The 660,747-nt window shown below is 48.0% G+C and carries 632 protein-coding genes, 1 rRNA gene, 10 pseudogenes, 6 riboswitches and 1 other annotated feature; of the genes and pseudogenes, 170 read left to right on the top strand and 473 right to left on the bottom strand.

What is annotated here, in order from left to right; all coding sequences use genetic code 11:
* Positions 1 to 169 precede the first annotated feature (169 nt).
* Positions 170 to 1,789 (bottom strand): peptide ABC transporter substrate-binding protein, encoded by a 1,620-nt coding sequence (locus C3B52_RS03185; RefSeq protein ID WP_373419705.1) that lies wholly within the window; start codon positions 1,787 to 1,789, stop codon positions 170 to 172.
* A 101-nt stretch (positions 1,790 to 1,890) separates the two neighbouring features.
* A complete protein-coding gene (locus C3B52_RS03180) occupies positions 1,891 to 2,310 on the bottom strand; it encodes a GNAT family N-acetyltransferase (protein ID WP_103104621.1) in 420 nt (139 codons plus the stop codon).
* A 134-nt stretch (positions 2,311 to 2,444) separates the two neighbouring features.
* On the opposite strand from C3B52_RS03180, the gene C3B52_RS03175 reads away from it, so the two are divergent.
* The gene (locus C3B52_RS03175) at positions 2,445 to 2,645 is read left to right on the top strand and encodes a hypothetical protein (protein ID WP_103104620.1); all 201 of its coding nucleotides are present in this window, start codon (positions 2,445 to 2,447) and stop codon (positions 2,643 to 2,645) included.
* 77 nt (positions 2,646 to 2,722) lie between these two features.
* On the opposite strand, the gene C3B52_RS03170 is transcribed toward C3B52_RS03175, so the two are convergent.
* Positions 2,723 to 4,498, bottom strand: a complete 1,776-nt coding sequence (locus tag C3B52_RS03170) for a HAMP domain-containing sensor histidine kinase (protein WP_103104619.1) — start codon at positions 4,496 to 4,498, stop codon at positions 2,723 to 2,725.
* Positions 4,495 to 5,175, bottom strand: coding sequence for a response regulator transcription factor (locus C3B52_RS38385; protein WP_103104618.1), 681 nt, complete (start codon positions 5,173 to 5,175; stop codon positions 4,495 to 4,497). The genes C3B52_RS03170 and C3B52_RS38385 overlap by 4 nt, the downstream gene beginning before the upstream one ends.
* A gap of 206 nt (positions 5,176 to 5,381) precedes the next feature.
* On the opposite strand from C3B52_RS38385, the gene C3B52_RS03160 reads away from it, so the two are divergent.
* Positions 5,382 to 6,410, top strand: a complete 1,029-nt coding sequence (locus C3B52_RS03160) for an AI-2E family transporter (protein WP_103104617.1) — start codon at positions 5,382 to 5,384, stop codon at positions 6,408 to 6,410.
* 174 nt (positions 6,411 to 6,584) lie between these two features.
* Here the strand turns inward: C3B52_RS03160 and C3B52_RS03155 are convergent, their stop codons facing one another.
* The 20 genes from C3B52_RS03155 to C3B52_RS03065 form a co-directional block, all read right to left on the bottom strand.
* Positions 6,585 to 8,138 (bottom strand): hydantoinase/oxoprolinase N-terminal domain-containing protein, encoded by a 1,554-nt coding sequence (locus C3B52_RS03155; protein ID WP_103104616.1) that lies wholly within the window; start codon positions 8,136 to 8,138, stop codon positions 6,585 to 6,587.
* On the bottom strand, positions 8,135 to 9,232 hold the full coding sequence (locus tag C3B52_RS03150) for a DUF917 domain-containing protein (protein ID WP_103104615.1): 1,098 nt from the start codon (positions 9,230 to 9,232) through the stop codon (positions 8,135 to 8,137). The genes C3B52_RS03155 and C3B52_RS03150 overlap by 4 nt, the downstream gene beginning before the upstream one ends.
* Positions 9,233 to 9,266: 34 nt before the next feature.
* Positions 9,267 to 10,574 (bottom strand): cytosine permease, encoded by a 1,308-nt coding sequence (locus C3B52_RS03145; protein ID WP_103104614.1) that lies wholly within the window; start codon positions 10,572 to 10,574, stop codon positions 9,267 to 9,269.
* A 93-nt stretch (positions 10,575 to 10,667) separates the two neighbouring features.
* Positions 10,668 to 11,252, bottom strand: a complete 585-nt coding sequence (locus tag C3B52_RS03140) for a TetR/AcrR family transcriptional regulator (RefSeq protein ID WP_103104613.1) — start codon at positions 11,250 to 11,252, stop codon at positions 10,668 to 10,670.
* Positions 11,253 to 11,404: 152 nt separating this feature from the next.
* Positions 11,405 to 12,331, bottom strand: a complete 927-nt coding sequence (locus tag C3B52_RS03135) for an NAD(P)-dependent oxidoreductase (RefSeq protein ID WP_235615581.1) — start codon at positions 12,329 to 12,331, stop codon at positions 11,405 to 11,407.
* Between the two features lie 71 nt (positions 12,332 to 12,402).
* Complete coding sequence (locus tag C3B52_RS03130) at positions 12,403 to 14,085, bottom strand: sigma-54 interaction domain-containing protein (RefSeq protein ID WP_103104612.1); 1,683 nt, start codon at positions 14,083 to 14,085, stop codon at positions 12,403 to 12,405.
* A 155-nt stretch (positions 14,086 to 14,240) separates the two neighbouring features.
* Positions 14,241 to 15,455 carry a M20 family metallopeptidase gene (locus tag C3B52_RS03125; protein ID WP_103104611.1) on the bottom strand — a complete coding sequence of 405 codons (1,215 nt, stop codon included), beginning with the start codon at positions 15,453 to 15,455 and terminating at the stop codon, positions 14,241 to 14,243.
* Between the two features lie 37 nt (positions 15,456 to 15,492).
* Positions 15,493 to 16,836, bottom strand: coding sequence for an MFS transporter (locus C3B52_RS03120; protein ID WP_103104610.1), 1,344 nt, complete (start codon positions 16,834 to 16,836; stop codon positions 15,493 to 15,495).
* Positions 16,837 to 17,276: 440 nt separating this feature from the next.
* A complete protein-coding gene (locus C3B52_RS03115) occupies positions 17,277 to 18,389 on the bottom strand; it encodes an aminopeptidase (protein WP_103104609.1) in 1,113 nt (370 codons plus the stop codon).
* Positions 18,390 to 18,500: 111 nt separating this feature from the next.
* Positions 18,501 to 19,037 carry a response regulator transcription factor gene (locus C3B52_RS03110; protein WP_103104608.1) on the bottom strand — a complete coding sequence of 179 codons (537 nt, stop codon included), beginning with the start codon at positions 19,035 to 19,037 and terminating at the stop codon, positions 18,501 to 18,503.
* On the bottom strand, positions 19,018 to 19,119 hold the full coding sequence (locus tag C3B52_RS36205) for a response regulator transcription factor (RefSeq protein WP_123058841.1): 102 nt from the start codon (positions 19,117 to 19,119) through the stop codon (positions 19,018 to 19,020). The genes C3B52_RS03110 and C3B52_RS36205 overlap by 20 nt, the downstream gene beginning before the upstream one ends.
* The gene (locus C3B52_RS03105; RefSeq protein ID WP_164684682.1) at positions 19,120 to 21,237 is read right to left on the bottom strand and encodes a sensor histidine kinase; all 2,118 of its coding nucleotides are present in this window, start codon (positions 21,235 to 21,237) and stop codon (positions 19,120 to 19,122) included.
* A 159-nt stretch (positions 21,238 to 21,396) separates the two neighbouring features.
* Positions 21,397 to 22,230 (bottom strand): phosphoenolpyruvate hydrolase family protein, encoded by an 834-nt coding sequence (locus tag C3B52_RS03100; RefSeq protein ID WP_103104606.1) that lies wholly within the window; start codon positions 22,228 to 22,230, stop codon positions 21,397 to 21,399.
* Positions 22,217 to 23,464 carry a Tm-1-like ATP-binding domain-containing protein gene (locus tag C3B52_RS03095; RefSeq protein ID WP_103104605.1) on the bottom strand — a complete coding sequence of 416 codons (1,248 nt, stop codon included), beginning with the start codon at positions 23,462 to 23,464 and terminating at the stop codon, positions 22,217 to 22,219. The genes C3B52_RS03100 and C3B52_RS03095 overlap by 14 nt, the downstream gene beginning before the upstream one ends.
* Positions 23,461 to 24,372: a sugar phosphate isomerase/epimerase family protein gene (locus tag C3B52_RS03090; protein ID WP_164684681.1), complete on the bottom strand. Its 912-nt coding sequence runs from the start codon at positions 24,370 to 24,372 to the stop codon at positions 23,461 to 23,463. The genes C3B52_RS03095 and C3B52_RS03090 overlap by 4 nt, the downstream gene beginning before the upstream one ends.
* 28 nt (positions 24,373 to 24,400) lie before the next feature.
* Positions 24,401 to 25,483, bottom strand: coding sequence for a Gfo/Idh/MocA family protein (locus tag C3B52_RS03085; RefSeq protein WP_103104603.1), 1,083 nt, complete (start codon positions 25,481 to 25,483; stop codon positions 24,401 to 24,403).
* An 18-nt stretch (positions 25,484 to 25,501) separates the two neighbouring features.
* Positions 25,502 to 25,858 (bottom strand): cupin domain-containing protein, encoded by a 357-nt coding sequence (locus C3B52_RS03080; protein ID WP_103104602.1) that lies wholly within the window; start codon positions 25,856 to 25,858, stop codon positions 25,502 to 25,504.
* A gap of 24 nt (positions 25,859 to 25,882) precedes the next feature.
* Positions 25,883 to 26,719, bottom strand: a complete 837-nt coding sequence (locus C3B52_RS03075; RefSeq protein ID WP_103104601.1) for a carbohydrate ABC transporter permease — start codon at positions 26,717 to 26,719, stop codon at positions 25,883 to 25,885.
* Positions 26,720 to 26,722: 3 nt separating this feature from the next.
* On the bottom strand, positions 26,723 to 27,667 hold the full coding sequence (locus tag C3B52_RS03070) for a carbohydrate ABC transporter permease (protein ID WP_103104600.1): 945 nt from the start codon (positions 27,665 to 27,667) through the stop codon (positions 26,723 to 26,725).
* 24 nt (positions 27,668 to 27,691) lie between these two features.
* Positions 27,692 to 29,056, bottom strand: coding sequence for an ABC transporter substrate-binding protein (locus tag C3B52_RS03065; RefSeq protein ID WP_103104599.1), 1,365 nt, complete (start codon positions 29,054 to 29,056; stop codon positions 27,692 to 27,694).
* Positions 29,057 to 29,183: 127 nt separating this feature from the next.
* On the opposite strand from C3B52_RS03065, the gene C3B52_RS03060 reads away from it, so the two are divergent.
* Complete coding sequence (locus C3B52_RS03060; RefSeq protein WP_103104598.1) at positions 29,184 to 30,968, top strand: cache domain-containing sensor histidine kinase; 1,785 nt, start codon at positions 29,184 to 29,186, stop codon at positions 30,966 to 30,968.
* Positions 30,937 to 31,701: a response regulator transcription factor gene (locus C3B52_RS03055; protein WP_103104597.1), complete on the top strand. Its 765-nt coding sequence runs from the start codon at positions 30,937 to 30,939 to the stop codon at positions 31,699 to 31,701. Before C3B52_RS03060 ends, C3B52_RS03055 begins: the two co-directional genes overlap by 32 nt.
* A gap of 27 nt (positions 31,702 to 31,728) precedes the next feature.
* Here the strand turns inward: C3B52_RS03055 and C3B52_RS03050 are convergent, their stop codons facing one another.
* A complete protein-coding gene (locus C3B52_RS03050) occupies positions 31,729 to 32,250 on the bottom strand; it encodes an MgtC/SapB family protein (protein WP_103104596.1) in 522 nt (173 codons plus the stop codon).
* Positions 32,251 to 32,662: 412 nt separating this feature from the next.
* Here C3B52_RS03050 and C3B52_RS03045 point away from each other — a divergent pair, with 412 nt between their 5' ends.
* Positions 32,663 to 33,856: a saccharopine dehydrogenase family protein gene (locus C3B52_RS03045; RefSeq protein ID WP_103104595.1), complete on the top strand. Its 1,194-nt coding sequence runs from the start codon at positions 32,663 to 32,665 to the stop codon at positions 33,854 to 33,856.
* Between the two features lie 501 nt (positions 33,857 to 34,357).
* Here C3B52_RS03045 and C3B52_RS03040 read toward each other — a convergent pair.
* The 4 genes and pseudogenes from C3B52_RS03040 to C3B52_RS03025 all read right to left on the bottom strand — a co-directional run.
* A pseudogene (locus C3B52_RS03040) lies at positions 34,358 to 34,648 on the bottom strand (AraC family ligand binding domain-containing protein); the annotation flags it as partial.
* Positions 34,649 to 34,868: 220 nt separating this feature from the next.
* Positions 34,869 to 36,071 carry an MFS transporter gene (locus tag C3B52_RS03035; protein ID WP_103104593.1) on the bottom strand — a complete coding sequence of 401 codons (1,203 nt, stop codon included), beginning with the start codon at positions 36,069 to 36,071 and terminating at the stop codon, positions 34,869 to 34,871.
* Positions 36,071 to 36,895 (bottom strand): MerR family transcriptional regulator, encoded by an 825-nt coding sequence (locus C3B52_RS03030; RefSeq protein ID WP_103104592.1) that lies wholly within the window; start codon positions 36,893 to 36,895, stop codon positions 36,071 to 36,073. Before C3B52_RS03030 ends, C3B52_RS03035 begins: the two co-directional genes overlap by 1 nt.
* Before the next feature lie 173 nt (positions 36,896 to 37,068).
* Complete coding sequence (locus C3B52_RS03025) at positions 37,069 to 37,857, bottom strand: GNAT family N-acetyltransferase (RefSeq protein ID WP_235615580.1); 789 nt, start codon at positions 37,855 to 37,857, stop codon at positions 37,069 to 37,071.
* Between the two features lie 206 nt (positions 37,858 to 38,063).
* Here C3B52_RS03025 and C3B52_RS03020 point away from each other — a divergent pair, with 206 nt between their 5' ends.
* The gene (locus C3B52_RS03020) at positions 38,064 to 38,897 is read left to right on the top strand and encodes a DUF92 domain-containing protein (RefSeq protein WP_103104591.1); all 834 of its coding nucleotides are present in this window, start codon (positions 38,064 to 38,066) and stop codon (positions 38,895 to 38,897) included.
* A gap of 81 nt (positions 38,898 to 38,978) precedes the next feature.
* Here the strand turns inward: C3B52_RS03020 and C3B52_RS03015 are convergent.
* The 15 genes and pseudogenes from C3B52_RS03015 to C3B52_RS02945 all read right to left on the bottom strand — a co-directional run.
* Positions 38,979 to 39,353: pseudogene (locus tag C3B52_RS03015) on the bottom strand (DUF1259 domain-containing protein); the annotation flags it as partial.
* A gap of 160 nt (positions 39,354 to 39,513) precedes the next feature.
* The gene (locus C3B52_RS03010) at positions 39,514 to 40,380 is read right to left on the bottom strand and encodes a DMT family transporter (protein WP_103104589.1); all 867 of its coding nucleotides are present in this window, start codon (positions 40,378 to 40,380) and stop codon (positions 39,514 to 39,516) included.
* A gap of 67 nt (positions 40,381 to 40,447) precedes the next feature.
* Positions 40,448 to 40,723 (bottom strand): EutN/CcmL family microcompartment protein, encoded by a 276-nt coding sequence (locus C3B52_RS03005; RefSeq protein ID WP_103104588.1) that lies wholly within the window; start codon positions 40,721 to 40,723, stop codon positions 40,448 to 40,450.
* 12 nt (positions 40,724 to 40,735) lie between these two features.
* On the bottom strand, positions 40,736 to 41,539 hold the full coding sequence (locus tag C3B52_RS03000; protein WP_103104587.1) for a hypothetical protein: 804 nt from the start codon (positions 41,537 to 41,539) through the stop codon (positions 40,736 to 40,738).
* 4 nt (positions 41,540 to 41,543) lie between these two features.
* A complete protein-coding gene (gene pduL / locus C3B52_RS02995; protein WP_103104586.1) occupies positions 41,544 to 42,329 on the bottom strand; it encodes a phosphate propanoyltransferase in 786 nt (261 codons plus the stop codon).
* An 11-nt stretch (positions 42,330 to 42,340) separates the two neighbouring features.
* Entirely contained in the window at positions 42,341 to 42,628 is a 288-nt protein-coding gene (locus C3B52_RS02990) for a BMC domain-containing protein (RefSeq protein ID WP_049741197.1), read from the bottom strand.
* Positions 42,629 to 42,641: 13 nt separating this feature from the next.
* Positions 42,642 to 44,120, bottom strand: a complete 1,479-nt coding sequence (locus C3B52_RS02985) for an acetaldehyde dehydrogenase (acetylating) (protein WP_103104585.1) — start codon at positions 44,118 to 44,120, stop codon at positions 42,642 to 42,644.
* A gap of 67 nt (positions 44,121 to 44,187) precedes the next feature.
* Positions 44,188 to 44,463 carry a BMC domain-containing protein gene (locus C3B52_RS02980; protein WP_049741198.1) on the bottom strand — a complete coding sequence of 92 codons (276 nt, stop codon included), beginning with the start codon at positions 44,461 to 44,463 and terminating at the stop codon, positions 44,188 to 44,190.
* A gap of 2 nt (positions 44,464 to 44,465) precedes the next feature.
* Positions 44,466 to 44,864, bottom strand: a complete 399-nt coding sequence (locus tag C3B52_RS02975; RefSeq protein WP_164684680.1) for a BMC domain-containing protein — start codon at positions 44,862 to 44,864, stop codon at positions 44,466 to 44,468.
* A gap of 179 nt (positions 44,865 to 45,043) precedes the next feature.
* Positions 45,044 to 45,829 (bottom strand): DeoR/GlpR family DNA-binding transcription regulator, encoded by a 786-nt coding sequence (locus tag C3B52_RS02970; protein WP_103104584.1) that lies wholly within the window; start codon positions 45,827 to 45,829, stop codon positions 45,044 to 45,046.
* A gap of 21 nt (positions 45,830 to 45,850) precedes the next feature.
* Positions 45,851 to 46,963 carry a 2-aminoethylphosphonate--pyruvate transaminase gene (gene phnW, locus C3B52_RS02965; RefSeq protein WP_103104583.1) on the bottom strand — a complete coding sequence of 371 codons (1,113 nt, stop codon included), beginning with the start codon at positions 46,961 to 46,963 and terminating at the stop codon, positions 45,851 to 45,853.
* Between the two features lie 2 nt (positions 46,964 to 46,965).
* Positions 46,966 to 47,760, bottom strand: a complete 795-nt coding sequence (gene phnX, locus C3B52_RS02960) for a phosphonoacetaldehyde hydrolase (protein ID WP_103104656.1) — start codon at positions 47,758 to 47,760, stop codon at positions 46,966 to 46,968.
* 29 nt (positions 47,761 to 47,789) lie between these two features.
* Positions 47,790 to 49,490, bottom strand: coding sequence for a putative 2-aminoethylphosphonate ABC transporter permease subunit (locus C3B52_RS02955; protein ID WP_103104582.1), 1,701 nt, complete (start codon positions 49,488 to 49,490; stop codon positions 47,790 to 47,792).
* A 1-nt stretch (position 49,491) separates the two neighbouring features.
* Positions 49,492 to 50,550 (bottom strand): putative 2-aminoethylphosphonate ABC transporter ATP-binding protein, encoded by a 1,059-nt coding sequence (locus tag C3B52_RS02950; RefSeq protein WP_103104581.1) that lies wholly within the window; start codon positions 50,548 to 50,550, stop codon positions 49,492 to 49,494.
* 54 nt (positions 50,551 to 50,604) lie between these two features.
* Positions 50,605 to 51,660 carry a putative 2-aminoethylphosphonate ABC transporter substrate-binding protein gene (locus tag C3B52_RS02945; protein ID WP_103104580.1) on the bottom strand — a complete coding sequence of 352 codons (1,056 nt, stop codon included), beginning with the start codon at positions 51,658 to 51,660 and terminating at the stop codon, positions 50,605 to 50,607.
* 247 nt (positions 51,661 to 51,907) lie between these two features.
* Here C3B52_RS02945 and sigY point away from each other — a divergent pair, with 247 nt between their 5' ends.
* The 4 genes from sigY to C3B52_RS02925 are packed head-to-tail and all read left to right on the top strand — an operon-like array spanning position 51,908 to position 53,698.
* Positions 51,908 to 52,444 (top strand): RNA polymerase sigma factor SigY, encoded by a 537-nt coding sequence (gene sigY, locus C3B52_RS02940; protein ID WP_103104579.1) that lies wholly within the window; start codon positions 51,908 to 51,910, stop codon positions 52,442 to 52,444.
* Positions 52,425 to 52,751, top strand: a complete 327-nt coding sequence (locus C3B52_RS36310) for a YxlC family protein (RefSeq protein WP_164684679.1) — start codon at positions 52,425 to 52,427, stop codon at positions 52,749 to 52,751. Before sigY ends, C3B52_RS36310 begins: the two co-directional genes overlap by 20 nt.
* Positions 52,735 to 52,941 (top strand): sigmaY antisigma factor component, encoded by a 207-nt coding sequence (locus tag C3B52_RS02930; RefSeq protein ID WP_103104577.1) that lies wholly within the window; start codon positions 52,735 to 52,737, stop codon positions 52,939 to 52,941. Before C3B52_RS36310 ends, C3B52_RS02930 begins: the two co-directional genes overlap by 17 nt.
* 1 nt (position 52,942) lies before the next feature.
* Positions 52,943 to 53,698, top strand: coding sequence for a CPBP family intramembrane glutamic endopeptidase (locus tag C3B52_RS02925; RefSeq protein WP_103104576.1), 756 nt, complete (start codon positions 52,943 to 52,945; stop codon positions 53,696 to 53,698).
* Positions 53,699 to 53,744: 46 nt separating this feature from the next.
* Here C3B52_RS02925 and C3B52_RS02920 read toward each other — a convergent pair whose 3' ends face one another.
* The 12 genes from C3B52_RS02920 to C3B52_RS02865 form a co-directional block, all read right to left on the bottom strand.
* Complete coding sequence (locus tag C3B52_RS02920) at positions 53,745 to 54,752, bottom strand: histidinol phosphate phosphatase domain-containing protein (protein WP_103104575.1); 1,008 nt, start codon at positions 54,750 to 54,752, stop codon at positions 53,745 to 53,747.
* The gene (locus tag C3B52_RS02915; RefSeq protein WP_103104574.1) at positions 54,749 to 55,552 is read right to left on the bottom strand and encodes a DeoR/GlpR family DNA-binding transcription regulator; all 804 of its coding nucleotides are present in this window, start codon (positions 55,550 to 55,552) and stop codon (positions 54,749 to 54,751) included. The genes C3B52_RS02920 and C3B52_RS02915 overlap by 4 nt, the downstream gene beginning before the upstream one ends.
* 13 nt (positions 55,553 to 55,565) lie before the next feature.
* Positions 55,566 to 56,597, bottom strand: a complete 1,032-nt coding sequence (locus C3B52_RS02910; RefSeq protein ID WP_103104573.1) for an ABC transporter ATP-binding protein — start codon at positions 56,595 to 56,597, stop codon at positions 55,566 to 55,568.
* Complete coding sequence (locus C3B52_RS02905) at positions 56,594 to 57,391, bottom strand: ABC transporter permease (protein WP_103104572.1); 798 nt, start codon at positions 57,389 to 57,391, stop codon at positions 56,594 to 56,596. The genes C3B52_RS02910 and C3B52_RS02905 overlap by 4 nt, the downstream gene beginning before the upstream one ends.
* Positions 57,388 to 58,206, bottom strand: coding sequence for an ABC transporter permease (locus tag C3B52_RS02900; RefSeq protein WP_235615579.1), 819 nt, complete (start codon positions 58,204 to 58,206; stop codon positions 57,388 to 57,390). The genes C3B52_RS02905 and C3B52_RS02900 overlap by 4 nt, the downstream gene beginning before the upstream one ends.
* Before the next feature lie 52 nt (positions 58,207 to 58,258).
* Positions 58,259 to 59,083, bottom strand: a complete 825-nt coding sequence (locus C3B52_RS02895; protein ID WP_164684678.1) for an alkaline phosphatase family protein — start codon at positions 59,081 to 59,083, stop codon at positions 58,259 to 58,261.
* Between the two features lie 15 nt (positions 59,084 to 59,098).
* Positions 59,099 to 60,178, bottom strand: a complete 1,080-nt coding sequence (locus C3B52_RS02890; RefSeq protein ID WP_103104653.1) for an ABC transporter substrate-binding protein — start codon at positions 60,176 to 60,178, stop codon at positions 59,099 to 59,101.
* An 819-nt stretch (positions 60,179 to 60,997) separates the two neighbouring features.
* Positions 60,998 to 61,639: a VOC family protein gene (locus C3B52_RS02885; RefSeq protein ID WP_164684677.1), complete on the bottom strand. Its 642-nt coding sequence runs from the start codon at positions 61,637 to 61,639 to the stop codon at positions 60,998 to 61,000.
* Between the two features lie 190 nt (positions 61,640 to 61,829).
* The gene (locus C3B52_RS02880) at positions 61,830 to 62,522 is read right to left on the bottom strand and encodes a DUF2306 domain-containing protein (protein WP_103104570.1); all 693 of its coding nucleotides are present in this window, start codon (positions 62,520 to 62,522) and stop codon (positions 61,830 to 61,832) included.
* 19 nt (positions 62,523 to 62,541) lie between these two features.
* Positions 62,542 to 63,132 carry a TetR/AcrR family transcriptional regulator gene (locus tag C3B52_RS02875; protein WP_103104569.1) on the bottom strand — a complete coding sequence of 197 codons (591 nt, stop codon included), beginning with the start codon at positions 63,130 to 63,132 and terminating at the stop codon, positions 62,542 to 62,544.
* Between the two features lie 131 nt (positions 63,133 to 63,263).
* The gene (locus C3B52_RS02870; RefSeq protein ID WP_373419708.1) at positions 63,264 to 63,776 is read right to left on the bottom strand and encodes a GNAT family N-acetyltransferase; all 513 of its coding nucleotides are present in this window, start codon (positions 63,774 to 63,776) and stop codon (positions 63,264 to 63,266) included.
* A 144-nt stretch (positions 63,777 to 63,920) separates the two neighbouring features.
* Entirely contained in the window at positions 63,921 to 64,313 is a 393-nt protein-coding gene (locus tag C3B52_RS02865) for a hypothetical protein (protein WP_103104567.1), read from the bottom strand.
* A gap of 154 nt (positions 64,314 to 64,467) precedes the next feature.
* Between C3B52_RS02865 and C3B52_RS02860 the strand changes: the two genes are divergently transcribed.
* Positions 64,468 to 65,436, top strand: coding sequence for an MraY family glycosyltransferase (locus tag C3B52_RS02860; protein ID WP_103104566.1), 969 nt, complete (start codon positions 64,468 to 64,470; stop codon positions 65,434 to 65,436).
* A gap of 62 nt (positions 65,437 to 65,498) precedes the next feature.
* Here C3B52_RS02860 and C3B52_RS02855 read toward each other — a convergent pair whose 3' ends face one another.
* The 13 genes from C3B52_RS02855 to C3B52_RS02795 all read right to left on the bottom strand — a co-directional run bounded on the left by C3B52_RS02855 (position 65,499) and on the right by C3B52_RS02795 (position 79,605).
* Positions 65,499 to 66,356: a GNAT family N-acetyltransferase gene (locus C3B52_RS02855; protein ID WP_103104565.1), complete on the bottom strand. Its 858-nt coding sequence runs from the start codon at positions 66,354 to 66,356 to the stop codon at positions 65,499 to 65,501.
* A gap of 45 nt (positions 66,357 to 66,401) precedes the next feature.
* On the bottom strand, positions 66,402 to 67,127 hold the full coding sequence (locus tag C3B52_RS02850) for a 3'-5' exonuclease (RefSeq protein WP_103104564.1): 726 nt from the start codon (positions 67,125 to 67,127) through the stop codon (positions 66,402 to 66,404).
* Positions 67,128 to 67,268: 141 nt separating this feature from the next.
* The gene (locus C3B52_RS02845) at positions 67,269 to 69,425 is read right to left on the bottom strand and encodes a CocE/NonD family hydrolase (protein ID WP_103104563.1); all 2,157 of its coding nucleotides are present in this window, start codon (positions 69,423 to 69,425) and stop codon (positions 67,269 to 67,271) included.
* Positions 69,426 to 69,452: 27 nt separating this feature from the next.
* The gene (locus tag C3B52_RS02840; protein WP_103104562.1) at positions 69,453 to 70,496 is read right to left on the bottom strand and encodes a dipeptidase; all 1,044 of its coding nucleotides are present in this window, start codon (positions 70,494 to 70,496) and stop codon (positions 69,453 to 69,455) included.
* Positions 70,497 to 70,511: 15 nt separating this feature from the next.
* A complete protein-coding gene (locus tag C3B52_RS02835; protein ID WP_103104561.1) occupies positions 70,512 to 71,156 on the bottom strand; it encodes a helix-turn-helix transcriptional regulator in 645 nt (214 codons plus the stop codon).
* 19 nt (positions 71,157 to 71,175) lie between these two features.
* Positions 71,176 to 71,649 carry a RidA family protein gene (locus C3B52_RS02830; RefSeq protein ID WP_103104560.1) on the bottom strand — a complete coding sequence of 158 codons (474 nt, stop codon included), beginning with the start codon at positions 71,647 to 71,649 and terminating at the stop codon, positions 71,176 to 71,178.
* 167 nt (positions 71,650 to 71,816) lie between these two features.
* Positions 71,817 to 73,019: a sensor histidine kinase gene (locus C3B52_RS02825; RefSeq protein WP_103104559.1), complete on the bottom strand. Its 1,203-nt coding sequence runs from the start codon at positions 73,017 to 73,019 to the stop codon at positions 71,817 to 71,819.
* A gap of 103 nt (positions 73,020 to 73,122) precedes the next feature.
* Entirely contained in the window at positions 73,123 to 74,562 is a 1,440-nt protein-coding gene (locus C3B52_RS02820; protein WP_103104558.1) for a serine hydrolase, read from the bottom strand.
* On the bottom strand, positions 74,555 to 75,448 hold the full coding sequence (locus C3B52_RS02815; protein WP_103104557.1) for a serine hydrolase: 894 nt from the start codon (positions 75,446 to 75,448) through the stop codon (positions 74,555 to 74,557). The genes C3B52_RS02820 and C3B52_RS02815 overlap by 8 nt, the downstream gene beginning before the upstream one ends.
* A 67-nt stretch (positions 75,449 to 75,515) precedes the next feature.
* Positions 75,516 to 77,150 (bottom strand): peptide ABC transporter substrate-binding protein, encoded by a 1,635-nt coding sequence (locus C3B52_RS02810; protein WP_103104556.1) that lies wholly within the window; start codon positions 77,148 to 77,150, stop codon positions 75,516 to 75,518.
* 243 nt (positions 77,151 to 77,393) lie between these two features.
* Entirely contained in the window at positions 77,394 to 77,675 is a 282-nt protein-coding gene (locus tag C3B52_RS02805) for a DUF2325 domain-containing protein (RefSeq protein ID WP_103104555.1), read from the bottom strand.
* 70 nt (positions 77,676 to 77,745) lie between these two features.
* Positions 77,746 to 77,940: a YezD family protein gene (locus C3B52_RS02800; protein ID WP_103104554.1), complete on the bottom strand. Its 195-nt coding sequence runs from the start codon at positions 77,938 to 77,940 to the stop codon at positions 77,746 to 77,748.
* Positions 77,941 to 78,222: 282 nt separating this feature from the next.
* Positions 78,223 to 79,605: an aminotransferase-like domain-containing protein gene (locus tag C3B52_RS02795; protein ID WP_103104553.1), complete on the bottom strand. Its 1,383-nt coding sequence runs from the start codon at positions 79,603 to 79,605 to the stop codon at positions 78,223 to 78,225.
* Between the two features lie 121 nt (positions 79,606 to 79,726).
* On the opposite strand from C3B52_RS02795, the gene C3B52_RS02790 reads away from it, so the two are divergent.
* Positions 79,727 to 80,140, top strand: coding sequence for a GNAT family N-acetyltransferase (locus C3B52_RS02790; protein WP_103104552.1), 414 nt, complete (start codon positions 79,727 to 79,729; stop codon positions 80,138 to 80,140).
* Positions 80,141 to 80,221: 81 nt separating this feature from the next.
* Here C3B52_RS02790 and C3B52_RS02785 read toward each other — a convergent pair whose 3' ends face one another.
* Entirely contained in the window at positions 80,222 to 80,764 is a 543-nt protein-coding gene (locus C3B52_RS02785; RefSeq protein ID WP_103104551.1) for an AAA family ATPase, read from the bottom strand.
* A gap of 30 nt (positions 80,765 to 80,794) precedes the next feature.
* Positions 80,795 to 81,820: a CapA family protein gene (locus tag C3B52_RS02780; RefSeq protein WP_103104550.1), complete on the bottom strand. Its 1,026-nt coding sequence runs from the start codon at positions 81,818 to 81,820 to the stop codon at positions 80,795 to 80,797.
* Between the two features lie 312 nt (positions 81,821 to 82,132).
* Between C3B52_RS02780 and C3B52_RS02775 the strand changes: the two genes are divergently transcribed.
* The gene (locus tag C3B52_RS02775; protein ID WP_235615577.1) at positions 82,133 to 84,751 is read left to right on the top strand and encodes a LuxR C-terminal-related transcriptional regulator; all 2,619 of its coding nucleotides are present in this window, start codon (positions 82,133 to 82,135) and stop codon (positions 84,749 to 84,751) included.
* Positions 84,752 to 84,831: 80 nt separating this feature from the next.
* On the opposite strand, the gene C3B52_RS02770 is transcribed toward C3B52_RS02775, so the two are convergent.
* The gene (locus C3B52_RS02770) at positions 84,832 to 85,602 is read right to left on the bottom strand and encodes a 3-hydroxyacyl-CoA dehydrogenase (protein WP_103104549.1); all 771 of its coding nucleotides are present in this window, start codon (positions 85,600 to 85,602) and stop codon (positions 84,832 to 84,834) included.
* Between the two features lie 221 nt (positions 85,603 to 85,823).
* Positions 85,824 to 87,059: a MerR family transcriptional regulator gene (locus C3B52_RS02765; protein ID WP_103104548.1), complete on the bottom strand. Its 1,236-nt coding sequence runs from the start codon at positions 87,057 to 87,059 to the stop codon at positions 85,824 to 85,826.
* A gap of 197 nt (positions 87,060 to 87,256) precedes the next feature.
* Here C3B52_RS02765 and C3B52_RS02760 point away from each other — a divergent pair, with 197 nt between their 5' ends.
* The 5 genes from C3B52_RS02760 to C3B52_RS02740 all read left to right on the top strand — a co-directional run bounded on the left by C3B52_RS02760 (position 87,257) and on the right by C3B52_RS02740 (position 91,055).
* Positions 87,257 to 88,411, top strand: a complete 1,155-nt coding sequence (locus C3B52_RS02760) for a M20 metallopeptidase family protein (protein ID WP_103104547.1) — start codon at positions 87,257 to 87,259, stop codon at positions 88,409 to 88,411.
* A 12-nt stretch (positions 88,412 to 88,423) separates the two neighbouring features.
* The gene (locus C3B52_RS02755) at positions 88,424 to 88,618 is read left to right on the top strand and encodes a DUF3311 domain-containing protein (RefSeq protein WP_103104546.1); all 195 of its coding nucleotides are present in this window, start codon (positions 88,424 to 88,426) and stop codon (positions 88,616 to 88,618) included.
* A complete protein-coding gene (locus C3B52_RS02750; RefSeq protein ID WP_103104545.1) occupies positions 88,615 to 90,087 on the top strand; it encodes a sodium:solute symporter family protein in 1,473 nt (490 codons plus the stop codon). Before C3B52_RS02755 ends, C3B52_RS02750 begins: the two co-directional genes overlap by 4 nt.
* 141 nt (positions 90,088 to 90,228) lie before the next feature.
* Positions 90,229 to 90,534, top strand: coding sequence for a hypothetical protein (locus C3B52_RS02745; RefSeq protein ID WP_164684676.1), 306 nt, complete (start codon positions 90,229 to 90,231; stop codon positions 90,532 to 90,534).
* Between the two features lie 20 nt (positions 90,535 to 90,554).
* Complete coding sequence (locus C3B52_RS02740) at positions 90,555 to 91,055, top strand: DUF6843 domain-containing protein (protein WP_103104543.1); 501 nt, start codon at positions 90,555 to 90,557, stop codon at positions 91,053 to 91,055.
* Positions 91,056 to 91,120: 65 nt separating this feature from the next.
* Here C3B52_RS02740 and C3B52_RS02735 read toward each other — a convergent pair whose 3' ends face one another.
* From C3B52_RS02735 to adhP, 3 genes are all read right to left on the bottom strand, one after another.
* Positions 91,121 to 92,230 (bottom strand): mandelate racemase/muconate lactonizing enzyme family protein, encoded by a 1,110-nt coding sequence (locus C3B52_RS02735; protein WP_103104542.1) that lies wholly within the window; start codon positions 92,228 to 92,230, stop codon positions 91,121 to 91,123.
* 157 nt (positions 92,231 to 92,387) lie between these two features.
* Complete coding sequence (locus C3B52_RS02730; protein WP_103104541.1) at positions 92,388 to 93,704, bottom strand: helix-turn-helix domain-containing protein; 1,317 nt, start codon at positions 93,702 to 93,704, stop codon at positions 92,388 to 92,390.
* Between the two features lie 307 nt (positions 93,705 to 94,011).
* The gene (gene adhP, locus C3B52_RS02725) at positions 94,012 to 95,025 is read right to left on the bottom strand and encodes an alcohol dehydrogenase AdhP (RefSeq protein ID WP_103104540.1); all 1,014 of its coding nucleotides are present in this window, start codon (positions 95,023 to 95,025) and stop codon (positions 94,012 to 94,014) included.
* Between the two features lie 240 nt (positions 95,026 to 95,265).
* On the opposite strand from adhP, the gene C3B52_RS02720 reads away from it, so the two are divergent.
* Genes C3B52_RS02720 through C3B52_RS02705 form a run of 4 tightly spaced genes read left to right on the top strand, consistent with a single transcriptional unit; the run spans position 95,266 to position 100,450 of the window.
* Entirely contained in the window at positions 95,266 to 96,414 is a 1,149-nt protein-coding gene (locus tag C3B52_RS02720; RefSeq protein ID WP_103104539.1) for an iron-containing alcohol dehydrogenase, read from the top strand.
* Between the two features lie 26 nt (positions 96,415 to 96,440).
* Positions 96,441 to 97,751 (top strand): sensor histidine kinase, encoded by a 1,311-nt coding sequence (locus C3B52_RS02715; protein ID WP_103104538.1) that lies wholly within the window; start codon positions 96,441 to 96,443, stop codon positions 97,749 to 97,751.
* Positions 97,723 to 99,168 carry a sigma-54-dependent transcriptional regulator gene (locus C3B52_RS02710; protein ID WP_103104537.1) on the top strand — a complete coding sequence of 482 codons (1,446 nt, stop codon included), beginning with the start codon at positions 97,723 to 97,725 and terminating at the stop codon, positions 99,166 to 99,168. Before C3B52_RS02715 ends, C3B52_RS02710 begins: the two co-directional genes overlap by 29 nt.
* A gap of 31 nt (positions 99,169 to 99,199) precedes the next feature.
* Positions 99,200 to 100,450, top strand: a complete 1,251-nt coding sequence (locus C3B52_RS02705; RefSeq protein WP_103104536.1) for a benzoate/H(+) symporter BenE family transporter — start codon at positions 99,200 to 99,202, stop codon at positions 100,448 to 100,450.
* Here C3B52_RS02705 and C3B52_RS02700 read toward each other — a convergent pair.
* Positions 100,429 to 101,316, bottom strand: coding sequence for an SDR family oxidoreductase (locus C3B52_RS02700; RefSeq protein WP_103104535.1), 888 nt, complete (start codon positions 101,314 to 101,316; stop codon positions 100,429 to 100,431). The two genes, C3B52_RS02705 and C3B52_RS02700, sit on opposite strands and share 22 nt — an antisense overlap.
* Before the next feature lie 139 nt (positions 101,317 to 101,455).
* Here C3B52_RS02700 and C3B52_RS02695 point away from each other — a divergent pair, with 139 nt between their 5' ends.
* A complete protein-coding gene (locus tag C3B52_RS02695; RefSeq protein ID WP_103104534.1) occupies positions 101,456 to 102,403 on the top strand; it encodes a helix-turn-helix transcriptional regulator in 948 nt (315 codons plus the stop codon).
* Here C3B52_RS02695 and C3B52_RS02690 read toward each other — a convergent pair.
* On the bottom strand, positions 102,400 to 103,581 hold the full coding sequence (locus C3B52_RS02690; protein ID WP_103104533.1) for an MFS transporter: 1,182 nt from the start codon (positions 103,579 to 103,581) through the stop codon (positions 102,400 to 102,402). The two genes, C3B52_RS02695 and C3B52_RS02690, sit on opposite strands and share 4 nt — an antisense overlap.
* A gap of 230 nt (positions 103,582 to 103,811) precedes the next feature.
* Here C3B52_RS02690 and C3B52_RS02685 point away from each other — a divergent pair, with 230 nt between their 5' ends.
* Positions 103,812 to 104,051: a hypothetical protein gene (locus C3B52_RS02685; RefSeq protein WP_103104532.1), complete on the top strand. Its 240-nt coding sequence runs from the start codon at positions 103,812 to 103,814 to the stop codon at positions 104,049 to 104,051.
* Positions 104,052 to 104,134: 83 nt separating this feature from the next.
* Here the strand turns inward: C3B52_RS02685 and ssuE are convergent, their stop codons facing one another.
* Positions 104,135 to 104,689 carry an NADPH-dependent FMN reductase gene (gene ssuE / locus C3B52_RS02680; RefSeq protein WP_103104531.1) on the bottom strand — a complete coding sequence of 185 codons (555 nt, stop codon included), beginning with the start codon at positions 104,687 to 104,689 and terminating at the stop codon, positions 104,135 to 104,137.
* A gap of 221 nt (positions 104,690 to 104,910) precedes the next feature.
* On the bottom strand, positions 104,911 to 105,900 hold the full coding sequence (locus C3B52_RS02675; protein ID WP_103104530.1) for a lipoate--protein ligase: 990 nt from the start codon (positions 105,898 to 105,900) through the stop codon (positions 104,911 to 104,913).
* Positions 105,901 to 106,086: 186 nt separating this feature from the next.
* Between C3B52_RS02675 and C3B52_RS02670 the strand changes: the two genes are divergently transcribed.
* Positions 106,087 to 107,844, top strand: coding sequence for a methyl-accepting chemotaxis protein (locus tag C3B52_RS02670; protein ID WP_103104529.1), 1,758 nt, complete (start codon positions 106,087 to 106,089; stop codon positions 107,842 to 107,844).
* Between the two features lie 18 nt (positions 107,845 to 107,862).
* Here C3B52_RS02670 and C3B52_RS02665 read toward each other — a convergent pair whose 3' ends face one another.
* The 3 genes from C3B52_RS02665 to C3B52_RS02655 form a co-directional block, all read right to left on the bottom strand.
* Positions 107,863 to 108,456 (bottom strand): YdeI/OmpD-associated family protein, encoded by a 594-nt coding sequence (locus C3B52_RS02665; protein WP_103104528.1) that lies wholly within the window; start codon positions 108,454 to 108,456, stop codon positions 107,863 to 107,865.
* A gap of 147 nt (positions 108,457 to 108,603) precedes the next feature.
* Entirely contained in the window at positions 108,604 to 110,382 is a 1,779-nt protein-coding gene (locus C3B52_RS02660) for a sensor histidine kinase (protein WP_103104527.1), read from the bottom strand.
* On the bottom strand, positions 110,372 to 111,094 hold the full coding sequence (locus tag C3B52_RS02655; RefSeq protein WP_103104526.1) for a response regulator transcription factor: 723 nt from the start codon (positions 111,092 to 111,094) through the stop codon (positions 110,372 to 110,374). The genes C3B52_RS02660 and C3B52_RS02655 overlap by 11 nt, the downstream gene beginning before the upstream one ends.
* Positions 111,095 to 111,288: 194 nt before the next feature.
* Between C3B52_RS02655 and C3B52_RS02650 the strand changes: the two genes are divergently transcribed.
* Positions 111,289 to 112,275, top strand: coding sequence for a peptidoglycan DD-metalloendopeptidase family protein (locus C3B52_RS02650; RefSeq protein ID WP_103104525.1), 987 nt, complete (start codon positions 111,289 to 111,291; stop codon positions 112,273 to 112,275).
* A gap of 120 nt (positions 112,276 to 112,395) precedes the next feature.
* Here the strand turns inward: C3B52_RS02650 and ppsA are convergent, their stop codons facing one another.
* On the bottom strand, positions 112,396 to 115,011 hold the full coding sequence (gene ppsA, locus C3B52_RS02645; RefSeq protein ID WP_103104524.1) for a phosphoenolpyruvate synthase: 2,616 nt from the start codon (positions 115,009 to 115,011) through the stop codon (positions 112,396 to 112,398).
* A gap of 396 nt (positions 115,012 to 115,407) precedes the next feature.
* On the opposite strand from ppsA, the gene brnQ reads away from it, so the two are divergent.
* Entirely contained in the window at positions 115,408 to 116,775 is a 1,368-nt protein-coding gene (gene brnQ, locus C3B52_RS02640) for a branched-chain amino acid transport system II carrier protein (RefSeq protein WP_103104523.1), read from the top strand.
* Between the two features lie 50 nt (positions 116,776 to 116,825).
* On the opposite strand, the gene ant(9) is transcribed toward brnQ, so the two are convergent.
* From ant(9) to C3B52_RS02625, 3 genes are all read right to left on the bottom strand, one after another.
* Positions 116,826 to 117,614, bottom strand: coding sequence for an aminoglycoside nucleotidyltransferase ANT(9) (gene ant(9) / locus C3B52_RS02635; protein WP_103104522.1), 789 nt, complete (start codon positions 117,612 to 117,614; stop codon positions 116,826 to 116,828).
* A gap of 99 nt (positions 117,615 to 117,713) precedes the next feature.
* Complete coding sequence (locus tag C3B52_RS02630; protein WP_103104521.1) at positions 117,714 to 122,687, bottom strand: DUF4132 domain-containing protein; 4,974 nt, start codon at positions 122,685 to 122,687, stop codon at positions 117,714 to 117,716.
* 13 nt (positions 122,688 to 122,700) lie between these two features.
* Entirely contained in the window at positions 122,701 to 123,120 is a 420-nt protein-coding gene (locus tag C3B52_RS02625; RefSeq protein WP_103104520.1) for a hypothetical protein, read from the bottom strand.
* A 214-nt stretch (positions 123,121 to 123,334) separates the two neighbouring features.
* Between C3B52_RS02625 and C3B52_RS02620 the strand changes: the two genes are divergently transcribed.
* On the top strand, positions 123,335 to 124,042 hold the full coding sequence (locus C3B52_RS02620; protein ID WP_103104651.1) for an ArsR/SmtB family transcription factor: 708 nt from the start codon (positions 123,335 to 123,337) through the stop codon (positions 124,040 to 124,042).
* Positions 124,043 to 124,062: 20 nt separating this feature from the next.
* On the opposite strand, the gene C3B52_RS02615 is transcribed toward C3B52_RS02620, so the two are convergent.
* From C3B52_RS02615 to C3B52_RS02565, 11 genes are all read right to left on the bottom strand, one after another.
* Positions 124,063 to 124,950 carry a DMT family transporter gene (locus C3B52_RS02615; RefSeq protein ID WP_103104519.1) on the bottom strand — a complete coding sequence of 296 codons (888 nt, stop codon included), beginning with the start codon at positions 124,948 to 124,950 and terminating at the stop codon, positions 124,063 to 124,065.
* Positions 124,951 to 125,038: 88 nt separating this feature from the next.
* The gene (locus C3B52_RS02610; RefSeq protein ID WP_103104518.1) at positions 125,039 to 126,199 is read right to left on the bottom strand and encodes a GNAT family N-acetyltransferase; all 1,161 of its coding nucleotides are present in this window, start codon (positions 126,197 to 126,199) and stop codon (positions 125,039 to 125,041) included.
* A complete protein-coding gene (locus C3B52_RS02605; protein ID WP_103104517.1) occupies positions 126,168 to 127,514 on the bottom strand; it encodes a F390 synthetase-related protein in 1,347 nt (448 codons plus the stop codon). Before C3B52_RS02605 ends, C3B52_RS02610 begins: the two co-directional genes overlap by 32 nt.
* Positions 127,502 to 128,353: an MBL fold metallo-hydrolase gene (locus tag C3B52_RS02600; protein WP_103104516.1), complete on the bottom strand. Its 852-nt coding sequence runs from the start codon at positions 128,351 to 128,353 to the stop codon at positions 127,502 to 127,504. The genes C3B52_RS02605 and C3B52_RS02600 overlap by 13 nt, the downstream gene beginning before the upstream one ends.
* Positions 128,343 to 129,344, bottom strand: a complete 1,002-nt coding sequence (locus C3B52_RS02595; protein ID WP_103104515.1) for an NAD-dependent epimerase/dehydratase family protein — start codon at positions 129,342 to 129,344, stop codon at positions 128,343 to 128,345. Before C3B52_RS02595 ends, C3B52_RS02600 begins: the two co-directional genes overlap by 11 nt.
* Before the next feature lie 7 nt (positions 129,345 to 129,351).
* A complete protein-coding gene (locus C3B52_RS02590; protein WP_103104514.1) occupies positions 129,352 to 130,563 on the bottom strand; it encodes an ATP-grasp domain-containing protein in 1,212 nt (403 codons plus the stop codon).
* Positions 130,553 to 131,548: a beta-ketoacyl-ACP synthase III gene (locus C3B52_RS02585; protein WP_103104513.1), complete on the bottom strand. Its 996-nt coding sequence runs from the start codon at positions 131,546 to 131,548 to the stop codon at positions 130,553 to 130,555. The genes C3B52_RS02590 and C3B52_RS02585 overlap by 11 nt, the downstream gene beginning before the upstream one ends.
* Positions 131,549 to 131,711: 163 nt before the next feature.
* Positions 131,712 to 132,212, bottom strand: a complete 501-nt coding sequence (locus C3B52_RS02580; RefSeq protein WP_103104512.1) for a hypothetical protein — start codon at positions 132,210 to 132,212, stop codon at positions 131,712 to 131,714.
* Positions 132,213 to 132,247: 35 nt separating this feature from the next.
* Positions 132,248 to 132,943 carry a response regulator transcription factor gene (locus C3B52_RS02575; protein ID WP_103104511.1) on the bottom strand — a complete coding sequence of 232 codons (696 nt, stop codon included), beginning with the start codon at positions 132,941 to 132,943 and terminating at the stop codon, positions 132,248 to 132,250.
* A complete protein-coding gene (locus C3B52_RS02570) occupies positions 132,940 to 134,412 on the bottom strand; it encodes a sensor histidine kinase (RefSeq protein WP_164684675.1) in 1,473 nt (490 codons plus the stop codon). The genes C3B52_RS02575 and C3B52_RS02570 overlap by 4 nt, the downstream gene beginning before the upstream one ends.
* Positions 134,413 to 134,473: 61 nt before the next feature.
* Positions 134,474 to 135,385, bottom strand: a complete 912-nt coding sequence (locus C3B52_RS02565; RefSeq protein WP_103104510.1) for a hypothetical protein — start codon at positions 135,383 to 135,385, stop codon at positions 134,474 to 134,476.
* A gap of 480 nt (positions 135,386 to 135,865) precedes the next feature.
* Here C3B52_RS02565 and C3B52_RS02555 point away from each other — a divergent pair, with 480 nt between their 5' ends.
* Entirely contained in the window at positions 135,866 to 136,744 is an 879-nt protein-coding gene (locus tag C3B52_RS02555) for a proline iminopeptidase-family hydrolase (protein WP_103104508.1), read from the top strand.
* A gap of 155 nt (positions 136,745 to 136,899) precedes the next feature.
* On the opposite strand, the gene C3B52_RS02550 is transcribed toward C3B52_RS02555, so the two are convergent.
* Positions 136,900 to 138,210, bottom strand: a complete 1,311-nt coding sequence (locus C3B52_RS02550) for a hemolysin family protein (RefSeq protein WP_201264838.1) — start codon at positions 138,208 to 138,210, stop codon at positions 136,900 to 136,902.
* 281 nt (positions 138,211 to 138,491) lie between these two features.
* A complete protein-coding gene (locus C3B52_RS02545; RefSeq protein WP_103104506.1) occupies positions 138,492 to 139,052 on the bottom strand; it encodes a GNAT family N-acetyltransferase in 561 nt (186 codons plus the stop codon).
* Positions 139,053 to 139,479: 427 nt separating this feature from the next.
* On the opposite strand from C3B52_RS02545, the gene C3B52_RS37735 reads away from it, so the two are divergent.
* Together C3B52_RS37735 and C3B52_RS02535 are read left to right on the top strand one after the other, a co-directional pair.
* A complete protein-coding gene (locus C3B52_RS37735) occupies positions 139,480 to 139,572 on the top strand; it encodes a YjcZ family sporulation protein (RefSeq protein ID WP_103104505.1) in 93 nt (30 codons plus the stop codon).
* A gap of 98 nt (positions 139,573 to 139,670) precedes the next feature.
* Entirely contained in the window at positions 139,671 to 139,961 is a 291-nt protein-coding gene (locus C3B52_RS02535; RefSeq protein ID WP_235615576.1) for a hypothetical protein, read from the top strand.
* A gap of 304 nt (positions 139,962 to 140,265) precedes the next feature.
* Here the strand turns inward: C3B52_RS02535 and C3B52_RS02530 are convergent, their stop codons facing one another.
* From C3B52_RS02530 to C3B52_RS02515, 4 genes are all read right to left on the bottom strand, one after another.
* Complete coding sequence (locus C3B52_RS02530; RefSeq protein WP_103104504.1) at positions 140,266 to 140,826, bottom strand: dihydrofolate reductase family protein; 561 nt, start codon at positions 140,824 to 140,826, stop codon at positions 140,266 to 140,268.
* Positions 140,827 to 141,267: 441 nt separating this feature from the next.
* Positions 141,268 to 141,846, bottom strand: a complete 579-nt coding sequence (locus tag C3B52_RS02525) for a hypothetical protein (RefSeq protein WP_103104503.1) — start codon at positions 141,844 to 141,846, stop codon at positions 141,268 to 141,270.
* 486 nt (positions 141,847 to 142,332) lie between these two features.
* Entirely contained in the window at positions 142,333 to 142,950 is a 618-nt protein-coding gene (gene wrbA / locus C3B52_RS02520) for an NAD(P)H:quinone oxidoreductase (protein WP_103104502.1), read from the bottom strand.
* A 315-nt stretch (positions 142,951 to 143,265) separates the two neighbouring features.
* Entirely contained in the window at positions 143,266 to 144,150 is an 885-nt protein-coding gene (locus tag C3B52_RS02515) for a cation diffusion facilitator family transporter (protein WP_103104501.1), read from the bottom strand.
* Between the two features lie 310 nt (positions 144,151 to 144,460).
* Here C3B52_RS02515 and C3B52_RS02510 point away from each other — a divergent pair, with 310 nt between their 5' ends.
* The gene (locus tag C3B52_RS02510) at positions 144,461 to 146,527 is read left to right on the top strand and encodes a peptidoglycan D,D-transpeptidase FtsI family protein (RefSeq protein WP_235615575.1); all 2,067 of its coding nucleotides are present in this window, start codon (positions 144,461 to 144,463) and stop codon (positions 146,525 to 146,527) included.
* Between the two features lie 268 nt (positions 146,528 to 146,795).
* On the opposite strand, the gene C3B52_RS02505 is transcribed toward C3B52_RS02510, so the two are convergent.
* The 13 genes from C3B52_RS02505 to C3B52_RS02445 all read right to left on the bottom strand — a co-directional run bounded on the left by C3B52_RS02505 (position 146,796) and on the right by C3B52_RS02445 (position 161,906).
* Positions 146,796 to 147,026, bottom strand: coding sequence for a hypothetical protein (locus tag C3B52_RS02505; RefSeq protein WP_103104500.1), 231 nt, complete (start codon positions 147,024 to 147,026; stop codon positions 146,796 to 146,798).
* Between the two features lie 403 nt (positions 147,027 to 147,429).
* Positions 147,430 to 148,422: an NAD(P)-dependent alcohol dehydrogenase gene (locus C3B52_RS02500; RefSeq protein WP_103104499.1), complete on the bottom strand. Its 993-nt coding sequence runs from the start codon at positions 148,420 to 148,422 to the stop codon at positions 147,430 to 147,432.
* Between the two features lie 1,365 nt (positions 148,423 to 149,787).
* On the bottom strand, positions 149,788 to 150,657 hold the full coding sequence (locus C3B52_RS02495) for an SDR family oxidoreductase (RefSeq protein WP_103104648.1): 870 nt from the start codon (positions 150,655 to 150,657) through the stop codon (positions 149,788 to 149,790).
* Positions 150,658 to 150,691: 34 nt separating this feature from the next.
* A complete protein-coding gene (locus C3B52_RS02490; protein WP_103104498.1) occupies positions 150,692 to 151,846 on the bottom strand; it encodes a GNAT family N-acetyltransferase in 1,155 nt (384 codons plus the stop codon).
* Positions 151,821 to 153,167 (bottom strand): F390 synthetase-related protein, encoded by a 1,347-nt coding sequence (locus C3B52_RS02485; RefSeq protein WP_103104497.1) that lies wholly within the window; start codon positions 153,165 to 153,167, stop codon positions 151,821 to 151,823. The genes C3B52_RS02490 and C3B52_RS02485 overlap by 26 nt, the downstream gene beginning before the upstream one ends.
* Positions 153,164 to 153,484 (bottom strand): hypothetical protein, encoded by a 321-nt coding sequence (locus tag C3B52_RS02480; RefSeq protein WP_164684674.1) that lies wholly within the window; start codon positions 153,482 to 153,484, stop codon positions 153,164 to 153,166. The genes C3B52_RS02485 and C3B52_RS02480 overlap by 4 nt, the downstream gene beginning before the upstream one ends.
* A complete protein-coding gene (locus C3B52_RS02475) occupies positions 153,481 to 154,113 on the bottom strand; it encodes an MBL fold metallo-hydrolase (protein ID WP_103104495.1) in 633 nt (210 codons plus the stop codon). Before C3B52_RS02475 ends, C3B52_RS02480 begins: the two co-directional genes overlap by 4 nt.
* A complete protein-coding gene (locus C3B52_RS02470) occupies positions 154,110 to 155,339 on the bottom strand; it encodes an ATP-grasp domain-containing protein (RefSeq protein WP_103104494.1) in 1,230 nt (409 codons plus the stop codon). The genes C3B52_RS02475 and C3B52_RS02470 overlap by 4 nt, the downstream gene beginning before the upstream one ends.
* A complete protein-coding gene (locus C3B52_RS02465) occupies positions 155,329 to 156,330 on the bottom strand; it encodes a beta-ketoacyl-ACP synthase III (RefSeq protein ID WP_103104493.1) in 1,002 nt (333 codons plus the stop codon). Before C3B52_RS02465 ends, C3B52_RS02470 begins: the two co-directional genes overlap by 11 nt.
* 1,033 nt (positions 156,331 to 157,363) lie before the next feature.
* On the bottom strand, positions 157,364 to 158,113 hold the full coding sequence (locus tag C3B52_RS02460) for an SDR family oxidoreductase (protein WP_103104492.1): 750 nt from the start codon (positions 158,111 to 158,113) through the stop codon (positions 157,364 to 157,366).
* A 349-nt stretch (positions 158,114 to 158,462) separates the two neighbouring features.
* Positions 158,463 to 159,512, bottom strand: coding sequence for a hypothetical protein (locus C3B52_RS02455; RefSeq protein WP_103104491.1), 1,050 nt, complete (start codon positions 159,510 to 159,512; stop codon positions 158,463 to 158,465).
* A gap of 176 nt (positions 159,513 to 159,688) precedes the next feature.
* The gene (locus tag C3B52_RS02450; protein ID WP_103104490.1) at positions 159,689 to 160,453 is read right to left on the bottom strand and encodes a class I SAM-dependent methyltransferase; all 765 of its coding nucleotides are present in this window, start codon (positions 160,451 to 160,453) and stop codon (positions 159,689 to 159,691) included.
* A gap of 862 nt (positions 160,454 to 161,315) precedes the next feature.
* On the bottom strand, positions 161,316 to 161,906 hold the full coding sequence (locus C3B52_RS02445; protein ID WP_103104489.1) for a TetR/AcrR family transcriptional regulator: 591 nt from the start codon (positions 161,904 to 161,906) through the stop codon (positions 161,316 to 161,318).
* A 167-nt stretch (positions 161,907 to 162,073) separates the two neighbouring features.
* On the opposite strand from C3B52_RS02445, the gene C3B52_RS02440 reads away from it, so the two are divergent.
* Positions 162,074 to 163,237, top strand: coding sequence for an MFS transporter (locus C3B52_RS02440; protein WP_103104488.1), 1,164 nt, complete (start codon positions 162,074 to 162,076; stop codon positions 163,235 to 163,237).
* A gap of 162 nt (positions 163,238 to 163,399) precedes the next feature.
* On the opposite strand, the gene C3B52_RS02435 is transcribed toward C3B52_RS02440, so the two are convergent.
* On the bottom strand, positions 163,400 to 163,933 hold the full coding sequence (locus tag C3B52_RS02435) for a hypothetical protein (RefSeq protein ID WP_103104487.1): 534 nt from the start codon (positions 163,931 to 163,933) through the stop codon (positions 163,400 to 163,402).
* Positions 163,934 to 164,138: 205 nt separating this feature from the next.
* On the opposite strand from C3B52_RS02435, the gene C3B52_RS02430 reads away from it, so the two are divergent.
* Positions 164,139 to 165,068, top strand: a complete 930-nt coding sequence (locus C3B52_RS02430; protein ID WP_103104486.1) for an acetamidase/formamidase family protein — start codon at positions 164,139 to 164,141, stop codon at positions 165,066 to 165,068.
* 132 nt (positions 165,069 to 165,200) lie between these two features.
* Here C3B52_RS02430 and C3B52_RS02425 read toward each other — a convergent pair whose 3' ends face one another.
* The 3 genes from C3B52_RS02425 to C3B52_RS02415 form a co-directional block, all read right to left on the bottom strand.
* On the bottom strand, positions 165,201 to 165,458 hold the full coding sequence (locus C3B52_RS02425) for a CPCC family cysteine-rich protein (protein ID WP_235615586.1): 258 nt from the start codon (positions 165,456 to 165,458) through the stop codon (positions 165,201 to 165,203).
* A gap of 39 nt (positions 165,459 to 165,497) precedes the next feature.
* Positions 165,498 to 166,298, bottom strand: coding sequence for a GNAT family N-acetyltransferase (locus C3B52_RS02420; RefSeq protein WP_164684673.1), 801 nt, complete (start codon positions 166,296 to 166,298; stop codon positions 165,498 to 165,500).
* A gap of 355 nt (positions 166,299 to 166,653) precedes the next feature.
* The gene (locus C3B52_RS02415) at positions 166,654 to 167,370 is read right to left on the bottom strand and encodes a 3-ketoacyl-ACP reductase (RefSeq protein WP_103104483.1); all 717 of its coding nucleotides are present in this window, start codon (positions 167,368 to 167,370) and stop codon (positions 166,654 to 166,656) included.
* 512 nt (positions 167,371 to 167,882) lie between these two features.
* On the opposite strand from C3B52_RS02415, the gene C3B52_RS02410 reads away from it, so the two are divergent.
* Both C3B52_RS02410 and C3B52_RS02405 read left to right on the top strand, forming a co-directional pair.
* On the top strand, positions 167,883 to 168,455 hold the full coding sequence (locus C3B52_RS02410) for a PadR family transcriptional regulator (protein WP_103104482.1): 573 nt from the start codon (positions 167,883 to 167,885) through the stop codon (positions 168,453 to 168,455).
* Positions 168,439 to 169,419: a BtrH N-terminal domain-containing protein gene (locus C3B52_RS02405; protein ID WP_103104481.1), complete on the top strand. Its 981-nt coding sequence runs from the start codon at positions 168,439 to 168,441 to the stop codon at positions 169,417 to 169,419. The genes C3B52_RS02410 and C3B52_RS02405 overlap by 17 nt, the downstream gene beginning before the upstream one ends.
* Positions 169,420 to 169,853: 434 nt before the next feature.
* Here C3B52_RS02405 and C3B52_RS02395 read toward each other — a convergent pair whose 3' ends face one another.
* Both C3B52_RS02395 and C3B52_RS02390 read right to left on the bottom strand, forming a co-directional pair.
* Positions 169,854 to 170,750, bottom strand: a complete 897-nt coding sequence (locus C3B52_RS02395) for a DUF4652 domain-containing protein (protein ID WP_103104480.1) — start codon at positions 170,748 to 170,750, stop codon at positions 169,854 to 169,856.
* A 157-nt stretch (positions 170,751 to 170,907) separates the two neighbouring features.
* The gene (locus C3B52_RS02390; protein ID WP_103104479.1) at positions 170,908 to 171,372 is read right to left on the bottom strand and encodes a GNAT family N-acetyltransferase; all 465 of its coding nucleotides are present in this window, start codon (positions 171,370 to 171,372) and stop codon (positions 170,908 to 170,910) included.
* Between the two features lie 225 nt (positions 171,373 to 171,597).
* Here C3B52_RS02390 and C3B52_RS02385 point away from each other — a divergent pair, with 225 nt between their 5' ends.
* Positions 171,598 to 172,530 (top strand): aldo/keto reductase, encoded by a 933-nt coding sequence (locus tag C3B52_RS02385; RefSeq protein ID WP_103104478.1) that lies wholly within the window; start codon positions 171,598 to 171,600, stop codon positions 172,528 to 172,530.
* A 17-nt stretch (positions 172,531 to 172,547) separates the two neighbouring features.
* Here the strand turns inward: C3B52_RS02385 and C3B52_RS02380 are convergent, their stop codons facing one another.
* Complete coding sequence (locus C3B52_RS02380; RefSeq protein WP_103104477.1) at positions 172,548 to 173,489, bottom strand: hypothetical protein; 942 nt, start codon at positions 173,487 to 173,489, stop codon at positions 172,548 to 172,550.
* 381 nt (positions 173,490 to 173,870) lie between these two features.
* On the bottom strand, positions 173,871 to 174,779 hold the full coding sequence (locus C3B52_RS02375; RefSeq protein ID WP_103104476.1) for a LysR family transcriptional regulator: 909 nt from the start codon (positions 174,777 to 174,779) through the stop codon (positions 173,871 to 173,873).
* A gap of 143 nt (positions 174,780 to 174,922) precedes the next feature.
* Here C3B52_RS02375 and C3B52_RS02370 point away from each other — a divergent pair, with 143 nt between their 5' ends.
* The gene (locus C3B52_RS02370; RefSeq protein ID WP_103104475.1) at positions 174,923 to 175,942 is read left to right on the top strand and encodes an alpha/beta fold hydrolase; all 1,020 of its coding nucleotides are present in this window, start codon (positions 174,923 to 174,925) and stop codon (positions 175,940 to 175,942) included.
* Between the two features lie 66 nt (positions 175,943 to 176,008).
* Here the strand turns inward: C3B52_RS02370 and C3B52_RS02365 are convergent, their stop codons facing one another.
* Positions 176,009 to 176,332: a MazG nucleotide pyrophosphohydrolase domain-containing protein gene (locus C3B52_RS02365; protein ID WP_103104474.1), complete on the bottom strand. Its 324-nt coding sequence runs from the start codon at positions 176,330 to 176,332 to the stop codon at positions 176,009 to 176,011.
* Positions 176,333 to 176,420: 88 nt separating this feature from the next.
* Positions 176,421 to 177,368 carry a hypothetical protein gene (locus C3B52_RS02360; protein WP_103104473.1) on the bottom strand — a complete coding sequence of 316 codons (948 nt, stop codon included), beginning with the start codon at positions 177,366 to 177,368 and terminating at the stop codon, positions 176,421 to 176,423.
* A gap of 228 nt (positions 177,369 to 177,596) precedes the next feature.
* Here C3B52_RS02360 and C3B52_RS02355 point away from each other — a divergent pair, with 228 nt between their 5' ends.
* Positions 177,597 to 177,959, top strand: coding sequence for a VOC family protein (locus C3B52_RS02355; protein ID WP_103104472.1), 363 nt, complete (start codon positions 177,597 to 177,599; stop codon positions 177,957 to 177,959).
* On the opposite strand, the gene C3B52_RS02350 is transcribed toward C3B52_RS02355, so the two are convergent.
* Positions 177,951 to 178,538 carry a LysE family transporter gene (locus tag C3B52_RS02350; RefSeq protein WP_103104471.1) on the bottom strand — a complete coding sequence of 196 codons (588 nt, stop codon included), beginning with the start codon at positions 178,536 to 178,538 and terminating at the stop codon, positions 177,951 to 177,953. The two genes, C3B52_RS02355 and C3B52_RS02350, sit on opposite strands and share 9 nt — an antisense overlap.
* Before the next feature lie 112 nt (positions 178,539 to 178,650).
* Between C3B52_RS02350 and C3B52_RS02345 the strand changes: the two genes are divergently transcribed.
* A complete protein-coding gene (locus C3B52_RS02345; RefSeq protein ID WP_103104470.1) occupies positions 178,651 to 179,205 on the top strand; it encodes a helix-turn-helix domain-containing protein in 555 nt (184 codons plus the stop codon).
* 61 nt (positions 179,206 to 179,266) lie between these two features.
* On the opposite strand, the gene C3B52_RS02340 is transcribed toward C3B52_RS02345, so the two are convergent.
* Positions 179,267 to 181,336, bottom strand: a complete 2,070-nt coding sequence (locus tag C3B52_RS02340; protein WP_103104469.1) for a penicillin-binding transpeptidase domain-containing protein — start codon at positions 181,334 to 181,336, stop codon at positions 179,267 to 179,269.
* Positions 181,337 to 181,562: 226 nt separating this feature from the next.
* Between C3B52_RS02340 and C3B52_RS38075 the strand changes: the two genes are divergently transcribed.
* A complete protein-coding gene (locus C3B52_RS38075; protein WP_306418806.1) occupies positions 181,563 to 182,663 on the top strand; it encodes an ATP-binding protein in 1,101 nt (366 codons plus the stop codon).
* A gap of 82 nt (positions 182,664 to 182,745) precedes the next feature.
* Positions 182,746 to 183,114, top strand: coding sequence for an STAS domain-containing protein (locus C3B52_RS38065; protein WP_306418805.1), 369 nt, complete (start codon positions 182,746 to 182,748; stop codon positions 183,112 to 183,114).
* A gap of 99 nt (positions 183,115 to 183,213) precedes the next feature.
* Here the strand turns inward: C3B52_RS38065 and C3B52_RS02330 are convergent, their stop codons facing one another.
* Complete coding sequence (locus tag C3B52_RS02330; RefSeq protein ID WP_103104468.1) at positions 183,214 to 183,909, bottom strand: FHA domain-containing protein; 696 nt, start codon at positions 183,907 to 183,909, stop codon at positions 183,214 to 183,216.
* Between the two features lie 186 nt (positions 183,910 to 184,095).
* Positions 184,096 to 184,425, bottom strand: a complete 330-nt coding sequence (locus tag C3B52_RS02325; protein ID WP_103104467.1) for a cupin domain-containing protein — start codon at positions 184,423 to 184,425, stop codon at positions 184,096 to 184,098.
* Positions 184,426 to 184,616: 191 nt separating this feature from the next.
* Here C3B52_RS02325 and C3B52_RS02320 point away from each other — a divergent pair, with 191 nt between their 5' ends.
* Entirely contained in the window at positions 184,617 to 185,240 is a 624-nt protein-coding gene (locus C3B52_RS02320) for a TVP38/TMEM64 family protein (protein WP_103104466.1), read from the top strand.
* Positions 185,241 to 185,330: 90 nt separating this feature from the next.
* Here C3B52_RS02320 and C3B52_RS02315 read toward each other — a convergent pair whose 3' ends face one another.
* The 6 genes from C3B52_RS02315 to C3B52_RS02290 all read right to left on the bottom strand — a co-directional run bounded on the left by C3B52_RS02315 (position 185,331) and on the right by C3B52_RS02290 (position 193,131).
* Positions 185,331 to 186,974 carry a peptide ABC transporter substrate-binding protein gene (locus C3B52_RS02315; protein WP_103104465.1) on the bottom strand — a complete coding sequence of 548 codons (1,644 nt, stop codon included), beginning with the start codon at positions 186,972 to 186,974 and terminating at the stop codon, positions 185,331 to 185,333.
* A gap of 20 nt (positions 186,975 to 186,994) precedes the next feature.
* Positions 186,995 to 188,812, bottom strand: coding sequence for a gamma-glutamyltransferase (ggt, locus tag C3B52_RS02310; RefSeq protein WP_103104464.1), 1,818 nt, complete (start codon positions 188,810 to 188,812; stop codon positions 186,995 to 186,997).
* On the bottom strand, positions 188,809 to 190,020 hold the full coding sequence (locus C3B52_RS02305; protein WP_103104463.1) for a M20 metallopeptidase family protein: 1,212 nt from the start codon (positions 190,018 to 190,020) through the stop codon (positions 188,809 to 188,811). The genes ggt and C3B52_RS02305 overlap by 4 nt, the downstream gene beginning before the upstream one ends.
* A 214-nt stretch (positions 190,021 to 190,234) precedes the next feature.
* Positions 190,235 to 191,140 carry an alpha/beta fold hydrolase gene (locus C3B52_RS02300; protein ID WP_103104462.1) on the bottom strand — a complete coding sequence of 302 codons (906 nt, stop codon included), beginning with the start codon at positions 191,138 to 191,140 and terminating at the stop codon, positions 190,235 to 190,237.
* A gap of 15 nt (positions 191,141 to 191,155) precedes the next feature.
* Entirely contained in the window at positions 191,156 to 192,118 is a 963-nt protein-coding gene (locus C3B52_RS02295) for an ABC transporter ATP-binding protein (RefSeq protein WP_103104461.1), read from the bottom strand.
* Complete coding sequence (locus tag C3B52_RS02290; RefSeq protein WP_103104460.1) at positions 192,115 to 193,131, bottom strand: ABC transporter ATP-binding protein; 1,017 nt, start codon at positions 193,129 to 193,131, stop codon at positions 192,115 to 192,117. The genes C3B52_RS02295 and C3B52_RS02290 overlap by 4 nt, the downstream gene beginning before the upstream one ends.
* Positions 193,132 to 193,223: 92 nt before the next feature.
* Between C3B52_RS02290 and C3B52_RS02285 the strand changes: the two genes are divergently transcribed.
* Entirely contained in the window at positions 193,224 to 194,132 is a 909-nt protein-coding gene (locus C3B52_RS02285) for a LysR family transcriptional regulator (RefSeq protein ID WP_164684672.1), read from the top strand.
* Here C3B52_RS02285 and C3B52_RS02280 read toward each other — a convergent pair.
* The 13 genes and pseudogenes from C3B52_RS02280 to C3B52_RS02220 form a co-directional block, all read right to left on the bottom strand.
* Complete coding sequence (locus tag C3B52_RS02280) at positions 194,129 to 195,037, bottom strand: ABC transporter permease (protein ID WP_103104458.1); 909 nt, start codon at positions 195,035 to 195,037, stop codon at positions 194,129 to 194,131. The genes C3B52_RS02285 and C3B52_RS02280 overlap by 4 nt on opposite strands.
* Before the next feature lies 1 nt (position 195,038).
* Positions 195,039 to 195,977, bottom strand: coding sequence for a nickel ABC transporter permease (gene nikB, locus C3B52_RS02275; RefSeq protein ID WP_103104457.1), 939 nt, complete (start codon positions 195,975 to 195,977; stop codon positions 195,039 to 195,041).
* A complete protein-coding gene (locus C3B52_RS02270; RefSeq protein ID WP_103104456.1) occupies positions 195,977 to 197,653 on the bottom strand; it encodes an ABC transporter substrate-binding protein in 1,677 nt (558 codons plus the stop codon). The genes nikB (C3B52_RS02275) and C3B52_RS02270 overlap by 1 nt, the downstream gene beginning before the upstream one ends.
* A 324-nt stretch (positions 197,654 to 197,977) precedes the next feature.
* Entirely contained in the window at positions 197,978 to 199,477 is a 1,500-nt protein-coding gene (locus C3B52_RS02265; protein ID WP_103104455.1) for a hypothetical protein, read from the bottom strand.
* A 283-nt stretch (positions 199,478 to 199,760) separates the two neighbouring features.
* Positions 199,761 to 200,522, bottom strand: a complete 762-nt coding sequence (locus tag C3B52_RS02260) for an SDR family oxidoreductase (RefSeq protein ID WP_103104454.1) — start codon at positions 200,520 to 200,522, stop codon at positions 199,761 to 199,763.
* 304 nt (positions 200,523 to 200,826) lie between these two features.
* Positions 200,827 to 201,438, bottom strand: a complete 612-nt coding sequence (locus C3B52_RS02255; protein WP_235615574.1) for a GDSL-type esterase/lipase family protein — start codon at positions 201,436 to 201,438, stop codon at positions 200,827 to 200,829.
* Between the two features lie 50 nt (positions 201,439 to 201,488).
* Positions 201,489 to 202,148 (bottom strand): ABC transporter permease, encoded by a 660-nt coding sequence (locus C3B52_RS02250; RefSeq protein ID WP_235615573.1) that lies wholly within the window; start codon positions 202,146 to 202,148, stop codon positions 201,489 to 201,491.
* A gap of 14 nt (positions 202,149 to 202,162) precedes the next feature.
* Positions 202,163 to 203,050: an osmoprotectant ABC transporter substrate-binding protein gene (locus C3B52_RS02245; RefSeq protein ID WP_235615572.1), complete on the bottom strand. Its 888-nt coding sequence runs from the start codon at positions 203,048 to 203,050 to the stop codon at positions 202,163 to 202,165.
* 31 nt (positions 203,051 to 203,081) lie between these two features.
* On the bottom strand, positions 203,082 to 203,732 hold the full coding sequence (locus C3B52_RS02240) for an ABC transporter permease (RefSeq protein WP_103104452.1): 651 nt from the start codon (positions 203,730 to 203,732) through the stop codon (positions 203,082 to 203,084).
* Positions 203,733 to 203,816: 84 nt separating this feature from the next.
* A pseudogene (locus C3B52_RS02235) lies at positions 203,817 to 204,542 on the bottom strand (ABC transporter ATP-binding protein); the annotation flags it as partial.
* Positions 204,543 to 205,075: 533 nt separating this feature from the next.
* Positions 205,076 to 205,969, bottom strand: coding sequence for an AEC family transporter (locus tag C3B52_RS02230; RefSeq protein ID WP_103104450.1), 894 nt, complete (start codon positions 205,967 to 205,969; stop codon positions 205,076 to 205,078).
* A gap of 153 nt (positions 205,970 to 206,122) precedes the next feature.
* A complete protein-coding gene (locus C3B52_RS02225; protein WP_103104449.1) occupies positions 206,123 to 207,088 on the bottom strand; it encodes a carbohydrate kinase family protein in 966 nt (321 codons plus the stop codon).
* Positions 207,089 to 207,157: 69 nt separating this feature from the next.
* On the bottom strand, positions 207,158 to 207,853 hold the full coding sequence (locus C3B52_RS02220) for a Crp/Fnr family transcriptional regulator (RefSeq protein ID WP_164684670.1): 696 nt from the start codon (positions 207,851 to 207,853) through the stop codon (positions 207,158 to 207,160).
* A 116-nt stretch (positions 207,854 to 207,969) separates the two neighbouring features.
* Between C3B52_RS02220 and C3B52_RS02215 the strand changes: the two genes are divergently transcribed.
* Entirely contained in the window at positions 207,970 to 208,311 is a 342-nt protein-coding gene (locus tag C3B52_RS02215) for a DoxX family protein (RefSeq protein WP_235615571.1), read from the top strand.
* A gap of 66 nt (positions 208,312 to 208,377) precedes the next feature.
* On the opposite strand, the gene C3B52_RS02210 is transcribed toward C3B52_RS02215, so the two are convergent.
* From C3B52_RS02210 to C3B52_RS02190, 5 genes and pseudogenes are all read right to left on the bottom strand, one after another.
* On the bottom strand, positions 208,378 to 209,385 hold the full coding sequence (locus C3B52_RS02210) for a glutaminase (protein WP_103104644.1): 1,008 nt from the start codon (positions 209,383 to 209,385) through the stop codon (positions 208,378 to 208,380).
* A 75-nt stretch (positions 209,386 to 209,460) separates the two neighbouring features.
* Positions 209,461 to 210,882: a M20 family metallopeptidase gene (locus tag C3B52_RS02205; RefSeq protein WP_103104447.1), complete on the bottom strand. Its 1,422-nt coding sequence runs from the start codon at positions 210,880 to 210,882 to the stop codon at positions 209,461 to 209,463.
* Positions 210,879 to 212,111 (bottom strand): MFS transporter, encoded by a 1,233-nt coding sequence (locus C3B52_RS02200; RefSeq protein ID WP_103104446.1) that lies wholly within the window; start codon positions 212,109 to 212,111, stop codon positions 210,879 to 210,881. The genes C3B52_RS02205 and C3B52_RS02200 overlap by 4 nt, the downstream gene beginning before the upstream one ends.
* A 247-nt stretch (positions 212,112 to 212,358) precedes the next feature.
* Complete coding sequence (locus C3B52_RS02195; protein WP_103104445.1) at positions 212,359 to 213,657, bottom strand: hypothetical protein; 1,299 nt, start codon at positions 213,655 to 213,657, stop codon at positions 212,359 to 212,361.
* A gap of 142 nt (positions 213,658 to 213,799) precedes the next feature.
* Positions 213,800 to 213,958 (bottom strand): annotated as a pseudogene (locus C3B52_RS02190) (alkaline phosphatase); the annotation flags it as partial.
* A gap of 144 nt (positions 213,959 to 214,102) precedes the next feature.
* Here C3B52_RS02190 and C3B52_RS02185 point away from each other — a divergent pair.
* Complete coding sequence (locus C3B52_RS02185; RefSeq protein ID WP_103104444.1) at positions 214,103 to 214,894, top strand: DUF2935 domain-containing protein; 792 nt, start codon at positions 214,103 to 214,105, stop codon at positions 214,892 to 214,894.
* Between the two features lie 160 nt (positions 214,895 to 215,054).
* Here the strand turns inward: C3B52_RS02185 and C3B52_RS02180 are convergent, their stop codons facing one another.
* Positions 215,055 to 216,059 (bottom strand): D-cysteine desulfhydrase, encoded by a 1,005-nt coding sequence (locus tag C3B52_RS02180; RefSeq protein WP_103104443.1) that lies wholly within the window; start codon positions 216,057 to 216,059, stop codon positions 215,055 to 215,057.
* Between the two features lie 494 nt (positions 216,060 to 216,553).
* On the opposite strand from C3B52_RS02180, the gene C3B52_RS02175 reads away from it, so the two are divergent.
* On the top strand, positions 216,554 to 217,438 hold the full coding sequence (locus tag C3B52_RS02175; protein ID WP_103104442.1) for a GNAT family N-acetyltransferase: 885 nt from the start codon (positions 216,554 to 216,556) through the stop codon (positions 217,436 to 217,438).
* Positions 217,439 to 217,449: 11 nt separating this feature from the next.
* The gene (locus C3B52_RS02170) at positions 217,450 to 218,646 is read left to right on the top strand and encodes an MFS transporter (protein WP_103104441.1); all 1,197 of its coding nucleotides are present in this window, start codon (positions 217,450 to 217,452) and stop codon (positions 218,644 to 218,646) included.
* A 99-nt stretch (positions 218,647 to 218,745) separates the two neighbouring features.
* Here the strand turns inward: C3B52_RS02170 and C3B52_RS02165 are convergent, their stop codons facing one another.
* From C3B52_RS02165 to C3B52_RS02030, 28 genes are all read right to left on the bottom strand, one after another.
* Complete coding sequence (locus C3B52_RS02165; RefSeq protein ID WP_103104440.1) at positions 218,746 to 219,876, bottom strand: aminotransferase class V-fold PLP-dependent enzyme; 1,131 nt, start codon at positions 219,874 to 219,876, stop codon at positions 218,746 to 218,748.
* 23 nt (positions 219,877 to 219,899) lie between these two features.
* Positions 219,900 to 220,670: an HpcH/HpaI aldolase family protein gene (locus C3B52_RS02160; protein ID WP_103104439.1), complete on the bottom strand. Its 771-nt coding sequence runs from the start codon at positions 220,668 to 220,670 to the stop codon at positions 219,900 to 219,902.
* Between the two features lie 95 nt (positions 220,671 to 220,765).
* The gene (locus C3B52_RS02155; RefSeq protein ID WP_103104438.1) at positions 220,766 to 221,428 is read right to left on the bottom strand and encodes a bifunctional 4-hydroxy-2-oxoglutarate aldolase/2-dehydro-3-deoxy-phosphogluconate aldolase; all 663 of its coding nucleotides are present in this window, start codon (positions 221,426 to 221,428) and stop codon (positions 220,766 to 220,768) included.
* A 28-nt stretch (positions 221,429 to 221,456) separates the two neighbouring features.
* Positions 221,457 to 222,401 carry a sugar kinase gene (locus C3B52_RS02150; RefSeq protein WP_103104437.1) on the bottom strand — a complete coding sequence of 315 codons (945 nt, stop codon included), beginning with the start codon at positions 222,399 to 222,401 and terminating at the stop codon, positions 221,457 to 221,459.
* Between the two features lie 35 nt (positions 222,402 to 222,436).
* Positions 222,437 to 223,192: a 2-dehydro-3-deoxy-D-gluconate 5-dehydrogenase KduD gene (gene kduD, locus C3B52_RS02145; RefSeq protein ID WP_103104436.1), complete on the bottom strand. Its 756-nt coding sequence runs from the start codon at positions 223,190 to 223,192 to the stop codon at positions 222,437 to 222,439.
* On the bottom strand, positions 223,189 to 224,241 hold the full coding sequence (locus C3B52_RS02140) for a zinc-dependent alcohol dehydrogenase (RefSeq protein ID WP_103104643.1): 1,053 nt from the start codon (positions 224,239 to 224,241) through the stop codon (positions 223,189 to 223,191). Before C3B52_RS02140 ends, kduD begins: the two co-directional genes overlap by 4 nt.
* A gap of 35 nt (positions 224,242 to 224,276) precedes the next feature.
* On the bottom strand, positions 224,277 to 225,236 hold the full coding sequence (locus C3B52_RS02135) for a C-terminal binding protein (protein WP_103104435.1): 960 nt from the start codon (positions 225,234 to 225,236) through the stop codon (positions 224,277 to 224,279).
* Between the two features lie 15 nt (positions 225,237 to 225,251).
* Entirely contained in the window at positions 225,252 to 226,433 is a 1,182-nt protein-coding gene (gene thrC / locus C3B52_RS02130) for a threonine synthase (RefSeq protein WP_103104434.1), read from the bottom strand.
* 21 nt (positions 226,434 to 226,454) lie between these two features.
* Positions 226,455 to 227,180, bottom strand: a complete 726-nt coding sequence (locus tag C3B52_RS02125; protein WP_103104433.1) for an amino acid ABC transporter ATP-binding protein — start codon at positions 227,178 to 227,180, stop codon at positions 226,455 to 226,457.
* A gap of 53 nt (positions 227,181 to 227,233) precedes the next feature.
* On the bottom strand, positions 227,234 to 227,890 hold the full coding sequence (locus C3B52_RS02120) for an amino acid ABC transporter permease (RefSeq protein ID WP_103104432.1): 657 nt from the start codon (positions 227,888 to 227,890) through the stop codon (positions 227,234 to 227,236).
* Positions 227,891 to 227,903: 13 nt separating this feature from the next.
* Positions 227,904 to 228,557: an amino acid ABC transporter permease gene (locus C3B52_RS02115; RefSeq protein ID WP_103104431.1), complete on the bottom strand. Its 654-nt coding sequence runs from the start codon at positions 228,555 to 228,557 to the stop codon at positions 227,904 to 227,906.
* 81 nt (positions 228,558 to 228,638) lie between these two features.
* On the bottom strand, positions 228,639 to 229,460 hold the full coding sequence (locus C3B52_RS02110; protein ID WP_103104430.1) for a transporter substrate-binding domain-containing protein: 822 nt from the start codon (positions 229,458 to 229,460) through the stop codon (positions 228,639 to 228,641).
* 22 nt (positions 229,461 to 229,482) lie between these two features.
* Positions 229,483 to 230,640, bottom strand: coding sequence for a pyridoxal phosphate-dependent aminotransferase (locus tag C3B52_RS02105; RefSeq protein WP_103104429.1), 1,158 nt, complete (start codon positions 230,638 to 230,640; stop codon positions 229,483 to 229,485).
* Between the two features lie 48 nt (positions 230,641 to 230,688).
* Positions 230,689 to 231,588, bottom strand: coding sequence for a fumarylacetoacetate hydrolase family protein (locus tag C3B52_RS02100; RefSeq protein ID WP_103104428.1), 900 nt, complete (start codon positions 231,586 to 231,588; stop codon positions 230,689 to 230,691).
* Positions 231,589 to 231,740: 152 nt separating this feature from the next.
* Positions 231,741 to 232,205, bottom strand: a complete 465-nt coding sequence (locus C3B52_RS02095; protein WP_103104427.1) for a RidA family protein — start codon at positions 232,203 to 232,205, stop codon at positions 231,741 to 231,743.
* A gap of 38 nt (positions 232,206 to 232,243) precedes the next feature.
* Complete coding sequence (locus C3B52_RS02090; protein ID WP_235615570.1) at positions 232,244 to 233,335, bottom strand: alanine racemase; 1,092 nt, start codon at positions 233,333 to 233,335, stop codon at positions 232,244 to 232,246.
* Between the two features lie 63 nt (positions 233,336 to 233,398).
* Entirely contained in the window at positions 233,399 to 234,421 is a 1,023-nt protein-coding gene (locus C3B52_RS02085) for a LacI family DNA-binding transcriptional regulator (RefSeq protein ID WP_103104426.1), read from the bottom strand.
* Positions 234,422 to 234,853: 432 nt separating this feature from the next.
* Entirely contained in the window at positions 234,854 to 235,321 is a 468-nt protein-coding gene (locus C3B52_RS02080; protein ID WP_103104425.1) for a hypothetical protein, read from the bottom strand.
* Positions 235,322 to 235,827: 506 nt separating this feature from the next.
* On the bottom strand, positions 235,828 to 236,532 hold the full coding sequence (locus C3B52_RS02075; protein ID WP_103104424.1) for an ABC transporter ATP-binding protein: 705 nt from the start codon (positions 236,530 to 236,532) through the stop codon (positions 235,828 to 235,830).
* The gene (locus tag C3B52_RS02070) at positions 236,519 to 237,313 is read right to left on the bottom strand and encodes an ABC transporter ATP-binding protein (protein ID WP_306418804.1); all 795 of its coding nucleotides are present in this window, start codon (positions 237,311 to 237,313) and stop codon (positions 236,519 to 236,521) included. The genes C3B52_RS02075 and C3B52_RS02070 overlap by 14 nt, the downstream gene beginning before the upstream one ends.
* The gene (locus C3B52_RS02065) at positions 237,297 to 238,244 is read right to left on the bottom strand and encodes a branched-chain amino acid ABC transporter permease (RefSeq protein WP_103104422.1); all 948 of its coding nucleotides are present in this window, start codon (positions 238,242 to 238,244) and stop codon (positions 237,297 to 237,299) included. Before C3B52_RS02065 ends, C3B52_RS02070 begins: the two co-directional genes overlap by 17 nt.
* A gap of 12 nt (positions 238,245 to 238,256) precedes the next feature.
* On the bottom strand, positions 238,257 to 239,138 hold the full coding sequence (locus C3B52_RS02060) for a branched-chain amino acid ABC transporter permease (protein WP_103104421.1): 882 nt from the start codon (positions 239,136 to 239,138) through the stop codon (positions 238,257 to 238,259).
* A gap of 105 nt (positions 239,139 to 239,243) precedes the next feature.
* Positions 239,244 to 240,395: an ABC transporter substrate-binding protein gene (locus tag C3B52_RS02055; RefSeq protein WP_373419703.1), complete on the bottom strand. Its 1,152-nt coding sequence runs from the start codon at positions 240,393 to 240,395 to the stop codon at positions 239,244 to 239,246.
* 48 nt (positions 240,396 to 240,443) lie between these two features.
* Positions 240,444 to 241,955: a histidine ammonia-lyase gene (gene hutH, locus C3B52_RS02050; protein ID WP_235615568.1), complete on the bottom strand. Its 1,512-nt coding sequence runs from the start codon at positions 241,953 to 241,955 to the stop codon at positions 240,444 to 240,446.
* Between the two features lie 31 nt (positions 241,956 to 241,986).
* A complete protein-coding gene (locus C3B52_RS02045) occupies positions 241,987 to 243,225 on the bottom strand; it encodes a branched-chain amino acid ABC transporter substrate-binding protein (RefSeq protein ID WP_103104418.1) in 1,239 nt (412 codons plus the stop codon).
* Positions 243,226 to 243,252: 27 nt separating this feature from the next.
* A complete protein-coding gene (locus tag C3B52_RS02040; RefSeq protein WP_235615567.1) occupies positions 243,253 to 244,413 on the bottom strand; it encodes a M20/M25/M40 family metallo-hydrolase in 1,161 nt (386 codons plus the stop codon).
* Positions 244,414 to 244,433: 20 nt separating this feature from the next.
* On the bottom strand, positions 244,434 to 245,720 hold the full coding sequence (gene hutI / locus C3B52_RS02035; protein WP_235615566.1) for an imidazolonepropionase: 1,287 nt from the start codon (positions 245,718 to 245,720) through the stop codon (positions 244,434 to 244,436).
* Positions 245,721 to 245,810: 90 nt separating this feature from the next.
* Positions 245,811 to 247,547, bottom strand: a complete 1,737-nt coding sequence (locus C3B52_RS02030; protein WP_103104416.1) for a urocanate hydratase — start codon at positions 247,545 to 247,547, stop codon at positions 245,811 to 245,813.
* Between the two features lie 367 nt (positions 247,548 to 247,914).
* Between C3B52_RS02030 and C3B52_RS02025 the strand changes: the two genes are divergently transcribed.
* From C3B52_RS02025 to glyA, 9 genes are all read left to right on the top strand, one after another.
* Positions 247,915 to 249,333, top strand: a complete 1,419-nt coding sequence (locus C3B52_RS02025) for a sigma-54 interaction domain-containing protein (RefSeq protein ID WP_103104415.1) — start codon at positions 247,915 to 247,917, stop codon at positions 249,331 to 249,333.
* A 113-nt stretch (positions 249,334 to 249,446) separates the two neighbouring features.
* Positions 249,447 to 252,068, top strand: a complete 2,622-nt coding sequence (locus C3B52_RS02020) for an SLC13 family permease (RefSeq protein WP_103104414.1) — start codon at positions 249,447 to 249,449, stop codon at positions 252,066 to 252,068.
* 173 nt (positions 252,069 to 252,241) lie between these two features.
* Positions 252,242 to 252,601: a DUF3307 domain-containing protein gene (locus C3B52_RS02015; RefSeq protein ID WP_235615565.1), complete on the top strand. Its 360-nt coding sequence runs from the start codon at positions 252,242 to 252,244 to the stop codon at positions 252,599 to 252,601.
* 25 nt (positions 252,602 to 252,626) lie between these two features.
* Positions 252,627 to 253,313: a Crp/Fnr family transcriptional regulator gene (locus C3B52_RS02010; protein ID WP_103104413.1), complete on the top strand. Its 687-nt coding sequence runs from the start codon at positions 252,627 to 252,629 to the stop codon at positions 253,311 to 253,313.
* On the top strand, positions 253,310 to 255,103 hold the full coding sequence (locus C3B52_RS02005; protein ID WP_103104412.1) for a CHASE2 domain-containing protein: 1,794 nt from the start codon (positions 253,310 to 253,312) through the stop codon (positions 255,101 to 255,103). Before C3B52_RS02010 ends, C3B52_RS02005 begins: the two co-directional genes overlap by 4 nt.
* A gap of 27 nt (positions 255,104 to 255,130) precedes the next feature.
* On the top strand, positions 255,131 to 259,285 hold the full coding sequence (locus tag C3B52_RS02000) for a fibronectin type III domain-containing protein (RefSeq protein ID WP_103104411.1): 4,155 nt from the start codon (positions 255,131 to 255,133) through the stop codon (positions 259,283 to 259,285).
* Between the two features lie 51 nt (positions 259,286 to 259,336).
* Positions 259,337 to 260,530 carry a copper amine oxidase gene (locus tag C3B52_RS01995; protein ID WP_103104410.1) on the top strand — a complete coding sequence of 398 codons (1,194 nt, stop codon included), beginning with the start codon at positions 259,337 to 259,339 and terminating at the stop codon, positions 260,528 to 260,530.
* Between the two features lie 168 nt (positions 260,531 to 260,698).
* Complete coding sequence (locus C3B52_RS01990; protein ID WP_103104639.1) at positions 260,699 to 261,352, top strand: GntR family transcriptional regulator; 654 nt, start codon at positions 260,699 to 260,701, stop codon at positions 261,350 to 261,352.
* A gap of 28 nt (positions 261,353 to 261,380) precedes the next feature.
* A complete protein-coding gene (gene glyA / locus C3B52_RS01985) occupies positions 261,381 to 262,724 on the top strand; it encodes a serine hydroxymethyltransferase (RefSeq protein ID WP_103104409.1) in 1,344 nt (447 codons plus the stop codon).
* An 88-nt stretch (positions 262,725 to 262,812) separates the two neighbouring features.
* Here the strand turns inward: glyA and C3B52_RS01980 are convergent, their stop codons facing one another.
* From C3B52_RS01980 to C3B52_RS01955, 6 genes are read right to left on the bottom strand one after another with little or no spacing between them, the layout of a single operon-like run.
* Positions 262,813 to 264,189: a M20/M25/M40 family metallo-hydrolase gene (locus tag C3B52_RS01980; protein ID WP_306418803.1), complete on the bottom strand. Its 1,377-nt coding sequence runs from the start codon at positions 264,187 to 264,189 to the stop codon at positions 262,813 to 262,815.
* Positions 264,190 to 264,207: 18 nt separating this feature from the next.
* Positions 264,208 to 265,200, bottom strand: coding sequence for an ABC transporter ATP-binding protein (locus C3B52_RS01975; RefSeq protein WP_103104408.1), 993 nt, complete (start codon positions 265,198 to 265,200; stop codon positions 264,208 to 264,210).
* Positions 265,193 to 266,161 carry an ABC transporter ATP-binding protein gene (locus C3B52_RS01970; RefSeq protein ID WP_103104407.1) on the bottom strand — a complete coding sequence of 323 codons (969 nt, stop codon included), beginning with the start codon at positions 266,159 to 266,161 and terminating at the stop codon, positions 265,193 to 265,195. The genes C3B52_RS01975 and C3B52_RS01970 overlap by 8 nt, the downstream gene beginning before the upstream one ends.
* 7 nt (positions 266,162 to 266,168) lie before the next feature.
* Positions 266,169 to 267,704 carry an ABC transporter permease subunit gene (locus C3B52_RS01965; protein ID WP_103104406.1) on the bottom strand — a complete coding sequence of 512 codons (1,536 nt, stop codon included), beginning with the start codon at positions 267,702 to 267,704 and terminating at the stop codon, positions 266,169 to 266,171.
* Positions 267,705 to 267,721: 17 nt separating this feature from the next.
* Positions 267,722 to 268,642: a nickel ABC transporter permease gene (nikB, locus tag C3B52_RS01960; protein ID WP_103104405.1), complete on the bottom strand. Its 921-nt coding sequence runs from the start codon at positions 268,640 to 268,642 to the stop codon at positions 267,722 to 267,724.
* Positions 268,643 to 268,686: 44 nt separating this feature from the next.
* Complete coding sequence (locus tag C3B52_RS01955) at positions 268,687 to 270,300, bottom strand: glutathione ABC transporter substrate-binding protein (RefSeq protein WP_103104404.1); 1,614 nt, start codon at positions 270,298 to 270,300, stop codon at positions 268,687 to 268,689.
* A 244-nt stretch (positions 270,301 to 270,544) separates the two neighbouring features.
* Here C3B52_RS01955 and C3B52_RS01950 point away from each other — a divergent pair, with 244 nt between their 5' ends.
* Positions 270,545 to 272,587 (top strand): sigma-54 interaction domain-containing protein, encoded by a 2,043-nt coding sequence (locus C3B52_RS01950; RefSeq protein WP_103104403.1) that lies wholly within the window; start codon positions 270,545 to 270,547, stop codon positions 272,585 to 272,587.
* A gap of 80 nt (positions 272,588 to 272,667) precedes the next feature.
* Here C3B52_RS01950 and C3B52_RS01945 read toward each other — a convergent pair whose 3' ends face one another.
* The 8 genes from C3B52_RS01945 to C3B52_RS01910 form a co-directional block, all read right to left on the bottom strand.
* Positions 272,668 to 273,447: an IclR family transcriptional regulator gene (locus C3B52_RS01945; RefSeq protein ID WP_103104402.1), complete on the bottom strand. Its 780-nt coding sequence runs from the start codon at positions 273,445 to 273,447 to the stop codon at positions 272,668 to 272,670.
* Positions 273,448 to 273,496: 49 nt separating this feature from the next.
* Positions 273,497 to 274,777: a M20 family metallopeptidase gene (locus tag C3B52_RS01940; protein WP_103104401.1), complete on the bottom strand. Its 1,281-nt coding sequence runs from the start codon at positions 274,775 to 274,777 to the stop codon at positions 273,497 to 273,499.
* Complete coding sequence (locus tag C3B52_RS01935) at positions 274,774 to 275,721, bottom strand: DUF1177 domain-containing protein (protein ID WP_103104400.1); 948 nt, start codon at positions 275,719 to 275,721, stop codon at positions 274,774 to 274,776. The genes C3B52_RS01940 and C3B52_RS01935 overlap by 4 nt, the downstream gene beginning before the upstream one ends.
* A gap of 20 nt (positions 275,722 to 275,741) precedes the next feature.
* Positions 275,742 to 276,722 (bottom strand): ABC transporter ATP-binding protein, encoded by a 981-nt coding sequence (locus tag C3B52_RS01930; protein ID WP_103104399.1) that lies wholly within the window; start codon positions 276,720 to 276,722, stop codon positions 275,742 to 275,744.
* Positions 276,715 to 277,725, bottom strand: a complete 1,011-nt coding sequence (locus tag C3B52_RS01925; RefSeq protein WP_164684669.1) for an ABC transporter ATP-binding protein — start codon at positions 277,723 to 277,725, stop codon at positions 276,715 to 276,717. The genes C3B52_RS01930 and C3B52_RS01925 overlap by 8 nt, the downstream gene beginning before the upstream one ends.
* A gap of 58 nt (positions 277,726 to 277,783) precedes the next feature.
* Complete coding sequence (locus C3B52_RS01920) at positions 277,784 to 278,683, bottom strand: ABC transporter permease (RefSeq protein WP_103104398.1); 900 nt, start codon at positions 278,681 to 278,683, stop codon at positions 277,784 to 277,786.
* Positions 278,684 to 278,689: 6 nt separating this feature from the next.
* Positions 278,690 to 279,649, bottom strand: a complete 960-nt coding sequence (locus C3B52_RS01915) for an ABC transporter permease (protein WP_103104397.1) — start codon at positions 279,647 to 279,649, stop codon at positions 278,690 to 278,692.
* Between the two features lie 95 nt (positions 279,650 to 279,744).
* The gene (locus C3B52_RS01910; RefSeq protein ID WP_103104396.1) at positions 279,745 to 281,364 is read right to left on the bottom strand and encodes an ABC transporter substrate-binding protein; all 1,620 of its coding nucleotides are present in this window, start codon (positions 281,362 to 281,364) and stop codon (positions 279,745 to 279,747) included.
* A 196-nt stretch (positions 281,365 to 281,560) separates the two neighbouring features.
* On the opposite strand from C3B52_RS01910, the gene C3B52_RS01905 reads away from it, so the two are divergent.
* The 4 genes from C3B52_RS01905 to C3B52_RS01890 all read left to right on the top strand — a co-directional run bounded on the left by C3B52_RS01905 (position 281,561) and on the right by C3B52_RS01890 (position 285,463).
* Entirely contained in the window at positions 281,561 to 282,511 is a 951-nt protein-coding gene (locus tag C3B52_RS01905) for an aminopeptidase (protein WP_103104395.1), read from the top strand.
* 296 nt (positions 282,512 to 282,807) lie between these two features.
* The gene (locus C3B52_RS01900; RefSeq protein ID WP_103104394.1) at positions 282,808 to 283,401 is read left to right on the top strand and encodes a sigma-70 family RNA polymerase sigma factor; all 594 of its coding nucleotides are present in this window, start codon (positions 282,808 to 282,810) and stop codon (positions 283,399 to 283,401) included.
* Positions 283,388 to 284,263: a DUF4367 domain-containing protein gene (locus tag C3B52_RS01895; protein ID WP_103104393.1), complete on the top strand. Its 876-nt coding sequence runs from the start codon at positions 283,388 to 283,390 to the stop codon at positions 284,261 to 284,263. The genes C3B52_RS01900 and C3B52_RS01895 overlap by 14 nt, the downstream gene beginning before the upstream one ends.
* A 231-nt stretch (positions 284,264 to 284,494) precedes the next feature.
* Positions 284,495 to 285,463 (top strand): globin-coupled sensor protein, encoded by a 969-nt coding sequence (locus C3B52_RS01890; RefSeq protein ID WP_103104392.1) that lies wholly within the window; start codon positions 284,495 to 284,497, stop codon positions 285,461 to 285,463.
* Positions 285,464 to 285,571: 108 nt separating this feature from the next.
* Here the strand turns inward: C3B52_RS01890 and C3B52_RS01885 are convergent, their stop codons facing one another.
* From C3B52_RS01885 to C3B52_RS36305, 12 genes are all read right to left on the bottom strand, one after another.
* The gene (locus C3B52_RS01885; RefSeq protein WP_103104391.1) at positions 285,572 to 286,189 is read right to left on the bottom strand and encodes a nitrite reductase; all 618 of its coding nucleotides are present in this window, start codon (positions 286,187 to 286,189) and stop codon (positions 285,572 to 285,574) included.
* A 26-nt stretch (positions 286,190 to 286,215) separates the two neighbouring features.
* Positions 286,216 to 288,642: a heavy metal translocating P-type ATPase gene (locus tag C3B52_RS01880; protein ID WP_103104390.1), complete on the bottom strand. Its 2,427-nt coding sequence runs from the start codon at positions 288,640 to 288,642 to the stop codon at positions 286,216 to 286,218.
* Positions 288,643 to 288,674: 32 nt separating this feature from the next.
* Positions 288,675 to 288,884, bottom strand: a complete 210-nt coding sequence (locus C3B52_RS01875) for a cation transporter (RefSeq protein WP_103104389.1) — start codon at positions 288,882 to 288,884, stop codon at positions 288,675 to 288,677.
* Between the two features lie 27 nt (positions 288,885 to 288,911).
* Positions 288,912 to 289,241 (bottom strand): metal-sensitive transcriptional regulator, encoded by a 330-nt coding sequence (locus C3B52_RS01870; RefSeq protein WP_103104388.1) that lies wholly within the window; start codon positions 289,239 to 289,241, stop codon positions 288,912 to 288,914.
* A 157-nt stretch (positions 289,242 to 289,398) separates the two neighbouring features.
* Positions 289,399 to 291,006 carry a glycoside hydrolase family 3 protein gene (locus tag C3B52_RS01865; RefSeq protein ID WP_103104387.1) on the bottom strand — a complete coding sequence of 536 codons (1,608 nt, stop codon included), beginning with the start codon at positions 291,004 to 291,006 and terminating at the stop codon, positions 289,399 to 289,401.
* A 12-nt stretch (positions 291,007 to 291,018) separates the two neighbouring features.
* The gene (locus C3B52_RS01860; RefSeq protein WP_103104386.1) at positions 291,019 to 291,981 is read right to left on the bottom strand and encodes a GNAT family N-acetyltransferase; all 963 of its coding nucleotides are present in this window, start codon (positions 291,979 to 291,981) and stop codon (positions 291,019 to 291,021) included.
* 23 nt (positions 291,982 to 292,004) lie between these two features.
* The gene (locus C3B52_RS01855) at positions 292,005 to 292,832 is read right to left on the bottom strand and encodes a carbohydrate ABC transporter permease (protein WP_103104385.1); all 828 of its coding nucleotides are present in this window, start codon (positions 292,830 to 292,832) and stop codon (positions 292,005 to 292,007) included.
* Positions 292,833 to 292,868: 36 nt separating this feature from the next.
* Positions 292,869 to 293,816, bottom strand: coding sequence for a carbohydrate ABC transporter permease (locus C3B52_RS01850; protein WP_103104384.1), 948 nt, complete (start codon positions 293,814 to 293,816; stop codon positions 292,869 to 292,871).
* Between the two features lie 34 nt (positions 293,817 to 293,850).
* Complete coding sequence (locus C3B52_RS01845) at positions 293,851 to 295,179, bottom strand: ABC transporter substrate-binding protein (protein WP_103104383.1); 1,329 nt, start codon at positions 295,177 to 295,179, stop codon at positions 293,851 to 293,853.
* A 37-nt stretch (positions 295,180 to 295,216) separates the two neighbouring features.
* Entirely contained in the window at positions 295,217 to 296,065 is an 849-nt protein-coding gene (locus tag C3B52_RS01840) for a MurR/RpiR family transcriptional regulator (protein WP_103104382.1), read from the bottom strand.
* A gap of 213 nt (positions 296,066 to 296,278) precedes the next feature.
* Positions 296,279 to 297,151: a hypothetical protein gene (locus tag C3B52_RS01835; protein WP_103104381.1), complete on the bottom strand. Its 873-nt coding sequence runs from the start codon at positions 297,149 to 297,151 to the stop codon at positions 296,279 to 296,281.
* 104 nt (positions 297,152 to 297,255) lie between these two features.
* Positions 297,256 to 297,711, bottom strand: a complete 456-nt coding sequence (locus C3B52_RS36305; protein ID WP_235615563.1) for a hypothetical protein — start codon at positions 297,709 to 297,711, stop codon at positions 297,256 to 297,258.
* A gap of 350 nt (positions 297,712 to 298,061) precedes the next feature.
* Between C3B52_RS36305 and C3B52_RS01825 the strand changes: the two genes are divergently transcribed.
* The 7 genes from C3B52_RS01825 (at position 298,062) to C3B52_RS01795 (ending at position 301,803) form a co-directional block, all read left to right on the top strand.
* A complete protein-coding gene (locus C3B52_RS01825; protein ID WP_103104379.1) occupies positions 298,062 to 298,661 on the top strand; it encodes an undecaprenyl-diphosphatase in 600 nt (199 codons plus the stop codon).
* Positions 298,662 to 298,783: 122 nt separating this feature from the next.
* Positions 298,784 to 299,020: a hypothetical protein gene (locus C3B52_RS01820; protein WP_103104378.1), complete on the top strand. Its 237-nt coding sequence runs from the start codon at positions 298,784 to 298,786 to the stop codon at positions 299,018 to 299,020.
* 93 nt (positions 299,021 to 299,113) lie between these two features.
* On the top strand, positions 299,114 to 299,602 hold the full coding sequence (locus C3B52_RS01815; protein ID WP_235615562.1) for a GNAT family N-acetyltransferase: 489 nt from the start codon (positions 299,114 to 299,116) through the stop codon (positions 299,600 to 299,602).
* Between the two features lie 109 nt (positions 299,603 to 299,711).
* Complete coding sequence (locus C3B52_RS01810) at positions 299,712 to 299,792, top strand: YjcZ family sporulation protein (protein WP_103104377.1); 81 nt, start codon at positions 299,712 to 299,714, stop codon at positions 299,790 to 299,792.
* 181 nt (positions 299,793 to 299,973) lie between these two features.
* Positions 299,974 to 300,312, top strand: a complete 339-nt coding sequence (locus C3B52_RS01805) for a hypothetical protein (RefSeq protein ID WP_103104376.1) — start codon at positions 299,974 to 299,976, stop codon at positions 300,310 to 300,312.
* 176 nt (positions 300,313 to 300,488) lie between these two features.
* Positions 300,489 to 301,013, top strand: a complete 525-nt coding sequence (locus tag C3B52_RS01800) for a GNAT family N-acetyltransferase (RefSeq protein ID WP_103104375.1) — start codon at positions 300,489 to 300,491, stop codon at positions 301,011 to 301,013.
* Between the two features lie 106 nt (positions 301,014 to 301,119).
* On the top strand, positions 301,120 to 301,803 hold the full coding sequence (locus tag C3B52_RS01795; RefSeq protein ID WP_103104374.1) for a 5'-methylthioadenosine/adenosylhomocysteine nucleosidase: 684 nt from the start codon (positions 301,120 to 301,122) through the stop codon (positions 301,801 to 301,803).
* Here C3B52_RS01795 and C3B52_RS01790 read toward each other — a convergent pair.
* The 6 genes from C3B52_RS01790 to C3B52_RS01765 form a co-directional block, all read right to left on the bottom strand.
* The gene (locus C3B52_RS01790) at positions 301,798 to 302,484 is read right to left on the bottom strand and encodes an SOS response-associated peptidase (protein WP_103104373.1); all 687 of its coding nucleotides are present in this window, start codon (positions 302,482 to 302,484) and stop codon (positions 301,798 to 301,800) included. The two genes, C3B52_RS01795 and C3B52_RS01790, sit on opposite strands and share 6 nt — an antisense overlap.
* Before the next feature lie 175 nt (positions 302,485 to 302,659).
* Positions 302,660 to 303,901 carry a DUF4073 domain-containing protein gene (locus C3B52_RS01785; protein WP_103104372.1) on the bottom strand — a complete coding sequence of 414 codons (1,242 nt, stop codon included), beginning with the start codon at positions 303,899 to 303,901 and terminating at the stop codon, positions 302,660 to 302,662.
* A gap of 310 nt (positions 303,902 to 304,211) precedes the next feature.
* Positions 304,212 to 304,505: an RNA polymerase alpha subunit C-terminal domain-containing protein gene (locus tag C3B52_RS01780; RefSeq protein WP_103104371.1), complete on the bottom strand. Its 294-nt coding sequence runs from the start codon at positions 304,503 to 304,505 to the stop codon at positions 304,212 to 304,214.
* 45 nt (positions 304,506 to 304,550) lie between these two features.
* Positions 304,551 to 304,850 carry a hypothetical protein gene (locus C3B52_RS01775; RefSeq protein WP_164684667.1) on the bottom strand — a complete coding sequence of 100 codons (300 nt, stop codon included), beginning with the start codon at positions 304,848 to 304,850 and terminating at the stop codon, positions 304,551 to 304,553.
* 59 nt (positions 304,851 to 304,909) lie between these two features.
* Positions 304,910 to 305,737, bottom strand: coding sequence for a lipase family protein (locus C3B52_RS01770; protein WP_103104369.1), 828 nt, complete (start codon positions 305,735 to 305,737; stop codon positions 304,910 to 304,912).
* 28 nt (positions 305,738 to 305,765) lie between these two features.
* Positions 305,766 to 306,593, bottom strand: coding sequence for a lipase family protein (locus C3B52_RS01765; RefSeq protein WP_103104635.1), 828 nt, complete (start codon positions 306,591 to 306,593; stop codon positions 305,766 to 305,768).
* 253 nt (positions 306,594 to 306,846) lie between these two features.
* On the opposite strand from C3B52_RS01765, the gene C3B52_RS01760 reads away from it, so the two are divergent.
* Entirely contained in the window at positions 306,847 to 307,344 is a 498-nt protein-coding gene (locus C3B52_RS01760; RefSeq protein ID WP_103104368.1) for a DinB family protein, read from the top strand.
* A 99-nt stretch (positions 307,345 to 307,443) separates the two neighbouring features.
* On the opposite strand, the pseudogene C3B52_RS01755 reads toward C3B52_RS01760, so the two are convergent.
* Positions 307,444 to 307,908, bottom strand: a pseudogene (locus C3B52_RS01755) (AraC family transcriptional regulator); the annotation flags it as partial.
* A 324-nt stretch (positions 307,909 to 308,232) separates the two neighbouring features.
* Complete coding sequence (locus C3B52_RS01750; protein WP_268811872.1) at positions 308,233 to 309,444, bottom strand: cystathionine gamma-synthase family protein; 1,212 nt, start codon at positions 309,442 to 309,444, stop codon at positions 308,233 to 308,235.
* Positions 309,445 to 309,645: 201 nt separating this feature from the next.
* Here C3B52_RS01750 and C3B52_RS01745 point away from each other — a divergent pair, with 201 nt between their 5' ends.
* Positions 309,646 to 311,241, top strand: coding sequence for a PucR family transcriptional regulator (locus tag C3B52_RS01745; protein WP_103104366.1), 1,596 nt, complete (start codon positions 309,646 to 309,648; stop codon positions 311,239 to 311,241).
* A 101-nt stretch (positions 311,242 to 311,342) separates the two neighbouring features.
* Here the strand turns inward: C3B52_RS01745 and C3B52_RS01740 are convergent, their stop codons facing one another.
* Positions 311,343 to 311,900, bottom strand: a complete 558-nt coding sequence (locus tag C3B52_RS01740; protein ID WP_235615561.1) for an SMI1/KNR4 family protein — start codon at positions 311,898 to 311,900, stop codon at positions 311,343 to 311,345.
* 542 nt (positions 311,901 to 312,442) lie between these two features.
* Here C3B52_RS01740 and C3B52_RS36300 point away from each other — a divergent pair.
* On the top strand, positions 312,443 to 312,697 hold the full coding sequence (locus C3B52_RS36300) for a hypothetical protein (protein WP_164684666.1): 255 nt from the start codon (positions 312,443 to 312,445) through the stop codon (positions 312,695 to 312,697).
* A gap of 100 nt (positions 312,698 to 312,797) precedes the next feature.
* Here the strand turns inward: C3B52_RS36300 and C3B52_RS01735 are convergent, their stop codons facing one another.
* Positions 312,798 to 314,177 carry a YcdB/YcdC domain-containing protein gene (locus tag C3B52_RS01735; protein WP_103104364.1) on the bottom strand — a complete coding sequence of 460 codons (1,380 nt, stop codon included), beginning with the start codon at positions 314,175 to 314,177 and terminating at the stop codon, positions 312,798 to 312,800.
* 502 nt (positions 314,178 to 314,679) lie between these two features.
* On the opposite strand from C3B52_RS01735, the gene C3B52_RS01730 reads away from it, so the two are divergent.
* The 4 genes from C3B52_RS01730 (at position 314,680) to C3B52_RS01715 (ending at position 317,584) form a co-directional block, all read left to right on the top strand.
* Complete coding sequence (locus C3B52_RS01730) at positions 314,680 to 315,216, top strand: GNAT family N-acetyltransferase (RefSeq protein ID WP_103104363.1); 537 nt, start codon at positions 314,680 to 314,682, stop codon at positions 315,214 to 315,216.
* Positions 315,217 to 315,435: 219 nt separating this feature from the next.
* Positions 315,436 to 315,876 carry a GNAT family N-acetyltransferase gene (locus C3B52_RS01725; protein ID WP_103104362.1) on the top strand — a complete coding sequence of 147 codons (441 nt, stop codon included), beginning with the start codon at positions 315,436 to 315,438 and terminating at the stop codon, positions 315,874 to 315,876.
* 66 nt (positions 315,877 to 315,942) lie between these two features.
* The gene (locus tag C3B52_RS01720) at positions 315,943 to 316,251 is read left to right on the top strand and encodes an ArsR/SmtB family transcription factor (RefSeq protein WP_103104361.1); all 309 of its coding nucleotides are present in this window, start codon (positions 315,943 to 315,945) and stop codon (positions 316,249 to 316,251) included.
* A 142-nt stretch (positions 316,252 to 316,393) separates the two neighbouring features.
* Positions 316,394 to 317,584: an MFS transporter gene (locus C3B52_RS01715; RefSeq protein WP_103104360.1), complete on the top strand. Its 1,191-nt coding sequence runs from the start codon at positions 316,394 to 316,396 to the stop codon at positions 317,582 to 317,584.
* A 79-nt stretch (positions 317,585 to 317,663) separates the two neighbouring features.
* Here the strand turns inward: C3B52_RS01715 and C3B52_RS01710 are convergent, their stop codons facing one another.
* From C3B52_RS01710 to C3B52_RS01700, 3 genes are all read right to left on the bottom strand, one after another.
* Positions 317,664 to 317,972: a hypothetical protein gene (locus C3B52_RS01710; RefSeq protein WP_164684665.1), complete on the bottom strand. Its 309-nt coding sequence runs from the start codon at positions 317,970 to 317,972 to the stop codon at positions 317,664 to 317,666.
* A gap of 257 nt (positions 317,973 to 318,229) precedes the next feature.
* On the bottom strand, positions 318,230 to 318,721 hold the full coding sequence (locus tag C3B52_RS01705) for an SMI1/KNR4 family protein (protein ID WP_103104358.1): 492 nt from the start codon (positions 318,719 to 318,721) through the stop codon (positions 318,230 to 318,232).
* Positions 318,722 to 318,898: 177 nt separating this feature from the next.
* Positions 318,899 to 319,114 carry a hypothetical protein gene (locus tag C3B52_RS01700; RefSeq protein WP_103104357.1) on the bottom strand — a complete coding sequence of 72 codons (216 nt, stop codon included), beginning with the start codon at positions 319,112 to 319,114 and terminating at the stop codon, positions 318,899 to 318,901.
* Positions 319,115 to 319,190: 76 nt separating this feature from the next.
* Here C3B52_RS01700 and C3B52_RS01695 point away from each other — a divergent pair, with 76 nt between their 5' ends.
* The 3 genes from C3B52_RS01695 to C3B52_RS01685 all read left to right on the top strand — a co-directional run bounded on the left by C3B52_RS01695 (position 319,191) and on the right by C3B52_RS01685 (position 320,169).
* Positions 319,191 to 319,415 carry a hypothetical protein gene (locus tag C3B52_RS01695; RefSeq protein WP_103104356.1) on the top strand — a complete coding sequence of 75 codons (225 nt, stop codon included), beginning with the start codon at positions 319,191 to 319,193 and terminating at the stop codon, positions 319,413 to 319,415.
* A complete protein-coding gene (locus C3B52_RS01690) occupies positions 319,399 to 319,758 on the top strand; it encodes a hypothetical protein (RefSeq protein WP_164684664.1) in 360 nt (119 codons plus the stop codon). Before C3B52_RS01695 ends, C3B52_RS01690 begins: the two co-directional genes overlap by 17 nt.
* A gap of 132 nt (positions 319,759 to 319,890) precedes the next feature.
* Positions 319,891 to 320,169, top strand: coding sequence for a hypothetical protein (locus tag C3B52_RS01685; protein ID WP_103104354.1), 279 nt, complete (start codon positions 319,891 to 319,893; stop codon positions 320,167 to 320,169).
* Positions 320,170 to 321,026: 857 nt separating this feature from the next.
* Here the strand turns inward: C3B52_RS01685 and C3B52_RS37730 are convergent.
* Positions 321,027 to 321,200 carry a recombinase zinc beta ribbon domain-containing protein gene (locus C3B52_RS37730; protein WP_123058840.1) on the bottom strand — a complete coding sequence of 58 codons (174 nt, stop codon included), beginning with the start codon at positions 321,198 to 321,200 and terminating at the stop codon, positions 321,027 to 321,029.
* Positions 321,201 to 321,227: 27 nt separating this feature from the next.
* On the opposite strand from C3B52_RS37730, the gene C3B52_RS01680 reads away from it, so the two are divergent.
* Complete coding sequence (locus C3B52_RS01680) at positions 321,228 to 321,575, top strand: hypothetical protein (RefSeq protein ID WP_103104353.1); 348 nt, start codon at positions 321,228 to 321,230, stop codon at positions 321,573 to 321,575.
* Between the two features lie 179 nt (positions 321,576 to 321,754).
* Here the strand turns inward: C3B52_RS01680 and C3B52_RS01675 are convergent, their stop codons facing one another.
* The 4 genes and pseudogenes from C3B52_RS01675 to C3B52_RS01660 all read right to left on the bottom strand — a co-directional run bounded on the left by C3B52_RS01675 (position 321,755) and on the right by C3B52_RS01660 (position 324,756).
* Positions 321,755 to 322,351: a sulfite oxidase-like oxidoreductase gene (locus C3B52_RS01675; protein WP_103104352.1), complete on the bottom strand. Its 597-nt coding sequence runs from the start codon at positions 322,349 to 322,351 to the stop codon at positions 321,755 to 321,757.
* Positions 322,352 to 322,377: 26 nt separating this feature from the next.
* Positions 322,378 to 322,809, bottom strand: coding sequence for a CoA-binding protein (locus tag C3B52_RS01670; RefSeq protein WP_103104351.1), 432 nt, complete (start codon positions 322,807 to 322,809; stop codon positions 322,378 to 322,380).
* Between the two features lie 21 nt (positions 322,810 to 322,830).
* A pseudogene (locus tag C3B52_RS01665) lies at positions 322,831 to 324,329 on the bottom strand (leucyl aminopeptidase).
* A gap of 52 nt (positions 324,330 to 324,381) precedes the next feature.
* On the bottom strand, positions 324,382 to 324,756 hold the full coding sequence (locus C3B52_RS01660) for a DUF309 domain-containing protein (protein WP_103104350.1): 375 nt from the start codon (positions 324,754 to 324,756) through the stop codon (positions 324,382 to 324,384).
* 150 nt (positions 324,757 to 324,906) lie between these two features.
* Here C3B52_RS01660 and C3B52_RS01655 point away from each other — a divergent pair, with 150 nt between their 5' ends.
* The gene (locus C3B52_RS01655; RefSeq protein WP_103104349.1) at positions 324,907 to 325,383 is read left to right on the top strand and encodes a divergent PAP2 family protein; all 477 of its coding nucleotides are present in this window, start codon (positions 324,907 to 324,909) and stop codon (positions 325,381 to 325,383) included.
* Between the two features lie 47 nt (positions 325,384 to 325,430).
* A complete protein-coding gene (locus tag C3B52_RS01650; RefSeq protein ID WP_103104348.1) occupies positions 325,431 to 326,198 on the top strand; it encodes a cobalamin-binding protein in 768 nt (255 codons plus the stop codon).
* Between the two features lie 84 nt (positions 326,199 to 326,282).
* On the opposite strand, the gene C3B52_RS01645 is transcribed toward C3B52_RS01650, so the two are convergent.
* From C3B52_RS01645 to C3B52_RS01620, 6 genes are all read right to left on the bottom strand, one after another.
* Positions 326,283 to 326,900 (bottom strand): 3D domain-containing protein, encoded by a 618-nt coding sequence (locus C3B52_RS01645; protein WP_103104347.1) that lies wholly within the window; start codon positions 326,898 to 326,900, stop codon positions 326,283 to 326,285.
* Between the two features lie 157 nt (positions 326,901 to 327,057).
* On the bottom strand, positions 327,058 to 327,318 hold the full coding sequence (locus C3B52_RS01640; RefSeq protein ID WP_103104346.1) for a YuiB family protein: 261 nt from the start codon (positions 327,316 to 327,318) through the stop codon (positions 327,058 to 327,060).
* Positions 327,319 to 327,498: 180 nt separating this feature from the next.
* On the bottom strand, positions 327,499 to 329,502 hold the full coding sequence (locus C3B52_RS38010) for an ABC transporter ATP-binding protein (protein WP_103104345.1): 2,004 nt from the start codon (positions 329,500 to 329,502) through the stop codon (positions 327,499 to 327,501).
* 16 nt (positions 329,503 to 329,518) lie between these two features.
* Positions 329,519 to 330,544, bottom strand: coding sequence for an oligopeptide ABC transporter permease (opp3C, locus tag C3B52_RS01630; RefSeq protein ID WP_103104344.1), 1,026 nt, complete (start codon positions 330,542 to 330,544; stop codon positions 329,519 to 329,521).
* On the bottom strand, positions 330,544 to 331,470 hold the full coding sequence (gene opp3b / locus C3B52_RS01625; protein WP_103104343.1) for an oligopeptide ABC transporter permease: 927 nt from the start codon (positions 331,468 to 331,470) through the stop codon (positions 330,544 to 330,546). The genes opp3C and opp3b overlap by 1 nt, the downstream gene beginning before the upstream one ends.
* Positions 331,471 to 331,709: 239 nt before the next feature.
* On the bottom strand, positions 331,710 to 332,789 hold the full coding sequence (locus C3B52_RS01620; protein ID WP_103104342.1) for a M24 family metallopeptidase: 1,080 nt from the start codon (positions 332,787 to 332,789) through the stop codon (positions 331,710 to 331,712).
* Between the two features lie 138 nt (positions 332,790 to 332,927).
* On the opposite strand from C3B52_RS01620, the gene C3B52_RS01615 reads away from it, so the two are divergent.
* Positions 332,928 to 334,643, top strand: a complete 1,716-nt coding sequence (locus tag C3B52_RS01615) for a peptide ABC transporter substrate-binding protein (RefSeq protein WP_103104341.1) — start codon at positions 332,928 to 332,930, stop codon at positions 334,641 to 334,643.
* A 73-nt stretch (positions 334,644 to 334,716) separates the two neighbouring features.
* On the opposite strand, the gene C3B52_RS36295 is transcribed toward C3B52_RS01615, so the two are convergent.
* The 4 genes from C3B52_RS36295 to C3B52_RS01600 all read right to left on the bottom strand — a co-directional run bounded on the left by C3B52_RS36295 (position 334,717) and on the right by C3B52_RS01600 (position 337,049).
* Positions 334,717 to 334,857 carry a YuiA family protein gene (locus C3B52_RS36295; RefSeq protein WP_201264837.1) on the bottom strand — a complete coding sequence of 47 codons (141 nt, stop codon included), beginning with the start codon at positions 334,855 to 334,857 and terminating at the stop codon, positions 334,717 to 334,719.
* A gap of 202 nt (positions 334,858 to 335,059) precedes the next feature.
* A complete protein-coding gene (locus C3B52_RS01610; RefSeq protein WP_103104340.1) occupies positions 335,060 to 335,536 on the bottom strand; it encodes an NUDIX domain-containing protein in 477 nt (158 codons plus the stop codon).
* Between the two features lie 66 nt (positions 335,537 to 335,602).
* Positions 335,603 to 335,854 carry a hypothetical protein gene (locus tag C3B52_RS01605; RefSeq protein WP_049741570.1) on the bottom strand — a complete coding sequence of 84 codons (252 nt, stop codon included), beginning with the start codon at positions 335,852 to 335,854 and terminating at the stop codon, positions 335,603 to 335,605.
* Between the two features lie 4 nt (positions 335,855 to 335,858).
* On the bottom strand, positions 335,859 to 337,049 hold the full coding sequence (locus C3B52_RS01600; RefSeq protein ID WP_103104339.1) for an NAD(P)/FAD-dependent oxidoreductase: 1,191 nt from the start codon (positions 337,047 to 337,049) through the stop codon (positions 335,859 to 335,861).
* A gap of 358 nt (positions 337,050 to 337,407) precedes the next feature.
* Here C3B52_RS01600 and C3B52_RS01590 point away from each other — a divergent pair, with 358 nt between their 5' ends.
* On the top strand, positions 337,408 to 338,409 hold the full coding sequence (locus C3B52_RS01590) for an NAD(P)/FAD-dependent oxidoreductase (RefSeq protein WP_201264839.1): 1,002 nt from the start codon (positions 337,408 to 337,410) through the stop codon (positions 338,407 to 338,409).
* Positions 338,410 to 338,548: 139 nt separating this feature from the next.
* Complete coding sequence (locus tag C3B52_RS01585; RefSeq protein WP_103104336.1) at positions 338,549 to 338,824, top strand: hypothetical protein; 276 nt, start codon at positions 338,549 to 338,551, stop codon at positions 338,822 to 338,824.
* Between the two features lie 42 nt (positions 338,825 to 338,866).
* On the opposite strand, the gene C3B52_RS01580 is transcribed toward C3B52_RS01585, so the two are convergent.
* From C3B52_RS01580 to C3B52_RS01570, 3 genes are all read right to left on the bottom strand, one after another.
* Positions 338,867 to 339,394: a hypothetical protein gene (locus C3B52_RS01580; RefSeq protein WP_103104335.1), complete on the bottom strand. Its 528-nt coding sequence runs from the start codon at positions 339,392 to 339,394 to the stop codon at positions 338,867 to 338,869.
* 402 nt (positions 339,395 to 339,796) lie between these two features.
* Positions 339,797 to 340,183: a cupredoxin domain-containing protein gene (locus C3B52_RS01575; protein WP_103104334.1), complete on the bottom strand. Its 387-nt coding sequence runs from the start codon at positions 340,181 to 340,183 to the stop codon at positions 339,797 to 339,799.
* A 132-nt stretch (positions 340,184 to 340,315) separates the two neighbouring features.
* Positions 340,316 to 341,629: an HTH domain-containing protein gene (locus C3B52_RS01570; RefSeq protein ID WP_103104333.1), complete on the bottom strand. Its 1,314-nt coding sequence runs from the start codon at positions 341,627 to 341,629 to the stop codon at positions 340,316 to 340,318.
* A 246-nt stretch (positions 341,630 to 341,875) separates the two neighbouring features.
* Here C3B52_RS01570 and C3B52_RS01565 point away from each other — a divergent pair, with 246 nt between their 5' ends.
* Both C3B52_RS01565 and C3B52_RS01560 read left to right on the top strand, forming a co-directional pair.
* A complete protein-coding gene (locus tag C3B52_RS01565) occupies positions 341,876 to 343,114 on the top strand; it encodes an MFS transporter (protein ID WP_103104332.1) in 1,239 nt (412 codons plus the stop codon).
* A 53-nt stretch (positions 343,115 to 343,167) separates the two neighbouring features.
* Positions 343,168 to 344,610: a M20 family metallopeptidase gene (locus C3B52_RS01560; RefSeq protein ID WP_103104331.1), complete on the top strand. Its 1,443-nt coding sequence runs from the start codon at positions 343,168 to 343,170 to the stop codon at positions 344,608 to 344,610.
* A gap of 57 nt (positions 344,611 to 344,667) precedes the next feature.
* Here the strand turns inward: C3B52_RS01560 and C3B52_RS01555 are convergent, their stop codons facing one another.
* Positions 344,668 to 345,483 (bottom strand): metallophosphoesterase, encoded by an 816-nt coding sequence (locus C3B52_RS01555; protein WP_235615560.1) that lies wholly within the window; start codon positions 345,481 to 345,483, stop codon positions 344,668 to 344,670.
* 56 nt (positions 345,484 to 345,539) lie between these two features.
* Between C3B52_RS01555 and C3B52_RS01550 the strand changes: the two genes are divergently transcribed.
* Entirely contained in the window at positions 345,540 to 346,118 is a 579-nt protein-coding gene (locus tag C3B52_RS01550; RefSeq protein ID WP_103104329.1) for a hypothetical protein, read from the top strand.
* 22 nt (positions 346,119 to 346,140) lie between these two features.
* Here C3B52_RS01550 and C3B52_RS01545 read toward each other — a convergent pair whose 3' ends face one another.
* The 4 genes from C3B52_RS01545 to C3B52_RS37210 form a co-directional block, all read right to left on the bottom strand.
* Positions 346,141 to 347,628: a DUF4153 domain-containing protein gene (locus C3B52_RS01545; protein WP_103104328.1), complete on the bottom strand. Its 1,488-nt coding sequence runs from the start codon at positions 347,626 to 347,628 to the stop codon at positions 346,141 to 346,143.
* A 101-nt stretch (positions 347,629 to 347,729) separates the two neighbouring features.
* Positions 347,730 to 349,076: an RNA polymerase sigma factor gene (locus C3B52_RS01540; protein WP_103104327.1), complete on the bottom strand. Its 1,347-nt coding sequence runs from the start codon at positions 349,074 to 349,076 to the stop codon at positions 347,730 to 347,732.
* Positions 349,077 to 349,232: 156 nt separating this feature from the next.
* Positions 349,233 to 349,592 (bottom strand): iron-sulfur cluster insertion protein ErpA, encoded by a 360-nt coding sequence (gene erpA / locus C3B52_RS01535; protein WP_103104326.1) that lies wholly within the window; start codon positions 349,590 to 349,592, stop codon positions 349,233 to 349,235.
* Positions 349,593 to 349,615: 23 nt separating this feature from the next.
* Complete coding sequence (locus tag C3B52_RS37210; protein WP_235615559.1) at positions 349,616 to 349,966, bottom strand: aspartyl-phosphate phosphatase Spo0E family protein; 351 nt, start codon at positions 349,964 to 349,966, stop codon at positions 349,616 to 349,618.
* A 325-nt stretch (positions 349,967 to 350,291) separates the two neighbouring features.
* On the opposite strand from C3B52_RS37210, the gene mqnE reads away from it, so the two are divergent.
* Complete coding sequence (mqnE, locus tag C3B52_RS01525) at positions 350,292 to 351,395, top strand: aminofutalosine synthase MqnE (protein WP_103104325.1); 1,104 nt, start codon at positions 350,292 to 350,294, stop codon at positions 351,393 to 351,395.
* Between the two features lie 116 nt (positions 351,396 to 351,511).
* On the opposite strand, the gene C3B52_RS01520 is transcribed toward mqnE, so the two are convergent.
* A complete protein-coding gene (locus C3B52_RS01520) occupies positions 351,512 to 351,772 on the bottom strand; it encodes a DUF1450 domain-containing protein (RefSeq protein WP_103104324.1) in 261 nt (86 codons plus the stop codon).
* Positions 351,773 to 352,032: 260 nt separating this feature from the next.
* Here C3B52_RS01520 and C3B52_RS01515 point away from each other — a divergent pair, with 260 nt between their 5' ends.
* Together C3B52_RS01515 and C3B52_RS01510 are read left to right on the top strand one after the other, a co-directional pair.
* Positions 352,033 to 353,100, top strand: coding sequence for an NAD(P)/FAD-dependent oxidoreductase (locus C3B52_RS01515; RefSeq protein WP_103104323.1), 1,068 nt, complete (start codon positions 352,033 to 352,035; stop codon positions 353,098 to 353,100).
* Between the two features lie 85 nt (positions 353,101 to 353,185).
* A complete protein-coding gene (locus C3B52_RS01510; protein WP_103104322.1) occupies positions 353,186 to 353,656 on the top strand; it encodes an NUDIX hydrolase in 471 nt (156 codons plus the stop codon).
* Between the two features lie 65 nt (positions 353,657 to 353,721).
* On the opposite strand, the gene C3B52_RS01505 is transcribed toward C3B52_RS01510, so the two are convergent.
* The 18 genes from C3B52_RS01505 to cysK all read right to left on the bottom strand — a co-directional run bounded on the left by C3B52_RS01505 (position 353,722) and on the right by cysK (position 371,865).
* Positions 353,722 to 354,519 (bottom strand): M55 family metallopeptidase, encoded by a 798-nt coding sequence (locus C3B52_RS01505; RefSeq protein WP_103104321.1) that lies wholly within the window; start codon positions 354,517 to 354,519, stop codon positions 353,722 to 353,724.
* Positions 354,516 to 355,247, bottom strand: coding sequence for a gamma-glutamyl-gamma-aminobutyrate hydrolase family protein (locus tag C3B52_RS01500; RefSeq protein ID WP_103104320.1), 732 nt, complete (start codon positions 355,245 to 355,247; stop codon positions 354,516 to 354,518). Before C3B52_RS01500 ends, C3B52_RS01505 begins: the two co-directional genes overlap by 4 nt.
* 68 nt (positions 355,248 to 355,315) lie before the next feature.
* Complete coding sequence (locus C3B52_RS01495) at positions 355,316 to 356,974, bottom strand: peptide ABC transporter substrate-binding protein (RefSeq protein ID WP_103104319.1); 1,659 nt, start codon at positions 356,972 to 356,974, stop codon at positions 355,316 to 355,318.
* Positions 356,975 to 357,058: 84 nt separating this feature from the next.
* Entirely contained in the window at positions 357,059 to 358,042 is a 984-nt protein-coding gene (locus C3B52_RS01490) for an ABC transporter ATP-binding protein (RefSeq protein ID WP_103104318.1), read from the bottom strand.
* A complete protein-coding gene (locus C3B52_RS01485) occupies positions 358,042 to 359,040 on the bottom strand; it encodes an ABC transporter ATP-binding protein (protein ID WP_103104317.1) in 999 nt (332 codons plus the stop codon). Before C3B52_RS01485 ends, C3B52_RS01490 begins: the two co-directional genes overlap by 1 nt.
* Before the next feature lie 13 nt (positions 359,041 to 359,053).
* Positions 359,054 to 360,031: an ABC transporter permease gene (locus C3B52_RS01480; RefSeq protein ID WP_103104316.1), complete on the bottom strand. Its 978-nt coding sequence runs from the start codon at positions 360,029 to 360,031 to the stop codon at positions 359,054 to 359,056.
* 11 nt (positions 360,032 to 360,042) lie between these two features.
* Positions 360,043 to 360,969 (bottom strand): ABC transporter permease, encoded by a 927-nt coding sequence (locus C3B52_RS01475; RefSeq protein WP_103104315.1) that lies wholly within the window; start codon positions 360,967 to 360,969, stop codon positions 360,043 to 360,045.
* A 19-nt stretch (positions 360,970 to 360,988) separates the two neighbouring features.
* Complete coding sequence (locus C3B52_RS01470) at positions 360,989 to 362,254, bottom strand: hypothetical protein (RefSeq protein ID WP_103104314.1); 1,266 nt, start codon at positions 362,252 to 362,254, stop codon at positions 360,989 to 360,991.
* Positions 362,255 to 362,545: 291 nt separating this feature from the next.
* Positions 362,546 to 363,790 carry an AAA family ATPase gene (locus tag C3B52_RS01465; protein ID WP_103104313.1) on the bottom strand — a complete coding sequence of 415 codons (1,245 nt, stop codon included), beginning with the start codon at positions 363,788 to 363,790 and terminating at the stop codon, positions 362,546 to 362,548.
* The gene (locus tag C3B52_RS01460; protein WP_103104312.1) at positions 363,790 to 364,671 is read right to left on the bottom strand and encodes a tetratricopeptide repeat protein; all 882 of its coding nucleotides are present in this window, start codon (positions 364,669 to 364,671) and stop codon (positions 363,790 to 363,792) included. Before C3B52_RS01460 ends, C3B52_RS01465 begins: the two co-directional genes overlap by 1 nt.
* The gene (locus C3B52_RS01455) at positions 364,661 to 365,074 is read right to left on the bottom strand and encodes a hypothetical protein (RefSeq protein ID WP_103104311.1); all 414 of its coding nucleotides are present in this window, start codon (positions 365,072 to 365,074) and stop codon (positions 364,661 to 364,663) included. The genes C3B52_RS01460 and C3B52_RS01455 overlap by 11 nt, the downstream gene beginning before the upstream one ends.
* 118 nt (positions 365,075 to 365,192) lie before the next feature.
* Positions 365,193 to 366,254: a suppressor of fused domain protein gene (locus C3B52_RS01450; protein ID WP_103104310.1), complete on the bottom strand. Its 1,062-nt coding sequence runs from the start codon at positions 366,252 to 366,254 to the stop codon at positions 365,193 to 365,195.
* A gap of 280 nt (positions 366,255 to 366,534) precedes the next feature.
* Positions 366,535 to 366,876, bottom strand: a complete 342-nt coding sequence (locus C3B52_RS01445) for a hypothetical protein (RefSeq protein ID WP_103104309.1) — start codon at positions 366,874 to 366,876, stop codon at positions 366,535 to 366,537.
* Between the two features lie 77 nt (positions 366,877 to 366,953).
* Positions 366,954 to 367,847: a hypothetical protein gene (locus C3B52_RS01440; RefSeq protein ID WP_103104308.1), complete on the bottom strand. Its 894-nt coding sequence runs from the start codon at positions 367,845 to 367,847 to the stop codon at positions 366,954 to 366,956.
* 132 nt (positions 367,848 to 367,979) lie between these two features.
* Entirely contained in the window at positions 367,980 to 369,200 is a 1,221-nt protein-coding gene (locus C3B52_RS01435) for a hypothetical protein (RefSeq protein WP_103104307.1), read from the bottom strand.
* Positions 369,201 to 369,423: 223 nt separating this feature from the next.
* Positions 369,424 to 369,759, bottom strand: a complete 336-nt coding sequence (locus tag C3B52_RS01430) for a YuzD family protein (protein WP_103104306.1) — start codon at positions 369,757 to 369,759, stop codon at positions 369,424 to 369,426.
* 47 nt (positions 369,760 to 369,806) lie between these two features.
* Entirely contained in the window at positions 369,807 to 370,940 is a 1,134-nt protein-coding gene (locus C3B52_RS01425; protein ID WP_103104305.1) for a bifunctional cystathionine gamma-lyase/homocysteine desulfhydrase, read from the bottom strand.
* A 1-nt stretch (position 370,941) separates the two neighbouring features.
* Positions 370,942 to 371,865: a cysteine synthase A gene (gene cysK, locus C3B52_RS01420; RefSeq protein ID WP_103104304.1), complete on the bottom strand. Its 924-nt coding sequence runs from the start codon at positions 371,863 to 371,865 to the stop codon at positions 370,942 to 370,944.
* A 188-nt stretch (positions 371,866 to 372,053) separates the two neighbouring features.
* Between cysK and C3B52_RS01415 the strand changes: the two genes are divergently transcribed.
* Positions 372,054 to 372,281, top strand: a complete 228-nt coding sequence (locus tag C3B52_RS01415; protein WP_103104634.1) for a NifU family protein — start codon at positions 372,054 to 372,056, stop codon at positions 372,279 to 372,281.
* A gap of 65 nt (positions 372,282 to 372,346) precedes the next feature.
* On the opposite strand, the gene C3B52_RS01410 is transcribed toward C3B52_RS01415, so the two are convergent.
* The 3 genes from C3B52_RS01410 to C3B52_RS01400 are packed head-to-tail and all read right to left on the bottom strand — an operon-like array spanning position 372,347 to position 375,262.
* A complete protein-coding gene (locus C3B52_RS01410) occupies positions 372,347 to 373,264 on the bottom strand; it encodes an alpha/beta hydrolase (RefSeq protein WP_103104303.1) in 918 nt (305 codons plus the stop codon).
* Positions 373,261 to 374,220, bottom strand: coding sequence for a 2-hydroxyacid dehydrogenase (locus C3B52_RS01405; protein ID WP_103104302.1), 960 nt, complete (start codon positions 374,218 to 374,220; stop codon positions 373,261 to 373,263). The genes C3B52_RS01410 and C3B52_RS01405 overlap by 4 nt, the downstream gene beginning before the upstream one ends.
* Positions 374,177 to 375,262 (bottom strand): hypothetical protein, encoded by a 1,086-nt coding sequence (locus C3B52_RS01400; protein ID WP_103104301.1) that lies wholly within the window; start codon positions 375,260 to 375,262, stop codon positions 374,177 to 374,179. Before C3B52_RS01400 ends, C3B52_RS01405 begins: the two co-directional genes overlap by 44 nt.
* A gap of 155 nt (positions 375,263 to 375,417) precedes the next feature.
* Here C3B52_RS01400 and C3B52_RS01395 point away from each other — a divergent pair, with 155 nt between their 5' ends.
* Positions 375,418 to 375,939 (top strand): phosphatidylglycerophosphatase A family protein, encoded by a 522-nt coding sequence (locus C3B52_RS01395; RefSeq protein ID WP_103104300.1) that lies wholly within the window; start codon positions 375,418 to 375,420, stop codon positions 375,937 to 375,939.
* Here C3B52_RS01395 and C3B52_RS01390 read toward each other — a convergent pair.
* The 4 genes from C3B52_RS01390 to C3B52_RS01375 all read right to left on the bottom strand — a co-directional run bounded on the left by C3B52_RS01390 (position 375,922) and on the right by C3B52_RS01375 (position 378,144).
* A complete protein-coding gene (locus C3B52_RS01390) occupies positions 375,922 to 376,701 on the bottom strand; it encodes a TIGR01457 family HAD-type hydrolase (RefSeq protein ID WP_103104299.1) in 780 nt (259 codons plus the stop codon). The genes C3B52_RS01395 and C3B52_RS01390 overlap by 18 nt on opposite strands.
* Positions 376,702 to 376,866: 165 nt before the next feature.
* Complete coding sequence (locus C3B52_RS01385; RefSeq protein WP_103104298.1) at positions 376,867 to 377,496, bottom strand: helix-turn-helix transcriptional regulator; 630 nt, start codon at positions 377,494 to 377,496, stop codon at positions 376,867 to 376,869.
* Between the two features lie 95 nt (positions 377,497 to 377,591).
* Positions 377,592 to 378,026, bottom strand: a complete 435-nt coding sequence (locus C3B52_RS01380) for a DUF86 domain-containing protein (protein ID WP_103104297.1) — start codon at positions 378,024 to 378,026, stop codon at positions 377,592 to 377,594.
* 10 nt (positions 378,027 to 378,036) lie between these two features.
* Positions 378,037 to 378,144, bottom strand: a complete 108-nt coding sequence (locus C3B52_RS01375; protein WP_049741614.1) for a hypothetical protein — start codon at positions 378,142 to 378,144, stop codon at positions 378,037 to 378,039.
* A 120-nt stretch (positions 378,145 to 378,264) separates the two neighbouring features.
* On the opposite strand from C3B52_RS01375, the gene glpX reads away from it, so the two are divergent.
* From glpX to C3B52_RS01360, 3 genes are all read left to right on the top strand, one after another.
* Complete coding sequence (gene glpX / locus C3B52_RS01370; RefSeq protein WP_103104296.1) at positions 378,265 to 379,239, top strand: class II fructose-bisphosphatase; 975 nt, start codon at positions 378,265 to 378,267, stop codon at positions 379,237 to 379,239.
* A 10-nt stretch (positions 379,240 to 379,249) separates the two neighbouring features.
* Positions 379,250 to 379,519, top strand: coding sequence for a DUF3055 domain-containing protein (locus tag C3B52_RS01365; protein ID WP_103104295.1), 270 nt, complete (start codon positions 379,250 to 379,252; stop codon positions 379,517 to 379,519).
* A gap of 153 nt (positions 379,520 to 379,672) precedes the next feature.
* Positions 379,673 to 379,978 carry a hypothetical protein gene (locus tag C3B52_RS01360; protein WP_103104294.1) on the top strand — a complete coding sequence of 102 codons (306 nt, stop codon included), beginning with the start codon at positions 379,673 to 379,675 and terminating at the stop codon, positions 379,976 to 379,978.
* A 180-nt stretch (positions 379,979 to 380,158) separates the two neighbouring features.
* Here C3B52_RS01360 and C3B52_RS01355 read toward each other — a convergent pair whose 3' ends face one another.
* A complete protein-coding gene (locus C3B52_RS01355) occupies positions 380,159 to 380,794 on the bottom strand; it encodes a YutD family protein (RefSeq protein WP_164684663.1) in 636 nt (211 codons plus the stop codon).
* Between the two features lie 115 nt (positions 380,795 to 380,909).
* Here C3B52_RS01355 and C3B52_RS01350 point away from each other — a divergent pair, with 115 nt between their 5' ends.
* A complete protein-coding gene (locus C3B52_RS01350) occupies positions 380,910 to 381,950 on the top strand; it encodes a YhcN/YlaJ family sporulation lipoprotein (protein ID WP_235615558.1) in 1,041 nt (346 codons plus the stop codon).
* Positions 381,951 to 382,027: 77 nt separating this feature from the next.
* Here the strand turns inward: C3B52_RS01350 and lipA are convergent, their stop codons facing one another.
* From lipA to C3B52_RS01335, 3 genes are all read right to left on the bottom strand, one after another.
* Positions 382,028 to 382,930, bottom strand: coding sequence for a lipoyl synthase (lipA, locus tag C3B52_RS01345; protein ID WP_103104292.1), 903 nt, complete (start codon positions 382,928 to 382,930; stop codon positions 382,028 to 382,030).
* Between the two features lie 112 nt (positions 382,931 to 383,042).
* On the bottom strand, positions 383,043 to 385,268 hold the full coding sequence (locus C3B52_RS01340; RefSeq protein WP_103104291.1) for an ATP-binding protein: 2,226 nt from the start codon (positions 385,266 to 385,268) through the stop codon (positions 383,043 to 383,045).
* A complete protein-coding gene (locus tag C3B52_RS01335) occupies positions 385,265 to 386,392 on the bottom strand; it encodes a metallophosphoesterase family protein (protein WP_103104290.1) in 1,128 nt (375 codons plus the stop codon). The genes C3B52_RS01340 and C3B52_RS01335 overlap by 4 nt, the downstream gene beginning before the upstream one ends.
* A gap of 128 nt (positions 386,393 to 386,520) precedes the next feature.
* Between C3B52_RS01335 and larC (C3B52_RS01330) the strand changes: the two genes are divergently transcribed.
* Together larC (C3B52_RS01330) and C3B52_RS01325 are read left to right on the top strand one after the other, a co-directional pair.
* Positions 386,521 to 387,285, top strand: coding sequence for a nickel pincer cofactor biosynthesis protein LarC (gene larC / locus C3B52_RS01330; RefSeq protein WP_103104289.1), 765 nt, complete (start codon positions 386,521 to 386,523; stop codon positions 387,283 to 387,285).
* Between the two features lie 52 nt (positions 387,286 to 387,337).
* Positions 387,338 to 388,063, top strand: coding sequence for a DUF421 domain-containing protein (locus tag C3B52_RS01325; protein ID WP_103104288.1), 726 nt, complete (start codon positions 387,338 to 387,340; stop codon positions 388,061 to 388,063).
* Positions 388,064 to 388,070: 7 nt separating this feature from the next.
* Here C3B52_RS01325 and C3B52_RS01320 read toward each other — a convergent pair whose 3' ends face one another.
* Complete coding sequence (locus C3B52_RS01320) at positions 388,071 to 388,622, bottom strand: DJ-1/PfpI family protein (RefSeq protein WP_103104287.1); 552 nt, start codon at positions 388,620 to 388,622, stop codon at positions 388,071 to 388,073.
* Between the two features lie 148 nt (positions 388,623 to 388,770).
* Positions 388,771 to 389,706, bottom strand: a complete 936-nt coding sequence (gene larC / locus C3B52_RS01315) for a nickel insertion protein (RefSeq protein ID WP_235615557.1) — start codon at positions 389,704 to 389,706, stop codon at positions 388,771 to 388,773.
* A gap of 159 nt (positions 389,707 to 389,865) precedes the next feature.
* Between larC (C3B52_RS01315) and C3B52_RS01310 the strand changes: the two genes are divergently transcribed.
* The 3 genes from C3B52_RS01310 (at position 389,866) to C3B52_RS01300 (ending at position 393,423) form a co-directional block, all read left to right on the top strand.
* Positions 389,866 to 390,876, top strand: coding sequence for a M23 family metallopeptidase (locus C3B52_RS01310; RefSeq protein WP_103104286.1), 1,011 nt, complete (start codon positions 389,866 to 389,868; stop codon positions 390,874 to 390,876).
* Between the two features lie 364 nt (positions 390,877 to 391,240).
* Positions 391,241 to 391,882, top strand: coding sequence for a TetR/AcrR family transcriptional regulator (locus C3B52_RS01305; RefSeq protein WP_103104285.1), 642 nt, complete (start codon positions 391,241 to 391,243; stop codon positions 391,880 to 391,882).
* Between the two features lie 11 nt (positions 391,883 to 391,893).
* On the top strand, positions 391,894 to 393,423 hold the full coding sequence (locus tag C3B52_RS01300) for an aldehyde dehydrogenase family protein (RefSeq protein WP_103104284.1): 1,530 nt from the start codon (positions 391,894 to 391,896) through the stop codon (positions 393,421 to 393,423).
* A 4-nt stretch (positions 393,424 to 393,427) separates the two neighbouring features.
* Here the strand turns inward: C3B52_RS01300 and C3B52_RS01295 are convergent, their stop codons facing one another.
* From C3B52_RS01295 to ribD, 7 genes are all read right to left on the bottom strand, one after another.
* On the bottom strand, positions 393,428 to 394,549 hold the full coding sequence (locus C3B52_RS01295) for a Ger(x)C family spore germination protein (protein WP_103104283.1): 1,122 nt from the start codon (positions 394,547 to 394,549) through the stop codon (positions 393,428 to 393,430).
* Positions 394,546 to 395,634 (bottom strand): GerAB/ArcD/ProY family transporter, encoded by a 1,089-nt coding sequence (locus C3B52_RS01290; RefSeq protein WP_103104282.1) that lies wholly within the window; start codon positions 395,632 to 395,634, stop codon positions 394,546 to 394,548. The genes C3B52_RS01295 and C3B52_RS01290 overlap by 4 nt, the downstream gene beginning before the upstream one ends.
* Before the next feature lie 5 nt (positions 395,635 to 395,639).
* Positions 395,640 to 397,145, bottom strand: coding sequence for a spore germination protein (locus C3B52_RS01285; RefSeq protein ID WP_103104281.1), 1,506 nt, complete (start codon positions 397,143 to 397,145; stop codon positions 395,640 to 395,642).
* A gap of 134 nt (positions 397,146 to 397,279) precedes the next feature.
* The gene (gene ribH, locus C3B52_RS01280) at positions 397,280 to 397,744 is read right to left on the bottom strand and encodes a 6,7-dimethyl-8-ribityllumazine synthase (protein ID WP_103104280.1); all 465 of its coding nucleotides are present in this window, start codon (positions 397,742 to 397,744) and stop codon (positions 397,280 to 397,282) included.
* 15 nt (positions 397,745 to 397,759) lie between these two features.
* Positions 397,760 to 398,959 carry a bifunctional 3,4-dihydroxy-2-butanone-4-phosphate synthase/GTP cyclohydrolase II gene (locus C3B52_RS01275; RefSeq protein ID WP_103104279.1) on the bottom strand — a complete coding sequence of 400 codons (1,200 nt, stop codon included), beginning with the start codon at positions 398,957 to 398,959 and terminating at the stop codon, positions 397,760 to 397,762.
* 17 nt (positions 398,960 to 398,976) lie between these two features.
* Positions 398,977 to 399,642: a riboflavin synthase gene (locus C3B52_RS01270; protein ID WP_103104278.1), complete on the bottom strand. Its 666-nt coding sequence runs from the start codon at positions 399,640 to 399,642 to the stop codon at positions 398,977 to 398,979.
* Between the two features lie 22 nt (positions 399,643 to 399,664).
* Entirely contained in the window at positions 399,665 to 400,765 is a 1,101-nt protein-coding gene (ribD, locus tag C3B52_RS01265) for a bifunctional diaminohydroxyphosphoribosylaminopyrimidine deaminase/5-amino-6-(5-phosphoribosylamino)uracil reductase RibD (RefSeq protein ID WP_103104632.1), read from the bottom strand.
* 126 nt (positions 400,766 to 400,891) lie between these two features.
* A riboswitch (FMN riboswitch) is annotated at positions 400,892 to 401,038 on the bottom strand.
* A 106-nt stretch (positions 401,039 to 401,144) separates the two neighbouring features.
* Positions 401,145 to 401,292, bottom strand: a riboswitch (FMN riboswitch).
* 234 nt (positions 401,293 to 401,526) lie between these two features.
* On the opposite strand from ribD, the gene C3B52_RS01260 reads away from it, so the two are divergent.
* A complete protein-coding gene (locus C3B52_RS01260) occupies positions 401,527 to 402,270 on the top strand; it encodes a hypothetical protein (RefSeq protein WP_164684662.1) in 744 nt (247 codons plus the stop codon).
* Between the two features lie 65 nt (positions 402,271 to 402,335).
* Here the strand turns inward: C3B52_RS01260 and C3B52_RS01255 are convergent, their stop codons facing one another.
* The 3 genes from C3B52_RS01255 to C3B52_RS01245 form a co-directional block, all read right to left on the bottom strand.
* Entirely contained in the window at positions 402,336 to 402,917 is a 582-nt protein-coding gene (locus C3B52_RS01255) for a hypothetical protein (RefSeq protein ID WP_103104276.1), read from the bottom strand.
* On the bottom strand, positions 402,883 to 403,488 hold the full coding sequence (locus C3B52_RS01250; RefSeq protein ID WP_103104275.1) for an RNA polymerase sigma factor: 606 nt from the start codon (positions 403,486 to 403,488) through the stop codon (positions 402,883 to 402,885). The genes C3B52_RS01255 and C3B52_RS01250 overlap by 35 nt, the downstream gene beginning before the upstream one ends.
* A 137-nt stretch (positions 403,489 to 403,625) precedes the next feature.
* The gene (locus C3B52_RS01245; protein WP_103104274.1) at positions 403,626 to 404,285 is read right to left on the bottom strand and encodes an HAD family hydrolase; all 660 of its coding nucleotides are present in this window, start codon (positions 404,283 to 404,285) and stop codon (positions 403,626 to 403,628) included.
* 214 nt (positions 404,286 to 404,499) lie between these two features.
* Between C3B52_RS01245 and C3B52_RS01240 the strand changes: the two genes are divergently transcribed.
* Complete coding sequence (locus C3B52_RS01240) at positions 404,500 to 405,180, top strand: hypothetical protein (RefSeq protein WP_164684661.1); 681 nt, start codon at positions 404,500 to 404,502, stop codon at positions 405,178 to 405,180.
* 23 nt (positions 405,181 to 405,203) lie between these two features.
* Entirely contained in the window at positions 405,204 to 405,935 is a 732-nt protein-coding gene (locus tag C3B52_RS01235; protein ID WP_103104272.1) for a hypothetical protein, read from the top strand.
* A 33-nt stretch (positions 405,936 to 405,968) separates the two neighbouring features.
* On the opposite strand, the gene yunB is transcribed toward C3B52_RS01235, so the two are convergent.
* Both yunB and C3B52_RS01225 read right to left on the bottom strand, forming a co-directional pair.
* Positions 405,969 to 406,700 (bottom strand): sporulation protein YunB, encoded by a 732-nt coding sequence (gene yunB / locus C3B52_RS01230; RefSeq protein WP_235615556.1) that lies wholly within the window; start codon positions 406,698 to 406,700, stop codon positions 405,969 to 405,971.
* Positions 406,701 to 406,742: 42 nt separating this feature from the next.
* Positions 406,743 to 407,912, bottom strand: coding sequence for an MFS transporter (locus C3B52_RS01225; protein WP_103104270.1), 1,170 nt, complete (start codon positions 407,910 to 407,912; stop codon positions 406,743 to 406,745).
* A gap of 341 nt (positions 407,913 to 408,253) precedes the next feature.
* On the opposite strand from C3B52_RS01225, the gene C3B52_RS01220 reads away from it, so the two are divergent.
* Complete coding sequence (locus tag C3B52_RS01220) at positions 408,254 to 408,730, top strand: cysteine dioxygenase (RefSeq protein ID WP_103104269.1); 477 nt, start codon at positions 408,254 to 408,256, stop codon at positions 408,728 to 408,730.
* Positions 408,731 to 408,962: 232 nt separating this feature from the next.
* On the opposite strand, the gene C3B52_RS01215 is transcribed toward C3B52_RS01220, so the two are convergent.
* Positions 408,963 to 410,279, bottom strand: coding sequence for a globin-coupled sensor protein (locus C3B52_RS01215; RefSeq protein ID WP_103104268.1), 1,317 nt, complete (start codon positions 410,277 to 410,279; stop codon positions 408,963 to 408,965).
* Positions 410,280 to 410,493: 214 nt separating this feature from the next.
* Positions 410,494 to 411,285: a hypothetical protein gene (locus C3B52_RS01210; RefSeq protein ID WP_103104267.1), complete on the bottom strand. Its 792-nt coding sequence runs from the start codon at positions 411,283 to 411,285 to the stop codon at positions 410,494 to 410,496.
* Between the two features lie 245 nt (positions 411,286 to 411,530).
* On the opposite strand from C3B52_RS01210, the gene C3B52_RS36290 reads away from it, so the two are divergent.
* Both C3B52_RS36290 and corA read left to right on the top strand, forming a co-directional pair.
* Positions 411,531 to 411,722 (top strand): hypothetical protein, encoded by a 192-nt coding sequence (locus C3B52_RS36290; RefSeq protein WP_164684660.1) that lies wholly within the window; start codon positions 411,531 to 411,533, stop codon positions 411,720 to 411,722.
* A complete protein-coding gene (gene corA / locus C3B52_RS01205) occupies positions 411,676 to 412,611 on the top strand; it encodes a magnesium/cobalt transporter CorA (RefSeq protein WP_103104266.1) in 936 nt (311 codons plus the stop codon). Before C3B52_RS36290 ends, corA begins: the two co-directional genes overlap by 47 nt.
* Before the next feature lie 55 nt (positions 412,612 to 412,666).
* Here corA and C3B52_RS01200 read toward each other — a convergent pair whose 3' ends face one another.
* From C3B52_RS01200 to C3B52_RS01175, 6 genes are all read right to left on the bottom strand, one after another.
* The gene (locus tag C3B52_RS01200; protein ID WP_103104265.1) at positions 412,667 to 413,761 is read right to left on the bottom strand and encodes an HD-GYP domain-containing protein; all 1,095 of its coding nucleotides are present in this window, start codon (positions 413,759 to 413,761) and stop codon (positions 412,667 to 412,669) included.
* A 153-nt stretch (positions 413,762 to 413,914) separates the two neighbouring features.
* Positions 413,915 to 414,217 (bottom strand): YunC family protein, encoded by a 303-nt coding sequence (locus C3B52_RS01195; RefSeq protein WP_103104264.1) that lies wholly within the window; start codon positions 414,215 to 414,217, stop codon positions 413,915 to 413,917.
* Positions 414,218 to 414,299: 82 nt separating this feature from the next.
* Positions 414,300 to 414,539 carry a DUF6154 family protein gene (locus tag C3B52_RS01190; RefSeq protein ID WP_049741654.1) on the bottom strand — a complete coding sequence of 80 codons (240 nt, stop codon included), beginning with the start codon at positions 414,537 to 414,539 and terminating at the stop codon, positions 414,300 to 414,302.
* Positions 414,540 to 414,621: 82 nt separating this feature from the next.
* Complete coding sequence (locus C3B52_RS01185) at positions 414,622 to 416,061, bottom strand: bifunctional metallophosphatase/5'-nucleotidase (RefSeq protein WP_103104263.1); 1,440 nt, start codon at positions 416,059 to 416,061, stop codon at positions 414,622 to 414,624.
* A 24-nt stretch (positions 416,062 to 416,085) separates the two neighbouring features.
* On the bottom strand, positions 416,086 to 416,910 hold the full coding sequence (locus C3B52_RS01180; RefSeq protein ID WP_103104262.1) for a sulfite exporter TauE/SafE family protein: 825 nt from the start codon (positions 416,908 to 416,910) through the stop codon (positions 416,086 to 416,088).
* Positions 416,911 to 416,930: 20 nt separating this feature from the next.
* Positions 416,931 to 417,782: a DUF72 domain-containing protein gene (locus C3B52_RS01175; RefSeq protein ID WP_103104261.1), complete on the bottom strand. Its 852-nt coding sequence runs from the start codon at positions 417,780 to 417,782 to the stop codon at positions 416,931 to 416,933.
* 58 nt (positions 417,783 to 417,840) lie between these two features.
* Here C3B52_RS01175 and C3B52_RS01170 point away from each other — a divergent pair, with 58 nt between their 5' ends.
* Complete coding sequence (locus tag C3B52_RS01170) at positions 417,841 to 418,332, top strand: M67 family metallopeptidase (protein ID WP_103104260.1); 492 nt, start codon at positions 417,841 to 417,843, stop codon at positions 418,330 to 418,332.
* On the opposite strand, the gene C3B52_RS01165 is transcribed toward C3B52_RS01170, so the two are convergent.
* Positions 418,263 to 419,666 carry an aspartate kinase gene (locus C3B52_RS01165; protein ID WP_103104259.1) on the bottom strand — a complete coding sequence of 468 codons (1,404 nt, stop codon included), beginning with the start codon at positions 419,664 to 419,666 and terminating at the stop codon, positions 418,263 to 418,265. The genes C3B52_RS01170 and C3B52_RS01165 overlap by 70 nt on opposite strands.
* A gap of 194 nt (positions 419,667 to 419,860) precedes the next feature.
* Here C3B52_RS01165 and C3B52_RS01160 point away from each other — a divergent pair.
* Positions 419,861 to 420,609, top strand: a pseudogene (locus C3B52_RS01160) (polysaccharide deacetylase family protein).
* Between the two features lie 54 nt (positions 420,610 to 420,663).
* Here the strand turns inward: C3B52_RS01160 and C3B52_RS01155 are convergent.
* The 3 genes from C3B52_RS01155 to C3B52_RS01145 all read right to left on the bottom strand — a co-directional run bounded on the left by C3B52_RS01155 (position 420,664) and on the right by C3B52_RS01145 (position 424,267).
* Positions 420,664 to 422,265, bottom strand: a complete 1,602-nt coding sequence (locus C3B52_RS01155) for a flotillin family protein (protein WP_103104258.1) — start codon at positions 422,263 to 422,265, stop codon at positions 420,664 to 420,666.
* Positions 422,258 to 422,803, bottom strand: coding sequence for an NfeD family protein (locus tag C3B52_RS01150; RefSeq protein ID WP_103104257.1), 546 nt, complete (start codon positions 422,801 to 422,803; stop codon positions 422,258 to 422,260). Before C3B52_RS01150 ends, C3B52_RS01155 begins: the two co-directional genes overlap by 8 nt.
* Positions 422,804 to 422,914: 111 nt before the next feature.
* Positions 422,915 to 424,267 (bottom strand): Nramp family divalent metal transporter, encoded by a 1,353-nt coding sequence (locus tag C3B52_RS01145; protein WP_373419702.1) that lies wholly within the window; start codon positions 424,265 to 424,267, stop codon positions 422,915 to 422,917.
* A 251-nt stretch (positions 424,268 to 424,518) separates the two neighbouring features.
* Here C3B52_RS01145 and C3B52_RS01140 point away from each other — a divergent pair, with 251 nt between their 5' ends.
* From C3B52_RS01140 to C3B52_RS01130, 3 genes are read left to right on the top strand one after another with little or no spacing between them, the layout of a single operon-like run.
* Positions 424,519 to 424,725, top strand: a complete 207-nt coding sequence (locus C3B52_RS01140) for a hypothetical protein (protein ID WP_103104256.1) — start codon at positions 424,519 to 424,521, stop codon at positions 424,723 to 424,725.
* Positions 424,722 to 425,492 carry a GerAB/ArcD/ProY family transporter gene (locus tag C3B52_RS01135; RefSeq protein ID WP_103104255.1) on the top strand — a complete coding sequence of 257 codons (771 nt, stop codon included), beginning with the start codon at positions 424,722 to 424,724 and terminating at the stop codon, positions 425,490 to 425,492. The genes C3B52_RS01140 and C3B52_RS01135 overlap by 4 nt, the downstream gene beginning before the upstream one ends.
* Positions 425,390 to 426,649, top strand: coding sequence for a Ger(x)C family spore germination protein (locus C3B52_RS01130; RefSeq protein ID WP_103104254.1), 1,260 nt, complete (start codon positions 425,390 to 425,392; stop codon positions 426,647 to 426,649). The genes C3B52_RS01135 and C3B52_RS01130 overlap by 103 nt, the downstream gene beginning before the upstream one ends.
* On the opposite strand, the gene C3B52_RS01125 is transcribed toward C3B52_RS01130, so the two are convergent.
* Both C3B52_RS01125 and C3B52_RS01120 read right to left on the bottom strand, forming a co-directional pair.
* Positions 426,642 to 426,857 (bottom strand): CLC_0170 family protein, encoded by a 216-nt coding sequence (locus C3B52_RS01125; RefSeq protein ID WP_103104253.1) that lies wholly within the window; start codon positions 426,855 to 426,857, stop codon positions 426,642 to 426,644. The two genes, C3B52_RS01130 and C3B52_RS01125, sit on opposite strands and share 8 nt — an antisense overlap.
* Before the next feature lie 66 nt (positions 426,858 to 426,923).
* The gene (locus C3B52_RS01120) at positions 426,924 to 428,354 is read right to left on the bottom strand and encodes an aminotransferase-like domain-containing protein (protein ID WP_103104252.1); all 1,431 of its coding nucleotides are present in this window, start codon (positions 428,352 to 428,354) and stop codon (positions 426,924 to 426,926) included.
* Between the two features lie 230 nt (positions 428,355 to 428,584).
* On the opposite strand from C3B52_RS01120, the gene C3B52_RS01115 reads away from it, so the two are divergent.
* Positions 428,585 to 429,445 carry a DMT family transporter gene (locus C3B52_RS01115; protein WP_373419707.1) on the top strand — a complete coding sequence of 287 codons (861 nt, stop codon included), beginning with the start codon at positions 428,585 to 428,587 and terminating at the stop codon, positions 429,443 to 429,445.
* Between the two features lie 101 nt (positions 429,446 to 429,546).
* On the opposite strand, the gene C3B52_RS01110 is transcribed toward C3B52_RS01115, so the two are convergent.
* On the bottom strand, positions 429,547 to 430,014 hold the full coding sequence (locus C3B52_RS01110; RefSeq protein WP_103104250.1) for an NUDIX domain-containing protein: 468 nt from the start codon (positions 430,012 to 430,014) through the stop codon (positions 429,547 to 429,549).
* Positions 430,015 to 430,030: 16 nt separating this feature from the next.
* Complete coding sequence (locus C3B52_RS01105) at positions 430,031 to 430,567, bottom strand: suppressor of fused domain protein (protein ID WP_103104249.1); 537 nt, start codon at positions 430,565 to 430,567, stop codon at positions 430,031 to 430,033.
* Positions 430,568 to 430,904: 337 nt separating this feature from the next.
* On the opposite strand from C3B52_RS01105, the gene C3B52_RS01100 reads away from it, so the two are divergent.
* The 3 genes from C3B52_RS01100 to C3B52_RS37200 are packed head-to-tail and all read left to right on the top strand — an operon-like array spanning position 430,905 to position 432,933.
* Entirely contained in the window at positions 430,905 to 432,245 is a 1,341-nt protein-coding gene (locus tag C3B52_RS01100) for an ArsB/NhaD family transporter (RefSeq protein ID WP_103104248.1), read from the top strand.
* A gap of 21 nt (positions 432,246 to 432,266) precedes the next feature.
* Positions 432,267 to 432,686, top strand: a complete 420-nt coding sequence (locus tag C3B52_RS37205) for a DUF2642 domain-containing protein (protein ID WP_235615555.1) — start codon at positions 432,267 to 432,269, stop codon at positions 432,684 to 432,686.
* Positions 432,687 to 432,744: 58 nt separating this feature from the next.
* A complete protein-coding gene (locus tag C3B52_RS37200) occupies positions 432,745 to 432,933 on the top strand; it encodes a hypothetical protein (RefSeq protein ID WP_235615554.1) in 189 nt (62 codons plus the stop codon).
* A 139-nt stretch (positions 432,934 to 433,072) separates the two neighbouring features.
* Here the strand turns inward: C3B52_RS37200 and C3B52_RS01090 are convergent, their stop codons facing one another.
* The 5 genes from C3B52_RS01090 to C3B52_RS01070 form a co-directional block, all read right to left on the bottom strand.
* Complete coding sequence (locus C3B52_RS01090) at positions 433,073 to 433,933, bottom strand: hypothetical protein (protein ID WP_103104247.1); 861 nt, start codon at positions 433,931 to 433,933, stop codon at positions 433,073 to 433,075.
* The gene (locus C3B52_RS01085) at positions 433,923 to 434,507 is read right to left on the bottom strand and encodes a sigma-70 family RNA polymerase sigma factor (protein ID WP_103104246.1); all 585 of its coding nucleotides are present in this window, start codon (positions 434,505 to 434,507) and stop codon (positions 433,923 to 433,925) included. Before C3B52_RS01085 ends, C3B52_RS01090 begins: the two co-directional genes overlap by 11 nt.
* Before the next feature lie 256 nt (positions 434,508 to 434,763).
* On the bottom strand, positions 434,764 to 435,270 hold the full coding sequence (locus C3B52_RS01080) for a hypothetical protein (RefSeq protein WP_103104245.1): 507 nt from the start codon (positions 435,268 to 435,270) through the stop codon (positions 434,764 to 434,766).
* A gap of 298 nt (positions 435,271 to 435,568) precedes the next feature.
* A complete protein-coding gene (locus C3B52_RS01075; protein WP_103104244.1) occupies positions 435,569 to 436,273 on the bottom strand; it encodes a YqeB family protein in 705 nt (234 codons plus the stop codon).
* A gap of 5 nt (positions 436,274 to 436,278) precedes the next feature.
* Positions 436,279 to 436,932, bottom strand: a complete 654-nt coding sequence (locus C3B52_RS01070) for a TetR/AcrR family transcriptional regulator (RefSeq protein WP_103104243.1) — start codon at positions 436,930 to 436,932, stop codon at positions 436,279 to 436,281.
* Positions 436,933 to 437,770: 838 nt separating this feature from the next.
* Between C3B52_RS01070 and C3B52_RS01060 the strand changes: the two genes are divergently transcribed.
* On the top strand, positions 437,771 to 438,136 hold the full coding sequence (locus tag C3B52_RS01060; RefSeq protein WP_103104241.1) for an HsmA family protein: 366 nt from the start codon (positions 437,771 to 437,773) through the stop codon (positions 438,134 to 438,136).
* Positions 438,137 to 438,425: 289 nt separating this feature from the next.
* On the opposite strand, the gene C3B52_RS01055 is transcribed toward C3B52_RS01060, so the two are convergent.
* From C3B52_RS01055 to C3B52_RS00945, 23 genes are all read right to left on the bottom strand, one after another.
* Positions 438,426 to 439,610, bottom strand: coding sequence for an ABC transporter substrate-binding protein (locus C3B52_RS01055; protein WP_103104240.1), 1,185 nt, complete (start codon positions 439,608 to 439,610; stop codon positions 438,426 to 438,428).
* 13 nt (positions 439,611 to 439,623) lie between these two features.
* Positions 439,624 to 441,069 carry an aldehyde dehydrogenase family protein gene (locus C3B52_RS01050; protein WP_103104630.1) on the bottom strand — a complete coding sequence of 482 codons (1,446 nt, stop codon included), beginning with the start codon at positions 441,067 to 441,069 and terminating at the stop codon, positions 439,624 to 439,626.
* A 101-nt stretch (positions 441,070 to 441,170) separates the two neighbouring features.
* Positions 441,171 to 442,352 (bottom strand): ABC transporter substrate-binding protein, encoded by a 1,182-nt coding sequence (locus tag C3B52_RS01045; RefSeq protein ID WP_103104239.1) that lies wholly within the window; start codon positions 442,350 to 442,352, stop codon positions 441,171 to 441,173.
* 157 nt (positions 442,353 to 442,509) lie between these two features.
* Complete coding sequence (locus tag C3B52_RS01040; protein ID WP_103104629.1) at positions 442,510 to 444,204, bottom strand: thiamine pyrophosphate-binding protein; 1,695 nt, start codon at positions 444,202 to 444,204, stop codon at positions 442,510 to 442,512.
* A gap of 13 nt (positions 444,205 to 444,217) precedes the next feature.
* Positions 444,218 to 445,957, bottom strand: coding sequence for a thiamine pyrophosphate-binding protein (locus tag C3B52_RS01035; RefSeq protein ID WP_235615553.1), 1,740 nt, complete (start codon positions 445,955 to 445,957; stop codon positions 444,218 to 444,220).
* Positions 445,958 to 447,160, bottom strand: a complete 1,203-nt coding sequence (locus tag C3B52_RS01030; RefSeq protein ID WP_103104238.1) for an amidohydrolase family protein — start codon at positions 447,158 to 447,160, stop codon at positions 445,958 to 445,960.
* A gap of 2 nt (positions 447,161 to 447,162) precedes the next feature.
* Positions 447,163 to 448,365: an amidohydrolase family protein gene (locus tag C3B52_RS01025; protein WP_164684659.1), complete on the bottom strand. Its 1,203-nt coding sequence runs from the start codon at positions 448,363 to 448,365 to the stop codon at positions 447,163 to 447,165.
* A 65-nt stretch (positions 448,366 to 448,430) separates the two neighbouring features.
* Positions 448,431 to 448,793 (bottom strand): Rieske (2Fe-2S) protein, encoded by a 363-nt coding sequence (locus C3B52_RS01020; RefSeq protein WP_164684658.1) that lies wholly within the window; start codon positions 448,791 to 448,793, stop codon positions 448,431 to 448,433.
* 53 nt (positions 448,794 to 448,846) lie between these two features.
* Positions 448,847 to 449,170, bottom strand: coding sequence for a hypothetical protein (locus tag C3B52_RS01015; protein WP_103104235.1), 324 nt, complete (start codon positions 449,168 to 449,170; stop codon positions 448,847 to 448,849).
* A gap of 17 nt (positions 449,171 to 449,187) precedes the next feature.
* Positions 449,188 to 450,462 (bottom strand): Rieske 2Fe-2S domain-containing protein, encoded by a 1,275-nt coding sequence (locus C3B52_RS01010; RefSeq protein ID WP_103104234.1) that lies wholly within the window; start codon positions 450,460 to 450,462, stop codon positions 449,188 to 449,190.
* A gap of 151 nt (positions 450,463 to 450,613) precedes the next feature.
* Positions 450,614 to 451,306 carry a 4-carboxy-4-hydroxy-2-oxoadipate aldolase/oxaloacetate decarboxylase gene (locus C3B52_RS01005; RefSeq protein ID WP_201264836.1) on the bottom strand — a complete coding sequence of 231 codons (693 nt, stop codon included), beginning with the start codon at positions 451,304 to 451,306 and terminating at the stop codon, positions 450,614 to 450,616.
* 51 nt (positions 451,307 to 451,357) lie between these two features.
* Positions 451,358 to 452,008 (bottom strand): RraA family protein, encoded by a 651-nt coding sequence (locus C3B52_RS01000; RefSeq protein WP_103104233.1) that lies wholly within the window; start codon positions 452,006 to 452,008, stop codon positions 451,358 to 451,360.
* Positions 452,009 to 452,010: 2 nt separating this feature from the next.
* Entirely contained in the window at positions 452,011 to 452,685 is a 675-nt protein-coding gene (locus tag C3B52_RS00995) for an RraA family protein (protein ID WP_103104232.1), read from the bottom strand.
* Between the two features lie 26 nt (positions 452,686 to 452,711).
* Positions 452,712 to 454,487 carry an ABC transporter permease gene (locus C3B52_RS00990; RefSeq protein ID WP_103104231.1) on the bottom strand — a complete coding sequence of 592 codons (1,776 nt, stop codon included), beginning with the start codon at positions 454,485 to 454,487 and terminating at the stop codon, positions 452,712 to 452,714.
* The gene (locus C3B52_RS00985; RefSeq protein WP_103104230.1) at positions 454,475 to 455,599 is read right to left on the bottom strand and encodes an ABC transporter ATP-binding protein; all 1,125 of its coding nucleotides are present in this window, start codon (positions 455,597 to 455,599) and stop codon (positions 454,475 to 454,477) included. The genes C3B52_RS00990 and C3B52_RS00985 overlap by 13 nt, the downstream gene beginning before the upstream one ends.
* 15 nt (positions 455,600 to 455,614) lie before the next feature.
* Positions 455,615 to 456,886 carry a Rieske 2Fe-2S domain-containing protein gene (locus tag C3B52_RS00980; protein ID WP_103104229.1) on the bottom strand — a complete coding sequence of 424 codons (1,272 nt, stop codon included), beginning with the start codon at positions 456,884 to 456,886 and terminating at the stop codon, positions 455,615 to 455,617.
* A gap of 150 nt (positions 456,887 to 457,036) precedes the next feature.
* Complete coding sequence (locus C3B52_RS00975; protein WP_164684657.1) at positions 457,037 to 457,978, bottom strand: LysR family transcriptional regulator; 942 nt, start codon at positions 457,976 to 457,978, stop codon at positions 457,037 to 457,039.
* A gap of 414 nt (positions 457,979 to 458,392) precedes the next feature.
* Positions 458,393 to 459,847 (bottom strand): aldehyde dehydrogenase family protein, encoded by a 1,455-nt coding sequence (locus C3B52_RS00970; RefSeq protein ID WP_103104227.1) that lies wholly within the window; start codon positions 459,845 to 459,847, stop codon positions 458,393 to 458,395.
* A 64-nt stretch (positions 459,848 to 459,911) separates the two neighbouring features.
* Positions 459,912 to 460,151 carry a hypothetical protein gene (locus tag C3B52_RS00965; protein ID WP_164684656.1) on the bottom strand — a complete coding sequence of 80 codons (240 nt, stop codon included), beginning with the start codon at positions 460,149 to 460,151 and terminating at the stop codon, positions 459,912 to 459,914.
* 18 nt (positions 460,152 to 460,169) lie between these two features.
* Positions 460,170 to 461,150, bottom strand: coding sequence for a protocatechuate 3,4-dioxygenase (locus C3B52_RS00960; protein WP_103104225.1), 981 nt, complete (start codon positions 461,148 to 461,150; stop codon positions 460,170 to 460,172).
* Between the two features lie 6 nt (positions 461,151 to 461,156).
* A complete protein-coding gene (locus tag C3B52_RS00955) occupies positions 461,157 to 462,173 on the bottom strand; it encodes an amidohydrolase family protein (RefSeq protein WP_103104224.1) in 1,017 nt (338 codons plus the stop codon).
* A 151-nt stretch (positions 462,174 to 462,324) separates the two neighbouring features.
* Positions 462,325 to 463,431 (bottom strand): histidinol-phosphate transaminase, encoded by a 1,107-nt coding sequence (gene hisC, locus C3B52_RS00950; RefSeq protein ID WP_103104223.1) that lies wholly within the window; start codon positions 463,429 to 463,431, stop codon positions 462,325 to 462,327.
* Positions 463,432 to 463,517: 86 nt separating this feature from the next.
* Positions 463,518 to 464,729: an FAD-dependent oxidoreductase gene (locus C3B52_RS00945; protein WP_103104222.1), complete on the bottom strand. Its 1,212-nt coding sequence runs from the start codon at positions 464,727 to 464,729 to the stop codon at positions 463,518 to 463,520.
* Between the two features lie 196 nt (positions 464,730 to 464,925).
* Between C3B52_RS00945 and C3B52_RS37195 the strand changes: the two are divergent.
* The 3 genes and pseudogenes from C3B52_RS37195 to C3B52_RS00935 form a co-directional block, all read left to right on the top strand.
* Positions 464,926 to 465,849, top strand: a pseudogene (locus C3B52_RS37195) (fumarylacetoacetate hydrolase family protein); the annotation flags it as partial.
* On the top strand, positions 465,847 to 466,377 hold the full coding sequence (locus C3B52_RS37190; RefSeq protein WP_235615582.1) for a DinB family protein: 531 nt from the start codon (positions 465,847 to 465,849) through the stop codon (positions 466,375 to 466,377). The pseudogene C3B52_RS37195 and the gene C3B52_RS37190, both read left to right, overlap by 3 nt.
* 1 nt (position 466,378) lies before the next feature.
* Positions 466,379 to 467,500: a cupin domain-containing protein gene (locus tag C3B52_RS00935; RefSeq protein WP_103104220.1), complete on the top strand. Its 1,122-nt coding sequence runs from the start codon at positions 466,379 to 466,381 to the stop codon at positions 467,498 to 467,500.
* A 171-nt stretch (positions 467,501 to 467,671) separates the two neighbouring features.
* On the opposite strand, the gene sufB is transcribed toward C3B52_RS00935, so the two are convergent.
* The 5 genes from sufB to sufC are packed head-to-tail and all read right to left on the bottom strand — an operon-like array spanning position 467,672 to position 472,868.
* Positions 467,672 to 469,069: a Fe-S cluster assembly protein SufB gene (gene sufB / locus C3B52_RS00930; RefSeq protein ID WP_103104219.1), complete on the bottom strand. Its 1,398-nt coding sequence runs from the start codon at positions 469,067 to 469,069 to the stop codon at positions 467,672 to 467,674.
* 40 nt (positions 469,070 to 469,109) lie between these two features.
* Complete coding sequence (gene sufU / locus C3B52_RS00925; protein ID WP_103104218.1) at positions 469,110 to 469,547, bottom strand: Fe-S cluster assembly sulfur transfer protein SufU; 438 nt, start codon at positions 469,545 to 469,547, stop codon at positions 469,110 to 469,112.
* A complete protein-coding gene (locus tag C3B52_RS00920) occupies positions 469,534 to 470,760 on the bottom strand; it encodes a cysteine desulfurase (RefSeq protein WP_103104217.1) in 1,227 nt (408 codons plus the stop codon). The genes sufU and C3B52_RS00920 overlap by 14 nt, the downstream gene beginning before the upstream one ends.
* Positions 470,760 to 472,058 (bottom strand): Fe-S cluster assembly protein SufD, encoded by a 1,299-nt coding sequence (sufD, locus tag C3B52_RS00915; protein ID WP_103104216.1) that lies wholly within the window; start codon positions 472,056 to 472,058, stop codon positions 470,760 to 470,762. The genes C3B52_RS00920 and sufD overlap by 1 nt, the downstream gene beginning before the upstream one ends.
* 21 nt (positions 472,059 to 472,079) lie before the next feature.
* Complete coding sequence (gene sufC / locus C3B52_RS00910; RefSeq protein WP_049741723.1) at positions 472,080 to 472,868, bottom strand: Fe-S cluster assembly ATPase SufC; 789 nt, start codon at positions 472,866 to 472,868, stop codon at positions 472,080 to 472,082.
* Positions 472,869 to 473,148: 280 nt separating this feature from the next.
* Here sufC and C3B52_RS00905 point away from each other — a divergent pair, with 280 nt between their 5' ends.
* Positions 473,149 to 473,898: a stalk domain-containing protein gene (locus tag C3B52_RS00905; RefSeq protein WP_103104215.1), complete on the top strand. Its 750-nt coding sequence runs from the start codon at positions 473,149 to 473,151 to the stop codon at positions 473,896 to 473,898.
* 143 nt (positions 473,899 to 474,041) lie between these two features.
* Here the strand turns inward: C3B52_RS00905 and pckA are convergent, their stop codons facing one another.
* The 9 genes from pckA to C3B52_RS00860 all read right to left on the bottom strand — a co-directional run bounded on the left by pckA (position 474,042) and on the right by C3B52_RS00860 (position 482,865).
* Positions 474,042 to 475,625 carry a phosphoenolpyruvate carboxykinase (ATP) gene (gene pckA, locus C3B52_RS00900; RefSeq protein WP_103104214.1) on the bottom strand — a complete coding sequence of 528 codons (1,584 nt, stop codon included), beginning with the start codon at positions 475,623 to 475,625 and terminating at the stop codon, positions 474,042 to 474,044.
* 358 nt (positions 475,626 to 475,983) lie between these two features.
* Positions 475,984 to 477,066 carry a LolA family protein gene (locus tag C3B52_RS00895; RefSeq protein ID WP_103104213.1) on the bottom strand — a complete coding sequence of 361 codons (1,083 nt, stop codon included), beginning with the start codon at positions 477,064 to 477,066 and terminating at the stop codon, positions 475,984 to 475,986.
* The gene (locus C3B52_RS00890) at positions 477,053 to 478,546 is read right to left on the bottom strand and encodes a HAMP domain-containing sensor histidine kinase (RefSeq protein WP_103104212.1); all 1,494 of its coding nucleotides are present in this window, start codon (positions 478,544 to 478,546) and stop codon (positions 477,053 to 477,055) included. The genes C3B52_RS00895 and C3B52_RS00890 overlap by 14 nt, the downstream gene beginning before the upstream one ends.
* Positions 478,543 to 479,265: a response regulator transcription factor gene (locus tag C3B52_RS00885; protein WP_103104211.1), complete on the bottom strand. Its 723-nt coding sequence runs from the start codon at positions 479,263 to 479,265 to the stop codon at positions 478,543 to 478,545. Before C3B52_RS00885 ends, C3B52_RS00890 begins: the two co-directional genes overlap by 4 nt.
* 142 nt (positions 479,266 to 479,407) lie before the next feature.
* Entirely contained in the window at positions 479,408 to 479,926 is a 519-nt protein-coding gene (locus tag C3B52_RS00880) for a GNAT family N-acetyltransferase (RefSeq protein WP_103104210.1), read from the bottom strand.
* Positions 479,907 to 481,061 carry a M20 peptidase aminoacylase family protein gene (locus tag C3B52_RS00875; RefSeq protein WP_103104209.1) on the bottom strand — a complete coding sequence of 385 codons (1,155 nt, stop codon included), beginning with the start codon at positions 481,059 to 481,061 and terminating at the stop codon, positions 479,907 to 479,909. Before C3B52_RS00875 ends, C3B52_RS00880 begins: the two co-directional genes overlap by 20 nt.
* Before the next feature lie 66 nt (positions 481,062 to 481,127).
* The gene (locus C3B52_RS00870; protein WP_235615552.1) at positions 481,128 to 481,460 is read right to left on the bottom strand and encodes an SCP-2 sterol transfer family protein; all 333 of its coding nucleotides are present in this window, start codon (positions 481,458 to 481,460) and stop codon (positions 481,128 to 481,130) included.
* A gap of 550 nt (positions 481,461 to 482,010) precedes the next feature.
* The gene (locus C3B52_RS00865) at positions 482,011 to 482,403 is read right to left on the bottom strand and encodes a VOC family protein (RefSeq protein WP_049741732.1); all 393 of its coding nucleotides are present in this window, start codon (positions 482,401 to 482,403) and stop codon (positions 482,011 to 482,013) included.
* Between the two features lie 27 nt (positions 482,404 to 482,430).
* Entirely contained in the window at positions 482,431 to 482,865 is a 435-nt protein-coding gene (locus tag C3B52_RS00860) for a hypothetical protein (protein ID WP_103104207.1), read from the bottom strand.
* 298 nt (positions 482,866 to 483,163) lie between these two features.
* On the opposite strand from C3B52_RS00860, the gene C3B52_RS00855 reads away from it, so the two are divergent.
* Positions 483,164 to 485,218 carry a methyl-accepting chemotaxis protein gene (locus tag C3B52_RS00855; RefSeq protein WP_103104206.1) on the top strand — a complete coding sequence of 685 codons (2,055 nt, stop codon included), beginning with the start codon at positions 483,164 to 483,166 and terminating at the stop codon, positions 485,216 to 485,218.
* Between the two features lie 73 nt (positions 485,219 to 485,291).
* Here C3B52_RS00855 and C3B52_RS00850 read toward each other — a convergent pair whose 3' ends face one another.
* Genes C3B52_RS00850 through C3B52_RS00835 form a run of 4 tightly spaced genes read right to left on the bottom strand, consistent with a single transcriptional unit; the run spans position 485,292 to position 488,055 of the window.
* Complete coding sequence (locus C3B52_RS00850; RefSeq protein WP_103104205.1) at positions 485,292 to 486,476, bottom strand: amidohydrolase; 1,185 nt, start codon at positions 486,474 to 486,476, stop codon at positions 485,292 to 485,294.
* Between the two features lie 43 nt (positions 486,477 to 486,519).
* A complete protein-coding gene (locus C3B52_RS00845) occupies positions 486,520 to 486,999 on the bottom strand; it encodes a DinB family protein (RefSeq protein WP_103104204.1) in 480 nt (159 codons plus the stop codon).
* A gap of 44 nt (positions 487,000 to 487,043) precedes the next feature.
* Complete coding sequence (locus C3B52_RS00840) at positions 487,044 to 487,823, bottom strand: aliphatic sulfonate ABC transporter substrate-binding protein (RefSeq protein WP_164684655.1); 780 nt, start codon at positions 487,821 to 487,823, stop codon at positions 487,044 to 487,046.
* The gene (locus tag C3B52_RS00835) at positions 487,777 to 488,055 is read right to left on the bottom strand and encodes a hypothetical protein (RefSeq protein WP_103104202.1); all 279 of its coding nucleotides are present in this window, start codon (positions 488,053 to 488,055) and stop codon (positions 487,777 to 487,779) included. The genes C3B52_RS00840 and C3B52_RS00835 overlap by 47 nt, the downstream gene beginning before the upstream one ends.
* 128 nt (positions 488,056 to 488,183) lie before the next feature.
* On the opposite strand from C3B52_RS00835, the gene C3B52_RS00830 reads away from it, so the two are divergent.
* The 3 genes from C3B52_RS00830 to C3B52_RS00820 all read left to right on the top strand — a co-directional run bounded on the left by C3B52_RS00830 (position 488,184) and on the right by C3B52_RS00820 (position 490,815).
* Positions 488,184 to 489,089, top strand: a complete 906-nt coding sequence (locus tag C3B52_RS00830; protein WP_103104201.1) for a LysR family transcriptional regulator — start codon at positions 488,184 to 488,186, stop codon at positions 489,087 to 489,089.
* Positions 489,090 to 489,224: 135 nt separating this feature from the next.
* Positions 489,225 to 489,998, top strand: coding sequence for an ABC transporter ATP-binding protein (locus C3B52_RS00825; protein WP_103104200.1), 774 nt, complete (start codon positions 489,225 to 489,227; stop codon positions 489,996 to 489,998).
* 13 nt (positions 489,999 to 490,011) lie between these two features.
* The gene (locus tag C3B52_RS00820) at positions 490,012 to 490,815 is read left to right on the top strand and encodes an ABC transporter permease (RefSeq protein WP_103104199.1); all 804 of its coding nucleotides are present in this window, start codon (positions 490,012 to 490,014) and stop codon (positions 490,813 to 490,815) included.
* 57 nt (positions 490,816 to 490,872) lie between these two features.
* Here C3B52_RS00820 and gcvH read toward each other — a convergent pair whose 3' ends face one another.
* The 8 genes from gcvH to C3B52_RS00780 form a co-directional block, all read right to left on the bottom strand.
* Positions 490,873 to 491,253, bottom strand: a complete 381-nt coding sequence (gene gcvH, locus C3B52_RS00815) for a glycine cleavage system protein GcvH (protein WP_103104198.1) — start codon at positions 491,251 to 491,253, stop codon at positions 490,873 to 490,875.
* A gap of 59 nt (positions 491,254 to 491,312) precedes the next feature.
* Positions 491,313 to 491,765, bottom strand: coding sequence for a redoxin domain-containing protein (locus tag C3B52_RS00810; protein WP_103104197.1), 453 nt, complete (start codon positions 491,763 to 491,765; stop codon positions 491,313 to 491,315).
* A gap of 98 nt (positions 491,766 to 491,863) precedes the next feature.
* Positions 491,864 to 492,412 (bottom strand): peroxiredoxin, encoded by a 549-nt coding sequence (locus C3B52_RS00805; RefSeq protein WP_103104196.1) that lies wholly within the window; start codon positions 492,410 to 492,412, stop codon positions 491,864 to 491,866.
* A 185-nt stretch (positions 492,413 to 492,597) separates the two neighbouring features.
* Positions 492,598 to 493,785 carry an aminotransferase class I/II-fold pyridoxal phosphate-dependent enzyme gene (locus C3B52_RS00800; RefSeq protein ID WP_103104626.1) on the bottom strand — a complete coding sequence of 396 codons (1,188 nt, stop codon included), beginning with the start codon at positions 493,783 to 493,785 and terminating at the stop codon, positions 492,598 to 492,600.
* Between the two features lie 2 nt (positions 493,786 to 493,787).
* Positions 493,788 to 494,150, bottom strand: coding sequence for an arsenate reductase family protein (locus C3B52_RS00795; RefSeq protein WP_103104195.1), 363 nt, complete (start codon positions 494,148 to 494,150; stop codon positions 493,788 to 493,790).
* A 62-nt stretch (positions 494,151 to 494,212) separates the two neighbouring features.
* On the bottom strand, positions 494,213 to 495,112 hold the full coding sequence (locus tag C3B52_RS00790; RefSeq protein WP_164684654.1) for a hypothetical protein: 900 nt from the start codon (positions 495,110 to 495,112) through the stop codon (positions 494,213 to 494,215).
* Between the two features lie 93 nt (positions 495,113 to 495,205).
* Positions 495,206 to 495,391 carry a hypothetical protein gene (locus tag C3B52_RS00785; RefSeq protein ID WP_103104193.1) on the bottom strand — a complete coding sequence of 62 codons (186 nt, stop codon included), beginning with the start codon at positions 495,389 to 495,391 and terminating at the stop codon, positions 495,206 to 495,208.
* Between the two features lie 56 nt (positions 495,392 to 495,447).
* Positions 495,448 to 496,260 (bottom strand): DUF2797 domain-containing protein, encoded by an 813-nt coding sequence (locus C3B52_RS00780; RefSeq protein ID WP_103104192.1) that lies wholly within the window; start codon positions 496,258 to 496,260, stop codon positions 495,448 to 495,450.
* A 143-nt stretch (positions 496,261 to 496,403) separates the two neighbouring features.
* Between C3B52_RS00780 and C3B52_RS00775 the strand changes: the two genes are divergently transcribed.
* Complete coding sequence (locus tag C3B52_RS00775; RefSeq protein WP_103104191.1) at positions 496,404 to 497,105, top strand: polysaccharide deacetylase family protein; 702 nt, start codon at positions 496,404 to 496,406, stop codon at positions 497,103 to 497,105.
* Positions 497,106 to 497,187: 82 nt separating this feature from the next.
* Here the strand turns inward: C3B52_RS00775 and C3B52_RS00770 are convergent, their stop codons facing one another.
* The 3 genes from C3B52_RS00770 to C3B52_RS00760 form a co-directional block, all read right to left on the bottom strand.
* Positions 497,188 to 497,649 carry a cupin domain-containing protein gene (locus tag C3B52_RS00770; RefSeq protein WP_103104190.1) on the bottom strand — a complete coding sequence of 154 codons (462 nt, stop codon included), beginning with the start codon at positions 497,647 to 497,649 and terminating at the stop codon, positions 497,188 to 497,190.
* Positions 497,650 to 498,378, bottom strand: coding sequence for an amino acid ABC transporter ATP-binding protein (locus C3B52_RS00765; RefSeq protein WP_103104189.1), 729 nt, complete (start codon positions 498,376 to 498,378; stop codon positions 497,650 to 497,652). It abuts the gene before it with no gap.
* A gap of 489 nt (positions 498,379 to 498,867) precedes the next feature.
* The gene (locus C3B52_RS00760) at positions 498,868 to 500,793 is read right to left on the bottom strand and encodes a heavy metal translocating P-type ATPase (RefSeq protein ID WP_103104188.1); all 1,926 of its coding nucleotides are present in this window, start codon (positions 500,791 to 500,793) and stop codon (positions 498,868 to 498,870) included.
* Between the two features lie 298 nt (positions 500,794 to 501,091).
* On the opposite strand from C3B52_RS00760, the gene sppA reads away from it, so the two are divergent.
* The 3 genes from sppA to C3B52_RS00745 all read left to right on the top strand — a co-directional run bounded on the left by sppA (position 501,092) and on the right by C3B52_RS00745 (position 503,843).
* Positions 501,092 to 502,057: a signal peptide peptidase SppA gene (gene sppA / locus C3B52_RS00755; RefSeq protein WP_103104187.1), complete on the top strand. Its 966-nt coding sequence runs from the start codon at positions 501,092 to 501,094 to the stop codon at positions 502,055 to 502,057.
* 15 nt (positions 502,058 to 502,072) lie between these two features.
* Positions 502,073 to 502,570: an RDD family protein gene (locus C3B52_RS00750; RefSeq protein WP_103104186.1), complete on the top strand. Its 498-nt coding sequence runs from the start codon at positions 502,073 to 502,075 to the stop codon at positions 502,568 to 502,570.
* Positions 502,571 to 502,829: 259 nt separating this feature from the next.
* A complete protein-coding gene (locus C3B52_RS00745; RefSeq protein ID WP_103104185.1) occupies positions 502,830 to 503,843 on the top strand; it encodes a CAP domain-containing protein in 1,014 nt (337 codons plus the stop codon).
* A 79-nt stretch (positions 503,844 to 503,922) separates the two neighbouring features.
* Here C3B52_RS00745 and C3B52_RS00740 read toward each other — a convergent pair whose 3' ends face one another.
* The 9 genes from C3B52_RS00740 to C3B52_RS00700 form a co-directional block, all read right to left on the bottom strand.
* The gene (locus C3B52_RS00740) at positions 503,923 to 504,141 is read right to left on the bottom strand and encodes a hypothetical protein (protein WP_103104184.1); all 219 of its coding nucleotides are present in this window, start codon (positions 504,139 to 504,141) and stop codon (positions 503,923 to 503,925) included.
* Between the two features lie 41 nt (positions 504,142 to 504,182).
* Positions 504,183 to 505,361, bottom strand: coding sequence for an MFS transporter (locus C3B52_RS00735; protein WP_103104183.1), 1,179 nt, complete (start codon positions 505,359 to 505,361; stop codon positions 504,183 to 504,185).
* Positions 505,362 to 505,398: 37 nt separating this feature from the next.
* Entirely contained in the window at positions 505,399 to 507,489 is a 2,091-nt protein-coding gene (locus C3B52_RS00730; protein ID WP_103104182.1) for an ABC transporter ATP-binding protein, read from the bottom strand.
* A gap of 21 nt (positions 507,490 to 507,510) precedes the next feature.
* Positions 507,511 to 509,253: an ABC transporter ATP-binding protein gene (locus C3B52_RS00725; RefSeq protein WP_103104181.1), complete on the bottom strand. Its 1,743-nt coding sequence runs from the start codon at positions 509,251 to 509,253 to the stop codon at positions 507,511 to 507,513.
* 114 nt (positions 509,254 to 509,367) lie between these two features.
* Positions 509,368 to 509,937, bottom strand: a complete 570-nt coding sequence (locus tag C3B52_RS00720) for a GNAT family N-acetyltransferase (RefSeq protein ID WP_103104180.1) — start codon at positions 509,935 to 509,937, stop codon at positions 509,368 to 509,370.
* A 145-nt stretch (positions 509,938 to 510,082) separates the two neighbouring features.
* Complete coding sequence (gene mtnA / locus C3B52_RS00715; RefSeq protein WP_103104179.1) at positions 510,083 to 511,123, bottom strand: S-methyl-5-thioribose-1-phosphate isomerase; 1,041 nt, start codon at positions 511,121 to 511,123, stop codon at positions 510,083 to 510,085.
* Positions 511,120 to 512,349 (bottom strand): S-methyl-5-thioribose kinase, encoded by a 1,230-nt coding sequence (mtnK, locus tag C3B52_RS00710; protein WP_103104178.1) that lies wholly within the window; start codon positions 512,347 to 512,349, stop codon positions 511,120 to 511,122. The genes mtnA and mtnK overlap by 4 nt, the downstream gene beginning before the upstream one ends.
* A gap of 165 nt (positions 512,350 to 512,514) precedes the next feature.
* Positions 512,515 to 512,662: riboswitch (SAM riboswitch) on the bottom strand.
* Between the two features lie 92 nt (positions 512,663 to 512,754).
* Positions 512,755 to 513,966 carry an anti-sigma factor gene (locus tag C3B52_RS00705; RefSeq protein WP_235615551.1) on the bottom strand — a complete coding sequence of 404 codons (1,212 nt, stop codon included), beginning with the start codon at positions 513,964 to 513,966 and terminating at the stop codon, positions 512,755 to 512,757.
* Positions 513,947 to 514,429, bottom strand: coding sequence for a sigma-70 family RNA polymerase sigma factor (locus C3B52_RS00700; RefSeq protein WP_103104625.1), 483 nt, complete (start codon positions 514,427 to 514,429; stop codon positions 513,947 to 513,949). Before C3B52_RS00700 ends, C3B52_RS00705 begins: the two co-directional genes overlap by 20 nt.
* A 196-nt stretch (positions 514,430 to 514,625) precedes the next feature.
* Positions 514,626 to 514,735, top strand: a riboswitch (SAM riboswitch).
* A 162-nt stretch (positions 514,736 to 514,897) separates the two neighbouring features.
* Between C3B52_RS00700 and C3B52_RS00695 the strand changes: the two genes are divergently transcribed.
* From C3B52_RS00695 to C3B52_RS00680, 4 genes are read left to right on the top strand one after another with little or no spacing between them, the layout of a single operon-like run.
* Positions 514,898 to 516,112, top strand: a complete 1,215-nt coding sequence (locus C3B52_RS00695) for a 2,3-diketo-5-methylthiopentyl-1-phosphate enolase (protein WP_103104176.1) — start codon at positions 514,898 to 514,900, stop codon at positions 516,110 to 516,112.
* Positions 516,109 to 516,783, top strand: a complete 675-nt coding sequence (locus tag C3B52_RS00690) for a 2-hydroxy-3-keto-5-methylthiopentenyl-1-phosphate phosphatase (RefSeq protein ID WP_103104175.1) — start codon at positions 516,109 to 516,111, stop codon at positions 516,781 to 516,783. The genes C3B52_RS00695 and C3B52_RS00690 overlap by 4 nt, the downstream gene beginning before the upstream one ends.
* Positions 516,784 to 516,786: 3 nt before the next feature.
* A complete protein-coding gene (locus tag C3B52_RS00685) occupies positions 516,787 to 517,443 on the top strand; it encodes a methylthioribulose 1-phosphate dehydratase (protein ID WP_103104174.1) in 657 nt (218 codons plus the stop codon).
* Positions 517,444 to 517,456: 13 nt separating this feature from the next.
* A complete protein-coding gene (locus C3B52_RS00680; RefSeq protein ID WP_103104173.1) occupies positions 517,457 to 517,969 on the top strand; it encodes a 1,2-dihydroxy-3-keto-5-methylthiopentene dioxygenase in 513 nt (170 codons plus the stop codon).
* A gap of 66 nt (positions 517,970 to 518,035) precedes the next feature.
* Here C3B52_RS00680 and C3B52_RS00675 read toward each other — a convergent pair whose 3' ends face one another.
* The 10 genes from C3B52_RS00675 to C3B52_RS00630 form a co-directional block, all read right to left on the bottom strand.
* Complete coding sequence (locus tag C3B52_RS00675; RefSeq protein ID WP_103104172.1) at positions 518,036 to 519,160, bottom strand: Ger(x)C family spore germination protein; 1,125 nt, start codon at positions 519,158 to 519,160, stop codon at positions 518,036 to 518,038.
* A complete protein-coding gene (locus tag C3B52_RS00670; protein ID WP_103104171.1) occupies positions 519,157 to 520,257 on the bottom strand; it encodes a GerAB/ArcD/ProY family transporter in 1,101 nt (366 codons plus the stop codon). Before C3B52_RS00670 ends, C3B52_RS00675 begins: the two co-directional genes overlap by 4 nt.
* Positions 520,254 to 521,810: a spore germination protein gene (locus tag C3B52_RS00665; protein ID WP_103104170.1), complete on the bottom strand. Its 1,557-nt coding sequence runs from the start codon at positions 521,808 to 521,810 to the stop codon at positions 520,254 to 520,256. Before C3B52_RS00665 ends, C3B52_RS00670 begins: the two co-directional genes overlap by 4 nt.
* 210 nt (positions 521,811 to 522,020) lie before the next feature.
* Complete coding sequence (locus C3B52_RS00660; RefSeq protein ID WP_103104169.1) at positions 522,021 to 523,799, bottom strand: acyl-CoA dehydrogenase family protein; 1,779 nt, start codon at positions 523,797 to 523,799, stop codon at positions 522,021 to 522,023.
* 37 nt (positions 523,800 to 523,836) lie between these two features.
* Positions 523,837 to 525,015: an acetyl-CoA C-acetyltransferase gene (locus C3B52_RS00655; protein WP_103104168.1), complete on the bottom strand. Its 1,179-nt coding sequence runs from the start codon at positions 525,013 to 525,015 to the stop codon at positions 523,837 to 523,839.
* Between the two features lie 19 nt (positions 525,016 to 525,034).
* Entirely contained in the window at positions 525,035 to 527,443 is a 2,409-nt protein-coding gene (locus C3B52_RS00650) for a 3-hydroxyacyl-CoA dehydrogenase/enoyl-CoA hydratase family protein (protein WP_103104167.1), read from the bottom strand.
* Between the two features lie 384 nt (positions 527,444 to 527,827).
* Entirely contained in the window at positions 527,828 to 528,943 is a 1,116-nt protein-coding gene (locus tag C3B52_RS00645) for an S-layer homology domain-containing protein (protein WP_103104166.1), read from the bottom strand.
* Between the two features lie 257 nt (positions 528,944 to 529,200).
* Complete coding sequence (locus C3B52_RS00640; protein ID WP_103104165.1) at positions 529,201 to 530,868, bottom strand: putative ABC transporter permease subunit; 1,668 nt, start codon at positions 530,866 to 530,868, stop codon at positions 529,201 to 529,203.
* Complete coding sequence (locus tag C3B52_RS00635; RefSeq protein WP_103104164.1) at positions 530,861 to 531,586, bottom strand: ABC transporter ATP-binding protein; 726 nt, start codon at positions 531,584 to 531,586, stop codon at positions 530,861 to 530,863. Before C3B52_RS00635 ends, C3B52_RS00640 begins: the two co-directional genes overlap by 8 nt.
* A gap of 135 nt (positions 531,587 to 531,721) precedes the next feature.
* Entirely contained in the window at positions 531,722 to 532,138 is a 417-nt protein-coding gene (locus C3B52_RS00630; RefSeq protein ID WP_103104163.1) for a hypothetical protein, read from the bottom strand.
* Between the two features lie 201 nt (positions 532,139 to 532,339).
* On the opposite strand from C3B52_RS00630, the gene C3B52_RS00625 reads away from it, so the two are divergent.
* From C3B52_RS00625 to C3B52_RS00595, 7 genes are all read left to right on the top strand, one after another.
* Positions 532,340 to 532,960: a hypothetical protein gene (locus C3B52_RS00625; protein WP_103104162.1), complete on the top strand. Its 621-nt coding sequence runs from the start codon at positions 532,340 to 532,342 to the stop codon at positions 532,958 to 532,960.
* 56 nt (positions 532,961 to 533,016) lie between these two features.
* Positions 533,017 to 533,255 (top strand) — a binding site (T-box leader).
* A gap of 72 nt (positions 533,256 to 533,327) precedes the next feature.
* A complete protein-coding gene (proB, locus tag C3B52_RS00620) occupies positions 533,328 to 534,428 on the top strand; it encodes a glutamate 5-kinase (RefSeq protein WP_103104161.1) in 1,101 nt (366 codons plus the stop codon).
* Positions 534,429 to 534,490: 62 nt separating this feature from the next.
* Complete coding sequence (locus tag C3B52_RS00615; RefSeq protein ID WP_103104160.1) at positions 534,491 to 535,759, top strand: glutamate-5-semialdehyde dehydrogenase; 1,269 nt, start codon at positions 534,491 to 534,493, stop codon at positions 535,757 to 535,759.
* Between the two features lie 20 nt (positions 535,760 to 535,779).
* Positions 535,780 to 536,622, top strand: coding sequence for a pyrroline-5-carboxylate reductase (gene proC / locus C3B52_RS00610; protein WP_103104159.1), 843 nt, complete (start codon positions 535,780 to 535,782; stop codon positions 536,620 to 536,622).
* Between the two features lie 59 nt (positions 536,623 to 536,681).
* Positions 536,682 to 537,533, top strand: a complete 852-nt coding sequence (locus C3B52_RS00605) for a hypothetical protein (protein ID WP_103104158.1) — start codon at positions 536,682 to 536,684, stop codon at positions 537,531 to 537,533.
* A gap of 98 nt (positions 537,534 to 537,631) precedes the next feature.
* Positions 537,632 to 537,943 (top strand): ferritin-like domain-containing protein, encoded by a 312-nt coding sequence (locus tag C3B52_RS00600; RefSeq protein WP_103104157.1) that lies wholly within the window; start codon positions 537,632 to 537,634, stop codon positions 537,941 to 537,943.
* Positions 537,944 to 537,957: 14 nt separating this feature from the next.
* Positions 537,958 to 538,290 (top strand): spore coat protein, encoded by a 333-nt coding sequence (locus C3B52_RS00595; protein WP_103104156.1) that lies wholly within the window; start codon positions 537,958 to 537,960, stop codon positions 538,288 to 538,290.
* 56 nt (positions 538,291 to 538,346) lie between these two features.
* Here the strand turns inward: C3B52_RS00595 and ybaK are convergent, their stop codons facing one another.
* The 3 genes from ybaK to C3B52_RS00580 are packed head-to-tail and all read right to left on the bottom strand — an operon-like array spanning position 538,347 to position 540,483.
* Entirely contained in the window at positions 538,347 to 538,829 is a 483-nt protein-coding gene (ybaK, locus tag C3B52_RS00590; protein WP_103104155.1) for a Cys-tRNA(Pro) deacylase, read from the bottom strand.
* Between the two features lie 59 nt (positions 538,830 to 538,888).
* On the bottom strand, positions 538,889 to 539,467 hold the full coding sequence (locus tag C3B52_RS00585; protein WP_306418801.1) for a GNAT family N-acetyltransferase: 579 nt from the start codon (positions 539,465 to 539,467) through the stop codon (positions 538,889 to 538,891).
* Positions 539,468 to 539,469: 2 nt separating this feature from the next.
* Entirely contained in the window at positions 539,470 to 540,483 is a 1,014-nt protein-coding gene (locus tag C3B52_RS00580; RefSeq protein WP_164684653.1) for a phosphotransferase enzyme family protein, read from the bottom strand.
* A 262-nt stretch (positions 540,484 to 540,745) separates the two neighbouring features.
* Between C3B52_RS00580 and C3B52_RS00575 the strand changes: the two genes are divergently transcribed.
* Positions 540,746 to 541,810, top strand: a complete 1,065-nt coding sequence (locus C3B52_RS00575; RefSeq protein ID WP_164684652.1) for an alpha/beta fold hydrolase — start codon at positions 540,746 to 540,748, stop codon at positions 541,808 to 541,810.
* Positions 541,811 to 541,836: 26 nt separating this feature from the next.
* On the opposite strand, the gene C3B52_RS00570 is transcribed toward C3B52_RS00575, so the two are convergent.
* Together C3B52_RS00570 and C3B52_RS00565 are read right to left on the bottom strand one after the other, a co-directional pair.
* Complete coding sequence (locus C3B52_RS00570) at positions 541,837 to 542,772, bottom strand: cation diffusion facilitator family transporter (RefSeq protein WP_103104151.1); 936 nt, start codon at positions 542,770 to 542,772, stop codon at positions 541,837 to 541,839.
* Between the two features lie 255 nt (positions 542,773 to 543,027).
* Positions 543,028 to 544,473, bottom strand: a complete 1,446-nt coding sequence (locus C3B52_RS00565) for an aminotransferase-like domain-containing protein (RefSeq protein ID WP_103104624.1) — start codon at positions 544,471 to 544,473, stop codon at positions 543,028 to 543,030.
* A gap of 141 nt (positions 544,474 to 544,614) precedes the next feature.
* Here C3B52_RS00565 and C3B52_RS00560 point away from each other — a divergent pair, with 141 nt between their 5' ends.
* The 3 genes from C3B52_RS00560 (at position 544,615) to C3B52_RS00550 (ending at position 547,056) form a co-directional block, all read left to right on the top strand.
* Positions 544,615 to 545,235 carry a LysE/ArgO family amino acid transporter gene (locus C3B52_RS00560; protein ID WP_103104150.1) on the top strand — a complete coding sequence of 207 codons (621 nt, stop codon included), beginning with the start codon at positions 544,615 to 544,617 and terminating at the stop codon, positions 545,233 to 545,235.
* Positions 545,236 to 545,303: 68 nt separating this feature from the next.
* Complete coding sequence (locus tag C3B52_RS00555; protein WP_103104149.1) at positions 545,304 to 545,921, top strand: DUF47 domain-containing protein; 618 nt, start codon at positions 545,304 to 545,306, stop codon at positions 545,919 to 545,921.
* Between the two features lie 127 nt (positions 545,922 to 546,048).
* Entirely contained in the window at positions 546,049 to 547,056 is a 1,008-nt protein-coding gene (locus tag C3B52_RS00550) for an inorganic phosphate transporter (RefSeq protein ID WP_103104148.1), read from the top strand.
* A gap of 113 nt (positions 547,057 to 547,169) precedes the next feature.
* On the opposite strand, the gene C3B52_RS00545 is transcribed toward C3B52_RS00550, so the two are convergent.
* Genes C3B52_RS00545 through C3B52_RS00535 form a run of 3 tightly spaced genes read right to left on the bottom strand, consistent with a single transcriptional unit; the run spans position 547,170 to position 548,744 of the window.
* On the bottom strand, positions 547,170 to 547,724 hold the full coding sequence (locus C3B52_RS00545) for a DUF4825 domain-containing protein (protein WP_164684651.1): 555 nt from the start codon (positions 547,722 to 547,724) through the stop codon (positions 547,170 to 547,172).
* A complete protein-coding gene (locus tag C3B52_RS00540; protein ID WP_103104146.1) occupies positions 547,708 to 548,397 on the bottom strand; it encodes a permease prefix domain 1-containing protein in 690 nt (229 codons plus the stop codon). The genes C3B52_RS00545 and C3B52_RS00540 overlap by 17 nt, the downstream gene beginning before the upstream one ends.
* Positions 548,397 to 548,744, bottom strand: coding sequence for a PadR family transcriptional regulator (locus C3B52_RS00535; RefSeq protein WP_103104145.1), 348 nt, complete (start codon positions 548,742 to 548,744; stop codon positions 548,397 to 548,399). Before C3B52_RS00535 ends, C3B52_RS00540 begins: the two co-directional genes overlap by 1 nt.
* 199 nt (positions 548,745 to 548,943) lie before the next feature.
* Here C3B52_RS00535 and C3B52_RS00530 point away from each other — a divergent pair, with 199 nt between their 5' ends.
* Positions 548,944 to 549,333: a cupredoxin domain-containing protein gene (locus C3B52_RS00530; protein WP_103104144.1), complete on the top strand. Its 390-nt coding sequence runs from the start codon at positions 548,944 to 548,946 to the stop codon at positions 549,331 to 549,333.
* On the opposite strand, the gene C3B52_RS00525 is transcribed toward C3B52_RS00530, so the two are convergent.
* From C3B52_RS00525 to panE, 3 genes are read right to left on the bottom strand one after another with little or no spacing between them, the layout of a single operon-like run.
* On the bottom strand, positions 549,323 to 550,546 hold the full coding sequence (locus C3B52_RS00525) for an MFS transporter (protein WP_103104143.1): 1,224 nt from the start codon (positions 550,544 to 550,546) through the stop codon (positions 549,323 to 549,325). The genes C3B52_RS00530 and C3B52_RS00525 overlap by 11 nt on opposite strands.
* Positions 550,547 to 550,555: 9 nt before the next feature.
* Positions 550,556 to 551,491 carry a 4-hydroxy-3-methylbut-2-enyl diphosphate reductase gene (locus tag C3B52_RS00520; RefSeq protein WP_103104142.1) on the bottom strand — a complete coding sequence of 312 codons (936 nt, stop codon included), beginning with the start codon at positions 551,489 to 551,491 and terminating at the stop codon, positions 550,556 to 550,558.
* Between the two features lie 45 nt (positions 551,492 to 551,536).
* Entirely contained in the window at positions 551,537 to 552,466 is a 930-nt protein-coding gene (panE, locus tag C3B52_RS00515) for a 2-dehydropantoate 2-reductase (RefSeq protein WP_103104141.1), read from the bottom strand.
* Between the two features lie 228 nt (positions 552,467 to 552,694).
* On the opposite strand from panE, the gene glnA reads away from it, so the two are divergent.
* Positions 552,695 to 554,113, top strand: a complete 1,419-nt coding sequence (gene glnA / locus C3B52_RS00510; RefSeq protein WP_103104140.1) for a type I glutamate--ammonia ligase — start codon at positions 552,695 to 552,697, stop codon at positions 554,111 to 554,113.
* A gap of 72 nt (positions 554,114 to 554,185) precedes the next feature.
* On the opposite strand, the gene C3B52_RS00505 is transcribed toward glnA, so the two are convergent.
* Complete coding sequence (locus tag C3B52_RS00505) at positions 554,186 to 554,917, bottom strand: helix-turn-helix transcriptional regulator (RefSeq protein ID WP_103104139.1); 732 nt, start codon at positions 554,915 to 554,917, stop codon at positions 554,186 to 554,188.
* 139 nt (positions 554,918 to 555,056) lie between these two features.
* Between C3B52_RS00505 and C3B52_RS00500 the strand changes: the two genes are divergently transcribed.
* Positions 555,057 to 556,013 carry a carbon-nitrogen hydrolase family protein gene (locus C3B52_RS00500; RefSeq protein WP_103104138.1) on the top strand — a complete coding sequence of 319 codons (957 nt, stop codon included), beginning with the start codon at positions 555,057 to 555,059 and terminating at the stop codon, positions 556,011 to 556,013.
* 84 nt (positions 556,014 to 556,097) lie between these two features.
* Here C3B52_RS00500 and C3B52_RS00495 read toward each other — a convergent pair whose 3' ends face one another.
* A complete protein-coding gene (locus C3B52_RS00495) occupies positions 556,098 to 556,868 on the bottom strand; it encodes an ANT(4')-I family aminoglycoside nucleotidyltransferase (RefSeq protein ID WP_103104137.1) in 771 nt (256 codons plus the stop codon).
* A gap of 262 nt (positions 556,869 to 557,130) precedes the next feature.
* On the opposite strand from C3B52_RS00495, the gene C3B52_RS00490 reads away from it, so the two are divergent.
* Together C3B52_RS00490 and C3B52_RS00485 are read left to right on the top strand one after the other, a co-directional pair.
* Positions 557,131 to 557,448 (top strand): MazG nucleotide pyrophosphohydrolase domain-containing protein, encoded by a 318-nt coding sequence (locus tag C3B52_RS00490; RefSeq protein WP_103104136.1) that lies wholly within the window; start codon positions 557,131 to 557,133, stop codon positions 557,446 to 557,448.
* A gap of 4 nt (positions 557,449 to 557,452) precedes the next feature.
* Positions 557,453 to 558,106 (top strand): hypothetical protein, encoded by a 654-nt coding sequence (locus tag C3B52_RS00485; RefSeq protein ID WP_103104135.1) that lies wholly within the window; start codon positions 557,453 to 557,455, stop codon positions 558,104 to 558,106.
* Between the two features lie 63 nt (positions 558,107 to 558,169).
* On the opposite strand, the gene C3B52_RS00480 is transcribed toward C3B52_RS00485, so the two are convergent.
* Together C3B52_RS00480 and C3B52_RS36285 are read right to left on the bottom strand one after the other, a co-directional pair.
* Complete coding sequence (locus tag C3B52_RS00480; protein WP_103104134.1) at positions 558,170 to 559,906, bottom strand: methyl-accepting chemotaxis protein; 1,737 nt, start codon at positions 559,904 to 559,906, stop codon at positions 558,170 to 558,172.
* A 205-nt stretch (positions 559,907 to 560,111) separates the two neighbouring features.
* Entirely contained in the window at positions 560,112 to 560,279 is a 168-nt protein-coding gene (locus tag C3B52_RS36285; RefSeq protein ID WP_164684650.1) for a hypothetical protein, read from the bottom strand.
* Positions 560,280 to 560,432: 153 nt separating this feature from the next.
* On the opposite strand from C3B52_RS36285, the gene C3B52_RS38125 reads away from it, so the two are divergent.
* On the top strand, positions 560,433 to 560,516 hold the full coding sequence (locus C3B52_RS38125) for a putative holin-like toxin (protein ID WP_373419706.1): 84 nt from the start codon (positions 560,433 to 560,435) through the stop codon (positions 560,514 to 560,516).
* A gap of 249 nt (positions 560,517 to 560,765) precedes the next feature.
* Here the strand turns inward: C3B52_RS38125 and C3B52_RS00475 are convergent, their stop codons facing one another.
* The 5 genes from C3B52_RS00475 to C3B52_RS00455 form a co-directional block, all read right to left on the bottom strand.
* A complete protein-coding gene (locus C3B52_RS00475) occupies positions 560,766 to 561,614 on the bottom strand; it encodes an energy-coupling factor ABC transporter ATP-binding protein (RefSeq protein ID WP_373419701.1) in 849 nt (282 codons plus the stop codon).
* Positions 561,611 to 562,414 (bottom strand): cobalt ECF transporter T component CbiQ, encoded by an 804-nt coding sequence (cbiQ, locus tag C3B52_RS00470; RefSeq protein ID WP_103104132.1) that lies wholly within the window; start codon positions 562,412 to 562,414, stop codon positions 561,611 to 561,613. Before cbiQ ends, C3B52_RS00475 begins: the two co-directional genes overlap by 4 nt.
* The gene (locus C3B52_RS00465; protein WP_103104131.1) at positions 562,411 to 562,695 is read right to left on the bottom strand and encodes an energy-coupling factor ABC transporter substrate-binding protein; all 285 of its coding nucleotides are present in this window, start codon (positions 562,693 to 562,695) and stop codon (positions 562,411 to 562,413) included. Before C3B52_RS00465 ends, cbiQ begins: the two co-directional genes overlap by 4 nt.
* Entirely contained in the window at positions 562,692 to 563,456 is a 765-nt protein-coding gene (locus C3B52_RS00460) for an energy-coupling factor ABC transporter permease (RefSeq protein WP_103104130.1), read from the bottom strand. The genes C3B52_RS00465 and C3B52_RS00460 overlap by 4 nt, the downstream gene beginning before the upstream one ends.
* Positions 563,457 to 563,607: 151 nt before the next feature.
* A riboswitch (cobalamin riboswitch) is annotated at positions 563,608 to 563,806 on the bottom strand.
* A gap of 132 nt (positions 563,807 to 563,938) precedes the next feature.
* Entirely contained in the window at positions 563,939 to 565,030 is a 1,092-nt protein-coding gene (locus C3B52_RS00455) for a quinone-dependent dihydroorotate dehydrogenase (protein WP_103104129.1), read from the bottom strand.
* A gap of 146 nt (positions 565,031 to 565,176) precedes the next feature.
* Here C3B52_RS00455 and C3B52_RS00450 point away from each other — a divergent pair, with 146 nt between their 5' ends.
* The 3 genes from C3B52_RS00450 to C3B52_RS00440 are packed head-to-tail and all read left to right on the top strand — an operon-like array spanning position 565,177 to position 568,812.
* On the top strand, positions 565,177 to 566,277 hold the full coding sequence (locus tag C3B52_RS00450; RefSeq protein ID WP_103104128.1) for an endospore germination permease: 1,101 nt from the start codon (positions 565,177 to 565,179) through the stop codon (positions 566,275 to 566,277).
* The gene (locus tag C3B52_RS00445) at positions 566,267 to 567,646 is read left to right on the top strand and encodes a spore germination protein (protein WP_103104127.1); all 1,380 of its coding nucleotides are present in this window, start codon (positions 566,267 to 566,269) and stop codon (positions 567,644 to 567,646) included. The genes C3B52_RS00450 and C3B52_RS00445 overlap by 11 nt, the downstream gene beginning before the upstream one ends.
* Positions 567,643 to 568,812 carry a Ger(x)C family spore germination protein gene (locus tag C3B52_RS00440; protein WP_103104126.1) on the top strand — a complete coding sequence of 390 codons (1,170 nt, stop codon included), beginning with the start codon at positions 567,643 to 567,645 and terminating at the stop codon, positions 568,810 to 568,812. Before C3B52_RS00445 ends, C3B52_RS00440 begins: the two co-directional genes overlap by 4 nt.
* Before the next feature lie 54 nt (positions 568,813 to 568,866).
* Here the strand turns inward: C3B52_RS00440 and ald are convergent, their stop codons facing one another.
* From ald to C3B52_RS00425, 3 genes are all read right to left on the bottom strand, one after another.
* Positions 568,867 to 569,991: an alanine dehydrogenase gene (gene ald, locus C3B52_RS00435; RefSeq protein ID WP_103104125.1), complete on the bottom strand. Its 1,125-nt coding sequence runs from the start codon at positions 569,989 to 569,991 to the stop codon at positions 568,867 to 568,869.
* Between the two features lie 130 nt (positions 569,992 to 570,121).
* Entirely contained in the window at positions 570,122 to 571,357 is a 1,236-nt protein-coding gene (locus C3B52_RS00430) for a PucR family transcriptional regulator (protein WP_103104124.1), read from the bottom strand.
* A 60-nt stretch (positions 571,358 to 571,417) separates the two neighbouring features.
* On the bottom strand, positions 571,418 to 571,966 hold the full coding sequence (locus C3B52_RS00425) for a helix-turn-helix domain-containing protein (RefSeq protein WP_103104123.1): 549 nt from the start codon (positions 571,964 to 571,966) through the stop codon (positions 571,418 to 571,420).
* Positions 571,967 to 572,312: 346 nt separating this feature from the next.
* On the opposite strand from C3B52_RS00425, the gene C3B52_RS00420 reads away from it, so the two are divergent.
* Positions 572,313 to 573,302: an ornithine cyclodeaminase family protein gene (locus C3B52_RS00420; RefSeq protein ID WP_103104122.1), complete on the top strand. Its 990-nt coding sequence runs from the start codon at positions 572,313 to 572,315 to the stop codon at positions 573,300 to 573,302.
* A gap of 52 nt (positions 573,303 to 573,354) precedes the next feature.
* Here C3B52_RS00420 and C3B52_RS00415 read toward each other — a convergent pair whose 3' ends face one another.
* On the bottom strand, positions 573,355 to 573,708 hold the full coding sequence (locus C3B52_RS00415; protein ID WP_103104121.1) for a response regulator: 354 nt from the start codon (positions 573,706 to 573,708) through the stop codon (positions 573,355 to 573,357).
* Positions 573,709 to 573,813: 105 nt separating this feature from the next.
* Positions 573,814 to 574,002, bottom strand: a complete 189-nt coding sequence (locus tag C3B52_RS00410) for a hypothetical protein (protein WP_103104120.1) — start codon at positions 574,000 to 574,002, stop codon at positions 573,814 to 573,816.
* Between the two features lie 205 nt (positions 574,003 to 574,207).
* Between C3B52_RS00410 and C3B52_RS00405 the strand changes: the two genes are divergently transcribed.
* Both C3B52_RS00405 and C3B52_RS00400 read left to right on the top strand, forming a co-directional pair.
* Positions 574,208 to 575,215, top strand: coding sequence for a BMP family ABC transporter substrate-binding protein (locus C3B52_RS00405; RefSeq protein WP_103104119.1), 1,008 nt, complete (start codon positions 574,208 to 574,210; stop codon positions 575,213 to 575,215).
* Between the two features lie 5 nt (positions 575,216 to 575,220).
* Positions 575,221 to 577,041, top strand: coding sequence for a sensor histidine kinase (locus C3B52_RS00400; RefSeq protein ID WP_103104118.1), 1,821 nt, complete (start codon positions 575,221 to 575,223; stop codon positions 577,039 to 577,041).
* On the opposite strand, the gene C3B52_RS00395 is transcribed toward C3B52_RS00400, so the two are convergent.
* Together C3B52_RS00395 and C3B52_RS00390 are read right to left on the bottom strand one after the other, a co-directional pair.
* Positions 577,038 to 577,856, bottom strand: a complete 819-nt coding sequence (locus tag C3B52_RS00395) for an alpha/beta hydrolase family protein (RefSeq protein WP_103104117.1) — start codon at positions 577,854 to 577,856, stop codon at positions 577,038 to 577,040. The two genes, C3B52_RS00400 and C3B52_RS00395, sit on opposite strands and share 4 nt — an antisense overlap.
* A gap of 4 nt (positions 577,857 to 577,860) precedes the next feature.
* Positions 577,861 to 578,754: a LysR family transcriptional regulator gene (locus C3B52_RS00390; RefSeq protein ID WP_103104116.1), complete on the bottom strand. Its 894-nt coding sequence runs from the start codon at positions 578,752 to 578,754 to the stop codon at positions 577,861 to 577,863.
* A gap of 113 nt (positions 578,755 to 578,867) precedes the next feature.
* Here C3B52_RS00390 and C3B52_RS00385 point away from each other — a divergent pair, with 113 nt between their 5' ends.
* Positions 578,868 to 579,269, top strand: coding sequence for a rhodanese-like domain-containing protein (locus C3B52_RS00385; protein WP_103104115.1), 402 nt, complete (start codon positions 578,868 to 578,870; stop codon positions 579,267 to 579,269).
* A 55-nt stretch (positions 579,270 to 579,324) separates the two neighbouring features.
* Here the strand turns inward: C3B52_RS00385 and C3B52_RS00380 are convergent, their stop codons facing one another.
* From C3B52_RS00380 to C3B52_RS00360, 5 genes are all read right to left on the bottom strand, one after another.
* Entirely contained in the window at positions 579,325 to 579,738 is a 414-nt protein-coding gene (locus tag C3B52_RS00380; protein ID WP_103104114.1) for a S1 RNA-binding domain-containing protein, read from the bottom strand.
* A gap of 106 nt (positions 579,739 to 579,844) precedes the next feature.
* Positions 579,845 to 580,981: an acetate/propionate family kinase gene (locus tag C3B52_RS00375; protein ID WP_103104623.1), complete on the bottom strand. Its 1,137-nt coding sequence runs from the start codon at positions 580,979 to 580,981 to the stop codon at positions 579,845 to 579,847.
* Positions 580,982 to 581,056: 75 nt separating this feature from the next.
* Complete coding sequence (locus C3B52_RS00370) at positions 581,057 to 581,545, bottom strand: VanZ family protein (protein ID WP_103104113.1); 489 nt, start codon at positions 581,543 to 581,545, stop codon at positions 581,057 to 581,059.
* 66 nt (positions 581,546 to 581,611) lie between these two features.
* A complete protein-coding gene (locus tag C3B52_RS00365; protein WP_103104112.1) occupies positions 581,612 to 584,863 on the bottom strand; it encodes an efflux RND transporter permease subunit in 3,252 nt (1,083 codons plus the stop codon).
* Positions 584,856 to 586,094: an efflux RND transporter periplasmic adaptor subunit gene (locus tag C3B52_RS00360; RefSeq protein ID WP_103104111.1), complete on the bottom strand. Its 1,239-nt coding sequence runs from the start codon at positions 586,092 to 586,094 to the stop codon at positions 584,856 to 584,858. The genes C3B52_RS00365 and C3B52_RS00360 overlap by 8 nt, the downstream gene beginning before the upstream one ends.
* A 295-nt stretch (positions 586,095 to 586,389) precedes the next feature.
* Between C3B52_RS00360 and C3B52_RS00355 the strand changes: the two genes are divergently transcribed.
* The gene (locus C3B52_RS00355; RefSeq protein WP_103104110.1) at positions 586,390 to 587,082 is read left to right on the top strand and encodes a CoA transferase subunit A; all 693 of its coding nucleotides are present in this window, start codon (positions 586,390 to 586,392) and stop codon (positions 587,080 to 587,082) included.
* 39 nt (positions 587,083 to 587,121) lie between these two features.
* A complete protein-coding gene (locus C3B52_RS00350) occupies positions 587,122 to 587,778 on the top strand; it encodes a CoA transferase subunit B (RefSeq protein ID WP_103104109.1) in 657 nt (218 codons plus the stop codon).
* A gap of 68 nt (positions 587,779 to 587,846) precedes the next feature.
* On the opposite strand, the gene C3B52_RS00345 is transcribed toward C3B52_RS00350, so the two are convergent.
* Positions 587,847 to 589,073 (bottom strand): hypothetical protein, encoded by a 1,227-nt coding sequence (locus tag C3B52_RS00345; RefSeq protein WP_103104108.1) that lies wholly within the window; start codon positions 589,071 to 589,073, stop codon positions 587,847 to 587,849.
* A gap of 698 nt (positions 589,074 to 589,771) precedes the next feature.
* On the opposite strand from C3B52_RS00345, the gene C3B52_RS00340 reads away from it, so the two are divergent.
* Positions 589,772 to 590,452, top strand: coding sequence for an alpha/beta hydrolase (locus tag C3B52_RS00340; protein ID WP_103104107.1), 681 nt, complete (start codon positions 589,772 to 589,774; stop codon positions 590,450 to 590,452).
* Here C3B52_RS00340 and C3B52_RS00335 read toward each other — a convergent pair.
* The gene (locus C3B52_RS00335) at positions 590,430 to 591,641 is read right to left on the bottom strand and encodes an MFS transporter (RefSeq protein ID WP_103104106.1); all 1,212 of its coding nucleotides are present in this window, start codon (positions 591,639 to 591,641) and stop codon (positions 590,430 to 590,432) included. The genes C3B52_RS00340 and C3B52_RS00335 overlap by 23 nt on opposite strands.
* A 117-nt stretch (positions 591,642 to 591,758) precedes the next feature.
* On the opposite strand from C3B52_RS00335, the gene C3B52_RS00330 reads away from it, so the two are divergent.
* Entirely contained in the window at positions 591,759 to 592,658 is a 900-nt protein-coding gene (locus C3B52_RS00330) for a LysR family transcriptional regulator (RefSeq protein ID WP_103104105.1), read from the top strand.
* Between the two features lie 331 nt (positions 592,659 to 592,989).
* Here C3B52_RS00330 and purU read toward each other — a convergent pair whose 3' ends face one another.
* The 17 genes and pseudogenes from purU to C3B52_RS00245 form a co-directional block, all read right to left on the bottom strand.
* Entirely contained in the window at positions 592,990 to 593,886 is an 897-nt protein-coding gene (purU, locus tag C3B52_RS00325) for a formyltetrahydrofolate deformylase (RefSeq protein WP_103104104.1), read from the bottom strand.
* Between the two features lie 129 nt (positions 593,887 to 594,015).
* Positions 594,016 to 594,690 (bottom strand): TetR/AcrR family transcriptional regulator, encoded by a 675-nt coding sequence (locus C3B52_RS00320; RefSeq protein WP_103104103.1) that lies wholly within the window; start codon positions 594,688 to 594,690, stop codon positions 594,016 to 594,018.
* An 18-nt stretch (positions 594,691 to 594,708) separates the two neighbouring features.
* Positions 594,709 to 595,848, bottom strand: a complete 1,140-nt coding sequence (locus tag C3B52_RS00315; RefSeq protein WP_103104102.1) for an ABC transporter permease — start codon at positions 595,846 to 595,848, stop codon at positions 594,709 to 594,711.
* Positions 595,848 to 596,600 carry an ABC transporter ATP-binding protein gene (locus C3B52_RS00310; RefSeq protein ID WP_103104101.1) on the bottom strand — a complete coding sequence of 251 codons (753 nt, stop codon included), beginning with the start codon at positions 596,598 to 596,600 and terminating at the stop codon, positions 595,848 to 595,850. The genes C3B52_RS00315 and C3B52_RS00310 overlap by 1 nt, the downstream gene beginning before the upstream one ends.
* Positions 596,597 to 597,787: an HlyD family secretion protein gene (locus C3B52_RS00305; protein ID WP_103104100.1), complete on the bottom strand. Its 1,191-nt coding sequence runs from the start codon at positions 597,785 to 597,787 to the stop codon at positions 596,597 to 596,599. The genes C3B52_RS00310 and C3B52_RS00305 overlap by 4 nt, the downstream gene beginning before the upstream one ends.
* 217 nt (positions 597,788 to 598,004) lie before the next feature.
* Entirely contained in the window at positions 598,005 to 598,739 is a 735-nt protein-coding gene (pyrH, locus tag C3B52_RS00300; RefSeq protein WP_103104099.1) for a UMP kinase, read from the bottom strand.
* A 202-nt stretch (positions 598,740 to 598,941) separates the two neighbouring features.
* On the bottom strand, positions 598,942 to 599,460 hold the full coding sequence (locus C3B52_RS00295) for a DUF402 domain-containing protein (protein WP_103104098.1): 519 nt from the start codon (positions 599,458 to 599,460) through the stop codon (positions 598,942 to 598,944).
* 227 nt (positions 599,461 to 599,687) lie between these two features.
* A pseudogene (locus tag C3B52_RS00290) lies at positions 599,688 to 599,888 on the bottom strand (amino acid permease); the annotation flags it as partial.
* A gap of 88 nt (positions 599,889 to 599,976) precedes the next feature.
* Complete coding sequence (gene tnpB, locus C3B52_RS00285) at positions 599,977 to 601,068, bottom strand: IS200/IS605 family element RNA-guided endonuclease TnpB (RefSeq protein ID WP_103104097.1); 1,092 nt, start codon at positions 601,066 to 601,068, stop codon at positions 599,977 to 599,979.
* A gap of 2 nt (positions 601,069 to 601,070) precedes the next feature.
* Positions 601,071 to 601,229: pseudogene (locus C3B52_RS00280) on the bottom strand (transposase); the annotation flags it as partial.
* Positions 601,230 to 601,338: 109 nt separating this feature from the next.
* Positions 601,339 to 601,488: a hypothetical protein gene (locus tag C3B52_RS36280; RefSeq protein WP_164684649.1), complete on the bottom strand. Its 150-nt coding sequence runs from the start codon at positions 601,486 to 601,488 to the stop codon at positions 601,339 to 601,341.
* A gap of 121 nt (positions 601,489 to 601,609) precedes the next feature.
* The gene (locus tag C3B52_RS00275) at positions 601,610 to 602,074 is read right to left on the bottom strand and encodes a DinB family protein (protein WP_103104096.1); all 465 of its coding nucleotides are present in this window, start codon (positions 602,072 to 602,074) and stop codon (positions 601,610 to 601,612) included.
* Positions 602,075 to 602,212: 138 nt separating this feature from the next.
* Positions 602,213 to 606,055: a helicase-exonuclease AddAB subunit AddA gene (gene addA / locus C3B52_RS00270; protein WP_103104095.1), complete on the bottom strand. Its 3,843-nt coding sequence runs from the start codon at positions 606,053 to 606,055 to the stop codon at positions 602,213 to 602,215.
* On the bottom strand, positions 606,033 to 609,518 hold the full coding sequence (gene addB, locus C3B52_RS00265; protein ID WP_103104094.1) for a helicase-exonuclease AddAB subunit AddB: 3,486 nt from the start codon (positions 609,516 to 609,518) through the stop codon (positions 606,033 to 606,035). Before addB ends, addA begins: the two co-directional genes overlap by 23 nt.
* 15 nt (positions 609,519 to 609,533) lie before the next feature.
* Positions 609,534 to 613,181 carry an AAA family ATPase gene (locus C3B52_RS00260; RefSeq protein WP_103104093.1) on the bottom strand — a complete coding sequence of 1,216 codons (3,648 nt, stop codon included), beginning with the start codon at positions 613,179 to 613,181 and terminating at the stop codon, positions 609,534 to 609,536.
* Positions 613,178 to 614,425, bottom strand: coding sequence for an exonuclease SbcCD subunit D (locus tag C3B52_RS00255; protein ID WP_103104092.1), 1,248 nt, complete (start codon positions 614,423 to 614,425; stop codon positions 613,178 to 613,180). The genes C3B52_RS00260 and C3B52_RS00255 overlap by 4 nt, the downstream gene beginning before the upstream one ends.
* Positions 614,426 to 614,810: 385 nt before the next feature.
* A complete protein-coding gene (locus tag C3B52_RS00245; protein ID WP_103104090.1) occupies positions 614,811 to 615,437 on the bottom strand; it encodes a LysE family translocator in 627 nt (208 codons plus the stop codon).
* 77 nt (positions 615,438 to 615,514) lie between these two features.
* Here C3B52_RS00245 and C3B52_RS00240 point away from each other — a divergent pair, with 77 nt between their 5' ends.
* Positions 615,515 to 616,033, top strand: coding sequence for a hypothetical protein (locus C3B52_RS00240; RefSeq protein WP_164684648.1), 519 nt, complete (start codon positions 615,515 to 615,517; stop codon positions 616,031 to 616,033).
* Positions 616,034 to 616,106: 73 nt separating this feature from the next.
* Here the strand turns inward: C3B52_RS00240 and C3B52_RS00235 are convergent, their stop codons facing one another.
* The 31 genes from C3B52_RS00235 to coxB all read right to left on the bottom strand — a co-directional run bounded on the left by C3B52_RS00235 (position 616,107) and on the right by coxB (position 644,379).
* The gene (locus C3B52_RS00235; RefSeq protein WP_103104088.1) at positions 616,107 to 617,021 is read right to left on the bottom strand and encodes a COX15/CtaA family protein; all 915 of its coding nucleotides are present in this window, start codon (positions 617,019 to 617,021) and stop codon (positions 616,107 to 616,109) included.
* A 139-nt stretch (positions 617,022 to 617,160) separates the two neighbouring features.
* A complete protein-coding gene (gene cyoE, locus C3B52_RS00230) occupies positions 617,161 to 618,096 on the bottom strand; it encodes a heme o synthase (RefSeq protein ID WP_103104087.1) in 936 nt (311 codons plus the stop codon).
* Positions 618,097 to 618,158: 62 nt separating this feature from the next.
* Complete coding sequence (locus C3B52_RS00225) at positions 618,159 to 618,617, bottom strand: DUF420 domain-containing protein (RefSeq protein WP_103104086.1); 459 nt, start codon at positions 618,615 to 618,617, stop codon at positions 618,159 to 618,161.
* 38 nt (positions 618,618 to 618,655) lie between these two features.
* A complete protein-coding gene (locus tag C3B52_RS00220) occupies positions 618,656 to 619,555 on the bottom strand; it encodes a cytochrome c oxidase assembly protein (protein WP_103104085.1) in 900 nt (299 codons plus the stop codon).
* A gap of 457 nt (positions 619,556 to 620,012) precedes the next feature.
* Positions 620,013 to 621,455: an NAD-dependent succinate-semialdehyde dehydrogenase gene (locus tag C3B52_RS00215; RefSeq protein ID WP_103104084.1), complete on the bottom strand. Its 1,443-nt coding sequence runs from the start codon at positions 621,453 to 621,455 to the stop codon at positions 620,013 to 620,015.
* 23 nt (positions 621,456 to 621,478) lie between these two features.
* A complete protein-coding gene (gene paaD / locus C3B52_RS00210) occupies positions 621,479 to 621,982 on the bottom strand; it encodes a 1,2-phenylacetyl-CoA epoxidase subunit PaaD (protein WP_103104083.1) in 504 nt (167 codons plus the stop codon).
* A 14-nt stretch (positions 621,983 to 621,996) separates the two neighbouring features.
* Positions 621,997 to 622,830 (bottom strand): 1,2-phenylacetyl-CoA epoxidase subunit PaaC, encoded by an 834-nt coding sequence (paaC, locus tag C3B52_RS00205; protein WP_103104082.1) that lies wholly within the window; start codon positions 622,828 to 622,830, stop codon positions 621,997 to 621,999.
* Positions 622,831 to 622,847: 17 nt separating this feature from the next.
* Positions 622,848 to 623,189: a 1,2-phenylacetyl-CoA epoxidase subunit PaaB gene (paaB, locus tag C3B52_RS00200; RefSeq protein ID WP_373419700.1), complete on the bottom strand. Its 342-nt coding sequence runs from the start codon at positions 623,187 to 623,189 to the stop codon at positions 622,848 to 622,850.
* An 11-nt stretch (positions 623,190 to 623,200) separates the two neighbouring features.
* Positions 623,201 to 624,169: a 1,2-phenylacetyl-CoA epoxidase subunit PaaA gene (gene paaA / locus C3B52_RS00195; RefSeq protein ID WP_103104080.1), complete on the bottom strand. Its 969-nt coding sequence runs from the start codon at positions 624,167 to 624,169 to the stop codon at positions 623,201 to 623,203.
* A 114-nt stretch (positions 624,170 to 624,283) separates the two neighbouring features.
* Positions 624,284 to 625,111, bottom strand: a complete 828-nt coding sequence (locus C3B52_RS00190; RefSeq protein WP_103104079.1) for a methyl-accepting chemotaxis protein — start codon at positions 625,109 to 625,111, stop codon at positions 624,284 to 624,286.
* 92 nt (positions 625,112 to 625,203) lie between these two features.
* Positions 625,204 to 626,418, bottom strand: a complete 1,215-nt coding sequence (locus C3B52_RS00185) for an ABC transporter substrate-binding protein (RefSeq protein WP_103104078.1) — start codon at positions 626,416 to 626,418, stop codon at positions 625,204 to 625,206.
* 39 nt (positions 626,419 to 626,457) lie between these two features.
* Positions 626,458 to 627,201: an ABC transporter ATP-binding protein gene (locus tag C3B52_RS00180; protein WP_103104077.1), complete on the bottom strand. Its 744-nt coding sequence runs from the start codon at positions 627,199 to 627,201 to the stop codon at positions 626,458 to 626,460.
* 18 nt (positions 627,202 to 627,219) lie between these two features.
* A complete protein-coding gene (locus tag C3B52_RS00175) occupies positions 627,220 to 627,987 on the bottom strand; it encodes an ABC transporter ATP-binding protein (protein WP_103104076.1) in 768 nt (255 codons plus the stop codon).
* A complete protein-coding gene (locus C3B52_RS00170; RefSeq protein WP_103104075.1) occupies positions 627,984 to 629,003 on the bottom strand; it encodes a branched-chain amino acid ABC transporter permease in 1,020 nt (339 codons plus the stop codon). Before C3B52_RS00170 ends, C3B52_RS00175 begins: the two co-directional genes overlap by 4 nt.
* A complete protein-coding gene (locus C3B52_RS00165; protein ID WP_103104074.1) occupies positions 629,003 to 629,881 on the bottom strand; it encodes a branched-chain amino acid ABC transporter permease in 879 nt (292 codons plus the stop codon). Before C3B52_RS00165 ends, C3B52_RS00170 begins: the two co-directional genes overlap by 1 nt.
* Before the next feature lie 132 nt (positions 629,882 to 630,013).
* Complete coding sequence (gene paaX / locus C3B52_RS00160; protein ID WP_103104073.1) at positions 630,014 to 630,838, bottom strand: phenylacetic acid degradation operon negative regulatory protein PaaX; 825 nt, start codon at positions 630,836 to 630,838, stop codon at positions 630,014 to 630,016.
* Between the two features lie 282 nt (positions 630,839 to 631,120).
* Complete coding sequence (locus tag C3B52_RS00155; protein ID WP_103104072.1) at positions 631,121 to 632,320, bottom strand: thiolase family protein; 1,200 nt, start codon at positions 632,318 to 632,320, stop codon at positions 631,121 to 631,123.
* 43 nt (positions 632,321 to 632,363) lie between these two features.
* Complete coding sequence (locus C3B52_RS00150; RefSeq protein ID WP_103104071.1) at positions 632,364 to 633,560, bottom strand: thiolase family protein; 1,197 nt, start codon at positions 633,558 to 633,560, stop codon at positions 632,364 to 632,366.
* A complete protein-coding gene (locus C3B52_RS00145) occupies positions 633,560 to 634,315 on the bottom strand; it encodes a 3-hydroxyacyl-CoA dehydrogenase family protein (protein ID WP_103104070.1) in 756 nt (251 codons plus the stop codon). The genes C3B52_RS00150 and C3B52_RS00145 overlap by 1 nt, the downstream gene beginning before the upstream one ends.
* Positions 634,299 to 635,156, bottom strand: coding sequence for a 3-hydroxyacyl-CoA dehydrogenase family protein (locus tag C3B52_RS00140; protein WP_103104069.1), 858 nt, complete (start codon positions 635,154 to 635,156; stop codon positions 634,299 to 634,301). The genes C3B52_RS00145 and C3B52_RS00140 overlap by 17 nt, the downstream gene beginning before the upstream one ends.
* A 55-nt stretch (positions 635,157 to 635,211) precedes the next feature.
* Positions 635,212 to 635,988: an enoyl-CoA hydratase-related protein gene (locus tag C3B52_RS00135; RefSeq protein ID WP_103104068.1), complete on the bottom strand. Its 777-nt coding sequence runs from the start codon at positions 635,986 to 635,988 to the stop codon at positions 635,212 to 635,214.
* A 9-nt stretch (positions 635,989 to 635,997) separates the two neighbouring features.
* Positions 635,998 to 636,771 (bottom strand): enoyl-CoA hydratase-related protein, encoded by a 774-nt coding sequence (locus C3B52_RS00130; RefSeq protein WP_103104067.1) that lies wholly within the window; start codon positions 636,769 to 636,771, stop codon positions 635,998 to 636,000.
* A 36-nt stretch (positions 636,772 to 636,807) separates the two neighbouring features.
* On the bottom strand, positions 636,808 to 638,136 hold the full coding sequence (locus tag C3B52_RS00125) for a phenylacetate--CoA ligase family protein (RefSeq protein WP_103104066.1): 1,329 nt from the start codon (positions 638,134 to 638,136) through the stop codon (positions 636,808 to 636,810).
* Between the two features lie 51 nt (positions 638,137 to 638,187).
* Positions 638,188 to 638,973 carry an enoyl-CoA hydratase-related protein gene (locus C3B52_RS00120; protein ID WP_103104065.1) on the bottom strand — a complete coding sequence of 262 codons (786 nt, stop codon included), beginning with the start codon at positions 638,971 to 638,973 and terminating at the stop codon, positions 638,188 to 638,190.
* A gap of 33 nt (positions 638,974 to 639,006) precedes the next feature.
* Positions 639,007 to 639,393: a PaaI family thioesterase gene (locus C3B52_RS00115; RefSeq protein ID WP_103104064.1), complete on the bottom strand. Its 387-nt coding sequence runs from the start codon at positions 639,391 to 639,393 to the stop codon at positions 639,007 to 639,009.
* 97 nt (positions 639,394 to 639,490) lie between these two features.
* Positions 639,491 to 639,949, bottom strand: coding sequence for a PaaI family thioesterase (locus tag C3B52_RS00110; protein WP_103104063.1), 459 nt, complete (start codon positions 639,947 to 639,949; stop codon positions 639,491 to 639,493).
* Positions 639,950 to 639,951: 2 nt separating this feature from the next.
* A complete protein-coding gene (locus C3B52_RS00105; RefSeq protein ID WP_103104062.1) occupies positions 639,952 to 640,251 on the bottom strand; it encodes an EthD family reductase in 300 nt (99 codons plus the stop codon).
* A gap of 250 nt (positions 640,252 to 640,501) precedes the next feature.
* A complete protein-coding gene (locus tag C3B52_RS00100; protein ID WP_103104061.1) occupies positions 640,502 to 640,819 on the bottom strand; it encodes a cytochrome C oxidase subunit IV family protein in 318 nt (105 codons plus the stop codon).
* A 4-nt stretch (positions 640,820 to 640,823) separates the two neighbouring features.
* A complete protein-coding gene (locus C3B52_RS00095) occupies positions 640,824 to 641,450 on the bottom strand; it encodes a cytochrome (ubi)quinol oxidase subunit III (protein ID WP_103104060.1) in 627 nt (208 codons plus the stop codon).
* Entirely contained in the window at positions 641,450 to 643,300 is a 1,851-nt protein-coding gene (gene ctaD, locus C3B52_RS00090) for a cytochrome c oxidase subunit I (RefSeq protein ID WP_103104059.1), read from the bottom strand. Before ctaD ends, C3B52_RS00095 begins: the two co-directional genes overlap by 1 nt.
* Before the next feature lie 59 nt (positions 643,301 to 643,359).
* The gene (coxB, locus tag C3B52_RS00085; protein ID WP_103104058.1) at positions 643,360 to 644,379 is read right to left on the bottom strand and encodes a cytochrome c oxidase subunit II; all 1,020 of its coding nucleotides are present in this window, start codon (positions 644,377 to 644,379) and stop codon (positions 643,360 to 643,362) included.
* 330 nt (positions 644,380 to 644,709) lie between these two features.
* On the opposite strand from coxB, the gene C3B52_RS00080 reads away from it, so the two are divergent.
* Positions 644,710 to 645,207 carry an SDR family NAD(P)-dependent oxidoreductase gene (locus tag C3B52_RS00080; RefSeq protein WP_103104057.1) on the top strand — a complete coding sequence of 166 codons (498 nt, stop codon included), beginning with the start codon at positions 644,710 to 644,712 and terminating at the stop codon, positions 645,205 to 645,207.
* A 77-nt stretch (positions 645,208 to 645,284) separates the two neighbouring features.
* Here C3B52_RS00080 and C3B52_RS00075 read toward each other — a convergent pair whose 3' ends face one another.
* The 3 genes from C3B52_RS00075 to C3B52_RS00065 form a co-directional block, all read right to left on the bottom strand.
* Positions 645,285 to 645,635 (bottom strand): hypothetical protein, encoded by a 351-nt coding sequence (locus C3B52_RS00075; RefSeq protein ID WP_103104056.1) that lies wholly within the window; start codon positions 645,633 to 645,635, stop codon positions 645,285 to 645,287.
* A gap of 128 nt (positions 645,636 to 645,763) precedes the next feature.
* The gene (locus C3B52_RS00070) at positions 645,764 to 646,399 is read right to left on the bottom strand and encodes a SurA N-terminal domain-containing protein (protein WP_103104055.1); all 636 of its coding nucleotides are present in this window, start codon (positions 646,397 to 646,399) and stop codon (positions 645,764 to 645,766) included.
* A gap of 108 nt (positions 646,400 to 646,507) precedes the next feature.
* Positions 646,508 to 646,927 carry a hypothetical protein gene (locus tag C3B52_RS00065; protein ID WP_103104054.1) on the bottom strand — a complete coding sequence of 140 codons (420 nt, stop codon included), beginning with the start codon at positions 646,925 to 646,927 and terminating at the stop codon, positions 646,508 to 646,510.
* A 352-nt stretch (positions 646,928 to 647,279) separates the two neighbouring features.
* Here C3B52_RS00065 and C3B52_RS00060 point away from each other — a divergent pair, with 352 nt between their 5' ends.
* The 4 genes from C3B52_RS00060 (at position 647,280) to C3B52_RS00045 (ending at position 650,179) form a co-directional block, all read left to right on the top strand.
* The gene (locus tag C3B52_RS00060; RefSeq protein WP_103104053.1) at positions 647,280 to 647,825 is read left to right on the top strand and encodes a hypothetical protein; all 546 of its coding nucleotides are present in this window, start codon (positions 647,280 to 647,282) and stop codon (positions 647,823 to 647,825) included.
* Between the two features lie 118 nt (positions 647,826 to 647,943).
* On the top strand, positions 647,944 to 648,180 hold the full coding sequence (locus C3B52_RS00055) for a hypothetical protein (protein ID WP_103104052.1): 237 nt from the start codon (positions 647,944 to 647,946) through the stop codon (positions 648,178 to 648,180).
* A gap of 116 nt (positions 648,181 to 648,296) precedes the next feature.
* Positions 648,297 to 649,040: an ABC transporter ATP-binding protein gene (locus tag C3B52_RS00050; RefSeq protein ID WP_103104051.1), complete on the top strand. Its 744-nt coding sequence runs from the start codon at positions 648,297 to 648,299 to the stop codon at positions 649,038 to 649,040.
* Positions 649,037 to 650,179, top strand: coding sequence for an ABC transporter permease (locus tag C3B52_RS00045; protein WP_103104050.1), 1,143 nt, complete (start codon positions 649,037 to 649,039; stop codon positions 650,177 to 650,179). The genes C3B52_RS00050 and C3B52_RS00045 overlap by 4 nt, the downstream gene beginning before the upstream one ends.
* Positions 650,180 to 650,263: 84 nt before the next feature.
* Here C3B52_RS00045 and C3B52_RS00040 read toward each other — a convergent pair whose 3' ends face one another.
* The 4 genes from C3B52_RS00040 to C3B52_RS00025 all read right to left on the bottom strand — a co-directional run bounded on the left by C3B52_RS00040 (position 650,264) and on the right by C3B52_RS00025 (position 656,681).
* The gene (locus tag C3B52_RS00040) at positions 650,264 to 651,988 is read right to left on the bottom strand and encodes a methyl-accepting chemotaxis protein (RefSeq protein WP_103104049.1); all 1,725 of its coding nucleotides are present in this window, start codon (positions 651,986 to 651,988) and stop codon (positions 650,264 to 650,266) included.
* A gap of 148 nt (positions 651,989 to 652,136) precedes the next feature.
* Positions 652,137 to 652,907, bottom strand: coding sequence for a class I SAM-dependent methyltransferase (locus C3B52_RS00035; protein ID WP_103104048.1), 771 nt, complete (start codon positions 652,905 to 652,907; stop codon positions 652,137 to 652,139).
* Positions 652,908 to 653,046: 139 nt separating this feature from the next.
* Positions 653,047 to 654,846, bottom strand: coding sequence for an ABC transporter ATP-binding protein (locus C3B52_RS00030; RefSeq protein WP_103104047.1), 1,800 nt, complete (start codon positions 654,844 to 654,846; stop codon positions 653,047 to 653,049).
* On the bottom strand, positions 654,843 to 656,681 hold the full coding sequence (locus C3B52_RS00025; protein ID WP_235615550.1) for an ABC transporter ATP-binding protein: 1,839 nt from the start codon (positions 656,679 to 656,681) through the stop codon (positions 654,843 to 654,845). Before C3B52_RS00025 ends, C3B52_RS00030 begins: the two co-directional genes overlap by 4 nt.
* Before the next feature lie 122 nt (positions 656,682 to 656,803).
* On the opposite strand from C3B52_RS00025, the gene C3B52_RS00020 reads away from it, so the two are divergent.
* Both C3B52_RS00020 and C3B52_RS00015 read left to right on the top strand, forming a co-directional pair.
* Complete coding sequence (locus C3B52_RS00020) at positions 656,804 to 659,065, top strand: multicopper oxidase family protein (RefSeq protein WP_103104046.1); 2,262 nt, start codon at positions 656,804 to 656,806, stop codon at positions 659,063 to 659,065.
* 123 nt (positions 659,066 to 659,188) lie between these two features.
* Positions 659,189 to 659,346: riboswitch (cyclic di-AMP (ydaO/yuaA leader) on the top strand.
* Between the two features lie 7 nt (positions 659,347 to 659,353).
* Positions 659,354 to 659,929, top strand: coding sequence for a CAP domain-containing protein (locus tag C3B52_RS00015; protein ID WP_103104045.1), 576 nt, complete (start codon positions 659,354 to 659,356; stop codon positions 659,927 to 659,929).
* An 82-nt stretch (positions 659,930 to 660,011) separates the two neighbouring features.
* Here C3B52_RS00015 and C3B52_RS00010 read toward each other — a convergent pair whose 3' ends face one another.
* Together C3B52_RS00010 and C3B52_RS00005 are read right to left on the bottom strand one after the other, a co-directional pair.
* The gene (locus C3B52_RS00010; protein ID WP_103104044.1) at positions 660,012 to 660,374 is read right to left on the bottom strand and encodes a hypothetical protein; all 363 of its coding nucleotides are present in this window, start codon (positions 660,372 to 660,374) and stop codon (positions 660,012 to 660,014) included.
* Between the two features lie 142 nt (positions 660,375 to 660,516).
* Positions 660,517 to 660,747 (bottom strand): 23S ribosomal RNA (locus C3B52_RS00005); the annotation flags it as partial.

The following is a 660,747-nucleotide window of genomic DNA, read 5'->3' as shown; positions in this document are numbered from 1 at the left end:
GAGGTTTGCCGCCAACTTCCTTCAGATTCCACCTCACGGTGGACACCCTTGTCTTAGGCTAATGGTTACTACTGCCTTCACCATTCGGGACTTTAACCCTAGAGATAACGCCCATGCTGGGCGCACACGCAAGAGAAGCCCCTTCTTTGATCAGAAGGAGCTTCTCTTTTTATTCTTTATGAGCCCATTTGTAGTCGATATTCCCGAGGCCGTCCATTACTACGCCTTTTAGCTCTTTCTTTTGTACCCACTGATTGGTAAAGAAATAGATTGGAACCACTGGCATTTCATCCATGATGATGGCTTCTGCAGCTGCCAGCAATTGCTTGCGTTTTTCAGGGTCTTTTTCTGTTGCTGATTGGTTCAGCAGCTCCTGATACTTGCTGTTGGCCCAGTAGGTATCATTTAAATCTCCATACTTGTCCTTGAATAGCTCCAAGTAATTGATCGGATCATTAAGATCGCCTACCCAGCCCATACGACCGATTTGGTAATGTCCATCGCGCATATCGTCTAAATGGACCTTCCACTCTTTGTCCTCCAAAGCCACATCTACGCCAAGAGAGTCTTTCCATTGCTTTTGGATCGTTTCCGCAATGACTCGATGGGCATCCGATTGGTTAAAGGAAAGAGAAATGGGTGGTAGCTTTGTCAGACCCAGCTCCTTCATCCCTTCTGCAAGCAGCTTTTTGGCCGTCTCTTTGTCATTGTCTTTGAAGTATCCTTCCTTTTTAAGCGACGTTGTTAACGGAACGAGTCCCATTGCCGGATATTGAACCGAATCTAGCACGCTGTCTACCAGCTCCTGCCGATTGATGGCATAAGCAAAAGCCCTCCGAATCTTTACATTGGTAAATGGCTGCTGCTCCGTATTAAATTTGTACCAATATACGCCTGCAATCGGTTGTTTCTGCAGTAAGCCTTTTTGCTTCAACGCTGACTTTGCTTCCACTGGCAAAGCATTGAGAGGAGCTCCCGCCCAATCCAGCTTGCCCTCCTCAAACAGAGTAAGCTCCTCATTCTCACCGCGAATCATGGTGAATTCCAGCTTATCCAGCTTGACTGCCGCATGATCCCAATAATGCTTGTTTTTTACTAGGACTAGTTTTTCCTGTCGTGTCCACGACTCAATCGTAAAAGGTCCATTTCCTACATGTGTAGAAGCGTTTTCTGCCCATAACGGGTTTGCCTCTACTACTTTTTTGTTCACAGGATAGTAGCTAGGAAGTGTTAGCAATTCCGTAAAAAAAGGGGCAGGCTGCTCCAAGGTTACTTTCAACGTTTTCGCATCGACCGCAGTGACGCCGACCTTGTCCAAGCCGAGTGTTCCAAAGTTCGCTTTTTCAGCATTTTGAAGGTAATACAGCATGTAGGCATAATTACTCCCCTTTTCGGGATCAAGCATTCGCTTCCAAGCGTATTCGAAATCACCAGCGGTAACAGGATCACCATTGCTCCATTTTGTATCCCGCAAGTAAATCGTGTACGTTTTCAGATCATCGGATACATCTATCTTTTGCGCCACAGAGAGCTGGATTTTTCCATCGGGTCCCACTCGCGTCAAGCCATCAAAGGTCGCTCTTACAAGAGCGATCGAGCTTGCGTCCTCCGCCAGTGCAGGATCAGCCGTATATATACCATCTGGCATATTTAGCCGGAGCAGGCGTTTTTCAGATGCTGTTGTGGAAGTCTGCGGCTTTACTTCTGCCGCATGAACAATACCCGCAGAAGATGCCAGCACACCAGCCGCGAGGAAAAGATTCGTTGCCACTTTCATTTTCTTTTCCAATTGATTTCCCCTCTATCCCTAATTATCCAATATTTACTATTTTATCAAATCATGTAGGCGGCAACAATTTATATTTGTCTCCTTCAGACGTTTCGCTTCCTCTACAGATTCTTCTTCAAATAATAGTGCGTGTGCCCACCTGCGTTTTCAATCACACCGTATACTTCGTAAGCATGCTTTTTATAAAAATCGATCGCCTGAAAGCTAAGCGTATCCAGCTTGATAAAATCGCAGCCTTTTTCTCTCGCGATGTCTTCTGCCGCCGCGAGCAGCTTTTTGCCGTAGCCTTGTCCTCGCACGCTTTCATCAACAATCAAATAGTGAACCTCCAGCCAGTTCCAGCATATCTCGCCTACAAGCCCGCCATAGGTTTGACCCGCTGCATCTTTTACAAAAAGGTTTACTTCTTCATACATGTCTTTTAGTTCAGCGGGAAAGTTCGCGTAATTATACGCAATCAATTTGTTACGGACATACTGCTTGTCTTCTGTCTTTGCTACATTTGATATGGTTAACCCCATGCTTATCTCTCTCCTTCTCTTACATACGGTCTTTGCAAAAATGGTTCACTCTCGTTTAACTTACCATATTTTAACTGATTTTCTATAGCATTCTTCTCTAGCAAATCTTTTGATCTTGCAGGCAGAAATCGGCTATGATAGATGGCGAGGTGACAAATGTGGCTTATTTAGAAGAAACTACGCTTATTGCCTATATTGCGTTTACGATTTTTTTCCTGGTAGCTTACAAGCTTAGCCAAATCTCGTTGGTTACGCTCATTCTATGTCTAGTCTCTACAGCAGTTTTGGCTGTCGTCTTCTATCTTTTGGTACAGCAATACTGGCCCGTCCACTAGAAGATCGTACACAAAAGGCGTAACCCCCCAGTCATGTGCAGTGGTGTTACGCCTGGTTTGGCTGTTTCCAGCGCTATTTACGTTTGCATGTGACATGGCAGCACAAAGAAAAAAGTAACCCCTCGCTCTGTATTGCGCACACCGTACGTACCCTCGTGCAATTCTACGATATGCTTGACGATGGCAAGTCCGAGACCCGTTCCCCCAGTCTTGCGGTTGCGTGAGCGCTCGATCCGATAAAAGCGATCCCAAATATGGTCAAGCTGATCCTCAGGAATATGCTCTCCTTCATTTTCAATCGCCACGGATAAATCGCGATTATCTCTTCCTTCGATGCGTACCGTAATCTCACTGCCGACACGCGCATGCCGAATCGCGTTGACCAAAATATTAAACAGAATCTGCTCAATTTTGACCTGATCGGCGTAGAGAGCCTCCTCATTCGCCAAAATCGTAACAACCTGCAAATTCTTTTCATTAAAATGGAGCAGCAGCTTATCTACGACTTCTTCCATCAGCTCACTGACAAAGAAAGAGCTTTTTTTCAGCTTGATCGTTTTCGATTCCAGCTTCGTCAGCTCCAGCATATCTCTGACGAGGTCTTCCATCTTCTCGGTTTCATCCAAAATAACCTCGATATATCGATCGTGCTTGTTCTCCCCGACGCCATCCTTTAATCCTTCGGCAAAGCTTTTGACGATGCTAATCGGTGTTTTCAGTTCATGCGAAACATTGGATACAAACTCCTTCTGAATCAGCTCCATCCGCTTTTTCTGGTCCATTTCTGCGCGGAGCTGCTCATTTGCTTGCTGCAATTCCTTCAAGGTCATATCGAGCTTTTCCGCCATCGTATTTAAGCTTCTCGCCAGACTGCCGAATTCATCGTTTCTCATAATCGGCGATTTTACGGAAAAGTCCAGCTTGGCCATCTGCAAAGCGCTTTTGTTCAAAGAAAGCAGCGGCTTCGAAACCACTTTGGAAAAGATGAGAGACAGCAAGAGAATCAGAGCAAATCCTCCGATTCCAATATAGATGTAAAACAAGCGCAGGGCGTCGTTTGCCTCACTAATTTGCTGAAGCGATGTCGATGCGATAATGAGATCCGTTACGTGGCCATCCTTCATCGCTGGTTGAATCACGACGAGGCTGCGGACTCCGCTCCACGGCTCTACCCATTCCTCCTCAATCACTTTGCCGCTCTCCAGATTTGCTTTGCGTGCTTCCGTTAGTGGGAACCAGTCTTTGATCACGAGAAACAGGATTCCTTGACGTGAGTTCCATTGATTTGGCGAAGGTAGCAGCATTCCTGTTATTTCGCCAGATAACCGCTCCAGCGGCTCTGCCGTTCCACCCGATTTCAAGCTGCCGATTGGCTTTTCACCTGACTTGTGGATTACCAAGGGATAAAACAGGGTCTGTGGAATGCCTTCCTCAAAGACGCCCACCGCCTCGATGTGATCACCTATATGCAAATTCGCATTAATTAAATCCTTTCGATAGACATCAGGAAACATAGACAGGGAGATTTTCACTTTTTCCCCCGCTTTATTGCGGATGACGATGCCAAATGGGTTATCGACCTTAACCTTCCCGTCTGTGCTGACGATGGCAATTTGCGCTTTATTGCGGCTGATAAACAAAGACACTTCGTTTGCCATGCTTTCGTCATCCCATTGCTTCGAGACGTAGTGCTCCGAAAACGTCTTTAGCTTTTTTTCCAGATCTCCCAATTTCTTCGATTGATAAAATTGTTCAAAAAAAAGTAACTGACCGAGCATAATGATCGTATATAACAACAGGAAAAGCGATGAGGTGATAGCGAACAGCTTGACTGTTACCCCCCGCCGCTTCATCGTTCTTCCTCGAAGGTATAGCCAGCCTTAATTACCGTTCGGATGTGACGTGCTTCGCCGCCTAGCTTGCTGCGAAGCTTCTTGATATGGGTATCAACGACCCTCAAATCACCAAAGTAATCGAAGCCCCACACGTGATCCATAATCGTTTCACGAGAAAGCACGATTCCGGCGTTTTTGATCAGGTATACAAGCAGTTCATATTCTTTAGGGGTGAGATCAATTTCTTCTCCCATGATTTCCATACGGCGTGCCCGTTTGTTGATCACCACGTGGCCAAAGCACAGCAGATGATCGGCTTTGCCCACAGTTCCCTCCACCCGCTTCATGAGGGTGTTGGCTCGGGCAACGAGCACTTTCGGGCTGAATGGCTTGGTGACATAATCATCTGCCCCTAGCTCAAAGCCGAGCATTTTATCGTCATCCTCTGATTTCGCAGTCAGCATGATGATGGGCACATCGGATCTGGCGCGGACGTACTTGCACACAGCCCAGCCGTCCATTTCCGGCATGAGGATGTCGAGGATAATCAGATCGACCCTTAGCGATTCTAGCATCTCGATTGCTTGTCTACCATTTTCAGCTTCATATACGATCCATTGCTCCCGCTCGAAATAGTCAGCAACGATTTCGCGAATGCGGCTTTCATCTTCAATCAGGAGCACTTGTCGTTTCATCTGTTGATGTCCCCCTTCGGCTCAACTTTCTCACTCAGGAGAAAATCCTGCGCCATCAGTATAGATGATCGCTGTGTCTTTTGTGTGTTTTGCCCATTTTTTGGATTAAAAGATGGGGAATGCGGGAAAAGGACACAAGAAGTACACAAGAGTATTGTAATCTGTTTTAATAGAATAGAACGTTTTAAATTGGAAAGGATGTTCCCATGAATCTGCTCACCTTCCTGAAAAAACCAGATGTCAGACGCTTTGGGATTCTAGCATTATTCTGCTTGCTGCTCTATTCTCTGGGAAGCATGATAAATGTCGTACTTTTGACCTTCCTGGTTACCTTTTTAATGGATCGGTTGCATTTTCATGTCACCAAGCTGATTCATAAAGTTGTTCCAATCAGTCCAAAGCTTGTTCTCGTCACGCAATATGTTGTGCTTACAGCCTTGCTGGTTGTAGGAGGGGCAAAAGTATTCCCTTCCCTCATCCATCAGAGCGCCCAACTGATTCATGTCATTGAGCACGTCTTTCGGAATCAGCAGGATAATGAGTTTATGCAGTACTTGATGCCTGCATTGGAAAAACTGGATATGCAAGGTCTCGTGAAAAGCAGTCTTGATTTTCTGACGGTCGTAAAGAATTGGGGATTCAATCTGTTTTTAGCCCTAATTCTAAGCCTGTTCTTCCTTTTAGGAAAGGACAATGTCATCGCATTCACTGCTCAGTTCCGGGGAAGCAAGCTCTCCTGGCTGTATACAGAGATTGAGTACTTCAGCAAAAAGTTTATCACGACGTTTGGAAAAGTGATTGAAACTCAATTACTGATTGCGTTGATTAACTCGATACTCACGACCATCGCCCTCTGGATCATGGGCTTCCCGAATCTGATCGGTCTGGCTCTCTTGATTTTCGTACTGGGTCTCATCCCTGTCGCTGGTGTGGTGATCTCGCTGATTCCACTCAGTGCCATCGCATTTAGTATCGGTGGACTGCATACGGTTGTGTACCTGCTCATCTTCATTGCTCTGATTCACGCACTAGAGGCGTACGTACTCAATCCGAGACTGATGGCATCCAAAACACATCTGCCGATCTTCTATACGTTCGTGGTTCTAATCTTCTCCGAGCATTTCTTTGGGGTCTGGGGTCTGATCGTCGGAATCCCTTCGTTCGTCTTCCTGTTGGACATTCTTGAAGTGAAAAAGATGGGGCAGCCTCTTCCGAAAGCAGTAACTACGCAATAAGTCAGGCTTTTACGTATATACAAGCTTTTCTGGTACAGCGAGCATGAAATGATGCCGCTGCCAGAAAAGCTTTTTTGCTTTCATATGCTTCCCAGTGCCGGAGATCGCAAAAAAGGCTGTCGACTAATCGACAACCTTTTTCTCATTTCCTATATCCAGCAGCATAAAAGGACTTTATGCCGCAAGCACTCCTGCCGCCTTGACTCGAATCAAAATCGCATTTCCAGGCAAATACGCCAGGGGGATGTCCTCCAGATGGACAATCTCAATGGAATCCGCATCTGCTCCTGCTGCAATTGCCTCGCGAACGGCTCCGTTCCTTGCGTCTTCGAGCGCTTCTTCGCGCGTCATCTCGTCCAGAGCATAAATCTTTTCAAGCTGACCGCTCACTTGTCCAAGCGCAGCACCAATCGCGTTTGCCGCTCCAAAATGCTCGGGGCGGATTACCTCAGATACCCCTTTCATTTGATCGGGAAGCAGTACACTTCCGCCGCCTACGAGAATGACGGGAACGGGAGTAGGACTCGTTTTCATCCGGTCGATGGCATCCTCCACATCCGCAACCAGCTTTTCATCGACTTTTTCGCAGAACGCGCGATCGAGCCCGTCCAGTTTTGCTCCTGACCACTGGAATCGCCCTATCATGACCGCTACGTCTGTCGCTGTCATCGTGTCTCCACCGACGATCAGGGCACGGTTATGCAATTGGTAGCCAACGCTGTCAGGTCCGAGCTTGATGGTATCTCCTTCATGGCGGACGATTGTACCTCCCCCGATCGCTACCGAGAGAATGTCAGGCATCCGGAAGTTGGTACGGATTCCTCCAATATCAACAGCGAGAGAAGATTGGCGCGGAAAGCCATTCACCAGAACACCGATATCTGTAGTCGTTCCTCCCACATCTACGACCAGCCCATCTTTACGTCCTGACAGGTGTGCCGCTCCGCGTATGGAATTCGTAGGACCGCAAGCAATGGTCAAGATCGGATAGCGCATGGCGTATTCCAGAGACATCAAGGTTCCATCATTTTGACCAAAGTAAATGCCAGCATTTTCAATTCCGTTATTACGCAGTGCTTCTCTGAAGCCTTCTGCAACCATTTTTGCCGTTTGAATGAGAGCGGCATTCAGAATCGTCGCGTTTTCCCGCTCCAACAGCCCGATGCTGCCGATTTCATGCGATAAAGAGATGGAGATTGCGTCCCCCAGCTCCTCGCGTACAATTTCTGCTGTTCGCTTTTCTTGGTCGGCGTTTGCCGGAGAGAAAACACCTGAGATCGCCACTGTTTCGATAGTGCCCTTCATGCCTCGGCATATTTGTCGGATCTCCTCTTCGTCTAGCGGTACGATCGTGCGTCCATCATACTCATACCCGCCAGAGACGATATGCCAGTTTTCCCCTACCGCTGCTCGCAGGTCTTCGGGCCAGCCCATCATCGGACGAACCGCAGTCGTCGCCGGTTTTCCTACGCGGATCATGCCTACCCGATTCAGCCGCTTTCGCTCAACAATTGCATTGGTGCAATGTGTCGTACCGAGCATGGCGTAACGCACTTCTCCCGGATTTACGCCGCTGTCCTGCACAACCCGTCTGAGGGCTTCATAAATGCCAGAGCTGACATCTGCTGTCGTTGGCGACTTCACCTCGTATACAACTTTTAACTGTTCATCCAGCAGGACAGCATCCGTATTGGTGCCTCCTACGTCAATCCCGATCCGGTAGCTCATGCCTGTTCCCCTCTCTTTCTCACTAGCTGCTCAACAGGCACATAATCAAAATCGTACCCGAAATAACGAGGTCCTACCGTCTCGATGCCTTTTTCCGTGCGCCATTTGGGATGGCACGGGATAGCCACAACAGATACACGCGTACCGTATTTCAAGCCTTCTGTCGTAATCGGCATGCCCGTCTCCTTGTCCAGAACAGCGAGCAGGTCAGGTGTTGTAGCGAGCGGCTGGCCATTTTCCAATGCGACCAGATGCTCGTTTTGAAAGCCTAGCGTCATTCTGCGCTCCCGATAGTCATCGATTCCATCAAAGGTAGCCTGGCCCTTCGTAAAGCCGCTTTCCGTGCGGCGGCTAATATCAACGGTCTTGCCTGTAAACAGCTCGAAGCCACCTAGCTTGTCCATGAGCATCCGCACCGGGCTTGTTTCCTGACTGCGTGCGGTGCGAAGCAGGGCACCAATCTCCTGCGCCAGTGTCAGTGTACCGGGAATCGCACTTTGCTTTACTTGCTTGCCTGAAAGCGGATAGTCGCACATGGAAGCAGAGCCACCCATCTGAATCGTTACGCTGCGTGCCAATCGCTCTGACATGACTCCGTCTACCGGATACATGACTACACCGTTGCCTCGTTCATCGGTCATCGCTGTAGGTGCAGCCGGGAGTCCATCGAGGTAAAAGGTGACCATTTGCGCCTCAGGAAAAGCTCTGCCCATCGCGTCCGCGTCAATGACAGGTATGCCTTTTTCTGCTGCGACCACGAGAGGAATAATCGAATTCACTCCTCCTACCTCGATCGGCATCGTCGCCGCTACCTTTTTGCCCAATGCCTGCTCAATCAGATTAAGCGCCTGGGTAACCATTCCCTCGGCTGGAACCTTTTCAACCATGACAGTCGGTGCGCCAATCATGCTGGAAGGCACGACCAGAACGTCATCCTCCAGCTCATCGAGCGTCAAGAGCGGGATTGGACCGTATTTTTCAATCGCCTGCAAGGCCATCATCTTGCCGATATACGGGTCTCCCCCTCCTCCAGTACCGAGGACGGCAGCACCCGCTGCAATATCTTCAATCGCTTGTGCGTCAATATATCTCATCGATTCGAATCTTCCTTTCTACTCAAAATGTCGCCTACGCTGCCTGATTTGCTGCTTCCCTTTTAGCAAGGACCTTGCCGAGTACGATCTGGAACAGTACACCACTCAAAAAGCCATCCAGAGCAGGAACGGTAGTCAAATGGAACAAGCTGAGACCATCAGGAGCTGCTGTGGTGCAATACGCAATGAAGGAGGCAAGAAGCCATGATACCAGGGAACGGGCGATAAGCTGCTTGTGTCCTTTTTCAAAAGCAAAGGCCGCGCGGTTGACTACGTAATACTCCGCGATGCAAATTCCCCCAACCGGCGCAATCAGCATCGTGATGAACGACAGGAAGGTAATAAAGCGGTCATAAATTCCCATATACGCCAGAGCAGTCGCAAGCAGCCCTGCTACCACGGTAATCAGTGTCTTTGGAACCTTGCTGAAAACGACAGCAAAGCCAAGCGAGGAGGAGTACAAATTACTCGTATTGGTCGTCCACTGTGCCAGCGTGATGACGAGAATTGCCGGAATCCCCAGACCGAGCGCGAGAAAAATCGTCGTCAGATCACTGGTTCCCATCGCTTTGGACAAGATGATAGCCACTACGATCATGAAGCTGTTACCGATAAAAAAACCAAAGAACGAAGCGAGAACCGCATCCTTTCGCGTCCGTGCCCATCTGGAAACGTCAGGAGTAATGATCGTCCCGACAACAAAAATACCGATGACCAGAGACACCGCCATCCCAAAGGACATGGGCTCCCCATTTACGCCCATCTGGGATATTTCTGCGAGCGGATGCGCACGAAGGGTCAAGAAGATGGAAACTCCGATCAGCAGCACCATGAGTGGAACAGCCCAGGAGCTGAGTCTCTCCAGAGCCCGGTAACCATAAATGGCGGTAGACATCATCAGCAATCCACCAATGACCGAAAGTATGGAATCATCCAGCTTGATGCCTAGTACCGAATCCAGAGCAGTCTGAACATTCTGAGCAAAGAAGCCTGCCTGCACACCGAACCACCCTAAAAGAGAGAGGCCGATGATCGCAGAAATCAATCTTGCTCCATATTCACCAAACGCATAACGCGTAATCATTGCTGTTGATAACCCAGTGGCAGCCCCGATATACGCGCAGATTGCCCCCATTATCCCTAGAAGCAGTGAGCCGAGCATGACAGCCCCAATCGCATCCCCAAAATCCATGCCGCCGCCAAGCTGTGCTCCCAGTAGCATCGAGGAAATATCAATGCCGATCGCAATCCAGACGAGACTGAGCGGAATCCACCCTTTGCGCAGAGAGAGCGGGACCGGTTCGCGTTCGTAGTCATTTTTCGTGTTGTTCGCCTCTTCCATGCTAATAACCCCCTGAGTTGTATCTGTCTTTTTTTCTGAATCGCGTACGGCTATATCGCGGTCGCTCTTTTTCATTACGATGTAAGGAGCTTTTTACGATCCTGCGATCCCACTCCAGAACAGCTTCCATATATTGTGCAGCTTTTGTTCGTACTTTTTCTCGTCATAGTAGAACATTTGTAAAAACAATCCGTCCATCAGACACAAAAATCCATCCAGCAAGTCTTCGATGGGGCGATCATCGATAACACCTGTTTCTATGCCCTCGGTCAGCAACGTGAGGATCTCGCCTGTCAGCATCCCCTCTGTTTCACCAAATCGTTCCTTGAGCTTGTCCTCCAGAGGAGCTGGGGGAAACATCATGGCACGCTTGTAAAAAATGGTTTCCTCTTCGTGGCTCACGTGGTAGGTGAAGGCCCCCCGCAATATTTGGTACAGCCTTTGCTCCACCGTACCGCTTTTCGCTTCCTCAATTGCTTCTTTGACAGAGTGATAGTGATTCTTCAAAACGTCCTCGAAAATCGATAAAAACAGCTCTTCCTTGCTGCCAAAGAAGGCATAAACCGCCGGGGTCGTAACCCCCACTTCTTTTGTGATAGCTGACAAAGGTGTGCCCTCATACCCTCCTTTTGCAAAATGGGTCATGGCGACTGCCTTGATTTTGTCTCTCGTGGTCATAGATACCCCCTTTATCTGCTAGCGCCCATTTACTTAATGAGCGTTAATTAAGTGAAATTCTATAGCGAATTAACTGACAAGTCAATCCTTTTTGAAATCCGCAAATAAAAAGCCTCCTCTATCGAATGTACCGATAAAGGAGGCCAATTTCCTTATTGTTCCAATGTTCCCTCGAACCATTTGATCAGCGCTTGCGTACCGCTGTCTTGCTCGCCTTTGTCAGCGAGCTCCTCATACAGTGATTTGGACAGCTCCAGCCCTGGAGTCAAAAGGCCCATTTCTTTCGCTGCTTCCAAAGCAATGCCCATGTCCTTGATAAAATGCTTGATATAAAAGCCTGGAGCGTAATTACCAGCAATCATGCGCGGCGCCAGATTGGATAAAGACCAGCTGCCTGCTGCTCCTGCCTCGATGCTTGTCAGCACTCTGGTAGGATCTAGCCCAGCTTTTTTCGCATAGGCAATGGCTTCACACACACCGATCATATTCGTTGCAATACAGATCTGATTGCACATTTTGGTATGCTGCCCCGCTCCTGGACCACCTTGGAGAACGACGTTTTTTCCCATAATTTGCAGCAGTGGCTCTACGCTGTCAAACGCTTCCTGATCGCCACCTACCATGATGGTCAGCCTGGCCTCGCGCGCTCCTACATCGCCACCGGAAACTGGCGCATCCAGCGAATACAACGATTTGTTCTTTGCTTCCTCGTAAATCTTTTTCGCAAGGGACGGCTTGGATGTGGTCATATCTAATAAGAAAGTACCTGGCTTTGCATGGGATACGATTCCCTCTGCTCCTAGGTACACCTCTTCTACATCACTTGGATAGCCGACCATCGTAATGATGACATTCGATGACGCTGCCAGATCGGAAATACGCTCTTTCCAAACCGCACCGCGTGCGAGCAAGTCTTCGGCCTTTTCCTTTGTACGCGTATATACCAGCACCTGGTAACCAGCATTCAGAAAATGGGACGCCATGCTTTTTCCCATAACGCCAGTTCCAACAAATCCGATGACTGTATTTTCTGCCTTCAATGACAAGATAACCACTCCAATCATTTCACTCTTTTTCATCCGTCATATACTTCTCGTTAGTGTATCTAAATTCCTCCCCGCTCATTCTCGCACAATTGGAAAGATTTATGCTACTTGATCCTCCCTAGCTTTCGGCTGATAGTCGATTGATCTACTTTCAATACCTCTGCCATTCTCGTCGTCGTTTTGTATTTATCCCGTGCCATCGTCAGCAATTGATTTTCCAGCATGGAAATAGCCTCTTTTAACGGAATGATTTCCGTGACACTCAGCCTGGAGTGAGCATGCTGCATTGGATGCACGATTTCTGGCAAATGAGCGACCTCTATCACATCCTGATCCGTAATGACGATTAATCGCTCGACGATGTTTTGCAGCTCACGTACATTTCCTGGCCATTTGTACGCCTGCAAGCATTCCAATGCTTCCTGTGAAAAGGTTTTTGTCTTTTTATACTTTCGATTGAACTTGTCTTTGAAAAATAACAGCAAGGGCAATATATCATCGGTTCGCTCGCGCAAAGGAGGGATATTGACTGGTACGACATTCAGCCGATAATACAAATCCTCACGGAAGCGTCCGAGTCTCGTCTCCTCCTGGAGATTTCGGTTGGTTGCCGCGATGATCCGCACATCAATCTTGATCGGTTTGGTCCCTCCGATTCGGACAAATTCGTGTTCCTGCAGTACACGCAATAGTTTTACTTGCAAACTCAAGGGCAGCTCGCCAATTTCGTCAAGAACCAGCGTGCCTTCATTCGCCAGCTCAAAAAGCCCTGGCTTACCCTCCTTGGTCGCTCCTGTAAATGCACCTTTTTCATAACCGAACAGCTCTGACTCTAGCAAATGCTCGGGAATGGCCGAGCAGTTGATTTTGATGAACGGCTTTTCCTTGCGCTGACTGTTGTTGTGAATATATGAAGCGACTACCTCTTTTCCTACCCCTGATTCTCCCAAAATCAGGACAGTAGAGTCGACTTCTGCCAGCTTTCCTGCCAGGATGACTACTTGCCTGATTTGTTCGCTTTTGGTGATAAAGGCTCCATCCTGCTCCGTCAGCTGACTCCATTTGCGCAGCTCCTGCCGGTAGCCCTCCAGAAGCCCGCGCGCGTTTTCCAGCTCCTCCTGCAGTCGTTTTTCCTCCGTAATGTCACGACTGAAGTTGATAACGCGCACGATGTTGCCATGCTCGTCCTTCACCGGAGTTCCCATCACCATCAATCTGCCACCCATCCGCGTGGATTGAATCACCTGTACTTTTTCATTTCGCTCTAGCACGAGCCTTGTAATGGACGGCTGAAACACACCAGAGCGTTCCAAATCATAAATGCTTTTGCCGACCAAATCTTCGGGACTGTAGCCGTAAAGTCGCTCGGACGATCTGCTAACCCGTTGCGTAATTCCTTCTCCATCCGAAATGTAAAACATATCATAGCTCGTATTAAAAACAGCCTCCAGCTCCAGTGAATAGTTAGCCTGTTTTTCTTTGTATATACGAAAGAAATGGCGGTACAGCTCTGTTGTTTTGACCCAGCCCACTATCTGTCCCTGGGAATTTACCAATGCCCACTGATCGTATCGATCCCACTCCGCTTCTCGTATCTCGATCTCTTCTAAGGCACACACTCCCACTGACCGCAGATCCTCGGGACACTCCCGCATAACGACGCCAGTAACAGACTGGTTTTTGTCCATGATAAAAAGCGCATCCGTGCTCATCTGGCGTGCCGCTTCTTCCCAATCTGACTGTAAGCAGAAGGCAAAAGATTCATTCAAGAAATCCAAAGATGTCATAGGCTCCACCCTCTCTTGGTCTATACGTTGAAAATCCCCCCATAACGTCTTGCTGCCTGTTACGGGAGGAACCTATTTTTTTAGATAAAATGCGATTGTATTGGATTCATTATAGAGGCAATGTCTATTTTTTTCAATTTTCTTTCTGTTTCAAACTACTGTTCCTCTACACCTAAATAAGCAGCAGCCAGTGTGAGATAGAAGCGAATCGAATCCAGATAACGCTCAGTGTCAATCCATTCATCCGGCTGGTGCGCAAGTGTCGGTTCTCCCGGTCCACATATGAGAATCGGCACTTGTAAATGCGGCCCGTAGATAGATCCATCTGTATAATAGTTCACACCACTAACCGGCTCCTCGGTTCCCCACAGATGCTGCATCGTCTCCTGTGAAAGGGCGATGAAGGGGTCCTGTGCGTCCGTCGTTACTGCCGGCAAATCATTGGTCACCCGAATCTCGCATTGTGCTCCAAGCGGCTCGCAGACGCTCGCCAGAAGCTGCTTCAATTCATCCAGTATCGTTGCGTGCACTTGCCCGGGAACGGTACGAATATCAAGCATCAATGTGCATTGATCAGGAACCACGTTCGTTTTGACTCCGCCCTGGATGACCCCGACATTCATCGTCGGACTTCCTAGCAAAGCGTGATGCTCATATGTGAACGAATAGGAATCCAGCTCATGGATAAATCGAGCCATCGCTGTAATCGCATTTACGCCTTGCTCCGGCATAGAGCCATGTGCCGTCTTGCCATAGGTGACGATATCCAGCCAAAGTGCCCCCTTGTGAGCGATGAAGGGACGATTGGAGCTAGGCTCTGAGATGACCATTGCGGTGGCATCATCTACTTGTCCTCTGGCAGCAACCGCTTTTGCCCCCAAACAATCCACTTCTTCTCCTGCGGTTCCTGCAAACCGAAGCGTTCCCTGCAGCTTGATCCCCGCACGATGCAAATACTCCATCGCGAGCACCATCGCTGCTACGCCGCCCTTCATATCGGTCGTTCCTCTGCCGTACAGCTTGTTTCCCACACGCTCGCCGCCGAATGGATCGTGCTTCCATGGGATATTGCCTGTCGGTACCGTATCCAGATGCCCGCTAAAAACGAGCACACGCTGGTCTTTCTTTTCAGCAGCCACGCCTGTCAGCTCCGCCAAAACATTGCTACGCCCTGGTAGCACCTCATCTACCTCTGCTCTCAATCCAGCACGCGCCAAATGGCTTTGAATCGCCTCCGCCACTGCCGCTTCTGCTCCCGGAGGATTGACGCTATTGATCGCAATCAAGTCACGCAAAAAATCGATTGCCTCCTGTTCGTGAATGAGCTCCATCGCTTTTTGCACTCTCGGGTTTGTCATAACTGCTTTCATGATTATCCACTCTCTTTCTGTCTGCACGTTTCTTTTGTTAGATCACTGCCTGCTTGTCATCTGCTAGGGCCTCGGCACTCCCCTTCACCTTTTGCTCTTTTAAAATGATAGCGCACAGTGCTGCGACTGCGGCTGCAATAGCAAAAAAGACAAACACATTGCTAAAGTCCTGGGAGCCGTCTGCCCCTACCTTAACCAAGTATCCAGCAACGAGCGGAGAGACGAATGATCCCATCTGACCGATCCCGTTGGACAGTCCTGTAGCACTTCCCACTACCTCTTGCGGATAACGCTTTTGAACGTACGCATACACTGTCCCGAAATTCAGATTGATGAAGAAACCGACCAACAACAAGGCTGTCAAAAGCATGCCAGTCTGTCCCTTTTCCACTGCTCCCAGCATCCAGAGAACCGGGATACATCCCAAATAGGCGATAATCGCGACCGGCTTCATCCGATGCATGACTTTATCCATGAGCCAGCCACCCATCATCATGGCAAAAAAGGCTACGATATACGGAACGGAGGCGAAAAAACCCATTTGCTTCAAATCAAGTCCATGCTGCTTCACCAGGAAAGTCGTGAGCCAAGTCGTCGTTCCCCAATACACAGCCAGTTGACAGAACAGAAGCAGGGTGTACACGTAGAAGTATCCGTCCTTCAAAAAGATGCCGATGTTTTTCTTTTTCGCTCCCTTGTCAGAAGCAGCTTCTGCGGCTTGCTCGGCAGCTTCTCCGCTCGTGATGTGTTCATACTCCGTTTGGTCAAGGCGTCCTTTATCCAGCATTTCTTTTGGCGTATTCGTGATGAAATACCAGAGAGCAAAAATCCCGATGACCCCAGGTACCGCGAGTACGTAAAAGACCGGTCTCCACTCTCCACCGAAAAAATAAAAGGACAGCGAAGTGACGAGTACAGGTACGATTGCCGGTGCAACTGCCCAGGAGGTTGCAAAAAACGATACAGACCGCCCACGCTCAGCCATAGGAAACCAGTTGTTGATTGTCCGGCATGCAGGGGCAAAATGATGACCTTCTCCAAGTCCTAAGCCGATACGCAGCGCCAGGAATTGACCGAATGTTTTGACCACTCCAGTCAGAGCTGTTATCGCCGTAAAGACGATGATGGCAATGTTCATGACTTTCTTCGGACCAATCTTATCCGCGAGAAATCCTGCCGTCACTTGTGCCAAGGAATAAGCGAAGAAAAAGACAGAAGCAAGCTGTCCGAGCTCAACCGGAGTCAAATCCAGATCTTTCTGAATAAACGGAAGAAACGTCAAGACTGCCATCCGATCAAAATAATTGATGATGTACAACAGCCACAAAACGACTAAAACAACATGGCGATAACCCCATACTTTTTTTACAACGGCATTCATCCATCTGCCCCCTATATCCTATGTTGGCCATTCCCTCTATATCAAAGCGCTTTCATGAACGCTGCCTATCACTAGAGCACATACCGTGCCAGCTTGTCCTCCAACCTGTTTGTTTTCATTGAATTCCCGTATTTTCCGGCTGTTACGGGTTCTTCCGGGAACAATAATCGCCTTTGGCAAGTCGAGCAAATTATGCATTCTTACATAAGCAACTCCCCAAACTTGGCTACTTAGCTATACCATTTAAAGACACATATCACGAGAGAATAACATCTATGCAATTTCGCATAGTCATTTTGCACAAATGCATAGAATTCGCGATAGCGGCTGGCAATAGTTAGGGAAATGAACAAGGTAATGGGCATTTTATCATAACCGCGGGTGTTTTCGTGTTCAAATAAAAATAAGGGAGGGCACTTTTGCCCTCCCCTGCTCCTTTTTTAGCGAAGAAGCTGCTGCGGATTTAATCCCAGAAGCGCCGGATGAACAAACAATCCGTCCTTTCTGATCAGCACATCATCGAACCAAATTTCACCGCCGCCATAATCGGGCCGCTGAATATTGATCAAATCCCAATGAATCGTACTTCGATTTCCATTATCTGCTCTGTTATAAGCTTGACCCGGTGTGAGATGGAAGCTGCCAGCAATTTTTTCATCAAACAAAGTGTCGCCCATCGGATGCAAAATAGATGGATGAAATGCAATTGCAAATTCACCGATGTAGCGTGCCCCCTCGTCCGTATCCAATATCTCATTTAATTTGGCTGTATGATTAGCCGTCGCTTCCACAATCTTCCCTTCACGGAAAGTGAGCTTAATATTATCAAACGTCGTGCCTTTATACTGACTGGCGACGTTATAGCTGATCGTCCCATTGATTGAATCTCGTACTGGGGACGTATACACTTCACCATCAGGCATATTCCGCTTGCCGACTGCTAATTGTGTACCGATTCCTTTGATGGAAAACTGAAGCTCTGTACCCGGACCTGTGATACGTACATGTTCTGTTTGGTCCATGAGCTGATAAAGTGGTTCACATGCGATCGACATTTTGCGATAATCGAGCGAGCAAACCTCGAAATAAAAGTCCTCAAACTCCTCTGTAGGCATTTTCGCCTTTTGGGCTAATGCTGCCGTGGGATAATTGATACGAATCCCTTTTATGTCGTTGTCCACACGCCGAGCGATCGAGTGGAAATACTGCGCATACAGGCGATTCTTTTCTTCCGGCACATCTTTCATCTCGCTGTCGTTCGTCTCCCCATGAATGCCGATATACCCGTGGATGCCGTTCCACATCTCTTGCTCCCACTGAACCATTTGGGCAAGCTGGTCATCTGACAGCCCCTTCATCCATTCACGCTGTACCTTTGGCCTTACAAAACGAAGATGAGGAAATGCCCCTTTGGCGTACAGCTTTTTTACTAATTCTGCAGCCAGCAGCTCCCCTTCGTCCACCACCATGATCATGATATGCTCGCCTGCTTGAACATCCAAGCTGTACGAGACCAAATTGTCAGCAATCTTTCCGAGCCGCTCATCTCTCATGTCCATTCGCTCCTTTTATACGTTTGTATACAGCTTAGCTTTTGATTGTCAGAGGATTATCAAAGGAGCGAATCGAATGAAGCTTTTTTGCAAGGTCGCATGGAAATGGCATCAGGAGCCGCGCAATAGGCCAATTTCACTGGCGAGCATGATCGCGTGGGTGCGATTTTTTGCCCCTAGCTTTCCGAATAGCTGATTATTATAGCCTTTGACTGTGCCGATGGAGATTTGAAAGTGCAGAGCGATTTCCTGGTTTGTATACCCCGCCTTGATCAGCGTCAGCATTTCAATTTCCCGTTTTGTAAGCCGCTCAATCAGCTCCTCCCGTGTACTCTTGGCACTGTCCTTTTTATCCTGAACACCTTGTCTGCGCAAAATTGCCTTGATTCGGGAAACCAAGATATTCGGATCAAAGGGCTTGGTCATATAATCATCCCCACCCAAATCCAGCCCGGCAATCATATCTTCTGAATCATCCTTGCAGGTCAAAAAAAGAACGGGGATTTCACTGCCTGATTCTCGCAAGGACTGGCACAGCTCCAGACCAGAGCCGTCCGGCAATAAAATATCAAGAACAATCAGATCGGGCTGCTTTTGATGTAGAGTAGCTATGGCCTCGCGAATACTCTCAGCCTCCCCACACCCCAAAATGATTCGCTTCCAAATAAAGCCGCACCAGCTCCCTGATCATCTCGTCATCCTCTACCAGTAATATCATAGCGGTTTCCATTTACCGTACCCTCCCTTCCTCTATGGGCTCTGTAGTTGTTTGCATTCGCTTGACTGGCAAAGAAAACGAAAATGTACTTCCTGCTCCTAAAGTGCTTTCTACCCAAATGTCTCCCTGATGATATTGGATGATTTCTTTAGAAATAGTCAGTCCGAGCCCAACTCCGCCTCCTGCTCTAGCTTTACGTGCATCGCTTACTTTGAAAAATCGTTCGAAGATAAAAGGAAGATTTTCCGCGTCGATTCCCAGTCCCGTGTCCCTTACTTCCACGAAGGCTCTTCCAGTCCCATCTGGTCCCAGCTCCGAGTCTATCCTCAGACTGATCGTTCCTCCCGTAGGCGTATATCGTTGCGCGTTCGTCAGCAGGTTGACCACTACCTGCTCGACACGAAGCGGATCAGCAATGATACATAGCCTATCATCAGGAACGATCCTCGTGCCCAGCTCCCAGACAAAATGCAGGTCCTTTTTTTCCATATCTAGCAGATGCTTTTCATACAGATTGTGAAAATAGGAGATGAGCGGAATCGGCTGAAAATGGAAATGAATTTGTCGTGATTCTATTTTGGAGAGCTCGAACAAGTCCTTGATAATCTGATGCAAATATATTGTTTTTTCATAGAGAATGTTCAGGTACTTCGGATCATTCGGCTTCACGACACCATCGATCATTGCCTTTATAAAGCCCTGGATCGAAGTGAGCGGAGTCCCCAGCTCATGGGCAATATTGGAAAGCAGTCTGCGCCGCGACTCCTGCATCATTTGCAGCTCCTTGTTTTTTCCTTCCAGTGCTTGTGTTCGCTGTTGTACTTTTTGCTCCAGTGATTCGTTGGTCTTTCGCAGTTCTTCCGACAGCCTCTCAACCTGATCGAATGATCTGGCAAACGCCATAGACAGATTGATCATTTGGGTAAACAAAAAGACGAGTACACTAAATGCTACGCCATTTTCAAAGGTAGACAAGTTTGCGTAGAACAAAATTTCGTTTATCGAGGCAACAAAAAGGAGCATCAAGCCGAACCCGTTTAGCAGGGAGCCATGCCTTTTTCGAATCACTGCGTGCACATAGACGTACAGCACATAGCAATAGCAGAGCAATAAGTAGATTTCTTTAATCAGAATCGCTTCGGTGAATATCCAGGCAGGAGTAACCGTGACAAAGAGAACGAGCACACTACCGAGCTTAATTAGCCAGTTACGGATCGTTCGATTGAACTCAAGAGGGTATTGTGAATGAACGAACAAAGAGAGAAACATCATACATGCCGAGGCGCAAAGGTACTCCAGCTTGACCCCGATCTCCCACGGAATTTGCGGGAAATAGCGTACAGCGAGTGTCTCGCCCAAAAAAAGAAGCCGGATACTGATACCGATACTCATACCAGAAAAGTAGAGACTTGATTTCTCTCTTTTTCTCGCCAAGTACAATACAAAATGATAGATTCCCATCAGAAACAAGCAGCTGGCAATCAAACTTTCATAGAGAACCTTTGTATCGCGCTCCAGCATGATTTCTTCAACGGGTCCGAGTGTGATAGACTCCCACAAGCCTCCTTTTCGCTGAACGAAATTCGAGACTTGGACAACCAACTCTACTTGGGATCGATCAGATTGAAAAGGGATGAGCTTGGTATAATTTTTGGGGACCATCTGCTCTCTGCTCGTGCCAACAACGCCGTTCTTCTCCATCAGCTCGCCATTGATCCATAATTGATAGGCAGTAGCGACACTCGGCATGTAGATCGCAAAGCGTTTATGTACATCTTCCTCTCGCAGTTGAAGCAGGAGACGATAGGTAGCGTAGCCATGATTGGGGTAAGATTGATAAATGACCGCCCCGTCCTTCCAGGTAGACGGGACTTGCTTGTAGCTAGACTGAGCGGATGGTGCCTGTTCTCGTATGGTGGCAGGGGTCTGCAGCTGGTTCCAATAAAAAGTCCACTCGCCATTTAAAGATACGGACTGCTGCTCGTCCCAGTTCACCGCGCGCAAATCGATAACGCCTTGCCTGGCGACTGGCTGCTCGACGTAAGCCATTGCCCTGGCAACAAAGGTTAGCATGTAGGCTATCAGAAAGGCGAAAATGATTGTTTGCTTGATCATTGGCTGCTGCTGCATTTCCGCCTGCCCCTCCCTGTTTGAACGATGATTTGCTCTCTTTAGCATAGTTCTAAAAGACTACGGAATAAAGACCCATTGAGGAAATTGCTGCAAAATAAAAAAGATGCGAGATCAAATGACCTCGCATCTTGCGTCCTTTATGAACATCGTAAGGCATCACACCTCTGACTTTACGCCTTTGAAAGAACGAACCTGCTCTGTAATCGCTTTTTCTGTAGGCAATCGCTCGATACTCGAAGCACCGAAGAACCCTACGACTCCTTTTGTTTTGGAAAGGACGTACTCGACATCCTCTGATTCTGAGATGGGACCGCCGTGGCAAATGACCAAAATGTCCGGGTTTACAGACTTTCCTGCATCATGAATGCGCTGTACCAGATCGACTGATTCTTCCAGTGTGAGTGCAGTCTGGGCTCCAATCGTTCCTTTTGTCGTCAAGCCAACGTGCGCAACCAGCACATCCGCGCCTGCATCAGCCATCTTCATCGCATCTTCTTCATTAAATACGTAAGGAGTAGTCAAAAGATCCAGCTCATGGGCTTTGCGAATCATTTCCACTTCTAAATCATATCCCATCCCCGTCTCTTCCAGGTTCTGTCTGAACATGCCATCACACAGCCCCACCGTTGGGAAGTTTTGTACGCCGGAAAAGCCCATTTCCTTGAGCTGCTTCAAATACACAGGCATAAGCCGAAACGGGTCTGTCCCGCACACACCGGCGAGTACAGGAGTGTCCTTCACGATCGGCAGCACCTCTCCTCCCATTTCCACCACGATCTGATTCGCATCTCCATACGGCATCAGACCAGCCAATGAGCCTCTTCCTGCCATTCGATATCTTCCTGAATTGTAAATGATGATCAAATCGGCTCCGCCTTCTTCTGCACATTTGGCAGACAGGCCGGTTCCAGCTCCTGCACCTACGATAATTCGATTATCAGCTACCTGATTACGCAGTCTTTGCAAAATTTCGCTTCTACGGATGGACATGATCCACTCCTCCTTTTTCTTTGGTAACGAAGGCAAGCAGCTGGTTCCCGATCATTTCTGAAACTGCCGGATCATTAATATCCTCGTCTGTCTCCAAAAACGGAATGTCCTTGCGCAGGTGCAGCTTGATCGCATCGTACAACGCTTTTCGTTCCTCTATTCCTTCAAAAGCTTGCGAAGCCTTGTCGAGAAGGGAGACGCCGCCTTTTGGGAAGACCAAGACAGTCGGTGCTTTGCTTTGGTTGAGTCTCTCAGCCAATATTTTCCCAAGCTGCCGGTTTTCCTCCACGGTCGTCCTCATGAGCGTGGTGGTCGGATTGTGCTGGTAAAACCGACGATCCGCAAATTGCGGTGGCACTGTTTCTGGCGGGCCAAAATTCACCATGTCCAACGCGCCAACCGATATGACTTGCGGAATTCCAGCAAGACCAGCAGCCTGCAAACGATTTGGGCCCGCACTAAAAATGCCGCCCACAAGCTCATCTGCCAATTCGGTAGTCGTAATGTCAGCGACTGCCACGAAAAAGCCAGCTCGGACCAGCTCCTCCATCGCCATGCCACCTGTGCCAGTGGCGTGAAAGACGAGGACATCATAGCCTTCTTGTTCAAGCATCTCTCTTACTTTTGTCACGCATGGAGTTGTTACTCCAAACATCGTGGCTGCGATCATCGGTTTTTCTTCGTGCTGGGTCTTTTCCTGACTCGTTCCGTCAACCATTCCCGCAATCGCATAAGCGGCATTGCGCAAAATACGCGACGAGAGCTTATTTAACCCGGCGATGTCAACGACTGAGTACATCATCATGACATCCTTTTCGCCCACATACGGTCTCGTATTTCCTGAAGCTACCGTCGATACAAGCAATTTCGGAATTCCGATCGGCACTGCTCTCATCGCTGCCGCCCCTACCGTTGTTCCAGCTGTTCCCCCCATCCCGAAAATTGCTCCGACGATACCTTCGTCAACCAGACGGCGCACTACCTCCTCCGCCCCTTTTGTCATAATCCTGACGGCAGTACCCCGATCACGCTGTTCCTGCAATTCTTCAATCGTCATCCCGCCCGCGAGCGCCACCTCATCCCGTGTAATGTCTGGGGCGAAAACAGGCTCATCCAAAACACCAGTGTCAATGACGAGCGTCTGCACGCCGAGAGATTCCACCGCATCCCTCACAAATCGAAATTCAGCACCTTTTGTATCCAACGATCCAATCAGTACCGCTTTTTTAGTCATGAGCAGCCCCCTTTTGGTATCAAAGACTCGAAAAATGCTTTCGTACGTCTAACCGCTTCCACCTCACCGATCTGATCCTGCTTATAAAAGGACGGATAATGGGTGTCGATCGTCATTACCGCCTGGGGATCGTATTTGGCAATCGCCTGGATGACTGGCTTGTGGTCATAATCATCTTGTCCGGCAATTGCGAAATTTCCAAAACTTCCATGCGGATTATGCTCCGAAATCGAGTTGGAGAGACGGGAAGCACCCTTGAGATGTGTTTGCCACACATGCCCTTTCACATGCTTATACGATTCCACCGTTGGATATTCTTGGGCACGCCATCCGTTGATGATATCCCAATTGATCTTGAGCTGCGGATGGTTGGCGTATGCAACCAGCTTGCCTAATTCCTCCGCATTGCTGGTCAAGGTCGGCGGCTCATTTTCCACGACTATATATTTATTTCGCTGCAAGGCGTGTTCAGCGTGTCTCCGCATAATGCTCGCATTATGGCGATATTGCTCTTCTCGCTCTTCTTCGCTTAGTGTGTGGAAGTCTTCCTGTCGATAAAGGGAGTAGACTCGCACATAAGGGGCATCGAAAATATCTGCTAGATCGAACAATCGCCCAAGCACCTCATGCATCGCAGTATGATGGGCCTCGTCGTAATTGTCGTACTTCGGCGGACCGGAGAATGTGCATGTATTCACTGCCCATGAGCTCACACTGGCCACCTGGAGCTTGTATTGATCCAGCTTTTGCTTGCACGCCTGTGCCTTTTCCATACTGATCGTATCGATCGTATCCCCGTCCAGCTTGGCTCTGACATCCACATAGGAAAATCCCAGCTCCACCGCCAATTGCAGTGACTCCTCAAACGACTCCGTGCCCAACATGTCGGTAAAGACGCTGAATTTCATGCGAAGATCCCCTTTCGTTAAAGCCTGATTATTGGATGGAAATCCATTGTCCAGAACGCTTTTTGAAGGCATCAAAAATTTTGGTCAAATGCCAGGAATCATGCAGAGTGGAGCGCTCGATCTTTTTGCCTTCCAGCACTGCGTTGGCGAAGTGGTTCACACTCTGGACCATTCCCTGCAGGAACAGATTTTTATTGTAAACCTGCCCGAGTGAAAACTCCGGCTCCCACAGGATTGGTCCTTCCGTTGGGTCGTCTCCTATGTAGATAGGCGTCTTTCCGTATTCGCCGCTGCCTTTGGAGCCCTTGTAGTAAATGAGCCGCATCGCGTTGTCGATGACGAGGTTGTGCTTGTTGCCAATCACTTCAAAGCGCTCCAGCGGACTCGTATCTGCCTGTGTTGAGGATAGCTGCAAATTGCCGATTGCACCCGATTTGAATTGCAATAGCGCCTGTACGTTTCCACTGGGCTGATGATCGATGAAGCACATTTCTTTGACCTCGCCCATTAAGAAATGAATGCCTGACATCGGATGGCAAATGTCTAAAAACCAGTGCAGTCCTGTCCGTGTGGCGATGTCCTCCTGGTACGGACTAAGCGTAAGCTGATAACGGCCATTGATGGAAACCGGCTGTCCAAAAGCTTCCCGCTCAATGATTTGCTTTGCCCGCACAAAGGTCGGATAAAAATAGCGCTTGTTTGCCACGAGGACGAATTGACCCGATTTGGCTTCCACCTCCAGCATTTGCTCGACCTCTTCGGCTGTATAGGCAGCCGGCTTTTCCATCCAGACAGGCAACCCGGCCCGCAACAGATCAGGCACGATTTTGGGATACAGGGGACGTCCTTCCTTGTCAAAATTCAATACGACGAAGACGGCATCCAGCTTTTCCCGCTGAATCATTTCCCGATAATCGGTATACATATGCTCTGCCCCAAAGCGCTGGCGATAAATTTCCGCACGCTCGGCATTTAAATCACATACAGCGACCAAATCAATGGGCGCATAATCGAAGGTAGGATACACGTTCCGAAAAGCATGGGCACCACATCCGATAAAGCCTGCTCTAATTTTTCGGTCATACTCATAATTGAATTTGATTGCGCTCATCACACTGCCCCCCTTTCTTTATTCTCCGATCGTCTGCCGATCCGGTGCGGAATACGCGATAATCATGCGGCACGGCTCCCAGCTCGTCACTGTCGCGTTATGCGGTACATTTCTCGGAATTCGCAGCATCATCCCTGGCTTCAAATGAAAGGTTTCATCGCCGAGTGTATGATCACACTCACCTGACAAAACGAAGATCACTTCCTCGCAATTCGGGTGTACATGCCGGGGATTGGACTCTCCCGCATTGATATACACCATTCCAAACGTCATCTCCGCCTGCGGATCAATCTCTTGTCCGCACAGCCATTGAATCGCTCCCCATTCCATCGGTAAAAGGTGCTTCTCCTGATTCAGGTCTGTAATCGTTGCCATTTTCATGCACTCCTTCTTTTTGGGTTATTTATCCGAGCCCGCTGACATTCCCTCAACGAACTGGCGTTGGAAAATCACATAAACAGCAATACTGGGAACCATGCTGATTAACGTGCCGGCAAAAATGAGTCCGTAGTTGGCCCCGCTGTCTCCCTGAAAAGCCAAGAGGCCAAGCGGAATTGTGTAGTTGTGATCCGAGATCAAGAGGACAAGCGGCAATAAAAAATCATTCCAAATGTTCATGAACGTGAAGACCAAGAGCGCAACCACACCCGGTTTTGCGAGCGGCAGCATGATGCGCAAATACGTTTTCCATTCTCCTGCACCGTCCACGAAGGCCGACTCACGCAGCTCCTTCGGGATGTCCTTGAACGTGTTGCGCATCAAAAAAATCGAGAACGGCAGCGCCAAGCTGACTGATACGAGCGTGACACCTGACAAAGTATCCACTAATCCAAGCGATTTCAGCTGATAAAACACCGGGATAATAATGGCTTGAACCGGTAATGCCATCCCTAGCAAAAAGAGATAGAACAAGAACTGACTGCCGCGAAAATTCATGTGGGCAAAAGCGTAGCCCGCAGGACATGCGACCAGAAATACAATGATCATCCCGACAATCGTAATAAAGGCGCTGTTCCAAAAATACGTCTGGAAATTGCCGAGCTGCCAGGCCGAAATGAGATTGTCAAAGCTCCATGAAGTCGGCAGAGCAAACGGTGAGTTGGCAATTTCGAATGCTGTTTTGAAGCTTCCGAGAATTACCCACAGTATCGGTGTGACGATGATCGTAAGCAGGAGAAGCAGGAAGACCCAGAGCATCATCTGCGATTTTCCTATTGAATTGGTCTGTGCTCGCATCGATTACTCCCTCCGATCTCGCCAATAGTTGAACAGAAGCGTCAGTGAGATGACAATCACTCCCAACACGACACCGCCTGCTGTAGCGTAGCTGACCTTGTTCATACTGAATGCCGATTTGTATACATAGGTCGATACCACTTCACTCTTGTAAAACGGTCCGCCCTGAGTCATGACCCAGATCAGGGCAAAGCCTTTGAAAGCGTGGACGACTACCATGCTAATCACGACGTTCATCGTGTTGCGAAGACTCGGTACAGTAATGGACCAAAATTTGCGGATCGGCCCTGCACCATCTATGTCCGCAGCCTCGTAGACGGTGTAATCGATATTTTGCAGGCCAGCCAAGTACAGAACCATGTAAAATCCGTAAAAGGCCCATGTACCTGTAATGACGAGAGCTGGCAGCACTGTCCATTCTTCTCCCAGCCAGTTATGCGCGAGCGAGGTCCAACCGATTTTTTCTAGAAACACATTGATTGGACCCATGACCGGATCGTAGATTTTCGCCCACAGTACACCGACTACCGCTAGTGACAATACAGACGGGAGATAAAAGCCTGCGCGAAAAAAGAGCTTTCCTTTTTTCACCTGTCCAATCAATATAGCGAGCACCAGCGTAGGTACGACGACCAACAGAAGACTGAGCACCACCCACAAAATGTTGTGTCCGAGTGAAGCGAGAAAGACCGTGTCACCCGCCAGATTTACGTAATTGTCCATGCCGACAAAATTCATCGTCAGTGCTGAGCCGTTCCAGTCAAAGAAGCTGAGGAGGATCGCATTGAACATCGGGTAGAGCATGAACATTCCGTATAAAATCAGCGCGGGAGAAAGAAATGAGAGGATGACGATCCATCGCTTCAGTGTTTGCTTCCACCGCTCGATAGAATAGGTCCTTCTTACTTCCAACACACTTTCCAGTGGTGATGGGTTTACTGCGTTCATTCCAACCCCCTCCTTCCAAGAAAGCTAATTGGATTTCCTCGACAGCTTGTATCCGGCAGCAACGTCCTTTTCCGCCGCCGCCGCGATATTGTCCATCGCGTCCTTGGGCTTCACAAGACCGCCAATCAAGCCTGTCAGGTTTTGATAATACGCCTGCTTTGCCTCGCTGCCGATGAACACACTGGGATTGTAGCCTGATTCCTTCTCGATGGAGCTCATTGCTTCTGCCAGCAAGCTTCCTGCCGGTTTAATACTCATCGCCGCTTTGGAAGCAAGGATCAGGTTATACGTCGGATCGCCTAGCACGACTTTGGCATAGTCTTCGGATACGATGTAATTCATCCACTTTTCTACCAGCTCAGTTTGCGTTGTCTTCGCTGGAACTACCCATGTGTAACCAAGTCCGCCTGTCGGGTTTGTTTTACTCGTATCGATTAAAGAAGGAATCGTGAATGAACCGACGCTTCCCTCCAGCTTTTGGTCCACTACATCCGAGATGATGTGTGTCGTGGAAATGAACATGCCTGCCTTTTTATTGAGCATCGCGAATTTGGCGTCTGTGAGATTGAGCGAAACGGACTCTTTTCCGATATATCCTTGATTCGCCCAGTCAGCCATGGTCTCTGCCGCCTTCACGTACTTGGGATCATTCCACTTTGCCTCGCTGTAGATCAGATCGGCTACCGCATCCTTGCCCGCACTGGATTGCAGGATGAGCGAGAACAGGGTTCCTACTGTGATCGGCGTTCGCCCCCCAACGATGATCGGTGTAATCTGTTTGCCGTGCAGCTTTTTCATGGCATTTACAAACTCTTCTGCTGTAGTCGGAACCCCGATTCCATTTTGCTCAAACAAGTCCTTGTTGTAATAAACCGAGACTGCGTCCATCGTATGAGGCAGCTCATACAAATTGTCATTTCCGGAGATCAGGTCGTAGGCAAAGGGACGAAGCTTGTCTTTCCATCCGTTTTGCGTGTACCAGTCATTCAACGGCTTGATCAGATCCACATCGGACAAAATACGAACACGTCCGGGGCCGGCGTTCATCAAAATCGCAGCTGGCGGCGTTACACCCGATTGCAGCATGGTGGTCAGCTTGCCTGATTCCGTATTCGTGTCACCCGTTGCCAGATCAATTTTCACGCCAGGATTCATTTCCTCAAATTTCTTTACGACCTTGTCCCACTGACGCTTCTCCGTCTCATTGTTAAAGCTCGGAATCAGCAGCTTGAGTACATCGCCTTGCTTGTTTTCAGAGGCAGCTGGCTTCTCTTTGACTGGTTCACTGCTTGCACTACCTCCGGAGCCGGCAGGAGACTGACAGCCTGCGATAAAAAGCGCAAGCATCGTCACCCATAGCATGAAGCGTACAACGTTTGTTCTGTGCATCCCTATACCCCCTTACGAAGTTTGTACGTTCCTGTTGACTTAAAATTTAGATGATTTATAGTATTTAGACAATGAGACAAAACGTAGGAAAAGGTGAAAAAAAAGTGGATCAAAGGAGGTGTCATCTGTGGGTTTTGTGCACTCCATTTTTTTCAAGCTGTTCCTTTCCTTCTTGCTGTTGTCCATTCTTCCGCTCTCTATGGCAGGAATCCTCACCAACTATAATGTCTCCTCTCTTTTGAACAAGCAGCTGAGTCAGGATACCTCATCCATCCTGGAACAGAACGCAAAGGTGCTCGGCATTTTTTTCAATGATTTGAATCGCATGGGCGAAATCGTTTCTCGCAGCTCAGCCGTATCCCAATTTTTAAAAAGCAAGGATGACAATGAGTTCCTCCGCTCTTTTCTCCCTCTGGATCAATCCTTTGACAGCATCCAGCTGATCCGACCCGAAAACGTCGGGATGACACTGATCAGTGATCGCAGCTATGTCTATCACTACGGTTATGGCATCAATCGAGAGAATCTCCAGTTTTATACAGCGGATTGGATGCCAAAGCTAAACAAGCTCTCTGAAAAGCCGCTCCTGACTTCCCTGCACCAGCGCCCCTACAGCTACCTGGACGCAGACTCCTTCGTTTTTTCTTATGTAAAAAGAATTTCGAGCATAGATGCCAAGGCAAAAGGCGTGCTCATGATCGATTTCAAGCAAAGTATTTTGGCCGATTTGTTTCCGAGCAATTATTTTAAAAAGGATTCTTCTTCCAATCTCGAAGCAGGACTATTAATTACGAACGACAAAGGACAAGTGTTGTATCCGGATACGCAGACTCCTTTCACTCAGGCTGAAATTCCGACCGTCACACACTCTGACCGCATCGTAACGCCAAATGACGAAAGCTACCAGCTCGTCACTTTGTTTAATCAGGAAACAGGCTGGACACTGACTGGCTATTTCGAGGAAAAAAAGCTCTACCAGCCGATCCAATACATACACGACTCTATTTACTGGATAGTCGTTCCAAGCATTGTGTTTTGTTTGCTAGCCTCATTGTTCATCTCGCATCGCATCTCCACTCCTGTCCGTTCCTTGCAGCGATTGATGAAAAAAGCAGGACGTGGTGACTTTCAGCAAATTGCGATTACGAGCAAGGATGAAATCGGTGAGCTGAGCAGAGGCTTTAATCAGATGGTGCATAAAATCGAGGAGCTCCTGCGGCAGATTTATGAGGAGCAAAATCAAAAGCGGCGAGCCGAGATGGCCGCCCTGCAATCCCAAATCAATCCCCATTTTCTGTTCAACACACTTGAATCTATCAACAGCCTTGCCCGCAAGCATAAAGAATCGCAAATCAGCAAAATGATCGTTCATCTCGGAAGGTTGATGCGTCTATCGATCAGTACGTTTGACGAAATGATCCCGATTAACCAGGAGCTGGATTATGTCGGACATTATATCGAGCTTCACAAACATCGCTTCCCCCGATCACTCACCTACTCGATTGAAATCGACGAAGAAATCCGGCGGCTCTATACAGTGAAATGGATCTTGCAGCCGATTGTAGAAAATGCGATCTTGCACGGGCTGGAATCTCGCAGCGCAGAAGGGAATATCGCGATAACTGGATGGCTTGCGGGAGAGGATGTCTATTTGCAGGTAAGTGACAACGGCACGGGAATGGAGCCACAAGCCCTGCAAGAGCTGCGCGAGCACGTGGAGCATCAAGCCGAACAGCTGACCAAGTACGGCAAAAAAGTCGGGATGTGCAATGTACAGTCACGGCTTCGCTATCATTTTGGCACCGCCTATGGCATTCAGCTGTCAAGTGAGCCTGGTCAGGGTATGACCGTCACCTTTAAACTTCCAAGGAGGGAACAAAATGCAGAAGAGAAAGCTGCTGATTGTGGATGATGAGTGGTTGATTACCGATAGTCTCAGCTCCTTGGAGGAATGGTCCGACAGAAATATCGAAGTGATTGGAACCGCTTCGAACGGAAGAGAAGCACTTGCGTGGCTGGACAAAACGGAGGTGGATTTAGTCATCACCGACATTCGCATGCCTGATATGGACGGACTGGAGCTGCTGCGTCAAATCCATCAACGCTCCTCGCAAATCGATGTCATCATCATCAGTGGCTACGAGGAGTTTGCCTATGCCAAGACAGCTCTCTCCTATCAGGCAAAAGGCTACATTCTAAAGCCGATTGATACTGACGAGCTATTCGCCACGGTAGACCAGCTTGTCCCGCAGCCTCAGGAGCCTGTAGAAGAAATGCCCAAAACCTACCATGAGACAATCGTCGAGCGCGCCATATCTTATATTTCTGCCAATCTGGGCAGACCAATCTCCTTGAAAGACGTAGCTGACCAGGTTCACTTGACCTCCCATTACTTTGGACAGATTTTCAAGTCGGTAATCGGTGATACGTTCGTCAATCATTTGACGCGGCTGCGCATGGAACGAGCTTGTGAATTGTTGAAAAACACGGAGCTAAAACAATATGAGGTCGGCTACCAAATCGGGTATACCGACCCGAAGTATTTTGCCAAGGTCTTTTTGCAAAGCTATGGCGTTACACCTAAAGAGTACAGACAACGGCTTTGCTCTCCAGCACAGCCAATCGAACAAAAAAAGCGGCGCTGAGCCTATGCTCACACCGCTTTTTCCCTGCTATCCAACCTCTTGTTTTTTGACCGCACTCGTTTTTTCACTACTGTCTGACCGCCTCTGCTGGACATCCTCGAAGCGCTGACTGACGCGGGCCAGCGCAAATGCCACGATCACAGAGAAAATGACGATACCATAAAATCCCGCCCCGATCCCAATCCCGATGCCCCCAGCGAAAAAGATCATAGCAGCAGACGTCAGCCCTTTTACCTGCAAGCCATCCTTCAGAATGACCCCTGCTCCCAAAAAGCCCAGGCCTGTAACAATCTGTGCAGCCAAACGCATCGGGTCCATCATCGTCCCGCTATTCGGGGAGCTGTACAGCTTTGTGCTGTATATCGAAACAAGCGTAATCAACGTGCAAGCCACTGAGACATACATATATGTCTTTAACCCGGCTGGCTTGTTTCTGTGTGAGCGGTCCCAGCCAATGAACATCCCTAATACTGCGCTAATGACCACGCGCAAATACATCTCCAGATTCATGATGACATGCTGTTCATAAAGTAACTGCAGAGATTCCATGTGATTCACCCTCTTTTAGCGATAGAGAAATGATATGTGCGAATGCGTAAAATAGACCTGTTGTACGGGTGAAGCTACTACCCTCCAAAGGCCGAAACAAGGACACTTTCACTACGTTGAATGTTTGATAGGCGCTTTATTTCCGACCACCCCTTTAAAAATTAAAATATTCATAATTTTATATCTATTATACCACCTTTCGTATTGTTTATATTGTTTTAATTTGTTATGAGTTTATTTTGTTGTTATTTTTGTGTGTTTCTTTGTTAATAAAACAAAAGAAATGATAAACAAATAAAACACACAAAAAACATCAAACAAAAACAACACAAAACACAAGCGCTATGTTATACTCAAAATCGTACAGAGCAAATATTCAGAAAATAAAACTCTATTCTCAGGAGGAATACGTATGAAAGTTCTTTGCTTGGGCGGTGCAGGTAGAATTTGCCGGGAGTCTATTCTTGATTTGGTGCAGTACTCCAGCTTTGAAAAGATTACGGTAGCTGATTTTAATGAGGAGGAAGGCAGAAAAATCGTCGAAGCGCTGAACGATCCGCGTGTTGATTTCGTCCAGATAAACGTGCGTGACCACGAGGATACGGTAAACAAAATGCGTGGCTATGATATTGTCATGGATGGAACGACTATTACGTTAAACGGACTTTCTACGGCTTGCATCGCGGAAGCAGGCTGCCACGGAATCAACTTAAACGGCTTTGGTGCTGAAGAAGCATCTGACGAGATTTTCAAGAAAAACGGCAAGACCTGCGTCCCCGGCTTTGGTATGACTCCTGGAGTAACACAAATGATGGCTATGCATGCCGCCAATCAACTGGATACAGTCGAGTCCGTTCGCGTCAGCCACGGCGCTTTTCGTCCGATCGCTTTTTCCCGTTCCATTACGGAAACAACTACGTATGAATATGATCCCCTCCTGCCTGGTCGTGTCGTTTATGAAAACGGTGAGTTCGTTCAGGTTCCTCCTTTTGCCAGACCGCGTGAAATCCAATTGCCAGAACCATACGGAAAAACAATCCAATACATTATTCCGCACGCAGAAACGAAAACGTTGGCGACAGCGCTCGCTGACAAAGGCGTTGGGCTGATTGAGGTGCGCGGAACGTGGCCAGCCAAAAACATGCAGCTCGTACGTGCCCTCTACGATTGGGGCTTCATGCGAAATAACAAAATTACTGTGAATGACAAAGAGATTGGTGTGCTAGATTGCATCAGTGAATACTTATTCCATTCAACTGAGGGACAGGAAACGGAGCTGTATGGCTATTCCTTGCATGTCGAGGTGATCGGTACCAAGGACGGCCGACGCGTACAGCATGTCCTCTATCATACTCACCCAGCGTCTGATGGATCGGTGGAAGGCTGGGAAAAGCTGCGGGCGTACACACGAAATGTAGGGATTCCGATGGCTGTCGCGACAGAGATGATCGCCAAAGGCATGGTGAAAAAGACGGGAGTGCTCATTCCTGAGGAAGCATTCGAACCGGCAGAGGTGTTTGCGGAACTGGAAAAACGAGGAATTTTCATGCATGAGGAAATTACGCTGCTCGATACGGAGGATGAATCGGTGCAAGTGGCTAGATAAATAGCTTTACACTTGTCATAAGACAGAAGAAAAAGTCGTTTTCCGCATGCAGGGAAAACGACTTTTTCTATGCGACCGAATGGCTAGCTTAACGTTCTTTACTAAATGGCGATCAATATCTTCCTTCTTATCTCATTGAAACACATGCACTAGATGTTTCTATTATCCCCGCCTTTTCGGCAGGTAATATACTGCCCAAAAAACTAATATGACAAGAACTGCAATCGGTTTTAGCTTAGGTGGTAACCAAATTGCCAATATTATTGCAATTACCAAAAAAGGAGGGAGTAAACGCCAATATTTTTTATTACGGAACATAAAAAACCTCCTCACATACATCACATAAAAAGCTGCTGCAATAGATGTCCTTCACAAATAATAGTATCATAGGTAAACACTGGTCTTAAAACCCGCATTTACATGTAACATATATTCAAATGCCGTTGTTCCATATACTCTTTTAAAGTGTTTATTCAAATGGGTTAAATCACTAAAACCACATTCTTTTTGCTCACTAATCTCTAAAAACAATTGTGGATCAATATATACCATAACATAATCAAGACCTGTCTCATCATGCGCCATTCCGTCATGAGTCTGCTCTGGATTAAAAAGCATAACCCCATTTTGATAAGATAGCTGTAAACTACCATCCAGGTTATACTCTTGAATACCACGAAGCGTAACACCTAATGCATACTCTTTATGAGAGTGCTTTTTATACGTAAAATCAGTCATACTCGCTGATAGCGCAGTAACACCTGCAGACTTTTTATAGATAAACTTGTCCATCTCTCTCACCTCCTCATTAACTATCTTACATCCAAATCATTATTGCATGATGCTTCTATAGGGCTCACGTTACAAATTCAGGTGATTTAGGTTTAGGGTGTAAGTTCCACGCAATTCTTGAGGCTATTGCAGCAGTCTAGAAAGAGTAAATAAAGCTCTAGACTGCCGCATTCCTGAAAAGGGGTATTGGACGCTTACCGAGAGAGTTATTGGAGAATTATTAATCGGTACAGAATTTTCGGTTTTCGCTGTCTTTGTTACTCGCTGTGTGTCCAGTTTTTTTATCGTAAGCGAACAACCACGCTGCTAGTAGTAGCGCCAGCACAACCAAGGAAAATCCTGCCCAGCCGAGATTGTCTATTGATGAGCTGCTGATCATCAATCCCCCTATTCCCGAGCCAATGGCGAAGCCAAATTGGATAAACGAAGTATTCACGCTTAAAGCAATATCCGGTGACTGGGGCACCAAGGTAACCAAATATAACTGCTGTGCCGGGGAGGTTATCCATGTGGCCGCCATCCATATCATGATTAACGGAATAACAGCGTAGATCAAGCCGCCTAACCAGGTCAGCAGCAACAGGGTTCCAGCTTGGAGGGACAGTCCGGCATAGATTGTGAACTTGGGCCCTTTCGTATCCGCTGCGACTCCCCCGATTTTGGAGCCGGCAAAACTGCAAATTCCTGAAAGCAGCAGAATGCCGGAAAGCGCCGCCGCAGACAGTTCGGCATTTGATTGCAAGAATGGCGAAATATACGTAAACAGTGCAGAGTATCCTCCTATATAGAAAAGCGTAATGCCAACCGCCAGCATAATCTTTTTATCTTTCAATATCGACAGCTGCATTCCGAGCGTAATAGCTCTCTGCTCAGTAATAGAAGGGACTCTGAAGTAGACCACAAGCAGCGGGATTACCGTCAGCAATCCAACGATAACAAATAAGGTTCTCCACCCTAGCGCTTCGCTTAATAATGTGCCGACTGGTACGCCTAGAACAAGTGAACTGCTTAATCCCATTAAAATAGTGCCGATCGCACGACCTCGACTCCGTTCTTCGACCAAACGCGTTGCGACGGCCATTGCAATGACCGTGGCTGCCCCTCCGCTGAGCCCCTGGATAATTCGAGCCATAAGCATCATCTCAAACGTGGGACTAAAATAGACCAGGATGCTGCTTAAAATAAAAATACCGAGCATGATAAACAGTATTTTTCTTCGGTCCACCTGGATGGTTGTGGCGACCACAATGGGGGAGCCAATCGCTGCGGCAAGTGCAAACGCCGTGACGAGCGTCCCGGCAGTAGATGTCGTAATCCCAAGATCTGCTGCTGCGATAGGAAGAATTCCGCTTATGATATATTCAATCGTCCCAATTAAAAACACTGCCAGTGCAAGCGAATACACGACCCATTTATTGTTCATCATTCTTCCTCATTATCTTCAATTGGAATTTGGATTTCGATGAGATTAACACCCGGATTTCCAGGTAGCGGAACATAGAATTCTCTATTGGAATGGTCGCCCCGTATTCGTAAACCTTGCTGCTCAATCCATTCAGCAAGGTTTACGCATGCCGTCTCTGAATATATCGAATCCGAACGGAATAACATCGTGGCCATCGTCACCGAGGGCAGAGTACGAAAATGAAGATGCTCTGGCAGCCTGAGGGCTTCTGATTTCACGACATAACCGGCCTCAAGCTCAAACTCATTGGCCGAGCTGCCGGATACGTTCCATAACACCGTTCGCGGACCGGATAAGGCAGATCGGATTCGGCTATCAAGCAGACAATCGAAGATATCGAAAAGCTTTGGGATATCATCAACCGTGCCCGTTGAAGCGTAAGTAACCATGTGCATGACTTCAACGCGCTTCACAACGATTTCTTGTTCTTTATCCATCTTCCCCTCACTTTCCACCAGCTGCATTCGTTCTTTTATCCGGGAAAGCTTTGCGAGTTCGGTATTTAGCTGACGCTCGATCTCACTCTCTTTGAGCTTCAGCATACCGCGAATCTGTTCAGCTGATATATCTTCTTGAAATAGCTCCGAGATTTGCTGCAATGTGAATCCCAATTCCTTAAAAATCACAATTCGATTGATCTTGAGCAGTTGTTCCGCAGAGTAGTACCGATAACCGCTCGATTCGTCGGTCTTGGCCGGCTTTAAGAGTCCGATCTGATCGTAGTAACGTAGAGTTTGCAGTGGAATACGGCTCAGCTTGGAGAATTCGCTGATTTTAAACATTGTTTTTACCTTCCCTTCTGATTTTGTCGTTTAGATTGTACACTCTCCAGTTAAGTGTAAAGTCAAGAGCTCTATTTCTCGAAGGTACAGGCATCCTGTATTCAAACCGATAATAATAGGCGCTAGTCAAGCAATCCAAGTGATTGCAGACTAGCGCCCTACTGATCTTCTAATTAAATGAAATGCTGTATCCAAACATTGGGTTCAACATAACGCCCTTCATTCTTCTCCACATCGATGGTAACGGGAACCAGTGCACCTGGCACAATATAAGTCCCTGACTCAGGAAACTTCATATTTGTCCAGCTTTCCCAGTCTGCAACCGTTCCGTTAATTTTCATAGATTCTGGAGCAAGCTTGACTATTCTAGCCCCAGCTCGCAAGTGAGTCCGTATCCATGGATCAAATGAATCTCCTTTGTCATTTTCCCAATGCACGTATTTGTCCATGGGAATCAACGGGTATTGCGATTTCGAAGAAGGTCTTACCGGTGCAACCAGCTGTTCGATCGAGTGACTTTTCACTAAACCTTTTAATGCGTCTAGCATAATTCCGCTGATTCCCTTCCCACGATAAGAGGGATGAATCACGATAGCAAGAGCTGATACCGTGTTTGGCACTCGGCCCTGATGATAATCCTCTATGCTCTTCATAAATACATGATCCCAACCGGCTGGCAGTCCCTCCGCTGTACCATCCCAATAAAACGGTACAGAATTGCAGCAAGCCATTACAGTCCCGTTTTCATCTGCGATACAAAATTGGAATTGTGGGAAGATCTCTACCACCTGAGAATAATACTGGATCGCCACTTCATCATATAGCATAAACGTTGGCCAGCCCGCCTCATTCATTGCGTCAAAATCACTAGCCATTTCAGGATGCTCTTTCAATGTAAAAAGGTTATATTCCATACCTTTGTCGCCAGAATGCTTTGGGGACAGTGTACTTAGCTGTGTCATAGATAGTCATTTCCTTTCCTCTAGAAGTGAACAATTTTCCAAAAGTTTCATTTCATTTTCAATTGTATCACAAAAATCCATAATTATACTTTCATCATTTTCATAGAAGCTCAGATAAGCCAACATCCTATTGAGCACAGCTTAATCTTTTTCGAAAGCCTATTTAATTGCGATATAATAGGTCCAAGTAAAGGGGGCAAAGCACGGTGGAGTGGTTAATAGGTCTTGCCTGCAGTACCGGTATTGCCGGGGCGGCATATATAAAGCGGTCGCTGTCCGGCTCCGGTTTTTTAGCGGCGATGATACTGGGCACAGTGATGTACGCGCTCGGAAGCGCGGTCTGGTTTGGCTCCCTCATCGCCTTTTTTATCTCGTCGAGTCTATTGTCCAAGTGGAAAAAGCATGCAAAGGAAGAGGCAGAGAGTGGTTATGAGAAAACCGGGAGGCGCGATGCAGGCCAGGTTCTCGCGAACGGTGGACTGGGACTGCTGTTATGTACGATAAATTGGGCGTTTCCATATCCGCTTTGGTGGTACGCCTTCCTCGGTGTTATGGCCGCAGTCACAGCCGATACCTGGGCAACGGAAATCGGCGGCTTGAGTCGGACTCCGCCGAGATCAATCAAAACGGGTCAGCGCGTTCAGCCTGGCACGTCCGGAGGAGTCTCTGGTCTCGGAATGGGCGCATCGCTGGCAGGGGGCCTTTTTATCGGTGCCGTAGCGTGGCTGCTGCTCTCGGTGTCCAACCACTCAGCACCAGATGCGGTCGCGACGTCACTCAGACCAGCAGCATGGATTGGAATAGCGGGAATGGCAGGCATTATTGGGTCGCTTGCCGATTCCTGGATCGGTGCGACTTGGCAGCAAATGTACCGCTGTGGTATCTGCGGGCGTGAAATCGAGCAAGCCCGTCATTGTGGAATGCCAGCCATGCGGATACGTGGCCGCTCCGGCTGGAACAACGATGCCGTCAATGTTACAGGCTCACTTGCAGGAGGCGTATCAGCAGTCTTGCTGGCACTGGTACTCGGTCTATCCTGACATGCAAAAAAACCGGAAGAACTCGTAATGCTGTACGCTTACGGGTCCTTCCGGTTTATAAGCGAAGCGGCCTATCGCATCCAAAGCTCGCCTGACTTTTCTGGCAAAAGCGAGAGGTCGATCAACAGCTTCTATATTTATATAGATCAATCGCGGTTGATCCAAGAGCCATTCGTTACGAACAGAGGACACCTTTATCCCTTGTTTTCTTATTACCGAAATAAATCGATTCACTTCTTTTTGCAAGAATGCTGCTCGCGCCAGACAAAGTTCTCTGCCTGTTTTCCTATTTACGGATTCGAATGAAAAAGAAGACGTTACTCGAAATCTTTTCCCTAAAATAATTGCTTTTATTTCATCTCGGCTTATGGTTGCTACGCATTTTCCGCCAGCAAAACTTGGCCTGCCCCTTAGTATCTTTGAAAATTGCTCACAAAGCGTTCGGTTATTTGCCATAGAAGCTCACCTCCCCTGTATTCTTGTATCGTATGAGAAACGAAACAGGGTTGAAACGGCTTTCCGCCTAGTAAACAGCGGTAACCTAGGACGAAAAATAATGTCCTAGACTACCGCTTCTTATTGGGGCTATCAAATCCCATTTGCTGATCTTCCTCGACTAACTCAGTTTATTAATCACGACCCCACACAAAATCATCCCGATCGACACCCATTTGACGACCCCGACCTTTTCCTTGAGCCAGATTACCCCAATAATGGTCGCAAACACGATGCTGATTTCTCGCACAGAGGCGACATAGGTAACCGGCGTTGTTTGCATGGCGTACACAGCCAGAGAATTGGAAACGAAGACGAAGAGTCCCCCCGCCAATGTATGCCACGGATAGCGTTTGAGCAGCGCAACGTAAGATACCTTTATCTCTGCTCTGCGGTCAATCATCCACTTTCCTGCAAACATTCCGAAGAACACGAAATATTTGAACAGCAGACCCGACATCATGGATGCTCCCATGCCATCGACTATGCTGCTGCACGCTGAGAAGCTCCCCGCTAAAAACACCCACTTCATATTGCCCCAATCCTTGACGATATGACTGAGCTCTCGAAACGAAAAGGTGCGCTGATTCATGAAGACAACACCCGCTACAATGACTAAAATGCCAACAAATCCAGTCCAGGCAATCGCCGTGCCGATGAACAGTGTGCTTATAATTGTAGTCACAATAGGAGCTGTACCGCGCAAAATCGGATACGCATAGCTCAAATTATTCGTCTGATAAGCCTTACCCAAAGCTACAAAATACAAAACCTCCGAGCAAGTGCTAAGCAACAGCCATTTGATCGCACCCGGCGGAAACGAGGAGGTCTGCCACAGGTACACGGCAAGTGGAAAGTACAAAATGACTGATGCCCCTAAAATCAGGGTAAAAAAGGCGTCTCGCTCCTCGATCTTCTTGGACAGGGCATTCCAAATCGCATGGCATACCGCTGCAAATAACAGAATCAGTAAAATGGTGGTGGACATACTCTCCCAGCTCTCTTTTTATAAATGGCAAAAGGTGCAGTCTAAATCGACCACACCTACAGCCTGTCTATTCTTCTTGAGTTACTTCATAAGAATCCACGATCCCAACGATGACGGCGTCGATGGGGACCATCTTGTTGTGAAAAATGATCCGCGCAGGAGTGCCGCTCGAAACGATGACCTTTTCGCCAAAGCCCGCCCCGATGCGGTCTGCTGCAATCACCGTGTGTCCACCTTCCTTTTCGTTCCAGTCAATCGGCTGGACAACCAACAGCTTTAGATTCTCCATGCCATCCTCTTTTTGTGTGGACCAGACACTGCCGATCACTTTTCCCAAAAACATGGCGCTCCCCCTTTACCGTTCGTAGTGGATCGCGATTCCTTTTTCCTTCAGCATATCCTTTGCCAGCGGAGAGAGAATGGTTCCCTGTCGCAGGACAAGCCCCGCATCCGGGAATTCTGCTTGCGCTTTGACCCACTCAGCAGTCAGAAGCTTGGCTGTTTGGGCTGGTTGCGCCCCCACGACTCCACCCGACGAGCCCGTTGTCTCTTGCTGCTTTTTTGCCCTGCTCTTGCGTATGACAGCATCAGCAAGCTCTTTTTGCGGGTAGAACTCTACTCCCAGCTCCTTCATGACTTGAACATGCTGCAAGAAGAGCTGCTGATACGGCTTCGGAAGTGTTAATTTTTTTAGCGTTCGCCGGTCGGCTCGCTTGATTCCCGGTACATCCCTACTTACGAGGACAGGTTTTCCTAGCACAAGTGCTGAAAAGACGATCTCCGCCTTGATTGTACCTTTCAGACCTGCTGCTATGCGGGCTGCGTTATCCAAATCGATTTCCGGAATGATGACGCCGTCATACTCTTTGGGCGCCTCCAAAGGAACAGGAGCGTATTCATCCGCAGTGATGATCTTGCCAGCCCCTCCACATTCGATGCGATGCATCCCGAGCCACGAGGACGTTTCCCCGTCCAGAAATAAAAGGTCATGGCAGATCCCGTTATTTTGCAAGGCAATAAACTGGTCCTCAAACGATTCATGCGCCTTGCTGTCACAAAAGATATACAACCATTTTTCCTGTTTATCCTGCACCGCGTCTGGCTTCATCGACTGCAAAATTTCCCGCGTAATCGATTCTATCATTTGCCTGACGTCCATTCTATCACCTCCCTGCCGAGGAAATAGGCATGCCATTTTTCCCAAACAAGCGTACCTGGTCACCTGTTTTGAGACTTGCCGCATTGGCCTCATCGAGATCCATATGAAAATCCAGCGCATACCGCGGGCTGACCCGCACAGTCACATCCGGGAAAATAATGGTCCTTTCCCCGATGGATTGCAGCATCAGGCTGTCGCCCTCCTGGACGTGAAAGGCCCTGGCATCCGCATCAGACATGTGCACATGGCTTTTGGCCACGATGACACCTGCCTCCAGAACGACGCATCCGTCTGGACCAATCAGCGTAATACCTGGGGTCCCCTCCAAAGAGCCCGACATCCTGACTGGCGGATGAATCCCGAGCGAGAAGCCATCCGACCTGGAGATCTCCACCTGGCTTACTCCCCGTGCCGGACCCAAAATCCGCACACCTTTTATCAAGCCTTTTGGTCCTAGCAAGGTGACTGTTTCTGTCGCGGCAAACTGCCCAGGCTGGGAGAGTGGACGCAGTGGAGTCAGATTGTAGCCTGCGCCAAACAGCTTTTCTACATCCTCTGGCGCCAAATGGATATGGCGATTAGAAACCCCTACCGGAATGGTCTGCCCAGCCCCATCCTCTTCTCCGTCAGAAAAAACACCGTCCGCTTCCAACACTTCTATGCGAATCCCTCTCCCCTTTAAAAAATCGGTTGCAGCCGGGGTAAATTTGTCCTCTGCACGAACCAGAAAGGGATTGGGGACCCCTGTTCGCAGCATGGCCCGCAATGCGGTTTCTGTAATGACGGCCATAAGCTAGTGTTTTACCCTTCCAACTTCGGAAGGATCAGCTCGATATCAGAATGGGGTCGCGGAATGACATGCACAGATTTCAGCTCCCCCACCTTTTGCGCTGCTTCTGCGCCTGCATCCGTCGATGCTTTGACCGCACCAACGTCACCGCGGACCATGACGGTCACGAGCCCGCCGCCTACATGTACCTTCCCGATCAGCTTGACGTTTGCTGCTTTTACCATAGCGTCAGCTGCTTCCACTGCACCGATCAAGCCCTTTGTTTCCACCATGCCGAGTGCTGCCCATTCTCCTGCCATCCTTTATGCCTCCTTAGCGATTGGAAGTTTGCAGTTCCAAAAGCACGCTTTTAATAATTTCTGCGATTTCATCTCTGCTGATTGCAGGAGCTGCTGGAGCAGTTGTCACAACCGGAGCCGTATGATCTGCCGCCTCCAGCTTCATTTCTCGCAGCCCAAAGGCGACACGCTTGATATTCATCAAGTGCTGTGGCCCGATATTATCTGAAGTCACATTGTTGCCAAACGAGCCACACCCAAGCGTAAGCGACGGCAAGATGCCGGTAGTTGCTCCGATTCCGCCAAAAGTCGTCCCTGTGTTGACCACAATCCGCGAGGCCGGCTTGTCAACAACGAACGATTCGATCATCTGTGCATCCTGACAATGAATGCCGAGTGTATGACCCAGGCCGCCAAATTCCAGCAGCTTGTTGCAAATATGGCTCGCCTCCTGGCTATCGGTGACTGTATAGAGCGTCAAGATTGGAGCCAGCTTTTCAATCGAAAACGGGAAATCTCGTCCGATACCGGTTTCCTCTGCCATCAAAAGCTTGGCGTCCTCTGGCACCAGGATGCCCGCCTGCTCAGCAATCGCTTGTGGTGATTTCCCGACGATAGCGGGATTCAGTCCGCCATTCTTCATGATGATGGCAGCCACACGTTTTGTCTCATGATCGTCCAGGAAGTAGGCTCCTTGACGTTTCAGCTCAGCCACAACCTTGCGTTTGATCGTCTTATCGACGACAAGTGCCTGCTCAGAAGCACAGATCGTTCCATAATCAAACGTTTTGCTTTGCATAATTTGGCGTATCGCTGTTGGAATATCTGCACTGGCATGCATGTAAACGGGGACATTGCCCGGACCTACGCCAAAAGCGGGCTTGCCACTGCTGTAGGCTGCTTTTACCATCGCGGTTCCGCCAGTTGCCAGAATCACATCCGTGCACCCGTGTCCCATCAGCTCTTTGGAGGCTTCGACCGTCGGCTGCGTAATGCAAGAGATCAGTCCTGCCGGAGCACCTGCGCGCTCTGCGGCTGTCTGCATGATTTTGGCTGCTTCTTTTGTACACCTCGCCGCTTGCGGATGTGGACTGAAAACAATGGCATTCCCCGCTTTTACACTAATCAACGCCTTGAAAATAACCGTTGAGGTAGGATTGGTTGATGGCACAATTCCCGCAATGACACCTACCGGCTGTGCAACCTCCCACACCTTGTTTTGTTCGTCTCGGCGAATGATCCCCACCGTCTTCAGCTCTTTTATTGCCTGATACACATCGTGTGCTGCAAACAGATTCTTTACGGTTTTATCAGCTACCCTCCCGTAGCCTGTTTCTTCAACGGCCAATGCTGCCAAGCGACCTGCCTCTGCTTTTGCCGCCTCGGCCATGCTTTGCACGATTTGATCGATTTGACTTTGCGACATGCCTTGCAGTCGTTTCTGCGCTTCCTTGGCAGTGAGCACATATTGTCTTGCTTCCTGGACAGATTGCAAATCTACGTCTAGCATCACGATATACCGTCACCTCTCTTCAGCCGTTTACGGATCCGTTTCATGTGAGAAGGCAAATTCACTCTAACTACTCCAGCTTAGGCAAAATCAGCTCAATATCGGAATGCGGACGTGGAATGACATGGACAGAAACCAGCTCTCCCACCTTTTCCGCTGCAGCGGCTCCTGCATCTGTAGATGCCTTCACCGCTCCTACATCTCCTCGAACCATGACCGTTACCAGACCGCCCCCTACATGCACCTTGCCGACCAGCTTTACATTCGCTGCCTTGACCATCGCATCGGCAGCCTCTACAGCACCGATCAGTCCTTTTGTTTCGACCATTCCGAGTGCATCACCCATGACTACTCCTCCTTGATTGCTTGTGTTGTGGTTGTTGGTGTACTCTGCGCATTTTTCTGCTTATCTCCTGCTGCTTTGCCGACTGGCTTGGAAGAAGCCTGCTTGGACTTTTCTTTTTCCAACTGCTGCAAAACCATCTGCATCACACTTCGATCAGGACGGGGAATGACTCTGGAGTGACGAAGCTGACCCACTCGCCTTGCTTCCGCCTCTCCTACCGCTACTGCTGCTGTAACTGAGGCAACATCTCCTACGATGTAGATGGTGACAATCCCCGCATCCGCTCCCTGGTAGGTCACGCAGCGGACATCGGCGGCTTTGGCTGCCGCGTCTGTCGCTGCAACAAGGGCGGGAAAGCCCACAGTTTCAATCATCCCCAAGGCGTATCCGTTTTCTAGCATCTGGATTTCACCCTTTCCTCGCATTCGCATTTCGATCTGCTAAAAATAGATTCGATAATCAGAAAATACTGCTAACGACAACTAATTTCAAGTTAATTATTTGTTTTTAATTTTTTTTAGTTGATATTGGTTGTGTTTTGGTTCAAAAAATGAAGAGCATCTGCTTCCTGCCCCTGCTTTTAGTCCGCTACTAACCAATTAACGCCCTTGGCTTCCAGCTCACTTTCCCATTCCTTCGGCGCAGCCACATCGCTGATTACGGTATCGATCTCTTTTAAATCAGCCACCTTGTAAAAGGTGCTGATACCTATTTTGGAGTGATCCGTCAAAACGATGTTTTCCTTGGAATTTTCAATGATTCGTTTCGCGATCATCGCTTTTTCGCAATCGTAGCTGGAAATACCGTGCTGAGCTAAGATGCCGTCAATCGAAATGAACGCCTTGTCGACAAAAAAGCTTTGCATCATGTTTTCAGCCAGCGTACCTGCCGTGCGAAAATGCTTGGATTGAACCTTCCCTCCAATGAAATATATCTCCCCTGTAAAAAGCTCCTTGTTGTGGTACTCCATCAATAAATTCAGCGCAGGCACTGAGATGGTGATGAGCTTTAAATTTTTGCGATTCATCAAAAATGGGAGCATGTGCAGAGTCGTTGTTCCATCGTCGATGACCAAGACATCGTTGTCCTGTACGAGACTAGCAGCAGCACGCCCAATTCGCTTCTTCTCCTCTGCGTGGGAAACCTCTCGCATCAGATGAGAGGGCTCCTCCCTTTCGTAATTGATCTTGATAGCACCGCCATATACACGCTTGAGCTGATTTTCATTTTCCAGCTCCTCCAAATATCGTCTGATTGTCTCCGAGGACACCTGCAATTTTTCTACCAGCTCGTTGGTCCTGACTTTACCGGCGTAATTCAGCAGGTTCATAATCGCGTCTTTGCGTTCTTCCCCCACTAATGACATAACTGAAGTCCTCCTGCCGCTTTACCAGAAAATATTTTTCTCAATGGCCTGCACCAGATTTTTCATATCATGCGGGTAGACCTCCCCGATATTGCCGATTCGAAATGTGTCTGCGTGTGAAATTTTCCCCGGATACAGCACGAAGCCTTCTTTTTTCAGCCGCTCGTAAAACGCTGCAAACGTAAACTGTGGGCTTTCTGGAAAGTAAAAGGACGTAATGATCGGGGACTGCCATTCCTTCGGCAGCAGTGCGCGAAAACCGATCGCTTCCATGCCCTCTACCAATATGCGCTGATTCTCGCGGTAGCGAACCTGCCGTTTTTCGATGCCGCCTTCTTCTTCAAGCTCCAGCATGGCTTGGTAAAATGCACGCACTACATGGGTTGGAGAGGTGAAGCGCCACTTTCCGTTATGCTTCTCCATCGTTTCCCATTGGTCGTACAAGTCGAGCGAGAGCGAGCGTGCTTGCCCTTTGCATTTTTTTAGCTCCTCAGTTTTAGCGAGAATGAAGCCAAAGCCCGGAACGCCCTGGATGCATTTATTCGCGCTGCTGACCAAATAGTCAATCTGCAAATCGGCCACATCAATCGCGACGCCCCCGAAGCTGCTCATCGCATCCACGATGTATACCTTGCCAAACGATTTGACTACTTTTCCGATCTTTTCGATAGGATTGAGCATCCCTGTGGTCGTCTCGCAGTGAACGACAGCAACATGCGTAATCTCCGGGTCGCCCTCCAGCACCTCGCGCAGCTTTTCTGATTCCGCCTGTCCGACTTCCCCGAAGTCAACCACTACCGTATTGACCTTGAGCACCTTAGCGATTTGGGCGATACGATTTCCATAGGCACCGTTCGTCAATACAACCAGCTTGCCGTCTTCTGGTACGACCGAGCCGATGACAGACTCTACAGAGAATGTACCGCTTCCTTGCATGAGTACGGTCGTATAATCATCATGGTTGCGCCCACCCAGACTGACCAGCTTTGCGCGAAGACTTTGAACCAAATCGTTATATTCGTTATCCCATGTGCACCAGTCGCGCAGCATGGCGGCCTTTACTCCTTTTGATGTCGACAGTGGGCCAGGAGTCAAGAGCAAGTACGGATTATCAGGCAATTGTGTGAGGTTCATGGTTATCTCTCCTTTTGCGCGAGGCGCAGGTTGATTTTGGGAATCAGTGAATCCAGCTCACCAATCGTATCGATCACATAATCGGCTCCTGCCGCTTTGAATCGTTTTGTTACGACCTCCATTCGATCTGCCAGCTCGTCAGGATCACACTCCAGCACCTCTTTCTCGGTCATACCCAGCTCACTGCCACCTTTGATTACGCCGACTGCCCATGTGCCTGCTGCTACCCCTTCTTTTACATCGCTTGTCGTATCCCCTACTTTAATGATGTGCTTCATCGGATGAACATCCAGATTGATCGCATTTTGGTAGCACATCCACGGCAGGGGACGGCCTGCGGGCATTTCGCTCGGAGTTACCAGCGAATCAGGCCAATAGCCGAGCTTCTTGGCAGCGGGAGCCACGACGGCCATCATCTCCGCCGTGTACCCCGTTGTCGAGCCAATCTTGATTCCGGCAGCTCGCAGCCGCGCCACCAGCTCCAGCACACCAGGAATCGGTGTCACGTAGTTTTTCAAAATGGAGAACAGCATCGGCTCGAAGTCGGCGTACAGCATATCGACGTCCTTTTTCTCCGGGAGCCTGCCGTATTTAGCTCTCCACAGCTCTTGGATGCGCTCCATTTTCAGCATCGTGTCGATGTGATCCCACTTGAGCATCCCCATCGGCTCACGTGCTTCTGCGTGGGTAACCTCGATCCCCCGCTTTTTGAATACCTCCAAAAACACATCCAGTGGCGCAAAGCATCCATAGTCAACGGTTGTGCCGGCCCAGTCAAAAATCACTGCTTGAATCATGCTCTCTCCCACCTTTTTCTTCATGCTTATCATCGTTTTTGCCATCTCTGTGTTTTTGTCCTCAGCTTATTCGTTCCGACTTCATAGAAGATCCGTACCAGCACGTTGGTCAAAACGATCAGGACGGACATCGCTGCAGCTGGTGCGACATCTCCTGCATCATCCATATTGACGATTGATACGGATGCTAGCTTGAAGTCGGCTGAATAGAGGAAGACGACAGCAGAGATGGTTACCATGGAGTTAATGAAGTAATAGACGGCAATTTCCAAGATCGCCGGCAGTGACATCGGTACCGTCACCTTCCAAAAGGTGATGTAGAACGGAACACCCATCGACTCCGAAGCAAGCTCGAATTCCTTGTCCAGTTTTTTCAGCGCAGTAGTAGCGGTAATAAACGGAACGGCGTAAAAATGGATCAGGTTAGCCAGAATCAGGATGAGAATCGTCCCGTACATCCAGTTCAACGGGTTGTCAGGATGATTGAAGAAAAAGATGTAGGCAAGACCGATTACCAATCCCGGCAGAGCGAGCGGCAGGATGGAGAGAAAATAGCCGATTTGCCGCAGCCCTTTCATAAACCTTGTTTTCTCAAGCAAATACGCATTGATGAACGTCACAATCGTTCCAACCACCGCACTGTAAAAGGCGACGAGCAAGCTGTTCCAGAATGGCTGCATCCCTTCGCCGGCTACCTTGGAAAAGTCGTAATGCGTGAATGATATCGTCAAATCATACGGCCAAACCTTGACCAGAGACGCGAAGATCACTGTCCCCAGCATCAAAAAGATCGAGACGGTAATGAGCGAGCAGTAGATAAAGAAGGAAACATCCCGTCCGCGCTGTGGTGTAATTTTGTACGGCGTCGATTTGGCATTCACCGAGGAGTTTTGCTTCCTCTCTACAATTCGATCCACAATGAAGGCGAGGATCGCCGGAATAATCAGGATGATCCCGACAGTCGCTCCCATCGTCGTGTTTTGCTGCCCGATCACCTGCTTGTAAATATCGGTCGCAAGTACGTTGAATTGTCCACCTACTACCTTTGGTGCTCCGAAGTCGGTAAAGCTCAACGTAAAGCAGACAAAAATCGCGCTGATCAGACCGTATTTCACATTAGGCAGCGTCACTGTCAAAAACTTTCGAAGCTTGCCTGCCCCCATGGTTTCTGCTGCTTCGTACAGATTGTAGTCAGCAAACGCGAGGGATACTGCCATGATGAGATACGCCTGTGGAAACGTATAAAACATCTCGGAGAGGATAATCCCCAGTGGACCGTAAAGCTCCATGTCAAAACTGGGGAAAAGTCCAAAAAATCCGGTCGTGATAATTCCTTGATTACCAAACAAGTACGTCAGTGCAATCCCGTGCATCATCGTAGGTGCAAACAGCGGCAACAGGGCTACATAGCGGAAAAATACTTTCCCTCGCATATCCGTCCGCGTCAGAGCAAAAGCGTATAGAAAGGCCAGTGTCACGGAAAGAATCGTCGTCACTCCTGATACGTACATCGTGTTGGAGAACGATTGGACCAGAGCAGGAGTAGCGAAATATTTGACGAAATTGGCTAGGCCGATATACTCGCCCATCTCATTGATAAAAGCTTTGCTGAATAAATCCCCCAGCGGCAAAAGAACACTTACAAACAGGACAATCACAATACTTGCAATCAAGATCTTTTGCAGCCACTCGTCCTTGCCCATCTTTTGTCGAACGGTTCGAGTGCTCATCTTAACCACTCCCCGTCTTCTTCGTCACGGCAGCCTGGTCAAACGAGATCAGGTTTTCGAGTGGCATTTCAAAAGCAACCTGCTTCTCACGTGCAAGACCCAACCGATGTGTTTGCTGTACAGACAGATCAATGGTAACGAATTGGGGCAAAAGTCCTTTATTCTGATTGAGGAGCTGCAAGCTCACGCGATAAAACGATCCGCGAAACTCCATGTCCTGTACGACTGCCTTCATGCTGTATTCTGCCGCCGGGTCCATCAGATGAATATTTTCCGGGCGAATGGCATACAACCGATCCTGACCTACTTTGTTTCCCGTAAACACAGATTCTTCCAAAAAGTTGATCGCTCCGATAAAGTCGGCAACAAACGGACTGTTCGGCTTTTCATAAATCTCCTGCGGAGTGCCTACCTGCACCACCTCCGCATTGTTCATGACAACGATGCGGTCTGCCATCGTCAGCGCTTCTTCCTGATCGTGGGTTACCATAATGGTCGTAATCCCGATTTTCTCGTGCAAAATTCGCAGCTCCCGGCGCAGCTTGAGTCGCACTTTGGCATCCAGAGCAGATAAAGGCTCATCCAAAAGCAGGAAGTCTGGCGACAGAGCGATGGCACGCGCCAAGGCAACACGCTGCTGCTGCCCTCCTGACAGCTGAGATGGGTATTTATCGCGGATGTGCTCCAGGTCAATCAGCACCAGTACCTCCCGCACTTTCTCCTCAATTTCTTTTTTGGACATCTTTTTGGATTGCAGGCCATATGCGATATTTTGCGCTGCCGTCAAATTAGGGAAAAGGGCGTACGACTGAAACATCATCCCAAAATTACGTTTGGCTGGCGGAAGAACCGTAATGTCCCGATCATTCACTAAAATTTTTCCGCTCGATGGCTGTTCCAATCCCGCTAGGATTCGAAGCAATGTCGTTTTTCCGCATCCGCTTGGTCCTAAGAGGCAAATGAATTCATTCTTTTGGATATCGATATCGATTGATGTGAGGGCAACAAACTTGCCAAATGTTTTTCGCACACCTTGGATGCTCAGATATGGCTTTGTCATACGCTCCTCCCTTCTCCCTTTTTCGTGTAGTTTGCTTTGGATCGTCACCCGCATCTAGCTCTTCGGCTCACTTTTCGTACTGTAGCGTTTGTCCCACTCAGCCAAGATTCCCGGGCGATCTTTTGCTGTTTGGGTCAAGTCATTGTGGATGAGCTGCGATCTGGGGTCCTTCGTATAACCTTCAGGGAGTGTGGCACTCTTGCTGTCTACGGTAATAATGGCAAAGTTTTTGTTGTATTCCTTCATCGCCTCGTCCGAGATGGCCAAATCAAGGAATACTTTTGCTTCCGGCTTGATCTGCGCTTTTTTCACGAGGGCATTTGCTTCTACATCCCAGCCTGCGCCTTCGGGAGGGAAGATGACTTCAAGTGGAGCACCCTTTTTCTTTTCCGTAATGCCCCGGTAGCCGAATGAGATGCCGATTGGATATTCGCCAGCCGCTGCCATTTTTGCCGGCTTGGAACCGGAGTGCGTATAAAGCGCAATATTTTCATGAAGCTTATCCATGTAATTCCACGCTTCCTGATCACCGTACAGCTCTTTCCATGCTGCGACTGTGAAGAAGCCTGTTCCAGATGAAGAAGGATTCGGCATGACGATCAGCCCTTTATACTCAGGCTTGATCAAATCAGCGTAAGATTGCGGGATAGGAAGATTGCGTTTTTCCAACTCCTTCGTATTCACGACAAATGCGGTCTCAAAAGCATCAATGCCCACCCAATGTGCCGGGTCCTTGGAGTCCTTGAATTCAGGCGAGATTCGTTCAATTCCTTTGGGCGTATAGCCTTCCAGCACACCTTGGAACTCTGCTCCCAATAGCTCAGTTGCCGCTGTTCCCCACACTACATCTGCTTGTGGATTGTCTTTTTCAGCAATAAGCTTGGCTACGATAACACCTGTTGAATCCCTGACGATGTTCAGCTTGATCTCGGGATGCGCTTGGTTAAAAGCTCCCACATACGCCTTGAGCTGATCATCCTCCAAAGCTGTGTATACTGTCAGTTCGGACGAGCCTGCCTTACCGCCTGTGGAGCCAGATGATTGTCCACATCCTGCTAAAAGCCCTACTGACAGTACACCCACTACGATCGTGCTAACCCATTTTTTCATCCAGAACCCTCCCCCTTTTGTTTCTAATCCATTCTCCCCTTCCAAGCTGCCTTCCGGTTAAGACAACACCAATTCCACATCAATTAGTTTGTTTTCCCGTTTTTTAGTTGTTTTTTGTTTTTATTATATATTCAATTGTCTAAACATTTCAAATCTTTTTTCGTAAAAAATATTACAAGCCTAAGTGAACGATTGAGGTAAGCTAATCGTAATAAGGTTGAATGCGTCGAGAGGAGCTCCATCGTCTATGGATGAACGCGACCTGATCAAACAAGCCCAAAAAGGAAACCAGCAGGCATTGTCTGAGCTATTGCAAAAGCATTACGCCTTTTTAAAAAGCTATCTGCTTAAAATCACGGTAAATCCGTACTTGGCCGAGGATTTGACACAAGAGGCCTTGATCAAAGCGATCGAGAAAATCACTTCTTATGATGGCCGATCTGCTTTTTCCAGCTGGCTCATTACAATCGGTTCCCGCCTTTATATCGATTTTCTACGTAAGAAAGACACGGAAAAAAGATGGACTGAAAAACAAAAAGCCCTATCCAAAATGAAATGGGCCGCGGGCAATATGAATCGAGACTGGCCTGAGTTCCTTGAGGTTCTCCTGACATTATCGGAGGAGTATCGCATTCCGCTTATTTTGAAGCATTATTACGGTTACACCTATACGGAGATCGCGGACATTCTGCATATTCGCGAAGGAACGGTCAAGTCCCGCGTGCATCATGCCAGCAATCAATTGAGAAAGGAATGGTTGGACGATGAACAAACATCTGGATGAAGACAACGACCAGTTGTATCAGAAGATGCGAGAGGGTCTAGATGAGCTGGATGAGCTCTTTCCATCCGCCACTCCCGACCCTGCTTTTTTCCAGAGCATCGTTTCGGAAACAACCAAACGCACAAAAAAACGCATTCGCTATGAGCTGCTCGCTTTTTGGTCTGTTGCTCTTGTCGTGCTCTCCATGTTTTACTTCATCCAATCTCAAGCGCTGATTATTTACTTCCTTGTTCAAGGACTGTCCTTTCTCGCATTTGTTTTCATCCTTGCTAAAAGGTGGGTAGGTAACCATGACACAACCCCATGATGTTCCACTGTGGCTGCTTTTCACTTTATTGAGTCTTGCTGCCATTCAAGGTACCTGGCTGTTTTTGGATGCGAAAAAAAGAAGCCGTTTTCCGTGGCTTTGGGGGTTATGGGGATTAACGAGTATCCCGACTCCACTGCTCGTATATTTGCTAGTCGTACGAAAAGTATGGAAAAAGGGGGGAGTATGAGATGAAAGAAAGACCTTTTCGCCTGGCATTCATTTTCGCCGTGATTTCCTTTCTGGCTAGCTTGATCATGATTCCATATCAGCTGCAAATCATACCGCTTCCTGAAGCGGCTCCCGTCCATCCAGCCGTTCTTTTTCTTAGCTCAGCCATTCAAACAGCGCTCATCACCTTGCTTTTGAGCTATCTTGGGATTCGCCTATCCTCCTCAGTCGGTTTGCAGCTAAATCTCTGGAAAGGCTGGGCATACCGCCAAAAGCACGAAGGCTTTGCAAAGCGTACTGTGATCCTTGCCATTTTGGGAGGCATCATCGTCTCCTTGGCTATCTCTTCTCTCGATCGGCTTTTCTTTGTACCAAGCATCCCTCAGCTTGCACAGCTTCAGGCTCAGGCTCCTGTGTCTTCTCGCTGGCTCGGACTTACGACCATTTTTTATGGGGGCATTGTGGAAGAATTGCTGCTGCGTTTGGGGCTTATGACCTTGTTCGTTTGGTTATTTTATCGCCTGTTTGGCAAAAAAACGAGCAGCTGGATGTTCATCGTAGCGATTATACTCACGAGCGTGCTCTTCGGCTTGGGCCATCTCCCTGCAACGATCCAGGCTTTTGGCGAGCTGACGTCGCTGCTTGTCATTCGCGCAATTCTTTTGAATTCACTTGCTGGTATTCTGTTTGGTTGGCTTTATTGGAAAAAAGGGCTTGAATACGCAATGATCGCTCATATGACAGGAGACCTGATGCTTCACGCGATCCTTTCGTAAACCAAAAAACTGCCGAGTCTTCATCAATCAGACTCAGGCAGTTTTTTTATTTTCTGTCCAACAGCTCGACGGATATTCGCTTTCGTTTTTCAAATGTTGCGATTTCATGGTAGCCTGCTTGAAGCAGGGTTTCTCGTGCCTCGTCCAAGTAGCTGCCTAAATCGTCGGGAAAATGTGAGTCAGAGGAAGTGGTGATTGGCACGTCATACTCGCGCAAAATTTGCAGGAAGCTGTAGCTCGGGCACATTTCCTTGACGGGATAACGATAATACAGTCCCGTATTAATTTCTGTTGCTATCCCATGCTGTTTTAACAGCTGGGCGATACGCTGGTAATGCGGAAAAAGCTCTTGTTCAGAAGGACGGTAGCCAAACACCTTCAAATTGTCCAAGTGTGCCACGAAGTTAAACAATCCAGATGCAATTGCTTCCTCCACCACTTGAAATTTCTGTTCGTATAGGGCAAGCAAATCAATGCCCTCAAACCGCTCTTTTGTTTCGGGATTGTCAAAACCCCAGCCGTTTACAAAATGGACGGAACCAATCACATGGTCCCACGGGTAGCGATCAATCATGGGGGCAAGCACTTCCTTGCCACCCGAAAAATAATCAGCCTCCATCCCCAGTTTTAGTGCAACTCCATCTGCTTCCCAGATCGGCTGCTGCTTCAAAATAAAGTCGACAAACTCTTCAATCGAGTCGGTGCAAACCTGATCCAGCCAGATGCGCTGCATGCGTCCCAGCTCATCGTCCTCTAGATGCATATGCTGTTCGAAGTAAGGCTTGAATTCCTTAAAGCGGTAGAGATGATCCACAATTCCCACATGGGAGAGCCCCAGCTCTTTGGCGCGAGCACGATACAGATCGAGCCATTCACGTGAGTATGCTCCTCGGTTGATCCGCTCATGCATCCAGGATGCGAGCTCTTCCATCCACTCTCGTGTGTGTCTGTCCCGTGCAGGCTGGCGAAAACGAAGCAGTGCATCTGCCGTGCGATTCCACCAGCGCAAGGAATACGGGCCTTCCTCCAGATGTACGTGATAATCTACTTTCACGCTTTCCCCTCCCTTGTGTCAACCGTCATCCAGGTTACTCCTTTTCTCTCCAATTCGCTTTCCCAGGACGCTGGCTTTTCATGGTCGGAAATAATGACATCGACTGCATCCAGCGAAATGATTTTGCAAAAAGCCTGCACGCCGATTTTGCTCTGGTCCGCCAAGACAAAAACAGCTTTGGATACCCGTGCCATCGTTTTGGAGATCATGGACTCATTAATGTCATAATCACTGATCCCGGATGATAGGGAGATCCCACCTACTGAAATAAATGCCTTGTCAACATGGAAGGTTTCCAGCATTTTCTCGCACAACGGGCCACTGATCGATTGCTGCTCGGTGTTCACTTCTCCCCCGAGCAGGATGACTTTGCCTGTGAATACATGCTGATTGAGTGCTTCCGAAAGCAGTGAGGCTACGGGCAGTGAATTCGTCAGCACAGTAAGACGCTTGCGCCCCTGAATCATGCGGGCAAATTCCAGCATGGTCGTCCCTGTGTCAATCACGACGGTCTCCCCATCAGCTAACAGCTCAGCAGCATGCTGTCCAATCGCCCGCTTGGCTGCAAGATTGATGTCCTGTCTTTGATGATAGGGCGGCTCTCCTTCTGCGTAATTCTCCTTTACTGCTCCACCGTAAACTCGCTTTAATCTGCCTACCTGCTCTAATGCATCCAGATCGCGGCGAATCGTTTCACTCGATACTTCCAGCCGCTCAGCGAGAGAGAGCACCTTTACCTTTCCATACAGATTCAGTTCCTCGATGATGGCTTTTTTTCTTTCTTCAGCCGAGATGGACATTCCATACGCTCCCTTATTGTAACGGGATGCACTCTTCAGCCGGAATCCGCATAAACACCGGTGTACCTAAGCGAATCCAGTGATTGTCAGACGTATTGAGCACATCCACTTGCATTTTTTGATGCTTTGCCTCTACTTCATAACGAATGACGTTTCCTTTTAACGTCATGCTGCGAACAACACTCTCAATAGACCAGCCGTTTTTTGACTGTGCGGATGCCTCATTGCCAGGTGGTACGAGAGAAATGACCTCAGGTCGAATGGCAAAAGCGTCACCCGCCATCGCTATTTCTCCAACCAGCTGTACCATCTCCGCTCGCTTCAGTACATTGTAGTTGCCGATAAAGCGGGCAACAAACTCACTTGCAGGATGAGCGTAAATCTCTTTCGGAGTACCGATCTGTACGATGTTGCCATGATCCATTACGAAAATGCGGTCAGATACGGTCAACGCCTCTTCCTGGTCATGAGTAACGAATACCGTTGTGATCGAGAGCTCCTGCTGAATCCGCCTGATTTCGGTTTGCAGGCTCTTGCGAATTTTGGCATCCAGCGCACTAAGCGGCTCGTCCAGCAGCAGGATTTTGGGCTCGACGACAAGCGAACGCGCCAAAGCTACGCGCTGCTGCTGACCACCTGAGAGCTGATGTGGATACGAATTCTCACGACCGCGCAGATCAACCAGATCAATAATTCGCTCCACTCGCTCCTTGTATTCCTCTTTCTTCACGCCTTTCATTTTCAGCCCAAAACAAATGTTGCCGTATACATTCATATTGGGGAACAACGCATAGGATTGAAACACCATGCCGACTTCCCTGTCCTTTGGCGCAAGCTGCGTGATGTTTGTGTCCCCTACGACGATTTTGCCCCCGTCCTCTACCTCTGTCAAACCGGCGATACAGCGAAGAAGCGTGCTTTTGCCGCATCCGCTCGGACCGAGCAGCGTAATCAATTCGCCCTTTTCAATCGAGAGGGAAACCTGGTTCAACACAGTGGTCTCCTTGAACCGTTTACTCAAGCGATCAATCTGTACATAGCTCATCTGCTTCCCTCCTTGGACGACGATTTGCCGATTCGCATCACTATACCTGACAAAGCAAACAGCAGGATAAAGTAGGTGACGACAATGGCACTAGTGAGATGTCCGCTCTCCGACATCCGGCGAATCAAGTAGATCTGCATCGTTTCGTAATGCCCTCCGACTAACAGGTTTGCGAGCACAAACTCGCCAAACAGCGTGGAGAATGACAGCAGCGTCGAAACGATAATCCCTGTCAAAATGTTGGGAAAGATAACCTTCCAAAACGCCTGCATCCGGCTTGCACCCAATAGCTCTGCTGCCTCCACGAGCTTGATCGCATCGATGGTGCGCATGCTGTTGCGAATTCCCTGGTACATGTAAGGAAGCACGATAACAAAGTAGGCACCGATCAATATCCAAATGCTGCCCGACAGCACAATCGGTCCAGACGAGTACAGTTTGATCAATCCGACTGCTGCTACGACTCCAGGTATCGCATATGGAAGCATGACCAAGCCTTGTAGTGTCCGCTCCCAGCGCGAGAAGTACACCGTCACGATAAAAATGGTCGGCACCATCACAGTCACGCTAATGCAAATCGCGAAAAAGCAAACCAACAGCGTTCGCTGCATCGCGTCTAAAAAGCGTGGATCGGTAAACAGCTCCTTGTACCACGAAAGCGTATAGCCCTCTGGCAAAATCGTCCGATACCAGTCCGTCGATATCGAATACAAGAAAGTCGCGACCAGAGGGATAAACAAGTAGATCATGACGATTGTGATCAGAGAAGCATGGAATACTTTGTTAAGCTTCATCCGAGCTCCCTCCTGACACGTCGCATCATCCATTCATTGATCAGCATAGCCGTCACCATCGTGATCGCCAAAATGACGGCCAGAGCGCCTGCGAGCTCTGGTCTGGCAGCGACGTCACCTGCTACGAGTGAACCGATCCGAATGGCAATCAGGTTGTAGTTGCCTCCGACCAGGGCATAGGCTGTCGCATAAGCTCCCATCGCGTTGGCAAACAATATACTGAACGTTCCTACGACTCCTGGCAGAATAACCGGAAGCCCAATGTAGCGCCAAAACTGGACCGTGGATGCTCCGAGCAGGGCAGCTGATTCTCTCCATTGCTGATGAATTCCGTAATAAGTCGGATACAAGAGCAAAATCGCCAGTGGAATTTGAAAGTAAACGTAGACACATACCAGCCCAAACCAGCTGAATAAGTCAATGGAGGCCAGCGTCGTCCAGCCCAATTGCTTGAACAAAAGTGTGAACAATCCGTTGCTCCCCAAAATGATGATGTAGGCAAAAGCAAGCGGAACCCCCGAAAAGTTCGAGGTCATATTGGACAGCATTAACAAAAAATCACGTGCGCGCTGGGAAAAGCGTGTAATCGAGTAAGCTGCAAACAGGGCAACCACAATTCCCACCGCACTCGCACACAACGAAATGAAAAAGCTGTTTTTAAGGCCAAGCAAATAGTATTTGCTCGTCAGCGCCTTGGTGTATTGATCAAGGCCCCAGCCTACTCCACCATCACCCCGGAAGCTTTCTAGAACCATGACGAGAAGCGGCAATAATTCAAAACAGAGGACAAGAAAGGCAAACGGCAGCAAGGACAACAACAGCCACTTGTGGCTTTTTCGAATATTCAGGTGAACCCCTCCAATTCGTCTAGCCTTGAACGCCTGGGAACGAGTGCTTGATCATCGCTTCAGACGCTGGAATTCCGAGTAGCTGGCAAATAAGTGGAGCTACCGACAATTGCGGTATAGCCTCACCGTATACACCTGGGGTGAACGCAGAGCCAATGCCATAAAGTGGCACGTTGCGCTCATCATCTCCTGTTCCGCCGTGGTTGCCATCGGGATTCATGCCATGATCCGAGGTCACGATGATCTGGTAGCCTTCGTCCATCCAGACTGGCAAAAGCTGTGCCAAAATCGTATCTACGGCAATGACTGAGCCTCGGTATTGCTTGGAGTCAGAGCCAAACAAATGCCCTGCATTGTCTACGCCCATCGAATGAATGTAGAGGAAATCAGGGTCTACCTTGCGTCGCAGCGACTCCCCATCGAGCAAGAGGTGGGAATCAGGATAGCTGTCTTCAAAGTAGAAGCAGCCATGCTGAATGGCTTTCTCCTCGTCATTTTGGAAGCGATCCTCGACATAATGAAACGGTGCGCGATTGTACAGCTCGCTTACCCAGTAATAAGCCGCTGCTGCATTGCGGAGTCCATGCTCCTTGGTCAAATGAAAGATGCTTTTTTGATGGGAAAGGCGAACGACTTGATTCGATGTAATCCCGTTTACAGAGCTAGGCGTACCCGTTAACAAGACTTCATACAAAGGACGGGAGAGACTCGGCAGCTCGGATTTAACCAAGTACCGAGCTGCCCTGCCTACTTCTACGAGATGATTGATATACCCCATTTGGGTGACTGCCGCCTGATACTGCATACCGTCTACAACGACCACGATTACCTTGTTCATTGCCATGCTGAGTACCCCCTATTATTTGGCATGGATCAGGACTTGCTCTTCCCACATTTGCGGAATTTTTTTGGCGGTTTCATCCCACGCCTTTTGATCCTTGATTGGCTTTGCATCCTTGTATTGATCAGCAGGAATCATCTTTTTTGCTACTTCTTCTGGCAGCTTCACACTTTCGCGAATCGGACGAGCATAGCCTTTCGCCAAATTGATTTGACCAGCGTCACTCAAGATGTATTCACGCGCCAGCATAGCCGCATGAGGATGCGGAGCGTATTTATTAATGATCGTCGCATATCCGCTGACAACGGTACCGCCACTTGGAATATTTACTTCAAAACGGGAGGCGTCAATCTGGTCGCGGTAAGACAGCGCATTAAAGTCCCACAGCATCGCAACAGTGACTTCCCCTTTTTCAATCGTCGCCAGGTTCATTTCCCCCAGGGAAAGGCGTCCTTGTTTCGCCAGGTCTGCGAAAAAGTCGATTCCTGGCTGGATGTTGGTTTCATCGCCACCGTGAGCCAGTGCAGCAGCCAAAACCGTCATTTGTGATTGCGCTGCTTTCGTCACATCCCCGATTGCTACTTTGTAGTCGCCATTTTTAATATCGTCCCACGATTTTGGCGGGTTTTTCACCAGCTGCTTGTTTGCCATGACAGAGATTGCTCCCTGATAGCCTACGATCCAGTGTCCATCCTTGTCTTTTGCCCATTCAGGAATCTCGTCCCAATACGACGTTTTATAAGGCTGAGTTACTCCTTTTTCTACAGCAATCGGTCCAAAGGAGATTCCAACGTCACCAATATCTGCGGTCGGATTGTTTTTCTCCGCTTCAAACTTGGCAATTTCCTCGGAGCTGCTCATATCTGTGTCCGTATGCTTCAGGCCGTATTTCGTTTCTAAATCCTTCCACGTGCCCAACCAGTTCGCCCAGGAATCTGGCATCCCTACACTGACGACTGTTCCTTCTTCTTTTGCTTTCTTCTCGATATCAGCCAAAGTTAGTTCTGGTGCAGGTGTCGATGGAGCTGCTTGTTGGTTGTTGGTTTCTTGTGGTTTTTCACTGCCTGTTCCTGTTGAATTGCTTGAACATCCTGCCATCACACTAGCTACGAGCAATACTCCTGTTGTTGCTGCAAATAAAGAGCGTTTCTCTAACCATTTCTTTTTGTTCACGCTGAGCACCTCCCAAAAATTTGTGGTTTCTTTTTTTCTAAACAAGATTTCTTCTCCACTTCTTGTTGTTTGTTGACCGTTGTTACTTTATTATATTTTGTAAAAACATAGGCATACAACTATTTTTGTTTAAATATTTCGTTAATGAATTGTGAAGGGAGGGGGGAACAAGACCGTAGGTCGGGATTATTGTGGAGGAGAGGAAACCGGAGAAAACGCTCCAGATTCTTGGGTCGCCTGCTTGGAGGTGTCACTGTCCGGCTTCATGGAAAAAGGGAAACCGCGTCCAAAAGTAGTAGTTTCGTGAAGTCTCTCATGGGTGGACGCTTAAAATCGTGTTTCCCTTTTTCCATTACACCTCGGTTGACGCCCCAAAGATCTTCGCTTTTTTCCCCGGTTTCCTCTCACTAGCTTCGGGCTGTCGGTCTATCTTTTTTAAGGGATGACATGAAGACAAAGGAACGAAAAACAAAGATCAATAAACAAAAGTACAGAAAAATGCTAACTACTTCATTACGGAAACAACACCTTTTTCTACAAAACAATAAAAGCCGAAGCCCTTTTATGGACTCCAGCCCTATCACGATTTTACTGCTCTTATTTCCTCGACTACTGCCATTCATCTGACACCACATCTTCGCTTTCTAGCGGATGAAGCGCCTTTCCACTGATCGAGCAACATTCGAAAGGAGTTGCCATACAGGGTACCACACGAAACGGACAATATCGTCACGCTCACACCCCTTAGAAAACGATTCGATAAGGAAGCTGCTCTACTGCAAAATCAATTACCCTGCCAGTTGCGGAAACCAGCTCTACATCAATCGAATGGAGAGAGGCTCCCCGATCCGTTGGATACCAGGGACGTTGTTCTTTCACGAGCACAAGCACGCCTTCTTGATCGCCGTAAAAGCGGAAGCTGGCTGACTCGGGAGAGAATTCATTTTCAAGCATAGACAGACGCTCAGCAAATGCAGCTACCTCCCGAACAGGCATTCCGACCTCTTGAACGCACAGCCAAGTTGCAGCTGGATGGGTAGGGAACGCAAGGATTTCCAAAATGTTCTGATCCGGATCTTCGAAATACAGCTGCTTTCCTTTCCATGTAACAGAGCGCATGATCTCTTCCCCATCCTTGCTTGGCAGGATCGTTGCACGCTCCTTGATCACCCCGGCATACTCATCAAACACCGATTCCGCAATACCCAGTGCAAAGTGATAAAAAGGCTTCTCGCTCGAATGCTCAAAAGTAAGCAGCGTCCTCCCGACGACAACGGTAAAGGAGTGCTGTGTCCGCTCTCGAAGAGGCATGTTCAGGACATGCTGATAAAACGAAATCATTTCTTCCAGCACGCTTGTTTGGAGCGTTACTTTTGCAAAGTTCACAGCATTCACTTCCTTTTTACAGAGAATCACAACCCAAATCCTTCCAACTCCATCATCCTTTAGCTAAACGAAAAAAGCAAGCCATCCTTTAAGACAGCTTGCACCTCTGCTTCATCAAACAGATGTACTTTCAGAAGCTACGAGCCACCTCCGAGTTACCTGCCGGAACAAAAATGGCCACAGTCACTCCTCACAGGCTTTTCGAAATCGCAAACTTTTTGCGGTAGTATCGAGAAAAACCAACAATCACTGGCACAAGCACGATTGTCGGAATAAACCAGACAAGCGGATGAACCGAGCTGATGCTGAGCAGACGTGGAGCTCCAAAAACGGTAAAAGCCGTAATCGTTGCAATACAGCACCCGAGCATGCCGCCCATGTGTTCAAACCACCAGTGCATTCTAGATCGCGGGGCTCGCAGCCAATAGATCAGCTGACTGCCTCCCAGAAAAATGCCAACCAGCGGAAACCACGTAAGCAGAGGAAACTGAGTCACAGCACCGTAAACCGACATTGCTACTCCCGAGCCGACCAGCAGCGCAGGAAACATCACATCTACGATCTGACGATGGGCTGCCTTGCGGTTTTTAAACCGCAGCACCCGGACTCCATACCACGCCGTTGCCGCGCTTAAAATAGAGATGAAAATCAAGAACCAGGCAAAGGCTTCAGAATCCGCTGTTTTAGCAGGATCAAAACCAATTCGCCAGATTCCCATAAACAAAGCAGAAACCGCTACAGCGCCCATCGCTATGACGTACACCCAGCCCGAGCGCAGATGAGCTTTTCCTCCCTTTTTCGTGACGATTGGAATCCAAAAAACAAGCAAGGCCGTGAATCCCGCAACAATGTGCACAATCTTAAAGAGCGAAAAAAAGAACATGCTCCCATCATTCCTTCCCTTAGCCTCTGGATAGGATTTCAAACATCATTTTGTATACCTCTTCTACGGAAAGGATTTTGGAATCTGGCGCGATCTGCGTATTGACGCGAATTCCGTAGGTGATGACGGAAAACAATATCGCTGTTTTTTCGGCATCGAGACTCTCCGGGATCACGCCCGCTTTTTGCCCCACCTGAATCCATTCCACGGATGCCTTGATGCTCTCTTCATGCAGCCTGGCCAGCATGGCGCCAATAATCGGATCTTCTCGTTTGCTTAGCAAATAAATCAGGATGAGATTCGTAACATCACGTGAATCGTGAATATGGCTCAGCCCTTTAGAAATGGCCTCCAGACCGGACGAAAGCTCCTGCCCCCCTTCTCTCACCGTCTGATAAAAACGCTGGCCGATACTTTCAAAGCGTTTCTGCAGTAAAAGGCCCATCAGCTCATCTTTACTTTTTACATAATGGTAAATGGCGCCTTTGGACAAGCCAGAACGCTTCATAATATCTTGCAGTGTCGTTTGTTGGCACCCCTTTTCCAGAATGAGCTCCTCTGTTGAAGCTAGGAGCAGCTGAAAGCTGGGGTTTTGGTGGATGGCTTGCATAGTCTCCTCCTATAAACACGGGTCGAATTTGGTATTATCACCACTATACAAACCGTCAGTCGGTATGTCAAGAAACAAAGAAGAAGCGGATATTTTCCAGATGACTTTTCTCCGCCTCTTTACCCGTAACGCTAGTGCAATATTTTGTAGTAAATAACCGTGGTATGCAGACTGCCGTCTGCCGATGTGACATACTGCGGGATTCGTCCCGCTTCCTGATAGCCCATTGATTGATACAGTCGATTGGAATGATCGCCCTCACGTGTATCCAAAATGAGCAGACTGCGATCTTCTACACGCGCCCGAGCCTCCGCCATGAGCAGCAAAGCACGCCCGATCCCTTGGCGACCCACAGATGGATGCACCATCAGCTTTGCAATTTCTGCCCGGTGCAAGCTGTTCGGTTTGGTCGCCAGATGCAGCTGGATTGTACCTACGATCACGCCATCACGCTCGGCAACCCACATTTTCACATTTTTCTCCAAGACTTTTGTCCAGTACGCCCGCGCTTCTGCGTACGGCAATGGCGGAAGAAAACCAATGGAAGCTCCTTCGCCTACAACATCCACCAGAAGCTGCGAGAGCTGATCCAGTTCATCCGCACCAAGCTGTGCTACTTCCCGATAAAGAAACGATGTTCCCATGATCATATCCCTCTCCTCCAGCCTGCACAAATATTCTTGCTCTTCTTTTCACTATAAAGGAGATGAGGAAAAAGCGCACGCACTTTGTGTTAGGTTTTATAACATCATATGTAAAATTTATCTCACGTAATTATTCTTCGTCTTTTAAGGGCGATATCCGTACATGCCAAAAATGATGACCATACAGAAATACACGATACCAGCAGGCATAATGGTCAGTGCGACCCAGAATTTTCGCTTGATTCCCTCTGCCTTTTTGAACCATTGATAATAGTTGATTAGTAGAATGAAAAGGAAAGGCACAAAATAAAAGCCAAGCATAAACCATACCCACTCATAATTTGTATCCCAATATTGCTCGGGTACAGGCAGTGTGTGGTAAGCCTGATAGATTTCTTCTTTCCGCGAAATAAAAATATAAGAAAGCACGAGATAATAACAAATTACGACTGCTTTCATCCATAATCTGAATCCAGACGTGATCAAAGTAATCATAAAAATAATGCCCAAGATAAACCATAAAGCCATATACTCCATCACGATCCCCCCTAGAAGGGATTATATTTTTTTGTCTCGCGTGCCATAAGTACCAATTTTTTCTGGTACCTCCCTTGACTGATTACAAGAGTCGACAAAATTTGGAATACTGCCTATAATAGACTTGTGAAATACAGCTCTCTCATTCTAGGAGATGGTTACGATTACATATGCTCTATCTTTTTTGCTGTCGTTTTGCATTGTTCTCGTGTTGATCCCGCCGCTTGGCAAGCTGGCATTTCGACTTGATTTTGTGGACAAGCCTCGTAAAGACGTAGAACGAAAAATACATCGGGAGCCCATCCCGTTAACGGCTAGCTATGCGATATTCATTGGATTTGCAGCGTCGTTTCTGCTCTTTTCCAAAGAATCGCCTGGGCAAACCGTTGCCGTTTTGGTAGGCTCTCTGCTCCTGCTCATCATTGGGACGATTGATGACTGGTACAAGACGCAGGGCAAGGATTTTTCTGCGCTCCCCAAGCTGATTGTTCACATATCGGCTGCGATCATCGTCTATATGTCGGGAATTACCTTTTCGGGCTTTTACAACCCACTCAGCGGCGAGTACATTCTGCTTCCAGTATGGCTGCAATTCATCCTGACGATCCTGTGGATCTTCGGAGTCACAACCGTCATCAATTTCTCTGATGGCATGGATGGATTGGCTGGTGGATTGTCCGCTATCTCAGCAGGAACGCTGTTTGTTGTGGCACTTGCCAAAGGGCAGAGCACTTCTGCCATCATGGCCATTAGTCTGATCGGTGTAGCGCTGGCTTACCTGCGCTATAATAAACCGCCCGCCAAGATTTTCATGGGAGATGCCGGAGCGACCTTTCTCGGCTTTATTCTCGCGGTTATCGCGCTGGACGGGGCTTTCAAGCAGGCAACGGTTCTATCCTTGTTCATCCCGATTTTGGCTTTGGGAGTGCCGATCTTTGATAACCTGTTTGTCGTAACAAAACGCGCAATGCAAGGAAAACCAATCTATCAAGCTGATGCCAGCCAGGTTCACTACCGTTTGCTGCGGATGGGACTCAACCAAAAGCAAGTCGTTGCGTTTCTCTGTCTGATCAGTGTCTGCTTCAGTCTGACATCGATTATCTTGCTATTACTTGGTGTCTAATATGAAAAATGCCGCTTGGGTCATGTGCCCGCGGCATTTTTTTGTTTGGGTATTTCTCCCTCTTATGCAAGAACTCGTTTGCCTGTCTCAGTCGTCTGGTAAATATGAAAGCCTGTCCCTTCATACAAGCTGATCGCAGGTTGATTGTGCGTGCCTGTAATCAGATGCGGCTGCAAGCCTTTTTCCAGCGTACGGTTCACGAAAAAGTGGATGAGTTGTTTGCCAAAGCCTTTTCCCTGATGCCGGGGGTCGACAAACACATCATACACTTCTCCATGAGGCGTCAAAATCAAAGACCCGACAAATTCGTCTTGATGATAGAACATATAAATATCTTCGCGCATGTCGTTTAAAATCCATTGCTTCCAGGAAGCCATCGTTGCCTCTTGGTATTCTGTCAACCGGTATGGCTTTAGGTCTATGCCTTTTCGCACCTCATAATAGGCGTCACTTTGAGACTGGATGTACAATTCCAGGTCCTGTTCGGTAAATTTGCGTACGACAAGCTGAGGCTCTGGACCGATGCTGCCATTATGCTTCATGTAATGATGGCCCCAGATCGAAGCAAATCCGCGCTTAGTAAAAAAATCGCAGCTACTCTGTTCATCAATTCGATAGGTAGTCGCAGCTGCTGCTGGTTTTTTGTCCAGCAAATCACCCCAGAGCTTATCAAACAACTGAGAACCGATGCCCTGCTTGCGGCTGTCTGGATGTGTGTACAGATGGATTTCTGCCGTTCCCTCTTCTCCGAACGACGTCAGATCATATATGGCACAAGCCTGAAGTTGTCCCGCCTTTTCATAAACGTAGCCCTTCGCATTTTTCAGCATCGCAGCAATTTCCTCTGCTCTCCACGCGATGCCGTTGCCAATCATTTTTACTAGCGGCTCCGTATCTGAAGCCTGCATTTCCCGAATCATGGTGCGCCCCCTTTTTCTCTCTCCCATCCTGATTAGATGCTTTCTTTACTGGCTTTGCTCGGCAGCAGCTGCCTCCAACGCCTTTTGCTCCATTTGCTTGCGATGTGCAAGGCACGCTTCGCATCTTCTGCTTTTTCTGCCAAAAGCGGTATAGTATTTGCTTTTTTTACAAGAACGGCAAGTAATATAAAGCGAGCTGGACATGTTGTAGTTCTCTTCCGGTGTATTAGAGACGAGATGGACAGTCTTATTGAATTTGATCAGCAAATGTGCTGTATGAATGGCGTCAACTAACGCCGAGTGCAGTCTGCCCTCCTGAACGATTCCTGCTGTATCGATCGCTTCCTTTAAGCTCATCTGCTTGCGGTCTGCGAGCAGCATGCTGATCGGCGGCTGGATATCGTTATAATTGCGTAGCCAGGAAAAATCGAGTCCAAAGCGCGCGCAATGCTCGATCATCAAGCGCTTGTCGTCTTTTCCCCACGTGCACAAATAGTAATCCGGGTCTTCTCCAATCCACTCCATAAACGAAGCGAATGCTTTGCGAAATGGGATAAAGGTAGGCATGTTTTCTTTATCCAGCCCGATAAACTTGCGCGTACGCTCTGTGATCCGGCGCTCAATAGCAGGAAACGTATAGCGCTGAAAGGTGTCAACCTCGACGCCATTTTTTCCTGGCATGACCTTCGCCGCTCCAATTTCAATAATTTCCGGTATTTTATCTTTTTGATGAGTCAATGTCGTCTCAAGGTCAAATACGATGATTTGCAATGTCTAATCACATCCTGAACGTAATAGCTCTATTATGCCGGGAGTGGCTGTGGAAATCAAAATAAAGAGGAAAACAAAACCAAAAAATGGCTGCAAGCAAGAGCAGCCATTTCTTCGTCCTGATCAATCAGGCAGTTGTATTCAATCTTTTTTAAGCAGTAAAGGAAGTCTGATATGACTCGGGTACTGCTCATCATGGTAGACCGTTTGTTGGGCAACCACCAATTCTGTATCCGTCGCCAAATCATTGCCCGTGTTTGGATTCGGGAAACAGAAGTTCTCCGCTCCTGATGTGATGCAGACGCGAATGCGATGCCCTTTTTGAAAGACGTTGGCGATTTTGGTCATGCGGATTTCGTAGCGCTCGATTTGGCCTGGCTCAAGAAGCTGTGGCTCGCTAAAAGAATGCCGGTAGCGAGCGCAAATGATGCCATCTGACAGGCGAATGGAGTTGCCCTCCTCGTCTACATCGCTGAGCCGCACCAGCCAGTCAGTGTCTCTTGCCGAGCTTGCCGCATACAGGACGGCGGATATTTCACCCGCAATCACTACTTCTTCTTCCAAAGGCTCGGAGGTGTACACGAGTATATCAGTGCGCTTTTCTACTTCAGAGTAATTTTCTGGCACGCTGTTTTCATTTTCAGACAGATCGAGCAGATAAGGCGCTGCATCCTGCGGATCGAATACATACGAATCCGTCGGTTGTTCCTGCGGTACGGCAGTGGTCAAAACACCGTCTCCCGAGCTCGTATTTGCCGTGCCATTGCTGCTCAAATAAAAGTTGGTATAAACCGCATCCTGTGGCGGCCAGGAAGGTGATGTTTTCCACTCGTTTTGTCCAACCATGTAATATTCGACCCGCGGCTTTTGATCGATGCCGTTTTCGATCCCTTTGAGATAACGGTCAAACCAGCGCAGCTGTGTCACGTCGAGGTCATAGCGGATCGCATTGTTGCCAAACGGAACATGGTGAATCTCTCTCGTCGTATTCGCTTTGTGATACCAGGGTCCGAGAATCATATGCGCATGGTCAGGGAGCTGCTTGGATATGACCTCCCACGACTCACTGGTACCCATGCCGTTGTCATCATACCAGCCAGAGACTAAAAAGGACGGAACCTTCACCTGATCGGCGTGCCTTTTCCAATCGGATTGTGCCCAGAAATCGTCTCCATCCGGATGCTCCATCCACTTCGTCCAGAACGGAATTTCTTTGCCAAGGACCTTTTGCGGGATTTCTTTGATTGGACGCACTTTTAACACCTCGCTCCAATCGTCACGGCTCAATGCAGATACGTCGCGGCGCTTCTCTGCCATCATGAAAATCCAGGACAGTCCGGTGAGGATCGTGCCACCTTTTCGCGGAATGTCTACGTTTGGAGTCCCGACAGTCACGTAGCTGAAAATCGCCTTCAGATGCGGATTACCGCTCGCTGCCGCTGCCCACTGGACATAGCCGACGTATGAGCCACCGAGCATACCGACTGCGCCGTCTGACCATTCCTGGCTGGCGATCCATGTCAGTGTGTCATCCCCATCGCTGCGCTCATGTACGAGTGGAATCCATTCGCCCTCAGAGTCTTCACGCCCGCGTGTATCCTGCATGATTAGCGCATAGCCACGGGCTACAAAAGGCAGTCGCCGAAAAATCGCATCCATCCGGCCATACGGCGTGCGCATCAAGATAGCTGGTACCTTCTCCCCTGGCTGCAAGCCTGCCGGTATCCATACCTCTGTCGCAAGCTTGACGCCATCTTTCATCGCGACGTCGTGTCTGCCCAAATGCTTGATTCCATAACGAGCCTGTGACAAGAGCGGGTCCTGCCACAGCTTCAGCGGAGTCAGGTCTTCCCAGCCTGACTTGACCAGAATCGCACTGTCCCCTCTTCCCGTCAGTACAAAGGCGATGACCTCATTCTCGCAGATGACCAAATCGATCGGTTGGGCTGACTCGCGTACTGCAAACACCCACGCCTCTTTCGGCTCTGTCTCGCCATCGACGAAGCCCTCTATACGCTCATGCCGCTGATAATGCCCGCCACCCGGTGGAAAGATGACGTCCGCAGTTGACCAACTGAGACCATTCCATTCTGCCAAGCGGTCATTGAACTCGTTGACAGGCAGCTCATAGCCCGTATTCCCCGCCAAAAGCTGAGTGAAGTCACTTGTCAGCTTTTCCCCTGCTTCCCATCCTGTAGGGCGATGCCATACTCCTGTGTCCGAGAAGCGAATGTCCGCAATATGAATACCCGATTGATAATAGCCAAAAATTGATCCGTTCTGTTGTCTGTGATCCATCTATGTACATCCCCCTGTCTATTTGGACTATTTCCATACTTCCTCATACACCCGCAAATAGTTTTTGCCGAGGATGCCCTCGATTTCGTCGTCTTTGTATCCCCGCTTCATCAGCTCATGGGTAATCTGTGGGAGTGCACCGTGTCCTTTTACCACATCAAAAGGTATTTCCTTCGCCCTGGCGAGCTTGTCTGGCGAAAGGTACTTGGTCAAGTCATCGCACAGATCGAGCCCGATCCCGATGTAGCGCGTGCCTACGAGCTTTTTCATGTGATCGACATGATCAATCAAGCGCTCGAGAGTTGCTTCAGCTGATGTAGCAGCAGTAAACATACTGAATGAATTCAATCCGATTAAACCATCCTGATTTGCAATCGCCTTGATCTGCTCATCTGTCAGATTGCGCATCGTCGGCACCAGGCTGCGGCAATTCGAATGCGAGGCGATCACTGGTTTTTTAGCGAGCTCCATCACATCCCAGAAGCCCTCATCATTCAAATGACTGACGTCGATGACGATCCCTAAGCCCTCCGCTTCTTCGATGAGCCGCACGCCAAAGTCTGTAATTCCGCCCTTTTTGCCTTCACGTACGGGAGCAAAGAAGCTGCCATCCCCCACAAAATTGCGCCGGCTCCAGACCAGACCCATCATTCGCACACCCAGTTCATAAAAGATGCGTAGCAGACTGAGGTCGTTGTAGAGCGGCTCCGCGCCTTCCAGAGAAAGAATGAACGAAACCTTCTTTCCTTGCTTGGCCCGGTGAATGTCTTCGAGACTTTTGGCAATCATGATATGCTCTGGTGACTCCGCCGCTTCTGCGTGCAGTGCACTTACCTGATTCAGCGCTTTACGCAAGCCCATTTCCGGGATATACGCATCATCGACAAAAACAGCCGCTACGAGGGAATGGACTCCACCTTCTTTAAAGCGGGGCAAGTACTCGGTTTCTATCATTTTTGTTTTGCCATAGCCGCGCTGAATTTCTACGTCTGTCAGCAGATCAAAGTGCCCGTCCAATACATGAATACCGTCATGAAAGGCTCGCGCCTGCTCTCTGGTCACTTCTGCCACACTCGCCCAACTCCCTTATTTTTTATCCAGATAGTTGTAGATGGTGAATTTGGTTACATCGAGGAGGTCTGCCACATGCTGCACAGCGCCTTTAATCAAAAAGAGCCCCATTTCATCAAGCTCATGAATGAACTGAATTTTTTCTTCCTTTTGCATGAGCGCAATCGGCTTTCCTGTTTTGCGCAGGCAATCTTCTACCATCTGCTCCATCAGGTCGGACACGGTAGGTGGAAAGCTTTCTTCTGTTTTATCAGATTCACGCTTGTCCGAAATGGCCAGCATGTCGCTTAAAACAGATTGCGCAATCGCCAAATGAGTCATGTCAATATTGACGCACAGACTGCCGATCACTTGCCCGTGTTCGTCCTTGATATAAATTGAGCTGGATTTGATCTGTTTTCCTTTGATCGTATCGTTGCGATAGTTGAGGTCATAGTCTTCCTTGGTAACCATGGCTGTTCGCAGTGCTTTCAGTGCCCGATTGGTAACAGGAGACCCGATCTCTCTGCCGCTTATGTGTCCGTTGTGTATGGCAATGATCGAGGAAGTAATATCCCTCAGATCGTGCAGAACGATTTCACAATGGCTGCCAAATGTTTTCGCCAATCCCTCTACCACCGGAATGTAGCTCGCCAGGATGGGGTGAATAGTTCTCTCCATGAATAAGCCTCGCTTTTCTCTAGTTGGTTGCTGCGCTGATTTCTACGACTAACTCAATTTCAATCGGATTGTTAAAAGGCAGTACGGAGGTGCCAGCTGCTGCTCGCGCATGCTTGCCAGCCTCGCCGAATATTTCGATCAGAAAGTCAGATGCTCCGTTGATGACGGTGGGCTGCTCATAAAAGTCCGGTTCGCTACTCACTAGGGCAAACAGCTTGACAATGCGTGTAATTCTGTCCAAATCGCCGATCTCGTTCTTCAAAATTGCCAGCAAATTGAGGACCGTCACTTTGGCGGCCTCATAGCCTTGCTCGATGGTCACATCAGATCCTAGTCTTCCCACATACATCGGACTGCCATTGACGTAACAGCCTGCTCCTGATGTGTATAGGACGTTACCTGTTTGAACACATGGCACGTAGCTAGCCATCGTTGGCGGTGCAGGCGGCAGTGTATAGCCCAATTCTGCCAAACGCTTTTCGACTCTGGACATCAGATCACCTCGTTGATCATTTCTGATTTTCTTTCGCTATCATCACCATACTACTTTTGAAATTGTTTCTTCAACAATTTTTTTGAACACAATTAATTTTTTTGAAATTATGACTACACCCTGCCTTTTGCTCAAGCAGTGGTTATAAATAAAAAATCCGGACATGCTCAGCCTGGGGCATGTCCGGATTCTGGATTAGGTGCGGTAAATGTAACGGCGGTCAAGCGAATTTCCACCTTGGTTCCAATTCCTTCTTTGGATTCCACGATAATTTTTCCGTCCATCTCCTCAATCAGCTTTTTGCAGACGGATAGCCCGATTCCCGTACCTTTTTCCTTGGTTGTGTAAAACGGTTCAAACAGATGCTTCAATCGCTGCTGGGAGATGCCACAGCCGTTATCTTCAATCGTCACGGTCACATGCGATTCCTGTGGCTGAAAGCCTGTAGAAACCACCACCCTCCCATACGTACCGACTGCATCCAGCGCATTTTTTATCAAATTCAAACAAATTTGCTCTACATGTGACGGAATCGCCCATACCAGATTCGTCCCCTCATCATAGTGAAAGGTGAGAAATACATCCTTTTCTATCACATAGTGCCTGGCCAGAACGTGAACATGCTCGAGAAGCGGTCTGAGCGCAACCGCCTCGTTTCGTTTCTGTAGATGTTCGTTTTTTCGTGCGAGAATCAAAAAGCTGGTAACAAGCTTTTCCAGAGACTGCACCTCATGCTGGCAAATTTGAATATACTTCGCAAACTGCTCTCGATTCATCTCTTCGGAGGTGTTTTCTACACTTTGATTCATCAATTGCAAAAAGCCGTGAAAAGCAGCAAGCGGATTGCGAATCTCATGTGCCATTCCGGCGGCCATTTGTCCCATGACGCCCATTTTTTGCTGGTGTAAATGACTGATCATTTGATCCTTGCTCGCCAGGTACCCGCGAATTGTATGATGATAGCGTACGTTCAAAATATGGTACAACCGGGAAAGCAGCGCTTCCTTAACCTGACTCGCCTCACAGCAGCGGCTGACCTCATTGAATGCATTTTCTCGGAGATTGAACAAGACCTCCAGCAGCACTTCCTTGGGGATATTTTCATGCGCCCATCTCTCGCCCCAGATGTACGCTTCGGCAGATAGCGCCTGCACATACTGCTCATATTCTTTTTCTGCGGAAAAAAGCTGTTGAAATGCTTCCGTCAGCATACCTTGAATCCCCATTTGCTGCTGCCTTTGATACTTCCGGTAATAGCGTGAAATCGGCTCGCCAAACTCCAGCATTTCTCTCATATGCAATTCCACGATCTTTTCCTTCACCGAGAGCAGCGTACTTAACCACTCGCGTTTACATGCTTCCCAATCCATCTTTTTCGTCTCCCATTTTACCTTCTATCTCGCCAGTTTTTGCCAACAAACAAAAGAACAATTCGCTAGAAAAACGAATTGTCCTTTTTGCAAAATGGCGTGATTATTTCGAAGACTCTTCGAATGGCTCCTGTTTGGTTAATTGTCGCAGGGCATAGCTCATTCGCTCAATCTGACCTTCCGGCGAACGGAAAAAATCAATCCAGACATGAGAGTCTCTTCTTTTGAACAGAAAGCTATCTGGAGCGACAGGGATAAGCGGATAAGAGAGACCATCCACTTCGATCTGCAGTGCGCCCTCGCGCCTTTCAATCACTGCTTTCATCCATTCACTAGATTCATAGCGTCCTTCGTACTCGGTCAGCTGCTCGTCCGCTAGCTCGTACTGTGGCACAGGGTAAGGCGGGACTGCTACTGGTCTCGAAGCTATCGTATTGAGCAAGCCTGCGATCAGCTCACGTACTGCTACGCCGTCAAGGTTAATCAAAACAACCCCAGTCAAGCCGGTCTCCGGAATCGCAAAGAGATGAGAGCTGATCCCTTTTAACGAACCGCCATGCTCGATCAGCTTTCCATCCGGGAAAGCGGGAGACACCATCAAGCCGTAACCGTACGAGCGATAGCCGTCACATCTGGCGAAGGGGGTGAGCATTTGACTGACGCTCGCTTTTGACAAGATGGGCGCCTCGCTGTTTTCTCCTCCTGTCCGAAATACTTCCAGGTAAGCGAGTAAATCATGGACGGTCGATTTAAGAAAGCCTGCGGCCCGCATCGCAGGAGCATCATGCCAGAAGGGGGCAGCGATCACTTGATTTTCGCCATCGGTTTTTTTGTTTGTATACAGCACGGTAACGTCTTCCTGATCATCCAGATCGGCTATGTCAAACACGGTCCGACTCATGCCGAGCGGCTGCAAAATATGCTCCGTCACATAAGACTCATACGACTGCCCGCTTACTCGCTCGATGATGGTGCCCAGAAGTCCATAAGCGTCATTGTTGTAGCTAAAGGCAGTTCCCGGAGCACCGAGCGGTTTGCCCTCATACCCTGCAATTGCCTCCATGACCTGTTCGTAAGTGTCCAGATACGGGAGACCTTGCAATTCTGCTTCTGCCTCTGTTCCGACAATCGCAGGGTCTTGTTCCATACTGCGCTTCATCGCCCCGTCCAAAAACGGCATTGGTGCCATTCCCGGGGTATGCGTCATGAAGTGATGAATCGTCATTTGACTTGTCAGCTCTGCCCCGCCTGCTTGAAACTCTGGCAAATACTTCGTGACGGGATCATGAACCGACAGCTTCCCTGCCTCTTGCAGCTGCATAATCGCCACGCAGGTAAACGACTTGGTGAGAGACGCAATGCCAAACACCGTATCCATCGAAATTGGCAGCTCCTGTTCCTGATCGCGATAGCCGAACGTCTTGCTGTACAGCATTTTCCCGTCACGGGCGACGCCAATCGCTGCACCAGGCGCTTTTGCCTCGTCTAGCAGCTTTTCCGCATAGGCTTCAAACTCCTGAATCCATGCCTCCACCTTATTCATCCCCCATCGCCTGATCGTAGATCGCTCTTGCCACACGTGCTATTGTCAATTCTGCGGCACTCTTCTCGGTAATACCCCGTGATAAAACGGTGATGGCTATCATGCCCTTTCCGTTAGGCAAATAGATGATCCCTGCATCGTTTACCACTGCATTGACTGTCCCTGTTTTATGCGCGACCTTGGTTCCTTCCGGCAGGAGGAATGGCAAACGGCTGTTGTATTGCTGACGGCGCAAAATATCGAGCATCAAATCACAGGAAGCAGGAGTGAGAATTTCTTTTTGGGCGATCATGATGAGCAAACGGTTCAGATCAGCAGGCGTGGCTACGTTGTTTTCCAGAGTCGGCTGTGATACATCGAGAATGATTTCATACTCACCTGTGTCTTCTCTGCGCTCGTACTCATCAAAGCCTGCTGCAGACGGTGCTGGCTCGTTCATGCCGACACAGTGATTGAGCAGCTGCCAGCATGTGTGGCGCAAATGAATGTCTTTTAGTCCCAGCTCGTGCATATGTGCCGTTACCTGCTCGATGCCGCCAATCAGCTCAAGCACGAGGTCTGTCGCATAGTTGTCGCTGACAATGGTCATCAGCGTCGCCAGGTCCTTTACCGTCAATGTGGCGCCTGCATCCAGCTCCTGCAGTACTCCCGAGCCTGGCACCCGCTCGTCGCGTTTTAACGTAACGCGCTGATCCAAGCGCAGCTTGCCAGCTTCCACTTCGCGCATCAGCGTAACCATGATCGGAATCTTGAATGCGCTTGCTAATTGAAACAGCTGATCATCCAAATTGCCTGCAGATTTCCCTGTCTCCAAGTGTGCAGCCGCTACTCCGAATACACCCGGCGAATCTGTCAGCACTTCCTCCAACGCCTGTTGCCATCCCATGCCAAATGCCTCCTTTTTTAGTCGCGAAACGGCCAACACGAAAAAGTGTCGGCCATTTCGGTCTACTCTATTGTTCTATGTACCCCCATTTGAAGTCGATATAGCCCAGAGGGTCCACAGTGATGCCTTTTACCTTGTCATTTTGTACCCATGAATTGACGCTGCTGTATACGCCTGTTACCGGCATTTCCTCCATCAGGATTTCTTCCGCGTCCATCAGATACTGATTGCGCTTTGCTTCATCTGGCTCGGCATACGCTTTTTTCACCAGCTCTACATACTTCTCGTTGCCCCAGAAGGTCGAGTTTTTCGAGCTGTATTTCTCCATCATCAGCTCCAGGAAATTGACGGAATCGTTGTAATCGCCTGTCCAGCCTGTCCGGGAAATCATGTACTTGCCGTGCTCCTGATCGTCAAACATGACCTTCAATTCCTTGTTCGTCAGCTTGACGTCTACACCCAATGCCTGTTTCCATTGTGCTTGCAGAGCTTCGGCGATCTTTTTGTTGAGATCGGAGGTGTTGAAAAGATACGTGATTTCCGGCAATTGGGTAATTCCCAATTCCTTCATGCCTTCTTCCAATAATTGTTTCGCCGCCAGAGTATCATTATCCTTGAAGTATCCATCCGGTTTTAAGGAAGCGGAGAGCGGCACAAAGCCCATCAGCGGTGTTTGACCCGCCTGTCCGATATTTTCAGCGATGTCTTTGCGATTGATCGCGTACGCAAATGCTTTGCGAATCTTGGCATTCGTAAATGGCGGTTTTTCTGTCTGGAACAGCAGGTAGTAGCTGGTTGCACGCTCCATGGTCTTCAGCTTGCCTTCATCCCGCAATGGTCCGATCGCATCTGCGGGCAAGCCGCTGATCGGTCCACCTGCCCAATCCAGCTCACCGCTGTTGAACAGTTCAAGCTCCGTATTGGTATCCTCAATCATGGAAAACTGGATTTCACTCAGCTTGACTACTTCTTGATCCCAATAGTTCTCATTTTTCGCCAGCTCAATCTTGTTTTTATGCTCCCATTTCACAATCTTGAACGGTCCGTTCGTGACGATCGTCTCCGGTTTTTTCGCCCAATCAGGATTTGACTCTACCACTTTTTGATTGACCGGATAGTAGAAGGTTGCGAGCGTGAGGAAATACGGAGTCGGATTTTCCAGTGTGACCTCCAGTGTTTTGTCATCCACTACCTTGATTCCGACATCCTGTGCCTGTGCCTTTCCCTCGAAGTACGATCTCGCATTTTTAATCGCATAGTATTTGTATGCCGAGCCGCTCGCTGTTTTTGGATCGAGCGCGCGCATCCAGGCGAAGGCAAAGTCACCTGCTGTAACGGGATCACCGTTGCTCCATTTGCTATCTCGCAATTTGAACGTATACACGAGCTTGTCCTCTGAGATTTGAATATCGGATGCTACGGAGTTTACGGGCTTGCCGTCCTTATCCAGTCGGACGAGAGAATCGTAAAGCGAACGAATGAAAGCACCAGAAATAACGTCATTGGACAATCCCGAATCGAGCGTTTCCGGTTCAGCTGCATTCATACGCAAGACTTGATTTGTTGCAGGTGCGGATTCCGTTGATGACTGCTCTGGCGTTTGTGTTGGTGCTGCCTGATTTGCCTGATTGCCGTTGCTACAGCCGGCAAACAAGCCCGTAAGCAGAACAAACGTACTCATAATGGCAATTCGTCGTTTCATGATGGACCCCCTACATCCACAATTTCTGATTCAGTAAAATATTCTGCAAATTTCGTGCCATCCATATCTATCAACACTTATCTCTCATCACCTATTCACCGATGAATAGTTTTCCTCGAGCTTATCCGACATTTTTCTACTGATTGCTTTGGAAACAGCAAATAGAGGTATTCTCCATTGAATACCTCTATTCATTCAAGAATATGCTGGGGAGCCTTTTGCAACAGCGAAAGCCCCTTTCTTTTAGCTAATGGCTGGTTCGGACATAGCGATAGCATCACAGGAACGTCTGCAAAAAACAATCGGGACATGCTGCTGTTTCGCCAGCTTCTTAATGTTTTTGCTCAAGCTATGGCTGACAAAGTTGATAAAGACGAGAACAAGCTCTGTGTCCGAAGGGATGGTCGCCTTTACATCGGATTTTTTCCGTCCGGATACGTGGTAGACATTGCGATATCCTTTATCCTGCAGCATGCTTTCAATATCCCCTAATCGATCTCCTCCAACTACTAAAACGCCTGCCATTATTAAATCCTCCTCTCTTCTTATCCCAGCGATTGTTTTTTGCTTGATCTTTTCCTTTTGATTTCTATGCTTATTTGCTAGCGCGAAGCTGGTTGTACTTGGTCTCTACCTTTTCAGCAGGGAGTCTGTATTTTTCTGTCCGCTCAATCTGGACCACCTGTGAATCGTGCACCACGATATGTATGGAGCCATATTCCAAGGTTTCCAAAGCCCTTGCGATTCGTTCCAAAAGCAAATCATCTACTACCTCTGGTTTCTTTGGCATAAGGTCCAGCCTCCCTTTCACATAATAAAAGCAATCTATATTATTCCTACCCGCTTAGTATGTTTTGTTTTTCTAATAATACCTCCTGAAATCCCAGTTTGTCAATGAAAACACTTGGGATGATTCAATCAAAAAGGCTCCTGTGAAAAAGACTTGGTTGTCTTTTTCACAGGAGCCTTCGGTGGTCCGATCAGCTTATTGCATAAATTCCGATTAACTTACTTTGATATATACAAATTACCATACTCTTCCACTCGTCGTCAATGCCTGGCGTGCAGTTTTTCACGTCCAATCGATCACGCGCCAATAGCCGTCTTTCTTCTGCTTGTCTTCAATCGAAGCAGCAGTCTCTGACAATAGGCGAATGCCTTTTTCGATCTGATCTTCATCGGTCTGTATAATGCTGACACGCACACCATTGTCCCGAGTAAACGTACGCAGGTAGTTTTGATCAGTCGAAGTAATCCGTACATTTTGGTGGTGAAGCCCAGCTATTAGGTCATTTGGATTGATCGAGTCCGGGAGTAGGATTCTGGAGAAAATGCCCCCTTTGACGATTTCAGTTCGAAACGCCGGAGACAGGTGGCGCTTGCAGGCATCACTCAAGGCTTGCATCCGTGCCTGATAGTGGTCGCGTACCATCGCAGAATGATGCTCATACATGCCACACTTCAGATATAGCTCAAGAGCCGCCTGTGACAAAACCGACGTGCTGGAATCACACGATGCTTTAAACATACGAAAGGTCTCCATTAAAGAAGCGGGCAAAACAACTGTGGCCAGTCGAAGTCCTGGGAGCATGATTTTGGAAAAGCTTTTGACGTAAATCACATGACCTGACTGATCGTAGCTGTAGATCGGATCGGCCTTTGCAGTGACCTCCATATCGGCCAAGTAATCGTCCTCCAAAATATACACATCATAGCGCTCCGCAAGTCTCGCTATTTCCCTTTTTTGCGTCTGGGTAAAGGAAACTCCGAGCGGATTATGAAAACGTGGAATCGTATAAAAGAATTTAATCTGGTTGTTGCGAAAGTGCCGCTCCAATTCATCCAAGTCGATTCCGTCTGCCCCTCGCTCAATGCCGAGCGTCGTCACTCCGAACAGCTCCAGGCAGCGGAGCATTCCATGAAAGGTAGGCTGCTCTACCAAAACTGCATTTTTTCCATTTGGAAATGGCATTGCGGCAAGCAGATGGAGAGCTTGCTGCCCACCAGAAACAACGCTTATTTGTGATGGCGAGGCAAATACTTGAGAGCTCGCCAAATGACTTTCCAGCTCCCTGCGCAGCGAGAAAAAGCCCTGCGGATCGGAGTAGCTGAACAGCTGGTCTTCATACAATTCAATCGCTCGGTTGAGACAATGCTGAAAATCTTTGTACGGCATGACCTGCGGATCTGGACTCGCGGCAGAAAAGTCAATCCGCTCCACCGTCGACTGCATGCTGCTTGCCGAACGCAGCACGGCGTAGTACCCGCTTTTGGGCACCGAGTATATCAAATGCTCTTTTTCCAGCTCCTGGTAAGCACGTATTGCTGTATTGACACTGCATGCCCATTGCTCTGAGGCTGCTCGTATCGACGGCAGCTTCTCGCCCGGCTTTATTTTGTTTGCAAGCAGCTGCTCTTTGATGCGGCTTTTCACGACTTCGTATTTGTTTTCCATCGCTCTCACCAGCCTTCCATCTGTGTGGGTACAGATGTTCTTTTTCTCCGTTTATCTCTGACTGTGCCTTCAGTATAGTGAATCATAAGCATAGGAGTAAAGAGAAAACGGAGGGATACAGATGGAATGGAAGCACGCTTCATTACCTTATTTCATTCGTGATGACAAGCAGCTGCTCGACAAAGAACAGATTTGTAAATGGCTGCAAACGACCTATTGGGCTGCCGAACGCTCCAAAGAGATGATTCTCAAAGGAATCGAAAACTCTTTGTGCTTTGGACTGTATGCCGAAAACGGACAAGCGGGCTTCGTCCGGGTAGTAAGTGATTACGCTACCTTTTCCTGGGTATGTGACGTGTACATCGATCCTGCCCATCGGGGGATTGGACTTGGTAAGTGGCTGATGGAGATTGTTGTGGATCATCCGTCGATAAGCCGTACCAACATGACGCTCGCAACACGGGATGCACATGGTCTTTACGAGCAATATGGCTTTATACGGAGAGAAATGATGCGCAGAATGGCTGGCAGCTGAACAGGCATCCTGATAAGAATAAAAAACCTGACTTCGCCATGTCCTTTGGCGGAGCCAGGTTTAAACACACAGTCAGCACCATCAAACGCGAGCATTTGTCCATGCGCTCTGCCAAATCTGCTCCACTGTTTCTGCTGCGGAGTCGGCGGTTGTATCCAGCCACATGCCCAGCTTTGGCGTTTCTTCTCGCAACTGACGGTCGAGCTCGGCTATCGTCCACAATCCATAGCCCTTTTTGGGTCTGGCAGCTTCTCTGTTTGCTACAGCCTCTTGTGACGGCGTCAGCACGATCACATGCAATGGTCGGCTGCGAATTAATTCAACTATTTCCTGAAGCATAGGACCGAGAATAACGTCCTGCAACACCACGTTGAACCCTGCCTCAAAGTAAGCGTCTGCGGTTTGTGCCGCTATTTGGTAGCGCAATCGCAGCTGTCTGATTGCTTCTTCGTTAGAATCCGGCAGCATTTCTTCTCGTCCGCTTACAATCATTCTCCTAAAAATGTCTCCCCTGACGTGTACACCCTTTTCAAATTTTTCGGCCAGAAGCTGCGCAACTGTAGACTTCCCGGAAGCCATGACGCCTGTAATTAAAAAAATGCCTCTTTTTTCGCCTGTGACCATGTTTTTCCACCTTTCATTCGATGATGGCATTCATTCTTTTTTCTTTGGAGTAACCTGTCCTGTCAGATCTACAACCGCTTCATATGAGATTCGGTTCAGCTTGTCGATGATCCTCTGTTTATTGGTTGCATCCATCGGGGTCGGCTGACCATTGGCAATTTTGACTGGAATCACTCGACTTTTGGTTCCCTCTTTGGTAAATGTCAATCCTACCATCATCGCTTCCCTCCCCTTTGGATTGTAAGAGGTCGTGAAGACGAAATTGCCAACACTATAGTAGATGGGGACATTCTTGTAAAATTCGACACCCATGATTGAGTGGCTGTGCGAGCCTATGATCGCGTCTACTCCATTGTCGATTAGCTTTCGTGCCAGCTCGCGGGCATAGGCTTCCGGCATATCCTTGTATTCCAAATTCCAGTGCATGACTGCTATCGTAATGTCTGACTGCTCCACCGCTTTCTTTACATAGGTCAGCATCGGCTCGTATGAGTAGGCGTGGGCCAAGCCAGGCTTGTCTTTGCCCGCAAACCACTGGCGATTGGGCAGGACATGGCTGAGGCCAATGACAGCAACACGCTTGCCCTTGATCGTTTGCAGGTAAGGAGCGAATGCCTCTGCTTCGTTTCTTCCTGCCCCGACATAACCGATCTTCTCATTTCGCAAATGCTGCATCGTGTCAAACAAAGCGTCCATCCCGTAGTCGAGGCTATGGTTGTTTGCGAGATTGACGACATCGAAGCCTGCATTCACCAGCCCTTTTAACGTCTCGGGCCTCGCACGGTACGTAAACTCTTTTTTCTCAGGCTTGCCTCTCGTGCTGACAGGCGTTTCCAGATTGCCGATAGTCAAGTCAGCCTGCTTGAGAAATTCCTTGGTCCTTGCAAACGGATAATCCACACCGTTTTTCGCGATTTGTACCCCCACGCTTTTATCCAAGATCATATCGCCTACAAACGCTACCTCTATCGCCTCATCTCCCTCTGCCTTTTCTCCTTGTGTACCGCTGTCTGCCCGAACCGATATAGGGGCTGTGCTCATCGCAACCAAAAGCATGCTTACTGTCACATTGATTACTATCCGGTGAATGCGTCCGATTTTCCTGCACCTCTCTCGTTCCCTCTAGTTAGCCATCATTCTAGTGGGCAACGAGCGTAAAGCCTGTTGAAGCCTGTCTTTTACGCAAAGGAAATTTTACGCGTTAAACCGACGGCTAAAAGAAAAATAGCGGAATTTGCGCAAGGATCGCCAAACATCAAAAATATAGTCTCAATTTTTTATATTTCTGCCTTTCATATGTCGAACGTTGCAAGAAAACAAGTATAATGGGGTCATATGACTGAAGATGCATAAGCGAAAGGAGGAACCATGGATCGCTTTGAGCATTCCATTATGCTAAGGACAAAAACGGCCTTGCCGTCGTTCCAATCCCATCGAATTGCCAGGGAGAAGCTGCTTGAACTACTGGAGCGTGGATTGGAAGGCAGACTGACCACTTTGCTTGCACCCGCTGGATACGGAAAAACAACCCTGCTCACTCAGTGGGCACATCGGCACAGATCCATTGCCTCATGGTTGTCTCTCGACGAGATGGATAATGACTTAATTCGTTTTTGGCGATATATCGTCTTTTCATTATCAGGCTCCGTACATCCCCAGCTTGCAGAACGGATGGAGCCTTCCATAAAAGCTACCTCGCACACCTCTATCTACACTTTCATTGACTCCCTCCTCAATGAGTTGTCTTCCATCGACCAGCATGTAGTCATCATTCTCGACGATTATCATACGCTGACCGAAGACATGGTTCATGCGAGTCTTAGCTATTTTATCGAATACGCGCCAAGTAACGTTCATCTCTATATCGCCAGTCGCAGCAAGCTCCCATTTTCCACCTCAAAATGGAGCTTGCGTCACGAAGCATACCTGCTGGACGCAACGCAGCTCCTTTTTACGCAGGAGGAGACAAATTCCTTTTATCGTGAGGTCCATAAGCTCCCCCTGTCCTCACAGCAAATGGATCAGCTGCAGACGCGTACAGAAGGATGGGTAGCAGGACTACAACTGGCTGCCATCTCGCTTGCCAATACAGCACAACCAGATCAGTTTTTCCAAAGCTTTACCGGTTCTCATCGCAACATTTCGGAGTATTTGCTGCATGAGGTATGGCTGAGACTCCCACTCGATACACAGCGCTTTTTGCTGCAAACGTGCATTTTGTCGCGGATGGATGCACAAGTTTGCGATGCACTCACCGGGCAACCGAATAGTCAGCAAATGCTGAACCAGCTGCACGCCCAAAATATTTTCCTGGTTCCACTGGATGATTATCAAAGCTGGTATCGGTATCATCATTTGTTTACAGACTTCCTGCGCAACCAGCTATACCAGCTTGATTCGAAAAAATCGCTGGAGCTTCACCGGGTCGCAAGCGAGTCCTTTGCTGGACGAGGCTTGTATGAAGAGGCGATCGATCATGCACTTGCAGCAACGGATTACCAGCTTGCTGCACACTTCCTGGAGCAGCATATCTCTACACTGATCCAGCTTGGGGAGTTTGCCACACTCTTGCGCTGGTTGGACAGCTTTCCCCAGCCGAGTGACATGCTGCCCCCGGTTCTTTCATTACTTCACGCCTTTATTTTGATTACGTGCGGAAAAACCAATCGGGCAAAAGAAGCGCTCATCCGTCTGGACAAGCAATGTGCAGCCATGGACGTTTCCGAAGAACAGCTCAAGTTTTTCAGCGGCCTGTTATTCGTCAAAGCCAATCTCGCTTTTGCCACAGGCGACTTCGATAGCTGGGTGGCCAGCTCCTCTCAGCTGGATCAAACCTTGCCAGAGGACCCGCTATTTTATCACTTTAATTTCAATACGACGGAGCCATTTATCAGACGCACCTCATTTGGTCTAAAAGGGATGATTTCCGCTCAAACGGAGAGTGTCGGCAAGCGTTTCAGCGAGATCATTTCCGCTCAAGGCTGGCAGGAATCGTTGATCAATCTGTACGTCATCCAGGCGATGGCAGAAGGGTACTACGAGCGCAATCAACTAGAGGACAGCCTCAAGCTGTTAGGTCAGGTAGAGCCGACCTCTCGCCGCGAGCGAATTGCTGGACTTTTCGTGCCTTATTCGTTGACACTGGCAAAAATCAAGCTCGTCCAGAGAAATACGCAAGCTGCGCGCGCCATCATCGAAGATGCTCTCGATACAATCCAGCACTGGTCTGCCTCCCACTGGCTTTCCTCGTTGCGCGCCTTTCTTGTGCGGATTGCTTTGCAGGAAGGGGATATTTCACAGGCTGAGTCGGAGCTCGCAGCACTGCCTCTTTCTTTTTTAGAACAACCCACGATCCACAAAGAGCTGGAGCTGCTTACCTACGTTCATTTGCAGCTTCAAAAAAATCAGGAGCACGAAGCCCTGCAAATTTTGAATAAGCTGAGACCTGCTGCAAAACGAGAAGGACTGCTGACCAGCCAGGTGGACATTGCGGTCATGCAAGCACTGGCATTGCAGCAGCTTGGAAAAAAGCCAGAGGCACTGCTGTCTTTGCATGAGGCGCTCGTAATCGGGGAAGCGAACCAATATACGCGCAGCTTTATCGACCATGGAGTTGCCATGTCTCACTTGCTCACAGCCTACAAGGAACGCAGTAAGAGAAGGGTAAACAAGCTCACACCGATTGTTTCGCCAGCCTATGTGAAGAAATTGCTTTCCTTATGTCCCAAAAAAGAACCAAGCAAAGTGATCGAGATCCCTTCCCCTTTAATCGAACCTTTGACAGGGAAGGAAATGCTCATCTTGTCTATGCTGGCCCAAGGTGCATCCAACAAGCAAATTGCTGAGGAGCTGCGAAATACAGTCGGGACAGTCAAGGTTTACCTGCATCGAATATACGGGAAGCTTGGGGTGACCAATCGTACACAGGCTGTGTTAAAAGCCCAGGATATCGCTTTGGTTGAAAAGGAAGTACTTCCTGATCACTAGAATCGCTAAAAAAAGAGTCCGCTAAAAAAGCAGGACTCTTTTTCTATCACTCGCAAATATGATCCATCTATGATCTATGGTTATTTCGGCTGCATCCGAATCGCTCCGTCCAGCCGGATTGTTTCCCCATTCAGCATCGAATTTTGGATGATCGTAGTGACGAGCATTGCGAATTCTCGCGGATCACCTAGCCGTGGCGGAAAAGGAACCGTTGCTCCCAGTGACTCTTTTACCGAGCGAGGAAGCTTATCAAATAACGGAGTATCAAACAATCCCGGCGCAATCGTCATAACCCTGATGCCATAAGGAGCCAAATCGCGAGCCAAAGGAAGTGTCATACCGACAATCCCGCCCTTTGATGCGCTATAAGCTGTCTGACCGACCTGGCCGTCAAATGCAGCTACCGAAGCTGTGTTGATGACAACGCCTCGCTCTCCGTTTTTGGTAGGCTCATTCCCTGCCATCTGCTCCACTGCTAAACGAATCACGTTGAACGTACCAATCAGATTGACTGAAATTACTTTCGTGAAGGCATCCAAATGATGCGGACCGTTTCTTGAAAGTGTCTTTTGCGCAAGATCGACCCCTGCACAGTTGATCGCGGCATGAATCGTTCCGAATGCTCCGGTTGCTCGATCAATCGCTTCCCGGACGCTCGCTTCACTCGTTACATCTGTCTGGATAAACAGCGCATGATCACGTCCCAGCTCCTGCGCCAATCCCCTGCCAGCTTCCTCCGCCAGATCAAGAATGGCTACTCTTCCTCCATGCTCTACCACATTTCTCGCAGTGGCGGCTCCCAATCCGGAGGCTCCACCAGTCACAATGGCAACTACATCCCGAATGTCCATGCCATTCTCTCCTTTCGGTAAAATCCTCATCAACCAAGCCGTTAGCGGTGCTTCTTGGATTGGCGAACACGATTTCATGATGCAATTCGGATACCAGCCTACAGACCCCTTGTTATCTATGGCTTTGGCAAGAAACGAGGTGTCTATTTTTTCTTGTATAAAGACAGTTCGCAAACATTAACTGTCCGGGCCGTGGACACTTTTTCTTCTTTGTGGTTTGCTCAGCCTCGCTCCTTATAAGCGTATTGGTAAGCGTACAAATGAGCCATTTCCTGCTCTACATGATAGATGAAATAGCTGCCAGGGTTATCCGTTTGCCCAACATGTTCTTTTTGAAAACGCTTGGCATCCAGGCCATCCATATTTTCCTCCAAATAACCTAGCGCGTAAGCTTTCGGATGTGGATCAGGATACATCTCTTTAATCTTTTTCAACGACTTGGAGGCGGGTGCAAAGAACATATACGTTCCCAAAATCCTGGAATCTCCATGCAGGTATGGCGCGAGAATCTCGCACGGCAGTCTTTTGTTCAAGAGTGAAAATTGATTGAAGGAAAAGCTGTCTACGAAATAATCAATAGATTGCGGACGAAGCGGCAGCTGCAGATCGCTGTTTACGATATACAGAACAGTCGCATTCGGGCAGGAATACTCGACCCGTTTTTTCAGCCGTTTCATCATTTCTAATGAATGTCCGCAAAATACATAGTTTACTTCCTCGCCGAGCAGCGGCAAATACTTGGTCATGGAAACGAAAATATCCACATTCGTTTCCACAATCAGCTTGTGTTTCAAATCGTGCCTGGACAATTCTTTATACGTGGACAGACAGCTTTTTTCCGTCAAGCTGATAAAATTCGGACTCCATTCTTTGATGATCTCCTCATCATAAATGCAAGAGTGGTAAGGAGAGGTAGTGACGTTGTCCGTAATCAAAATGCCTTCGAATAGCTCTGCCTGATAGCCGCAAGGACATGTGAGCACTCCATCGTACACACTGGTCTGTTGAATGGAAGCATCCGTCATCTTGAGCGGCACCCGGCAGCTCGGACAGTATAGATACGACATAAACGACAGCGGCATCCCTTTTCCCGCTTCCTGCACCTGTGATTTCGAGGTTTCTTCGATGAGCTGGTCAATTCGCTGGATGGTTTGGGCGATCTGGTTTAGCTCTTCCGCCAGCTTGGCTTTTTTCTCTGTCAGCAGGTTTACAAAATAATGAATGTCGTTTTCTTCGCGAAAATGAGTGATTCGCTTGTAGGACAGAATTTTGTGAATTTCCTGCAAGGAAAAATGCAGCTTCTTCAGCTCTGTAATAAAGGTCATATCCTCTACGCATGTCTGGTCCATTTCATATTGTGTCTTTTGTTTCACCGGTACGAGGAGCCCCAAATCAATATAGTAACGAACGGTATCAATCGAGACATCAAACTGCTTCGCAAACGCCCCTATTTTCATGCTGATATCCTCCATCTGTCATCTCAATCAAAAAACTGGAGCTAACTCTATGTTTTTGAAAAAATACACCAGAATCGTCTATTGACCTCAAGTTACCTCTACTGTTTACACTAAAGCACATCAAGAACAGAAAAATGAAAATAATATTATTTGTCAAAATATTCCATCTGGTTTTCTTCAGCACAGGAGGCTTAGCTATGCAAACGATTGTATCACAGGATTTAACGAATTGGGCCATTGCCCATCGGCGTCATCTGCACCAATATCCGGAATTATCCGGTCAGGAATTCGAAACGTGCGCGTACATCAAACGCTGCCTCGAGGAGCTTCACATTGACGTACTGAACTACCAGCCCCCAAACATTGTCGGTTATTTAAAAGGGACGTGTGGGGCAAAAACAATCGCGCTGCGTGCCGATATAGATGCCCTCCCCATCATGGAGCAAGGAGAAAAAAGCTATCAGTCCAAGGTCCCTGGCGTTGCCCATATGTGTGGCCATGATGGACATACTGCGGTTCTTCTCGCTGTCGCCAAATGGCTTTCCGAGCATCGTCATTTATGCAAGCATAACATCCTCTTTCTTTTTCAATCATCAGAGGAAGCGTTGCCGAGCGGCGCTCAAGCACTCGTCCAGCAAGGAGCTGTCGACACTGCAGATGTCGTTTTTGGGTTACATCTTATGCAAACCCTTCCACTTGGAAAGATCGGCGTTTGTGAAGGCGCTACCATGTCCGCCGCTGATGATTTTACGATCCGGATTGAAGGAAAGGGCGGCCATGGCTCCATGCCGCACGAAACGGTCGATCCTACCTATATTGCGAGCCATATTATTTTTGCCCTTCAATCAATCGTAAGCAGACGGCTAGATCCTCTCGAACCAGCTGTCATCTCAGTGGGCAAAATGGAGGCAGGCATAGCCTACAATGTCATCCCTCATGAAGCAACGATTGGCGGAACGATCCGAACGTTGTCCCATGAAACGCGAGCCATGATCGTAAAAGAAATGACCCGCATGGTAGAGGGAATCTGTGCCAGTTATTTAGCCAAAGGCTCAGTAGAATTCGGCTGGGGTGCCCCGCCTGTCATCAACGACAAACAGCTCGCCAGGTACGCCAGTCAGGTCATCACGAGCAGCTTTGGTTCAGAAATGCTTTTACCGATCGGGCCGATGATGGGCTCCGAAGACTTCTCATATTACTTGGAGAAAAAGCCTGGCGTCTATCTTTTCGTCGGGATGGGGGGAGAAAAAAGCATGTATCCTCATCATCATCCCCAATTTGATATCGATGAAGAGGCAATCCCGACCGCCATCCGCTTATTTCTTGAATTGATACAGCAGTTTGAAACATAAGGAGGGCTTTTCATGAAAAAATGGCTGTATCTGCTCAGCATCATTCCTGTCTTTTTCTCCCTTCTCGTCATCAACAAGGTCGAGCCGTATGTTCTCGGTATGCCGTTCATCCTGTTCTGGATGGTGCTCTGGCTTGTTTTAACTTCGGTTTTCATGTGGATTGTCTACAAGCTCGACCCTGCCAACCAAGGAGGCGATGACGAATGAACTCTGCTCTGCTCATCATTACCGCATTTATGGCTTTATCGATTTATTTGGCACTCCGCGCTCGAAAAGGAAAGGAAATGACACTGGAGCAATGGTCTGTAGGAAACCGTGGTCTAGGCTCCATGCTCGTCTTTCTCTTAATGGCTGGTGAGGCGTTTACTACTTTTACCTTCCTTGGTGCAAGCGGTTTCACGTATGCCGCCGGTGCGCCTGCCTTCTATATCTTCAATGCCGCCTACTTCGTCTTGTCCTATTGGCTCCTGCCTCCCATCTGGAAGTATGCCAAAGAGAAAAATCTGCTCTCTCAATCTGACTTTTTTGCAAGCAAATACAATAGTACTGCTTTAGGCGTTTTAGTAGCGATCGTCGGGGTCATCTCCATGATTCCTTATCTCGTCCTTCAGCTGAAAGGGCTGGGAATCATCGTTTCCGAAGCATCGTACGGGACAATCTCTCCCTCTGCTGCGATCTGGATCGGTGTGCTTACGGTCACCGTCTACGTCATGCTCTCCGGAATTCACGGCGCCGCCTGGACTGCGGTACTCAAGGATTTTCTGATTCTCGGTGTCGTCATCTTCATGGGCTTTTATTTGCCGCTACACTATCACGGCGGTTTCGTGGAAATGTTCAAGTCGATTGATCAAGCGAATCCTGGTTTTCTGGTTCTTCCTGAAAGCGGTCTCTCGACGTACTGGTTTGTGTCTACTCTCATTTTGTGGTCGCTCGGGTCCTATATGTGGCCGCATACGTTTAGTGCCGCATACGCTGCCAAAAGCGGCAGGGCGCTGCGCCGCAATGCGATTTTGATGCCGATGTATCAAATCGTTCTCGTCTTCGTTATCTTCATCGGCTTTGCTGCAATCTTCCAGGTGCCAGGACTCAAAGGCTCAGATACTGATTTGGCGATGTTCAAGCTCTCCAAGGCTACATTTGATCCGTGGTTTGTCGGTGTGATTGGTGCAGCCGGTATCCTCGCTGCTCTCGTACCGAGCTCGATGATGCTCAACGTAGCGGCAACGATCCTGTCCAAAAACGTCTATAAAATATGGAGGCCGGAAACAACAGATGCCAGTCTAGCCCGCTTGACACGTTATCTGGTTCCGGTTGTCGCAATCGCTGCCCTCTACTTTACCTTTAATGGCGGAAATACGATTGTCACACTCCTGATCATGGGCTACAGTTTGGTGACACAGCTCTTCCCTGCTCTCTTTTTCAGCCTGTGGAAGAAAAATCCGGTCACGGTTCAAGGTGCATTCTGCGGAATTATCGCGGGTCTTGCTGCCGTCCTGTATACAACGCTGAGCAATGCCTCGATGGCTGATCTTTTTCCAGCGATGCCGCAAGCCTTTAAGGATTTTGATATCGGAATCATCGCCTTTACGATCAATGTGATTGTGACACTAACGGTAAGTGCTTTTACGAGAAAGGCTGTTAAAAGCGATGCAGAGCCTACACACTCGGTTGCTTGAGGTCTTGATTTGATAAAAATGGGGTTGTACAGAAAAAACGCGGCAGCACCCGCGTTTTTTTGTCGTCGGCTTCAGCTATTTTTCCCCGCATCCTTTTTATGGTACCATCAGAGACAATGCTACAGAAAGGCTGGTAAAAACATGAAATGGAAAGAAAAGATTCAAACGATTCTACTTGCTGGGATTCTTCTCTGTTTATTCTTTATTGCCAACAAACCAGCAGCAAGCCTCAACGCTCCCCCGATCAATATGCCATCGTTTCCCACGATTCCGGTTCCCTCGAATTCTTCTGTGACGCAGATAGATAAAAATCGCTTTGCTATAGTAGAGAAGCGAGATGACGCTGAAACGAGAGTCGTTATTATGGAATATGATGAGAATACAAACCAAGTCACACAAGTGAACAAGACCTCGTTTAACTTTGATTTGAATTTTATTACGAATTAGTAGATGAGGAGAAACGAAGAATGCTGGAAGTAAAACAACGATCAACTGGAGTAGTAACCCTTCTACTTTTATCAGCTAGTTTGCTAGCTGTCAGTGGATGCACCCAGCAAGGTCCTACGAATGACATCTATCTCATTCCCGAAGGCTACGAAGGGACCGTCTATGCCTACTATAATGTAAAAAATGCCCCGCCACTGACCAAGGAAGGCGACTTTGACCTGCATATCATCAATGACAAGGGCTACTTCGCCACTTCTACACCTGAGATGGATTACGGGTTGGTGACTGACAAGTATTACTATGTCGATCAAAAGGGGCAACGCACGCAGATTCCAAGTGAATGTCTGCGGATCAATGGCACGGGGGGTTACTCCACAAACATAGGCACGCCTGATGAAATCAATATTAGCTACACCAGCCTGAAGGTTACCACTAGCAAATGTGGCCCAGATTTTCAGGAAACAGGAACGGATGAAAACAGCGAGGCACTCCCTCATCTATTAAACGAGTACTACAAATGAATTATTCGCTCAAAAAAGGTAAAGCGCCCGCCGTCGACGCTTTACCTTTTCTATGATTTCGTTTCTTATACAATCACTGTCGACATCTGTGCAAGCTCTGCGACTACCTGTTCATCTACTTCCAAACCAAGTCCAGGACGCTCTGTCAGCTTGATGACCTTTTCTTCAAACGGCATGACCGCTACATCACGAGAGAACATAAGCGGTCCGACGAGCTCGTTGGAGATGATCGCTTTTTTGGCGGTACACAGATGTGCACCTGCCGCTGTTGCGATCGCTGATTCTACCATTGACCCTACTTGGCACTGCATGCCCGCCATTTCTGCTTGTGCTACCAGTCTTGTCGCCGGGTAAATCCCGCCGCATTTCATCAGCTTGATGTTCAGCTTGTCTGCAGCCTGCTTGACGATGGTTTCCCGAATTTCACGATCACCATGCACGCCTTCGTCAATCATCACCGGAATCGTGGTTTGACGCCGTACCTCCGCAAGTGCGGTAATATCATCCGCGACGACAGGCTGCTCAATCCAGTCGATGTTGCAATCCTTCACCTGATCAAGTACCCACATGCTCGTAGCGCGATTGCGCCAGCCCTGGTTGGCATCCACCCGCAATTGGACTAGGCTGCCAATCGCTTTTCGCACGGCACGGATACGCTCTACATCGATGATCGGATCGGTTCCAACCTTGATTTTAATTGTATGGTAGCCTTGGGCGAGCGCATCTGCTGCCTCTTTGGCCATAGCCTCTGGCTCCAGTATGCTCACTACGTACGGTGCAGACAGCTCTTCATGGTAGCGACCACCGATCAGATTATAAATCGGCTGACCAGCTACCTTGCCCATGATGTCATAGCAAGCGATGTCAATTCCAGCTTTAGCAGAAGGAGAACCGTACACCAGCTCCGCCATTTTTTCATGGATTCGTTCGATATGAAAAGGGTTCTCTCCGATCACACTCGGTGCCAGATGATGGACGAGCATACTGTATGTGCTCTCCCACGTTTCCCCTGTTACATGCTGATCCGGTGTAGCTTCCCCGTACCCTGTAATACCAGCATCCGTTTCGATTTTGATCAAAAGAGTTGGCATATCGTAGTAGGTTTCATAAGCGACGATGAATGGACGAATGAGTGGAAGCTTGATCCCCGTTACGGTTACTGACGTAATTTTCACTACCCTATCCCCTTGCTGTTTATTGATAGCTGAAAAACGTGAGGCACTCTAGAAGCCATGGCAAACCATCCTTTTTTTATTACCGACAATAGTCGTTATCACGTCGTTAATTGTGAATAAATATACAAAGATTCAGAGTTTTAGTCAAGGGAATATTCTAAAAATTGATGCGATAAACGGCACGAGGTCTTCCCTGCTGATAAGGCTGCTCTTCCCCTACCGTCTCGACAAAGCCTTTTTCCATCAATTTTTTTAGCATGCGCTCTGCGCTTCTTCTGCTGAACTGTAAGTATTCAGCCAGATCAGTCGCCGTAAAGCGATTGTCACGGCGCAGATTAATAAACGAAGAAAGCTTGGTAATCGTGGCGACACTGAGTCCTGTCTGGTCTGCCACCTGCAAAATGTCGCGATTGTCGCTTTTCAAATGGAAGGCTCGTGAGTTAGCATCTAGTGGTCCAATTACTTCTTTTTCATTGGTCACCAAAAAAGCGCTGCTGCTTGCAGGCTTTTTGCGGGCATGGAATAATCCGATCCTTGCGTTTGCCTCGGCTTCTTTTGCCGTCAAACCGAATCCGAATCCCATGCTGATCGTGACATTGAATAATTGCTCCATATTACCGATCGCGGGCATGTGGGTAAAGTCACCAGTCATTTGTTCGATACTGCCTCTGGTCCCGTAAATAATAAACTGGTCCAAGCCCAACTGCTGAATAGACGCATCTGTTTCCTTGCCCAGCTCTAACAGCATTTGCTGGAGCATAATTCCTGCATCTGGTTTTATACCGGTTCCAGAGTCATCAGTGACTTGATTAATCGCTGCCAGCCCCACAGCAATTTGTGCATTTTCGCTAATCATAAGCTGACCGAGATGTGCAGCCTTCGCCACTGTTTCTCTGATGCTTTTCTTTGGCACAATCAGATTGACACACGGAATCCCGGCGTCACGCAATTGCGTATGAACATAATCCACACTGGTTAAGACGAGATTTGCACGTCCGCTTTCATAATTTTCCCGGTGAAATGAAATCAGCTCTTCTGGGTCAAAGCTTGTTCCTTCGCCATCTATAATTTGGCTATAGTCCCTCACGAACCAGCCCGAAGCGTCTAATTGCCATTCATCCACTGCCTGCTGCAAATACGCCAGCTTCGGGATATCTACGGAGAGAGATTTCAGCCCTTCCTCTCTGTTTAACAAAATAAGCCCAAGATTTAACGTGAGCGTGTACTCATCAGATGGAATGTAGACAGCTGGAATCTTCTTTTGACTCGTGGCGCGCTTGGCAAAGAAATAATACGGCAGCGGTCCTGCAAACAGCAAAACATCGCAATCCTGGATCTGCTCTATCAGTTGATCGCATTCCATCGGGTTACCGTAGTAATAGGTCGTATACAGGATATTGGTAAGCTCCTCTGCACACTCCGTAATTAGCGGTGCAAAATCCTCTGGAGTGATGACGGCTAAGCGAATCAACATGTTATTTTCCTTCCTTCCATGCATTTTTTTCACTTACGGAGCATTATAGGCAAGATTGCGACAAAACGCTATAAAAAAACTTTCATCGAGGATTTTTCAAGGAGGAGCGACCGCGTTTTAGCGGTTTGTTTTATGCGTTCCAGAAAATTTAAGCAATGATGCTTTCGCACGGCGTGGCACTTAAATTTTCTTACACGTTAAAAAAGTTTGATTGTTCTAGCGATTCGTTTATTTTCATTGAACTAGACCTATGTGAAAGAAAAAAGCTGCCGATTTGATCGACAGCCTCTTGCTACTTATAACTCTACTATTCCATGGTCAAAACGACACGACCGTTGATTTGACCTTTTTCCAAACGCTCCAATACCTCGTTGATCTGATCCAGCGGCTGTGTTTCGATGATCGCACGCACTTTGCCGCGAGCAGCAAATTCCAGTGCTTCCTGCATGTCCTTGCGTGTACCTACGATGGAGCCTTTTACTGTTACGCCGTTCAATACGGTATCAAAAATCGGAATAGGCAGCTCAGCATTTGGCAGTCCGACGACCACGAGCGAACCGCCGCGTCTTACTGACTTGTACGCCTGCTCAAACGCTTTTTTAGTGACGGCAACACTGATTGCCCCATGTACACCACCCACCTGCTCTTCGATCGCTTGCACTGGGTCTACCTCGCTGCCATTGATCGTTACGTCTGCTCCCAGCTCTTTTGCCAGCTCCAGTTTTTCCTGGTGAATGTCGACAGCTACTACGTTGTAGCCCATCGCCTTGGCATATTGCAGCGCTACGTGACCCAGACCACCGATTCCATAAATAGCTACCCATTCGCCCGGCTTTACATTCGCTACCTTCAGTGCCTTGTAAGTCGTTACCCCTGCGCAAAGGATCGGAGCCGCTTCCACATCTCCGAGCTCATCTGGAATTCGTGCCACATATGCTGCCGGAGCCACGCAGTATTCCGCATAGGCACCATCTGCGGAGTACCCTCCGTTCAGCTGCTGCTTGCACAGCGTTTCCCAGCCAGTCAAGCAATAATCACACTCTCCGCAAGCTGAGAACAGCCATGGAATCCCTACGCGGTCGCCCAGCTTCAGAGAGGTTACGCCTTTCCCCAGCTTTTCAACCACACCTACACCTTCATGACCAGGAATGAGCGGGAGCTTTGGCTTCACAGGCCAGTCCCCATGTGCTGCATGCAGATCCGTATGGCAGACACCGCAAGTTTTGATTTTCACGAGAACCTCACCGTGTCCGACCTCAGGAACGGCTACTTCCTTTACCTCAAGCTTTTGATGGAACTCGTTAACAATCGCTGCTTTCATTTTACTCTTCCTCCTCTTTTCACTCATGGATAGGTAATCTGTCTCTTTCTAGTAGCAAGCAGCGTGCCAACTGTAAGCGCTTTATTTAGCAAGGCTTTCTCTCCAAAGCAGGTCTTTACCTGGCCAAACTTTCGGCCTAATGAGCCAAAAAAACGGCCCGTTTGCCGACCTTTTGGCTGAAAAAGGGAAATTCCTCTACTCTGCGGTATTATTTTAATAGCGGAAAAAGGGGGAAGAAGCATGCAAATATCCAAATTCATGACACCGGAAATCATTTTTGGAAACCAGTCTATTGCCCAAATCGGGGAAAGTCTGCGCAGATTGGGTGCGACCCGTGTCTTTCTCGTCAGTGATCTTGGGGTCGTAAACGCTGGCTGGACAGAGCGCATTATTTCCTATTTGAAGCAGCAAAACCTGGAGTATCATCTGTGGACAAACGTAACCGCGAATCCGAAAGACTACGAAATTCACGCCGGGATTGCAGAATATCGAGCTATGGAATGCAACGCAATTCTCGGTGTTGGCGGAGGCAGCTCGATCGATGCTGCAAAAGCGATTGCTCTCCTCGCAACGAATGAAGGAAGCATCGTGCAGTACGAAGGCGTCGACAACATCATTCATCCTCTCCCCCCTATGGTGATGGTGCCGACCACCGCCGGCTCCGGCTCCGAGGTCTCGCAGTTTTCGATCATTGTAGACAGCGCCCGCAAAGTAAAAATGGCGATTATCTCCAAGTCGCTCATTCCTGATATCGCCATCATCGACCCGCAAACACTCATGACAAAAGATAAAGAACTGACAGCCAATACTGGCATGGATGTCCTGACACATGCTATTGAATCGTATATTTCGCTCGCTGCGACACCGCTGACGGAGGTGCACTCACTTCAGGCCATGCGGCTCATTGCCAAGCATCTGCGCCCCTCGGCTGCCAGTCAATATAACGCAGAAGCGAAGCAAGCGATGGCCATGGCCAGTCTTCAGGCAGGCATCGCCTTTTCCAATGCGATTCTCGGTGCTGTGCACGCCATGTCCCACCAGCTTGGCGGCTTCCTCGACGCCCCGCACGGAGAGGTCAACGCCATCCTGCTTCCTTATGTACTCGAATACAACTACATCGCTACACCCGAAAAATATCGTCAAATCGCCGAATGTCTGGGCGAAAACACGTCAGGGCTGAGCGCACACGACGCATCACGCTTGACGCTAAAGGCTGTAAAGGAACTGGCGAGAGATCTGGGTGTTCCCGAAACCCTGTCGGCCATCGGACTCCACCCCGAGCAGATTGATTTACTGAGTGCTCATGCCTTACATGATGTGTGCATGGCAACCAATCCGCGCGATATGAGTGTGCAGGATGTCGCCGCTCTCTTCCGCCAAGCCCTGTAGGAGTTGTTCTTTAGAGGAGGTCAATCATGCAAAACAAACAGGAGCTTCTGGAAAAGCTGACGGGTATCCAATCCTCCCGAAAAAGCTACTACAGCGAGCTGATCTATCTAGTCGAGGAGATGAAAAAGAAGAACAAGCAGCTTGCCGTCATCAACCAATTAACCCAAATCCAAATCAATGCGACCTGGCCACAAACCAGTATTTATATTGCAGCACAGCTCTCCCGAATTTTGTTGTTTGAGCACTTCGCCCTTACCATCGTCAAAGGGGGCATCCTGTCCTCATATTTGGCCAAACGGACGGGAGATAGCTGGCAGTGCCATACCTTGACCAAATCTGTGCTGGGAGAGGCCCCTCTCCTGATTGAGCAATACCATCTCGATCTGCGGGAAGTGCTGCCAGAGCATTATGCTACCTCCGTTCCGCTGCGCAGCCAGTTGAACCAGACATTCGGCTTTTTGACCCTTTTTCATCGGGAGGAGCGGCAAACAGACCGGGATGAGACTGATTTGTTCCAGCTTATTGCCAGCCACGTAGGTGTAGCTGTGGAGAACAGCCTGCTGTTTCAGGATGTGAGTGAAAAGATCAAGATCGAGGCCCAGCTCATTCAGTCTGCTAAAATGGCGGCGATTGGCGAAATGGCAGCAGGAATCGCGCATGAGCTAAACAGTCCGTTAACCGCGATTTTGGGCAATGCGCAATTGCTCATGCGCGAAATGACTGCTACTCCCTCCGCTCCTTTGATGAAGGACATTTACCAGTGCGGGGTCCGCTGCAAAAAGATCATCCAGAACTTGCTCACCTTTTCCAGACAGGAAGAGTACTTATTCGCTACCATCTCCATTGACGAGGTGGTTGAGGACGTGCTGGGTCTGATCGGCTACCAGCTGTCTGTATCTGGACTCACCGTCAATCGGGAAATGGCACATCCTCCCCTGCTCTTTCACGGGAGCCGTCATCAAATCGAGCAGATTGTGATCAATCTGCTGCTCAATGCCAGAGACGCTCTCGCTGAAAAGGAGGACCCGCAAATTACAATCCGCTCTTTCCAGCTGGAGGAAGAGGGACGTCTTTATGTGGGGCTGTCTGTGCACGATAATGGATCGGGAATTGCGCCTGAGCTGCTCCAGCAAATATTCCAACCCTTTTATTCCACCAAGGAGCAGACAAAGGGAACAGGACTTGGGCTCTCCGTCAGCCTGGGAATCGCGGAAGCCCACGGAGGGAGGCTTTTTGCCGATAGTGTCGAGGGGTCCTACAGCCTGTTTACACTGCTTTTGCCACAATTAGCAGAGGAGGAGGGTATCCATGGAAAAGAAACGGATGCTGATCATTGATGACGAAACAGAGGTCACCACTTTTTTTACCTATTTCCTACGGCAAAAAAACTGCGACGTCATCGTAGCCAATTCAGGCAAGGACGTGGAGCGCCTCTTGCAAAATCAGCGCGAGCCCTTTCATGCTGCACTCGTCGATCTGAAATTGCCCGATTCAAACGGACTTGAGCTGCTCAAGCGAATCAAAGCGGTGTTTCCTTCCTGCGAGGTGCTGATCATGACGGGCTACAGCACGATCAAGTCAGCAGTAACGGCGATGCAATGGGGAGCCAGGGACTATTTGGAAAAGCCATTTGACGATCTCGATAGTCTGGAGCAGGTCATCGACGCTGTACTGGAGTCTTCTTTCCAGAAAGCAGATGAACTATCCCAAGAAGCTGCACAATATGGTATTGTGTATTCACCAGAGAGTCCGATGGCCAAAGTAACCGTAATCGCCAAAAAATTGGCAAAAAAGGCAATACACGTACTCGTAGAAGGCGAAACAGGAACAGGCAAGGAGCTGATGGCGCGGTTTTTGCACGGCGCAAGCAATCGCTCACAGCAGCCTTTTGTCGCGTTTAACTGTGGAGCTGTCCCGGAATCTCTTTTGGAAAGTGAGCTGTTCGGCTACGAAAAAGGAGCCTTCACCGGAGCGATCAAGGCACGCAAAGGCTTGTTCGAGCTGGCCCACAATGGCACGCTGTTTCTCGACGAAATTGGCGAAGCCCCCCATACGATTCAGGTCAAGCTGCTGCGTACGCTGGAAACGGGAGAATTCATGCGGGTGGGCGGTGAGCAGGTCGGACAAAGCAATATCCGTTTTATTTCTGCCACTAACCGTGACCTTGAGCACGAGGTGGAAATGAATCGTTTTCGCAGTGATTTGTTGTACCGCCTGGAAGGAATCAAGCTGTCTATCCCTCCGTTGCGGGAGCGGGCCATGGATATCCCTGCCATTGCCCATACTTATTTGGAAAAACGCAGTGGTACGCCATGCGAAATCACTTCAGAGGCGATGGAGCTGCTCCAGTCCTACCACTGGCCGGGCAACGTTCGCCAGCTCATCAACGTGCTCAATCAGACTCTCGCCCTGCACGAATGCCAAGTGCTGCGCTCGGAGCATTTGCCGGCAACCATTCGCGAAAAAGGAAAACGACAAACAAGCCACTCTGCTACTTATAGTGGTGTGGAGAACGCCATTGATCAGGAGTGTGCGCGGTTTGTAGAGTCGATTACACGCAACGTGAAATCGATTGAAGGTTTTGACTTTGAGTATTTAATCAAGCGCATCAAAATGCTCGAAGGCGAAATCGGACGATCGATTATCGAGCAGGGCTTGACCGAGACAAAGGGAGACAGACAGCTACTGAGCAAAAAGCTGAACATCACGAAACGAACCATCCGCTACATTTTAAACGAAAAAGGGGGAGGCTGACGCTGCCCTCAGGTAGGAGGCTTTACGCATTGTGGCACCACAAAAACATCATTGGTCGATCTCATCATTAAAAAGCATTCCAGCTGATGCATCTGTTTCAGCTATTATCGTCGGACTTATTGCTACCATGGTTTCTTATGCCGGTCCATTACTGATCGTATTCCAGGCAGCCAAAGGAGCTGGACTAAGCGATGGCTTGCTTTCCTCCTGGATATGGGCGATTTCAATCGGGAGTGGACTGACTGCCATTATTTTAAGCATTTGGTTCAAAACGCCTGTAATCACGGCTTGGTCTACACCAGGTGCTGTGCTGCTTGTCTCCAGTCTGACCGTCTACCCGTACGCAGATGCGATTGGCGCCTATATTTTTTCTGCGGTTGTCATTACGGTGCTAGGAGTTTCCGGACTCTTTTCTACGCTTATGAAGTACGTGCCACAATCGATTACAACCGCCATGCTGGCAGGTATTTTGCTTTCTTTTGGTGTCGAGGTGTTCGTCTCGATGCAGCATCTCCCCGCCTTGGCATTGCCGATGATTTTTTGCTATTTATTTGCCAAGCGCTGGTCTCCGCGTTATGCGGTTGTGCTGACGCTTCTGGTAGGTTTGGTCGTCGCCTTTGGACTCGGCCGTTTGCATCTGGATGGGGTGCACATCGCTTTGGTCAATCCGATTTTCACGATGCCCAGCTTTTCACTCGATGCCATTATTGGATTAGGGATTCCTCTGTGCATCGTTACGATGGCTTCACAAAATGCTCCTGGTATCGGGGTGCTGAAAGCAGACGGCTATGATACGCCAGCCAGTCCGCTTGTCGCAACCACCGGTCTTGCTTCGTTGCTGCTCGCACCCTTTGGCGCACACGGCATCAATCTGGCCGCAATTACCGCTGCGATCTGCACGGGCAAGGAAGCGCATCCTGATCACACCAAACGGTATATTTCAGGAATTGCTTGTGGCGCCTTTTATCTCGTATTCGGAATGTTCGGCGTCACGATTGCCTCTGTTTTCTCTGCAATGCCAAAAGAGCTGATTGCGGTCATTGCCGGTCTGGCATTGTTTGCTTCCCTCAGCTCCAGTCTAGCGCAGGCGATGACGGAGCCGAGAGATCGGGAAAGTGCGCTCGTCACCTTCCTCGTCACGATCTCTGGCATCTCCATCGGCGGAATCGGCGCTGCCTTTTGGGGACTGATTGCCGGTGTTGTCACAAATATGATTTTGAATGGCGATCTGCGCAAATGGCTTGCCAAAAAAGGAGTTTCTCAAGCTTCGTCCGAGCGATAGAAGCCTTGCTCCTCAGCATAGCGACCCCAATGCGGTCTGCTTCCATCTCGGTCCGTAAAGCCGTATTCGTCAGAAAGCCCCCATGTGCTCAGCGTCTTTCCTGACTTGTCTGGAATCGCAGGATCTGTTGCGAGAGCCACGACAGCCTGACCGATGTAATAAGGAGTTTCCGATACGATAAAGTTCGGATCGATCCCCACCGCATCTCTCCACGTAGATTCGGTCACGCCAAAATGATCGAGCATCGCTTCGGAGCGAAGGAAGCCTGGAGTCAAAGCTACGGCTGTAATGCCATGCGGACGCAACTCTTGTGCCATCGCCTGTGCAAGATGGATTGTCGAGATTTTTGCGAGACTGTAGTAGAGATTGCCTCGGTACCGATAATCAATGCCGTCGGTGATCTCTATGATCAGTCCTTTTTTTCTCTCCAGCATGAGCGGCACGCCGTAATGACTCGTAATCAAATGCGTATGCACCGCTCTCTCCTGCATCAATATGCCCGAAGCCAGATCTTGCTCCCAAAATGGTTTCTCCCATTCCATCAACCCATCTCCGCCCCAAATATCATTGACCAGTAAATCCAGCTGCCCGTTCTGTTCCTGCTTCACTCGCTCAAACAGCGCTTTCACTTCTTCCGGCTGTGTATGGTCGACGCGAACCGCAATCCCGTGTCCACCTGCTGCTGTAACCAGCTCGGCTGTTTCCTCAATCGTTTCCTTACGTGCCATGTCGGACATTTGCCCTCTTGTGCTTCGTCCAGTTACGTACACAGTCGCTCCCGCTTCTCCAAGTCCTACCGCGATTCCTCGTCCAGCTCCTCGCGTACCGCCTGCAACCAGCGCTACTTTTCCTTGCAATGGCTTCATAAAAAAGCACCTCTTTCTCTTTGATTACTAGCCCTGGATTCAGTCTACAAAAGTAAATATGACAACTGTTGTCATATTCGGTACGATAGGATAAATAAAGAAAGCAATGGTCGGCATTTTTTTATAAGGAGGGAGTCTATTGCGGGCAGATCGGCTGCTATCTATTTTGCTGCTTTTGCAAAATCATGAACGTCTGACATCAAAAGAGCTTGCAGAGAAGCTGGAGGTATCGGAGCGAACGATTCATCGCGATATGGAGGCTTTGAGCGGGGCAGGAGTACCTGTTTATGCGGAGCGAGGTGCAGGTGGGGGATGGTCGTTGTCCCATGGCTATAGAAGCAACCTGACTGGCTTGAAAACGGATGAGCTGTTGTCGCTGCTGCTTGCCTCTCCTACTACGCTGCTGCGCGATCTGGGGATGGATGAGAGCTTTGACGATGCCTTGTCGAAGCTGGAATCTGCCTTGCCAAAAACGGTTCAGCAAAGCGCAGATAACGTCCGGGAGCGGCTCCATATTGACGGGGCTGGCTGGCACCAATCAGATGAAACCTTTCCTTATTTGACTTTGATCCAAGAAGCGGTCTGGCAGGAACGAAAGCTGCTTATTCGCTACAATCGCAGCGGTACGGAAGTGGAGCGGCTGATTCACCCACTTGGACTGGTTGCCAAGAGGAGTATCTGGTATTTGGTCGCACAAGTCGAGGAGGATTTGCGCACGTACCGCATCTCACGCTTCATCTCTGTGCAGATGCTGGAGGAGTCGTTTGTCAGGCCCGAGAGCTTTGAGCTTGCTTCCTTTTGGGAGCAGTCAACACAGGACTTCAAAGCAGCTCTCCCCCGCTACCCTGCTCGCATTTGGGTACGTGAGCAGGCCATGGATCGTCTCGCAGCTGAACGTTATGTAAAAATAGCTTCGACCCAATCTATCGAAAACGACTGGATCGAAGCTGAGGTAGAATTCCATACGCTTGAATCAGCGTGTGAGCTTGTGCTTGGCTATGGCGCACAAATCAAGGTGATAGAGCCTGCCCCGCTGCGGGATAAAATCATTGAGGTCGCCTCGGCTACCATCAGTCTTTACCTTTAGCTGGCAGTGGTGACCTCTACCCCTTTTGTTTCTTTTCCGATTACTAAAAGCACGATGGTGCCCGTAATAAGAACAACGGTAAACATGCCAAAAATGAACGTGTAGCTGTAGTGAAGGGCTGAGAAGTAGCCGACGAGATAAGGCGCGATAATACTGCCAATGCGCCCCACTCCGGAGGCGAAGCCTGAGCCTGTAGCCCGAAGCGGTGTCGGATAGTTTTCCGGCGTATAGGCGTAGAGTGCTCCCCAAGCTCCCAGATTAAAGAAGGATAGCAGGGCTCCTGTGACCAAAAGCCCAGTTGTTCCACTACTTTGACCAAATGCATACGCCATAATCCCGGTCATGAATAAAAATGTCGCCAGCGTACTTTTCCTTCCCCACTTTTCTACGAGGTAGGCAGCAGCGAAATACCCGGGAAGCTGTGCTAAGGTCATGATCAAAACGTACTGAAAGCTTTTGATCATCGTAAACCCTTTGTCGACAAGTACAGATGGCATCCACAGAAACATGCCGTAGTAGGAAAAGGTAATCGCAAACCAAACCACCCACAGCGTCAATGTTTCCTTTTGATGAGCGGTCCAGATTTTTTTCAGTGGAACCCTCTCTGCTCTTGGTTGAAACTTCGGCGACTCCGGTATGCTTTTGCGCGCAAACAGTGCGTACACGATAGGCAAAGCCCCGATGATCACGGCAATGCGCCAGCCGTAGTCCGGAATGATAAAGTAGGAAATGACTGCTGCCGCAATCCATCCCACTGCCCAAAAGCTTTCCAGAAGCACGACGGTACGGCCCCGCTTTTCTGGTGGTGCAAATTCATTGACCAGCGTCGAAGCCACTGGCAGCTCTGCCCCGAGTCCGAGCCCCATCAAGAACCGGAATAGTAACATGGACAAAAAGCCGGTAGCAAAAGCGCTGGCGAGACTCGCAGCCCCAAACAGCAAAAGCGTGAGTAAGAAGATCGGCTTGCGTCCAATCCGGTCCGCCAAAAACCCGCCAATAAACGCCCCTAGCGCCATTCCAACCAGATTTCCTGTCCCGAGTAACCCTGCTTCTTCCCCCGACAATCCCCATTCCTGTCTGAGTGCTACCATAATAAATGATAAAAGTGCAACATCCATGGCATCAAACATCCAGCCGAAGCCGGCTGCCCAAAAAACTTTTTTGTACGGTGCTGACATTTGCTGTTCCCTGCTTTCTTCTCGATTGCTTTCACTTGACTTCCTGTACTCATTTCGCTTCTGGCTTCATTTTCCTGCCAAGCGAGCACATTTACTGGATCATCTTTTTCCCTAGTACCATAGTGACCCAGGCGCTTTCCCTGCATACTTCATGGAAATGATGCTGCTTTTTTCGCATGCCTATCTATGTTACGCTTTGTTGTATACATTTGGAAATGGAGTGTTATCAAATGAAATCGAGCCTCTATCTCATTTTGGCCGTCGTTATGTTCCTTGCGAGCGGAATCATCTATACGGCAGAGAGAGCGATTGCATACTATTCCTGGATCGGTCAGATGCAAGCAAAAACAGGAAGCTTTCCGTCTGAGCCAGAGCTACCCTCCCTCGTGACAAATGGGTATGTTGTTTTTTTCCTTGCCCTCAGTATTTTTCTCTTTGTTCTCCTGTTTCTTGATCGAAAAAAAGAATGAAGGCCAAAAGGATGAGCTGGCGGGTACAAGTACCTGCTGTCAACGCATCCTTTTTCACATCTCTATTTTACAATCTGCTTTTGCTAATTGCCTTGTTTCTTCGTCACTTGCCAGTTTAGCTCTTGTATGAACTGCCCTGTCGATTCCTGCACGCGGCGTGCTGCTTCGGCATCGAGCTCACCTGAGCCGTCCTCGTTCTTTTTCACCTGTGTATCCTGTACAAATGCGCCGGCGAGTATGTGTCTTACACCAAGCGCCGTCAGTAACGGCTTCAGCGCGTAATCGATTGCCAGCAGGTGCGCAATCGTTCCCCCGATCGCCAGCGGCAGGACCAGCTTGCCTTCCAGACCTTTTTGTGGGAGCAGGTCTAAATAGGCTTTGAGTACACCCGTATACGATGCTTTATAGACAGGAGTAGCGATCACGACTCCGTCGGCTTGCTCAATAAGTGCATTTGCTCGGATGATCGGCTCACTGTCAAATTTCGCATGAAGCAAATCCTCTGCTGGCAAATCGCGCACGCGAATCCACTCTATCTCTACGTTTGCGTCTTTCAACTGCTTTTCTACTACTCCAAGTATGATGTCAAGTCTGGACGTCTTGGTTGGATTCCCTGAAACAATCACAATTTTAGCCATGATGAATGAATCTCCCTTCGTTTGTAGTTCTATTTTTTTCTGCCTATCGAAAACAAAAGAGGCACAGTCGTATCATAAGACAAAACCGTGCCTCCAGTTATCCGGTCGGCGACCAAATCATTTAATTCACACCAATTTACTCGGCAATTAAATGTATCGTAGCACCACCAATCATTGGCTGTCAATCGCTTTCCATTCGGATCAACTCGTATTTATCCGATTTATCCAATCAACAGGGTGACAAACGACTCTCGATCCAGGTTTCCGAAAAACTCCTGAATATTTACATCGGCTAAAAGTGCGCTGACAGATGACCGATCATACGGCGTATCTTTCAGCAGCTCCTCCAGCTCGGCTACATCTCTTACCCCAAAGAAGTCCCCGTAAATCTTGGCTTCCTTGATTCTTCCTTTTTCAATATCCAATTGGACTTCGACCGTACCAATATCAAAGCGTTTGGACTGACGGTAATTGCTTTTCGGCGATTTGCCGTAGTTCCAATCCCAGCTCTGATAACGGGAACGGGATAGCTCGTGAATGTTGTCCCAATCGCTGGCTGTGAGCTTGTACTCCTCGACTTCCCCGCCATCAAAAATGGAGTGAAGAATCGCCAAACGGAATTCCTCAATGGTCATCTCTTGCTCCAAAAACTCCGCGATGTTGGCAACTCGGCTGCGAATCGACTTGATTCCTTTGGACTGGATTTTTTCTGCGTTTACTTTGAGAGCAGATACCACATTTTCCATTTCCGAGTTGAACAGCAGTGTACCATGGCTAAACATGCGGCCCTTGGTCGAATACTGAGCGTTACCGGAAATTTTGCGTTCGCCTACTTGAATGTCGTTGCGGCCTGTCAGCTCTGCCTCTACGCCTAATTTTTTCAAGGCTTGGACAACTGGCTCGGTAAACTTGCGGAAGTTATGAAAGGACTGGCCATCGTCATTCGTAATAAAGCTGAAGTTGAGATTCCCTAGATCGTGATAAACAGCCCCGCCACCGGAAAGTCTGCGAACGATGTGAATGTTGTTTTCCTCCACATAGCTGGCATTAATCTCTTCAATCGTATTTTGGTTTTTCCCTATGATAATGGACGGTTCATTAATATAAAACAGCAAGTAATCATCGTGATCAGGCAAATTTTTGAGAGCGTACTCTTCGATTGCCAGATTGATGCGCGGATCGGTAATTCCTTGATTGTCGATGAATTTCATCGGTCAGCCTCCATCCGAAAATACTCTTTTCTCCCCTATCATACCATGTATTTCCTTCGAAGACTTGGCTTTCCCTATGCCGACTGCACCCGAAGTGTCGAGCGTTTCTCTCTATTTTTGCCTCCTTTTTTTGTCGATATATAAAAAGAAACATGTATAGATACAGAGATAAGGGGTGGTTTTATCGTGAAAAAAACAAAGTACACAGGACTGCGGTCTGTGCGCTCAAAGCTGGTCATCATTTGCTTACTCTTATTGGTACTTCCCAGTCTGATCGTTGGATTTCAGGGCTATTATTCATCCAGTACAAACTTAAATGATTTGGGTGCACGGGCTTTAAAGAACAATGTAAACATGACGATTGAAATGATTGATACTTTGCAGCGATATGTAACAGAAGGAAGGATAACCAAGGATGAGGCAGAGGAGCAAATCAAGAGCCATATTCTCGGCCCCAAGCAAGCTGATGGTTCCCGGCCGATAAACAAAAACATTGATAATGGCGAAAGTGGCTATATGTTCGTCATGGATGAAAAAGGAAACATCCTTGCTTCCCCTGACAGCGAAGGCAAGAACCAATGGGAAAATAAAGATGCAGACGGTGTCTTCTTTAATCAAGAAATAATTAAAGCGGGGAGGAGCGGTGGGGGCTTTACATACTATCAATGGGAAAAGGTCGGCATCCCGGACCAGATGTTTCCCAAGGTCGCATACTCTGAGCAAGACCCGCACTGGGGCTGGATCATTGTCGCAAGCAGCTACATGGAGGATTTTAACAAGCCGGCTGAAAGCGTATTGCAGGACCTGCTTATCGTTTTAAGTATTTTTTTAGTTTGCGGCTTTATCCTCACCTGGTTTGCCTCCGGGTATATTTCCAAACCGTTAGTGTCCATGGCTGCCCTCGTGAAAAAGGTTGCTGCTGGTGATTTGACCGGAGAAAAAATCGTCTGGAAAAGCCGCGACGAGATCGGTCAGCTCGGTGAAAATGTGAACATGATGACAGACAGTTTGCGCCAGCTTCTCACTCGCGTCAGCGTAAGCTCGGAGCATGTAGCATCCACTGCGGAGCAATTGACGGCAAGCTCGGAGCAAACGAGCAAAGCGACAGAGCAAATTGCGGTAACGATTCAAGAGGTCGCGATTGGAACCGAAGAACAATCACGCTCGGTCGTCGAGACCTCCCGCACGATGAACGACATGTCCGCTCGCTTGCAGCAGATTGCTGTAAGCACTGAGCAGGTATCTCTGTCTGTCGAAAATGCCTCGCAAAGTATTACAGGCGGAAATGAAGCCGTCACAACTGCTATTGCACAAATGCAGTCGATCAGCAGTACCGTCCACGGACTCGCGGATTCCATCAAGTCACTTGGCAAGCGTTCTGCAGACATTAGCAAAATCGTCGAGGTCATCACCTCGATTGCAGAGCAGACGAATCTTCTCGCGCTAAATGCAGCTATCGAGGCAGCCAGAGCAGGGGAGCATGGCAGAGGTTTTGCCGTAGTCGCCAATGAGGTTCGCATTTTGGCAGAGCAATCCGCTCAATCAACACAGCAGATCAAAGAGTTGATTGCTGCTATCCAGCTCGACACCAGCTCTGCTATCCGCGCCATGGAGACGACAACTTCGGAGGTGGCCGAAGGTATCGAGGTAGTCAATCTTGCAGGACAATCCTTCCATGAGATTTTAGCAGGCACGCGGAACGTGAAGAGCCAGATTCAAGAGGTGACACTCTCCACGCAGCATATGACCGTTGGTGCAGAACAGGTTGTCCAATCCATTGAAGTCATTGCCAAAACAGCCGAAGCATCTGCTTTTGGTTCGCAGAATGTATCTGCTGCCGCCGAGCAGCAGCTTGCGTCGATGGAAGAAATCTCGTCCTCTGCTGCCTCCTTGTCACAAATGGCAGAAGAGCTGCAAGACTTGATCAAGCAATTTAAGATCTAGGCGATAGACAGCCTGCTCTTACTCATTTAATCCCTTGCCATTGAGAATTTGCTGCATACTTTTTTCAATCCTTGACTCTCGTGTTTTGGATTGCTTGGGTGCAGAAAAATGAAGAAGGTACGCTCTTTGTCGCCCCGGCGTCAATGCTTCAAAGGCAGTTTTCAATGCAGGGATTTCATCAAATTTATTTTGCAGCTCTTCCGGAATTGTGTATTCCGTCGTCTTCTTAAAATCCACTTCCGTACCAGCTTTTTCAACTTCAATGGCCTCATGAATATAGGCTTTCAAGATGGCTTCCATTTCCACTATTTCCTGAACATTGGTGAACCGAATCTGGCGCCCCGCCTGTACGTTCTCCGTTTGTTGAATGAGGATTCCATGGGCGTCCTTTAACAAGGCGCCCTTGTGAAATAGAAGCGCACAATACTCTTTAAATCCATGAATTAAAACGATGTTCTTTTGCTCATATGTGTAGCAAGGATGCATCCATTTGAATTCTTCAGTCAGATCACAGTCAAGAACAATACTTCTCAGCTTTTCAAATTCCTCCTTCCACTTTTTCGCTTTACTTAAAAATTCATCAACCTTGGGATTCAGTTCACTTTTTGCCATCAGGGAACACTCCTCTTCCATTTTTCGATCAGGTGACAGTCTTTTTCGACATTATGGTTTCTTACTCCTTGCTATATGATTAGCCAAAATCTAAAAAAAGAAAACCTTTATCGTAGCCTGAAAAAATCGAGCCTCAATAAAGGTTTTTCATTGGTTTGGTTGTGGCAGCTTCGGCAAAGGAGCCTCCTCCCATATGAGAGAAATAGTCGTCCCTTGCCCTAGTGAACTACTGACGGTGATCTGTCCACCAAGTGCCTCGACTAACGCTTTAGTCACCGCCATGCCGAGCCCCGATCCTTCTGTACGCATCTCCGTATTCGTTCCGCGGAAATACCGTTCAAAGAGGCGGGCTGTTGTTTCCTCGGACATCCCTTTTCCGTTATCCGCAAACGTAAGAATAATAGTCGATGGCTTCACTGCCTGTACCGTAACAGTGATGGTCGTCCCGTTTTCATTGTGAAGCAGTGCATTGGCGATGAGGTTGTCCACGATTCGCTGGAACCACGGCTTGTAGATGAGTAAATGTACGGAGCAATCAGCCGGAACAAAACGGATACACTCTTCGGGGTACATCGGATGATTCGCTGCCTCAGCAATCGCTTCGGCTACATACTCATTCAACTCCACCCGCTCTACAGAAGGAGCAACTTGACCGTTTCGCAGCAGATACGTCAAGGTAAGATCGTTGATGAGGTCGTCCATATAAGACGATTTTTCCAAAATGATTTTCGCAAAGGATCGCACTTCCTCAGAAGTCCAATTGTAGTCTTTGTTGTCCAAAATATGTGCATAGCCTTTTATGGAGGACAAAGGCGTTTTCAGATCGTGAGACACTCCCGCAATCCATTCTTCTCTCATCCGCTCCGTTTCCTCCTGCAGCCGTTCATTGAGATGCAAGGTCTGTGATAAGGATTCCATGGAATCGATCACATCTTGGTAGATGCGGTACTTGCTTCTTCTATTGCCCTTGTGATCCCTGCTGCGTGGAAGACCACTCGAATCGGTAGGCTCCTCATACCTTCCCAACCGTAAAAATCGTAACCATTTCAATATGTGTGCGATCGGCGCTCCTAATCGTTGACCGAACCAATAAGAAGTTATGACAAACACAAGCATAGCCACCAGCATCAACATTCCTATGCCAATCGCCAGCACCTCGATTTCAGGTGTCCACCACGGCGAGGCACCAGGTCTTGCTCCCGACATCGGATAGCTGAGCAGCCACGTCTGCTTTGTCTCTTCATCATAATGAGAGATCAATCTCGTAGCGTACCGATCCGGGTAAACAGAGCGAAGCGCCAAATCCTGCACAGAGTAATCCGTAATGGCGCCAGCCGGTTTATTGAATGTTGCCAGCTCTTTCCCTTTTTCGTCCAAAAGCTGCATCCAGGCATTATTTTCTTTTAGCTGTTGATTCATCTCTTCTGTCAGGATAATTTCCTTGTCTTTTACCGTTGCCTGATTGATCAGCTTCTGAATGGATTCGTCGTCACGGTTTTCAAGTCCGTAGATCAAGGTGTGCAATACGCCGTTCTTCTCTTGAATCCACAAATACATGTGGTAAGGAAAGGGCGTTTTGCCCAGCCAATACGCGGTTAACTCGCCTGGCCCGTACTGAAGCGGCACATCCTCGGGAGTATAGAACGAGTCTGTCACACGCCCCTTTTCATCAATCCGCTGCAGCCACCCTCCATTTTCACGAACTAAAGCGAGCAGCTCAGGATCGAATTCCAGAGAATCTCCTTTTGCCTGGATGGTTTGAATCAATTGATATAAGCCTGCGCTCTCAAATTGTCGTGTTGCTTCGATTCGCGTCAATTGGTTCATGGTCCAAACGAGTGTTATACCCGCAAGAAGTGACAGGATGAGTCCAACGATGACGAGCCAGGCAATCAGGTGCAGGGCAAGCCTGCTTTTAATATTCATGCATATATTCCTTCTTCACCAGCTTGTATCCGAGTCCCCTCACGTTCACCAAATACTCGGGCTGTGCCGGATCAGGCTCAATACGCTCGCGAATCCGGTGAATATGGACCATGATCGTATTGTCGTCCCGAAGGCTATGCTCACCCCATACTCTTTCGTACAGCTCACTTTTGGAAAAAATCCGATTCGGGTTTTTACAAAAAAATAGCAGCAGCGAAAAGACAAGCGAAGGGCACGGGACAGGCACCCCCTCCACATAAAGCTCAGCAGCCGCTTCGTTGATCTGAAAACGGCCAAAATTCAGGATGCCATAGGATGGGGTTGGTAAAGGCATGGTCGATTTCTGTGAACGCCTGAGCAAGGATTTGATTCGGGCGACGATTTCCATCGGGTTAAACGGTTTGGTGACATAGTCATCTCCGCCTACCGCAAATCCCGTCAGCTTGTCAAAGTCAGTCGTCCTCGCACTCAAAAAAAGAATGGGGGCATCCGTTAGCCTGCGGATAAATGGACAAGCCTCTATACCGCTCATGACAGGCAGGGTGACATCGAGAACAATCAGGTCATAGGCATTTTGTTCACAGGCAATGAGCGCCTCTTCGGACGATGTCACTTTGTCGATGTATTGAAAACCTTCTTTACGCAGTACGGTCTCCAGCAAGTGAAGAATCGCTTGTTCATCGTCCACGAGAAGGATCGAGGCATCATTCACGACAGGTTCTCCTCTCTACGTTTAGCAGTCTCCCTTTATTTTACCATTCTCCTCCCTCTTCGGATCATCATGAACCTTAACGGAGTCTTAATTCTTCCTCTTTATATTTAAGACGAGAGTAAGGCCGCGTTTCAGATGCCATAAGACTGGTACTTTATGATAAAGGTATATTGCGGAAAGGATGATAGCGACTTATGAAAAAAACCTGGATCATAATGAGTGCCTTCACATTGCTATTGGCGGGCTGCTGGAATAACTACGAGCAAACAAGCGTCACTACTACCTCTACAGGATCGCAAACAACATCAGGAGCGAGTACGGAGAAAGTCAAATCCGAGGAAATCGGGCAGACTTTGCTTGCTGGAGAATACGACCGAATCTACGATCAGACAAGCGCTGATTTTAAAAAGGAATTATCAAAGAAACAATTCCATGATGCCGTAAAAAACTCACAGGCTAGAGTCAAGTCATGGAATCCGAATTCAAAGCTCTACTTAAATGGCAGCACCTATGAAACATGGGTCGATCAAGACGGTAAGTTTGGGCTGGTAGCCATGATGAACGAGAAGGGCGAGATTACTGGCCTTCGCTTCAATCCGCTTGAGAGCTTTGTTGAACAGGACAAAGCTTTAACCAAGCTTACCTACCGTGCTCCTTTCAAAGGAGACTGGCACGTCTTTTGGGGAGGTCAAAATGTTTTCGCAAACTATCATTACGCAATCCAAAGTCAGCGCTACGCGTATGATCTGATTCAGATAAAGGACGGTTACTCCTACAAGGGTGATTCCAAGAAAAACGAGAGCTATTACATGTTTGGGCAAGAAATTCTTGCACCTGAAGCAGGGACAGTCGTCCATACCATAAACGACGTGAAGGACAACGTACCAGTCGGGGTTATGAACGAAGCTCAACCCACTGGCAATCTCGTTGTCATCGATCATGGAAACGGGGAATTCAGTTATTTGGCTCATTTAAAGGAAGGGTCCGTTACCGTCAAGACTGGTGATCGCGTCGCCAAAGGGGATAAGATTGGTCTGGGCGGCAACTCGGGCAATTCAAGTGAACCGCATCTTCATTATCAAGTCTCTGATGGCAGTGATTTGTTCACTAGCAAATCCATTCGTGTGCAATGGGAAAATAATTTGAATCCGGTCCAAGGAGACGTTGTTACAGGCAACTAAATCGGACTGCTTCAAGTAAAAAAGCAGTAGTATAAGACTTTAATCATACAGTCTTAGACTACTGCTGCTGTTGTTCAACTTCTGCTCCCATTCATCAATGGGAATTTATTCTTTCTGCGCTCAAAGTATTTCGATATACCCTTCTGTTCCATGCACGCGAATTCGCTGCCCATCTTTTATCAGCTTGGTAGCATTCTCCACCCCGACAACTGCTGGCAAGCCATATTCACGTGCGATAACTGCTCCATGGGTCATCAGTCCACCAACCTCGGTGATCAGTCCTTTTATGGATACAAACAATGGTGTCCAGCTAGGGTCAGTAAAGGTGGTAACTAATATATCTCCGTCTTCGAGATCAGCATCTACCATGTTTAAGATGACGCGTGCACGCCCCTCAACAACTCCGGAAGAAACTGCTAGACCTACAATCGCATCGGCAGGCAGATTTTCTCGTTTGTACTCACCTGCAATGATTTCACCATCAGACGTAATTACGCGTGGTGGCGTTAGTTTCTCAAAAAACTTATAATCGTCCTTCCGTTTGTTAATAATCTGATAATCAAGTTTGTTTGTGCGTACGACTTCGTGAAGCTCGTCAAAATTGAGATAGTATACATCTTCTTTTTCATGGATAACGCCCGCTTGAACGAGTCGATCGGCTTCTTTCAGCAAAGCCTGCTTATAAACGAAGTAGCGACTAATCATGCCGTATTTCGGATATTCCCTAAAGCCGCTGAAATTCCGGATCAGGTCGATCATTCGTTTTGTTTCTTTGGCTTTTTGTTCACCATCGGGTAATTGCTTCAATCGCTCTAATAGCTCTTGTTCTTTATTCAATGCTTCCTGTCGCCCTTGCTCAAATTTCCACTTGCTGGCATAAGTCTCAAAGTTTTTGATATTACCAAGAATTATGGGGACCAGTGTAATTGGTTTTTCGCTCCAACGCGTTCTTGTTATATCGATTTCTCCAGTACATCTCATTCCGTATTTTCCCAAATAATCACAAATAGCGTCCCTAGCTTCCTGTCCACCCTCAAACTTGATCAGTTCATCTAAAAAGTTATCATCTTTTACGTGTTGTAAATAATCAATTACCTGTGGATATGGGCGAATCACATCTGCGACATCCAATAGCGCTAGTCCCATCTCTGAAGTAATATTGTTTGGCACAGATTGCGAAAGCGTATCTGCTGCATTTTTTTCACCCAACCACTTCATCATGTTTTCATTGATCCATGATGAAGCATCCATAGCTGCCATAATCACACTCGAGCTTTGTGGGTCAAATAATATCTTCTTTAATTGCTGAATATCTTCCAGGATAAAATCAAACAAATCCAATCCAGATTTCGTTACAATGTTATGCTTTACCTCGTCGACAGAAGTTTGAGTCCTCTTTATCAAATCAGAAACGATTGTCGGATCGCTTTCGATTTGTGCTTGCAATCCCGCAAAAGGCATACCTTTACTGCTTTTACCAGGACTCGGTGTATTTTTATCATTGGATAACGGTTGTATAAAATTTCCACGCCCGATTACAGTCATGAGTGCATCTTTCATGAGCGGCTCGGATTGCCCGAGCATATTGACTATCGCTTCTCTGCTGTCAGGTGAAGCAAGCATAGGTGTGACATCAACAAACAACCTTCCACCAGCCCTGCGCATGGGTGCGGGAGTTACTAACAGGAAAAAAGACAATCCCAGTGGTTTTATCGGATCAGTCATCATTTGTTGGTGACCAACAGAAATGTAAACGTGATTTTCCTGATCATTCGCTTCAGGGATGGGGTATAAAGTCGTGATTGGACGACTCTGGACAATATAAAAAGTATCATGGTCCAAACACCATTCGATATCTTGCGGGCAACCAAAATAAGCTTCGATCTGTCTTCCGATACGTTCTAGTTGTAGGATTTGTTGTTCCGTGAGGGTTTGTGTCTTTTGCTGATCAGGATCGAGCTGCTGTGTCTTCGTTCCGCCTTCCTTTCCTCCATAAATAGCCAGCTTTTTGGTTGCTACCCTCTTCTCGACGATTTGCCCTTCCTGTACTTTATAAGTATCAGGAGATACCAACCCAGAAACCAGTGCTTCTCCAAGTCCAAAACTGGCGTCGATGGATAGCAGCTTCCGGTTGGAGGTAATGGGATCAGCTGTAAATAAAATTCCTGAGGCTTGTGGGAAAACCATTCTTTGCACGATAACAGATAGATAAACATGTCTGTGGTCAAATCCATTTTGCATACGGTAAATTACCGCTCGATCCGTAAATAGAGAAGCCCAGCATTTGCTGATATGCTGCAGGATTGCTTCTTTGCCAATGATATTTAAATAGGTGTCTTGCTGACCTGCAAATGAGGCATGTGGCAAATCTTCAGCAGTCGCACTAGAACGCACTGCATAAGCATGTTCCTCTCCAAACTGGGAGAGATAGTGAGTAACTGCGCGCGCAACATCAGAAGGAATTTCTGCTTCGATAATGTTTTGCCGAATCTTCCTGCTGATTTCAGCAATTTGATCTCGATCTTCTACTTTTAGTGTGGTGAGTCGCTCCACTAAAGAGTGGTACGTTTCGTTTTGTTCGATGGCTTTTTGATATCCCGTTGTTGTAACACAAAATCCTTCTGGTACTTGTATCCCTTCCATTTTTGATAATTCCCCTAGATTTAACCCTTTTCCGCCTACAAGCGAAAGCTGTGTTTTTTCCATTTCATGAAAACCGAGTACCAAAGAACCCACTCAACATCTCTCCTAACCATTAAATTGAGAAATAACATTTGACATGAGGTTACCGGCATGGTACACTTAAAGTGTAAGATGCAATACTTATGACCGTGTAATTAAGAACAGTCGTAAATTGATTGTATCATTGTGTCTTTTTATGTGCAATATCGAAGAACCTGGTGAATTTGTCCAGGTTCTTTTTTGATTTTCCACTACCTGCTTTTGATCCACTTGGTTCCCTAGAAGTGGTCTGTCTCCTAAATACTGAAATTGTAATCTTTCAATAAAGGAACTATAATGAGTGTCGTTGTTCTGAACGCAGTATGTTCATTGACAGTAAAATTTGAATTTTTTGCAGTTAGCCGAACAGTATCTCATGACTTCGAGGTTTAGGCTGATAGGGGGATTTTTATGTCACAAAAAACGCCGTTTTCTTTTGTCGTCATTATAGGATTCATGTTGTTTGCATTGTTTTTTGGAGCCGGTAATCTGATTTTTCCACCTATGCTGGGTCAGTTGGCAGGAACCAATGTATGGCTAGCCAATGCAGGCTTTTTAGTTACCGGCGTGGGATTGCCACTTTTAGCGATCACCGCTTTTGTTTTTTCTGGCAAAGACGACTTACGATCGTTAGCTAATCGTGTTCACCCTTTATTTGGTATGGTATTCACGGTTGTTCTTTATTTGGCGATCGGTCCATTTTTTGCTATCCCTAGGTCCGGCAATGTATCTTTTGAGATTGGGGTCAAGCCATTCCTATCTGGCGAGACAGGCTCCATCCCACTCATTCTTTTCACTATCCTGTTTTTTGCCACTGCATGTCTCTTATCTCTCAATCCTGTAAAAATCATCAATGTGGTCGGAAAAATCCTCACCCCAATCAAATTGACTTTTATCGGATTTATTGTCCTAACAGCAGTGATTCGTCCCATTGGAGCTTTCCAACCCCCGACTGAGGATTACATGCAACATGTATTTTTCAAAGGCTTTCAAGAAGGTTATTTAACTCTGGATGCTCTCGTAGCTTTTGTTTTCGGAATCATTATCGTGAATGCCATCAAAGAAAAAGGAATTACGACCAAAAAACAGATTTTGGCCACATGTGCAAAGGCGACGATGATCGCCGGCACGCTCCTCGTTCTTTTTTATTCGGCTCTTTCTTATATGGGTGCTTCAAGTGTGGAGAAATTGGGCCATTTAGAAAATGGAGCCGAGGTTTTAGCGAAGGTTTCGAATTATTATTTCGGTTCCTATGGTGCCATTTTATTAGGCTTTATGATTACAGTGGCGTGTTTGACCACAAGTGTAGGGCTCATAACAGCTTGCTCTTCCTTCTTCCATTTATTGTTTCCGGCTATTTCTTACAAAAAATTTGCCGTTATTTTATCGGTTTTCAGTACACTTGTTGCAAATATCGGATTAACGCAGCTGATCAAGGTTTCCGTTCCTATCTTAATGACGATGTACCCCATTGCTATATCACTACTATTCTTAACATTTCTACACAAAGCATTTCGTGGTTGGCCCGAGGTGTACCAAGGAAGCTTGCTTTTCACCTTTATCATCAGTTTGTTTGATGGACTGAAGGCGGCTGAAGTGCACATCGCTGTCATAGAAAATTATTTCACGCAGTACCTTCCCTTGTACGATGTAGGCTTAGGCTGGCTGCTCCCCGCTTTCATAGGCGGTTTGTGCGGATACATTTTCCGTCTTTTCCGCAAGACAAGCCCCCAGCGTTCTCGTGCAATCCATTTACATGATGGAAATACCAACAGTTAGTGAATTCATCCCCCTAGACAAACACATCTAGGGGATTCCTTTTATCTAAGTTATTGATCACCAAAATAAGACTCTATTGCGTTTTTCATATGGTTGACGAGTGCTGTCACCTCGGGCTCCTTTCCTTCCCAGTTATCAACACACTCTCCTCGATAGGCTCTTCTAGCTATGTCGAGTAAAGCCGCATGCTCAGCAGGTAACTGAGGGATAGCCCATTTTGCAGCCACATCTTTTGGAGCGATCTCACCAACCGCCACCGTTAACCACATTCGGGCAAGAGTTAAAATCACGTTACGTTCATCTCCATGAGTACCCTCTATTAATCCTGGCAAAGACTCCATAATCGCTCTGCGAATATCTGTCATCGGTACGGGGTCAAGTAAAGCAGAAGCGTGCGGGCCAAAAAGAGAAATGCTATTCTTTCTGACTTGTGCTAAAACAATTGCCAAATCAGGATCATAGGCTGGTTCCGGAACTCGTCCTTTCTCAAAATCATCCCTCAGCCACTCACCATAGATATATTCATTTTTGGGAGGAAAACACCAAGGGACAACATCCCCATGGTTTATCACCGTGAATTCAAGTGGTCGCACAGAAGCTGTATTCCCTATCTTTCCTGATATAGCCATTAGTCGATCTGTTAGTTTTCTTCGGGTTCCTTCAGATAAACGATGATTCACAACCACCAGAACATCTACATCACTGTTAATACGCAAGCCACCCGCTACTGTAGAGCCGAATAAGTATACGCCCACTGCCGTTCTATCAAGTAACTCTTCTACAACTTTTACTGCTTGAATCGCTTCTTTCGGTATATTTACGTGATTTATATCTTTCATCAACTACAAGCTCCTTTCGTCTAATAAAAAATCCCCTCTATCGTCTTGGAAAAATGTTTTCCTTCCCAAACGCAGAGGGGATTCGTTTATCCAGCTACTCTAGCTTTGCAGCTGCATCAATATTTGTGGGTCCTTGATTTTCGTATCCTCCGCCAGCATGACGATTTTGGATAAAATCTCTGCGGTTTTCGGATCTTCGTCGAGGAACGGCAGGAAGATGCGTCCCCGATGCTGCGAATGAACCGGAATAATATGCAGAGCACCCGTTGCCTGCTTATAAACCATTCCGCTACCCAAATGCACGGCAAACTCTCCAAGGCTTCCATCTACACGCGCGTAATTTCCGTCCAGTCTTACATTTTTCAGCTTCAACAGACGCAGCGATTCTTGAACGATCGCATGACGCATCTCGATCGTCGTCAAGCTCGCCTCTGGGTCTACCCCACCGACATGAGCAACGCTCACGACAAGATCTACGTCTCTCATCACCTCGGAGAACAAGACGGGTGGCACTTGATCCAGTCCTACGCTTTGGTAGGTCGTACGATCCTTGAACGAAATGACCTCAAGGGTAGGCGCTTCCGTATCAGACGGAGAGAACCAATCGGCCATAGCATACAGACTCGCAATCAGATTTTCTGCATAAAACACTTTTTGCAAGCCTTCCTCATAGCTGACGGTCCATTGTCTGCCTTTCAGGAGAGCCACTGTCTTTTTCGGTTGAACCTGATAACCCGCATAGCGGCGGGAATGGGTCGCATGTGCAAGCTCATCAGCATTTGGTACGTACAGCTCGCGAAACACCTGCTTGAATGGCTGGCGCAGCTCTCTGTCGAACAGGTCACGCTGGAACGTACTCCACTGCCCACTCTTGTACAGATGCACGGGATGGGCAATCTGCACCTCATCCTCGTCCGTCAAACCGACAAGCTTGCCTGATGAGTCACGGAGCGATTCGATTTCTCCCTCATAGTACCCCAAATGATCCCCAAACTTGAAGACCAGAGAACGGAGCATCGGACGAATGACCGGATTGCCGTCCAAGCCTGCCAATTCCTTGCCGGTAAAAGAATTGCCTGTTGTCATGGAGCGCTCCAGCTCTTGGCGCGCCCTGCGGTACTGCTCGGTAAGCTCCGACTTCATTTCTTTTAATGAAAGGATATACTCATCCTTTTTGTACTTCGCTGGAACAGACTTGAGCTCTTTGCCCTTGCGGCTTATCTTGATCTCCGCTTGCCCCTCATCGTCAACAACTAGCTGCACAGTCGTCTCTTCGTCCAGCAAATGCGGCTCGAAGTATGCTTTCATCTCATCTACCTTGCGTGCTTCCATATCCCATTTCAGACGCGTGACATCTCTGTACCCGGCATTGCGTGCCAGATTGTCCAAGGCGATATGCGAAGCGATGCCTTCACTTGCTCTGCGCTGCGCACCAAATTTCTTGCTTTGTAAAAGGAACTGCTGAATAAAATCGTAGCGCGTCCGTAGATCCTGTTCCCGCTCTTTGCTCAGCGGAATCAAGCTATAGCTAAGCAAATGATCCTTGTTTCGCTTCTCAGCGGCAGACGTCCTCATTTCTTCCAGCTCCAGCTTACCCAGTGTCGCATCCGCAAACAGCTGCGAACGGCGATGGTTGGCACCTGCGGAAATGTACTTGGCACACTCATACAGCAGCTTGAAGCGTTTTTCCCCGAGGGTCTGATACGCCTCCTGGAACCAGCCGATATCAAATGCTCCATCGTTGAAATCATTCGGTGTGATAGGAGAATAGTGAGCGACGACTGTCTCTTTTTCGGCAGAGAAGCTCTCGTTAATATGGGCGTGGAAATACCAGGCTGCACTGCGCAAGCCTTCCCAGCCCAAATGCTCTGCAACAATTTCGATCCACTGAGGTGCGTACATCGCAGCCTCAAGCAGGCGCTTCTCCGTGATTCCTTTATGCTCCTTGAGCAGCTTGCTCAGCATTGCGGCATCTTCGCCAGCACGTGGATGGCAATTTTTCAGCAGATGACTGAAGGCTTCCTTTTTCGTCAGGTTTTCATCGTAGCTGGATATGTATCCGCGTACGAATGCATCCCGGTCAAGCCCCGCCAAAATACGCACCCAATATTCCATTCCTTCAATACGCAGGACCCTGGTCACAAACGTTGTCACTTCTGTAGGCAGATCCCCTCGAGTCAGCTCGATGCTGACGATGCGATCCACTACAGTATTCCGAATCGCGATTACCTTTGGACTCTCCTGTAGCTTGCCATTGTGTCCAGAGGTCAGACTCCACAAATAGCTACGGCTGTCAAAGCTGCCAAGCAGCGCTTTATACAGCTCGTTATCTCCGATGATGCCATTTTCAAAGGCACGCAATCTTTCCTCCAGCGAAATCGATGAGCTTTGGCGCGTTGTATCGATCATCTGATCAAAGGCAAAGGCTGTGTGATAATAGGCTTGGAATGACTCATCATCATGGACACGGTTACGCGTCATACCAAGCCAAGGCCGTGTCACCAGCTCAAATACGCCCCTCCTTTGCTTGGCATCCCATGCTTCCGTTTCCTGAATCAGCTTGATTGTTGCCATATTCGTAATCGCAAACGTTTCTTTTTTATCACTGTCCAAGTAGAAGGCCCGAACTAATTGACTAACCTGATCAGTGTAGGTCAATTCCTTGAACACGTCCTGAATTTCTACAAGCACCGAAAGCGGATATACCTTTTCGATATACGCTTTGCGCGTGCCTTCCAAAAGCTTGTGCTTTCGGAGTTCAGAGTAATCCATTTCATCCGAGAAGGCACTATAAAAATGGTCGAGCGTATAATCGAATGATTTCAGTACCGTGTAAAAGTACAGCTGCATCAGTTCATGAGACGTAGGCTGGTTCTGCTCCAAATACGCACGCCACTCTTCGTGCAACGGGAAGCGCTCCAAATAGGGGACTGCTTCCTCCTCATCTTCCCCGTTATAAAAGTTCCTTGTCTCTCTCAGATTCACGCCAATCAGAAGCGTATCCTTGTAACCGGAGTAGTATTCGGATACATATTCCACATCGCGATGCTTATGGACGAGCTCATCCAAGCCCTGTAAAAATTTCTTCGCCCTCTCCGGCGTAAGGGTAAACACGTCCTTTTGCAGCGAAAACTCCCCGACATCCTTCTTTTCCAACAGCCATGGTTCTGTAGCCGCAGGATCAAACAGGCCGAAGCCCTCTTCTTTGCTTGTCCCGCTCTTTTGCCCCAGACTGTCCAGGATTGCCTGTTCTTTGGCTGTCGGTTTCTTGATCAACGCTGTCAAAGGCTGCAAGCGAGTCAATTGCTCTTGGCGCTCAGTGTCTTTCCCGATCTCAACCAGCACTTCTAGTCCACCTAGCCGTTGCAGCTCATTTCCTGCCTGAAGCAATCGTGTTAGGGAAGCCGCCACACTCTCTTCCGGCTGCAGCAGCAAGACTCCGATCGTGCTCTGACGCAGCGATCCGGTCTTCAGCTTCAGCAATTCCTCCATTTGGCTTAGCTCGTCATCAGCGAGCACTGTTTCCTTTAATTGCTCCAGCGCATGCTCACGGTTTTTCATACTTTTATCTGTCAGGCTCTCCAGAATAAATGCGCGTAGCACCGGATTGTTCTTGTTAGTCATAAAGTGGGACAATAAAGCTCCGCGTTGGTCAGGGCTTAGCCTTTCCTTGCGGGAGATCAGCTGTTCAATGAAGCCCTCGTCCATATCGTAGGCTGTCAAATAAAGCATCTTTTGGACAGGCAAATCAGAGGTGTACTGGACATGGACAAAATCGAGCGCTTTTGATGGGGAAGAGTACTCTTTAGCCATATTGTCAAACATCGCGAGCAACTTCTGGAAGTCTTGGATACGCGCGTTCTTGTCCTCCAGCGCTTCCATACGGTCGAACCGAATCGTCGGTTCGTCCGCTGCCGCTCCAGGCCTACGCCAGATCGGAAAGTAGTTGTAGCAGTAATTGGTCAGCACCCAAAATTGCAGCTCCGGATCGGTCACATCGAGCTGCTCTCTGGCAAGACGCATCCGCAGCTCGCGGTTTTGGCTGTTGACAAGTACGTATTGGGCAACGATTTTCTGGTGACGCTGTCCTTGTTTCATCAAACGTTCGATGCTCTCGTACAAGTCTCTTTCCTCATAGACGGCACTTGCCCAGAGTGCGATAAAGATCTCATTGGCATTACTGCTGTCCTGCCATTGCACGCGCAGCTCATCCTCTGTCAATGCCCGATACACCTGCTCGATCAACAGACCGGCCACACGCTGATTGGCTGCCTCCAGATTCATACCTGTCCAGACGCCCAATGCGCGCACCACGGAGCTGTAGCGAATATACCCTTCATCGATGATCAGCTTGAGGATATGCAGATTTGCCGATAGCGTCCCCTCGTCCATCCGCTCTACGATGCTCTGACGCAGGCCCTCTTGCAGCCTGGCAGCTTTAAGCAGCTCCCCAACCATCTGGTACATGTCTTCCTGATGGCTTAGGAAAATACCCTTGATCATCTCGTGGGATAAGAGTGCAGTCTGATTGTCTCCGTAAATGATGTTCGTCAGGGCTGTCCGTACCTGCTCATTGCCACGGTCCAGCTCATAGCCGATGAGGTCTCCGATTGCCACCTTGAGGTAATATTCCCTCCCTGGGGCATAATCTGCTTCGCTTAAATAGTCCACCAGCTTGAATTGCTTTCTGTCCATAAGCAGTAGAGCCGCTGTTCTTTGGATGATCCGTTCCATATGCAGGGCAGCCTCTGTCGTTCGGAACGGTCGTCGGTAGTATCCCTGCGCGTATGGATACTCCGTGGCATGCTTGATGATGTAGCGAAGCACATCTGCCTGTTCTTTGTTTGCCAGTTGCTCCAGTAAATAAACGAGTGGCTCAAATAAACGGTCTTTCTCACCAGCCGCCATTTCTATGAGGGCATGTTTACACTGCTCCATCACTTCGGCATCGATGTGCCCCGTTTCACTCATTCCGATCAACAAATGCGCAAGAGGCTGAAGCTCTTTTGCCATGCCCTCTGCTTTTTCCTGCAGAATTTCCCGACTTTGCTTAGTTTGATCCTCTTTATTCATCTCATTGCTCCTCTCACCATAAGCCTCCAGCCAGCATTGTGAAACGAATCAATACGACCTCATCCTCGTCCTTCAACAAGAGCGGAGTCTCTAATGCTTCTGCTTCCTCGTCTGAAATAAATACGCGGTATAATCCGTCTTCAAAAGCCTGAATTGCCGTGTCTAGCGATTTTTGAACATCAGGAATAGTGTCGTTGTAAACCGCGTCGAAGCCTACTTTTCCATTCTCCGCCCGCTCTTTGACCTCTCCCTCTGTCAAATACGGTACAATCGAGATGTTTTGCTGCTTTTCTACTAATCCACGAATGTTCCACTCTACTAACACTTCTATCAATTCCCTCAGTGTCTGAGGTGTTTGTGCAAGCTCAACAGGAATGCGGCTTAAAGCATTCTTGCGTTTACCAATACTTTTGACGGTTACTGCGATTCTCATCTATAGGACCTCTTCCTTTCAGTAGATAGAGATTCACCCTTCCTGAACTTATTCTACTAGACTATGGTTGGTTTTTCCAAAATGGTAGAGCATTTCCATAATGATTCGTCAGATGTACCTATTTATGTATGAATGACGCCAGAACGATAGACCTACTACTGATTTTTGTAAGTGGTATATAATGAGTGAGAGAGCAAAAAAGGGGGACAAGCGGTTGAATACCAGTCCAAATATCGTGGAGATCGCCTCTTTAATCGGAGAGCCGTCTCGCGTCTCGATCCTCGTCAGCCTGTTAAGCGGAAAAGCCTTGCCTGCCAGCGAATTGGCACGTGCAGCCCGTGTGACACCACAAACAGCAAGCACTCATCTGTCCAAGCTCGTCGAGGGCGGTCTGCTCGTCAGCGAATCTCACGGCCGACACCGTTATTATCGACTGGCTAGTGCTGAAGTCGCTCATGCATTAGAGGCTTTGCTCACGATTGCTACCCCAAAGCCCGTTCGTTCCTTGCGGGAATCCGATCAATTACGGGCTATGCGCTTCGCCAGAACGTGCTATGACCATCTGGCGGGTGTAATCGGCGTTGCGTTGACGCAAAAAATGATTGAACTGCAGCTGATCGAGGCATCCGGACAGGATTATGTACTGAACGAATCAGGCAAGCAAAAGCTGCTGGCACTCGGCGTAGAGGTTGAGGGCAAGCCCAAAAGCAAACGACGTTTTGCAAGACAATGTCTGGACTGGAGCGAGCGGCGTCACCATCTCGCGGGAAGTCTCGGAGCCGCGTTGACCAAACGGTTGTTTGAGTTAGGCTGGATCGAGCGTCTGCCAGGCGGTAGGGCGGTTCGGATCACACCAGACGGCTCAACCGGACTTTTCAACGAATTCGGCCTGCAAATAGAAGACGGGAAGCAGCTCTTATAAAAGAGTCACTTCCCGTTGTCCTATGCGCTCTCTCTTTTTGACTGCTGCAATCTCCCACTTGGGGCAAACGTCCAGTTGACGAGGAAAATTCCTGCGAAAATAAGCAATCCTCCCGCATACACATGCCATTTGACAACCTCATACAGAAGCACCCAGCCTGACAGTACCCCAAAAAACGGAGCCAGGAACAAAAAGGCACTCGTCCTGCCTGGATCGCCTTGATTGAGTAAAAAGAACCAGGTGGCAAATTGCACGATTGACGCCATGACAGCAAGCCATAGCACGATGACGATAGATGTAGGCGTAATGATCAGCTTTGGTGTCTCCAAGGTCACGCCCATCAGGAGCAACAGGATGCCCCCAAACAGCATTTGATACGCTGTCATCACCCACACATTGAAGCGGACTCCCCACTTTTTGATCAAAACCGTAGCGATCGACCACGATACAGCAGACCCTATGCCAAAAAGCGTCCCTGTCTCCCATTGCAGATGAAAGCCAAGCGTAATAAAGACTCCGAAGATTCCAATCAGCACGCCCGCCCATTGTGAGAAACGATAAGATACACCCAAAAACAGCGTTCCCCAGATAACCACCAGCAGCGGGTTCATAAAGGTCAAAATGGATGACTCCCCTGCCGTAATCGTACGTAGGCTCAAAAAGATACAGCCCATCACCGCTGCGGTCTGCAAAAATCCGATCAGACCTATTTTGCCCCAATCCTGGAGCGATTTTGGCAACGGCTTTTTCCATACCCAGATGGCCATCAACAAACCTGCTAGGGTAAAACGAAGTCCCACCAGGAGCAGCGGCGAGAAGTAAGTCAGCCCGATTTTTCCGACAGCAAAGGATGAGCCCATCAGCGAAGTCGTAATGACGACCAAAATACCGAATAAAACCGGATTCATGTTGTTGCTTCCCCCATTTCTAGCGACTAGATGCTACACGTAGTGTACATGAGAGATATTTCGACAGTAACCGAAGTGTGGGAAATCGCTATAATTTGTACTTCTCTACCATCCTGATGCCGATTTTCTCCAGCAGGAAAGTCATGACCTGCCATATTCCACGACGATACTTAGGCAAATGGTTGACGTACACAGCCGTATATTCCGGCTCGCCAACCGCTCCTCTGTCGGCTTTGAAGGCACCGACACCAGCACTCTGATGAAGCAGGATTCCTTGGCGCTCCGCTTCCCTGACGAGGAGACTGGACAGCATCCGATACAAGCCTGTCTGTTTGGGCAAGGACGTATCGTAGCCAAAAAGGGGCGTAGTCATCACACCATTTCGCTGAAAATAGCCGAGTATGCCGTCCATGCTCCCCTCCTTTTCCAATCCGATGAGGGTCAGCGTCTTTTTTTTCATCGCCAGCCGGATGAACTCCGTCGTAAACTGCGGGTTATGCTGCGAATATTTATCCAGGTACAAAGCGTTGTACAACGCAACGATTCGCTCGGCGTGCTCTTCGCCCAGCTCTTCGTGAGACAGGATGCGATATCCCGAGCGCGCAAGCAATTGCCGATCTCGCCCCAGCGTATTGCGGACGCGCCACTTTCCTTGGGCAGGCCAATCGGGATGAAACAAATACACGTAACGACTGGGAATCAGGATGTAGCCTGCCCGGCGCAGACCAGCGTAGAAATCAGGACAAAGCTTGCGGCAAACAGAGCGAAACGCAATAATATGATCTGGAAAACGCTCCACACAATACTCGGTAATCTGCTCTGCATCCTCTGCTGTCATCTCATGGTATAAATTCGTCGACAGGAGCCAGTTGTTGACGATGACCATCCGATTGCTTTGGCTCGCTTTCATCCACCCTCCCAGCCCTGACAGGAGCGGTAAAAACAAGCCCTTCCATATAGGGGAGCCGAGCATATCCAGCTCCTCCTTGGCATAGGTCACATAATGCGTATATGGAGAGCAAACATAGGAGTTGTCATACTCCCCCTCATTTATGGTCAGCGGCATGATTCGAGCATCAATGGCTAGTGCCAGCACCCGTGTCTGGACATTTTGGACATAGCGCTTTGGGTCAGAAGTCATCAACGGCTCTAAATAGCTGCGTGCGTACTCTCCGTCCCGCAGCTGTTCCCAGCGAATGTCGCCTAGCGTGGTATGATCATGGACAGCGATCGTCTTCCTGCTGCTCATCTGGCGTAAACATCCTCTCAACCCGTCTTAATTTTTTCGTGCCTAGCTGCAGCTCATATGGCGTAAAGGTGATCACCGGCACTTCTCCCTGATGCTCCCGGATGATTGCCTCAAGACTGCTGCGCACCTGCTCCTCAATGAATGGCGAGTCGCCATCCCTCAGCCGAAGCGCTACCTCCAGCTTGCACGGACTGAGCTGTCGCACGGTATATTCCTCAATCGCATCAGATGTAGAAATGACAGCCCGGCGGATGAAATCGGGAAACACCGATACGAGGAGCTCTCCCTTTTCCCCTCGAAACCAAAAGAGATCATCGGCTCTGCCCTCGATCTTTTCCAATGCCGTAAAGACAGAGCCACATGGACAGGGCGAGTGCTTCTCGGTCAAAATATCATTAAGCCTGTAGCGGATGATCGGCTGCGTCACACGTGAAAAATCCGTCAAAATTGGGAAAAAGCGTTCTTTTTGCTCATCCAGATACTCTTTTTCCATGACAATCAAATCTTCGTTCACATGCAGGGTGCCATGGGCGCAGGTGACAGCCAGCAAGCCTTCTGTGCATTGGTAAATTTGATGAATAAGCTGTTCAAACGTATCTCGTATGTACGCTTCGTCTAATGGGTCCAATACCTCGGCAACCGAAATGATTTTGGCAGGTGCAATCCGCAGTGCTCCCTTTCTTTGCTCCGCCGCCAACAGCCTCAGCATAGAAGCTGGAGCAACAAGCACCGTCGGCTGGTACTCATTCAAGGTAAGCAGATGCTCCTGTAGCGGCTTTTGCAGATCAAAAAAAGAGAAGCGGATGCGCCGCCTGTTTACTGCTGTATACAAATTGCTGTTTGCCCGCAGGAAAAAAGCGATGCGATGCTCGGACCACAGCGGTCCCGGAAGTGCTTTGGCGAGGATCGTTCCCGCCCATTTTGCCTGCTCCTCTCGTCCCACCAAAAACAAACCGCGATTGCCAGATGTCCCCGATGACAAGCCAACAGTAACCCCTTCGAGCTGTGGAGCAAAATCACGTGTCACCTCTGCTTTTAGGGCAACCCGGAACGCATCTTCCTTTTTGATCCCGCGTGTATTCAGCTCATCAAAATGCGCCATCATCAGCTTTTTATCAATCGGCTCCATGCTGCGCCAGTCCGCAGTGTCAAGATCGCCCAATCGCTCGCGATAAAAAGGAGAGTCGGGTAAAATGCGTCGCAGCATCGCCTGCACTTGTGCTGACTGCCAGCTCTCCAGCTGCTCCCGCGTGGAAAATCGTCTGGCAAGCCACTTGGTCCGGATATATTGCCTAAGCAATGCTACGATCTCCATGAAAAATCTCCTTTGCACGTCTGCCATACCTCTTCGCAATGAGTCGGCATAATCCGCAAATCGCTCCGATTACGGGACAGCACATGCAGCTTGTATAAGTTCTCGCGATACGTCTTTTGATCCGCCATGATGAGTCTCGCCAATGGATGAGGCAGCAAATGATCACGGTAAGCTACGCTAGACCACGCGGCATCTGCACAAAGAAACACCTCTCCATGATCATGGTCGCACAGGAGCAGCCCGAACTGCCCTTGTGCATGTCCACTCAGATCAACGAGCAGCAAGCTTTGATCACCAAACAGATCGTACGCCTCCGTATAAGGCTGATACGCTTTCGATAATGGCACAGGCGAATTCCGGTCAACAAAAGTCACACGCTCTTCGAAATCGTCTGGTATCAAGTCCGGCAAGAATCCTTCGCGAAGCGCGGCCAGCCCCGTCTTTCCCCGGACTCGCTCATACGCCTTTTCGAAGCAGTAGAGCTTCGCCTGCGGAAAATCGCGCAAGCCGCCGATATGATCGCCATGAAAATGGGAGATGAGGATGCCTTTTACCAAATCAGGGTCGATTCCGCGCGCGACGAGCTGAGCCCGAACACCCTGAGCTTCATCCGTTACAACAGGTGTGAGCTTGCCATAGATTGAGTACGGAAATGTACGTGTCGCCTCAAAAAAACGCGGAGAATAGCCTGTATCAAAAAGCAGAAGACCGTGGACAGGATGCTCGATCAGTCCTGCGAGGGCGTGAAACGGAACGTTTTTCAGCCGCCCTCCCTTTCGCGAAAACAGCTCCAGCTGACGGCAAAACCCTGTGTCCAACAGCGTCAATTTAACGTTCATGCTGCAACCTCCACCACTGTGTAAACGCCTCGATTCCCTCTGCGATACTGACGCGCGGATAATAACCCAATGCTTCGCGGGCTTTTGTGATGTCAAGCGTCTGCGATTTCGCCAGTACTCCGACCGAATAACGGGTCAAAACTGGCTCGCGATTGCCAAGCAGAGTACGTGAGAGAGTCTCCAGCACCCATGCTGCGGAGTATGCCTGCCAATAGGGCAGCTCTTTTGCACGCAGCGGCATTTCCAATCGTCTGAACACCTCTGACAAGACATCGATGAGCGTGACTGGCTCACCGTTTGTTATATTGTAGGCTTGGCCCAGCGTGCTTGCTGGCGAATCCATGCAGAGCAGCTGAGCGTCCACGACATTTTCAATGTAGGTCAAATCCATGACGGCACGTCCGCCGCCAATCAGCGGAACGAATTTTTTCTCATTGGCACGAATCAGCCGAGGCAGGATGGCATTGTCTCCCGGACCAAACAGTGCCCGCGGACGAATCGTTATCGCTCCTAGCCCTGCTTGAAAAGCCTCATCCACCTTACGCTCCGCCAAATATTTTGTATGCGTATATGTATTAGCAAATCGCTTTGGCAGCGGATCATTTTCTCGAATCCCCACTCGGTCGTCAAAAGCAAAATAAATGCTTGGGGTCGATACATGGACCAGCCGCTCGATTCCATACTTCATGCAGCCGTCTATAATATGGCTGGTTCCGTCAACATTGGTCGCATACATGTCACGGTAAGTCCCCCATGGGGAGGAAAATGCCGCCACATGATGCACAACATCCTGATTCCGGCACGCCTCAATCATCGCTTCTTTATCTCTTATATCGCTCTGGACAAAGCGAATTCCTTTTTGCTGCAGCTCGCTTCCGATCCGCTGATCGCGTCCCAAGGCCGTTACTTCATAGCCCTCTTCATGCAGCCGATGCACCAGCTTTTGCCCGAGAAAGCCCGTTCCACCCGTGACGAGTACACGCTTGCTCATGGTTTCTTCACATCCTTTTTCGGGAGCGGCTTCCTTCGACTACGGATGGCGCTTCCCCATTCCATTCAATATCCTCTGTACTGCATTCGATCATGCTCTTCCCTGTCCGGATGCTGCTCCAGGCCAAATCGGCAAGCATCCCAAACTGTGCTGCATATGGCCACGGATCACCGGGCATATACAGCGCATCTCTTGCGGAAAAAAAGTCGCTTCCCCACTGCTTCAGATCGCTCCAATCCCGGATGCCGCCAAGTCCATAGGTCAGCATCGCCATTGCCAGCATGGATGGGGGCGCTGTTTCCCGAGGGACGATCACCTCACTGCCCTGCTGCAAAAAGGCATTTGCCGCTTCCTTTTGCCCTCTGAACAGATGTATTCCGCTTGTCAGCCGAGGATTGCACTCAATGACATACAGCTCTCCCTGCCTGCTTTCAATCAGGTCAAAGGCGATCTGTCCGCTAAAACGATGGCGCTCCACAAACCTGCTGACAAAGTCCTTTACTCGCGGATGATTCGCATAGGCAAAATAGATAGAAGCCCCTTGCCCTGCTGTATATGTTGTTGCATAGTCCGCATATAGAGACAACCGTCCTTCGTGAGCGACGGCATAGCTGCATAGCTGACGACCATCTATAAACTCTTGGACGAGCCAGGGCTGCTCTGTACTAGGCTCAGGAAGTGGGTTCATGGCTGCTGCAAGCGGATCTGCTATGATGCGGACATGTGCTGCAAAACGTGAGTAGACTGGCTTTAGCACGACAGGTCCACTCGCCTCTCGCAAGGCCTGCTTCAGCTCTTCCTGCGAGCAGCTCAATACGGTATTCGGGACAGTGGCGCCTGCTTCCCGCGCCAGCTTTCCAAACAGCCATTTATCATGCAGCGACCCCAAGACATCCGGTCCTTCTGTCAACACCGCTCCATAGGATTGCAAACGATCACGGCCCTGTGCGACATAAAAAATTTCCTCACAGGTCGGAATCAACAGATGCACCTGCTCCTGCTCCATAATCCTGCACAGGGCTGAAATATAGTCTGTTGGTTGCTCGCGCGGGGAAGGTACCCGATACGCCCGCTCGACGAAGCGAGAGCGACTGCAAAGATGCAGCCGCGCGCTTTCTGCCACGATGACCCGATGTCCCGCTGCACCGAGCAATCGCGCCAGCTCCAGCGTACCGGGAGCTCTTCCTCCCGTAAGCAAAATCGTCTTGCTAGTACTCAAGGACAACTCCTCCGAGCGACAAGCCTGCAGATGTTCCCAGGAGCAGCACACGGTCTCCTCTTTCAATACGCCTATGGACAATCGCCTCATGCAGTGCCAGTGGGATAGACGCCGCAATCATGTTTCCGTGATGAGCGAGAATATTGACCATCTGCTGATCGGAGAAACCGAGCTTGCTTGCCATAATCCGCATCGCCATTCCGCTCGCTTGATGGGGAATGACAGCCTTGAGCTGCTCCTTTTTCAAAGACACCGCCGCAAGCAATTGCTCGACGAAGCCTGTAATTCGCTGAGATGTCAGTCGAAATATTTTCCGCCCGTCCATATCAAATGTAAAATCTGCTTCTCTTCCTTGGGCGTATTGACTCGGGTGAAGCATGGTTCCGCCTCCCCTGATTTCTGAATAATGCGCCCCTTCACTGTATGTTTTCATCGCCGATCCAAAGATGCGCGCTGTCTCTGTGTCCGGGGTACGACCAATGACAACCGCTGCTGCTCCATCACCAAACAAAACACAGCTCTCTTTTTGCTCCCAGTTCAGTCCGACCGAAGCAATTTCCGTAGAAATGATCAGGACACGCTCGTATATACCGAGTGCCATGGAGCAAGATAGCACATCCAGTGCTGTCACGAAGCTTAGACATGTGGAATTGATATCGAAGCAGGGAATGCCTGAACGAGAAAGCTGTAGCTCCTCCTGGATCAATGCAGCCGTACATGGAATCTCCTGCTGAGCGGTACCGCTTGCACATACCAGACAATCGATGTCATGCATCGTCAGCCCTGCCGCTTCGAGTGCTTGCAGGGCAGCAATCGCCCCCATCTGTGCGGCCGTTTCGTCCGTCACATAATGCCTCACACTCACTCCTGACTTCTTCTCCACCCAGCCCGCTGGAACTCCTAGTCGTGCATCCAGCTCGGCGGCGGTTACTTGTCGCTTCGGCAAATATTTCCCCGTTCCGAGTACTTTTATTTTTCTTTCCATCTGTTGCTTCTCCTTTAGCAGTGCGTTTCTCCTACGTTATTTCTGTTTCTGCCATTCATTGTACCTAGAAATGCCCTTGTATGGGGATAGGGATTATGGACGAAAAAAACTACCTCCTGCACGATGGCAAAAGATAGTTGTTCGTTATGTGTATGACGTTTTTTTACGCTTTTCGTTTCCCCCACGGCTTGAACACCGACAGCCAGAAGATGATCGCAAGGGACAAAATCTGCAGGATGATGCCAGTCCATAGCTGTCCGCTGTTTAGGAGAATAGCCGAATTTTCCATCGCTCCGATCCCTTCAGGCAAGGCGGAACTGCTGGCTGGCAATGTCCAAAAGTACATCCCGATCGGCCCCAGCACAATGGCAAATACGGTCAGAATTTCCTTTGCGATGAGCCAATAATAGCGAAACAGCCCCCAGTGCGTCCAGACAGAGAGCAGCACTCCCGTCACAATCGTCCCGATCGTAGAGGCGCGTACGCTCGTTTTGGAAAGGGCATGCATGGCTTGGTAACAGGCAGAAATAATACTGGCATCTGTGGAGGTCGCCGCAACGATGCTCAGTACCAGAAAGATGACGGCACCGCCCAACATGATGGAAGAAAAAATCAAATGAGCGAGCAGGAGCCATTTTTTCTGATTCATGCTGAGCTTGATCATGATGGCTTCACCTCATCTATTTTGTTTTTCAAAAGCTAAAGTACAAATCGGTACCCGACACCCCAAACCGTTTCAATGTACTGCGGCTTGGACGGGTCCTTTTCTATTTTCTCTCGCAGCTTGCTGATATGAACGGTCACTGTCGCAATATCTCCGAGTGAGTCCAACCCCCAAATCTTTTCGAACAGCTCCGTTTTACTAAACACCCAATTCGGATGGGTCGCCAAAAACAACAGCAGGTCGTATTCTTTTGAGGTGAACATTACTTCTTCTCCGTTGATGTGCACTTTTCTCGCCAGCTTGTCGATTTGAATCCCACGAATGCGGATTTCATCTTTAGGCATTCGCGGCTGACTATCTGCGACTAGCCGATCGTAGCGTGCCAAATGAGCCTTGACCCTCGCAACTAGTTCACCCAGACTAAACGGTTTGCTGATATGATCATCCGCTCCGAGCCCCAGTCCGCGAATTTTGTCCACGTCCTCTTTTTTGGCAGAGACGAGCAGGATCGGGATGTTTTTGGCCTCACGTACTTGCTTGCATATGGCAAAGCCATCTATCTCAGGCAGCATCAGGTCTAAAATCAGGAGATCATACTCCTCCTGCAATGCCTTTTTCAAGCCTGTATCTCCGGAAAAAGCGACATCGACCACATAGCCGCTCGCTTCCAAATAGTCTTTTTCTACCTCAGCAATAACGGCATCGTCTTCAATGATCAGAATACGCTTCATCGCGAATCACCTCCGGCCATCTCCTCATAGGGCAACGTAAAGCTGATGCGCGTCCCGCTCCCCCGTTCACTCTCCGCCCAGATCATGCCACCCTGACCTTCAATCATTTGCTTGGCAATCGCAAGTCCCAAGCCTCCGCCTCCCATGGACGTATTGCGTGACGGGTCAGCACGGTAAAAACGGTCAAAAATGTGCGGCAGCGCTTCTTGATCTATGCCTGCGCCGTTATCTATCAGTGAAATGGTCGCTGCCTGCTCGCCCGTCCATACTTCCATCCGTATCCACTTCTCTTCCTTATCCAAGTACTTGAGGCTGTTGTCGACGATATTCATCAGCACTCTATGGAGCTTTTCCCTGTCTGCCTTGACCAGGATGGATGTATTGCCGGAATAGGCAACGGGCAACTGCACGCCCTCCAACCGCGGATCGAGACGCAGCTCTTCCATAAATGAGGAAAGGTAGCTTGTGAGCTCAACTTGCTCCATTTGAAAGGGCAGCTTATTCAAATCGAGGCGAGAGAATAAAAACAGCTCATCGATCAGGCGATCCATCTGCTCGGATTTGATAGCAATCATGCTCATATATTTTTCCCGCTTGGCCTCGGTATCCGTTATTCCAGCCTGCATCGCCTCGACGCACGCTTTGATTCCTGTTATCGGCGTTTTCAAATCATGAGAGATGCTGGAGATCAGCTCTTTGCGATTGTCTTCATATTGAAGCTGCCGGCGGATTGATTCATACAATCTGACTCGCATTTCTTCAAAGGCAGCCCCCACCTCTCCCAGCTCATCGTTTCGTTTCAGCAAAACGGGGCGATCCAGATTGCCTTCCTTGATTTCGTTTGCTGCTTGCTTGAGTGCGTACAGCGGCTTGATAATGCTCCGTGAAACCAGGTAGGTCAGCAGCCCATTGGTCAGTGCCACGATGACAAGCAAAGTCAGCATCATAGTTGCGAAAAAGTACATACCGGTTACAAACATCGAACGGGAATCAGACAGGAAATACAACGTCCCCCTGCTTCTATCTCCAAAAGTAAAGTCATGGCTCTCGACGGAGTAGCCCTCTTTATTTAACTGTTGCCATCCGTTCCTGCCGCGCTCCTCCATTGCTGCCTTCATATAAGCAGGCACGTCAACACTCTCAATCGTAGGGGAAGCAAACAGCACACTACCGTTTTTTGCCACGATCAATGCACCCCCGAGCAAACGAAGCTGCTCGTCTGTTTCATTCAAAATGTCAGGTTTCAAAAGTCTGTCTGCGTCGTAGCTGGCAATGAAGGTAATGCCCGCGAACAGCTCATCTCGCTTGGTCAATGTTTCCCGGAAGACGGGCTTTCGCGATTCTTTTCCAGAAGGAAATTGATCTCCCCAAAAAGAAGGAGCCAGCCATGCTGCCACCAACCCGAAGCAGACGACGGGAACGACAATCATGGCGATATAGGATAGCAAGAGCCTGGTTTTAATCGACATGGGTAATCCTCCCGTCGCTGTCTATGGATGGTGATATTATACTACAGGGAACCTAGCAGACCTATTGAGAGACATGGTCTCCCCAGCCTTTTTTGCCCCATCTGCCTTTCATATCCTCACGCGAAATCTTTTCTACCTGCTTGTCTGCGAGATCGATATGATCAGGTGTCGTGGCAGCAAGATCAGACAAGCGAACATCCAGAGATAGGAGAAGCTTGTGCGCTTCACCGGATGCGTCTACACCAGATACGTGTATTTCAGCAGTTTGCTCTTCAATCAAATTATTTTTATCGATTGTAGCATGCAGGGTAATCTCATCTACCTGAACATCCTTTTGCAGATTCGGGAGTTTTACCACCATGCCCTGTTCCGCAGAAGATTTCTCCTTCTCCTCGCTGCGTTCTAAGACTTTTGCGTAGACAGTCGGTGCGATTGCTTTTACAAACGCAGGCATCTCCTGCTCAGACAGCTCAAGCGCAACCTGCTTGCCGCCATCCGGCAGCTCCTCGACTGTCGTCCATTTATTCATATCCCCAAGCAGCGCTGGAAATAGCTGCTTCACAAAGGCTGGAGGTCCGTCCTCTGTGCGCTTATCAGATTTGTGTCCCCAAGCAGCTGTCTCCATGACGCGATAAACGTCACTATCCCCTTTCTTAAAAATAACCTGATCCTGTTCACGAAAGGCTTGAAAGCTGCCTGTCCTGGCTGCATCTGTGTAGGTAGCATCCACACTAGCCGCATTCCCATCGTGATTGACCTTGGCAACGCCTTCGACCGTGAGCAGCTTCGTGCCGTTATCTGTCAGCTCTACCTTTGTATGAGCGGTCAAGCTCTGCGCTTCCTTCGTTTGACCCAGCGCTGATTTATACACATCAAGTCCTCTGTTTTCCGCACTTGCGGATATTCCCATACCCCAAACCAAAGCGCCACTCAGTCCTACTGCAAGTGCAACAGCGAGCCATTTTTTTCGCATATTTTATCCCTCCTGTTTGTTGGAAAGTGACTGCTTTCACTTTCTCTATAAACAATGGTAGAGGGGAGGTGTAAACACGCTCTAAACCAATTCTAAAAAAAGTGTAAAATTGGAGGGGGCGCTGCGAGTGGTTTGTGGTGGAGAGGAAAAAGGAGAAAAAGCGGCAGGTTCTTGGGCCCCCTGCTGGATGCGTGTGGTGCCCGTCTCCATGAAAAAAGCGAAAACCGCGTCCAAAGTGGCCCAATCAGGATGTGGTTCAGAGTGGACGCTTAAAAGCTTGTTTTCGCTTTTTTCATTACGACTCGGTTGATGTCCCAAAGACCTTTGCTTTTTCTCCTTTTTCCTCTCGCAAGCTGTTGGCATCACTCGCGCTTTTTTAGAGCATAAAAATCAAGAGAAAGTGCAAATTTACCAGAAATGGTATAGTGTAAGGAATCAAAAATTTTTTAATGTAAAAATTACGAAGTGGAGGCGACGGGCATGAAGCAAACGGATGGGTACATAGAGGTTCCTGGAGGCAGAGTTTGGTACAGTCGTGTCGGCGATGGGGAAAAGACACCGTTGATCGTGCTTCATGGGGGGCCTGGGAATACGCATGATCCGCTAAAGGAAGCGCTCCATGTACTGGGTGAGGACAGACCTGTCATTTTTTACGATCAGCTCGGGTCGGGGAATTCGGAGCGGCCGACTGATGCTTCCTTGTGGAAAACGGAGCGCTTTGTTGAAGAATTGGCCTCTGTGAGAAAGGCTCTCGACCTAGATGAGGTTCACATCCTCGGTCATTCGTGGGGAACGATGCTTGCCGCTGCTTATTTGATTGACACCAAGCCTGCTGGTGTACAAAGCGTCATCTTCTCCAGCCCATGCCTAAGTAGCAAGCTATGGAAAAAAGACGCCGATGAGCTGATCGCAAAATTGCCTGAAGCTGTTCAACAAACGATCGAGCATCATGAGAAGCAAGGTACTACCGATTCCAAAGAGTATCAGGACGCCATGAAGGAATACTACAGCCGGCATGTGTGCCGTCTCGATCCGCTGCCAGCGATCATGACCGAAAGCCGGAAAAAAGCAAACAAGGATGTTTACATGACGATGTGGGGACCTTCGGAGTTTTGCCCGACTGGCAATCTCAAGACCTTTGATTACACACCAAAGCTGAATCAGATTGATATTCCTTCGCTCTTTGTCTGTGGCCGCTATGACGAAGCCGCTCCCGACTCGACTAGCTATTACCAGTCACTAGTGCCAGGCGCCAAGCTTCATATATTCGAAAAAAGCTCCCATCTCGGCTATTTGGAAGAGACGGATGAGTATGTAAAAGTGGTTCGGGACTTCCTGCAAGCTGTGGACAGCAAGTAAATTATCTCGATTCCGGCGATACGAATGGCAATGAGGCATTTGAGCGTCTGACTGCTCTAGCCTTTTGACGGAGCCGAGATTGCAAGAAAAAAACGTGTCGGGTTCAACAGAGCTTACCGGCCGAAGAACCCGCACACGTTTGGACATTGCTTTGTTTAGTTTACTTGCAGCAGCTCCTGTTCTGGCTGATGCTCGATTTTCTTAATTTCTATTTTACGTATGCGATGCTTATCTTTCTTACGAATGGTGAACACGAGGCTTTCGTGACGCCACCCAATCCCTTCCTTGAGGGATGGATTTTGACTGTACAGCCAGCCCCCGATCGTATCCAGCTGTTCTTCATCGATACTCGCATCAAGCAAATCATTTACTTCCGAAAGCAGTACCTTTCCGTCCACAATCACATGGCTGTTTTCTTCCATAATCTCGATCTCCGCTTTTTCATCCGCATCAAATTCATCACGGATTTCACCTACAATTTCCTCCAAAATATCCTCTATGGTTACCAACCCGGAAGTACCGCCATACTCATCCAGCAAAATCGCAATATGTGTTCCTTGCTTTTGCATTTTCTTCAGCAGATCCTTAACAGGTGTCGCCTCTGAAACCGTCAGAAACGGTCGAATGAGCTGGGAAAGCTCTAAATTCGGATCGTCGGCATACTTCAAAAAGAACTCTTTGGTATGAATCATCCCAACAATATGGTCTTTGTTTTGTGAAACGATGGGGAAACGTGTATACTGCTCCTCTTTTATAATCCGCATATTTTGCTCCAAGGAAAATTCCTGATGCAAACAGACCATATCGGTTCGCGGCACCATAATTTCGCGAGCGAGCAGCTCATCAAAGGCAAAAATATTGCTCACATATCCGTATTCCGATTTATTGATTTTACCGCTCTCATAGCTTTCCGCCAGAATGATGCGCAGCTCTTCCTCCGAGTGGCTTTCCTCATGCTCTTTTGTCGGCTTCATCCCAAAAGAACGGACTAGCAGAGCAGCAGAGCCGTTAAGCAGCCAGATCCCGGGGTACATCAATTTATAAAACCAGATAATCGGTTTCGCACAAAGCAAGCTGACGCCTTCTGCTTTTTGAATCGCTACTGTTTTCGGAGCCAGCTCGCCCACGACCACATGCAAAAAGGTCACGATCGAGTACGCAATCAGAAATGACAAAATGGCGACGACTTGTTCAGGCAAAAATGGTTCCAGCACAGGGGTCAGAATCGTTTCAATTGTAGGTTTACCCAATACACCGAGGCCAATAGCGGTCAAGGTGATCCCCAATTGACATGCGGACAAGTAGCCATCCAAGTTACTAATTACTTTCTGAACAGCCAGAGCGTTTTTTCTTCCTTCCATGACCATCTGGTCTACACGACTCGGCCGGAGTTTGACAATTGCAAATTCAGTTGCCACAAAAAAAGCAGTGGCTAAAATCAGAAAAGCAATCAGCAACAAATTCATGGTTAACAATATCCTATCCCCTCTTCATTTTGAGTCTTACGTATTTATTTTTATTGTACGAAACTTCGCGAAACCATATCAACATTCGCTTATATCCATTTTCGTCGGCATTGCGCTATTTCTGACTGTTTTACCACTTCACGTCGCTCAATCCTACGCTTGCTCTCTTGGCTTCTCTTTCTTGGGTCTCCAGTTATTACAATGATCATGTTTAAACAAAAAAAGTGGCAGCTTGGGAACATGAATCATGCCGTTCCAAACTGCCACTTTTCATTAGCAACTCATATTGTGTTAGCTTGCAGGTTCTTTTCATAATCAGCTCTGGTTATTCCATAGAACTCTATATCTTCAAAGCTTCCCCACTTCAGTACATGCTGTGGGAAGGTACCCTCATGTTTCATCCCGACTTTTCTCATGACCTTATAAGAGGCTGTATTTTTTGTCATCGCCATTGCGAATATACGATTTAATCCCAGCTCTTCAAATCCAAATGCAACGATTCTCCGAGCAGCTTCTGTTGCGAATCCCTTCCCCCAATAAGGATGACCAAACCAATAACCAAGCTCAGCACGCTTATGACTTTTTGAAACAAGTAAGCTCATGCATCCCATCAGTTCTTCGGCTTCTTTTTTCACAATAGCAAACGTATAGCTTTCTCCCTTTTCGGTAGCGCGAAGAGTGGATTCAATCCATTCCTCTGCCGCTCCCTCTGGATAAGGGTGAGGAATGGAAAGAGTTGTGCGTGCTACTTCCTCGCTCCCTGCTAATCCATGAACCATTTTGGCATCAGATTGTTCAAAGTGTCGGATTACTAATCGATCTGTTTCCAATCTAAGGCTCATCTTCTTTCCTCCATTTTTTCATCGTTCTCTATTGTTATTTCGAAAATGGAATTACATGCCACTAGCTGTGATGAATACGCAGCAGCGCATAGGCTTGGCTGAACTCCTCGATCAACTTTTCCATCCGCTACTCTCCTTCGTCGTTATTCTTGGGAAATTTATTCTTCATAGCAGAACAAATACCTTCTTGCTTTTAACCAATTATCAGTCACCTAGACAACCTTGGAATCAGGTGTAGGATGTGGGGAAAAGCCCCTTGAACTTTCCGTGAAACAAAAAGGGTACAGGCAATGCTTGAGTCCTTTTTATTTTTTCCGACATTTCCAAAGGAGTCCAACTTTAATTCCTTTTTATCTTTTTACTTTTTGGGTGATGATACAGGCAAAAATGAGTAAAGCACATATTGTAAGACTATGGAAAGGGGGGATTGGAATTGGGTATCTTTAATGGCTTTGATGACTTTGCTCTGATCCTAGTGCTTTTCGTTTTGTTGGTAATTGTCGGATGTGATTGTGATTAATTAATAGAGAGTTTGTGAGGAGAAAAAATGCAAAGGGAGATTGAGTAGATTTTCCCCCTTTGCATTTTTCATTTACGAATTGAGGTGAGGTTGAAATTTTGGGTAAACAATCAATTAAAAAAAGTAACCATTATACACCTGAATTTATGGATTGGCTCAAGATAAAAAAGATCTCAATAAAAAGATTGCAAAAAAATCCTGTAAAGTTGGACCAGTATTATCAAGAATGGGCAAAAACACAAGGTAGACCAAAGAAAAAGTCACTTTTGTCGCTCCCTAACATAAACATTGATTTTGATGCAATTGTAAACGGTATACGGATAGCAAATGAGGTTTTGAGAAGATTTCAAGGTCCTGACGGGCTTACTCCACCATCCAAAATTAATTAATAGGCTAAATGATTACCTTTCATGATCAGAGACAATTGGGCAAATTAAACCACTTAATAAGAATCACTATTATTCAAGTAGGCCACTCAAATATCTATTGCTTGAAATAGCTAACCCGTCCCTGTTTTAATAGGAGACGGGTTTTCATCATTATTAAAAAGTTGTAGACTGTTCTTTATCTTATTGGGCTATCGTACCTGTTAGTTTAAAAATGGAAGACGCTCATAACTTCCGGCTTTCATAATTTCACTTGATTTTAGTAAGCTCAAAAGCGTATCTCCTGAATTTCACTCTAGTTTCGCGGTCAGACGATCACGCGGTAGTGAAGATGAACAACGCCGCTTCGGAAGCAGCGTTCACCGATCAGCTCGAGCCGCATGCGGAGGTTGTCCTGCAATGCTCGCTTGCCTCCACCCAAGACGATCGGATTAACAAGCAAATGACACTCGTCGATCAGTCCCGCGCTCATTGCCTGCCCAGCAAGCTCGGGGCCGCCAATCGTAATGTCGGCTTCTGAAGACTCTTTCAGCCTACGAATCGCATCAGGATCGAATTCGCGTTCGATCCTAGTCCTGGCGCTTGAAGCATGAAGCGTCCGGGAATACACGATCTTTTCAGCATCTCGCCAGATCTGCGCGAATTCCCGCATTACCTCTGGATGATCGCCTTTTTTGGCGCTCGCCGTTTCCCAGTACACCATCGACTCGTACATTCCACGCCCGTATAGGTAGGTGCCAATCGGCCGCTGGAATTCAGTCCAGAACGCAAACACCTCGTCATCGGAGATCGACCACTCGATATTGCCGCTCTCGTCCTCCATGTAACCGTCCAAAGATACGTTAATAGGGTAGATCAGTTTAGCCATTTCAATAACGCCCTCCAATTTCCGGTTTCCAACGTAACCAAGGCCTGCCCCTTCTGAAGTTGAACGAAGAAATGTCCATTTTTATTTTAACACAATATTAGAAGTATTCTGCCCACTGATTAAAAGGCCCCAATCTAAAACTTTGTTATCTCTATACAGCATGATGTTTCCTTGGCCTTCACGTATCCTTTTATCACTCCTCCTGGTGACACCATGACCTCGGGAAGGGAGAAAACAGACCTGAGGGGTATGGTCCGGTGATAACAAAAAAAGCCTGATTATCTCAGGCTTTCTTGCCCCAGCGTCAATTACGAGGCATGTCCAAACTAGATAAACCTAACAATTTGATGATACCGCATTTACTGGAGCTCACACGCCAAAGTTGAATAATGAGTAGGGTCTTTGAATGCCACCTGCCATCCGACCACCTTTGTCTTACAATCAACGAATATACATTCTTAATCTTGATAATAACCGTAGGATAATTTCCGTCCATATTCCGCTATAAAGCAAACAAAAAATAAATATATACATGATCGTGTCGATATGAAAGGTTTCTGTAACCGACGGACCGAGCAGACGAAAGCGGAAGACGTATAACACCAGTGCTATCCCAGCCCATAACGCGGCAGTGGAAAACAAGACAACCTGAATCCGATTTTTGAAGTGCACAATGCTGAAGCCCAATGCAAGCCCAAGCGGTCCTGTTGTAAACGGAAAGACGAATAGTTCACTCGGTTGAATGAGTAGCAATAACATGATGGCAAGTGCATATGCGGTTGCACCCGAGCGTAAAGAAATGAGAGTCGCTACTACAATCGGGGCCGTAGAAAGAGGACTGATCAAGTATCCTGGTCCCGGTATAAAGCCTCCCGCTAGTTGGAATAGAGTCGCTAGAGTACTGAGTAAGGCAATGGTGGTGAGCGTTATGGTATGGTTTCCGCTAAGACGCGCTAATAATGATGTGAATTCCATTTTTGGCAGTGGTTTTACCCAATAGTTGAGGAACTGTTCACGCATTGTTCAGAAGCCTCCTTAGATGGTTTCTCAGAAACATGGTCCCGTTCTTTGATTTTGATGAAAGCCATTTTCCCGAAACGCATCCGTCAGGGCTGATACCCATACTCCCGTATTTCTACTGAATTTAAATCGTTGATACCCCACTCACTGTCTCTGTGCTCCAAACAGCGAAAGGCACGTCATCAACAACGATTAATGGTGAATTGGTGTCTTTAGACATTCCGTTTTCCTATTCAAAATACGTTACCACTTTATTCGACTAAACATTCGATCATTCTTTTAAGCCATTGCATTAAAGAAAGTATTATCACAAAAAGAGCTTCCAGATTTGCTGGCATGGCTGAGGGCTCATTATAAATATGATTGCAAATTATTTCTGGTGAGGGGCATAATTTGTCCAGTTGACCTTCAACAGTGGTAGTGTTGGTATTTCCTTATAAGGAAAACCACAGTAAAAACTGTGGTTTTCCAACAATGCATAAAAATTTATTGCATTCCTTTTTTAACCCATTCAGCTACCGTAACCACACGCTTGGCTTGATGTTTAACAGCATTTTGATAAGCTTCCTTATCTCCAACAATTTGATTGTTTTGATCAACAGATACACTTGTACCATACGGATTCCCTCCGGCAGCAAACAAGGAAGCATCAGTATATCCTGGAGCAACCACGATTGCCCCCCAGTGATACATAGAGGTGTATAAGTTAAGGATAGTCGCTTCTTGACCACCGTGAGCGTTTTGAGCAGAGGTCATTGCACTTACCACTTTATTAACCGTCTTTCCATGGAACCAGATTCCACCTGTTGTATCTAAAAATTGTTTCATTTGGGCGGCAATGTTTCCGAAACGTGTAGGCGTACTGAAAATAATGGCATCAGCTTCAACGATGTCATCCGGTGTAATAACCGGAATATCGTTTGTGGCTTCCACATGGGCTTTCCAAGCTGGATTCTTATCAATCACTGCTTGAGATGCCAATTCTTGCACCTTAAAGATTTTCACTTCCGCGCCGGCTTCCTTTGCCCCTTCCGCAGCCCATTGAGCTAATTGATAGTTAGTTCCGGTGGAGCTGTAATACACAATTGCAAGTTTGACACTCATGTAAAAAACCTCCTTGAATGATTCGTTAGATAACACACTCTACGATAACCATCTCGTTCAAGTGGTAAACCTGTTTCGCCATAAAAACATAGGGTAGTTGTTACCTCTTAAGCCCTTCTTGAGGTCCCAGCGTCACTATGTGTGCTCTGAAAATATGAAGAGCCCGCTTCTCGCCTCCGGACTCCCTTCCTGACGCCATTGATTTATTCAAAAAGGCAGCAAAATAGCAAACCCTAAGAAGAGTCAAAAAGGCTGAGACACATGTCTCAGCCTAAAAACAAATGAAAGTTCTCGCTTTCAAACAATACCCACAATTTACGATTCATACCAAGGATTTAAATGAATCAATACCTCTTCAACCTCTTTCATTTCACTCATAATAGAGCCCTTTATAATTCTGCTAATATCGTGACCCTCTTTAATCGTTAAATCATTTGAAATGCTAACTCTTACGTCCACGATCACATAATGCCCATGTTCTCTTGCTCGAATCCGGTCAATTCTTTTTACTTGTGGAATTGCCCGGACAATGTTCTCAAGCTGATTCAACTTCTCAGCAGGTAAGCTTTTCTCCATTAATACTCCAATCGACTCCTCCCCCATTTCATAGGCCAACTTCATAACGAAATAGGAAACGATCAATCCGGCTAAAGGATCTCCGTATTGGGTATATGGTAAATCGTAGCGATCCCCAATTAATGCTACTCCAATCCCTATTACAGCAGCAATAGAAGCGTACACATCCGCTAGGTGATCGTTTGCGGTTGCTATCAGGCATTTACTATTTTGTTCTCTACCAAGCCTTATACAATAGACGTACAGGCCTTGTTTCCATATTAAAGATATAATTGCAGCTGCCAATGCTATGATACTAGCTTCCACTGCTGGTTCGAATAAGGCTTCTATCGACTTATAGACCATAAATAATGCGGCTAAGGCTAATATAATCGCCACAATACCAGAAGCAATAACCTCTGCTTTACCGTGACCATATGGATGGTCTTTATCCGCCGGCTTTTTGGAAACCATAGACGATGTCAAAGCAGCAAATGTAGCAATCACATCGCCAGCATTATGAATACCATCAGCAATGAGGACTTGACTATTGAATAAAAATCCAACAACAACCTTTATCACAGTCAATACCACATTACTTATTAAACTAATCCATAATGCGAGCAATGATGATGAGTATTGCATATGACCTTTCCTCCCTACTTACGAAACAACACGCTGACATATTGTACTGGATGAAATTTGAGTGAGTCTAGAGAAACAGTGTTTACTTGATTCATGCATGTAGCAGAAACGAAAATAAGTTGGATCGCCCCAATAATTTATTTCGTGAAATCGGAAGAATCACTGGACAAAAATGTAAGCATAAGATTACGCGAATAACTATTTCAATAAAACATAATGTTGTATACAGTAAATAGCGGTAGTTTTCGATGCATCACTCAAAAGAGAATGAACTATAAGATGAGATTGAGAGAAAGGAGAAGGGGCGTTAATGAGGAAGAAAATCGTTGTCATGAATCAAGCAGAGGAACAGCAGCAACCTAAGAACGTGAAGCGTTTGAACATCATATTTATACTCGTCTTCCTGATATTTTCCGCCATGGTCCTTCGCCTAGCACACATTCAAATTGCTGATGGACAAAACTATGTGAAATTGGCCAGCAAACAAAATTACAAAGAGACACCAATCACTGCTATTCGTGGAAATATCTACGACAAGAACGGAAAAATGATTGTGAACAACCGTGCTTCCTTCACAGCCGTCTTTCATGAGCTCGATGACATGACGGGTAACGATTATTTAAATCTGGCAACGAAATTGGAAAAGGCACTAGCAGGAACTACTAAAGCCTCTTTGTTAAAAAAAATGGATGTTGGTTATGAGCTGAAGAACGGGAAAATGGAAAGAACGATGCGTCTTTCTCCAAAGTTAACTGAAAAAGATCTCAAATATGATCTGTCTCAAAAGGAAATCGCCTATCTAGAGGAGCATTTGAGTGATTTGCCTGGCGTTTCAGTCATAACAAAACCTATACGCGTCTATGATCCAAAAGAAGTCGCTGTTCAAGCCATCGGCTATGTTCGCCCCTATCATGTGGCGGAGAATCTGGGTTCGGATTTTTATCTTCAACAGAAGGACCACTATCTGCCCAATCAAATGGTTGGACTTGACGGTGTAGAAAGAAGCTATGAAGAACAGTTACGGGGAGAGAACGGATACCAAAAATATGAAGTTACGTCTGACCAGACCATCATCAAAATGGTAGAAGAGAAGGCCCCTACAAAAGGAAACGATCTGTACCTCACTATCGATGAAGATGTCCAACTGGAGATTCGCGATTTCATCAAGAATTTCATGCCAAGTTTGAGGCAAAAGGTAGACAAGGCATCACATGCAAAAGGCGCTTATGTCGTTGCAATGGAAGTGAAAACAGGGAAAATTGTAGCGATGGTTAGCTATCCAGAATACGATCCCAATGTATGGTCGAAAGGTCTTGATAGCGACACCTATGATCAAATCAAATACTCAGTAACAAACGGCACGATAAAAGAAGCCCCGTATGATGTTAGACCGAAGACAGGGAAAGAAGCCGAAGCAGAGAATTACAAACATCCTCAATCGATCGTACCGGCAGGATCTGTCGTAAAGCCCATTACAGTGCTTATGGGCATGGCTGAGAATGTTATTAGCCCATATGATAGTTGGAATGATCCTGGAGCCTACCACTACGGTCGGGGAACTGACACTATCAATAACGACCAGCATCATAACTATGGAGTACTCACTCCACAAAAGTCTTTGCAAAAGTCTTCTAACACCTACATGGCTCGAATTGGGGAGTTAATGTCAAGCAAATACGGCAAAGAAGCAGTAAATATCATGCAAAACTACTACCACGCTTTTGGCTTAGGCGTCCAAACAGGTATAGATTTGCCGAGTGAGAATAAAGGCAAGGAAGACTACCTTGTGATGAATAAAGATTATGGCCCACTTGCTGCGATGGTCCAGTCATCTTTCGGCCAGCAAGTCCGTTTAACTACCATGCAGCTTGCTCAATATGCAGCCACTTTAGCGAACAAAGGCGTAAGGATGCAACCGCAAATCGTGGAACAAATTAAGGACAGCAAAGGAAATGTGGTACAAGCCTATACTCCAAAGGTAATGAATACGATCGATCTTCCGGACCTTTATTGGAACATCGTCCATAACGGAATGTATCTAGTAACACAACCAGGTGGAACAGCCATTAACGCGTTTGCAGGATTTCCGTACAAAATCGCAGCGAAAACAGGAACCTCGGAGCAAGATATTTATACACCAACCCCTTACGTTGACAAAAAGACAGGGGAAACGAAGGAAAAATGGTCAAGGTATGCCCGCATCACAAATGGCGTGCTGATTTCTTTCGCACCTTTGGAAAATCCGAAGTTGGCTGTCGCCGTTGTCGTTCCTGAAGGTGGCTATGGTGGCCGATCGGCTGCCAATATTGCTAGGGCTGTTTATGACATTTACGATCAGCATGTCGGATTAGGGACGCCAGTAAAAACTAACAAGTGAAACAAAATGTACTTAGAAATCTAACAAGAAAATCAAAGAGGTATTTAGGAACAAAAAACCGTTCCTGAATACCTCTTTTTACTAAACTATCGAACCTGTTAGCGTAACAAAATACTGCCGATTGCGGAGCAACAATGATACCTGTCGTTCCCAACGTTCTAGACTCAAGTAAAAATATTTTTGCGTATCTCTTAAATTCGGGTTCCGTCTCGAGGGAAAATGGGTTAGAGCATAGTTTAACATGAAAGTTATTTCAGAAGCATTTCTACTAGTCATATTGTGAGTACAGCGCAAGCATATCATCAGCACAGCCGGCTACGATAGTATTTGCTTGTTCAGCATGTTTTACTGCCTCGGCGTAAAGTTGTAAATTAAAACTAACCGAAGCCATTATTAAATGCCATTCAGCGTCCGTAATTCCCTTATCAGAAACAGCTTGCAGCAGCTTCATTACATCCATCTCTGCCTCAAGATCGTATATATACTGCATGTCAACCATCCAACTTCACCTTTGGCTACACATACTAAACTGCATTCCGTTCTCTTTACTGGTTTTTAATGAACCCCGAAGACGTACAAGCATCATGCTACTCTCTTGCTATTTCATATGCCAATTTTACCAATTATTGATACATGACGTAAAAGAGGATTTCGTCCTATTTTTTGCGTTATTGAACTCCGTAAGTTCAATCGTAAATTTTTCTGAGCTGAGAGATATATATGGTATTCTCAAAAGTCATTGGCGGAATCTTTTCAAGCCAATCAACAGTGGTACCAACTGCTGTTAGCGGAATAAATAATAAAACGGCTGCCGAAGCAACCGCTTATCGCTATCGATCCCGTTAGCTAAACGCACAAGGAGTCTTCGTCTTTCGATTTCGAAACGTATTAATTCTAACTTTTCAAGGATAAAGAAGCGAATCCGATAAACCTTGTTGGACGGTTAACACCACGTTGCCTTTCTTGTGGCCCTGCTCCACATAGTGGTGGGCCTCCGCCGCTTGCTCCAGCGGATAAACGCGGTCGATGATCGAACGCAGCTTGCCGGCCTCGATCAGCTCCTTAAGATACCTCAAGTCTTCCGCGTTTTCCCTCATTGTTCCACCGATCACCTTCTTACCGCTCGTCAAGTTGACCCATAACCCGAGAACGACCGGCAGAGGGCTAAAATGGACTGCTCGCAGGTATAAGCCGTTCGGTGTCAGACGCTCGACGCAAGCCATGAACGGACTCTTTCCAACCGTATCGAAAATGATATCGTAGATCGTACCGTCATCCGCGAAGTTCTCTTCTGAATAATCGATGACTCGGTCGGCGCCCAGCGATCTTACCAAATCCAGATTCGATGTGCTGCATACCCCGGTCACTTCCGCTCCGAAATGCTTGGCGAGCTGCACCGCATACGTCCCAACACTGCCGGATGCTCCGTAGACGAGTACGCGTTTGTTGCGCTCGATATTGCCCTTTCGGAGAAATTGCAAGGCAGTATAGGCACCGACCGGAACCGCTGCCGCCTCCTCGAACGTCATGTTTGTCGGCTTCAGCGTGACGCTGCCGTTCTCAGGTAGGCATCTGTATTCGGCATACGCGCCGAAGCCCATTCCGCTGGCAGCATAGACGGCATCCCCCGGTTTAAACCGAGTAACGCCACTGCCCGTTGATTCGACCACGCCCGCTAATTCGAATCCGAGAATCTTGATTCGCTTCGGCCTCCACAGACCATTGAACAGCCGCGCCAGGAAGGGGTCTGCCTTTCGTAAGCGCCAATCTCCCGCGGCGACAGTTGCAGCATAGACTTTAATCAATATCTCGTCGTCCTTCGGTACCGGCTTGGCGACATCCCGAAGCTGCAGTACATTTGGCGGCCCGTACCGCTCATATACGATCGCTTTCATCCCTTCCCCTCCAGTCAACCTTCGCTATTTTCCCATTTTATTCGCTGTAATTAGATTAAAGTTCTGCTGAATACGCTAATTCAAGTATATGGGTGGAGTGCAGCGACGAGCTACTACTAAAATAAGATGTTAACGGCTCCGTATAGAATAACTCGGTCTATGGAGTGAACACGCTTCCTCAAACAAGTAAAGACAAAATCACGATATGGAGTTCCTATCCAGATCGTGATTTTGAGCTATCGATCCCGTTAGCACAACAAAGTTCCGCTCACTTCGGCGGTTGCTCCAACACGAACGGACGCGTCCGCGTCACGAACTGAAACCCTTGTTTGCGCAGGATCGGCGCGGAAGTCGGCAGCGCGTCGACGAAAGCATGCGTCCGACCGCGGTCACGGGCTTCCAGCAACCTCGAGGCGACCAGCGCGGTAAAATGCTGTATCGGCATTTGTAACGCTCAGGAATGTCCGGTTTCCCATTTAAAATCTTTTCCTCCTACCTTTGTTTCATATCCAATAATGGAATCAAAAAGCGATTCTAACAGTTCATGGTTTTTTTGTGGGAAATTAAGTTTCTGAATCGAGATGTTGATCCGACGCGGTCGAATATTGCCGCCTTTCTTGTCACATCGGATTGCCGTTGGGTAACCGGTCATTGATTTCGAACCGTGTGTTCGTTTACACTACTTTTCACTTCTTCGCTAGTTTAATCAATAATATTAATTTCTGCTTGAAACAAATAATAAAAAGTAGTTACCATTATTCCTTTTCTCCAAAGTACTCTTCAAAGAGAGTAATAATTGGCTTCCAACAGGTGTATCATTTGATTCACCGTTCTTCTTTAGATCGAAGCTCTTTCGTGTTCAATCTGCAGCGAGAGCACTTAATCCGCTCCTTCTATGGCTAATATCTCCATCCATCAAAACAGAGCCAACCAAAATCATAGGAAAGGCTTGCTCTAAACTCGCACCTTCCAACGTGTTTAGTGCCTCGCTGTCGCACTTAAATGATGAAACCTTTTCTCGTACATCTTCTCACTCACTTTGTATTTCATAACTTGTAACCCATAAATTAGGACGTTACAAATTATAGAATGTTGCAGTAAACTACCCGTTAACTTAATAAAACGAATAAGCCGCCGCGACGCATAATAGCCAGCCTTTTACCCGATTCAGCGGACATGACTCTTCGTACACCGGGCTGTCTCTTATCAATAGTTGAATAAAGGCAGTTGCAGTCTAAGACTTTATTTTCGGGTCTGACACTGTCACTGGTAAATATTCCCAGTCTATTACATTATTTTCATCCAAAAGTAAGTATAATAAAAGTCCGCTGAAGCAAACTTTCTTTGGTGTGTTTGAAAGAATGATCAACGCGTTCCCCGCTCAATCAGGTGCTCGAACCACTTCCAGGGAAGCAATGCCTTTCCCCATATCGCGAGAAGCGATCCTTGCCCAATTGGGTAGCGCAGACGTGGCGATGGCGTGCTTGCGATTCTCCCGATCAGCTCTGCTACTTGCTGCGGATCGGGGGCATGTTCAGACGCACGGCGCGAATATCGCATAATCGCCTCGAGTCTGTGTTTGTAGGGGGAGTCTGCGTCGCAAGGAATATTTGCTAACCCTTTTTGCCAGATTGGTGTCCGATAGGCGCCAGGTTCTACTAGCACGACGCGGATGCCAAACGGAGCCAGTTCATGACGCAGACTCTCGCTAAACCCTTCTATAGCAAACTTGGAGGCGGCGTACGGCGCGTAGCCGGGAAACCCGATTCGTCCGCTGATGCTGCCGATATTCACGATCAGACCACTTTGTTGTTTCCGCATGACAGGAATGACGCTTCGGGTCATCGCAACGAGTCCGAAAAAGTTCGTCTCCATCTGCCGCCTCCAATCTTCCATCGGTACCTCCTCGACGAACCCGCCAACAGCGAACCCGGCATTATTGATAAGCACATCGATATGGCCATGCATGCGAAGCGTCTCCGCAACGACCTGCTCGATGTCTCGAGTAGATGTCACGTCCAAGCTGAGATAGTCCAGTCGCTCCGATACCCCTGCTTGTTCGGCTCGTTTGCGCAGCTCGATGGCCCGTTCCGTATCCCGCATCGTCGCAACGACGCGGTATTGCTTACGCGCCAGCTCGACAGCTGACAGCATGCCGAAACCGCTTGATGTGCCCGTAATGAGGGCGATCCTCTCTCCTGAAGGAGATGGTAGTTGTTGCTCTCTTCGCGACATGATCCGCACCCTTTCCTCCTTTTAATCTATCTGTTTATAGCTTGTATTTGCGCATGATCGGAACGCCAATACCGTTCAGCAGATGCTCCAAAAGCGTCCAACACCATCTTCTTCCAAGCGGCAAATGACTGTCAAATACCGCGGAATATTCGATATCGGCAATCGCTCCGCGGTTTCGTTTGAATTGGGCAGCTCCTGCGCTCTCATGGAGTAAATCTCCCATCTCACGGGCTTGCCGGATCAGGCAAGCAGACAGCATACGGTACAGCCCAACCGAAGCCGGCTGCGACGTATCATAGCCGAAAAGCGGAGTCGTCATGACCCCATTGCGGTTGAAAAAACCCATAACAGCATCCAATCGCCCCTCTTTGCGCAGCCCGTACAAGGTCAGCACGCCGGTTTGCTTGGCTAAGCGGATAAACGCTGTATCGAACTGTGGGTTGTCGTAGGAGTACTTATCCAAATAGAGCATCGCGTACAATTCTGCTATTCGGGGCACGTCCGTGTCTGTTATGTCCGACGGCGAAACAAACTCATACCCGTTCTTCGCCAGCAGCTCGTAATCCCGCTTCAATAGCCAGCGCGATTTTGCGTTTCCGAAAGCTGGATCATTCGATTGGTATAAATATATCTGCCGGCTTGGCACCAGTTTGCAGCCATTCGCTTGCAAGGTTGCAATCATTGCCGGATGAAGAGAAGAACTAAGGGAACGCAGCACGATTGCATGCTCGGGAAATGCTTCCCGCACCGTATTCACAATGGCCGCAAGCTGTCCTTCCGATAATCGGGGGTACAGGTTCGTTGACAATAGCCAATTGTTTACATGGACAACCTGATTGAGTTGCGAACTTTTCATAAAATAGCCAAGGACATCCAGAATTGCAGACAAGCTTTTCTCCATTAGCGGGCGGTTCAATAACTCCAATTCCCGTTTGGCATAGCGAATATAATGCGTATAGGGAGAACAAACATACGAATTGTCGTAATCATCATCGTTTACAGTAACAGGAAGAACCAGATCCTCCGTCCGCAAAACGAGCATCCTCGTTCTCACGTTGCGCATGAATCTGTCGGTCCCTTCGCGCAGAAGCGGCTCCAAATAAGCTTTCGCGTACCGGCCGTCCTCGGTATCCGGCCAATCGATGCGCTCGAGATTACTTTGATCATAGAGGGAGATGTGATTGCTCAATCTGCCATCTCCTTTCTACGCGTCGAAGCTTGCGAAGTCCCGGTTGAAACGAATAAGGAGCAAATGTGAGATTCGGGATGCGGCAGTGTAACCTGCGCATCAGCAACTCCATCGATGTCGATACTTGCCACTCGACCTCTTCCCGAGCGAAACCGGCGGCGACTTGAAGCTCAATCACTACTTTCTCCACATCGATCTGAAGGGCCCGGTACTCTTCAATCACAGGGGAAGCGGCAAGGATGGCGCGTGTAATATAATCCGGGAAAACCGGAGTAAGTCCCCCATCCGTTTCGCTCAACATATAAAAGATATCGTCGCAACGGCCCTCGATCTGCTTGATCGCGGTAAAGACAGAGCCGCACGGACAGGCCGACTCGGCTTCCGTTAGTAGATCGTTCAATCGATAACGAATAATCGGCTGCGTAGAGCGAGAGAAATCGGTCACGATTGGTACGAATTTGCGTTTGCCATTCTCCCCTTGAACGTATTCCTTTTCAATATGAACCACATCCTCATTCAAATGCAGTGTTCCGTGCCGACATGTGCTAGCGAGAAAGCCTTCCGTACATTGGTATACTTGGTGAAGCGGCAAGCCGAACGTCTCTTGAATTATACGAGCATCGAGCGGCTCCAGTACTTCCGCAACAGAAATGATTCGATGCGGGAACGCTCTCAACCGACCTACCCGTTTTTCCTCGGCCAGCAGACGGAGTAAAGATGGAGGCGCGGCCCATATGCCAGGCTGATAAACTTCCAGCCGCTCCACATGCCTCTCGATCGGTTCTAGTAGATCGAAATATTCGAACTGCAGCTTACCGCTGCGCACGGATTCGTACAGATTGCTGTTCGCCCTCAGAAAAAAGGCTACCTTCTCCGGTCTCCACAGTGGTCCAGGCAACAGCTTCGCCAGCATCGTGCCAGCCCAGGCTGCTTGCTCGCGATCGCTGACGAGAAATAGACCGCGGTTACCGGACGTTCCTGACGACAGGCCGACGCTTATGTTTCCGATTCGCGGCTGGAAATTGCGCGTATTCTCCGCTTCAAGCGCGACCGCTATCGCCTCGTCTTTTCGGATACCTGCTGTATTTAGGTGATCAAAGTGATCCATCATAACTTTTTTGTCGATAATCGGGAACCGTCTCCATTGCTCCAGCGGGATATCCCCCCATAGCTCCCGATAAAAGGGAGAATGAGTCATGACGAATCGAAGCTGGCGGAGTACCTGGCGTTCCTGCCAGCGCTCGAACGCCGTACGATCGGCCCATCTTCCCCCGAACCTGGTCTGTATGTAATGCTTTAGGAGTATGATAAGTCCGTTCATGATTCCTTCTCTCCTATCTCCTGTAAGAGTTCTTCCTTACAATGACTCGGTATGATTCGAATCTGAGGATATTGCTGATGCAGAAAGCACAACCGTTCAAAAGTATCAGCATACTGACCACGATCATCCATGATCAGCACGGCTGCCGCGTGCGGCTTGCGCCGTTCTCGATAAGCGCGGCTTGACCAGACCGCATCCGCGCATAAGAAGTACTCGCCTGTAGCCGACATCAAAAACAATCCGATCTGCCCCGCAGCATGCCCTGACAGGTCAACCGCGATCAAGCTACCGTCTCCCAACAGATCATAACCCATCACGAACGGAAAATCCCAGGTAGCCTGCGCATTGGAGTCTCATCAATGAATGCGGATCGTTCCTCGAAATCGTCCGGCAGCAGACCAGGCAGACAGCCAGCTTTGACTGAGGCAAGCAAACCAAGATCTTTGATCGCTGTATGCGCATCCCGCTTATACAGGATGCGAGCATTAGGAAAGTCGCGCAGCCCCGCCGGATGATCGGCATGAAAATGCGATAGCACCACATACCTAACCTCCTCTTCTCCAATACCTGGTTGCCGCAGCTCCAGCAACTTGGTTGCGGCATAAGCGATAACCTGCTTTACTGGAAGCGGTTCCGATTCGCTGATACCTCCCCGGTCTCGATAGTCGAAATAGATGCTCGGCGTTGAAATATGAATGAGCCTCAGCACATTTTGCTTTCGGCACCCGTCGACGACGTGTCTTGTACCTTCAACGTCCACAGCATGATGGGACGAAGCGAGTCGATCCGCTCCGTGCTTCAGGAGCAAGGCATCCGATTCGTCCAAACGGATTTGCGCGAGGAGGAATCCGTACGCATGCCGCCTACGTTCCATCCCATTTGACTTAATCGCAAGAAGGCATGTTGTCCAAAACCTGGTAGCTCCTGTTACCAATGCGTTGGTCATGCATCACCATTCCATTCGATATCGATCGTTGTTGCTTCAACAAGTGAAATGCCATGCTTTCTGCTTGTCCGCCATGCTTCGGCCAGAACCCGCAGTTGCTCAGCAACAGGTCGCATGTCCATCGGGTTATACACGACGTCACGGGCTATACGAAAAGCTCGGCTCCAAGCGCCAAGCTCGCGAAAGTTGCGAATGCTTCGAAAACCTGCCGCAAACATTGGTGCAGCCAACATGGCCCTGCTTGACATCTTGGGGGTCAGAACGGTGCCTGATTTTTGCAGCGCGTTCGGTTGCAGAAACGCTTGCACTAGGCCGCCACTCGCACCAAACAAATGTACACCGCTCGTTGCCCTCGGATTGCACTCCAGGGCAAACAGTCCGCCACCTTCCTCTTCGATAAAATCGAATGCGATTTGTCCAGTGAATTGCGTCGCCTTGACAAACTTGCGGACCCACTCTCGAGAGCTCTCGTGTTCGATAGGCTCAAAATAAACGGAAGCGCCCTGACCGATCCGGTAACGGCTCGGATAAGCTGTATGTGCGATCAATTCTCCTTCAAAAGCGACGCTATAGGTACAAATATCTCGACCATAAATGCGTTGTTGCGCTACCCACGGCGTCTGTGGTGTCACAGCATTCATGTTATTTGCCAAAAACCGCCTTCTTTTATCCGGGTGATCCTCTCGGGACAGAAACAGAACACGCGATGCAAATCGCGAATACGCTGGCTTCAATACGAGGCATTCGCCCAGTCGTTCCTTCGCTGCAAGCGTTAGCCACTCCTCATGCGTGGAAATGAGCTCAGATCGCGGCACCGTCAATCCGTGCCGTCTCGCTAACAAAACAAACCTCCACTTGTCATGCAGCTCTCCTAACTGTTCGATGGGAGGCGTCCATACTTTGCAGTGCCGGCGTAACCGATCCAGCCCTTTGGCTACAAAAAAAATTTCCTCGCAAGTCGGAATGAGAACATCGACCTGCTCGCTCGTCACGATCGATTCCAGGTCTTGCAAAAAAGCCTCTGTATCTGTATTCGGAGCGGGAACGAGGAAATTTCGCTCTACCGCCCGTGAAACGCGGCAAACGTGATAGCGCGCACTCTCTGCAACGAGTACCCGGTGACCGGCGTTATGAAAGGAACGCGCCAGGTCGAGAGTGACAGGTGCCCTTCCCCCCGTGAGCATGATCGTTGATCGCCTCTTAGCAATGGCGTCTTCAATAATCAAGGATCATCCCTCCGAGCGATAATCCGGCCGCCGTACCGATCAGCAGTACCCTGTCCCCGCGCTGCACCTTTCTCTGGCGTACCGCCTCATGAAGTCCCATTGGAATCGATGCGGCAATCGTGTTGCCATGATTCGGGGTAATATATATCAGCTGCTCTTCGGATATTCCGAGCTTTTTCCGCAGGAGCCGCATGGCCATTGCGCTTCCTTGATGCGGTATGACCGCTTTAAAATCGCCCATTCGAGTTCCAGTCGGTGCCAGCAGTTCTTCCACAAAGCCAGGAAGAAGCTTCGAAGCCATTTTGAAAATCGCCTGCCCATCCATATGAAATAAAAAATCTGTTTCCGTCTGCGCATTATGCTCGCGCGGATGTATGCGCGTGCCGCCGCCGCGTATTTCCGACAGCCTCGCCCCTTTGCTGTATGTTCGAATCAAAGCGCCTATGATATGAGAAGCGTCTTCTCTCTCGGACGGGCCAATGACGACGGCAGCCGCACCGTCTCCAAACAATCCGGCGCTTTCTTTCTCATTCCAGTTCAGTCCGACTGAAGCGATCTCGGTCGACACAAGCAGCACATAACGGTAACGCCCTGCATCTACCATATAAGACATCACATCTAGACCGGTGAGGAAGCTGAGACATGTCGCATCAATATCAAATGAAGGAACACCAGACATCTCTTCCCCGAGCGCTTTCTGGATGAAGGAGGCCGTGCTGGGCAGTGCCTGTTCTTTCGTCCCGCTCGTACATACGATACAATCGATGTCCGAGGTACGTATTCCCGCTGCTGCAAGAGCATCTGCCGCTGCTCGCGCTCCCATATACGATGCGGTCTCCCCATCCCCTGCAAAATGGCGCGCGACAACATCCGTCGTTTTGCGGACCCAGCCAGGCGGTGTCCCTAGGCGCGCATCCATTTCTTCATCCGTCACGATTCGACGGGGCACATATTTTCCGGTGCCGAGTATTTTGACACGTCGCGTTTGCATGACGATCCCCCGCTTTTTCCATTGTTCGATATAATCCCATTCTAGTGGTGCGGAAGTGACCGTAACAGTACTACATTTTTGTGGTACCCCCTTTCGACATTCGACAAAAAAAGTCGACCCCCTTTTTTTTGGAGTCGACAACCCTATTTTACCATTTTACCTTATATATGGTTGATACCACTTAAACTCCCAATCCCATTCGATCATCTTCGATAAATTGAAAACTGGTTGAAAACAAGTTGGAAACCAAGTACACATTTCAAAGTAGGGTGCTCCGTTTCCGGGTAGTAATAGCTATTGCCGACAGGGAATTACATAGTTCCGGGGAATGTATTACCAACCTAGAAAATCTCCTAGGTGGAAACTATGACCATCATTCGTGTTATATCCCCTATTCCCCTTGAAGAAGAGGAGAGGATGCTTAATGTTTCGTTTCAGATTACATGTGACCTTGATCGCGAAACCAATTGCAGGAATGGTTAGATTCCTATGCCGATTATTCATATTACAAGCTTTCCGTCCCTTATAAGCGGCAAGAAGGAAGCGCTTGGACTCTTCATTGTTCCGAAGAGTGCACAAACTGTCTATGTCGACAAAAAACGGTGAATGCGTCCACTTTACCTCCGTCGATCCCAGCCCGCCCCGGTCTTAGCCTTCCGGCTCGTCCACTTCAACAAAACGGACAGATGGCAGCTGTTCTGCGAAAAGGCAGTCTCATAAAATACAAAAAGGCCAGTCAAAACACAAAAATAAAGTGTTAGATTGGCCTAGTTTATTCAGCTATCGACCCCGTTAGCGTAATGACTCTCATTGATTTAAAATCTTTCCCCTTAACCCCAAGATTGAAGCTATCAACAAGACCAGTCCACTTATTAAAACAATGCCCATGAGTCGAAAGCAATTATTCGAACAAGTTCCCATGCATTCAAAGGACCAGAATTCGGACCATCACTATATGGATAGGAAAAGACAAACGGAATAGTAGCAATAAAACAAGTATTACTCCAAACTATATGTCTACCAGATATTGCAATCAGGAGCGTGCGAGCCAATCCGCCAAACGGGTCGGCGCAATACGCGCGTTGCTGTCGTCCGCAGGAACGAGCGCGTTATCGTCCACTTGCCCGCCGAAGTAGCCTGCTTCGTTGTCCGTGACGACCTCGCGATTATCCCCAGCCGCCTTCAAGGATTGACGGACGAACTCATCCATCCCGATCTTCTCGGGTCCGGCCAGGTCGACAATTCCGTTCACAGGCTCCGCCAGCACGTAATCGGACAAAGCCGCGCTCACATCTGTGGCCGCGATCGGCTGCATGGCGGTGGACGGCAAACGGACGGTTTGGCCTTCCGTCGCCGTATAGGCGATAGTGCCGGCAAATTCGAAGAACTGCGTCGCTCTGACGATCGTATAAGGAATCGATGACGCTTGGATCAGCTTCTCTTGGGCGACCTTGGCGTTGAAATAAGCGTTTCCGGGCGGCCGGTCCGTGCCGACAATCGACAGGGCAATGTAGTGCTGCACGCCCGCGTTTGCCGCCTCGGCCAGCAGATTCTTGGTCGACGTCTCGAAGAATGTCAGCACCGCTTGCTCTTCGAACGAAGGAGAGTTGGTGACGTCGACGACGACTTGCGAACCGGCCAGCGCCCCAGCCAGCCCTTCGCCCGTTACCGAGTTCACGCCCAGGGACGGGGAAGCCGCCACCACTTCATGACCGAGATTGTTCAGGTTCTGTACGAGTCCTTTGCCGATAAGTCCGCTGCCGCCGATCACTACAATTTTCATGAGTTTCCTCCTGGATTTTAGCCCGTATCTGCTGGGCGAATAGATATAAATGAAGCCTGTTGTTTTATCCAACATACTTATAACGACCGAGCCAAAGATTCTGTGACACGGAACGGCGAAGATTTTCGCTTGAACAAAAAAAGTAAGCGCCCGGATGTCTGATGATAATAATGTTTTAGACTGTTCCTATAAAAGAAAAAGCGGTAGTTTAAGACCTTGATAATAAAAGTCTTAGACTGCCGCTATTGTATTCAACTAACGAACCCGTTACTTTAATGCAACTCCAACACATCATCTAACAGATCCAACCGTTCCCCGAAGTTGAATATTAACCACCGCCGATTCGGATTCAGTCGAGTACGGACAATATTTTTTCCCGCTCACTCTCCACTTTTCGCTGATATCTTCCTTTATGGAAAAATGATTGCTCTTCTCTGCCTAACCTGCTGTTTTCGTAATCGGCTTTCGTAATATCATATTTCCTTATGAACTCGGAGGGCATGGGATTAATATTTTGATACTTACAGTTAAAGGAATATACGATCATTTCTTTTAAAAAATTGATCTGATCATCTGTTTGAATCCAATCTACATGAACAAAAGATTCATTCGCCATGTTATCATGACGTGTCTGCATATTTCTGCCGAATAATTTCGCGACCAAAAGATCAATATGTAAACCATAAGGTCCCTTTGGCTTGAAAATCACCCTTTTCGTTTTGTGGCATATCGCAAAAAATGGAAAGGCGTCTGCAGGATACTTATACTCTAGAGCAAAAGAAACATGCGGGGTTACCCCATTCATTAGAGACAATGCATAATTGCTTAAGGTATTTACTACCTCAAAGGTTCTTCCGCTAAAAAGTGCAAGATGCCTGTCATAAGGAACCTCAGTTGTATTCTCACCCACCATATATATCTTGCAAAACTCTAAAAAAGAGTCCAGCAACAATGCGTTCCGATGTATATCATCATACTTCTTTCTCTGCTCGGTAAAGAAACCTAAAACAGATTTCCAAGTGACAAGCTCTTCTCTTACACCCCCCGAATAAACTCCCAGAAACTTCTTCTTATGAGCCTCCAATTGTGGGCGGTACAACTTCCCTCCACCACGCTTCATCTCAAACAGGACGGACAGGGAGCCGTTACGAGCATAAAGGAACCCGTCAGGTATACCCTCCCTCTCTTCATCCTCATTGTCATCAGCTACCTCTTGCTGACCTCTCTCAACAACCACTGTCGACTCTGCAATCCCAACCAATACTGCGACATCTGTACTTAACTGGATATCGCTTGTTGTCTGAAATTCGATAATATAATCACTAAATGTGCCTTTAATATGTATAAACTTAAGAAATGCATCGATTAGATCAGGAGTAGCATGTTTCAACACCTTCAAAAATGCCTCTGTAATCCTGTTTTCAAGCTAACTATAGTGTTCCTCGAACAAATTTCCTTTCATCTTCACGCTTCCTTTCAGTAGACGAGTTAGTATTCTACCGCTTTTCTTATAAAAGTAGAATTCTACAAGTTGCTACATCATCCTGCCCGTTAGTTTAGCGAAGGCTACCGTTGTTAATACTGGCAGCCTCTATTTGTGCTTGTTCCACTATCGAACCCGTTAGCGCAACGAATCATTTTTTTAAACAGACCTGTCAATAACCCTGAGGTACCGAAAACTGAATTTGGTTGTTCAATATCAAGCATATCACGAAGTTCAATGACGCTGTACTCACCGAAATTACACGATAATCTATCGTTTGTATAACCCAAACCGCCCTTAAGAGTCTTCTGTCTATAAACCTCCCAGTCGGACAAGTCAGAGCCACCGACTTTTCCACCAACTTTAAAACAAGTAATGGCAAAGGCACCATTTGGCTTTAACGCATGGTTCAATATTTCTAGGTAGGTCATTCTTCGATGTGGTGGTACATAATGAAAACAACCTGAATCATAAACCAAATCGTATGCTGATTCTTTGATATCTAATTCAAATAAGTCATTTAGAATAAATTTGACTTTAATATTTACTTCGTCAGCACGTTCTCGTGCCCATTTAATTGCTTCGGGGGAAATATCTACTGCATCGACTTCCCAGCCTTGCTTTGCGAGATAAATCGCATTTCGTCCAGGGCCGCACCCCAAGTCGAGCGCTTTTCCGGGTTGCAAGATTTTGTTATCTAAATATTCAACTAAATTTTCATCAGGAACATTTAAGAAAAAGGGAACTTGCCTCACTCTGTCAGAATAAAATGCGTACCAACTAAAATGAGATTGCTCCTTCAGTAATTCGTCAAGCATGATAAGCACATCATTAAAATTCTCAATTGATTCTCTCACGGTTCTCCCCCCTACTGTTATCTATCTGTAATATTTTACCACATCAGATAATTTCCCCCTCACATAATTCCCAAATAAAGATTGCGCTAAACTGCCCGTTAGCGTAGAAAAGGCAGCCGGTTGTTAACGGCTTTCGCATTAAATACCTTTCCTAGTTTTTTTACTATTGTTTTCCTTTAATAAAACGCATTTGTACTTCTGCTTCATGACTTAAACATATACGTTATCATTGGAAAAATGAATGACTGCTCTTTTACAATACGGAATGTAATCTTATTAAATCGTAAAATAGCAACACGTTTATGTTCTACCCTTCATCAAGAACACTGGAGTAAAAAATGTACAATCACCTATGGATAAAAATGTTTTCATCATAAGAACGACTCCTTGTTATAAAAAAGATGACCCCTGATGAAATTCAGAAGTCATCTTTATGCCCATAATGCAAACTAGCCTTTATTCAAATCGTCACATTACAGGGAGAGTTTGGTATTTGCGCGAAGCTACTCTATCGAAACAGTTACTATTTCTTTTCTATGATATCCTGGATCTTTCTTTTCGCTCTACGATACGGCTGAAGGTCAGAAATCCTGATAATTATTATTCATTCTGAAGAATCTTTCTGTATTCAACACCGTGAATATGCATAAGTATTTTTCTCTTTTCTAATTCCTCAAAAAAATTCAACATATCACCAAATGGATTTTCAAAATGTTGAATTAAGTGTTTAAAATATCTTGCCCGTTATTTCAATAAAACAAGGAGCAGCTGCGGTAGCATCTTGCTCTCTGGGTATTCCACTAACGATACCGGGAAGGATGATCATGAGATTTGGGGCAGGGCAGAGCAATAGCGACAGGTCCTATTCCAGCAGTTCTTTGGCTCCGTTCATCACTAAGGGCATAGTCTGTTTAACGAATGATTCCGCACTTATTAGACGCCCCTCATTGTTCCAAACGTAAGCCGCCCCATAAATCCCCCAACTTAACATGATAGAAGCAGTATTTATTAAGAATTGCGCGTTTGGAGTCGCTAGCCTCTTGTCTTTGTCTATAAAGGAAAGAAGTATCGCTTGAATTTTTCCCTTTATTTGAATTTCGAATACAGGTACAAGCGATGTATTTCTTCTTTTGCACATAGTGCTTAGACCCTCGTGAAATTCGCATACCCCCAGAAAAATACTCTGAATTGTTTCTTCATTTAATACTTCGTGACTGCTTATTCTACGATTTATGATTGTCATAAATGATTCCATTAGTCTGGCCTCAAGAATTTCAAATTTATCTACAAAGTGCGCATAAAAAGTCGCCCTGTTAACAGTAGCCCTCTCTGCAATATCCCTAACGGTTATCGATTCAAAGTCTTTTTCTTGAATTAATGAAGCAAAAGCGTCTTGAAGGAGTCGCCGTGTACGTATCACGCGAGGGTCAGCTTCATTCTTTTTAATTGTCATGGTTAAGATCTCCCCTGTAAAACGACATTATAGAAATGGTGTTGTCTATACAACGGTTTATGCTTATTGATGATTGTTTACCATTCGGTTGTTATTGTAGCATACAAATACAACACGCGTTGTTCAAGCAACAGGTGTTGCATTGAAACAAAACAGGAGAGTGAATTATGAAGAAAGTATACGTTCTAGCCTTGATCAGCTTTTTAGTTGGAACATCCAATTACATCATTTCCGGGATATTAGACCGAATCGCAGAAACGTTGGGAACAAGCGTTGCGGCAGCCGGCCAGCTCATTACGGTTTATTCACTGGCCTATGCGGTCGGCACGCCTATTTTGATGGCACTAACGGCCAAGATGGACAGACGTAAGCTCCTACTTTATTCGCTGGGCCTCTTTATTGCCGCAAATCTGCTCACATTTATATTGTCCGGCTTCGGTTTCTTCATTGCCGCTAGAATCGTTACGGCGTTAGGCGCCGGGGTGGTCACAGTTAACTCGCTCAGCATCGCTGCCAAAATCGCTCCGCCAGGTAAGCAGGCCAGCGCCATTGCCAACGTCACCATGGGCATTACCGCATCGCTCATCATCGGCGTCCCGCTCGGCAGAATGGTAGCCTCCGCTTTTGGCTGGGAAGCGGTATTTCTGGCAATCGCAATTGTCGGGGGCCTGGCCATGCTTGTCATTGCTGCGGTTATACCCCGCATGCAAGGCGACAAGCCTGTCCCTTTGATCAAACAATTTGCGCTGTTAAAAAAGCCTCAGGTTTTGGTTGCTTTAGCGATTACTTTTTTCTGGCTAGGAGGATATTCCCTCGCCTATACTTACTTATCTCCTTTTCTGTTAGAGGTGACTCATTTAAATGAATCATTGATTAGCGCAGCTCTTTTCGTATTCGGCGTTGCTAGTTTGATTGGCTCGAAAGTCGGCGGCTACAATGCGGATAAACGGGGCATCAAATACACGCTCGTATCAGGGATGGTGCTTCACGTCATTTCGTTAATTTTGCTATCCTTAGTCGGACAGTCGGTTATTGCTGTATTCGCCATTTTGATCCTCTGGTCTTTTTCCGCTTGGTCATCCGCTCCCGCGCAGCAATTTAACCTGGTTTCGCTTGTTCCTGAATCATCGGGCGTCATGCTGAGCTTGAACAGTTCCATGATGCAGCTTGCCATGGCTGTCGGCGCAGGAATCGGTGGGCTGATCGTTAACCGTATTTCTTTGGCATCCATTACCTGGTTCGGGGTACTCGGCGTACTCATCGCCATCATTACCGTGTTTGTATTGTCTAGTATGGCACCACGGCATTCGGTGGTTCAATCAGCGGATTAAGAGTAGGCTAACCATGGAATATTTAATAAAGGTGTTCTGTGAAAATAAAGTTTTAGACTGGGTCCAATAAATAATGCAGCGACAGAACAAGACTTGATAAATAAAGTCTTAGACTGCCGCTGTTGTTGTTCAATTATCGTTTCCCGTTAGTGCAGTAATGATCTACACCAGTTTTCTTTTTTTACTCCTCTGTTTAACACCAACAATTATCAATAGAGTTACAGAGACTATCAAGATGATCGTAGATATTAATTTTGATAATGATTTCCACGCTTTTAATTCGTAAAGATCATAGATTGCTGTATATATGTTAGTCGTTCCCAAACAAGAACTGGCTTTTAGATATTCCTTAGTTTGTTCAATGTCGGTTCCATAGTTAGCATAAACAATATAAGTTGATCCCTCTTTAAATTGAATGCCACAAGAACCAAGATCATCTTTTAGAGTCAGAACCTCTGTATCAACATTTTTTAAAGCATCTTGCACTTTAAACTGGATGTTCGTATGAAAAGCATCTGTCGTTCGCTCTTGCTGAATACTAATAACCTTACCAACAAATGCATGATCTGATAACTGAACACTTTCTTGCGCAGTATCAGGAATGTCACAAGAACATGCAAACCCATCATTCGGGAGAGAAAAAACAAAAGTAAACAAAATAAACCATATCGTTAAGGACTTCCAGATATTCGACACCCTCTTTTTTTACTTTTAATAACAATTGATCTTCTCCGTTAAACTGCCCTTTCGCGGAGCAAAAAGGACTGCCGGATGCAGCCCACCTTATTTCACTATCGATACCCGTTAGCTCAATATTTCGAAAAGTAATCACAACCTCAGCGCGTTTACCATAAATACCCTGTTATATAATAATATAGGATACAAATTAGGAGGTGTCTATATGGCTGAGTTTTTTATTCACCCAGATCGTTCAACTCTCCACGGTTCTTTTTCAAAGGAGTTCACCCCAATACTATCAATCAATTCGGGTGACACCGTTCGCTTTGAGACTATTGACGCCGGGTGGAATACTGGTCCATTTCAATTAGACGGTGTAAGAGAGAAATTTTGTGAAAGAGATCATCCACAAGACAGCGGCCATGCCTTGATCGGTCCTATCTACATTAATGGAGCAAAAGAAGGAAAAACCTTGGCTATTCATATTAACGATATTAAGACCGGCAATTGGGGCTGGAGTAGCGGAGGTGGATTCCCGAATACTATTAACAAAAGATTGGGTCTTCACGAGGGACCAGAGTATTTTTTGATGTGGGAGCTAGATTCTTCTAACCATTTAGGGATTAGTAACAAAGGGCATAAAATACAGCTCAAGCCCTTTATGGGTATTATGGGCATGCCTCCAAATGAGGAAGGGATACACTCCACTTACCCTCCGCGGTTCTGTGGAGGGAATATTGATTGTAAAGAACTTGTACCTGGCAGTATTTTATACTTACCCATAGCAGTAGAAGGTGGCCTTTTTTCAGTTGGTGACGGTCATGCTGTTCAAGGTGATGGAGAGGTATCCAGTCCAGCTCTCGAATGCCCAATGCAGTTAGTCGATCTAACCTTCTCTGTCATAGATCAATGTTTATCATTCCCAAGAGCAGAAACTCCCCTAAAGAGAATTACCTTTGGATTCCATGAAGATGTACATGAAGCAGCGATGATTGCCTTAGAGGGAATGCTTGATTGGATGCAGGAATTGTATGCTTTTGAGCGTAAAGAGGCGTTAAATTTGTCAAGCCTTCTTGTTGATTTGCGTATAACGCAGCTAGTCAATGGTATAAACGGGGTACATGCCTCATTATCCAAAGAGGCCATACTATAGAAAATAAGCTAAAGATTCTTATAGGTAAACTGCCCTTTAGTTTGGCAAAAGGCTGCCGGTATTAACACCAGCAGCCTCTATTTATGGTTGCACCACTATCGAACCCGTCAGTGCAACACAGTCGTTACTCTTTTACTCCCGAGGTAAATTATTTTCGGGATACTCTTCTTTGTACGGTTCTCTAACCGAATCTTTAAAATTTCTCTCACATGCCCCGAAATCCCTGTAATTCTCCCTTGCTTGGTTCAACGATATATGGTTTGCGCCGATGTTTATTTCAGGCATATCATGAGCCACTTCGTCATACTGCCAAAAACATACTTCACAGATTTCAAAAAGAGCCTCTTCTTTGCTACCGAAAGTAAAATAGCCGCAACAAGGACAGTGCACTCTCACTATTTTATTAAGCCCCCTTATCAGTTACCTGGCTTATACTGAAAAGCTATTGCACTTGTATTGATGAACCTGCTGGAATCCCAGTCGTTGTGCCAATTTTTTTGACGCTTTATTATCCAATGAACAATCCCAGTAAGGAGTAAAGCTATTTGTAAGTATATCCTCCACTAGTAAAGTTGCTAGATGAGTTCCTACTCCCTTATTCTGATAATGAGGGAGGGTTTCAATTCCGATTGCATGCGTGTCCTCTGTAACAAAACTAGAATAACTCAGACCAATGATTTCCAATCCTTCCACTGCAGCAAAGCCGTATCCCCTTTGCAAAAAGTCATCTTTCGTTGACCAAAATAGATGAATATGCTCTTTCAAAAATTCTAAATTAATTAACTCTTGATTCTCCCATTCATCTAATTTTAGATTGATTATTTTTAACCCCTTAGCGCTTGACACAAAAGGCTTATGAAATAACTTGAATACCATTTGTTCAAATTGATGAAGGTTCCTAGAGGCGAAAATTGATTCCATATCCCAATTATTGTGGTGACCTGAAACTTCAAAATGGTCCAAACTAAGCTCTCTCATCCGCGGTGCAATGCTACTGGAAATAAAACCATCCAACGTATTGATAAATTCTTGATTGGTATGGTCACCAATTAGATAAAAGCCTTGAATGCCTTTACTCCATACTAAAGCGCTCCTTGGTTGTGCACTTTGATCAGCAAATATCCAACCAGGATTATTACCTTCGATAATTGAAAGAATTTCTGGATGTAGATAACCACCGTCAAGTAGTGGTTTTACTTTATAAAAAGCCTCCTGTTGCAATTCGTACATATAATGCTCCCCCTTATTTCCCGTGCCGTTACAAAGTTCTTTAATGGCAATTTTATACGAAAACGATGTCCAAATAAGTGTAAAATGCATACCCATAAATTGGTAGGTATAGTTCTTGCGTATCGAAAGGTTACTGTCCATTAGTTTAGCGAAGGCTGCCGGTGTTAATACCGGCAGCCTCTATTTGTGCTTGTTCCTCTATCGAACCCATATTTGAAGAGAAAGTGATATCTCATGATAGCTTAGTTTAATCTGTTCAGTTGGTTGCACCCCCATTAGAGCTTTTTTATTCTATAAAAAGGAAGACGCCATCCAAAATACATAGGATAGCGTCTTGATGTTTCAAATATTTTTATTAAGGGTTGGTTGACCAAAGTCCAGCATGTTTTAATAAAACACGCGGATGAAGTTTTAGTCCTGCAACCATTAAGTCAGCTAAATCCTCTGCTTGCATCACTTTATCCGGATTACCGTCTGTTAAGTTGAGTTCAACAGCCATATCTGTTGCAACCGTACTTGGCGTTAATGTTGTAACACGAATATTTTGCTTCCGCACTTCAAGCATTAATGACTCACTTAATCCGATAACTGCAGCTTTTGAAGCCGAGTATGCACTTGTAACTGGTGCACCTTTTTGACCAGCTGTTGATGAGATATTAATGATGTCACCTGTTTTGCGCTCTATCATTTCCGGTAATACCGCACGTGTTGTGTAGTACACACCTTTTACATTGACATCGATAATATTTGTCCATTCTTCAGGCGTTAAGTCCATGAAGTTGCCGAATTTTGAAATGCCGGCATTGTTTACTAAAATATCGATTGCACCCAGTTGTCCACGAATTGATTCAACCGCTGTAGTGATAGAGTCTAAATCCGATACATTTGCCGCAGCGATTGCTACCTTCACATCATACTGTTTAAGTTCCTCTGCTACTCGTTGTAAATTTTCAAGCGTACGTCCAACGAGACCTACGTGAATACCTTCTCGTGCAAAAGCTGCTGCTGTTGCACGTCCAATTCCACGTCCTGCTCCTGTAATTAACGCCACTTTACCTTTGATTGTTTGCATGGTGTTCACTCCTTGTTGAAATAGATTTACTTTAGCCGAAAGGATTGATGGATATGATTTTTCCCAGTTCTTTATCTATCCCTTCCCCGTTTTATCACGGCTTTATTCGGTTTTTTGCACAATTTTTATTATACCACTGGTTTATCGAGGGATTACATCATCCCACGCGTGCCCGATTATAACGATATTGCCATGCTGGTTACCTTATTTGAAACATTTCTTCAAGGAATTTCGACACAAGCCCGCGAAACTATCTACAGCATAACATACAATTTCCCTTTGCCTTATCAATTGTTAAGGTAGTGTTGATCACCTAGGTACAAAAAAAGATCGGCATGATCGGTCGATGCCGCGATCTCAAGTGCCGCCTCAAGACCCGTACACTCGGTAGTTCGTCTGTTCCTGATTTGAACATTCTCAAGCTGTAGTTTTCTAGCAGATTCGGTGATCGTATTTTTATTACACCTATGTTATATTTCATATATGAAATATTCAAGATAAGGAGTCTCTCTATGCGTACATTATCGAATGTCGAATTCATGCTCCTGCAAATGATCGCGGAACATAATCAAGCTTCCGGATACGATATTATGAAGTTAGTCGAGCAGCGAAGTTATAAAGAATGGGCGAATATCGGTACAACTTCGATATATGCAGGATTGAAGAAACTTAGCGATAAAGGATGGATCTCACCTGAGACATCTGACGATAAATCCGGCAAGGGGCCAACGCCGACCCGGTTTGCCCTCACCGAAGTGGGTATACGCAAGCTGAAAAATGAAATTCTCGATAGTCTGTCGTCTACACGGGAACGTGACAACCGCTTCGATCTCGGTTTGGCCGCTTTGCCCCATATCGGGAAGGAGGAGGCCGTCATTGCTTTACGGAAACGACTGGATTTTCTTGGACAAGCCTCGATAAAAATAAGACAGAAGTACGAATCACAAGGCGGAGCTAGCTTGCCGCTGAACGTAAGGGCGTTGTTCTTGCATCCATTCAGCTTAATCGAGAGCGAGCAAGCGTTCGTTAGCCGGTTAATACATGAATTATTGGAGGAGGAAACTAGACATGGCCAAATTTATTGAAGGTTTCATTCCTTATCAAGGCGACCATTGCGAAACAACCGCCATGGGCAATTTAATGCAATATGCGGGAGTCCGCCTGTCTGAGCCGATGTTGTTCGGACTCGGGCAAGGGCTTGGATTCATATACTGGGATTCGAAGGGAATGGACTTCCCCTTCATCGGAGGAAGGGTAAAACCGGATAAACTGACCGCTTATCTCGCCGAACGCCTCGGCTTGAACGTCAGATATCAAGAAACCTCGTCCGTCAATAAGGCGTGGCAGAACGTCCGAAGCAGCATCGAACACGGCATTCCGGTTGGGCTTAAATTAGATGCCTATTACTTGGATTATTTTAAGAACAAAGTGCACTTCGCCGGTCACTATGCGGTACTTTACGGTATAGATGACGAATACGCCTACATGGCGGACACCAGACAACAGGGTGGACTTGTGAAGACGCGTTTGACAAGCTTGGCCGCTGCCAGAAATGCGAAGGGACCCATGAGCTCCCGGAATCGTTCCTTTACGATCGAGCCAAACGACGCATTGCTTCCGCTTGTTTCTGCTATACGCGAATCCTTGACCATGAATGCGCATGACTATCTGAACCCGACTATTCGGAATATTGGCAATAAAGGCATTGTTAAAATGAGCAATGAAATCTTGAAGTGGCCTTCTCGCAGCAACAATTTTGAACATGATTTATGTCTTACCGCGACGCTAATGGAGCGGGCAGGAACCGGTGGCGCTTTATTTCGGAATCTGTATAGGGATTATTTGAGAGAATGTGCTGATCGGCTGGAGGACCCGAGAATCGAACAAGCCCACTGTATGTTTACAGAAATCGCTCCAATGTGGGTTAGCGTCTCTGCTTCAATCGACCATGCAGGAAGAACAGGTGAGCACCAAGAGCTCGTGAATGCGTCTAAGCTGTTGCTCGAGATTGCGGATAAAGAACGCGCAGCCATGGAGCTATTGTTGTGATAGCCTTACACTTACATTGACCGAAATCATTCCATTCGGCACGCATGCTTTACCCCAGTGTCAGCTTAAGCACCTCGCGAGGGTGCATTTTTCTTACCATACTTGGGGTCAACGAGCGTAATCTGTCCGTTAGGGCCTTAATGAGAAAATAGAGTCATAGACTGCCGCTGTCTTGTTGAACTAATGTTCCTCGTTAGCTAGCCATACCTGCAGCGCAAAAGCCTTGGTGATCAACCAAGCAGTTAACGAACGGGCGTGTAGCGGAGCACCACGACGCCGGAGCCGAAAGCTTTGGTCTCGGTCAGCTTAAGATTCAGTCGATCACGAACTCCCCCCAATAATCATCCATAAGCAGGCCCGGTCTCTCAAGAATTGCTAATGTGCTCAGTCCGGGCCAGACCAGCAAAACCTTTTTTCTGTCTAAACTAACTCTTTCAATTTTTTCTACTTACTTTTTCTTCTATCGTTGATCGTTCCAAAGTTCGAGTTTCCATATACCCTTTGATCATGTCGTCATCTTCATAAACGTGTACTTCATAGGTTAGTAGATTACCTTCTATTGAAAAATCTGCTACTTCTTCCTTAACAGGGAGCTCCAGAATCGGAGTGAGCTCAAGTGTTGTTAAATTGAGGTGATAGAGATTACCTCCACGAGTTACCGTACCATGCACAAACCCAATCGTCGTTAAAACCGAATCATTGTCATACCATGCAATTTTCTTAGCTGTCCATTGAAAACCATGATTAAAATCAATATTCTCGATTGTATTACTGGCAAACTCTTTCAATACAATTGTTCCATTCGCTTCAAATTCTCCAAGCCCTTCAATCATCACTTGTTTTTCACCATTCGGCGACGAAATCCATGCATTTGGATCATCAGGTTCCTTTTCACGTTGAACTCGCTTAAATTCATACGGAACTTTAATTACAGCAATAAAATTTGCTTTTTTCGTTGGCCATTTGGCTTCGATATTGTAAACATAAAGCCCCGTTTCATATGGAATTGAGAAACTATTTAATTTTAATGGTACATTCTTATCCCAAAGATAAACCGAAACGTTTGGATCATTGTCAATATGAATAGTAGCTGTTTCGTTAGGGCTTGCTACAATAGACGGTAGTTGTTTAGCATCTTCTAACAGAGGTATTGCTTCATATCCTTCTTCATTCAATATCAGTTCATTTTCAGTTTTGCCAATTGTTATAGTCCCTTTATCAATTGTGATTGCCTCTACTTCGTCAATCGATGCTTCTGTTTTTCCATTTTCCATTCCAAGACAACCCGAAAGTATAAGAGTAAGGAGTAGCATAAATATATTTTTTTTCATCTCTTCACATCCTTAAACATATTTACTTAAAAATGTATTAAAATTCAATCTTCTTCAACTAACCAGCCCGTTGATAAAACGGCAGCACTTCGTGAAGGCTGCCTTTATGTTCGGACTGTGGAACTATTGAAGTTTAATGCAGTAATCAAATACCTGCTCAATCCCAGTGCTTTTCCATGGCTTCTTCACATCGAGAAAAGCCATTTCTTGAATAAAACTGTACGCTGTCGCTACTTGGCCAAAGTATAAGAAACTCGACTTCATTCTCTTTTGACCATTTTTCCATTGCACGATGAATTTTTGATCCGATACCTTGGTTTCTAAAGGCAGGGCGAGTGTAAACATTGGTAACATAGCCGTAATATGGATCTGGGGTTTTCCCTGGCCTGGGAACTTTATGTATTAATTGCAGATACATATGCGAGACAAGACTTCCATCAACTTCTGCAATCCAAATATACCAATCTCCGCTTTTGATCGCTTTTTCCAAGAATCCACTACAATCCTGGTGAAATTCCTCAAATGTCACTGTATGATTCGTATAATCCTCTTCTGAGAAGTCCCAACGCATTTGAACAAGTTGCGGTACATCCTCAAACGTAGCCAAACGAACAAGTGTCATGCATTCACCCCTTGTCTTGGAAATATCATCATATTTTTTTATCATGTCTTGGGAAACTTGCACGTTGATTTTGATCGTAACAATAATAAAACAAAGAGCATTTTTAGTGAAACATCAATTTATGCAAATATTCAAAAAACCCATTTTGTGCTTGAACCTTACGTAACGTAATGAATTATGATGTAAATACTACCCAAGCTTAAAAATGAGAGGAAGTTGAAGAGAATGACGAAACAAACACGACTTGGTAAAACAGATTTAGTTGTCAATCCAATCGGACTTGGAACAAGCGCTGTAGGTGGCCACAATATTTATCCTCATTTAAATGAAGAAATAGGAAAAGATTTGGTGCGGGCTGCGCTCAACCATGGAGTGAATTTTTTAGATACAGCGTTTTTTTATGGAACAGGACGTTCAGAGGAGCTAATAGGTGAAGTGATAAGTGCAGCAGGAGGGCGTCATGAACTCATCCTTGCAACAAAAGGTGGCCTTACACTTGTCGGCAATAAAGTTACCATGGATAATTCGCCTGCCTATTTAAAACAAGCCGTCGAAGATAGTTTGAAAAGGCTACAAACAGATTACATAGATTTATTTTATATTCATGCTCCAGATCAGGATACACCAAAAGATGAGGCGGTTGGAGTCTTAAAACAGCTAAAGGACGAAGGTAAGATTCGAGCAATTGGCGTTTCCAACTTCTCACTTGAACAATTGAAAGAAGCAAATAAGGATGGTTATGTCGATGTATTACAGGGACACTACAATTTGCTGCAGCGTGAAGCGGAACAAGAATTCTTTCCATATACGACAGAGAATGATATCTCGTTTATTCCATACTTTCCACTAGCATCAGGCTTGCTTGCCGGTAAGTACAATAAGGATACGACATTCAATGATCTACGCAAAGATATGCCTCACTTCCAGGGCGATACATTTAAAAAAAATCTAGAGAAGGTAGAGCAGCTCCGTAAAATTGCAAATAAAAAAAATGCTGAAGTTGCTCATATAGTCCTTTCTTGGTATCTAACACATGATTCAATTGATGTTGTCATTCCAGGAGCACAAAGAGCAGAGCAAGTACTGGATAATTTAAAAACATTAGATGTCCACCTGACAGAAGAAGAAATCAACGAAATTGATCATATTTTTAAATAGGTTCTCTTTGGCAACCGTTATAGCTTTCCCAGGATTTCACTAAGCGCAATCTGGTAGATTTTCTTGTTATCCAGCAAAAGAAGATGTTCGCCTCTGCAATCCAGTGCGGTTGCTTTTATTCCGACTCCCCCGGCTGTAAAGATTATTTCTCGTATCTTTTTCAATGTATGATTCGCTCTTCTTTCGTATAACGTGTATGTATCACGATTCCCATACCCGCCTCTAAACAAAACATAGTTGTTATATACTACAAACCCATCGGACCCATCCATATTGGTTTGGTATGTAGTCATGCTGTCTTTCGTGAGGTGGACAAGTTCAAATTCCGTGTAGAAATAAAACCAGACGTCATTATCATCTGGGACGTTAATCGCGTAGCAATCACTGATAAAGCCCGCTTCACCGGTGTAGGTGTAAATTCTTTCTCCATTTTCATCCCAGGCAAGCAATCCAGAAGAGCCTACAGGTTCATCCCAGCCATAGTTTCCAAAAACACCTTCATCAAAATAACTGGTCCATATTTGTCCATTTTTGGTTACAGCCACATCCTGAATGCCATCGCCCAGCAAAAATTCCCGAACAAGGGCTCCGTCATAGGACATAACTTTTCCATTCAGATCATGCGTACCATCTTTATATCTATTGCAGCGGGAGGCAACCACCAAGATCTTGTCGTCACCGAGTGGCTGGATAAAATGATAGTTTCCTGTCTGATCATTCAAAATGACTGTATTCCTTGAATTCCCCTTGGATAAAACTATCTTGTCTTGATGCTTGGTTTCCGTTACTGCTGGCACAAACATCCCGTCGATTCTCTCTGGGTTTTTGTTTGTCCCCAGACAGCAAATCTCCGAGTCTGGCCCCAGTGAGATATGGATTACTTCATAGTCTTTAAATTCATCCGTGATATCCCATACGGGTTGAATTTCAATCTTTTTTGGTCTGCTCCTAAAGAACATGATAATCCTCCTATCCGTTCCCCCACTATGTTAACATCAAAAAGCTATTATCAAGTTTGAAACATTTGGAAAACAAAATATTTGTTCAGTGAAGAAAAAATATTAGACCGGAACCCCAAATGGTACAAGGAGCTCCGGTCTTCTCTATCACTAGATATTTGAATATTTTTTTGACTGTCTCATTTAACTATCGAACACATCGTATTATCGTAGCCATGCCATGATCCACATGGGACTGAATAACCGGTGTAATTTTCAAAATATCGCTCCGTCAGCGCAAGTCCACCCGCTTGGGATCAATCGGAGAACGTTGTAAGATCAACGATTCACGTCTAAAAACACTATTATCATCAGACAGAACGATGCCCGCCCAGGAGAAAGCTAGACGGATATATTTTCCCCCTCTATAGCCATAACCTCCCTTGCTGCTTCTATGAAAGATAACATGATTGGTGAAAGCCACTTGTCTTTATGCCATAACATCTGTGTATACACGTGCAAGTCCGGAATTTGCCATGGAAGAGCAACAAGTTCGCCCCGTTTCACTTCCGCTTTCGTTGTCATTTCAGGAAGAAAGGCAATACCGATTCCCGTAATTGCACATTGTTTAATGGCTTCGGCATTTTGAAACTCTAAATACGTAATACTATCAATGCCCTTTTTCTCAAATTGTCGGTCAAACATGGTTCGATAGGGACAACCCTTTTCATTCGTCAGGAACACTTGTCCGTGAAAATCTTCCAGCTGCAGTACAGTTAGTTTTGAAAGTGGGTGGTCTGGAGCGGCGAAAAAGCGGAACGTTTCTTCTACCAACGGCTCCACTGCAAGAGCGCTCGAGCGAATGGGCTCGTCCAACATAAAGACGACATCCGCGGTTCCCTCGAAGAGCGTTTGCTTGAGTTGTTCATTTGGAATGGAGCGGAAGATGAGACGAACTCCCGGATGGCGCGAACGAAATAGGTGAAAGACAACTGGAAGCCGATAGGCACAAAGAACCTCGTTAGCACTTATGGTTAAGGTGCCGCTTAAATTGTCATTGTCATGAACGACGCTGCGAGCTTCGTCCAATTTATCTAGAATACTTTGGATATGAGTTAAAAAGCGTTTACCCGCGGTTGTTAGAACGAGCTGCTTGCCTAAGCGGTCAAAGAGACGAACACCAAGCTCATCCTCCAATGCTTTTATTTGCATCGTAACGTTGGAGGGTACGTAGTTCAGCACTTCCGCAGCCCGACTGAAATTTAAAGTTGATGCAACCGTGCGGAACGTATTCAGTTGGCGCAATTCCATCGTACGATCCCCCTTACCTTCAAAATTATTGAATATACCTTTGAATTTCATTCACTTTTACTGAGACTATCACAGATCTATACTAGCAACAAGAATTACAACCTTAATGTACGGTTTCATTTTGAAGGGAGAGCGACTATACGATGGATTATGATATTTTTAATTTGGGTGACGTAACATTGCAATCAGGAGTCACATTACCTAGCGCTTTTCTTGCTTATAAGACTTATGGAAGATTAAATGAAAAGAAAGATAATGTCATCGTCTATCCAACTGGTTTTGGCGACCAGCATGTTCAGAATGAATGGTTGATTGGAAACGGGATGGCATTAGATCCGCAGAAATATTTCATTATCGTACCAAATCTGCTGGGTAATGGATTATCATCGTCTCCAAGTAACACGCCTCCCCCATTCGACCGGGCAAATTTTCCGCAGGTAACCATCTATGACAACGTTAAATTACAGCATCGGCTGGTGACCGAAAAATTCTGCATTCAAAAGATCGCTCTCGTAGTAGGATGGTCAATGGGGGGCATTCAAGCATTCCAGTGGGGGGCAAGTTATCCCGACATGGTGGAAAGAATTGCACCCTTCGCCGGAGTTGCAAAGACATGGCCCCAAACGTATGTGGTTTTGGACGGTATGAGAGCTCCGCTCATGGCTGCGGTCCGCTTCGATTCAAGTAAACTAAACCAGTTGACTTCTGCAGACATGCGCGCTGTTGGCCGTGTCTATGCAGGATGGGGCGTATCGCAGGCGTTTTACAGAGAGGAACTTTATCGTGAGCTGGGATTTGACACATTAACAGATTTTATGGCTGGCGTCTGGGAAGATAGCTTTATGAAGATGGATCCGCACAATGTCCTGGCCATGTTATGGACAGGACAACATGCAAATATTAGTGCAAACCCCTCCTATGACGGAGATTTCGATACAGCACTCAAAAGTATTAAAGCGCTTGCCTACGTCATGCCAGGGAGCACGGATCTCTTTTGCTCGGCAGACGATAACAAATACGAGGCTAAGTTAATACCTAATGCTCTTTTTAAACCTATCGAGTCGATCTGGGGCCATTTTGCCGGTCGCGGAATCAACAGTGCTGATAATAAATTTATTGATGACAACCTAAAATGCTTGTTGGCTCTTAGTACAAACGGATAGATCATCATAAGTAAGTATCGCTATCATTGAAAAAACTCACCACATGGTGAGTTTTTTCGCATATTTTTAAACCTGATTAGAATAACGCTCCAACAATTTTGTTCTGTGAGAATGGAAAATATCCTCGAGTGGGATATCGTACTTGTTGGCAATTACAATAATATTACCAAGAACATCGCCAAGCTCTCCCACTAGCTCTTGTTTCAATTCTTCTGCTGTCCCAACAATTTCATCCGGGCGATCTCTTCCTATTTCTAAGGCTCTGATCGCTCTCGCTACCTCGCCCGTTTCTTCTGCGAGAAATCCAATACGCATAAAGATATCAAGCTTAGACCAACCTCTTGTTTCATAGTATTCTTTTACCCAACCTTGAAATTCTGTAAGATCCACAGTAATTCCCCCATTCTTTCGATATGTTAACAAAATTTCCGTAGCAAACTAACAGGTTTATCGTCATCCTATTTACATACAAATCGATTTATTTTTCACTCGTTGGAATCGACTTGCCGATCCTCGATTGCAAAGCCTCCAGCACCTTCAGCCACTCTTTCCCTTCAGCGGAATCTTCTTTTCCTGCATAAGAATGCTCACTCGGGTACATCGCGTAAAAGGTCCCCTGCTTGTTTTCCCCGATCTTTTTGATAAAAGGGTGCTCTTGGTAGTAAGGGAGCTTTTCTTGCTCTTTGCTCAAACGAATGACTGTCCCAAGTGGCACTTCTGTTTTAGCCACAGCGTCCTTGTAGGAGAAATGGACGCAAGGCGGGTTTCCTTCTTCGTTTTTGCAAGTGGATTGCTCGATTTTTATTTTGTCCATGACGGTCTGAGGCAAAAAAATACGGTAGCCGATGGTGCTATTGTACGCTTTCATCGTGATGAAGTTTTTTTCCATAGCAGGCTCGTTAATCGACTCAGGCGTATTCCAGATCCCAACGGACTTCTCTGAGGCAGGAGCCACGCTTTGAATAAACCACTGGTTGCCGACTTTTGCTACGCCTACAACCGCACGATCTGTCCCATACTTGCCTGTTGACGTCATCAGCTCGAATTCGACCTCGTATTTATCCTTTGCAGTCTCAGGTCCGCTGACGATTCTATAGTCCTCCACCCATGGACTGGATGCGCCTGTAACCCAGTGAAAGCTTTCAAAAGACTGTTTTGCTCCCATTTTTGCTTGTTCTGTGAAAAGAGCATACTGCAAAGCGCCGCTTCTCATTTGAACCGCTTTGGCCCACAGCTGGACGGTCTCTTCCGCCGTTTGGGGTACGATGCTCGCTTCCAGCATTCTCAGCTGCTCTTGTAGTGAGCTTGCACTCGCTGTTTTGTTTTCCCCCGCAAGCGCGACGCTTGGCTGCTCTGCCAGTGGTGTCAACGAATAAGTCGTCAAACTTAAGACAAGTACCATTCCGAGCACCATTGATTTTTTCATCCTGCAAACTCTCCCATCCATCTCTGTTGTATGTGTGTAGCCTTTTCCTTTTCATGGATAATGACGTAAGAGCGTGCGATTTGTAACGAATTTCAATAAATTTTTTTTGATAAAAGGTCTTAAAAACAATAACAGACGGCCAAAAGCATGTTCGCCCAGTTGTGGGGAGGAAAAGTCTTCCTATACAATGAATAGAAGATTTCATATCCAAAAAAAGGAGGGTCTGCAATGAAGGTCACTCGAATCGTTTCCAACATCGATACCCAAAATATCGCCGCAGCCAAAGTCTTCTATCAGGATGTGCTCGGTCTGCATGTGTTGATGGATCATGGCTGGATCACAACCTACGGAAATCAGGAAGAAATGAGTGTGCAAATTAGCTTTGCTTCCCAGGGTGGCTCGAACACCCAGACCCCTGATCTATCGATTGAAGTTGATGACTTGGATACAGCATTTGAGCGCATGAAAAGTGCAGGGTTTTCCATCGAATACGGTCCGGCAGACGAGTCTTGGGGAGTACGGCGCTTTTTTGTCCGGGACCCTTTTGGCAAGCTCATCAACATACTCAGTCACACAAAAGAGCTACCATAACTCTGTGAGAATCGAGACGGCGCTATAAACCAGCAGCAAGGACATGATTACATTAAACTGGCTTCTATAACGGGACAAGAACGTTTGCAGGACGGAACCAAACATGCTCCAACAGAACGTACTCATAAAACCGACAAAAGCTAGCAATACGGAAAAAAAGAATAGACTGATGCTGGAGCTGTGATAGGGCAGAATAAAGGTCGAAATAGCGGTTATGCCGTACAAAATCCCTTTTGGATTGACGAATTGCAGAAGCATGCCCGCCAAAAAAGAGTTGTTCTTGTCATTCTCGCTGTCCTTGCCATTTTTACTGGTAACGATTTTGATTGCCAAATACACCATGTATACTGCGCCTAGAATCGTCATGACAAACTCAATTTTCGGGATAAAGCTTTGGAGCATCACATTAAAAAAGCTGCTTAACAGCATGATGACAAAGAAACCCGCACCTACGCCCAAACAAAAACGAGTCGTCTTTCTGAGTCCATGTTTGTTCGCAAAGGTCATTGCCATAATATTATTGGGACCAGGCGTAAAGCTAGTCACAAAAATATATAGAAAAAATGATAAGACAGGCATATACGGACCTCCTTCGATTTGTGCGTTATAATGTATATATTGATCGTTATAACGATATGCTTTTTATTGTACATTCCGATCGTTATATCGTACAGAAAGGAGTGGGTGTTTTATGGAGGAAATCCATCTCATCATTGCTAAAAACTTGAAATCGTTTCAGGAAAGCAAGAAGCTTAGTCTGGAACGGGTTGCAGAATTAACCGGAGTAAGCAAAACAATGATCGGTCAAATTGAAAGGGGAGAATCCAGCCCTACCATTACAACCATCTGGAAAATCGCTAATGGATTAAAAATGTCTTTCTCTTCGCTCATCAAATACCAACAGCCGGATACAAAAGTGGTGTTGCAAAACGAAATCCAGCCGTTAACGGAAGACAACGGAAAATACCGTGTATTCCCTACCTTTCCATTCGAGGATGATCGGCGCTTTGAAATGTACGCTGTCGAGATTGATCAGGGCGGCTTGCTGACCGCGGATGCGCACAGAGAGGGAACAGAAGAGTTCATTACCGTTTTTGCAGGGGAATTGACCTTACGTGTACAGGACAATGAATTTACAGTGAAAAGCGGTGACTCGATCCGCTTCAAGGCAGACAGGCCCCATACGTATCACAATGCCGGTGAGGCTTTGATTCGATTAAGCATGGTCATCTATTATCCAGCATAAAGACCCCGTTTTTATTGAACGGGGTTTTTCGTATAAAGGATGTGTTTTTTGCACTGCCTATCTATGATGCCGACAAGGCAAGCTCGCCTTCTTTTAATACCTTTGAAAAAATTCGCTTGATCCGCGCATCGAGCACATGGCTGCCGCCTCTGCCTCTCACGTCTTCGATCATCATCGTCACCAGAAGGCGTGAATCATCTGCATCAAATGCAGCGTACCAGCCGTTTTCTTTTCCCAGCTCGCCTTTTTTCTGCTTCAGCTCGGCAGTACCTGTTTTAGCCGCCAGACGAATACCAGGCACTCTCGCCCCTCGTCCCGTACCTTTCGGGTCTTCCATCACGCTGAGCAGGTTTTGTTTTACCGCTCCGGCGACCTCCACAGGGATCACGTCACTTTTCCAGTATTGCTCTTTTTTCTCTCCCTGCACCAGGGATGGGTAGATCATGCTTCCGTCGTTTACAAAAGCACTGTAGACCAGCGCCAAATGAAGAGGCGTCATCGTCACTTCTCCCTGTCCATATCCCGAGTCAGCCAGTTGAATCTCATTTTTCATTTCGGTATTGTACAGCTTGGATTTGTCGATCGGGAATGGAATTGGTATTGCTTCGTTAAAGCCGAGCAATTGCCCTTTTTGTATTAACTGCTCCTCACCGATGGCAAGCGCTGCACGGGCAAAATAGATGTTATCGGAATAGACCAGTGCTTTTCTCAAATCAACAGGCGCTCCGTAATCACTGACACGCGTGACTTCGTAATTGCCCCAGGAAGCATCCTTTTGCCAGTGCAAGCCTTTGACGTTTATCGTATCCTGTGGGGAAATCGTATTCGTCTCTAGCCCGATCGCTGCTGTAATCGGTTTGAAAGTCGACCCCGGTGCAAACCCTCGAGCAAAGCGATTCAGCAGAGGCTTTTGCGGATTCTCGTTAATCTGCTTCCATTCCTTGGACGACATCCCGGTTACAAAAGCATTTGGATCAAACGAGGGTGAACTTGCCAGAGCCAATATTTCTCCTGTCTTTGGGGAGATAGCTGCGGCTGTTCCCGCCTCCCCTGCAAGCTCGTTAAAAATCGTTTTTTGGACCTCGGCATCGATCGTCAGTGTCAGCGGCTCGCCGTCTTTGGCGGAGCGTACAGCCAATACCTTTTTCTCCGTGCCGTCAGAGGTTGTAATCGCAATACGTCCACCTGCCGAGCCGCGCAGCTGTTCCTCGTAGAGCTGCTCCAGCCCCGTTTTCCCAATCATGTCTGAGCTGCGATAGCCCTGCTCTTTTCGTTTTTCATATTCCTCAGCACTCATGACCCCCACATAGCCAATGAGGTGTGCCATTGCTTCTTTATACGGGTAGTATCTGACTTGCTTTTTTTGCAGCTTGATCCCTTTAGTTGCTCCGAGCGTCTGGATGCGCTGATCGTCCTCCATCAGCGTAGCAATCCGGATGAATGATTTTGCCGCATTCGCCGAAACGATCGACGTTAAGTCGGCACTCGGAATTTGCAGCAGCTTGCTCACCTGATTCTTCCCTGCCTGAGAGCTCTCGTTCCATTCCCCCGGATGAATCCCGATATCAACCACGACGCGGCTTGTCGCTAATCTTCGTCCTGCCCGATCCAGGATTTCTCCTCTTTTTGGAGCAAGGGTGCTCGCCCTCACCTTATCCCCTTCCCGCATGTCAGGAAAAAGGAAGGTCGGGTTCCAATTTATGTACCAATCTTTTTTATCATTTTGCGTTTCATTGACCAGAGTCGCTTTACCTGTAAAGGAAATCGGTTCGACAAACGTACCCATCTGCAGCCGGTAATGGAAGCTGATCTTGCCGTCTTCCCCTGGCGTAACCTCTCCGTTGTACAACGGCTCTACGCGAATGTCCTGCGCTTCTATACCTTCATAAATTTTTTGATAGCGCGAAATGAATGCTTCTTTGGTCATGCTCGCTTTTGTTTCCAGCGAGAGCTGCTCGTACATGTCAGCAAACTCCTGATTTTTCCATTTTGTCGAATATGCGGTGAATGCTGCCTTTGCCCGCTCGCCTTCTGACATAGGACCTTCCTTCCACATGTCCCAGAAAAGAAAGCCAAATCCACAGAGGACTACCACAAAGACACTCCAAAAAATTACCCACGTCTTTTTCACTAGGACCGTCTCCCTCCCTTCAACAAGATAATACAGACGGGAAAGATAATATATGGAAGAAAGCTCATAGAATCATGAGACAATCGTCATAGAACGATGATAAGTGTCTGATAATTCCCCGTTGGAAGGAGACAGGCAGTAGTGGCAATTAGGAAAAGGGAAAAGGTATATCTCAATCGAAAAAAGTATAGTAGCAAGTAAATCAGGGTGAAAGGAGAATGAGAAGATGGCAACTGAGGAAATGAAGCACCCTACAGAAGCAAATGATTTTCATCTGAATCAGCTGGCAGCAGTAGGACAAATTGCCGCAGGAATTGCTCATGAAGTGAAGAATCCGTTAACAGCAGTAAAGGGTTTTTTGCAATTGTTGAAGGAAGAACATAATGAAGGTTATTTAAACATTGCTCAAGCCGAATTGAATAATGCACTGTCAACCATTGAAGGATTACTGCATGTTTCAAAACCGGATTTAGATGACGAACCCCATCAACTCATTAAACCGGCTGCCGAACTAGAAGGTCTATTTACACTTTTTCAAGATCAATTATATCGGGTGAACATCCAGAGTAATTTTCGGGATGTAAACGCCATGGTCTATGGGAAAAAAAATCAAATAAAAAAAGCCCTTTTTAATTTATTGAAGAATGCATTTGAAGCCATACCAGACAAAGGAACCATAACTGTTGATCATTACGTAGAGGAAGAAAATGTGGTCATTTCAATTGAAGACACAGGGATTGGGATACCCAAAGATAAGCTGCGAATGCTTGGAACACCTTTCTATACAACGAAAACGGAAGGGACTGGGATGGGCTTAACTCAAGTTTTTTCTGTTTTTAAAAGTCACAATGCCATCGTGAATGTTGAAAGCTCAGAAAATCAAGGTACTAAGTTCATTATTAAAATACATATGGATAATCCGAACAAAATAATTGGAGTGAACGTTTTGGACTTGGAATATTTAGAAGGGTATGATTTTACAGTATTTTTAAAAGAAAACAAGCCAAAATTTGAGAATCGTTTATTACATGAAGCAGTGACCGTGAAGGATAAAATAGATGATATTTTAAGAGTAGGTAACATTGATCTCCTATCAAACGCCTATAAACTTGTTCTCTATGTCGTCGAGGGACGAGAGCACGAAATGATCTCCTTTGCCAAACAGGAAGGGATTGCCTGGGCGAAATATTCACTATCTCTCGCCTTTAAATTAGAATGGATTCAAACCGTTCGCAGAGTTCTGTGGGACTTCTTATATAATTTTGATCGATTAAATGGAACAGCAATTGATAGAGAGGAATTCTACAGACTTGAGAAAAAAAATTAATAATCTCGTAGATCAATTCCTTAATCATTTCTTTGTGAGTTATTCAGATTATAAAGATAGATTAATCCAATCCCAAAGAGAATTGGTCGAAGATTTACTTGTTCCGATTATCCCAGTAACTCCGTCGGTATGCATCTTGCCGTTAATCGGTAAAATGGATGAGTATCGCATGGAGACATTGGAGGATAAGGTTCTTTCTCATATTGGCTCGTCTAGGATCGATACCTTAATTATTGATTTATCCGGGGTGCTCCATATGGAACTACCCATCTTGAAGCACATCACAAATTTAATCAATGGAATGAGCATGATGGGATGTAAAACGGTCGTAACAGGATTACGCCCGGAGATCGTAAAGCAGATTATTCGCAGTGGTTTGGCGTTTGAGGAAAGAGTGATTGCCAAAGCTACTTTGGAGCAAGCATTGGATGATTTTTTAATCCGAAAATGAATACATGGGCTTCTGATTCATTCACCGAACGTGCGCGATAGTTGAATAAAGACAGTGCCAGTCTAAGACTTTATTTTTGAGTCCATGACTGGCACTGCTTTATTCCTCCCACATATAGCCGTAACGGGGGATTGTCGTTACTTTTTCCCCATATCTGCCTAGCCGTTTGCGCAAACGGTACACGAGTGCATTTATCTCTGTACGACCGACATCTGGCACATTTTTATCCGTACCTACGAGCCGCTCCGGCCAAATTAGCACCATGATTTCCTCATAGCTGACCGCCTGATTGGCGCGCTGGTACAGCAGCATGAGCAGGTCCATGTCTTTTCCGGTTAAATAGATGCGATTTCCATCCAGGCGGATTTCTCTGCGTTCAAGATTGATCACAAGACCCGCTGCCGCTGCTTTTGGATCAGCCTTTGATGTTAACGGGAATGAAAACTCTCTCGTTACATCCATCTCGCTTCCTTCGGCAAAGAAGATCAGCTCAACCACACCTTTTGCAAGACTTATCACATCGCCATGAAACAAAGGGTGGGGGGTCTGATGGACCGCAACTCCGTTGACCTCTGTTCCATGCTTGCTCTGCAAATCAGAAATCGTATATTGTTGACCAAACTTACGGATCACGGCATGCTTTCTGGACACATACGGACTCGAAAACTCAATGTCTGGCTTCAATTGGTTTCCTCTGCGTCCAATCGTGCTTTCATCTTTATGGAGGAATTTCCGTTTTTGCAGCTGCTCGGGATCTCCCTTTTTTATCAGCACATAAACTCCATCATCCAACATTCATCACCTCAAAAAGAGTTGGAGCCATCCTTTTCTATTTACATAACAAAATGGTGGATTAGTCAATCATTTTTTCATATAACAAAAAAGCCGTCAAAATTCAGGATCATGAAATGACCTGACCATGACAGCTGTCTATAATCGTTTTATTCCAGCAAGGAAGGTATTCCTGTCTGGGTAAATGCTTCATGAACAGATCTTGAGAGCAACCGCTTCTTGAGGCTCGATCGTCAGTACATGACAGACCCCATTTGGGATAAAGAGCTTGTATGCGACACCTTTTGGCACCACAATAAACTCGCCTGCTTCTACCCATATATTACGCTCATGGTACATCATCAGCAATCTTCCCTGAACGATGAAGAACAGCTCGTCCTTCTGATCGTTCTGTTGCCAGGCAAATTCACCTTGAAGCTTCTCCAGCTTGATCGCAGCGTCATTGAGCTCACCTACGACTGCGGAGCTCCATGTCTCCTGTAACTTTGAAAAATGCTGCGCGATGTTTACTTTTTCCATGATGATCCTCTCCCCTTTGTACCAAAGATAATACAAACCAAGGCTTGTTGACATAGCAGGGATCTCATAGATTTATGATAAGTCAGATCACAGAGCAATGATAAGATACAGATAATTAGAACAACAAAATAACAGTCGTATATAGAATGGCGGAAATAGAACAGAATGAATGAAGAGGAAAGGAGGGGCTCATGAAGACACGAATACTGCTTTGTATCTACGTTCTAGTTCTGATCTTCGGATTTTTTAACAGTAGTCGCATCATGTCATGGTTAACCAATCAGGATATGACCCTCCTGCCGTTTATGTTTCCCTTGTCTGTGTTTATCGGGTTATTTCCTGTTATTCCTTTTGGTCTTTTCGCAGGAATCATGGGCGCAAAATACGGCCCTTTTTGGGGTGCATTCATAAATTGGACGGGATCACTTGGCTCGGCGCTCCTGATGTTTCTATATGTACGATACGGCTACCAAAAGAAGGGGCGAGAATTTTTGGCGCGTTTTCAGCAATTAGATCGCTTTACCAGCGTTTTTGAACGGAATGCGTTCATGGCTGTTCTTTTTGCACGCCTCATCCCTATCATTCCTTCTCCTGCCATTACCATTTATTCTGCCATCAGCATGATTTCCGTCCTCTCATTTGCTCTCGCTACAGCTATCGGAAAAATTCCGACCATGCTCGTTTATTCTTTTTTAGGAGATCAAGTATTTACGGATGTTCGCCGGACCATCATAACCGTTCTCGTATACGCCAGCTTTATCGGAATCGCTTATATGATCTACCGCAAATGGCAGTCTCCTCGTGCGAAAAAATAATGCCGCCTCGTTTCTTAATTGAAAAAACGGCTATCTGTACAAAGACAAATTACCTTTGCGTACAGATAGCCGTGGTCGTGAAACACTCATTTACTCTCGTGTAGCCCAGCGAGCAATCGGATACAGTCCTAACGGATAGCTCAGTCCTTTTAAGCCAGGCTGAACTAGATAGTTTTGAGATGGAAAATATACAGGAATGAACGGCATGTCGTTCATCAGCATTTCTTCCGCCTGATGAAGCATTTCGTTGCGCTTGTTTGCGTCTGGCTCTACCGTTGCCGCAGCCTTCAGCTTCACGTACTCGTCATTTACCCAGGCAGTGTCTCCGGCAGCATCGCCTGAATATCGATCCAGTGAAAATACAGGATCATCGACAGCAGGAGTCCAGGAGCCGCGCGCCATCTGATAGTTTTTCTGCTTGAGGTTGGCGAGCTGCATTTTCAGCTCCTGGTTTTCCAGACGAAGGTCCACACCCAGATTTTTTTTGATCATCTCTTGTACCACCTGTGCGACCTGCTTGTTGGCATCAGACGTATTGTAGAGCAGTGTCGTTTCAGGGAAGGTCGTCCAGCCCTCCTCCTTCATTCCTTCCTCCAGCAAGCGCTTTGCTTCCTCTGGATTGTAGGTTACGTATTCCGGTTTTTCGGCACGGAAGTCTCCACCGGACGGCGTGCTCGCTCCTGGCGGCACCATCGCGTAGGCAGGAATTTCTCCGGCTCTTGTCACCGCCTCTGTAATCAGCTTACGATCAATAGCCAAAGCAAACGCCTGACGCACTTTTTGATTGGTAAACGGCGGCTTGCTCACGTTGAACAAATACATGTAGGTCCCAAACAAGGATTTCGTCTCCAGACCAGGATTTTGCTTTTCACTCGCTAATATATCCGCAGTCAAATCAGAAACCACATCGAGCTGTCCACCCTTGAACATTTGATAATACGTCGTTGCATCGCTGACCATTTTCCAGGTAACCTTTTGCATCGAGACGTCCTGCTTATTCCAATAATGCTCGTTTTTCTCGATGACGATCTCAGAATCATGCTTCCACGAGGTCATTTTGTACGGCCCATTGGTCACATACGAGCTGGCATCTGCCGCCCAGCTTGGATTGGCTTCCGCCGTTTTTTTGTGGATCGGAACGTAGTACTGGGTAGCCAGCAGCTTCGGGAAAAAGCTGGTTGGCGCTACCAGGTTGATCTCCAATGTTTTCGCATCCACTGCCTTGACCCCGACATCCTCTATCTTGCCAGTCCCCTTGTTGAACTCCTCTGCTCCTTTAATGTAATAAAGTCGGTATGCAGTCGTGGAGCCGACCTTTGGATCGAGATGCTGGAGAAAGGAATAAACAAAATCATCACTCGTAACAGGGTCTCCATTTGACCATTTGCCATTGTCTTGCAGGATAAAGGTATATGTTTTTCCATCCTCGGAAATTTTCACGTCCTTGGCAGCAGCGAGAACGGGCTCTCCCTTCTGGTCTTTCCAGTACAGCCCTTCAAACATATGGTTGATGATCCAAAATGACTGGATATCTGTGGACTTTACCGGATCGAGACTCGGAGGCTCTGACTTTGCGTTGAAGACGACTTCCAGGTTGGCGCCTTCTGTCCCTTTTTCGGTCTTAGCCTGTCCTTGTTCGGAATTGCCCGTATTCGCTGCCGGGCTTCCTCCGCATCCTGCCAACGCAGGCAATAGCAACGCGAACGATAAGATCAACGACGCAACTTTTTTCATGATTTTCCCCCTCGATACGATTATCGGGTGATGCTCTCTTGATCGTATTTATAGTAGCCTTGGGTAGCAGGATCTCCCGAATTGTCGGGTGTACCACTGCCCAGCAGATCTAGCAGATCTTTTTCCATCTGCGGCTGTTCCGGTGGCTTGCTGATCGTAAAGCGGACGCCATCGACACCCAGTACGGTTCCTTCGCGTGTATCGTCGGTTCCCCCGTACATGCTTTTGGTCGCAGCATCGTACAAAACTGCATGGACATCGCCAATGTATGGCTGGGGTGCCCTCTCCAAGGCATGTCCTTTTGCCACCAAGGCCCGCAGAACATCCGGTTCAAACCCATACTCCCACTCCACTTTCGGATAGGTACTGGAATATACACGCGGCGCGAGAATCGCCTGCTGAATCGGCAAGCCAAAGTCGATGACGCCCAAAATCACTTGAGCTACGGAAGCAATGATCGTCGTCGCGCCTGGTGAGCCGAGTGCCATGAAAGGCTCGTTGTCCTTTAAAACAAACGTAGGAGCCATGCTGCTCAGGCCTCTTTTTCCAGGCTCGATCTGATTGACACTCCCTGCTTCGGTTTGAAAAGCCACCCCATGATTTCCAAGCAAAAATCCATAGCCAGGTACCATCATTCCTGAGCCATAGACAGAGCCAATCGATGAAGTAAACGAAACCATATTGCCCCATCGATCAATGACAGAAAAATGGGTCGTTTGGGTCATCGTTTCGTCGCGCCCGCCACTCTCTGTGGCAGCTGGTCGCCTGCTCGTATCTGCTTCATATACCCACGGCTCGCCTGGCTCAACCTGCTTGGTTGCGGTCTCCGGGTTGATCAGCCTGGTGCGCTCGGACAAGTATTCAGGATGCAGGAGACCTGCCTTTGGAACAGGGCAAAAATCCTCGTCCGCCATATGCTTGGCCCGATCTGCGTAGGACAGATGCATCGCCTCCAGCAAATGATGCAAGTAGTCTGCGGACAGATGCCCCATGCTTTGCAAATCGTACGGCTCCAAAAGCTTCAGCATCTGAATCATGGTGATCCCACCGGAGCTGGAGGGGCCCATCGAAACAATTTCATAGCCGCGATACGGAGCACGGATCGGCTCTGCTTCTTTCACCGTATAGGCACGCAAATCCGCCATCGTCAATCTCCCGCCATGCTTTTGCACTTCTGCGACGAGAGCTTCCCCTACTTCTCCCTCGTACAGCACCTTCGCCCCGTGCGCCTTGATCAAACGCAAGGCTTTTGCCAAGTCAGGCTGCACCAAGCGATCGCCTTCGCGGATTGGCTCATTTCCTGGCATGAAGACCTGTTCAGTCGCCTCATACTTTTGAATGCGCCGAACTTCATTGGCGGTATACCTCTCTGTTGCCCAATTGACGTCAATGCCCTTCTCGGCCTGCTCAATCGCTGAATCTAGCACATCTGCGAGCTCCATGGTGCCGTATTTTTGCAGGGATGTTTCTAAAAGACGCAAGAGACCTGGTGTGCCAGGCGCATCTCCGCTGGTTGTAAACTCGAAAAACGAGAGCGGCTTGCCATCCTCATCCAGATGAAAATCGGGATTGGCGTTCATCCCCGCTGTTTCCCGTCCATCAAGGGCAATAATTTTATTCTGATCTTTCAGATAAATCATCATATACCCGCCGCCACCGATCCCTGACATATACGGCTCAGCAACGTTCAGCGAAAACTGGATGGCTGCCGCTGCGTCAACGGCATTTCCTCCCTGCTGCAAAATTTTGATGCCTGCCTCGGCAGCGAGCGGATGAGAAACCGAGACAATCCCCTGTGTGGCTTTTTCCATCGATGGATCAATCCCTGGCGTCGTCATAAGCCATGACTTCCTAAATAGCGCAGTGCAAAGGCTGATAGCATAGCGACACCGATGGGCAAAGCATCCTCATCGATGTCAAACATCGGGTGATGCAGTGGATATGTCGCATTTTTGGCTTCATTACCTGTACCGAGACGGAAAAATACTCCGGGAACATGGTGGGTGTAGTATGAAAAGTCCTCACCGCCCATCGACGGTTTGACCAGCTCATATTTGGATTCACCCAGCACGTGATCAGAGGTGGAAAGCAAAAGGTCAACCAGCTGATCGTCATTGATAATGGAAGGATAACCAAATCCGTATTCCAGCTCATAGGTGGCACCGAATGCCTCTGTTACGCCTTTTACAACGGTCTCGATACGTTTTGGCATCTGTTCCCGCAGAGCAGGATTGAGCGTTCGGACTGTGCCAGACAGCTCCACCTCTGCTGCAATGACATTGCTCGCCGTTCCCCCGACAATTTTGCCGATGGTAATGACCACGGAGTCTAGCGGATCTACCTGGCGGCTGGCGATGTGCTGGAGTGCCGAAATCACCTCGGCTGTCACCGTCACCGAATCAACCGTCTGATGGGGATGTGCTGCATGACCTCCGCGACCAATCACTTTAATCTTCAGCCTGTCTGAAGCAGCACATGAAACCCCGCGTGCTACCGTTACCTGCCCTGGCTTCAAACCAGGATATACATGCAGTCCTGCCATCGCCTGAATGCCAAAGTCGCGCAACAGACCATCCTCGATCATGGCTTTGGCTCCTGCGAGTCCCTCCTCAGCCGGTTGAAACACAAAGGCAACATTCCCTTTTTCCGGACGATAGTGCTCCGTTAAAAATGTCGCTGCTCCCATCAAAATGCTTGTATGAGCATCATGACCGCAGGCGTGCATCTTCCCGTCTATGCCTGAGCGATAGGCGACAGTCTTTTGATCGTGGATGGGCAAAGCGTCCATATCGGCGCGTAACCCGATGGTTGGTCCCGGCTCTTTTCCCCGGAGAATTCCTACTACGCCTGTGCGCCCGACACCCGTTTTTACTTCCAGCCCCAGACTTCTTAAATGCGCAGCCACGATTTGCGAGGTTCGTGTTTCCTCATACCCTAGCTCTGGATGCAAGTGGAAATCACGCCTCCAGGCAATGATCTGTTCTTTTGCAACACTCGCCTTTTTGAGAATATCTGACGTTTGATAGAGCTCTGAAATATTCTGCATATGCGTCCTCCTCAGGCCAAGCTATTTTTGGATGTATTTTGGAATTTTTCTTTAGTGACATTTTATTGCAATAAAGAGTGTGTTTCAATCAATTTTTAATTTTCAAAAAATAAACACCCCTTTTTCGGGATGCTACGAGTCTTTGAATAGCAGCAGAGGTCAAAAACAACTCTTTTGTTTCTGCCCCCTACTGCTCTACGTATTCGAATGGATACTACACTGGCTGTTCTGCCGTTTCGTGAATCCGGCGCAGCACAAAGTCTTTTACGATAGAAATGTAGTGCGCATGCTCATCCTTGACCACACTATGACTGCTCTGTTCAAAAATGACCAGCTCGCTTTGCGGGATCAGCCCAGCAATTTCTTCTGAATCCTCCACAGGCGTAATCCAGTCATGGCGCGCTCCCATCACGAGAGTTGGTGCTTGAATCGAGGGCAGCTGCTCACGCAAGTCAAACGTTCGCAGAAATCCGCCAAAGCCTTCATTCAGCGCTTGATAGGATCTATTGGCGCGGGCACGGGCATCCTGAGCGAATTGCCGTTCTGCCTCTGTCGGTGCTGCATTGTGCGTCGTCGAGTACAACGGCGCCATCAGCTCATAAAAAAGAGTCAGTTCTTCTTTGGAGGAAAAGGCACCTTCCCATAATACTTTAGCGATTGCCTTCATTTCGGGTGTACCTTTTTCTTCAACAATTCTTTTTGCCTTTTCGATAAACTCATGACTGGGGGATGTGGTTAGAAGCAACAAACCTGCGACATTCTGCGGGTAGCGCAAAGCATAAGCCTGCGCCACCATCCCACCATACGAATGACCGTGCAGAACGATTTTCTCCAGCCCCAAGTACTCACGCAAGGCCTCGATGTCTTCCACATTATTTTCAAGTGAATACGATTCGCTGGGTCCTACAGCAGAACGACCGCTTCCCCTGTTGTCGATGTAGACAAGCTGCATAATCTCAGAAAGAGGAGACAAGCCAGGCTTGTACCCCGTATGATCGCCGCCAGGTCCTCCATGCAACACAAAGCAGGTTGGCTTTTTCCGCAGGATCGGTCCATCCGGTACCCACCCCACTCCTTCGACATCAAAAAATATACGTGTTCCATTGATTCGGGCATACATACGCTTTCTCTCCTTTTAGGAATGATAGAGATGACATTTCACCATCTGCCCATTCACTATCGTTTCTTTTGGCTCCTCTGATCTGCATATATCCATGCAAGCATGACAGCGCGGATGAAACCGGCAGCCTTTTGGCGGATTGGCTGGTGAGGGCAAGTCACCCTGTAACAAGATTCTTTCTCTTTTTTCGTCAGGATCTGAAATTGGGATCGCGGAAATGAGTGCTTTCGTGTAAGGGTGCAGCGGATTGCGAAAAATCTCTTCTTTTGCAGCAAGCTCGACGATTTCACCCAAATACATGACGGCTACCCGATCCGAGATGTGCTCGACTACGCCCAAGTCATGGGAGATGAAAATATACGTCATGCCAAACTGCTCCTGAAGGTCCTGCAGCAAATTCAAAATCTGCGACTGAATGGACACGTCAAGTGCGGAAACAGGCTCGTCAGCCACTATGAGCTGCGGGCGCAGCATGAGCGCACGAGCAATCCCGATCCGCTGCCTTTGTCCTCCCGAAAATTGGTGTGGATACCGCTTGAGATGAGAGGGATTCAGACCAACAATCCGAATCGTCTCTTCTATTAATTCAGCTCTTTTCGCTTTCTCTACCTGCTGGGCGATCAGTGGCTCCTCCAAAATGCTTTGGATCGTCCGCTTCGGGTTTAAGGTGGCAAAAGGGTCCTGAAAGACGATCTGCAATTGGCTTCTCATCTTGCGCATTTGTTTTCCAGTCAGCTTGGTCAGATCCTGCCCGCGAAACCATACCTCTCCTGCTGTTGGTTCCAAAAGACGAAGCAGACAACGACCTGTCGTCGATTTGCCGCAGCCTGATTCTCCGACGATGCTAAGCGTCTCCCCTTCGTACACCGTCAGGTTGATCCCATTCACGGCTTGTACAAAGGATGTCGGCTGTAACCATCCGCTTTTTGCAGCGAAATGCTTTTTTAGCCCTTTTACCTCCAGGATAGGCTTGCTCAAATTGCGTCCCTCCCTTCCGCTGCTTCTTCTGTCGCAATCGGTTCATGCAGCCAGCATCTGCACTCCGAGCCATCCTTCATCTTTAAAAGTGGCGGATTTTGCGTGTGGCAGATCGGTTTCGCTTCCTGGCATCGGGGCGCAAATCGACAGCCCTGTGGCCACTCTCCGGGAGAAGGCACATTGCCGGAAATGGCGTACAAACGCTTCTTTCCTCTCGCATTATGGGGAACGGCCTGGATCAGTCCCATCGTATACGGATGCTTCGGATGGCGGAGTAGCGTACGTACATCGGCCGACTCGATAACCTGCCCAGCGTACATGACGAGTACCCGATCGCACATCTCCGCTACCACACCCAGATCATGAGTAATGAGCATGACAGACATCCCTGCCTTTGCGCGCATATCACGAATCAAGGTAAGCATCTGCGCCTGGATCGTCACATCCAGAGCAGTGGTCGGCTCATCCGCGATCAATAGCTGCGGATGACATGCCATCGCCATCGCGATCATCACTCGCTGTCTCATCCCTCCGGACAAGCGATGCGGATACTCTCCGAATATATCCTGCGCACGAGGGATGCCAACCTGGGCGATCAGCTCGATCGTCCGTTTTTTTCGTTCCTCCCACCCTAGTGGTGTATGCAGCTGAAGCACTTCTCCGATTTGTCTGCCAATCGTAAGCACCGGATTGAGTGAGGTCATCGGCTCCTGAAAAATCATCGCTAGCCGATTGCCACGGATTTTGCGCATCTCTTTTTCTTCGAGGGTGAGTAAATCTTTCCCCTCAAATTCGACCTGCCCGCTAACTACTCTTCCGTTTTTCCCTAGCAATCGCATGATTGAGAGAGAGGTCACGCTTTTTCCACACCCGGATTCGCCGACAATTCCCAGGGTCTCTCCTTTTTTCACGAGTAAATCAACGCCGTCTACGACCGTCACAGACGTATTTTTTCTGCCGATAAATTGCGTGGTCAAGCCTTTTACTGATAGAACCGGCGGTTTCCCCTCCATCTGGTTCCTCCTATCCGCATTCACGTATGCTCCATTGTGTTATACTTTACGCCGAAACAAAATATCAAACTATTCTGAAAGGGGTTCTTGTCATGAATATGGATAATATTGAGGCATTTCTTTATGCATTCCAGCTTGGTAGTTTCAACAAGGCAGCTGAAGCGCTTTATTTGACCCAGCCTTCGGTCACTGCGAGAATTCAATCACTGGAACGGGAACTAGAAGGCCCCTTGTTTCATCGGGATGGAAAGCAAATTACCCTGACCGAGCGCGGGAAGCAATTTCTCCCGTACGCACAAAAAATACTGCAAGCCTACCAAGAAATTTCTACTACGCTCTGCGCACAACCCGTCTCCGCAAAAAATCTAACCATCGGCTGCACACTGCTTATGTCGACCCATATTCTCCCAGAAATTCTTCCTATTTATCGAGAAAAATACCCTGGTGTCAATTTGCGAATTCTTGTCGGGTCCTCTGCCTACGTCATGGAAAAAGTCTTGAGTAAGGAAGCAGACTTCGGTCTCGTTCGTACCGTTTCACATCCGCTGATTGATTCTTATCATTTGCATACAGATACGCTGCGGCTTGTCGTCCCTCCCCACCATCCATTCACCACCTTGCCACCAGGCAAGCTAAATTGGTCGATGGTGGGACGGGAACCGCATATCGTCCTTGCACACGGTACGATGGAGTGGCTGATGGTGCAGCGGCATTATCATCGGAATCAGATTCATCCTCACATTATGATGGAGGTTGACAATTTTGAGGCTGCCAAAAAGATGGTGATGCGTGGAGTAGGAATCAGCTTTTTGCCACAGCTGTGCATGCAGGAGGAGCTGGCAAACGGGCTTCTCCATGAGATTTCCCCCAAGCCCCTCGCACAGCTCACGCGCAAAATTGAAATCATTTGCTTGCGTGAGGCAAACCGCGATCTCGTCGAGTTTTTTATTCACGCAGTCAAAGCCATGGATCGCAAGCTGCCGCTGACAAAAAGTATTTAAGCTGATTTCGGGTCAAAAATGTCCCGCAGGGCATCCCCTAAAATATTGACGGTGAAAACGACGACCGTAATGGCCAAGCCTGGAAAGGTTGCCAGCCACCAGGCATCATGAATATACTCTTTTCCTTCGCTGAGCATCGTCCCCCATTCTGGCGTGGGGGGTTGTGCTCCCAGTCCAATAAAGCTGAGGGCAGCTGTATCCAGGATGGCAATTCCGATTTGCAATGTCGTATACACAAGAAGTGGACTCATGATATTGGGCATGATCTGAAACAGAAGAATTCCGGCCCCAGACGTTCCTACAGCTCGACTTGCTTCCACATAACCCGATGCCTTGACAGACAGCGTCGCGCCGCGAGTTAGTCTAGCGTATTTGGGAATTCCGGCAATACCGACTGCAATCATCGCATTCGTCAGGCTTGGTCCTAGAATCGCCACAATCGCCATCGCCATGATGATATTCGGAATCGCCAGCAAAATATCCATGATCCGCATCAGCACCTGATCAACCATTCCCCCGACAAATGCGCTGGTTACTCCGATAAAGGTACCGGTAAAGAATGTGATCGATACAGCCATAACCGCGACCATGAGCGTTACCCTCGCTCCATGCAGAAGCCTGGACAAGACATCACGCCCAATCGAATCGGTACCGAGCATGTGATCCGATGTGGGACCGCTCAGCAATGCTTCATAAAATGGTTGCGTCGGATCATGCGGTGCCAGCCACGGTCCAACAATCCCGACCGCAATCACGATGAGCAAAATCCCCAAGCTGTAACGTGCCTTCCGATTGCGCCAGAGCTTTTCGAGCAAGCTATCTTCGCGAATCCACGTCGTCTTGCCCGTTTCTTTTTGCGAGGGTGCCGGAGGAATCGAAGGCAGGGCAGGCGTTGCTTGACTCATCTTACGTCCCCTCCTTTGGCTGACCGACTTCGATACGCGGATCAATGAAGCTGTACAAAATATCGACCAATATATTGATCAGGACAAAGATAACCCCGATGAACAAAATGATGCCCTGAACAAGTGGGAAATCACGGGAGGCAATCGCACCGATCGCGAGCGAGCCCAGACCCGGCCAGTCAAAAACACGCTCAATGATCACGGTTCCTCCCAGTAATGATGCGATCTGCAATCCCACGATCGTCACTACCGGAATCATCGCGTTGCGAAACGCATGGATGAAAAGGACTGCCCCCTCTCCTAGCCCTTTGGCACGAGCGGTGCGTATGTAGTCAAAGGAAAGCACCTCTACCATCCCGGCGCGTGTCAATCGACTGATGACCGTCGAGGCCAGGACGCCAAGCGTGACTGCCGGCAGCACAATATCCTTTAGTCCGATTCCTCCAGCAATCGGAAGCCACCCCAGCTTGACTGTAAACAACATGATCAGCAGGATGCCCAGCCAAAAGCTCGGAATCGAAACACCTAATGTAGCGAGACTCATAGCTGAAAAATCAAGGAAGGTGTCTTTGAATCTAGCTGCGATGATTCCCATCGTAATACCAATAATGATTGCTAGTAGCATTCCGCTTGCTGCCAGCTTGACGGTAGCTGGAAAGCGCTCCAAAATCTCTGTGAGGACGGGACGTCCAGTTTTGAAGGACGTCCCCAAATCCCCTTGTAGCACTCCCGCCGCATAGTGAAAATATTGTGTAAGCAGCGGCCTGTTCAGTCCCAATTGCTCACGAAGCGCCTGTACTTGCTCAGCTGTCGCATTTTCTCCCAGCATGATGCGAATCGGATCACCCGGAATGAGATGAATCAGCGCAAAGGAAAAGATCGAAATGCCGATGAGTACAATCAAACCTGTACCGAGGCGTTGGATAATAAATTGCTTCATTATTGATTCACCCAGCTATCCTGATACATCAGCCCACGCAATGGATGAACGCGTACACCTTCGACCGGCTTACGTACGACGTTGAATTGTTTTTCTGTGTATATGGGAATCCACCACGCTTGTTCCACGACGTACTTTTGAACTTCCTTGTAAACTTCCTTGCGTGCGACACTGTCTACGGTCGTTCTTCCCTTGACCAACAGTTCGTCTAGCTTGTCGTCTTTTACCGCACTGAAGTTCAGACCGTTCGCTATTTGACTGGAATGCAGGAACAGGTAGAGAACATCCGGGTCATTGAGCGTGTAGCCCATCAGTGTCATGTCATAGTTTCCTTTTGTCGCAGTATCCACGAGCGCACCCCATTCCAGTGTGACGATTTTCAGTTCCACACCAATATCCTTGAGCATCGCTTGAATGATTTGCGCCGCCTGTGCCCATGTACCCGTTTGCGCCAAAATCTCCAGCTTGAGCGGCTTGCCGTCCTTTTCATAAAAGCCTTGTGCGTTTTTCGTATACCCTGCCTTTTCCAATAGTGCCCGCGCCTCGTCCGCCTGATATTTGTAGCCGTATTCCTGCACAGCTTCATCGTAGCCAAACAAAGATGGAGGCAACGGTCCATAAGCAGCAACGCCTTCTCCTTGAATCACCGCTTTCATGATCGCTTCTTTGTTGATTGCCTTGTTCAGCGCTTGTCTCACTTCCAGCTCTGTGAAGACTGGTCTGCGTGTGTTCATCATCACATATAGGCCAAGACCGTTGCGCAGCATTTCCTTAACCTCGTATTGCGGATTATCCTTGTATTTCTTGACATCCTTCGCTTCGATTTTGCTGGCGATATCGATTGAGCCGCTTTCCAATGCAGCCAGCATCGTCTGATTTTCATTGATGAATTTATAAATGAGCTTGTCCGGGTAGGCTGGCCCCTGGTTTTTGGCAATCGGATCAGCCCACGCGTAATCTTCATTGCGGACAAACGAGATGCTTTGACCATTTTCCCAGCTCTCAAATTTCCACGGACCAATCCCGACGGGCTGACGTCCGTATTTGTCTCCTGCTTTTTTGATCGCTTCCATTGATAGTGGCTGTAGCCAGCCCGGATCACTCAAATATTGCAATAAGGGCGCAAAGGGCTGCTTTAATTTCAGGATGAGTGTCTTGTCGTCCGGTGCTTCTACGGACGCTACCTCGGATAAGTTGCTTCCTGCTACCTTTGCCGCTGTTTCTGGATTCAGCGCACGTTGATAGGTGTCTGCGAACGATTTGGCTGTCAGAGGTGTCCCATCGTGGAACTTCACCCCGGAACGAATGACGAAATTCCAAGTCTTCCCATCCTCGGAGACCGTCCAGCTCTCAGCCAGATACGGCTTAAACTCCAATGTCTCCGGATCTTGCGTAACCAGCCCGCCTCCGAGATTCCCTGCGATTTGATTCGCAACTGCCATCCCCGTTTTCTGAATGTCCAGCTGATCGGGCTCGTCCTTAATAGCAATAGTGAGCGTGCCACCTTTTTTCGGCTGCAGGTCTGTTGTCGCGTCTAGCGGCTTGGCTGGCGCATCTGTGCCCGTCCCTGCTCCGGGTGCAGCCGTATTCGCTCCACATCCGGCCAAAAGTGATGCTGACATGGATATAGCCGTTGCCATTGTCAGCATTTTTTTGATAGTTGTCCCTCTACCCATATTGCTCGCCCCCTGAGATAAGGATTGATTTATTTACGAATACACTATCATTTTTTAGAAAATTTTGATTATCAGACATTTCTATAAGGTATAGATGATTTGTGGTGGTGGCAGGTCGAGCGGCTGTGGTGGGGAGGAAAAAGGAGAAAACGCTGCAGATTCTTGGAACACTTGCATCGGGGATTCCGTCAGCTTTTTAAGTGAATCTTATGAGCCATGCTTGAGTGCATAATTATTCGTATATAATCCAGTGGGGGGCTACGCATAAAAAAAACAATCTTGATCTCACTAATCGTGAGAATCAAGATCGTTTTAGAATAGGTGTTACTCTTTGTTTAAATTGATGAATATCTGAAACTCATAATAAGGTTCTTCATATGACAACGTTACAATATTATCTCCAACTACAGCTTCTTGGGTTGTGTTCTTCTCTAGTAATTCCTCAAATGCTTGCTCGTACCACTTTGTATATTTATCAGGAATTGGACGCTCTTTAATCGTGCTATTGTAAAAAGAAGCTATTTTCCACATCCTGTCAAAATATATATCAAGATCTAGCTCAGACACCTTTTTATGTATCTGCATCTTGGCTGATTTCACATTATCATCCCGCCCAGTCACAGTGAGAATTACATCATTACGTGCCGTTTTTCCTGTCATGACTGGTCTTCCTTTTTCATCCTTTTCTTTCAAAAATATCATTTTCCGCCTTATATATGGACTCCCATCCGTTAGTGTATACTCTACGTCTTTATCAAATAACTCAAATACACTACGTGTAATCCCGATCCCTTGATAGGGAGTAAGAGGGAATGTCGGTATTCCGGATTTTTCATCCTCTGTTTTTGATTTATCATGAATTACACTTAGTTCAATTGCTTTCAGCTCATCATCATATTTCCAATCATAGTGCTGCCCTTTGTAACTAACGTGCCCTGCTTTCCCTTCCACTTCCTGAACTTGTTTGAACGATTTCGTGATCCATTGCAAATGCTCTTCATAATACACATCAGGCATAGCAGTTTGTAGGAAGGCAATAAATCCAATCATACTCTTCATGGCTGCCTTCGAATCGTTTTTTTGATAATAAGTTAATGAAACCTTCTTTAGCTGTTGATTATACGTAATGGCTTTAACAGAAAGCAATCCATCTAGGTCCCGAGCTGAAATCACTTTTGTATTAGGAGTAATAGCTTCCTCGTTCCAGGTAAAATTGTAAAAATCAGTTCCTAGCTGCTTTTTCATTTCCGTTAGTGAAATATTTACTGTTTCTTTCGTGCTATATAACTGATCTACCAAGGCAGCAGCCATTTCTGGATCATCAGGCTTTTGTTTATTATCTGCATACTCCCAGGTAGATTCTCCAACTACAGGTTCACCTGTTAAAAAGTTATTCATTTCAAAGCTTGTTTTTACACTTTCCGTTTGGCTTTGTTCACTATACGGCGGGAAATGAAACTCTCTCAATCCACCGCCGGCATCGTACTTGATTTTTATCCAATTATTTTCAGGCTTTGTTTCCACGATTTCATATTTAATTTCACTATTTTTCCCTTCCCCTACCCATGTAACAATGTCCTTTGCAATAAAATAATGGGTATCCGGAATATCAGGATCTTTCGACTTTTCAATCCAGTGACCAAGGATTCTGTTTTCCGGTTTACTTGCTGAATTTGAACAAGCAACCAGTAAAAAACAGTACATCATACATACAATAATAAACAGGAACTTCCTCACAAGCTTTCCCCTCTCCATAGCATTTCCAGCAATATCGACTGTCGAAAAAAAAGAAAGAATGGCACCAAAATGATTCTTTCGGGCCACTCTTTTACAAATTATGCCTTACTCAGAATAAAAGATTATCAATTCGTCAACAAGGATAATCATTCGACAATAAATTACAAAAGCAGCTGTTAAGTGCAATTTAACAAGGGCGTGCCCCAAAACAAGCGAGTGGAACAACCAAGCTGACTTGAAAAAAGGAGAAAGACGCGAAGCTCTTTGGGGCACATCCATGGAACCGTGCAGGGATGACCTCCTGGCCAGTGACCCAAGAAGCTGGAGAGCTTTCTTCACTAGAACATGCCCTTCATGATCCACTAGATGGTCAGACTGTTGGTCCCCCGCTGACATAAATGATTTGACCGGACACATAGCTTGCTTCCTCATTCACCAAAAACGAGACAACATTTGCGATATCCTCCGGCTTTCCAGCTCTGCGCAAAGGAATCTGGGCAGCACTTTCCTTTTCAAATTCCTCAAAGCTGACACCGATTCGTCTGGCGGTCTCCTTGGTCATATCTGTGGCGATAAACCCCGGAGCAATTGCATTCACATTTATGTTGAAGGGACCAAGCTCAATCGCAAGCGTCTTGGTAAAGCCTTGCAAGCCTGCCTTGGCTGCTGAATAGTTCGCCTGACCACGACTCCCCAGAGCAGATATGCTCGAAAGATTCACGATTTTCCCATAGCGCTGCGAAACCATATGCTTTTGGACACTGCGGCTCATTAAAAAGCTGCCTTTCAAATGAATGTCCATCACCGTGTCCCAATCATCCTCAGACATTTTGAACAGCAAATTATCCCGAATGACCCCTGCATTGTTCACCAAAATGTCCAGACCACCAAAGTGATTCACAAGCGATGTAACGGCGCTTTCAACCTGAGATGCATCTGCAACATCACATGCGAGACCGATGGCTTCTCCTCCTGCTGCCTGAATCTCGGAAACCGTCTCCGCAGTAAACTCCTCTTTCAGATCAAACACCCCGACTTTGGCTCCATCACTTGCCAGCCGTTTAGCTGTTGCCGCTCCAATCCCTCGTCCCGCTCCTGTAACGATTGCTACCTTCCCTGCTAATTTGCTCATGTAAGCCTCCTTTTTATTTCGTTAGAAACCCGGTTACGCCAGTGTTGATGGAACATTCAGAAAAAAGTTACCATATAGGATCGCGCTGTGCCATGTCTTCCACAGAATTCATAATAGGGTTCGCCTCCTGTACCGCATCATTCTCCGCTTACGTGCTTGTATCTTACTAGTTTAAATGAAAACTGTTTCGTTTTGAATGGCTTTCCTCCCGCTAGGGGTCACTGCCTAGCCTTCAGAAGATTTCTGAACAAAAAAAGCCTGATCTCAGTGATCAGACCTTTCCTTTTGTTATGAGCACGATGTATCAGCTCGTTACCGCTGCTTGCTTCATCAGGCTCTCAGCTATTGCCTGGGCAATTCTCTTATGCCCTTTTTCATTGGGATGTAAGCCGTCAGTACCCTCGTAAAAGCTGTGGTCTACCTTCCCTTCCGCATTCAGGAAAAGGTCTTGCAGACTGACAAGCATCCATCCATTCGTTTGCGCCATCTTTTTAAGCTCGATGGCATAGATTGTTCCTGATTCCCGCAGCTTTTCGTAGCCGCCGATGGGCTCCCAAACGGTGTTTGCATCAATATTCTGATGGTTAAAGCCCGCACTCGATATCCCGATGATCGGGGTAATTTGATAATGCAGCGCTTGTTTGACCATAGCGTAAACGTTGGCCAGCATCACATTAATCGGCACATTCCACCACATGTCGTTGCCTCCACCCATGATCAGTACATGAGAAGGGTTTTGCATGATAACATCAGGGTAATATCGCCCCAGCATACCCGCCGTTGTATCGCCGGAAATTCCTTTGTTTACAACCTCTATGCCAAGCTCGGTTTGCAGCAAAGCAGGCCATGCCGCCACTTTTTTCACACCGAAGCCTTCCGTCAGACTGTCCCCCAAACAAACGAGCTTTTGGATCATGAGACCCCTCCTTATGTTCACTTCGCTCAAGCCTTAAACATGGCTGTTGCTTATTTTTGCGTCTTCACAGTATGCATGCGATAGCCAGCCTTTTTCTCAATCAGACCGAGCAGCATATCGACCAGAATAACCAGGAGCGCTGCTGGAATAGCCCCTGCCAAAATCTTTTGATCGTCAGTTGTAGAGATTCCACGCATGATCATCTCACCCAGGCCGCCAGCTCCGACAAACGTGGCAATCGTGGCAGCACCGATGGAGACGACAGACGCAACTCGAACTCCTGCCAAAATGATCGGTAGAGCCAGCGGAAGCTTCACTTTCGTTAACAGCTGCATCGGGGTCATCCCCATCCCTGTTCCTGCTTCAACCAAATTCTTGTCCACATTTTCCAGTCCTGCATACGTATTTTGAATGATCGGCAAGAGAGCGTACAACGCAAGTGCGACAATCGCTGTACTGTACCCCAAGCCCAAAAAGATCATGATGATGAGTAGAAGCGACAGAGACGGGATCGTTTGGATGATGTTGATAATCGTCTGGATGACCGTAGCCACTGTTCGATTTCGCGTCATGAATACCGCCAGCGGCACGCCTGCAAGGATCGCGATCAAAATCGCGCTGACACTCATGTAGAGATGCTCTCCCGTCAGCTCCAAAATTTGCGTCCAGTACTTCGCCATATAGCCGATCGTCCCAACAAACAATTCCAAAGCCAGCACCTCCTTTATTCCTTGATCAAGCCTTGCTCTACCAGAAACTTTTTGGCGATATCTGCTGGATCAAGCTTTTCGATGTCGGCTTGATAGTTTAAGGCGGTCATCGTTTGCGTATCTATTTTTCCAGTCAATTTGTTGATAAGCTCTTCCAGCTGCGGATACTGTTTCAACGTATCGTTGCGAACGACTGGCGATGCACCATACGGTGGGAAAAAGTGCTTGTCGTCTTCCAGCGTCACGAGGTTGTACTCTTTCAGGCGTGAATCTGTAGAATAAGCGAGGACGATATCCACATCTCCTTTATCGACGGCCTTGTAAACCAACCCGATGTCCATTGGCGTTGTTTTCCCGAACTCAAAGCCGTATTCTTTTTTGAAGGCTGGATAACCGTCGTTCGTTCTCTCCAGCCACGGTGCGTCAGACGCCATGTTCATGTCTTTTGCATGTGCTGTGAGGTCGGAAATTTTTTTCAGATTGTACTTCTCAGCAACATCCTTGCGAACGGTAAAAATATACGTATTATCAAAGCCATAGGATGGGAACCACAGCTGGTCAAACTTTTCCGCCACCCCGTTTTTAACCAGATCAAATGCTTCCTGTGGGTCTTTACTGAACTCATTTAAACCCAGACTGCTGGTAAGATCTGTCCCAACGTAGCGAATCGCAGAAATCTGGATGTCGTTGTTCTGCATCGCCTTGAGCACGACCGGCGTTCCTCCGAGGCCACCGACCAGCTCCGTCTTGATGTCGGAATTCGCCTCAATCAGCTGCTTCAGCATTTGTGCGATAATCGTCTGCTCCGAAGTAGCCTGATGCCCAATTTTGACTACGTTCCCTCCACCGCCGCAGCCTGCTACGAGTAATGCGGTAATCACTACCATAATGATGCTACTCATCCATCTATATCTCATTTTGTGTGCTTCCCCCTTAATTTGCCCGCTTGCTTCTCAAGCCTTTTGGCGTACATAATTTCTGAATTTTCTGTGTAATAAAATCAGCGACAGTTGCGAGCAAAGCAGTCGCTATTGCTCCAGTCAACAGCATGCTGTCATTTGCCACTCCGAGACCTGTAAAGACAAGATAGCCTAATCCGCCGCCGCCAATAACAGCAGCTAGTGTAGCCCAGCTAATCGTAAAAATCGTAGCCGTGCGAAATCCACCCATGATAATCGAAAGAGCCATAGGCAGCTCAACCTTGAACAAGATTTGCAGGCTCGTCATGCCCATTCCTCTCGCTGCTTCTTTTAGAGCTGGGTCCACCTCTCGAATGCCTGTGAACGTGTTGCGCAGCATAGGCAGTAGAGAATAGAGGAACAAGGCAACTATGGCAGGAATGACCCCAATTCCGAGCAAGGGAATCATAAGGCCCAGGAGCGCCAGACTCGGGATCGTCTGCAAAATGTTTACGAACCCAATCACGTATTTGTTCAGCTTTTCTGTTCGAGTCAACACAATGCCGAGTGGAACAGCAATCAAAAAGCCTGCGATGACAGCGATGAAAGAAATATAGGTATGCTCCCAAGTCAGGGACAAAATTTGTTCATGTCTTTCTGTTACGAATTGAAAGAAATCACTCATCGTCTCACCCCGCTATTACGAAATACTCCATCGTGGTGGAAGCGTCGCTTTTTTGGAACCTTGCCCGGGCAGCTCCTGCACCTTGCGCAGACGCTTCACACCGATAAAATCGGCTACAAATTCATTGGCAGGCCGCTGGAGCAAACGGTTCGGTGTATCCAGCTGCACGACAGAGCCGTTATTCATGATGCAGATGCGATCCGCAATTTTGATCGCCTCATCCATGTCATGTGTCACAAACACGATCGTTTTTTTGATCGTTCGCTGCAGCCGGACAAGCTCATCCTGCAGCTGCTCTCTGCTGATCGGATCGAGTGCGCTGAACGGTTCATCCATCAAAATAATTGGCGGATCAGCCGCCATCGCCCGAATGACACCCACACGCTGCTGCTGCCCTCCGCTCAGCTCGGCTGGATAGCGGTCCTTGAACACCTTTGGATCAAGCCCTACCATGTCTAGCAGCTCATCTACATTTTTCTCGTACTGCGCTTTTTCCATCTTTTTCAGCTTCGGCACCAAGGCAACGTTTTGCCCAATGGTCATATGGGGAAATAGCCCAATCTGCTGAATGACATACCCGATATTGCGGCGCAGCTCCACCGGATCGGCTTTGGAAATATCAGCCCCGTTGATGTCAATTCTCCCAGCAGAAGGCTCGATCAAGCGATTAATCATTTTCATCGTCGTAGTCTTTCCACAACCGCTGGGTCCGATCAGAACAAACAGTTCCCCTGCTTCGATTTGAAGATCCATTCCTTTGATAATGGACACATCCCCGATGCTCTTTGCCACGTTGTGAAAGGCAATCATTCGCAACACCTCTTCTTTTCTCGAAAGTGATTTATGAACAGAAAAAAGTCGACACACCGCTCGCGTCTGGAGGCCATCCGGGACGAAAGCAAATGAGTCGACTGATCTCGTACATACATATATAGATAAATAAGCTTGATTACATGCGAGCCTGCGCTCAGGAAAGAGCAACAGTCAAATCGCACGCAAAATAAGCGAGTGCAACGAAATGTATGCAATATCTGCTTTAGCTGACGGGTAGGATGGCAGGTAGCATCCCTTCTGAATGCACAGAATTAACCCCAAGAGTGGTTCCCCCGTTTCCGTTTGTCACGGAACTAGGCCCGATATGAAATTATTGCGATACAAATAGCTTATCATTTACTTAGCATAACAACAATTTTGAAAATTCGTGATATCAACCGTTCTTACGTGGTCAGAGCCAGTTAACCGTAATGACCGGTCCTATTCGTATGAATACTCCCATATCCTTCCGCATGCTAGCCAATTGGTTGCTAATAATCTCCATATTATGTTCCCTGGTCACACTCTCTTTAGTGCAAAAGGTTTAGCAAAAAAGTTAATGTCCCAACGCTCATCACTGTCGTCACGAGCACACTGCTGGAAACAAACTGTGGACGCATATTAAACTGAATCGCATAAATTGCGGTTGTCGCAGCAGAAGGCATCGCAGCTAAAATAATTAATACTTTTTGCAAAAGCGGATCGATCGGGAAGAACAGGCAAATCACATACGCCAAGATCGGTGAGGCAACCAAACGGATCACACTTGCTGCGCTAAGCCCCTGCCACTCAAAGGTACGCGATGACACATTCGCCAGCTGCATTCCAAGAATGAGCATGATGACGGGAATAGCCGCCTGCGCTACGAGATCGATCGCTTGGTAGTAGCTCTCCGGAATGACCACATTCAGTTGCTGAAGCAGAATCGCAAGCACGACAGCATAGTTGGACGGCTGCTTGAAAATCGCTTTGACTGCTGTAGCGACTCCGCCTCCACCTCTGGAAGCAAAATACACGCCGAAGACGCCCATGATGATCGAATGAAAAACCATAATCTGTACAGCATAGACAAATCCGGCATCTCCATAGGCAAAGAGGATGATTGGCGTCCCGTAATTCCCGCTGTTCATAAAGGCAGTCGACAGCATCAACGCGCTTTCCTGCTGTTTATCGTAGTGAAAGAAGCGCGCAGTCAGCTGTGTGATGAGGATCAATGCCCCCAAAAGCAGCATGGAAATGACGACGATGTAGAACAGCTGCAAATCGAGCTGCGTTTTGTAAAAGGTGCGGAAAACCAGAGCCGTCGTCAAAATGTAGATCGCTAGCGTCGAAATCGGCTTGAGATCAAGCTTGAAGATGCGCTGCAAAATATAACCGCTGAGAAAAATCAGTAACACAGGCAAAATGACTTCAAGAAAAATCATGATGAATACCTACTTCCCCCATCAAGTAACTTTCTTCCTTTAGTATAGCAGAGGTACTCGGGAAAATGCGGAATTATCATACTACTAGCCCTGCTCAATTGTCCTGCTTTTGTGTGGAGAAGGAAACAGGAGAAAACGCTCCAGGCTCTCTTATTATCGTGTATTTTGCTCTATGAACCTCTCCACTTCTTCCAGTGTCGGCATGGCGGGAATGGCTCCTGTCTTCGTCGTGGCAAGTGCGCCGACGGCATTGGCAAAGCGAATCATTTGTTCCAGCTCTGTCTGTGAGAGTGTCGCGATGTCTTCTTTTGCCTCCAAAATTTGATACAGCATGCCGCCGAAAAAAGCATCCCCCGCACCAGTCGTATCAACTGCATCAATCTTGAAGCCACGGACAATTCCACTGTGATTTTGCGTGCGATAAAAGCAGCCTTTTGCCCCGAGCGTCACCAGAATGAGCTGGTTTCCATACTCCTGAATCAACCAATCTGTAGCTTCATTCACGTTACCAGTGGGCGTCAAAAAAGCAACCTCTTCTTCGGACAGCTTGACGATATTTGCTTGGCTGATCCCAGACAGAATGATTCTTTTCGCTTCATCTTCATCGTCCCACAGAGATGCTCGATAATTTGGATCAAACGAAACGAGGCGCTGGTTGTTTTTCGCAATCTCCACTGCTTTTCTCGTTGCTGCTCTCGCAGGCTCATGCGTCAGCGAGAGGGAGCCAAAATGAAAGAGACTTGCCCTAGCAACCAGCTCCGCATCGATGTCTGTATCACGCAGCAGCGTATCTGCTCCCGGATTGCGATAAAAATGAAAGGAACGATCGGCATGTTCGTTAATATGTACAAAGGCAAGCGTGGTCGGAGCTTCGCTTGTCATGATCAGACTCGTTACCCCAATGTTCAAGTCGAGCAAGGTCTGCTTCAAAAACTGACCAAAAGCATCGTTCCCCACAGCCCCGATAAAAGAAGTCCTTTTGCCTAAACGCGATAATGCAGTCAGTACATTCGCCGGTGCACCTCCGGGGTTTTGCTCAAAAGCGATTTTTCCTTTTTCCGCATGTGGCGTAGGGGTAAAGTCAATTAATAGCTCCCCGCAAGCAGCGACATCCAGCATATCGTTCTCTCCCTTTTCCTTGATGCTTTTACGTTATAGCATCGATTTTTCCTCACCGTTATAAGAAAACTATCTGCATACTTCCCATGCCATTTTCAATCGTTCGGGATGAACACGAAGAGGTTTGCGCAGTCCTTCCTTACTGACGATACCCTCTGCTGCAAGCTCGGTTAACTGCTCGGAGACAGTTTCACGGATGCTACCCATCATGCTTGCCAGCTCCTGATGCGTCAGCTTCACCTCCAGCTCAATCCATTCCTGATTTGTACCCGAGCCGAACTTTTCCGAGAGCTTGTGCAGCAAAAAGAGCAATCTTTTTCGCACGCTCCCGTATGCCATATGCTCCATCATCTCTTCAACCTCTTTCAGGCGTGTCGAGATAATCTCGATAAAATGCAGGGCCAGCTCCGGCTTTTCCCGCATCAGCTGTTCAAACTGCGGCTTGTTAATCGTACAGATGACGCAGTCCTCCCACGCCTCGGCATACATGTTTTCGGAGCTGATTGTGAAGGACCCGATTTCCCCGAATATGTGACCGACACCCAACAAGTCTACGGTCAGCTCTTTTCCGCCCTCTGACAGCTTATATAAACGGACCATTCCTGACTTGACCAAATACAAGAGCTTCCCGCCATGCTGGGGGGAAGCAATGATGGTTCCTTTTTTGATTGTGTTCATCGGTGTAATCGGCTCGATCTGTATGAGCTCCTCTTTGCTCAGCTTTTGAAACAAATCGACCCGCGATAAAAACTTGCTCTTGTCCACCCAAGTGCCCCTGCCTCTCCCAGTGTAGTCTGCCCTACATATTCGGCGTGCTTTGTTCCATTATACTATGTCTGGAAAGCAGAACGATGGGCTTTCTATTGAAAGGAGTGCATAGCTTGAGTATCCTTACAGCCATTTTTCAAGTTATTTTGTTTGGCATGTTTACCTTTTCAGCGAGCTTGAAATTTTCCCGCAGCAAATCGATGGTCCAGCATTGGAACGAGTATCGGTACCCGTTCTGGTTTATGGATGTCATCGCTTCGTTAGAGCTCCTCGGAGCAATCGGAATGCTCGCTGCCTTTTGGGCGCCGGCTCTTATGAAGTATGTCGCAGTCTTGTTTATCATCTTAATGCTCGGTGCGATTCATGCCCATCTGTTCCGGGCTGGGCACAAGCCAATCATGGCAATCAACGCTTTCTTCATGCTTCTGTTCTCTGCTGTACTCATCTTTATGTAGTGTGAACAAAAAACTCGCCATCCTCTTGGCGAGTTCTTGTTGCTTATGCCTTGACAGCTTGATTGTTTAGTAAATCGAAAGGTCCCAATCGCGAGCAATCTGCCCTAGCAGCGCTGTTCCGGCCACACTGTTTCCGTACTGGTCAATAGCGGGGCCGTAAACACCAATTCCGCAGCCATCGCCAAATGGCGTCTCTCCCTTTCTTCCTCTTGGAGGGACGGCAGCCATAATCCCGCCAGATACTCCGCTCTTGGCTGGCACTCCGACAAAGGCGGCGAAATTGCCAGAAGCATTGTACATCCCGCAGGTTACCATCAGCGCTTTCGTCAGTCGCGCTATTTCTTTGGAGAAAAGCTGCTGCTGGCGAAGCGGATGGTAGCCGTCATGGGCTAAAACAAGCCCGATCATCGCGATATCTTCTGTCGTCACCTCTATGGAGCATTGGCGGATGTATACCTCCAGTGCTTCTTCCGCTGGGCAGCCAAGGAAGCCCGTCGCGGTCAAATAATGTGCGAGGGCACGATTTCGATGGGCTGTCTTCCACTCGGACTCGTACACTTCCTCGTTGATTTGATGCCTCCGTCCTGTCATGCTCTCGATAATAGACGTCAGAGAATCGAATTTTTCCTGCGTCGAATGGCCTTGCAGCAGGGAAGAGACCGTAATCGCTCCAGCATTGATCATCGGATTAAAGGGTCTGCCTGGCTTGTGCATCTCCAAGCGAATCATAGAGTCAAACGCATCCCCAGTAGGCTCAACATCCACTTTATCCAGCACATGCAGTATTCCGTGATGCATGCAGACAGCGATGAAGCTGATCACCTTTGAAATGCTTTGCAAAGTAAAGGCTGCCTCCCAATTACCCGCTGTCAGTTTTTTTCCGTCTTGACCAATGACGCAAATTCCTAACTGTTCTGGATTCGCTTTTGCCAGAGCAGGAATGTACGCAGCGCATTTACCCTTACTTGCATCTCCACGAAACCGCTCCACCCATCTCTCCAAGTCAGTTTGCACCTGACTTTGCTTTGTGGTCGTCTCCTGAATTTTCCCCGATGTGTGCTGAACCCCCTGCATTTCCACTCTTCCCTTCATGCTGACCAAAATATCTCTCTTGCATATCATCGAGGATGCTCCAACCCCTGAAGGCTACTATGCCTTTTTCGGTGGATGTATGTCGTCTGGAATCAAGGAAGTGTATGCTTCCCCTTCCAGGCGCTCCTGCCACTCCGCTTTTGCCTGTTCGATTATCTCCGGATTTTCCATCGCCTCAATCGCGGTAGAAGCCATCACTTTTCCAGCTTGCAGCATCCCTTTGTGAGCAATCGGCATCGCACCTTGCGATACGACCTGCCACGTATGGAAAGGGGTTCCGAGCGCCCAGCATGTCGTCATGCACTGCATCGTCGGTACGACCCAGCTTACGTCTCCGACATCTGTTGAGCCAGACAGTGTAAACTCATACGCTGGAAGCGGCCCGATGATATCGGCTATCGCCTTGTCTTTTAGCTGCTTTGCCGTTTCCTTGTCGACCCCGGCAAGTGCGGCACGCAGGTCTTCTGCTGACAGCGACTCCTGAATCTTTTTCGCAAAATGCTGATCCTCCTCGTCATACGCAGGAACACCTACTGCCACCAGATTTTTGTGCATCACCTTGGCGAGTACTGTGTTTGGCACGAGGTTGGACGCGGTTCCTTCAAAGACCGTTTCCATCGTGGTGCCCGTCATCAGGGCTGCTCCTCTGGCAATGTCGTATACTCTTTCATACAGCTCCTTCACTTGCTGCTTTTTCGGTGCACGAATCAAGTAAACGACCTCTGCATATGGCTGCACAACGTTTGGCGAGATTCCGCCCGTATTGGTAATCGCATAATGGATACGCGCTTCGGAAATCATGTGCTCCCGCATGTAGTTGACCCCGACGTTCATCAGCTCGACGGCATCCAGTGCGCTTCGTCCGAGATGTGGAGCCGCTGCAGCGTGAGCGCTTTTTCCATGGAACTGGAAGCGAACGGAGTAGTTGGCGAGCGAGCTGATATTCATGATGCCTGGCGTCGTCGCAGGATGCCACGAGAGTGCAAAATCAACGTCTTCAAACAAGCCTGCACGTGCCAAATACGCTTTTCCAGAGCCGGCTTCTTCTGCGGGACAGCCAAAATATTTCACTGTCCCTTTAAGTCCTGTTTGATGCATATAATCCTTGATCGCAACGGCTGCTGCCAATGCCCCAGCACCGAGCAAATTATGCCCGCAGCCATGTCCGTGTCCCCCGGAAATGATCGGATCGTTCGTAACCATGCCTTTTTTCTGGCTCAATCCGGTCAAGGCATCGTACTCTCCCAAAATCGCAACTATTGGCTTACCCGTGCCAAAGCTGGCGACAAACCCAGTTTCCAGTCCTGCAATCCCCTTTTCCACCTGAAAGCCTTCTGCCTCCAGCGCCTGACACAAATACCCTGCGGACTGATGCTCTTCAAAGTAAATCTCCGGTGTTTCCCAAATTTTATCGCTAACAGTAATAAACGTATCCCGTTTTTGCTCGATTAATTGTGAAATGATTTCTTGCTTGTTCATGCTGTACGCTCCTTTCTAAGTAGCTCACCTTTTTCATAGTTCATCGTCAGAAGTGCCGCAATGCAAATGACTGCAAATACAATCAGCATCCAAAACGCTGCAGCAAACGAACCATTGAATGCATCAACGATAAAGCCAATCGCCAACGGTGTGATGAAGCCGGCGAGCTGTCCGCCTGTATTTACAATGCCCATGCCTGTACCTGTCACCGAAGCAGGCAGGTTTTTCAGGACAACAGAGGGCAAGAGAATGATGACAAAGGAAATGAACAGAGTCACGATCGTTTGATACGTAATGAACATCGCTACACTGGAAGCGTTAAACATCAGATACAGCAGGATCGCTACCAAAACGCAGGCGAGGCTGCCCATTGTTTTTTCTCGTCCCTGTGGCAGCTTGTCCAGCACGTAGCCGCTCGCATACACTCCGACTAACGTTGCGATACCCGGGATCATTTGCAGCCAGCCCAGAGACACAAGATCCAGACCACGCACCTTGACGAGGTAGGTTGGTAGCCAAGTAGCCAGCCCCCAGTTCACTGCGTAAATACTGAAATAGGCGATTAAGAGATTCCACAATAATGGCGTTTTAAACAGCAAGGCAACAGAGCTCTTCTTTTCGTTGGACGTGGAAGCTGCTTCGGAGTTTGAGGCGGCTTCTTCTTCCTTTGGCAGCTTGATATAGCGCCAGTACAAAACCGCAATCACAGCCCCGATCGCCCCAATAATGACGAACATGGTGCGCCAGCCAATGGTGTTGATCAGAGCAGCGGACAAAATCGGAACGAACAGTCCCACGATTGCACCAGAGGAGAGCATGACAGACATTGCTCGTGAGCGCTCTTCCCGTGGATACGCTTGCGCAATGATTTTCGAGCTCGCTGGCTGGAATCCGCCTTCACCAATTCCGAACAGGAAGCGAATGATTACCATAGAAGCCAGTGACCACGCCGCTCCGGTTAACGCTGTAAAAATAGACCACATGACAACGGATGCAATAAGTACTTTTCGTGAGCCGAATCGGTCTGCCAGCCAGCCCCCTGGCATTTGCATGAGCGCATAGCCTGCGAAAAAGCTGCTGAGCAATAGTCCCGTGGATGAAGCGCTAAGCTGCAAGTCTTCCGTGATCGCGAGTACGGCGTAGTTCATCACATAGCGGTCCAGGTTTCCTAATGCCCAGCCTAAAAAGAGTAAAGCCAAAATCCAGTTTCTCGTGCGCGCTGATACCATAACTGTGGATACCTCCTTCTGGTTGCTTTCCATGCTTTTCTCTTAATTTTTGACGAAAGCGCATTCATCCAACTTCATGCTAATCTCCGCCAAAAAAGCGACAAGCAGATTACCTACTTTTTATTTACCGCATAATTAACGACATGTCGCAATTAATACTGTACGAAATTTTGAGACTATTATCAATCTATTTTTTTGTGTGTTCGGGACGTTTTTTTGCAGAAAAAAAGCACCCCATATAGGATGCCTACAACAGTCTATACAGCTTGCTAGGTCTGCCACGTGTCGCTTGGGACTCCTCACCCGAGCACTCCGCCAGCTCTACCGCACACAAATCCGCTACGATTCTTTGCGCATTTCGCTCACTCATCTGAAGGTACTTTGCCAAATCCTTCGTTGTAAAATCTACCCAACCCATTTTTTGCAGCAAGGCGTCCAGCTTTTTGTACGTCTTGACGCTAATGTTTCCCTTTTTCAGCTTTTCCAGAATCTCCGAATCATCGGCCCGATAGGAGTAGACCAGCTCTTCCTCCTGCCCTACCCATTCGACGATGGTGCCGTCATCCTGAACCATGACGATATCTCTCGTCGCTTTTTCTTTGGACTGGCGCAAAGCACGGTGTGCATTCATTTCTGCTGCAAACGCCGTCTCGCCAAACCCGATTCCTACTGCAACGGTCGTATCGGCTTCCTTCGCCAAATACGCTATTGTCTCTTGTAAAATCGGAATTTCGCGCTCGATCGTTCCACGCGAGCTGAAGATGACGTACCTGCCATTTCCTTGCTCCAGAAGGGACCCATCCAATTGCTCGCACAGCTTGATCAGCGCTTCCTTGATCCGCAGCTCGAGATACTGCCAATGATAAGGCGTCTTTGCCCCTTCTTTAATCCGGTCAAATTGCTCTACCTCGATCATCTCGATGCCGATCTGCGTGTCTTTAAAGTACGAGGTTCTGACCTTTTCCACAAAGACTCTCACCGTTTGGTGGATCTCCATTTCACTAGGTGAGATCCAATAGGCTGGAATCCCGGCCTCTACCAGTGCCTGATAGACGGTCGGATAACAAGTCATGGCTCCATCTGTCTTTTTCTCGTTCCAAAGCTCCATATGAAAATCTAGCAGCTCATTGGGGTCGATCGACGCGTCAAACGTCTTCATGTACAAATTACTAACCGAAATGTTGATCGTCCGCAGCGAATCCTCCATGTAGGTCGTTGACAGCAGCATATCGATACTGACACGATCGATGAGCTTGCGCTGGCTGTAGACCATTTCCAAAAAGCCTTTGTAAATGCTCGATTCCGTAGCGTAAATATACTCCATCCGCTTGTCTGTACCCATGGCATTTTTGGCAACCATGTACGGAATCGGTCCGGAAAAAAGCCAGTGATCTACATACTGGTCATTTTCCCGTACAATTTTTTCTGTCTCTTTTGTCTCTGTGTATGGGTATGGAATAAAGTTCATTCCTTGATCAAATTCCTTTGCCACCGCAAGAATTCTCTCTACCGATTTCTTTGGGCCAACCACTCCAATTTTAAACATTGTCTATCCAACCTCTGCGTCTAGTGATACGAACATTGTATACACAAGCACTGACATAAATCCACCCGTCGGCATTGCTAGATACGTCAGGAGAGAAAACAAAAAAGCTGGCGCACCATCACGCCAGCCTCACACATTGCCCTTATTTTTTGCCTTTGCTTCCACCCAAATTCTCAAAAATGACATCTGCGTTTTTCGTGTTATCAATTAGGCCAGAAAGCTTTTCTTTACCTGGACCAAACGCATACACATTGACGTCTTCACCAGCATGGCCGCCAGTTGTCCAGCCTGTAAAGGAGCGTTAGGAATTCGTTAACCAACATTTACACATAAAGATGGGTAAATGCATAGAAATAGATCGAGTTCATCCAGCCGTAAAATCAGTAACGATTGCTGTTCTCGGAGGTGGGATGATCGAAGCAAAGAATGTATTTGGGGGTACGTCATGACAGATGTATTTGTTGACAGATCATTAGAGGAGATACGATTTTGGTCTCGTATCATGAAGGAGCATTCGTTATTTCTAAAATTAGGATTTAATTGTGACGATACGAAATTGATAAACGAAGCCGATCGTTTTTACAGCATTTTCGAAGACATCGAGAACCGCGCACTTGCCTTCACTTCTGATACCGACCCACAGCAGATCTACGAGTTTAACCAGGTCGTTTCCAATGCAGTTAGTCATATTTGGGCATTTAAGCGACATGTACTTGGCCTCATCATTCGGTGTAAAATTCTTGGCAACAACTTCCCCTTGCTAGTGGATCATGTGAGCAGGGAAGCAGCCTATTTCAGGAAACGGCTGACGCAGCTGAATACGGGTACCCTCGATCCACTACCGGATGCTGTGATTAATGAGAACGTATTCTTCCTGCGCATTATGGCTGACCACGCAAAATTTATTAACCATTTACTTGATCCATCAGAAAGAAAGCTCGTTGAGCAGGCACGAGATTTTAGTCATGACTTTGATCAGCTTTTATTCCAGGCTCAAGATCTTGACTCGATGAGACCCCAATCCCAAACGCAGCCACTGCTCGATCAGTTTGTCGATCAAAATCGTGTTTCGGTCCGGCAGTTGCGCGATTTTAAGAAAACAGCTCGCGATCTTATTGAAGCTTGCCGAATCAAAAGCATCATCCCTCCACTGCTTGCAGACCATGTCTTTAGAGAGGCATCGCATTTTCTAGAAATCCTGGATTCTTTCGAAATCGCGCTATCCTCTGCCAAGTAGCTATCGTTTATGTGACGATGGACATATTTTCAACCTGGTCTAGGGTCAACCAGTTTTTGCTCGTGCAAGCATAGATGAATTTTTAGTGTGTCGCTTGAAAAAAAGGAAGAGACAGACCAATCTGACTCTTCCTTTCATGCTATCCGGTTAAGAAATTATTCTATTTGTTCTCAGACAAGAACAAATGTGGTGCCGTATACAAGGCAGGTGAGCCCCCTGTATGCAGGAACAGGACGTGATCCTCTTTTGTAAACTGTCCTTGGCGAATCATACCGATCAAGCCTGCCATCGCTTTACCTGTATAGACGGGATCGAGCAGGATTCCTTCCGTGCGAGCGAGCAGCTGTACGGCTTCAATCATTTCATCCGTAGGAAGTGCGTAGCCTGGTCCGACATACTGGTCTTCACAGCGAATGGCAGACGGTAGAATCTCTCCTGTCAGCCCGACTGTTTCCGCCGTAGCATGGAGCAGCTCAAGCACCTTGGCTTCCTGTGTCGCCCTGTCACGGCTTACGTTGACCCCGATTACCTTTGTATTTGACTGTCTCGCCATGAATCCTGCAATCAGACCCGCTTGCGTCCCGGCGCTTCCTGTCGCCGTCACGACGTAATCAAAAGGAGTTCCTGTCTCCCACGTCTGCTGCTCGATTTCCTCGGCACATGCCATATAGCCGAGTGACCCCACTTCATTGGAACCGCCAACTGGAATTACATATGCTTTTCTGCCTTCCTTTTTCAACGCTTGCGCCAGCTCTTCCATTGCTGCCAGCATATCGCCATCGGATGGAATCACTTTGATTTTTTCGGCGCCAAGCAAATGGAACAGCAAATGATTGCCGCTAGCGAGGGGATTGTAGCCGGTCTCGGGCTCGGTCAAAACGAGCTGACACGCCAAGCCTTCACGTACCGCAGCAGCCAGCGTCAACCGGCAGTGATTTGACTGAACTGCCCCACACGTGATCAGTGTATCAGCACCTTGCTTGATCGCATCCGCTACCAGATACTCCAGCTTCCGCGTCTTGTTTCCTCCTGCTGTAAGTCCCAAAAGGTCGTCACGTTTGATCGAAATGGTTGGTCCTCCCAAAGCCTTGGATAGTCTGTCCAGCTTTTCAATAGGCGTGTTCCCCGTCGTATACTGTCTGCGCTCATAACGGATCGGATTCATGGGTACTCTCCTTTTGCTCAATAATTGATTGATATTAAATACTCGTTCACACAGATGGATTCCTGCCTGGTCATATGCTATCGGAGGAGGATGAATCGTGCAGGCGCAAAAAATGGATTGTAATGAATTTACATATCGCATATAGTGTTAGAGAGTAATTGATTTTTCAACAATCTTGGAGGTGGGGAATATGACAACGACATACGTGAGCTTTATTTCCGCATGCACTCATATTCTAAATCCCCATCTGGCGTACGTGAAAGCCTCCTAGTTTATCTAGCAGGTTCTCCTAGCTGTGCCTACAACACGGGGATAACCCGTGTTTTTTTGTTGCAGCGCTGTACGCGTCCAAGGCTTGGTGTCGTGAAACCAGGTTTGTTTAAGCGAGCCGCCGTGGGGATGGACTATCCCTACGGCTTTTTTCTTTCTGTGCCGTGGGGATTGACAGCTCCACGGCTTTTTCCATTTCTCACTATCATTTGGAGGTTGATACGATGAGTACAATGAACAACACAGGTTTAGTAGCAGCAAAAGGGCTTTCAGAAGAGTGGCTGCAGCAAATTATCCATTTGGCAAAAGTATGCGAGGCACACGACGGCTTTGATTTGTCCATCAATTTGAATGTGTCGATGCTGCAAAGCCGTTCCCCTGAGCAAACGAATGATTTCCTTTATTTTCAGGACGGTACGCTCGTAGGATTCCTCGGGATGTATGCGATTGTCAGCCCAAAAGAAGTAGAGATCAGTGGTATGGTTCATCCAGCTTATCGGAGAAAGGGTATCTTCCGCACGCTTTTCACACAAGCAAAAACAGAATGCGAAAAGCGCGGGGTCACGCAAATACTACTCGTTAGCAATCGAGAGTCTAAGGAAGCGGGTGCTTTTGCAGAAGGAGTAGGCGCTACGTACCACTTCTCTGAATACAAGCTGGATTACACTGCTAGGGCGCCTGTAACTCCGGTGGCAACCGATGATCGTCTTCTGCTTCGCCCAGCCACGAACAATGATTTTCATACACTCGTTGAGATTGGCGTCAGTGGCTTTGGAGACTCAGCCGAGCTCATGACTGCACTGGTTACACGCAATCTGTCTGAGCCTGACTTTCAAACGTATCTGGCTCTGTATGAGTCTGAGCCTGTCGGGATGATTACCGTCAGCGAAGAGGATGGCGCGTTATTCATCTCGGGTTTTTGCGTCAAAAAAGGACTCCAAGGAAAAGGGCTCGGGAGAAAAATTCTTTCGCAGACAGTGGAAATCCTGAATCAACGAGAGCACGAGGGAATTAGCCTGGAGGTCGCTGTCGATAATCAAAATGCCTTGTCACTCTATCAATCTATCGGATTCAAGGTCGTGTCAGTCTACGACTACTATGTCGGATGAGGCTTTCCTGAATGAAAAATCATGCTTGGCGAGATTCAACCGTTATTTTGCTGTTCATCTATTCCTTTTTCACCAAGTTTCATTTGTGGATGCCCATCTATGTTCTGTATTTACAGCAAGAACGAGGCCTGAGTCTGGCCACAATTGGAATCGTGGAGGGAATCGGCTGGGTTGCTGCCGCTTTGGCTGAGGTTCCTGCTGGAATCGTAGCGGATCGCTTTGGTCGCAATCGTGCCCTCATGGTGGGAGCCTTTGTCATGGCTCCTGCTATGGTGCTCTACGCATACACGGACTGGTTCCCGATTATTTGTTTTCTGCAAATCGTATGGAGTGTTGGCGGGAGCTTTCTTTCTGGTGCTGACCAGGCACTCCTCTATGATTATTTGCAAGAGCGAGGTTTGGGAAATTTCTTTTCCAAAGTGGTGAGCTATCAACTAGCCATCATGCGCATTGCCTCAGCGCTTGCAGGAATTATAGGCGGTTGGTTAGCTACCTACTCGCTCGGGCTTCCGTTTATTGTTTGTGGAGTTCTCTCCTTTGGTGCTGGCTGTGTTGCCTTTTTCATCAAGGAACCGCAGCAAACAAAGGAAGCAGAGGCAAAAAAGAACCAGTCTCTCATCCGCTTCTTCCTAAATACCTCATATAAGGTATGGAGGGCAAAGAGCTTGCGCGATGTATTGCTGTATTCGGCTATCCTGGCTGTTCCCGCCTTCTGCTTTACGTTTTTATTCGTCTCTCCCTTCCTGCACGAAAAAGGCATGGCGATCGAATGGCTCGGTCTAGTATTTATATTGATCCAAGGCATGAGTATACTTGGCTCCATCGTCTCCTATCACATGGAGAAGCGATTGGGAGAAGCAGCAACCGTCAGTACATTCACTGTCTTGATGGCTCTGAGTATCCTCATGCTTCCGATCCTGCCTGATTTATCAGGGATCATCTGTATGGTTCTCACCAGCTTTCTTTATTCCATCATCGAGCCTGTCTTGATCAATATGACGAATCAACGAATCTCGGGAGATTCACGCAGTACGCTGCTTTCTTATTCGTCTATGCTGAAAACGATCATTCTGGCAGTCTTGGTTCCTTTTTTCGGCAAACTGGCAGAAGAGGTTGGCTATCCTGTTTTATGTATACTGATCGCGATTGTCCTCATCAGTTTACCTGTCGTTTTCTTACGCAAAGAAAACGGGACGGCTACACCATAATCGGGGGCATATATCTCATGTGACCAATAGCAAATGGCTATCCAATGCCGTGACCAGTCAAATTCAACCGACTGAACGAGCATGGATAGCCATTTCGTTTTACTTGAAGCTTGAAGGATCGGGGAGTAGCTCTATGAATTTCTCCACATCTGCGCTGTCGTTAAACAGGTGGATGGAAGCACGCACTCTCCCATCCCCACCCCATACGTAGACGTCCTGCTGCTGCAAGCGCCCTGCTACCATACTGCCTTGGTCGCATACAATGGATATATTTCCTGCGCGTTGGGACGGCTCGTCAGGTGTCATCACCTCATAGCCTCGTGTGCGCACCTGCTCGATTAATTCATCCCCCAGACGCAGTACATGCTGCTCCACGTTTTCAATTCCTACGTCTGCTAAAAAGCCCGTGCTGTAAGCGAGGGTATACAGTGACGCATAGCTCGGAAAGCCCCGTTCGTACCGCCGGGCATCCTCGTGCAGCGTATACGTTTCAAAGCGATTCGAACCGAATTGCTCCTGGATGCTTCGCCAACCCGGCGTACGGAAAACGAGATCACGGACCCGATCACTCTGATTCACAGCGAGAATTCCTGCGCCATGGATAGAGAGCAGCCATTTATAGGAGCTGCAGACGATGAAATCGGTATCCTCAAGATAGACAGGAACGACTCCCATAGACTGGGTGACATCGAGCAAAAGCAAGGCATCCGTCTTCTTCAGCGACTGATACAATCTCCGATAATCCATTCTGCTGCCAGACATGTAGCTGACATGGCTGGTCATCACAAGTCTGGTTCGATTGTCTACCTGAGCGAGGATATCTTCGATAGAAACCTGCCAATTCGTATGCCCGACGACCCTTACTTCCACCCCCTTTTGCTGCAAGCCTAACCACGGCAAGACACCAGAAGGGAATTCCAGCGTATTGATTATGATGTTGTCTCCCTGACGAAACGGGATTGAGCCAGCAATAATGCCAATCGCTTCTGAAGTATTCGAGATCAAGGCGATATCGTCTGCTCTGCCATGGAGCAGCCTTGCCACGTTTTGCTTGCAGACTGCTTCGACGAGGGTGTTTTTTTCTCTGCCGAGCGGTCCCTTGCTTCTCATATGCAAATATTCGTTGACCGCATCCAGACTTCCGCGCAAGGTAGGCGTCTCAGCTCCACTGTATAGCCAGGTGCAGCTATCCAGTCCTAGAAACAAGGATTTATCCACCAAAGACTTCATGAGCGCCAGATCCTCCTCGAAGATTACTGCGTGTTTTTCAATTGTCCCACCAGGGTACGCGCTGCAGATTGAAGCAATGAGACATCCAGCGCCACAGTGAAATATTGGATTCCGGCTTCGGCCCAAGTCTGTGCCTGCAGGGTCGTTGCAGCGTGAATACCTACAGCGATACCTTTAGCACGTATCGTCTTGATCAGTGAGGCAATCGTATCTGCTACGACCGGATGATCAATTTGCCCTGGATAGCCCAGTGCCTGCGATAAATCCAGTGGACCAATATAGACGACATCGATGCCCGGAACATCAAGAATAGCGTCCAGGTTTTTCAGGCCTTCCTCAGATTCAATCTGAATGATCATGAGGGTATCGTCCTCTGCCTCAGCCAAATGCTGCTCCAAAGGCATCTCGCCCCAGCCGTTTGTGCGCACCGCACCACCGAGTCCTCTCGTTCCAGCTGGGGTGTAACGTGCTCCTTTTAACAGATGTGCACACTGCTCAGCGCTTTCGATTCGCGGCAACACAAAGGATGAATAGCCAATATCCATGATTCGGTACAGGTCCGCTGGATTTTGCGTAGCAGTCCTGACAGCGAGTGGAATGTTGTGGCGATATCCCGCCAAAACCATGTAATCAAGCATTTGCAGGTCAATCGAGCTATGCTCCATATCGACATGCAAAAAATCAAATCCGACATTCCCCAGTGCCTCTACTATGATCGGGGAGGGAATTCTGATCCAGCTACCATACACACATTTTCCTTCTTTTAATTTGCTTTTGATTGGATTGACTGCCATCTGCTTTTTCTCTCCTTTTTTTCATATGTAGAAAAAGTACCCGCTAGGATTGGTAAGCAATTCGTTGCGGGTGCTTGGTCTGCCAGTCGTTTGCTTTATTTGTAGGCATAGGTTTGGCGTGCTTCCTGAATCGCTGCCACATACTGTCTTGCATTGTGCGTAATCCGAGCATAGTTGGCGGTTTCGAGTGTCTCGCGGTCAAACAGATTTCCTCCGATGCCGACTGCAGCTACCCCGGCCTGGATGAATGAAGCGACATTGTCCAGGTTAACACCGCCTGTTGGAATGATCGGAATATGAGGGAAGGGAGCTTTGACATCCTTTATATACTGAACTCCCAGACCTGCTGCTGGAAAGATTTTGACCAGATCGGCACCAGCTTCTATCGCGGTAATCATTTCAGTCGGTGTCATCACTCCGGGAACAGCGATTTTCCCATACCGAAGTGCGGTCTGAATCACATCCTCATGCAGACTGGGACTAAACAGGAAATCAGCCCCGCTTTGAATTGCCAGACCAGCTGTTACTTTGTCAACAACCGTACCCGCTCCGACAATGGCGCGGCCTTTATACTTGGCAGACAGCTTCGCAATCGTTTGGAACGCCCCTTGTGAATCAACGGTAATTTCCAGGGCTGTAATCCCGCCTTCGACGAGGCTGTCGGCAACCTGTTCTACCTGCTCCTCTGGAATCCTTCTGACAACAGCAATAACACCACTCTCAACCAACCTTTTCAAAAGCATGACTTTAGGCAGCATGATAGCTCCCCCTCTCCTATAGGTCCCTTTAGCGCAGCACTTCTTTTCTCTCATCATGGGGTGCAATCCGATTCCAAAACGGATATCCCTCCACATCTCCTACCACAGAAAGGGCAAATGCACCTACACGATTTCCGAGCATGACCGCCTTTGATAGCGACCAGCCACGAAGCAGTCCAGACAGGAAACCCGCTGCAAAACCATCTCCCGCGCCAATCGGGTCCACAATCTCGTGCACAGGATATCCCGGTACGTACTCAGCCGATTCCTGCGTCGCATAAAACGCCCCTTTTTCTCCGAGCTTCAGCACCACTACCTTGGCTCCATTCTCCAATAGACGTGCCGATATTTTCTCTGGCTCGGTTTCCCCGGTCATGATTTCTCCCTCTTCGATCCCTGGCATAACGATGTCGCATCTGCTGGCAATATCCATTAATGCTTCGCGCGCCTCTTCTTTGGACCATAGCTTTAAACGAATATTCGGATCAAACACGACAGTGAGCTGGTTCGCCCTCGCAATCTCAATCGCCCGCTCCATCATCGCTCTGCAGGAAGAGCTGAGCGCTGCGGTAATCCCGGTAAGGTGTAAAAACTTGGCCCCAGCTATATAGTTCTCGTCCAAATCGTCGGCACTCAGTTGGCTTGCTGCCGAGCCGTTGCGATAATAGTAGACTTTTGGTTCATTGTTTGCCTGCCGCTCTTTGAAAAAGACAGCTGTTGGATACTTTTCATCGAATACAACCCGGGAGGTATCGACGCCTTCTCCCCGGATAAAATTGCGAACGTATAAACCGAACTCGTCATCACCCAATCTGCTGACCCAGCCTGCCGCATGACCTAATCTGGCTAGCGCAATAGCTACATTGGATTCCGCACCACCGATTGTTTTTTCAAACTTGGTTACATACCGCAATGGACCAACAGACCCTGGAGTTAGGAGAACCATGGTTTCTCCTATTGTTACTACGTCCATACTTGCACGTCCTCCCTCAACATGTGCTGCAATCATTATCTGCCCAGCCAGCCGCCATCCACTGCGAGTACATGACCGTTCACATAATCGGATGCTTGTGAAGCAAGAAAGACGACGCTTCCTTTCATATCCTCTGCCCTTCCCCAACGCCCCGTGGGAATTCTTTCGAGAATCTGGCGATTGCGTGTTTCATCCTTGAGCAAAGCTTCATTCATGTCCGTAGCCATATATCCTGGCGCAATCGCATTGACCGTAATTCCATGAGCGGCCCACTCATTCGCGAGTGCTTTCGTCAATTGTGCAACACCGCCCTTGGCTGCAGCGTAGGCAGGCACCCGCATTCCTCCCTGAAAAGATAGGAGTGACGCGATATTGATGATTTTGCCGCGCCCCTGGGTGATCATTCGCCTCCCCGCTTGCTGGCAGAGAATAAAAACCGTTTTCAGGTTTACATCCAGCACATCGTCCCAGTCTGCTTCCGCAAAATCCTCTGCAGGAGAACGCCTTTGTATCCCCCCGTTGTTGACCAGGATGTCCACCTTTCCATATACGCGATCAACCTGATCCATAACCTGTTTGACCTGTTCCATTTCCGCCAGATCACACAAAATAATTTCGCACCGACTCCCGACTGTCTCTATTAACTCTTTTGTCTGAGTGTCCGCAGCATTTCGTTGCACCAGAGCGATATCCGCTCCTGCCTCTGCCAAAGCAACTGCCATAGCCTGACCGAGTCCTCGAGTCGCACCTGTGATGACGGCTACCTGTCCGCTCAAATCAAACATGGTCATTGCTCTCCACTTCCTGTTCCACTGCTGACCTCTTCCTCCTGATCGATCGCAATCAGAACCTTGACGGCATTTCCGCCGGAGAGCAGCATATCAAATCCGGATTTTACGTCTTCAAGCGGCATAACATGGGTGATCAATTTTTCAAAGTCAAACGGCTTTTCGAGCAGCTGTGCAGCTATTTCGAAATCTTTTGGCGTATACACGCGGACGCCTTTGATCGTAATTTCTTTGAACATCGCTTGCAGCAAATCGATCGGTGCAGGCTTTTTATAAGCGGCAACAACGACAGCCGTACCGCGTATTTTCGTCGCGTGCGTCAAGATTTCGGATACGGACGGATGGCCGGCGCAGTCAAAGGAAAAATCTGCACCGTTCCCTTCTGTTTTCATGTGCACCTGTTCTACGATTCTGCCATCCTTTGGATCAATCGTTTCAAAGCCCAAATCTTTGGCCATTTGCAGACGGAAAGGATTGGTTTCCGCTACGATTACACGTCCAGCTCCGAGCAGCTGCAAAGAAACGGCTACACACATCCCGATCGGTCCTGCACCAAAAACAAGTGCCGTATCACCTGGAACAAAGCCGGATTGCCGAACCGCATGGACACCCACTGCCAGTGGCTCGATCAAAGCACCTGCCTTGAGGGACACATTGGTTGGCAGCGCATGAATCGTTTCTACCGGAGCGACCACATACTGGGCCATGGAGCCATCACAATCGATTCCTACTAGCTGGAGGTTTTTGCACACATGACTTTTCCCCATCTGGCACGGCTCGCACTCTCCGCAAAATAAGAGCGGGCGGACAGTTACCGGCGTACCTGCCGGCAAAGTGGGATGCCCCTCAAGTAATGTCCCAGAAAGCTCGTGACCAATGATGAGCGGCCCCTTCGCACGTGGATGCGCGCCCACAAAAATATTTAGATCGGTTCCGCAAATCCCTGTATAGCTCACCTTTATCAATGCCCAGCCTGCTGGCGGAGTCGGTACTTGTTTTTCTTCTACGCGAATGTCATTTGCCCCGTAGTAAACAGCGCTTTTCATAGTCATCCTGGTACGCTCCTTATCATTCATGAACATCCCTCTTATAGCTGGTTCACTGGATAATGTGGTTTTTCTCCTGACAAAACACGCACGGCTTCTTCCGCCGCTTTTCGCTTTAATTCATCAAATGCCTGCTCGGAATACCAGGCGACATGCGGAGTAATGATGCAGTTCTCATGCTTGAGCAGCGGATTATCTGGTTTTGGCGGCTCCAACTCCATGACGTCGAGTGCTGCCCCGGCGATCCACCCTTCGGCAAGCGCCTGATCCAGTGCGGCCTCGTCAATGATCGAGCCTCGTGCTGTATTGATGAGATAGGCGGAGGACTTCATGGCCTGCAGCTCTTTTGTACTGAACAAATTTTTCGTCTCATCTGTAAGCGGACAGTGAATCGAAATGATATCGGAGCGCTCAAGCAAGTCTTCAAACGTGACGCGCTCGACAAAGGAAAGGGAATCCTCCCTAATGTTTCGATGATCGTAACCAATTACGTGAAATCCTGCCCCGTGCGCCTTTTTGGCAAAGGCACTGCCGATTCGACCAAGACCGACGACACCAACTGTTTGTCCACGCAATCGCAAAATCGGACGGGAAATGCTAAAATCCCATTCTCCTTTGCGGATCGCATTGCCGAGGAGCAGCGTCTTGCGCGTAAGTGTATACATGAGTGCCAAAGCGTGATCGGATACTTCATCTACTCCGTAATCAGGTACGTTGCAAATCTGAATGCCATAATCAGTAGCTGCTTGTACGTCTACATTGTTTACACCTACACCGTATCGCACGATGACCTTGCAGCGTGGCAGCTTGCCGAGTACATTGCGTGTCAGAGGAGCGTACTGGTTCAGCAAGCCATCTGCATCTGCGCAGTGCAGGATCACTTCTTCCTCTGTTTTGCATTCATGCAGAACCATCTGTGCAGAAGCATTCTGGATGACATTTTGTTCAATTTCCACTGATGGATGATCACAGTCTGTAATTCCTATCGTGATGCTGCTCATGCCATTTCCACCCCTCTATTTGTCTAGCACTTCCAGCAGTTGCTCCATGCTATCGTCAATGGTAGGTACTTCCCTCGCAACGCGGACATTTCCCATATCCTTTAATCCGTGTCCAGTCAAAACAACGACCACGGAATCATTTTCAGAGATTCGCTGTTCCTCCAAGCTTTTCATCAGTCCTGCTATGCCTGCTGCCGCAGAAGGCTCTACAAAGACCCCTTCCTCCTGGGCTAACAGAATTTGCGCCTCCAATATTCGGGCGTCTGATACATCTGACACAAATCCTTTTGATTGCACTGCGATCTGTAGTGTATAGGTTCCATCCTTTTCATAACCGACCAATCCGTCTGCAATCCCGCCCGCAATCGTTTGTGGATTGGGCTCTGAACGAACCACTGACTCGCCCTGATCAAACGCTTTTGCGATCGGATTATTTCCTGCTGCCTGGATTCCTGCCATTCTGGGAAGCTTTGCTCCCGGATGATACCGGTGATGCTCCAAATATCCTCTGTAAATACCAATCAGCAATGGTCCGGCCCCAATCGGTACATAGATTACATCAGGAACCATTCCATTCATCTGTTCATACAGCTCATAGGCTACGAGCTTGTTTCCCTCCACCGTGTACGGATTCAGAAGTGTTGTCGTCAAATTAAAAATGTTCTGACTCTGACCAAGCTGCTTCGCCAGCGAAAAACAGTTGCTGTACGGCCCTTTCACACGGATGACCTTGGCTCCGTAAGCGAGGGTCTGCCTTACCTTTTCAAGCGGTGTGGATTCTGGGACAAGGATGATTGCTTGAAGCCCCGCACGTGCAGCATAAGCAGCGACTGAGGCAGCTCCATTTCCACTGGAAGCAGCAATGACTTGCTGAAAACCAAATTCTACTGCCTTCGAAATCCCGATGGATACAGGGCGATCTTTGAAAGATCCAGTAGGATTCATGAATTCACATTTGAGCAGCAGCGTCTTGATGCCCAGCCTTTTCGCAAGCCGTTGAGCCGATAGCAGCCTGGTATTGCCTTCCCCCAAATGAATCCGATTCTGCTCGGAAACCGGGAGCAAAGCACTCGAGCCATCCGCTTGCGCAATCGCATAAGTAACCTTCAGGATTCCCCCGCACTCCCCACACTCGTACAGGGGGGCGAGAGGATACGCCTTATGACAAACGACACATGTTAAGCCAGTTGCATGCATGTTGGCACCCCCTGCCTGCCCTTAGATCACCTTGCGCAAAAAGGCTTGCGTGCGTTCATTTTTAGGTGCACGGAAGATTTCTTCTGGATCTCCTTCTTCGATGATATAGCCTTGGTCCATGAAAATGACCCTGTCCGCTACTTCACGGGCGAAGCCCATCTCATGCGTCACGACTACCATCGTCATGCCTTCTTGTGCCAGGTCCTTCATAACATTCAGGACCTCTCCAACCAGCTCAGGGTCTAGTGCTGAGGTCGGCTCGTCAAACAGGATGATTTTGGGGTTCATCGCCAGTGCACGCGCAATGGCTACACGCTGCATTTGCCCCCCGGACAGGTTCCCCGGATAGGAATCAGCCTTTTCCTTGAGTCCTACCTTTGCGAGCAATTCCAGTGCTTTGGCGCGCGCTGCTTCCTTGGACTCGTGCTTTACGATGACGGGAGCAAGCATGACATTTTCCAGAGCCGTCTTGTGCGGAAAAAGGTTGAATTGCTGAAAGACCATTCCTACCTCGGTACGAACCATATTGATATCCGTTTTGGCATTCGTGATGTCATGCTGGCCAATCAAAACCTGACCACTTGTGATTTGCTCCAACAAATTGAGGCAACGCAGAAAGGTGCTTTTTCCCGAGCCGGAGGGACCGATGACACATACCACTTCTCCCTCTTTAATCTCGCAATCGATCCCTTTTAATACCTCCAGCTTGCCGTAGCTTTTATGCAAATCCTTCACTTGAATGTTCATTGATTATCTCCCTTCCCACTACCAGCCTTTTCTACCAAGTGACGAGGCCAGACCTACGTTGAGCCCAGAAATCTCTTTTCGAAGTAATATGATGCCTTGGACAGTCCGAAGCAGAGTACGAAATACACCGCGGCAACTGCAAGGAAAGAGGCGATCGGGTTAAAGGTCAGGCTGCTGACGACCTTTCCTGCTTTTGTCAGATCAATGTAGCCGATGATGGAAACCAGCGACGAGTCCTTGATCAGTGCAATGAAAAATCCGATCCCCGGCGGAATGATGAACTTCATTGCTTGTGGGATAATGACATGCCGGAATTTTTGAAAGGTAGTCATCCCCAAAGCATCTGCCGCTTCGAATTGTCCTTTTGGTACGGACTGAATTCCCCCTCTGACGATTTCGCCCAAATAAGCGCCTGCGTAAATCGAGAGAGCCGCAACAGCGGAAAAGCCTTTGGAAAAGTTGATGCCGATATGGAGCATCGGAAGTGCAAAGTAAATCAAAAAGATGATCATCAAAAGGGGAACTCCCCTGACCAATCTGATATAGAGAGAAGAGAGGACGTTTGCCAGCTTGTTTTTGGATGCGGCTCCGAGACCGACGATGATCCCGATTGCACCACCTATCAGCAATGAGAAGAAACAAAGCTGGATCGTCAGCCACGCGCCATTTAATAACGGGACGAGATGTATCCAACCAAAATCTTGAGTCATTGTAATCCTCCCTTTACCATTTGAACACTTTTCTTGCCAAGGCGTTGGACAGGTACACAAAGATCGATGAGCATCCGTAGTAGAGCACTGTGGCAATCAATGTAATTTCCAATGTTCTGGATGTTTGCGTTTCAATATTCATCACTTGATACGTCAGTTCCTCAAGCGAAATGATGGAGGCGACGGAAGAGAACAAGAACAGCAAGACAAGTTGGTTTGTCAAAGCTGGAAACGCTGTGCGAAAAGCGGGTGGTAAAATGACATGGCGGAAGGTTTGGGCTGAGTTCATGCCCAGGGCGCTGCCTGCTTCATAAAGCCCTTTTGGAACACTGCTAAGACCAGCACGGAATATTTCAGCTGTATACGCAGCATTGTTGATCGTGATCCCGATCAAAGCAGACCACAGTGGACTAATATCCAGTCCCAATTGCCCCATTCCGAAGTAAAGCAGGTACAACTGCACGATCAATGGCGTATTGCGAAAAATTTCAATGTACGTGTTCCCAAAATAGCGAAGGGGAGTGATCTTGCTGGATTTGGCCAAGGCGACAAACAAACCAAGCACCGTACCGGCAAGCATACAGATGACCGTAATCATCAAGCTCGTGCCAAGACCACTTATCAGCAAAGGAATGTACGGGATAATATCATGGAAAACCAAATTCACGAACCAATCACCTCATTCTCAGGGTGATCAGAACGGGAGAACCTCGTCCCCCGTTCCGATTTATATGGGACTGCCAGAGGATTAGTAGGTCAACAGCTTCGGTGCATCTACACCAAATCGATTTTTGTACAATTCTGCACCCTCACCGGAATAGTTCAGGTTGCGGATAAAGTGGTTCAGGTAGTTCAGCCATTCCTGATCGCCTTTTTTCACACCCATCGCAATATAGGAGGATTGGAACGGTTGACCAGGCAGCGATTCGAATTCCTGATTCTTTTTCAGCAAGTCGAGAATGATGCCATCTTCTTCTACGAAAACATCAACCTTGCCCGTTTTCAGTGCCAAAAACGCATCTGCTGTGGAATCAAAGCGAACAAGCTGTGCTTCCGGGTAGTACTTGCTCAGCGCGATATCACCCGTGGAGCCTTTGGATACAGAAACTTTCTTTCCTTTTACGCCATCCCAGCTGCTGATCGGTTTATTTTTTGGATACATCGGAACCAAGCCGGCTGCGGAATACGGAATGGTAAAGTTGATCGACTTCGCGCGCTCGTTTGTTGGTGTAAACACAGAGATAGCTACATCGACTTTGTCGGATTCAAGAAGTGGGATGCGGTTTACTCCGTCAGTCGTTACGAATTCAATCTCGGCTCCCAACGACTCTGCGAGCTTGCGAGAAATGTCTGGGTCAAAGCCTTCGTATTCACCAGAAGCGTTCAGTACACTCCAGCCTGGGCTGTCAGCGTAAGTAGCGATGCGGATTTTTTTCGAGGCGATGATTTTGTCGAGTCGGCTCTGCGTATTTTGGGTGGGCGACGAGCTTGTTTCGGAGCTGCAAGCATTAACCAACAGAGCGAGTGACATCATGAGAGTCAGTAATGCACTTTTCTTTTTACGAAACATCGTAGAATCCCCCTTGATTTTGTTATTGTTTTCTATGTTTTGTTACAAAATCACAAATCCGCTTAACGCCTTCTAATAATTTGGAATCTTCAGTCGCGAGAGAGATGCGAATCATGTGTGCCGTCGTCGATCCAAAGGTGGTTCCTGGAGCCACTGCAACCCCGGATTCTTTGACCAAGGCAATCGCCAGATTCTCCTCCTCTGTTTCTATCCCGGAGAGATCGATCATCATGTAGAAAGCTCCCTTGGGCTTGTACGCCTTGATGCCAGCTTCCTCCAGCAACCTGTAAGCGCTATCACGTCTGGCCTGATAAATCTCGCGCATTTCGTGAACGAACTCCTGCGTCGAAGAGATGGCCGCTTCCGCAGCTTTTTGCGATACAGACGAAGCACATGAGACGAGCGGCTCCAACACTTTTGCAATAACGGCCGCAATCTGCTGCGGAGCAACTGCATAGCCGACCCTCCAGCCTGTCATTGCGTAGTTTTTGGAGAAGCCGAAGATGCTGATCACTCTGCCCTCTGTGTCATAGGACATCGGGGAGATATGCTTATCCTCGAACACGATCCCGTCGTAGACCTCATCGGAAATGATGTATAGATCATGCTTGGAAGCAAAGGCGAGAAGGTCTTTTATGTTCTCCTCACTGAGTACGCCGCCTGTAGGATTGCCGGGAGAGTTGATGATAATCGCTTTTGTTTTTGGTGTAACCACTCGCTCCAGCTCAGCGATATCTGGGACAAAGCCTGCGTCTGGCAAGAGCTTGTAGCGCTTCGGAATCGATTCCTGACTTAAAATGATCTGTTCGTAATTCGGCCAGCCTGGATCCGGTATCAAAACCTCTTCCCCGGATTCTACTAGCGACAGGACTGTTGCGACGAGCGCATTTACTGCTCCGGCAGTGACCACAATCTGATCAGTATTCACCTGTATTTCGTATTGGCGCTTCAGGTGATCTGCGATAGAGCTGCGCAGGCTGATCAATCCGGCATTTGCCGTATAGTGGGTAAACCCTTCGTTCATGGCTGCAAATGCTGCTTCGCGAATGTGGAGTGGTGTGTTTACATTCGGTTCACCCACTTCCAGATGGATCACATCCGGGATCGTTGCTGAGTAGTCCATGATTTGGCGTATGCCTGAACGTGGCAAGCTGCTTCTCGTTTGGGATAATGCTTTCATGTTCGCTTGTACCTCCTTAGGGAGTAGGAATTAGAGTTTGTAGGTGAGTCAGGCTTCGTCTTGAAAACGATTCGTCAAGCGACCGAGCTTTTCAATTTCGATCGTTGCTTCGTCTCCGGCCGCAAGCCAGATCTGCTTTTCCTTTGGATACCCCAGAATGACTCCCTCTGGTGTTCCCGTCAAAATGATGTCACCCGGTTCCAATGTCATGTACGAAGAGATATAGCTGACAATTTCGTCACAGGCGAAGATCATATCGCCAGTGTTGGAGTCTTGTCTCACCTCGCCACCCACATACGAGCGAATCCGCAGATCGTTTGGGTTGCCTACTTCATCAGAGGTGACCAGGTAGGGACCCACCGGACAAAATCCGTCACAGCTTTTGCCGAGCAGCCATTGACTCGTCCTGTTTTGCAGGTCACGCGCTGAAAGATCATTGGCATTGCAGTACCCGAATACGTATTCCAGAGCGTTTTCCTTGGAAACATGCTTCGCTTTTTTTCCGATGACGATCGCAAGCTCCGCCTCGTAATCGACTTGGCTTGTGCCTTTCGGAAGCTGAATCGTTTCCTCGTGGGCCGCAATGCTGTTCGCGAATTTGTTGAACAGTACGGGTGATTCGGGAATCGCGAGCTTGGACTCTTCTGCGTGCTTACGATAATTGAGGCCTACACAGATAATTTTTCCTGGCTGCGGAACACATGGCCCGAGCCGCAGACTGTCTTCCGCAAGCCATAGCTCGTCATCATTTGCATCGCTTGCCAGCGTCAAAAGCCGGGTAAGCCATTCCAGCACCTCGACTCCACCCTCTACAATCTGTTCGATCGACTGTAAGCTGGGATCGTCGGTGTGATATGTACCCGCTGCTTTGGCGATATCCAAGATTCCCCGCTCCGTCTTAATCCCTACTTGCAAGCCTCTCTCTGTATGAAAGGTCAGCAACTTCATTCTGTCATCCTCCCACGGTGGTTGTTGAATTTAGCAGGAAATTTGTACCAACTGAAATCTGATATCTGATGCATTAGCTTCATTTTATGGATCATACTACTAGCGAACACGGCTCATGTCAATTCATTTTTTTATAATTCCGAACATATTATCTATTCTTTGATTTGAACGATCATTTCGATCTCTACTGGGGTATGAAACGGCAGCTCGGACGTACCTATTGCGGACCTCGCATGTCTTCCCTGTTCCCCAAATACTTCTTCCAGTAAAGCAGAAGCTCCATTGATTACATAAGGCTGATCAGCAAAGCCAGGCGCGCTGTTTACAAAGGCTAGCAGCTTTACAATCCGCTCGATTTTGTCCAAATCGCCTAAATGAGCCTTCAGTACAGCAAGCAAATTAATCATCGTTTGTCTCGCAGCCAGCTGTCCCTCTTCAATCGTCAGCTCTTGTCCCAGCTTACCTGTAAACATCAGCTTGCCACTGACCCGACAATCATTCCCTGATGTATAGACGAGATTGCCTACCGTTACTGCCGGTACGTAAATAGCTGCAACAGGCGGCGGCTCGGGTAGCGTAATGCCCAGCTCTTGCAGGCGCTGCTCAATTCTTCCCATGTGAAAGCACTTCCTTTTTAATAAATGTATAAACGCTCTTAATAGTTGCAGCCTCGCGCATCCACGCGAATCGTATCAACTACCTGCTGCCCTCTGACCGTCGTAAGTGAATCATTCAAATTCGGAATGACACACGCATGGTTCGGGATAATCTCAATACGGTCTCCCACAGAAAAGGAAACGCTCGCAGGATCGAATTGCAGCATCCCATGCTCTTCATTTAGTGCCATGATCTGTACAGATGGATGACCTACTACAATCCCGTATCCATCATGATCCGGGGCGCGATCGCTCGTCAATGTCTTGGAACCGGCATCAAACGACGCTCTCCCAGGCATCGGGACACTGACTACTGTAGCGATCACACGCAGCGCACAGTCCTTCTCCTCCACAAGCCCGAGCTTTACCGCGGTTACATCATTAAATATATAATTGCCTGCTCGAACCTCAGTGACCCCTCGCAAATCCTCACATAATAATGAGGTTGGTGTGGAGCCTGCGCTGATGATCGCCAAGGAAATGCCAACTTCCTGCAGCTCGTCTGTAATCCTCTGAATCAGCTCTGACTCTTTTTTGACCACAGACTGGAGCGCCTCCCTGCCTTTTTCCCGATAGATTTGTCCAAAGTAAGAGAGGATACCTACGATGCGTATGCCTGTAAGCTCTCGCAGCTCGCATGCGAACGAGACGAGCTCATCCCCTGGCTGCCTTCCTCCACGGTGCAGACCTCCATCCACTTCAATCAGGACTTGTACTGGCTTACCTGTCGCTATTCCTACCTCGGAAAGCCCTTTTGCTCCCTCCATACTGTCTACCACGGTTATGATTTCAATAGATTGGTGGAGTCTAGCAAAGCGATCGAGCTTTTCTTTTCCAATGAGCGGAAAGGCAACCAAGATATTGTCTAATCCCGCTGCAGCAAACACTTCAGCTTCTGACAGCTTGGCTACTGTGATACCATGGGCCCCTGCTGTGAGCTGCATTTTGGCAAGCGCAACAGACTTGTGTGTCTTCATGTGTGGCCGATGCTTGATCCCTTGCTCTGCCAGCTTGCCTGCCATTTTTGCTAGATTCGCTTCAACGATGTCCAGATCTACGATCACCGCTGGCGTCGTTAGTTGTTCGTACAAGTGAGGCACCCCCTTTTTTAGTTAATCGTTTTCGTATATCGATTAACTAACTTCCAAAAAAAATTAGAATTCTGTGGATTCTCGTTGGATGAGCTGCATCATCAGCTCCAAGGTCTGTGGTGGTGCTTCTTGTCCCTGTTGAATTTGCGCGATCATCATCTCCGCGGCTTGGCGCCCTATTTCATAGGTCGGTTGAGACAATACGGTCAAGGTTGGTCTCGCAATCGACGCCCACTCGGGATCGTCGAAGCCGATCAGCAGCAAATCCTCTGGCACCTGGTAGTTCAGCTGATGAATGGCTTTTAGCACCATCAGTGAGAGCTTTCCGTTACCGGCAATCAGCCCGATTTTTTCTGTAGGCCGCTTGCTTTCAACCAGTTTTTTTACATGCTCATTCACTAATGCTTGGGAATACTCCTCGATGACGTTCAATGAAGCCTGAACCTTGCTGTTGTTTTTCGCAAACTGTTCAAAAGCATAAATACGCTCATACCGAGGACTGATACCATCCGGGTCAGATATGAAGAGATGGAGACGATCACAGCCTCTTGCTGTCAAATGCTCAATCGCGAGCAATGTGCCCTGTGTGTTGTCCGTCGTAACCGTAGAAAAAGGCATTCCCGGCAGCTTGCGGTCAATCAAAAGGACAGGAATAGCAGATCCGATTCGCATCAGTAAATCATTGTTTTTGCCCGAAGAGTTGATAATCAAGCCATCGATGTGCTTCGATTCCAGCATCATGAGGCTTTCCCGTTCCTTCTCGGGATCTTCGTTTGCATTGCAGATGATGATACTGTATCCAAGCTGGCTGCATATCTCTTCCATCCCCTGGATGACCGAGACCGAGTATGGGTTGCCGATATCTGCTACTACAAACCCGATTGTATTACTGCGATCGTTGCGAAGTCCGCGTGCCAGCTGATTCGGTTTGAAGTCCAGCATCTCGATAGACTTCTGAATCTTTTCCTTTGTTTCCTGGCCCATCGCTTCATAGCGTCCGTTCAGAAAGCGTGAAATCGTAGTAGTAGATACGCCTGCATGCTTTGCTACGTCTTTTATTGTGATTTTTACTAGTTTCTTTTTCATGTACAGCCTCCTTAGTTAATCGTTATACGATAACGATTAACTAACTATCTGAAAACATCATATTCCTACTCGGTGACAAAATCAATACATTTTTTAAAATGATCTGACATTTCAGTTTTGATGAAATAATCAGTTCTTATCTTTTAAGTCAAATTGCTATTCGACCGTAGCAAACGTAAAAGATGCACTTTAGTTGAGTCTCGACGCCACTAACTAAGAACGTCATTTTCAATCTGTTTTAAGTCATTCGGTTTATTATTAGAATCTAGCATATTAGGTGCAGCAAGTCCGATGCTCCTTAATCCATTCATACTGAGATCTATTAATCGTTTCCCTCCTCCACTTGATTCTGAAAGCAGAAGAGATGGGGGACGAGGTAGTAAATTTAGAAAATGAAAATCGCACCCTTTTCGGGTGCGACATACGAAGGTATTATTTTTCCTTTTCGTAATCCCATGTTCCATTATTTTCATTATATTTGAGTTTGAAAACTAGAACTTCTCCATTTTCTCTGTTAAACGAAAAGGAGCCTTCTTTTAAATCTTCATCCAAGAGTATGACTGGAATTGTATCCCCTACTTTGGCGTGTTCCTGCATAATTTCGTCCTGCACTTCAATGAACGCACCAGCTACGTCCTCAATATATTTATTTCTCATTTCCTCTTCAAAAATCCCGCTATGGATGAAATCATTATATATCCATTTTTTCCCGTTCTCATCCGTCAAAGTTGTCATTCTTTCCAAATCTTTCGTTTTTACTTCGATTCCCAATGAATGAAGCGTTTTCTGGTGATTGGATTTTTTTAATTGTACTATATCTTCACTTGCATATAGATTGCTACCAGCGAAAACAGCACCAGCTAAAACAAGCCCACAAATAAGTACACTTCTTTTCTTCATATATAAACCTCCCTACTTATTATTATTTAGGCCACACGGGATTGGAAGATGCCCGTCACTTAACGGGCTGATACTGCTATCATCCGCAGCAAAACTGATCGAAGTCGATATAGTGAGAGCGCATAGGGCTGTCTAACCTCTAAAAAAGAAATTCCAAAATCATACCAATTTTATAAAAAGACAAAAAATATCCAATAGGTATAATATACCATTTCTATGTAATTGTTAGTAAAAATTAGCGTTCCCATTCAAGTAATAAAAATCGCACTCTTTCCAGTAACTTATGGTCGATTTCCTTTGGCTGTATCCTCATTCGAGAGATTCACGCGCTGAAGAGAGCAAAGGACTGCAGCATGAAAAACGCAAGGGTTTAGACCTTTACTACAGAGAAGATTAGTCCATACAATTTTTAAAAGCTATCTATCAAGGGATGCTTTGCTATGGTAACAACAATATTAAAGAGCATCCTGATTACATCAAGGATGCTCGATATTTCCACGTGCTTGCTACCTCCCCAAATACGCCCTCTTCACGTTATCCTGCTCACGGAGGTTTTGAGCCGTATCGTGCAGCCGAATCTCTCCATTTTCTAGCACGTAACCGCGGTCTGCTACGGCCAACGCCATCAATGCGTTTTGTTCAACCAATAGAATCGTGATACCCTGCCCTTTGATGCGGCGAATTGTGTCGTATATGTCTTTGACAACGATCGGTGCCAGTCCCATGGAGGGCTCATCCAGTATGAGCAAGCTGGGCTTCGCCATCAGTGCACGCCCGATCGCCAGCATCTGCTGCTCCCCTCCACTCATCGTGCCCGCCATCTGGTTCGCCCGTTCAGCCAGCCGAGGAAACAGCTGGTAAATATCTTCCATCTCCTTTCGCAGCGATGCTTTGGAGATTTTCCTGGCGTACGCACCCATCAGTAAGTTTACTGCCACCGTCAGCTTGGGAAAAACCCGCCTCCCCTCTGGAACCATCACGATGCCTTCGCGGACGATTTTGTGGGTCGCTTTGCCCTGCAAGTCGACTCCCCGATATTGGATCATTCCGCGAGAAGGTGTAATCCCGCATATCGCATTCAAGGTCGTCGTTTTTCCAGCCCCATTGGAGCCGATCAGCGTCACGACTTCCCCCTCGTTGACTTCAAGTGATACATCGCGAACCGCCTGAATCCCTCCATAGGAAACATGCAGCTGTTCAATTCGCAGCACGATGAGTCACCCCCTCATCGTCTACCTTGCCGATGTAAGCCTCGATGACTTCAGGATTGGAAATGACGGCTTCCGGAGAATCATCGGCAATCTTGACCCCGTGATCCAGCACAGCGATCCGATCACATAGCCCTGTCACCATCGTCACATTATGCTCGATCAGAATGACAGTTGTCCCATTCTCCCTGATTTTTCGTATAAGCGCTGTCATTTCCTGTACTTCCTCTGCATTCATCCCGGCTGTCGGTTCATCCAAAAGCAGCAATTTTGGCTTGGCAACGAGCGCTCTGGCTATCTCCACACGCCGCTGATTCCCGTAGGATAGACTTCCTGCCTCCAGCTGCTCATAGTTCGCAAGTCCAACCAGCTCCAGCAGACGCAAGCTTTCCGTATGCACAATTGCTTCTTCATCCTTTGCCGAGCGAAGCCCCAAAATGGCGGCCCACAGTCCACTGGACGTTTTGCCGAACATACCCAGCGCCACATTGTCCAGAACAGTTTCTTCTTTCAATAAACGGATGTTTTGAAACGTCCGCGATATCCCGCTTTTGGCAATCCGAAACGGCTTTAGACCGTGAATCGGCTTTTCCTCAAACATGATGGTGCCAGCATCTGGCTTGTAAATCCCGGTCAAGATGTTAAAAAAGGTTGTCTTCCCTGCCCCATTTGGACCGATCAAGCCAAAAATCTCGCCCTGGTTCACTTGCAGGCTTACCTGATCTACTGCAACCAAGCCTCCGAAGCGCTTTGTGATACCTTCGATTTTAAGCAACCTGATCACCACCCTTGATCGACGCTTCCTTGCCTCGCGAGTAGCTCTTATTCTTTTTAAAGCCAGTCTTTCCAAACAAGCCTTTTGGACGGTAACGCATCACGATCACCATCAGCAGGCCATAGACCATCATTTTGTACACGTCGAGGTTTTGCATCTCCATAAAATCAAGCTTGAACAAGCGAAACAGCTCGGGCAAAAGGTACAAGACACCGACACCAAACAGGGTGCCGCGAATACTGCCGAGTCCTCCCAGCACCACCATGCTAAGTACGGTCACAGAGATCGTGAAGCCAAACGATTCTGCACTGATATACGATGCCTTGTGGGCAAAAAGCGCCCCGGCCGCTCCCGCATACGCCCCGCCTATCGCAAACACCAGCACTTTGTAGTAGGTGGTGTTAATGCCCATCGCCTGCGCCACCATCTCATCCTCTCGTATCGTCATCCATGCCCGTCCTATGCGGGATTTCGTTATCTTTTGCATCACAAAAATTCCCGCCAACAGTACAACGACGACCAGCAGCAGGTAGCCTACGTTTTTCAGCTCCACCCCAAACAACGAGGGAACGGGGATCGAATCAATCCCGTAAGCACCACCTGTAATTTCCGCATTTTTAAAAACAGATTGGGCAATCAATCCAAGCCCGAGTGTGGTTATCGCTAAAAAATCTTCTCGTACCCGTAAGCTGGGCAGACCCAAAATCGCACTGATAACAAACGTAATGACCACAGCACTCCCCATCGAGGCCCACGGATTCATACCGTACGTGACTGACAAAATCGCAGAGCTATAGGCCCCGATGCCGTAAAAGGCCGCGTGCCCGAGCGATACCTGTCCCGCATAGCCCGTAATCAGATTCAAGCCGAGTCCCAGCAGGAGATAGATGATCAAGAAGACGACAATATCGACGTAGTACGGGTTCAACATGTCATCCATCAGATTCATCACCTACACTTTCTCAATATGCTTACCAAACAACCCAGATGGTCTGATCAGCAAAATCAAAATGAGGATCACAAACGCAATCGCGTCTTTATCAATCACGAGGTCAGTCATGAAGCCGTCACCAAGTGACTCAACGATCCCTAGAAGCAACCCGCCGACGATGGTACCGCGTATGGAGCCAAGCCCGCCCAGCACGACTACACAAAACGCCTTCAGACCGGGCAGTGCGCCCATCGTTGGTGAAATCGAGTTAAAATTGATGGCAACGAGAACCCCTGCAACCGCAGCTAAAGCCGAGCCTAGCATAAATGTGACAGCGACCACTCGGTTGACGTTGATCCCCATTAACGATGCCGCGCGAATATCCTGAGCGGCCGCCTGAATCGCGATCCCCAGCTTGGTCAGCTTGAGAAAACCGTACAGCAAGCCGAGACAAACCACCCCTGCGATGATGATGTACAGCTTTGTGTTCGTAATCGTGATCGAATCTGTGAGCGTGATGATCGAGGTTGTTATTCCCGTTTCCGGAAAAGCGCGCGAATCGGAGGTAAACATCACCTGAAAGACATTTTCCAGGAAAATCGAAATACCAACCCCACTGATCAGCGTCGTGATCGGATGCGTTCCCCGCAGCGGCCGATAGGCAAAACGCTCAATGCTCATACCGACAATCCCCGATACGACCATGGCAAAAAGCAGAGCAACTGCAAAAGGAAGCTGCAAGTACAAAATACCGATCATGGCTGCAAAGGCTCCGATCATGTAGATCACACCATGCGCAAAATGGAGCAGTCTCAAGACACCATACACCATCGTAAGGCCAAGCGCGATCAGGACATAATGAAAGCCTAGTGCTACACCATTGAGCAGTTGTTGAGCAAGCATACCTCGCTTCACCCCTTTTTCTAAAAAATGGTAAAAACCATTGAATTGCCAAAAAGAGGACCAGCCGATTAGTCCTCTTTCCCCACATATCGCTCACAGATTGGTTTAGTTGTATACCTTCGAATGGACGAATTGGAACTTTCCATCCTTGATCGTCATAAAAATGACGGGCTTGATGACCTCATGATCGGCTCCAAACGTTATTTTTCCTGAGGTGCCCTCAAAATCTTTCGTTTCGTTGATCGCTTTGGCAAGCTGCTCTTTGTCGGTCCCCACCTTTTTCATTCCTTCTAAAATGACCATTGCGGCATCATAGCTTTGGGACGCCAGCATCCCAGGCTCACTCTTGTATTTTGCCGTATAGTCTTTGACAAATTTCTGGACAATGTCACGCTGATCCGATGTGTAGAACGAGGTCGTAAAGGTAGAGTCCTCCGTGTTTGATTTCCCCAGCTCCAAATATTTCGGAGAATCAAATCCGTCCACGCCCAATAGCTGTGCACCGATTCCCGCTTCTTTAGCCTGCTGGACGATAGCCGCCGCCTCGTTGTAATATCCCACGACATAGAGCGCATCTGGATTCGCTGCCTTTATCGCGGTTAAAAGTGAGCTGAAATCCTTGTCTCCCATCTTGAACGGCTTATCGATCACCACTTTGGCACCAAGCTTCTCTGCCTCGATTTTGAATGCGCCATAAATGGACTTTCCGTAGTCAATGTTCACATACAGGACAGCAATATTTTTCTTTTTCAGGTCATTCACCGCATAATCCGCCATTGCTTTGCCCTGGATATCACCGGTATAAATCACCCGATTGACGTAGTCTCCCCCTTTGGTAATGTCCGGATGAACGGCGTACGCGACGACCATCGGGATTTTGGCTTCTTGCACTTTAGGAGCAACCGTTTTGGCAGGTCCGCTGTATGCGCCATTCACGAGCGCCACTACTTTGTCGCTGTTGATTAATTTTTGCACAGCTTTGAGCGCTTCTTCCGGTTTGCCTTGGTCATCCTCCGTGACGAGCTGAACTTGCTTGCCGCCTATCCCTCCAGCAGCATTCACCTGCTCAACAGCAAGCAAGGCTGCGTCCCGACTGAGCGTACCATCTGTTGCCGTGGGGCCGGTTAACGGTCCGAACCAGCCCACTTTGATTGTATTCGCATCGGCTGACGAGCTGGCAGAGTTACTCCCCGCACATCCCGATACGAGAAGTGCCACTCCTAAAAAGGCGGCGAACAATCCATTCCGTTTTTTCAACACGCATACCCCCTTTAGCGGAATTATTCGCAAAATATTCCGACACATTCACACGATCTCTTCTGCTAGCAATGCCTGCGCAAGCATTTCAATCTGCTCACTGATCGCTGTATCCGTCGTAAGTGGCGGGATGATTTCTCGTACCCACTCCAGGTGCTGGCGTGTTCGCGGTGCCAGGTCATCCTCTGCTTGCTGCAAATAAATCGCCTGCGAAGCGCAAATCATTTCTATCGCAATAACACGAGCTGCATTCGCAATGATTTCACGTGATTGACGTGCCGCAATCGTCCCCATGCTGACATGGTCTTCCTGATTTGCCGAGGACGGAATTGAATCGACGCTGGCGGGATGGGCGAGCACCTTATTTTCCGAAACAAGTGCGGCAGCTGCGTACTGGGCAACCATCAATCCACATTCAAGGCCCGGATTGGGTGCGAGAAAAGGCGATAGGCCGCTCAGCTGCGGATTAACGAGTCGCTCGATTCTACGCTCGGAAATATTGGCCCACTCGGCAGCGGCGATTTTGAGCAAATCCATCGCCAAAGCAATCGGCTGACCGTGGAATTGCCCACCCGAGAGAACACGTCCATCCTCAAGCACGATCGGGTTGTCAGTCGTTGCATTCATCTCTGTCAAAATTTTATCTTCGGCATATCCCCACGCTTGCCAGGAAGCGCCATGCACTTGCGGAATGCAACGAATCGAGTAGGCATCCTGTACGCGCAGCTCCCCCTGCTGAGTAATTCGCCGACTGCCGCCCAGCCATGTCCGAATACGTCCCGCTACCAGCTCCAGCTCTTTGTGCGGGCGAGTCGCCAGCAGTTCAGGCGAAAAGGCATCGATGATCCCACGCAGCGCTTCCATCGTCAGGCAAGCTGCCATATCCGCGGCCAGCCCGAGATGCTCAGCCTCCGTAATCGCGATTGCTCCTACGCCCGTCATACATTGCGTCCCGTTAATCAAAGCCAAGCCTTCCTTCGCACCCAGCTTGACTGCGGCAAGTCCAGCACGCTCCAGTGCCACTTTTCCAGGCAAACGCTCTCCCTCGTATTCCGCATAGCCTTCTCCAACGAGAATCAACGCCATATGAGCCAAAGGAGCCAAATCTCCACTTGCGCCAAGTGAGCCCTTGGAAGGGACGATAGGATGAATGCCGCGGTTCAGGCAATCAATCAAAAGCTGCAAGGTTTCCGCACGGATTCCGGAATAGCCTTTGGCAAGCGCATTCGCACGCAAGACGAGCATCGCCCGAATAACGGGTGTAGGCAGTGGTTCTCCTACGCCAACCGCATCGGCCCGCAAGAGATTCAATTGCAAAAGGCCAACGTCTTCTGCATCAATGCTTACATCACTAAGCTTTCCAAAGCCTGTATTGACGCCATAGATGATTTTTCCTGTGGCCACCTGCTCTTCGATTCGCCTGCGACTTTCCTGTACTCGTATCCATGCCTCCTCCGATATGACGCACGTCGCTTTCCTCTCCACAATCTGACGCAGCTGTTCACGCGTCAATCGCTCTCCGTCTAGCTCCACTACTTCGGCAAATTGTGCTTGTGTCACTGGCTCATCCATTCCTTTCCATTGGTCCTGATTACTCTACCTTGCCTACGTATACGGACTTATCGTTCTCGTATTTGAATATAAATACGTCGGCGCTTTGGTTATCCCCTTTGTCATCAAAAGTGACCGTTGTAAACTGGCCCTTGAAGTCTTTTGTCTTGTGAACCGCTTCTAGCACCTGCTCTCTCGTAGGCTTTTTGCCACCATTTGCTTTGATCGCTTCCACCATGGCATTCAGCAGCAGATTCGTAGAGTCAAAGCCGTATACCGAGAGTGTTTCCAGCGGTTTATTCATCGCCGCTTTATATTCCTCCGCCCATTTCTTGCCTTCCTCCGTCTGCGTCACATCCCCGGATATGGAGGTAAAGACGACACCCTCGGCGGCAGGTCCCGCAATTTTCACCATGTCAGAGGAATCAAGTCCGTCTCCGCCCATGAAAATGCCCTTGTAATTTTTTTGCCGCGCTTGCTTGACGATAATGCCACCCTCTGGATAGTGACCGCCGAAATAAATCATGTCCGGATTTTTCGCCATCACCTGATTAAGAACAGCCGTATAATCCTTCTCTCCGACCGTCACGCCTTCGTAACCCAGTACCTCGATTCCGTCTTTTTCAAATTGGGCTTTGACTTCGCCGGTCAAGCCTTGGCCGTATGAAGTTTTGTCATGGAGAATAAACACACTTTTTACTCCCAACGCCGCTTTGGCATACATCGCAGCTTTCGGTCCCTGTGCGTCATCCCTGGCTACGATGCGATGCACCGTCTTTTTGCCCTCTTCGGTCAGCTTCACGGCTGTGTTAGCAGGCGACACCATGACCAATCCGCCTTCCTCGTATTTGACAGAAGCTGCGATCGCCACCCCGGAGTTTAGATGACCGATTACCCCAAGCACTTCGGGATTGGAGATCAGCATCTCTGCGTTCGCTACGCCCATTTTGGGATCAGCCTGATCGTCCTGCGGATACAATTGCAAGTCAAAGCCAAGCTTTTTGAACTCTTCCTTTTTTTGATTCAGCGCGTATTCCGCACCGCTTTTGATCGCATCGCCCAGTGAAGAGGAAGCTCCAGATAGAGGGCTTTGGGTCGCAACCAAAATTTTTCCCCCAGCTTCTGCATGGTTTGTCGTTGCGCCTTCAGATGAGCTGGCAGGGCTTTGGGTAGCAGTAGCTCCGTTGTTTGCCTGATTGCTTGCTGCTCCACAACCTCCGAGCGTGCTACTGGCAACGAGAACAGCAGAAAGGATGCTTATTTTCGCATGCTTTTTCATACGGCTTGATCCCCCTTATCTGACCCTTTATTTTGGTTTGTGCATCTCGTACCATTCACAAATGAGCGCAGCTACGTATTTACCCGTATTCACCAAGTTCTCGATGCTGATATGCTCCTGGTAAGAATGGATGTTGCGAAAGCCCAGTCCCAGCGTAATGCAGGTCAAGCCATTTTCATTGAGCACATTCGTATCCGCTCCGCCTAGCGTCCTCGTCAAGTAAGGCTTTACCCCGATCCTCTCTGCCGCACGGATTGCGGATTGGACGAAATCGGATTGTTCCGGAATAGCAAACCCGGCATATTTCTTCTCGATACGAGCATGTGCAGTGCCGTTAAACGATTTCGTTGCTTCTGTAAACGCTGCGCACATATGCTCGATTTGCTCCTGCAAGCCTGTGGCGGTAAAGCTGCGCACTTCACCGCTCACCTTGACCATTCCCGGGATGATCGACGTCAGCTCACCGCCCTGTATCACCCCGATATTTGCGAGTGTCTCCTCGCTTATTTTGCCTAGCTGCATCTCGCGAAGAGCGGCTGCTGCGATCAAGATGGCATTGATTCCTTCCTCCGGATTTAGGCCGATATGCGATTGCTTACCCTCGATTTCCCACCAAATCCGACTGCTGTACGGTCCTTGCAGGATGATTTGCCCAACGTCTCCGCTGCTGTCAAAAATGTAGCCAGTCTTGCTCCTCACCTTGGAGTAATCCAAATATTTGGCTCCAACCAACCCGGGCTGTTCGTAGACGGTCAAGATCAGCTCGATCGGTCCACATGGTGCTCCTGTTTCCTGAATCACCTGAATCGCTTCCAGATAGGCTGCCAAAGCTGCTCGATCATCGGCACCAAGGATCGTCGTCCCGTCTGAGTAAATGACGCCATCCTTTATGACGGGAGTAAGTCCGGCTGTAGGCAGCACTGTATCCATATGGGTCGAGAGGAAAAGCGGAGGCAGATTCGGATCAGTGCCTTCCCACCAAGCGATCAAATTGCCGCAATTTCCCCCAATCTGCTTATGAGCCTCGTCAAATTGAATGGTAAATCCCATCTCGGTCAAAAGTGGTACGAGGACATCCGCAATCGGCTTCTCATCTCCGCTGGGTGCATTAATTTTGGCTAGCTGCAAGAAGCTGTCCAGCAAGCGTTCCCCGTTCACTGCTTCCGCCGCTTGAAACTGGGTTCTCATTTTCTCCTCCATCCTTTCTGTCAGACTAGCTTTTCTGTCCCTGTTTCCAGATAAGAGCGATCAACGACCTGCTTCCCGCGCTTGATTACCCTCTCAACTACATTGCCACCCAGCTGATAGATCACATGCTCGTAGGACGGGACATTCCAGATTTGCAGATCAGCCAGTTTTCCAGCCTCAATCGACCCACGATCCTTCCCAAGCCCGAGCGCCATCGCTCCTCCAATCGTTGCAGCCCGCAGTGCTTCTGCCGGGGACATCCGATACAGACGGCAAGCGAGTGCCATCACGAATTGCATCGATTCCGTCCAGCAGCCCGGGCACAGGTTGGTCGCCAGTGCTACGGTCATGCCGGAATCAATCATCGCCCGCGCATCAAATGGTCGTGGATGACGTACAGCAAAATCGAGAGCAGGCATCAGTACGCCCGTGACCCCGGCATTCGCCAGCTTTTGCATGACAGCAGGTGGCGTGTAGTTCAGATGATCAGCCGAAACCATCCCCATCTCAGCAGCCAAATCCGAGCCGCCTACATACGAATACGCATCCGTATGAATCTTTGGCGAAAGCCCCGCATCCGCTGCTGCCCGTAAAATTTTTTCCGATTCCTGCGCGGTAAAATGCCCGTCATCGCACCAGACGTCACAATAGGTAGCAATTCCAAGCCCACTCACCCATGGAATCATCTCATCGAGCAAAACTCCCATGTACACCTCTTTGGGGAGTTGTGCCGGCCAGCCATGCGCACCGAGAAACGTACTGATGATATCTACAGGCATGATCTTTGCCAGCTTGGCATTTACATGGAGCATCTTGATTTCATCTGTCGTCGTCAGGCCATAGCCGCTTTTGCTTTCGACCGTTGTTGTTCCAGCTTGCAGCATTCTAGCCAGCCGCTCTCTGGCAGTTTGAAACAGCTGCTCTTCACTGGCACCTCTCGTCATCTCGACAGAAACCTGAATCCCAGTCTGAATTCCCATCCGTGCCAGCTCTGACGGATCATCTATCGTCATTTTGGCTGCATACTCCTGCACCCGTGATCCTCCAAAAACGAGGTGTGTATGACAATCGACGAAGCCGGGAGCAACAACTTTTCCCGAAGCATCAATCACATCGGCATGCTCCATGTCGACCTCGGCAGCAACCTGGTCCCGGGTCCCAACCGCAATAATCTCCTCCTCTGCGATTGCGACCCAGCCTCCCGGAATTCTCTCAACTGAGCTGACATCGGTACCTCGGCAGGTGACGACCTCCGTAGCGTTTTGAATGATGAGACTCGCCCGGCTTTTCTGCACCTGTTTGTTCATTTACCCTCCACCCCCTAGGCAGTCTGTGACACAAGGAATTATGACAGGGACGCTGCCACGAGATCAGCAGCAGCGTCCAAGCAACGTTTTTTAACGGGATAGACTCGTATTGTCTGCTTCTTTTTCCTTGAGATCATTTGGTCCGAACGTAGCTGTAGGTGTCCACCAGAGCGGGATTTTGATACTTTCCTTGGTCAGCTCTCCTTGTCCATTGGCTACATCCTTGGCAATTTTGTAGCCTGCCTGTGCGTGACGTACAACCCCGATGCCTGAGTCCACGGTCATGCAAACGGACAAGCGCATATGCGCATCTTCTGTCCCGTCGGCAATCATCGTCACGCCTGTATGAACAGCCTCGCCCATCGAGTAGTTCGCCTGAATCGCGATCAAATCGCACATCCCGACTGCGTTCAACAACCCGTTCAGCATCGGCCAGTCAGAAATCAGGTCGCCGCCATCCATCATTTTCTCGGATTCAAAGGTAGGGTTAACGATCGAGCCCGAGTCCAGATTGTCTCTTGAAAACGCCACGGGTCCAGCCAGCTCGCCGCGCTTGATCATCTCATTTACTTCAAGTGCAAACTCCTTGCGCTGACCAAAGCCGAGGTAGCAGATGCGCGCTGGCAAGCCTTCGATCGGGATGTGCTCGCGAGCCAGCTTGATCCAGCGAGTGACGAGCAAATCGTCCTTGAACTTCTCCAGCACCATGCTGTCGATCTTCTCCAAATCCGATTTCTCCCCAGACAAGCAGGTCCAGCGGAAAGGTCCGCGGCCTTCGCAGAAAAGCGGTCTGATGTACTCGGAGACGAAGCCGGGAATTTTCATCGCTTCTTCCTCAGGCATTCCGGCGTCCCTGCACTCCTTGCGCAGGCTCGTGCCATACTCGAATGCGTGCACGCCTTTGTCAAAAAACTGGTTGGTCACACGCAATTCACGAATCATCGTTTTCCGTGCCAGCTGCAAATACAGGTCGCGGTCGGAGTGGCGCAGCTCCTCTGCTTCCTCTGGCGTATAGCCAGCCGGGAGGTATGAAAGCGGATCATGGGCGGGCGTCATCGAGGTCAAAATGTCAGGCATGAAGCCTTTTTCGTACGCTTCTTCAAATACATCTGCTGCATTGCCCACGACAGCGACTCCAAGTGACTTGCCCTCGGCTGCATGCTCTTTGGCCAGCTCAATAGCATGATCGAGTGAATCTGCCAACAGATCGATATACCCTACACTCATGCGGCGACGAATAATCGTTTCGTTTGCGTCTACGAGGATACATACACCACCGTGCATCGTCATCGCCCGGGTCTGATTGCCGCCCATGCCGCCAGCGCCTGCCGTAAGCATGATTTTTCCGACGAGCGAATCGTTGTAATGCAAGCGCGCAATGGCTGACAGCGTCTCAAACGTTCCCTGGATCACCCCTTGCGTACCAATGTACTCCCATGGTGCTGCTGTATACTGAGCGAAGATCGTCAGGTTTTTGTCCTGCAAATCGTAGAAAACGGGCCACGATGGCTTCATGATATTGGTCGTTGCCATAACGACTGTCGGTGCGTATTTATGTGTTTTGAATACAGCTACTGGCATCCCTGACTGCACGACCAGCGTCTCGTCTTCCTCCAGCTCCTTCAAGGAGTTCACGATCGCATGGTACGATTCCCAGTTTCTCGCGCACTTGCCGATTCCACCGTAAATGACCAGCTCCTCTGGCTTCTCGGCATTTTCCATGTTGTTCTCAAGCATGCGGAGAATCGATTCCTGTCTCCACCCTTTGCACCGCAGGGTAGAACCTCGACCAGCTTTTACGGAATATAGAATTTCAGGTTTGCTCATTTCGTTTCTCCTCCTCAGGTTTTTGTGTAAGTCCTTGTTGTCTGATAGATATAGCACTTATTGTGCCAATGTTCTGAATTTATCTCCACCGCCTATTTCACTGCCTTTTTCTAATTCCACGCAAAAAAGAGACCCCGTCATGGAATCTCCTTTCGGCGCAAAAACGTTTGCGATTGGCCAGCTCTGCACATGTTCCTCTCGTCAAAAGCTTGCTGTGACGCTATTTACCTCCACCGCAAAAACTTTCTGCGCAAATAGTTTCTTCTCTTTACGAATCGTGACGGATGTGAGCACTTCTGCTATTCTATGAGTTAGAAAGTTCTGAAAAATAACCACTCGCGTGATGAGAATTGGAGCGTGATCATGGATGCTTTCAACCGATGCTAGACTCGCTTGCCTGGAACAGATCGTAGATTCGCTGAACGAAGGTGTGCTTGTGAGTGACCACGAAGGGAGAATCATCCTCTACAATAAAGCCCAGGAAAAGCTGGAAGGCCTGAAAAGTGAAAATGTCATCGGAAAATACTTGTGGGAGGCCTACAATTACAATCCAGAAATGTCCGAGCACCGACGTGTCTTCACCAGTGGACAGCCTGTCATCGCACAGTACCGGGCACATGCGCATATTAACGGCATCCCGCAATACGTCACCTACAGTACATATCCGATTATCCATAATGGAGAAACCATTGGTGTATTCTCGATCAGTCACAACGAGACGAAGCTGAAAAACCTGCTGCATGAAACGATTGAATTAAAACGCAAAATCGTCACGCAAAACAAAGGCAGCAAGGAACAGCCCAGCAACGGTACAACTTATACTTTTGGCAGCATTAAAGGCAGCAGCTCTGTCATGAAAGGACTCATAAAAGACGCGCAAAATGTAGCCATGCACGACACGGATATATTAATTGTCGGAGAAACAGGCACTGGGAAGGAATTGTTCGCCCAAAGCATTCACAATCACAGCAAGCGAGCCAAAAGTCCTTTTGTCGCGATCAACTGCGCAGCCATTCCGGAAACTCTTTTGGAAAGCACTCTTTTCGGAACGGTAAAAGGCTCCTATACGGGGGCTGCCGATCAAATGGGGCTGTTTGAATACGCCCAGGACGGAACGCTTTTCCTCGATGAGATCAACTCGATGCCGATCACACTTCAGTCAAAATTAATCCGCGTCCTCGAAGAACGCATGGTTCGCAGAGTTGGTGCCAATGCCGTGACACCTGTACGCTGCACCATCATTAGTGCCTCCAATGAAGCGCCAAAAGAATTGATTGCCACAAGCAAGCTGCGCTCTGACCTGTATTACCGCATCGCTCGCACATGTCTTATCATTCCTCCTCTTCGCGAGCGCAAGGATGATATTGTCTTTTTGATTGATTACTTCCTCACCCTCGCCAGCAAGCAGCTAAACAAAAACGTACACGGTCTGTCCGCACGCCTACACGAGCTTTTTCTGCAATACAAATGGCCCGGCAACATACGCGAGCTGCACCATGTCATTGAAAATCTGATCATTCGTGCCGACGAGGATCAGAGCCTACTGGATATCGACCATCTTCCTGCCTACCTGCGTGAAAATATGATGGAAAATAGCCTGCTTGGGGTCTCTAGCCGCACAAGGGAGCGCAGACCACTAAAAACGGTCACCACTCCCTACGAAGAACAATTTATTCGAACGATTTTGGATCAAGCTGACTGGAATATTACGAAAGCAGCGGAAAAAATCGGTACCACTCGCCAAAGCTTGCAATATCACATTAAAAAACTGAATATTCGCAGGTAGCATAATTGTACGATGATTTTCTAGCTGAATGGTTCGAATCAGATTATAATATTAGCGAGTAATATAATCCGCATAATGGTTCTCATTATGTTTTTTAGGCGGGAGGTGGACTTTTGACCACGCTTCAACGAATTGAAATGTTCAAGCAGTTGTCCAATATGGAGCTAGCGAAGCTGCTTGGAAAATTGGAACGAAGAACGGTTCCCGTAGGCACTATCTTGTTTTCGGAGGGCGATCCCGGGGACAATCTGTATGTAATCAAAAGTGGCAAGCTTGAGCTATTCATCGACGCCAAAAAAAGCGGTGCAGCTCAATCGATTTCTGTACTAAGTGAAGGTGATACACTCGGGGAAATGGCGATGCTGACCGGTGAGGCCCGCTCCGCGACTGCGATCGCGGCAACCGATGCAGAGCTGTATATCATTAATCGGGAAACATTCGACAAGCTCGTGGAGGAGCAGCCGTCCATTTCGTCCTATTTTATCCGCTTATTGTCCAGCCGGTTGACAAGCACGAATAAACAGCTTTTGGTAAACAAAGAGCAAAACTACCAAGCCGTTGCGCTGGAGCTGGACACCTTACCTGTATCTCTCACTCATGCCTTGCTATGGTGCTCAGAATTTCCACGTGTCCACTCAAGCGTGGCAGAGCGGCGGTTTGGAATTTTGCTCGATCAAGCTTTGGAGCAATTTCCGGATGCAAACAAGTATCTCCAGCGAGTAGAAGCACAGCCGGAATGGTTCACGCTTGTTCCCGGGATGCGGCGTCTCCTCTCCGAAATTGCTACGGTAAGGTTTGGGCATGAGGAAAAACGTCGCTGGATTGCCGAAATGCTGGAAGATTATCAAAAGAGCAACGATTGGGATGCCGCCATCGAGCTACTGGGTGTAGCCGGTAGATGGACAGAGGCTTTGCAAATCGCCCTGCATGTCCTGCCTGAGCTTGTGGAAGCTAGCAAAAAGCGTTTATTTATGCTGCTAGCCGATTGCCCACCAGAGAAAATTGTAGAAAAGGATGAACTTTTGAAAGGCTGTATTCTCTATGGAGAGCCAGCCGAGCATCCCGAGGTCGGACTAGCACTATTGGATCGGGCCTGGAGTGATTTTGGCGCCAGCTACACGACCGAGCAATGGATTACTACATATGAATGGGCTGCCGAGCTGCATGCCCGATTAAACAGGCACCAGCAAGCTATGGAATACTTAACGCTTGCGGAAGCCAAAAGATCGCTCACCGGAATCGCTGGTGAAGACGGCAGTAAAGAGTATGACCTAGCCAAGCAGCAATTGGCACAGCAGCACAGTCGCACTCGCGCCTACAATACGGTCGGGCTGTTTCACAAAAGCAGGCTCGGTGGATGGGTTGCTGCTATTCTGCTTCCAATCAGCTTGATACTCTTTCATTACATAGAGCCCATCGGCGGCTTATCTCGCGCCGGAATGGATTTCATCGGGATCGGAGTCGCTGCCGTCATCCTCTGGATCGTTAATATCATCCCCGATTACATCGTCGGACTTGGGATGGCTATGGCTTGGGTTCTAGGCGGACTAGTCGGACCAGAGGTTGCTCTCTCCGGATTCGCCTCAACCACTTGGCTTTATATGATTTTTATTATGGCGTTCATTGCGGTAATCACCCGCTCTGGTATTTTGTTTCGCGTGTCTCTCAATGCGTTAAAACGATTTCCACGACATTATCGTGGGCAATTGTGGGGTGTCGTTGCCGGAGGAATGCTGCTCAACTCGTTGATCCCATCCTCCTCTGCCAAAGTATCTCTCGGAGTGCCGCTTGCACGAACCTTGTCCGAATCGATGGGGTTTGCTGACAAGAGCCGCGGCGCAGCAGGACTTGGGCTGGCAGCCATGATTTTTTATGGCTTCACCGCGCCTTTTGTACTGACTGGCTCCTATACAAACATGATGGCATATGGACTTGCTGCTGTCTCTGAGCCGATCAACTGGCTGCAATGGTTCTTATATGCACTGCCCGCCTTTCTTATTTTTTCGGCTATCATGCTCGTCATCCTCCAGCTCATGTTTCGAAACGTACGTCAAGTACGACCGATATCAGATGAAGTGCTGGATGAACAGCTACAGCTACTGGGACCATGGTCGAAAGCAGAGCGCATTGCCGTTTCAACCACACTGGGGAGTATCGTCCTGCTGATTCTTGCCCCTTTGCACGGAATCGATAGCGCATGGATTATGCTGCTCGGCTTCGCTATTTTGGTGATTAGTGGAGCGCTTGACCGGCAAACCGTTTCAAACGGAATTGACTGGCCTTTTCTCTTGTTCTTAGGAGTCGCGTTCAGTTTTGCTACGGCCACTCAAGAGCTAGGCATTGCAGACGCGCTTTCTACCTTTCTCGGTGAAAAGCTCTCCGTGTTTCTGACAAGCCCTACCCTTCTCTTGACCGTTGTCATTCTCGTTTCGTTTCTCGTCACTCTCATTATTCGGGACGATCCTGCTGTTATCTTACTCGTGACTGCCCTGCTTCCATTGGCACAGCAGGCAGGCATCCACCCTTGGATTTTCGTCTTTGTGATTTTGCTGGCTACAGACCCATTCTTTTTTACCTATCAATCACCGACCTATTTAACCGCTTACTATAGCTCAGAGGGTAAGTCCTTTAGCCACAAGCAAGGTCAAAAAATTGCAGTTGGCTACGCACTTGCCATCATCCTAGCCATCGCCGCCAGCGTGCCGTATTGGGAATGGATCGGCTTGATCAAATAATCGGAGGAAAGAAATTATTCGTTTTGTGAACCAGAACACAAAAATCCCCCGCTCCTTTCGTTACAATAGGATAGACATCTCAGCAAAGCTTCAGAATTTTTTACTACTTTTGTACCAGATTCACTTATAATGGAGGGCGTGATGGACCCTCCAATGGGGGGAGTCAAGGAGAAGTGAATCATTTTAGTGCTTTTGACATTCTGCTCATTGCCCATTTGATAGGGGACTATATGTTTCAAACCGAATGGATGGCCAAATACAAGGCGCAGCGCTGGCTTCCATTACTCGCTCATTGTCTTGTGTACACAGCGGTCATCTCACTCGTTGCTTATTTGTTTATTCCGGGCGGTTTATCTGTCTGGGCGATCTTATTCGTATTTGTTACTCATGTGATTTTAGATCGCCGAACAATTGTTTTCCTCTGGTATCGAAAAATTATGCGTGTCACAGACGATGGGAGCAAGTGGCTGATGGTCATGTGCGATCAAATTTTTCATCTCATCGTCCTCGCAGCAGCTTTGGTCATCAGCTGAAGCAAAAAAGGAGTCGTTTATCAGTATGACTGAACAGCATTTCCTTCGACATTTTCCCTTTTTTCAGGATCTGGAGGATGAGGATTTAGCCAAGCTCGCTCCTCTCTTCCTTACTCGTACATATGAAAAGGGAACGAATATTTTCCGAGAAGGGCAAGCAGGAGAAGAGTTATACATCATTAAATCAGGCGTCGTCAAAATTTATCGTGATGACGAGGTTCGTGACATTATCCTCGCTATCTTTCGAGATGGTGATTTTTTTGGTGAGATGGCTGTTCTCGAAAATGAGCAGGTACGTTCTGCCTCTGCCAAAACGATGGAAAAGACAGTCGTCTACTACTTGACCCGCCGGGATTTCGTCGCTCTACTCGAGCAAAACCCCAAAATATCATGGAGAATCCTGGAAACTGCACTCGATCGTTTGCGAAAAGCTAATGAACTGATTACCGATTTAACCTTATTGGACGTTCGCACCCGTATCATCAAAATGATGCTGAGACTTACTGAGAAGCATGGCGTGATGCAAAAAACGGGAATCCTCATCGATTTGAAGCTCACCCATCAGCAAATTGCCGACATGACAGGAACCGTCAGGGAAACGGTGACGAAAGTGTTGCTCGATTTGCAAAATCAAGATTTTATCCAAATCAAAAAGAAAAAAATTCTGATCTGCAATCTTGCAGAAATCGAACGATTGGTTGAGACCTCATGAAAAAAAACATCTGGAACATCTCCATTATCGGAAATCTCATAGTCATCCTGATTTGTCTGACTCTCTTTATTGGGGATTCGTTGCAGCGGATAAACTTCGCTTTCTACGATTACGACATGAATAAGTCTATGACTCATGCCCCACACGAGGATATTATTGTCGTCGACATTGATCAGGAGTCTCTCGATCTAATCGGAACCTTTCCTTGGCCACGCGATACCTATATCCCCCTTTTGGAAGCTCTGTCAGAAGCAAAGGCCGTTGCGTTCGATATTACATTTCGGACAAAAAGCGAAGACCCAGCAATCGATGAGGCCTTTGCAGCCGAGCTGGCAAAGCATGACAATGTCATCATTCCCTCTGTCGTGGAGCTAGAAAACTTTTTTCGCAAAGAGACAATCGTAACCAAAGACCAACTCATCAAAGGACAGAAGCTGCTGACCTCCGTCCCACCGATTGACAAGGCGGCAAAAACAGCCCACATCAATGCTGTGCTCGACGATGATGGTGTAATTCGGCGGACCTGGCTCATGCTCGATTCGCCCGAAGGAAAGATACCCTCGCTCGCCTATCAGGTAGCTGACATGTACGGTGCAGATGTGAAGCATTACTTGACAGATCATCCGCAAACAGAGCTGGCGATCAAATTTGACGGCTCTACCAAAGACTTTATGAACATCCCTTTTTACATGGTGCTAAACGGAGAAGTTCCTCCGGAAACCTTTAAAGATCGGATTGTACTTATCGGAATGGCTGCCGCAGGTAGTGATGCACATCCGACACCTGTCGATAACCATATGTATCTGGTTTATGCCCATGCCAATATCATCAACCAGCTGCTCCACGACCAAAAAATCACCATCGTCGGCAATCTGCTGATACTCGCTCTGATGCTGATCGTGTTCTTCTTTACCACCTGGTATACGTGGCGATTGAAGCCGCTGTATAGTATATCGATCGTGATCGGAACCTCTATTCTATTGATTTTTGGGCAATTCATCTTATTTGATAGCAGGCTAATCTATTTATCGGTGGTCTACCCACTCGCTGCCCTATACACTACCTTTTTCGTGAATATTGCAGTAAAAACGTATTTTGAAACGAAGCAAAAGCAGTTTATTACCCAACAGTTCGGGCGATACATCTCTCCGGAATTGGTGAACCAAATTGCCAAAAGCGAAGTCGAGTTGCCGCTTGGCGGTGTGAACAAGGAGCTGTCGATCCTGTTTTTGGATATTCGCGGCTTTACCCCGCTCTCGGAAAAATTGCGTCCCGAGGAAGTCGTCGATTTTCTCAACATGATGTTTGACATGATTACCAACCAAGTGCTCCAAAACCATGGAACGATCGACAAATTTATCGGGGATGCGGCCATGATCCTCTACAATGCACCATTAGATGTGCCCCACCACGAGTATCATGCGGTCAAAACAGCCTATGATATCCAGCGAGGCATGGAACAGGTGCGAAAAGACATCATGGAAAAATACGAGGTCGAGGTCAGTATCGGAATCGGAATCAATACTGGAGAAGTCGTAGTCGGCAATATCGGTTCATTTTTACGCGTCGACTATACAGCGATCGGCGATCACGTAAATACCGCAGCACGTATTGAATCCAATGCCGAGGCCAATCAGGTGCTGGTATCGGAAACAACGTATGAACGAACCAGAAACTATTTCGACTATCAGTTCGTTGGCGAAAAAATGATGAAAGGCAAGACAACCGGAATCAAGCTGTATGAAGTTTCTGGGTTTGTCAAAGCGCCTGACATGGAGCAAAAGTCGTGAGATTTGCGAAAGTGAGGTAGTCTAGCAGTGAATACGATCAGAAGCTTGCGAAGCACACGTTTTCTAGTGATATGGCGTAGCCTTTTCGTACTGGTCATGATAAGCAGCATACTGCTTGCTGAAGTGAAAACAGTCGACGCGGCAGAAACCTCTCGTACTGCCAAAGTAGAAAGTGTGACTGGTACCGTACAGGTTAAAAAGGCAGGCGGTACAAAGGAATACAAAGCGTTTAAGAACATGAGTCTGAATCACGGTGATCTGATCAAAACTAGCGCCAAATCGAGTATCGTGTTATCGATTGCGGATAAAGAAGATGAGATTACGGTTGGCGAGAATACCGAGGTCTATATTTCCGAGCTGCAGCAGGCTGCAAGCAACAAGCAGACCGATTTAAAGGTATGGTCCGGCTCTGTCTTTATTAAAGCCAAACCGCTGACCCAAAAGGAAGATCAGTTTTCGATCTCTACCCCTACTGCAGTCATGGGAGTGAGAGGTACGCAGTTTTTGGTTACCGTAGACCCGAATACTGGTAAATCCACGATTGTCGTCGCGGCTGGAGTAGTTGCAGCCCGTAACCCAGATCAAAACCAGACGCTTAATCTTTATCCAGCCATGCAGGGATCGTTTTTTCAGGGGCGTCCGATTGAGTCGGTGCCTCTCCCCACGTCTGCGTCTTCCGTCATTCAACCGGGTGATCTGATCAACACGATGTCTCCAGAAATCATCCAAGCAATTATTCGTTCCAAGCTGGCAATGGACCTGGAGCATGACGAGTTTATTGCCAAGCAGCTAGAAGCATTACGGCAAGGACAATTAACTGACCCTCTGACTCAGCTTCAGCTTACGAGCCAAGAGGATCTAGCACGCTATCAGCAAAATTTGCACGCGCTGGTTAACTCCCTTCTTAAAGTAGCACTTGACAGCGGAAAAGTAACGTCAGATCAAGTAGAGCAACTCATTAATGACGCAAACCTGGAGCTGCAACGGAAAATTCAGTTGGACGGAAAACCTTCTCTGGACTGGAACACTCAGCAGGAATTAGAAAGACAGAAGCGTTTGGAATTGGAGGAGCAGCGGAAAAAGCTCGCGGAACTAGAGAAAAAGCAGCGTGAAGCTGAGCTGGCTAAAAACATCCCAAGCGATCTACTGAACAAAATCAAGGAACAACAAGACAAACTGGCAAAAGCAAACGAAGAAGCCAAAAACAAAGCGCGCGAACAAGCGGAGAAAAACTTATCTGTAAATCCATCGGCTCCTGGTACCCCTGGGGGCTCAGGTACTAGCCCTGGTTCAGGTTCTGGAGGCGGTGGAAGCTCTGGGGGTGGCGGTGGCTCCGGAGGCGGTAGTGGTGGTGGCGGTAAAGACCCTGATGACACAGGTACCATCGTCTCGATTCCGAATATATCCGCTGAAGCACTTATGAACAACTCGTATACCTTGCCTCAGATTATTCAGGCAAAGATGAGCACCGGAAAAGAAAGCAATGTTGCGGTAAGCTGGAACAAGCAAGCCGATACCACGTTGACCGGGACTTTCACCTATTATGGCAGCGTAGCTGGTTATGGACCAAAGGTAGAAGCAAAGCTGACAGTAGTTGCGCCCATCGGCGTTCCTGTCCCACTAAATCAGCAACGCATGATTTTCCAAGGAAATACGATTCTCGATTTTGGCTCGATGACACTCCCACCAAAGGCAACGGTGACATTGGAGAATCTTTCTCCCTCCCTTCCGGCAAACGGCGGTTTGACTGTGGCAGGGCCAATCATCGATTTTGAATTCGCGAACATTGAAATCACTCAGCCTGTAACGATTTCGTTTCCCGTACAATTAGGTGCTAATCCGGAACAGCTTGGGATTTTTCACAAGAACAGCGATCAGGAATGGGAATACGTTCCTACCGTTATTACAAACGGAATAGCCACAGCACAGGTGAGTCATTTCTCTGCTTATGGCGTCTTAGCTGCACCACAGGCAGGTGGGGTTACCTCCACTCCTGCACCTGGCCTCGTTGACGCTGGTACGAGTGTGTACCTGGTCTCGGAAACACCAGGAGCGACGATATATGTGAAGCAAAATGGTCGCTTTGTCGTATACAAACCGGGCGATGCATTGTCCATCTCTGGTGCAGGACAAAGCATCGAAGCCTACGCCGCAAAAAGCAATATGCGAGATGGGCATCCCGTTCAATTGAATTTCAGTACGGCTCAAGCAAGTGTGCTCGACAGCAAACGAATCAGTGTTGCCCTCTCGCAGCCGATTCAAACGGAAGCTTATGCAATCGGGGTATCTCCTGCCGGAAGTACGGCTTTGTCAGGACTGCCGATTGAACACGTAGAGCGTGTCGGAGACAGCGGGCTTACGATTACTCTGGGAACAGATACGGAGTCCATTCCGCTTCAAGCTTTCTCAGTGAAATTTTACAACGGCTCGCAGTACGTAGCGCAAAGTAATTCATTTGAGCTCGGTAAAAAGCAGAAGCCACCAGAGCCGAAGCCTCCAGAGATCAAGACTTTCCCGATTACCGTGTCTAATCTGGGTACCGACATGGCAGAGCTGGAGTGGAGTATTCCAGAGGGTACTGCGGACTATCGCGTTTACTTGAATGGCGAGCTCAGATCAGATTTTAATGTTGAAAGCAACTGGGATGATAAAAAGAGCTACCTCTATTTATACGATCTTGCTCCCGATTCGAAATACACAGTTAAAATTGAAGCTCTAAACGATTCAGGAAAGAAAATTGCAGAGGGTTCCCGCCCCTTTACTACAGAGTCATCTTTTTCTATCGGAGTAGAAGTAATCGATCAAGGAGCTGACTTCCTAACGATTAAATGGTCGCGTTACTTTGAACCTTTACCCAACGGCGATCATTACCGACTCTATATCGGTGAGGGGGAAGCAAAGGAATACAAAGCTTCCGTAACTGCTAACTCACCTCTGGAATACAGCTTTACAGGATTGCTGCCGAACAAATCCTACACTCTCTATGTGGAAGCTTGGCCAATAGGAAATGATTTTCCCGTTGATAGTGGAAAAACAACTGCCCCTACTCTCGGGAATACAGCGGCAAGGTCCTTCACAATTGATACTCGGGAACTTGCTTCCGATTCGGCCTCTTTCTCTTGGAATAAGCCTGCTGGGACAGAAGAATATGAAGTGTATGTAAATGGTGAGCTAGTAGACAATCCGAGTATCGAGGCACCCCCGGATGGGATGAGTTTTCTTTACTTGCACGAACTAGCACCAGCAACGAATTATTCTCTTCGCGTTTACGCATTGGATGCGAGCCATAAGCGGATTGGCCAAGGCTCCATTCCGTTTAAAACACAGCCGCCTCCTCCTGAAATCTCGATTTCAGTTGGAGAGTCAGGACCTAATTCCATCATGATTTCATGGGAATCGAATATTAAGCCTGGTGAGTACAACGGTGAATATCGGGTTTATTTGGTTGAAGGAGGTATTCCGGATTTAAAGAAGAGGGTCCCATTCGACTCTCCGGATAAGGAATACATCTTCAGCGGTTTAGCCCCAGGGACAGAATACACTTTTTTGGTTGAGGCTTGGAAGAGATTCCCTGAAACTCTGATCGTTTCCGCAGAAGCGTCCGGGTCTACCACAGACGCAGAACCAGAGGTAGAGGATTTATCAATTGAACAGAGTGATATCTCAACTAACTCTGCAACATTCAAATGGTCCAAAATAACAGATACGGCTTCCTATCGTGTTTACCGAAACAGTTCTCTTTTAAGCGAATCTGCCTACACGATTGAAGACGGTGCTGACCAAGTCCTTAGTATGTCTGGTCTGGAGCCAGATACTAGCTACACCTTGATGGTTGAGGCATTGAACAGCTTCCTGCAACCGATCGCAAGAGGTATAAGCGAGTTCAGAACTGATGCTGAAGCTCCACCAGCAATCGAATTGCATACTGCTTCAGATGCAACCTCTATTCAAGTTTCCTGGGATCCTGTCACGTTCGAAGGAGAGTATCGTCTCTATCTCTATCTCGATGACGACATGATAGACATGAAAAAAATCCCGTCTGATGCGGCTGAGCTATCCCACACCTTTGAGGGGTTAGAAACAAATAAGGAATATACCATTTTCATCGAGGCGTGGCCTATTGATGCAGCAAGTCCATTAATTTCCGGACAAACAACAGCTATAACCATTCCACGAGTCTAACCAACGTACAGCTTTCTCATCATTTCGAAGCATTTCAAAGGAGCAAATCATATGAAACGACAAAAATGGACCGTATGGATTGCTTCCCTGGCGCTAGGCTTGTTGACCGTCCATACCGTGGGAATTACACCAGCACATGCAGAAGTAGCTGTCGCACAGACAGCTGCTGCTGCGCCCTCGGTAGTTACGATCGCTGGAAACGGTCAATTTGGAGAGGATAACGGTGCGGCTTTGTCCGCATCGCTTCGTACTCCGATGGGAATCGCCATTCATTCGGATGGAACCGTTTATGTATCTGATACGAAAAGTCATTTGATTCGCAAGCTGTTCCAAGGTGTTGTCTCTACCTACGCAGGAGTGACCATTTCTACCGATGAAAAAGGCTTCCCAGTCGGAACGCTTTTCGACGGCGCTTTGAACCAGTCTCTCTTACAATCGCCTGAGGGAATCACTTTGGACCAGCAAGGCAACCTGTATGTAGCCGACAGTGGCAATCACTCGATTCGTAAAATTACAGCGCAAGGGGTCGTCACCATTGCCGGAGATGGCATCATGGGCTACCAAAATGGCACAGGACAGCAGGCACGCTTTCACTCGCCAAGCGATATTGCCGTGGCAAAAGACGGAACCATCTATGTAGCAGACACGCTCAATCACGTCATTCGCAAAATTACACCAAGCGGAGCCGTTACATCGCTCAACAGTCCATCTACCCGACTCGTCGAGATATCGCCAGGCTATTATGAACAAGCAGGTGATTTCCAGGATGGCCCTCTCGCTTCCGCCAAATTTAATGAGCCAAGCAGCCTCTATCTGGATGCAAAAGGAAACCTGTATGTAAGTGACACAGGAAACCAGCGAATCCGCTATATCGATTTGAAACAGAACGTGGTAACAACAGTCGCTGGTGATGCGAGCTTGACCTACGCACCAAACAGCCTCTACATCGAGGGCAATTACGCGGACGGTGATGCAGCCAAAGCACAGTTTCAATTTCCTCGAGGCTTGGCGATGACGTCAGAAGGCGGCCTCGTGATTGCGGACAGCCAAAATCACGTCATCCGCTATTTGCACAATGGCAAGGTCACTACGTTGGCTGGTACAGCGGGAAAATTCGGCAGTCAGAGCGGTGCTCCCGCCAACGCCCAGTTTTATCTTCCTGTCGATGTAGCCGTCGACCTGCAAAATACGATCTGGATCGTGGATTCTTTTAACAACACGCTTCGCCAGTTAAAATTGAAGTAAGCTTGGCTTATTTGTTCTCCTTCTAAAATGATCGGCGGTCTCCGAAGTCCTAGTGACATCGGAACCGCCTCATTTTTTGGACTTGTAACGATTTCAAATCGGCAGTAATTGTTTGATTATTCAAAATAATAGATTGACCATTCATCCAATATGCAATATATTGGTTTTATGGATACAACCTTTATTAAACACATCAACCGTTTGTCATTACGTGATCAAGTGTATCAAACGCTCAAATCAGCCATCGTCACACTCGAAATGGAGCCGGGACAGCGCTTAAACGACAACGAACTGGCTTCCCAATTTGGGGTAAGTCGGACGCCCGTTCGCGAAGCGCTGAAGCGTCTGGAGGACGAAGGACTGGTAGAGTCCATCCCTGGCTCGCTCACACGCGTAACACCACTCAACATTGAGGAGGCGAAACACGCATTTCCGGTTGTTGCTGCCCTACATGCATTGGCGGCACGTTTGGCAGTCGCCCAAGTAAAGGAGGCTGATCTCACCGACTTAGAGAAATGGAACGACAGCTTGCAGCTCGCTCTTGAACACAAAGATGTCGTCAAAGCAATCGAGGCCGATGACGGCTTTCACGACGTTTTTTTACGGACTGCTGGCAACAAAGAAATTTACTTCGCGCTCGAACGGGTTGTACCCAAAATCAGACGTCTTGAGTTTGCTCGCTTTGGCTCTTTGGAAGGTCTGGAATCCTTTGACCAGCACAAAAAAATAATCGCAGCGATGAGAAGCAGTCAGAGTCAGACAGTTTCTGAACTTGTAGAAGAAAACTGGCTCAGTCTTGGCAGGTTACTTACTGATGATTGAAAAAACCATTTAGTAGGGGGTAACACGCATGAGCACTGTTGATCTTAAAGGGGAAGTCCATGATACGTCTGTACTTGCACGAGCACGGGAAATCATAGAAAACAGCCCTTCTCCTCGTTTGATTCAAGAAGAAATCGTCAATGCTGTAAACCGCAATGCGATTTGGCGCGGCAGTGAATGTCTGAATCTGAATCTTCTGGCTCCGGAAGCCCCAGCCAGTCCGCTTGTCCGCCAGCTTTTGGCGTCAGAGGTAGGCACCCGCGCTGCGGAAGGACACATCGGCTCCCGGCAGCGATGGTTTGCAGGCACGAAGTATATCGATGAAATCGAAGCCCTATGTGTTGAGCTCTTGAAAAAGGTTTTCCAAGCAAATTTTGCTGACCATCGCCTCGTCGCCAGCATGATTGGGAACATGACCGTCTACTCCGCTCTGACTCAGCCTGGCGACAAGATCATGACTATCTCCCAGCCATTTGGCGGTCATTCCAGCAATCGCATGGACGGCCCTGCTGGCGTGCGCGGCTTACATATTACCGACGTGCCGATGGACCCGATCGAGCTGACGGTCGACCTGGAGGAATTCGCCAAGGTAGCCAGACAGGTTCGCCCCAAATTGGTCACTCTCGGTGCTTCCATGACACTGTTTCCTTTCCCGCTGAAAGAAATGTCTGCGATCGTCTCGGAATGGGGCGGCAAAATTTTCTTCGACGGAGCCCATCAGCTCGGACTCATTGGCGGCGGACAGTTCCAGGACCCACTGCGCGAAGGTGCTTGCGTCATTACAGGGTCAGCTGGAAAAACATTTAGCGGACCGCAAAGCGGCATCATCGTCTGGAACGATCCAGAGCTTTCCATCCCGATTACAGATGCCATTTTCCCTACTTTGGCTGCAACTCACCAAGTAAACCGGGTCGCCGCTCTGGCTGCCGCCGCCGCAGAATTCCTGGCTTTTGGCAAAGACTACATGGCTCAAATCGTCGCCAACGCACAAGCTTTGGGTAAAGCGCTTCATGAGCGCGGCATCCGCGTGCTGGGCGATCATAAAGGATACACAAGAACTCATCAGGTCATCCTGGATGTTCGTGATTATGGCGGAGGCTACAAGGTTGCCAAGCAATTGGCGGAATCCAACATCATCACAAACAAAAATCTGATCCCCGGCGACAATCCGGAAGATTGGGATTATCCGAGCGGCCTGCGCATCGGAACGACCGAAGTGACGAGATACGGTATGAAAGAGAGCGAGATGGAAATTATCGCAGACCTCATCGTGCGCGGGCTGACTGAAAAAGACAAGCCCGAAGCGATCAAAGCCAAAGTGCTGGAGCTGCGCAATTCCTTTACCAGGCTGCATTACTGCTACCCCGAATAGCTAGACAGATCGAGGAACGACTATTCCTCCTCTTCCAAACGAAAATCCAGTCTAAAACAGCATGACGTGTTTTAGACTGGATTTATTTTTAGATCCTTGAAAACTCTCCTAATCGATGCAGTACATGGCATGTACACGAAATCCCTTTATAAAACAGCTCAACTGCCATGTTCTCATTTGGTGCATGGTTCGCCTCATCGGCATTGGCATACGGGACCATCACGGATGGTACCCCGAGAATTTGCGTCCAGACATAATCAGGCAGACTGCCACCGACACCAGGCACTAGCAACGGATCAATGGAATAGGCATCTTTTACCGCCTCCACCACCACTTTCACAATTTCCAGTTCAGCCGAAGTCCGTGATGGCCTCATGTCTCCCTGATGCAATACCTCGACAGCTGGGGCGTGTTTCTTGACATGCCTGCATAGCTTTTGGTAAATGTCGTCCGGGTCCTGATCAATAACAAGCCGTATATCCATTTTCACGCTGGCTTTGGCCGGTATGATCGTTTTGGAGCCATCTCCCCCGTATCCACTATGGAAGCCACAAATATTGAAGGTAGGTTCCAACGATAGCAGCCGATAAAAGGTTTCGGCATCCTCTTCAATATCTGTGTATCCAATCTGCTTGATCAACTCTTGTCGATCAAAGGGCAGCTTGCGAAACAAATCAAGCTCGTAGGCGGTTGGCTGACGGATGTTATCGTAAAAGCCTTCGATCAGCACCCTTCCCTGCTCGTCGCGCATTGTTTTCAACAGGTCGATCAGCATCCATGCCGGATTGGGGGCGATATTTCCCAAATTTCCTGAATGATGATCCCACTTGGCTCCGTGGGCTACAAGTTCGACTCCAAGAATTCCTCTGACCCCCAGCTCGACAGAAGGTATGCCGCTAACATGCATCGGTCCATCAGAGGTGTAGACTAGGTCACACGCCAAAAGCTCTTTATGTCGCTCAACGAACGACGCGAGATGTGGGCTGCCGTTTTCTTCCTCCCCTTCAAAAACCAGCTTCACATTGACTGGCAACTCACCAAAACTGTCCAAATACGTTTTGATCGCCAGTACCTGCGCCATCAATTGCCCTTTGTTGTCCCCCACCCCTCGGCAATAAATTCTTCCTTCCCGTAAGGTTGGTTCAAAGGGTGGTGACTGCCATTCCTCGATTGGTTCTGGTGGTTGTACGTCATAATGCCCATAGATTAAAACAGTAAATGCATTCTCTGCCTTCAGCCATTCCCCATAAACAACAGGATGTCCCTCTGTTTCAATCAGGCGACTCTCTATGCCACTCGCCTGCATCATTTCTTTCAGCAGCTGGGCACATTCCCGTACTCCGACATTCGTTGTACTGATGCTTTCTTGCTTGAGCAATGAAAACAATTGCTGCAAATATTGTTCTTTTCGCTCCTCGATCAAATCATTGACAATAGCCAGGTTCATTTCTAGCTTCTCTCCCATCTTGTACTTCCTTTTCCCTCATCCATAGAGATGACAGGCCACATGATGCTCACCCGTCACTTGCTGCATACGTGGCCTGCTTTCCATGCAAATCTCCATCACATTCGGACATCTGCCCGAAAAAGCACAGCCCTGTGGCGGGTTTGCAGCTGACGGCACGTCGCCCTGCAGAATAATTCGTTCCTTCCTCAATCGCGGGTCAGCCACCGGGATGGCGGATAATAATGTTCGGGTATAGGGGTGTAGCGGATTGGCGTACAATTCTTCAGTCGTCGCAAGCTCGGCCATTCTCCCCAAGTACATGACACCCACTCGATTACATATATGCCGCACGACCCCAAGATCATGAGAGATGAATAAATAGGTGAGCTGGAGCTCTTCTTGTAAATCCTGCATGAGATTGAGTATCTGCGATTGGATCGATACATCCAGGGCGGACACTGGTTCATCTGCTACCACTAGTTGTGGGCGTAGGATCAGTGCACGTGCGATTCCGATCCGCTGTCGTTGACCTCCCGAAAATTCGTGGGCATAGCGATTCGTATATGTGTGATTAAGCCCGCAAACCTCCATGATTTGGCGAATTTTTTCCTCACGTTCCCGCGCATCACCCAACCTGTGTGCTTTTAGCGGTTCATCAAGAATCTCTTTTACCGTCAAACGCGGATTTAGTGACGAAAACGGGTCCTGGAACACCATTTGAAAATGCTTGCGCTGCTGCCTCATCTCACTCGCAGTTAAGGTCGACAGTCGCTTTCCTGCAAAATTGATTTCACCTGATGTCGGTTTGAACAGCTGTAAAACGGCCCGTCCTGTGGTCGATTTCCCACAGCCGGATTCTCCAACTAGTCCAAGCGTCTCCCCCTGCCTGATGGCAAAAGAGACATCATCAACTGCTTTCACAACCGTATTCGTTTTTTGCCGCATCTTACTTTTGACTGGAAAATACACCTTTAGCTCTTTGACTTCTACCAGTGGTTCCACTAAAACGCCTCCCGTTCTCCTAGGCATACAGCCAGCATCGACATGTATGATTTTCTCCGACCACAACGAGCTCCGGGTCTTCCTCCCAGCAGCGGTCAAAGACGTGCTCACAACGTTCGGCGAAGCGGCAGCCCCTCGTAATTGTCCCTGCTGGCGGTACTTGCCCCTTAATCGAGTACAAGCGGCTTTTCTTTGCCTCTGAGGTAGGAATGGATAGCAACAGGCCGGTGGTATAAGGATGCTTCGGATCATGGAACAAGTCATCCACGTCCGCCTCTTCTACGACCTCCCCTGCATACATCACCAAAACACGGTCGCACATTTCCGCGACGACCCCCAGATCGTGGGTGATCAGCATGATCGCTGTGTTTTCCTTTGCCTGCAAATTTTTCATGAGATCCAAAATTTGCAGCTGTATCGTCACATCCAGCGCAGTCGTCGGCTCGTCTGCGATCAGCAGCTTTGGCTGGCATACCATTCCGATCGCGATCATTACCCGCTGCCTCATTCCACCGGACAACTCGAACGGATAGCTTTGATAGATTTGCTCAGCGCGCGATATTCCGACGCGCTGGAGCATCTCGATTGACAGCTGCTTCGCTTCTTGTCTTGAAGCCGATGTATGCAAGAGAATAATTTCATCGATTTGCCGGCCAATCGTAAAAACAGGATTTAAGGAGGTCATCGGCTCCTGGAAGATCATCGAAATCTCGTTTCCCCGTACGTTCCTCATCTCTTCCTCTGACAATTGGGTCAAATCCATGTTGTTGTACAAGATTTGTCCACCGGAAATACGTCCAGGCGGCCTCGGAATCAAGCCCATTATGGAAAGGGATGTGATGCTTTTACCACAGCCTGACTCACCGACGATCCCGAGCGTTTCACCCGAATAAACCACAAAAGTAACGCCATTGACGACCGTTATCTGATGCTCTTCTTTTGCAAAAGACACCTGTAGTTCTTTGACCTCTAAAATCGGCTTTTTCATCCTACTCCTACTCCTTTAGCTTGGGATCGAGCGTATCTCGCAGCCCATCACCAAACAGATTGAAACAGACTACAGTCAGCACGATGGCAATCCCGGGAAAAAAGGTCGGGTAAAATAAATTTCGACTGTTGTCTTTGGCCGCGCTCAACATCGCTCCCCATTCCGGTGCGGTAACGTCTCCACCCAATCCGAGAAAGCTCAGAGCCGCGCCAAGCAGGATCGCTGTGCCAATTCTCATCGTCAAATAAACCATGACAACGGGCAGCATACCAGGTAAAATATGCCGCATGATAATGACAAAGTCTTGCACACCAATCGACTTTGCCGCCTCGACATACGTCATTTGCTTGAGCGATAAGGCACTCCCTCTGACAATGCGGATAAAGATGGGAACCGTAAAAACCGCTACCGCGAAAATAATGTTTGCCATCCCCGCACCCAGCACAGCAATGACTGCAATCGCAAGCAGAATCCCGGGAAACGCCAGCAGTATATCCGTCAGACGCGTAATGATTGAATCAATCCACCTGCCATAATAACCGGCCAAAAGCCCCAGCAGCGTTCCGATAACTGCTCCGATACCAACAGAGACAAATCCGATGAATAACGTTTCCCGTGTGCCAGCCAAGACGCGGCTAAAAATATCCCGATTCTGGTGATCGGTTCCGAACCAATGAAGAACGGACGGCTGCTGATGCTTGCTGCTATCCTGCAGCTCGATTTGCATTTGATCTGGCAATATTTGAACGAGTACAGGCTCTTTCAGCTCCATTTCAACTGCAACAGGAACGGTCGTTGACACAACCCCAAGCGATACTTTCACCTCGCCAACTCCTTGCGCAAGCGAAGTCACCACTCCCTTGTTACTTACCCGCAGCACCTCTTTGTTGGTTGATTCGTACTGAATCTGCAGCTCTTCTTTCTTTTTCTTGCCTGACAAGAAACCGTTATTTTCTTGAACAGTGGAGCTGCCTGTCTCTCTTAATTGCTGGAGCTTGCTGCGAATGCGTTCCAAGCCAACGAGCTTCTCACCATTGGAAAGCCAAGCCTCCAGTTCAAGCTCGAAGGTGTCTCCCTTTTTTACGCTGTCAGTCGGACCACGCAAAAGCAGCCCACTGACGATTGGCGCAGAATCCTCCATGGATACGTCCAGCTTGACCTGTGTTGCCACATTGCCTTTTGCAATCAACACCGTCGTGCTTCCTTGCCCAATAGGCGTTATGCTGACAGAACCATTCACACCACCAGTGACAGAGGCAATCTGCCGGTTCGTACTTTGCAGTGAAAGATCAGACAAAGGATGCTTCGTTCCATCGCTCATCACTCCGGTAACCTGAATCATCCCGGACAATTCTTTGGCGCGATCGATCCCTTTTTCCACGTACTGTTTAGTCACTGGCCGATTCGGATCATAGGGAGTGATCCACGGACCTGCAAACCCTACCAGGAAGATACCGATCAATCCCCAGAGGGCTGCAACCGCCATCGTCTGTTTCTTGAATTTCTTTAGAAATAAGTGAAAGGGAGAGTAAGTCTTCTTCATACGTCTGCTCCTCCTAGTTATTCGTAGCGAATTTGCGGATTCACGAGACTATAGCTGATATCAACCACTAGATTGATAATCAGAAACTGGACGGAAAAGAGCAAAATAAGCGCCTGCATCGCTGGATAATCACGGGCAAGGACGGAATCGATCAAGTACGATCCAAGGCCCGGCCAAGAAAAAACCTGCTCAACGACCACGGCTCCCCCCAGCAAGAATCCAAATTGCAGCCCGGTCATCGTAATCACCGGAATCAGTGCATTTCGAAGTACATGCGTCCAAATAATGACTGACTCCCTCTGCCCTTTTGCGCGAGCGGTGCGAACAAAATCCTCCTGCAATACTTCAAGCACACTGGAACGGGTAAAGCGGGCAATAATGGCAGCCACGCCAAATCCGAGAGTAATAGACGGAAGCAAAAGATGGGCGAACGTACCGCTCCCACTTGTCGGAAGCCAGCCCAGCTTAACAGCAAAAACTTGCATCAGCATAAGACCGAACCAAAATTCAGGGATGCTGATGATCGTCGTGGTCGAGATGATCCCTATCCGATCCCAGAGGGACTTACGTTTTGCTGCTGAATAAATTCCGACGATAAGACCGATGACCAGAGCCCAAAACATGCTGGCAAACGTTAAACCCAGCGTGTAGAGAAGCCTTCTGCCAATCTCGTCTGAAACATTTGTCTTTGTTTTAAAAGAGACGCCGAAGTCTCCTGACAGAATTTGACTGAGATACCGCCCGTATTGTACATAAAGCGGATCATTAAAGCCCAGCTTTTCTTTTACTTTCTCGTAGGTTGCCAGATCCATGTCCGCCCCGTACATGATGCGGATCGGGTCGCCTGGAGTAAGATGCACGAACAAAAAGGAAAGAATCGAAACGATTATCAGAATGGGAATAATCCCCAAAACACGACCAAAAATATATTTTGCCATTCCATACACCTTCTTTTTAAGGAACTAAGCATGCCAGATGTATTCTATTGTTTATAAGCGCTATTCAGGCGAACGGTATCGAGCGTAACCGAAACATCTGAAACACTTTTTTGTTTCGCGATCACCACATCTGGGACGTACAGGAAAATCCATGGGGCTTCGTCCATAATGACTTTTTGTGCTTCGTCATATTTTTGCCTAGCCGCATCGCTGTTTGTCGCTTTCAGTGCATCGTCTAGCAGCTGATCCACTTGCTTGTTCATGTAGAAGCCGGAGTTATTGTAGTTTGGCGGCACTCGGTCAGAAGCAAAATTTGGCCGCAACCCCCAATCCGCTTCCGCTGTACCAGTTCCCCATCGTCCGATATACAGATCGGTTCCTTCCCCCGCATCCAGCTTCTCGAACAGCGTGCCGCTCTCATACGCTTGCACCTCGACCTTGATCCCTACGTTTTGCAGCTGGATCTTGATATTTTCCGCGATAGCCACGAACTCCGTAGAGTTACGTGTCCAGAGCGTCGCCGTAAAGCCATTCGGGTAGCCGGCCTCCTTCAAAAGCGCTTTGGCCTTGTCCACGTCATAGTCGTAGCTTTGCTGTTTCGCATACCCTTTGACCAGTGGAGAAAGCGGCGAATCGGCAGCTGTGCCAAAACCGTCCGCGACCTGGCTGATCAGCTGTTCTTTGTTCATCGCATAGTTCATTGCCTGACGCACGCGCTTGTCCTTATACTTGTCCAGCTTTGTATTCATGCCTACATAGAGCATGTTGAGCGACGGACCGGAATAAACATCCAGACTCGGATCAGAGCCCATATTTCGTGCATCAAGTGTCGGCAAGCTAGTCACGATATCTACCTCACCCGCTTTGAGCATATTGACTCTCGTACTCGCTTCCGTCACTGGCTTGAACAGGATGGAAGCGAGCTTTGCCGTTTTTTCTTTATCCCAATAATCTGCAAAGGCAGCTACCTTCACATACTGTCCGTTCTTCCATTCATGAAAATGGTAAGGCCCTGTTCCCACTGGATTGCGATCTAAGTTGTAATTTGGGTCATCAATCTTCTTTTGCAGTTCTTTCTGTGATTTAAAGCTGGCAGATGGATGGGCCATATAAGCCACCATCGCAGAGTCTGGTTCATTAGCTGTGACGGTTACCGTATAAGGGTCAACAACCGTAATCTCCTTAATGAAGCCAAAGAAGCTTGCCCTTGCCATGCCATGCTCTTTGTTGCGAACGTAATCCAGATTGTTTTTTACGACTTGGGCATCAAACGGCGTACCGTCATGAAAGAGGACATCTCTGCGCAAGTGAAATGTCAAGGACGTAGCATCGTCGCTCAATTTGTAATCGGTTGCAAGAACGGGTATAACCTCTCCATCTTCATCTTGCGTAAGCAATCCTTCGAACATCGTGGACAAAATATGCAGTGTGTTGCTATCCGTGGAATTCCAAGGATCCAGTGAGGTCGCTTCCGCTTCAAGCGCCACTGTTATTTCTCCACTTTGTTTCGCCTCGGTTGTTTCTTTATGAGGCGCATTCTCTGGTGCTTCCGCTCTGGTTTTCGGTGTTTGACTCGAATTGCTGGTACAGCCCATTATCGCAGCCGCTGCCACCAACAAGCTGACTGAGAGCAAAATCCACCCTTTTCTCGTTTTCACCTGAAATCTCTCCCTTTTGTCAATTAAGTGAAGCTGCTGTTCTCATACGCATGATTCATGCCAAAAAAAATAAGCAGCTGCCTATGCTGCTCCCTTTTCTTAAACCATTGATATGCCTTGGTTTTCTCCTCCACTTATCCGTGCATCAAATGGCTATTTGGTTTATGATAAAGAATATTCGGTTATTTTTCGCAATCATTTTATCCAAACACACCCAAAGAACCAAAAGCGAGAGTGAATGCAAATGAACGAGTTCGTATTACTGGCCGGGAGCAAAGATACCCGCACCGCACTTGTCAATCAACTTCAGGAAATTATGGACGGATATGTACAAATCAGCAGCTATTCCATTGAAGAAGAGCTCCCCAGATCCCTTCACGATAAGCTGGTCGTACTCTCTCATCCACTCGTGCTGGATGAGCCAAGTGTAAAGGCATGCATAGGACCAGACTGCAAGGTCATTATCGCGAAAAGGATCATTAACTATGAGAATATTGACAAGCTCTTATATTTACCTGCCGGAACTCGTGCCCTCTATGTCAACGACTCCTTTGAAACGTGCATGGAATCGATTGAATCGTTGAAGAAGCTGGGGATCGACCACATCCATTACATCCCGTTTTATCCCGGGCTTCAAAATGCGCGAAAAATTGAAATCGCAGTGACCCCTGGCGCTTTTGAACTCATTCCTGAGCATGTTCAGGACGTGGTTAGCATCGGTCCTCGCCTGATGGACATTTCGACGATCCATCAAATACTGGACCATTTTCAACTTCATGAGCCAGAAGATGTCATCTCTCAGCGCTACTTACGGAAAATTATTCAGTTAAGCAAGCGGCTTGCGGATGCCAATCAAATTGCTACGAACCTGAACAAGCACTTAAATGAAGTTCTGGACGGCGTCAACGATGGAATCCTGACCATTACGCAAGGAGGCAAGATCACCGTATTCAATGAGGAGCTCGGGCATCTGCTTGGAGTCTCGCCCAACCGTGTGATCGGCCGAGCTATTGGCGACGCCATCGATCATCCTGAGCTGATCGAATTTTTATTGGATTCCTCAGATGAGAAGGATCGCTGGTTTACTTTTGGTCAGGTTGAGGCTGTCGTTCATCGCTTCCCGCTTAACAACGACCAGTCACTCGTCGCCACCTTTAAGAATGCGAGGAAGACGATCGAGCTGGAAAGATCACTGCGCTCCGAATTGAAAAAGAAAGGATTTGTGGCAAAATACACGTTCGACGATATCGTCGGGGAAAGCTCTCCGCTCACCAAAACAAAAGCAATCGGCAAAAAGCTGGCCAAGACAGACCTGACGCTTCTGATCCAAGGTGAGAGTGGAACAGGCAAGGAGCTTTTTGCAAGTGCTATCCACAATGCCTCGCTGCGAGACAACAGACCATTTCTGGCTGTCAATTTCAGCGCCATTTCCGAGGATCTGATGGAAAGCGAGCTGTTCGGCTATGATGACGGCGCGTTCACTGGTGCTAAAAAGGGTGGAAAAGTAGGCTTGTTCGAGCAGGCAAATGGCGGCACCATCTTTTTGGATGAGATTGGCGACAGTAGTCTGAAGCTCCAAGCACGACTTTTGCGTGTCCTGCAGGAAAAAGAGATCATGCGCATCGGCGGAAGCAAAATCATCCCCATCGATGTTCGGATTATTGCTGCCACCAACAAAAATTTGCTGCACATGATTGAACAAGGAACGTTTCGCGAAGATTTGTATCATCGGCTGCGGGTGCTATTCGTCGATCTCCCCTCCCTGCGTAATCGACCGGATGACATCCCCCTCCTGGTTCGGCATTTTATCCAACAAAGCAAACACCCGTATGTAACGGTTATGCCGCAGGTCGTCGAGAGACTCGCTTCTCTGCCGTGGCTCGAGAATGTACGGGAGCTAAAGAACACTATCGATTACATGCTTGCTGTCTGCGAGGAGAATACGATTCACATCGAAAATATTCCCCTGCAAAGCACCAATCCGATCAGTGATTCTTCCTCTGGTGCCCAGGAGCGGACTTCTGGCGCGATTCCGAAAGCTCCGGTGATTCCTGATGAAGAAGACGAGCTGCTGAACATCTTGCGGAGTATTCAGGACATAGCGAAGCGAGGAGAAACCCCGAATCGGCGAAAGATAACGGAAATGAGCTCGGGTTGGGCAAGGCCACTGAGCGAGCAGCAGATTCGAACCCGATTGGAAGTGCTGGAGTCACGGGGATATATCGTAAAAAATCGCGGGCGATTTGGGACGAGATTGACAGAAGCAGGCTTGAGAATGTTGGAGTAAGCGTAAGTATGAGATGCTCGTTACCCACAAAAAAAGTGCACCCTAGCTCACACCTAGGGTACACTTACCATTTGCGTTAATTATCCAAACACATAGTAGCGAGCCAAATCAATCCGATACTCTTTGATCAGCTTGTCTATGTCCTTTTGCCCGCGCATTAAGATCTCATGATACTTTTCGATCTTCTCTTCCGGCATACGGTAATGAGGTCCGGATATCGTCAGCGACCCCATAATATGACCGTCTGGGTGGAACAACGGACAAGCAATCGCCAATACATCAGGTGTATATTCACCCGTACTGCGCGCCCACCCCTGTTCCAAAATACGCGCCAGCTCTGCACGCAATTGATCGGGATCAGCAATCGTGTTTTTCGTATACTGCTTTAATCCTTGCTGGATGATCCGCTCGATTCTCTCTTTTGGCAAATACGCCATGATCGAACGATAGGACGCTCCGACGAATAAGGGCGATCGGCTTCCTACGGAAACGGAAAACTTCACGACATGATCAGGCTCCAGAGCATCGAGAGTCAATCCCTCATCCCCGTCCAGACTCGTCAAGAAGATCGATTCTCCAGCTTCCTCCATCATGCGCTCTAAAATGGGACGAATCAGTCGTGAAACATGGAACGACTCGCTCATCGTCAAACCGAGTTCCCACAAACGAATACCCAAGGAATATTTTTTGGTTTCGGGGTCTTTCACCAGAAAACGGTTTGCCTCAAAAGTCGACAAGACACGGTACACATTCGTATGATTCAAACCGGTCTCCTTGGCCAATTCCCGAGCTCCCCACTCCGGCTTTTCTTTTGTGAACAACTGCAGTAGCTTAAGTGATTGATCCAGCGTTTTTAACACGACGACTCCCCTTCAACACGTTTATAGAGTGGTCATAGTCCGAGGGGACCTATGCCTCTTTTTTCTCATACAAAAAATCGATAGCAGCTGCCACATACACCTTTGCACAACGAATGACGTCTTCTACCAGCACTTTTTCATTGAAATTGTGAATGCTTGGCAAATACGCAGGTCCATATTGCAGAACCGGAATGTTGTAATCGCGGAAGTGTCTGGCGTCACTGCTTGCCCACTGCTGCACACCGTAAGCATGCTCTTTCGTCACATACGTGATGTTGTCGACAATCGCGCGGCATACAGGATCAGCAGGGTCTGTGTAGTTGGCATGACTCATAATGCCAAACGGCTTGATTTCGTAGTCGATTCCCAGCGCATCGAGCTTACCGTGAATATACCCCATTACTTCTTCTCTTGTCACGCCAAACGGCAGGCGGCAATCCACTTCGACTGTGCAGGTGTCAGGTACGACATTCGACTTCGTTCCACCCTGGATCGTACCGATGTTGCAGGAAATCCGTTCCAGGACGCCTTGGTACGGCTCACGTTCTGTGCCGAGCATGTACTCTTTGGAAATTTGCACGAGCGGCTTCACTTCATCCGGAATGGTAACCGGATAATCCCATACAGTGCGAATGCACTCGATCGCTCTCATTGCATCAATGATCGCATTTTTCCCGGCAATGGGTCCGAGACTGCCATGTGCAGGCTTGCCGTAAACAGTCAACTGGAACCAGCAGGAGCCTTTTTGTCCCAAAGTCGGGTTGTATGGTGAGGACGGTTCTGCAATCAGGCAGCCGTCTCCCTCTACCAGCTTGCGCTCCAAAATCCACGGTACGCCCAGCTCTCCACCTGTTTCCTCGTCAGGAACGATCGCTAAAATTAATTCCCCGGGCAATTCCACCCCGAGTCGCTTCAAGATCGTGGCTGCAAAAATGAGACCAGCAAGTCCACCCTTCATATCGGAAGCGCCACGGCCCAAAATCCAGCCGTCTTTGACTTCTCCGCTAAACGGATCGAATTCCCATTTGCTGAGATCACCAGCCGGAACAACGTCCGTATGACCGCAATAAATCAGTCGTTTTCCGCCCACATCTGCATTTCCAATCCGCGAGATGAGGTTAAACATTTTGGGCCCAGCTTCATGCCACTGTGTTTCAATTCCAAACCGCTCCAAATATTCGTGAATGTAACGGCTGATCGGCTCAGAATCACCGGGGGGGTTTTCGCTCGGAAATTGAATCAGACGGCAGCACAGCTCGATCAATTCGTCTTTGTTCTCTTCAACCGCAGCGACAGCCAGGTCTTTCAGTTTGTTAGTGTGCTCGCTCATGATACGCTCACCTTCCCATCCAAAGTCAGAAGGTGCTTCATGCTTCCATATAAAGAGCTCATCAGCTCAAAGTCTTTTTGATCGAAGAAATCGCACTTGCCAACACCGTAGAGCTTGGCCACTTCAATCACGAAGCGCACGACCTGCTCCACATGCACGAGATGTGTAGCCCCTGTCGCACAACCAGCTACAGGCACTTGTGTCGTCAGAGCAACTCCAACGACTGGACTGTCAGTCACTACGCATGGCTGCATAATGCTGTTGATGTGGTGAACATTGTTACCGTACGGGGTAATATCTTGCGTCGTAATCGGCAGCGTCACAGGCATATTGCCTGATGTTTGCTTCATGACTTCTAGCAAATCGGTGCTTATGCGCAGGATATAGCCTTCTTTTACGGTAGGAGTAATGGCATATCCGGTATGGTTGAGAATCATGTTTCCTTTTGTGGTGTCAATCGACAGGATCGCATCCATCTCTTTTACCACTTCGTACTGATTCATCGTCATCATATCGACAGGTGAATTCATGAATGGCACCGGATCATGCGGCAGTGTCGGAGCATCCGGGCAAATATGGGTAGTAAGGATGATGTCTCCTTCCAAGATATCGCCACGCTGCTGCATGTCTGCTAGCTTCGCAGCTGTCGCCATGCAAGCCAGTGCTCCGTCACCATCGGAAACAAATCCGATTTGCTCAGGGCGTGCACCAATTCCACCCAAGCGACCAATAACGCCGAGTGTCGGTGCAGCGCCGCCGCTGCTCTTCCCATTTTTTCCTTTAATCGTCACTTTTACAAAATCAGTCTTGCCTTTATTTCCAGTAATGGTAGTGACTTCTACATTCGAAAAATGACGCTGCTCAAAATATTCTTTCAGGTCAGTCCCGCTGACAAAAGCACTATCCATGAGATCATACATTTCAATGACATGTTTGAATGACATAAAACAAGTCTCCTCTGCTATTATGATATATCTCCTAGTAGATGACAAGAAACCAGATGCTGCCCTTCAAACAACTCCAGCGCAGGTGTTTCTGTCTTGCAACGATCCGTGGCATACGGACAACGCTTGTGAAAATGACATCCAGAAGGCGGATTCATCGGGCTTGGTACATCCCCGGTCAAAATCATGCGCTCCTTTTTAACCAGCGGGCTTTCTTTTGGCACTGCCGAGAGAAGCGCTCGGGTATAAGGGTGCTGCGGATTGTGATAAATCTCTTCATACGTCCCCATCTCCACAACTCGTCCCAAATACATGACAGCGATCCGATCACTGATATAACGAACGACGTTAAGGTCATGCGAGATAAAAATGTAAGTGAGATCGAACTTGGCCTGCAGCTCTTTTAGCAGGTTGATGACCTGAGCTTGAATCGATACGTCCAGAGCGGAAACCGACTCATCACAAATGACGACATCCGGATGCAGCGCAAGCGCGCGGGCGATGTTGATCCGCTGTCTTTGTCCTCCGCTGAATTCATGCGGATAACGTGTAGCATGGTAATCGCTTAGTCCTACTACCTCTAGCAGCTCTTGCACTTTTTGCACACGCTCCTGATGAGTACCTACCTGATGAATGACAAGCGGCTCCATCACGAGCTGCTCTACCGTTTTTCGCGGGTCGAGCGAAGCGTACGGGTTTTGGAAAATCATTTGGATCGATTTTCGCGCCTTTTTCAATTCTTGCTCAGAAAGGGAGGCGAGGTCCTGACCATTGAAAATGACCGAGCCGGATGTCGAACGGATCAGCTGCATAATGAGCCTTGCCAAAGTCGATTTTCCACACCCAGACTCGCCAACAATTCCAAGCGTCTCTCCCTTTTTCACCTCAAAGCTGACATCATCGACGGCCTTGACGAATTTGGTAGGTTTGGCGAACAGGGCTGAATCCTTTACGGGAAAGTGCTTCTTGATGTTGTTGACCTGCAAAATGGTTTCACTCACTCGCTTCTCCTCCTTCCCGCTTCAGGCGATGATCGGTTGTTTGAAAATGGCAGGCAACCATATGCTCTGGACTCACTTCTACGAGCGGCGGTCTTTCGGTAAAGCATTTTTCCTGAGCGTACGCACAGCGCGGAGCGAAGTAACAGCCTGCAATTTCGTTGCGCAAGTCAGGCGGATTACCTGGAATCGACGGCAATTTGCCTACCGTATCGGACTTGATTTGGGAATCGAGCAATCCCCATGTATATGGATGAAGCGGATTTTGGTACAAATCCTCGACGTTTGCATATTCAACCGTGTTACCGGCATACATGACGAGTACCTTTTGGCAGCTCTCCCAGACAACTCCCAGGTCATGCGTGATCATAATAATGGATGTTTTCAAATCATCCTGCAGCTTTTTCATTAATTCTAAAATTTGCGCCTGAACCGTCACATCCAATGCGGTCGTCGGTTCATCCGCAATCAACAGCTTTGGATTACATGCCAGGGCAATCGCAATCATGACACGTTGGCGCATCCCACCGGAAAATTCATGCGGGTATTGCTCCAGCCGTTTTTCTGGCTCTGGAATTCCGACCAGCTTTAGCATTTCTATAGCCCTTGTGCGAGCCTCTTTCTTGTTTACCTGTTGATGCAGGCGGATAACCTCAATAATTTGATTCCCAACAGTAAATACCGGATTGAGAGATGTCATCGGGTCCTGAAAAATCATTGAAATCTCATTCCCACGGATTTTTCTCATCTCATCCTGTGACAGCTTCGTCAGGTCCTTGTCTTCAAAGACGATACTGCCTCGCTCGATTTTTCCCGGGGGAGACGGAATCAGCCCAAGGATGGCGGTGGAGGTTACGCTTTTACCCGATCCAGATTCTCCTACGATTCCGATCGTCTCTCCCTGTCTCAAGTCAAAACTCACGCCATTAACCGCCTTGACGACTCCAGACGAATAAAAATAGACAGCCAAATCTTTCACACTAAGAAGCACATCTGGTTTTGCCAATTCCCTTTCACCCCAATGCCTAAGTAATGGTGAAGATATTTTTGCATGCTTGCGATCGTTACACTTTCATTTTTGGGTCCAGAGCATCCCTCAGGCCATCACCGAACAGGTTGAAGCCGAGTACGGATAATAGAATCGCCAGTCCGGAAAAAGTAGCCATGTGCGGAGAAAGAACGAGAAAATCTTTTCCGTCCTTCAAAATGCTGCCCCAGGAAGCGGTTGGCGGTTGAACGCCGAGGCCCAAAAAGCTCAAAGCCGCTTCGGAAATAATCGCTCCAGCCACATTCATCGTGGCGTATACAATGATCGGTGCCATACAGTTCGGCAAGATATGGTGAAAAATGATCCGGGAATTATTTGCCCCAAGAGATCTGGTTACTTCGATATATTCTTCTTCCTTTACCGCGAGGACCTGACCACGCACGATCCGCGCAAATCCAGGAATGTTGGCAACCCCGATCGCCAAAATTACGTTAAACAATCCGGCACCCAGCACTGTCATCAGCGCGATGGAAAGCAGGATAAACGGAAAGGCAAACAAACCATCCATCAAACGCATGATGATTGCGTCCCATTTTCCGCCGTAGTAGCCTGCCACCAAACCGAGCAAGGTTCCTATCATGCCGCCTAGCCCGATAGCAAAAATACCGACGATCAAAGAGATTTGCGTTCCGTAAATAATCCGGCTGAACAAATCGCGTCCATAGTTATCCGTCCCCAAAATATGTCCATCCACCCCTGGCTCAGACAAGGAGTTGGCCAAATCCATCGCATTCGGCGGATGAGTGGCAATAAGCGGAGCAAACACGGAAAAAATGACCATGATCGCGATGATGATCATACCAACCAATGCCAGCTTGTTTTTCAGCAAGCGTCTCCACACACTGTTTTCTTTGCTTTTTTTCTTCGCAGCGAGTGGGACCGATACTGGCGAGATATTTTGCGCTTGATTACTCATGTCGTATCAGCCCTCCCCTTTATTGGAAAGATTCACCCGCGGGTTGACCACGGTGTATAAAATATCGACCAACAGATTGATCAAGACGAAAATCACAGCGATAAATAGCACCGTTCCTTGGACGACAACGAAGTCACGATTTTCGATCGCATCTACAACCAAACGTCCCATCCCAGGCCAGCTAAAGATCGTCTCAGTCAAAACCGCCCCGCCCAGCATCGAGGAAATTTGCATCCCCATCACGGTCAACAGCGGCGTCATTGCATTTTTCAAAGCATGCTTCCATACGACGAAAAATTCGCGAAGACCTTTGGCCCGAGCTGTCTTGATGTAGTCCTGTCTGATAACCTCAAGCATGCTGGAGCGTGTAATACGAGCGAATGTCGCCATCGGAATGGTCGACAGGGCAATACTCGGCAAAACGAGGTGAGTGATGACGCTTCCAAAGCCTTCGGATAAAGAGCCCATCCCCGTTGCTGGAAGCCATCCTAAATGAACACTGAAGTACAGAACCAGCATCACGCCGAGCCAGAAGATCGGCATGGATACGCCCACGAGAGACAAAATCATGACGGTGTAATCCCATGCGGAGTATTGCTTGGTTGCGGAAATGATTCCAGCTGGGATTCCGATCAAAAGTGCAATGGCAAGAGCACAGACGGAGAGAAGCAATGTGTTCGGAAAGCGTTCCAAAATTAACGATAAAACAGGCTGATGATACCCAAGGGAGGTCCCGAGATCCCCCTGTAAAAGACTACCGAGAAAATCAATATATTGGAGGTACATCGGCTGGTTTAAACCGAGCGATTCACGCATCTTCGCAATTTCATCGGGCGATGCCTGCGGACCCAAAAGCACTGCTGCAGGATCACCGGGAATCATTCGTGTGATGATAAACACCGTGGTAGCAACTACGAGCAATGTCGGGATCAGGTCGACCAATCGTCTGAGAATCAGTTTAAGCATTCCTTCTCTCCTCCTTCCTGATATTTGTGTGTCTCTTCGGATGAAGAATGGTCGAAGAGAGGATGTTATCCCTCTCTTCGCTTTTTGCTATGACCTTATTTGTTCAACCAAACGTTTGTTTCTTCGTTCACCAAGAAGATCGAGCTGTCTGCACGTACTTGGTAGTCTTCCACGTACTTCTTCATGCCTGTTGCTACGTCGAGCAGACCGAGCTCTACGTGGACAACATCGTCGTTGATCATTTTCATTGCTTGGCCGTACATTTCTTTGCGTTTTGCTTCGTCTGTTGTTTCAGCAGTTGCGCGATCAAGCAGCTTGTCTACCTCTGGATTGTTGTAGCCATAACCGTTTCCAAGAGAACCGATTTGTTTGGAGTGGAACATTTGATAGAGGAAGAAGTCAGGATCTGGATACCAGGACCAGCCCATGATGTACAGCGGCGCTTTTCCTTTTGCTACCACATCGCTAAAGGTTCCCCACTCAACGGTTTTGATTTCTGCATCGATATTCAAGTTGTCTTTCAGCTGCTGGGCAGCGATTGTTGCTTGTGGTACACGGGAAGCGATTACATACAGCTCTGTTTTAAATCCGTTCGGATAGCCTGCGTCAGCAAGCAGCTGCTTCGCTTTTTGCGGATCAAAAGCTGGAACGGAAGCTTCTAGTGCAGAGTCATAACCCCACGATGCTTTTGGCAAAGGCAGATACGATTTCTCTGCTCCTCCCCACTTGAATACTCCTTTTACGAGTCCTTCCACATCGACAGCCATGCGGATAGCTTCACGAACCTTTTTGTCTTTTGTTGGACCCTCATTTTGGTTCAAGCCCATGTATTCGATCGAAAGACCTGGTTTGGTCTGTAAATTCAGATTTTGGTCTTTTTCAATAACGGCACGGTTTTGGCCTTTTACATCTGTCACGACATCAATATCACCGGAGCGCAGAGCGTTGGTCATCATGTTGGCATCCGAAATGAATTTGAACTCGACGCCATCCAGATGCGGTTTTGGTCCCCAGTATTTATCCGCGCGTTTCAATGCTACGGAATCGTCCTGGTTAAACTTGTCCATTTGGAAAGGACCGGTACCGACCAGATGTTGGCCGAATTGCTCGCCCCATCCCTCTACTTCTTCATGCGGAACGACGATATTACCGCCATCTGTCAGCATTGCCAACAAAGCTGCATTTGGTTGATCCAGATGGAGAGCAACTTCATTTTCACTGATAACTTCCACACTCTCTACGCCGCGAAGACGCTTGAGAGCAGATTGCTTGGAGGAGCGCTCCAGGCTGTACTTCACATCTTCAGCTGTCATTTTGCGTCCATCCTGGTATTTACCTGGCTGGAAATACACGTTGTCACGCAGCTTGAATGTGTACACCTTCATGTCATCTGATACTTTCCACTCGGTTGCCAAGCTAGGCTCGATCTTGGACAGATCGCCGCTGTAGCGAACGAGCGTGTCACCAATACTGCGAATGATGTTTGATTCGTAAGCACCTGTGTAAGCGATTGGATCCAGTGTTTTAGCCGTAGAGGACAAGCCGATTTTTAATACGCCGCCATCTTTTGGTTCACCAGCAGCAGCTTGTTCTTGTCCAGTACTCTTACCGTCTTGTGCCGGAGCACTGCTTTGTCCTCCACAAGCAGCAAGTGCCAGCATGGAAACAACCGTTACCGCAGAAAATAACGCTTTTCCCTTCAAAAATTTCCTCACTACGAATCCCCCCAGTAGTTTAAGGTGTTTCAAATATTGAACCAGTAGTTCGATATGTGTTACGTTTTGGATTATAGCACCTGATGATTTTAGTGTAAATACTCAAAAATCTAAAAATTTTCATCTTGATGAACAGTGTTTTATTTCAGTACAATCAGTTATTGATTCCATTCTTTTTGGCGGGAGTGTTTTGCAAATGAACCATTTGGTCGAAATTAGCCGTAATTTGATTGCAACTTGTTTAGGGATAAAAGAAAACGAAGAGCTGGTGATCGTGACGGATGAAGACAAACGCCCCTTGGCTGAGGCACTCTATCAGGCAGGCAAGCAGCTTGGGGCAGAAACCGTCCTCATGGTGATGAAGGAGCGACAAAAATCAGGTCAGGAGCCGCCTCAGGCAATCGCCGAGGCTATGAAGCAAGCCGATGTAGCCATTTGCATTACAAAGCATTCCTTGACTCACACTCAGGCGAGAAAGGTGGCCGCGGCAAATGGCACACGCGTAGCGACCATGCCGGGAATTACTGAGGACATGTTCAAGGATGGGGCGATTGCTGCCGACTACAACGAGGTGAAGCGCCTCACCGAGGTCGTGACGCAAATTTTGACGAACGGCAAACAGGTACGTATTGAAAAGGATGGATACCAGCTCCAATTTTCCATCGAAACCAGATACGGAGTTCCCAGTACTGGCATGTATTTGGAAGCAGGTCAATCGGGCAATTTGCCTTCTGGTGAAGCCTATATCGCTCCAGTAGAGGGCTCGGCAAACGGTCAAATCATCGTGGACGGCTCCATTGCAGGAATCGGCATGGTAGAAGAGCCGCATTTGCTTACCATCAAGGACGGACGGCTCGTCGACGTCCAAGGTCCGGTAGCTGACAGACTGCTCCAGACATTGGGTGAAAATGACGGGCGTATGCTTGCAGAATTTGGGATTGGTACAAACCATAAAGCGCGTATTATCGGGATTGTTTTGGAGGACGAAAAAGCGTTTGGCACGATCCATGTCGCCTTTGGAAGCAACATCACATTCGGGGGAACGATTGAAGCGGGGGTACATATTGATTTAATCGTAAACAAACCAGATGTATTTATCGATGACATAAAAGTACTGGAAAAAGGAAGCTTTACTTTTTCCAGCTAGCTTACACCAACCATTTGTTTCCAACACCAACAAATACATCCACAAACTTGAATAAATATGTTATCTTAACTAAGGAGCTGTCATTTACATAGAAAAGCAGTATGGGGTAGTACGTGAATATAGAAAAATGACAGTTTACCAAAAGGACCACAGATGGGGAGTCATCTGTGGTCCTTTTCCTATTCATAGGTACAAATGCGCTCTATTCCCCTTTGTAATGGTTTATGTCCCCAGGCGTATATACGTATAGAGTCTCTTAGCTAAGAAGTACTTAAACGAAAGGTAAGAGGGTGAAAATGGACAATAACTCGACTTCCATTTTGAATCAGGGCTTTGCCCTTTCTGCAACCGAGACTGACCAGACTTCTACTAACTCCACATTTTTCAGAGATGTCTTTGATAGTTACCACAAGCGAATCTATAACTATATGCGTTATCGCGTCTCAGATTCGTGCGAAGCGGAAGAACTGACCAGTCAAGTATTTGAGAAAGTGCTCCAAAAGCTGGCTACATTCCGCCCGGAACGCGCTCCCTTCGAGGTATGGCTGTTTTCGATCGCACACCATACAGTCAACGACTATTACCGGAAGCAAAAACGCCGACAATGGTTTTCGCTGGACAGCATCAAGGAGATGATTTCCGGTCAAATCAGTCCCGAGGAAGCCGCCTCGAAAAATGACGAGCAGACAGAGCTGATCCGCGCCCTTTCTCATCTCAAGGAGCGTGAGCGCAGAATCCTATCTCTCAAATTCGTCGGAGAGCTGAAAAACTATCAAATTGCTGAGATCGTGGGACTTTCGGAAAGCAATGTAGGCGTGATTCTTTACCGCTCGTTGCGACAGCTTCGTTCCATCTTGAAAGAAAGGGAAGGTAACGATGAAGACAGATAAAGTCGCCAAACACTTTAACGAGGATTTGGATTTGATCATGAACGGGAAGCAGCCGCCAAAAAGACCTGAAGCATCGGATGAATACGCGGAAATGATCGAAATCAGCTCAGCTTTAAAAAAGGTGGACTTCAGCTCGGAGTATGGTCTACCTGAGAAAAGTAAGCTTCGGGAAAAAGTGATCGCCATTTGGATTAAGGAGGAAAAAAGAATGGAAAAGCAGATGGGATTACGCTCGCGGTTTTTTACAAGGAAAATTGCTGCTGCTGTAGCTGTTATTACGCTGGTAGGAGCGATAGCATTTTCTGAACCACTCCTGGCATTTGCGAATCATGCTACAGAGTCTATTAGCAAAATCGTGCAGCTAGGCTATACGAGTGTCATGCAGATGGAAGATCAAGCACCTCCTGTCGACAAACAAAACGCTAGTCTTGTACAAGACTCGGAGAAAACTTTGGTCATTGCAAATGATCAGCCATTGGAAATTGATCGCGCCATTTACGCTACTCTGGCTGAGGCGCAAAAAACGGTAAGCTACAAGCTGCTCAGCCCCACCTATTTGCCAGCTGGCTATTCGTTCAAGGAGGCCAGCGGGTTTAAAGGCGAAGGTGCCGACCAGTACATGGACTTGTATTTTAGTGGCCCCGATAAAGAAATTGTGCTGATGACTCGCGTGCTCAAACAGGAAACTGCTTTTGGTGTAGCGACATCAAGCAATGTCCACTCCTTGAGCGTAAATGGCAACAATGCCGCATGGATCGAGCCCCATACCTTGATGTGGGAACAGGAAGGTGTCAGCTACTCCTTGTTCTGCAAAGGCTTTGGAAAAGATGAAGCACTAAAAATCGCGAATTCGTTCAAATAGCAGCAATTAAATTATGTACGTACATGAGGAGGATCGGGACTTTCCCTATCCTTCTTTTTTATGCAACTCTTTTACCATTTCCTTCCCTTTCTGATATTCCAGCCTACATTTACATATGTACCTCATTCCATAATATGTAATGTTTCACAAAATGCTCAGTTTTGAACTGTTCATCATTTGTTAAAATTTGAAAGTGCTTGCTACTATAAAGATAGATAAGAAGGGATCATCATGATTGCATTGGAGAAAAAGTGGAGCCAGCTATGTACCTACTATGGTCTGACGGATGAAGATTTGCAGCTCTTGCATAAATACAAGGACTTTATCAGAAAGCATGCGGAAGAAATGGTAGATTGCTTTTACGAAGAATTGGATAAGTACGCCAACCTGAATCGGATCATTCAAGCAAACGCATCGGTAGAAAGCTTGAAGAAAGTACAGATGTGGTATCTGGAATCACTCGGTTCTGACACACTTGATGAAGACTATATTAAAAGCCGGCAGCGAATCGGTTCTACACATGCCCGTATCGGTTTATCAGCCTCCTGGTTCTTGGGTGGATATTCGCTTTATTTACGCCTTTTTGCAGAAAGAATCCCCTGTTTGCCGGACGCTGCTCTTTATTATCAAGCGCTGACCAAAAGATTGTTTTTTGACTCCGCCATCATTCTGGAGCAGTACATCGGGGACACAACGCGGGAAAACCGAACGTATCGAGAAAATATGGAGCAAATGGCAACAGAGCTGACCGCTACTACTCAGGAAGCCATTCGGATTTCCTCCGTATTTGCGCAGTCCGCCACCAAGCTTAGTGAAGTGAATGATGAAATTGCTCAATCCATGCATGTGCTCAAGGAACAAAACGAAGAAATTGAGAAGCTCAGCGGCTTTGTCGCAGATGTTTCCACCCAGACAAACCTGCTTGGTCTCAACGCTGCCATTGAAGCTGCCAGAGCAGGAGAGCACGGGCGGGGCTTTACTATCGTTGCCAATGAAGTACGAAAATTAGCCGATAAATCAAGCACCTCTTCGAAAAATATACACACATCACTGCTGAACATTAACAATCAGTTACATAAAATCGACCAACAGGTTTCCTTGTCATCCGTTTCTGCGGAAGAACTGGATACTACCTCCGAGCAATTATTTTCGATCATACATAAGCTGGATGAAATTTCGAACCGACTACATAGCAGATAATCGCTATCGTCAAAGCCAAACGGCCAAAGAAGTCTATTTCTTTGGCCGTTCATCTTTGGATGCCCAAATGACAGCCTAGGCAGCGCCATCCGCACTCATTTCTATTTTTTACACGACTGCTTCGTGTAGTGCTTCAACCGATACCCGATTTATAAAGGTTGAGAATTTTTCTTTTTTCTTTCCATTTTGTTGGAAAAATTGTATCAATTTCTGTACAACTACAACCAACTGTTCTTCGGTTAATGCTGACAGGAATAACTGGGCAAGCCTTGCCTTCAGCCCTTTGCTCTCTCCCCCCACGTAAATATCGAATGTATCCTTCATCTTCACGATTCCTATATCCTTTAGCAATGGCTCTGATGTTCCCAACGCACAACCGGCATAGCCGATTTTTAGCGGGTTAGGAACTGCATGACCAGCGATCACTTCGTCCAGCTTCTTTGCTATATCCAGCCCTGCGTCTTCTGCTCCTCTGCAAAAATTGCACGTGATTAAGCTTTTGGTGTAAAAACCGGCAGGGTGAATTTCGAGCCCTGCTGCTTTCAGTTTTTCTTTTATCTCTTCCTCACATTCTTCCAGTACTTCCACGTAAAGCTGTTTAAACGTGGTCATTTCTATTTTTGCATCTTCACCCACGATCGATCCGAGAACTGCCAACTGCTCCGGCCGAAAAATGGTTCCTCCTACCTCGAAACCGGGAGTAACTGCAAATTTCTTTTTCCCCATATGATTGCACTCCTCTTTTGTTGAAACTATACTTTCACCCTTTGTAGTCGAAGTGCATTGAGTACTACAGACACTGAGCTTAATGCCATTGCTGCGCCGGCAATCCATGGAGCCAAAAGTCCGATAGCCGCAATTGGAATGCCCAAAGTGTTATACCCAAGCGCCCAAAACAAGTTTTGCCGGATATTGCTCATGGTTTTACGACTCATGAAAATGGCGTCCGCGATACTGTTCAAATCTCCGCGCATCAAGGTCACATCCGCTGCTTCCATCGCAACATCTGTGCCTGTTCCGATCGCCATCCCAATATCTGCGACTGCCAGAGCAGGTGCGTCGTTAATACCGTCACCAACCATGGCCACCTTCTTGCCTTGTGCTTGCAGCTTTTTCACTTCTTCCGCCTTTCCTTCCGGCAGTACTTCTGCGAGTACATGATCAATGCCTACCTGCTTGGCGATCGCGTTTGCGGTGCGTTCATTGTCACCAGTAATCATAATGACTTGAATGCCCATTTGCTTCAATCTCGCAACCGCTTCTTTCGACGTATCTTTAATCGTATCGGCTACCGCCACCATGCCGGCATATTGGCCGTCAATGGCAATCAGCATCGCCGTTTTCCCTGCTTGCTCCAACCTCGACATGTTTTCAAACTGCTCCACTGAAACGTTATATTTCGTCATCAGTTTACGTGTCCCGGCTAGAACTTCTTTGCCTTCCACGACTGCACGAATGCCGAACCCGGGAATAGCTTCAAACTCATCCGTATCTGGTATTTCGATACCTTTTGTTACAATGCCGGACACAATCGCTTCTGCAAGCGGATGTTCCGAATTCTTTTCGGCAGCGCCGACAAGACGCAGGAACGACTGTTCATCGATCTGTTCTGCAACAACATCCGTTAGTTCCGGTTTTCCTTTAGTCACGGTACCCGTCTTATCGAGAATGATCGCCTCGATTTTGTGTGTCGCTTCCAAATGTTCTCCGCCTTTAAATAGCACACCAAGCTCCGCGGCACGTCCCGAACCGGCCATAATCGAAGTCGGGGTCGCCAAACCAAGGGCACACGGACATGCGATGACCAAAATCGCGATTGCTTTTTCAAGCGCATTGGCGAAGTCGCCCGGGGTTACCCAGAAAAACCAGACCAGGAAGGCGACGAGTGCGATACCGACTACGATCGGTACGAAAATGCCGGAAATCAGATCCGCTACCCGCTGAATCGGTGCCTTGGACCCTTGAGCCTCTTCTACGACTTTGATTATTTGCGCAAGAGCTGTTTCTTTGCCCACTTTCGTCGCTTTCACTTTCAACCTGCCATTTTTGTTGATGGTCGCACCGATAACAGTGTCTCCAGCTTTTTTCTCAACCGGAATGCTTTCGCCTGTCAACATCGACTCATCCACGGCGGAAGCCCCATCAATGACTTCTCCATCCACCGGAACTTTTTCCCCCGGCTTCACCAAGACGATATCACCCGCAACCACTTCCTCTACCGGAATCATCAATTCCTGGCCATCGCGTATTACGAGTGCGGATTTTGCCTGTAGCCCCATTAGCGTTTTGATAGCCTCAGACGTACGGCCTTTGGCTAGCACTTCAAACAATTTTCCGAGAATAACGAGTGTAATCAATACCGCACTCGTTTCATAATACATCGCCGGACCATGATGGGTATCACCCGAGGCGGTAGCCCATTCAAGCGTTAGATAAAGGCTGTAAAAATACGCAGCCGACGTTCCAAGCGCCACAAGTACGTCCATATTTGCGCTTTTGTTGCGAAGTGCCTTAAATGCGCCGACATAAAACTGCTTCCCTACATAAAATTGAACCGGAGTAGCCAAAACCAATTGGAACCAAGGATTCATAAACAAATCCGGCATCCAAATCCACGATGTAAAGGAAAAGTGACTCACCATAGACCAAAGCAAGGGAAGGGAGAGGATCGCGGAAATGAACAGTTTGCGTTTTTGCCGTACGATTTCTTTTTGGCGATGTTCTCCCGGTTTCGCTTCTTCCTGCTTGGGAACCGCTTGGTAGCCGAGTTTCTCCACCTTCTTCTGCATATCGGAAACAGACACATCTGCCGGATTGTACTCGACATGGGCCGTCTCCATCGCGAAATTCACTGTAGCCTTTAGGACACCTGGCAATTTGTTCAGCCCTTTTTCTATCTTTACGGCACATGCTGCGCAAGTCATCCCGATCAGTTGCAGGTCGGTCGTTTCTTTCGCTGTATCGTACCCGAGCTTCTGGATGCGTTGCTCCATCTGGGCGACATCCACTTTTTCTGGATCGTAGACGACTGTAGCTCTTTCTATAGCGAAGTTCACATTTGCTACCTCGACGCCTTCTAACTTGTTCAGGCCTTTTTCAATTTTGATGGCGCAAGCAGCGCACGTCATCCCTGTTAGTTGCAAGGTTGCCTGTTTTTTTTCTTTGCTAATCGCTTGCATAAAATTCCCTCCTTCCGAGGTAGTTTTTTGGTTCAGCTAAAGCCAACGACTGTATATCCCTGTTCCTCAATCGCCTCTTTCACGACTTCTAGGGTGATGCTAGTTTCGTCAAATTCCACCGTTACCGTTTCATTAGCCAAGTCAACATGCCCTTTTGCTCCCAATTCTTTTATTGCACCCTCGATGCTATTTACACAGTGACCGCATGACATGCCTTCTACTTTCAAGGTTACGTTTTTCATGGTTCATTTCTCCTTTTGTTTGTTTTTTTATTTCATCATCTTTTGAATGGTTTTCAATAACTCGTCGATAACTTCGGAATCCCCTTCTCTGATACGATCTACAACACAATCGTGAATGTGATTTTTGAGAAGTATTTTTTCCACACCATTGAGAGCAGCGTGAATGGCAGCAATCTGATTCAAGATAGGATCGCAGTAGGTGTCTTTTTCGATGAGCCCCTTAACACCTCTGATTTGACCTTCAATCCGGTTTAATCGAACTTTTAAATCCGACTTTATTTTTTCCGAATGCTTCTTTACTCTCCCTGTATCCACGGGGGAACATTCTTGCAATTCTTCATGGCAGTGGGTATTCATTGACTCTCACCTCATCTCTCGATAACTACTATACCCCAGTAGGGTATATTGATCAATAGGTTTTAGCATAATTTTTTCGAGCAAATGCATATTCCCTCAGTAAAAAGGCCTAACTCTCAAAAAAAGACCGAGCTAACGTCAGGTATTAAACCTGAAGCTACTCGGTTTTCGAATGACGATGAAAGTAAATGCTGACAGGCAGTTGTCCGACAGCTGGGCGCTCTCCAAACAAGACGTCTGCGATGAGCTCGATTGCTTTTTCTCCGTGATCGTATACTGCAAGAAAAACATCCACCTCTGGAAGCTCAGCTAGATCGTACGGATTTCGCAGCGCCACTGCTATTACCTTTTTCCCCATCTGCTTCAGCTTCCCGACAAATTGCGACTGACCTTTGTAGATATGGGCGTTGTACGTAAATACGAGAACGATTTCTGTATCGGCTATTTCGTTTGCAATCCGTTCCCCTTCACCTTCGGATGGATCAAGCGAGGAAAAAATATGTCCTTGCACAGCTCCATATTTTCGCAGCGGTTCCATCAGCGTTTCCGAAAGTGACAGCCTCTCCTCCGCCATGGTGAGATTCGTGACCCCTGGGAAAACCACTCCCAATTGATGAGTGTTTTTCGCCAACGGAAGAAGCTGATCATCATTTTTCACCAAGGTAACTGCTTGCCCCAGTATTTTTTCCGCGAGTTTTTCATGCCGCTTACGATCAAAGGTTTGTCCCTTCTCTGCCAAACATTCCTCCCATGACAAAAATCGTTTTTTCAACTGAAGCATACGATCTACGGCTTCATTTATCCTTTGTAGAGAGATTTCTCCACGATGAATCGCTTGAATCAGCCGAGCATGCGTCTTTTGCTGAATGCCCTGTGTATGAGAGACCAGTACCAGATCAATCCCTGCCTGTATCGCTCGCACCGCGGCTTCAGGTACACCGATGGAGTCAGCGATTGCGGCCATTTCCAGGCAGTCGGTGACCGCTACACCTTGAAAGCCAAGCGTTTGGCGTAGGATTCCCGTCACCAGCTCCGCTGAAATCGATGCGGGTGTTCCGCTTTCATCAATCAGGGGTAAACTGATGTGACCTACCATCACCATCGGAACGCCAGACTCGATACAAGACTGAAACGGCACCAGCTCCGCATCCATCAGCCGTTTCCGATCGTGCCGGAGAACCGGAATTTCATCGTGCGAGTCGGTGCTGGTATCACCATGTCCGGGAAAATGCTTCACAGCAGGAACTACACCACTGGTGAGTAGCCCATGGACAGCTGCCTTGCCAAACCGGGCGACGTATTCAGGAGCTTCGCCAAACGAGCGAACTCCAATCACCGGATTTAGCGGATTCAGATTCACATCGATCGTCGGAGCAAAATTAATCGAGATTCCCGATGCTCGCAGCTCCTCTCCTGTTGCCTGATAGATGAGCTTGGCATTCTCTGGCTTTCCTGTCGCCCCAAGCGCCATTGCTCCGGGAAAACGAGTCGCACTCTTTTGCAGCCTCGTCACCACGCCGTTTTCCTGATCTGTCGCGATGAACAGTGGATACACCTGCTTTGCTTCTCTGGCCCAGCCCTGTAGCACCCGCATCCGTTCAAAAGTCTCTTCAGGCGTACTGATATTCCGACTAAAGAGAATCACGTTGCCGATCTGATGCTGTTTGATCCATGCTTCCATCTCGTCAGGAATATCCATGGTTTGGTAGCCAATCATAAGAATTTGCCCTACTTTTTGCTCTATGCTCATCTGCTCCGCTCTCATGGAAACCTCCCTTCATTCGAATTCTTTTCTGTACTTTTCGTACTGCTTCCAGCTGTGATACCCCAGTTTTGCATAAAAGTCGACGAGCGTTGTCCAATCGATGACGATCTGTTTGATTCCACGATTTCGCAGCATCGTAATACCTGCCTCCACGATTGCGAGGCCTAAGCCCTGTCCTCGGTGCGCGGAATCGACTCCCAATGGGCCGATTCCCCCCAGCTCGTCATGAAAAAGCGGCGCCCAGTAAACGTTTTGGGCGATAAAGGGTGAGCTGCTATCGTTGATGCGGCAGAAGCCAATAATCTCCCCCCGTTTTTCCAAGACGACAAACTCCCTTCCCTCCCCACCATGCCTGAAATAATGAATCGCCTCGTACTCCCATCTTCCAGGAAAGCAGCGATGCAAAAAGGCAAGAAAGGCATCCTTGTCTGCTGCGGTCAACAGGCGAAAACAGCCATCCGACACATGGGGAAGCTCTGCTTTTGCTGAATTAGGGTAGTGGCAAAGCAAATCGTTTTCCAAAGGTTCAAGTGCAACATAACCGCGCTGCTCAAACCACGCTTTGACCTCTGGAGACTCCTCAGGAATACCGGGGAAATAATGATACGGATCACGTCCCAACAGGATGCTTTTGGCACCTTGCTGTTGCAGCGCTGCTTCTGCCCTTGTCAGCAATTCTGTGCCGATACCTTGACCGCGGTATTTTTCGGCGACAAGCAGCACCTGTATCCAGCCCACGCCCATTCCCAGCTGCAGCTCCAGCTTTTCCTGCCAGCATTTTGCCACCACGAACCCGACAGGCTGCATGGTCTTTGGATCACAGGCAATCCATGAACCCGCATCCAGTACGTTTTCATCAGCAAAGCTGTTTTGGTGAAATAGCTCTGCTCGCATAGGGAAGCGCTCACCCAGCTCTCGATTCCACAGCTCACATAACGCCTCCAGATAGGAAGCATCCCAAGGCATATAATGCATAGCGATCAGCAGCCTCCTGTCGTCTACTTCAGACCTGAAGTTTTTGAGCCCTCTACAAAATACTTCTCCGCAAAAAGGAAGACGATCAAAATCGGAATCAAGCTGATCAGAGCCCCTGCTACCAGCAGCTGATCATCTGTTTTGTACTGACCGCGCAGGGACAAGATCCCTATAGGAAGGGTAAAATGCTCCTCGGATATGAGGTAAATGATTGGGGCCAGGATTTCGTTCCATTTTCCCATAAAGGTAAACACCGCCAGTGTCGCGAGAGAAGGCTTGCACATCGGCAAAAAGACCTTCCAATAAATTTGCAGCGGATTACAGCCATCCAGCTTGGCCGCTTCCTCGTAATCCTTGGGGATGCTCAAAAAAGCTTGCCTCATCAAGAAGATGGCAAACGGCTGGCCTAGCCACTCCAATATCCAGAGCGGCGCCAGCGAATCGAGCAGTCCGAGGTTTTTAAAAATGATAAATTGCGGAATAATCGTCACAATCCCCGGGATCATCATCGTCCCCAGCACGATCATAAACAGCGTATCTCGAAAAGGAAACCGCAGACGCGCAAAGGCGAACGCAACCATAGAGCTGGATAATAGTGTTCCTACAACAGAGAGCACGGCGACAATTACACTGTTCATCGTGTAGCTGCTGAAATTAGCCTGCTCCCATACCTGTGTGTAGTTGCTCCATTTCACTGGATCAGGCAGCCATTCTGGTGGAAATTGCATGTATTGCTTGTAGGTTTTGAGCGAGTTAAAGATGGTGGTCAAAAACGGAACAAACATGATTAAAGAGCTAATAATGACAAACAAATATCCTGCGATTTTACTCAGAGGAAAACGTCTTTGCATGGCTACCTCCTTTTCCTCTTCTCTCCCCACTTAAGTTTAGTCATAATGAACCCATTTCTTTTGAAGCTTGAATTGAATCAAGGTGATCGCAAGCAAAATCAGGAAAAGCACCCAAGCAATTGCAGAAGCATAGCCCATTTTATAGAAGCTGAACCCTTGGCGGAACATCAGAAGCATGAGGACTAGACTAGCGTTGTTAGTCCCTCCCGTTGAGCCAGCCTCCGTCGAGCCGCCCGTCATGACAAAAATTTGCTCGAAGTTTTGGAAGGAGTAGATTGTATTTAGGATCACGACTAGAAACGTGGTCCCCGAAATCATCGGAACGGTTATTCGCCAAAACTTCTGCCAGGCGTTTGCCCCGTCGATGGAAGCTGCTTCGTACAACTCCGAAGAAATTCCCTGCAAGCCTGCCAGAAAAATGATCATCATGTACCCCACGCTTTTCCAGATCGCCACGACTACCAGAACAGGAATGACCCATCCCTCATCAATCAGCCAGCTTTGCGGAGCGATGCCAAACTTGGCCAAAACGGAATTTGCAAAACCGATCCGCTGATTGAAAATGGCGTCTGCTACATAAGCGATCACCGTCCAGGAGGAAATCACCGGCAGAAAGTGCACCATCCTGAACAATTTCAGTCCTTTCAGCTTTTGATTCAGCGCTACCGCCAAAAGCAGCGCCAAAAAGGTTTTGGCCGGAACATACAACAGCGTAAAGTAGACGGTATTCCATAGAGCCCGATAAAACAGCGGGTCCTGGAACAGCTTTTCGTAGTTGTCCAGTCCGGTCCATTTTGGCGGATTTAAAATATCGTAGTCAGAAAAGCTGAAATAGAGCGAGGCGAGGGAGGTTCCTACTACGAACACTATAAAGTGGACAAGGTAGGGAGAAACGAGGAGCAGGCCCCATCTCCCCTCGCCATCCAACCATTTTCGCTTCTTCGCTTTTGGCTGCGCCTTTAGCTGCTTCTCCAGCTCCAGCATGGCCTATCACACATCCTCACTGGTGGATTGTTTCTTACTTTTTAAAGAAATCGTCCAGAACTTTTTGAATCCCTTGATCTGTTTTCGCGATATATTCATCCACCCCGTATTTGTCCATGAACAGCTCTGAGAGATTATCCGTAAATACCTTTACCCATTCGGCAAAGACGGCGTTGGTGTCGATTGTTCCGGCAAACTCTAGGCTGTCGAGAAATACCTTTTTGTTCTCTGGCTTCGTGTTGTTCGTCAGGAACTTGTCGGAGTTTGCCACCGATTTTTTCACAGGAATGGCTTCTCCTACCTGTGTCCACTCTACTTGCGCTTCATCGGAGGTCGTCCAGTACGTAATCCATTCCTGCGCTGCTTTCACCTTTTGCTCATTTGCTTTTTTGTTGATCACCCAAGAGTTCGCAATTACCGGAGCGAAGCGTTTTCCATCCGGGCCTTTTGGTAGTGGAGCAACATCGTAGTTCAGCTCGGCACCGTTCATTGCCGTTGTCGCTGCGTAAATATCAATTTGCATGGCGGATGCACCGCTCAGGAATACCTTGAAGTTGCTTTGGAATGCTTTCAGATCAGCTGGGTTGGGGAAAAGCCTCCGCTTCATACCATCTGCCATCCACTCGACCGCTTTTTTATTCTCGGGTGAGTTAATGATCGATTTGGTCATCGTAGGATCAAGCACACCGCCGCCATATGCTTTCAAAATATTGAAAGCACCGCGGGAGCTGCCGAAAAAGGTAAATCCGAACTGCTTAACCGAATTTTTATCAAAAGCAGGATCGTCAGCATTTTTCCCGTTTGCATCCAATGTCAGCTTGGCTGCGGCAGCTTTCAGATCATCCCAGGTCCAGTCCGCTGTCGGATAGCTCACCCCTGCTTTGTCAAACAAATCCTTGTTGTAAAAAAGAGCGCCGACCTGAATGCCCTGAGGCACGCCCCAATATTTCCCGTCTGCATCCTTGTTGAATTCGAGACCGTTTACCTCATCCTTGTTGATTTCTTTCGTCACATAATCGGTGATATCGCGAATCGCTCCCCGTTGGGCAAACCCGAATACTTTTGTTCCATCGCTCTGCCAGATGTCAGGCGCAGTACCTGCTGCAATCTGTGTAGTCAGCTTTTGGTAAAAATCCTCGTACGGAGCCGTTTCTGTTTTGATCTTGATATTCGGATGTGACGATTCGAATTTCGCGATTATTTCCTCCATCTTTTTCTTCGTAGGCGGATCTGAGCTGTAGCCGAGGAACAACTCTACCTGACCACCCTCTGTTGTCGATGACTGGCTGCTACAGCCCGTAAATAGAACGGCCGTTAGTAAGCCAAGAATGCCGATCGTTGACAATAACCCTCTCTTTTTCATGGAAGCCCTCCCTTTGGTACAAGGATTTATCCGTTGCCTATTTGTACTGCTCGCGGACCGCTCTGCGTGTCTCACGCAAGTAAACAGAAGAGGTATCATAATTTCTAGCGGCGACTCCGCGAAATAATATGTCAATCACATTGAGCTGTGCAATTCGCGAGGAGGTGGCTGCACTCCGCTCTCCTGCCTCTGTGGTAAATGTGGTTAGGTGAATATCAACAACCTCAGCCAATGAATTATGGCCGTATTTTGTAATCCCTATCGTGGTCGCTCCGGATTTGCGAGCTTGCTTCATCGTTGTGATGATTTGTGAGGTTTCTCCCGTATTGGAAATGCCGACCGCTGCATCCCCTGCGGCAAGTGTGACCGCAGACGTAAGCTGCAGATGCGAATCCGAGTGAGCTGTGCACATTTTATTGATCCGCAAAAATTTGTGATGGGCATCCTGTGCCACTAGCTGCGAAGCGCCTACACCGAAAAAATCAATCCGGTTGGCTTGATGCAATGCCTCAATCGCCTTTTCTACTTTATCCGGCTCAAGAATTTTGATCGTTTCACGTAATGAGAGGATGTTGTTATACGAAACGGATTCAATCAATGTGGGAATATCCGCGTCGGGACGAATCTCTTTGAATTCATCCTGTTCGGTCGTGGACTGAATATCGCCGGCAATCCGCATTTTCAGCTCTTGAATTCCATCCACACCGATTCGTTTGCACATACGGATGATGGCAGCTTGACTAGACTCGCTTCTTTCCGCCAGCTCTTTAATGGAAAGACGAATGACCTCCTCCGGTTTGGCCAGAATGTAGCGTGCCGCATTTTGCTCTGACGGTTTGATTAAGTGCATAGATTCACGGATACGCAGCAAACCGCCATTTAACACCTGATTCACCCCTTTGCCACAGTAATTAAAGCGTTTTCATCGTGTGGTAATTTATTACATGTCTATGTGGGTTTGAAATAAAATATCAATAACAAAAAGCGGGATTAAAATAAAATTTCAAAAGCGAAGGCTGTCGGTAAAAGAAAAAAGCTGGCTCTCGCGTGGTCAAGATCAACCGGCAAGGACAGCTTTTCATTCACTTTGATTTTATTCTCACATCAATGCCTTCTGAAAGGAATAAAACATTTTCCGTCGGATGACATACGGAGCAACATGTTTGTTTGCCAGGCGAACCATGTCCGCATTGTCTTTATCCATGACAAACATTCCATATGCCATCCCTTCTATTTTGCTTGTCACTCTAATTGCTTCTGCAATCAACAGCATTCCTCTCCCTAGTTTCCTGTAGTCTTCACGGATAAATTGTGTTTTGAAAAGGACCATATTTCTTGCTGCTCGTTGCACAATCATCCAGCCGATGACGTTTCCCCTATAACGTAGCCCTACACTCAAAGATGCATTCATTTGATGCTCTTCCTGCAACGGCGAAAGATTTTCGGGATACCATTGGCCATACCCGGCTTCGATGTCCTTCCTCTCGCTCACAGACAATTCATCCCAGCTAAATAGTTCAAAGTCTTTCGGTATGCGCTGCTTCCCTACCCATTCAGCGCGACTGATTCCTTGTAGATCAGTTATCCAAATATACGAAAGCAACTCCCCATCACTCCAGCCTTCACCTGGCTGTAGAAACTCTTTCGTCGCAGTCTCTCCCTCATGAAAGGCACAATCGAAAGTTAGCGTGTGGTAGTTTTTCTCCCGCAATTTATTCTCTACGGTGTGAAGCAAAATTTTTTCAAGCCCGCTTCCAGCAAACTTTTGCTCTATTTTCAACTCAATGATATTTGCCTGGGATATAGTAGCACGTGTCCTTACTAATACAAAGCCAATAGCTGATCCTCCGGCACTTACACCAAGAGCAAAGTGGTTGCTCATCTCCCGAGTAATCAGATGCTTATGGTTCGGAGTCGTCATGAGCTTGTATTTCTCCAAATGAAGCGCCACGTTTTCTAAAGCAATCTCCATGAAATATCTCCAATCCGTTCATTGTAAATTCCTACTTTTTCAAAAAAGAATACCAGACATAAATGCCTGGTATTGAAGTTTTAGCAACGAGCCACACAGCTTGCCTAGTTAGAAACACTGATTGCTGTCTCGCCTACATTTTGACCGTTAGGATTTTTCAAAACAGCCTTAATGCTTCCACTAGCAAAGATTCCGCTTGGTACAATAACCGCACCATCATTAAACACAAACCCTCCTGAGACTTTGGAAAGAGTCACATTTCCAACGATGTCACTATCGCCATTCACAACATTAAAGCGATCTTCGTTAGCATCGTACATATAAGTGACTGCATCTCCATCACTTTCTACAGTGATCAAGCTAGAAAGAGCTGCGGATTTTCCACTAATCTGAGGACCACCCGGCTGAACAGCTGAATCCTGAATGTAGAAACTGTAATTGATGTTGCCAATTGTTATATCATCTTTGTGAACAATGGTTAAACTCGAGCTATTCCTGACTATCCTTCTCCCAAAGGATTTCGTCAAGCCTACACCGTGCGGGCGACTTTCATCGCACACGGCGTTCTATCAACGGGTAAGACTGTTTTTACAATGGGCTTCTTGAGTATAAAGTACTATTTTTCTCAAATAAATAGCTTAGAGCCACATTGAGACAAAGTTGAGACTATGAGACTTTCGTCTCTACATATAAGCAATCACTAACCTTACAAAAATGTAATCTAGTGGAAAGAAAAATCACTTTTTCATTTGCGCCAGATCGACTAAGATTCTCTTTATACCAGAAAACCTGGCTACGCCATGCATCTTGGCGCGGTCGGTTAAAAACACGATCGTGGTCTGCTCGCTGACAGACCGCGTTTTCGTGTGATTGTGCAATTCGTACATATAAAAAAGGGGCTGACAAAATTATGAATGGAATGGAGATGAACATTCATTATTTCCGAATGATTAATGACCTGGGTAAACAATATCCTGCGCTTAATCCTGTGTTTTTTGTCATTGCGGAATACACCGTATACGTGCTGGCATTAATTGCCTTGCTGTATTGGTTTTCAAGAAAGCATGAAAATCGGATCATGGTTGTATGCGGAACGATTACGTTTGTTCTCGCTGAAGTCCTGGGAAAAGTCGCGGGTACCCTTCACTACAATGCTCAGCCATTTGCAGAGCTGACTGACGTTAATCAATTGGTGTTCAAGGCTGTAAACAATTCTTTCCCCAGTGACCATACCATGCTGTTTTTTTCCTTTTGCATCACGTTTTTGCTGTTTAAAAAGACACGAGGAATCTTGTGGATTCCATTCGCCATTCTTGTAGGCATCTCTCGAATTTGGGTAGGTGTTCACTATCCGGCGGATGTTCTCGTAGGTGCCTTGATCAGCATCGGTTCTGCCTTGGCTGTCTATATGCTCGTGCCGCATCTGCGCATTGTCCAAGCAGGCTTGGAGCTGTATGAAAAAGCAGAGCGTGCCGTTTTACCAGCAAAAGCAAAAACTAAGGGATATTAAGGAAGTCATCAAGAATGAGCCTCCACCGAAGCAGACTCGCTTTCGGTTGGGGGCTTTTATGCAACCTTTCATCCCTTCTTTACGTATTAATCCGTATATAGAACGTTAAAGAGGTGCTTTCGATGAACGCAAAGAGCTTCGCTGTAACGTTTTTATCCCTTGCAGCAACGACAGGAATACTTTATTTCATTGGACATTGGTTGTCGATTCCCTCACTGATGTTTCATCACGAGTTTACGTCAAGCCAAAATGGATTTGTGATGACCACAGGATCACTGCTCCCCTTGCTCATCGGTTTGATTGTCAGTTTTTTTGCAGAAAGAATTTATGTGAAAAAGACTCGCCAAAAACTTGGTTGATTCCGACCAGGTTTTTGTTTTTCCTAGCTGTCAGGCATGACTTGTTGATGTACCATTAGCTCAGAGCAGACGATAAACAGGAGTGTGAATTTATTGGCAGAATTGGCACCGTTAACAATCAGAAAATATGCTAAAAATGATGATGCATACATAACGAGCTATTATTTACCTGAAGATCAGGCGATTTATACATCGCTTCCCCAAAGTGTAGTCGAGGCATCTTTACTAGATGAGAGTCAGATTCCTTTTGTCATCTACTCTGCGGATCATTTGGTAGGTTGCTTTGCTCTCCATACCCATCAGGCAAAAATGTATGGAATTGAAAATCCGCATGCGCTTTTGCTGAAATCGTTCTCGATTGATGCTCGTCACCAAAAACGAGGGTACGCCCTAAAGACCTTGCAGAGCTTGCCCGCTCTGGCAAAACAGCTTATATCAGATACCAATGAGCTTGTGTTAACCGTGCATCATACGAATATCCCCGCGCAGCAGCTGTATAGTAAGGCTGGCTTTGAGGATAAAGGAATGCGGTTCGAAGGGGAATACGGCGAGGAATTGATCTTTCACTATAGGCTTGCTTGACTAGGTTTTTGCCATTTTATTTTTTTGTAGGACGAACGCCTTTGCATGTCTCGTTCGATCGCATACCTTGATCAAGGGTCTTCCCCAATCTGACAAAGGAGTGATCGGAATGAGTGGCATCTTTGGTGATAACTTCGCGCTTATCTTGGTTCTCTTCGTTCTTTTAGTCATTGTTGGTTGTGATTGTTAAGCTTTATCTCTCCAACGGGCCCTGGTAGGGGCCTTTTCCTTTTGCCGTTTTCCCCTTTCTGCTTGTCCATATCATGTAGTACAAACAATTCCGGGGTACCAAATAAAGTTGGTACTATTTGTTATTCCCATCCTCCCTTTTAATGTAAGTATATTAAATTTTTACGTTTGGAGTGAATCCCATGATAAAGGGTAAATACCTTATCATCTACTATGTGATTCTATCGCTTGTCTTTTTTAGCGGCAGAATGTATATCATGAATACCTACAATATGAGCGAAGGCCCGGTCCCTCAGGTAGCGTTTCAACGATTATTCGAATGGGTTAACATTTTCTCTTATTTTTATATCGTGCCCCTGATGATTGCTGGTTTGGTTGGAGTCATTCGCTTTTTCCGCCGCAAAGGGCTTTCTCTCTTGCTAAGCTCAATACTTGGAATACTGTATCTATTATTTGCGGCAACAGCTGGCTACGTCTTGGTCTTTGTTTTTATACTCCTTTTTTACGGTTTCGCTCCATAAGCGGCGTGTCTCGTACATACCTTGTTCATGCACTCTAGATGAGGTTCATTTTTTTCTTCCTTCTGGAAATTTTTATAGCCACTTGCTACTCTTTTTCGATATATTTTGGGGTAAGATCGATCTCATTTTTTCCTTACGACATTTCACCACCACTACTGTCTTCAAAGGAGAATACGATGAAGAGCCAACTCTGTAGTAATCGCCTGACTTTTACCAAACTGGCTTTATCTGATTGGGAATTAATCCGCTCCATCTATTCCAACCCAACACTGATGGCACACATCGGGTCCACCATGAGTGAAGAAGCTATTCGCAGTAACTTTGAAAAGGAGCTGGCTCCGTGGAGCACTGACGCGACTCACTGGCTCACCTGGATCATCCGCGAAACTGACACGGGTAATGATATCGGCTTGATCAGTATTTGCACCCGAGACCGTGATAAGCTTACTGCGGAAACAGGCTTCATCTTGCTGGAAGCAGCAAAGGGCAAAGGCTATGCGACCGAAGCTCTCACATGCATAATGAATTTCGCTGCCACTACTTATGGATTCCAAAAGTTCACCGCTGTTTGTTCCGAAGAGCACATCGCGTCACGCCGTGTATTGGAAAAGGCAGGAATGACTCTTGATAAGATTGTGCCCGACAGCACGGAAATCAACGGCAAGATGGTAAATGACTGCTTTTATTCATTGGAGAGATAGTGGCTTTCCTTCCTCTGCTCCCTTTTCCTTTCATAGAATCTGTTGACTTTAACGCCACGTCAACCGATACAGTTGGCTTAACACGCAACGGAAGGGGTTACTAGGGATGAGAATTGGAGTCATTGGTGCGATGGATGAAGAACTGGTTTTTCTTAAAACCAAGGTAGTGTTCGAGCAAAATGTGCTGCTATTTGGTTTGACTTTTGAAATCGGTGTCTATAAAGGAATCGAAGTGATTATAGTGAAAACAGGGATCGGCAAGGTGAATGCTGCTGTTGGCACCACCTTACTAATCTCTCAGTTTTCACCTGACTACATCGTCAATGTAGGGGTGGCCGGCAGCTTTCGTGACAATATCAAAATTGGTGATGTCGTTGTTGCAAGCGAAGTACGTCACCACGATGTGAACGTCACCCTTTTCGGGTACGAGCATGGACAGGTCCCAGAGCTGCCTCCCAGCTTTCAGGCAGATCCCAAGCTTGTTCAGCTTGCTGCTCAATCCACACTGCCTTTGGTTCACGTCGGCTTAGTCGTGTCTGGTGATCATTATTTTGATGATCACGAAACGGTAGACAAAATTAGAAGCACTTTCCCAAGCGTTTTCGCTGCGGAAATGGAAGCAGCTTCGATCGGACATGTCTGCTGGATGGCAGGAGTCCCATTTTTGATTATCCGCACGATATCGGATCAGCCCGGAAACAAGGGACAGGAAAGCTTTCATGAGCACATTCATCACGCCTCAACAACCTCTGCTGAACTACTCCTGAAATTACTTGAAGCAGGTCTATAAAAATAAATACGGATCACCTATCTCCTCTATACAAGAAGGCATGTCATTTTTGGGACTACCAACGATTGCGGGCACGGGATAGGCACGCATTTTTTCTGAATCATACGGTACAAGCAAGGATTGCAATCGATCTGCATCAAAGCTGTGACGATCAAGCCAGATCGCTTCGTCTTGTTTTTGCAAAATAACCGGCATCCTGTCATGAATATTCTCGATAATCTGATTTGGTCTTGTCGTAAGGATCGTGCATGTATGCAGCTTTTCGCCTATTGGATTCGTCCAAGTATCGAATAAGCCAGCAAATGCAAAAGGCTCCCCAGTCTTCAGTATGATTCGCATAGGATGTTTCTCTCCCCCAACCTTCCTCCACTCATAAAAACCATCAGCCGGGATGATGCATCGCTTGCGCACAAACAACTGTTTAAAGGCAGGCTTCTCCTGTATGGTCTCAGCCTTGGCATTGATCATTTTGTAGCTGCTTTTCTCATCTTTTGACCAGTAAGGAACAAGACCCCATTTTAATTGTCCCAGCCGGCGCTGTCCCCTATCTTCTATGACGGCGGGAATCAGCTGTCCTGGGGCAATATTGTATCGTTTGTTCCACTCATACGGAACTTCGTTTACGTCAAACCTCTCCATCAGCTCGCCGGAATCAAACACAATCGTAAATCGTCCACACATAGCTCTCACCCCAATTGTTTTCCCCACTGAAAATGAAAAAGTCCCCCACTATCAAGTGAGGGCTGAAAAAGGTTGTTAACAGTGTATGAGAACTAGTATGCCCGAATATTCCTAATTACTTTCATTCGTAACGAAAAAAAGCCCTTAGGATTTCTCCAGAAGGGCTTCAGTCCCGTTACTTCTTGAATTTGACCATGATTGGCGTGCCGTCTTCCAGGTTCATTTCCCCTTTATGGCGGACAAACACGACCTGATTTCCTGGAAATGCTGGTGGATTTTCGGGATCAAAATCCTGCCAGTTCTTTTGGTTGCCAACTGCGTACTCCATGTATCGCGTCGCTCCGACAAGCACATTGTTTTCATCATCTGCCTGTACATTCGGCGCCAGCTGTTCGATTTTTCCATTATGGATTCCGAGCTCTTTGATTACTTTGTCGTGTTGGTAATCATACGCTTGGATCACGACATCATCACCGTACACCTGCAAGCGCAGCCCTTGCTTGAAAGCCCCTCCATCCGGTGCGACTTTTTCGCCACCGTCTGGACCAGCTGACATCCATCCCGTTTCAATGCCGCCCGTGTTTACGACGGTAAAGCCGCGTTTGTCTCCGCCTTCGACTTTCTTTTTGCCTGCCCAGTCCGGCAGGTTCAGGTCCCAATGGGTGTGGCTCGTGAAGAAAACGACTTGCGGATAGTCTTTCAAGATGTCCATGAGCTTGTCCACATTCAGGTAATCGTTCAAATATGGATTTTGTCTGGAGCCGGATACACTGTCCGGAAGCACATGGTGGGAGAATACGAAAATGGGCTTATTCTTGTTCTGCTTGCTGTAATGCTCCAGATTTTCTTTCAGCCAGTCCAGTTGCTCGTCACTCATGTATACTTCATCCCACAATTTTGGATCGTGGTATTTCATGTATTTTTCTGTGCCGAGGAAAAGTAAGGGATATCCATTGATTTCTTTTTGGTGATAGACTTTGTCTTCTCCGCTGAATTGGTAGAAGTTATCAAACAACTCTTCTTCCGTTGTGCCGTTTGGCCATGAGCTTTGTGCAAGCGTTTGGGGATTCTTCCACTTTGGCACATAAAACTCATGATTACCGATGCTGTACCATACGTTTTCAGGGTGAGGATTTTTATCGAGCACATCTTGCACGGCTTGATACTCAAAATCGTAGCCACGAGGAGTAATATCTCCGTTTATGATCAACGCTTTGGACTTTGGATTTTCCTTATTGATGTCTTGCAAAACGTGACCAAAATCTCGAAGGTCTCCTTGGATGTCACTGATCACATCAAATGTCATCGTCATCTTTTTCTCGGAAAATTTGTCATTTGCATCAGCAGAATCAACGACAGGCAGGATTCCACCCAACAAGATGGCAGAAGCAGCTATACTTGATACCATTTTTTTCATTACGGATCTCTCCTCATCTGTTTTTCGTCACGACGCCTATCCGCTTTACCAATACTGTCCTGATATCATTCCGCCTTTCTATTGTTTTTGTGTGTGTTTCGTTGTTTGTTACACCATAAATAGTAGATATCCAACATAAAGAAAAGGTTAAAACAACATTAAGATTGTTAGATTGGAGCAAAAAGGTACTTAATGCCTGCCTGATTGTAGAAAAAAAGGCGCAGGACTCGAACCGAATCCTGTGCCTGCATACCCGATTTTTAAACATTATTATTACTGCTCTGAACCTAGGTAACACTACATTTTTGAGTCAGTTTTTAAATGACAATCCTTCCTCCTGCAACGCAGTTCGAAGCTTAGGTATAGATGCGGGACCCATACCGTGAAATTGGAGAATCTCTTTTTCACTGTACTGAGAGAGCTGCTGCAAGGAAGTTATCCCTTGATGTTCCAATGCCCGTCTCGCTGGCGCCGAAAGAAGAGACAGAAATTCGCTGTCAGGTTTACGCTCTTTCTCGCAGATTGGGCAGGAAGGACAATCGCTGCTTTTATAGTATTGGTGTCCTTTGTTACAGATTCTTAAATCTTTATCGGACGTTGCCATATTGAGCTACCACCCTTTCTGTACGAAAAAACTCCTTACATTTAACTACGACGTTCTCTTTCTGAATCCTCTGAGAAGCCCCGCATGCAAAGTCAAAAAGACCGCATTTGGCGGCCTTCTTTTTATAATGAGTCTTTGTTTGACAGTCCTCATAAAGCTTTCATTTGCCATTCTATCCGCCTGTTCGACAATTATTCTAAGCTCAACAGCCGTATTCACAAGCATACAGATCGCATGAATTCCTTCTTGTGCCGTGCTCGCCTGCTTTACTTCTCGGACAATCGCAGCGTATATTTGCTTACCATACAGCTCCATCGACTTTAGGGAAAAACTGATGATGCGCAATAACCTCACCGTTGTTTCTTTCGTGAGGTTGTTGCCATACGATGCCCATATTTACATAATTACATGATTTTCAATGGAACACATAACGCTGTATCAGGACAAAATCCGGGATTCTCCTCACATAAGGCTTTTGTAAAATCTGGGTCCTGTTCGCTGAGAAACTTATAATAACAAACGATCTCATGATTGCGGACCGCTACACTGTTCAGCTGAAAAGACATTAAATACTTCGTATGAACATGTCGATAGTACAACCCGTTTTTTGTAAAAGGCGGCAAATATGCTTTAGCTGGTAACGTAGGGATAATATCATGTACATTCATAATGCGAACACTATTTGTTACCTTTTCGTTGAATCGGGAAGCAAAGGCAGGATCTGCGACACGAGGACTACCATACGTATACACGAAAGGCTTTTTAAACTTCGTGTTCACGGCAAAATCAAAACCAGCGAGTACGGCTAAGCCTCCTCCGAGACTATGCCCAGCCACAAATAGTCTTTTCGATTTTGGAAGCTTGCTTACAGCTTTGATCAGGTCGTTTCTCGTTGATTGATAAATACATGTGAATCCGCGATGCGTTTTCCCAGCATTTTTGACAAAAGGATAAGGTACTTGATATAAGTCTTGGTCCGACTCATTGTCTTTAAAGGTTCGGGTTCCCCGAAAAACCACTATGATTTTATCTGTTGACTCCGCAATAAAGCCGAACACTTCCGGCTCCGGCTCCTCAACTCCAGCAAGCGCTCGAATGGTATAACGAAGGCTGAAGCCTTTTGGCAAAACAAGTGAGTCTGTTTCAAAAAGGTGATAGGACTGGTTGATCATCGCCGCAAGCAAAATCGCATCTTCACTGTTATAGCTGCCAGCTGAACCTGAGCGATCCATGACTGTAACTCCTTTCTACTTCTACTAATCAAGCCTTTGGAGACTTACATGCGCCTACAAAGGGAAAACACATTTCGGTATCAGGACAAAAACCTGGATTTTCAGTGCATAAGGATTGTGAAAAATCAGGATTGAATTGACTGAGGCTTTTAAAGTAACAGGAAATGGCATCATTACGGGGAGTATTATTCAACTGGAAGGCGATCGGGAATTTTGTTTTTACGTGTTGATAGGATAGACCTTCTGCTGTAAAAGGGGGCGGATACTTTTTATCGGGGAAAGTAGGATACGGATCATGAACGTTTACCACTCGTGCACTATTTTTTACCACTTGATCGAATCGAAAAACAAATTCAGGGTCTCCAATACGTGGACTACCGTACGTATAAATAACCGGATTCTCAAACCTCGTATTTACTGCAAAATCTAAAGCAGCTAATGTAGCCAAAGCCCCACCGTAGTTGTGACCAGTAACAAACAGCTTTTTGGAGCTCGATAAATTGTTCAGCTTTCTGATTAATGCATCCCTTGTCGACTGATAAAGGCTCGTAAACCCTCTTGAGGTTTTGCCCCCATCTTTCACAAAGGGATACGGAACCTGGAGGATGTCATAGGCCGCTAAAAGATCGGCGGGATAGGCAGCGTACCCTCTAAAGGCTACGATGATTTGATCTTTTGACTCTGCAATAAAACCGTATACATTTTCCGTCGGATTTTCTACATCAGCAAACGCACGGATCGTATAGCGAAGCTTAAATCCTTTTGGCAAGATCAGCCTTTCTTCAAAAAAAAGCAGATAGGTCTGATAGCTCATGGCTGCAAGAAATATTGCCGTACTGCTATTAAAATTGCTCATTTTGGCCGAGAGATCCATCTATACAATTCCTTTCCGAACTAGGATAAACGGAAATTGAACCGTTTCTTTTTAGCAAGTATAATCTGTAGCGCCCATTATGAGCCTATGCCCAGATTAAAGATAAGGTGCTTGTACACAAAAAATGGAGAGCAGGATGAACGTTAAATGGCTTTACAATTCCTAACTTAAAGTACTATCTACTCAGAATTTTGTTACAATAAATGGAAGATGCTGATTTCAAAGGAGGGTTCATATGGATTACTTTGAAGAAAACTTGGCAAAAACCAGAGCAACACTGCTAAATGAGATTTCCTCTATACGCGATGAAGATTTCAATCGGCGATTTGAGCAGGATAAGTGGAGTATTGCACAGGTCTGTCATCACTTGGTCATTATCGACACGTTGTTCGCAAAAGCAATTGTGCATGGACTCAAGCAATTGAACCCAATCGACAAAGAATACATTCCGATTCAATATGTAGCTGACCGCTCCAACAAGATCCAGGCACCTGAAATTTCAGAGCCAAGCCCCGAGCCTTTTCAAGTCCAGCAAATCATTCAAATGCTACACGATTCCAGACACAATTTTTTGGATGTTCTGAGTAAAGTAGAGAATAGAGCGATTCTAAAAACAGCTGCCTTTAAGCATCCGATTTTGGGTCATCTTCCCTTGGATCAATGGGTGGAGCTATTGTATGTACATGAACAGCGACATATCGAGCAAATACAAGAGCTGAAGGCGCGTTGTTAACAAATGGGTCAGCCTCACTCGGAAGAAAAGGAGAAAGCCCTTGAATAACTCAAGGGCTTTCCTCACACGGCATTCAGATTATTCCAGACATTGCTTTGATCTGAATACATAAGAAAGTCGATTTCGATTCACGTTATATTGCTCTGCAAGCGATGCTATTGTAAGACTTTGATTATAGTATTCATGAATAGAATGAGAGACTCGCTCGAACAAAGCATGTGATTCACAGCTATTTTGCCTACTTGCAACACATACTAAGGCTTCATTCAGTACATCTCGAAACAGCATTTCGGTCTGAAACATCGAAAGGCCTCCAGGAGAAAAACTAGACTCTTCCAGTTCTGCGCTACATATCCGATATTGGACAAGAATATATTCCCAGTTGGTTTTACCAAACATTTTTTGAGCAAGAGTCATTTTTGCACCGCCATGCACCACTTTTCCTGGGGTGAAAATATAAGGCGTACCATTAAATTGAAATTGCACCTTCCCTGTAAATGGAAACACAAATCCTGGATAAGAATCTGTATAGTCGGCGTGAGGCACACCGGGGTCGATTTTCACATTGCATACCTCATTTCAATCGTACTGTTGGTAAGCTATGAGATCGATCGTTGTACATCCTGTTCCTCTCTTGACCACAACAATACATACGATTAAACAAGATTTTTTGGGTATTGCACGATGATCATTCGGAGTAACTTCATATTATCTGAAGCATCTTAGCCCAAGCAAATAACTGGCGATGGATGAGGTTGGCAGTATGACACACCTGCTCCCCCTGCTGTGGAATGGTGTCCGTTCTATGTGGAGTACGAATACATATTAAATTGTATGAAACCCCTAGGATTTCTCCCAGGGGTAGTTTGAAAAGCATCCAGCTCGTTCTTAGCCTCTTAAAGATGCTTGTGAAAGAGACTGGAAGGCTTGTTCCAAATCGGCAATTAAATCTTCCGTATCCTCGATACCAGCAGACAATCGCACAAGACCTTCTGGTATTCCCAGTGCTTTTCTTTCTTCTACTGTGCATTCCACGTGGCTCGTTGTACGCGCAGGTCCATAAGTCGTTTCCACTGCTCCGAGGTTTGCAGCACGATTGGCGTATTTCAATTTAGGAAGAACAACCCGAACTGTATCCATGCCACCTTTAAGTGAAAAGCTTAGCATGCCGCCAAATCCTCTCATCTGTTTTTTGGCAATATCGTGATGTACATGTGTTTCCAGCCCTGGGTAGAATACCTGCTCGACGAGCTCATGCTGCTCCAAATATTTGGCAAGGGCCATAGCATTCTTCGCTTGTTGCTCAACACGCAGCTTTAGCGTCTTCATTCCTCTTAGCAGAAGATAAGCAGCCCAAGGGTCCATCGTCGCTCCGTTAATTTCACGATAATGGTAGATTTGCTCTACTAATTCTTTTGAACCGCACACAACGCCACCCAATGCATCCGCGTGTCCACCCAAAAATTTCGTTGCACTGTGTAAAACGAGGTCGGCCCCCAGTTGCAGAGGATTTTGATTAATTGGTGTAGCAAAAGTATTATCAACGACCACCAATGCTCCAACGGCTTTTCCCGCTTTTGCCATGCGCTCAATATCGGTAATTTTTACAGTAGGATTTGTTGGCGTTTCCAGATAGACGATTGTACATCCTTTGGCAATCTCGGCCTCCATCTCTTCGTGGTTGCCAGTATTGCACAGTGTCACTTCAATGTTTAGCTTAGGCAGAAACTCTGAGAAAATTTTATTCGTTCCACCATACGTATCCTTGATCGTGACAACCCGATCTCCAGGCTTTAAGAACGTATGCAAAACGTTACTAATGGCAGCCATACCCGTGGAGAAGCTTGTAGCCGCTTCGGCATTTTCGAGTACGCGCACCTTGTCCTCGAATGCCTGTACCGTCGGATTCGTATTTCGTCCGTAAATATGGCCTGGTTTTTTTCCTGTTGCGACATCAAACCATGCATCCATATCGTCGTACGTGTAGGCGACGCTAACCACAACAGGCACTTGTGATGCGCCATGCACGAGTACTTCTTTTTCCCCTGCCCAAACTGTTTTTGTCCCCATTTGAATATCGTTAAACTTTTGATTGCTCAAGAATGTCATCTCCTTAACAAAGAGTTTTAGGATGGAATCCGTATGATTATCTTATTGAGGTTTGGAGGTGATAACATCCAACAACCTGTATGAAGTTTGAGTACGTTTTTATAGATAAAATAGATAATTCAAAAGACAGTTCACTCTTTTTTAAAAGAAGTCAATATCCACTCATTCCTACTTGAATTTCAGGAGGTCATTATGCCGTTTACCTTAATCGATCTATTGCATATCCCCGTCATGCGACAAGCAAATGTTCGAACAGCCTCTTCGTCTCTATCCTCGCGTTCAATCGAAACGGTATCGGTAATCGAGCTTCCAGTCGAAAATTTCATACGCAAAAACGAATTAGTCTTAACCACAGCAATCGGCTGTAATGATTCAGGGACTTTAAGGGAATTCGTTCAAGATATTATCGAATCGGAAGCAGTTGCCTTGGCGATTGCTACAGGTCGTTATATAAAAGACATACCAGAGGAAATCCTTCAATTGGCCGAACAGCACCAATTCCCGATCATTGAAATCCCTTGGGAGATCCGTTTTGCTGATATTACAGAAGCGGTGTTAACCGAAGTGCACAATTGGCGCCAAACGAAATTTCAGCAATTTGAAGAATTGCAGAAGCAGCTACTCCATTTATTTATTAATGGTTCCCCTCTTTCCGATGCTGCAGCATTCATCTACCAGGCTTTGGGGATTCCGATTGCTATCGTCAATCACGAGGGTGTAGTAAAGGGGAAGAGTGAAAATTCAGAACACCTTGTTCAACCTGACCTTTCTGATCCATCTATTATTCAGTACAAAATTCAATCCGCTGACAGGCTGTTCGGCTATTTATTAATGGCCCTGGAACATGAAACAACAAACCATACGAGTAACGAAAAAATAAACATGATGAGTAATATCATTGCGACAATCACCCTGTGGTTTCAAAGGGAACATGCTGTACAGGAAGTGGAAATGCGCCTTCGAGACGATTTTGTATGGAGCCTTGCAAAAGGAGAAATCGATTCGTGGGACACCGTTTCTTCACGTGCGAAATCAATGGGTTATAACCTGGCTCTCCCGTATGTTTGCATGATTGGTGCGATTGAATATGCCGAGAAATTGTACGAGAACCGGGAGAAAAAAGCACTCGAAACCTCGTATGAACAATGGTTGTATACGTTAATCAATTCAGTCGAAGAACAAATATCACTTGCTGGAAGTTTCTTAAAGCGTGCAACAATGAAAACGTATCAGCAAGAACGCTTTATCGTTTTTCTTGAGGTATCCAATCAGCAAGTAGAACATCATGTGAAGCCATTTCTCGATCGTATCGAAAGCAAGCTTACACAAGCTGTACCTGGCCTCGTCCTGTCTTGGGGGATTGGTGAAAATCATGCTGGTGTCAAAACTTTTCACGAAAGCTTTATTGATGCCAGAAATGCGCTAGATATCGGTTCCCGACAAAAAGGGCCTGGTCATCGAAGCACTTATTCCAGCACCAGCTTTTATCGGGCGTTGCTCACTCTTGCCAACAATCCGGAAGTACAGGAGATTACCTACTTGACCATCGGTTCTCTGATAAAATACGAAGAGCAACGCGGACTCAATCTGATTGCAACGTTGACAGCGTATATTCAAAATCAAGGGAATGTCAGTCAAACCTCACGGGCATTAAATTTACATCGACATACTTTACTTTATCGATTGAAGAAAATCGAGAAGCTAACCAATCGATCTTTGGTGGATACCGATGATCTGTTTTTACTCGATCTAAGCTTACGTTTGTGGTCAGCTAGCATAGCTCGTTAAATGCAAAATAGCATCATGTAAAACAAATGAAAGAGGCGGTCTCCCGCCTCTTTTCGCTACTATGGTTATCGTTCCCCCTTAGTATTTTACAGCGGGACATTTTACACAAAGTAGAGATCCTCAAACGTAATCACACCATCTGTATACGTAATTCGGTTAGCCTGGAACCTGTTTAAAATTTCGTTGGAGAACTCTTCGAATGAGTTTGCAATCACCTTTTGATAACTCATCCCGGAGTGATACTTAAAGATTTGTCCGGTGACACCGTTTTTCCCCGGATCTAAATCCAGAATCAGATGTGTGGAACCTTCAAAATCGGTAAACGGAATCCACTTTTTGCTCCAGATCAGAGGCTTGATACGGTCTTCGTTGATCCAATCCACCTGTTCTTCGTCCTCAAACAAATCATTCATCATCGACCATGTTTCGATGATAGCTGGAATAGACAAAAAGGAGTTGTATCCGATAAAAGGCTCTTGCTCTTGTTGGTCATTAATCATAGACAGATAATTCCGAAAACTAATCGGAAGTTGAACGGCCAATGTGTTTTCCAAAAGGGTTATTTCATCCTCTGTTGCAGGAGGATTAACCGTTGAAAAAATCGGTTGTGCTATCGTTTGGATTTGTTTTAAAATGTTGTCCCAGACGTCACTCGCCATTCCTCGTTCACCACCACTCTTCATAGTCTTTCAACGAAAGCTAAAGCCGGGGAGCCGTGCCTGACTGGCTCATTTATCTTCCCACCGGACACCTCCTCCAATCATTTTCTTGCAAAGGCTAACTCATGTTTCCATTTGATAGGTTCGTTCTATGTATGCCTGTTATTTCCATTATAGTAATCATTTTTCCTGAGTCTACCTACTTTCCATCCCAATTTCGGAAAAAATTCCGAAAAAATCTGCAACGAAAAAAAGCTGGGTACTGGCCCAGTCTTATCGAGGACATTCGCAGAATTCAGCTATCATTCCTCGGTTGTCAAAGGCGTTGTTTATTCCTTGTTTATTGGTGGATGGTATGATCTTTTTGCCCATTGTAAGAGTTTTAACCTTGCGATTCGTTGATGGAACGCCGTGTGCGATGAAAGTCGCCTGCACGGTGTAGGCTCGTTATAAAACCGAGAGAGAAAAAGGAATAAGACGAGAATAGCGAACCTGAGTCAACACCAATTGATAATTTTAGACTCCACGATGTTTTCTCTCATATGCCTATAGCTATGTTTGCGTTCAGCCCAGCTACAGGAGCAAGCAGTGTTACTCTAAAGCTGTCAACGGATGGGGGAACAACATGGTATCCAGCTAATGTTATTTGGACTGATAACAGTGGAGGATTAAACTCCGAATCCCGTATGGCCCAAATCGACGGACTGGTGGCTGGTACCGAGTATAAAGCTAAATTGGTTGTAGTCGGCGGAAGTAAAGAAGGAGATTCGAACACCGAGATATTTATAGAAGAATAGTTTTATTTTTTAGCCTCACCATTCGGTGGGGTTTTTTCAACTTTACCGTTTTGGTAAAATCAACCCCACCAATGACAAGATGAGCATTGTCTATCCGCCATTATTGATAGCTAATCCATTTCCCCGTGTGTGCGTCGACGATTCCATAGGCTCCGCTGAGGCGGTATACCAGCCGCGGTTTTGGCTCCTCGTCCTCGGATACGTCTTGTTCCGGTTGAAAGTAGTAGAGTTCGAGCTTATTTTTCATGGCTTGCTCTGTTTTTTTGGCAGATGCCATGTCTACTATCTGCTTGTTAGTGTCGTCAATCACTGGTGGTGCATCTTTGTCTTTTCCCACAAAACCACTTTCACCTGTTCGGGGGGTGACATATAGAGAAAAATTTGAATCCCTATCCCCAACAAGAATGCCATTTTTCAACCATCCAAATTTTACGAAATAGTCCTCCCATCGCGGCTTCCCATCGTACGAATCTATTTCATCTGATTGGCCATCGAGCATATAAATATTTCCTAGCTGATCCGGGTACGTCGTTTGCAGGAAATGAATTGCGCTTTCCTTTGCTTGCTCATAGGTAAATACTCCACTAAACCCCTTCCCCTCTGTTGGAGCTGGAACAGGGGGCATCTCCTTCAAGCTCTTGATCGGGCTTGGTTTCGCCACTCTACCATTGCCATCAATCATTTCGCCTGAGATCGCATCTACAAATTGCGGATCGGTGGGTAGATAATCATAAACCAACATGTATTTCGATTCATCTTTTCCACTGTAAACTCTCTTGTAATGCATGGTTGGCTTCGTGTTTTGCTCTAGCAGCTCACGAGCCTTCTTTTCGGAGATGATTTTGCTTTCGTCGGGCATCTCTCCTTCAGACCATATCCTTTTGAAACCCAGAACTTTCCCGTCACCTCTCACGGTAACAGCGATATAATTTCCTTTAAAAGGAACACCCTTTTTTACTCTATCAAAAATAAAATGATATGGTTCAGAGTTGTCGCTTCTGTACATACCTTCTTGTGGCTCCACCAGCTGCGTTCGTTCCTCTGAAGTCATGACTTTTGTGAGAAACTGCAATGCTCCTTCAAGTGCAATTTGCTTTCTCTTCGTTGTGATTGGGACAGTGGTCTCGCTTTTTTCGTCTAAATAATCGTAATTCAGCAATTGCCCTGAGACGGGATGAATTTTATACAGGATTCTTGAATGATTTGGATGAGTCCAATGAAGAACCCATGCACCGTAGGGAGTACGTAATACTTCATACGGCTCGGCGTATGCTCCATAGTCATACTCAAAACGTGCAGGAACATCCATCCATTTTTTTGCGAATTTGATAGCCTCTTGTTCGGAAAGAATCTTATTTGATTTTTGCTCAGCTGCCTGTACTAGTGTTCCCCCATCTTCAATAACGCCTAGTATCAGTATCGATGAGAGCAAGAAAAGGGACATTCTGTTCCAAAGTCCTTTTCTATCTTTTTTCTTCACACGCATCTGCCTCCTATTTCTGTTCCCTATTGTTTCAACTGATCATTTCGCATTTGATTTTATTCAACAAAATTCAATCAATTCCATTATTTACTAATCATACATTAGAAAACATATTTTATAAATCATCTTTTAATGTGGAAACACCATTATAGCGTCATTGATCACCCCAGAAGTAACCTCATGATGAGGTATCTGCAAGGTGCTGAGTTCGTTAGGGTAAGCACATGGTATAATATGGATTAACAAACGCATATTCGAGCTCTTAGACGGGGGCTTATCTTTAAGGAGGGTGCTTAATGCCTGAAGTTTCTATGGGGATACCTATTTGGTTTGAAAGCCATCTTATCTTGGGAACAATCGCTTTTATTTCATTGAGTATTTATGTAAAGAGTAGATAAAAAATCAGGTGCGATATTGTTATTAGGTGAAAGGACTGATTTATGCCCAGGTAGGTTGATCACTTCTCATAAGCTTAATGAATTTGGAGGTTGGTTTTTACATGTACCAAATAACATCTGAACGATTATTGTTAAGACCGATGGAACTCGATGACGCACCTGTTTTATTTGGATTTTGGTCTGATCCAATCGTCACCAAGCATATGAATGCATCTTTTACAGATGTTTCACAGGCTCAACAAATGATCGAAATGCTCCAGGGGCTGTTCGCGGAAAATAAAGCAATTAGGTGGACAATCCTCTTGAAGCACTCAAACGAGATCATTGGTTCGTGCGGGTTTAATTATCTTGATTACGAAAATGAACGAGCAGAAATTGGCTATGATCTCGGCTTTCCTTACTGGGGGAAAGGGTATGCCCCTGAAGCTATACGCACTTTAATTCGCTTTGGTTTTGAGAGCCTTCGTCTGAATAGAGTTGAGGCAAAGGTTGAACCTGAAAACCTCAACTCGATAAAAGTTTTAAGAAAATTACGTTTCGTGGAAGAAGGTAAACTACGACAATACGAAAAATCCAAAGAAGTTTTTGTAGATTTGATCATGTTTTCTACTCTGCGGACTAAGTGGACAGAAGAGTAACTCTACGAGTAAATCGTTTGAAAAAATTATTTTGGATTGGGGGCAGCGTCAATTGCTGACCCCCTTTTTTGGTTTCGTTGTTTAAAAACCAGCTTGCTCTAAACTCTGAACCGATTGTAAAATATATCCAAAACATATGTGAGGTTTATTCCCTTGTGCTATTCGTTAAAAAGACAGATGTGATTTGGAATGGGAACAAACGTTAAAGGAGATAGTATTGTGACCCTTACCCTAAAGGAAGTAACTTCTGAAAACTGGGAAGAATGTATTGAGTTACAGCCCAACGTTGACCAAAAACAATTTATCGCCTCTAATCTATATTCCTTGGCACAGTCAAAATTTTTACCGACTTTTGAAACACTCGCCGTGTACAAAGATCAATCAATGGTAGGATTTGTCATGTTCGGGATAGATCCTGACGATTCGCAATACTGGATTTATAGACTTATGATCGATTCCAGTCACCAGGGGAACGGCTACGGAATTGAAACCATGAAACAGGTTATTGAAAGAATCAAAGCAAAGCCTGATGCTACAGATATTATGGTAGCCTACCACCCTGAAAACAAAGCAGCTGCCGCTCTTTATGGAAAGCTAGGATTTGAAGTTCTTGGTAAGGCTCCATGGGGCGAAATTATGACACGCCTCAAGGTCAGTTAACTTTTTCCCACGATAGTCACCTCGAAATTAAGCACGCTTGACATATCGACAATTTTCAATATGATAATGTATATGGAACCAATTGAAGTTTTTAAAGCGCTGTCCAACGAGTCGAGATTGCAAATTTTGCATTGGCTGAAGGATCCGGAAAAACATTTCACACCCCACGAAGGGATTGATATGAGGAAAATTGGGGTATGTGTTGGTCAAATCACGGATACGCTGAACATGACACAATCCACAACCTCCCAGTATTTATCGATACTCCAGCGGGCAGGTCTGGTCACCGCAGAACGGATCGGCAAGTATACGTATTTCAAAAGAAACGAAGAAGCGATACGAAAAATCGGTGCATTTTTTAACAACGAGATTTAATGAGTACAAGCTGAATGCTCTATTGAGGATTCAGTTTGCCTCACGTCTACACATCGACATATTACAATGTGTAGATTTTTTAAAGCACAACACATCGATAATTTTTAATATATAGATGTGAGAAAAATTAGGAGTGGTGAAATTGAAGACAAGCAGTTGGAAGGTTTATTTGTTAGCGATTGTAAGTTTTTTAGTCGGTACATCCGAATATGTCATTTCAGGTATTTTAGACAAGATCTCGGATACTTTGGGAATTTCCATTACTTCGGCAGGGCAGTTTGTAACCATTTTTTCCTTTGTATATGCTATTTTCACCCCCATCCTGATGGCTCTGACAGCAAAAATCGAGAGGCAAAAGCTGCTCGTTGGTGCACTGGGGATTTTCGTCTTAGCTAACATGATGTCTTTTGTTTTGCCGGGCTTTGGACTTTTTGTACTTTCGCGCGTGCTGATGGCTTTAGGCGCTGGACTGGTTGTTGTTACCGCATTGGATATTGCAGCGAAAATCGCACCCGAAGGTAAACAGGCCAGCTCGATTGCAACCGTAGTGATGGGTTTTACTACGTCATTAATTATCGGGGTTCCGCTCGGACGCATGCTCGCTGAGGCATACGGCTGGAAATCGGTGTTCGGTTTCATTGCCATAACAGGACTTCTCGCCATTTTTGTTCTTTATCGAACAATCCCGCGAGTAATCGGGGATGCCCCCGTACCTTTAACCAAGCAGCTTGCTCTTCTCAAAAACAAAAAAGTCGCTCTTGGTCTCTCCATTACTTTCTTTTGGCTCGGCGGCTACTCTATCGCGTATACCTACATTTCTCCTTACCTTCTAAATGTTGCGGGTTTACATGAAGAAGTGCTCAGCGGAGTATTGTTGGCGTTCGGCCTGGCCAGCTTAATCGGTTCCAAATTTGGCGGCTACAGTACGGATAAATGGGGAGTTTCTTTCACGTTAATCGGGGGAATGCTTCTGCATATCGCAGCTTTCCTGTTACTTTCTGTTACTGTTGGTTTATCGAGTTCTTGGGGAATCGTTGTTGGCGTCCTTGTATTATGGTCATTTGCAGCATGGTCTTCCGGTCCTACGCAGCAATATAATTTGATTCGAATTGAACCGAATTATTCGGGAATTATGCTCGGGCTTAACCAGTCTACGATGCAATTATCGATGGCAGCAGGAGCAGGAATCGGTGGTCTCGCCGTGGATCGGATCTCCTTGTCATCCATCACATGGTTCGGGACGATCGGCGTGGCAATTGCAGTCGCCGCCTCGTTATTATTGTTTTCATGGATAAAACAAGAGGCAAGAAAAAAACATGCTTTGTCAAACTGATTCAGGTTCTTTCCAAAATGAAGAGGCGGTTGCCCGCCTCTTTTCAATATGTTTAGATCAACATTGCTAAGCGTAAGATCTAAGACTGTATTACTTGCAAATCAAACGTCACCGATTGGATTCCTCCTTTACCATCATTTGCGGTAAGCGTTATGACTGAAGTACCAAGTGTCTTTGCTGTGACCAAAATTCTTGTATCCGTATATAACTGGCCATCCAAATCAGTGTTACTCTCACGACCAATCATTACGTCTACAACATCGGACTTACTGGAAGTAACCGTGTAACTTAAGCTGTCACCATCGTCGTCAATGAACCAGCTTCGATCCGGCTTTTCGTCAATTCCTACCACCACGTACATCCCAGGGGTGTTTACCGCAAAGTACATCAGCTGACCATTAAAAACATTTGCATTCACTCTCGGTACATGATTGCTATTCTCGTCTTATTCCTGTCTCTCTCTATGGACTTATAACGAGCCTACACCGTGCAGGCGACTTTCATCGCACACGGCGTTCCATCAACGGATGAATAGTGAGAGTTTCATTACAATGGGCGATGCTAGTGTAACAAAAAGTATGCAAGCACTTCCTCTAACTATAGTTAGGAATCTACAAAAAGCATAACAAAAGAGGCGGGCTGGAATTATAACCAAAATTCCTGGCCATTTTCTTCTATAAGTGTAGCTAACCATTCAGTAAATGTCATTTTTATTTCAATAGGATTTTCAGGATCCATAGAAGATAACCATGCCAAATATCCGTTCTTATCATCGATTTCTTCTTGATTAATACAAATTGCTCCTAATGAATGGCTACTCCAAGCAATTGGATAATAAGGATAATCAATACTGTAGGATTTCCAATAATCAATAATATGATTCAAACTAAGTAAGTCTATTCCCCCTCCATAATATGTATGTTGAAATAGTCTAGCTCCACCATAAGTACTTAAGTACACTTGATAATCTGCTGGTAAAGGAATTTTATATTTTTCAAGAAACTGGTCTACTTCTTCAACGGAGGCCCGTTTTTCAAAAATACATTCAAATTGCTCATTTGTTATGTTCAGTCTCCCTCCCTCTTGGACTTTGCTGCCTTTGATCGAATTAATAATTGAAATAATTGTCTTTTCCATATTGAAACCCCCTTTGTGAATGCGGCAATTGGTAAATTCCTATCTCTCTTTAGACTTAAATCTACAAAAAGCATAACAAAAGAGGCGGTTGTCTGCCTCTTCTAAGTTGTCATCAATCCCAGGCAAAACGTTGCCCTTTCCAAGGATCACCGTACATATTACTATGTAACCGTTTCGTTAGCAAAGGTCAGATGGATTAACATCTGGCTTTTTCTTTTTCACGGCATCAAGAATTAATTTGCGTGTAGAACGTGTAGGATTTTGTGTCTTTTTACCAATTGTAAAAATCCTCGTCAATGTATCCATACTCAGACCTGTCTCTTGTGCGATGTATGTATGACTAATTTCATGAAGGTCAATATATTTACCTGCCTTTGTCCTAGGTTTATTCAATCCAGACATACTCCTCACCCCATCCTCAGTAGCCTAACAGAACGCTGCGCTGCACAATACCTGAAGGTGCTGCCTCGTGGCTACAGAGAGAAAACCTGTTTGCTTTAACGTCAACGATCCACTTGAAAGGGAAATGTGGGAGATTTCCAAGACTTTGAACTTTAGCGCCTGGGCAAAAGGGCATCTTAAACCGATGGCTCTAGCCCGGATCGCTGAGCGACAGTCAATCAATGAACAGAAGCGAATCGCCGTTCCTGTACCTGTTCGAAGGGTGGTGGCCTCCAATGTCACGGAAGCGTAGATACTATCGGGAAGAACGGAGGCGCCCCGTTTATGTGGACGAAGATGGTCATTGGGAAGATGACGACAATGAACCGGAGGATTTGGAAAGAACGGTTTCTAAAGTGTCGTGGGGGCTACTGGCTGTGCTGAGCTTCGGAGTTATGCTTTCTATTGCTCATACTTTATACCCTCCTGCTGCTCCGTTATCTTCAAACGATAGTTATCGAGTGGTTTCAGTTAACCGCGGTCGGCTGCATGCAGAAGAAGTTGGAACAGGGAAACGAGTAAGCTTCAACGATCAGAAACTTGTCAAAGCAGCTCTGGACGGATCGATCAAACGCGATGACATCATCCGTCGTTAATGGTGCTATGCTGCGTTACATATCCTCTACTGCAAGATAAAGAGTCCCTTAGTGTGCAGTGTGTTGAATGATGTTTTTGAACCAAGGCTATATTTCGACAATTTGAAATTGAATTGTGAAGGTGGAGAGAGTATGGACATAGGGGAGACACACGAAGAGCGGCCGCGGGTGACATCGACCCATTCGAGGACGATGTACGGGAACCTGATCAAAGTAGCTGACAATCTGGATTTTCGGAATCCGATTTTTAAAGGGCGGGCGAAACGAAATAGGTCACTTGGAAGCGCGCAGGCATTCATTGTGGAGCTGGCCCTTGCGGATCGATCGTTTAGAGATAATTTGAAACGATATATGTTGGCCGGGGGAAAGCATTTTATTTATAACTCTGATTACATGGACAGATACTTCTAGCCAAAAACCGTCCCTGTTTTAAGGAGACGGGCCCAGTATTCCCTCGGGACATTCTGATAATTCCTCACTATAATCTTCATATCCACAAATCAATTTCTAAATATGGAAAATACGGGATTGGATTCTAGTAAAATATGCTATAATATCCCTTGGACAGTGAACGGTGAGGTTTAGGTAAGTAATGAAGGCACCCTCCTAGCACACTACGCGGCCTACAGAGAGGCTTGACATGGAGGATGATGCTAATATATGTTTACCACTATTTTTCTGTTTCTAAAAGTCATTACAACCCTGATCACTCTCTTCTTTTCGGGGAGAAAACTATCACGTTGGCTAAGGCGAAAATGGAGCAATAGAAAAAAACCCACCGATAAAGGGCAGGATTAACCCTCGCGGTGAGTTTCTTAAAGTGAAGGAAGTATCACGGTAATCGCTGGATTTCATTGTCCAACGGGCGGCAAATGTTGCGAGCATTTGTCGCTCTTTTACTTCCTATCTCTGAGTTTATGCATTTAGCATTTGATTATGTTTATAATACCATAGATTTCTAATGACACTGTTAATTAATTTCGTCAATTTTCTTAGAAAACGACATTATGAAATAAATTAGCACACAAAAAACTGTACTTTCAAATGCATACCACCAAGCATGGTTTATTGCGGAAGCGAAGAAAAAACCGCAGAATACAGAAATTAACACCTTGTAACTTACTCTTTCTAGTATATCCAACATACTAGACACCACCATTACTGTATGATGATTTTGATTGACCTTAAGCATTATACCATATATCCTTTCCTTTTCAACCCACAATTACACCCAATACATGGGGAAATATCACCACATTATTACTATTTCACTTCCACAATTCCAGTAGATCGCAAACTCCTAAAGAAAACCTACCTCGACAACGATACGACCGATAACTTTGATGTTTCCTCTTTTTTTCTTTTCCTTGGCGCCTGTTACCGCACCTTCCACAAACGAGTACACCAGTAAAAGGGAAACAAACATGAGTTTTTCTCGCCATAAGAGCTTTTTTTTGCAATAGCTTGCCATGGTAGCCGAAGATACAATAGAGAAGCACCTACTCGATAAAATTGATGTCATCATAGATGGCACATGGAAACAAGACATTGATATTTCAGAAGGGAAATCTATTACGCCAACATCGTCTGATAATATCAACTTTGAATATGAGCTTGAGGAAATCAAAAAAAGAAAAAGAAAATGCCAAATGGCATTTGCTAATGATGTAATTACAATGGAAGACCTGCGGTTACGTATGCAAGAGGAAAATAGCCGAGAAGAAACTATACGAAACCAGCTGCTAGTCCAGCCAGTTACTTTAAACACAATCGCCAAGCTTACTCAACAAGAAGTTATTGAAGTCGCAAAAAAATAAAAGAGAATTGGTACCATCTTGAACTCGAACACAAAAAGTTAATTACTCATACCTTGTTTTCGGAAATTGTCATCGACACTTATGGTGAAGCAGTTGGTGGTCCTGGGCGATGAGTACCGTGTGAAATAAAATCATTTAAAACGAATTAAGAGGCGGTCTCCCGCCTCTTTTACATCCATTTAATCCCAAGCGAATCTTTGTTCAAGCCACGGATCGCCGTACATATTATATCCGTTCTTTTCCCAAAAGCCTTGCTTGTCTTTCTCCATGAACTCGATGCCTCGCACCCACTTCGCACTCTTCCAAAAATAAAGGTGCGGGATGACAAAACGCAGCGGCCAACCGTGCTCAGGCGTCAAGTCCTCACCATTGTGCTTCGTGGCAAACAGATTTCCTGCTTTCATGAAATCAGCAAGAGGAATATTTACTGTCCAGCCATGCTCGGCATGCAGCATCACGTATTTGGCTTCCGGCTTGATTTTAACCAGCCCCAGCACTTCTTCTACCGGGACCCCTTCCCACTCGTTGTCCAGCTTGCTCCAGCCAGTCACACAGTGAATATCGTTGGTCGTTCCACCTTTTGGCAGAGTCATCATCTGCTCATAGGTGAGTGTGACTTCTTCTTCTACCAGCCCAAACAGGCGGAAGCTCCACTCCGTTGCAAGATCCATATACTCAGGGACATCTCCATAGTGCAAAACAGGAAAGCCTGTTGTCTGTTTTTGGTTGGGTGGAATTCGGTCACGCTTGGCGTCTGTCTGTTGATTGAAAAACATGTGTGCCCACTCCTTACAGCAATCGCTTATTTCCCAATGCGTAAAAGCGCATGATCGACCTTGATGCACAAATCGTTGACAACCTCGATGCCCGTTTCGCCAACGAGCTTCGCTGCCTCATCGTTTGCGATTCCTTGCTGCATCCAGAATACTCTTGGCTTATGCTTCATTTTCAGTGTGTCTTCTGCTACAGGAACGATATCCTCGCTTTTGCGGAACACATTGACGATATCTACCTGCTCATCGATTTCCGAGAGGCTGGACAGGACTTTCTCACCCAATACCGTTTCACCCGCAATCACTGGGTTCACGGGAATGATGCGATAGCCTGCATTTTGCATTGCAGCAGACACCATGTAGCTGGTCCGGTCAGGCTTGTTGGACAGCCCTACCACTGCGATGATTTTGGATTCCTCCAGGATTTGCTTACGTGCTTCATTGCTCGGATTGTGGACCATGATTCAACTCTCCTTTTACGATTAGGATTGGCTGCGACTTGCTACAAATTGGGCAATCGTTCGGGTCATGACACCTGTACCGCCTGCTGGCTGCATATCCCCATTGCTGGACGTGTAGGCTGTTCCTGCGATATCCAGATGCACCCATGGGGTCTCGCCAACGAACTCCTGCAGGAATACGCCACCGATGATGCCGTGTCCATAGCGTCCACCGGAGTTTTTCAGATCGGCAAAGCGGCTCTTGTTCAGGCTGCGATACTCATCGAATGTCGGGAGCTGCCACAAGCGTTCGCCTGCAGCATCTGCTGCTGACAAAAGCTCATCCATGAGAGCCTTGTCATTAGTCATGGCACCCGAGCAGAAGTGTCCCAAAGCAACCACGATGCCACCTGTCAGGGTAGCTGCATCAACGATACACGAAACGCCTTGCTGCTTGGCGTATGTAATGCAGTCTGCTAGCACCAGACGACCTTCTGCATCAGTAGTAATAATTTCAACCGTTTTTCCGCTCATTGTCGTGATGACATCGCCAGGTCGGAATGCAGTACCTGACGGCATATTCTCGACCGTTCCAATCACCATCAGTACATTTACTTTTGGCTTCATCTGACCCAGTGCTTCCATGGCACCGATCATGGCAGCAGCTCCGCCCATGTCTGACTTCATGTCTTCCATGCCTGCGACCGGCTTGATGGAAATTCCGCCTGTGTCAAAGGTGACCCCTTTGCCCACTAGGCCAATAACATCGTCCCATGTGTCTTTGCCTTGATATTTAATCGCTACCACATATGGTTCGAGCTCGCTGCCCTTAGCAACTGACAGGACGCCGCCCATGCCCAGCTCTTCCAGCTTCGCTTTTTCAAGCACTTCAATCCCCATGCCATAACGCTTCGCCACATCGACGGCTGCATCCTTCAAGGCACGAGGTGTCAAATAGTTAGCAGGCTCATTTACCAGTGTACGGGCCATGTTCGTTCCAGAAACCAGTGCGCTTCCTACATGTACCCCAGACGAAGCGACTTCTACAGCATCGTCTGCGCCAGAATCCGTACAGCTGCAATTGGATCGGATTCACGTTTTGCTTTTAGGCGGTAGCCTTCATAATTGTATTCTGCCAGTCCAAATGCTTCCGTAACCGCTTGTGCCAGTCTGTCTGCTCCCAAATGCTCCGTGGTTGGCAAATCGATGACAACGGTTTTGCCCGTCCCTTTAGAGACAACCGTCTTAGCTGCACGCCCCCATGCAGTGCGAGCAGCGACAAAATCAAACTTCTCCGGTGCCCCCATTCCCACTACGATCAGCTTTTTGGCAGCCATTCTGCCCATGCTGTGAATCACAGCGATTGCCTTTGCATCGCCACTGATTTCTTTCTCTCCCTGCAAGACACTAAGTGTGCCTCCAAAAGCAGCTTCGAGGTCCGGATACACTTGGGCCAGCTCTTCGCCTTTCCAAAGTGGAACGATCAATTCGTCACACGCGATATTTACAAGCTGGTATCGTTTTTCCACTGTTACTTGCATATACTCTTCCCTCTTTCTCTGTGATAGGATACAATTATGGGCACATTTGTGTTTAACACGATGTGTCTACATGCAAACGCAAGGACGGAAACGACATGGCTTTTGCCTCTGCATACGAAATGACATCAGATTCTGGCAAAGATTTCTCGCAGGCTTCTATGTATTGAAGAATATTAGACACGTCCAGCCCCCAATGCACGGGTTCGTAACGGGTCAGATACTTTCGTGCGTTGCCAAACATCCAGCGAGCACCTTTTATATTGCCGTATTCCTGGTGATACAGTCCGACGGATAGCTGCAATAAGCCTTGCAGAAACTTATCGGATTTGTCTTCCATCCAGATGTCTTCCAGCAGATCGTGACATTCGTAGTACTCACCTTCATTGAATTTGTCAATGAACTGAAGATACTGCCCGGGATAGCCCATGGATGCACGCCTCCGTTTCACACCTTTCGTCTTCATGGTAACACAGATTGGCAATGACTTTAAATCCAAACGAAAACTTCACGGATTAAGAGTTCGCCCTTCTGTTACAATAAACTAGAGAAGCGTACAGTAGAAAGGAATGGATTTTCCGTGGCGGATATTTTTGAAAACTTCCCCTTATGGGCTGCACTGCTTGCCATAGGAATTGCCCAATTCATCAAAATTCCTCTGCATTTTTTTGCCACCAAAACCTGGCAATGGTCCTTGATGCTTAGCACGGGCGGAATGCCTAGCTCTCACTCTTCTGCCGTGACAGCGCTTTCCACCGCCGTTGGATTGCGTGAGGGCTTTTCCAGTAACATGTTTGCCATCTCCGCTATTTTAGGCGTGATCGTCATGTTTGATGCTGCCGGAGTGCGCCGTCATGCCGGTATGCAAGCAGTGGTCCTGAACAAATTGGTTGACGAATTCAATCATCTCCTAGAAGGCATGAAATCATTCAAGGTTCGTCCAAGCCAGGAAAAAGCTAAAAAGCTGAAAGAGTTGCTCGGTCACCAGCCTATCGAGGTACTGATTGGCGGTTGGCTCGGCATCATGATTGCCCTTTTGGTACATCCGTTTTTTTAGAGACGACATCGAACTGATTATGGATTTTTTCCACAGGGGGGAAGGACATGCGCATCGTTTCCATCTGTCCGAGCAATACGGAAATTCTTTATTACCTGGGACTGGATGAGCACGTCGTAGGCTTGGACGATCATTCGGACTGGCCTCCCCAGTGGCAGCACTTGCCGCGAGTAGGCCCTGATCTGACCATCAATATGGATCAGGTAGCCGCTCTGTCGCCTGATTTGGTGGTTGCCTCGCTCAGTGTACCCGGTATGGAGAAAAACGTAGAGGCACTTCAGGCACTGGGAATCCCGCACATCGTTCTAAATCCATCCCATATTCATGAAATCGCAGCGGATATTAGGCTAGTAGGCGAAGCAACAGGCACGGTACAAAAAGCCGAGCAGCTCGCCGCTCATTTTGACGAAAGAGTGGAAACCATCCGGCAAAAGGCTGCGGCCTTTCCTACCCGCCCAAAGCTGTACTGGGAATGGTGGCCAAGTCCAATCTACACACCAGGTCAAGAGAACTGGCTGACCGATGTCAGCGAAATCGCGGGTGCCATCAATGTTTTCGCTGACTATCCAGTAGCTAACGTCAAAGCGACTCGGGAAATGGTTGCCGAGCGTGATCCCGACCATGTATGCGTCGTTTGGTGCGGCATTGAGCTTAAACGGATCAAGCCTACGATGATTACGGATCGACCTGAATGGCAGGAAATGAAAGCAATCCGCAGCAAACAGGTTCACCTGCTTGAGGAAGGACTTTACTGTCGTCCGTCCCCCCGCATCCTCGAAGGCTTGGAAAAGCTCGTAGATTTGATACATACGTAAATAACTGCAACGCAAAAACGTTCAAAGCATTTCGCCTTGAACGTTTTTATTTTTGCTCCGTTTACGCCACCATAGCGGCATTGATTAGTTGGCGACCTCCGCCATCGCGGCGATGCCTTTTTGATTCAAATTATTCAAGAACGCTTCTGTCAGCTTGCCCTCGCCTCTGCGGACGATATACACATCCACTGACTTTTTCCCCCACTGGGTAAACACGTCTTGTTTCGTTTCGAAATACAGATCGATCTTGTTTCCACGAATGGCTCCTCCCTTATCTGCTACAACTCCATACCCGTAGCCCGGAATATATAATACCGTGCCGAGCGGGAAAACACGCAGGTCAGCAGCAATCGTGGAATAATCATCTCTACGTACCTTGACGCCCGAATATGTAATTCCATAAGACGGGTGGGACGGGTGTTTTCCCGTCGATTCGTATCCTGCGTAATAACCTGTAGCCACAACACGCACTTTTGGATATTGATCAAGTAGTACATCATTTTTATCAATCACTTGAGTGAGTGAGCTAGCCGACACGGTGCGCTTTTTGCTGACACGCTGCCCCTCCTTGGTTTCCCTAACTCCAAATGTGGATTGGATACTGTGATCCCCCACTACGTTGTAGCCGTATCCATCGCTCACAAAGCTTGTCAGTACCATGATTGTAAGTGCGATAATACTCACTAACAGCTTTCCATTCATTTCTGGTAAACCTCCTCTCGGTTCTAGTCATGTCCCGAAGAGGAGAAACCTATACACAAATTTTGGATCGTTCGTAAAATATTCAGTATATTAGATCTTGCATGGATGGCGCGTGTAAAGAAAAACAGACCTGTTTTCAAGGTCTGTCTGGCATTTGTTAAAACATCCGATATCCTTTTTTTCGAAGCGTGTGAATCGTCCAGCCGCTTGCTACCGTACCAATCATTCCACATCCAAGAATAAGCGAATCCCAAACACCCGGAACGATTTTTTGGTAGACCAGAGCACCGACTACGACCCCAACAGCAATCACAACCGGAAGCCAAGTTGTCTTTAAAATCATGTTTAAAATAAATCCGATGCCAAACCCGAGCACGGTAAAAAGCACAATAGACACCATAAATTGCAGCAAGCTCATCGACCGTTAGACCTCCTGCCATCGTCTCCGGCTTTTGCGCATGTGCATTGGCAATTGCAGGAAGGACGGGCTATTTTTCGCTTTTAAGTGTAGCCGAATAAGAGGGAAAGGTCAATATGAGCGACTGCTGCAAATACGCGCTGTCATTAGGCTGATCGCAGTTTTCACATAGGCAAAAGTCTACTGGACCTGTGCTTGCGAGGCAAGCTTCTGATATGCTTCAAACTCGGATTCCGTACAGGCTACCCAGTGATCCCTGGCGACCTCGCGAAAGACACGCTCTTCTCGCTCACTCAGATATACTTGTTCATCAAACACGATTCGCTTCCGCTCCCGTTCGTGGAGTGGATCGGGCAACGGAATGGCTGACAAGAGAGACTGCGTATACGGGTGAAGCGGATGCTCGTACAAAACATCACTCGCAGCCAGTTCAACCAGCTTGCCGCGATGCATGACCCCGATCCGATCACTGATATGCTTGACCATAGACAGGTCGTGAGCAATGAAAAGATAGGTGAGCATTTTTTCTTTTTGCAATCGCTTAAGCAAATTAACGACTTGTGCCTGGATCGACACATCCAGCGCCGATATCGGCTCGTCGCAGATGATAAACTCTGGCTCTACTGCAAGTGCCCTCGCAATCCCGATGCGTTGCCGCTGCCCTCCGCTGAATTCATGCGGATAGCGCTTCGCATGCTCTTTGTTTAAACCGACTGTCTCCAGCAGCTCATAAATCTTTTCCATCCGCTCCTGACTCGATGCTGTGATTCCATGGATGTCGATGCCCTCTGCGATGATATCAGCTACTGTCATCCGTGGGTTTAATGAGGAGTAAGGGTCCTGAAAAATCATCTGCATCCGTTTTCTGCGACTTTTTTTCTCAGCGAGGTCCAGCCTGGCCACATGATCCTCTCCTTGGTAGAGCACGGCTCCCTCTGTCGGTTCATACAAACGCATAATTGTCCGACCGATCGTGGACTTGCCGCAGCCAGATTCTCCGACAAGTCCAAACGTTTCTCCTTTATAAATGTCAAATGTCACGCCATCCAGCGCTTTTACCACCTGATTTTTATTGTGGAAGTGCTTTTTCAGTCCTTGCACTTGCAGTAGCTTTGTTTTTCTGTACTGGCGTGACTGGGCACTTCCTGACTGCTTTTGCACGGTTAGTGCTGTCTCTCCATTTCTAATCGCAACCGGTCGCTCAACTGCTGGCGCTTTTTTATGCAAAAGCCATGTCGCTGCATAATGAGTATCCGTTATTTTAAACATCGGCGGCTCCAGCTCAAAGTCAATTTTCATCGCATATGGATTGCGCGGGGCAAATGCGTCTCCTTTTGGCGGTTGAAACAGATCAGGAGGAGAGCCCGGGATCGTAACCAGCTCCGCATCTTGGCGCTCTAAGCTGGGCATAGCACCGAGCAAGCCCCACGTGTATGGATGTCTCGGATCATAAAAAATTTCGTGTACCAATCCAGTCTCTACGATTTTCCCGGCATACATGACGGCAACCCGATCCGCCATTTGCGCTACTACGCCCAGATCGTGCGTAATGAAAATGATTGATGTCTGAGTCTTTTGCTGAATCTCTTTCAACAGCTCCAAAATCTGTGCCTGAATGGTAACATCCAGAGCGGTTGTCGGTTCGTCAGCGATGAGGATTTTCGGATTGCAGGCGAGCGCAATCGCGATCATTACACGCTGCCTCATTCCTCCAGAAAACTGATGGGGATAGTGCTCCAGCCTTTCTTTTGGCTGCGGAATGCCAGTCAGTTTCAACAGCTCAATCGCCCGCTGGACAGCCTCTTGATACCTCAGCTTTTGATGCCGGCAAATAACCTCCGTAATCTGTTTTCCGATCTTCATCGTCGGGTCGAGCGCGGTCATCGGATCTTGAAAAATCATGGCGATATCCGCACCGCGAATCTGCTGCATTTTTTTATCTGTTTGCTTTGTCAAATCCATGCCCTGGTACAATATCTCGCCCCGTTTTATCTGTGCCGCAGGTGACGGCAGCAGTCTCATGATGGCTTTCGAGGTCACCGATTTGCCTGAACCCGATTCTCCGACAATCGCCAGCGTCTCCCCTTTTTTCACGGCAAAGCTGACTCCGCGTACCGCATGAACCTCCCCGGAAAACGTTTGAAAAGAGACATGCAAATCGTTTACTTCGAGTATGTTTTCCATCGTCTCTCCCCCTCTTTTATTTCCGCATTTTCGGATCGAGCGCATCACGCAGGCCATCCCCTGCCAAGTTAAAGCTCACCATAATCATGCTGATCACTACTGCTGAAATAATCATCGCGTGCGGATAAATACGCAGCAGCTTGAAGCCGTCATTGACGAGGGTGCCGAGCGATGCGATCGGAGGCTGCAAGCCAAGCCCGATAAAGCTGAGAAATGCCTCTGCAAAAATCGCGTTTGGAATCGTAAACATGGTCGTAACGATGATAGGTCCAATCGTATTCGGGATTAAATGTCTCCAAATCAGCCGTGAATCCGATGCCCCCAACGTTTGCGCTGCCATCACGTATTCCTGGCTCTTTAATTTGAGAATTTGCCCGCGTACAATTCGTGCCATTCCCACCCAGCCTGTAATCACCATGGCGATCGTCATCGAAATAATCCCTGGCTCCAGCACGATTATCAGCAGAATCACGACGATCAAATGCGGGACACCTACGAGCACTTCGATAATTCGCTGCATGATATTGTCCACTCGCCCTCCATAAAAAGCAGAGATTCCTCCGTAGGCAACACCAATGATTAAATCAATGCCTGCTGCGAGAATCGCAATATATAAAGAAATGCGCGTTCCTTGCCAGACACGTGTCCACAGGTCACGCCCAAGCTCATCCGTTCCGAACCAGTATGATTCCGCTACATCCTTTTTCTCGTACTGATCGATTCCGCGAATATCTACTCCGTTTACTCCTAGCCATGAGATCTGATCCAGAACGGGTATTTTGGGCGGCAGGTTTGCCCGCGTAATATTTTGGTCATTGAAGCCAAAGCCACTCATATACGGACCAAACAGGGCAAAAACGAGAATGATTCCAATCATGATCAGGCCAGCAAAGGACGCTTTGTTTTTGCAGAGCCGCCGCCACGCATCCTGCCAAAAGGTCAACTGTGGTCGTGTGATCGATTCCAGCTTTCGCTCATCTACTTGGACCAGCTCAAATAGCTCATCTGGCAGTGTATCCTGCTCCACCTGTTTTGCGTGCATCAGCGCTCCCTCCCAGACATGCGAATTCGCGGGTCGATCCAGCCGTACAAAATGTCTACAACGAATACGATACCGATGAACAAAATGCTGTAAAACAAAGTCACACCCATAATTACCGAGTAGTCATTGGTCAAGATAGACTTGATAAATTGCTCGCCAAGACCAGGCACACTAAAAATTTTTTCGATGACCAGTGTTCCTGTCATGAGTGAGACTGCCATCGGTCCCAAAACCGTAATGATCGGAATCATCGCATTACGCAGCCCATGCTTGATAATGATGAGAAAATTGCTCATCCCTTTTGCCCTGGCCATCACAATAAAATCTTGGCTCAAAACCTCCAGCATCTCTGTTCTCATATATCTGGCCATCGTGGCTGTCACGAAAACGGACAACGAGAGCGTAGGCAGGATCGAATATTCAAAGCCCTCCCAAAATGCGACCGGAAGCCACTGCAGTCTGACCCCTACCCAGTACTGCAATAACCCAGCAAACACAAAAGAAGGAATAGACAGGCCCAACACCGCAATGACCATCGCTGCGTAGTCAATGATGGAATTGTGCCGAAGCGCCGCCAAAATGCCCAGAATCAAGCCGAGAAAGGTTCCTACCAAAAGCGCCTGTGCCCCAAGCACGACGGATGGACCGATGCGCTCTGCAATGATCTTGGTCACTGGCCTCCCATCGTATTGATAGGAATCCCCGAGGTCCCCTTGAAGCAGATTTAGTATGTAGTTTCCGTACTGAATGGGTACTGGCTGGTCGAGCTTGTATTTCTCCGCCAACCGCTGCTTTTGGGTCTCAGACAAGCGTTCATCGTTGAATGGTGACCCCGGCAATGTCTGCATCAAGAGAAACGTCAACGTAGCAATTACGAGAAAGGTAACGATGATGTATCCCATTCTCCCCAATATGTACCTTCCCATGGCTTGCACCCCTTCCGCATTTTGCTGTATGTGAATTCTCGCATCTACTTCCGCTATCTTGTCAAAATAAATAGCAATCCCTATGCCATCCGTTGCAACCGATCATTTATCTGAATTGTACAAATACTTTTACACTGGCGTGTCTAATTGCTTTTTGATTTGTACACATATTTAGACAGCCATAAACCAAAAAATGGCAGGGATTATCCTGCCATTGCTCTTCATCCGATAACTTTTGGTTATAAAATCAGCAACTCTTTTGTGGAAGGAGTGAAGACCTCACTGCCCTCCTCTGTGATGAGAATGACGTCCTCAACCCTGGCTCCGCCGACATTCGGGAGGTAGATGCCCGGCTCCACTGTAATCACCATCCCTGGAGCTAGCGACATGACCTGACGTACCGAGAAAAACGGGTCCTCATGCACCTCCAGCCCAATTCCATGACCAGTTCCGGTACCCGACAATTCATTGTAGCCATGCGCTTTGATCACATCTCGCATCAGCGAATCTACTTCCTGATCCGTCAATCCCGGTTTTAGCCCGCTTACACAGCGGTTGAACGATTCCAGCACGACCGCATGAATTTCCCGCAGCTGTTCGCTTGGCTCTCCGATTGCTACCGTCCGGGATATATCAGACCAGTAGCCCTTGTAGTTGCAGCCGAAATCTATCGTGACAAGATCGCCCTTCTCCATGATTTTGTCGCTCGCCCGACCGTGGGCAAGTGCCCCGCGATAACCGGAGGCTACGATCGGAGAGAAGCCTGTTGTGTCCGTCCCTTGTTTCTTCATATAGTTTTCGAGCGCAAGCGCCACTTCCAGCTCAGATACGCCAGCCCGTACAACCTCCAGTACATGAAGAAATGCTGCATCTGCGATCTGCGCCGCTGTTTTTAACTGCTCAATCTCTTCGGCTGACTTGATTGCCCGCAGCTTCTCTACAAGACCGGACACCGGAATCAATTCAGCAGCAAAGACCTCCTCACATTTTTTATAAAACGTAAAGGTCAATTGATCCTGCTCAAAACCGAGTCTGGTAATGCCCATTTCTTTTACTTGATTGGCTACCTCGTCGAAAATTAGCCCCTTATGTCCTGTGTGACCCGCGTGCAGCACAACCTCAAAGCCTTCCGTCTGCATCTTCGCCTGCTGAAAATAGCGATAGTCGGTAACGAGCCTGGCTTCGTTTTCTGTGATGAGAATGACCCCATTGCTCCCTGTAAAGCCAGACAAATATCTGCGGCTCATTGGATTCGTTATCATCATCGCGTCTACGCCCAGCTCCTGAAGCCTTGCTCTTACCTTCGTCAGCCTTTCCATGCAACTTCCCCCTTTTCAAGTTGGATACGCCAATGCACTCCTCCATTTTTGCAATATCAATGCCATGCTCACTCGGCATGAACATTGCTTGGAAACAATTGCGTAACCATTTTTGATCGAGAGGGGCGTTGATCATTTATGAAGCGTCACACAGGCATGATTCTGATCTTTCTACTCCTTCTTTCTACCTTGCTCACGGGTTGTTACGGCTCGGGCACCAGTAACACGCAAGCAAATCCTGGTTCAGTAGCTGCAAAGCCTGAGCAGCCAGCCACGACGACTCCCGCTGCTACCGAAAACAGTGCTGCGGAGCCACAGGTTCTGAATTTAATCGCCTCGGGAGAAATTCCTACATTGAAAACAAACGGAATCATGGACGGCTTGTCAGCAACGATTATCATGAACATTTATGAGGGCCTCTACCGTCTCGGTCCCGATAACAAACCCACCCCCGGTGTCGCCGAGCGCTATGATGTCAGTGAGGATCGAAAAACGTACACCTTTCATTTGCGCCAAGCTGCCAAATGGAGCAACGGTCAGCCCGTAACTGCCCAAGATTTCGTCTATGCCTGGGGGCGTGCGCTGCATCCTGATACGCTCTCCCCTCACGCATACCTCATGGATGATATTCAAAACGCGAAAGCCATTCAGGAAAAAGGAAATCCGCTCTACGGAAAAGTGGAAGAGCTAGGCGTTAAAGCAGTTGATGCCAACACACTGGTTGTGACTCTGGAGAACGCCGTTCCGTACTTCCTCGATCTGGTTACCGGTTCGGTCTATTTCCCGCAAAATAAAGAATTTATCGACGCACAAAAAGAGCAGTACGCCCTGGAAGCCCAAAATATTCTTTTCAACGGCCCTTTCACTCTCGATTCGTGGCAGCATGAAAAGGGCTGGGTACTCAAAAAAAATCCGGGCTACTGGGATGCCGCCTCAGTCAAAATGGAGACGATCAATTTCAACGTCGTCAAGGATGTGACAACAGGCATCAACCTGTATGAAACGGGTGCATTGGATGTCGCTGACCTGTCCTCAGAGGTAGTCGACCTGTACAACACGAATCCAGATTTTACAACCGCACTAAAAACAGAGATGTATTTCATTCGTTTGAATCAGAAGAACCCGTTTTTGAAAAACGTGAACATCCGCAGGGCTATTGATATGGCTTGGAACAAAAAGCAGGCAGCCGAGCTGGTTCTGAAAAACGGCTCGATCCCCGCGTATTTCCTTGTGCCGAAGCAGTTTGTATTCAGTCCAGACGGCAGCCAGGATTTCCGCGACAAATACGGAGATTTCAACGCAGATGGCAAGGAAAAAGCATTGGAGTACTGGAACAAGGGGCTGTCCGAGCTGGGAGTGAAACAAATCGAGCTGGAGTTTTTGAGCTATGATGATGAATCCCGTAAAAAAGTAGCCGAATTCATTCAAAGTGAGCTGGAAAAGAGCTTGCCAGGTCTGAAGGTCAAAATCAATCAGCAGCCAAACAAGCAAAAGCTGGCGCTTGAAAGTAAGCTGGATTATGCCATGTCCTTTTCCGGCTGGCGCAGCAGCTTGCAGGACCCGGTTGATTTCCTCGGCGTCTTTTTATCGGATGGTGCTTATAACTGGCAAGGCTTTGCCAATGCCGAATACGATCGGCTGATTCGTTCGGCCATGACAGATTTTTCCGATATCAACGCTCGCTTTAGCAACATGCAAGAGGCGGAGAAAATTTTAATTGACCAGGAGGTTGTCATCTCTCCTCTGTATCAGGCAGCCTCCGCTCGCTTGATCAAGCCATACGTAAAAGAATTTGTGGCTCATCCCAACTCAACATTCAGTTACAAATGGGCATATATCGAAGGAAAAAAGTAGCTTTAGAACGAAAACCAAAAAAACCGTCGGGGAGTGATTCCCTGACGGTTTTCCTTGCTATGCCGTATGGTCATTATTGTTTAGAAGAGACTGGATCAGCTTGAGCATGTGTACCTGCTCCTTCACAGTTTGGGCAATTTTCCGAGCCCCCCAGGAGCAACTGGAAATACCCTTGACCATCACAATACGGGCATTGTTCTTGTTTCTGTCTCATGATGAGCTCCCCTTTCGATATACATGCGTTTTAGGTAATTGCATGTATATTCAGATAATTTTGATGTATCTAACTATATCAGAATATTTACGGATTGCACAACAGCTTTCCATCGAAAAAAATGCAAAAAAACCATGATGTAAGCGGAAACATCACGGTTTAGCTTTTTGATTCTCACTATTTTGGCTTGTGAGCTCCTTCTTTACTTGAATATTTTATAGGAGGTGTACTGAAAGACTGGATCAATCTCATACGTATGCCCAGGCATGCCTTGCTCACGAGTTTTGTACCCAGGCAAAATAATTTTCAAGTATGTAGAAGAAAGTGGATCATGCATGAGCTCACTGATCGGCATGAAACGCGCTTCTTCAATCTCGCCCTCCTGCGGCCTGGGCTCCCCACTCACATAATCCATCCAAAACACAACCATGTTATCGCTGATGCTTTCTTTAATGACACCCGATCGAATTCCCGCTACGTGCCGGACAACAGCTTGTACCCCTGTTTCCTCCAGCACCTCACGTACCGCAGCCTCATCTACCGTCTCTGACTGCTGAACGAAGCCTGCCGGAAACGACCATTGTCCTTTTAGTCCGCTATACGCTTTTTTGACCACGAGTGCTTCCTCGCCGCGTATCACAATTCCACATGCCCCAAGCCATACTTTTCCTTCTCTCATACTCCCTCGCTCCCTTTCTTACCTACACGAAACCCCCGGCAACACTTACCGGGGGCACCCAATCGTTTAGTCATCCTCGTCATCCAACAGGCCATTATCAATCATGTAACGCAGATTTTCTCTGTCCCTCTCCCGGCCCTTTTCCTTGAGCCGGTCGATAGCAGGCAGGATGAGAATATCCACTTCTCGCTGCACATTCCACGCCAGGTCGTGTCTGCCCTGTTCTTCCAAAAAAGCGCCCACTTCCATCATGGCGTTGTAGCGTTCCATCTCTTCGCGGGTCATTAGCCCTCTGACTTGTATACTCGCGTGACGCATACGCCTACAGCTTTACTTTCTTGAGAGCCAGACCGACGCCGCCGATTTTGTACAGGTAGCGCAAATCGCTCGCTTTTTTCATCATGGCTGCTGTGCTGCCAAACAGCTTTTTCGAACCAACCTGGCCGATGCCTTCGCCTTTTCCAAGAGAGGCGAGTGTTCCTTGAAGATGAGGAGTAAACTTTTGGGTGAGTTCTCCACGAATCATCGCTGCTAAATTGTCGCCCAATGTTTCGCCTTCTTGGACAGCGATTTGAGCAGTTGGCGGATAAGGGCGCCCTTCTTCGTTAAAGATGAGAGCGCAGTCACCTACGACAAATACGTTTTCTTGCCCAGGCGCCCGCAAATATTCGTCGACCTTGACACGGCCCCGCATAACTTCAAAGCCTGCTTTTTCCACGAGGCTGTTTCCGCGCACGCCAGCGGCCCAGATGACTGTTTTGGATTTGATCTCTTCGCCTGTTGCAAGCAGTACACCATCCGGGGTGCATTGCTTGATAGGGGTCCCGATCTTGAATTCAATCCCTTTGCGTTCCAGTACATCCATCGCGTAGTTGACCAGCTCAGGATCAAAGCCAGGCAAAGCAGTAGGCGCTGCCTCTATGCAATATACCTTTACAAGCTCTGGGTCCACATCGAATTCCTCGCAAAGCTCTGGCAGACGATCTCCGAGCTCCCCACAAAATTCGATTCCTGTAAAGCCTGCTCCCCCGACAACAAAGGTCAAGTAATCGGTGCGATGCGGTTCATTTTTATATTTGGAAAACATGTATTCGATGTGCTCGCGAATATGGCGCACCGCATTGATGCTGCGGATGCTGAATGCGTGCTCCTTTAATCCCTCGATGCCGAATGTCTCCGGTTCACTTCCGAGGCCGATCACGAGGTAGTCATAGCCTAAGACGTCCCCATTTTCCAAAGTCACGGTTTGTGCTTCGGATTGAATCGATTGGACCGTGCCTTTTACAAAATTGACCTTGTCGCTGTTTAAAAGCCCTTCGAGACTCACACGTGCATGGTCAGCAGAAGCTGTTCCAGCAGCCGGCTCATGGAGCCAAGTCGTAATATAGTGATAGTTGTGTTTGTTTACCAAGGTGATTTCTGCTTCGTTGTAATTCAGCCTTTTTTGCAGCTGCAGAGTGGTAATTAACCCACCGTAGCCAGCGCCCAGAATGAGGATTTTGGGTGTACTCATCGGTATCCCTTCCATTCATCAATAATAGTAAGGAAAAATACATATAAAGGTGAGTTTGTGCGAAATTTCACGAGGCTAGTTACGTAATAAGATGCCCAAAATGAATGCAGAAGTCATAGCGAGAATGATTGCCTATGCTATGTTGTATGAAGCAATCTGTGAAAAAAAGCACAAACCCAGAAAAAAATGTGACAATATTATTACATTCCCCCTCATCTTATCGGGTGCAGATTTGATTTGCAAGGGTTTTTTGCCTATCCCACCGAATTTTACCTGCTTTTTTTCAATCGGAAAAATAAGGTATAATGGAGCTTGAGTTCGTTTCACGAATATTCGGAGGTGCTTTGGATTGAATTTTCTGCAAAAGGACGAGCAAATCTACGACATTACGATCATTGGTGGAGGCCCGGCCGGATTGTTCACTGCTTTTTATGGTGGCATGCGCCAGGCAAGTGTAAAAATCATTGAGAGCATGCCTCAGCTTGGTGGGCAATTGTCTGCTCTTTATCCGGAGAAGTACATATATGATGTAGCCGGATTCCCAAAGGTTTTGGCGCAGGATTTAATCAATAATCTGAAAGATCAGATTTCACGCTTTCAGCAAACGGTTTGCCTGGAAGAAAAAGTGGAAAACGTAGAGAAAAAAGCGGACGATGTGTTTGAAATCACAACGGACAAAGGCACGCACTACTCCAAATCTGTAATCATCACAGCAGGTGTAGGTGCTTTTGAACCCCGCAGACTGGAACATCCAGATGCCGTCAAATACGAAAAATCCAATCTGCACTACTTTGTTACCGATCTGAACTCCTTCAAGGGACAGCGCGTTGCCGTTTTTGGCGGTGGCGACTCCGCACTGGACTGGTCCCTGATGCTCGAACCGATTGCCAAAGAAGTACACCTCATCCATCGCAGAGACAAATTCCGTGCTCATGAACACAGCGTAGAAATGCTCATGGCATCCAAAGTAAAAGTAACCACCCCTTACGAATTAACAGCCTTGCACGGTGAAGACAAGATTGAACGACTCACATTAGTTAACAGCACAACCAAGGAAGAAGTTGAATTGGAAGTCGATGCTGTCATCGTCAACTTTGGCTTCATTTCCTCTCTCGGTCCGATTAAAAATTGGGGACTCGAGCTGGAAAAAGGCTCGATTGTTGTGAACACGCGCATGGAATCCAATATTCCAGGCATTTTTGCAGCTGGTGACATCGCCACGTATCCAGGCAAAGTGAAGCTGATTGCTGTTGGGTTTGGTGAAGCTCCCACTGCCGTGAACAACGCCGTTTCTTATTTCAACCCGGATGCAAAGCTGCAGCCAGGCCACTCGTCAAGCATGGACAACTTTAAAGCATAACAATGTCAATCCCTGTTTGCTGCTCCCAGAAGCACAAGCAGGGTTTTTATCTTCTCCCCTCCCTCCTATTCTTGCATAGCCCATCTGGTTCAGGCGCACAGTAGTGATGACCGCCAAACCGTCGTGGAGGAGAGTTGCCATGAAACATTTTTGCCCGGTTTGTAATGGACTTGCTGCTCTTGCTAATGATTGTCCTCGCTGTGGACAGCTGCTGTCGGATGCGGGCAAGCTGTATGACTTCTATGGTGCTTACAGTCCATACCGTGAAATAGATGATGCCAAACTGGACAATGGCTATCCGGATCGTCAGAATCATCAATGCCTGCACACCGGCTGGTGCCCCAAATGCCAGGAGGAGCATACGATCATCGTGCAGGAATGGACACCAGCTATGCTGGCGCAGCCATTTATGTAAAAAGGACGTGCCTCTCTGACACGTCCTCTTTGCTCTTGTTGCCTATTTCTTTTTTTCCTTCAGCTTTTGCGCCAGACGCTCATTTTTGGATTTCAGCTGCTCCAGCATCTTCGGCAGTGTTTCCTTGATTTTTGCCGCATCTCCTGACTCAATCGCCGCGTTGAATTCCTCGCGCGTCTGCTTGTACTGCTCCATGCGTGCACGTCTCGCATCATTGTCATCGTTTTTGCCTTGCTCGTCCATTTTCTTTTCTTTCGGATCGTCACTATTGGCACTGCGGGCTGCTTCGAGCTCATTCATCAGACGCTCTCTTTCCTTGAAAGCGGCTTGCCATTCTCCCACACTATTGGGTGTATACTTTTCAGCCAGCAGGGTCATGTACATTTTTTGGTGTGCGCCACTGTGCATGCCATGGAACTTTTTGGCGTGATCACCGTGATCCCTGTGCAAGGGCTTCACGTTATCCGTTGAATAAGAATGTGCTGAATGCGTCGCTGCCTGAACGACACCTGGAAGCGCCATGCTCACCCCCAAGATCGCTGCTACTACTCCTCTTTTCCAATGCTTCATTTCATCCACTCCTTTTTACAACCTTTTCCTCCTTACCATGCGCAAAAATGAGAAAAATCATGTATGAAAATGTGAAAAGGAAATGGGAAAGGCCCACCCGTAAGCTTTTGGTGGACCTTTCATAGAAGTGGATGTGACCGCTTGCTGTTACTTATCTTCTTTTCGCAAATTATGTCCCGTATTTTCTCCCGTTTTGGGAGGTGTGCTGCGAGATCCCGCTGAAGCCTCCGTTGGCCTTTTATCCTTGTTGTTGTGCTTCGACATGTGAGTTCTCCCCTTGGATACTGGCTTTGATTGCTACCCATGTAGTATGTCCGTAAAAATTGAAAAACACCCTGACCCGCAATGCAGGCCAAAGTGTTTGGGTGGTTGTGTGTTTCTCTTATGGAAAAGGAATTTGATTTATTTTACAACGAGTTTAGCAACCATTTTGCCGTGGTCTGGTCCGCAAATAACATTGCAGAAAATGGTGTATTCGCCAGCTTCATCGATTTTCATCGTTTTGCTGCCGTCTTTTTGGATGTCTACATCCAGGCCTTGGATCCCGATTCCATGGAAGCCTTCAGTCGATTTGAAGTTAATGGTGAACTCCTCGCCAGCCTTAACCTCAAATGTATCTTGATTGAATTTCCAGTTGCTCGCTTCAATGTTAACCGCAGTGCCAGATGTCGCTGCAGGAGTTGCGGAATTGCCGCTTGCCGCCTGATCCTTGCTTTCTCCACCACATGCTGTCATCAACATTGCGGACAGCGCAACTGCTGAAACCAACAGACCCCATTTTTTGTTCACTTCTGACCCCTTCTTTCTACTTGTTCTACACTATCATTGTACTGAAAAGAAGTCGTCCAAAATCTGGAATCCTTGACTAATTGGTGACGAAATGGCTAACGATTGATGAACATTTTTCCAGGCTCGCCAAAATTATTCGGTTGGCAGCTGAATTTGATAGATTTTCGTAGGACGTCCGCGCAGCTTCTCCTGTTTCTTATACAAGACGTGAGCAACGCCTTTTTCCTCCAGTCGATTGAGCATCCGATTCGCGCTTCGTACCGTGACCCCGAGATGGTAGGCGAGCTCATCTGCCGTCAGCTCGTTACTCTCCGTTTTCGCTAGAACCGCCAATATTTTTTGGAGCTGCAGCGTAGACAAATCCGTCGCTTCACTCAGTCGCTGGATCGCGCTATTCATTTGATTTCGATAGTGAAGACAGTTTTCTTCTCCAAGCGGACCAATAATCTGATCGCTGTCGGTCACAATGAACGTACCTGGCGTTTGATTTGCCGCCGACATGCCGTTGGCAGCCTGTGCGTTTGTCCGAGCCTTGTACATGCTGTTTCCTACGCCCCAACCGATATGCACGGGAAACGGAAGTGTTTTTTCCAGGTAGGCAAGTAATAGGCATTGGGTGAGGTTGTCGGTTAGCAGTTTGATGTCTTTAAAAGAACTGATGATCTCAAAGCTTTTATTCGATTTTTGGATCAAAAACGGAACCCGCTGCTCCGTACTGAACTCCAAAAGCGATTTGTGCAGCAGCATTTGCCGCAGCTCCCACTCGTTCAAGCTCTCTTTTTCACCATCCACTTGGCCAATCGTAATATGCCCGATCGCGATACGACTCTCCGCCAGTTTGATCGCAGCCAGCTCCGTAATGATTTGCTCAAACTGCGCGACGATGGAGTCAGGCGAGGGGAAGACATACATATGCGGTACACCGTGCCGGTCGAGCTGTGGCACGATATTGCTCAAGCGCGTCAACGACAAGTCAATTTTGCCCTCTTGTTTCAAACGAATATGCTCGTTCAGTACCGCCTCATAAATCTCATCGTTTACCATGAAGCCTTTTAGCGTATACGGCATAGACGCTTCCTCGAAGATATCTGTAAGCCCCATAAAGTTGTTTTGTGGATGAATAAAGTCGATATACACCCGAGAGAAATCCATGTCTCGATTACGCAGGGTAAGCTGAAACAGCTTTTTATAAAACTCCTGCTCACTGATTTGAAACGTATACGTCGGTATGGAAAAGCTGCCCCACTCTTGCATGAGATACGTATAAGCCAATTCTGTCAGTACAAAGCCATCGACATTTTGCTCGTTTTGTCTGTAAATCTCTGGTGTCTCATGCAAACGCTGATAGGGCAGCATGACGATCTCACACTGTTCCTGGACACGTGCCGGAACGGATACCAATTCTGTTAAAGAGTGCTGGGCAATGATGGCACCCAATCGGATCATAAGAAATCCCTCCTTCCACTCACTTGACCATTATAGGAGATTTGGGCCTCTTTGAAAATATTTTGAAAAGGCTTGAAATGTCAAAAAGATTGCTTTAAAGTTATTTTTAGAAATCGTCCTTATTATGTCTAAAAATACTTTTTCGATTTCGTTTACTTACATAAGGTGGTGGTGTTCCCTTTCGCCTGCTTAGAAAATCGCATTTTTTGTACACAACCGTGAAAACGCTAACAAGGGGGTCTTACGATGAATACCGCTATTGCAAACAGCAAAAACAAGTACCTGGTCCTCGGACTTCTGTGCCTTGGTTGGATCATCAACTATTTCGATAAAGTCGCGATCAATGTAGCTGTCATCCCTATTTCGCAAGAGTTTGGTCTATCCGAAACACAGGTTGGTCTTATTCTCAGCAGCTTCTTTCTGAGCTATGCGATCATGCAGCCAATTGGGGGCAGTCTGGCAGATAAATTCGGCTCGCGTAAAGTCATTATTATATCTGTTGTCGGCTGGTCGCTGTTTACGATCCTGACAGGTACTGCCTGGTCGTTCCTCTCCCTCATCGTGATTCGCTTCTTGTTCGGGATTGGCGAGGGCAGCTATCCTTCTGCCAGTTCGGTTGCGGTAGCAGAAAGCTTTCCACAGCACGAACGGGCACGTGCCAAATCTATCTTGACCTCAGCTACAACCATCGGGGGTGTACTCGCTACCTTGGTAGCAGCGAGCCTGTCCAAAAGCTTTGGCTGGCAATTTATGTTTGTCATTCTCGGAATAGTCGGATTGCTTCTTGCTGCTTTATACGCCAAGTTCTTGCATCCAACCGGAGCACAAGCTGTCGCTGCCAAGAAAACCGATGAAAAGCTGCCTTTGCGCAAGCTGTTGAAAATCTCCATGCTGTGGAAGCTAATGGCTATCTACTTCGGTATTTCGATGGTGACATGGGGCATGATGTCCTGGATGCCTACCTATATGGTAAAGGTTCGCCATCTCGATATGGTTTCCATGGGTGCTCTCGCTTCGATTCCAGCGATTCTCTCCTTTGCTACTGTCTTGCTCACCGGATGGCTTTTGGACAAACGCATGGTAGGACGCGAAAGACTATTAATCGTAATCGGTTCGTTTATTGGCATCATTTCGCTTTATCTCTTGTCTAAAGCTCCTACCGTAGCGTTAGTAGTCGCGTACCAGACACTAGCGAATATCGGTCTTGCCGCAGCAGTAACCACGACATTGACCATGCCACTGAAGTATATCGATCCTTCCTCTGTCGGTGCTGCTTCTGGCCTGATCTATCTCGGTGGACAAACGGCAGGAGTTATTGCGCCAACAGCCATGGGCTTTATGATTCAACAGTTCAACGGCTCTTATGATGCAGCGTTCTGGTTGTTGATCATCGCGGTAGCCATTCCGTTTGTGGTAGGCATGACGCTTCGGACTACACCACAAGTGCGAAATGAGGCTCCAGCCACGGTTAGCACCACTAACTAAGCGCGAAATGGAACGATTCGTAAAAATTTTGAAAATGCAGCGAGGTGTTCTTCATGTTCAATCGTCAAAGAATTGCGGAAATCATTGATCAAAAAAGCGACCTCTTCACAAATGTGAGTGATCGAATCTGGGAGTATGCGGAGACGCGTTTTGAGGAGTTTCGTTCTGCGGAATTACTCTGCAAAACCTTGGAAGCAGAAGGCTTCACCGTAGAAAAAGGAGTCGCGGGAATTGAAACCGCATTTATTGGAAGCTATGGCAGTGGCAGTCCGGTCGTCGCTATTCTCGGTGAATACGATGCTCTCTCTGGCCTGAGCCAGGAGCGCGGCAATGCCACTCATCAGCCCATCGTGGCAGGCGGAAACGGACATGGCTGCGGTCATAATCTGCTTGGTACAGGCTCTCTGGCTGCGGCAGTCGCGATCCGACACTACATGGAGGAAAACGGAATCCAGGGAACAGTTCGTTACTACGGATGCCCCGCTGAGGAAGGTGGATCAGGCAAAGCCTACATGGCACGCGAAGGCTTGTTCAATGACGCTGATTTCGCGATTTGCTGGCATCCCCAAACCTTCAATACGCTCATGTCCATTAGCAGTCTTGCCAACTATCAGGTCTATTTCAAATTCAAAGGCAAAGCTGCCCATGCCGCCGCCGCCCCTCATCTGGGACGCAGTGCACTGGACGCAGTAGAGCTGATGAATATCGGCGTCAATTACTTGCGCGAGCATATCATTCCTGAAGCCCGTATCCACTATGCCATCACAAATAGCGGCGGCTTCTCACCGAATGTCGTTCAGGCAGAGGCAGATGTACTCTACCTGATTCGCGCACCGAAAACACATCAAGTGGAAGAAATTTATCAGCGCGTTTGCCAAATTGCACGTGGGGCTGCCATGATGACCGAGACAGCTGTCGATATCATTTTTGACAAAGCCTGCTCCAATCTCATCCCGAATCAGACGATGGAACGCGTCATGTACAGCAACTTTACCGAGCTGGGGGTACCCGAATTCGATCAGAACGAGAAAGAATTCGCTCGTCAAATTCGCACGACGATTCCCGACTCGGACAAAAACAGTGAGCTGCAAATGATTGCAAAGGTGTTGGGAGCCAAAGGAAAAGGCATGGCTGAGCAATTGAAGGAGCAAGAGTTGTCTAGCATTTTAATGCCGCTCATGCCAGCAGCAAGACTCATGTCTGGCTCGACTGATGTAGGCGACGTCAGCTGGATCATTCCGACCGTACAGTGCTCGACAACCTGCTTTGCCATGGGTACTCAGCTACACTCGTGGCAAGCCGTTGCCCAGGGTGGTACCTCGATCGGTCACAAAGGAATGCTGCATGCGGGAAAAATCATGGCGGCCACAGCTGTAGAGATGATGTTGAACCCGGAACTCATCGCCGAAGCAAAAGCGGAGCTTGTAGAAAAGCTCGATGGCGCTACATATGTCTGTCCGATACCAGCAGACATCAAACCAGCAGCTCGCCGGTAGTCTCTCGTTACGTAAAAAAGTCCTTGTCGTTGCCTTTCTTAGCAACAGCAAGGGCTTTCACTTTAGCTGATGATGATTTATCTGATAAACGGTGATTTCGGGAAAACAGCACAAACGAACAGGCAGCTTTGCAGTTCCCAGCCCGCGGCTGATGCTAAATATGCCAACGGCTTCGTCCCCTTTTTGCCCAACGTGAAAATGCTTGTACGCTCCACCCCCCAGCGGTTTTCCAAACAATCGAATTTGTCCCCCATGGGTATGACCCGACAACAGCAAATCCGCCTTTAGCCCGTTCTGATGAATCAACGTAATGATGTTCGGAGAATGAGCGAGAAAAACAGTCAGGTCTGCTGGCTCGGAATCGTCCCACGCATACCGTTCGTTTCCGTAGGTAGAATTATCAAAGCCATAAATCAAAATCCGGCTATCGCCTATCTTTATCAATCGTCCCTCATTCTCCAACACGATCATATACTCTTCCCAAGCCTTTTTGTTCACAGCATAAGCCTCCGAGGAGTACAGCCTTTTACGAAGGCAAATGACCTCCTCCCGTTCGTAGTTACCAGGTACGAAATAAATGCCGACTCTAGGGTTGATTCGTGAAAGCTCCATAAGCACTTGGTTTAGCTGCCCGCTATGCTGTGCCAAATCCCCAGTCACTAGCACTACATCAGGAGCTAGACGATTGATCAAGCGATGCAATGGTCCGTTCAAAAAGCGTATACGCCCATGTATATCCGTAAAATGGACGAGAGTGAGGCGGGGCACGCTAGGTACTGACATGGATATCGTTGTTGTTTTGACGTACAGCGTGTGAAAGAGGAGGGTTGCTGCTCCTATGACCACACAAGCGAGTACGAATACGGCAATCATAATTGGAAACTTTTCCCTCCCCCTGTCGTCTTATGGTTTGATGGGAGTGATAATTCATGCAGCGACATATTTTAACCGTTTTATTCGCGGTCTTTTTAACTACCTCCTTCTTTTTCCAAGCCACACCTGCTCATGCATGCAGCTGTAGCACCCCCTCTCCCAAGGAAGCCATCCAGCAATCAGCAGTCATCTTTTCTGGCAAAGTCATTCAAGTCCAAGAAACAAGTGATTGGCGTGAATGGATACCGCTTTCGAATAAGCGTGTCCGCGGCGGCTTCGAGGTCGTGCTGGACGTCCAGTCTACATGGAAGGGGATAGACCAAACCCAAGTCCTCATCTTTACAGAGGGGTGGGAACTCGGCTGCGGAGCTCCCTTTGAGGCTGGTAAAGAATATCTCGTTTACGCCTCTTATTGGGAGAGAGACGTTCTCGAGACACATATATGCAGCCGGACAGCGGAGTTAATTCATGCCACAGATGATCTACTTACGCTTGGTCCCGGCAATCCCCCCAGCCAGTCAGTAGAAATCGTCTGGACGCAAAAACTCGTACCATACAGCGTGCTTGCTCTACTCACTCTGGCAGTTCTAGCAGCCATCTGGCTTGCATTCAGAAGAAAGCGGGGACGTAGTTGATCACGCCTCCGCTTTCATACATTCAATCCTGCAAATATTGCTTTGCCCGATACTTCGAGAGATTAAAGGACTGCCAGCTCTTGTCCTCCTGTACTTCCTCTCTTTTATACTTCAACCGATAATGCAAGGATTCAGCCACAGACTGATCCTTCGTCAGCTCCATCATGACAGGGACGGCGTCATACGAGAGTCTGCTCAAATACTCGATGTCGATGTTTCCTGTCGCGTAATACCGGTTGAGATTGTTCTTTGCAATCATGGCATCCATGTTCACGTAGTTCAGCACTACATAAAAAATCAAAGCTACTACCACGTAATATTGGATCAGGGAAAAGCGGTTACGCCAAATTTTCAGAAGCGCAATCACAAACAGCACGAACAAGAAAATCATAAATGCATGTGCCAGCAATCGCGAATGTGTATAGCCATACGCTTCCTCATAAAGCGACAGGCGGAAATAGGCAGAAAAAAGCATAAAGCTCGTGCAAATCGTCAGGAAGCTAAGAAGAATCTGCACCAAACGATACAAGAGAGGCTTTGCTCGCGACGCCAGGTGCATGGTGCTAAGCAAAATGATGAAATTGATCACAGTCACCGTGACCAGCTCTTGAAACCCGTTTTTGGCGTACTCGGCATACGTCATCCCTGCTGGCAGCATCGTCTCTTGGCCACTAAACAAATACGAGATCTGGATAAACACAAACGCAGCGTACACCACATTGATAATCGTCAGAAGCGTCACCAAAATAATGCCGTCCCAGACGATCTTTTTCTCCTCTGCTTCCTTCACCGGGAGTGCGACTGTCGCCTCCCGTGGACCAAATAGAGTATACAGATAGCCATAGAAAAGGAGAGAAAACAAGCCAATCAAAAACAAGCGAAATATTGCTTCAGCAGAATCCCAGTCGAACAGCATACTTGGGATCTCCGTCAAAAAATGACTAAAAACCTGGTCAGCGTGAGATAACAGTCCGAGCACCACGAGCAAGATCGGCAAGGATATTCCCACTCCTGCGAGCACCTTTATCACGATGCTATACTTTTCACGATCCACCCTGGACTTGATCCATTCCTTTGCCATAACGAACGGCAGACGTGTGTACTTCAGTGTATAAACCAGCACAGTCTCCAGCAAATCCCCTACAAAGCCAAGCGTGTACCATTTCGATTGATGCCTTTCTGTGAGTAGCATCGTCTGGACAACGAACAAAAACAAAACCAGAACAAAATTGATCAAGTGAAAAAGCTCATTGGCGTATAAAAAGAAGGTACATGACAGCATGAGATTCGGCACGGTCAAAAGCCATGCGAAAGCCTGCCGAGCCGTAATCCGTAAATGACTGCGCAGATGTGCCTGCCAGAAAAAGAAGGCATACATCGCGATCAAAAACAAGGGAAAGGAAATGCCAAACTCTTTTCCGTAAAACAAGAAATCCCCCAGACAGCCGATTACCAGCGCCCCCAAAAACAGCCACTGATAGCCTGCATAACTCTGTATCCTATCCGCCACTTCACTTCACTCCCCACGTACACTTTCATCTATAATGAAGCAAGAGCAGTCCCAAAGGAGCTGCTCTTGTAAATACGTGGAAGATAATTGGAAGGATACGGTTACAGCTTTTCGGCAATCTTCAGCAAATCTTCCTTGGTTATGTCAGGGGCTGTCGTTCTGACTTCTATCAGCCTCTTTTTATCATCTTGGTAAACTTGAACGAACTTTGATTCTTTGTCATTTAGCTTACGGACATGATACAACGCTTCTTTGTTCTGTACGGTTACCTTTTCCACCGTTTCATTCGGGCGTGCCTCATCACTGACCCATTTCATATTTTCAAAATTGGTCAGATTCACATACACTTCCCCTTTACTTGCTTTGTACGTAAGGTACAAGTATTGGAGCTTTGGATTAGCAGGCAAATCCCGAACGAGCACCTTCTTATTGTCCCGTTCAGCATCCTTCACCATTTCATCAAAAAATGCCGAAGCGTCTTCGTTCAGTTGATGGTTAATATCTCCCTCAACAAACTTGTATCCCCCAACAAGCTCCTGCGGTATTTCGAAAAAGCTCCCCACTTTTTTCTGCAGCTCGGATTGTTCTGTCATTATAAGAGGAATTTCCATAAAGCTCACATTTTTATCCGGATTATCTGGTCCTGCGATATAGACAGCTACCCGCGCTCCTGGCTGCAACGTTGCGCGAATTTGATTCATGATTTCAGCTCTGTCCCCCGTAAAATCAACTTCTGGCTCGGCAGTCTCACTTACTCTCACCACTGCTTCTCCCTGGTCGTTTTTTAGCTCATACACCTTCATCGCTGCAAATGCAGTCGTCCCCCCAAGCACAAGTGTAGCTGCAACAATCAACCCGATTCGTTTTTTCACTGAGATTGCCTCCCTTTGTTTTTTTCGTTCATATAATTTTTGAAGGACCTGATCTTTGACATCGAAGTCACCTTCCACCACATCCATCAGTTGTCGTTTCCATTCACTGGACTGCTGAATGGAAAGCTCGTCATAGCCCTTGTCTTCCACTACGCGCAAAATGATGAGATTGCGCTCGCTTGCAGATAGTTTCAATAAGGCCAGGTGAAGCGGGTTATTCAAATACTCCCGATCAATCCGTTCCTCTCCTTCATGACGACTGAAAGTGGGGATTCCCGTTTTCCAAAAAGTGACGATGCGGCCCAGCCTCGCCCTTTTTAGCAGGTTGAGACAATGATGATATGCAATTTTGTACAGCCAAGCGGAAAAGGAAACTACACTTCGATAGCTATCGATTTGCTCATAGGCTTTAAGAAATACTTCCTGCACCGCATCTTCAGCCTCTTGTCTGTGACCGAGCATATGATAGCAGTACACAAATAACGGCTTTTGCATGATGTCGATGATGACTCCGAATTGATCTATGTCTCCGGCCTTAACCTCCTTTATCGCCTGCTCCAATTCCTTCTTCTCCAAGCCATCTCACCTCCGAATGACAGGTATAACAAACAACGAATCCCTTTTGTGACATTATTTGAAAAAAATTTCTCAATCCAAACAAAAAAACCTCCCCGACACATGTAGCTTGCTACACAGTCGAGAGAGGTCTTGTAAACCACTGCTATGATGGACTTAGTCGTCACATTTTTCTTCTTTGCCTTTTGCCAGTGCCGTCTTGAAAGATGACCCGCAGCCACAGGACGCAATCGCATTCGGATTCTCGATGGAAAAGCCTCCGCCCATCATGGATTCCTTGTAGTCGATTTCGGTTCCTTTAATGTATAGATAGCTGTCTTTGTCGACAACAATTTTCACACCGTGCTGCTCGAAGGTCTCATCGCCTTCCTTCATTTCATGATCCCAGCCCATACCATAGGTAAAGCCGCTGCAACCACCGGGTCTGACACCCACACGCAAAAACAAGCCTTCCTTGCCTTCTGCCGCCAACATTTCCTTGACCTTGTGGCTGGCTTGCTCTGTCAATGTAATCATGCTTTTATCACTCCTTTGCAGGCTTACTCCTGGTTCCCTTGTTTCTTACTTATCTTCAGTATACAAAGAAGCTTCCTTTCCCACAAGGTTACCCTGCACTTGTGGCGCCCATTCTTGTTGAAAAAAACAAAAAAGAGGGTTTCCCCCTCTCTACGCAAAAAAGCTTTGTTTTCCAGCAAGTAAAAACGATATGGTTTTTTTCGGCTACCGGCCTTAGACAGATTATGATGATCTATCTGGTTCAGTTCGTTGTGTAGTTGATCAATTTGTATACTGTATTCTAGGACTTCTGGATGATCTAACCCAAACTCTAACCCTATATTTACCATACGCTGTCGAAGGAGTTCGATTTTTTCGAGTAAAACGTCCCGCATTTTGAAGCTCCTCCTAATTGTAGTTCAGGCTTTCTTACCTATATTTTACAAGATCTGCTACGTTTTCGCAAACATAATTTCCCACTTTCCCCAAAAAACAAGCAACATTTGACGGTAAATGTTAGAATTTTACAGTATGCACTTGGAGAACTTATGATATTGTTCGCAAAACCTAAGAGGTTTATAATATAGGTGCCTTGTTGCCCGAAACTTTTTGTTTTTATAGGTGATTTCTCCATCCCCCCAGAACGCTTAGAATGGGGGGAAAAATGTGATGAACTCCCTAGCTACTACGACTATTTGATTTGGAAAGGAAGTGTTTGGAATGGCGGTTGAAACCTTAGCCATCCAAGATAAATCGCTCGCTGGAATCGCTGAAAAAGTCATGCACGGCGAACGTCTCACACTAGAAGACGGTGTCACCCTGTTCAACTCTAACGATCTGCTCACCATTGGGCAATTGGCAAACATTGTCAATTATCGTAAAAATCAAGACAATGTCTACTTTTTGCAAAATCTCTATATTAACCCTACAAACGTATGTGAAGCTCACTGTAAATTCTGTGGCTTCCGCCGCGATGAAGGCGACGAGGGCGCGTATACGATGAACACCGAAGAATTGCTTCATTATGTAGAAACGCGTTTCCATCCTGGCATCCGCGAATTCCACATTGTAGGTGGCCATAACCAGCATCAACCATTCGAATACTATCTCGATACGCTTCGCACCCTGAAAAAAGCGTATCCGGATGTTACCATCAAATCTTACACCGGTGCAGAAATTGAATTTTTCTCCCGCATCTCTGGTCTCTCGATTCGCGAGGTGCTGCAAGAACTGATGAAGGCTGGTTTGCAAAGCTTGACAGGCGGCGGAGCAGAAATTTTGACAGAGCGTTACCGCATGAAAATGAGCCCGGAGAAAGCAAGCACGGACATGTATCTGCAAGTACACCGTACCGCTCATGAGCTCGGCTTGAAAACTCACACCACCATGCTGTACGGCTCGATTGAAACTCTCGAAGAGCGTGTCATCCACATGATGCGTGTCCGTGAGCTGCAAGACGACACCAATGGCTTTATGGTATTTATTCCGCTCGCTGTTCAACCAATTAAAGCAACTGCTGGAATCAAACGCCGCAACTCCGCGATCGACGACTTGAAAACGATGGCGATTAGCCGTTTGATGCTCGACAACTTCCAGCACATTAAGGCTTACTTCATCAACATCGGTACACAGCTGACTCAGCTTTCCCTGACCATGGGTATCTCCGATGCACACGGAACCCTCGTTGAAGAGCGCATCAGTCACGCTGCCGGTGCACTTACACAGCAAGCTCTGACTGTCGATGAGCTGGTATGGCTGATCAAAGGTGCAGGAAAACGCGCCCTGGAACGCGACACCTTCTATAACGTCATCAAAGAACACTAATCGTTATGCAAGCAAAAAAGCTGATGCCCTCATGCAAGATCGGCATCAGCTTTTTTCTATTTTTCATGCCCGCAGGTTTTCACAGCGAGTAAAAATGTACATCCTAATGAAATCTCCTATAAAGGAAAAAGAGCATCCAGCTCGTCTTGTTCCCGTAGCTTGTTTTTGATCTTGACGAGCAGCTCTTCCGCTGTCTCAGCTTGAAGCAAATTACCGTTTACAAGGGCAAATGGCAGCATGTAGCACTCTCCACAGTAACCGAGGCAGCCGTACTCCAGCACATCGACGTCCAGCTCGGGATCATTTTCAAGCGCGTCGACGACCGATTTGGTATAAGAAGAGACGTTGCTCGCACAAAATTCTACTAACGGTTTCATTATTGTCACCTACCGATTATTTCGACATCATTTACGTTTTATATTGTATCGCTTCCTCAGTAAAAATCCAGTAACGAATGTGGGAAAAAGATTCTGCTTGCATTTTTAGTGAAAGAGACTAAAAATAGAATGGGTGCTGCATAGAACTGACGGGTTCCAACACGTTTTTGGAGGAGCCTTCGTTGCCCTTGCGAGAGATAGGGCATAATTACTGAATTCCTGTCTGTCAAAAGCGGACAGAAGAAAGGACTAGACCTTCTATGAAACGACTTGTGATCCTTGGTGGAGGATACGGGGGTCTTCGTATTATTGAGCGAGTCCTGTCCCCTGATTTACCAGACGACGTGTTTATTACCCTTGTAGACAGAATGCCGTTTCACGGTCTGAAAACAGAGTACTATGCTCTGGCTGCAGGGACGACACCGGAATCTCACTTGCGTGTCACTTTTCCAAACGATCCTCGCCTGACGATAAAGTACGGGGAAATTAGTGGATTGGATTTGGATGAGCAGGTCGTCAATTTTGCAAACGGGGACACCCTTTCCTACGACTGGCTCGTAATCGGCTTGGGCTGTGAGGACCGTTATCATGATATCCCTGGTGCGGAGCAGTATACCTGTTCCATCCAAACAATGGGAGCTACTCGCAATACTTACTCGGAAATTAACAACGTGAATCCGTACGGAACGGTAACAGTTGTTGGCGGTGGCCTCAGCGGTGTAGAAATGGCTGCCGAGCTGCGCGAAAGTCGTCCTGACTTGAACGTACGCATCATTGACCGTGGCCAAAGCATCTTGAGTCCATTCCCGAAAAAGCTGCAGGAATATGCCTCCCAATGGTTTATCGAGCACGAAGTACAGCTCGTGTCCATGGCATGCGTGACGGGTATTGAGCCTGGTGTGGTCTACAACCATGATCAGCCGGTAGAAAGCGATGTAATCGTCTGGACTGCTGGTATCCAAGCCAATCGCATCGTACGCTCGCTCCCCATCGAAACCGACAACATTGGACGAGCTAAATTGAATCAGTATCATCAAATTCCATCCCATACGAACGTCTACGTCGTTGGCGACTGTGCGAGTACGATCATCGCGCCAAGTGCCCAAACGGCTGAGATACAAGGCGATCAGATTGCCCTCATGCTGAGAAAAGACATCAAAGGCGAAGAATACCCTGCCTCTCTGCCTGCCCTCAAGCACAAAGGCTTCCTCGGCTCCCTTGGAAAAAAAGAAGGCTTCGCCAGCATGGGGAAAATGTCTCTGGTTGGTCAAATGGCCCGTGTCATCAAGAGCGGTCAGCTGTGGATGTACAAAAAGCATATGGGATAATGTTTTTATGCAAAAGCCTGTTGGCCCTATGGTCAAACAGGTTTTCTTTTTGTACAATCCAGGTTAGGGAGGGGGATTTTTCCAGGTGAATGATTATATTCAAACGATGCGCCGCATGATTGGACATGAACGGCTGATTACCGTCGGCTGTGGCGCCATAATCGAGGACGAGCAAGGCCGTATTCTGCTCCAGCGCCGCAAAGACCAGAACAATTGGTGTTTGCCTGGCGGGCTTATGGAAATCGGTGAGACATTCATGGAGACTCTGTATCGAGAGGTTCAGGAGGAGACCGATCTGATCATCGAGGGGCCTGAGCTGTTTGGCATATACTCAGGAGAAATTGGTCTTCGGGAATATCCGAACGGTGACAAAATTTTTAGCATACAGATCATCTTTCGGGTAGCGTCTTATCATGGCGAGCTCAAACAGGAGGGTCTGGAAAGCTCTGAACATCGCTTCTTTGCAAAGGACAGCCTCCCGCATCCGCTTAACCCCGGTCAGGCGGCATTTATTCTTGATTGGGCAGAAGGAAAAAAGACCCCAATCGTCAGTTGATTTTGAAAAAGCAAAGGCTTATTCCCGCTGATTTATGCTGGAATAAGCCTTTTTGATTTCGAGCCTTACAACACAAAGAACAGAAACCGCAGAACCTCGTTATAATCGTTCGTTTCATATTCAACCGTTTTAGCACCTGTCTGTTTGGCACCCGGGTAGAACGAGCCGCGACGCGCCAAATAATGCTCGCGGAAGACGATCTCTACGTGGAACGATTCGGGCAGCTCAATTTTGTATTTGCCAAGGTCATCTGAGAGAGCTGCCTGAACCTGCTCCTTGATCTTTTTGAGAGCAACCTGTGGGTGAATCGAGATGGAGGCATTGCCAATTCCTTCGCTCACCGGCACGGTTTTAATATGCGGGTTGATTTTCAGTGCGTCTTCGCAAATCATCTTGTCTCCGGTAGCCAAGAGGACGGGAACACCCATAGACGCAGCCGTATACGCATTGATTAACATTTCGCTGGCGATTTCCCCATTGATCTTCACATACTCATTTTGCATGTTCATGGTGTGCGCCAGCGGGTTTCCATTGGCTCCTGCTGCTGAGTGATAGCCGATAAAAAATACGCCATCAAAGCTGTCATCTAGCCCTGCCATCATCGAGTAAGGGTCGCGCGTCCAGCCCCGCAATATCTTTACCTGCTCGGGAAGCTTCGACGGGTCCAGGTTTCTCGCTGTACTATGGGCATCCTTGATCAAAATATCTTCCACTCCTGCCGCAATCGCCGCTTCGCAGGCAGCATTCACTTCTTTCGTCATTTGCTCGGTAAAATATTTGCTAAACGGGCTTTCAATGTCAGCCTCGCTCCAGTTGACGATGCCAGCTACCCCTTCCAAATCTGCACTGATGAACACTTTCATACAGAAACCTCCTTTTGTTTGTATTGAACCGATGCCTCGACAAACGCCCGGAACAGCTTCAGGAACATCGGATGCCGCTTGGTCATGCACTCTGGATGCCATTGAACCCCGAGCAAGAATCGATCCTCTGTGCTCTCAATCGCCTCTACAATGCCATCCTCGGAATACGCGGTCGCGATCAGATTGTTCCCTAGCTTTTTGACAGATTGATGGTGAAAGGAATTGGTAAAAATCCGCTCCTCGCCAAAAATTTCATAGAGCTGCGTGTCCACTTTGATCTGCACAGCGTGATAGAACTCATCCGAAGCCGTATGCTCCGGTGAATGTCCCAGAGTACCTGGACATTGGCTGTAAATGTCCTGATAGAGACTTCCGTCCATCGCTACGTTGATCAATTGAATACCGCGGCAGATCCCGAAGATCGGCATGTTTTTCTCATAGGCGGCTTTAAACAGAGAAAACTCATACTCGTCTCGAATCGAGGACATCGAATTCAGCTCCCGAACCGGATTCTCCCCGAAATAATAAGGAGCAATATCGTTTCCTCCCGTAAAAAGAAGTCCGTCCAGCATTTGTATGTAATCGTCGTAATTCGACTCATTCGAAATGATGGGAATATTGACGGGCAAGCCCCCTGCAGCATAAATCGAATCGATGTAGTTTCGGCTTACGGTGCTGTACTTTGATTGCTCCGATAAAAAAGTCGTTACGCCAATAATCGGTCTCATGTTTGCTTCTCCCTCAAGAGGCAAGGTCGAAAAGCCATCGCTTCCCGACCCTCCCCTGTTCAAATGAATTATTCTACATACGCGTATTCAAAGATCGTATGGCCGATGTAGTTTTTCAAAACACCTTTGACATTTGGCTTCGCCAGGAACTGATCCTCGAAGAAGCGAACCGGCATGAGTGGCATTTCATCCGCCAGGATTTTCTCTGCCTTGGCAAAGTTCTCCATCCGTTTAGCCTGATCGGAGATTTTGCGATTCTCTTCCAGGAGGCGGTCGTATTCTGCACTGTTCCAACGCATATCATCGGCTGTATTGACCCCTTCGAAAATGTCGAGATTGGTCATTGGGTCTGGATAGTCACCTGTCCAACCGTCAGAAGCGATGTTGAAGTCGCCATTATCAATTTCATCCCAATAAACTTTGGATTCGAACGTTTTGATAGTTACGTCTACGCCCAAATTTTGTTTCCACATGCTTTGGAAGGCTTGCGCAATATCTTTATCGGACTGGCTTGCCATGACGATCAACGTAACCTCAGGCATTCCTTTGCCGTCCGGGTAGCCTGCCTCAGCAAGCAGTTTCTTCGCTTCGTCTACGTTTTCGCTAAACAGGTTTCCGACTACATCTCGATATTCCTTATCCTTTTGCACCCCGTGTGGTATTCCGTAAGGCACCATTCCAAACGCTGGTTTTTCTACAGACTGGATAATGCTCTTGATGATCTGGTCGCGGTTGATAGACATGCTGAATGCCTTGCGAACTCTTGCATCATCAAAAGGCTTCTTGGACGCATTGAAGTCAAAATACTGCATGCCAATCCGCGGAATCGAGTAGAAATCAGGTGTATTCTGATACTGCTTCATTCCTTCAGGGCTGATGTTGTCAGAGACCTGAATTTCATCGTTGGTGTAGGCAGCCAGCTCAGCCTCGTTGGACTCGATAAACACAATTTCCAGCGTCTCCAGCTTCACTTTGTCTGCTTCCAGATAGTTCGGGTTTTTCTTTAGCACATATTTTTCTTTTGGTCGGAGTTCCGTCAGCATGAACGGTCCTGTCGTCAAATAAGTCTCAGGAGATTTCGTCCAGCCTTCTTTTTCTACTGCGTCTTTTCGTACCGGATAATAAGCTGTGACACACAACAGCTCCAGGAAGTACGGTGTTGGATTTTCCAGCGTTACCTCGAGAGTCGTATCGTCTATGGCTTTTACCCCTACGTCATCCGCGCTAGCCTTTTTCTCGTTGTACGCTTTTCCGTTTTTCAGATAGTACAGGTAAAACGCGGCGCCTGAAGCAACCTCTGGGTCCAGCACACGCTTCCAGGAATATTCAAAATCCTGCGCGGTTACTTGCTTACCATCAGACCACTTGGCGTTTTTGTTAATCTTGAAGGTGTACTTGGTTCCTGTCGAATCCAGCTCAGACGATTCGGCCAGGGAAGGAATCGGCTTTTTCCCTGATTCATCAATTTTATAAAGCCCTCTGAACAAGTTTTGGAGAACAATTGAGGAGCGCGAATACACGTTTAATGTTGGGTCCATCTGCTCTGGTTCCTGACTCAATGCGTAAATAATCTTTTGCTCAGCAGCCGGTTTTTCACCCTCTGTTTTCGGTGCACTTTGCTGCTGGTTTTGCTGACCTTGTGGTGCCGTGCTGGAGCTGCTGCATCCGGCAGTGACGGATGTGATCGCAAGAAGCGTTGCCAGTACCAAGCCCATCCTTTTTTTCATACTCTTCCCCCCATATTTTTATTGTTATATGAGCTGTCGAAAAGGAAACAGCATTCATATCCTCACGAATGGTGCCACTATCCATTAATCAATCAGATGACATGCAACGACGTGCCCATTTCCGATATCGCGCAAGCCCGGCTTTTCCTCTGCACACCTGCTCATTGCATAGGCGCAGCGCGTCCGAAATGCACATCCGCTCGGAGGATTCATCGGGCTTGGCACGTCTCCTTGCAGGTGTATCCGTTCGCTGCGCTCCGCTGTATCCGGATCAGCAATGGGCACCGCAGACAGCAGCGCTCTTGTGTAAGGATGCTGCATATTCGTATAAAGATCATTGACCTCGGCGTACTCCACCAAGCTCCCCAAGTACATGACCCCTACCTTGTGTGAGATATGTCTTACCATCGACAAATCGTGGGAGACAAACAGATAGGTCAGTCCAAAACGTTCCTGGAGCTCCTCAAGCATGTTTACTACTTGCGCTTGAATGGACACGTCCAGTGCGGATATCGGCTCATCACATACGATGAATTCAGGCTCGACTGCCAATGCCCGCGCAATCCCGATCCGTTGGCGCTGCCCGCCGGAAAATTCATGCGGATAGCGATTGAGATGGTCCGCTTTTAGTCCCACCAGCTCGATCAGCTCCTTGACGCGATCGATCCGGTCTTTGCCTTGATAGATGTTATGTACCACCAGCGGATCTCCGATGATCTCTGCAATCGTCATACGCGGATCAAGCGATGCGTACGGGTCTTGAAAGATCATCTGCATCTTCTTGCGGTAAGGAAGCATCTCTTTGTGGTTTAGGCTGCTGATCGACTGGCCTTTGTACAAAATATCGCCGGCTGTCGGTTCGTACAGCTTTAACAGCGTTCTGCCGATCGTCGTCTTGCCACACCCGGACTCCCCGACCAAGCCAAACGTCTCCCCCTTGGAGATGGAAAAGCTAACATTGTCCACTGCCTTTAACTGCGTGGAATTACGGCCGAGAAAGCTTTTCTTCACTTCAAAATACTTCTTTAGATTGCGAACCTCGACCAGAGCTTGATTGTCATCCCCCATTAGCTGATCACCTCTTTCGCGTGGGGCTGTGCTTTCGGATGCATGAGCCAGCATGCTGCCTGATGTGTTTCAGACAACGTAACCTGCGGAGGAGGAAGCTTTTCACAAACCTTCATGGCATACGGACACCGAGCAGTAAAAGCACAGCCTGCTGGTGGCCTCAGCAAATCAGGAGGGCTTCCCGGAATGGAAATGAGCTTCTTCTTTTCTCCCTCTGAAAACTGCGGGATGGATCGCAATAGTCCCCACGTATAGGGATGCTTTGGCTCGTAAAAAATTTCTCTGGTCGTTCCCTGCTCGACGATGGTTCCACCGTACATGACCACGATCCGGTTGCACATATTGGCAATCACTCCGAGATCATGCGTAATCATGACGATCGAGACATTCAGCTTGTTTTTGAGATCGCGCATCAGGTCCAAAATTTGTGCCTGAATCGTCACATCCAGCGCCGTCGTCGGTTCGTCGGCAATCAGCAGTTTGGGCGAACAGGACAAGGCAATCGCAATCATGACCCGCTGTCTCATCCCTCCGGAAAATTCATGGGGGTACTGCTTCAGCCTGCTCTCTGGACTTGGGATTTCGACCATCCGCAAAATTTCAATCGCTTTTTTACGTGCAGCTTCCTTTGACAGTTTTTGATGAATGCGCAGTGGTTCTATGATTTGATCGCCGATTGTAAAAAGCGGATTTAAGGACGTCATCGGGTCCTGAAAAATCATGCCGATGTCTTTTCCTAGCATTTTTCTCATTGCTTTTTGGTCGGTGTGTACGAGCTCAGTTTCATCGAACTGAATGCTATCCGCCTCCAGCCGGGCATTTCCTGGGAGGAGCTTCAAAAGCGACAGCATGGATACGCTTTTGCCCGAGCCTGACTCTCCAACGATCCCGATCGATTCTCCTTTATTCACGTGAAAGGTAATGCCCCTGACTGCCTGCACTTGCCCTGCATCTATATGAAACGTCGTTCTCAGATTCTGTACCTGGAGTAATTTCACGTTAACACCGCCTTTATTTCTTTAACCTCGGATCCAAGGCATCACGCAGTCCATCGCCGATGAAGTTCAGCGCAAACATCGTAATACTGATAGCGATAGCCGGGAAAAGCATCTGATAGGGCTGAGTAAATATCGTCGGAATGGCATCGTTTACGAGCGTGCCCCAGCTGGCCATCGGCACCTGAATCCCGATCCCCAAAAAGCTGAGAAAGGCTTCCGTGAATATTGCCGAAGGAACTAAAAACGTTACGGTCACGATGATTGGTCCCATGCTGTTCGGAATGAGATGCTTGAACAGGATTCTCATATTGGATGACCCTGTTGCCCTTGCCGCCAGAACATACTCCTGATGCTTGAGTGTGATGACCTGCGAGCGCACCATTCGTGCCGTGCCGATCCAATAGGTAAGCGACATGGCGAGCAGTATGCTTTCAATCGTGTTCCCCAAAAACATCATGAGAAGGATAATGTACAAAAGCTCAGGTACTCCGATCAAAATATCAACAATACGCATCATGATCATATCTACTTTGCCGCCGAAATAACCTGAAATTCCTCCATAGATCACGCCGATCACCAGATTGATGGCTGCAGCAGCAACCCCAATCGTCAAACTGATCCTAGCTCCATACATCGCGCGGACGAATATGTCACGCCCGAATTTGTCCGTTCCGAACCAATGCTCTGCGGACGGTCCTTGGTTTTGACGCGCAATATCCTGTCCATCGTACGTGTACTGCGAAAGCATCGGACCCAGTATCGCTGCGACTGTAATGGCTAAGAGAACGAATAAACCAATCATCGCCAGCGGATCTTTACGGAACCTGCTCCATGCATCCTGCCAATACGATTTGCTCGGACGAGATAACGTTTCCGTCTGTTTCGTCGTTTCATCCAGCTTGGAAAAATCCTCATCCGGCAGCTCTGCCCATGCCTGATTCAGGTCAGAGAGCGGAACAGCTCCTTCACTTCGCTTTGCTGCGTAATTCATCCAGTCACCTCCTACTCCTCAATTTTTACCCGCCGGTCGATCACGGCATAAAGAATGTCTACGATAAAATTCGCAATGATGATAAACAATCCAAGAAAGACGGTCAGTCCCAGGATGACGGAATAATCGCGATCACTGATCCCTGTTACGAAATCCCTGCCTATGCCTGGAATCGAGAACACTCTTTCTACAATAAAGCTGCCAGTCAAAAGCGCAGCCACAAGCGGACCCAAATACGTAACGATCGGAATGATGGCATTCTTCAATGCGTGTTTGAAAATGACGCGGTATTCGGGAACCCCTTTGGCTCTGGCTGTCAGGATGTAGTCTTGGCGCATCACCTCGAGCATGCTGGACCTCATCAGCCTCGCAATATACGCAATCGGACCAAAGGCAAGCCCAATAACGGGCAAAATATAGTGCTTCCAGCTAGACAATCCGTATGTTGGCAGCAGCTTCAATACGACTGCGAACAAAAACATCATTAAGACGGTAAGCACGAAGTTCGGAATGGAAATACCGACTGTCGCAAAAATCATCGACGTCCAATCCGCCCATTTCCCCCGCTTGATCGCGGACGTAATCCCGAGCAGCATGCCGATGATCAGTGCGATGATGATCGCCACAATTCCGACTTTTGCTGATACAGGAAACCCGCGAGAAATCAGCTCGTTTACCGTGACGTCAGCCTGCTTGAACGAAAAGCCGAGATCCCCCTGCGCGATGCTTTTTAGATAGTTCACGTATTGCACGCCAAGCGGTTCATTCAGCCCAAACTTTGCTTCCATTTTCTCCATGACGCTCTTCGGCACTTTCCTCTCCTCAGCGGGACTGAAAGGGCCACCGGGTACAGCGTGCATCAGGAAAAAGGTGATCGTCACAAGAACAAACATCGTCAAGATACTCGCGAATAACCGTTTTACGATATAACCTGCCATCTCGTACCTCCTTTTGGGTCTACAAATTGTTCCTGACTTTTACTTCCTGTGATAACCGGTGCAAATCAATGCGATAAATCGGTCGTGGCCTGCCGCGTTGGCTCATAGATTCACTGCCTATGACTTCAGCAATCCCTTTTTCCTTCAGTTTTTGGACCATTCGCGCTGCATTGCGTTCTCCTGTATTCATCCCGACACTGATTTCCCGTGTCGTCACCTCATTTTTTTGAATGAGCTGCAGCCAGGAAAACAGCTTGCGCATCGTTGTTGAGGCGTAATCTCCTCGCTCTTCATCGATAAGCGAATAGTTGAGTGTATTTCTCGTCCCAAGCGGACCGAGCACCTTCATCTGATCGTCGATGAGATAAGCGCTGTTGCCTGGATTTCGTACGGCAAACTCAACGGCCCGATTGGCGTTGTACAGGGCGCGCTCCACCGTCTCCCCCATCCCGATCCCGAGATTGATTGTCCCTTGCTCACCACTGCTATTTTTTAATATTGGAAAGCTCGTGAAGTCCTTGGTCACTTTTTCCACGAGTCCTCTCGTCGTATAAAGCGTGTACTCGCCCTCTTCGTCACTCGTCGTAGAAGCAAACAAGCGCTTGCTGAAATCGGTTATTTTTTTGTGTTGTCCGTCTATGGCAGGCTGGATTTTGAATTGCAGCACAGTGATTTGAGCCAGCTGCTTCTTCTGCTCCTTCACCATCCATAGCGACTTGTTGACGGTATCGCGAATGAGCTGCTTTGTGCTTTTGATGAAAAAGACAGGCACATGACTGTTTTTTAGCCGCTGATAAACGGAGTAAATACTTGTGGCAACGACCTGTATAACTCCCTCTTGCCAGAGCTTCATATGGTGCTCAATCAGCTCCTCGGAGTTTTGGAAGCCATCCATATTTTTCGAGTACCACTTTACGTTGGATGCGTCGATTTCGTCGAAAAATTCTTGCAAATGCTTAGCTGGTATTCCGTCAAAGCTGATGATGGGAAAGAAGTGATAGTGGCGATAAATTTGAATGATGGCTTTGTACAGCTCGGTTCCTTCAAAGGGTATAAACAGTGAGCACGAATGAGGTGGGATTAAGTCTTGCGAGAGAAGGAACGGTACATCTCCACTGAAAAAGTACACATCGTAGACTTCCATACTTTCCTGGAGCAGATCGCGGACGTTTTTTTCCGAGTCATAGATGAGCTTGGTCGGCTCGATATACGAGAACTCCTCCAATACTTCACAGATGTCATCGACTAACAGCTTGGGTCCAATTACAGCAAACGTAAAATTCAATTCATCACCTTCTACTAGTCTTTAATTTGTCTGATATTACTTAAAAACATGGTTGTTGGTAGATAATCCCAGTAAATGGAGTCAAAATTTGATTTAAATTAACTAAAATCATTCTCTAATTTGTCTGTAATTCAACTTAAGCTTATGTTATTTTCAAAAGTCTGAATTGTCAATCTACACTTGTATTTGAATTTTATGTTCAGCTTGTCCCCTCCTATAAAAAAACATTATGGAGCTCAAAGTAAAAAAAGCTTACTCCCACACATCCTCGTGCAGAAATAAGCTTTTTGACTAGATCCGTTTATAACGCGACAAGAATAACTCTACTTCGTTGTAAAGACCGCCCTGATTGGCGTATTTGACATAGTTTTTTACAGTCCGCAGCCAATCGATCGTGGAAGGCTGGGTGGACTGTATCGCTTGCTTCAAATCATTCATATGAATCGGTCTTTCTACCCCGGTACGCATAATTTCCGCGATTACTTCCTCTGTTGCTGTCTCGACCACATTTTCAATATCGGCACCCGAGTACAAATCCGTCTCTTTCGCTAATACGTCATAATCGATTTGCTCCAGCGGTCGGTCTGCCAGTTTGATGGAAAAAATGGTTTTCCTGGCTTCCTCATCTGGCGGCGAAACGAAAATCATTTTATCAAAACGACCTGGACGCTTGAAGGCAGGGTCCACATCCCACGGCATATTGGTGGCACCGATGATGAGCATCTTGTCTGTATTGGCTTCGATCCCCTCAATCTCTGTCAGCAGCGTGTCAATTACGGTACGCATCGTGTCTGACGACGACCGACTTCGGTTGTATCCGAGCGCATCCATTTCATCGAGGAACAGCACGCTTGGCTTGTTGGCTCTTGCCGATGAAAACAGCGAACGGAGATTTTGCTCACTGCCCCCTATGTACGGATCAAGAATATCCGCAATGTGAATCGGCATGAACCGAGCCCGGCACTCACCTGCAGTCGCTTTGGCGATGAACGTCTTTCCGCAGCCGGGAGGACCATATAGCAAAATCCCGCCACCGACTTTTTTCTTGAAGCGCTCAAATAATCCCGGAGAAACAAATGGTTTGATGATTTTCATTTGGATGGCATTTTTCACATCATGCAATCCGCCCACATCATTGAACGTAAGCGGCACTTGAATCCGTTCGTCCTCTCTTCCCCCTTGTCCTCCCCGGATGACTTGGAACGGCTTCACGTTGCTCGCCATTGGTTCAGTACTAACATCGTCAGCGGATTCATCCTTTGCTGGCTCCGCGTTTGTCTCAGCGTACTTCGTCTTGGCTAATTTCTGTGATACAGCGACCTCCTGGACAATTGGCTTCGCTGCGGCCAGCTTTCCTAGCTCCAGAATGATTTGCTGCTGGAGTGCCTGATCTCCAAACCGAAGTGCTTCCGTGAAGGCTTGCAGCGCTTCGTTATTTTTGCCGAGCTGTGCATATTCCAGTCCGAGCAGGTACCACGTTGCCCCGTTCTCCGGGTTGCTCTCTGCCATTTGCTTGATTAGGTCGATTTTTTCCACTAGTGATTCCTCACTTTGCAAACAATTTTATAAATGAGTGGCGATGTCCACGTATAGATGCTGAAAATAATGATAAATACCAAATAGAATCCGAGAGCAGCAGGGGCAAAGTAGCTCAGCAGCATGATGATCCCGATTGAAATCGCCCATGTTCCCAGAGTCCCGCCAAGCTTGTCGACAAGCCTGTTTGGCAGAAAAACGATATGCGTTTCCCTGTCGATCGCGTCGAGCAATTCTTTTACTCGTTCGTTGGTTGGATCAAGCAAAAAGGCTTGGACGAGCGCTTCCTTCGCTGCTTTATAATCGTCCCGAAAATACGCTTCCTCCCCGATCTTCAATAGCTTGGGCAGCTCGTCGTCGGCTACTTGAATATATTTTTCCAGCGTATCACGTTGTTGCTTTTTATTATCATCGATTAGGTTCATGTAAAACTGGTAATGTAGCACGGTTTGATTTTCCGGCTCTATGCGCCTTGCCTCATCCATCAGCAGCTTTGCCTTTTTGAGGTGCCCTGTTTCGTACATCAAGTACGCATAGCTTGCAATTACTCCTGGCTCCTGAGGGTTGATGGAAAGAGCCTGCAGCATAGCTTGCTCGGCTTCATACCACTTTTTTTGCGCTCGCAAAATCAGGCCAAGAAGCTGGTAAACATACTCGGTTATCAGCCCTTTTTCAAGCGTATCCACGATCAGCTCATACGCTTCCTCGTAATTGTCCAGCTCGAATTCACAATAGCTCAGCATGTACAGCAGGGTCGTATTTGTCGGCGCCTCAGCGAGTGCCTGCTGGAAATGCTCCCTTGCCTGTTCATAGCGATTCATATCGTAATAATGCTTGCCTAACCGATAGTGCGATGAATTTTCCAATGCTTCAATTTCCATAGAACAGCTGCACTCCTTTTACCAGGACAAACGCTTCCACAATCTTGCCAAGAATAATATAAAGAATGGCCTCACCCAGAATAGGCCTGGTCTTTGCCTGCAAGGCCATATGATGTCGATACTTTTTTTTCATTAGAAAATAATAGGCTGCACCGATTCCTACTGCCAAAAGATGCCGGAAGCTCCAGGCTGCAGTCACGATGAAAAGGACAATGCCTACTCCTCCGAGCAGGTAATTCCAAAGCGGGCGTACGCGCAGCCCATTTGCGTTTTTCATCCCTAGTACGATGGCGGGCAAAAATCCGCCCAATATGGCAGCCACTATATAGTGGGTCAAGTTATATGACTTGGTTTGATAGTCAACATTTGGCTTCAAGCTCGGTTGAAGCAATTCCTGATTCATGCCTTCTCACTCATTTCCGGATCATTCTTGCTATACATGCAAAAAAACAAGTCGCTTATGAAAGGGTTCTCCCATAACCGACCTGCTCTCGCACCATTGCTCCAGTCTTCCTTGCGAGTCAACCGATGACCTGTACTACATTGCCTTCATTATCTGTAATATTTGTCTTTACAATATGAAAGGCAGTTCCCGCTAAAGAAGGAATTTCAAATTTACTTTCTTTTGGAAGCAGTTTCTGGCTCAGCTCTACGGTAGCCAACTCATTGAGGACGATCCGAATCTCATCCTCCTCCACGATACAGCCCGGCTTCTCTCCCGGCTCAAATACAACCTGGATATCAGAACCGATCAGGCGTAGCCTGTTCCCTTTTCTAATCCTCCCACGCAGCAGCTTTCCGATGATTTCCGCTTGCTTTGCCCCTAGCTGGAGTGTGGAAGGCGTCTTCGTAAACCAGCCCTTCTTACCAGGCTCCCATGCTAGCTGACTCACATATAACAAGCCGGTGTTCGAGCCTTCCTCTTCCGCCCCATGCTGTATCGCCTCGGAAACAGCAGCAATCTTTAGCAGAGAGGTACGCTCTAAATCTGTAAGGTATTTCGGTATGTATGAAAGGCCCGCAGTGAGCACTCCGAGTGTATTCCAGGTCTGCATCGCTTCCAGTTCGTCGCCTGTAATTCCAACCATCTGCAAAAATTGGACTCGTCCATTCGGCGTCTCGATTTCAGCCAAGTCAGGATCATGGACAAAAGCAAGGGCAGTCAATTCGGTCTCGGCTCCCAAACAAATCGGTCCGTTGGCATCCAAATAATCCCCTGCGCGAAACACATTGCCACTGTTAAAAATGTATCGGCCCATATTTTGAAGAAGATTTAGCGCCCATGCAGGTGGTTCTTCCTCATCTGCCCCTCTCGTCAGCCGAAAGGTTAATTCAAATCCATATCCACTTTCTTCGGTATTTTCCGATTCCTTGTCATAGAGCTCTGAAAATCCATAGGTAACAAAATGCCAATGTGGGCTTGGCGTTTCTGCTTTATAGGCGCTAATACCATCTAATGGGTCTGGACCACCGAGTGCATACGGCAGGTACGTTCCGTAATGCTTTGGCTCCTGCTCCCCGTAAAGTTTCTCCATTTCCGTATCAATGGCATCCCAGCCTACTGAGGCAACTTCCTCGGTCATATATGCTTACCTCCAATATTTTCCCCTATAAGTGTGATCTGTATATTTCAGTTGAATGTTCATGAAGAGGGCCTAAAGCCTAATTCCTCCATAAAGTATAAAACTCAATGACAACAACTGGCAATTTCTATCTAATTTTACAGTTCAAAAACATCTTTAGACCTACTTTCTTCTCATGCCTTTTTTCCTATCTATTCCCTTTTTTTCATATAATGGTGTTGGACAAAAGGGAGATTCTCGTGGACAAAAAAACGCCAGGGCTGGTCCCTGACGTTTAGCTTCACCGCTTTTGCACACGCAACACCGGTACTTTCTTTTGTTCATACGTGCCTGCCAATATTTGCTCGTGAATGACGTTCAGCTTGAGCAGACTGCTGATCTTTCCGGTATCTGCCCGTGACATGAGTCGCCAAAGGGATGGATCAGGCAAGGAGTTGTACAGTTTTTCATCATTGAACTCCCGCCGCTCCTGGTAGCTTATGGACAGTTTATAGTCGCCTTCCTCTGCACTCCCTACCTCCGCATAGGCATCGATCAGCTTTCCTCTCAGCTCGTTTAGCTCATCCTCTAGCTGTTTTTGCAATTCTTTCAGCTCATAATAGCGGGCTACCTGTTGTTCCATCTGCTCGTCCTCCTTTTGTTTCGGCTTTACCAAGAAACTATATGAGGAGGAGCAGGTTGGTAGAACAAACGGGGATATTATTTGCCAACCATTGTATTGATTGCTTCGCCTGGATGCTTTTTCACGAAAGTGGAATACTCTACTTCCCAAGGATTCCATTTGCCGTCTGCTTGATAGCCCCATACGGAGTTGATGCGGGAAACAGTGTCTGTATTATTGATTCCGACAATTCGTTGTTCCCCAACCAGCTCGTAGGTGCCATTGCCATCCATATCGATCGGTGTCAAAGAGCCGAAAGGGTACGTCATAACGGAGGTATCTGCATCTGCGAGCAGCACCTTGCCAGCTTTATCGTACAGCTTGGCCGCTACGTACACATCTTGATTTGCACTGACATCAATCGTGAGTGGCTTGTCTAGCTGTGCACTTTTTCCTTCGACCTTAAAGCCGTTCACAAAGGAACCCTCATAGTTGATTCCCTCATTTTCTTTTTCTCCAAAAATCACGGCAGGCTTGTTGTCTGCAAAGGTTGCTACCACATGATTGTATATGCCACCAGAGCCGCCTGTTGCTGTTTTGACGAAAGCATCGGCAACATGGTCACCTGTAAAGTCAAGAAGTGTCAGCTCTCCCTCATAGCCACCCAAGTCTTTCATATCGGTTTTGCTATATGCTTTTGTTTTGCCATTCTGCACGACGAGGTTCATATTAGATGCGTAAATATCGTCTGCCTTCTCTTTTACTCCAACCAGATACACGGTGTCGTCTACTTTATCTCCGTTTACATCCGCTGTTTTTTGATCGATGACATACGTGTTTTTATCTAGTTTGAGCTGTTCGGCTGCTGCAAACAGCTTTCCTTTTTCTGAGTCAGCATGAGCTACCTTTGTATTTGCCAGTGTCAAGCCAGTTACTCCTACCACTCCTGCCAGCAGCAAAAAGGTAGCGGGCTTCATCCATTTTTTATTCATTGTTATTTCCTCCCTAGTTGTTCATCGGTATATGCATAACTATAGGACGAAGCCCTTTCCTTTTTGTTACAAACTGTTAACGAACAAAATACAAATTGGTAAAAACGCTGGCCAGTTTTGCTTAACGACCGCTTACTTGACGTTTTCCAAAACGCTTTTGATTACGTTGACGGAGTCTTGGCGGATGTTCAGATTATAGTACCCTCTGACAGCCTGGTAGACTGCATTCAAGTTTTTGCTGCTTTTGTTTTTTCGGTAAGCCGCTATCTCCTTGGCAAATCGCGGATGGTGGATCAGGTCGCGGCTCCAGTCCCATGCCCGCGGTTTCAGAGCGTCTTTGCGTGCTTGAGCGAGCATCTGGGGAAAGCGAGAGATACTATATTGTGCGATTTTACTTTTCGCCTGCTGATAAAGAGGGGATTTTTCCGCTTCCCTTCTTTCCACTCCCCAAAAGTCAAATGAGGACATGGGCATGCCATTTACACGTACGATATCATCAGCGAGCATAGGAGCCATCCCTGGCTTGAGCTTTACCTGATAATACTCCCAGCCTGAAGCTGTTTTTTTCCCTGGCAGGATCAGGTTAATGAATTGAAATATGCGAAGATACGGCTGCTCCTGTGCATATTTTTCCGGTCCCGCTTCGAGATTCAGTGGGAGTTGAGGATATACGTACCCTTTCTGGTCGACAATAAAACCCGGAAGTCCGACTTCCACAGCCCACCGCACAGCTGTATCCTCCGAATCTTTCAGATCAATTCCTCCGTGATAGGGACGTACTTCTTTAAACATCCGATAGAGAACCATTGCTATGAATTCCTTCGTCGCCATTCCATCGTCGAGCTCTTCCCATTTGACATATCCTGCGTCGATAAGAGGCTGCAATTTGGCATTCATTTGTAGCTCTGCTCTCTTTTCCCGTAGCGCTCGACCCTCGTCTGAAAAGCTCTGTGTACTCTCGACCCGTCTGTCCAATTCGTCCAAATCAACATTAGCTGGGTAATGGGGAGGAAAAATCCCAATAAAGTGATACATATTCCAGAGGAAGCCTTTTTTTGAAGTCATGAATCGCAGATTATCAGAGTAAAAAGTCTTAAAGTGCGAGCCTCCGCTATCCATATCAACAAGATAGTCCTCTTGTGTATAGGTTCTCATATTAGCTCGTATCTGCGGATTTAAAATATCGACCATCTCCACATTCAAAAACAAGTATTTCTCGGGATTTGGCGGAAGTTTATAGGTGATTTGATAACTAGAAGCAGCTGCAACCGTTGGGACCGGAGAACTAACAACGATGGATGACATGCAGAGCACAGAGGAAATCATTCCAATGACTATTTTTTTATGGCGCATGGAAAAATCATCCTTTTATTCGTGATGTTAGGTAGACGATATGCAACTGCCTTTGGTTACTTGTTTTATTAACCGAAAATTCTGATTGAAATTCGACACATTGAAATCCTTCACTGAGGTTTTTCAGGACATTTCCATGCACTTGCCTTATACAATAAAAAACGACCAGACATGAAATCATCTGGTCGTTCTTCTTTAACTATCTCAGCTGATCGACAGCTATTTATTCACTTTCTACCGTTTCAGAAAGTGGCTGTAAGCCCATACTCTCCAGCTTTCCATAAATATCTTTCAGCTTCGGATTTCCCTCACCGACAATTTCCCCGGAAATTACGACAAGCGGATACCACAAATCTTCCTCAATAATGCGGGTTGCCCAGCTTTTGTCATCGTCTGTCTGTGGCTGTTGAAAGTCGCTGTAAACGATGCGGATGCTGTCGCTTCCATATTTTCGCGAGATGGCGGCTTGCAGCCACTCAGCGGTTTCTTTTGCTGACGGGAGATTGACGCAGCTTGCGCACAACTGCTCCGTCCCAAACACTTTAATTTCCACGCTCATATGATCCGCCCCCTCTCGATTCCATCATCGGTCTCTTTCTATATGGCTTAGGACAGAGCTTGCTCCAGGTCCTCGATCAAGTCCTGAACATCCTCAATACCTACAGAGATACGCACCAAGCCTTCTGTAATGCCCAGCTCAGCACGACGCTCAACTGGAATAGAAGCATGTGTCATACGTGCAGGCACGCTAATCAGACTTTCTACAGCACCGAGTGATTCTGCCAGCGTGTAGTACTTCACTTTCGACAAAACTTCATCGGCACGCTCAGCGCTGCCTACATCAAAGGAAATCATGCCGCCGAAGCCGCGAGCTTGTTTTTTGATGAGCTCATGCCCGGAATGACTCTCCAATCCAGGATACAGCACACGCTTGATATCACTGCGCTCAGACAGCCATTTCGCCAACGTGCGTGCATTTTGCTCATGCTCTTCCATACGAATTCCCAGTGTCTTCATTCCGCGAAGCAGCAGCCAGGAATCTTGTGGTCCGAGCACGCCTCCGATTGCATTTTGAACGAAATGCAAATCCTCGCCTACTTTGGCATCCTTCGCTACTACCAAACCTGCGACTACGTCACTGTGACCGCCCAAATATTTGGTTGCGCTGTGGAAAACGATATCTGCCCCTAAATCGAGCGGGTTTTGCCAGTACGGTGTCATGAACGTATTGTCTACGATCAGAAGGACATTTTTCGCTTTGGCAACATCAGCCAGTGCGGCGATATCGCTTACCTTCAGCAATGGGTTTGTCGGTGTTTCCATAATGATTGCCTTTGTTTCCGGGCGAATCGCTGCTTCCACAGCTTCCAGATTGCTGGTGTCTACATAGGTAGCTTCCAGACCCAACCGGGAAAACACGCGGGTAACTACGCGGAAAGTACCGCCGTAAACGTCATCGCCGACAACCAGATGGTCGCCTTTGTTAAATAGGGAGAGAATGGTGGAAAGAGCCGCCATCCCGGAGCCGAATGCAAAGCCGCGAGCACCGCCCTCGATCTCTGCAATGTACGTTTCCAGAGCGTGACGAGTCGGGTTGCCTGTACGGGAATATTCAAAGCCTTTGTGGACGCCGATCGCTTCCTGCTTGTATGTGCTCACTTGATAAATTGGAACGGATACTGCACCTGTATGTGGATCTCCCTCAATACCACCATGGATTAATCGAGTTTTAATGCGCATCTTACATACCTCCTTGGTAGATTTTTTTGCTTAAATAGCGTTCGCTGCTGTCTGCAAATAGGACGACAATGTTTGTTCCCGGTGCCGCTTCCTTTGCTTCACGCAAGGCTGCTGCCATCGCTGCTCCAGCCGAGCTTCCGACGAGCATGCCTTCTTTAGCTGCAAGCTGCTTAACCAGTTCAAATGCGTCCACATCGAGGATGGTGTGAATCGAATCGAAATAGCTGGTATCCATGAAAGGAGGCAAAAACTCCATGCCGATTCCTTCGGTTTTGTGCGGGCCTGATTCTCCACCGTTCAAAATGGAGCCTTCTGGTTCTACAATCACTGTTTTGATGGCAGGATTTTGTTCTTTCAAATAACGGGCTACACCCATGAATGTACCACCAGAGCCTGCCCCTGCGACGAACATCTGCACTTCTCCATCCATTTGTTTCCAAATTTCAGGACCTGTGGTTTTGTAATGGGCATCAGGATTGGCCGGGTTGGCAAATTGCTGCGGGACAAAAGAGCCAGGAATCGACGCAGCGAGCTCCTGTGCTTTGGCAATCGCTCCCTTGATTCCTTTCTCGGTAGGCGTATTGACGACTTCCGCCCCAAGCGCACGCATCAGCTCCTGCTTTTCCTCGGAAAACTTGGCTGGTACGCAAAAAATGACTTTATAGCCAGTTCCTACAGCGGCTAGCGCAACACCGATTCCTGTATTTCCTGCTGTTGGTTCGATAATCGTGCCACCTGGCTTTAGCTGTCCGCTTTCTTCTGCAGCGCGGATCAGTTCCATGCCAAGTCTGTCCTTGACGCTTCCGCCCGGGTTAAAATATTCCAATTTCGCGAATAGACGGACTCCCTCCGGAAGCTCAAACTGTGTAATTTCGACGATTGGCGTATTGCCGATCAGTTCTTTCACATTGCGAAATACATTCACGTAAATACGACTCCTTATGTTGAAGTACTTGCTCTCTCATTATAACATGCAGCTATCACAAAAAGTCCATGCAGGGTGCGTATCGAGCATATTCATGTTTTGAAAGTGTCAACAGGGCATGTAAGCCATGGATTTATCATTCGTCTATGATTATAATAAAGGAGAGGTTGGAAAGGAGTGAATGAATGATGGATCTGATGGATCAAGTACAAGAAGTTCTCGATAAACTGCGCCCTTACCTGCAACGTGATGGTGGAGACGTACAACTCGTTGACGTAGAAGAAGGTATTGTGAAGCTGCGCCTGATGGGTGCTTGCGGTAGCTGCCCTTCCTCCACAATTACCCTGAAAGCAGGGATTGAGCGTGCCCTGGTTGAAGAAATCCCAGGCATCAAAGAAGTACAACAAGTATTCTAAGCCAGGATGGACTTAAGAGCAGCTACGAGCCAATAACGTAGCTGCTTTTTTCGTTTAAAAAATGGCTATTTCCTGCCCATCGCTTTTTCCAAAAAAGAAATGACCCTCTCTGCGTACTCTTCTGGTACCAGTGCATAGCTGCGAACGTGTCCGGCATCAGGGACGAGCCACAGCGCAGAATCTTCATCTTGGGCCAAGCTATGCAAGCGTTCGCTGTTTGCAGTAGGAATCGTGAGGTCATTCGTCCCATGAATGAAAAGGATCGGTTTATCAGCTTCTTTGACCGCCTGATACGGCTTTACGTGACGAGGATTTGCCCCCAGTAAAAGCGGACTGAAGGTCAAAATAAACCAGTTGAACGGAAAACGCGGCAGGCCCGTCCATTGCGGCAAATTTTCTTCCAGGTACTCCTGCAGGGAATAAAACGGGGAATCTGCTACGATCGCCTGAATGCGCGAGTCGACTCCACCTACTAATAGCGCTGTAGCCGCCCCCATAGAAAAGCCAACCAACCCCAGTCTTTTTTCCGGGTGGACGGAGGCTGCATAATCAATTGCCCCGAGCAGGTCCTGCTGCTCGCGAAGTCCGATCGTCGTCAGCGAGTCACTCGATTCACCCGCATTTCGGAAATCAAACATCAAGACATCGAAGCCCGCCTCAAGAAGCCTTGCCGCCAAGGACAACGCCGGTAAATGCGGCTCCAGCCTGTTTTGACTGTAGCCGTGGGCAAACAGGAGTGTGTTGCCATTTGCCTCATAGCCGTTTTTTTCAGCAGAAAGGTACCATCCAGACAGAGCAATTGCCTGCTCCCGACTTTGAAACTGGATCGTCTCGGCACGACAGATTCCAAAATCGCCCGGCTCCATGTTGATTGGCTTTCGCACAGGATGGGTCAACCGCCATGTGACTCGTAGCGCCACGGCAATACCTGTGATCAGAAATAGCAGCAAAAGCCCGATTCCAATAGAAAAGATCACACTCATATCGCAGTAAGCGGCTCCTCACCCTTCAACACCAAAGCGATGTTTGCAGCTGCCAGCTTTGCCATTTCCGTTCGGGTCTGAATGGTTGCACTGCCAATATGCGGCAAAGCGACAACGTTTGGCAAGCGCAGCAGTGGGTTATCGAGCGGTACTGGCTCTACCTGAAAAACATCCAATCCTGCAGCCCAAATCTTTTTCTCCACCAAAGCGTTGTAGAGCGCTGCTTCATCGACGGTTCCGCCACGCGAAACATTGATAAATACGGCCGTCTCTTTCATTAGGCCAAATTGCTTTTCTCCCATCAACAGACGCGTTTCCTCCGTCAACGGAGTCAGCAAGAGCACATAATCGGACTCTTGCAGTAGCGCCTCTAGCCCTGCCCACTCAGCCCCGGTCTCTTCCTCTGCCCCATGCCTGCGGCTTCGGTTATGATAAATAATCCGCATCCCGAAGCCTTTTGCTCTTCTGGCGACTGCCTCACCAATCCTGCCCATCCCGATAATCCCGAGCGTTGTACCAAATACATTTTGCCCCGCCAAAAGCATAGGGCTCCACGAGGTCCACTCCCCATTCAAAAGGAAGCGGTTCGCCTCTGTCACTCGTCGCCCCGTTGCCATCAATAAAGCAAATGCCAGATCAGCAGTGGCCTCCGTCAGCACATCTGGTGTATTTGTTACGATCACGCCATGCTTTTTGCAAGCAGCTAGATCAATATTGTCATAACCGACAGCCATATTGGCTACGATTCGCAAATGTTTTGCCCGTGTCAAGAGCTCCTCGTCAATTCGCTCAGTCAGCATCGTCAGCACTGCATCCGCCTGTTCGACTTTTGTGAGCAGCAATTCACGCGGAATCGGATAGTCCTCCGTCCACTGTTCGACCGTTGCCACCGCTTCCAGCATGGCAATCACTTCATCTGTCAGCTTCCTCGTTACGAATACTTGTGGCTTCTTCATCAATTTGCCTCCACAACCAATCAATTTGTGGAATGGATACGCCATAACGCTTTTCAACCAGATGGGGATATTTCCGGAGTCCTGCTTCCATATGTGCAAGCTCGTCTTCCAATTGCTTTTGCCATGCCTCGACATTTACTTCTTGTCGCTCTTCAATAGGCAGCTCTTTATAGGCTTCCACAAGTCTGAGGAATCGACCTGGATAGAGCAAGAGTCCGTAAATGACGCCATACTCCCCAGTAAGTAGCGCAGAGACACTGTTGTATCCATCAATAAAGCTGGCAACGAAGTCATCATTCCACCCGCTGCGCTTGGTCTCTGCTTTTATCCATTGACCTACGTCACGCGCTCGCATGTCCAGGACCCAGTTCCATTCTCCCCCGATTAGTCGCGCATCCTTCTCATTCCATAGCATATACCCTTGGTCAAAATTTTGGTAGGCTACTTTTCCAAGTCCTGCCGTTTCCTTCACGACCTTATCATACCCAGCAGCCTGCAAATATTGAACAGCGATTTCCCCAAGCTGATGCACATACGTGTAGCTCGTCAGCAAAAATTCATCCATGGAAGTCAGCTCAACGTTCTCTTCATCCAGCTCATCACGGTACTCGTTGTAGTGTCGCAGCTTTTTACGCCACATGCTCGGCCAGTTGCCCAGCGAGCTATAGGGCATGAACAGCTTGTCGCCTGTAAACGTGCTTGTCGCCTGATGAAATTGCGCCAAGGACTGTCCAGCGGCAAAGTGCGGATCTTCTTGCTCCCCTTCACGTACGCCTCGGTACAAATAAAACAGCTGTTCATCCGAAATGAAATGCGCTTGCCCGCCCACCGTCTTTACCAGCTTGAGCATCTTGATATCCTGCTGCTGATTTAGATGATTCCGTACGCGCTCTATAAATTTGTTCTTATATTTGTATCCCGCAGGTACCGCGTACATGTAATACAAGCCTTGATCCGTTTCCAGCACCTTACTGGCACCAGTGTCTCGATAGCCCTGCAAGAGAAACCCGTATTGCTCTTGTAATAGGTCTTTTTCCTCCATTTATTCCAACCTCCTAGGCACAACCTTCTCATTGGACATTGTATGTCACGCGATCGGGATAGGTGCCTATTTGGTTGCAGATACTAAGCTTCATTCATAATGTGCCATGATCGGGGATGTACAGAAGAATCCCTGACAGACAGGAGGAAAAATGCATGAGCGAGCACCCATTGAATAGTGATTCATGTCTTGATGTTGTCATAGAGCTTTTGCAACAACGAGGCGTGAGTTTGGATGATATAGCTGAAATCGTGATGTTCCTGCAGACGGAATACGTCCCTGATTTAACGATGGAGCTATGCATGGAGAGTGTCAAATCCGTTTTAAAAAAACGTGAGGTACAAAACGCCCTGCTCACCGGCATTCAGCTCGACATCCTCGCAGAGCAAAAGAAGCTGCTGCCACCACTCCAAACGATTATTGAAACGGATGAACCACTTTATGGTGTTGATGAGGTTCTAGCGCTGGCCATTGTCAATTTGTACGGAAGCATCGGGTTTACCAACTTCGGTTATGTGGACAAGCTCAAGCACGGCAAGCTAAAAGACTTGAATGACAAAAGTGCAGGTGTCCATACGTTTCTAGACGATCTTGTCGGAGCCATTGCCGCTGCTGCCTCCAGCCGAATTGCCCATCGTCAAAAGCAGCAGGAGGAATGTTTAGAGGGACAGTCGTGACAGCCAGTCCGTCAAATCCTCGGCAATGTGGGTTGGCTGTGCACTATGAACGGCTGCTTCCTCACGATTGGAATAACCAGTCAAAACCAGCAGACTGTCCAGCCCCGTCTTGGCTCCTGCCTCAATATCAGTTGAGAGATTATCTCCGACGATGAGTGTATCCCGAAGCTCTGTACCTAGCCTCTCCAGTGCGTAGCGGACGATGATAGGCTCAGGTTTACCGATGATAATTGGCTTGGTGGCAGATGCAACAGAAATGGCGGCAACCAGCGAACCATTTCCCGGATACAGTCCCCCGTCTGTTGGCAGAGCAGCATCGGTATTGGTAGCAATGAGAACCGCTCCTGCCCTTACTGCTCTTGCCGCAATAGCCAGCTTTTCATAAGTAAACGCGCGATCGATGCCGACAACGACGTACTGGGGGGCTTCTTCTGTAATCCGTAAGCCCGCTTGAACCAACTGTTCACGCAGCCCTTCTTCCCCGATCATATAAACTCCGGTTCCTTTTTCTGCCCGCTCTGAAAGGTAGTTGGCTGTAGCCATGCTGGAAGTGTACACATCGCTAGCCTCGGCCTCGATTCCCATCTCTCTTAGTCGCCCCGCTACAACCTCTGGTGACGCAGCTGAATTGTTGGTCAGATACAGAAACGGAATCTGCTGCTCCTTTAGATGGCGGACGAATTCAGCTGCTCCAGGAATCGCCGTCTTCCCCCGATAGATGGTTCCATCCAAATCAAGCAAGTAGCCTTTGTAATGTTTCATGTGATCCACTCCTCCATTGACAAAAGATGCTCTCTATTTGTTTCAGCCTTACGCTGATAGTGTAAACGATATTTGGTAATGATGCCTATCAATCTGTCCGCCAAAATGCAGCAAGCAAAAAACCACCCTGCCAAAAATCCAGAGTGGTCCTGAGAACGCCGTTATTTATTTCGCTTCCTTGATGGCAAAAACGCATTTTTCTCCGCCTTTAGCCATACATGAGGTCTGCTCCACATCCGCTTTTAATACTCTGCGGAACAACGACAGCTCACAGCTGCAAGCCTGATTGAATTCACGGGCAACCTGAGAAATCGGACAGTTGTATTCCTGAATCCGATAGCCATCCCCGCTCTCTTCCTTTTCCCATTCCACCATGTAACCTTTTTCGTTTTGGAGCTCGGCCAGCTTGGCTACACGGTCTTCGAGGTCGCCTTGCATTTGCGCACTGTAATTTTCCTCCAAACGATTCTCGCGGCGGCGAAACAGCATTTCTACTTTTCCAAGACCGTCCATTTCTTTCAGATCCTGCAAAAAGTCGAGCGTCAAATGAGAATAATTGCGCGGAAACAGTTCGTCTGCCTCCTGCGACAAGGAATATACATTGGTTGGACGTCCCATTGCTTGCCGAACAAGCGTGGACTTGATCAAATTATCCCTTTCAAGGGTATTCAGGTGGCGTCTTACAGCCATTTCCGTAATCCCCAGCTCGACGGCCATGTCGCTGACAGAGAGCGAGCCTTTCACCTTGAGCATATGCAGGATTTGGTCACGAGTGGACGTTCCTTCGTTTGTCATACGTATCACCGTCCTTTCTACCTATTGTAGCGGATCGGGACGCTTTAGTAAACAAATGATAGCATTTTGTATAAAAAATCCGCTGCCTCATTTTTCTAGAAAAGTTCCTTTTTCAAAAATGCCCGAACGCGCGGATCAAATTGTCGCAATGCGGGCGTTGCTTCTATAGCTAGAGCATACATCTTTGCTGCTGGAACACTCGTATATTCATTCACCAGGTGCTTGCGGAACTCGGTTAAGCGTGTCAGCATAACTGCCTGTTCATCAGTAATAACTTGTTCGTCACGCATAATCTCTACCACATCGCTGTAGCTGCCTGGGTCACGCATGATAAAGCCGTCGATCAGCGCGTTTCCCACGTCAACAATCCCTTCGATGGACAAGTGCAGGGCTCGCTCCATCGCGAGGGCAGCAACTTCATCTGACAAAACCGCTTCCGCTCCCCGTTCCCCCAGCTTCTCCAATAGATCAAGCATACGATTCATATGTGCCAATACTTGGTCGATTCGCTTTGTATTCACGTCGTACATGGAAGTCTCCTTATTTTCGCTTTTTTGCTTTGCGCTTTGCGTAATAAATGGTAAACACAAAAGTTAGCACCAGGACGAGAAGCACCAATTCCCCTTCCTGCAGATAGGAATTGTTCACGGGACTCACCTCTTTTCATCCAACAGTATACCAAATTTGTACGTGCCAACGCGACAGCTTGTACTTTATGTTACAATACAAGAAGTGAACTTTTTGCCAGCATTAAGGGAGGACACAATTGTGGAACGCGAACTGGCACTAGAAATCGTACGAGTTACGGAGATGGCTGCACTCGCCTCTTCCCACTGGATGGGACGAGGAAAGAAAAACGAGGCAGATGGGGCAGCTACAAGCGCCATGCGCGCTATGTTTGACACGATTAACATGAGGGGTACAGTCGTCATCGGTGAGGGTGAGCTGGATGAGGCCCCGATGCTCTATATAGGTGAGAAGCTTGGCAGCCCGGAAGCTGACGGTCCCGAGGTAGATGTCGCAGTCGATCCGCTGGAAGGCACCACTATTGTTGCCAAGGGCCATAACAATGCTATGTCGGTCATTGCCATAGGCGATCGTGGCACTCTTTTGCATGCTCCAGATATGTACATGATGAAAATGGCCGTAGGAAAACGTGCAGCAGGAAGAATCAACCTTTTCGATCCCGTGGATAAAATGATTGAAGTAGTCGCTGAGGCAAACAACAAGCGCATCCAAGACGTAACCGTTATTATTCAGGAACGGGATCGTCATCAGGAGATTATTGATACGATTCGTGAAAAAGGTGCACGTGTCAAGCTGTTTGGAGATGGGGATGTAGGGGCAGCGATCGCAGCTTGTCTGCCTCATACCGGGATTGACCTGTTCCTCGGAATCGGTGGAGCTCCAGAAGGAGTTATCAGTGCCGCTGCAATTAAATGTCTCGGTGGCGACATGCAAGCACAGCTCAAGCCTCAGAACGACCAAGAACGAGAGCGCTGCATTAAAATGGGCCTGACAAATCCTGAGCAGCCTCTGACTCTGGATAACCTCGTAAAAGGAGACGACGCGATTTTTGCCGCAACCGGTGTATCTGATGGCGAGCTGCTCCAAGGCGTGCGTTACTTGGGAGATGACATGGTTGAGACTCATTCTATTGTCATGCGTGCGCAAACAAAGACGATTCGCTTTGTCCGTGCCTTGCACAATGTAGAACACAAACCTAATCTTTTATGGAAGTAGAGGGAAGTATATGGCGCACGATTTGTTTTATTTGTATGACGAGCCGGAAGACACAAAAACCCGGTTCGTAAGCTTTATGGCCGAATCGACACGGTTTGACTTGGCCATTACTACAACAAACCGCTTCTATGGCAAAAAATTGGTCATCAACATTCAAAATGGTCGTTCTGCGATTATCGGTCACGATGATTTGGAGGAAGAAGGTTATTTGGAGTTTGCGTTTAATCTGAATGAACAGGAAGCCGAGGAATTGAAGGCTTTTCTGGAAACCGTTATTTAATCGATCTAACCCTTTGAGAAGAGTTCATACGAGCTCTTCTTTTTTTGGCTTTTGCACTTACAGCCCATTTCCTTCCGGACAATGCTCCATACAGGCGGATGCCTCGTATACTGCTACTGCACAGACAGACAACGAGAGGAGTGCAATTGCACGATGCAACCTTATGCATATGATCAGCAGCAATACGCATCAACCCAGCAGCCACTGGCAGAACAAGACTATCAATACATTCCAGAGGATCAAGCGCACCCTGTACTGTTCCGTGGACGCCGGGGCCCTGATGTATTTTTCCCTATCGTCATTCCCATCCAACCACCGTTTTGGGGCTGGAACAATTGCAACACGTGCGGGGCGAACCAATGGAACCAGTGGAATCAGTGGAATCAGTGGAACCCGTGGAGTCCTTGGGTAGGAGGCGGCACTGGAGGCTGGGGTGGCGGAGGCTTTGGTGGTTTTTAAAGTCGCCGGCCGAGAAAGTTCGGACGCCAATATATAATCTAACTCACCATAAAAGCAAGCATTCAAACCCCTAGAGGTCTGAATGCTTTTTTTAATGGCAGAAGCTGCGCATCTTATAGAAAGCAAAACGAGCCCCGACTAAGAGGGCTCGCTTCTATACAAAAATCATGGCTTCGCCAATCAAGAATCACGTTTCTGTGAGTTTGGTCCTGTTGGAACCTTGTCACGCTCACGATTGGGACGCATCTGATTGGACTGTGGACGACGATCCTTGCCAGCGTCCCTGCCATTTTTATCAGATTTTTCTTTGCTATATTTGGGCTTGTCTGACCGTTCGTTACGTCCTTGGCCAGAACGATCGCTTGAACCATTATTTTTATCCGAGCGGTCAGGCTTGTTCTGACGGGGATGGAATCGCTTGCGTTCTTTTCGCTCTCCATTTGTATGGGAGCCATCCTCGCGCGTTATGTCCTGGCGGATGTCGATAATCAGATCATTCCCTGAGTCATCCTGCATCATCTCGCTGTCATCAGAACCCAAAGCGGATTTCACTTTGCGCAACACAAAGTACGGACAACCAAAATTGCAGAACTCGTGCAAGTACTCATCCAAAGCGGCGATTCGCTGCTCGAACGGTACTTTGCGATTGACGTCTGTATAAAATCCACGCAGACGAAGCTGACCATATCCCCAATCGCCTACGATGTAGTCGTATTTGTCGAGGATGTCGCTATAGCGCTCCTTGAATGCTTCCGGATTCCAGCCGTCGCGATTTTCTTCCATGACTTCATAAGTACCGGCTTGCGTGCGAATCAAGACCGCTTCCTCCTAACACATGTAAACTACGTCCATCTTACCATATTTCATGAAACATGCGATAAATTTCCCACGAAAACAGCTGCGCTCCCCTGGACATTCTATCGTGTAGGGGGTGTTATCATTGAAAAAGACATGGTTGTATCCTGCTATTGCTGGTATTGCGCTCTTGGCTTCTGCTTGTGCGAACAACGCTGCGCCCAACTACACGCATCCAAACAAGGCGACGACGAACCAGGCAGCTCCTCACGTAACCAACTTTGATGGCTTGCACGTCCGTAACTATGACGGAACGCGCCGCACAGACTTCGATGGGATTCACACAAGAAGTTACAACGGCATGCACCAGACAGGAGTTGACGGTGTCCGTACTGGAGCCTATGACGGGCTTCACGTGCGGAATGGGATTGGGATCAGCAGTGCACCTGGTGTAAGAGATGGCATGTATCCTCATGTCAACAATTACAACACGTACGCAAATGGCGTGCGCCCATACCACGCCTTTACTGATGGCACTGCAGGTACCAGCACCACAGGAACTGGTATCACAGGTACTGGTATCACAGGTACTGGCACTGCCGGCACCCTCAGCACTGCTCCTGGAACAACCGGTATGAGGCATTCCGTTTATCAGAAGCATGCCTGGAACCGTGGTGGAGCAGGTGTCATGCAAACAAGTGCACCAAAGATGGGCTACGTCCAAACCAATCGTCAGCAGCTGCATACCGCTAGTGCGAACCACGTGTATGTAGACCGTGATGCATTGGCTCAAGCAGTTGGAAATGTGACGGCAAGCTGCCCGGGAGTTCAACGATCCACTGTGCTCGTAACCGATGAAGAAATCTTCGTTGGTCTGAACACTCACGGTGGAGATGCACGAACTGCCAAGCATCAGGCCAAAATGAATGCCATGTCAGTTTCACCACGTTACTACAAAGTATACGTGACCGACAACCAAAATGACATTCAGGAAATCTCACGTGTTGCCAGCCGTACGAGCAATGTGCATTCAGCACGTACAGAAGATACCGCAAGTGTTGATGCATTGATCAAGCGCATGGGCGGTATGACGGATGGCGAGCAAGCACGTACTAAGAGTCATGTCCAAGCCCCCTCTAAGAGCACGAAAACCCATATGGGTACAACCAGCCGTTAACACCTTTTTTCCAAGGTAAACAGCAACCCCCGCCTGTGTGCAATCAGCCGCAGGTGGGGGTTCCTTATTTTTCCGTTTTATTGTGCTTGTGCAATGTTTTCTTTTGCGATAGTTTCCTTGGCAGCGCTGGCTTGTTCATGAGCATGATACGAACTGCGAACAAGCGGACCTGCTTCCACGTGGCTGAATCCACGCTTCATGCCTTCCTCTTTCAACTGAGCAAATTCATCCGGATGGTAGAAGTTTTCTACTTTTAAATGCTTCTTCGTCGGCTGCAGGTATTGCCCAATCGTCATGATGTTCACATCTACAGAACGCAAATCGTCCATGGTCTCGATAATTTCCTCGATCGTCTCGCCAACGCCGATCATCAGGCTAGACTTCGTTGGAATTTGTGGCTGGAATTCTTTTGCTTTTTTCAACAGCTCAAGGGTCCGATCATATTTAGCACGCGCACGTACGCGGTCAGACAAACGGCGAACCGCTTCGATGTTGTGATTGAGCACATCAGGACGCGCATCCATAACCACTTTTAGTGCATCCCAATTCCCCATGAAATCCGGAATGAGCACTTCTACTGAAGCAAATGGCAGTCTGCGGCGAATCGCTTTGATCGTTTCTGCAAAAATCTGAGCTCCCCCGTCTGCCAAATCATCACGGGCAACGGACGTCACAACCACGTGCTTCAGTCTCATTTGCTCGGCTGCTTCTGCCACACGCTCTGGCTCTGCCACATCCAGCTCAGTAGGAAGTCCGGTTTTTACCGCACAGAACCTACAGGCTCGGGTACATATATCTCCCAATATCATAAATGTTGCCGTACCACTGGCCCAGCATTCATGAATATTAGGGCATTTGGCTTCCTCACAAACCGTATGCAATGTTTTACTGCGCATGGTTTGTTTCAGCTCTTTAAAGCTGGCTAATTCCGCTCCTGATACAAGGTTAATCTTGAGCCACTCCGGCTTTCGTTGCGTCATTGGGCCCACTCCTCATCTGACTTGGTCAAGACTTAGGTCTAGACTTAGGTCTAGACATGGTCAATCTTCATTATAGAGGTTGGCTATAACAGGGGCAACCTCTTTCCATGCACTAGTGCATTTCACGAAGCTGATGAACGCGATGGCGGCCTCCTGCTTGCTCCATGAATGGCTTTAACAGTTGTAACTCCCTGTCATGACAGGTGAACAGAAAAATTTGCTGGCTCTCTCCCAGCCTCGCCACGTACTCTAGCGTCCGTCGCAGTCGCTCCTGATCATAATGCACAAAGTGATCATCGAGAAAAATCGGCAATGTCTCTGTTTCTTTGCAGACATGCCTGAGCAGTGCCAGCCTCTGGGCAAAATAAAGCTGATCCTGTGTACCCGTGGAGCATTGATCTTGCTCCAGCACTAGGTGCCTGGACGGTTCAAGTAATCGAATCGCAAATCCTTCACGTGGGTCCAATCGCACATCCTGGTATGTCCCGCCTGTAATCTGGGAGATGACTTCGGAGGCCTGATGATTAACAGCTGGCGACACATCCCGATTCCATTCAGCCATCGCCTCCTGCAGGGCATCGCGGGCAATTTGCAGGGCATCACGTCGGAGTTGCAGCTGTCTAAGCCCGTTTGCCGCTTCCTCTTGCTCTGCTTTTGCCTCTGCTACAGATCCTGTTTCATGTGCTGCGATCTGTCCATTCGCACCTGCAATCTGCTCCCGTAATTCCTGTAAGCGACTATCCGCCTGCGATAGCTCAGCTTGCAGCAATTCCCGCTCACTTTCCCTGACCGCTTTTTCCTTTTCCAGACAGCTACGCAGCGACTCACTCCAGCCATTGATGAGCAGTCCTTCCTCCTCACGCTGGTTCATTTGCGCTGCCATTTGCCGAGACTCTCGGGTATGAATGCTGTTTTGCAGCTCCTCCCTTTTTTCCAGAAATTCATCCCAATTGGCTGCCCCCCAGCGCGAAATGAGCTGCAACTGCAAGTCATCGAGACGGGCAACCTCCTCTTGAAGTCGTTGCCAGTCCTCTTTTGGTACACTACCGCTTGCCATACCATCCACCTGTCTGCTCTCTTTTCCACGATAGATCACAAAAGCCGTACCTGAAAAAAGAACAGAGAGGCCAAGGGCAATTACCCCCAAGATGCTATGCTCCGTAAAGAATGCCAGAATGCCCAAGAGCAGAAATGCACCACCGGTTCCCCACAGCAGTATTTTTCCACGCCGTTGTTTTTTGAGGTTTTCCTCTTTGCTTAAACGACCTTGTCTACGTGGACTCGCCATCGCTAGGGCAGCCAAGCTTGCCAGCTCCAAATGGCATTGCTCTCGGCGCCTCTGTAGCTGAATCCCTTGCTCGTAATCCTGCTGTAAGCGCAAGTGATCGTCTTCGCCATTTTCCACTGATGAAGTTTCTTGGCTGTCCTCACTTTGAGTCTGCTTTAGCTTTTCCAAAGCAGCTTTTGCTTCCTGATGGATTCGCTGTTCCTCTGTGGAGCCTGCTGTCTGCTCCCACCATTCCCAGCTCGTTTGTCCCGGAGGCAAATAGCTTTTTTGCCAGCGCTCCTGCCACATCTCGCTGCGTTGCTGCATGAGCTCTAGCCGCTTAAGCAGCCTCTCGCGCAATTGTGCCAGCTCCGCACGCTCGTCCTCCCACTGAGCCATTTTTTGTGTCAGCTGACTGATGACCTTCCATGCTGCTTCCCTGTTTGCCAGCTCCTGTTCCTTTTGGGCTGCCAGCGTAGCCGCTTTTCCCAGCAGTGTATTTTCTGCCCTTTCCTTTTTACCGATATTTGTCAGATCGCGATCCAGCTCAGCCAATATTTTGTTCACGGCGGGATTCGCATCATCTGTTGCGGTCAAAGAAGGCAGCAAATGCTCCGCTGCTGACAACGGCTCCCGTCTGATCCAGGTGATATCGGTAAACAAGCTGCGCGTCAGGCCCAGATGCTTTTCGATAAAATTGCGTTCCTTGCGCCTGTCCTCCAAATAAATATCGGTCAGCTCTGTCCACTCGGGGTCCAAAAAAATTCGTGCCTGCTCACGGTCCTTGTTCAGATAGCGGTGCAATCGGTACGTTTTTCCTCCGAGCTGGTAGGTAATAATTGTTTCGTAATCTCCTTGATGCCAGGGTCGGTATTTTTCGTATTCAGCTAAATAACGCGCCGACTTGACATAATCCTTTTTCATGCCGTATAGAGCGGCTATGATTCCCTGCAGCAGTGTGGATTTCCCTGATTCATTCGGAGCCTCAAACACATTTATGCCCGGAGCAAAACGGAAAACAGCATCCTGCCACTTGCCAAAGCCTTTTAGCTGGACCTCGTCAATTCTCACCTTCCGCTCCCTCCTATCCGGGCCAGCGCTTCCTTGCGTGCTTCCCTGATCTTTTCTCGCTCCGCCTCATCTGCTGCCTGTTCTTCCCATTGTGCCAGCTTGGTGAGCCAGCGTCCCCACACGCCGCCTTCTGCCATCAGCTTGTCAGCATCCACATCTGGCCACGTCTGATCGTAAAATTGAATCACGAAAAAACGGGAAGAAAATCTTTGCTTCAATACATCCGTTGCGGGCACAAAGTGCGTGGCACGCTCCCCCGTCAACGTAACGTACAGCATATCTGTATCTTTTTCGTGGGCCAGCGCGCGTTCGATTTGATCAATCAGTTGTTCCATAGTCTCGATCCCGCCTAGGGTGAGCTCACGCTTGCGAATTTGCCGCTGCATAACTGCGATCTCGGACAATTTCAAAGCGCCTGAATCACTAAGCTCCCCGTAAAGGACACAGCGCGGCCCATCTTCTTTTGTAGTAAGCCCCTCTGGAGAGCCTGGGTAGGCTGCAAAAGGCTGTCTTGTTTCAGGATGAGTAAACTGCGCGGGCTTGTGAATATGCCCGAGCGCGACATAGTCCATTCCTGTTCCCTCCAGCTCCTGCAGAGACACAGGCGCATACGGATGATGCTCCTCCTTGGCACTCGTCAAAATGCTGGCATGAAGAACCATCAAATGATGCTGATAGCCATCCAGCTTGCCTGGAAATGTGATAAGCGGCGATTCATACACATGTGGATGAGGAAATCCCCAGCCATAGACAACACATGATTTTTCCGGAAATTCAAAGGCACCCCATTCCGGCGTAAACCAATAGACATTGCTGGACCATTCCAGTGTTTGATAAAAAGAATCGGGACGCCATGGATCGTGATTGCCCGGCGCGATGCATACAGGAACAGGGGCAAGACTCGCAAACAAATCGCGTAAAAACAATGCTGTCGACCGCCTGCCTCCGTGATACTCCATAAGATCCCCTGCGATGAGCCAAAAATCTACCTGCTTGTCCCATACGAGATCGCGAATCCGGCGCATGGTACTGCGAAAATCATCCTGACGCAGCTCGTATAAGCCCGCCAAAGACTGAAGCGGAGCATCCAGATGGACATCCGCTGTATGTATGAATGTGAGCAACAGCCTTCAACTCCTTACATGACAAACCCATCATCAAATGGTACACTTTGGACAGAATTGTCAAACAGACGAACATACTTTCCCTTTATGATACAGGAAGAATAGACCTCTTGGAAGGAGTGTTTCTCATGCGAATCGCGTATTTGGATTGTTTTTCGGGAATTAGCGGGGACATGCTGCTTGCGGCATTGGTTGACGCAGGAGCGGATCGGGAGCGAATTGAAGCACAATTGCGTAAGCTCTCACTGGGGGCATTTCGTCTCGAGTGGAAAAAGGTTGTGAAAACAGGGGTAAGCGCCTTGAAGCTGGATGTGATTGACGAATCAGCCCCAAGCGCTCCCCCTTTCAAACAGCTAAAGGTGCTTGGCAACGACCACGTTCACCGCGGCTACAAAGAAATCGTAGAGATGATCAAAGCTGCTGATCTCGCTCCACGCGTGACAGATAGAGCACTTGCTGTATTTGAGAAAATTGCTATTGCAGAGGCGAAAATTCACAATGTTCCTGTAGAAACGGTTCATTTTCATGAGGTGGGCGCGCTGGATTCCATCGTCGATGTCGTCGGTATCGCACTCGGTTTGGAAGAATTGGACATCGATGAGCTGTATTCTGGCCATATCCCCACCGGAAATGGCTACGTACGCTGCGACCACGGTCTGTACCCTGTTCCAGCTCCTGCGACCATGGAAATGCTGATTGGCATTCCTCTGCGTAAAACAACCATACAAAAAGAGCTGACCACGCCTACAGGTGCTGGTGTAGCTGCTGCTCTGGTACGGGAGTTTGGACCGCTTCCAGCAATGACCGTTGAATCAATCGGCTACGGCGCTGGTACGCGCGATCTGCCCGACCAGCCTAATGTTCTGCGTCTTTTGATTGGACACGCTAATTAACACGACTTTTTAACATAGAAAACCCTCCCAACGGACATGGTATTGATGAGCCATGGTTATCTTGGGAGGGTTTTTGTTGATTCAAGGTTTTGCACTTTTGGGTATCATTTTCCGAACTTCAATTACATTTGTAATTCTTCTGATCATGACACGCCTTTTGGGAAAAAAGCAGCTGAGTCATCTTACCTTTTTCAACTATGTTACAGGCATTACCATTGGATCGATTGCTGCCGAGATTGTGAGCAAACCGGATATGCCCCTCGCAAGTGGTCTAACCAGCCTGATTTGGTGGACATTTTTAACCATGCTTGTTGGATATATCGGAATAAAGTCAGCCAAAGCACGAATTGCGATCGACGGAGAGCCAACCATCGTCATCCGCGACGGGCTTATTATCGATTCAGCGCTGGCAAAAACACGCTTAAATCTAGATGATCTAAGCATGATGCTACGCGAAAGAGATGCTTTCTCCATCAAAGAGGTTGAGTACGCGATATTGGAGCCACATGGTAAACTGAGTGTTCTCAAAAAGGCGGAGTATCAACCTGCGACAAAAAAGGATGTACGAACAAAAATAGTCCGCCCTCGCTTCATTCCAACTGAAATTATTTCCGACGGCAAATACGTAGAAAAAAACCTGGAGGAATTAAAGATCAGTCGAACCTGGGTAGAGCGACAGCTAGAAAAGGCCGGGATTCATTCGATCGAGAATGTTTTTTATGCAGAGCTACAAAGCGATGGCAGCCTGCATATTGATCAGCGAGATTCCAAGCCCTAACTCTTGTTTACCGTAGCAGTTTGAAAAACTCGCGCATGAACCCAGGCAAATCCGGCCACGCATGTCCGGACACCAGATTTCCGTCAACATGGAGAGTATCCGTTTGATAGATGGCGCCGCAAGCTTCAACATCCGGTCTGCACGCCTGATAGGCAGTCATTTCCCTGCCTGCGAGATGCTCTTTTACAATCGCCAGCACTTGTGAGCCGTGGCAAATCGCAGCTACCGGTTTGTTTGCTTCAAAGAAGTGCGCAACAATCGGTTTTAGATTCTCATTGAGGCGGATGTGTTCAGGAGCACGTCCACCCGGGATAATCAAGGCATCGAATGCCTCGGGATTAATTTCTGCAAAGGAAGTATGGGCAGGAAGCTGATAAGCAGGCTTTTCCGTGTACGTTTCACTGTGCGCTTCAAAATCGTGGCAAACCGTGTGCAGTGTTTTGACAGTCGGTGCTGCAATGACCGTTTCAAACCCTTCTTCCAAACAACGATAGTATGGATAAAATACCTCCAGGGCCTCCACTGCATCTCCTGTTACGATCAACACTTTTTTGCTCATCAGACAGCCTCCTCATGACTTGTTTTTTGGAAAGCAAGCCTCCCAATTTTCCAATTCTTTGAAGGGGCTGCTCATTCCTGCTAGGTTTACAGCAAATTTACATCACCTTCCTGACTCGCCAGCTGTATCGCCTGCTGATATACCCTTTTTAGCGGGACCCCTGCCTCATCAGCCAGCTTGGCGCACACACATACTCGGGTGCGACCTGTACCCGCTTCTGCCTGTGATAGCCGAGCTTGACGACTACTTCTCCCCATTCGGTTTGGACCTGAATAAAACGGCGTGCCAGCCGATGGCAGTCTACAGGGAACGAACGGATGCCAAAGGTTGTCGTTTCGCTAAACAGAATCGTTTTCAGCGCCTCAGCCTGGCTTTGGTAGCACATTACCTGCAGAAGTGTGCCCGGCCGGCTTTTTTTCATCGTTACGGGTAGAAAATGCACATCGTTTGCTCCGGCGCGCAAGCATTGCTCCATGACATATGCCAGCCATTCGGGGCTTGTATCGTCCAAATTGATTTGCAAAAGCAGCATTCCTTCATCGATATGCTCTGCCTGATGATTTTTTTGTTCATAAAAGCGAGGAATATGCTGATGCAGCTCTTGCTCTGCTTCTCCCACCTTGAGTACCGCCAGTCCTTCTCCCTGCACGACCTTATGTAGCTGCCCACTCCACGCACCCAATGGCTGCACACCAGCCTCCCGCAGCCAGATCATGGCAAGTGGCGAGAAATCAGATGACTCGGCAAAGGATGAGTCCTCGACCTCTTTAACAAAAAATCCAGTCGCAAGCTCCAATAGTGGCAAAGGGAGCATCGAAGGTATCGGGAGCTGTTGTATGAACAGGGGCAAGACTTTTTGATCGATGGGGCATACTGTTAGCAGCGTAGCCAACGCTGTTTCCTCGCGCTCCCATTGATCCTTTTTGCAATAGGCCCGGTACGGCTCAGCCAACTGCCTGATTCGTGTCCACTCCTGTTCACAGCTCTCAGCGCCCGACACAAAAGCTTCCAGTGCTTGCTGAAGTGGATCTACAAGACTTTGCAGTGTAAGCGAATCCTCTGATCGAATGACCAGCTTCGTCATGTTTGTGCCTCCATTTTCTTGCTTCTGCTCTTTTCTAGCATCATACACCAAAACGAATGAACGCTGGTCGAAAAAACACCTTCCAAAAAGTATCTAGGATAAACGAACACTGCTGGCAGAAACTACAAAGGAGACTATCTGGGCCTGGAGGGAGACGGAATGCGAGTTTTCCGCCTAATCATTCAGATCAGCTTGTGTTTGGCTGCTGTAATTATGCCAATGGAAAGTGTTGTACGCGCAGCTCCATCTACTCCGCAGGGAGACCCGATTTTGCAGGCGCGACTACAGCTTTTTCAGCGAATGGAATCAGTGTACGGCATTCCATGGACGTATTTGGCAGCCATCGACCAATACGAGCGGACGATGAAAATACGTAAAAAGCAAGTAAATCAAGCCGAATCCTCCTCTCGTCTAACCGCTATCGATATCCCCGGGGACCGGTGGAGTGGTAGTTTGAATCCTGATGAGGGCGACACCAATCCTATTTCCATTCAGTTTTTCGATGGGATGGGCAAAGATGGTGATGGCGACGGGAAAGCAGATCGCAACAACGATCTGGATGCACTCACTTCTCTTATTCACTATTTGTCTTCGTACGGCTTCTCTCATCACGATTGGCAGATCGGGCTCTGGTCGTATTACCAACGAGACCGCTCCGTGAAAACGATCAGACAGTTTGCCCAGGTATATGATAAATATCAGCATTTGCACCTGGACGACCGACATTTTCCTATTCCCGCTCGCTATGAGTACAGCTACCGCAGCACATGGGGCGATGCTCGCGGCTGGGGTGGCCGGCGAATTCACGAGGGAACAGACATTTTCGCGGGGTATGGAACACCCGTTTTGAGTACGGCCTACGGCGTCATCGAAGTCATCGGCTGGAATCGCTATGGAGGCTGGAGAATCGGCATGCGTGACATGGGCAATGTGTATCATTATTTCGCTCACTTGAATTCTTTTAAGAAGGGTTTAAAGCCTGGGGATATCGTCGAGCCAGGACAAGTCATCGGGTATGTCGGCAGCTCGGGTTATGGCCGACCTGGAACAGCAGGAAAGTTCCCTCCCCATTTGCATTACGGAATGTACCGGGAGAACGGCGGACCTGATTGGGCATTTGATCCTTATCCGTATTTGAGACGGTGGGAGCGGCAGGGGCGGAAACAGTGACTCCCTGTTTGGAGGTGGGCATTGCCGGAGTGAGGAGAAGTCTGTTTCCATTCTGCGCTCCGGTCTCCACCCGCATCGGAGTATGACTGTCCGCTCCAGAACGATTCCGGGGGAAACGCAAAAGTCCGTTCTTGCGCTGAGTAAGGTTTCGTTAGTCGCTACGCCTGGAAACAGACTTCTCCTGCGTTGCTGCAGTGACATTAACAAGCTGGGAAGCGGTGAGCCACCGCTTCCTTTTTTATGGATCAGAAAAGAATCAAAACATTTCATGGGAAGAAGCCTTTCCTTATTGACATAAAAGAAAAATCATAACTATAATGAAATCACCAAAATTGGACGATTGTCCAAAAAAGAGGTGTATGATTTGTCACGTTCTCCTCTATCCCAGACCAAAGCAGAGGCGAAACGGGCTTTTTTGATTGAGCAGGCTACGCTTTGTTTGGCCCAAAAAGGGTATGCCCATGTTTCTCTGCGCGATATCGCCAAAGAATCAGGGGTGTCTCTTGGTATCCTGCATTATTATTTTGCGAGTAAGGAGGATTTGCTGCTTGCTATCATTTCCAGCTATAAAGAAGGCTTCGTTGCAGAGCTGGAGCGTGAGGTTGTAGAGGCACCTCTCGACAACTGGTTGGCTTCTTTCTTCGCTGTCCTGCACCGCAGCCTGACACGGGACAAAGACCAGCATCGCCTCTGGTACGACTTGCAGGTTCAAGCCATGTACGTTCCCGCTTTCCACGAGCAGGTTAGCCAGATTCGCAATCGCCTGCACAGCTTGATCATGCGAATGCTGGAAGGATTAGCAGACACTGGCAGATCATCGCTCGCGGTCGAAAAAGCAGCGGCAGCCTCCACTCTATATTCACTGATCGACGGTCTATTCTTGCAATCCATACTGTCCGAATCATCTGACCCTGAAAACGCCATCTCCCATTTTGAGCAGACGTTTCCTTTTGTCGTTCAATCGCTTTTTCTGCCACCAAGCAACGCCCATACTTCTACCAAGTGAGGTGAAGTTTCTTGTCTATCCTGCCCTTTCAAAATCCGGCTACCGGTGAGCATTTCGGCTCGCTTACAGAAGCAACGCCCGAACAGGTACAGCAAACAATGGTGCGTGCCCGCATCGCCTTTACGGCTTGGTCAACGACTTCATTGGCTGAACGACTACGCTATCTTGCAAAGCTGCGACATTATTTGGTCGAGCACGGCGAAGAGCTGGCACAAAAAATCAGTCAGGCTACCGGCAAAATCGCTTTGGAAGCGTATATGACCGAAATATTTGTGACGGTAGATACCATCCGTTTTTATGAAAAGAATGCCCAGCAAATGCTTTCTGCCCAGGAAGTGCCTACTTCTCTCGTTCTATGGCCCAAAAAGTCGTACATCCACTACAAGCCGATGGGAGTCGTAGCGGTCATTTCCCCGTGGAATTATCCCTTCCAGCTATCGCTCATTCCCGTTCTGTCTGCTCTCGTAGCCGGTAATACGGTTGTGCTCAAGCCCTCTGAAATAACCCCCTCAACAGGACTGATGATTGAGGAGCTGTTTCGAGCCGTTCCCTTGCCTGATGGTGTCGTATCTGTCTTGCACGGAGGGCGCGAGGTCGGGCAGGCACTTGTAACAGCGCGGCCTGATAAAATCTTCTTCACAGGCTCTGTCGCAACAGGAAAAAAGATCATGGCAGCGGCAGCGGAGCATCTCATCCCAGTAGAGCTGGAGCTTGGGGGCAAGGACCCGATGATCGTCTTCGAGGACGCACACCTCGAAAGAGCAGCTAACGGAGCGATCTGGGGCGCTTTTACCAATTCGGGCCAGGTCTGCATGTCTGTCGAGCGTCTCTATGTGCATGAGCGGGTATACCCACAATTTCTCACGCTGATTACGCAAAAAGCATCCGCTCTGCGCCAAGGCTATCCAGAGGACGCAGAGGTCGGCTCGATGACCTCCCCCCAGCAGCGCGGAATCATCCGCGACCATCTGGAAGAAGCCCTTGCCAAGGGGGCAAAGGCTGTTATCGGCGGTCAGGTCTCACCCGACAGCATGTTTATCGCTCCTACCATTTTGACCGATGTTACTTCTGATATGAAAATCATGAAGGAGGAGACCTTTGGACCGATCCTGCCGATCATGACCTTTTCCACAGAAGAGGAAGCAATCCGGCTTGCGAATTCTTCTCCCTACGGCTTGAATGCCTCTGTATGGTCAAAAGACAAGACAAAGGCTCAGCGCGCTGCAGAGCAATTGGAAAGTGGCAACGTCTGTATCAATGATGTCATCATCAGCTATGCCAATCCTCATCTGCCATTTGGCGGCGTCAAGCAAAGTGGCATCGGCAGGTATCGCGGCCCATTCGGGCTCCACTCCTTTACACATAGCATTTCGATCATTCAAGATCCCGGCACACGCAAACGCGAGGTCAACTGGTATCCGTATACAAAAGACCAGAAAATCATGTTTGTCGGCATGACCAATTTCTTGTTTGGGAAAAAACGCAAGTGGAGCCGTCAAACCATCAGAGCGATCTGGCGAGAAGTGCAGCGGCTGTTTTAGCAGATTACTTGATCGTTCCGTAACCCACTACTTCCATATTGATCGTAACGTTGAATCCGGCTTTCTGATAAAGCTCCATGGCGATAGGTCTCGTCCATTTCCCATGGTACTTTTGCCGTAGACTCTCTTCCAAACTGGCCGGATCAACACCCTCTTTTTGCAGACGCTGTACTAATTTCTGCGTCTCTTTTTTGATTTCGCTCTCCAACTGCTTTTTTAATTGAGTAAGCTGTTTGTTCGACTTGAGATCCTTGCTGCCTGTGTATCCTACAAGCATCCCTCTCAACTCGAGTTTCATCGAAATCATTGGGTGATCTAGACTCCCGTTGCTCCTTACTTTGGATTTTGACCATACGAAATCTAAGACAACCTGCTCAGTCTTTGACCCTTTACCTGACTGCTCCTGAAATTCAAAGCTCATCCGGGGCACTCTCTTTCTGCCTAGCAGCGCTTGGATTAGTGCTCCCTCCCGTTGCGAAACGGAACCAATCATTTTATCGTCTTTAAACAAGGCTACCTTGGTAATTTGAATGTCGTCGTCTTCCTTGACCAAGTACGGTAAATTCATGTCAGACACTTCATTCGTCATCATATACACGCTATCTTGAATACTCGTAAACGAGGAAAATGCCGTTTCTACGCGGGGACGCAAGAGGTCATTCAAATACGTGTTCAGTTCCGGCTTGTTTTGATAGGAAGCACGAATCAGATCTTCCGTATTCCCTTTCACGATCGCCACAAACGCGTTTTCCCCCACGCTTGGATTGCGGTACAAATCCAGAACTACCTTGCGTATCCCTACCTTGCGCGCATATTCCTCGTTAAATAAAATGACCCGGAGTTGGGAAAGCGACATGGTACGCTCCGCTTTCGTCGACATTTTGAGCATGGCTTCACTCATGACGGTCGCGACCGTAGAATAAACCTGCGTCTTTTCCTTGCTACGCGATGGTACTGGCGTAGATACGCTCACCTTCACATCTTTTTCATTGATATAATCAAATCCGATGACGCCGATAAACGCCATATCTTCAAGCGATGGCCTCTCGATTTCGGAAGAGCATCCTGAAAGAAGCGTCCCCCCCACTATCAACACAAGCATATATGCAGCAAGACGAACGATCATGGCGCCTTCCCTCCGTTTCCAAAACGGATAGCGTGCAAGAGTAACAAAAAAAGCGGCCATAGAACGAGCCCATACCCCAACCAAAGTGTCACCTTGTGGAATAAAAATTCCTGATACTCGAGAGGAATCCAGCTTCGGATTAAAAAGTAAGAGACTACAGCCGGAAAGAGCAAATGCCACAAGCGTTGTTTGCCCATCATCTCTTCAATCCCTTTTCTCGCCACCCACAAATACGTAGTACAGGTGCTCAAAACGAGGAACACCCACAAGCCAATTCCCAGATTCTCCACCCGTTCCAAAAAGGATAGTTCTACAGCCTTGAACAAATTTAAAATCGGATAAACTAGATTAGCAATCTCCCATTCAGAAAAATAGGCAACACTCGTGAGCAAAATAAGTACATAGACTGTTACGCAGATCCAGATTCCGATGGCCGCATGTCGGAACGCTTTTTCCTTTTGCTTGATATACGGGTAGTAAAACAAGAGAACCTCATAGCCAAACATGCTCGCATACGATTGATTAAAGGCATCCAGCATATCTGCCAGATTCGTGTTGAACAAAGGAAAAATATGCATGATACCGCCCTTTTGAAACCCCCATTGCAGATAGTAAAACATCCATGCGGTAAAAAAGAAGGAGATGATACAAAAGCGCGCTATTAGCTTGATCCCGCAATTTGTAATGTACAGCATAACCAGTACCAAGCCAAGCAAAGGCAATGTAATTGTTTCGTTATTGATCATTGAGGTCTGCACAAGTCGGACATAGTCGGAATTGACCGAAGTAACGCTCAGAATGGCATACACAATGATGATTAGATTAAAAAATCGACCCAAAAATTTCCCGAGTAATTTTACATTAATCACAAATAGAGAATCATCCGGATATCTTTTGCAAATCGCTACAATCGGCAACAGGGAAAGCGTAACAATCATCCCTAGAACAAAAGGAAACCACCACTGGTTGTAGCCCATCCTGCTCAGCGCATTGGATAAGGTAAGCAGATTCACTCCGATGATCGTGTTTACGACAAGGCCAATTACGTGGTACGGATTCAGGCTAGTAATTTTTTCACGGTCCATCTATCTTACTCCTCGCCAATCGGCCTTACTTTCTCTCGCTCAGCACGGGACATGCGGTTACGAAAAACAATAAACTTCATCGGGGCACGGAAAAGACTGTTAAACAAATCCGTCCACTGCCGAGGTATTCCTGGAGTCATGTACGGTGTGCCCAGCGACGTCAGGTTCAATAAATGGGCAAATAAAAAAGCCAGCATAAGTAGCTGCCCGTATAAGCCGAGAGCCCCTGCAATGATGATGAACGCATACCGGATAAGCCGAATCGCATTACTCATTAAGAAGTTCGGTGGTAGAAATGACAACAAAGCAGATATAGAGACGAGAACAATCAAAATATTGCTAGCCAGCCCGGCTTGCACAGAAGCTGTCCCGATCACGATACCGCCTACGATACCGATCGTTTGACCAATTTTGGTAGGCATGCGAATTCCTGCCTCTCGCAAAATTTCAATAACCAGTTCCATAAACAACACCTCAAGTACAGGCGGGAATGGTACTTTGCTGCGAGATTCAGAAAGGATGGTCAGGAGGGCTGGAGGGAGCATTTCTGGGTGATAGGTCAGAACAGAAACGTAGCCAGAGGTCAGCATAATCGTAATAAACAGGCCAAAAAATCGAATAAAGCGCAATAGGCTGGCAGTCGACCACCGATTGTAAAAGTCTTCAGGGCTGCTAAACATCTCTAGAAAAGAGGAAGGACAGATCGCTGCCTCTGGGCTGCCATTCAATATGACGATAATGCGACCATCCAAGAGCGCTGCTGTTGCATTATCTGGCCTGTTGGTCAGCCCAAATTGCGGAAACGGTGAATAGGGTTTATCCTCGAGCATTTGCTTGAGAACCGCCATCCCTACAAAGCCCTGATACTGGACATTTGCGATGCGCGTTTTGATCCGTTCTACATTTTGATCATTCGCGATTTTATCCAGGTACATCACTGCCACTTTATTATGAGTCTCAGTACCAATCGTGTACGTGCATATTTTCAGATTAGGTGTAGTCAGTCGGCGGCGGAGCAAGGACACGTTTATTTGCAGCATTTCTACAAAAGAATCCTGCGGTCCGAGCACTGTCGCTTCATTTTCTGATTGTGAAATGGCACGATGGGCTACCTGGAAGGTGTTGATCTCCAGTACAAGATCACGCTCGGGAAAAATCAGAACTGTGTGCCCTCGCAGCAATGCGTTGATCGCTGTTTCAAATTCGTGCATGGCAATTCCTTTGGCAAAAGGCAGCACTCGCAAAGGATCTCTGCCATCAGAGCGTTGCAGGGGCAAAAATATCGTTTCATACAGCTGTGTATTATCAACCATCGTTTCCAGAAAAAAAACCTGCACTACTTCGTCATTCATGACCAAGGACGTGCTGCTCAAATCGTCCACGTTTTGCATTTGTGCTTTGATGCGATCAGAGGTAATGGTCGTGCCCTGATCGTTTGGTTCGGTGCGTTCGGAGGCTTTTGCAGCTACCAGCTTATCTATCTGGCTTCTCCACCACTGTTTTTGTGACACGATAGATCCCCCCAATCACCTCTACAGGAAAATCCTTCTTACTTTGACCAGCCAGTGGTGTTTTTATCCAAAAAGAAAAGACGAGAGCGTGTGCCCTCGCCTTTTTTCTGAACGCTTTTTCTACTTGCTTCCCATTACGCAAATTGCTTTGTCAGGTTAGCCATTTCAATTGCGGCTGCCGCTGCCTCCCAGCCTTTGTTGCCTGCTTTCGTACCCGCACGCTCGATAGCCTGCTCAATGCTGTCCGTTGTCAGCACACCGAAAATAACGGGAATTCCGGTACTGAGCGAAAGAGCTGCCACTCCTTTGGCCGTTTCGTTGCATACATAGTCAAAGTGAGGAGTAGAGCCACGAATGACTGCCCCGAGTGTCACCACAGCATCGTAGCGTCCGGACTCTGCCATCTTTTTGGCAATCAGCGGAATCTCAAATGCCCCGGGCACCCATGCTACATCAACGTGCTCCTCCTCTACACCATGGCGCTTCAATGCATCAAGCGCCCCGCCAACCAGCTTGCTGACAATCAATTCATTAAAGCGTCCTGCCACGATCCCGACGCGTAGTCCTGTTCCTACTAAATGTCCCTCAAATGTTTTCATGATCCATTCCACTCCTTATGATTGAATGTGGAGCAAATGCCCCAGTTTTTCTTGTTTGGTAGAAAGATACCGTTTGTTGTGCTTATGTGCTTGCATCTGAATCGGCACTCTTTCCTCTACCTTTAAGCCGTACCCGTCCAGTCCGCGAATTTTGCGCGGGTTGTTCGTGAGTAGTCGCATCCTGTTCACACCCAGATCGCGCAGGATTTGGGCTCCGATCCCGTAATCACGCAGGTCAGCGGCAAAACCGAGCTTGGCATTCGCCTCGACTGTATCCAAGCCCTCCTCTTGCAGCCGGTAGGCGCGCAGCTTGTTAATCAAGCCAATTCCCCGGCCCTCCTGCCGCATGTACAAAAGCACCCCTCGCCCCTCTGCCTCAATTTGCGCAAGTGCAGCATGAAGCTGTGGGCCGCAATCACAACGGTGAGAGCCAAAGATGTCTCCAGTCAAGCACTCCGAATGTACTCTTACGAGAATTTGTTCATCCGGGGTAATCTCGCCTTTGATCAGTGCGACATGCTCTTTTCCATCCAGCTCATTCGTATAGGCAGCAATCCGAAAATCCCCGTATTCTGTCGGCAGCTGCGCCTCGACCTCCCGTTTGACGAGCGATTCGGTTCGCATCCGGAAACGAATCAGGTCTGCAATCGTGATCAGCTTGAGATCAAAGCGCTGAGCGATTTCTTCCAGCTGTGGCAGCCTCGCCATCATGCCGTCTTCATTCATGATTTCGCAAATGACCCCAGCCGGAAATCCTCCTGTGAGCATCGCCAAATCGACTGCCGCTTCCGTATGACCAGCCCTGCGCAGCACTCCCCCGTTTTTGGCGATGAGCGGGAAAATGTGGCCAGGGCGACGAAAATCATCCGGTCCTTTGGCGCCATCCAGCATCGCTTTGACGGTAAACGAGCGCTCTTGTGCTGAAATCCCTGTGTGTGTCGTCTGTTCGTCAATCGAAACAGTAAAGGCCGTTCCTTGCTTGTCTGTATTGTTTTCGACCATCGGCTTTAGCTGCAGACGGTCAGCATGCTCCTGTGTCACCGGTACGCAGACTAATCCTCTGCCATGCGTGACCATAAAATTAATCATTTCGGGCGTAGCCGCTTCTGCCAGGCAAATAAAATCACCTTCGTTTTCCCGGTCCTCATCGTCTACGACAATAATTGCTTTGCCCTGGCGCAAATCCTCCAGAGCATCTTCAATTCGATCAAACATGCCTATCCCTCCCTCATTTACGCGAATCCGTTTTCCTGTAAGAAGGCCAGACTAAGCCCTTCTTTTTTGTTTGATTGTTCGCTGCCGGACGAGCGCTGATACCCAAGCAGACGCTCCACATACTTCCCGATAACATCTGCCTCCAGATTTACCGGATCTCCTGGTCGTCTGTCTTGCAAGCTCGTCTCAGCAAGCGTGTGGGGAATAATGGACACAGAAAAGCTGCTGTCATCTACAGCTGTGACTGTCAGGCTGATTCCGTCGATGCAGATCGAGCCCTGCAATATGACGTATTTCAAAAGCTCAGGCGCAGCTTTGATCCGAAACAAGACTGCATTGGCATGAGGCTCTCGGGCTACAATCGTCCCGATGCTATCGATATGACCCGAAACGATGTGCCCACCGAACCGATCACCCAGCTTCATTGCCCGCTCCAGATTGACACGCTGTCCCGGTCTGGCTTGCCGCAGGCTTGTTTTTTTCATCGTCTCCGGCATGACATCTACGGTAAAATGCCGCGCAGTGTATGATGTAACCGTTAGACAAATCCCATTTACCGAGATGCTGTCGCCGAGCTGCACACCCTCCAGCACTTTGTCGCAACGGATGACGAGCCGGCTAGCCTGCTCACTTCCCGTAATCGTCTCCAAAACGCCTATTTCTTCTACCAGTCCTGTGAACATACGATCTCCTTTCCCATCCCAGCTAGCTCCACTTCGGATAGCCGATGATGCGGATATCTTGCTCATCTACTTGTTCCACCTGTGTATGCGTGAGCACCACCGCTTCATCCATCGATGCCAACCCTTGTCCACCAAATGGCGATGGAGCACCATTGCCACCAATCAGCTTGAGTGAGACATAGCTGACGATCTTTTGAACAGCCCTCGCTTGCAAAAAGGAACCGTTGACTTCTGCTCCGCCTTCCACCAAAAGAGAAGTAATCCCACGCTCACCGAGCACAGACAACACCGCATCCACCGTCATGGGTCCAGCAACCGCAATGACTGTAACGCCTTTTGCGAGCAACTCCTCTCGCTTTTCCGGGGATGACTCCCCTGTTGTGAAAATCCAGGTGGGTACATGCTCTACACCTTGGATAACACGAGCAAACAACGGCGTGCGTAAATGGCTGTCCAAAATCACCCGAACCGGCTGCCTGCCAAACGTTTGCCCTTTGCACCTAGCCGTAAGCTCGGGATCATCTGCTAACACTGTCCCAACCCCGACCAAAATAGCGTCATACTGTCTGCGCAGCTCATGTACCTGTGCTCGCGCCGCACTTCCGGTAATCCATCGGCTATGTCCTGTAACCGAGGCGATTTTTCCATCGAGTGTGCTCGCTGTCTTAACCGTGACAAACGGGCGCTTCGTCGTAATGAAATGAAAAAAGACTTCATTGAGCTGTCTCGCTTCCTCTTCCCTCACCCCGACCGTCACTTCCAAGCCAAAGTCTCGCAGCTTTTGCACCCCATTTCCCGCCACGAGTGGATTCGGGTCCAAGACAGCAATTACTACCCGGCTAATTCCTGCAGCGACAACTGCGTCTGCGCATGGAGGCGTTTTTCCGTGATGACTGCACGGCTCAAGCGTGACGTACAAGGTAGCCCCTCGCGTACTATCTCCTGCCATTCGCAGCGCGTGTACCTCTGCATGAGGTTCGCCTGCCCTAAGATGCGCCCCTATGCCAACTACCGCTCCATCCTTCACTACAACCGCTCCGACCAATGGATTTGGACTCGTCTGACCCAGGGCTGATTTCGCCAAGCCAAGCGCCATATCCATGTATTGGTTGTCCCGTTCCATCACGCGCTCCTTTCCTTGATAGCATCCAGCCAAAACAAAAAACCCTCGAAACCTCATTCGTTTCAGGGCATAGGGAAAGAAGCCTTACCTCATCCGTTTTTTCGAAAAACAAATGAAGAAAGCATGCTCGATCTTCTCCCATCCGGACTTTACCGTCGGCTCTGGAATTACACCAGATCAATCGCTTCCTTATTGGTCAGCGAGTCGCGGGCTTTGGACACACCATGTGTCATCACCGCCGGTCAGGAATTTCACCTTGCCCTGAAGATGCTACGATATGAAATTAAAAAAGCCCGAGGAAAAAAGTATCCTCAGGGCATCAAGAAACAAGCCTTGCTCCAACCGTTTTTTTGCAAAAAACAGCTGAAAAGGCCATTCCAAATACCTTCTCCCATCCGGACTTTACCGTCGGCCTTGGATTTTCACCAAGTCAGTCTCTATCGATCCAGCTGATAGAGAGTCGCGGGCTCAGACGTGCGTTCGTCATTACCGCCGGTCGGGAATTGCACCCTACCCTGAAGGCTGGTATTCAGTTATGAGAAGTATAACACAATTTTAGCCGGAGCAGACACTTCGTTTACAGTTCTTTTCTTTTTCACATGCTTGGAGATCCATGAACGTAGTCAAAAACGACGATATCCTTTGTTATTCAGATAAGATTCGTCTCAATGTTACAAAACAATACAATATTTACAATTTATGGTTGATTGCTTTTTCGACTTGTATTACATTGAAACTATTAAAGTGAGAGGATGATGATCTTGTTTTCTAGGAACAAAGTTGTAGCTTCTCTTCTTTCTAGCGCTCTCTTCATTGGGTTACTCGCTCCTGGTGCATCGGCAGCCATTACAACCGCCCGTGCAACGATCGATATTGGATCGATTGGTTCTAGCAAATATAAAGTAGAATGGGATGCCAAAACAGCGAACAGCGGTCAGCCTCGTATCCAAGTCTCTGCCAATGTCTATTTTAACAGCGTAAAAAAAGATTCTGATGATGCATACGGTTCGGGCTCGGTTACAATCTCCAATACCCTTTCTGCTAGCAATAGTGTCAAAGGAAAATGGGAGATCAACTCTACTCACCGCGAGTATGATAGCTCGGGAAAACGTACAGACATCGACACAGATTACGATTATGTTCAATGGGACCCAGCAGCTGCCAGATCCCTTTCGGCTCATCAATCCCTCGAAACTGAGGTGATGGCCGAAATTGCGAGCAGCTTTCAATATAACTTTGAGCAATTTGAATTTTTCCGAGCTGTCGAAGTCAGTCATTCAAAGGTCTCCGACTCTCTCAAGGACATCGTGGTTGCTGCGATGGATGCTCAAGAAGAGGGGGACATCATGCCCTTCGTGTATGTTGATGAGTTAGCCGCAGAAGCGTATATTTTGGAAAAGAAAGCAGATGGTACGAATCACGCTACTCTGATCGTGCTGGACGGAGATGGAAACTGGGAGGTAAAAGAAAAGGGAGAGAAAAAAGGCAAACGCCTCAAGCTGTAATGGCTTCTAGCAGTGTGGCTCAAGATCTTCAGTAGATCATTGAACCACACTGCTTCTTTACTTCTTTAGCCATTCTTTTGTTTTTCTTGTACTAAGACAATCTTCCACTCTCCTGTGGCGTCTTTTTTCAACACGTGAACAATGCACGAGTTCACTTTGTCTTCAAAAATATATCCGTCTTGCTTGGTTTGGTTGTTTATATACACGCTCGGTTTTCTATCATTGATTTGTTGCTTATCCATAATTTCGCTCACGATAGGGAGAAGCGGGTGCACCCTCTCGCTTTTAAACAGGTCATTGACGTCCAGACTGCTATAATTGGCGAGATCAAACCCAAAGGCATTCGCAATTGCGTCATCTATCGTTTGTCTCTGTTCAGCCAGTTCCTTGCTTAACTGCTCGGTTTTCCTCACTTCCTCTGCAGTGCTCGGAGCCTTCCAGTAGTTGTATAGTTGATCGGCGTACACTCCGCCCGTAAAGATCAGAATCGAACACGAGATGATCGCAACGATGAATGGTTTTCGGCTCTTCATTCTTCTTTTCGAACCGCTTTGAATCCGTGACATCACTTCATCTGCTACCGTTGTTTCGCGCTGAATCGTCTCAGCCTGATCAGTCAGCATTTTCTGCAATTGCGTTTCCCACATAAGCCTGCTCTCCTCCCCCCAGCGCTTCCCAGGATACGTATCCTTTGTCGAGCAACGTTTCATGGATTCGTTTTCGCGCATGATGCAAGCGCGATTTTACTGTCCCTTCTGAAATGGCTAATACATCGGCCATCTCTTTCGTCGTCATTTCATTAAAATAGTAAAGCACAACAACAGCTCTCAGCTTCTCACTGAGGTTGTTTACACTGTCGTAAAGGGCCCCATACATTTCTTTTGCCATCACTTTTTGATCAAACTGTGGCGTGTATCCGATATCGAGCACAGACTTTTGTAAAAAGAATGATTTCCATTTTTCTTTTTTCACCATTTTATAGCTCAATCGAATGAGTATCCGATAAAACCACGTGCGAAAATATTCTGGCTGCCGCAGCGTATGTAATTGGTTGTAGCATTGAATAAAGGCTTCCTGAACAATATCCTCTGCCAGCTCCCTTTGCCTCGTAATCAAATAAGCCGTTTGCATGGCTTTATGCTCATACCTTTTCAGCAATAATTCGAAAGCAGCAATATGACCAGATTGACAAATTTTGATTAAGTTGATTTCCTCCACAACCAACGTCCTTCCTTGGTCATTGTTTACTACTATAGAGACATGTGAAGCCCATTTGGTTCATTAATCCATTCGTTTTTCTGCGAAAAATACCACAAAAAAAAGCGACAATCGATCCTGTCGCTTCCTTGATGCTCCTATTTGTTCCAATCCAGCTCCAGCAATTCGCGCAAATCCGTAATATACGCTTGTGGAATAACACCTTGCCGATCCATTTCTTCTCGTTTTCCATGATAGGCGACGAACCGGACTTGCCCATCCTGCGCAGCCTTGCCATCGATCCAGGAATCTCCGATCATCGTCCACGCCGACAGCGGCAAGTCAGGGTATTGGTTGAGAATATACGTGATCCCAGAAGGATGAGGCTTCAACGTCGTCATTTGTTCACGCGCAACAACCTCGTCAAAATAATGAATGATTTTCGTTTCGTTCAAAGCCTCTTGGGCTGCTGCATAAGCATTGTTTGTCAAAATAAACAGACGGTAGCTCTCGTGCAGTTTTGCCAGCACGTTAGCTGCATGAGCCTCCAACACAGCGCCGTGCATTCCTTCCTTTTCGATCGCAGTAACTGCCGCCCACATATGCGCCTCCAGCTCATCTGTCATTCGCTCGGAGCGTCTGCCGATTTCAATCAGCTGTGAGGCCGTAAAGCCTTGCCACTCTAACGTAGGCTCACATATGCCATTTTCCACCCATATTTGAAAAATCGCCCGTTTCATCTCCAAAAAATTGATCCTGGATTGCAGCAGCGTGTTATCCATATCAAAAATGATTGCTTTCTGAAAATCTCTGTTCATTTTCTACCTCCCAATCACCGCACCTGTCCGAATCATTACTCGACGGCAATCCATAGCTTTTTCATGAATACACATCCATTCACGGAAGCATTCCATTTATTTTACACAATACCAAATCGTTAAACAAAATAAAATTTACATAATCTGTAACAGCAGCCCATCCCTTCACGTCTTTTATACAGGATAATCATGATAGAAGAGGTGAACGGCTTTGTTGAAAAAAATAGTTTCCAGCGCGATTGTACTGGGACTCGTGATTGGTATGACTGCCTTTTACGCACCAAATACCTTCTCGTCACAGGTAAGCACAAGCCAGGCTCAACCCCGGGTAGGCAAAGACCAGATCAAGCAGTGGATTCAACAGCAAAGCAAAAAGAACGATCACTATATGGAAGAACTAGCCTTCCAGGAAATCAATCTTGATCAGGACGAGGAACTGGAAGTGGTCGCAACGATTACAGGTGGTGTTCATCTTGGCACGTTCTTCCTTTTTGATAGACAGGCAAACGGCAGCTACCAGCTCATAACTGAACAGCCTTGGAAAATTGATAGCCTCGATCTGGACCAGCCTGTCCTCGAAATAGGGGATAAAAGAATCTACCAGGTTGTTCAGCATACCGGCGGAACAGGGGTAAGCGTAGAAATAGCAATTTTGTGGTATGTGGATAAAGGGCGTTTTGTCGAGGCGTGGAGAGGGTCACTGAAGGAAATCTCTTCGTTTCAGGAAGAATACTATGCTTTGCACGGCTCCTATCATTTTGACGGTGAAAATCTGTACTACTCTACCACCTCGTACAAACGGCCTGATGACGATACCAAGCCAGTCACGGAATTCAAGCAAGAGACGGTTGCTTATTCGTTTAACGGCACTCTTTTTGAAGCAGTAAAGAAATAACAGAAAGTCCCAGGTGAACTCACATGAATAACTGGCTCCATTCCCTTTTGCTCGCATCGGTCCTTACTGTCAGCTTAACAGGCTGTGAAAAACAACCGACAAAAGCTATCCCTGCCCCTACCGAAGCTCTACCAACAGAAACAGAAGCAAAGGAAGTAGTGACGATTCCTTTTGATACGAAGCAGGTAACGATTCCCGTAGACAGCATCCCTGCACTGCGTGAATATCTCGCTCAATACAATCCGCAGGAGCGACAAGAGGAAATTAATCGTATCGTCATACGAGACCTCCCTTCGAAAACCGCAGGGGCTTTTGCTGATATCGGTTATTCATGTGGCACAAAGCTCTGCAGCCATGTCCTCGTTCAAATCAAAGACGGTAAAGAAATCAAGACGCTCCCTTTACGTGAAGGAAGCATCTTTCAAGAAGCTTACTTTTCTCCTGACGAAAGCAAGCTTGCGATTCTTTTCGGCAGGAATGAAGCAACGGAATTCGTGAGAAATGTTGTAGTCTTCGTCGATGCAGCCAAGCTGGAGGAAATGAAAATCGTCGATCCTAGTGATCCCGTCAGGCAGCTCGTTTCTGATGATTCCTTTATTTGGCCCATCCGTGATCTCAAATGGCTCGACAACAAAACGGTTACCTTGACCGTCCCTGATCTGACTGACTCGTCTTATGAGGCTCTTGTTAATTGGAACAGAGAAAATGGTCCTGTGAAAAAACTGCAGGTTGTGCTCGGCAAGGAAAAAGAATAGGACAAAAAAGCGACAGCCCATGCTGCCGCTCTCTTAATCCCCAGGCGGATCATTGTACCCATCGCCCTGTGCACGCGGTACATCTGGTTTGCCCTCGGGGTTGTTGTATAAATATTGCGGTACATCGCCAACGATGAGCGAGTGAGTGATCGGGATTTTTGTCGTGATCGTCTGCTCGTCTGTCGCGAACGGAATGACAATCCGCAAATCAACCTCCACAAAGATGTAGACAGTCGCCAGTACCATGTTGATGCCAGCTTCCTTTAATTCCGTTTCCAGCTTGGTCTTCACTGACCCGATCGGCGCAAACGTGATGGGCAGATTCGGTCCCATATTCGCCAAAAAGCTGTTTCCTGTGGCTAAACCAAGCGGAATCGTACGGTCTACCTTATCCTCCTCAAACTCCTGGAGCTTATTTTGAATCCGTGATGTTGTTTCTCCCACAATTCGCGCGTATTCTTTGAAGTTAAACTGATACGCCTGAATCTGCCCCTCATTGTTCTTCTCAATCTTGACGATCTGATTAAAATCGACACCTTGCTGGGATATCCGCTTGGTTACCGCATCTGTAATAGCTTCCTTTGCCAGCTGCTCCGCTTTTTGCGAAGCCAGGATCAAGAGCGTCGGTTCCAGCCGTTTTTGCAAAAAGAACAGAAACTGGATAGACATCACTAAAAAAATCACCAGCGCGATCAAAATCGCTTTCATCGGGGAAAGCGGGTTCCTCCAACGCCGACGGGGTCGAAATAGGGCCACTCCCGTCACCTCCCAATTGGTACATCCTATGGTGGGAGGGAGCAAAAAAGACTACTGCTTCCTAAGCTTCACGTAGCTGAAAAGACAGATAACACCCAGTATAAATAACCCTTGTGCGAGTACCATCATTTTGAACAACCCAAACGAGATGGCAAGCGGTGGTGCAGCCACAAACCCGATAAAAAACCCCATTCTGCTAAGTAACCCCTGGATTCCCATTACTCTGCCGCGAATCTGGTTATCCGCTTGTTGCAAAATCGTGCTCTTGTACACTTGGGCACTCCCCGCAAATACGCCTGCGCCTGCCAGCAGCAGTACCACTGTCCACTGATCAGTACCTGCGAAGGCAAACGTAACGACCACGGCTGTCAGTAAGGACACTGTGAGCACCCCTGTAACAAGTGGAATGCGCAAACGGGTAGCAAGATAAGAGCCACCCAGTGCACCGACACTCATTGCTGACCACATCACGCCATGCAAGGTTGCGTCCCCTGCCAGAAGCTGATCAGCCAAAAAGGGCAATCCATAATTATGTGCAGCGGTGCTAATAGACTCAAACAACGCCAGAATACTAATCGCAAGCAAAATAGGCTGTGTGCGCAAATAAATCAATGTAGAAGCAAGGCCCGTAGACGCAGCCTCGCCACTTGCACCAGCAGCAGAGCTGACTTGCCGAGTGACGGTACTCTCCCAGCGAATCCGTGTAAGCATCAGAGCCGAAAACAAAAAGCTGGCTGCATTGCACGCGATAACGAGCGAATAACCGAAATGGTCGGTCAAAAATCCTCCCAAAGCAAACCCGACAATCCCAACAATCGACTCCAGCCGAACGGTAAGTCCATTGATTTTGATCAACTGCCCAGAACCAAACATTTGCGGCAGGGAAGACTGGAAGCTGATGTGAAACAAGGTGTAGAGCATCCCTTTCAAAAAGGCAGCTGTAATGACGACAAATGGGTTCGGGAAGATGAGAATCGCCAGCACAGCCAGCCCTGCCCCGAAATCACTTGCGATCATCGCCTTTCTTCTGTCCAGTCTGTCAGCAAGCATCCCTGCAAAAGGACTGAACAGCATGCCTCCAACCTGACGCATGACAAAAAAGGCGGTTAGCCAATAAGCACTATGTTCAAAAGTAAAAATCAACGCACTGCACGCAATCAAGTCCATCCGGGACCCCAGAGAAGACAATGCATTGACATACAAATAAGCTTTTACATTCATGATTATCCAAACCCTCCTGACGATTCCAGGCGGTTTAGATCGTACGCCCCCAATTAGCTGGCGCGTACACTGATTATGGCAGTTGACATGCTCATGCCTCCTCATGTTTGGAAATGAGTAAATGAAACAACTGATCTGAACAAACCTAAGCGATTTACTTGATGGGGGCGTTTCCCCAAAACGACCTGTGCGGCCAAATGACCGTATCTTTATGATAGAGCCAACCGCTGTCGGCTGTCACCAATCTTCTGCTCACAATGAACAAATGTCCCTTATTTCTCACCGCTCCAGACCTGTTTTCATATCATACAGCATGAAAGCTGAGGTTTTGGAGGTTATTCATGAATCACGAAAGCTTAGAAATAGCATTTGGGTCCTTGCGTTGTCCTACTCCAGTCGAGCTTAGAAAGGCACTTGAATCGCTTACGCTCAGCATGGACAAAATTGCTGCGCATATCCCTGAGCCAGAGAGCCTTCCTTACGGGCGCAAGGTCATGTATACGACGCCGCATGTAGAGGTTGTCCTGATCCATCTTCCCGCTCAGCAGGAGTCGGTTCCTCACAACCACGGTGAATCGTTTGGATGGGAATGGATTATTTCCGGTACACTCACCAACATCATTTTTAATTCACCCTTTGACGACGATCGGGTCCAGCCCACTCAAGCATCCATCGTCACAGCAGGCGAATGCTGCTATATAGCCCCAGGTGAAATTCACGCGATCCGCAATAACGGCGAGATACCGGTTATTTCCTTAAATGTTTATACGCCGCCGCTGCGTAATTCCAAACAGTACCAAACTGCGGCACATATGTAACAAAGACGATAAGCCCCAAGAAGCTCGCACCGAAGCATCCCCCGAGAAGTGGCTGCTGAAGCTCATCCATGTCGATGACCTTACGCCAGCTTTGTGTCGGGGGATTTTTTAACGACACAAGCTCTCCTGCTTTCGGACTTCTTTCAACAGTATATTCCGATCACTTAAATTGGATATTAAAAAAAACACACCACCTGATGATACGGGGTGTGTTTGTCCATACGGAATGCTTTTACAGATTTTCAGTGATATCGGAGAGCTCATCCGCAGAAATCGCTACCTGAGCGACCGCTTGGTTCATGTCCTCCATTACCCGGAAAAAGTTTTCCAGCTCTTTTTGTATTCGCGTGCTTTGGTCCTTACTGTCAGCCACAGCACTCATGATCCCTTCAAAAAAGGCATTTGTTTCGTTGGTCATTTTCGAGCTCGATTGTACCAATTCTTGAATTCCCATCACAACCGAGGACAGGACACTCGTCTGCTGATTCGTCTTTTCTATCAATTCACGTACGCCAAATACGGATTTTTTTGTTTGCTCAGCAAGCTTGCGAACCTCGTCAGCAACGACAGCAAACCCTCGTCCTTGTTCACCTGCTCTCGCAGCCTCAATCGCAGCATTCAATGCCAACAGATTAGTTTGCTCGGCAATCGCTGTCACCACGTCAACGATTCCACGAATCTTTTCTGCGTTGCCTTCCAGCGTGTTCATTTCTTCGGAGATTTGCTTCACGCTATTCTGAATGAGCCCCATCTGTTCCTGCTGTTTCTCCAGCTTCTCCTTGCCTTCCTTGGACAGCTCCTCAGCCGTGTTTGAAAAGCCGGTTCCATTTTCCGCAAAGCGAAGCACTTCGCGGGATTGCTCCGTTAACTGTTCAACAGAAGCGCTGTTTTCCTCGGAGACAGCCGCCAGCTCATGAGCGGAATTCGTGAGGGCAATGCGCAGCTCGTCTTTTTTGTCCTGCTCTTTTTGACGTGCACGCTCGTGCTCCTTTTCGTACTCCTCAAGAACAATTTGCTGTTCAATATTGAGAATCTTGGTTACAACCTGAACCGCATGTACAAATTCTTTTTTGTCGCTGATTCGATCATTGATAATGTCCATAATGGAAATGAGCAAATTTTGAAATGCACACATATACCATTTCGGTTCCAGACCGATTCTCATATGCATCACTGCAATTCGACTGCGCTGCTCAATATATTCACTGTCGATCCGACCGCTGAACATCTCGGTAATATGCCGGGTCAACGTTTGCTTCAATCGCTGGATCGTACTGTTATTATGAATAATCGTCATGAGGATTTCTTCTTTTTCGATATTTTCATAGAAATAATCCACGATTTTATCAATATGTTCAACGATAATGGGCTGTAGTGTCTTCGCAACCGCCAAGTCTTCCTCTGTCAAATGAATGAGGGTCAGCTGCTTGGCAAGCTCGGACTGGGCCTTTATCTTCACTTCTCCCTTTTCCTTGCTAACTAGAAAAAAAGACTCCCTTCTCGCTTTTCCTTTGCCTCCGAACAAACTGGAAAACGGGCATGTACTCATAGGGTGGACTCCTTTTTTTGCGTGAATATTCTATACATAATGGCGTGAAGTATATACACTAGAATAGCTTTCCAATCTTGTACATCCTTTCAATTATATACCCGAAGATAAGGTAGTGTAAACAAGAGGCAGAAGGCTTATTTGTGAATAAAACACGCAGTAAAAAAGAAACAGGACTTCCATCTGCCTTTTACAAATAGAAGTCCTCTTGTTGTTACATCTCTGCTTTTTTTACTTTTGCACTTTGCAGCTTCCACTTTTTATTGTCCCATTTCCAAATGGACTCGACATAAGCAATCGTATCGGCATTGGCTACACCACTTACCCGCTGGATTCCTTTCAGCTCGCAGATACCATCACCATTTTCATCGATAGGCTCTAATACACTAAACGTATTTGGCATTACCTCTGTCGGCTGAACGAGCTTGCCATTTTTGTATACCCCAGCCTCCTCATAGATGCTCTTGCGGTCACTTACATCTAGTAGCGTTGTTTGATTCGTCTCTTTGATCACAAGCTGTACCTTGTAGTTATCCTGAAAAGCACCTGTAATGGTCAAGGCTTGAGGGATTGGCAGGACGGCGGGATTGTTATCCTTGTCACTGAACAAATAATAGTCCGAAGTGCCCCCACTGCCTCCTGTTGGTGCTTGAACCAGTATTTGTTTGGCCTGATTACCCGTGAAGTCGCAAAAAGACATTTGCGGCTGATATCCTCCATAAGCAGTCGTAAAAAAGGATGTTTTCTTTGCGACCGGATCTTGTACCATAACCTTTAGTCGCTCGTAGTACGGGCTGTCAGCGGCAAAACGCTTGCCTAAAAGAGTCACGACATCCGGCCGCCCGTCACCAGTCACATCCTGCCGCTTTATTTGAATCTCTTCATAGACAGCTGGAGCCGGAGTCAGCTGACTAGGGTCTTGTGGAGGTACTGCTTGTCCTGTTGCCATTACTCCCAGCCCAAAGACCATGCTTCCTATCACTCCAAGCCAATTGCTTACCCACATATCCACACAATCCACCTTTCCACATTCTCGTTATACTGCTAGTATGCCGAAAAGATGTACGGAAACTTCCCTATACGATAAAATGATTGAGATGATTTCCAGATAATGTGGAACACTATTCTTGGAAACATACGGTATTATTTGGAACGAAGAGGGTCTGAAGGAGAGCTTTTTCGCAAGCAGACGTGCCTGTTGACATACAAATAAAAGAAAACCTCTATCGAAGCCTAGGGGGCATGACTTGTATGAAAACGTCCAAGTCCGACGACCAAGGTGTGTCCAAACAACCACCCAGCGGTCCGGCGCTGCGCAATGCCTATGAGCTGATTCTCACCCGTATAATGCCGAGACTGTCTTCATCCCCACAATCCACCTGCAGGAGAATGACTCATGAAGATACGATTGATTCAAAACGGAATCATAACCATGATCGATGACATCGAAGAAGCTGCGACTCCGCCTGACAAAGGCTTTTATTGGATCGACGCTACACCGTTTGACCTCGATATTTTGCAGCCAATCTTTGGGTTACATCATCTGGCGGTTGAGGACTGCATCGATGAGGAGGAACAACGTCCAAAGCTTCAGTTTTACGACGATCATTACTTCATGGTGATCAACGGGATCGCCTTTCATGATCAGGACATTTTTTTGCGGGAGATCAATATTTTTCTCGGAAGCAATGCCATCATTACAGTAACGAAGCAAGAAGCACCTGAGTTTACATCGATGCTTGCCATTATCCGTGAAAAAGAAGTCAACCGTCCCGATGCTTTTCTCTACTATCTGGTAGACCAAATTGTCGATCGGTATTTTGATGTTATCGAAAAAATTGAAGACCTGATTGAAGATCTGGAAGAACAAATCTTGATGAACACACGTAAATCCCATTTGGACCAAATCATCGGACTGCGCAGTGAAATCTTGTACGCGCGTAAAATGCTCGTACCTCAAAGAGACTTGATTGACGCCCTGCATAAAAAAGAACTTCCGCTCATTCAACCTTATTTGCGGAAGTACTTTGGCGATATTGTAGAAGATGCGAGTAAAATCGTGGAAAGCTTTGAGACCTTTCGCGATCTCATCGGGAACTTGCGAGAAGCCTACCAAGCGGCACTTGCTGGACGAGCCAATGACATCATGCGCGTGTTTACAGCGTTGACGACGATTTTTATGCCGCTCACGATTGTGACAGGGATATACGGGATGAACTTCGAAGTGATGCCAGAGCTGCATACCCGCTACGGCTACTATATCGTGCTGGGCTGCATGGCGGCGATTGGGATCACGATGTACATCATTTTCAAAAAGAAAGAGTGGCTCTGATCAGCCACTACGTTTTTCGTAAATCAGAAGGTATAGACTACACGAAGAGGTTTTCTTAGACGAGATCACCACAAGCGATGATCATCAAAGCAAGATTTTCAGATAGATTACATTCGTATGGCTGTGTCAATTCCTGGCCCTCTGCATCTACCAGGACACGAATGATCGGGCGGCTCGGCATTCCTTTGTTGGAATCAACAACAACACCCGACACCCCAGAGCTTAATGTGACACTGAGCCCAAGTGGATAGAGTGCGATCGTATCGCGCAGTGCTTCTACATACTTTTGATCAAACAGCGTGTCTGAGCCAGAATAGAGAACCTCCATGGCTTCATGCGGGAGCATTCTTCTCCGGTATACGCGATGGGAAGTCAGCGCATCGAACACATCCGTAACCGCCATTAACCGACCGTAGGGATGGATTTCTTCCTGTTTGAGATTTCGGGGATACCCGGAGCCGTCCCAGCGCTCATGATGCTGAAAGGCACAATGTGCAGCCAACAGAGGAATTTCATCCTGTCGGCGCAGCATTTCAAATCCGTATTCCGTATGCTTTTTCATGATTTCAAACTCTTCCGCTGTTAGACGCCCTGGCTTTTGCAAAATCGTATCCGGAATTTGCATCTTGCCTACATCATGCAGCATTCCGCCGATGCTGATTTCCAGCACTTCCTTTTCCGTATACCCTGTTTTAATAGCGAGAGCGGTACTGTAGAGGGCAACATTAAAGCTATGAGCGAATATGTAGTTATCGAAAGCACAGGCGTCTGCCAAAAGGTTCATTGCTGCGCGGCTTCCACTCAGCTCATCGACTACCGTCGTCATAACCTGACGAATATTTCGCCCGAATGACTTGTCCGAAAAAAGCTGCTGCCATCTTTGCGGTACCTCATGTACAGCCCGGAATGTATCGTGAATAATAGACATAGCCTCTCTGCGAGTTTGATCGGTAATGACCGTCTCCACTATGATGTCATTGGTGCGATCATCCTGAATATAGATACTTGCGATATTTTTGCTCTTGAGTCTCATGAGCATTCGTTGTGTCAGTTCAACGCCTGCGCCAACGAGTATGGTTCCATTTTCTGTATAAATCGACCGAGCCAATTTGTCGCCCGGCTGGCATTTTTGAATAGATGTCAGTCTCATGCGAAACCTTCGCCTTTCCTCAGGGTACCCCTATTATAGCGTGACTCGACGAGATTCTACATGAAAAATTTTCTAAAATGACGTTCACCAAAAAACGCCTTTGTCACAAAAATAGACAAAGGCGCTTGATTTCGTTCATATGTTTCACATACACTACAACATTTTAACTACAGCATCTCTACCAATCATTCCCGCATGAATTCCTCGCTGCTGAGCTGTAGTGGTCACTGATTCCAATGGCGCATCTAAAAGCTCCTGAATCGTTTTGACCCCGACAGCCCGACCAGCCAAGATTTCTCTTGCCGCCAGACGCTCATTCAAAAGTCCCACATCAAGTGCCCCGCACATGATATAGCCATGATCTGTCGTCACTGCAAGCAAGGTCGTTTTCGGCAGATGCACCGTCACTGCAATCGCGGTTCCTTCTGGAAAGTGGATCGGCACTACTTCGACCATCACGATTCCTCCCTTTTCTTTCCTGTCATGTGGCGTTACCATCCTATGACATCGAAAAGAAAAGTGTGTGAGAACTAGCAGGTTAGTGCATCATTGTGGCGGGGAACTGTTCGTCCTCCATAGCTACCTTACGCTTCATGACCTCAATCATGTAGGTAGCCATCATTTGAAACAGCTCCTCTTCCTCCATATCGTCCACCAAGTCGATCAGGTCTTCGCGTGACTGATCTGCCAAAATCCCGACAACAACTGCGGTGATATCTTCTTCATCTCCGTTTAAATGCCCTCGGTACAGCTCATACAGCTCATCAATAAAGCGCATCTCCTGCCGCCTCCCTTTTTCCATAGCATGCCCTGTTTGGAGAGGGACTGTTCCTTTCAGCAAAAAGAGGATACGACACTTGTTATGGCGAGGGTACCTGTTCCCAGCGCGGGAGAAAGGCATTTTGCAAAAGCGCTTGGTCCGTAACTGTCTTGGCGATGACCTCCCGCAGCGTTTCGGGTAAAAAGAATTGGATATGGGTTCCTTGGAGCAGATCAGGGAACAGCCTATTATACATAAACATGTCGACCGTTCCTACTCGATATTCTTTGTCTGCAACGAGCGGATTGCCATTTACCTCAATTTCCAAAATATGCGGATGCTCTCCAGCTATGTAACGGATGTGCAAGCCATCAACAGCCATCCAGCCTTCTACTTTGCCGCGAAAGCCATATCCCCGAAGCTCCCGGCGCACCATTTCCGGCTGTATCGACTGTTCTAGCATACTCATGAGCTGCTCACCGGTAAGTGTGACGGCACAGGCACTAATTGGATGAGGTACGGACCTGAGCAGATCTCCAAAGGACAAGCTTCCTCGATGCAGATCCGCGAGCAGCAAGCCCCCGTTCGCCAGCCCAATCTCTGCGCCTGTCCACTTGCGGATGCTGGCAGCCAAAAAAGAGCCAAATGGAGTCTCATCACTCCAGCCTATCTGCAGATCATGCTTCAGACTAGTGAATGGATGGAACAGCTTTTTCTTTGCAGCCTCTTGTTCCTCCTCGATAAACGTGCGCAATTGCTCATCTTCAGGATAATTCTCTGTGGCAAACAACTCCGCAGATACAGAGTTCATACGCTTTGCATCACGATCCCAGGCTAACTGCACATGTCCCACATATTCTCCAAAGCGTCCAGTCTGAGCAACCAAAGTCCCCGCGATATGCTCTCCATGTAGAAGAGTATGATGGGTATGCGCCCCCAAGATCACATCAAGTCCGTCCACCTCTTGGGCTACTAGACAGTCCGTCCGGTAGCCCAAATGAGACAAGAGAATGATCACATCGACCTGCGATCGCAACGCGGCTACCTGCGCTTGAATCAAAGGCAACGGCTCTGCAATCTCCCAGCCCATGCTCCGATAAGAAGGGACAAAAGGAATCGTCACGCCAAGCAGTGCAATCCGCAAATCAGCAAATTCATGGATGGTGTAGGGAACAGCCCAATGTGGCTGCGTGCCGCTAGAAGCATCGTGCAGGTTGGTAGCAATGACAGTAAACTTTGCTTCCTCATACAACTGATCCAATTTTTCCTTAGGGAGGGTGATTCCTTCGTTGTTACCAATCGTCGCGTACTGATAGCCACTGCGGTTCATCACGTCGACATTCGTTTTTCCAAAGGTCGCCTCCGTCTTCATATCCATCCGGTCCATATGATCGCCGATATCGACGGTAAGCACATATTCCCCGCGACTCTCCCATTCCTCCCGACATTTCCGTAGGCAGGTCGCGATCCGCGGCATTGTCGTAAAATGGCTGTGCAAATCGTTGGTGTGCAACAAGTGCAAGGTACAGGTGTCAGCCACGACTTTCCCTCCCTTTTTGCTTACTTATCCTACAATAGACTCCACAATCATCTGAATCCCAATGCCCAAAATTAAGACACGCAGGACGAGGACGATTGTACGTCCTTTCATTTTGCCGGCAGCAATTGCTCCGAGCTTTCCTCCTGCCCAAGCTCCAGGGGCTAGCATAGCAGCGTACAACCAGTTTACGTTATCATGGAGAATGTTAGTAGCAGAGCCGATGACTGCAGAGAAAAAGATGACGAGCATCGAAGTCGCTGTCGCAATGTGCGGAGGAAAACGAAACAAAATCATCATCGCAGGCACCATCAGAACGCCTCCGCCTACACCGAACAACGACGAGGTGATTCCCACAAAAAACGCGATAAGAATCGCACTCCATCTGCTGTATCCGTACTCGAATTCATGGCCCTCGTTATCCACAAATTGACGTTTGATTTGCCAATCGATATTGCGCGGCTTGATTTTGTCCTTGAACATCAAGAGTGCAAACATGCATAGCTGGAAAACGCCAAACAACAGCGAAAAGCTCTTGATTGGTAATAGTGTATTAACATAGACACCTACGATAGCACCAGGGGCACTACCAATAAAAAAGAGCAGTGCGCTTTGAATATCCACTTTTTTCTGTTTGAGGTAGGAAATCGACGACGAAAGCGCCGTGACTGCAATCACCAATAATGATGTTGCCGTAGCGACCTGTGGAGACATAGAGCCAGGCATGTACATGTTGGCTAGAAATAAGAGTGCGGGGACAAAAAAGATGCCTCCCCCAAGCCCTGCAATACTCCCGATGACCCCTGCTACCACACCGATAAATAAAAACACGATAGCAATCGTTACCAGCATAAAGCCCCTTCTTTCTCCCGTTAGAACAATTCCATCTGTCTGGGGTTTAATCCACTCGGGCGAAGGCCCAGCATATTAGAAAACTGCTTTGCATTTGCTGACGCATCTCCCCCAGAGTTATTGTTGAACAAAATACAGACTTCATCCGCCTCTTTCGCCACCTGCTCAATACGTGGCACCCACTCAGCCAGCTCCTCCTCGCTGTAGCGATACAGATAGCGAACATCCCGCCAATTTTGCCCTTCGCCCGGATCTCTCCAGCCCGAATGATTACGACCGTGGAAGCGGACCAATGACAATCCAGGATGCGCCACTGCGGTTACAATCGGTACAGAGCCTGCTCCCACCTGAGGCTCATCACACAAGACATGAGTAGCTTCGATTTTGCGTAAAAAATCGAGCGTCCGCTCGCAAAAACGTTTATCAAACCAGCTGCGATGCCGAAACTCGACTGCAAATGGATAGCTGGCCATCGCCTGCCTGCACGCTTGGACGTACTGTACATTTTCTCTCGTGCAATCAAACCAGGGCGGGAATTGAAAAAGCAATGTCTTTAGCTTTTTTGCCTCCACCAGCGGTTGAATGCTCTCTTCGAAATGCCGAAACAGGTCCCTGCGATGGGCAGGTGCGTCCCCGCGTTGATGCCCGGTCATCGCCTGATGTGGTTTGACAATAAAGCCAAAACAGTCCGGAGTATCCCGGACCCATGATTCGTAATTGCGCTGTGGTAAAATGGCATAAAACGAGCTGTCCACTTCCACGATAGGAAAATGGCTCGCGTAGACAGAAAGCTTGTCGCGGTTTTGGACTCCTTGGGTGTACAGATCATCATGATCTCCCCAGCCGCAGACACCTACCTGAATCGTACTCATTGCTTATGAACCTCCACAATATTGAAATAATTAAACCATGGAAGGATGGAGGCATCCCATGCTACCTGATTGGTTGGGCGAACCCTTTGCGTCTAAGAATAACAAATTATTACTGACCCGAAAAGTAGCGAAACGCCTCCTGAGTGAAGCTCAAGAGACGTTTCCTTATGAATATTCGGCTTTGCTCAGCGGTAGAGGAAATACCATTACCGGCTATGTATCCATGCCCCACAGCTTTGATGAACACGCTTTTGCTTGGGATGGTGCTACTTTTTTGCAAGCCTTGGGCACCATCAGGAAGTCCAACGAGCAATGGCTCGGTGTTCTTCACTCTCATCCGCACTCGCCACCTCTACCATCGACCAGCGACCACAATGGCTGGCATTATCCGATGCTCAGCTACTGGATTGTCGGCCTCTCAGCTGATGAGCCCATTCTCATGCTCTATCAGTGGGGAGATGGCGGTTTTGAAAAACGTGACTATACCATAATCGACGACTTCTGCTCAGATAGCTCTGATGCATGCTCATCGTCACCAAAGAACTCTTGATACAGGGCAATGACGGCCAAATCCGCTTCCTCTTCTTTCACCCCAAACATCATGCTTACCTCGGAGGAGCCTTGGTTGATCATCTCCAGATTGATCTTCGCTGCAGCGAGGGCAGTGGTAGCGCGAGCCGTCGTTCCAACTGAGCGCCTCATCCCTTCCCCGACGATCATAACCAGAGCAAGACCATGCTGAACCGCGATGTCCTCTGCCTCAAGCTCTGTTTGAATCCGTTCTACAATCCGCTGCTCCACTTCAGCAGACATATCCCGTTCCCGTAAAATGACCGAGATATTGTCTATCCCAGACGGAGTATGCTCATAGGAGAGACCTTCTTCCTCCAGGATCTGCAACAGCTTCCGTCCAAAGCCGATCTCTTTGTTCATCAAATATTTGCTGACATAAATACTGCAAAATCCACTATCGCTGGCAATACCTGATACGCGATTCGTCGCATACGGACGCTCAGCCACGATTAACGTTCCCGGCGCTGACGGGTTATTCGTATTTTTGATGCAAACAGGAATGTCTGCCTGATAGGCAGGAATTAAAGCTTCTTCATGAAACACACTAAATCCGGAATAGGAAAGCTCCCGCATCTCCCTGTACGTAATTTCCTTTACCTGCTTTGGTTCTGGAATCAGGTTTGGATTAACGACGTAGACTGAGTCCACATCGGTAAAGTTTTCGTACACATCCGCCTTGACCGCAGCTGCAAGAATGGAGCCGGTAATATCCGATCCACCACGCGAAAAAGTAACCAGCTCTCCTGCAGTTGAATAGCCGAAGAATCCGGGAAACACCGTAATTCCTTTACGCTCACGCAGTGCTGCAAGCTTCTCGTAAGCGATTGGCAGCACATGAGCATTGCTCGCTTCGTCAGTCACGAGCATCCCGGCATCTTTCGGGTTAATATACGCCGCGTCCTCTCCCAGACTGGACAAGTAGTGAGCAACCACCTTTGCGCACGTATCCTCTCCTGCCGCCTTGACTGCATCGATGAATCTCTCTGTCGAAAGCCCTTGCTTGTTTGCAAGCACTCCCTCCAGTTCACTCTCCACAATGTTCCACACTTCTCGTGACAGCCCAAGCTCCTGGACAATTTCCTGGTACCTTTTGTATATGGCCTGCTTTTCCGCTTCTGCCACGCCTTCTTGCAAAAAGCGTTCAGCATAGGCGATCAACAGGTCGGTTACCTTCGTATCATCCTTATGTCTTTTTCCTGGGGCGGAGACGACAATCAATCGTCTGCTTTGATCCGCACGAATAATCCCGCATACTTTTTTTATTTGTTCTGCACTAGCCAGCGAAGTTCCACCGAATTTTGCAACCTTCATCTTTTCTCCTCCATCTGCCTATCTCTTTATCCGTTCCAAATCTGATATTAGATTAAAGTATCCGCCCAAAAAGTACAAGTGTCTTTTCCTGGAGGACACATCGGAATATTCAAGAGCAGTTTGTGCATAGTAACGTTTAAGTGCAATTTCGTTGTTGATTTCATTTAGGCAAGGCTAGCAGCGAGGTGATACAAATGAAAAAACGTGTTGGGCTTATTCTTCTCCTCTTTTCCGTTTTTCTGGTGCCTTCTCATCCAGATCCTGTTGTCGCCCAGGACGGGAAGGATCGGGAGTACTACGAGACACGCGGGGACATCGTCTGGGAGGTTCCGACGGATAAAAAAGTGATTGCGCTTACTTTTGACGATGGCCCAGACCCAACTTACACACCCCAAATTGCTGAGCTCTTAAAGCAGTACATGCAAGAGCAACCTTTTTCGTAGTGGGCTCGAGGGTAAACTCATTTCCGGAAGTGGCACGTCTGCTCGCTAGTGAACAGCATGAGCTCGCAAACCATACGTATACACACCCGGATATGCGGCGAATATCGCCTGAGAAGCTGGCTCAGGAAGTCGCGAAAACGCAGGAGACGATTTATGAAGTTACCGGAACCAAACCGCTGCTTTTTCGTCCTCCTGGTGGATACTACAGTGAATCCATCGTGAACATCGCGAAACGGGCTGGCGCATTGGTAATCATGTGGTCTTGGCATCAGGATACCCGCGACTGGAGTGATCCCGGCGTCAAAAAAATCGTCAACAAGGTCCTGAAAAATGCCCGAAATGGGGACATTGTTCTGTTCCATGATTATGGCGGCAATCGTAAGCAAACGGTTCAAGCATTGAAAGAAATATTGCCTGAGCTGCAAAATCGCGGTTATCAGTTTGTGACAGTCTCTGAATTAATGAATCACTATGGGACGAAAAAAGTAGGAAAAAACTGATACCAAACAAGCCCCCTCCACATGTAGGAAGGGGGCCGTTTCTATGTCATTTCTTTAGTTTGTTTTGTCTGCGGTATCTGCTGTCTTCTGTGGCGCTGCTTTGTCAGCATTGCCCGCTGTAACCGCCGAAACGGAGCCTGCTGGTGCAGGAGCCTGATTAGCCGTCAGGGCTGGCTGCGCCTGATTTACAGGACCTTTTTGCATAAAGTCAGTAATCATTTTGTTCATATCCAGCCCAGAAACGTCTTTGAGCATTTCTGGCAGCTGTGCCATCAGCTTGGTGACGTTCCCGCTCAAGCGATTGACCCCGTCTCCACTGCCTCCACCAGCATCGACGATCGTGACTTTGTCGATAGCCTTGATCGGCTCTGCGATCTTCTCCGCCAGCTCTGGGAGCATTTTTGCAATGATATCGAGAACCGCTGCCTGACCGAACTTTTCGAACGCCTCTGCCAGCTTCTCCTTACCTTCCGCTTCTGCTTCCAGCTTGAGACGGGTGACTTCTGCCTCTGCCGTACCTTTTGCTCTTTCTGCCTCTGCAATCGCCAAACCGTCAAGACGCTTTTGTTCAGCCATCGCTTTTGCTTCTGCCTCAATCCGATATTTCAGCGCATCTGCCTCACGCAGCTTTTTGGCTTTTTCCGCCTCTGCCGCTTGCTCGACGGAGTAACGGTCCGCATCTGCTTTTTTCTTTACTTCTGCATCGTATTGTTTCTCGCGACGCAAAATTTCTTTTTCCTCCAGCTCGATCTCCTTTTGCTTACGAACCAGATCGACTTTCATTTCTTCTTCCGTTACCTGCTGCTTCGCGACTGCCTCTTGCAGCTTGTAGGCTTGGTCAGCGCTTGCCTTTGCTTTGTCCTGCTCCTGCTTAAACGCAGCGACCTTCAGTTCTTTTTCTTTTTCCGCCTCGGCGATGTTTGTTTCTTTTAACAGCTCTGCCTTGCGAGCCGATTCCTCTGCTTGTGCCTGCTTGATCCGAGCTTCCTTGTCTGCATCTGCCTGTGAGATTGTCGCATCACGCTTGACTGCTGCAATCTGCGGAATCCCCAAGGCTGCGAGATAACCGTTTTTATCACGCACGTCCTTGATGGTAAAGCTGACAACGGACAGACCCATTTTTTTCAAATCCTTGGTCGCCACCGCTTGCACTTCTTGGGCGAAGCGCTCTCGGTTTTTATAGATCTCTTCTACCGTCATACTGCCGAGAATCGCTCTGAGATAGCCCTCCAAAACTTCCTGCGCTTCACTTTTGAGCGCCTCGTCTTTTTTGCCCATGAATTGTTCTGCAGCAGTAGCGATATCTTCGATGGAACCGCCAATTTTGATGATGGCTACTCCATCCGCCATCACAGGAACACCCTGCTCTGTATATACCTCTGGTGTCGACACGTCCAGCTTATGGGACAGAAGACTCAGAAAATTCGCTTGTTGAAAGATCGGGAGAATAAATGCACCGCCACCGCGGACAATCTTCATTTTGCGACCAGACTCGTCGCTGAGTACGTTTTTACTGCCCAAATAGCTACCTGTAACGATCATCGCCTCATCTGCGCCAACCGTCTTGTAACGCGCCCAAAAGGCGATACCCAAGACGAGAAAGACCGCTACGACGACTCCTACAGTCGTGAGAATACCTGGTTCAAAATCAAACATGCTCCTTCATCTCCTTTTCCCATTCATTGTGGAAAGGCGTTACATACAATACGTGGTCCCGCACTTCTACCACCACTACACGGGTTCCTTGCTGGATTGTCTGCTGTTCCAGACTCGCCGCCATATGATAAGTCGTACCGCTAATCATGGGGAGCAAAACCTCTCCCAAGCCATCTGCCGGAATCGTCGTGTTCACCTCACCCAGCTTGCCACCCAGCTGATTCATGGAGTATCCGGTGGAGTGTTCTGCCTTGCTCATGGGCTTTACCCAGACAAAAAACGCTGCTACTGCCAATCCTCCACCAATGGCAATGGCCAACAACAGGACGACCAGCCAAGAAAGCGAAGTGAAGCGCGAGAGCAGATAGCCGGCTCCACCAAACGCGGTAAGGCCGCTTACAAGCACGATCGGTTCTACGACAGGCAGTTGAAGCTGCCCCAGCATATCTGAGATCGTATCACCAAAAATAAGCGAGATCAGGGTATAGATGAGGCCACCAACGAGGCAAACCATGTAGACGGTTTCAAGTACGCCCACGTTAATTCACTCCTTTCCAAAAATGCCTCTACTTCTCATACGATTCAGAACGAAAAAGGTTTCATAATTAAGGAAAATCCCCCCTTAAAAAGGGAGGATTAGGATTTTTATTTATCCGAAAAAGGTTTGGTAGAGCAAATAAAGGTTCAATCCCATGATAACCGTAGCCACAAACCAGGCGAGCCATTTCAGCCAAGGGGCGTTGACAAACTCACCCATCTTCGTTTTGTCACTCGTGAATTTGACTAATGGAACAACCGCAAAGGACAGCTGCAACGAAAGGATGACCTGACTGAGGATCAGCAAATCTGTCGCTCCGCTCTCTCCATACATGGCGGTGACAATGACGGCTGGCACGATGGCAATCATCCGCGTGATCAGTCGTCGCAGCCAAGGCGTAATACGGAGATTCAAAAAGCCCTCCATCACAATCTGCCCTGCCAAAGTCCCCGTCAGTGTGGAGTTCATCCCCGCCGCCAGCAAGGCTACTCCAAAGAGAATGCTGCCAAGCGTCGTTCCTAGCAAGGGAGCAAGCAAATGATACGCATCGGCAATGTCCGCTACATCTGTCATTCCTGCACGGTGAAAGGTCGCCGACGACAGGATCAGAATAGCCGCATTAATTCCCATCGCGAAAACCAGTGCAATCGTCGAGTCCACAGTCGCAAATTTGATCGCTTCCCGTTTTCCCAAGGTCGTCCGCTCGTAGTCACGCGTCTGTACGATAGAAGAATGGAGGTACAGGTTGTGCGGCATGACCGTAGCGCCCAAAATACCGATCGCGATATAAAGCATTTCCGGATTTTTGATAATCTCGGTAGTCGGGATAAAACCGCCGAGAATTCCGGCTACGTCCGGCTGCGACCAGAACATTTCGAATGCGAAGCACGCGCCGATCGTTACAATTAACGCGATGACAAGCGACTCTACATAGCGGAACCCTTTGTTTTGCAAAAACAGGACAATCATGACATCTAATGCGGTAATCAAGACCCCGTAAACAAGCGGGATACCAAATAACAAATTAAGTGCAATCGCAGCCCCAATCACTTCTGCAAGATCACATGCTGCGATGGCAAGCTCACACAACGCCCAAAGCCCCATGGCGACTGGCTTGCTGTAGTGATCCCGACACGCTTGGGCCAAATCTCGACCAGTCGCAATCCCCAGTTTTCCAGCAAGCGCTTGTAAGAGGATCGCCATCAGATTAGATAGCATGATCACCGACAACAGAGAATAACCAAACATGGAGCCGCCCGCAATATCTGTCGCCCAGTTTCCCGGGTCCATATACCCTACAGCGACGAGATAGCCGGGACCAGCAAAAGCTAGAAACTTGCGAATCCACGAGCCTTTTTGGGGAATCTTCATGGATCGATGTACCTCTGGCAAGGACGGCTGGTCAGCTGCCATTCTCCAGCCTTGCTCTTGAACAGCTTCATTCGAATTTGATTTCGTCAGCATGATGTATTCACCCCATTTTGTGGCTCAGGTCACTTTTTTTGCATCAGTGCAACTTTTAGTCAAAAAAATATAGGAATTAGCCAAAAGCAAAAATGTTTACCTAGCGAAATATATTTCATATTATACTCCGATTCGCCTCATTTGCAACGACGGATTGTTGGAATTTTTTATCTTTCTAATTATTTTATTTTGTATATATTTGCATGCTTGGACAACACTACCCTGTATTCCTTGCTTCTGGAGGTTTTGCTGTGAATTGGGAACAAGAATTGGCATTACGCTTCAGCGAAAGCGACGATTATGAACAAAGACAGCACAGCTTTGGAGAAGAATGCTTCACCATCTGTTATCTAACCTGCTTTGTGGAGTCGGATTACCTGCAGGACAAGATTCTGGATAAGGTGAACCGTTGCCCGGAAAATGAAAAGATCCCTTTTCCGGCGGTGGAGCAGATGTGACCAAGCTGTTTCTGCTAGATTTGACCCCGGTCGAAGTCATCATTATCGGCATGCTTTGCATGAGCTCGTATTTAATCATGCATGGTGTCAATGCGATGGCACGATTTAACGAATTCATTCAGCCACTGACCGTATTTTTACTCTTGCTCGTTTTGACGCAAACCATCCGCGACACAGACTTCGGACGAATTCTCCCGGTGATGGGTGACGGGATCAAGCCGCTTATCAAGGCTTTTCCTACCACCTTTTTCGCTTTCCTCGGATTTGAGATCCTGTTATTTATCCAGCCCTTTATGGAAAAGCCAGCCATGGCCTGGAAAGCCGCATGGTTCGCGATTGGTGCCGCTTTGCTGCTCTATACACTAATAACAGTCCTCAGCATCGCAGTATTGGGGGCAAAAGAAATGACTCTCGTCGAATACCCTACACTGACTGTCATTAAAAACATTGAGGTACCCGGCGCGTTTATTGAGCGCCTCGATTCGATCATGATGATGGTGTGGATTCCTTTTTCCGTTACCACCATTGTCATGTTTCACTACTGTGCTAGCCTAATCGCCTCCCAGCTCCTTCGGCTACAGGAGCATCGCGTGATCGCCCTGCTTATCGTCCCTGTCGTATTCTTGATCGCTGTCCTGCCTCGCAATATTTTGGAGGTCGATGAATGGAGCAGATGGGCAAGTTGGCTGGGTGCAGCTCTCGCCAGCTTCATTCCTGTCCTGCTGGCTGTCGTGTACAAATGGCGAAACAAGGGGCGAAATGCATGATTGCCCCCGTTTATACCCGGCTCCTTTCATTGCTGTTGCTGCTGATTCTGCCCTTGGTGCTCTCAGGGTGCTGGGATCGCGTCGAGATTCAGGATCGGTTATTTGTCATGTCTGTTGCTATCGATAAAACAAAAGAGAGTAGTGGAAAACGCTCCTACTACGAATTTACTGCACAGCTAACAGAAGCGAGCGCACTTTCTGGAAAGATTAACAATCCTCATATCTCCCCTGTCTGGAATGCGACTACCTCGGGTCCTTCTATTTTTGAGTGCATCCGCCTCATGGCCACACGTGTAGCCAGACAACCCTACTATGAGCATTTACAATCTATCGTTATCGGAGAGGAGCTTGCAAAGGAAGGGATTGATCGGCCATTGGATTTATTTTATCGGGACCATGAATCCCGCCGAAAAATCAAGCTGATTATCGCAAAAGGCACGGCTAAAGACGCGCTGCATGTAAAACCAAAGCTTCTGCCCGTCTCTGGGCGCTACATCAGCATGCTGACAGAAGAAGGTGAAGCGAAGACGGCACGCCTTCCAAAGACAGCCTCTATCGGCCAATTCTCAAGCAACTTCCACAATGGGGGAAACAGTGTGCTGCCAGCCATTCGTACCGAAAAGCAAGAAGTTAAGATGGCAGGTGGAGCGATTATGAAAGGCGATAAATTGATTGGCTGGCTAAGTGATCAGGATGTAAAGGCACTTCGCTGGATTAACGGAACGTTTTCCGCCGGGGACGAGGTAATTATCCAAAAAATAGAAAAGGAAAAAATTCCAGAATTTACGACACTGGAAGTAAAAGGTGCCCGCTCGACCGTTAAGACCTCTATCCAAAATGGAAAGCCTGTCATCTTTTTATTTATTCGTGGGGAAGGCAATCTCGCAGAGGATGGCTTAAACCACAACCCTACTCTTGAAAAAATAAAAAATCGCGAGCAGCTGATTAATCACGAGATCAAAAAGAAGGCAAAAGGATTGATTGCCCTGATGCAAAAAAAATACAAAACGGATGTTTTTGGCTTTGGTGAGGAGCTGCGTCGCCATCAATACCCGTATTGGAAAGCCCATCAGCATGATTGGGACGAGCAATTTCAAAACGTTGAGGTTCAAGTAGACGTACAAACCTTTATTAGAAGGACTGGTCAATTCAAATAGCGATAAAATGGGCTATCAGGACCACCATGGAAAGAAAAAGGAGCGCGTAGCCGCCGACTTTTGCATAGGCGGCATCCCGCGTTAGCTGTCGATTTCGATAGGCAACATAGTATCTGAAACGGAGAATGAGACCCACGATGAGCAAAAGCAGTACCAAATAGTACGAAGTGAGCGACTCAATAAAGCCAATAACTAGTGAAAATCCCATCGGTTCACCCTGCCTTTCATGATGGTAATTCTCCTAGTATCGACCAAGAATTCTAGCAATATAGCTCTATATTGTTTGCAGTACCTTGCCTAGTCGCCGAATTCCTTCTTCGATTTCCGTCCCCTGTTCCCAAGAATACGTAAGACGCAGCCAGCCCTGCTCGGCACCATAAACGCCTCCGGGGGTAAATACGACGCCTTCCCGAATCGCGGCATCCAGCAGCTCTCGTTCGTCTAGTGGCTGGAGCAATCGACACCAGAAATGAAAGCTGCCCAGAGGAACATTCCAGACGGCAAAATCCTTCAGCTCCTTATCCATCGCATCCAGCATAGCTGCTCGCTGTGTAAACAAATAATCCGCTAATCGTTCCATTTGTTTTTGCCACTGCGTCCTCTCCAAAAAGTGGCGAGCGAGCTGCTGGGAGACACTGCTCGTTCCGAAATCCATTTGTTGCTTGGCATCAGCGAGCCGCTCGATGACTGCACGCGGTCCGACCAGCCATCCGATGCGAAGTCCTGGAGCCACTGTCTTGGATGTACTGTTTACGTACAGGACAGTTCCGCTTGTATCTATCGCTTTTACAGGAAAAGGCGGCTTTTTGCCTCCATTTATCGTAAGTGCACCGTAAGCATCATCTTCGACTAGCGGAATCCGCAGCTCCTGACATACCTCAAGCAGCTGCTTTCGTCTCCCCTGACTCATCACGTTGCTCGTTGGATTGTGGTAGGTAGGATTGGCAAATACCATGCGAATTCTGTGCTCCTGATGCAGCAATTTGATTGCCTCTGGAATAATCCCTTCCTCGTCTAGAGGCAATCTGTATAACCGCAGCCCTGCAGAACTAAATAGCGGCAAGGAATAAGAGTAAGACGGCCCCTCCATGGCGATGGCGTCACCAGGACTGAGCAGGCAAAGGGAAATCAGATGAAGGGCTTGTTGTGCTCCCGAGGTGACGAGAATTTCTTCGGTCGATGCAGTAATTCCGTATTGCTCCTGTAAGTGGGCAGCGAGAACCTCGCGCAGCTTTGGATCGCCTTTTGGATGCGCATAGCCGAGTTCAAAGCGCATCTCGCCCATATCCTCCATACTTTGCAGAGTCAAGGGAGGAATCATGGAGGGGGTTAATTCTGCTTTTGCCAAATTGATAATCGACGGATCGAAGCAGGCATCCTGGATACGCTTCGCTAACGGGTAAGCAGGTAAAAAGGCGCCTCCGTTCGTATATTTGTACCAATTCGGCATTTGCCGTACTCCCCACAAATGCTGGCTGACCCACGTGCCGCTTCCTTGCCACGATTGCAACAGCCCCATCGCACGCAATTCCTCGTATGCCGCAGATACAGTCCCCCTGTTTACACCGAATCGCCTCGCCAAGACTCTTTCCGCCGGCAAGGAGCTTCCAGGCTGCAGCTCACCCCCAATGATTTGCTGCTCCAGTCTTTTGGCGATCTGCTGATAAACGGGCTGTTCCTTGCTTTTGTCCGGCTTCCACTCCATACTCCCTTCTCCTCCACCATGAATCTTGTTATGTAAGACTGAGGTTCGACAAATTGGCCTACTCATCCTGCTGCCAATTGGATCTACCCTTTGATCGTCAACGCTTTTAAGATGAGAAATCATAGACGGTCGCAAAAAAGGATGGGATTTATATGAGAACAGAGGTCGCCGTGAAAAACAAGGCGCTGCAGGATAACCCGCTAGTGCAAAGCAGCAGCCGCAACGAAAAAATGGGGTTATTGTACGGCTTCATCGGAGTATGCAGCTTCAGTCTGACATTGCCCGTTACAAAAGCCGTGATTTCGGATCTCTCCCCTTTGACCGCAGGCTTGGGGCGTGCCTTGATTGCAGCCATTTTGGCGGTCCTAGTGCTATTAATCAAGCGAGTGCCTTTCCCTACCTGGCAACAAACGAAAAAGCTGTTTCTGGTTGCAGGCGGTGTCGTAGTAGGGTTTCCATTTTTCTCGTCTGTAGCACTGGAGCATGTCCCTGCGAACCATGGCGCCGTAATTATCGCTCTTCTTCCGTTGGCGACAGCTGGTGCAGGCGCGTTTTTTGCAGGTGAGCGCCCGACACGCACGTACTGGATTTCCAGTATCATCGCCTGTGTAACCATCATCGCTTACGCCATCAGCTCAGGACTTGGTGCCCTGCAATGGGCTGATCTTTCCCTGCTTGGAGCAGTCATCTCGGCTGCAATTGGCTATGCTGTTGGCGGTCAGCTTTCGAAAACAATGGGAGGCTGGCAAGTGATTAGCTGGTCGCTTGTCTTTGCCTTTCCTTTTCTGGTCGTTCCCATCGCTGGTCCACTGATTGCCGAACTAAAGCAAGCGACTTGGACTACATGGCTCGGATTTGGTTACATTTGTGTTGTCAGTCAGTTTCTCGGTTTCTTTGCCTGGTATCATGGGCTGGCACTTGGCGGCGTTGCCCGGGTAAGCCAGACGCAATACTTGCAGCCATTTCTCTCGATTCTCGCTGCATGGCTGCTGCTCTCTGAAGAAGTTCCACTCGGAGCAATTGCTGCCGCCGTCATTGTCGTTATCGCGGTAGCAAAAGGCAAATCAGCCCCTGTAAAGGCAAGGGCTTAAACAAGCAGGCAGGTCTGACGAGATATGAAAAAAAGAAGTGCAGCCTTTGCATAAAAGGCATACACTTCTTTTTTTTCACCCATTGGAAGGCACTACCGGAATTACTTCTTTTTCACATCCAGCATGTTGCCTAAATACTCAGGCTTGTAACCAGGATCAGCCAGTGCGGAAATAACCAGCTCTCGCCAAGCATCGTGGTACAAGGGCAGTGTCTTCCAATCGTCCAATGTAACCCAGCCCGCCCATTCAATTTCTTCGTCATCGAGACCGCCGGGGATTGGCTCGGTCTCCTCTCCCATCAGTTTGGCCAGGACAGCAACCGCAATCGTATGCTTTCCTTCGCCGGAATGATTGATTCGGTCATCCACCCAAAGCAAACGCTCCATACTGACGAGCAGCCCGGTTTCCTCCCAAACCTCTCTTCTTGTCGCTTCCGGAATCGTCTCCACGTATTCTACATTACCACCAGGCAAGCTGTAGCAAGGTTCTCCTCCTGTCTTTTCCCGTATAAGAAGAATCCTGCCCTGGTGCTCTACCACCACGGTTACCCTGATGCTAATCGTTTTCATCCTGTTCGCTCCCTTCTCATATGGCAGGGGTACGCATGACATTCAGGGAATCGACACAAGTTCTCGCAAACAATTCCTCTAGCGCGTCCAGTCCATAGCGTTGTGCGAATACGGCCTCCGATTTGGCGATTGCATGCAGCATCATGAATCGGATTACGTCTTTGCCGTTTGTATAATATTCGAATCCTACTTCTTCGTAATAGACTGGTGTAGCCAGTGCGCAATCAAGCACAGAAGTTTCTTGAATAGGTCCTTCTAGCAAGAAAACGCTTCCTTTTTGCAGCCGGGTGTTATGCTCCTCCCATCGCCGCATGACCTGATGAGCGATATTCGCCAAATGCGTGATCATCGCCCTGTCAAACTGGTAGGAATAGAGTACACATTCACTAGCCCCTGCCTTGTTCAGCTCAAGTGTGACATATGTCCACCAGCCTCGCTTGCGTGTAGCCGGATAGACAGCTATCAGCACATCTGCTGCTTCGCATTGATACAAATCTCCCTTATACCCAAAAAAGCTGCTGCAGTGATCCATTACCTGCTTTACCACTATCATATGTACGTTTCCGCTCCGTAAGAAAACCTTTATTCCAACCGGTTGAAGCAATCGGTTTACTTGGCATTTCCTCCACACTGATTTTAGCACACTTGGAGGCGCTATCAAATGAGCGAATCTGAGTCGTTTCTAGTTGTTTGTAGCGCATGTCAATTTGTCATTGCTGGATAAGTGTCAGGGGATGACAGTGGATTCTATGCAAAAAGGGTACAAGTTTAGTTCAAAGTAGATTCGCTTTACGTATGAATACATTACAAACTGACTTTTTGGACAAGTGAAAGGAATGTACACAAAGCGATGACAACTAGACAACATCGGATAGAAGCAGATGACTACTATGACTGAATTGATGGTACCGCTGACGATTCTCTCTTTTATATGCACCATCATCTTTATTTTTTGCCGCCCTCACGTAAACGAAGCCATCCCTGCAACCTGTGGCGCTCTTTTCGTTCTCTTGAGCGGCAGTGTGTCGCTCGCCGATTTGGGTACGATCACAGAAACAATCGGGGGTGCTGCCATCACCATCATGGCAACCATTGTCATGGCGATTGTACTCGAGAGCTTTGGCTTCTTTCACTGGGCAGCTGAAAATCTGGCTGCAAAATCGAAAGGATCGGGAATTCGCCTCTTTTGGTATACGAATCTTCTCTGCTTTCTCATGACTCTCTTCGTCAACAATGATGGCAGCATCCTAATTACCACCCCAATCTTGCTGTTATTACTTCACAAGCTGGGTCTGAAAAATCACGAAAAAATCCCGTATCTACTGAGCGGAGCCTTGATTGCCACCGCCTCCAGCGCACCCATCGGGGTCAGTAATATTGTGAATCTCATTGCGTTAAAAATTGTGAACATGGATCTGTATATGCATACGGCGATGATGTTTGTTCCCGCAACGCTAGGGCTGATTCTTCTTACGCTTCTCCTCTATGCGTATTTCTATCGCACACTCCCGCGCAAGCTTCGATCCATCAATCTCAGTCTTTCTGCAAAACGCAGTCACCCCTTAAAAGGAGATTCATCACCGATCCCCCTCGAAAAGCGGACCAAATTCATGGGGTATCTCCTACTGTTTGTGTTAGGGGTACGAGCCAGCCTATTCGTCGCATCTTACTTCCACTTTCCTGTACCGCTCATGGCTGTAATTGGTTCCCTCGTCCTGCTGGCGTGGCGTTGGTATTACCTCAAAATATCACCCAAAGATATGCTGAAGAAAACGCCATGGCATATTTTTGTATTTGCCTTTAGCATGTACGTGATCATTTACGGGCTGCACAACATTGGACTGACGAATTGGCTAATTGGCTTCTTTCAACCACTGGTGTCAGGAAGCTTGCTCCAAGCCAGCATCATGATGGGAGGACTTGTATCGCTCCTCTCCAATTTGTTCAACAACCACCCAGCGTTGATGGTTGGTACACTTACCTTGACTAACATGGGGCTAGACCCACTCACTTTAAAAATATCGTATTTGGCTAGCGTGATTGGTAGTGACATCGGGTCCTTGCTTTTGCCTATGGGTACACTGGCTACCTTGCTATGGATGCACATTTTGAAAAAAGGAAATGTGAAAATCACGTGGGGGGAGTACCTGAAAGTCACCTCGATTGTCATCCCTATCACCGTTGTTTTCACGTTGGTGGTTCTCGCCTATTGGGTTGCATGGATATTTTAGGATTGCCGTGGAGGGTAAAAAATGGATTATATTCAGTCGTTGATTGGAAAAAGCATCGATGTAGAAATATCGGGCAAAAGCGTTTTTCAGGGGATTTTGATTGATGCAGGGCTAGATTTGATCGTGATTGATAACGGACAGAAGTTTGTATATATTCCGTTGGTACACATCCAGAATCTGAAGCAAAGCACTGCACAAAGACCACATCTGGAGCATGTATTTACTGTTCACGATAGTGACCAAGCAGATAAAATCTCTTATCGAAAGGTACTAGAGAATGCAAAAGGGCGCTTTATCGAGATTTATATAACGGGAAATCAATCGTTTAGCGGATACCTCACCAGTATCATGAATGATTACTTTGTTTTCCACTCGCCCCGTTTTCAAAACAATTTTTGTCTCTATCGACCATGTGAAATGGATCATTCCCTATCCAGATAACATCACCCCCTACACCATGGATAAAGACCGCTTTTTGTTTGTACCTAACAGCCTCCCATTGTCGCGTACATTCAAGCAGCAATGCAAAAAATTAGAAGGGGTTTTCGCAGTCTTTGACCTAGGCTTTGATTCAGACAAGGTAGGACTGATTGAAAAGGTGGATGGAAACAAAATCGAGCTTCGAATCGCCAATGGCGACAAGCTGCTATGGAACCTGCAGCATCTGAAAACCTTTCACGTTCCGTAGACAATTATGTCGTGTATTCAGCCCTTCTTGAGAACAAGTAGGCGGATAGAACGGTTGTCAGCCCAGAAATACGCGCCCAAAGCGAAACCACACAAACGTGGAAGTCGCCTCGGACGCGTATTTTTCAATTTCATGCCTATTATTTTCCTGGCGCTTGGGCAGGTGCTGGAGCTGGGCCAGGTCCTTCTGTTGGAGCTGTGTTTTGCAGCTTTTCTTTTGCTTGATCGATTTCTGCTTGTGTGAGCGGCGCCCCTACTGCGAAGCCGTCAATGATTTTGCCCAATGTAGCGGTATCAAAGTCCTCCTGGGAGTAAAGCTCTATCGTAAATCCGTTATCCTCCCAGATCACAATCCCATTTGCAAAGTAAACCTTGGTTCCTTGTATCACTTCTGTTTTAACTTCCTCTGTAGTACCGATGCCATTTTCTCCGCCCTTGGAAATCAGGAAGTTGACCGTTTTTTCACCTTGTGCAAATTGTACCTCTGCCATATTCTTGCCATGAATGACGGTGTTGACGTATTTATAATCCGCGAGCCATGTTGGAGCCGGGAAGTTGATACCCAGTGCAGAGCGCGCTTCCTGTACAGTTAGATCAGGGCGAGCCTGCAATTCAACTGCACGTGTAGGATCTCCATTCGTTTGTTCAGACGCAGCATCCTTTGCCGGAGGGGTCGGTTCCTTGTCGTATTGTACGATTTGTAAATTACCAACTTGAAAACGTGCCAAAATAGACTCGAGCATCCCTTGGGCAAACGAGGTCGTCGAGAATGCACCTGTTAAGCAAATGACAGCGACAGCACTAACCGTAATCGTTTTCCATCTATTCTTTTTCATTATGATCTCATCCTTTTTCGTATAGTCGGGTCTTATGGTTCCTGCTTCTATTTTGAACTTCAGACGATTATAGATTTTGTCCTTTGAGGCTTTGTCGTCCAGCTCTACCTTTTCAAGCAAGCGTGTCAGGTCACGAAACTCGCTTCGCTCTTGTTCACCCTTCATAGTGGAAGCCTCCCTTCTCCAATTCCTTCTGCAGCTTCTTCAAGCATCTGTAAAGAACAACCCCGATATTCGAGCCACTCACACCTAACAGTTCAGCGATTTCCGCGTTTTTTAGACCTGCCGCGTACTTCATCGCAATGATATGGCGTTCTTTGTCACTCAGCTTTGCCAGTGCCTTGAACAGCTCTTCATGACTATCATCTCGAATCACGATTTCTTCGGGAGACGATTTGGGTTGGAACAGATCCAAGATGGAATCTAGTGAAAAGGTCATTCTTTTTTTCTGTGAGCGGAAGTAATCAGTCACAGCGTTTCTCGCAATCGCGAACAGCCATACCTCAAAGTTGGACCTCTGTGGTGAGAAGCTATTGTATTTGGAAATCACTACTTCAAATACGTGACTGCAAATCTCTTCCGCTGCATAATGATTGTTGATTCGATAGCAAATATACTTGTAGACGCGCTTATAGTACGCATCGTATATCTCTGTAAATCTTTGTGTCGACATGATCCCATCTTGGATATCGCTTCTTTCGTTGTGGCAGATGCCTGTGCTTACTTGGGCAATCTCCAACTACTCCCCCTCCTTTCTTCCTCTATAGAAAAATGCGGTGAGCTAACAAATTGCGCAATTTGTTGTGGTTCCATGAGTCTCACGCTAGTTAATACGGGGAATTCGGGATTGTATTAACAAAATGGTTGTAAATTATTTTTTGGGGTTTGGGCAACTGTGAAAATCAGTCGTGCTTACCGCCTGCGAGAATCATCCGGAAATAAGTATAGAAAATACCCTCAGAAATTTTCCTGAGGGTATTTTCACTGCTATTTCATTAGTTAATCGACACAGTCAGATCCTCAACATTTTGTTTAGCAGTCGACATAAATATTATAGTCGCTGAAAGTGGCAATCGGGAAACCGTATAACCAGCTACGGTATCCTCTGTTAGCTTGGAAACAATCGCAGCTGCTATTGTCTCCGGCGTTTGACCACTTGTCACTCCTACTGTATAAGGAACGCTGTCAACCATGACGGTAATGTTGCCAGTAGAAGCTGCACCAGTGGCTACAGTAAATGTTGTGAACTCTGCTTGACCATCTACTCCACCTGAAAGCGTTGGACTCGACAAGATAAGCCCCAGTGGGTTAGATGCAGTGCTTATTGCGATAGTATTTCCACTTACACCCGCTGTACTTGCCGTTACTGTGATGATCGCTCCACTATGCGTTGCATCTACAAAAGAACCTCCGTTAATTAATTCTGTCAGCTCTTCGATTGTGTTGAATGTATTTGCGCCGTTACCTGTGGCTGCCTTCGTATAAGTATCCACACTGTCCACTGTTATTGTATCTCCATCTGAAATAAGTGGACCGAATGTTACTGTAGCCGAGGCTTTTGTGCCATCACTCCCTTGGTTGATAGGTCCTTGAAATCCTGTTACTCCTGGATCGCTATTCTCGTCTTATGCATTTTCAGCTTTATAACGAGCCTACACCGTACAGGCGCCTTTCAGCGCATACGGCGTTCCATCAACGAAAAGGAACGAACACTTTCAATTTTTACTTACAATGGGCAGGTTGATTGTATCACTAGGCAATCAACACAGAATAAACAGGGGAAATGCATTAATAGAAATATTACCCCTTTGGTGCTTTCCGCCAGTATTGACGTGTTTCTTCTTCACGTACGATATACCCGAGCTTGTTAATCTCGTTTCGAAGTTCCTTTATATCTTTAGCGTCTTTTTTTTGCAACGCAATTTCTCTCGCTTTCATTAAAGCATTTGCAGTTGGTGATAGATCAGGTGTATCCAACACCCAACGTCTATACTCCTGTTTAAATGGGTCCCCCTCTGATGACCAGGAATAACCATGTCTCTTGAAGGCATCCATCACCGTATTAGGGGATTCATCAATTTTGTCCCGTGCGAGCTCATGTCCTGATTCCCCAAGGATGACCAGCTGTTTCCCATCTAAGAAAACCGTATCAATCTCTTTTCGTTCGATTGTTTGCTTATGTCCATCTTTATCAAGTTGAACTGCTTCATCCGTAATGGTTACAACAAGCGTCTCCTTCACCGCGACAGCGGCAACTACTAGACCTACGATTAGACCCAGAAATGCTAGAATCATACTCACCCAAATGCCACTAAAGTGGTTGACCAATTTCAAAGGTCCCTCAAATGGCACCCATGGAAGCTTTAAAGCCCAGGCTGCGATTTGTGGCAGGAAGTAGCCCAGGACAAGCCCTGCTGCCCCAAACCCACCATACAGAATGATTCCTGTTGCCGTAGAAAAGCCTACAACCGTCTTTTTATTGTGTAATGAAATAGATCCAGTCATCTCGTTCACCTTCCATCGTTTAAAGGATTCGTTACCTTCGAGTTGACGATGGCTTTCTCAATAATCTTTGTAAGTTCGCAACTATATGTTTCAAGATCAACCTTCTTTGTTATCGAATTGTTAAGCATATATTCCCCAATTGCACCTTGAATCAAATTGGACATAACATCTACATTAAATTCTCCAAAAACTCCTTGTTCTTGGCCATCACGCAGGATTTGTTGAAGCTCCTTCATGATTATATCTTCTTGGTCATCACTTAACTTATAGTACGGGATATTATCGGGCGTTCTCTCATTAAAAACAATTTCTAACAAGGCTATATTACGTTGACGATGAGTACCTTGATAAGCCAAGCTTGCTAAAATAAATGCATTCAGTTTTTTCTGAGGAGTATCCTCTTTAGCTACTCTTTCCAATATGTAGGTAGTCGATCTTTCTAAGAGATTCGTTAGTAAATGATTCATCAAATCACTTTTATCTGAAAAATGGTAAGAAATCAGCCCCGTGCTTATATCCGCATTTTTTGCAATCTGAGCGAGACTTGCCTTTACATAACCAACTTCGTCAAGTGCTTTGATTGCAGCTTCAATAATTTGTTCACGCCTTGCTTCAGCAATAAACGACTGTCTTCCTTTTTCTTTATTGGCGTCCTTCATTACACTCACACCTTCAATTGATTGATCGTTCATTTTATTATTTGATTGGTTAATCAAATAATACCATAAAAATACATCCGGTCAATGCCTTTCACTTTTATTTATTTACACATTTTGGAACCATCAGTATTTCCATACGTATTAGTTATAAAGATCAAAAGGGGGCTTTTTTCATGCAATATCAAGCTGGAGGTACTTCCATTACTTGCCCATGCTGTAAACATACCCACTTTGACAAAGACTATCGTCAGCTAAATACTAGGGGAGCTACCTTCTTTGGACTAGACTGGGCAAACAAAGAAGCGACCATTCTCATTTGCAACAGATGCTCATATATCCTCTGGTTTATGCAGGAACCTACAAGCTGATAATCGGTTATCTCACGGGGGCTTTGATGTCTCCTATTGATATGGAATTCCAAAAGAAAAAGCACCTTAATCGGTGCTTTTGGCGTTACTCTATACTTCTTTCCGTACCATCTGTAATCTCAACTATTTCTATGGATACTACATAGTCCATATTTATATGCTTTTGTCATATCGTCATCCATTTAACAGGATTACTTAATTTCACCATTAGATCATTTCGAGCTTCTTCCTCACTTTCAAAATATTAAACAAGGAAACTTCAGATGAGTCCCGCCCGCTGCTTCTAGATTCACGATTGTACATGATGCTTGTATACTACTTGCTGGCTATATTACCTCGAAGCTCAAACGTTAGACTTTTCCCCATAAAATAACGTGTTAAATATTACTATACAGTTGTTCATCTCTTGTTCATGTTCGAGACGTACACTTACAAGCGTAGTCAAGAAATGGTACAGGAGATGATCTTTCATGTTAGCAGCAGCAGTGATTTTTATTAATCTGGCACTTCTTGCATATACGATCGGTGTATGGAGTGAAAAACGTTCTGGAGAGCTAAAGTTTACACACCTAATCTTTTTTGGTTTCGGTTTAGTATTCGATACGATCGGAACGACGTTTATGAAATTGCTCGCAGACAGCCCTGGTTTAAATTTACATGGAATTACAGGGTTGATAGCTCTGATCTTAATGTTTGTCCATACCGTGTGGGCATGTGTGGTCCTATGGAAACAAGAGGAAAATCGGATCAAGCAATTTCATAAATTCAGCCTAATTGTTTGGTTTTTATGGCTTATACCTTATTCCATAGGCGTGGTTTTAAGCTTTACTAAATAAAGGAGCTCATCAAAGGCTCCTATCATTTATTAGCTTATTTACCTATAGGAACCGTTCTGATCATTCCCAACCGTCAGTAAGGAATTGAAGTCCATCGGATAAGCTCCCTCTCCAGCAGAGAACGGAATGATCTCCGTTAGTGTCAGGGCTACTATTTCTCTACTTTACTTTTTATGTCTTTATTAGCGGATTAAAAAAGTAATGTTGTTATTCCCCTTCACCCATCAAGGGGAATCATTCACAGAAAAAAACCATCGAAACGATTTCGATGGCTTTGCGAATCTGTCTGTTATTTGACGGGTCTGTTTTGAAAATACGTTTTGCTCAGCTCCGTCACCCACTTGGCTGCCTCCAGGCCCTCCTTTTCCAGATTGGAGGTGCGATAGTCAACCTTGTCCCAGCCTCTCACATCTTCGTATACGCTTTCGGCGACATCCTTCCTGCGGCTTTGAGATTCTTTTGTGAGGGTGACAAATTGATTTTGTCCTTCCTTGCTCAAAAACCAGTTGATAAACACCTTGGCAGCGTTTGGATGCGGCTGGTTCTTTAAGACGCCAATCGGAAACGGCGTGACTACCGTACTTACTTCTGGCTGAAGCTTGCCTGAATTTTTAACAACGCCTTGTTCTCTGAATTGCCGCAGCATCGTATTGTCCAGACCGATACCTATGGGGTATTTTCCCGTCACATACGCTTCGATCAGCTGACGAGGATCATCGATAACCAGCGGCTCTTGTTCGAGTAGTTTAAGCACGAATTCTTTACCCTCGGAAGCTGCCAGTGCTGCGAGTGTTCCATGTCCCTGCGCCTGTCTCGCGAAATTGTGCAGAACCATTTTCCCCCTCCATCTCGGATCAAGGAGATCCTGCAATGTCTTGATCTCGCCTTCTGGAATGACATCGTGATTGATGTGGATATTGGGGAGAGCAATGATCGCGAACACGTACTGACCCGTATTGGAAGCCATCGAATATCCGGCTTCATAGCCCATGTACCAATTGTTGTCGTCTTGAATCTCAGGGAACACGATAAACTTGCGGATATCATCTGTGGCACCTGCCGGGAATAGGTCAAAGGCGATCTGCTGTCCACCCTCCAGTAAAATATCGGACAAATACTTGTCTTGCTGTTGTTCTGCCAAAAGCTTGGAAACAGCCAGACTAGGTCTCATCCCAATGTACTTCACCTTAATGCCAGGGTACTGTTTCTCGAACTGGCGCATGAGCTCTTCCCGGCTCGTTGCAGCCGGGCCAATGATGGTAACCTCTCCTTCTTTTTTTGCCAGCTCGACGGTTTTCTCCCATTCCCTTTCCCATGCTTCTTTCGGTGTTTCACTGTTTGCTGGCTGTTGCGCCGGCGCCGGTCCTGCTGACTGAGAACTGACATTTGATGCAGGTTTGGCACAGGCGGCAAGGCTGCTCATCACAAGGACAATGAAAGCGAGGAGCCATATTTGTTTTCCGTTCGTTTTCATCGCTCCTCCACCTTTACGACTTATGGATGTTAATTCCGTGATACTCAATAAATTCCGACAAACCGATTTCTGTATTTTCTCGACCAATGCCGCTTTGCTTTACTCCGCCAAATGGAATGTGCTGATGTCCGAGTGCTGACAAGCCAGAGCCATTAATGCTAGTCATTCCCGCCTCAATTCTCCGGGCAACACGAACGGCGTGCTCAAAATCGGACGACCAGACGGAAGAGCCCAACCCGTATTCCGTATTGTTTGCCAAGTGAATGACCTCGTCTTCACTGCGATACTTCACTAATGGAAGAACCGGTCCGAATTGCTCGCATGTAACGATTTCCTGATCCTGCTCCGGGTTGATCACGACAGTCGGATTCAGATAGTAGCCATTATTCCAATTGTCAGGCTCGAGCTTCGTCCCGAGCTCCAGTACCGTTGCACTGCTGTTCTTGGCCCGTTCTACCAGTTCTTTCACATACGCATACTGCCCTCGATTATTTACGGGACCAAATGTGGTGTTTTCGTCTAGTCCATAGCCTATTTTGTAGTTATTCGCGTGGGCCACGACGAGTTCACAAGCGGCATCGTACAATTTCTCCGGAATGTAGACACGCTTGATCGCCACACATAATTGCCCAGAGCGCATAAAGGCAGAGGTGGCGATTTTGGTCATAGCTACTTCTAGATTGGCATCCTCTAAAACGATAGCTGGATCGTTTCCTCCCAATTCAAAGTGGACGCGCTTTAGGGAAGATGCCGCAGATTTCATGACTGACTTCGCCGTGCTTCCGCCACCCGTGAAAGAAATTTTGCGAACCAGCGGATGGGTTGTCAGCGCCGCCCCTGCCTGCCCGTCTCCGTGGATGACATTAATTACACCGGGAGGGAATAACTCTGACATTTTTTGCAAAATAAGCGAGACACCTATGGACGCAAATGGAGATGGCTTGATGACAATCGTATTGCCTGTTACCAAGATCGGGGCTAATTTCTGCATCGTCAGCATCAGGGGAACATTCCATGGAATGATAGCCGCAATTACCCCCAATGGCCGTTTTTCCACACTTACCCAGCTGTTCTCATCTTCCACCACTTTGGGTGCAAAAAAGGATTGAGCGTTGACCACCGTGCTGCGGATAATGTTGCTTGCCCGAACCGCTTCACCGCGATAAGAGGATATGAGCATTCCTGCCTCTCTGGACAAGATGTTTGCAAGGGCAGGTCCTTCCTGCTGGAGCAAATCGGCAGCCTGGTTTAGCAAAGCAGAGCGCTCTGCAAGATCTGTGTTTCTCCATGATAAAAACGCTTGATGGGCTGCGCGAACTGCCTGATCGACGTGCTGCTCCGTACCCTGCGCGACTTCCCCTACCACCTCGGACAAGCGTCCCGGATCTTTCACTTCCGCGTACGTCTTGGTCTTTACCTCTTCATTTCCAATCCATAAGTGAATGCGAAACGTCTCCATTTTCTGCATCTCTCCCTCTTGAAAAATCGGGCTAACATACGAGAGCAGTCCTAGCCCGGAGAAAAACCGAGCTAAGGACTGGACGAACCGAAATCTTCCCGCTATTTCGCTTGCTTTGCCTTCGCTCCAATTTCCGAGATAACCGGGCGAGCGTCGATCGTTTTTTGCTCCAAGGAAGACATTTTGTAATCAATTTTGTCCCATCCCCGCATCCCTTCTACTGGAGGCAGTGGTACATCTGTGCGTCGACTGATGTAATCCTGGACAATATTGACGAAGTGGGTCTGCCCCTCTTTGCCGAAGAACCAGTTCAAAAATACTTTTGTCGCATTGGGGTGTGGCGGATTTTTTAAGAGTGTCAGAGCGAACGAGCCTACATACTCGCTTTTTTCCGGTTCCAGCTTGCTTACCTTTTTGACGATGCCCTGGTCCTTGTATTTACCGAGCGTACTGGAGTCTACCCCGATTCCAATGGCATATTTACCCGTAGCAAACCATTCTGCCACCTGACGCGGATCGGAGACGAGAATGGGCTCCTGTGCCATCAGCTTGTTGATGAACTCCTCCCCTTTGGACATGTACAGCGCAGTCATCATGACGTGCCCCTGGCCCAGCTTGGAAAAGTCGTTGATGATGAATTTTCCCTTGTATTTCGGGTCGAGCAGATCATCGAAGGTTTTGATTTCACCTTCTGGAATGACATCATTGTTAATAAACAGATAGGGGAATGCGAGATTCGCATAAACGAACTGACCCGTATACTGAGCCTGTGCCATTTCAAAGCCTTTTTCATAGCCGTAATTCCAGTTTTTATCGTCCTTTACTTCCGGGAGTATGATGTAATTATGAATATCATCTGTTTGGGCTGCTCCTCCACTTTCCAGAACGATATCCGTGAGATATTTACCTTGCTGCTGCTCCGCTTGAATCTTCGGACCAGACTCGGACGAAGACATGCCAAAGTACTTTACCTTGATCCCGGGGTACGCTTTCTCGAATTCTCTCATCAGGTCTTCTCTATCTGTTTGCGCACTTCCGATGATCGTCACTTCGCCTTCCTGTTTAGCCAGCTCGATCGTTTTCTCCCATTCGATTTCCCAGTCTTGCTTGTTTGCATTTGACGTGGCTTGCCCAGCTGGTTGGCTGGTAGGTGACTGCTGATTTGAAGTTGCCGATTGGGGTGAAGGTGAATTTGTTTGTGATGTTGTGCCACAAGCTGTCAACATCACCACTGCCAGACAGGTCATGATCGCAATCCACTTTCTTCTCATTGCCGTTTTCATCCTTTTCTGTCCCCCTCAGATTACGCTTTTCTCCCACAGTCAGGGGTAAGCCTTTCTCCTCCATCTGTGTGTCAACTCATGAATCGTGCCTCCTGGATTTATGACCTCGAATGGTCTTCTCTCTACTTCTCTCTCTAGCCGATTGGAAACAGGAGGATTAAGGGAACCGGCGCGGACGATATGCTGCTGCTACGCCTCCCTCGGTATTGGAAAAAGGATTAGATGCAGGTCTTGCCATAGGACCAACTGCTTTCATATCAACCACAATGAGTGATGGGCTTCGTTTTTGGACTGCTCCAGAGAAAATAGGGCCAAACTCCTCTGCTGAGGTGACACGTATCGCTTCAAAACCGACGGATTGTCCTAACGAGACAAAATCAGGACTGACCAAATCGACAGCTACTCTGCGTCCGTAGACGTTATCCTGCACTTTGCGAAGAACGCCATAGCCCGCATCATCGAACAGAACGACTACAAGCGGCAGCTGCTCCTGGACGGCAGTCGACAATTCCCCCAGATTCACCATGAATCCACCGTCCCCTACCATCAGAACAACCACTCGTTCCCTCGCACCCATCTGTGCGCCGATGGCCATAGGTAGCCCCTGACCTATCCCGCCACCCGATGCATGAATGGAGGTACGCGGTTCATAGATTTCAAACAATTTACTTCCCCAGACACTCGCTGGTACAGTGACGTCCCGCACGAGTACGGTATTGCGAGGCAAGGCACTCTGCATCCCGTCCAAAACCGCCTCATAGGGTCCCAAAATTTCTCTTAGCTGGCTGCGCTCCTGATCTCGAAGCGACTTCACTTCGTTCTGAAAGGCCATACTTGGTTCAGTCCGCTTTTCCTCCAGCACCTCTGCAAGTCGTGCCGTGATTAGTCTAGCGTCCCCGATAAGCCCGTAGGTAAGGGGATAATTCCGATTCAAGGCCGAGGCATCTGCATCAATGCCAATATGCTCCACAGGAAGCTGCAAGCGCCAAATAGAGGTTTCATTTGCCCGGAAACGAACCCCGATACTGATCAGCAAATCACACGTCTTAAGGAATTCAGCCACACCCGCAGAGGAGGCAAAGTTTCCAATACACAAGGGGTGATCCTCCGGGATAATGCCTCTCCCTGATTGGCTGGTAAGAACTGCTGCCCCTAACCTCTCCGCCAGTGCTGTTACTTCGGCTGCGGCTCCGGCAGAAATCGCACCCCCTCCGGCCCAAATCACGGGCCTCTCGGCAGCGGCGATCTTATCGATAACCTCCAGCGGAATGAGGGGTGTCGGTGGTGATGAGGACTTGATCGGTGTGACGAAGCTGGTTTCCGGAATGATGCCCATCTGAAAATCGATCGGAATCTCCACGGTGACAGGCCCTGTTGGAGCAGATAATGCTTCCGTGATCGCTTGTCGCAGCAGCGGAACCGCCTGATCTGGCCGTCTCAAGCGGTAGGCTTTCTTACAGCATGCCTCCATCATCGCAAGCTGATCTTTACATTCGTGGATATAGCCCCTGCCTGTCCCCAGATACGGAGATGCTACCTCACCGGTCAGATGAAGCAGAGGTACCCCCGCGCTCCAAGTCTCAATCAGCGAGCCCGCTGCATTCCCTGCTCCCGTACCTGTGCTAGTAATGACCACGCCCAGTTTACCGGAAATGCGCGCATACCCATCCGCCATGTTTACCGCTCCGCTTTCTCCGCGGGCGCAAACCAATTGAATACTGCCTTCCCGCAAAATGGCATCGTACAACGGAATATTATGAATACTCACGATTCCAAATGCGGTATCAACTCCGGCGCGAACGAGTTCCTGCACGATGGCATCCGACGTCGTAAACACACTTTGCTCAAACATGTTTTCTACCGCCTCACTGGAATTTTTTCGGACTATATGCATCGCGCAAGCCTTTTGGATTCGAATTGGATCTGGGCAGTGGACCGACAGCCTGCATATCGACTACGATCAATGAAGGTTTTCTACTGACCACCGCCTGTTCAAATTGCCTAGCAAACTCCTCTCCACTGCCGACCCGAACAGATTCCAGGCCGACAGACCTGCCAAGCAGGGCGAAATCAGGGCTGACTAAGTCGACGGCTACCCGGCGTCCGTAGGCAGCATCTTGGACGTTGCGCAAAACACCATAACCGGCATCATCGAACAAAACGATGACGAGTGGCAGATTCTCCTGAATGACGGTAGCCAATTCACCCAGATTCACCATGAACCCCCCATCCCCTGCCATCAGCACGACGACCTTGTCCATCTGACCCATCTGTACGCCAATCGCGAGCGGCAAGCCTTGACCGATTCCGCCCCCGGCTGCATGAATGGCTGTCCGCGGCTCGTACGTTTCGAGCAGCTTGTTTCCCCAGAGGCTAGCCTGCACTGTCACATCGCGCACGACAATCGCATTTCGGGGCAAAGTCTTTTGCATCCCATCGAGAAACGCTTCGTACGGACCCAACACGCTGCGGATTTGACCGCGAACCACCTCGCGCAGCGTTTTCACCTCGTCCCGATATTGCTGCTTAGTCAAGCTCTCGTCTTTCGTGATCTGATTTGCTACCTGCCCGATGATTTGCTTCGCATCCCCGACAAGCCCGTGCGTCATGGCGTAATTCCGATTGAAGGCTTGCCAATCGGCGTCAATTCCAATATGCTCCTTTGGCACTTCCACCTTCCAAAAGGACGTTTCATTCGCCTTGAAACGAACACCGATACTGATGAGCAGATCCGAGCTTTTAAGTAAAGCAGTAACATCCGGGGCAGTAGAAAAATTCCCTACACATAACGGATGATCCTCCGCAATCGCTCCTCTGCCTGACTGGCTAGTGATGACCGCCGCTCCAATCAATTCAGCAAGTCGGGTCACCTCCGCGGAGGCACCCGATGTAATCACACCGCCGCCCGCCCAAATCACGGGGCGCTTGGCCTTTGCTATTTTTTCGATAACCACCTCTGGTAAGGGTGTCACCTGTTGCAGCGTATGCTCCACTGGCTCTGCAATCTCGGTTCGGGGAATAATCCCCATCTGATAGTCGATCGGGATTTCCACTGTGACAGGTCCTGCGGGGGTAGCAAATGCCTCACGGATCGCCTGACGGATCAAAGGCACGGTCTGATCAGGTCTGCGCAACAGATACGCTCGTTTGCAGCAAGCTTCCATCATCGCCAGCTGATCCTTGCATTCGTGAATATAGCCACGCCCGGTTCCCAGATAAGGAGAGGCGACCTCACCTGTCAAATGTAAAAGGGGTACCCCGGCACTCCATGTCTCGACCAGCGAGCCTGCTGCATTGCCCGCCCCTGTTCCCGTACTCGTAATCACAACCCCCAGCTTACCGGTTGCTCGTGCGTAGCCGTCCGCCATATTGACAGCACCGCTTTCACCACGCGCACAGACCAGTTGAATACTCCCCTCACGCTGGATGGCATCGTAGATGGGAATGTTATGAATACTGACGATTCCGAATGCGACACTTACACCAGCGCGGACCAGCTCCTGCACGATGGCATCTGACGTGGTAAACTCACGTTGCTCTTCATTGTTCATCTTGTTCAACCGCCTTTTTGCTTTGATGTAGACGTCCCAGCCGTCACGTCTCAATTACCTCCCGCTGCCAGCCAGCTCCTGTTCCCTGCGGTTCTTCGCGTGAAGCACCGGTTCTTTGATTCCGAACAGCTTTAGGGCATTCTCTCCCAAAATCTTTCGCTTCGCCTTTTCACTTAAAAAAGGTAGATCGTAAATAGACGCCGGAGCATCGAAATCCTGATGCGGATAGTCGGAGGCATAGAGCAGCTGATTTTCCGCGTCAAACATCTCGAAGACCGATTCCAAATGCTTCATGTTGTCGGTGTACTCTAGCGGCTGAGAGGTAAAATAGAAGTTTTTCATGTACTCACTCGGCCGTTTGGTCAAGAGTGGTGCATCCGAGTGTCGATAGATAAAATCACTGTCGAGGCGCATCATGAGGAACGGAATCCACGAAACCCCCGCTTCAATAAATAAGAACTTCAAGTCGGGAAAACGCTCCGGTATGCCGTTGATCACCAGGTTGGTCAACTGAATCATGTTGTAGAGCGGGAAGCCAAGAGCATGGGCAGACAAAAAGCGGTTTAGCTGATGAAGAGGCTTTTCCATCCAGTAGGATGCCGTGTGGAAGCCGAGCGGCAACCCTTTTTCCTCCAATAGCTTGTAGAGCGGCATATACGCATTATGATAGAGTGGCTGATAGCGAACACAGGTGATCATGAACCCGACGACGCCCTTCTTGTCGCCGAATTCCTCCACCATCCTGACGCACGCCTCCGGGTCGGAAAACGGGAGGTAGAGCATCGTCTTGAGTGAGTCATCACAGGGCAGCACTTTTTCCGTCATCCAGCGAGCTGCACCGTATGCGATTGCCACCTCGATATCCGATGCCGGATTGAGGCCGAGCTGAAGCATATCGGTAGGGAACACGATACTGTAGTCAATGCCAAGCTTCTGATTGCATTTCATCAGCGGATAAATTTCTTTCGGTACAGTCTGTCCTTCCGGAGTTTTTGTCTGAAAGTAGAGAGGCAAACTTTTCATGCGACCTGCGACGGTGCGATCTCCCAGGTCCAGTGCAATGTGACGCGTACTTCCCCCACTGTAAATTCGCACCCGACTGCGATACGGCTCTTCCAAATACTCAGCAATCTCGTTCATAGGCGTGGTCATATAGTGACAATCGGCGTCCATAATCGGAAAATCGTAGAGTCCTCGTGCCAAAGCCTGTTTTTCTGCATTATCGAGATAATTGTCCTTCAGGTTCAGGTTGATCATTGCTACACTCCTTCCTTTGCCAGTGCCTTCTCTCGGCGAATTTTGGCATGCAGCACAGGCTCATTGATCCCGAATAGCTTCAAGGCATTTTCACCCAGTATTTTTCGCTTTGCTTTTTCGTTTAAAAACGGGAGATCATAGATCGAAGCTGGCGCATCAAAATCCTGGTGTGGGTAATCGGATGCATAGAGCAGCTGATTCTCGGCGTCAAACATCTCAAAGACCGATTCCAGATGCTTCATATTGTCCGTATACTCAAGCGGCTGGGACGTAAAGTAAAAGTTCTTGATATATTCGCTCGGACGCTTCGTCAACAAAGGGGCATCTGAATGACGATAAAGGAAGTCACTGTCCAGACGCATCATGAGGAACGGGATCCAGGAAACCCCGGCTTCGATAAAGACGAATTTGAGGTCAGGAAATCTCTCAGGTATACCGTTGATGATCAGATTGGTGAGCTGGATCATATTGTAGAGCGGGAATCCAAGCGCGTGAGCAGAAAGGAACCGGTTCAGCTGTTGGAAAGGGCGCTCCATCCAGTAAGATACGGTATGGAACCCAAGCGGCAACCCTTTTTCTTCCAATAACTTGTACACAGGCATGTAGCTGTTATGGTATACTGGTTGATAGCGACAGCTTGTAACAAGGAACCCAACCACGCCCTTTTTGTCTCCAAACTCCTTGATTATCCTCACACACGCTTCTGGATCGGAAAAAGGCAGATAGAGCATAGTCTTGATTGAATCGTCATACGGCAAAACGTCTTGCGTCATCCAACGGGCAAAGCCATACGCGATCGCTACCTCAATATCCGATGCCGGATTTAACCCTAACGTCAATAAGTCCGTAGGAAAAACAATATTGTAATCAATCGCCATTTTCTGGCTGCTCTCTAGCAAAGGATAGATTTCCTTTGGCAGCTTTTCTTCTTCCGGTTTTTCTTTGCGAAAATAAAGCGGCATGCTTTTCAGCCGGTGGGCAACCGTTCGATCTCCCAAGTCCATCAAAATGTGTCTGGAACTCCCCCCACTGTACACGCGGAGTCGACTGCGATACGGCTCTTCCACATATTCCGCAATAACATTCATCGGCGTCCGCATATAATGGCAATCTGTATCTACGATCGGAAAATCGTACAACCCTCTGGATAGTGCTTGCTTTTCCGCATTATCTAAGTAATTTTTTTCCAGGCTTAAATTGATCATTCCCCTGCCCCTCTCTGGATCGGCCATGTTCATTCACCATTCGTGTTCTTTGATCAGGCTAGACACTATACGCTTACATAAATTTTTCCTTCCCGTACAACGGTTTGGAATTTATGCAGCTTAAATCTGCTATCGGCTGTGCAAGTGCCAGAAGCGATGTCAAATTCTAGACCGTGCCACGGACAGACCATGTTAACTTCATCCTCGGACGCGTACTCACCGAGGCTCATCTTATTTTCATCCAATCTCATCCTCACCCGGTTGGAGATATCCCCCAGGCATACAGGTCCTTCGGCATGCGGGCAGTTGTTTTCGATCGCATGGATCTGGTTCTTGATCAGCACAACACCTATGTCCATTCCTTCCACCGAGATATATACAGGCTTTCTTTCCATCAATTCGGTTTGCTCACATACGAAATGTTCCATGCTCTGTCCCCCATTTTCATTCATTTGCCTGCCTATTCAGGTCGTGATTATTGTTAACAGAAATTTCTGAACATCTGTAATTCAAACAGCTCCAGATTCTTGCTTTGCAGCAGTCTGTCGGCAAAAATCATCGCCTCCGTATCCGGAATGGTGTTCTCTTTTGAGATTGGCATGAATTCTTTGCTCATCTCGCTCAAACGGTCGAGCTCCTGCATTTTCATCGCATAAATTTTGATGACACTCTCGGCTAGCTGCTGTAGCACACTGCTATCGATTTGTCCCCACGTACCGTTTTTCTCGCTTTCTACCAATAGGTCAGCGAGTTGTTTCACTTTTTCCGCCGCAGTCATTGGGTGAAGCTCCCGTGTTTCTTCCATAAAAGTGCCTCCGTTCGTTAATAGGAATAAACAAAATCATCTTCATTTAATTTGAGTAGCTCACTGGCTCCTTCTTGGAACGGCACGCCCCTTGGCAGCATGACGGAAGCTGCTCGCACCTTCAACTGCTCCACATCGAGGCCCGGTGGATTAACGCCATTTTCCAAGCCCTGTGCAGCATTCAGCATGACACGCCGGGCTACGATGATCGCTGCATCACTCGTTCCAAGTCTCTCTTTGGAACGGTCCACAATGACTCCAGCACTTTCCTGGACGGCCGCATCCTGAATGCCGATGCCCTTGATGCCGCTGTAGTTTTTCTTACTTGCCTGCAATTCTCGGTCTATCAAATAATTGTTATCCTTGTTTTGGACCGGCCGGAGTGTTCCAGGAATCAACGCGGCATGCAGCTCGTGATCGCCCTCTTTCATCTTTGCCAAGTCCGCTTCCTTGATCGGGGATTCCGGTATCCAGCTGAATGTCCAGTGCCAGCAATTCTCGTCGTCCATAGGCACCCACGCATGACCCGTTCGCAGCTTGGAATTGTTAGTTGTCGGTGGAATTAGCGCGTACCACGGCATGACGAACTGAGTAATCCGCCAGTAAATATTCTCCTCCTTGGTATCTCTTCGCGCTCCGATCAGTAGTCCATAATCTGTTTTGGTCACCTCAAATTTTGGAGCGCCGTTCTCGACAGCAAGCTGAGTCGGTGTCGGGTTTTCATGAACCCTCCGGTGCAAAAAGGAGATGTGGCTGGAATCGATGCCGCCCTCTATTGCTTGAAAATAGTTGCTTTCCTGTATCCTTCTGCTGAAATAGCGGTGGCTTGGCGGGACTAGCGTGAACTCAAACACGGGCTGGTCAGGCATTTCATCAGGTGGTCCCATGTACGTCCAAATGATTCCCCCGTACTCCTGGCACGGATACGACTTGATGGTTACTTTGTTCTTAAAATTGCTTTCTGGCGGTTCTGACGGCATATCCACACACTTGCCGCAAGCGTCGAATTTCCATCCGTGATACACACAACGCAGCCCGCCTTCTTCATTTCTGCCAAAAAACAAGGATGCTTTGCGATGGGGACAATGCTCATCTAAAAGGCCAATTTGGTTGTTGGAATCACGGAAGGCAACCAGCTTTTCTCCTAAAAGAGTTACTCTCACTGGCGGACAATCCGGTGCGGGCAGCTCCTCGGATAACAAGGCAGGAATCCAGTACCTTCTGAACAGCTTCCCCATGGGTGTATTCGCACCCGTTTCGATCAACATTTTGTTATCTTCGATGGATAACATAAACAACTCCCCCTGCAACGAAATGTAATTAGCAGTATATTCTGAACTTTATAGATAAACTGTAACGGATCAGGAAGGGAATCGTCCAATCGGTAGTTTGGATGAGAGCATCAATTCTATCAATAGATAAGGGATTCAATTTCTACCCCAGTTATAGCTCCCTGTGCGGCACGTCCCAGCCATAGAGCTCAAGTGTCGTCTTGCCTTTTTTCAATTCCTCCCGAATCCGTGCTTCTTCTTCTTCTCGCGCAGATGCACGCTCGATTGTTTGGCGTATTTCTTTGCGCGGGATGACAACGACACCATCGGCATCACCCACAACCAGATCGCCCGGCATCATGCGAACATCGCCCAGTTGAATCGGATAATTGATCAAGCCCCCTCCTTTTTTCGTCGTTCCACGGATGCATAGCCCACGAGAAAAGACAGGGAAGCCTAATTGGATAATTTCGTTGCCATCTCGAACACAACCGTCGATGACTAAACCGCCCAGCTTGCGATACAGGGCAGCGTGCGTCAAAATATCACCCCAATACCCAGCCTTGTGCGCTCCCGACACATCGACCACGAGAATATCCCCTGGCTCAGCAACGGTAATGGCATGATGCAGCATGATATTGTCACCCGGAGGAGAACTGACTGTGATTACGGTACCGCACACGGTCATATCAGCAGACAGCGGCTTGATTTCAGAAGGGAGTGCACCCTTCTTTCCTGAAGCTTCATGCAAGGTTGCTGATGAAAACCTAGCTGCTTGCCGAATATCGTTCGCGTCTGGACGTTCGAATTCTGTCTTCATGAACATCTTGTGTTCCTCTCCCTTCGCCATAAGAACAGTCCCCATCGCAGATCATCCTCCTACTAGATTCAAATCTCGCTTTTTGAACATCCTCGTTTACATTTGTTTGCTTTGCAATTGATGGTAGCCGTGCATCCTTCTTGCTTCTTTCAGAGGGGTACCTTTCAATACCTCTTTGCGGATGTACTCTTCTTTTTCTTCGATTCGTTGTGCCGTAGCTAGAATCTCCTTTTCCTTTTCCTGATGAATGACGAGCACACCATCATCGGCGCCAAATACAATATCACCAGGACGTACCTGCACATCGCCTAGGGAGATCGGAACATTCACCGCAACGGCATCTACCCGCTCTTTCCCCGTGCGCATATATTTTCCACGGCTGAAGATCGGATAGCTCAGCTCCAGACTGCGGTTCACATCCCGGCATACCCCATCGATCACGGTTCCCGCAATCTCGCTCTTATGTGCCACAGCAGTCAAAATGTCTCCCCACACCGTACAATCGGTGCGTCCCGCATTATCGAGTACCACGACAGAACCACGGGGTACCTCGTCGATGTAATCCCCTACCGATCCTTTATCAACAGCCACTGGCAAATATTTGACGGTATAGGCACGGCCGACCATGTGATACCCATAGGTGATTGGAGCGATTCCGTGACATGTTCCGTGCAGTCCCAAGCTGTCCAACGCATCAGACACAGCCGCAATCGAAAGCTTGGCAAAGGCCTGTACTGTTTCGTCCATCGCTATGATTCCTCCCCTGCCTCTGTCATCGATTCATACTGCATGCTTTCCATGACCTCCACGACGGATTTGCCTGCACGAATGCCTTCTGCCATTTTTTGCTCTCGCAAGGCTATGCCTTCTGCCTCTGTAATTACTTCAGCAACGTGTGCGAAAGGAACAAAAACGACACCGCTACCATCGGCGATGACTAGATCACCGGGCAGAACGGCAACACCGCCGCATTGAATTTCTTCATTAAATGATTCTTGCATGATGCGCCCTCGAGCGGTAACAGGAACCGCGGTACGCGCATAAACGGGAAACTCCAGCTCCCTGCTCTCATCCAGATCTCGACAGGCCCCGTCGATGACTACTCCTTGAATTCCTTTTACCTTGGCCGCCGTCGTCAGGATACCGCCCCATGTCGCCACATCCATGCGCCCTGCGTTGTCAACGACCAGAACATCGCCTTGCGTGGCCGCGTGAATGGCCGGTGTGCACAAATGCTGGGTCGGACGAGTCAAACTGACTGGCTTGATCTTGATTGTGACGACACGGCCAGCAATCCGTGGGCAGGACCACATCGGGCGAATGCCAAGCACGGTGCCCTTTAGCCCCAATTTTTCAAGAGCGTCTGATACCGCACATGTATCTAAAGCGGACAACCGCTGAATCCAATCATTCTGTACATCCATTTGCCATCTGCTCCTTTGTCTTTTTCTTACCCATTTCGTCCTAACCCCACTTTAACTCCGAACAGACGTGCCACCAAAGCAACACCTACCGTCAAAAACAAGATAATGACACCAATGACGGAAGCCGCTTCGTAGCTGCCATCTGACATGTAGCTCAGCTGCAATACCGAAATGGGACGTGTGTCGCTGGTCGCCAGCAGTACGACGTGACTCGTCGCCCTCGCCGCGATCGCAAAGCCAAATACCCCTACCACCACCATCGCTGGCGCAATCAATGGCAATACAATCCTTCTGTACGTATACCACCATGACGCTCCGTGTACCCAGGAGGCTTCCTCTAGCTCACTGCCCAGTTGCGTCAGGTTGGTTTTGAGTACCTGGGTGCCTGTCGTGATGCTCACCAGCACGGTTGAGATGATCAGGACAAAAATAGTTCCGTACAGCGGTTTGAATAAAGGAAAGCCGAGAAATAGCCAGAGCATGCCCAGACCTACCACGATTCCTGGCAAAGTTGACGGGAGCCATACCGTAAAATCCAAAATACCGCGCGGACGATATTGGGTGCGAACAATCACATAAGCGACAATCGAAAAGAGCAGCATCGACAAAATCGCGGTAGCAAAGCAAATAATGAGCGTATTACTCAAGCTCTGAATCAGATCGGGGCGCTCCATCACGATTCGCCAATGATCCAGCGTCCACACCTCTGCGATATTGAAAAAGCCGTAAAGCTTCATGAAGGTGCCAATCAACAGGAATATGAGAGGTACGACAGACATCGTCAGGACCAGAATCAATACGATGACAAATGCAGGCCAGCGCCAAAAACCCAAGGCGTACGGCTGTGATTTAAACTTGCCACTGACCGTTGCATGGTTCCCTTTCTGCGTGACCCACTGCTGGAACAAGATGAGCGGCAGCATGATAAGCAGAACGACCGAGCCCAGTGCAGTAGCAGCTCCGTACTGCGGATCATTTTGAATGATCAGCCGATAGATTTTTGTGCTAAATACCTCCAGATTCGTTGGAGCTCCTAGGATGAGCTCCACTTCAAACGCTTCGAGACTGCGGATAATCCCCAAGACGGTGACCACCAAAATGGCCGGCGCCATGACGGGTGCAACGATTCTTACCAATGTCGTGAAATTGCTTGCACCATGCACACGTGAAGCTTCCTCCAACGAGCTGTCCATATTGCGGAAAGCCGGGGTCAACAGCATCACTTTCACCGCTATTGTCCCTGTCATGAGATGGACCCAGATGATCCCCCACCAGGAAAAAATATCAAATTTGATCCAACCCAGTAGCGGAATCGAGGCAAACAGTTGATTTAACACCCCCCGATCCGGGTCCATTAGTAGAATCCAGGCTTGGGTCATCGGCAGTGTCGGCATCAAAAAGACGATCCAGAAGCCAAATTCCATCCAGTTACGGCCCGGCATATCGGTACGTGCAATCAGCCACGCCAGCAAAACACCAATGACGAGCGAGATGATCTGCCGCACAAGCGTCAAATTGATCGTATTGCTTAGTGCAGCCAATAAGTCAGGAGCGCTCAGGGCAATTCGCCAGTTTTCCAGACCCCAGGTCGTTTCTTGTCCCATTTGACCTACCTGAAAGCTGTTGATGAAAAGCAGGATCATCGGATAAAACACCAGAAAGCCAACCACGATCAAGACGAGAGTGTAAATCGCGTTTTTCCCTTCAAAAAAGGCTGAGAGAAACCTTGCGAATCGACTTCTTTTCCGCTCTGGCTCTAGCAGCTGTTCGGGTGCACCTTGTGCAGTCTCTACGCTGGCCATACGGTTACCTCCCTATCCAAGCGGAGTGCCACTTCCTGCCCCTGATGCCAATCGAAGGTCTTCGGCAGATAAAGGTGAATCCGCTCCCCGTCGTTTAGTGCCACAACCGATTCGTATTGGTTCCCGATAAACAAGAGGGTCTCAATTTTCCCCTGAAATACGACACCGCCTGCCTCGTCCCCCCTTGCCCTCATCACGGCAACCGGTTCAATCGTGATATCCTCCGCACGTGTAGTAATCGAACAGGGCTCTCCTACCGCAGGGCGATGGAAATAATGCTTGGCAGTGCGCAGCCGTATCGGGTTGACCCCTTCTCGCATAACCTCGATCTCACCACCGGGGGTAACACTCACGATTTTGCCTCCAAATATCATCGTTTTGCCCAAAAAGTCGCGAACGAACGGTGTCGTTGGTTCGTCATACATGTTCTTCGGAGTAGCTATCTGTTCGACGCTCCCTTTGTTCAGCATGATAATCCGATCTGCCAAACTGAGCGCTTCCACCTGATCATGGGTAACAAAGATGATCGTAATGCCGAGGCGCTGTTGCAGCTGCTTAACCTCAATTCGCATTTGCTCGCGTAGTTTCGCGTCCAGATTGCTGAAAGGCTCATCCAGTAACAGGATGTGCGGATGAAACACGAGACTTCGAGCAAGGGCCACGCGCTGCTGCTGCCCACCACTTAGCTGGGTCGATTTTCGCTCTGCCATCTCCCCCAGCCCCACGAGCTCCAAAATCTGTTTCACTTCCTCCTTGATTTTGCTTTTGGCAACACCGCGAATCTGCAACGGATATGCCACATTTTCAAACACGTTCATATGAGGCCAGATTGCATACGATTGAAAAACCATACCCATGCCTCGCTTACTGGGCGGAACAAAAATTCGCTTTTGAGCGGAGTCGATCACTTCCCCCTGATAGATGATCTCCCCTTCATCACACCGCTCTAGACCAGCAATCATCCGCAGACTGGTCGTCTTTCCACAGCCGCTCGGACCGAGCAGAGCCACCAGCTCCCCTTCCTTGATCTCCAGAGATAGATTGTGCACGACCTTGTTTTTTCCAAAGATTTTGCTCACATTATCAAATTTCAAAATCGTATTGGCAGCCATTGCTCAATTCCTCCCTTAATCGTTTTGAGAGGTGACATAATCTTGTTCAGTTAGCATCATCAACTCTTTAGCTCCATCCTGAAAAGCGATTCCTTCTGGAAGCATGATTGAGGCAGCCCGTACTTTCTGTTTCTCTGGGTCGAGCCCTGGCGGCGTTTCTCCGTTCTCCAAGCCTTTTGCTGCGTTGATCATGACACGTCTAGCAACGATGATCGCCGCATCACTGGTACCCAACCGCTCTGTTGTCCGATCGGTAATCGCACCGGACGATTCCTGGACAGCCGCATCCTGCATGCCAATTCCTTTGATCCCGCTAAACGCTTTGCCGCTCGCTTGCAGCTCCCAGTCGATTAAGTAGTTGTTCTCCTTGTTTTGGACAGTACGAAACGTCCCGGGAATTAATTCGGCATGTAAATCATTGCCTGCTCGCATCTCCCTCACTTCTTCTTCGGTTAGTGGATCCAGTGGATTCCAGCTGAACGACCAATGCCAGCAATGCTCGTCATCCATGGGCACCCATGCATGTCCGCCTCTAGTCGGGCCAAAAGGAGGGATCATCGTATACCACGGCATGAGAAACTGGGTGATTCGCCAGTAGACCGTCTGTTCCACCGCTTTTCGCTTGGCACCAATCAACAAGCCGTAATCCGTTTTGGATACCTCGAATTTGGGTGATCTGTCGTTGGCCAGCGCTTTTTGTGCATCTGTCTTGCTCCGTTGTATGTTTCGATGCAGAAAGGAAATATGGCTGGAATCAATACCACCTTCGATTGACTGAAAAAAATTGTTTTCTTGTATGCGCTTACTAAAGTAGCGATGGCTTTTTGGCACCAGCGTCCACTCGAGAAAAGGAAGCTCTGGCATGTGCTCTGCCGGACCCATGTACGCCCAAATAATGCCGCCAACGTCTCGACAGGGGTATGACTTGATCGTCACCTTATTTTTGAAATTGCTCTCTGGCGGTTCGGATGGCATATCCACACATTTGCCGCATGTGTCGAATTTCCATCCGTGATACACACAGCGCAGGCCCCCCTCCTCGTTACGCCCGAAAAACAGGGAAGCCCTCCGATGTGGACAAAATTCGTCGAGCAGCCCTACGTTGTTATTTGAATCTCGGAAGGCCACCAGCTTTTCTCCCAACAGCTTGACACGCACGGGCGGGCAATCCGGTGCGGGCAGCTCTTCTGACAATAAGGCTGGTATCCAGTAGCGTCTGAGCAAATTCCCCATCGGTGTATTTGGTCCTGTCTCGGTCAATAGCTTATTTTCTACCGCTGATAACATGTCATCTATCCCTCCAAGTCACAGACAGAATTTACAATTTTCAGAATTTGTACACTAAACGTAAGCGAAAACCGTCTGATCGTCCAATCGGTAGTTTGGATAGTACTATCGGTCGTATCAATAGTTGGGTACACGCAAAAAAAAAGACTGCTATGAACGAATGATTCGACAGGGCAGATCTAATTCGTCAATAATAGTCTCCAATCTATTCTTGATCACCTTAAGTACCCTTGGAGCATCGTAATTACGGGAATGCGCAAGATACGTCACCAATGGACGTGGACAGGGTGTCAGTGATAGTTCTACCAGCTCGCCGCTTTTAATGTCCTTTTTAGCGATCAGCCTGGGAAGAATGGTAAGCATGTCTGTCTTTTTCACCATTTCCTTGATACTCAAAAAGCTGTTCACGGGCATCGTCCAAGCTGGTCTGATTTCGTGCTGGTCAAAATAATGCTGAATATGCTTGGAAATCGGTTCACTCTCTTCGGAAAGAACAAACCAATGCTCGGCCAGCTCGCTCGCAGAAATCTGCTGGCATTTGGCAATCCGGTGCGACGGACGAGCCAGTAAAACGAAATCATTTTCGTACAGGGGGACAAAATCTACCTCGTCAAGGTCCACAGAGGTATCCAAATATTCTCTTCCCTCGAAAAAACCGATATCAATTTTCGCTTCCACAACCATTTTCACAATGTCATTGGAGAACTCAGTGTTGCGCAATACCTGAATCTGTACCTCTTGGTCAAATTCATACAAGGAGGGCAAAATATACGGAAAAATGATCGTTCCAAACGGAATCGCCGAGCAAACGGTGAGCTTCGACAATGTTCTGTTTTTTTCCTCAACAATTTTTTTTACACCTAAATCCATCGTCTCTATACATTTCTGGGCGTACGGTAAAAACGCTTCTCCATACTTGCTCAAGCGGATCACTTTGCCCAAGCGATGAAATAAAGGGACTCCAAGCTCGTTCTCCAATTTTTGGATTCTTGCACTCATAGTAGGCTGCGTAATATGTAGTTTCTCGGCTGCCTTGGAAAAATTTTGCTGTTTTGCTACTTCTACAAATGATTCGATCTGTTGGAGTTCCAACAAGGATCACCTTCTTTTTTAAAATAATAAGATACATCAACAAAATTCATATACACTCACTAGTGCCACAAACTAATCATAATTGATTAATAAGCTATTTTCCTAAAGAAGAAAAAAGCATTCTTGTCCATGATTCCTCCCTCCTTGCTAAGGAGGACAGAATCTACCTGACCTAACCAACAATAAGGATGAGCGTTATCACGAAACACAGAATGCTGAATATTATTTTTATTTTAAATAATAAGAAAACATTAAATAGACACTAGTGAAATATACATAAATTTGGTGTTAATTTTATTCGAATGACACAGACGCGTCAAGCTGTAGGGTGCAGGCACACAGGGATAAAATTCGACAAAAAAGCCCTTAACCTATCAAATGGTTTTGGGCTGTCACTATGATTGGCAAATCGAATTATGATGTCTCCTTGTGATAATTGATGCCGTGGTATTCAATGAATTCTGCTAACCCCACTTCCGTCTTTTCTCTTCCGATTCCGCTTTGCTTTACTCCCCCAAAAGGAACATGCTTCAAGCCCAGTGGCGAAAGATTTGCACCATTGATACAGGTCATTCCCGCCTCTATATGACGGGCAACGCGCAGGGCACGCTCTGGATCAGACGACCAGATGGAAGACCCCAAGCCGTATTCGGTAGAATTAGCCCATTGGATCGCCTCTTCTTCTGTGTGATAGGGAACGATCGGCAAAACCGGGCCGAACTGCTCACACGTAACGATCTCCTGCCCGGGATCGGGATACATGACAACTGTAGGATGCAAATAGTATCCATTCTCCCAGTTTTCCGGTTCAAGCCTCGTACCCAGCTCCATCACTCTCGCATTGCTCTGCCTGGTTCTCTCTAGCAGCTCTTTGACAAATTGATATTGAATGCGGTTATTGACCGGACTAAACGTTGCCTTTTCATCCAATCCGTGACCGATCGAAAATTGGTCTGCATAGGCGCACACCAGCTCACAGGCCCTCTCGTAATACTGCTTCGGAACATACACACGTTTGGTCGCAACACAAATTTGTCCAGAACGTCGAAAAGCAGCCGCGGCGATTTGCGGCATGACCTCATCTACATTGGCATCGTCCAAAACAATAGCCGGATCATTGCCGCCTAGTTCGAACTGAACATGCTTCAACGAATCAGCCGCATCTCTCATGACGAACTGTGCTGTCTTTCCTCCACCCGTAAATGAAATTTTCCTAACCAGCGGATGGGTACTCAGCGCAGAGCCCACCTCTGCCTCTCCATGGATGACATTGATGACGCCCGGAGGAAACATGGCAGCGATTTTTTTCAACACAACCGAAACACCGATTGCCGCAAAAGGGGATGGCTTGATGACAATCGTATTTCCTGTTACAAGAATAGCAGCCAGCTTTTGCATGGTTAGCATGAGAGGTAAATTCCAGGGCACGATGGCAGCAATGACCCCTAAAGGCCGTTTCTCCAGGCTCACCCAGCTCTGCCCATCCTCAACCTGTTTGGGTGAGAAAAAGGTCTGTGCCCACTCCGTTGTCGCCTTTAAGACATTGATTGCCATCCCCACCTCCCCTCTGTAGACGGACAACAGCATCCCTGCTTCTTTCGTCAAGAGCCGTGCCACTGCCTCTCCTTCCGACTGAATCAGTTCTGCCGCTCTGAGAAGTAGCCTGCACCTCTCCTCTACCGCGACCGTTTTCCATGATTGAAAGGCTTGATGCGCCGCCCGTACCGCCTGATCCACATGGGCCACGCTCCCAATGGCTACATTTCCAACCACGTCCGTGAGTCGTCCTGGATCACGCACTTCCATGTAAGAAGGTGTCTGTACTTCTTCTTGATTGATCAACAAGTGGATGACTTGCTGCTGGCTCATACGTCCTCTCCTCTCGTAATCCGTACTGTAAAAATGCGGGCTGTACCCAGCCCGCCTGTTCTTCCTACCATACTTGGAACACATCCGCCTGATCAGCTGCCTCCCACAAGGAGACGATCGAAAACCCTTCCTGTGCCCAGCGCCCCAGAGAGGAGCCTTCTCGTAACGTGACGATCACCTCGATTCCTTTCTGTCTAAGCTGATGGGCTTGTTCCAGCCCCAGATCCTCGTACCCGAAAATCGCCACCACTTTTCCACGCAAGTACGTGGGCACCTCTTTGTTGTATTCCTTTCCTTCGCTCATGGGCATTTCCTCCCGTTCCTATTTCCAGTAAGCGAAGCCCATGCCGCAGCCCGTGCCGGCAATCGTTCGATAAGCAGGAATGTAGTCGATCACTTCCATTTCCAAATGGTCCACTGCCCCTGCAGCCGCTATCCAGTTACGAATCTCCGAGGTACCTTCGTGCAAATACTCCTCTTTTACTGTTGCCAGCAGAGCTTCATCCTTGTTTTTCAGCGCTTGCAAGATTAATTGGTCAAATTCTTCATCCACCACAAAATGACTCATTCCACCAGAGGCTACGACGGCTACGCGCAGGTCACTATCCCATGATTCAACGGCTTGACGAATCGCCTTGCCGAATTCATAGCAACGGCTGACGGTCGGTTGATTCGGAGGGAAATACGTGTTGATCATGACCGGAACGATCGGAATTTGTAATTCTTCTTTCATAATGCGTCTGCGGGTAAATATGAAGGAATGGCCGATTCCTCTTCCCTCGGCCTGCCGAGTTAACTGACCTACGTCAAATCCGGCAGCGATTGTTTTTTCGATGATGTGCTTCCCGAGTTCCGGATGGCATTCGTACGCTTCCCGCCGTTCGCCAAAGTTGGCCCAGCGTGACGGCTCCATAGAGGGTAACAATTTCTCTTTGGGAATCACTTCAATTTTATCGCCCCAAAAGACAGACAGGGCTGGCATACCGTCATCCTGGAAAAGCTCCCATTGATCGTCGCCAATGACGATGGCGATATCGGGTTTGGCTGCCACCAGTTTATCTTGTACCTCTTCAATTCTCCGTTCCCACTGTGCGAAGTTCTCCTGCCACTTCTCTTCCGTAACCTGCGGCTCTAGATTCGCATCCTTGTGCATTTCAACCAGTTCATCATACGAGTAGTAGCCGCCGCGATAATGCGTACGCTTTTTCGTCTGATCCCGCTCGGCATGCAAGTGCATTTTGTCTACTGGCGTACTTAATTGAGGGCTATGGGACGTCGCTACACCAAATACGATTTTGGCCATCAGGCTTTACACCCCTTCGTTGAATTTCAACTTGTAAACCTTCGTTGCTGTTTCTCCGAAAATCATGCTCTTGTCTTTTTCCGTAAGCCAGTCGATGCTCTCAATGATGGGCTTCGTATTGTCCATGTACATGCCAGTATGCGGATTGATTGCAGAGCCGGTCCCCGGATTCTCTGTTCCGAACATGCACCTGTCCGTGCCAACTGTCTTGAACAGAAGCTCCAGTGCATCCTTCGTATACAAGCAGGTGTCGAAATACAGCTTGCGGATGGCTTCCTCAAACGGCTCGGCCTTGGAGCGATACCGCCCTGCCATAAATCGGCCAATTTGATACGGGATCGCGCCTCCAGCATGCGAAATGACGACTTTCAGTGTCGGGAAGTCCTCGAACACTTTTGAATTTAGCAAGGAAGCGACTGCAATCGTTTCTTCATTAATAAAGTGCAGGCTGTAGCTTTCACGAGGAGAGACGCAGCTCGCGGAATGCACCAGTGCTGGTACATCTAGTTCAACCAGCTTTTCATATACCGGATACCAGTATTCGTCTCCGAGTCCTGGAGGTGGCGGCCCCTCTCCTTCATGCGGATCGGGATTGAGCATGACACCGACAAATCCCAGCTCCTTGATACAGCGCTCCAACTCGTCCAATGTGTTTTGGGGACTCACTCCTGCATTTTGCGGCAGCCCGGCAATCCCACGAAAGCGGTTGGGAAACAACGTGCACAACCGGGCAATCACGTTGTTCGCCGCTTCCGTATACCAATGAACGATTCGTTCCGGTTTGGCAGAGTGCATCGCCTGAAAAGGTCGCGGTGAGATGAACTGAATGTCTGTCCCTACTTCATTTAACAGCTCCAAATGGGTCTTCGGTTCTTGCCTGCTGTTCCACACTGCATTGATCAGTCTCTCATCATCAATGTGAAGCCGTCCTTTGCCATGTGCTCCCCTACTGGCAAGGAGCGAGGATTGGTACGCGTACAATTCTGGCGGTGCCACCACATGTCCGTGAATATCAATAATCACTATGAACCTGCCTCCTTAATCGTTCGGTTACGAAAATAAGAACATATCGAATTTTCAGTCTTTATATTCTAACCTTAGAGGATGAGTGTCTTTTCCGTCCAATCACTAGTTTGAATCGGTCAATCGACAGCTTCGATAGTATCAGGCTGCTTTACGCCTGGTTCAGCACTTGTCCAAGCGCCTTGATAAAGATCTCGTTTTCGTCCTGAGCTCCTACCGTCACGCGAATCGTTTCCGGGTACCCGAATGCTGCTCCAGAGCGTACAATAACACCTTGGCGCAAAAGCCCCTGGAACACCTCATTACCTGAGCGGCCTACCTTCACCATCAAAAAGTTGGCGTGGGACGCAAAGCAGCTCAGCCCCATTTTTTCCAATTCCGTAATCAGATAGCTTCTTCCCGTCGCGTTTTTTTGTGCACAGTCCTCTACAAAGCGATTATCATCCAGAGCTGCAAGCGCCGCTGCTTGAGCGAGTCTGTTCGTATTAAAGGCTTCCTTCACCTTGTTCAGCTCTGTCTGGATCGACGGGTGCATCAGCCCGTAACCAATACGCAGCGCTGCCAGCCCATAGATTTTGGAAAACGTACGCAGAAGCACAAGATTGGGATACTGAGCGAGTAGAGACACGGTATCTAGCGCATCGTCTTTGTTCATGAACTCGTAGTAAGCTTCATCCATGACCAGCAGCACGCTTGCAGGCACGTTTTCCACAAAGGTGCGCAATCGATCTTTTTCCACGATGGTTCCTGTGGGATTGTTCGGATTGCAAATAAAAATCATCCGTGTTTTTTCGGTAATAGCCGCCAGCATTTTGTCCAGGTCATGCACGCCGTCTATGAGCGGTACTCGAATCGGTAGTCCGCCCCCAATCAAGACATTCGACTGGTAGCGAGGGAAGGTAGAATCGGCCATGATTGCCTCATCGCCAGGACGAATGTAGGCCCTGGTCAAAAGTGAAATGATTTCCGCCGAACCATTGCCGAAGAAAATGTGATCCTTTTCAATGTTCAAACGCTTTGACAGCTTCTCTGACAGAGCGGGAGCTGTGGCTTCCGGATAGAGAGCGTTATTTTTCATTTCTTCGGCAATCGCTTTGATCACTTGGGGGGAACAGCCATATGGGTTCTCATTGGAGGCGAGCTTGGTTATCTGCGTCAGTCCCAGCTCCCGCTGCACCTCCTCAATCGGCTTGCCGGGGACGTACACCTTCAGATTTTCGATTTCCTTGCGCGCCTGAACCTTATCATCAATGATCATCGTTTTTCCTCCTGTTCTTTTACACCATGCAGGGTAATAAGCGGAGCGGATACAGCAGCCATCAGGACAACATGGTAGTGTGCCTTCTACGACGCGGGTGGCTCCCCGATCCCCTGTTCGCGTATGCTTGCGATCATCGCTGAACGGAGCAGCCAATTACGACACCGTTGTGGATCCTTGGCTTGTTCCGCCATCTCCTTTTGTAGTCGGAGGCGGAATTCGGGGTCCTTTTCCTTCATGACCTTCGTGTTTTTCTCGCTGATTTCCTTCACATAATCCAATGCTACTTTGCGCCTTGCAGTCGTATAGGTCGCAAGCTCCGACTCCTGGTCGCTCTGGCTTTGCAAAATGCGGATCAATCTTCTACCAAGATCGACAGCATCATGAATTCCGTTATTCAATCCCAGTCCTCCCATCGGACTGTTAATATGGGCAGCGTCCCCTAAAAGAATCACCCGACCTTTATGAAAGGTCTCGGCAACTCGCTGATGCACCCGATAAATCATTCGCTCAACGATGGGAAATCGATCCTCTGTTTTGAGCGCTCGCTGCAAGCTACGCTGAATATTCTCGTCATCCAGCGCTTCCTCGTCCGTGATCGCGGGGGGAATGGGATAAAGCAGGCGCCAAGCTTCCGGTACCCGCAGGATGAACAAAAACTCTTCAGGGTCGGATACGTAATTCACATACGCCAAATCTGGGAGATATCGGTCAAATGCGACCGGTGTCCCAACCAGCAGAAAGCGCTCTTCATACGTATATCCGTCGAATGTCAGCCCAAGCTGCTTGCGAACCGCGCTACGCGCCCCGTCAGCCCCTAGCAAATACGGAGTGCGCAGACGTTCCATGCCATCTGGAGTCTGAATCACAGCAGTCACACCGCCCTCGTCCTGCTCTACCTGTAGCAGCTCGGCGTTGAAGCGGATAGTGGCGTGCGGACACTCTTGCAAGCGTTCATAAAGAACCTGAACGTACGTAGATTGAGGTAATTGCAAGCGAAACGGATACTTGGTTTCACTTTGAATGTGGCGAAAATCAAATTCGGCATACAATCCGGTTTGCCTGTCCCGATATTGCACCTTGTCTGCGATTAACCCCCTTTTCATCAGCTCATCTGTTACGCCAAGAGACTCCAGCAGCTCGAGTGTACCTGCATGGAAAGTCGATGCTCTCCATTCCTTGCTGGGTGAATTGTTCTTTTCCAGGACCGTGACGGAAATCCCCTGCTTCGTCAGCATTTCAGCGATTGTCATGCCAACAGGACCCGCACCCACGATGATGATTGCTTCCTTTTGCACCGTGAATCACTCCCCACCGTAATATCATTCACCGTACTGGAAAAAGAACCCCCAGTCCAATCGCTAGTTTAGATAGACCCATCGAGTATTTCAATAGCTTGACGGGTTGACGGCCCTGCTCCCGATTCTTTTATAATTAGGCTCATCAATAAAATTTAGAAAATTCAGCCAAAAGTCAAAGGAAAGGGGAATTGACATGCACTTAGTTTCCTATGAGCGGGATGGCAGCATTCGGCTTGGCTGCATGGTCAGCAACAGAGTAGTCGATCTGAATCGCTCCTGTGAAGTCATGCTGGAAAAGCAGGGCAAGATACGTGCCAGACAGCTAGCAGAAGCATACATTCCACCCACCATGCGAGAATTTTTGCAAGGTGGTGAGGAAAGCCTGGCACTCGCAAGGCAAGCAGTGGACTTTGCCGTAATAAATCCGGACATTGCTATAAAACGAGGGCTGATCTACAACGAAGGTGATGTTCGCCTTGCCGCTCCACTGCCATCCCCAGGGAAAATCATTTGCGTCGGACACAATTACCGAGAGCATATTCTGGAGATGAAACGAGAGCTACCTACCCACCCTGTTATTTTCGCTAAATTCCCGAATACAATCATTGGGCCAACAGACGACATTCCCCTGTCCTCCATTACGGAGCAACTGGATTATGAGGCCGAATTCGCCTTTGTCATCGGCAAGCCCGCACGCAATGTCCCACAGGAGCAGGCACTCGACTATGTCGCGGGGTATACCATCGTCAACGACGTATCCGCACGCGATCTGCAACGCCGCACTCTGCAATGGCTGCAAGGAAAAACACTCGATGGCAGCGCCCCCATGGGTCCTGTCCTGGTCACGACAGATGAACTCGACAATCCGCACGAACTGGATATCGTACTGACTGTCAACGGTCAAGAGCGGCAACGATCCAACACTGGCAATCTCGTATTCAACGTCCATTACCTTGTCAGCTTTCTCTCTCACATCATGACGCTGGAGCCAGGTGATCTCGTCGTGACAGGTACGCCAGGCGGAGTGGGCGCCGCTATGGAGCCCCCGGTTTTTTTGCAGCATAATGACGTCGTCCGCATTGAAATCGACAAGATCGGTGCGATAGAAAACCGCGTGAAACGAACCGCTGCCCATCCACTTGCAGGACGAAAGCTAGATGCTTATGCGGTGCGGCTGGAGGAGCAGCTGGAAGAGATCACCCGCTATTGTCAGCAGCCCGAGGAGGTGATCCGCTGGAAGCCATCTGCCGAGGCATGGTCGATGCTGGAAACTCTTTGTCACGTAGAAGAAGCCATGCGTTACTGGCTCAGCGATTTGACGCGGGTCGCTTCATCGCCAGGCATCGAATGGGGACGAGGGCTACAGCATGAGGAGCGTCTCTCCGCGATCGACCGTGCCGCGCATGTAAACAGCAAGCAGATCGAACAAGAGCTACAGCTGACGCGTACGCTCGTTAGACATACCCTGTCGACCCTCGATGATTCGATCCTCTCCATCGAGTCACCCCACCGGAATCCTAAGTTTGGAACAAAACCGATGAGCTTCCTGATTGATCATTTCCTCGTAGAGCACCTGGACATTCACTTGCGTCAGCTCGGTCGAAACGCGTCCCATTTCCATTTGCTGCGAAAGGCGGGAAACTGATATGGCAGAAGCGCTTGATTTTTTTCAAAGCAAAGAGGTACAAGAATTCGGTCAGGAAATTGCCCGCTATCATCTCGGACCGCTCTGGCATGCGATTCCCGAGCTGATGCCCCAGCAGCCCAAGCCACAAGCGATTCCCTACTTGTGGAAGTGGGAGACGATCCATAAAAAGCTGACCGAGGCGACTAGTATTTTTACTCCAGCCAGAGGTGGGGAACGGCGCGCCATCTACTTCCAAAATCCAGGACTTGCTGGCCGAGAGCCTTGGGGCTGGGCCGGAGCTACCCAAACCTTGTACGCCGCCGTGCAGCTGATTTTGCCTGGAGAAACAGCACCTTCTCATCGGCACACGCAGAGTGCTTTGCGGTTTGTCACCCAAGGCAAGGGGGCGTGTACAATCGTCCAGGGGGAGCGCCTTTTCATGGAGGAAGGAGACTTCCTCACAACGCCCAAAGGCTTGTGGCATGGGCATACCCATCCCGGAGAAGCTCCGATGTTCTGGATGGATGTCCTGGATATTCCTACTCTGTACGCCATTGGCGGGACGTTCTTCGAGCCTCACCCAGATGGACTTGAGGCTCCTGTGCTGCCGGATAATTTCTCTGCGCACCGGTACGAAGGAGGCATGCTTCGCCCGATTGCCGACCGCCAGCCCCAAGTTGCTCCGCTCGGTTCGTATAAATGGGCGCAAACGCTGGCAGCGCTGGATGGGCTCAGCCGTTTTGAGCCCGATCCGTTTGACGGATACGCAGTTGAGTACATCAATCCCTCCACGGGAAAAACGGCCAATCCCACTATTGCCGCCTGGATGCAAAGATTGCCCGCCGGCTTTCCCTCCAAAGCACATCGCCATTCGCATTCGGTCATTTATCACGTCTATAATGGGTCCGGCTATTCTGTTATCGATGGTGTTCGCTTTGACTGGTCGGAAGGCGACTTTTTCGTCATACCGAACTGGGCGGTGCATGAACATGTGGCGGATTCGGGGGAAGACGCCTACCTGTTCTCTGTCAACGATTTGCCGATTATGGAGCGCTTTGATGTATGTCGCGAGGCTAACTTTGAACAAAACGGTGGTCATCAGGTGGTCGTTCGGGAATTTGCTGCTTTGCTTCCCAAATAGCCTCCTTGCAGGAATCGATTAAGCTTTATTCTTCGTACACGCCAAAGAAGCCAGCATCCACATGGACGATGGCTTCTTTTTTCATGAACCTACTTGTATGGTTTCTGCTCTTGATTGTCTGAGCGACTTAGGACACGTAAGCGTCAAAGTCACTGCAGTAGGAGCAAAGGTTTAACCAATAGAGCCTTCCATCTCAAATTTAATGAGACGGTTCATCTCTACTGCATACTCCATCGGCAACTCTTTTGTGAATGGCTCGATGAAGCCCATTACGATCATTTCAGTCGCTTCTGCTTCAGAAAGTCCGCGGCTCATCAGGTAGAACAGTTGATCCTCGGATACTTTGGAAACAGTCGCTTCATGCTCGAGCGTAATGTTGTCGTTCATGATCTCGTTGTACGGGATCGTGTCAGACGTGGACAGTTTATCCAAAATCAGCGTATCGCACTTGATGTTGGACTTGGAGCCTTCTGACTTGCGTCCAAATTGTGCGAGACCGCGATAAGTTACTTTACCGCCATCACGGGAGATGGATTTGGAAATGATGGTGGATGTGCAATCCGGAGCCAAGTGAATCATTTTGGCACCTGCGTCTTGGTGCTGTCCTTTTCCTGCTACTGCGATGGAAAGAACGGTACCTTTTGCACGAGGACCTTTCATGATTACGGCTGGATATTTCATCGTCAGCTTGGAACCGATGTTACCATCAATCCATTCCATGTTTGCATCCGCGTATGCAACCGCACGTTTGGTAACGAGGTTGTATACGTTGTTGGACCAGTTTTGGATTGTGGTGTAACGGCAACGGCCGCGCTCTTTTACGATGATTTCTACAACTGCGGAGTGCAGGGAGTCTGTGCTGTAGATTGGAGCTGTACAGCCTTCGACGTAGTGTACGAACGCGTCCTCATCTACGATGATCAGAGTGCGCTCAAATTGACCCATGTTCTCCGAGTTGATGCGGAAGTATGCTTGCAGCGGAGTATCTACTTTTACGCCTTTTGGTACGTAAATGAAAGAACCTCCGGACCATACAGCCGAGTTGAGTGCGGAGAACTTGTTGTCTGCCGCAGGAATTACTGTCGCGAAATATTCTTTCACGATGTCTGGGTACAGCTTCACAGCGGAATCCATATCGCAGAAAAGAACGCCCAGTTTTTCCAGGTCTTCCTGCATGTTGTGGTAAACAACCTCGGATTCATACTGTGCGGATACACCAGCAAGGAACTTTTGCTCTGCTTCTGGAATACCCAGCTTGTCAAAGGTCGCCTTGATTTCTTCAGGAACCTCATCCCAGCTACGTCCTTGCTTTTCAGAAGGCTTTACGTAGTAAGTAATGTTGTCGAAATCGAGGTCGTCCAGATCGCCGCCCCATTTTGGCATAGGGATGCTATTGAAGATGTCCAGAGATTTCAAACGAAACTCCAGCATCCACTCAGGCTCTTCCTTGATCTTCGAGATTTCCTCGACGATCTCGCGGGTCAGACCCTTTTTGGTACGGAATACAGAGACGTCCTTATCGTGGAAGCCGTATTGGTAATCCTGTATCTCAGGGGCTTTTTTAGCCATCATTGCTCACTCCTTCATTTTCATATTCATGTAGAAATTGCTATTCCTGCTCGGCTTGCTTGATGCCTTGCTCCAGTGCTTTCCATGCAAGTGTTGCACACTTGATTCGCGCTGGGAACTTGGCCACCCCAGACAGGGCTTCGATATCACCGAGGTCAACGGAATCGTCAATTTCCTTGCCTTGCATCAAATCAGAAAACTTGTGTGCCAGCTCGAGCGCTTCTTCCACTGGCATGCCTTTGACTGCGTCCGTCATCATCGAAGCGGAGGACATGCTGATCGAGCAGCCTTCACCGAGAAACTTGGCGTCCACCACCTTGCCCTCCTCCACTTTCAAGGAGAGCGAGATGCTGTCACCACAGGTTGGGTTATTTAGATTAACGATGAGTCCGTCGGATTCTTCCAGCTTTCCACGATTACGCGGCTTTTGGTAGTGGTCCATAATGACGCGGCGGTATAGATCATCAAGAGAAGACATTGCCGAAATACTCCTTCGTTTTCTTCAACCCTGCTACCAGCACATCTACTTCTTCTTCCGTATTATAAACGTAGAAGCTTGCCCGAGCGGTAGCTGTCACATTCAGCCAACGCATCAGCGGTTGTGCGCAGTGATGACCGGCACGAACGGCGATTCCGTAGCTATCGAGAACTGTCGCCAGGTCATGCGGATGTACCGTATCTAGGTTGAATGTAATTAAACTGCTGCGGTCCTGCTGCGGGCCGTAAATCTTCAGTCCTTCGATCTCGCGCATTTGCTCCATGGCGTACGACACCAGATGCTTTTCATGACGCTCGATATTGTCCAGACCGATCTCTTCTAAAAAGTCAATCGCTGCTCCGAGGCCAATTGCGCCAGCGATAATCGGGGTACCGCCTTCAAACTTCCAAGGCAGCTCTTTCCACGTAGAATCGTACAAATCTACGTAGTCGATCATTTCCCCGCCAAACTCCATCGGCTCGACGCGCTCCAGCACTTCACGCTTGCCGTACAGGACACCTACGCCTGTAGGACCAGCCATCTTGTGCGCGGAAAACGCATAAAAATCGCAATCCAAATCCTGGACGTCGATTTTTTTGTGAGGTGCACCTTGTGCCCCGTCTACAAACAGGAGTGCTCCATGCTGATGAGCAATCTGAGCGATTTCCTTGATCGGAGTAGTATCCCCGAGTACGTTGGAAATATGGTGAATGGCAACGATTTTGGTATTGTCCGTAATCGTTTCCTTGACCGCTTCCAGAGTCACTGTACCGTCCTCTGCCAGCGGAATGAACTTGAAGGTCGCTCCGGTTGCCTTGGCTGCCTGCTGCCACGGAATGAAATTGGCGTGGTGCTCTACCACAGTAGTCACAATCTCGTCTCCTGGCTTCAGGGTCGTGCGAGCATAACCATACGCGATGGTATTAATAGCAGATGTCGTACCGCGCGTGAAGACGATCTCAGCTGCTTCGCGCGCGTTGATGAAGGCGCGGACTTTCTCGCGCGCGCCCTCATAGCCATCTGTCGCCATGTTGCCCAAGGTGTGCACGCCACGGTGCACGTTGGAGTTGTACTCCCTGTAGTATTTATCCATCGCCTCAATCACCTGAATCGGCTTTTGAGAGGTTGCTCCATTGTCCAGATATACGAGCGGATGCCCGTTTACCTCTTGCTGAAGGATGGGAAAATATTTCCGAAGCTCCTTGGCGTTCATTAGCCTAACTTCCTTTCAAGCGCCTGACGGAGTTTATTCTTCACTTCTTCAACTGGAATCTCAGCTACAACTGGGTCCAGGAAGCCAAGAATAATGAGACGTTCTGCGCCCTGACGGGTAATTCCACGCGACATGAGGTAGTAGATCGACTCTTCACTGAAGCGTCCTACCGAGGCAGCATGGCCCGCTTTGACATCGTCCTCATCGATCAAAAGGATCGGGTTGGCATCGCCGCGAGATTTATCGCTCAGCATCAGGATGTTTTCCGCCTGTACGCCGTTTGCTTTTTCAGCGCCTTTTTCAATTTTGGTGATACCGTTCAAAATGCTGACTGCTTCACCGGTCATAACTGCCTTGCTCACCATGTCAGACTCGGAATGTGTACCGATGTGCTGAACCTGGGAGGTCAGGTTTTGACGCTGGGAACCTGTCCCTACAGATATGGATTTGGTTTCTGCAATCGAAGCAGTACCTTTGAGGATTGTAGTGTTGTTGGCAACGGTATTCCCGTCGTTCATCTCACCCAAAATCCATTCCATTTTTCCATCGCGATCAACCGTAGCGCGGCGGAAGCTGTAGTCATGAACGTCAGTAGAAAGGGAACGAACAGACGCTACCTGCACAGATGCGCCAGGTCCCACATATACTTCAACAATACTGTTAGCCACCATGTTTTTACCTTCGCCGGATACATATGTATCCACGTAGGTCACTTTGCTGTTCGCTTCTGCCACGATCAGCACATGCGGGCACAGAAGTGCGTTGTCGCCAGCGATTTCGTACACAGCCTGCAGTGGAACATCTACTTCTACGTTTTTCGGTACATAGAGGAATACGCCACCGTTGACTACTGCTGTATGCAGCGCAGTCAGCTTGTGCTCGTCGTATGCTACGACATTCAGCAAATATTTTTGTACCAGATCGCCATGCGAAACGAGAGCATCAGCAAATGTCGTGAAAATGACACCTTGTGCTTTCAGCTCTTCTGTTGCTGCGAAAAAGAGGGTAGAGGCGTTCTTTTGAACCAACAGGTTTTTCACGCTGTCAGCATCAATTTGTTCCTTTACCAGTTCGCTTAGCTCGCTTGCTGATGCTACCTTGGCAGTGGTTTGGAACGGTTCGAATTCTTGTGTGTTCCAGTTATTGATTTTGGTTTTCTCCAAAGCAGGAAGCCCAAGCTCCCCAGCCGCCTTCAGGCCAGCGAGGCGCTTTTCCAGGAACCAGGCAGGCTCCTGATTAGCTTTGGAGTACTGGGTAATCGCTTCGGCGTCGAAGCGTAGCTGTACATCCACACTCATTTCACTGCTGCCTCCTTCTTCCTACACGTTGGCGTTTACGGTTTCGTCCTCGATGCCGAGCTCTTCCTTGATCCAATCATAGCCTTCTGCCTCCAGGCGTTCAGCCAGCTCAGGACCACCGGACTTCACGATACGACCCTGCATCATTACGTGTACGAAGTCAGGCTTTACATAGTTCAGCAAACGCTGGTAGTGCGTGATAATCAAGAAGCCGCGATCCGCGGAACGCATTTCGTTGACACCATTTGCTACGATTTTCAAAGCGTCAATGTCGAGACCAGAGTCAATCTCGTCTAAGATGCAGATGCTTGGTTCAAGCAACATCATTTGCAGAATTTCATTACGTTTTTTCTCACCGCCGGAGAAGCCCTCGTTCAGGTAACGGTGGGAGAAAGAATCGTCCATTTCCAGCGTGCTCATTTTCTTGTCCATCTCACGGATGAATTTCATCAGGGAGATTTCGTTTCCTTCACCACGGCGCGCGTTGATCGCGGAACGCATGAAGTCAGAGTTGGTTACGCCGCTGATTTCGGATGGATACTGCATAGCGAGGAACAGACCTGCGCGTGCGCGCTCGTCTACTGCCATTTCCAACAGGTCGTCGCCGTTGATCAGCACTTCGCCTTCGGTTACCTCATATTTTGGGTGACCCATCAGCGTGGATGCCAATGTGGATTTACCGGTACCATTTGGTCCCATGATCGCGTGCACTTCGCCGCCCTTGATTTCCAGGTTCATGCCTTTGAGGATCTCTTTGTCCTCGATCTTGGCGCGAAGGTTTTTTATTTGCAAATGCGGTACTGCTGTCATCTGAATTCCCTCCATACACGTCAAAAGTGAGTTGGTAAATTCTCAATCCATTCTCAATAACTATCTTATAATAAGAATAATTATAAATCAAGGAATGAAACATATCTGTATTTTTTATATCATTATATATAGAAAGTCGACTTTTGGTTATTCCTACTTTCCTTGTGAACAGTCTGCTCCCAAACATTTTTCCCTATGTAACTTTTTGGAATACGCCTCCGTCTAAGATCATGCCTTCTTCATTCACACATCGGAATTTCATCAGAGGGGACGCGTGAACATGCTGAAAAGACACAAAGCCATTCTGTTTACACTTCTCGCAGTTTGCCTGCTTGTTGGAGGAACTACTGTTTTTTCCAAAACGATTACGGAAAAAATCTCTGCTAGGTTCGCAAACATAAAATTGATTGTAAACGATCAAGTAATCCAAACCAAGGCAGAACCATTCATTTATAACGGAAATGTATACGCCCCAGTCGCAACCGTGGCCAACGCTCTCCAAATTCACCAAGAGTGGGACAACAAGACACCGGCTGTTCGTTTTGCAGGCGATGGCCCTATCTCAGGCATTCCAGATTCCGTACTACAACAAGCTAAGAGAAACTTGCCGCTTCCTTGTGATGGTAGCGATCCAAAAGGAAGCATGTATTTCTGCTCTCCAGATATTGAGGTCTTGTCAAAGGGCTTCGTGAATCTAAGCGGCGCCAGCAATCAGGAGTTTCTCGTCCTGTACCGTTACAAGTCTCCAGAAGGTATCCCCTTTGAAGCTTATTTGACGCTCTATCGCCTATCAAACGAAAAAGCAGTAGCGATAAACACTGTCGAGCTCTACAAAGGGGAAACCGCGATGGACCCGGGTGACGTGGTCTATGATGCACAGCTGAAGAAGGTTTATGTCCATCGTTTCGCTTTCAAATACTTCAGTGAAGGCAATACCTCCCGTTTTGGTAAAGGAGACCTACTTGAGGCAGCCGTTGTAGAGGTTCAAAATGGCAAGCTCGTCAAAACAGGGCTGATTACCAAGCCGTAGCTCTTTTCCAACAAGAAAGGAACCAAAAAGCCGTCCCAATGAGGTGACGGTTTTTTAGGTTGACCTTTTTTCATCCTATCCGAACAGGAAGACGGCTAGATACTGGGTATCTAACCGCCTCGTTAATTGATCGTTCAATAATCTTATTGTACTTTTGGACCTGCTTGCGCAATTTCAGCTGCATTCGGGAATTTCTTTTGGAAATTCTCAATGAAACGGTTTGCCAGATCAGCAGCTTGCTTGTCGTAGTCCTCTTTATTTGCCCAAGTATTGCGCGGTTGCAGAACATCTGCTGGTACATTCGGGCAAGTAGTTGGAACTTGTACGCCAAAGGTTGCGTCTGCTACGTATTCAACATTTGCCAGTTCACCGTTCAGTGCTGCCGTAACCATTGCACGCGTATAGGAAAGCTTCATACGTTTTCCTACGCCTACTGGGCCACCAGTCCAACCAGTGTTTACGAGATACACTTGAACATCGCGCTCATCGATCTTTTTACCCAGCATCTCAGCATAAACAACCGGATGCAGTGGCAAGAATGGAGAACCGAAGCAAGTGGAGAATTCAGTTTGTGGTGCAGTTACGCCACGTTCTGTACCTGCCATTTTGCTAGTGTAGCCAGACAGGAAGTGGTACATCGCCTGTTCTTTAGTCAGCTTGGAGATTGGAGGAAGTACTCCGAACGAGTCAGCAGTCAGGAAAATGATGACACTCGGTTGACCGCTTACGCCTGGAATTACAGCTCCTGGAATCGCTTCTACTGGATAGGCTGCACGGGTATTTTCCGTGTATTTCGTGCTATCGTAATCAGCGGTGCGGGTTACTTCATCCACATCCACGTTTTCAAGAACGGTACCAAACTGGATTGCTTTCCAGATTTGTGGCTCGCCTTCTTCGGTCAGCTTCACGCATTTTGCGTAGCAGCCACCCTCGATATTGAATACGCTGTTGTCAGACCAGCCATGCTCGTCATCACCGATCAAAAAGCGGTTCGGGTCAGCAGACAATGTCGTTTTTCCAGTACCGGACAATCCGAAGAACAAAGCAACATCGCCATCTTTGCCAACGTTTGCGGAGCAGTGCATGGAGAGAACATTGCGCTCTGGCAGGATCATGTTCATCACGCTAAAGATGGATTTTTTCATTTCTCCAGCGTACTCGGTTCCACCAATCAATACTGTTTTTTGCTCAAAGCTCAGCACGATGAAGGTCTCGGAGTTTGTTCCATGAACAGCTGGGTCCGCTTTGAAGTTTGGTGCGTAGATAACGGTAAATTCCGCTTCATGCGTAGTCAACTCTTCAGCAGATGGACGGATAAACAGTTGACGCGCAAACAAATTGTGCCAAGCATATTCATTCACAACACGGATCGGTAGGCGATATGTCGTATCTGCACCAGCGAATCCGTCAAATACGAACAGCTCTTCTTTCGTCTGAAGATATTCGAGCACGTCCTGTTGAAGTAGTTGGAATTTCTCAGAAGAGATCGGCTGGTTCACCGGACCCCAGTTGATTTTATCGTGTACGGAAGCTTCGTCCACCACAAATTTGTCCTTTGGCGAACGGCCAGTAAACTTGCCTGTTAGCGCATTGAGCGCCCCCTTGTCGGTCAAAATCCCTTCGCCACGCTTAACTGCCATTTCAACTAGAAGAGCCACAGGCAGGTTGTAATTAACCTTTGTACCTGCTAAAATGTCAGCAAGCTTGTGAACCGTGTTGGTTTCCATGTGTGAACGATCTCCTTCCCAGTATATATCCCTATTATGACTTTTTAACAGCATCAGATAGGATAGTCTTTGAGCAAATCATCCTGATACTGCAGAATAACCTTCCATTATTACGCGGTCGCTCATCCGTGGCAAACCTCGATTAAGGTTTTCTTATCGTCGTTCGATTTGTAATTAGTATATCACATTTAGCCAATTAAGCTACATAATTTTATAATCGCATGTGGAGAATGTGTGAATAACTTTCCGACAAACGAAAACGCGCTTGGATATCCTCTTACAGCTAGGATGTCCAAGCGCGTTCATTGCTTTTCGCGATTCTTTAAGCGTTTGTCATGTTAACATCTGGGGGCGCCGCTTATTTCTTTTCGCTCCATTTCATTTCATCGGCCAGTTTCACCATTTGCTCTACAGTCAAATCAGGGTGCTCGAGCATGACAGTGTAACGCAGTCCTTTTTCATCCCACATAATGGAGCGTATCGCTTCCATATAGCTTCCTTTTATTCCGCGAATCTGGAGTGGCTTTTCTCCGAGCAACCCTTCATCAATCCCTTCTTTTGGCGTAGGAAATACGCTTAGACTGAAATAAGGTACATCTCCTTTTGTATAGTTGAGAGTCAGCTCATTTCGGTTTATTTCGCCCTTCCACTCATTCAACTCAATTCCTGCAAGAACCACTTCAGAGCTGCTTTCCCAATAGTAAAAGGGGGCTTTCATCGCAGCTTCGGCTTCCTCAAGACTTACTTTCTTCGCTGGATTCATGTCAGATAGCGATGTTATTTTCACATCCTGGGGTAAATCCAGGACAAATGTTTTCTCATCGAATGTAGGTGATTGGTCCAGCTTGGTATATTCAAAGTTAACTTTGTTTTCTCCTACGGTAGATGAGGATTTCAATACTATCCATGTCTTCTGATCAGCCCACAGGTCAATGTCACCAAAAAGCGATCCTTTTTCTTGCATCGTCGCTTTTACATGATGAACAGGCAGATTGATTACCGTGTCTTCTCCCACCACTTCAATCTTGTGCGTATTTTTGACTTTATCCAGGATACCGATGAGCTGCTCTTTCGGAGTTCCTGCCCCCAGCTCACCGACATCTGCTGCATCTAAACGAAATGCTGTTTTTAAAGCTTCATCATACGTAATGATTTGCTTGCCGTCGTTCACCGAGCGTGTCACGTTATTGCCTGACCTGATCTCCACCCGGCGCTTTCCTGTCTTGGCATCATGCCACTCCATAATCGTGGATTCCCTGATCTTTTTCTCCCCTTCATATTCGTTCATGATGCCTTCTGCATAATAAGAACCTACTGCCTTGTTTCCTTCCAGCATTTTGGTCACGACATCCTCTGAAGAAAAGGTTTGCGCATCCTGGCAACCGCCTGTAAACAAGCTGGCTGCCAAGCTGACCGCCCCGATCCATTTATATCCCTTCATCCCTCATCATCCCTCTCTCTACTACTTTCAGTGCACACACAAATGTCGTTCCATATGGATGGGCAGACCAGACGTGAATACTGCCATCGTGCTCATCCATGATCATTTTGGCGATACTCAATCCCAAGCCGATACTTGTGGCACCTTTTTTAGTACGTGCTGCATCCACTTGAAAAAACGGTTCAAAGACTCGCTGTTGCAGCTCATCCGGTATGGCCTCACCCTGGTTTTGCACAATCAGGAGCAGGTCCTGTTGACCGAGCTTCTCGATTTCGCTGCGAAATGAATCGAACACCCAATCAGGCACGGATTCTCGCGGAGACACCGCAGCAAGCCAAATCGACTGCCCTTCTCTGGTGTGGCCAAGTGCATTGTGAAACAAATTATCAACGAGCCTCATCAAATATCGTGCATTTACCTGAAGCTCATGGGAAACGATCACCTCGGTTTGCAGCTGTACACCTTTGCCAAAGCAGAGCTCTTCATACCCGGCAAACAGCATTTCAAAAAACTCTTCTCCATCCACTTCCGTCAAGGTCGTCTCCCTGACAGAAGAGCGCAGGGCTGTATAGATCGTCAAATCATTCAAAATCTCTTTCATATAATCAATCTTTTCGAACAGAATACTGCGGTACTCCTTTTGCTCCTTGTCCGTTAGCCCTTCTTGCTCAAAAAGAGCCTCCGCATACGCCCGGATAGACGTGAGCGGCGTTTTTACATCGTGCGCCAGCGCTGCGACAAGGTACTCCTTCTCCTTTTGTCCTGCCAGCACTTCCTGATTAGCCAGCTCCATCTTTAGCCGCATGTCTTCAAAATGCTTGATCAGTTCCCCGATTTCATCCGTAGCGCGATGCTCCCATAGAGAGATTGGCTTGTGCTCGGCAAAAGCGGTCATCCTGTCCATCAGGCGTTTCAGTGGCATATTTAGCTTGCGGTTCAGCAACCATACAACTGCTACGTACAGCAACAGAAAAAAAGCGATAGAAGCAGACGCAAGCCAGACAGTCCGATTTTTCACTTCTGTCAGCCATTCTTCCCGAGCCAGGGTGATTTGGTAAATTCCGATCATCCTGCCCTCAGCAAATACGGGCTTTTTAATGGAGTACGTTTGACTGCTTTTGCGTAGCTCGTACAAATCCTGATAGATTTTATCAGGTGGAATTCGTATAAGCCCGAACTGCATCGCATTTTCGTTGGACGTATACAACGTAATTCCGTCATAGCGATACAGCTCAATTTTTACCGACGACTGCATCTGTGATTGCAAAGCTTCGTAGTGGCTTCTGGGCTGGATTTGATAAAGCGATGTGTCTTGCAACGCCTTTTCGATCTCTGCAATGCGATCAGATATTTGGAAGTACTCTCGTAGGTCCTGGCGTTGATCATATTCACTTACGAAGTAATACAGCCCGGAAATGGCTGCAATAGGCAGCAGCATGACGAGTAAATAGGTGGACATGAGCCAATGCTTGATTTTCATGAGATCGGTTCACCAACGAAGCGGTAGCCGCTCCCCCATACCGTCTGGATAAAACGGGAGTCACGTTTGTCGTCCCGCAGCTTTTTGCGCACGCTTTTCACATGTACGGTTACCATCCCATTTCCTTCCAGGTCGGATTGACCCCAAATATGTTCATACAGCTCCTGCTTGGTAAACAGGCGATGAGGGTGTTCGGCAAGCAATAGTAAAAGACCAAGCTCTTTGGGTGTTAGCGCCACTGGGATGTTGTTCAGACACACTTCTTTTTTCTCGCTGTCAATGGTGAGCCCACCTTCAAACTCATATCGACTCTCTTCATTCCGGGCAAGAGCGTCCTCATTTTTGTATCGACGATAGCGTCGCAGATGGGACGTGATGCGAGCCGACAGCTCCGTCAAGCTAAATGGCTTTGTCACATAATCATCTGCCCCTAGGTCGAGTCCCCGTACCTTTGCTTCGTCCTCATGACGCGCGCTCATGATCAGAATCGGTACGTGGCTCGTCAGACGAATATGCTTGCACACCGTAAAACCATTCATCTCCGGAAGCATCAAGTCGATCAAAACGAGGTCGTAGGACTGTGCCTGGAAGTCTTCCCAGCCTTCTGCCCCGCTGGTAGCCCACGTCACTTCGTAATCCTGTCTTCGTAAATGATCACGTACGATGCGTCCAATCTCAGGATCATCCTCTACCAGCAACACCTTTACCCCGTCAGCCATCTTGCTTCCCCCTCCTGTACAGGTTTCATTATAGGTCCCCTTACACACTTCTCTTGGAACTTCATAAATTCTTTAGAAATGGAGAAATGCTTCTATAAACACAGAAAAACCCGTCTCCATAAAAGACGGGTATACTCTTCTCTTAGTCTTTTTCGATCGCATATAAGAAGGTCAGGATGTTCCGGTTTCGGGCATTGATGTACTCTTTTTCCTTTGTCATCCCGATTTTTTCGATCACACTGCGTGAGGCATGGTGGTCAAATGCCATGTTCGCGCATAAGCGCTTCAAGCCAAGCTGCTGAAAGCCAAACTGCTTGCAGGCCTCAGCTGCTTCGGTAGCAAAGCCCTTCCCCCAAAACTCCTTTGCCACAATAAAGCCCAGATCATTTTCCAGCTGTCCATCCAGCTCTGCTACTACGATACCACAATCACCGATGACTTGTCCGCTGCTTTTGCTTACCATCGCCCAGCGTCCAAACCCATGCGTCTCATACCGTTTCATGTTGTTGTTTAGCCACTGCTGCGAGCCTTCCAGTGTAAATGGAGCTGGCCAATACTGCATGGTCACAGGATCAGAGAGAATGGCATGCAGTGTGCCTAGATCATCCGCGTCGTATGTGCGAAGGATCAGCCTCTTCGTTTCAAGCACGTTCTGCTTCATGCTCAAACGTTCTCACGATCACTCGTGCCAATATTTCGACGCCTTTTACCATTGCGGAATGCTCAAACTGCATATGCGGATGATGCAAGCCCGGCTTCAAATCGCATCCGAGAGCGAGCATTGTAGCTTTGATATGTGGACGCTCCACTGTGTAAAAATGAAAATCCTCGGCACCCGGGCTGACAGGCGCTGCTCTGAGATTTTCTTGGCCCAGCACGTCCACAATTGCAAGCTCCATCAGCTTTTTGGCTTCGTCATGCACCTCAGCAGCAACCATCCGTGAGCCTCGTTGTAGCTCAATTTCCGCCGAATAAGAAAGGGCAACGCCTTCAATGATTTGTCGCACCTTTTTCTCCAGCTCATCCATTGCCTGATTTGTCTGTGCTCTCATATCAATCGCAAAACGAGCTTTATCTGGAATGATATTGTAGCTCTCGCCGCCTGCTTGCAGCATCGTCATTTTGGCCGTTGCTGGCACCATTGGATCAATATGCACTTGACCAATTCCTGAGATGATAGCACCAGCTACCTCAATTGCGTTTACTCCTAGATGAGGTCTGGCACCGTGCGCGGAAACGCCAGTGACTTCTCCGTATAGAAACATGGCTGCCCCGTTGTAGATAGCAGGTCCTGCAGTCCCCTGCAGCATTTCCTGAATCGGACGAACGTGAACACCATATAAATAATCGACGTTATCGACGGCCCCTTTTTCTACCAGCTTGAGAGCGCCTGTTCCTTTTTCCTCCGCTGGCTGGAACAAGATCTTTAATGTTCCAGGCGGCTGATACCCAGAAGCAATCAATGCCTCTACAGCTTCCACGATCATGGTCATATGCGCATCATGACCACATGAGTGATTGGGGCGCCATTCTCCGTCTACCTCCTGCCATAGAGCGTCAATATCTGTACGCAATCCTACGACAGGGCCTCCTTCTCCCCACTCAGCAATCAACCCGGTACAATCATCAAACGTAGTCACGCGCAAACCCAAGCTTCGCATCCGCTCTACCAAATAGCGAGTGGTTTCAACTTCCTTCCAGCTAATTTCTGGATTCGCATGCAAATGACTGAATGTTTCAGCAATCTGTTGTTCACGAGTATGTATCGTTTGTTTCAAAGAGAAAGCAGTGGACATGACAACGCTACCTCCCAAAATCACTCTTTTTTCCTATTATAACATAGGACTGTTACAAGCCACCCTTTACTTGCAGGTGAGTCGTAATATTGCATCCAGTTTTAATTGATCGCGCAGCGGTCCGACGATTCTTACCTGCTCTTTGGCCAAGGTGTATACGAGCTCATCCCCGCCGAACAGCATCTGCATCTCGCGTTCGTCACCTTGTACAATCAGATCCACTGATTGCTCTTCTGACCACGCTCCACAAAAGGCCCCTCCCTTGGAGAATGTCAGGTGCCAACGCGTCTTTGTATCCTCCGTGACAATGCCAATCCGCCGTTCCCATCCTATCATCATCAAGTGCAAGTGCGTTTTTTTCTGGAGCCTGGTTGCAACCTCTGCGAGCAGCCTTCCCATTCCGACCAAGTTCGTCCACCCCTCTCTTTCAAAAGGGTTCGTTTTTGCTCGGGTCGAATCCTTTGGCGAGTAGTAGGAACCCCTGTCGGCTCCTGTCAGGGAGAAGATCTTTTTCTCGACACGTTTTCCTATGGGCTCTTTTTGCTGTTGTTCGTGGCTTCAGTGGAGGGGAGGAAACAGGAGAAAGCGCTCCAGGTACTTGGGCCTCTAGCAGGGAGGGGGTACTGTCCGCTTACGGGAAAAAAGGGAAACCGCGTCCAAAGTAGTACTCACAAAGACCTTCGCTGGCTTTCTCCCGTTTCCTCAGCGAGCTGTAGAGACATTTGAAGCTGAAGCTTGAATGCCATATCTTTGGTCAGCTAGGTCAGAGAAGCATTTTTCAAGGCTTAGGGAATTGAGCAGTTTGTTTACGAAAACCTCTATCGAGGCATTCCCAAGGAGAGCGTACTCTGAGGTACCTTGCTTTGCGCTCCGCTTATAAATTCCTATACGTTCAAAAAAGAAAAAGCATCCGCCTCAATGTGCAGATGCCTTCCTTTTGACTGCTATGTTATTCGTCAAACTCGTCTTTATCTAACCGTACCTCCAAATGATGTCCATCCGGGGTCTCAAAGTATAGATTATAGCTGGTTGGTTGCGTGATAGGTCCGCGATAACAGATATTCTCTGCTTCCAGCTTATCCACCAGATAGTCCAATTCCGCACGACTCGTTACGGAAAAAGCGAGGTGGTCTACCTGACCAACACCGCCTTTGCCTTCCTCACCGCCATGTGGATGAAGACCAATCCGTGTGTATGTGCCAATTTGAAAGTAGACAGGCGCTCCTTCCACCATGTTCTCTTCCGGGATGGGAACTTCCAAAATGTCCTTAAAAAAACGAGCTACCTTCACGACATCGCTACAATTCAATGCGATATGGTGAACGCCTTTCAAATGAAACATTCACACTGCCTCCCACGTCAACTCTGGTCATGCGCTTTTCTGCGACATTTGCTTTCGTTTATTGTACTGCTTCAGCCACTCGCTTAAACGTCTCAAACGAATCATGAGCGCTTCTCGCCATTCATCGTCCTTTAGCTCCTTGGCTACACGCAGCAAGTCAAGCGAAACGTCGATCTGTTGCTTTAGTACATCGGCGAAGCTGGCTGCTTCATCCGTCATTGTACAATTCTCAAACAACTCCGATGTATTGTCAACACTCACAAAGTCGGCAAAATCAACTTCAGGAGCTTGATCTCCTTGTGCATATTCTACTAAAATTTCGTACTCTCCCTCAATACCGGGATGGACTTCAATTCTGTCACATACAGGACAAAACATGATGGGGACATTGTGAACAAGTGTTTTATAATGACGGACTGACCCTACGGAACCAACCATTCCAGCACCACAACAAAAACTCATATAGTCTCCCTCCTTCTTCGCCAAACAAACACTTTCGTCTCGGCGACACTCTGTCTGTATTCGCATTGTAGCCCATTACCCCTCTGACTCTCTACCCGCAAAAGATACCAGTAGGTTTTTGGTAACAAGAATTTGTCAATTTGTCTTCCTATTGTACTCGAATCCCCTAGTACCCGGCAACGTTTTCTGACTAGTTTGAAATTTTTCCCACATTTGCCTAAAGGGATATAAAGAAGTTTTATAAATGCCGATATAGGGAATAGTTAGTCATCTACTTACACTATAAAGGAGCTACTGTATGTTTAGGTTTAAAAGCTTGCGTGCACGTACACTTACAATCACATTGCCAGTCATTATTCTTACTCTGCTTCTCGTCATGAGTATTGCATTTTTATTCTCAGTCTCCCTGCTGAACAAGGAATTAAGTGACAAAATGAACTTCCAACTGGACTTGCTCAGTGACAAGGTAGAAGGCCAACTAGAGGAACATAGCAAAGTAACAGAGAGTATGGCTCGCTTTATCGAAATGACACCTATTACTTATTCGTTGGAACAGCTGGATTCCCTGCTTACCAAAACCGTGCTTATTAACGAAACCTCCGTGGGAATGGGTATTTTCATGGAACCGTACGCATTCGACCCAAATAAGCAATACGTCGCCACCTATGGAACAAAGGAAGACGGCAAGGTACGCATCACCTACGATTACAGCACTGCTTCCTACAACTACCCAAATCAGGATTGGTACAAGGTAGGGATCGGAACCAAAAACAAAACAGATTATTCGGAGCCGTATTTTGACGATGTTTCAGGTGTTTCGATGATGACTGTCGTCGCACCCTTTTACACGACAGACAAAAAGCTGCTAGGTGTAGCTACAGACGATATTACACTCACAGACATACAAAAAATGGTTTCAGGTACAAAAGTCGGTGAAACAGGCTGGGCGTTTTTGCTGGATAAATCCGGTCAATACTTGTCCCATCCTGAATCAGAAAAGCTCATGCACAAAACGATTCAAACAGAGGAAAATACATCCTTTTCAGAAGCTGGAGCGGCTATTCTTGCAGAACAAGAAGGCATGAAAACCTTCACCGCAGACAATGGCGTCAATCGCCTTTATTTCCAAAAAATACCTCAGACCAATTGGACCCTGGCTCTCGTCATGCCTGAAGATGAGTTCAATGCGCCCCTCAGCGCCCTATTTTACCTGCTCTGTGCTGTGAGTTTGTTTGGTTTGTTGATTCTGATCGCTGTCATTTACTTCTTCAGCAAATATTTGACGAAACAAATTGATCGTGCGAATCAGCTGTCACACGCTCTTTCCAATGGGGACTTCACTGCTTCCATGGATATTAAAACCGTAGATGAGATGGGCGTCATGGCAAGCCGCTTCAACGCAATGACAACCACCCTTCGCGAGACCCTGGGTCAGGTCAGCTACAGTGCTCAGCAGGTAGCAGCCACTTCCGAGCAGCTAATGGCAAGTGCCGAACAAACAAGCAGAGCTACCGAGCAAATCGCCCAATCCGTACAAGAAATCGCCTACGGCACCGAGCAACAGGTGGAAGCGACGAACCAAGGCAGCGATGTCATTACAGAAATCGCTCAGCATATTTCCGTCATGGAAAAAGGCATCGAGGAAGTCAGCAGCTCTACTGCTGAGACAAACCGTCAGGCAACCGAGGGCAACCAGATGGCCGTGAAAACAGTTGAACATATGAATGTGATCCACGCGCAAATGAATCAAACAGCAGGCATCGTCAATGCTCTGGGACGTCGCTCTGAGGAAATTGGACAAATGATTTCCCTTATTACGACAATTGCCGCCCAAACCAATCTCCTAGCACTGAATGCAGCCATCGAGGCAGCGCGTGCCGGAGAACAAGGACGTGGCTTTGCAGTCGTAGCCGATGAGGTACGCAAGCTCGCGGAACAATCCAGCTCCGCAGCCGAACAGGTAAGCACCATTGTGGCAGATATTCAACGCGATACAGAATCAGCGATTAACGCCATGACGCATGGCTCGACGATTCTTAGTGAAGGGATGTCACTCGTACAGTCTACTGGAACCGCTTTTGAACAAATTACAGGCTCTGCTGCCCAATTGTTTGAGCGCACCGAAGAGGTCTCTTCAGAAATGCGTCAAATCAGCCAGCAGATGCAGACGATCGTTACTGCGATCAGCAACATTTCTCTGGTAGCTGAGCAGTCTGCTAGCAATTCGCAAACCGTTGCTGCCGCAGCGGAAGAGCAAAACGCGTCCATGCAGGAAATTTCCGCAGCTGCGACCATGCTGGCCAAAATGGCAGAAGAAATGAACGATGCCATCCGCACCTTTAAGCTCAGCTAAGCTTTTCATCCCAACCTGGCACGACAAAAGAAGGTTGTCCGTACACCAAACGGGCAACCCTCTTTTTGTTTTCCTATCCTTTTAATCCAAGCATTTTAGCTGCTGTAACAACAAACATTTTGACGCCGATAGTAAGAGAGGCTTCGTCAATCGTAAATTTCGGATGATGATGCGGATGTACAATTCCTTGTGCCTGATTCCCTGCACCAATGTTGAAATACGTCCCGGCTGCTTTATTTTGAAAGGCAGAGAAATCGTCAGCTGCCATGCTTGGCGTTATTCGGTACACGGCTTTTTCTCCAAACAGCTCGACTGCTGTTTCCTCGACGATTCTGGTCACTTCCTCATGATTGATGACTGGTCGATACCCAAACATGTACTTCATTTCTGCTGTAGCATCATACGACTGGGCTATGCCTTCTACTATTTGCTTCATCCTGTCTGGCACTTGCCGCCTGAGCTCAGAGTTCATGCAGCGAACGGTACCGCTAAGCTCGACACTGCCCGGAATCACATTATGTGTATGGCCTCCAATGAATTTCGTCACGGACACAACGAGTGGATCAACTGGATTAAACACGCGTGAAACCATGTGCTGCAAGCCTGTCACCACTAAGGCTCCGATCGCGATCGTGTCTACTGTGCGATGCGGTTCGGCGGCGTGACCGCCCTTGCCATGCAATGTGATCGTAAACGTATCTGGCGAAGTGAGCATCGGTCCTGTGATTACCCCAACCTTTCCTGTCTCGACAGGCGATTGCAGATGCGCCCCGATGACCCAGTCTACCCCGTCCATGACACCAGCCTCGATCATTTCCTCTGCACCGCCCGGAGGCAGCTCCTCTGCATGCTGGAAAAGAAAGCGGATTTCGCCCTCCAAACTGTCTTGATAGGTTGCCAAAACGGATGCCGCACCTAGCAACATCGCCGTATGACCATCATGTCCGCATGCGTGCATGGCTCCTGCATTTTGGGAGACGAATGGAAAATCATTTTCCTCCTGAATGGGGAGCGCGTCAATGTCTGCGCGGATGGCGAGCGTTTTCCCCGGCTGCTTCCCGATAAGTCTTGCCATCACACTCGTTGGCGTCGGACGCGTAACGACCAGATTAGGAATCGATTTTAGCGCCATTTCTATATAATGAGACGTTTTTTTCTCGGCGAAGGAAACTTCGGGATATTGATGCAGGTATCTTCTCCAAGCTATTACTTGATCGTGGATTGCCTCCGCCTGCTTCAGAAGCGTTTCGTAGGCCATGGCTTCAACCTCCTTGCTAGGTGATCCCCTAGCTCTTTCTCTGCTACTTCTGTTCGGAAAAAGCCTGCTTATTTCGTTCAATCTGATTCAAATGAATTTCGACATGGTTGCAAATGAATTTATCGACGATATGGGAAACAGAGATTGGCTCCTCGCCTTTCAGCCCGTACTTTTGCCAGTCTTCCTCTGTCAATTGCTGCAGCAGGAAGCTGTTATATCGCGTGATCGCTTCATATACGGCGAGTAATTCCTCCGTGGAAGTATCGTTTAACCGCTGATTTTGCACCCAGTCATCATGCGCAAAGGTCGCGAGTGACGTCACAGGCTCAGAGATGATTTTGCGAATCCGATACGAATTGACAATATTGGAATCGATCAAATGGATAATGATTTCGTTCATGCTCCATTTACTCGGTGCTGGCTTCCACTGCAGCAGCTCTTCTTCTAATCCTTCTACGCTCGCTCTTATTTTCACGCCAGTGTTCTCGTAATTACGAATCGATTGCTCTCTGTTTGTGCTCATCGTTTTCCCTCAGATCGTTTGAATGTATTTGTCTTTTGTGCGTCTTACTTTTTCAACGCCTTTTCCAAAAACGAATTGTCGTACGACTTGCTCATGTCTACCTTTTCCTTAATCGTTCCGGATACGGCCAAGATGTCTGCAGTAGATTGGATGGAGCTGGCGATATCAGCTGAAATCGGCGCATTGATGTAGTGCGTATTTTCCAACAGCGTTTTCACAAGGGCCTTATCCATTTTCCGCTCCTTGGACAAAATGTCTGCTGCTTCATCAATATTGTTTGGCAGCCACTCGACTGCGCGCTGATACACCTTGAGATAAACTTCTGTCAAATCCGGATGCTCCTGCAAAAATTTATCTCGTCCGATCATCACTGCTGGCGCTACGAAATTCATCGTCTTGACACTCGCTACAATACGAGCGCGATTCGATTGAACCTCCGTCGTTACGAATGGGTCCCAGATGCCCCATGCATCTACTTTTCCTGTTTGAAAAGCGGGATTGGCTTCATCCGGCTGCAGCTGTACCAGCTTCACATCGGATTCCTTCAGACCGTTTTTCTCCAGTGCCTTGATCAGAAAGATATGTGCGGAGGAGCCTTTTGCGATGGCGATCGTTTTGCCCTTCAGGTCGGCAATCGATTGGATTGGGCTGTCTGGCTTGACGATGATACTGTTTTGGTTGCCCTCTACTCCTGTAACAGAGATCGCTTTGATTGGTGATTTTGCCGCGGCGCCTGTCACCAGCGTCCCGTCTCCGATGAACGAAAAGTCGATGCGGTCAGTAATAATTCCTTCCAAAAGTGGTTGCACTGCTTTGGAATTCATGCCACTGTACGTCCGCATTGACCTTTTTGAATTCCTCTTCGAACCAGCCTTTGTTCTTGGCGATGCTAAGCAGATTTAATCCGCCATTGACGGCGATGTTGACCGTTGCTTTTTCTTTTCCCGACTCGCCGGAGCTACCCGCACCACCCGAGCAAGCAGACAAAAGCAGCGTGCCGATTATTGTCATCAAGATGAGTAAAGAGATTTTTTTGAAGCGCGGTGCAGCTTTCATGGGACATTCTCCTCTGCCTGAAAGGTTGTTATTTTTTTCGATTGTATTATATCCGACAAATCCAGTAAAATAACTTAGTATTATAGCTATATGAATTTTAGTTATGTGTGGGGGGGGTGGATGGATAGATGAATATTGAGCAGCTTGAGTACGTGGCAGCGATTGCCAAGACAGGTTCTATTTCGATTGCCGCCGAGCAGCTGCATGTCTCGCAAGCGGGCGTCAGCAAATCATTGTCCAAGCTGGAAAAAGAATTGGGGATTGAGCTGTTTAAGCGGTCACGGGTAGGCTGTACACCTACGCGGCGCGGCGAAGTCATTATCGAAAAAGTCAGCGAAATTTTGGCGAAAATCGAGGAAATCAAAGAGGAATCACAAATTGAAAGCTCCCTTTTGCAAGGCGAGGTACGCTTTTCTGTCGGCCCTAATTTTATGGCGATTCTGTCGCGGTCCATCGTCCATTTTAAAAAGGATTATCCAAAGGTAAAGCTGGATATCATCTCCAAAAATTCAGAGGACGTCGTCCAGGATCTAAAGGAAGAACGGACGGATCTTGGGCTCATCTATCTGGACACACATCCGGAAAATCAGGTCAAGGATCTCGTCATGCAGGAAATTCTCAAGTCAAGAATGGTCGTTTGCGTTGGCAGGCAATCTCCACTGGCCTCCAAAGAAAGCTTGACGCCACAAGACATCCTGGGGCATTCGTTCGTAAATATTGACAACAACTTTCATGATTGGTTCATGCAGAGCTTCATGAATCAACACGGACCTTTATCCATTATTTTTACCTCCAACAATATCGAAATATTGAAACGCACGATTATCGAGAGCACTGCCATCGGCTTTTTTATCGAATTCAGCATGCTCAAGGACCCTTACATTTTGAACGGGGAGCTGATAGCGATTCCGCTTGTCGACCATGAACCCAATACGGTTTCGCTGGGGTGGGCAAGAAAAAAGAACAGACATTTTTCCATCGCTCAAAAGGAATTTATGAATTACTTAATTCAGGAGTATCACAAATTTTTCTAGTGGCTTCAAACATAACTGGAGGTTATGACGCTATAAATCATAGACAATTTACGCGTTATATTGCCGATGTTATGATGTTCAACATTATCAAGCAGCCATCGCCCGAAAAGCCTGTGAAAGGCAAGGAGGAACGCCATGTCCAGCCCAACGTTAGAAATCAAAAAAGTGAATAAATCGTTCCAAAATGCTGGATCAATCACACATGTCCTGGATCGGATTGACCTCTCTGTAAAAGAGGGCGAATTCGTCTCGATCATCGGACCGAGTGGATGCGGAAAAAGCACACTACTCAAAATCATTGCAGGACTGGATACAGACCACGAAGGGTCCGTGCTGCTTGGTGGACAACAGGTGGATCGGCCGAGCAGGCAAAAGGGCTTCATTTTTCAGGAGCATCGCCTGTTCCCTTGGCTGACCGTCGAAAAAAACATCGCAGCGAATCTTTCTCTGGGGGATGCTGACATACGAAACCGCGTCCAGGAAATGATCAAGCTCGTCCGTCTCGAAGGCTTTGAAAAGGCGTATCCGAAGCAGCTGTCCGGTGGGATGTCACAGCGCGTTGCCATTGCCAGAGCATTGATGCGTCAGCCACAGGTATTGCTTTTAGATGAACCATTTGGGGCATTGGACGCCTTCACGAGAAACCATATGCAAGAGGTTCTCCTGGACATTTGGCGGCGCAACAAAACCACCATGCTGCTTGTGACGCATGATATCGACGAGGCCGTATTTTTGTCTAGCCGTATTATCGTCATGGATGCACGCCCCGGACGCATCAAAGCTGTTATCGCAAATGACCTGTCTCATCCGCGAAATCGGGTCGGCAGTGCCTTTCAGGAGCTGCGTTCGCGGGTGCTGAGAGCGCTGGAAAAAACAGAAGAAACGCCCGAATGCACCTGGGTCATTTAGAAAGGAGTCTCCTATGCAAGGTAACAAGCCTTCTCTCATAGACAAGACGGGTAACGTCAAGCTAAAACGCTTGCTGGTCGGGAGCCTTTTGCCTGTTCTCGCACTGGTGCTCTGGCAGTCAGCTGTTGAATTATCTTTCGTCTCTCCCCTGCTATTCCCGGCTCCGAGCAGCATTTTCGTCGATTTTTGGACGATTATTACTACCGGGGAATTGACTCATCATTTACAAATCAGCGTACTGCGAGCGTTGACTGGCTTTGCGATTGGCGGTTCGTTAGGATTGGCATTTGGGCTTCTCGTCGGCTTTTCCAAACGCTCGGAAGCCATGCTTGACCCTACGATTCAAATGCTGCGGACGGTTCCACTGCTCGCGATTACCCCGTTATTTATTTTGTGGTTCGGATTCGGGGAGCTGTCCAAAATTTTGTTAATCTCGATGGGTGCCTTTTTTCCTATGTACGTCAACACGTTTCTCGGTGTTCGCAACGTGGATTCCAAGCTGTTTGATGTAGCCCGCGTCTTGGAGTTCAGTAAATTCCATCAAATCACTAAGCTGATGCTGCCTGCGGCCATGCCCAACATCTTGCTCGGACTGCGGTTGTCGCTTAGCGTATCGTGGCTCTGCCTTGTTGTAGCAGAGCTGATGGGGGCAGATCAAGGGATTGGCTTCATGATTCAGGATGCCAGGGCTTATATGCGGACAGGCGTTGTCTTCGTAGGTATTTTCATTTTCGCGATTGGCGGGAAGGTGACGGATTCATTCGTCCGCTTACTTGAAACGCGCTTGTTAAAATGGCAGGACAGCTTTAAAGGGTAACGTCACATCCGCACCAAAAAAGCCGTGGCTTAATCGCCCGGCTTTTCGTTTTGTTACCTATTCTTTTACCATCGCTTCGTATTTGTCTGCATCCATCAGCTTGTCCAGCTCAGCTGCGTCGGACAATTCCACGACGATCATCCATGCTTGCTCGTACGGCGAGGAGTTCACCAGTTCTGGAGCGTCTTCCAGGTTGCCGTTCACTTCCAGTACTGTGCCAGTTACAGGAGCGTACAGTTCAGAAACGGTTTTAACCGATTCTACGCTGCCAAATGGCTCATCCGCCTGAATGGTTGCCCCTACTTCAGGCAACTCAACAAACACGATGTCACCCAGCTCTGATTGAGCAAAAGCAGTGATTCCGATGTACGCTTTGTTTCCTTCTACTCGCACCCACTCATGCTCTTCACTGTAACGTAGGTTTTTTGGGAATTCCATCGTTTACATTTCCTCCTATCAGGTACAATCCATTACACATACATAATTAGACGAACATTCTAGGATTCCTCTTCGATCCCCAAAATTCTAAACAGACGTTTTTTCACGAGGTTTAGACCCTTCTCGCCTGCCTGGAAATGGCGCAGCTGAAGGTTTTCATCAAAGAGGTAAAAGGCAGGGACGTATTCGTTCTGGAAAGCATCCACTGTCTTCATATCATTATCAATGGCAATCGGGTGTGTCAGGTTGTGCTCGGCAATCGTTTGCTTGATCGTTTCGATGTCCGTATCTTTTTCAGAACGAGGCATGTGAATACCGATTACTTTTAATCCATTTGCTGCATATTTGTCGCGCCATTCGTTGATGCTTGGCATGGACTCCTTGCACATGTAGCAGCTTACAGACCAAAAGTGTACCAAAACCGGGCTACCAGCCAAATCTGCTTTGGTCACCTGTCCATTCACCCATTCGGTAATCCCAGGGAAATCAGGCAATTCTTCGCGCAAACGCATGGATAGGTCAACCCCTTTTTTATAAATTCATATACGTTAAAAAAAGGGCCTAACAGCTAAATGTTAGACCCTCTTTTTCGGTACGAGTGTTCCAGTAATTACTTAGCAGACAGTTGAGCTTGTCCTGGGCGCCAGTTAGCTGGGCACAGTCCGCCGGATTGCAGAGCTTGCAATACGCGCAGTGTCTCGTCTGTAGAACGACCTACGTTCAGGTCAGTAACTACTTGATATTTCAGAACGCCTTCTGGATCGATGATGAACAGACCGCGGTAAGCTTGTCCGCCTTCTTCATCCAGTACGCCGTAGTCACGAGCAGTAGTTTTCAGGAAGTCAGCAGCCAATGGGTAGTTCAGGCCACCCAAACCGTTTTGGTCGCGTGGAGTGTTGATCCAAGCGCGGTGGGAGTGAACGGAGTCAGTAGATACACCCAGTACTTCTGCATCCAGATCAGCGAAGTCTTCGATTGCATCGCTCATAGCGATGATTTCAGTTGGGCAAACGAAAGTGAAGTCCAGTGGATAGAAGAACAGTACCAGCCATTTGCCACGGTAGTCGGACAGGGAAACCTTTCCGAATTCTTTACCGTTACCCAGTGCTGTTTCCATTGTAAAGTCTGGAGCTGGAAGCCCGATTAGACGTTGTGCCATTATGTAAAACCTCCTTAGGAATATGTTCTTGCCTACATGTCCCATGATATCAAAGTATTCACTTTATAGTCAATACAATGTAGGAATCATTTCAACCTGTAATTGTTTTTCAATTAGAGAGGAGCTTAGCTTTTTTTAGACGACCCTTTTCACCCAAAAAATAGATTATCCGATTTGCCGGCAGCCTATTCTACTCTTTGCAAAAGAATGCCCGAATCAGCAATCGCCGCCGCTGCCTGCTTCAGTGTTTCCGGCGTCTGGACCAGAGCAATGCGCACGTAGCCCTCCCCTTCATCTCCGAAGGCACTGCCCGGAATCACGACGACTCCCGCTTGCTCCAAAAGCGCAAAGGCAAATTCACGCGGGGTCCAGCCCCGTGGCACTGGCGCCCAGACAAACATCGTTGCCTTTGGCGGGGGAATTACCCATCCTGCCTCAGCTAAAGCAGACAAGAGCACGTCGCGGCGCTCCTGATAGATCGGCCCCACTGTATTTTGTCCAGCGGATTCACGGTCTTGCTTCAAGGCAGCAATTGCCATTTGCTGGACGGGTAAAAACACTCCATAGTCTACGTTTGACTTCACTACTGCCAGCGGCTTAATAATCTCAGCATTGCCCACTACATAAGCAATCCGGCAGCCAGCCATGTTGAAGCTTTTGGAGAAGGAATTAAACTCAATTCCGACATCCTTGGCACCTGGTGCCTGCAAAAAGCTAGGCGGCCTGTAGCCGTCAAAAGCCATTTCGGAGTATGCCAAGTCATGAACAACGATGATGTCATGCCGCTTGGCAAATGCCACTACCTTTTCGAAAAAGGATACGGTCGCAACAGCCGAAACCGGATTATTCGGATAGTTGAGGATCATGAATTTCGCCCGCGTCGCTACATCTTCAGGAATCTGTTCCAGATCGGGTAAAAAATCATTTTCTGCCCGCAGCGGCATCCGATAAGGAACTGCTCCCGCCAGATGGACGCTCCCCTCGTAAATCGGATAGCCCGGATCAGGAACGAGCACCAGATCGCCAGGGTCTGTCCAAGCCAAGGCAAAATGAGCCAGTCCATCCTGCGAACCCATCAAAGAGTGTACCTCGTGGTCGGGGTCCAGCTCGACATTAAAACGATACTGATACCAGTGTGCTACCTCTGCACGGAAATCAGCCGTTCCCTCACTGAGCGCATAGCTAAAAGCTCCCGGACGCGCGATAGCCTCCGTCAGCGTATCCAAAAGGCTCTGTTCTGGCGGCTGATCTGGACTTCCGATACTCAAATCGTAGACAGTACGTTTTTGAGCCACTTCGCGTTTACGGGCTGCCATCTCCGAAAAAATAGCAGCTGACAACTTATCCAGACGTTTGGAAGGTTGGCGGCTCATCATCATTTGCCACCCCAGGCTTTTTCCAGCTCCTCTGGTTTAAAGCCGAGCGTAACGGTGTTATCGCTTGCGAGTAGCGGACGCTTGATCAGCTTGCCGTTTGAGGAAAGCAGCTCCAGCATTTCTTCCTCGGTCATGTTTGGCAGCTTGTCCTTTAGGCCGAGCTCTTTATACTGCACACCGCTCACATTAAAAAATTTGCGCAAATCCAACCCGCTTGTTTTCCAGATCGTGCGCAGCTCTTCTTTGGTCGGTGGAGTATCGACAATTGGTATTTCCTCAAAGCTGATATTTTGCTCGGTGAGCCATTTTTTTGCTTTGCGGCATGTATCGCATTTGTTGTACAAATAGGCTTTCATCGTCATGGTTTCATTCCTCGCTTTTCATCACGTCATGGTTCTTAACGTCTATTGTAAAAGAAGAAAAACTACTCGACAACGAAAACGGTTTTGCGGAAGGTCACATCGCCTGCACCATTTACTGGCACTTCTATGAGGACAAAATCATTGATTACCGCAGGATCTGCTCCGTCTTCGTAAGTAAGTGCCTGATAATCAACATTCAATTCTTCTACCCAGACACGTACGCTTTCCAGCTCTACAGAGTCGCTTTCGCTACTGGATGATTTGACCAAGACATACGTTTTCCCGTCTTTTCGCATCCATTCACTTTTCCACTCTGGTGTTGCCAACAAGCCTTTTGCCCATGCTTGCACTTCTTCGTCCGCCTCATCCAATTTCAAAAGGCGATAAAGCTCGGTCACATTTGGTTTTTCGATGCCGGACAGCGTGTTAGAGCCTTCCACCGTCCAGATTTGATCATGGGTGTACCTTTTTTTCATACTGATCTCGTACAGGGTGTTGTCGGTTGTAACAACAAGTAAACGGCGTGGGTTTAAGCTTTGTCCAACAGTTTGAAAGCTCTCAATTTCTTTATGCAGCTCCTGCTGAATAAATTGCCTAAGCACATGCTTATAGTCCCGGTTTTGTGTATCCTGCTGCATTGCTGTTAATTGTTCTTCGCTGTACGTATAGCCTGTTCCTTTGTCATCTGTCCATTCAAATGCCTGTACAATACCATCCCGATCTGCATCAAGCTTGGGCTTGTTGATCTGCTCATTAGCTGGGGTGGCTACCTGCACAGATGCCTCCTGCTGTTTGGCAGATGCTTCGACTGCTGCCACCATTTTGTGAAGACGCAAAACCGACTGTTGCAGCTTAGCTACTTCCTGTTCTTTTTGCAGCGTCCCTATATAAAATCCCGCGCCCAACAAGGACAGAACTAACAGCGCTGCGATAACAGAGAATCCCCAAATTCGCACTCGCATCGACCTCCGATTTCATTCCCTTCATTGTTTCCTCAATAAAAAACGACAGCCGTCCCTACTCTCTGGCTGTCGTTCCTTCTGCTTTACGTTATTTTATGGAGTTGTCTTTCCAGTTTCACTCGCCAGCGCCTCAGGCTCTACTGCCTCAGCACCAGGATTTACCTGCCACATCTGACTAAGCGGCGAGAAGGGGACACCTAGCTCATCCCCTGCTTTTGCCTGTACGGTTTCGGCCAATGTTCCTTTTAATGGCTCCGTATATTCGATTTTCTCGTCCATTGCATTCTCCTCCTTCACCTGTATGTGATGCTAAGTGTGAAGGATTTCGGGCTAGTTTATGCAGAATGGGTCGCTTTGATCTCGACTTGATAGCCTGCGTGCTTTCTCGTCTGAAAAACACCACTTTCAAAGATCAAGTACTGTGCCTTTACACCGATCAAACGGCCGCCCAGCTGTTCTTCCTTGTCCAGAGATTTCGAATTGATTTTATCCAATGACTCCAGAATCGGATACGTAATATCTACCCATTCATCTTCTCGGTATTGAAACGCTTTAAACTCTTCCGGGAAGTGAGCGTACACCTCGTCGCGCATAGCAATCAGGTCGATTTCTTTTACTTCGCCCTTGAGCATTTTGCGCCAGTTTGTTTTGTCAGGCAAGAACTGGCTCAGATGAAATTCCAGCTCGCCTGCCATACGACGAGTAGGGACTTCTGCAATCGGAATGGCGCGAATCGCTCCCTGATCTACCCAACGTTTCAATTGATTATGCTTGCGTGTCAAACCAACCTTCATATCACTGGAAACTGCCAAATAGACGTAGTGGGGAATCATGCAATACTTCTCGCCAAAGCTTTCATCACGGCAAGTCCCCAAATCAAAATGACATTCGTGCGGCTTGACGATGCACAAATCATTTTCCGGCAGCTTGGTAAAACAGGGGTAGCAGTACCCGCTGTTAAATGTTTTGTTCGTTTTGCGGCCGCAGGCGATACAGTTCTTTTCGCCCAGATAGGAAATACTTAGTTCACTGCCCAGCCACTCATTTAGCGGCATGCGCTCCTCACCGATCTGCAAATAATAGTCGACCGGCTTGTCCTTCCCGTGATACTCGTGGGTAAGTCCATGTAATATACCGCGGAGTTCCACTTACATTCTCTCCTCTCCTATGTACGGTCCCTTCATTTTATCATATCAAACTTCATCACTGACCTCTGTTTTCTTTTGGTAGCATGTTTTCCCTACCAGGGGGTGAACCTATAGCTATACCTAGATGGAAGGAGGCGATCGTTATGCGTCGCGGCGTCCTCTGCGCCTTATTCATCGCCTGCCTTCTTGGCTGTGCAATTTTACCCGCTGGAGCTAGTCCTCTTCTTCCGAGCTATGAGCCGATCCACCGCATTGATACGAAAAAGAAAGTAGTCGCACTTACGTTTGATGACGGGCCAGATGCCTTTTACACCCCTAAAATTTTAGAGGTGCTTCATCGAAACAAGGTACAAGCTACTTTTTTTGTACTCGGATCACAAGTGGACAAGCATCCCAAGGTGATGCAGTGGATTTACAAAGCTGGTCATGAAATCGGCAATCACGGTTACTATCATCATGACCTGAACAAGCTGACGGAGCATGAGGTATACGAGGACATCAAGCTCGGGGAACGCTCCATTCTCAAAACGACTGGCATCCTCGCCCAATATTATCGTCCCCCTGGCGGCGTAATGACCCATGATGTGATGAGTGCTGTTCAATCGAGTGGCTACGACGTGATTCATTGGTCAATCGATCCCCGCGACTGGTCGTTGGCCCGAACAGCATCCGTCATCGCCAAAAGCGTGAAAAGCTCGGTTTCATCAGGCGACATTATTTTGTTTCATGATGGCGGACTCAATCAGCGACAAACAGTAGCCGCTCTGCAAGAGCTGATCACTGATTTACGCTCCCAAGGCTATCGGTTTGTTACTGTGAGCCAGCTGCTTGATTCCGCCAAGTAGGCAACATGAGTAGGGCACCTAAGGCTTGTCCATTACGAACGATGCCTTTGGTGCCCTCGTACTTCATTTGGCCAGTACACTTCTATTTATTCGGCTCTGAATCCCACCTTATTAAAGCTTCCGTTCCTTTGAACATCTTTTTTTCTTTTCGCAAAAAGTAGACATCCTCATCTGGATAATACGCTACGTCTCCCTCGACTTTTGTGCCAACATCGAGAATCTCCAATACTTCTTCGCCCGTATTGATAAACTGGTGAGCAATGTTTTTCCCTGCAGGCTTGGCTACAAAGCTCCCTTTTGTGACAGGGTACTCCTCACCATTCAAACGCAGAATACCTGAACCCGCCAAAATTATAAAAAATTCTTCTTGCAGTGAGTGTGTGTGGTACTTGGTGCTTTTGGCCCCAGGCTGCACCCTATCGATATTTGCATAGAGCTTTTCGCTGCCCGCCGCGTCCCCTAGGTAAAGAGTTGCCATACTCTTATCCTCTTCGACGAAATCTTTTGGAAGCTGATCCAGATGAAGTGGTTTTGGATCTGTCATTTATGCCAGCACCCTCCCCAAAAAGGATCGCAATCTTTCATTTTTTGTATCAGCAAAAATGTCCGCTGGTTTTCCTTCTTCCATAATAACTCCCTGATCCATGAAGATTACCCGATCTCCCACCTCTTTGGCAAAGCCCATCTCATGCGTGACGACGATCATGGTCATGCCTTCCTGCGCCAAATTTTTCATAACTGTCAGCACTTCTCCGACCAGCTCCGGGTCTAATGCAGAGGTCGGCTCGTCAAAAAGCATGACCTTTGGATTCATCGCCAGCGCACGTGCGATCGCAACCCGCTGCATTTGCCCGCCTGACAGCTTCTCGGGGTACACATCTGCTTTGTCTTCGAGACCTACCTTTTTCAGCAGAGCCAAGCCTTGCTGACGAGCTTGATCCTGTGGCATTTTGCGTACCTTAATAGGAGCGAGCATGACGTTTTCGATTACCGTTTTATGTGGAAAGAGGTTGAATCGCTGAAATACCATACCTACGTCTTCACGTACCTTGTTGATGTCGATCTTGGGGTCGGATAAATCATTTCCATTAATGACAACTCGTCCGCTGGTCATCTCCTCGAGCTGATTGAGACAGCGCAGGAAGGTGCTTTTTCCTGAACCGGATGGCCCGATGACACAGACGACTTCTCGCTCTGCAATTTGGGTGGTAATTCCTTTTAGCACTTGCAGTTCTCCGTAATTTTTCTTCAAGTCCGTCACTTGGATGATCAAGGACGTTCCCCCTTTATTCGAAGTTTTCAGTTTCGATTGTTCTTATAGTGTACCGTAATATCCGGGAAATTGCATGAATTATCAGTCGTTTGGGATAAAAGCATGTTCGTCGGGCGATAGTGAAGGAGAGGAAACCGGAGAAAATACTCCAGCTTCTTGGGTCACTTTCTCGGGTCATGCCTGTCCGCCTTCATTGCAAAAGCGAAACCGCGTCCAAAGTAGAGGTTCGAAGGGGCTTCTCAGAGGTGGACGCTTAAAGGCGTGTTTCGCTTTTTCCATTACGGCTTGGTAGGTGCCCCAAAGAGCTTCGCCTTTTCTCCGGTTTCCTCTCACTAGCGGTTGGTTTTGTTCGGAGCTCTCCAAAACGAAAAGATGTGAAAACCTCGCGGGGCTTGTTCGGGAAGCTTTTACACCTCATTGAAAGTCGCTAAGCAAAAAGAAGACCAGAGAACGATACAGCGTCTCTGGTGCTTCTATCCCTATTTCGCTTTACCCTTTGGAGGCACTCAGCTCACAGGTGCCTTTGCCCATACAAGTGATCGTACAGGATTCACATAATCCGGCTGGCGGGGTCTTGCGCTTTTCCTTTTGCTTTTGTCCCAGGTAGTGGATGAGGCGAGCTGAGTTTAGGACTACGAGGACGGAGGTTGCATTGTGGACAAATGCTCCTCCTACAGGACCGAGTAGTCCAGTCATAGCGAGGGCGATTGCTGCGGCGTTGATGGCGCTGGAGATGATCAGGTTTTCGCGGATGACTCGCAGCGTCTTGCGTCCGAGCTGGACGGCATCGGCGACCTTGGAGACGTCGTCGGTCATGATGACGATATCAGCAGCCTCTGCGGCGATCTGGGTACCCCCTGCTCCCATCGCAATCCCGACATGAGCTGAGGTGAGTGCCGGAGCATCATTGATGCCGTCTCCGACCATGCCAACAATCAGGCCGCGCTTTCGATATTCCTCTACACGCTCATACTTTGCTTCAGGGAATTGCTCTGCATATACAGTCGTCACCCCTGCTTGCTTGGCGATTTGTCCAGCTGCGCCGCGGTTATCGCCTGTCAGCATGGCAATATCCCCCACACCATGCAGGTGCAGTCTGTCAATCGTTTCACGCGATTCGACACGTACTCGGTCTGCCAGCGAAACCATCCCGATCAGCTCGCCATCCCTTGCTACAAATACAGCGGTATGCCCTGCTTGCTCCTGCTCTTTCTGGATGTGCTCCAGTTCTTTCGTCCCCACTCCCATTTCAGCAAAAAATCGCCGATTCCCTACGAGCAGCTCTCGCCCTTCCAATAGACCGGACACACCGTTTCCCGGATGTACGAGGAACGACTCTGCTTCAGGAATTTCCACTTTTCTCTCGCTTGCCGCTCTGACGATTGCCTGCGCTACCGGATGCTCCGAATGAATCTCCAGAGCTGCAGCCAGACGCAGAACATCCTCTGGCTCTTGATGTGACTGTCTGGCAATACCGGTAACCTGCAGCTTTCCTTCTGTGAGTGTACCTGTTTTATCAAACAGCAAAGCGTTGACCAGACCAATCTGCTCCAACGCAACGCCGCTTTTGATCAAAATGCCGTGCTTCGCTGCGTTTCCGATACCCGCCATAATAGCCGTTGGCGTAGCAAGCACTAGTGCGCACGGACAAAAGACAATGAGGATCGTAACAGCGCGTACCAAATCGCCTGTGAATACATACATCAAGACTGCCAGAGTCAGACTGCTCGGAACGATCCACGCTGCCCAGCGATCAAGCAAGCGCTGCACTGGTGCTTTTCTTTCCATCGCTTCCGCTACAAGTCTCGTTACCTTGGCAAAGGTCGTTTCATCCCCAATCTTCTGGGCACAAACCTCAATGACGCCATTTGTGTTGATCGTGCCCATAAATACCTCGTCACCCGAGCGCTTTTCCACGGGCAATGATTCACCAGTCAAAGCCGCCTGATTGACGGCAGCCTCGCCGCTGGATACAACACCATCGACAGGTACTTTTTCGCCCGGTTTAACCAGAATCAGATCACCACACACTACTTCTGCAAGCGATACCTCTACCCACTCCTCGTTGCGTTTCACTCTGGCTGTTTGCGGTGCCAGCTGTACCATTTCCTCCAAAGCCGACGCCGCTCTTGCAACGGTCCTATTTTCCAGCCACATCCCAATCATCATGATGAGTGCCACTTCACCCGCAGCAAAAATTTCTCCGATCCCCACAGCCGCCACGATCGCAGTCGTAACCAGCACATCGCTGTTAATTGTTCGTTCATGAATCAGCTCTTTGAGTGCAGCCCATGCGATTGGAACACCGCATAATATAACCGCCAGCCAGGACGGGTTAAGTCCCCACAGCTCTCCGTAAAGCCAGCTTACAAGCAAACCTGCACCAGACACGATCATGGCAATCTTTTGCATCATTGCTACCCTCTCCCCTTTGTACAGAGTCGTAGAACGGACAATCGAGTAACTGGTTGAGAAAGAGAATCAGACTTATTTCCCCCGTAAAAACAGTGGAAGCTGCTGCCCGAAGGCAACAGCACCCCAATTGATAATGAATATCCATTTCTTCACCTAGGCGAATTCTTTTGCGCTAGGGAAATAATTTTATAATCATTCTAATTTTACAATTATTTTTCGTCAATCCCTATTTTTCCAGTACCTGTCCCATGCGTAACTATGACGAGGACGGCTCATGCTAAGGAATGAGGTGACATTCATGCATCGAAAAAAATGGATCGCACTCGTCATTGTGCTCTTCGTCTTTTTAGCGGGCATTACTGTAGAAGGAATCGCAGGTACATACACAGCTCTGCGTGATCATCCAGGATTCTCATGGGAAGAAAATGTCGTGTCAGGCTACGGCAACGACAAAATCGTCCAGCTATTTGTCAATGGGGTCATCTCAGGCACGCAAAATGCCGCAGGAGTTCCCTCCATGACCGAACTGCTTGGAGAGCAGCTCAGACGTGTAGAAGAGGACGACAGCGTCAAAGCGCTGGTTCTGCGCATTGACAGTCCAGGCGGTGAAGTAGTCGCTACTGATGAAATTCATTCACGACTTTTGCGTCTGAAACAAGTCCGGCATATTCCCATTGTCATCAGCATGGGCTCCACCGCAGCTTCCGGCGGTTATTATTTGGCGACTTCAGGAGATGCCATTTTTGCGAATCCAAATACGCTGACTGGCAGTCTCGGCGTCATTTTTAATCTGGTAAATTACAGCGAAGCGGCGAACAAGCTGGGGGTTCATCAATACGCGATCAAAAGTGGACGTTTCAAAGATATCGGCAGCCCCTCACGACCGTTGACCGAACCGGAGCGCCAAATCTTTCAAACACTGGTGAATGAAAGCTACAACAAATTTGTTGATGTCATCGTAAATGGTCGCAATCTCTCCCGCCAGCGCGTTCTTGAAATCGCAGACGGACGCGTCTATTCAGGCGAACAGGCAAAAAGACTCGGGCTGATTGACCAATTCGGTGATCTGGAGGATGCCACGCACTATGCACTGTCCTTGTCCGGCTCCCCGGAGGCCATGGTCGTTCGTTATGCTGACCAGCTTACCCTCAGCAAGCTGCTTTTCAGCATGAAGCAGTATTGGTCCAATCCCGATCCACTGGGACTCGCCCGTATTTTGGAGCGAGAAAGCTCCCCCCGTCTGCTGTACCAATTTATGCCCTAAAGGAGTGCACTCGTTATGAATGAGCGGCCCCATGATCCATATGATCTGAACCGACAGCCAGCTTTCGATCAAACGAATGTCCCGGAGCCTGCGTATCATCATCATTTCGCAGGATTTTGGATTCGTGTTTGTGCAACCTTGCTCGACTCACTGTTTTTGATTGGGATCAGTCTGCTCATTTTCAATCCGTTGCGACGGCTGTTTGGAGTTTACGACTACGCCTTCTCGATGATTGATCTTTTGGAGGTTTTATTTAACCTGCTCTACATGGTACTCCTGACGTGGTGGACAGGTCAGACACTCGGCAAAATGATTACAGGTATCCGTGTCATAAGTGGGCGTCAAGCTCGTGCCAATTTGACAGCTGGGCAGGTCCTATTGCGCGAGGTTATTGGCAAAACACTGTCCTTCCTTCCCTTTGGACTTGGCTATATGTGGGTCGGCTGGAATTCTCAAAAGCAGGGCTGGCACGATCTTCTTGCCAGGACCTATGTAGTTTGGGATCGAAAATAGCCCTCTTTGCCACAGGACTAAATACCTATTTTCTAGTTCCTTTTTACCTAATCTGCAGTCGACTTGTGCTCAGTTGGCTGCAGTTTGTTTTTCCTTTTCCAAGCAGTGCTTGTCCCCAATCCATACGTTTTTGACGAGCTTGTTCCGGCTGAGACTTTCCTTTTTTCGACAAATTTTTCCTGCCTTGTCCCTATTGTTGATTCCCATTCCTGCCGATACAATTTTGTGAATGGCGCAAACATACCGAGGAGGTAGATTTATGCGAAAAGCGAAAGTAACCAGCATCCTCGCCGTAAGCCTTTCTCTGGCTTTATTCGGTCAGCTCCCATCAGCATTGGCAACAACCGTCACACCAGCTGCATCTACTCAACCAGCCGCTACCAACGCCATTTCCGTATACGGAGTTGAGCTCGGGATGAGCACAGTCCAGCTTGAACAAAAGCTAGGCAAGCCTGCTCGCAAAGACGCTAGCCACACGGGCGTTGAATGGTGGATTTATAATGGAGATCTCAGCAATTACATACAAGTCGGTGTTCAAAACGCAAAGGTAGTTACGCTGTTCTCCAATGGCGCCAAGCTGAATATAAAAGGCGTCACGATCGGAGCGCAAGCGTCAGCCATCCAAAATGCTTGGGGAGCACCGAAAAGCACGCTCGCCATCACACCGACACTTAATATCCGTGACAATACACTAAGTCATCCGACATATTTGCTGAACAAGCAAGTCATCACTTTTTCCATCGATCAGCTAGGCGGAAATAAAGTCGCAGGCGTCAGAATTTCGACGCCAGAATATTTCGCCACGATCGCGATGGGACTGATGTACCCAATCTCTTATACACAGCTCCCTGCACTGCCGAAGCTGACAGAGGAACAAATCAACCAAGCTGCGCGTGCCTATGAAAAAGAAAATTTTGACCTGCTGAACGTAGCCAGATCCCGTGCGAAGCTACCGCTCCTGTCCTGGGACGAGGGCGTGGCGGCAGTTGCCCGTTCACACAGCAGTGACATGGCCAAAAATAACTACTTCAGCCATACCTCTCCATCTACAGGCTCTCCTTTTGATCGCTTGAAGCATGCAGGTATCTTGTACGGGTACGCTGGAGAAAACATCGCGTATGGCCAACTCGACGGCATCGAAGTCCATATGGGCTGGATGAACTCGGCTGGACACCGCCAAAATCTGCTCGACAACAAATTCAAGCAGCTCGGTATCGGTGTCGTGTTCAAAGAAGGGCGACCGTATTACACGCAAAATTTTGTAACCAGATAAAAAGTGAAGTGAATACGCAAAAGACACGCCCTCTCGTTAAATCAAGGCGTGTCTTTTTTCTTGGCAAATGATATAAGGGCTATTGCACCTTTACTTGAGGCGTGATGGGAGCTTGCGGTGTCGGACCGTCTTCCGCAAAAAACGGAATGATGATCAGACTGAGTACAAAAAACAAGATCCAGATGATCCCCCGTTTAAAAATGCATGGAGTAAGCATCAGGACAACCCCTTCCACTAACAGTTCTACTTTATATACATACGCTTCCCCCCCTTGAGCCCGTTTATGCTTTTTACACAAAAAAAGCACCTTCTTTTACAGAAGATGCTTTTTCACACTTTCTACTTTTGCAGCTGTACCTGGAGCTGGTCCTTGTCTGAGTTGGCTTGACGGTTAAATAAACACGCTGCCGCGAAGACAATCAACAGCGCACCCATCAGCCAGAAAATTGTCCAAGGCTCCCACAGCTGCATCAGCACCCCATTCACGTTTGGAGCCATGATACTGGCGACACCGAAGTTGATTCCGGCTATAATCCCTGCCGTCGGCACCATTGAGGCTGGCAATAAATCAGCGGAATAGGCAAGCCCCAGTGAATAAAAGGAACCGACTGCCGCACCCGCAATCGCGAGGAGCAGCATCATGATATACACATTTTCCCCTGACAGTGGGAACAGGAAAAAGGCAATTCCTCCAACGATCGCACAAACCAGCATCACTTGCTTTCGACCGATCCGATCGCTCAAAGAGCCGAGTGGCATTTGCAAAATGATACTTCCCACTACAAATGAAGGCAAAATCAACGACACCCATTCAATCGACAAGCCAGTGCGCAATGCATAAACCGGAAAGCTTCCGTTCAGGGACGTTTCCATAAAGCCGTACAGGAACGAAGGAATCAGTGCAAGCCAGCCAACACGCAGCACAGTCGCATATTTATTTTGCTTCTTCTCGGTCTGCACGATTTTATCCGGAAATTCATTTTTGATGCGAGCCAAAAGCACAAAGGCAACAATATACAAGACCAACAGCGTCCCAAATGGTACCCAGATGCCAAGCGGCAACAGATTTAACCCGAGTGGCCCTACACTGAAGCCAACTCCATACGCCAAGCCATACATGGAAAGATCGCGTCCACGCGTTTTGGGAGAGGCGATTTTTGTCACCCACATTTGGCTGGAGTAATGCAAGCTCGAATCCCCAATCCCCATCAGCATTCGCAAAAAGAACCACACGATCAAATGGCTGAAAAGGGGAATCAGTGCAGTGGCAATCGTCAATAAAACCATTCCTACTAAAATGGTAGAACGATAACCGATTCTTCTCAGCGGTATTTCCAGCCAGGGAGAAATCAGCACCATCCCGATGTATAGCGCTGCCGCATTCAGCCCGTTCATGACGGTTGATACGCCCTGCTGTTCCAGCAATACTGCCAAAAGCGGAATGCTAAGGCCCTGGCTGAGCCCCGCAATTGCTACGACCAAAATCAACACCCAAAAGGTGTAACGCGTTGAAGACATGGTGTTGAACTCCTCTCCGATAGCTCTCTCTATTTCTCTATCTTACTTCGACTCTACTACCCTGCTGCAACTGGTACATTTTCCGATACAGCCCATCTTGTTCCATCAGTTCTTCATGTGTTCCTCTCTCGGTTACTTCCCCGCGGGAGAGTACCAGAATCTGATCAGCATGCTGAATCGTAGACAAGCGGTGAGCAATGATGAATGTTGTCCTGCCTTTGGACAGCACATGCAGAGCTTCCTGAATGGCCAGCTCTGTTTCACTGTCAATGCTGGCGGTCGCTTCGTCCAAAATCAATATCGCCGGGTCAGCAGCAAGCGCACGGGCAAACGAGATCAGCTGACGCTGTCCTGCAGACAATGTCATCCCACGCTCTACCACTGGCTCATCGTAGCCACCTGGCAATTGCTTGATGAATTCATCCGCGCGCACTGCCTCAGCGGAAGCTCTGACTTTTTCGTCCGTAATTGTTTCATTATACATGCGAATATTAAAGCCGATGCTTCCCGTAAACAAAAACGGGTCCTGCAAAACCAATCCCACATGCTGGCGCAATGCGTGGGTGTCGATGGACTTCATGTCTTCCCCATCGATAAGAATACGGCCTTTGGAAACCGGATAAAACCCGAGCAAAAGGTTCATCAGCGAGCTTTTCCCGGAGCCCGTATGTCCAACCAGCGCAATTGTCTGGCCTGGCTTTGCCGTGAAGGAGACGTTTTTTAACACGTATTCATCGCCGTTATACGCAAAGGATACCTGGTCAAAAACCACTTCCCCCTGTGGTCGACTGATTTGTTTGCCTTCAACAGCTGTCTCTGACTCTGGCTCTGTATCCAAAATGTCAAAGACGCGTTTGGCTGAGGTCGTCGCTTGTGCCAGCTGAGACAGCCGCCCCATAATCATGTTGATCGGCTCAAAGAAACGCCCCATATAATCCACAAAGGCAAACAACGCCCCGAAGGAAATCGCACTGTGAAAAGAAGTAGAACCGAAATACCAAATAATCAAGGTCAACGAAACCTTCCAGATCAGATCTACTGCTGGTCTGAGCAAAAATGATTCCAGATTGATCTCTTTCAATCTCACCTTGAAATACGCTTCATTTACATCGGCAAACTCTTTTTGCACGCCGTCTTCACGACGAAACGCCTGCACGATCGACATGTTCTGTATCATCTCGTTGATCATCGCATTCATATCGCTAAGACGTGAACGGATAATCGCATAATAGCGAGAGCTGTACTTTTGGTAAAAGAACACGAGTAAAACAAGTATGGGCACTGTTAAACAGCAAAACAGCGCAAGCTCTGGCTGCAAAATATACAGGGCAATCAAAATTCCGATCAAATACAGCCCATTCTGTACAAAAGTAGCCAGCACACTTACATACAACTCACGCACTGCCTCCGTATCATTACTGACTCTGGAGACGAGTGAGCCTACTGGTGTCTTGTCGAAGAAAGAAACCGGGAGCTTTTGCAGGTGAATAAACAGCTTCATCCGCATCTGTTGAATGATGCGCTGTGCAATCGTCTGCAGCCACAGAATCTGAATATAGTTGAAGCCCGCAGATAATAAAATCAGCACCGCATACCCAACAGACAACCACAAGATCGGCAGCATATCACTGCTATACATCGCCTTTACTTCTTCGGCAGTAAGCTTGATCCCTGTATAGGTCGCACTCGTACCCGCCTGCTCATTCGTGTTGACTACCTTTACGTGCTCACGACCGTTTTCTTGTGCCAACGGGGTAATCTGTTTTTTCCCATTTTGATCCACATGGCCAGTCACCAGATAGTAGGTGGTGCCTTCTGCCAGCACCGTCATTTGCCTATTCTTTAATTCATCCGGAGAAAGACCCGTTTCTTCTATGAAATCTTCCCGCACATAGTACTTGTCGTTTAGCGATACGGCTGCTTCTGCAGCTGCTTGCGGCTTATCCTGCAGCTCATACCAAGGCTTTTGAATCCCGAGAATATGGTTGTCAATCATCACTTTCGCTAAAAAGGGCCCTGCCAATTCCGCACTGGTCCCGAGCACTAGCAAAAACAGCGCACCGATGATTTGCTTTTGAAACGGCTTGGCGAAATCCGTCAGCCGACGCCACACATTTTGCCCGCTCATGAAACGCTCTCCCTCCTCTCTCTAACCGGTGACATCCTGCTCCATCTGTTGGCGACGATACTGCTCCGCGTACCAGCCATTTTTTTGCATCAGCTCGTTATGCGTCCCTCGCTCCACGATCCTGCCTTCGTCCAGTACCAGGATTAACTGTGCATGCTGAACGGCAGACAGGCGATGTGCCGTAATAATCGTTGTTTTATTTGCACGCTCCTGCCGTAAATGACGCAAAATGCTTTCTTCTGTCCGAGCATCTACCGCGGATAACGAATCGTCTAAAATCAAAATGTCGGCATCAACCAGGAGTGCACGAGCAATCGAAATGCGCTGCTTTTGCCCGCCTGAGAGCGTTACTCCCTTTTCTCCCACCATTGTCTGCAGACCGTCCTTGAACTGCGCCAGATCGCCTCTCATTTCCGCCAGCTCCAGCGCACGAACGATTTCCTCATTTGTAGCATCTGGACGACCGAAAGCGACGTTTGCCTCAATCGTGCGAGAGAACAGCAAATGCTCCTGGGGAACATACCCGATCTTTTCCCGCAGAGCGTGGAAGGAGAGCTTTTCAATCGGTACACCGCCAACCAAAAGTGAACCTTCATTCATATGATATTGATGCAAGAGAGAGCGACAGAGCGTCGACTTCCCACTTCCCGTGCGACCGACGATCCCCAACGTCTCGCCTTCCTCTAGAACAAAGGAAATATCAGAGAGTGCAGGCTGATCCGTTCCTGGATAGCAAAACGAAAACTGACGTGCTTCCACGGTGTTTGCGGCTACAGTCGTTACTGGATTTGCTGCTTCTTTTACATCCGGCTGCTCCACCAAAAGCTCCGAATAGCGTTTGTGGGAGGCTCCGCCCCGCTGCAGTACATTTACCAGCCAGCCAAAAGCAAACATCGGCCAGATCAACAATCCGAGATACAGATTGAAGGCGACCAGATCGCCCAATGAAATCGAGCTGGTGAAAACCAGATACGTACCATACCCAAGACCAATCAAAAAGCTAAAACCAATAATGATCGCGATCGTTGGTTCAAATAAGGCATCAATCCGCGATACACTTACATTTCTCTCCAATGTTTTCTCGCTGACGCGCCGATATGCCTCCACATCCGCTTTTTCCTGGACAAATGCACGCAGTACACGCACGCCAGAGACCGATTGCTGAACATGGTCATTCATTTCTCCGAATGCTTCCTGAGCCAAATAAAAGCGGTCATGCAAAAGCTTTCCATAATAGGCGGTTGACCACGCCAAAAAAGGCATCGGGATCAATGCAGCCAATGTCAGCTTCCAGTCGATGACGGTCACCATCACACCCAGCGTCAATAACGTCATGAACAAGGAATCAACAAGCGTCAGCACTCCGGTACTGGCTGTTTGCTCAATCGCCGGAATATCATTCGTCGCTACAGCCATCAAATCTCCACTGCGCTTGCGGTGGTAAAAGGACGGCGTCATCTTCGTCAAATGAGAAAATAGCCGCTCACGCAAGGTCCGCTCCAGCAAGAGCGCTCCTCCATTCAGCAAATACCTCCAGACAAAGCGCATCACATACAAAAGCACACCAAGCACCAGCAAAATTACCATCGCCCTAGTCAAATCAGGTATAGTTAATGAGCTGTTGCGAATCGAATCCACCGTCTCCCCGATCAGACGAGGCGGCCAAAGCATAAGCACATCGATCAAAAACAAAAAAGAGATACCAATAACGTATCGCTTCCAATGAGCTCGAAAAAACCAGGACAGTTGTTTTAGTGTCTGCATGTCCGTCACCTCATTTCATTTGCAGGCAATCTCTTCTTCCACTTAAAAAAGGGCGCGCGAATCACGCAGCCCCTTTTTGTACTTATTCCATCGTAATTTACTGAATTTTCCTTGTCAATCTAACTTTTTTTCATTCTTGAAATCATCCCACTCTTCGCGCAGCAAGCTGTATACCGCATGATCGACATAGTGATCGTACAAAAATTCATTACGGCGCAGGACGCCCTCCAGCTGAAAGCCCAGACGCTCTGGGATCGATCTGCTTTTCCAGTTCTCTGTTGCCGCTTGAATGGTTACCTTTTCCATTCCCCATGAATCAAAAATCAGCTTGTCGATATAAACAGCGACTGCCTCTGTCATCAAGCCGTTGCCCTGGAATCCTGCTCCCAGCCAATAGCCGATCGAGGTCTTTTTATTGATCCAGTCCAGATTATGAACGCCCAGCGTCCCTGCCAGACGACCTTTGAACCAAATGCCATAGTGTGTTCCTTGATTGTTATTATGTTGGTTGATTGTCATTTGAATAAAGCCCGCTGTATCCTCTACCCGATTGGTGAAATCGAGCCATGGCAGCCATTGCTTCAGATGAGCACGGTTGGTATCTGTCAGCCAAAACATCTCTGTCGCGTCCGCTAGCTCTAATTGCTTTAAATACGACTCCTCTGTCATCACGATGTGCCTCATACCAAACCCTCCTTATTAATCTGTAGCACTGGTGTGCTTTCCATTGTTTATGCTCGATTATGGTGCAGGACGAATCTTTTGGCAAGAAGTGTGTAATGAAAAAACGCCCACCTCTATGGCGAGGCGGACGTGCTGCAAGAAACATTTACTTTTTGCTTTTACCGATTTCTTCTGGCTTGAAAATGCCTGTTTCCGTCACAATTGCTGTGATGTACCTCGCAGGCGTCACATCGAATGCGGGATTGTATACTTTGATATCGTCTGGTGCGACTTGCTTCCCGAGTCCATGCGTAATTTCCTCTGCTGGACGCTCTTCAATCGGAATATCAGCACCTGTTGCTGTTTCCAGATCGACAGAGGACAGTGGAGCTGCTACATAAAACGGAATCCCGTGAGCTTTGGCAAGTACAGCCACGCCGTACGTTCCGATTTTGTTTGCAACGTCACCATTTGCTGCTACACGATCTGTCCCTACGATGACTGCCTCTACTTTGCCTTGAGACATTACCATTGCTGCCATGTTATCGCAGATCAGCGTCACATCAATACCCGCCTGCTGGAGCTCATAGGCGGTCAGACGTGCGCCTTGCAGGACTGGACGCGTTTCGTCTGCGTATACTTTAAGGTTCCAGCCGCGTTCTTTTGCCAAATAAAACGGAGCAGTCGCCGTTCCATAGGCCGCTGTCGCCAGTGCGCCAGGGTTGCAGTGCGTGAGAATGCCCATGCCATCGTGCAGAAGCGTCAGCAAATGCTCACCGATTGTCCGGCACACCTCAGCATCCTCTTTTTGAATCGCCAGAGCCTCGTCAAGCACCGCAGCCTTCAGCTCAGCAACAGACAAACCTTTCTCTTTTTCCACACGGGCCTTGATGCGATCCAGCGCCCAGAACAGATTGACCGCAGTTGGGCGGGAAGTGCCCAGGTAGTCAGCCTGCTTGGTCAATTCTTTCCAAAATTGCTCGTGTGATTCTGCCTCGCTGCCGCGAACGCCCAGATAGAGTCCATATGCCGCAGCCATTCCGATTGCAGGTGCTCCGCGTACTTGCAAATGGCGAATGGATGCCCATACTTCCTCGGATGTCGTCAGGTTCAAATAAATCGTTTCTACTGGCAAGCGCGTTTGATCAAGCAGAACGAGGCAATCGTTCTCCCACTTGACCGGCGCAAATTGTGTACTCGTTGTCATACCGTGGTAGCCTCCTGATAGTAGCGTGCGGTAACTGTACGGACAATGTCCGTGATGTCTGTTGATTCGCCTACATTGCCGCGGCCGAGGATCAGCGCTTCACCAATAGCCAGCGCCAAACGTTCTGCTTCTGCACGCGTTTGCTCATCCTCGATGGCATTCAAATCTGCCACTCCCGCTAGCCCAATCACGCGGCGCAGGATTTTGCAGCCAGCATAACCGGCCGTGTCCTGAATCAGTCGTTCTACATAGCTCTGCCAGAGGCCTTCTACGTGAGCGCTGCGTTCTTTTGCCTGTTTATGCCACAGCTGAACAAACTGAGAGACGAATTCGTTCCAAACATCTTCGACCGTCTCCAGTAAGTATTCGCGGTATGCGTCCCGTTCTCCTTGGTCTTTTTGCAAACCGTGCTGACCAGCGTAATTGAGCAGGAGGTTGGCAATGACCGCACCGATATCAAAGCCGATTGGGCCGTAGTAAGCAAATTCAGGGTCAATAGCTTTCAAGCTCGTTTCGGTAATAAAGATGCTTCCTGTATGCAAATCACCGTGCAAAAGCGCTTCTGCGCGAGTCAAAAAGTCATATTTAAGCTTGGCGATTTCGAGCTTCAGTGGCTTGTTGCTCCAGATCGCTTCTACTTCCGGGCGAATCAATGGATTGAAGTTATTCGTTGGTGCATTTTCGTAAGGATCAGTAAAGACCAGATCTTCAGTAATTTTGCATAATTCGGGATTTAGGAATGTTCCGACTAACGCCTTTTTTTCGTATGGATGCGCCCCGAGATCAGATGTGTAGAACAAGGTTTGCGCCATGAAACGACCAATTTGCTTGGCAAAGAGCGGGTAACGCTTTCCTTCGATGAGACCTTTGCGCATAATGATGTGGTCACCGACGTTTTCCATTACGGTCAAAGCCAGCTCCTGGTCAAAATGATACACTTCCGGTACGAGATCAGGTACGTATTTGTGCTGAATACGCAGGGCTTCGCTCTCGATACGTGCACGATCAATCGTCAGCGGCCATGATTCCCCAACCACACGCGCAAATGGCAACGCCTGCTTCACAATCACGCTCTTTCCGGTAGCTTTCTCTTGAATATCAAACACCAGATTGAGGTTTCCATCCCCGATTTCGTGACTCGTCAGCTCTGCTCCCTCAGTAAACAGACCTGGCAAACCCTTTACGTACTCCACTGCTTCCTGCTCGGTCAACGCACGATAAGCCATGATTCATTACTCCCCTCAATGTCATTTTGTATTTATCTCTAGTGGACTGGATGCTTGCCCCAGTCTAGCAATCAAACTGCAGCCATTTCAGATATGCAAAAAGACCTCTTTTCCCGAAGAAAAGAGGTCGCTGTCGTCACGTACAAAATAAACGTGTCTTTGTCCCCCTTATCTTCCAGACCACTTTTGTTTCTGCAGGAATTAGCACCGTGCACGTCGCCTGAAACTTTAATCGCTACAAAAGCGACCAAAGAGCGTCATGTCGGTTGCCGGGTATCATCGGGCCAGTCCCTCCACCTTCTCTGGATAAGGTATCCATCGTATGCAATTATGATTTAGTTTGAATCATACAGCCACACTTACACGCTGTCAACACCCTTTTTCAGCTGCCTCCATCCATTTTTACTACCAGCTGTAGTACGCCCCAGAAGCAGCTGGGCGATCCCAATTCCACCAGTCCACCTTGCCCAAAAAAGCCGCTGTAATCGACTTTTCCTGTTGCAGCTTGAGCAGCTCCTTGGTCGGTCCTGTCAAAACAGCACCGTAGATACGGACGCCATTTTTTTGCATGTACTGGTAACGCTCGGCAATTTGAGGCTTGCCTCTGGAAACCAAGCTAGACCCTATTTCATTGGTCAGCCGCTCCTGTTCGGAAAGATATTTCATTTCGCTCAAATAAGCTGCTGCCCGGCGTGGTCCTTCGCCGTTGACCTGAATCGGGGCATTCCCATAGTTTAGCTCCCGCTCCGCAAATCCCCAGACGTCACCAGCCCCGAGAAGACGAACTCCTTCATCAGCCTCAATGCGTGCTTGTTCCTGCCCCGAATCAACAGCAAACCAGACTGTTTCAAATGCATCGTTGCTGACATATCGGGAAATTAGTGCGTAATATTCCTCGTAGCTCAATAAATGGTCAAAGGAGATGGCCAGCTGAGATACTGTGCCCTCCGGCAGCTTTTCCATCGTCGTCCAGGCAGGTTTACGCAGATGCTCCGAGTCCGCCGGCATCAACTTCTGCCCCGTAATCGGGTAGTTGAAAAAGAGCTTTTGCTCTCTGATCCCGTTTGTCCACTCTGGCTTTGCACTGGTTTTCCACAAAAAGTTGGTGCTTTCGAAGGTTCCTGCGTTTTTATCCTCGCTCCCTATCCGCTCACATAGTTCCATCCTGATCTTGCCGTAGAATAAACCGACCTCTGAGCCACTGCTGCCTACACTTACGCCAGGCTGCGTGAAGTTGACCATATCCTTGGCGACTCGGAACAAATCGTCATGCATCAGGGAACCAAACCAGCCGTTCACCACAAACAGCAAGACACCTGCAAAGAAGGCAAGCCCCATCGTAAACGCGGAATTAGACAGGCGCATCCTCCATTTTCCCCGCCGAATAATAGCACGCTGTTTCTCTTCTGTCAGAGCGGCAGGCGCCTCTTTGCCGGGGTCAGAGCTAGTGCCTTGCTCTTCCCCCAACAGTAGCCGTTCTAATCGCTGGGCGTATTCCTCATCTCTGATTACTTCTTCTCCGAGCCTTTGCTCCTCGCCCTCTGTCATTTCTCCTCGCAGGTAAGCGAGCAGCTTTTGATCCCGGCTATTTTTGTCTTTATTCTCCATCTGCTCCATCCCTCCACAACTTTCGCATCTTTTGCCGCCCTCGAAACAGGGAACGCTTTACGTCAGCCACATCGATACCCAATATTTCTGCGATTTCTGCATAGGAAAAGGAGGCTGCTGCAAGCAGAATGACCTGCTTTTGCTTTTCCGGGAGCTGCAGAAGAATTTCCTGAGCCATTTCCCACATCTCCTTGTTCACCACAGTTTCCGCAGGATCATCCACCTGCTGATCTGCATGTTCAGGCAGCTGTCCTACAAGCTGTAAGGGTCGCTTCGCCTGTTTGCGATGCCAATCGACAAAGGCGTGATACGCTACCTTGAACAGCCACGGCCTGACTTTTTCCCCGTGGTAATCGTCCAGGGACAAAAAGGCGCGGAAAAAGGTTTCCTGCGTCAGGTCCTCTGCCTGCCGTGCATCGCGTGTCAGCCGGAAAAGGTAGCGGTATATATCGTTTACGTGCAGTTTGTACACGTCGTCCAAGCTTACTTTCCCAACGCTTCCACACCCTTTCATTGACTACCACGCTTTGCACGGAAAAAAGTTTCACCTCGTCCACATTTCCTTTGTTCTTTTGTGCACACTTGGCGGAAAAACAATTTGACTCCCGGTTCATATCGTCTTATCATGATGGTATTGCACACGATGAAACAGCGTGTGAACCATATTACTCTTATCGCGAGCTGGCTGAGGGACTGGCCCTATGATGCCCGGCAACCGGCGCTCTTCTATTTTTGATTGATAGAATAGCGAAACGGTGCTAATTCCAACGGATAAGAGTCGAGACAGGAGAACCACTTCTGCGCGTCTCGGCTACTGACCCGAGAGATGAGAGGAGACGAAGACTCTTTTATAGTCGACAACCGCCTCCCTACTCACGGGGAGGCTTTTTACATTTCCTGTACGTTTCCTGTACGAACAAAAAGGAGGATTAGCCCTGGCATGAGTGAGCAACGCATCCTCGTAACTTATTTGACACAAGCCAAGGATCTAAACAAAAAAGCAGCTGCAATCGCAGTCGGAATGACAGTCGGATCATGGACTGACCTGCCCGCTGCCAAGCAAGCAGAGCTGCAGCCATATTTGGGCGAAGCCGTAAGTGCGACCCCGCTTGAAACACTTCCGAACGGGGAAACTCGTGGTTTGATAACCGTCAGCTACCCTACTCGGAATTTTACACAAGATATTCCGTCTCTGTTGACAGGCATTTTCGGAAAGCTCTCCATGGATGGGAAAATCAAGCTCGTTGACGTCGTTTTTCCAGATTCATTCCTGACAGCCTTCCCGGGTCCGAAATACGGAATCGACGGACTACGCAGCCGTTTAAGTGCGCACGATCGTCCGCTTCTGATGAGCATTTTCAAATCCTGCCTCGGCCTACCATTTGATGATTTGAAGACACAGTTTCGTGCCCAGGCATTGGGCGGTGTTGATCTGGTCAAAGATGACGAAATCTTCTTTGCAGATGATCGTGCACCTTTTTTGGAGCGAATCAAAGCATTTAAGCAAATTGCAGAGGAAACGGAGGCGGAAACAGGCAAGCCTGTCCTGTATGCAGCCAACCTGACTGGTCCTGTACACGAGCTGAATGAAAAGGCAAAGCGTGCGGTTGAAGCAGGTGCTGATTGCCTGCTGTTCAACGTACTGGCCTTTGGCTTTGACGCTTTGCACAGACTTGCACAGGACCCGGATGTCCGCGTGCCTATCATGGCTCACCCGGCTTTGGCTGGTGCGTATTATCCATCGCCTGATTACGGGATTGCCACTCCGCTATTGCTCGGTACATTAATGCGGATCGCAGGTGCTGACCTGGTACTGTTCCCGTCCCCATACGGCAATGTAGCCTTGGACAAAACGGAAGCACTCCAGCTTGCCCAAAATCTCACGGCACCACTGGAGGGTATCCGCCGTTCATTCCCGGTTCCGTCTGCCGGAATACATCCTGGCCTCGTGCCACAGCTGTTTGCAGACTTCGGATTGGATCAAATCGTCAATGCTGGCGGTGGAATTCACGGCCATCCAGGCGGAGCGACCGCAGGAGCAAAAGCATTCGTCGCTGCAATCAAAGGAGTCACAGCTGGACATACGTTGCAGGATGCGGCGTCTGAATCGCCAGAGCTGGCTATTGCCCTGCAGAAATGGGGTGGCGGACGATGAGCAAAAAGCTGGTCCTCTTCTGCGACTTCGATGGAACCATCACGGAAAAAGACAATATCGTAGCGATTGTTCGCAAGTTTGCTCCCCCTGAGTGGGAAGCGCTGACCGAGCAAATCCTTTCCCAAAAGATAAGCGTACAGGAAGGAGTAGGCAAGCTGTTTCAGCTTCTCCCCTCTTCCCTGCGCCAAGAGATCGTGGACTATATCGTAAACGAAGCTTCTATTCGTCCCGGCTTTGCCGAATTCGTAAGCTTTTGCCGCAGCGAAGGCATCGAGCTGTTGATTACGAGCGGGGGAATCGACTTTTTCGTAGAGCCGATCCTCGCACCGTTTGATCTGTCCGGTGTGCCTATCTACTGCAATGGCAGTGATTTCTCAGGCGAACGTATTACCATTACATGGCCGCACTCCTGCGACGAACACTGCACAAACGGCTGTGGAATGTGCAAGACCACCATCATTCGCCGCTATGACCCTGCTGATCATTACCGCGTCGTCATCGGCGATTCCATCACTGATTTGGCAGGTGCAAAGATTGCTGATTTTGTGATCGCTCGCTCCTTCCTCGCTCAAAAATCGGTGGAGCTGCAATTGCCACATCAAACCTTTGCCACGTTCCACGACGTGATTGCTATTTTAAAAGAAATCCAATTGCAACAGGAGGTCGTCTGATCCATGACAGCAACCCTAGAAGAGCGCCTGGACGCATTTCGTCGTCTCGATGACGCCAAGCTAACTTTTGCCCGACGGGACTGGTTCCCCGGCACCAGTGGCAATCTTTCGATTAAAATAAAGAGTGAACCGCTGCAATTCGCGGTAACAGCAAGCGGCAAGGATAAAACAAAGCTTTCCCCAGAAGATTATCTGGTAGTGGACAAAGACTCCCGCCCGGTAGATGCAACAGCGCTAAAGCCTTCGGCGGAAACCTTGATCCACGCGGTCGTCTACAACAAATTCCCGCAGGCAGGTGCCTGCTTCCATGTTCATACGGTTTGGAACAACCTCATCTCTGAGCTGTACTTTGGACAACGCGCCTTCTCCATCCAGGGGCAGGAGCTGATCAAGGGTCTGGGAATCTGGGAAGAAAACGCACAAATCACGGTTCCGATTGTTGAGAACTTTGCCGATATTCCAACTCTAGCAGCCGCAATCGAAAAAGTAATCACCCCTGAAGTCCCTGGGGTTCTCATTCGCAACCACGGAATTTACGCCTGGGGCGGCAACGACTTCGAAGCCAAGCGTCATCTGGAAGCATTTGAATTCCTGTTTGAGTACCACGCCCGCTGGCTGCAACTGCGCCAAGCTGCCGTGTCCACTACATCTACTAATTGAGGAGGATTTTACGATGGCACAAGTACGTTTTCACGACAACAACGAGTACATTAGCGCTCCAGAGGAAGTAGTTGCATTCCTGAATTCCCAAGGGATCATTTATGAAAACTGGGGAGTAGATCGTTTGGATGCAAAGCACCGCGACAACTACAGCCCAACTGATGAAGAAAAACAAGAAATCCTGGACACCTTTAAGCCTGAAATCGACGACATCAGCAAGCGTCGCGGCTACTTGACAGCAGATATTATCGTCCTGTCCGACAAAGTTCCGAATTTGGATGAGCTGCTGGTGAAATTCAAAGGAGAGCATCATCATACAGATGACGAGTGCCGCTTCTGCGTAGACGGTCATGGCATTTTTGCAATCAAAGGAAAGGACGATCGTTACTTTGACGTTGAGCTCTCCCCTGGCGATCTAATTTCCGTACCGCCAAACTACCGCCATTACTTCACACTGATGGACGACCGTAAAATCAAAGCAATCCGTCTGTTCGTAACTCCAGCAGGCTGGGAAGCAATCTACTAATTCAAAAGCGAAGCCAAGAACCCTGGTCATTTTCGGACCAGGGTTTCTTTTTTGGACGCACAGCGTTTATTTGATTACACCATTTCCTTTGATCGATACATCTGGGACGATCCGGACAGTAGCTTTGGCGAATGCTTTCGTCCAATCATCCTCTACCTTTTTCCACTCTTTGTACGCGTACGCACGTGCGTATAAGCCGAAGCCAAACGGGTCGGTATTCTCCTTTTGACATTTCTTAATTAATTGAGCGTATTCCTTGCTCAGTTCTTCCTCGATCATTTTCTCCATTTTCTTATAGTCTTTCTCCATATTGAACGGAAACAATCTCTCCGAAATAGCAATTCTCAGCTTAAGCTGGACGTCGAATTGGAAGCTGCCGTTTTTGTATTCGGTCTTCACTTTTCGAGATACGCCCTTGACGATATAACTGATCTTGTCCTTCAAAATTTTCTTTTGACTTTCTTCCCCTAATGGCACATGAACCGTAAGTGATATTTCCCCCCGCTTTTCATATAGCAGCATTTGCAGGAGAATGGTATCCCTCTCATTTATCAGCTCTCGGTAGGCTCCCTGTTTGGATAGAAGCGCCGTTCCCATGACCATAACAGCCTTGTTCTTTTCCTTTTTCATCTCCGTCACTGATGGGGTCATTCCCTTTTCATACATTTGCCTGTGAAACTCCTGCGCTCTCGTTCTGACGGTAAGATTCCGGTAGTTTGCAGTGTCGATCAGCTTGGTTATATGGAGGGCCAAACGAGGCTTGTCCTTGGGGTTGAAGTGAAAGAGATCATGAACAGGTCCATCAAAAACGACAATTCGCGCATTCACGGTAAATCGAGCGTCGCGAAAAAATACATCCATTACCCTAAACCAATCAGGATGCTGTAAAAGCCGCTTTCCAAGTACCAGCACCTGTATTTTCCCCGCAACAGTCAACGCCGTTACCAGCCTGTCGTAGCCAAGCCTTGCCTCGCGCATGGTATCTGCTTTTACCCCAAATTCCTCCGACTTTTCCTTCGCTTCTCTGCTGAAAACGGGACTGGTCATATAAAACAGAAGTTCATTTTTTTCGTTTAGATCTATACCCGTCATCAAAGCAAGCGTGGTATCCTCCAAATTAATCCGATCCATGCACCCTGGCAGCACCGTAACCAGAACAATTACCAATATGATGTGTATGAGCTTATTCAAGCTTTTTGACCTCCAGCCGATTTTTGTTGTAACAAAACTAGGCCCGACGCCAAAATAGGTAAGATATAGCCCACAGCCAATCCTGCGAGGCTCCACATCTCACTCCATTTTTTCACCTCAACGAACGAAGGTGTATACAGCCAAAATGCCACTACAAGCAGCGGAATTACTATTTTCAAATGCATTCGATGATCCTGCATTCCAAATAACTGACTTGTGGTAAAGACAGTGAAATACATGTACGGAATCGTGGTGGTTGACAAAATGAGGGAATAGAATGCGAGAAAAATAATATCAACTCGCTCCAAAAACCTGTATTCAATAACTTTCCACAAATTAAGCGTAGGCCATTTATACTGCGTTATTTCGTCTGGACTGAAAAAGGCAAAACAGAATAAAGTGACCGATAAAAACACGAGCAGTGACAATGTATTCGCTACTACAATTCCGAGCGTAGCATGTTGTTTTTTCTGAAGAAACGGATAAAGAAAAAATGCCAGCTCAAACCCCAAAAAAGACAATATCGTGGTTTTAGTCGCAAGCAAAACAGGTCTTATCCCCTCTTTTAGAACAGGCAGCAAATGCAGCCAATGCGTATCTTTGAATGATGTCATGAGCACAAAGGGCATCCAAAGGGTGATATAGAAAATCAGTTCCGAATACCTTCCAATTACGCGCAATCCCCCTCGAACGATATAGTAGATAGGTATACCGAACAATATGACCACGATATAGGCAGGGGTCTGAGTCAATATCCATACATTGATTATCCCGACTGTATTGGCGACAACCGTAAAAAGGGCTAACGCACAGTATATTGCCACAATTAAAATGCCAACCTTGCCTAGCCATCTGCCCAAAAAGAGTGGAAGGATGTCGATAATGGTGTATCCAGGATAGCGCTTCATGATGTTGATGATGAGCATGCTGGCAAGTAAGGCACACATCCATCCAAGGATGAGAGAGATCCAACCGTCCGTACCTGAGACTTCTGCTAAATCTCTCGGCATGGACAAAACGCCGATCCCCACCTGTGTACCGTGAATCAAAAGGATGTATTGGAGGAGGGTTATCTCGTTGTACGCGTACTTTTTCACTTTCCTTCCTCCTTTTGACGGTCGTCCTCTAGCCTTTGCGATTGAACAGCTCTTGCACTCACTGGTCGCTCAGTCATTTTAAAAAGCGGCAGGCGAATAAAAAAGTCTTTCCAGTCCTTGAATCTTACAGGGGCTAACGGACTTCCGTATGGGACACCTAATGATTCCAATGAGATCAGATGTCCAATCAAGGTCATGAACCCGATGACGATCCCCACAATCCCAAACATAGCGGCGAGCCCCATCATGAGAAAGCGAATCAGCCTGATAGCAGACGCCATATCATAGTTCGGGATGATGAACGAAGAAATGGCAGTGAAGGCAACCACAATCACCATGATATTGCTGACAATTCCGGCCTGCACGACAGCCTGGCCAATGACGATTCCCCCCACAATTCCTACTGTCTGTCCGATTGGGGCAGGTAAGCGTACCCCTGCTTCCCGTAGCATTTCCAAAGTCAATTCCATCATCACGGCTTCTAAAAGCGGAGGAAATGGCACTCTCTCACGCGACTCTCCTACCGAAATGATCAGGTCTAACGGAATCACTTCGTAATTAAACGATATGACGGCAATGTAGATAGCCGGAAGAAAAGTAGCGATTAAAAAGGCCAGAAAGCGAAGAAGACGGATAAACGTCGATACCAGCCAACGCGTGCTGTAGTCATCCACATTTTGAAAAAAAGAAGCAAATGATACTGGTCCGACCAATACACTAGGAGAACGGTCGACTACAACGACGATCCTTCCTTGTAAAATATGAGATGCAGCTGAATCAGGCCTTTCGGTCGTAATAAACTGAGGAAAAGGCGAGTATGGGTTGTCCTCAATGAATTCCTCCAGCTCACCTGTATTGAGGATCGTATCTACGTTGATCTTTTTAATCCGGTTCTCTAACTCCTGAAGCACCTCTGGTTTACAGACATCCGCTAAAAAGAGGACTGAGACTTTGCTTGCTCCTCTTTCCCCTATCAAATATTCCTTGATCTTCAGTTCACGATTGGGGATATATCGGCGAATTAACGCGATATTTTGGATACCGGTCTCTACAAAACCTTGATGAGCACCCTTCAGGGATGCTTCCAGCTGAGGGTCTTCGATCGCACGCTGAGGCCAACCGTGTGTCTCCACGGATAAAGCTTCTTTTCGCCCCTCAATAAACAAAAGGCTACTTCCCTGCAAAATAGCCTCTTCTACTTCATTGAAATCATAAAGCGTCGTTACTTTTCCCACAGACAAAAGATCCATAATGCTCGTCTGGCCGCGTTCGAGTGGCGCCAACAGTGGACGCAGCACATTGTTGTTAATTGAGTTTTTGTCTACCAGTCCGGTCAAATAAACAAGAGCTAATCGTCCCTCTATGAGTTTGCTCTCGAAATCTCTGATCACTAAATCTGGAGTAAACGTAAAAATATTGTGCAGCTCAGTGATGTTTTCATTCATGCTCTCGCTGATTTCTAATGCCTTATTCGGGCGGGCTAAGCCACCTGAATGGCTATTCCGATTTGCAGCTGCTGCTCTTTTTCGTTTTAGCCATCCTCTCGACTTCATCTGACCATGTTCCTTGCGGCTTTTTATTTGTCTCGTTAGCGTTGGTGATCGCTTCCAACTTTATGCATGATGTGGTCAAAACTATTTGATACGTGCATAGCATGGCAAACGAAAAGCAGAAACAGTAAGCACCCTACATGTTGAACGCAAAAAGGAGCAGAGAAAGTTCTCTGCTCCTTCCGCTCCTTTTGTCATGTGATCTACAAGTCCTTAAACGGAGTACTCGCCAGCAGCGATGACACGGTCTGCAATCGCCCGCTTGAGCTGAACCGTATTGATTGGCGTGCGGCGCGTCAGCTTTTTCAAGATGGACAGACGCAGGCGTAAATCGTCGCCCTCTTCCATCGCCGCCAGCGCTTCCTTCGCCCAGCCTTCGATTCGATCGAATGCTTCCTGTACATAGACTGTCGTCATCTCCAGCTTTTGCTGCGCATTCTCAAGTCCTGTAGCGTCTATCGCCCGCTCCGTCCGCTTCACGACACTGTCCATTGCATACAGCTCGATCAGCATGTCTGCCGAAAATGCCAGCAGCTCCTGTTCCTTGGAAATCGCCTGCTGATACTTCATCAGCGCAGAACCTGCTACCATCAGAATGATTTTGCGGGACATGTCAATCAGATGCTTTTCAGCCGCAAGAGGCGCATCCTCGATTTCCTGCGGATAGTAGCTCATCAGCTCTTCTTGAAGGCTGGCAGCAGCTTGCATCAGCGGAAGCTCGCCCTTCATTGCTTTTTTCACGAGTGTATCAGGGATCAATAGTCGGTTAATTTCATTGGTTCCCTCGAAAATTCGATTGATGCGGGAATCCCGATACATGTTTTCGATCTCATACTCAGACATGAAGCCGTACCCACCATGGATTTGCACGCCCTCGTCCACGCAATAATCCAATACTTCTGTCGCAAACACTTTGTTAATCGAACACTCGATTGCGTAGTCTGCGATTGCTTTTGCCACCTCTGCTCCTTCGTCGGCTTTGTCTCCCAATCGATTCAAAGCAGTATCGAACAGGCCAACCGTGCGATATACCGAGCTTTCAGCTGCGTATGTTTTAACCGCCATGTTTGCCAGCTTGTTTTTGATCAGCGTGAAATTGGCAAGCGGTGTCTTGAATTGCTTCCGCTCCTTGGCGTAATTCGTCGCAATCTCCAGCGCCCGTTTAGCGGAGCCCACTGCCCCTACCGCCAGCTTATAGCGACCGACATTCAAAATGTTGAAGGCGATGACATGTCCGCGTCCCGGCTCGCCAAGTAGATTTTCGACAGGCACCTGCACGTCTTCCAATATGACAGTCCTTGTTGACGAGCCCTTGATGCCCATCTTTTTCTCCTCTGGTCCAAACGAAATGCCTGGGAAGGTACGCTCTACAATAAAAGCGCTGAACTTGTCGCCATCAATTTTGGCATAAACGATAAACACATCAGCGAAGCCAGCATTTGTGATCCATTGCTTCTCCCCGTTCAGGAGATAGTGTGTTCCATCTTCGGATAAGGTGGCGGTCGTTTTGGCACCCAACGCATCCGATCCGGAGCCTGGCTCAGTCAAGCAATAAGCAGCCAATCGTTTCCCTGATGCGAGATCAGGCAAGTAGCGTCGCTTCTGGTCGTCTGTACCAAAGTACACAATCGGCAGAGAACCAATGCCCACATGTGCTCCGTAGCTGAGAGCAAAACCGCGCGAGAGCGAAAATTTTTCTGTGACGAGTGCCGTACTTACTTTATCGAGGCCAAGTCCGCCATACTTTTCTGGCACATCGCCAGCAAGCAAGCCCAGCTCTCCTGCTTCCTTAAGCAGACGAACGGAAATATCAAACTGATGGTTTTCGATCTCTTCCAGGTGAGGGCGCACTTCGTTTACGATAAATTCCTCGGTTGTCTTGGCAATCATTTTATGCTCATCAGTAAACTGCTCTGGCACGAACATATCATCAGCCGAACCAGCATCAATCAAAAAGCTCCCACCACGGATCAATTCTTTCGTATCTGCCATTGCAAACCTCTCCTTATACGAAAATGGATGTACTTGCTTAGATCATTTCAAAGACGCCAGCCGCACCCATGCCTCCACCTACACACATCGTAACGACTCCGTACTTGCCGCCCCGTCTTTTCAGCTCGTTCAAGATAGAGATCGTCAGTTTGGCTCCGGTACATCCCATCGGGTGGCCCATCGCAATCGCGCCGCCGTTGACGTTTACTTTTTCCGGGTCCAAGCCCAGCTCGCGAATTACAGCAATTGCCTGGGAAGCGAACGCCTCATTCAGCTCGAACAAATCTACATCCGCGATGCTGATTCCTGCCAGCTTCAATGCTTTCGGAACAGCTACGATCGGGCCAATCCCCATGATATCAGGCTCTACCCCTCCTACAGTGAAGGAGCGGAATTTGGCGATTGGCGTGACGCCGAGCTCAGCAGCTTTTTCAGCCGACATCACGAGGACGGCAGCAGCGCCATCGCTTGTTTGCGACGAGTTTCCTGCCGTCACACTGCCTTGTACATGAAACACAGGGCGGAGCTTGGCCAGTGCCTCCATCGTCGTATCAGCGCGTGCACCCTCGTCCTTGTCAAATACGCGTTCTTTTACATGCAGCTTGCCCTCTACATCAAAAGAATGCTGCTTCACAGTCATCGGAACGATTTCGTCCTGAAACTTGCCTGCTTCAATCGCGGCAACCGCTCGCTGATGGCTCGTCAAAGCAAATGCATCTTGTGCCTCTCTGGTCACGTCATAGCGCTTTGCTACCTCTTCAGCGGTATGTCCCATGCCCATGTACGCTTCTGGCATCGTTTTTACGAGAGTCGGGTTGAGCGCGACCTTGTGTCCGACCATCGGCAAGAGGCTCATGCTCTCCACTCCACCAGCTACCAGCACATCGGAGCTGCCGACCATGATCTGCTGGGCGGCGTACGCAATCGTTTGCAAGCCTGATGAACAAAAACGGTTGATTGTAATCCCTGCTACATTGCTGGGCAATCCGGCACGCAGTCCAACCAAACGTGCCATATTCATCCCTTGCTCAGCCTCGGGTACAGCCGTACCCATGATGACATCTTCTATATCAGCAGGGTCTAGCTGCGGAACGCGTCTCAGCAAATCACGCACAACGGCGGCTCCCATATCTACTGGGTGGACGTCCTTCAAGCTGCCTCGCTTTGCTCTGCCGACCGCGGTCCGTGCTCCTGCGACGATAACGGCTTCTCTCATCGTTATTGCCTCCTTCTCATTAGTTGCGCAAAGGCTTGTTTTTGGTCAGCATATGCTGCATGCGTTGCTGGGTCTTTTGTGTTTTGAGCAGCTCTAGAAACGCTTGCTTTTCGAGTCCTAAAATGTATTCCTCAGTCACTTCTGTACCCGCTGGAAGATCGCCGCCAGACATGACATACGCAATCTTGTTTGCAATCAGCTCGTCATGATCAGAGATGTACCCGCTCTTTTTCATTGCGTACACATTTTGAGACAGATTGGCATAGCCGGTTTCCCCGATGACCTTGATTTTGCGCGGAGCTGGCGGCGTGTAGCCTACTTTGTCCATGGACAGCACAAGCTGCTTCGCATCGTACAACAGATGATCCGGGTTGACGCTGATCCGGTCTGTAGTTCGCAAATAACCGAGATTGATCGCTTCCTGTCCGCTCGTCGATACTTTTGCCATGGCAATTGTCTCAAACGCCTTGGCAACCAATGGGAACGAATCAACAGGCACACTACCGGCATCAGGCAGATTCTCCATGGCGCGGAACAGCATTTCCTTGGTTCCCCCGCCGCCTGGCAAAAGACCTACGCCCACTTCCACCAGTCCAAGATATGTTTCGGCAGAGGCTTGCACGCGGTCAGCCAAATAGAGGACCTCTACTCCTCCACCGAGCGTCATGCCAAACGGAGCTGCCACGACTGGACGATGCAAGTAGCGCAGCGCTCTTCCTGCTTTGTGGAAATTGGTTACTAAAAGATCGAGCTCCAGCCAGTTCTCGTCCTGGGCTTCCATGAGCGCCATCGCCAAATTCATTCCGACGCAAAAGTTTTTACCCTGATTGCCAATGACCAGGCCGACAAAGTTTTTTTGTACTTCTTCTGCGGCTATATGAGCCATTTGCAGCAAATCCATGCCCAGTGCATTATGCGGGGAAGTAAATTCCAAGCACGCCACACCGTCGCCCAAATCAATCAAGGCAGCACCTGCATTTTTACGAATCAGCTTCCCTTGCTCTTTCAGCGCAGCCAGATTGATCCGTTCCTTTTTTTCTTCTACGTTTTTATAGATACCGCCAATCGAAAATACGGCGGTGCGTCCTTCATTTTTGTTATAAAAAGAAGTTTTTCCGGTTGCCAGGAGCTCTTCCACGAGAGCTGGAATCGTCTCGCCCTCTTCGCGCATACGTGCAACGGATTTTTCTACACCGATGGCATCCCACGTCTCAAATGGTCCCAGCTCCCAGCCGAAGCCCCATTTCATCGCCTGATCGACTGCGACGAGATCATCTGCAATTTCGTGAGCTTTGTCTGCCGAATACAGTAGCACCTTTTTCAAGACGCTCCAGACAAATTCGCTCCCTTTGTCCTTGCCATATGCGAGAGCCCTGAGCTTTTCTGGCAGCGTCTTGGCTGTTTTGGCGGCATCGAGAGACGCAAATTTGGCCTTGATACTTGGACGGTATTCCAGCGTTTGGGTATCCAGCGCTAAAATTTCTTTGCCTTGGGCAGATTTGATTTGCTTGAAAAAACCTTGACCTGCCTTTTGCCCGATCATCCGTTTTTCGACCATTTGCAGTACGAATTCCGGCACTTCAAAGATGGCCTTTTCCTGTGCATTCGTGCTCTTGTTTCGGACGTTGCCTGCCACGTGTACATACGTGTCTAGTCCGACTACGTCCAGTGTGCGGAAGGTAGCGCTCTTGGGACGGCCAATCACAGGACCGGTCAAGGCATCGACCTCATCCACCCCCAAGCCGATGCGCTGCATCTCATGGATGGATACTTGAAGCCCGTATGTACCGATCCGATTGGCAATAAAGTTTGGCGTATCCTTGCACAGCACTGTTCCTTTTCCAAGCACATGCTCGCCAAAACCGCTCATAAAGGAAACAATCGCTGGATCTGTATCATGACTTGGAATAATCTCAATCAGCTTTAGGTAGCGAGGAGGATTAAAGAAATGGGTGCCAAGGAAGTGCTTGCGGAAATCTTCGGACCTGCCTTCTGCCATTTCATTAATAGAAACTCCTGAAGTGTTGGAGGTGACGATCGTCCCTGGCTTGCGATGCGCTTCTACCTGTGCGAACACCTGTTTTTTCACATCGAGATTTTCAACAACAACCTCGATAATCCAGTCCACATCGGACAAAAGAGAAAGATGGTCGTCAAAATTGCCCACTGTAATCAGATCGATGCTCTTTTTATCGTAGAGTGGGGTCGGCTTTTCTTTTAATAATCGATCCTTGCCCGATTGCGCGATGCGATTTCTGACGACGGAATCTGCCAGTGTCAGTCCTTTTTTGCTCTCGTCCTCGGTCAATTCACGTGGCACAATATCCAGCAATAAGGTAGGAATCCCCACGTTTGCCAAATGTGCTGCGATTCCGGCTCCCATCACGCCAGAACCTAGAACGGCTGCCTTGCGAATTTTGCGCTCCATCTACATATCCTCCTTACAATTAGAAAGCCTGGCTTTGCCAAGCCTTTTGGTGACGTCCTGGATGAACTTATGCTGATTTTTACCCAATATTCAGACTAGTGGAGTATTCCTATAACTTCTACTCTTTCATAGATATTCCTGTATAACACAGCTCATGTCTTCCGTTGAATGAATACTCATTCATTATCGAATCTAAAAAATCACATCCCAGATAAATGGCTACGATCTGCGCCAAAGAGATGCCTGTCTTGCAATCTGAATCACCGTTCAGTTTTAATTGTAAACGAATATTCTGTCAGTTGCAATCGCCACTTATTCCTTTCTTTGTGCTTTTTCTATATAAGAAAAAGCATCTGTTGCCCAGATGCCTTTCCCTTGCTCATGTTATATTTCAGTGTAAATGATCTTCGTAATTTTTTGACCATAGGCATTCGAACCATCCGGCTCGAACACGTACTCCAGCTGGTATTTGCCGTTTTTGGAATCCTGATATTGCCCCGTTACCCATAGCATTAGCTTGTTGTTCTCATCTATTTTTACTGTCACGTTTCCATGATCCGTAAACGCAGGGCGATGCGGCAATCCATTCAAGGTTTTGAGCGCAGCTGGTGTAAACAAAGTAGACAGCTTTGCTTGGTCGTTGGCTTCGTACGCCATGCTCGCTGCTCTTAGATACACTTTTGCAATTCTTTGTTTATGTGTAGCTATTCCTTTGAATTGACTGGAGGCGTCCTTCACGAAATAGTCATACAATCTTTTCATTACCACGGCGAATTCTGCCCGGGTCATCACTTTTTGCGGCTCAAAATTCTTTTCTGAGAGGAAGAAATTGAATTCGCGAATGGCTAGTGGGTATGGTGAGTATGTATCGCGGTAAAAGCTTTCCTGCTTCCATTCGTAAAAGCTGGTGAAGTATGCCGGTGCATCCTGTGGCTTAATATTCGCCGTTCTGAATTTTTGCGGCATCATCAAATGGAACAAAAGCAAGCTGGCTTCTTCTCTGGACAGCGGATGCTGCAAGGCTTGACTGGACATCCACCAGTCATAGTTTTCCTTTTCCTGCTTCTTCATCAACTGATAGTTGTCAGCTAGATAGAGATAGTAAAGCATCCGATCTCCCGGATCAAACTTGTTTACGACTCCCGTCTCGATTTGCAGCATGGTACGCATGTTGGTCAACAGCTGCTCTGCTTCCTGGCGCAGGATGTAACGGGAATCCAGATTGCTTTTTCGCTCTGTCCGATCCACTCGTCCATAAACTGCTTCGAAGACCCGATTCATGAGAGCCAAAGCTTCTCCCCGTGCTACCGGATTGTTCGGATGAAAGGGTATGTAGCCATTCCCCTTCAAAATGCCTAGTTCAGCCAACTCGTTAATTTGCTGTTCTGCCCAGTGTCCCCTAGTGTCTGTGAACATAACAGCTGCACTCGCATTGCCTGTAAAAGCGCTCTGTACAAGCAGCAGAGCCATGAGAAAACAAACGAAGAAACGCTTCATCATGACTGTTTTTACTCCCTTCTTTCTATCTATTTCGCCACACCATCCCCAATCTATTCGGTTTCTTTCCCCGAATATGAGTATATGACACTAATTCCCCTAGAAGATAGACCATGAAATGGTTGGCTCTACGCTGGTCTTCCTGCTTGAGACCTAGCTACCTCTTGTATCGGGAATCAGCTCGCTTTTGTTTATACTTTTTGCCGGAATAGAAAAAAGCCGCCCTCATCAACGAGAGCAGCTTGTTTTTCATGCCAAAATCAGGCTTCGATCTTCTCCATCCACATTGGTCCCTTGGTCACGAGTATGCGATATAAAATCAGATCCAGAATCGCAAATAGCGCAAAGAGTCCTACTGCCGCAACTGTCATGGAACCACCTATGACAAATGCACCAGCAATCGCAAGCCCTCCTGCAAGAGCACTTGCTAGCAGCGTAAACAGCGGATTGAGGTTTTGCTTTACAGCTTCCTGCTCTGAGCTCCAGCTCAGCTTTGGCAGGTGCAAATCAACCATGATCCCAAACAGATTGATAAAGATAATGCCAGGAATCCCGATGAGTATACAGTAGATCACAAAGACAGGCGAGAGCTGTAGCAGCCAGCCTCCCTCTGCAAGCAACAGCAGCATGCTCACGACACTCAGAATAATCCCGGGCATGAGTTTGGCAATCAGGATTTTTGGATAAGGAATAGGCAGACTCTTGTTCAGGAAAAAGCCTTGGCCGTCTCGCGTAATTGCGGTAACAGAGGTACTGTTGGCACCCGCCATCGCCAGAAATGCAGCAAAAGCAACGGCAAGCGAGATTCCTCCCGCTTCATCACCTTGCAAACGTGCACTCAAGGAAGCCAGCATCTCACCGCTATCCTGACGACTCAAGATCGGGATCAAGGCAATTACCGGCAAGAGTACACTGGACAGCGTGCAGTTCATCAAGTAGGCAGGTGTACGCCAAAGAATCCTCCATTCTTTTAGTCCATAGGCCATGAGCGCTGAACGAGGGCGTACGAGCTTTTGAAAAGCGGATTCATCGACTTTTTTCCGTTTGGCCATCGCTTCACTGATTCCCATGACCCCTCGAAAATAGAGACGATTTCCAGCGAAGAAAAACACAATCACGCTAACAGCAGCGACGAGCAGAAAGGAAGCCAAATAGCCGAGCCCGCTCCAGCTGTCACTGCCAATTAAAGCCAAAGCAGCCAGCTTGCTCGCAGGAAATAGCTGCGTCACCAGATTGAGCAGAACATTATCCCCATTTACGATCATTTGCTGCATTTGCTCGATGTTGTCCATCTTGCCACTCGTTTGTCGCTGAATGACCGCCTGAAAGCCTACCGCTACCACAATCGCCAGAAGTCCTCCAATCAACCGGAAGCGGTCCTTGCTTTTTCCAACACTAGTAAAACGCATGAACAGCATGACGACCAAAGCAGAGAGCACGAGAGGAAAGATCGGTACTACCAAATAAACGAGCAGAGCAAAGAGATAGTACAGGACTCCGCCCCCACTCTTGACCCCATATGTGACAAGCAACGGTGCAAAAAGCAAAAGCGACGTCAAATATTCATAGAAAAGGGCGACGAGAAACTTGGCTCCGAGAATTTGCCATGGTGCAAGCGGCAGGGGAAGCATATGCTCGACATCCTGCGAGTAATAAAAGACCGAAAGCACATACACAATCCCGAGCACAAAAATGGCGAGGGAGACAAGCGCCACTCCGAGGCCGAGAAGTGCGCCTTCCTGACCGATCAATGCCAGCCCGTCATATAGACCTGCCATAAACATGACTCCTACCAGCATCAATGGCAATACGCCGATTCCTATCGCAAGCAGGATGAGGGCGCTTTTCCATCCACTCCCCTTTTTGTTTCCCCACGCTGAACCGGCATTTTTCATCATGATTTTGGAGAGCAGTAAAATTTTACTCATGCTTCGTCAACTCCAGGAACAAGCTTTCCAACGAATTATTCGATTGAAAATGCTGCTGCATTTCTGCAAAAGTGCCGCAAAACAAGATTTGCCCCTTATTGATGATCGCCACTCGATCACACAGCTTTTCTGCTACCTCCAGGACATGCGTTGAAAAGAACACCGTACGCCCGCTATCCGCATGCTCACGCATCATTTCCTTTAGCGTATACGAAGATTTCGGGTCTAGTCCGGTGAGCGGCTCATCCAAAATCCAAACCTCCGGATGGTGCACCAATACGCCCATAATCATGATCTTTTGGCGCATACCGTGCGAGTAGCTTTGGATCGTATCTCCGAGGGCATTCGTCATATCAAAACGCTGTGCCAGCTGTAGGATTCGTTCATTTCGAACCTTTTGCGGCACCTCGTAAATATCTGCCATGAAGCTGACATACTCCAGGCCCTTTAGTCGCAGGAACATATCAGGACTATCAGGCACATAGCCGAATTGACGCTTCGCCGCAAGTGTTTCTGTGGCGATATCTTTGCCATTGATTTTGATCTGTCCCGCATTCGGGCGAATAATGCCAGTTATCATTTTGATTGTAGTCGTCTTTCCTGCACCATTCGGACCGAGAAAGCCAAAAATCTCGCCCGATGGAATCGTAAGACTCACGTTATCGACGGCTTTGATCGTGTTGTTATAGCTTTTGGTCACACCAGTAAGTTCAATCATCCTGTACCTCCTGTTGCCTATTTTCCAGCCAATCCCATACACTTCTAATACGTGCTGCTCCCACAAAAGGTTGCGTCTGACCCAAAAAGGAAAGAAAAAAGCCGCTGGAAATCAACGGCTTTTTGGCGTGTTGTATTAATTTTGTGGGACGTAGCTACCATCGCGCAGCATAGTCAGCTCGCCCATGATAAATGCCATATCTTCAGACTCTTCCATTTTACCTGATTCCTCCAGCGCCTCAAGACGACGTAAAAGAATGTTGGCAAAATCCTCAATGTGTACAGGGCGGCCTTCCAAATCAGCGTCATCCAGCACGTCATAACCTGTCAAGGCTTCTAAATGGGTCACGATGCGGAAGCCACCGATTTCTCCCAGAAATTCTTGCTGATTCACTTTTGATTTTTCCAACTTTTGCAGCATGGACAGAACATCATTCGCTACCACACTTGGAAAAGCTACTTGATAAAAGTTACGGTTTTTTGCTTCTACTGTCTTAATAATCAACACATCGATGCCATCTAGCTTTTTCGCCTTTTTTCCAAATCCAAACATTTATTTTTCCACCTCAATTGTTCGATCTGCATAACTCTCTCCATGATAGACATAATTGAGAACCGACACAACCCCCATCCTGTTTCCTTTTTGCTAGAATCGGTGACCAGATTGCGACAGGGAAATATTTACATGGCTATTTGTCCCCTCGCCCACACACGCTAACAAGAAACGGCTGTGTCCAAATGAGGCGGTGCAAACATGTTCAAATGGAAAAATTGGATATTCCTTCTAACCCTAGCCCTGCTCGTGACGGGTTGTAATTCGCCCTCGAACGAAGAGAAAGCAAAGGAAAAAGAAAAAGCAAAAGCGCAGAGCAAGCCTCCAAAGCAAACTGCCCTGCAGAAGCTTGGAGATAACAAAATGGAGGTCGTGCTGTTTTTAAATCGTGCCGAGCATGTGCTGGAGGAAGTGTATTATTCCGCACTGGAAAATGCCAAAGGCAAAACCGTTCATGAGGATAGTCTGACCTATCGCGAATTACCCAAACGATTTGACAGCAAGGATAAAATCGTTGGCTACTTCTCCCGCTTCTGGAGCAAACCGCTCGCCGAATCCTTATACGACAATATGTCTACCAAGCTGGTAAAAGATAAAGTATATGTCTCACTGCCAAGTACGGACTATCCCCCTATGATTTCGGTCCGAAACACAAATGTGCAAAAGCTAAATGGCGATTTAAACGTGACGGTAGAAAATGCAGCCGATGCTTCCGTAGTTGCAGACCGTACGATTCGCTACCACCTCGTCCGCGATAAAAAAACGAAGCGCTATGAGATTAAATCGCGGAATGGAACATACGGCAGCGAAAATTTTCAATAAATCTCTTGACATTTCGTGAGGGACCAGCGAATAATATTGAATTAATAAGCACATAGTGATCGGCAATGACGGGGAACAGTAAAACTGCCCTTCAGGCTCAGAGAGCGAAATCCACCGGCTGAAAGGTTTCGCCCTTGAATCAGTTTGAACCCACCCCAGAGCATCCAGGGAAGACCTGGACAGGTTTCTTTCACCTGTTATCAAAGAAAGAGAGCCGGACGTCTTTTGTACCATTAGGTCGCTGACGTCAAATAAGGTGGTACCGCGGAGGTCATCATGCCCTTTCGTCCTTATCAAAGAGACGAAAGGGCTTTTTTGCGTTTTTTTGCACACGCACTATTATTGTCTGGAAACAGGAGGTTCGGTCATGAAGAAGGGTAAAATGCGGTTGGTTGTAAAAGTTGGCAGCAGTTCTCTGGCAGCGCCCAGCGGTGGTGTCGACCCAGCCAAGATGTCGCTGCTGGTCTCCGCTGTAAGTCAGCTGCGGGAAGCAGGTCATCAGGTTGTGCTGGTTTCCTCGGGAGCGGTCGCTAGCGGCTATCAAAGCCTGGGGTATAAACAGCGACCGCGTACGCTGGCTGCCAAGCAAGCTGCCGCCGCGATCGGACAAAGCTTGCTGATGCAAACCTACACGCAGCTGTTTGCCGCGCACCGCTTCAGTGTCGCTCAAATTCTTTTGACGCGTGGGGACTTTTCCAACCGGGAGCGTTATCAGCATGCCTTTCAAACCTTGTCCCTCCTGTTGGATAAAAATATTTTGCCAATCATCAATGAAAACGACACGGTCTCAGTAGCAGAGCTTACCTTTGGCGATAATGACATGCTCGGTGCACTCGTAGCAGGCTTGGTACACGCTGACCTTTACCTGATTCTCACGGATACGAACGGTCTGTATGATAAAGACCCGCGTAATCATCCCGATGCCAAGCGCATTTCATGGCTTTCTGAAGTAACCGAGGAGATAGAAGCGCTCGCTGGGGGAGCATCACAGCTTGGTACTGGAGGCATGCGCTCCAAGCTGATCGCAGCGAAGACAGCACAAGGTCTTGGGATACCGAGCTTTATCGGAAAATTGGATCAACCCTCTGACTTGCTCGATATTTTACATGGCAGCGGCAATGGTACTTATGTCAGCTATCAGCCAGAGGCTCCCGCTTCGAGCGGAGTCCCGACTCGCAAGCAATGGATTGCTCTCCACTCGCCGATTCGCGGCTCCATCTCGATCGACAGCGGTGCGGCTGAAGCCATTCTCGAAAAGCGCCGCAGCCTCCTGCTCGCAGGAGTGCGCGGTGTCGACGGTACTTTCGCTCCTGGGGAAGTCATCGAGGTTTATTGTGACGGAGCATTGATCGGACGCGGTGTCAGCAGATACGATGCCGCTGATTTAGCAGACCTTCTCTCACCTGCCGGGGCAGCGCGACGCAGCGGTACCGTAATCCATCGCGATCACTGGACACAGATCACATAGGCTATCGCATCACTACAGAACGGTTTGATCGAAATAGAAAAAATAAAGGAGCTGGGGAGATCATGGAAAGCTTGAAGGAAAAAGTGCTGGGACAAATTTCATTGGCAAAGCAGGCGTCACGACAAATGGCCTTGCTGAGTCGGGATGAAAAGGATAAAGCTCTCGCAGCTATCGGGGAGCAGCTACAGGCAGATTCAGACGTCATTTTGGCAGCAAATGAGCAGGATTTGGCCAAAGCTGAGGCAGATGGTCAGCCTGCTTCCTATCTGGATCGACTGCGACTGACACCTGACCGCATTCGCGATTTAGTCGATGGTCTGCAGCAGCTTATTTCTCTTGAGGACCCTGTTGGACAAAGAATGGATCAATGGACGCGACCAAACGGATTGGTTATCGAGCAAGTACGCGTCCCGCTCGGCGTCATCGGCATGGTGTATGAAGCCCGTCCCAACGTGACGATCGATGCTGCTGCCATCGCACTGAAAACAGGCAATGCGATTGTACTTCGTGGAAGCCATAGCGCGGTTTCAAGCAATTTGGCGCTGGTCAGCAGCATCCGGGCTGGTCTTGCGCGTGTAGGCATTTCTTCTGAGGCGGTCCAATATCTTCCTTTTGCAGAGCATGCCTCCGTCGATATTTTATGTACAGCAAATGGTCTCATTGATGTCATCATTCCCCGCGGTGGCGCAGGCCTGATTAATCGAGTCCTGGAGATATCGAGCGTACCTGTTTTGGAAACTGGTGTTGGCAACTGCCACATTTTCATCGACCAGACAGCTTCCTATGAGATGGCTCGTGCAATCGTCATCAATGCCAAAACGAGTCGCCCTGCTGTATGCAACGCGGCAGAGACGCTGCTTTTGCATCGTGAATGGCCACTTGGTCACCAAAACGAGCTTCTCAAGCAATTGCTCGAGGCTGGCGTAGAAATCAGAGCTTGCGAGCTAACAAAGGCATTGCACACGGACCTTAGTGCTCAACTGAAGCCAGCCTCTGAAGCTGACTGGGATGCAGAGTTCTCCGATCTGATCTTGGCTGTTCGTACTGTCGATACTTGGGCAGATGCCATCCAGCATATTGCCAAGCACAGCACGGGTCATTCTGAAGCCATTATCACGGAAGACGATGACGCTGCTCGCCGCTTCCTGACTACGGTCGATTCGACTACGGTTTATCGCAATGCATCTACTCGCTTCACGGACGGCGGCGAATTCGGTTTTGGTGCCGAAATCGGCATCAGCACACAAAAGCTTCACGCACGCGGTCCGATGGGCTTACCTGCTCTTACTTCCTATAAATATGTCGTCCGTGGAACCGGGCAAATCCGATAGTCCAGAAGGAGGGAACACCAATGAACAAACAAGACAGACTGTGCATAGAAGGACGGATTGGATTTCTCGGAGCTGGCTCCATCGTAGAAGCCATGCTGTCCGGCATTCTCAAAAAAGGACTACTCTCTCCAGACCGGCTTCTTGTCTCCAATCGCAATAATCGGGAGCGCTTGGAGCAACTGGCTGATTGCTATGGGGTAAATTTTACTCAGGATAAGCTCGAAGTGGCTCGTTATTCTGACATTTTGATTTTGGCGATCAAGCCAAAGGATGCTGCAGAAGCATTGCGAGAGCTGCGCGGTGTCGTTCATCCTGGTCAGCTGGTGATCTCTGTTGTGGCTGGTGTCTCCACTACACTTATCGGCGAATGGCTGGGTGTGAATTGTCCGGTCATTCGTACGATGCCAAACACGTCGTCGGCTGTAGGACTTTCCGCTACGGGGCTTGCCGCAAATTCCTTTGTGACAGGCGAACAGCTCCAGCAGGCTATTCACCTCTTTGAAGCAATCGGCACGGTTTATGAGGTAGCCGAAGAGGAGCTTGATATTATTACCGGGCTTTCCGGAAGCGGTCCCGCCTATATTTATTATCTGGTAGAAGCAATGATGGCCGCTGGTGCAACGGCTGGGCTGGATCGGGAAATGGCGCGACAGCTGACATTGCAAACTGTCATCGGTGCGGCTCACATGCTGCTCGATACCCGTGCTGAGCCAGCCATTTTGCGCCAGCAAGTAACCAGTCCAGGCGGAACGACCCAAGCCGGGCTGGAGGTTTTGGAAGCCTATCAATTCCAGCAGGGAGTCACCGCAGCCATATTGCGTGCCACGGAACGCTCACGGGAAATGGGCGCACAATACCACTAGCTTTTTCCCCTTCTCCCTCTCGTGTATAATGAAAGGAAAAACACAGAAGGGAGGTTGCCATGGAAATCTACGCCTTGTACGGAACTAGTGGAACTGGAAAAAGCTCAAGCGCGCTTGAGCTGGCTTATCGCATGAACATCAATGCCATTATTGATGACGGCATTCTCATATATGAAGGGCGTAAAATAGCTGGTACCTCCGCTAAATACGAAAAGACGAAAATTCAGGCAGTCAAACGCGCCATTTTTCACTATAAGGAGCATGCTGCCGAAGTAAAACAAAGTCTTGAGCAGATTCAACCCGCACGACTGCTCATCTTGGGAACCTCGATGCGGATGATTGAACGAATTGTGGAAGCACTACAGCTTCCCAATACGGTCGAATATATTCCGATTGAGTCAATCAAGCCACAGCAAGAAATCGAAGCGGCACAATACGTTCGCCAAACGATGGGAAGACACGTCATCCCGATCCCACGCGTAGAGGTGGAAAAAGACTTTTTGCAGCGTCTGATTGCTTCTGCACAGCAGATTTTCAGCTCAAAAAAAGAAGTTATAGGCGAATCAACAGTGGTTCATCCGCCATTTTCCGGGGGACGAATTCAAATCCATCCACAAGTGCTGCGGAAAATTGTTCTGGCCACCTGCACTAGCTTTGCTGAGGTTGGGCAAGTGATCAAAACCGTTTTTACATTTGACGATCTGCCTCGACTCCAAATCACACTAGGTCTAAAGCTGCCCTATGGAAGCGATATCCACACACTCGTGCAGGAAATTCAGCAGGCTGTGCACAAAGAAACCAGCTATTGTCTGAACATCGCTCCGGCTAGCATCGATATTCAAGTGGCTGCTCTGGAGATAACGACTACCACGGCGCCCACAACGAACCTAGAAACAAATGCTACCAGCTGACGAATCAGCTGGTTCTTTTTTTGCTGTTTTCCACCAAGGATATTTCATGGTCGGTTGCCCATCCTATAAGTTGTATCCTACCTGAAAGGAGCAATACGATGCCATCCCTTATGTCTTCCGCACCTTTCTCGCAAGCGCCGATTCCTGAGCCACCACAAGTCATCACATCGAAGGATTTGAGCTATCTCAAGGACGCCTTGTCCTGGGAGCTGATTGCATTTAAAAAGCTGCATGCTTTTGCGCAGCAGGCAACTGACCCACAGGTTAAGCAGGCTTTAGAAAAAGCAGGGCAAATGCATCAGCAGCACTACCAAAAGCTGCTCACTCACCTGCAAAATAACAATACTGCCGTTATGTCCACTCTTCCGCAGACGCAATCCCAGCAACAGCAGCAACCACAGATGCAGTAGGGGAGGAAATCCGGATGCCAAATCAAAATCAAATCGCAAACCCGCAAACAGGACAGCTGCCACAGGTTAAAGGTCCGCAGATGAATGATCGGGACTATCTCAATGATTGCTTGGCGACCTGCAAGCTATTGACAGACAACTTCAACATCGCTGTGCGTGAAGCGAGCCACCAACAGCTGCATGCCGATATGATGCAGATTTTGAATGAAACGCATCAAGGCGCACGTGAAGCCTATAACCTCATGTTCCAAAAGGGCTGGTACAAGCTGGAGGCGGCTGAGCAGCAACAGCTGCAGCAAGCTTATCAGCAATTCAGTGGTTATTCGACTCAGTTTCCTTATCATTGATCCATTTCTTAACAAAAAGAGGGCTTCCCGGTTGGGTTGCCCTTTCTTGTGTGTACTTATTCAAACTTGGCAATATCCGCAAACTGCGCTTTAGTCGCCTGAATCAGATTCTCAGGTGTCGTTTCGATTTGTACCCCGATGCTTCCTCCACTGACAATGATGGTATCCAGTGCTCTGGCGTTTTCATCTACGCGTGTCGGGAACAATTTCTTCATGCCTATCGGTGAACAGCCACCACGGATATATCCGGTCACTGTAGTAATGTCTTTTACCGGAATCATCTCGATTTTCTTTTCACCGACCGCTTTTGCCGCTTTCTTCAGGTCAAGCTCTGCCTCCACCGGTATGACAAACACATAGTAGCCTTTGCTTGTGCCTTGGGCAACCAAGGTTTTATAGACGACGTGCTCTTCTCTCCCGATCTTATGGGCAACTGAGACGCCATCGATTTTTCCGTCATCTGTGCTATAGGTCAGCATCGTGTATGCTATTTTTTCTTTTTCCAAAATACGCATTGCATTAGTTTTTGTCTGTTTCATTCTCTGCTCCTTGGTGTTAGGGATGCGTATCAACAGCTTGTATAGCTGCTCTGCTCTCGCTATTTCTGCCAGTCGGCTTTGTAAAGCTTGTAAGAATGATACGCTTCCTCCTTGATTACGATGTCATTTACGGGAACAAAGCCGCATTTTTGAATAACCCGGTTTGAGGAAGCATTGCGATACATCGCTACTGCGCTAAGCTCCTCCACATTGGTATTCTCGAACAAATAATTGATCATCCCGATTGCTGCTTGGGTGGTATACCCTTTATTTGCATGCTGTTTCGAAATCGCGTAGGCAATCTCTCTATTCGGAGCCGGCAGCTCCTCTTTTATCCCTGTATAGCACCAACCAATAAACTCTACCGTCTCCTTCAAAATCACTCCTAAACGCAGGCGAAGCTCTCCTACATCGCCCCCATCCGCTACGGCCTTGATGAATTGTCTGTTTTCCACTGTTTCGTAGTTGGTCAACCAATTCAACCGCTGCTCTTTGGATACGCTCCATTCTGGTAAAAACTCAATGATATGCGGTTGTTGTGTGAGGTTGTAGATGGCATCCACATCTTCGACTAAAAACTCGCGCAGTATGACATCCTTGCATTCGATCGTCAAAACACGTTGGGCATTTGTACTCATGCTCATTCTCCTTTTCCTTCTCGCTGTATCTCCATAAAATCAACATCAATAATTGGCCACTCTTCTTCAATGACTCTCCTCAATCTATTCATGGTCTCCCTGTCCTCAGCTTCTATCGTTTGACCCTCGACCGATTGCAAAAAGACTACATACAGGATCAAATGACGCAGCTTTAAAAAGTCTGGCAAATACGAGAGCCATTCTATCGGAAAATCGTTTTCCTGCCGGTATCCTTTTAAAAAGCTGGTAAAGAAATCTCGGATGAACAACTTTTTGTCATCTGCTTCCTGCAACGGGCGAAAAAACGCATAAAACAAAATGACTGCAATATCGTAGACGAAATAGTTATAAGCACTATCATCAAAATCAAAAAGCGTAATGTTACCTCCATGTATATGAAAATTGTGAAAATGCAAATCGCCATGAATCATCCCGTACATATCTTTGTCTCGTGATAAGGACTTTAACCGATCCAACAGGTCATTCGATTTTGCAATCACGGCTTTTTGATCCACTGGGATATAACGCTGAAGGTTTACATGCTCTTCCTCGAACCATTCTTTGCGCTTCCAAACAGGATTCATAGCTTGATACGATTTGCTCAAGGAATGCAGTTTGCCTGTGATTCGTCCCCATTCTTCAAAAAATGGTTCGCTCCACACCGCTTTCGTCGGGAGCTGACCGGGCGCTTTTTCATAAGCGACGGCGGTAAAATAGGATGGATTTTCTCCGATGACCTCTACCAGATTCCCCTCATCAGAAGGAATCGATTTGGCTACAGGTACACCATGCTTTCCTAGGTAATGGAGCCAGTCCATTTCGCCGTGAATCTCGTTTTTTGTTCTTCTTGTACTATGCGATATTTTTAAGATAAACGTGGCATTATTTTTTGTAAATTCGTATACATAGCTGTCAAATCCACCGAGAAGCCTGACATCTTCATTTGTAACTCCATACCGTTTTATTAATTCTGTGAAAATATTGTCTGTGTACAGACGCTGAATATGCGGCAGCACGATTGACCTCCGGTTGGTGCGATTTACAATCAAAATTGATATGTTATCACCGCACGAGTTTTTGTGATTTAAAAATGATAAACGTAGGCCGTCTGATCTCCACGACTTGATGAGGCCGCATCAAGATCCCTTCTTTCTAAACAATACTGTCAGCGGTGCCTCTCCAAAACGGTCAGAATAATGAGTATAATTTTACCATAAGCAATAGTACCTGAGGAATCTATCACAGAAAGAGTGAACGCACGTCATGTTTTTTCAAAAGTTGAAACGAAAGCGATACCGCGTTTGCCTCATCCTGTTTTGCCTGATCCTGATCGCTACTTGGTTTCCGTCCTGGACCCCTTCCATAAAAGATGAGAACGGTGCCGTCATCCCAAGCAGTATCGCCGTTCTTGAGCAGGTTGAGCTTGGCGGTATTGAGCAGTCGATCTTGATTCGCGGCAAGGACAAGAACAATCCGATTCTGCTATTCCTACATGGCGGCCCAGGCTATCCCCAGATCGCGTACGCCAGACAATATCAGGAAAAGCTGGAGAACGATTTTATCGTCGTCAATTGGGATCAGCGCGGTTCGGGGAAATCGTATCACTGGGGCATGTCCAGCGATGAGTTGCAGGTCGATAAGCTCATATCGGACACCAAGGACTTGACCGACTATTTGAAGCAAAAATTCAATCAACCCAAAATCTTTATCGTCGGACACTCTTGGGGAAGTCTGCTTGCTACCTGGACGGTTCAAAAATATCCCGAAGATTATTACGCGTACATCGGTGTGGGGCAAGTCGCGTACTCTATGCTTGGCGAGCAATCGTCCTATCAATTTGTGCTGGAGGAAGCACGCAGAAAGAACAACGAACAAGCGATCAATGAGCTTACACTCATCGGCCCGCCCCCGTACAAAAATCCACGGCAGGATGCCACGCTCGAAAGAAAATGGGTCACTGCTTTTGGCGGTTCGGAACGAAAAAGCAACTCTTATGAGGCACTGATTAGCGGTGTCTTATTTTCCCCTGAGTATACATGGGTAGACGGAATTCGCTTGGTTCTTGGCGACTCTTTTTCAAGAAATGCTATCCTGCCACAAACGCAGCATACGAATCTGCTAGAAACGGTTCCCGAGCTGCGTGTTCCAGTCTATTTCTGTATGGGAAGATATGATTATATGACCCCGTCCCAGGTTGCCTATAGCTATTTCGAAAGACTGAAGGCACCTGCGAAGCAATTTATCTGGTTTGAAGAGTCTGCTCATTTTCCCCATTTTGAAGAAATAGAGAAATTCCATCAGCTCATGCTCGACGTCAAAGAAAAAACCGGGCTATCCAGATAAGCTCCAGATAGCTCGGTTTTGACGGATTACGCTTGTTGCAGCAAAAACTGTTTTCCGTACTCGCCATGATCCAGAATGGTTGGGTCTTCAATCTGGATCGTCGAATGATCGATACCGTATTCAGTCTTCAGTAGATGGTTAATGGCCATGATTACACAATATGGTTGGATATTATCCCGAACAAAGACGTGCGCAGTCAACGAGTAATGCTCCGTAGTTACAGCCCACAAATGCAGCTCATGAACATCCTCTACACCTTCGACCTTGCTGATTGCTTCACGGATGGCTTCGAGGTCGAATTGCTCTGGTACGGATTCCATCAGAACAGAGTACGATTCGCGAATGATTTTCGCCCCTCCGGTAAAAATGATTCCCCCGATCACCATACTGATCAACGGGTCAAAAATGTAGTAGCCTGTGAAATGGATCAAAACGGCAGACGTGATAACACCAACAGAGCTGAGCAAATCGCCAATGAAGTGCCAAAGAGCGCTTTTTACATTAAGGTTGTCTTCTTCTTTTGTACTTCTGCTTAAAATGATTGTCAGAACGATGTTTACGACCAGTCCAATCGAAGCAATGATTAACATCAGCTGCAAGTCAACATCCTGCGGATTGATCATCCGCTTGATACCCTCGATGACGATACCAATCGCAATAATCGCAAGCGCTAAACCATTCAGAAAAGAAGCGATAATTTCAAATCGCAAAAATCCGAATGTGTACTTTTGATTTGGCTTTCTCGTCGCCATGTAGATCGCTGCCATGCTCAAGCCAAGTGCAATAACGTCTGAGATCATATGAGCAGAGTCAGATAAAAGTGCCAGTGAGTTGGAAAGCAGTCCGCCTACTACTTCGACTATCGTAAAAAACAGGGTCAGGATTAACGTGATCCACAATGTTTTCTTAGATTTACTTTGCTCTTTCACATGATTTAAATGATGATAGTCAGCATATTTCATATGAGAACTCCTTTCAATTAAATAAAATGAATACTATTTAATAATTATTTTAATCATACACTTTTTGTTCGCTTTTCTCAAATGAACATTTTATGGATAATACAAGTGATAGTCATTACCAATTAAGCTTGATTTTCTTAGGAAAATCGGCATTTTAACGGGTTCTTCTGAATTCGGTCAAATTGTATTATCAATGAGAATCATGCTCACAAAATACGAACAGTCCACGAACGAAAAAGCTCCGTGGACTGCTTGTTACATTTCTTTGATCAGCTTGGATAATGTAAGCAGTGCTCGCTCCATATCATCCTCATCAGCGTAAGCATAAGACAATCTCAAATGTTGGCTGTCCGTCTGGTCATAAATGTACCCTGGGTTGAGCAGAATCCCCTCAGCGATCGCTTTGGAAAATAGCGTACGCATGGAGACAGCTTGACGGAGGCGAAGCCAGACATAAAAGCCCCCTTGGGGAATCTTCCAGTCGGCAATATCATGAAACCACTGATCCAAAGCCTTGCACATTCGTTCTCTTCGCTCACGCAGTGCAATCCGAGTCTTTGCTAAATGCTGCCCATACATTCCTCCAGACAGCCATTCCGCTGCTACCCATTGAGATAATACGCTCGAACCGTAATCAATTTGCATTTTCACGTCTGCAAGCCGCTCGATGACTGGCTCCGGCCCCACAAGCCACCCAATACGTAGACCTGGGCTTAACGTTTTGGACAGGCTGCCTAAATAAAGAACCAATCCATTCTGATCCCGAGTTTTAAGCGGCAGCGGACCTTGTTCATCCAGCCATAGCTCCCCGTAGACGTCATCCTCCAAAATCGGCAAGCGCTCCCTTTCGCAGACAGCCATGACTTGCTCTCTTCTTCCCTCGCTCATCAGTATCCCAGTCGGATTGTGATAGGCCGGAATGGTGTAGAGCAGTGCTCCCTTATGGATTTGCTTTTGCCGGGACAGCGCCTCAGGCTGTATTCCTTCCTGATCCATGCCAACTCCCACCAATCGCATCCCGGACGATTGAAATAGCGGCAATGAATACAAGTACGATTGCTGTTCCACTAAAATAGCTGACTCACGGTGCAAGATTCCGAGCGAAATCAGTTGCATCGCCTGAAGCGCACCCGAGACGACGAGAATAGAGCCAGGCGAGGCCTCTATTCCCCGGCTACGCAAATGAGAGCTAATTGCTTGACGCAGTGCTAGTAGACCCTTTGGCTCTGAGTAACCAAGTGTTGTCATTTTTCCGCGCAGACCACTCATCACCTCCTCCATTCCTCGTGTAGGAATAAGCGTAGGCGACAGCTCCCCTGTTCCTAGCCGGATATAGCTCGGATCAGGCTCGTACCGATTGATTAATTGGATGGTCGGAATATTAGGAAGCTGCATCCCAGACTGTACATATCCCATCCAGTCTGGCGGCGGGTTTGTCGTCAAAAGCGACCACGTATTGTTGCTAACGATCGTTCCGCTGCCCATCGTCGACTCAATCAGGCCCTCCGCTTTCAACTCCTCTAAAGCGGTCACCACCGTGCTGCGATTTACCTGAAAGGCTTGTGCCAATGCACGTTGTGTAGGCAACTGGCTTTTCACAGGCCAATCACCTGAAGCAATTTTTTGTCGTATGTACGCAACGATTTGCAAATAAACGGCTATATCTGAAGACTTGTCGGGCTTCCAGTCTATGGTGAGCATCATCAGCAGCTCCTCCTTCCTGGTTCTATTTTACAGATTGGTTGAGTCAGAAGTAAACCAATTGGCTGGAGACAATCAGATCAGAAACAGGAATAATGACAGTATTCGCAATCAACTGGAAGGACACAAGGAGGAACATTTGTGATCGAAGCAATTTTACATGGGCTTGTGCTTGCATTCGGACTCATTTTACCGTTAGGTGCCCAAAATGTTTTTGTGTTTAATCAAGGTGCTGCCCAGCCTACAATTTGGCGTGCATTGCCTGTAGTCATCACAGCTTTTTTGTGTGATATGCTGCTTATTTTGTTAGCGGTGCTCGGGGTATCGCTTGTAGTACTTACTGTATCATGGCTAAAGATGGTTTTGTATGCGGTCGGCGTCTGCTTCCTGCTTTACATGGGGTATCTCACCTGGCGAAGCCGTCCCACAGCGGATAGCAGTGAGGCCCAGCAATTCTCGGCAAAACGCCAGGTCATGTTTGCTGCCTCCGTCTCTCTTCTGAACCCGCACGCCATTCTGGATACAATCGGTGTAATCGGAACCAGCTCGCTCAGCTATACGGGCGCAGAAAAGTGGGGCTTCACCATTGCTTGTGTCATCGTCTCTTGCCTCTGGTTTTTCGGCCTTGCAATCGCAGGACGCACGGCAGGCAGACTGGACCGTTCCGGACGGCTGCTGCGCTACTTAAATATCATTTCCGCCATTATCATGTGGGGACTCGCCCTGTATATGGCTAGCCAGCTATTCTTTCCTAATTCCTGAATGGGTGCATAAACACAGCCTCCCCCACTAAAAATACTCCTAGTCAGATGTACACGGGGAGGTTCGTCATGCTTTTTACCAAATCAGACGCCCTACTGGACGATCTTTATGAGATCGCAAAAAATGTTCATGAATCCGCTGTTTATTTTAATGAATATAAAATCTCTTCATTAGAAACCGTAAAAGGCTTTGCTGATACGATGAAGGAGTATGAGTCAAAGGGAGACAAGCTGATTCACGAAATCATCATCAGAATCAACAAGACATTTATTACCGCGATCGAGCGGGAGGACGTCATGGAACTGGCAGTAAAATTGGATGATGTACTCGACGGGCTGGAGGGCTGTGCGTCCCGGCTCTACATGTACGATATCATTGAACCTGATGAAACCATGGTGAAATTCGGTCAAATCATTGAAAACTCTACCCACCAGATTTTGCTCGCGACCCAGCTGTTGCAGCAACAAAAGCTGACAGCGATGAAAGAGTATATTATTCGGATCAATGATTTGGAAAGCGAAGGCGACGAGCTGTTACGCGGCAGTATTCGGCAGCTTTTCAAATCAACGACCGATCCGATTCACATCATCCAGTTCAAGGAAATTTACGAAGTACTCGAGGACGTCATGGATCATTGTGAGGACGTCGCGAATGCGATGGAGACCGTCATCATGGGCAATACATAAAAAAACCTCTATCGAGGACTTTTCATGGAGGAGCGACCGCGTTTTAGCGGTTGGTTTTTATGCGCTCCAGAATTCATAAGCATTGCGCTTATAAATTCTTATACGTTAAAACAAGGAGACCACTTCCATGCATACGAGCCTGACCCTCATCATCGTCGTTGTCGTTCTTGCTGTTTCCTTTGATTTTATCAACGGATTTCACGATACGGCCAACGCTATTGCCACGACCGTATCTACGAAAGCCCTGCCTCCCAAAATCGCCATTGGGCTTGCTGCCATCATGAATTTTATCGGAGCCCTCACTTTTACAGGTGTCGCCAAAACGATAGGTGGCAAAATCGCAGACCCTTCCAAGCTGGAATACGGTGTCCTCATCGTCATGGCAGCACTGCTCGCCTCGATTTTTTGGAATCTCATTACGTGGTGGTACGGGATACCTAGCAGCTCTTCCCATGCCCTGATCGGTTCGATCGTCGGAGCTGTGATTGCAGCAGCAGGAACCGCGCCCATCAATTGGGGTGGGTTCACCGAGATTTTCAAGGCGCTGATTCTTTCTCCGATCATCGCTCTTTTGCTCGGTTATTTTATGATGAATCTGTTTTATGCGATTTTCCGGCGCGTCGCGACCCCTCCCTCCAAAATTAACAGGCGGTTTCGCTACTTTCAAATCCTGACGGCTGCTCTGCAATCATTTACTCACGGTACAAACGATGCGCAAAAAGCAATGGGAATTATCGTTTTTGCTTTGGTGGCGGCTGACTTGCAATCTGATCCTGGCCATATTCCATTTTGGGTACAATTGATCTGTGCGATTTCCATGGGACTGGGCACATCTGTTGGTGGATGGAAAATCATAAAAACCGTCGGAGGAAAAATCACAAAAATCGAACCGATTAATGGGGCGACCGCCGATCTGACCTCCTCCTCCATCATCTTCACCTTTACACAGCTAGGCTTGCCTGTCAGCTCCACCCATGTGATTTCCTCGGCAATCATGGGTGTCGGCGCCGCCAAAAGGTTGAAAAGCGTCAATTGGGGAGTCGCCAAACGGATTGTCATCACTTGGTTTATCACGCTGCCAATCTCCGCAATCATTTCTGCGCTGATTTATTTCTTGCTCCATCTATTTGTGTAAAGAAGAAATCATGCAGGAGCAAAACAAAGACAAAGCCCTTTCCAAAGCAGCTGTTTGTAGCAGCATCTCTGGACTGGGCTTCGCTTTATTCCTCGGCTGAACATTCATGTCCTTTACTTTTGAATAACAGTTTGCGCTTGCTTTCTTACATAGCTGTCGTCCGTTAGCTGATCCTGGATGGCTTTCCACTTTTCCTCTTTCAACAGATCAGACAACGGTTCACCAAACACTTCTTGCGTTGCTGTACGCGTGCTCGTATAGGTTCCATCTGCAAAGCTGAACTCAATCCCCTCCAAATTATCCACCAAGGCATACGCGGCAAGGGAATTGTACAGCAACGCCCGCTTTAGCTCGATTTCTTTCACGTTGCTTGCAGGCTCACTGTACAATACTTTCAGCGTAAGCTTGTCAGAGTCCAGCTCAAATGTCTTCGGTATGCTTTGTAGGGGCAAATGCTGAAACAGGTTCATGAGATTGGACGCGTTCCCCATGTACTTGTTTTTATATTTCAGAATGGAGTTCAGATCGTGCGTAAGCGGATTTTGCTGCTCTAGCTGGTACTGCTCTTCCCTGGCCTGATTCCCCGGAATGATGAAGCCCTGAATCAGTACGAGCAGAGCAATTCCTGCGATTGCCAAAACAATTATGACTCTATGCCTCGTAGCCATCATCTTCACCTGCCTCATACTTCATCATTAACCCAGGTACGATATGAAACAGCATCGGTATGAGGAGCGAAACAAAAGGCAGCGCATACTGGGTACCCAGCATTGCAAAATGGTACGGTCCCGCGATTTTAACCTGCGTCTGAAACCAAATGTTGCTCCCAAAGAGCATGGCCGTGTTGTAAAGAACCGTAACGATGATAAATATCGCCCAAATGATCCAAGCCAGCTTTCTGCGGCGAAAAGCTGCCTGCACATCGAAAGCAGCCGTCCGGCCCAGGTGCATATCTTGCTTTTTCAAGCGCAGTACCACGTATACGATCCCTAAAACAATGCTCCCCAGCAAGAGCAATCCATTTAACAAAATCCCGCTCCCGAAGATTCGAAAAGGCATCGTAACAATCCAGGCGATCAGAAAATATAGCAAGCCTCTTTGCACCAGCTCTGCTGTCATTTGATTCACATAAACCTTCGATTGGTCGTCGATCAGATCATCGATCGAAGTAATGCTTCTTCTTGCAGCATCAACCGCATCGCTATACGACATGCCGCCTGCTGTTAAATCGGCAACCTTTGCTTCGAGGTTACTCAGTATCTCACGTTTTAGCTCCTGGATTTGTTTGCTGCCTTTATACTTTGCAAACAGCTGGTTCACATGCTTGTGTAAACTATCCATCAGCTTTTATCCTGCCTTTCGATTAATTGATCAATGATTGCTTTGGCTACCTTCCATGATTCCAAAGCAGCTTCATACGCTTCCTTGCCCATTGGCGTCACTTTGTAATATTTTCGTCTGCCGCCCTGAGTTTCGTCTCCCCAGTAAGAGACGATTTGCTTTTGCTTTTCCAGCCTTTTCAAGCTTGTATACAGGGAAGGCTCCTTCAGCTCGTATTGACCGCCACTATTTTTAGCAATCGCCTTCATGATTTCATAGCCGTAATTGTCACCTTCGCAAAGCACTCGCAAAATAATAGCATCGAGATGCCCGCGAATGATATCGCTGCTGATATTGCTTTCCCCCATCTATTTCACCTCGCAAATACAACTTAACACACATTACTATGCGTGACAAGGTAATGTGCCAAAAATAGGTTCCCTTCCATCAGGGAACCCTTGTAATAAGCGTGCATTCGATTAATTATTTTCTTGGTTAGTTCAAACAGTGACAGGACAGGATAATAGTAACATCATGGATTTTTGCGTTTAAAGGAGCTGATATGAATTGTCCAGTCTACGGTTCCGGCAATTTCGTTATCCACTCATCGCCTTGTTTGTAACGATCGCCCTCCTGTGGACACATCATCAAAATCGTCTACATACCTCTTTTGCAGCCGCTTCACGGACCCAAACCGTCACGATTTCCAGTGCCGGCTTTTTGCCCAATCGGTTAGCAATACGCGAAGGCGATCTTGTTTCCTTGATGATCGTCAACACAGATACCAGACCACATAACCTGGCTATTCGTGAGCTAAATCTGGCATCCACTGAATTAAAGCCGACCCAATCGACCATGCTGCAATTTTCGGCTGATCGAAAAGGCCAATTTTCCTTCGTGTCCGATTCCCCCGGATATCCAGAAACCGGCTTTCAGGGAACCTTGGTCATTGAGTAGTCGTATCCTCTTCTTGGTGTACCTGCTGCTGCTTCCATGGACCATACTTAATAATCAAAAGCGGGATAATCCCGATCGCCGTCATGACACCAAAGAACATATAAATGGCTAGCATCGAATAGGAATCCTTGATCCAGCCAGCTACCAAATTGCATAGCATCGTCCCGAGCCCGCTTCCGACCGAGAAAAAGATGGCGATCGCCGTCACTTGCAAGGAGGCGGGCGTGTTTTCTCTCACAAACTGCGCCGCTGTCGCCAAATAAAAGCCAACCGAAATCCCCTGGATAAAGAAAATTGCCAGAATCGCAGTCGTGCTCGGCGCCGAGCTGTACCAGAACCAGCGAAGAGCGGAGAACACCGCTGCAGAAAGAAGCGTCAGCTCCAGTCCATACTTGCGAACCAAAATACCTGCGAGCTTCATAAAAGGCGCTTCACTACCTGCAAACAGCAAAAATGCCAGCCCAACTCCAGCCACTGTTCCCCCGATTTCCTGATAGTACAGCGAAAACCAGATGTTATTGGCATTCACCGTTCCGAAAACACAAAAAGACGCCATCAAAAAGAGCAAAAACCTCGGAATACGCAGCAAATCCTTCACGCCTTTGAACATACTGACTGTAAACCGTGAAGATTCAGCCACTTCTTCTGGCACACGCCACACAAACAGAATCGCTATCAGTAGAGCCAGGCAATACGAATAAAACAAAACGAATGGGCCCCACCGGTCTACCAAAAGTCCCGTGACAAACGCTGCCAAAGCAAAGCCAACCGCTCCCCACATGCGAATATCACCAAATTGAAGCTGCCGTTTTTTGGCGTAGCCCAAGGCCAAGCTGTCCGAGATCGGAATAACTGCGCTCTGAAAAAAGGATAAAACGATATAGAGCAATAGCACATACGCAAAGGTGGAGACCGCCGTAAAAAGAAGTCCCACCAAGCCCGAAACAACCAAGGTCATGATAAGGATCGCCTTGCGAATTTGAAAGCGGTCACAAATCATTCCCCACATCGGCTGCGTCACAATCGAAACGACTGGTGCAACCGCACTGATCAAGCCAATTTGTGTGCCTGATAATTGAATGGATTTGTAATATTGGGTAATCAGAGGCGAAAAAGCACCAAACCCGTAGTACATAAAAAGAAATAGGGCAGCAAAACTAACATATCTGCCAGTATCGCTACCCCGTGAATTACCGGAGGGTATTTCCGTCATAGGACTCTCCTATTTCACCGTCGGCAATATTTTTGCCATGTTAACGGTACGTTTCTTTTCCCAGGTCGCGGGATTGAATTCATCGAATTGCTCCAAAAAGCTGATGACTTCCTTGGTCAGAGGTGTTGGTGTTGATGCACCAGACGTAACCGCCACATTTTTCTTACCACGCAGCCATTCGATATCCAGCTCTGATAAATCCGCGATCCGATAGGACGGTACACTCGCGATTTCCTCAGAAACCTGTGCCAGTCGGTTGGAGTTATTGCTACGTGGGTCCCCGACAACAATACATACATCCGCCTCACCCACCTGCTCGGCAACGGCTTCCTGACGAACCTGTGTAGCCAGGCAAATCTCGTTGTGTACCTCTACTCGCGGAAAACGCTTGATGATCGCATCCATCAAATGCTTTACATCCCATTGGCTCATCGTGGTCTGGTTCGTCACAATCAGCTTATCCGCATGAACCTCCAGTGCATCGAGCTCTTCAACCTTTTGCACCAAATGAACGTGCTCAGGCGCGATCCCGATCGCTCCCTCTGGTTCAGGATGACCCTTTTTCCCAATGTAGATCACATGATAGCCATCCGCTACCTTTTCACGAATCAGATCATGCGTCTTCGTTACGTCTGGGCAGGTTGCATCCACAACCGTCAATCCTTTTTCACGTGCTTTTTTGCGAACCTCTGGAGATACGCCATGCGCTGTAAAAATGATCGTTCCCTCGTTCACCTGATCCAATAGTGCGAGGCGATCCTCCCCATCCAATGTTTTGATGCCTTGTTTTTCAAACGCCTCAACGACGTGTGCATTGTGTACAATCATGCCCAAAATATGAATCGGGCGGGGTAGGTCAAAGTTTTGCGCTGTGCGGAGTGCCAGTACCATAGCATCCACAACACCGTAGCAATATCCGCGGGGGGAAATCTTGATGACTTCCATCTATACCCCTCCTATTTTCTAATGACGTTCGCCCATTATTATACCTTATTTGCTCGTTTCCCGCTTCTGTTCATAAACCTTCAGATTATTGTAAACAACTTTTAAGAGTGGCGTGGACAAGCCCAGCTTTTCTGCGTGCGCAAGCAAATACCCTTGCAGATGATCTCCCTCTACTGGCAGTCCTTTTTCCATATCGCGCAGCATGGAGGATTTCATGGCAGCTCCTTGCTTTTGGAACGTTACCATTTGCTTCTCAACGATATCTGAGCGAATCGGGGCACCCAACGCTTGCATGACAGACGCCACTTCTTCCGATAGCTGTCTGGTCAGCTCCAAGCCATACGGTGTCTCGCGAATTGGACCTGCTGCTGAATTCATCAAAGTCGTAATCCCTGAAAATGTCGTGATGAACAAATATTTGTGCCACGCTTCTTGCTGGATATGGTCGCTAGCCCTCATCGTGCTCAAGGCCCCAGAAAATACCTGCTCAATACGATCTACACGCTCGCTTCTTCCGCCCTCCCACTCTCCGAAGACCGTATCATGAATCGCACTCGTCTGAACCACATCACCATCGGCATTCAGCGTCGTTTCAATAAAGCAAAGCCCTCCAAGCACTCGTTCCTTCCCAAATCGCTCCCACAAAAGCTCCATATGGGCAATTCCATTCAATAGAGGAATGACCACGGTTTGTTCTCCTACATACGGAGCAATCGATTCGATGCTGTCTGCAAGCGTGTACGCTTTGTTAGACAAGAGCACGACATCAAAAGGTCCAGCCACTTCCCCAGCCAGAATGGTTTGGGGAGAAGGCAAGTGAATGTCTCCATGGATACTTTGCACGCGCAAGCCTCTCTCCTGCAATTGCTTGTATCTACGTTCCCGAACCAGGAATGTTACATTCACACCTTTTTCCGCCAGTCTTCCTCCAAAATAGCCACCGATTCCACCAGCTCCGAGTACAAGTACCTTCATCGAAATTCCGCCTCCGTTTTTCGTCTAAATAGTTTGTCTTCATTCTACAAAACCAGCAACATTTTCTAAACCCCATAATATAATGTTAGAAATCCTTACATTCAACGTAAGAAAATCTCTTGACGAACGATGTCGGTTTTCCCTATAATACAGAATATAATAACGTACGAAAAAACGAACTTTATGGAATATGTTCGTAAAATAATTCGTGATTGGAGTGTTCTTCCCATGGATATGAAAACTGTCTTGTCCACCATTGACTCTGAAAAAATCGAATATGTTGATTTCCGAATCGTTGACATGCTCGGTCGCCAGCATCACGTAACAGTTCCTGCCTATGCCGTCGACGAGGGTACGTTTCGCAACGGTGTTGCCTTTGACGGTTCCAGTCTGACCGGATACAAATCCATCGAAGAAAGTGACATGGTCGCAATGCCTGATCCTGCCAGCGCATTTATCGATCCTTTTGTAGAAGCCAAAACATTGAATATCGTTTGCAACATCGTCAATCCAGACAACTCCACCTATACTCGCGATCCACGTGGTATTGCCCTGAAGGCAGAAGCTTACCTGCAACAGCTTGGTGTAGCGACCGCAGCGTATTTTGGCCCTGAATCGGAGTTTTTCCTATTCGATAGTGTCCGCTATGCTTCCGGTCCATCCGGCTCGTTCTTCCATATCGATTCTGAAGAAGCGTTCTGGAATACAGGAAAAGAGGGACAAAACCTCGGCTACAAGGTACGCAACAAAGGCGGTTACTTCCCTGTTCAACCAACTGACTCGCAAATGGATATTCGCAATGAAATGTGCACACTGATGACCAGAGCTGGCCTTTCCGTCGAGCGTCATCACCATGAAGTAGCCACCGCAGGTCAAGGCGAGATCAACTTCCGCTTTGATACACTCACTCGCACCGCTGACAATCTGCTTTTGTTCAAGTACATCGTTCGCAACGTAGCAGCCAAGCATGGCAAAACCGCTACCTTCATGCCAAAGCCGATTGTTGGCGACAATGGCTCCGGGATGCACGTTCACCAAAGCTTGTTCGATGGCGATACTCCCCTGTTTTATGAGAAAGGCGGATATGCCAATCTGAGCGAAACAGCTCTCCATTATATCGGTGGTATTCTGCACCATGCTCCTGCTCTGATCGCATTGACCAATCCGAGTACCAACTCGTTCAAGCGTTTGGTTCCTGGCTATGAAGCACCTGTGAATCTCGTGTTCTCCAAAGGTAATCGTTCTGCTGCTGTCCGTATCCCGATTGCTGCTGTCACGCCAAAAGCGTCTCGTATCGAATTCCGTACGCCAGACTCTACAGCCAACCCGTACTTGGCGTTCGCTGCCATGCTGATGGCTGGTCTGGATGGTATCAAGCGCAAGCTCGACCCACGTGAATTGGGATATGGTCCAATGGATAAAAACATTTACGATCTCTCTGATGCCGAAAAGCACGAGATCAAGAGCGCTCCTGCTTCATTGGAGGAAGCACTGCTCGCATTGGAACAAGATCACGACTTCTTGCTCGAAGGCGGCGTCTTTACCAAAGACGTAATCGACAGCTGGATTTCCATCAAACGCGGTGAGATCGAGCAAGTGGAGCGCACCGTGAATCCGAAAGAGTATGAGCTGTACTACGATCTATAAAAAATGGCAAAACGCAAACAAAGCCCTTCTCACTGGAGAGGGCTTTTTGTATGGGTAGCGCTAGTCAGTCATTCACTTTTGACCAGCATGAATTTTATAGCACAAGCTCGTCCGATTTGTGACATCAAACTTTCGATAGATGCTTTGGAGGTGCTTCTTTACCGTATTGATACTGACAAACAGCTGTCTGGCAATCACTTCATTTCCATAGCCTTTTTGCACGAGGGAAAGGACTTCCCGCTCTTTGCTGGTCAATTCCATCTCTTCCGGAGACTTGGATGAGAAGACTTCGCGGCCCATGCTTCGCGATAAAAATCGGGAGAGAAGCTCAAGACATGCCATGTCATTTGGCTGAAACGGAATCTCTTTTTCAGACCGCATAAATGCAATGCAACCGAGCAGCCGCCCGTTGTCCATGAGATAGGCAACCATCTGATGATAGTATCCATGACGTGACATGAACTCGTAGTAATAATCGCTCTGCTCGTATTCTTTTGGCGAAAGAACATCCTGAATTCGCAAAACGTGCTGATTCCGCAAGCGATGACCGATTTTGTTCGGCATTAAGATATCGTACTGATAGCACGTATCCAGGTAGCGATCCATGGCGTGATGGCTAATGTTTCGCATCTCTGGACGAATCAGGTCGTTCCGTTCGTTGCATAGCCAAAAGTTTGCCTGATGAAAACCAAATCGCTTTTCAAACGCAGCTAGCGCCTGATGACGGAAATTTTGCGCAGGACCAGCCATATCGTCCATGAACGCAAGCACCTTTTGGTAATCTCTATTTGAAAGCGATTTCACAATCAATCACTCCCTATGACCAGTCCTCTCTTTCATTATATCAGATTTTTCCGTCAAAACATGGTCCGAACGGGTAATTGTACAATCAGAGTCAACCCTTCAATATGAAGCTATAACGTTGTCGAAAAGGAGTGAGCCTATGAGCTATTTGAATCTGGCCTTGGTCCAAATCGCGTCACCTAGTACACATCCTGACCTGCAAGCACGCAAACGGGAGAATTACGAAAAGCTAGCTTACTATGTGGACACGATCGCCACGATGAATCCAGCGGTCGATCTCATTGCCTTTCCCGAATTGTATCTAAACGGACTTGATCCAGTGAATTGGCTGCAGATGGCTGAGCCAATCCCGGGTCCACTGACCGAATTGCTGTGCGAAAAAGCGAGACAGCATCGAAAATGGCTGGCCCCCGGTTCCTTGTTTGAACAAGCGGAGAATCCAAACGAAGCCTACAATACAGCCATCCTGATCTCTCCCGAGGGAGAAATCGTCATGAAATACAGGAAAGTATTTATTCCTTATCCGCTTGAGCAGTCAAAGCCTGGACATGATTTTCCGGTATACGAGATACCAAACATCGGCAAAATAGGCTTCATAATCTGTGCGGATGGCCACTATCCGGAAGCTGCACGCAATCTTGCTCTAAAGGGGGCAGAAGTAATTATCAAGCCGACGCTCCAGGGTGACTGGATCGGTGGAACGAGAAATCACCTTCCGATCGCCATTACCCGCGCGATTGAAAATCAATGCTTTGTCGTCAGCATTAACCATCCGAATCCAATTGGAATGGGAAATTCTGTAGCGGTCGATCCAGAAGGCAGGATCATCGAACAACTGGGTGACTCTGAGTCCTTTACCATTGTTTATTTGAATCTGGAAGAGGTACGGCGGGTCAGGGAAAACGGCTCCATGGGGATGTTTGGGTTCCTGAAAATGCTCAAAGGGTTCAAGGAATCAGGGATTCAGGTCGATGAATGCTATGCCGCTGACATCACAAAGGCACCTATCTATCAATCACTGAAAACTCCTTTCCCGAAAACACCGGCGGACATCCAAAAGTATGGCTCTACTCGAAAAGAGCAGGCAAACGTGTAGATTGTCCCGAACACCGGTAAATGATTGCCGGTGTTTTTTTGCATAAAAAATGAGACCCCTCGCAAAAGGGTCTCATTTTTTGACTCAAAAAGGAATTCGCTCTGAATGAATCGTGTAATTATGTTCAACCGCCCACTCGGTGATTCCATTCCAAAAATCTTCGCAGGCAGATAGTAATTCCGACGGATCTGACAGATTTCCTGACATCACCAGTTTCGCTACCTTGTCGAAGCCAGCAGGTCGATCCGGCAGCTCCAAAGCCTCCGGCAACACCATCGCTCCGGTCGAGTACCGTTTTTGATTATGCAGTCCAATCAGCATCGCACCGTACTTTGCAAACTCCATGGTCAAATAAGGCAAGTAGGTGCTCGGGCCATTCACGCTAATATTTCTCAGCTTTCCAATAAACTCGTACATTTCGCCTACGAGCACTTCGTTAATAGTGTTCGTGAAGTCATGGGTGGTGGGTGATTCTGCCGCTTTTTTGAGCTCCGCAAAAAATCCTTTTGGATCATACAGGCTCAGCGGAGAAAAGAAAGGACTATGCGTCAGTGGCCACTCTCCTTCGACAGTAGCTGCTGTAGATAAAATGACGCCTGCACTTAGTACATTCACTTCGGCTTTCCACGGTCCCGCTGACCATTCATAGCTAAAATCTGTCTCTTCACCAGACTCATCAAGTACACAAAACATCTCGATGTCCGAAAAAGGCCCATCTGTACCTCTGGAAACAGATCCATAGACCCCAATGGCTAAAACCTTTTCTCCGTAAACTTCTTGCAATCTCGAAGCAATTTCGTGGCAGGTTTGAAATCTTTCGCTTTTTGACATTTCTACGGGTCCATTCATGTTCATATGCTTACATCTCCCTTAGTCATTATTGGGGTGGATTGACATAAGTACATGAATGGTGGACCTCGGGATTAACGGGGGACTTTCTTTGGATGCATAATGCCCCTCCTCCTTCATTTTTATAGTAAATCTCGTAATTTTTTTCATTCTAGCAATAGTTTGAGTGCATCACAAGGCCTTTTCCCATTTTTACCCATATATTTACCTCAGTGCCCTCGGTAAACTACAATAAGCGTATGATTGGTAAAAGGAGGGATGTGCAGAAATGGAATCCTACTCCCTAAAGGAGCTTCAAGCCTATATCCAGCAAAATAGTTCTCGCCCCAAGAACAAGCAGGCGTACTTTTTCAAGCTCGTAGAAGAAGTTGGCGAACTTTCAGAAGCAATCAGAAAAGGCTCTCGCCTGGCTGAAACAGGAAGCATCAAAGGCACCATCGAGGAAGAGCTCTACGACGTCCTCTACTACGTCTTGGCACTGGCGAACTACTATGAGATCGACATGGAAGAAGCGATGCGGTTGAAGGAAGAATTCATTATGCAAAAGAATGCGAAGCAAAAACGATGTTTTCCTTTGGAGGAATAGACCCATGAATCAGGTGTTCGCAGCAGTCATGCTATTCGTCTTTTTAATGCCGTTTTCCGTTGGCAGCAGCACTTCAAGCAGCGTCAGTGGAGTTACCGTCAACCATACTCCAACGATTCTAGCCGAAGCGCCACTCGATAGGAAAATGGCTGGAGATTCAAAAGCAAAGTATCTTGTGCTGGTTATGACGGATGGACAGTATCGAGTCGAGCAAGAGCCTGGCCCCTTTACTGGCCCTAACTGGACGGGTACATTTGATCTCCAGCTGCTTGACGAGCAGAGAAGCATCCTTTCGTCATACCGCTTGAATGATTCGTTCGATGAGCTGCTGTTCCAAAAATCGTTTTCCTTCGCTTTTGCCGATTACAATGATGATGGACATATTGATTTTTCGATCGGGCAGTATGCGTCCAGCAATCTTTTCATCTACAAGCTGTTTACGATAAGGAATGGGAAAATCGAGCATCTGCCGATGGACTCAAAAAATGAGCTTGTCAGCTCGGAGCGCGGTTATTCTGTCTTGTTTGTGCAGGTTAGCCCCGACTCCTTTAAAACCGTTCATTACAACAACTCGATTGGAAAATACCTTGAGCGCGTCTACCAATGGAAAAATAATGAGTTTACTATGATTCACGAGGCTGAAGCCAGCCCCCTGTAAAAAGCCTTCCCTTATTCTCTCCCAAGCAAAAAGCCCTCCTACATGAGAAGGGCCATTGCTCGTTTAAATTTTAAAGCGACTCAGTGAATCCTGCAGGTCGAGTGCCATTTTGCTTAATGCCCCCGCTGTAGCAGAAACCTCCTCCATCGTCGCATTTTGCTCCTCTGAAGCGGCAGCGATATTTTGAATGTTGCCAGAGGATTGCTCCGTAATTTGGGAAACCTCCTGGATCGACTCGACCATGATTTGTGACTCTGCATGAATCGCCTCTACAATTCCCACCACTTCTTGTGATTCCTGTGAGATGTCCTCGATCATTTTGACAATATCAATAAACAGCTCTCCCGTCTGCTCAATCATGGTTATTCCATCCTGAACGACAGCTGTTCCGTCCTGCATACGACTAACGGCTTGCTCGGTATCCAATTGGACCTGCTCGATGATGGCCCTGATATCCCCGGCTGCTTTCGCTGATTCCTCCGCCAGTTTGCGTACCTCATCGGCAACGACAGCAAATCCTCGACCGTGCTCACCCGCTCTCGCTGCCTCGATCGCAGCATTCAATGCCAAAAGATTCGTTTGGTTGGCAATTTGCGTAATAACTTCAACGATATGCGTAATATGCTTGGATTTTTCATTCAAATGGATAATATCATCCGCTGTCGTTGACGACGTCTGGCTAATGAGACTGATCTGATTAATCGTCTGCGCTACAACGTCATTGCCATTAGACGCCTTTTGGTTTGTTTTCGTAGCCAGCGCAGCTACAGAAGCCATCGAAGAGCTCAATTGCTGCAAGCGCGTAGAAACCTCTGTCACACGATCATCCGCGTCCTTCATATTGACAGTTTGCTTTTCTGCCCCGATCGATACTTCTTGGATCGCCTGGGCGATCTGCTCTGTCGCTCTCTCCGTCTGCTCGCTGCTGGCTGCCAATTGCTCTGAAGATGCCGCCAGCTGTTGGGAGGTCTCTGCGACATCACCGATGATTTCTCTCCATTTCAATGACATGCCATTGAAGCTGTCACATAGCTGTCCGATCTCATCCTTGTTTTTAATCTGCAAAGGCTCCACCGTCAAATCGCCATCATCCATTCGCTTCACAAGAGCTGTCAGCTTCACGAGCGGTTTTGCGATATGGTTGGCAAACAAAACAACAATCGTTGTTCCCACAAGCAGGGCACAACCTGTAATAATCAACAGCATAAAAACAATTTGATCCGCATGGCTATTGTAATCGCTCATATACGAGCCAACAATAATGATCCAGCCCCAATTCGGATCGACTTGCGAATAGGCAATTTTCGGTTCAAGGACATCCGGATCGTCTGGCAAAGGCCATTGGTAGTAAGTAAAGCCCCCTCCGTTCAAGCCTTGCTCGATAAAGCCCCTGGCAAAATAAACGCCATCCGGGTCTTGTTTATCCCAGAAATTTTGACCTTCCGAATTGGGATGGAGAATCAGGTTTCCTTTTTGATCATATACAAACATGTAGCCATTTTTCCCAAAGTCGTATTCCTTTGTAATCGTTCGTTTGCCGTCAGCGGTTTTGGGACCGAGGATGCGCGTCTTCACCAACTCTTGCGCTTCTTCCAACGATATTTTGCCGCTTTTTACATCCTGGTTGATAACATCAATCATCGAGATTACAAGGCGGGCTGAATTCTTCAGACCTGTTTGAGACAGCTCATTCAGTCCTTCCTTTGCAACTGAATAGCCGATGATGCCTGTCACTAATGTAGGAATGGCCAATAAAAGCAAGCAGACAATAATTAGTTTTTTCCGAATGGTTACCCTCATCTTTCTTTCTCCTTTATTGCTTGGACATGTGTTAATTACTCTATTCCCGGCTCGTTATTATTCAAACATGTAGTTTAGCAATCAAGGAACGGTATTTGATCCTGTTCACGAAAAATGATTCATAATCAAGCAGAAGACAGTTAGAGCACGACAAAAAAGCTCGCCATGTAGATGGGGAGCTTTTTCAGGTACTTCCTTTTGCTGTTTACTCTTTTCCTTTTATCAAATAATCTTCCTTTTGCTTTTCAATTTTTTCATTCTTGGTCATTTCATGCTCCAGAACGTTAAACATAAGCTCGTTCTTTATTTTGCCGGATACATTTCGCTCAGGTGGATTGGAGACGGAAGTACCCATAATCATATCGTCTTTCATTCGCTTGCCCCCCTTTGTCATTTGCGATATAGGATGTCATTGGTGGGGTTGTACTATTCGTTCGGACACAAAACATGCTATTATTTTCCTAATACAATAGCATAGCTCCTTAAGGGTGGTCGGCTCATCTCCTGAACAAAGGGGGTGAGAAAAATGACAGTGTATGAAGCGATAAGCCTGATGATTGCTTTTGGCACGCTTATTGTGGCCATGCTGTCTTTCCCCAAAAAGAAATAGATCACCCTTGAGCCTGCCAGCCGGGTGATCTGCGTTTAAAAACCTGTTACTTGCTGAGCCGCCCCCCTGTGGGGAACGTCTATTGTAGTGACCGTGGGTGCGCCAACACCTGCGGTCTTTTTTAGTTTACGTTAGCGCTGCTTCCATGTATTCTGCTTTTTGTAAAACATAATTTACATATTTGTCTCCCATATTACCATAACTCGTCAAAAATACAAACAGGTTTCAGGCTTCATGTGCCTTTGCGCTTCAGCGACTGCTGACCAACCTACCAGCGAGTCTTTGCTTTAGCTCATCAACGGATCTAGGGATACTTCCATCCATTCCTTGCTTGATAGTATCGGGCAAAGCGTCCCAAATTTCTGCGATTTGTGGCATCCCCAAATGCAGGCTCTCTAGCATTTCTCGTTTGGCTAAAGCTTCCTGTGGCTCACCTGCAAATACCAGCTTGCCCTCGTCCATCACGCAAATCCATTCCGCCCATTCGAAAGCGATGTCCATATCGTGAGTCGCCATCAGTACAGTCGTCCCGCTCTGATGGATATGATCGAGCTCCCTGAGCAAATTTTTCGTCTGGTAGCGGTCAAGATACGCTGTTGGCTCATCCAGGAGAAGCAGCTCCGGCTCCAGCACCATGACTCCTGCCAAAGCAAGGCGTCGCTTTTGTCCGAGGCTTAGATGATGAATCGGCGCGTCAGCCAGCTCTCGCAATCCGAAGACGTCTAAAATGCTCTCAACTTTTGCCCGAATGACCTCAGGAGGCAGCTTGCGATTACACAAGCCGTACGAAATATCCTCCGACACCGTACTTGCGATCAGCTGGTGCTCCGGGTCCTGGAAAACCAGCCCCACTCTTTGCGTCATTTCCTGCAGAGCTGAGCGCTTGTAGACAAACGGCGTCCCTCTCCATGAGACCTGCCCTTTTTGTGGCTGAATAATGCCGTTTCCGTGGAGAAACAAGGTGGACTTGCCGCAGCCATTGCGACCTAAAAGAACACATTTTTTCCCCTCGGGTATACCAAACGATACACCCCGCAGGACAGGTCCTCTGCCCCCCGCATACGAGTAGTGCAGATCATGAAATTCCAATAGTGTCAAAACCACCAACCCCCTGTCCAGCCTTCGAGCAGAATCAACATGATACAGCCTGCTATGGACTCCCTTTCATAGCGAGGCGACCGGACATGTGATTGCAAGCTGAGTACATCAAAGCTGTCCGCAAATCCTCTGGCTGACATCCCCTTGTAAAGCGCCTCGTATTTACGCATGGCGCGAATAAATAGCTGCGCTGCCAGCATCCCTGCGTCTCGCAGCATCGCTTTAAAGCCTTGATGACCACCTCGGGAACGCTGTGCAATCCAGAGCTGGTATGACGTTTGCAGCAGAACAAAAATAAATCGGTACATGATCATTAAGAGATCAGTCAAAATCGACGGTACCCCGATCCTGCGCAGCACCTGCAATATTTCCGCAAAGGGTACTGTAAACAGGATGAACGCAAAGCAGCTCAAGCTCGCCATGGTACGCCAAAATAAAACATAGACCTTGCCAAGCGCTGCAGACGAAATATAAACCACATACGAACCGACCTTCCACGCTGCCAGCAGCTCTACATTTTGCAGCTCCACTCCTGCTTTTACCCAATCAATGAGCAGAGCGGGGAGTCCCGCAACAAAGAAGGAGGTCGACAAAAGTAAAAAGAGAAAATAAGAACGGACAGGGATGCGGGCGTAACCGACCACCCACACCCCTATCCACACAAATACAAGCATTTGCACCAGTGCATGCCCTAAGAGAACAAGAAGCAGCAGCGCGCAACCAAACAAAAGCTTGTGCTCCGGCGGAAGCTGCCTCAGTCGATTTTGATAGGAAAGGGAATCAAGCTGCTGCCATTTCATTTTTTCGACTTATCCAGCCGTCCCTTGTACAATCCCATCGCGTAACCGATGACGCCTGCACCAAGAGCGGCCTGAACAGCAAACAGCAGACTTTCCGTTTCTCCTCCTGGCGGCTCCAGAAGAGGCTGGAACCATGGCTCATAGGTAGGCGAGATTTCCTTGATTGCTTCTTCTGCTGCTCCATCGGCTCCACCGAATTCCGAATCCTGAACCAATACCAATGGCAGGACAGCCAGTACGACTACTCCTAACAGTAACAGCCAGTTTAATCCCTTTTTCACAGCGTTTCCTCCCGTTTCAGCAAGCGTAATTGGGACAATTCTTTTGCGTTATAAGATTGCAGCCAGTTCCAGACAAGAACGGTCAGCAAGCCTTCACTAATCGCCAACGGAATTTGGGTAAAGGCAAAAATGCTCGCGAATTTCGCGAAGGAAGCCAGCACTCCACCTGTTTCAGCTGGAAACGCCAATGCCAATTGGATCGAGGTGACAACATATGTAGCCAAATCAGCTAAGGCAGCTGCCGAGAATACAGCGAGACGTTGACTGCCATTTGCTCGCATGATCAAACGATAAATACCGTAAGCAACCATCGGGCCTACTACTGCCATAGATACAGCGTTTGCTCCTAGTGTCGTTAACCCTCCGTGAGCCAATAAAAGCGCTTGAAACAACAGAACCAAGCTTCCCAAAACAGACATCGCCAGAGGACCAAACATGATCGCTCCGAGACCGGTTCCCGTCGGATGTGAGCTACTACCCGTCACCGACGGGATTTTAAGCGCTGAAAGCACAAATGCAAAGGCACCTGATACCCCCAAAAGCAGTTTCATTTGTGGATGTTCTTTGACGATCTTGTTAATGGAACGCAATCCGAGAATAAAAAACGGCAAGAAGACTACCCACCAGAACAGTGCCCAGGAGATTGGCAAATATCCTTCCATGATGTGCATCGCATGTCCTGTCTGAGGTTCATTCACTAGAAAATAAAAAACAAATCCGGCAATTAATAAGCATGTTGATACAATCCGCGACCGATTCATTCGACTTCCTCCTTTTCCCCTTTTCTTTCCTTGCTTATTTCACCAAACAAAAAAATCCCATCTACACGAAGACGAGATTTGCGCGCACAAAACAATAGACCATTCATTCAGTCATATTGCCTCGTATTCACCGCTCCTTTCCGCGAAGGTATCCGGGTGTGGCTGCTAGGTAGGTCTCCTGGCTTCCAGATCGATGCGCTCTTTGTCCTTCCCCATATAAGATATGAGTGGATTTCTGTCAAAGAGAACTCCCTGGTTACAGTGGCGGGACCGCTCGGGACTTTCACCCGATTCCCTGTTACCCTCTATGGTTCAACTCCCATAAAGGCACCTAATGCCAACAATATGAAATTTTCAGACAATGATGAATTGTCCTCTCTCATTATAACGAAAAGAGAAGTAAAGAAAAAGAGCACAAAATAAAGGATGCGAGCAGATTGTCGACCGCTTGGACAGGTTCTGCTCGCAGTTATGTGAAATGTTTATGCTTTTGCGTCGACTCCAACAGCTTCACTGATATGGGTAAATCCATCGCGCTTCATTAGCTGCAGAAGCTTTTTATTAATTTGCTTCGGAATCCCAGGACCTTGATAAATCATTCCTGTGTAAACCTGAACCAGGCTGGCCCCGGCGCGAATTTTTTCATAAGCGTCCTCACCGGTATAAATACCACCTACGCCAATGACAGGTACCTTGTCACCAATTTCCTGATAGATTTCTTTTACCCAAGCAGTAGAACGCTCTGTTAGTGGTCTTCCACTCAATCCGCCCGCTTCATCTGCATGACGGTGATTTTTCACGGCTTCACGAGAAAGCGTCGTATTGGTAGCAATAATTCCAGAGATCCCTTCCTCTACGGCAGCGTGTACAACATCACGCATTTGCTCATCTGTCATGTCAGGAGCAACCTTGAGCAAGATCGGCTTTTTCTTTACACCGCGCACTTCCATCTCCGCCGCTTTTTCACGTACCGCACGAACAAGCAAGCGCATGCTCTCTGTCTCCTGCAAATCTCGAAGATTTGGCGTATTCGGTGAACTGATATTGATTACGAAATAATGGCCGTAAGAGTACAGCATGTCCATACATTTGCTGTAGTCGCTGGCAGCTTCTTCGTTTGGTGTCATTTTGTTTTTCCCGATGTTGATCCCGATCGGAATATCGGAATATGCATAGTCAATCAAGCGCTGTGACGCCAAATACGCCCCTTGATTGTTAAAGCCCATCCGGTTGATGACTGCTTGATGCTCAGGTAGGCGGAACACGCGAGGCTTTGGATTACCTGGCTGTCCCTGCGGGGTGAGTGTACCTACCTCTACAAACCCAAAACCGAGCGCACCCAACGCATGATAGACTTCTGCGTTTTTATCAAATCCAGCTGCCAAGCCTACAGGGTTGGGGAAGGTTAGACCCCATAGCTTTGTCTCCAAACGCTCATCTCGCAGCTGGAAAACCAATTTTAACAGGTTTTTGCCTGGAGCCGAATCCTCCACCAGCTTCAGGGCATGAATCGTCTTCTCATGAATTTCTTCCGCGTCCTGCTGAAACAGATACTTTCGTATAAGCTGATACATCTGGTTGCACTCCTCGCTCCATTTTTCCTCATAGTAGAATACCATACTTTACTTGTGCGAGGTACCTCTATACGGAGATACATATTTCCAAGCGGGCAGGTAAATCATAACAGCACTACCATTCTTGGAGATGACGAGGAACCGCTATGAAAGTGGACGGAAAAATCGGGATTGGCCAAGCAATCATGATGATCATGCTGACAGTAGGCATCACCAATCATGTAACCGTCATTCCTCTATTACTCAGCAAGGCGGGTCGCGACTCATGGGTAAGCGTTCTTCTCACCGCCATTCCCTTTACCTTTTGGGCAATCATTCTGGCTTTTATCAATCGCCGTCTCAAACAACAGCCATTGTCTGTATGGCTTACTCGCAACTCGAGTAAGCTTGTCAGCTACATAGTTGTGACTCCGCTCATACTCGCCCTGTATTTAATGGCTTTAGTCAGCCTGATTGATACACAAACATGGACCACCGTTAATTATTTGCCTCGAACTCCAGAGTGGGTGACTGCCTTTGCACTGATCGTTTTTTGCGTGATTGCAGCTCATCGAGGAATAGCTCCGCTCGGCATCACGGCCGGCATGCTGCTCCCAGCTGTAGCCATCCTTGGATTTTTGGTTGCTTTTGGGAATGTTCCTAAAAAAGACTACAGTTTGCTTCTGCCACTGTTTCAACATGGATATACCCCGATGCTGCACGGGATGATCTATGCAGGCGGGGGCTTTGTTGAATTGTTTGTCCTGCTCTTGCTCCAGCATCATGTGCGGGCCCAACTGCGACTGACTCACTATATTCTGCTTGTATTCATCATTGTAATGCTCACCCTCAGTCCATTGACTGGAGCTATCGCTGAATTTGGTCCCATCGAGTCCACCCATCAGCGCTTTCCCGCCTTCGAACAGTGGCGCTTGCTTACAATCGGCAAGGATATCGAAAACACGGAGTTCTTCGCCATCTACCAATGGCTCTCCGGGTCATTTGTGCGCATCTCACTGTGCTATCTATTAATTTGTGAGCTCTTGCAAGTGCGCTCCTATGCAAAAAAATGGCCGCTGCTACTTTTTCTTGGCGGCAGCATGATTATGATCACCAGCTTTCCTTTCAGTGATATGGAATTTGTGTCTTTTCTATCAAAGGTTTATTACCCACTATTTTTGGTCGTTATCTTAGCCATCTCACTCATCTTAGGTGGAGTAGCCCTACGGCAATCAAGCAGACAGGAGGATACAGGTCATGAGTCGTGAAGCTGAGCTACACGAACTATTTGCCCATTGCTCAGATGTCATTCTCTTGCGATTGGTTTCGAGTGAAGAACAGCAGAGTCTGCTTGTGTATTGTGAGGGACTTACTGATGTGAGGCATATGCAGGAGGTTGTACTACCACAGCTCGATCAATTTTTAGCAAAAGGCGACCTCCGTTCCCTTCCACTCATTCCTCTGCTAGATGAACAAGAGTTTTGGGTGGAGCGTTTATTTGCTGGGGACTTGTTGCTGTTTCTGCCAGATTTACCACCTTTTACGTGGGATATTTCCAACAGGCCGCAGCGTACCACGGAAGAAGCAAATACGGAAGTGTCCATCAAAGGACCTCGAGACGGATTTGTCGAGGATTTAAGCGCCAATATCGCGCTCGTTCGCAAGCGGATGCGGACACTCTCGCTAGCTTGTGAGTCGTATACAATCGGAACACGCTCCAGAACCAGAGTATCGATGCTATACATGCGCGATGCAGCTCCTGCTGACCTCGTGGTAACCATGCGTGACCGACTCGCTGAATGTAACAGTAAAAAAAACATTAATAGCGCGATTCTCGAGCAAAGATTGAGTGACCATACCTCCTCTCTCTTTCCGCTTCTTGATTACACAGGACGTCCCGACTTTGCCATCTACATGCTGTTTGAGGGAAAAATAATCGTCATGGTGGATGGCTCTCCCGTCGCCTTGATTGCACCCGTAACTCTTTTGGAGCTCATTAAATCTCCTGAGGATGATCAGTATCCGATTGCCTATGTATGGCTGGAGCGCATTTTGCGTTTGGGAGGCATCTTTATCGGCGTTTTTCTCCCAGGGTTTTGGATTGCCTTGTCTGCTTACAATGTGGAGGAGTTTCCCTTTCAATTACTCGCTACCATTACCCAAGGCAGAAAAGGACTGCCATTCTCCGCTCCGATGGAGTTATTCGGGATTCTCTTTATTTTTGAGTTTCTGCGGGAAGCGGGTGCTCGTCTGCCCAAAACAGTCGGGCAAACACTCGCTCTCGTAGGAGCACTCATTATCGGAGACGCGTCCATCCGAGCAGGACTTACCTCTCCCTCCATGCTGTTTATTGGCTCGCTGACTGTCGTTGCTTCCTTTACCCTGATCAATCAGTCCTTGAGTGGTGCCGTCACGGTAGCCCGTTTTGCTGTCTTTCTCCTCTCTTCTGTACTTGGAATATACGGGTTTGTGCTTAGTCTTTTGATTATGGTCTATTACTTGTCTACCCTTACATCGTTTGGAAGACCTTACGTCCTGAATCATTCTTCCAATTTTTTGAATACGCTTGTCAAAGTTTTATTCCGTCCCCTGATTAGCATTTTCAAACAGGGGAATCAAGAAGGGGGAATAAAATGAAGCGACAACTGATGGCATGCTTGGTACTGCTGTTGTCTGTGAGCTTCACAAGTGGCTGCTGGGATCAAAAATCGATCCAGGATCTAAACTACCTCTCTGCATTCGGAATTGATTATGAAAACAACCAATACGTCCTGTATGCACAGTCAACGGATTTGTCCAGCGTAGCCAAACAAGAAACACCGGGTACCAATGACCCACCCGTCATCATCTCGATTGGCAGAGGCGAAACTTTGCAAAGCGCCATGGATAATATGCAAAAGAATGCTCAAATTCCGCTGTTCTATGGCTTTGTATCCACGCTTATTTATCACGAGCGCATGCTTAAAAAAGACGTCATCGCAACCTTTGACATCTTGAATCGATATGGACTGCTTCGCTATACCAAGTGGGTCTTCGCAACAAGAGAGTCGATTCCGGACGTTCTCAGCAATCACTCCGTCACCGGCTTCTCCCCACTGACATCCCTCTTGCATCAGCCGCAGGATGTGTACGCGCAGCGTTCTTTTATTGAGCCGATCCGTTATTTCACGTTTATTTCCCGCTTTTGGGAGCCGAGCAATACCGTTATCATTCCGAACATCTCCATTTACAAGTACGCCTGGAAGGAAAACGAGAACTTCATTTCTCGCCTCACCATCGATGGGATTCATGCGGTGTACAGAGGCAAATGGAACGGTTTCTTCCCGAATAACGATCTATTAGGTCTGCGATGGATGAATCCCCACACGGAATTTGCTGGTTTAATTATAGAGCAGGACAAAAAACCGAAAGCCACCCTGCGTATCCAGAACGTAAAGGTTATCGTTACTCCCATAAAAGCAGGGGAAAACCCTCGCTTTCGTGTAGATATTCACATGAACGGCTTTGTCAGGGAGCTGATGGGAAAGATATCGGCTGATTACATAAGAAAGGATGCGCAAGTACAGATCGAGAAGCAAATCAAAGGGACCTTTCTGAAGGGCGTTGCTGCCGGGACTGATCTTTACGGCTTTGAAGAAGCACTGTACAAACACGATGTTAATGCATGGAAGCAGTTCGCTAAAAACCACAACAATAAAATAAAGACAGATGCTCTCGCCGAAGTAAACATTCATGTACGTTTAAGCGATTCAGGCAAAATGAAGCTGAACTGGTACCACTATCCTGATCATCTCCTGCCTTGAACAAAAAAAGCTGCCCATCTCTACGTTCAGAGACAGGCAGCTTTTATACATTCTTTAGTTTTTTACCAAGAGAACTTCTTCAACAGCTGCATAAGGGAGATTGTGTGTGTCAGCAACCGCTTTATACGTTACTTTACCCGCAATCACGTTTACGCCTTTAGCCAATGGCTTGTTGTCGCGGATCGCTTGTGCATAGCCTTTGTTAGCCAATTGCAGAGCGTAAGGAATGGTTACGTTGGTCAATGCCAGCGTGGAAGTACGGGAAACCGCACCAGGCATGTTCGCTACTGCATAGTGGATAACGCCATGCTTTTCGTATGTTGGGTTATCGTGCGTAGTAATACGGTCGATCGTTTCGATAGAACCACCTTGGTCAATCGCAACGTCTACGATTACGGAGCCTGGTGTCATTTGTTTTACCATCTCTTCGGTTACGAGACGAGGTGCACGAGCGCCAGGAATGAGTACTGCACCAACCAACAGGTCTGCTTTTTTCACTGCGTTCGCAATGTTAAAGGAGTTGGAGATCAGTGTTTGTACGCGGCCTTGGAACAGGTCATCCAATTGACGCAGGCGATCTGCGTTTACATCGATAATCGTAACGTTTGCGCCCAATCCCAGTGCCATTTTCGCAGCGTTTGTACCTACGATACCGCCGCCGATAACGACTACTTCACCTTTTGGCACGCCAGGTACGCCGCCGAGCAGTACACCTTTTCCGCCGTATTGTTTTTCCAGGAATTGTGCACCGATTTGTACGGACATACGACCTGCTACTTCGGACATCGGCATCAGAAGTGGCAGAGCGCCGTTGTCGAGCTGGATTGTTTCGTATGCGATCGCAATTACTTTTTTCTCCAGAAGTGCACGAGTCAGCTCAGGCTCTGGAGCGAGGTGCAAGTACGTGAACAAAATGAGGTCTTCACGGAAGAAGCCGTACTCAGATGGAAGCGGTTCCTTAACTTTCAATACCATATCCGCTGCCCACGTGTCAGCCGCTGTAGCAGCAATTTCTGCACCTACTGCTGTATAATCTTCATTGGTAAATCCGCTGCCCAAGCCTGCATTGTTTTCTACACGAACAGTATGGCCGCTTTGCACGAATGCAGCTACACCTGCAGGAGTAATCGCAACGCGATTCTCGTTATTTTTAATTTCTTTAGGAATTCCAACGATCATGATAGGTAGTCCTCCTTGGAAAGCCGTATTTTTATGAGAGTATTATCATTGTACAGCTATTTTTACGTGCTTTTCCTTGGGGATTCCTTTAATTTTGGCAACCTACTATTTGTGAAAATCCACAAACGAACTACTGTTCTTCATTTAACTTCGCCATCTTTAGCTCTAGGTATAGCGAAGTACGTTGATTCATATTCTCCAGATCAACCTGCATAATCTCCTCGATGCGGCGAAGTCGGTAGCTCAATGTATTGATATGGATATGAAGGCGCTGGGCCGTCACATTTACCTTTCCGGCTGCATCTAAAAAGGTTTCCAACGTTTCCTGCATCGCCGTCTGATTGTCGCGGTCGTATTGCTTCAGCACTTCGAGCCGTTCATTTTCATAGCCCTGTTCCTCATCCCACTGCTTGCACTTCAACAAGTACCGATAGATTCCCAGCTCATGATATCCGTGGATGCCGGCAATTTCGCGCGGGAACAGCTTTTTTATCTTGACGGCATGCAGGGCTTCTTGGTAGCTTTTCACAATCTCCGTATACGACTTGTAGCTTCTCCCATACCCAGCTATGACTTGACCCACGCTGACATGTGTCTCCAGCTTGCCAAGCGAATCAGAAAGAAACTGCTCCACCTTGCGAATCAAGACGTTGCTTTTCCCTTTTTTGGGCTCTGTCAGACCAATGAGCAAAATAATCTGGGAGCCGTCCACTACCCAAAACAGCTTGTCACGCATCAGCAAGGGGTACAAATATTGATCGAGCCTCAGCCCCGCTGCTTCAATAATGCAGATTAAATAAGAAGTCGGCAGATGCATTTGCAGGCTTTCTGCTTTTTGCCGAATGATCGCTTCACTTTGATGATTGCCAAGCAGAAGCTCCCACAAAAACTCTTTGCGGCGCTGTTCCTCGGCCTTGCGCTTCCCTTGCCTTTGAATTAGCCGGGAGACAGCCGCTTTTGCTGCTTGACGCAAAATTTCATCATCGTCACGGGTGATGGGCCGATTTACTTCCTGCGCCCAAATGTAGCCCAGCACATCGTTGCCCCGCCGAATGGCAATTGCGACCCTTTTGCCCAAGCCAACCTCGTCCTTGGCTGGTATATGCACAGGGTCATCCTGCGTCAACAGCTCCTGAAAAACCCCGTCTTTCCACAAACGGGTCAAGACTTTTTCCGGTACTCTGCGTCCCATGATTGTCGACCATCGCGCCTGGTCTGTACTGTCTCCATGTGAGCTGTACGCAATCAATTTATGGTCCGCATCCTCTACTGTTATCGGGTTCTGCAACAGGTCCCCGATTACGTCTGCTAACTCATCCATATCGGCATCTTGGTATTGCTGAAAATAGTTGGGCGACACTGACAAAATCCCACCTCTTTACCGCTCTAGAATACGTATGATTCTATTATACAAAAACTTTGCGCTTCATTCTTTATCGAAAGCGTTCACGCAAAGAAATCGTACAGGCTCCCCAGTCCGATTCAACCAGTTGTGAGGGGTTGACGACTCCATATGAATACTGTCACCAGGATGCAGCTCATGCTCCTCTTGACCCAATAAAAGCGTGAGAACGCCCTCTAATACATAGACGAATTCTTGTCCCTTGTGTATAAACGGAACTCCTTTGTCCTCGTGAGGCTGAAGTGTCACCAGGATTGGCTCCATCGAAGGATTAGCCAGATTTCCCGACAAATCCTCGAACACAAAAGAAAAGTCATTCTTTTTCGTCTGCTCCTGGCTTCCTCTTCTTACATTGCTTTTTACATGAACGGAATTTTCCGAAAAGAAGTAGCTTGGGCTTACCTCTAATGCCTCTGATATTTTTTTCAGCGATTCCAGTGTAATCGACGATTTACCCCGCTCTACCTGCGACAGAAAGCTAATCGATAGTTCCGTCTTTTCAGATATCTGCTTAAGCGTCTTCTGTCTTCCTGTACGGAGAGCTTTTATCAATTTGCCTATTTTAGATTCCATATGATCGTACCCCAACTAAAAAGGATTTAGAAAACCTAGAAGACCTGACTACTCCATGTCTTTTTGGCAACTGCGCATTGCTGAATAATAATGATTATAATTACTATCTGCATAAAAACATCATACCCTTTATTTAACAGAGGCGCAAAGTAACGGATGATTTGAATTCTTTTCCTGCAAATGAAATTTGAGGAAACATTTTTTTACTATTGATACAAATTCCTATACATCTTATAATCTTTACTATTATCACCAAAACGCAGGTGCTATTTTTTTCCACAAATATTGAAGTATCACTTCAAATTATGTTTCGAGACTAGACTCTGCCTAGAAAGGATGAAGCTCCATGCTAGTACTGAGTAGAGAGAATATCGAGCAAATTTATTCGATGAAGCAATGTCTGGAGGATGTGGAGAATGTTTTTCGCGAACACGTACAGGGACGTGTTGTAACACCTGTCCGAACAGCCATTGATCACCCCAAATACGAGGGCACCAGCTTGTTTATGCCATCCTACTTGGAGTCTGATGACTATGTTGCAGTGAAAGTCATCAGCATATTCCCGCACAATCACGAGCACGGAATCAATGCCCTGCAGAGTGTGATTTTGTTGACAGAGGCCAAAACGGGACAGCATGTCGCAATGATGGAGGCCAGCCTTTTGACTGTCATGCGCACGGGAGCAAGCAGCGGTGTCGCCACCAAATACATGGCGAAGGAAGATGCGCGCAGCTGTGCCGTTCTCGGCTGCGGTGCACAATCGATCGGTCAGATCCAGGCAGTCATGGAGGTCCGCTCCTTGTCAGAAATCTATTTGTACAACCGCACGCGTGCAAAGGCAGATGAAATGAAGGAAAAGCTGCATTCCCTGTATCCGAGCTGGCAGGGTGAGATTGTTGTAGTAGAGGATGCCAATCATGCAGTTGAACATGCTGATATCGTCATTTGCAGCACCAAATCCACTACGCCCTTATTTGATGGGAATCGCCTGAAGCCAGGTGCCCATATTAACGCCATTGGCGCATTTCTTCCTCACATGCAGGAGATTGATCTGACTACCTTGCAGCGGAGTGGGAAAGTCGTGGTGGATACACTCGAAGGCGCCGAGCACGAAGCTGGCGATCTGCTTATCCCGATCAGTCACGGTGAATGGAGCTTTGATCATTTGCACGCGGAATTAGGGGAAATCCTCATCGGCGAGAAGTCTGGCCGTGACAGTACTGAAGAAATTACGCTGTACAAATCGGTCGGTATCGCCTATTTAGATACCGCTGTAGCCAAAACCGTCTATGAACGGGCAAAAGCCGCAGGTCTGGGAACCGAGATTCGCTTGTAAAGGCAACGAGGAAGCCGCCATCCACTTGGGAACTGGCGGCTTTTTTCTATGATTACACAAGACGTGAGATCGCATCTAAAATTTGTTCTTTCTGGAACGGCTTGATGACGAAGTCGAGCGCTCCCGTTTGCATCGCTTCCAGCACCTTTTGCCTGTGTCCAATAGCGGAGCAGATTAGCACCTTGGCTTCCTCATCGTAATTCAAAATTTCCCTCATCGCGTCAATACCATGCATAACCGGCATGGTGATATCCATCGTTACAATGTCAGGCTTCAGACGTTTATATTGCTCTATCGCTTCTAATCCATTGCTAGCCTCTCCAATGATCTCATGTTGTCCAGACAACATATCGGTCAGCATTCGTCTGGTAAAGGCAGCGTCATCTACAATTAGCAATCGGGCCACGGTGTCCTATCCCCTCGCATCAATCTCGCTCGCATCTACTTCTTACTTTTGCATAAAATTCACGAGCTTGTCCACGAGAGAAAATGACTTGTTTTGTCGAATTACTTACGAAATAAACCCAATTTTCTCGGTTGACTCCGTGCCTCCACCCTCTGTTACCGTCGAGCTTCCATGTGAAGCCTGTGGGCTCTCCGGTTTGGGATGAGGTGTCGTCTCTCCGATCTCTGGCAATTCCACTTGTCTCACTTCATCAGGTATCTCGGGACTCTGTATTTCAATCCAATCCTTCTCCACGTATGCATGGCTCCCTTCTTTTCCCTGTCAGGACGTATTTTCCTCTATATGCTGTCCCGCCTGACTATTTCCATGCATGTGCACTGACGTTCTATTATTCACTCTTTTTCCCAGCAGGTGAAAATCCGATATAATAGAAATGTTTCTTTTTGTCGAGGTAACACGTATTTCTTATGTGCACTTACTTTCGTTGGAGGATTCTCCCATGCCTAAGCTACAACTATTCCCTGTCTTGTTTGCCGGTTTAGTCGTCGGGCTGCTTCTGCTCATAACCAGTCAGTTTCTTACCAGCATGAAACATCTTCGGGAACTGAATGATCAAGGTTCTACGACCGAAAAATTGCGCGTCGCTCTACTGCTCGAAGGTCCTAGCTACGACCAGGGCTGGAACAGTAGTGCGCTGGAGGCAATCACGGAAATGCAGAAACGATTCGGTTTCTCACTGGAAATTGCTAATCACATAAAGCCTGATCAAATTACAGTCGTCGCAGAAAAATTCGCTTCAAACGATTATGATCTGATCCTTGGCCATGGTGTCATTTTTTCCGAACCGTTTTCGTCAGTCGCTCTCAAGTATCCACATTCTCACTTTGTTTCCTTTAATGGCAAAGCCCCTCATCAAAATCAGACCACGATTCGCTATGATATGAAACCAGCTGGTAGCCTGGTCGGTATGCTGGCAGCGAAAATGTCGAAAACAAACAAGGTGGGCTATATCCTCGTCGATAAACCACCCGAGATGGCTCAAGCAAAGGGCTTTCGGGAGGGCGTCAAAAAGGCATCACTAAAAACGAAGGTAATCGTGGAAACTGTCCCTGATTTTAATGACAGCAAGAACGCGGTAAAGGCCACTCAGCATATGATTGCCCAAGGAGTCGACGTCATCTACACCACAGGGGACAGCTTTAATCTGGAGGTCATTACGGAAGCGCAGCGTTCCAAGGTGTATACAATCGGGTATATTGCCGACCAACGATACATCGCTCCGGATTACGTTCTCGCCTCCTTGATCCAGGATGTTCGCCAATGCTATCGCATCATCTTGGAGCAGTATGTCGATAACAAGCTCCCGAGCGGAGAAGTCATCTACGGTCTTGCCGAAGGAGTCAACCGTCTCAGCCCATTCGGCCCCATGGTGCCTGACAGCATTCGTGAAGAAATTACACGCGAGGTAAAACAGCTTACCAAGCCTCACACTTCATATGGAGGATAATTGGCATGTCCGTGTTTAGCAATCTGGGATTCCAGAAGAAAATGATGCTTAGCTACCTCGTCATGATGCTTTTGATTGGCTGCATTACCACTTTATTTAGCTACCAAATGACGAAGGTTACTTCTGATGAAATGCATCTGACCCAAAAGGTGTTGCCGCAGACAAGCGCTCTTTTGGAGGTAAAAAATCAGATTTACACCAAGACGTACGCCCTGAAGACATATACACTGACTCGGGATCAGTCTTATCTCGATCAGTACTATACCAATCTCATTGACAGCTCTCGCTTTGCTTCTATCGAACAAACGAAGGAAAACAGTGAATTGTTCTCCATTATTGAATCCATTTCCAAACTGGACTTTTTATTCCTGAACAAAATCAATCCGCTCTTGAAGGCGAATAACGTCCCGGCCGTCAGTTACGTCTTAACGCATGAGGTGCAGCCGCTGATGGATCAGCTGGAGCGCGACCTCTCTTTTTCACTGAATCAGCTCGAATACAAAACCAACAAGGAATTTCAGCGCACCAATGACAGCATTGAGGTCTCCCTTATATTGACTTACACGGTCTCGGTCGCCTCGATCCTGTTCGGTCTGTTCTGCACGTTTTATTTTCGAAAGGAGCTGCTGCGCCCGATCGAATCGCTTATGCAGCAGGCGCGCGTGGTATCAAAAGGTACCTTCGGGCAGCAAATCGTGTATAACAATCAGGATGAATTTTCGGAGCTGGCTCAGGAGTTCAACAAAATGTCCAGCAGCATCGCCAGTCTGTTTGCCCAGGATGAGGAGCAGCGTCACATTTTGACGGAAGAAAGAAACGTCCGCGAGCAAATTTTAAACTCGCTTCCGATCGGCATCATCACCCGGCCTTATGCCTCAGGAGACATCAACGTCAATCAGTTGGCCAAGCATCTCGTAAAGCTCGATGAGGACGGCTATCCGGTGTCAAAGGATTCTTTCGAAGCCGCATCTGGGACCGAAAATGCTCCCTGGTTCGTAAACCGCAAAATGACCCTGTTTAAGCAGGACGACACACCGTTTATCGCTTTGGTTTCCTACATTCCTCTGCACAACCATCAGTACGGACAGGAAACCGGATGGATGGTCGCCTTTTTAGACATTACGGAACAAGAGCAGCTTCAGGAATATTTAAACCAGTCCGAAAAGCTGGCATTGGTCGGACAGCTGGCAGCTGGAGCCGCTCACGAAATCCGCAATCCTCTGACAGTCATCTACGGCTTTATCCAGCTCCTAGAACAGCGCTTGTCCAGTGAGGAACGCGATCTCCACTACCTGCCTCTGATCCTGCAGGAAATCGAGCGGGTCAACCGAATCGTTACAGAGCTGTTGATGCTCTCCAAGCCTTCCCAGCCAGATTATCGGGAAGTGACACTGACCAGTGTTACCCAATCGATTTTGCCGTTGATGAATGCAGAAGCCATGCTTCACGGGATCGAAATCGTGGACCGCTGCAGCCCGGACATCCGGATTCATGTCGATGTCGAACAGCTCAAGCAAATCCTGCTTAATTTGATGAAAAACAGTATTGAGTCCATGAAAGAAGGCGGCAATCTTGTCATCGAAAGCCACCTTGACGAAAAAGCTGTTCATATTCATGTTAGAGATACGGGGGAAGGAATCTCCCCTGAATATCTGGTTCGTATTTTTGACCCATTCTTCTCCTTGAAGGAGGACGGAACCGGGCTTGGCTTGCCGATCTCCCGCCGCATGGTAGAAAACCACGGTGGCGAGATGAAGGTAAACAGCAAGCTCGGAAAAGGAACAGAGATCATCATCTCTTTGCCCATCAAGCCGAATGTCGACTAACAATTCGTCGCAATCGCAGCCTGTTTATCCAGCCAAGCAAACATATTGCGTGTATAGATCTCGATATCTTCTCCCTTGAACAAGTGGCTGGCGCCTTCTGCCAGCCATATTTCATGTGGCTTGCCTGCTTGCGTCAGGGCACGTTCCAGTCTATAGGCGTGCTCGATCCCGACATTTTCATCGGCAGTTCCGTGAATGATCAATACAGGACAAGCGATCTCATCCACCCGAAAAAGTGGCGTACGATAGCGATACGCTTCCTCCTGCTTGCGTGGATGACCGACGAGCCTGCGCAGCATCCGTCTCAGATCGACCCTTTCCTCGTAGGTTAAAAACATATCACTGACCCCTGCCCACACAACAGCGGACAGCAGCCCTTCGCACTCCATCGCGGCAAACAAAGCCATGATCCCTCCCCGAGAGAAGCCATACACACTGATGCGTTGTCTGTCGATTCCTTTGACCTCACGCAGCGCCTCATAAGCAGCGAATACATCATGGCGATCGTCACCACCAAACTCGTCACGCCCCTGTCCTCCCTCGTTACCACGATAATGAGGAGCAAGAATGACATAGCCAAACGAAGCCATCTGGCTTATTCGCTCCGGCCTTACACGCCCTACGCTCTTTATCCCGCCTCGGCAATACAATAGCGCAGGCAGTGAGGCTCCCTCCTGCAAAAAAGCTTCCGGAACTGCAAGTAGAGCGTACACAAGCAAATCCTGACTGTGATAGCTAACAGTATACAAGCGAACTCCCGGCGTAACCGACTCCTCAGGGGTAACGGCGACAAATGGAGCAAGATCAAGCTGCATCGTATTACGATTCCCCTCTCTCATGACTGCTTCTGGCCATGCTTTGAATCAGCATTTCCATGGGCGAAGATAGCCATTTCTTTTTGTGATAGATCACTTGAACAAAAAACGGCGGCTTGTCTGAATGAAAAGGCACGATTGCCAGCGACCCGTCTTTTCGTTCCCTTTCGACTGCCACAGACGGCAACAGGGCTACCCCCATGCCGCACCAGACGCACTGCTTGATCGCTTCAGGATTGCTAAATTGGCAAGCAATTCTCTGAGGAACCCCTGCTTCATTCAACGCTTCCAGCAGCATTCCACGGTACGTGCAGCCCTCTTCCGTCAGCACCAACGCTTCTCCTGCCAGATCAGAGGTAGTAATGCTGACAGATGCAGCAAGGCGATGCTCATGCGGCATGATGACAACCAGCTCTTCCTGGCGAACAGCATGTGTGACAAGCTCTACATCAGTATTCTGCCGATCAAAAATCAAGCCGATGTCCAGATAACCGTCTTTGATCTGTCTAACCAATTCCACTTCGCTCGCTGTATGCAAAAGTAACTCGATATCCGGGAACTTTTTCCGAAAGTCTTGTAAATACGGTGGCAAAAAGTACGCTGCCAGCGTATCTATTGTTCCAATCCGGATCGGACCACGTGCTTGATTGCTGACTACCTCTTTAGACTCCCCATAGAGTCGTGTCAACTCTCGTGCATAAGGCAGTAATGCTTCCCCTGCCTGCGTCAGCCTCAGCCCTCGTCCATATCGTTCAAATAGCGGCGCACCATAAGACTGCTCCAGCTTTTGCATCTGTGCGGTCACCGTTGGCTGTGCATAGCCGAGCTCTTCAGCAGCGCGGGTAAAGCTGCCCCATCTGGCTACTTCACAAAAGGTATGCAAGTAAAGCAGCTCCATACTCAGTGACCTCCCATAGAAATATGTAATACCATTCATCAAATAGTATAGATAACTGTGATGATAAATACCATGCTATGCTAACCCCATCAAACAAATGAGGAGGATGCTTCATGTCAATGGTACTCAGTACCCCTGCCGCTCCAGCTGAAAATGCGCGCTTCCATTTTCTCTCCAAGCTCTCTGTAGAAACGGACGTATCCGATGTCTGGAACGACCTGCAAAACGGCATCACTGAGTTTCAAATCGTCGATGCACGTGGTGAAAATGCGTATATCGATGGACATATCCCGGGTGCACTTCATCTTCATCACACACAAATTTCAGAAGAGTCGACCGCCGATACTCTGGATCGCTCCAAGCTGATCGTAGTCTACTGCTGGAGCCCAGCCTGCAATGGTGCTGCCAAAGCCGCAGCCAAGCTGACTGCCCTCGGCTTTCGTGTGAAGGAGATGCTAGGCGGCATCGAATACTGGATTCGCGAAGGAAATCCAGTTGAGCGATGTATCGAATAGCCAAGAAACACAAAAAGGACGGGGTAGAATCCCGTCCTTCTTAGTATCCCAAGGCTTAGTAGCCGCGTTTTGCGTTCTTTTTATTGATAGTCGCAAGATTTTCTTCGCTATGCTTCATCCATTTTTTCAGTTTATCCTCGAAAGAAGCTCCGCTCTCGCGTCTTGCATTTCCTCCGCGGTCGCCTCCACGATATCCACCGCCACGGCGCTCTTCACGTTCCGGACGCTCAGGCGCAGGGAGTGCGGCGCGAACCGAAAGCGAGATTTTTCCTGCATCATCAATGGAGAGTACTTTAACCTTTACTTGTGCTCCCACGGTAAAGTGATCATTGATATCCTTTACAAAACCGTTTGCTACTTGGGAAATGTGAACCAGCCCCTGCTCGGTTTCGCTGACTGCTACGAACATCCCAAACGGTTTAATCGCTGTCACCTTTCCTTCGATGATGCTTCCCACTTGTACTGCCATCCAGTTTGCACTCCTTTTATCATTTCCGAAAAATGGTGAGAGTCCAACCATACCCTCATTCTTCTAGTATAGCAGAGAAATTCAAATACTGAAAAGCCTATTCTTTCTAGGTAGTGCAATCTGACTGCATGCGAGACAGCTCATACGCGTCAGCAGCCATGATGATCTCCTCATCGGTAGGTATTACCATCACCTTTACCATAGAGTATGGAGTGCTGATGAACGCCTCTCCCTTGCAGCTGCGATTAGCGTCTCGGTCGAGAATTACCCCAGCAAATTCCAGCCCTGTGCATACCATTTCGCGCACAACAGCATTATTCTCTCCTACACCTGCTGTAAAAATAATGCCATCCACGCCATTTAATCTCGCGAGATACAATCCGATGTGCTTATGAATGATAGTCGTATACAACTCCAGGGCGAGCTGGCTTTGTTGATGCCCTTCCTCTGCTTTCGCCATCACTTCACGCAAATCGTTGGAGACGCCGGAAATGCCCATCAATCCACTCTTATTGTTGAGGATTTGAATAGCGCCAGCCGTGTCTGTCTGCTCGATCTCTTCAATATAGGGAATAATTCCCGGGTCGATGTTGCCGCTGCGTGTCCCCATAACCAGGCCGGCGAGCGGCGTCATCCCCATTGAGGTATCAAACGATTCTCCGTATTTGATCGCTGTGATACTGACCCCGTTTCCAATGTGGCAGCTGATTAGCCGCAGCTGTTCCTTTGGCCGTTCCAACAGCTCTCCTGCCCGCCCCATTACATAGCGATGAGAGGTTCCGTGGAAGCCGTATTTGCGAATTCCGTATTTTTCATAGTATTCATAAGGCAAGGCATACAGGAAGGAGGATGGTGGCATCGTCTGATGGAACGCCGTATCAAAAACAGCCACGTTCATCACATCCGGTAAAACGCTTTGCGCGATCTCGATTCCTATTAAATTAATCGGATTGTGAAGCGGCGCATACCGCGACAGCTCGCGAATTTTCGCTTTCACATTCTCGTCTACACATACAGATTTTTTGAACGTCTCGCCCCCATGAACCACGCGGTGTGCTACTAGATGGATAGAGAAGTCTTTTAGCGAAGCGAAAATACTTCGAATCGCAGCCTCGTATTGATCACGTTCGATCTGCTGTAAATACCCCTGGGCCAAAATTTGTTTTGACGGCATCTCGTACAGCTTGTATTTAACCGAGGAACTGCCGCAGTTTAGGACAAGAACGTTTTGTTTTGCTATCACGCTGTAATCCACTCCCTACTCTTCCAGCAACGTTTCTTCTCACCTAAATGGTTGAGACACTCCCAGTTTATTACACTATCGTTTGCGTGAAAATATGTACATGAGAGCAATTATCAACAACATAGTGACAGAACCAGATGCATCTAGTAAAACGTCCGCGACTAGACCTGCTCGATCAGGGGAAAAGGTCTGATGCCACTCGTCCAGCGCTGCCGTCATTACGCTCGCAAAAGCGCTCCATGGCAAAGCGACTGCAAAACCCATATGATGGGAAAAGACGCGGAACCAGCTAAAGGCAAGCAAAGCAAATACAGAAAAATGGGTTCCCTTTCGCAAAAAGAATTCGATGAACCCGGCAGTGCCTTTTTCTCCGACACTGATTTCCTTGCCACCATATGGAATGGAAACATCACCGATTCGCTCTCCCCATTTTTCCTCATCCACCACTTTGGAAATCGTTCCCCGCAAATCCTGCTGATAATACGGTTGGGACGAAGAAATAAACAATCCGATCAGGATCGCCGCCAGCAGCAAATAATCAAACACCCTCACATATCGGCGCACGCTTGATCTCCTCCATATCTGTGTCTCTTCATCTATCTTACATGAGGCAGAAAAAAACACCAATCATTAGCGATTGGCGTCTTTTGTCGTAGCAGACAAAGGCAGAAAATCTTCCCTTGCAAGCTCATTTTTGCTTTTGGCTGTGTGTTCCCCTACACCAGCACGTTGCTCACGTCGCAACTGCTTTAGCTGGCGCTTTCGCAGCTTTCCATCTTTGCGGCGAACCCGTTCGTTCTCCCACCAGACGTGGACTCGGCGAAGCAGGTTCGCAAACGAAATTTCTCCCTGCGTCGCTTGCTTCCATTCGGCTGCATGCTGCATGCCGGGAATCAATACCATTGCAGCAAATACGGTATACAAAGAACCAAACAAGAGTGGACCTGCAAACGATGCAAACGAATCGATCCCGTTGGGCCAGCCCGCTGCTAAAGGCACGCTAGCAACGGCGACAGCTGCTGGAACGCTAAGCTGGTTCGTGCAAGCACGGCTGGCGCCTGTCTGTACCCCGTTCCAAATGCTTTCTTGTTCCGCTTTTGCTTGATGCAGCTCATCGAGATGAACCAGTGCTTGCTGCAGCATGACAGCCAGGGCAGCTGCGATCCCGTAAAAAGCCATTACGTTCATCGGGCGGTCAGTCAGGAGCAGTCCCAAAAGGACACTACCTGATAATGCTGGCAGCAGGATGAGAGCAAACAATCCGTCACGTGTTCTGCTCTGCAGAATCAGACTCGCCAATAGTACCACAGCACCAAGCCCGCCTATCACGAGTAGCCTTCCGCTCCAGTCCTTCTTGTCTGATTGCTCCTCCTCCAGTTTTTTCAGCTCATCAGCATTTACTACGGTATAGCCATCTGGAATCGTTACCGTTTTTTGCATATTCAGTGGAATCGTATAGGCCATAACGTCGATCCAGCCCGGATTGGAAACTGCACTACTCACTTTGAATACATACAAACCGTCTTTTCGCTCGTAGGCCATCGCTTCTTTGGCGATTGACCAATCTACCAAATCAGCCAAGCGGACTGTTCCCTGCGGGGTGCGAATCAAAATATTTTTCACCTGATCGGGATGATCCATCCACTTGCTCGGGAAACGAACGTTAACGGCCACATTTCGATCGTTCCATTGGACTGTGCCTGCTGATTGATCTCCCAAATAACTCTCCAGCTGACGTTTGATTTCGTTTTCTGTCACACGATACCGTGCCAGCATGTCTTGTTTCGGGCGTATATCAATATAGGCTCCGGTCTGGGCACCGCCAATTCGCTCATCCGTGATAATTGGCCGGCCTTCTTTATCACTAAAGCTCAATTTTTGAAGATAAACGAGAATCGTATTGGCAATCTCTCTCGTCGTTTCCAGGGAAGGACCCTTCACTGTAAATTCAAGTCGAGACTTTGCATTTTCACTCACAACCAGTGCATACGGATCGGTACCCGGAATGCCACGTAGCTGCTTGTCCAATTCTTTTTCAAGATCAATCATGCTTCTGGTCCAGTCGTACTTGTCTGCCAGCTTCAGGTGAAACGTTAGCTGTTCACGCGAAGCTACTGTGTACAAATCATGCACTTCCGCAATTCCGCGCAGCCGCTCCTCAGCGACCTGTGCAGCGCGAATGGCATCGTCTACGCTGCTCTCCTGAACCATCGGCAAGGTTAGCGTCTTTTTGTCCAAATCGATTTTTCCGTATGAATCGACTGGAACAAAGGAATGAAGCAGCACGACGATGACAAGGGAAGAAACAAGTGTGATCCCATAAGGCAGATAACCCTGTTTAACAAGACGCTCCCAGCGCATGATGAAATAAGATTTCGTTTTTGTGGCTGGACGTGATTCTCTCGTTTTGCTGTTGGTGTCTTCTGTCAGCCATGTCCCCGCCAGCGTCGGGACTATAAAGCCATAGACGAGAAGGAGTGCAGCTGTACCCAGCAGCATGACAGGCCAAGCATCGTAGAGCGTGACTCTGTCTCGTGCTTCCAGAAAATCAGTCATCATGAGAGATGACCAGACTGCTCCCAAGACGATATTCGTCAAAAGGAACGGCTTCATCAGCTTCCAGGCTTCTCGCAGATTGGAGGTCAACGAATTTGCAGCAAGCTTTTGCAAGCGATGAAATAGTGCGGAACCCGCACCCGTATACAACAAGGAGAAAATAAGCAGCGGTCCGATGGAAGTAAAGGTCAGTGGCAACCCGCTGAGCCACATCCCCCCAAGCACAGTGCCAACCCCCAGGACATTCGCCAGCAGTGATAGCACAGCGGTGCTCAAACGGCGATGAGACAAATAGAGAAAGCAGGCACTAAAGCAGGCGGCGAGCACAGCGATCAATCCGAGCTGACTAATCGCTCCCGAGACCGGCTGCGCATCGTCGCTGGCCATATCGATTGCGAACTTGCCCGCAGCATTTGCATTCATTTCATCGATGGCTTTAGTGACCTCGGCACGAATCGCAGGAATTCGACCGACGTCAGCCGCGTACACTGAAACCCCGATCGCTGGGGAACCGCGATAGACGGTAACCTCTTCCCCTTTGCTGCCACGTAAATCACGTATATCAACCAACGTTTTTAATGGAACGTAGCCTTTGTCAGTGGAGATGAGCTGTTTTCCAAGCCCCTGTGGCCCCTCTGATTGACTCGTCCATTGAAAAGTGGCACGATCCTGATTCTTGCCTACACTCCCGATACTCTCCGCAATCACGTCACCGGGCAACTGTCCCACGACATCCGCAGGGGTCAGCCCGTAGGCGAGCAGCATGGACGGTCGAAACACAAGGTCCACCTGCTGTAAAACAGCCCTATTATCCACTTCTACACGCGCAATTCCGGGCATGCTGATCAGTTTTTCATACAAGGTATAACGTGCAATATCTGAAAGCGTAACGAGATCAGCCCCGTGCACAAGAAAATACCCAATCCGACTGTCTGCCAGATTATCCTGGCTAATACTCCATTCCTTCACAGGAAGCTGCTTCGTTACTTCCTCCAGCTTCTTTTCCAAGCGCTCCTTGTAGTCAGAGCCAATGCTTTCTGTCGTCTCAACAATAACGGTTCCTGAGCCTGCACGAGAGGAAGTCTCGATCGTGAGTGCGCTGCCTAATGCACGCACAGCCTCCTCGACTCGTCGCGTCACGGTCTCATCTACCTTGTTCGAAGGCAGTCCGGGCGCCGTCAAGCTGATCGTATAGACGGGAACAAATCGATCCGGGAAAGTCTTCATGCCCATCCGCAGGGCTGCCCCAATAGCCAACAAGCAGCAGATTAGAGCGAGAACTCTAGCAAGTGAAGGGAGCAGCGATAAATAGGTTTTGTTATTCATCCGAGACCTGCACCGCCTCGCCATCTACTACATAGGAAAGTCCTGAGCCCACAATCTGGTCGCCAGGTGCAAGTCCTTCCAGCACCTCGTAGAAGGTCCCGTACATCCCTCCGACCTTTACCGGGGTCTTTTCTACTGTATTCTCCTTGATTTTCATCACAAAATATTCTTCTTCTGCGATTCCGATACTGCTAACAGGTACGACCACCACATTTTTCGTTTCAATCGGATACTGACAGGTAACAGTCATGCCACCCTTCCAGTTTACATCGCTCCCGGTTACAGTCACTTCTACCGGATACGAGCCTAATCCTTGGTCCATAACTGGCGAGACGAATGTCACCTTGCCTTCTGCCTCACTGCCATCGGCTGCTTTAACCTTGATCGTAGCCCCTTGCTGCCAGCTGCCTATTTGCTCACTTTCCACTTGCAGCTTAACCAGCCAAGAAGACGTATCGACCAGGCGGATTACTTCACTGCCAGCCCCTGTTTGCTCCGATTCTGATTTGGTAATCGCTGCAACGACTCCGGTAAATGGCGCCTTGAGAATCGCATCTGCGGCGTCCTGCTTCGCCCGGCTTAACTGGACGTTGGCTTGCTGTACATCAGCGTTGGCTTGTTCAACATCCAATCGATCAGCACCTTGCTTCAGCTTGCCCAAAGCCACCTCTTCCTCTTCCAGCGTAAGCTTTGCCTGACGTTCTGCGAGAGCGAGCCTGTCCAATTCGTCCTTGGCAATCGCTCCATTAGCGAATAGAACCTTTGCCTGTGCATGCTCCCGTTCTGCCTTTTGGGCCGTTTCTTTCGCTTTTTCTATCTGTAGCTGTTGTGTTTGAATGACATGGCTTTCTGGACCTTGGATCGCTTTGCTCCGGCGGATATTCGCGCTGGCGACCTGCCCCTGCGCTGCATGAATGCCTTGCTGCAAAGTTGTTGCGTCCAGTGTTGCCAGTGTTTGCCCAGCCTTGACGACTCCTCCCTTTTGCACGAGGATGCTTGCAATCTTGCCTGAAGTGCCAAAGGACAGAGCCAGCTCCTGACGCGGCGTCACAACCCCTGCGACTTCCAGCGTCTTCGCTTCCGCATTTTCTTCCACCGTATAGGCATTGACTGTTTTCAGCTTGATAACTGTCTCTTCATCTATCTTTTTCAGCTTAGCTACACTTTCCTCCAGCTTTTCGCATCCTGTTAGCAGTACAGCCACGACGACGAGACTGATCCATTTTTTCATACATTCCACCTCAACAACCCCACATTTTACGCCAAAAACTTTTTCTATTTGGAAGAATAATAACTGGCAAAATATATTTTACAGAAAAAAGGAACTAGTTGTATCACTTTTCTGTCATTTTTTATATTTTTTTATTATTGAGCTTAGCCTAAAAAATATTCAGTCGATTCGTCTCTTTTTTGTAACTCACATGATGTATGATGGAATTGTGAAAACGTTCAAGTAGCTCTAAGCTCGCTTGTTAGCGCTTTCAAGTATTTCGGTACGTCATTTTTTCATGGTGGGAGTGATCGTCATGGCAAAAATTTACACATCCTATGCTGATATCGTGGCTGATATCCACGATAATGCTACTTTGCTCGTGGGCGGATTTGGCCTGGTAGGAATTCCAGAAAATTTGATCATCGCCCTGCGCGATAAGGGCGTAAAAAATCTTACAGTCGTCTCCAACAACTGCGGTGTCGATGACTGGGGTCTTGGGCTGTTGCTGCGCGAAAAACAAATCAAAAAAATGGTTTCTTCCTATGTTGGGGAAAACAAGGAGTTCGAGCGACAATTCCTCTCCGGCGAGCTTGAGGTCGAGCTGACTCCGCAAGGTACACTGGCTGAGCGTGTTCGTGCTGGCGGTGCTGGCATTCCGGCTTTTTATACTCCTGCTGGCGTCGGAACTCCGATCGCGGAAGGTCGCGAGGTACGTGATTTTGGCGGCAAGGAATATTTGCTGGAGCACGCCATTACAGGTGATTTTGCTCTCATCAAGGCGTGGAAGGCAGATAAAATGGGCAACCTCGTCTTCCGGAAAACGGCACAAAACTTCAATCCGATGATGGCCGCAGCCGGAAAAATCACGATTGTGGAAGTTGAGGAAATCGTGGAAATCGGCGAGCTGGATCCAGAGCATATCCATACCCCGAGTGTATATGTCCAGCGTGTCATCCAGGCTCCATCTTTCGAAAAACGAATCGAGCGGCGTACGGTCCGTTCCTAAATAGACATCTAATCTTGCATTTTAAAGGAGGAAACAGATATGTCGCTGACACGTGAACAAATCGCTACTCGTGCTGCACAGGAAGTCGAGGATGGCTTTTACGTCAATCTGGGGATCGGGATGCCCACTCTTGTAGCCAACTACATCCCGGAAGGAAAAACGGTCGTGCTGCAATCCGAGAACGGTCTTTTGGGAATTGGTCCGTATCCGACCGAGGATGCTCTGGACCCTGATCTGATCAATGCTGGGAAAGAAACTGTAACTGCGATTCCAGGAGCAGCTTATTTCTCCAGTGCAGAGTCGTTTGCCATGATTCGTGGCGGTCATATCGACCTCGCGATTTTAGGGGCAATGGAAGTATCTGCTCAGGGCGATCTCGCAAACTGGATGATCCCCGGCAAAATGGTAAAAGGAATGGGCGGGGCAATGGATCTGGTACACGGTGCCAAAAAGATCGTTGTCATCATGGACCACGTCAACAAGCATGGCGAAACCAAGATCCTAAACGAATGCGCCCTCCCGCTGACAGGGAAAAAGGTCGTGAATCGCATAATCACAGACCGCGCTGTTCTGGATGTAACACCTGAAGGTCTGGTCCTGGTTGAGGTTGCAGAAGGCTATACGGCAGAGGACATTCAAGCGTGCACACAGCCTAAGCTGATTGTATCTCCCAACCTGAAAACGATTGGACTCTAATACAACAAAAAAGCGATCTCATCCCTTAGGCGGTGAGGTCGCTTTTTTTGTAGTCTTCGTGAAAATGATTACTGTTTCTTTGGTGGATCGAACGTGTGCACAAGATTCCAGTGCTTGCCTCCATCGGAAGTCGCGTACATCAAGCTTGGCTTTTCATGATCAGTTACGAACCACCATCCATGCTTTGCATCCGCAAAGGCAAGCAGCTCCTCCCCGTAGCCCTCCAGAGAGATCGTCCCTTTGCCGAGCGTCTTCCCACCATCCAGTGTCCATCCGATTGTATTTGGCTTGTCGCAGGCCATGCACTGTGCCCCCATAAACGCCTCCTTGGAATTGATTACATACAGCGGCCCTGGGCTAGATCCGCCTATATCCGGTCCATTTTTGTAATCCATCGGAAACCCTGGAGCTGGTCCTGCGCCGGCAGTCGATTTGGCGATGACGGTCTGCCACGACTTCCCGCCATCAGCAGTATGAAACAGAGAATAGGACGTTTGAGTCATTCCAGTGTCCCCAATGCATTCGATCCACGCATCTTGGGGTCCTGCCGAGCGAATCAGAACGCCATTCACAGGAGAGACCGTCTTTTTCGACATGACCACACTCCACGATTTCCCTCCATCTATTGTTCGTTGCACTTGAAATGCTTCCTGTCCCTTTGTCACTGCCCACCCTACTGCCCGATCATGAAAATATGGCTCTCCGACAGTGCCCGGCGGAACCGGTAGTTTCGTCCATGTCTTTCCGCCGTTCGTCGTTGACCATCTACCACTGAATGCCTCCTGCCCGGAGACGAAGTGGAGAAAATCTTGATTCGGCATCTCGCCAACGACGGACCAATTTTGGCCTTCATCTTCTGTGCGAATCAGGGAAAGCCCACTTTGCGCTTCAGCACTCTTGGCAACGACGGCCCATGCTTGGCGGTTATTTAATGCAAATATTTGTTTGACGATTCCTTTTGGTTGGTATTGGACCTTCCAGCGTTTTCCCCCGTCCCCTGTTTTCGCGATCCATCCGTCACCGCCGATCCATCCTGACTGAAAGTCCGCTATGCGCACAGCGGTTACTTTGCCGAGAGAGACCTTCTCCTGTGCTTGGTCCTGTGGAGAGCTTTGGGAGCTCGGAGGCGTTGTCGTGGCAGTCTGTGGCCTGTTCGCACCCTCTTGATGACTGGCGCTTTGCTCTTCCTGCTTCGTCGGTTGTTTCTCACTATCTCCTGTTTGCTGACATCCTGCCAAAATGCTTATGCTCAATCCAAGGACAAGAGAGATCCTGCCGATTGTTTTTTTCTTCATAACGCTCCATCCTTTCTGTGTTGCATTGGAGAAAGATTCATACCTAATAGACGACAGGTGCTTCGAATTATTACACTTTTTATCAGAGCCAAAGCGAGTGGTCGGTGTCGTGGGATTAAATTTGATATAAATATTTGTAAATCGGCTATTTGTTGCCATGAATATATGATAGTCTGCCCTTATTCTCTCAATCTGTATGTATCCATATTGGAAGCCTCTCAGGGAAAGGAGCCATTCTCTCCATGTTTGCAGAACACACAGAACCCCTTCGCCTCATCGCCACCAATTTGAACCGGGAAAAGATTGAATGGGCACAGCGATAAGGCTTCCAAGGAACCATTTTGCACGGTCTACTTTACGCACTACAGGTTTGCTAGTACAACTGTCGACATGCTTGGATTGTTTGGCATTCATCACGAAGAGGGAACATACTGGCTGGATTGGCGTCGAGAAAAAAGGATCGGATAATCCGTTTATCAGGTGACATTGAGATCCCCCTCGCTTCGCTCGAGGATTGGTATTTGCTGTATAGCCTTATTCCTGGGAAAATGGAGGGAGCGGGCAATGCGGCAGAGATGTCCACCTCTTCGTAAGTGTGCATTTTGTTAACAATCGGTAGTCTAATTTGTATAATACAAGTAGCACATTCCCAAACTGCCCTGCACAAAATTTCCTACTATTTGAGAGGAAGATCTAGTATGTCTGGTACAGTCGGCTGTCTCCTAATCCATGGCTTTGCCGGAGACATCAATGACATTCTCCCACTTGCCAAAGAACTGCGTGACGAAGGATATCATGTAGAGTGCCCGACACTCGAGGGCCATGGAACAACGCGACGACTCATGGCCAAAAGCACCCGTCACGAATGGCTGAATTCCGCAAAGGAAGCCTACAAGCGTCTTTCCATGCGCGTAGATTCGATTGTCGTGATCGGCTTTTCCATGGGCGGACTGCTCGCCTTTCACCTGGCTACATCGTTCCCGGTGAAGCTGCTCATTACGATTAATACCCCTTATAAATATTGGGATGTAAAAGAAGCCCTCCACTATCTGCGTGAGGACTTCCCTACTCATTCCCGTCGTTACATATACAGCATCGGCAGAATCCCGTTTAGCAGCATGCTGCAATTTCGCAGGCTCTTGTCCGAAACAAAGCCGCTTCTGCCGAAAATCAGGACTCCCTATGTGCTTTTGCAAGCCAAGCACGACGATACGGTGCATGCTGTAAGTGCCGAGATCATAGCGAATCACGTTGACAAGGCTGCTGCTCCGCAAATCAGCTGGTATGAGCATTCCAACCATTATCTTCTACATGGCCCTGAAAAGGAACAGGCAATCGCCCATGTCATGGCGATAATCAAGGAGCGCTGCTCATTCTGACCCACCTTTTTTCCCCTGCCCAAGCGAATGCGATGGCAAGCAAGGAGATTGCGATGATAATGCACATCACATCCAGTCCCACGCTGCCATCCATCCAAAAGGCTGCAAGCGGTCCGAGAGCTGCCCCGATATCGGTTACGACCGAGTAGGCTGTCATCAATGCTGTACTGTTCACCTGCTTTGCCGCTTCATCCGCAGCAAGGGTGTCCATCACGGTGGTGACAATCGTTGCGGTCAACTGTATCCCCAGCAGAATTGCAAACCATACGGCAACCATCACCGAAGCCTGCAGCACCCCAAACAGGATGGCACCAGCAATGAGCGTCCAAATAAACAATTTCTTTCTGCCATAACGATCGGACAGCTTGCCGAACATCGGAGCTGCCCATGGCTCCCAGCTCCAGCGAAGCCCTTGGACCAGACTGGCCAAAACGGCCGCACCAAGTACGACTCCACCTACTGCAACGAACGGATGACGAAGTTCAATCAGCCTGCTCAGAGTAGATGCAAACATGCCTTGATACACCATTGTCACAACCAGTGCTGTCACGAGTGTCGCCAGCACTCTTTTTTGTTTCCACAAGCTTCGCTCTTCTAGCTTCTGAACGGCTTGAGTGGACTGATTGGTAAAGGTCGGTCGAACGTACAGAAACAAAAGAATGAGAGCAAACAGCGAAAGCGTGGCGAGCACTGCTGCTGCAAAAAACATACCGTAGACAGATGCAAGCAATGCCCCTCCAAGCATCCCGCCCAAGCTGCCCAGTCTGTACAAGCCATTGTACAAGCCCATGAACTGCCCGCGATTATGTTCCTCTGTGACCGTCACAATCAAGGAGTACGCCCCCAGCCGTAAAAAGGTCCAGGCCACTCCCCACAGACAGCGTGCGAGGAGCCATAGCCAAAAGCCTTGGAAGCCGTAAACAAAAGTCGTTACAAACGCCAGCCCTACTGCCAGAAACAAGCCTGTACGCCCTCCAGTTCGCTCATACCATTTGCCGACCAGCGGCCCTAGTGGCACTCGAACCAAACGGTTAACGGACAACAACACCCCTACCTCCCATAAGGAGGAAAGCCCCGCCTCCTTCCAGTAAATCGGAAGCACCACATACAGCATCGAATCCCCTAGCATACATAGTGCTGTGACCAGCGCTACGGCAATAACCTGTGTCTTTCCGCTGACTTCTCTCATGATCTGCTCCTTTTCTCTCTCTCGCTTCTATGCTATACAGTACATAGAACCATTCATACGATCCAATACATCTTTCTACACAACTCATAACCAATCGTTATGAATTGGAGGTAACAAATGAACCTGCACGCATTGCGTATTTTCGTCGAAGTGGCTGCACGCGGCAGTGTCACGGCAGCTGCAGATGCCCTTGCAATCAGCCAACCAGCAGTCAGCGCACAAATCCGCAAGCTGGAGCATGAGCTGGGAATGAATCTGCTGACACCCATAGGCCGCGGGATTACACTCACCTACGAAGGACAATTCTTGTATGAGCAGGCACGACGCATTTATGATTGGGAAAAAGAAATCGAGACCCACCTGCAAGAGATCAAGGACGGGACAAAAGGAAAGCTGCGTCTTGCTTCCACCCACCTCCCCTCTCATTACCTCGTTCCGAAATGGCTGGCTGCCTATAAACAGGCTCATGAACAAGTCGAAATCGAAATTCGCACTGGCAACTCGCAGCAATCTATCGACCGGCTGCTGCGCTGTCAGGCCGATCTTGCGGTAATTACAAACGAGTCGTGGGACGACCTGCCCATCCGGCGTTTCCATCTGACAGACGTTCTCTTCTGGTTTATTGTTCCTGCTCATCATCCGTTTGCCGGACAGAAAATCTCACTGGCCGAGCTCGTAGAAGAGCCGTTCCTATTGCGGGAGCAGGGAAGCTCAACACGGGAGCGCCTCTTCTCCCTTTGCAAGGAAAATGGTGTGAATCCCCCGCGAGTCGGACTGCAATACCATGGGCTCGTCGAATCGATCCAGTCTGTTCGTGCTGGCTATGGTGTTATGCTCGCTCCTGAGCTGGCTGTCCGCGAGATGGTGGCACGTGGGGAAGTCGGTCGTGTAACGGTGCCCGGTGTCGATATTAATCGTCCGGTTTATTTGTGCTTGCGTGAGGATGATCAGAATCATCGGCCTGTCGTGGCGCGGTTTTTGGAGATGATTTTGGGGGAGGGAGAGTCGAATAAATGAGGTCGTCGGGCTGGTGTGGTAGGGAGGAAACAGGAGAAAACGCTCCAGGTTCTTGGAACACTTGCATGGGTGCTAATTCTGCACGGCTCCGTGGAAAAAGGGAAACCGCGTCCAAAGTAGACCGTTCACGAAGTATCTCAGAGGTGGACGCTTACAAGCGTGTTTCCCTTTTTCCACTGCGCCTCGGTTGTGTTCCAAAGACCTTCGCTTTTTTCTCCTGCTTCCTCAGCTAGCTTTGGATTTATTCGCTCAGATATGAAGCGAACGTAAAATAATTTGAACACCAAAAAGGCCCAATCCAAGTGGACAGGCCCCTTCGCAATTACATTTATTAAGGAAACACAATCGTTTTATTGCCATACACCAACACGCGGTCTTCCAAATGCCAGCGAACTGCGCGAGCGAGGACGGTACGCTCTACTTGGCGTCCCAGCTGTTTGAGTGTCTCGACGTCTTCCTGATGAGTTACACGAAGTACATCCTGGTCGATGATCGGACCTGCGTCCAGCTCCTCTGTCACGTAATGAGCAGTCGCGCCGATCAGCTTTACACCACGGCGATATGCCTGCTCATATGGCTTAGCTCCCACAAACGCTGGCAGGAAGGAATGATGGATGTTGATGATGCGCATCGCATAGTCCTCCAAAAAGCGCGGGGACAAGATTTGCATGTATCGAGCGAGCACGATCAAGTCTACCCCTGCGGCAGCCGCGATTTGTGCTTCCTCCGCTTGTGGCTTGTTTTCTTTGGTCACCGGAATGCAGTGGTACGGGATGCCAAAGGACTCCACGGTTTCCTGCATGTCTGGGTGATTGCTGATAACAACTGCGATATCCGCAAACAGCTCGCCAGATTTCCAGCGCCACAATAGCTCCAGCAGACAGTGATCTTCTTTGGAGACGAACAGAGCTACCTTCTTGCGTTTATTCGCTTCAACCAGGGACCATTCCATGCCAAAGCTCTCCGCCAGCGGCTGAAACTCCGCTTTAATGGCTTCACAGCGCTCTTCCAGGTTAATCAAATCAAATTCGATCCTCATGAAAAAACGGCCCGTTTCCGGATCGGTTGTATACTGGTCTGACTGAACGATATTTGCTCCCTGTTGAAACAGGAAATTAGAAACAGCCGCCACAATTCCCGCACGGTCTGGGCAAGAAATCAGCATACGCGCACGATCTTTATTTTTCTCGCGGTACGCCAGCCATTCTCTCTCTGATAACAAATGCATGATATTCTCTCCTCCATGGTAAACAGCAAAAAGTTGTTTGCAATTATACCATTCCCTGTACCAATTTCTATACCCAAAAACCGAATTAAGAAGGGTTGATCAATAAATTATTTTAGATAGAGCATACAACTATTCACGATTCGCAATTCCATTCATTAAAATGTCCACACTCAGGGCAATTTGCTCCTCGTCGCTGTAGTTCCCAAACTCATCCGGGTCCAAGACTTGCCGGAACAGTACCAGCCCGATCATCGAGGACAACACAGCGCGAAAAACAGCCTGGGTAGGCAATGGCCGCAGCTCACCGACATCTACCTTTGCTTCGATCAGCTTCCTGGCCATTTCTTTGACATCGGCAAACACACTGGCGATCAAGGCTTCTCTAATCTCGTCATGGAAAAATGCCTCCTGCAGCATAATGCGTACATGCTTTTCGTTTGCCATGACAAGCTCTAAGCGATTGCGATACAACTGCGTCATGACCTCGGTAAAAGGCTTCTTGGACTCTTCCTTGAAAATTTCCCGGACGTCCTTCAATATGAACGGAGCTGCCACCTTCAACAGGACAGGTGCCACGACAGCCAGCAAAATATCCTTTTTGGACTTGTAGTGACGAAAGATCGTTCCTTCTGCTACTCCAGCTTCCTTGGCGATTTCCGATGTCGAGCTGGCATGGAACCCTTTTTCAGCAAACAGCTTGATCGAGGCACGCAATATATTGCGCTGTTTTTCCGTCATCTCGCTCTCGTCCTTGAGCTCCTCAACATATTGCAACAGGCCCTCTTCAAATGATGGCTTGCTCATCCTCTTCTTTACGCTCCTCTATTCGATCTTTTTGCGGAATCGCAGGATGGCTACAGTCAAAATGAAGAGGCAAAACACTCCCATTCCAACCACATCCCGCCACAGAGCCTCGAATCCAGCTCCTTTTAGAAAAACTCCACGCAGTATTTCCAGAAAATAGGTCAACGGGACAAGCCCACCAAACCATTGTATCACGACAGGCATCGAATCGCGCGGGAACATAAAGCCTGATAAGAGCACGCTAGGTAGGATCAAGGCAAACGCCATCTGCATCGCTTGCAGCTGTGTACGCGCGATCGTGGAAATGAAAATGCCAAGCAGAAGTGTCGTCACCAGAAAAAGGATTGATAACGTCACTAAAAGTGAGATGCTCCCTTTTACCGGGACACCAAACCAATACGTTCCGACCAGCAGCACGAGACAAAAGGAAAACAGTCCTACTCCTACATAAGGCGTAATTTTGCCAAGCATCAATTCCAGTGGACGAATCGGAGTGACTATCAACTGCTCCATCGTCCCCCGCTCTTTTTCACGCACGAGCGAAAAGGCAGTCAGGATCATCGTGACATTTTGCATAATGAGTCCAATCAGTCCTGGTATGTTGAACACGATGCTTTCCATATTTGGATTGAACAGCACACGCGCGTCCAAACCAAGAGGTGGCTTGAGCTCTCCCATCCCTTGCTTTTGCAGTCTTTCTTCCTGCAGGGTGATCGCCTGATTTTGTACAATGAGCTGGGCATGGGATGTCGCTGTTCGGGCGATATTCGGATCAGAACCGTCGATAAGCATTTGGACATGTACAGGCTCACTCCGATCCCGCAACCGGGTATAGTCTGGACCAATGACCAGCGCGACATCAGCACTTCCCTCATCGAGCATGGCCTCAATCTCCTTATAGCCATTCACCTGCGCCGTCACCTGGAATACATGTGTGTTGACGAATTGGTCTACGAGCTCACGACTCACCGCAGAGGGACTTTGATTCCAGACCACCATTTTGATGTCGTTCACGTCTGTATTGACTGCGTAACCAAACAGGAACAAAAGCATCAAGGGCATGACCAGCGCGATCCCCAGGCTGGGGCGATCTCTTTTGATCTGTATAATTTCCTTTTTCACGACGGACCAGTAGCGTCCCCAGACAAACCTTTGCATCATGCTCCCTCCCCTCTCTGCCTGGCTTCCTCACGTTTGACCAGATCAATGAAGACATCCTCCAGATTCCCACCGCCTCGCTGATCGATTAATTCCTGCGGTGTTCCTTCTGCCAGCAAATCTCCGAAAAAGATAAAGCAAATCCAGTCGCACGTCTGCGCCTCATCCATGTAGTGCGTAGTTACCAAAACAGTGATGCCCTCGTCAGCAAGCTGATGAATAACTTCCCAAAAAATGCGCCTGGAAACCGGGTCTACCCCAGCGGTAGGCTCATCTAAAATCAACAGCTCAGGTCTGTGCAAAAGCGCGCAGGACAGAGCCAGACGCTGCTTCCACCCGCCTGATAATGATCCTGCCAGTTGCTTCTCCCTGCCCATCAAACCGGCCATCTCGATCAGCTCTTTTTTGCGCTGCTTTCTCTCCGCCGCACTTAGCTGATACACCCCTGCGTAAAAATCGAGATTTTCCTCCACGGTTAAATCTTCATACAGGCTAAATTTTTGCGACATGTATCCGATTCGTTGCTTGATTTCCTCGCTCTGCGTCATCACGTCAAAGCCGAGTACCGTTCCCTTTCCCGTAGTAGGGGTGAGAAGACCGCAGAGCATACGGATCGTGGTAGATTTCCCTGAGCCATTCGGTCCGAGAAAACCGTATATTGAGCCTTTTGGGACTGTCAGCGTGAGATTGTTGACCGCGACGCGATCTCCGAAGCGCTTGGTCAATTGCTCGCAATGAATGGCAACACTCATTGTGCTCCCCCCTGATCAGACAGCAGTATTTCTGCTGGCATCCCTGGCTTGAGCTTGTCGAGTCCCTCCGTGATGTGAATCGTTACGGCAAATACGAGCTTTGTTCTCTCATTTGGCGTTTGCACATTTTTCGGCGTGAACTCTGCTTTGTCCGAAATGGTACTGATCTTCCCCTTGAAAGTCACATCTAGATACGCATCCACCTGTATGCCTACCTCTTGCCCCTTTTGAACACGATTCAGCTGTGCTTCCGGAATATAGACGACAAGCTTCAATTTGTCTGCTTTCATCATTGTAAACAGTGTCGCGCCGACCTTTGCTACCTCCCCTTGCGTGATAGAGAATCGCAGCAAGACTCCGTCTGCTGAAGCGGTTATTTGTGCCTTTTCCAGTTGCAGCTTCGCCTGGTCCAGTCTCGTCTGCGCCTGCTGCTGCGCCGCAAGCAAGGCTCGTATGGTGTAATCTGTGCTGCCTTCCTTTAATAGTTCCAAATCAGCCTGGGCACTTGCTTGCTGTGCCTGAGCAGTACCTGTTTGCGCGATAGCAGCGGCTACATCCTCTTGTGCCGACCGAACCTGTGCCTCTGCCTGCGCTACAAGTGCATTCAACTGATTCAACTGTGTTTGCGCCTGACTGGCTGCCTCTTGCTGTGTCTCCAAATCTTTTTTGGATATCGCTCCTTTTGCAAATAAAGCAGCCGCTTCCTGGACGCGTCTTTGTTGATAAAGAAGAGTATCTTGTGCCCCCTGCTGCTGTGATTTAGATTGTGCAAGCTGCTGCTGTGCACGTACAATGCCCGCATCTGCTTGGCTTTTTCTCGCGTTGGCTAAATGAATGTTGGCGTCCGCCTGTTGTACTCCGGCAAGCCCTTTTTGGATAGCCACATCACGAGAGCCCGCTTTTGCTTCCTCAACACGGACCGTCGCTTGCTCAAGTGCCGCCTGTGCCTCGGCAACACCCATCTGATAGCTGCGCTTGTCAATTTCGGCGAGCACCTCGCCTTTCGTCACATGGCTGCCTTCCTCGATTCCTATACTAGTCACCTGCCCCCCTACCTCGGCCACAATCGGCAGCTCCTCTGCTTCAATCGTTCCAGACAAAGCTTGCTCCGTCTGCCCTAACCACGTGCAACCCGCCAAAGCGACCACAAGTCCACCAGCAAGCATGGTGCGAAATAACCTTTTCATATCGTCCACCCCGCAATTTGATGTGAGTAATCACTCGCTAAAAGAGTAAAAAAAAGCGAAACACAACAAGTATGAGACCTCCAGAATAAAAGCGAGTGATCACTCACTTTTACTGAGATTATATGATCATTTGTTCCCTATGTAAATTAGATTTTGTAAACTATCCGATTCAATCGAAAAAACCCCTCCGTTTGGAGAGGCTTTCGCTGAACTGTACCTATATATAAACGGCTTCCCCATGGCGATTAATATAAGTACCTACCTGTTCCCCATTACAGATCCGTGCCATAGCCCCTGGTTGGTCAAAATTGAACACATGCAGCGGCAAACCGTGATCTCTCGCCAAAATCATAGCAGCCTGATCCATAACACGCAGGTCTCGTCTAACGATCTCGTCAAAGGAAACCTCCTTATACTGCTTTGCAGTCGTATCCGTTCGCGGATCAGCCGTAAACACACCGTCTACACCGTGCTTCGCTACGAGCAGGGCATCTGCTTCCACTTCCAGTGCACGTTGGACAGCTGGATAATCTGTCGTTACGTATGGCTGTCCGTTTCCGCCTGCGAAAATAACCACATATCCTTTTTCCAGGTGATGCACAGCACGCAAGCGAATATATGGTTCTGCCACTGCGTTGATCGGAACGGCAGTCATTACCCGTACTTCCCGGTTCACTCTGGCCTTCAATACGCCTCGCAGCATCAAGCTGTTAATAACGGTTGCCAATGTCCCAATATTGTCTGCTTCCACCCGCTCGATTCCCCACATATCGGCCATATTGCCGCGAAAAATATTGCCTCCTCCGATGACAATCGCCACTTCGATGCCCATGTTTACAAGTGCCAATATTTCATTAGCGATATGCTCCAGCTGATCAGGATTAAAGCCGAATCCATTTTCTTTTGCGACCGCCCCACCGCTCAGCTTTACCAAAACTCGTTTGTAGCGCATAGGCATCCCCCTTTTTCATACGTACTTGTCTCCTCAAATCGCGTCGCCTACGTAGATTCTCCCTCACTTGAAAAAAAGAACGAAAGCAATAGCTGCCTTCGTTCTTTACGGGAATAGGGAATGAAACAGGTCGCTTGCGAACGTTTTTTCCATACCCTGTCCCCTCCCTTTTATTGGTATGTTCAAAAAACTCTTCATCATTTTATGCAAAGAAATTCGGAAAGTCAAAGGCATCACGCTTGCCTGCCATGATTTCTTTTAATAGCTTATCAGCCGTTTCACATGCGAAGCGGTGCTCCTCGCTTGTAATCATTCCCTTTTGCAGTGCCTCATCCAGCTCATCCTGATCCAATAGGTACACTTCACCTTCTGGCAGCACCACAATATCCAAGTAGAGGTCGTCGTACCAAATGTGCCCATTCTCATCCTTGCCGTGCCCTTTGCAAATATCGATATACCACTGCACCGTGTTGCCGAGCTCGTCTAGCATTTTGGTAACGGCGTACGCCTGATCGTGAGGGAAATACTGCAAATAAACGTACCCCCGGTCTCCTACACACAGAATCTTTTCACCAACAGGCATATACGCAGGATCGCTCACCTCATCTAGTGTTAAGCGAACAGCATAGCCGGTAAAGGACAAGGCATCTACCCACTTTTCTTGATAACCTAATCGTTTGACGCGTCTCCAACCAGGGCGGTCTGCTCTTTTTCGCTTCATGGCCTGTTCTCCTCGTCGATTTGGTACCTTTTACTCTACCATGAAAGGGACATGGTTGTCAGATATTACATATCTTCTAATCGAGGTTTTTCAAGTACCTTTGCTCAATTGTGACAAAGGTGCATCCACCACTTACACGCATTACCGATGAGACTTGTCTTTGCCAAGCAAGCTGTGTGCTCGTCCATAGAGGAAATACACGACGGCTCCTGCTGCCAGCCAGCCATGGTCCCCTTCGATGCATCAAATGCACTGGTCAAGGCAAGCGGCAAATGAATGTTGAATCCTGCCAATAGCCCCTGTGCATAGCCTGACCAGCCACTGGCAACAGCTGCCGAGGCGACACCGTATTCCAGAATCAAATCCCAACCGATCATCGACGCGACCAGCTCGCCAAATGCCGCATAGCTATATGTTTGACACTCCCCATGCCTAAAGACAGGGGATTCTTGGGTAGTCACTCCTAACAGAGTGAAATATACCAAGCTATCCCTGTGAGTCCCACAGTTTAGTTGGCTACGCCAGCAATCGAAGTCCTTCTTGCTCAATATTGATGGCAGCGTTTTGGTCACGATCATGTTGTACGCCGCAGTTCGGGCATATCCAACTACGCAAATTTAGATTTTTTACGTCCTTGTTACGGTATCCACAGTTTGGAGTCGAGCAGAGCTGGCTGGAAGGGAATTGTTTCCCAACAATTGAGACCTTTCTGCCATACCATTCTGCCTTATACTCCAGCATCGTGCGAAACATAGACCACGAAGCATCTGCAATGGATTTTGCTACCTTGTGGTTTTTGACCATATTTTCTACTTGCAAGTCCTCTAAACAGATCACTTGGTTTTCGTTGATCAGCTTGGTTGACAGCTTATGTAGAAAATCGTTGCGGGTATTTGCGATTTTTTCATGAAGCCGAGCTACTTTACTACGTGCTTTATTTCGGTTTTTACTACCTTTTTGTCTGCGAGATTGAATTCGTTGCCACTTTGCCAGTTGTTTTTCATACTTACGGTAGTATTTGGGATTCTCCACCTTTTCACCCGTAGAGAGAATGGCGAAATCCTTGATTCCAAGGTCAATCCCTACAGTCTGCTCCACTTGTGGCAGCAACAGAACTTCTGTTTCGCAAAGAACAGACACAAAATATTTGCCCGAAGAATTGCGTCTAATAGTAGCTGACAGGATACGTCCGTCGACTTCTCGTGATTTGGCAAACGCAACCCATCCAAGTTTAGGAAGTTTGATACGATTTCCTTCCACTTTGATGTTCATTTTGCATGTATAGGACTGTTTAGGATTCTGCTTACTCTTGAATTTCGGATACCCCTTTTTCTCATTGAAGAACTTTTTGTACGAGAAATCCAAATCTTTCAATGTGGATTGAAGGGCAGTTGAATCCACTTCTTTCAGCCATTCGATTTCTTTTTTAAGTTGCGTTAACATTGCAGAGCAATCGTGGTAGCCCAGCGTTTTCTTTTCCTGTTCGTAAGCATCTTTTCGCTTTGCGAGGAAGTGATTGAATACGAAGCGAGTGCATCCGATTGTCTTGTTAATGAGTGTCGTTTGTTCTTTGTTTGGATAGAGACGAAATTTGTACGCTCTGTGCATATTCAATCACTCCTTTCCTTCTGACTCACATCCAGTTGAACAATTCCAACTGTGTCAACAAAGTAGGCGTTTGTCCATAGCGAGGGAAGTCTGCTTTTGAGATGTCTAAACTCCATCCGCAACACTCTGGATGTATGGCCCTTCAAATGTTTTACAACTCGAATATCTAACTCCGATACAAAAAAGAACTATTTTTTGTTTGCTCTTAGCACCCCCTAAAGGGGATACAGAGCAAAGTGCCTTATATCCCCATAGCGAAAGCAAGGGGTTTTACGGAACGAATGATAAGCACTGTCCGACACCGCGCATCGTCAGGTCAAATGCACTCAGTGTCTTTTTCAACGCCCCTTGCTTGTCCTCTACCTGCTCGAGTAATTGTACGATACTCTTTTTTCGCAGAAGCTGTTGCTTGATCGACATGCTCTGTCAGCCTCCCATACTCAGCTGCTTCTTCTCGTGGAAACAGTTGGAGTATGGGCTAGGTCGAAGCATATTATGCATACGAGCTGACGGGCTTTTGCCTATCTCGCCAAGCCTCTGCCTATATCAACAAGCCTCTCCCAATCACATTAGCGGAAATCGGCTTGAATCCTAGCTCCCGTGCCCAAATGGACAACTGCCCCATATGATGGATTTCATGAGCGATGACATGCCTGATGATTTCTCCTTTTGTATGCTCCTCTTCACTCCATGGCACGCGAATCGTTTCATTCTCCTGTTCACTTGACCACACTTCCAGAAAAGAAGACAGCTCCTCCCGCCACACATCTGACAGCGCCTTTACTTGCTGAAGTGATTGGTGGTCCTCGTAAGCTACGACCACATCCGGCTTGCCCTGGACGCCTCGCAGCCAGCTGTACTCCACGTCTGCAATATGAAACAAGGTGTACAGAATCGTACCTGCTCCTCCCACACGCTCTTGCAGCAATTGTTCCGTAGAAAGCTGCTTGCACCATTCAAACCATTCGTCTCGCACTTTCCAGTTATATTGAAAAAGCATCTTCAATCAAGTCCACCCCCCGGGCTTTTGATCGTTATGAAAATATTTCCTTTTTAAACATTAGCACATACGTTCGCATTTATCTATAAAGCAACTCGTTGATTCAGAAAAAAACGCCGCTCATTTCTGAACGGCGCCGTATGCTTAATTTTGCTGATTGAGTGAAAAAGAGATCGCAAATCCTCCTGAGAGGAGATACAAATAGCTCGATACTTCCACGTCCGGTTTGATGATTTGCTTGATCGCACGAACATAGAGCCTGATCTGACCCTCGTATCTTTTGGTCAGCTCTTCTACGGCTTTCGCGGATGGTTCTTTGGCTAGCCAGTCTGTCTTGAAATCAATCAGAACGAGACCTCCATCTTGCTCCTCCAGCAAGCAGTCAATCACCCCTTGGACAATAACCTGCTCTTTGCTCTCCTCGCCAAGCTCTGGCTCGACTTCTTGTGCTGGGATCGCTAGCGTAAAAGGTAGCTCGCGATGTACGACACGAGCCTGCTTCATGCGCTGGCCCAGTGGATCGGCAAAAAATCGAGCGATTTGTCCAACCTCTACCGCCTGCACCTGCTCTTCCGTTAAAAAGCGCTGTGCTGCGAGCGATGCCACCTGATCCCGAATATCTGCTTCATCCAACGAACGCTTCAAATCAAGATGCTGCATGACCAGGTGGGTAATTGTCCCTTTTTCCGCACCAGTGATGCGACTCGATTTTTGCTCTGTCATAAACTTCGGTTTTTCTGTAATAGAAGGAAGCATGACAGGCTGTCCGCTCTTGCTTGTCTTCGCATTCCGCTTCAGCTCACTGACACTCCACTTCGCTTGGACACGTGGCGCGATGCCGTGTGGGTCCTGCCAGCTCAAGCTGCTCTCGATGATTCGCTGCAACCTCTCATCTGTCGGCCGCTCCGGGATTTGCTCCCGATGAGTCATACGCTCCCATACAGACATTTCGTCGCTTTCTGGGTCCGTTTGCGCTCGCAGCTCATCTGCCGGATAAAAATGGAATGACCAGATCGAGTCATCTGGTATGGTTCGGACATTCACCATGTCACCTGTTCCTATCGTTTGCGGATAGGCTCTTAGTGGGCCAGCTTCCGGATGACGCAGCATCGCTCGGCCGACCCAGTCAAAATAGCCCTTCGCCTGTATCAGATCCTCATCACTTAGCCGCTCTTCGCCATCCTGGCGTCCCCAGTCTTTTATGCTTTTCGCCAAATCCTTGGCTGAGCCAACCAATATGAGCTTTTCACGGGCGCGAGTGAGTGCCACATACAATACGCGCATCTCTTCAGCTAGCATATCTCGTTTCAGCTGCTGACGAATACCTAACGCAGCAATGCTCGGATAGCGAACCAACAGGGATGGCTCCACCGCCATAGGGCCAAAGCCGAGGTCTTTGTGCAGCAGGAACTGACTTTTCAAATCCATCGTATTGAACTGCTTGCCCATACCCGCTACAAATACAACTGGGAATTCCAGCCCTTTGCTTTTATGGATCGTCATGATGCGTACGACATCCTCGTTCTCTCCGATCGTCCGCGCTTCTCCCAAGTCATTGCCTGCCTCCTGCAAGCGGTCGACAAAACGAAGAAACCGGAACAGACCACGATAAGAGCCTGCCTCATACTGCTTCGCCCGGTCATACAAAGCACGCAGGTTCGCTTGTCTCTGCTGACCATTTTCCAGCGCTGCCACATAATCGAGGTAGCCTGTTTCCCGATACAGAACAGAAAGCAGCTCTGACAGTGCTCCTCTGCGCGCCCTGGTCCGCCAGTCTTTTAGGCGGCTCCAAAAATAGCGCAGTCTTTTTTCCCAGGGCTCCTTGGCAGTACGTTCCTCGACATACTGAACGACAGCGAGATGAAAAGACCCCGACGCATACTCAACCCGAATTTGTGCCAAGTCTTTCTCGCGCAGACCAACAATCGGAGATCGCAGTACGGCGGCCAGCGGAATGTCTTGCAGCGGGTTGTCAATCACGCGCAGCAAAGAAAGCATCGTTTCCACTTCTGTTGCGGCGAAGTAACCGGCTGTTTGCTCTGCGTACACAGGAATCCCTGCAGCTTTCAATTCTTCTTGAAGCGTCTGTCCCCAGCCGGCAGTAGCCCGAAGCAAAATGACGATATCCCGATAGGCAAGCGGACGCAATCCTCCTGCTTTTTTATCAAAAACGAGCAGCGGCGCTTCTCCTTCGCCAGGCTCCATCCAGCGGCGAATGCGACTCGCGATCAGACGTGCCTCCAGCTGAGCTACGCTGGCTTCCTCACTCGACTCACCTGATGCTTCCGGAATTGCTGCCTCTGCGTCATCCGTTGCGTCAGCCACTTCTGATTGTCCACCCTCACCTTGACTGCTCTTTCGGTCAATCAGGTGCATTTCTACACGCAACCGGTCCGCTTCCACGTCCGGGTACGAGGCGCGATTAATCAGCTCCGCAGAGCGATCGTAATCGATTTCCCCTACTCCGGGAGACATTATCTGGCGGAACAAATAGTTGACCGAATCGACAACCTCTCGCCTACTGCGAAAGTTAGCCGCCAAATCGATCCGTAAGCCAGGTGCCTCAGTATCCTCACTTAAGTGGCCTGCGTCCTTTTTCTGGTAGGTCAAGTATTTATCCAGAAACAGCTTGGGCTCTGCCAAACGGAACCGGTAAATACTTTGCTTGACGTCCCCTACCATAAAGCGGTTTGCAGCACGTCCAGACTCTCCATCCTGGGAAACCATTTGCAAAATTGTCTCTTGTACAAGGTTAATATCTTGATACTCATCGACCAGAACCTCAGCAAATTGCACGCGCAATTGCTCAGACACGGACGAAGGAATCACGTTTCCTGCTTCACTGCGCCCAGTCAATATGTGCAGAGCCAAGTGCTCTAAATCGCCAAAATCCACGAGGCTGCGGGCACGCTTTTCCTTTTGGAAAGCATCAGAGAATGTAGTAACCAGCCTCGCAAGCGTCTGCATATGTGGCGCGATTCGCTCTAAATCAGCCAGGTACTGCTCGGGCGTCATGGAGAAATACTGCTCAAGCAGCTCACCAATTTCTTTTTTCACGCTGTTTCGCAGCTCTTGCACCTGTTCCTTTATGTCAGGATCAGTGCCTTTCACTGGTGGCAGCTTGGCAAAGGTAATTCCTCGCACCGCTTGTACTGCGGCTTCCCAGCCTGTCCGACATGCTGTACTAGCGTAATCCAATGCCGCAGCCTCAGCCTCCAGAAGAGGCAAGTAGGCTGCTGGCCCTTCCGGAGATGACGCCAAATAGACAGCTCTTCGCATCTTGCCTGTCATGCTCCCCAGCGCAAGCTCTATAGACCTGAGTACGCTTTTAGCCCAAAGCAGTCCATCCAATCCGCCCTTACTACCTACCTCAAACATGTCAGCGGCTTCTTCCAGCCAGCGTGCCGGCTCTGGATGGCTTCGCGAAAATTCATAGAGCCGCAGAAGCAAGATGGTAAGCGCCTGGTCGTCCTGTCCATCCAGCATGACATCCGCCAGCGCGTGAAAGTCGACGTCTTTTTCGTACCATTCTTCCAGTTGTTCTTCGAGAACGTCCTGACGCAAAAGCTCTCCTTCTAGCTGATCGGCTATGCGAAAATCTGGATCGAGATCAATCAAATAGTAATACTGACGCAGGATTCCGAGGCAAAAGGAATGCAAGGTCGTAATGGTCGCGCGCTGAAGCAAAGCAAGCTGACGACGCAGATGCGCAGAGTGGGGGTCGTCCTTTAATGCTTTTCTTAGCGCATCACCGATCCGATGGCGCATCTCCGCCGCAGCCGCATTGGTAAAGGTCACCACCAACAGCTGATCGACGCCAACGGGATCGCTCTCGTCCATGATGCGCCGAATGATGCGCTCGACAAGCACAGAGGTTTTACCTGAGCCCGCGGCGGCAGCTACGAGCAAATTATTCCCCCGCTGCGTAATGGCTTGCCACTGTTCATCTGTCCATTGCTCAGGCTTAGTCTGTTGCTCTTGTGTCATGGGTACCCTCCTCTCCTGTCATCTGCTGCTCCGCTAACATGCCCCAAATTTGCTTGTTGTTCCATTTGGTCAGCTGCCTGTGCGCATTCCCGCCTGTTTCCCCGTCAAACTGGCAGACAGGCTTGTACGAGCAGTAATCACAGGCAGTCATCGTACCATTTGTATAGGGATCAATCTGAATTTCTCCATTGGTCATGCGCGTACTGATTTCTTTGACCGTATCCCGCACGTATGTGGTCAAAGCTTGAAACTGTTCTCTCGTCGCCACAGAAGAACGCGAGGAAAGCGTGCCGTCCTTTTTGATCTCAAAAGGCACCAGCTCTGACGCTCCCTGCTCAACCTGTGCATCCATCATCCGTGCCAGCTCGGGTTCAGCCAGCATCAGACCTTTCATTCGCAATCGCTTCGCCCGTTCTTTTTGTGCCTCATCCGAGGTTAACAGTCGCTTGGCAGTCACAAAAGGATCAGCGACTTGGTAGTAGAACACTCCGCCCATTTCAGCCTTTTTCCCCAGCCACTGCTCCGCATTCGCCACCACGACATCGAGGTACACCAACAGCTGCAGATTCAGACCATTCCAAACATCAGAGAGCTGAAGCTGCTTTGGACTCGACTTGTAATCGATGACCCGCAAGTAAGGAACATCACTGTCGAGTGACTGGTCTACACGGTCGATACGTCCGATCAGCTGCAGGTCTACGCCGTTTTCCAGAGAAAGTGAGAGGCCCGGCAAATCTGAATTCGGACCAAAGGAAACCTCCAGCCCAACCGGAGCAAAACGGCTTCGCTTGGCATGCTCGCCCAACACGTAAATCGCTCTGCCTACAGCTCGCTTCAGCTTCCCGGACAAATACCGATAACGCGCTGTCCGCGTCAGGATACTGCTTCTGGTTGCTGGAACCAGCTCCTCGACTACAACATTCGCCAAATCCATACTGTTTGCCTCGGTCAGCCTGCCCCATTCCAGGTTTTCCTCATTCATTTTCTCAACAGCCAGCTTGAGAGAAGCGTGAAACAGCTCACCGACGTCAAAGCGCTCCAGCTTGTACTGTGTACGCTCAGAAAGCCTGAGCCCGTGAGAGGAGAAATGGGAAAACGGACACGACTGAAACCTCTCCAGACGAGACACACTCATTTTAAGCTGGCTGCCGTACAGGCTTGCACTCGTTTCTCTGCTCAGCTCACTCGGCAAATTTTTGTATCGCAAGCCAGACAACAGCCATTTTTCCCGTGCCTCTTCCGGGGAAAAGCGAATGAACCAATCATAGACCTCCCACCAAAATGGTGACAGCTCTCCTGTTTTTTTCATTCCTCGTACCAGTGTCAATAGATGGCTGAAGACGCGTCTCTGATTGCCCAGCAAAAAGATGTCATCCCCAGGCTCCCCTGTCGGTTCGTTATAAAACACATGCTGCACCACATCTGGCAGCACTTCCTTGACCCGCGAAAAGACGGAGGAAGGCAAAAGCGCCTTGCCTTCCTGATCAGCGAGAGCACAGCTCAAAAGCAATCGCTCTGACGGTCTTGTCATAGCCTGATACAAAAGGTACGGCTCCGCCATCAAGCGCTGCTTGGCTCCTGGCGCCAGGGACAGCCCCATTTCTGCTAGACGCTCCCGCTCTGCTTCATCCAAAATACCTTCCTCTTTTGGTCGCAAAGGGATGACGCCTTCATTTACACCTAGTACAAACAACGCTTTTACTTCAGGTTGCCGTGAACGCTCCATCGATCCGATCAATACTTGATCCAGCGCAGGAGGAACAAGCCCGAGCTCGATAGTCTCCAAGCCGCTATCCAGGACACGGGCAAAGGTTGCCAGCTCCATGCTCTCCTCGCCCATGACCTCCACCACCTGATCCATCAGCTCGACCAGTCCCGTCCACACCTGCCCATGTACCTGAGCCGTGTCCAGATCGCCAGCTTCCTCTGCAGTCTGCTGCCATTTTTCCAGCCTGTTCGGCACATCAAGCGCGATCAGGAGATTGTACAGGGCTGTCGTCATCTCCCTCACGTTTTTGCTTGTCGCCTGCTTCATCTCTTTTTCAAACGTAAGCAAAGGGGCCGCGTATTTGCGCCGCAGCTCATCGGCAATCGCGTCGTCCTCGGCTCCGTACTGCCCCCGAAAGCGCCAAGCAGCTTCTTCGCCCCACTGATAACCATACACACCATGTGCCAGCACGTAGTTTTCCAGACGGTCAATTTCCTTGCGGGTCGTCTCTTCGTCTGCGATATCGACCGTGAGCAAATCTGTTTTCAAACAGCGGAAAACAGCATCATAGCGCCATCTGGTCACAATGACCTCCAGAGCCGAGCGAACCAGCTCTACGAGCGGATGGTGCATCACTGTTCGTTTCTGATCGAGGAAGTGGGGAATCCCGTAATCCGTAAAGATCGCAGCAATCTCATCTGCATACGTTCCGATCTCGCGCAGCAAAATCCCCATATCTCTCCAGCGATACCCCTCTTCCCTGGCGAGCGCAAGAATTTTCAAGGCTACAGCTTCTACTTCTGCCCGTCTGTTTACCGCCGACGATAACACTACCTCGTCCTTTCGCTCTGCTGGTGGAGAGAAACCGGTATCACCCCATTGGAAATACGCATGCTCCATATGCCGCAGCCACGGACTGCTGGAAAAACGATGCGCTTCAGTCAATAGAAGTGGTTTGGCAACTGTCACGCCTGCTTCACGTGCCATCAGTGAGAGAGCTTGATAGGTGCGCAGGGTAGGGTGAAACAAGCCCAGCTCATCGACAGAAGCATCTCGTTCATTCGGATCAAGCGTGAGGGCAATCGTTACCTGCTTGGCATGAACCATCAATTGCTCGATCAGACGCAGCTCTTGATTCGTGAACCCCGTAAAGCCATCTATGAATATCTCTGCTTGCCTGATATACGCGGAATCTCGTACCATGACAGCGACACGGGTCAACATATCGTCCGCATCACAGTACCCTTCCGCCAAATACGCTTCATACGCATTCATGATCAGTCGCAGGTCATTTACCTTTTGATTCAGATTAGCCGTTCCCCACTCCAGGTTTTCTGTATGCGGAAACGAAACACCATAAGACTTGCATTCACTGATTAAACGTCCAAGCTGCGTGGCAAACCCCGGCTGCATCGAAGCTCGACCAAATACTTGAAGCTCCTCTTTATGCCGCTCCAGCAGCATCCGCAGCACCATATGCTTGCCCAAATCATCGACAGGTACCGTCGTCAAATCTCCCAGCTCCTGCATCAAGCGATGGGCCAGACGCCCAAAGCTGAGTACCTGCGTACCCATGACACCACCCAGCCCAGGGAGAGTAGCCAGCGCATACTCTTCCTGAAAGCTGGCCTGCTCAGGAACTAACAGGATCATGGGTGTACCGAGCGGGCTTTGTCGCAGCCGCTCTTGGATCTGGCGATGAATGGCGTCCGTTTTTCCAGTTCCCGCTCGTCCCAGTATAAATTGGACTGCCATGCTTTTCTTCCTCCCTTACTCCATTTCCAGCTGGAGCATACTTCCTTTTCCCATCGGCTCGGCAGGCGTCACGACCAGGCGACGCGGCATCCGAACACGAATTTCCGGGACGTGGCTGATCACGCCGATTGTAAAATCGTCCATGCGCAATCTCTCCAGCGCGTCCATGACGACTTCCAGCAGCTCAGGATCGAGTGTTCCAAATCCTTCGTCGAGGAAAAAGAACTCCAGACGACCGCCACGCATCTGGATTTCCATAGATAGGGCTAGAGCAAGCGATAAAGAGGTCAGGAAGGTTTCTCCCCCAGACAGCGTGCTGACCGGGCGACGCATCCCTCCGGCACCCTCATCCCGCAAGACAAATTCCCCTTCATCTCCAATTTCCAAGCCATAGCGATTGGCCGTCATCCGCTTGAGATGGTACGAAGCGTCTCTCGCGATCGAAACCAGCTTTTCTTCGGCGATAAATTGAACAAATGCTTTCGCCTCAAACAGCTTTTTCAGCTCTTCCAGGCGGCTTTGCTCATCCTGCTGTTCTTCAAGCTGCTTTTGTACCTCCTGCCATTTCACATGGTTCTTTTCCATCCGATCGACATGCTCTTTTGCCACAGCTACTTGCTTTTGAGCGTCCTGGAAAAACTGCTCCCACTGTTGCCACGCCTCTTTTGCAGACTCATACTCCTCTTCACTGAGCGTCCGTCCTGCCACTGCCTGAACCAGGCGGTCTTCCTCGTAGCGCAGCTGTCTATGGATTCTCTCATAAGCTTCTACTTGTTCCTGTGCCTCTTGTAATTGCCCGCGCTCTGCGTACAGCTGCTTCACCTGCTCAATAGTCGCAATTCCACTTTCCTGCAGGCTCGTAAATAATGTGTCGTGAGCTTCCTGCCGTTGCCGGGTCAGGACAGCCAGTGCTTCGGAATACTTGACCAGATTGCTTTGAACCGTTTCACGCGCTTCCGCTGCTTCCTTTCGCTTCGCATCTGCCTGTGTAGCAGCTTGGCGCAGTTCATGCAGCTTTTCCTCCAGCTGACGTATACGCTCCTGGGCAGGCTGACCGCCAGTCCGTTCCAGCCATTGCATGTGCTTTTGCTCCCACATGCGCTTTCTGTCCGCAAGCTTTTCTTTGAGGGCAGCTTCTCGTGACTTTCCTTCGAAACGACGTGTTTTTGCCGTTTCCACCTGAGACATGAGCGTACCACGCAATACTTCCTTTTCCATACGTATGCGCTGCAGCTCAGCCAAACGCAGGTCCAGTCGTCCGATTTCCTCGTATTTCTGCTCGATTTCCTCTACAGGCACGTCTTTGCGTTTGGCATCGAGCTCGCCTGCTGCAAGCTTTTCCTGCTCCACAGCAGCCTCCAGGCGCTCTTTGCCCTCCTCTACAGCTTTAGCAGACTGCTCCTGCAAGGTCACACTTCTCTCCAGCAGCCGCTTGTGCTCTGCCTCTTCTTCGCGCAGCACCTCTACCTGCTTTTGCAGCCGTTCACGCTCTACTTTGGCACTCTCGCGTTCTGCTTGCTTTTCTGCTAGCTCTTTTTCCTCATGCTGATAGACTTGCAAAAGCTCTTCAAACGTTGCGACATCCCATGGCTTACCGTATCCACGGCACTCGGCCTTGATCTCCTCCAAGCGCCCTTCCAGCACGCTGCGCTCTTCCTTTAAAGCTGTGAGACGATCGTCAAAGGCAGTCAGCTCACCTTTTGCTCCAAGCAGCGCTTCTTTGGCGAGGCTCACTTGCTGCTCAGCTGCGCGTATAGCCTCTTCAGCTGTTTTAATACGTGTACGAAGCTCGTCTCCCTGGGACGCAGCCGATGAACCGTCGTGACTATCCGTTCTGTGCTGATGATGGGTAGAGCCGCATACGGGACATTCCTTGCCATCCTCCAGTCGCTCCCGCAGAAAACGAGCCATGTTCTCTTGCTGCCACAGCTCCCATTCTTGTCGCAGCTGATCTCTTCTGGCGAGGGCATCTGCTGCAGACGCTTCCTGCTTAGTAAATGCTTCGGACAGCGCGCGGTAACGGGACTCAACCTGCTCCCGCTCTCCCGTAACCCGCTGCGATTTTTCCTGCCAATCTGCCATCTGCTTCAGTACTTCTCGCCACTGTCGCCCGGTTTGCTTCATCTCTGCAAGCACCGATCGCGCTTGCTCATAGTCCGCGTCGCTCATGACTGGCTGCTCTGTAAAAGCTGTCATTTGCTCTTTTAGCTGGGTCAGCCTGTTCGCACTCTTTTCCCAGCTTACACGGCGTTCATTGGCTGTAATTGCTGCCTGCTGCAGCTGCTGCCTTGCTGTATTTTGCGCTGCTTCCAATTCCTTCGTCTTTGCGTGCTCACGCTCCCATTGCTGCTTGGCCTCTCTCGCTGCACTGATCTGGGCACGCCACTCTGGGGTAACAGCTGCCTGCTGAAGCTGATTCTCGAGATGCTTCCATTCCTGCTCCCAGTCTCGGAGCGCTGCTTCATCGCGCACCAGCTGTTCCTCTACCTGCGTCAGCGCGAGTGATACCTCGTTCCATTCCCGCTCCAAGTCTGTCCACTCGATGCGAATTGCCTTTAGCTCTTCTTCCCATTCCTGTGCTTGGACCAGCCTGCCTTTTTGTATAATCAGATCTGGCTCTTGCTGCATCAACTCAGCATGGGCACGCTGGTACTCGCTCTCTCTCGCCTCTAGCGTAAGATTTGCTTGTTCTTGCTGCTGCCTGCTTTGGCCCAATGCCTGCTCGGTCGAGAGCCACTCCTTGTCCAAACGCTCATACTGCTGAACCAACGGCCAAAGACGGATACTCGCTTCCCAGCTTTGGATGCTCGCTTTCCAAAGCGCCATCTGCGCTTCCTTTGCTGCATGCTCCTGCAAATGCGTTTGTACGGCAGACAGCTCCTGCTGCCACTGATGAAGCTGCTCCAGCTCCTTTTGCTTGCCGGCCAACTCCTGCTTTTGCAACGTAAATTCCTGCTCTTTTTGTGCCGCTTCCTCCCACGTTTGCCGTGCTTCTTCAAGCGCCTCTGGACCCGCTTCGCCTAGCGCAGCCATCTCCAGCTGCAAGCGATGTATCTGTTCCTTGGTCTGCTCCAACGCATGACGGACACGCTCACTCAGCTTTTCTCCATAGATGTGCAAACGAAACATCCGTTGCAGCATTTCATTGCGTTCACTGCCTTTTAACGTCAGGAAACGTGAGAATTGCCCCTGCGGCAAGACGACAGCCCGGGTAAAGTCTTGCAGGGTAAGACCGATCAAAGCTTCAATCGCAGCCGTGGCAGTAGTTGCCTTGGACTCCAAAACAACATCCGGCTCTCCAGTCAATGCTCCTAATTGAATAAGACGCACTTCTGGCTGCCTTTTATTCCCCTTTTTATCCAGACCAAATTCCCGTTCAACTGTATATTGCTTTCGCTCCGCCCCTTTTCCGAGCTCAAAGGTGAACGAAACAAATACACGCTGCTCCAGCTGATTCAATACTTCCTTTGGATGGTTTCCTCCACCCAAGCGAACCACCTGTCCGTAGAGAGCGAGTGTAATGGCATCGAGGATCGTGGATTTCCCGCTACCTGTAGGACCGAATATGCCAAACAATCCTGCCTGGCACAGAATTTCGAAATCAACCTCTTGCATTTCTCGATAGCTGTGCATCCCTGCCAGCTTTAATCGTATCGGTCTCACTCTACCTCCTCCTCTCCCCCGGTCTCAGCCAATAGACGTTGAAACATCGCTACCAGTCGCTCATCCGGCTCGGCTCCGCGTCTTCGCTCATAAAAGCGGCGAAATAATTGATCTGAGGTCAGCTCTGACAGCTCGACCCGCTGCGCCCCATCCTCATTCTGATTATCTTCACGTACAACCACACGCTGAATCTTGAGGAAGTCATCACTTAGCTTGCGAACTCGCTGAAATTCTGCCGGGTCAATCACATCCGAAACATGCAGCTCCAGATCAATCCAGGAGCCGGCGTCTCTGCCTTCTGCAAGCCACTTTTCCACCTGCGCGATCCCCTCTGTCGCTCTCCAGCGCGCGAGTGGTCTGCCGCTCGTCAAATAGATGATTTCCTCCTGTAGCTCTGTACCTGGCTCCACCTCAACCAAGACGACAGCCTTGCTCTGCCCCGCCTCTGAGAAGCTGTAAGAGAGCGGCGATCCACTGTAACGAACCAACGGCTTGTCACTTAGCTTTTGCAGGCGATGCAGGTGTCCCAGCGCTACGTAGTCAGCGTTTTTGGGAAAAGCCTGTGGTGATACTGTCAGCGCTCCCCCTATTTGAATCGGACGCTCGGAATCTGTCTCCATGCCGCCCATGACGAACAGATGGCTGGTAACCAGATTGACGGTATCCTCGCGAAAATGGCCAGACAGCTCTTCAAACAATTGCGCTATACGTTCCGAAAAAGCGAGCTGCATCTGCTCTTGGGTAAAGCTCTCGCTGAGTAGCTCCTTCAATCGCGATTCAGAAGGATAAGGTAGAGCTAAAACTATGGCATTATGCTCACAGCCCGGTACTGCTAGCTCTAGCCATGACGGTCCTCCCTGGACAATTCTTACCCGGTCAGGGGTAACCTCATCGGATGACAGCAAAGGCGCTTCCTTTGGCAAGCCCAAAAGAACAATTCCGTGCTTGGTCGCCAGTGGTGCTGCCGCTCTGACACGCTCTGGCTGGTCGTGGTTTCCTGCAATTACAACGACGGCGCGACGGCCCTCAGCAGACAAACGTTCTAAAGCTTCATAAAATAATTCTTCCGCCCACGCAGGCGGATTGACTGAATCATAGACATCACCAGCGATCAGTACCAAATCGACTTTTCGCTCATCGGCAATGCGAGCAAGCTCGTCCACGAAGGCTGCCTGCTCTACCCGCCGATCCCTGCCTTCCAGCTGGCGCCCGAAATGCCAGTCGGCTGTATGTAAAATGCGCATGACTTTCATCCTTTCGCCACGATCATGTGTTTGCTTTTTATTGTAACAAAAGACAGAGCAGTTCGTTGTTGAAATTTACTCCACTTTATTGGTCGAACTGTAGTGGTGGGGAGGAAAAAGGAGAAAACGCTCGATTCTTGGGTCGCTTGCTCTGGGGTGCTTGTTTCTCTTTTTTCATTCCGTCTCGGTTGCGCACCAAAAATCTTCGCTGTTTTCTCCTTTTTCCTCAAGCAGCTGTCGTTCTTCCTCATGCTTCCTATAAAAGCCTTCTTTTCAAGAATTCTATAGATAGACTTGGTTGCCTCTTTTAAAATGTGACTACAAAAGAAACCAGTCAAGGCATCTCTCGTGCCAAGACTGGTTTCTTTTGTGATATCGATGTCGATTAAGGATTTTTTTCGAATGCCAGCTTCATGCCAAACAGCAGGAGAACGAGTCCCGATATGCCTTGGACAGCTCGCTGGGTAGATGGCTTTTTCATCCATGCGCTCATGAGATCAATGATGTACACGTACAGTAAGAACCATACCACGGTGAGAATCGTGTACGTCATACCCATCATGAAAAAAGGTAGGAATGGATCGCTCCCTGCGGGCAAAAATTGTGGCAGGAAGGTAAGAAAAAATACCGCTACCTTTGGATTTAGGAGATTGGTCAAAAAGCCTTGGAGAAATGCCGATTTATGGCGGTATTTATTTTCTTCCTCCACCTGTATGGTGCTTTCTTTTTTCTTGATGACAGCGTACAGTGTGGTCACGCCCAAATAGACTAAATAAATCGCCCCGGCATACTTGAATACGGAAAATAGCATCGCGGATTTTACAATAAGAGCAGATAAACCACATACTGCCGCCGTAGTATGAATGAGTAGTCCAGCAGAAATCCCTGCCATGGTTTGCAGTCCGCCCCTGCTGCCGTGTGTCACTGTATTTTTCGTAACCAAGCCAGTATCAGGGCCAGGCAATATGATCAACAAGATCGACATCACGACAAACAAGAAAAAGTGCTCCATCTCCTCCACCCCCTGAAAAAACGATTTTTGCTTCACTATAACACACGGGATGAGTAGGCAAAATACTTTCCAACTATTTGAACAACTTTATCCATGGTATCATTACCAGTAGTAAATTCTTTACAGGAGGACTGATTAAGATCCGGTCAGTTAAAATGATCATTCTCCTTATTGCTGCCCTGCTTTTGATGGTCGCATGTGCAACGCAAGGCTGGTCTTACAAGTACACAGGTCAATCAGACAATTGGGACGCGGTTATCGACATCATTCCAGACAAAGAAGATGGCGCCCGTTTTATCGGTAAAATCAATCATCTAACCAATCAAAAAGTCACCCATATTCATTATGAAGCTACTGTAACGTTTACTAGTCAACAAGCAGGCAATGTGAAAGACCCTTCCTTTCAAAATGGGCACATCACTTTGTTTCAGGATGTCCCCAATACTGACATCAATAAAGACTACTTTCGAAATGGCGTGACCGCAGAGCAGATAAAGCAATTTTTTGGTGAACACCCGGCATATCAAGTTACTTGGAAAACAGAGCAAGGCGAATTCACTGAAACGATTCCTTTAACATTTGCTGAAACCAACTGACTCCCTGCTCTTCTTTACTAAGCAAAAAAACCGTTGCCACTCAGGCAACGGTTTTTCTCTAGCTTAGCTTCTTCTACTTCCTCAGCTTGTTGCTCTCTGGTGTCTTGAGCGTTTGCAGACACATATAGCACATGATCCCGAACAAGATCGTAATGATCATCGAGTGCAGAAGTGTCGCGTACAGATGGAGCTTGAACAACACGACAAACCCACCACTAAATACCTGTGCCATCACCAGTACAAATGATGCGATACTCGCGCCATACAAATCCCGGCGTGTTTGTTTAAAATGACGGATGGCGTAAATCATGGTCGCCAGAAGCAGGATCGCCAGAATCAATGCTCCCAGTCTGTGAACAAATTGGATTCCTACCTGACCGGACAGCTCCGGTATCAGTTTGCCATCACACAGCGGCCAATCGCTACAAGCCATACTTGAGCCTGTGTGGCGTACATAAGCTCCCAAATACACAACACCGTACGCATAAATGGTTACTCCCCATACCCATTTACGGAAGCCTGAGGAGACAGAACCTTGTACCATCAGCTCCGTCTTGTCACGCTGCAAAACGAACAGGCTAAGCAAAAATACCCCTGTATAAGCAAGCAGCGAGAAGCCAAAGTGAAGTGCCAGTACGCTGGAGGATTGCGGCCAAATAACAGCAGATGCGCCCAGAATGGATTCCAAAACAATGAAAAACAAACCGAACAGAGCGAGATTGCGTACCTCCTGATTACCGCGATAGAAGCGCCAGCACAGCACTGAAAAGATCACAACGATAATGCCGGCAACTCCAGTAATCAAACGATGCATATATTCAATTATTGATGCCAAGGTATACTCCGGGACCCATTTGCCGTTGCAAAGCGGCCAGTCATTCCCACATCCAAGACCGGAATCCGTTTTGGTTACGAGCGACCCGGCGATCATGACGATAAACATGACAAGAGTAGCAAGAACGGCTAGAGGTTTCAGCCATTTTTCCATAGTGAATACACCCTGTTTCTTAAGAGGATTGAGACCATCGATCGTAATGCGGCCTCTTGCTTACTGTCCTCTCTTACATTAATGAAACATCCCCTGATAGACAAGGGATGTTCCGTGAACATTTAGTGAGTGTTATGTGTCAATAATAATGCACCATCGTGCTAATTACTATCGCAGCACAGAAAACGGTCAAATACAAAATCGAATAGCCGAACAGCTTGCGTGCCCATGCGAGATCGTCCTTGGCATTGAAGCCCTGGAACAACAGAACCATGTACACAAGACCCATCAAGCCCATGACAATCAGGTAAACATAGCCTACGCTGCCGTGAATAAAGAGCAGCACAGACGCAGGGAACAATACCGAACCCCACAGCATCATTTGACGCTTGGTCTCAGCAAAGCCTTTTACTACCGGTAGCATTGGCAGATTGCCTGCACGGTATTCCTCTGTTTTCAGCATCGCCAGCGCTAGGAAGTGTGGAGGCTGCCACAGGAACAGGATCAGGAACAATAACCATGCGGCCGGGTCCATACTATTAGTGACTGCCACCCACCCGATAACAGGCGGTGCCGCACCAGAAATACCACCAATGACAGTATTTAACGTCGTAACACGCTTCAGCGGCGTATAGATCAACACGTAAAAAATGTGTCCGATCAATCCCCATACAGCAGCGAGTGGATTAGCAAATACGGCAAGGACTGCCAAGCCGGCGAGCAAGAGCCCGATTCCGATCAGCAAAGCATTGCGCGCTGAAATCCGCCCTGTAGCCAATGCACGGTTTTTGGTCCGCTCCATTTTTTTATCAAGATCGCGATCATAAAAATTGTTCAAAGCCGCACCAGACATAATCACCAGTGCTGTACCGAGCATGGTGAAAAACGCCAGTTTCCAATCTGGATAACCAAAGGATGCCAACCATAGAGCAGCAAAGGTCGTCATCAGGTTGGACAGCGTAATACCAGGCTTCGTCAGTTGTACGTAGTCACGCCAAGTAGCCGGTTCAACGGATTGTGCCTGCAAGGAAGTATCGCTATTGAGCGATTCCTGCATAGTCACTTGCTGGTCCACGTTTTGTACCTCCTGTCATGATCTATCTGAGCATGCGCGTATTTGAGAGACAGAAAAGCTCACTACCTACCAAAAATAACATCAATGACGCCTGCTGTTTCGCCACCTGGATAGATCAGGTACAACAAGGTATACACCGTTGCGCCCGTAATCGCAGTGACAAACCAGACGATAGACGTCCAAGGACCAATTTTTCTATGCTTCGCATAATTCTTTTTGTAAGCGTGTCTGATCGTAACCAATCCCATCACGCCACCAACCGTTGCCAGGATGATGTGAAAGATCAAGAACGTTTGATAGATCGGCTTCAAGCTATCAGGTCCGCCAAAATGGGTGTTCCCTACAAAAGCCGTTCTAGAAACATATGTGATGAAGAAGATCGTCGCACAGATTGCAGCCCACTTCATAATCTTCATATGTCTTTCAATTTGTCTCTTTGCAATCGCATACCAGCCAAAAGCAACAAGAATGCCGCTGATGACGATAAACGAAGTGCTTATCGTAGGCAACAAAATCGCCATTTCCTACACCTCATTCAATGTAATTACGTCTATGTTTCTTATGCTCTGCCCTCGTCCGTGGCAGGTGTCTTCATTAAGAGAGCAGCTGCTGATGGCTGAACATCCATTGGCAGGTCATCCTGTTTCTCTTGTTTGTACCATTTATAGAAGACATAGGCCAGCACACATCCATATACGAGTTCCTGCACCAGCTTCATAATGATGCCGCCCAAACGTTGGTCACTAAAAGTGTCGAGGCTCGGGAATATTTGCGGAACAGCCATGTACGTGGCATACAAAGGATCTTCGGCAAAGATAATCAGCGCACAGGCTGGCGTAATCAGTACCCCGTTTGCAAAAATGTAAGCCAGCTTTTTCAAGCCTGCCAGCTGCTTTTTCTGATCTGATAGCGGACTGACGATCGGCCACCACATAGCAAACGCTGCAAGTAGAAGAACCACGTGATAGACAGTCATCCATTGATGATTAAGGGCTGCTGCATCAAAAATGAATGGAATATGGTAGAAAGAAAACAAGGAGTTGAACAAGAGAGCTGCGACTAACGGATGTGTTAACGCATTCAAAATAGCTTTTAAAGGCTTAGGTCGGAAAATGGTTAGCAAGAGCCACTCTGGCATCGCGAGGAGCACGATGGGAGGCAGTGCAAAATATAAGATCGACTGTTGCAGCATGTGCAAACTAAACAGGTAATGATGTCCATAATAGCTAATCGGGCTTCCCTGAGCTGCGTAAAACAAAACAAGTGCAAAAACAAACAGCAATTTTTGTTTATTCGTGGCCGCAGTTGCATTCGCAAATCGCTTATGCCATGGGCCCGTCACCAGAAAATACAGACTGGCTATAATCAGCGTAAAAAGCATCACATCTGGACTCCACAAATCCGAAAATGATGCCGTCCCTATTCCGGATGACAAATCATGTTGATGTTGACTTCCCATGAATATCCTCCCTTCCTACTAAAAAGGGTGCCCTCTTTACATTCTCCATTATACCGTTGTTTCCAGTATTCTTAGAGGATAAAAATGAACAAAGTGTTGACAAATACGGGGGCGGGAAACCGGAGGTTGACAGGCTGTTGGGGGAGGAGAGGAAACCGGAGAAAACGCTCCGGCTTCTTGGGCCACTTTGCATGGGGGTCATTCCTGGACGGCTACAGGAAAAAAGAGAAACCGCGTCCAAAAGTGGACGATTCATGTTGCTTTTCAAAGTTGGACGCTTAAAGGCGTGTTTCTCTTTTTTCCTTACGCCTCGGTTGTGCCCCAAAGAGCCTCGCTTTTTTCTCCGGTTTCCTCTCACCAGCTGTTTGTCTACCACTCGCTTTCTTTTTTGGGGGACTAGGAAAGAAAAAGAAAAAGTCCAGATCGCTTACTGGACTTTTCCTCGTTTTAATATGTGTTATACCCCAAAAGAAACGAACTTGGTTTCCAAATACTCATCCATACCGAAGTGGCCACCTTCACGGCCGATTCCGCTTTCTTTGAAGCCGCCGAATGGTGCTTGTGTTTGGGTTGGGGAGCCGTCGTTGATACCGACGATGCCGTATTCCAGTTCTTCAGCCATGCGGAAGCAGCGTTGGTTGTCTCTTGTGTATACATAAGCAGCCAGGCCGTAGCGTGTGTTGTTCGCTTGCTTCACTACCTCTGCCTCGTCTGTGAAGCGCACCATTGGAACGACTGGTCCAAAGGTTTCTTCAACAGAAATCTTCATTTCTTCCGTTACACCTGCAATCAGAGTTGGCTCGCAATAGAATCCGTTTGCGTATTCGCCTTCTGTTAAGCGGTTTCCGCCAAAGACAACCTGACCGCCTTTACCTTTTGCATCCTCAATATGCTCCAGCACCTTGCTCAGGGCGCGTTCGTTTACCAATGGACCGATTTCGGTTTCCTTTTGGCGACCGTCCCCCACTTTTGCTCGCTTCAGACGCTCTACCAGTTTCTCTGTGAAGGCATCTGCTACTTCCTCGTGAACATAGAGGCGGTTCGTGCAAATGCACATTTGACCGGAGTTGCGGAATTTGCTTTCAAACAGACCTTTTACAGCAGCGTCTAAATCTGCGTCTGCAAACACGATAAACGGTGCATGACCGCCCAGCTCCATACTAACGCGTTTTACTTGCTTAGCCGCTCCCTCCATCAGGAGCTTACCTACGCGCGTAGAACCAGTAAATCCAATTTTGCTAAGCTTCGGATTATCAATAAACTCCTGGCCGATCGACTCTGGCTTACCGACAACGAGGTTGACTACGCCTTTCGGGAAACCAGCTTGCTCGATCAGCTCAAATAGACGAACCGCAGACAATGGTGTGCTTTCCGCTGGCTTTAGAACGACGGTGCAGCCCGCAGCCAAAGCTGGAGCAATTTTGCGTGCAACCATGTTCACAGGGAAATTCCATGGCGTAATCGCTCCGACTACCCCCACTGGCTGACGCAGAACCATGATTCTTTTGTTTGGTACAGAGGATGGAATGGTTTCGCCGTATACGCGCTTTGCTTCCTCCGCGTACCAGACAAAGTTGTCTGCTGCGCCAAGCACTTCACCTTTTGCTTCGCCCAGCGGTTTTCCCATTTCAGCAGAAATGAGTCCTGCCAGCTCATCACGGTTCTTTTTCACGAGCTCGGACAGATTGTATAAGTATTTGGAGCGTTCACGAGCAGTCAGGCGCGACCAGCTGCCAAACGCCTCATGTGCAGCATCGATTGCTTTTTTGGCATCACGGCCATCGCCGAAGGAGACTTCCCCGACCAGTTCTCCCGTTGCCGGGTTCGTAATACGAGTGGTTTCGCCGCTTTCTGCAGCAACCCATTCCCCATTGATATACATTTGTTTGTACTCTCCCATGACACTCGCTCCTCTCATTCTCTTCAATAGATTGGTTTTAGAGCCTCAAACGGATTTTTGCAGTGTCGACAATACAAAATGCTGCGACAGGCTGCTGGGCCAAACAAGTTTTCGAGCTGTGTGTAAACTGAATCACAGTAAGGACAGGACACATCCCATGAGTCACCCGGTTTAAAATCAAGCGGCGGTGGCGCAATGCCAAAGCTTTTCAATTTGTCCCGAGCATCCAGGGCAATCCGGTCCGAGGTCCAAGCCGGATCGTATACGAAACGAACCTGTACATCTGAAATGCCTTCCACCTCAATCAGCTTTTCCGAGATGTTCTTTTTCATGATGTCGAGTGCCGGACAGCCGACAAAAGTGGGGAGTACCTCAACCTCCACGACGCCCGACTCCACTCGCACCTTGTGGATCATGCCCATTTCTACCATGCTGATCACCGGAATCTCCGGATCTTTTACATCCTGCAGCATTTCCCAGCAAATCGCTTCCTGCGATTCCTGCTGCGTGGTTTTATCGTTCGTCATAGAGAATCACCCCTTTACCATTTCGCTACTGGGTCCAAACGGTATACCTCAGACAAGGTTGCCAAAGCCTGCTTCAGATCAGCAGTATGCTCGCCCAAACGTCCGCGCTCTGTTGGCACGCCAGGCTCTCCAGGCCAGCTTAGACCTGCTTTATGGAAAATGTCTTTGGTATTTGCCAGCCATCTTTGTCTCAGCAGCTCTTCGCCTGCAATCAGACCAAAGCGAACGATATTCTCTGCATTTTGACCGAGGCTGCTAAGCTCTCCCGCATCTTCCCATACCTTGGAAATGGCCGCTTCCAGTTTTTGGCGCGCCTCTTTCGTACTATTCGCCAGCTGTTTTAGCCATACCTGCCAGTGCATCAGGTGATAGCGGTGCTCTGTCAGCATTTTGCGACTAATCAGAGCAAGCGGTGCGTACGACGATTGGAGCAATGATTCCAGTCTCACTTGCTTGTACAAGCCATATACGTAGCTGCGGACAATAGCATATGCCCAATCGTAGTGTGGATTGTCATTGTACTCGCCTGCACCGTTTTTACGCTCTACCAAAATCGCATTGCGAAAAGCCCCCGCTTCTCGCAGCTGTGCGAGATCATCTGCTTTGCCCAGCCCCAGATCCTCCAGCATCTGATAGTGCATCACAGCGTGCCCCATCATGTCCTGCGACATGGATGAAAAAGCTACATCTTCTTCAATATGCGGAGCGAGGCCGAGCCATTCCGATCCTCGATACGCAAGAATGAAATCATCGTCAGCAAGCTGGAACAACAGATCAGCCAAGGCCTGCGCGTATTCCTGGTTTTGTTTTGCTTGTTCTACGTTCTCTACACGTACGTTTTCGCCCATGATCTTATCCCGCCTCCTTAGCTGCCGTTTCCTGCATGCTTTTGTTGTTCTTCGTATTTTTCCTTATGCTGACGCCATCTGGCTTGTAGATCTCCGTAGCCTTTTGTCTCCCGATAGCTCTTGTTGTCCAGTCGCTCTAGGAAAGGGCGCTCTTCTGGTGGCAAGCCGTGGATGTTATCCCGCTTCACCACCCACAGGTTAAAGCAAGGCTCCCGGCGCAGAAAATTCTCCCGAGCCATGGTGAGAGCTACCTCTTCATTCGGTGCCAGCAAGCTGAATTGGTGGACAAATGAAGCGCTTACGCTTTTCTGGCTGAACACTTCATAGATGAAAAAGGTATCATTTGCTTTCGCTTCCATGTTCATTTCACCTACCCTACTTGGCGGCCGAACGACATGATTGCGTCGCGCACCCATTTGGTTTCTTCATAAGACATTTCTCTCAGATTGAGGCGATGGGCAGAACGAGGTCCGTTGCCTTTTACAATCTGCTTGAAAGCTTCCCAATCCGGTTGTTGGTATACCCATATGTCTTCGGCTTCGTCGAAATAAATCGTATCGTCTGGAACCGTGAAGCCGAGGTGGAAGATACGCGGCAAATACTTTTTCAAAAAGATCTGGCGCAGCTCTTCATTTGTCTGTGTCCGAATCTTGTAGCGCATATTCGAGGCTTGGTTACTCGTAATGTTGCCGTTCTCAGGCGGACCGAAAAACATCAGCAGGGATGGCCACCAGCGAGTGATTGCTTCTTGGAGCATTTGACGCTGCTCGGCTGTGCCTTCTGCCAGCTCCAGTACGATGCTCTCCCCGTGCTGCGCGTGGAATTTCTCCTCTGCACAAATCCGATGCAACGCCCGAGCATATGGCGCGTACGACGTATCAAGCGACATGGACTGCGTGATGATAGCCGCTCCATCTACTAACCATCCGATAACACCCGCGTCCGCCCAGGTCGGTGCCTCCATGTGAAATACGTTGTGGAATTTAAGCCGACCCGTAAACAAATCCTGCATCAAATCTTCCCGTGTCTTACCCAATGGAGCGATGAGGTCTTCTGCTACGCGCAGCAAAAGCTGACCGTGCCCCATTTCGTCCTGAACCTTTGCCATGATCGCCAGCTTGCGGCGCAAGGTCGGAGCTTTTGGCACCCATTCCTTTTCGGGCAAAGCACCCATGATTTCGCTCATCCCGTGCATGGAAATGAGTTTGATAAGCTGATTGCGGTAATCGTCTGGCATCCAGTCGTCCGCTTCTATTTTTTCACCGCGGTCGATTCGAGCTAAAAACGCTTCCATTTTTTCATTTTCCGTCATATCGAAACGCTCGATCTGTGTTTGCATGGAGCAAGCCCTCCTTGTAACCGAATTCATTACGCATAATTTATGCTACGTTTTTATAACGCAATAATAACATAACGTCATACATTATCGCAATAGGCATCATTTTCAAAACATTCATTCTGAACGATCTGTTGATACTGCTGCTTTTCTTAGCTGTTCTGACATATGGCGCAGCTGCTGCATGACTGCGTCGAGCTCTTGGATGCGGGTTGATTGCTGTAGGCTATGTGCGGTCGTTTTCTCCATTTCACTCGATACGAGTCCTACCAAATCATTCATTTCATCCAGAATGCGAAAGATATCTTTTGCTGACGTTGAGGTGGTCTGAGACAGCTGCCGGATTTCTTCTGCTACAACAGAAAAGCCTCGTCCTGCTGAACCTGCGCGCGCCGCTTCCAGAACCGCATTTAATCCAAGCACGTTGGACCGAGTGGAAATATCGCGAATGAGCTGGCTAATCTGTGAGGTCTCGGCAATTTTTAGCTTCATCTTTGCCGCTGCATCCGAGAGCGTGTAGCTGGCCCCAGCCAAATCGTCTGCCTCTTTTGCCAGGCTCTCCGTATGCATCGCAATATTCTCAAATGCCTCGTTCAGCTCACCCGCAAGTCTACGCAAGCGCTCCTCCTGGTCGGTAGTGACACCGGTTGCCAAACATCCTACTACCTGACCATGCTCAATGATAGGAAAGCCTACTGCTATGTAAGGAATACCAAACACCTCTTTGGGAATCTTTTTGACCACCCGCCGTTTCTCGGCAATCGCCATGGCGTTGATACTGCCCTCACGCAGCTTGTCCCCTACTTTGATCCCGAGGTTCAAGCCTTTCGTCGGATAATAAGCCAGAAACTTTTCTCTGTCCGTGACGCCCACCATACAATCAAGTAGAAATGCTTTTTGCAAAATGGGAGCAACCATCAGTAAGCTATTTAGCATTTGAGACATGTACTCTACCTCCTGACGTCCTGACGAAAACGGCTATTCCCCCCGCCCCTTGCGGAAAGAACAGCCATTTTTTCGTAGCATACGGTTTTTCGTTATTTCAGGATCTGGAATTTGCCGTCCTTCACTTCAACCATGATCATGCTGTCTTCCGTAAGGCCATTATGGTCTTCCGCCGAGAACTTGAACTCCCCTGTTACCCCTACATAATTTACTTTTTCCAATACCTCGCCTAGCTTGGAAGCATCTCCGCCAGCCTGCTTCAGACCTTCTACCAAAAGGTTCAAGCCGTCGTAGCCATACCCAGCAAAGCCGTCTGGCTCAGACTTGTAAGCAGCTTGGTAGCCATCTACGAACTTTTTGATAATGGCAGACTGTGGATCGTTAGCGTCTACTTGGTCAGGAACGAGCAGCTTGCCTGCTACCATCAATACACCGTTTCCTGCGTCGCCTACCAGCTCCAGGAACTTGCTGTTAGCAGAACCGTGGCTTGAGATAATCGGAATGGACAGATTCAATTGCTTGGCTTCCTTTACAATCGTTGCAGGTCCCGGATTGGTTCCAGCTACGATCAGCGCTTGTGCATCCATTCCCTTGATTTTCGTCAATTGGGAGCTCATCGAAGGATCTTTTGTGCCATATTTTTCTTCGGCTACGATCGTGATTCCGTACTCAGGAGCGTACTTTTGCAATTGCTGTGTCCAGCCGCTGCCGTATGGGTTGCTGTCATTGAGCGTTGCGATTTTGGTGATTCCCTTTTCTTTTAAATAGGTAAAGATGCGTTTGGTTCCATGTGCATCTGTATGTGGTGTTTTGAAAATACCAGCACGAACCGGATTGGTGATTTGGTCAGCAGCAGCCATGGAAATGAGAGGCAGCTTTTCTGCTGCGGCAAATTCCGCCATACCGAGGGATGGACCGCTACCTGATGAGCCCAGTACCGCTACTACCTTTTCTTTGGATACGAGCTTTTTGATCGCTTTTACGGCTTCTGTGTTGTCCGATTTGTCATCTTCAAAAATAACCTCGATCGGATGACCATCTACTCCGCCAGCACCATTGAGCTCTTTGACCAACAATTCTACTGCTTGTTTTTCAGGAACGCCGAGTGGGCTATTCGGACCCGTCATGGAAAAGATCGCTCCCACGCGAATTGGGTCTTTGCTCGCGCTCTCTGTCTGCGCCGATTGTCCTCCAGCTGCAGGCGCCGCCTCAGAAGCAGGCTTTGCGCCCCCTCCACATGCACTCAGCAGAACAAAAGAAGCGAGTGCAAACGGGAATAACCATTTTGCTTTGTGGTTCTTTTTCATCGTAGGGCCCCCTTGATATCTCGTTGCTTTTTTTATTTGTCAAACCGCTTCATGGGCATGACCCAAATAAGCAGATTGCACACGAGGATCGTTCATAATTTCTTCAGCAGTACCTTCCAGCATCACAGTACCTGTGCTCAGGACGTAGGCTCGATCAGAGATAGAAAGTGCTGCGCGAGCATTTTGCTCCACCAAAAGGACCGTAGTCCCCCATTCAGCACGAATTTCCTGCACGATCGTCAAGATTTCCTTGGCGATCAATGGAGCGAGCCCTAGTGAGGGTTCATCCAAAAGCAACAGCTGCGGGCGTGACAGCAACGCTCTGCCAATCGCCAGCATTTGCTGCTGTCCACCAGAGAGTGTTCCGCCCATCTGCCACTTGCGTTCTGCCAGAATCGGAAAGCGCTGATAGACAGTATCCATTTCCTTGGCGATTTCCTTTTTGCTCGTCTTTGGCATGCGATGGGAAGCACCAAGCCACAAATTGTCCTCTACCGTCATGGTAGAAAAGATTTGCCTCCGCTCGGGTACATGAGCCATGCCTCGACTGACGACGAGCTCCGCAGGAATTTTGGTAATTTCCTCGCCTCGAAACCGGACCATCCCCTCTTTGGAGCCGTGCAAACCACAGATACAGTTGAGCAGCGTGGTCTTTCCCGCCCCGTTGGACCCAAGCAAGGAGACGATTTCTCCTTCCTTTACGTCCAGATTGATTCCATGGAGCACCTCTACGGGACCGTAGCGTGCAACGATGTTTTCTGCTTGTAAAATCACATTCGCCACTCTTGTCACCCCACTCTTCTACGCTTCCTCAGTTCCGAGGTACGCCGCAATAACTCTCGGATTCTCCTGAATTTCGCGCGGTGTTCCTTCTGCGATTTTTTCCCCTTGGTCTAAAACAACAATGCGATCAGCGATGGACATAATCATGTCCATGTCATGCTCTACCAAAAGAATCGCTGTCCCGTCTTCCCTGATTTTCTGGAACATGCTGCTCATATCAGCCGTTTCCGTATGATTCAACCCTGCTGCTGGCTCGTCCAAAAGAAGCAGCCTGGGCTCTGCTACCATCGCCCTCGCGATTTCCATCAAACGCAGCTTTCCGTATGGCAGACTTCCTGCAAGCGACGTGCGCAGCTGTGATAGTCCCACCTGCTCCAGCCATTCCTGTGCCCGCTCTTCCATCAGCCGCTCTTCCTTGCGCGCACGTCCGAGATTCATCCCGCAAGAGAAGAGGCTCGCACTCGTCTTCGTATGCATGCCGACCATGACGTTTTCCAGGACGGTCATATCGTCGAAGGTCTGGAGATTTTGAAAGGTTCGCGTAATGCCCAGCCCCGCATAGCTATAGCCAGGAACCTTGGTCAAAGGCTGCTTGCTGAATCGAATCTCGCCTTCTGAGGGTGGGATGACGCCCGATACCATGTTGAGCACCGTGCTTTTCCCTGCACCGTTTGGGCCAATCAGTGCCAAAATCTCGCCTTCGTTCACCGAAAAATCAACCTTGTTCACAGCTCGTACACCGCCAAAGTCACGTGAAAGGGCTTGTACCTCCAACAGTGTCGTCATGTTGTCGCCTTCCTTTCCACGGTTTGTGTCTCGACTGCACTTTCTTTGCGTTTCTTTGCCTGCAACTTTTCATAAGCAGCCCGGATACGTGGTACCAACCCCTCCGGCATGAACATGACGATCAAGACCAGAATTCCGCCAAAGACAATTGTGTCGATGTCGCCTTGCAGGCCAGGAATGACTTCGCTCATGAGAACGAGTGCCTCGCTGATCGAACCGATCAACAGCGTACCGATCAGTGCCCCCCAGATGCTCGTCATCCCACCGATCACAACCATCGTCAAAAATTTGATAGACTCGTGCAATCCGAATGGCTGTGGATCAAGAATTCCGATGTAATGCGCGTACAAGCCCCCCGATATCCCCGCAAACATCCCGCTCACGACAAATGCGTTCAGCTTGAATTTGCGTACATCAATCCCCATCGAGGTTGCCGCGATTTCGCTTTTATGAATCGCACGGAAAGCACGTCCAACGCGGGAATTTAATAGATTCAGGGAAAAGAGCAGTACACAGGTGACTACGCCCCAAATCAGGTAATACATCGACAGCTCGCTATCTCCGAAGAACGTAATTTTGGGAATACTGATCATTCCGCTCGCTCCGCCTGTTACCGACTCCCACTCGGAGATTCCAATCTGTACGATATATCCAAAAGCAAGAGTCGCCATCGCCAGGTAGTAACCTTGCAAGCCAGCAATGGCCCGTCCCAGGATAAAGGCAAAGAGTGCGGGTACGATCGCTGATGCAATCAAGCCTACCCCTACCGGAAGACCGTATTTGGTAGTCAAAACCGCTGAAGTATAGGCACCGATTCCCCAAAAAGCAGCTTGTCCCAAGGAAATTTGTCCCGCCAGACCCATCACAAGGCACAGCCCAATCGCTACAATCGCTTGAAGACCGATGATGATTCCAACCGAGCGGTAATACTCATCTGGCATCACGAAAGGAAAGACAATCATCAGAACGAGATAAACGAGGATACTTTTGCCCCATTTGTCGATTATGTGCTTCATCATAGCCCTCCTTTCCCTACGCTTCGTTCTCCAAAGATGCCCGATGGCTTAATCAAGAGCACGCCAATCAACACCAGAAAAGCAATCGCGTCTTTCATTCCCGAGCTGATGTAGCCAGCCCCAAGCGATTCAACAACTCCAAGCAAAAATGCTGCGACTGCTGCTCCGAGCGGGTTGCCAAGCCCTCCGAGAATAGCAGCGGAAAACCCTTTGATTCCAAGCAGTACGCCAATGTCATAGGAGGTTACGCTCAGTGGTGCGATCACTATCCCCGCTATCGCTCCGGTAGCTCCGCTAATCCCGAAGGCCAGCATGCTCATCTTTGCCGGACTAATCCCCATCAGGCGAGCAGCCATCGGATTAATCGAACAGGCGTTGATTTTTTTACCCAAAATGGTCTTGTCCATCAAGTACCAAAGCAAAAGCAAGATAATCAGGACAGCTGCCAAGATCCATACGCTCTGTTGCGCGATCGTCACTCCTGCCACAGTGATCGGTTCGTTGCTTGTAATCGGAGCCAGCGCAAATGCATCCTTTCCCCAGATCAAGCTTGCTAACCCGCGAATCAAAGTTGAAATTCCTATTGTTAGAATTATCAGACTAATAGGACTAGCCTTTTTCACATAAGCGATTACATACTTTTGCATCAGCACACCGATTAACGTAACGAGCAGGATTGCCAGTAGTGCAGCTAATGCATATGGTACCTCCAGCCCGATCATGGCGACTGTAACCATGCCACCCAACATTAAAAATTCGCCCTGTGCCAAATTAATTACTTTGCTGACGTTGTAAATAGTGATGAAGCCAACCGCGACGATGGCGTAAATCCCGCCACTAACAAGACCGTTTGCAACATATTGCATGAGCTCCGTCATGTTGTTTTGAACCCCCTTGGTAACGCGTCTCTTTCTCTTCCAAGTAAAACGCTTACATTTAAATTTTTGGAAAATGCCCTCACGAAAAAGGCCCTAGGCTTTTCTAGGGCGCCTCTTGTGCTAGGTCGACACCTATTGTGGTGCTCCCTCGTACACCGTCTCGAAGAATCGAACAGCCCCTGGATTCAGCATCTGATAGTAATTTTGGAACAGCTCGTCCGCTTCTTTTCCTAACCAAAGCTCTGGTAATAGCTCCAGCGGCAAATCGGGATCAATAAATAAGAATTTGCGATATTGGTGAACCAGCTTAGTCTTCTCTACAAAGCAGTGGCTGTCAGCAACTTCTTCACCTCGGCTGAGCCTCTCACCCAGCGCCTCGTACTCGGTACGGTAAGCGTCGATGAACTCACGGTACTTCGCATTGATCTCCTCGATGTTCCAGCACTTTTGTACCAGCTGCTTCGGATCGCTCCACCCGAGGTGATCCGCTGAAAAGATTTCAACATACTCGGTGATTTCATGCGCCTCTGTCAGCTCCTTGATTCTATCAGCCAAATTGTTCGGACTGATCCAGGTGCTGGTCGTTAGCATACCGAAGCCCATCCATCCCAGCTCCTTGCGCAATTGATCTCTCAGCGCACGGCGTTCCTCAGGAATGTTGTAGCTCGCAATGCACCATTTTCCATCCCACAGGTCCGACTCTACCTTGTAGATACGAGCCGCTGCTTCCTCCAAACGTTTTTTACCACGCTCGGATACGGAATAATAGCTGCGATTTCCTATTTTTCTTGATTCCAGCCAGCCTTGGCGGAGCATCCGTGAGATTGCAGCGCGAACCGCAGGCTCAGACAGCCCAAACTCCCCCATCAGCCGGGTCAAACTACCAATCCAGATTTCATTGCCATAATGGCGAACGTAGTCACCGTAAATGGTGAACAGCATGGATTGTGGCTTCACGTTTCTTCAACCCCCAGATCGATTCTTACTCTATGCTGTGAAATTGTACCATAACTTTTGTAAGCGTGTAATCGACCCAGAACACATAACACAAAAAATGTATTACGTATTTGTAACGTCATTATATTAGAACGTTTCATAATAGTCAATTTTTTTGCTACAATTTATTTTTCAAAATTTTATGGTCAATTAATAATTGATCGAGGCCTAATAGCCGAGGAAGGTCTTACTGAAGAAAGGCAGGGAGCATCAGCTCCCCCCTTTTACCTGCTCATGTGCGGATTATACTCGCTCAATAATCGTCGCAATTCCTTGTCCTACACCAATGCACATCGCCGCGAGACCATACCGGGCTTCACGTCGTTCCATTTCGTAAAGCAGAGTCGTCATAATACGTGCTCCACTGCATCCAAGTGGATGGCCCAAGGCGATAGCTCCACCATTCACATTGACGCGGTCCGGATCTACGCCCAGCTCCCGCACGCTAGCCACTGCCTGTGCTGCAAATGCTTCATTGAACTCAAACAAATCGATCTGATCGATCGTAAGGCCTGCCTGCTTCAGCACCTTACGCGTCGCTGGCACGGGACCAATGCCCATGACGGCTGGATCGACACCTGCCACAGCAGACGCTACGATACGCGCCCGCGGCTTCAAGCCTGCTTGCAGTGCTGTCGCCTGCTCCATGATCAGCAGCGCACTTGCCCCGTCATTGAGACCACTGGAATTACCCGCTGTTACCGAGCCGTCCGCTTTAAATGCCGGCTTCAGCTTTTGCAGCTGCTCGATCGTCGTTTCTGGACGGGCATGCTCATCACGGTCAAAATAAGACACCTCGCCTTTGCGACCACGCAGCTCCACAGGAACAATTTCAGCCTCCCATTTGCCTTCTGCGAGTGCACGTGCATAATTTTGCTGGCTGCGCAAAGCAAATGCATCCTGATCCTCCCGACTGATTTGATACTGTTCCGCTACGTTCTCGGCAGTTTCACCCAGGCTGATTGGGGGATACATTTCGACCATCTTCTCGTTCACCAGTCTCCAGCCCAGCGTAGTGTCTACCAGCTGCTGATTTCCACGCTGAAAAGCCGTACCCGGCTTCATCATGACTAGTGGCGAGCGAGTCATGCTTTCTGTCCCGCCAGCAATATACACGTGTCCCGCACCTGCTTTAATCGCATTGGCGCTTTGATTCACCGCTTCCAATCCTGATCCGCACAAACGATTCACCGTAACACCAGGAACATCTACTGGCACCCCGGCAAGCAGCAAAGACATGCGGGCTACGTTGCGGTTATCCTCACCTGCCTGATTCGCACAACCAAGAATGACATCATCAATGCTCACAGGATCGATCGGATTGCGCTCCAACAGCTTGCGAATCACGAGCGCCCCCAGATCATCTGGGCGCACGTCCTTCAATGCTCCACCAATGCGTCCAATGGGTGTCCGCACGGCATCTACAATTACAGGTATGTTCATCTCCAACGCCTCCATTGGGGCCTACCATTTATTTTTCTTACTGTTACAGGGCTTCCACCAGCGTAGCCAATCCTTGTCCTCCACCGATGCACAAGGAAACGACGCCATAGCGCTTTTTGCGGCGGCGTAATTCATACAGGATCGTCCCTGCCAGTCGTGCACCGCTGCACCCGAGCGGATGTCCCAAAGCAATCGCTCCACCATTTACGTTTGTTTTATCAGGCGAGAGCCCCAGCTCGCGCATGCACGCAAGAGCTTGGGAAGCAAATGCTTCGTTTAATTCAAAAAGATCAATCTCTTCAATCGTCATATTTACTTCAGCAAGCAGCTTTTGAATCGCTACGACGGGGCCGATTCCCATAATGCGTGGGTCTACACCAGCACTGACGAAATGAACAATCCGTCCCAGTGGTGACATCCCCGCCTCATTCAGCTTTTCCTCGCTCATCAAGAGAAGGGCTGCCGCCCCATCATTGATTCCAGAAGAATTGCCTGCTGTGACGCTGCCATTTTTGCGAAAAGCAGGGCGCAGCTTCGCAAGCGACTCTACGCTGGAATCACGACGCGGAAATTCATCCGTGTCAAAGATCGTCTCTTCCCCTTTTTTACCGCGAAGTGTGACAGGGAGGATCTCCTCACGAAAACGACCTTCATCGATGGCAGCAATCGCGCGTTTCTGGCTTTCCGCAGCAAACTGATCCTGATCCTCGCGACTAATGCCGTATCGCTGTGCTACATTTTCTGCTGTATCGCCCATCGTCAGTTCACCATAAATGGAAACAGGAGCCGAGCGCGGACCACCGAACGATTCCATCAAGGTTTGTCCACCACGCTGATAGGGCTGCTCGAATTTTTCCATAATATATGGCGAGCGTGTCAGATTTTCCACGCCACCAGCGAACATGACGCTGCTATGCCCAGCCTGAATAGACTGCGCCGCCAGGTTGATCGCCTCCAGCCCTGACGCACATACACGGTTTACGGTCAGTCCTGGTACAGTTTCCGGCAGTCCAGCTTTCAAAAGTCCGACACGGGCAATATTAATAAAAGGTCCCGCAGATATCACGTTCCCCATGATGACTCCATCGATCGCTTCTCCTGCCTGCCCTGCCCGTTTCAAAGCTCCGTCCAAAACAATCGCCGTCAAATCATCTATCGGTGTATTTTTTAGGCTTCCACCCAGCTTGCCGATCGGCGTGCGAACAGCGGCCGCCACATAAACATCCTTACGTGCCTGCATCACCCTTCACACTCCTCTTTGCTGCCATAGTGATAAAAGCCTTGCCCACTTCTTACTCCTACTCGCTTGGCAAGCACTAGCTTTCGCAGAAGCGGTGCCGTGCGATAGCGTTCTTCTGCAAGATCGCGCTGCAGCCCTCGGGAAATCGCGTAAATTTCATCGAGCCCGATACGATCCGCCCATTCCAGTGGGCCGTATGGGTAGTTCGTTCCTTTTTTCATAGCTGTGTCGATATCTTGTGGAGTTGCTGCTTTTTCCATCAACGCAAAAGCTGCTTCGTTAATAATCAGTGAAAGGATACGCGGAAACACGAGGCCTACCTCGTCTTCTACGATTTCCGTCTCTTTATCCAGTGACCCAAAGAGTGATACTGCCGCTGCGATTGCTGCTTCCTCTGTTTGCAGAGCAGGTGCGATCTCGATCAACTCACGCTCCGCCAAAGGCACGAGTGTACCAAAGCCGCATACTCTCTCAGGATGCTCTGTCCAGGAAGCAGCCTCAGTAGCAGTAATCGCCAGCGAGGTAGTAATAATTGGCACATCGGCAGGAAGCAGCTGATCCAGATTGCAAAGCTGTTGTTTCTTTGCTTCCAGATTGACACTGTTTACTTCTATTGCCAGAGATACCGTTTGGGGTGCGCTCGTTGCGTCCTCAAAGGACAACACCGCATACCCTCTATCAATCAATATTTTATGCAATTCTGCGTAGAGGGGGCTGTCACCCGTAAGCAAAACCGCCTTATTTGCTGTAGTCATAGAACCCTTCCCCCGTCTTTCTGCCCAGGCTGCCGGCCTGTACCATTCGCTGTTGAATCCGGCTGGGCTTGAATCGTCCTTCGTGGAAGAAATCGGAATATACCGATTGGGTCGTAGCGAAATTAATATCGATTCCGATCATGTCTTGCAGCTCAAACGGTCCCATTTTGAATCCGCCCGCCTGCTTCATGATTCGATCAATCTGTTCTACATTTGCTACATTGTCACCAAGAATTCGCAACGCTTCATTATAATAAGGGCGGGCGATCCGGTTGACGATGAAGCCAGGTGTATCTGTCACGAGAACAGGTACCTTACCCAGCTGCTCGGCAAAACGGTATGCCTGCTCCACATTTTCTTCGCTAGATTTCTTCCCGCGAATAACCTCCACCAAAGGCATGACGGGTGCTGGATTGAAGAAATGAAACCCGAGAATGCGCTCGGGGTGTGGCAAGCCTCCGGCAATTTCCGTTATGGAGATCGAGGAGGTATTCGTCAAAAGCAGTGCATCGCTTTTACAAATTCGTGAGAGTTCCCCAAAAATGGTCTTTTTCAGATCCAGCCGCTCTGGCACTGCTTCGATCACGATGTCGCAATCAGCCAGCTGTTCCATGTCCGAGACGAGCTTCATTCTCTCGAGTGTGTCTGTTTTTTGCTGTTCGCTGATTTTGCCTTTTTCCACATCCTTGGTCAGGATGGATTGCAAATAGCTCTGTGCTTTGTCCAGAACAGCCTGATTTGCATCTAATAGCTTTACAACATGTCCTTTGCGGCCGCAGACGAGAGCGATACCCGCTCCCATCGTTCCAGCACCGATGACACCGACAGTTTTCGTTTCCACTCGCTGATCCCTCTCTTTTTACGTGGCGTATGAGCATTGATAAGCGCGGCGCGTTTTATTGGCCCGTAAAACGAGGGGCACGTTTCTCCATAAAGGCTGTAACCCCTTCTTTGTGATCCTCCGTGCTGCCTGCTGCATCCTGCGCAAATGCTTCATATTCCAAGGTTTCTTCCAGCCCCATCTCGAGCCCCTTGTACATGGTTCGCTTGATCAGGCCGATTCCTCGGGTAGGCAGTGACGCCAATTTTCTTGCATACGCCATTGCAGCCTCCTGAAAAGAGTCTGCCGGGTATACTTGATTGATGAGGCCAATACGCAGCGCTTCCTCTGCGGAAATCTTCTCGCCAGTCATCGCCAGCTCCAGCGCTTTCCCAATTCCTACAATGCGAGGCAGGAAATAGCATCCCCCAGAATCAGGCACCAAGCCGATGTTTACAAATGCATTGACGAGCGATGCCTTCTCCGACGCGAGACGAATATCGCAGGCCAGTGCTACGCTCATCCCCGCTCCAGCTGCTACGCCATTAATGGCAGCTACGATCGGCTTTTCCGTTTTTTGGAATTGCAAAATCATCGGATTGTAGCGCTTCCGTAAAAACCCGCCAAAGTCTACATTCCCACCCGAAACATCTCCCAAGTCCTGCCCGGCATTAAATGCTCTGCCAGCTCCTGTGAATAAAATGCAGCGTACTTCTGGAGCCTTTTGCGCCTGCTTCAGAGCTTCTGTGATTTCCTTGTTCATCTGCTCTGTAAATGCATTGAATTTTTCAGGGCGGTTCATCGTAATGACTGCGACACCTTCGGATACTTCGTAGAGGATCGTTTCGTACATGGCTGCCTCCTAATTACCCGTAAACCGGGGTTTGCGTTTTTCCAGGAAGGCTTGCATCCCTTCCTTCCGATCTTCGCTTGCCAGCAGCAAATAAAAACTGTTTCGCTCGTAGTCCATGCCTTCTTGTAATGACAAATCTGCTGCCTTGTGTACGGTTTTTTTGATGACCTTGACAGCGAGCGGTGCTTGCCTGGCGATTCGCTTCGCCAGCTTGAGCGCCTCGCTATAGTAGGCTTCCACAGGTACGACACGGTTGACCAAGCCATACTGCCACGCTTCTTTTGCAGAGATGGAATCACCTGTGAGCAGCATTTCCATCGCTTTGCGCAGACCGATGGCGCGAGTCAGGCGCTGTGTCCCACCTGCTCCGGGCATTACTCCAAGATTGATCTCCGGTTGTCCGATTACAGCTGTCTCAGAAGCAATCACGATGTCGCAGTTCATCATCAATTCACAGCCTCCGCCGAGGACAAAGCCACTTACCGCGCCAATAATCGGCTTGGATATGCGTGACATGCGGTCCCATACGGCAAACTGGTCTCTTTTCATGATTGCAACAGCCGACGCCTCTGCCATTTCATTGATATCCGCTCCAGCAGCAAAGGCTCTTTCATTGCCAGTGAGCAGAATCGCGCCGATGGCTGGGTCGCGGTCAAACTGCTCCATCGCTTCTACCAGCTCATCGATCAACTGCAAATTTAGCGCATTGAGAATTTTCGGTCGATTGAGCGTAATCACTCCTACAGCTTCATCGCTCGCTACCGTGATATATTCATATGCCAAGAGCAGTTCACACCTTTCCCCAGACACGACGATTTATTAAATAGCAGCTTGCGTTTTGTTTCGATTATCGACTACGCGAATAGCTTTGCTTTCACTACGAATCAGCGAGTTTGGCGGCAAAATGCGCAGTACAACGGATACACCCAACGTATTTTTAATCATATGCCCGATCTCTTTTACTAATGGTGCAAGAGCGGCATTTTCATTGCCAGCAATTTCACTTGCGTACTCCTGATTCAACTCACAGTGAACCTCAAACCGATCGAGTGCACCATCACGCTCAATCACTACCTGATATTGCGGTGCCAATTGTTCAAAAGTAAGCAATACAGATTCAATCTCTGTCGGGAAGACGTTCACACCGCGAATGATCAACATGTCATCCACACGACCTTTGATACGGGACATCCGCATGGTTGTACGACCGCATTTGCATGGCTCTGGATTAAGTGATGCGATATCACCTGTGCGATAGCGAACAACTGGGAAAGCTTCCTTTGTCAAAGAAGTGAATACAAGCTCACCTTCTTGACCATATGGCAGCACTTCTCCCGTATTTGGATCAATGATTTCCGCAAAGAAGTGGTCTTCTGCAATATGCAGACCGTCCTGCACTTCATGACACTCGATAGAAACGCCAGGTCCCATTACCTCAGAAAGACCGTAAATATCAACAGCTTTAATATCGAGAGCTTCCTCCAGCTGCACGCGCATTTCCTCAGACCAAGGCTCCGCACCAAAAATGCCGTACTTGACGCTCGTCTCACGTGGATTGATGCCCATTTTTTTCATTTCCTCGACGATGTTCAGCACGTAGGAAGGTGTAGCTGCCAATCCGCGTGGTTTGAAATCCTCGATTAGCGTGATTTGACGAGAAGTGTTTCCGCCGGACACCGGTACAGCTACTGCCCCCATGTGCTCGATCCCGTTGTGCAAGCCAAGTCCGCCTGTAAACAGTCCATAGCCATACGCGTTATGGAAGATGTCGCCTGGCTCTCCACCAGCACAGCATAGAGCACGCGCAACGATTTCCGCCCAGTTTTCCAGATCCTTTTTGGTGTAGCCGACAACGGTTGGCTTTCCTTTTGTGCCGGATGATCCGTGGATACGTGCAACTTCCTTCATATCAACAGCAAACAGATTGAATGGATAGTTCTCGCGCAAATGCGTTTTCTTCATAAAAGGAAGCTTTTGAATATCCTCAATCGATTGAATATCCTCTGGCTTAACACCCGCAGCATCCATCGCTTCCTTGTGAAAAGGAACTCGCTCGTATACACGCTTTACTGTCTCCTTGAGGCGTCCTAGCTGGAGTTCTGTCATTTTCTCTCTTGACAGCGCTTCCATCTCCATGTTAAAGATCATTTCGCATCCCCCATTCTGTATCTTCGTTTTTGTCCGCCAAACATTACGTATCTATTCACCCAAAAAGACTGGCTTGCGTTTTTCGCGGAATGCCTCCAGTGCTTCCAAACGGTCTTTTGTTGGAATGATAACCTCATAGCACATCGTTTCCACATCAAGTCCAGTTTGCAAATCGACGCTGGAGCCACGATCAATTGCCGATTTTGCCTGGTAGACAGCAAGCGGAGCATTTGCCAAAATTTCATTAGCAAGCCCCATTGCCATTGCTTCCAATTGGTCAAGGTCCTCCGCTACACCATTTACAAAGCCAAGAGCCAAAGCGTCTGCAGCCGTAATTTTACGAGCTGTCAAAATGAGTTCCTTTGCTTTGGATGGCCCGATCAGTCGAGACAGGCGCTGCGTACCACCTGCACCTGGAATAATTCCGAGGCTCACTTCTGTCAAACCCATCTTGGCTTCTGCTACCGCGTAACGAAAATCACAGGCGAGTGCCAGCTCGAAGCCTCCGCCAAAGGCAAAGCCGTTTATCATGGCTATGGTCGGCTGCGGCAATCTTTCCAGAGCTGTAAATACATCACGAATCTTACGAACATTGCGACGAACCTGCTGCTCGTTAAGCGTCCGTCGCTCCTTCAGATCAGCACCCGCACAAAATGCACGGCCTTCTGCTTTTACCACGACTACTCGGACTTCTTTTGAATCCAAACGCACTTGCTCGATAAACTCCCCCAAGCGCGACAACGTTTCGTAATTGAGAGCATTCAGCTCATCCGGACGGTTCAGTGTGATGATTCCTATATGTCCATCGCGTTCAAAACGCACTGTATCCTGGCTCATCATGGTCCTCCTCGAAAACATGCTGCTTTGCTTCTATTTTGTCGCTACCCGTGCATAGGTGCCAGTAGCAAATGCAACCAGCTTGCCATCACAAGTAACGCGTGCTTCCATTATGATCAGGCTTTTCCCCTGTTTCAATACCTTGGATTCCGCTTCCAGCAGCTCACCTCGTGCTGGGTACAAATATTGAATTTTACTTTCTACAGTGACACACTGCTGCACGCCGTTGACGTGAGGCGCTGCACCATGTCCCATTGCCACATCTGCCAAAGTAGCCGTTACACCACCGTGTACAACGCCTTCGATGCTATTAAAAAGGTCCGGGCGAATCTTGAGTGCTGCCTTGCAGCCCTGTTCATCTCTGTGCACGATTTCTATGCCCAGGTAGTGGTTGAAACGATTACGGTTTTCCTCTGCCATGTCTAGCGTCCCCTTTATCCTGCTTCAGCTGAAAACAGTGAAAGGAGCCTTAGCACCAGGCATTCGGCCTCCTCTCTCAGTTCTCTATTGCTATTGTCTATTCTTCGTCGATCTGGACGAAATACTCACTCTTTCGATATGCCAGCGCGTCCAATGTTGCTACCAAGCCATGCTCGGTCTCCACGCGAATTCGATACCACGCAGTCCGGTTATTTTTCTTCTCTTCTGTCGCTGTCGCTACCAAGCGATTGCCTTTCATAGCTGCTGCCAAAAAACCAATGTTCATGGAAAGCGCAACAGACGTCTTTCCATAGGAGTTACAGGCTGCTGCAAATACAAAGTCAGCCAGCGAGAAAATGATGGCACCATGAGCGGTACCGTGTGCATTAAGCATGTGATCCTCTACGATTACTTCTGCCGTCGCCGTTCCCTCTCCCAGCTCAAGCAGCTTGATACCGAGAAACTGTGCAAATTGATCTTGCTTCAGCTTGGCGCAAATTTCATCGTAATGCTTACGGTGAAGCTCTCGTTCATCAACGTACTGTTTTGTGCTCATGCTTATACCACTTCAGCAAAATGCATGGATACAAGTGGACCAGCAAACCCACGCAAATCTTTTCCTGCTGCGCGGCCTTCTGGAGATGACAACGCTTCCACCAGAGCTTCTTTTGATTCAAAATACATTTCTGCAATCAGATGAAGATCAGATTCACCCATCGGTGTACCGTATACTTTGCTCACTTCCATCTTGATCAAGCCTGGCATTGCTTCTGCCAATGGGCCATGTACTTCGAAGTAATGCTTGTCAAAAGCTTCGATATCCTCAGGCTTGCGATAAATAGCCACCAATTTCACCATCATGATCCCTGCTTTCTTTGCAATGTAGTTAAACATGTAACGAGCAATTAATATAACGTTATTTTAACGCACGTTTATATTTTTATTATATAAAGCCTTTGAAGCAGGTGCAAGTATTTTTCAAAAAGCGAGAAAACTCAGTCTCCCTTAGTCCTTTTTATGTGTAAAGATCAGCACTCAGAATCAGCTAGCAACAAACACCACAAAAAAAAGAGAACAGACTAATGTCTGTTCTCTCTATACCGAGCTTCTAGATCCAAACCCAGTAAACGAATACGATAACCGCAAGCAGAATTACGAACAATCCTGCAAAGATGCTGATACGTGCAAACTCATGGCCTTTTTGATCCATGTGCATCCAAACAAATAGCTGAAAGAACGCTTGAACAAAAGCCAAGATAACGATGAATGGTACGGTAAATCCGGCCGGAATCACTTCAAACGCTACTGCGATAAACGCCAGCGCCGTCAAGACGAGAGATCCGATAAAAGCAACTAAGTGTCTCTTTGGACCTTCGTGTTTCACTTTCGGCTTGCGTACCTCTTCATTATGAGCATGTGCTCCCATAGATTTATCCCACCTTTCCACCGATCATACCCATGAGATATACCACGGTAAAGATGAATACCCATACTACGTCAATAAAGTGCCAGTACAGGCTGGCCAGGTAGAACTTCGGAGCAGTTACTACCGTCAGGCCTTTTTTCACTGCAGAAACCTGCAACAAAATGATCCAGATAATCCCGAAGGCCACGTGACCTCCGTGGAAGCCGACCAATGTATAGAAGGCAGAACCGAATGCACTCGTTGATATCTTATGTCCTTCGTGCACATAATGTACGAACTCGTAAATCTCCAGTGCAAGGAAGCCCAGACCGAGCAATACAGTGATGGTCAACCAGAGTTGAATCTTTTTCAGATCTTTCTTGTGCAGTGCAAGTGTAGCCATAACGCTTGTCATCGAGCTGGTAAGCAGGATGAGTGTTGCAGCAGCAACAAGCGGCATGTCAAACAATTGTTGGGACGTAGGTCCGCCATTTGCTTGATCACGAAGTGCGATAAATGTTGCAAACAAGGAACCGAAAAGAACAGTCTCCCCACCAAGGAAGAGCCAGAAGCCAAGAACTTTATTCTTGCCTTCAAGGGTGGCTTTTTCCGGTTCGTCAGGCAATACTGCATTTGCATGATGTGTAGCCATTAAGCCTTAACCCCCTTCTCCTCGATTTCGTCTTCATGAATATGATATCCCGGATCGTCTTTAATCGAACGTGCAAACATACAAGCGAATGTAATGAGCATCCCGATTGCAACGACTACGTAAACGTGGTACATGAAACCGTATCCTGCAATGAACAGGCCAAGAGACATCAGGAATGGCAGGAACGATGGCGATGGCATATGAATGTCACCAAGCGGTTCAGCAGGTGTCATACCTTTGTTGCCAGCCATTTTTTCGATCCACAATGCATCCAAACCACGAACGAGCGGAGTCTGTGCAAAATTATACTCTGGAGGTGGCGATGGAATCGACCATTCCAGTGTACGTCCATCCCACGGGTCAGCAGGAGCACGTTTGGAGCTCTTTGCTGCTACCACACAGTTCACGAGGAACAGGATGGTACCGATCGTCATACCGAAAGCACCGATCGTACTAATAAAGTTACCAACATCCAGGTCTTGATCCTTGAGGTAAGTGAAGACGCGGCGTGGCATCCCCATCAGACCCAGGAAGTGCTGAGGGAAGAAGGTCAGGTGGAAACCGATAAAGAAAGTCCAGAAGTTCCATTTCCCGAGCGTTTCATTCAGCATCTTACCGAACATCTTCGGCCACCAGTAGTACAGACCTGCGAAAAGACCGAATACAAGACCACCAACGATTACGTAGTGGAAGTGAGCTACTACGAAGTAGCTGTCATGGTATTGGTAGTCAGCCGCTGGAATCGCGAGCATAACCCCAGTCATACCACCAATGGTAAAGGTAGGAATGAATCCTACTGCGAACAGATTTGCTGTTGTGAAACGAATTTGACCGCCCCACATGGTCAACAGCCAGTTAAAGATCTTGATACCAGTAGGTACCGCAATCAACATCGTAGCGAGACCGAAAAGCGTGTTGGCGATAGCACCCAGACCTGTTGTGAACATATGGTGAGCCCACACCATGAAGCCGAGGAAGCCGATCAGCGCAGTAGCGAATACCATGGAGCTGTAACCGAACAGACGCTTTCTTGCAAATGTAGAAACGATTTCAGAGATAACACCGAAAGCTGGGAGAATCAGGATATATACTTCGGGGTGACCGAAAATCCAGAACAAGTGCTCCCAAATGACAACGTTACCACCCGCATCCGGGTTGAAGAAGTTACCGCCAAACAGACGGTCAAACATCAACAGAACCAATCCGACGGTGATCGCCGGGAATGCGAACAGGATCAAACCGGACGTGATAAACGCGGACCAAGTAAACATTGGCATACGCATAAATGTCATACCTGGAGCACGCATGTTGATGATTGTAACCAGGAAGTTAATACCACCAATCAGCGTACCGATACCCGCAATTTGCAGACCCAATACGTAGAAATCTACGCCGCGGCCGCTATATTGATTCAAAGCCAAAGTCGTGTACGACGTCCAACCAGCATCAGGCGCTCCGCCCAAGAACCAGCTAGTATTCAGCAGCACTCCACCGAAGAAAAAGAGCCAGAATCCGAGTGAGTTAACAAACGGGAATGCTACGTCGCGTGCACCGATTTGAAGCGGAACAACAGCGTTCATCAGGGCAAAGATGACAGGCATCGCTGCCAAGAAAATCATTGTTGTACCGTGCATGGTGATCATTTCGTTAAACGTCTTGGCACCAATGACAGAAGACTCTGGGTACATCAATTGCAAACGAATCAGCATGGCTTCGAAGCCACCAGCCAGGAAGAAAATACCGCCAGCAATCAAGTACAGGATCGCGATCTTCTTATGGTCCACTGTCGTGAGCCAATCCCACAGCCCTGAGCGATTTGGTGCGGGTGCGTGAGAAGCATGTGCAGACACAGGTTTACCTCCTTTTAAGCGTCACTGCCTATGACGATTGTAAATCACTAACGTAGTAGTTACTTCACGCTGAGGGTAGACATGTAGTCAACCAGCGCTTTCACTTGGGCATCATCAAGGTTCAGGTTAGGCATGTTATTGCCCGGCTTCACCTTTTGTGGGTCCTTCAGCCACTCAGCAACGTTTTCAGGTGTATGTGCAAGAATACCTGCTACACGCTCACGATCTGCAAAGTTAGTCAGGTTAGGTCCCATTTTGCCGCCTTTACCGGCAATCGCATGACAGCCCAGACAGCTCTTATTGAAGATTTCTTGTCCTTGTGCTGCACTTGCAGCAGTAGCGGCTACTGGTTCTGCGGACTGAACGCCCTTCATACCAGCTGCCCACTTGTCAAAATCAGCTTGCTCCATTACTTCTACCTTGAAGTCCATCAAGGCATGGGACGCTCCACAGAGCTCCGCGCATTTTCCATAGTAAATGCCTGCTTTGTCTGCTTGCAGCCAAATTTTGTTTTCTTGTCCTGGGTTCGTATCGATTTTACCGCCCAGTGCAGGAATCCAGAATGCGTGCATTACGTCAGCAGAGGTCACATTGAATTGAACCTTTTTGCCAACTGGGAGTACGAGGTCTTGTGCAGTGGAAACGCCTAGCTCTGGATACTCAAATTCCCACCAGAATTGGTGAGCAGTGACCGTAACTTGTACGGCTTCCTCTTTTGAGTACACCTTACCAAGTGCAAAACCAGTCGTAACGGTTGGAATTGCCATGATAATGAGGAGCAGGAAAGGAATTACAGTCCAAAGAATTTCAAGTGCATGATTGCCTTCTACCTGTTTGGGAATACCTTGTTGTCCTGGACGCTTACGGTAACGGATAAGGACGTACGTAAAGATCAGCATTACGACAACAAAGACACCGATCATGATTGCGGAGGATAGCTTCATCAAGTCATACTGCATTGCTGCAACCGGACCCGAAGGCTTGAGCGCGGAGAGCTCATCTTTGCCACAACCGGTTAAGACAAGTGCCAGCAAACCAAACAGAGAAAGCTGACGCCAAAACTGTTGCCAACCCTTCATACCAATGAACCCCTCTTTCTTCGTGTTGGTAACGTTCTAGCCACGCTAGCAACTAGAAGTTGTATACCCTTTCATGATGCCCGTGAATGGCTATCTTTTACTTTCCCCAACTATAATACCCAATCAGGAAAAGTATTAGCAGTCATTCCAAAAACAAATAGAATAGGAAGAGGTATACACTTCTGCCCTTGCGTGGTAACCATATTAAGTATACATAAATTTTCCTTAATCTAAAGTCTATTTGTTATCATTTTGTTAACAAATTTATGAACAAATTTGTGAATTTTCCTGAGAAATGCGACCAAAACAGGAATCATTAAGGAGAAAAACATGCAAAAAAGGCCTGTAGCAATGGTCACAGGTGCATCAAGCGGCTTTGGAATGCTCACTTCGGTGGCTTTAGCAGAGGTAGGTTACATGGTAATTTCCACCATGCGCAACCCAGAGCTGCGTGACCCTCTTGACAAACTTGCAATGATAAAAAATGTATCAGATTTTATCGAAGTCATTCCTTTGGATGTCACTTCTGAAGAGCAAATTGTATCGGCAGTCTCTACCATCATTGCTAGCTACAATCCTCTTTCCCCTTACGCTGCGCAAACCAAGCAGATGATTTCTTATGTCAAGAAAATCAAGCAGCAGGCGCCCGATCCAGCTGAAGTGGTTTCTCTTATTGTTCGTGCCGCTACCACACCAAAGCCACGACTACGTTATCCAGTGGGACGTGGAGTTGGCTTTACCCTACTCGCTAAAAGCCTGCTACCGTGGAAATGGATCGAATATTTTGTGAAGACCAAAGGAATTTCTCCTGGCTCTGATTCAGAATAAAGAAGAAAAGAAAAAGGGTATCCACCGAAAGCTGCTTCTCTCCTTCGGTAGACACCCTTTTGTCCTAGGTGATCTTGTTATTCTTTTACGGTTCTGCCTGTTCGAAGCAGCCACGTATGCTGCAAATACTCGCTCACCCCAAAAAATATGGCAACAAAGCCTGCACCCATCGCGGTAATTTGAGCGTTCGGCAAAACGACGATACTTCCATATACAATGAGAAAGCCAATAATAAAATCAATAGCTGTCGTTATCCACAAGCTGCCCGGCGCAAGAATGGCCCACTCCAGAAAAGTACCCGCCAACGCCAGAATAAAGCCTACACCTACAGACTGATACAGGTTGGCGTAGTTCACTTCTTGAAACAGTGCATCTGCTACAACGACTAACACTGGACTTACAAGCAGCTTTACCAATAGACCGTCCACGTTCCATTGTCTCCTTTATTTGGGTGTGGTCTCAGTATGCCCTTGTTTGGCTACACCATGCCTTTTGACCGTGCCGTGTTGCTCGAATACCGCAAAAAAACCACCCTCAGGTGGTTTTGGTTTTGCATCTAGCCTTGTGCTGGTGCCTTAGTGGCTTTGTCCTCAAATGATGGGTCCAGCCATTCGACTTTATGATTGGCTTGAATGGAATTTAGCCATTGGTTGTAGTTTTCTCCCCGATTTCGATCGACGAGAGCTGCTTTTATCTGCTCCTTCACTTTGTCCAATTCAGGAGCAGGCGAGCCCATACTCGCTTTATTCTCTTCGTAATATTGCTTGATTTGCTCCTCAGTTACCGGGAAGGCCTTGTCCAACAATTTATCACGGGTCATAAGAACACTTAGCTTCTCACGCAGCTTTTGTTCATTCATCCCCATGTTTTTCAAGTAATCCTGGAAGGCTTGCTCTGAGCCGATCTGTTGTTTAATGGAATCAATTTCTTTATCCAACTCTTCTGGTGCTACCGTTATATTTTGCAGCTTGGCCTCCTGCTTAATTAAAGCCTGGGCAACAAGCTCTTGGATCATCTGTTTTCCGTACATACTTTTCATTTCATCATATAGCTGATATTGAGTAATCGAGGTATCGCCTGCTTTTACTAAAGCGGGGTCTTTGTCCTTCTCTCCTGCCTGGTAAACTCCCAATACAGCAAGTCCTGTCAACAGGATGGCAGCCGAGAGTATAGAAACATCGAACTTCTTCACTAGGTTAGCCTCTCTTTCAATGATCTGCCCCCAAGTATAGACAGGAGTTGCGGTAGAAAGATGGAATCGCTTTACACATCTTTTCCACAATTATGACGGAATTATTCTCTAGACAAAAAATCTCGCAAAAAAAGAAGTAAGAACGGAGGCAAGAACGGGTCCCAATATCGCCCATATTTGTAAAAACCGCTCTTGCTTTCTGCTTTTTTCTCCCTCAAGCAATTGTGCAAAATTTTCCTGGTACGATTTGTCTTTGGAGAGTAGCTGCTTAATGATCTCTTTTTCTTGATCTGTATTCTCTGACTTGAACTCTAACTCTGTCTGCAATTTGGTTATCGCCTGTAATAAATCTGCACGTACTTCTTCCATACGCTCTAATCGATGCTCAATCCGCTCTAGCCATTTGGTAGCTACGATCATTTGTCCCTCAAGCTGATCTATACGTTCCTCGAATTTGTCTAATCGCTGATAGATACCCTGTACTTGTCTGTCTACGTCTTTTGCTTTGTCATTTTGCTCCGACGACATGGGATTCACCTCCTCCGTTCTACTTACTTCTTGTTTATGTAACGGAGGAATCCATTGCTTGTACTGATATCCCTCTTTGTCCTAACTCGTGATAAAAACGGGCAATATCCGTCGTGTTTTTTCTATAAATACTTAACGAAATCGTCCAATCAGGCTATTTCCCCAGCTTAGGTTCATTCCGCTTAAAAATGGACAAATATCACATGTCATCTGCTTATACCTTGTCTGAAAGACAGACATACATTGGATTAGCAAGTTACGGGAGGTGACTCTATCTTTCGTGTAAAACAAAACACGAACAATCGAACAAATGCAGTTCAAAACGATCTGGTATCACGATTAGGTTTGAATCATGCAAAAAAACAAGAAAAAGGTAGGGATCTTTCTAATGGAAAAAGCTAGTATGAACTCGTTTATCGGCAGATCAGTCCGCATTGACAGAGGCGGACATGAATCTAGAATCGGTAAACTGATAGACGTAAAGGATGATCACTTCGTCGTACACATTGAAAACGAAGGAATGATCTACTACAAAAACGATCATGTCAAAAGCTTAACTTTGGATACGCGTGAAACAAATGACTATTACGAGGATTCTGAATCCACTTCTAAACAGCCCGCTCTCCTCTACATTGATGCAGATAATTTTACCTCTCTTCTCCAGAGCATGCAGTACTACTCGGTTCAAATTAATCGTGGTGGTCCAGAAAAAATTGAAGGCGTAATCGTTGACGCTACAGATTCTGAAGTTACTATGATTGTAGGAAACGAGCTCATCAAGCTGCTCCCCTTCCATATTCGCAACATTAGCTACAGTTCCAAAAACAATAACGAACAAAACAACAATAACAACAACGAAAGCAAAAGAAACAAGAACAACAGAAATTCGAGACGCTAATTACTTTATTCATTGCTGTCACGGATGCGACAAGGGCTCTGCCAGGACTTGGTAGAGCCAATTTTTCTATGCGCACTCCCGTATCAAGAAGGAAAAAATACGGAAGGAGGGCAGCCGTGTGATCCTTTCCCTTTTGATAAGCACGATTAGCGGAGTACTGATATTTTGGCTCGTAAAGCCAGCTGCATCAACTCATCCCCAAATAGACAGCTTGCCAACTGTTGCGCTACAGCCGACTTCGGAAAACACCCAAAAACATGCAAGCGACTATAGACATGATCAAGAAGACCTGGTTTTTCTTCATTATGACATGATGCAAAACCCAGTAAAAAGTATGGTGAATACATTGAAGTAAGGAATCTACAGGCACGCTTTGGAAAAAGGGTGCCCTATTTTATTTCTCATTCGATAATGGGTACAATAGAAGTTACTGCCCGACTGCATGTTTCGCAGACCAGAAAGGAGGAAACCATGCCAAACCTGTTAGACGTTCAAGGAGTAACCGGTGGCTACTCTGCCAGACACTCCGTGATCAAGGATGTTTCTTTTCACATCCAGCCAAAAGAAATCGTGGCACTCATCGGTTTAAATGGAGCTGGAAAAAGTACCACCATCAAACACATCCTAGGATTGCTTACGCCGAGCAAGGGCGTCATCACCATAGAAGGCAAGTCGTTTCAATCAGCACCGGATACATACCGCTTCTCGTACGGATATATTCCTGAGTCCCCGATTTATTATGAGGAGCTGACTTTGTGGGAGCATATTGAGCTTGCAGCTATGAGCCACGGCCTGGAACACGACGTTTTTGTTGAACGAGCTGTACCTTTGTTAAAAGAGTTCCGAATGGAAAAAATGAAGGATCGATTCCCACAGCAATTTTCAAAAGGGATGCGCCAAAAGCTGATGATCATGATGGCGCTGTTAGTACAGCCGAAGCTCTACATCGTCGATGAGCCTATTTTGGGGCTAGATCCGCTCGGTATCCGTTCTCTTTTATCGTGGCTGAATCAGTGCAAGGAGCAGGGCGCTGGCATATTGATGTCCACCCATATTCTTGCGACCGCCGAAAAATACTGTGATCGTTTTATTATCATGCACAAAGGGGAAATTCGCGCGCAGGGCACTCTGGAAGAGCTGCGAAGCATCACCGGACTATCTCATCACTCTTTGGATGATATTTATTTACATATAGTAGAGGATGATAACGAATGAACGTCGATGTTGATGCGCTATTTCGAGAGCGACAAAAACGTTTTTTCGAAGAGGTTGTCCGCTATTCGGCGTACATTGCCAACGGTGGTCTGCTGTTTGTCATGCTCTTTATGATGGGCCTTCTTTCCCTCTATTATCGCAGCCTGGTCGATCTGATTCCCGTCTGGTTTCCGGTGCCCTATTTTCTTGCTTTTGTGATTGCCACAGTCGTCACCCAAAGCAGACACCGCACGTTTTTGCTAGAAGCTGATTTACTGTTTTTAACTCCTGTGGAAACAAAAATGAGTAGCTATTTTCAAAAGACACAACGTTACAACTTTTTTGTTCAGAGTATAGGACTGTTCCTCGTTCTGCTTCTGTTCTCTCCCCTATATGAGCTGGGCTTAAGCGGTACAAGTGGACAGCTGTGGTTTTACTGGTGCGTCCCTTTTGTTCTAAAGGGCTGGAATATATACAGCAGCTGGATTTGCCTCCGGCTCCCGGATAAAAAGAGAGAATCGCAATACGCTCTTGCTCGCTTTGCCTTTACGTTTTTTGTGCTCGCCTGGGTATTCGGAGAAGGCAGACTCCTCACCTATCAGGGCATTCCTTATGCGGGTATTATATGCATTGGGATCGTGATCTGGTTTCACGCTCGGCTGCACGCGATTAAAAAGAAGCATTCGCTCCAATGGTACCGTCTGCTGGATGTAGAAAAGAGCTTACGCAGTAGATTTTATCGGATCGTCAATCAGTTTAAGGACGTTCCCTGGCTGCAAAATGAGGTGAAGCCTCGCCCATGGCTTGTCCCGATCACCCGGCTTGTCTCCTACGGCCAGGCGAATGCGGCAAAGCTGCTCGTCTTGCGGACGTTTATTCGTTCAGGCGGCTATGCTGGTTTGTATTTCAGACTGATTCTGCTCAGTACATTCCTGATTTTGGTGCTGCCCAATCTGTACGCCAAGCTGATTATCGGCCTGCTCTTTCTCCTCATGTCGGCTATCCAATTAAAAGGTCTGTCCAGCCATCATAAAAAGCGCAACATGTATTCGCTGCTTCCGATCAACGACCAGCAGCACAAGCATGCTTTCACCTGGATACGCCGCGTCCTGCTGACGACCCAAGGCACTGTGAGCCTGCTGATTATCCTGTTGTTTTAGTTTTAGCTTTAGCAAAGCCGCGGTATAAAAAAGCTCTTCCCGTAGCTACGTCTGCAGCTAACGAGAAGAGCTATCTTTTTTGGATTACAAGCGGAATGTGTCTACTTTATTGCGTAATTCTTGAATACTGTCTGCTACTTGCTCGGTTTCGGCAACAAAATGATCGACATTGCTGCTCACCTCATGGATGGTTGCCGAGACTTCCTCGGTTGCCGCCGCTGTCTGCTCTGAAATCGCTGTGACTGTCAATACAGACTCATTTACTTTTTGCTGACCGTTTTTCATCGCCTCCACGTTGGAGAGGACATTTGCCAGCGAGGCTTTGAGAGTAGCTGTCATATCAGAGAGAGCCGTAATGCCTTGGGTAACCGAATCAAGTCGCTCAGTTCCGGCATTGTACCGGTCAAGGGTAGCTGTAGTCTTGTCCGTAGCCTGCTTGACCTGATGCTGGATATCCTGGATGCTCTCCTGAATGACAAGAGTCGCTGCTCCTGTTTGTTCCGCCAATTTGCGCACTTCATCGGCAACAACCGCAAAGCCTCTGCCTGCCTCACCAGCGCGTGCGCTCTCGATCGCCGCGTTGAGAGCCAACAAATTCGTTTGTCCTGCAATTTGCTGAATCGTTACAATCACGTCATTAATCCGATTTGATTTTTCCTCCAGTATTCGCATCGTTTGCTGTACATCATGAAACTGCTTGTTCGTCTCTGTTCCATCTGCTAAAAACTGTTGTAGCACCTTGTAGCTGCCTTGTCCGATTTCCGAGACCTGATTCGAGATGCCATCCATTTCGTCGATCGCACGGTTTAGTTGCGCCAGCTCCCCGAGGAATTCCTGTACGGTCTGCACGGTCGTTTCCATCGCTGTAGCCGTCTGTTCATTCCCGAGCGCGATTTCCCCGCTGGCTACCACTACATTTTTATTTTGCTCACGAACAGAGGTAGCACCTTCGCGGATCGAGCTGGACATCTGATCGATCCGCTCTGTCGTCTCCTTCACACCACCAATGATATGACGCAGCTGGGTTGTCATCTCTCCAAAAGCCACGACAATTCGGCCAATTTCATCGTTTTTATTCGAAACAGCAATTTGTGTGGACGTAAGGTCTCCCGAAGCAATTCGTGTAGACGCTGCTTCCACAATGCTCAAAGGGCGCAGCATTTTTTTGACGGTAAAATAAACCGCGAGCAAAGCAATCAAGGTAACAGCAATCATCGCGATGATAATGCGTGGCATAGTACTGCTGAGTACCAGCTCACTGATCATACCTACCTTGTCGGCAGCTGTATCTACGCCAAGCACGCCAATCACTTGCCCCGACTTGTCCTTGAGTGGAACAAACGAGCTGAGGTAATCACCATACACCGGATCAGATACGATCGACGTGCTATTCGTACCACCCTGCAAAGCATTCGCGATATCCGCAGGTGTAGTCGTCGTCGTTGCCTGTCCGATCGAAGCCGCACCTTCTGCTCCTTTTTCCATTCCATCTACCATGATTTTTACCTGTCCATTGTCATTCTGCAGGATATAGACATAGAGAGAGCCTGTTTTTACCGCATATTCAAGTAAATTATTGCGAATAGACCAGTACTCTTCTCCTTCCGTGGGATTCGCTAGAAATCGCGCATACGCCTCCGTATCAATCCCTTCTGCAATAGTAAGTGCAGTGGCAATACTGGAACGGGAGAGCGTCTGTTCTACGGTGGTGGTGCTGTTTACATTGATCATAAAAATGTTGATCGCCATCATGAGTGCCACAATCACAGCCACAAGTGCAACAACCCGCGTTGCTAAACTCTTACTCATCTGCTTCACGTCTCCTTCTCCGTCTAAGGGTAGTTTTATCAATTGAAGGGAGGCTGCTTATTCCACCATGTGAAAAAGCACCCTATTGCTGGGTGCTTTGGTCTTGCGCGCTCCCACACTGTCTTATCGACAATTGGGAATCACTTTTTTACAGTTTTCGGCCTGTCTGTGCCACGATGATAAATCGATGGGTCGGAATATCGACGTATCCGGCATTTTGCAGGTCATAATGAAGTGAAACAAGCTGATCTGCATAGCGCTCAATGGTAAAGTCGTGAATTTGCCACTCGATCGCTTTCAAGTAGTAAATAATCGCTCCTACATCGTAAAAGCGCGTAAAGGCTTCTTCCTCTTTTTGCTCCAAAATGCTGAAGCCCGCCTCTTTCAATTGATTGGTGGCGAAGGTCAAATCCCAGTGAAGATAGTCTGTCGGGACCGGGGCACCTAGTAAGTGGTTCAGCTTATGATTATCTTTGCCGCCTACCTGCTGCGTGATAAAAATGCCCTCTGGCTTCAGCAGACGATAAACCTCAGACGGTAAATAGGACTCATGGCGATTAATAATCAAGTCCATCGATTGGTCTGGAAGTGGCAGCTCGTCGTCTCCATCTAAAGAAATAACATGAACACCTAGTGGCTCCAGATTTGCCCTGGCGACTTCTACATTGGGCAAATAGCCTTCCGTAGCAAAGGTCTTGCTGGGCAGAGGCTGCAATTTGCTCAGCAGCTCCCCTCCCCCGGTACCCATGTCCAGAAGTGATTGGATCCCTCTCATTCTTTGCCGCACCACGCTCGCATAGTTCCAGCTTAGTGGAGCTTCCTGCATTCTGCCTGTTTCTGTTAGTCGCGAAAAGTTCCATCCCTCAAATGGGACATTGATTTCTTCTTGAAATACACTCATCCAGTCCTTTTCTTGCATCTTTTCTTCTCCTCCGTTTTCCCAATCGAATCTTTTCTTCTCTTTTCGTTAAAAAAGGAAAAGCGGTGGAGCACGAGAACGCGGCCTGCGTTGTTATGTTTCTACAAATAAGAAGTACATGCGCTTTTTCACTCCAATCTTATTCCATTACACGAAATGAAGAGCTGACAAGGTTGTAATAAGCACCTTTTTTATTCATGAGCTGCTCGTGATTTCCTTGCTCAATCACTCTGCCGTGATCAAGCACTACTATTTTGCTTACTTCGCGTATTGTAGACAGCCGATGGGCAATCACGATGGCTGTTCTCCCCAGCAGGAGCCGATTTAGCGCACGCTGCACCCTGACCTCGGTCTCTGTATCAATACTTGCTGTTGCTTCATCCAAAATCAGAATTCGCGGGTCGGCGAGCAGCGCACGGGCAAAAGAAAGCAGCTGCCTCTCTCCCTGCGAAAGCACATTCCCACGTTCTTCCACCTCTGTATCATAACCTTTTGGGAGCCTGCGAATAAAGAGGTCAGCCCCAATTTCTTTTGCCGCGCGCATCACTTCCTCATCAGTTGCCCCTGGACGCCCAAAGCGAATATTCTCCATAATGGTTCCCGAAAAAATGAACGTTTCCTGAAGCACAATACTAACTTGCGAGCGAAGCGTATCCAGCTGAACCTCCCGAAGATCGGCCCCATCTATCCGAATACAGCCACTGGTCGGGTCGTAAAAACGGCAAATCAGATTCACGATGGATGTCTTCCCAGAGCCGGTATGCCCGACAAAGGCAACCGTCTCGCCCGCTCGAATGTGCAAGCTGATATCATGCAGCACGTCTCTTTTGCCATCGTAGGTAAAGGATACGTCAGCTAGCTCGATCTCGCCCCGGATGACGCCCAAATCGATTGCCCCCTTTTTCTCGGGTACAGAAGGCTTTTCGTCCAGAAATTCAAAGATTCGCTCTGAGGAGGCCATCGCCATCAGTAGCTGGTTGTACACTTGGCCGAGGCGTGAAATTGGCTCCCAAAAGTTACCTAGATAATAAGCGAAGGCGACAAATACACCTACTGAAATATCATCCGCTTGGATCAATACGGCTCCAAGTCCGATCAAAATCGCCGTGCCAATCGCACCCGCCATGTCTACTACAGGTCGAAACGTTGCACTTCTCTGTGTAGCGATTCTCCACGCCTCGTAGTTATCCTGATTCATTCGCCTGAAAAAAGCAATGTTCTCCTGCTCCTGTGTAAACGATTGTGTCACCCGAATCCCTTGGATGCTCTCATTCAGATGTGAATTAATGCTCGATTGCTTGAGCCTGACCTTTTGCCAGGAAAGCCGAATTTTCTTTCGCAGCTTGATCGATATCAAAAACATCAAGGGAAGAACAATCATGATCCCTAGTGTAAGTGTCGGACTGAGGACGAACAACATCACTACGATCCCAATCAGAATCGTGATATCGATAAAAATGTTGACGACACCGTTTGTAAACAGATCCTGCAAGGAATTGATATCATTTGTAATCCGTACGATGATAGAGCCCGCTGAGCGGCCATCAAAAAAGCGGTGCGACAGCCTTTGAATATGTGTAAACAACTGCTGGCGAAGATCGAATATAATCGAATGACCAAGCTGATTTGTCCAACGAATACGCAGGGCACTTTCAAACCACCCGAGCAAATACAGCCCCAAAATGATGCCAGTCAAGCTCACCAGATAGCCCCAGTCCTTTTTCTGAATCGCCTCATCAATTGCTATGCTCATCAAAAAAGGAACGCCAAGACGGACGATCGTCACCGCAACCAGTGACAAGACGGCAAAAGGGAGCCACTTGTTTAAGTACGGCTTCATATATCCAGCGAGTCTCGCCATCTGTGACCAGTTGTAAGGCTTATCGATGACATTGTCGATCGAATACTGAAACCTCTCCTGCCCTTGCCTAGTCGTCATGTCCTGCTCCACTCCCCCGTCCGCTCATGAATAGCTGTGAGATGATCCTTGTACTGGATCTCATAGATTCGCCGATAGCTTCCCTCTGGCAAAGCAAGCAGCTGTTCATGGGTACCCCTTTCCAGCACATGACCGCGGTCTAAGACGACGATTTCGTCGGCATGCTTCAAGGAAGATATCCGATGCGCAATAATAAAGGTCGTGCGCCCCACCATCACCTCGTGTAATGCCTGTTGAATCCGGAACTCCGTCTCCATATCAACTGCGCTCGTCGCATCGTCTAAAATCAGAATGCTCGGCTTGGTTAAAAAGGCTCGGGCAATCGCAATCCGCTGCTTTTGCCCCCCTGACAAGCCAAGCCCCCTCTCTCCTAAAAGTGTGTCATATCCATCCGGCAGCTCTGCAATAAAATCATGTGCCTGCGCATACTTGGCAGCGATGATTACCTCTTCGAGCGAGGCTTGAGGATTTCCGTATGCAATATTGTCGTAAATCGAGCAGGAAAACAGAAAGGACTCTTGAAAAACGACGCCGATATTTTTTCGCAGCTCTTGATGCTCGTAGTCTGCGATGTCCTTGCCGTCTATTAAAATCGTACCTGCTGTCGGAGTATAAAAGCGTGAGATCAGCTGCGTGATCGAGGTTTTTCCTGCTCCTGTAGCGCCGATGAAACCGATGACCTTTCCGGGAGGAGCATCAAAGCTAATCGTATGTAATGCCTTTTCGTTCTTCTCATTGTAGGCCAGGCTCACCTCGATAAACGACACGTGTCCATGCAAGACCTTTCGATTGGACATCACTGCCTCTTTTGCACCTGGAGCATGATCCGGTTCATCCAGGACCTGTAGCAATCTTTCTCCTGCTGCCTTCGATTGGGAGTACGAATTAAGTATAAAACCGAGCTGCATCAACGGACCGATGATAAACCAGACCAGACTAAAAAAGGCAACCAGCTCACCCAGCTTCATCTGATCATGAATGACGAGCCAACCGCCGTACGCCAATAGCGCAACGACACAAATATTGCCGATCAGCTCCATGATTGGAAAAAAAGCACTCCAAATTTTCGCTGTAGAAATGTGATTGTCCTTATAGCTTTGATTTTTGCCCGTAAAGGAGGAGATCTCAAAGCTTTCCTGTGACAGCGCCTTGACGGTGCCGATTCCGCTAATATTTTCCTGTACCTTGGTCGTTAATGCGGAAAAAGCCTCCCGTATTTCCTTGAAGGCCACATGGACTTTCTTATCAAAACGGTAGGCGGTAATGGCTACAAAGGGCATCGCAATTAACGTGACCAAAGCTAGCGTTGGATGCAAATAAAGCATGATGGCAAAACCAAATCCGATAAGCAGCAAAAAGTTCAAGCACTGAGCCAAACCAAACGACAGAAAAAACCGAAAGACCTCGACATCACCCGCAAGTCGGGACATCAGGTCACCTGTCTTGGCACTGTCATAATAACGAAAAGGCAAATATTGCAGCTTGGTGTACAGCTCATTGCGAAGCTCATAAACGGTAGAGACTCCAAACAAATCCCCGAAATACTGGTGGTAATAGACGGCGATTCCCTTTATCCCCATCAGCACAATAAACCCGATAGCTAAATAAGGAACCTGCCCGTACTGCCCCTGTCCAAAAACATCATCGATCGTGTACTTCAAAACAAGGGGATAAATGACTGTCACACTTGTCACGACAAACAAGGAAAGAATCGACACCAGAAATAATCGTCTATAGGGCCAGTAGTAATCCTTTAACCGTTTAAACGTATCCAAAAGAACGCTCCCCCCAGCTGTAGGATTGATCTTTTGATGTATACGTACGATTGCAGCCATTCAGCACGGGCACCTACAGGTTCAGACCTGAGACGGAGGGAAAATACTGCGCGGGTACGTTTGGGCATCGGCCGTTCCTCTATATCATAAAAAGCGTACTCATAAATCGGGAGGAACTGTTCATGTCAGAATTTGAAACACTCGCCGGGGTCCATCAAGGGCTCTTTGTGCTCTTATTGCTCGCTACGCTCCTTCCAGCTTGTAAAGCTAAGGAACTTGTTTATGCCCAAACTACCCGTTCCTTGAAAAAAAGTGCCGGGTGGACGCTGTTTTTCTTTGTTTTGGCACTACTGCTGTTTGCCTTCCAGGTGTTTGTTACGTGGTCTCTTTTTCATTCCTTTGGCTGGTTGTACATAAAAGACAAGGTGATCGGTTTTTTGCCGCTGCTTCTGCTGCCACTTGCTGCCAGTCTGTTGATTTCGGTTCCGCGACTATCTCGTTTAGTGATGGGACATATTCGCCAAGACAAGCAACAGGCGACTTCTGCCCCACTTACTTTCGATACAGCCTCCGCCAAAGCATGGGATGAGCCCCTACTGGACGAAGCTGTAGAAAATCTCCCAACAACAACAGAGGTTGACGGTTTTCGTGAGACAGCAACCACTTTGGAAGCACCAACTGGTAAAAGCGCACCACTGCCGACAGATGCAGTCGATGCTGCATGGAGAAGGGATGCCTCTGCCCCTGAAATGATCGTGCCTCTACAGGCAGCTGCACTGGGTGCTTTGATTGCCCTCATTCTTCAATTCATGTTTCCTGCTGTTACGTTGGAGATCAATAAGCTGGCCATTGCGTGGGGCGCTTTTGTTACAGGTGTCTCTCTCCTGTGGATTTTACACTCATGGCGGCAGCATCGCGCTTCCCGTCCTGGTGAGCTGCGTCGACCACATGCCGTACTTCGTTTTTTACGCACTGTTTCAATTTTTCTTCTGTTGGGAACGAGTGGTTACTTTTGGGGGCATCAAGAATTGCTCGCAAGCATATTGCCCGATCAGCTAAAAATGGTTGACCATTCTGCATCTGCTGCGGCTCACGAACAGCACTCCGCCCCAGCGACATCTGGCAAAACGGTAAGTGTCACCGATTTGACGGGACCTCATACGGGTGAACCGGATCGCCAGTTTACGTTGACCGCTCAAAAAACAACGATTCAGCTTCCCTCTGGAAAAACAACCGAGGCTTGGACCTTCAACGGTAAATATCCTGGACCTGAGCTGAGAATGAAACAAGGTGAGCTCATTGAGGTTGTCTTAGAAAATAAGGATATATCGGATGGCGTAACCATTCACTGGCATGGATTGAATGTACCAAACGCAGAGGATGGTGTTGCCGGAGCTACACAGGATGCCGTGATGCCTGGTGAGAAGCATGTATATCGATTTGTCGCCAAGCAGACAGGAACATTCTGGTACCACTCTCATCAACAAGCTTCTGTCCAAGTTCGGAAAGGACTTCTTGGTGCACTCGTCGTAGAACCAGCGGAGACAGAGCAGCCTGTAGCCAGCTATAAACGCGACCTGACACTGGTTCATCACAAGCTGGCGGACGGGGGCATCACGTTGTCCGGACGCGATACGCTCATGCTCGATACTGTCTCACCTGGTACGTCAGTGCGGCTGCGTCTCATCAATGCGGATAACTTTCCTGTGACCTTTCAATTGCTCGGCACGCCTTTTCAGGTAATCGCCATTGACGGGAATGATGTGAAAGAGCCGAATCTGATTGCCAACCAAGCCTTGAAACTAGCTGCAGGTGGAAGATATGACGTCTCCTTTACCATGCCGAATCGCCCTGTATTCTTTGCGCAGAGTAAACAAGCAAATGGAAAGGGATTATTGCTGAGTCCTGACGGCACAGGCGAATTGCCAAGCATGAATACAGAGCTTCCTCTGTTTGACCCGACACGCTATGGCAGTCCGCAATCGCTGCCTTTTGATCTGAATACCCGCTACGATCGCGAATATCTCATGCTGTTTGATCTTCAGGTTGGATTTTATGACGGACGTCTGGATGGCTTGTGGACGATCAACGGCAAGGTATACCCAGAAACACCGATACAGGTAGTCAAGGAAGGCGATCTGGTGAAAATGACCTTTGTCAACCGCAGCTTCACGGATCATCCGATGCACCTGCACGGACATACAATGCTGGTTCTTAGTCGTAACGGGAACGCCGTAACAGGCAGTCCATGGTGGACGGACACCCTCAATGTGGCGCCAGGTGAAACGTATGAAGTCGCATTCCGCGCCGATAATCCAGGTCTGTGGATGGATCATTGTCATAATCAAGACCATGCTGCTTTGGGTATGTCGATGCATCTTTTGTATGAGGGGGTTACCTCGCCCTTTGAGATGGGGCGAGGGACTCGCAATCATCCTGAGTGAAGACACTTGCTTGGAGCTGTAGTGAGTCTCCACCCTCTCAATAAAACAAAAGGTATTCTTATTAATCCTACCAAAATTTATGGGTTTCTTTCGCCGGTGAATCTCTGTTATTCTAGGTCATGCCAAACAAAACAGCCGAAACTTCCTCTCGAATGGAAGTGCGGGGGATCTTTTTTACTTGCAGATGAGAGATCTGCATGGGGTGAATCGCCAAAGTGCGTAGGGTTGTTTCCTCAATCCGAATCCGTCAACTAACCTCGTAGGCAAAAAAAAGGAGACGATGTGAATATGAAACGCCTTGGTACTATTGCAATCGCGACATTGGGATTGGGATTTGTTCTTTCGGGCTTTTCTAACACAGCTTCTGCCGCTACCACATATCCGCAATACGGGTATCAACCATATATGCAACCTGTCCAACCGCAAATGCAAGCACCTTACGCAGCGCCAGCGAGTCAACAGCAGCCAGTAAAACAAGCTAACCAACAAGTGGATGCTTCTACTGTTGGGAAGCAAGTAACTGATTTGGTGAACCAAGAGCGTGCAAAAGCAGGTCTGAAGCCTGTGGAACTGGATGCTTCCCTGAACAAAGTTGCAAAAGCAAAAGCGGCTGATATGTCCAACAATAACTACTTTGACCATACAAGCCCTACGTATGGCTCTCCATTTGATATGATGAAACAATTCGGAGTATCTTATATGACCGCGGGTGAGAACATCGCCATGGGTCAACGCAACGCTGAGGAAGTCATGAACCAGTGGATGAACAGTGAAGGACACCGTCAAAACATCATAAATCCTTCCTTCACCAAAATCGGTGTAGGCTTTGTGAATGGATACTGGGTACAAGAATTCATCGGATAATGAAATTGGATATAAAAGCCGAGTCCTCTAGTAGGACCCGGCTTTCTGGTTTTTTCCTGGATAAGCAGATACTTGTGTACTGTTATAGCGAAAAATCAGTCACGCCTTTCTTATAGGCATATTTCAGAGTGTATGTTTCTCCGTCCTCAAAGGGCATCGTTGCAATTTTTATTCGAGTATAATCAAGCCTGTGTTCTCTGAGCACTCTTTTTATCAAGGCAATACTTTGCTGTTCATCCGTAATGACACAAAATATGTTAAGTACATATTTATCCGGGTCAGACAAGCATTTCCCCATATCAAAGCCATCGACATAGCCAAGTTCAGCATCAGATAAATAAATATTCAAATATTCCATTACTTTATTTTTTAACCATTCATCTCGTTGGTTTCCTTTTACGCTTTTCAAGGGATACTGCAGCACTAACCAAAATTTTTCACTCATTCAAATTCACCACCGTACTTTTGTATTGTGCTCATTATAAATGCTACAGGATAGCGTTAATAAACCTCAATAACAAAAAAACCATCCTGCTCGGATGGCTAGCTCATTCCTTGAAAACTGGATCTGCATGATTGCTAAGAGTGTGGATAAGTCCTCGACCGATTAGTATTCGTCAGCTCCACGTGTTACCACGCTTCCACACCGAACCTATCAACCTCATCGTCTATGAGGGGTCTTACCAGCTTGCGCTGTGGGAAGTCTCATCTTGGAGGGGGCTTCACGCTTAGATGCTTTCAGCGCTTATCCCTTCCGCACATAGCTACCCAGCTGTGCCACTGGCGTGACAACTGGTGCACCAGCGGTGCGTCCATCC

It is taken from the genome of Brevibacillus reuszeri (assembly GCF_002897295.1).
GTDB classification, from domain to species: Bacteria; Bacillota; Bacilli; order Brevibacillales; family Brevibacillaceae; genus Brevibacillus; species Brevibacillus reuszeri_A.
Note: the sequence above shows the minus strand (reverse complement) of the source record. Positions and strands in the feature narration are given on the sequence as shown.

Excerpts from the sequence above, each read along its gene's own strand:
- C3B52_RS00060 (WP_103104053.1), top strand. The coding sequence starts at position 647,280 with ATGCAAAAAAACAAGAAAAAGGTAGGGATCTTTCTAATGGAAAAAGCT.
- C3B52_RS02775 (WP_235615577.1), top strand. The coding sequence starts at position 82,133 with ATGGATCGCTTTGAGCATTCCATTATGCTAAGGACAAAAACGGCCTTG.
- C3B52_RS01210 (WP_103104267.1), bottom strand. The coding sequence starts at position 411,285 with ATGTGGGTAAGCAATTGGCTTGGAGTGATAGGAAGCATGGTCTTTGGG.
- C3B52_RS00990 (WP_103104231.1), bottom strand. The coding sequence starts at position 454,487 with ATGGCCAGCGTAGAGACTGCACAAGGTGCACCCGAACAGCTGCTAGAG.
- C3B52_RS02350 (WP_103104471.1), bottom strand. The coding sequence starts at position 178,538 with ATGCCTGTCTTATCATTTTTTCTATATATTTTTGTGACTAGCTTTACG.
- C3B52_RS00340 (WP_103104107.1), top strand. The coding sequence starts at position 589,772 with ATGTCTGGTACAGTCGGCTGTCTCCTAATCCATGGCTTTGCCGGAGAC.
- opp3b (WP_103104343.1), bottom strand. The coding sequence starts at position 331,470 with ATGGGAAGGTACATATTGGGGAGAATGGGATACATCATCGTTACCTTT.
- C3B52_RS02690 (WP_103104533.1), bottom strand. The coding sequence starts at position 103,581 with ATGTCAGCACCGTACAAAAAAGTTTTTTGGGCAGCCGGCTTCGGCTGG.
- C3B52_RS02820 (WP_103104558.1), bottom strand. The coding sequence starts at position 74,562 with ATGAATAAGGTGGAGGCATGGATTCAGGAGTTTGAAGCCTATGCGGAA.
- C3B52_RS02330 (WP_103104468.1), bottom strand. The coding sequence starts at position 183,909 with ATGTTGGATGATGGAGTTTATGTGCTGATAAAAAAGGGAGATCCCGAG.
- C3B52_RS02245 (WP_235615572.1), bottom strand. The coding sequence starts at position 203,050 with ATGAGTAGCATCATTATGGTAGTGATTACCGCATTACTCGTAGCAGGC.
- glnA (WP_103104140.1), top strand. The coding sequence starts at position 552,695 with ATGGATATGAAAACTGTCTTGTCCACCATTGACTCTGAAAAAATCGAA.
- C3B52_RS00445 (WP_103104127.1), top strand. The coding sequence starts at position 566,267 with ATGAGTCGTGAAGCTGAGCTACACGAACTATTTGCCCATTGCTCAGAT.
- C3B52_RS01615 (WP_103104341.1), top strand. The coding sequence starts at position 332,928 with ATGAAGCGTCACACAGGCATGATTCTGATCTTTCTACTCCTTCTTTCT.
- C3B52_RS02465 (WP_103104493.1), bottom strand. The coding sequence starts at position 156,330 with ATGCAAACGCGACGTGTCAAAATACTCGGCACCGGAAAATATGTGCCC.
- C3B52_RS02615 (WP_103104519.1), bottom strand. The coding sequence starts at position 124,950 with ATGAATCCGGTTTTATTCGGTATTTTGGTCGTCATTACGACTTCGCTG.
- C3B52_RS01090 (WP_103104247.1), bottom strand. The coding sequence starts at position 433,933 with ATGAAGGGTGAACAAGAGCGAAGCGAGTTTCGTGACCTGACACGCTTG.
- C3B52_RS02165 (WP_103104440.1), bottom strand. The coding sequence starts at position 219,876 with ATGAAGTCTTTGGTGGATAAATCCTTGTTTCTAGGACTGGATAGCTGC.
- C3B52_RS03030 (WP_103104592.1), bottom strand. The coding sequence starts at position 36,895 with ATGTTTAAAATCAGCGAATTCTCCAAGCTGAGCCGTATTCCACTGCAA.
- larC (WP_103104289.1), top strand. The coding sequence starts at position 386,521 with ATGCGAATCGCGTATTTGGATTGTTTTTCGGGAATTAGCGGGGACATG.
- C3B52_RS02025 (WP_103104415.1), top strand. The coding sequence starts at position 247,915 with ATGCTTTCAACCGATGCTAGACTCGCTTGCCTGGAACAGATCGTAGAT.
- C3B52_RS02285 (WP_164684672.1), top strand. The coding sequence starts at position 193,224 with ATGAATATGGATAATATTGAGGCATTTCTTTATGCATTCCAGCTTGGT.
- C3B52_RS00800 (WP_103104626.1), bottom strand. The coding sequence starts at position 493,785 with ATGAGCCGCCAACCTTCCAAACGTCTGGATAAGTTGTCAGCTGCTATT.
- C3B52_RS02105 (WP_103104429.1), bottom strand. The coding sequence starts at position 230,640 with ATGAAAGCATTATCCCAAACGAGAAGCAGCTTGCCACGTTCAGGCATA.
- C3B52_RS02410 (WP_103104482.1), top strand. The coding sequence starts at position 167,883 with ATGCGTACATTATCGAATGTCGAATTCATGCTCCTGCAAATGATCGCG.
- C3B52_RS01870 (WP_103104388.1), bottom strand. The coding sequence starts at position 289,241 with ATGAATACCCACTGCCATGAAGAATTGCAAGAATGTTCCCCCGTGGAT.
- C3B52_RS02415 (WP_103104483.1), bottom strand. The coding sequence starts at position 167,370 with ATGCAAACAATCAAAGGTAAAGTGGCGTTAATTACAGGAGCAGGACGT.
- mtnA (WP_103104179.1), bottom strand. The coding sequence starts at position 511,123 with ATGACAACGAGTACACAATTTGCGCCGGTCAAGTGGGAGAACGATTGC.
- pckA (WP_103104214.1), bottom strand. The coding sequence starts at position 475,625 with ATGGAAACCAACACGGTTCACAAGCTTGCTGACATTTTAGCAGGTACA.
- C3B52_RS03135 (WP_235615581.1), bottom strand. The coding sequence starts at position 12,331 with ATGAAAAAGAGTGAAATGATTGGAGTGGTTATCTTGTCATTGAAGGCA.
- C3B52_RS02870 (WP_373419708.1), bottom strand. The coding sequence starts at position 63,776 with ATGGGAACATCGTTTCTTTATCGGGAAGTAGCACAGCTTGGTGCGGAT.
- C3B52_RS02110 (WP_103104430.1), bottom strand. The coding sequence starts at position 229,460 with ATGTTTCGTAAAAAGAAAAGTGCATTACTGACTCTCATGATGTCACTC.
- C3B52_RS00100 (WP_103104061.1), bottom strand. The coding sequence starts at position 640,819 with ATGGGAGCACATGCTCATAATGAAGAGGTACGCAAGCCGAAAGTGAAA.
- C3B52_RS01025 (WP_164684659.1), bottom strand. The coding sequence starts at position 448,365 with ATGATCAATTTAAGCCTGGAAAAAAATTACTTAGATAATGCGGAAAAG.
- C3B52_RS02980 (WP_049741198.1), bottom strand. The coding sequence starts at position 44,463 with ATGGGTGATGCACTCGGAATGGTCGAAACAAAAGGACTGATCGGTGCT.
- C3B52_RS03075 (WP_103104601.1), bottom strand. The coding sequence starts at position 26,719 with ATGCGAGCACAGACCAATTCAATAGGAAAATCGCAGATGATGCTCTGG.
- C3B52_RS01075 (WP_103104244.1), bottom strand. The coding sequence starts at position 436,273 with ATGACTGGATCTATTTCATTACACAATAAAAAGACGGTTGTAGGCTTT.
- C3B52_RS01820 (WP_103104378.1), top strand. The coding sequence starts at position 298,784 with ATGAACGCAAAGAGCTTCGCTGTAACGTTTTTATCCCTTGCAGCAACG.
- C3B52_RS03035 (WP_103104593.1), bottom strand. The coding sequence starts at position 36,071 with ATGAACAATAAATGGGTCGTGTATTCGCTTGCACTGGCAGTGTTTTTA.
- C3B52_RS00840 (WP_164684655.1), bottom strand. The coding sequence starts at position 487,823 with ATGAATTCCAAAGCAGTGCAACCACTTTTGGAAGGAATTATTACTGAC.
- C3B52_RS02525 (WP_103104503.1), bottom strand. The coding sequence starts at position 141,846 with ATGCGTGAACAGTTCCTCAACTATTGGGTAAAACCACTGCCAAAAATG.
- C3B52_RS02175 (WP_103104442.1), top strand. The coding sequence starts at position 216,554 with ATGAGTACAATGAACAACACAGGTTTAGTAGCAGCAAAAGGGCTTTCA.
- C3B52_RS01325 (WP_103104288.1), top strand. The coding sequence starts at position 387,338 with ATGGTTATCTTGGGAGGGTTTTTGTTGATTCAAGGTTTTGCACTTTTG.
- C3B52_RS00705 (WP_235615551.1), bottom strand. The coding sequence starts at position 513,966 with ATGGAGCAGATGGAGAATAAAGACAAAAATAGCCGGGATCAAAAGCTG.
- C3B52_RS00355 (WP_103104110.1), top strand. The coding sequence starts at position 586,390 with ATGGCAAAAATTTACACATCCTATGCTGATATCGTGGCTGATATCCAC.
- C3B52_RS03050 (WP_103104596.1), bottom strand. The coding sequence starts at position 32,250 with ATGGAATCTCTGCAGTTACTTTATGAACAGCATGTCATCATGAATCTG.
- C3B52_RS00065 (WP_103104054.1), bottom strand. The coding sequence starts at position 646,927 with ATGTCGTCGGAGCAAAATGACAAAGCAAAAGACGTAGACAGACAAGTA.
- paaC (WP_103104082.1), bottom strand. The coding sequence starts at position 622,830 with ATGGGCGAAAACGTACGTGTAGAGAACGTAGAACAAGCAAAACAAAAC.
- C3B52_RS37205 (WP_235615555.1), top strand. The coding sequence starts at position 432,267 with ATGGATTATATTCAGTCGTTGATTGGAAAAAGCATCGATGTAGAAATA.
- C3B52_RS02630 (WP_103104521.1), bottom strand. The coding sequence starts at position 122,687 with ATGAATAAAGAGGATCAAACTAAGCAAAGTCGGGAAATTCTGCAGGAA.
- C3B52_RS02970 (WP_103104584.1), bottom strand. The coding sequence starts at position 45,829 with ATGTCATTAGTGGGGGAAGAACGCAAAGACGCGATTATGAACCTGCTG.
- C3B52_RS00605 (WP_103104158.1), top strand. The coding sequence starts at position 536,682 with ATGGAAATCTACGCCTTGTACGGAACTAGTGGAACTGGAAAAAGCTCA.
- C3B52_RS00585 (WP_306418801.1), bottom strand. The coding sequence starts at position 539,467 with ATGAGTACAAATGCCCAACGTGTTTTGACGATCGAATGCAAGGATGTC.
- C3B52_RS03160 (WP_103104617.1), top strand. The coding sequence starts at position 5,382 with ATGAATCTGCTCACCTTCCTGAAAAAACCAGATGTCAGACGCTTTGGG.
- C3B52_RS01405 (WP_103104302.1), bottom strand. The coding sequence starts at position 374,220 with ATGAAGAAGCCACAAGTATTCGTAACGAGGAAGCTGACAGATGAAGTG.
- C3B52_RS00595 (WP_103104156.1), top strand. The coding sequence starts at position 537,958 with ATGCCAAATCAAAATCAAATCGCAAACCCGCAAACAGGACAGCTGCCA.
- C3B52_RS02270 (WP_103104456.1), bottom strand. The coding sequence starts at position 197,653 with ATGGGTAGAGGGACAACTATCAAAAAAATGCTGACAATGGCAACGGCT.
- mtnK (WP_103104178.1), bottom strand. The coding sequence starts at position 512,349 with ATGGCTTATCGTGCGTTGACCGAGCAGGAAGCAGTGGAGTACGTAAAG.
- C3B52_RS02005 (WP_103104412.1), top strand. The coding sequence starts at position 253,310 with ATGAAAAAAAACATCTGGAACATCTCCATTATCGGAAATCTCATAGTC.
- C3B52_RS00720 (WP_103104180.1), bottom strand. The coding sequence starts at position 509,937 with ATGAGGCACATCGTGATGACAGAGGAGTCGTATTTAAAGCAATTAGAG.
- hisC (WP_103104223.1), bottom strand. The coding sequence starts at position 463,431 with ATGATCATTGATGATAAGGTTCAGGCGCGCAAGGAAATCGAAAATCTG.
- C3B52_RS00020 (WP_103104046.1), top strand. The coding sequence starts at position 656,804 with ATGTCAGAATTTGAAACACTCGCCGGGGTCCATCAAGGGCTCTTTGTG.
- C3B52_RS01275 (WP_103104279.1), bottom strand. The coding sequence starts at position 398,959 with ATGTTTGATCGAATTGAAGATGCTCTGGAGGATTTGCGCCAGGGCAAA.
- C3B52_RS01890 (WP_103104392.1), top strand. The coding sequence starts at position 284,495 with ATGATTGCATTGGAGAAAAAGTGGAGCCAGCTATGTACCTACTATGGT.
- C3B52_RS02390 (WP_103104479.1), bottom strand. The coding sequence starts at position 171,372 with ATGACACTTGTTCGTTTGGCTACGTTTGAGGATGTACCGCAACTTGTT.
- C3B52_RS02375 (WP_103104476.1), bottom strand. The coding sequence starts at position 174,779 with ATGGAATTGCGCCAACTGAATACGTTCCGCACGGTTGCATCAACTTTA.
- C3B52_RS00485 (WP_103104135.1), top strand. The coding sequence starts at position 557,453 with ATGAATCAGGTGTTCGCAGCAGTCATGCTATTCGTCTTTTTAATGCCG.
- C3B52_RS38075 (WP_306418806.1), top strand. The coding sequence starts at position 181,563 with ATGGCAACTGAGGAAATGAAGCACCCTACAGAAGCAAATGATTTTCAT.
- C3B52_RS02155 (WP_103104438.1), bottom strand. The coding sequence starts at position 221,428 with ATGCTGCCTAAAGTCATGCTTTTGAAAAGGTTGGTTGAGAGTGGTGTT.
- C3B52_RS01845 (WP_103104383.1), bottom strand. The coding sequence starts at position 295,179 with ATGAAAAAGAGAGGGTTATTGTCAACGATCGGCATTCTTGGCTTACTA.
- C3B52_RS02915 (WP_103104574.1), bottom strand. The coding sequence starts at position 55,552 with ATGTCCATCTCGGCTGAAGAAAGAAAAAAAGCCATCATCGAGGAACTG.
- gcvH (WP_103104198.1), bottom strand. The coding sequence starts at position 491,253 with ATGGAATTCCCAAAAAACCTACGTTACAGTGAAGAGCATGAGTGGGTG.
- C3B52_RS00315 (WP_103104102.1), bottom strand. The coding sequence starts at position 595,848 with ATGCAAAGGTTTGTCTGGGGACGCTACTGGTCCGTCGTGAAAAAGGAA.
- C3B52_RS00860 (WP_103104207.1), bottom strand. The coding sequence starts at position 482,865 with ATGAGTTTTTGTTGTGGTGCTGGAATGGTTGGTTCCGTAGGGTCAGTC.
- C3B52_RS02200 (WP_103104446.1), bottom strand. The coding sequence starts at position 212,111 with ATGGTATCAGCGCGCACGAGAAACTGGATTTTGGCTTTACTCTTTTTA.
- C3B52_RS02125 (WP_103104433.1), bottom strand. The coding sequence starts at position 227,180 with ATGAACATTCAAGTGAAGGATTTGCATAAAAGCTACGGCAAGCTGGAG.
- C3B52_RS01520 (WP_103104324.1), bottom strand. The coding sequence starts at position 351,772 with ATGAAACCGTTAGTAGAATTTTGTGCGAGCAACGTCTCTTCTTATACC.
- sufC (WP_049741723.1), bottom strand. The coding sequence starts at position 472,868 with ATGACAGCAGTACCGCATTTGCAAATAAAAAACCTTCGCGCCAAGATC.
- C3B52_RS00825 (WP_103104200.1), top strand. The coding sequence starts at position 489,225 with ATGTCCAGCCCAACGTTAGAAATCAAAAAAGTGAATAAATCGTTCCAA.
- C3B52_RS02140 (WP_103104643.1), bottom strand. The coding sequence starts at position 224,241 with ATGACTATGAAAAGCGCTGTTTACTACGGGGCAAATGACATTCGCGTA.
- C3B52_RS00795 (WP_103104195.1), bottom strand. The coding sequence starts at position 494,150 with ATGACGATGAAAGCCTATTTGTACAACAAATGCGATACATGCCGCAAA.
- C3B52_RS01885 (WP_103104391.1), bottom strand. The coding sequence starts at position 286,189 with ATGGGGAAAAAGAAATTTGCAGTTACTCCCGGTTTCGAGGTAGGAGGA.
- panE (WP_103104141.1), bottom strand. The coding sequence starts at position 552,466 with ATGAAGGTACTTGTACTCGGAGCTGGTGGAATCGGTGGCTATTTTGGA.
- C3B52_RS02280 (WP_103104458.1), bottom strand. The coding sequence starts at position 195,037 with ATGAGTCAAGCAACGCCTGCCCTGCCTTCGATTCCTCCGGCACCCTCG.
- C3B52_RS00385 (WP_103104115.1), top strand. The coding sequence starts at position 578,868 with ATGTCAATGGTACTCAGTACCCCTGCCGCTCCAGCTGAAAATGCGCGC.
- C3B52_RS03080 (WP_103104602.1), bottom strand. The coding sequence starts at position 25,858 with ATGGCAACGATTACAGACCTGAATCAGGAGAAGCACCTTTTACCGATG.
- C3B52_RS01165 (WP_103104259.1), bottom strand. The coding sequence starts at position 419,666 with ATGAAGGTTGCAAAATTCGGTGGAACTTCGCTGGCTAGTGCAGAACAA.
- C3B52_RS02575 (WP_103104511.1), bottom strand. The coding sequence starts at position 132,943 with ATGAAGCGTATTCTGATCATTGAAGACGATGCCGTTATTGCTGAGGTA.
- C3B52_RS02355 (WP_103104472.1), top strand. The coding sequence starts at position 177,597 with ATGAAGGTCACTCGAATCGTTTCCAACATCGATACCCAAAATATCGCC.
- C3B52_RS00460 (WP_103104130.1), bottom strand. The coding sequence starts at position 563,456 with ATGAATCGGTCGCGGATTGTATCAACATGCTTATTAATTGCCGGATTT.
- C3B52_RS02555 (WP_103104508.1), top strand. The coding sequence starts at position 135,866 with ATGAAGCAAACGGATGGGTACATAGAGGTTCCTGGAGGCAGAGTTTGG.
- C3B52_RS01805 (WP_103104376.1), top strand. The coding sequence starts at position 299,974 with ATGATAAAGGGTAAATACCTTATCATCTACTATGTGATTCTATCGCTT.
- C3B52_RS02945 (WP_103104580.1), bottom strand. The coding sequence starts at position 51,660 with ATGAAAAAATGGGTTAGCACGATCGTAGTGGGTGTACTGTCAGTAGGG.
- C3B52_RS01760 (WP_103104368.1), top strand. The coding sequence starts at position 306,847 with ATGGATTACTTTGAAGAAAACTTGGCAAAAACCAGAGCAACACTGCTA.
- C3B52_RS00310 (WP_103104101.1), bottom strand. The coding sequence starts at position 596,600 with ATGAGTGTTGCCATTCATTGCGAGCAATTGACCAAGCGCTTCGGAGAT.
- sufU (WP_103104218.1), bottom strand. The coding sequence starts at position 469,547 with ATGTCTTCTCTTGATGATCTATACCGCCGCGTCATTATGGACCACTAC.
- C3B52_RS01745 (WP_103104366.1), top strand. The coding sequence starts at position 309,646 with ATGCCGTTTACCTTAATCGATCTATTGCATATCCCCGTCATGCGACAA.
- C3B52_RS00615 (WP_103104160.1), top strand. The coding sequence starts at position 534,491 with ATGGAAAGCTTGAAGGAAAAAGTGCTGGGACAAATTTCATTGGCAAAG.
- C3B52_RS03025 (WP_235615580.1), bottom strand. The coding sequence starts at position 37,857 with ATGACACAGCTAAGTACACTGTCCCCAAAGCATTCTGGCGACAAAGGT.
- C3B52_RS01895 (WP_103104393.1), top strand. The coding sequence starts at position 283,388 with ATGAAGACAGATAAAGTCGCCAAACACTTTAACGAGGATTTGGATTTG.
- C3B52_RS02325 (WP_103104467.1), bottom strand. The coding sequence starts at position 184,425 with ATGGAAAAAGTAAACATCGCGCAGCATTTTTCAAAGTTACAGGAGACA.
- C3B52_RS00535 (WP_103104145.1), bottom strand. The coding sequence starts at position 548,744 with ATGGGGGAAAGCAATATCAGCAGCGATATCATTCGCGGGCATCTCGAT.
- C3B52_RS00540 (WP_103104146.1), bottom strand. The coding sequence starts at position 548,397 with ATGGATAGTTTACACAAGCATGTGAACCAGCTGTTTGCAAAGTATAAA.
- C3B52_RS01995 (WP_103104410.1), top strand. The coding sequence starts at position 259,337 with ATGAAACGACAAAAATGGACCGTATGGATTGCTTCCCTGGCGCTAGGC.
- C3B52_RS02505 (WP_103104500.1), bottom strand. The coding sequence starts at position 147,026 with ATGGTTGACATGCAGTATATATACGATCTTGAGGCAGAGATGGATGTA.
- C3B52_RS01145 (WP_373419702.1), bottom strand. The coding sequence starts at position 424,267 with ATGCTGACGAAATCAAATTCGAATGAAGCTGTTCAAGAGCAAGGCTGG.
- C3B52_RS01415 (WP_103104634.1), top strand. The coding sequence starts at position 372,054 with ATGGATCTGATGGATCAAGTACAAGAAGTTCTCGATAAACTGCGCCCT.
- C3B52_RS02230 (WP_103104450.1), bottom strand. The coding sequence starts at position 205,969 with ATGATTTTTCTTGAAGTCATTTTGCCTGTGTTACTGATTTTTCTCAGC.
- nikB (WP_103104405.1), bottom strand. The coding sequence starts at position 268,642 with ATGGCAAAATATATTTTTGGTCGTGTTTTGGGGATTATTCCCATTCTG.
- C3B52_RS02895 (WP_164684678.1), bottom strand. The coding sequence starts at position 59,083 with ATGGCAATGAACAAGGTAATCGTGGTCGTTGTAGACGGTATGCAGTAT.
- C3B52_RS01040 (WP_103104629.1), bottom strand. The coding sequence starts at position 444,204 with ATGTTTGAGCAAAGTGTGTTTACGACGTCGGATGCCATCGTGCAGGAA.
- C3B52_RS00150 (WP_103104071.1), bottom strand. The coding sequence starts at position 633,560 with ATGCAGGCACGTAAGGATGTTTATGTGGCGGCCGCTGTTCGCACGCCG.
- C3B52_RS03010 (WP_103104589.1), bottom strand. The coding sequence starts at position 40,380 with ATGTCCACCACCATTTTACTGATTCTGTTATTTGCAGCGGTATGCCAT.
- C3B52_RS01490 (WP_103104318.1), bottom strand. The coding sequence starts at position 358,042 with ATGGGGGATGACAATCAAGCTCTGGTCGAGGTTCGCAATCTAAAGAAG.
- C3B52_RS01875 (WP_103104389.1), bottom strand. The coding sequence starts at position 288,884 with ATGAAAAACGTAACCTTGAAAGTAGAAGGCATGTCATGCGGTCACTGT.
- C3B52_RS00015 (WP_103104045.1), top strand. The coding sequence starts at position 659,354 with ATGAAACGCCTTGGTACTATTGCAATCGCGACATTGGGATTGGGATTT.
- C3B52_RS00880 (WP_103104210.1), bottom strand. The coding sequence starts at position 479,926 with ATGAAGCAGAACGTGCTTGAAACGAAGAGGCTGATCCTTCGCACATAC.
- C3B52_RS01880 (WP_103104390.1), bottom strand. The coding sequence starts at position 288,642 with ATGCAAGCGATTAGCAAAGAAAAAAAACAGGCAACCTTGCAACTAACA.
- C3B52_RS02750 (WP_103104545.1), top strand. The coding sequence starts at position 88,615 with ATGAACTCTGCTCTGCTCATCATTACCGCATTTATGGCTTTATCGATT.
- tnpB (WP_103104097.1), bottom strand. The coding sequence starts at position 601,068 with ATGCACAGAGCGTACAAATTTCGTCTCTATCCAAACAAAGAACAAACG.
- C3B52_RS00135 (WP_103104068.1), bottom strand. The coding sequence starts at position 635,988 with ATGTACGAAACGATCCTCTACGAAGTATCCGAAGGTGTCGCAGTCATT.
- C3B52_RS01195 (WP_103104264.1), bottom strand. The coding sequence starts at position 414,217 with ATGGTCGAAGTAGTGCCGATCCACTTTCCAGAAGGAACCGCGATTGCA.
- wrbA (WP_103104502.1), bottom strand. The coding sequence starts at position 142,950 with ATGAGTGTCAAACTTGCAATTGTGTATTACAGCTCCACCGGAACTAAC.
- C3B52_RS00970 (WP_103104227.1), bottom strand. The coding sequence starts at position 459,847 with ATGAGCCAGCAGCAAGTCATCCACTTGTTGATCAATCAAGAAGAAGTA.
- C3B52_RS01580 (WP_103104335.1), bottom strand. The coding sequence starts at position 339,394 with ATGAAGCATTGGAAAAGAGGAGTAGTAGCAGCGATCTTGGGGGTGAGC.
- C3B52_RS00050 (WP_103104051.1), top strand. The coding sequence starts at position 648,297 with ATGCCAAACCTGTTAGACGTTCAAGGAGTAACCGGTGGCTACTCTGCC.
- C3B52_RS01900 (WP_103104394.1), top strand. The coding sequence starts at position 282,808 with ATGGACAATAACTCGACTTCCATTTTGAATCAGGGCTTTGCCCTTTCT.
- C3B52_RS01940 (WP_103104401.1), bottom strand. The coding sequence starts at position 274,777 with ATGAGCGAGCACACTAACAAACTGAAAGACCTGGCTGTCGCTGCGGTT.
- C3B52_RS02950 (WP_103104581.1), bottom strand. The coding sequence starts at position 50,550 with ATGACAAAGCCATATCTGAGCATCCAAGGTGTGCGAAAAACATTTGGC.
- C3B52_RS36285 (WP_164684650.1), bottom strand. The coding sequence starts at position 560,279 with ATGAAAGACGATATGATTATGGGTACTTCCGTCTCCAATCCACCTGAG.
- C3B52_RS00490 (WP_103104136.1), top strand. The coding sequence starts at position 557,131 with ATGGAATCCTACTCCCTAAAGGAGCTTCAAGCCTATATCCAGCAAAAT.
- C3B52_RS00845 (WP_103104204.1), bottom strand. The coding sequence starts at position 486,999 with ATGAGCACAAACAGAGAGCAATCGATTCGTAATTACGAGAACACTGGC.
- C3B52_RS01710 (WP_164684665.1), bottom strand. The coding sequence starts at position 317,972 with ATGTACTTTGCGGTAAACACCCCTGGGATGTACGTGGTGGTAGGAATT.
- C3B52_RS02685 (WP_103104532.1), top strand. The coding sequence starts at position 103,812 with ATGAAATCGAGCCTCTATCTCATTTTGGCCGTCGTTATGTTCCTTGCG.
- brnQ (WP_103104523.1), top strand. The coding sequence starts at position 115,408 with ATGTCACAAAAAACGCCGTTTTCTTTTGTCGTCATTATAGGATTCATG.
- purU (WP_103104104.1), bottom strand. The coding sequence starts at position 593,886 with ATGCATTTGTTATCAGAGAGAGAATGGCTGGCGTACCGCGAGAAAAAT.
- C3B52_RS00170 (WP_103104075.1), bottom strand. The coding sequence starts at position 629,003 with ATGAAGCACATAATCGACAAATGGGGCAAAAGTATCCTCGTTTATCTC.
- C3B52_RS02975 (WP_164684680.1), bottom strand. The coding sequence starts at position 44,864 with ATGCTAGAAAACGGATACGCCTTGGGGATGATTGAAACTGTGGGCTTT.
- C3B52_RS01835 (WP_103104381.1), bottom strand. The coding sequence starts at position 297,151 with ATGGAGATTGCTTTAGAAAACGTGGCGCTTCATTTGGAGAAATACAAG.
- C3B52_RS01100 (WP_103104248.1), top strand. The coding sequence starts at position 430,905 with ATGACTGAATTGATGGTACCGCTGACGATTCTCTCTTTTATATGCACC.
- C3B52_RS01295 (WP_103104283.1), bottom strand. The coding sequence starts at position 394,549 with ATGATCGTTCGTCTTGCTGCATATATGCTTGTGTTGATAGTGGGGGGG.
- C3B52_RS00770 (WP_103104190.1), bottom strand. The coding sequence starts at position 497,649 with ATGACAGATCCAAAACCACTTCATCTGGATCAGCTTCCAAAAGATTTC.
- C3B52_RS01110 (WP_103104250.1), bottom strand. The coding sequence starts at position 430,014 with ATGAAAACGATTAGCATCAGGGTAACCGTGGTGGTAGAGCACCAGGGC.
- C3B52_RS02595 (WP_103104515.1), bottom strand. The coding sequence starts at position 129,344 with ATGAGCAAGCGTGTACTCGTCACGGGTGGAACGGGCTTTCTCGGGCAA.
- C3B52_RS02930 (WP_103104577.1), top strand. The coding sequence starts at position 52,735 with ATGACACAACCCCATGATGTTCCACTGTGGCTGCTTTTCACTTTATTG.
- C3B52_RS02905 (WP_103104572.1), bottom strand. The coding sequence starts at position 57,391 with ATGAAGCTTAACAAAGTATTCCATGCTTCTCTGATCACAATCGTCATG.
- C3B52_RS02580 (WP_103104512.1), bottom strand. The coding sequence starts at position 132,212 with ATGATCAAGCTCAGCATGAATCAGAAAAAATGGCTCCTGCTCGCTCAT.
- C3B52_RS01310 (WP_103104286.1), top strand. The coding sequence starts at position 389,866 with ATGCGAGTTTTCCGCCTAATCATTCAGATCAGCTTGTGTTTGGCTGCT.
- C3B52_RS02795 (WP_103104553.1), bottom strand. The coding sequence starts at position 79,605 with ATGGAAAACAAATACGAAGTCGTGAAAAGCCGCATCAAAGAGCAGCTG.
- C3B52_RS02065 (WP_103104422.1), bottom strand. The coding sequence starts at position 238,244 with ATGGATGACATGTTGAACCCGTACTACGTCGATATTGTCGTCTTCTTG.
- sppA (WP_103104187.1), top strand. The coding sequence starts at position 501,092 with ATGCATCGAAAAAAATGGATCGCACTCGTCATTGTGCTCTTCGTCTTT.
- C3B52_RS02120 (WP_103104432.1), bottom strand. The coding sequence starts at position 227,890 with ATGACTCAAGATTTTGGTTGGATACATCTCGTCCCGTTATTAAATGGC.
- C3B52_RS01975 (WP_103104408.1), bottom strand. The coding sequence starts at position 265,200 with ATGCCTAGGAGAACGGGAGGCGTTTTAGTGGAACCACTGGTAGAAGTC.
- C3B52_RS01245 (WP_103104274.1), bottom strand. The coding sequence starts at position 404,285 with ATGAACAGAGATTTTCAGAAAGCAATCATTTTTGATATGGATAACACG.
- C3B52_RS36280 (WP_164684649.1), bottom strand. The coding sequence starts at position 601,488 with ATGTCGATCAAGCAACAGCTTCTGCGAAAAAAGAGTATCGTACAATTA.
- C3B52_RS00025 (WP_235615550.1), bottom strand. The coding sequence starts at position 656,681 with ATGGCTGCAATCGTACGTATACATCAAAAGATCAATCCTACAGCTGGG.
- C3B52_RS00080 (WP_103104057.1), top strand. The coding sequence starts at position 644,710 with ATGCAAAAAAGGCCTGTAGCAATGGTCACAGGTGCATCAAGCGGCTTT.
- C3B52_RS03180 (WP_103104621.1), bottom strand. The coding sequence starts at position 2,310 with ATGGGGTTAACCATATCAAATGTAGCAAAGACAGAAGACAAGCAGTAT.
- C3B52_RS01395 (WP_103104300.1), top strand. The coding sequence starts at position 375,418 with ATGAGCGAGCACCCATTGAATAGTGATTCATGTCTTGATGTTGTCATA.
- C3B52_RS01015 (WP_103104235.1), bottom strand. The coding sequence starts at position 449,170 with ATGGAAGAAACACGGGAGCTTCACCCAATGACTGCGGCGGAAAAAGTG.
- C3B52_RS02045 (WP_103104418.1), bottom strand. The coding sequence starts at position 243,225 with ATGAAAAAGCATGCGAAAATAAGCATCCTTTCTGCTGTTCTCGTTGCC.
- C3B52_RS02485 (WP_103104497.1), bottom strand. The coding sequence starts at position 153,167 with ATGAACGGACTTATCATACTCCTAAAGCATTACATACAGACCAGGTTC.
- C3B52_RS00040 (WP_103104049.1), bottom strand. The coding sequence starts at position 651,988 with ATGAGTAAGAGTTTAGCAACGCGGGTTGTTGCACTTGTGGCTGTGATT.
- C3B52_RS00635 (WP_103104164.1), bottom strand. The coding sequence starts at position 531,586 with ATGATTGAACTTACTGGTGTGACCAAAAGCTATAACAACACGATCAAA.
- C3B52_RS00095 (WP_103104060.1), bottom strand. The coding sequence starts at position 641,450 with ATGGCTACACATCATGCAAATGCAGTATTGCCTGACGAACCGGAAAAA.
- C3B52_RS00165 (WP_103104074.1), bottom strand. The coding sequence starts at position 629,881 with ATGACGGAGCTCATGCAATATGTTGCAAACGGTCTTGTTAGTGGCGGG.
- C3B52_RS00525 (WP_103104143.1), bottom strand. The coding sequence starts at position 550,546 with ATGACGGAAATACCCTCCGGTAATTCACGGGGTAGCGATACTGGCAGA.
- C3B52_RS01320 (WP_103104287.1), bottom strand. The coding sequence starts at position 388,622 with ATGAGCAAAAAAGTGTTGATCGTAACAGGAGATGCAGTGGAGGCCCTG.
- C3B52_RS01200 (WP_103104265.1), bottom strand. The coding sequence starts at position 413,761 with ATGAGACTGACATCTATTCAAAAATGCCAGCCGGGCGACAAATTGGCT.
- phnW (WP_103104583.1), bottom strand. The coding sequence starts at position 46,963 with ATGAACCTCACACAATTGCCTGATAATCCGTACTTGCTCTTGACTCCT.
- C3B52_RS36290 (WP_164684660.1), top strand. The coding sequence starts at position 411,531 with ATGAAAACGTCCAAGTCCGACGACCAAGGTGTGTCCAAACAACCACCC.
- C3B52_RS03115 (WP_103104609.1), bottom strand. The coding sequence starts at position 18,389 with ATGAGAGATGAGCGGCTCGGAAAGATTGCTGACAATTTGGTCTCGTAC.
- C3B52_RS01440 (WP_103104308.1), bottom strand. The coding sequence starts at position 367,847 with ATGAATAAAAAATGGATGAAGCCCGCTACCTTTTTGCTGCTGGCAGGA.
- C3B52_RS00120 (WP_103104065.1), bottom strand. The coding sequence starts at position 638,973 with ATGAGCCAGGATACAGTGCGTTTTGAACGCGATGGACATATAGGAATC.
- C3B52_RS01055 (WP_103104240.1), bottom strand. The coding sequence starts at position 439,610 with ATGAAAACGAACGGAAAACAAATATGGCTCCTCGCTTTCATTGTCCTT.
- C3B52_RS01365 (WP_103104295.1), top strand. The coding sequence starts at position 379,250 with ATGGCGCACGATTTGTTTTATTTGTATGACGAGCCGGAAGACACAAAA.
- C3B52_RS01220 (WP_103104269.1), top strand. The coding sequence starts at position 408,254 with ATGAATCACGAAAGCTTAGAAATAGCATTTGGGTCCTTGCGTTGTCCT.
- C3B52_RS02195 (WP_103104445.1), bottom strand. The coding sequence starts at position 213,657 with ATGTTTAAAATTGGAGTGGTTGGCCCAAAGAAATCGGTAGAGAGAATT.
- C3B52_RS01175 (WP_103104261.1), bottom strand. The coding sequence starts at position 417,782 with ATGAGTACGATTCAGGTAGGTGTCTGCGGCTGGGGAGATCATGATGAT.
- C3B52_RS01610 (WP_103104340.1), bottom strand. The coding sequence starts at position 335,536 with ATGAGAGAAGGAAAAGTATGGCTTGGGGCATGTGGAATTGTGATACGC.
- C3B52_RS01435 (WP_103104307.1), bottom strand. The coding sequence starts at position 369,200 with ATGCGCCATAAAAAAATAGTCATTGGAATGATTTCCTCTGTGCTCTGC.
- C3B52_RS00110 (WP_103104063.1), bottom strand. The coding sequence starts at position 639,949 with ATGAGCACAAAACAGTACGTTGATGAACGAGAGCTTCACCGTAAGCAT.
- C3B52_RS03140 (WP_103104613.1), bottom strand. The coding sequence starts at position 11,252 with ATGACCACGAGAGACAAAATCAAGGCAGTCGCCATGACCCATTTTGCA.
- C3B52_RS00225 (WP_103104086.1), bottom strand. The coding sequence starts at position 618,617 with ATGGCGATTTTGTTGCCTACGATAAGCACTTCGTTTATCGTCATCAGC.
- C3B52_RS03150 (WP_103104615.1), bottom strand. The coding sequence starts at position 9,232 with ATGAGATATATTGACGCACAAGCGATTGAAGATATTGCAGCGGGTGCT.
- C3B52_RS03125 (WP_103104611.1), bottom strand. The coding sequence starts at position 15,455 with ATGAAAGCAGTTATGACAAACCCGAGAGTGCAAAAAGCGATGGAGCTC.
- C3B52_RS00830 (WP_103104201.1), top strand. The coding sequence starts at position 488,184 with ATGAATATTGAGCAGCTTGAGTACGTGGCAGCGATTGCCAAGACAGGT.
- C3B52_RS01705 (WP_103104358.1), bottom strand. The coding sequence starts at position 318,721 with ATGGAAAAGACAATTATTTCAATTATTAATTCGATCAAAGGCAGCAAA.
- C3B52_RS01565 (WP_103104332.1), top strand. The coding sequence starts at position 341,876 with ATGAATACCGCTATTGCAAACAGCAAAAACAAGTACCTGGTCCTCGGA.
- C3B52_RS01445 (WP_103104309.1), bottom strand. The coding sequence starts at position 366,876 with ATGGAACAACAGGTAGCCCGCTATTATGAGCTGAAAGAATTGCAAAAA.
- C3B52_RS02095 (WP_103104427.1), bottom strand. The coding sequence starts at position 232,205 with ATGGGAAGAATTGAGCAGCGCCTGCAAGAGCTGGGCATTACGCTACCC.
- C3B52_RS01060 (WP_103104241.1), top strand. The coding sequence starts at position 437,771 with ATGTTAGCAGCAGCAGTGATTTTTATTAATCTGGCACTTCTTGCATAT.
- C3B52_RS00550 (WP_103104148.1), top strand. The coding sequence starts at position 546,049 with ATGCATACGAGCCTGACCCTCATCATCGTCGTTGTCGTTCTTGCTGTT.
- C3B52_RS02755 (WP_103104546.1), top strand. The coding sequence starts at position 88,424 with ATGAAAAAATGGCTGTATCTGCTCAGCATCATTCCTGTCTTTTTCTCC.
- opp3C (WP_103104344.1), bottom strand. The coding sequence starts at position 330,544 with ATGCACGCAAAACAGGTGGAGCAGGATACACTGCCAGATGAGCTATTT.
- kduD (WP_103104436.1), bottom strand. The coding sequence starts at position 223,192 with ATGACCATGTTTGATTTGAGCGGACAGGTAGCCGTCATCACAGGTGCG.
- C3B52_RS01605 (WP_049741570.1), bottom strand. The coding sequence starts at position 335,854 with ATGCGTCACGCGAGTATACAAGTCAGAGGGCTAATGACCCGCGAAGAG.
- C3B52_RS00500 (WP_103104138.1), top strand. The coding sequence starts at position 555,057 with ATGAGCTATTTGAATCTGGCCTTGGTCCAAATCGCGTCACCTAGTACA.
- C3B52_RS00820 (WP_103104199.1), top strand. The coding sequence starts at position 490,012 with ATGCAAGGTAACAAGCCTTCTCTCATAGACAAGACGGGTAACGTCAAG.
- C3B52_RS00390 (WP_103104116.1), bottom strand. The coding sequence starts at position 578,754 with ATGGAGCTGCTTTACTTGCATACCTTTTGTGAAGTAGCCAGATGGGGC.
- C3B52_RS01155 (WP_103104258.1), bottom strand. The coding sequence starts at position 422,265 with ATGTTTGATTTTGAACCAGGTATTCTCACGACTGTAGGAGTCGTCGTA.
- C3B52_RS02440 (WP_103104488.1), top strand. The coding sequence starts at position 162,074 with ATGAAGAAAGTATACGTTCTAGCCTTGATCAGCTTTTTAGTTGGAACA.
- C3B52_RS01045 (WP_103104239.1), bottom strand. The coding sequence starts at position 442,352 with ATGAAAACGGCAATGAGAAGAAAGTGGATTGCGATCATGACCTGTCTG.
- C3B52_RS02430 (WP_103104486.1), top strand. The coding sequence starts at position 164,139 with ATGGCTGAGTTTTTTATTCACCCAGATCGTTCAACTCTCCACGGTTCT.
- C3B52_RS02500 (WP_103104499.1), bottom strand. The coding sequence starts at position 148,422 with ATGAAAGCGATCGTATATGAGCGGTACGGGCCGCCAAATGTACTGCAG.
- lipA (WP_103104292.1), bottom strand. The coding sequence starts at position 382,930 with ATGACGCAACGAAAGCCGGAGTGGCTCAAGATTAACCTTGTATCAGGA.
- C3B52_RS02515 (WP_103104501.1), bottom strand. The coding sequence starts at position 144,150 with ATGCAATACTCATCATCATTGCTCGCATTATGGATTAGTTTAATAAGT.
- C3B52_RS02675 (WP_103104530.1), bottom strand. The coding sequence starts at position 105,900 with ATGAAATTCATCGACAATCAAGGAATTACCGATCCGCGCATCAATCTG.
- C3B52_RS02745 (WP_164684676.1), top strand. The coding sequence starts at position 90,229 with ATGAAATGGAAAGAAAAGATTCAAACGATTCTACTTGCTGGGATTCTT.
- C3B52_RS00365 (WP_103104112.1), bottom strand. The coding sequence starts at position 584,863 with ATGAATAACAAAACCTATTTATCGCTGCTCCCTTCACTTGCTAGAGTT.
- C3B52_RS02720 (WP_103104539.1), top strand. The coding sequence starts at position 95,266 with ATGCAAATATCCAAATTCATGACACCGGAAATCATTTTTGGAAACCAG.
- C3B52_RS02040 (WP_235615567.1), bottom strand. The coding sequence starts at position 244,413 with ATGAGAACCCAGTTTCAAGCGGCGGAAGCAGTGAACGGGGAACGCTTG.
- C3B52_RS03105 (WP_164684682.1), bottom strand. The coding sequence starts at position 21,237 with ATGCAGCAGCAGCCAATGATCAAGCAAACAATCATTTTCGCCTTTCTG.
- C3B52_RS02800 (WP_103104554.1), bottom strand. The coding sequence starts at position 77,940 with ATGCCAAAGAAACCAGAGGTAGTAGATGATTTGCTTTTGGAACGAATC.
- C3B52_RS02650 (WP_103104525.1), top strand. The coding sequence starts at position 111,289 with ATGAAAAAAACCTGGATCATAATGAGTGCCTTCACATTGCTATTGGCG.
- C3B52_RS02785 (WP_103104551.1), bottom strand. The coding sequence starts at position 80,764 with ATGGTCACAGGCGAAAAAAGAGGCATTTTTTTAATTACAGGCGTCATG.
- C3B52_RS02315 (WP_103104465.1), bottom strand. The coding sequence starts at position 186,974 with ATGAAAAAAGTTGCGTCGTTGATCTTATCGTTCGCGTTGCTATTGCCT.
- C3B52_RS02010 (WP_103104413.1), top strand. The coding sequence starts at position 252,627 with ATGACTGAACAGCATTTCCTTCGACATTTTCCCTTTTTTCAGGATCTG.
- C3B52_RS03120 (WP_103104610.1), bottom strand. The coding sequence starts at position 16,836 with ATGAATGCCGTTGTAAAAAAAGTATGGGGTTATCGCCATGTTGTTTTA.
- C3B52_RS02780 (WP_103104550.1), bottom strand. The coding sequence starts at position 81,820 with ATGCTTTTGGTTGCGATGAGCACAGCCCCTATATCGGTTCGGGCAGAC.
- C3B52_RS02030 (WP_103104416.1), bottom strand. The coding sequence starts at position 247,547 with ATGAGCAAACCTGAAATTCTATATTCCGTAAAAGCTGGTCGAGGTTCT.
- C3B52_RS01970 (WP_103104407.1), bottom strand. The coding sequence starts at position 266,161 with ATGAAAAAGCCGATTTTAGAGGTCAAAGAACTACAGGTGTCTTTTGCA.
- C3B52_RS00790 (WP_164684654.1), bottom strand. The coding sequence starts at position 495,112 with ATGCGAGTGCGAATTTGGGGATTCTCTGTTATCGCAGCGCTGTTAGTT.
- C3B52_RS01720 (WP_103104361.1), top strand. The coding sequence starts at position 315,943 with ATGTATATGGAACCAATTGAAGTTTTTAAAGCGCTGTCCAACGAGTCG.
- C3B52_RS00190 (WP_103104079.1), bottom strand. The coding sequence starts at position 625,111 with ATGTCTCAAATGCTAAATAGCTTACTGATGGTTGCTCCCATTTTGCAA.
- C3B52_RS01645 (WP_103104347.1), bottom strand. The coding sequence starts at position 326,900 with ATGAATGGAAAGCTGTTAGTGAGTATTATCGCACTTACAATCATGGTA.
- C3B52_RS00785 (WP_103104193.1), bottom strand. The coding sequence starts at position 495,391 with ATGGACGAGAAAATCGAATATACGGAGCCATTAAAAGGAACATTGGCC.
- C3B52_RS01850 (WP_103104384.1), bottom strand. The coding sequence starts at position 293,816 with ATGCTGGAGCTGGAGAAGCAGCTAAAGGCGCAGCCAAAAGCGAAGAAG.
- C3B52_RS03090 (WP_164684681.1), bottom strand. The coding sequence starts at position 24,372 with ATGAAATTCAGCGTCTTTACCGACATGTTGGGCACGGAGTCGTTTGAG.
- C3B52_RS03070 (WP_103104600.1), bottom strand. The coding sequence starts at position 27,667 with ATGAACGCAGTAAACCCATCACCACTGGAAAGTGTGTTGGAAGTAAGA.
- C3B52_RS03155 (WP_103104616.1), bottom strand. The coding sequence starts at position 8,138 with ATGAGCTACCGGATCGGGATTGACGTAGGAGGCACCAATACGGATGCT.
- C3B52_RS01800 (WP_103104375.1), top strand. The coding sequence starts at position 300,489 with ATGAAGAGCCAACTCTGTAGTAATCGCCTGACTTTTACCAAACTGGCT.
- C3B52_RS02170 (WP_103104441.1), top strand. The coding sequence starts at position 217,450 with ATGAAAAATCATGCTTGGCGAGATTCAACCGTTATTTTGCTGTTCATC.
- C3B52_RS02815 (WP_103104557.1), bottom strand. The coding sequence starts at position 75,448 with ATGGGATGGCAACAGGCGTTGGAGGAAGTGCTGACAGATTCGCCGGGT.
- C3B52_RS00960 (WP_103104225.1), bottom strand. The coding sequence starts at position 461,150 with ATGGCCAAAATCGTATTTGGTGTAGCGACGTCCCATAGCCCTCAATTA.
- sigY (WP_103104579.1), top strand. The coding sequence starts at position 51,908 with ATGGATGAACGCGACCTGATCAAACAAGCCCAAAAAGGAAACCAGCAG.
- C3B52_RS01855 (WP_103104385.1), bottom strand. The coding sequence starts at position 292,832 with ATGCAAAGACGTTTTCCTCTGAGTAAAATCGCAGGATATTTGTTTGTC.
- C3B52_RS01450 (WP_103104310.1), bottom strand. The coding sequence starts at position 366,254 with ATGACCGAGGAAGTTGCCTCAGTAGGCTGGGATGCCATTGATACGGAA.
- adhP (WP_103104540.1), bottom strand. The coding sequence starts at position 95,025 with ATGAAAGCAGCGATTGTTAACGAGTTCCATCAAAAGCTTGAGGTAAAG.
- C3B52_RS00125 (WP_103104066.1), bottom strand. The coding sequence starts at position 638,136 with ATGATCTTTAACATGGAGATGGAAGCGCTGTCAAGAGAGAAAATGACA.
- C3B52_RS01620 (WP_103104342.1), bottom strand. The coding sequence starts at position 332,789 with ATGGAAAGGCTGACGAAGGTAAGAGCAAGGCTTCAGGAGCTGGGCGTA.
- C3B52_RS00870 (WP_235615552.1), bottom strand. The coding sequence starts at position 481,460 with ATGGGAAGGCTGCTCGCAGAGGTTGCAACCAGGCTCCAGAAAAAAACG.
- cbiQ (WP_103104132.1), bottom strand. The coding sequence starts at position 562,414 with ATGAAATGGCAGCAGCTTGATTCCCTTTCCTATCAAAATCGACTGAGG.
- C3B52_RS00690 (WP_103104175.1), top strand. The coding sequence starts at position 516,109 with ATGAGCAAAAAGCTGGTCCTCTTCTGCGACTTCGATGGAACCATCACG.
- C3B52_RS00555 (WP_103104149.1), top strand. The coding sequence starts at position 545,304 with ATGCTTTTTACCAAATCAGACGCCCTACTGGACGATCTTTATGAGATC.
- C3B52_RS01790 (WP_103104373.1), bottom strand. The coding sequence starts at position 302,484 with ATGTGTGGACGATTTACGATTGTGTTTGATTCCGGCGAGCTGATGGAG.
- C3B52_RS01550 (WP_103104329.1), top strand. The coding sequence starts at position 345,540 with ATGCAGCGACATATTTTAACCGTTTTATTCGCGGTCTTTTTAACTACC.
- C3B52_RS00425 (WP_103104123.1), bottom strand. The coding sequence starts at position 571,966 with ATGGAATCTAAAATAGGCAAATTGATAAAAGCTCTCCGTACAGGAAGA.
- C3B52_RS00105 (WP_103104062.1), bottom strand. The coding sequence starts at position 640,251 with ATGGTGAAATTGGTGGCTATTTATCGCAAGCCTGAGGATATCGAAGCT.
- C3B52_RS00850 (WP_103104205.1), bottom strand. The coding sequence starts at position 486,476 with ATGGCCTACGAAACGCTTCTGAAGCAGGCGGAGGCAATCCACGATCAA.
- C3B52_RS00905 (WP_103104215.1), top strand. The coding sequence starts at position 473,149 with ATGCTGAAAAGACACAAAGCCATTCTGTTTACACTTCTCGCAGTTTGC.
- C3B52_RS00215 (WP_103104084.1), bottom strand. The coding sequence starts at position 621,455 with ATGGGAGAGTACAAACAAATGTATATCAATGGGGAATGGGTTGCTGCA.
- C3B52_RS00175 (WP_103104076.1), bottom strand. The coding sequence starts at position 627,987 with ATGACGACACTGTTGGAGGTACAAGCCCTTTCACGTGACTTTGGCGGT.
- paaD (WP_103104083.1), bottom strand. The coding sequence starts at position 621,982 with ATGACGAACGATAAAACCACGCAGCAGGAATCGCAGGAAGCGATTTGC.
- addB (WP_103104094.1), bottom strand. The coding sequence starts at position 609,518 with ATGGCAGTCCAATTTATACTGGGACGAGCGGGAACTGGAAAAACGGAC.
- C3B52_RS02740 (WP_103104543.1), top strand. The coding sequence starts at position 90,555 with ATGCTGGAAGTAAAACAACGATCAACTGGAGTAGTAACCCTTCTACTT.
- proB (WP_103104161.1), top strand. The coding sequence starts at position 533,328 with ATGAAGAAGGGTAAAATGCGGTTGGTTGTAAAAGTTGGCAGCAGTTCT.
- C3B52_RS02765 (WP_103104548.1), bottom strand. The coding sequence starts at position 87,059 with ATGAAAATAGGGGCGTTTGCGAAGCAGTTTGATGTCTCGATTGATACC.
- C3B52_RS01390 (WP_103104299.1), bottom strand. The coding sequence starts at position 376,701 with ATGAAACATTACAAAGGCTACTTGCTTGATTTGGATGGAACCATCTAT.
- C3B52_RS02150 (WP_103104437.1), bottom strand. The coding sequence starts at position 222,401 with ATGGACGTAGTAACAATAGGAGAAACCATGGTTCTCCTAACTCCAGGG.
- C3B52_RS01105 (WP_103104249.1), bottom strand. The coding sequence starts at position 430,567 with ATGATAGTGGTAAAGCAGGTAATGGATCACTGCAGCAGCTTTTTTGGG.
- thrC (WP_103104434.1), bottom strand. The coding sequence starts at position 226,433 with ATGCATGCAACTGGCTTAACATGTGTCGTTTGTCATAAGGCGTATCCT.
- C3B52_RS02510 (WP_235615575.1), top strand. The coding sequence starts at position 144,461 with ATGAGGAAGAAAATCGTTGTCATGAATCAAGCAGAGGAACAGCAGCAA.
- C3B52_RS00895 (WP_103104213.1), bottom strand. The coding sequence starts at position 477,066 with ATGAAGGGATATAAATGGATCGGGGCGGTCAGCTTGGCAGCCAGCTTG.
- C3B52_RS03130 (WP_103104612.1), bottom strand. The coding sequence starts at position 14,085 with ATGACATCTTTGGATTTCTTGAATGAATCTTTTGCCTTCTGCTTACAG.
- C3B52_RS01795 (WP_103104374.1), top strand. The coding sequence starts at position 301,120 with ATGAGAATTGGAGTCATTGGTGCGATGGATGAAGAACTGGTTTTTCTT.
- C3B52_RS01270 (WP_103104278.1), bottom strand. The coding sequence starts at position 399,642 with ATGTTCACAGGACTGGTAGAAGAAATAGGCGTTTTGGAGACGATTACG.
- C3B52_RS02180 (WP_103104443.1), bottom strand. The coding sequence starts at position 216,059 with ATGAATCCGATCCGTTATGAGCGCAGACAGTATACGACGGGGAACACG.
- C3B52_RS00495 (WP_103104137.1), bottom strand. The coding sequence starts at position 556,868 with ATGAACATGAATGGACCCGTAGAAATGTCAAAAAGCGAAAGATTTCAA.
- C3B52_RS00380 (WP_103104114.1), bottom strand. The coding sequence starts at position 579,738 with ATGGCAGTACAAGTGGGAAGCATCATCGAAGGAAAGGTGACAGCGATT.
- C3B52_RS02345 (WP_103104470.1), top strand. The coding sequence starts at position 178,651 with ATGGAGGAAATCCATCTCATCATTGCTAAAAACTTGAAATCGTTTCAG.
- C3B52_RS36310 (WP_164684679.1), top strand. The coding sequence starts at position 52,425 with ATGAACAAACATCTGGATGAAGACAACGACCAGTTGTATCAGAAGATG.
- erpA (WP_103104326.1), bottom strand. The coding sequence starts at position 349,592 with ATGATTACATTGACAGAGCAAGCCAGCCACAAGGTCAAGGAAATGTTG.
- C3B52_RS01460 (WP_103104312.1), bottom strand. The coding sequence starts at position 364,671 with ATGGAAATTGAAGCATTGGAAAATTCATCGCACTATCGGTTAGGCAAG.
- mqnE (WP_103104325.1), top strand. The coding sequence starts at position 350,292 with ATGGCGGTTGAAACCTTAGCCATCCAAGATAAATCGCTCGCTGGAATC.
- C3B52_RS02825 (WP_103104559.1), bottom strand. The coding sequence starts at position 73,019 with ATGGATTGGGAAGCATGTAAACGCGAGTGGTTAAGTACGCTGCTCTCG.
- C3B52_RS02875 (WP_103104569.1), bottom strand. The coding sequence starts at position 63,132 with ATGCAAGCCATCCACCAAAACCCCAGCTTTCAGCTGCTCCTAGCTTCA.
- C3B52_RS01990 (WP_103104639.1), top strand. The coding sequence starts at position 260,699 with ATGGATACAACCTTTATTAAACACATCAACCGTTTGTCATTACGTGAT.
- C3B52_RS00750 (WP_103104186.1), top strand. The coding sequence starts at position 502,073 with ATGAATGAGCGGCCCCATGATCCATATGATCTGAACCGACAGCCAGCT.
- C3B52_RS01740 (WP_235615561.1), bottom strand. The coding sequence starts at position 311,900 with ATGGCGAGTGACGTCTGGGACAACATTTTAAAACAAATCCAAACGATA.
- C3B52_RS00985 (WP_103104230.1), bottom strand. The coding sequence starts at position 455,599 with ATGGCTGCCAATACGATTTTGAAATTTGATAATGTGAGCAAAATCTTT.
- C3B52_RS03055 (WP_103104597.1), top strand. The coding sequence starts at position 30,937 with ATGCAGAAGAGAAAGCTGCTGATTGTGGATGATGAGTGGTTGATTACC.
- C3B52_RS00030 (WP_103104047.1), bottom strand. The coding sequence starts at position 654,846 with ATGACGACTAGGCAAGGGCAGGAGAGGTTTCAGTATTCGATCGACAAT.
- C3B52_RS01690 (WP_164684664.1), top strand. The coding sequence starts at position 319,399 with ATGTCACGGAAGCGTAGATACTATCGGGAAGAACGGAGGCGCCCCGTT.
- C3B52_RS00980 (WP_103104229.1), bottom strand. The coding sequence starts at position 456,886 with ATGTTATCAGCGGTAGAAAATAAGCTATTGACCGAGACAGGACCAAAT.
- C3B52_RS02880 (WP_103104570.1), bottom strand. The coding sequence starts at position 62,522 with ATGTTCTTTTTTTCGCTCTTTAAGATTGTGCACATTGTTGCGGGATTC.
- C3B52_RS00345 (WP_103104108.1), bottom strand. The coding sequence starts at position 589,073 with ATGAAGAAAAAAACAATCGGCAGGATCTCTCTTGTCCTTGGATTGAGC.
- C3B52_RS01660 (WP_103104350.1), bottom strand. The coding sequence starts at position 324,756 with ATGGGCTATCCCGGGCAGTATCTTCAGTTCATTGACAAATTCAATGAA.
- C3B52_RS00045 (WP_103104050.1), top strand. The coding sequence starts at position 649,037 with ATGAACGTCGATGTTGATGCGCTATTTCGAGAGCGACAAAAACGTTTT.
- C3B52_RS00440 (WP_103104126.1), top strand. The coding sequence starts at position 567,643 with ATGAAGCGACAACTGATGGCATGCTTGGTACTGCTGTTGTCTGTGAGC.
- C3B52_RS01225 (WP_103104270.1), bottom strand. The coding sequence starts at position 407,912 with ATGAATGTAAAAGCTTATTTGTATGTCAATGCATTGTCTTCTCTGGGG.
- C3B52_RS02565 (WP_103104510.1), bottom strand. The coding sequence starts at position 135,385 with ATGCGAAAAAAATGGCTCGCTGTTGCACTTGCAGTAGGACTGAGTGGC.
- C3B52_RS02380 (WP_103104477.1), bottom strand. The coding sequence starts at position 173,489 with ATGTTCTTTAGGAGCAGACCAAAAAAGATTGAAATTCAACCCGTATGG.
- C3B52_RS02730 (WP_103104541.1), bottom strand. The coding sequence starts at position 93,704 with ATGTTGATTCGCTTAGCCGTCATCACTCCAGAGGATTTTGCACCGCTA.
- C3B52_RS02530 (WP_103104504.1), bottom strand. The coding sequence starts at position 140,826 with ATGGCTAAACTGATCTACCCTATTAACGTATCTTTGGACGGTTACATG.
- sufB (WP_103104219.1), bottom strand. The coding sequence starts at position 469,069 with ATGGCTAAAAAAGCCCCTGAGATACAGGATTACCAATACGGCTTCCAC.
- C3B52_RS00395 (WP_103104117.1), bottom strand. The coding sequence starts at position 577,856 with ATGCAGCTTGATCTTGCTCCATTTGTCGCCGTTACCCCTGAGGAGTCG.
- C3B52_RS36205 (WP_123058841.1), bottom strand. The coding sequence starts at position 19,119 with ATGGAAACCGCTATGATATTACTGGTAGAGGATGACGAGATGATCAGG.
- C3B52_RS01980 (WP_306418803.1), bottom strand. The coding sequence starts at position 264,189 with ATGGGAGAGAAGCTAGAAATGAACCTGGCTATTGTCAATGATTTGATC.
- C3B52_RS00965 (WP_164684656.1), bottom strand. The coding sequence starts at position 460,151 with ATGAGCGAAGGAAAGGAATACAACAAAGAGGTGCCCACGTACTTGCGT.
- C3B52_RS02420 (WP_164684673.1), bottom strand. The coding sequence starts at position 166,298 with ATGTACGAATTGCAACAGGAGGCTTTTTATAAAGTAAAACCACTACTT.
- C3B52_RS01950 (WP_103104403.1), top strand. The coding sequence starts at position 270,545 with ATGAACGAGTTCGTATTACTGGCCGGGAGCAAAGATACCCGCACCGCA.
- sufD (WP_103104216.1), bottom strand. The coding sequence starts at position 472,058 with ATGAGTGTGGATGTACAGCTACGCTTCGACGCCGAAGCGATTACCCAG.
- C3B52_RS00010 (WP_103104044.1), bottom strand. The coding sequence starts at position 660,374 with ATGAGTGAAAAATTTTGGTTAGTGCTGCAGTATCCCTTGAAAAGCGTA.
- C3B52_RS03085 (WP_103104603.1), bottom strand. The coding sequence starts at position 25,483 with ATGAGCGCAATCAAATTCAATTATGAGTATGACCGAAAAATTAGAGCA.
- C3B52_RS00420 (WP_103104122.1), top strand. The coding sequence starts at position 572,313 with ATGCTAGTACTGAGTAGAGAGAATATCGAGCAAATTTATTCGATGAAG.
- C3B52_RS01670 (WP_103104351.1), bottom strand. The coding sequence starts at position 322,809 with ATGGTCCACAATCCGAGCAATGAAGCACGTAAGCAAATCCTGGAGGAA.
- C3B52_RS03095 (WP_103104605.1), bottom strand. The coding sequence starts at position 23,464 with ATGACTAAAAAAGCGGTACTGATTGGATCGTTGGATACAAAAGGTGCT.
- ald (WP_103104125.1), bottom strand. The coding sequence starts at position 569,991 with ATGATCGTTGGAATTCCTAAAGAAATTAAAAATAACGAGAATCGCGTT.
- C3B52_RS00360 (WP_103104111.1), bottom strand. The coding sequence starts at position 586,094 with ATGAAAAAATGGATCAGTCTCGTCGTCGTGGCTGTACTGCTAACAGGA.
- C3B52_RS01560 (WP_103104331.1), top strand. The coding sequence starts at position 343,168 with ATGTTCAATCGTCAAAGAATTGCGGAAATCATTGATCAAAAAAGCGAC.
- C3B52_RS00745 (WP_103104185.1), top strand. The coding sequence starts at position 502,830 with ATGCGAAAAGCGAAAGTAACCAGCATCCTCGCCGTAAGCCTTTCTCTG.
- C3B52_RS02625 (WP_103104520.1), bottom strand. The coding sequence starts at position 123,120 with ATGAGAATCGCAGTAACCGTCAAAAGTATTGGTAAACGCAAGAATGCT.
- C3B52_RS00775 (WP_103104191.1), top strand. The coding sequence starts at position 496,404 with ATGCGTCGCGGCGTCCTCTGCGCCTTATTCATCGCCTGCCTTCTTGGC.
- C3B52_RS01685 (WP_103104354.1), top strand. The coding sequence starts at position 319,891 with ATGGACATAGGGGAGACACACGAAGAGCGGCCGCGGGTGACATCGACC.
- ribD (WP_103104632.1), bottom strand. The coding sequence starts at position 400,765 with ATGGAACGGGACAACCAATACATGGATATGGCGCTTGGCTTGGCGAAA.
- C3B52_RS01000 (WP_103104233.1), bottom strand. The coding sequence starts at position 452,008 with ATGGACGAAACAGTACAGGCCTTTGCCAAGCTTTCGATTGCGGCTGTG.
- C3B52_RS01920 (WP_103104398.1), bottom strand. The coding sequence starts at position 278,683 with ATGAGTAATCAAGCGCAAAATATCTCGCCAGTATCGGTCCCACTCGCT.
- C3B52_RS00995 (WP_103104232.1), bottom strand. The coding sequence starts at position 452,685 with ATGGATGTACAGAATGATTGGATTCAGCGGTTGTCCGCTTTAGATACA.
- C3B52_RS00730 (WP_103104182.1), bottom strand. The coding sequence starts at position 507,489 with ATGAGCGGGCAAAATGTGTGGCGTCGGCTGACGGATTTCGCCAAGCCG.
- C3B52_RS02305 (WP_103104463.1), bottom strand. The coding sequence starts at position 190,020 with ATGCAGAATATTTCAGAGCTCTATCAAACGTCAGATATTCTCAAAAAG.
- C3B52_RS02085 (WP_103104426.1), bottom strand. The coding sequence starts at position 234,421 with ATGAAAAAGAAACTAGTAAAAATCACAATAAAAGACGTAGCAAAGCAT.
- pyrH (WP_103104099.1), bottom strand. The coding sequence starts at position 598,739 with ATGCGCTACAAACGAGTTTTGGTAAAGCTGAGCGGTGGGGCGGTCGCA.
- C3B52_RS02445 (WP_103104489.1), bottom strand. The coding sequence starts at position 161,906 with ATGACAATTAAAAAGAATGAAGCTGACCCTCGCGTGATACGTACACGG.
- proC (WP_103104159.1), top strand. The coding sequence starts at position 535,780 with ATGAACAAACAAGACAGACTGTGCATAGAAGGACGGATTGGATTTCTC.
- C3B52_RS01360 (WP_103104294.1), top strand. The coding sequence starts at position 379,673 with ATGCAACCTTATGCATATGATCAGCAGCAATACGCATCAACCCAGCAG.
- C3B52_RS00680 (WP_103104173.1), top strand. The coding sequence starts at position 517,457 with ATGGCACAAGTACGTTTTCACGACAACAACGAGTACATTAGCGCTCCA.
- C3B52_RS03000 (WP_103104587.1), bottom strand. The coding sequence starts at position 41,539 with ATGGACGTCAGGCAAATGATAGAATCGATTACGCGGGAAATTTTGCAG.
- C3B52_RS03175 (WP_103104620.1), top strand. The coding sequence starts at position 2,445 with ATGATAGATGGCGAGGTGACAAATGTGGCTTATTTAGAAGAAACTACG.
- C3B52_RS00885 (WP_103104211.1), bottom strand. The coding sequence starts at position 479,265 with ATGGCTGACGGGGTAAAGGTGTTGCTGGTAGAGGATGATCCTGAGATT.
- C3B52_RS00655 (WP_103104168.1), bottom strand. The coding sequence starts at position 525,015 with ATGAGAGAAGCCGTTATCGTCGCAGGAGCACGGACCGCGGTCGGCAGA.
- C3B52_RS02990 (WP_049741197.1), bottom strand. The coding sequence starts at position 42,628 with ATGGCAGGAGAATGGGCAGCACTCGGCATGGTGGAAACAAAGGGCTTG.
- C3B52_RS00405 (WP_103104119.1), top strand. The coding sequence starts at position 574,208 with ATGCCTAAGCTACAACTATTCCCTGTCTTGTTTGCCGGTTTAGTCGTC.
- C3B52_RS00570 (WP_103104151.1), bottom strand. The coding sequence starts at position 542,772 with ATGAAATATGCTGACTATCATCATTTAAATCATGTGAAAGAGCAAAGT.
- C3B52_RS01650 (WP_103104348.1), top strand. The coding sequence starts at position 325,431 with ATGCGCATCGTTTCCATCTGTCCGAGCAATACGGAAATTCTTTATTAC.
- C3B52_RS02585 (WP_103104513.1), bottom strand. The coding sequence starts at position 131,548 with ATGGAAAGAAAAATAAAAGTACTCGGAACGGGGAAATATTTGCCGAAG.
- C3B52_RS01290 (WP_103104282.1), bottom strand. The coding sequence starts at position 395,634 with ATGGACCGTGAAAAAATTACTAGCCTGAATCCGTACCACGTAATTGGC.
- C3B52_RS03045 (WP_103104595.1), top strand. The coding sequence starts at position 32,663 with ATGAAAGTTCTTTGCTTGGGCGGTGCAGGTAGAATTTGCCGGGAGTCT.
- C3B52_RS37210 (WP_235615559.1), bottom strand. The coding sequence starts at position 349,966 with ATGCGGGACGTTTTACTCGAAAAAATCGAACTCCTTCGACAGCGTATG.
- C3B52_RS02100 (WP_103104428.1), bottom strand. The coding sequence starts at position 231,588 with ATGAAGTTGCTGACCTTTCATACAGAGAGAGGCTTGCAAGTAGGGATT.
- C3B52_RS00565 (WP_103104624.1), bottom strand. The coding sequence starts at position 544,473 with ATGCTCACCATAGACTGGAAGCCCGACAAGTCTTCAGATATAGCCGTT.
- C3B52_RS01235 (WP_103104272.1), top strand. The coding sequence starts at position 405,204 with ATGAATAACTGGCTCCATTCCCTTTTGCTCGCATCGGTCCTTACTGTC.
- paaB (WP_373419700.1), bottom strand. The coding sequence starts at position 623,189 with ATGGAAGCGAAAGCAAATGATACCTTTTTCATCTATGAAGTGTTCAGC.
- addA (WP_103104095.1), bottom strand. The coding sequence starts at position 606,055 with ATGACACAAGAGCAACAGACTAAGCCTGAGCAATGGACAGATGAACAG.
- C3B52_RS02835 (WP_103104561.1), bottom strand. The coding sequence starts at position 71,156 with ATGGAGAGAACTATTCACCCCATCCTGGCGAGCTACATTCCGGTGGTA.
- C3B52_RS02770 (WP_103104549.1), bottom strand. The coding sequence starts at position 85,602 with ATGGACATTCGGGATGTAGTTGCCATTGTGACTGGTGGAGCCTCCGGA.
- paaA (WP_103104080.1), bottom strand. The coding sequence starts at position 624,169 with ATGCAAACACAGATCGAGCGTTTCGATATGACGGAAAATGAAAAAATG.
- C3B52_RS00875 (WP_103104209.1), bottom strand. The coding sequence starts at position 481,061 with ATGTCCACTGCTTTCTCTTTGAAACAAACGATACATACTCGTGAACAA.
- larC (WP_235615557.1), bottom strand. The coding sequence starts at position 389,706 with ATGACGAAGCTGGTCATTCGATCAGAGGATTCGCTTACACTGCAAAGT.
- C3B52_RS01570 (WP_103104333.1), bottom strand. The coding sequence starts at position 341,629 with ATGATCCGATTGGGTGCCATCATTGCCCAGCACTCTTTAACAGAATTG.
- C3B52_RS02860 (WP_103104566.1), top strand. The coding sequence starts at position 64,468 with ATGGTTACGATTACATATGCTCTATCTTTTTTGCTGTCGTTTTGCATT.
- C3B52_RS01555 (WP_235615560.1), bottom strand. The coding sequence starts at position 345,483 with ATGATTGCCGTATTCGTACTCGCTTGTGTGGTCATAGGAGCAGCAACC.
- C3B52_RS01860 (WP_103104386.1), bottom strand. The coding sequence starts at position 291,981 with ATGCATTATATGCCTTGGGATGCTTCCTATCTGGAGGCGTTATGTGAG.
- C3B52_RS01505 (WP_103104321.1), bottom strand. The coding sequence starts at position 354,519 with ATGAAAGTGTTCATCAGTGCAGATTTGGAAGGGGTAGCTGGCATCGTC.
- C3B52_RS01455 (WP_103104311.1), bottom strand. The coding sequence starts at position 365,074 with ATGAATCAGGAATTGCTTCAACCGAGCTTGAAGCCAAATGTTGACTAT.
- C3B52_RS01515 (WP_103104323.1), top strand. The coding sequence starts at position 352,033 with ATGAAACGACTTGTGATCCTTGGTGGAGGATACGGGGGTCTTCGTATT.
- C3B52_RS03145 (WP_103104614.1), bottom strand. The coding sequence starts at position 10,574 with ATGGAAGAGGCGAACAACACGAAAAATGACTACGAACGCGAACCGGTC.
- C3B52_RS01380 (WP_103104297.1), bottom strand. The coding sequence starts at position 378,026 with ATGTACGACGTGAATACAAAGCGAATCGACCAAGTATTGGCACATATG.
- C3B52_RS02495 (WP_103104648.1), bottom strand. The coding sequence starts at position 150,657 with ATGTCGCGAAGAGAGCAACAACTACCATCTCCTTCAGGAGAGAGGATC.
- C3B52_RS02925 (WP_103104576.1), top strand. The coding sequence starts at position 52,943 with ATGAAAGAAAGACCTTTTCGCCTGGCATTCATTTTCGCCGTGATTTCC.
- C3B52_RS01500 (WP_103104320.1), bottom strand. The coding sequence starts at position 355,247 with ATGAGACCGATTATTGGCGTAACGACTTTTTTATCGGAGCAATCAAAG.
- C3B52_RS02225 (WP_103104449.1), bottom strand. The coding sequence starts at position 207,088 with ATGCTGGATGTCGCTGCTTGCGGGGAGCTATTAATTGACTTTACCCCT.
- C3B52_RS01935 (WP_103104400.1), bottom strand. The coding sequence starts at position 275,721 with ATGTCATTCAAACATGTCATTGAAATGTATGATCTCATGGATAGTGCT.
- C3B52_RS00400 (WP_103104118.1), top strand. The coding sequence starts at position 575,221 with ATGTCCGTGTTTAGCAATCTGGGATTCCAGAAGAAAATGATGCTTAGC.
- C3B52_RS00810 (WP_103104197.1), bottom strand. The coding sequence starts at position 491,765 with ATGCGTTTGCGCGAAGAATTGCCTGATTTCCCTGGGATTACCGAATGG.
- coxB (WP_103104058.1), bottom strand. The coding sequence starts at position 644,379 with ATGAAGGGTTGGCAACAGTTTTGGCGTCAGCTTTCTCTGTTTGGTTTG.
- C3B52_RS02135 (WP_103104435.1), bottom strand. The coding sequence starts at position 225,236 with ATGAGCAGCATCACGATAGGAATTACAGACTGTGATCATCCATCAGTG.
- phnX (WP_103104656.1), bottom strand. The coding sequence starts at position 47,760 with ATGATTCAAGCAGTGATTTTTGACTGGGCCGGCACAACCGTTGACTAT.
- C3B52_RS01410 (WP_103104303.1), bottom strand. The coding sequence starts at position 373,264 with ATGAGTGTGATCTTTTCTATTGGAATCGGGCTTTTGCTGCTATTTCTG.
- C3B52_RS02405 (WP_103104481.1), top strand. The coding sequence starts at position 168,439 with ATGGCCAAATTTATTGAAGGTTTCATTCCTTATCAAGGCGACCATTGC.
- glyA (WP_103104409.1), top strand. The coding sequence starts at position 261,381 with ATGAGCACTGTTGATCTTAAAGGGGAAGTCCATGATACGTCTGTACTT.
- C3B52_RS02550 (WP_201264838.1), bottom strand. The coding sequence starts at position 138,210 with ATGAATTTGTTGCTGATTGCTTTTCTGATTTTAGCCACTGCTTTTTTT.
- C3B52_RS00735 (WP_103104183.1), bottom strand. The coding sequence starts at position 505,361 with ATGTCTTCAACGCGTTACACCTTTTGGGTGTTGATTTTGGTCGTAGCA.
- ggt (WP_103104464.1), bottom strand. The coding sequence starts at position 188,812 with ATGACGACGCCAGGGATTGATCCATCGATGGAAAAAGCCACACAGGGG.
- C3B52_RS00145 (WP_103104070.1), bottom strand. The coding sequence starts at position 634,315 with ATGACTACAGCAAATAAGGCGGTTTTGCTTACGGGTGACAGCCCCCTC.
- C3B52_RS02955 (WP_103104582.1), bottom strand. The coding sequence starts at position 49,490 with ATGAGCACTCGAACCGTTCGACAAAAGATGGGCAAGGACGAGTGGCTG.
- C3B52_RS02855 (WP_103104565.1), bottom strand. The coding sequence starts at position 66,356 with ATGATTCGGGAAATGCAGGCTTCAGATACGGAGCCGCTAGTAAAAATG.
- C3B52_RS00035 (WP_103104048.1), bottom strand. The coding sequence starts at position 652,907 with ATGCAAGAAAAGGACTGGATGAGTGTATTTCAAGAAGAAATCAATGTC.
- C3B52_RS02260 (WP_103104454.1), bottom strand. The coding sequence starts at position 200,522 with ATGAGCAAATTAGCAGGGAAGGTAGCAATCGTTACAGGAGCGGGACGA.
- C3B52_RS00450 (WP_103104128.1), top strand. The coding sequence starts at position 565,177 with ATGAAAGTGGACGGAAAAATCGGGATTGGCCAAGCAATCATGATGATC.
- C3B52_RS01180 (WP_103104262.1), bottom strand. The coding sequence starts at position 416,910 with ATGCTGGTAACGATTGCTATCGTGTTTTTATTTATCGGTGTGGTAGCA.
- corA (WP_103104266.1), top strand. The coding sequence starts at position 411,676 with ATGAAGATACGATTGATTCAAAACGGAATCATAACCATGATCGATGAC.
- C3B52_RS01680 (WP_103104353.1), top strand. The coding sequence starts at position 321,228 with ATGGTAGCCGAAGATACAATAGAGAAGCACCTACTCGATAAAATTGAT.
- C3B52_RS03100 (WP_103104606.1), bottom strand. The coding sequence starts at position 22,230 with ATGTCCATCCGTAGAAGCGAAATTTTGCAAAGACTGCGTAATCAGGTA.
- C3B52_RS02600 (WP_103104516.1), bottom strand. The coding sequence starts at position 128,353 with ATGAACGTTAAATTGACGCTGTTGGACACAGGGTTTTGCCGTCAGCTG.
- C3B52_RS00725 (WP_103104181.1), bottom strand. The coding sequence starts at position 509,253 with ATGCAGACACTAAAACAACTGTCCTGGTTTTTTCGAGCTCATTGGAAG.
- C3B52_RS02605 (WP_103104517.1), bottom strand. The coding sequence starts at position 127,514 with ATGGAGATCGTAGCATTGCTTAGGCAATATATCCGGACCAAGTGGCTT.
- C3B52_RS02805 (WP_103104555.1), bottom strand. The coding sequence starts at position 77,675 with ATGGCAGGCGTTTTAGTAGTTGGAGGAGATCGATTAGGGGATATTGAA.
- C3B52_RS00335 (WP_103104106.1), bottom strand. The coding sequence starts at position 591,641 with ATGAGAGAAGTCAGCGGAAAGACACAGGTTATTGCCGTAGCGCTGGTC.
- C3B52_RS00295 (WP_103104098.1), bottom strand. The coding sequence starts at position 599,460 with ATGAAGCGAAAAAGAGCAGACCGCCCTGGTTGGAGACGCGTCAAACGA.
- C3B52_RS01010 (WP_103104234.1), bottom strand. The coding sequence starts at position 450,462 with ATGTTATCCATCGAAGATAACAAAATGTTGATCGAAACGGGTGCGAAT.
- C3B52_RS00760 (WP_103104188.1), bottom strand. The coding sequence starts at position 500,793 with ATGATGCAAAAGATTGCCATGATCGTGTCTGGTGCAGGTTTGCTTGTA.
- C3B52_RS37730 (WP_123058840.1), bottom strand. The coding sequence starts at position 321,200 with ATGGCGAGAAAAACTCATGTTTGTTTCCCTTTTACTGGTGTACTCGTT.
- C3B52_RS01825 (WP_103104379.1), top strand. The coding sequence starts at position 298,062 with ATGAATGGAATGGAGATGAACATTCATTATTTCCGAATGATTAATGAC.
- C3B52_RS00805 (WP_103104196.1), bottom strand. The coding sequence starts at position 492,412 with ATGGCACAACGTCTAATCGGGCTTCCAGCTCCAGACTTTACAATGGAA.
- C3B52_RS00185 (WP_103104078.1), bottom strand. The coding sequence starts at position 626,418 with ATGAAAAAGAACCACAAAGCAAAATGGTTATTCCCGTTTGCACTCGCT.
- C3B52_RS00245 (WP_103104090.1), bottom strand. The coding sequence starts at position 615,437 with ATGGAGCACTTTTTCTTGTTTGTCGTGATGTCGATCTTGTTGATCATA.
- C3B52_RS01915 (WP_103104397.1), bottom strand. The coding sequence starts at position 279,649 with ATGCTTAAACTGATTCTCAGACGATTGGTCGACCTGATCCCGACATTG.
- C3B52_RS02610 (WP_103104518.1), bottom strand. The coding sequence starts at position 126,199 with ATGAGCAGCAGGAAGACGATCGCTGTCCATGATCATACCACGCTAGGC.
- C3B52_RS00855 (WP_103104206.1), top strand. The coding sequence starts at position 483,164 with ATGTTTAGGTTTAAAAGCTTGCGTGCACGTACACTTACAATCACATTG.
- C3B52_RS00600 (WP_103104157.1), top strand. The coding sequence starts at position 537,632 with ATGCCATCCCTTATGTCTTCCGCACCTTTCTCGCAAGCGCCGATTCCT.
- C3B52_RS01475 (WP_103104315.1), bottom strand. The coding sequence starts at position 360,969 with ATGGCAGGTTATATCGTAAAACGGTTATTCGCGAGTATCTTGACGATG.
- C3B52_RS01730 (WP_103104363.1), top strand. The coding sequence starts at position 314,680 with ATGTACCAAATAACATCTGAACGATTATTGTTAAGACCGATGGAACTC.
- C3B52_RS01115 (WP_373419707.1), top strand. The coding sequence starts at position 428,585 with ATGGGGTTATTGTACGGCTTCATCGGAGTATGCAGCTTCAGTCTGACA.
- C3B52_RS01770 (WP_103104369.1), bottom strand. The coding sequence starts at position 305,737 with ATGGATCGCTCAGGTTCAGCTGGCAGCTATAACAGTGAAGATGCGATT.
- C3B52_RS00520 (WP_103104142.1), bottom strand. The coding sequence starts at position 551,491 with ATGGAAGTCATCAAGATTTCCCCCCGCGGATATTGCTACGGTGTTGTG.
- hutI (WP_235615566.1), bottom strand. The coding sequence starts at position 245,720 with ATGAACAAACAGGTGCAGAAAAGCCGGGCGAGTCTCATCATTCAAAAC.
- C3B52_RS01120 (WP_103104252.1), bottom strand. The coding sequence starts at position 428,354 with ATGGAGTGGAAGCCGGACAAAAGCAAGGAACAGCCCGTTTATCAGCAG.
- C3B52_RS00835 (WP_103104202.1), bottom strand. The coding sequence starts at position 488,055 with ATGAAAGCTGCACCGCGCTTCAAAAAAATCTCTTTACTCATCTTGATG.
- C3B52_RS00920 (WP_103104217.1), bottom strand. The coding sequence starts at position 470,760 with ATGAACGCCAAGGAGCTTCGGAAATATTTTCCCATCCTTCAGCAAGAG.
- C3B52_RS02460 (WP_103104492.1), bottom strand. The coding sequence starts at position 158,113 with ATGAAAATTGTAGTGATCGGCGGCAGCGGACTTATCGGCAAAGGACTC.
- C3B52_RS01675 (WP_103104352.1), bottom strand. The coding sequence starts at position 322,351 with ATGTTTTTCAATCAACAGACAGACGCCAAGCGTGACCGAATTCCACCC.
- C3B52_RS01600 (WP_103104339.1), bottom strand. The coding sequence starts at position 337,049 with ATGAGTACACCCAAAATCCTCATTCTGGGCGCTGGCTACGGTGGGTTA.
- C3B52_RS03065 (WP_103104599.1), bottom strand. The coding sequence starts at position 29,056 with ATGCACAGAACAAACGTTGTACGCTTCATGCTATGGGTGACGATGCTT.
- C3B52_RS02290 (WP_103104460.1), bottom strand. The coding sequence starts at position 193,131 with ATGGAGGGGAAACCGCCGGTTCTATCAGTAAAAGGCTTGACCACGCAA.
- C3B52_RS00890 (WP_103104212.1), bottom strand. The coding sequence starts at position 478,546 with ATGAAAATCAAGCATTGGCTCATGTCCACCTATTTACTCGTCATGCTG.
- C3B52_RS00650 (WP_103104167.1), bottom strand. The coding sequence starts at position 527,443 with ATGGAGCGCAAAATTCGCAAGGCAGCCGTTCTAGGTTCTGGCGTGATG.
- C3B52_RS02360 (WP_103104473.1), bottom strand. The coding sequence starts at position 177,368 with ATGAAAAAATCAATGGTGCTCGGAATGGTACTTGTCTTAAGTTTGACG.
- C3B52_RS01865 (WP_103104387.1), bottom strand. The coding sequence starts at position 291,006 with ATGAGAGCGGAGCAGATGAGCATAGAGCAAAAAGTAGGGCAAATTCTT.
- C3B52_RS02830 (WP_103104560.1), bottom strand. The coding sequence starts at position 71,649 with ATGTCCAGAGTCGAAAAGCGTTTGGCAGAATTGGGCTATACACTGCCG.
- C3B52_RS00480 (WP_103104134.1), bottom strand. The coding sequence starts at position 559,906 with ATGAGGGTAACCATTCGGAAAAAACTAATTATTGTCTGCTTGCTTTTA.
- C3B52_RS02210 (WP_103104644.1), bottom strand. The coding sequence starts at position 209,385 with ATGCAGGGGGTTCAGCACACATCGGGGAAAATTCAGGAGACGACCACA.
- C3B52_RS02665 (WP_103104528.1), bottom strand. The coding sequence starts at position 108,456 with ATGGCAAAAAGTGAACTGAATCCCAAGGTTGATGAATTTTTAAGTAAA.
- C3B52_RS02845 (WP_103104563.1), bottom strand. The coding sequence starts at position 69,425 with ATGGATCACAGACAACAGAACGGATCAATTTTTGGCTATTATCAATCG.
- C3B52_RS03005 (WP_103104588.1), bottom strand. The coding sequence starts at position 40,723 with ATGTTTTTGGGAAAAGTGATCGGCAGTGTCTGGTCCACACAAAAAGAG.
- C3B52_RS01170 (WP_103104260.1), top strand. The coding sequence starts at position 417,841 with ATGCTACCTGATTGGTTGGGCGAACCCTTTGCGTCTAAGAATAACAAA.
- C3B52_RS02300 (WP_103104462.1), bottom strand. The coding sequence starts at position 191,140 with ATGTATGCCCGAATCAATGGAACACGTATATTTTTTGATGTCGAAGGA.
- C3B52_RS01400 (WP_103104301.1), bottom strand. The coding sequence starts at position 375,262 with ATGGAGGAAAAAGACCTATTACAAGAGCAATACGGGTTTCTCTTGCAG.
- C3B52_RS01005 (WP_201264836.1), bottom strand. The coding sequence starts at position 451,306 with ATGGGGACTGTTCTTATGGCGAAGGGAGAGGAACACAAGATGTTCATG.
- C3B52_RS02570 (WP_164684675.1), bottom strand. The coding sequence starts at position 134,412 with ATGTCGATTAAAACCAGGCTCTTGCTATCCTATATCGCCATGATTGTC.
- C3B52_RS01585 (WP_103104336.1), top strand. The coding sequence starts at position 338,549 with ATGAAACATTTTTGCCCGGTTTGTAATGGACTTGCTGCTCTTGCTAAT.
- C3B52_RS02545 (WP_103104506.1), bottom strand. The coding sequence starts at position 139,052 with ATGAGCCTTAGATTGGAAACAGATCGATTAGTAATCCGACACTTTGAA.
- C3B52_RS00155 (WP_103104072.1), bottom strand. The coding sequence starts at position 632,320 with ATGAACATACCTGTAATTGTAGATGCCGTGCGGACACCCATTGGACGC.
- C3B52_RS00350 (WP_103104109.1), top strand. The coding sequence starts at position 587,122 with ATGTCGCTGACACGTGAACAAATCGCTACTCGTGCTGCACAGGAAGTC.
- C3B52_RS02185 (WP_103104444.1), top strand. The coding sequence starts at position 214,103 with ATGACAGATGTATTTGTTGACAGATCATTAGAGGAGATACGATTTTGG.
- C3B52_RS38385 (WP_103104618.1), bottom strand. The coding sequence starts at position 5,175 with ATGAAACGACAAGTGCTCCTGATTGAAGATGAAAGCCGCATTCGCGAA.
- C3B52_RS02255 (WP_235615574.1), bottom strand. The coding sequence starts at position 201,438 with ATGATCCAAAAGCTCGTTTGTTTGGGGGACAGTCTGACGGAAGGCTTC.
- C3B52_RS01125 (WP_103104253.1), bottom strand. The coding sequence starts at position 426,857 with ATGGGATTTTCACTAGTTATTGGCTTTATTGAGTCGCTCACTTCGTAC.
- C3B52_RS38125 (WP_373419706.1), top strand. The coding sequence starts at position 560,433 with ATGACAGTGTATGAAGCGATAAGCCTGATGATTGCTTTTGGCACGCTT.
- C3B52_RS02205 (WP_103104447.1), bottom strand. The coding sequence starts at position 210,882 with ATGAACAAGCAAGAAATCATTTCACAATTAATCGAGCAAAAACGGGAT.
- C3B52_RS02320 (WP_103104466.1), top strand. The coding sequence starts at position 184,617 with ATGAAGACACGAATACTGCTTTGTATCTACGTTCTAGTTCTGATCTTC.
- C3B52_RS00865 (WP_049741732.1), bottom strand. The coding sequence starts at position 482,403 with ATGTTTCATTTGAAAGGCGTTCACCATATCGCATTGAATTGTAGCGAT.
- C3B52_RS00330 (WP_103104105.1), top strand. The coding sequence starts at position 591,759 with ATGAACCTGCACGCATTGCGTATTTTCGTCGAAGTGGCTGCACGCGGC.
- C3B52_RS01765 (WP_103104635.1), bottom strand. The coding sequence starts at position 306,593 with ATGAGCAATTTTAATAGCAGTACGGCAATATTTCTTGCAGCCATGAGC.
- pduL (WP_103104586.1), bottom strand. The coding sequence starts at position 42,329 with ATGGCCGTCATTACAGAAACCGCATTGCGGGCCATGCTGCGAACAGGG.
- C3B52_RS02910 (WP_103104573.1), bottom strand. The coding sequence starts at position 56,597 with ATGAGCTATGTACAGATTGATCGCTTGAGTAAACGGTTCAAGGAGACC.
- ybaK (WP_103104155.1), bottom strand. The coding sequence starts at position 538,829 with ATGAAACAGACAAAAACTAATGCAATGCGTATTTTGGAAAAAGAAAAA.
- C3B52_RS03170 (WP_103104619.1), bottom strand. The coding sequence starts at position 4,498 with ATGAAGCGGCGGGGGGTAACAGTCAAGCTGTTCGCTATCACCTCATCG.
- C3B52_RS01430 (WP_103104306.1), bottom strand. The coding sequence starts at position 369,759 with ATGAGCGTGGAAATTAAAGTGTTTGGGACGGAGCAGTTGTGCGCAAGC.
- C3B52_RS01050 (WP_103104630.1), bottom strand. The coding sequence starts at position 441,069 with ATGGAGACGTTTCGCATTCACTTATGGATTGGAAATGAAGAGGTAAAG.
- ssuE (WP_103104531.1), bottom strand. The coding sequence starts at position 104,689 with ATGGCTAAAATTGTGATTGTTTCAGGGAATCCAACCAAGACGTCCAGA.
- C3B52_RS01495 (WP_103104319.1), bottom strand. The coding sequence starts at position 356,974 with ATGAAAAAAAGGATGGGCTTGGTACTGGCAACGCTTCTTGCGATCACA.
- C3B52_RS01640 (WP_103104346.1), bottom strand. The coding sequence starts at position 327,318 with ATGAGCTTGCTGCAATTTATGGTGTCTATTGTGCTTTTTACCGTGCTC.
- C3B52_RS00455 (WP_103104129.1), bottom strand. The coding sequence starts at position 565,030 with ATGTATCAGCTTATACGAAAGTATCTGTTTCAGCAGGACGCGGAAGAA.
- C3B52_RS01130 (WP_103104254.1), top strand. The coding sequence starts at position 425,390 with ATGGAGCAGATGGGCAAGTTGGCTGGGTGCAGCTCTCGCCAGCTTCAT.
- C3B52_RS01810 (WP_103104377.1), top strand. The coding sequence starts at position 299,712 with ATGAGTGGCATCTTTGGTGATAACTTCGCGCTTATCTTGGTTCTCTTC.
- C3B52_RS02160 (WP_103104439.1), bottom strand. The coding sequence starts at position 220,670 with ATGGCAGTCAATCCAATCAAAAGCAAATTAAAAGAAGGAAAATGTGTG.
- C3B52_RS01255 (WP_103104276.1), bottom strand. The coding sequence starts at position 402,917 with ATGTGGGAAACGCAATTGCAGAAAATGCTGACTGATCAGGCTGAGACG.
- C3B52_RS02385 (WP_103104478.1), top strand. The coding sequence starts at position 171,598 with ATGACGAAACAAACACGACTTGGTAAAACAGATTTAGTTGTCAATCCA.
- C3B52_RS02475 (WP_103104495.1), bottom strand. The coding sequence starts at position 154,113 with ATGACCAACGCATTGGTAACAGGAGCTACCAGGTTTTGGACAACATGC.
- C3B52_RS00305 (WP_103104100.1), bottom strand. The coding sequence starts at position 597,787 with ATGAAAAGGTTATTTCGCACCATGCTTGCTGGTGGACTTGTGGTCGCT.
- C3B52_RS00665 (WP_103104170.1), bottom strand. The coding sequence starts at position 521,810 with ATGAAGTCGAGAGGATGGCTAAAACGAAAAAGAGCAGCAGCTGCAAAT.
- C3B52_RS00640 (WP_103104165.1), bottom strand. The coding sequence starts at position 530,868 with ATGAGTAAAATTTTACTGCTCTCCAAAATCATGATGAAAAATGCCGGT.
- C3B52_RS01020 (WP_164684658.1), bottom strand. The coding sequence starts at position 448,793 with ATGGAACATTTCGTATGTGAGCAAACCGAATTGATGGAAAGAAAGCCT.
- C3B52_RS01785 (WP_103104372.1), bottom strand. The coding sequence starts at position 303,901 with ATGAAAAAAATGGTATCAAGTATAGCTGCTTCTGCCATCTTGTTGGGT.
- C3B52_RS02080 (WP_103104425.1), bottom strand. The coding sequence starts at position 235,321 with ATGAAGAAAAGAAGTGTACTTATTTGTGGGCTTGTTTTAGCTGGTGCT.
- C3B52_RS02710 (WP_103104537.1), top strand. The coding sequence starts at position 97,723 with ATGGAAAAGAAACGGATGCTGATCATTGATGACGAAACAGAGGTCACC.
- C3B52_RS02060 (WP_103104421.1), bottom strand. The coding sequence starts at position 239,138 with ATGCTTGCTCAACAACTGCTCAATGGTGTAGCACTAGGCTTTCATTAT.
- C3B52_RS01425 (WP_103104305.1), bottom strand. The coding sequence starts at position 370,940 with ATGCGCATTAAAACTCGATTAATCCATGGTGGTATTGAGGGAGATCCA.
- C3B52_RS00660 (WP_103104169.1), bottom strand. The coding sequence starts at position 523,799 with ATGGCAGATACGAAAGAATTGATCCGTGGTGGGAGCTTTTTGATTGAT.
- C3B52_RS01480 (WP_103104316.1), bottom strand. The coding sequence starts at position 360,031 with ATGAATTACGCAGCAAAGCGAAGTGAAGGAGCTGTTCCGCTCTCTGAC.
- C3B52_RS02865 (WP_103104567.1), bottom strand. The coding sequence starts at position 64,313 with ATGGAGTATATGGCTTTATGGTTTATCTTGGGCATTATTTTTATGATT.
- C3B52_RS02810 (WP_103104556.1), bottom strand. The coding sequence starts at position 77,150 with ATGAAACGACGAATTGCCATTATGAGTACGTTTGTTCTGCTTACGGGC.
- C3B52_RS00320 (WP_103104103.1), bottom strand. The coding sequence starts at position 594,690 with ATGAGCAAGCCATCATTTGAAGAGGGCCTGTTGCAATATGTTGAGGAG.
- C3B52_RS02660 (WP_103104527.1), bottom strand. The coding sequence starts at position 110,382 with ATGAATATTAAAAGCAGGCTTGCCCTGCACCTGATTGCCTGGCTCGTC.
- C3B52_RS02790 (WP_103104552.1), top strand. The coding sequence starts at position 79,727 with ATGGAATGGAAGCACGCTTCATTACCTTATTTCATTCGTGATGACAAG.
- C3B52_RS36300 (WP_164684666.1), top strand. The coding sequence starts at position 312,443 with ATGCCTATAGCTATGTTTGCGTTCAGCCCAGCTACAGGAGCAAGCAGT.
- C3B52_RS00695 (WP_103104176.1), top strand. The coding sequence starts at position 514,898 with ATGAGTGAGCAACGCATCCTCGTAACTTATTTGACACAAGCCAAGGAT.
- C3B52_RS02715 (WP_103104538.1), top strand. The coding sequence starts at position 96,441 with ATGCAAAACAAACAGGAGCTTCTGGAAAAGCTGACGGGTATCCAATCC.
- C3B52_RS01385 (WP_103104298.1), bottom strand. The coding sequence starts at position 377,496 with ATGACAAACGAAGGAACGTCCACTCGTGACCAAATCCTGCATATGCTC.
- C3B52_RS00115 (WP_103104064.1), bottom strand. The coding sequence starts at position 639,393 with ATGGCAGAGGAAAACCGTAATCGTTTCAACCACTACCTGGGCATAGAA.
- C3B52_RS01905 (WP_103104395.1), top strand. The coding sequence starts at position 281,561 with ATGAACCATTTGGTCGAAATTAGCCGTAATTTGATTGCAACTTGTTTA.
- C3B52_RS01215 (WP_103104268.1), bottom strand. The coding sequence starts at position 410,279 with ATGAGTACATGCCCGTTTTCCAGTTTGTTCGGAGGCAAAGGAAAAGCG.
- C3B52_RS01965 (WP_103104406.1), bottom strand. The coding sequence starts at position 267,704 with ATGAAGAAGACTTACTCTCCCTTTCACTTATTTCTAAAGAAATTCAAG.
- C3B52_RS00630 (WP_103104163.1), bottom strand. The coding sequence starts at position 532,138 with ATGTTTGGATTTGGAAAAAAGGCGAAAAAGCTAGATGGCATCGATGTG.
- C3B52_RS00545 (WP_164684651.1), bottom strand. The coding sequence starts at position 547,724 with ATGGCTACGAGGCATAGAGTCATAATTGTTTTGGCAATCGCAGGAATT.
- C3B52_RS38010 (WP_103104345.1), bottom strand. The coding sequence starts at position 329,502 with ATGGAAAACATACTCGAAGTAAACGATTTGCATGTCTCTTTTCAAACG.
- C3B52_RS00235 (WP_103104088.1), bottom strand. The coding sequence starts at position 617,021 with ATGGAAAAATGGCTGAAACCTCTAGCCGTTCTTGCTACTCTTGTCATG.
- C3B52_RS02370 (WP_103104475.1), top strand. The coding sequence starts at position 174,923 with ATGGATTATGATATTTTTAATTTGGGTGACGTAACATTGCAATCAGGA.
- C3B52_RS01030 (WP_103104238.1), bottom strand. The coding sequence starts at position 447,160 with ATGATCAACCTGAACCTGAAGGACAATTATCTCGATAATGCAGAAAAA.
- C3B52_RS00685 (WP_103104174.1), top strand. The coding sequence starts at position 516,787 with ATGACAGCAACCCTAGAAGAGCGCCTGGACGCATTTCGTCGTCTCGAT.
- C3B52_RS01190 (WP_049741654.1), bottom strand. The coding sequence starts at position 414,539 with ATGCGCTTTATTGATGAGCTGTATGAGCTGTACCGAGGGCATTTAAAC.
- C3B52_RS01070 (WP_103104243.1), bottom strand. The coding sequence starts at position 436,932 with ATGAAGGACGCCAATAAAGAAAAAGGAAGACAGTCGTTTATTGCTGAA.
- C3B52_RS00220 (WP_103104085.1), bottom strand. The coding sequence starts at position 619,555 with ATGGGAAGTCAACATCAACATGATTTGTCATCCGGAATAGGGACGGCA.
- C3B52_RS36295 (WP_201264837.1), bottom strand. The coding sequence starts at position 334,857 with ATGAGACAGAAACAAGAACAATGCCCGTATTGTGATGGTCAAGGGTAT.
- C3B52_RS00645 (WP_103104166.1), bottom strand. The coding sequence starts at position 528,943 with ATGATGAAGCGTTTCTTCGTTTGTTTTCTCATGGCTCTGCTGCTTGTA.
- nikB (WP_103104457.1), bottom strand. The coding sequence starts at position 195,977 with ATGAAGCAATTTATTATCCAACGCCTCGGTACAGGTTTGATTGTACTC.
- C3B52_RS02760 (WP_103104547.1), top strand. The coding sequence starts at position 87,257 with ATGCAAACGATTGTATCACAGGATTTAACGAATTGGGCCATTGCCCAT.
- C3B52_RS02890 (WP_103104653.1), bottom strand. The coding sequence starts at position 60,178 with ATGGCAGGATGTTCAAGCAATTCAACAGGAACAGGCAGTGAAAAACCA.
- C3B52_RS00935 (WP_103104220.1), top strand. The coding sequence starts at position 466,379 with ATGGCAGAAGCGCTTGATTTTTTTCAAAGCAAAGAGGTACAAGAATTC.
- C3B52_RS00625 (WP_103104162.1), top strand. The coding sequence starts at position 532,340 with ATGTTCAAATGGAAAAATTGGATATTCCTTCTAACCCTAGCCCTGCTC.
- C3B52_RS02700 (WP_103104535.1), bottom strand. The coding sequence starts at position 101,316 with ATGAAGCCATTGCAAGGAAAAGTAGCGCTGGTTGCAGGCGGTACGCGA.
- C3B52_RS01780 (WP_103104371.1), bottom strand. The coding sequence starts at position 304,505 with ATGGCAACGTCCGATAAAGATTTAAGAATCTGTAACAAAGGACACCAA.
- C3B52_RS02395 (WP_103104480.1), bottom strand. The coding sequence starts at position 170,750 with ATGAAAAAAAATATATTTATGCTACTCCTTACTCTTATACTTTCGGGT.
- ribH (WP_103104280.1), bottom strand. The coding sequence starts at position 397,744 with ATGAAAACATTTGAGGGACATTTAGTAGGAACAGGACTACGCGTCGGG.
- C3B52_RS00255 (WP_103104092.1), bottom strand. The coding sequence starts at position 614,425 with ATGCGCATTTTACATACAGCCGACTGGCATTTCGGGCGCCAGCTGGAA.
- C3B52_RS02240 (WP_103104452.1), bottom strand. The coding sequence starts at position 203,732 with ATGAGTGATTTCTTTCAATTCGTAACAGAAAGACATGAACAAATTTTG.